Genomic DNA, 902,264 nt, shown 5'->3' with positions numbered 1-902,264 from the left:
AGCGGTGTTCATCGCCTCCGCCGGCACGCCCGCCGTACTGCCGCAGGAGGCGCTGCGCAGCCGCGGCTATGCCGGCAAGATCTTCCAGACCCATGGCGTGGCCTCGGAGGAGTTCATCAAGCTCGGCGGCGCCAATGTCGAGGGCGCGATCTTCACCGGCGAAGCCTTCACCATCGCCGACGATCTGCCGGCGAACGATCCGTTCCGCCAGGTGCGCGACGAGTTCGTGTCGTCCTACGAGAAGGCCAACGGGCAGAAGCCGAACATCTTCGGCGCGCATCTATGGGACGCCGTCACGCTGTTCAGGCGGGCGGCGGCGAATGCGCTCAAGTCCGCAAAGCCCGGCACGGCGGAATTCCGCGCCGCGTTGCGCGACGAGCTCGAGCGCGGCAAGGACGTCTACCTGAACAACGGCCTCTCGACGATGAGCCCGACCGATCACAACGGCTATGACGAGCGTTCGGCGTTTTTGATCAAGGTCGAGGGCGGCAAGTTCAGGCTGGTGAAGTAGGACGTAGGCCCGTCAGCCGGCAAAGACGTAGCGCGGATGAGCGAAGCGACATCCGGGATGCGCTTGGCCCGCATGTCGCTTCGCTCATGCGGGCTACTTGCTTCGCCGTCACACCTTGCCCTTGCCAGATCCGCAGATGCCCTTCAGCGCCTGCCATTCGGCCGATGACAGCAGCGGCGGACCGTCGGGCCGGCTGGCGGCATCGGCCTTGTCCATGCGCGCGAGGCGGTCCTCGGTCAAGGGATGGCTGGAGACGAGCGAGAGCCCCTTGCCGCCTTCCTTGCCGGTGACGCGGAACATCAGTTCGCCCATCGGCTTGGCCGGACGGCCGAGCTTGTGCATGGTCTCGATCGCGAAGCTGTCGGCGTTGGTCTCGGCGTCGCGCGAATAGGACGACGTCACCAGCGAGCGCGAGGCGAAGATCAGCGCACCGGAGCCGGTGACATCGCCGAACAACAGCCCGATCAGGAACGAGGTGCCGCCATTGTGGATCAATTCGCGCATGCTGTCGCGGTGCCGGAGATGGCCGAGTTCATGCGCCAGGACGCCGGCGATCTCGTCCGGGTTCTCGGCTTTGTCCAGCAGCCCGTTCGAACAGATAGACCTTGCCGCCGGGCAGCGCGAAGGCGTTCGGCACCGACGTCGCCAGCACGCCCGACTGCACCGACGTGTCGAAGCCCGCGGACTGCCGCAACTTGCCGACCAGCTTCGCGAAGGCCGCCTGGCCGGCCGGGTTGCTGCAGGGCTTGCCGTCGAACAGCACCTTGACCTGCGCCTCCGCGACATCGCCGATGCGACGCTCGAACGAGTCGGGCACCAGCGGCGTCAGCCGCTCGGCGGCGAGCGGCACGCCGAACAGCACCACCAGCACGATCGACACCGCGGCCGCGAGCGACCAGCCGACGATCGCGGCGACACCCCTGCGGTTCGGCCAATCCGCCTCGAGCGTGTCGCAGCGCGCGACCAGCGCGGCGATCAGCCCGGCGTCGCGGATGTCGAGCCGCGCCAGAGGCGGTGCGGTCAGGCAGCTCAGCCGCAACAGGCCGGACGGGCTGTCGGCGCGGCGGATGTCGTGAAACGCCCAGCGCGCGAGCAGCTCGCCGTCTTCGCGGATCTCCAGTGCGTCGGACAGTCTGAGTGCGACGATGCGCCGCCGGTTCGACAGGCCGTCGAAGAAGACGCCGCCGGGATTAGGCAGCGCCGCGGAGTTTGTCTCGCTGGAATCGGATTCCATGAGGCTAGAAACCCCCGACGTCGAGGCCGTCGGCAAAGCCTTCGCCGAGCGCGTTGGCGAGTTCGCCGCGCGCGGTGACGTTGGCGGCCGCCTGGATGTTGTGCACGATGGTCGAGGACAGCACCCGAACCCAGAGATCGCGCATCAGATAGACGCGCAACACCACGTTCAGCGCCAGCGCAAAGGCGAGGTAGCCGATGCCGAGCAGCACGATCAGCGGAATGCTCTTGGCGAACGCCTCGGTCCTGAAGAAGTCCGCGATCGAGGAGCCGTCCATGCTGGCGACCAGCAAGGTGCAGAGCGCGAGATAGGCCGCGAACACCACGCCGAGCAGCACGACCCAGCCGATCACCTTCCAGTACAGGCCGATCAGCGCGCCGCGGCGGAGGGTGGATTCCAGCCTCACGTCGCCGAAGCGGATTCCCGACAGCCACCAGCGCCACTCGACCGCCTTGAACGCGGCATAGGCGAACGGGGCGAAGATCGTGCTGTAGAGCGCGAACGGCATCAGGACCCAGAGCCACCAGCCCCGCGCGAAGAACTCCCAGCCGCGGCCGTCGAACGAGCCTTGAAGGTCGCCGTAATAGGAGTGCCGCATCTTGTAGCGTTCGAGCGCCGCCTCGCGCCACGGCAGCGCGAGGCCGAGCGTGATCACGACCAGCACGCCCCAGAGCGAGGCCTTGAGCGCATAGACCCAGCCCGAGCCGCTCATCCAGAAGCGGACGCCGCGCCACACGGTGCGGGTCAGGCGGTAACGCCGCGCGCGATAGATCGCGAACTGGCCAAACAAATAGAAGAAGGCGACCAGCGGCAGCGAGGCGAACGCCTTGAGATGCTCCGCCTCGATGCCGATCAGGAAGTAGCCGAGATAGATCGGCACCAGGATCGCGAGCGCGACCAGGAAGCCGATCAGGAGCTCCTTGCCGCGGCCGGTATATTCCGGCGCGTCGCCATCGATCTGGCTGTTCGACCACAGATGACGGCGGATGTCGGTGGTGAGCCAGAACCGGTAGAAGCCGACCGTGACCAGTTCGAGCCCGGCGCCGCGCGCGACCAGGCGAAAGAACTCCTTCCGGTTCCCTGAAAACGCCACCGGCATCGGCGGCGGGGCCGGTTGCGGAGGCGGCTGCGGCGGACCCAGCGGGGTCCAGCTCATGTCGTTCACGGGATGGCTCCTGGCGGGACAATCTCTGGGTATCAAAAGCACAGATTTGTCGTCGCGAGTGTGATCCAGGTTTCACACAAGGTCGAGATCGCCGGCCGATTTTTGGCGGGATGCGGTTGGCCATGCCTTAACGGCAATGCCGGAAAGCGCGCAGTCCTCGATCGACCGCCGGCGTCGAACCCCCGGGCGGCAATGACATACTTAACGATCAGGCGATGGAGGCGAAGCCGCCGCCGCAAACGAGGAAACCGCAGCGATGACCAGATGGATCTTGTCGGCATGCCTTCTGGCGCTCACGGCAGCTCCGGCTGCTGCTGTCGACGTGTGGCTGGATTCCTATCGCAATCCAAAGAGTGAGAATTTCCGCATCTTCAATCATATGTACCTCGACGGCGTCAGGGGCGGCCTGATGGCGTCCAATGCCTGGCTGAAACGGCATGGCGGCCAATTGTTGTTCTGCATGCCCGACGACCTCGCACTGAGCAGCGAGCAAACCGAAGAGATCATGCTCAAGTCCGCCGACAAGCGCTCGGCGAAAGGAGAGATGGTGATCGCTCTCCTGCTGCTGTGGGGGATGCAGGACACCTACCCCTGCGAAAAACCCGCCGGCGAGAAAACCGGCAGTCAATAAACGGCGCCTGCGCCGTTCGCACGCCCCGCCCGACCCAATCAAACGCCGTTTCAAACGGGCGTGGTCGCGTGCGCGGCCCCCTTCACCACCGGAAAGGCCCGGATTCGGCCGCTTTGGCCTGACATCAATGCGGCCAAATGCGCGTCGAGAGCCCTTGCGCAAACCGCCGAATGAGAATGTAATTCGGTAAAACATGCCGCGCCGGCCATGCCCCGGCAGCTCAAACGGTTGAGGAGCCGCTCATGCACGGGACCATCGATCTCGTCGACAACACGAATCTGGACGCCGCACGCGAACGCGCCAACACGCTTCCGCTCGCCGACTACGATCCCGGAGATCCCGAGCTGTTCAAGACCGATACCTTCTGGCCGTATTTCGACCGGCTGCGCCGCGAGGATCCGGTGCACTACTGCAAGGACTCGATGTTCGGTCCGTACTGGTCGATCACCCGCTACAACGACATCATGGACATCGAGACCAACCACTCGGTGTTCTCCTCGGCCGCCTCGCTCGGCGGCATCACCATCCGCGACGTGCCGCCGGATCTGCGCCGCGAAAGCTTCATCGCGATGGACCAGCCGCGCCATTCGGCGCAGCGCAAGACCGTGGCGCCGATGTTCACGCCGACGCATCTCGACGAGCTCGCCACCAACATCCGCAAGCGCTCGACCGAGTGCCTCGACGATCTGCCGCGCGGCGAGGTGTTCGACTGGGTCGATAAGGTCTCGATCGAGCTGACGACCCAGATGCTCGCGGTGCTGTTCGACTTCCCGTGGGAAGATCGCCGCAAGCTGACGCGCTGGTCCGACGTCGCGACCACCCTGCCCGGCGCCGGCGGCCTCGTCGCCACCGAAGACGAGCGGCAGGCCGAGCTGATGGAATGCGCGGGCTATTTCGCACGGCTGTGGAAGGAGCGCTCGGGCCAGCCGCCGAAGAGCGATCTGCTCTCGATGATGGCGCACAGCGACGCCACGCGGAACATGGACCCGAAGAACTTCCTCGGCAATCTGATCCTGCTGATCGTCGGCGGCAATGACACCACGCGCAACACGCTGTCCGGCAGCATCTATGCGCTGAGCAAGCATCCGGAGCAGTACCGCAAGCTGCGGGAGAATCCGGCGCTGATCGACAGCTTCGTGCCCGAGGTGATCCGCTGGCAGACGCCGCTCGCCCATATGCGGCGCACCGCGCTCGCCGACTACGAATTCCGCGGCCGCCAGATCAAGAAGGGCGACAAGGTGGTGATGTGGTACGTCTCGGGCAACCGCGACGAGGAAGCGATCGAGAAGCCCTACGAGTTCCTGATCGACCGCGCCCGGCCGCGCACCCACATCTCGTTCGGCTTCGGCATCCACCGCTGCGTCGGCCTGCGGCTTGCCGAGCTGCAGCTCAAGATCATCTGGGAGGAGATCCTCAAGCGCTTCGACACCATCGAGGTGGTGGAGGAGCCGCAGCGGGTGTATTCCAGCTTCATCAAGGGCTACGAGACGCTGCCAGTGCGCATCGCCGCCTGACGCGTCGCGAGCCAACCGGGATCAAGGAACATGAACGTCCAGACCGCCATCCGTGCCGACCGGGCCGAGTTGCTGCGCCAGGCCCGCGAGGAAGCGTATTCGACACCGCTCAGGGATTTTCATCCCGGCGCGCCAAAGCTGTTCCAGAACGACACGCTGTGGCCGTGGTTCGAGCGGCTGCGCAAGGAAGAGCCGGTGCACTACTGCACCAATGCGCCGATCGAACCGTACTGGTCGGTGGTGAAGTACAACGACATCATGCATGTCGACACCAGCCACGGCATCTTCTCCTCGGACTCCACGCTCGGCGGCATCTCGATCCGCGATGTGCCGCCCGGCTACGACTATCCGAGCTTCATCGCGATGGACCAGCCGAGGCACGCCCATCAGCGCAAGACCGTGTCGCCGATGTTCACGCCCACGCATCTCGACGAGCTGGCAAAGCTGATCCGGCAGCGCTCGGCCAGCGTGCTCGACAATCTGCCGCGCAACGAGACCTTCAACTTCGTCGAGCGCGTCTCGATCGAATTGACCACCCAGATGCTGGCGACGCTGTTCGACTTCCCCTGGGAGGAGCGGCGCAAGCTGACGCGTTGGTCCGACGTCTCCACCGCGCTGCCGAAGAGCGGCATCGTCAACTCGCCGGAGGAGCGGCGGCAGGAGATGGACGAGTGCTACGCCTATTTCTCGAAGCTCTGGAACGAGCGCGTCAACGCCCCGCCGCGCAACGACCTTTTGTCGATGATGGCGCATAGCGACGCCACGCGGTACATGGACCCCGACAATCTGATGGGCAACATCATCCTGCTCATCGTCGGCGGCAACGACACCACGCGCAACACCATGAGCGGCTCGGTGCTGGCGCTGCACGAGCATCCCGACCAGTTCAGGAAGCTGAAGGACAATCCCGCACTGATCGACACCATGGTGCCGGAGGTGATCCGCTGGCAGACGCCGCTGGCGCATATGCGGCGCACCGCGCTTGTCGACACCGAGATCGGCGGCAAGACGATCAGGAAGGGCGACCGCGTCGTGATGTGGTACGTCTCCGGCAACCGCGACGACGAGGTGATCGACCGCCCGAACGAGTTCATCATCGACCGCCCGCGGCCGCGCATCCACCTGTCGTTCGGCTTCGGCATCCACCGCTGCGTCGGCATGCGGCTCGCCGAGCTGCAGCTTCGGATCGTCTGGGAAGAGATGCTGAAGCGCTTCGACCGCATCGAGGTGGTCGGCGAGCCGAAGCGGGTCTATTCCAGCTTCGTCCGCGGCATCGAGAACCTGCCGGTGCGTATCCCGGGCTGAAGCCAGATTGTCCTTGGCCACAAGCGCGATCGGCCCTATGTCTTCCCGGGCGTGGTGGTTGATGCACCGCGTCTTGCAGCTTGGGCCAGTTGACGGAACATGAACCGAAAAGAGCGGCGTGCGGCCGGGAAGCAACGGGACGCGTCCAGCAAAAACGCACCTGCCTTCGGTTCCACGGGCGTCAACATTGACGGCCTCGCCGCCGAGGCCAGCCGCTTCTACGCGATGCGCCGCTTCAACGAAGCGCAGGAGATCTGCCGGCAGCTTCTCGCGCGCGATCCTGGCCATGTGCAAAGCCTGAATCTTCTCGGCCTGATGGCGCAGGCTGCCGGCGATCACCGGGCTGCAGCAAAGATGTTCACCAAGGCGATTGCCTCGGACGAGGTCAATGCCGCCTGCCATTACAACGCCGGCAATTCCTACCAGGCGCTGGGAAATCGCAGCAAGGCGGCCGCGCATTTCAGCAAGGCGCTGGCGCTCGGCATGGACGCGAAGGCGGTCGGCTTCATCCTGCAGAGCCCGACCGTCACCAGCTATGTCGGGCGGATTGCAAGCAAGTGGCCGCTACCGGTCACAAGCGTCGAATTGTTCGGCAGCGAAGGCGTCGCCCCGCTCGCGAACGACCTGTTCCTGCGCTGCGCGATGGAAACGACGACGCTGGCGAGCATGCAGCTTGAGGTGCTGTTCGGATATGCGCGGGCCGAGCTGTTGCGGCTCGCGAGCAAGCCGGATCAGGATGACGTCGACGACGATATCGTAGCCTTTGCCTGCGCGCTCGCGCGGCAGTGCTTCATCAACGAATATGTCTATGCGCAGACCGGGGCGGAAAGCGAAGGCGCGGGCGCGCTGCGCGACCGGTTGCTGCAGGACCTGGCATCAGGCGCTGCGATCACGCCGCTCACGCTGGCCGTTATCGCCGCCTATGTCCCGCTTCATGCCCTGCCTGATGCAGACGCGCTGCTGCGCCGGGATTGGCCCGCGACTGTCGCCGGCCTGTTGGGGTTGCAGCTTCGCGAACCCCGCGAGGAGATGGAAGAGCGCGGCGCCATTGCGACGCTGACCCCAATCAGGAACGACATATCCGTCGAGGTGATGCGCCAATACGAGGAAAATCCCTATCCGCGCTGGACCGTCAACCCGCTGACGGCCTTCGCAGCGGACCGGGCGCAGGGACGGACCGTCGCAACCGCGGACCAGCGAGCCGAACGGGATATCCTGATCGCCGGCTGCGGCACCGGCTCGCACGCGATCCAGATCGCGCAGGTCTATCCCAACGCCCGCCTGCTCGCCGTCGACATCAGCATGACCAGCCTCGCCTATGCGCGCCGCAAGACGCGGGAGTTCGGCTTGCGCAACATCGAGTATGCGCAGGCGGACATCCTGGAATTGGCCTCGATCGATCGCAGCTTCGACAGCATCGAGTCGGTCGGCGTGCTGCATCATCTTGCCGACCCCTTGGCCGGCTGGCGCGTGCTGGTCTCGCTGCTGCGGCCGGGCGGCACGATGCGCATCGGGCTCTACAGCGATCTGGCGCGCCGCGTCATCGTCGAGGCCCGCGATCGCATCGCGGCGCGCAATTATCGCGCCACCGCCGACGACATTAGACGCTGCCGGCAGGACATCTTCCGCGAAGCTGACAAATGGAAGCCGCTGATCGGCGCCAAGGATTTCTACAGCATGAGCGGCTGCCGCGATCTGCTGTTCAACGTCATGGAACACCGGCTGACGATTCCGGAGATCGCGGCATTCCTCAGCGAACACGGCCTGGCGTTCGGGGGATTCGAACCGTTCGACGATCCGGCGGTGCTCGAACAATTCCGCAAGCAGTTTCCGGGCACGGCCGACGAGACCAATCTCGATCAGTGGCACCGCTTCGAGGTCGATCATCCCGAGACTTTCTGGGACATGTACGTGTTCATGGCGGGCAAGAACGCGCGCTGACGGCAAGCTGCTGGAGCGTGAGGAGATGAGGTCGAATAGCGGCCGCGATGGCACCGCGCTCCCTCTCCCCGTTCTTACGGGGAGAGGGTTGGGGTGAGGGGCACTCTCCGCATAAGCGGTGATAGCTGTGTTTGCGGAAACTCCCCCTCACCCGGAACGCATCTAGCGATGCGTTCCGACCTCTCCCCGCACGCGGGGCGAGGTGAGCGGAGTTGGCCGCTCGATTCAGAGTAACCTCTCTAGAGCGTTAGCCGATCAGGTTGCAAGTAGCCCGCGGCGATGAAGTAGTTTGTGGATTCCGTGGGCGTGTAGGTGTCGATGATGCGCCCGACAGCATCCCAAAGGCCGCCGACGGTGCGTTCGGCGGCCTTCCGCAGATTTGCTTTGAGCTTGGCGAAGGCATTCTCGATCGGATTGAGGTCGGGACTGTAGGGCGGAAGATAGAGAAGCGTAGCGCCGGCCGCCTCGATCATCTCACGTATGCGGGGCCCTTTGTGGCTGGAGAGGTTGTCCATGATGACGATGGCGTGGTCTGGCAGCTCAGGAATGAGCACCTTTTCGACATAGGTCTCAAAGGCGTTGCGGTTGATGGGGCCATCGAGCACCCAGGGCGCGATGATGCCGCGTGTGGTTAGAGCGGCTACGCAGGTAGTTGTTTTCCAGTGGCCGTGAGGAACGCTGGCCCGCAGACGTTCTCCGCGCTGGCAGCGGCCATGGGTTCGCGCCATGTTGGTCGACGCCCAGGTCTCGTCGATGAAGACGAGCCGATCCCGGTCGAGCTTGCCCTGGCTCTCGCGCCAGGCCTCGCGTCGCTTCAAGACGTCCGGGCGATCCTGCTCTGAGGCATGGGCGGTCTTTTTTTACGCGTGATCTTGTGGCGCTCGAAGAAGCGGCGGATCGTGCCATAGCCAAAGGACAGGCCTTGTTTGCTCAAGCCGTCACGCAATTCCTCGATGGTGATATCCGGCGCCGTCTCGAGCAGAGCCATGATCGTCGCCTGATGAGTATCAATCCGGTGGGACTTGCGGTCGCCGCCCTGAGCCCTCGGCTGGGCATCGCCTTGCTCCCGCTCGCGCGTTCGCCAGCGGCTTACGCTTGCCGCGCTGACGCCAAATCGCTCGGCAGCCTGCCGGCCTGAAATGCCACTCTCAATACAGGCAAGCACACGTTCGCGAAGATCCATCGACAGCGGTTTCGCCATGCCCGCCGGCCTCCAGCTCCGGCGACCAGCTTGAAATCACCAAAACGCTGATTTGTGAATCCCCAACAATTCAGTCAGATCGGCCAACGCTCTAGCGCGCGTGCTGGCCCTTGCTGGTCGGCAACGGGCAATTGGTGCAGACCCGGTCGTCGCACATCCGGCAGATCGTGAAGCGATCCATCTCTGATGTATCCTGCCTTGCCAGCAGCTCGCGGATCAGCGTTGCGAGCTGCTTCCGCTCAGCGACCGACAGCACGTCGAGCAGCGACGTCACGGCCGAAATCCGCGACGCCAGCAGTTCGTTGCGGGACGCGGCGCCCGATGCCGTCAGGTGCAAGGCGACCTCGCGGCCGTCCTTGCCGGCCCGGCGTTCGACAAGCCGATCCGAAACCAGCCGATCCACCAGACGGACCGTTCCGGAATGCGACAGGCCAAGGATCCGCCTCAGCTTGTCGTTAGTCATGCCCTGGCCATAGCCGATGACGATCAGCGCCGCGGGCGTTTCGCCGCCGCGGCCGACGACCTCGCGCGCGCCTTGCTCGATCCGATCCATGACGGCGAGCGACAGCGCGCCCAGCAGATTGGCGATTCCGTTTTCCATACGGAGAATAATATGTGTGCTGCGCACAAAAAACAACTTGACCAGATATGTGCGCTACGCACATATTTAGCCGGGAGCGCAACGACGACACAAATGGAGAGCAGCGATGACGACCCGAAGCACCGCACTGGCAACGCGTGACGCCGCCGGCAGCGAACCCGCCCTGAAATATGTGCAGGCCAACGGCGTGCGATTTGCCTATCTCGAACAAGGCAGCGGACCGCTCGTCATGTTCATGCATGGCTTTCCCGACAACGCCTGGTCGTACCGAAAGCAGCTGCAGGTGTTCGCGGATGCCGGCTATCGCGCGGTCGCGCCGTTCCTGCGCGGCTATGCGCCGACGGAGATTCCGGCCGACGGCATTTTCGATCCGATCGCGCTGGGCCAGGATCTCGAAGCGTTGATCGCGGCGCTGAGCGAAGACGGACGGGCCTACGTCGTCGGCATGGATTGGGGCGGTACGTCAACCTTCCAGGCGCTGGCCACGGCGCCGTCGGCGATCAAGGCCGCGGTGGTCATGAACACCGCGCACCCGATCACAATCCCAAGCCTCCGGAGCGATCCCGATGCCGTTCGATCGGTTTTCCATGTCTATTTCTTCACGGTGCCTGGCGCTCACTCGGCGGTCAACATCGAGGGACTTCCCTTCGTCGACTACCTTTGGAAGCTGTGGTCGCCAACCCTGCAGAACGACGAGCATCTCCGCTCGGTCAAGGAGACGCTCAGCTCTCCCGGCACCATGAAGGCGGCGCTGAAATACTACAACGGCCTGGTCGATGCGGGAGTTGCGGGCCGGCTACCGATCAACGACATGCATACACCGACGCTGACAATCTATGGCGGCAACGATCCGACGGCGCGGTATTCGATCAAGGAAGAGCCGCTCTTCAAGGGACCACATCGGCGCATCGTCCTGCCCGACGTCGGCCACTTCCCGCACCTCGAGCGTGAGGCCGAGGTCACAGGTCTGATCATGGACTGGTTCACAACGCACGCCGCCGACTGAACGGACGCCACCACCTGCGGCCGCGTCAGCCACACCATCCTTCGAATTCTCTGACCAGGAGTGCGCGCAATGGACGCCACGACACAGCAGCACTACGCCGAAGCGTTTCACCGACTTCACAAGCAGGGCGATCCGCTCGTCCTGTTCAACGCCTGGGACGTCGCCACCGCCAAGGCGATCGCGAAGGCCTCGCCGGCGGTGGCGACCAGCAGCGGCGCGGTCGCATCCGCACTCGGCTACGCCGACGGCGAAAATGCCCCGCTCGACATCGTGGAAGGCCTGGTCTCGCGGATGAGCGCGTCGGTACCGGTTCCGGTGTCGATCGATCTGGAGGCGGGATATGGCGACACTCCGGATGCCGCCGCGCATTCGGCGGCAAGGATCCTGAAGGCCGGCGCGATCGGCATCAATATCGAGGACGGGCTTGTTGCGCGGAAAGCGGCAGCTCGTCGCTCCGGAGCAGCATGCCGCGAAGATCAGGGCGGTGCGGGACGCCGCGCAAGAACTCGGCGTTCACCTCTTCATCAATGCGCGAACCGATCCGTTTCTGCTGAAGTTCGGCCCGCCGGAGCAATGCCTGAATGAGGCGGCAAGGCGGGCGGAAGCTTATGCCGATGCGGGCGCTGACGGAATTTTTGTGCCGGGGCTCACCGACCTTGCGCTGATCGAGAGGTTCGTTCAACTGACGCCCCTGCCCGTCAACATCATGGTGACGCAAGGCGTGCCCGAAATCGGGGAGCTCGCCCGTGCCGGTGTTCGCAGGGTGAGCCTTGGACCGTGGCCGATGATGGCGGCAATGCGTGTCATCGGACAGGCGGCCGCCGCGGTCGCCACGAGCAAGCAATACGGCGCGTTTCTACAGCCCAACAGTTGAACCCGTGAGCGCACGCGATGCCACGGTCCGGCCGAACCGCTCAGTCCGTGCCGGCCGGACTACCAGGTCATGAACGAATTAGTCATTCGATCACCTCGTCTGCGCCGCTGACGACTGAAGCAGAGAACTCGTGGCCGAGCAGTTTGGCGGTCTTCAGGTTGATGACGAACTCGACCTTGGTGACCAGTTGGACCGGAAGATCAGCAGGCTTCTCACCTTTCAGAACCCGGCCGGCGTAGACGCCCGCGCGTCGATGCGACTGCACGAAATCTCCGCCATAGCTCATCAAGCCTCCGGCTGTCGGGAAATCCCGGGTCTGCGTGATTGCGGGAACGCGATACTTCAGTGCGAGATCGGCCAATCGCCGGCTGCGAAATGCAAAATAGGGATCGGAGGTGAAAACAAGCGCGTTGGTCGGCTCTCTCGCTACGGAAGCAAATACGGATTCAAACTCCTCCTCCTTGCTTGCCCTCGATATCTGCAGATGGACCCCCAAAGTTTCGGCAGCGGCCTGAAGCCTCTGCAGTTGCGAGCTGGCGGTTGGACTTGTCGGGTTGGTCACGACCCCCAACGTTTTCGCCCCCGGCAGAAGTTCGTGCATCAATTCGAGCCGCTTCGGCGACACGTCGACGCTCAGGCTCGAGATTCCCGTGATGTTGCCTCCCGGCCGCGACAGGCTGTCCACCACACCCAGCTGAACGGGGTCGCCGCCCATCTCGAAAACGATTGTCTTGGTGACGCCGGCAGCCTTGGCGGCAAGCGCGACGGGCGCGCCGCCGGGCGCGACCACCACATCGACGTCGCGCGCGATCAATTCGCCGGCCAGTGCAGGTAACTGGGCATATTGCCCATTGGCCCATCGATATTCGATCGCAACGTCGCGGCCTTCGACAAAACCGGCTTCACGAAGTCCCTGGTGAAAAGCCTTCAGCCGGCTGCCAAACAACTCCGGCGATTCCGGACAAAGATAGCCGATCACAGGCATCGACGGCTTCTGCGCCCGCGAGGATGTGGTCCAGGCCGCGGCGGCGGCCATCAACAACAGGACCTCACGCCGGCTGCCGCGTCCGTGGGATGTTGCTGCACGAGAGTGAGCGCAACTCATGCTCTATCGACCCGCTGGCATTCGCCGTCGGCGGAAGTATATCCCACGATCCGAAACCAGTCGCCAATGGACTGCACCGAACCGCTCCGGTCTACATCGGCCAACGCACATCAAAAAGATATTCCGAACACCGGAATGGCGTCATCGAAGCCCTTGATTTGGCGACTCCCGATATCCTCCAGGGAGCGCATGCCTCTGACGCTTGCGGCGGTCCCTGCGTCCATCAGGATTTCCCGATCTGCGGCAGATGCGCACAGGCGAGCGGCGAGATTCACGACACTGCCGATGGCCGTGTAATCGAGCCGATCTTCGTAGCCGATCCGCCCAACCGTCGCCGATCCACTCGCAAGCCCTATTCCAAAGCCAACCTGGTAGCCCCGCGACCGCCAGCCGCCGATCAAGCCTTGCACGCGCTTCTGCATTTCGGTCGCGAGGTCGACGGCTCTCAGCGCCGGCTCCTCGACCGGCACGGGTGCGTTCACCAGCACCATTAGCCCGTCTCCCGAGAAGCTGATGAGCGTTGCTTCGAACCGCGCAATGACCCTGCCCAGAACCTCATAATATTCGGACAGCACGCTCATGACCTCCTCGGGAGCGACGCCCGCGGAAAACGCGGTGAACCCGCGCAAGTCACAGAACACAACGACGACGTCGGTGCGGCGGCCATCCAGCACGCTGTCATCGCCGGCACGATCGACGAGATCGGCGACTTGAGGCGCGAGAAACCGCTTGAGCTTCGCGATCCGCTCCTGGTGCTGCTGCGCCAGCGCGAGCTCGCCGGCCATCCTGTTGAAGCTGCTTGCCAGACGCTGAAATTCGTCCCCGGTCTGGATCGAAATGCGGTGCTCGAACGATCCGGCGCCGATCCGCTCCGTCCCCTCCTCGAGCAGCCTGATCGGCTCGGTCATCCGGTGCGCGAATGCATAGGCGAGCAGCCCTGCAAATACGGTGCTGCCTGCGAGAAGCACTGTGGTCCGTCGCAACGCGGCATAGATCGGGGCGTAAGCCTCGGAGAGCGGCTGCGCCACCACGACGGTCCAATCGGGACCCGCCACCGGAGCCGCGCGGGCGGCAACCGGACGTCCCTGTCCGTCGCGGCCCGTCGCAAAGCCCGCTCCCGGGCCGATCGCGTCGCGTATGGTGCGAAACGGCTGAGAGGTTGTTTCTTCCAGCCCGCGGAGGACGAGGCTGATGTCGGGATGGGCAATGAGGCGGCCCGGCCGGTCCAGCACGAAGGCGAGGCCCGTCTCTCCCACCTTGATCGCCGATACGACATCCCAGATCAGCTTGAGATTGACTTCGGCGATGACTGCGCCGACCGCGGATCGGTTACCCACGAGCGCAATGGTCAGATACGGCTCTGAGCCTCTGTTGTAGCTGACATCGCTGAACCAAACCTGGCGCGCGTGGGCGCCGACCAGCGCAGGTTCAGCCGATCGGTCGATACGACTTTCAATTCGATTGAGGCCGACCCGTGAGACGTAGAGACGCTCCAACCCATTGTTGTCGATCAGTGTCAGGCTGACGACGGCCGGCGCTTGACGAAACAGACGCAACGCATCGGTTCGGCGCCCCTCGTCGGCCTCGTCGGTCCAAGGAAGCTGGACCAGCCAGCCAAGCTGGCTTGCAATGTCGGAGATGAAGTTATGAATTTCAGCGGCCGCGGAAGTCGCCTGAACACCGAGCAACTGGTCCAGCCTTGCGCGCTGATCGCGGTAACCGAACCAGGCTTCGATCGACCCGTTGATCACGAGCGGAAGCGCGACGGCCAGGAACAGTGCGAGAAAATACTTTGGGAAGAGGCCGCGAAACCGATCTCGGACAATCATGCCCTGATCCCTGAAAATGCGACGGATATATCGATATGCGAAATGAAGCCTTGAAAATGAAGCCGGCGCTGCCGCCAACCGGCATCTTCTAGCATAGAGCGTCGTTTTAGGCCGTAATGGGGCTGTCGTTCGACCCGACCAAAGGACGCAGCCGGCTCCAGCCGCCATTTCGCTTGCGTCGGCCCTGCAAAACCTTGGGCCCTATAAAATTCCGGCATAGCTGGGCGAGCCAGATGCGAAGAGAATAAACCCCTGACCTGGCCTAAAGCCAGCGGTGTGAGGACGCGCCAATGCGCGTCCCTTGTATTGACGCGTTTTTCTTCGCGAACCGGTACCCGGTTCGTTCGAAAACGCTACCGCCGAGGCCATGATGGACCAGATTGCCGTTCACCAGGACAGCGCGACCAGCCGGGACTGGCCGGTTGCGATCTACCGCACGCTGAAGAGCTTTGGCGTGGCACAGGTGTCCTATGTTCCCGATGCGGGACATTCCAAGCTGATCAAGCTGTCGCACGCCGATGCCGACATCAAGACCACGGTGCTGACGACAGAGGAAGAGGGCGTGGCGCTTTCGGCCGGCGCCTGGCTCGGCGGCGATCGCGCGGTGCTGTTGATGCAATCGAGCGGCGTCGGCAATTGCGTCAACATGCTGTCGCTGATGGCGAGCTGCCGTTTCCCGCTGCTCACCTTGGTGACGATGCGCGGCGAATGGGCCGAGTTCAATCCCTGGCAGATTCCGATGGGCCGGGCGACGCCGCAGGCGTTCGAGATCATGGGCACCACCGTGCTGCGGCTGGAGACCCCTGATGACGCCGAGGAGGTGATCTCGGCCGCCGCCTCGCTCGCCTACGACGGCGACCAGCAAGTCGCGGTGCTGATCTCGCAGCGGATGATCGGGCGCAAGAAGTGGACCAGGGAGACGCACTGATGTCGGCACCAACAGGCACTCTCGATCGCCGCGCCGCCGTGAAGGCGCTGCTCGCCGACCGCGGCGAGTTGCTCGTGATCTCCGGGCTCGGCTCGTCGTCCTACGATTTGTTCGACGCCGGCGAGCATCCCGGCAATTTCTATCTGTGGGGCGCGATGGGCGGCGCGGCGATGGTCGGGCTCGGCCTCGCGCTGGCGCAGCCGAAGCGCCCGGTGCTCGTGATCACCGGCGACGGCGAGCAGCTAATGGGGATCGGCAGCCTGCTGACCATCGCGACCAAGCAGCCCGGCAATCTCTCGATCGCGGTGCTCGACAACGGCCATTTCGGCGAGACCGGCATGCAGCCGAGTCACTCCGGCCTCGGCGCCAGGCTCGAAGTGATCGCTGATGGCGCGGGCATCGGCAATGTCTGTGAGATCGCCGACATGGCCGGCATCGAGAAATTCCGCACCAGCCTGCGCGATCTCGACGGCGGCCCGCGGCTGGCGCGCATTCGCATCGCGCCCGGCGAGGTCGAACGCGCGTTGCCGCCGCGCGACGGCACCTACCTGAAGAACCGCTTCCGCGGCCATCTCGGCTTCAAGGTGAGCTGAGAGCACAAGGATGTATCTAACTCCGTCATTGCGAGGAGCGAAGCGACGAAGCAATCCATCGGCCCGCATAGGCGGCGTGAATGGATTGCTTCGCGGAGCCTGTCATCCGGCGGCGCTAGGCGCCGACCGGGTGGCTCGCAATGACGCAAGTAACCGCAGCCGCGCTCAGGCGAGCTGGATATCCCAGAGCCCCTCGGCGCGCAGCGCCGCGACCTCGTCGCGCAACAGCTTCGCGATCAGCGTCATCGCGTTGGAGCCGGGATGCTCGACCGGCGAGGCCAGCGTCAGCTCGCGCCGTGGCGCCGGCCGCGCGATGGCGGCGGTCTCGAGCCGGCCCTCCGCCACCTCGGCGCGCACCGAGGACGGCGGCAGCAAGGTATATCCGAGCCCCTCCTCGACCAGGCTGGTCAGCACGCGAAACGAATCCGCCTCGAGCTTGACGTCGAGATCGATCTTCTTCTTGGCCGCGGCATGTTCGAGCAGCGCACGGAGGCCGTGCGAGTGACTTGGCAGCACCAGGCGCTGGCGCATCAGCCAGCCGAACTCGACCTGCTTCTTCGGCTTCAGCCCGCTGCCGCGCGGGCCGACCGCGACGATGCTATCGCGGCCGAGGCTCTGCACCGCCAGATGCAGATCGACCGACGGGCCGTAGATCACGGCAAGGTCCATCTCGCCACGATGCAGCCACTCGATCAGATGGCCGCTGTAGCTCTCGACGATGCAGAGCGAGATGCCGGGATAGCGCTCCACCGTGCGCCGCGCCAGCCGCGCCGACAGCACGCAGCTCACCGTCGGCACCAGCCCGAGCACGACGCGCCCGGACGGTGCGCCGCCGGCGGACTGGATGTCGTCGCGGATCTGGTCGATCTGCCGCACGATACCGCTGGTGCGCGCCAGCAGCAGCCGGCCGGCATCGGTCAGCACCATGCCGCGGCCGTTGCGCGTGAACAATTCGGTGCGCAGCTCGTGTTCCAGCAGCTTGATCTGCCGGCTCAGCGCCGGCTGCGCGACCCGCAAGGTATCGGATGCCTTGCTCAGGCTCCCGAGTTCCGCGACGCACGCAAAGGTCCTAAGCTGGCGGAAATCCATACTTGCCAATCCTGGAAGGCAGGTTCATACGCTATAACAAAACAGCATAGGGAGTTTACCGGGGCCCCACAACAGCGGGCGTTTTCTTCACGCGAACCGATTTCCGCTTCGCTCGAACACGCTCTGGCGCAACCTCTCGGCAAGACGAAACAATGACCGCACACGATCAACACATCGACGACCATTCCGACATCCGCGACGCCGTCGCAAAACTCTGCGCGCAGTTTCCCGGCGAATACTGGCGCAAGCTCGACCGCCAGATGGCCTATCCTAAGGAGTTCGTCGATGCGCTGACGGAGGCCGGCTATCTCTCGGTGCTGATCCCCGAGGAATATGGCGGCGCCGGCCTGAAGCTGTCGGCGGCGGCGGCGATCCTGGAAGAGATCCAGCGCGCCGGCTGCAACGGCGGCGGTTGCCACGCCCAGATGTACACGATGGGCACCGTGCTGCGGCACGGCAATGACGCGCAGAAGGCCAAGTATCTGCCGAAGGTCGCGACCGGCGAGTTGCGGCTGCAGGCGTTCGGCGTCACCGAGCCGACCAGCGGCACCGATACTTCCTCGCTAAAAACCTTCGCGCGCCGCGAGGGCGACCATTACGTCGTCAACGGCCAGAAGATCTGGACCAGCCGCGCCGAATATTCCGACCTGATGGTCCTGCTGGCGCGCACCACACCGAAGGAGCAGTCGAAGAAGCGCACCGACGGTCTCTCGGTGTTCATCGTCGACATGCGCGAGGTGAAGGGCAAGGGGCTGGAGATCCGCCCGATCCGCACCATGATGAACCATGCCACGACCGAAGTGTTCTTCACCGACATGAAGGTGCCGGCGGAGAATCTGATCGGCGAGGAAGGCAAGGGCTTTCGCTACATCCTCTCCGGCATGAACGCCGAGCGCATCCTGATCGCCGCCGAATGCGTCGGCGACGCCAAGTGGTTCATCGCCAAGGCCACCAACTACGCCAAGGAGCGCAGCGTGTTCGGCCGGCCGATCGGCCAGAACCAGGGCATCCAGTTCCCGATCGCAAAAGCCTATGCCTCGATGCGCGCGGCCGAATTGATGGTGAAGGAAGCCACCCGCAAATATGAGGCCGGTCTCGACTGCGGCGCCGAGGCCAACATGGCCAAGATGCTGGCGGCCGACGCGTCCTGGGAAGCCGCCAATGCCTGCGTGCAGACCCATGGCGGCTTCGGCTTCGCCGAGGAATACGACGTCGAGCGCAAGTTCCGCGAGACCCGGCTCTATCAGGTGGCGCCGATCTCGACCAATCTGATCCTGTCCTACGTCGCCGAGCACGTGCTCGGCATGCCCCGCTCCTACTGAGTTGCTTGATCATGCTGCCGCTTGAGGGATTGACCGTCATCGCCGTGGAGCAGGCGGTTGCCGCGCCGTTCTGCTCGTCACGCCTCGCCGACGCCGGCGCCCATGTCATCAAGATCGAACGGCCCGAAGGCGATTTCGCCCGCGGCTACGACGCCGCGGCGAAGGGCCAGAGCAGCTACTTCGTCTGGCTGAACCGCGGCAAGGATTCCGCCGTGGTCGACCTCGCCACCAAGGAAGGCCGCGCGCAGCTCGAGACGCTGATCGCCGGCGCCGACGTGCTGCTGCAGAACCTCAAGCCCGGCTCGATGGACAAGCTCGGCTTCTCGCGCGAACGGCTGCGCAAGGATTATCCGAAGCTGATCATGTGCACGATCACGGGCTATGGCGACACCGGTCCCTATGCCGACCGCAAGGCCTATGACCTGTTGATCCAGGCCGAAAGCGGCCTTGCCTCGATCACCGGCGGCCCCGAGGGCGCCTCGCGCGTCGGCATGTCGATCGTCGATGTCGCGACCGGCGCCACCGCGCATGCCGCGATCCTCGAGGCGTTGATCGGCCGCGGCCGCACCGGAGACGGTGCCGACATCCGGATCTCGATGTTCGACGTGATGGCCGACTGGCTCACCGTACCGCTGCTCAATGCCGAGGACGGCAAGTCGCCGAAGCGGATCGGCCTCGCCCATCCCTCGATCGCGCCCTACGGCGTGTTCCGCTCGAAGGACGGCAAGGAGATCCTGATCTCGATCCAGAGCGAGCGCGAGTGGAAGACGCTGTGCGCCAAGGTGCTGGACCAGCCCGGCCTGCCCGACGATCCGCGCTTTGCCAACATGGTCGAGCGCGTGCGCAACCGGGTGCTGACCGACGAAATCGTCAGCGACAGCTTCGGTAAATTGACGCGCGAGGAATTGCTGGCGAAGCTCGCCGAGGCCGACATCGCCTTTGCCGAGGTCAACAGCATGGACGACCTCGCGAAACATCCGCATCTGCGCCGCATCGAGGTCGACACGCCGAACGGCAAGGTCAGCTATCCGGCGCCGGCCGCGATCGTGGTCGGCGAGGACAGGCACTACGGCAAGGTGCCCGCGATCGGCGAGCGCATCAAACGTTCCTGAAATCTCTCCTACCCGGGCAACACAGTCATGACCGACAAACTCGACCTCGATCATCTCCGCCAATGGATCGGCAAGACCACGGAGGCCTCTGACGTCGTCACCAAATATCTCGTGATGGGGCTGCGCGCGACGCTGTTCCAGGAGATCGGCGAGCCGAAGGCCGGTGATGCCGCGCCGTGGACCACGCACTGGTGCCTGGCGCAGCCGGTGTTTCCGATGTCGCAGCTTGGCCCCGACGGCCACCCGACCCGCGGCGGCTTCCTGCCGCCGGTGCCGCTGCCGCGGCGGATGTGGGCCGGCGGCGAGCTCGAATTCTTCGACAGCTTGCGCATCGGCGATGAGGCCAAACGCACCTCGAAGATCGTCGACGTCACGGTCAAATCGGGCTCGACCGGCACGCTGTGCTTCGTCTCGGTCAATCACGAGGTGACGACCTCGCGCGGGCTTGCGGTGCGCGAGCGGCAAGACATCGTCTATCGCGAGATGACGAGCACGCAGGGCGCTGCGCCCGCCAAGGAGCCGCCGCCTCCACCGGTCGCGCAGCATCGCGAGAGCCACGTCTCCGACCCGGTGCTCTGTTCCGCTACTCGGCGCTGACTTTCAACGGCCATCGCATTCATTACGACCGCGACTACGTCACCAAGGTCGAGGGCTATCCTGGCCTGATCTTCCACGGCCCGCTGCAGGCTTCCTTCATCGTCGAGTTCGCCGCCAAGCTGCGCGGCGGCAAGCCGCCGAAGAAGCTCGCCTATCGCGGCGTGCAGCCGCTGTTCGAGGGCAGCGAGTTCTCGATCAATGCCAGCGACAAGGACGGCGGCTTGGAGCTGTGGACCGCGAATGCCGAGGGCCAGCCGACCATGAAGGGCACGGCGACCTGGTAACGCGCGAGCACGACGCCTGTCATAATGCGAGGGAATAAAGAGGCGCTTTCATCAGCGCCTCGTATTCCTTATTGTGATCGCGTTCGATCGCTGGGTCGCAGATCATGAGTCGCTTCTGGAGTTCGGTCGTCCACAATCTGTCGCCATACGTGCCCGGCGAGCAGCCGAAGATCGACGGCCTCATCAAGCTCAATACCAACGAAAACCCCTACCCGCCGTCGCCGCGCGCGGTGGCGGCGATCACAGCGAACACGGATCGCCTGCGGCTCTATCCGGACCCGCGCGCAACCGCGCTGCGTGAGGCGATCGCGAGGCGCTACAACGTCACGGCGGACGAGGTGTTCGTCGGCAACGGCTCGGACGAGGTACTGGCCCACGCTTTCCCGGCGCTGCTGAAGCACGACGCGCCGCTGCTGTTTCCCGACATCACCTACAGCTTCTACCCGGTCTATTGCCGCCTCTATGGCGTCAGCTACGAGCAAGTGCCGCTCGACGCCGCGATGCGGCTGAACCTTGCCGACTACCGGCGGCCCGGCAGCGCCATCCTGCTGTGCAATCCGAACGCACCGACCGGCACCGCGCTGCCGCGCGCCGCGATCGAGGCGCTGCTCGCCGAGCATCCCGACCGGCTGGTGGTGGTCGACGAGGCCTATGTCGACTTCGGCGCCGAGAGCGCCGTGCCGCTGGTCGCGCGCCACGACAATCTGCTCGTCATCCAGACGCTCTCGAAATCGCGCGCGCTGGCCGGCTTGCGCGTCGGCTTCGCCATCGGCCAACGCCCGCTGATCGAGGCGCTGGAGCGGGTCAAGGACAGCTTCAACTCCTATCCGCTGGACTGCTTCGCGATCGCGGGCGCGGTCGCCGCCATCGAGGACGAGGCGTGGTTCGAGGAGACGCGGCAACGCATCATCAGGAGCAGAGAGGCGCTGGTGCACAACCTTATTGAGCTGGGCTTCGAGGTGCTGCCGTCGCAGGCGAATTTCGTGTTCGCTCGCCATGGCGGCCATCGCGGCGCCGATCTCGCCGCGAGGCTGCGCGAGCGCGGCGTGCTGGTGCGGCATTTTCAGAAGCCGCGGATCGAGGACTTCTTGCGCATCACGGTCGGCACCGACGATGAGTGCGGCCGCCTGATCGGCCTGCTGCGCGGCATGGTCTGATAGCCGCTCACCAGCGACGCAACTTGCGATCGACGGCGCCAACCTGCATAGTGACCGCGCGTTGGATGCACGGTTCTCCGGGAAGGAGCGGTCATGCGATTTGCGATCGGCGACGCGACCGTCGACGTCATCGTCGACGATGACGATTTCGTCCTTCCGCTCGCCGAATTCCTGCCCGGATACGATCGCGGCTTGATCGAGGCGCATCGCTCCACGCTGGAGCCGGTGTTCATCGACCTCGCCCGCGGGCTCGCGAAACACGCGATCCAGAGTTTTGTGGTGCGAACCGGCGGCCGAACGCTGCTGATCGACGCTTGCATCGGCGAGCAGAAGGACATCCCCGAGATTCCCGCCTGGCATCGGCGGCGCGGCAGCGGCTTCCTTGATCGGCTGCGCGCGAGCGGCATCGACCCGGCCGGCATCGACGTCGTATTCTGCACCCATCTGCATGTCGATCACGTCGGCTGGAATACGCGCCAGGACAACGGCCGCTGGCAGCCGACCTTTCCTAACGCGCGGTATCTGTTCGGCCGCCGCGAGCTTGCCGACTGGATGACACAGCATGATGCCGGGCGCGCCCCGCCGATCCACGCCCGCGCCCTGGAGCAGAGCGTCATCCCGATCGTCGAGGCAGGCCGTGTCGATCTGGTCGACGATGGCCATCAGTTGGGACCGGGCCTGCGGCTGGTCCCGCTGCCGGGCCACACCAGCGGCCAGATGGGGCTGATGGTAGACTACGCACAACATCGCGCGATCTTTTGCGGTGATGCCGTTCACAATCCGGTGCAGATCTTCCAGCCCGATCTGTCGACATCATCCTGTGCCGACCCACAGCTCGCGCGCGAGACGCGGATGAAGATCCTGGCGGAAGCCGCGGACAGCCGCCGTCTCGTCATACCCGCCCACTTCCGCGGCCCGCGCTGTGCCCATGTTCGCCGAGACGGCGGTGGCTACGCGCCGGTGTTCGACGCCCTGCATCGGTGAGAAGCAACACCCGGCGCCGCGGCTCACCGCGTGAAAGCCGGGCGTATCTCCAGTCCATTGGAACCGAAACCCGGCTTGCGCGTTCCCCGCCCTGACGGAGGACGCCATGCTTAGAGACGAACAGGTCGCGGTTCTCTGCGACATCGCCCAATCCATTGCCTTCGCCGACGACGTGCAAGGCGAGGTCGACCGGCTCATCAGGGAGGGATACGTCGCCAAGGACGGCGGCCTCTACGAGCTGACGCCGAAGGCCGAGAAGGTTTTGTCCGAGCGCGGTGCCTGCCTCAAGGCGTGACGCCGCCTACCCGGCCGGCATACACCACGTCCGGCAACCTTGGCGCCGAGCGCGGCGGTCCGTTCGCGAAACTGCGCGATCGATTGCGCCGCCATGACGGATACTCCTGTTTGATCCTTCACTCCGGCAGCGGGCTCCCGGCCTGTTCGCGCACGATGTAATCGACGTACCAGTCCGGCCAGTTCGCATCGTGCCCGCCGGTTCGCTTCTCGTGCTCGCCATGGGCGGCCGATGCGCGCCGCAGCGCGGCGGCCAGATCGGTCGATGAGGTGAACGTCGTGCTGCTTCCGTCGACGCGACCGGGCAGACGCTGCGTCACCTGCTGCAGCAGCCAGACATTGCCGTCGGGATCGTTGAAGGTCGCCAGCGAACCGTAGCTCGGCCGCTCCGGATCGGGTCCCTTGACGCAGCCCGCCGCCCCGCGATGAAACACCTCGCTGACATCGATGCCACGCGCGATCAGCTCGGCACGCGCCGCTTCGATATCATTCACGATCAGGAAGCGCGGCAGCGCGGATCCCTTGTCGAGATGGATCGAGGTCGGCGAGCCCGGCGGCGTCAGTTGCAGCGCCCGGGACCCGTCCGCCCTGACGAAATCGGCGTCGAGCCGCCAGCCGAGATTTTCATAGAAGCGCTTGGCCCGGTCGACATCGGACACCGAAATCACCACGACCTCGAGCTTCATGTCGACACCCGGTTTCCTGCTTTCGGTACTCATGGCGTGCTCCTTGAAATGTGAGGGACCGGGCGGAAACGCCCGTTGCACCCGCCTTGACGATCGCCCATCTTGCTATGAAAATCATAGCAACAATGCCGGATGAAGAAAACGTGATGGCAAGGCCAAAGGGCAATCCTGCTGACCAAACGCTGTGTCCGGTGGCGCGCGCCGAGACCGTGGTGGGCGACCGCTGGACCGTGCTGGTGCTGCGCGAGCTGTTCGCGCGCAACCATCGCTTCGAGGAGATTCAGGCCCATACCGGCGCGACCCCGCAGATGCTCGCCGCGCGGCTGAAGAAGCTGGAGGCGGACGGACTGGTGACGCGGCGCGTCTACAACAAGCAGCCGCTGCGCCACGGATATCATCTGACGGAGAAGGGCGCGGCGTTCTTCCCCGTCATGTTCGCGCTGCGCGCCTGGGGCGAGACCTGGTGCAAGTCACCCAGGGACGGTCTTTCCATGAACTATACGCACCTCGTCTGCGGCAAGCCGGCGGGGCTCGGTCCGGTCTGCCAGTCCTGCGGCAAGCCGCCGCATTGGGCGGACATGGTGGCGGAGCGAACGCCGAAATATCAGAGAGAGCGCGATGCGCGCTGGGAGGCCTTCAAGGCGGCCCGCTGAACGCACCGATCCCGCCGGCGCAAGCGGACGATACCCGTTTGCACCGTCGCACGTCCCGATCACGCGGGGCCGAGCCCCGCACAACACAGGAGACCACCATGCCATTCGTTCGCATCGACCTGGAGCGCGGCAAGTCCGCCGAATATCGCAAGACGCTGGGCGAGATCGTCTACAAGGCGATGCGCGAGGTGATCAACGTGCCCGAGAATGACAAGTTTCAGGTCATCACCGAGCACGACCGTGGCGACCTGAACTACGCCGACAACTATCTCGGCAACACCTACAGCGACGACCTCATCTTCATCCAGATCACCATGAATGCCGGGCGTACCGTCGAGATGAAGAAGGCGTTCTACAAGCGGATCGTGGACGACTATCAGAGCCAGCTGCAAGGACGGCCGGACGATGTTGTCATCAACCTGGTCGAGGTCGCCAAGGAGAGCTGGTCGTTCGGCCACGGCATCGCCCAATACGCGAGCTGAACGCAGAACAGGAATGCGCCGGACGGACGGCCGCTTGCCCGGCGGCTTGCCGTCCGCAGCTTGCGGCCGGCGTCGCCAGCACGCATAGTGCCGCCCGTGCACGAACAACAACAGAGAGGGAGGCAACCATGAGGACGATCGCAGCCGCGCTGTGCGCGCTCACGCTGATCGCAACCGGTGCGCAGGCACAGACGCTCAAGGACTTCATGGCTGTTGTCATGAAGAAATGGACCGCGCCGTTCGAGCCGTTCCAGCTCATCGACAATATCTACTACGTGGGCACTGACGGGATCGCGGTCTACGTCATCAGGACGTCGCAAGGGCTGATCCTGATGGACACGGCGATGCAGCAGTCGACCGGCATGATCAAGGACAACATCGCCAAGCTCGGCTTCAAGGAGGGCGACATCAAGATCATCCTCAACACCCACGCCCATCTCGACCACACCGGCGGCTTTGCCGAGATCAAGAAGGAGACCGGCGCGCAACTGATCGCCGGCGAGCGCGACAAGCCCCTGCTCGAGGGCGGCTATTATCCGGGCGACGAGAACAACGCCGATCTTGCCTTTACGCCGGTGAAGGTCGACCGCACCGTCAAGGAAGGCGACAAGGTGACGCTCGGCGACACTACGCTGACCGCGCACACCACTCCCGGCCATTCGCCCGGCTGCACCAGCTGGGAGATCACGGTCGAGGACGGCAGCCAGGTGCGCAACGTGCTGTTCTTCTGTAGCGGAACGGTGGCGCTGGACCGGCTGGTCGGCCGTCCGACCTATTCCGGCATCGTCGACGACTATCGCTCGACCTTCACCAAGGTCAAGGCGATGAAGGTCGACGTGTTGCTCGGGCCGCATCCCGAGGTCTACGGCATGCAGGCCAAGCGGGCGCAGATGAAGGACGGCGCGCCGAACCCGTTCGTCAAGCCAGGCGAAAATGCCACCTACGTGGCCGGGCTGGAGCAGGATTTCGACAAGCAGCTCGCCAAGCAGACCGCCGCGCTGCAGAAGGCCAACTAGCCGCAATTGCAGCCGTTGCCGCGGCAACTATGGGCCCAGCGGCTTGACATCGTCAGGCAATCCATCGACAGGTGGATTGCCTTTCCGCTTTTGCCGCCCGCAATGACGGAACGTAACAAGACAGAAATGGGAGCCGCCCGATGTCCTCGCGCAAACCCGCCGCCAGCAAAGGCAAGACCGTCACCGTCAAGGATGCCACATTCGGCCTGCTTCGCGCATGGGGCATCAAGAAGGTGTTCGGCAATCCCGGCTCGACCGAGCTGCCGTTCCTGAGCGACTGGCCCGACGACATCGACTACGTGCTCGGCCTGCAGGAGGCATCCGTCGTCGGCATGGCCGACGGCTACGCGCTGGCGACGCGCAATGCCGGTTTCGTCAATCTGCATTCGGCGGCCGGCGTCGGCAACGCGCTCGGCAACATCTACAACGCCTATCGCAACCAGACCCCGCTGGTGATCACCGCGGGCCAGCAGGCACGCTCGATCATGCCGCTGCAGGCCTTCCTCTATGCCGAGCGGGCCTCCGAATTCCCACGGCCTTACGTGAAATTCGCGGTCGAGCCGGCGCGCGCCGAGGACGTGCCTGCCGCGATCGCGCGCGCCTATTATGTCGCGATGCAGCCGCCCTGCGGGCCGACCTTCGTCTCGGTGCCGATCGACGACTGGGCGCATGCGACGCAGCCGCTCGACGCGCGCCAGGTCAGCCGCGAGATCGGCCCCGACCTGTCGGCGATGCAGGCGCTGGCGGCCGCGCTCGGCGAGGCCAAGCGCCCTGCCCTCGTCGTCGGCCCGGCCGTCGATCGTGCCGAGGCAGTCGATCTCATGGTTGACGTCGCCGAGAAATCGAAAGCCGCGGTCTGGGCCAGCCCGTTCTCGGCGCGCTGCTCGTTCCCCGAACGGCATCCGCAGTTTGCCGGCTTCCTGCATGCCGCGCCGGGCCAGCTCTCCGATGCGCTGCGCGATCACGATCTCGTCGTCGTGGTCGGCGCGCCGGTCTTCACCTTCCATGTCGAGGGCCATGCCGCGATCTTCGACGGTTCGACCACGATCTTCCAGATCACCGACGATCCGGACGCCGCCGCGATGACGCCGACCGGCCACAGCATCGTCGCGACCATGAAGCCGGCGCTGACGGCGCTGCTCGAGATGCTGCTTGAGACGAAACGCACCGCGCCGGCTGGCCGTGTCCTGCCGCCGGCTCCGGCCGCCGGCGACCCGATCCCTGCCGAATACGCGCTGCATGCGCTCTCGGCCGCGATGGGGCCGCATGATGCGCTGGTCGAGGAAATACCGTCGCATCGCCCGCTGATGCAGAAGGCGATGCCGATGCACGGCCAGGACAGCTTCTACACCATGGCGAGCGGCGGCCTCGGCTACAGCCTGCCGGCAGCGGTCGGCATGGCGCTCGGTCGACGTCAGGGACGCACGGTTTGCCTGATCGGCGACGGCTCGGCGATGTATTCGATCCAGGCGCTGTGGACATCGGCGCAGCGCAAGCTGCCGCTGACGGTCGTCGTGCTGAACAATTCCGGCTACGGCGCGATGCGCTCGTTCAGCCAGGTGATGCAGGTGCGCAACGTGCCGGGCCTCGATCTGCCCGGCATCGATTTCGTCAAGCTCGCCGAAGGCATGGGCTGCGACGCCGTGCGGGTGACGAAATCAGCCGAGCTTCGGGGCGCCTACCAGCGCGCCCTGTCGCACCAAGGCACCAGCCTGATCGAGGTGATGGTCGATTCCGCGGTGCCGCTGCTTTACACGCAGAAGAGCTGAGCGGCAATCTCGCCACGTCATTGCGAGCGAAGCGAAGCAATCCATCTTTCGGCAAGTGGAGATATGGATTGCTTCGTCGCTGCCGCTCCTCGCAATGACGGCTGGACATGTATTCGCAACCTTATTACGAGGGCATTGGATCGCCGAGCATGGGCGCCGCTGACGGCGTCGGCACCTCGCAGCCGGTTGTGCAGCAGCGTCCGGGCTGCTTCGACACCCGTTGTCCCTGGTCGACGAGGTCGCGGCCGAGCAAATTCTCGACCAGCTCGGCCTTCTCCATCACCGGATAGTTGCGCCAGATCTCGCGCTTCATCGCCTCCGGCGAGCCGCCGCCGTGCAACGAGATCACTGAATACCAGCCGGCTTCGTGCGAGACGGTGAGGTCCTCGATCAGCCGCGCCACCTCGGCGCGCTGCTCGGCCGGGATATCGGGACGTCCGCCCATGACAGCGGCAAGCGAGGCGCGCGTTTCCGGATTGTGATCCTCGTCGGGCCCCGGCAGCGCGACGATCAGCCCGCCGGAGACGTAATGCGCGACGCGGTGCATGTCGTAGATCTTGGTCGCCAGCAGCAGCTTGCCGACGTTGGAGAACACCGCATCCGGCATCACCGAGCCCGCCGGATCCTTCGTGCAGTAGACCGAGGAGGCGACGCCGCAGGCGTAGAAGCTTTCGGTGATGGTGATCAGCTCGACCATTGCCTCGCGGATATGCGCATGCTTCTCGGCATCGAGCCCGTTCGCCTCGATCATCAGCACGCCGGCGCCGATCAAGAGATCGCCGAAGCCGGCACGGGCGCCGATGCAGGAATGCCGGTGATGCGTGGCGTAGGACGTGGTGAGGAAGCCGCCCTCCTCGGTCTCGCCGGCGAGGAACACGCGGTCATGCGGCACGAACACGTCGTCGAACATCACGACGCCGACCGACTGGCCGTATTTCGCCGAGAATTTCGCCGCGGCATCGCCAGGCCGGCCGGCCGGGCGCGCGACGATGGTGACGCCGGGCGCATCGACCGGCACGGCGCAACAGACCGCAAAATCCTTGTCGGCAGGCACATGGGTGCGGCACGGCATGACAAGGAATTCGTGCATGTAAGGCGCGCCGGTCACGATCGCCTTGGTGCCGCGGATCACGATGCCGTCGGGCCGGCGTTCCTTGATGTGGACGTAGACGTCCGCATTGGCCTGCAAGCCGGGACGCTTGGAGCGGTCGCCCTTCGCATCGGTCATGGCGATGCCGAGCGTCAGATCCTGGTCCTGCACCTCGTGCAGATAGTTGAGGAAGCGCTGGCTGTAATCGGTGCCGTGGCGATCGTCGGTCAGCCTGGTCGCCTGGTAGAGACCGTTCAGCGCATCATGGGTCAGGTAGCGCTGCGCGCAGCCCGACGTCCTGCACACCAGCCGCACCGCCTCGAGCTTGTCGAGCAGGTCCTGCGAGCTCCGATTGATGTGGAGCATGCGGTTGACGGTCTTGCCCGAGGTACCCTGCCGCGCCGTCATGATCGGCACGTGCTCGGGCTGCAGCGCGAAATCATAGGTCACGCCGACGCCGGCAACGCCGGGCGCCAGCAACGGCTCGTCCGCGACGCTCGCAACGGCCGCGCCGTTGACGAACACACGCGGCTTGTAGCGGCGCAGGGATTCCCGGTAGTCCGCAGCCGTCATCAGCATGGCGCTTCTCCCTTGCTCATTTATTCTAACACTGTTAAATTATCTAACGCTGTTAGAATTGAGTTAAGAACGGATTCGCCGGGCCATGCAGATGCGCGAGAGCAGGAAGGAAGCGGTCAGCCGCCACAAGCGGGAGCTGATCCTCGACGCGGCGCGCAGCGTGTTTGCGGAGGAAGGCCTCGAAGGCGCGAGCCTGCGGGCGATCGCGACGCGGGCCGGCTACACGCCGGCGGCGCTGTATTTCCATTTCGATTCCAAGGAGGCGATCTACGCCGAGGTGCTGCGGCAATCGCTGGCCTCGCTCGGCGAGGCCGTCAGTGCGGCGGTCGCGACAACGCGCGGCGCCAGGCAGAAGCTGCACGCCGCAGGCATGGGCTTCTTCCGCTATTACGCGGAGAACCCGCGCGACCTCGATCTCGGCTTCTACCTGTTCCGCGGCGGCATGAAGCCGGCCGGGCTCGGCCATGACCGCGATCACGCGCTGAACGCCGCGCTGGAGGCGGCGCTGCATCCGATCGCGGAAGCCGCTGAAGCGCTCGGCGCCTCCAGGCCGAAGGCGAACACGGTGATGGTGGACTGCTTCGCGCATGCGACCGGCCTCCTGCTGCTATTGCACACCGGCCGCATCAGGATGTTCGGCGCCTCGGCGCCCGATCTGATGGATGCCTATCTGCGCGACAAGATCGTGCAGATCGCAAAGGAGTGAGGCCGCCTCAGTTGCGCGGCCGATATCGTAGCTCGGATGAAGCGCAGCGAAATCCGGGATTCACGCGCGCACGTTCGACCCGGATTGCGTTTCGCACCATCCGGGCTACAGGTCTCACTTCCCGTGCGCTTCCCGCATCTTGGCCTGGATCTTGGCCATGCCGCCGATCCAGCGATCGTAATTCTCGGTCTTCTTGCGCATGTAGCCGAGCACCTGCGGGTGCGGCAGGATCAGGAAGGTCTCCTGCTCGATGCCCTTGAGTGCATCCTGCGCGACCTGCTCCGCGGAAAGATCGCCGTCGCCGGACTGCGGGCCCTTCGGGATCGAGCGCAGCATGTTGGTGTCGACGCCCTGCGGGCAGAGGATCGAGACCTTGATGTTGTCGGCGCGGTGCGAGATCGCGAGGTTTTCCGCAAAGCCGACCGCGGCGTGCTTGGTGGTCGAATAGGCCGGGCTGCCGACCTGCGACAAGAGGCCCGCGGCCGAGATCGTGTTGAGGAAATAGCCGCCGCCGCGCGTCTTCATGCGCGGCACCAGATGCCGCGCGGCATAGACATGCGCCATCACATGGATCGCCCAGCTCCGCGACCACGGCTCGTCCGAGGTGCCGCCGGCGTTCACCGACAGCGGATCGAAGCCGCCGCCGATGCCGGCATTGGAGCAGAACAGCGCGATCGGGCCGAACATATGCTCGGTCTCGTCGATCACATGCAGGATGTTCTTCTCCTGCCCGACGTCGCATTTGAAGGCGGCACCACCGACCGTGGCCGCGACCTTCTCGGCCGCGCCATGATCGAGGTCGACGACCACGACCTTCGATGCGCCCGCGGCATGGAACGCCTCGCACAGCGCCTTGCCGATGCCATTGCCACCGCCGGTGACCACCACAACCTTACCTGCCACCTGCATGGCCATCCTCCCGATATCTTTGCTCGTACGTTGTTGCCTTGCCCATGCTGCCCTGCGCCTTCCGTCATCCTGAGGAGCGCGACGCGCGTCTCGAAGGATGAACGGCCCGGCTGGTGGCCGTCGACCCTTCGAGACGCCGCTGCGCGGCTCCTCAGGGTGACGGTGTGAGGGCTGAATGCGCCTATCACGAAACATGATAGCCCATTCGCCGCAGATGGCGAGAACTTCAGCTCGCCAGCACGACGTCAAACACCGCCGTGTAGTGGCAGGCAGCCCCAAGCAGCACGAAGCAGTGCCAGATCGCGTTCTGGAAGCGCAGCCGCCGCCAGGAGTGGAAGATCACGCCCAGGCTGTAGAGGATGCCGCCGGCCAGCACGAAGCCGAGTGCCATCGCCGGCAGTGCCTTCACGACGCGGTCGTAGAGCATGATGCCGCTCCAGCCCATCGCAAGGTAGAGTCCGACCGAGAGCCGGTCGAAGCGGCCGGGATAGCGCAGCTTGAGCCAGATCCCGACGATCGCCACGCACCACACCCCGACCAGCAGCGCGATCGCGAAAGTGCTGTCCTTCAGTTCCACGATGAACGGCGTATAGGTCGCGGCGATCAGCAGATAGATCGCGGAATGGTCGAAGCGCCGCAGCACCCATTTGGCGCGCGACACCGGCCAGAGATTATAGGTCGCCGACAGCACCAGCATCGCGAGCAGGCCGGCGACATAGACCGACACCACGGCGATGTCGAACGGGCCGGCATAGACCGCGGTCAGCACGATCAGCGCGGTGGCGGCAATCAGCCCGAAAGCGACGCCGACGAGATGGACGACGCCGTCGGCGATCAGCTCGGCACGGTCGTAGTTCCACAGCGCGGCGCCGGCCGCGTGGATCGAGGTCGAGGCAAGTTGCTTCAGGCGGAAGACCGTCATGCAGGCTTTCCCGTGGGCCGATGGACGATGGGTAGCGCGGGTGGTCTGACGCGTTCAATTCCCCTGCCCCGACAACCCCTCGCCTGCAAAGGCGCCGGAAATGTGAAGCTTGATTTTGGCCCGATAATCGCCACCTTGCGGGTGATCGCCCGCCCCTTTTGGTCCCTCCTGCCGGGTTTTCGTTAACCCTCCATGCCCCCCAGCTTCACTGATATCGTCGAGGAAGCCCGTCTCTCGGCGCGGGCGCTGCTCGACTACGGCGAGGGGTTCTTCAACCCGACGGTGCGGCTCGGCGTCACCGGCCTGTCGCGCGCCGGCAAGACCGTGTTCATCACCGCGCTGGTGCACGGCCTGACCCGCGGCGGCCGCTTCCCGGTGTTCGAGGCCTATGCCTCGGGGCGGATCGCGCGCGCCTATCTCGCCCCGCAGCCCGACGATGCGGTGCCGCGCTTCGCCTATGAGAACCATGTCCGGACATTGGTCGAGGAGCGGCGCTGGCCGAACTCGACCACCGACATCTCCGAGCTTCGTCTCGTGATCGAGTATCAGCGGCAAAATGGCGCGGACCGCACGCTGACCCTCGATATCGTCGACTATCCCGGCGAGTGGCTGCTCGACCTGCCGCTGCTTAGCAAGAGCTACGAGCAATGGTCGGCGGAGAGCCTTGCGCTGTCGCGCGAGCCGCTGCGCGCAAAACTCGCGGCGCCCTGGCACGCCCATCTCGCGACGCTGAAGCCCGAGGCCAAAGAGGACGAGCAGGCCGCGCTCACCGAAGCACGCCTGTTCACCGACTATCTGCGCGCCTGCCGCGACGAGCGCTTCGCTATGAGCCTGTTGCCGCCCGGCCGCTTCCTGATGCCCGGCAATCTCGCCGACACGCCGGCACTCACCTTCGCGCCGCTCGACGTGCCCGCAGGCGGCAGCGCGGGTGACGGCTCGCTGTGGGCGATGATGCGGCGGCGCTTCGAGGCCTACAAGGACGTCGTGGTGCGGCCGTTCTTCCGCGACCATTTCGCGCGACTCGACCGCCAGATCGTGCTGGCCGATGCGCTCGCCGCATTCAATGCCGGCCCCGAGGCACTGCACGATCTCGAGGCCGCGCTCGCCGGCATCCTCGACTGCTTCCGGATCGGCCGCAGCACGATCCTGAGCGCGCTGTTCCGGCCGCGCATCGACCGCATCCTGTTCGCGGCAACCAAGGCTGACCATCTGCACCACCAGAGCCACGACCGGCTGGAGGCCGTGCTGCGGCGGATCGTGGCCAAGGCCGCCGAGCGCGCCGAATATGCCGGCGCCGACATCGACGTCGTCGCGCTCGCCGCGGTGCGCGCCACGCGCGAGGCGCAGGTCCAGCGCGGGCGCGAACCGGCTGCCGTCGATCCTCGGCACGCCGGCGCCGGGCGAGGTCGCCAATGGCGAGCGGCTCGACGGCGAGACGGAAGTTGCGACCTTTCCGGGCGACCTGCCCGATAATCCGGAGGAGCTGTTCAACGGCGATTTCCGCGGCCTCTCAAGCTCGGACACAGATGCCGTAGACTACCGCTTCCTGCGCTTCCGTCCGCCAAAGCTGGAACGAAACGGCGATGCAGAGCCGGTGCTGCCTCACATCCGCCTTGACCGCGCCCTCCAGTTCCTGATCGGAGACAAACTGCAATGAACGAGAAGACGCCCCCGCGGCGGCCGGCGACGTTCAAGCTCGACGATCCCGGCGTGGTCGTGATGGATCCGGACGACGGCAGCCGCCTCACCCGCGGCACGATCCAGATCGTGCCCGAGGCCGAGCCCGCGCAGCTCCCGGTCCCGGTCGATACGCCGCTGGTGCCGGCGCGCCGCGGCTTCCGCTGGGGCACACTGTTCTGGAGCGCGGTCGCGGGCCTCGTGGTGCTCGGCACCGGGCTTGGCGTCCTCAACCTGGTCGAGGACCTGTTCGCACGCAATGAAGGCCTCGGCGTCCTCGGGCTGGGACTCGCCGTCATCGCCGCGGTTGCGCTCGCCGTCGTGACCACGCGCGAGCTCGTCGGCCTGGCAAGGCTTGCGACGATCGAGAAGCTGCATCTGCGCGCCGCCGAGGTGCTGATCAGCGACGACCGAGCCGCGAGCCGCGCGATCGTTGCCGACCTGCTCAAGCTCGCGCACCAGACCCCGCAGCTCGCTCGCGCCCGCAGCGAGCTGCAGAGCCACACCGACGACATCATCGACGGCGCCGACATGATCCGCCTCGCCGAGCGCGAGCTGATGACACCGCTCGATGAGGAAGCGCGACGGCTCGTATCGACCGCCGCGCAGCGCGTCTCGGTCGTCACCGCGGTCAGCCCGCGCGCGCTGTTCGACGTGCTGTTCGTGTTCGTGGCGAGCTTGCGGATGATCCGGCAGCTGGCGCGGCTCTATGGCGGCCGGCCCGGCGCGCTCGGCATGATCCGCCTGCTGCGCCACGTCATCGCGCATCTCGCGATCACCGGCGGCATGGCGGCCAGCGACAGCCTGATCCAGCAGATGCTCGGTCACGGCATCGCTGCAAAACTGTCACAACGCCTCGGCGAAGGCATGCTCAACGGCCTGTTGACCGCCCGGCTCGGCCTCGCCGCGATCGACGTCACCCGCCCGCTTCCCTTCAACGCCCTGCCGCGCCCGGCGCTGACCGATCTGGCAAAAGACCTGATCCGCAAGCGCGAGGAAGAGGAATGAGGTGCTTGCCTCGCCCCGCTTGCGGGGAGAGGCCGGAATTTTTCGCGAAGCGCAAATTTCGGGTGAGGGGAGTCTTCGCGAGACCAACTCTCGCCGTCCCCGTGGAGACTCCCCTCATCCCGACCTTCGCAGAGCGAGCTCTGATCGTCTCGTCCCCGCAAGCGGGGAGAAGGAGGAGGCCAGCACGCGCCAGCGGAAGAAGGTGGTGTCCGGCGGCGGCGACAGATCGGGGGTCCAGCCGCTGATCTTCTCCAGCGCATAGGTGTCCATCACCATGCCGCGCCAGCTGCGCGTCACGCGCTCCAGCGGCTGGCGCACCGCTGATGTCTCGCTCCACAGCGGCAGATTGTTCTCGGGCTCGCGCCCGACATAAATGCCGGCGTGATCCCGGATCTTGCTCATGCCGGGATCGGCAAAGCCCTGGAAGCGGCCGCGCTCGTTGATTTCGATGACCGTCGCCTTCCCGCGCAGCAACCAGCGCAGCATCGCATAGGTGCGATAATCCGTTGTCGCGACCCAGGTCGCGCCGGTCGCCTCAACCTGCGCCAGCGTGCGCGCGGCCACCACATCGTAGCCCGCCTCGGTACCGATCGGATCGGTGCGCCCGATCAGATTCCACGGCGCGAACATGTAGTAGAGGAAGACGCAGACGACGAACGCGATGCCGGTGGTAATCGCGGTCCGCGCCCAATACACCGTCGATTTGACGAGCCCGACCGACCAGCCCTCGAACGGCATCCGCGTGACGTTGATCGCGACCGCCGCAAATCCGGCTGGCCACAAAAACATCGGCCAGGTGTCGCCGACCCGCAGCGTCAAGGACTTCCAGAGGAAGTAGATGAACGGCACCAAGACCGCGGTCGCCTGCAGGATCGCAACCGGCTCGCGCTTGCGATAGCCGCGCCATGCCGTCAGCGCGGTGCCGAACAGCGTCACCGGCAGCAGCGCGAAGCCGACCAGGCCGAACTGCATGCCGACGAACTCGCCGACGGTGCGCAGCGTGAAGGCGCGCTCGGCGGTGGCGCGCACCGCCTGGAAGCGGAACGAGGCCCAGTCGTGCTCGGCATTCCAGATCAGCACCGGCGAGAACACGACGATCGCGATCAGCGCGGCGAGATACGGATACGGGCTGCGCAGCCAGCGCCAGCGCCAATCCGGCACCAGCGCAAAGGCGAGCACCGCCGGCGCGAACATGATCGCGGTGAATTTCGACAGCAGCGCCAGCCCGGCAAACAGCCCCGCGGCGAGCCACCAGCGCCCGTCACCGCTTTGCGCAAGCCGCACCAGCGACCACAGCATCGCCACCGAAAACGGGATCAGCGCCGTATCCGGCGCGACCTTTGCCATCAAGAGGCCGCAATACAGCGCCGCCTCCGGCAGCAGCAACGCCAGCATCACGGCGCGGACGTTGTTGGCCGTCACGCGGCGGACGATGTCGGCGAGCAGGAGCTGGGTGGCCAGCATCGCGACGATGCCGCCGAGGCGGACGCCGAGATTGGTGTCGCCGAGGATCGCGGTGCCGAAGCGGATGAACCAGGCGACCATCGGGGGATGGTCGAGGAACGACAGCACGTTTTCCTTCGACCAGGTCCAGTAATAGGCCTCGTCGGTGCGCAGATCGAGCGCATGGGCGTAGACCAGCCGCATCGCGGTCATGGCAACGATCACGGCGATGACGCCCCGCCAGTCCGGCGCGCGCGAACGGGCCGGCTTAACGCTGTTGTTATCGGCTCCAGGTTCGGCTTTAGGTTCGGCTTGGGCTATTGTCACGGCGCGCTTTTTGTTCGACTCTTAACGGAGTGTCAACGTGCCGCGCGGCCCGCTCTCACGGCTGGTCCGGACCCGCGGTGGTGTTCAGCGCGGGAATTAACCACTAGACTTGCCGATCATGAATCACATGGCCTCCCCCTCGCGCGAGCACTTGCAGGACATGGCCCGCGGTATCGGCCTGCGGCAGGTCCGCATCGTCACGGGGGCGATCATGTTCGCCTACCTGACCAGCCATTTCCTCAACCACGCGCTCGGCAATATCTCGACGCAGGCGCTGGCGATCGGGGTCTACTACCACACCGAGTTCTGGCAGTTCCTGCCGGTCGCGATCGTGTTCTACAGCGCCTGCCTGGTGCATACCGGGCTCGGCATCTGGGCACTCTATCAGCGCCGCGAGTTCCACTGGAAGGCGATCGAGCCGCTGCAACTCACGCTCGGCCTCAGCATCCCGATGCTGATCGTCGCCCACGTCGTCGGCGTACGGCTCGGCCAGACCCTGTACGGGCACGAGAAGCTCTACCCCCAGGAGCTGTACACCTTCTTCATCGCCTCGCCGAACCGGCTGTGGCAGATGCTGGCGGTGCTGGTGATCGCCTGGGTGCATGGCTGCATCGGCCTGTATTTCTGGCTGCGGCTGCGTCCGTTCTTCAAGCGCGCCGCGCCGTTCCTGCTCGCCGGAGCCGTGCTGATCCCGACCCTGGCGATGCTCGGCGTCTACCAGGGCGGCCGCGCCACGGTCGCGGATTATCAAGATCCCGACTGGCGGCGCGAGGAGCTGTCGGTGCAGAAGCTCGGCACAGCGGCGCAGGGGAGCACACTCGAGAAGATCACCGACGGCCTGACCATCGGCTATCTCGGCCTGCTCGGCCTCGTGCTGCTGGCGCGCGGCGCGCGGGCCCTGCTGGAGCGCCGCGGCGGCATGATCGCGCTGTCCTACGGCAACGGCCGCACGCTGCGGGTACCGAAGGGATTGAGCGTGCTGGAAGCGAGCCTGCGCTACAACGTGCCGCATGCGAGCGTCTGCGGCGGCCGCGCACGCTGCTCGACCTGCCGCATCCGTATCATCGGCGACCACGCCGGATTGCCCGAGCCCTCGCCGCGCGAAGCCTTCGTGCTGCACCGGGTCGGCAATGACGATCCGTCGATCCGGCTGGCCTGCCAGTTGCGGCCGACCGCCGACCTGAATTTCTTCCAGCTGTTCCTGCCGAGCACGACATCGGCCAACGCGCACGCCGCCAATCCGGCACGGGTCGGCCAGGAGCGCTATCTGGTCAGCATGTTCGTCGACATGCGCGGCTCGACGCAGCTTGCCGAGAAGCGGCTGCCGTTCGACACCGTGTTCATCGTCAACCGCTTCCTCGGCGCGGTGTCGCAGGCGGTGCTGGAAGCCGGCGGGCGGCCCAACCAGTTCATCGGCGACGGCATGCTGGCGCTGTTCGGGCTTGCCACCGACCGGCAGGTGGCCTGCCGCCAGGCGTTGCGCGCGGCGGCGCTGATCGCAACCCATATCGACGAGCTGAACCAGTTCCTGAGCCACGATCTGCGCGAGCCGATCCGCTTCGGCATCGGCATCCATGGCGGCGAGGTGATCGTCGGCGATATCGGCTATCGCGACCACATGGTGTTCACGGCGCTCGGCGATGCCGTCAACGTCGCGGCACGGCTGCAGGACATGACCAAGGCGCTGGCCTGCGAGGCGATCATCTCGGACGAGGTGCGCGTCACCGCCGGGCTGGCCGACGATGCCCTGCCGGCGCAGGAGGTCGCGATCCGCGGCCGCAACGAGCCGATGACCGTGCGCACGGTCGAAAAGACGCAGCTCCTGTCGACGCTGGTCGACGACCGGCGTGCCGTCGCGGCCTGACCGGTTCATCTCCGCTTCAGCCCAATGTGACCTGCTGCACATCCGACGGTGCGTTCAGCAGAGATGCTCGAACGTGCCCGGTGCCGGATGCGACTGACTGGCGATGGGTAACACTGCAACCGCGCCGCGACAGAGCTCAACGCGCATCCGAAGGAGAAGACCATGTTTCGCAAAGTCACGCTCGCTCTCGCCACTGCCGCAACCCTCGGTGCCGCCGCGCTGGCGCCGACCGCAGCTTCCGCCAAGCCGTTCTTCTGGCATCCGCATCACCACCACTTCTGGGGTGGCCCGGGCATTGCCGTCGGCTTCGTCGACTCCGGCTGCTACGCCACCCGCCTGGTGCTGACGCCCTACGGCTATCGCTATCGCACCGTGAACGTCTGCTACTGATCGAACCTTCTACTTGGATGGAAACGCCCCGGTCGTCCACGCGACCGGGGCTTTTCGTTGTTGCGACGCAACGCTGCGAAAGCTCAATTGACTCGCGATTGTCAGGTGCGACATTTGGACCGCGCGCATTCCATGATGCGAAGGCGCGCAAGGCAATCTGGGCCTGGTGATGACCGGCTCACGACAGAACAGCTTCGGAGGAAGCGGGATGCTCGATCGACGAGACTTGATGAAGCGCGCCGGATTGGCCGCTTTGGTGACGGGGCTGGGATCAAGGGGCGCATTCGCCCTCGACACCGTGACGCTGCCCTTTGGCAATGGCGAGCGGCCGCTCGTGCGCTACCCGCAAAAGCGTCCGATGATCGGCCTGACCGCCCGTCCGCCACAGCTGGAAACGCCGTTTGCGGTCTTCAACGACGGTCCGTTCACGCCGAACAATGCGTTCTTCGTCCGCTACCACCTCGCCGACCTCCCCTACAATCTCGATCCGGACAAGTTCACGCTGGAGGTCAAGGGCAAGGTCGACAAGCCGCTGAAGCTGTCGCTGAAGGACATCAGGAAGCTGAAGGCGACCGAGATCGTTGCCGTCAACCAGTGCTCTGGCAACAGCCGCGGCTTCTTCAGTCCGCGCGTCGCCGGCGGCCAGCTCGGCAACGGCGCGATGGGCTGCGCGCGCTGGCACGGCGTGCCGCTGAAGACCGTGCTCGACATGGCTGGCGTGCAGGCCGGCGCCAAGCAGGTCACCTTCAACGGCATGGACGGCCCTGTCAGCGACAAGACGCCGGATTTCGTCAAGGCGCTCGACATCGACCACGCGCGCGACGGCGAGGTGATGCTGGCCTGGGGCATGAACGGCGAGGACCTGCCGTTCCTCAACGGCTTCCCACTCCGCCTCGTGGTGCCCGGCTATCACGGCACCTATTGGGTGAAGCACCTCAACGAGATCACCGTGATCGACAACGCGTTCGAGGGCTTCTGGATGAAGTCCGCCTACCGGATACCGGATACGCCGAACAATGCGGTCGAGCCCGGCACCGCACCGAAGGCGACGATCCCGATCAATCGCTTCACGGTGCGCTCGTTCATCACCAGCGTTGCCGACGGCGCCAAGCTGAAGGCCGGCCGCACCATGCTGCGCGGCATCGCCTTCGACGGCGGCAAGGGCATCAAGGAGGTGATGGTCTCGACCGACGGCGGCAAGAGCTGGACGCCGGCCAAGCTCGGCAAGGACCTCGGCAAATACGCCTTCCGCGAATGGAAGTTGCCGGTGAAGCTCGCGGCCGGTCCCGCAGAGCTGAAGGTGCGCGCCACCAACAATGCCGGCGACACCCAGCCGATGGATCCGTTGTGGAATCCGGCCGGCTATCTGCGCAACGTCGTCGAAACCGTGCGCGTCACCGCAGCGTGAGGAGAAGCATCATGACCAGCAAGCTGCTTCCATCCCTCGCCGCGATCGCTGCGCTGTCGATCGGCGCCGCCATCGCCGCGCCCGTGAACTACACGGTCCCCGAGGAGACCGCGGCCTTCAAGCCGGGTCCCAACCTCGAGGTCGTGCAAAACAACTGCACCGCCTGCCACTCGGCCGACTACATCAAGACCCAGCCGCAGGGCGAGAAGTTCAAGAAGGATTTTTGGCAGGCCGAGGTGACCAAGATGATCAAGGTCTACGGTGCGCCGATCGACGAAGCCGACGTCGGCAAGATCGTCGAATACCTCTCCGCGACCTATTGAAACGCGGCCGGTCGATCCCCGCGTGCCGGCCGAAAGGCAGCGCGCGGGACGATCGATCCAGTTCGGTACATTGGAACCGGTTCGTTTTTGCAGCGCATCAATTGACCACGAAACGGGCAATCCGGCGTAAAACCCCCGCAAAGCGGGTTGTTTCCGGTCAAAAACACACCGTCGTTTGATCTACCCAGCTTTTTTCAAACTGCTATCCTGTCGTTGCGGACAAGCCGGTTTTTGCGGGGACCGACTGGTCTGTTTTCGATTGATTCCGCGGAGACGACTGGAATGCCCAAAGGTACAGTGAAGTGGTTCAACCCGACCAAGGGTTATGGATTCATCCAGCCCGCATCGGGCGGCAAGGACATTTTCGTTCATATTTCAGCAGTTCAGAAGGCTGGCCTTCAGACCCTCAACGAAGGTCAGTCGGTTGAATACGAAGAGATTGCAAATCGCGGCAAGACGTCAGCCGAAAATCTCAAGGTCTAGCGTCACAGCGCCAGATCCGGCGGCGCACTCTCGGACGCCATCCGGGAGTGGGGGCCGATCCACACACCAGACAACGTGACGTTCGGCGGGGCGGGCACGATGCCCGCGCGCCATGGCGTTGAACTATATGGCGTTGAACTATTTCGGCGGCCACCGCTCGCGCGCCGACAACTGCCTTTTGCGCGGGAAGCGCGCGGCTGCGCATTGCAGCATCACAGGCACGTGCCGCTCTGGCCGTTGCCGCACGGCACCCGCTTCGACAGCTGCTGAACCTTGCGCTTCGACTCGGCCTGCGCCAGCACGTCGAACACGCTTGACGGGGTGAGCTGCGTGGCCTTGCGGAAGTCCTCGGTCGCCTTGTCGACATGGTTGAGCGCCTCATGCGCCTTGGCGCGGGCGAACAGGCCCTCAACCGTCTCCTTCTGCGCGATCGCCCGGTCGAGATCCTCGACCGCCTTGTCGTAGTTGCGCAACGCCGACCAAGTGATGCCGCGCAATGTCAGCGCCGGCTGATAATCGGGCCGCGCAGAGAGGATGAAGTTGAGATCCTTCATCGCGTTATCCGGCTTCTTCAGCCCGAGATAGGCCCGGGCGCGCAGCACATGCGGGAAAGCATCGTTGGGCGCCCGCGTGATGATCTGGTCGAAGGCGGCAATGGCGCGGTCGTACTGGGAGGAAGTCAGCATCGCGAGCCCGCGGCCGAGCTGTGCCGTCGGATTGTTCGGGCTTCGCTCCAGCACAGCGTCGATATCGACCAGTCCCTCATCTGCGCGGCCCTTGAGCATCAACGCGAGGCCGCGCCACGATTTGGCGATCAGATTGGTCGGCACCAGCGCCAGCGCCTGATCGAAATCCAGGAGCGCCTTGTCGAGCTGGTTGAGGCCGATATGGGCGAGCCCACGCTCGGTGAAAGCGAGCGTCTCCTTGGGATTGAGCGAGATCGAATGATCGTAGTCGGCGAGCGCGTCCTGCACCTTGCCGGTGCCGGCCTTGACGAGGCCGCGCGCCAGATAGGCCAACGAATTGTTCTGATCGAGCGCGATGGCACGGCCGGCGTCGGCCATCGCTTGATCGAACTGCCGGGTGCCGGCGGCATTGAGCGCGCGGGACGCCAGCAGCTGCGGATCGTCCGGCTTGAGCTTGAGCAGGGCATTGAGATCGTTGCGCGCGTCCGCCGACCGGCCGAGCTTTGAATAGGCCAGTGCACGCAGGCGCAGCGCAGCCTCATTGCGGGGATCGCCGCCCAGCACCTGGGTGAGATTGGCAACGGCACCTGCGTAGTTGCCCTGTGCGACGAGCTGCTTGGCCTGCTCGACCTGCTGGTTACCCGCCGCCGGCCCGGCTGGCCGCGCTGGCGACGCGCCTGGAGCCGGTGCGGTCTGCGGCGGCGCGGCGCCGCCTGCTGCCTTGGCGAGCTCGGCCTGCATCGTGACCGCCTGCTGGCGCTGCTGCTGGATCTCCTTGTTGTCGGGAAGCACCGTCAACAGCCGGTCGAAGTCGGCAATCGCGCGGGCATAGTCGCCCTTGGCGCTGTAGAGCTGGGCACGGGCGAAATAGGCGTTGCGCTCGGCCTGCGGCGCCTGCGCGATCGCGCGCGAGAAATCCTCGATCGCGCGATCCATGTCGCCCTTGCGGCGATAGGCCTGACCGCGCCAGTAGAAAGCATTCGGGGTGCCGGCGTTGACGGCAATCGCGGTGTTGGCGTCGGCCAGCGCCGCATCGGGCTGTCCGGATTCGACATAGGCCCGCGCGCGCCCGACATGGGCGGCGGGGAGATCCTGCCGCAACGTGATCGCCTGGCCGTAATCCGAGATCGCATCGCTCCAGGCGCGCTGGTCGGCGCGCAGATTGCCGCGCGCCAGGAAGCCGAACGGGTTCTTCGGTTCGAGCTCGATCGCGCGATCGAAATCGGCGCGGGCCTGATCCAAGCTGCCCTTGCGTTGCTGGACATAACCGCGCGCGATCAGCGCCGGCACGAATTGTCCATTCAGCTGCACCGCCGCTTCGGCATCGCTGAGCGCCTGATCGATCTTGCCGCGCGCGATATCAAATCGCGAGCGGCCGGTGAAGGCCTTGGTGCGGTCCTCCGTGGAGCGTGCGGTATCGTTGATGATGCCCGAGCACGCCGCCTCGGCCTTGTCCGTCGGCGGCCCGCCGCAATCCTCGACATCGCCCGCACGGGCAGGACCGGCGAGTACAGGCCAAAGCAGCGCAAGCGCCAGCAGCTGTGGGAAACGAACGCCGCCGCTGGCGGCATCAATGCAGATCGAACGTGAACGCATGTGGTAGCCTCGGGTTGACCGAATGCTGCCGGTGTTAACGCGTCACTTGGTTCTTATGGTGATCGGCACTGAACGTATTTTTTGGAACCATATCGTGCGAAGCTATTGTTCGAATCCTGGCATTCGGTTCCCAGCGTCACGCGGAACGCTATCCCTGCGATCAATGAGGATGGAACAGCGCGGAACGCGCAGCTGCGACGCTCAGCCGTTCAATCTTCCGTCACCCATTTGGCGACGGTCATGACATCAGGCGGTTGCAGATAGCCGCGGGGCCAGAGATCGACGGCCCATTCCACCTTGGTCGCGCGCTCGACGAGGACGGCGGTGTTGTGCGGCGTTTGCGCCAACGAAAATCCGCGGTAGTGGGGATCCCCGACGTCATGAAACCTGAACAGGTTCCACGCCTGCATCACCAGCATCAGGCTGGTCGTGTTCCGCGTCGTGTCCCAGCAATCATAATTGTGCTTGTCGTCGTTGGCGCGGAAATCCGCTTTCGCCACGCGCTTGTCGGTGCCGAGGATCGGCCCCATGCGCCGGTCGAACCAGATCACGGCCTTTTGCACGGCCGCGCGTTCGGCGGCGGCATTGGCACGGCCCGTGGCCATGATCCTGGCCAGGGCCGCCCGGTCGGCCGCGCTGAAGTCGAGCATCTCGCGACGCCGGCAGACGAAGCCGTAACAGACGGTCATCCCCGTGGCCGACGGCGGATAGATCGAGACCGAGGTGTAGAGCTGCATGATGCCGGAGCTGAGCTCGGCCGCGCGGACCGGCATGGCCGATGGCAACGACAGCATGAGCACAGCAAGCGCGCCGGCAAATCCGGCCCGCTTCATTCGTATCGGCTGATCAGCATCTTTCATGAACCACTGCCCCAACTCGACCAAAGGATTATCGCGGGCGTGTCGCGATGCCAAGACATCCGGCGCATGGCTGTGGATCGGATCGGGGCATATCAGCCGACCGGCAGCGGCGCGTCGCGCTTGACTTCCTCCATCACCGCGTAGGTTCGCGTCTCGCGCACGCCCGGCAGCGCCAGCAGGGTCTCGCCGAGAAACCTGCGATAGGCGGTCATGTTGGCGACCCGCGCCTTGACCAGATAGTCGAAGCCGCCGGCCACCATATGACACTCCAGCACTTCCGGCGCGGTCTGCACCGCCCTGGCGAACTTCTCGAATACATCGGGCGTGGTCTTGTCGAGCAGCACCTCGACGAACACCAAGAGACCGAGGCCAAGCCGGTGCGGATTGAGCCGCGCGCCATAGCCCTCGACGAAGCCGTCGCGCTGCAGCCGCTTCAGCCGTTCGCCGACCGAGGTCGGCGACAGGCCGATCCGTTCCGCCAGTTCCACATTGGCAATCCGGCCATCCCCTTGCAGGATCGAGAGGATTCTGCGGTCAGTCTTGTCGATCTCTGTCATATCTGCGGTAATTCTCTAATTGGTCCTCATTTTCTAAGGCAAATCTGCTAATTTGTCTATCGAACTACGGTTCGCTAGCGCGTACGTGTTCCCACACAATCTCAAGGAACCGCCATGCCAGACCCGTCGCCGCCCCCGCCCCCGTTCAGCGCGCCCTACGCGCCCGACGACGCCGTCATCGCCGCCCGCCTGCGCCAGGATGCAACGCTCGGCGCGGAGGCGGAGGCACGGATCGACCGCACCGCGACGCGCCTGATCGAGGCGATCCGGGCCAATGACGATCCGCTCGGCGGGGTCGAGGACATGCTGCGGGAGTTCGCGCTGTCGACCAAGGAAGGGCTGGCGCTGATGGTGCTGGCGGAGGCGCTGCTGCGGGTACCCGACGCGCGCACCGCCGACCAGTTCATCGAGGACAAGCTCGGCCAAGGCGACTTCGTCAACCACGAGACCAGATCGAGCGCGTTCCTGGTCAACGCCTCGGCCTGGGCGCTCGGCATGTCGGCGCGCGTGATCCAGCCCGGCGAGACGCCGCAGGGCACGATCGGGCGGCTGACCAAGCGACTCGGTGCGCCGGCGGTGCGCGCCGCGACACGGCAGGCGATGCGGCTGATGGGCAGCCATTTCGTGCTCGGCGAGACCATCGAGGCGGCGCTGTCGCGCGCGCAAGCGCACACCGCGCGCGGCTCGCGTTATTCGTTCGACATGCTGGGCGAAGGTGCGCGCACCGCCGACGATGCCCATCGCTATTTCGAATCCTACGCCCGCGCCATCGATGCGATCGGCAAAGCGGCCGGCGATCAACCCCTGCCCGACCGGCCCGGCATCTCGGTGAAACTCTCCGCGCTGCATCCGCGCTTCGAGGCGGTGAGCCACGCGCGGGTGATGACCGAGCTGGTGCCGCAGCTGATCGATCTCGCGCGCCGCGCCAAGGCGTTCGACCTCAACTTCACCGTCGATGCCGAGGAGGCCGACCGGCTGGAGCTGTCGCTCGACGTCATCGCCGCCGCATTCGCCGACCCCTCGCTCGCCGGCTGGGGCGGCTTTGGCCTCGCGATCCAGGCCTATCAGAAGCGCGCCGCCGACGTCATCGACTATGTCGATGCGCTGACGCGTGCGCTGGATCGCAGGATGATGGTGCGCCTGGTCAAGGGCGCCTATTGGGACACCGAGATCAAGCGCGCGCAGGAGCGCGGGCTCGACGGCTATCCGGTGTTCACCCGCAAGGCGATGACCGACCTGAACTACGTCGCCTGCGCGCGCAAGCTGCTGGCGCTGCGGCCTCGGCTGTTTCCGCAATTCGCCACCCACAACGCGCTGACGGTCGCGACCATCCTCGAACTCGCCGACGATCCCTTGAGCTTCGAATTCCAGCGGCTGCACGGCATGGGCGAAGCGCTCTACGCCCAGCTCGGCGAGGACAGGCCCGAGATCGCCCACCGCACCTATGCACCGGTCGGCAGCCACCGTGATTTGCTCGCCTATCTGGTGCGGCGGCTGCTCGAGAACGGCGCCAACTCGTCCTTCGTGGCGCTGGCCGCCGACAATCGCGTGTCCATCGTGGACCTGCTGCGCCGCCCGGCCGAGATCGTCGGCGCCGACGACAAGGCGTCGCACGCCGCAATTCCGTTGCCGGCCGAGCTTTATTGGCCGCAGCGCGAGAACTCGCACGGCATCGAATTCGGCGAACGCAAGGCGCTCGGCGCGCTGACGTCGGCGATCGCGGCCGAACGGAAGGCTTCGCCTTCCGTCACGCCATCAACCACCGAGCAGGCGAATGCCGCCGTTGCCGCGGCGCGCCGCGGCTTCAAGGCCTGGAACGCCACGCCGGCCATAAAGCGTGCGGCGATCCTGGACAAGGCCGCGGAGCTGCTCGAGCAGCACCGCGCCCACTTCCTCGCTCTGCTGCAAAGCGAGGGCGGCAAGACGCTCGATGATGCGCTATCGGAAGTGCGCGAGGCGATCGACTTCTGCCGCTACTATGCCGCGTTGGGGCAAAAGCTGTTCGGCGAAGGCGAGACGATGCCGGGCCCGACCGGCGAAAGCAATGTGCTGGAGCTGCACGGCCGCGGCGCGTTCGTCGCGATCTCGCCGTGGAATTTCCCGCTCGCGATCTTCCTCGGCCAGGTGACGGCGGCATTGATGGCGGGCAATGCGGTGATCGCAAAGCCGGCCGAGCAGACGCCGCGCATCGCAGCCGAAGCCGTTGCCATGCTGCATCAGGCCGGCGTGCCGCCATCGGCGCTGCATCTGATCCAGGGCGACGGCGCGGTCGGCGCCGCGCTTGTGGCGCATCCCACCATCGCCGGGGTCGTCTTCACCGGCTCGACGGAGGTCGCGCGGTCGATCAACCGCACGCTCGCCGCCAAGGACGGCCCGATCGTGCCGCTGATCGCGGAAACCGGCGGCATCAATGCCATGATCGTCGACGCCACCGCGCTCCCGGAGCAGGTCGCCGACGACGTCGTGACCTCGGCGTTCCGCTCCGCCGGCCAGCGCTGCTCGGCGCTGCGGCTGTTGTTCGTGCAGGACGACGTCGCCGACCGCATGATCGAGATGATCGCGGGCGCCGCGCGCGAATTGAAGATCGGCGATCCCTCCGAACCGTCGACGCATATCGGACCGGTGATCGATGCCGACGCCAAGCAGCGGCTCGATGCGCATATCGCGCAAATGAAGCAGGAGGCGCGCGTGCATCTCGCCGGCGAGGCGCCATCAGGCAATTTCGTCGCGCCGCACATCTTCGAACTGTCGGCGGCCGGGCAATTGAAGGAAGAGGTGTTCGGCCCGATCCTGCATGTGGTGCGCTACCGCGCCGACAAGCTCGGCGAGGTGCTGAGTGCGATCGAGGCGACCGGGTTCGGGCTGACGCTCGGCATCCATTCCCGCATCGACGACACGATCGAGCACGTGATCGACCGCCTCCAGGTCGGCAATATCTATGTCAACCGCAACATGATCGGCGCGGTGGTCGGCGTGCAGCCGTTCGGCGGCAGCGGCCTGTCCGGCACCGGCCCCAAGGCCGGCGGCCCGCATTACCTCGCGCGCTTCGCCACCGAGCAGACGATCACCATCAACACCGCCGCCGCGGGCGGCAATGCGGCGCTGATGGCGGGGGTGGAGTAATACTCATCACCGACATGTCATTCCGGCATGGTGCATGGGCGCCAGGTCCGGAATGACTTGGTTGCATCGTGCCCCCCAGATGGGTCAAATGGCGGTCCGATCGGGATCATTGCTTGCGATAATTCCAGCTACCGGAAAAACACCAACAAGCGCCACGGGAGCGACGGCACGATGGAAAAAGGCATTTTTGACGGGCTCAAGGTCCTGGACTGCGCGAGCTTCATCGCGGCACCCGCGGCCGCCACCGTGCTGTCCGACTTCGGCGCCGACGTCATCAAGATCGAGCCGCCCGGTGCCGGCGACCCCTATCGCAATCTGCCCAATCTGCCCGGCTATCCATCGAGCGAGCACAATTTCGCGTGGATGCTGGAGGCCCGCAACAAGAAGAGCCTCGCGCTCGACCTTACCAAGCCTGACGCGCAGCAGGTGCTGTACAAGCTCGTCGCCGAGGCCGACGTGTTCATCACCAACATGCCACCGCAGGTGCGCACAAAGCTCGGCATCACCTACGATCATCTCGCCCATCTCAACGATCGGCTGATCTACGCCTCCTTCACCGGCTATGGCGAGAAGGGCGAAGAGGCCAACAAGCCCGGCTTCGATTCCAACGCCTATTGGGCCCGCTCCGGCCTGATGGATCTGGTGCGCGCGGACGAGGAGACCACGCCGGCCCGTTCGGTCGCCGGCATGGGCGATCACCCCTGCGCGATGGCGTTCTACGGCGCGATCGTCACCGCGCTGTTCCAGCGCGAGAAGACCGGCAAGGGCTCGCATGTCTCGACCAATCTCATGGCCAACGGCGTCTGGGCCAATGGCGTGCTGGCGCAGGCCAAGCTCGCCGGCGCCAAGTTCAAGAAGCGCAAGCCGCGCGAGGAGGCGCTGAACGCGGTCACCAACCACTACAAGTGCAAGGACGGCCGCTGGCTGATCCTGTCGCTGCTCAACGAAGACCGGCAATGGCCGACGCTGGCGCGCTGCATGGGTCGCGAGGACCTCATCGCCGATCCGCGCTTCGCCACCAAGGCCGACCGCCATGCGCGCTCGGTCGAGCTAATCAAGATCTTCGACGAGGTGTTCGCCGGCAAGGACCTCGCCGAATGGCGCAAGATCCTCGACGGCAATGGTCTCGTATTCGGCGTCGTCGGCATCCTCGACGACATCCCGAACGACAAGCAGATGATCGAGAACGAGGTGCTGGTGCGGTTCGAGAACGACACCATGCTGACCGTCAACAGCCCGATCTTCATCGACGGCGCGAGGAAGGTGCAGCCGCGCAAGCCGCCCGAGGTCGGCGAGCATTCCGACGAGATCCTGCGCCAGGCCGGCTACGACGAAGCCACGATCCAGAAGCTGCGCGCGTCGGGCGCGGTGGCGTAGCGGATCGATCTCCGTCGAGCGTCGCTTCAGCGCTTCATCCAGGCCCAGACCAGGGCCACCGCAATGATGCCGATGACGACCGCGAGCCCGATCGCCCAGCTGCTGACGCGGACGGCGCTGACCGCCTGGCGCTCGGCCTCGTTGGCTGCAATCTCGCGGTCGCGCTGCTTGTCGTCCTCGGGAGCACTCATCGGCCGGTCTCCGCTCAAGGCTGGGCTGTTCGGGGCGTGGTCGCGACGCGGAATGTAGCATCAAATAATGACGCGCAGCCGCTTCGGTTCCGGCGGAAATCACCGGCCCTTCACGAAGCACATGCCGATGTGCGAGGCCTTCCCGGCCACTTGGCAGGCAAGGCCCTCGGCGCAGGTCCAGCCGCGGAAGCTGCGGTCGGTCTCGGCGGGCCTCGCGCCCGGCAGATAGCAATGCGCGCCCCAGCCGTCGCTGTATTCGGTGCCGGCAAGCTCGGTGCTGCCGCGCTGCTGCGGCCGGTTGGAGAAGCCGCGCGAGAAGTCTGGCGCCTTGCCGTCGCGGAAGCTTGCGAGGATATCGCGGCGACGAGGCTGGTCGCCGAAGAAATGCGGCGAGGCCGGCACCACCGTGGAGTTCGACGGCTTTGCCGCCATCCAGTCGACGCCGGGGAAATGGAAGCCGCCGATGCCGCGGGTCTGGTGACAGCCGGCGCAGGTGACATCGTTGAGGCGCCGCTCGAAGCCGGCCAGCGACTGGATGTTTTGCAGCTTCGTTCCGTCGGCCGCAGCCTTCTGCAGGGCGCCGACGACGTCACCATCCGAGAACACCGCATTGCCGGCCGTGCCCTCGCCCTGCACCATGCCGAATTCGGGCTCCAGCTCGCTGACATCGAAACCGGTCGGCGTCGGCGCGACCGCTACGGTCGCGAGGAAGCGATCGGGGATCAGCAAGGTGCCGCGATCGAGCTCGGCAAGATGTTTGGGATCGAGCAACCACGCCTTGAAGTCGCGCCTCAGTGCCCCGTCCGCCAGAATGCGGTCGCGATCGATCTGGTTCTCCAGCGGCGCTTCGGCAAACCGTTTTGCCACGCCGTCATAATCGAACACTTTGAGCAGATAGTCGGTGCGGAAATCGCGCACCGCGGATTTCGGCGCGTGCGCGATCTGCAGATTGGTCTCGATACGATCGATATTGCGCGCATCGATCAGGTCGAGCGGACCATCCTTGCCGAGCAACTTCTCCATCGCCGGCCGCGCGCTGCCGGTCGCGAGCCAGCGCCGCGCGATTTCGCGGCAGCCGAGCGATGCGTCGTTGCCGTCGCCTTTCGCCTTCAGCACGAGGTTCAGCGTCATCGGCAGCCGCTGCGACACCGCGTTCTCGCCGATCGGCGACACATCGGTACGGGTCAGCCGGTAGATCAACCGGATCTCGCCGCAATCTTTCGGCGCCACATAGGCGCGGTCCATGCGGTTGACGATGCCTGACAGCACGAAGCGGACGTCGGAGGATTCGAAGTAGCGCGCGATCGAACAGCTGAAACGCGAAGCCGTCGCCGATGCCGATGCTCTCATTCGGCAGGCTTGCTTTATGCTTTGCGACATAGCGATCGAACTCGCGATCCAGCGCCTCGCGCACCGGGACCATCACGGCGAGCCCGAACAGATCACGGTTGGACAGCGGCGTGTCGGCGGAACGCTCCGGCGCGAGCATCCGGCCGAGGCTGAAGCGGCCGTGATCGAACTCGCGCAGGGTGGCGGGATCGATCACCGCCGTGCCGCGCTCGAGCGCGCGATCCTCGGCGGCACGTGCAGGCGCGGCGCCGCAGAGCAGAACGGACATCAGCAGAAGGCATTTCAGCGCGCGGCTCATGCCCCACTAACACCGCGCGGCAAACCCTATTCAAGAAAAAGGCGCTTCACATCGTAGTGAAGCGCCTTGGTGTTGTCGTGTTGCGGAGATCAGCGCGAAACGATCAGGCCCTTGCTGGTGACGACCACCCAACGGCCGTCCTGCTTGCGGATGGCATCGACGCGGCCCAGGCCCGGGACGGGGTCGCCCGCGTAAACCTCGTAGATGCCGCCGCGGCCTTCGATCAGCGCGCCGCCATTGCCGACGTCGCGCAGCGACCAGCCGTCGACCACCGGCAGGCGGCCGACCTCTGGCCTGGGGGCGGCCGGCGCCGCCGCGGCAGTCGCCGGGGTGATCGAGCCCGTGACCTCGCGGGCGGGCGTCGCCGCGGCGACGGTGGTCTGCGGCGCGGCGCGGAGCTTGTCGACCGCCTCGCTGAGCTTGTTGAGCTTGGCCATCGGCTCGGCCTGGGCCTTCTCGACCTTCTCGATCCGGTCGCTGGCCTTGCTGAACTGGGTCTGGCCGGCCCTGGCGGTCTGCTCGACGCTGGCCTTCAGCGCGGCGACCTCGGATTCGATCCGGGCGAGCGCGGCATCGGCCGCTTCCTTGTTGGCGGCGGCGTCCTTGGCAGCCACATCCCTGACGGAAGCAGCGGCGGGGGCGGCGAGATGGCCGAGCCCCGCGGTCGCGAGCGCACCGCCGATGGCGCCGGCCACGGTCGCCAGCGCGATCACCGCGGCCATCGCGCCGATCCGGCGCGTGCCGGCCGGCTTGCCCGCCGCCTTGGCCGCCTGTTCGGCGCCTGGCCTGGATGCCGTCGCCTCATGGTCCCAGGTGCGGTCACCCGGCGCCATGATCATCAGCTTGCCCGGAAAATGCGGCTCTTCCCGCTTGCCGGTCTCGACCTTGGGCACGTCCATATTGGTCGGCTCGACCTTGGCCTCGACCTTCGGCTCGATCATGGACTCGATCTTGGGGTCGATCTTGGGCGGCTCAACCTTCGAGGGTTCAACCTTGGGCGCGTCCATCCGGGGCGCGTCCGCCTTTGGCGACGTCTCTTCCTGCTCGGGCGCAAGCCGGGAGCTTCGACATCGGTCGCGGCCATCACGGGCTCGCTTTTCGCCGCCATTTCGGCGCCGGTTTGACCGCTGACCGGCTCGCTCTGCTGCTCACTCACGTTCAAAGTCTCCAGACTAGGTTGACAATTCGGTAACTTTTATTGCTTGCGAAATGGTTACCCCGCTCCGCCATTACCTAAATTTTAGGGAGTTTTCCGGGCCGGATTTGGGCGATGCTGCCCTGCGGCAATCTGCGCCGCTTCCGTTTGCGCGCGGCGCTTTCCCGATTAACATACCGTCATCTTCCAGCCAGAAGGCAGGAGAGCGCCATGACGATCGAGAAATGCATCAAGGAATTTGGTGTCGATGACGTCATCTTTGAGGAAGGCTCGACCGGCCGCGAGCTGTTTGTCGTGCTCGACGGCAAGGTCGACATCGCCAAGATCGATCGCGGAAGCAAGACTGTTATCGTCAGCCTCGGCAAGGGCGAGTTCTTCGGCGAGATGGCCGTGATCGACGGCTCGGCGCGCTCGGCGACCGCCATCGCCTCCGCGCCCGCAACGCGGGTGATGCGGATCGACCACGCCCGCTTCGTCTATCTGGTCAGCCAGCAGCCGGCGTTCGCGCTGATGGTGATGGATGCGCTCTCGAAGCGCCTGCGCGCATCCAACGCGGTCACTTACCGGACGGCGGCAACCCCATGAGCGACCGCAAGCCAAGCCCGTTCAAGACGCTGTTCGACGCCGAGGTCGCAACGCTGATCCAGGCCGCCGACGACGTCTATCAGATCCGCTTCAAGAACCGTGCGGCGAACGCCTATCTGGTGCGCGGCAGCAAGCGGACCATCATGATCGACGTCGGACTGTCGAGCAATTATCCGTCGCTCGTCGCCTGTCTCAACCATCTCGGGGTGACGCCCGAGATGATCGACATGGTGGTGCTGAGCCATGAGCATCTCGACCACATCGGCGCGGCGTACCATTTCCACGGCAGCGCCTACGTCGCCGCGCACCGGCTCGCCGCCAATAAGATCATGCTGCGCGACGATTTCTCGATGCTGCGCAAGATGTTCAACGAGCCGAACGTGCCGATCGATATCGACATCTGGCTCGAGGAAGGCAACCTGATCGACCTCGGCAATTTTCGCCTCAACGTGATGTACACCCCCGGCCACACCTCGGCCTGCATCACGCTGTTCGACCAGGACAAGGGCCTGCTGTTCGCCGCCGACACGCTGATGCCCGGCGGCGTGATGGGCGGCGTGTTCGGCTCCGGCTCGATCGCCGACTATATCCAGTCGCTGGAGCGGCTGAAGGGCCTCAACTCGAAGATCCTGCTGTCGGGACATGGCCGGCTGTCCGACACGCCGCAGGACGATGTGCGGATCGCGCTGCAGCGCTCGCACGGCCTGCTCGAGGACACCGCGCAACTGTTCGATGCACTCGATGCGCGCTCGAATTTCGAGCCGATCATGCAGTCGGTGCGCGACCTCAACAAGCTCGACGATTGAGCTCAGTTCCTCCCCGTCGTTGCGAGCCAACGGGTCGCAATGACGTTCGGGCGACCGAGCGCCTTCACATTTGACAAATCCGCGCCCGGCCTGTTCAACAGCGGCAACAACAACGTTGAAGAAACAGGGAGCGAGGATCATGAAGCTTTACGACTCGATCGGACCCAATCCGCGCATCGTGCGCATGTTCATGGCGGAGAAGGGCATCGAGATACCCAAACAGGCCGTCGACCTGCGCAAGGGCGAGAACCGCGAGACGGAACACCTGAAGCGCAATCCGCACGGCCAGATGCCGGCGCTCGAGCTCGACTGCGGCAACTACCTCTCTGAGATCACGGCGATCTGCGAATATCTCGAGGAGAAGCACCCCTCGCCCGCGATGATCGGCACCACGCCGGAAGAGCGCGCGGAATGCCGGATGTGGACGCGCCGCGTCGATCTCAACATCGCCGAGCCGCTCGCCAACGGCTACCGCTTCGGCGAAGCGCTGAAATTCTTCGAGAAGCGCATTCCCGTTGCGCCCGAAGCCTCGCCCGGCCTGAAGATGATCGCCGCCAACCGCATCAAATGGCTGAATGACCAGATGGCCGACGGCCGCGACTACATCTGCGGCAAGCGCTTCACGCTCGCCGACATGCTGCTCATTGCTGGCTCGATTTCGGCAACCAGGTCGGCCAGCCGCTGGACCAGTCGAACGCCAACATCGTCGCCTGGTTCAACCGCGTCGGCGCGCGGCCATCGGTGAAGGCGTAGACGCTCCAGCGTCATTGCGAGGAGCGCAGCGACGAAGCAATCCATTTCTCCGCTTGCGGTGAGATGGATTGCTTCGCTTCGCTCGCAATGACGTGGAGGGCGTTGGACCTAAATCACCACCGGCTTATCCGGCAGCTCATTCGGGCCGGCGGGAGGCGGGAAATGCTTTGCCAGCTCGCGCGACACCGCCTCGATCCCCTTGATCACGCCCTGCTCGAACCGGCCGGCCCGAAAGTCCGTTTCCATCGTGCGGCAGATCGCCTCCCAGCCGGCACGGCCGACCTTCGCGTCGATGCCGCGGTCGGCGACGATCTCGACGTCGCGGTCGGCGAGCAACAGGTAGATCAGGACGCCATTGTTGTGATCGGTGTCCCAGATCCGCAAATGCGAGAACACGTCGAGCGCGCGCTCCCGTGCAGGCTGATTGCGGAACAGCGGCACGCCGTCGAGTGCGCCCTCGACGACGAAACGGATCTGGCCGGAATGAGTGGCCTCACCGGCCTTGATCGCCCGCTCGATGGCGTCGAGCACGCGCGGTGGAAAATCACGCCGCACCCGCCAGCGGTGTTCGATCAGATGCTTGCCGATGCGCTTGATGCCCATGCCTACCAGCTCCCCGAGGCGCCGCCGCCGCCGAAGCTGCCGCCTCCGCCGCTGAAGCCGCCGCTGTCGCTCGAGCTCGAACCGCTGCTCCAGCCCCCGCCGCCGGACCAGCCGCCGGAATAACCGCCGCCGCGCCGGTACGGTCCCGAGCCTGCCGTCGGACCGCCGAAGTTCAATCCGCCGAAGATCAGCGCCGCGACGGCGGCGAACAGGCCGACCACCAGCGCCGTGGCGAGCGAGCCGGCCACCATCCAGGTGAAGACGCCGACGACACCGCCGGTCGCGACCGAGCCCAGCAACCGCCCCAGTATCCCGCGCAACACGCCGGCCACGATGATGACGATAAAGATTGTCACCGGATTGGCGAAGTCGACCAGGTTCGGCCCTTGCCAATGCTCGGGCTCCGGCGCCGGCAATTTCTCGCCATTGATCAGGCGGATCATCCGGTCGACGCCGGCCGAGATGCCGCCGGCGAAATCGCCGGCCTTGAATTTCGGCGTGATGTCTTCGTCGATGATGCGGTGGGTGACGGCATCGCTCAGCACGCCTTCGAGGCCATAGCCGACCTCGATGCGCAAGTGCCGGTCGTTCTTGGCGACGACAAGGAGCGCACCGTCGTCCACCTTCTTGCGCCCGATCTTCCACGCCTCGGCCACGCGGATCGAGAACTGCTCGATGGTTTCCTCGCCCGTGGTCGGCACGATCAAGACCGCGATCTGGCTGCCCTTGCGGGCCTCCAGATCCTTCAGTCGGTCGGTCAGCGTCGCGACATCGCTCGCCGACAGCGTCCCGGTCTGGTCGACGACGCGGCCGGTGAGCGGAGGCACCGCGACCTCGGCCCACGCCGGGCACACGAAGCCCAGCAGGAAGGCGAGCAGGATGACGCGTGCGGCGGTCATCGCGATGTGCGCACGCCGGCGCTATTTCGACGGCGCAGGGGCCGGCGACGGATTATTGAAATCGACCTTCGGCGCGGTCGATATTTCCTTTTCATTGTCGACCGTGAAGTTGGGCTTCTCCTTGTAGCCGAACGCCATCGCGGTCAGATTGTTCGGGAAGGTGCGGATGCCGACGTTGTAGTCCTGCACTGCCTTGATGTAGCGATTGCGCGCCACCGTGATGCGGTTCTCGGTGCCCTCGAGCTGCGCCATCAGGTCGCGGAACAGCGCGTCCGATTTCAGCTGCGGATAGTTTTCGGTGACGACCAGCAGCCGCGACAGCGCGCTGGTCAGTTCGCCCTGCGCCTGCGTGAACTTCTGGAACGCGGCCGGGTCGTTGAGCACCTCCGGCGTTGCCTGGATGCTGCCGACCTTGGCGCGCGCGTTGGTGACGCCGAGCAGCACGTCCTTCTCCTGCTGCGCAAAGCCCTTCACGGAGTTGACCAGGTTGGGCACGAGATCGGCGCGCCGCTGGTACTGGTTCACCACCTCCGACCAGCTCGACTTGACCTGCTCGTCACTGGTCTGGATCGCGTTGTAGCCGCAGTTGGTCAGGCTCAATGTCGCCAGCGCTGCGAGCACGGTCCAAAGCTTGCGCATGAAGATGGTCCTCCCCGGGTGGATTCTGCGTCAGCGTAACAGATTTTCGCCGGATAATCCCGTGCGGCGGATTTCGCGGCTTCTTTTGCGGATGATGACGCTTGCCTATCCCTGCCCGCGCCGTTCATCATGGCGAAAAAATCGATCGCGGGAGGATCCATTGGCGTCTGAACAATTCGAGACGATTGTTGTCGAACGGCCCGAGCCCGCGATCGCGCGGATCGTGATGAACCGCCCCGAGGCCCGCAACGCCCAGAACCTGCAGATGACCTACGACCTCAACGCTGCCTTCGACCGGGCGGTGCAGGACGACGCGGTCAAGGTCATCATCCTCGCCGGCAACGGCCCGCATTTCTCGGCCGGTCACGATCTCAGGCCAGGGGCCAAGAACCAGGCCGGTGTCGATTTCCCGCCAGTCGGAAATTGGGCGGCTTCGCCGAGCCCAACGCCCATGGCCGCTTCGCGCGCGAGCAGGAGATCTACCTGCAGATCACAAGGCGCTGGCGCAATCTGGCAAAGCCGACCATCGCCGAGGTACACGGCAAGTGCATCGCCGGCGGACTGATGCTGGCCTGGGCCTGCGACCTGATCGTTGCCAGCAACGATGCCGAGTTCTGCGACCCCGTGGTGACGATGGGCGTCTGCGGCGTCGAGTGGTTCGTGCATCCCTGGGAGCTCGGCGCGCGCAAGGCCAAGGAGATGCTGTTCACCGCCGATGTCTGGAGTGCCGACGAGGCGCATCGCCTCGGCATGGTCAATCACGTGGTGCCGCGCGGCGATCTCTCGTCGTTCACGCTGGCGCTGGCACGGCGGATCGCCGCCAAGCCCGCCTTTGCGCTGAAGCTTTCCAAGGAGGCGGTGAACCGCTCGATCGACATCATGGGGCAGCCTGCCGCGATCGATCAGGCCTTCGCGCTGCATCAGCTCTGCCACGCCCACAACCTTCAGGAATTCGGCATGGTGGTGGACCCCGCGGGCCTGCATCCCTCCGTCAAGAAAACCGCCAACGTGTAGCAAGCCAGATGGACCTCACCCTCAGCGACGAGCAGCGCCTGCTGCGCGAAAGTGCCGACCGCTTCGTGGCGGAAACTTTTACCCCGGATCATCGCAAGAAAGCGGCGAACGATCCGCTGGGCTATTCGCCCGCGATCTGGAAACAGTTCGCCGAGCTCGGCTGGCTGGCGCTGCCGATCAGCGAAGCCCATGGCGGGCTCGGCGGCGGCGCGATCGAGGTCGGACTGTTGATGGAAGCGTTCGGCCGCGGGCTGGTGTCCGAGCCCTTCCTCTCCACGGTCGTGATCGGCGCCGCGCTGGTTGCCGAATGCGGCACCGAGACGCAGAAGCAGGCGATCCTCCCGAAAGTGGCCGAAGGCGCCCTCACCCTTGCCTTCGCGCATTCGGAGCGCGCCGCGCGCTTCGATCTCGCTCATGTCGACACCACGGCCGGCAAGACGGCCGACGGTTGGCGCCTGAATCGGCAGCAAGATCGCCGTGCTCGACGGCGCGGCAGCCGACCAGATCATCGTCTCGGCCCGTATCGCCAACGCCAATGGTGCATCCGGCAAGCTTGGCCTGTTCCTGGTGCCGGCGGGGACTCCCATGCTCACTCTGCGCGACTACGCGCGGCTCGGCGGCGGGCGCGGCTGTAATCTTGATCTGAAGGACGTGCAGTTGCCCGCCGATGCGCTGCTCGGCGACGGCGGCGATGCGCTGCCCGCGATCGAAACCGTGGTCGACCGTGCGATGGCCGCGCTCGGCGCGGAGGCGGTCGGCATCATGCAGACGCTGCTCGACACCACGCTCGAATATACCAAAATCCGCAAGCAGTTCGGCCGGCCGCTATCGGCCAACCAGGTGATCCGCCATCGCCTCGCCGACGTGGCGATGCAGGTCGACGAGGCGCGCTCGATGGCGTTGCGCGCCGCGCTGATGGCCAATGCCGAGCCTGTGGCCCGCAGCCGTGCGGCGTCCGGCGCCAAGGCGAAGATCGGCAAATGCGCGCGCTTCGTCGCCGAACAGGCGGTGCAGCTGCACGGCGCGATGGGCGTCACCGAGGAGCTCGACATCGGCGCCTATTTCAAGCGGCTGCTCGCCTTCGATACGCTGTTCGGCAACAGCGCCCATCATTATCGCCGCCACGCCGCGCTCAGCGGCCGCGCCCACGCCTAACGGAGAGCGCACCATGGATCTCACCTTCAGTGCCGAGGAACGCGCTTTCGAGCAGGAAGTCCGCGATTTCATTGCTGGCAGCCTGACGCCGGAGATGAAGCGCGCCACCGCGCTGACGCCGTCGGTGTTCTCCGATCCCGACATCGGCATGGCCTGGCAGCGCGCGCTGCACAAGAAGGGCTGGGGTGCGCCGGGCTGGCCGGTGGACCATGGCGGACCGGACTGGACGCCGGCACAGCGCTGGATCTTCGAGGCCGAATGCGCCCGCGCCGGCGTGCCGAATGTCAACGTGATGGGCGTCAAGATGGTCGGCCCCGTCATCATCGGCTTCGGCTCGCCCGAGCAGCAGAACTTTTACCTCCCGCGAATTCTCTCCGGCGAGGATTACTGGTGCCAGGGCTATTCCGAGCCGGGCTCGGGCTCCGACCTCGCCTCGCTGAAGACCCGCGCGGTGCGCGACGGCGACGATTACGTCATCAACGGCACCAAGATCTGGACCACGCACGCCCATCACGCCAACCGCATGTTCGCGCTAGTGCGCACCAATGACGGCGAGCGGCAGCAGGACGGCATCAGCTTCATCCTGATCGACATGAAGACGCCGGGGATCACCACCCGCCCGATCCTGACCATCGGCGGTGACCACGAGGTCAACCAGGTGTTCTTCGACGACGTCCGCGTTCCCGTCGCCAATCGCGTCGGTGAAGAGGGCAAGGGCTGGACTTACGGCAAATATCTGCTCGAATTCGAGCGCGGCTCCGGCATCGCGTCGGCCAAGCTGCGCGAGGCGCTGAAGACGATCGCCGATCTCGCTGACTCCGAGGTCACCGGCCGCGCCATCAAGGACCCCGACATCGCGATCCGGATGTCGGAGGTCGAGGTCGATATCGATGCGCTCGAGATGACCGAGCTCAGGGTGCTGTCGGCGCTGCAGACTGGGCAGAATCCGGGCGCGGTGTCGTCGCTGATCAAGCTCCGCGTCAGCGAGATCCGTCAGGCGGTGACGCGGCTCGGCGTCGACGTGATCTGCCAGGACGGGCTTGCCGTCGAGCCGGCGCGGCCGTTCTACCGGCTCAACCACGAGCCGGCGATCCCCGAAGAACTGCTGCCGGTGGTGCCGGAATATCTCAACGGCCGCGCCTATACGATCTTCGGCGGATCGTCCGAGATCCAGCGCGACATCATCGCGAAGATGGTGTTGGGGTTATAGGGCACCGTCGTTCCGGGGCATCGCAGAGCGATGAACCCGGAACCTCGAGATTCCACAATGCGCAAGTGCGCATCGGGGTTCGACGCTGTGCGTCGCCCCGGAATGACGGCTAAGCAGCCGTCACCTTGGCGTCGCGGATCGCCTGCCAGATCTTCGACGGCGTCAGCGGCGTGTTGAGCTGGGTGATCCCGACCTCACTCAGCGCATCCATCACGCCGTTGGTGATGCAGGGCGGCCCGCCGATCGCGCCGGACTCGCCGCAGCCCTTGGCGCCTAGCGGGTTGGTCTTGCACGGCGCGGAGCCATCGAGCGTCACCGTGATCGGCGGAATGTCGTCCGCACGCGGGATGCAATAGTCCTGATAGCTCGCGGTCAGCAGCTGGCCTTCCTCGCTATAGGCCACGCCTTCATACAGCGCCTGGCCGATGCCCTGGACAACGCCGCCATGCACCTGCCCGGTCACCAGCATCGGATTGACCGCGACGCCGACGTCGTCGACCGTGGTGTAGCGCACCACCCGCGTGACGCCGGTCTCCGGATCGATCTCGACCTCGCAGATATGGGTGCCGTTCGGCCAGCTCGGCCCGTCGACATTGCCCTCGCTCTCGACCGAGAGCTTTGCGCCGTTTTCCTTAGCCGCGATCTCGAACAGGCTGATGCGCTTGTCGGTGCCGACCACGGTGAGGAAGCCGTCGCGATACTCGATGTCATCGACGGAGGCTTCCAGCAGGTTGGAGGCCTTGTCGCGCGCCTTGTTGATCATGTCGTTCGAGGAGACCGCAACCGCGGTGCCGCCGACGAACAGCGAACGCGAGCCGACGCTGCCGAAGCCGGTGGCGAGGTCCGTGTCGCCCTGGACGACGTCGATCTTGTCCATGGCGATGCCAAGCGTATCAGCGATCATCTGGGTGTAGGTGGTGGCGAGGCCCTGCCCCATCGCCATCGTGCCGGAATGCAGGATGACGCGGCCTTCGGCGGTCGCGTGCAGCGAGACGTTCTCGGTGTGGGCGCGGCCGCCGGTCCATTCGATGTAGCTGGTGAGACCGCGGCCGTAGAGCAGGCCCTTCTTCTTCGCCGCCTTCTTGCGTGCGGCGAAGCCGTTCCAGTCGGCCAAATCAGACGCGCGCTCCAACATGTGCGCGAAGGCACCGGAATCGTACACCTGCCCAACCGCGTTGGTGTAGGGCAGCTGCGCCGGCTTGATGTAGTTGACCTTGCGGATGGTGCGCGGGTCCATGCCGATCTGGCGCGCGGCGGCGTCGAACAGCCGCTCGACGATGAACACCGCCTCGGGCCTGCCGGCGCCGCGATAGGCGCCGACCGGCGCGGTGTGGGTCATCACCGACTTCACCTCGAAATGCACCAGCGGCAGGTCGTAGACGCCGGTCTGCACGAACGGGCCGAGCACCAGCGGAATGATGTTGGCGGTGCCCGACGAATAGGCCCCGGTGCCGCCGATCGAGCGCACCCGGTAGGCCAGCACGCGGCCCTTGGCGTCGAGCGCGAACTCGCCGGTCGAGGTCAGATCGCGGCCATGGGTGCCGCCGACGAACTCGTCGGTGCGGTCGCCGCGCCAGCGGATCTTCTCATTCAGCTTGGTCGCGGCATAGGCGACGATGCCGTCTTCCGGATACAGGCTGGTCTTCTGGCCGAAGCCGCCGCCGATATCGCCGACCAGCACGCGCACGCTGTCCTTCGGCCGCTTCAGGATCGATTCCGCCAGCAGGTCGCGGGTCGAGCCCGGGGTCTGCGACTGCACGTGCAGGATCAGCCGTCCGGTCTTCTTCTCGATCTCGGCAATGGTCGAGCGCGGCTCCATCGCCGACGGCACCAAGCGCTGGCTGACCAGATCGAGCGACACCTTGTGCGCGGCATTGGCGAAGGCTTCCTCCACCTTGGCGGCATCGCCATAGCTCATCGCGGCCACGATGTTGTCGGGCGCCTCCGGCCAGACCGCCGGCGCACCGGGCTTGATCGCCTCGACCGGATCAACCACCGAGGGCAGCACCTCGTAATCGATCTCGATCGCCTCGGCCGCGGTCTGCGCCAGCACCCGCGAGGTCGCGACCACAGCCGCGACGCCCTCGCCCGCGTAACGCACCACATCATGCGCCAGCAGGCGCCGTGGCGGCACGGTCATCGGCGAGCCGTCGGGCCGCTTGAAGATCGCAAGCGTCGGCAGCGTGCCGATATCGTCCTTGACGAGGTCGGCGCCGGTATAGACGGCCTTGACGCCCGGCATCTCCAGCGCCGCCCTGGCGTCGATCGCCTTGATGTTGGCGTGGGCGTGCGGCGAGCGCAGCACGTGCAGCCAGAGCGCGCCGTCCTGCGGCTTGTCGTCGATGAAATGCCCCTTCCCGGTGACCAGCCGCTGGTCCTCCAGACGCTTGACTGGCTGGCCCGCACCAAAACGCATATTGCCGGGAAGAATGTTCATCAGAGGGTCCTTCGAGCTTCCAAGAATTTCCAGAGAATTTGGCGGGGGTTTTAGCGGATTTTGGCGGCCTGACAACCACAGCGCCGGCCAGAGGACAGGCGTGTCGTCGCGCGGCGCGCGGAAGCACAATCCGGTGGCACGCGTCAGGCCAGTGACGACATTATTGCGCCCGGCCGATATCGACGATGGCGACCTCGACATCGCGCGCCGAGCCGTCGCGGTTCACGCTGAGCCGCACTTTCTTGCCGACCCCGATCTGCTCGAGCTGGTCGGCCAGATCGGAGAGCCGGTGGACCGGCTTGCCGTCGACCGCGGTGATCACGTCGCCGAGCTCACCGGTCGACATGTCGACCCCGCGTATCCCGGCGCGCTCGGCCGGCGACCCCGGTGTCGTGCGTACCACGATCAATCCTTCGGCACCGATACGGGTGGCGACTGCCTCATTCGCGGTCACGATGCCGATCCCCGGCGTCGGCACGCGGCCGTTGCGGATCAGCTCGGGCACCACGCGATTGACGATGTCGACCGGGATCGCAAAGCCGATGCCGGCATTCGAGCCCGACGGCGACAGGATCGCCGTGGTCACGCCGATCAGCCGGCCGGCGGAATCGAGCAACGGGCCGCCCGAATTGCCCGGATTGATCGCGGTGTCGGTCTGGATCACATTGGAGATCTCGCGGCCGCTCGAGGTCGGCAGCCGGCGCTTGAGCGCGCTGATGATGCCGCTGGACATCGATTGATCGAGCCCGAACGGGTTGCCGATCGCATAGGCAAACTGGCCGACCTTGAGATCGGCCGAGCTGCCGAGCGCCAATGACGGTGGCAGCTTGCGCGCGCTGCGGATGCGCAGCACGGCCAGATCGTAGTTCGGCGCCGTGCCGACGATCTCGGCGCGTACCGCTTCGCCGGAGGCAAAGCGGATCGCGACCTGGCTTGCGTTCTGCACCACATGGTTGTTGGTGACGACGTGGCCGTCATTGTCCCAGACAATGCCGGTGCCCGACGCCGCGCCGCCCTCCTGCTCCTCGCTCAGCGGATTGGCGGCGGTTTGCGTCACCACCTGCACGACCGACGGCGAGACCTTCTCGAAGATCTCGACATTGGCCTTTTCGGCATCCGACAGCGCGCCGCGCTCGGCGACCGCGCGGGCAGCCGGGCCGCTCCACGGCGCCTGACGGATGCTGCCGGCCGCGAATATCAGCAGAACGGCCGCGATCACGGCCAGGACAAGGATGGTACGCCGATTCATTGGTGTGCTCCACGCAACAAACGCGCTGACCAAGCGGAGGTTTCCGGCATGGCCAAGGCGGATTGCCCGGCATTTTGCCGCGCAGCCCCCCGACGGCCTCAGCCCAGATCGCGCAACGCCGCCTCGACCACCTTGCGCTGCTCGGCCGTGAGCGGCGCCTGCGGCGGCACGGGATCGCCGACGTCGTAGCCCTGGCTCGCGAGCCCGGCCTTGATGCAGGCGGCGAGGTTGAAGCGGGCAAACGCCTCGTTGATGCGCCACAGCTTGCGCTGCAGGGCCATCGCCTCATCCCAGCGGGTGCGGCGGCACAGATTGTAGAGCTCGACACTCTGCCGCGGGATGATGCAGGCCGGGCCCGCCATCCAGCCGTGGCCGCCGATCAGCATCACCGCGGCCGGAATATGGGCGGAGGCCGAGAACACTTTCAGGCTGTCGCCGCAACGGTTCATGATCGACAGCAGCCGCCCGGTGTTGGTCGACGCGTCCTTGATGTAACCGATGCGCGGATGCCCGGCGAGCCGCGCGATGACGTCAAGCGTGAGGTCGGAGCGCTGGAAATTCGGATTGGTATAGATCACGACCGGAATGTCGACGGCGTCGGCGATGGCGCGGAAATAGGCTTCCACCTGCGCATCACCGACCGGAAAATACGCCTCCATGATCGCGAGAATGCCAGTCGCGCCGCGCTTCTGGTAGGCCTTGGCCTGCGCCACCGCATCCGCCGTCGAGGTCGAGGCGACGCCGGCGACCACCGGCACGCGGCCCTGCGCGGCCTCGATCGTGGTCGCCACCACCTGCATGCGCTGCGCATTGTTGAGATAGGCGAACTCGCCGGTCGAACCGAGCGGCGTCAGGCCGTGGACGCCGGCCTTGACCAGATCGTCGCAGAGCCGGCCCAGCACCTCGGTGCGGACATGGCCGGCAGGGTCGACCGGGGACACCAGGTACGGAAAGACGCCGTGGAAATCAGCCATTTGCGAGCCTCGTTGACGGCGAGACATAATCGGGATCGTGCGCAAAGGGAAGCGGCGCGCTGCTGCGCAAGGCGCCGAGCACCGCTGCGAAATCCGTACCGGCGCGGAAGCCGAGCAACCGTTCGGCCTTGCTCGCGTCGTAGATCCGGCCGATCGATTTCGGCAGGCGCCAGCCACGCCGCGCGAACAGCGCCGGCGCATCGGGGAAGGTGCGCGCGATCACCCCGGCCGCGTCGGTCTTCAGGTCGGCGACATCGCTGCGCGCAAACGGCGTCGGCGCGCTGATCACGAAGACCTCGAAGCCGCGGATCTTGTCCAGCGCCACGACATGGGCATCGGCGGCGTCCTCGACGGTGAGGCGGCGGTACAGCAGCTCGGTCGCCTTCAGGTTCTCGCCATGGATGTCACGGATGGTGTCGTCATCCTCCGGGAAGAAGCGGCTGGTGCGCAGCACCGCGCAGTTCAGCCCGTGCTCGCGGCTATACAGGCGGCACAGCCCTTCAGCGGCGAGCTTTGTCACTCCGTAAATGTTGCGCGGCTCGAGCGGTCCTGTCGTCTCGTCGAGCCACACCGCAGCATGGCCTTCCTCGTCGCGGATCGCCTGCGAAATCATCAGCGAGGTCGTCGAGGTGAAGACGAAACGGTCGTGGCCGGCAGCCACTGCCGCCTGCAGCAAATTGAGCGTGCCTGTGACGTTGACGTCGACAAAGGCCTGCGGCGCGAACCGCGCGATATCAGGCTTGTGCAGCGCCCCGCCATGGATCACGGCCTCGATGCCGTGATCGGCGAACACACGCTCGACCACCGATCGTTCGGCTACCGAGCCTGTGACATCGGTCGCCTCACCCGGGACGACGTCGAGGCCGACCACGTCATGGCCGGCCTGTCGAAGCCGCGGCGCGAGGAAACGGCCGAGCCAGCCGGAGGAGCCGGTCAACAATATTCGCATGAATTCTGCCCGGCCCGCGCCTTTCAGAACACCTTGGCGATCGCGGCCTGCGCATCGCCCTGGATCTGCTTCAGATGATCCGGCCCGCGGAAGCTCTCGGCGTAGATCTTGTAGACATCCTCGGTGCCGGAGGGACGCGCGGCGAACCAGCCCGCCTCGCTCTCGACCTTGATGCCGCCGAACGGCTGGTCGTTGCCCGGCGCCTTGGTCCTGACCGCGCGCACGGCATCGCCGGCGAGCTGCGTCATGTTGAGCTGATCGGGCCCGAGCGCCTTCAGCGCGTTCTTCTGCTTCGGCGTCGCCGCCACATCGATGCGCTCGTAATAGGGAACGCCGAGTTCGGCGGTCAGTTCGCCGAACAATTCGCTCGGATCGCGGCCGGTCTTGGCGATGATCTCGGCCGCCAGGAGGCCGAGGATGATGCCGTCCTTGTCGGTGGTCCACACCGAGCCGTCGCGCTTCAGGAACGATGCGCCCGCGCTCTCCTCGCCGGCAAAGCCGAAGCCGCCGCTGCCGAGCCCATCGACGAACCATTTGAAGCCGACCGGCGTCTCGACCAGCTTGCGGTTCAGCTTCTTCGCGACGCGATCGATGATCGAGCTCGACACGATGGTCTTGCCGATCGCGGCGTCCTTGCTCCATTGCGGCCGGTGCGCGAACAGATAGGCGATCGCGGTGGCAAGGAAGTGGTTCGGGTTCATCAGCCCGTTCGAGCGGGTCACGATGCCGTGGCGGTCGGCGTCGGTGTCGTTGGCGAAAGCGACGTCGAAACGGTCGCGCATCCCGATCAGGCTCGCCATCGCATAAGGCGACGAGCAGTCCATCCGGATCTTGCCGTCCCAGTCCGCGGTCATGAAGCGGAAGGTCGGATCGACCACCTCGTTGACGACTGACGCGTTGATGCCGTAGCGCGCGATGATCGGCTGCCAGTAGTGCACCGCCGCGCCGCCGAGCGGGTCGATGCCGATCTTGACGCCGGCAGACTTGATCAGCGCGAGATCGACGGTGTTGCCGAGATCGGCGACATAGGGCGTGATATAATCGTGCAGATGCGTGGTCGCCGCCTTGCGCGCGCGATCATAGGACAGCCGCGCGACGCCCTTGAGGCCGGCCTCGATGTAGCGGTTGGCGTTCTTCTCGACCACGGCGGTGACGTCGGTGTCGGCCGGACCACCATGCGGTGGATTGTACTTGTAGCCGCCGTCCTCCGGCGGGTTGTGTGACGGCGTGATGACGACGCCGTCGGCGAGGCCCGCGCTACGGCCCTTGTTGTAGCTCAGAATCGCATGCGAGATCACCGGCGTCGGGGTGTAGCCGCCCTGCGCGTCGATCATGATCTCGACGCCGTTGGCCGCGAACACCTCGACCGCGCTGGCCAGCGCCGGCTCAGCCAGCGCATGGGTGTCGATGCCGATGAAAAGCGGCCCGGTGAGACCCTTCTCGCGCCGGTAATCGCAGATCGCCTGCGTGGTGGCGAGGATATGGTCCTCGTTGAAGGAATTCTTCAACGACGAGCCGCGATGGCCCGAGGTGCCGAACGCAACCCGCTGGGCGGGATCGCCGGCGTCGGGCTTGCCGGCAAAATAGGCCGTGACCAGCCGCGGCACATTGGCGAGCTGGGCGGGATCGATGGGTTTGCCGGCGGCAGGATTTGGTGCAGTCACGTGACCTCTCAGATCTGGTATCGCCAACCATCTGCGCAATGGTGATGCAGTGGCGTGCTACCATGGCGGCTTACGTTCAATCAAGCCGAGGGCTTTTCGTTCCTTGGCCACCGCAGCAATGCTTTGGCTTCTTGTTTGAGCATGATCTCCGCGCAAACGCTTTGCGTTTGTCGCGAGGGAAAGCCGCTTCGCACTTTGCGCTAACGCGGCCCTTCGGGTCCGGATCATGCTCTACGACACATCGATCTGCTGCACCTTCTCGCGCAATTCGTCGACCAGCACCCGCTTGTTCTCGGTATAGTCGATCGGCACCACGACAAGATGCACGCCGCCGCCGGAAAACGCCCGTTCCAGGGTCGGAACGATCGCATCCGTGCTCGCGATCCGCGAACCCTTGGCGCCGTAGCTTTCGGCGTATTTGACGAAATCCGGATTGCCGAAGGTCAGGCCGAAATCCGGGAAATTGTCGACCGCCTGCTTCCAGCGGATCATGCCGTAGGCGGAATCCTCCAGGATCAGGATCACCAGATTGAGCTTGAGGCGGACGGCGGTCTCGAGCTCCTGCGAGTTCATCATGAAGCCGCCATCGCCGCAGACCGCGAGCACGCGGTTGTTCGGACACAGCATCGCCGCCATCATCGCCGACGGCAGGCCGGCGCCCATGGTCGCGAGCGCATTGTCGAGCAGCAGCGAGTTCGCGAGCAGCGTGCGGTAATTGCGCGCGAACCAGATCTTGTACATGCCGTTGTCGAGCGCGACGATGCCGTCCTCCGGAATGACCTGCCGCACATCGTGCACGATGCGCTGCGGTGTCGGCGGCCAGCGGCCCTCGGTGGCGCGATCGGTGATCTTGGCCAGAATGCTCTGGCGCAGGCTGAGCAGCGCGCTGGCATGCGGCAGCTTCCCCTCGACCCGATCGGCCAGCAATTCAAGGCTCGGACCGACGTCGCCGATCACCTCGCATTGCGGGAAATAGACCTGCTCGACCGTTGCCGGCATGTAGCTGACATGGATCACCTGCGGCCCCTTCGGGCCCATGATGAAAGGCGGCTTCTCGACCGTGTCGTGACCGATCGCGATGATGAGGTCGGCGCGGTCGATCGCCTCGTGCACGTAGTCGCGCTCGCTCAGCGCGGCGGTTCCCATATACTGATTGGTGCCGCCCGACACCGTGCCCTTGCCCATCTGCGTGGTGATGAACGGGATTTTCGTGCGCCGCACGAAATCGCCGATCCCGGCAGTCGAACGCGGACGCGATGCCGCAGCACCAAGCATGATCAGCGGGCGCTGCGCCTTCAGGATCATGTCGGCGGCGCGGTCGAGCGCGGCGGCGTGCGCGATCGGAATCTCGATCGGATGCGGCGGTATCATTTCGACCGGCGCAGTTTCCTCGCCAGCGATATCTTCCGGCAGTTCGAGCAGCACCGGCCCCGGCCGTTCCTGCGTCGCAATGCGGAAGGCGTCACGGACCAGGGTCGGAATGGTCGCGCCGCTGACGATCTGCAGCGACAGCTTGGTCAACGGACGGAACGTGTTGACGATGTCGACGATCTGGAACTTGGCCTGCCGGCTGCTCAAAATGCCCTTCTGGCCGGTCAGCATCACCATCGGCATGGCACCGAGCAGCGCATAGGCGGCGCCTGTCGTGAGGTTAAGCGCGCCGGGGCCGAGCGTCGTCATGCAGACGCCGGGCTTTCCGGTCAGCCGGCCATAGGTCGCCGCCATGAACGCCGCGGCCTGCTCGTGGCGGGTCACGATCAGTTTGATCGAGGATTTGCGCAGGCTCTCGACGACATCGAGATTCTCCTCGCCGGGGACGCCGAATACCCGCTCCACGCCCTCATTCTCGAGGGCCGCGACCAGCAAATCGGAACCTTTGACCATCTCAGCCTCGCATCGTTGATTGCATGCCGCGCACGGAGCATAGCCGCATCGCGCGCCGCCGGAAACTGCTTCGCGATCTCACGGCTTGCGCGCCCTGATCCAGGCGTCGGCGGCGGGCAGCACGCGCGCGGCGAGATCGGCCGAGATGGCGATCGCTTGCACCGATCGCGCCACCATCACCCGTCCGCCAGTCGTCGATTGCGACGGAGCAAACGCGGCCAGTTCCGCCGCGTGCGCCTCATCGGTAAAATGGGTCATGAAGTTCGGCACGAACTGGTCGCGGAAGTTCGGCCCCTGCTTTGCCAGCAACGTATCGAAATTGGTCCGGATGAAGTCCCAGGCGAGCTGCGGCTGCTCGCCTGAGGACGCAACCGCGTTGATCATCCCCGTCACGATCGTGTCGGGCAATTCGTCGGTCAGCGTCAACGCCAGCGTCGCCCGCGCCAATTCGGCATCGCGGGCGCTTGCCGCCGCGAGATAATAGCGCAGCCGTTCATTGGTCGCCGTGCTGTTGCGCGCGAGCGCCAGCAGCTGGTCGTAGGTCGCCCGATCGGCGGTCACACCGACAACATGCGCGACGGCATCGCGCAATGCGATCGGAAGCGAATTGGGATCATCGACGAATCCCGCAAAGCGCCGCTTCGCTTCCGCCACAATAGCCGCATCCCCGAGATCGCCAAGCGTCGAGATCAGGCTTGCACGCAACAACGCAGTGTCATCGTCGCCTGAACCGGCGCCGTCCCATCCGACCCGATCGAACACCGGGCGCAGCTTGGCGCGGGCATAGGCCTGGATCACCGGCCGCTCGGTGCGGCCGCGCGACAGCCGGTTCAGCGCCGCGAATGTCGAGATCACCTGGTCCCACACCGCGCGTTGGTCACCGGCATCGAGCGCATCGAGCAGCGCGAGATAGGACGGCGCCTCCGCGCGGCCCGCCTGCACCAGCGCCCAGCTGTCGGTGACGACATTGAGACGGTCCGTGACCTGCATTTGCGGGAATGCGTTCAGCAACGCCGCACGGTTCTTCGGGCCGTACTCGACTCTGAAGTAGCCGACGTCGCCGAGGTTGACCTTGATCGCATCGCCGCAGGCGCCGGCCGGGATATTGGTGCTCCCCTTCAACAATATCTCGTCAAACGGCTTGCCATGCGCCGGTCCGACCGCAACGGGGATCTGCCAGTTGCGGGCCGGCAGCGGCGGATTGTTGGCCGGCGCGATCACGAAGCGATCCTGCCGCAGGGTCAGACGTTGCGCCATGCCATCGCAGGCCGCCTCGGCCACGACCAGCGGCACGCCGTCCTGCTCGGTGAACGAGGCGGCGATACCGGTGATGGTCTTGCCGCCGCTACTCTCGAGCGCCTGCCAGAGATCAGCGGTCGTCGCGTTGCTGTAGGCATGCGCGGCCATGTATTTGCGGATGCCGTCGCGGAACGCCGGTTCGCCGAGATAGTTCTCGAGCATGCGGATCAGCGCCTGCCCCTTGTTGTAGGTAATGGCGTCGAATGCCGTCACCGCTTCGCTGTGATCGGCAATCGGCTGCTGCACCGGATGCGAGGTGCGCCGGGCATCGAGCGTCATGGCAAACTGCTTCGCGCCGTAGCCGTTCAGCCAGCCCTGCCATTGCGGATAGAACTGCTCCGAGGCCTTGGTTGCCATCCAGCTGGCAAAGCCCTCGTTGAGCCAGAGATTGTCCCACCACGCCATGGTGACGAGATCGCCGAACCACATATGCGCCATCTCGTGCGCGATGATGGCGAAGATGCCGCGCCGCGCGGTCTCCGCGGAGGTCGCGGGGTCGAACAGCAGCCGGCTCTCGAAGAAGGTGATGCCACCCCAATTCTCCATTGCGCCGCCGAACCCGCCGGGAACGGCGATCAGGTCCAGCTTCGGCAGCGGATATTTGACGCCGAAATAGTCGTTGTAATAGGCGAGCAGCTTCACCGCGCTGTCGAGCGCGAACCGGCCCTGCCCGCTCTTGCCCTCCGTCGTCACCACGCCGACCGTGACGCCGCCGGCATCCGCTGTGACGCGCTCGAGCTCGCCAACCGTAAGCACGAACAGATAGCTCGACATCTTCGGCGTCGGCGCGAACGCAACCTTTTTGAGATCGCCGGCGACCGGCTCTTCGCTGGTCACGGGCATGTTGCCGACCGCGAGCAGATTGCGCGGAATGACGACGGTCAGCGCGAAGCTCGCCTTGAACGACGGCTCGTCCCAGCACGGGAAGATCCGCCTCGCATCGGCCGGCTCCAGCTTGCTGGAGATCATCCGCTTGATCCCGGTCCTGGTCGGGTAGTCGACCGAGAACAGGCCGGTGCCGAATTTGTTGATCTGCGCCGTGAAGGCGATACGCAGCTTGTGGCGGCCGGCTGCAAGCGGCCTGGCGAAGGTCAGCGTTGCGGTCTGCGCGGCGGCGTCGGTCGCGACCTCCGCGTGCTGCGCGCCGTCATCGATCGTGACCTCTGCGAATGTCGTGTTGACCGCGTTCAGCGTCAGCTGCGCGGTCGCCTCGCGTACCTCGATGTCGACGGTCTCGACGCCCGGCAGAGCGAGGCCCGTGATATCAGGCGTCAGCTCGATCGCGTAATGCAACGGGACGACCGTCTTCGGCAGCTTTCCGGGCGTGCGGTCGAACGAGAATGTCTGCTCGGCCTGCGCGTTTGCGGCCATCGCCAAAGCCAAGCCGATCGCAGTGGCAAGACGACGCAGCAGCGCCCTTCGGACATCGGTTGCAGGCTTGTTCATCGCGCGCAGCTCACGGGAATCTCGGGGATATTCGGATGTCATTGCGGAAGGACGTAGCAGGCAATCTAGTAGAGAAAATGTCGCCACAAAACTGACAACTCCGCGACATTGACATCACAATGGTTCGCATTGATTGGTACGCCGCTCGCCACGGCGCTTTGGCCCGCCGGCCCTTGTTGCTCAACGGCGGGATGGAAGGTTAACCTACGGCCCGCATTCCAGCCGCAACGTTCGGCGACGGGAGACAGCAATGTTCGGAAAGTTCTCGCGCCGGCAGTTTGCGGGCCTTGCAGGCCTTTCGGCGCTCGGTTTGACCGGCCCTGCCGAGGCTGCAAACCGTGCGTCACGGCCGGACGGCACGAACTTTCCCACCGGCTTCGTTTGGGGCACAGCAACCTCGTCCTACCAGGTCGAGGGCGCGGTCAATGAGGACGGCCGCGGCCCATCGATCTGGGACACTTTCACCCATACATCGGGCAAGATCGAGGACGGCTCGACCGGCGACCGCGCCAACGATCACTATCACCGCTACAAGGAGGACGTCCGCCTCATCAAGGATCTCGGCGCCAAGGCGTATCGGTTCTCGATCGCCTGGCCTCGGGTATTTCCCGACGGCACCGGCACGCCGAACCCGAAGGGCCTCGACTTCTACAACCGCCTGGTCAACGAGCTGCTGGCGAACGGCATCGAGCCCTACGCCACGCTCTATCATTGGGACCTGCCGCAGGCGTTGCAGGACCGCGTCGGCGGCTGGCGCTCGCGCGACACCTCGAAGGCATTCGGCGACTATGCCGGCTATGTGGCGCAGCGACTAACCGACCGCGTGAAGAACGTCTTCACCCTCAACGAGGTCGGACGTTTCCTCCCGTTCGGCTATGCGCTCGGCGTCGACGCCCCGGGGCTGAAGCTGCCAGCGGGCGAGGTGAACCAGGCGCGCCATCATGTGGCGCTGGCGCATGGCCTTGCGGTGCAGGCGATCCGCGCCAAGGGCCGTGCCGGCACGCGGGTCGGGCCGGCCGAGAACATCACCGCCTGCGTGCCCGCCTTCAACACGCCGGAGAACATCCGCGCCACCGAGACCGCGACCCGCGAGCTCAATGCAGGTTTTCTCGGTGTCGTCCTCGAAGGCAAGTACACCGAAGGCTTCCTGCAATATGCCGGCGCGGATGCGCCCAAATTCACCGCGGACGAGCTGAAGATCATCTCGCAGCCCAATGATTTCGTCGGGCTGAACATCTACGCGCCGCAATGCTACATCCTTGCCACCGACCATGCCCCCGGCTGGAAGCCGCTGCCGATGCCGGCTTCCTTCCCGCATATGAGCTCGGAATGGCTGCGGATCGCGCCAGAGACGATCTATTGGGCGCCGCGGATCGCCGCCAAGCTGTGGAACATCAAGAGCATCTATATCAGCGAGAACGGCACGTCCGGCGAGGACAAGGTGCATCCGGACGGGCAGATCTACGATCTCGACCGCATCATGTTCCTGCGCAACTATCTCGCCCAATTGCAGCGCGCGACCGCCGACGGGGTCCCGGTCCACGGCTATTTCCTGTGGAGCCTGATGGACAATTTCGAATGGATCTTCGGCTATGAGAAGCGCTTCGGCCTCTACCGGGTGGATTTCGAGACCCAGGCCCGGGTGCCGAAATTGAGCGCGGCGTTCTACCGCGACGTGATCGCGCGCAACGCGATCGGGGTGTGATCTATCCGGCCTGCGGCCGCGACCCGGACCACGCGCGCTTCAGCAGGTCGCGGATGCCGCTCTCCTCGATCGGCCTCGGATTCCAGTAGGGGTTCTTGGTGGCGAGCGCGGCGGCCCTTGCGATGCCGTCCTCGGGCATGCCGATCTCGGCGAGCGAGCGAGCGCGGCGCGCCGAGCCTTGCCGACAGATCGAACAGGCCATCGGCGGCGCTGGCCGCCCCAAGCGCCCTCGCCGCGCGGCTGACTGGATCGCGCGCGGCGGGCGTGTTGTAGGCGATGGTGTGCGGCAGCAGCACCGCATGGGTCTCGGCATGCGGCAGGTCGAACAACGCACCGACGGTGTGGCAGAGCTTGTGGTGCAGCGCCATGCCCACGGTGCCGAGACAGACCGCGCACAGCCACGCGCCATAGAGCGCGTCCGCGCGCGCCTCGAGATCGCGCGGCTGCGCAATCACATCCGGCAGAGACGAGGCAAGCTTCGCAATCGCCTCTTCCGCCATCAGCGAGGTGATCGGGTTGCCGTCCCGCGCGTACAGCGCCTCGGCCGCGTGTGCGATGGCGTTGAGGCCGGAGATCGCGGAGAATTTGGCCGGCATCGAGACGGTCAGGTTGACGTCGTAGATCACGGCCTCGGGCAGGATCTTCGGCGATGATTGCGTGGTCTTGACGCCGTCGACGGTCTCGCCGAGTACCGGCGTCATCTCGGAGCCGGCATAGCTGGTCGGCACGATCAGTTGCGGCAGGTCGGTGCGCAGCGCGATCGCCTTGCTGAGGCCGGTCGCGGCGCCGGCGCCGATCGCAACCACACCGTCGGGCCTGAGCTCGCGGACGATCTCCATCGCACGTTCGGTCACCGCGACCGGCGTGTGCACCACCGCGCCGTCGAACGATCCGGCCACACGGCCGCCGGTCAGGCCAGCGAGATCGCCGAGCTCGGCCTGCTGCCGCCGGCTCGCCAGCACCAGCGCGCGGTTGATGCCGAGCCGGTCGAGCTCGTCCGCCAGCTGCGCGACCGTGCCGACCCCGAACACGACCCGCATCGGGCTGACCTGGTAGGTGAACGGCTGCGCCATGGCGATCTCCGAAGCGTTGGTCAGCCGCGGCGCCAGTCGCGCGGCGTGCAGCCGAAGCGGTGCCTGAAACGCCGCGTGAAATGCGACAGGTCGGAGAAGCCCCAGTCGAACGCGATGTCGCCGATCGCGCGCCCGGCGAGCGCGGGATCCCTCAGATCGCGCGCGGCGCCGTCGAGACGGCGGTCCATCACATGGCTGGCAAATGTGGTGCCGGCGCGCTCGAACAGTTTGTGGACATAGCGCTCGCTGATGCCGATCGCAGCCGCAATGGCGGCAACGCCGAGGCCGGGCTCGCGCAGCCTGCGGTCCACGGCACGGCGCAGCGCAAGCCACGTCGCATCGGCAAGGCTTGCGCTCTCCGCGACGCCTGCGCGACCACTGCGCGACAGGCTGAGCGCGACCAGATCGAGCAGCACGCCGAACAGCCGCGCGTTGTCCGCATCCGAAGCACGGAGCGCGGATGTGTTCAAGACCTGCGCCGTCTCGGTGATGAGATGGCCGACGAAGGGATCATCCGAAACCCGCGCCGGCGCGACCTCGGGCGCCGACGGCAGCCGTTCATCCAGCGCCTCGGCCGGCACCCAGAACGAGGCGACCTGCAGCGCCGTGCCGCGGTCGTGCAGCAGCGCGAAGCGCTGGCCGCTGTCGAAGATTCCGACCTGCCCCGGCGACAGGCTGATCTCGCGTCCCGCCTGCTGGATGCGGCAGCGGCCGGCGAGCTTCAGATTGAGGTAGTAGCAGCGCCGGCTGGACGCGGCGATGTCGGCAGCGGAGCGCCGCACGACATGCTCCGGGAAGCTGACCCGGTTGACCGCGCCATCACCGAGCCCAACGGTCTCGACGCGGGCGAGGAAGCCCGGCGTCGCCGGCGGCTCCGGCGTCAGGTTCATGAAGGCCTGGCAGATCGCCTCGCGGTAATACGCGAACTGCTCGCCGGGCCTGGTGTCCGCGGTATTCCAGCTCAGCCTGCGCGAGCGATCCGCGGCGGCGATTTGCTGCATCAGTTCACTCCGAGCCCAGTCCGGTTCGCTCACAGCCAAGCGCGTTCCGCGGGTCCAGGTCAATATCCATCGGGAAGCGGATGAAACTTGCGCGTATCCCGGGGTCGTCCGGACGCGGCAATCCAGACAGGGAGGTACAACATGTCGACCTATGTTCTCGTCCATGGCGCCTGGCATACCGGCGCCGAGTTTGAGCCGGTTGCGGCCGCCATCCGCAAGGCCGGCCATGTCGTCCACACCCCGACCATCAGGGGCAACCGGCCCGGCGACCGGAAGGACTCCGGGCTCGCCGAGGCGATCCAGTCGATCGTGGATTATCTCACCGAGCATGACCTCAAGGACATCGTCCTGGTCGGCCACAGCTATGGCGGCATGGTCATCACCGGCGTCGCCGACGCCGCCGCGAACCGCATCCGCCGCCTCGTCTACTGGAACGCCTTTGTCCCGAACAATGGCGAGTGCCTCAACGACATGGTGCCGCCGCACTATCGCGGCCTGTTCGATGCCATTCACGCCGAGCGCGGCGACGGCTCGGTGGTGCTGCCGTTCCCGATTTGGCGCGAGGCCTTCATCAACGACGCCGATCTCGAGACGGCGCAGCGCGCCTATGACAAGCTCAACCCGCATCCCCTGAAGACCTTCCAGGACAAGATCGCGCTGCGCACCAATCCTGCCGAGATGCCAATCGCAAAGTCCTACGTGAACTGCACCGAGGACACCGCGATGCCGCACAGCCTGCCCTGGCATCCGAGGTTGTCGGAGAAGCTCGGACTGTTCCGCTTGGTCCAGGTGCCGGGCAGCCACGAGTTGTGCTTCTCCAACCCCGAGCGGCTGGCGCAGGCCTTCCTCGACGCCGGCCGCGATTAGCGGCCTCCGTTTCACCTCGCCCCGCGTGCGGGGAGAGGTCGGAACGCATCATTAGATGCGTTCCGGGTGAGGGGGAGTCTCCACAAACGCAGCTATCACCGCAGATGCGGGGACGGCCCCTCACCCCAACCCTCTCCCCGTAAGAACGGGGAGAGGGAGCGCAGCGCCCTTGCTGCTCGCCCCAATCCCGCGATGCTCTACGCCACCGCTCTGTATGCTGGCGCAGTCGCGAGGAAGCGGGCATAGGCGTCCGCATCCGGCGGGGTGAACTTTTCGACGAGCGGGTTGCGGCGCGACGCCTTGGTGCCGATGTCCGCCAGCAGCTCGTCGAAATGCTTGAAGTGGTACGGCGCGACGCACAGCCCGCCATAGACGGCCGCTGCCGGACGCTCGACGCGCTTGAAGTTCAGCATCATCGCGATGTTGTCGTGCATCTCGGCCGCGCTCGGCTGCCGCGCCAGCTGGCCGTCGGCGTAGCGCACCAGCCAGTTCGCGGCGAGATCGGCGCACAGCACGGTGCAGAAGCTCGAATTGAAGCCGACAAAGCCCATGTCGGGCAGATCGGGATTGGCGATCAGCCGGTACAGCCGGTACTGCCCGTCGGGCTCGACCAGCTTGTTCTGATACTCCTCGGGCAGGAACGGCACGCCGAGCTTGTAGCCGATCGCGAGCACCGCGACGTCGGCCGCGACGCGCTGGCCGCCGCTCATCACGATGGTCTTGCCGTCGTAATGGTCGAAGGTGCCACGCACCGCCCTGATCCGGCCGTCGGCGACCATCGGATAGAAGCCGGGGGTTGCGATCGGCACCGAGCAGTTGACGCCATCCTCGATCCGCTCCTTCGGCACCATGCCGCATTGCTTCAGCTTGAGCTGCATCTTCAGCATGCTTTCGAGCCCGCGCCAGTTCGCCCACACGAACGGCTTTGCCACGACATGCGCAAGGCGCGCCATCGGCCCGATGCCCCAGCTGGCAAACATCTGCTCCTGCGCGCGGATGTAGAGGATGCGCTTGAAGTTGACGAGGCCCCCGACGAAATAGGGAATCCGCCAGACCGGCTCGCGAAACACGATGGTGACTTCGCTGGCGCCGGAATTGACCGCATTCACCGCGATGTCGGTCGCCGATTTGGAGCCGCCGAGCACCACCACCTTGCGGCCCTTGGCAAGCGTTGGATCGCCGTATTGCGATGAATGCAGAATCTGCCCGCCCTGCGCCTTGAAGCCGTCCTCGCCCGCCAGCGGCAAGGCCTGCGGCTCGTTGAATTGCCCGGTGCAGACCGCGACGAAGTCGAAATCCTCGTGGCCGGTGGCGCCGTCGGTCGAGCGCAGCGCCAGCGTCCAGCCCGGCCTGCCGTCAGTGCGGCGCGTCATGCCTTCGACCTTGGTGTCGAACCGCATCGCGCCGTCGAGCCCGTGGCTGCGGGCATAGTCGCGCAAGTAGGCATGGACCTGCGGACCCTTCGGCCATTCCGGATAGGACTCCGGCATCGCCTTGTCGGTGTAGCGATAGAGCTCCTTCGGGCTCTGGGTCTGCACGTCGGGATAGGAGCGCGCCGGCTCCCAAACGCCGCCGAGATCGCCGCTGCGCTCGATGATGGTCACCTTGTGGCCGCGACCGGCAAAGGCCTTGCCGGCAGCAAGGCCGGAAATGCCGGCGCCGATGACGCACACATGCTTCTGCTTGACCATGAAACCGCTCCGAATTGAAATGAACAGGTCCAATTTCGTTAAGCGCACGCCCTCGTCATCGCCGGAGTCCAGCTCCGGCGATTGCCGCCTCGTGTGCGTATTGTCTGTTTGACCGCCGGGCTAGTCGTTGGCTTCCGGCGGCAGGAAGTCCACCTCGTGCTCGGCGGAGATACGCACCACCTCGGCGGGGTCCTGCAGATTGTGCAGCTTCTCGAACAGCGCCTCGAGCTTCTGCATCGGCGACACCCAGAACAGCGCCCGCGCCGGCTTGTCCGACTTGTTGAAATAGCCGTGCGGGATGCCGCGCGGCATGCGCACGAGGTCGCCGGCCTTGGCCTGCACCCAGACGCCGTCGAGCTTGAGGTCGAGCACGCCTTCCTGCACCAGGATGAACTCGTCCTGGGTCGGGTGGATGTGGACCGGCACGAACTGGCCGGGATCGCTGTTGGTTTCGAACGCGAAGGTCGAGTCGGTGACCGCCTTCGGATAGTAGATTTGGCCCAGGATATTCCAGGTCTTGCCGCCGTAGCCGGTGCCGGTTCGGGTAATGCCTTTTTCGAGCGTGCCCATGTCAGCCTCTCCAGTTTTGATGCGCAGTGCCGGCACGGAGCCTGTCGCCGGCCGGTGAGGCTGTCTAGCCGATAAACGAATCCACACCCGGCACCTTCATGCTGCAATGCGGGAGCATTGCGCCGGCCGGCTGCTGCCCAATGCCGTCGCATCGTCCTGACCGCCGATCGGGCAGATTGCACGACGAAACGGCGTTCCCCTTTGCCGCGGGATGCTCTAGGCTGCCTGATGTTTTAGACCTCAAACAACTCCGGACGGCCGGCGTGACTGCTGTTGGCAACGAGGTTTCGGCAAGCGCAAATCCGGCAAGCACAAGGCTCAAGGATTTCGCACGCGTCGCGACGGCGCGCGTCGATGACGCGGCGGAAGCGATCGGCCGCATCTTCTGTCCGCACGATCTGACGCCGGTCGATCATTCCGCGAGCGATTTCTCCGCGCATCACAATTGCGCCGACTTCGACGGCTTCTCCGTCAACTATGTCGCCTATGGCGGATCGGTCGCGATCAATCCCGGCTGCCTCGACCGCTTCTTCCTGCTGCAGATGCCGCTGTCCGGCTCGGCCGCGGTGCGGACCGCCGCGCGCGAGCTCACCACCGGACCACGGCACACGGCCTCGCTGCTGTCGCCGACCATTCCGACCGAGATGACCTGGCGCGGCGACTGCGCTCAGCTGATCTTGCTGCTCGACCGCAAGCTGGTCGAGCATCGCGCCGCGGCGCTTGGCGGCGTGGCGGTGAGGCCGGTCGAGTTCGATCCGGCCGTCGCGCTGAGCGGGCCGCTCGGGCAGACGCTCTCGGCCAGGATCGAGCAGCTTGTCACGGCCGCCGAGCAGCTCGGGCCGCGCAAGGCTTTGTCGGCGGTCGCGGCGGCCGATTGGCGCGAGTCGTTCTCAACGTCCTGCTCAACGGGCAGCGGCACAGCCTGAGTTCGGCGATCGATGTCTTCAACGGCCGCACCGAGGCCCAGCCGGCCGCCTTGAAACGCGTGCGCGCCTATCTGGAGAGCCGGGCAACCGAGCCGCTGGACCTCGCCGAGCTCGCGGAGATCGCGGGCACCGGCATCCGCGCGCTGCAACTCGGCTTCCGCCGTCACTTCGGCACCACCGTGTCCGAGATGCTGCTCGACATCCGCCTCGCCCATCTCAACGCCCGCCTCAAGACGGCGCGGCCGGGCGAGCGCATCGTCGATATTGCATTCGACCTCGGCTTTACCCATCTGAGCCGGATGGCGAGCGCCTACCGCGCCAAGTTCGGCGAGAGCCCGAAGGCGACCCTGCAGCGGCTGAGCTGAGCGGCAGTTCCGGGCGGCCCGGCCACGCCCTGCCCATCCGGCCAGTATCGCCGTCAGCCGCGACATCCCAGATTGAGGGAAGCCAACGGAGTTTCCCATGACCGAACCGAATATCCTGTCATCGCTGTCATCTGCCCTTGCGGAGACCATTGCACGCGCTGCGCCCGCCATCGTCTCCGTGCATTCGCATCGCGCGCGCGCCTCCGGCTTTGTCTGGAAGGTAGGCCTCGTCGTCACCGCCGACGAAGCGCTGGCCGACGAGGGCGAGATCGAAATCCAGTTCGCCGACGGCAGCCGCAGGCCGGCGACCGTCGTCGGACGCGACCACACCACCGACGTCGCGCTGCTGCGCGTCGAAGGCGACGTTGCCCCCGTCAAGCTCTCGACCGAGAACCCCGCGCTGGGATCGCTCGCGGTGATCGTCGCCGCCGACCGCGGCGCGCCGACCGCGCGGCTCGGCATGGTCGCACTGTCCGGCCCGGCCTGGCGCAGCCTGCGCGGCGGCGAAATCGATGCACGGATCGAGCTCGACGTCCGGCTGCGGCACAGCCAGCAGGGTGGCCTCGCGCTGAACGCCGCGGGCGAGCCGTTCGGCATGGCCGTGCTCGGCCCGCGCCGCGTGCTGACGATCCCGGCTACGACCATCGAGCGGGTCGCAGGCCAGCTCGAGAAGAGCGGCCGCATCGCGCGCGGATATCTTGGCGTCGGATTGCAGCCGGTCCGGCTCGACGATGGCCTCGGCGCGATGGTGATGAACGTCGACAAGGCCGGCCCCTCAGCCGCCGCCGGCATCCGGCAAGGCGACGTGATCATTGCCGTGAATGGCGAGAAGCTGTCTGGCGTGCGCGCGCTGTCGCGCGGCCTCGGACCGCAGAGCGTCGGCACGGTGGTCGAGCTCACCGTGCATCGCGGCGGCGAACCGCTGAAGTTCAAGGTGACAGTCGGCGAGAGGCCCGAGACGTGAGCGGTGAGCCGGCCAACGACATCGTCATCGCGCTCGAGGTCGACGACGCCGTCCTCGCCGACCGGCTGGCGACCCTGCTCGGCAGCGTCGACGGCCTGCGGCTCGCAGCGCCGGGCGAACAGGCCACGGCGGCGGTCGTCGCACGCAACCGCGAGGCCGCGGGCGCCGGCAACTTCGAGCTGACGCCGCGCGAGCTCGACGTGCTGGCGCTGCTGGCGGAAGGCGCGTCCAACAAGATGATCGCACAGCGGCTCGGGATTTCCGTCCACACCGCCAAGTTTCATGTCGGCTCGCTGCTCGACAAGCTCGACGCCACCGGCCGCACCGACGCCGTCGCCCATGCCGCGCGGCGCGGGGTGATCAATTTGTGATGGGTGGGATGACTGTTGTAGTGACGCTGAGCTGAGATCTCCCGTCGTCCCTGCGAAAGCACTAGCGTCTCTACACGGTTTTGGGGCGCGACAGATTGACTCGGTGCAGCAAGAAGTGGCGTCTCTGCAGCATGTTGTATGATTCTCTCACTGGCGCTTTGATTCGAAGGAGCGCCAGCGATGCAGCCGGATTTGTCTTTGGGTGAGTTCGGGGACGTTCGTCTCGACAAAAGGGGGCGACGCTTCTCCGGGCTATGCTTTGCACGCGCAGCGTCTGCTTGCGCCAGATGGCCCGGGGCGATTGGGCTGCCAATATGGCGTTCTGGCGGTTTGTGAACAACCCCCAAGTCACGATCGATAAATTGATTGAGGGCTGGAGCGCGCAGACGCGGACTGCGGTCAGCGGGCGTCATGTGCTGGCGATCCAGGATACGAGCGAGGTCAAGTTCCAGACCCAGGCGGGACGGCGGCGCGGGCTGGGCAAAGTCGGCAAGGGCAATGCTCGCGGCGTGCTGTTGCATGCGATGATGGCGGTGGATGCCGACAGCGGGGTCTGTCTTGGCCTTACTGGCGGCAACGTTTGGACGCGCAAAGGCAAGGTAAAAATCCCGCATGAGCGGCGCGCCTTGGCCGACAAGGAGTCGGCGCGCTGGGTGACGGCCGCCGAGCAAGGCCGCGACGTCCTGGCAGATGCCCGCATGATCACCGTCGTCAACGACCGCGAGGGGGATTTCTTTGCTCACTGGGCGCTGACGCCAGCTGAGAATGTCCATCTTCTGTCGCGTGCCATGCACGACCATGCGCTGGTCGATGGCGACACACTTTATCAGGCGGTCGAGCGGAGCCGCTTCTGCGACAACGCGGTGATCGATCTGCCGCAGCGAATGGATCGGCGCGGCCGGCAGGCCCATCTCTCGATGCGCTTCGGAACCGTCGTGCTCAAGCGGCCGCAGAGGCCCGGCGTCACCGACTTGGCGGAGGGCATCAAACTCAGCTTCGTAGAAGTGGTCGAGTTGCATCCGCCGAGAGGTGCGGAGCCCATTCGCTGGCTGCTCCTGACCACTCATCCGGTCGCCACCGTTAAAGACGCCTGGCAGATCGTCTCCTGGTACCGCCAGCGCTGGATCATTGAGCAACTCTTTCGCTCGCTGAAGAGCCAGGGTTTGCGCATCGAGGATAGTCAGATCGAGAGCGCCGAAGGCCTGATCAAGCTCGTGGCGGTCGCCACCAGAGCGGCATGTATCGTCATTCAACTCGTTCAGGCCCGCAACAGTGGCGAAGAATTGCCAGCTGAATTTGTCTTCACCGCAGAAGAGATCGAGACGCTCAGGGCCATCAACAAAACCATGAAAGGTCGCACCGAGCTTCAGAAAAACCACCATCGCCCCAACACTCTTGCTTGGGCGGCATGGATCATCGCAAAACTCGGCGGATGGACCGGCTACGCCTCCCACCGTCCACCTGGACCAATCACCTTCCACACCGGAATGGCCCGCTTCCAAATCCTCGCAAATGGCCCGACAAACGTGTAGATGCACTAGTGCGAAAGCAGGGACCCGTACGCCGCGGCGGATGTTGCAGGCGGGGCTCGTCATTGTCGTCCTGGCGGAAGCCGGGACCTTAACCACCGCATTTGACGGTGAACGAGATCGTGGCCCTAGCGTCGCGCAACAGTGCGCACTTGGGGTAATGGGTCCTGGCCTTCGCCAGGACGACTGCGAATCTTTCGTGCGCACTCGTCTGCTTCACGCAGCCACTGCACAGCAACCCCAAATCAGCGATTTGGAAAATTCCGCCCTGCGGACACCCGACTCAGTATTCGACCGGATACAGACGCCTTCACGATCTGGCTATGCAATCTTCAGCCAACAAGAAGAAACGGCATGAAGAAGCTGATCGGTCGTCATCGGGACATTCAATACACACTCACCAACATCGAACCCGACCTCTGGGCCTGGTCGTTCGACATCAACGGCAAGACCAAGCAAGGCACCACGCGCGCGCGGCTCGACCTGCTGGCGCGGCGGCGCGTCTGCACGCTGATCGATCGCGAGTTGAAACGCGCGGAACGTACCAGGCCCAACGAGCCCGACTGATCGCTCTCCCCGGTGAAGGTCCATTGGACGGGCCGCGCCTATCAGAAATGAAAACTCCCGCAGCGCCGGCTGCGGGAGTTGTTGGCATCGGTGACCGCGGGGAGGTCCAACCACCGATACCGACATTCGCTGACCCTGGTCAGGCTGTTTTGGCGAACATCGTCAGCACGCCATCGGCGATGTTGATAGCGACGACCTGCGACGAAGTCAGGCCCTTGGCCTTGAGCGCGGAGACCGCCTGCGGTGTCGCGTCAATCGACTTCCGAAGCGACTGGATGTCGTCCTCCTTGGTCTTTGCCATCGCATCCTCGATCTTCGATCGCATCTCGGGCTTGAGGTCCTTGATGTCGACGACCTGTATGCTCCGGATGACAGTGGACTGATCAGATGATTGCGGCGGCGCATTGGGTTGCGTGCCTTGCGCTTGCACCAAGGCGGGCGTTCCGAGGACGAGCGCGGCAACAGTGACGAATGCTGTGAGATTGCGCATGGTCGATTCCTTTTCGAGGTCAGCAAGCGATAAAACCTACGCGCGAAGTTTGGCTGGCGTCTGATTTTTCCGTGGCCATTCATTGGAGCCAATGCGACCGCAATGCGGGCGTCGAAGCCCGCTCAGCCGCAGCGCCGACGTCCAGCGCGTCGGCCTGGGCGCGACGGACTACAATGCGATGGTGGAAATAGCGATCTCGAGCCGTGGTCCGGCATACCGCTTGTCATCCGGCCCACTCTCGCCGCACCCGATGTTCCAGACCGCCGGCCATGCGAACCGCTCGAGCCCCGTTGCCGATATCGCCGCGCACGACGTCCAGCGCGTGTCACCGCTGCGTCGCCACAGCACGCCGCCCGGTCCCATGTCCGGATAGAAGGCGATGTCGAGGTTGAAATCGCTGTTGGCACCGAGATCGGGACCGATCCAGTAATAGGGACTGCGTCCACGCTCGCGTCCAAGGATCAAGGTGAGCGTCTGATTCGGCCCGCGCAAGCCAAGCCAGAGCGGTGCGATCACGCCGGGCGCGGGCGTGCAGAGCAGCGTTTGTGGCGCGGCGGTTCCCGCGGCGGTGCGGCCCGCCAGTTTCAGCGCGATGACCGTCGCGGGCGCCAATGTCCCCGACAGCGGTGCCGGGCTGGTCCCGCGCGGCAGCGGCGACCACGCGGCCTGGTCCAGCGATGGCAGCGGCCATGCCAGCTGCTCGCGCGCCACACCTTCGGTATCGAGCACCTGATAGCGGAACCCATCCTGATCGAGCGCGGCCTGCACGCAATGCAGATACTCGACGCCTTCGGGCATCCGGTGCGCGGTGCCGGCGCCCGCCGTGCAGACCTGCAGCACACCGCGATGAACCTGGACGTCGAATGCGAGAATGTGGCTGCACAGATAGGCGGTGACATCGGCGCGGACGAGGATATCCCAGAAGCGCTCGCGGTATTCGTGGCCGATCTCGCGCTGATAGCTGCCGCTGTAGCCGTTGATGGGGTACACGGGATGATGGCCCAGCACCAGCTTGTGCCTGGCGTCCTTGTGCTGTGCGAGGACCGCTTGCAGCCAGTCGGTCTCGACATGCCCCTCGCCGCCGAGGCCACTCCACAGCGTGTGCACGAACACCATCACGAGATCGTCGCGGCGAACCCAGTAGGACAGCCCCTCCTGACCGGGCGGGCCGTTGCGCGGCAGCTGCAGCACCTCGCGGAACACCGCCTCGCTCATCTCGTCATAGGTGGTGTGGTTGCCGGTCGTGTGCCACAGCGGCACCGCGCGCCGGTCGAACCAGGACATCTCGACCTCGAACCAATGCCGCCATTGCGCGCGCAGCGCGTCGGCATCGGCGGTGAGGCCGATGATCTCGTCGCCGGGGAACAGAATGAATTCGGGCGCAGGATGCAGCCGGCGCACCACGTCGTTCACCGACGCGAAGGTGCGCTCATGCAGCGCGCCCGGAACGCCCGAGCAGGCATCGGCATAGATCACGAACTGGTGGCCCGAATTTCTCGGTAACAGAGACGGAATTGCATCATCCATGGTCGGACCACGTCCTCACATCATAGAGGAAGGCAGACTAATCGCTCAAGGCAGACATTCGCAGGCGCAAGGTTGCAGGCAGCCGGGGCTTTTGAGATCGTGTGTCACGCATTGCATTCGTCCCATGACAAGGAGTTCCGGCGTGGCCATCCTCAAGGACCTCAGCATCGGATTCTACAAGATCCCGCTTCCGGTGGTGCTGAGCGACAGCACGCATGGCGAGATCAAGGCGTTCGAGCTCGTCACGATCCGCGCCCGCGATGCCGACGGCGCCGAAGGCACCGGCTACACCTACACGGTCGGCCGCAATGGCGGCGCCATCGCCGATATCCTGAGCCGCGAAGTCGGCGAGATCGCGCGCGGGATGGAGGCCGACGACACCGAGCAGCTTTGGCACAAGGTGTGGTGGGCGCTGCATTATGGCGGCCGCGGCGGGCCGGCGGTGCTGGCGCTGTCCGCGCTCGACATCGCGTTGTGGGACCTCAAGGCGCGGCGGGCATCGCTGCCGCTGTGGCGGCTGCTCGGCGGCTTCGACCGTCGCGTGCCCTGCTATGCCGGCGGCATCGACCTCGATCTGCCACTGGATGGTTTGCTGAAGCAGACCGACGACAATCTGGCCAAGGGCTTTCGCGCCATCAAGATGAAGGTCGGCCGGCCGAGCCTTGCGTCCGACGTGGCGCGCGTGAAGGCGATGCGCGGCCATCTCGGCGACGAGTTTCCGCTGATGGCCGACGCCAACATGAAATGGACCGTCGAAGAAGCGATCCGCGCCGCGCGCGCCCTGCAACCCTTCGACCTGACCTGGATCGAGGAGCCGACGATTCCGGACGACGTCGCGGGACACGCTCGCATCGTGCAGGCCGGCGGCGTGCCGATCGCGGCCGGCGAGAACCTGCGCAGCCTGTGGGAGTTCAAGCCGTATATCGCCGGCGGCGCGCTGTCCTATGCCGAGCCCGACGTCACCAATTGCGGCGGCGTGACCAGCTTCATGAAGATCGCCCGGCTCGCCGAGGCCTTCAATATTCCCGTCACCAGCCATGGCGCGCATGACATCACCGTGCATCTGCTGGCGGCGTGCCCGAACCGGTCGTATCTCGAGGCGCACGGCTTCGGCCTCGACCGCTATATCGAGCACCCGCTGGTTCTGGAGCAGGGCATGGCGATCGCGCCGGATCGCCCGGGTCACGGCATCGCCTTCGACTGGAAAGGCCTGGAGCGGCTCAGCGCCGCCTGACGCAGAAACATTTCTGCACACCAAGACGTGACATTCGGAAAAGCAGGTCTGCCGGCGCGCGCTAGGCGGCGTCGCGACAAGCTGCTAGCGTTTCGCGCTTCAGATTGCCCAAAGCGCGATGAGATCATCGCGCTTTGGCTTGTCCTGAGCATGATCTTTTCGGAAAACCGCTTCACACTTTTCCGGATCATGCTCTAGCGTTAAGGGATCGGAGCAAATGGACAACCGTAGTGATGTTTGGCGCGGCGTCGACGCGATCAAGCCGCGTTTCATCGAATTGAGCGACCGGGTCTGGGCGATGCCCGAGGTCTGCTACACCGAGGCGCGCTCATCCGCCGAACATCTGGCCGAACTGCGCCATCAGGGTTTTCGCATCACCGAGAACGTCGCCGAGATCCCGACCGCGGTGATGGGCGAATGGGGCGAAGGCGGCCCGGTGATCGCCTTCCTCGGCGAATATGACGCCCTGCCCGGGCTCAGCCAGGAGGCCGGAATCGCCGAGCATCGCCCGATCGAAAGCGGCGGCCACGGCCATGGCTGCGGACATAATCTGCTCGGCTCCTCCGCGCTGCTCGCCGCGACCGCGGTGAAGGACTGGCTGGCCGCCAACAAGGTGCCGGGGCGCGTGCGCTATTACGGATGTCCCGCCGAGGAAGGCGGCGCGGCAAAGGCCTTCATGGTGCGCTGTGGCGCGTTCGAGGACGCCGACATCGCCATCACCTGGCATCCGCACAGTTTTTGGGAGGTGGCGGTGACGCCGTCGCTCGCCAATACCCGCGCCGATTTCACCTTCACCGGGCGCACCTCGCATGCGGCAGCCTCGCCGCATCTCGGCCGCAGCGCGCTCGATGCGGTGGAATTGATGAATGTCGGCGTCAACTACATGCGCGAGCACATGCCGAGCGACGCGCGGGTGCACTACGCGCTGCTCGACACCGGCGGCATCGCGCCCAACGTGGTGCAGGCCCATGCCCGGGTGCGCTATTCGATCCGCGCCCGCGACCTGCCCGGCATGAACGAACTGGTCGAGCGCGTGCACAAGATCGCGCAGGGCGCGGCGCTGATGACCGAGACCAAGGTGGATATGAAGATCATCTCCGCGGTCTCCAACATCCTGCCCAACACGCCGCTTGAACAGACGCTACACGGGATCATGGAAGAGCTCGGCCCGCCGCATTTCGACGATGCAGACAAGGATTTCGCCGGCAAGATCCGCGCGACCCTGACCGACAAGGACATCGCTTCGGTCTATTACGCGATCGGCATGGAACCGACCGACCGGCCGCTCGCCGATTTCCTGGTGCCGATCGACGCCAAGCGCAATCCGCTGATCGGCTCGACCGACGTCGGCGACGTCAGCTGGGTGGTGCCGACCGTGCAGGTCCATGCACCGACGGTTGCAATCGGCACGCCGTTCCACACCTGGCAGGTTGTGGCGCAGGGCAAGACGCCGGCCGCGCACAAGGCGATGGTGCAGGCCGCCAAGGCGATGGCAGGCCTCGGCGTCAAGGCGCTGATGGAGCCGGAGCTGATCGCGGCCGCCAAGGCCGACCTCAAGAAGCGGACCACAAGAACGCCCTATGTCAGTCCGCTGCCGGCGAATGTTGCACCGCCGTTGGACATGTCGATCGCCTGAGAACCGCGTGTGCGGGCCGGACCTGCTCTCCGGGATCAAGCAATCGCATATCCCCATCGTCATGGCCGGGCTTGTCCCGGCCAACCACGACTTTCTCACGCGAAAACGGAGACGTGGATGCCCGGCAGAAGGCCGGGCATGACGAGTTTGTGGACGGATCGCTTCAAACGCGAACTCCGGCCTGCGTGGCAAAAAAGCATCTCGGAACAAAGGATAACGAACAAATTTTCCGCACTGCGAGGCGCGCAAGGGCGCGCTTTTGGCGCCGATCTGCTGAACCGGTGTGCGGCAAGGGGAGGTTCTGCACAAGCGATAGCCAAAAGACCTAGGCGCTGAAGGGCGGGAGGCGTTGACCTTCGCGGTCATTCGGTGTGCCATCCTGCCGCCAACACGGCGGCCGGTTCCACGGCCCGCCGCAATAACCAATTGAGCCGGACCGAGGGGACAATGTTCGACAGGAATCTGCGTGGCATGATCGACGACGTGAAGGACGGGCGGATGGATCGCCGCGCCTTCGTCAAGCGAATGATTGCCGTCGGCCTCACCGCGCCGATGGCCAACCAGATCCTTGCGATCGGCGGCGTCGCGATGGCGCAGAGCCCGAATCCCTACAAGCCGAACAAGCGCGGCGGCGGCGGTCCGCTGAAGCTGTTGTGGTGGCAGGGCCCCACCCTGCTCAATCCGCACTTCGCCACCGGCACCAAGGACCAGGACGGCTCGCGGCTGTTCTACGAACCGCTGGCAAGCTGGGACGTCGACGGCCATCTCAACCCGATCCTCGCCGCCGAAATCCCCTCGATCCAGAACGGCGGGCTTTCCAAAGACGCCAAGTCGGTGGTCTGGAAACTCAAGCCCGGCGTCAAATGGCATGACGGCAAACCCTTCACCGCCGACGACGTCGTGTTCAACTGGGAATATGCCACCGACCCCGCGACCGCAGCCGTCTCGAGCGGCACCTATTCCGGCATGACCGTGGAGAAGGTCGACGACCTCACGGTCCGCATCAAGTTCAAGGATCCGACGCCGTTCTGGGCCAACGCGTTCGTCGGCGCCTATGGCTGCATCATCCCGAAACATCTCTTCGCGGAGTACAAGGGCAGCAAGTTCGCGCGAGGCGCCGAACAATCTGAAGCCGGTCGGCACCAGCCCCTACAAGTTCGTCGAGTTCAAGCCGGGCGATCTGGTGCGCGGCGAGATCAACCCCGATTACCACATGCCGAACCGGCCCTATTTCGACACGATCGAGATGAAGGGCGGCGGCGATGCGGTGTCGGCGGCGCGCGCGGTGATCCAGACCGGCGAATATGACTTCGCCTGGAACATCCAGGTCGAGGACGAGGTGCTGCTGCGGCTGGAAAAGGGCGGCAAGGGCAAGACGCTCTATGCCGTCGGCGGCGACATCGAATTCATCGCCATCAACTTCACCGACCCGAACACCGAGGTCGACGGCGAACGCTCGTCGATCAAGACCAAGCATCCGATCCTGTCGGATCCGGCGGTGCGCAAGGCGCTGGCTCTGCTGGTCGACCGCGACTCCGTGAAGAAGGTGATCTACGGCCGCGCCGGCCGCGCCACCGCCAATTATCTCAACGGCCCCGAGGAGTTCGTTTCCAAGAACACCAGATGGGAGTTCTCGGTCGAGAAGGCGAGCGCGCTGCTCGAACAGGCCGGCTGGAAGGTCGGCTCCGACGGCATCCGCGAGAAGGACGGCAAGAAGCTGAAGCTGCTGTACCAGACCTCGATCAACGGCCCGCGGCAGAAGACCCAGGCGATCGTCAAGCAGGCCTGCCAGAAGGCCGGCATCGACGTCGAGCTGAAGTCGGTGGTGGCCTCGGTGTTCTTCTCCTCCGACGTCGCGAACCCCGACACCTATTCCAAGTTCTACGCCGACATCGAGATGTTCCAGATCCCGATGACACAACCCGACCCGGGCCTGCACATGCGCCGCTATCTGTCGCGCAATGTCGCGACCAAGGAGAACAAGTGGCAAGGGCAGAACTTCCCGCGCTGGGTCAACAAGGATTTCGACGCCGCGATCGAGGCGGCCGATACCGAGACCGATCCGATCAAGCGGGCCGAGCTCTACATCAAGTGCAACGATCTGATGTGGCAGGACACGGTGGTGATCCCGGTGATGCACCGCCTCGCGGTGGAAGCCTGCTCCAACACGGTGCGGCCCGCGCTCTCCGGCTGGGCCAACCAGACCGACAATCTGCAAGACTGGTATCGTGAAACCTGAGACACGGGGACAGGTTCGGAGTTTGAGTAGGTGCATCTTCTCCCTCTCCCCGTTCTTACGGGGTCGAGACGAGCGGAGCTCGCTCTTGGAGGGTTGGGGTGAGGGGCTTTCGCAGCAAACACCGTGAAAGATGAGTTCGTGGAGACTCCCCCTCACCCCGGAATTCAAGCCGTGCTTGAATTCCGACCTCTCCCCCGCACGCGGGGCGAGGTGAAGCTCGCCTTTCGACTGGAAGCAAGATCAACGTGCTCAAGGTGCGAGCGTTAGTTAGATGATCTCTCGATGAGTTCAATATATCCTGCGTCGCCTGATGATCGCGATCCCGAGCCTGCTCGGGATCTCGCTCGTGCTGTTCGTCGTGCTGGCGCTCGCGCCGGGCGATCCGTTCAGCGAGCTCGCGACCAATCCGAACGTGCCGCCCGAGGTGCAGGCCGCGCTGCGCGCCAAGTTCGGCCTCGACGACCCGATCTATCTTCGCTACCTGCACTGGCTCGCGGCGATGGCGCAGGGCGACTGGGGCTTCTCCTTTGTCAGCCGGATCAATGTCGACACGCTGATCCTGCAGCGGCTGCCGACCACGCTCTACGTGATCGGCTCGGCGCAGCTACTGGCGCTGCTGATCGCGATCCCGGTCGGCGTCTATGCCGCCACCCGGCCCTATTCGATCTTCGACCAGCTCGCCAACACCTTCGCCTTCATCGGCTTCTCGCTGCCGACCTTCTTCACCGGCATCCTGTTCATCCTGGTGTTCTCGGTGAAGCTGGACTGGCTGCCCTTCGTCTACACCGACGTACCGGGCAGCGGCATTCCCTGGCTGCTGGAGATGATCCGGCAGGCGATCATGCCGGTGATGGTGCTCGGCCTCTTCCAGGCGGCGTCGATGACCCGCTTCGTGCGCTCGGCAATGCTCGACGTGATCCGGCTCGACGATGTCACCACGGCCCGCGCCAAGGGACTCGGGCAGGCCAAGGTGATCGTCAAGCACGTGATGCGCAACGCGATGATCCCGGTCGTCACGCTGATTGCGCTGCAAATGCCTGCCGTGTTCGGCGGCGCCATCGTCACCGAGCAGATCTTCCGGATTCCCGGCATCGGCTCGCTCCTGATCTCCTCCATCCTCGCCAATGACACGCCGGTCGTGATGGCCGTGACCTTCGTCTTCGCGTGTCTCGTGGTGCTGTTCAACCTGATCGCAGATGTCCTCTATGGCTGGCTTGACCCTCGCATCTCCTTCCGCTGAGCGGCGCGGCTATTCGCCCTGGCGCGAAACCTGGCGGCGCTACCGCCGGCACCGGCCCGCCGTGGTCAGCGCCGTGCTGCTGCTGCTGCTGATCGCAGCCGTCGTGATCGGCCCGTTCGTCTGGCGCGTCTCGATCAGCGACATGGACGTCGTGGCCGGCCTGCAGGGGCCGTCGCTGGCGCATCCGTTCGGCACCGACGATCTCGGCCAGGACCTGCTCGCCCGCATGATCTATGGCGGGCGCATCTCGCTCGCGGTCGGCCTCGCCGCGATGCTGGTCTCGGTGTTCGTCGGCACGCTGATCGGCGCGCTCGCCGGCATGTCGCGCGGCACGCTCGGCTACGCGCTGATGTGGCTGACCGATCTGTTCCTGTCGCTGCCGCAACTGCCGCTGCTGTTGATGCTGATCTATCTGTTCCGCGACGGGCTGAAGGCGATGTTCGGCCCGGAGGGCGGCATCTTCATCCTGATCGTGCTGGTGATCGGCGGCTTGCGCTGGATGCCGGTCGCGCGCCTGGTGCGCGCCCAGTTCCTGTCGCTGCGCGAGAAGGAATTCGTCGAGGCGGCGCGCGCGCTCGGCGCGAGCCCGGTGCGCCAGGTGGTACGCCACATCCTGCCCAACGCGCTGGGACCCGTGATCATCGCCGGCACGATCGACGTCGCCGCCGCGATCATCGCGGAATTCGACGCTGTCTTTCCTCGGCCTCGGCTTCCCGCCGGACACCCCGACCTGGGGCCGCATCCTCTATGACGCCAAGGACTTTCTCGACATCGGCCCGCATTGGGCGCTGTTTCCGGGCGGCGCGATCTTCATCGCGGTGGTCGCCATCAACTTCATCGGCGACGGGCTGCGCGACGCGCTCGACGCGCGCAAGGTGATCTGATGGCGCTGCTCGACATCAAGGGCCTGAAAACCCATTTCACCACCGACGACGGCATCCTGCAGGCGGTTGACGGTGTCGACATCAGCATCAACCGCGGCGAGACGCTGTGCGTGGTCGGTGAATCCGGCTGCGGCAAGACCGTCACCGCGATGTCGATCCTGAAGCTGATCGCCATGCCGCCGGGCAAGATCGTCGAAGGCGAGATCATCTTCGAGGGTCGCGACCTGGTGCCGCTGACCAGCCACCAGCTCGACGACATCAGGGCCAAGGAGATCGGCTTCATCTTCCAGGAGCCGATGACCTCGCTCAATCCGGTGCTGACCATCGGCGAGCAGATCGCCGAGAGCCTGCGCCGCCACGAGGCGGTGACCAAGAAGCAGGCGCTCGAGCGCACCATCGAGATGCTGAAGCTGGTGCAGATCCCCAACGCCGCGGGCCGCGTGCATCATTATCCGCACCAGTTCTCCGGCGGCATGCGCCAGCGCGTGATGATCGCGATGGCGCTGGCGTGCCGTCCCAAGCTCGTGATCGCGGACGAGCCGACCACCGCGCTCGACGTCACCATCCAGGCGCAGATCCTCGACCTGTTGCAGGACATGAAGGAACGCTTCGGCATGGCGGTGATGCTGATCACGCACGCGATGGGCGTGGTCGCCGAGACCGCGCAGCGCGTTGTCGTGATGTACGCCGGCAAGGTGGTGGAGGAGGCGCCGGTCAACGAACTGTTCGGCAATCCCGGCCATCCCTACACCCAGGGCCTGATCCGCTCGATCCCGCGCATCGATCTCGACGCCGCGCACAAGACGCGGCTGGAGGCGATCGGCGGCTCGGTGCCGATCCTGATCAACCCGCCGCCCGGCTGCCGCTTTGCCGCCCGCTGCAAATACGCCATGAGCATCTGCACCGAAAAGGAGCCGCGGCTGCGCGAGATCGCACCCGGCCACCGCATGGCCTGCCACCTCGGAGACGCATCATGAGCGAGCCGCTGCTGCGCGTTTCCAATCTGAAGAAGCACTTTCCGGTGCTGGGCGGCCTGCTCTCGCGCGAGGTCGGCCAGGTCTATGCGGTCGACGGCGTGTCGTTCTCGGTCAATCGCGGCGAGACGCTCGGCCTCGTCGGCGAATCCGGCTGCGGCAAGTCGACCACCGGCCGCTGCGTGCTGCGGCTGATCGAGCCGACCTCGGGCGAAGTCGTGTTCGACGGCCGGAGCGTCACCGGCCTCGGCGGCGGCGATCTGCGCGCCATGCGGCGCAACATGCAGCTCGTATTCCAGGACCCGTTCGCCTCGCTCAATCCGCGCATGACCGTCGGCGCGATCCTCGGCGAGCCCTTCATCATCCATAACCTCGTGAGCTCGGCCAGCGAGCGCGAGGATCGCGTCGCGAGCCTCCTGGTCAAGGTCGGGCTGAAGGCCGAGCACATGCGGCGCTACCCGCACGAATTCTCCGGCGGCCAGCGCCAGCGCATCGCGATCGCCCGCGCGCTGACGCTGGAGCCGAAGCTGATCGTGTGTGACGAGCCGGTCTCGGCGCTCGACGTCTCGATCCAGGCCCAGGTCATCAACCTGCTTGAGGATCTGCAGGCCGAGCTGAACCTCACCTATCTGTTCGTCGCCCACGATCTCTCTGTCGTGGAGCACATCTCCGACCGCGTCGCGGTGATGTATCTCGGCCGCATCGTCGAGCTGGCCAAGGCCAGCGATCTCTACCGCAACCCGCAGCACCCCTACACCAAGGCATTGCTCTCGGCGGTGCCGGTGCCGGATCCCAAGGCGAAGCGCGACCGCATCCGCCTGAAGGGCGACGTGCCGAGCCCGATGAATCCGCCCAAGGGCTGCCACTTCCACACGAGATGTCCAATCGCCGAGGAGCGCTGCCGGCAGAGCGCGCCGGAGTTGCTGGAAGGCAGGAACGGGCATTCCGTGGCGTGCCATCTGGCGTAGGTCGCGCGCCAGATGCGATAGCCAGCCGGCGGGAGCGCACCGCCAAAATATCGAAAACAACCCCATGCAAAGTAGCCGGCGGCTGCGGGCGTTCGACACGGCACTTGACATGTCGGGCAAATCAGCGGCATTATTCGATAATTCCGAAATAGTGGCGACGATAGTTGAAATCACGTCGTCAGACGTTAACGCCGCTTGGTGTTGGTCCGCGGCTTCGGTCTGGCCTTTGTCTTGATCTTCCGCCGCGGTGCGGGCGCGACGGCGTCCTCAACCTCATTCACCTCCGTCCGCAGCGTCTCGAGCAGCCAGTCGCGAAACGCGCGCATGCCCGGCGTCACCTCGCGCGATTTCAGCCAGGTCAGCCAGTAGGATCCCGCCGGGACCTCGGCCGCGAACGGACGCAGCAGCCGGCCGGAGACCAGCTCATTTTCGAACATCGCGATCGGCACCAGCCCGACGCCGACGCCGCGCGCGGCGGCCTCGGCCATCGCGACCGAACTGTCGAAGATCGGCCCCTGGATTTTCGGACACGGCGCGCCGGCGACCGCAAACCATAGCGGCCACTCCTCGGCGCGGTAGGAGCGCAGCAGGAATTCCTGCGCGAGATCGGACGGCTTGCGCAGCCGGTCCGCCGCGTCGGGGCAGCACACCGGCGAGAGCGGTGCGGACAACAGATGGATCGCCTCGGTGCCGTGCCACGAGCCGTCGCCGAAGCGCAGCGCGAGATCGAGCCCGTCGCCGGCGATGTCGACGCGGTTGTTGTTGGTGAGCAGACGCAAATCGATATAGGGATGCGCGCGCTTGAAGCGGTCGACCCTTTGCAAGAGCCATCCGGTCGCGAACGTCGTGACGCAGCCGACGGTCACGACCTCGCGCGTGCCCTTGGCCTCGATGCGGTCGATCGCGGCGCCGATCCGGTCGAGCGCGTCTGACAGCACCGGCAGCAGCGCCAGTCCCTCGTCGGTGAGCACCAGCCCGCGCGGCAGCCGGCGGAACAGGCTCGTGCCCAGGAGATCCTCGAGCTGCTTGACCTGATGGCTGATCGCGGTCTGCGTCACGCGCAGCTCCAGCCCGGCGCGGGTGAAGCTGAGCAGCCGCGCGGAGGCCTCGAAGGCGCGCAGCGCGTTCAGCGGGAGATGCCGGCGCACGGCGTCATGACCAAGTTTTCCTCATGTCTCGCTGTATAAATGATTGTTTGTGCGCCGTCACGCCGCCCGGCAGGTTCGCCGCCAACGGGAGATTCGACATGCTGACGAGACGGACATTTGGATTGCGCGCGCTGGGCCTTGCGGTGTCCTGCACCCTGCCGCGGCAAGGCGCAGCGGCAGGACCAGGCGAGCCGGCGCAGCGGCTGCAGCAGGAGTTTGCGCGCATCGAGCTGGCAACCAGCGGCCGGCTCGGCGTCGCCGCGCTCGACATGGAGACGGGATTGCGCGCGAGCCGGCGCGGCGACGAGCGGTTCCCGATGTGCAGCACCTTCAAGGCGATGGCGTCGGCCGCGGTGCTGCACCGGGTCGATCGCGGCGAATCCAGCCTCGATCAGCGCGTGCAAATCGAGGCCAAGGATATCTTGGCCTACGCGCCGGTCACCAAGGCGCACGTCGGATCGGCCATGACTCTGTCCGAACTCTGCGCGGCCGCCATCACGCTCAGCGACAACACCGCCGCCAACCTGCTGCTGCGGGAGATCGGCGGGCCCGCCGGCTTTACCAGCTTCTTCCGCACCATCGGCGACAATGTCAGCCGGCTCGACCGCTGGGAGGTGGAGCTGAACGAAGCCGTGCCCGGCGACCAGCGCGACACCACAAGTCCTGTCGCGATGCTGAAGGATTTGCAGCGCGTGGTGCTCGGCGACGTTCTGCAGACCGTCTCGCGCCAGAAGCTGGTGGACTGGATGGTCGCCAACAAAACCGGCGACGCAAGGCTGCGTGCCGGCGTGCCCCGCGACTGGCGGGTTGGCGACAAGACCGGCACCGGCGAGCGCGGCACCTACAACGACATCGGCGTGTTCTGGCCGCCCGGCCGCAAGCCGATCGTGGTGACGGTTTACCTGACCGGGGCAAGTGCCCCCATGGAGAAGTGCAACGAGGTGATCGCCAATGTCGCGCGCGCCGTCGCCAATGCGAGCACCGGGCAAAGCGGCTGAACCAGCGACGCCGCGACCGGCGTCGCCGACAACGTCAGGTCGGCCAGCGACCAAGCAAGTCGCTCGCCGCCTCGAACAACGCTGCAACGCGCAACAGTTCGGCATCGGCCCGGAAGCGACCGACCAGGTGCAGTCCGATCGGCAGGCCGTCGCGGCCGAAACCTGCGGGGATGCTGACGGCGGGATGACCTGTCATGTTGAACAGCATGGTCCAGGGAAACCAGTGCGGCCGCACGCTGTCGAAACTCCGGCCGTCGATCTCGATCGTGCCGAACAGATCCTGGTCGATCGGCAGCGCCGACCGGGTCAAGGTCGGCATCGCCAGGAGATCGCCGCGCGCGAACAACGACTGCACCCGGCGGAACAGCGCGGTGCGCTCGAACATCGCCCGCTGGTAGTCGACACCGCTGACCTGCACCGCCAGCGCGAGCTGCTTCAGGAAGGTTGCGCTGAGATCATTTTGATGATCGGCCGCGAGCTTCTCGAAGCGGGTGCGCCAGACGGTGTGATTGATCGCACGCCAGATCGGCTCGATGTCAAAGCCGTCGCCGGAAAACTCTTCGAGCTCAGCGCCGAGGCTCGCCAGCCGGTCGAGGCTTGTCTTGAACGCCGCAGCCACATCGGACGTGACCGGACGCCCCGGCGGCGACACGCAGAACAGCACCCGCCGGCCCTTGAGGTCGCCGCGCGGCGCGGCAAGCCCGAGATAGTCAGGCACCGGCACCCCGATCGACCAGGGATCCGACGGATCCTCTCCCGCCATCGCCTGCATCATCAGCGCCGTATCGGCAACGGTGCGCGTGGTCGGCGTGACATAGGTCTGGTTGCCGAAAGCGTCCTGCACCTGGCTATGCGGGATCACCCCGTTGCTCTGCTTGATTCCGACCACGCCGTTGCAGGCGGCGGGAATCCGGGTGGAGCCGCCGCCATCGGTCGCAACCGCCAACGGCGCGATGCCGCTCGCGACGGCCACAGCCGCGCCGCCGCTGGAGCCGCCGCTGGACCGCTCGGCACTCCATGCATTGCGCGTCCGCCCGAACAGCGGCGAGTTGGTCAGGCACTTGCTGCCGAACTCCGGCGTCGTGGTCTTGCCGATCAATATGCCGCCCTGGGCACGGAGGCGTGCCACCGCGACGGCGTCATTGTCGGGCACGTTGTCCCGGTACGGCACCGCGCCGAAGGTCGTCCGGACGTCTTTGGTGTTGACGATGTCCTTCACGGTGAAGGGGATGCCGTGGAGCAGACCGGCCGGCTCGCCAGCCGTGATTTGCCGCTCGGCGGCCTTGGCCTGCGCCATCGCCGCATCGCCGCACAGCGTGATGAAGCAGTTCAATTCGGGTTGCAGCCGTTCGGCACGGGCGAGCACCGCGCGCGTAACCTCGACAGGCGAAACCTCCTTGCGGGCGATGTGCCCACGAAGCTCAACGGCAGACAACAGACACAGATCGTCGCTCATTTGGGCAAGGACTCGCGTCAGACAGGGTCGACGCCCGCATCGTGCCGCGCGGCATGCGGCAAGTCCATCGGCTCGGACGCATGGCGAAAGGCCACGGAGCCGCGACGGCGCATGGCCTGCCAGCGCGGCGGGCAGTTCCCGACCGCGCGGCTTGGCAGCGACGTAGGATCATGCGACGCTCGAACCGAATGGCGCTGCTGTCAGCATGACGGAGGACCACGCCTTGTATCGCCGCATCGCCCTCGCCGGGCTGATCGTTGCCGGCAGCGTGCACGGCAGCCTCGCGGCGCCCGATCCGGCGCGGTGCCGCGAGCTAATCCGCAAATACGAAACCGACAAGGGTCAGCTCAGCGCAATCGAGATCTCGCTGTCGCTGTTTGCGGCCGCCAATGCCGATTGCATCAACCTTGCCACCGAGCTGCTCGATCACGGCGCCTCGGTCGATGCGCGGGACCGGCTGGGCGCAAGGCCGCTGAGCCACGCCGCCCGCTCCGGCCATCTCGCGATGGTCGACCTGCTGCTGGCGCGCGGCGCGCCGGTCGATGCACGCAACCTCGCGGGATCGACCGCGCTGTACTTTGCCGCCGAGCGCGGCCATGTCGCGATCGTGCAGCGCCTGATCGACCGCGGCGCCGACGTCAATCTCGCCGGACGCAGCGGCGCCTCCCCGGTCGCGGCCGCGGCCTATGCCGGCAGGGACATGGTGGTGCGCATGCTGCTGGCGCACGGCGCCGACGGCCGCAAGGCCGACGACACCGGCAAGCCGCCGGTCGTCTACGCCGCGGCGGGCGGCCAGCTCGGCATCGTCAAGCAGCTGCTCGCGCGCGAGATCGACATCAACGCGCGCTACGCCAACGATCTGACGCTCCTGATGTGGGCGGCCAGGCCCGACGAGACCGTGCCGGAGGCGCAAGCACTGGAGGTCGTCTCGTATCTGCTGGACGCCGGCGCCAAGGTCGACGACCGCGATGCGCGCGGCCGCACGGCGCTGATGATCGCCGCCGAAGGCAATCATCCGGCGATTGCAAAAGCGCTGCTCACGCATGGCGCCGACCCTGCGCTGGCCGACAAGGCCGGCAAGCACGCCGCCGATCTCACCATCCTGTCGGCGCTGCGCGAAGAGCTGACGCCGCGTTGAGGCGACTTGCTCGGACGTCATGGCCGGGCTTGTCCCGGCCATCCACGTCTTCTTTTGCCTGGATATCAAGACGTGGATGCCCGGGACAAGCCCGGGCATGACGAGTGTCCGCAGCTATAGCCCCGCCAGATAGTCCACCAGCGCGGCAAGGTCGTCGGGCGACGTTGCCAGCATCAGGTCGGACATGCCGGGATTGTTGCCGCGCGCACGGGTGCGGAAATCGGCGATGGTCTTGGCGAGGTAGTCCCGCCCATCCCGGCCAGCCGCGGCACCGTGCCGTCGCCCTGGAAGCGATCGAGATGGCAGGCCGGGCAGCCGACCGAGCGGCTGGCGCTGACCGCCTTCTCCGCCACGTCCTTGGGCGCACGCGGCTGGCCGAGGTCAGGCCACGGCTTCTGCGAAAAATATTCCGCGATCGCCAGCATGTCGTCGCGCTCGAACTGGGCCGCGATCGGCTGCATGATCTCGCTCTTGCGATCGCCGCGCTTGAAATCGCGCAGCTGGATGTAGAGATAGCCGGCCTGCTGGCCCCAGATCGTCGGAATGGTCTTGTCGACCGGCTTGCCGCTCTCGCCGTGGCAGCCGGCGCAGACCTGTACTTTTTCCTCAATCGTCTCTGCGCGCGCCTGCGCCGCCATCAGCAACAGCGCGACGCCGCAAATCATCCATCTACTGAACATCTGCTCATCCGTAGAAAACAGAGGCGGGACCGAACCGGTCCCGCCTCGCCGTCAATGTTTGCACGCGTGACGATGCATCAGGCCCGGCTCAGTCGAGCGTGAAGGCGATGATGTTGTTGCCACGCTTGTAGTCGAGCTGGGTGTTACCGCCCGCGCCGACCACGACATATTGCTTGCCGCCGACCATGTAGCTCGACGGCGGCGCGTTGACGCCGGCGCCGGCGCGGAAGCTCCACAGCTCCTTGCCGTTCGACGAATTGTAGGCCGCGAACTTGCCGTTGCCTTCACCGGTGAAGACCAGGCCGCCGGCGGTGGCGAGGATGCCGCCGATCATCGGCTCGGGCGTGTTGACCTGCCATTTGATCTTGCCGTTGTTGTAGTTCACCGCGGTGATGTTGCCCGCCTGCTTCTCGCCGGGATCACCTTGAAGGCACCGCCCAGCCACAGCTTGCCGTTCGGATAGGCCGAGCTCTCGACGTGGTAGGTCATCGGCTGGTGCAGGTTGATGGCGTAGGCCAGCTCCTGTCCCGGATCGGTCGCGATCGGCGACCATTCGACGCCGCCATTGGCGCCGGGCAGCATGCGCGCACCTTCCTTGGTCGGCAGCACCCACATGTTCTCCTGCGGCACCATCGCCTCGGAGAAGCGGATCAGGCTGCAGTCCTTGCGATCGTGCACATAGATGTGCCCGGTCTTGCCGGCATGGATGACGCCGGGAATCGTCTTGCCGCTCTTGTCCTTGACGTTGACCAGCACCGTCGGGCTGACCGCGTCGAGGTCCCAGACGTCATGGGCGATGTACTGGAAGTGGCAGACATACTTGCCGGTGTCGAGATCGAGCGAGACCAGCGAGTTGGTGTAGAGGTTGTCGCCGGGCCGGTTCGAGCCGTCGAGGTCGGGCGACGGGTTGCCGACGACGAAGTAGATCCGGTTGGTCGCGAGATCGACCGACGGGTTCTGCCACACGCCGCCACCGAGCTTGGCATAGGGATCGCCGATCTTGGCGAGCATGTCCTTCTCGGCCTGGATATTGCGATGCATGTCGCGGCCCGTGGCATCCTTGGTCGCCCAGACACCGACGGAGTTCTCCGGAATGGTGTGGAAATTCCAGAGCTGCTTGCCGGTCTTGGCGTCATAGGCGCGCACGAAGCCGCGGATGCCGTACTCGCCGCCATTGGTTCCGATCAGCACCTTGTCCTTGACCACGGTCGGCGCCATCGTCTCGCTGTAGCCGAGCTCGGGATCGGCGATGTTGGTGGTCCAGACCACCTCGCCGGTCTTGGCATTCAGCGCCATCAGCTTGGAATCGAGCGTCGCCAGATAGACCCGGTCGCCGAGCACCTGGACGCCGCGATTGTTGGGACCGCAGCAATAAACCGTGATCGGGCCCATCTTGTGGGCGTAGTGCCAGAGCTGCTGACCGGTCTTGGCGTCGAGCGCATAGACATGGCTGAACGACGTCGTGACAAACATCACGCCATCGACGACGATCGGAGATGTCTCAAGCGATTCCTTGACGTCGGTCTGGAAGATCCACGCGACGTGCAGGTTCTTCACATTATCCCGGCTGATCTGCTTGCCCGGATAGAATCGCGTCTGGGCATAGTTGCCGTTGGTGAGCAGGAAGTCCCTGCTGTTTTTGTCGGCGGCGTTGAGCTGCTCCTGGGTCACCGGAGGAACATTGGCGTTGCCGAGGACCGACTGCTTCTCCTGCTTGACTTCCTGCGCGATGGCGGCGCCCGACAACAGGCCAACGCCGAGCGCGGCGGCGAATGCCGCAATCCCTTTCACATACATATCTTCCCCCGTTATTTCTTGGTTGCAATATTAGGGATGCGTGTCTGCTACTTCCCTTCGAGGCCCGGTCGCCCTGGCGAGCCCGCAACCCGTGCGTGGCCTGGTTGCGCTGCAATAGACGATCAAAAAAGACGACGACAGGTATCGATGGATGGGTTCCATGTTAGCGCGGTCTTTCACAAAGACAACCGATGCGCTCAATGCGAAGCTGAAGCAGCATGACTTCGCACGATCGAAATGCAGCGATCGCGGGTTGGCATCAAATCCGAGCGATATCGGGTGCTTCGGACGCCTTCACGCATCGCCGGGCAGATTTGCCTTCGCAGGCGCAGCACGCAAAATGAGACTAAGCGTCAAGCGACGGCATCGCGCGGGAGGCCGCGCCGGCTGAGGCCCTGCATGGCTTACCAATAGTCGGCCGGCAACTCCCGGCTGCGCGGCGGATCGGCGCCGGGCCGCGTGCAGGTGAAAGCGGCGCATTTGCAGGCAAAGGACAACGCACGGGTCAGCTCGGCTGCGGAGACGTCGCGCAACTGCGGCTGCGCGATCCGGTCCAGCCGATGCAACGCGGCGAGCAGCGCCGCCTGAAAGCTGTCGCCGGCGCCGATCGTATCGACGACGTTGACCACCGGCGCTTCGGCCGCGATCGGTCCTGCCTTGCGATGCCAGGCACAGGCGCCATCATTGCCGCGCGTAATGACTACGAGCGATGCGCCGCCCGACAGCAGCGTCTCGGCCCGCGCAGCATGGGCCTCGTCACCGAACAGATAGGCGAAGTCGACGTCGGACATCTTCACGATGTCGGCCTTGCCGCAGAACGCCAGCATGCGCGCGCGATAGGCGTCCTTGTCCTTGACGAGGTTCGGTCGGCAGTTCGGATCGAGCGAGATCGTCACGTTCGGCCGCGCATCCTCGATCAAGGCCAGCGTCTCCGCCGCACCCTTGTCATGGACCAGCGTGGTCGAGCCGGTATGCACGCAGGTGACGCCGTCAAGCGCGACCGCATCGCGCCGATAGGTCCAGTTCCGCGACGCGGTGTCGGCGTCGTAGAAGGCGTATTGCGTCTCGGTGCCGGTGACGCGCGCAAAGGCCAGCGTCGCCTGGCGATTGCTGCGGGTGGCGCGACGAAGATCGACTCCGGACGCCGCGGCATGATCGGCGATCATCCTGCCGAAGGTGTCGGTCGAGATGCCGCCGACAAAGCCGGTGGGAACATCGAGCCGGGCGCTGCCGATCGCGATGTTGAGGCAGGAGCCGCCGACGGCGGGCGTCAAGGCCTCACGTCCATCCGCCGTCTTCGACGGCAGGAAATCGATCAGCGCATCTCCGCAACTCAGCAGCATGGGGCAAACCTTACGTCGGCGCTTCGCCGGGCGCCCGCCTCATCGCCTCGCGGCTGTCGCGGTCGAGCTCTCGCAGCATCTTGTGCACGCCGCGCTTCTTGCGGTGGAACTCGGCGAGCTCCGGCCTGGTCGGCTCGCTCAACCGTCCAAGCGCCGACATGCCGGCCATCGCCGCATTGATCGAGTTGTGCGCGCCGCTGGCGACCGCGCCCAGCATCGCGGCGCCGAGCAAGACGGGTTCTTGGGTCTGCGGCAGTGCCACCGTGTAGCCTGTCGTGTCGGCCATGATCTGGCGCACCAGGGGGCTGCGGCTCGCGCCGCCGCCGATCACGATGGTCTTGCCTTTGACGCCATGCGCCTGCAAGGCGTCGATGACGTCGGCAAGGCCATAGGCCAGCCCGCACAGGCCGGCGATGAACAGCCGCTCCAGCGCCGACACGTCGGTGTCGAGATCGAGCCCCGCGATCACCGCGCGCGAGCCGGGATCGGCATAGGGCGAACGGTTGCCGAGGAACTCAGGCAGAACGTGAACGTTGCGCGCGAGCAACGCCGCAGCACCGGCATTGCCGCTGCGCGCCAGGATGCGCTTCTCGAGATATTCGATGACGTCGACGCCGTCGGTCTTCGCCGCGAGCGCAACCTCGGCATGCGCCGGATGCGACTTGAGCAGGTGATCGATCGCGGCGCCCGCCGCCGATTGGCCGCCCTCGTTCAGCCAGAAGCCCGGCACCATGCCTTCGAAATACGGGCCCCAGACGCCGGGCACGAAGCAGGGATCGACCGTCGTCGCCATGATGCAGGCCGACGTTCCCATGATGTAGGCGAGCCGTTGGCAGACATCGACCTCGGCGCCGGAGCCATCGCGGCCGCCGATCGCGCCGACGCCGCCGGCATGGGCATCGATCAGGGAGGCACCGACCGCGGTTCCCGGCAGCAGGCCGAGATCGCGCGCGGCATCCTCGGACAGCCCGCGACCGAGCGGCGAGCCGGGCGGCACGATCTCGCTGCCGATCCGCCCAAAACGGTCGGCCGCGAGCGCCTCGAGCCCGACCCGCTTGAAAAAGGATTCACTCCAGCCGCCCTCGCCGGCGACATAGGTCCATTTGCAGGTGACCGTGCAGGTCGAGCGCGCCAGCGAGCCGGACGCGCGGAACGACAGATAGTCGGCAAGATCGAAGAAATGCCCGGCGGCCTCGAAGGTCGCGGGCAGATGCCGCTTCAGCCAGAGGATCTTCGGGATCTCCATCTCCGGCGAGATGGCGCCGCCGACATAGCGCAGCACCTTGTCGCCGGTCGCGTTGACGAATTCGGTTTCATCCATCGCGCGGTGATCCATCCAGACCACGACATTGCGCGCGGGATCGCCCGACGGGCTGACGGTGAGCGGCCGGCCCGCCCTGTCGAGCACGACCAGCGAACAGGTCGCGTCGAAGCCGATGCCTTTGACGTGTTCGGCGGCAACCGCAGCCTCCCGCATCGCACCGCGCACGGAGGCGACGCAGGCCGCCCAGATGTCATCGGACGATTGCTCCACGATATCGCCGGGCTCGTGCCAGACCCGGATCGGATGCCGGGCCGACCCGAGCAGCTTCCCCGACTCGTCGAACACGCCCGCCCGGGCGCTGGTGCTGCCGACGTCCACCCCGATATAGGCTTGCCGCATGACCGCTCTATCTTCCGTTGAGCACGATCCCCGGGCGCAAGCCTACCAGCAAGTGTAGCCGCCATCGACCAGAACGATGCTTCCGGTCATCAGGCTCGCCGCCTCGGACGCCAGGAACAGCACCACGGAGGCGATCTCGTCAACCTGCCCCATCCGCGCCATCGGGGTTCCACCGATCCAGGCGTCGTACATTCTGGGGCTGTTCTTCACGAAGGCGTTCAGCGGCGTCTCGATATAGGTCGGCGCCACGGCGTTGACGCGAACCCCGCGCGCGCCCCATTCGGCGGCGAGCGATTTGGTCAGGTGATGCACCGCGGCCTTGGAGGCGTTGTAGAAGCACTGTTCCTGCGGCTTGTTGACGATGAAGCCGGACATCGAGCCGACATTGACGATGGTGCCGGATTTCGCCTTCAGCATGTGATTGCCGAAGGCGCGACAGCACCAGAAGGTGCCGTTCAGGTTGACGTCGATGACGTTGAGCCAGTGCTCGTCGGTTACGGTCTCGGCCGGCGTCTCGCTGCGGGCGATGCCCGCATTGTTGACGAGAATGTCGACCTTACCGTACTTGCCGACCAGTTCGTCGGCGACCGCGGCGACGCGGCCGGAATCCGTCACGTCCATCAGCGCGATGTCGGCGTCAAAGCCCTTGGCCTTCAGTGCCGCCTGCGCGTCATTGGCAACCTTGGCGTCGCGGTCGCCGATGATGACCTTGGCGCCGGCTTCGGCGAGCGCCTCGGCGCAGGCGAGCCCGATGCCCTGACCCGCGCCGGTGATGATGGCGGTCTTGCCGCCGAGCCTGAATTTTTCGAGATACATTTTCTTCTTCCTTAGCTTCTTTTTGAGCATGATCTGTTCGGAAAACCGCTTCACGCTTTGCGCTAACGCGGCCCCTCCGGGTCCGGATCACGCTCTACGCGTGAATCGATTTTCCGCTGTCGTCGAAACGGTGGATGCGCGCCGGATCCGGGATCAGCGACACCCGGTCGCCGGGATGCAGGTCGAGCTCGCCGACATAGCGCGCGGTCAGCATTCCCAGCGGTCCGGCGTCGACATAGAGGAAAGTGTCGCTGCCGAGATGCTCGGCGACCGAGACGGTGCCGTGCCAGCCGCCCTGCCCGTCGCGCTCGACCCTCAAATGCTCGGGCCGTACCCCGATGGTCGCGGCGCCCTGCTGCTTCGCGATCTCACCGGTGACGAAATTCATCTTCGGCGAGCCGATGAAGCCGGCGACGAACAGGTTGGCAGGGTTCTCATAGAGCTCGAGCGGCGAACCGTATTGCTCGATCTTGCCGCCGTTCAGCACCACGATCTTGTCGGCCATGGTCATGGCCTCGACCTGGTCGTGGGTGACGTAGATTGCCGTGGTGCCGAGCTGCTTCTGCAACCGCGTCACCTCGAGCCGCATCTGCACGCGCAGCGCGGCATCGAGATTGGACAGCGGCTCGTCGAACAGGAACGCCTTCGGCTCGCGCACGATGGCGCGCCCGATCGCGACGCGCTGGCGCTGGCCGCCAGAGAGCTCGCGCGGCTTGCGGTCGAGATAGGGCGTCAGGTTGAGCGTCGCCGCGGCCGCCTCGACCTTGCGGTTGATCTCGCCCTTGGCGATGCCGGCCATCTTCAGGCCGAACGCGATGTTGCCGCGCACGCTCATATGCGGATAGAGCGCGTAGGACTGGAACACCATCGACAGCCCGCGCTTGGCCGGCGGCACGTCGACCACATTGCGCCCGTCGATCAGGATGGCGCCCCCGGTGACATCCTCGAGCCCCGCGATCAGCCGCAGCAGCGTGGTCTTGCCGCAGCCGGACGGACCGACGAACACGACGAAGGAGCCGTCGGCGATGTCGAGATCGGCGCCCTTGATGATGTGGACCGGCCCGAACGATTTTTGCACACCCTGCAGCGTAATCTGACCCATGACAAAAGCCTTTCTGCTACTTGACCGCGCCGAAGGTCAGTCCGCGGACGAGCTGCCGCTGACTGAACCAGCCGAGCACGAGAATGGGCGCGATCGCGAGCGTCGACGCCGCCGACAATTTCGCCCAGAACAATCCTTCCGGGCTGGAATAGGACGCGATGAAGACGGTGAGCGGCGCCGCCTCGAGCGTCGACAGATTGAGGGTCCAGAACGCCTCGTTCCACGCCAGGATCAGATTGAGCAGCAACGTCGAGGCTAGCCCCGGCACCGCCATCGGCGTCAGCACATAGATCAGCTCGCGCCCGATCGTGGCGCCGTCCATCCGCGCCGCCTCGAGGATGTCCTTCGGAATCTCCTTGAAATAGGTGAACAGCATCCAGATCACGATCGGCAGATTGCCGAGACACAGGATGAAGATCAGACCAGAGCGGGTGTCGAGCAGGCCGAAGGTGCGGTAAATCAGATAGATCGGCACCAGCACGCCGACCGGCGGCATCATCTTGGTGGACAGCATCCAGAGCAGCACGTCCTTGGTCCGTTTGGTCGGCGAGAACGCCATCGACCACGCCGCCGGGATCGCGATCAGCATCGCGATCAAGGTCGAGCCGCCGGCGATAATGATCGAGTTGAGCGCGTGATGGAAATAGTCGCTGCGCTCCTGCACCGTGGCGTAGTTCTCGGTGGTCCAATGGAAGAACAGGAACGAGGGCGGGATCGCGAACGCCTCGAGCTCGGTCTTGAAGCTCGCCAGCACCATCCAGAGGATCGGGAAGAAGATCAGGAAGCCGACCAGCCAGGCCGCCACCGTCGAAATGACCTTGCGCCGTGTCGTGACCATCCGCGCCATGACGTTACGCCTCCAGATTCCGGCCGACGATACGAACGAGGAAGAAGGCGACGACGTTGGCGAGCACCACCGCGACCAGGCCGCCCGCCGAGGCGCTGCCGACATCGTACTGGATCAACGCCTGCGAATAGATCAGGAAGGCGATGTTGGTGGTCTGCAGGCCGGGGCCGCCGCCGGTGGTGACGAAGATCTCCGCGAACACCGTGAGCAGGAAGATGGTTTCGATCAGGATCACCACGGTAATCGGGCGCGCCAAATGCGGCAGCGTGATGTAGATGAAGGTCGAGATCGCGCTCGCGCCGTCCATCTCGGCCGCCTCCTTCTGCTCCTCGTCGAGCGATTGCAGCGCGGTGAGCAGGATCAGGGTCGCGAACGGCAGCCATTGCCAGGAGATGATCAGGATCACCGAGAACAGCGGCGCATCGTTGAACCAGTCGATGGCCGGCAGCCCGAACAGATGCGCGATCCAGGCGAACAGGCCCGACACCGGATGCATCAACAGGTTCTTCCAGACCAGCGCGCTCACCGTCGGCATCACGAAGAACGGCGCGATCACCATCAACCGGACGATCGAGAGCCCGACCACCTGCTGGTCGAGCAAGAGCGCCAGCGGCACGCCGAGGATGATCGTGATTGCGAGCACCGAGCCGACCAGCACCAGCGTGTTCTGCAGCGAGGCGAGGAAGGCCGGATCGGTCAGGAAATAGCGGAAATTCTCCAGCCCAACGAATGATTTCAGAGCCGGGATCGAGCAGATTGTAATGCAGGGTCGCGAAATAGATCGTGAGCGCCAGCGGCACGATCATCCAGATGAACAGCAGCGCCACCGCGGGCGTGAGCAGCGTGCGTGCGAGCAGTTGGGTCTGCTGGGTCGCCATCCCCGCCTCCTTCTTAAGGAAAGGAGCGACCATCCCGCTGCGGGACAGGATGGTCGCAAGTAGCCCAGCTCGGGAGGTCTAAGCTGGTCGGGCGGCCAAGGCGCTTGACGCGCCTTGGCTATTGCGTCGCAGCCAGGTTTATTTGATGTACCCTGCGCGCTTCATCTCGCGCTCGGTCGCGGACTGCGCGGCCGCCAGCGCCGCATCGACGGTGGTCGAGCCGGACAGCGCCGCCGAGAACTGCTGGCCCACCTGGGTGCCGATGCCCTGGAATTCAGGGATCGCCGCATACTGCACGCCCACATAAGGCACCGGCTTCACCGTCGGCTTGTTCGGATCGGCCGCGTCGATCGAAGCCAAGGTCAGCTTGGCGAAGGGCGCGACCTTCAGGTAGTCGGGGTTGTTGTACAGCGAGGTGCGCGTGCCCGGCGGCACATTGGCCCAGCCTTCCTTCGCGGCAACGAGCTTGGTGTAGTCCTTGCTGGTCGCCCAGGCGATGAACTTCTCGGCCGCCTCGACCTTCTTCGAGCCGGCAGGAACCGCGAGACTCCACGCCCACAGCCAGTTGGCGTTCTTGCCGAGCCCGGTGTTCGGCGCCAGCGCAAAGCCGACCTTGTCGGCGACCGTGGATTCCTTGGGATTGCTGACGAACGACGCCGCCACGGTGGCATCGATCCACATCGCGCATTTGCCGGCGTTGAACAGCGCGAGGTTCTCGTTGAAGCCGTTGGAAGAGGCGCCGGGAGGGCCGGCCTGCTTCATCAGGTCGACATAGGTCGTCAGCGTCTTCTTCCATTCCGGCGAATTGAACTGCGGCTCCCACTTCTCGTCGAACCAGCGCGCACCGTAGGAATTGGCCATCGCGGTCAGGAACGCCATGTTCTCGCCCCAGCCGGCCTTGCCGCGCAGGCAGATGCCGTAGACGCCGGCGGACTTGTCGGTCAGCTTCTTGGCGGCGTCGACCACGAAGTCCCAGGTCGGGCTCTCCGGCATCTTCAGGCCGGCCTTGTCGAACAGGTCGGTGCGATACATCACCATCGAGCTCTCGCCGTAGAACGGCGCGGCGTAGAGCTTGCCGTCGACCGAGACCGCATCCTTGATCTTGGGCAAGAGGTCACCGACGTCGTAGTCGGCGCCGAGCTTGTCGAGCGGCACCAGCCAGTTCTTCTTGGCCCAGATCGGCACCTCATAGGTGCCGATGGTGAGCACGTCGAACTGGCCGCCCTTGGTGGCGATGTCGGTGGTCACGCGCTGGCGCAGCACGTTCTCCTCGAGCGTCACCCATTTGACGGTGATGTCGGGATTCTTCGCGGTGAATTCGCTGGTGAGCCCCTGCATGCGGATCATGTCGCCATTGTTGACGGTCGCCACCGTCAGCGTGGTCTGGGCGATCGAGGGGGCAGAGATCAAAACAGCGGCCGCGCCCGCAACGGCGCAAAGGACGTTTTTCAAGGTGACCTCCCTTATGTCACGTTGAGCATATGCCCACGTGTTGGGCGTATGTTCATCCTGTCGCCAAACTTTGTCAAGCGCGCGGGAGCACCGTCCCGCGCGTTTGCGGGTTCCACTGCACGCTGGAATGGAGGTGTTTGCGGAGATGAAGAAGGGCGCTGAGACCCAGAAGGCAACTTGATTTGCGGCCACAGCGGGACTGCGCTCCCTCGCCCCGTTCTTACGGGGAGAGGGTTGGGGTGAGGGGCTCTTTCCGCGCATACGAAGCGGACGAATGCACGGAGACTCCCCCTCACCCGGATCGCATCTCCGATGCGATCCGACCTCTCCCCGCAAGCGGGGCGAGGTGAAGTACGACTCGTGGCGCCTACCGATCCAGCACCGCGCGCGCGGTGGCCTCATCGGTGATGAGGCCGTTGATCACCCGGCCCGCCAATGCGGCCTTGATCGAGGGCACCTTGGCGGCGCCGACCGCCGCGGCGATCGTGGTCGCTTCCGCGGGGATCTGCGGCGGGATGCTGGTCAGCCGCTTGTTGGTGCCGCCCTTGATCAGGCGGCCCTTGGCGTCATAGGCCCAGCCCGTCACCTCGCCGACCGCGCCGAGCCGCATCATCTCGAGCAGCTCCTCGCGGGTGACGAAGCCGTCGACATGGACCTGGGCCTTCTGGTCCATCTGGCCGATGCCGATCAGCCGCAGATCGGCCTTGGCGGCGACCGCCCTCACCCGCGCGATCGGGTCAATGCGAACCATGCGGTTGCGCTCGTCCTCGCTCGACATCAGGAACGGCAGCGGCATCGGGTAATGGCGCGCACCGGTGCGGTCGGCGAGCCGTCCCACCGTGTCGTAGAAGCTCGCCGAGCCGTCGGCGGAGATGTTGCCGACCAGGGAGACGATCTGGTGATCGGGCCGCTCGATCGGCGAGACCCGCTCGACCGCGGCGCGCACCGCGCGGCCGGTGCCGAGCGCCACGATCACCGGCGTCTCCGAGCGCAGCGTCGTCTCCAGCAGATTGGCGCTACGCTCGTCGATCCCTGCATTGGACAGCGGTGCCGCCGGATCGGTCGGCACGACGTCGCAATGCACGAGGTCGAACCGCGCCTTCAGCCGGGCGGCCAACTCCATGCAGGCCGCGATGGGGTGTTCGAGGCGAAACGTGATCAGCCGCTCCGCGAGGCACAGCGACACCAGGCGCTGCGCCGAGGCGCGCGACACCTGCAGCATTTTCGCAATCTCATCCTGGGTGTGGCCCGCGATGAAATACAGCCAGCCGGCGCGCGCCGCATCGTCGAGGCGAGACTTTTCATTGTCGGGCGCAGCCATCGTCTTGCGTCAGCCTTCCATCCAGAAATCCGTCATCGCGGCGAAGATTCGATCCGCCCCCGCTTGCCGCAGCAGAGCACTGCCATCCGCCAACCGATAGTGGGCACCGCCGACAAATCCCCACACTTTCATTCCGGCCGCCTTCGCCGCCGTCACGCCGCTGACGCTGTCCTCGATCACGAGCGTGCGGCGCGGCGCGGCGCCCATTGCGCTTGCCGCATGCAAGAACAGATCCGGGGCCGGCTTGCCGTGCCTGACCATCTGCGCGGTGTAGAGCCGCGGCCCGAAGCTGGCAGCGAGGCCGGTCAGCTCCAGCGAAAACTTCACCCGCTCGAGATCGCTCGATGAGGCGACACAATATGGCAGCCGCAATTCCTTGAGCACCGCCGCGATGCCGGCGATCGGCTTCAGCCGGGAGCGGAAGGTCTCACGGACCTGCAGCGCGAGGTCAGGCAGAAACGTCTCGGGCAACGGCTTTCCCACGCCCCGGCAGTAGTCGCCCAGGGCCGCGGTGCTGCGGCCGAGGAAGAGCTCGAGCGCCCGCTCGGTGCTCATCCCGATGCCGGCCCGAACCATCGCCTCGGCAAGACAGCGGCAGCTCAATTCCTCGCTGTCGACGAGCACGCCGTCGCAGTCGAAGATAACGAGATCAGTCTCGGGAAGCCGCGGATCCATCCCGACATGAGATCATATGCTCACGCCATGAGCAATAGATCACGGTTTCCGCGCGGAATGCCGCGCCTCAAATGGTCGCGGTGCACCGCCAGGGATGCTGTGCGACAAGGCGAAATGCCGCATGACACACCTCTGATCGCGACCGTCGTCGCGGGCCTCGGCCTCGCTTTTGTCTTCGGAACCATCGCCCAGCGCTTTCGGGTTCCGCCACTGGTCGGTTATCTGCTCGCGGGCGTGGCCGTCGGTCCCTTCACGCCCGGCTTCGTTGCCGATCAGGCGCTGGCAACCGAGCTGGCGGAGCTCGGTATCATTCTCCTGATGTTCGGCGTCGGCCTGCATTTCTCGCTGAACGATCTGTTGTCGGTGCGCGCGATCGCGGTGCCCGGCGCGATTGCGCAGATTGCGGTCGCCACATTGATGGGCCTCGGCCTCGCGCTCTTGATGGGCTGGACCGTCGGCGCGGGTCTCGTGTTCGGCCTCGCGTTGTCGGTCGCAAGTACCGTCGTACTGTTGCGCGCGCTGCAGGAGCGCCGCCTGATGGACACCGAACGCGGCAAGATCGCGGTCGGCTGGCTGATCGTCGAAGACCTCGCCATGGTGCTGGCGCTGGTGCTGTTCCCGGCGGTGGCGAGCTTGCAGGGCGGCGATGGCACGGCGCTCACCTCCGACCCGCTCGCCGCCCGTTTCGGTCTCGGGCTCACCGGCGTGCTGGTGCTGACGCTGATCAAGATCGCCGTGTTCATCGCGCTGATGCTGCTGGTCGGGCGTCGGCTGATCCCGTGGGTCCTGCACTACATCGCGCATACTGGCTCGCGCGAGCTGTTCCGGCTGACCGTACTCGCGATCGCGCTCTGCATCGCGTTCGGCGCGACCAAGCTGTTCGGCGTCTCGCTGGCGCTCGGCGCCTTCTTCGCCGGCATGATGCTGCGGGAATCGCCGCTCAGCCAGCGCGCGGCCCAGGAGACCCTGCCGCTGCGCGATGCGTTCGCGGTGCTGTTCTTCGTCTCCGTCGGCATGCTGTTCGACCCGATGAGCGTGGTCCGCGAGCCCTGGCCATTCGTCGCGACGCTGTTCGTCATCGTGGTCGGCAAGTCGATCGCCGCCCTTCTGATCGTCGTGCTGTTCCGTCATCCGATGGCAACCGCCTTGATGATCTCGGCGAGCCTCGCCCAGATCGGCGAATTCTCCTTCATCCTGGCCGAGCTCGGTGTGGCGCTCAATCTCCTGCCGAAGGCCGGCCGCGACCTGATCCTGGCGGGCGCGATCTTCTCGATCATGCTCAACCCGCTGGTGTTCGCGGTGGTCGACTGGCTGACGTCGCGGCTCGAGAAGCCGCAGGCTTCCTCACCAACCGCCGCGGCTTCTGAACCAATCCCGGTCACCGAATTGCAGGATCACACCATCCTGGTCGGCTACGGCCGGGTCGGCAGCATCGTCGGCGATGCGCTGCATCAACGCAGCGCGCCGTTTCTCGCGGTCGAGGCGTCCGACGACATGGTCGCCAAGCTCAAGGAGCGCGGCATCGAAGCTCTGATGGGCAACGCCGCGCGCGCCAGCGTGCTGCGCGCGACCAATCCGGCCGGCGCGCGATCGCTGGTCATCGCCATTCCCGAAGCCTTCGAGGCCGGTCAGATCGTCGAGCAGGCGCGCGCCGCGAACGCCGATATCCAGATCATCGCCCGTGCGCATTCCGACGCCGAGGTCGATCATCTCAAAGCACTTGGCGCCGACATCGTGATCATGGGCGAGCGCGAGATCGCCCGCGGCATGATCGAGGAACTCGACAGGGCTGGTCCGGCAGCTATGCGAACGGCCGAGCAGGATTCGGCAGCTTGAGATAGATTGCGCCCGCCGTACCGATGCGCGCCGCGCGTCACGCGATGAGGGAGATCGAGCGATGGCCTTCAAGAGCCCGCACGTATCGCTGGTGTCGTTCTCGGTCGAGATCGGCGCCGCGGACACGACAAACGTCATGCAGATCGAGACCGACCTGCATCTGAACACCCGTCATCCGAGCTTTGACGCGGCCGCCGTGGAGCGGTTGGTGCGTGACGCACAAGCCTATCTCGCCGGCAATGCCGGTCAGGTCACCCGGATCCGGCTGGTCTCCACCCGCGGCGGCCAGACCTGAAGCCTCTTTATTCGAGCTCTTTGGTTTGAGCATGATCTCCGCGCAAACGCTTCGCGTTTGTCGCGAGGGAAAACCGGCTTCCACTTTTCCGGATCATGCGCTAGTGTGCTGAATGCGAAGTTCGTGCAACTTCGCGGCAGCCACTTTCACGAACTTCGCATTCATAAAGCACACTAGAATCATAAGTTCGCTAGTGTCCTTATCGAATCCGAAGTTCGCCCCGAAGGTGCGGCAAATGATGCGAACTTCGGATTCGGGACACTAGCCGCCAAGGAATGCCGGCGCCAGATCTTCCTGCACGATGATGTTGGCGGCTTCCGTCGTCAGCTCGCTGCCGACCAGGTCAAGATTCTTGGCGGCCTCGAATAGCATCGAGCGGACGTCGTCCGGCGTCAGCACGCCTTTCGCGATCAGCTTGCGCACCAACGCCTGCAGGATAAGAACGTCGATCTCGCCATGCGCCAGCGGCGTCGGCTTGTCCGTCATGATCGTCTCCCAGGCTGATCCCAAGGCTAAGTCCCAAGGCTGAGGTTCGTCGCAAGTGAAGCGCCTAGCGCGGCGGTGACGCGATGTCCTTGTGCAATTGCTCGAACGCGCGGCGCAGGCCGTGCAGCTGATCGACCAGATGAAGGATGACGTCGATGCCCTCGTCGTTGACGCCGAAGTCGCCCTTCAGGTCGCGGATCAGATGCGCGCGCGCCACGTCGGTGTCGGAGAAGCTGATCTCGCTGGCGGTCTCGTCCGGCACCAGCCATTGCTGCTCGATCCAGAACTCCAGGGTCTGCACCTCCAGACCCGCATCGATGAGGAACTGCTGCTTGTTCATGATGCACCATCCTCGCGCGGATCGAATGCCTTTCGATCCCAGTTCGACACAAACGCCTCGAGCTCGGGATCGGGTCCCTTGGGCAGGACCACCTTGAGCTTGACGAGCTCGTCGCCATGGCCTCCGCCGACGCGGGGCGCACCCTTGCCGCGCAACCGCATGGTCGTGCCGGTGTTCGATCCCCTCGGAACCGTCATGGTCACGGCACCGGTCGGCGTCGGAACGCGGACTTTTCCGCCGAGCACCGCCTCGGACAGCGAGATCGGCAGTTCCAGCGTAATGTCGTCACCCTCGCGGGTGAAGCGCGGGTCGGGGCGAACTTCCACCTCGATCAGCGCATCGCCGGGACCGCCCTTGCCGCTGCCGGGCATGCCCTTGCCGCGCAGACGAATGATCTGGCCATCGACGAGCCCGGCGGGATCGTCACATCGAGCGTACCGCCGTCGGGAAGCGTCAGCCGCTTTCTCGCACCGGTGATCGATTCCGCGAAGTCGATCGCGAGAGCGTAATGCAAATCGCGGCCACGCCGGTTGGCGCGCGCCTGCTCGCTGCGCCGGAGCAATTCGGCGAAGGCGTCGTCCTGGTCCGTGTAGTCGGCATAGCCGGAGCTGTCGGCATAGGGATGCCCCGCATCCGCGGTGGCGAAATCCCGGTAGTAGCGATGCTGCGGCCGCTCGGCGCCATCGGCATCGATCTCGCCGGCGTCGAAGCGCTTGCGCTTCTCGGCATCCGAGAGCAGATCGTTCGCAGCCGCGACTTCCTTGAATTTGTCTTCGGCCGCCTTGTCGCCCGGATTGAGATCCGGATGCAGCTTCTTCGCCAGCTTGCGATAGGCCTTCTGGATATCGGCCGCAGACGCCGTCGGGGCAACGCCAAGGACCTCGTACGGATTTCTCACAACCTGCTCCGCAACACCGAGAGTGCACCTGCAATCATGAGGGCGCAAAAGCAGGCGATTTGCAAGTGCGCAGGCGCGCCGCCCGGAAGCGGCCGACGCGGCGTGCGCTCACGTCACATGACAAGTTAGGATGTATGTCCGGGGTCCAGATAGTTCGGCATGTTCTTTTGCTGCTGCGGCGTCATCTTGGCGGTATCCGCCTTGCCTGGCACGCCCCTCGGACCGAGCAAAGCGCGCTGCATGTCGTCCTCGCTCAAGCGCGGCTTGCCATCGTCGAGCTGTCCATCGCCACCGTGACTCTGTGCCATGACCAACCTCCCGTGATGATCGCTTGCACAGGCGGAACAATACCGCGCTCCGCCGGAACGAGCCAGCGGAGCGCGGACGTGCCTTAGTGTTGCTCCTGCCGCTTCTCCTCTGCGGGATGACCTGCCGCAGGCGCAGCATGCGGAGCGGCGTGCGGCTCCGGCCGTGCCGCCGGCTGGGGATGGGCGGCCTGCGGCTGCGGATGCGGCTCAGGGCGCGCCATCGTCTCCGGGTGCGCTTGCGGCTTCGCTGCTGGCTCCGGTCGCGCTTCGGGCCTCGCTGGCTCGGGCCGTGCGACGGGCTTCGCGGCAGGCTCGGGACGCGGCTCTTCCTTGCGCACCTCTTCGGGCCGCTTCTCCTGCACGGCAGGCCGCGCCGCTTCTGCAGGATGCGGCTCAAGCTTCGGCTCGGCGGCAGGCGCCGCGCGCTTCTCTTCGACTGCGGGCCTGTTCGCTTCGGCGGGCGGATGCGCCACAACGCCCTTCTCGGGAACCGGAAGCGCGTGGGATCCGGCAGGTGCCGGCGCAGCAGGGTGCGGCTCGGCCTTGGTCTCGGGAGCAGGTGCTGCGCGCTTCTCCTCGGCCGCGGGCTTGTTCGCCTCGGCGGGCGGATGCGCCGCCGGAAGCTCCTTTCCGGGACCGGGAGCGCATGGGAAGCAGCCGGTGCTGTTGCGGGTGCGGGTGCAGGTGCAGCTCCCGGGTGCCCCGGCTCCCCGGCCGCCGGCCGTGCGGCGTTGGCCGGCACCGCCTCGCCGGCCGGCCGCGCGCGAACCACGCCCGGTCCCTTCAATTCGCCGGGACGCGCCGTTGCGGCGACTGCGGGCACGCCATTGTTGGTCCGCTTGAACAGGCTCGGATCCTGGCTTGCGGTCTCGACCTGCTTGCGTTGCAACGGCGTCGCCGCGAAGTGCTGCTCCTTGGCGACCGCGCGCTCGGCCGGCGTCGGCCGCACCTCGATGCCGCCGCGGCCGCCATTGTAGCTGACGCTGTTGACGGTGGTCTGATTGATCGTGACGTTCTTCTCGTAGACGTTGGTGATCCGCGCGCCCTGCAGATTGTTCACGGTGCGATTGTAGAAGAAGTTGCCGTGATCCCAGCGGCCGCCTTCATAGCCCGACCCGCCGTAGCCGAAGCCGTAATTGATGCCGCCATAGAAGCCGACGCGATCACCCCAGTAGCCCTGATGGAAGATGAAGCCGCCACCGAACACGCCCCAGTAGCCGGGCGTCCACAGCAGTCCGACCCGCGGCGGCTGCACCCAGGTGCCCGGCACCCAGTAGTAATCGCCGCGATCCTCGTCCCACGACCAATTGCCCGGCGACCACATGTAGCCGGGACCAGGCACCGGCGGCTGATCGTAGGTCGGCAACGGCGGCGGCGCGGTCTCGACGGCAGAGACCGGCGCGCATGCCGCATCCTGCGCGATTGCGGGCATTGCCGTCGCATAGAACAGCGCCGTGGCAATCGCTGCACACGACACGGTCGAAAGGAGACGAGTTGTCATTGGGAGCCTCTTCGATGAGCACGTTCAACGTGAGACGGAACAAAAGTTCCGTGCGTCGGCAATGCACCGACACACTTCATCGCTAGCGCCTTGACCTTACACCAGCCTGAAACGCATCGACGCAAACGGAAACGCGCTCATCCGGCTATTCATGGTCGGTTCAGAGTGCGCCGTGATGCAACGTTGCGCGATGCAGTGGAACATCGCGCGTTGCTTCTCTGTATCAGCGAGCGAGCGAGCGAGCGACGCGAAACGCGACGCGATCAATTCCGATAACGTGTCCCGATCATGACCTGGGCCTTTGTACGATCACAGCGGTCCATGCTCATCCAACACTCGCTTCGCGAGCCCGGCGATCCATCGAACCGTCAGTCAGCGCGATGCGTGCACCCGGCTTGCCGGCGCGGCCGTAGCAGTGCCTCCCGATGAGTGCCAGCGACGAACATCAGCCCTCGCAACGGCTTAACCGCAGCATCCCAGCGAGCGCGCTGCGCGATTGACACTCCCCTGAAAGGACCACACGATGCGAGACGCGGCAGCCTTGGGCCCGCGGTTTTCCGCCGGCGCAATTGCACGGGGCTGTTGCATGATGGATGTCATCGTTCCGCCATCTGTCGCCGACGGAACTGCGTGGCATAATGGATCTCGACGAGCTTGCGTTGCTTGAGGTGCCACGATGAACATAGAAAAATATACCGATCGCGTTCGCGGCTTCATTCAGTCGGCGCAATCGCTTGCGATGCGCGAGGGGCATCAGCAGTTCTCGACGCTGCACATCCTGAAGGTGCTGCTCGACGACAATGAGGGCCTCGCGGCCGGCCTGATCGACCGCGCCGGCGGCAATTCGCGCGCGATCCTCAAGGCGACCGAAGACGCGCTGGCGAAGGTTCCGAAGGTCAGCGGCGCCGGCTCGGGACAGATCTATCTGGCACCCGAGACCGCGCGCGCCTTCGCCGCGGCGGAACAGGCCGCCGACAAGGCCGGCGACAGCTTTGTCTCAGTCGAACGCCTGCTGCAGGCGCTCGCAGCCGACAAGGACAGCGAGGCCGGCAAGCTGCTCGCCAAGGGCGGGGTCAATTCGCAGAACCTGAATGCAGCCATCAACGCGCTGCGCAAGGGCCGCACCGCCGACAGCGCATCGGCCGAGAACGCCTATGACGCGCTGAAGAAATATGCCCGCGACCTCACCCAGGCTGCGCGCGACGGCAAGCTCGACCCGGTGATCGGCCGCGACGAGGAGATCCGCCGCACCATCCAGGTGCTGTCGCGGCGGACCAAGAACAATCCCGTCCTGATCGGCGAGCCCGGTGTCGGCAAGACCGCGATCGTCGAGGGCCTCGCGCTGCGCATCGTCAATGGCGACGTGCCGGAAAGCCTGCAGGACAAGGCGCTGCTCGCGCTCGATCTCGGCGCGCTGATCGCCGGCGCAAAATATCGCGGCGAGTTCGAGGAGCGGCTCAAGGCGGTGCTGCAGGAGGTGACCTCGGCCGAGGGTGGCATCATCCTGTTCATCGACGAGATGCACACGCTGATCGGCGCCGGCAAGGGCGACGGCGCGATGGACGCATCCAACCTGTTGAAGCCCGCGCTCGCCCGCGGCGAGCTGCATTGCATCGGCGCCACCACGCTCGACGAATACCGCAAGCATGTCGAGAAGGATGCAGCGCTGGCGCGGCGCTTCCAGCCGGTGTTCGTCTCCGAGCCGACGGTCGAGGACACCATCTCGATCCTGCGCGGCTTGAAGGACAAATACGAGCAACATCACGGCGTGCGCATCGCGGATTCGGCGCTGGTTGCAGCCGCGACGCTGTCGAACCGCTACATCACCGACCGCTTCCTGCCCGACAAGGCCATCGACCTGATGGACGAAGCGGCCGCCCGGCTGACGATGCAGGTCGATTCCAAGCCGGAAGAACTCGACTCGCTCGACCGCGAGATCATCCGGCTCAAGATCGAGCAGGAAGCGCTGAAGAAGGAGACCGATCTCGGCTCCAAGAGCCGCTTGCAGACGCTCGAGAAGGATCTCACCGACCTGGAAAAGAAATCGGCGGATATGACTTCGAAATGGCGGTCGGAAAAGAGCAAGCTTTCCGATGCGCAGAAGATGAAGGGCGAACTCGAACAGTTGCGTACCGAGCTCGCCAATGCGCAGCGCAAGGGAGAATTCCAGAAGGCGGGCGAGCTGGCCTATGGCCGGATTCCCGAGCTCGAGAAGAAGCTCGCGGCGGTCGAGGCCAGCGAGACCTCGTCCACCAGCGAGACCGTGACCGCCGACAATATCGCGCAGGTGGTGTCGCGCTGGACCGGCGTGCCAGTCGACAAGATGCTGGAGGGTGAGAAGGACAAGCTGCTGCGCATGGAGGAGATGCTCGGCAAGCGCGTCGTCGGCCAGGCCGAGGCCGTCCGCGCGGTGTCGACCGCGGTGCGCCGCGCCCGCGCCGGCCTGCAGGACCCCAACCGGCCGATCGGCTCGTTCATGTTCTTAGGCCCCACCGGCGTCGGCAAGACCGAGCTTGCGAAAGCGCTTGCCGAATATCTGTTCGATGACGAGACCGCGATGATCCGCCTCGACATGTCCGAATACATGGAGAAGCATTCGGTCTCGCGGCTGATCGGCGCGCCGCCCGGCTATGTCGGCTATGACGAGGGCGGTGCCCTGACCGAAGCGGTGCGGCGGCGGCCTTATCAGGTGGTGCTGTTCGACGAGATCGAGAAGGCGCATCCCGACGTCTTCAACGTGCTGTTGCAGGTACTCGACGACGGCCGCCTGACCGACGGCCAGGGCCGCACCGTCGACTTCCGCAACACGCTGATTATCATGACCTCGAACATCGGCGCCGAGTATCTTGTCAACCAACCGGAAGGCCAGAGCACGAGCGCGGTGCGCGAGCAGGTGATGAACATGGTACGGGCGCACTTCCGGCCCGAATTCCTCAACCGGATCGACGAGATCATCTTGTTTCACCGGTTGCAGAAGAGCGACATGGGCCGCATCGTCGAGATCCAGTTCGCGCGGCTGCGCAAGCTGCTCGAAGATCGCAAGATCGAGCTGGAGCTCGACCCTAAGGCGCGCGACTGGCTGGCGGAGAAAGGCTGGGACCCGGCTTACGGCGCCCGCCCGCTGAAGCGGGTGATCCAGCGCAGCGTGCAGGATCCGCTGGCGGAGATGATCCTTTCCGGCGACGTGCGCGACGGCTCAGAGGTGAAGCTCTCGGCCACCAAGGCCGGCCTCACCTTCAACGGCAAGAAGCCGGAGAACGCGGCGGCGGACGAATTCGAACCGGTGTGAGACAGGCCGGAATGCCCACGACGCGCTGTCGCCGCCGCGTCGTCTGCCGGCATCATATGCAAGCCGAACATACAAAATGACCTGCAACCAGGAGAGCGCCATGACGCAGCACAAGATCAAGGACAACATGGAGGTCATCGGCGCCGATGGCGTGCATGTCGGCACCGTCGATCACGTCGAGGGCAACCGCATCAAGCTCAAGAAAAGCGACAGCGACGGCTTCCACAAGGGCCATCACCACTTCATCGAGCTCGGCTTCGTGGCGGGTGTCGAAGGCTCCAAGGTTCGGCTCTCGGCCAACGCCGCGATTGCGGTGACCCTCGAGGAAGAGAAGTCCGGCAAGCCCGTCGATTGAGGCAGGCACCTCTGCAAGAGCGTGAGCCATTCGAGCCCTTGTAAAGGTTCCACTGGCATGCTCCTCTGCCGCTGTCTGGACGCCGATCCGGCGTCCAGCGCCTGCCTTTTGTCCTCGTGGAAGTGCCGTTCAGTCAAGGAGACATGCGTGCCATCAGCCGTTCCGCAACCGGTCGCTGCGAAGCTGACGCGCGCGGCCATCTTCCTTGCGGTCACGATGAAGCCCAATCCGGAATATGACGCGGTGGTGCGGTCGCTGTGCGCCGATCTGGGCGCGCTGCTGCGTGCGGTGGGCTTCCGCGATCTCGAGGGCCGGCTGTCATGCGTCATGGGCATCGGCTCCGACGCATGGGACCGGCTGTTCGGCGCGCCGAAGCCGAAAGGCCTGCATCCGTTCCGCGAGATCAACGGCGTCCACCACGCCGTCGCAACGCCGGGCGACCTGCTGTTTCATATCCGCGCCGTGCCGATGGACCTGTGCTTCGAGCTGGCGACCCAGATCATGACGAGGCTCGGCGATGCGGTTGCGACCTCCGACGAGGTGCACGGCTTCGAATATTTCGACGAACGCGACCTGCTCGGCTTCGTCGACGGCACGGAGAATCCGGAGGACCAGGCGGCCACCGACGCCACCATCATCGGCGACGAGGACACGGCGTTCGCCGGCGGCAGCTATGTGATCGTGCAAAAATACCTGCACGACCTGAAGAAGTGGAACGAGCTGCCGGTCGAGATGCAGGAAAAGATCATCGGCCGAACCAAGCTGTCCGACATCGAGCTCGACGATGCGGTGAAGCCGAGCTACGCGCACAACGCCCTGACCACGATCGTCGAGAATGGCGAGGAGCTCGATATCGTCCGCGACAACATGCCGTTCGGCAATATCAGCAAGGGCGAGTTCGGGACCTATTTCATCGGTTATGCCAAGTCCCCGCACCGGATCGAGCAGATGCTCGAGAACATGTTCGTCGGCAAGCCGCCGGGCAATTATGACCGCCTGCTCGACTTCAGCCGCGCCGTCACCGGCATGCTGTTCTTCGTCCCGTCGGCGACCTTCCTGGAGGATGTCGCGAGTGAGGCGCCGGCACCTTCGCCCGCCGAGCCGTCTCCGGATGACGCCGGGGCTGGCGACACACCTGCACCAGGAATACCGCCGTCCGACGGCTCGCTCGGGATCGGCTCACTGAAAGGAGAGGCTGGACATGAATAATCTTCATCGGGGACTCGCCCCTATCTCGGACGCGGCATGGGCCCAGATCGAAGAGGAGGCCTCGCGCACGTTGAAGCGCCATCTGGCGGCGCGCCGTGTCGTCGACGTCGACGGTCCGAAGGGAACGGATTTCTCCGCGGTCGGCACCGGTCATCTCAAGAAGATTGCGGCACCGGGCGACGGGGTCGAGGCGACGCAACGCGACGTCCGCGCGCTGGTCGAGCTGCGCGTGCCGTTCGAGCTCTCGCGCCAGGCGATCGACGATGTCGAGCGCGGCGCTAATGACTCCGACTGGGATCCGCTCAAGGATGCCGCGCGCAAGATTGCCTGCGCCGAGGATCGCGCGGTGTTCGACGGCTACGCGGCCGCCGGCATTGAGGGTATCCGTCAGGGCACCAGCAACCCGGTGCTGACGCTGCCGCCGAGCGTCAAGAACTATCCCGCCGTGGTCGCGCAGGCGGTCAGCCAGTTGCGGCTTGCCGGCGTCAACGGTCCCTATACGCTGCTGCTCGGCACCGAGCCTTATACCGCGATCGGCGGTGCGACCGACGACGGCTATCCGGTGCTGCAGCACATCCAGCGCCTGATCGACGGCAAGATCATCTGGGCGCCCGCGATCGAGGGCGGCGTCCTGCTCACCACCCGCGGCGGCGATTTCCAGCTCTCGATCGGCCAGGATCTTTCGATCGGCTATCTCAGCCACTCGGCGAAATCGGTTCAGCTGTATTTCCAGGAGACCATCACCTTCCTGATGCTGACGAGCGAAGCGTCGGTGGTGCTTGCGCCGGAGGCGAAGAAACCCGCCTAGTCTTGCCGGCGTTGACCTATCCGGGAAGTCTCCGGCCGTTGCCGGAGCTTCCGCCAAACGTGAAACGGAGAGGAGGCGCGCAATGGACTACGATCTCTACATCAATCCGAAGAAGGCATCGGTCGGTCTCTACGTCCGCAAGGGCGCCGGCCTTCCCGACCTTGCCGACGCCAAGGACTGGGTGTTCGACGGCACCTCGGCGCAGGCCAATCTGCCGCCGCAGCTCGTGAAGGAAATCGAGGCCAACGGCCACGCCTTTCGCGACATGGATTGAGCGCGTCTGCCGGCGTTATTTCTCGCCGACCTTCACCGGGGCGGTCTCGGGCATCAGGCTCATGGCCACGATGCCGACCGCCGCCGCGAGCAGAAGATACCAGGACGGCGCCAGCGGATCGCCTGACACGTGCAGCAGCCACGTGACCACGAGTTGCGCGGTGCCGCCGAACGTCGCGATGGCGACCGCGTAGATCGTGGCGAACACGCCGCCGCGAATGCTCTGCGGCAGCGCTTCGGTGAAGGCGGCATAGAACGCGGTGAACGGCAGCGATCCGATGAACGACAGGATGCCGAAGCCGAACAGCAGCGACCACGCGCCGGGGTCCTGGACGATCCACAGGAAGGCCGGATAGGTCAGCACCAGCACGACCAGCTGCGGCCAGATCATGATCGGCTTGCGCCCCAGCCGGTCGGCAAGCCAGCCGCCCAGCACCGCGCCGATGATCTGCAGTCCGTTGCTGACCAGCGATACCGTGAACGCCAGCGACGGCGACACATGCAGCGTATTCTTGGCATAGGTCGTCATGTATTGCGTCACATAGGTCGAGATCGTGCCGCTGGCCAGGATCATCACCGCCAGCACGATGACGCGAAGATGCCGCCGCGCCAGCGCGACATGGCTCGAGCGTTCGACCTGCCCGGCGACGTGCTCGCCATGCGAGACGGTTTCCGGCAGCGTGCGGCGCATCCAGATGCCGAACGGCAGACAAACGGCCCCGAGCAGGAACGCGACGCGCCATCCATAGGCCTGCAGCATGTCGGGCGCCATCGCGCTGCTCAGGATGACACCGACAAGCGCGCCCACCGTCGCCGCGATCTCCTGGCTGGCAGGCTGCCAGGCGACCACGAGGCCGCGGTTCCTCGGTGCAGCGATCTCGATCAGATAGGCCGTGGTCGGCCCGACCTCGCCGCCGAGCGCGAACCCCTGCACCATCCGCGCCAGGATCACGATGATCGGCGCCACAATGCCGATCGCGGCATAGGACGGCGTCAGCGCGATGGTCAGGATCGCGCCGCCCATCAGCGCGAAGCTCAGCAACATCGCCGGTCGCCGCCCGACCCGATCGGAGAAGATGCCGAGCACGATGCCGCCGATCGGCCGCGTCAGGAAACCGGCGCCGAAGGTCGCAAGCGACAGCATGAGGCTGCCGTATTCGCTGTGCGCGGGGAAGAAGGTGCGGCCGATCTCGGTCGCAAAGAAGCTGTAGGTGATGAAGTCGTAGAACTCCAGCATGTTGCCGATGGTCGCGGCAAAGGCTGCGCGCTTGACATCGAACTCTTCCCTGCTTGCAATCTCCGGCAACGCTCTCGGTTCCTTGTCTGCTTGTGCGAGCGGAGTATGATTCCTCCGACCATGTTAGGCAAGGCATGGAGAGCCGCGCGATCTGCATGCGACGCAAGCGACAAGAGGAACAGATCCGATGCCAGCCGACAAACTCTTCATCAATGCCAGGTTCGGTGACGGCGCCAGCCGCGATATGCTGGTCCGTGCCGGCCGCATCGTTGCGATCGAGGCGAAAGGCGAACGCCCGAGCGGGGTCGAGATCGTCGATCTCGGCAATGCGCTGGTCGTGCCCGGCTTTGTCGAAGGCCACATCCATCTCGACACCAGTTTTTACGGCGATACCTGGCGGCCGCACCGTCCCTGCACCGACGGATTCGACGTCCATGAGCGGGTCGCGTTTCAGGCCGAGAACCTTGCCGCGGCCGCTCCGATGGACGTGCGCGCGCGGAACCAGCTCGACCTCTGCATCGGGCATGGCACGACGCAGATGCGCAGTCACGTCATGGTCGACGGTTCGGTGAGGCTGAAGTCGCTGGAGACCATCCTCGGGGTTCGCGAGGAATACAGGGATTTGATCGATATCCAGCTCGTGGCGTTTCCGCAGAACGGCATCCTCACCAGCCCGGGCACGCCGCAACTGCTTGACGAGGCCGTCAAGCTCGGGGCCAATGCCGTCGGCGGGCTCGATCCCGCAAGCTTCGACCGGGATGTCGAGGGCCATCTCGACGTCGTGTTCGGCGTTGCGCAAAAGCACGGCGTCGATGTCGATATCCATCTTCATGACGGCGGCATGCTCGGTGCCTTCGAGGTCGAGCAGATCGCGGCGCGAACGCGCGCGCTCGGCATGGCGGGCCGCGTCACCGTCAGCCACGCTTACGGGCTCGGCGACATTCCCGCCGATGCGCTGAAGAAGACCGCCGACAGTCTGGCGCGTTCGGGCGTGGCAATTATGACGAATGCGCCGGGCAGCCGGCCGTTCCCGCCGGTCGCCCTGTTGAGGAAGGCCGGCGTCACGGTGTTCAGCGGCAACGACAACATTCGCGAACTCCTGGTGGCCCTATGGCGACGGCGACATGCTGGGCCGTGCCATGATGATCGGATACCGCTCGGGTTTCTACACCGATGAGGAGCTCGCGATCGCGTTCGACATGATCACCGCGGCCGGCGCCAAGGCGCTCAGGCTCGAGGACTACGGCCTGCATGTGGGGGCGAAGGCCGATTTCGTGACCTTGAACGCCGTGCATATCCAGGAGGCGGTGGTCGCGCGGCCGTCCGGGCGTTCAGTCTACAAAGGCGGCGTGCTCACTGCGCGGGACAATCGCGTCGTCAAGGCCGCCGGCCGATCCTGAATCGGACGCGGCGTCCAATCGAAGGGCTCAGCGGACCGGAGGGATGATCGCGCGGAGGATATCCGTCTTCCAGCGTTGCCGCGCGCCGTCGAATGCCGCGAAATCGTGGTCGAACTGCCAGTAGGCCCACGCCCAGCCATTGCGTTCCGCGCTTCGCGCCATGAACGACAGATACTTCGCGCGGCTCTCCGCGGGCGCGCGCTCATAGACGCCGAACTCGCCAAGATAGACCGGACGCTGCTCCTTCTCGGACCAGGATCGGATCTTGTCGAAATCGGCAGAGGCGGTGGCCAAGTCTTTCGCAGAGCCCCAGCTCAACGGACCGATCTTCGAGAAGGTCGGCGACCACGGCGCGCCCTGATGGGTGAATTGCAGCGGCAGGTAATAGTGGAATGTGACGATCAGGTTTCTATCGCCGGCAGGCAGCACCAGCTGGTCAATCGGCAGCTCCTCGGTGTTCAGGATCGCGACCACGACATTGCGCTTCGGGTTGGTATCCCGGATGATGGCAAGACAATCGCCGAGCAGCGCATTCCATTCGGCCGAGGTCATGTTGCCGCCGGGCTCGTTCAGGATCTCGAACACCAGCGCCGGGTATTTCCCCGCATAGCGCGATGCGATCTGGCGCCAGAATGCCTTGAGCTTCACGCCGCATTCGGCCACGTCGCGTTGGCAGAGCTCGGTGTCGTGCTCATCGAGGATCGGAACCAGCCTGTTCGCCAGCACCTGCTCGATCACGGCATCGAGCCGCCGCAGGACGGCGTCATCGAGGATGTTGCCGGACTCCATATGCCTGAAGCCGAAGAAGTTGATCCGGACATGGGAAAAGCCGGCCCTGCGAATCGCGGCAAGGTTTTCCAGGCGGAACGGCTCGTTCTGGTACCCTTCCCAGACGCCGTCATAGCCGAGAATATTGATGCCGCGCCCCAATGCCGCAGCGTCCGACGATGCCCCCTGCCCCGCGGCATTCGCCGGCGCGATCAGCGGGACAGCAAGCGCTACCGCCGCCAGCATGACGAAGGCTCTTCGCAGAAGCAATCGGAACGCGGTCATGGCTGCTCCAACTCGCGCCGCTCTACGCGCGACGACGGCACCGGCCGGCAGATGGCGAGGAAGAATGCGATCAGCAGCACCGACGTGAACATCGTCGAGCGAAGGAAGACCGTCTCGGTGAAATTGGTCTGGCAGTTGAGGAAGACGAACCCGATGATCAACGCGCAGTGCAGACGGTCGATCGCCCGCCCTGCGATCAGGCAGAGCACCTTGTAGGAAAACAGGAAGACGCTCGCCGTGAACAGGAAATAGCCCAGGAATCCGGTCTCGACGAGAATGGCGATATAGCCGTTGTGATAATTGTCGAGCACCCAGCCGTGGTTCTGGTTGAAATAGTCGTAGATCGCCGGATTGGTCCAAAATCCGTTGATGCCAAATCCGAACAGCGGCGCGTCATCGAAATGGCTGATGGCGTACTGCCAGATGAAGGTTCGCTCGGTGAAGTCGATCGTCGTGTCGAAGGCATGAATCAAATCGTATCCGGTCGTGTAGAAATACAGGATCAATAGCGCTGCCGCGACGCACATGACACATGGCAGGATCGCGTAGACCTGCATGCACCGGACCGACCACAGGGAGGTGAGCAGCAGCGCGCAGGCAACCAGCGACAGGGCGCCGGCGCCGCGCGACTCCGAAAGCATGACGCAGGTGGAGGCCAGCACGAACGTCACGAGGAACGGCAGCCATCCTTGTCCCGCTATCTTTCGATAGCAGGCGAAGAACATGAGATAAGCGCCGGCGAAGCCGAGGGTTTGCTTCGACTCGAAGACACCCTGCCACTGCCCCTTGTGCATCCAGGTCTGATCGACCCCAATGTCCGGGAGGACGACCGCACAAAGCGCAGAGGCCGCGATCAACGCGAACAGGCCGCGGGTGGCCGATGTCACGATGTCGTCGATATCGACGCGGGTGATCATGCAGAACGCGCCAAGCGTCGTGATTGCGAGCGCCGCGGCCTTCATCAGGGCCGCCACGCCGAGGTTGGTCCACAGCACGGAAACAGTGGCGAACGCATAGAACGCGACGATCACGAGCGTGTCGAGATTGAGGGCCAGCCGCAGGCAGGGACGGACGAACAGGCTTGCGTAGATCAGGACGCCCCACATCAGCAGGGCGACGGCCTGCTGCACCAGGGTCAACTCGGTCGGAAGCAGCGCGGCGTGGAAGGTCCCCATCGACATGATCACATTGATGGTGATCGACCAACCGACGACGGTCCTGGCGAAATTTTCCGCCCCGACGCCGGGTGCCTGCCAGACCGAACTGTCGATCGCACGTCCGTCCATTCGGTTGTACTCCGCTCATGGAATGAGCTTGCTGCTCCGGTGGATCGGAGCAGCACATTGCACTCGCGAGAGGCGTCAGTCTTTCGTTGAGGAGGATCGGGTCCGGTTGAACAGCAGATAGAGCGCGTGCGGGTTGGTCGTCAGGTAACGCCAGAACAGCCGCCGCGGCTCGAGCCACAGGCGCCAGGCCCATTCGAGGCCGACGATCTGCATCCATCTCGGCGCACGCGGCCGCGAGCCGGACAGGAAGTTGAACAGCCCGCCCGAGGTCTTGATGACGCCGACATTGCCGAGTCGAGGCATGAATTCGTCGACGAAAGCCTGCTCATAGGGCACGCCGAGCGCGACCCAGAGAAAATCCGGCGCCAGGGCGTTGATCTCGTCGACCTTGGCCCGCAGCGCGTCGCCGCGCAGATAGCCGTGCGAATGGCCGACGATCTTGAGCGCCGGATAGGCCCGGCGGACATTGGCGATGGCAGCCTTGTTCTCGGCCTCGTTGGCGCCGAACAGATAGAAAGTCAGCCCGAGTTCTTCCGCCTTGCGCGCGACGTCGTGAAACAGGTCCGTGGTCGCGACGCGCTCGGGAAGCGGATTCGGCGACCGAAGCCTGGACACCATGACCAGCGGTTGCCCGTCGGCGTTGATCAGGTCGGCGGTACGGAACAGCCGATCCGTCATCGGCTCGGTCGAGCAGCGCGACAGCACCTCGCCGTTGGCGGAGGTCAGATACAGCGGACGATTGACACGCCGGTTCGGATGCACCGCCTCGACCATGAAGTCGGCGGTCTGCTCCCGATCGAGCACGGCGAGCCGCAGTCCGCCGATGGTTGCCCGGGGAACACCGGCCGTCGCCGCCCTGCCGACAGGATTGATACGCCGCTCCGGCGCGCCGTGTGGCAATGATCCGATCTGCGCCGGCGCCGGGGACATCCGCTCGGCCCGCGACGTGTCGCAAATCCGGACAGGCGGAGCAGCCATGTCCGAATTGAGACGCCGAGGCGGCTTGCGGTCGGCTTGCGGGAACGAAATTGCGTAGGAAGCGCGGGTTTTTTGGCTGTGACTCAGCATTTCGGCGGAACTCCAGGACTTGCGAGCCCTTAACTGCAATATCCGGTCCAGACCGGGCGCGATATCTCACCACGGCGCGATTGAACGCATCCTTAAGGGATTGTTAACGATGCTGATCCCTCGGACGCGGCCACGTTGAGATGACAGCCGATCGCAGTCGATGCGATGAACGCAATGGCTCGACCCAGCAACAATGTGCAAAGGTCGCGGCATTGCATTAATACAAATCGTATTCTGCCGCTGCCCGAGCCGATCGACCTTTGCTATAAGGGCGGCGTGCCGGATTCAATCGGCGCTTTGAAACTGTCGCTTTGTTTGGTCTCACATGAACAAGAATGATGACGCGTTCGATGTCAGCATCGACGACGCATTCGACTTCCTGTCTGAAGAGTACGTCAAGTTATTTGAAGGCTCGGACGCGACCGCCTTCCAGCATCCGCTATGGCTGGACAGCCTTTATCGCAAGCTCGCTCCCGCCGCGTCGGCCAAGCCGCTGGTCGTCGCCATCCGCCATCGCGCGAACAAGTCGCTTGCGGCCGTGCTGCCGATGCTGCGCGTGCGGCGCGGCCCGATGCGCACCATCGAATTCGCCGATCTTCGCGTGTCCGACTATTTGTCGCCGGTGTGCAGCATCGCGACATTCACCGACCTGCTGCAAGACCAGCGTGCCTGCGAACGGCTTCGACAGCTGTTGCGGCCGTTCGACCTGCTGCGCATACCCAAGCTGCTCGATGCGAGGATGCCGATCGAGAATCTGCTCGGAGCGCCCCACCGCAGCCTGATGGATACCAATGCTTACGCGACGGTCCTGGTCGCGCCGTTCGAGCAGTGGCAGATCAATGCAATGGGGAAGTCGTACCAGAAGGAGCTGGCAAAGAAATGGCGCCAGATCCAAAGGAAAGGCACGCTCACTTTCTCATGCTGCGACAATAGCGCCTCCGTCGGCGAAGCCATGGAGACGATGAGAAAGTTTCGCGGACCGCGGTTTCACGAACAGGGTGATGGCGACCTGTTGCAGCGACCGGAGTATTTCGATTTCTACTCGAGCGTGGCGCTTCGCGGCGTGGGCTCGTTTACCCGGCTCTATGCCATGAAGATGGACGGCAACGTCATCGCCACCGCGCTTGGGCTGGTCCACCGCGGCAGCGTCCTCGTCGTCATGACGGCGTTCGATGTCGAGGGGTACAAGAGCCAATCGATCGGCGCGCTGACATTCGAGGGCGTCGCCAGGGATTGCATCGAGCGCGGCGACCGGGTGCTCGATTTCACCATCGGTGACGAACCCTACAAGATGCAGTTCGGCGGTCAGCCGACGCCGATGTCGGCCGTGACGCAGGCCGGGAGCGCGGCCGGCTCGCTCGCGCTGTTTGCCTTGAAGCAGGCGCCCTGGATCAAGCAGGCCGCCAAGCGTGTGACCGATTTCAGGCCGGTCCGCACCTCGACCGGCACGCGCTAGGACCGATCGACATTCATTGCATCCAGATCATTGCGGCAGCGAGATGGATGAAGCCGGTAAAGTTGGCGGCTCGCCTGTCATAACGGGTTGCCAAGCGTCGGAAGTGTTTGAGCTGGCAAAAGCAGCGCTCGATGCGATTGCGCTGTTTGTAGGCGTCGGCGTCGTGCGGAATGATGATCCTGCGGGTGCGGTTTGACGGGATTACCGCCGTTGCGCCGATTTCCGCAATGATCGCCCGCAGGGCGTTGCTGTCATAGGCCTTGTCGGCGAGCACGGCATCGCCGCTCTGGCCGTGGAGCAGTGCGGGCGCCTGGGTGATGTCATTAACTTGCCCAGCCGTGACGATGAAGCGGAGCGGACGGCCGAGCGCATCAGCCAGCATGTGGATCTTGGTGGTCAGTCCACCTCGGGAACGCCCCAGCGCCTGATCTTTGGCCCCCCTTTTCCGCTCGTCGCCTGCTGGTGGGCGCGAACGATGGTGCTGTCGATCATCAGATACTGGTTGTCGCGATCGGCGGTCAGAGCAGCGAACACGCGCTCCCAGACGCCGGCATGGCACCAGCGGCTGAAGCGCTGATGCACCGTTTTCCACTTGCCGTACCGTTCCGGCAGGTCGCTCCAGTGTGCGCCCGATCGCAAAACCCACAAACATCCGTTGACGAACAGTCGATTGTCCGCAGCCGTACGTCCCGGGTCGCCAGCTTTCCCGGCAGCAGTGGCGCAATCCTCGCCCATTGCGCCTCCGTCAGCTCATATCGTTTCGCCGCCACCATCTGCTCCGTGTCTCGAATCACGGAACTCTATGAATCAGCGATCAAACCGCTTGGGAATCCTGAATGTCGATCGGTCCTAGCGCCGCCCGGCGCTGGCAGCCCGATCAGCGGAGCGCGCTGCGGACGCGCATCACCCATCCCGGATGGATCCGGTCTACCCGGTGGGTGATCATGCGGCGCAGGAAGTGCAGCTTCCGCCGCAAGTTCCAGCGCACATCGGTGTTCGACGTCAGGGCCTGGCGGAAGTTCGCCAATTGCAGCGAGTGCTGATCGGCGGCGAGCTTGTCCCGATCAGAATAGAACTGCGCAATCTTGTCCACGCCCATACCGGCGGTCTCCAGCCAGCGCGGCACATAGTCCGTGCAAAGACGTTCGACATCCACCAAGAGGCGGCCCACGCCGGTTCCGGCCGCGGGACAATTGGTCTGAAACGCATCGCCGATCAACACGACGCCGGGCTGCAGATGACCCTCGGTCACGGTCAGATCCATGACCCAGTTCTGCACCTGGCCGACCACCTCGAAATCGCCGAGATAGGGCTGCAATCCCGGCATCAGGCGAAGCAGCGTCCGTCTGGTGTCGCGGCGCAGCTCGCGCATGATCGGATCGGTCGGATCGCGGAACATGAACAGGTTCGCCCGCATGCCGCCCGACATCGGAAACAGGCTGAGATAGTCGACACCGTCAGCCGCCTGCTCGCCGTAACAGGTCAGCGCATCGAAATCGAACGGCGCATTGTCCGGCCGTGCGATCGTGAAGCCGAACGAGACCGAGTGGCGCGCAGCAAGCATCTGCCGGCGCATTCCGAGACTGTGGCCGAGCCCGTTCGCCATGCCGGTCGCCAGAACGACCAGACGCGAGACGACGCGTTTTCCCGAGGCCAGCGTCAACTGCTGACGTTCCTCGCTGCAGCTGACATTGGTCACCTGGTCGAGCAGCAAGCTCGACGCATCAGGCGTCAGGCCGCGTGCCATGTTGACGAGGTTGGCATAGGAAATCCCGTAGGACCGGCCGACGCCGATATCGACCAGCTTGCCGCTCCTGATGTTGAGCACCCGGTCATAGGGCGCGGCAATAGCCTCGACGTCGTCGATGAAGCCGAGGCGGCGCAGAATATCGATCTGCCGTCCGGCGATCTTTTCGACCCGGAACTCGTCCGGCGGGATCGATCGCTTGTCGATCAGGACGACGCGGTATCCGGCTCGGGCGAGCACAGCCCTTGCAAGCGAGCCTGCCAGACCGGCTCCGACAATTGCGACGTCCGCTTCGATGACCTCGGTCTCGCAGGCCACGATGGGCTTGGTCGCACTTTTCTCGGCAATCATGTCTGTCCGCTCCGACGGCTAGAGCGTTTTCGAGCGAAGTGGATACCGGTTCGCGTGAAGAAAACGCGTCGAACGAAAATCTAGAGCGCCGTTCCGATTCCATCGGAACGGGAAAAGCTCTGGTTGGCCGCAGAACTGCAATTTCCTTGCCTGTGGTGTCGCCTTGCCGATCGAGCACGGCGAGTTCCAGAATTGCGGTTAATGAAAACCTCCGGACCACGATCAGCGGTCTCTCGGCACATGGCTTGCACGACGGTCGGCCATGAAACCGAACCTTTGCAGGCTCCGCAGCGGGATGGCGAGGCGATTGCCTGGCCATCGAGCAGCGACAAATGGCGTTGACGCGCAAGCGCGGTCTCTTCCGGCAAGGTCCGCGCCACTGGACCGGACGCTGGAGGCAAATCCAACCTGCGCCGTTTGGAGACAGGGCAGACGGCGCCGTTCCAGAATGGAGCAACGCGAACTGGCCCTGTTCACAACTGCGTTGAGCCCGGCAGCCATTCGAAAGGAACGGAATCTTAGCAAGAGAACATTAACACTCCAGGCTTCACCGATTGCTGCGGTCAACAGCCCGACTGGATATTGAGACGTCTCTGGTGATTGCCTCCGTGCTCCAACTGTTACGGCGCGACGTTACGCGCGGCGTTGCCGGGACCATCCTGCTCAAGGTTGGCAGCGGCGGGCTCGCATTCGCGTTGTTCTCGCTCGCCGCGCGGGCGATGACGCCCGATGCGTTTGGAAACTTCGCAACCCTGCTCTCCGTCGCCCAGATCGCCTCGGTGGTGGGCCTGGTCGGCCAGGAGCTGCTCCTGGTTCGGTTTCTCAATGAGTATGAGGTGCGCGGCCAGGCCGAGTTCACCAAGGGTGTGCTGCTGTCGAGCCTGAAGAACTCCGCCATCGGAATGCTGATTTCGATCGCCGCGATCGCCGCGGTGGCAAGCATTCGCGGCGAGTGGTGGCTCTTGATCCTGTCGGTCTCGGCGTTCACCGCGATCAATGCAGGGCTGATGCTCGGCAGCCAGATCGCGCGATCCCTGGTCAGCATCCTGATGGGCGAAGGCAATCGGGAGTTCTTCTGGCGCGTCGCCGTCGTCCTGTTCCTGATCGCGGTGCTGTTCGGCCACCGGCAGCTCACCCCCGCCGAGCTGTTCAGCGCGATGTCGGCCGCCATGGCGCTCGGGCTCGTCGTGCAGATCGTATCGATCATGCGGGTGCTGCCGAACCTGCGGTCGGTCACGGCGCGCTTCGAGGCCTCGCGCTGGAACAAGAGCGCATTCCGGTTCTGGCTCGCCTCCATTCTCGAAGCCGCAAACCAGTATTTCGACGTCATCCTGGTCTACTGGATGCTGGATCCGGCCACCGCCGGCGTCTATTTCGCTGCCTCGCGGCTGGCGAACATCTTCGCGATGCTGTCGGCTGCGCTCTACACGTTCGGCGCACGCCGGCTCCCCTCGCTGTATTTCAGCAAGAACCACGGCGAGCTCGAACATACGTTGAAGCTGATGGCCGAGGTGACCGCGCTCTGCGTGCTCAGCGGGCTCCTCATCGTCTGGGTGGGTGCCCCCTATCTGCTCGGCCTGTTCGGGCCGCACTTTGCCGCGCAGCAGTGGGTGTTGATCGTGCTCGCGATCGGAACGGCCTTCCAGGCGGCAGGCGGGCCCTCTGCCGCTGTTCTGCAGCTGACAGGCCATGAGCGCGATTACGTTCCCGTCGTCGCAGCCAATGTGGCGTTGCGGCTGCTGGGATTTGTCGTGCTGATCCCCTGGCTCGGCGTGCTCGGCGCCGCGATCTCGGCGACGGTTTCGCTGGTCGTCGCCACCATCGCGCTCAATGTGCTGTGCCGGCGGCGGACCGGCGTCGACCCATCCATTCTGGTGCTGTCGCATCTATGGCCGTCGAAAGGTGACGCCTACGCGGTCCGCGTTGCGGACAGCAACGACTAGACGTCAGCTGAACCGCCTTCAGCTCGCCAGGCCGAGCGCCTCGCCCTGGCGACCGCGAACGGCGTCATCGACCGCCACGCGATTGACGACCAGCGCGGTCGGGACCGAACCATAGCCGGATAGATCGGCCCGCGCCTTGCCGATCGCGGCCGAGTTGGTGGCCCCTTCGCGAACAACGAGGATCACGAGGTCGGCATGGGCAGCCAGCGCCACCGCGGCAGGCTGCAGGGCAAGCGACGATGCGTCGACGATGATCAGGCCGAAATCGGCGCGAATATCGTCCGGCGGATAGGGCGGCACCTTGCTGCTGGCGCCCAGCAGCTCGACGACGGACGCCAGATCGGCCTTGATCATGCCCGATCCTTGCGGTGGCGCGGCCTCGGCGCGCCTGGATTCCATCTCGATCAGGACGCTGAGCATCCCGTTCTTGACGGCGGATCGGTTCAGCGACCGTGCAATGGTGCTGCCGCCCGCACCAGCCTCGACCGACAGCAGCAGCGCCACCTTGCCGTGCTCTCCCGGAAGCTGCTCGATGTTCTCGATCAGCAGCTGAAGATGCGGGCTGAGATCGGGCTCTGCCGTCGACGAGATCGGGGTCTGCCAGACGCTCCTGACGGCGTCGGGCGATGCGATGTTGGGAATCCGGGCCAGCATCGGCAATCCCGGCGGCGGCGGCGCAGGTTGCGGCGCGGCGGGCGCCGGTGGTGCGGGCGCCTCGGCCCGACGCAGCGGCGGAATGGCCTTGATCGGGAGCTGCTTCAGATTCAGACCGGGAACGGCGACGATCGCCGTCGACGTCAGCAGCGAGACGATCGCGAGCGCGACCAGCAACAGCGGAAGCGGCGGCATCGTTGAACGTACCGGCGGCGTCGCGGGCGATGCGACCTTGGTCTGCGAGCTCTGCAGCAGCCGCTGCTCGTCGGTGGTCTTGTAGCGCGAGAGGAATTGCTCGTAGATATTCTTGTTGGCATCTGCGTCGCGCTGCAATTCCTGCAGCTTCACGAGCGCCTGACCGTCGACCAGGATCTGCTGTTCGACCGCCTTCTGCTGATCCTCGAGCGCCTTCTGCTGATCGCGCTGCGCCTCATATTCCGACTTCGCGGTATCGATGTTCTTCTTCCGCTCGATCTCGATCTGGCGGTTGAGATCGCTGAGCTGGCTGAGGGCCATCACGAGGTCCGGGTGACGATCGCCAAGCACCCCGCGCTTCTGTGCGATCTGATCGTTCAGCGCCGAGCGCTGGGCGCGAAGCGCACTCAGCAGGTCCTGCTTGACGGGCCCGTCGACATTGGCCTTCAGGTCGCGCTGCAGCTGCTCATAGCGGACCTTGGCCTCCTCGGTGCGGGCACGCGCGGCGGCGACCTGCTGGGTCAGATCGGTGACGCGCAATTGCTGCGTCGTCGATTCCTTGCCGGCGTTGACGATCCGGTGCTCCAGCTTGAACTTCGCAACGGCATCTTCCGAAGACCGCAGGCGGTCGTTCAACGTCTTGAGCCGGCTCTTCAGCCAGTCGGCGGCTTCGTCGGTCGCCACGCTGCGCGTGCCGCGCTGGCTGGCGACGAACGCCTCAGCCACCGCGTTGGCATAGTACGCCGCGCGCTGCGGGTTGTTGGACGTGAACTTGATGGCAATGACATAGGTCAATCCGCGCCGGGAGATGTCGAGCCGGTTGCGAAACCGGTCGAGCAGGCGCGTCGGGTCGGTTCTGCCGCCGGAGATGTCGCTGTCCTCGGCGACCTTGAGCTGGTCGATCAGCGGCCCAAGAAATCCGTCGGATTTGGCGATCTCGACATAGCTCTGCAGTGCTGCGGCATCCTGACCGATCCCCGGCAGGACGTCCTGATCGGTGGTCACGCGCTGCTCGCGCGGGTCGACCACGACGAGCGCGGTCGCGGCATAGCGCGCCGGAATCAACATCAGCAGAATGACGCCGACCGCGAAGATCACCGCGGCGAGCATCAGAATGCGTTGACCGTTCTCGCGGAAAAAGCCACCACGCCGGGAATGCTAAGCACGCCTTTGGTGGTTTCCGCAGAGGATCGGCTGGTCGGCACGCCGGCAGCTTCCCACGACGCGGCGGGTTCCGTGGGTTCGGAACGTCTCGGGCCTACGCGGCTACCGAACTTCATGGGGCTGTTACTCGAATTCAACTGACAGTACTGCTCCAACGTAAATATCTATGGTTAATCCACGGTTACCCCCTCTTCATGCGGACGTAACCAATTAGTTAACGAGCCAGCTGTACCCTATGTGTGAAACAATGGCTCTCGATTGCTGGCAATGTCTGATCGCACTAAATGAGCAGTAACCTCAACACGCGCTACTCGATCTACCAGCGCGCTTCGCGTGATAAGTACGCGCGCAATAGCGAGGGAGACGATTTCATTCCTTCGACGGGTGAGGAAGCCGTGCTCCATTACAGGCCAAGCACAGAATTGCGCGAGGCATCGACCGCATCACGCAATCAATCGAACGAGAGCAAACCAAAGCTGCGTGTCGTCCTGGTACAGACCCAGGCCGAGAACGCCGGCGCGCAGGAGATATCGCGGCTGCTCGGCGCGGGCCTCACCGCGCGCGGCTATGACGTCGCCAACCTGTTCTTCTTCCGCAAATCGGATTCCTTCGACGAGCCGCCCAATACATTCTATTGCGCGCAGAGCCGCCCGGGAAATCCCTTGGCGCTGCTGCGGATGCTGTGGACGCTCGCCGGTCATCTCAGGACCATCAGGCCCGATGTCGTGCTGACCTTCCAGCACTTCGGCAATGTGATCGGCGGAGGCGTGTCGCGGCTCGTCTGCCGCGCTCCGGTGATCGCCAACCAGGTGTCCTCGGCGATGTCGATGAGCATGCCGGTGCGCGCCGCCGACATCTTCATGGGCTCGACCGGCTTCTTCCAGTGCATCACGCTGAATTCGCGCGACATGGAGCGTGAATACGCCCGCTACCCCGCGACCTATCGCGCGCGCATGACGCACGTCCCGCATGGCTTCGACGACAAGTCGCACAGCCTGCCGAAAGACGTCGCGCGGCAGCAGTTCAGGCTGCCGCCGGATCGCACGCTGCTCGGCTGCGCTGCAAGGCTGCATCCGCACAAGCGGCTCGATGCGGCAATTCGCCTGCTGGCCGCCGACCAATCCTGGCATCTTGCCCTCGCCGGACAAGGCGCGGACGAGGAACGGCTGCGAGCCCTGGCGAGCGAGCTGAAAGTCGCGGACCGACTGCACTTCATCGGCGAGATCCCACCGCGCCAGATGGCCGATTTCCTGGCGTGCCTCGACGTCTTCGTATTTCCGACGCAGGCCGAAACCTTCGGCCTTGCCGCTGTTGAGGCCGCGAGCGCCGGGATTCCCTGCGTCGTCAACGATCTTCCCGTGCTGCGCGAGGTGCTGTCCTACCAGGGACAGCCTGCCGCGGTGTTCGTTGACGCTGCGAACGAGGCGGAGTTTTCGACCGCCGTGTCGAAAGTCCTGACCGATCGTTTGTTGAGCGACCAGCTGCGGCAAAGTGCCGTGGGCCTGAAGTCGCGTTATTCGTTGGATGCCATGATAGAGGAATACGTCCGCATTCTCGGCAATGCCGTGGGAGTGGACGCGCACTAGGAAATTGGGCTGGACATGATTATCGAGTTTCGCTGCGATCGCGCGCAGGCGCGACTCTGGATGCGTCGCGAGACGCTGCGCGTCAGCGATCAGGATATTCCCGTTCAAATCGCCTGGACGACGACGCCGGGGCCGAGGCCAGCCGGCCTCGACATGCTGTTCGAGCTCGAACGCATCGTGCTGCGCAAGGGCAAGGCCGGCGAGGCCGACCGGCTGAAGACGATTGCGGAACGGCCGCGCATGGGCAACCCCGAAGTGGTGGTCGACTTCACCACTGCCGCGCGGGACCCGAACTGCTCCGCCAGGCTCTACCTCCGTCCACGCTTCAACGGACAGGCGGGCGAAGCCGCCGCACTGGCCGCCATTCTCGCCGGCGACCTGCCGGTGATTGAAATCGTCAACGAGCTCGACGGCACGGTCATGGACCGCGGCCATCCCTCGGCGGAAATCGCCGCCGGCCTGAGCGGCGGGCTCGAAACGGTGATGGCGCGCACCCTGTCCATGCTGCCGCCGATCCTGTCGGGGGCTCCGCGGCTGGTGCCGCAACTGGCTGTGCCGGCGGCCGGCAGCGCGCCGGGAAATCCCGCGCCCTTTGTCCTGCGCGGCGTCGCGACCTCGATCGCGAAGGAGATCTATCGTCTTTGCTGCTACGCGCCGCATTGGCATGTCGGCTGGCGCTACGCCGACAACGCGGATGTCTGGCGGACCGGTGACCTGTCGGGACCTGCCTGGAACGTGCTCGGCGATCCCGGCAATCACTTCTATGCCGATCCCGTCCCGGTGAAATGGCAGGGCAGGACCTTCGTGTTCTTCGAGGACCTCGACCACCGAACCGGCAAGGGCATCATCTCCGCGATCGAATTCGACGGCAACGGTCCGGTCGGCACGGTGCTGCCGGTGCTCGAAGAGCCGTGGCACCTGTCCTACCCGTTCCTGATCGAGAACAATGGCGAGCTGTGGATGATCCCGGAAAGCACCGCGCATCGCGATGTCCCGATCTACAAATGCGTTCGCTTTCCCGACAAGTGGGAACGGCAGGGCACGCTGCTGTCCGGGCTCGAACTCGCCGACGCGACCATCACGCAGCATGACGGCCTCTACTACATGTTCGGAGCCTGGCGCGACGGCACCGGCGGATATTCCGACACGCTGGCGATCTATTACGCCGAGCAATTGTTCGGCCCCTGGCGGCCGCATGCAAGCAATCCGATCCTGATGGATCGCGCGACGACCCGACCGGCCGGCAATTTCGTGACCATCAACGGCAAGCTGTGGCGGCCGGTGCAGGACTGCACCAACGGATACGGCGCGGCGCTTGGACTTGCAGAAGTGCTCGAACTGTCGCCGACCACCTACCGGCAGGCCGTGCGCCATCTGCTCAAACCCGGGCCGCTGTGGAGCGGACGCAAGCTGCACACGCTCAACCGCTGCGGCCGGCTCGAGGTGATCGACGGCTCGCGGGTCCAGCCGAAGACCACCGCCTTGCTGAACAGCCTGCGGTCAAGCGACCGACCAGCGCAGCGGAAGTGGCAAGGCACGCTGGCGAAGCCGATCGCGCGACGGCTCCACTAGCCTCGGTCGACCCGGTTCAGTTCAGGTCGGCACTCAGCACGCCGCCGAACTGCTCCCATGAGCTTCCGGTCCAGCGTTGCAGCTGAAGCTGCGTATAGGCCATGCTGTTGTCGGGGCCTGTGTTGATGGCGATGCCCGGCATCAGCGTCGGCAGCACGAGCCCTCTGATGTTGCGCGCCTGCTTCACGATGTTCTCGCGCGACAGGTCGTCGCCGCACTGCTTCAGCACCTGCTCCAGGATCTGGCCCTGCTGGGTGCCGAACAGATAATTGTTGTCGCCGATATCGGCGCCGGGAAGATACTTCTCGAAATGGGCGCGATACCATTTCATGCCGGGATCGTCGGCCCACTTCTTGTCGTTCGGATCCTTGGTGATGGTCGCCACGACAACGCCCACCGCCTTGTCCGCGCCCGCCGGCACGATGGTCGCGGACACCGAGCTCGACACGTAGTTGACGATGGTCAGCGGCGACCAGCCGATCTCGTTCGCCTTCTTGATCGCCTGGGCCGCGAATTTCGGCGTGCCGGCGATCAGGAACGCCTGCGCGCCCGAAGCCTTCAGCGTCACCACGCGGGATTCGATGGTCGGCTCGGTGACCTCATAGGGAGACGTCACCACTTTCCTGTCGAAATCGACCTTCAGCACCTCCTTGAACGCGGCGACGAAATCGCGGCCGAGATCGTCGTTCTGGTAGAGGATCGCGATCTTCGCATCGGGCGCCGTCTGCGTGATGTATTTGGTGTAGATCTTTCCTTCGGTGTTGTAGCTCGGCAGCCCCGTGGTGGTCAGCGGAAACTCGGTGAAGTTCGCAAACTTGGTCGCACCGCTGACGACGAACAGATGCGGCACCTTCTTCGCGGTGACGTATTTGATGGTCGCACCGATGCCGGGCGTGCCGAGCGGGCTGAACAGGAACGCCACCTCATCGCTCTCGATCAGCTTGCGGGTCTGCTCCACGGCCTTGGGCGGCGTATAGGCATCGTCATAGGTGATGAGGTTGATCTTGCGGCCGTTGATGCCGCCACGGTCGTTGACGGAACGGACATAGGCGATCAGGCCCTTGCCGGTGTTGCTGAGCGGAGACGCCGGGCCGCTGAACGGGAACGTCGCCCCGACCTTGATTTCCGATTCCGATACCCCCGGTGTTTCGGCGCGGACTGGAGCCGCGGCAAGCGCCGCGAGCATCGCAACGGACACGGCAAACGTCTTCAACAACATGAAATTCTCCCCTGAGCTTTTATGAATTGACCAACTCTTGCAACCGGCGCGCGGCGCTACCAGGCTTCGCCGAACGGCCTGATCTCGACATTGAACGACCACGCGCTGCGATCCTGATGGGCGACGTGCCAGACCTCGTCCGCGATCGCTTTCGGCTTGATGAAGAAGTCGTCCGGCCGATCCGGCCAGCGCTTGCGCGTCCACTCCAGATCGATCACGGCATCGATTACGAGATAGGCGACGTGCACGCCTTGCGGCCCCAGATCGCGCGCCATCGCCTCGGCGAGTATCCGCTGCGCTGCCTTGGTCGGCGCGAACCCCGCGAAGCCGGCCTTGCCGCGCAACGCCGAGGTGTTGCCGGTCGCGACGATGGCGCCCTTGCCGGCAGCGATCATCGCCGGGGCGAACCGCCGCGCCAGGTACAACAGTCCCATCGTGTTGACCTGGAAGTTGCGATTGAGAATCTCCGGATCGATCTCGCGGAAGGTGCCGAATGCCCCGCCGACGGCGTTATGAATGACCACGGCGGGATTACCGAGATCACGCTCCACGGCCGAGGCCACCGCCTCGACCTGCGCGGGATCGGACACGTCGCACCGATAGCCCTTTGCGCCCGGCAGCTGCTTTTCGAGTGCAGCGAGACGCGCCTCGTTCCTGGCGAGAAGAGCGACGCGATAGCCGCCCTCGGTGAATGTCCGGGCGAGCGCCGAACCGGTGCCGGGCCCAACGCCGGATATCAGACAGACAGGCGCGGTCATGCGATCAACCCTCCGCGTTGCAGCCCATGGCCTTCATGGTCAGGCGGCCGCCTTCGACAGCAGCTTCTCGACATAAGGCTTGAGATCCAGCCTGACGTGCTCATGCGCGATCAGGCGGCCAAAGTGCGCAAACATCAGCGGATACTCATCCTGCACGCCCGAATGCAGGATTTTCGCCAATCCCTGCTTGCGCAACTGCTCGGCCCGCGCGTGTTCATTCATGAACAGCGCGAGTTCGGCGGCAAAGCAGATGTCGGCAATCGAGATGCCGTTCCCGACCAGCACCTCCCGCCGTGGCGACAGCGCCTGCTCGATCCCGGAGGCGTAGATCGCGAATGCATCCTTGGCCCGCGCATGAATGGCCGCATCGACGGTGCCTCCCGAGAGCGCCAGCAGATAGATTTGCGAGTCCCGCGCGAACACCAGGCTGACATCGAGAAAACTGTCGATCCGCGACGCCTCATAGGCGTCGCGTCCGTAGAGCGGGAATGCGGCCTCGCCGAGCCGCGCCACCGCGCGCATGATGCTGTTCGATTCGAAGATCCCGACCTTGCCGTCCGCGCCGAATGCAGCCGGCACATTGCCGAACGGCTGTGCCGCCATGAACGCATCGGTCTTGAAGAGCTGCGCCCCGGTCAGTCCGACCCGCCCGGTCCGGGCCAGCGACGACAGCGAGGCGCGCTCGTGCTCCGCCAGCGGGCGGGCATCATAGTCCCACAACCAGTCGCGCAACTCCTTGCCCGAGGCTCCCCTGACCTCGATTTCGACGCCGCAAAACCGCGCCGCGATGGTCGCCTTCCAGACTCGCGGGTTCGGCAGATAGGAGAAGATGCGCAAGGCGGCCATGGTGGATTGCTCCCGTTGCAACAAGCCTCAGGCGGCGAGCTTCAGGATCTTGACGACATCGCCGGGCTCGCGGATCGGCTGCGGGTTGGCCCGCGTGAAGATCGACAGCATGGCGTTCTTGCCGATCAGCTCGAAGCGGTCTTCGCCGACGCCGACATCGGCAAGCCGCCGCGGCAGGCCGAGCTCCGCGATGAACGCCGCAAACGCCTCGCCGGCGTCGCGCCCCGGCGCGCCGAGCGCGGCGGCGATCGATTGCTGGGCTGCCTCCGTCGCCGGGCGGTTGTAGCGCAGCACGCTCGGCATCATCACCGCCGTGCAGAAATAATGCGGCACATCGCAGGTGCCGCCGAGCACATGGCCGATGGCATGACTGGCGCCCATCGGCACCCGCGACTGCAATCCGAACGCCGACAGCCAGGAGCCGAGCTGGCAGCTCAACCGCGCCGCCGCGTCGTCGGGGTGGGCCTTGGTGCGCAGCAGGCCGTCGTGCAGATAGCGCAGCCCCTGCTGGCACACCGCGTCGACCAGCACGTTGGGACGGCTGGAGCAGATCGCCTCGATGCCGTGATCCATCGCCCGCGTCCCGGAGCCGATCCAGAGCTTCTCCGGCGTATATTTCGTGATCGCGGGATCGAGGATGATGCTGCGCGGCATCATCATCGGGTGGTTGAAGATCTGCTTCAGCTTGCGGCTGGTATCGGTGACCAGCGCGCCGGAATTGTATTCGCCGCCGGACAGCGTGCTGGGGATCGCGATCATCCGGACCTTCGGCGAGCGGAATGGCCCGAAGCGCCGGTCCGGCGTGGTCTCGAAGCCGTCGAGGCCATCAGGCTCGAAGATCTCGTGCTCCATGCACATCAGCACGATCTTCGCCGCATCGACCACCGAGCCGCCGCCGATCGCGACGACGAGGTCCGCCTTGGCCTCGCTGGCCTGCCGCGCGATCTGCGTCACCACGTCCCGCGTCGTGTGCTGCGGCACGCCGTCGAAGGTCGCGGCATGACGATCGCCGAGCGCTTTGCGGATTTTCTCGATCTCGTCGGTCGTGGTGTTTAACGTCCGGCTGGCGATCAGATAGACGCGCCTGGCGTCCAGCCGCTCGGCCTCCTCGCGCAGCGCTTCGGCCGCCGGCTTGCCGTAGATCACGGATTCCATGGTCGGGTATTGATGGCTGCCGGTGACGCGCATGCTCTTCACTCCCTCGATGTGTCCGTGAGTTACGCCGCCGGTCAGGCCGACAGCTTGGTGAAATCGGGCTGCCGCCGTTCGGCGAAGGCGGCAAAGGCCTCGCGCGCCTCCGGCGTCGTCAGCCGCTCCTTGAACAGCACGCCTTCCTCGGCGATCTGCGCCGCGATCTTCTGCTGCTCGCGCATCAGCTTCTTGGTCATGCCGAGCGACCCCGCCGGCCGCCTGGTCAGCGCAATCGCCGCGTCATGCGCCCTCTTGCGCAGATCGGCTTGCGGCACCACGGCATTGGCGAGACCCGATGCCAGCGCGCCTGGCGCGTCCATCGGCTCGCCGAGCGCGAACATCGCATAGGCGCGCGCGTGTCCGATCCGAAGTGGCAACAACCAGCTCGATGCCGCCTCCGGCACCAGCGCGAGGTTGACGAACGGCGTGATCAGCCGGGCGTTCTCGGCAAGATAAACCAGGTCGCAGTGCAGCAGCATGGTGGTGCCGACGCCGACCGCATTGCCCTGCACGGCGGCGACCAGCGGCTTGCCGGCCTTGCTGATGGTCTCGATGAAGCGATGCGCAGGACTATCGACCGCGCCTTCGCCGCGCGCCTGGCTCGCGAAATCGGCCAGGTCGTTGCCGGCGGTAAAGCTGTCGCCGTCGCCCTGGAACAGGATCACGCGGACGGATGGATCCGTCTCGGCCTGCTTCAGCGCATTCGACATGGCGTCATACATGGCGCCGGTCAGCGCATTCTTCTTCTCCGGCCGCTGCAAGGTCAGCGTCATGACGCCAACGGCGATCTCAACCTTGACATGCTCGGTCATGGCACTCTCCCGTCAGGCGACCGCGCGGGCCGGCGTGGTTTCGAACTTGCCGTCGAGGAAGCCGGTCAACCGTTGCCGGATGATCGCTTCGGCCTCCGCCATGATGCGGTCGACCAGTTCCTTGACGGTCGGGATGTCGTGGATCAGGCCGACCACCATGCCGCAGCTCCAAGCACCGGCATCCATCTCGCCGTCGATCATCACCCTCGGATAGACGCCGGCGACCTGCTCGTGGATATCCTCGATCTTCAGCCTAGCGCCCTTCTCGCGCTCGATCTCGAGCAGCTCATCGACGCCCTTGTTCTTCAGCACCCGTTCGGTGTTACGCAGCGCGCGCATCACGAGACGCGTGTCGAGCTCGTCGGCGTCGAGCAGCGCCTGCTTCACATTGGGATGCACCGGTGCCTCCTTGGTCGCGATGAAGCGGGTGCCCATGTTCATGCCGGCAGCCCCCATCGACAGCGCCGCGACAAGGCTGCGCGCATCCGCCATGCCGCCCGAGGCGACGAACGGGATCTTCAATTCGTCCGCCGCGCGCGGCAGCAGGATCATGTTCGGGATGTCGTCCTCGCCGGGGTGACCGCCGCACTCGAAGCCGTCGACGCTGACCGCGTCGCAGCCGATCTTCTCGGCCTTCAGCGAATGCCGCACCGAGGTGCATTTGTGAATGACCTTGATGCCGGCCGCCTTCAGCGCGGGCATGTACTGCTCCGGGCTGCGGCCCGCGGTTTCCACCGCCTTGACGCCGCCCTCGCGGATCGCCGCGATGTATTCGGGATAGGGCGGCGCGGTGAAGCTCGGCAGGAAGGTGAGGTTCACGCCGATCGGCTTGTCCGTCATGTCGCGGCAGCGCGCGATCTCCTTCGCCAGCAGCTCCGGTGTCTTCTGCGTCAGGCCGGTGATGATGCCGAGGCCGCCGGCGTTGGACACCGCGGCCGCCATCTCGGCGAAGCCGACAAAATGCATGCCGCCCTGGATGATCGGATGCTGGATGCCGAACAGTTCAGTGATTGCTGTCTTCACAAGTCTCTCCCGCGTTTCCGCTCAGCGGACGATTTCGAACAGGCCCGCCGCGCCCATGCCGCCGCCGATGCACATGGTCACCACGCCGTATTTCGCCTTGCGCCGCCGGCCCTCGATCAAGAGGTGACCGGTGAGCCGCGCCCCGGTCATGCCGTAGGGATGGCCGATCGCGATCGAGCCGCCATTGACGTTCAGCTTGTCCGGATCGATGCCGAGCTTGTCGCGGCAATAGATCACCTGCACCGCATAGGCCTCGTTGAGCTCCCAGAGATCGATATCGTCGATCTTGAGGTTGTGCCGCTTGAGGAGCCGCGGGATCGCGGCAACCGGGCCGACGCCCATCTCGTCCGGCTCGACGCCGGCGGCGACGAAGCCGCGGAACATGCCGAGCGGCTTCAGCCCCTTCTGCGCGGCAACCTTGTCGCTCATGATCACGCAAGCCGAGGCGCCATCCGACAGTTGGCTGGCGTTGCCGGCGCTGATGGTCTTGCCCTCGAACACCGGCTTGATCTTGGCGAGTCCATCCGCCGTGGTATCCGGCCGCGGCCCCTCATCCTTGGCCAGCGTCACCTGCTGGTAGCTGACTTCCCTGGTGTCCTTGTTGACCACGGCCATTTTGGTCGTGATCGGCACGATCTCATCGTTGAAGCGGCCGCCCTGCAACGCGGCGCCGACGCGGCGCTGGCACTCGAGGCTGTACTCGTCCTGCTTATCGCGGCCGATCCCGTAGCGCTCGGCGACGACTTCCGCCGTCTCCAGCATCGACATGTACATCTCGGGCTTCATTGCCATCAGCTCGTCGTCGACGGCATGGAACCTGTTCATGTGCTCGTTCTGCACCAGGCTGATCGACTCGATGCCACCGCCGATCGCGATCTCGACGCCGTCGAGCATGACAGAGCGGGCGGCGACCGCGATCGCCTGCAGGCCGGAGGCGCATTGCCGGTCGATGGTGGTCCCGGCAACCGTGACCGGAAGCCCGGCGCGGATGGCGCCCTTGCGCGCGACATTCATCACCATGGTGCCCTGCTGCATGGCACAGCCCATCACCACGTCCTCGACCTCGCCGGGCGCGATGCCGGCGCGCTTCACCGCCTCGGCCATCACATGGCCGGCCAAAGTCGGGCCGTCGGTGTTGTTGAGCGCACCGCGATAGGCCTTGCCGACGCCAGTGCGCGCGGTGGAGACGATGACTGCATCTTGTGACATGCTTGCCTCTCTGAATCAGGCGACCGCGTCGAGCTGCGCGTAGCGCAGCACGTGATACGCGGGATCGCCGAACTGGATGTTGATGGAGGAAATCCGCTTGAAGTAATGGCCGACATTGAGCTCGTCGGTCATGCCCATGCCGCCATGCAGCTGCACCGCCTGGTCGGCGACGAACTTGCCGGCATAACCGATCTTGGATTTTGCACCGGATGCCAGCCGGAGACTCCGGCCTCATCGTCACTGAGACTGAGGCTGAGATGCTGCATCAGCGACAACGCCTCCTGATGCGCGATGAACATGTCGACCATCCGGTGCTGCAGCACCTGGAAGCTGCCGATCGTGACGCCGAACTGCTTTCGCGTCTTGGAATAGTCCAGCGTCGCCGTATTCAGCTCGCCGATCGCGCCGACCGCCTCGGCGCAGAGCGCGCCGATGGCGCGGTTACGGCAGGCTTCCAGCGCGGCGACACCCCCGCCTTCGCTGCCCAGCAATTCCGCGCGCACGCCGCGCAGGCTGATCTCGGCCGCCCTGCGGCCATCGATCGTCCTGAAGCTTTGCAGGTCGAGATTGGCGGCGCGGCGATCGACCACGAACAGGCTGACGCCGCCGCGATCGTGACGATGACCCGCGGTGCGCGCGGAGATGATCAGATAATCCGCCCATGGCGCGGCCAGCACCGCCGTCTTCTCGCCGGTGAGCACATAATCGTTGCCGTCGCGGCGCGCCGTGGCGGTGACGGTGGCGAGATCGAAGCGCGAGCCCTTCTCGGTCCAGGCCAGCGCCCAAAGTTTCGTGCCAGCGATGATGTCAGCGATGAACGCCTGCCTCTGCGCGTCGGAACCTGCCTGTTCGATCAAGCCACCCGCAACGACGATCGTCTCGACGAAGGGCTCCACGACAAGATGCCGGCCGAACTCCTGCATGATGATCATGGTCGACAGCGGCCCGCCGCCGAGCCCTCCAACCGCTTCCGAGAACGGCGCGGCGAGTAGGCCGAGCTCGGCGAATTCAGCCCATTGCCTGCGGCCAAAACCCTCCTCGCTCGCGACGATCTTGCGGCGCGCGTCGAAATCGTACTGGTCGCGCAGCAGCCGCTGGACGCTGGACCGCAACAATTCCTGCTCTTCCGTGAACTGGATATCCATCCGATCCTCGTTGCTTGTGGCTAGAGACCAAGCACCGCCTTGGCGATGATGTTGCGCTGGATCTCGTTCGATCCGCCGTAGATCGAGAGCTTGCGCGAGTTGAGGTATTTTTCCGACGCGGTGTGGCCGTAGTCCGGGCCCGGCATGAAGTGATTGGCGCTGACCGGATGCTCTCGGATCGCAAGCCCGTAATTGCCGATCGCCCGATACGTCAGCTCGGTGATATCCTGGAAGATTTCGGTGCCGCGGATCTTGAACAGCGATGCCGCCGGTCCCGGGTCGATGCCGCGCGCCATCTGGGCGACGACGCGAAGCTCGGTCGCCTCCAGCGCCAGCACGTCGAGCTCGACGCGGGCGATGTCCCTGATGAATTCCAGATGCGCCGGATCGTCTTCCGGAATCTCCGCTTTGACGATCTTCTTCAGCCGCGCGATGTAGCGCGTCGAACGGCCGATGCCGGCCATGCTGGTGCGCTCATTGCCGAGCAGGAATTTGGCGTAGGTCCAGCCCTTGTTCTCCTCGCCGATCAGGTTCTCGGCGGGGACGCGGACGTCCTCCAGGAAGACGTCGTTGACCTCGTGCGAGCCGTCGATGGTGATGATGGGGCGCACGGTGACGCCGGGTGACTTCATGTCGATCAAGAGGAACGAGATGCCGGACTGCGGCTTGGCCGTGGGATCGGTGCGCACCAGGCAGAAGATCCAGTCGGCGTGCTGCGCCAGCGTGGTCCAGGTCTTGTGGCCGTTGACGATGTAATGATCGCCGTCGCGCACCGCCTTGGTGCGGACGGTCGCGAGGTCGGAGCCGGAGCCCGGTTCCGAATAGCCCTGGCACCACCAGTCCTCGCCGGACAGGATGCGCGGCAGGAATTTCCTTTTCTGCGCGTCGTTGCCGAAGGTGTAGATGACCGGGCCGACCATGGTGACGCTGAACGCCAGCGGCGGCATCGTGCCGGCGCGCGTCGTCTCCTGCTCGAAGATGAAGCGGCGGGTGATCGACCAGCCGGGCCCGCCATATTCCTTCGGCCAGAGCGGCGCGATCCAGCCCTTGTCGTGCAGGATCCGATGCCACAGCAGCATCTGCTCCTTGGAGAGATCGGTCTCCGGATTGGCGACGCGCATCTCCGCCGGGTAGTTGTCCTTGATGAAGGCGCGTACCTCATCGCGGAACGCCGCATCTTCAGGGGATAGCGCGAGCTCCATCTGACCGGCTCCCTACCACTTCTCGCCGAAGGGCCGGATTTCCAACTCGAAGGTCCAGGCGCTCTTCGGCTGCTGATAGAGCTGCCAATAGGCGCCCGCGACCGATGCCGGCGGCATCAAGAGATCGGGATTGTCGAGCGCGTTCGGGCCGAGCGCCTCGATACGGCGCTGCCGGACCCATTCGGTGTCGACGCCGGAATCGATGATCAGATGCGCGACATGGATGTTCTTCGGCCCCAGTTCGCGGGCCATCGCCTGCGCCACGGCACGCAGGCCGAACTTGGCGCTTGCAAAGGCGGCATAGCCGCTGCCGCCGCGGAGTGACGCGGTGGCGCCGGTGAAGAAGATGTTGCCCTCGCCGCGCGGCATCATCAGCCGCGCCGCCTCGCGCCCGGCCAGGAAGCCGGAGTAGCAGGCCATCTCCCAGACCTTGCGGAACACGCGCTCGGTGGTCTCGAGGATCGGGAAATTGACGTTGGCGCCGATATTGAAGATGCAGACTTCAAGCGGCGCATGCTTGTCGGCGTCGTTGAGGAACGCCGTGATCTCCTTCTCCTTGCGCGCATCGAGCGAACGCGCGTGGATCTCGCCGCCCGCGGCCTCGATCTCCTTGACCAGCGGCGCCAGCTTGTCGCCGTTGCGGCGGCCGGCGAAGATCGTAAAGCCTTCGGCGGCGAACTTCTTGGCAATCTCGCCGCCGATGAAATCACCGGCACCAATGACGGCCACCGTCCTGTTTCTCTTCTGCATGGTGTTCTCCGGTCCTGTTTGAGTGAACTGGCTTGCGGCGGCGGCTCGGCCTCAGCCGCGCAGCGACTCCGCCAGCTTGTGCTTCAGCAGCTTGCCCGTCGATGTCGCGGGCAGCGCGTCCATCAGGATAATCTCCGACGGCCGCTTGTACGAGGTGAGTTGCGGGGCAATATGGGCCATCAGGTCCTGCGCGGTGGCGGTCGAGCCCTTGATCAGCTGCACAAAGGCGACCACCTCCTCATTGCCCTCGACCGGCCGGCCGACCACGGCGCACTGCACCACGGCGTCGTGCGTGCTCAGCACCGCCTCGATCTCGGCCGGATAGACGTTGAACCCGGAGCGGATGATCATCTCCTTGGTCCGCCCGACGATGTAGAGCGCATCGTTCTCGAAGCGGGCCAGATCCCCGGTATTGAACCAGCCGTCCGGATCGATCGCCTTGGCGGTCAAATCGGGCGCGCGGTAATAGCCGCGCATCACGTTCGGGCCGCGAACGTGCAGCTCGCCGACTTCCCCTGCCGCAACCGGCTTGAGGTCACGGCCGACCAGTTTTGCCTCGAGGCCCGGCATGACGCTGCCGACCGCATGATCGGCCCGCGGATTGTCGGGCCGGACGCCGGAGATGCCCGGCGAGCATTCGGTGATGCCGTAACCGTTGAGCAGCGGCAGCCCGAGTTCCTGCTCGACCCGTGATTTGAGATCGAGGTCGAGCGGCGCGCCGGCCACCGAGATCACCCGCAACCGGCCGCGATCGAGCTTCGGCAGGCCGGCATTGCGCCGGTATTCGAGCAGACGCTGATAGGTCGCGGGCACGCCGTTCAGGATCGTGATGCCCTCTTCAGTCATCGCCTTGACCAGCGCGGCCGGATCGTATTTCGCCACCAGACGCACGGTGGCGCCGATCATCAGGGTCATGGTCAGCAACGAGATGCCGACGATATGCGAGATCGGCAGCACGCAATACTGCACGTCATCGGCCGCCATCTTTCGGAAGCTTGCCGTCGCCCGGGCGCTGAACAAGAGATTGCGATGGGTCAGCATCACGCCCTTCGGCGTGCCCGTGGTGCCGGAGGTGTAGATGAGAACCGCAACCTGATCGGCGCCGTCGGGCTCGACCGGCTCCGCCACGGTTGCCAGGTTCAAACCGGTGACGGCGATGCCGCGGAGCGGGCCGACATCCTGCACGGCGGCCTCGTAGCGCGCGGCATGTGTAGCCGCCTCCTGCGAGACCTCGGCGGTCAGCAGCACGCGCCGGGCGCCGCTGTGATCCCTGATCTGATCCAGCTCACGCGGCGAGAGCCGCGGATTGACCACGATGGACCAGACATCGAGCCGGCTCGCCGCCAGCAGCAGGCAGGCCAGCGGAATCGAATTCTCGCTCACGATCATCATGCGGTCGCCGGCACGGATGCCGAGTGCCCGCAACGCCTCGGCGACGCGACCGACCGTTCGATCGAGCTCGCGGTAGGTCAGCCGCGTCTTGTCGTCGATCAGCGCCGGGTGATCCGGCGTCGCCCCGACGTGGTGATCGATCACCTCGTGGATGCGGTTCGGCAAGCCTTCCACACTTCCTTCAGCAACTTGTTCAACAACTTGGGTCGACACCTGCACTGAAACCTCCCTGTGGCAGCCCTTTGGGCCTGATTTGTTGTCTCGAGGAACTCCCCGCTCAGGCGGTCTTGCGCTGCGGCGCAGCCAGCTGCGCGACGATCTCGTCCTCGACCTCGCGCAGCTTGTCCTTGCCGAAGAAGATCTCGTCGCCCACAAAGAAGGTCGGCGAGCCAAATGAGCCGCGCGCCACCGCGTTGCTGGTGTTGTCGATCAGCTTCTGCTTCACCTCGTCCTGCTGGGCGCGGGCGATGATGCGGTCGATATCGAGGCCGGAGGACAGGAACGCTTCGCGGAACACCTGCGGATCGTCCATCTTCTTGGGCTCGGACCACATGTGGTGATAGGCGGCGCGAAAGTACGGCTCGAACAGCCCTTCGAAATCGGCAGCGACGACGCCGCGCATCAGCATCAGCGTGTTGACCGGAAAGAACGGGTTGGTCTTGAACGTCGTGATGTTGTGGCGGCGCAGGAAGCGCTCGGTCTCGAGCGCGTTGTATTCGGGCTTGTTCTTGATGCCGCGCAGCGACTCGCCGGGCGACATGTTGCCGGTCGCCTTGTAGACGCCGCCGAGCAGCACCGGGATGTAGTCGAATTTCACGCCGGTGCGCTTCTCGATCCCGGGCAGCGCGAGTTCCGCGAGATAGGCGTTCGGACTTCCAAAATCGAAATGGAATTCGACCTTGAGCGGAGCAGCCATGGAACGCCCTTCCCTTCGAGTGCCAGCGGCACTCAGCCGCCGCGTTAATCGAGCCGAGACCTTAAGTTCTATTTTAGAACTGTCAATATGATATTTGTCATCCAATGACTAAGTCATGGCTGCAAGCGAGGCATCCTATTGAAATTACGTTAGTTCTGTTTTAGAATTTAACGGGTGATGTCGACGCAGACCGCAGGAGATGCTGATGAAATGGGATGCCCTCGAGGAGGAGCCGTGCTCGGTGGCCCGCACGGTGGCTGTCATCGGCGACCGCTGGAGCCTCTTGGTCCTGCGCGAATGTTTCCTGCGCATTCGCAGGTTCGATGACTTCCAGGCATCGCTCGGGATCACGCGGCATTTGCTCGCCGACCGGCTGAAGAAGCTGGTGCGGTTCGGCGTGCTGCGCAAGATCCCGTATCAGGAGGCGCCGAAGCGCTACGAATACATCCTGACGCAGAAGGGTCTCGACCTTTATCCGATCATCATGTCGATCGTGCACTGGGGCAACGTTCACATGGTCGATTCGCGCGGCCGGCCGATGCTGCACGAACACAAGACCTGCAAGAAGATGTTCGATCCCGTCATGGTCTGTTCGGAATGCGGCGAGCCGCTGAGCGCGAAGGCGGTCCACGTGCATCCGGGCCCCGGTGCGCGGAAATCATCACCGGTGCACGGAACGGTGCAGGAGCGGGCCAAGAGGGGCGCGAGGCCCGCCTAGCTCCTGATACCCATCTCAGCGCTGCCGGCGCGAGTTGCCTCGCCTCAAATGATCCCGTGCTTCCTGAGCAGCGCCTGCTCATCGCCCGTCACCCAACCGAATATCGTCGGCTGTGCGCCGTGCGTCTGCACAAGGTAGTGGACGTCGAAATCGATCGTAACATCCGGCTGGCTATCGCGGACGTAGGTTGCCGTCCACGCGACATGGGCCATGCAATGGCCATCATCGATCGTCGAGATTTGCAGATTGCGCATCCGCATCGCCGTGGTTCCGATCGATCGATAGTGGGCATATCCCTGACTCATGGCCTGCATGAGCTTCTCGTCATTCTTCCCCGTCATGATCCCATGCGGGGATGCCGCGATGAACTCGGCGGCATAAAACGAGCGCACCTCGTCCATATTGACGTCGCCAGCAAGAGCCTGCCCGAAGCATCGTTCGTACCGTTCGAATAGCTTCCTTACGCTGGCCGCCATGACTATCTCCCATCGCTGGCGATCGGTGGCGCCCCCGCAGCCGCAGCAGGGCGGGTCGTTCGGCCCATCTCATGCAAGCCTACTTGACCAGCGTCGCGCCGGTCTCCGGATGCTGCAGCCAGCCGAGCAGCGCCTCGTGGAAGCGCGCCGGCGCCTGGATCTGCGGCGAATGGCCGAGATCGGGGAATTCGATCAGCTGCGCATGCGGGATCCGCTTCACGGCCTCCTTGCCCAGCACCGGATAATTGCCGAGCGTCTTGCGGATCTCCGGCGGCGCGGTGTCCTTGCCGATCGCGGTGGTGTCCTTGTCGCCGACAAACAGCAGCGTCGGCGGCTTGATCTGCTCGAACTCGTAGAACACCGGCTGGGTCGCGATCATGTCGTAGAGCCGCGCCGAGCTCGACGCCACGGCGGCGTGGCCCTCTCCGCGATACATGCCGGCCAGCATCTGCACCCACGTCTCGTAGGACGCATCCCAGGTGTCGGCGTAATAGGTGGCGCGCTCATAGGCGCGGATGCTGTCTGCGGTGACGCGCGTCTCGCGCTGCATCCAGCCGTCGAGGCTGAGCCACGGCACGCCCTTGGCCTTCCAGTCTTCCAGGCCGATCGGATCGACCAGCACCAGGTGGTCGGTGGCCTCCGGATACATCAGGGCATAGCGCATCGCCAGCATGCCGCCGGTCGAATGGCCGACCATGATCGAATGCGCGATCCCGAGCGAGGCGAGCAGCGCGCGGCTGTTGCCGGCCAATTGCTGGAAGGTGAACTGATAGCGCTCGGGCTTGCTGGACTTGCAGAAGCCGATCTGGTCGATCGCGATCACGCGATAGCCGGCGCCGCTGAGCGCCTTGATGGTGCCGTCCCAGGTCGCGGCACAGAAATTCTTGCCGTGCAGCAGCACCGCGGTCTGGCCGTTAGGCGTCGACGGCTTGACGTCGAGGTAGGCCATGTCGAGCTCCTGCCCCTGCGAGCTGAAGCGATAATGCTCCACCGGATAGGGATAGTCGAAGCCCTGCAACTCCGGTCCATAGGCCGGCTCGGCGGCCGATTGCGCCCATGCGTTGGACGAACCGAGCGCGACGGTCGCGGCGACGGCAAGGTGAAACAGGGCTTTCAGGTGCATCTCGGCAAATCCAGAACTCGGGGACGATCTCGTGATGCCGTAGCCGAACGCGTGGGCGCCATCCAGCGCCCAGCGATGATTTGTTCGTGATCTCCGCGCAAACGCTACGCGTTTGTCGCGAGGGAACACCGCCTCGGATCATGCTCTAAGCCGGATCGAACGCGCGGATCGGCGGCAGATTGCCGTTGAAGCGCTCGACCTCGACGCTGGTGAGCTGGCCGGTGCAGCCCTGCGCGAAGGATGACGTGCCGATGTCGCGCGTCAGCACGTTCGGATTGCCGTGCACGCAGAGCGGCGCCTCCTCCTCGGGATCCATCGGATCGTACCAGGCGCCGGTCGGCAGCTGCACCACGCCAGGCGCGATGCCGTCGGTGACATGCACCGCGGCGAGGCAGGCGCCGCGCGCGTTGAAGATGCGGATGATGTCGCCGTCGGCAATACCGCGCGGCTTGGCGTCGCGCGGATTCATGCGCGCGACCTCGCGGCCGCGATGCTTGGCGTCTAGTGAATGGCCGCCGAAATCGAGCTGGCTGTGCAGGCGCGTCACCGGCTGGTTGGCGACGAGGAAGCACGGCGCGCCCGGCGTCGGCGTGTCGGTCTTCTCGAGCCAGACCGGATGGCCCGGACAATCGGCATCGCCGTGGCTAGCGATCTTCTGCGAAAAGATCTCGATGCGGCCGCTCGGCGTCGGCAATGGCCGCGCGAGGGGGTCTTCGCGAAAACGGCGCAGCGAGCCGCCGTCGTCGAGATGCTGCGGCACGACCAGACTGCCGCGCGCCCAGAACTCTTCGAAGCTCGGCGCCTCGAGCCCGCGCGCGGCGAGCGCCTTGCGGGTCGGCTCAAAGAGATGTTCCAGCCATTGCCGCGAGGTGCGTCCTTCCGTGAAAGGCTCGCGAGCCCCTAACCGCTCGGCGAGGTCGGCGAAGATCTCGTAGTCGTCGCGGGCGAGGCCGAACGGCTCGGCGATCCGGTGCATCGCGACCATCAAGGGATCGTTGCTGGAATAGCCGATGTCCTCGCGCTCCAGCGTCATGGTCGAGGGCAGCACGATGTCGGCGTGGCGGGCCGTCGCGGTCCAGGCCAGTTCGTGCACCACCAGCGTGTCGAGCCGCGCAAACGCCTTGCGCAGGCGGTTGAGGTCCTGGTGATGGTGGAACGGATTGCCGCCGGCCCAGTAGACGAGGCGGATATCCGGATAGGTGCGCGTCTCGCCATTGTAGCGATAGCTGGTGCCGGGATTGAGCAGCATGTTGGCGATGCGCGCCACCGGAATGAAGTCGGCGACGCCGTTGCGGCCCTGCCCGAGCGTCGGCCCGGGCACCGCGTTGACGCGGCGGCCGTAATAGCCGATCGCGCCGAGCGAATAGGCGTAACCGCCGCCGGGCAGGCCGATCTGGCCGAGCGCCGCCGCCAGCACCATACCCATCCACACCGGCTGCTCGCCATGCTCGGCGCGCTGCAGCGAATGCGACACGGTGATCAGCGCTCTGCGGCCGGCGAGCCGGCGGGCGAGGGCCTCGATCGTGCCGGCATCGATGCCGCAGATCGCCGCGGCCCATTCGGCGCTCTTGGGCTGACCGTCGCTCTCGCCGGTGATATAGCGCAGAAACACCGGCCAGCCCTCGGTGTAGCGATCGAGGAAGGCCTGATCGTGCAGGCCTTCACTGACCAGCGTATGGACGATGCCGAGCATCAGCGCGGTGTCGGTGCCGGGGGTGGCCGTCAGCCATTCGGCGCCGGCCTCGACGGGAAGATCGTCGCGCAGCGGACTGACCAGGACGAACTGGCAGCCGCGGCGGTGCGCCGCCTCCATCGCGCCGCGCTCGACATGCTTGCTGATCGAGCCGCCGGCCACCATCGAGTTCTTCAGCGCCATGCCGCCGAACGCCAGCACGATGTCGGTCTCGGCCGCGATCTGCTCCCAGGTGACGTTGCGCTTGGTGATGTCCTCGTAGCCAGCCAGGATCTGCGGCAGCAGCACCGAGGACGCGCCCGAGGAATAGGTGTTCACCGAGCGGACATAGCCGCCCATGGCGATGTTGAGGAAGCGGTGCACCTGGCTCTGCGCGTGCTGGAAGCGGCCCGCGCTCGACCAGCCGTAGGAGCCGCCGAACACCGCGCCGGGGCCGATCGTGTCGCGGATCCGCGTCAACTCGCCGCCGAGCAAGTCGAGCGCCTGCTCCCAGCTGACCGAGACGAATTCGTCGCGGCCGCGGCGATCGTCCGGACCGGGCCCACGCTCGAGCCAGCCGCAGCGGATCGCAGGCTGCGCGATGCGCGCCTGGTGGCGGAGCGCGCCGGGGAAGTTGTTGATGATGCGGTTCGGATCGGGATCGGCGGCATAGGGCCTGACTTCGAGACCCGCCTTGCCGAGCCGCGCCGAGAACACGCCCCAATGCGAGGTATGCGGCTTGAATCCGTCGGACAGATCGAGGCCGGGATCGGGGTGGCCAGTGGTCTCGCTCATCGATGCTCCTTCATCCCAGGCCGGTTCATCCGAGGCCGGCGCCGCCGCCACGTCTGTCGCAACGTTCCGGTCAGTATAATGATCCAATCGGCGCACGGTACCCGCTAACACGGATCGCACCGTGCCTTGCCGGCATGACTGCGGGCGACGGCGGCGGAACTCCCCGCTGGAGCCGCGCCGCCAAAATATCGAAAACAACCCCATGCAAAGGAGCCGGCGGCCGGCGGCGCTCGAATGGCGACTTGACACGTCGGGCAAATCAGCGGCACACTTCCAATATTCCGAAATCGTGTAACCGCCCCCCTCGCCCGCAACAGCGGGCGCGCGGATGGCGCTTGCCGCCCAAAACCCTCCCACAATCGACATCGCGCCGGCTCCCGCAGCGAGCGATCGTCTGCGCGCTTGCCGCGCGCATTCCAGGGAATACCCGACATGGATACTGCACCCGACATCGCCGTGCCGACGATGCCCCCCGCCCCCGCGCAGACCCAGGCTGCCACACCTCCGCGGATAAAGTTCTCGTCGCACGGCTTCTGCATCGACCATCGTGATCCGGAGCTCGGCGCACAGCTGATGGCGAACGCGCTGGGGGTCGCCGATCGCGACGCGATGGACGGCATCCTGCGGCAATTGGTCAAGGCCAGCGTGAGCGGCGGCAAGCCCTGCGAGGTCAACCTCGCCTTCATGATCTCGATGGTGAGAAGCATCGGTCCGCGGATTCCGTCGAGGCCATGCTGGTGGCGCAGATGGTGTCGGTTCATGTGATGGCGATGCGATGTGCCCATCACCTCGCGCATGCCAAGGACCTCGCCCAGCACGACAGCGCCGCGCGCGCATTGGGCCGGCTCGCCCGCACCTTCCCCGCCCAGATCGACGCGCTGAACCGCCACCGGAGCCATGGCGAACCCGCTATCACCGTGCAGAACGTGAAGGTGGAGGACGGCGGCAACGCCATCGTCGGCAACGTCACGCAGCATGCGAGCGTGATCGTGCCCGACAACAACCCGGCCTCCGCGGCGCGGAATGCGCCGAAGGCAGTGGGCTCGCGGCGGCGGCGGAATTCCGCCGATGCCAGGCGGGACGCACAGGCATGAGCGGCCACATCCAAACGATCGGCCCGATGCTGGCCAGCCGGCGTTGCGGCGCCAGGACCCGCTGCGGCGGCGCGTGCCGCGCGCCGGCGGTGCGCGGCAAGACGCGCTGCCGCATGCACGGCGGCGCAAGGGGATCCGGCGCGCCACGGGCGAACCGGAATGCGCGCAAGCACGGCCTGTTCACTCGGGAAGCGATCGCCGAGCGGCGGCAGATACGGGCGTTGTTGGGAGACGTGCGGAGGATGCTGGAGGGGATGAAGCGATTGCGTTTCGCAAATGGCCGCGCGCCTCAACGACCAATGGGCCGCCGGGTGTGAAACCCCGGTGGCCCATTCCCGCTAAAGCATGATCCGGAAAAGTGCGAAGCGGTTTTCCCTGCGACAAACGCGAAGCGTTTGCGCGGAGATCATGCTCGAGCTAAAGCGCGACGACGATTTAACCTAATCTCATCGCGCTTTAATGGATCATGAGGGCTGCGGCGATGCCGAACGCCGTGAGCGTTGCAACGGCCAAACTCATCAGGGTTATGGCTACAGGCCTCGGCATGACGATCAAACCCGCTGACGCAGTAAAAGGTTGCCGGTTACCGGACATTGCCGCGTTCCGCGAAGACGACAACGCACCCGTAGCGGCCCCGCGAGCAAAGATCCGGATTCCCGGCGGTCAGCGCACGAAGGCCAGGATCAGCGCAATGGTGACCAGCGCGTAAGTGCTGGTGACGGCGATGCCCAAATACAGACGCTCCACTGCGGCCTCCTGACCTCAAGGCGCCGCCCCCGCGCGATCAACCTAGCGCCCGCTCCGGCGCCGGGCAGCTGGAATTCCGGGTCATGGTAAATCTACGGGACCGTCCATCCGGGCTAGCCCCTGTAAGCTGCCGGCGCCAACCCTGTGGGCTCTTTGCATCCGACTGAGGAAGTAACCCTCTCTTTCCAATTGCCGGCCTGTCGGGCTTATCACCGTGCAGAACGTACCAGGCCTTCTTCCGGAGACAATTTCTGCCGTGCGGGAGCAAGACGCTCGCCGAGAGCGCCCCGGTGCCCTAACCGGCGTCGGGCCATTTTTGCTTTAGCCTTAGGGATAAGGAATTTTGCAACGCCAGCGCTTGCCTATCACAAGTTGCGTCTGGTATTTCCGGCTATGTCTCGAAAACGTGAATTGATTGCTAAGTTTCTGCCCCGCGGACTTCCGTTCTCCGAAAGTCTTAACAACAACGCCATTTTTGTTTCAACGCGCCGCGACCGTTTTTCCGATTGTCCGGAACTCCCTGACCGCTCTGCGCTCTTTCGTCACATTGCGCGGATGGTTGATGAGCCGATCGATTATCTGGAGTTCGGCGTTTGGAAAGGTGCATCAATTGACGAATGGCGTCGGCTGAACACTTATCCTGAGAGCCGATTTGTCGGCTTTGATACCTTCTATGGGCTTCCGGAGGACTGGGATCCACAACACCCGGCGGGGACATTCTCGACCAAAGGCGAGATGCCTAAGATCGACGATTCCCGAGTCAGCTTCGTGAAGGGACTGTTCCAGGACACGCTCCGTCCATTCTTGGCAAAGACAGAGGTCACGCGCCGGCTCGTCGTCAACGTGGACTGCGATATCTATTCGGCCACGCTGTTTGTGCTCGGCACCCTCGATAGGCTTTTCAGGCCAGGCACCATCATCGTTTTCGATGATTTCTATTCGATGAATGACGAGTTCAAGGCCTTCTACGACTACGACAGGTCGTTCGGCCGAACATGGTCAGCTATCGGACGGCTTCCGCACTGCATCAAGGCTGCAATTGAAATTAGGTAATTGGCGATGGACAAGATCCGTTGGATCAATCACGCCGGGTTCGAACTGCAAACTGAAGGACTACGGATCGTTTGCGATCCATGGCTGGATGGCCTCGTTTTCAACAAGAGCTGGGCCCTTATCTCGCCGACGAAAATGCAACCGGAAGATTTCAGGGACGTCGATTACCTCTGGCTCAGCCATGAGCATCCCGATCATTTTTCGCCGCCGAGCCTTCGCAGCATACCGCAGGATATCCGCAAGGATATCACCGTTCTGTTTCAGGCATCGGATGGCCGCGTTGCGAAGTTCTGCCGCGATCTCGGCTTCAAAATGGTTCGAGAGCTCAAGGATTGGGAGCGTTGCGAACTCGGCTCCGGTGTTTCTATCACGATCAAGACCGTTGACGATGACTCGCTCTGTCTGATTGAGACGCGGCATCGCCGTTATCTGAACATCAACGATTGCGTGGCTCCGGACGCCAAGGCGCTTCATAGCGCTATCGCGCCCCGCGTCGGAAAGATCGACGTCCTCTTGACGCAATTTTCGTTCGCGAATTGGGCTGGAAATCCTGACGAACCGGAGATTGCGCGCCGGCAAGCTCGCCAGAAGATCGACCAGATTGAAACTCAGCTTGCGATCTATCAGCCTAAGGTCTTCATCCCGTGTGCGAGTTTTGTCTGGTTTTGCAGGGAGGGGAACTTCCACCTCAACGCCAGCGCGAACAAGATTGCGGACGTGTATGCCAGATTTGCTGGGCAGGTCGAGAGCGTCGTTTTGTACCCTGGCGATGAGTATGTCGTCGGTGAGAGCCATGATTCAGCGTCCGCAATAGCTAGATATAGGGACGATGAAGCGAGCCATTCTCGGCCACTTAATATGCGGGACGCGCCGGTTTCGGTCGCTGAACTCAATCTTCTCTCGATTGAGCACCAAAAGAACATGCGCAATAGCAACTGGATGTGGTCCTTACTCCCGTTCCGCATCAGCGGATACATCAAACCGGTTTCGGTCTATCTGACAGACATTGATCGGCGGCTGGTCTATTCGATGTTCACGGACATCCACTGGCTCAGTGGAAACGAGGTGTGTGATATCGAGCTATCGAGCGATGCCATGGCGCAGATGCTTCGGTTTGGCTTCGGGTATGACACCCTCTACATCAGCGGCCGTTTCAAGGAAAACCGGGCTGGAGCTCGCTTCGACCTCAGTAAAAACTTTGTTGTCCTACGCAAAAACGAACGCGGGAAATTCTTTCCCGGTGCGCTGTTTGATTTTTCAGATGCTCTCGGTCGGATTCGAGGCGCGCTTTCGAGAGCAACGTAGTCGGCGAGATCGGCTTTCAAGGTAATGCCGTCACGATCGTTGTGGGGTAGTGTAAAGATGGTTTCGCGTGGACTGACCTTTATTTATGTTGAGTACGGGAATCTCGATCGTCTCTACTTGGAACTGCGGTACAGCTTGGCAACTTTGTTGCACTGGAATGCGTCCTTGGACGTCGTGATCTATACGGACAAACCTGATCGCTATCGCGATCTGCCCGTCAGAATCGTCGAATTGACGACGTCGAAGATCAATGACTTTTCTCGCGGAGGCCTTTATCACCACCGCATCAAACCGTGCGTCCTTTTGGAGGAGATGAAAGGGAATCCGAACTTCTGCGTCATGACGGACACGGATACATTCTTTCAAGACGGATTCTTCGAGAAATTGCGGTCGATGGTGTACGCGGGATCAGTCGCTGTTGACCGCTTCCACGGGCGAAATCCTTTCCCGGCGCTGACTGGCTTCGCGGCCGATCTGCCGAACGCCGGCCTATACCACTATGACACTCAAGTCTCCGTTGAATTTAACAGTGGATTGACCGCGGTCGACCCGGCCAAGCATCGGCCTGTGATCGAGGATTCCATTGCGTTGATCGATGCCGTGCTCGATCAGGGCAAGAAGCTGCTCACGCTGGAACAGATCGCGCTGTCCGAAAGCTTGCGCGTCCACAGAATTCCTGTGACGACGATGTATCCACTCTTCAGGCATTACTATCGCGTTGCGCACAAGCGTTATATGCAGTGGCATATTCGCCGTTGGCATGATGAGCAAAACGGCGTCTTCGTGCCGCAAGCCCCGACCATCCGTTACACCCGCCCTCGCGTTCGCTTCTTCCGGATATGGGCCAGGCTCGAACTCGATGCTGGATTTCCGCCGCCGAAAGGCGCAGGGCGATATGAAGTGGCGGTAACCGCAGAAGGCGCCACGCGCTTTCGGCCTTCGGAAAATCGTTTGGGCATCCGCGGCACCCCATCGCCATCCGGCTTATTGCAGATCGGGCAGGGAGCGCCGGCGCCGCCACAGATGCACGCGTGCGGACCGGTCCAGGACTGATCCGGTGCTTCCCGCAAACCCGGAGGGTGTCGTCACAGAGCATGCATGCTTCACGCAACATGTTCGGGCGACTGCTCGCTGACCTCGGCACGAACGCACACGAGATCGTGGCCGCTATGGGTCAGCTCACTCTTGCTGAAGCTGGGCGATACACGCGCGAACCCGAACATCGGCGCGCGATCGTTAAGCTCAGGACTACAAGGCGAACAGGACTCCGCAGACCCGTTCTGGAAGCTTCGGAAAATCGACAAAAAAGCTTAGAAGGATCAACGCGCGGAGGCCGGCTGGCGCTCCCCCAGGGAATCGCCTCCCGTTTTCGGCCCTGAGACGGCCGCGCCTTAACCGCTCGACAAAGGGACCGTTGAGAGGGAAGCCCCTACCTTGACGCCCGGCCGGTCGAGACAATAGATGACAATCATCATAGAACGACCGACGCCCGGGCAGGTTCGAATCCCAGCCATGCCGGTTCGCACCAGGGCGCCACAGGAGCATCATGCGTCGAATTGTTGTGACGGGCCTGGGGACGGTGTCGCCGCTGGGCTGTGGCACCGAACTGGTGTGGTCGAGGCTGCTGGCGGGGCATTCCGGGCTTACGGCATTGCCGGAATGGGCGGCCGCGCTGCCGGGCCGGGTCGCAGGACAGGTTCCTGACAAGACTGGGGATGCCGAGGGCGGGTTCGATCCCGATTCCGCGGCCCCGCGCAAGGACCAGAAGAAGATGGACCGGTTCATCCTGTTCGCGCTGCTCGCCGCGGCCGAGGCCGTGGCGCAGGCCGGCTGGATGCCGGCCGAGGCGCGTGCGCAGCAGCGCACCGCCACCGTGATCGCATCCGGGATCGGCGGGTTTCCCGCGATCGCGGACGCCGTGCGCACCGCGGAGAAGAGCGGCCTGCGCCGGCTGTCGCCGTTCACCATTCCCTCCTTCCTGGCCAATCTCGCCGCCGGGCACATCACCATCCGCTACGGCTACAAGGGGCCGATCGGCGCGCCGGTGACCGCCTGCGCCGCGAGCGTTCAGGCGATCGGCGACGGCACGCGCCTGATCAGATCAGGCGAAGCCGACATCGCGATCTGCGGCGGCGCGGAAGCCTGCATCGATCCCGTCAGCCTCGGCGGCTTTGCGGCGGCGCGGGCGCTGTCGACGTCGTTCAACGACACGCCGGCCCGGGCGTCGCGGCCGTTCGACCGCGAGCGCGACGGCTTCGTCATGGGCGAAGGCGCAGGTGTCCTCGTCATCGAGGAGCTCGAACACGCGCTTCGGCGCGGCGCGAAGCCGATCGCCGAGCTCGTCGGCTACGGCACGACGGCGGACGCCTATCACATCACCGCTGGTCCCGAAGACGGCGACGGCGCACGGCGGGCGATGGAGGCGGCGCTGCGGCAGGCCGGGCTGCGGCCCGACGAGGTCCAGCATCTCAATGCGCATTCGACATCGACGCCGGTCGGAGATCTCTCCGAGCTCGAGGCGATCAAGCGCGTGTTCGGGCGCGCGGGAGGGATTGCCGTCAGCGCGACCAAGTCGGCGACCGGACATCTGCTCGGGGCCGCCGGCGGCATCGAGGCGATCTTCACGATCCTGGCGCTGCGCGACCAGATCGCGCCGCCCACGCTCAATCTGGAGAACGCCGATTCCGCAGCACAGGGCATCGATCTCGTCGCGAACGTCGCGCGGCGGATGGCGATCGAACACGCGATCTCGAACGGTTTCGGATTTGGCGGCGTCAACGCCAGCCTGGTGTTTCGACGGTGGTCCTGAGGCGGTCGGGCGTTGCGCTCAATGGACAGATACCGCGCGTGCCGCGTCATCTACAAAAGCGGAACTGCCGATTGATTCGAATTGCCTAACCGCCCGCCGCTGCGTTGCGCACGTCAATCCGTTCCCCGTCCTGCTTGCGGACGTAGAGATGACGTTCCAGCACGGATTGCATGTTCTCGAACATCGAATAGAGATCGTCGCAATAAACCGACGGATTGTCGAAGCCGTTCTTCGTGGAGAAGCGGTGCGGAAGGTAACCTCCGCCGCAGGCGTTCATGAACTTGCACTGCCGGCATTTCTCGCAAAGATTGACTGAAGCATCGCGTGCGGCTTTCCAGCGCGGCTCGTTCCTGACGTCGTCGATCGCGTGATCGAAGATGTTGAACCGCGTGTTGGTGAAACCGTCACCCGCAATTCGCAACACGTCGTGGGCCTCCACCGTGCCGTCGGTCATGACCGTGCAAAGCTCGACCGGCTTGTGGCCGACACCTTCGGTCGGCGCGTTGTTGCCGATCAGGGCCGCGACCATGTCGGAAATGATGCGGACATTCGATGTCGGCGTCGTGCGATTGGCTTCCAGCCACAAATCGAAAAGGCCGTTATAGAACGGGGCAATGGGCGACGGCTTCTCGTCCACCGTCGCGTCGGGAATCATGATGTCGTAGTTGGCGATGCCGCACGCCGCGAAAAAATCCGCGTACTCCTGCGGCGCGTAGGCCGGGTTGCAAACCGCGAGGGCGATCACGCCGATGTCGCGCGATACCAGCATGCGGGCGGCGCGTTCCACGGCGGCATGGGTGCCGGTCCCTTGAAACGTCTTGCGGTGAGCGTCGTGAATATGTGCCGGCCCATCGATACTGATCGCCACCGAAATATTGCGGGCCTCGAAGCAGTCGAGCCATTCATCGTCAATCAGGATGCCGTTGGTCGTCACCGCGATCGGGATCTCGCAGCCGGTCCGGGATGAAATGCCCTCGCAGCCCTCCGCAAAACGGTGAAAATTATCGACACCCCAAAGCAGCGGCTCACCGCCGTGGAGGATCACGGGAAAGTCGACGAGGGAGTATCTGGCGACGTGCTGTTCGAGGCGCAGCAACAGCTGTTGCAGCACCTCGGCACTCATCAGCTTGGGCTTGTCATAGACGGCCGCATCGCGAAACCAGTAGCAATAGGAGCAATCGATGTTGCACCTCGCCGCAACCTTGACCAGCAACTGCGTGATCGGCTGCTCCTGGAACGCGACGGAATTTGAAGCGTCAACCGACATGCGGATACCAGCAAGCTGCGATCGGCCTAGATCATGATGCGTTTCTACGGAACCGCATCATGATCTCATCTGTTTGTTTGAGCATGATCTTTCGGAAAACCGGTTTCCACTTTTCCGGATCATGCTCTAGTAGCCTCTGACGAAGCCACCTCGTCGGAACGCGCCTGCTCCGGGATAATATCCGCCGGCCCTGCGAAATGCGCCGGCGCCCGGATAGTAGCCACCGCCTCTGCGAAAGCCGCCCGCATAGGGCCCCCTGGCAAAGGCCCCGCGCCTGAAATAAACCTGAGTTGCCTGAGGCTGGTCGGAAACCACCCCCAGCTGGAAGCCCTGTACGTCTTGAGGGCTCTGTTCTTGCAAGCTCTGTTCTTGAGGGCTCTGTTCCTGAGCGCCCTGTTCCTGAAGGCTCTGCTCGCGCACACCACTCAGCAATGCGTCGATACCCTGATGATCGCTTTCGATTGTCGCACCCGGCCCGTGCAGTTGCAGCAGGCTCGCCAAGACCGTCAGCGTGATCGCCATCGTTGAGCTCCTTTCGCGATATCGCAATCAAACGAAATGTCGGCGCGTGCCTTACGCCGGTCGAGCAACTGAAAGTATAGCAGCGGATTTGCAGCGGAGTCTAGGTATCGCGTCTGATGCTGCGCCGATCAGGTCGCGAGGGGCGAACGACCAGGCGCGCTCTCGCGCGCGCCCGTTCCGAAAGACCTGCGCAATCGTTCACGAATGTGATCGCGGCCAACGGCACCGCAATCTGAATCGGGAGCCGCAGGCATGCGCTCGAAATGGCCGCTTTTGCGTGCCGAAGCGGGTCAGTTCCGGGTTTGCGGATGAGGGCTCGATGGCGCGCCAATCGGAACGAAACTGCGAACTCTTATGTGATTGAAATTGCAATGCGACCTTTAACAATACCCGATTGAGGCGTGCGTCCGCACTCACAATTCCCCGAGCCCATTGGAGCGCGATGACTTTTCTTCGAATCGTCATCCCGCTCTGGCCCTTTGATTTGACACGATCTTTTCGGACAACCGCTACACGCTTTTCCGGATCATGCTCTAGTGACCGGCGGAGCGTCGGTTCATTTCCTCAAGGGGCTCGCGCAGGGCATCGAACTGGGTACCGAAACCTTTCCAGTCTCCCGCCTTCAATCGCTCCATCGCCTGATTGTAGTGATCGAGCGCCTGCCGCGCCGGGCCCGCCGTCCCGCCCGCAGGGGACACCGTTTCCGTTGCGTTTGAAACCGCCGGCACCGCACCGGGCTCCGCGAACAACGCGGCCAGGGCGTCAGCGAGCGTCTCCTTCATCACGACGTGCTCACCGTAGGCCGCGATCACGCGTTTCAGCTCCGGCAGGTGTCCAAGCTCGGCGCGCAAATAGAGCGGCGAGACATAAAGGATCGAGTTCTCGATCGGGATCACCAGCAGGTTCGCACCGCGTATCACCCGCGAGCCCATCTGATTCCACAGCGTGAGTTGTTGCGAGATCTCGGTATTCTGATTGATCCGTGCCTCGATCTGAAACGGCCCGTAGACAAGCTTGTCCTTGGGGAACTCGTAGACAATCAGCTTGCCGTAGTCGGGGGCGTCGCAACGCGCCGCGAGCCAAGCGATCATATTGTCGCGACGGCTCGGTACCATGGGAAGCATCAGGAAGAACTCGGCCTGCGGCTCGCCGGGCAGCCGCATGATGATGTAATAGGGGGTCATCACCGAAGTGCCGTCGCCGCCCGGCTGTCGCGGAAACTGCCAGAAGTCCTCGCGGTTGTAGAATATTTCGGCCTGCTCCATGTGGTAGGTCTGATACAGCCGCGCCTGGATCAGGAACAGATTCTCCGGATAGCGGATATGCTTCTGCAAATCCGCCGGCATGGCCATGAACGGCTTGAACAGGTCCGGGAAGATGCGCTGGTAGGTCGCTGCAATGGTGTCGCTTGGGTCGATCAGGTAAAAATCGACCGTCCCGTTATAGGCATCGACGACAATTTTCACCGAATTCCTGATGTAGTTGAGATCGAGCTCCGGCACGGGCTGCGCTGAGGGGAAATAGGAGCTCGTGGTGTAGGCATCCTGCATCCAGAACAGCCGACCGTTGCTGACGACCAGATAGGGATCATGATCGAGCCTGAGGAATGGGGCGATCGTGCGCACCCGTTCCGTAATGTTGCGCCGGATCATGATCCGGCTGTCGGCCGTGATATAGCTTGAGAGGACCAGATTCGCGTCGTTGAAGTAGTAGGCGAACAGCGTTCTCCATCCCAATGCTCCGATCGGCACACCGCCGCTGCCGTCATAGGCCGCATAGACGTTGTCCTTCCCCTTCGGATAATCGAACTCCGGGATGCTGGCCTTGACGATGACGTAGTCGTCGCTCTCTTCGCCGAAATAGATGCGCGGTTCGTCGATCCTGGGGCCACCGTCGGCAACGGGCGGAATATCGCGCAAATAGAAGAACGGCAGTCCTTCCGTGCTCTTGCGGGTGACCGGGCTCATCACTGCGCCGTTGCCGTGCGTAAACAGCACGTGGCGGTTGACCCAGGTCTGGGCGTTCGCCGGCAGCAGGGAGGCCCGGAGTTCGCGGGCCGAGAGCATCACGCTCTGGTAGGAGCCGTCGAGCCAATAGCGATCGACGTCAAGATCGTGGAATTTGTAATAGGTACGGATCTCCTGCAGCTGCGCGTAGGTATTCGACAGCGGCAGCCAGTCCCACAGCCGGATGTTGTCGATGGTCGCCTTGTTCGCTTCCAGCGTCTTGAAGGTCAGCCTCTGTTCAGCGGCAAACGGCTTGGTTGCGATCCGGTCGAGATTGTAGGCCTGCCTGGTGAGCGCAATGTTGCGTTCGATGTAGGGCTTCTCCAGCTCCAACTCCGTCGGCTTGACGACGAAGTGCCGGAAAAGCGAAGGGACGAGGCTCGACAGCATGACAGAGCCGACGCCGACGAGGATGAACGCGGCGGCAAGAAGCCGGTAGGTGCACGCCCGCAAATTGGCCCATGCGATGAGCGCCGCGATGATCGAAAGCCCGATCATCAACCACAGAGCCGGCAGCCCCAGATGGACATCGGTGTAGCTCGCCCCGACCACGACACCATTGTCGCCGTAGAGCAGCAGATAGCGGTCGAGCCCATAGGACCAGGCTTTCACCGCGAACAGAAGGCCAATCAGCGCCGAGCCATGCGCGATCACGGTCGGCGAAATTGAACGGTTGTGAACATCGTATTCGATGTCGCCGCGCACCCAGTAGATCGCTCCGGCAAACAGCGCGCCCAGGATAATTGTCAGCAGCATCCAGTTCTTGATCGCGATATAGGCGGGTAGCGAAAAGAGATAGAACCCGATGTCCTTGTTGTAGAGCGGATCCTGCGCACCGTAGGGCACGTGGTAGAGAAACTGCAGGAAGATGTTCCAATTGCCGACTTCGCCTGCGGCAACCAGCACGGCGAGCACACCCGCACCGAGCGCGACAAACCGCGGCCGGGCTAATTGGTCGCGCAGTTCTACGAACGGATCGGGCGGCGCCGTAAAACCGGCGACCTTCCCCGGGGCGGCTCGGTTCTGTAGCGGCTGCTGCATGGCAAACAGCACCGCCAGGACTCCGTTCAGCGAGAGGACGACGGTGGTCACCGCGAAGACGGAGAGAAAGACGATTGCCTTGGCGCCGATCGCCGTCAGGAAAACCTGTAGGTAGCCGATCGATGAAAACCACAGCCAATCGACCAGGAAGTCGCTCGCGAACGAGAGCAGGATCAGGCAAATCGTGATGACGATGGCCGCAACGATCAGCCTGACCACGCCACTTTGCCGTGGTCCTTTCCGGCCGGGTCCGGTAATCCCGATCGTCATGGCTTCATCATAGCGGAAACGAGGGACGCCCGCCGCTTGTTTCGTGGTGGGGATTGCCCGCCAAGGCGCGATGAGGGCTCGAAGATGCGTCACCGGGACCCAAATGAGCACAAGGCGGCAACTGCTCAGGCGGCCGGCGTGATCAATCAGTCGTCGAGCAGGAAAGCTCCCAGCGAATGGAGCCGTATCGTAAAATGTCGTGGAATAGCGAACATTTGGCGCTCCCTAGGGGAATCGAACCCCTGTTTCAGCCTTGAGAGGGCCGCGTCCTAACCGCTAGACGAAGGGAGCGTTGAGAGGCAAGGCAATAGCCTTGAAATCCGGCCGCCGCAAGATGCCTTGTGCATTGCGGCGGGGATTTTGTCACGCATGCTTTACGAACGCCCCCGGGGGCATCCGCCGCCATCCCGCTGGATTCCGGGTTCATCGCCGCGCGATGCCCTCAGGTGCGCAAAAAATTGCGCACCGGGAAGACGGTGCCGGGCGAGATGCCGCGCGTGGCTTGCCCGAGTGCGTCGCACCTGCACGCTACAGTGGCACCGCCCGCGCGATTGCATGATGGCCACCCTGAGATGTCATGTCGTCGTCGTGCACGGCCCTGCTTTCGCCAAATGGCAATGCAAAACACTTGGCTGTGAAGTCACCCGGCGTCCGTCTCTGCTAACATCGCAGCCCTTCACCATGCTGCGCCCCGCACGGCGCCGGACAAGCGAGAGGAGTGCTTGGAACAAAGCGCAAGCGCTTGACGGCCTTGGCGCACGGCAGATTTGGCTCACGAATATCTTGGCACAACAAACATCAGCGCGGTCGCAGGCCATGGAAGACGTTCCGCACCTCGCGCCGCACAGGTCAATAGCTTAAGCAGAGCGAGGACAGACCATGATCAAACTAAAAATCAACGGCCAGGAACAGAATTGGGACGGCGACCCGGATCTTTCGCTGCTCTGGTATCTCCGTGACGAAGCAGGCCTCACGGGCACCAAGTTCGGCTGCGGCCAGGCGCTGTGCGGCGCCTGCACCGTGATCGTCGACAAGGAGGCGGTTCGCGCCTGCATCACCTCGGTGTCCGACGTCGTCGGCCGCGAGGTCACCACCATCGAGGGGCTGCATCCGACCGGCGACCATCCGGTGCAGAAGGCCTGGCGCCAGGTCAACGTGCCGCAGTGCGGCTACTGCCAGGCCGGCCAGATCATGCAGGCCGCGGCGCTGCTGGACCAGAACCCGAAGCCCAGCCACGACCAGATCCGCGAAGCCATGGCGGGCAATATCTGCCGCTGCGGCTGCTACCAGCGGATCGAGAATGCCGTCCATCTCGCATCGACGGGGGTGTGACATGAATATCCGCACCAATCCCAGCAAGCTTCGCGGCTTCGAGAAGCACGTGAAGGTCGAGAACGTTTCGCGCCGCAGCATCCTCAAGGGGCTCGGCATCGCCGGCTCATTCGTGCTCGCCGCGCCCGTGATGACGCGCCAGGCGTTCGCCTATGAAACCGGCGCCGGCAAGATGCCGCACGGCGTCGTGGTCGACCCGCGCGTGTTCGTCGCGATCGCCCCCGACGGCATCGTCACCATCCTGGCGCACCGCTCCGAGATGGGCACCGGCGTGCGCACCAGCCTGCCCTTGATCGTCGCCGAGGAAATGGAGGCCGACTGGTCGCGCGTCCATGTCCAACAGGCGCATGGCGACGAGGCCAAGTTCGGCAACCAGGACACCGACGGCTCGCGCAGCACGCGGCACTATCTGATCCCGATGCGCCAGATCGGCGCCTCGGCGCGCTCGATGCTGGAAGCCGCCGCCGCCAAGAAATGGGGCGTGCCGGTGACCGAGGTGAAGGCGCAGAACCACGAAGTGGTGCACAGCGCGAGCGGCCGCAAGGCAGGCTTCGGCGAACTCGCGGCCGACGCCGCAAAGGAGTCGGTGCCGAGCGTCGAGGGCCTCAAGCTGAAGGACCCCAAGGACTTCCGCTATCTCGGCAAAGGCCAGGTCTCGATCGTCGACCTGCACGACATCACCACCGGCAAGGCGAATTATGGCGCCGATGTCCGCCTGCCCGGCCTGAAATACGCCGTCATCGCGCGTCCGCCGGTCACCGGCGGCAAGCTCAAGTCGTTCGACGACAGTGCGGCCAAGAAGGTGCCGGGCGTCGAGAAGGTGATGGAGGTCAAGGGCTGGCCCTGGCCGTCCAAGTTCCAGCCACTCGGCGGCGTGGCCGTGATCGCGCGCAACACGGGAGCAGCGATCAAGGGCCGCGACGCGCTGAAGATCGTCTGGGACGACGGCGCCAACGCCAAATACGACTCCATCACCTATCGTGCCTCGCTCGAGGAAGCCGCGCGCAAGCCCGGCCTCGTGGTGCGCAAGGAAGGCGACGCCGATGCGGCCCTGAAGAGCGCCGACAAGGTGATAACGGGCGAATACTATCTGCCGCATCTCGCCCATGTCAGCATGGAGCCGCCGGTCGCGGTTGCCGACGTCAAGGGCGACAAGGCCACGATCTGGGCGCCGGTGCAGAGCCCCGGCGGCACCCGCGAGGACGTCGCCAAGACGCTCGGGATTCCCGAGGACAATGTCACCGTCAACGTGACGCTGCTCGGCGGCGGCTTCGGCCGCAAGTCGAAATGCGACTTCGCGCTCGAGGCGGCATTGCTGTCGAAGGAGCTCGGCGCGCCGGTCAAGGTGCAGTGGACGCGCGAGGACGACGTCCATCACGACTTCCTGCACACCGTCTCCGTGGAACGGATCGAGGCCGGTCTCGACAAGAGCGGCAAGGTGATTGCGTGGCGGCACCGCAGCGTGGCGCCGACCATCGCCTCGACCTTCGCCGCCGGCGCCAATCACGAAGCGCCATTCGAGCTTGGCATGGGCCTGATCGACAACCCGTTCGAGATCGCCAACCTGCAGTGCGAGAATCCGGAAGCGGCCGCGTTCACGCGGATCGGCTGGTTCCGCTCGGTCTCCAACATCCCGCGCGCCTTCGCGGTGCAATCCATGGTCGGGGAAATCGCCCATGCGACGGGCCGCGATCAGAAGGAGATGCTGCTGGAGCTGATCGGAAGCCCGCGGATCGTCAACCTGTCCTCGGTGAAGGATCCCTGGAACTACGGCGAGCCCTATGACAGCTACCCGATCGACACCGCGCGCTTGCGCAAGGTGGTCGAGCTGGTCGCCGAGAAGGGCGAGTGGGGCCGCAAGGTGCCGAAGGGCCACGGCCTCGGCATCGCGGTGCACCGCTCGTTCGTCAGTTACATCGCGACCATCGTCGAGGTGGCTGTCGACGACAAGGGCAAGTTCTCGGTGCCGCGGGTCGACACCGCGATCGATTGCGGCACTTACGTCAATCCGGAACGGATCCACTCGCAGATCGAGGGTGCCGCGATCATGGGGCTGAGTCTCGCGAAATACGGCGAGATCAGCTTCAAGGACGGCAAGGTGCAGCAGGGCAATTTCGACGACTTCCCGGTGATCCGGATGGACGAGTCACCTGTGATCACCAACGTCTACATCGTGCCGCCCGGCGCCGACACCCCGCCGAGCGGCGTCGGCGAGCCCGGCGTGCCGCCGTTCGCGCCGGCACTGATCAACGCGATCTTTGCCGCGACCGGAAAGCGCATCCGCGCCCTTCCGATCGGCAAGCAGCTGGAGACCTGACGCTGGAACGTTAGACGAGACGGGCCGTTCTCATCGATCGCGCTTTAGAGGAAGCAGATCGATGAGAACCTCGCCTCAGACATTCGGGACGCTCGCGGCAGCTTTGTCCGCGGGCGTCTTTCTTTTTGCGACACAGGCTGCACTCGCGCAAACCGCCTCGCCGCCAAACGCAACGGCGACGCGTCCGGCGCGGGTGCTGCCCGACCAGAACTCGGTTCCAAGCAGCGGCCCGCCAGCGACCACCGGCCAGACCACCGGCGAGGCCAGCCGCGATCCCACGATCAAGCAGATGAACGACGACGAGAAGCGGAAGGTCGATACCAAGGGCAAATAAAGCAAGCGCGGACCGGGAAGCGGCGGTCTCCCCATCCGCCGCTTCCCGATCGCATCGCCCCCTATAGGTGAGAAGCGTTTTCGAACGAAACGAACACCGTTTCGCTTGGAGAAAACGCGTCATAACAAGCCGGCGCTTCGGTCCTGATTCAATCAGGACCGAAGCTCGGATCACGTGGCTTACTTCTTGTCGAGCGCGAACACCCAGATCACGCCGCCTTGCGGGACGTTGTTCTCGAAGCCCTTGACCTTGCCGGCCAGAGCATCCTGGATGCGTTGCGCGTCGACGCCCAACCCGACTGGACCGCGATGTATTGCGTTCCGTCGACCTCATAGGACATCGGCATCGCCATGATGCCGGAGTTGGTCTTCTGCTCCCACAACAGCTCGCCGGTCTTGGCGTTGAAGATGCGGAACATCCGGTCGTTGGTGCCGCCGGCGAGAACCAGATCGCCCGCGGTCGCCGTCACCGAGCCGAACAGCTGCGAGGTCTTGAAGTCGTGCTGCCAGACCTTCTTGCCGGTGGCCGGATCCCACGCCTGCAACTCGCCGAAATGATCGGCGTTCGGTGCCGGCGTCAGCCCGATGTCCTCCGGCTTGGTGCCGAGCCAGAGCTGGCCGGGCACCAGCGGCTGCTTCTCGCCGGTGAAGCCGCCGCAGAAGTTCTCGTTGGCGGGAACGTAGACGAGCTTGGTGCTCTGGCTGTACGCCGCCGACGGCCAATCCTTGCCGCCCCACAGCGACGGGCAGAACTCGACCCGCTTGCCGAGCACCGGCTTGTGCTCGGGATCGACGATCGGCCGGCCGGTCTCGGCCTCGATGCCCTTCCAGACATTGGTCTTCACGAACGGCCAGCCGGACACGTAGTTGATCTTGTCGGGTTTGTTCTCGAGTATCCAGAAGATCGCGTCGCGTCCCGGGTGGATCAGGCTCTTGAACGACCGTCCGTCACGCTGCAGGTCGACCAGCATCGGCGCATCGACCTCGTCCCAGTCCCAGGAATTGTTCTGGTGATACTGGAAGTGCTTCTTGATCTTGCCGGTCTCTGGATCGAGGCCGATCACCGAGCTGGTGTAGAGGTTGTCGCCGGCGTGAGCCGAGCCCGGCCACGGCGCAGCGTTGCCGACTCCCCAGAGGATCGTCTTGTTGTCCTTGTCGTAGACGCCGGTCATCCAGGCCGATCCACCGCCCGACTTCCAGTCGTCGCCGCTCCAGGTCTCGTGCCCGGGCTCGCCTTCGCCGGGGATGGTGAAGGTGCGCCAGAGCTCCTTGCCGCTCTCGGCATCGTAGGCGACGACATAGCCGCGCACGCCGAACTCGCCGCCGGAGCCGCCGACGATCACCTTGCCGTCGACCACCAGCGGCATCAGCGTCAGGTATTGGCCCTTCTTGTAGTCCTGGACCTTGGTGTCCCAGACCACCTTGCCGGTCTTGGCATCGAGCGCGACGACATGGTCGTCGGTGGTGGCAAAGTAGACCTTGTCCTGCCACAGGCCGACGCCGCGGCTGGTCGGATGCAGCTGGAACAGATCGTCGGGAAGCTGCCGCTTGTAGCGCCAGTACTCCTCGCCGGTCTTGGCGTTGAGCGCGATCACCTGCCCCATCGGGGTCGCGGCGAACATCACGCCGTTGTTGACGATCGGCGGCGCCTCATGGCCCTCGATGACGCCGGTCGAGAAGGTCCAGACCGGCTTGAGGTCCTTGACGTTGGAGGTGTTGATCTGGTTGAGCGGACTATACCCCTGTCCGTCATAGGTCCGGCGATACAGCATCCAGTTGCCGGGTTCGGGATTTTCGAGACGCGCCGAGGTCACCGAACTGTAGTTTTCGATCGGCCCTGCGACGGCATAGGTCGAAATGAGGCACGTGAATGCGACACAACTCGACAGTAACCACTGCTTGCTTGTCATGAGATGCTACCTCCCTGCTCTGTTTTGATTTTTCAATTTTATTTTGAGCATGATCTTTTCGGAAAACCGCTTCGCACTTTTCCGGATCATGCTTTAGGTCATGCAGAAATCTCGATGTGGCCTCATCCTCCTTGCTGAGCACCCACCTTTCCAACGAATGGCGCTGCGACCGTGATCGCGCCGTCGGCAATCGTCAGCGGCAATGCCGCGAGGCGACGTGGCGCCGGCCCGAACACGACCTGCGCATTCTGCCGCGGATCGTATTCGGAGTTGTGACAGAGGCATTTCAGAACGTTCTTGTCGCCCTGCTCTTCCTTCAACCAGGCGGTGATCGGACATCCGGCATGCGTGCAGACGACCGAGTAGCAGACGATGCCGTCAGGCGCGCGGGCGCGCGTGGCATCGTCGAGTTCGCTCGGATCGAGTTTGACGAGCACGACCTCGTTCAGCCGCGAGCCCTTGCGGATGACCGAGGTGTTCGGATCCTGCGGCCAGGCGCGAATGGGCGGGCCGCCCAGGGTCAGATCTTCCGACTTGATGACCTGGCCGGCCTTGTCGCCTTCGGCGCGCACGAGCCGATCGGCTTTTTGCGGCCGCTCGCTGGCACCGGGCTGTTCTTCATCATCGGCGGCGGCTGGTTCGATCGCGGCGAGACAGGCGCAGCCTGCGAGCGCGGTCAACACCGCGCGGCGCGTCGGGTCGGCGCACGACCCTGCCGCATCGGATTCACCGGACTGCTCGATCGAAGCGCTGGAGTTGGCTTGCGACATGGCGCAAGCTGAACGTGCAACTCGGCCGAAAAGATGGCGGCACACCTTCTCGATGCGAGAACGCATGCGCAAAAAATACGCTGCAGCTTTCGGTTGATCGACGGCGCGGCTTCGCGATCGCTGCGATCAGGGCTCGTTGACGAAGCTCAGCCTGCCGACAGGTTTCAGCGTCTTTGCATCAAATGTGCGAATCTCTGTTGCACCGCCCACGTCAAGCGTGAGGACCAATCGTTCGCCGGCGACACCGGTGGCGACGATGCGCGCGCCTTTCGGCAGCGCAGCAGTGACGTCGGAAACGGAAACGGGGCTTCCCTCGCTGCGATAAAGGCGGTAGCCGATGGCAATCAGTACGACGGCCACGGCCAGTGCCGAGGTCAGGCCCGCGATCAGCATCATGCGCCGCACCCGCGCGATCAGCGCGGCCTGGTCGGGGGTCGGTTCGGTCACAGCGGTGTCGGTCATCACAAGGCTCTATCTTTGCAAGTTTCTTCGCAACAAGTCTCTTCGAATGGCGGTCGGAAGCTGGAGGTCGTCGTCGCCGGCGACGAGGGCTCGGCCCGGCTTGACCGCGTGCTCGCGCAGCGCAGTCCGGAGCTGTCGCGGTCCCGGCTGAAGGCGCTGATCCTGGCCGGTTCCGTGACCGTCAAGGACGCCGTCGTCCGCGACCCCGCTTATCATGTCGCCAAAGGCGATACGATCATAATCGACGTGCCGGAGGCCGCGCCCGCCGAGCCGCAGGGCGAGGACATCGCGCTCGATATCGTGTTCGAGGACGACGACATCATCGTCATCGACAAGCCGAGGGGCCTCGTCGTGCATCCCGCCGCCGGCCACGCCAGCGGAACGCTGGTCAACGCGCTGATCGCGCATTGCGGCTCGAGCCTGTCCGGCATCGGCGGGGTCAAGCGGCCGGGCATCGTGCACCGCCTCGACAAGGACACCACCGGACTGATGGTGGTCGCCAAGAACGACCAGGCCCACCAGTCGCTGACCGCGCAGTTCGCCGACCATGGCCGCACCGGCCCGATGGAGCGCGGCTACATGGCGTTCGTCTGGGGCGTGCCGAACCGGCCCCACGGCACCATCGACGCGCCGATCGACCGCCACCCGCACGCCCGCGAGAAGATGGCGGTGCGCCAGGGCGGCCGCGAGGCGATCACGCATTTCGAGGTGCTCTCGAGCTTCGCCGGCCGCGACGGCAAGCTGGTCGCCTCGCTGCTGGCGTGCCGGCTCGAGACCGGGCGGACCCATCAGATCAGGGTGCACCTCGCCCATCTCGGCCATCCGCTGCTCGGCGACAGCGTTTACGGCGCCCACTTCAAGACCAAGGCCGGGCAGCTCGGCGCGGAAGGTAAGGACACACTCACTGCGCTGGGCCGGCAGGCCCTGCACGCCTATCTGCTGGCATTGGAGCACCCCCGGACCGGAGAACTTTTGCACTGGGAGGCGCCTTTGCCGGAGGATTTGCTTCTTCTGCAACGGGCGCTGGAAGCGGCGGTATGACGCACCCCTTCCGGAAAAGCCGCGTTATGACAACAGGTTATACCTGCCACACGGGGACGTGACGTCAGCAATCCTTCCCTATCACGGACAGTTTGGTGTATGTTGCACCTGCGCTGAATATCCAGCGCGGAACATCGCAGCATGGCCGGCTTTAACCCAGCGGCCACCTGCCGGGCCCGCCGCTATCGGGGGCCTGAACCACTGGAGGGCGCTCAAATGGCCCGTACAGCTACGTTGCCGGTCCTCAATGGAGAATCCGGCCTCTCTCGATACCTCGCCGAGATCCGCAAGTTCCCGATGCTGGAACCCCAGCAGGAGTACATGCTCGCCAAGCGTTGGCGCGAGCATGACGATCGCGACGCGGCGCATAAGCTCGTCACCAGCCATCTCAGGCTCGTGGCCAAGATCGCCATGGGCTATCGCGGCTACGGCTTGCCGATTTCCGAGGTCGTCTCGGAAGGCAATGTCGGCCTGATGCAGGCGGTGAAGCGATTCGAGCCCGAGAAGGGCTTCCGTCTCGCCACTTACGCCATGTGGTGGATCAAGGCGTCAATACAAGAGTACATTCTGCGTTCCTGGTCGCTCGTGAAGATGGGCACCACCGCGAACCAGAAGAAGCTCTTCTTCAACCTGCGCAAGGCGAAGAGCAAGATCTCCGCCCTGGAAGAGGGTGATCTCCACCCCGACCAGGTCAAGCTGATTGCCAAGCGCCTCGGCGTGACCGATCAGGACGTGATCGACATGAACCGCCGCCTCGGCGGTGACGCGTCGCTCAACGCCCCGATCCGCGACGACGGCGAAGCCGGCGAATGGCAGGACTGGCTGGTCGACAACTCGCCCAACGCCGAAGCCCTGATGGCCGAGAGCGAGGAGTTCGATCATCGCCGTCAGGCCCTGAACGGTGCGATCGGCGTGCTCAACCCGCGCGAACGCCGCATCTTCGAGGCGCGGCGTCTGGCGGACGAGCCGATGACGCTGGAAGACCTCGCCGCCGAGTTCGGCGTGTCGCGCGAGCGCGTGCGGCAGATCGAGGTCCGCGCGTTCGAGAAGGTGCAGTCGGCCGTGAAGGGCACGATTGCCCGGCAGGAAGCCGCGCTCGAAGCCGCGCACTGATCGCGCAGCAGCGAGCCAACAGACACGAAAGCCGGCGGCAACGCCGGCTTTTTTGTTGTTTGCAAAGTGGTGCTCGGCACGCACCTCGATCCGGGGCGTGTAGCCATCAATCCGCCTGCCGACGAATGTCCGCATCAGCCTCGGGTGCGGACCCGTGAGGCGCACTCGGTCATGCCGGCTAAGGGGCCAGTTTCGGACCTTCCCGACAGGCTGCAGTGTCTTCGTGCAACGCCACCTGTTCCCCGGATGCGTCAGGTGCCGTAGAATGTCGTGGCCCTTGAAGCGGGACGTGCCGAAATCACCGTCCGGGCAAACGAGCAGCACAGGTGCTATCGGCAGGCACACGCTCTCCTAGAGGCCGTTCTTTTTTCGGTTTCACACCACCGTTCACCACGAACTTTGCGCGCTGCATTTGCGGCCGCTCGTTCGGTAACGTCGGGAGAAAAGCGATGAGGAAGGTCGATCGAAGGTCCGCACTGGGAATCGCGTTGGCAGCGGTTTCGACTGCCATGATCAAGCCCGCCGAGGCTCAAGCCACGGGCTACAAGGATGCTGCACCCTGGCCAGGTGTCGTGGTGCGTGAATATGAAGGCGAGACACCATCCCTGATCCCAGGATTCAAGACGGTCTCAATGCGCGATGTCATTATGCAGCCGGGATCGAAGACCATGGGCCCCCCGATGATGAATGCCATGATCTGCCATATCACTGAGGGGGAGCTTCGGCTCGAGCAGGAGGGAAAGACCTTTACGGGCAAGAAGAATTTTGTCTGGACCTGTAATAAGGAAACAAAAGAGCAGGCGTACAACGATGGGAATGTGGTCGCGATCATGCGGATCACGGACCTGAAGGCCTAAGTCTCTTTTTCTTCGCAAGAGATAGCAAGAGATAGATTGTAGGAGCGGATGGCGCACGCGACGACGCGCCATCCGTGCAGGACGCTTCGGGTCAGAAGGCGATATCCCTGAATTCGGATCGGGTTTCCGCTTCGTCCCCGAAAGCAGGCGTCCTGGATTTTGATGGAGTACGCGGCCCTACTCGCCCACTGCCGCGCTATGCCGCGACATCGCGATGAACCCAAGCCGCGCACGCTCATTCCGCCGAAAACCACGGAGTGTCTTATGGCTTCGCGTTCACCGACTTCGACGGCACCTTCAGGTAGCTGACGGGAATCCGAGGGCGATGATGAACCGGCATAAACTCCAAAGCGACCCATTGATACGCGGATATTTCAATCCGGGTCCTACCCGTTCCGCAGTCGGTCTCTCCGTTGGGAGATAGTCAACATGGCATCACCTGGAAAAATCCAGGAGTACGGATCGCAGGCACCGGATACGATTGCGGCGAAGTTATTCAACTTCGAAGTCGGCAAGTTCGCCATAAAGCCGGAACATTCCAATTGGCTGATCAGTGTCGTCGCTCCAAAATTGAGGAGCGGAGGAAGCCTTACAATTATCGGACTTGCGAGTCGTACCGGCAGCGACGATTTCAACATGGAATTGTCGCATAACAGGCTGCGGGCCGTAATCGATCTGCTTCGCAAGCAAGTGCCCAACAATTTCAAAGTTGCGCTCGAGGTGGCGAAAGGGGAACGCGCGGCCAAGTATGCAGGTGAAATGGATGGGGTGGAAAACGAAGCCTGGCGTGGTGTGATCATCTCGGTTTGGAATAAGCCAAATCCACCGCCGCCGCCGCCACCACCGCCGCCTCAACCGAAACCTCAATTTTATCCGGAGGAACGCAAGTTCTTCAAACGTTGGCTTGGCTTCGGCGTCAAGTCTGGCGGACAGTTGTTGATCGGCGGCATCGAGAGCACGACCGCGTACGTCGTGAACCTGGGAGATTTGGAGACCTTTGATCTCCAGATTATTAGCAGCCGGTGGGGACTGGGTCTTGGAGGCAGCGGAGGGGCGGTTGCTGTTATCGGCTTTGGTTTCAGCGTTCCATATGAGTTGCACCGTGAACCCCTGAATGACTGGGGCGTCAATGTCGCATTTACCGAAAAGCTGATCTCGAAATCGGCACTACAATCGATCCATAACAGCAAGTACTTCATCGATGGCTTGAAAAACGGCAGGTACGTGGCACCCGCGCTGAATACGCGTAACACCTTTACGGCTATTGGCTTACTTCAAAACGTGAGAAATGCACTCCACACGCTGTACGGAGGATTTGAGGCAGCCAAGGGCTCGGGCGTCATTGTGCTCGACTTGCCGTTTTTAGGTGTGGGACTTGAATTGTCCGCTTTCTTGACGCGAGGAACCATGTACGTCTCGAATCCTTCCCATTGGATTGAACCGAGCTGAAGGCTCGGACGAGACTCGCCAAAGCCTTGCCGCTACCGAGGGACTTCCGGTTCACCTCGAAGACCCGGCGTTCTCGATGGTCACGCAGGCCGTCAGCGATGGTGTCCGGCGGCCCCGCGACGGGAGGGGTTCCTTTTTGCTCGCCGCCGGTGTTTGCTCTGCACGGCGGAGAACGGGCATGCGGGGATCGCTGGGGGAAAAGATCGGTGAAGGCGCCTACTCCGAAGCCTACGCCTGGGCGCCGGGGCAAGTCGTCAAACTGTTCAAGCCCGGCTTGCCGCGGCGGATGCCCTGGTTCGAGGTGCACATGATCCGCGCCGTCCACGCCGCCGGCGCTCCGGTGCCGGAGGTGTTCGGCGAGGTGACCCTGGACGGGCGCTTCGGCATCGTGCTGCAGCGCCTCGACGGACCGACCCTGCTGCAGCTAACCCGAACCGGCGCGGTGACGTTCGAACAGGCCGGCGCGATCGTCGCGGCTCTTGCCATCTCCATTCACAAGACGCCCCTGCCGCCGGAGGTCCTCTCCATGCGCGAGTATATGGAGGCTCAGTTGGAGCACGACGACGGCAAGCTACCGAAGCACATCGCCACTGAAATCCTCGCGCTGATCGATCGCTTGCCGCCGGGCGACGGGCTCTGCCATACCGACCTGAGCCCCGGTAACGTGATCATGACAGCGGAAGGCCCAAAGCTGGTCGACTGGGTCAGCGCGATGCGCGGGCCCGCCGTCCTCGAGCTTGGGTTCTTGCGCGTGATCCTGTCCGAGCTCGGGCCGGAAGTCGCCGACAATCCGGAGCGGCCGCGCGCGACCAATGCGGCGGCGCAATCCGAATATGCCCGGCTCAACGGCATGTCCCTCGCGGAGCTGACGGCGGCAATGGAGCCGTATTTGCCCATCGTCCGCACCTTCGCCGTTCTCGGCAACGCGGTGCCTTCGCTGCGGGAGCGGCTGATCCAGCGCATCGAAGCGGCACTGCGCTCGGGAGACTGAATGGTGACCTCTCCGCACGCTTCACAGCGCTCCGTCGCAATTCATCGAACGGCGGTTAATTGCCTGGCGTTTTCGAACCTTGCCTGGGCCTCTGAGAGGGCACTGTCGATGGCGAGTCCCAGTCAATCATTTTCAAGCAAATGAGGAGTTCGACATAGCTTTGTACTTGCCCTGACCCTGCCATGAGTTCGCAACTTTCTCGCGGTCCCGCCGGGACAGTTAGCCAGATCGAGTTTAGCTGCTGCCGCGCAACCGCCTCGTCACTCACGCACTTGCTCGCGTCCTGGGGAAGTCCCGACGCTTTATCGTCAACGGAAACGTCCGCGCAAAGCGACTTGATGTCGAAGTTGGGAACACTGTCTGAAATTTGTACGGGCGGCTGACCAACGAGCGATAATGCCAAGAGCGCTGCCCTCATGAGATCTCCCTCCCCGTCCGGTGCGCCCAGCTGGAAGGCGGATTGAGCTGGGACTGACGCGGCTTCGGAGGCTGTAGCGGCCGCCCTCCGCCCACGACGTTACATTGCGCCTTTTTCCCAATTTCTATCCACTACGAACCGCAATGCTGCGGCGCGCTACTACTTTTGCGCATGCGATTTGCCTGCCCGTCTGTTGGTTAGGACCAGTTCCGAATGGCAATTGCCGCGGGCATTTGCCGATTTACGATGTGCTCAGTCGTGCGGGTTTGGCCGACGTTCCACCACACCTCGACCATGCGCGATAAGGGATCGCCCGCTTCACGCTTGATCTGATCGTACTCCGCGTGGAACGCCTGCATGTCGGCGGCGAACTGCCGGGCGACCTCAGGCGGGATCTCGAGCGGCTTTCGCTTGATGGGCTGTAGCGCTGATCATCCGAGCAGAAGAGCGCCCCCGCCGACGACGAAGAAAACTATCGCTAGACCTATCGGGCTGTACTCGACGCCATCCATCTCGATCGACCATCGAACGAGGAACCGGGCAAGCCCCAGCTCAGGGGGTGAGCCGGGGCTGCCGGGGCTGGAAGGCTGTAGCGGCACAGCCTCTACTCACGACGCTACGACTTTCCCGAATTTGATCCACAAGAAACCGCTGTTGCTGCAGCGCGCTACTACCAATGCCCCACGCACGCGATCATACGGTCTCATACAGCGCACCGACGCCCGGCATGCCGCAGGTTACGGTGCGGCCACCTAGTCCATTTTGATCAGGCGCATTGGCACAAACTGTGTGGCGCAAACACAGCAGGCCAAGGCGGCCATCAACACCCCATTGAATGCGACCGATGATTTTACAGCCGCGATGTTGATTTCTCGGCTTGGGCCTCCCGGAATGGCGTGCGCGCGACTGGATGGTGGAGGCTCGCACATGGTCTGCAACGGCAGCCTTCGAGCTTGGTTTCGAAGTACTTTGCAGGGTACCCTCCATAGGTTGTTTGGGAGGCACATCATGACCAAGCGGTGTTTTTCGGTCCTTGCATTGCTTGCGTTGACGTTTGTAAACCATTTGGTCCCCAGCGCACACGCAGCCGAGGTCAGAGTTCTGGCGGGCGGCGCGATGAACGCGATCTGGATGGAGATCAAACCGAAATTCGAACAGGCTTCGGGTCACAAGCTTGATATTTTCTTCGGTACGACGCCAAACCTGATCAAGGAAGCGACGTCGGGAAAGCCATTCGATGTCGGCATCGTGCCGGTCGAGGTGATGCAGGATGCTGACGCACGGGCGCGGTTTGTGAGTGGCTCGACCATCGACATCGCCCGCGTCGGCCTCGGAGTCGCAGTTCGTGCGGGCGGGTCGAAGCCAGACATCTCGACACCCGCCGCACTCAAAGCGTCGCTGCTGAAGGCAGAATCGGTTGCTTCAATTCCGCAGAGCGCAACTGGCTATTCAATCGCGAAGGTGTTCGACCGGCTCGGCATCACCGAACCGATGAAGGCAAAGATGAAGCCGCAGCCAACGCCAGCGCAAGTTGTCGCGGTGGTCGCCGCGGGAGAAGCCGAGCTTGCCCTGTTCCTGATGAACGTGTTGATGGCTCCGGGGCTGCAGCGTAGTCGGTCCGTTCCCAGCCGAGGTGCAGCAGGACGGTCGTGTTCACGGCCGCGCTCGGCACGGACGCCAAGGAAGCTGCAGCGGCAAAGGCCCTTCTGGACTATTTGAAGACGCGGGACGCCGAGGCGGTGATCAAGGGCAAAGGCATGCGTCCCGGTTGAAGTTGCGTCAGATGAAGCGCGTGACGTCTGCTCTATTTCCCTGAGGTCGGGGCGGGTTTCCGCTTCGTCCCCGAAAGCGGGCGTCCCGGATTTTGATGGAGTACGCGCCTACTCGCCCACCGTCGCCCGCAGCCTTCGCTGGAGGGGCGTCCTGGAAGTCGATCCAGTCGTGCGCGTAGACGCGCTCCAGCGGGATGCCGTAGCGCGCACGGCACAAGGTTGATGGGTATCGCTTCGCTCCACCCATCCTGCGGGGCTGCCTCTCAAGTTGTAGATCTGGGACAGTGGAATTGAGTTACTGGGCGTCGGCCATCTTCGATCGAGAAGCCTGCGGTTGCGCGATGACTGCCGCGGGCCGGCTCGACGGCGACGCCGGTTCCTGCGATGAGACGGCGGCGTCGGGCGGCGCGCCCGGGGATGGTCGATGGGCAGCTGGTGCCGGAAGCACGATCACTTTCGCGCCGACTTTCACCCGATCATAGAGGTCCATGACGTCGTCATTGGTCAGCCGGATGCAGCCGGATGAAACCCGCTTCCCGATCGTATCGGGCTTGTTGGTGCCGTGGATTCTGTATTCGGTATCGCCCAGATACATCGCCCGGGCACCGAGCGGATTGCCAGGACCGCCCGCCATGAACCGCGGCAGATAAGGCTGGCGCGAAATCATCTCTGCCGGCGGACGCCAATCCGGCCATTCTGTCTTGCGGGCCACGACCTGCTCACCGGACCATGTGAAACCTTCGCGGCCGACACCGATGCCGTAGCGCATCGCCTGCCCGCCATTCAGAACCAGATAGAGGAATGTGTTTCCGGTATCGATGACGACGGTGCCCGGCGGCTGGTGACTGACGTAGTCAACCACCTGCCGAGCAAATTTTCCGGGAGCGTCAGCGGCTTTTGGTGTTTCGATCCGGGGCGCGGGGACCGGGATCGGAACCGGAGCTGGCGCTGGAGCCTGAACCGCCGCCGCTACGTGAATGGGAGTCGACGGCGTAGGACTAGATGGTGCCGGCACCTGGTGCGCGGCTTGCTTCCGTATCGGTTGAACGCTCGCCGGCCGCCACAGCAAGCCGTACCCCAATGCGGCAGCGGCCACGACGCCAACTACAACTCTTCCGGCCACTGGTAGCGCGAGCGTCTCGGTCTTTCCACGTTTGGCCCGCTTACCCATACCTCTCCCCTGATCGCAATGCCCGGAAGGGGTACCCGGCAAATTTTAACAAGCTTCGAAGCGATGTCGCCCAGGCTGGAAATCGCCAAGCGTCGTTAACGCCAGCCCCTGTGCTGCAACACCCATCGTCCACATTCGATCGCCGGTTCGGGCAAAGCAAGGGCCGCCCAAAGGCGGCCCTCGCGCAAAGATGCAACATCACTTCAACGTATAGGTACCAGTCTGGTGATTGCAGTCTTGAAAGGTTCCCTCTTTGATGACCGGGAAAGGCCCTAAGGGTTGTATCGTTGCGGTCATGACCATGCCGTCGTACTTCCCAGTCCCCGCGACTGTCTCTCTGGTTACCTTTCCTTCTGACGTCGAGAAGTACGAAAGTCGCTTATCACCGTCTCGGTCAATGGACTCGCAGACCGTGGTGCCAGTAATCTTCCCACCAAGAGACGCACTAACCCCTACGCACCGGAATGTATCTTTGTCGAAAAGCCCACCCGGAGGATTGCTTCGGATAGAGCCGGTATGCTCATAGCTTCGCGCGATGTGGGTCTTGGAAAATGAGATAGTGCTGCTCGTGCCCGACCAGCACGCCGTGTAATCGAAGTTGCCTTCTTTTGGGAGCTCGGCGGCGAAAGCAGACGGTGCCAACGCAAAGACGATCAACGCTAAGGGATACCTGCACGCGCTTTCCATAGTACCCTCCGTATGGATTGGCAGAACGAACGATGCCAACGCGAACGTGAGGGGACGCATTGATCCAGATCAATGGATGAAGACGAGGAAATGTCCGCGATGGGTCAAGGCTGCCCTGGCCAGTCCGTAGGATGGGTGGAGCGCAGCGATACCCATCATCCCACCGCGCAGCACAAGCTTGATGGGTATCGCTTCGCTCCACCCATCCTACGAAGCGGACAAAACAGGCGCTTTTGGCTATTTCGGCTAGGGTCCAAAAGCAGACGAACTATTGCGCTTCGGCGCGGAGACGGGTTGGCCAACCGACACGGACCGACGTTTCATCCGGGTCAGAGATCGCGAATTCGTACATCCCCCACGGCTTGTCTTCGGGTGATTGCTGAAATTCGCGCGCCGCAGCATCAACACTCTCGAGGTAAAGATAAAGCCCAAAAGGGTTTCTGCCCGGCGTCAGCCATCCCTCGACCGCGTCCGTCAGATGTAGATATCCGCCCTTCCCGTTCGACAGCATGCGATAGGTGTCGGGCTCTCCCGGAGCAGGCCTTTCGCCGTCCGGGCGCGCAAAGCCCAGCCGATTGTAGAACCGCTCCGACGCATCAAGGTCATTACACGGCAGGATCGCGATCAAAGCTCCAGAAGGGCTCATCTTGGTGCACTCCGACGTCACGCAACAACTTGCGTCCGCACTTCTCAATGTCTGAAAATTTGTCACCTTTAAGGTGGGAGTTGGGGTTGGGACAGCCAGATGACCGCTTCAGAAGGCGATATCGCCGAGGTCGGGTCGGGTTGCCGCTTCGTCACGAAACGCTAGCGTCCCGGATCTTGATGAGTACCCGCCCTACTCGCCCCACTGCCGCGCCATGGTGGCGAGCGCGCAGCCCTCGCAGTAGCGGGCATCCTTGAAGTCGATCCAGTTGTGGGCGTAGACGCGCTCCGGCGGGATGCCGTAACGCGCGCGCAGCAGCTTCACCAGCACCCGCCAGGCCGCGACCTGTGCGTCGGTCGGGCCCGTCGTGACGTCGGGATAATTGCCGGAGAACTCGACGCCGATCGACGTGTCCTTGTTCACCTGGTGATAGGTCTTGCCGTTGTCGATGTATTTGTTGTCGTTGCGATCGGCGCCGTCTGTGTGGGTCGGAACGAGGTTGTCGGCGACCGCCCAATAGACGGTGCCGTCGGTTTCGACCCAGACCATGACGCCGCGCCGGGTCGGGTTCTTGTGCTGCGCCTCGGCGCCGTATCGCGCCGAGCCCTGCGGCCCCTCGGTCTGGTGCACGATGATGTTGCGCCAGGGATGCGATCTGGTGACGTCGCCCAGGGTGCCAGCCAGACCATCTTCAAGCCGGGAATCTCGGGCGTGCCTTGCGATCGCGCGATCATCGCGAGATCGGGCGTTTCGGCCGACGCGGCAGCGGACAGGACCAGCGCAACGAGCGCGGTGAGCAGGCGAGGCATCATCACGGAATATCCGGTGTCGCTCCTCTATTGAGCATGATCTCCGCGCAAACGCTCCGCGTTTGTCGCGAGGGAAAACCGCTTCGCACTTTTCCGGATCATGCTTTAGCACGCTCAGGCGCGCTTGCGCAGGCTCGCCTCGACCATCTCGGGCAGCTTCGGCTCGTAGGTCGCATAGCCGTTCTTGCCGCCCTTCTTGGCATCGTAGAGCGCGTGGTCGGCGGCGGCGACCAGGCGATCGGGATGCAGGCCGATCTCGCGGGTCCATTGCGCGACGCCGATCGAGACCGCGATCGGAATGTCCCTGCCGGTGCACTGCTCGGCATCGGCGCGGCAGACCTCGAGCACGCGGCGCGCGATCATCGCGCCTTCGCGCAGCGTCGAGGACGGCAACACGATGCAGAACTCGTCGCCGCCGGTGCGGGCCAGCATGTCGCCCGGGCGGAGCCGCGTCTGCGCCATCAGCGTGAAATGCTGCAGGCAGGCGTCGCCGGCGGCGTGGCCATGGGTGTCGTTGATGCCCTTGAAGCCGTCGAGGTCGATCACCAGCAGCGCGAACGCCTCGCCGTTGCGGTCGGAGCGCGCGCATTCCTCGGTCAGCCTCTGCAGGAGATGGCGGCGGTTGCCGACGCCGGTGAGATCGTCGAGCAGCGCGAGGTCGGCGACCTCGTTGCGCAGCCGGTCGATCGCCATCAGCAGGAAGCCGAAATTGAGCGCCATCGACAGGAACACCATCAGCAGGATCACCAGCGACTGCCCCGCAGAGAAGCGGACGAAGGAGAACTCGCCGGGCTGCAGCAGCGCGCCGACGGCGCGCAGCGCATAGATGCCGATCAGCACGGAGGCGACGATGCCGGCGAGCCGGGCACCGGGGCTGACGCGGCCGTTCTCGGACGACAGCAGCAGCTTCAGCGTCAGCGCGAACGGCATGACCTGGGCAATGGTGTAGACCAGGATGCGCATCGGCATGCTGTCATAGGCGAAGATGAAGGTGCCGAGACCGGCGAAGGCCAGCGCCGTGGTCAGCAACGTGGCGCGCCAGGTCGCGGGCTTGTCGTAGAACCGCTCGATGCCCATCGCGGCAAGGCCGGCGGCGAACACCATCAAGGTCCCGGCCGCGAGCAGCGGCAGCAGCGAGTTGGTCAGCATCACGCGAAGCATCGCGCAGCTGGCGCCGGCGGAGGCGACCAAGGCGGATGCGGTCCAGAACCGCGCCGCGCCGAAAGCAGGATAGCTGCGCGCGACATAGGCCCAGATCAGCCCGAGCGCGAGAAAATTGATAATGAATACCGTCCAAAGCGTCGGAACGCTCAACATCGCCCCTGTTCGAGAGCCGTATCGGCCTCGCCTCTCCTGAAATGACCGTCTGCCGCTAAGCGCGATGAGATCAGGCTGAATCATCATCGCGCGTTAGATTCTTGTTTTGGCATGATCTTTTCGGAAAACCGCTTCGCACTTTTCCGGATCATGCCCCCCGGGAGCTTCCTCAAATGACAATCCCCGTTGTCTTACGGAACAGCATGCGGCCGCGCCGCTTAACGGAGCGTCACCCACAACGTGCCAATCCGTGCTGTGGTTTTGAATTGATGAAGATCTGCGCATCCGCCGTTCGCGCATCGTTAAGCATGACGGATACGACGACGCCGCGACGCGCGACATGCGCAACGCTTTGCGAAAAAGCTGGCGAAAACGCGTAACAGTTGTGGATAACACGATGACGGCGCCGTGACAGCACGCGGCAGCAGCCTCCGAATCTGCTGAGTTTGATATCGAGGATGTTGCGAGGCTGGCCCTCCGCCAAGCATGCCTCGGAGTCGCGTTCAATCCATGAAACCCTGAGAGGATACTATGGCTAAGAAAGCGAAGAAGGCGAAGAAGGCGAAGGCGAAAAAGGCCACCAAGAAGAAGGCCGCCAAGAAGTAACGAATTCCAGCCCGGGTAGCGGCTCTTGCCCTGCCCGGGCACCCGGACCGGGACGACCAGTCGCAGCGACGTCAACCTCGAATTCACCACCCTACATCGATCGGCCCCGAACTGGCGGGGCGCAAGGCAGCAGGCGCAACGCCTGCTTTTTATTGCCTGCGTCAGGGCCTGACGGCCGCGACGTCAGCGCTCCGCCAAGGCGAGCCTGGCGCCGAGCAGGGCAAAGCCCGCGGCAAAGCTTCGCCGCAGCCAGGCCATCACCTTCGGCCGGGTGATGACGCGGTCGCGCACCGAGGCGGCGAACAGCCCGTAGACCGCGAACACCGCAAAGGTCATCGCCATGAAGACACCGCTGAGCTCGACCATCCGCGCCAGCGGATGCGGCTCGTCGACCGCGATGAACTGCGGCAGGAAGGCCAGGAAGAAGATCGACAGCTTTGGATTGAGGATGTTGATCAGGATCGCGGTCACGATCACCCGCCGGCGCGAGCGCGGCTTGATCTCGGTGTCGACGGCGAGCGCGCCGCGCTCGCGCAGCGCCTGCCAGGCCATGTAGAGCAGATAGACGACGCCGCCCCATTTCAGCGCCGCGAACGCCACGGCGCTGGTGTGCAGAATGGCGGCGAGCCCGAGCATCGCCGCGATCATCTGCGGCACGATCCCGAGCGTGCAGCCGAACGCCGCCGCCACGCTCGCCCGCGCGCCCCGGGTCAACGCCACCGCGAGCGTATAGAGCACGCCGGTGCCGGGCGAGGCCACCACGATCAGCGACGTCAGCAGAAAGGACCAGGTCACTTAAAATCCGTCACTTAAAATCCGTCACTTCAAACCCTCGGCGGGCGGGACATCGTCCGCCAATATCACGGCGACGGGGACGGCGGAAGCGGCTGCCGGGCCTCCGCCCGGCGCCGGCGTCGACACCTCGTTATGACGACCTGCGCCATCCGCGATGCGAAAGCTCCGACGCCTTCATCTCGGCAACCCGGATCACGTCCAGCGGCGCCCAGGGCTTGGCCCAGAACAAGGCCCCCTCGGGCAGGCGCTGCCGCAGCGGCTTGCCCGAGGTGACGATGACGTCGAGATCGGGTCTGTGTTTCTTCGCGGCATAAGCGAGCTCGATGCCGGTCATGTTTCCGGCCAATTCGACGTCGGTCATCAGCAGCACGACGTTGTCGCCGTTGCCCTGCAGCACCAGTTCGGCGGCCTCGGCGCTCTCGCAGGCGATGACGTCGAACTCGCTCTCCTCCAGCAGCAGCCCGATCATCTCGCGCTGCATCGGGTCGTCCTCAACCACCAGGGCCTTCGCACGATAGGGCTTTGACTGTCCCATGGGTGTGGCTCCCTTGGTTTGAATGCTTCGGTTCGAGCGCTTAACATAGATTAAAAGCCGAAAATCACTGGATGGTTCAATTCCAATTTGAGAAAAGCGTGGGAACGCCGTGTTCCCGCATGGCAACCGCCCCCTCCCCCCCCGTTGAGATGGAGCCCACCCGACATGACCGCGATCCCTGGATCCGCCGCTGCCGTGACCGGAGCCGCCAGCGGCATCGGCCGCGCGCTCGCGCATGAACTGGCGCTGCGCGGCTGCGATCTGGCGATCGCCGACCGCGACGAGGCCGGCCTACAGGCCGCCGCCGCGGAGATCGCGAAAGCGAGCCCGCGCAAGGTCACCGTGCATCGCCTCGACGTCAGCGAGCCGGACCAGATCACGGCGTTCGCGGAGGCCGCCGTTGCGGCGCATCCTTCGCTCAACATCGTCGTCAACAATGCCGGCGTCGCGCTGCTCGGCGAGTTCGGCGAGATCGATCAGGCGCAGATGGAGTGGCTGTTCAACATCAATTTCTGGGGCGTGGTGCACGGCACCCGCGCCTTCCTGCCGCAGCTCTCGCGGCAGCGCGAGGCGCATATCGTCAACATCTCCTCGATCTTCGGCATCATCGCCCCGCCCGGCCAGAGCGCCTATTGCGCGGCCAAGTTCGCGGTGCGCGGCTTCTCGGAAAGCCTGCGTCACGAGCTTGCGGTGGCGAACAGCCCGGTGCGTCTGTCCGTCGTGCATCCGGGCGGCGTCGCCACCAGCATCGCGCGCAACTCGCGCGCCGGCACCGGCGTCACCGACAATGCCCGCCGCGCCGAATCGATCGAGCGCTTCGACGCGCTGGCCAGGACCACGCCGACCGCGGCCGCGCAGCGCATCATCGCCGGCATCGAGAAGAACCAGCCGCGCATCCTGATCGGCAAGGACGCATACTTCATGGACCTGCTGCAACGCTTCCGCCCGGCGACCTACTGGAAAACGATGCAACGGATGATGGAGAAGACGGCGGCGCGGCGGATCGCGCGCGATGCCGCGAGGGCGAGCCAGTAGCGCAATGGCGCGGAGTAACCTGCGTACTCAGCCGTCGTCCCGGCGAAAGCCGGCACCCAATAACCACAGGATTGGATTGTTGAGCACGCCGGGGCCTCAGCGTCATGCAACAACCGACATTTGTGGTTATGGGTTCCGGGTCAAGCCCGGGACGACACCGGGGATGTTGCACGGCCCGCGGGTCATACCATGCCTGCGAGTCACGCCTGCGCGTCATCGCGACACGAGATTACCCGCCCAGCTGCTTCTTCACCCCGAGCGCCAGCCGGAACAGCGGATCGCTCCGCTCCGATGGATAGAGCGCGCTCTTCGCGACCTGCGGGAAATTGTCGTTCTTCCAGAACGACGCCGGCGCGAACGAGAATTTGGCGACCAGCCGCCGGCCGAAATCCATCTCGTAGGGAAAGTAGTTTTCCTTCTGCTCGGTGCCGGACATCTCCGGATACTCGCCGAGCAGATAGCCCTCCTGGATATGCGGGCGCACCGCCGACGGCGGGCAGACGCTGGAGAGGCGCACGATCTGCAGGCCGGCCTCGGCGCTCGCGGTGATCGCGCCGCTCAGATTCGGCACGCCGAGCACATAGAGGAAGGCAGTGCCGGTCTCCGCCAGCGAGGCAAAGGAGGCGGCGATCCGGATCGAATGGGTGACGTCGAGCAGCGGCGTGGTGCAGACCTCGTAATGCTGCAGGATCGACCAGCGCAGGATGCGATGCCGCTTCAACCGCTCGAGCCCGAGCAGCTTTTCCCTGGCGTATTCGGCAATCAGGATCCGCTCGGCGCGTTGCAGCGCATCGAACCGCCCGACCAGCGTCGCCTGATCGGGATTGCCGCGGCCGCCGCGAAACAGCGTCGGCTTCAGCGACGAGTTGCGCTTGATGTTCCTGTAGTCGGCGCCTTGGCCGCGAAACAGCAGCACATGATCGCGGTTGAGGAATTGCAGCTCGGCGATCTTGGTGGCGAGCTCGAGATAGGAGCCGACGCGATGGCCCGGCCCCTCCCGCACTGCCGCGTTCTTCGCGACCTGGCATCCGCGGCGGTCGAAGAACGACCAGATTTTTTGGCTGCCGATGGTTTCCATGGGACGCCCCGCACTCTCAACTCGTCATTCTCGATGTGCAATTGCGCATCTGGGGCTCGCAAAGCGAGAGCCCGGAATTCATTTCTCAACACATGATGCGACCCGATGGAAGCAATCCATCGTCTCGCATTTGCCGAAAGATGGATTGCTTCGCTCCGCTCGCAATGACGGACAAGGCCGCCGCGCCTTCACCGCCCCACGAGCTGATCGGCAAAATACCCGATGGTCTTGCGATAGATCACCGCCCTGTTCCACTCGCGCATCGCCTCGAAATTCGCGGTGCCCTCGCCATAGGGCGCGCCCATCTTGAAGCCGCTGGTGTGCAGGAGGTTCGCGGTCGAGGCCAGCACGTCGGCGACCGAGTGGCGCAGGTCGACATGGCCGTCGCCGTCGAAATCGACGCCGTACTTGATGTAGGACGACGGCAGGAATTGGGTCTGGCCGATCTCGCCGGCATAGGCGCCGATCATGTCGTTGAGACGGAGATCGCCGCGCTGCACGATCTTGAGCGCGGCGAGCAGTTCGCCCTGGAACAGGTCGGTGCGGCGGCAATCATGCGCCAGCGTCGCGAGCACGCGAAACACCGGCAGCTTACCCATGTCGCCCTTGCCGAAATCCGTCTCCAGCCCCCAGATCGCGACCAGGATCTGGCGCGGCACGCCGTATTGCTGCTCGATCTTCGAGAGCAGCGCGGCGTGACGCTGCAGCATCGCGCGGCCGCCATTGATGCGCCCGGGCCCGACCCGGGTTGCGACATACTGCTCGAACGTCTTGTTGAAGGTGTAGCGCTGCCGCCGGTCGAAGGCGAGCACCCCGCCATCCTGCTGCACGCCGCCGAGCGCCGCGGAGATCACATCCTGCTGGATGCCGGCGCTCGCCGCCTCCTGCGAGAACGACTGGACGAAGGTCGGAAAACTGCCACCGCAGCGCGCGGCATAGGAGGGGGTGGCAAGCAGCAAGGCGCCGAACACAACCGCCAAACGACACCTGAGCATGCAAAAATCCCCCTGCTTCGATTGGCCGATCATGCCATGGAGCAAACGAGGCAGTCAAAGTGTCGGCACGACGCTCCATCCACCGCTGCCGCAGCTACGCGCCTCAATCCATGTTCGCACGGTGAATGACCACGGCGCATCCATCAACCGATCGGCACGTAGCTGAAGCTCAATCCCTGAGCTGGCGCTCCAGGTCCACAAAATCGATCTCCGCCCAGCGCTCGGAAATCCTGCCGTCCTGAATCCGCCAGAACGTCATGCCGCGGAATTCGACGTGGCGGCCGGTTGGGGCAATGCCGCGCCATGGGCTGCGGTGCCGGCCGCGCCAGACGAAGCGGCCGGCGACGATGTCGCGCTCGGCCACCAGGCATTCCGCCACCGCCGACAGGTCGGCGAAGGTCTCGTGCATCGCGGCCGAATGCGCGATCACGTCCTCGGCGCTCAGCCGCTTGCCCACCGCATGGTCGAAGAAGTCGGGCGCCAGCTGCGCGCGGATCGCCTCGGGATCGTGGCGGTTGGTCACGGCGTCGTAATGCGCGAGCACGAGCGCCTTGTTGGCGTCGATTGTGGCGTGGGACATCGGCGGTCGACTCTCGAAGGATGGTTGTAGAAAGAGAAGGATGCGCCTCATACGCGAATCGGACGGCATGACGCAAGTGACGATGGTCAGAAAAGCTCGGCTTTCGGCCGTCGTTCGTTTGCGCGCTGCGCGGCTCCGCCGCCAGCCACGGCGCGCCGGCCGGCCTACCGGCGGTAACATCATCCGTTGGCTTGACTGCCGGTGGCATGCAAGCGGCGGTCGGCGAGCGACGCACCGCACGGCCAGCATTTGAGGATGCGACGCATGAACGCCGAAGCCGCCGGCCGCGACCAAGAAGCACAGGCCGGACAAGCTGCTTCCGCCGGCAGGCGGCCGGCCGCGCTGTCTTGTTCATGCAAAGCCGCGCCGCTAAAGCCAGGCACGCCGGCTGCAACGCCGCCGTCATTCGGGGACGCCATCCGATGACGCGTTTGGGGATGAGGATGTGCTGCCGATGACGATCGCCTTGGGCTTCCCCTTGGGCTTCCCCTTGGGTTTCGCACGCGCTCGCAGGGCCGCCGCATCGATCGGTGTCGTGCTCGCGCTCGGCGCTGTTTTGAGCGCAGCGATCGACAGTGCCGCCGCGCAGAACGCCCCCGCCAAGCGCGCGCCGGCGCAAGGCGCCGGCAGCACGCAGGCGATCGCCGCGCAAATGAAGAACGCCATCGCGCTGACGCGCGGCGGCAAGTTCGACGCGGGCTATGCACAGCTGCTTGCAGCACTGGATGCCGCAGACAAGCTCGACGACGCCCAATTCGTCATGGAGCAGTATTTCGACGCGACCACGACGCTGCGCGCGGTCAAGCGCGACGATCTCGCCGAAAAACTGTTCGTGCGCGCGTTCCAGAGCAAGGCGGCGGCGCAACGGCCGCCCGGCAATGCCGACGTGCTGCTGATGTACGCGATCCTGCTGTCCGACCACGCCAGGATCGCCGAGGCCGTTCCGCTCTACATGAAGGCGATCGCGGCGTTCAACGCCTATTGGGGCGAAGGCTCCGAGGAATCGCTGATCGCGAGCGACAAGCTCGCGGTTGCGCTGTCCGCCAACGGCTCGGCGGCGTCGGCGACCAATTTGGGCCGGCACAATTTCGAACGCGCGGAGAAGGCGCTGGGGCCCGACCATCGCACCACCTGGAAGCTCGCCAACAATTATGCCGACATGCTGCGCGAGACCGGCGCGCCGGCAAAGGCGCTCGAGCTCGATCTGTTCGCGATCGAGAAGCGCGCCAAACATTATGGCGAGAACCATCTCAACACGCTGGTGACGGTCAACAACGCCGGCCAGGATTTCCTCAATCTCGGCCGCTTCGACGACGCCCGCCGCTACTTCCGCCGCCACCGAGCGATCGCGGCCGCGATGGCGCCGAAGGATCCGAGCTTTGCCGGACAGGCCGACGCCTGGCTGTTCTACACCGACATGCTTGCCGCCGGCGATGCCGCGATCGCGCCGGCCGATCTGGGGCGGCTGGAGGCGATCGTCGCCAATGAGGCGAATTATGCGGATTTCCTGCGCATCAAATCCGCGGTGCTGGCTGCCGGCCAACGCGAGCAGCGCCGCGAGCGGGACAAGGGGATGCGGCTGCGCGAGACCGCGCTGGCGATCTCGACCCGCGCCTTCACCGCGCAGCATCCGATCAGCTTCGAGATCAAGCTCGGCATCGCGACCGCCCTGATCGCTGATGATCCGAGCCGCGCGGTGCAGGCCTTCGCCGCGCTCGACCGCGAGATGTTCGACTGGATGAAGCGCGAGGTCGGCACATCGGGCGATCGCGCCGTCGCCGAAGCGATCCGCGCCCATGCCGACCATCTCTTGTTCGCGTTCGGCCGCTTCGCCACCGGCGCCGGCTCCGCCGTGGCGCAGCCGGCCTTTGCCGCCGCCGTGCTGCGCTGGAAGACGCTCGGCGGCGCCGACGCCACGGCGCTGCGCCAGCTCGAGACGGAGGTCGCCGGCAAGGACGAGGAGACCGCGACGCTGCTGCGGACGGCGCTCCGGCTCAACGGCGAGAAACAGGAGCTGTTCTCGTCGGGCAATATCGACGACTGGGCGAGGTCGGTGTGGGGGCGGCAGGACGCCGCCGAGAAGGCGCTGCAGAAGCGGCTCGATGCGATCGGCATGAAGCTGCCGCAAGACCCGATCCGTCCGTCACAGCTGCTCGCGGCGCAGGAAGCCGTCGTCAACTATTTCATCACCCGGCAATGGAAGGCGGATCGCCAGGCGAATGCGCCGCTGGCGGCGACCGTGCTCTACGCGATCGTCGAGACCGCAACGAGCGAGGCGCGCGTGGTCGATCTCGGCGATCCTGGCCGGATGGTCGACACCGGCGTGCGCACCGAGATCGCGCGGCTGCGGGCGACGCGGGCCACCGCGCCTGATCCCGACGCTGACGCGCCCGACGTCAAGGGCCGCTTCCAGAACCTCCGGGCGCGGCTGTTCGCGCCGCTGGAGCCGCTGCTGAAGGACAAGACCACGCTCTATGTCGTGCCTGACGGCTTCCTGTTCGCCGTGCCGTTCGCGCTGCTGCCTGGCAGTGGCGGCGGCCTGCAGGAGGACAAGTTCACGATCCGGATGCTGACCAGCCCCGATGCGCTGATCGCGATCCATGCGCGCGAGACGCTCGATCAGCGGGGCGCGATGCTGCTCGCCGGCGGCATCGAATACGGCGAGCCGGGGCCGATGCTGCTGCCCGCGACCCGGACCGAGATCGAGGCGATCGCAAAACTCGCCCGCGCGCGCGGCGCGCCGGTCGAGATGCTGACCGGACGCGGCGTCAGCGAAGGTACGCTGCGCGCGGCGATCGGCAAGGCGCGCATCGCGCATCTGGCGACACACGGCTTCTATCGCGACGGCACGGCATCCGGCCTCGACACGCTGTGGCAGAGCGGCATCGTGCTGTCCGGCGCCGGCGACAGCCGATTTCCGCTGCGCGACGAGAACGACGGCTATCTCTATGCCTTCGAATTGATGGACTGGGACCTGTCCGGGCTCGACCTCCTGGTGCTGTCGGCCTGCGAGACCGGCCGCGGCGACGAGAGCTTCGTCAGCGGCCTACGCGGCCTGCCGACCGCGCTCGGCATCGCCGGCGCGCGCCGCGCGCTGCTGACGCTGTGGCCGGTCGCCGACGAGGGCACCGCGACCTTCACTGTGCGCTTCTACGAGCACCTCGCGGAGGGCCTGACCTATTCCGATGCGCTGCGCCAGACGAGGCGCGATGCGCGCGACGGCAAGGTCGCGGGCGCGGGCGACGCCAGCGTGTGGGCGGCGTTCGTGCTGTTCGAGGGCTGAGCCGTATATGTCGTTGATGTGACCGGGCGGGCGCCGCGAGCGTATGCCGGGCCGAACTGCGCCCGACGTTGCGCAAGGGCCGCACGCAACCCCATCGCGCAGGGCAGACCGGCGCGCGGGTGCAGGCGATTTGCTTTGACAGCGGCGCCCCGATCGAGGACAAGCCGCGCATGCCGAAAAAACCCGGGACCAATCCCAAAGGCGAATTCGCCTTCTTCAACGTCTTCTATGAAGACGGCTCGCAGCGCTCCAACCGCCGCGTGCCGTCGGAGCTCATTGGCGGGCTCGACGGCGACGAGCCGGTGCGCGCCTTCCTGCGCGAGCAGGACCGCGAGATCGCCGAAAAGGGCGGCCGCCCGCCGCTCGAGATCAAATCCATCGAGCGCGTCGGCGCGAAGAAGAAGTAGCGGCGTCCACACAACTCTATCCACGTCATTGCGAGCGTAGCGAAGCAATCTCCTCGCAATGACGTCGGAGACGGATCAAAATGAAAACGGCGGGCCCAGGCCCGCCGTTGTTGTTTCGATGGATTGCCGGGTCCGAGCCCGGCAATGACGATCGGAAATATTCAGTTGTCCAGGAAGCTCCGCAGCTTCCGCGACCGCGACGGGTGCTTCAGCTTGCGCAGCGCCTTGGCTTCGATCTGGCGGATGCGCTCGCGGGTGACCGAGAACTGCTGGCCGACTTCTTCCAGCGTGTGGTCGGTGTTCATGCCGATGCCGAAGCGCATGCGCAGCACGCGCTCCTCGCGCGGGGTGAGCGAGGCCAGCACGCGCGTCGTGGTCTCGCGCAGGTTGGACTGGATCGCAGCGTCGATCGGCAGGATCGCGTTCTTGTCCTCGATGAAATCGCCGAGATGCGAATCCTCTTCATCGCCCACAGGCGTTTCGAGCGACAGCGGCTCCTTGGCGATCTTGAGGACCTTGCGCACCTTCTCGAGCGGCATGCCGAGCTTCTCGGCGAGCTCTTCCGGGGTCGGCTCGCGGCCGATCTCGTTCAGCATCTGGCGCGAGGTGCGGACGATCTTGTTGATCGTCTCGATCATGTGCACGGGGATGCGGATGGTGCGGGCCTGGTCGGCGATCGAACGGGTGATCGCCTGCCGGATCCACCAGGTGGCGTAGGTTGAGAACTTGTAGCCGCGGCGATATTCGAACTTATCGACCGCCTTCATCAGGCCGATATTGCCTTCCTGGATCAGGTCGAGGAACTGCAGGCCGCGGTTGGTGTACTTCTTGGCGATCGAGATCACGAGCCGGAGGTTGGCTTCCACCATCTCCTTCTTGGCCTGACGGGCCTCGCGCTCGCCCTTCTGCACGCCGTGCACGATCTTGCGGAATTCGCCGATCTCGAGCCCGGTGAGCGCCGCCAGCGACTGGATCTCGTGGCGCAGGTCCTTGATGCGGTCCTTCTCGTGATGGACGAAGTTCTTCCAGCCCTTGGCCGACAGCTTGGAGACGCGGTTGAGCCAGCGGGGGTCGAGCTCGGAGCCCTGGTAGTTGCGCAGGAAGTCCTCGCGCGCGACGCCGTGGCTGTCGCCGAGGCGCAGCAGGCGGCCCTCGAACGAGACCAGCTTCTTGTTGATGTCGTAGAGCTGCTCGACCAGCGAATCGATGCGGGCCTGGTTGAGGCGCAGCGACTTCACCTCGACGATGATCTCGTCCTTCAGCTTCTTGTACTTGCGCTCCTGCGAGGGCGACAGCGACTCGCTCTGCAGCTGGTTGGCGATGTCCTGCTCCTGCAGGCGGCGCAGCTTCTTGTACTCGGACGCGATCTTGTCGAAGGTCTCGACCACCTTCGGCTTCAGCTCGGCCTCGATGGCGGCGAGCGACATCTGGTTCTCGAACTCGTCGTCGTCCATGTCGCCTTCGGCGGCGGCCTCGGCGGGATCCTTCTCCTCGGTGGCGGCTTCGCCACCGGCGGGCGCGGCGCGGAACGGGGTCGGCGACGGCGGCGCTGCCGGCGGCGCGACGTGGGCCGGCGCACCGGCCTGCGCGTCGCCGCCATTGCCCTCAGCGGCGGCGCCCTCGGCGCCGTTGTTGCCGATCAGGTTCGGATTGATGCCGCCCTTGGACTCGGGGCCGGCATAGGTGGCTTCGAGATCGATGATGTCGCGGAGGAAGATCTTTCCTTCGTTGAGCTCGTCGCGCCAGATGATGATGGCCTGGAAGGTCAGCGGGCTTTCGCAGAGGCCCGCGATCATCGCCTCGCGGCCGGCCTCGATGCGTTTTGCAATCGCGATTTCGCCTTCGCGCGACAGCAACTCGACGGTGCCCATCTCGCGCAGATACATGCGCACGGGATCGTCGGTGCGCTCGCCGGGCTCCGACTTCTTGACCTCGGTGACGGCCTTCTGCGTGACCTCGACGAGCTCGTTATCGGTCTCGTCGTCGCCGTCGTCCTTCTCGTCCTCGCCTTCGCTGTCGTCGGCCTCGGTGACGTTGATGCCCATGTCTGACAGCATCGACATGATGTCTTCGATCTGTTCGGGCGACGTCGTATCGGAGGGCAGCACTTCGTTGAGCTGATCGAAGGTCACGAAGCCGCGCTTCTTGGCCTGCTTGATCATCTTCTTCACCGCGGCATCCGACAGGTCGAGCAACGGCGACGGCGCGTCAGCGGCATCCTTCTCAGGAGCATCCGCTGCCTTGTCGTCTTTTTCCTTGTCCTTAACCTGCAGCGTCTTTGCCTTGGTGGCCATTCACTAAGCTCCCGAAACGCGGTCATGCAAAATGGCGCCACGCACGCGCATCCGCACGAAATCTAGATTTACTCTCTCGACGCACAAAGGGCGGCGCAATATCTCGCCACCCCTGTCATCCGTCTCGACGGTTTCCATCTTGAAATAGCCGCGAGGCTATTAAGTTTCGCTTAACCCTGTTTTTGCAGCCAAACCATGGATTTGGCGAGTCTTTTTGCGGGTTCGGCCAGCGCCGTCCGCAGCATTTTTGTTATCAGACATTACGCTGGAACCGGCCCGATAATTCGCCGAACCCTTCAATCAGGGCTTCGGTCCCGTCGGCTTCTGCCATCCGGGCCTGGATATCCTGCAACCATGCCAGATTGGCTTCGCTGGAGTCTTCAGCCAAAGCCGCTTCCGCATCTTTTCTTTCCCTAAGTAAGGCGTGGGTTTTCTGATGCAAGGCAACGAGTTGACGCCAGGTTGATAAAACATCCTCGCGCGCCGCGCCGATCTGCGCACCCCACACCGCCTGGGTTGTGATCGCCCGCTCAACCCTTTGAAGAATAGGGGATAATCCGCCTGCTTCCAGGTCGGCCCGCATCTTCTCGGCCTGCTCCTCGGCGTCAGGGGAATGGTGATGGTCGTGGGCAAAGGCGGCGATGATGGCGGCCCTGAGCTTGTGGGCCTCGGGATGGCCGAGCTCCAGCGCCGCCACCTCCTCGAGATGGTCGTGCAGCAGCCAGGGGTGGTTGATCAGCGATTGCAGGATCAGGGCCTCGCGGCGGGAGACCGCGCTGCGCTGGCCGCGCATGATCGGGCTGTTGGCCAATTGGGGGCTGGCGGCCTGATAGGGACCCCGTGAAATCCCGGGGGTGGCACCGAACCGGCCGCCCTGCGGGCCTCCCTGTCGGCCGTTTTGGGCAGGTCCCCGGGGGACAAACTGGCGGGGTGATTCGCCGCCGCGGCCGCCGCCGAAATTGCCCCTTCCGTAGCCGCCGCGGCCATAACCGCCGCGTCCGCCCTCGGGCGCAAAATTGCGCTGCAGCCGCTCCTGCAGGTCCTGCCGGTAATAGCGGCGCACCACCTCGTCGCGGATGCCATTGGTGAGCTCGCCGATCCGCGCCTCCAGCGCGGCGCGGCGCTCGGGCGTATCGAAATTGCCGCCCTCGATCTCGCGCGACCAGATCATTTCGGCGAGCGGACGCGCGGCCGAGATCACGTCCTCGATCGCGCCGCGGCCGCCGGAGCGGGCAAGATCGTCGGGGTCCTGCCCTTCCGGCAGCAGCGCAATCCGCAGGCTCTTGCCCGGCTTGAGCTGCGGCAATGCAAGGTCGGCAGCACGATAAGCCGCCTTCTGGCCGGCGCGGTCGCCGTCGAAGCAGAGGATCGGCTCGTCGACCATCTTCCAGAGCAGGCCGAGCTGGTTCTCGGTCAGGGCGGTGCCGAGCGGCGCGACGGCGCCGGGAAAGCCCGACGTGACCATGGCGATGACGTCGACATAGCCCTCGACGACGATCAGCTGCGCGCCGTCGTGCGCGGCCTGCCGCGCGGTGAACAGATTGTAGAGATTGTCGCCCTTGTGAAACAGCGTGGTTTCCGGCGAGTTCAGGTACTTTGCCGGAACGTCCTTCTCCAGCGCACGCCCGCCGAAGGCGATGACGCGGCCGCGGGCATCCGTGATCGGGAACATGACGCGGTCGCGGAAGCGATCGAACGGCACCGGCTTGTCCTCGCCGGACACCAGAAGCCCGGCCTCCACCATGTCGTCGGTGGAGATACCTAGTGCGCCGAGATGCTCCTTCAGCGCGAAGCGATCCGGCGGCGCATAGCCCATCCGGAACTGGAGCTGGGTCGCCGGCGAGATGGCGCGGTCGGCGAGGTAGCCGCGCGCCTTGGCGCCGCCGCGCGAGGCCAGCGTGTCGGCGAAGAACTTGGTCGCCAGTTCCATCACGTCGTGCAGGGTGCGGCGGTGCTGCTCGTGCCGCGCGGCGTCGGGCGTTACCGCCGGCAGCGGGACACCCGCCATCGCGGCGAGACGCTCCACCGCCTCGGGGAAAGTCACGCCCTCCGTCTTCATCAGGAAGTCGAAGATATTGCCGTTCAGCCCGGACGAGAAGTCGAACCAGGCCTGCTTCTGGTCGTTGACGAAGAACGACGGCGTCTTCTCCTGCTGGAACGGCGACAGCCCCTTCCACTCCCGGCCGGCCTTCTTGAGCTTGACGCGCCTGCCCACGACTTCCGAGACCGGAAGCCGGGCGCGCAGCTCATCGAGGAATTCGGGCGTGAAACGCATCAGTCAGGATTTTGGGCTCGGGCGGCGAATCGCGGACAACCGGTTAGCCATATAGCGGCACGGCCCGCCATGCCGAACAATGTGGGGCTTTTCCGGGCTATTCACAGGTCTGGCCCGTCACGGCTCCGTCGAGCGGGCTACCCCCAAATCCACGGTGGAGAGCCTGTGCGGCAAGCTTGCCCCTCCCCGCTTCCGGGATTGGATAGGCCATGTTCACGACATTCAGAGGCGGACAGAGCGGCGGCTGGCAGGTCACGTCCATCACGCGGGTGAAGGGCGAGACGCTGCCGAAGGTCGCGGCGTTGTCGATCGTTGCGAGCGAGTCGATCGCGCTGCCGCTGCTGCCGGCGCAGACCTCCTGGCGGCTCGCCGGCGTCGCCAGCCATCTGCGCTACACCGAGAAGGAGGAGCGCGAGAAGCTCTTGGCCGTGCAGGCCGGGCTCGGCCGCAGCGAGGCAACGCACGCGGCGCTGATCCCGATCCGGAAATCCGCGGCGTGGTGGGAGCTCACGCAGGAGGAGCGCCGCAAGATCTTCGAGGACAAGTCGCACCACATCGAAGGCACCCTGAAATTCCTCCCCGCAATCGCCCGCCAGCTGTTTCATTCGCGCGACCTCGGCATGCCCTTCGACTTCCTGACCTGGTTCGAATTCGCCCCCGACCACGTCACCTTGTTCGACGAACTGGTCGGCATGCTGCGCGCGACCGAGGAATGGAGCTATGTCGAGCGCGAGGTCGACATCCGCGTGGTGCGGGAGGATTGACTTCTCTTTCGTGGTGGCCGGCACAGCCGTCAGAATGACGGCGTCGCTTCCGCTAGCCTATGACCCGGCAATCCATCAAAAGAATGACTATTGCGAAGTGAGATGGATGCCCGGGTCAAGCCCGGGCATGACGAAACATGCGGTACGTCCGAGCGCTAATGCTCGAGGAATTTTCCTGACGCGATCCGCGGCAGCTCGGTGACCGGCCAGTTGTAGAGATAGGTCCACGCCTCGCTCACGCTGCCGTCGGCGAGCGTGACGGCAAGCATCTCGCGGACATATTCGGTCGGCGGCGGAAAGCCTTCGCCGCAGGCTTCGTACATGTCGAATTCACGCAGCATGGCCTCACGCTCCCGCAAGCGGAACAGCTCACCATGCACGATGTCGGCCGGATCATCCGACACCACGAGGCCCGGATAATGCTTCACCAGATAGAGCCGGCCGCGGCACTGCGCCGGCCCGAGGAATTCGGCATTGCCCGCGAGCAGCTTCGCCATCGGATGGTCGAAGCCGCGCATCAGCGTGCCGTAGACGAAAAGAATATCGGAGGTCATAGGTTCAGTTGTCATTCCGGGATGGTCCGAAGGACCAGACCCGGAATCTCGAGATTCCGGGTCTGGTGCTAACGCACCATCCCGGAATGACAGAAAATCCCGGGGACGCTAGGCCGCCGCCACCTCGTCCGTCACCACGACGAACTTCGTCAGCGTCATGCGGCCGAAGCTCGTGGTGAGGGCGACGTCGGCGGCGTCGCGGCCGGTCGCCATCAGGATGCGGCCGATCCGCGGCGTGTTGTGGCGGGCATCGAAGGTGTACCACTGGCCCGACAGATAGACCTCGAACCAGCCGGAGAAATCCATCGGCGCCGGGTCCGGCGGCACGCCGATGTCGCCGAGATAGCCGGTGCAGTAGCGTGCCGGAATGCCCATGCAGCGGCAGAAGGTGAGCGCCAGATGCGCGAAGTCGCGGCAGACGCCGGCGCGGCTTTCATAGACGTCGTGCGCCGACTTCATGTGATGGGCGTGCTGATAGCCGAACGTCACGTGGTGGTGCACGAAATCGGTGATCGCCTGCACCCGCGCCCAGCCCTGCGGTGTGTTGCCGAACAGCGACCAGGCGACATCGGTCAGCTTGTCGGTCTCGCAATAGCGGCTCGGCATCAGATAGAGCAGCATGTCGTCCGGCAATTGCTCGACCGGCAGCTGCTGTCCAGCCGGATTGACGATGTCAGGCAGTCCGGAATCGCGCACCAGCGCGCTGCCGCGGAAGGTGACGCCACCGCTGGGGGCAACGAGCCGCCCGCAGACATTGCCAAAGCCGTCGCGATAGAGGCCGATCGGCACGTCCGGTTCGGTCGAAAGGCGCTCGGTGCCGACGATGTCGGCGTAGCGCGACGGATGGATCGACAGCATGATCACCATCGGGGTCGGCTGCGCCGCCGTGTAGGTGATCTCGAAGCCGACCTTGATCTGCATCGTCAGGCCGTCTCCTGCTCCGCGTTCTCGCCGACCGAGACCACCTTGATGTCGACATCCATGCCGAGAAAGGCGTCCGCCGCGCCGAGATAGACGCCGTGCAGCGGGATCGCCTGGCGCGGGTCGCGCGCCACCGCGACGCGGATCAGATCGCGCGTGCCGATGATGCCGTTGGTCGGATCGAACTCGATCCAGCCCGCGCTCGGCAGATAGACCTGCACCCAGGCATGGGTCGAGCCGCCGCCGACATAGCCGTGCGCGCTGCCGGGCGGCATCGCGAGATAGCCGGAGACGAAGCGCGCGGCGACGCCGAGCCGGCGCAGCGCCTCGATCATGAACAGCGCATAGTCGCGGCAGGTACCGGACTGCGTGCGCAGCGTGTCGAGCGGATGCTGGGTGCCCTGCTCGTAGCGCTTGCGATAGCTGAACGCCTCGCGGATGCCGTGGGTCATGCCGCTGAGGATCTTGAAAGTCGGCGTCGGCGCCTCGACATCGAGGAAGCGCCGCGCCCAGGCCGACAGCTCGCCGTTCGGGTCGCCATATTGCGGCGTGATGAACTGCTGCAGATCGGGGAATTCCTCATCGTCGTAGAGGAACGGATCAGAAATAGGCGGGATCGTCCGGCGTCAGCGCGAACGTATCGGCCGGATTGTGCTCCACCGTCGCGGTCGAGACGAAGGACAGCGTGTCGGCGCGCTCGTCGAAGGCGGCGATCGCCATGCTGTTGCCGAACACATCGTGGATCCAGCGCAGCGACATCGGCTGTGGATCGATCACAAGTGCGCTGTCGAGCACGCGCAGATCATGGCCGTCACGGGGGCGCAGCATGATGCGGTGCTCGCCGAATGCCACCGGGCGCGCGTAGCGATAAACGGTCTTGTGATGAATAGTCAGCAGCGGCATCTTCAAACAATCATCGTGATTTCGGGCTGCATAATCTATAGAGAAAGCTGCCCAATTCCAGATCAGCATGCCGCCTGAATAGGCAAAGTTGAGGAAAAAAGCCCTTGAATTACGGAGGCGGTCCATCGTTCCTGCTCGCGAGCACCGACGCTTCACCGGTTCTTGAACACAATGCCGGCGGCCGCTCGCCGTTCCTGTTCACCTGCGACCACTACGGCAGGCTGATTCCCTCTCCGCTCGGCGATCTCGGCCTGCCCGAAGACGAGCTCGTGCGGCACATCGCCTGGGACATCGGCATCGCCGGCGTCGCAACCCGGCTCTCGGAGCGGCTCGACGCGCATTTGATCGCGCAGCGCTATTCGCGGCTCGTGATCGACTGCAACCGTCCGCCGCATGTCGCAAGCTCGATCCCGCTGATCAGCGAGGCCACCACGGTGCCGGGCAATGAAGGCCTGTCGCGCGAGGCCGCCGAGATGCGCCGCGCGCAGATCTTCGATCCTTATCACAAACGCATCGACGAGATCATCGACGCGCGCGCGCGTCAGGGCCTGCCGACGATGCTGGTGTCGCTGCACAGCTTCACGCCGATCTACGCCGGCATCGCGCGACCCTGGCACATCGGCACGCTCTACCACCGCGACACGATGCTGCCGCCGCTGCTGCTGAAGCATCTGCGCGCCGAGGGCGATCTCGTGGTCGGCGACAACGAGCCCTATGCGGTCAGCGACGAGACCGACTACACGATCCCCGTGCATGGAGAGGCACGCGGCCTGATGAACTCGGGCATCGAGATCCGCCAGGACCTGATCTCCGACCAGGCCGGCGAGACGGCGTGGGCCGAACGGCTGGCGCGCATCCTCGGAGAGATCGAGGCGACGCTGCGCACGGAAGCGCTGATCTAGCGACTAACGGTCAGCCAGGGCGTGGCCTCTAGCCCGAAGCCAGCTCGACGTGCTTTAATTGGCTGGGTTGAACTTCCAAGTTAGGGTAGTCCGTGGCGCCCGAGCGAGTGGAAAGGCGACTGGCAGCAGTGCTGGCGGCAGATGTCGCCGGCTACAGTCGCCTGATGGGAGCGGACGAGGAAGGCACGCTCGCGCGGCTCAAGGCGGCCAGAAAGATCTCATTGATCCAACGATCGCCGCTCATCGAGGCCGCATCGTCAAAACGACCGGCGACGGCATGCTGGTCGAATTCGGCAGCGCCGTCGACGCAGTGCGCAGCTCTGTAGAGGTTCAGGGCAGGATGGCGGAGCTCAACGCATCCGCACCGCAACAGCAGCGGATCGAATTTCGCATCGGCATTCACGTCGGCGACATCATCATCGACAACGACGACATTTTCGGCGACGGCGTCAACATCGCCGCGCGGCTGGAGAACATCGCGGACCCGGGCGGCATATGCCTGTCTGACGACGCCTACCGGCAGATCCGGAGCAAGGTCGATGCAGCCTTCGAAGACATGGGCCAACAGAATCTGAAAAACATCACTGAGCCGATCCGCGCCTGGCGAATGAAGATTGGCGCCAGAACTTCACCTGAGCGCCATCCGGCTCCTGCCAAATCGCATCACATGCGCCCGTTTTCGGGAAAGCCCTCCATCGCGGTGCTGCCGTTCCAGAACATGAGCGGCGACAACGAGCAGGAGTATTTCGCGGACGGGATCGCGGAAGACGTCCTTACGACCCTGTCGAAGATTCAGGAATTGATGGTGATAGCTCGCAACTCGAGCTTCGCGTTCAAGGGACAGAACCGGGACATTCGCGAAATCGGGCAGATCCTGGGTGCTCGTTATCTGCTGGAGGGGAGCGTTCGAAAGATCGGCAATCGCATCAGGTTGACGGCGCAGTTGATTGATGGTCGAGACGGCGGTCATCTCTGGGCGGATCGCTTTGACGGAGACCTGGACGACGTGTTCGATCTCCAGGACCGAATTACGCAAGAGATCGTCGAAGCGCTTGAGGTCCAGTTGACGGTCGGCGAACGCGCAAGGGTGTGGAGAAAGCGCTCGGGCAGTCCGCTGGCTTATGAGTATGTTTTGAAGGGACGCGCCCTGTACGTTAATTTCGCAAGGCAAACTCACGCACAGGCCCGGAAGCTCTTTGAACAGGCGCTCGAGATCAATGCCTCGTTTATGCCGGCGCTCTACTTGCTGGGTCTGACCTTGACTGACCAGGCGCGCTTCGGTTGGATCAAGGATGAAAATGAAGCGTATCAAGCCGCACTGGGCTGCGCTGATCGGGCTCTCGCCGCCGACCCCAGCTTCGGGGAAGCATACCTGGTGATCGGCTATGTTCGTACCTATCAACGTCGTCATGATGAGGCCGTGGCAGCAGGAGAAACCGCGATCAGCCTCGCTCCCAGCAGCTCTGACGCCCATCACATGGCGGGCATGTACCACGGCTACGCCGGCAATTTCCGAAAAGCCGTCCTCTACGAGGAACACGCCCAACGGCTCAGTCCGATTGAGCGCAACGAATCCATGGTCGACGAAGCGCGCGCAAGATTTCATCTCGGAGATTTCGCGGCGGCGCACGATATAGCATCGCGCGTCCTGAGGCAGCGGCCGCTCTGGCTGACCGCGCAGTCGACACTCATAGCGGCGCTCTGGAATCTCGGCCGGCAAGATGACGCGCGCATGATCTCAGGCGACTTGCTGGCGGGCCACCCCAATTTCAGCCTGGCCCGCTGGGCCAGGCTGCTTCCGTATCGCCGACAAGGCGACCTGGATGCATTGGTCAACCCGCTACGCATGGCGGGGCTCCCGGAGTGAAGACCTGTCATCTTACAATGCCGGCGCGACGCCACACGCCAGACACCTGCGCGGCCGCGACTGCTTATTCGATTGCTGGTTCGGCTTCTTGCGCATCTCCGCGGATGAGACACCGCAGGGATCGGCATATTCCGATTGGACCGGCTTTGCCGATTGCCCGGCCGGTTCGAAGCGCGATCAAGCGAACCCGATCAATTCGGCTGGCGCCGCCAGATGAACACCAGATAGAGCAGGAGAGGCAGGCCGAGCCCGGCCCACGAGACTGCATCCCACCAGCCGTCGCCGACCAGCGCGCTGATCAATCCGACCGCGCTCACGATCGCGATGACGAGCGGGGCGGCGAAGATCTGGGTCAATGAACGATGCGAGACCATGCTGACGTCACGACGATAATGCGGGGTTGTCGATGGAGGCGGCGTTGGCGATCGCGCGTTCCTCGCTTACGCCCGCCTTGCGGCGGCGCATCCACAGGTACACGCCGGTCACCAGGATGAAGATGGTCAGGATGTCGAGCAGCGCCCAGACGATCTTGAGCGGCATGCCGCCATAGTCGCCGAAATGCAGCGGCTGCGAGACGAACAGGGTCGTCACATACCAGGGCATATCCCTTGTATCGGTCAGCTTGCCGGTTTCCGCGTCGATCAGCGCCGGCTTCAGCAGCCGCGAAGTCAGCGGCGTATCGCCATGCAGGAACACGGCGTAGTGGCTCTTGCTGCTGAACAGGGTTCCCGGGAAGGCGACGAAGCTCGGCGTCATGCCGGGCACCGCATGGGTGGCCACTTCGACCGCCGCATTCAGCGAGGTCAGCTTCGACGGCACCGGCCGGTCCTTGTACTGCGCGGTCATTTCGGCGAGCTGGCCGAACTGCCACATCTTGAGCACGAGGTCGGCCCAGGTGTTGATCACCCCGGTGAAGCCGACGACCAGCGTCCAGGCGACGAGCAGGATGCCCGCGAGATTATGGACGTCGAGCCAGCGCACGACACGGGTCCGCTGCGCGCGGTAGGCGCCGAAGCGCAGCTTCCGCATCGACGGCGCATAGACCACGATGCCGGAGATGATCGCGACGCAGAACAGGATCCCCATCAATCCGAGGAACAGCTTGCCGGGCAGGCCCGCGAACATGTCGGTGTGCAGCTTCAACATGATGTAGGTGAAGCGGCCGGTCACGTCGGGCGCATCGAGATAGGCACCGGTATGGGTGTCCATCCGGATCAGCAAATTGTTGGTCGGATCGGCATCGATGGTCGGGCCGACGCTGACGAACATCGCGCTCGGATCGTCGCGATCCCAGATCAGGAAGTGAGGCACCTTTCCGGGCGCCTGCGCCAGCGCGTTGCCGAGCAGACGGTCCAGATTGGCCGGCGGCGTGCCTGGCGGCACGTCGGCCGGCTTGACCTGGCTGTGCAGGAGATCGTCGATCTGCTCGTGGAAGATCAGCGGCAGGCCGGTGATGCAGAGCAGCAGCATGAACAACGTGCAGATGAGGCTGGTCCATTTATGGACAGCGCCCCATCGCCGCAAGGATCTGGTCGTCGCAGTCAATTTCGTTACCTAAAGCGCGATGAGATCAGGTTGGATCGTCATCGAGCTTTAGCCTCTTGTTGAAGCATGATCTTTTCGGAAAACCGCTTAGCACTTTTCCGGATCATGCTTTAGTTCCAGGTGTACTTCATCGTGCCCAGCACCGTGCGGCCATTGCCGAGGCCGCAATAGGGAAGCCCGGTGAGGCAGGATGCAACGTAGAAGTGGTCGGTCAGGTTGGTCACGTTGACCTGTGCCTTCCAGCCCTTCAGGTCCGGCCGCAGATAAGCGAAGTCGTAGCTGACCGACGCATCGAGCAAGGCATAGGAGGGAATGACAAAGGTATTGAAGTTGTCGCCGTAGGTCTCGCCGACATAGCGCACGCCGAGGCCGAGCCCAAGGCCCGCAAGCGCGCCGTCATACCAGGTATACTTGCCCCAGACCGCGCCCTGGTCCTGCGCCGTGTTCATCATGTACTTGCCGGCATAGCCGGCGATGCTCGTCGTCACCCGCGGGTCGAGATGGGTGTATCCCGCCGTGATCTCGAACTCGCGCGTGAGATTGCCCTTCAGCTCGAGTTCGAGGCCGCGGACACGCACGGCATCGGTCTGCACGTTGAACAGCGGATTCAAGGGATCGGCCGTCAGCACGTCCTGCTGACGGATATCGAACGCCGCCGCCGTCACCATGAAGTTCGAGCCGTTCGGCTTGAACTTGACGCCGACCTCCGCGCCCTCGCCTGTCGTCGGCCTGAACGATCGGCCGGCGCTGTCGGCGCCGAGGTTGGGCGTGAACGAGGTCCCGTAGCTGACATAGGGCGCGAGGCCGATATCGAACAGGTAGCTCAGGCCGATGCGCCCGGTTTGCGCCGAGTCATCGCGCGAATAATGGCCGGCCGGCGGATAGAACGCCATGCTGGTGAAGCCGGAGCTGACCCAGTCCTGGCGGCCGCTCATGGTCAGCGTCCAGCGATCGAGCTTGATCTGATCCTGCAGATAGGCGCCGAGCTGCGATTGCCTGTCGTCGCGCAGAATGAACGGCGCCAGCGAGCTGGCTGACGGAACGGCGGTGCCGTAGACCGGACTATAGGCATCGATCGGCGCGATCGGCGTCGTGCGATAGTCGGTATTCGCCCACAGGTCGAAGTAGTCGACGCCGGCCAGCACCTTGTGGACCAGCGGCCCGGTCGCGAAATCCGCCTGCAGCTGATTGTCGAGCGCGACATTGGCGGCATTCGCCTTGACGTAGTTGTAGGTGCGCGCGACCAGACGATCCGTCACCATGCCCTCGGTCCGCACCGATGCGAGGTCGTTGCTGACCTGGGTGTAGCGGAGGTTTTGCCGGAACTGGAAGATGTTGTCGAAGCGATGCTCGAACGCATAGCCGACCGCGAACTGCTCGAGATGATAGCCGTCCAGCCCGGGCTCGCCGAGGTAACGACTGTAGGGAATATGTCCGTTGGGGTTGGGCAGGAAGGACACCTGTCCCGGGACGTATTGCTGGTAACCCTTGTTGTCGACCTTCTGGTACTGCGAGAGCACGGTGAAGCTGGTGTCGTAGGTCGGGCGCCAGGTGAAGCTCGGCGCGATGAACAGCTTGTTGTCCTGAACGAAGTCGGTCTGGCTGTTGCTGTCGCGGCCAAGGCCGACGATGCGGTAAAGGAACCGGCCGTCCTTGTCGGCCGGACCGCCGATATCGAAGGCGCCCTGGAAGCGATCGAACGAGCCGAACGATCCCTCGATCTCGTAATGCGGCGTCTCGGTGGGGCGCTTGCTGACCAGGTTCAACAGGCCGCCCGGATCGGATTGTCCATACAGGCCGGATGACGGGCCCTTCAGGACCTCGATGCGCTCGAGACCATAGGTCTCGATGCGCGGGACCGCGAAGGTCGTGGTGTCGGTCGGCAGCCGCAACCCGTCGAGATAGCGCGGCGCGGTGAAGCCCCGCAGCTTGAACTCGTCGAAGAACGCGTTGGCGCCAAAACTTTCGATCGTCACGCCAGGCGTGTAACGCAGTGCTTCGGTGATGTTCTGCGCACCCTGCGCCTGGATCTGATCCTGGGTGACGATCGAGATCGACTGCGGCGTCGTCAGGACCGGGCTGTCGGTCTTGGTTGCGGTGACGCTCTGGCTTGCGAGATAGCCGGTGACGGGCCCGTTGCCCCGCTCTCCACCGCCACTCGCCCCCGGTGCTGGAACGTTCTGCGCGGGCGCCCGGTTCGCGATCAATCGCGGCGTCGTACGTGCAGGACGCGCCGCGCGTCGCGCCGGCAGCGTCCGCCGCGCCTGCTGCTGTTGTTTCGGCGCCTCGACCGTCACCGGCGGCAGCGCCGATTGCGCAACGCTTTCTCGCGGCATCACCACACTCAGCACGAACAAACCGCTGCCGGCCATGTACCTGGCCGCCAGCGCAGTGCGACGAAACATCCGACCCCCGTCAACTCACATCGCCTTCATCCTCGCCGTCACTAACACGATGAAAGACGTACGCAGCTGATCGGTGATTAGAACACATCCAGTGTTGGGCTTATCGCCGATGGTGTTGCGAGCTCGCAACGTGAACGCAGCGAAACTGCGTCAATGCGCCTCAGATTTTTCGAGCGCTTCTAAGGACGATTCTAAACTGCGTTTCGCTCCGCGATACTTCGAGTCAGTTCCGCGCACAGCGATCGAACGACGCCGTGCGCGGAAGCGATGATCGCAGTTGCGGTGCTCTCGCCGAGCTCAGCGTCAGACTTCGGTGACGTGCTCCGGATCGGCGGATGCGAGCGCCGCGGCACGCTCGGCGCGCGGCGGATAGATCCAGACGGTGTTGATCTCCCGCTTGGTCCTCTTGGCGACGTCGCCGACCATCTCGACCTTGCGCTCCCAGCCGCGGGTGAACAGCGCACCGGCCTCGCCGAGGTCGAGGCAGGTGACATAGGCCTTCTGGTGATACGGCCTGGTCGGGACACCGAGCAGCTCGGCCGCGGCGTTGTTGCCGGCAAAGGCGCCCATCCGCGTCGCGTGCTGGCACGACATCAGCGCGTAATTGCCGACATCGTCGCATGCAGCGCGCGCCGCATCGCCGGTGGCGAACACGCCCGCGACCGACGGCACGCGCAGATCACGATCGACCAGCAGCCGGCCGAAATTGTCGCGTTCCGCCGGGATCTGCGTGGTCAGCGGCGCGGCGCGAATGCCCGCCGCCCAGACCGCGGTCGCGGCCTCGATATGCTCGCCGCTGGAGAGCGTGACGCCGGACTTGCTGACCTCGGCGACGCCGGCACCGAAGCGGCCTTCCACGCCGAGCTTGCGCATCGCGTCCTCGATGATCGGGCGCGGGCCCTCGCCCATGTCGGGTGCAATCGCGGCGTTGCGATCGACGATGACGACGCGCGGCTTGGCGTCGCTGCCGAGAATGTCCCGGAGCCGCGCCGGCATCTCGGTCGCCGCTTCGATGCCGGTGAAGCCGCCGCCGGCAACAACGACAGTGTCGCGCGCCACTGATGCCGGCTGCTTGGCGAGGTCGTGCAGATGGCGGTCGAGCGCGATCGCGTCCGCAAGATTGTCGACGCTGAAGCCATGCTCGGCGAGGCCGGGCACGTTCGGACGGAACAGCCGGCTGCCGGTCGCCACCACAAGGCGATCGTAAGGCAGCGTCTTGCGCGCGTCCTTGGCGGTGACGATCTGTACGGTGCGGGCCTTGGTGTCGACGGCTTCGGCGCTGCCCTGCACATAGACGACGTCGATCGCGTTGAAGACGTCGAGCAGCGGCGCGGTCAGCGTCTCCGGCTTCGGCTCGTAGAGCCGCGGGCGGACCACCAGGGTCGGCTCCGGCGCGACCAGGGCGATCTCGAGTTCCTCGGGCGAAACGCCCTTGATGTCGCGCAGGCGGGCTGCGGAGAGCGCGGCATACATGCCGGCAAAGCCGGCGCCAATGATGACAATTCGCATGGGTATCTCCTCTGGGTTGACAGTCTCTGATGTCCGCGCGTTGCCGTCGCTGCCTGCCGCTTGCGGCGAAGCCTGTCGCGATCGGCGACGTGAAGAGGTGGAAAGGCGAGCGCCTATTGCCGGGCGCAGCTCGACAGGAACGGCGTGCGCGCCCCGGGCATGCAGGCTGCGCGGCAGCCTCTCGCGCCCGACAGCGCTCCATGGTGAAGGCCGATCGGCAGCGCGGCGCTCGGGAGCCAATCGCGGTAGAGCGCCTGGGCGGCGTCGCTGATCATCACCGACGTCATGGCATCGGCGCCCTGAACGGCCTGCGCCGGCGCATCGGCATCCTCGCCGGTTGCCGACGTGAAGCGGACGGTGAGCGTAAGCCCGTACATCAGTGCAGTCGCGAGAACCCGGCGTCGCCGCGTGACTGCAAGGGAGCTACCGAAATCCTTCCAGGCCATCGCTTGTCTCCGTTGTTGGCGTGGGCGCCACGGTGATCTAGCGAATTGGCCGTATGAGTGCCCCAGAGCGATTGCCTGACCTGAAGAGCGATTGCGGCTAGAGCATTTTCGGTTCTTTGCTCGAAAACGCTCTACCGCAGACGGCGCCGCCAATCGCTCGGGGTTTCGCCGGTCAGCTTCCTGAACGCGGCCGCGAACGCGGTCTGCGAACTGTAGCCGAGCGCCGCCGCGATCGAGACCACGGATGCGTCGGTGTCGCGCAGCATGTTCATGGCCTGCTCGAGCCGGTGCTGGCGCAGCCAGGCATGCGGCGAGAGCCCGGTGCTTTCCTTGAAGGCGCGGCAGAAGTGAAAGCGCGACAGGCCGGCGTCCGCCGCCAGCGCCGCGAGCGAGACGTCCGCATCGCTGTCCGAGCGCAATCGCTCGATGGCGCGGCGCAGCGCCGTCGGCGCAAGACCGCCTACGGTCACCTGCACGGTCGCAGGCACGCCGGCGTGCGCCGACAGCAGGCGCGTGGCCAAAAGATCCGTCAGTTGCTGCCGGAACAGCGCATCCAGCGCCGCGCTGCCCTCGAGTGCATCAGCGGCGCTCAGCAGCAACCGCGATGTAATCGGATCGGGATGCCCGGTGCGCTCCAGCAGATCGCCGGGAGCGGCGGTGTCGGCCTCGCCGGCGACGCGCGCCAGCGTCGCATGCGGAAGATAGAGCTGAACGACATGCACCGACTGGTGAATATCCCAGCGCGAGCTCGAGCCGGCCGGGATGATCGTCACGACCCCGGACCGGGCCGTTCCGATCGAAGCCACCCTGCCGGTGCGCCGCTCCAGCCGCTGCGAGCCTGCGGGATAGCTCATGACGACGTGGTCGACCATCGGCCTGACCACGTCGTGCAGCGCGTCATGCTTCCAATAGGCGATCGCGCCGCTCGACGGGTCGGCCGCCATGCGAAGCGGCTGCGTCTTGAGCACGCGGGCCATCTCCTGGCCGGCCGGGCAGCGCGGACCGGCCGGCGCCTCGGCCTGCCGCGCATCGGATGCGGCGGGCAAATCCCGCAAAGGATCGTGCAGGATCGGCTTACTCATCACCTGTGCTCGCGTTTGAAGGCTCATGCGCTCCCTCCTTGCGGGCCGGTCTGTCGGACCCATGAGGCGCGGAACTGCCTGCCGGACCTAAGCGCCGCGCAGCTCGAATGTCTTTCCTGAAACGGCCATGCTTTGCCCAATTCTGCGCCAAGCGCGCAGCTGCGACATTTCTGCGTCCGGCACGGTCGATTGGACCAAAGCAGTTGAATTCATTCCGGAATCGCATTGCGCTGAACGACCGGCAGCATCGTTCATGATCGCGTGAGACAACTGGACTGCGCCGCAGCAATCCCGGATAATGAGTGACGGCTTCGCAGGCTGACTGACAAGTCCCTGCCCGGCTGCACATCAATGATGGACTCAACACGCATGGCACAGGCGGGCGCCTACGGGCAGCGGCTCGGGCAATTCCTACGCCTGAGGGATACGCCGCCGGCGCTGATCACGCGCACGCTGCGCAGCGCCGAACTCGCGGTCACCGAAACCCGGGACGACAACCCGGTGCCCGGGCTGTCCGGATCGCTCACCGCCGAGGATGCCTTTCTGGTCAGCCTGAAGCTGCACGATTATCCGGACTGCGAATTGTGGGAGGGCGGCAAGTGCCTCATGAAGCGGGATATCCCGGCGGGCGCGACCTATCTCTACGATCTCAAACGCGATCCGCGCTACGTGATCGACAAGCCGTTCCACTCGCTGTTCTTCTATCTGCCGCGCTCGGCGCTCACTGATTTCGCAGAACAGACCGGCTCGCCGCGCATCGGTGAACTGACCTGCGAAATCGGCACCGGTCACGACGATGGCGTCATTCGTCACGTCGGGGCGCTGCTGCGCGAGGGATTGCGCCGGCCGGACGAAACCAACCAGCTGTTCATCGATCACATGATGCTGGCGCTGACCGCGCACGTCACCCGGACCTATGGCGGAATACAACATCCGACCGGACCGACCCGTGGCGGCCTCGCCGCCTGGCAGATCAACCGCGCCTGCGAAAAGCTCGAATCCGACCTCAGCGGGAAGATTTCGCTGAAGCAGATTGCGGCCGAGCTCGATCTGTCGGTCGGCCATTTTTCGCGCGCCTTCCGCATCTCCACCGGCATGCCACCGCACCAATGGCTGCTTCAGCAGCGCCTGAAGGTGGCCAAGCAGCTGATGGCGGCGCGCGACCTGTCGCTGTCCGAGATCGCGATTTCGGCCGGCTTTGCCAATCAAAGCCACTTCACGCGGGTGTTTTCCGCCGTGGTCGGCGTCAGCCCGGCGGCGTGGCGGCGCGAGATGTACCGCCCGGCGAGAAGCGAGAGCTGAACAGCGCCGCGTTCAACCGGCCGGCGCGGCTCGCACGGCATGCTTGGCATGCCATTTGGGACCCGGTCCGCGCATGTAGTGCAGCTCGGGCCGGTAGGGATCGCGAATTCGCGCGATCAGATTCTGCAAGCCCGCCGTAATCGCGTTCCAGCTGTCGCGCAGAAGGAGCAATGATGCGTGCGGTGACAGCATGGCGCCCTCTCAGTGCGGCTTGCCGAGCACGGATGCGAAGGACAGGATCACGATCTCCTCGCCGGACTCGTCGCTGACATGCACGACCCAGTCGCGCCAGTCTTCCAGGCTGACCGTTGCGACCAGCGATCGCATCATGCACGTCGCCGCCTCGCAGGCCTCCGAGAGGCTTGTCACCGAGGTGCCGCGGCGATCCATCAGCACCCCGTGCGTGGTCGAGCAATGGAAAAAGACCTGGGTCATGTGCGTATCCTCGCAAGCTCCGGACCAGAAGGTCATCTTTGGAGCTCCACGTTTCTTCGACGCGACCATTCGCAAGGCGGTTCACATGGGCGCCGGCCGCGCGGCGGCCTCGCGGAATGGTGATCAAGCCCAGCACCGCCTCCTCACCAAATCGCGATTTGACAGTTTTTCTATACTTGTCAAAATCGTCAAATGGGACCGAAAACCCGCATCCTCGATGCCACCATGCTGGTGTTCCGCCGGCACGGCTTTCGGCGCTCCTCGATCGAGCAGGTCGCCGAGGCGGCCGGCCTGACGCGGCAGGCGCTCTATCACCACTTCGAATCCAAGGAAGCGCTGTTCCGCGCCGTGATCGAGCGCGTGCATGAATCCGCGATCGCGGCCGAGGAGACCGCCCTTGCCGCGGCAGAGACCGCGGGCGGCGATCTCGGCGACATCCTCGCCGCGGGCATGACCGCGCGGATGTCGACCATGATCGGGTCGCTGGACGGCTCGCCGCATCTCGAGGAACTGTATTCCGAGCACCTCGTGCATGCGCGCGACCTCTTCCAGACCTACGCTGCGCGCTATGCTGAGCGCATGGTCGCGACGGTCGCGCGGGTCGTGCGCAAGCAGCAGCTTGCGCTGCCGCAGGACCTGACGCCGGCCGAGTTCGCGCGGCTGGTCGAAATGTCGATTCACGCAGCGAAGTCGCAGTATCCGGCGATGCAGCCGGCGGAAGCGTTCCTGAAGGACATGGCGATCATCGTGCGGACGCTCTGCGCCGGCGCCAAGCCGAAATTCAAGTCCAAATCCTTGCCGAAACCGCAGAAGCCGTACGTCAAGAGGGCGGCAATCCCCAAGAGGCCGACACGCAGGACAACTGGAGGACATCCATGAGCACGACGACCGTCAATGGCCGCGTCGAATCCCTGCCCGATGATCCCGATGCGCTCTTGATCGACATCGTGCGCGACCAGCTCAAGCTCACCGGCACCAAGCTCGTCTGCGGCGCCGGCGTCTGCGGCGCCTGCACCGTGCTGGTCGACGGCGCGCCGGTCGCAAGCTGCCTGATGCCGGCACACGCCGCCGCCGGCAAATCGGTGACGACGGTGGAAGCCATCGGCGCGTCCGGGCTGCATCCGGTGCAGAAGGCGTTCATGGCGCATGACGCCCTGCAATGCGGCTTCTGCACGCCCGGCTTCATCGTGGAAGCGACCGCGTTCTGCGACAACTGGCGCGCGACCAGGGGAACGGCGGTGCCGTCGCGCGAGGAGATCGGCGCGGCGCTGTCCGGCCATCTCTGCCGCTGCGGCGCCTATGACGGGATCTTCCGTGCGGTGGCGGACGCCTGCGCCGGCCGCTTCGACGGCGATCATGTCACGGCGCCCCGCATCGAGGCGCGCGACAAGGTGACGGGCGCGGCGAAATACACCGTCGACATCCATCATGACGGCCAGCTCGAAGGCCTGATCCTGCGCTCGCGCGAGGCGCATGCGCGCATCACCACGCTCGATCTCGCGCCGGCGCGCGCGCTCCGCGGCGTTAGTGCGGTGTCGCTGCTCGGCGACGACCACATCGTGCGCTATGTCGGCGAGCCGATTGCGGCGGTCGCAGCTCCGGACCGCAAGACGGCGCTGGCCGCGCTGGCCGCGATCAAGCTGACCAGCGAGCGCCTGCCCGCCGTGATCGGGCTCGACGCCGGACGCAAGGATGATGCGCCCGTGGTGTTCGACAAGGCGAGCCGCAAGCGGGCCGGCAACGTCTCGGAAGCGGCCGGCGGGCCGGCGCCCTGGAAGCAGAACATCCGCGGGCCGACCGCGGTGTTCTCGACCCGCGCCAAGAAGGCCCGCAACTGGGTGGACCAGGCGCGCCAGGCCAACAGCAAGCTGCTCGTCGAAGCGACCTTCCGCACCGCCACGCAGCAGCATGCCTGTCTCGAGCCCCATGCCGCGGTGGCGCGCTTCGACGGCGACCGGCTGACCCTGCACGCCTCGACCCAGCAGGTGTTTCACCTGAAGGAGCAGATCGCAAAACGCTACAAGCTCGATCACGACAAGGTCCGCGTGATCGCCGAGCATGTCGGCGGCGGCTTCGGCTCGAAGGCGAGCCTCGGCACCGAGACGATTGCCGCGATCGAGCTGGCCCGCGCGGCGAAAGCGCCGGTGCGGGTCGCCTATGATCGCCAGGAAGAACTCTCGGTCGCCGGTTATCGGCCGGCCGCGGAGTTGAAGGTCGCGCTGCTACCTTCCGAGCAAGGCGGCCTGAAGGCGCTCTCGGTCACCGCGCATGCCGATACCGGGGCCGCGACCAACTCGACCATCGCGGCACTGGCGCGGCTGATCTATCCGGCCGAGGCGAAGGACCTTTCGGATTTTGACGTCATCAGCAATCTGCCGCCCGGCGCCGCCTTCCGCGGCCCCGGCGGTCCGCCGATGGCATTCGCCGTGGAGCAATCGATCGACGAGGCCGCGCTGCGGCTCAACGTCGATCCGATCGCCTTGCGCAAGCGCTGGGATCCCGATCCCAACCGGCAGCGGCTCTACGATTGGGCATCAGGGCTCGAGATCTGGCGCAACCACAAGCCGGCGCAGAACGGGCGCTATCGCCGCGGCATCGGGGTCGCGACGGGCTACTGGCTCTATCTGTGGCAGCCGAAGGTGAAGGTCGAGGTCGCGGTCAGGGGCGGCCGCATCGTTGCTAGCACGGCGACGCAGGACATCGGCACCGGCACCCGCAGCGTGCTTGCCGACGCGATCGCGCGCGAGTTCGATCTCGAACCCGGTGAGATCGATGTGCGGATCGGCGATTCTTCGCTGCCCGAAGGCCCCGGCTCCGGCGGCAGCCGCGTCACCGCCTCGGTGATGCCGCCGACGCTGCAGGCGGTGCGGAAGCTGAAGGCCGCGATGCTCGAACAGGCCACGCGAAAGCCGGCGCCCGGCTCGAACGCGCCCTGGCGCGAGCTGATCGCGCGCTCGCCCGACATCGCAATGGTGGAGACGCGCGGCGAGGACGGCAAGAACACTGCGCCCGGCATCCGCTCGCCGCTGCGCGAAGTCGGCCTGATGGGCATGGTGTTCGGCTGGATGATGCGCCGCTTCTCGAACATCGCGGTCGGCGCCGGCGTGCCGAGCTCGGTGCAGGTGATCGAGGTGGAGGTCGACACCTGGCTCGGCCATGTCCGCGTGCTCAACGTGCATACCGGCATCGCGGTCGGCAAGATCGCAGCGCCCGCGCTGGCGCGCAGCCAGGCTTGCGGCGCGGTGATCCAGGGCCTCGGCTACGCGCTCTACGAGGCGCGCGAGCTTGATCCGACCAGCGGCGACGTCCTGACCGCGGGAATGGAGGATTATCGCATCCCTGGGATCGCCGACACGCCGGAGATCGAGGTCCATTTCGACGAAGCCGGCTTCGACCATGTCCTCGGCAACAGCGTCGGCATCGGCGAGGCGTCGACGGTGCCGACCTCGGCCGCCGTCGCCAACGCGATCCACAACGCGATCGGCGTCCGCCTCACCGAGATTCCGATCCGGCCCGACCGCATCGTCGCCGCGCTGAAGGGGAGGGACGCCGCATGAGTGTCGCGACTGCAGACGTCATCTCCGCGCCCGAATTCCGCGCCGCCGGCACCGATCTGTCGGAGCGCCGCCGCAGCGGCCTGTCGTGCGGCTCGATCATCGATCTCGCCGCCAGTCCCGATACGATCGGCGTTGCGTGGAATGCGGACGGCTCGGCCCGCATCGGCGCCCTGACCACGATCGCTGCGATCGCATCCGATCCGCGGCTCGCCGAGGCTTACCCCGGCATCGCCGCAGCCGCGCAGGGCCTCGCCACGCCGCAGATCCGGCACATGGCGACGCTCGGCGGCAACCTCGCCCAGCGCTCGCGCTGCTGGTATTTCCGCAATCCGCAGATCGCCTGTCTCAAGAAGGGCGGCCCCGACTGCCCGGCGCGATCCGGCAACCACCTCTATCACGTCGCGTTCGATCTCGGCCCATGCGTCGCGCCGCATCCGTCGACGATGGCGATGGCGCTGCTCGCCTATGATGCGAAGGTCACCACCGATCGGCGCAGCGGCTTGTCGATCTCCGAGCTGCTCGGCGACGGCAGCAACGGCGCGGCCGACAATCTGCTTGCACCGGGCGAACGCATCGAGCGGATCGAGCTCCCCGTTCCGCTGGCCGGCGAGCGCGCGCTGTACAAGCGCGCCATCAGCCGGACGCATGCGGAATGGCCGCTGGTCGAGATCTGCGTGCGTGCGGTGATCTCCGGCGGCGCGTTCCAGCAGGTCCACATCGCCGCCGGCGGCATCGCCCCGGTCCCGCTGCGTCTGACCGCGTCCGCGGCGGCGCTGCAGGGTAAGCAGATTAACGCGGCGACCATCGCGCAAGCCACCGAGCTGGCGATCTCGGGAGCCAGGTCGCTGCCGATGACCGGATACAAGCTCGAGCTGCTGACGGGCCTGGTGCGCGACGTGGTCGAGCGGATCGTGGCGTAGGATCAAGCGCCCATTCGCGGCCTCGAGACAGCGTCGCGTCTGGAATGCATAGATCCAGGAATTCCTACGCCGGTATGCCGGCCTCACACAGCACGGCGACCATGCGGTCGCCCCATTCGGCGGATCTGGTCGGAAAATTCTGCCGCGCGTAGGACGCGCGGAAATCGGGCCGCAGCTTGAGCAGCCGGCCGGCGATGACGCGCGCCTCGTCGAGGTGCCCCGAGCCGACCTCGTTCATGATCAACGCGCTGAGCGTGTGCGCGTCTTCACCGATCACCAGCGCCTTGGCGGCGGCCGCACGGCCCTGCTCATACTGACCGAGCATGAAATGCGCGAAACTGATTCCGTTCCACATGGACGCCCGCCCGGGATCGATCGGGCTGAGCCGGAGTCTGTGCTCAAAACTTTCGATCGCGCGTGCCGGCTGGACGCACATGAGCGAAATCCAGCCGCGATATCCCCACGCCGCAGCATCATTCGAATTGAGCGAGATCGCCTCTTCGATCATGGTCTCGGCGCGATCGTAGTCGTGGCCGAGATAGGAAAACATGTGAGCCGCGCGCGCCAGCACGAACGGATCGTCGCTCGCCAGCACGCAGGCGAATTCGGCGATCCGCAGCGCCTCCGCCAACTCCTGCGCGCCGGGGGGCGTGCCGCGCGTGGTCTGTTTCAGCAGTGACGAATAGGCCAGCATGACCTGAGCGGCTGCATAGTTCGGATCAAGCCCGCAGGCCTTGTTGAACCACTCGCCGAGTTCAGCGTCGCCCCACTTGGAGCGATCTGCATAGGCCGCAATGCCTCTCAGAAAGAGATCGTAGCTATCGAGACGGTCGGTCGGCTTGGTTCGGGTTCGTTCGATTTCGCTCTGCTGGATCTTCGGAGCTATGATGCTGACGACATTCGCGGTGACCTGGTCCTGCAGGTCGAACACATCCCTCAGTTCGCCGTCGAACCTGTCCGCCCAGAGATGCGTCCCGCTGCCGGCCTCGATCAGTTGCGCGGTGATCCGAACGCGGCCGCTCGACTTGCGCACTGATCCCTCCAGCACGTATCGCACACCGAGCTCGTGCCCGACCTGCTTGATGTCGACGGACTTCCCCTTGTAGGTGAAGCTTGAATTGCGCGCGATCACAAACAGCGATCTGAAGCGCGACAGCGCGGTAATGATGTCCTCGACGACGCCGTCGGCAAAGTATTCCTGCTCCGGATCACCGCTCATATTCTGGAACGGCAGCACCGCGATGGAGGCCTTCTCGGCAATCGCGGCTGGGGAAGCCGGTGCAGTGAACGCGTGCTTCGCGATCGCGGCCGCTGCGGAGGCGCCGCCGACGCGAACTCTCCATGTCCGAATAGGCTCGGCAATATTCTTCAGGACCTGCGGCCCCATGTCCTCGAAGGTTGCATCGACCTTGCCGCGAATGTGCCGTTGCACGTCATCGGAAATGCAGACGCCACCCGGCTCGGCAATCCCCTCCAGGCGCGCTGCGATGTTGACGCCGTCGCCAAAGATATCGTTGTCATCAACGATGATGTCGCCGACGTGGATTCCGATTCGGAATTCGAGCCGCTGCTCCGTTGGCACGGCAGCATTCTGATCGGCCATGCGGCGCTGCACTTCGACGGCACCGCGCACCGCGTCGACGGCGCTGGCGAATTCAACGAGGATTCCGTCGCCGGTCGTCTTGACGACGCGGCCGCGATGTGCCGCCAGCGCTGGATCCAGCAACGCCCGCCTGACCGACTTCAGCTTGGCCAGAGTGCCTTCCTCGTCGATTCCCATCAGCCGGCTGTAGCCGGCGATATCGGCCGCCAGAACCGCTGCCAGACGCCGATCCATGCTATCGGTGGTCAAGGACATGCCCCCGGACGAGGGGTTAATTTTCGTCGCCGATCAAAGCACGGCTGACGGCCTCCGGGCTAGAGCAAACGTCTGCGCTGCTTGCCCAGGCTGGAAATCGGCGGCATTGTCAACGACGACCTTGAGGCTATCGCCCAGCGGGTCTATCGCGCCCGGGTCAGCGCCAGCCAGATGCCGCCGCCGATCATGAAGCCGCCCGAGATGCGCGACATCAGCCGGGTCCGCTCCTTGGAGAAGAATTTGCGGGCGCGGCCGGCCGCCAAGGCGTAGGCGGCGTCGGTCAGCACGGCGGTCGCCATGAAGGTGAGGCCGAGCAGCGCCACCTGCGGAACGTGCGGCTTGTCCATATCCATGAACTGCGGGATGAAGGCGCCGAAGAACACCAGCACCTTCGGGTTCGAGAGCAGCACCAGAAAGCCTTGCAGGAAGAAGCCGCCGCGCGGCGGCGGCGGCGTGTCGTCGGTGCTGACGCCCTCGACCGGCGAGCGGATCAGCTTGAAGCCGAGCCAGGCCAGATAGGCGGCGCCGGCAAAGCGCACCCAGTCGAACCAGTAGCCCATCGTCGCCATCAGCGAGGTCAGCCCGACCGCGACGGTGCCGATCACGATCGCAAGCCCCACCTGCGCGCCCAGCACGTTGGTGAGCGCGGCGCGCGTGCCGTAGCGCAGCCCGTTGGCGATCACCATCGTGACGATCGGACCGGGCAGCAGCGCCAGCGCGATGCAGGCGGCGACGAAGGCGAAATAGGCTTGCAGGGACATGGGAGAGCTCGTTTGTTTCTTATCGTCATTATGCACGCAAGAGCCGAACATGGAAGCGGCCCGCCGCCTCTCCCCGTTCTTCGCGGGGTCGAGACGAGCGAAGCTCGCTCTTAGAGGGTTGGGGTGAGGGGCTCTCTCCGCCAGGCGGTGCGAGTCGTTAGACCTGTACCCCTCACCCGGATCGCATCTGGCGATGCGATCCGACCTCTCCCCGCAAGCGGGGCGAGGTGAAGAGAGATCACGCTCAACGGCCTTCCATTGCCGCGATCATCCATGACCTGATCTCTCGCCCCTCCAGAAATTTCAACGTCGCGCCTTGCACGCGCCCAACATCGCCGCTCCCCTGCGCCACGACCGCCATCAGGTCGCAGCGATGCGACACCGCGATGCCGATCGCAGTGCGCTTCCCGTTGGGCATCTCGAGATCATAGACCCTGATCCGCCCCGGCATATCGGCGACAGCAACGACATCGCCGGCCTTCAGCGGCACAAAGCGCGGGCTGATCATGTCGACGTCGGAAACGCGGTCGACCTCGTCGTCATCGGCGACGCCGCTGTCGCAGTTGCAGAAGCCGAGTTTTGGCCTGAGATAAACCTCGAGGTCGTCACCGCACTCCGCCGCGCCGCAACGGAAGGCGCGGCCGGCGGGCCAGCCGTCGCGCGGGAACGGCCAGGCGATCTCGCGCCACGCGGCCGCGCGCGGCGGCGCCATCTCGTAGCCCGCAACTGCGGAGAGCCCGCCGAGCACGAGGACCATCGCCGCGATGACCGGCCAGGAGCGCATCATCGCGCGCTCACGGCAGACCGGCGACGGCGCGCGCCGCGCCGGTCAGTTCGAGAATATGCAGGCCGGTGTTGGCGCGGTCGACCGCGTAGATGTAGCCGCGCTCGTCGGTCTCGACATTATTGGTCTGGATCGCGACCTTGCAGCGGTCCTTGCCGTCGATGGTGACGCAGCGCTTGTCGGTCGCCGCCGTGATGGAGGGAATGAAGTAGCCGACTTCCCTGGGATGATAGGGATCGCGGATGTCGAGCGCGCGGACGCCGGCGTTGAAGAAGGCGATGAAGGCCAGCTTCTTGTAGTAGACCGGCGCCATGCTCTCGTTCGACGAATGCGAGCCGAACCGGCCGCCGCGCGCGCAGAACGCGCCGGAGGCCTCGGGCACCGTGTAGCTCGAGATCAGCATCGGCCGCGCCTCGGTGGTGACGTCGGCGAACCACACCATCTGCCGGGCCTCGCCACATTCGTTCTGGATCGCCTCGTCGACGATCATCACGATGTCGCGGCTCTTGCCATCCTTGTCGTGGGCGAACTCGGCGATCGGCATGCCGGGCATCGGAAACACCGTATGCGCGCCGTTCATGGCGGACAGCGGCATCCGCGCGATCTCCGGGAATTTCAGATTGTCCGGCGTCGGCTCCTTCGGTCCGTTCAGCAGCTTGTCGCGGTCGAACGATCTGCAGGAAGCCGCCCTTGTTGGTGCCATAGCCGAAATAGACGCGATTGCCCTGCGGCCCGGTCGAGATCGGCCCGTGCAGTTCGGTCGGCACCGCGCCGGTCGCGCCCGGCTCCTGCCCGGGCAGGCCGAAGTCCCTGATCTTCACGGGGTGCGCGGGATCGGAGAGATCATAGACCTGCGTCATGCGCCGCGTGCGCCAGTCCGGCGCGCCCGACACCAGGAAGGCGATGCCGGTGCCGCATTCCCAAAAACTCTTGTGCGTGTCCTTCAGGCCGCCGATCCGGGTGACGAGCGCCGGATTGGCGGGATCGGCGACGTTCCAGATCTCGTGCGCCTCGCTGCCGAAGGTGCGCAGCATGTAGACCGCGTTGCGATCGCCCTTCGGCAGATCCTTGCCGTCGCAGATCCGCACCATCTGCGCGCCGCCGGATTCATACTTGCCTTCCTGTCCGGGAATGTGCCGCAGATATTTCGGGTGCGCGGGATCGGTGACGTCGACGATCGAGGTGCCGTTCGGCTCGGCCTTGCCGGTCATCGGGTTGACGGTATCGGGAATGTCGTCGGTGCCGCCGTGATGACCGATATAGGCGATCCATCTGTCGCCCTGATGATGGATCGTCGGCTGATAGGCGCTGCGCGCCTGCAAATCGTTGGTTCCAACCAGCCTCATGTTGGAGGCTTCGGGCGGATCGCCGATCTTCTGCTGGGCGCTCGCATCATTCGCGAGCAGGACAAGAACCAACGTGCAGCAAACTGCCGTAACGCGACCGCCCATGCGCACCACCCAATGTTCCACGCCAATCTGCGTTGGCTGCCGGCGAGGCTAGCACGGCGCTGCCGATGCCAAAACACACGCTCTTGACATGCAACCATTTGGTTGCCTATTATCCTGCCCATGGATGAAGTCTTCAAAGCCCTCGCGGATGCCTCACGGCGAACGCTGCTTGACCGGCTTCACGATCAGAACGGGCAGACGCTCGGTGAGCTCTGCGACGGCCTCGACATGACGCGTCAGGCCGTCACCAAGCACCTTGTGATTCTCGAGGAGGCCAACCTCGTCACCACGATCAGGCATGGCCGCGAGAAGTTGCACTATCTCAACCCGGTTCCGATCCATCAGATCGGCGAGCGGTGGATCAGGAAGTTCGAGCGCGGGAAACTCGCCGCGCTGAGCGAGTTGAAAAGACAATTGGAGAAGCGTGATGCGTAAACCGGACTACGTCTACGTCACCTATATCGAGACCACGGCCGAGAAACTGTGGCACGCGCTGACCTCGAGCGAATTCACCGAACGCTTCTGGTTCGGCTATCGCGTCAGCTCCGACTGGAAGGTCGGCTCGCTTTATTCTCTTACCAAGGACGGGCGACGCAGCGTGCAGGGCGAGGTGCTGATCGCCGATCCACCGAACAAGCTCGCCTACAGCTGGGACGTGGTGAAGGAAGGCGTCGAGCGCGAACAGGTCTCGCGCGTGACCTTCGACATCGAACCCCACGGCGAAGTGGTCAAGCTGACCGTGACGCATGATAATCTGGGTCCGAAGACGCTGCGCGACATCTCCGGCGGCTGGCCGATGGTGATCGCAAGCCTGAAGAGCTTCCTCGAGACCGGGCGCGAGCTGCCGGCCGACCTGCTCACCAGCGGCGCCAGGGAGGCCTACCATGCCTAAGCCCGAATTCGCCTACGTCACCTACATCGAGACCACGCCGGACAAACTGTGGGACGCGCTGACCAAGAGCGCGTTCACGCGGCAATACTGGTTCGACACCGAGCTGCAATCGGACTGGAAGGTCGGCTCGCCGCTCGCGCTGGTGATGGGCGGCAAGACCACCGACACCGGTGAGATTCTCGAGGCCGACCGGCCGCGGCGCCTCGCCTACACCTTCAAGCACGTGCTCGACGAGGACATGCGCAAGGAGCCGGCGACCAAGGTGATCTTCACGCTGGAGGCCCATGGCAAGATCGTGAAGCTGACCGTGACCCATGAGGGCTTCGGTGCGGGCAGCAAGCTGCTCGACGGCATTTCCAAGGGCTGGCCGGCGATCCTGTCGGGACTCAAGAGCCTGCTCGAGACCGGCAAGGCGGTCACGATCCCGCCGGCCGCGCTCGGGATCGACGGCTTCGAATGACAATGAAAATCTATCGACGGGTGCGTACAGACATGAACATCGAGAAATTCAAACCGGCAATCGTCTACGCGATCTACATCGCCGCCACGCCCGAGAAGGTGTGGCAGGCTTTGACGACTGCCGAATTCAGTCGGCAGTATTTCTCCGGCAACGCGGTCGAGGTCGACCTTCGGATCGGCGGCGCCTACGTCGTGCGGACGCCCGACGGCGCGCTGCACATCTCCGGCGAGGTGATCGAGTGCGATCCCTTGAAGCGGCTGACCGTGACCTTCAACGTCAACTGGCCGCAGCTGGTCGAAAAGCTCGGGCCGACGCTCGTCACCTACGAGATCGAGCCGGCCGGCGACGGCGTGAAGCTGACCTTGCTGCAATCGCATGACCGTCCGATCAGCGACGACATTCTCGCAGGCGGCCGCACCGGCTGGCCGGCGATCCTCTCCAGCCTGAAGAGCCTCGTGGAGACCGGCAAGGCCATGGTGATCCCCATGCAGCCGCCAGCGCGCATGATGGCCGCGCTGAAGGAATTGGGGATATCGATGCCGACGTGAGGTGCGCGACATGTCGCCCCACACTCCGCTGTCGTCCCTGCGAAAGCAGGGACCCATAACCACCGCTTTACGTGCTCGGGCTTGCTGAGGCCACAGCGTCGCACAACAATGAACGGCTGTGGTTATGGGTCCCGGGTCGCGCTGCGCTTGCCCGGGACGACGGTGGAGAGAGCTACACGAGCAACAGCGCGACAATCAGATTCGCTACGAACAGCGTCGCGTCGATGACGAAGATCCTGAGCATCGGGCCCTTCAGCACCGGCCAGTAAGCGACCCCGACGCGCCCGCCGCGCATCAGCACAGGCAAATTGTAGGCGAACTGGCTGAAGTGACATGCGGCGAAAAACAGGAACAATGCGAGCTGCGCCTCAACGCCCTGAAAGAACGGCGGCCTTGCGACCAGGAAGTACATCGAGAGAAGCCCGATCGGCAGATTGATGCCGCCGAGAAACGCGACGCTGGCCGACAAGGTCGGCGCAATCGGGTTTCCACGCTCCTCGCGTGGGACCAGGATCTTCAGCGTGTTGCGCTGGGCGATGCTGAACTGGACGAATGCGGCGCCAAACCAGAGCGCGTTGAGCAGCAGGACGACATCCAAAAACCGCATGGGCTATTTTCCGTAGAATGCTTCGCTGCGCACCACACGCCGGCGCCATTGAAGTCCATGAATTCGCTGGCGCGCGTGTCGCCGAGTCGCCACCACACCGTCAGGCGCGCGATCGTCTCGTCCCAGCTCCAGTTCAGGATCTTGAGGTCCGCGCTTGCAATGCTGCCATAGGCTTTGCGCCAGTAGGCGCGGATGTTCTCAGCCCCCGTGACCACGGGAGAGTCCGTCAATTTGAGCGCCAACGGACTGCGCATCTCGGCATTCTCAGCGAAGTGCGCGACGACGGCGTCGATATCGACCCTGCACCAGTTCGCGCACCACGCCTCGACAAAGCGTCCGGCGGCCGCCCGGTCCATGATCTGTTCGCCCACTCGACTGCCCTCCCCCTCGGTGACCGCGGGAAGACTGGCACGGCGGCATTCTCACGTCAACTACGTTGACATTAGCTTAGTTGTTGTCGGCGATCGCTCCCATCACCGCCATCCATGCGGCGGTGCCGGGCGCGCCGACACGACCGAACGCCTCACGGAGCACCTCGCGCTCGTGGTCGGACGCGCGCTGCTCGATGCGTTGCCCTGCTGCGGTCAGGTGCAGCAATTTGGAACGATGCTGCTCGGGCGACCGCTTCGCCGCCACGAGCTTACGCTCCAGCAACAGGCCAAGTGGCCGGTTCAGGGCCTGCTTGGAAATGCCGAGCACCTCGATCAGCGAGCCGATCGAGATGTCGGGCCGCCGCGCAACGACGTAGAGAATGCGATGGTGCGGGCGCGACAGGCCAACCGTGGCAAGATACTGGTCAGCCGCCAGCGTCATCCCGCGCCAGCCGTAGTACATCAGCTCCAGCGCCGCATCCAGTTCATGGAGCTTCCTGAGCGAGGCGCGATGCAGGCCGGGGGCCTGCGAGGCAGTCTTTTGCATGTGCGTATCGTGACGAACTTGTCCGAGAGAATCTAGCCCAGCGCCCTCAGCTCCCGCCGCAGCACCTTGCCCGTCGCCGTCATCGGCAGGCTGTCGGCGAACTGCACGAAGCGCGGATACTCGTGGGCGGCGAGCTGGACCTTGACGAACTCCTGGATCTCGCGCGCCAGGGCATCGCCCGGCGCGTAGCCCGGCCGCAGCACGATCCAGGCCTTGATCGATTCGGTGCGGATCGGATCGGGGATGCCGACCACCGCCGACATCGCGACCGCCGGATGCTTCATCAGCGTGTGCTCGATCTCGGACGGGCCGACACGATAGCCGGCCGTGGTGATGACGTCGTCCTCGCGGCTGACGTACCAGAAATAGCCGTCCTCATCCTGCACGCCGAGATCGCCGGTCAGCAGGAATTCGCCGGCATATTTCTTCGCGGTCGCTTCCGGATTGCGCCAGTACTCGATCATGGTGCAGGGGCACGGTTGGCGCACGCCGATGATGCCGCGCTGGCCCCGCGGCAGCTCCTCGCCCTTCTCGTCGACGATGCGGACGTCGAAGCCCGGCGTAGCGCGGCCCATCGAGCCCGGACGGATCGGAAACAGATTGGAATTGCTGCCGATCACGAGGTTGCATTCGGTCTGACCGAACACCTCATGGGCGTCGATGCCGAAGGTGTCGCGCACCCAATCCAGCAATTCACCGCCGAGCGACTCGCCGCCGGTGAAGATGCTGCGCAGCCTGACGCCGGAATTCTTCACATTGGCCTGCCGCATCAGCTTCAGCGCGGTCGGCGGCAGGAACACGTTGCGGATGCCGAGCTCGGCCATCATCTGCATCGCTGCCTGCGGCTCGAACTTGCGGGCGCGGTGCCCGACCATCGGGATGCCGTGGTACCAGAATGCGAACAGGCCGTTGATCAGGCCGCCGATCCAGGCCCAGTCGGCCGGCGTCCACATCAGGTCGCCGGGCCTCGGCAGGAAGTTGTGGCACATCTCGACATTGGGCAGATGGCCGAGCACGACGCGATGCGCGTGCAGCGCGCCCTTCGGATTGCCCGTGGTGCCGGACGTGTAGATGATCAGCGCGGGATCGTCGGCCGAGGTGTCGACGGTCGCGAACTCGGGCGATGCCGACTTGATCGCACTCCAGAACGGTTTTGTCCCCGCCGGCGTCTTTTCGCCGACGATATAGATGCTCTTCAACTCGGGCAGGCGATCGCGGATTTTCGCGATCTTCTCCCAGCCGGCCTCATCGGTGATCACGGCCTTGGCAGCAGAATTCGACAGGCGGAATTCGAGCGCGTCCTCGCCGAACAGCGCGAACAGCGGGATCGAGATCATCGCCGCGCGAAACGCCGCGAGATGCGCGACCGGCAGTTCGAGCGATTGCGACAGGAACACCGCGACGCGGTCGCCGCGCACCAGTCCGTCGGCGGTCAGCACATTGGCGAAGCGGCGCGAGGCGTCCGCGACCTCGTCGAACGAGGTGCGCGTGGTGCCGCCATCCTCGTCGACATAGACCAGCGCGAGCCGCCCGGTGCCGTCGGCATGGCGGTCGCAACACGCGGTCGCCATGTTGAAGCGCGCGGGAACGTCCCAGCGGAAGTTGCGATAGAGCTCGTCGTAAGTAGCGGCTTCCTTGAGCATGGTGTGTGTTGCTTCCGTCCCTCGTCATGGCCGGGCCTTTCCCCTGCCATCCGCGTTTTGCTGTGGCAGATTGTAAAGACGTCGATGCCCGGGACAAGCCCGGGCTGACGAAGAATGTGATGCCCGGATAAAGAACCCCGAATGGAGCGGTCGCGCGAACGCGCGCCCGATGACAGGCTCCGCGCAATCCGGGGTTCTCATCGAGTGGACAGACTCCCCGGATTTCGCTTCACTGCATCCGGGCTACGAACATCCTTGAGGAGAAAGCCGTCAGGCTGACGCCCGCTCCATTGCGACCTCGGCCTTGAGGCTATCGAGGTCGCGATAGATCGACGCGACCGCGAGCACGCGCCCGCCGCGCTTGTAGCGCAGCACGCAATCCCTGCCGGCAATGCTGCCGTCCACCGCGATCTCGTCCCACTGCTCGGCATGGCCGACATAGTCGATCGGCACGTCGTAATGCTGGCTCCAGAAGAACGGCACCGCGTCGAACACCTCGCGCTGCCCAAGCATATTCCGCGCGGCGGTCTGGCCCTGGCGCTCCGCCACCACCCAATGCTCGACCCGGATCGTCTCGCCGCTGTGCGGATCGGGCCAGCGCGCGATATCGCCGGCCGCGTAGATGCCGGGAACGCTGGTCTCGAGATAGGCGTCGACTGTCACGCCGCGGTCGATGGCGAGCCCGGCCGCTTCCGCCAGCGCCAGCCGCGGCTTCACGCCGACACCGACCACGACGAGATCGGCATCGAGCACAGGCCCGCTCTTCAGGCGGGCTCGCTTGCCCTCGATCGCGGTCACCGTGTCGCCGAGGTGGAATACGACACCATGCTCTTCGTGCAGCGCACGGACGAAATCGCCCATCTCCGGCCCGAGTACGCGCTCCATCGGCCGCTGTTCCAGCCCGACCACGTGAACCTCGATCTGGCGCGCGCGGAGCGAGGCCGCCACCTCGAGACCGATGAAGCTTGCACCGATCACCACCGCGCGGCGCGCTCCGCTGGCCGCGGCGATGATGGCCCGGCAATCGTCGACGGTGCGTAGCACATGAACGTGGGGCTGGTCCGCGCCCGGAATCGGCAGCCGCACCGGCTCCGCGCCGGTCGCCAGCAGCAGCCGGTCATAGGCGAGCGTTTCGCCGCCGGCGAGCACGACATTGCGGCGGCCGGTATCGATCGACTTGACCTCGGTCCTGAGTTTCAGATCGATCGCCGCGTCACGATAAAAATCGTCCGGCTTCAGCGGCAGCCAGTCTTCCGGCGCGCTGCCGGCGAGGAAGTCCTTTGACAGGTTCGGACGATCCACCGGCGGCGCGGCCTCGCCGCTCAGCATGACGATGCTGCCGCGATAGTCCTGCCGTCGCAGCATCTCGGCGGCGGCAAACCCCGCCCCGCCGCCGCCGACAATCACGATGCTGCCGGGCGCATCGACCGGGCCCTTGACGCGGAGTTTCGGCTGCGCGCGCTTCTCGCGCACGATGATGCGATCGCCCTCCCGCTCGACCTTCCAGACGGCGAGCGCGTTGAAGGCGGGCGCGGCGGTCGCTTCACCGGTGCGAATATCGAAGCAGGCGTGATGCCAGGGGCAATGGACGGTCTCGCCCTCAAGGAGGCCTTCGGCGAGCGGGCCGTGGTAATGGCTGCAATGCGCGTCGATGGCGAAGATATCCGCCCCCGAGCGCACCAGCAGCACGTCCTCGTCGCCGACATGGCCGAGCAACATCGCGCCCGTGAAGTCGGAGAGGGCAACGCCTTGTGTCAGATCCGGACCGGAAGGAGCTTGCTGATCGGCCATATCATTCCTCCATCGCCCTGTGACGCTCTAAACCGCTATGCCGAGGAATTCCTGGCGGGTTAGCGCATTGTCGCGAAAGCAACCCAGCATGCGGCTGGTCACGAGATCGGTATCCGGCTTGTGCACGCCGCGGGTCGTCATGCAGTGATGCGACGCCTTGATGATGACGCCTACGCCCTGAGGCTTCAAGACGTCGTTGATGGTGTTGGCGATCTGCGCCGTCATCTTCTCCTGGATCTGCAAACGCCTGGCATAGATGTCGACCACCCGCGCCAGCTTGCTGATGCCGACCACGCGGCCGTTCGGGATGTAGGCAACCCAGGCCTGACCGATGATCGGCGCCATATGATGCTCGCAATGGCTCTCGAAGCGGATGCCCCGCAGGGCAATCATTTCGTCGTAGCCTTCGATCTCCTCGAAGGTCTTTTCCAGGATCTCCGCGGGACGTTGGTCGTAACCCGCAAAGAATTCCTCGAACGAACGCGTCACACGCGCCGGAGTTTCAAGCAAACCATCCCGCTCGGGATCGTCACCAGTCCAGCGGATGATGGTGCGGACTGCTGCCTCGACTTCGGCCCGGGTCGGCTTGTCGGATTTGGTTTGAGCGGCTCTTGCACGATCCAGCGCATGCACAATCGGGTTCATCGGAGCCTTTCCTTTGCGGAGTCATCGCAAGGTCATGCCCGTCAGATGCTCCGTCAGCAGAAAGGTTCCCGCAATTCGGTCCGCGGCACTTTGCGCCGCAAGCCAGCCGGGACGGACGGCTAGACCGTCAGCGCCGCCTTCACCAGGCCGCTGGCCTTGCCGAAATCCATCTGGCCGGCGTATTTCGCCTTCAACGCGCCGATCACCTTGCCCATATCCTTGATGCCGGCGGCACCCGTCTCGGCGATGATCGCCGAGATCGCGGCCTTCACGTCGTCATCGGACATCTGCTTCGGCAGGTACGCCGAGATCACGGCGATCTCCTCGCGCTCCTGGGCCGCGAGCTCGGCGCGGCCGCCCTTGTCATAGAGCTCGACCGACTCCTGGCGCTGCTTGATCATCTTCTGCAGCAGGCCGAGCAGGTCGGCATCGGAGAGGGGCGGCTTGCCCTGCCCGCGCGCGTCGATGTCGGCGTTCTTGATGGTCGAATTAACCATGCGCAGCGTGGACAGCTTGCGCTCGTCCTTCGCCTTCATCGCTTCCTTGACCGCAGTATTGATGTCGTCGCGCAGCATTTCGTTGTCCTTGAGCCAGCAATCCCCTCATCTAGGCAGTTTGCACCGGCAGAACAACCTAGTTCCTCAGCCATTCGACCAGCGCATCGGCGCAGGCCTGCGGCAGTTCCAGCTGCGGCAGGTGACCGCAATTGGCGAGCACTACAAGTTTTGCGCCGGGAATGCCGTTGGCCATCTCGTCCGACAGCGAATTTGGCACGGTGTTGTCGGTATCCGACGTCAGCACCAAGGTCGGGCACTTGATCCAGGCCATGCTCGGCCGCGAATCCGGCCGGCTGAGCACCGCGTTCTGCTGGCGGATGAAAGCCTCGGCGCCGACGTCCTCGCTCATGTCGTCGACGATCCGGCGCAGGCTTGCATCGCCCTGCCGCGACGGATGCACGAAGCCCGGAAACAGCTCATCGACCACGCTGCGATATTGGCCGCTTCTGGCACGCTCGATCATGCCGCGGCGACGCGCGGTCGCTTCCGGCGTATCGGCCCGCGCCTGGGTGCTCATCAGCGCCAGCTTCGCAACCCGGTCCGGCGCCTGCCGCATGATCTCGAAGGCGATGTAGCCGCCCATCGAGTGCCCGGCGAGCGCAAAGCGCGGCGGCGCCTCGGCCAGGATCCGGCGGGCGATGGCCCCCATATTGTCGTCCCTGATATGGTTGGCGACCGTCACCGGCCCGCATCGCCACAGCGCCGGAATGACGGGGGCGAAAATCCGCGGCGAGCAGATGAGGCCCGGGACGAGCAGGATCGGCATCGTATTATCCATGCGGGAGCTCCGGACGGGTCATTTTCGGCAAGCAAACGGCCGCTTCAGGGAACTTTAGATTAAAAGGCCGTTCGGGCCTGTCAAATCGGCCGGTATTGCCGTGTGAATCCGTGCCCTTTCGCTTTGACGCCGCAGGGTGCGGCGTCTATTTAAAGGGCTCATGACAACATCCGAAAACGCTCCCGCTTGGCCGGACCATAAACCGACCGCGCTCCTTGTGCTCGCCGATGGTACCGTGCTGGAAGGCTTCGGTCTCGGCGCGGAAGGCCACGCCGTCGGCGAGGTCTGCTTCAACACCGCGATGACCGGCTATGAGGAGATCCTCACCGATCCGTCCTATGCCGGCCAGATCATCACCTTCACCTTCCCGCATATCGGCAATGTCGGTACCAACGAGGAAGACATCGAGACGGTGAACATGGCGGCGACGCCCGGCGCGCGCGGCGTGATCCTGCGCTCGGCGATATCAGATCCCTCGAATTACCGCGCCACCCGCCATCTCGACCTGTGGTTGAAGGCGCGCGGCATCATCGGCCTCTCCGGCATCGACACCCGCGCGCTGACCGCGCTGATCCGCTCCAAGGGCATGCCCAATGCGGTGATCGTGCACGCCAGAAACGGCGAGTTCGACCTGCACGGCCTGAAGGAAGAAGCCCGCGAATGGCCCGGCCTCGAGGGCATGGACCTGGTGCCGATGGTCACCTCCGGCCAGCGCTTCACCTGGGACGAGACGCCCTGGGTGTGGGGCAACGGTTTCGGCCAGCAAACCGCGCCGGAATTCAACGTGGTCGCGATCGATTACGGCATCAAGCGCAACATCCTGCGCCTGCTCGCCGGCGTCGGCGCCAAGGTGACCGTGGTGCCGGCGACGACCGCCGCCGAAGACATCCTGGCGATGAAGCCGGACGGCGTGTTCCTGTCGAACGGCCCCGGCGATCCCGCCGCCACCGGCAAATATGCCGTGCCCGTGATCCAGAAGGTGATCGCGTCGGGGACGCCGACCTTCGGCATCTGCCTCGGCCATCAGATGCTTGGCCTTGCCGTCGGGGCCAAGACCATGAAGATGCATCAGGGCCATCACGGCGCCAACCATCCGGTCAAGGACGAGACCACCGGCAAGGTCGAGATCACCTCGATGAACCACGGCTTTGCCGTGGACCAGGCGACGCTGCCGAAAGGCGCGACCCAGACCCATATCTCGCTGTTCGACGGCTCCAATTGCGGCATCGCGCTTGAGGGCAAGCCGGTGTTCTCGGTGCAATACCACCCGGAAGCCTCGCCCGGCCCGCGCGACTCGCACTATCTGTTCCAGCGCTTCGCCGATCTGATGCGGAAGAACAAGCAGGCCGCGTAGACACACCCGTCATTGCGAGGAGCGCAGCGACGAAGCAATCCATCTATCCCAGCTTGGAGCGATGGATTGCTTCGCTTCGCTCGCAATGACGGAGATTTTTCTCAATGACCGCCCCCGCCACCCCGAAGCCCGTCTACGGCGTCTCCTCGATGGCGGTGATGACGTCGATGCCGGGGCTCGACTTCGTGCGCGGCATCTTCGCCCGGACCCTGCCGGAGCCGCCGATCATGGAGAATGTCGAGCCGTTCGACTGCACCGCCGAGACCGGCCATGTGGTGATCCACAGCATCCCGGGCCTGCGCCACTACAACCCGATCGGCTCGGTGCATGGCGGCTACGCCGCGATCCTCTTGGATTCCGCGATGGGGCTTGCGGTGCAGACCACGCTGCCGCAGGGCTTTGGCTACACCACGCTGGAGTTCAAGATCTCCTTCGTCCGCGGCATGAGCCAGGACACCGGCAAAATCCGCACCGAGGGCCACGTGCTCAACGCCGGCCGCCGGATTGCGACCGCGGAAGCGCGGATTACCGACGGCAAGGGCAAGCTGCTCGCGCATGCCACCACGACCTGCCTGGTGTTCGAACTGCCCAAAAGTACCTGAAGGCAATCGCGTCTTGGCGCCAGATCTTGGCGCATTGGAGCCATGACGAAGCGCGCTGGATCGCGGCCTGCGCTCTGTGATTGAGTTTCCCTGTCCGAGATCAGGCAAACATGATCCGGCCTGGAAAGGAAACGCCGATGATTTCAGCCCATTCAGACATGACCATCCGCGACATCCGCGTGACGATGCTGCGGCTGCCCTGGGCCGACGATCTCTGGCTGAAAGGCGCAGCGCTCGGCGCGACGCGCGACATTCTGATCTGTGACGTCGAGACATCAGGCGGCGTCACCGGCATGGGCTATCTGTTCGTGTTCAAGCCGGCGATGAAGTCGATCGCAGCCTGTCTCGACGAGTGCATCATCCCGCGCGTCATCGGCAAGGACGCCACCGCGATCGAGGCGATCTGGCGCGATCTGTGGACGGCGACGATGACCTATGGCCGCGGCGGCATCGCCGCGATGGCCATGTCGGCGCTCGACATCGCGCTGTGGGACGCGGTGGGGAAACGGGCCGGCCTGCCGCTGCATCGGCTGTGGGGGCATTATCGCTCCGAAATCCCGATCTATGGTTCCGGCTGCTTCCGGGGCGCCGGCGGCGACGGGATGATCGAGAAGGCGCTGCATTTCGTGAAGCAGGGCTACAAGGCGATCAAGATGCAGGTCGCGCATGTCCACACTCCGGCGCAGGACCTCGACAATGTGCGCCGCATGCGCGAGGCGCTCGGGCCCGACATCGACATCATGATCGACGTCAACATGGGCTGGAGCGCCGATGTCGCCATCGAGATGGGACGCAAGTTCGAGAAGTACGATATCTACTGGCTCGAGGAGCCGGTGCCGGCCGATGATTTCGCCGGCTATCAGCGCATCGCGGCGGCGCTCGACATGCGCGTCGTCGGCGGCGAGACGCATTTCACGCGCTACGATCTGCGGCCGTTCTTTCTCAATCCCTGCCTGCCGATCCTGCAACCCGACCCGATGCGCGGCGGCATGACCGACCTGCGCAAGATCGCGGCGCTTGCGGACACGTTCGGCATCACGATCGCGCCGCATCTGTTTCCCGAACTCAATGTGCACCTCTTGGCTTCGATTCCGAACGGCATCTGGTGTGAGAACATGGCGCTGATCGACGATCTCTGGGTCGACCCGCCCGAAATCGCCAACGGCATGATCACCGCGCCGGAGCGGCCCGGGCACGGGCTCAAATTCAAGGAAGACGTGCTGAAGTTCAAAATCTAGCTGGAACGGTTTGCGGACCGAGGGTTTGTTGGTTTGGAGACCACGGCACCTCGCAGCGCTGGAGAGCCACCATGTCGGTCGTCCGTACCGATATCGAACCACTGACCATCGTCTTCCAGGACGACGGCCTGGTGCCGAACAACCCGATGCCGTTCCTGGTCTACAGGGCCGCCGTCGACGTCAGCAAGAATCCTGAGGCCAGCATCGAGCAGTTGTTCGGCAACAACGGCTGGGGCGCGATGTGGCGCAACGGCGTCTACGACTTCGCGCATTACCACGCCACCGTGCACGAGGTGCTGGGCGTCGCGCGCGGCCGCGCGCGCGTGCAGTTTGGCGGCGAGCGCGGGCAAGCACTCGAGATCGCGGCCGGCGACGTCGCGATCCTGCCCGCCGGCACCGGGCATCAATGCCTGTCGGCGAGCGACGATTTCTGCGTGGTCGGCGCCTATCCGCCGGGCCCCCCGATGGATCTGCAGCGGCCGACGCCGGAGAACCACGCCAGGGCGCTGAAGACGATCCCGCTGGTCGCGATCCCCGCGACCGATCCGGTGATGGGCAAGGACGGGCCGCTGGTGCGGCTGTGGAAGCGCTAGGATTCAAGATTGTCGAACGGACTGTGCTTCGTTCTCCCCCTTGGGGAAGGTGACGGGATACAGGCAACCTAAATTGATTATCCGTAGCCCAATCGTTATGCGTGGGGCTCTTTTTGCGCGCTCAGCGGATTCCCGAAACTATGCGGGCAGAGAATGCCCGTGATCACGGAAGGCCGCTGACGATTCGGCCTGTCGCCATATTGAGCGCTACTCGCTCCCGCTTCCTGCTCGTGCTAGAGTGCCACGCGTGGAGGTAGTGCAGCCCTTTTCAACGTTAAGCCTGCCGGCATCACTTTTCAAAGAACCTTGATTTAAGTCAGCATCGCTGCGGCGATTTATACCGCCAATGACACCTTAAGGCGCGCGATTCATCTGCGGGAGTGACAGAGCTTCCGCGTCCGCTGCTGCTCTTTTTGCGGAGGTCATACACATCACCTGACGGCATCAGATGCTCCGCGCCTCCCACAAGCAACCGCAACACATATCAGAAGAGGAGAATTCGACATGTTTCGAGGAATTCTGACGCTGACATTGTCACTCTGCATTGGCGCGGCTACCGCGCCTGCAGCGCTGGCCCAGACGGCGCCGGCAATCAACGAGCAGGAGGCACACGCGATCGCGGTGGACGCCTATATTTACTTCTACCCGCTCCTGACGATGGACATCACGCGAAAGCAGTTCACCAACGTCGAGCCCGGCAAGGACAACTTCAAGGGCCCGATGAATACCTTCGTCAACGTGCCCGAATACCCACCGGCGAATTTCAAGGGCGTGGTGCGGTCCAACTTCGATACGCTCTATTCCGTTTCATGGCTGGACATGACCAAGGAGCCGGTTGTCGTCTCCGTTCCCGATACCGATGGACGCTTCTATTTGCTGCCGATGCTGGACATGTGGTCGGATGTGTTCGCCTCGCCCGGCTGGCGCACCACGGGCACCAAAGCGGGGACCTTTCTGGTGACGGCTCCGGGATGGCGGCCTGATCTGCGCGACAGGTTTGCGGAGGAGTTCAAGCTTCCGAAGGATACCCAGCGCATCGACGCGCCGACGCCTTACGTCTGGGTCATTGGCCGCACCAAGACGGACGGCCCGCCGGACTACGATGCGGTCCACAAGATCCAGGCCGGCTACAAGGTCACGCCTCTTTCCGAGTTCGGCAAGACTCAGAAGCCGACCGAGGTCAGTATCGATCCCAGCGTCGACATGAAGACGGCGCCCAAGGTGCAGGTCGATACCATGTCGGCCGGCGTCTACTTCGCGCAGGCCGCCGAGCTGCTCAAGCTTCACCCGCCGCACATCACCGATGAACCAATCATCGCGCAGATGAAGAGGATCGGCATCGAGCCCGGCAAGAGCTTCGAAATCAGCAAGGTGGACCCGGTGCTGCAACGGGCGCTGGAGACGGCGCCGCAGGACGGGCAGAAGCTGATGGCATGGAAGGTGCCGACGCTGGCGCCCGTTGCGAACGGCTGGTCGATGAACACCGACACGATGGGCGTTTACGGCAACTACTATTTGAAGCGTGCGATCGTCGCGCAGCTCGGGCTTGGCGCCAACCTGCCGGAGGACGCCATTTATCCGCTCAATCTCGCCGACAATACCGGCAAACCGCTCGACGGCGCCAACAAGTATACGATCACCTTTGAGAAGGGCGCGGCCCCGCCGGTCAATGCCTTCTGGTCGATCACGCTTTACGACCAGGAAGGATTCCAGGTCGGCAACGTGCTGAACCGCTTCGCTGTGTCCAGCTGGATGCCGTTCAAATACAACCCGGACGGCTCGCTCGATCTCTACTTCCAGAACGAAAGTCCGGGCGCGGACAAGCAAGCCAACTGGCTCCCGGCGCCGAAGGGCGCTTTCAACCTGACCATGCGCCTTTACGGTCCGAAATCGGAGGCGCTGACCGGAAAGTGGAATCCTCCGCCGATCGTGCGATTGGAGACAGCGGTGGGTCTGTCAGCTCAGTAGGCTTCAACCGCACTGACCGCAGCCGGGCGGCCAGACCGCAAGCTTCGCGAAGCAGTCCGGAGCAAAGCAGCTCTGGATTGCTTCCTCGCGGGTGCGGCAACGCAGCTTACGCCGCGTTGCTGCCTTCCTGGCGGCTGGCCTCGAACAGGAACCAGGTGCGGCGCTCGGTTTCGTCGATGAAGGTTTCGAGCAGGCCTGCGGTGCCGGAGTCCTCCTGGTCGTCAGCCAGCTTGTGCGCCTTGCGCATCGCAGCCGCCATGTGCTTGTTGTCTTCCATCAACTCGCGCAGCATTTCGCGCGGCGGCACATAATCGTCGTCATTGTCCTTGATGGTCTGATGCTTGGCGATATCGCCGATCGACTTCAGCGTCGCGCCGCCAAGCTTGCGCACCCGCTCGGCGAGCTGGTCGGTGGTCGCGAAGATCGCCTCCGACTGCTCGTCCAGCAACAAATGGTAATCATGGAAATGCCGGCCGCTGACGTGCCAATGGAAATTCTTGGTTTTCAAATAGAGCGCGAAGGCGTCGGCCAGAAGCGTGTTGAGCGAGGCCGAGATCGTGTCCACCGCAGCCTGCGGCAGGTCGCTCGGCGTGTCGAGATCGGGCGAGATCTTGTCAGTCTTGGCTTTGCTCACGTTGGACCTTCCTGTTAGGAACCCGTATTTCGGCGCATTGAACATTGGCCGCCGGACCGCTAACGCATCATCAGCCCACCCGTTCCTGAGGCCAGGAACCCGTTCTGCCGGATACCAAACGCGATGGATGAATGGATCGATTATTACGATTCCACGCATACGATCTATGCGAGCCGACTGCACCGTGACCTGCATTTCCAGATCATCGCAAACGACATCATCGGCTACATCACGTCGCCGGATGCCGTGGTGCTCGACTATGCCTGCGGCGAGGCGCTGTCGGCGGCGAAGGTCGCCAATGCCTGCGCCCAGCTCTATCTGGCGGAGCCGGCGCCCGGCGTACGCGGCCGTCTGGTCGCGCGCTTTGCGCCCGACACCCGCATCCGTGTCCGCTCGCTCGATGACCTGAAGCACATGGACGCGGACTCGATCGACCTCGTGGTGATGAACTCGGTGGCGCAATACATGACGCCGCAGGAGCTCGATTCCGCGTTCGACGTGATCCACCGCCTGCTGAAGCCCTCGGGCCGGTTCGTGCTCGGCGATATCCTGCGGCCTGAAGTCGGGATGGCCAGGGACGTCGCGGCCCTGCTGCGCTTTGCGGCGACCCACGGTTTCCTGCGCGATGCGCTGGTCGGGCTGGCTTCAACCGCGCTGTCCGACTACCGCCAGCTGCGCACCCGGATCGGACTGCAGCGCTACCGCGAGGACGAGATGATCGCCAAGCTCGGCGCCGCCGGCTTCAGCGCCACCCGCGCGCCGCGCAACATCGGGCACAATCCGTGGCGGATGACGTTCGTGGCGCACCACTGATCCTGGGTTGCGCCAGCTATTAACGTTACCCACCAGTAAACGTGGCGGCCGCTGAAATAATCAGCAATGATCCACTCGGCCCGGTGGCGGAAGCTTCGACGCGGCAGTGGTGCAACACTGTTTATCCTGGTTCAAATCCAGGCCGGGCCTCCAGCCTTCGCTGCTGACGCAGCTTCGGCTCGGCAGGCCTTCTCGTAGCGAAGGCTGCCGCGGCGTAGCCCGCAGGGCGAAGCCGGGCCGGTAGCCCCCCACATCCCTCGCCCCCCAACCGGGCATACGCCGAATGCGGATTTTCCCCAGAATCGCGGTTGATTGCGCGTTTTTGGGGGTTTCGCGGGTGCGGAAACTGGTCTAAAGACCACCCGCGCGCGAGGGATCGCGCTTCCAGCGCTACAACATGTAGCGCATGGCTCGAGGGACGCGCGGGAAGCGCGCCCTTTTTTGTGCCTAAATTCCAGTCCGCGAGAGCTGATGCCCAAAAGAACCGACATCTCCACCATCCTGATCATCGGCGCCGGTCCCATCGTGATCGGCCAAGCCTGCGAGTTCGACTATTCCGGCACGCAGGCCTGCAAGACGCTCAAGGAAGAGGGCTATCGGATCGTCCTGGTCAATTCCAACCCGGCGACGATCATGACCGACCCGGAGCTGGCGGATGCGACCTATATCGAGCCGATCACGCCCGAAATCGTCGCCAAGATCATCGAAAAGGAACGCCACGTCGTGCCCGGCGGCTTCGCGCTGCTGCCGACCATGGGCGGCCAGACCGCGCTGAACTGCGCGCTGTCGCTGCGCAAGCAGGGTACGCTGGAGAAGTTCGACGTCGAGATGATCGGCGCCACCGCCGACGCCATCGACAAGGCCGAAGACCGCCAGTTGTTCCGCGACGCCATGGAGAAGATCGGGCTGCAGACGCCGAGGTCGCGGCTCGCCAATGCGTCGGCGCTGAAGAAGTCCGACCGCGACAAGTACCTCGCCGATCAGGCCAAGCTGTCCGGCCCCGAGCTCGAAGCCTTCGAACGGCAGTGGGAAGGCGGCGAGAACGAGCGGCGCAAGCGCTACCAGCAGCAGGCCTTGGCCGAAGCGCTGATGGCGCTGTCCGACATCGGGCTGCCCGCGATCATCCGCCCCTCCTTCACGCTCGGCGGCACCGGCGGCGGCATCGCCTACAACAAGGAAGAATATCTCGACATCATCGAGCGCGGCCTTGATGCCTCGCCGACCAACGAGGTGCTGATCGAGGAATCCGTCCTCGGCTGGAAAGAGTTCGAGATGGAGGTGGTGCGCGACAAGAAGGACAATTGCATCATCATCTGCTCGATCGAGAACGTCGATCCGATGGGCGTGCACACCGGCGATTCCATCACGGTGGCGCCGGCGCTGACGCTCACCGACAAGGAATACCAGATCATGCGCGACGCATCGATTGCGGTGCTGCGCGAGATCGGGGTCGAGACCGGCGGCTCCAACGTGCAGTTCGGCATCAATCCGGACGACGGCCGCATGGTCGTGATCGAGATGAATCCGCGCGTGTCGCGCTCGTCGGCGCTGGCCTCGAAGGCCACCGGCTTCCCGATCGCCAAGGTCGCCGCCAAGCTTGCGATCGGCTACACGCTCGACGAGATCGCCAACGACATCACCGGCGGCGCGACGCCGGCCTCGTTCGAGCCGACGATCGACTACGTCGTCACCAAGATTCCGCGCTTTGCGTTCGAGAAATTCCCCGGCGCCTCTTCCACGCTGACCACCTCAATGAAGTCGGTCGGCGAGGTGATGGCGATCGGTCGCACTTTCCAGGAGAGCCTGCAGAAGGCCCTGCGCGGGCTCGAGACCGGGCTGACCGGCCTCGACGAGATCGACATCGAGGGTCTCGGCCGCAGCGACGACAAGAACGCGATCCGCGCGGCGCTCGGCACGCCGACGCCGAACCGCCTGCTGCAGGTCGCGCAGGCGATGCGGCTCGGCTGGTCGAACGAGGATATCTTCAATTCCTGCAAGATCGATCCCTGGTTCCTCGCCGAACTGCGCGCCATCGTCGAGACGGAAGGCAAGGTCCGCAGCAGCGGCCTGCCGACCAATGCGTTCGCGATGCGGATGCTGAAGGCAATGGGCTTCTCGGACGCGCGGCTCGCCGTGCTCACGGAGACCACCGAGGCCGACGTCACCGCCAAGCGCCACGCGCTCGGGGTGCGCCCGGTGTTCAAGCGCATCGACACCTGTGCGGCGGAGTTCGCGTCGCCGACCGCCTACATGTATTCGACCTATGAGCGGCCGTTCGCCGGCGAACTCGCCGACGAGAGCGCGCCGTCGGACCGCAAGAAGGTGATCATCCTCGGCGGCGGGCCGAACCGCATCGGCCAGGGCATCGAATTCGACTATTGCTGCTGCCACGCCTGCTTCGCGCTCGAGGACGCCGGCTACGAGACCATCATGGTCAACTGCAACCCGGAAACGGTGTCGACCGACTACGACACCGCCGACCGGCTGTATTTCGAGCCGCTGACCGCCGAGGACGTGCTCGAGATCATCGCGACCGAGCGCAAGAACGGCACGCTGCACGGCGTGATCGTGCAGTTCGGCGGCCAGACCCCGCTGAAGCTTGCCCGCGCGCTCGAAGCCGCTGAAGTGCCGATCCTCGGCACCTCGCCTGATGCGATCGACCTCGCCGAGGACCGCGACCGCTTCAAGCGCGTGCTCGACAAGCTGCGTCTCAAGCAGCCGAAGAACGGCATCGCCTATTCGGTCGAGCAGGCCCGCCTCGTCGCCGCCGATCTCGACCTGCCGCTGGTGGTGCGTCCGTCCTACGTGCTCGGCGGCCGCGCGATGCAGATCATCCGCGAGGAGAACCAGCTCGACGACTACCTGCTGGGAACGCTGCCTGAGCTGGTGCCCGCCGACATCAAGGCGCGCTACCCGAACGACAAGACCGGGCAGATCAACACCGTGCTCGGCAAGAACCCGCTGCTGTTCGACCGCTATCTGTCCGACGCGACCGAAGTCGACGTCGATCGTCTCTGCGACGGCAAGGACACCTTCATCGTCGGCATCATGGAGCACATCGAGGAAGCCGGCATCCATTCCGGCGACTCCGCCTGCTCGCTGCCGCCGCATTCGCTCGACGCCAAGACCATCGAGGAGCTGGAGCGGCAGACCCGCGAGCTCGCGCTCGGGCTCGACGTGGTCGGCCTGATGAACGTGCAATACGCCATCAAGGACGGCGAGATCTACGTGCTCGAGGTCAACCCGCGCGCATCCCGCACCGTGCCGTTCGTCGCCAAGGTGATCGGCACGCCGGTCGCCAAGATCGCGGCGCGGATCATGGCCGGCGAAAAGCTCGCCGACTTCAAGCTGAAGAAGAAGAAGCTCGGCCATGTCGGCGTGAAGGAATTGGTATTCCCGTTCGCGCGTTTCCCCGGCGTCGATACTGTGCTCGGACCGGAGATGCGTTCGACCGGCGAAGTGATGGGCATCGACCGCTCCTTCGAGGTCGCGTTCGCGAAGAGCCAGCTCGGCGGCGGCACGCGCGTGCCGCGGCAGGGCACGGTGTTCGTTTCGGTGCGCGGCGACGACAAGATGCGCATCGCGGATGCGGTGCGGCTGTTGCACTCGCTCGGCTTCAAGGTGATGGCAACCTCGGGCACGCAGCGCTACCTCAGCGACAACGGCGTGCCGACGGAAAAGGTGAACAAGGTGCTCGAAGGCCGTCCGCACATCGTCGACGCCATCACCAATGGCGACGTCCAGCTGGTCTTCAATACCACCGAAGGTCCGCAGGCGCTGGCCGACAGCCGCTCGCTGCGGCGGGCTGCCCTCTTGCATAAAGTGCCATATTACACCACTCTTTCGGGCGCGGTGGCGGCCGCACGGGGAATCCGGGCCTATCGGGCCGGGGACCTTGAGGTCCGCACGCTTCAGAGTTACTTTTCCGAAAGCTGACCGCTGCCCGGGCTGAAGGCCCGAAGCGGTCAATTAGCCGAATGGCTGGAACTCACCGCGCGATTGGATGTTGTCACGGCCCTTAGCGGGGCCGAATATCACTGGGCTTCCGGGCGCGTTGGCGCCCTGATTCCTGCGTTAGCTGAACTGGATATTCGTGCACGGCCGCCGGGCGCGCGCGATGAAGGACGAAGATGATGGATAAGGTTCCGATGACCGCGGGCGGATACGCCGCGCTGACGGACGAGTTGAAGCATCGCCAATCGGTGGATCGTCCGCGCATCATCGAACACATCGCGGAAGCGCGCTCGCACGGCGATCTCTCGGAGAACGCCGAGTATCACGCCGCAAAGGAAGAGCAGTCGCACAACGAGGGCCGCATCGCCGAGCTCGAGGACAAGCTCGCGCGCGCCGACATCATCGACATTTCGAAACTGTCGGGCGACACCATCAAGTTCGGCGCGACCGTGACGCTGATCGATGAGGACACCGAAAAGAAGGCGGTGTGGCAAATCGTCGGCGAAGTCGAGGCCGACGCCAAGAAGGGCCGCATCTCGATCACCTCGCCGCTCGCGCGCGCGCTGATCGGCAAGAAGAAGGGGACCACCGTCGAGGTGATGGCGCCGGGCGGCGCCAAGGCCTACGAGATCACCAAGGTCGAGTGGCGGTAGTAGTTACCTTCACGTGACTGGTGCAGAAAAGCCGCGTCCCGCACGCGGCTTTTTTTATGCCCCGCGTTTCTCCCGGTCTGACAGCAATGTGAATGGAGAGCCGCTGCACGCCATGCCAGTGAGGCCGTGACATGTTTATGCAGTATAATCATGTCGGGGACGGAGTTCGGGCTGACGATCGCGTCGCAACACGGATCGCTGCGCGTCACCGTGCCGCTGCCGCGTTCTCTCGCAACTGCCATCGCGCGAGGAATGATTCCAGGCGCAAGGTGTTGACATCACACTCCGGTGGCGGACACCGTGTGTTTCTGCATCTTGCAACGTTCCAGTGTGTCAAACAGGGGGTAAATGACAATGGACCAGATGTTCTCCAAGCTCCAGCCGGTGGCGCTCAGCCTGTTCCGGTTCATCACGGGACTGCTGCTGTTTCAGTTCGGCGTTGCCAAAATTTTCAAATTCCCACCCGGGACAATGTTCGAGAAGGTCGAGCTGTTCTCATTGATCGGCGCGGCCGGCGCACTCGAATTGGTGCTCGGCGGGCTCCTGATGATCGGCCTGTTCTCGCGGATCGTCGCCTTCATCCTGGCGGGTGAAATGGCCTTCGCTTACTTCATCGGCCATTTCCCAAAAGGGTTCTACCCGCTGCTCAATAACGGCAGTCTGGCGATCGCGTTCTGCTTCGCCTGCCTCTACCTTGCGACCTCGGGCCCGGGTCCGATCAGCGTCGACGCTGCGATGGGGAAGAGGTAGCAGCACTAGGCGCTTCCCACTCCTTGATGACGTCATTCCGGGATGGCGCGTTAGCGCCAGACCCGGAATCTCGAGATTCCGGGCTCGATGCTAACGCATCGCCCCGGAATGACGCGCACAGCGGTCTAGCCAACCGCCTTCAATCCCAGCGGCACCGCGGCCTCATATTTCGAATTGTGCAGCACCAGTGACGTCCTGACGTTGCGCACGTGCGGAGCCGCCGTCAGATGGGTGACGAAATCCTGGAACGTCGCCATGTCGGGCGCGACGCATTTGAGGATGAAGTCGACTTCGCCCGACAGCATCCAGCATTCCCGCACCAGCGGCTCGGCGCGGACGAAATTCTCGAAGGCGCGGAGGTCGGCGTCGGCCTGGCTCGACAGATGCACCGAGGCGAACACCGTGACGTCGTAGCCGAGGCGGCGCGGATCGAGCAGGCCGCGGTATCCCTGGATGTAGCCTTCCTCCTCCAGCGCCCGGACCCTGCGCAGGCAGGGCGGCGGCGAGATACCGACGCGTTTGGCCAGTTCCACATTGGTGATTCGGCCATCGGCCTGGATCTCGGCGAGGATTTTGAGGTCGATCTCGTCAAGGTTCTTCGACACGCGACTACAGTTCCCTAGGGGTTTGGAAGGCTTGGCAGGTCCGCCGGCAACTCTCATAGCGCAGCCCGCTGGCATTGCGCAATTTTATTGCGCGTGCAGCGCACGATTTCGCGAATGTGACTTCAGTTCCGGGGAAAAATCGCTGCCATGGATTGCAAATCTTGCATAGCTTACCAGATATCCTAGACTTGGATTTGACACTTTTAGCACCGCCGTGACCTGCTTCCGGGGTGCTTCCCACACAAGTCCCCGTCAAAGTCCCCAGAAGAGAGGGATCAGCTAATGCCCGCGCCTGTCCACGCCAAGGTCGTCATCATCGGGTCCGGCCCCGCCGGCTACACCGCAGCGATCTACGCGGCACGCGCGATGCTCGAGCCGGTGCTGATCCAGGGCATCCAGCCGGGCGGGCAGCTCACCATCACCACCGACGTCGAGAACTATCCCGGCTTCGCCGATGTGATCCAGGGCCCTTGGCTGATGGAGCAGATGGAGAAGCAGGCGGCCCATGTCGGCACCAAGATCGTCACCGATCTCGTCAACAAGCTGGAACTCGGCCAGCGCCCGTTTCGCCTGACCTGCGATTCCGGCGACGTCTACCTCGCCGAGACCGTGATCCTCGCCACCGGCGCCCAGGCGCGCTGGCTCGGCCTGCCCTCGGAAGAGAAGTTCCAGGGCGGCGGCGTGTCGGCCTGCGCGACCTGCGACGGCTTCTTCTACCGCGGCAAGGACGTCGTGGTGGTCGGCGGCGGCAACACCGCGGTCGAGGAAGCGCTGTACCTGACCAATCACGCCTCCCAGGTCACCATCGTGCATCGCCGCGATCATTTCCGCGCCGAGCGCATCCTGCAGGAGCGGCTGTTCAAGAATCCCAAGATCAAGGTGGTGTGGGATTCGGCGATCGACGAGATCTGCGGATCGGAGAACCCGAACAAGGTCACCCATGTGCGGCTGAAGAACGTCAAGACCGGCGCGCACACGAACCTCAAAACCGACGGCGTCTTCATCGCGATCGGCCATGCGCCGGCGACGGAGCTCGTCAAAGGCCAGATCAAGCTGAAACCGTCGGGCTATGTCGAGGTGGCGCCGAACTCCACCGCGACCTCGATGCCCGGCCTGTTCGCCGCGGGCGACGTGGCGGATGAAACCTTCCGGCAGGCGGTCACCGCCGCCGGCCTCGGCTGCATGGCTGCGCTCGAGGCGGAACGCTTCCTGGCTCTTCGCGCGAGCGATCGCGCAGCGGCGGAATAATCATGGCACGATCTCGCGACGGATTTACGGATATGGATTGGGACAAGCTGAAGGTCTTTCACGCAGCGGCGGAGGCTGGCAGCTTCACGCATGCCGGCGAACAGCTTGGCCTGTCGCAATCGGCGGTCTCCCGCCAGGTCAGCGCGCTGGAGCAGGAGCTCTCGGTGTCGCTGTTTCACCGCCACGCCCGCGGCCTGATCCTCACCGAACAGGGCGACCTCCTGTTCCGCACCGCGCATGACGTGTTCATGCAGCTGCAGGCGGCCCGCGCAAAGCTCACCGACAGCCGCGAGCGGCCGAGCGGCGACCTCAAGATCACGACGCCGCCGGCGCTGGGCATCAACTGGCTGATCCCGCGGCTCGACGAGTTCACCGCGCTCTATCCCGACATCCGGATCTCGCTGATCGTCACCGACGAGGATCTCGACCTCTCGATGCGCGAGGCCGACGTCGCGATCCGCACCCGCAAGCCGACCCAGCCGGACCTGATCCAGCGCAAGCTGTTCTCCATCGGCTTCCATGCCTACTGCTCGCCGGAATACATCAAGCGCTTCGGCACGCCACGCACGCTCGATGATCTCGACTCGCACCGCATCATCATGCTCGGCAACTCGCAGGTGCCGGCGCATCTGCAGAACCGCAGCTGGCTGATCGATGCCGGCCGCAACGGCTCCGGTCCGCGCGAGCCCTACTTCAAGGTCAACAACATCCTCGGCCTCGTGCGCGCCTGCCAGCAGGGCCTCGGCATCGCCGCGCTGCCGGACTATCTGGTCGAACAGAACAACCTCGTGCAGCTGTTCGGCGAGTCCGACTCGATCGCGCTCGACACCTACTTCGTCTATCCGGAAGAGCTGAAGACGGTGGCCCGGGTGCAGGTGTTCCGCGACTTCGTGGTCAGCAAGGCGCAGCGCTGGCCGTCGTGATTAAGCCGCCCTTATAGGGCTGCTTTATAGGGATATCCGTGCTGCCCCCGGTCTCCGCATGACTGACATGCGACCTGGATAGTTGCTGCAAGCCGTCGATGGGGATCATAGTGCTTACACGCTGAGCGTTCGCGTCGCGCATATGTCCCCCTCCTCCAGTGGCGCGGAAGTTCAGTAATCCCTCTTGGAAGGTGATTGTGTCGGCCTCACGTGGCCAATACCTTAAGCCGGGCTCACTCGAGCCCGGCTTTTTTTCATCGCCGTGCCTTTTCACCTCCACGTCATGCGCAAAACGCGCCGCACGCGCCGATCAGCATGTGCATTGACAACAACCTCGCAGCGCAGCATCATTATCCAATGATCACGACTTCGTGCGCCGTTCTGTCGTCGAAAAAAGCTCCCCTCCCGGGGACACGAGATCGCGCGCGATAAGATCACCTTCGCATTCAGACCGATCCCGAAACCCCGCCGCCTGGACGGGGTTTTTTGTTGGTCCCGTCTCCGGCTTTGCCTTCTTAAGGAGATGGAACATGACCGATCTACATCAGCAATTGCAGGGCCTCTGGCTGCCTTTGATCACGCCATTCCGTAACGGCGAGCTCGACGTCACGTCGCTGCGGCGTCTCGTACGGCACTACGCCAATGGCCCCGTCGACGGGTTCATTCTCGGCGCAACCTCCGGCGAGGGCATGGCGCTCAGCGTGGACGAACTGGAGGGGCTGGTGAGCGTCGTGCTCGACGAGCTCAGTGCCAGCTCCCGCCATTTGCCGGTCTGTCTCGGGCTCTCCGGCGCCTCGACCGCCCGGATGAAGGAAGCGCTGGATGATACGGCCGACTGGCCGATCAACGGCTATCTGATCGCCAGCCCCTATTACATCAGGCCCTCGCAACGCGGGCTCGTGCAGCACTTCAACGCGCTCGCCGATCACGCGTCGTGGCCGATCGTGCTTTACAACATCCCCTATCGCACGGCGGTGAACCTGACCAACGAGACGCTGCTGGCGCTCGCGGACCATCCGAACATCGCCGGCATGAAGGATTGCTGCGCCGACCGCGCGCAGTCGATCGACTTCCTCAACCGCCGGCCGGCCGGCTTTCGCGTGCTGACCGGCGAGGACGCGCAAACCTTCGATGCGCTCTCGGACGGCGCCGACGGCGCGATCCTGCTGTCCGCACATCTGGAAACGAACACCTTCGCTGCGATCCGCACGCTGCTGCAGCAGGGCCAGCGCGACGCGGCGCTGGCCGCCTGGCAGAGCGTCGTCGGCCTGACGAGGCTGCTGTTCGCCGAACCGAGCCCCGCGCCGGCCAAGCACTGGCTGTGGCGACAGGGGCTGATCGACAGCCCCGAGGTGCGGCTGCCGATGGTCGCGGTGAGCGAGGATCTCGCAACCTGGCTCGATGCCGAGATAGAGCGCCGCGCGCAGCTGCTGCTGCCGGCCGAAGTCTTGTAGCCCGGATGCAGCCAACGGGTCGCGCGAACGCGCGCCCGATGACAGGCTCCGCGAAATCCGGGGGCATCTCCACGTGGCGAGACCGGCCCCGGATTACGCTGCGCTTCATCCGGGCTACCGATCTTGCTGGCTCAATCCAGCCTCGTCCTCGCCAACCGCAGCGCATTGCCGATCACGCTGACCGAGGACAGCGCCATCGCGGCGGCGCCGACCATCGGCGACAGCAAGATGCCGAACAGCGGATACAGCACGCCGGCTGCGATTGGCACGCCGGCGGCGTTGTAGACGAACGCGAACGCCAGGTTCTGGCGGATGTTGCGCATGGTCGCGACCGACAGCCGCCGCGCGCGCACGAGGCCCATCAGGTCGCCCGTGAGCAGCGTGACGCCGGCGCTCTCGATCGCGACGTCGGTGCCACCGCCCATCGCGATGCCGACATCGGCGGCGGCGAGCGCCGGTGCGTCATTGACGCCGTCGCCTGCCATCGCGACGGTGCGGCCCTCGCCCCGCAGCCGCTGCACGACCTCGCTCTTGCGCTCCGGCAGAACGCCGGCCTCGACGTCGTCGATGCCGAGTGTCTTTGCCACCGCCCGCGCGGTGGTCTCATTGTCGCCGGTCAGCATCACGATGCGCAGGCCCTCGGCACGCAGTGCCTGCAGCGCGCTGGTCGCGGACGGCTTGACCGGATCGGCAATCGCGATCACCCCGGCGATGCGGCCATCGACCGCGACATAGATTGCCGTGGCGCCGTCCCGCCGCGCGGCCTCGGCCGCCTCGTCGAGCGCTGCCGTCGCGATCTTCAGCTCGGCCATCAGCACCGCGTTGCCGAGCGCAACCTGCCTGCCCTCGACCGCGCCGGTCGCGCCCTTGCCGGAGGGCGAGGTAAAATTGACGACGGCGGACGATGCGAGCTTGCGCTCCCCGGCGGCGGCGATAATCGCCTGCGCCAGCGGGTGCTCGCTGCCCTGCTCGACACTGGCGGCAACGCGCAGCAGATCGCTCTCGTCGAATCCATCGGCGGCAATGACGCGCACGACCTTCGGCTTGCCTTCGGTGAGCGTTCCGGTCTTGTCGATGACCAGCATGTCGATCGCCTCCATCCGCTCCAGCGCCTGCGCGTCGCGGATCAGGATGCCGGAATGCGCGCCGCGGCCGACGCCGACCATGATCGACATCGGCGTCGCCAACCCCAGCGCGCAGGGGCAGGCGATGATCAGCACCGTGACGGCGGCGACCAGCGCGAAGGTCAGGCGCGGCTCAGGGCCGAACACCGTCCAGGCGATGAAGGCGAGCACGGCAGCGGCGATCACCGCCGGCACAAACCAGCCGGCGACGCGATCGGCGAGCCGCTGGATCGGCGCGCGTGAGCGCTGCGCCTTCGCCACCATGTCGACGATCCGCGACAGCATGGTGTCGCGGCCGATCTTCTCGGCGCGCATCACGAGGCCGCCGCTCTGGTTGACGGTGCCGCCGATCACGCTCGCGCCTTCGGCCTTCGTGACCGGCATCGACTCGCCTGTGACCATGAACTCGTCGATGACCGCACTGCCTTCGACGACGACGCCGTCGACCGGAACCTTCTCGCCCGGCCGCACGCGCAGGCGGTCGCCGACCTTGATCGCGTCGATGTCGATATCCTCGTCGCCGTGTTCGGTGATCCGCCGCGCGGTCTTCGGCGCGAGGCCGAGCAGCGCGCGGATCGCGCCCGAGGTCTGCGCGCGGGCGCGCAATTCCAGCACCTGGCCGAGCAGCACCAGCACCGTGATGACGGCCGCCGCCTCGAAATACACCGCGACCGCGCCATGCATGTCGCGGAACGCGGGCGGAAACAACTGCGGCGCCAGCGTCGCGACCACGCTGTAGACATAGGCGACGCCGGTGCCCATCGCGATCAGCGTGAACATGTTGAGATTGCGGGTGACGAGCGACTGCCAGCCGCGCACGAAGAACGGCGCACCGGCCCACAGCACGACCGGCGTCGCCAGCACGAGCGAGACCCAGTTCGACCAGTGCTGCGGCACCAGCTGCATCAATCCGAGATGGCTGCCCATCTCGAGCACGAACACCGGCACGGTCAGCGCGAGGCCGATCCAGAACCGCCGCGTCATGTCGATCAGTTCGGGATCGGGACCGTCGTCGAGCGAGACCTGCTCGGGCTCCAGCGCCATGCCGCAGATCGGGCAGCTGCCGGGGCCGACCTGGCGCACCTCGGGATGCATCGGACAGGTGTAGATGGTGCCCGCGGGCGCCGGCGGCTCCTCCTCGCGCGGCTTGAGATACTTCTCAGGGTCGGCCTCGAAACGCTCGCGGCAGCGGCCGCTGCAGAACAGGTACTCCTCGCCCTTGTAGCTGAAGCGGTGCTTGGCGGTCGCCGGATTGACCTTCATGCCGCAGACCGGATCGATGGCGAACGACGCCTCGGCCGGCGGCGTGTCGTGATCATGCTTGCCGCCGCAGCAGGAATGCGCGGCCGCGCCATTGTGGTGATGATCCGCGTGCGAATGGTCGTGCTTTGCGTGTGCCACGAAACTCTTCCCGGCCGGTAACCCGACCTCTTGATTTAGATACCCTAGGGGGGTATATGAGACCTATGAGAGACGAGGTCAAGACATCCTGCTTAAAACGGCTCAAACGGATCGAAGGTCAGATCCGCGGATTGGCCGCCATGGTCGAGGACGACCGCTATTGCATCGACGTGGTGACGCAGATCGCGGCCGCGCGCGCGGCGCTGCGCCGCGTCGAGGAAGAGGTGCTGCGCGATCATGTGGCGCATTGCGTCGAGCATGCGATCTCGTCCGGCGACAAGGCCGACCAGCGGCGCAAGATCGCCGAGCTGATGGACGTGATCGGCCGTGCGGATAGGTGATCTAAGCGCCACCCCATACTCGATGTCGTCCCTGCGAAAGCAGGGACCCATAATCACAGGACGCCGGGATGGAGCGAGCTAGGCCACAGCTCGCTTCAACAACGCGACCCTGTGGTTATGGGTCCCGGGTCGCGCTTCGCTTGCCCGGGACGACGTGGGAAAGAGCGGCACCCGCACATTCAGCGTCGTCCCGGCCTTCGCCGGGACGACGTGGGGAGAAAGCTCTCTCGAAATCGATGCTCAGGTATTGAATCTGAAATGCATGACGTCGCCGTCGGCGACGACGTACTCCTTGCCTTCAAGCCGCAGCTTGCCGGCATCGCGCGCGCCGGCTTCGCCGTTGCCGGCGATGTAGTCCGCATAGGCGATGGTCTCGGCGCGGATGAAGCCCTTCTCGAAATCGGTATGGATCACGCCGGCGGCGGCGGGCGCCTTGGTGCCGCGGTCGATGGTCCAGGCGCGCGCTTCCTTCGGGCCGACGGTGAAATAGGTGATGAGATCGAGCAGCCGGTAGCCGGCGCGGATCAGCCGATCGAGCCCGGCCTCTTCCAGGCCCAGCGTCTCCAGGAAGTCAGTGCGTTCTTCACGCGACAGCGTCGCGATTTCGGATTCGATCTTGGCCGAGATCACGACCGCGACCGCGCCCTCCTCCTTGGCGCGCTCGAACACCGCCTTGGAGAAATTGTTGCCGTCCTTGGCCGAGCCTTCCTCGACGTTGCAGACGTAGAGCACGGGCTTCGAGGTCAAGAGCCCGAGCATGCGGAACGCACGCTCCTCCTCCGGCTTGCGCTCCAGTCCGCGGGCAGGCTTGCCGTCGCGCAGCAGCACCAGCGCGCGGTTGACCAGCTCGAGCTGCTCCTTGGCTTCCTTGTCGTTGCCCTTGGCCTTCTTCGAGAGGTTGTCGACGCGCTTCTCCAGGCTGTCGAGATCGGACAGCATCAGCTCGGTCTCGATGGTCTCGATGTCGGCGAGCGGCGCGATCTTTCCCTCGACATGGGTGATGTCGGAATCCTCGAAGCAGCGCACCACATGGGCGATGGCGTCGACCTCGCGGATGTTGGCGAGGAACTGGTTACCGAGACCTTCGCCCTGCGACGCGCCGCGGACGAGGCCCGCGATGTCGACGAAGGTCAGCCGGGTCGGAATGATCTGCGCGGACTTCGCGACCGCCGCGAGCTTCTCCAGCCGCGGATCAGGTACCGCGACCTCGCCGACATTCGGCTCGATGGTGCAGAACGGATAGTTCGCCGCCTGGGCGGCCGCCGTCTCGGTCAGCGCATTGAACAGCGTCGACTTGCCGACGTTAGGCAGCCCGACGATCCCGCATTTGAATCCCATGTCTTCCTCAATAATCTCTGGTTCGTCATGGCAGGCTCGTGCCGATGACGAATAAGGGAGATCAGGCCGACTTCTCGCCGCCGTTCTCACCCTTGTCGAAAAACCCCTTGGCCTGCATCGTCAGATGCACCTTGTTGGCGAACGACGCGTCGTGTCCCGCAGCCAGCAGGCCGGCATTGTCGGCGACGGCCTGGCACAAGGCCTCCACCCATGCCCGGTCGCTCTTGGCGAAGTCCGACAGCACGTGGCTGTGCACGAGCTCCTTGACGCCGGGATGACCGATCCCGAGCCGCACCCGCCGATACTCGTTGCCGATATGCGCGGAGATCGAGCGCAGGCCGTTGTGGCCGGCGATCCCGCCGCCGATCTTGACCCGCACCTTGGCCGGCGGCAGTTCGAGCTCGTCCTGGAACACGGTGATGTCGGAGGGCGCGACCTTGAAGAAGTTCGCCGCTTCCTGCACCGCGCGTCCGGAGTCGTTCATGTAGGTGGTCGGCTTCAGCAGCACGACCTTCTCGCGATCGACGACGCCCTCGGAGGTCTCGCCCTGAAAGCGACGGCGCCATGGTGCGAAACCATGACGCCGTGCAATCTCATCGACCGCCAGGAAACCGATATTGTGCCGGTTGCTGGCGTATTTCGCGCCGGGATTACCGAGACCGACAAAAAGGCGCATGGCGCGGCATCCCGCGTCGGCGCGCCATCAGACGATCGCGCGCCGACCTGATCGGTTACTTCTTCTTGTCGCCACCGGCGGGGGCCTTGGCACCCGCGGCCGGAGCCGCAGCACCCGCAGCCGGAGCCGCCGCAGCGGCCGGAGCTGCAGCACCCGCGGCCGGAGCAGCGCCACCGGCAGCAGCCGCAGCCGCGGCCTTCTGCTCTTCGGCGTAGCCGGACGGCGGCACGAGGGTGACCAGGGTCGCGTCCTCGCGGGTCAGCGACTTCACGCCCGTGGGCAGCTTGATGTCGGTGAGATGCAGCGAGTGGCTAATCTCGAGGCTGCCGACATCGGCTTCGATGTATTGCGGAATGTTGTCGACCGCGCATTCGAGCTCGAGCGCGTGGGTGACGATGTTCACGGTGCCGCCGCGCTTGATGCCGGGGGCGGTTTCCGCGTTAACGACGTGCAGCGGCACGCTGACGCGGATGGTGGCGCCTTCGCCGAGCCGCATGAAGTCGACATGGACCGGGAAGTCCTTCACCGGGTCGAGGTGGTAGTCGCGCGGAATCACGCGGTGCTTCTTGCCCTCGAGATCGATGTCGAACAGCGTGGTGAGGAACCGGCCCGCCAGGATGCGCTGGCGCAGTTCACGGTCGTCGACCGAGATGGTGACGGGGGGCTGGTTGTCTCCGTAGATCACTCCGGGAACTCTCCCGGCGCGACGCTCTGCCCGGGCGGCCCCCTTGCCGCTCTTCGGACGCGCGGTCGCCTTCAATTCCTTGACGGTCGCCATAGCGTTAAGTCCTTGTATTTAAAAAGTTAAAGGCCGCAGCGCGGCCCATGCTCAGGTCCACAGCAAGCCTCCAGGGGTGCGGGGGCCGCGGACGTGGCGGGCTTTCAGCCCAAAGGGCCGAAATGACAAGGAAATGAAGGGATTTTTCTTGGGTTACCGAGCGAGGATCGTAGCCCGGATGGAGCGAAGCGAAATCCGGGACCACTGCCTCCGCGGGCCGGCCCCGGATTGCGCTTCGCTCCATCCGGGCTACGGGGCTGCGCTCCGGGCCGTATCAGCCGGCCGTACCGCCGAGCTTGGCCTCCAGCGCCGCGATCCTCGCCTTCAGCGCCTCGTTCTCCTCGCGCGCCAGGCGGGCCATGTCCTTGACCGCGTCGAATTCCTCCCGCTTGACCACGTCGAGGTCGCGCAGGATCCGTTCCGCCTGGTTGCGCATGACCGTGTCGACCTCGCGCTTGACGCCCTGGGCGGCGCCCGCGGCGTCATTCATCAGACGGCCGATCTCATCGAAAAACCGGTTGCTGGTCTGGGTCATCTCGCAAAACTCTCCGCGTTCACTGCCTCGCGCCAAAGACAATGGCGATCTCAGCCATCCGGTTCAAGTCCGCCGCGAATGGCAGGCCTCCCGAGGCTTGCCTTGTCATGCTCCGGTTTCCTTGCAATCGTATGAACTCACAACAGAAATCGCACACATAACGCGAGCAGAAACGCCATGATCGACCAGACCGTCGAGATCCCGACCAAGGACGGCAAGACCACCACCTTCATCACCCATCCCGAGCGCGGCGGCCCCTTCCCCGTCGTCATCTTCTACATGGACGCGCCGGCGATCCGCGAGGAGCTGCGCGACATGGCGCGCCGGCTCGGCACCTCCGGCTACTATGTGATGCTGCCCAATATGTATTACCGCGCCGGCGTGATGGAGCTCGGCCCGATCAATCCCGATCCGGAATCGCCCGAGCGCAAGCGCATGTTCGAGCTGATGCACTCGCTCAACATCCCGCTGGTGATGGAAGACACCAAGGGCCTGCTCGCCTATGCCGAGACGCAGAAGGCCGCCAACACCAGGATCATCGGCACTGTCGGCTATTGCATGAGCGGCCGCTATGCGGTGAACGCGGCGACGCATTTCGGCGATCGCGTGAAGGCCGCCGCCTCGGTCTACGGCACGCACCTGGCGACCGACCAGCCCGACAGTCCGCATCTTGCCGCGCAAAAGACAAAGGCCGAACTCTATTTCGCCTGCGCCGAGACCGATATCTACGCGCCCCAGGACATCATCGAGCAGGTGAAAGCCGGCATGAAGGGATCGAACAACGAGGTCGAGATCTATCCCGGCACGCATCACGGCTTTGCGTTCCCCAAGCGTCCGGTCTATGACCGCGACGCCGCCGAACGCCATTGGGAGCGGCTCCTCGCGCTTTACCGGCGCAACCTCGTGGGCTGAGCCTCAAGACGCACGATGCCGTTCCTGCTGATCGACTTTCCGGTGTTCAATCCCGTCGCGCTCTCGCTCGGGCCGATCGTGATCCGCTGGTATGCGCTGGCCTACATCGTCGGCATCGTGCTGGGCTGGATCTACGCCCGCTCGCTGATCAAGAAGGAACGGCTGTGGGGCGGCCCGGCGCCGATCACGCTGCCGCAGCTCGACGATTTCATCCTCTGGGTCACCATCGGCATCATCGTCGGCGGCCGCACCGGCTATGTGCTGTTCTACAATTTGCCCTTCTTCATCGCGCATCCGGCCGAAATCCTCGAATTGTGGAAGGGCGGCATGTCGTTCCACGGCGGCTTCCTCGGCTGCGTCGCCGCGGTGATGCTGTTTGCCCGCCGCAACAACATCCCGATCCTGTCGCTCGGTGACATCACCACCGCGGTCGCGCCGATCGGGCTGTTCCTCGGCCGGCTCGCCAATTTCATCAACAGCGAATTATGGGGCCGTCACGCCGATCCGAGCCTGCCCTGGGCCATGATCTTCCCTAATGGCGGGCCGCTGCCGCGGCATCCGAGCCAGCTCTACGAGGCCGGGCTCGAGGGCATCGTGCTGTTCGCGGCGCTGGCGATCATGATCCGGATGGGTGCGCTCAAGCGTCCCGGCCTGATCCTCGGCAGCTTCATCACGATCTATGGCGTTGCCCGAATCATCGGCGAGCACTTCAGGGAGCCCGACCCGCAACTCGGATTCCTGTGGGGCGGACTAACCATGGGCATGCTGCTGTCGGTGCCAATGATCATCGTGGGCGTTATCATCATCACGGCCGCCGTCCGCCGCAGGGCGAACGGTCCGGCACCGAGTTCAACCTGAACAAGTTCAATCCAAAGCAAGTGCAATCCAAGGAAGGCCGTGAACGAACCCTCCCCGCTGCTGGATGAGATCAGGAAGCTGATCAAGCTGTCCGGGCCGATGCCGGTCTGGCGCTACATGGAACTGTGCCTGATGCATCCGCGGTACGGCTACTATCTGTCGCGCGATCCGCTCGGCCGCGAGGGCGATTTCACCACGGCGCCCGAGGTCAGCCAGATGTTCGGCGAACTGCTCGGGCTGTGGAGCGCCTCGATCTGGCGCGCGATCGGCTCGCCGGAGACGTTCCGCCTGATCGAGCTCGGGCCCGGCCGCGGCACCATGATGTCCGACGCGCTGCGTGCGCTGCGCGTGCTGCCGCCGCTCTACCAGTCGCTCAGCATCCACCTCGTCGAGGTCAACCCGGTGCTGCGCGAGAAGCAGTACGCCACGCTGACGGGCGTGCGCAACATCACCTGGCACGATAGCATCGACGACGTGCCCGAGGGACCGGCGGTGATCCTCGCCAACGAATATTTCGACGTGCTGCCGATTCACCAGATGGTCCGCCGCGAGACCGGCTGGCACGAGCGGACGGTCGGGATGGATGCCAATGGCAATCTGTATTTCGCGCCCGCGCCCGAGCCGACACCGCATTTCGAGGTGCTGCTGCCGCCGCTGGTGCGCGCCGCGCCACTCGGGGCAGTGTTCGAATGGCGGCCCGACAACGAGATCATGAAGCTCGCCACGCGGCTGCGCGACCAGGACGGCGCCGCGCTGATCATCGATTACGGCCATCTGCGCAGCGACGCCGGCGACACCTTCCAGGCGATCGCGCGCCACAGCTTCGCCGACCCGCTGAAGAACCCCGGACAGGCCGACGTGACCGCGCATGTCGATTTCCAGGCCCTGGCGCGGGCCGCCGAGGATGTCGGCGCGCGCGTCCACGGACCGGCGACGCAGGGTGACTTCCTCAAGCGTCTCGGCGTCGAGGCCCGTGCGGCCGGGCTGATGGCGAAGGCAAGCCCCGAAGTCTCCGCCGACGTTGCCGGTGCGCTGAAGCGCCTGACCAATTCCGGACGCGGCGGGATGGGCTCGATGTTCAAGGTCATGGCCATCTCCGACCCACGCCTCACCTCGATCGCCGGATTGAGCGATCAGCCTGACGAGACCGAACAATGACATTGGGATCACCGCTGCTGTCGGCCATTCCGGGCCTGCGCCATGCCTTCTTCTCGCGCGAGGGCGGCGTGTCGGAGGGTATCTATGCCGCCCTCAATGGCGGGCTCGGCTCGCGCGACGATCCGGCCAAGGTCGCGGAGAACCGGCGGCGGATGGCGGCGCAGCTCGGCGTGCCGCTCGATCACCTCGTCAGCGTGCATCAGGTTCACTCGCCTGACGTCGTGGCCGTGACCGGTCCATGGAATGGCGCCGTGCGCCCGAAGGCGGACGCGCTCGTCACGCGCACCGAGGGCCTTGCGATATCGGTCACGACGGCCGACTGCGGCCCGATCCTGTTCGTCGATCCCAATGCGCGGGTGATCGGCGCGGCGCATGCCGGCTGGAAGGGCGCGCTGACCGGCGTGCTGGAATCGACCATCGACGCGATGGAGAAGCTCGGCGCCGAGCGCGGCGGTATCGCCGCCGCCATCGGCCCGCTGATCCGCAAGGAGTTCCTACGAGGTCGGCAACGAATTCGTCGAACGCTTCATCGAGGCCGATGCGGAGAACGGCATGTTCTTCATGCCCGCCGAACGCGACGGACACGCGATGTTCGATCTTGCCGGCTTCATCCGCATGCGGCTGGAAAATGCCGGCGTGCTGATGATCGACGATCTCGGCATCGACACCTATTCCGACGAGCGCTGCTTCAGCTACCGCCGCTCCGTGCATCGCAAGGAAGCCGATTACGGCCGGCTCGTTCACGCCATCGCGCTGGAACGGCCGGCGTAATCATCGACCATGCGCGAGCGCCACGAAGCGGGGTTCACCCGTCAACAGCTGCCGACGGCCTGATAGTAGAATACTGTTCCGCCTGCGCCGTCCAATTCGACGTAAACGTCGTACAGCGTGCCTCCGCCGCATTCCTGCCCTCCATAGGAGGAGCCCGGCGCCCGCGCAATGAGACCGCCTGCCGAATCCGATCCCCGCATTCGCATGAGCCGGTTGAACGCCGATCGCCTGAGTGCGGAGGTCTTGTCACCGGACGCCACGAGCGTGCCGGCCTTCGTGCGTGCGAAGGTTTCGATGATGACGAAAGCATCCCGCGCCAGGTGATACTCGTACAGGGCTTCTCCAGCCTTGTTCTTGCCTTTTGCGGCCACGCGCTTGCGAACGTCACCATCCAGCAGCCAGACGATCGGGCCGTCCGGATCGTCGCAGGGACAAGGATCGGTTACACAAACGCACGAGGACAGCAAAACCGGAGAATATCCCTTCAGCCTCAGTGGATGGTCCCCCGGGAGGTCGAGCGGGGCGGCGGCTATCGTGGTCGTGTCGGCTGCGGCAAATTGCTTTTCGAGTTCGTCGGCATAGGATGGCATGACAAATCTCCCGAAACCTAAAATTGCATCAGTATCGATGAATGCCTAAACCGGTTGTCGGTCTGGCTGTATGCGCTGCTTCACATTTTCAGGCGAATTTGTCTGACGGGAAACAAACCCGAATGTCGCGGCTGGATCGCGGATATGCGCTGCACGACGCTGGTCGCCATGGATGCGCGGCCAAACCGCTGACGTCTCAGAGCCGGAAAATCCGCTCAGGTTGGTGGCGTCGTTCGGCAACATGACGGAGCAAGGAATTCGATCCTGGCGCAGCGCTTGAACCGTCGACTGTTAAGCGCTGTGGCCGTCCTGCCCTAGACGTTAAGCCGTTTTAACGATATCGCAGGACGTAATGAGGGAAGCGTCGAACCGCCAGTTTCAAACTGGGACAGCCGTGCGTGCCGCGATCGCATGCTCGTGGCTCGCGATCGCGTGCGCGCTTGGCGGCTGCGCGGCCGGCGGCAATGTGGCCGACTCCTACGCCATGGCCACGCCGGCAAGCAGCGGCGCAACGGTTACGTTCGAATCGATCGACGGCCCGCCGCCCCAGGTGTTCGACCGCATGGTCGGCGTGCTCGACAGCGAGTCCAAGCTGCGCAGCCTGTCGATCGTGTCGCGCCAGGGCGCTGCCGCCTATCGCGTGCGCAGCTATCTGTCGGCTCAGGTGGTGCGCGGCCGCACCATGATCGCGTGGGTGTGGGACGTCTACGACAGCAACCAGCAACGCGCGCTGCGGCTCTCCGGCGAGGAGCCCGCCGGCAAGGCCGGCCGCGACGCGTGGGCCGCCGCCGACGACCTGGTGCTGCGCAAGATCGCCCAGGCCGGGCTCAGTGGCCTGTCCGGCATGATCAATGGCGGCCCGGCGGACGGCCCCGCGCCCGCCCCGGCACCGGACCTCCGCGGGCCCACGGTGGCAAGCGCCCCGGCCGCCGCCGCGCCCGAGACCGTGGCGCTCGGCTATTCCGCCGACTAAACCCCGTTATCGCCCGGGGAAATGCGTTTTTTGCCCAGGAAAACGGCGGCCAAGGCCGGCTAATGGGTTGCCATCGGATGCGCCTGCCTGATATTCCCTCGCGCACCGAAAACCCGCCGGTTCTGTAAGGACTTGAGATGCTGAACGTCGTATCCAGCAAGGCGCGGGGGAAGCATCGATGTCGGCAAAGAACGGATCAATCAAACTCGTCGCCGGCAACTCCAATCCTGCGCTGGCGCAGGACATCGCCAAGGGACTTGGCATCGAACTGACCAAGGCCGTGGTCCGGCGCTTCGCCGACATGGAGATCTTCGTCGAGATCCAGGAGAACGTCCGCGGCTCGGACATGTTCATCCTGCAGTCGACGTCGTTTCCGGCCAACGACAATCTGATGGAACTGTTGATCATCACCGACGCGCTGCGCCGTTCCTCGGCGCGCCGCATCACCGCGGTGGTGCCCTATTTCGGCTATGCCAGGCAGGATCGCAGGTCCGGCTCGCGTACGCCGATCTCGGCCAAGCTCGTCGCCAACCTGATCTCGCACGCCGGCGTCGACCGCGTCATGACGCTCGACCTGCATGCCGGCCAGATCCAGGGCTTCTTCGACATCCCGACCGACAACCTGTTCGCGGCGCCCCTGATGGTGCGCGACATCAAAGAAAAGTTCGACCTCGCCAAGGTGATGGTGGTGTCGCCCGACGTCGGCGGCGTGGCACGTGCCCGCGGCCTCGCCAAGCGCATCAACACCCCGCTTGCGATCGTCGACAAGCGCCGCGAGCGCCCCGGTGAGTCCGAGGTGATGAACGTGATCGGCGACGTCGCCGGCTACAACTGCATCCTGGTCGACGACATCGTCGATTCCGGCGGCACTCTGGTGAATGCGGCCGAGGCGCTGATCGCGCACGGCGCCAAGGAAGTCTCGGCCTACATCACCCACGGCGTGCTGTCCGGCGGCGCCGCCGCGCGCATCGCCTCGTCGCGTCTGAAGGAACTGGTCATCACCAACTCGATCCTGCCGACGGAAGCCGTCAACAAGGCACCGAACATCCGCCAGATCTCGATCGCCGGACTGATTGCCGAAGCGATCGGCCGCACCGCGGCGGAAGAGTCGGTCTCGAGCCTGTTCGATTAAATCGATATTTGCTGTCGTCCCTGCGAAAGCAGGGACTCATAACCACAGGCCTTGTTGTTGCGAAGGCTGTGGCTCCAGCGTTGTCAATCAATTCGCATTGGTGGTTATGGGTCCCGGCTCAAGGCCGGGACGACACCGAGTATGTGGCAGCCACCCCGCTAAAACCCCGGCCGCGGAACGTGGCTCATCAGCGTCCGCGCATAGCCGCCATCGACGATGATCTCCTCACCATTGACGTATGACGAGCGGTCGCTGGCCAGGAACAGGGTCGCGTCCGCCATGTCCTGCGGCGCGCCGATCCGGCGCATCGGCACCACGGCGGTGCGCCGCTCGGTGACCCCTGGCGTGTCGTAGAAGGCCTGGCTCATCGGCGTCACTACAAGGCCGGGGCTCACCACATTGCTGCGGATGCCATGCGGCCCCCATTCGGCGGCGAGTTGCTGCGAGAGCATGACGACCGCGGCCTTGCTGACGCTGTAGGCGCCGCTCTGCCCCTGCGCATTGCTGGCAGCGATCGAGGCGACGTGGATGAGGCTGCCGCGTCCGGCCTTGCGCATCTGGCGGCCGAACGCCTGGGCGCAGATGAAATAGCCGGTGAGATTGACCGCCAGCACCGCATTCCACTCCGCGAGCGGCAGCGTGTCGAGCCCGCCCGGGCGCAGCACCGCCGCTGTGTTGACGAGGATGTCGCAAGCGCCGAGCGTGCGCGCGACGGCGTCGGCGGCTGCCGCGACATTGTCCTCGCTGGTCGTGTCGCAGGTCGCGACGAGATGACCGTCGCCGAACTCGCCAAGCTTTGCCTTGGTCTCCGCGAGGGAGCGCTCGTCGCGATCGAGCGCGGCGACCCTGGCGCCGGCCCGCGCGAAACTGACGGCGGTAGCGCGGCCGATACCGCCGCCTCCGCCAGTGACGACGGCAACGCGGCCCGACAGGCCGAGCCAGTCGGAGGAATGTTGTTCGGTCATGGGGCGCCTCCCGCGCGTTTTGGTTTTATGCCGCAAGCATAGCCGAACGCGCCGCAGGCGAGAGCGATCCCGGCACGCATGCCGGAATCGCTTTTCCGCCGATGCTAGCCGGGAATCCCCGCCGCGACCTGGCCGCGCAGACGCTCGAGGCTGAGCAGCGTGTTGGCGCAGGCTTCCGCGACCTCGATCCCCTTGATGACGAAGTGCTTGCGGAAGAACTCGTAATGCACCTCGGTCTCGTGGAATTGCTGCGGCGTCAGCACCGCCGAGAACACCGGCACCTCGGTGCGCAATTGCACATCCATCAGCGCCTTGATCACGGTGTCGGCGACGAATTCGTGGCGGTAGATGCCGCCATCGACGACGAGCCCCGCCGCGACGATCGCGGTGTAGCGGCGGGTCTTCGCCAGCAGCTGGGCATGCAGCGGGATCTCGAACGAGCCCGGCACCTCGAACACGTCGACATTGGTGATGTGCCGCGCCTCGATCTCCTTCAGGAAGGAGATGCGGCATTCTTCCACCACGTCGCGATGCCAGGACGACTGCACGAAGGCAACGCGCTGCGGCTTTGCGAAGTGCGGATGCTCCGGCGTCGGCGGAATCGCCGGCGTATCGGGAGCGCTTTCTGCCTGGGGGGTTTGGACTTGAGAAGCTTGAACGTCTTGGTCTTGCAACATCTGATTCATGGCTTTCCTCTTTCAGGACCAGAATCAGGGCACACGGACAACGACACGAGCCCACGCGAAAATCGCGTTGGCTGCCGCAACCGTTCTCTTTCATCCGGACTGTGACCGTCGGCTTCGGAATTGCACCGAATCTGCTGACCCTTCCGCCGGCTTCGCGGAGGAAGGCGCTCGCGGGCTTGGGCTCATCACCCTTACCGCCGGTGGGGATTTTCACCCCGCCCTGAGAACTCGGCACGCCCGGGATGGACGTGCCTGACACGAAATATGACCAAAGCGCGACAGCCGGGCAAGGCCTTTGGCATGGGGAAACGGCATGTCCCCATGAGCGCGTTGCGGCTCTGCAAGGTTGATGCGAGGGCCCGACGGCTGATTCACGGGCGCGGCGAAGCGCCGGCAAATGGTTAACAAAGCGTTACGCGAACGCTTAGATTCCGATTTGTTCTCAAAATCACAGATGTGGCGGAGATCAGCTGTGGACGATGCGCGCTTTGGCTGTGGACGGACTCGGCGTGCGGTTGCGCGGATTCCGCAAATCACATCACTTCATCGGCGTCAGGTCCAGGGGCATCCGGAAGCCCGGTCAAGGAACTGCACTCGGCCACGACGCAGTATGTCGCAAGTGCCGGCTTCCGTGTGCGTATCAAGCGATCATAAGAACAAGGTCCGAGACGGCATGTCCCTCCTCGAAAGCATTATCGATTCCCGGAATAACCCGCTTGCGGTGGTCGAAGATATCGCCACCGACAACAACTGGGCGTTCGAGCGTTCCGGCGAAGACGAGGTGACGATCGTCTCCAAGGAGACTGGATCGATTATCAGCTCTCGTTCACCTGGATGGGCGAGATCGAGGCGCTGCATCTCGCCTGCGCCTTCGACATGAAGATGCCGCAGGCGCGCCGCGCCGAGGTGCAGCGGCTGGTCGCTGCGATCAACGAACAATTGTGGGTCGGCCATTTCGATCTGTGGACCCACACCGGCATGGTGATGCATCGTCAGGCGCTGGTGCTGCCCGACGGCCTCACCGCCTCCACCGCGCAGTGCGAGGCCATGGTGGTCAACGCGATCCACGCCTGCGAGCGCTACTACCCGGCGTTCCAGTTCGTGGTGTGGGCCGGCAAGTCGACCGCCGAGGCGATGGCCGCGGCGATGTTCGATACCGAGGGCGAGGCGTAAGGGTTTCGCTCCAGCGCTCCCACACGCTCGGTGTCGTCCCGGCGAAGGCCGGGACCCATACTCCGCGGCCCCTGGGCTTAAGCAAACTGCTTGTGGCTGATCGCGTGCCTCACTAGAACCGCCTGTGGTTATGGGTCCCGGCCTTCGCCGGGACGACGTGAGAGTTTGCGGAGTCACCTGTGAGCACATCCAGCAGCGCACTGACGAATACTTCCGGCACCATCGCGCTCGCGGGCGCGGGCAAGATGGGCGGCGCCATGCTGACCGGCTGGCTCGCGCAGGGCCTTGCACCCGAGCGTGTCGCTGTGATCGACCCGCATCTCTCGCCGGAGATTTCCGCGCTTGCCGCAAAGGGTGTGCGGCTCAATCCGCAAGCGAAGGATCTCGGCACGGTCGACACGCTTGTCGTCGCGGTGAAGCCGCAATCGTTCCGCGACGCCGGCGCCGCGCTGAAATCCTTCGTCGGCCCCTCGACGCTCGTCGTCTCGATCATGGCCGGCACGACCATGTCAGCGCTGGAAGAGGTTGTCGGCGGCGCCGTGGTGCGCGCGATGCCGAACACGCCGGCGGCGATCGGCCGCGGCATCACCGTTGCAGTACCGTCGAAGCGCGTCACCGCCGCGCAGCGCGCGATGACCGATGCGCTGCTGAAAGCGACCGGGCTCGTCGAATGGGTCGACGATGAGAGCCTGATGGACGCGGTGACCGCGGTCTCCGGCTCGGGCCCGGCCTATGTGTTCCTGCTCGCCGAGGAGCTGGCGCGCGCCGGCGTTGCGGCCGGCCTGCCCGAGCAGCTTGCGACCACGCTGGCGCGGGCGACCGTCGCCGGCTCCGGCGAGTTGCTGCATCGCTCGGATCTGCCGTCGGCGACCCTGCGGCAGAACGTCACCTCGCCCGGCGGCACCACCGCCGCGGCGCTCGAGGTGCTGATGGCCAATGACGGCATGCAGCCACTGATGACCCGCGCGATTGCCGCCGCGACAAGGCGCTCAAGGGAGTTGGCGAAGTAACACACTAACAAACCCGTCACCCTGAGGTGCTCGCGCAGCGAGCCTCGAAGGGTGCACGGCCCGCGGCCCATCCTTCGAGACGCGCTACGCGCTCCTCAGGATGACGTTCGAACAAGTGGATTGGCGCGCGACCACGGGTTCGCTTACTGCGGCTGCCCCGATGTCCCGGCCAGCCGCTTGTTGAAGCTCTCGACATTGATCAGACCGCGGGCGTGGCGGCCTTCGCCGAGCTTGCGCGTGCCCTCAAAGGCCTCGACCTCGAAGCGGATCACGCGGCGTTCGACCGCGATCACTTTTGAGGTCGTCCGCACGGTGGCGCCGACCAGCGCTGCGGCGAGATGGCGGATATCGACCTCGGTCCCGACCGTGACCCAGCCGGGCTGCAGCGCGGCGCGAATGGCATCGCCCGACGCCATCTCCATTTCCAGGATCATCATCGGCGTCGCATAGACCATCGGCATGCCGGGCACGAAATGCCCGACGGTGCGCTCCAGCGGCACTACGAGCATGCGCTCGGCGCTCATGCCGATCCTGATGAAGTCGCGTGCGTCCATGGATGCCTTGCTCGTCATTCCGGGGCACGCGAAGCGTGAACCTCAGGTGCGCAATCGCGCATCGGGGAATCTGGAGATTGTTGATCGAGATCCCGGGTTCGCGCTAATGCGCGCCCCGGGGATGACGCGCTTTCGCGCGTCACTTCTTCGCCACAGCCGCGCGCTCGACGAACGACTTGCCGCCCTTCATCTTGTGATGCAGCGGCGCTTCGTTGATCTGGATCACGACCGCGTCGGCATCGACGCCGAGATTCTTCACCAGTGCCTGGGTGATGTCGCGCATCATGCCGAGCTTCTGCTCGTCGGTGCGGCCGGCGGCCATGCTCACGGTGATCTCAGGCATTGTTGCTCTCCCTCTTGTTGTCGCCATGGCCGGGCTCCTCCCGGTCATTCACGTCGCCGCGCATCAAACAAGAGGTGGATGCCCGGCACAAGGCCGGGCATGACGTCACAAGCGAATGGCTATCCCCACGCCACGTCATGCCGCGCCAGGACCTCGCGGACCCTGGCGACCAGATCGGCCTCCGCGCAGGAGAACTGCGCCGGACGCGTTTCACGCCATTCCTGGTTGGAGGCGATCGCAGCCGCGGCCTTGGCGCCTTCGATCAGATCCTTGATCTGCACCTCGCCGCGCGCCTTCTCGTCCGAGCCCTGGATGATCACGCAGGGCGAGTTGCGGCGATCGGCATATTTGAGCTGGTTGCCCATGTTCTTCGGATTGCCGAGATAGAGCTCGGCGCGGATGCCGGCCTGGCGCAACTGCGCGACCATCTTCTGGTAGTCGGCGACACGATCGCGGTCGAACACGGTGACGACGACAGGGCCGAACTCGGCCCGCGTGTCGAGCTCGCCGAGCATCGTCAGCGCCGCCTGCAGGCGCGACACCCCGATCGAGAAGCCCGTTGCCGGCACCGGCTCGCCGCGGAAGCGCGAGACCAGGCCGTCATAGCGGCCACCGCCACCGACCGAGCCGAATCGCACCGGGCGCCCCTTCTCGTCCTTGGTGTCGAGCAGCAGCTCAACCTCGTAGACCGGGCCGGTGTAGTATTCGAGGCCGCGAACAACGGTGGGATCGATGCGGATGCGATCCGCGCCATAGCCGGACGCCGCGACCAGCTTGGCGATCTCCTCGAGCTCGCTCACGCCGGCCTGACCAACTTCGCTCTTCGCCAGATAGGTCTCCGCCGCAGCAATCGCCTCTCGCCAATCGTCGCGCTGCTGCGTGACGGCCAGGACGATATCGGCATCCGCGGGGCTCAGGTCGGCGCCCTTGGTAAAGTCGCCCTTGCCTTCTTCGCCGCCATCCCATCGTCCGGCACCAAGCAGCTTGCGAACCTCGTCGGCGGGAAATTTGTCCAGCTTGTCGATCGCGCGCAGCACCGTGAGACGGCGGCCCGCATTCTCCTCACCGCCGAGGCCGATCGCCTCGAGCACGCCGTCGAGCACCTTGCGGTTGTTCACCTTCACGACATAGGAGCCGCGCGGAATGCCGAGCGCTTCCATCGTGTCGGCCGCCATCATGCAGATCTCGGCGTCGGCCGCCGGCGTCGCCGAGCCGACCGTGTCGGCGTCGAACTGCATGAACTGGCGGAAACGGCCGGGACCCGGCTTCTCGTTGCGGAAGACGTAACCGAAGCGATAGGACCGATAAGGCTTCGGCAGCGCGTCGAAGTTTTCCGCGACATAGCGCGCGAGCGGCGCGGTGAGGTCGTAGCGCAGCGATATCCACTGCTCGTCATCGTCCTGGAACGAGAACACGCCCTCGTTGGGACGGTCCTGGTCGGGCAGGAACTTGCCGAGCGCGTCGGTGTATTCCATCGCCGGCGTCTCCACCGGCTCGAAGCCGTAGAGCTCGTAGACGGCGCGGATCTTCTCGACCATCGCCCGCGTGGCATTGATCGCGGCCGGGCCGCGATCTTCCAGCCCGCGCGGCAGGCGCGCCTTCAGTTTCTGGGGTTTCTTGGGTTTCTCGGCCATGTCATGCGCTGCAAGGTCTGTAAGCCGCGGTAGCTTACAAATAGAACGCCGGGTTACCAGCCGAGGCGGCGCGGAGCAAGGTATCCGGCCGCTCTTACCTCGCCCCGCTTGCGGGGAGAGGTCGGAATTCAAGCGTAGCTTGAATTCCGGGTGAGGGGAACTCTCCGCGAGCCGGTCTCTTACCATGTTTGCGGAAGCAGCCCCTCACCCCACCCTCTCCCCGCAAGAGCGGGGCGAGGGAGCGAGAGAGTGCCTACCGTACAGCCCGCGCGTCAGGCGACGTTCCTGATCCAGTTATGCGGGTCGTTGGTGCGACCGTACTGGATGTCGACCAGCTTCTTGCGCAGGCCCATGGCGACCGGGCCGGCCACGCCGCCGCTGATCTGGAAATCGCCGCTCGCCGAGCACACCTTGCCGATCGGCGAGATGACGGCCGCGGTGCCGCAGGCGAACGCCTCCTTCAGCTTGCCGCTGGCGGCGTCAGCGCGCCATTGCTGGATCGTATAGGGCTCCTCGCGCACGCGCGTGCCGGCATCCTTGGCAAGCGCGATGATCGAGTCGCGGGTGATGCCGGGCAGGATGGTGCCGAGCGGCGGCGTCAGCAGCGAGCCGTCGTCGAACGCGAAGAACACGTTCATGCCGCCGAGCTCCTCGATGTAGCGGCGCTCGACCGCATCGAGGAACACGACCTGGTCGCAGCCCCGTTCGATCGCCTCGGCCTGCGCGCGCAGGCTGGCGGCGTAGTTGCCGCCGCACTTGACGGCACCGGTGCCGCCGATTGCGGCGCGGGTGTAATTCTCCGACACCCAGATCGACACCGGCGCAGGGCCGCCCTTGAAATAGGAACCGACCGGCGAGGCGATGACCGAGAAGATGTATTCGGCCGACGGCTTCACGCCGAGGAAGACCTCGCTCGCGATCATGAAGGGCCGCAGATAGAGACTGCCCTCGCCGCCCGGGATCCAGGCGCGATCGATCCGCACCAACTGCTCGACCGCATCGATGAACAAATCCTCGGGCAACGGCGCCATCGCCATGCGCTCGGCCGAATCATGGAAGCGGCGGGCGTTGGCGTCCGGCCGAAACAGGTTCACGCCGCCGTCGTCGCGCTTGTAGGCCTTGAGACCTTCGAAAATTTCCTGGGCGTAGTGCAGCACCGCGCCGGCCGGATCGAGCGGAAAATTCGCGCGGGCCTCGACGCGGGCGCTGTGCCAGCCCTTGCCCTGGCTGTAGCGGACGATCGCCATGTGATCGGTAAAGACCCGGCCGAAGCCGGGGTCCACGAGCTTCGCCGCGCGATCCTTGTCGGATGTCGCATTCGGCGAAGGCTGGATATCAAATTTCAAAGTCATTTTTCTTGCTTTCCGCTGTCGGAACCGGCGCGATACCCGGCGCCGGCCTGTTTCCCCGGAGCCATCAGGCTCCGGCTGGCCCGAACTTCACCACCGCCGGCCGCGCCGGCGGCTTCCATCGCCAACATGCCGTTTAGACATGCTTTTGCGGAATGCTGAAGTCCAGTATGTTTGCCGAAATGCCGCTCGACAATCGCACGGTAGTCCAATTTGCGGCCCAAACCGCCTCACAGGCTCGTTCAGGCCGCCTTAAACGCTGTCGAGGACAAAACGACCTAATGTTTCGTCGTGACAGGCAGTTTTGTAACATTGAACCCAAGATACGTCAATATGACTGACATAAATTTCTCAGGCATGGCTGCCAAGCCCAATTCGCAGGGAGACGACAACGCTCCTGGGGCGGGGGTACGCGACCTGCGCTGGGACATCATCGAGCTGTTGTTCTTCGCCTACCGCGACTTTGTCGGCGATGCCGACCAGGAGCTGGAGGCGTTCGGCTTCGGCCGCGCCCACCACCGTGTCATTCACTTCGTGACCCGCTATCCGGGGCTGAAGGTCGCCGACCTGCTCGACGTCCTGCGCATCACCAAGCAGTCGCTCGGGCGCGTGCTCAAGCAGCTCCTGGACGAGGGCTACATCGTGCAGAAGACCGGCAACAACGACCGCCGGCAGCGCCTGCTCTACGCCACCCCGAAGGGCGAGGCGCTGGTCGCCAAGCTCGCGGGGCTGCAGACCGACCGCATCAACCGGGCGGTCGCCGGCATCGATCCGGCCGGCGTCGAGACGGTTCGCCAATTCCTCCGCGCGATGATCGACCGCGACGATCCCGACAAGGTGCTCGAAGCGATCTTCGGCGGCGGCAGAAAAACGAGGGAGTGAGCTGGTGCAGGCTGCAACCATGATGCGCGCGCCGGTCGAGCCGGCCGACGACGCGCCGCATCTTCTGCTTGTCGACGACGACCGCCGCATTCGCGACCTGCTGTCGCGCTTTCTTTCCGGCGAAGGCTACCGGGTCACGACGGCAATGAGCGCCACCGATGCGCGCGCCAAGCTGCTCGGGCTGCATTTCGACCTGCTGATCCTCGACGTGATGATGCCCGGCGAGAACGGCTTCGACCTCGCCCGCTTCATCCGCAGCTCCTCGACGGTGCCGATCATCATGCTGACCGCCCGCCACGAGGCGGAAGCCCGCATCGAGGGCCTGCAGATCGGCGCCGACGATTATGTCGCCAAGCCATTCGAGCCGCGCGAGCTGGTACTCCGGATCGGCAATATCCTCAAGCGCACCGCGCCGCCGCAGGTCGCGGTCGTCGAGCAGATCGCGTTCGGCCCCTATATTTTCCACATCGAGCGCAGCGAACTGCGTCAGGGCGAGGAGATCATCCACCTCACCGATCGCGAGCGCGAGATGCTGCGCATCCTCGCCAGCGCGCCCGGCGAGACCGTCCCCGCGCCGAGCTGACCTCCGGCGGCACCGTCAACGAACGCGCGGTCGACGTGCAGATCAACCGCCTGCGCCGCAAGATCGAGCACGATCCCGCCAATCCGCTGTTTCTGCAGGCGGTGCGCGGCATCGGCTATCGCCTAGTGGCTTCGCCCTGAGCATGACCCAGAAAGTAGCCCGCATGAGCGAAGCGATATGCGGGGTTGGCAAGCCCCGGATATCGCTTCGCTCATCCGGGCTACGAAATCCCATCGCTCTATAAGTATCGAACATGAGCACGCTCGACTCCGGCCTGACCCTGATCCGCAACGCCTCGCAACGCGTCTCGAAGGCGAACGGCTGGATGGGCAACGCGTTCAAGAGCTGGATGCCGACCGGCCTCTATGCCCGCGCGCTGCTGATCATGATCGTGCCGATGGTGATCCTGCAGACCGTGGTGGCGTTCGTGTTCATGGAGCGGCACTGGAACACGGTGACGCGGCGCCTGTCGGCCGCGGTGGTGTCCGATATCGCCGCGCTGATCGACGTCTACAAGAGCTACCCGCAGGACAAGGACCGCGCGCAGCTTCGCCGCATCGCCCAGAAACTGCAGCTGGTGGTCGACTTCCTTCCCGCCGGCGACATGCCGCCGCCGGGGCCGAAGCCGTTCTTCTCGCTGCTCGACCAGACGCTGTCGGTGCAGCTCGGCCGCCAGATCAGCCGCCCGTTCTGGATCGACACCGTCGGTAAATCCAATTTGGTCGAGATCCGCGTGCAGCTCGACAATTCGGTGATGCGGATCTTCGCCCAGCGCAGCGCGGCCTACGCCTCCAATTCGGAGATCTTCATCTTCTGGATGCTCGGCACCTCGACGATCCTCCTGATCGTCGCCGTGCTGTTCCTGCGCAACCAGATCAAGCCGATCCTGCGGCTCGCCGACGCCGCCGAAAGTTTCGGCAAGGGCCGCGAGGCGCCGAACTTCCGGCCGCGCGGCGCGCGCGAGGTGCGGCGCGCGGCGCAGGCCTTCATCGAGATGAAGGCGCGCGTCGAACGTTCGATCGAGCAGCGCACCGCGATGCTCGCCGGCGTGTCGCACGATCTGCGCACCATCCTGACCCGCTTCAAGCTCGAGCTTGCCCTGATCGGCGAAGGCCCCGAGATCGACGCGATGCGCAAGGACGTCGACGAAATGTCGATGATGCTGGAGGATTATCTCGCCTTCGCGCGCGGCGATTCCGGCGAGGTCGCGCAGCCGACCGACATGGCGTTGGCGCTGGAGGAATTGCGCGGCGACGCCGAACGCCACGGCCACACCGCAACCGTTGCATTCCACGGCCTGCCCGTCGTCACGGTGAAGCCGGCCTCGTTCAAGCGCTGTCTCGCCAACCTCGTCTCCAACGCGGCGCGCCACGCCAACACCATCTCGATCACCGGCCATCGCGACCATCGCTATCTCAACGTCACGGTCGACGACGACGGGCCGGGCATCCCCGCCGACATGCGCGAGGAAGTGTTCAAGCCGTTCCTGCGGCTCGACGATGCCCGCAACCAGGACGAAGGCGGCACCGGGCTCGGGCTTGCGATCGCCCGCGACATCGCCCGCTCGCATGGCGGCGACATCATGCTCAGCGAAAGTCCGATGGGCGGCCTGCGCGCCGTCGTGCGGGTGCCCGTGTAACAGCGTTTTCGAGCGAAGTGGACGCCGGTTCGCGTGAAGAAAACGCGTCCAAACAACAAATTCGAGCTACCAGCGGTAGGACAAGGTGCCGATGACCTGCCGCCGTTCGCCGGCATAACAGTAACCGGACTGGCAGGTCTGGTAGTGCGTGTCGAACAGATTGGTCGCGTTGACGCGCATCGTGGCGCCGAGGAAGCGCCGGTCCAGCTTGCCCAGATCGTAATCGATCACCGCATCGAACAACGTCGTCGCAGCGTTCTGGAACGTGTTCTGGTCGTTACCGAAGTTCGTGCCGATATAACGCACGCCGAGACCAAGCCCGAGGCCTTCGACGGGCACGCCGGACTGGAACGTATACTTGCCGAAGGCGGCGAAGGAATTCCTCGGAATGCCGGAGAGCTCATTGCCGGTCGTATCGGGATTGCCCTGCGTGATCACGACGTTGAGATGGGTGTAGGCGGCGGTGAGATCAAATCCCTGCTTGAGCGCGAGCTTCGCCTCGAGCTCCACACCCTTGGATTCGACCCGCCCGGTCGCTGCCTGGAATGCCATGTTGTTCGGATCGGTACGCAGCACATTGTCCTGCGTGATGTCGAACACCGCGGCGGTCAACAGCACCGGAACGTTCGGCATCTGGTACTTGATGCCCACTTCCTTCTGCTCGCCGGTGGTCGGCCTGAACGGCAATCCGGATGCGTCGACGCCGACCTGCGGGGCGAATGCCGTCGCGTAGCTGATATAGGGCGCAATGCCGTTGTCGAAGACGTAGCTCAGGCCCGCACGGCCCGTGAAGGCGGTGGCCTTCTGCGTTGACGGCACGCCGTCGAGACCCGCGGTCGTGGTCTGCGACACCCAGCTCTGGCGGCCGTTGAGCGTCAGAATAAAGCCTCCGAGCTTGGCCTGCTCCTGCGCATAGACACCGACCTCGTCGGTCGACTGCTTGTTGAAGATCGAGAATGCCGGCGTCGCGATGGCCTGGGCGCCGTAGTTCATGGTCAGGAGATTGAGGTCCGGCGCCGGCCCGTAGCCGATCTTGTCGTTGTAGTAGGAGTGGCCGTAGTCGACGCCGAACAGCACGGTATTCTTGATCGCGCCGAGCATGAACTTGGCCTCGGCCTGATTGTCGAGCGTCACCGTGTTGAAGCTGTCCAGGATCCGCCAGGCGGACCGCGACGCCAGGTTGGTGCTGCTGTCGATCGAATCGATCTGGGTGTATTTCGCGTCGACGTCGACCTGGTAGAAGCGGAAGTTCTGCCGCACCGTCCACACATCGTCGACATTGTGCTCGAACGCGTAGCCGATGCGATATTGCTTCTGATCCATCGCGCTGAACGCCGGATCATTCGAGTAGATGTTGGTCAATTGTCCGTCGGGCGTGCGGAAGTTGCCGATGCTTGCGGCGGTTCGGCTGCTTTGATATTCGCTCAGGATGGTGAAGGACGTGTCGGCGTCGGGCCGCCAGGTCAGCGCCGGCGCGATATAGGCGCGATCATCGTCGTTGCCCGGATACCAGGTCTTTGCGTCGCGAAGCAGACCCGTCAGCCGGTAGTACAGCTGATCGCTGCCGGGCACCGGACCACCGACATCGAAACTGCCCTGGTAACGGTCGTAGGTGCCGCCCTGCAGCTGCACCTCACCGAATGCCGTCAACGGCGGCCGCTTGGTCGTGACATCCACGATGCCTCCCGGAGAGCCGAGGCCATAGAGGCCCGAGGCTGGTCCGCGGAGGATCGACACGCTGTCGAGACCGTAAGGTTCGATCTTGGGAATTGCGAAGTTGCCGCCGCTCTGACGCAGGCCGTCGCGATAGATCCCTGTATAGGTCGCGTCGAAGCCACGGATGTAGAAACTATCGAACCTTGGATCATAGCCGAACGCCGTGGTCGTCACGCCGGGCGTGTAGCTGACGGCGTCCTTGAGCGTCTGAACGTTGCGATCCCTTAGCTCCTTTTGCGTCACGACCGAAAGCGACTGCGGCGTTTCGATCAGCGCTGTGCTGGTCTTGGTGCCGGCCGTGCTCGCGGTTGCAACGTACCCCGTGGTCGTACCGATCGCGCTTCCTGTGCCTTGCGACCGCGGAGCCTGGCTCCGGGCGGGCGCCGCGGCACTGCGGCGCCGGTTCGCCGCGACCGCCCGCGAAGTCCTGGTGTTCTGGCTTGAAACGACGGCACCGCGCTTCCTTGCGGCGCCAGGTTCATCCACCGTCACTGCGGGAAGTTCGCTGACATTGCTCTGCGGAGGACTTGTCTGCGCCTGAGCGCTGGCGACGTCTGCACCCATTGGCACAAGTATGACCGAACCGAGTAGCGCCGCATTGATCGCAGCCGTTGATGCAAGCAAGCCGCGCTTGCTCCGCAACGAAGCCATTCCCACCGAACAAATCCCCACATTGCCTTACGCCGACATCGATCGAGTCGCGTTTGCGACAAGGCCGACATCGATTGGGGCGGACTTCTATCGGCGGGATGATCGAAATTCCACACGCGCAAGATAGAATCGATGGAAGCAGCAACGAAGCGCAACACTGGAGTGATTCAAGATGCGCATCACTGGAACGATTCAAAACGACATGTTGGCGCGTCAGGCTTTCGACACGACGAATGCGATGCGCGTCGTCTCTCGCAGAGAGTCTCTCGAACGCGAGGTACGCGGCGATCATTCAATGACGTTGCATCCCGTCGACGTCATCACGCGCCGAGGAGCACACGAACGCGGTGAACCGTCATCCCCGCGCAAAGGCTTCGCCTTTGCGCGGGGGTGACGGGGTGGGACCGGATGGATTGCACATCGCCTCAGCGCAAGATTGCTTTGCAATTTTGTCGCGAGCTACTCGAAGTGATGGTGGTGCAAGCTGCGCAGCCTCTCAGCATGCGAGGCGATGCATTCGGGCGCGCGGCAACAGCCGGATGCGCTGCGCGCTACTTCTGCTTGGGCAGGAGGCCCTTCAGCTTTTCCATGTCCTTGACGTTCATCTTCATGCCGCCGGGCATGATGATGTCGCCGGCCTTCTGGTCGCTCTTGCAGGCGCCGAGCCATTTCGCCTCGATGGTCATCGTGGTGTCGCGCGAGCCGGCCGCGCCGCCCTCGGCATGCGAGGTGCTCTTCACCGTGTAGGCGGAATTGAAATCGCCGACGATCTCGGCATGGCTCTGCATCGTCATGCCGGCGACGCTGCAGACGCTGTCGCTGACATAGCCGGTCGCGGTCTTCTGGATATCCTGCTTCGAGCAGACTTCCTTGGCCATCGGCGAGGCCGCCGCGCTCATCTCCTTGTCGGTGGTCTCGTCGGTGCAGTGCTGCATGGTGATTTCCGGCATCGGCCCGCCGGTGCGCACCATCTTCATCTCCCACAGACCGGCCTTGCGGATCGGCAGGTCGACGGCACTTGCGGCGCCAGCGGACAGGACAAGGCACACAGCCGAACCAAGCAAGGCAAGCTGTCGGGTCATGCGGTCGGCTCCCGGCTGAACGATCGAAAGATCCGGTGCGCGCTCAGTAGAGCGTGCGCAGCGGCCTCTGGGCTGCGCCATAGGGCACCCAGCGACAGGCGAAAGAGATGTAGCCGCCCGGATAGTTCTGCATCGCAAGGAACTTAACCACCTTGCCGTAGGAGGCGCAGTGATCGACTGCGAGTTGCCGGGCGTCGCTCTGGGTCGCCAGCGTATAGGCGATGATACCGCCGGTATCATTGCCCTTGAACGGCGGTACCGGCTGCATCCAATCCGCCCGCGCCGGCACAACGGCCAGCATCCCGCAAACGGCAACCAGGCACGCGGCCAATTTCCTTCGCATCGCAGACTCCATTTCGCTTCGAGCCAACATAGAGTGCGCCGGCGACCGTGAAAAGAACGAGCCGGCTCCCCAAAGTGGACTTCTCCGCAGGTGTTGCCGCCCTGCACTTGACCTTGCCGGGGCTTCGCGGCACCGTCCGCGGCATCGGATAATCGGGTGGATTCCCATGCGCAACCTGTTCAACTCCCGCAATAAACTCGGCCGCAAGCTCGGCCTCGGCGCCGCACTCGTGGTCGGCCTGCTGGCTTTCGGGGGTACGGCCCAGGCCGCCAATCCGCTCGAAATGAACTTCTGGCTGTCCGGCCCGCGCTATGACGGCAATGTGGCCCCATGCGAGAAGGCCCTGACGGTCATCAGCACGCAATTCCAGGAAAAGGAAGCCACCTTCTGGAATTCGCCGCTCGTGATCACCGGCTTCAACGGGATCACGAAACCGCCTTCCGCCCCTGGCAGTCCGACAATATCCCGCGCCGTTATTGCACGGGCGAGGCGATGCTGAGCGACGGCAAAGTGCGCAAGGTGCACTATTCGATCATCGAGGACGGCGGCTTTGCCAGCATCAATCAGGGCGTCGAATGGTGCGTCGCGGGGCTCGACCGCAACTGGACCTATAACCCGTCCTGCAAGGCCGCGCGGCCCTGATCTCCGACCAGATTGCTAAAGCAGGAGCCGCCGCCATTTGGACGGCGGCTTTTTGTTCTTGAAATGTTCTCGCGGCCTGCTAGGCTCTGGGCGGTCGAGTGAGGGAGCGTTTGATGCCTCGGTTGGACACGATTTCCCGATTTTTGATTTCGGTTGCCATTATTCTGTGCGGTGCGGTCGGGGCGTCGGCCCAGGATCGCCGCCAGAATGCGCCCGGTGAGTTCGATTTCTATGTGCTGTCGCTGTCGTGGTCGCCCTCGTTCTGCGAGGCGGCGAGCGAGCGCGGCAACAACGGCCGCGGCACGCAGGCGCAATGCGGCGGACGGCCCTATTCCTTCGTGGTGCACGGCCTGTGGCCGCAATATGAGCGGGGCTTTCCGGAATACTGCCAGCGGCCTTCGCCGCAACTCGCCCGCAGCATCATGAGCTCGATGCTCGACCTGATGCCGGCGCCCGGGCTGATCTACAACGAGTGGGACAAGCACGGCACCTGCTCCGGTCTCGGCGAGCGCGCCTATTTCGAAGCCATCCGCAAGGCCCGCGCCACGGTGAAGATCCCCGAGGAATTCCTGCAATTGTCGGAGCCGAAGACGGTCGCGCCCGACGAGCTGGAGACGGCATTCATCAAGGTCAATCCGGGCCTCAGCAACTCCGCGATCTCGGTGACCTGCGACAGCAAGCGGCTCAGCGAGGTGCGAATCTGCCTCAGCAAGGATCTGCAATTCCGCTCCTGCGAGGAAATCGACCGCCGCGCCTGCCGCCGCGATCAGGTGCTGATGCCGCCGGTTCGCGGCGGCTGAAACTCTGGGTCATGGCCGGCAGACGCGCGCTGCGCGTCGTCGCGCAGCATGTCCCGGCCACCTGCGCCATCGCGAAACAAGCAAGATAAGGCGCAGATGCCCGGGAGCCGGCTACGCCAAGGCTTCGCCGAGCTCGGACGTTACCCGCCGAAGCTTTAGCGAAGGCCGGGACAAGCCCGGGCATGACGAGTACAACATGCGCACCCTTTGGGAGCGCAGCACGATCATCACATGAACTACCGTCACGCCTTTCATGCCGGCAGCTTTGCCGACGTCATCAAGCACATCGTGCTGGTGCGCATGCTCACCTATCTGCAGGACAAGCCGGCGCCGTTCCGCGTCATCGACACCCATGCTGGCGCCGGTCTCTATGATTTGACGTCGAGCGAAGCGCAGCGCGGCGGCGAATGGCTCACCGGCATCGCGCGGCTGATGCAGGCGCGGCTCTCCGACCAGGCATTGCCGCTGATCGCGCCCTATCTCGACATCGTCAGGGCATTCAATCCGAAAGGCGAGCTGAAAGCCTATCCTAGTTCGCCGTTGATCGCGCGGGCGCTGCTGCGTCCGCAAGATCGCCTCACCGCCTGCGAGATCGAACCGACGGCGCGCAAACAACTGATCGAACGCGCTGCGACGCGACGCGCAAGCGCGCGTCGTCGATCTCGACGGCTGGATGGCGCTGCCCGCATTCGTGCCGCCGAACGAACGGCGCGGCCTGGTGCTGATCGATCCGCCGTTCGAAGCGAAGGACGAGTTCGAGCGGCTGGCCAGTGCTTTCACGGAAGCGTACGCGAAGTGGCCGACCGGCTCGTATCTTTTGTGGTACCCCGTAAAAACCCGGAGAGCCACCGATGAGCTAACGCGCAGTGTGGCTGCTGCAGCAGCAAGCAGCCGGCCCGCCGGCAAATGCCTGCGATTGGAATTCAGTGTGGCACCGCAAGAAGCAGGCGCAGGCCTCGTTTCCACAGGGCTTTTGCTGGTGAATCCGCCGTGGACGCTGGCGAATGAGTTGAAGATCATCCTGCCCGAACTCGAGAAGCCGCTCGGTCAAGGCGGCGCGGGACGCTTCAAACTCGAGACGCCTAAACCATGATCGACAACCTCCTACTGAAAAGTTCAATTTTGAGCATAGGCAATTTGCGCGGAACCGTATTATGCTCATCCTGTTACGACTGGCTTTACGTTCCGCTTCCGCGAATGGTTGCGGCGGAGTGACAAGGCCGAAATAAATCCAGGCAGACCGGCGGCGTGACGCCGGCCTGTTCAGGTGGCCAAGCTTCCGACAAGCGAATGTCGGTCAACCGCTACGCGGCGTGCGCGTAGCGGTGGAGCAATACGGGGGAGGAGTTTCCCGATGGCCATGACTGGGACAGTCAAGTTCTTCAACGGAGAGCGTGGCTACGGCTTCATCAAGCCTGATGATGGCGGCCGCGATGTGTTCGTTCACATCACAGCTGTCGAGCGTGCAGGATTGAAGGACCTGACTGAAGGACAACGCATTACGTTCGAGGTTGAGCCCGACAAGAAGGGCAAGGGCCCGAAGGCGGTCAACCTGGTGGTCTCATGACGAGCGCTCGCGATGCGCGGCTCGGAATGAACACCGAATGAGGCGTTGCGTGTGAGTTGGCTGCCGAGCGCGTGGCTGGCGCTCGCTGGATGACCACCTGCATGATGCGGACGCGACCGGCGGAGCCGCATATCCCACACGTGCGGCCCACCGATTGGATTCGCGCACGCCGCGGCGTGTATACGGCCGTGCGCGACGTTGAGATCATCAACACAAAGAAAAACCCGGCCGTGCAAGGCGCGGCCGGGAGTTAATGGTCGACGTTTTCTTGTTCTCAGAAGTGATAGTTGATGCCGGCGCGAACCAGGCTGAAGCTGTAGCCGTTCGACACGCCACCGGTGATCGTGAAATTGCTGTTGGCAAGGTCGACGTAGAGATACTCGATCTTGGCGCTCCAGTGCGGGGCAAAGCCCATTTCGGCGCCGGCACCGACGGTGAAGCCCGCATTGGTGTGGCTCTCCGTGATGCCGAACGTCTCGCCGCGCAGTTCGCCGAAGGCGAGACCGCCGGTCGCGTAGAACAGCACGTTGTTGACCGCATAGCCGGCGCGGCCGCGCACCGTGCCGAACCACGGGTTGGAGAACTTCCACGGCGCGAACCGGTCGTCGGCTGTGGTGCCCTGGATATCGGCCTCGATACCGAACACCCAGGGGAGCCGTTCTGGAAGTTGTAGCCGGCCTGTACACCGCCGACGAAACCGGACGGCTTGGTCGGGTTGTTCTCCACCGAGCCCCAGCCATAGCCGACATTGCCGCCGAGATAGGGGCCGGCCCAGCTATAGGCATTGAGCGGCTGATAGACGGTATAGGGCGATCCGTAGTTGAGATCGGCCGACGCCGCCGAGGTCGTCCAGCCTGCAACGATCAGTGCCAGCGCACGCGCAACAAACCGGGTCATTGGTACTCTCCAGAACGCAACTGCCGCAGCCCGCCGGCCAGGGCCGGCGTGGTTACGGAATTCCACTTTTTTCGCTAAGGTTTATCGAGAGTTTTAAGTTAAAGGGCTGTTAAGCCCGGTTACCGGCCCGCTCATCAGTCTTAACAAGGTGTTACGCACCCCGTCCCGGGATGCGCGCGGGGGCCGGTAACCTCCTGCAATCGAGGTGCTTTTTGTTGGTACCGTCAGCGCTGGCGACCGGTCGCCCAAGCACTTAGTTTACGGCCCATGGTTCACGATTCTCCCGAGCGTCCGACGCCGGCCCCCAAGGTTGACTCCAAGGCTGCCCCCAAGCCACGGCGCGGTTCAAAGTCCGACCTGCCACAGGACGATCTGGCGCTCGATACAAGCGACGTCGATCCCGAAACCTCCGCCGCCGAGGAGGAGGACGAGGCACGCCTGCCCGAGGCTTCGGAGGACGCCGCCGAGGCGATCGCCGAGGGCACGCTCTCGGTCGGGCATGCCGCGATCGAGAACGCGGTCCGCCTCGCCCCGACCTCGCCCGGCGTCTATCGCATGCTCAACGCCGCCAACGACGTGCTCTATGTCGGCAAGGCGAAGAACGTCAAAAAGCGGCTGTCGTCCTATGCGCGGGCCAACGCGCCGCTGCCGGCGCGCATCCTGCGCATGATCGCGGCGACCACGCAGGTCGAGATCGTCTCGACCATGACCGAGACCGAGGCGCTGCTGCTCGAAGCCAATCTGATCAAGCAGCTCCGTCCGCGCTTCAATGTGCAGCTGCGCGACGACAAGTCGTTTCCCTATATTCTGATCACCGGCGACCATTGGGCGCCGCAGATCCTCAAGCATCGCGGCGCGCAGTCGCGGCCCGGGCGCTATTTCGGGCCGTTCGCCAACGCCGGCGCGGTCAACCGCACCATCACGGCGCTGCAGCGCGCGTTCCTGATCCGCTCCTGCACCGACGGCTTCTTCGAAAGCCGCAGCCGGCCCTGCCTGCTCTATCAGATCAAGCGCTGCGCCGGCCCCTGCACGCGCGAGATCGACTTCCCCGGCTATAGCGAACTGGTGCGCGAGGCGACCGAATTCCTCTCCGGCCGCAGCCACGCCGTGAAGGAGCTGCTCGCGGCCGAGATGGAGAAGGCCTCCGGCGAGCTCGAGTTCGAAACCGCGGCGCTGTACCGCGACCGTCTCGCGGCGCTGTCGGCGATCCAGTCGCAGCAGGGCATCAATCCGCGCACGGTCGAAGAGGCCGATGTGTTCGCAATCCACCAGGAGGGCGGCTACTCCTGCGTCGAGGTGTTCTTCTTCCGCACCGGCCAGAACTGGGGCAACCGCGCCTATTTCCCGAAGGCCGAGAAGAGCTTCACGCCCGAGGAGGTGCTGTCCTCGTTCCTCGCGCAATTCTACGACGACAAGCCGCCGCCGAAGCTGATCCTGCTCTCGCACGAGATCGAGGAAAGCGCGTTGCTCGCCGACGCGCTGTCGGTCAAGGCCGGATCCAAGGTCGAGGTCACCGTGCCGAAGCGCGGCGAGAAGAAGGAGCTGATCGGCCACGCGCTCACCAACGCGCGCGAGGCGCTCGGCCGCAAGCTCGCCGATACCGCGACGCAAAGCCGGCTGCTGGAGGGCATGGTCTCGACGCTCGGCCTGCCGCACACACCCAAGCGGATCGAGGTCTACGACAACAGCCACATCCAGGGCACCAACGCGGTCGGCGCGATGATCGTGGCGGGACCCGACGGGTTCATGAAGAACCAGTACCGCAAGTTCAACATCAAGTCCGAAGGGCTGACGCCGGGCGACGATTACGGAATGATGCGCGAGGTGCTGGAACGCCGCTTCAAGCGGTTGCTGAAGCCGCCGGAGGGCGAGGCCGCAGCCAAGACGAAAGCGGATGACGATTCGTTCCCGCAATGGCCCGACCTCGTCATCATCGACGGCGGCCGCGGCCAGCTCAACGCGGTCCGGGAGATTTTCCAGAATCTCGGGCTGACCGAGGTCTCGCTGATGGCGGTGGCCAAGGGTCCGGAGCGCGATGCCGGGCGCGAAACCCTGTTCATGCCCGACCGCGAGGCCATCAAGCTGGAGCCGCGCGACCCGGTGCTGTATTTCATCCAGCGGCTGCGCGACGAGGCCCACCGCTTCGTGATCGGCTCGCACCGCAAGCTGCGCAAGAAGGACATCCGCGAGGCCGGACTGCAGGAGATCCCGGGCATCGGCCCGTCCCGCAAGCGTGCCTTGCTGCACCACTTCGGAACGCTCAAGGAGATCGAGCGGGCCTCGATCGCCGACCTCGGCAAGGTTCCCGGCGTCAGCGCCGAGAGCGCCCGCAAGATTTTCGAGTTTTTCCACGCCCAGCCGGGTTAAACCAAAGGCGAGTCATCAGGGCGTCGCCTGCGACAGGGCATCTAGGGCATGATGCGGAAAAGTGTGAGGCAGTTATCCGAAAAGATCATGCTTGAACAACGAGCTAAGGCGCTATGACGATGCAGCGCAATCTGGTCGCGCTTGACGCGCCCGCACGGTTGACCTTCTCGCTTCAGCGGTATTGGTAGAACGGATGAACATCGCCACGACCCGGGGACAGACCAAGACCATGTCCCTCCCGAATATCCTGACCTACGCCCGGATCGCCGCGATCCCGGTGGTGATCGGCTGCGTCTACTGGCAATCGATCCTGGACGGCCCGTTGTGGCTGCGCTGGGTGGCGCTGGCCGTGTTCATTGCGGCGGGAATCACCGACTATCTCGACGGCTATTATGCCCGGATGTGGGACCAGCAGTCCGCCTTCGGCCGGATGCTCGATCCGATCGCCGACAAGCTGCTGGTCGCTTCCAGCCTGCTGATGCTGGCCGCCGACAATTCGATCCATGGCTGGACGTTGTGGGCGGCGATTGTGATCCTGTGCCGCGAGATCCTGGTCTCGGGCCTGCGCGAATATCTCGCAGGGCTCAGGGTCAGCGTTCCCGTGACCAAGCTGGCGAAATGGAAGACGACGATCCAGCTGGTGGCGATCGGCTTTCTGATTGCCGGCGAAGCGGGCGAGCAGGTCTTCCCGGCCACCACCCTGATCGGCATCGTACTGCTCTGGATGTCGGCGATCTTCACGATCTACACCGGCTGGGATTATTTCCGTGCCGGCATCCATCACCTCATCAAGGAGGATGAGGGATGAAGCTGAAATATTTCGCATGGGTGCGTGAACGCGTCGGCAAGGCTGAAGAGATCGTCGAGCCGCCGGCTGAGGTGCGCACCGTCGGCGACCTGATCGGTTGGCTTGCGGCGCGCGACGATGCCTACGCCTATGCCTTCGAGAAGCCGACGGTGATCCGCGCCGCGATCGACCACGCCCATGTCAAATCGGACGCGGCGATCTCCGGCGCCCGCGAGATCGCGTTCTTTCCGCCAATGACCGGCGGCTAAATCTTAACATGACCGTCGCAGCGACCATCCGTATCCAGCAAGCCGACTTCGACGTCGCGCAGGAGATCGCGGCCTTGAGCAGGGGCCGCACCGATGTCGGCGCGGTCGTCAGCTTCAACGGCATCTGCCGCGGCAGCGAGCAGGGCGAGCCGATCGCGGCGCTGACGCTCGAACATTATCCGGGCATGGCGGAAGCCGAGATTGGACGCCACGCCGACGAGGCGCTGGCGCGCTGGCCGTTGCAGGGCCTCACCATCATCCATCGCTTCGGCCGCATCGCGCCGGGCGAGAACATCGTGCTGGTCGTGACCGCCTCGGCGCACCGGCAGGCCGCGTTCGAGGCCGCCGAGTTCCTGATGGACTATCTGAAGACCAGCGCACCGTTCTGGAAGCGCGAGGAAAGCACGCGCGGCGCGAGCTGGATCGAGGCGCAGGGCCATGACGACGCGGCCGCCGCGCGCTGGACCAAATCCTGATGGCCAAGCGCAGCAAAGTGCCGGCCAGGCGCAGCCCCGCCGTGCCGAAAGCGCCGAAAGTCGGCGCCGGCGAGCTGCACACCCTGTTTGATTTCCTGCGCTATGCGACGAGCCGCTTCAACGCGGCGAAGCTCGTGTTCGCGCACGGCACCACCGATCCGGTGGCCGAGGCCGCGTTCCTGATCTGCGAAACGCTGCACCTGCATCCCGACCAGTTCGAGAACTTTGCCACCGCGCGCGTCACGATTGCCGAGGGCAAGCAGATCCTCGACCTGATCGAGCGGCGGATCGCGACGCGGAAGCCGGCCGCCTATCTCGTCAACAAGGTCTATATGCGCGGCCTGCCGTTCTATGTCGACGAGCGCACCATCGTGCCGCGCTCCTTCATCGGCGAATTGCTGGATTCGCATTTCGGCGGCGATGAGGACGGCACCTCGCTGATCGGCGATCCCGAGGAGGTCGAACGCGTGCTCGACCTCTGCACCGGCTCCGGCTGCCTCGCGATCCTGGCCGCCCGGCATTTCCCCAACGCCGCGGTTGACGCCGTCGATATTTCAAAGGATGCGCTCGAGGTCGCCGCGCGCAACGTCGCCGACCACGGCCTCGACGGTCGCCTGACGCTGCATCGCGGCGACCTGTTCAAGCCGCTCGGCGGCAGCAGATACGATCTCATCATCTCGAACCCGCCCTATGTCGACGCCGAAGGCATGGCGGCGTTGCCGCGTGAGTGCCGTGCCGAGCCGAAGATCGCGTTCGATGGCGGCGCCGACGGGTTCGACATCGTCCGCCGCCTGCTCGATGAGGCGAGGCAACATCTGACCCCGCAGGGCGGCCTGCTCTGCGAGATCGGCCGCGGCCGCGACAATCTCGAGGCCGCCTATCCGAACCTGCCGCTGCTCTGGCTCGACACCGAGGACTCCGAGGGCGAGGTGTTCTGGATCGCCGCCGCGGACCTCTGACCGGCATACCGCCGCCGGCTCCGGCGATTTACGGAGCCAGATCCGGGCGAAGCGAAAATCGTGTGCAGTTCCAGCCGGTTCCGAAGATCGCTGGCCCGTCGAATCAACAATGGTGCTAAGGTCGCGGTCCGGGGACGTTCGGACAGAGGGCGCGGGCGCGCGACATGATTTGCATTTCGACGATCTTCATCGCCATCTGCATGGTGCTGGTCGCAGCCTCGCTCGGCTTCGTGCTGTATTCGGTGGCGGGCATCAGCGGATCGGAATCGGCGATCGTGGCGCTTACCGCCCTCACCTGCCTGATCCTCTACAATGCGGTCTCGATGCGGCTCCGCGACCGCAGCGACGTCGGCGGCCAGATCGCGGATCTGTCGCGCGGCACCGCCGACCTTGCCCGCCAGGTCGCCGAATTCGGCCGCCGGCTGGCCGCGGTCGAAGGCCGCGTCGCCTCCGCCAACTCCTCTGGCGCCGACCGGATGCAGGGCATGGCGGGCGAGATCAGCGAGCTCGGCGGACTGGTGCGGCAGCTCGCGGCATCCGTCGCGCATCATGAGGATCTGCTGGCGGCGGCTCCGGCGGTTCAGCCGGTCGCGTCCCCGCGCGACGATGTGCTGCAAAGGGTTGCGCCGGCGCCGACCGTCGTGGTTGCGCCTCCGCCGACACCTGCGGCTCCGCCGGAGGTCTCGCGCAGCCAGACCCAGCTGATCGGCGCGATCAAGCAGGCCATCGACGAGAACCGCCTCGATATCTACCTGCAGCCGATGGTGACGCTGCCGCAGCGCAAGGTGCGCTACTACGAGGCGGTGACGCGGCTGCGCGACGAGCGCGACCAGGTGCTGGCCGCCGAGGATTTCATCGAGGCGGCCGAGGCCGGCGGCCTGATCGGCCGCATCGATCACATGGTGATGCTTCGCTGCGTCCAGGTGCTGCGCCGCCTGATGATCCGCAGTAAGGATGTCGGCGTGTTCTGCAACGTCTCGGCGGCGACGCTGTCCAACCAGGCGCACTTCACCCAGTGTCTCGACTTCCTCGAGGCCAACCGCGCGCTGGCGCCGTCCTTCGTGCTCGAGTTCAAGCAGGCGACCTTCCGCAATCTCGGCGGGACCGAGAGCGAAAACCTCGCGGCGCTGGCACAGCGCGGCTACCGGTTCTCGATCGACCATGTCAGCGACCTTCGCCTCGAGCCACGCGAGCTCGCCGATCGCGGCGTCCGCTTCATCAAGGTGCCAGCGGCGCTGCTGCTCGACGCCAGGCAGATCGCGAGCACCGATATCCATCCGTCCGATCTGTCCGACCTGCTCGGCCGCTACGGCATCGACCTGATCGCCGAACGGATCGAGGGCGAACGCTCGGTGGTCGACCTGCTCGACTACGATGTCCGGTTCGGCCAGGGGTTCCTGTTCGCGCCGCCGCGGCCGTTGCGGCCGGAGGGGGCATCTGCTACCGCCGAGGCTCCGCAGACCAACCCCCAGGATCTTAATGGCGCCAGCACTTCAGCCCCTGTCTCCAGCCCCGCAGCTCCGCCGCGCGCAACCGGCAGCGCCGCGCTGGCGCGCCGCGCCCTCGGTCCAAATTAGCCGGCAATTCGCATCATGACCTCACTGCGTTTCGTGGAACAGCTGCGCGACCTCGTCGGCGGCGTCGATGTGGTGCTGTCGGACATCTGGGGCGTCGTGCACAACGGGCTCGAGTCCTTTCCCGAAGCCTGCGAGGCACTGCACACATTCCGCCAGCAAGGCGGCACGGTCATCCTGATCACCAACGCGCCGCGGCCGGCCGATTCCGTGCAGCGACAGCTGCGCAAGCTCGGCGTCGCCGACGAGACCTATGACGCGATCGTCTCCTCGGGCGACCTGACGCGCCACTTCGTCGCCGATCATCCCGGCCAGAAGATCTTCTGGATCGGCCCGGAGCGCGACAGCTCGATCCACCGCGGCCTTGACGCCACGCTGGTGCCGCTGGAGCAGGCCGACTACATCATCTGCACCGGCCTGTTCGACGACGAGACCGAGTTGGCCGAAGATTATCGCGAACACGCTGCTGAAGGCGCTCGAGCGCAAGCTCACGCTGGTCTGCGCCAATCCCGATATCGTGGTCGAGCGCGGCGACCGGCTGATCTATTGCGCCGGGGCGGTCGCCGAACTCTATCGCGAGCTCGGCGGCGAGGTGATCTTCTACGGCAAGCCCCACCGGCCGATCTATGAGCGCGCCATGGCACTGGCCAGCGAGCGCCGCGGCCGCCCGACCGAGCTCAGCCGGGTGCTCGCGATCGGCGATTCCGTGCGCACCGATCTCACCGGCGCCCTTGGCTTCGGCATCGATCTCCTGTTCGTCACCCGCGGCATCCATTCCGAACAGTTCGAGGGCATCGAGCAGCTCGATGCGGCCTCGATCAAGGAATTGTTCGGCCATCCGCCGCGCGCGCTGATGCGCGAGCTGAAGTGGTAACCGCAAGCGACGCTGTCCCTCGCCCCGTTCTTCACCGGGTCGAGACGAGCGAAGCTCGCTCTTGGAGGGTTGGGTGAGCGGCTGCCTCCCCAAGCGCCGGATGCCGAGACACCTGTACCCCCTCACCCGGATTGCATCTCTCGATGCAATCCGACCTCTCCCCGCAAGCGGGGCGAGGTAAAGGGGCGCGCCGCCAAAATATCGAAAACAACCCCATGCAAAGTAGCCCGTGGCGCGCGGGGTTCGACCAGTCGCCTTGACACGTCGGGCAACTCAGCGATACTCTTCTAATATTCCGAAATCGTGCAGCCGCCCTCCCCCTCGTGTTGCACAAGCGGGGCGGGTAAAGGGAAGCGTGATCAAATGCAAATGCCCGGGACATCTAGCGCGAAGACGCGCTTCTGCCGGGCATGCGTGAATTTCAGCCGACGCGATCGATGTCGGGCGGTTATGCCGTCGCCATGTCCGGGAACACCGCCTCGATCTTGGTCTTCAGCGTGGCCGCGTTGAACGGCTTGACGATGTAGTTGTTCACGCCGGCCTTCTTGGCCGCGATCACGTTCTCGGTCTTGGATTCCGCCGTGATCATGATGAAGGGCGTGGTCGCAAGGTTGGGATCGGCGCGGACTTCCTTGAGCAGGTCGTAGCCGGTCATCGGCTCCATGTTCCAGTCGGAAATCACCAGGCCATACTTCTTGCCGCGCATCTTGTTCAGCGCTGCGGAGCCGTCGGAGGCATCGTCGATATTTTCAAATCCAAGCTGCTTGAGAAGATTCCGGATGATGCGGATCATGGTGCTGTAATCATCAACCACCAGAACCGGCATGGACAAATCAACCGCCATCTTTCCCCCAAAACACAAACGCAACTTGGCTTCTGCACAAACGCAGCTTTCCGCCAACGACTAACAGCAGCCGTTAAACAGCGCGTTAACCGGCTGAATCCGGATTGTTACGGATTTGACGCGATTTTCGTTAGCCTTGACTTCCACGCCGCCGCCGCGTCACGGTCCGGCCCGCACCAATCATGCTTAAGAATCCTTGAAGAATACCGCTCATGAGCACCGGCTTTACCGTTATCCGCGACAACACCCCCGCAAGCGCCATTCCGAAAGGCGCCGTGGTCGCGATGGGGAATTTCGATGGCGTCCATCTCGGTCACCGCGCCGTGATCGGCGCGGCGCTTGCGATGGGCAGAGCGCGCGGCGTGCCCGCGCTCGCCGTGACCTTCGAGCCGCATCCGCGCAGCTTCTTCAGCCCGAACACTCCGCAATTCCGTCTCACGGACGAGACCAACAAGCTGCGGCTGCTCGCGGCCACCGGCCTCGCGGGCGCCGTCGTCATGACGTTCGACAAGGCGCGCGCCGGTACCACGGCACAGGATTTCATTCACCATGACCTGATCGGCCGGCTCAGCATCAGCGGGATCGCGGTCGGCTACGACTTCCATTTCGGCAAGGGCCGGGTCGGCTCGCCGAGCCTGCTGGTCAGCGAAGCGCCGCGGCTCGGCATCGAGGTCGATGTGCAGGCCCATGTCGACATCGAGGAGCGCCCGGTCTCCTCCAGCGCGATCCGCATGGCGCTCGCCGAAGGCGAGATCGCGGATGCGACCACGATGCTGGGCGGACCGTGGTTCGTCACCGGCAAGGTGGTCCACGGCGAGAAGCGCGGCCGAGATCTCGGTTACCCCACCGCCAATATCCGCCTCGACAAGCATTGCGGCTTGAAGCACGGCATCTACGCGGTGCGGGTCGGCAAGGGCTCGCAACGGTTCGACGGTGTCGCAAGCTTCGGGCGCCGGCCGACCTTCGACAACGGCGCGCCGCTGCTCGAGGTGTTCCTGTTCGACTTCAAGGGCGATCTGTACGACGCGGTCCTTGATGTCGCATTCATCGGTTTCATTCGCGAAGAGCTGAAATTCGACACCATCGAGGCGTTGATACGCCAGATGGATGACGACAGCGCCAAGGCGCGCGCGGTGCTGGCCGCGGCGCCCGACGCGTTCCCGCAGCTCGGAGTGATTGGTTGAACCGGACTGAAAAGCAAAAAATGCTGGCGGGCGAGCTGTATCGCCCGGATGCAGAGCTCGCCGCCGAGCATACAGCGGCGGAACAATGGATGGCACGCTACAATGCGTCGGGCGCATCGTCCGCGGCCGAGTTGCACGCGCTGCTCGGCGAGCGCTTCCGCAAGGTCGGCAGGGATGCCGTGATACGCCCGCCGTTCTTCTGCGATTACGGCAGCAATATCAGCCTCGGCGACGGCGTGTTCCTCAACTTCAATTGCGTCATCCTCGACGTCGTCGAGGTCGCGATCGGCGATCGGACCCAGATCGGACCCGCGGTGCAGATCTATACCGCCGACCACCCGCGCGATGCCGAAACCCGCCGCGCCGGGCTGGAATTCGGCCGCCCGATCCGGATCGGCAGCGACGTCTGGATCGGCGGGGGTGCCATCATTCTGCCCGGCATCACGATCGGCGACGGCGCCCTGGTCGGGGCCGGCAGCGTGGTCACACGGAACGTCGCCCCCGGCGCGATCGTGGCGGGAAATCCGGCCCGGGCACGGCCGGCCTGAACCGCGCCATGCGCGGCCCTGCGAGCCACCGGGGGCTTTGCGATTTCCCCGTCCGGCTGCTATGGAAACCCCATGTTTTCGCGGCGCATCATACGGATTAGCGGCCCGGCTTCCGCCTGAGCCTGAAGGCTCGGCGCAAGACCGGGACTTCGCCGTTTCACCCGCGATTGATCGCGTATCCGCGCCCGCACCTGCCAAATCAGAGCTTTCATGTCCGACAAGCCGCAAAAGACCGACGCCCAAAAGACTGACGTTAGGGACTATTCCAAGACCCTTTACCTGCCGCAGACGGAATTCCCGATGCGCGCCGGCCTGCCCCAGCGCGAGCCGGAAATCCTGAAATACTGGAACGAGATCGGCCTCTACGACAAGCTCCGCCAGGAAGCCGAAGGCCGTGCCAAATTCGTGCTGCATGACGGCCCGCCCTACGCCAACGGCAACATCCATATCGGGCACGCGCTGAACAAGATCCTCAAGGACGTCGTGACCAAGAGCCAGCAGATGCTCGGCTTCGACTCCAACTACGTGCCGGGCTGGGACTGCCACGGCCTGCCGATCGAATGGAAGATTGAGGAGGAGAACTACCGCTCCAAGGGCAAGCAGAAGCCCGATTTCCGCGACTCGGCGGCGATGGTCGCGTTCCGCAAGGAATGCCGTGCCTATGCGACGCACTGGATCAACGTGCAGCGCGAGGAGTTCAAGCGGCTCGGCATCATCGGCGACTGGGATCATCCCTACCAGACGATGAGCTATCCGGCCGAAGCCCAGATCGCTCGCGAACTGATGAAGTTCGCCGCCAACGGCACGCTCTATCGCGGCTCGAAGCCGGTGATGTGGAGCGTGGTCGAGAAGACCGCGCTTGCCGAAGCCGAGGTCGAATACGAGGACTACACCTCCGACATGGTGTGGGTGAAATTCCCGGTCACCTCGCCGGCGCATGGCGCGCTGGCCAATGCCTCGGTCGTGATCTGGACCACCACGCCGTGGACGCTGCCCGGCAACCGCGCCATCTCGTTCTCGCCGAAGATCGCCTATGGCCTCTACAAGGTGACGGACGCGCCGGCGGACAATTGGGCGAAGGCCGGCGATCTCCTGATCCTGGCCGACGCACTTGCCGCCGAGGTGTTCAAGCAGGCCCGCGTCACGTCCTATGAGAAGGTCCGCGATATTCCCGGCGACACGCTGGACGCGGTGGAATGCGCCCATCCGCTGCGCGGCTTCGGTGGCGGCTACGAATTCATCGTGCCGCTGCTCGCCGGCGAGCATGTCACCGACGACACCGGCACCGGCTTCGTGCACACCGCGCCGAGCCACGGCCGCGAGGACTTCGACGTCTGGACGGCCAACACCCGCGAGCTCGATGCGCGCGGCATCCCGACGGCGATCCCGTATACGGTCGACGAGAACGGCGCCTACACCGCACAGGCTCCGGGCTTCACCGGCAAACGCGTGCTCAACGACAAGGGCGAGAAGGGCGATGCCAACGAGGCCGTGATCAAGGCGCTGATCGAGGCCGGCAGGCTGCTCGCGCGCGGCCGCCTCAAGCACCAGTATCCGCACTCCTGGCGCTCCAAGAAGCCGGTGATCTTCCGCAACACGCCGCAATGGTTCATCGCGATGGACAAGCCCATCGCCGAGAACGGCCATGCGAAGAAGGGCGACACGCTGCGCGCCCGCGCGCTGCACGCGATCTCGATCACGCAATGGGTGCCGCCGGCGGGCGAGAACCGCATCAACGGCATGATCGCCAACCGTCCCGACTGGGTGATCTCGCGGCAGCGCGCCTGGGGCGTGCCGATTGCCGTGTTCGTGCGGGAGAACAGCGACGGCTCGGCCGAGATCCTGCAGGACGAGGTCGTCAACCAGCGCATCACCGAGGCGTTCATGGAGGAAGGCGCCGACGCCTGGTACATGGCCGGCGCCCGCGAGCGCTTCCTTGGCAGCCGCGCGTCCGAGAACTGGAAGAAGGTCGACGACATCTGCGACGTCTGGTTCGATTCCGGCTCCACGCATGCCTTCGTGCTGGAAGACCGCCAGAACTTCCCGCAGCTCGGCAACATCGTCCGCAAGGTCGACGGCGGCAACGACACCGTGATGTATCTCGAAGGCAGCGACCAGCATCGCGGCTGGTTCCACTCGTCGCTGCTGGAAAGCGCCGGCACGCGCGGCCGCGCGCCTTATGACATAGTGCTGACCCACGGCTTCACGCTCGACGAGAACGGCCGCAAGATGTCGAAGTCGCTCGGCAACACCGTCGAGCCGCAGAAGGTGATCAAGGATTCCGGCGCGGACATCCTGCGCCTGTGGGTCTGCGCCACCGACTATGCCGACGACCAGCGCATCGGCCCGGAGATCCTCAAGAACACCATCGAGACCTACCGCAAGCTGCGCAACTCGATCCGCTGGATGCTCGGCACGCTGCACCATTTCAAGCCGAGCGAGAAGGTCGCCTTTGCCGAGATGCCCGAGCTCGAGCGGCTGATGCTGCACGAGCTCGCCGGCCACACCGAGACCATCCGCAAGGCCTATGCCGACTTCGACTACAAGACCGTGGTCGCAAGCTTAGCTGCCTTCATGAACTCCGAGCTGTCGGCGTTCTACTTCGACATCCGCAAGGACACGCTGTATTGCGATCCGCCGTCCTCGGTGGCGCGCAAGGCGGCGCTGACCACGATCGATCTGCTCTGCGACGCGATCCTGAAATGGCTGGCGCCGATCCTCAGCTTCACCACCGACGAAGCCTGGCGGATGTATCGGCCGAACGCCGAGCCTTCGGTGCATCTGACTCTGTTTCCCGAAGGTCTCGAGCAGTTCCAGACGACGCGCTTGCCGCGAAGTGGGAGACGGTCCGCAACGTCCGCCGCGTCGTCACCGGCGCGCTCGAACTCGAACGCGCCGCCAAGCGGATCGGCTCCTCGCTCGAGGCATCGCCGGTGATCTACGTCGCTGACAGACAGATGCTGGCCACGCTGTTCGATATCGATCTCGCCGAAGTCTGCATCACCTCGAACTACGAGGTGCGCGAGGGCGAGGCGCCGGCCACAGCCTTCCGCCTCGACGCCGTGCCTGGCGTTGCCGTCGTGGTCGAGAAGGCGGTCGGCACCAAATGCGCCCGTTCGTGGAAGATCCTGCCGACGGTGGGCGAGGACCCCGAATATCCCGACGTCTCGCCGCGCGACGCGCAAGCGCTGCGCGAATGGAAGGCGCTGGAGGTCACGGCTTGAGCTCGCCCGTGCGCGCCGGTGTGCTTGCGGCGGTGATCACCCTGATCGCCGACCAGGCCTCCAAGCTCTGGCTGCTCCACGTCCTCGACATCGTGCATCACGCCCCGGTGCGGGTGACGCCGTTCTTCGACCTGGTGCTCGCCTGGAATCCGGGGATCAGCTTCGGCTGGTTCCAGAGCGAGACCCCGGCGGCCCAGATCCTGCTGATGATGATCAAGGCCGCGGCCGTGATCGCGCTGGCGATCTGGATGGCGCGGTCGCGGACCTGGCTCGCGACGGTGTCGCTCGGCCTGATCATCGGCGGTGCCATCGGGAACGGCATCGACCGCTTCGCCTATGGCGCGGTGGTCGATTTTGCCCTGCTTCATGCCGAGATCGGGGAAAAACCTTCAATTGGTACATCTTCAACCTTGCCGATGTAGCCATCGTTGCTGGCGTGGCAGCCCTATCGTATGATTCCGTGGTGGGGACCCCCGCCGTAAAAGCGCCCTGATCCCGGCCGATACGAGCCGGTCAGCGGCCCACACCTGTATCAAGCGGAACTGTGCCTAAGCCAGTGATCGCTTTGGCGAATTTTGAGATGGGAATGGCGCAATGCGCAACACCAAAGCCCGCGGTTACCTGATCGAGACGTCCCGGCTGTCGCTGATGCGCGGCCTGCGCCTGGCGTTCGTCGCAGCCGGGATCGGCCTTGTCATGACGGCCGGCCCGGTGCGCGCCGGCGACGATGAGGATGACGGCGACGACGGCCTGACCTTCGAAGAGCGGATCGTCGACAATCTGATGACCGGGCTCGGCGCCAAGAGCGCGGCCAGCAAGGGCATCGACTACCGCGAGCGCTCGCCGCTGGTGGTGCCGCCGAAGCTGGATTTGCCCCCGCCGGCATCGACCGCCCAGGTCAACGCGCCGAACTGGCCGAAGGACCCTGATATCGCGGCGCGCAAGGCTGCGATCGCGGCGCGCAAGAAGGAAGTCAAGAAGGAGCCGTGGCAGTCGGCGGTGGCGTTGACGCCGGCCGAGATCGAGGCGGGCCGCAAGCAGCAGACCGCCACCGACGGCCGGAAAGAGCCGCTGGAGCCCGGCGTGAGCACCAATCCGTCGCTGATGCCGAGCCAGCTCGGTTACACCGGCGGCCTGCTCGGCATGTTCAAGGGAAACAGCAGCGAGTCCAAGCCGTTCAAGGGCGAGCCGACGCGCGAATCCCTGACCGAGCCGCCGCCGGGCTACCAGACGCCGTCCGGGGGCTATGCCTACGGCACCGGCCCGCAGGCGCCGATGGCGAAAGAAGGCCAGTACGACGTCATGACCGGAAAACCGGTGCAGTGATCGCTTGGCCTCCGCGGGCGAAGGCTGACATGAGCAAAGCTTAATGCGGGGCGGCGGTGTCTCTCCGCTTCGTGACCATCGGCACGGGAACGACCGTGTACGATGGCTTGCTTTCGCGCCCCGGCCGGTGTCCGGGCTTTCATAAGGACCATGATGCGCTCTCGCCGATCGATCGCCCTGTTCGCTGCCGCATTCGTTTCCACCATCCCGCTGCCGGGTGCCAGCCTCCGCGCCCAGACCACCGTCACCTCGGAACGCCCCGCCAGTTTCACGCTCGACAACGGCCTGCAGGTCGTGGTGATCCCCGACCACCGCACGCCCGTGGTCACGCAGATGATCTGGTACAAGGTCGGCTCGGCCGACGAGACGCCCGGCAAATCGGGCCTCGCGCATTTCCTCGAGCATCTGATGTTCAAGGGCACCGCCAAGCATCCGGCGGGCGAGTTCTCGCAGACCGTGCTGCGCGTCGGCGGCAATGAGAACGCCTTCACCTCGGTCGACTACACCGGCTACTTCCAGCGCGTGCCGCGCGAGCAGCTGCCCACCATGATGGAGTTCGAGGCCGACCGCATGACCGGCCTGATCCTCAAGGACGAGAACGTGCTGCCGGAGCGCGATGTCGTGCTGGAGGAGTTCGACATGCGGGTTGCCAACAACCCGGATGCAAGGCTGACCGAGCAGATCATGGCCGCGCTTTATCTCAACCATCCTTATGGTCGGCCGGTGATCGGCTGGCATCAGGAGATCGAGAAGCTCGACCGCGAGGATGCGCTCGCCTTCTACCGTCGCTTCTACGCACCCAACAACGCGATCCTGGTCATCGCCGGCGACGTCGACGTCAAGGATATCCGCCCGCTGGTCGAGAAGAACTTCGGCCCGATCCCGGCGCAGCGTGCGATCCCCGAGAAGCGGGTCAGGCCGCAGGAGCCGACACCGGCCGCGCCGCGCACCGTGACGCTGTCGGATCCGCGCGTCGAGCAGCCGAGCCTGCGCCGCTATTACCTGGTGCCGTCGGCGACGACGGCGGCAGCGGGCGAGAGCCAGGCGCTCGATGTGCTCGCGCAGTTGATGGGTGGTGGCGCCAACTCCTATCTCTATCGCTCGCTGGTGATCGACAAGGGCCTCGCGATCTCGGCCGGCGCCGGCTACCAGGGCACCTCGCTCGATCCGTCGCAATTCTCGATCTCGGTGACGCCGAAACCCGGCGTCGAGTTCGCGCAGATCGAGGACGCGATCGACAAGGTGATCGCCGACCTCGCGCAGAACCCGGCGCGCGCCGAGGATCTCGAACGGGTCAAGACCCAGCTCATCGCGGAGGCGATCTACGCCCAGGATAACCAGGCGACACTGGCACGCTGGTATGGCGGCGCGCTGACCACCGGGCTCAGCATCGAGGATATCCGCAGCTGGCCGGATCGCATTCGCGCCGTCACTGCCGAGCAGGTGCGCACTGCCGCCGCCAGCTGGCTCGACAAGAAGCGGTCGGTGACCGGCTATCTGATCAAGGATACTGCGCCGAAACGCGAGGAGAAGCGCTCGTGATCTATTCCCTCACCCGCCGTGCGGCGCTGATCGGCGGCGCCTGCGCCGCGCTGCTGACGCTGACCTCAGTGCCCTCGCAGGCCGCGGCCAAGATCCAGCGGCTGGTATCGCCCGGCGGCATCGAGGCGTGGTTCGTGCAGGACGCGACCGTGCCGCTGATCGCGATGGAATATGCCTTCAGCGGCGGCGCCAGCCAGGATCCGCCCGGCAAGCCCGGCGTCGGCAATCTGGTCGCCGACCTGCTCGACGAAGGCTCCGGCGATCTCGATTCCAAAACCTATCATGAGCGGCTCGAGCGCCGCGCCATCGAGCTCAGCTTCCAGTCGAACCGCGATCAATTCCGCGGCTCGCTGCGCATGCTCAAGGACAACAAGGACGAAGCCTACGACCTGTTGCGGATGGCACTGACCTCGCCGCACTTCGAGCCGAAGGACGTCGAACGGATCCGCGCCCAGGTGATCGCCAATCTGCGCCGCGAATCGACCAATCCGTCCTCGCTCGCCGGCCGCAAGTTCCTCGAGCTCGCCTTCGGCGATCATCCCTATGCCAGGACGGCCACCGGCACGCTCGACAGCGTGCCGACCATCCAGATCCCGGATCTCAAGGACTACACCCGCCGCATCATCGCCAAGGATACGCTGCGCGTTGCCGCGGTCGGCGACGTCGATCCCGATACGCTCGGCAAGCTGCTGGACAAGACCTTTGGCGGCCTGCCGGCGAAGGCCGAATTGACGCCCATTCCCGACGTCGTGGCGACCAGGCCGCCGCAGCGCGCCTTCGTCCCGCTCGACGTGCCGCAGACCGTCGTCACCTTCGGCGGCCCCGGCATTGCCAGGCACGACCCGGACTTCATGGCGGCCTATGTGGTGAACCACATTCTCGGCGGCGGCGGATTGTCGTCGCGGCTCTACAAGGAAGTGCGCGAGAAGCGCGGGCTGGCCTACTCGATCTATGAAGCGCTGGTCTGGATGGATCACTCCGCGCTGTTCATCGGCAACACCGGCACCCGCGCCGATCGCGCCGGCGAGACCGTCGATGCGATCGAAGCGGAAGTGCGCCGCATCGCCGAGGAAGGTCCGACGCAGAAGGAGCTCGACGAGGCGAAGTCCTACCTGAAGGGCTCGCAGATGCTGGCGCTCGACACCTCCTCCAAGCTCGCGCAGGCGATGCTGCAATACCAGCTCGACAAGCTGCCGATCGATTACATCGAGAAGCGCAACGCCATCGTCGACGCGGTGACGCTCGACGATGCCAAGCGGGTCGCCAAGAGCCTGGGCAACGGCCTGCTCACCGCAATCGTCGGCCGCGCCCCGCAGGCCGCGGCGCAGCCGGTGTCGGCGCCGCCGAAGGCGAACTGACGCGCTTCGGCGCGCTCTCACTTCTTCGTCCGCACCACCGCCGTGGCCACCCCTCTCCCCACCCTCCCCCGCAAGGGGGAGGGAGCCGGAACAGCGTGCTCACCTCACACCGAGTCACTGCAAACACTACAGCCCGTTCTCGGGCCGTCAGGGACGTATAGGCGGTAGGGCTCCCTCCCCCTTGCGGGTAGGGCAATCGCATATGGCCGTTTGAGGCGATCGGAGTTCCCACAAACTCGTCATGCCCGGGCTTGTCCCGGGCATCCACGTCTTCGTTTCCACGCGAAGAAAAGACGTGGATGGCCGGGACAAGCCCGGCCATGACGGCGCGGAAGCATCGGTTCATTCCATATGCGATTGCCCTGCCCTTGCGGGGGAGGGTGGGAGAGGGGTAAGCCGCACGCGGCGCTCTCAGACGTACCTAACGCTGCATCTACGCAGCTGAAGCACGCACAGCACAAACCCGCTATCCTGCGGCCTGCCGATTCTTCCTTTCACGGGTGATGTCATGCTGCGGGTGTCCCGCGACCTTGCGATCGACGAGAACGACATTGAGATCGTCTTTGTCCGCGCCTCCGGCCCGGGCGGACAGAATGTCAACAAGGTCTCGACCGCGGCGCAGCTTCGCTTCGATACCAACAAGATTGCATTGCCGGCAGACGCCGCGCAGCGGCTGGCGCGGCTCGCCGGCAGCCGCATGACCAAGGACGGCGTGATCGTGATCCACGCCTTCCGCTTTCGCACCCAGGAACGCAATCGCGCCGATGCGATCGAGCGGCTGCTCGAGATGTTGAGGGAGGCGATGGTGCGGCCGACACCGCGGCGGCCGACCAAGCCGACGCTCGGCTCCAAGCAGCGCCGGCTCGAGGGCAAGAAACGCCGCAGCGACATCAAGGCGGGTCGCGGGGCGCGCCGTTTCGACGATTAGATCATAATGCGTTTCCACGGAATCGCATCATGATCTCATCTCCTTGTTTGAGCATGATCTTTTCGGAAAACCGGTTTCCACTTTTCCGGATCATGCTCCAGGGAACGCCGGACGCAGCGCGCGCGGCACTGCATCCGGGATCCGGTCAGCGTAACCAGAAGCGTTTTCGCGCGAAGCGGATGTCGGTTCGCGCGAAGGAACGCGTCAGAACAAGAAGCTTGAGCCTTGGTTCCGATTGATCAGAACCGCGAAGGCTCTCGTGCTTCAGTACTTCTTGGTTGCGGGCGCCATCTCGGAACCACCCGACTTCGGTGCCGTGCGTCCGCTGCCAACCGTTCCCTTGCTCCCCGACTTGGCGGCGGCGCCGCTCTTCTGCGTCGTCGCGCCAGGTTGCGCCGTCATTTCCTCATCGCCGCTGCCGGACATGCCGCCGCCCTGCTGCATGGTACCTCTGCCCTGTGCACCGCCGCGGGTATCCGGTGCAGTCGTTCCCTGTGCCAGGACGGGGCCGGCCATCGCGGCCGAGATGGCAAGGGCGAGCACGCTGGTTTTTGCAAACGTCATCCATTTCTCCTGGGACTTTAATTGACGATGGAGGAGCGGCGCAGGTGGTGCGCCGTTTGCAGCGCCGACCCTGAACCCCATCGCGCAAGACTGCATTTTCCGCAAACGGCGCACGCGAGATGCAAGCTGCGTCGTGTGGTGATCGTGCAGGGATTTCGCGGTCATTTTGCGAAATTGTCGTCCGCATATGCGGCAACCATCGGTTCCGCGCCAGATCACCGCCCAGCTTTGTTCTGCTGTGAAACAGCCCGCTACTACCAACGGCGGATTTCAGCCTCCTACAGTCACCGCACAGAGGCGGTGATGTAGATGACAAAGCTGCGCGCAAGGTGGTCGTTGGGGCTGGGATTTTGCAGCGCAATGCTTGCAGTGCAAATGACGGCTGCGCAGATGCCCCTGCCCGCCGCCAGGCCGCCCGATGGGGCGACGCTGTTCAAGCAGCAATGCGCGACCTGCCACACCACCAACATGTCGGATGCCGTCCGGCAAGGACCGTCGCTCTATAAGGTCGTCGGCCGCCACGCCGGCAAGGCCGACGGCTTCAAATATTCCGCGGGCTTCAGCAAGGCCGACTTCGTCTGGGACGACGCCAGGCTCGACGCCTGGCTGACCAATCCGCAGGAGGTGATCCCCGGCGCCGTGATGGCCTACCGGCAGGCCAAGCCGGAAACCCGCGCCATGATCATCGCCTATCTGAAGGAGCTGAACTGAATGGCGAAACCCGTGCATTCGATGATCCGCGTGCTCGACGAAGCCAAAGCGCTCGACTTCTACCAGCGCGCGTTCGGCCTCGAGATCGCGGACAATCTGAGATTTCCCGATTTCGCGCTGATCTATCTGCGCCATCCTTCCTCGCCGTTCGAGGTCGAGCTCACGGTCAATTTCGATCGCAAGGAGCCCTACACGCTCGGCGACGGCTACGGCCATCTCGCCGTCATCGTCGATGACGTCGATGCCGAGCACGCGCGCTTCGAGAAGGAGAAACTGTCGCCCGGGCCGCTGCGCGACTTCAAGCACGACGGCAAGACGCTGGCGCGCTTCTTCTTCGTTTCCGATCCCGACGGCTACAAGATCGAGGTGATCCAGCGCGGCGGGCGCTTCGGCTAGAGCATGCTCAAACAACAAGGCAATTGCACAAACAAAAATTGACGGAGGAACCCATGAGAGAAATCGATCGACGCAGCAAATATGACCGGCGTGTCTTTCTCAAAGGCGCGGCCGTTACCGCACCCGCAGTCGCGATTGCGACCTCGACGGGGCTCGGCATCACCGATGCGTGGGCCGAAGGCGCCACGACGCTGACGCCGGCCACGATGAAGACGCTGCTCAAGATGGCGCGCGACATCTATCCGCACGATTTCCTCGGCGACAGCTACTACATAGCAGCGGTCAAGCCGTATGATGAGAAGGCCGCGAAGGATCCGGCGGTCAAGTCGCTGATCAATGACGGCGTCACGAGGCTCGATCAGGCGGCCAACGACCGCCACAAGATGCCTTATGTCCAGGTCGCCTGGGAAAACGACCGCGTCGCGCTGCTGCAACAGATCGAACAGAGCGCGTTCTTCCAGAAGATCCGCGGCGACCTCATCGTCTCCATCTACAATAACAAGGAGGTGTGGCCGCGGTTCGGCTACGAGGGCTCCTCGGCCGAGCATGGCGGCTACATCAAGCGCGGCTTCGCCGATATCGACTGGCTGCCGAAGGTCTAACGGGTCGGGAGGAAACAATGGCAAAATTCGATCTGAATGACAGCGGCGTTGTGGTGATCGTCGGCTCCGGTGCCGGCGGCGGAACGCTCGGCAATGAACTGGCGCAGAAGGGCGTCAAGGTCGTCATCCTGGAGGCCGGCCCGCGCATCGAGAACCAGGACTTCATCAACGATGAATGGGACAGCTTCACCCAGCTCGCCTGGTCCGACGCGCGTTCGACCTCGGGCAGCTGGCGCGTCCACCAGGATTTTCCGGGCCTGCCGGCCTGGATCGTGAAGGCGGTCGGCGGCTCGACCACGCATTGGGCCGGCGCCTCGCTGCGCTTCGACGAGCACGAATTCAAGATCAAGTCGGCCTATGGCGCCATTCCCGGCGCCAACCTGATCGACTGGCCGATCACGCTCGCCGAGATGGAGCCGTGGTACGCCAAGGCCGAGGACAAGATGGGTGTCACCCGCACCAACGGCATCCCCGGACTGCCCGGCAACAATAACTTCAAGGTGATGGAGGCCGGCGCGAAGAAGCTCGGCTACAAGGAGGTGCACACCGGGCGGATGGCGATCAACAGCGAGCCGCGCGACGGCCGCGGCTCCTGCCAGCAGATCGGCTTCTGCTTCCAGGGCTGCAAGTCGGGCGCCAAATGGTCGACGCTCTACACCGAGATCCCGAAGGGCGAAGCCACCGGCAATCTCGAAGTGCGCCCCGGCAGCATGGTGATCAAGATCGAGCACGACCAGTCCGGCAAGGTCACCGGCGTGGTCTATGCCGATGCGACGGGCGCGATGCAGCGCCAGAAGGCCCGCGTCGTCGCGGTCGCCGGCAACTCGATCGAGAGCCCGCGGCTGTTGCTCAACAGCGCCTCCAGCATGTTCCCGGACGGGCTCGCCAATTCATCCGGCCAGGTCGGCCGCAACTACATGCGGCACATGACCGGCAGCGTATATGCGAGCTTCGAGAAATCGGTGCACATGTATCGCGGCACCACGATGGCCGGCATCATCCGCGACGAGGCCAAGAACGATCCGAAGCGCGGCTTCGTCGGCGGCTACGAGATGGAGACGCTGTCGCTCGGCCTGCCCTTCATGGCCGCGTTCCTCAATCCCGGCGCCTGGGGACGCAGCTTCACCAGCGCGATCGAGGGCTATCCGCGGATGGCCGGCATGTGGCTGGTCGGCGAGGACATGCCGCAGGAGACCAACCGCATCACGCTGGATCCGAAGATCAAGGACAAGTTCGGCATGCCGGTCGCCAGCGTGCATTTCGACGATCATCCGAACGACGTTGCGATGCGCGATCACGCGTACAAGCAGGGCTCCGCGGTCTATGAGGCGGTCGGTGCCACCGTCACCTATCCGACGCCGCCCTATCCCTCGACCCACAACATGGGCACCAACCGGATGAGCGAGAAGCCGCGCGACGGCGTGATCAACAAGTTCGGCCAGACCCACGACATCAAGAACCTGTTCGTTTCCGACGGCAGCCAGTTCACGTCAGGCGCAGCGTGCAACCCGACGCTGACGATCGTGTCGCTGGCGATCCGCCAGGCCGACCACATCGCCGGCGCGATGCAGCGCAAGGAGATCTAGACCAGACGACCATTCGAACCGAGTCGCGGATTCCGCCTCACCTCGCCCCGCGTGCGGGGAGAGGTCGGAGCGCATCGTTAGGTGCGTTCCGGGTGAGGGGGGTCTCCGCAAACGCAGCTGTCACCGGATACGCGGAGACGGCCCCTCACCCCAACCCTCTCCCCGTAAGAACGGGGCGAGGGAGCGCAGCGCCGTCGCGGTCGCCACTGCGCTTTAGCAAGAAAATACAATTCCCCTCTCACTGAAGCGGCCTTGCCCAACTGGACAAGGCCGCTTTCTTCTTTGCGTGATGGACCGGTGCGAAATCTATTCCGCGGCATCCATGATCGCCGTCGTCTCGCGATAATCCGGCACGACCGCCGGCGCGTTGGCCTTGGCGCGGTAGATCAGGCAGGAGCAGCGCAGCAGCGAGGCGAAATTGTTCACCTCGCCGTGATGATCGAGCACCTCGTTGTGCAGGGTGGTGAGGAACTTGGCCAAGGTCATGCCTTCCTTGGCCGCGATCTCCTCCAGCGTATCCCAGAACGACATTTCCAGCCGGATCGAGGTGCAATGGCCGTCGATCCGCAACGATCGGGTCTGCGATTCATAGTCGCGTTGCGGCTGATGCGCGAAAAGATGGCACATGGCGTTCCTCCGGCGAGAACTTATAATTTTTCTAAACGATATACCTGTGCGCGCGGCCCCACAATCGGGACGTAGGGCGTAACGTGCCGGCCGCCGAAGCCAAGCGTCTTCAAGGCGATAGGCCGGACTCATCCCCAACCTGCTTGCGGCCGCCATATCGGTCCCATGCATTTGCCGGCGCGGCGACTTATAGTAACGGCCAGCCTCGAATCGCTCCTCCGACCGTCCAATCCATGCCCGTCCGCCAGCTTCCCGAACAGCTCGTCAACCGCATCGCCGCCGGCGAAGTGGTCGAACGCCCCTCGAGCGTGGTCAAGGAACTGGTCGAGAACGCGATCGACGCCGGCGCCAGCCGAATCGACGTTTTCACCGATGGCGGCGGGCGGCGCCGGATCGGCATCACCGACGATGGCGGCGGCATGACCCGCGCCGACCTCGCGCTTGCGGTCGACCGTCACGCCACGTCCAAGCTCGACGACGAAGACCTGTTGCGCATCCGCACGCTCGGCTTCCGCGGCGAGGCGCTGCCCTCGATCGGCGCGGTCGCAAAGCTCGGCATCACGACGCGTCATGCCAGCGAGCCGCATGCCTGGTCGCTGTCGGTCGAAGGCGGCGAGAAGTCGGAGGTCATGCCGGCCGCGCTCGGCCAGGGCACCCGCGTCGAGGTCAATGAACTCTTCTACGCAACGCCGGCGCGACTGAAGTTCCTCAAGACCGACCGCACCGAGGCGGAGGCGATCCGCGAGGTGGTGCGCCGCCTCGGCATGGCGCGCCCGGACATCGCCTTCACGCTGGCCGGCGAAGAGCGCGCGCCGGTCACCTGGGCCGCAGCGCTGCCCGGCGCGGCCGGCCGGCTGACCCGGCTCGGCGATATCCTGGGTGCGGATTTTCGCAGCTGTGCGATCGAGGTGCGCGCCGAGCGCGAGGGCGTCGTGGTCGAAGGCTTTGCCGCCGCGCCGTCGCTGACCCGCGCCAATGCGCTCGGGCAATATCTGTTCGTCAACGGCCGCCCGGTGCGCGACAAGCTGATCCTCGGCGCCGTGCGCGCAGCCTATTCCGACTACCTGCCACGCGACCGCCATCCCGTCGTGGCGCTGTTCGTGACCTGCGACCCGCGGGAGGTCGATGCCAATGTGCATCCGGCCAAGACCGAGGTGCGCTTCCGCAATGCCGGCCTGGTCCGCGCGCTCATCGTGCACGCCTTGAAGGAAGGCCTCGCGCGCGAAGGCAGGCGCACCGCGGCCAATACCGCCGACGGCGCCGCGCTCTCGGCCTTCCGCCCGGCCTTCACGCCGCCGCGCCCGGGCAATTGGGACTGGCGCGGCTCGCCGTCCTATCCGGCTGGCCCGATGCGCGCGTTCGACGGCGCGGCGGCGGCCGCCTTCGCCGAGCCCGGACAGGCCGCCTTCGACGTCGGCGCGCCGACCGCCGATGTGCGCTTCGAGGCCGCGCCCGCGCCCGACCTGCTCGACCGGCCGCTGGGCGCCGCGCGCACCCAGATCCACGAGACCTACATCGTCTCGCAGACCCGCGATGGCCTCATCGTGGTCGACCAGCACGCGGCGCATGAGCGTATCGTCTATGAGAAGCTCAAGGCCTCGCTGGCGAAGAACGGCGTGCAGCGGCAGATCCTCTTGATCCCCGAGATCGTCGAGTTCGATGAGGCGACCGTCGAGAAGCTGCTCGACCGCGCCGAGGAGCTGGCGTCATTCGGGCTCGCGATCGAATCCTTCGGCCCCGGCGCGGTCGCGGTGCGCGAGACGCCCTCGCTGCTCGGCAAGGCCAATGCGGCGGGCCTGTTGCGCGACCTCGCCGAGCACATGGCCGAGTGGGACGAGGCGCTGCCGCTGGAGCGCCGGCTGATGCATGTCGCCGCCACCATGGCCTGCCACGGCTCGGTCCGCGCCGGCCGCCGCCTCAAGCCGGAAGAGATGAACGCACTGCTCCGCGAGATGGAAGACACGCCGAACTCCGGCCAGTGCAACCACGGCCGCCCGACCTATGTCGAATTGAAGCTGAGCGATATCGAGAAGCTGTTCGGGCGGCGGTAGCGAGGAACTGTGGTGAAGCGAGACGATTTGAAGCTCTTGATTTTGGACGCAATCGCATCTCGCGGTGGCAGCGCGCGTATTGCAGAAATCGGGAAGTATATTTGGGATCGGCATGAGTTCCGACCTCAAGGCCTCGGGCGAATTCTTCTATGTGTGGCAGTATGAACTGAGATGGGCGTCAAACCAATTGGCCCGCGACGGAAAGCTCGACAAGACCTCAACGCGAGGGGTCTGGAAAACGTCCCCCTGAGTTTCAGCATCGTCGGCGACCGAAGCGTTGTCGCTTCGTAGGATGGGTTTCGCTTCGCTCTACCCATCCTACGAATCTGAAATCTTCAAAAACACGAACTCCGTGTCGTCATACGCCCGCCGCTCGAGCTCCTCGAAGCCCTCGGGTGCCGCGAACGCGGCGGCCTTCGCCTCCTCCACCACGAGCAGCGCGCCCGGCGTCAGCCAGCCGCCGTCGCGCAGCGAGGCGAGCGCCTTGTCGGCTAGCCCCTTGCCATAGGGCGGATCGAGAAACACCAGCGAGAACGGCTCGACCGGATGCGCCGGTCCAAGAGCGGTGGCATCGCGGCGATAGACCTTGGTCGTGCCGCCGAGACCCAACGATTCGACATTGTTGCGCAGCAGCGCCCGCGCCTCGGCGCCATTGTCGACGAACAGCGTGAACCTGGCGCCGCGCGAGACCGCCTCGATGCCGAGCGCGCCGGTGCCGGCAAACAGATCGAGCACGCGCGCGTCCTCAATCGGATTGTCGTAGGCGTGGATCAGAATGTTGAACACGGACTCGCGCAGGCGGTCCGCGGTCGGACGAATCTCGCGGCCCGCAGGCGAAGCGAGATTGCGGCCCTTCAGCCTGCCCCCGACGACGCGCATTGACCGTTACTCGTCCCGCGGCTTGAGATCGCGCTTGCCGTGATAGCCGCGCTTGGGACGACGCGGCGGGCCGTAGCCGTTCGCCTCGTCTTCATTGCGGGCACGCGCTTCCTCGCTGCCGGTGCGCTGCACCAGCACTCGGCGGCCCTTGCGATCGTTGATGGTTTCGCGCTTGCTGGGCTTCGGCTTCCTGGCGGGCGCATCGTCGCTGTCGGCTGCGTCACGCTGCTCCGGCCGCGTGAAGTCGGCGCCTGCGATCTTGGCGATCTTCTCGCCGAGCTGCTCGCGCAGCACCCGCGTCTTGACCTCCTCGACCTTGCCCTCCTCGAGCTCGCCGAGCTGGAACGGACCGTAGGAGATCCGGATCAGCCGGTTCACCTCGAGCCCGAGATGCGCCATCACGTTGCGCACCTCGCGGTTCTTGCCTTCGCGGATCGCGAACACCACCCACACATTGGCGCTCTGGTCGCGCTCCAGCGTCGCGTCGATCGGTCCGTATTTGACGCCGTCGACCTCGACGCCACCCTTGAGCTGGTCGAGCTGGCCCTGCGTCACCTCGCCATGCGCGCGCACGCGGTACCGGCGCAGCCATCCGGTGTCGGGATGCTCCAGTGTCCGCGCCAGGCCGCCGTCGTTGGTCAGCAGCAACAGGCCCTCGGTGTTGAAATCCAGCCGGCCGATCGAGATCAGCCGCGGCAAGCCCTCGGGCAGATTGTCGAACACGGTCGGCCGCCCCTCAGGATCGGCATGCGTCGTCATCAGCCCGCGCGGCTTGTGATACATGAACAGCCGCGTCCGCTCGCGCGGCGGCAACGGCTTGCCGTCGACCGCCACGACATCGTTGTCGGTGATATCGAGCGCCGGCGAGTTGATCACGCGCCCGTTGACGGTGACGCGCCCTTGCGTGACGATCTCCTCGGCATCGCGGCGCGAGGCGAGACCGGCGCGCGCCAATACCTTGGCGATGCGTTCGCCTGTCTTCTTCGGCTTCGGCTCGGGACGCTCGCGCCGGTCGTCGGTGGCGCGTTCGCGATAGGCACCGCGGCCGCCGAAGGCCGGGCGCTTCGCAAAGATCCTGCTGTCGTCCTCATTGTCGCGGCGCGGCCGGTCGGAGAAGCGGCCCTCGCTGCGCGGGTGCTCCTGCCAGTCGGTGCGGCCTTCGGGCCGCTCACGGCGGCGGCTGTCGCGGCCACCATCTTCATCATGACGATCCCAGCGCGGCCGGCCGAACTTCGGACGATCACCTTGCTCACGATCGTCGCGGGACCTCGAGAATCGCGGACGTTCGCCGCCACCGCGATCCTCGCGCGACCGCGAAAAGCGCGGACGCTCGTCGCCGCCGCGGTCGTCGCGCGGTTTGCGATCCCGCTTTTGCCAGGGCTTCTCGTCGCTGCGGTCGCGGCCTTCGAAGTCGCGGTCGCGCTTGAAGCGCGGCCGATCGCCGAAATCGCGGCGCGGCGCATCGCCGTCCTCGCGGCGGCGGAACGGGCGGCCCTCGCCCTTGTCGCGGAACGAACCCTTGTCGCGATCGCCGCGCGAAAACTTCCGGTCGTCGAATTTGCGCTCGGCGCGCTCGCCGCGCGGCGCAAAGGTCCGCTTCTCGCCGTCGCGCTCGCCACGCGGCGTGTAGGGGCGCTTCTCGCGATCGCCATAGGACCGCTTCTCGCCGAACTTGCGGTCGGATGACCGGCCCTCCGAGCGCGCGCCACCGCGCTGCGGACGATCGCCCGCATCAAAGTCGCGGCGGTCGCCGCGCGGTTTGAACGGGCGCTTTCCGCCCCCCTCGCCGCCGCGGTCGTCGCGCTTGAAGCGGGGCCGGTCGCCGTAATCGCGGCGCGGCGCATCGCCATCCTCGCGGCGGCGGAACGAGCGGCCCTCGCCCTTGTCGCCGAACGAGCGCTTGTCGCGATCACCACCTTTGCCGCCGAAGCTGCGCTTGCCGAACGGCTTGTCCGATCCGCGGGAGCCACTGGGCCGCCCCTTCCCGGGCGCCCCCCGGTCCCGCCGGCCGCGCGGGGAATCGTTGTTTTTGTCGCTGTCGCGGGGCATGAATGTTCTCGCCTGGAGGTTCAATTGGGGCGCAGGGCAACCGGCGATACGCGCGCCATCTGGGCGCGACTGGCGCAAAACCGGCATCCACTTCTGCTGAAGGCGACGCTACTAGCAGGTTTCTTCCGATGATACGAGGCATGTCTGCCCCTTCTTTCATGGATTTGGCGCTAAAAACCGCCGAAAGTGCCGGAAAAGCTGGCGAGGTTCCGATCGGATGCGTGATCGTGCGGGGCTACGAGGTGATCGCCACCGCCGGCAACCGCACCCTGACCGACCACGATCCGACGGCCCATGCGGAGATCCTGGCGATCCGGCGGGCCGCCGAGGCCATCGGCACCGAGCGGCTGGTCGATTGCGACCTCTACGTGACGCTGGAGCCCTGCACCATGTGTGCCGGCGCGATCTCCTTTGCCCGCATCCGCCGGCTCTATTACGGCGCCGCCGACCCCAAGGGCGGCGCGATCGAGTCAGGCGTCCGGTTCTTCGCGCAGCCGACCTGCCACCACGTGCCGGAGGTCTATGGCGCGGTCGGCGAGACCGAGTCCGCGCGCCTGCTGCGCGAGTTCTTCAGGGAGCGGCGCTGACGAATTCGTAGCGCGGATGAAGCTCCCTCCTCGTCATTGCGAGCGAAGCGAAGCAATCCACGTCTCAGCACGGGGATAGAATGGATTGCTTCGTCGCTTCAGCGCAAAATTGCTTTGCAATTTTGTCGCGAGCTCCTCGCAATGACGGCTACCCCGCCAGGAAAAACTCGCGCAGCAGCTTCGCCGTCGCCTCCGGAGCCTCCTCGGGCAAAAAGTGCCCTGACGCCACCGGCGCGCCGCTGACATTGGTGGCCCAGGTCTTCCAGGTGTCGAGCGGCGTCGTTGCCGCGCTGGCAACTCCGGCATCGCCCCACAGCGCCAGCATCGGGATCGTGATCTTCTTGCCGGCGTCGACATCGGCCTTGTCGATCTCGTAGTCGGCATAGGCGCCGGCGCGATAGTCCTCGCACATCGCGTGGATGCGCGCGGGATCACGGAATGGCGCGAGGTAGTGCTCAAGCGCGCGCGGATCGATCGCCTCCAGCGTCTTGCTCCTGGTCTGGCTCGCCATCTTTTCCTTGAGGAAGAATTCGCCATTGTTGGAGATCAGCGTCTCCGGCAGCGGATAGGGCTGCGCCAGGAACGCCCAGTGGTAGATCTTCAGCGCGGACAGGCGATTGAGCTTCTGCCAGTAATCATAGGTCGGCGCGATATCGAGCACCGCAAGCTTCGACAAGCGGCCGGGATGATCGAGCGCGAGCCGGTACGACACCCGGCCGCCGCGGTCGTGGCCGGCGAGCGCGAAATGCACGTGCCCGAGTTGCTCCATCACTTCGACCATGGTCTTGGCCCAGGCCCGCTTGGTGTAGGGCGTATGGTCCTTGTCGCTGTCGGGCATATCGGACCAGCCGTAGCCCGGCAGGTCGGCGATGATCAGCGTGAACCTGTCGTCGAGTTTCGGCGCGACCGTGTGCCACATCACATGCGTCGAGGAGAAGCCGTGCAGCAGCAGCAATGGCGGGCCCTTGCCGCCGACGCGGGCGAAGATGCGGCCCTGCGAGGTGTTGATCCATTCGGACGCATAGCCGGGAAAAAGATCAGCGAGATCAGGCATCGGTAGCTCCTCCCGGTCGCATGCGCCGTGCTTCAAACTTTGTTCGGCGTTGCTGCTGGCTCAGGCGAGGTTTATGCCATCCTCAAGTCCTGCCAACAACAACATGAAACGAGGAAGTGCCATGTCGATCGATTTCGAAATTCCCGCCGAAGCCAAAGCGATCCGCGAGAAGGTTCGCAAATTCGTCCACGACGAATGCATTCCGGCGGAAAAGGAACTCGACACCAAGCCGCTTGCCGAGGTGCTGGGACCGTTGCGGAAGAAGGCCCGCGCGCAGGGCCTGTGGTGCCCGTTCGTGCCGAAGGAGTATGGCGGTATGGGCCTCGGCCCGCTCGCCAACGCCCTGGTGCAGATGGAGCTCGGCGAGAGCATGCTCGGCGCGCTTTCGATGAACACGCAGGGGCCGGACGACGCCTCGATGATGACGATCCTGGCGCATGGCACCGAGTACCAGAAGGAAAAATTCCTCAAGCCCCTGCTGAACGGCGAAAAGCGCATCTGCTTTTCAATGACGGAAAAGGCCGCAGGCGCCGATGCCACCGGCATGCAGACCACGGCGGTGAAGGACGGCAACGAGAACTACATCCTCAACGGCGAGAAATGGTTCTCCTCGTCGGCAAGCGTCGCCGACCTCGCGCTGGTCATGGCGAAGACCGATCCGAACGCGCCGCGACACAAGCAATACTCGACCTTCATCGTCGAGCTGCCCAACCCCGGCTACCGCATCAAGCGCAACGTCGCCAACATGGCGATCGAGGGTCCGCATGACGACGTGATCCACGGCGGTCACTCCGAGATCGAGATCAAGGACCTGAAGGTGCCCGCCAACAACCTGCTCGGCGGCGAAGGCAACGGCTTCAACATGGGGCAGCACCGGCTCGCCTACGGCCGGCTGCGCCACGGCATGCACAACGTCGCCAAGGCGCAGCGCGCGCTCGACATGGCGGCCGCCCACGTGACAAAGCGCTCGACCTTCGGCCAGTTGCTGGCCGACCGCCAGGCGGTGCAGTTCATGCTCGCCGACTGCGCGAGCGAGCTCTATATCGGCCGGCTGATGCTGCTGCACATCGCCTACAAGGCCGAGAAGGGGCTCGACATCCGCCAGGAGAACTCGATCGCCAAGATCTTCCACGCCCACATGGTGCACAAGGTGATCGACACCGCGATCCAGCTGCACGGCGCGCTCGGCTTCAGCCAGGATACGCCGCTGGCGAAATGGTACACCCAGGTGCGCTCGCAGCGGCTGGTCGACGGGCCCGACGAGGTGCACAAGTGGAAGATCGGCAAGAACGTCATCAAGGCGTTCCGCGAGCACGGCACCACGGCGTCAGCGGCGGGCGGGGACCTGCTCTGACCCACTTCGTCATTCCGGGGCGGCGCAACGCGCCGAACCCGGAATCTCGAGAGAAGGTGAGAAGGTGCCCACAACGTCGAGATTCCGGACGACGCGCGATGCGCGTCGTCCGGAATGACGGCATGAGGCGAGGCCTAGCCGCTCGCCGCAAACAGCTCCCATGTCCCGGGAAGTCCCTTCAGCTCGAACGCGCCGCGCTCGGCGAATTTCAACCCGGCGCCCGCGACCAGATCGGTCACCACGCGCGACACCAGCACCTCGTTCGAGCCGCACTGCGACATCACGCGCGCCGCGGCATGGACCGCTATGCCGCCGATATCCGCCCCCCTCACCTCGATCTCGCCGGTGTGCAGGCCCGCTCGCACCGGCAGGCCGATCTGCCGCGCGGCCGAGCCGAACGCCAGCGCACAGCGTACGGCGCGGCCGGGACCGTCGAAGGTCGCCAGAATGCCGTCGCCGGTGCTCTTCACCAGCTGGCCGCGATGGCGGCCGACCATCTGCTGCGCGAGTTGATCGTGATCGTCGAGCAGACGTCGCCAACGATGATCTCCCATCGCCGCGGCGCTGCGGGTCGAATCGACGATATCGGTGAACAGCACGGTCGCAAGCACACGGTCGAGCTCGGCATCACCACCATCGCGATGGCCGGTGACGAATTCCTCGACATCGCCGAGCATCGCCTCGGTCTCGCCGACCCAATAGTAGTGATCGCCGCCGGGATATTCGACGTATTTCGCGGCGGGGATCGAGCGCGCAACAGCACGGCCGAGCGCCACGGGAACGCGGGCATCGCCGGTCCGATGCAGGACAAGCGTCGGAGTCTGGAGCATCGGCAGGATCGTCGTGACGTCGATCGCGCGATTGAGAACGAGCAGCGTCCGCAACGCTCCCGGACTGCTCGACAGCCGCTCGAATTTCGCGATCTGCGCGATCAACTCTGCATTCGTTGCCTGGCTCGGCGCGACAGTCTTGACCGTGTCGCCAGAACCCCAGTTCTGCACGATCTCGTCGCAGCGCAGCTGCCACACGTCGTCCGGCAGGCGATCCTTCGAGCGGGCAAAACTGCCGAGCAGAACGAGATGCGAAACGCGGTCCGGATAGGTCGCTGCAAACAGCACACTCATCGGACAGCCCTCGGAGAAGCCGAACAACACCGCCTTCGCGGAGCCGATAGCATCCATGATGGCCCGGACGTCGTCCATGCGCTGCTCGAGGGAGGGCGCGCCGGTCATCCGATCCGACAAGCCCTGTCCGCGTTTGTCGAAGGTCACGACCCGGGCGAAGCGCGACAGGCGGCGCAGCACGGCGGTGTAGCCGGGCATCTCGTGCATGAACTCGATGTGCGAGAACAAGCCGGGGACAAGGATGATGTCGACAGGACCATCGCCCATCACCTGATAGGCGATGCTCGCGTCGGCGCTTTGCGCGTAGTGGGTCTCGGGCAGTCTGAAATCGGTCATTCGAAGGCCCCGGGGCGCGCCATTGTCGCCGCTGAGGCCGGATCGATCAACCCTTCTCCGCCTCCACCGCCTGCCAGGCGATGTCGTGGCGGCAAAAGCCGTCCGGCCATTTGATGCGATCGACGGACTGATAGGCGCGGTCGCGCGCCTCGGTCACCGTCTTGCCCATCGCGCAGACGTTCAGCACCCGGCCGCCATTGGCGATGATTGCGCCATCCTTCGCAACCGTGCCGGCGTGGAAGATCTCGACGCCCTCGACCTTGGCCGCGTCGTCGAGGCCGTCGATCCGCGTGCCCTTGATGTAATCGCCGGGATAGCCCTTCGCCGCCATCACCACCGTCAGCGCCGGGTTCGGATACCAGCGCAGATCGAAGTTCTTCAATTGCCCGTCGATGGAGGCGAGGAAGGCCGGCACAATGTCCGACATCATCCGCAGCATCAGCACCTGGCACTCGGGATCGCCGAAGCGGACATTGTATTCGAACAGTTTTGGGCCCTGCGCGGTCAGCATCACGCCGGCATAGAGCACGCCCTTGAACGGCGTGCCGCGGCTCTTCATCCCGGCCACCGTCGGCAGGATGATCCGCGCCATGATCTGGTCGTGCACCTCAGGCGTCACGAACGGCGTCGGCGAATAGGCGCCCATGCCGCCGGTGTTCGGCCCCTTGTCGTGATCGAACACCCGCTTGTGGTCCTGCGCCGAGGCCAGCGGAATCGCGGTCTCGCCGTCGCACAGCGCGAAGAAGCTGATCTCGCGGCCCGACAAAAACTCCTCGATCACGACCTCGGCGCCGGCCGAGCCGAACGCGCCCTCGAACATCATCGCAATCGCGGCCTCGGCCTCGGGCAGCGTCTGCGCCACCACGACGCCCTTGCCGGCCGCAAGCCCGTCGGCCTTGACCACGATCGGCGCGCCCTGGGCGCGGACATAGGCCACCGCGTCCCTCGCATTGTCGAAGCGGCGATAGGCACCGGTCGGAATGTCGAACTCGCTGCAGAGGTCCTTTGTGAAACCCTTCGAGCCCTCGAGCTGGGCGGCCTGCCGGCTCGGTCCGAACGCCTTGATGCCTTCAGCGGCGAGGTCGTCGACGATCCCGGCGGCGAGCGGCGTCTCCGGACCGACCACCACCAGATCGACCGCATTGCCCCGGCAGAATTCGATCACCGCGGCATGGTCGGCGACGTCGAGCGCGACGCATTCGGCCTCGCGCGCGATCCCGGCATTGCCCGGCGCGCACCACAGTTTCGTCACCAGCGGGGATGCGGCGATCTTCCACGCCAGCGCATGTTCGCGGCCACCGGAACCGAGCAGGAGGATGTTCATCTGTGTCGCCGATCAGAGGGGTTGTAACGCCATTTCGTCCGGTTTAGCACGCTCCCGATCCGCAGCAACACGCGGTTCGATCAGATGTGGATATGTGATTCGACGCCTGGAACGCGGCGTCCGGACCTTGCACACGGGGTCGAAAACCCCGATTCTATAGATCAGATGACCGCTGCTCCGAATCTCGTCAACGCGCCCGAATTCACCGTCTCGGAACTCTCTTCCGCCCTGAAGCGGACGGTGGAGGACCGCTTCGGCCATGTCCGTGTCCGCGGCGAGATTTCGGGCTTTCGCGGCCCGCATTCCTCCGGCCACTGCTATTTCGCGCTGAAGGACGAGAGCGCCAAGATCGAGGCCGTGATCTGGAAGTTCGCCCATGCCCGGATGCGCTTCAAGCCGCAGGAGGGCCTCGAGGTCATCGCCACCGGCAAGCTGACCACCTATCCGAACTCCTCGAAGTACCAGATCGTCATCGATTCGCTGGAGCCCGCCGGCGTCGGCGCGCTGATGGCGCTGATGGAGGAGCGCAAGAAGAAGCTCGCCGCCGAGGGCCTGTTCGACGAGGCCCGCAAGCAGCTTTTGCCCTGGCTGCCCGAGGTGATCGGCGTCGTCACCTCGCCGACCGGCGCTGTGATCCGCGACATCCTGCACCGGCTGGAGGACCGCTTTCCCCGCCGCGTGCTGGTCTGGCCGGTCAAGGTGCAGGGCGACGGCTCGGCCGAGCAGGTGGCGGCCGCGATCCGCGGCTTCAACGCGCTGCCGGAGGGCGGCAAGATTCCACGGCCTGATCTCTTGATCGTCGCGCGCGGCGGCGGCTCGCTGGAGGACCTGTGGTCGTTCAACGAGGAGATCGTGGTCCGCGCCGCGGCGGAGAGCCATATCCCGCTGATCTCGGCGGTGGGCCATGAGACCGACATCACGCTGATCGACTTCGTCGCCGACAAGCGCGCGCCGACGCCGACCGCCGCCGCCGAGATGGCGGTGCCGGTGCGCAGCGAGCTGTTCGTCGAGGTCGCGGCGCTCGCCCGCCGCACCATGGTGTGCTGGCAGCGTGCCCAGGAGGCCCGCCGCAACGAGCTGCGCGCCGCGGCGCGGGCGCTGCCGGCGGCGCACGAGCTGCTGGCGATCCCGCGGCAGCGGCTCGATCATCTCGCAGCAGGTTTGCCACGCGGGCTGAAGGCCAATACGCACGCGCATTTCCGCCGCTTTGCCGCCAGCAGTTCGCGCCTCACCATCGGCGTGCTGCGCGGCCAGATCGCGCATGCGCGGCAGCGGCTCACCGCATCCGGCGAGCGCATCACGCTATCGGCGCGCGCGCTGCTGCATCGCCGCCGCGAGCGCTTCAGCGGGCTCGAGATCCGGCTCAAGGCCTCGAAGCTCGCCAACGCCAAGGCCCAGCGCAACGCCATCGCCCGCGACCTCGAGCGCACCCACCGCCTCGCCGAGCGCGCCCGCCGCGCGCTGGTGACGACGATGCAGCGGCTCGAGGCGCGCGTTGCCCATAGCGGACAACTGCTGTCGGCGCTGTCCTATCGCGGCGTGCTGGCGCGCGGCTTCGCGCTGGTGCGCGACGCGCACGGCCACGCCCTGCACTCCGCCGCGGCGGTCGGCCCGAACGCCGGCCTGTCGATCGAGTTCGCCGATGGCCGCGTTGCCGCCACCGCGAACGCCGATCAGCCTCCGGCAACGGTAGCGCCCGAGAGCCAGCCGAAGCCTCAGCCGCGCGAGGCGAAACCGGCGGCGCCGAAGCGCGTCACCAAGCCGGTCGATCAGGGTAGTCTGTTCTAGCCCGGCAACAACTGACTTAGCGCGACAGCCACTCGGCGACTTGCTTTTGCGCATCCTGGCGCGCGCCGGTATCGGTGCCGACGTGACCGCGCTCGGCGATCTCGGCATCGGAGGCCGCGACCGCGTGCAGCGGCAGGTTGGGCCGGTCGAAGTCGTGATAGGCCTCGGGATAGACCACGATCCGCGCCAGTGCGCTGCGGCCGCGGGCGCCGTCGACCATCTGGTGGCAAGCCGACGACGATGTGACGTCGTCGCGCGCGCCGATCAGCACCAGCGTCGGCACCCGCGCGCTCCAGCCGAGGCCGAACGAGGCGCGGCAATCCGGATAGAACGCGACCGCCGAGCGAAAATCCGGATCGACGTTGCGCGACCACATCTGCGGCCGCACCGCCCACAGCAGGGCGGCGGCGCCGTTGCCCCAGCCGATCAGGCTGATGCGGCGCTTCGCCACCCACTTCTGTTGCACCAGCCATTGCCGCGCCGCGTTGATGTCGGCGACCCGCGCACGGCGGGTCTGGACCTGATGCTCTTTGATGCGGCACTGCGGACCAAGCTCGCGCGAGCCGTAGCTGTCCGGCAACAGCACCGCATGGCCGGTCGTCAGCAATTGCTCGGCCCAGTCGCGATAGCGCGGCAGGACCGGCTCGGAACGGCCGGCGAGACCGCCGCAGCCATGCAGCGCGATCACGGTCGGGAACGGGCCATCGCCATCGGGCCGGTAGAGCTGCGCGTGCAGCGTGACGTTGCCTTCGGGGATCTCGACCTGATGCGGGGCCGGGAGTGGCGCCGCGGCCACGGCCGGCACGGCAAGCATGGCGAGGCACAGGAAAACTGACGTGAGGCGCATCCGATCCGGCCGGCTCGTTATGGCGCTGCAAACACAGCGGACCACGGCCGCAAGGCTACCATGCGCCTGCGCCGCCAAATCATCACAAGTCGGTGGTTTAACGGGCGGACATGACACCCTATCTGTGATAGACGGTTTCATCGACATCCAGATGGCCTCATTGGAGGCAAGGCGGAGAGCTCAATCGTGCTGAACAAGTTCGGTCCCTCGGGCCATGGCGAAGCGCAGGTGCAATATCTCGACGGCGATTTCCGCGTGATCTCGCCCGGCACCTTTGTGCGTTGTGCCATCACCGACGTCCGGATTCCGCTCGACGAACTGAAGTACTGGAGCGTCGATCTGCAGGAAGCCTACGCCACCCCGACCGCCGTGCTGCAGCGCCACCATCCCGGCGTCCTCAAGCCGCAGGCCTAGGCTCGACGCCGGGTTCATTTGGAGAGCCTCCTGTCCCGCGCCCTGAACAGTTGATCGGCCACCAGGCGCCGCAGCGCGTCGCCATCATCGAATTGCAGCGTCACCGCGAACGGCACGATCGCCTGTGCCCAGGCCGGCATCCCGTCCGGACCACGCAACCGAGCGAGATCCTTTTCCGTCGTCACCAGCGTCAGTCCCTCGCGACGCGCGTCGGCAACGAGCGCTTCGATCTCCTCCTTCGTGAAGGCGTGATGATCGGCGAAAGCCTTGCTGCGCACGACGTCGACGCCGCTTAAAAGCAATGTGTTGAAGAAGCGCGCGGGATCGCCGATGCCGGCAAAGGCGAGCGCACGTGTTCCGTTCAGCGCCGCCAGCGAAGCCTGGTCCGGCTTCAGATGCGCCGACAGCACCGGCTTGCCGCGGGACGCGAGATCGGCCGCAATCCTTTGCGCCGCGCTCCCCTCGCCGACCACGATCAGCGCGTCGGTCCGTTCCAGCTGCGGCACCAGCGGCGCGCGCAGCGGTCCCGCAGGAATCACACGGCCGTTGCCGACGCCGCGCGTGCCGTCGATCACGATCAGGCAGACATCCTTGAGCACGCTCGGATTCTGGAAGCCGTCATCCATCAGGATCACGCTGGCATCCTGCGCGCGCGCCAGCGCCAGGCCCGCGGCGCGGTCGCGCGACACCACGACCGGCAAGCTCGCCGCCATCATCAGCGGCTCGTCGCCGACATCGGCCGCCGTGTGGCTGTCGCGATCGACCTTGACCGGGCCGCCGAGCCTGCCGCCATAGCCGCGGCTGAGCACCACCGGCCGCTCGTCAATTTCGCGCAGCAATTTTGCCAGCGCCAGCACCGTTGGTGTCTTGCCGGCGCCGCCGACATGGTAATTGCCGACGCAGACCACGGGAATGCCGGCATCGACGCCGGATTGCCGCATCCGCCGCGCGGCGACCGCGCCGTAAAGCGCGGCGAGCGGTTGGAGCAGTTGTGATGTCCAAGACGACGGCCGGTGCCAGAAGGCCGGCTCACGCATTGGCGGCTCCCATCTCGAGCCGCAACTGCAACAGATAGGGCTCGAGAGCGGTCACCGTGCGCTCCAGCGCGCCACCGAGCTGTTCGACGACGCGCTCGGAGGCCGCCAGCGAATTGTCGCGGGCTGTGGAATCCGCAAGGAACTGGCCGAGCTGCTTGACCAGCGCTTCCCGATCATCGGCGCGGCGCGCGCCGCCGGCGCGATCGAGCGCCTCATAGACATCGGTGAAGTTGAACACGTGCGGGCCGTGCACAATCGCCGCGCCAAGCTTGATCGCCTCGATCGGATTCTGGCCGCCATGCGCAACCAGCGAGCCGCCCATGAACACGATCGGCGCGAGGCGATAGAACAGGCCGAGCTCGCCCATCGTATCGGCGACGTAGATATCTGTTGTCGCGACCGGCAGATCCTCATGCGAGCGCAGGCCGGGGCGCAGGCCGGCCTCCGTCACCAGCCGCGCCACCGCCTCGCCGCGCGCGGCATGCCGCGGCACGATCACTGTGAGCAGGCCGGGGAAGAATCCCGCGAGCGACTTGTGCGCCTCGATCAGGATCTCTTCCTCGCCGGGATGGGTCGACGCCGCAACCACGATGGCGCGGCCGCGGGTCACCGACATCAACCGCTCCAGCTTGGCCGGATCGGCCGGCGGCGCCGCGACGTCGAGCTTGAGGTTGCCGGTGACGACGACGTTGTGGCTGCCGAGCGTGGCAAAGCGTTCGGCGTCGGTGTTCGACTGCGCGAGGCAGATGTCGAACCGGCCGAGCAACGCGCCGATGGTGTTGGAGACCCGGCGCCAGCGCGGGAAGGAGCGCTGCGACATTCGCCCATTGATCAGCACCATCGGCAGCCGCCGCGCGGCGCTCGACAGGATCAGATTCGGCCACAAATCGGATTCGATGAACAGCGCCAGCGACGGATGCCAGTGATCGAGGAAGCGCGTCACATAACGCGGCGAGTCGTACGGCACGTATTGATGGATGACGTCGGGCGGGAAGCGCTTGGCGACGATCGCGGCCGAGGTCACCGTGCCCGAGGTGAGCAGGATGCGCAAATTGAGCGCGCGCAGCCGCTCGATCAGGCCGGCCGCTGCCAGCACTTCGCCGACGCTGGCGCCGTGAATCCATACCAGCGGGCCCTGCGGCCTGGTATCGGCGCTCACGCCGCGCCGCTCGCCGACACGTTCGGGATCTTCCTTGCCGAGCTTGAGCCGCCGCTTGATCAGGGCAGGCGCGAGCGGCACCATCGCGGACGACAGCTTGCGGTACACACGCAACGTCATCGGTAGCGAGCTAGCCAAGCGCTGCCTCCGGCCGCCCGACCGCTGCATAGGCACGTCGGGTCGCTTCGTTGAGAAGTTCCTCCACGTGCTGCCGAAGCTTTTCCATCGTCGCGGCGTCGGCGTCGGGCGGCACATAGACCGGCTCAATACCTACCACTGCGCCGCGCCCGAATGGCAAATTGATGGTGGTCGAATCCCAGTTTTTCAACCGGATGAATCGGCTGGTGACCATCGCAAAGGGGATGATCGGCCGGCCGGTCTCCCGCGCCAGCATGATGGCCCCGAGGCCCGCCACCCGCGCCCGCTTCGGCACGTCGGCGGTGGTGGCCATGTTGCAGCCGTCTTCCAGCGCCCGAACCATCTCCAGGAAGGCGCCGACGCCGCCCTTGCGATGGAACGCGCCGGAATGATCGCCGGAACCTCTGATGGTGCCGATGCCGAGCCGCTCCACCGCGAGGGCGTTGAACTCGCCGTCGCGGTGGCGGGAGATCAGGACCTTGGCGCGGTAGCTCTCCTTGGTCTTGATGAACGGCGTCATGAAGTGCTGGCCGTGCCAGAACACGAAGATCGCCGGCATCAGGGGCTCGACGATCCCGTACACGTCATGCGGCTGGTAGCTGAAGCGGTTGGTGTACCACACCAGCCGCAGATACTCGGCCGCAAGCACACCCAGCGCGCGCTGCACGAAGCCGCTGCGCAGCAGATCGCGAAAAAGTCGTTTCAATGGGAATGCTTTGTGTCCTGCTCAGGATCGAGCAACCGGTGGAGGTGAACGACGAAGTAGCGCATCTGGGCGTTGTCCACGGTCTGCTGCGCCTTCGCCTTCCAGGCCGCATAGGCGGTCGCATAGTTCGGGTAGACGCCGACGATCTCGACTTCGTCCAGATTCTTGAAGGTGTTGTGCTCGAGATCCGTCAACTCGCCGCCGATCACGAGGTGAAGCAGCTGGGGCTGGGCATTGTCTGACATGATGGTGCTTTTCCTAACGAGATGCCCGGCAAACAAATGAAGTCGTGGTCGTCACAGGTCTGGTCGTCACAAGGCTAGTCGTCACAAGGCTGTCGCAACAGGTCTGGTCGTCACAATCGGAAAGCGGCGTGGATCGGCGAGGCCTCACGGCAAAGGACGGCTGCGAAAATGCTCGACAATGCGTGCATGACGTTCGCGTCCTGCTGCCACCAGCACCCCATGCGTCACCTCCCGGCGATTGTACTCAATCGCGTCCCCCGAGAGCGCGGTCATCTTACCACCCGCTTCCTGCACGATCAAATTCGCGGCGGCAAGATCCCAGTCGCGGCTTTGCCCGCCCGCAAAGGCCGCGTCAAGTCGACCTTGTGCTACACGGCACAACCGCAGCGCCAGCGATCCGATGCGCGGATAGAGCGTGATCTCGTCCGGCGTCGGGCTGAGCCGCTGCACCAGCGGCTTCGGTCCCGCCATCCGCGGAAAGTTGAAATCGGTGCCTGCGGTTGCATGCACCGCGCCGTCGTTCAGGGTGGCGCCCTGTCCGCGGGCGGCGAAGAAGAATTCCTCGCTGACCGGCGCATACACCGCCGCGAGCACCGGCGATGCATTTTCAACCAGCGCCACACTGACGCACCAGTCCTCGCGGCCGGCGAGATAGGCGCGGGTGCCGTCGATCGGATCGACGATCCAGGTGAAGCGCCTGCCGAGGCGGGTGTCGTTGTCGGCGCTCTCTTCCGACAGCCAGCCGTAGCCTGGCGTTGCCGAACGCAGCTGCTGCTCCAGCAGGTCGTTGACCGCGATGTCGGCCTCGGAGACCGGCGAGGACGCACCCTTGATCCAGTTCTTCAATTCGGTGCGGAACAGCGACGATGCGAGCCGGCCCGCTTCCTGCACCGATCTGGTCAGCAAGGCGGCATCGCGCGCCTTGGTCCAGTCGTCCGTATCAGCGTCCGCCAAGCGTCAGGCCCTCGATGCGCAGCGTCGGCGAATTGACGCCGTAACGGAATTCCAGATCGTTGGCCGCGACCAGCGACTTGAACATCGGCAGCAGATGGCCGGCGATGGTCACTTCGCTGACCGGATAGGTGATCTCGCCGTTCTCGATCCAGAAGCCGGACGCGCCGCGGCTGTAATCGCCGGTCACGCCGTTGACGCCGGAGCCGATCAGGTCGGTGACATAGAAGCCCCGCTTGATGTCGGAGATCAGCTCCTTCGGCGTCACCGCACCCGGCTCGAGATGCAGATTATACGTTCCGGGCGACGGCGAGGACGACACGCCGCGATGCGCATGACCGGTCGTAACAAGCCCGAGCTCGCGCGCGGTCGCCGAATCCAGCACCCAGGTGGTGAGCACGCCCGCATCGATCAGCGCCGTCTTCTTCACCCTGACGCCCTCGGCGTCGAAGGTCTGCGAGCGAAGGCCGCGCACCCGCAACGGATCGTCGATGATGCGGATATCTTTCGAGAACAGTTGCTCGCCGAGCTTGTCCTTCAGGAAGCTGGTCTTGCGCGCGATCGAGGCGCCGTTGATGGCACCGACGAGATGGCCGACGATCGAGCCGGCGACCCGCGGATCGAACACCACCGGCACCTTGCAGGTCTCGACCTTGCGCGGATTTGAGCGCGCCACCGCACGCTCGCCGGCCTTGCGGCCAACGGTGGCAGGTGAATCGAGATCGGATGCATGCGGCGCGCTGGTGAAGTCGTAGTCACGCTCCATGCCAGTGCCTTCACCGGAAATCGCCGTCGTCGAGATGCCGTGGCTGGAGCGCAGATAAGAACCGTGGAAGCCGGTCGACGTCACCAGCACCATGCCGCCGATTCCGGTCGAGGCCGACGCGCCGCCGGACTTCGTGACACCCTTGACCGCGAGCGCCGCAGCCTCGGCTTCGATCGCGCGCTGCTCGAGTTCGGCCGTGCTCGGAACCTTGCGATCGAGCAGATCGAGGTCGGGGAAATCGTGGGCGTGGAGCGCCGGATCGGCGAGACCGACATATTTGTCGTCCGGCGCCACGCGCGCCATCGCGACCGCACGCTCGGCAAGCTTGGCGACCCCGTCGCCGCTGACCTCATTGGTCGATACCACCGCCTGGCGGTGTCCGACGAACACCCGCAGGCCGACGTCATCGCCTTCGGAGCGCTCGGTTTCCTCGACGCGGCCGTCGCGCACCTCGACGCCCTGCGAGACGCCGCGCACCGCGATGGCATCGGCCGCATCGGCGCCCGCGCGCTTGGCGGCATCGACCAGACGCTGTGCAAGGTCGCTCAGGCCCGATTGGTCGAACAGATCGGAGCTATCGCCGTGTCGCGATGCAGATGGTGAAGAGTTCACGAACGAATTCCTGCGGATTGAGGGGGGCCCGGAACGAGGTCGACAGACTTAACCAGATGTGCCGGTTTCACAGGGATTTCAAGCACTTTGCGCCGACAGGCAACAAAGATTTGAGTGATCGGGGCAAGGCTTCGTCAATCATGCGGGCCAACCTCTTGTCAATCATGGCACGAGGTGAGGAGGGGTTAACCAGGCTTTTTAAGGGGGAACGGACATCGCTCGGCTAGGCTCTCACCCAACGACCGGGAACAAAATCCCGGCGGGGAGACAGAGCTTTGAGGCGTCAAACACCAACAAGCGGAATCAATTCCGCCGGGTCGAGCTGCGCATTGCGGCTCGACCCTCTTTCCCTTCCGCTCAGCTTCCACGCGCAGGACGCGCGCGCGGATGGCGGCATGCGGCAGGTCGAGCTTCATCGCGAACATGTCGTGCTGCGCCGTGCCGTTCTCGGCATGCGGATGGCGGTCAATGTTCGCGTCAGCGACTTTCTCGGCGTCGCGGTGCGCGGCATCGACGACGCGCAGATGCTGGTGCTTGTTCACCGCGATCCCGCGCTCAGCATTCCGCTCGGCTCCAGTTCGGATGCCGAGGAGATCAGCTCCGCCTGGCAGATGTGGAGCGACATCTTCCGTCTCCCGCAACTGACCGAGCCTGCGCCGCGGACGCCCTCGCCGCGCCGCCGTCGCCGCAACGCGATCCGCGCGCGGAGGCCGAAATTCCTGGTCCGCCGCCGCGCCGGTGTCAGCCTCAACGGCACCAGCGTACATCGCGGCGAACGCGAGATCATCGCGCGGGATTGATCTGACCGTCTCGCTCCATTGGCCTCACAATCGGTGTCGTCCCGGCGAAGGCCGGGACCCATACGCCGCAGCAGATGTTGTTGACGGGTCTCGTCGTTCCAGCGTCGCACAACAAGAAGCATTCGTGGTTATGGGTCCCGGCCTTCGCCGGGACGACGGCGAGTTTGTGGCGCGGCCGGCGAATCATTAGTTTGCACGCTTCGCTCCACCATCCTGCGAAGTCGTCACGCCGCGCGCAGCACCGCGTCGACGACCAGGCTCGCGAACAAGATCAAGCCGGCGTCGCGGTTGGACTTGAAGATGCGCAGGCAGAGCGCGCCATCGCTGATGTCGAGCCGCCGGATCTGCCAGGCGAGATGCAGCGCGAACGCCGCCAGCCCAATCCAGGCCGGCCAGCGCGCCCCTGCGAGTGCGAACGCCACGCCGATCAAGAGCACGGCGAGACCATAGAAGATCACGAGCGCACGATGGGTGCGTGCACCGAACAGGCGCGCGGTGGATTTGACGCCGATCAGCGCATCATCCTCGGCGTCCTGATGGGCGTAGATGGTGTCGTAGGCGATCACCCAGGCGATCGATCCGGCGTAGAGCGCAATCGCGGTCGCATCGATGCGCTCGAGCGTCACCGCAAATCCCATCAGCGCGCCGTAGGAGAAGGCAAGGCCGAGCACGACCTGCGGCCACCAGGTAATCCGCTTCATGAACGGGTAGATCGCGACGATCAGAAGCGAGGCGATGCCGGTCATCACCGCGAAGCGGTTGAACTGCAGCAGCACGAGAAGCCCGATCAGCGCCTGCAGGACCATGAAGACCACCGCCTGCGTCACCGTGACCTGCCCGGCGGGGATCGGCCGCGACCGCGTGCGTTCGACCTTGGCGTCGAGATCGCGATCGGTGATGTCGTTCCAGGTGCAGCCGGCGCCGCGCATCACAAAGGCGCCGATGAAGAACAGCAGGACCACGAGCGGCAGCGAGCGCACATCATGCGCGACGCCGGCGGCAAGCGCCGCCGACCACCAGCACGGCATCAACAATAGCCAGGAGCCGATCGGCCGGTCGTAGCGCGCAAGCCGCAGATAAGGCCGCGTCCAGACCGGCGCATGGGTATCCACCGAGTTGCCTGTGGAGTCGGCAACACGGGTGGAGACATCGCTCATGGGTGATCCCTCAACGGGTGAGGACGTTGCCGTTCAGCGTATCGAAGGTGCTGCCGCCCTTCTTGGTCGGCGTCGCTTCCGGCAGCGAGGCGGACGAACCGAGCACGTCGCTCAAGCTCGGCCCCGCTGGCCCACGCGGCTGCGCCGCCGCCTGCTCCGCGACATTGCAGACCTTCTTCAGCAGCGCTTCGGTATTCTTGTGTCCGGCCTTGAGCTGGTCGGCGATCTGCGGCGGAATTCCGCACTTCTGCGCGTTGGTGTCGACATATTTGATCATCTTGATCTCGGCCTGGCTGTAATTGCCGATCAGCTTGCAGGCCTCCTGGGGGCTGGCGTGGCGATCGCTCGCCGCCTTGATCGCCTTGCCGCGCTTCTCCGCATCCTCGCGCAGCGGCGTGAAATTCTTCATGCAGGCGTCGGCGGCACCACCAGCTGCACCCGGCGGGGGCGGCGACGACAGCCCGCCGCCGGCGATGGGGGCCGCGCCACTGCTCGGAAATGCCGACGGCGTGGCACCGACCCTGGCCGCCGGCGCGCCGTTGACCGGGGGGAATGCGGAATCCGAGGCGGTTCCGGCCTGGCTTGGACGCATGCCATTGACCGGCGGAAACGCGGGGTCGGACGCGGTGCCGGCCTTACCGGCCTGATTGGGCAACGGGGCCGGAAAAGCGCTCTGGGCAGCAGCTTGCCCCGCGGACAGGGCGGTCGCAGCAACGGTCAGCACGATCAGACGGCGGATCATCGAGGGTGTTTCTCCGGCAAAAGGTCCAGGCAACCCCAGCGCAACAAAAACGAAGCAACGAATTTTGAGGGCGTTTTACGATTCCTGTGAGGCCTTAACAACCCGTGGATTTGGGCGACAGCGCGGCGTAGGGCCACACCGGCCATATTAAATTGTTCCCCGATTCTAAGCCTTTAGGCTACGAACGGCGGTAAAATGGACCATCAAATTTGCCTGAACAGGATTTTCGGTAAGGCCCCGGTTTGGATTCATGGGCCGACGCCGCGGGCGACCGAACAGCAAAAGGGACCGCGTGCAAGCGGCCCCTTGGACTAAAGAAATGACTTGGTGACAGAAGCAATATATCGACGCTCAATATTACCTGGCTGGCGAGTTCCTGAGGAGTCCGCGGGATTACGGTGTCGCGCAGTTTGGTAAACTGGCCACACCGCACTGAAGCCGCCTCGGATATGCCTGAACTCGATTTCCGCAGCCCCCGCCTGTTTGTCGACGCCCCGCTCGGCGCCGGCGCAACCGTTCCGCTCGAACGCGATCAGAGCAACTATCTCGGCAACGTGCTGCGGCTCGGCGCCGGCGACAGCGTGCTGGTGTTCAACGGGCGTGACGGCGAATGGCGCGCCGAGATTTCCGGCCGCAAGCGCCCCGACACGCTGACGGTCGCGGCACAGACCCGCGCACAGGACCGCCTGCCCGACGTCACCTATGTGTTCGCGCCGCTGAAGCATGCGCGGCTCGATTACATGGTGCAGAAGGCGGTCGAGATGGGCGCCGCGCGGCTGGTGCCGGTGCTGACACGCTTCACCCAGGTGTCGCGGGTCAACGGCGAGCGGATGCGCGCCAATGCGGTCGAGGCCGCCGAGCAATGCGGGATCATCTCGCTCGCCGAAGTCGCCGATCCCCTGCCCCTCGAACGTTTCCTGGCGGGCCGCGACCCGGCGCGGCTGCTGGTGTTTTGCGACGAGGCGGCCGAGGTCGAAAGCCCGGTGCAGGCGCTGGCGGCGGCAACGGCTGCGAATGCCGGGATCGATGTCCTGATCGGTCCGGAAGGCGGCTTTGCCGAGGAGGAGCGCGCGCTGCTGCTGCGCCAGCCCGCCATCCTCCGCCTCGCCCTCGGCCCGCGCATCCTGCGCGCCGACACCGCCGCCGTCGCCGCGCTGGCGCTGGTGCAGGCGGCTCTGGGGGATTGGCGAGGAAATGGGCCACACACTCCCTCCCCGTCATCCTGAGGTGCGAGCCTCTTCGGCGAGCCTCGAAGGATGCACGGCCCGGCTGGCGGCCGTCGAACCTTCGAGGCTCGCCCAGCGGCGCAATTGCGCCGCAAGGCTCGCGCCTCAGGATGACGGAACCTGCAGCTCGTTTGCCCGATGAAAGCCGAGGACAAACATCTGCCCCTAGCCAAGTCGTCGCAAAATCGTTAACGAACCCAATCATTAAGCCACTTGGCCGATCCCTGTCGAAAGCATGGGCCGACCGTGCTAAGGGCTCCGCAAACATCACCCATGGAACCCGCTCTGGAACGCGATTTCGGAGCGAATTGGACGTCGAGATGACCGAAGCTGCCGCACCACGATCCGCCGCCGGATCCGCCGTTTGGGCGGATGCGCTGCTGGCCTCGTTCGCGCAGGCCGGCTATCAGAGGTCCGAGCCCGCGATCCTGCAGCCGGCCGAGCCGTTCCTCGATCTCTCCGGCGAGGACATCCGCAAGAGCCTGTACCTGACGACCGACCTGAGCGGCGAGGAGCTCTGCCTGCGCCCGGACCTCACGATCCCGGTGGCGCGCGACTACCTCGCCTCTGCCCGCGCCGGCCAGCCCGCCGGCTTCAGCTATCTCGGCCCGGTGTTCCGTTATCGCGGCGGCGCGCCGAGCCAGTTCCTGCAGGCCGGCATCGAATCGTTCGGACGGCAGGACCGCGCCGCGGCCGATGCCGAGATGCTGGCGCTGGCGCTGGAGGCGACCACGGCGTTCGGGTTGAAGGACGTCGAGATCCGCACCGGCGACGTCGCGCTGTTCAACGCGCTGATCGATGCGCTCGACCTCTATCCGGTGTGGCGGCGCCGGCTGATCAAGGACTTCAACCGCAAGGTCTCGCTGACCGACGACATCGAGCAGCTGGCGCTCAAGACGGCACCGGGCCGCAACGAATATGAGGGCGTGCTCGCTGCGCTGGCCGGCTCGGACCGCAAGGCGGCGCTGGCGCTGGTCACCGATCTGATGTCGATCGCCGGCACCACCAATGTCGGCGGCCGCACCGTGGCCGAGATCGCCGACCGTTTCCTCGAGCAATCGACGCTGAAGGGCGGCGCGCTGCCGCGCGATGCGGTCGCGACCATCAAGCGCTTCCTGGCGATCGCGGGCGATCCCGACGACGCGGTCGCGCAATTGCGCGCGCTGGCTGGCGACGCCCAGCTGAACCTTGCAGTCGCGATCGACCAGCTCGAGAGCCGTATCGGCTTCATGGCCGCGCGCGGCATCGACATCCGAAAGACCCGGTTCTCCACCGCGTTCGGCCGCGGCCTCGACTATTACACCGGCTTCGAGTTCGAGCTGCACGCCAAGGGCAACGGCGCCGAGCCGCTGGTCGCCGGCGGACGCTATGACGGGCTGATGACGCAGCTCGGCTCGGCGGCCCCGATCCCTGCGGTCGGCTTCTCGGTCTGGATCGAGGCGATGACCCGGCATGGCCAGGCCACCTCCTTCGGAGCCGCCCAATGAGCACGCCCTTCGTCGTCGCCGTGCCCTCCAAGGGGCGGCTGCAGGAAAACGCCGAAAGCTTCTTCGCCCGCGCCGGGCTGACCTTGTCGAAGGCCGGCGGCGCCCGGGACTATCGCGGCACCATCGCAGGCGTCGACAATGTCGAGATCGCCTATCTCTCGGCGAGCGAGATCGCGGCCGATCTGGCCCGCGGCTCGGTGCATCTCGGCGTCACCGGCGAGGACCTGGTGCGCGAGAGCATTCCCGATGCCGACAAGCGCGTGCTGATGATCGAAGGCCTCGGCTTCGGCTATGCCAATGTCGTGGTCGCGGTGCCGCAGGCGTGGATCGACGTCCGCACCATGGCCGATCTCGACGACGTAGCGTCCGGCTTCCGCGAGCAGCACAATCACCGCATGCGGGTGGCGACCAAATACATCAATCTGACGCGCGGCTTCTTTGCCAGGCACGGCGTCGGCGACTACCGCATCGTCGAAAGCGCCGGCGCCACCGAGGGCGCGCCCGCCGCCGGAACCGCCGAACTGATCGTCGATATCACGACCACCGGGGCGACGCTTGCCGCCAACGGGCTCAAGGTGCTCGACGACGGCGTCATGCTGCGCAGCCAGGCCAATCTGGTGGCGTCCAAGGATGCCGACTGGTCGAAGGGCGCCCGCGAGACCGCGCGCGTGATCCTCGACCACATCGCTGCGCGCGCCCGCGCCAGCAAGTATCGTGAGGTCCGCACCCGCTTCGCCGGCTGCAACGATGCGCTGCTCTCCGAGGCGCATAACCGTTTCGGCGTGGTCGCCCCGTTCGGCGGCCCGACCTCGTCGGGCATGCTTACGCTGCACTGCCCACCGGGCAAGCTCTACGCGCTCGGCAGCTTCCTGCGCGAGCACGGCGCCGAAACCGTGTCGGTGGTGTCGCTGGACTATGTGTTCGACCGCGAGAACCCGCTGTTCGCCAGGCTCGAGGCGTTCCTGCGACAATGAGGCGGCCACGCCGTTCATGTTGGCGACAGCTACCCTGCGGTACCATATTGTGTTCGAGGGATCTCTCGTTTTGACGCGGTTTCTTCGTGCGAGGCGGAAGGCCATTTCGCTCGAAAACGCTCTAGTTCTGGAACCTGACCGATGATGCTGGGCTCTGACGTTTCCAGCCTGACCACGACCGCCAAGACCGCCGCCGGGCAGGGTCTGTCGATCGTCGTGCCCGTCTACAACGAGGCGGCCGGGCTTGCTGCGTTGCATGAGCGGCTGATCAACCTCGCCAAGACGCTGCGCGCCCGCTATGGCCTCGCCTGCGAGGTGATCTATGTCGATGACGGCAGCGCGGACAACACGCTGATGATCGCGCGCGGCCTGCCCGCCGACGGGCTCGACCTGCAGGTGGTGTCGCTGTCGCGCAATTTCGGCAAGGAGGCGGCGCTGATGGCCGGCCTCGACCACGCCCGCCGCGGCGCGGTGCTGTTCATGGATGGCGACGGCCAGCATCCGCCGACGCTGGTGGAGCAACTGGTCGCGCACTGGATCGATGACGGCTACGACGTGGTCTACACGGCGAAGGCGCATCGCGACAATGAATCGGCCGCGCGGCGGCTGGCCGTGCGCGGCTTCTACGCGCTGATCAACTGGGGCGCCCGGCAGCAAATTCCGGAGGATGCCGGCGACTTCCGTCTGCTGTCGCCGCGCGCGGCCGCGGCGCTGCGGCAATTGCCGGAGCGCAACCGCTTCTTCAAGGGCCTCGCCAGTTGGATCGGCTTCCGGCAGATCCGCGTCGACTACGAGCCGGCGCCGCGCGCGCATGGCGTCACCACCTTCAATGCCGGCCGGCTGATCGGTCTGTCGATCGAGGGCCTGACCTCGTTCTCGGTGGCGCCGCTGCGCTTCGCCAGCCTGCTCGGCGCGCTGCTCGCCGGCGTGGCGTTCCTGTTCGGCCTCTCGATCCTGTGGGAAGTGCTGACCACCGGCAAGCAGGTCCCCGGCTATCCGTCGCTGATGATCGGCATGATGACGATCGGCGGCGTGCAGCTGATCATGATCGGCATCGTCGGCGAATATATCGGCAAGATCCTCTCCGAGCTGAAGGCACGGCCGATCTACTTCGTCGCCGAGCACACCGAGAAGCACGCCGACGGCGGCGCGGCGCAAAATGCCTCCGAGCGGACCGCCGCGGAATGAACACCGATACGCCGCGCCGGATCTGGCTGTGTGCTGACGATTATGGCTTGAGCGACGGCGTCAACCGCGCGATCCGCGACCTGATCGAGCGCGGCCGCCTCAATGCGACGTCGGTGATGACGGTGACGCCGGCGATCGGCCGCGATGCGGCCAGCGCACTCACGGCGTCGGTGGCGAACAGCCCGCGCTGCGCGATCGGGCTGCATGTGACGCTGACCGCGCCGTTCCGGCCGCTGACGATGCATTTCCGCCCGCTCGACAGCGACATGTTCCTGCCCTTCCCGCGGCTGCTGCGCGCCGGGCTGATGCATCGGCTCGACGCCGAACTGGTCCATGCCGAGGTGCTGGCGCAGCTCGACGCCTTCCATGATCTGTTCGGCCGCGTACCCGACTTCGTCGACGGTCACCAGCACGCGCAGCTGTTCCCGCAGGTGCGCGACGGCTTCCTGCGCGCCGTGAAGGAGCGCGCGCCGGGCGCCTGGGTGCGGCAGTGCGGCCGCGAAGGCCCGCTGGCGCGCCAGCTGGCGGCGCCGAAGGCGCTGGTGCTGAACGTGCTCAGCACGCAATTCCGGATCAAGGCGCAGCGAGCAGGCCTGCGGTTCAATCCGGCCTTCGCCGGCGCCTATGATTTTACGCGCGGCAATGATTTCGCGGCGCTGATGCAGGGCTTCCTCGACGGCATGCCGGAGGACGGGCTCGTGATGTGCCATCCAGGTTTCGTCGATGAAACGCTGAAGAGCCTCGACCCGCTGACGACGCAGCGCGAGACCGAGCATGCCTATCTGGCAGGCGACGATTTCCCCGCGCTGCTGGCCCTGAATAAAGTTACACTGGCCTGATAGGGTTCACGAAAAGCCGCCGGTCGTATTGTCGCATACATAAATTTAATTCTGGCCCCCACTCCTTGCGCCACAAACCCCGTCCTACATCTCGGACGCGCCGATTCGATCGACGCGATGGAGAACGCCATGACACCGCAAGAACGCCAACTGATCGACGATCTCTTCGACCGGCTCGCCAAGCTGGAGAATGCCCCGCGCGACGGCGAGGCCATGTCCGCGATCATGCAGGGCCTGCGCAGCGCGCCGAATGCGGTCTACGCGCTGGTGCAGACCGCGCTGGTGCAGGACGAGGCGCTGAAGCGCGCCCACGACCGGATCCAGGAACTCGAGGCCGCGGTCGGCCAGCAGCAGGGAGCCCAGCAGCAGGGCGGCGGTTTCCTTGATTCGATGCGCGATGCGATCTTCGGCGGACAGGGCCAGCAACATGGTTCGGTGCCGCCGGTGCGGGCGCCCGACATGGGCGGCCGCGATCCGGGCAGCCGCCCGGTCTGGAACTCGGGCCAGGCGATGCAGCAGGCCGGCGGCGGCTATGGCCAGCCTTACGGCCAGCCCGCTCAACCCTACGGCCAGGGCTATGGCGGCCCGCAGCCGCCGGCGCTCGGCGGCGCGCCGGGTGGCGGTGGCGGCTCGTTCCTCGGCACGGCGGCGGCGGCCGCGGCCGGCGTGGTCGGCGGCGGACTGTTGCTCTCCAGCATCCGCGGCATGATGGGTGGCGGCAGCCACCAGTCGATGGCCGATGCCGGCGGCCTCGGCGGCAGTTCGCGTCCTTGGGGCGGCGACCAGTCGTCGAGCGACCTCGCGCGCGACGCCGGGGTCAACGACATCGGCTCCAACCGCGACAGCGGCTCGCGCGCCGGCGCGTTCGACCAAGCGCAGGCCGACCGGGACAGTGACGATGATCAAGACGCCGACGACTTCGACAATGATGACGACGGCTTCGACGGCGGCGGAGACGGTGACGACAGCAATTACGCGTAAGCGTCTCACCTGAAACACAAACGGCCGCTCCATCGAGCGGCCGTTTATTTTGATCAGTCGTAGCCTGGGCAGAAGCTGTTCTCCTTCCCCCTGAAAGGGGGAAGGTCGGGATGGGGGTCAGCCACAAACGCCGCTGCTCGTCGAGAGAGATGATCCCCACCCGCTTTGCTCTGTTGAGCAAAGCGACCTGCCCTTTTCAAGGGGAGGTTGACGCATCGTGCGGCTCGCTGTCCCGGATTTCGCTTCGCTCCATCCGGGCTACAACTTCACATCACGACGACCCTGGCGCCGACATTGACGCGGCCGTAGAGGTCGATGACGTCCTCGTTGCGCATCCGGATGCAGCCGGACGAAACGTTGGTGCCGATCGTCAGGGCTCGTTGGAGCCGTGGATGCGGTAGAGCGAGGAGCCCAGATACATCGCGCGGGCGCCGAGCGGATTTTCCGGGCCGCCCTCCATGTGCCGCGGCAGATCGGGACGGCGCGCCAGCATTTCCGGCGGCGGCGTCCAGGCCGGCCACTCCTTCTTGGCCGAGATCGTCTTCACGCCCGCCCAGGTGAAGCCGGGCCGGCCGACGCCGATACCGTAGCGCAGCGCGCGGCCGTCGCCCTGCACCAGATAGAGAAACTTGTTCGGCGTATCGACGACGATGGTGCCGGCGCTTTCCCTGCCGGAATAGTCGACCAGCTGCTTCTCGTATCTTGGATCGAACGGACGCTGCGCCGGATCGCCCGCGGCCTCTTCCTGCTGCCGCAGCATCTGCTGCTGCGGATCCATCGGCGGCAGCTGACGGTTGCCGTAATAGCCGGGCTGCTGCTGATACATCGGCTGCGGTGAATAACCCTGCGACGACGGCGCATCGCCGAACAGGAATTCGATGAAGCCGCCGCCCATGTTGGAGCGCTGCGGCTGCACATAGGCGGTGCGCATCGGCGGCTGCGGAGCACCCTGATTGGCATAGATGACGGCGGGCCCGGCGGGCGCTGCCGCGTCGATTGCCATGGCATGATGGGGAACGGCAATAAGAGAAGACGCGCCGGCGAGCAGCGCAAGCGTGGTTTTCCTGAACATCGACGTACTCTGTACTGGTTTCGTCGTGACGTGATGCGCGAGGCGCCGACTTTGCGCCGTTGCACGTGGTCAATAAGCAATGAAAACCGCATCGGTTTGGTAAACGGATCGGCCGTTTCGATTCACCACATCGGCAATGGAGCGCGGTTTTCCGTGACAGCGTTTATTTTGCGTGAACGGCGTGGCGACATAGTTAATCGCCGGTATCGCCGCGCTTGCGCGCTATGCGCGCAAACAGTTCCGGCGTGAACCTGACGTTAAATCCGCTCTGTCTAGAACGGACTTCAGTGAAGGGGCGGGAAATCATGTCAGTGAAGCGCAAGCGTTTTCGTGTCGAGCAGGCGATGGGTGAGGTTGTGATGCCGGAGCCGGATGTTTCCAGCGGCGCCGATCTCGGTCCGATGCATCGCGAGATCATGGCCGAGCTTCGCTCGATCCGCGCCCAGATGGCCGCAGCCCCGGCACAGCGCACCGGCGACAGCGTCGATGCGGCGGTCGCCCGCGAGGTCGCCGAGACCCACGCGCTGCTCGAGACCTACCGTGCGCAGGTCGAACAGTGCGAGAAGCTCAAGGTCGAGCTCGACCTGATTCACGACGCGATCAGCCGCACCAAGCGCGAGATCGCCGTGCTGCACGGCAAGAGCTTCAACGGCGAGGAGATGGCCAAGGTCAATGGCGAACTCGGCGCCGTGGTCGGCGGCACTGAACAGGCCACCCAGCAGATCCTCGAGGCGGTGGAGGCGATCGACCAGGCCGCGACCGCGCTGGCAAACAACGTCACGCCCGACCAGCAGAAGCGACTCAGCGAAGATATTCAGGAGCGCGTGGTCTCGATCTTCGAGGCCTGCAACTTCCAGGACCTCACCGGCCAGCGCATCAGCAAGGTGATGCAGACGATGAAGTTCATCGAACAGCACATCAACGAGATGATGAACATCTGGGGCGGCGTCGACGCGATCAAGTCGCACGTCCCGGCGATCGTCGACACGCGCGAGGGCGATGCGCGCCTGCTCAACGGCCCGAAGCTCGACGGCGACGCCGGCCACGCCTCGCAGGACGACATCGACGCGATGTTCAACTGAGGTTCGTCAGATCAAGACGAAAAACGTCGGCCCTCGGGCCGGCGTCTTTGTTTGGGCGAGCCCACCCCGGGAGGGGTCACCAGACGTCGTGCCGTCCTCGTGCTGCCGTTGCCGCCTTCACTCGCGGACGTACAGCCGCGCGCGGGCGTTGATCTACGTCAATCCGATCCGTCCCTTGCCGCGCATAGGTTGGGCCGCGCCCGAAACGGCGCACCATCTTTGGCCCGCCCGCGATGAGGAGGATCACCATGCGTCGGACGAACATTGTTCCAGCCAAGTCCGTGACGGTTGCGGGAATAGCGGCGAGCCTGATGTTGGGGTTTGCAGGCGCCGCTCTCAGTCCAGCACCGGCCAACGCCGTGATTTACTGCACGTATGTCGGTTATCCGGCAGGCTGCGTTGCGAGGGCGGGCGTCGTGCTCAGGCCTCGTCCGGTGGCGCGCGCTGCGGTCCGTCACAATGCGGGCGGCAATTTGAATGGCGGCGTCAATCGGGTTGGCGTGCGGCGATAAGGCCGCGTTTTCGGGTCTCCTTCCCTTCTCCCCTTGTGGGAGAAGGTGGCGCGGATGCAATCCGCGCCGGATGAGGGGATGTCGCCGCCTACTCAAATCTCGAAAGGGTCACTCGCGGAGGGAGACCCCTCACCCGGATTGCATCTGACGATGCAATCCGACCTCTCCACAAGGGAAGAGGTGCACCCCGATGCGGCGCTATCTCATGCTGAAGTAGCTCGCCGTTACGCCCTCGGGGCGCAGCGGACGTAGACCATGTTGCCGTAGCGGACCCCGGCATCCTTGTCCACGAAGCGGGTGATCATGACGCGGCCGTCGAACGAGACGATCTCGCGGTCCTGCTCGCCGGGCGTCGGTCCAGGCGGGCCGATATAGTTCTTGCCGCTCGGGGAACCCTTCAGCCGCAGTTCCTGCGGGGTGGCCTGGTCGGCCAGATGCATGATGACGCCGCCGTTCTGGCCGGCGCCGATCACGTAAGGCTGCTTGCACTGGCCGCGCGCGGCGGCCTCGGTGCGGGCGCGATCGGCAGGATTCTGGAACGAGGCGAGACCCCAGCGGCCGACGATCTCGTCGGCGCGGATGCTCGCGGGCATTTCGGGGGCCACTCCCGGCTCGGCTGGCGCCGGCTCAGGGTTCGACGACAACGACGGCAGGCTCATGCTGCCGCACGCCCCCAAGAGTGTCGTCAGCGCCGAAACAGCCGCGAACCGTGCGACCAATCGCGCGTTGAATGACCTGATCATATGCATCCCCCGACTATGTCCCGGCCGCACCCGTCCTGCAGCCAAGCGTAAAACTTAAGACGGAGCAATGACGTCTGACAAAATTACGTCATCGCTACGATTTGGTTTCTGGTCCACCATCCTATATTGGCCTCACCAAGGCCTTAACCCGTTTGCTTGACAGAAACTGCGCCAAGCCATATTTCCCGGCCCACAATTAGCACTCTCGCACCACGATTGCTAAGAGCGTCGGGCGTCCTGCCCAGCGCCGACCGGGCCGGCATCCAACGCCGGTCCCGATGAACCGGACCTGAAACCGAGCCAAGAGGGAACGTCATGGCTAAATCCACCTTCCGCCCCCTGCACGACCGCGTCGTGGTCAAGCGTATCGATGCCGAGGAGAAATCCAAGGGCGGCATCATCATTCCGGACTCGGCGAAGGAGAAGCCGTCCCAGGGCGAGATCGTCGCCGTCGGCCCGGGTGGCCGCGACGAGGCCGGCAAGCTGATCCCGATCGACCTCAAGGTCGGCGACCGCGTGCTGTTCGGCAAATGGTCGGGCACCGAGGTCAAGCTCGACAACCAGGAGCTCCTGATCATGAAGGAGTCCGACATCATGGGCGTGCTGGCCTGATCGCCATTCAACCGCGCGACCGCACCACTCGCATCGTCATACCCGGACTTGATCCGGGCATCCATCACGCTTCCGAAGAGTTCTTACCAAGGCGATGGATCGCCGGGTCAAGCCCGGCGATGACGAGCGCGGAAACGGCAAGCGCGTCTCTCAAAACTGACAGGAGTTCAAATCAATGGCTGCCAAGGACGTAAAATTCGCCGGAGAGGCCCGCGACCGCATGCTGCGCGGTGTCGACGTGCTCGCCAACGCCGTGAAGGTGACGCTCGGCCCCAAGGGCCGCAACGTCGTCATCGAGAAGAGCTTCGGCGCTCCCCGCATCACCAAGGACGGCGTCACCGTCGCCAAGGAGATCGAGCTCGACGACAAGTTCGAGAACATGGGTGCGCAGATGCTGCGCGAGGTCGCTTCCAAGACCAACGACACCGCCGGTGACGGCACCACCACCGCGACCGTGCTGGCGCAGGCCATCGTCCGCGAGGGCGCCAAGTCGGTCGCCGCCGGCATGAACCCGATGGACCTCAAGCGCGGCATCGACACCGCGGTCGCGGCCGTGATCAAGGACATCGAGAAGCGCGCCAAGCCGGTCGCCTCCTCGTCCGAAGTCGCCCAGGTCGGCACCATCTCGGCCAATGGCGATGCCGCGATCGGCAAGATGATCGCGCAGGCGATGCAGAAGGTCGGCAACGAGGGCGTGATCACCGTCGAGGAGAACAAGTCGCTCGAGACCGAGGTCGATATCGTCGAGGGCATGAAGTTCGACCGCGGCTATCTGTCGCCCTACTTCATCACCAACGCCGAGAAGATGACCGCCGAGCTCGAGGATGCCTACATCCTGCTGCACGAGAAGAAGCTGTCCGGCCTGCAAGCGATGCTGCCGGTGCTGGAAGCCGTGGTGCAGTCGGGCCGTCCGCTCTTGATCCTCGCCGAGGACGTCGAGGGCGAGGCGCTGGCGACCCTGGTCGTCAACCGCCTGCGCGGCGGGCTCAAGGTCGCCGCCGTCAAGGCGCCGGGCTTCGGCGATCGCCGCAAGGCGATGCTGGAGGACATCGCGATCCTGACCGGCGGTCAGCTGATCTCCGACGACCTCGGCATGAAGCTCGAGAACGTCACGGTGAACATGCTCGGCCGCGCCGGCAAGATCGTGATCGACAAGGAGAACACCACGATCGTCAAGGGCGCCGGCAAGAAGAAGGACATCGACGCCCGCGTTGGCCAGATCAAGGCGCAGATCGAGGAGACCACCTCGGACTACGACCGTGAGAAGCTGCAGGAACGCCTCGCCAAGCTCGCCGGCGGCGTTGCGGTGATCAAGGTCGGCGGCGCGACCGAGGTCGAGGTCAAGGAGAAGAAGGACCGTGTCGAGGACGCGCTGAACGCGACCCGCGCCGCGGTGCAGGAAGGCATTGTGCCCGGCGGCGGCGTCGCGCTGCTGCGCGCCAAGAAGGCGGTCGGCCGGCTCACCAACCCGAATGCCGACGTCCAGGCCGGCATCAACATCGTGCTCAAGGCGCTGGAAGCTCCGGTCCGCCAGATCTCGGAGAACGCCGGTATCGAGGGCTCGATCGTGGTCGGCAAGATCCTCGAGAACAAGTCGGAGACCTTCGGCTTCGACGCGCAGACCGAGGACTATGTCGACATGGTCGACAAGGGCATCATCGACCCCGCCAAGGTGGTGCGCACCGCCTTGCAGGACGCCTCCTCCGTGGCCGGCCTGCTCGTGACCACCGAAGCCATGGTCGCCGAACTGCCGAAGGACGCGGCGCCGGCAATGCCGGGCGGCGGCGGCATGGGTGGAATGGGCGGCATGGGCGGCTTCTAAGCCTCTTACGTCCCCATCGAGATCGAAGGCCGCCTCCGGGCGGCCTTCTTTTTTGCAGTTTGATTACGATCGGGATGCAAGGATCATCTGATGTCCCGCGACGCCAAATCACTGACGTCAACGCTCGTGCTGTTCTACGCGATCGGCACGTTGCTCGCGGTCGGCGCCTATGCCCTGGACAGCATCGATGATCTTGCGGTCGTCTTGATGTTCTGGCTCAGGCAAACGCTGACGTTCGTCGTCCTCGGCGCGGGTTATGGCGTCTATTACGTCATTTCCGGTTCTGCCGGTCATCGTCCGAAAGCGCCGCTGCGGTTTCTGGACATATCGTTTCTGGCCGCTGCCGCCACGCTCGGTGTCGGCATGCTGGTGCACAGCTGAGCGATCCTTGACGCGACGGCCTGACAGTCCGTTACCCCACGCACACACCCCGGACCGCCACCTTCTGGAACAGATGCGGCGAGGCCACCGCAGAGGCCGGATAGGCCGAAAGCTTGGCCCTGAACTCGGGGTTCATGAAGGCGGCGCGGAAGGCGGCGGTCGATTCCCAGACCGCGTAGTTCAGATAGGCCGGGCTCTCGCCGAGCGCGCGGTGCAGCTGGGTCGAGATGAAGCCCGGCTGCCGCTTCATGATGGCGGCGTCGTCCTGCCAGGCCTTGAGAAACGTGTCCTCGTCGGCCGCATCGAGCGTGAAGAGGTTGACGAGCACGACGTTGCTGGCCTCGACCGCGAGCTGGCGGTCGATCGGGAAAGCGGGGTCCAGGGGGCGCATCTGCGGCATGGTTGGCTCCGTTCGATATGGTGTTATGATGTCATTCCGTTCCGATGGATACATATAGAAATTGACATTATGATGTCAATACGTTTATATGGTGACAAATGCCGAATGCAAAACGAACGCCGGCGGGCGAAGCCCTGAGCACCCTGATTCCCGACCTGTTCAGGCTCAACAGCCTGCTGTTCACATCGGGCGACCGGCTGGTGGCCGGGCTCGGGCTGACCAGCGCACGCTGGCAGATCCTCGGCGCCATCGTCGCCACAGAGCGCCCGCAACCGGTCGCATGGCTGGCGCGCGACCTCGGCGCCGCCAGACAGAACGTGCAGCGGATCGTCAACGACCTCGAACGGGACGGGCTCGTCGCCTTCGAGACCAATCCGCATCACCGCCGCGCCCAGCTCGTCGTGCTGACCGCCAAGGGGCGGCAAAGCTTCGACGCGGCCATGCGCCTGCAGCTGCCCTGGGTGAACGGCCTCGCCGACGGGCTGTCGATGAAGGACCTCGAAACCGTGAGCCGGGTCGTCATGGTGCTGCGCGGCCGACTGGAGGGCGGCGAGGAACCGGACGAACGCATATGACCGCGATCGCGGCGCGAGGCCGCCGTTAGGCGGCCTTCTTTTTTGGCCAATGACATGGAGGTTTGCTAGTTACGACGGAACCGATTCTGCCCTTCGAGGACTTATCGTATGCGCGCGCTCCCGCTCCTGCTGCTCGGCCTTGCCGTCACCTCGGCGCCTGCCCTCGCCCAGATGAAGCTGCAATCGAAGGCGGCTCCCGCTGGTGGCCCCGAGACGCGCTATTTCACCTCGATCGACGGCCTGATGGACGGCAATGCCGACGTCGTGCTGAAGGAAACCCGCCAGGGCAAGACCGTGACCGCGGCCGTGCTCGACGTCTGCTATCCGGCCGACAAGAGCTCCGACCGCAAGGACCGCTTCGTCGCCAACCTGACCGTCAGCGGCCAGACGCTTTCCGGCACCGCCCAGAGCGTCGCCGACAAGCAGCCGGTCACCATCAAGCTGAACCGCAAGCAGACCGGCGACGGCTTTGAGTTCCGCGGTCAGATCACGATCGGCCAGACCGTGACCGAGGTCGCCTCGACGGACAATTCCGATCTCAGCGAGAAGGAATTCCAGGACAACCAGGCCACCGAGGACGGCATCACGCCGCAGCCGAAGGATTTCACCGACGTTTCGCCGGAATCGATCGGTGTGCGGGTGAAGCTCGATGCGGCGGCGGATTTCCTCAAGAGCCTGAAGGGCGAGGCCGTCGAGATCGGCACCTCCAGCCTCGCGGTGACCTGCGACGCGATGCGCTCCGGCGAGCAGACCATCAACCTCACCGTCGACCCCGAGCACGCGAGCGCGCTGCTCGCCAAGGCGAAATCCGCGCCCGGCGTGACCGCGGCCGGCTGGACCAGCGGGGTGGTCGAAATGGACCGCACCATCCGCTTTGCTGCCGCCGATTGGCGCGAGGGCGACAAGATCAACAAGGACAAGCTGGCATCGGCGATCGCGGGCGTGCTGGCGAAGACGCTTGCCGCAAAGCCCGCCTCGGCGACGTGGAACGCGAACACCGGCAAGCTCAAGCTGGTGCTGAAGCGGCCCAGCGCGATTTACCCGGCGCTCGGCCTCACGCAGAATTACGAGGTCACTGCCCTGGTCTCGCCCGACAAACCCGGCAGCTCTGACCGGCTGATGCTGTGGGTCTCTAGCCCCACGGTCTCGACATCGGACGACAGCGCCGGCGCCAAGCTCAATCTTTCCGACAATTCCAGCAGCGACGAGGAAGGCAGCGAGACCAGGGACGACAACGGCGCAATCAACGCGCTGCTCAAGGAGTTCAAGGGCCAGCGCTGGGACGCCGACAAGTCGGTGTGGCGGTAAGGCCGCCGCTGTCGTGAGTTAAGCCGCCTTCGTCTTCAGCGGCACGACGTTGTCGCGCACGGCCTTCGGGGTGGCGTCCGGACCGGACTGAAGCATCCCGTCGCTTCTGACGAACAATTCGGAACGAGGCTCGATCGCAGCGCGATCGAGCAGCGCCCGCAGCTCGGGACGAAGTCCGTCGCCGCGCAGCGCGGCGATCGCATCGAAGTTGCGCATGATGTTCTCCTGCGTTCATCGCAATCAGATTCTCGCATTCGTCTTTCGCGAGCCACCCGCTTCCCGATTCCGCGACGACGCTCGAGAAGCGGTGCTAAGCGCCATATCGACACAGCGGAATCTCGTCTGAAACTCGATCGCTCGCCCGATCTGAAATCGGGTGGTGCGAGACACGCCTCCAAATGTTCACTGCGCGCATCGAGAGAGCGCCGGTCGCGATACCGGCAACGCGCAAATGGAGACGAAGAGATGTCAGAGGAAAACAAAAACGTCGTCGGCCGGTGGTTCAAGGAGTTCTGGGGCAACCCCTGGAATCCGCGCATCATCAACGAGCTCGCCACAGCAGACATTGTCGTGCATTACCCGATGCACGAACCAAAGAAGGGCCGCGCCGCGGTCACGCAGTTCATGACCGAATTTCGCGAAGCCTTTCCGGATCTCAATTTCTGGGGCGTCGGCGATCTCGTCGCGGAAGGCGATCTCGTCGTCGGCCGCTGGGAAGGCGGCGGCACGCACACGGGACCTGCGTTCAGCGATTTCCGCCTCGGCTCGTTGCCCGCGGCCTCCGGCCGCAAGATGACGTTCGCCGGCACCACCGTGCTGCGCGTGCAAGACGGACGGATCGCCGAAGAGCTCGGACAGGAAGATGCGATCACCGCCATGCTTCAGCTCGGCCTCATTCGTTTGCCCGAAAGCGACGGAGCCGCGTCGCGGCCGGGCGGCGAGCTGCCCGACGGCTGGAACAACATGCCGGGATATCCGGAGGGGCCGCGCTGAGCACGGCCGGAGCATGGCTCCATCGACGATCGCATCATGACTACCCGAACGCGCATGATGCGCGTTCGGGTAACGCAATCGATCGGCGCGGTGAACTTGAAAGTCTCTAAGCCGCAGGCTTGCTGGAGGCATTCCAATATTGCTGCGCCGGCATCGTATCTCCCGATGCAGCGCCGGCGCGGTCTCGCGGCCGCAATTTGCGTCAAGACGGGAAGATCAGGCACGTCGTCGTGCCGTGGGCGAGCAGCCGGCCCTGCTCGTCGGTGACCCTGCCTTCGGCGGTGCCGATGCGACGGCCGCAATTGAGCACATTGCCTTCCGCCCTGATCGGACCGGTGTCGGGCGTGATCGGACGCACCAGCGAGATCTTGAACTCGAGCGTGGTCTGGCTGGTGCCGGCATCGAGCGTCGACTGCACCGCAAGCCCCATGCAGCTGTCGAGCAGCGTCGCGGTGAGGCCGCCATGCACGGTGCCCGCCGGATTGAGATGCGCGTCGGTCGGCACCAGCGTGACGACAACGCGGCCGCGCTCGGCTTCGGCGACGTCATAACCGAGTGTCCGCGCAATGGTGTTGAGCGGCAATGCGCCGCTGGCGAGGCCCTGCACGAATGCGAGGCCGCTCATCTTAAGCTTCTGTTCCGCACTGACGGTGCCGTAGCTCTTGGCCATTGCCGATCTCCACCGGGGTTTATTGCATCGTGACGGCTGGCCGCTTGCGCCGCAGCGACGCGGCGGAGCGGCCGTAGAGTTTTGCGAATGCGGCATTCATGCGCCGCGCGCTGGAGAAGCCGGCATGCTGCGCCACCAACGCAAGCGGCAGTTCGCTGCCGTCGATCAGGCGCTTGGCGCGCTGCACGCGCAGCGAAAGCGCGACCTGGAGCGGCGAGGCATCGAGATGCTCGGCGAACAGACGCGACAGATGCCGCGCGCCGACGCCGAGCCGCACCGCCAACGCTTCGACATTGCCGCGGTCGAGCGCGCCTCCCTCGATCAGCGCCAGGGCGCGCTCGACGGTGGTCCTGGTGCCTTTCCAGGCCGGGCAGAACGGCGCCGCCTCGGGACGGCAGCGCAGGCAGGGCCGGAAGCCAGCACGCTCGGCCGACGCCGCGCTGCCATAGAACCGCACATTGCGCGCGAGCGGCGTGCGCGCCCGGCAGACCGGGCGGCAATACACGCCGGTGGTCTTGACCGCGACGAACACGACGCCGTCCCATGCCGGGTCGCGGCGCTGGAAGGCTGCATATTGTGCGGCGAAATCGAGCATGCGACCGCTATAGCCCCGCCCGCGCGCCGCGACGACCCGCTTTGCGGGGACGACGTCCGGAAACGACCGCTGGTGCGGAAGATACCCGGGCATCTACGGGGACCTGCGACCAAAAGACTTCGTGCCGCCGCAGTTCGGTCACCGAAAATTAAGGCTCGATTTAGTTTCGAGGATCATGCTTCGCGCCATCGAACACAGGTCACGCCATGCAAGACCGCGAGCCGATCAACGCTGCGAGCATCTGGCCGACAGATGTGACGGAGGGTCATTCGCCGGCACAGACGGCGGACCTCTGGGATGTCACCGGCGAGAACCATGACGCCGCCCTGCTGCTGCGGGAGCCGTTTGCCGACCGCATCGGCACCGCGCTCTTGGCAGCGACCGCACTCGCCGCAAGCTTCGTGCTGGGATGGACCGGCGGAGCCAACTGGCACGACCTTGCAGCTCCCGCCCCGGTGCCGGTGGCCCAGAAGGAAGCGCCGGCCTCGCACATTGCGGAGGTGGCGCCGATCCGAAAGAACGAGGGCCCGCGCCGGGCCGCGTCCAACGCCGACCCCGTCGTCACCGGCAGCATTCCGAGGACCGCGCCGGCCAGCCCGCGTCCGCTCGCCTTGGGCGCCGCGCCGACGACCTTGAATGCACAGGCCGCCGCATTGGGGCCGAAGCAGGCGGCGGCGCCGGAGACGCGGCCGAGCACGATTCCCGGATGGTCGGTGGTCGAAGTCCGCGACGGCACCGCCGTGCTCGAGGGGCCCGAAGGCGTCAAGATGGCCGCGCGCGGCGATGTCGTGCCCGGCCTGGGACGGGTCGATTCCATCGTGCGCTGGGGCAACCGCTGGATCGTCGCCACCGCAAGCGGACTGATCGCAACGCCCTGAGCGTTTTGTCTTGACGCGTTTCCTTGACGCGAACCGCCGTCCGCTTCGCTCGATAACGCTTTAGTTGCTGTTGATCACGAAACGCAGCGACTTGCTGCCGGTGAAGGTCACCTCGTCACCGTGCCGCCGCCAGCCCGTCATGTCGCCGAGCGCCGCCAGCAGATCCTTGTCCGCCTGCGCCCGCTCCGGCGTGCAGGTGCGGTTCTCCATCGCGCCGGGAACGAAGACGATGGTGTTGCCGGCCACCGAAAACTGGCCCTTGCCGCCGTCGCACCACAGCTCGAGGATCACCTCGCCATTGTCGCCGACCTCGATCGAGGGAATCCGCTTGGAGCCCGGCATGCGCGCGGCGTCGAGCGTCATCACGAAGCCGAACGGGAACTCCTCCTCGGCCCGCGCCGGCCCCGCGCCGAGAGCCGCGGCAACCAGCGCCAACGCGGCGATGCCGCCGTTCAAACCTCGCCTCATCGAAATCATGCCAATCCTCGAAATGCGACGCGCAACTGCGGCCCCTTCTATGGGAGCAGAACGCGATTGGCCAGATTGGCATTGCCGGAAAATGTGCCTGAAAAGCAAATCCCCGCGAGCTGTCCGCTCGCGGGGATTCCTGGTTCGCCAGACGCGTCGTGGCGCTATTTCAGCACGAGCATCGTGAACGGATAGACATAGGCCTGCAGGGTCACGAACAGACCGACCAGACACGCCAGCACGATCGAGTGCAGGAACACGTAGCGCAGGATCGAGCCCTCGTGGCCGTACCAGTTGGTCGCGGTCGAGGCGACCACGATCGATTGCGCGTCGATCATCTTGCCCATCACGCCGCCCGAGGAGTTCGCCGCCGCCATCAGGATCGGCGACAGGCCGAGCTGCTCGGAGGTGATCTTCTGCAGATTGCCGAACAGCACGTTCGACGCGGTATCCGATCCGGTCAGCGCCACGCCCAGCCAGCCGAGCAAGGTGCCGAAGAAGGGATAGAGCACGCCGGTCGCCGCGAAGGCGAGGCCGAGCGTGGCATCGACGCCGGACAGCCGGGTCAGCGTGCCGATCGCCAGCATCGCCGAGATCGTGATCAGCGAGATCGCGCAGATGCGGATGGTGCGGCCATACTCGGCGATCAGCTTGAGCGGCGAGAAGCCCATCAACAGACCCGAGATGATCGCGGCGATCAGCATGCCGGTGCCGGTGAACGACAGATAGGTGAAGCCGAACACGGCGCCTTCCGGCGTCGGCTTGGCGGCCACCGGCGGCACCTTGAAGATCAACTTGTCGAGCTCGGGGACCGGATAGTTCCAGACGAAGTTGGCGTTCGCCCAGGCCTTGAAGGCACCGTTGCCCCAGATCAGCATCAGGATGCAGACGATGATCCACGGCAGCAGCGCGCTCCACATTTCACTCTGGGTCAGCGGCGTCTTGTCGAGCGGAGGTGCGGCGGCCATCGTCGCCGCCGATTCATCGCGGCCGCGCAGCGCCGGCGACAGCCAGAGCTGCCGCGGCTGCCAGACCTTCAGGAACAGGATCAGGGCGCCCATCGAAATCAGCGAGGCGCCGATGTCGACGATCCAGGGATTGATGTAGTTCGAGATCACGAATTGCGGGACCGCAAACGACACGCCGGTGACCAGGATCGCTGGCCATACCTCCTTCATGCCGCGCCAGCCGGCAAACGCCCACACCACCCAGAACGGCACGATCAGCGAGAACAGCGGCAGCTGCCGGCCGACCATCGCGCCGAGGATGTAGGGGTCGAGCCCGGTGACCGAGGCGAGGCCCTGGATCGGCGTGCCGAGCGCACCGTAGGCAACGGGTGCCGTGTTGGCGATCAGCGACAGGCCGGACGCAGCGAGCGGCGAGAAGCCGAGCCCGATCAGCACCGCGCCGGTGATCGCGACCGGCGTGCCGAACCCGGAGGCGCCCTCGAAGAAGGCGCCGAACGAGAACGCGATCAACAGCAGCTGCAACCGCCGGTCCTCGGTGACGCCGCCGACCGCGCGCTTGAGCAGCTCGAACTTCCCGCACCTCACCGTGACCTGGTAGAGGAAGATGACGTTGAGCACGATCCAGCCGATCGGGAAGAACCCGGTGATCACGCCGAGCAGGGTGGCGCGGATCGACATGTTGGCCGGCATGGTGAAGACGAAGATCGTGATCAGGTTGGTCACGATCACGGCGATGATGGCCGCAATGTGCGCCTTCACCTTGCCGCTGGCGATCAGCACCAGCAGCGTGACCACGGGAATGGCGGCCGCGACCGTCGACAGCGCCGCATTGCCCAGCGGGTTGTAGATTTGATTCCAGGTGTTCATCTCGGGATCCTTCCCACATTATTATGCAGCGCGCCGGCCTGCATGCGGGCAGGCGCGACTGGTGCGATTGCGGGAGTCCGTCGGAAAATCTGCAGCCCCGGCTCGCGAATGAACGATCGGTAAGGATCGCTCACATCCTCGCGAAAAATCGAAGGTCCCCCGCCCCTCGCCGTTGTCCTCATGCTAGGATTGACTCGATTGCCGGGACAAGCCAACGCTTGCATGCCAGAACTACGACTTTAGTCGAGGACTACCCCGATTGTCCCGATTCTTCAGGCCTTTGCGGCCCCTTCCCCGGAGACGATAATCTGTGAACAACATTCGCTCGACGCTCGCGACGGTGTGGCGCATCGCCTCGCCTTATTTCAACTCCGAGGACAAATGGGCCGGCCGGGGGCTGCTTGCGGCGGTCATCGCGATCGAACTGGCGATCGTGGGCATCAACGTTCTGATCACGCAGTGGAACAACCGCTTCTACAACGCGCTGCAGGAACGCAATTGGGATTCCTTCGTCAGCGAGATCATCTATTTCTGCGTCGTCGTCGCGTTCTTCATCCTGCTGGCGGTCTACCAGCTCTACCTCAATCAATGGCTGCAGATCCGCTGGCGGCAATGGATGACCACACACTATCTCGGGGACTGGCTGCATCACGCCAATCACTACCGGATGCAGCTGCAGGGCGACGCTGCCGACAACCCCGACCAGCGCATGACCGACGACGTCAAGCTGTTCGTCGATCGCACGCTCACGCTCGGCCTCGGCCTGTTGAGCTCGGTCGTCACGCTGGCGTCTTTTCTCACCCTGCTGTGGGGCCTTTCCAATGAGGCACCGCTGCACCTGTTCGGCACGGAATATTCAATTCCCGGCTACCTTGTCTGGTGCGCGCTGATCTACTCGGTGCTCGGCACCGTGCTGACCCATCTGATCGGCTGGCCGCTGGTCGGCATCGATTTCAAGCAGCAGCAATATGAAGCCGATTTCCGCTTCAACCTGGTGCGCGTGCGGGAAAACTCCGAGCAGATCGCGCTGCTGCAGGGCGAACCGGCCGAGCGCGAGCGCCTGCGCGTTCGCTTCGGACGCGTGGTGGAGAACTGGATCGCCCTCATGAACCGGACCAAGAAGATCACCGCGTTCACGGCGAGCTATAATCAGGCCTCGGTGATCTTCCCCTATGTGCTGGTGGCGCCGGCCTACTTTGCGCAAAAGATCCAGCTCGGCGGCATGATGCAGACCGCATCGGCGTTTTCGAACGTCCAGGGCGCGTTCTCGTACTTCGTCAGCATCTATCGTCAACTGGCCGAATGGCAGGCCGTGGTGAACCGGCTCGATGGATTCGAGGCAGGGATCGCGGCGGCATCAAACCTCGCCAAGCGCGACGACCGAATTCATGTCACGGCGACGCCGGGCGACGGCGCCGTCAGCCTAGAAAACCTGGTGCTGCGGCTGCCGGACGGCACGCCGCTGCTGAACGCGGACCGGTTCGGCTTCCGCAAGGGCGAGCGCACGCTGATGACCGGCCCCTCCGGCGCCGGCAAGTCGACGCTATTCCGCGCGATCGCCGGCATCTGGCCGTTCGGCGACGGCGCGGTCGAGATCCCGGCCAATGCCAGCCTGATGATGCTGCCGCAACGTCCCTATCTGCCGATCGGCTCGCTGCATGACGCCGTCGTCTATCCGGGCGAGGCCAGGCAATTCGATGCGGGACGGGTCCGCGAGGTTCTCACCGCCGTCGGACTGCCGCAGCTTGCGTCGCGGCTCGAGGAACAGGCGCACTGGAACCGGATGCTGTCGCTCGGCGAGCAGCAGCGGCTCGGCATCGCGCGGGCGCTGCTGCATGCGCCGCAGTTCCTGTTCCTCGACGAGGCGACGGCCTCGCTCGACGAGCCGGCGGAAGCCGCGCTGTACAGGCTGGTTGCCGAGAAGCTGCCCGGCACCACGGTGGTTTCGATCGGCCACCGCTCGACGCTCGACACCTTCCATCAGCGCAATGTCACGCTGGTCCGCGACGGCGACCGCTTCATCCTGCGCGACGCGGTCAAGGTCGCCGCGTCGTAAACGGCATTAGGGGTCAGCCGCGGCCACGGCTTACAGCTGACCCCGGCGGGCAGCCCACAGGTCTCGCGAGCGCCTTTAGCTATTGTCCGCCTTGTGCCGATCAGACCTGTCCGCAAAAACAAAAGGGGCGGCAGATTGCTCTGCCGCCCCTCGATCCCCGGAGGAGAGATTACTTCAGGTTGGACATCGCGGTCAGGTCGACCGAGAGCTTGGCGATGCCGGCCGCGCCGCACCAGTTGGAGCTCGTGCCACCCGGATTGATCGGGGTGACGGCAGTGGTTCCGCCCGCGGTGAAGTCGCTGGTGAAGGCGCTGCAATCACCCTTCGACATGTCGGTGTCGGAGTAGCGCAGATCGAGCGTGAACACCTTGTAGGTGAAGCCGATGCCGATGTTCCAGGTGTTGTAGTCGGCATACTTGATGCCGTTCGGAAACGCCGGGACGCCGTAGAAGCTGTCGGAGGTGCCGAGCCACTGCCGGCCGAACTCACCCGACACGTACATGCCGACGCCGCTGCTGCCGAACACGGTGCTCGGCGCAGTGTACTTGCCGATGATCGAGGAGTAGTTGCCCCAGGCGCCGGTGTTGAGGAAGTTCGGCGAGTAGTATTCGTTGATGGTGAACGCCCAGTTGTCGTTGATGGTCCAAGTCGCCTTGCCATAGACTTCGAAGAACGAGACGTCCTTCTTCATGACGGCGAGGTTGGTGAGGGTGTTGGCCTGGCAGTCGGCGCTCAGCGGATTGCCGGCGAAGTCGGCCACCGCACCGCCGCCGTAGTAGCAGGTCCCGCCCGGATACAGGTAACCCCAGACACCGATGTCGAAGGCGAAGGCGCCGAAGGTCGGGCGGATACCGCCGTAGACGTCGACTTCAGCCGCGGCGCGGTTGGCGAAGGAGATGCTTTCGGTCGACGTACCGACGTACAGCTGCAGGTCCTTGCTGACGTTGTAGCGCGGCTCGAAATAGGCGGTGACCGACGGATTGTGGTTGGACTGGGTGACGCCGCGGAAGATGTAGTCGCTCATGATGCCGGCGCCAAAGGCGATGTCCCACGGGTCGAAGGGAGCCGGCGGCGGCGCCTTGACGGCCTTCACCGCCATGTCAGCTGCCATTGCCGAGCTCGAAATCATTGCTAGCGCCGTTGCTAACAAAGCCAGTTTCTTCATGACGATCCCCATCTACTTTTCCAGACAGCCCGGCTCCGGTGGCCCCCCAGGGCGCGCGATAACGGACTGCAGCTAAATCGCGTGTGGCCAATCTGAGGCTCGTGCACGGTACCGTGAAGCCAAAAAGACATGCATGTGCCGCCTTTTTAGGCGTTCTAGCCATCTTGCCGCATGTTGACTTGCGGGTGTTGCATTTGCACCACAAGACTGCTGCTCCCGCACCGGTTGAACGGGTCATCCGGACAGGGAAACAGCAACAGTCGGCGCGGCGGAAGAGCATCGGCGCGAATCGCCGTGCCCGTGAAAGCACGGATCGTCACCGCACCTACGGAAGAAGCCGCAGCGTGGCGCGCTGCGGCTTCGATCAATTGAACCTCGACAATGTGGCAGCGGCCTAGTGGTGCTCGCCCCCGTCGGCCGACCCGGCAATCCAGCCCGGCGCCGGTTCGTGGCTCGGTGTGGCCCAGCTCGGCGCCGGCTGCGGCTCGGGCGCCGGAGGTGCTGCGACCGGAGCGGCCGGCTTCGGCGCGGCAGCCTTCTTCGGAGCAGCGGCCTTCTTCGGCGCGCTCTTCTTGGCAGCGGCTTTCTTCGCAGCCTTCTTCGGCGCAGCCTTCTTGGCGGCTTTCTTTGCCGTTTTCTTTGCAGCTTTCTTGGCCGACTTCTTCGCCGATTTCTTTGCAGCCTTCTTGGCGGATTTCTTCGCAGCCTTCTTGGCCGACTTCTTCGCGGACCTCTTCTTCGCCGCTACCACCTTCTTGGCCTTTTTGGCCTTCTTGCTTTTCTTCGCCTTCTTCGACTTCGCCATCGTGGTCCTCCTGTTGCCGCTATCTGAGTCCACCGGGCGTATTGAAGTGATCGCTTGCCGGACGTTGGCTGCACCTCGAAGAGAGGCACCCTCCACTTCGCTTGTCGGGCATGATGGCCGCGCGATCGCTTCGCGTCTGTGGCAAGGAAGCGCCGGTCCTTCACGTTGCGTCAGGGCAAGGCTGAGGTCCGGATCATGCTCGAGTGGCAGTCGATCAATTCAATCCTGGCCGGGGACCTCCTGTCGCCCAATCGAGAAGCTCAATCGTGTGCACCACAGGAACTGACGTACCGCCGGCAATCTGAACCATGCAGCCAATATTGCCCGCAGCGATCATGTCCGGTTTGACAAGCGCAATATTGGCGACCTTGCGATCGCGCAATCTGCTCGCAATGTCGGGCTGGAGAATGTTGTAGGTCCCCGCCGAACCGCAACACAAATGGCTCTCGGGCACATCTTTCACCACGAATCCATTCTTGGAAAGCAATTCTTTCGGAAGTTGAGTGATTTTCTGTCCATGCTGCAACGAACAAGCGGAGTGATAGGCGACGGTGACGTCGCCTTTCTGTGTTGAAGGCGCGAGCTCGAGGCCAGCGAGATACTCGGTGATATCCTTTGCCAGCGCCGAGATTCGCTTGGCCGGCTCCGCGAATGTTTTGTCCTCGCGCAGCAGGTAGCCGTAGTCTTTGACAACTGTCCCACAGCCCGAGGTCGTCACCAGGATGGCGTCGAGCCCGTTCTGGTCCGCTTCCCTTTGCCACACCGTGATGTTGGCCCGCGCGCGCGCCAGCGCGTCGCCGTCCTGTCCCATGTGATGGGTCAACGCGCCGCAGCATTGCTCGTCCTTGACCAGCACCACCTCGACGCCGTGCCTGGTCAGGACATTGATCGCGGCCTGATTGATGCGTGGCGCCAGCACCTGCTGGGCGCAGCCCTGCAGCAGCGCGACCCGGCCGCGCCGCCGGCCGATCGGCGCAAACACGGTTCCCGCAGCCGGCCCCGGTTGCGGCAGGCCGCGCGGCGCGAGCGCCAGCATCGCCTTGATCCGCCGCAGCAGACCCGGGCTCGACGCACCGACCGATGGCGTCGGCAGCAATGCGGCGAACGGACGGGCGAGCCCGGCCAGGAACATGCTGATCCGGAATAGGCCCGGCCGCGGCAGCACGAGGGCGAGTACCCACCGCAGCAGCCGCTCGGTCAGCGGTCTCTGGTAATCCCGCTCGATCCGGACCCGGGCCTGGTCGACGAGGTGCATGTAGTTCACGCCCGACGGACAGGTGGTCATGCAGGCGAGGCACGACAGGCAGCGGTCGATATGCTTGACCACGTCGGCCGTCGGCGGCTTGTCCTTCTCCAGCATCTCCTTGATCAGGTAGATGCGGCCGCGCGGGCTGTCGAGCTCGTCGCCGAGCAGCACATAGGTCGGGCAGGTCGCGGTGCAGAAGCCGCAATGCACGCAGGCGCGCAGGATCTTGTCGGCTTCCTTGATGTCGGGATCGGCGAGCTGCGCCAGGGAAAACTCGGTCTTCATGCAGCCCCGCCTCGCATCATCCGGCCGCGGTTGAGGACGGACCTCGGATCGAAGCTCGCCCGGACCCGTTCACCGAGCGCGGCAAGCCCGGCCGCCTGCGGCTGGAACACGTCGACTGCCCGGCGCACATCCTCGGTGGCGCGGATCAGGGTGGCGTGTCCGCCGATCGCCTCGACCTGGCCGCGGACCAGCGTGGCCTGGGCGTCGGCGCCCGGCGGCACCGCGGCCCAGATCAGCCCCCCGCCCCAGTCGTAGATCACGTCGCCGCCGGTGGCGCGCGACAACGCCTGGCCCAGCGCGCCGCCAGAGGCCGGCGGGCAAACGATACGCCACACCGGCCAGGCCCCGAGCGCGCCGTTCGCCGCGAACGGCACCACGTCGCGCAGCGCACTCCAGATTGCGGCCGACCCGTCGTCGGCGAGGCTGTCGACCGTTCCATAGGACGAGAGCGTCTGGCTCAGCGAGGCCGCCCGATGTGCCGCCGACGCCGAAATCCCCTCGAGCCGCACCAGCGTGACCGGCTGGCCTGAGGCTGCAAGGCCGGCCAGCGCGCCGCCCCCGGTCCGCAACGCCGAACCCGGCAGATGCGCGGCGCCGGAGACGTCGAAGGGCGAACCCAGCGCCGCCGTCATCGCCTTGTTGGCGGTGACGTCGTCGAGCCCGCGCAGCAGCAGCGTCCGCTCGGCTTCCGGCTTCGGCATGACCTTAAGCGTGACCTCGGTCATGACCGCGAGCGTGCCCCAGGAGCCGGTCAGCAGCTTGCAGAGATCGTAGCCGGTGACGTTCTTCACCACCCGCCCGCCGGTCTTGAAGCTGTCACCGAACCCGGACACCGCGTGCGCCCCAAGCAGATGATCCCTGATACCGCCGGCCTTGATGCGGCGGGGACCAGCCAGTCCGGCGCCGATCATGCCGCCGATCGTGCCGGCGCCCGCGGTGCCGAGCAGCACCGAAATGTCCATCGGCTCGAAGGCGAATTGCTGGTTCTTGGCGTCGATCAGGGATTGCACGTCGGCGAGCGGCGCCCCGGCCTGCACGGTGATGATCAGTTCGTTCGGCTCATAGGAGGTGACCGCATTCAGCGCCGAGACGTCGAGCAGCGCATTGGTCGCCATCGGATGGCCGATGGCGCGCTTCGATCCATGTCCAATGACCTCAAGCGGCTGCTCGCTGGCGACCGCCGCGCGCACCACTTCCTCGACGTCTTTTGCGTCTCTGACCTTGAGCGTATCCACGCCATAGCCGGTAGCCAAATTCGGCTCCGAAATCAAATGCGCGCGCCGAACAAATTTCTGAATGCGAGGAGTCCGGCGTCGGTGATTTCGACGGAGCGGCCCTGCGGCCGGCGCCGGATCCAGTCCCGTTGCAATGCAAGGTCGGCAACCGCAGCCCCCGCCCGCCCGGCCAGATGCGGACGCCGCTCGCTCCAGTCGAGACAGGGCCGGCACAAGATCCGCCGGCTCCGCGCCGGCGAACGCAGGTCGATGCCGAGATCGCCGAGAAAGCACGGCCGCAAGCAGTCAGCTCGCCGGCCTCATGGTCGAGATTGAGATGGCCGCGATCCCGCATCGCGTCGGTGACGGCGACGCCGAGCTCGCCGGCAAGGTGGTCGTAGCAGGTCCGAGCCCGGCGCATCTCGGGATCGATGCGCGGCGGCGGCCGGGACGGGTGCGGATCGATCGCGGCAACCGCCATCATGCCCTCGAGCATCTGCGCAACCAGCGGCGTAGCCAGCCGGTAGAAGCGGCGCGGACCACGCCGCTCGACCTTGAGCAGCGCCCGCTCGACCATGCGCGAAAGGTGCCAGCTCGCGGTCTGGGGCGTCACGCCCGCGACCAGCGCCAGTTCGCTCGCAGTCTGCGGGCGTCCGTCCATCAGCCGCGACAGGATGCTGGCACGGCCGGGATCGGCGATCAGCCCGGCGAGTTCGGCAAGCTCCGGTGCGATGGTCTGCATGGCCGGCTCCGCATCGATCGAAATATGCCCCTTGCGCTTGTCGCACGTCATGCCGCTGCAACGCTTCGATCATGATCGAAATGTTCACGACATCGACAATTCGACCATCACCGAACTGGGACGCCGAACGATCGACTATCTCTCGCGTTGCGGTTCGGCCGGCAGGACGCTTGGCGCGAATCATCTGGACGCGAACATGAAACGTTCGGAAGTTTCGACCACGACGATGATCCTCACCCGACGATCGGCCATCGGCTCGTTCGCGATCATGGCGATCGCCGGCGTCTCGCCCTGGGCCGGATCGCAAGCTCGATCGGAGCACAGCAACGGAGGAATGCCAATGAAGCACTATGCGATGAGCACGAGAACCATCAGCGACGCGATCAACACGTCAGGCCTTCTGGTTGTGGCGCAATGGGAAGCCAAGGAGGGACAGGCCGACAAGGTGGCGGAAATCCTCGACGGCTTCCTGCCCGAGGCGCAGAAGGACCCCGGCACCAAGCTGTTCCTGATCGGCCGCGGCAAGGATAATCCGGCGCAATTCCTGTTCTACGAATTGTTCCAGGACGAAGCCGCGTTCAAGGCACACCAGGACAGCGCGGCTTTCAAGACCTACATCGCGGAGCAGGCGCTGCCGCTGCTCGCCAAGCGCGAGCGGTCGCAATACGCGCTGCTGTGAAGAAAAGCGCGGCGGGGAGGATGCTAGAGCGTTTTCGAGCGAAGTGGACCCGGTTCGCGTGAAGAAAACGCGTCAAAACAAGAAGCGAGAGCTTCGGTTCTGATTCAATCAGAACCGAAGCTCGTCCTTCCCGCCGGCGCGGGTCAGATCGACGCGCCGCTGTTGCCGAGCGTTGCGCGCAAGCCGGCCCGCTCGGGCGGCCTGCGCCAGAAGCCGACGATCGAGATCCGCGACAGCACCGCCGCCTCGAGGCTCTCGACCTGGGTTCGGAGCCGAAGCGCGCGTTTCTCGACGAGATGCCAGGACACGACGGCGACGCCGAAGGCGAGCGGCAGGCTGATCAGGAGGTTCAGATACCAGTGCTGGACCGGCGGGCCGAAGGTGGCGACGCATTGCTGGATGACGAAGCCGTAGAGATAAAGCCCGTAGGAGTAATCGCCTGACGAGACGATCCAGCTCCGCCGCGGATTCATCAGGCCGAGATAGCAGGCGACATAGGCGGCCGGCACGGGAGCCAGCGCGTCGCCGCGCCCGGTCGCCATGCCGGCGGCGCACAGCACCAGCGCCAGCAGGCACAGCGTGCGGTTGAACGGCACCTTGTCGCGCCAGAGGTAGAAGCCGACGCCGGCAAGAAAGCAGAACACCAGAAGGTGCGGGCGAAGCTGGATCGGCACCTCGTCCCAGCGGTAGATGTCGTAGACGATGAGCCCGATCTGGGCGATCACCATGAACCCGAGGAACGCCACCCGGTTGAAGCAAATCGTGAACACGGCGAGCAGCGCCAGGATGACGTAGCACCACAGCTCATACGGCACGGTCCAGAGCTGGGCGTTCACCAGATCCGGCAGCGGATTGTGCAGGAATACGCCCGGCAGCTCGTAATGGATGTCGCCGACGATATTGAGAAAATAGGCGTGGAATTTCGGATCGGCGACATATTGCGCCAACGGCAGCGCGGTGAAGACCGAACCGATGATGATTGCCGATAGCGTGGTTTCGACCGCGAGCGCCGGTCCGATCCGCAGCACGCGCAGGCCGAGGAAGGAAATCAGGCTCTTGCACCGGAGCAGGCTTGCGGTCACCAGGAAGCCGCTCAACGCAAAGAACAGCGCAAGGATCATCGCGACGCCGATGCGCAGCGTGCTCTGGATTTCCAGCGCGCGGCCGAGCCCGAGCGTCACGTTCGTGCTGTGCAGGCCAATGATCGACGCCGCCAGCGCGATCCGCATGTAGTCGAAACCCGCGGGCCGATTGCGCGAAAGCGCCAGCTGATCGGCCAGGCTGGGCATCGATGTGCTCCCGAAGACGTGCATCTGCGGAAAATACCGAGCAACAGTCTAAGGCCGTGTAAATGGGTCCGCGCTGTAATTGCAGCGACGCACGGGCGCCGGCCACCGCGCAAGGATCGGTTAAGGTTATCGGCCGGCTAGGGCGATCTGTCGAATCGTATCGACCGGCCCTCGCGCGTTGGTGGCTCTGGGCGCACGCTCACGCATGTTGGCCTCGGGGCCAATAGCTGACGTGGCTCCTGATGCCCTGGAAGCAGACTTGTTATCGTCATTCGGCAACCATTGATTTGATCGCGGCTCCGCCGGGAGAAACCACCACGATGCACATCAAACTGACAACCATCGCGCTGCTCGCGATCATCGCGCCGGGACAGGCGGGTGCTGCCATGCTCACCGACGCCGAGGCGACGTTCCTCGACCAGCTCGCGACCGCAGCCGCGGTGCTCGAACAACGATGCACCGGCTATGAGGCCAATGGTGCCGGCGGCGTTCAAACGGGCGCCAGACTTCTCGGCAGCCCCGACGCCGCGATGGCCATGATCAATGCGTTCGACGCGGCCATCAAGGCTCACGACGGCAATGACTACGATCCACGCAAATTCCGCCCCGAGGTGTCCGAAGCGGTCGGCAAGACCTTCAAGCGAGTCCGGGCGGCGTTGATCAGAGACCCGGAAGGGGCCTGCGCCGCCTATGGCGATAGCGGCGCGGCGTCGGGGCTGCTCAGACGGTACTAAAGCGCGATGAGATTGGGTTGAATCGTCATCGCGCTTTAGCTCTTTGTTTGACCATGATCTCCGCGCAAACGCGTTCCGCGTTTGTCGCGAGGGAAAACCGCTTCGCACTTTTCCGGATCATGCTCTAGAACCGCGGGATATCCGGGAAGGCCAGCTTGCCGGCGTGGACATGCACGCGGCCGAGTTCGGCGCAGCGGTGCAGGGTCGGAAACACCTTGCCGGGGTTGAGCAGGCCCTCGGCATCGAAAGCGCATTTCAGCCGCTGCTGCTGGTTGAGGTCGATCTCGGTGAACATGTCCGGCATCAGGTCGCGCTTCTCGATGCCGACGCCGTGCTCGCCGGTGAGCACGCCGCCGAGCTCGACGCAGCAGCGCAGGATGTCGGCGCCGAACGCCTCCGCCTTCTCGATCTCGCCCGGCTTGTTGGCATCGTAGAGGATCAAGGGGTGCAGATTGCCGTCGCCGGCGTGGAACACGTTGGCGACGCCGAGGCCGTATTTCTCCGAGAGGTCGCGGATCCGCGCCAGGGCCTTCGGCAAGGCGCCGCGCGGGATGGTGCCGTCCATGCAGAGATAGTCTGGCGAAATGCGCCCGACCGCGGGGAACGCCGCCTTGCGGCCGGCCCAGAACAGATTGCGCTCGGCCTCCGAGGTCGAGATCTGGCAGGAGGTCGAGCCGCAGCCTTGCGCGATCGCTTCGACCCGCTTGATCAGCTCGTCGACCTCGACCTGGGGGCCGTCGAGCTCGATGATCAACAGCGCCTCGACGTCGAGCGGATAACCGGCGTGAACGAACGCCTCCGCGGCGTGGATCGCGGGCTTGTCCATCATCTCCATGCCGCCCGGGATGATGCCGGCGCCGATGATCCGGGCGACGCATTCGCCGGCCGCCTCGACCTCGGCGAAGCCGACCATCAGCGCACGCGCCGTCTCCGGCTTCTGCAGGATGCGCACGGTGATCTCGGTGATGACGCCGAGCAGCCCTTCCGAGCCGGTGATGATTCCCATCAAATCATAGCCGGCATTCTCGGCCGACTTGCCGCCGATGCGCAGGATCTCGCCACTCATCAGCACGATCTCGCAGCCGAGCACGTTGTTGGTGGTCATGCCGTATTTCAGGCAGTGCACGCCGCCGGAATTTTCCGCGACATTGCCGCCGATCGAGCAGGCGATTTGGGACGACGGATCGGGCGCGTAGTAGAAGCCGGCATGGGCGACCGCCTGGCTGATCGCGAGGTTGGTAACGCCGGGCTCGGTGACGACGACGCGGTTGTCGAAGTCGATCTCGCGAATCCGCTTGAACTTGCCGAGCCCGAGCAGCACGCCGTCGGCAAGCGGCAGCGCGCCGCCGGACAGCGAGGTGCCGGAGCCGCGCGGCACCACCTTGATGCCCTGGCCCTGGCAATATTTGAGCACCTTCGACACCTGCTCGGTGGTATCGGGCAGCACCACGACCATCGGCGGCTGCCGATAGGCGGTCAGGCCGTCGGATTCATAGGCCAGCATCTCGGCGGCACTGTCGATCACGCCCTCGCCCGGGACGATTGCGCGCAAGGCGGCCGCGATTTCGGCGCGGCGAGCGAGGACGGCCTGGTCGGCCGCCGGCATCATGATGGACATCGTTGTTCCCTCGGCTGGGCTTTTGCCCTTCGCCGATTTGTTACGACAAATCAATCACGTCTGCACCTGTTTCAGTGGACCGGCCGAAGGTCGGATTGCCCCACCCCGCAATGGCGAGTTCTCTCTCGGACAAGCGGGCGGCCGCGAAACCTGTCAAAGTTTCGTGGCTTGTCCTGTCCAAGCCGGACATGCCACAAACGATCACTACCTCCCGGGACGAAACGAAGAGAACCCCATGAACCTAAAGACCTTGAGCGCGCTGGCGGTCGTCACATCGCTGGCTTCCGCATCCTCCGCGCTGGCGCAGGATGCCGCCGCCGGCAAGACCTCGTTCAATAAATGCCTCGCCTGCCACGCAATCGGCGAAGGCGCCAAGAACAAGGTCGGCCCCGAGCTCAACGGCCTCGACGGCCGCCATTCCGGCTCCGCGCCGGACTACAATTATTCCGATGCCAACAAGAATTCCGGCATCACCTGGAACAAGGAAACCTTCCTCGAATACATCAAGGACCCGAAGGCCAAGATCCCCGGCACCAAGATGGCATTCGCCGGCATCAAGAACGAGAACGAGGCCAACAACCTCTGGGCCTACGTCTCGTCGTTCGACAAGGACGGCAAGCAGAAGTAATCGGCGGTATCGGTCGCGCCGTCCGCCCGGCGCCTATGCCGGGGCGGACGTTCGACGGGGATGGCCTTTCTTCGAAACGCCATCCCCTTTCAGCGCGGCAACAGATTGGTCTTGGCGAGATCGACCACCTCGTCGCCGCGGCCGCTCATCACCGCGCGCAGCACCCACAGGCTGAATCCCTTCACCTGCTCCAGCGTAATGGTCGGCGGCATCGACAGCTCCTGCGTCGCGGTCACGACGTCGAGCACCGCCGGGCCGTCATGCGCGAGCACGTCGCGGATCGCGCCCTCGAGCTCGCCGGGATCCTCCACCCTGACGCCGTGAATGCCCATGGCGCGGGCCATTGCCGCGAAATCCGGATTCTTCAGATCGACCCCGGTCTCGATGAAGCCGGCGGCCTTCATCTCCAGCGCGACGAAGCCGAGCACGCTGTTGTTGAAGATCACGACCTTCACCGGCAGCTTGGCCTGCGTCAGCGTGATCAAATCGCCCATCAGCATGGCGAAGCCGCCGTCGCCGGACATCGACACCACCTGCCGGCCGGGCTGCGCCGCCTGCGCCCCGATCGCATGCGCCATCGCATTGGCCATCGAGCCATGCACCCAGGAGCCGACCAGGCGGCGGCGGCCATTCATTTTCAGATAACGCGCGGCCCAGATCGTCGGCGTGCCGACGTCGGCGGTGAACACCGCATCCTCGCTCGCCTGCTCGCTGAGCAGGCGCGCCAGATATTGCGGATGGATCGGCTTCTGGCCCGGCTTGCCGCGGGCGAGATCGTCGAGCCCGGCGCGGGCGTCCTTGTAATGCGCGAGGCTGGCATCGAGATGCTTGCGGTCGGTCTTCACATGGAGCTTCGGCAGCAGCGCGGCGATGGTCTCGCCGACCTCGCCGACGATGCCGAGATCGAGCTTGCAGCGGCGGCCGAGATTTTCGGGGCGGAGATCGACCTGCGCGATGTTGATGCCGGTCGGGAAGAACTGCTTGTAGGGAAAATCGGTGCCCAGCATCAGCAGCACGTTCGCAGCCGTGCATGGCGGCATAGCCGGAGGAAAAGCCGATGAAGCCGGTCATGCCGACGTCATAGGGGTTGTCGTATTCGACATATTCCTTGCCGCCGAGCGCGTGCACGATCGGGCTCTTCAGCGTCTCGGCAAACTTGATCAAGCCGTCATGCGCGCCGGCGCAGCCGCAGCCGCAGAACAGCGTGACGCGCTTCGCGCCATTGAGCAAATCGGCCAACGCATTCAATTCGGCATCGGCCGGACGCACCACCGGCGCCGGCGGCAGCAGGCCGGCATTCGGTGCGATGTCGCGCTTCGGCGCCGTCCGCATCGCGACGTCGCCCGGCAGCACCAATACGGCGACACCGCGCTTGCCGACCGCGGCGCGGATCGCGTTCTCCAGCATGTAGGGCAGTTGCGCCGGATCCGACACCAGTTCGCAATAATGGCTGCATTCACGGAACAGGTCCTGCGGATGGGTCTCCTGGAAATATCCGCCGCCGATTTCAGCGGAGGGGATCTGGGCCGCGATCGCCAGCACCGGCGTGCGGCTGCGATGCGCGTCGAACAGGCCGTTGATAAGATGCAGATTGCCCGGACCGCAGGAGCCCGCGCACACCGCTAGCGCGCCCGTGATCTGGGATTCGGCGGCGGCGGCGAACGCGGCCACCTCCTCGTGACGCACATGCAGCCAATCGATCGTGCCGCGCTTGCGCAACGCCTCGGTCAGGCCGTTGAGGCTGTCGCCGACGACACCATAGATGCGTTTGACGCCGGCCTGGGCAAGGGTTTCAGCGATGAGGTCGGCAATGTTGTCGATCCGCATGAGAGGTGTCCTTTGCTGCAATCCGAAACCGCGTGGGCTGCATGATGTTCGGCGCCACGCGGCGGCGCAAGCCTTGCCGGATCACATTCGCGCGGCGCAAAGGCGCGGCAGCTATTGCGCCGTCACCACGTCCGGCACCATCAGTCCGGCCATCGTCTCGATCTCGGACGCCACGAGATCGGGCGCGACGTATTGCACCATGTGGCCTGTGCCCGGCAGCACGATCAGCTTCGCGTTCGGCGCCGATACGGCGAGCGGCCGCGAGTGGATGCCGGTCGAGACCGTCTTGTCGACGTCGCCCGAAATGATCGACAGCGGCGCCCTGATCTCGGCATAGCGCGGGGCCTGTTCGACAACGGCCGCCTTCAGCGTGACGAGGTCGTGCGCATTGGCGATGAACTCGCGCGGCCGCAGCAGGAGCAACGACTGGCTGTCGCGGACGAAATCAGCCGGCACCGGCTGCGGCGCGAACACGCCGCGCGCAGCCGAATTGGCGACGAGGAGACCGAGCGGCAGCGTGATCGTGTGCGCAAGCAATGGCCCGATCAAAGGTGTCGAGATCACATCATTGTAGCGCCCGGCGCCGCCGCGCCACGGATAGGCGACAGGGGCGAGCAGCACGAGGCCGGCGACGCGGTCCGGATGATCCAGCGCAATGCGCAGGGCGAGTGCGCCGGCCCAGGAATGCGCCACGACGATGGCCCGCTCGACGCCGAGCCTGGTCAGCGCCTCCACGATCATCCGGCTCTGGATCGCGGGCGTCGAATCCGCGACGCGCGCGCGGGTGCTCCAGCCGTGACCCGGTCGGTCGATCAGGATCACCCCGCGCGCTTTGGCAACGCGATCGCCGAGCGGCTGCATCGCGCAGAGATTGGCGCTTGCACCATGCAGCATCACGACCGGCGGCCCGACCGCGTCGCGCGGGCCGAGTTCGACCACATGCAGCCGCGCGCCGGCTACATCGATCATTCGCCCCTGAGGCGGGAAGGCGCGCTGGATCAGCAGGGCGCCGATTTGCGTCACCAGCGCCAGGGCCAGCCCTGCGGCCACCAGCGCAATGATTGCGGTCAACATCGAGGGGATCCGAAAGGTCTTAGGCACCTGATTGGGCACCTGACAATTACGACGAAGCCGAAATCAGGTTTCGCGCGGATGTGCCCCCTGCCAGGGCATGCTCTTGTTCGGAAAGCCAATTGTCGATTTTCCGGCTCGCGCCCGGCGCGGAGTTGTCCACAATGCGCCCAGCCTGTGGATAGCGGGTTCATACCTGCGTCATTAGTCATTTCATAGATTGGCGGTGGCAATTTCGCCATCAGACGCGAGGCTTCATCGAAACCGGGACGCCACTGGAACGCTTCCTGGTTTGTACACAGTATCCACAGGAACCGGCGTCCGCATGACGAGTTCAACGGGAAGTAATCGGAGGAGTACCATGATTTCCGACCCTAGCGATGCGGCCATCGATCAGATCGTGGCGAGTTGCAATGGCGACCTGCGCGGCGCCCTGAAGGCACTGTTGCTGGTGAATGAGCACCTGGAGGCGGAGCTTCAGCAATTCTATGCTGCCGTAGCCCAGGACACCGCGTCCCGCGGCAAGTTCTTGCACTAGCCTCCTGCGCCGGACCGTACCGCGGGCAAGCATCAAGTTCGCGCGCAATGTGTCCATTCGCGGCCATCGCCCCACGATCGCGATCAATCGCACGCAATCAGATATCGCGGCCTTCGACCTTTTCGGTCAGCTGCTTGACGATCTGCGGCACCTTCTCGAGGTAGGGATCGACAGCCAGCGCCTTGCGGAAGGCGTCGAGCGCACGCTTGTCGTCGCCCATGTCCTGCATGATCATGCCGACGCCCGCCAGCGCGCCGAAATGGCGGGGTTCGCGGGTCAGCACCTGCTGCAAGTCTCCCAGCGAACGAACGTAATCGTTCTTCAAATAGTAGATCGTCGCACGCCGGTTCCAGGCCTCGACATAGTCGGGGCGGAGCTTGATCACCGCGTCCAGCAGCTTCAGCGCGACATCGACATTCTGGGCGTCGATCGCCGCCTTGGCGCGCACCATCAACAGCGCCGCAGTATCGCTCGGGGTTTGCAGCCACAGCGCCCAGATCCGCGCCTCGACATGGCGGGCACTGTCCTCGTCGGGCGCGGCCTTCAGCGCGCCGAACAGGAAATCCAGCCCGCGGGCCCGGTCGGCCGGCACCTTCGGCAGCTTGGTCGGAGCTTCAGGTAGTTTTTTCTGGGCCCTGGGCGGCGGGACCACGCGCGGATCGTCCTGCGCGACGGCCGCAACGGGCATGGCCAGAAGCGCGGCGATCAGGATCGCCAGCCGGCGGTTGGTGGGCACCAGGAACTGAATCCGAGATTTAATCCCATCGCCGAAGTCTAGACGCACAACGCCGCACTGCAAAGCAGCGCGGCGTCAAAGACCTGTGAAGGAAGGATCGGAATCGGCCGGCGATCCGGGCGGGATCAGCCTTGTCGATCAGATTTGTTGGATCAACCCTGGCGCGCCTTGAAGCGGCGCTGGACCTTGTTGATCACATAGACGCGGCCCTTGCGGCGAACCAGACGGTTGTTGCGATGGCGGCCGCGCAGCGACTTGAGCGAGTTACGGACCTTCATGGGACAATCCTGTTACTTCGAAAGGCCCGTGTTGGAGGCCGTACCTGATCAATGCCAACAATTGGCAAAATGGGATTTATCCCGACAAGCGGCCTGCCGCCCGGGACGGCCGGGTTCTAAGCCATCGGACCGTTAAATGTCAACCGAGATGGGCCGATTTTCGGGCCTGTCCCGGCCGGGAACCCGCGCCAGGCACCGCGCCACGCCATTGAGATCGCTTCGGAAACGGCGACGACCACCAATTATCCGGACCAATGTCGGACCCGCCGTCGCCTTTTGACGATAGCGCCACAGCCGCCGAATCGAGTTTTCGTCCTCCTCGCGCCCGCCCCGACCGTGACCGAACCGGACTTTGCGCCGGATTGAGCTCGGCGCGGGGCCATAAGCCTTCAACGCCACGGCGCTTGCGAAAATCGTTATATCATATAATTATTTTCCATCACCAATGAACACGCCGCCGGGGAAACCGAATGCCCAAGCTCAAACTGCCCGACATCGAAAAGGTCACCGCGATCGACATCCACACCCATGCCGAGGAGCCGTGCGGCATGCATGGCGACGACGGTTATGACGACTTCCAGGCGCAGATGGCCGACTACTTCAAGTCGCCGCACAAACATCCGCCGACCGTGCCGGAGACCGCGGCCTACTACCGCGCCAAGAACATCGCCGCGGTGATCTTCCCGGTCGACGCCGAGCGCGAGACCGGTTTCCGCCGCTACAACAATCACGAAATGCTCGAGGCCGCCTCCGACCATCTCGACGTGCTGATCCCGTTCGTCTCGATCGACCCGCACAAGGGCAAGCTCGGCGTCCGCGAGGCCCGCAAGCTGATCGAGGAATACGGCGTCCGCGGCTTCAAATTCCACCCGACCATGCAGGGCTTCTACGCCAACGACCGCATGGCCTATCCGCTCTATGAAGCCATCAATGACGGCGGCGCGATCGCGCTGTTCCACACCGGCCAGACCGGCGTCGGCTCCGGCATGCCGGGCGGCATGGGGATGCGGCTGAAATATTCCAACCCGATGTATATGGACGACGTCGCGGCCGATTTCCCCGACCTCAAGATCATCCTCGCGCATCCCTCCTTCCCCTGGCAGGAAGAGGCGCTGTCGGTCGCGACCCACAAGCCGAACGTCTATATCGACCTGTCCGGCTGGTCGCCGAAATACTTCCCGCCGATCCTGGTGCGCTACATCAACTCGATCCTGCAGGACAAGATGCTGTTCGGCTCCGACTGGCCGGTGATCACGCCGGACCGCTGGCTCGCCGACTTCGCCAAGCTCGACATCCGCGAGGAGATCCGGCCGAAAGTCATGAAGGCCAACGCGCGGAAGATTTTGGGCATCTAAGGCATGATCCGGAAAAGTGCGAAGCGGTTTTCCCTCGCGACAAACGCGGAACGCGTTTGCGCGGAGATCATGGTCAAACAAGGAGATGAGATCATGATGCGATTCCGTGGAAGCGCATCATGATCTAAGGGAGTATTGTCGGCGGCAAGCTTCGGAGGTGGTTCATGACGAACTTCACCGGACTTGCCACCTTCTCCGCACTCCTGATCGGAAGCGCAGGGCTCTGCTGCGCGGCACGCGGCGGGCAGCCGCCCGCGTTCGTCGAATTCGAGAGCCCGCTTGCAAGTGCGCAGCCGCTGCAAGGCTATCTGCGAACACCCGATGGACCGGGCCCCTCGCCCGCCGTGGTGCTGCTGCACGGCTGCGGCGGCTTCTTCAAGCAACTCGACGAACGCTGGGGCAAGCGGCTGGCGGCCTGGGGCTATGTCACGCTCACGGTCGACCGGTTCGGGCCGCGCGGCATCACCAGCGCCTGCACGGGCGGTGCGCCGGCCGCAACCGTCCATGACGCCTATCGTGCGCTGAGCTATCTCGCGCGGCAATCGGCGGTCGATCCCGATCGCGTCGCGGTGGTCGGGTTCTCGCAAGGCGCCTGGCTCGCCCTGCTCTCGGTCGAGCGTGGCGCGATCGAACATAACGCGGCAGAGAAATTCCGCGCGGCCGTCGCGTTCTACCCGCCCTGCCTCAGCATCAAGGGCGACATGACGGTGCCGACGCTGATCATGGTCGGCGAGCTCGACGACTGGACGCCGGCCAAGGAGTGCCGGACCCTGGCCGAGGGCCGCGACGACTACGGCATCTCCCGGCAGAATAGTGCGGGACACCCGATCGAGCTGATCGTCTATCCCGGCGCCTATCACGGTTTCGACGTGCCACATTACAGCACGCCAGTGCAGATGCTGGGTCATCACCTCGAATTCAACGAGGTGGCCAGGGATCAATCCATCGACGCACTCAGGAAATTCCTGTATGCGACAATCGGCGGGCAAGAGAGATCACAATGACCATCAAGGCAATCGTCTTCGACGCCTACGGCACGCTCTACGACGTCCAGTCGGTGGCCGACGTCACCGAGGATGCGTTTCCCGGCTACGGCGACATCATCACGCAGATCTGGCGCATCAAGCAGCTCGAATACTCCTGGCTGCGTTCGCTGATGCGGCGCTACCAGGATTTCGCCGTCGTAACCCGCAACTCCCTCGCCTACACGCTGCGCTGCCTCGGCCTGCAATATGACGCCGCGACCTTCGCCCGCATCATCGACAAATATCAGCATCTGGCGCTGTATCCGGATGCGCTCGCCGCGCTCGAGGCGATGAAGGACAAGAAGCTCGCGATCCTGTCCAACGGCAGCCCTGACATGCTGAATGCGCTGGTGCGCAATTCAGGCCTCGACCGCGTGCTCGATGCCACCATCAGCGTCGATGCCCACAAGGTGTTCAAGCCGGCGCCCGAGGCCTACACGCTGATCGAGGAGGTGCTGAAAGTACCGCCGGCGGAGGTGCTGTTCATCTCCTCCAATCCGTGGGACGCCTGCGGTGCCAAGTCGTTCGGCCTCAACGTCGCCTGGATCGAGCGGGTGACGCCGCAAGCGATGGCGCTGGCCTGCGTCGAAAGCGAGACGGTCGCCCCATTGACGATGTTCAAGGCGCTACGTACCCAGATGGACGAGCTCGGCGTCGTGCCCGATCACCGGATCCACGGTCTCTCCGAACTTCCCGCCCTGGTGTCTGCAAGGTCCTGAACAACATGAGCCTCGAGTCTGTCCGCGCCTTCTTCGCCGAGAAGGCGCCCGAAATCTCCGTGATCGAATCCACCACGAGCTCCGCGACCGTCGTGCTGGCGGCGGAGGCCTATGGCGTCGAGCCGGCGCGGATCGCCAAGACGCTGAGCCTGCGGGTCGGCGACCGCGTGGTGCTGATCGTCGCCGCCGGGACGTCGCGGATGGACAACAAGAAGGTGAAGGCGGCGTTCGGCGGCAAGCCGAAGATGCTCGGCCTCGACGAGGTCGCCGACATCACAGGCCACGAGGTCGGCGGCGTCTGCCCGTTCGGGCTGAAGACGCCGCTGCCGGTCTATTGCGACGTATCGCTGAAGGCGTTCGATGTCGTGGTGCCGGCGGCAGGCTCGACCCACAGCGCGGTCCGCATCACGCCCGACAGGATGGCGGAGCTGACCGCCGCCGAATGGGTCGACGTCTGCGAAGTCAGACCCGGGGATTAGTCCTCATCGTCGAACGGCGGCCGCGATGGCGCCGGCTGCATCGGCTGTGGTGCGCGCGGCCGCTGCTGCATCTGCGGCTGCTGCGGCGCACGGCCCTGCGCTTGCGGCGGTTGGGCTCGCCCCTGTGTCTGCGACTGTTGTGCGTTTGATTCGAACACGGCGCGACAACTGTTGGAAAGTTGCGGCGTGTTCTGCCGCAGGCAAGCCACGATGCGCTGCACGTCGGGCACCTGGTCGCTGCAGAGCCGCCACACGTCCGGTGTGCACGCCATCTGCTGTTCCCAGGTTCCCCGATACTCCTCGGCGACCGCGGCCGTTGCCGTGGCAGCTCCGCCGATCGCTATGGCAAGGCTCAGGACGATCCGCTGCGATCGCATGTCGGGCTCCCGTTGTTCCAGATGCTTGCCCGCGCGCGCATATTCCCGCGCCGCGATTTGCTCCAAAGCTGCCCAATGAATGCGGCCAAGGATCGTTCGCGCGGACAACTAAAAGTGAAGAGAGTTTGTCCCGGGAGTTCCCTATTCGACCTTGCCGATCTTCTTCACCGCCGCGATCAACCGCGCGCTGTCGTCTGCAACAAATTTTGAGAACGCCGGCGCGTCCATATAGGCGACCGGACTGCCCGCAGTCTCGAAAGTCTTGATCACCTCCGGCGCCTTCACGGCATCGACCATCGCCGCGCGCAACCGCTCCATGATCGGCGCCGGCAGCGCTGACTGCGCGAACAGTCCCGCCCAGATGTAGAACTCGACGTCCTTATAGCCGAGTTCCTTGAAGGTCGGCAGATCGGGGAAGCTCGCGATCCGCTCGGCGCCCCAATTGGCGAGCACGCGCATTTTGCCGTCCTCAACCTGCTGCTTGAGCGTGCCCGGCGCCGACGCCAATGCCTGCACGGTGCCGGAAAGCAGCGCGGTGAGCGCCGGGCCTGCGCCGCGGAACGGCACGTGCAGCAGCTTTATTCCTGCGCTCGCCGCGAACATCTCCATTGCGACATGCAGCGTGCCGTACGGACCGGATGAACCGTAGGGGATCTGTCCCGGGCGTTTCTTCGCGTCGTCGACGAATTCCTGCAGTGTCTGCCACGGTGCCGAGGCCGGCACCGCCAGCAGCGTCGGGTCGGCGAGCACGCGCGCGATCGGCGCGAACTGCGACACCTCATAGGCCACCGGGCGATCGAACAGCCGGTCGGCCTCCGGCAGCACCGCGAGCGAGGACAGCGTCATCAGCAGCGTATAGCCATCGGGCTCGGCGCGCGCGGCCTGCGCATTGCCGATCGATCCGCCCGCTCCGCCGGCGCGATTGTCGACGATCACGGGCTTGCCGAGGATACGCTCCAGCGCGAGCGCCACCGGCCGCGCCGCAAGGTCGGCCTGGCCGCCGGCCGGAAACGGCACGATCATCGTGATATTGCGGTTGGGATAGGCGGCTTGCGCAAACGCTGGCCTGGCGAGCGCAGCCTGCGCAAGCGGCAATGCGGCAGCGGCGCGCAGGAGTTCGCGGCGGTTCATCGAGAGTTTCTCCCCAATCATCTTTTTTGGCGATCGCAACCGATCGCGATGCCGCAGTCAGAGCCGCGGCTTGGTCGCATCGTGCAGGACCGGAGCGCTGATCTCAAGCGTCCCGCGCGTCGCATCTGACGCCGACTGACCGATGGGGAAGATCGAGCCTGGTCGGCCGAGTGCATGTTGAGATTCGATCGAATAACGACGGCGCTGTGCTCCCTCTCCCCGTTCTTACGGGGAGAGGGTTGGGGTGAGGGGCTGCCTCCGCGTAAACGGCGACAGTTGGACTTGTGGAGGCTCCCCCTCACCCGGAACGCATCTGACGATGCGTTCCGACCTCTCCCCGCACGCGGGGCGAGGTAAAGCTGAGTCCGCTGCGCGATGCGATGCAAGTCATCTTGCTCTAGCGCTTGCGCGCCGCCTTGCGGGTCTTTCCGACCGACCGCTTGCTGGCCGCGCCGCGCTTGGTCGCGGTCTTCTTGCTGGCGGCCGCGCGTCGGACCGGAGCAGCTGCGGCCGGCCGCTTGCGCGCCACCGCCTTCTTCGGCGCCTTCCTGGTCGTTTCCCTCGCAGCTTTCCTGGCGGCCTTCTTCGCTGCTTGCGGACGCGCGCGTCGCGCGGTTGTCGCGCCGCGGCGCCGCGTGCTGCTGCCTCCGATCGGAACGAGGTGGTCGTCGGCATCCAGCGTGAGCTGCTGGAGCGGAAACGCCGGCAGGAAGCTCGGGTCGTTGTAGAGCTTGCTCAAACTGTCCTGGTGGAACTTGCTGCCCTGCCCGCGGTCCTCGCCCGCGCCGGCGCGCCAGGCCGCTTCCCAGACCCGGGCCAGGGTCTTGGCGCCGTCCTGCATGCAGGCTGCGGTGGCGTCCTTCAGCTTCGACCACAGCGCCTCGACCTGTCCGCTGCCCATATGCGAATTGAACAGGTTGACGATGGTCATCGGCGGCAACCGCTTCACGGTCCGCTGCATCAGCGCGACCACGGCGACCGCAGCATCCCGACCGGTCGGGGTGCCGCCCGGAACGATCTCCGCGACGTCGCTGGTCCTGGCGTCAGGGATCATCTTGATGAGGTCCTTGCCGTGCCGGCCGATCATCGTGGTCTCGTACACGCTGTGCACCTTGGCATGCGCCTTGTCGCTCGGATCGAGGCCATGGTGGAATTGCGAGATGTGCAGCGGCTGGCAGGCATCGCCGATGTAATGTGCGACGATGCCCGCGGCGCACACGAACTCCAGCTTCTTGTTGGCGGCGGCGTACTCGACCATCTCGTCGAAAATCTGCCAGACCCGGAACGGCAATGCGCCGCGCCGGTCCTCGCCGATCCCTTCGTAATAGTCGTTCCAGACCTTCGGATCGACGTTACGCGTCGACTCCGCACAAAGATCGAGCAGCGTCTTGCCGTCCTTGCCCGGCTTGTCCATGTCGGCGAAATGGTTGCTTTCGTCGGTGTGCCGGGTGAAGCGCCAGACCAGGTCGGCGACGTCGGCCAGCGGCGAGAATGTCCCTCGCTGATGCGGCTTGAGGTCGGCAAGCAGCTTGTCGTCGAGGCCGATATTGTCGGAATTGGCGTCCATCATGGTGGCGAGCTTGGGCAACTTCGCATCGATCAGACCGGTCGCGTAGGCGCCGATCTTGACGTGGCCCCATTCGCCCCAATACTCGGTGTGACCGGCGTTCCAGTCGCCGATCAACTCGACATCGAGCTCACGGCACAGCGTCGACATGCAGATCCCGAGCGCGACCTGCATCGGGACCTTGCCGCTCGATCCGAACAATTCCTGGCCGCCCCATTCGAGCGCCAGGGGACTGAGGATCCGCGCGCCGCTGGCGTTCTTCTTGGCGTCCGGATCGTCGACAAACCAGACCGTGCCGGAGTCGCCCGGATAATTGTTGAGCGGCGTGTCGCCGTCGCGCGGGCCGATCACGAAATCGCTGACATATTCCACGCCGCCGACGGTCTTGTAGCGATAGAACAGGCCGAGGATCTTGCCCTTCATCAATCCGCTGGTCGCACCGAACGCGATCAGCGGCTGGTTGATGATGTCGAGACGGAAGGTGCCGACATTGAGGTCGACGACGTCGCCGACCTGGCCGACGCCGTAAACCTGTGCGGTCCAGCCCTTAACGTCATCGACGCGGATCAGGCCGGCATCGAGATTGGCCACCACGCGCGAGCCGGGCCAGCCGGGATAGACCTCGCTGAAGGCGCGCTTGCCGAGTTGCAGCGCATCGCTGATGCCGAGGCGGCGGTCGGTGTTCTTGAAGCCGGCGAAGATCTCGCGGCCGGCGGCGCCGACCACGTGACGGTTGGAGAGCGCAAACACCGTCTCGCCATTGGTGACGAGACAGCCGATCGAGCCGCGGTGGATCTTGCCCTGGATCATGGTCTGCACCGGAAAGCCGCCGCCGACCAGATCGCTCTTGAACACCGGCGGATCGACGGTGCCGGGACTGCCCTCGTTCGGATCGACCTTGACGACGCAGGTGGGCACGACGCGACCATCCGGCAGATAGAGGAACGGAGGCACCAGCTGGTCCTGCTTCTCGGGATGGTTCTTCAGCTCGGAGCGCTTCATCCAGTCGCGGACGAAGACGAGGATGCAGGGCCACGACCAGTCCTTGACCGACGAATTGAAAAGCGTGCGCGGTCCGAGTGCCTGCGGCTTGGAGTGCGCCTTTCTTTCCGTCGCGTTGCGGTCGTTGTCCCGGATCAGATAGCGGCCGATCGCCGTGGCGTAGACCGATTGCAGATGTGCCAGATGCACGTGATAGGCCTCGCGGGCATCGAGCAGATCGTTCACCGACAATGACGTGAAGTCATGCTTGGTCAGATCAATCATCTGGTTCCTCCGAAAATGCGCTTTGCGGCAACACCGGTGCAGGACGCAGAAATAGACGATCGCGGCAGCCCTCGATCGTGGGTTAGTTCACATAAGCAATACAATTTAAAAGGGATGACACGAATGTGACGGGGCGGGCCGGATGTCCCTCCACCGCTCCGCGTGCGGATTTCTATTTCCGCTGCGCGCGCCCTTTGGCGAAATGCTTCGCCAGGAAATCCGCCAGCACCTCGACGCGCGCGGGCCGCGGGCCGCCGGGCGGGGTGACGAGATGCACGGCGCCCTCGGGCTGCTTCCAGCCTTTCAGGATCACCTCGACCTCGCCCCGCGCGATCGCGTCGCCGACGATGAAGTCGGGCAGATCGGCGATGCCGAGACCGGCGAGCAGCGCGGGCATCACAGCCTCGCCATTATTGACCCGGAGCTGGCCGGCGGGACGCACGCTCGCCTGCTCGCCCGACGCGTTGGTGTAGTGCCAGACGCCCTGAGTCGAGAGATAGGCGTAGCCGAAGCATTTGTGCTCGGCGAGATGCATCGGATGGGTCGGCCGGCCGTGGCGCTTCAGATAGGACGGCGCGGCCACCGTGTAGCGCGGCATGCCGCACAGCCGCCGCGCGATCAGCGAGGAATCCGGCAACCGCGCGATGCGCAGGCCAGCATCAAAGCCCTCGCCGATCAGGTCGACCGTGGCATCGCTCAAGTGCAGGTCGATCGAAACCTCCGGATAGGCCTCCATGAATTCCGGCAGCAGCGGCGCCACCGTCTTGATGCCGAAGCTCATCGGCACCGCGAGCCGCACCAGGCCGCGCGGCGTGGTCGATTGCGCCAGCGCCTCATTCTCGGCCGCCTCGCCGTCGGCGAGCAGCCGCGCGGCGCGCTCCGACAATTTCTGGCCGGCATCAGTCAGCGCCAGCCGCCGCGAGGTGCGGTTGAACAGCCGGGCGCCGAGCCGCTCCTCCAGCCGGCTGACCGCCTTGGACACCGTCGCCTTGGACAGCGAGAGCTCGGTCGCGGCCGCCGCAAACGACCGTAATTCCACGACTTTTGCGAAGATCGCGAGCGCCTCGAAGTCCGGCAGTTTCGACATGGACCGCTTTCCTGATTGCTCAATATTGGAAACAATGAGTTTCAATAGTTTCTATTTCTATACCACAGCCGGAGGCATATCCAAGTGCCATCAAATTCAACCGATGGAGAAATCCAATGACCAAGAAGCTCTCAGGCAAGGTTGCCCTCGTCACCGGCGGTTCGCGCGGCATCGGCGCGGCCAGCGCTCGTGCACTCGCCGCGGAAGGTGCGAGCGTCGCGATCAGCTACGTCGCCTCTCCCGAGAAGGCCGAGGCCGTGGTCGCCGAATTGAAGGGCAAGGGCGTCAACGCTCGCGCCTACAAGGCTGACCAGGCCTCGTCATCCGATGTCGATCAGCTGGTGAAGACCGTCGCCAAGGATTTTGGCCGGCTCGACATCCTGGTCAACAACGCCGGTGTCGCATCGGGCGGCGCGGTCGACGACCCCAAGGCCGACACCGCGACGCTCGCCCGCCAGGAGGCGATCAACATCGACGGCGTGATCACCGCGATCCGCGCCGCCTCCAAGCTGATGGGCGAAGGTGGTCGCATCGTCACCGTCGGCTCCATGCTGGCGGATCGCGCCTCGTTCCCGGGCCTTGCCGACTACGTCGCCACCAAGGCGGCCGTCGTCGGCTACACCAAGGGCGCGGCGCGCGACCTCGGACCGCGCGGCATCACAGTGAACGTGGTGCAGCCCGGCTCGATCGACACCGACATGAACCCGAAGGACGGTGGCGAGTTTGCCGAGACGCAACGCCTGCAGCATGCGCTGCAACGCTTCGGCCGCCCGGAGGAGGTCGCAGCGGGCGTCGTGTTCCTGGCAAGCCCGGAAGCCTCGTTCGTGACCGGCACCGTGCTCAACGTCGACGGCGGCTTCGGCGCCTGATCGCAAAATTTTCTGGAGACGCCGAGCGCGGTGCGCCCGGCCTGCTCCTCAACATCGACATCAAGGGGAATGACCATGATCGAACTCAGACCATTCGCAAAGCTTGGCGGCGCCGACCACGGCTGGCTGAAGGCCAAGCACCACTTCTCGTTCGCGAGCTACTACGATCCCGATAATGTCAGCCACGGCGCGCTGCGCGTCTGGAACGACGATGAGATCGCGCCCAACTCCGGCTTCCCGGCACATCCGCACGCCAACATGGAGATCATCACCTATGTTCGCGAGGGCGCAATCACACACCAGGATTCGCTCGGCAATAAGGGACGCACGGAAGCCGGCGACGTGCAGGTGATGAGCGCCGGCAGCGGCATCCGTCACTCCGAGTACAATCTGGAGCCGGCGAAGACCAAGATCTTCCAGATCTGGATCGAGCCGACGACGAAGGGCGGCCACCCAACCTGGGGCTCGAAGCCGTTCCCGAAGGCGGACCGTTCGGGCAAGCTCGTCACCATCGCCTCGGGTATCGACGGCGACGATGACGCGCTGCCGATCCGCGCCGATGCGCGGGTGCTCGCCACCACGCTGAAGGCCGGCGAGAGTGCGGAATACGCCGCCAACAAGGCCCGTCACCTCTATCTGGTGCCGGCGGCCGGCAGCATCGAGGTCAACGGCGTGCGCGTCAATGCCCGCGACGGCGCCGCGATCCGCGACGAGGCCAAGCTGAAGATCACCGCGCTCGAGGATGCTGAGCTCGTGCTCGTCGACGCGGCGTAAGTACCACATCCACACTTCGGCATGCCCGGGTTTGACCCGGGCATCCATCGGGCTTCGCAAGAGTTCTTCGTTTGATGGATTGCCGGGTCAAGCCCGGCAATGACGGGGTTCCTTAACTTCACCCTACTGCCAAACCACAAGGAGGCCATCATGGCCAAGGTTCTCGTTCTCTATTACTCCGCCTACGGTCACATCGAAGCGATGGCGAATGCCGTCGCGGAAGGCGCGCGCGAAGCCGGCGCCACCGTCGACATCAAGCGCGTCCCCGAGCTGGTGCCGGCCGAAGTCGCCAAGGCCTCGTACTACAAGCTCGACCAGGCCGCGCCGATCGCCAAGATCGACGATCTCGCCAACTACGATGCGATCATCGTCGGCACCGGCACCCGGTTCGGCCGCATGGCCTCGCAGATGGCCAACTTCCTCGACCAGGCCGGCGGCCTCTGGGCCAAGGGCGCGCTGCACGGCAAGGTCGGCGGCGCCTTCACCTCGAGCGCGACCCAGCATGGCGGCCAGGAGACCACGCTGTTCTCGATCATCACCAACCTCCTGCATTTCGGCATGACGGTGGTCGGCCTGAACTATGGCTTTGCCGGACAGATGAAGCTCGACGAGGTCACCGGCGGCGCGCCCTACGGCGCAACCACGATCACCGGCGGCGACGGCAGCCGCCAGCCGAGCGAGAACGAACTCGCCGGCGCCCGCTATCAGGGCCGCGCGATCGCGGAAACCGCGAGAAAACTTCACGGCTGATGCGATGGGGGCGGCATTCTCGTTCGCGATTGCCGCCCCTGCCTAAGTCGCGACGTCGTTCCCGGACAACGGCGCAAGAGCGATCGCTGCTGGAACGCCAACAGACGCCAAGAAAGGCCGATAATCGACGTAATAGGCGTCCATGCCCAAGATTGCCTGACAATTGGCCGCGAATTGAGCCCTTGAGCGGCGACAAGCCGCGTGTCATCGTGCCCGTCAATATCCAGGCCGGAGCAACATGACGGTTCCCTGTCGCGTCCTAATGATCTATCCGAAGTTCGTTCAGGACTCCTTCTGGAACTATACGGAAGCTTGTGAACTCGTCGATGCGAAGTATCCGGCGGCGCCGCTCGGACTGATCACCGTCGCCGCCATGCTGCCGAAGCATTGGGATATTCGCCTCATCAACCGTAACACCGAGCCCTTGACGGACGCCGATCTCGACTCGGCCGATCTTGTCATGATCGGCGGCATGCTCAACCAGCAGCCTGATTTTCTCCACCTGATCGATCTCGCACACCGGCACGGCAAGCCGGTATGTGTCGGCGGACCTGACGTCTCCTCCAGCCCGCATCTTTACGCCGACGCGGACTTCCAGGTGATCGGTGAGGCAGAGCAAATCATTCAGCAATTTGTCGCCGCCTGGGAAAGTGGAGAGCGCAAGGGCGTGTTCATCGCCGAGAAATTCAAGATCGACGTCACGCTAAGCCCGATGCCCCGCTATGACCTGATCAAGTTCGAGCACTATCTCTTCATTGGCGTGCAATATTCGCGTGGCTGCCCGTTCACCTGCGAGTTCTGCGATATTATCGAGCTGTATGGTCGTGTGCCGCGCACCAAGACCCCCGATCAAATTCTCGCTGAGTTGCAAGCGCTCTACGATCACGGTTATCGCGGTCATGTCGATTTCGTCGACGATAACTTCATCGGGAACAAGAAAAACCTCCGCATCCTGCTGCCGCAGCTCAAAGCCTGGCTGGAGGAGCGAGATTATCCGTTCGAGTTTTCGACGGAAGCCTCGATCAATATCGCTGACGACAGCGAGCTGTTGCAGGCGATGAAGGACGCGAACTTCTTCGGGATTTTCGTCGGCATTGAGAGCCCGGATCCGGAGACCCTCGTGCAGATGAAGAAGAAGCAGAACACCCGGCGCGACATCGCCGAATGCATTCACAAGATCTATGGCTACGGCATGTTCGTCACCGCGGGTTTCATCGTCGGGTTCGATACCGAGAAAGCCTCGATGGGGCACGCGATGATCGACTTCATCGAGGAGGCGAGCATTCCAGTCTGCATGGTTGGACTGCTCTATGCACTGCCGGGCACACAGCTGACGCGGCGGCTGGCGAAGGAAGGCCGCCTGCACGAAGGCCACGATCTCATGAAAGTCGAGCAGGCGGGCGACCAATGCACGCTCGGCTGCAATTTCGACACCATACGTCCGCTGCGTGACATCCTTGAGGACTACAAGGCCGTGATCGGGCACGTGTTCGACCCGACGGCCTATGCAGGACGGCTGTCGCGGCTCGCCGCCATGCTCGACCGGTCCGACCGGCGTCGCGACCTGCCGGATGGCGACATACGCAAGAGGCTTGGCGGCATCGAGGGCGTGCACACGATCATGCGTGCCCTGCCGGAGGTCCGCGAACCGTTCTGGAAGACCTTCGTCGAGGTCGCCAAGTCCAATCCGGGCGCGCTTCGCTACATCGTGATGTTGATGGCGCTGTATTTGCATTTCGGGCCATTCTCGAAACACGTGATCCGTGAGATTGATCGCCGGATTGCCGCCCTCGACGATATGCCGCCGGTGAGGGCCACGGAGCTTGGGCCGCGAACTAACCTACGTGCGGTTTGACGGCAAAGCGCGTTCGTGCGCTTCGCCGACCAGAGCACGTCGCGCGGAACGAGAGGATCGGTTCCCCCGAGGTCATCGCGACCAATTCGTAATAGCCGAAACACTGTACGTCGCGCAGCCCAGAGGTTTGTCATGACCAACACACAGAAGACCCGCTGGCCGGAACTGCCGACCGCGGCGTGGCGCGACAGCTGTGCCACGCTCCAGCTCTTCACCCAGATCGCCGGCAAGATCCGGCTGGCGAAGTCGCCCTGGCTCAATCACTCCTGGCACGTCACGCTCTATGTCACGGCGCGCGGGCTGACGACCTCGCCGATCCCCGACGGCGATCGCACGTTCCAGATCGACTTCGATTTCATCGATCACGTGCTCCGCATCTCGACCAGCGACGGCACCGAACAGCAATTCGCGCTGGCCGGTCAATCGGTCGCAAGCTTCTACGCGGCGGTCATGAGCAATCTGAAGGACCTCGGCATCGACGTCGCCATTGACGAGATACCGAACGAAGTCGCCGATCCGATCCGCTTTTCGCAGGATACGCAGCATGCGTCGTACGACGCGGATGCCGTGCGCCGGTTTCACCAGATCCTCGTGAACTGCGATCGCGTGTTCAAGCAATTCCGGACCGGCTTCCTCGGCAAGGCGAGCCCGGTGCATTTCTTCTGGGGCAGCTTCGATCTCGCGGTGACGCGGTTTTCCGGCAGAACCGCGCCGCGGCATCCCGGCGGCGTGCCCCATTTGCCCGACGAGGTGGCACACGAGGCCTATTCGCACGAGGTCAGCAGCGCCGGCTTCTGGCCGGGCGGCGGCGCGATCGATTATCCCGCGTTCTATTCCTACGCCTATCCGGAACCCGCGGGCTATCGCAGCACGCCGGTGCGAACCGATGCTGCGTTCTTCAGCGAGGCGCTTGGCGAATTCATCCTGCCCTACGACGCCGTGCGGACGGCTGCCGACCCCGACAAGGCGCTGCTCGAATTCCTGCAATCGAGCTATGAGGCGGCGGCCATCAACGCGAACTGGGACCGTGCTGCGCTGGAATGCGCACCGGGCCAGCCGGGCGTGGTCCGAGAGATCTAGCGGCGCGCCGCACCGGCGGCTCAATCCTCTTCGCGACGGGTCGCCTTGGACAGTCGACGAAGGCGCATAGGTTAAATTTCGTGTTACGTCTTTACCGCATCGTTTGCTTGGCCGAGCTATCTTTCGGACGACGCCCCGCGACCCCGGCCGGCTCGAACACAACAGGCAGTATATTCGTGAGCGCCCCGCAACCCGTCACGATCCCGCGACAACCACCGCACGCTGATCGGTCATGACGCGGCCATCGATCCTTGCCCTCGCGGTCAGCGCGTCCATTCTGCTGTCGGTCGCCGCGCGGGCTTGCCCCGCCTTGATCGAAGGCGTCCCGGCCGACCGGCTCAAGGCGCTGTCACGCGGCGTCAATGCCGACGGCTGGGTGGCCGATCCGCGGTCGGCGCCACCCCGCGCCCTGCTGCTCGAGCTGCGCAAGGCCGGCATGACCCACATCCGGCTGCCGGTGCCCGCCGACTTCGTCATGCCGCGCTTCGCCGCGAAAGCGGAGATCGACAGCCGCCTGCGCACCGTCGATGCGGCGCTCAAGACCCTGCTCGCGCTCGGCTATGCGGTGTCGATCGACCTGCATTCCGGCGAGCGCTTCAACGCGCTGCACAAGGACGATCCCAGCAGTGCGATGATCGAAATAAAGCGCGCCTGGACCGAGCTCGCACGGGTCATGCAGCGCTATCCGTCCGACCGTGTGTTTGCGGAACTGTTGAACGAGCCGGATGTCGAGGCCGCGCAATGGCAGGGCGAAGTCGGGGCGCTGGCCGGCTTCATTCGCGGCCTGCTGCCGCAGACCACGCTGGTCACCGGGCCGGTCAACTGGCAGCGCGCGGATTCGCTGCCGGATTTCACTGCGCTCGACGATCCGAATGTCGTCTATGCCATCCACTTCTACGATCCGATGGTGTTCACCCATCAGGCCCATTGGGATCCGGGTGAACCGCTGCACGACGTCATCGGATTGCCCTATCCGGTCCGCGCCGACGATCCCGGGGTTCAGCAGCTGCGGGATCAGCTCACCGCGCTGGACAAGCGCAAGGCGCTCGCGATGGTGGACCGCGCCATTCCCGACCGCGGCATCGACAAATGGCTCGAACCGGCGGCCGCCTGGCAACGGCAATATTCGCGGCCGATCATCATCAATGAATTCGGTGTGCTCAAGGCCGGCGCGCCGCGCGATAGCCGGCTGCGCTGGCTCGCCGGCGTGACCGCCTACGCCCGGCAACAATGCTGGGGCTGGACCCATTGGGAGCTGTCGCAAGGCTTCGGCCTCGCCGACCCGGTCACCGGCAAGGTCGACCGCGAGGCGCTGAGGGCCCTGCTCGGGACCCGCTGACCCATCTGGTTAACCGGTTCTTACACAATGCGCGGCTAGATCGACGATGCGGTGTGGCACGCCCACACGTCCGGTCACATTAGGTCAGAGCCTGTGCGAGCAGAGATAGCCCCGCGGCCGCTGTTGGCCGGCGATCTGATTCCTGCACTCGGCATCGCCGTGGCATCGATCGCATTCGCGCCGATCATGCAGGCGGCCAACGCCGGGCTCGCGATCGTCGTCGAAAGTCTGATCGGCTGCGCCATCGTGCTCGCAGTGCCGGCCTACGCGCCGTCGATCGCCATCTTCATCATCTTCTTCCAGAACCTCTTCGTCTCGATCCTGTCGTCCTACATGACGACCGAGCAGGAGATGGATTTCGTCAAGGGCTACAATTTCCTGGTCATCGCGGTGATGTGGCTGGTCACGCTGGCGCTCTACGCGCTGCACGAGCGGAAACATTCCGCCGAGATCGACCGGATCATGAAATGGGGGTCGTTCACCCTCGCAACCGTGACGGCGTATTTCCTGCTCGGCGCCACGCAGGATTCGCACGCGGCCCTCGTCTATCTGCGCAACATTGCGCTGCCGCTGTTTCTGTTTCAGCTATCGCTGCTGACGGCCGCAACCTTCGAGATCCGCATCACGCCGTTCCTGGTGACGGTTGCGGCGCTGCTGATCGTCTGCGGATATGTCGAACTGCTGTTCCGCGATTTCTGGCTCTCCATCACCAACGGCTACACGTTCTGGCATTTCGACGAGCTGAAGGCGACCCGTTCCGGATCCTGGGAAGCCGAGATGCGCGCAACCGGCAGGGTGCCGGTGGATCTGATCGATCGCTTCCGTTTCAGCTTTCTCAACAGCCCGTTGTTCGAAGACCTCGGCCTCTCGTCGTTGCTACGTATCTTCGGACCGAATATGAGCCCGATCAGCTTCGGTTACGGGATCGCCTTCTCCATCCTGTTCCTGTTCGCGGTCGGATATCGCTGGCTGGCGCTGGCTGCGATCCCGCTGCTGATCTGCTGTAGCGTGAAAGGCGCGCTCATCCTGGTCATCTTCGTGGCCCTGGCCTGGACGGCAACCTGGCTGCTCGGCGCCACCATCACCCTTGCCGTCGCGCTGGTCGGGCTCGTGCTGTACGCCATCGCGGCGATCTATATTGGACTCCAGATCGGCGACTTCCACGTGATCGGCTTCATGGGCGGGTGGGACGGCTTTCGGCAGAATCCGATCGGCCGCGGACTTGGCGTCGGCGGCAATCTCTCCGAAGGCTACTTCTCGATCGATTGGAACGCCGCGCAGGCGGCCGGCACGATGGACGGCGCGGTGGAGAGCGCTGTCGGCGTGTTGCTGTACCAGATGGGGATCGGCTCACTGGTGCCGCTTGGCTACTTCCTGGCGATGGCGCTGAAGGCCTGGCGCCTCTACGCCTCGTCGGGAATCCTCATCCAGGGGCTCGCCGCTTTCGGCACGATGGTCGTTCTGGTGAACGGCATCTTCCAGGAAGAGGCGCTGTTTGCGCCGCCGGCACTTGGGCTGTTGCTGTGCCTGACCGAACTCGTGATCGGCCACCATCTGCGCACGCAGAGTGACGATCGGAAGGTCTCTGCGACCGACAGTGCTCCTCAATGAGGAGGGGCCTCGTCGCAGTGCGACCGAGGCCCCGCTCAACCTGCGCCGTCAGAGCGGCTTGATCTGCACCTTGCGGAACTTGACCACGCCCGAACCATACTGGAGCGCGATATAGCCGTTGGCGTGCTTGGAATCGCTGGGCGTCGACGGTCTTCTGGCCGTTCAGCGTCACGACGAAATGCGGCCCCTGCGCCGTGATCTCGTAGACGTTCCATTTGCCGGCCGCCTTCGGCATCGGATCGACCTTGCCGACGTCGACAATCGCGCCGGTGCCGTAGGTCGGGTCCGGCCGCTTGTCGAAGATGTTGACCTCGTAGCAGACCTTGGAGTCGATCACCTTGTTGCCTTCGCAGCGGATGAAGATGCCGCTGTTGGCATCCTCGTCGGTCCAGAACTCCGCCCTGATCTGGAAATCCTTGTATTGGGTCTTGCTGACGAGATAGGAGAGATCCTTGCCGTCGAGCTTGTCGGCGACCAGCGCGCCGTCCTTCATCGCCCAATTGGCCTTGCCGACCTCGTCCCAGTCACCCTTCTTGGAGCTGTCGAGCAGCGTGACCCAGCCGTCGTCCCCCGAGGCGGCGGTGGAAAATTGCAGCGCGGCCGCACCGATCACAAGTCCCGCCGCCAGTATCGACAGATGCTTCTTCAAGGTTATCCTCCCGTCTTTTGGTTGGCGCGCAACCTATCATCGTCTGCGGCGGCGTAAATGCTTTTTCATATTGCAACTGCGTTGTGTCACGGATCGTTGCCGCAATCCTGAGATCAGACATGCACGGCGGCGTCTTGCCGGGCGGAAGCGAGGACGACTAGCATCGCGCGACGTACGGGCGCGGCAGTCGCCCGAGTAATCCGATCTGGGAGCATACCGATGACGGCGTCAAACCGACCTTGGCGATATCTGATGATGCCGTTGGCCCTCGCCGCGACGCTGAGCGTCAGCTCCGCGGCCGAGCTCAATCCGGCCGCCGTCACCTACAAGCTGCCGGATCAGATTCCCTGGAGCCCGGTCGACGCGCGCGGCGCGCAGAATGCGGTCGTGGTCGGCGATCCCTCGAAGCCCGGCTTCTACGTGGTCTACACCAAATGGACCAAGGGCAGTCACTTCAGCCGTCCGCACTTGCATCCCAACGACCGCTACATCGTGGTGCTCAAGGGCACCTGGTGGGTGGGCTCGGGTCCGAAATTCGATCCCGATCACGGCACCGTGGCGATGCCGGCCGGCAGCTTCGTCACCCATTTCGGCAAGCAGGTGCACTGGGACGGCGCCAAGGACGAGGACGCCGTGCTGCTGATCATGGGCGAAGGCCCGGCCACCGCGACCGAGGTCGAGCAGAAGTAGCCGGAACCGGCTAGCAACCTTTGCATCCAGGCGGCGTTTCATCCCCTCATCATCATGACGAGGAAATGACGCATGGCAAACGCCGCTGATATTCGGGAACATATGGATGTGATCTCGTCGGACAAGAAAACGGTCGGCAAGGTCGACCACATGGAAGGCACCGACCAGATCAAGCTGACCAAGCAAAGCTCGCCTGACGGTCAGCACCATCACTTCATTCCGCTGTCCTGGGTCGACCATGTCGACCAGCACGTCCACCTCAACAAATCGGGCTCCGACGTGACGGCGCATTGGCAGCACGGCCGCCAATAGCCGCGTTGCGCGAGGTGGGAGCGATGCTATCATCCCGGCCCAAGGAAGGGCCTTCGATGCATCCCGCCGCCAAGCTGCAATTTGCCCGCATCGTCGACGAGTTCGCGCGCTGGCGCGCCATTCCGGAACCGGAACGGCCGCCCGCGCCGGCCTGGTGGTGGGGTCCGGCATTCGAGATGCGCGATGCCGCCGAACCGCTGCCATCCGCCTGGAGCCGCCAGCTCCGCCTTGCCGACGGCGCGAGCTTTGCGGAGGCTGCCGTTGTGTTGCGCCAGACGTTGGCCGGCCAGGACATCCTGCCGTGGCCCTATGATTTCTCGCGCAAGGTCGCATCAACCGATTCCGACGTTCGCGACCTGCCCGTGCAGCCGTCAGACGACAGCGCGTTTCCGCCCTAGATCCGGCCCGGCCTCGCTGGTCGCCTCGCCATCCAGCGACGGCTGCAACGGCGGCGACGCCTCTGCCTGCGACGGCTTCAACAATTCGGCGAGATCGCGCGGCGGCAGCGGCCGGCTGAACAGGAAGCCCTGCATCTCGTCGCAGGCATGGGCGCGCAGGAACTCCTGCTGCTCGGAGGTCTCGACGCCCTCGGCGACGATGGTCATGCCAAGCGCCTTGCCCATCGAGATGATCGCCTGCGCGATCGCGACGTCCTCGGAATCATTGGGCAGGTCGCGCACGAAAGAGCGGTCGATCTTGATGGTGTCGATCGGAAACTGCTTCATCAGCGACATCGATGAATAGCCGGTGCCGAAATCGTCGATCGCCAGCCGAATGCCGCGATTCTGGATCGCGTCGAGCACGCGCACCGCACGCGTCACGTTGCGCATCACCATGCTCTCGGTGACCTCGAGCTGGAGCAACGCCGGCGACATGCCGCTCTCCTCCAGCGCCGCGTCGATGTCGTCGAGCAAGTTCGGATCGCCGAACTGCCGCGGTGAAAGGTTGACCGCCATCGTCACGGCCCTGAGGCCGCAGCGCTGCCACGCCATGTTCTGCCCGCAGGCTTCCTTCAACACCCAGCGGCCGATCGGCACGATCAGGCCGGTTTCCTCGGCAAGCGGGATGAACTGCCCCGGCGATACCTTGCCAAGCTCGGGATGGGTCCAGCGCAGCAGCGCCTCGACGCCGCTGATCTGCCCGCTCGCCATGTCCACCTTGGGCTGATAGTCGAGCGAGAATTGCTTGCGCTCGAGTGCGCGGCGCAATGCGCTCTCCATCGTCAAGCGCTCGATCGACTGCGCCCTGATCTCGTTGGAGAAGAAGCGGAAGCCATTCTTGCCGTCTTCCTTGGCGAGATACATCGCCATATCGGCATTCTTGGTCAGCGTCTGCACGTCCGAGCCATCGGCCGGATACATCGCGATGCCGATCGAGGCCGTGGTGTGGCACTCATGCCCGCTGAGCTGCAGCGGCTGGCTGAGCGAAACCAGAAGATTGCCGGCGATGCGCTCGACGTCGTCGCGTTCGGCGGTTTCCTCGAGGATGACCACGAACTCGTCGCCGCCGAGCCGCGCCACCACGTCGCTCGCGCGCAACGATCCACGCAGCCGATCGGCGATCGCCACCAGCAGCATGTCGCCTGCGTCGTGGCCGAGCAAGTCGTTGATCACCTTGAAGCGGTCGAGATCGATGAACAGCACCGCGAGCTGCCGGCGATGGCGATCCGCCGCCGAGATCGCGTGATGCAGCATCTCGTTGAACGTCTCGCGGTTGGGCAGATTGGTCAGGCTGTCGTGCGAGGCAAGATATTCGATGCGCTCGTCGGCCTTGTGTTTCTCATCGGCGCGATCGAAGCTCTCGAGCGCGAACGCCAGATTGTCGGCGAGGCGCTGCAGCAACTCGGCGAACTCCGGCGTGAACGTGTCCTTGTCGATCGCGACGAAGATCATGACCCCGACCACCTGCCCGCTGACAACAAGCGGAAACGAGGCGCTGGACTGCGTTCCATCGAGCCGCGCACGCTCATGGAAAGCGGCGGTCTCGGGATCGGCAAAATAGTCGTTGATGATGCACGCCTTGCCGGAGCGGAACGCCCGACCGCAGGCGCCGCGCCCCTCGGGGTGCGCCTCGCTGGTCGAGAGCGTCACCTGGCGCGCGCCCTCCGCCGCTGGCCCCGCAATCGCGACGATCCGCAGATAGTCGCTTCCGGTCTGTGCCAGCGCGATCGTGGTCGAGGTGAACTTGCCGCCGGTCGCCGCCGCCGCGCAGACCAGTCGATACAATTCGGCGCGGGACTTCGCCCGCATGATTGCCTCATTGGTCGCGCTCAGCGCCGCGAACATCCGCGACAGCCGCTCCTTCTGCTCGTCGTCCCGCGCCTTCTCGTCGGCGCGATCGAAATTGGCCAGCGCAAACGACACGTTCTCGGCAAGCCGCTGCAACAGCGCCATCATCTCCGGGCTGAAGGTGCCGAACTCGCTGGAGAGAAACACCAGCGCGCCGATCGCCTCGCCGTTCTTGAGCAGCGGCAGGGCTGCGCCCGATTTGCTGCCGCTGTCGCGCACGGCCGGATAGACGTGCGATTCGGGGCCGAAATCGCTGAGATAGTCGTTGCTGATGCAGGGCCTGCGCGTGCGGATCGCAACGCCGGTCAGCGTCTGTCCCTCCGGACGCGTCGCGTCGGCCGACAGCTGAACCTCTCGGGCCCGCACCCGGTCCGGGCCCGAGGCGGCCACATTGTCCAGGAAGACCTCGCCCGGCCGCACCAGCCTGATCGTGGCCGAGACGAACTGGCCGCCGACCGCCGCGGCATCGCAGACCAGATCGAACAGTTCGCTGCGGGATTTCGCCCGCATGATCGCCTCGTTGGTCGCGCTCAGCGCCGCGAACATCCGCCGCAACCGCTCCTTCTGCTCCTCGGTCCGCGCCTTCTCGTCGGCACGGTCGAAGCTGCCGAGCGCATAGGAGACGTTGTCGGCGAGCCGCTGCAGCAGCTCGGCGAATTCAGCCGAGAAGGTGTTGCGCTTGGCGGAGATGAACAGCATCACGCCGACCGGCTCGTCGTCGACGATCAACGGGAACGCCGCGCCCGATCGCGCATCCTCGCGGTCGATGACGTCGCGGAACGGATTGCTGGCGACGTCGCCCAGAAAATCGTTGTTGATGCAGGCGCGCCGCGAGCGGAACGCCCGGCCGCAGACGCCGCGCCCTTCGGGGCGAGCCTCGCTGCGGGAGACGTTGAGGCGGCGCGCATTTGCCGCGGTAGGCCCCGCGACCGCCATCATCTCCAGGAAATCGTCGCCGGGCTTCGCGATCAGGATGCTGGTGGAGTTGAACCCGCCGCCATGCGCCGCCGCCGCGCAGACCAACTCGAACATCTCGAGCCGCGATCTCGCGCGCATGATCGCCTCGTTGGTCGCGCTCAGCGCCGCGAACATCCGCGACAGCCGCTCGCGCTCGGCGTCGGCCCTGGCCTTTTCGGTGGCACGGCCGAAATTGTCGAGCGCGACCGAGACATTCTCGGCGATCCCCGCGAGCAGCGCGATGATCTCCTCGTCACGCGCCCAGGAATTGCTAGTGAAGAAGATCAGGACGCCGACGCTCTTGCCGAACCGGATGAGCGGCAGCGCGACGCAGGCCATCAGGCCGCTGCCGCCGATCGGCATATGCGACGGGCTCATCGATATCGGGATATCGTGCTCGACGCAGGGCCGCTGGGTCCGGAACGCCTCGCCGCAAATCCCCTTGCCGTAGACGCTGTCCGGATCGGTCGAGAAGCGCGTCTGCGTGATCAGGTCGAGCGCCTCGCCGGTGCCGGCGACAGGCTCGAACCAGTGCGTGTCGGGTTCGGCCAGCAGCACCACCGTCGCGAAGGACTTTCCGCTGAACACCGCGGCATCGCAGACCCGCTGATAGAGATCGTGCTCGGTCTTGGCGCGAAGGATCGCCTCGTTGGTTGCGCTGATCGCACCGAACATGCGGTTGAGCCGGCGCATCGCCCGCTCGCCGCTCTTGCGCGAGGCCTCGTGGTCGAAATTATCGAGCGCAAAAGACACGTTCGCGGCCATGCGCTCCAGCAGCGAAACGGCCTCGTCGCTGAGCGAATTGATCTCGCGCCGCGTCACCATGAAGACGCCGACGCTGCGCCGGTTGCAAACCAGCGGCACCGCGGCGGCCGCCCCGACGCCTGCCGCTGCCGCGCCGCTGCGCCAAGCCGCCGAAACAGCGTCGTTGACATAGTCGTTGCGGACGCAGGCCTTCTGGTCGCGGAACGCGCGGCCGGCCACGCCTTCGCCCTCCGGGGTGTTGGCGATCGCGGAAATGGTGATGCTGCATAGTCGCGCGACATCGTCGCCGTAGCCAGCCGCGAACCTCAAGAGACCGGTATCCGGCTCCAGCAAAAACACGGTCGCGGCCAGGAAGCTGCCGCTCGAGAACGCGGCTTCGCAGACCTTGCCGTACAATTCTTCTGGTGATTTCGCGTACAGGATCGCTTCGTTGGTGGCACTCAACGCCGCGAAGGTACGCCCGATGCTCGACTGCACGATTCCTGAAGGCCCCGGGGCCAACCCCTCCAATCTGGCGGGGAACATTGCCCGCGAGAGGCCTAAGTGGTGGTTAGCGTATCCGGCAAGTTGCACGACAAAGTAAACGGCTGACGAACGCCGGCGGCGGTTTTCCGGGATATTACGGACACCGGTGTGCCAGCCTGAGGCGGAGGGTGGCGAGGCGCGGATGGACGTCCTGCTCGCGCCGCCCGAGCAGCCAAATTCCGCATCGCGACCGCGCCCGTTCCACTCCGTGAAATCGCGGCGGCGAGCACCCTGCTGGCGGTATGGCCGCCCGGATTTTTCTGCCCTTGCTCGCCCCTCGGTGCTTTGAGAGCATGACGTCGACAACAGCAAGCACGACCCGCGCATCACGCGGGCAGACCGCGAGGAAAATCCCATGCCGATCGTCCAGGCCGACCGTCTCACGCGCATCGGCGCGGCACTCCTCAAGGGTGCCGGCGCATCGGAGGAGGAAGCCAGCGCAGTCGCCTCCGGCTGCGTCAACGCCAACCTCGCCGGCCACGACTCCCACGGCGTGATCGCAATCCCGACCTATATCGACCGCATCAAGGCCGGCCACATCGTGCCCGGCGCGAAATGGACCATCGTGCAGGAGACACCGACCACGACTGTGATCGACGGTCATTGGGGCTTCGGCTTCCACGTCAACGCCAAGGCGATGGAGATGACCATCAACAAGGCGAAGACCGCCAATGTCGCGGCCTGCACGGTGTTCCGGCAGAGCCATGTCGGACGCCTCGCGCATTACCCGATGATGGCGATGCGCGAAGGCATGATCGGGATTGCGGCCGCCGATTCCGGCCGCTCGCCGAAACACGTGGCGCCGTTCGGCGGCCGCGAGGCCCGGCTCGGCACCAACCCGCTCTCGATCGCGGTGCCCTCCGACCTCGAGGCGCCATTCTATCTCGATATGGCGACCTCGGCAGTCGCCGCCGGCAAAATCCAGCTCGCGGTAGCGCGCGGCGAGAGTATCCCGAAGGGCTGGATCATCGATGCCGAGGGGCGCGACACCACTGACCCGAAGGACTACCGCAAGGGCGGCGCGCTGCTGCCGCTCGGCGGCAGCGAAGGCTACAAAGGCTCGGGCCTTGCCGCGATGGTCGAGGTGCTGTGCGGCCTGTTGACCGGGCTCGGCTTCGGCGTCGAGCCGACCGGCCGGCACAACGACGGCTGCTTCATGGCGGTGTTCAACGTCGCTGCATTCCGTCCGCTCAAGGACTTCAGGAAGGAAGTCGCCGACTTCGCCCGCTACCTGAAATCGACGCCGCCCTCGGAAGGGAGCCGCGGCGTGTTCTATCCGGGCGAGATCGAATATCTGCGCGAGCAGCAGCGGCGCAAGGACGGCATCGAGATCGAGGATGCGACCTGGGACAAGCTCAAGGCAGTCGCCGCCGATTACAAGCTCACGGATGAGCTGGACCTTCGCTGATAGTTGCGGACACAGGAGAACGGCATGACACGGCAAATGGCGCTGGTTGGCTTTTTGCAGGCGCAGAACTGCACCAACCTGCCGAGCTCCTGGCGCCACCCGGAATCGCGCGACGATTCGATGTCGGCGGACTACTATCAGGAGATCGCGCGTATCCTGGAGCGCGGCAAGTTCCACATGGCGTTCTTCGACGATCGCCTCGCAATGCCCGATCGCTACGGCAACGATCACGCCCACACCGTCGAATACGGCATCCGCTGCGTGAAGATGGACCCGATCGTGGTGCTGACCACGATGGGCATGGTCACCACCAGGCTCGGTCTCGCCTCGACCGCCTCCACCACCTATTTCGAGCCGTTCGACGTCGCCCGCCGCTTCGCCACGCTCGATCTGATGACGGGTGGCCGCGCCGCCTGGAACGTGGTGACGTCGGTCAATGACGGCGAAGCGCTTAACATGGGCCGCGAGCAGCATCTCGAGCACGACCATCGCTATGATCGCGCCGACGAGTTCATGGAGGTGGTGCTCGGCCACTGGGATGCCTGGGAAGACGGTTCGCTGCTGATCGACAAGAAGAGCGGCCGTTTCGCCGATCCGACCAGGGTGAAGCGGCTCGACCACAAGGGCGCGTTCTTCACCTCGCGCGGCCCGTTCACGGTGCCGCGCTCGGCGCAGGGCCATCCCGTCGTGATCCAGGCCGGCGCCTCCGGCCGCGGCCAGCGCTTTGCCGGGCGTTGGGGTGAGGTGATCTTCACCGCGGCGCGCAACCTCGCCAATGCCAAGCAGGGCTATGACGCGATCCGGGGCGAAGCCGCCAAGGCCGGGCGCGATCCCGACCAGATGTTGCTCTGCAATCTGATCACGCCGGTCACCGGCGCGACCAAGGCCGAGGCCGAGGACCGGATGGCGGTGATCCAGAAGCTGCCGCTCGAGATCGACGCGTTGTCGCTGCTCGCCGAAGGCCTCAACTTCGATTTCGGCGCCAAACCGATCGACGAGCCGCTAACCACCGAGGAGTTGCAGGGCATGCAAGGCATGCTCGGCATCCGCGACGGCGTGCTGCGCACCTCCGGCAAGACCAATCCCTCGACCCGCGACTTCATCACCTTCTCCGGCCGCGGCCAGGTGCAGGACGCGATGGTCGGCGGCCCGAAGGAGATCGCCGACCGGCTGGAGGAGATGTTTGTCAATCGCGGCTGCGACGGCTTCGTCGTCGCGGCGAGCTACGTGCCGGGCTCCTATGCCGACTTCGTCAACCACGTGGTGCCCGAACTGCAGAAGCGCGGGCTGTTCCACAAGGATTACGCCGGCACGACGCTGCGCGAGAATCTCGGGCTGAAGCGCCCGGCCGCGGGCGCCTGGAAGACCCGCGCGCAGGCCGCGGAATAGAGGGACATCATCATGCGCTGGCTGAAATTCACCGCCGCAGGCACTACGTCTTGGGGCCTCGTCGAGGGCGACGCCGTCACCACGGTCAATGGCGATCCGTTCGGCGAATGGAGCAAGACGTCGAAGACGCATGCGTTGAAGGACGTCAAGATCGAGCTGCCGCTGATCCCGCGCACCTTCTACTGCGTCGGGCTGAATTATTTGAAACACCTCAAGGAAGCCGCCGACAAGGCCGGCACCGTGCCGAACGTTCCCGATCGTCCCGAGATCGGCTACCGCGCGCAGAACGCGCTGATCGCCCATGATGAGAACGTCGTGATCCCCGCGAGCGCGACCGAGAAGATCCATTACGAGGGCGAGCTCGTCGTCGTGATCGGCAAGAAAGCCAAACATCTGATCGAAGCCAACGCGATGGACTGCGTGTTCGGCTACACCATCGGCAACGACGTCTCCGAACGCAGCTGGCAGAAGGCGGATCGCGGGCTGTGGCGTGCCAAGAACGCCGATACCTTCAAGCCGATGGGCCCGTGGATCGAGACCGATGTCGACCTCGACCGCATGGAGACCGCGATCCGCGTCAACGGCAAGGAAACCGGCCGCTTCCACACCAACGAGATGATCTTCGGCATCGTCCCGTTCCTCGTCGAACTGACCAAATATTTCACGCTGTCGCCCGGCGACGTGATCTGGATGGGCACCGACGGCGCCTCGCCGGACCTGAAGGACGGCGACGTGGTCGAGATTGACATCACCGGCATCGGCACGCTGCGGAACAGGTTCGTGAGGGAGAAGGTGTGAGGCGGCTTGCACCACTTTAGAGCCGTCATCCTGAGGTGCTCGCGAAGCGAGCCTCGAAGGATGCACGGCCGCCGCTCCATCCTTGCGTCGAGAGCCGGGCCGTCGTGCTTCGAGGCTCGCTGCGCTCGCACCTCAGCATGACGGTGATGGACCGGGTCGCTTCTCTCTCCATTTGTCGTCCCGGCTTTCGCCGGGACGACGGCGAGTTTGTGGCGCCGCTGGTGGATCACACACTCGCATTCTCGCGACGGCATTTGCCCGACGGGCCATCGTGACGTGATCACATAGCCGTTCGCATCGTGACAACACAGGGCGAAGCGCAATAAGGTCCGCGCGCACTCATCAGACAAGTCAGCCATGCCACTTTCACGCCGAACGTTGCTTCAGAGCTCCCTGCTATCGGCCGCAGGGATCGTTTGCGGGCCGTCGACCGCCCTTGCCGAGCAGCCCGCGGAGCTTCCGACATCGGAGCAACGCAAGCAGATGGCTGACCTGGCCGCCGACTTCATGAAGGACTACGATGTACCGGGTCTTTCGATCGCGATCGCAATCAAGGGAAAGCCGGCTTATGTCGAGGCGTTCGGGGTTGCGGATCGGGAGACCGGCGAAGCATTGACCCCGCAACACCGCTTCCGGATCGCGAGCATATCGAAGCCTGTGACCTCGACCGGGATCTTCACCCTGATCGAGGCCGGCAAATTGCGGCTCGGCGACTATGTGTTCGGCGCAAGCTCCATTCTCGGCAAGGACTATCCGACGACACCCACGCTGCCAAGCTTGATGCCACCCGGCTCGTCTCGCTCCCATGTCGAGCAGATCACGGTCGAGCATCTCTTGACCCACACCACCGGGACCTGGGGAAACCAGTCTCGCGATCCGATGTTCATGAACCAGAACCTGAAGCATCGCGAACTGATCAGCTGGACGCTGGAGCATATGCCGCTCACCAGTCCGCCAGGCGAAGCCTATGCCTATTCGAACTTCGGCTATTGCATCCTCGGCCGCGTGATCGAAAAGCTGAGCGGCCAGAGCTACGAGCAATACATCAAGGACGCCGTCCTGAAGCGATGCGGCATCACCGACATGCAGATTGCCGGCAATACGCTGGGCGAGCGCGCAAGCAACGAAGTGAAATACTACAGCCAGACCGGCGATCCGTACCGGATGAACGTCGCCCGGATGGATTCGCACGGCGGCTGGATTGCGACGCCGGGCGATTTGACGACGCTGTTCGTCCATATCGACGGCTTCAAGGACACTGAGCAGCTGCTGACCGACGACAGCCTCCGCGTCATGAGCACCCCCAGCGCCATCAACCCCCGCTACGCCAAGGGCCTGTTCGTCACCGCGAACAATAATTGGTGGCACAGCGGCCTGCTGGACGGAACGACGACGATCTCGGTGCGAACCAGCGGCGATTTCTGCTGGTCGGCGTTCACCAATACCAGGTCGCGGGAAGGCATGACCCGCGCCCTCGACCTGCTGGTCTGGCACATGGTCAAGACGGTGCCTGACTGGCATCCTCAGAAGCGCGCCTAGACCCTCCCGTCATTCCGAGATGACGTGAACGAGCAATGCAAATCCGGGCTCTCCTCACCGCGCGGCCCGCGGCCTGCTCTTCACGTGATCGATGAAGGCGCGCAGCTTCGGCATGATCTGGCGATGGCCGGGATAGTAGAGGAACACGCCCGGCGTCGTCGGCGCGAATGGCTCCAGCACGCGGACGAGCTTCTTCTCCTTGACGGCGCCTGATATCAGCGGTGCGGGGACTTGCGCGAGGCCCACGCCTTCGATGGCGGCGCCGACCAGCGTCGGAAAATCATGGCCGATGAAGGATCCCGACACGGCAAGCTCGATCGAACGGCCATTGTCGTTCAGCGACCACGGCGCGAGCCCTCCGTTCGACCGCCGGAGCCGCAGGCACGCGTGCGCGCGCAGATCGTCCGGACGCTTGGGGCGGCCGCGGCGCGCGAGATAGTCCGGGCTGCCGACGATGGCGAACGGGAACGGCTTGGTCAGGCGCACCGCGACCATGTCCGGATTGATGAACTGGCCCATCCGGATGCCCGCATCGAAGCCGCCGGCGGCGAGGTCGACCAATTCCTCGCTGGCGGCGAGCTCGACCTCGATCTCGGGATAGGCCTTGCAGAACGAGGCGATCAACGGCTCGAGCAGGATCGGCACCACCGAGCGCGGCACGGTGAGACGCAACAGCCCGGCGGGCTTCTGCCCGAGCTCCCGCGCCGCCCCGCTCGCCGCGACCAGCTCCTCGAATGCCGGTCTTGCGCGCGCCAGAAACCGTTCGCCGGCGTCGGTCAGTCCGACGCTGCGGGTGGTGCGGATGAACAGCACCGCGCCGAGGCGCGCCTCGAGGGCACGCACCGCCTGGCTGATCGCCGATGGCGTGACGCCGAGCTCGGCCGCCGCGCGGCGAAAACTGCGGTGCTGGGCGACGGCAAGGAATGCCTCGACGCCGTCGAGCGCGCCCTGCCGGACTGTGAAGTTCTGCTTCATGGCCCGTGAACATTATCGCGAATAGTCGCCCGCGGAAAGCTGCCTTACATCGGAGCCACAAGCAGCAGCAACGCGACCTGCGCTGCTCACGCGACATCACGACATCCGTCGTGAACGGAGACATGCGACCGATGCAAGCAATCCGTCACACAATCCTGGCTCTCACCCTCACTCTGACAGGCGCCACCATCATGACCGCTCCCTCCCCTGCTCAAGCCCAAGTACAGGCACAAGCCGCCTCCACCATCACCACAGGCGTGATGGTCATCCTCACTGCGAAAGCCGGCGTCACCCGCGATCAGGTGATGGCCGTGATGCCGGACGAAATCCGGCAGACCGTGCAGCTCTATCTCAACGGCAAGATTCGCGAATGGTATTCGCGCTCCGACGGGCGCGGCGTGGTCTTTCTGCTCGACGCCAAGGATGTATCCGAGGCGCACGCGATCATGGAAGGGCTGCCGTTGTCCAAGCTCGATCTGATGGATCACGAGTACATCGGGGTCGGCCCGCTGCTGCCGCTCCGCCTGCTCGTCGCCAAGCCCTGAGCGTCAAGGTCCTGAACGCAAGCCAACCGAACCGATCGACAACAAGGGAATCCGCCGATGCCCCCGGGCTTCAATCTTCCATTCGTCCTCAGCGTCGCCGGCGGGTTTCTGACAAGTGCCGTCGTGGCCGTCACCTACGTCTGGCCGGCGATCCGCGCGATGCCACGTGACAACGCGCTCCGAGTGCTCGCAGCCTTCCATGCGTTCAGGTTCCTGGGCATGAACTTCATGGTGGCCGGGTTCGTGTCGCCGCAATTGAGCGCGGATTTCGCCAGCGAGGTCGGATGGGGCGATCTCGTCGCCGCCGTTCTCGCGCTGCTTGCGATGGCTGCGCTGTCCTGGCGGTGGGCGATCGCGATTCCGATCGTCTGGCTGTTCAACATCTGGGGCACGCTGGATCTGCTCAACGCCTATTACATGGGCGTGCAGATCGGCGATCCCGGCCTGTTCGGCGCCGGCATCTATATTCCGGCACTCTATGTGCCGCTGCTGCTGGTCAGCCATGTCATGGTGTTCATGATTCTGATGCGGGCCAAACCGGCGGAGGCATAGATGCCGCATCAAACATCGTCGTCCCGGCGAAGGCCGGGACCCATACTCCGCAGCGGATGTGGTGGACGGGACCCGTCGTTCCAGTCTCGCGCAACAATGCGTATTCGTGGTTATGGATCCCGGCCCCCGTGCGCAATTGCGCACTAGGCCGGGACGACAGCGCATATATGGCGCGGCCGTCGCGGCACACTTCAAAACGGCAACGCCACGCCGGTCTTGATCTCCTTCAGGATCACGTTGGTACGGACGTGGCGGATGCCTGGGATGCGGAACATGAACTCGTCGAGGAATTTGTTGTAGGCGTCCATGTCGCGCACCACGACGCGCAGATGATAATCGGCGTCGCCGGTGGTCGCGAAGCATTCCAGCACTTCGCGGCGCTTCATCACCCGCGCGACGAACTCGTCGACGAATTTGACGTCGTGGCGCTCGAGCGAAACGTGCAGGATCGCCGAGGTCGCAAAGCCGGCGCGCTCGCGCGCGACCAGCGCCGAATAGCCCGAGATGACACCGGACTCTTCCAGCGCACGGACCCGGCGCCAGCACGCCGAGGTCGACATCCCGACGGTTTCCGCAAGCTGCTGGTTGGTGGCGCGGCCGTCCTTCTGCAGTTCGGCGAGGATTTTCTCGTCCTGCTCTTCGACCATTGCGAGGCCCTCGATTTGGTAGATCCTACCGAACTACATCGTTCTCAGCAATATCCTGCCGATTTTTCCGCGACAAATGAATGGATAGGTAAGACCTACCACGCCCACAGGCATAGCCTTGTCGGATCAGACATCGCGAATCCCGGAGAGGTCAGTCATGGGCCAGATGCCGTTGCTCGACGCCTATCAGCTGTCCGAGCGCTACAGCCGCGACCGCGGCCGCGTCTTCCTCACCGGCACGCAAGCGATCGTCCGCATCGTGCTCGACCAGGCGCGGCGCGACCGCGCTGCCGGCCTCAACACCGCGGGCTTCATCTCCGGCTATCGCGGCTCGCCGCTCGGCGGCGTCGATCTCGAACTGTGGAAGATCGGCGAGCAGCTCAAGGACAGCCGCATCGAATTCCTGCCCGCGGTGAATGAGGACCTCGCGGCGACCGCCGTACTCGGCTCGCAGCAGGTCGAGACGCAAAGAGATCGCGAGGTCGATGGCGTGTTCGCCCTTTGGTACGGCAAGGGCCCCGGCGTCGACCGTTCCGGCGATGCGCTGAAGCACGGCAATGCCTACGGCTCCTCGCCGCGTGGCGGCGTGCTCGTCGTCGCCGGCGACGACCATGGCTGCGTGTCGTCCTCGATGCCGCATCAGTCCGACGTCGCCTTCATGAGCTGGTTCATGCCGACGCTGCATCCGGCCGATGTCGGCGAATATCTCGCCTTCGGTGAATATGGCTACGCGCTGAGCCGGTTCTCCGGCATGTGGGTCGGCTTCAAGGCGATCTCGGAGATCGTGGAATCCGGCGCCTCGGTCGAGCTGCGGCCGCCGCGCCGTTTCGTGCAGCCGGATTTCGTGCCGCCGCCTGGCGGCCTGCATTATCGCTGGCCGGATCTGCCGGGCCCGCAGATCGAGGAACGGCTGGAGGCGAAGAAGCACGCGGTCTACGCCTTCGCGAAAGCCAATCCGATCGATCGCCACATCTACGACATCAAGGATGCGAGCTACGGCATCGTCACCACGGGCAAGGCGCATCTCGATCTGATGGAGGCGCTACGGCTGGTCGGGCTGGATGAAGCCGCGTGCCGCCGCTTCGGCATCGACATCTACAAGGTCGGCATGGTGTGGCCGCTGGCGCTGCACGATGCGATGGAGTTCGTGAAAGGCAAGCGCGAGATCCTCGTGGTCGAGGAGAAGCGCGGCATCATCGAGAGCCAGTTCAAGGAGTATTTCTACGACTATCCCGGCGCCAAGCCGGACCGGATGGTCGGCAAACATGACGAGAGCGGCGCGCGGCTGATCTCCTGGACCGGCGAATTGTCGCCGCGCATGCTCGCCGACGTGCTGGCGCGCCGGCTCGACCCGATGTTTCCGGAATTGCAACTCGCTCGCCGCGTTGCCGCGCTGGTGCCCGAACAGGACCGCATGATCACGGTGCCGGGCGCGACCCGTACGCCGTATTTCTGCTCGGGCTGCCCGCATAACACCTCGACGAAAGTGCCCGAGGGCTCCAAGGCGCTGGCCGGCATCGGCTGCCATTTCATGGCAAGCTGGATGGACCGCGAGACCTCGTCGCTGATCCAGATGGGCGGCGAAGGCGTCAACTGGGCGGCGTCATCGAAATTCACCGGCAACAGCCACGTCTTCCAGAATCTCGGCGAAGGCACCTACTATCACTCCGGCTCGATGGCGATTCGGCAGGCGATCTCTGCGAAAGCCAACATCACCTACAAGATCCTGTTCAATGACGCGGTGGCGATGACCGGCGGCCAGCCGGTCGACGGCCCGGTCAGCGTGCAGGCGATCGCGCACTCTGTCCGCGCCGAGGGCGTCGCGCGGATCGCGCTGGTGTCGGACGATCCCGCGCATTTCTCGCCGGCGGATCTGCCCGCCGGCGTCACCATCCATCCGCGCGAGGCGATGGATGCCGTGCAGCGCGAGCTGCGCGCAATTCCCGGCGTCACCGTGCTGATCTATCAGCAGACCTGCGCCACCGAGAAGCGGCGGCGGCGCAAGCGCGGCACGATCGAGGATCCCGCGCGCTTCGCCTACATCAACGACCTCGTCTGCGAGGGCTGCGGCGACTGCTCGGTGGAATCCAACTGCCTCAGCGTCGAGCCGAAGGAAACGCCGTTCGGCCGCAGGCGCCGGATCAACCTCTCAACCTGCAACAAGGACTTTTCCTGTCTCAACGGCTTCTGCCCGAGCTTCGTCACCATCGAGGGCGGCAAGCGGCGGGCGAAGAGCGCGAGCGCGATCGATCCGCTGGCGCGCGCAGCCGCGCTGCCGGTACCGGAGCTTGCGAGACTGGAGCGGCCCTATGATCTCCTTGTCACCGGCGTCGGCGGCACCGGCGTCATTACAGTCGGCGCATTGATCGCGATGGCCGCGCATCTCGAGGGCTGCGGCGTCTCGGTGCTCGACTTCACCGGTTTTGCGCAGAAGTTCGGCCCCGTGCTGAGCTACCTGCGGCTGGCGGTTACGCCCGAACGCGCTGCATCAGGTGCGGATCGACCAGGGCGCGGCCGACGCGCTGATCGGTTGCGACCTCGTGGTGAGCTCGTCGGCAAAAGCATCCGGCACCTATCGCAAGGGAATGCGCGCCGCGGTCAATATCGCCGAGATGCCGACCGGCGACGTGGTGCGCTTCCGCGATGCCGACCTCGCCTCGCCGGTTCGCTTGCGCGCGATCGAGCGGGTGATCGGGTCGGGCAACCTCACCATGATCGACGCCAACGCGCTGGCCGAGCGGCTGCTCGGCGACAGCGTCTTTGCCAACATCATGATGCTCGGCTTCGCCTGGCAGCAGGGCCTGGTGCCGGTCTCGCTGGAGGCGCTGACGCGCGCGATCGAATTGAACGGCGTCGCCATCGAGCTCAACAGGCAGGCGCTGGCCTGGGGCCGGATCGCCTTCGCCGATCCGGAGTTTTTGCCGAAGGCCGACGGTGCTGCGGCCGATGTACCGGAGACGCTGGAGCAGGTGATCGCGCGCCGCGCGGATTTCCTTCGTGACTATCAGGACGAGGCCTATGCCGCGCGCTATCGGGCGACAATCGACCGCGTGCGTCGCGCCGAGGCCGCGCTGGGCAGCGAGACCTTGACCGACGCCGTGGCGCGGTCGCTGTTCAAGCTGATGGCGTATAAGGACGAATACGAAGTGGCGCGGCTGCATATGCAGAGCGGCTTCCTCGACGAGCTCAGCCAGGAGTTCGACGGCGACTTCACGGTGCAATATCACCTTGCGCCGCCGTTCCTGCCAGCGCGGCGCGATGCACGGGGACGGCCGAGGAAGCGCGCGTTCGGACAGTGGATCCAGACGCCGCTGCGGTTGCTCGCGAGCCTGAAAGGGCTGCGCGGCACACCCTTCGACCTGTTCGGCTACGCCGCGGAGCGCCGCACCGAGCGCGAGCTGATTACCTGGTATGAGGCGCTGATCGAGACCATGCTCGGCAAGCTCGACAAGGCACGGCTGCCCGATCTCGTCGCGCTGGCAAAGGCGCCGATGGAGATCCGCGGCTATGGGTCGGTGAAGGACGCCGCGATCGAAAAGACCAGGGCGGAGGTTGCGCGGCTCACCGCGCGACTTGCCTCCGCCCCGTCAGACCAAGGCGACGGCTCAGGCCGCCGCGCGGCGCTTGGCGGGTGATATCAGGCCGACCACGACAGTCGCGAGCACCGCCACGACGATGTTGAGCAGCAACGCGCCGAGGCCGACATAGAAGCTGTAGCTGGCATCGCCGAGCGAGATGCTGGCGAGCGGCTTCAGCCCGTTGCTCCACGCCGTATACGTGCCCCAGCCGATGCCGACCGCCCAGCCGAGCAGCAGCCCTTCGGCGCGGAACCAGACGGTGAACAGCCCGAACACCAGCGCCGGCAGCGTCTGCACGATCCAGAGGCCGCCGAGCAGTTGCAGGTCGAGCGCATATTGCGTCGGCAGGAACAAGATGAAGGCGAGCGCACCGACCTTGACCACCAGCGATGTGATCTTCGCCACCGACGCCTCACCGGCGTGCGAGATGTCCGGGTTGACGTAGGACTTCCAGACATTGCGCGTGAACAGATTGGCGGCGCCGATGCTCATCACCGCCGCCGGCACCAGCGCGCCGATCGCGATCGCCGAGAACGCAAAGCCCGCGAACCATTCCGGGAACAGCGTCTTGAACAGCATCGGCACCACGTCGTTCGGCGAAGTCACCTTGATGCCGGCGGCATAGGCCATGTAGCCGAGCAGCGCGATCAGGCCGAGCAAGAGCGTATAGGCCGGCAGCAGGATCGCATTCTTGCGGATGGTATCCGCCGACTTCGAGGCGAAGATGCCGGTCAGCGTGTGCGGATGCATGAAGGCGGCGAGCGCCGAGCCCAGCGCCAGCGTCGCATAGGGCAGATACTGTCCGGGCTTCAACGTCAGGCCGGTGGCGCCGCCCTTCGCCGTGAAGGCGTCGTTGGCGGCCGAGAACACCGCGCCGTAGCCGCCGAGCTTCGCGGGCACCACGACCACGGCGGCCAGCACCACGATGTAGATCATGATGTCCTTGACGAAGGCGATCAGCGCCGGCGCGCGCAGGCCGGAGCTATAGGTATAGAGCGCGAGGATCACGAAGGCGGCGATGATCGGCAGTTCGCCGGATAGCCCCATCGCCTTGATCACGACCTCCATGCCGATCAGCTGCAACGCGATGTAGGGCATGGTCGCGACCAGGCCGGTCAGCGCCACCGCGAGCTCGAGCGCGCGCGAGCCATAGGCGCCGTGGACGACATCGGCGGCGGTGACGTAGCCGTTCGCATGCGCCTTCTTCCACAGCACCGGCATGACAGCGAATACGAAGGGATAGACGATGATGGTGTAGGGCAGCGCGAAGAAGCCGTAGGCGCCGACCGCGTAGACCAGCGCTGGCACCGCGATCACGGTGTAGGCGGTGTAGAAATCGCCGCCGACCAGGAACCAGGTGATCCAGGTGCCGAACTGGCGACCGCCGAGGCCCCATTCGTCGAGATGCTCGCTGACCGGGCCGGATTTCCAGCGCGCCGCGAAGAAGCCCATCACGGTGACGAGCGCGAAAAAGAAGATGAAGACGGAGAGCGCCACCCAGGCGATGTGATCGGTCATGGCTGTCCCCTCACCGCGGCTCGTTGGTATCGGGCCGGCGGCTGCGATAGACCAGCCAGATCAAGAGCGAGGAGATCGGCACCCAGGCGAGCTGGTACCAGTAGAAGAAGGGAAAGCCGAACAGCGACGGCTCGACGAAATTATAGAACGGCACCCACAGCAAGCCGATGAACGGCAGCAGCAACAAAATCCACATGGCCTACTCTTTGACGCAAGACACAGCTCAAGGCGGGAGGTTCCGCTGATCATGGCAACGATCCAGGAACCGGTCCGTTGCGTCTAGAATCACGGTTACGGCAATGCGACGCAAAAAGATGTGATCGTCACCTGGCGCATGCCGCCTATTCGGCCTTGATGCCGGCGTCCTTTATCACCTTGCGCCAGCGCGCTTCCTCGCCGGCAAAGTAGCGGTCGAGCTCGGTCGGCGGTGAGGCCACCATCACGAGGCCCTCATTGACGCTGAGCTTCTTGAAGGCCTCCGCCTGCACGGCCTTTGCCGCCGATCTGTTGAGGCGATCGATGATGTCGGGCGGCGTATTCGCCGGCGCGTAGAGGCCGTACCAGGATTCGGCGACATAGCCGGAGGCGCCGGCTTCCGACACCGTCGGCAATTGCGGGAACGCGGCCGAGCGCTCAGCGGACGTCACTCCGATCGCGCGCAGCTGCCCGGCCTCGACCAGCGAGGCGCAGCTTGCCACCGTGGTGAACATCACCTGGATCTGACCGCCCAAGAGGTCGGTGATGGCGGGCGCCGCGCCCTTGTAGGGAACGGTGGTGAGATTGACCCCGGCCATGTGCTTGAACAGTTCGCCGGCGAGATGCGCCGAGGTGCCGGTGCCATAGGTGCCGTAGGACAGCTTCTGCGGATCGGCCTTCGCGGCCGCGATCAGATCGGCAATCGACTTGATCGGCGAAGCGGGATTGACCACGACGACGTTGAACGAGCGCGCCACCAGCGCCACGGGCGCAAAATCCTTGTGCGCATCATAAGGCAGCTTGCTGTAGAGGCTCGGATTGACCGCGTTGGCGAAGGTCGCCATCAGCAGCATGTAGCCGTCGGGTGGACTCGCCGCCACGCTCTGCGTGCCGATGATGGTGCCGGCGCCCGGCTTGTTCTCGATGATCACGGTGACGCCGAGATCCTTTTGCATCTCCTGCGCCAGCGTCCGCGCGACGACATCGGTGCCGCCGCCCGGCGCGAACGGCACCACGATCTTGACGATGTGGTCGGGATAGGCGGCGCGCGCAGGCAGTTGCAGCAGCAGGTTTGCTGCGAGCGCGAACAGGAGTGATGCGAGGAGACGAAACGGCATGGCAGGCCCCGGCGGCAGACGCTGCCGTCTTCATACACGCGAACGCCATGCAAGGGATGCCGGGCCATCATGACGCGGTAGGAAAGCGCTCTGCTGCTAGTTCCGTCATCTGGGGTGGCGCGGCGGGGCTGCCAGCTTGCGGATGCCTGACTCACCGGCCGTGCAACACACACACTGTCGTCCCGGCCTAGTTAGTGCGCAATTGCGCACGGGGGGCCGGGATCCATAACCACAGCTGGTCATGGTTGCGCGACAGTGGAACGACGGATCCCGTTCACGACACAAGCCGCGGCGTATGGGTCCCGGCCTTCGCCGGGACGACGAACAGAGAGAGACGAACAGAGAGAAATGCGGCCAGCTCCATCACCGGAGCGCGGAGGCCGCTCAGTGCAAGCGTGCCCACCCTGCACACCTCCCATCACGAATACGGATTGATCAGCTTCTGCTGCTCGGTGGCGTGATGGACCAGCAGGTCGATGAAGGTGCGGACCTTCGCTGACAGATGATGGCGGTGCGGATAGACAGCATTCATGGTGAGCTCGACCGGCCGGTATTCGGGCAGCAGACGGACCAGTTGTCCCGACTCCAGCTCGTCGCGGACCAGGAAGCCGGCCGCGAGGAAGACGCCGACGCCGGCCAGCGCCGCGAGCTTCAGGGTTTCGCCGCTGTTGGAGATCAGATTTCCGGAGACGCGCACCGCAGCCGGCGTGCCCTTGCGGTCGGCGAAGCGCCACTCGTCGCCATAGGGATAGTTGGCGTGGCGCATGCAGTTGCGCGCGGAGAGGTCGGCCAGCAGCGTTGGCTTGCCGTGCTGTTTGATATAGCCGTGCGAGCAGCACAGCACGTGGCGCCAGGTCGCGATGGTGCGCACGATCAGGCTGGAGTCCGGCGGCGGCACCATGCGCACGGCGAGATCGTAGTTCTCGTCGATCAGATCGGCATTGCGCTCGCCGATCGTGAGATCGACCTTGACCTCGGGATAGGTGGCGAGGAACTCGGCCACCGCGGGCGACAGGAACTGGACGAGATGGGTGTTGGTGAAGATGCGCAGGGTGCCGCGCGGCACCGATTGCTGGGCGCCCGCGATGTCGTCGGCCTGCTCGATGTCGGCGAGGATCTGGACGCAGCGGTCGTAATAGGCCTGGCCGACCTCGGTGAGGCTGACCTTGCGCGTGGTGCGGTTGAGCAGCCGGGCGCCGAGCCGGTCCTCCAGCGACTGCACGTGGTTGCTCACCATGGTGGTGGACATGTTGAGCTTGCGGCCGGCCGCGGAAAAGCCGCCGGTGTCCACGACCCGGACGAAGGCGGTCAGGCTGGTCAGGCGATCCATGCGGCAAGGTCCGGATTATCAGCGCTGGCTTGATAATGCTTCCAGTTTTATCGGGATTATCACAGCGGGGAGGACATTGCATCTAAGGGGGCGTACTGGGCGCCCTTTCTGGAAGGACGCGAATGTTCGACCCGGAGGATGCCATGTCGACCACTACTTATGTCCCTGAACAAGCAACAAAAATCGGCCTCCGCCCGTCGCGGAAAGCGGTCAAGCGGGTGGCGCTCGGGCTCGCCGCGATCATCGGCGTCGCCGTGGCAGCCGACTTTGGTTACGACTACGTCACCACCGGCCGCTACCTCGAATCGACCGACGACGCCTATGTGAAGGCGGACTCCACGATCATCGCCCCGAAGGTCTCGGGCTACATCGCCCGCGTGCTGGTCACCGACAACCAGCCGGTGAAGGCCGGCCAGCTGCTGGCCGAGATCGACGACCGCGATTACCGCACCGCGCTCGGCCAGGCCAAGGCTGATGTCGACGCCGCCAGCGCCTCGGTGCGCAACCTCGATGCCCAGCTCGAATTGCAGCAGCCGATCATCGACCAGAGCACCGCCGACGTCACCGCCGCCGAGGCCAACCTGAAATTCGCGCAGGAAGAGCAGACCCGCTACGACGGGCTGATGAAGTCCGGCTCCGGCACCATTCAGCGTGCGCAACAGACCGACGCGGCGCTGCGCGCCAACACCGCGCAATTGCAGCACGCGAAGTCGGCGCTGTCGGCGGCGCAGCGCAAGGTCGACGTGTTGACCACGCAGCGCGCCCAAGCCGCAGCGCAGGTGGACCGTGCTCGCGCGGTCGAGCAGCAGGCCGAGCTCAACCTGTCCTACGCCCGGATCACCGCGCCGGTCGACGGCACGGTCGGCGCCCGCACGCTGCGCGTCGGGCAATATGTGCAGGCCGGCACCCAGCTGATGGCGGTGGTGCCGCTGGACGCGGTCTATGTGGTCGCCAATTTCAAGGAGACGCAGCTGACCCATGTGCGCAACGGCCAGCCGGTCGAGCTCACCGTCGACAGTTTTCGCGGCACCACGCTGAAGGGCCATGTCGACAGCCTGTCGCCGGCCAGCGGCCTCGAATTCGCGCTGCTGCCGCCCGACAACGCCACCGGCAATTTCACCAAGATCGTGCAGCGCGTGCCGGTGAAGATCGTGCTCGACGATCACAGCCTCACTGGACTGCTGCGCCCGGGCATGTCGGCGATCCCGACCGTCAACACCAAGGCAACGGTGCTGGCCGAGCGCGAGGAGAAGCGGCGGCTGGCATCAGTGACGCGGGCGAACGGCGGATAGAGACTACGGTCAACGATAAGAGTGCGAACTTTCTTCGCCTCTCCCGCCTGCGGGGGAGGCCGACGTGCGCGTAGCGCACGGCGGGTGGGGGCTCTCTCCACGACACGACTCGCGGAGAGAGCCCCACCCGCCCTCCCCCGCAAGCGGGAGAGGGGCCTGAGAGGTGTGCCCACCTCACGAACTGACGGCTGGCAGATGAAGGATCTGCGTCGCGCGTCGTAACAGCGCCCGATTATCAACCGCGACAGGACAATCCTTCCAGTCTTTCCCGGATTATCGAAAGTGCCCGCCTAATACATCTTGCGTGTGTGAGCCAGAGAACACGCCGATGACCGCACTTCAGCCCACAGCCGACGCAGCGAACGCCGCCGCGCTCCCCACCCCCGCAGCGCCGGCGGCGCCTGCGATCCCCACGAAAACCTGATCGCGGTGATCGGGGCGACGCTCGGCGCGTTCATGGCGGTGCTCAATATCCAGATCGTCAACGCCTCGCTCGCCGATGTGCAGGGCGCGATCGGCGCCGGGATCGACGACGGCGGCTGGATCTCGACCTCCTACCTGATCGCCGAGATCGTGGTGATCCCGCTCTCCGGCTGGCTCGCGCAGGTGTTCTCGGTGCGGATCTATCTGCTCACCAACGCCGCGCTGTTCCTGGTGTTCTCGGCGGCATGCGCGCTGGCGCAGGACCTGCCGCAGATGATCGCGCTGCGCGCCGTGCAAGGCTTCACCGGCGGCGTGCTGATCCCGATGGCGTTCACGCTGATCATCACGTTGCTGCCGAAGGCGAAGCAGCCGATCGGGCTCGCGCTGTTCGCGCTGTCGGCGACGTTCGCGCCGGCGATCGGCCCGACCATCGGCGGCTATCTGACCGAGAACTGGGGCTGGCAGTACATTTTCTATGTCAACCTGGTGCCCGGCGCCGTGATGATCGCGATGCTGTACGTCTCGCTCGATCCGAGCCCGATGAAGCTGTCGCTGATCCGCCAGGGCGACTGGCTCGGCATCATCACCATGGCGATCGGGCTCGCCGCGCTGCAGACCGTGCTGGAGGAAGGCAACAAGGACGACTGGTTCGGCTCGCCCTTCATCGTCCGCCTGTCTGTCATCGCGGCGGTCGCGCTGGTCGCCTTCCTGATCGTCGAATTCACCGTCGAGAAGCCGCTGCTCAATCTGCGCCTGCTCGCCCGCCGCAATTTCGGCTTCGGCATGCTGGCCAACTTCCTGCTCGGCATCGCGCTGTACGGCTCGGTATTCATCCTGCCGCAATGCCTGTCGCGCATCCAGGGCTACAATGCCGAGCAGATCGGCATGGTGCTGGCCTGGACCGGGCTGCCACAGCTCGTGCTGATCCCGCTGGTGCCGCGGCTGATGCAGCGCTTCGACCCCCGCATCATCATCGGCGTCGGCTTCGCGCTGTTCGCCGGCTCCAACTTCATGAACATCTTCATGACCAACGACTACGCCACCGACCAGCTGTTCTGGCCCAACATCGTCCGCGCGATCGGTCAGGCCCTGGTGATGGCGCCGCTGTCGGCGGTTGCGACCGCGGGCATCGAACTGGAGAACGCGGGCTCGGCCTCCGCGTTGTTCAACATGATGCGCAACCTCGGCGGCGCCGTCGGCATCGCCGTGCTGCAGACGCTGCTGACCAAACGCGAGCAATATCACTCCAACGTGCTGATGCAGTCGGTCTCGCTGCTGGAACAGGCCACGCGGAGCCGGATTGAGCAGCTGACGCAGTATTTCATGAACCACAGCGTCGCCGACCAGGCCGCGGCCGCCCACCGCGCAATCGCGGCGATCGGCAAGGTCGTGCAGAAGCAAGCCTACATCCTCGCCTTCAGCGATACCTTCTACCTGCTCGGCGTCGCGCTGATCGTCGCACTCGCGGCGACACTCTTCCTGAAGAAGCCGGGCCAGCTCGCTGGCGGCGGTGCGCACTAACCCAAGCCACAACCACGGAGAACGACCATGAAGCCCCGTATGAACTTCTACCAGGCCGCACCCGAAACCATCAAAGCGCTGGTCGCGGTCGAAAACCAGATTGCTGCGAGCGGCCTCGAGCAATCGCTGATCGAGCTGGTCAAGACCCGCGCCTCGCAGATCAACGGCTGTGCCTACTGCATCAACATGCACACCGAGGACGCCCGCAAGCATGGCGAGACCGAGCAGCGGCTCTATCTGCTCAACGCCTGGCGCGAATCCCCGCTCTACAGCGAGCGCGAGCGCGCGGCGCTAGCCTGGACCGAAGCGCTGACGCTGGTGTCCGAGACGCATGCGCCCGACGCCGACTATGAAGCCGTGTGCGCCCAGTTCTCGGACAGCGAGCTGGTCAACCTGACCACGCTGATCGGCGCAATCAACGCCTGGAACCGGATCGCCATCGGCTTCCGCGCGGTGCATCCGGTGAAGGCGAAGGCGGCGGCGTGAGGGCAGACAAACGATGATCTGTCCCCGTCATCCTGAGGTGCGAGCCTCTTCGGCGAGCCTCGAAGGATGTACGGCCACGGTCGGGCCGTCGACCCTTCGAGAGCCGCTAAAGGAGCGGCCACCTCAGGGTGACGATAAAAAAGTCGCTCCGGGTAGTCAGACCGCCGTCGCGCGGGCGAACTCGACGTAGATCTCGCGCAGGCGGTCGGTGATCGGGCCGACCTTGCCGCCTCCGACCTTCTTGCCGTCGATCGCGACCACGCCCTGCACGAACACGGAAGCGCTGGTGATGAAGGCTTCCTTGGCGGCGAGCGCTTCCTCGATCGTGAAGGCGCGCTCCTCGATGCGCAGCTGGCGTTCCTCGGCGAGCTTGACCACCGCCTTGCGGGTGCAGCCGGGCAGGATCTCGTTGCCGTTCTGCCGGGTCACGATGACATCGTCCTGGGTGACGATGAAGGACGAGGACGAGCCGCCCTCGGTGACCTTGCCGTCCTCGATCATCCAGGCTTCGCCGGCGCCGGCCGCGGCCGCCGCCTGCTTGGCCAGCACCTGCGCCAGCAGCGCCACGCTCTTGATGTCGCGCCGTTCCCAGCGGATGTCGGGCACCGTGATGACGTTGATGCCGGTCTTGGCCGAGGGCGCGTTGATGATGTCCTTTTCCGAGGTGAACATCACGAGCGTCGGCTTGACGTCGGCCTTCGGGAAGGCGAAGTCGCGGCCCTTGTCGGCACCGCGGGTGACCTCGAGATAGACCATGCCGTTGACGAGGTCGTTGCGCGCAACCAGCTCCTTCTGGATCTCCTCGATCCGCTCCAGCGTCTCCGGCAGCGCGAGCTGGATCTCGCCGACCGAACGCTTGAGCCGCGCCAGATGCGAGGCGTTGTCGATCAGCTTGCCCTCGAGCACCGCCGCCACCTCGTAGATGCCGTCGGCGAACAGGAATCCGCGGTCGAAGACCGAGACCTTGGCCTCCGAATGCGGCACGAACGAGCCGTTGACGTAAGCGATCTTTTCCACGCGAGTTCTCCTGCGGACGAAGGGGGTTTCAGGCCTTCGTATACGCAAATTGTTAACGGGGGAAAACCCTGTAGCCGCCGTCATTCCGGGGCGATGCGCAGCATCGAACCCGGAATCTCGAGATTCCCCCTACGCAATTGCGTACCTGCGGTCTGGTCCTTCGGACCATCCCGGAATCACAGCCAGGCCCTCCACGTCATTGCGAGCGAAGCGAAGCAATCCATAGTGCCGGCTACGCGGATGGATTGCTTCGTCGCTTCAGCGCAAAATTGCTTCGCAATTTTGTCGCGAGCTCCTCGCAATGACGGAGGGGCGTCCGGCGCTCCCTCAGCTCAGTGCTGCAGGATCTTCGACAGGAACTTCTGCGCGCGGTCGCTGCGCGGCGTGCCGAAGAAGTCGGCCTTCTTGGCGTCCTCGACGATCTCGCCGCGGTCCATGAAGATGACGCGGTCGGCGACCTTGTTGGCAAAGCCCATTTCGTGGGTCACGACCATCATGGTCATGCCCTCGCGGGCGAGGTCCACCATCACGTCGAGCACCTCGCTGATCATCTCCGGGTCGAGCGCCGAGGTCGGCTCGTCGAACAGCATGGCGATCGGGTCCATCGCCAGCGCGCGGGCGATCGCGACGCGCTGCTGCTGGCCGCCGGACAGCTCGGCGGGAAACTTCTTCGCGTGATCCTTCAGCCCGACGCGCTCCAGAAGCTTCATGCCCTTGGCGGTGGCGTCCTCAGACTTGCGGCCGAGCACCTTCTCCTGTGCGAGGCGGAGATTGTCGATGATGCGCAGATGCGGAAACAGCTCGAAGTGCTGAAACACCATGCCGACGCGCGAGCGCAGCTTCGGCAGGTCGGTCTTGGGATCGTTGACCTTGACGCCGTCGAGCGTGATGTCGCCCCCCTGGATCGGCTCCAGCGCGTTGACGCATTTGATCAGGGTCGACTTGCCCGAGCCGGACGGGCCGCAGACCACCACCACCTCGCCCTTGGCGACGCTGGTGGTGCAGTCCTTCAGCACCTGGAAGCTCGGCCCGTACCATTTGTTGACGTGGTTGATCTCGATCATGATGGCTCAGCTTTTTTGTTTAGGCATGACCTTGTCGGAAAACCGGTTCCCACTTTTCCGGGTCATGCCTCAGCGAACGATGGCAATGCGCGCCTGCAGGCGGCGAACGCCGTAGGACGCGATACAGGAAATGACGAAGTAGACCAGCGCGGCGAACAGATACATTTCGACCAGGCGGCCGTCGCGCTGCGCGACCTTGCTGGCGGCGCCGAGGAAATCCGGGATTGACAGCACGTAGACTAGCGAGGTGTCCTGGAACAGCACGATGGTCTGCGTCAGCAGCACCGGAAGCATGTTGCGAAACGCCTGCGGCAGCACGACGTAGCGCATCGACTGCGCGTAGGTCAGGCCGAGCGCGCTGGCCGCGGCCGGCTGGCCCTTCGAGATCGACTGGATGCCGGCGCGCATGATCTCGGAGAAATACGCCGCCTCGAACGCGATAAAGGTGATCAGCGAGGAGGCGAAGGCGCCGACCGTGATCGGCCGCGACGCGCCGGTCAGCCACTGCCCGATATACGGCACCAGGAAGTAGAACCAGAAGATCACCAGCACCAGCGGCAGCGAGCGGATGAAGTCGACATAGAAGCCCGCGATGCGCCCGAGCACCTTGTAGCTCGACAGCCGCATCAGGGCGATCAGGGTGCCGAACACCAAGCCGCCGAACGCTGCGAGCGCGGTCAAGGTCAGCGTGAAGCGCATGCCCTCCAGGAACAGGTAGGGCAGCGAGCGGCGGATGACGTCGAAATCGAAACTGCCGATCATCGTCATTTGCCCGTGATGTAGCCGGGGATCGCGACATAGCGCTCGAGGAAGCGCATCGCGGTCACCACGACGAAATTGAGGAGCAGGTAGAGCACGGTTGCCGCCGTGAACGCCTCGAACACCTGGAACGAGAACTCCTGCATCGAGCGGGCCTGGCCGGTCAGTTCGATCAGGCCGATGGTGATGGCGACCGCGCTGTTCTTGATGGTGTTGAGGAATTCGGAGGTCAGCGGCGGCAGGATGATGCGGAATGCCATCGGCAGCAGCACGTAGCGATAGGTCTGCACCGTGGTGAGGCCGAGCGCGGTCGAGGCCTGCTTCTGCCCGCGCGGCAGCGAGGTGATGCCGGCCTGCAATTGCACGGCGACGCGCGCCGACATGAAGAAGCCGACGCCGATCGCGGCGGTCCAGAACGGCGCATTCGGCAGTTGCTTCAGCCACAGCCCGGCCGACCGCGGCAACAATTCGGGCAGCACGAAGAACCACAGGAACAGCTGCACCAAGAGCGGCATGTTGCGGAAGAACTCGACCCAGCAGAAGCCGATCCACGACGCGGTCCGCGACGGCAGCGTGCGCAGCACGCCGATCACCGAGCCGGACACCAGCGCGATGATCCAGGCCAGCACCGACACCTTGACGGTGACCACCAGCCCCGACAGCAACAGGTCGAGATAGGTGCCGGTCCCCATCGGGTTCGGCTCAAGGAAGATGTGCCAGTTCCAATTGTAGTTCACAGGTCCCCCACGCGGCCGTGCCGGTCACGGCATTACGCCGGCATCGCGCGCGGCGTCTATGCAAATGTCCGGCCATTCTCCTCCAAAAATGGCCGGACATGCTAACTTTCAGGACCCGCTGCCAAAAGGAGGCGACGGGTCATACGCAGCGGTCAGTTGACCAGATAGGCATCCGGATCCGGAGAGTCCGACGGCTTCGCAAACTGCTTCTTCATCTCCGGTCCAGCCGGCGAGTTGAGATTCAGGCCCTTCGGCGGGATCTTTTGGGTGAACCACTTGTCATAGATCTTCTGGCCCTCGCCGCTGGTGTAGAGCGCGGCGGTTGCGGCGTCGACGACCTTCTTGAACGGCGCGTCGTCCTTGCGCAGCATGATGCCGTAGGGCTCGGGCTTGGAGAACGCGTCCTTGGAGATCACGTAGTCATCCGGCGACTTCGAGCCGGCGACGAGGCTCGCGAGCAGGATGTCGTCCATCACGAAGGCGACCGCGCGATCGGTCTCGACCATCAGGAAGGCCTCGGCATGATCCTTGGCCGGGATGATATTGACGCTCAGCCCGCGCGCGAGGTTGGCCTCGGTCAGCTGCTTGATGTTGGTGGTGCCGGCGGTCGAGACCACCGTCTTGCCCTTCAGATCGTCGATCGAATTGATCTTGCTCGCCTTCTTGGTGACGTAGCGGCTGGCGGTCAGGAAGTGGCTGTTGGTGAAGGAGACCTGCTTCTGGCGCTCGGCATTGTTGGTGGTCGAGCCGCATTCGAGGTCGACGGTGCCGTTGGCCATCAGCGGAATACGCGTCGCCGAGGTCACCGGGTTGAGCTTGACCTCGAGCTTGTCGAGCTTCAGCTCCTTCTTCACGGCATCGACGATCTTGTAGCAGATGTCCATGGCGTAGCCGACCGGCTTCTGGTTGTCGTCGAGATAGGAGAACGGGATCGAGGAGTCGCGGTAGCCGAGCGTGATCGCGCCGGTGTCCTTGATGTTCTTCAGCGTGCCGGTCAGCTCCTGGGCTTGCGCCTGGCTCGCGCCCAGCGCGGCGGCGAGCGCGAAGCCGATCAGATAGTTGCGTGTCATACGTCTACTCCTTGCGTGGAAACGGTCGTTCTAGTGCGTGAGAATATCAGCGAGGACGGGTGCGATATAGCGGCGAAACAGCTCCGGATTCTCGCTCATCGGAAAATGACCGAGCTGCTCCATGATCGTGACGCTGGCGCCCCCTATTGCCGCTGCGGTCCGCCTCGTATCCTCGGGCGTGCAGGAGAAATCATACTCGCCCGTAAGCAGATAGAGGTTGCATACTTTAGTCTCGATTGACGCGACCCGGCCGCGCAGGTCGCCGTCGACACGGTAGAAATACAGGTCGCCCTTGAACACGCCGGGGCCGCCCTGCTTGTAGGCCCACAGCGTTTCCATCCGCGCAGGCTCTGGGCTTTGCGGGGCGATCAGCCCGGACACCAGCGCGGCGCAGACTTCACCGCCGTGAACATCCGGCCGGTTCAGCCAGTTCGTGTCATACCACGGCGCCTGGAAATCGGCAGCCTCGAGCCCGATCAGCGCGCGGAACTCGGCGGCATATTCGATCGCAAGGTTAAGCACGATGCGGCCGCCGATCGAGCAGCCCATCACCACAGGCTTCTCCAGCCCCAGCGCCCGACAGAAAGCGCGGATGGTCTCGGTGTAGCGCGCAGTGGTGAGTTGGTATTCATCGCCGGTCCAGCTCATCGGCGGATTCGACTTGCCATGCCAGGGCATATCGAAGGCAATGATGCGGAAATTTTCGGCAAATTGCGTATCCGCGAGCAGATGGCGCCACTGCCGCGCATCCGATCCCGCGGTGTGCAGGCAGACCAGCGGAATGCCCGTGCCGTTCTCCTCGAAATAGATCCGGTGCAGCTCGCCGCCGATCTCGACGTGAACGTAGCGGCCGACCATCGGCTCGATGTGGCCGTCCATGATCTTGCCGCTCATGACACGGCCGCCGCGAAATGCTGCCGCGGCAGCGCCAGCAGGTCCTTGAAGTATTGCAGATGCGCCATGAAGGGATGCAGGTCGCCTTCCAGCACGGCCTCGCCGCGCTTTGGTCAGCGCCAGCAGATCGTGCCAGCCGGGCTTCGGCTCGGCCTGCCAATAGGGGCCCAGGCCTGCGGCGTCGCGCGATAGGAAAAGCGCCAGGAGCGCATCAGGACCGGTGAAGGCGCAAGCTCGACGATGCGCCCGCTGCGGATCGCGGCATGAAACGGCCGCGCCATCGGGCCGATCAGGCAGTCGCAATCAAGCAGCCGCCCGCGCGCAAGCAGCCGAGGGGCCTCGTCGAGCAACGCGGGAAGGCCGGCAAACGCCCTCGTCACAGCGTCGTCGGTGGCGTCAGGCGATGGCGTCATCTGTCGGGCGGCGTTCCTGCAGCGGGCGGCGCCATGATGACGGCAAGCGCGCAATCCCGCAAGGCGCCGATGCCTTTGGGTTCCCTTGATTATTCGCTTGACCAAACCCGGCTTGCCGGTCAGGCGCGCACACCCCGCGCCCTCCCGGCACATTGCCAGGAACGGCCAATCCGTCCGACCAAAGGCCGATTGAATTCCGCGGCTCGGCAGGTCGCGCCAAATCGCGGCAGACCAATTGTCGCAGCCGGCGCTTCGAGCGCAATTCGCGCTTCCGTTGCCCGCCCCGTTCTGTCCAATGCGCTCGGTCCCAGCATGACAGGGACGATCATTGCCAACACCGAACAAGACGCGGCCGCGATCGAACGCGGTCATAAGGGAGAGATCGAGATGTCGCACCGCAATCGCTTGATGGTCCTGCTCGCCGCCGCCGGCATGCTGGTGTCAACAGCGGCGCTCGCGCAGGACTATCCGACCAAGCCGATCACGCTGATCGTGCCATGGCCGGCGGGCGGCTCGACCGATATCTCGATGCGCGCGATCGCCGAGAGCGCCTCGAAGGTGCTGGGCCAACCGATCGCGGTCGACAACAAGGCGGGCGGCGGCGGCACCGTGGGCCCCGCGACGATGGCCGCCGGCGCCAAGCCCGACGGCTACACCATCGCCCAGATCCCGATCACAGTGTTCCGCCTGCCCTTGATGCAGGAGGTGTCCTGGGATCCGGCGAAGGATTTCTCCTACATCATTCACCTCACCGGCTACACCTTCGGCGTCACCACCAACGCGGAGTCGCAGTTCAAGACCTGGCAGGACGTGGTCGATTTCGCCAAGAAGAACCCGGGCAAGGTGACCTATGCGACGCCCGGCACCGGCACCTCGCTGCATGTCGGCATGGAGCAGATCGCCCTGATGGCCGGGATCAAGCTGACCCAGGTGCCGTTCAAGGGCGGCGCCGAGACCAATGCCGCCGTGCTCGGCCAGCACACCATGCTGCAGGCGGATTCCACCGGCTGGCGGCCGCTGGTCGATGCCGGCAAGCTCCGCCTGTTGATGGTGTGGACCGGCGCGCGCTCGCCGAACTATCCGGAGGTACCGACGCTGAAGGAGCTCGGCTACCCCATGGTCTATGACTCGCCGTTCGGCATCGCCGGCCCCAAGGGCATGGATCCCAAGATCGTCGCCAAGCTGCACGATGCCTTCAAGAAGGCGATCGAGGACCCGGCGGTGATCGCAACGCTGGCCAAATACGACATGGTGCCGAACTACAAGAACACCGAGGACTACAAGAAGTTCGTGGGGGAGGTCACCGAGTTCCGAGCGCAAGGTGATCGACACGCTGGGGCTGGCGAAGAAGTAGTGTTCAGTCCGCTCCGACGGGACTAGCAACGGGATGCGCGAGAACCAGCCACTGCGTCGTCCCGGCGAAAGCCGGGACCCATAACCACCGAAGATTATTGTCACGCAACGCTGGGGCCACAGCTCGTTTCAACAACCTGACCCCGTGGTTATGGGTCCCGGCTTTCGCCGGGACGACGCGTGGGGAGATGATGGCGCTTCGCCACTTCAGGACGACGGTGACCTAAAGGCACTCCACATGACAGACCAAACCAACGTCAAATTCCGCCTCAACAACTCCGAGCTCTGGGGCGGGCTGATCGGGCTCGGGCTCGGCGCCTTCGTGATCTGGTCGGGCCTCAAGCTGAAGCTCGGCACCATCAACGATCCCGGCTCCGGCTACGTGCTGTTCTACACCGGCATCCTGATGTGCGTGTTCGCGGCCTCGATCATGATCGCGGCGGTCACCGAGGGCGGCCCGACCTTCGCCTCGCGCTGGGAGAATGCGCGCTGGGGCAAGCCAGTGCTGGTCATCGTCTGCCTCACCGCGTTCGCCTTTGCGCTGGAGCCGCTCGGCTTCCTGTTGTCGGCGATCCCGCTGATGCTGTTGCTGCTCCGCGTGATCGATCCGGTGCGCTGGTCGCTGGCGATCCCGCTGTCCATCCTTGCCCCGCTCGGGATGTGGTGGGTGCTGAAGCACCTGCTCGCGATCCAGCTGCCGAGCGGCATGTTCGAGATCGGTTGAGCGCCCATGGATACTCTCGTCAACGTCGCCCACGGCCTCGGCGTCGCGCTGCTGCCGATCAACCTGCTCTACTGCTTCATCGGCGTGTTCATCGGCACGCTGGTCGGCGTGCTGCCCGGCATCGGCCCGATCTCGGCGATGTCGCTGCTGCTGCCGGTGACGCTGTCCGGCACGCCGGAATCCGGCATCATCATGATGGCCGGCATCTATTACGGCTCGATGTATGGCGGATCGACCACCTCGATCCTGGTCAATATCCCCGGCGAAGCGGCTTCCGTCGTCACCTGCATCGACGGCCACCAGATGGCGAAGCAGGGCCGCGCCGGCCCCGCGCTTGGCATCTCCGCCTTCGGCTCGTTCATCGCCGGCACCTTCGCGCTGATCGCGCTGATGCTGGTGGCGCCCTCGCTCGCCAGCGTCGCGATCGCGTTCGGGCCGGCCGAATATTTCAGCCTGATGGTGCTCGGCCTCGTGGTGCTGACATTCCTCACCCAGGGCTCGATGGCCAAGGCGCTGCTGATGGCCTGCATCGGCGTCGTGCTCGGGCTGGTCGGGCTCGACAGCATCACCGCGCAGCCGCGGCTGACCTTCGGCCGCCTCGAGCTGATCGACGGCATCGGCCTCGTGCCGGTCGTGATGGGCCTGTTCGGCGTCGCCGAGGTGCTGCTCAACACCGAGCAGGCGATCAAGCGCGACATCATCAAAACCAGGATCAACCAATTGCTGCCGAGCAAGGAGGACTGGAAGGCCAGCGCCGGGCCGGTAGCGCGCGGCACGGTGCTCGGCTTCTTCCTCGGCATCCTGCCCGGCGGCGGCGCCGTGGTGGCATCGTTCGCCTCCTACGCGCTGGAGAAGCGGCTCTCGAAGCATCCGGAGCGCTTCGGCCACGGCGCGATCGAGGGCGTCGCGGGGCCGGAATCGGCCAACAATTCCGCGGCCGGCGGCGCCTTCATTCCGCTGATGACGCTCGGCATCCCGCCGAACGTCGTGATGGCGCTGCTGCTCGGAGCCTTCGTGATCCACGGCCTGCAGCCGGGGCCGCTGATGATCTCGCAGAACCCGACGCTGTTCTGGGGCATCGTCGCCAGCATGTATATCGGCAACCTGATGCTCTTGGTGCTCAACCTGCCGATGATCGGCATGTGGGTGCAGCTGCTGCGGCTACCCTACAACGTGCTGTTCCCGCTGATCATCCTGTTCACGATCATCGGCGTCTACTGCTCCAGCAACAACGTGTTCGATGTCCACGTCATGATCGCGTTCGGCGTGATCGGCTATTTCATGCGCAAGCTCGGCTACGAGCCGGCGCCGCTGGTGCTCGCCTTCGTGCTCGGGCCGATGCTGGAGAACAATCTGCGCAAATCGCTGATCCTCTCGCAGGGCGATCTTATGACCTTCGTGGAGCGGCCGATCTCGGCGATCTGCCTCGCCTTCGCGTTGGTACTGCTGGTCGGCCCGCTGCTGCCCTCGCTGCGCAAGAAGCGCGAGCTGGTGGCGCTGGATGAGGGGGCGTAGGAGAGCGAGCCCGACTTCAGCCGCGCCGGCAGCGCGCCCCCTCGCCCCGTTCTTACGGGGAGAGGGTTGGGGTGAGGGGCTGCCTCCGCGAGTTCAGAACGCGGTGATACCTGTACCCCCTCACCCGGAACGCATCTGACGATGCGTCATAGCCGAAGCTCTGCTTCGGCGTTCTTGAGAACGGCCGCCAAAGGCGGCCTATGCCTCTCCCCGCACGCGGGGCGAGGTGAAGAGCCGATGCTTGCATCCCGACCGCTCAACCAACCTTCGCCGCACGCCCGTTCTTCGGCGCCTGGGCCAGGGCGCGGGCCAGCACCTGGGCTTCCTTCTTCAGCATGTCGGCGAGCTCGCCTTCGCGGCGGCGGATGCGGTCGGACGCGGCGCCGATCGAGAGCGCGGCGACCACCTCGCCGGCATCGTCGCGCACCGGCACGCCGACGCCGCCCATGCCGGGAAACGCGGCGTCGATCAGCACGGTGTGGCCCGCCTTGCGCGCCATGGCGATCCGCTCGCGCAGGAACTTCGGCGTGATGCGCGGCGATTTCGCCAGCCGCGGCACGATCACCTCGATCACGGCCTCGATCTCGGCATCCGGCAGCCAGACCAGCAGCGCCAGCGCGCCGGCGCCGACACCGAGCGGACGGCGGCTGCCGATCTGCAGATAGTTCGGTTGCAGCGGATGGTTGCCGACCGAGCGCGCCAGATAAAGCGCCTCGACGCCGGAGCGCACCGACAGCAGCGCGGTATCGGCCGAGCGCTCCGACAGCCGGAGCAGGCTCGGCTGCGCCAGCTCGGCGATGTCGACCGAACGGCGCGCGCCGACCGCCATCACCCGCGCCTCCTGGCCGAGCTCATAGGTCTTGGCGCCGGCGACGCGGCTGACGAAGCCTTCCTCGATCAGCGAGTTGAGGATGCGCAGCGCAGTCGCCTTGTTCAGCGAGGTGGTGTCGGCGATGTCGGTGAGCCGCAGCGGCGAGCGCTGCGCCAGCACGCGCAGGATCGCGCACACCTTCTGGATCGCGTTGAACTTGTCGGGTTGGCCCGGCTCCGGCAGTGGCCTCTTGCGGCTGGTCCGTGCGGTCGCAGTCGTGGAGGCGTTCATGCCCTGGCCTTCCTTGCCGTCAATTCCAAATCCTGAACCGGGCAGGACGAAGATGCGCGCCCGGCCGACATCATCCTAGGACGGATGACGTGCGCCGGACACCGTATACTTTCGTCAGATGAAACTTTGATTTCAACTATCTACGCTGCTGTGCAACAATAAGGATATTTGAATTTCGCATCACGAAATCTGATGCGGTTAGCATGATCCTTTCGAAAAACCGCTTCGCACTTTTTCGGATCATGCGCTACGCCAGCCGCAGCCTGCGGATCGTGAACAGCGCGCAGAGGCTGAGGATGCAGACCGCGGTGAGATAGTAGCCCGGCGCGAGCTCGCCGATCGTCGCGAAGCCGCCGATCCAGGTCATGATCGCCGGCCCCATGCCGCCGAACAAGGTGACGCCGATATTGTAGCTGAGACCGAGCCCGGTCGCACGCGTCGCCGCCGGAAACAGTTCCGACATCAGCGCGGCGAGCGGCCCGTAATACAGCGACTTGAGGACGCCGAGCCAGAGCACGCCGATCAGGATGATCATCGGCGTCGGCTTGCCGGTGAGCAGGAGGAAGGCCGGGAAGATCGACACCAGCAACAGCAGCGCGAACAGGATCATGTGGGTGGTGCGTCCGATCTTGTCGGAGACCATGCCTGCGATCGGCGCCAGCAGCGCAACCGCGGTCTGCGCGGCGAACGAGGCGATGAAGCCGACCGACGGCGCGAGGTTGAGCGTCTTCACCACATAGGTCGGCATGTAGACGATCAAATAGTTGACCGCGGTCGACACCGCGAGCGCGCCGATCGCGAGCATCGTGGCGAGCTTCTGCCGCGCGAACACTTCCCTGACCGGCGATTCCTTCTTCGCCGCCGGCGGCGGGGTCGCATCGTCGACATGGTTGCGGATGTAGATGCCGACCGGGCCGATCAGGACGCCGAACAGGAACGGCAGCCGCCAGCCCCAGGACTGCAGATCCTCCGGGCTCATCAGCGAGGTCAGGAGCGCACCGAAGCCCGCGCCCAACAGACCGCTGACGCCCTGGCTCGCGAACTGCCAGCTCGCCACGAAACCGCGCCGCTCCGGCATGTGCTCGACCAGGAACGCGGTCGAGGAGCCGAACTCGCCGCCGGCGGAAAAGCCCTGCACCAGCCGCGCCAGCAGCACCGCGATCGGCGCCAGGATGCCGATGGTCTGATAGGTCGGCATCAGCGCCAGCACCAGCGTGCCGAACGTCATCAGCACGATCGACAGCATCAGCGAGGCCTTGCGGCCGTGCCGGTCGGCATAGGCGCCGAGCACGACACCGCCGATCGGGCGGATCAGAAACGACAGGCCGAAGCTGCCGAAGGTCAACAGCAGCGAGGTGGTCGGATCATTCGGCCGGGAAGAACGCCTTGGAGAGATACACCGCGAAATAGGCATAGACCGAGATGTCGTACCATTCGAGCGCATTGCCGACCGAAGTCGCGACGATCAGGCGGGTGATGTTTTTCTTGTCGACCGCAGTGACGCGCTGAGCGGCGGCCGAAGTTGATAATGTCATCAGAATTTCCTTGGCAGCGTCAGCCAACAAACTTTCCACACGTCATGCCCGGCCTTGTGCCGGGCATCCACGTCATTGTCTCGTAGCGTCAAGACGTGGATGGCCGGGACAAGCCCGGCCATGACGGAGTAATGAGTAAGGCTCAAGACTTCCGCGGGGCCTCGCCGAGGTCCCGGAACAGGCCGGCCATGATGGTCAGCGCCTCCTCGGTCACTGGCAGCAGGATGTGCTCGTCGGGGGCGTGCTGCGAGCAGCCCGGATAGGAATGCGGCACCCAGATCGTCGGCAGGCCGAGGCCTTCGGAGAACACGTCGTTCGGCAGCGAGCCGCCGAAGTTCGGCAGCACCGCCGGCGCCTTGCCAGTGGTGGCGCGGATCGAGTTCGCCGCCCAGTCGATCCACGGGCTGTCCATGTCGGTGCGCGAGGCGGCAAAGCGCTGCGTGCCGGAGACCTCGACCATCGGAAAGCCGTTGTTGTGCAGATGATCCCGCACTGCGTCGATCACCTCGAGATGCCGGGTGCCGACGACGAAGCGGAGCTGCAGCACGGCGTTGGCCTTGCCGGGAATCGCGTTGGCGGGCTTTTCGATATTGCCCGACGACATCGCCAGCACTTCGAGCGTGTTCCAGGCGTAGAGCCGCTCAGCCGCGGTCAGGCCCTCCTCGCCCCAATCTTCCGCCAGCGCCGGTTCGTCCGCCGTCGGCTTGACCTCGACGTCGGCGAGCGCGGCGCGGACGCGGTTCGAGATCGGCGGGGGCTTGAGGATTTCGAGCTTCATGCGACCCTTGCCGTCGACCAGGCTCGCGATCGCGCTCGCCAGGATCGTGGCAGGGTTGGCGAGCACGCCGCCCGAATTGCCGGAATGGTTGCCGCCCTCGCGCAGATTGACGTCGAGATGGATGCGGTTGCCGCCGCGGCAGCCGAGGAAGATGGTCGGCCGCTCCGCCGACAACCGCGGCCCGTCGGAGGCAATGAACAGGTCGGCCTTCAGCTCCTCGCGATGCGCCTCGCAGACCTCGCGCAGATCGGGCGAGCCGATCTCCTCGCCGGTCTCGATGATGAATTTGGCATTGAAGCCGAGCTTGCCGCCGCGCGCCTGCTTCACCGCGCGCAGCGCCGCCATGTTGATCGAATGCTGGCCCTTGTTGTCGGCGGTGCCGCGGCCATAGACGCGCTCGCCCTTGACCGTGGTCTGCCACGGATTGAGCCCGTCGCGCCATTCGCCGACCATGCCGTCGACGACGTCGCCATGGCCGTAGGTCAGCACGGTCGGCCGCGAAGCGTCTTCCTGGTAGTCGGCAATCAGATAGGGCCCGCGGCCGGTCGGCGACTTGATCAGGTGGGTCTTGAAATCGAGCTCGGCGAAGGCCGGTTGCAGATTCTCCACCAGATAGGCGCGCAGCGCATCGGCCTTGTCGGCATTCAGGCTCTCGGTCTGGTAGCCGACCCTGCGGTCCAGTTCCTTCAAGAACTCTCCCGATTGAAAATGCTCTCGCACCTTTGCGATTGCGTCGGCCCGTGTCGCCATGATTGTTCCTTCGTCCGGTCGCGTCGTGGCATGATCGCACCGGAACGCCATGGCTTGGCGTCCCGATCATGCTTCTGGAGGCGCGCAACCTATCGGGATCGGCTCGCGACCGGAAGGGCGCGAAATGCGAATGGGCCTTGCCAAAACGTGGGAAGTCGCAACAAGTTGAAGTGGGACGCCCGGCATCGACCGGGCAGCATTCGAAGCGGCGCGCAAGATTTCGACCAAGGTTTTCGACAATGACAAAACAAATCCGGCTCAACGCCTTTGCCATGAACTGCGTGGCGCATCAGTCGCCGGGGCTGTGGACCCATCCGCGCGACCGCACCAAGGACTACAACAAGCTGTCCTACTGGATCGATCTGGCGAAGACGCTGGAGCGCGGCCGGTTCGATGGGCTGTTCCTCGCCGACGTGCTCGGCGTCTACGACGTCTATGCCGGCAATCCGGATGCGGCGCTGCGCAACGCGGCGCAGACCCCGGCCAATGAACCGTTGATGCTGATCCCGGCGATGGCCGCGGTGACCGAAAATCTCGGCTTCGGCGTCACCAGCAATCTGTCCTTCGAGCCGCCCTACCCGTTCGCACGGCGGATGTCGACGCTCGACCATCTGACCGGCGGCCGGGTCGGTTGGAACGTGGTGACCGGCTATCTCGATTCCGCCGCGCGCGGCGCCGGCAAGGACAAGCAGACCGCGCATGACGACCGCTACGAGCTCGCCGACGAATATATGGAGCTGGTCTACAAGCTCTGGGAAGGCAGCTGGGAGGACGACGCCGCGATCCGCGACGTCGCGCGCGGCATCTTCACCGATCCAGGCAAGGTGCATCCGGTACAGCATGACGGCAACAACTACCGGCTCAACGCGATCCACCTGTCGGAGCCGTCGCCGCAGCGCACGCCGGTGCTCTACCAGGCCGGCACCTCGCCGCGCGGCCGGCAGTTCGCCGCCGAGCATGCCGAATGCGTGTTCATGTCGGGACCGTCGGCGAAGGTGATCGGCCCGCGGGTGTCGGCGATCCGCGAGCTCGCCGCCGCAAAGGGCCGCAACCCGGCCGAGATCCTGATGTTCTCGATGATGTGCATCGTGGTGGCGCCGACCGAGGCGGAGGCGAAGGCGAAATATGCTGAGTATCGCCGCCATATCAGCTATGAGGGCGCGCTGGCGTTGATGTCGGGCTGGACCGGCGTCGACTTCTCGACCTATTCGCTCGACCAGGAGGTGCGGCATGTGCAGAACGACGCCGGCCGCTCCGCGATGGACAACGTCACCCGCGCCGACCCCGATCGGGTCTGGACCGTGCGCGAGGTCGCCGAGCATGTCGGCATCGGCGGCGCCGGCCCCGTGGTGGTCGGCTCGCCGGAGCAGGTCGCCGACAAGATCGAGCAATGGTTCGAGGACACCGACGTCGACGGCCTCAACGTCGCGTTCGCGATCTCGCCCGGCGATTTCGAGGACATCGCCGACATGCTGGTGCCGGAGCTCGTCAAGCGCGACCGCTACAAGCGCGAGTATGCGAAGGGCACCTTGCGCGAGAAGCTGTTCGGCGCAGGGCGTGCGAGGCTCGATGCGACGCATCCCGCGAGCCGGTATCGGGTGAAGAAGACGACGACGTAGCCACACCGGTCATTGCGAGCGAAGCGAAGCTCCTCGCAATGACCGGGTTACGCACAGCTCACGATCCCGTCATCCTGAGGAGCGCGCTCTTGCGCGCGTCTCGAAGGATCGACGGCCACCGGCCGGGCCGTGCATCCTTCGAGGCTCGCCCAGCGACGCAATTGCGCCGCAAGGCTCGCACCTCAGGATGACGGTGAGACAGCTAGCGCGCGCGCCGTCAGTTCACCGCATTGCTCACCACCACCTCGATCAGCTTCGCACCCGGGCGGCTGAACGCCGACTTCATCACGCTCTTCAGCTCTTGCGGGTCGGTGATCCTGATCGCCTCGAGCCCAAGCGAGCGTGCGACGCCGGTGAAATCGACCGGCGGGTCGATGAAATCCATGCCGACATAGTTGTCGTCGCCGTGGAAGGCGAGCAGGCGCTGCTTGATGATGCGGTAGCCGCCATTGTTGACGATGACGAAGGTCAGCGGCAGCTTGTGATTGGCGGCGGTCCACAGCGACTGGATCGAATACATCGACGAGCCGTCGCCGGAATAGCACACCACCGGGCGCTCTGGATTGGCAAGGCCGACTCCGACCGCGGCCGGCAGGCCCCAGCCGATGCCGCCGGAGGCCAGCGCGTGATAGCCGTAGCGGTCGCGATGCGGCCGCAAGCCGATGATCTGGCGCGACGAGGTCAGGCCCTCGTCCACCAGGATCGCGTCGTCGGGCATCGCCTCCACGACCTGCAGCGCCAGCCAGTCCGGATCGATCGGCGAGGTCTGGCTCGCCTTCGAGATCTGCTCGACCAGCGCCTTGCGCTTCGCCGCCCAGTTCTTCGTCGACAAGGCCGCGAGTCCCTGCCTGGCACGCGTCTCCAGCGCGCCGCCGCCGGCTTCCTTCAGCGCCGGCACCAGCGCGCGCAGTGTTTCCTTGACGTCTGCCTTCACCGCGATCTCGGCGCCATAGTTCCTGGCGAGGTCGCTGTCGACCAGGCCGACCTGCACGATCGAGAGCCCGTCCGGCAGCGGATCGACCTCGCTGTAAACAGACATCCGCAGCGGATCGCCGCCGAGCGCGATCAGCAGATCATGCGGCGCCAGCACGTCGCGGGCAACCTTCTGCAGCCGCGCGATCGCGCCCATGAAGCTCGGGCTTTCGGAGAGGAAGTGCGAACCGTAGGGCGTCGGCGATTGCCAGGCCGGGCAGCCCAGCGTCTCGGCGAGATCGGCCGCCTCGCGCAGCGCATCGCTTTTCACGATCTCGTCGCCGACGACGATCACCGGTCGCTCCGCCTTCAGGATGCGCGCGGCCAGCGCCTTCAGCGAATCCTCCGACGGCCTTACCCGCGTGTCGATCCGGGTGGAGCGGCCGAGCTCGATGCCGGCTTCGGAATTGAGAATGTCGCCGGGCAGCGAGATGAACACCGGCCCGGTCGGCGGCGTGGTCGCGATCTTGGCGGCGCGGCGCACGATGCGCGGCAGGTCTTCGAGCCGCGTCACCTCGACCGCCCATTTCACCAGCGGCGTCGCCATCTGCACCAGCGGACCGTAGAGCACCGGTTCGGTCAGACCATGGCCCTGTTCCTGCTGACCGGCGGTGAGGATCAGCGGCGTGCCGGTGAAGCTCGCATTGTAGAGCGAGCCCATCGCGTTGCCGAGGCCCGGCGCGACATGGACGTTGCAGGCGACCAGCTTGCCGGAGGCACGGCTGAAGCCATCCGCCATCGCTACCACCAGGCTCTCCTGCATCGCCATCACATAGGTGAGATCGGGATGGTCCTTCAGCGCGTGCATGATCGGCAGTTCGGTGGTGCCGGGATTGCCGAACAGATGGGTGACGCCCTCATCCTTCAGCAGCGCCAGAAATGCCGAGCGGCCGGTAATGCGATTTTTCATGTTCCCTCCAGGCCTGTCGGCGCGTTGGCCGACGGGGATCAAGGGAGATGACCAAACTTGCGCGCGAGGGGCAATCGAGCGAGCGGTCATGGCCGCATTCCGCAGGCGCGCGCCTGAGGTGAAGCACTCGCTAGAACATCCCCTCACGCTCGCTGCGCTTCCTCTTTTTCGAGCGCTGCCAGACCACGCCGGGATAGCCCTTCAGCGGCACCAGCGGCTCGCCGGTGTAGGCCCATTCCTGCAGTTCCTCGATCGCGATGTGATAGAGCGGCTGCCGGCCGGTGCGCCCCGAGAACAGCGCGCGCGGGATGTTGACCATGTGCGGCGACCGCGCGCGTTCGTAGATGATGGGCGTGCCGCAATTGGCGCAGAAGCTGCGCGCGGTCTTGCTTTTCGCGTCCTCGTAACGCGACAGCTCGCTTTCGCCTTGCGTGATGCGGAAGCGCTTCTTCCAGCTGCCGACATAGGTCGCATAAACCGCGCCGTGCGCACGACGGCTGGCGGGGCTGTGATCATGCCAGGCCCAACGCGCCGGCACGTCGATCTCGAACCGCACCTTGCCGCACAGGCATTGGCCGGCCGCGGGCTTCGCCAGCGCCACCGGCTTTGGCTTCTTGGTCGGCTCGAACTCGTCGTCCGGAAACATCGGGGTCTCCCATCCGGGCTACGAAGAGTCACGCCTGCGCCAGTTCGTCGTGCACCGGATAATCCGTGTAGCCCTTCTCCTCGCCGGCATAGAAGGTGGCGCGGTTGTGCTTGGTCAAGGGATAGCCGCGCTGCAGACGGCGCGGCAGGTCCGGGTTGGAGATGAAGTAGCGGCCGAACGCGATCGCGTCGGCATGACCTTCGGCGACCGCGCTCTGCGCGCTCTCACTGGTAAAATTGCCGGCCGTGATCAGCGTGCCGCTCCACATCGGGCGATACAGCACCATCGCGGACGGCACGTTCTGCCAGTCGACCTCGGCACGCCCGGTGCCCGAGGCGCGCGGCTCGATGAAATGCAGATAGGCGAGCCCGAGCTTGTCCAGCGCCGTGATGGCGTGGCTGTAGAGCGGCATCGGGTCCGCCTCGCCGCTGCCATTGGCGATGCCGTAGGGCGAGAGCCGGACGCCGACGCGGCTGGCGCCCCAGACCTCGGTCACCGCCTGCGTCACCTCCATCAGGAAGCGGACGCGGTTCTCGATCGAGCCGCCATACCGGTCGGTGCGCAGGTTGCTGCGCGATTGCAGGAACTGCTCGATCAGATAGCCATTGGCGCCGTGAACCTCGACGCCATCGAAGCCGGCGGCGAGCGCGTTTTTCGCGCCTTGCCGGTAGGCCTCGACCATCAGGGCGACCTCGTCGGTCTCGAGCGCGCGCGGCGTCTCGTAATCGACCACCTTGCCGTCCGCGGTCATGCACTTGAACTCGGAGGGGATCGCCACCGCCGACGGCGCCACCGGCAGCGCGCCACCCGGTTGGAACGAGGAATGCGAGACGCGGCCGACGTGCCAGAGCTGCAGGAAGATCAAGCCGCCCTTGGCGTGCACGGCATCCACCACCTCGCGCCAGCCCGCGATCTGGGCCTCGCTGTAGATACCGGGAACACCGGGATTGCCGAAGCCGGTCGCAACCACCGGCGAGGCTTCCGCGATCAGCAAGCCGCCCGGCGTGGCGCGTTGCGCGTAATATTCCGCGTTCATCGGCCGCGGCGCGAGGCTCGGCCGCGCCGCCCGCATCCGCGTCAGCGGCGCCATCACGACGCGATGTTCGAGCTGGTAAGGACCGATCTTGAGCGGAGAGAACAGCGACGAGGAGATTCATGCCTGCCCCAAATATTCTTATGTCATTTCCCGTTACATAACGGGTTCATCTTGTTCATGAAAGCGGGTAGTGGCAATCTGTTGCCACGAGAACAGGTCTTCCCATGTCGAAATCGAGCGCCTCATCGCTCCCCCTCCCTCAGCGTCCGCATCGACCTCGATGCCGAGGACCGGATCGGGCCGGGCAAGATCCTGCTGCTTGAGCGGATCAAGGAATGCGGCTCGATCTCCGCCGCCGGCCGCGCCATGGACATGAGCTACAAGCGCGCCTGGGACCTGGTCGACGAGATCAACCGCATCTGCCGGCAGGCGGCGGTGGAACGGCAGACCGGCGGCAAGAATGGCGGCGGCGCGGTGCTGACCCCGTTCGGCCTCTCCTTGGTGGCACGCTACCGCAAGATCGAGCGCGACGCGGCAAGCGCCGTGCGCAAGGATCTCGAGGCGCTGCGCAGCGACATCGGCAAGCCGAAGAAGGCCGCCGGGCGGTAAACGCAGGAACCGGCGGCCGCAGCAAGGGGCGCTTACGAAAATATCGAAAACAACCCCATGCAAAGGAGCCGGCGACGGCCGGCGTTAGACAACGCGACTTGACGCGCCGGGCAAATCAGGGATATTCTTCTAATATTCCGAAATCATGCGAACGTTGGAGCGAAGGGCTCCCCTCGGCGACACGCCGAGCGTTGAGACCTGTATTCCCTCACCCGGATTGCATCTGGCGATGCAATCCGACCTCTGCCCCGCAGGCGGGAGAGGTGAGAAGCGGCGCCAGGGCGGGATGAGATTAGGTTGAGCTGGAACGGCGTCGAAGGATCACCTCTCCCTTGGGAGAGGTCGATTTGCGTAGCAAATCGGGTGAGGGGTTACGGTCTATCGAGAGAGCAAGAACCCTCACCCGGATTGCTTCGCAATCCGACCTCTCCTCGGCGGGGAGAGGTGATCCGAAACCTTGGCGAGCCAATTCAGCCAAAATTCATCCCGGTCTAGCCGGTCTTGATCCAGACCGCCTTGACGTTGAGATATTCCTCGACGTGCTGCTTGCCGGACTCGCGGCCGTAGCCGCTCATCTTGTAGCCGCCGAACGGCACCGCCGGATCCATCGCCTGGTAGCAATTGACCCAGACCGAACCGGCGCGCAGCGCCTTGGCGATCTGGTGCGCCTTGCTGACATTGGTGGTCCAGACGCCCGAGCCGAGGCCGAAGGTGGTGGCGTTGGCGCGCTTGATCAGCTCGTCCGGATCCCTGAACGAGATCGCCGAGATCACCGGGCCGAAGATCTCCTCCTGCGCGATACGCATGTTGTCCTGCACATTGGCGAACACGGTCGGCTGCACGAAATAGCCCTTCGACAGCGCGCCCTCGGTGAGGCGGCCGCCGCCGGCAAGCGCCTTGGCGCCCTCCTTCTGGCCGATGTCGAGGTAGCCCGAGACGCGGTCCATCTGCTGCTGCGACACCAGGGGACCGATCTGGGTGTTGGGGTCGAGGCCGTTGCCGACCTGCAGCTTCCTGCCGAACTCGGCGACGCGGCCGACGAATTCGTCATAGACCTTCTGCTCGACGAACAGCCGCGTGCCGGCGCTGCAGATCTGGCCGGAATTGGCGAACACCGCCATCGCCGCACCGGGCACCGCGGCGTCGAGATCGGCGTCGGCGAACACGATGTCCGGCGATTTGCCGCCGAGCTCGAGCGAGACGCGCTTGAGGTTGCCGGCCGAGGCGCGGATGATCGCCTGGCCCGTGATGTGCGATCCGGTGAAGGCGACCTTGTCGACATCCGGATGCGAGGCGAGCGCGGCGCCCGCGGTCTCGCCATAACCCGGCACGACGTTGACGACGCCGGGCGGAATGCCGGCCTCCATGCAGAGCTCGCCGATGCGCAGCGAGGTCAGCGGCGATTCCTCGGCCGGCTTCAGCACCACGGTGCAGCCGGTCGCGATCGCGGGGCCGATCTTCCAGATCGAAGCGGTCAGCGGCCCGTTCCAGGGAATGATGGCGCCGACCACGCCGATCGGCTCCTTCAGCGTGTAGGAGAAGATCTCGCCGGGCAGCGAGTTCTCGATGGTCTCGCCATGGATCGCGGTCGCCTGTCCCGCATAGTAGCGCAGCATGCCGAGCGCGCGCAGGCGGTTGCCGCGGGTCCGGCTGATCGGTGCGCCCATGTCGAGCGTGTCGAGCTGGGACAGTTCCTCGAAATTGGCTTCGACGAGTTCGGCGAGCTTGAGCAGCATGTTCTGCCGCTCGAACGGCTTCACCTTGCTCCAGGGGCCTTCGAACGCGCGGCGCGCCGCCGCGACCGCGCGGTTGATGTCCTCGGCATCGCCCTCGGCGACCGACGCGAGCAATTCGCCGGTCGCGGGATTATGCGTTCTCGAATTTCTTGCCGGAGGCGGCGTCGACCCATTTGCCGTCGATCAGCATCTTCTTGTAGGAGCCATCGGCATAAGGATGGCGCGTGATCGGAATAGCCTGCGAAACAGCCATGTTTGCACTCCCTGTAAAATGTCGGCTGAGGTCTTTTGGAAGCGTTATATCCCGAATTCTACAGCGCGAACGCGAAACCGCAAAGCCGAGCCGGCGTTGATCAGGGCGGCACGCACGAAAACCTGTCATGCGCCTGCATGCATGGTACGATAGCGACAAGAACTCAGCCACACATGTGTCCGGAGACCGCAGATGCCCCACCCCGTGATATCAGCCGATCATGTTGCCGTGATCACCGGAGGTGCGTCCGGCATCGGGCTTGCCGCCGCATTGCGGTTCGCGCAGGCCGGCATGAAGGTCTGCATCGCCGACCTCGGCGATGAACGGCTGAAGGATGCTGCGACAAATCTGTCATCTGCGGCGCCGGGCGGCGCTGATGACATCATGACGGCGGCTGTCGACGTCAGCCGCGCCGACGCGGTCGGCAAGCCTGGAGGACGCGGTCGAGAAGAAGTTCGGCGGCACCGACATCCTGATGAACAATGCCGGCATCCAGCCAGGCAGCGCGATGTTCGGGCCCGCGGACAATTGGCAGCGCATCCTTGGCGTCAATTTGTGGGGCGTGATCAACGGCACGCAGGCGTTCGCGCCCAACATGATCAAGCGCGGCCGGCCGGGGCTGATCATCAACACCGGCTCCAAGCAGGGCATCACCACGCCGCCGGGCGATCCCGCCTACAACGTTTCCAAGGCCGGCGTGAAGGCATTCACCGAAGCGCTGCAGCACGAGCTGCGCAACACCGACGGCTGCAAGATCACGGCGCATCTCTTGATCCCGGGTTTTGTCTTCACCGGGCTGACCGCGCGCGGCCGCACCGAGAAGCCGGCCGGCGCCTGGACAGCGGAGCAAACCATCGACTTCATGATCGAACGCCTCGATGCCGGCGACTTCTACATCCTCTGCCCTGACAACGACGTGCCGCGCGCGCTCGACGAACGCCGCATCCTGTGGGCCGCCGGCGACATCGTCGAGAACCGCCCGCCGCTGTCGCGCTGGCATCCGGATTACGGCGACGCATTCGCCGCGTTTGTGAAGGGGAGGTAGGGCCACCCGTCATTGCGAGGAGCGAAGCGACAAAATTGCAAAGCAATTTTGCGCTGAAGCGACGAAGCAATCCATGGCACCGCATACGCCGAAGGATGGATTGCTTCGCGGAGCCTGTCATCCGGCGGCGCTTCGCGCCGACCGGGTGGCTCGCAATGACGTGAAGGCGTCATTGTAGCGCTCTTTAGTTCGCCCGCACCTGCATCCTTGTCACCGGCTGCGCCACCAGCGCCTCGCCGAGCTCGCTCTGCTGGGCGCGCGGAATCGAGAAGCAGACGCTGAAGCCGTCCGACGTCTTGAGCGTCATCATGCCCTGCGCCGGATCGGTCGACTGCTCGATCACCCAGGAATCCAGCGGATAGGCGTAGCGCAAGGTCTGGTCGCCGAAGCGGGTCTGCAGCGCCTTGCTGATCAGCCCGGGCAAGGTCATGACCAGCGCGCCGACCTGGTTGATCGACAGGCGGATGGTTGCGGGCTCGCCCCTGCCGTCCACGAAGCCAAGCGAAATGGCGCAGCCATCGGACGCGACTTCGCAGGTGGTGAGCTCCTGGGTTTCGATCTGCATGCCGGCACTCCGGATCATCGTTATATTCCATTCAATATATCGCGAAGACGACCAGCGTCCAGCTCTTAAAATTATAGCCGCGGCAGCCATCGGCAGAGCCGCGCGCGGCATTCAGAATCTATTGAAGCCTGCGGTGCCCCGATTGACGCCGGGCGGGCAACCGCGAATAAATCGGCACAAACCCAGGCTGATTTTTCTTCGCGATTTTCCAGAGAATTCATTCGGTTCGGCAGTGCCGCGCGCGTGCCCTGAATGGCCGTGGCATCCGCGCCGCAGTCGTGATATACACGTGAATATAGCGTGGTCCGCGAAGGACCCGTTTGACCAGGGAGAGCAAGGCCAATGAGTGATTACAAGCTTCTCATCGACGGCAAGATGGTACCCGGCGACCAGACCATGCCGGTGCTCAATCCGGCGACCGAAGAGGTGGTGGCGCAATGCCCGCGCGCCTCCAGGGACCAGCTTGACAAGGCCGTCGCCGCCGCCAAGGCCGCCTACGCGGCCTGGGCCGCCACGCCGATCGAGGAGCGCCGGAAGCTGATCATCAAGATGGCCGAGGCGATCGAGACCAACGCCAACGAGCTCGCACATATCCTGACCAGCGAACAGGGCAAGCCGCTCGCCGATGCCACCGGCGAGGTGATGGGCATGGCCGGCTTCTTCCGCTATCTCGGCTCGCTCGAACTGCCGATGCGCGTGATCGAGAATTCCGGCGACCGCAAGGTCGAGGCCTATCGCCGTCCGCTCGGCGTGGTCGGCGCGATCATTCCCTGGAACTATCCGCTGCTGATCCTGGCGTTCAAGCTGCCGTCGGCACTGCTCGCCGGCAACACGCTGGTGGTGAAGCCTGCGCCGACCACGCCGCTGGCCTCGCTGCGCTTTGCCGAACTGGTCAAGGACATCCTGCCGAAGGGCGTGCTCAACTTCATCGCCGATGCCAACGATCTCGGCGACCACATGACCAAGCACCCCGACATCCGCAAGATCTCCTTCACCGGCTCGACCGCGACCGGCCAGAAGGTGATGGCGAGCGCATCGCAGACCTTGAAGCGGATCACGCTCGAGCTCGGCGGCAACGATGCCGGCATCGTGCTCGACGACGTCGATCCGAAGAAGGTCGCGCCGGGGATTTTCGAGGGCGCGTTCCAGAACTCGGGCCAGGTCTGCCTCGCCATCAAGCGGCTCTACGTGCACGAGTCGGTCTATGACGAGATCTGCAACGAGTTGGTCGCGATCGCAAAGAACACCGTGGTCGACGACGGCTCCAAGCAGGGCACCAAGCTCGGGCCGCTGCAGAACAAGATGCAGTACGAGAAGGTCAAGGCGTTCCTCGACGACGCCCGCAAGAACGGCAATGTGATCGCCGGCGGCGCCGCGATGGACCGTCCCGGCTATTTCATCGAGCCGACCATCGTGCGCGACATCAAGGAAGGCTCGAAACTGGTCGACGAGGAGCAGTTCGGTCCGGTGCTGCCTGTGATCAAATATTCCGACAAGGATGACGTGATCCGCCGCGCCAACGCGACCACCTACGGCCTCGGCGCATCGGTCTGGTCGTCCGACATCAAGCGCGCGCATGAGATCGCGACCCGGATCGAGGCCGGCACGGTGTGGATCAACAAGCATCTCGACATGGCCCCGAACATTCCGTTCGGCGGCGCCAACCAGTCGGGCATCGGCACCGAATTCGCCGAGGAAGGCCTCGCCGAGTTCACCCAGCTGCAGATCATCAACGGCCCGCCGGCCGCCTGATCCATCGACATGCGACCGCGACGCCTCGGTGCCGCGGTCGCCCCTCTCCTCCATAACGAACAGAGCCCGTCATGTTCGACGCCCAATGCGACCTTGCCGCCCTGGTCTATGACGCCAATGACGATCCCGATGCCGTCCTGCGCGACTTCGCTGCCGATCTGAGAGCACGCGGCGCACGCGTGGTCGGCATGGTGCAATCAGGCCAATGCGCGGATTCCAGCCTGTCGGCCGTGCTGGTGCATAGCGGCGAGACGCTGCTGCTGGCGCAGCCGCCGAGCCGAACTCCTGCGAGTTCCGGTGCCACCGGCTGCAAGCTCGATCTGGCGCGGCTGCAGGCCGCTGGCATCCGCGTCGCCGATGCGCTCGCCGAAGGCGCCGATCTCGTGGTCATCAACCGCTTCGGCAAGCGGGAACGCGACGGCAAGGGCCTCGGCTTCCTGATCGAGCGCGCGCTCGGCGCCGACATTCCCGTCGTGATCGCGGTGTCGCACGCGAGCTTTGCGGACTGGATCAAGTTCGCCGGCGGGATGAGCGTGAAGCTCGCCTGCGACCGCCACGCGCTCGATGCCTGGTGGCACAGCGTCTCGCTACGGACCGCGGCCAGGATCGCGCCGGATCACACCACGGTCTGCGAAGTATTCAAGTAGACCTGCTTCGTAGGACGGATGGAGCGCAGCGATACCCATCATCCCGCCGCGCGGATGCAATTGATGGGTATCGCTTCGCTCCACCCGATCCTGCGCGACCTTTGCAAGCACTATCACCGTCATCCTGAGGAGCGCGCTCTTGCGCGCGTCTCGAAGGATCGACGGCCACCGGCCGGGCCGTGCATCCTTCGAGGCTCGCTCCGCTCGCACCTCAGGATGACGGTACAAGCAGAATCGGAGAATGGGTTAGTTAACCTGTCCTAGGGAACAGCAACGCTCACAGCGTTTCCTGCTTGTGGTCGCAGTTCTTGCAGGTGAACTTGACGCGGGACTGGCCCTTTTCCGCCTGCACCCGGTTCGGCGCACCGCATTTGCCGCAAACGGCCTCGATCCGGGTCGTGCCCTGCTCGATGACCAAGTTCCGCTTTTCCATGGTCTCGCGGATGAGGCGTTCGGCCTCCTCGCGCAGCGATTGCTTCGACATCATCTCCACCGGTCGTTGGTTAGCGGGCGGCGTCATAGCACGACCGCGTGAAGTTTTGACAGCGGGGATTGCAGCTTAATTTTCAGACAATGAGCCGGTCAACCGGCAACCGGAAATGCCGCGGTTTGATCGGTTTTGATGGCCGGCCGATGCGGAACACGTTGACGAGGCGCAGATCGGCGCCGATTTTGCCGAGCTTTCGCAGCCGGTCGTCGAAGTCAGGATGATCGGCCAGCGCCGAAATCGGGCACGCCGCGAAACCGGCGCGATCGATCTCCAGCCAGGCGCGGTAGAAATGCCGTCCGGTCGTGAGTGGATCCTCACCGACGGGACGGCAAAGCAGCACGATCGCCGATGCCGACGCGGTCTTCGCGCCGTCGGCAAGCAACGACGCGGCGAGGCCGAGACGATCGAGCGGCTTGAACAGGCTGCCGAGCACGTAGCGCGCGGCGGTGGCCTCGACCGCATTCATGGCGAGCGCATCACGGTTGAGTCCATCGAGCAGATAGTGCGGATGGCCGGGCGACAGCCGCATCCATGCGAGCAGCTCGGCCCGGTAGTCGTCGCCGCGGACAAAGGAGAATTCGGCCCGATCGGCCCAGCCGGCGATATCAGCAATCGCCCGGCGATCGCCAATGCAGATCACATCGTCGCGCGCGGCAACGAGCTGCGCCAGCGCCGCCGCATCGTCCGGCGATGCCGCAAACTTGCCGCGCCACGACATGCGGCGTGCCACGAGGTCCGCCAGCGGATCGGGCTCGGCTCCTTGCTTGATCGCAAAAGAGCAGAGCACTGCAAACTGCGGCGACAGCGGCTGCTCGAGCGTGGTGATGCCCGTGATTGCGAAGCCACGGCGATTGAGCGCGAGGCTCATGCCCTCCAGCGCCGCGCCGTGCGACACCAGAACGTCATGCCCCGCGGGATCGGCGACCGGCGCGCGGACGCCGGTCGCATCGACCAGCGCCAGCCGCCCGTCGCCGAGCAGGCGCCAGCGGGTCGGCTGGATGTTGTGGACGCTCGGCGCCAGCCGCGCCTCCGCGACCACCTCGCGCAGCAGATCCGGCGTCAGCGCGCTCATGCTGCGGCCAGCCGCTTGGTGAACAGATGCAGCCGGTGCAGCGGCCTTGCGCCGACCTTCTCGACCTGGCGCAGCGACGGACCGTTGATATCGGCGATCCAGGTGCCGCCCAGCGTGCGGTAGCCCGCCTCCTGCAACGCCAGTGCGGTGCGGTAGAGCATCGCGCCGTTGAGGCCGCGATTGTGCAGGTCGCGGCAGACCGACTGATAGATCAGCACCGCGCGCCTGTTCATCACGCGGTGCTGCACGAATTTGAACGGCGCTGACAGCCCGACCCGACCGCCGATCGCCTTGATCAGCGGATTGAGGTCGGGGATCGCGATGATCGCGCCGGCGGGCCGGCCGCGGTGATAGACCACGGTCGAAATACGCTTGTCGATGATCCACATCATGTCGCCGGCCTGGAACAGATATTCGGCGGCTGTCGGCGGCACGAACATCGGATTGTCGGCGAAGCCGTCATTGAGGATCAGCCGCGCGTCCTCCAGCCGCAGCTTGAAGGCGGAACGCTTGATCGGCTGCCAGACGAAATCCGGGTCAGTGAGCACAGCGCGCTGCTTGTCGCCGAGCAATTGCTCCGGCTTGCCGCCGTCGAGCGCGATCTCGAACGTCGTCATCGGGAAGGTCGCGGCGTAGCCGGCGCGTTCGAGATGCTTTGCAATGTGCGGCGGCGACCACATCATGTCGGTGAACGGCGCATGGTCGAAGCCGTCGGTCATCACGCCGATCTGCTGCATCGCCGTGAGATTGAAATTGCCGGCGATGCGGCTCATGCCGCGCGCCGACAGCCATTGCTCGGCGGCGCGCAGCAGCGCATCGGCCACTTCGTCATCGTCGATGCAATCGAAGAAGCCGAATGCACCGTGGCGGGTGCCGTGCTTGCGGTTGGACACGTCGTGAATCGAGGCGGCGATGCGGCCGACCGGCCGCCCATCGCGATGCGCTGAAAATAGCGCATAGCGGCCGTGGCCTTCGGTGACGAACGGATTCTTCGCCGGATCGAACATCCGGTCGAAATCGCCCCACAGCGGCGGCACGTAGAGGCTGTCGGACCCATAGGCATTGAGCGCGGCGTCGAATGCCGCCCTGCGGTCGCCCTCGCGGATCTCTGATGTCATTTGGCCTCCGGGGTCAACGCCAGCAGCCGGCGCACCAGCGCCAGCGCGGTTTCAGTGGCGGGGTCGGCCGCGGTGACGGGCACCGCGAGCACGATCAGGTCGAGCGGATCGTGTCCGAGCACGATGACATGGGAGGCGTTGTTGGCTGCGATCAGCGAGACCATGCGCTCGGCGGCCGGGTCGGTCGGCGCCAGTCCCCACGGCGCGTCGGACCGCCGCAGCACGCGCCGTGTCGACAGGAAGTCGTGCAGCAGCGGCGGATCGTAGAGCGCAAGCTCGTTCTCGCGGAAGCGCCGCGCGCTTTCGAAGATCGGGTGCCGCGCCAGCTCGGCGATCAACTGCTCGCGGGTCTGCGCCGGCGATGCCGCGACCGAATTGAGCACGCCCGGCTCCTGCGATTCGAACAGCGCCCGCAGCGCGTCCGTCATCAACCCGATGGTCAGGACGCCGGCGATCGCAACCGCGACGAAGCGAACCATCTGCGCGGCGTCGACGTCGGGCGCCATGAAGGCAGCGGCGAGCCCCAAGAGGCCCGAAGAGATCAGCCGCAGCGCCATCATCGCAAGGCCGTGCCGGCGCGTCTCGGCGCCGCCGCCGGCGATCAGCATCACGGTCACCGTGAGCAGCGCGCCCAGCGCGCCGAGCCGCACAGGGATATCGGGAAACAGCGTGCGGAAGTCGGTCAGGATGAACGGGATCACGACCAGCGCGCCGACCGCCATGCGGCCGATGCTGCGGTTCTCCGCAGCCATCAGCGCGGCGCGATCGCGCGTTGCCAACAGCAACGCACAAGTGGCGAAACCCAAGAGCTGGAATAGCGCCAGCGCGATCGCGTAAGGCATCGCCAGCCGTTGCAGCCCGAACAGGCCGCCGAGCCGCAAGCAGGATGCCGCCCGCGAGCGCCGCGATCTTGACCGGGCGCGGCGCGTGGCGCCGCAAAATGCCTTCGGTGACGATCAGGGCGCCGAGCGGGACCAGCGAGGCCGGGATCACCGAGAGGCGGTCGAGCAGACGGCTTCCGGTCCACCAGGCAAGGCCGCGGTCGAGGAATAGGATCGCGATCACGCCGAGCGCGAGCAGCAGGCGGCGCGTCAACGGGCTCCTTGGATCGCGCCGGTAGAACGTCATCATCGCCACGGCGAGCCCGATGGCGCCGCACAGATTGACGATGGAATCGGCGATCACCCCGGAGGTCATTTGCCGCCCGTCAGGTCATCGATGGCCCGCCGCACCAGCGGACGCATCAGGGCGGCGACCAGCGCATTGCGCGGCTTCTCGATCGCGGGCCGGTGCGGGTTGAGGAACCAGCCGCGGCAATCGGTGCCCGAGGTGCGGCCGAGGATCAGCGCGACCGCCTCATAGGCCATCAGCATGCCGGTCGAGATCACCATCGGCGCAAACGACATCCGGCTGCGGCGGCCGGCGGCGACTTCGCCGGCGATGGCGAGGTCGACATAGTTGCGCGACGAGGAATGCAGCATCACGTGCTCGATCTCGGCGCGCATCGCGGCGCGGCGGTCGTCCTCGGTGATATCGGTCCAGGCCTTGCCAAGGGTCGGAAAGCCGAGGCGCTGCTCGGGCCGCGGATCGTGCGGGCGCACCACGATCACCGACGGCAGCGGCGACATGTAGGCGTCGATCACGGTTGCATCGGCGCGCTTCGCGGTCCGGTACAGATGAACGCCGGCGGCGATATCGTCCATGCCGTTGACGATGACCGGGCACTGCGCGGCGATCCCGGCCAGCTCGCTAGTCCAGTTCTCGCCAAGGACCTCGATCTCGATGGTCGGGTTGATGCGTCTTGCGGCTTCGGCGGCGACCGCCGCCTTCTCGCGCCCGACCTCGTCGGCGAAAGCGAACACCTGGCGGTTGAGATTGGAGACCTCGAAGCGGTCGATGTCGGCGATCACGAATTTGCCGACGCCGGCGCGCGCCAGCGCCATGAAGGCCGCGCCGCCCATGCCGCCGACGCCGCAGACGAACACCCGCGCCTGACGCAGCAGCTGCTGCTCGTGCTCGTCGATGAAGCCGATATTGCGGCCGGTGAAGGAGTAGTAGTCGAAATTCATCGCGCGGCCCCGCCATCCTGCTTGCGCGGACGCAGCGTGCCGAAGCCGCGGCCGTCGTCCATCCAATAGACCACCGGCAGCACCAGCCGCTGCAGCGCCAGCATCGCGGACGCCGCGAGCAGCGACGGCAGCGAGCCCGAGGGCACCTCGCTCATGAGATAGCGGCGTGCGCCGGCAAGATCGACACGGCCGAGCTGCAGCACGTCGTCGCCGCGGCCGTAATCCAGCTCGCGCGCGCAGAACTCGTTGTAGATTGTGTTGCGATGTTTCGGGGCGATCTCGAAGGTCTTCTTCAGCGCGTCCGAGCCGCCGGTATAGGCGTTGGTGATGACCGAGCGCGCCTCGTCGAAGCCGGCCTCCTCGCCGACGCCGAACACCGCGCGATGCCTTGCCATGATGCCGCGCGCCAGCTGCAGATGCGCAAAGCTCTGCCGCGCGCCCGGCAGCGGCGACGGGTAGACGTCCGAGAATGTATCGCTGACCATGCCGACCACCGCCGGCACCTGGGTGACGTTGGAAATCCATTTCGGCCGCAGTCCGTCGCGGGCAAACAGCACCAGCGCGGTCAGGCCGTAGAGCACCCAGGACAGCCCCTGCCCGCGCACGTCGGGATCGACCATGACGAGGCCGAGATGGGTGACCTCGGCCGGCTCGCCGTCGAGCGGCACGTCCATCACCGACAGCGCGTTGAAGGCGATCGGCCGCCCGGTGTCTTCCTCGGAGATCAGCGTGACGACGGCGCGCGACAGCCGCTCGGGTTCGCCGGAGAAGATGCCATAGGTCAGGCTCTCCTCGGGCAGCGTCTTGGCGGCGACGATGCGCAGCTGCTCGACCAGCGCGTCGAGCTCGTCCCTCGGCAGCGACAGACCGGGCAATTCGACGATGCGGGTGCGCTGCCCGGCCTGGGTGCGCAAGCTGAGATCGATGGTCGGCTGCGACAGCGCCTTCAGCCAGAAGCCGCCATGGCTGCGCAGACCGTCGAAGGCGGCGCGCGCCTTGCCAAGATGCTTGCCAAGGCTCTTGGTGCCGCGCGAAGCCGGCGTGGGATTGTCCGTGGACGCCATTTCTCTGTCCCTCGGGCCGATCTCTGCACTCGCCCTTGTTAAGGAGCCATGAGCGCAACCTGACGCTGTTTGCCGCACGGTAAACAAGGCCTTCCGGAAACGGAACAAGTTGGTGGCAAGAGGCAGGTAGCCTCATTGCGAGCGAGGCTCGTGGCTGAAGAGTGCCAGCTCCTTCACCGTCACCCTGAGGAGCGCGGAACGCGCGTCTCGAAGGGCGACGGCCACCAGCCGGGCCGTGCATCCTTCGAGGCTCGCCGAAGAGGCTCGCACCTCAGGATGACGGGACTGCCAAGTCTAGCAGCCGATCCGCGCAAAGCGTCTTAGGCAAAAGCGGCGAGTGCGAAACACCCGCCGCTTCATCCTGGCTCCGGCTCACCCGGCCTTGGAGACCTCCATCAGCAGGCGCTCCGCCTTGGCGTCCTCGATGCGGTTCACGAACTTGCTGCTCTCGTAATTGTCGCGCACCGTCTTGGTGAGCGTGACGCAGGTCTGGATCAGCATCACGATGCCCATCGTGAGATAGCCCTTCATCCAGAGGTCGATCGGCAGGAAGAACACGCCGACGGCGACGAGGAAGGCGGAGGCTGCAAAGGACGCGTAAGTGAAGGTAACCCAGCTGCCGCTGTGGGGTTGGACGGTCTGGTTCATGGTGGTCTCCTTGATGATAGATGGTTTGAAATTGACTTGGTTTCAGACTTGAAGTTCAGGCTTGAGGTTTCAGGCTTGGGATTTCAGGTTGCTGGCGGGCGCCTGGCTTTCAGCCGCGCCAGCACGTCGTCGGCGGTCGATTTCATGCGCGGGCCAAAACCCTGCTCGGCGAGCTTCTCGGCGGTGGCTGATGGCCCCGCGGCGGCGTCGATCTCGATCAACGCCTCGTCGGCGGCCTGGATCTCCATCTGCCGCTCGCGCAGCCGCTTCAGCGTCGCCTCCGCTTCCGGCAGCGTCGACTCGTAGGGGCGCGCCGCCTCGATGCCGCTCCGGCGCAGCGAACGCACCGCTTCCGATGCGCGGGCGAGGCGCCGGCCGCGGTCGAGCTCGGCGATGCGCGCCTCGGCGGTGCCGACATGGCGCTTCAGCCGGGTGATCTCGGAGGCGAACAGCGCGCGTGCGGTCATCGCGGCATCGCGCTCGGCTTCGAGATTGGCGATCGCCTGCGCGGCTTCGCGGGCGAGGTCTTCCCGGCCGCCCTCGAGTGCCGCCGACGCGCGCTGTTCGAGATCGGCGATCCGGGCGTTGGTGGCGTCGAGCCGCCGGCCCTCCTGCTGGTCCCCGGCGATCGCCAGCGCCAGGGTCCGCTTCGAGCGGTCGACGGCGGCGGCGGCATCGCGCATCTGCTGATCGAGGATGACCAGCGCGGTGCGGTCTTGAAGCTCCTCTTCGGCCACCGCAACGGTGCCGCGGAAAAGAGTGAAAACAGTTTTGAACATTTCATCGCTCCCTGTTATGAGCATCGCTGCATGAATCTCTTGTACCACATAATGAGCATTGCTCAAGAATTATTTGAGCAACGCTCAAGACAATGGTTAACGAAGGATCAAAGATGTCCAAGGCATTGGAACGACGTGCAAAACTGCGGGAAGCGCTGATCGAGGCGGCGGAACGGGCGATTGCGGCAAAGGGTCTCGGTGGCCTGAAAACCCGCGAACTGGCCCAGGAAATCGGGGTCGCCAATGGCGGCGTCTACAATCTGGTCGAGGATGTCGACGAGCTGATCCTGCGCGTCGGCTCGCGCACGCTGGCGCGGCTCGATGCGTCGCTGTCGCTGGCCGAGATCGGCGGGGCTGCCGCGCCGCGCGAGATGCTGGTGCGGATCGCGGTCGCCTATTGCGATTTCGCCGCCGACAATCTCGAACTGTGGCGCGCGCTGTTCGAGCACCGCATGCAGCCCGGCAAGCCGGTGCCGGAATGGGCGATCACCGAGCAGATGGAATTGTTCCGCCACATCTACAAGCCGCTCGCCGCGCTGTTTCCGCAGCGTTCGCCGGCGCAGCTCGGCGTCACCGCGCGCAGCCTGTTCTCCGCCGTGCATGGCATGGTCGCGCTCGGGCTGGAGCACAAGCTGATCGCGGTGCCGATCGGCGCATTGCGCAGCGAGATCGCCACCTTGACGCGCGCGATGGTCGACGGGCTGACGGCGAAGAAGGAATAGGCCGCGTGCCCCAAACCGCACGATGTCCCCCGCCATGCGGTCGGCAAAGTTGCCGCAGAGCGCCGTGAATTGCAGCTGTTGCCCCAGGGGGACGCAGCGGCCGAGGTCAGAAAGGGGGAAAGCCACTTGCGGAATGACCGAACCGTAGCTATTTACCGCGGATCGAGTTTCGGCCGAACGACTTGGCCTCGCCGCTGATAGCGTGCCTGACTGACGACCCTCACCCCCTGAACTTCGAATTCGCCTGCTGCGCTCGTGAGTGCGGCTCCAAACACGCATCTATAGGACGATTTTCCATGAGCATGGGAACTGTGAAGTGGTTCAACAGCCAGAAGGGTTTCGGCTTCATTCAGCCGGACCAGGGAGGCCAGGACGTTTTCGTTCATATCAGCGCAGTCGAACGCGCCGGCATGAGCACCCTCAACGAGGGACAGAAGGTCTCTTTTGAGATCGTTGCAGACCGCCGGACCGGCAAATCTGCTGCGGACAATCTGCGCGCGGTGTAAGCTGCGACAATCGGCCATGATGCTTTGACCCCGGATGAACTGGCAAAGCCTCTGGTTACGCGACCCCGCGACCGGTCACCCGGCCGCGGGGTTCTCTTTGTCAACACCGCGCGCAATGCCCGCCAGGACCAGGACTTGAACCGTCCGCCGGCGAAACGGCCTGCGCATCGAAGCAGCTGAGGTCGCGAGCGTGTCCACCAATATCGATCCAGCTCGGCAGCACGACGACATCATGTACCCGCAGGTCCTCCCGTTTCTGCTGGTCCACGCAGGGTGTCTGGCGGCGATCTGGACGGGCGTCTCATGGCAAGCGATTGCAATTTGCGTCGCCCTATACTGGCTGCGCATGTTTGCGATCACCGCCGGCTATCATCGGTACTTCTCGCATCGGGCTTATTCAACAAGCCGGGCGTTTCAATTCATCCTCGCATTCCTCGCCCAAAGCAGCGCTCAGAAAAGCGTCCTTTGGTGGGCCGCGAAACATCGACATCACCATCTTCATTCGGATACCGAGCAAGATGTGCATTCGCCTGGGCATAAGGGCTTCGTGTACAGTCATCTCGGGTGGATTTTTTATCGACGGCACGATGCAACTGATCTGACGAAAGTTGCGGATTTTGCCTCGTATCCGGAGTTGATGTGGCTTCACAGATTGGAGGTCTTGCCGGCGATCGTGGTCGCAGGTCTGTGCTTCCTCATCGCCGGATGGCCCGGGCTCGTGGTCGGTTTCTTCTGGAGCACCGTGCTGCTGTATCACGCCACGTTTTGCATCAACTCCCTCGCGCATGTTCACGGGCGCAAGCGGTACGTTACGGGCGATGACTCCCGCAACAATTGGCTGCTGGCTCTGTTTACGATGGGTGAGGGTTGGCACAACAATCATCACGCCTACCAAAGCAGTGCGCGGCAAGGCTTCCGGTGGTGGGAGATCGATGTGACCTATTATGTTTTGGTGACTTTGTCCTTGCTCGGTATTGTCTGGGATCTGAAGGCGCCGCCCACGCTGGTTCTCCGCAACGAGCAGCGCTTGGGATCGCGTGCGATAAAGCGAACGGCTGAACAACTCGCTGGTCGCTTCAATCCCGAGTACATCGCGCAGGCCATCAAATCGTCGGTCCACGAAACCGGATTGTCGGTGCGGGAAGCGCTTGCTCTGTTACAGCATCGCGCCGACTTGCATCTGCCCAGCATACCAACGCGCGACCGGTTGTTGGCTGAAGCCCAGGCCATGTTCGCGAAGACGAGTTCGTTGGACGATATTGTCGACCGTGCGCATGAACTCCTGGTGGAGTCGGTTTGCCTCCTGCTCGCGGTTCCACCTCGGATGGCCGGCGCAAACCCGAAACCTCAGGTGAGCCAACCGTAACATTTTGCCTTGGCCTTTTCCCAACCTCACGGCTCCATCGTGTAGGCGCGCCCGGGTTCGAGCGCGTAGATGGTCAGGAAGCGCAGCGGCCGGTCCGGGTCGCAATTGCGAAACAGCGTGTGCGGAACGTCGGGTCGATCCTGCAAGGTCTCGCCCACCCGATACTGGCGCGGCGCCTCGTCGCCATAGGCCAACTCGGCCATGCCTTCGACGATGAAGATCACGCCGCCGACCGGATGCCGATGCAGCGGGGCGACCCCGCCGGGCGGATAGGTCACCTCGGCAACGACAAGCTCGCGATCATCGCCGGGCAAAGCGAGACGCTCAAGGGTCCTGCGGGTGACGCCGGCGAATCCGGCTTGTTGAGCTTTTGCCTGACCGTCGCTGCTTTCAGCCATTGGAACCCCTTCTTGACGCGTGAGCCTCCGTCCCGAACCGGGCTGCAGTGACTATGGGGGCGCTTCAGAGACGCAACAAGCGCCCAAGCATGTCGCGCGGGCCAGGCGAAGCCCTTGCCACCCCTGCTCCCACGTTGCAGGATTCCTGCGAGAACCTTCAGCAGTGGGCCTTGCATGAAAACGAGTATCGTCACGACGCGGGCGTCGGGGATCGCCGCCCTGGCGCTCATCTTTGCATTAAATGTCACGCCGGGCATCTTCGGCGCAGCCCGTGCCGGAATGCTCGATGTCGATGACATTGGCGGATTGGGGCGAGAATTCGAGCGGCGATATCGACGTCGCCTCGGGCCGAAGCTGCCAGATCCCGATCGGGATCCGCGGCACGGTGACGGACTCCGCGATCTCGCAGAAGCCGGCCTACGGCAAGCTGAAGAAGATCAACGCGTCGACCTTCGAATACAAGGCGAAGGCCAAGTACAAGGGCAGCGATACGTTTGCCATCAAGGCGACGGGCCAGGGGCCGAAGGCATCCGGCACCTCGATCATCACGGTGCGCGCGACGATCAAGTAGTCCCTCGATCGCGCGCTGAAAAGACCGACTAGATTAGTTCGAATGGCGTTGTGCTCCCTCTCCCCGTTCTTACGGGAAGAGGGTTGGCGTGAGGGGCTGCCTCCGCGCATACGGTGATAGGTGCGTCCGCGGAGACTCCCCCTCACCCGGAATGCATCTATCGATGTATCATAGCCGAAGCTCCGCTTCGGCGTTCTTGAGAACGGCCGCCGAAGGCGGCCTATGCCTCTCCCCGCACGCGGGGCGAGGTGAACGGAGTCCGCTGCTCGTATCAGGCCGGCCGCGCGCCGGTGCGGATGATCGATCCGACATGCTGGCCGCGCAGCGCCGCCGCGAGCCGGCCGGGAACGAGGCCGTTCACGACCTGCACCCGCTCGATATGCCGCGCATTGGCCATCACCTCGAGCAGCGCGGGATCGAACGGCAGCGTGCCCTTCAGCTTCGCAAGGTCGGCGAGGCTGGCCTCGCGCAGCAGCTGCGCCTTCTTCCCCTGGGGACCATTCGGATCGTCGGTGTAGACGCCGTCGACATCCTCGACGATCGTCAGCCCGGCGGCGCCGAGTGCATCGGCAATCAGGAACGCACCGGTATCGGCGCGATGCAACGGGATGCGCGAGACCGGGAATTCATGATGGTGATAGGGCGGAAACGCGCTGCCCACCACCGCACGGGCCGCGGAGAGATGGATCGCGAGCTGGCTCGCGATGGTCGGATGCTCGATGTAGGACACGCCCTCCGGCGCGAGCAGGCAGGCCAGGATATGGCCGTTCTGGCCGGCCTCGCTGGCAGCGAGCGGCGCGAGCGAGCCGACCGGCAGGCCGAGATCGAGGCCGACGCTGTAGAGATGGCGGGCGCGGATGCCGGCGCCGGTGAGGATCAGCAGGCGGTGCTCGGGCAACAGCGCGCGCAGCTCGTCGACGATCGGCAGGATCGCTTCATGGCCGCGATCCATGATGGAGCGGCCGCCGATCTTCACCACCTGCACCCAGGGCAGCAGCGGGATCGGGCGCCCGCCGGCAACGGGACGGGTGAGATCGCTGTCGAGCAGGGTCTGGCGCGCGAGCGGCGAGGCGACGTGCTTGATGGTGTCATCCATGGTCGTGTCCCTGCTCAGTTCGCGGTGATGATGGTGCCGACATGCTCGCCCGCAAGCGCGCGGGTGAGGTTGCCGGGGACGAGGCCGTTGACGACCTGCACCTGCCGGACATGGCGCGCGGTGGCGAGCAGATCGAGCACCGGGAATTCGAGGATCGAATCCTGCAATCCCTTGGCTTTCATCTCGGCGACCGAGATCTTCGGGATGAAGGTCGCGCCCTTCGAGGTCTTGGGGTTTGCGGTGTAGAGACCGTTTTCGTCCTTCACATAGATCATCGCCTTGCAGCCGAACTGTTCGGCGACCAGGAAGCATCCGGCGTCGGTGCGATAGGGCGGGATCATGCCCTCGGGTGCCGGCCGCATCCAGAGGCCGTAAGGCGGCATGCCGCTGAAGATCACGGCGTTCACCTCGGCGAGATAAAGCGGCACGGCCGAAAGCCCGGCGCCACTGACCGCGGAGATGCCGTGCCTGGCGAGCAGCTGGCCCAGCATCACCGCGTTCTGGTCGGCGACCGAGGCGCCGAGCTGCGACAGCACGCCGGCCGGCAGCCGCAGCCCGGCCGCGATCGAATAGAGGTGCCGGGCGCGAGTGCCCGCGCCGGTCCCGATCAGCAACTTGTGCGCCTTGCGGGCCGCGACGATCTCATCGACCAGCGGGTAGACGGCGGCGCGGCCGCGGTCGATCACGCTCTGCCCGCCGATCTTGATCACGGTGGCATCCGGCAGAATCCGGAAGTCCGATGCCGCCTCCGCCGTCGCCAGCAGCTGCGGATCGGTCAACGATCGCTGCATCAGGAGCGCTTCAAGCTCCGCGGTCGTGTTCGCCATGAGAACGTTCCTTATCTCCAATGCGCCGGGCATTGCTGCCGGACTGCACTGGTAGCGGCAAGCCGGGCAGTCCTCAAGATGCAACGACAATAAGCCACGCTGATGTCCTAACCTCCCGCAATGACGCAACTATTCCGGGCACGCGCTAGCCGCGATCTGGCGCAGCGACCATCGCTTCGCGATTCACAACTGCGCCGGCGTACGACGGTCGAGGAGCGATTGCCGCCAGCACAGCGTGGACCGGCACTGGCCGAAGGTGCTGCAGAAGGCAAACGGACCAAAAAGCAAAGCGTCAGCCCCACCGCGTTCCTGTCAAAGAATTGCGGCGTCAGCGAGCACGTCGCGAATCTCGACGTAAGGTTCGATGGCGGCGTCCGGGCATTTTGCCGCAGCCCTCTTGGCCAGTACAGGTGATGCCTGTCACAGACGTCACATCCCAATTCTGCAATGCTGACCTGATATTGCTGAGTTTTGGAATGCTCTCGACGCAATGACGCTGGCGGGACCAGCCCGCTCTACGAGGGCAAAGTTGATTGCGCTGCACCTTGGAAATTAGCCGGTGTCGACCGGCCCGCCACGAGGAAGCAAACCATGGCCAATACCGCACCGGTCGTCACGATTGGTAACCACAGCCTGTTGTACAATCAGTGGCAAAAAATACAGCCATGGCTCACTTATGCCGACTCCGACGGCAACCCCGCGCAGAAGTTTCAGTTCTGGGACGGCGGCACGTCCGCATCCAGCGGCTATTTCTGGACTTCCACCAACAGCCATTGGGCTGCCAACACGACGATCGAAGTTGCGGCGTCCGACCTGTCCGATGTGTGGGTGCGTGCCGGTGCGGTCGGCGGCACTGAGACACTGTGGGTGCGCGCCTTCGACGGCACCGATTGGGGTAACTGGACGTCTTTCACGCTCACGACGATTCCAAATACGGCTCCGGTCGTCACCGTCCCCGACGTGCAGCTGCACACCAATACATGGACGCAAGCCCAGAACTGGCTGACTTACTCCGATGCCAACGGAGATGCAGCCACAAAATACCAGTTCTGGGACGCCGGCACCGCCGCAACCAGCGCCTATTTCTGGACTTCCGCCAGTGACCATTGGGCTGCCAACACGACGATCGAAGTTTCGGCCGCCGACCTGGCCGATGTCTGGATCAAGGGCGGCTCGACAACCGGTTCCGAGACGATGTGGGTCAGAGCGTTCGACGGAACGGACTGGAGCAACTGGGACAGCTTCACGCTGACGTCGACCAATACCCCGCCCGTCGTGACGGCCAGCGATCATTCCATGCACGTCGATCAATGGATTACCGTGAGCAACTGGCTGAGCTACTCCGATGCCAATGGGGATCCAGCCACCAAATACCAGTTCTTTGACGCCGGCACCGCCGCAACCAGTGCCTATTTCTGGACACCCGACAATTCCCACTGGGCTGCCAGCACGACGATCGACGTTTCGGCTGCTGACCTCGCCAATGTCTGGATCCATGGCGGCTCGACAACCGGTTCCGAGACGATGTGGGTCAGAGCATTCGACGGAACGGAGTGGAGCGCCTGGGACACATTCGCCGTGACGTCGACGCCAAACACGGCGCCGGTCGCGACCATCAACGACCAGTCACTGCACGTCAATCAATGGACCAAGCCGGGGGGCTGGCTCGCTACCAGCGATGCCGAAGGTGACACGATCACCAAGTACCAGTTCTGGGACGGCGGCGCGGGCGCGACCAGCGCCTATTTCTGGACACCCGACAATTCCCACTGGGCTGCCAACACGACGATCGACGTTTCGGCATCCGATCTGGCCAATCTGTGGATTCAAGGCGGCTCGACAACCGGTTCGGAGACGATGTGGGTAAGGGCATTCGACGGTACCGCCTGGAGCAATTGGGACAGCTTTAATCTGACGTCGACCAATACGGCGCCGACCGCGACGATCAACGATCATACGCTGAACGCTGCGCAGTGGGCGCAGCTCGTCAACTGGACGACAGCATCCGACGCCGATGGCGATGCAATCACCAAATACCAGTTCTGGGACGGCGGCACGGCTGCGAACAGCGCCTATTTCTGGACGCCCGACAATTCACATTGGGCGGCCAGCACGGCCATCGACGTTTCAGCGTCCGATCTGGCCAACATTTGGGTGCGAGGCGGCACCGCCGGTGGGACCGACACCATGTATGTGCGCGCGTTCGACGGTACGGCCTGGAGCGCCTGGGACAGCTTTGTCCTGACCAGCCTGCCGAACCACGCCCCCGCCGCCTCGATCAGCGATCAGACCTTGCACGTCAACGAGTGGAGCCAGATCAGCAACCTGTTGTCCTATTCCGACACCGACGGCAATGCCGCGACCGGGTATCAGTTCTGGGACGGCGGCACAGGCGCCAACAGCGGCTATTTCTGGACCTCTGCAAATTCCCATTGGGCGGCCGGCAGCGCGATCGACGTCAGCGCCGCAGACCTCGATGATATCTGGATGCGTGGTGGCGCCACCACCGGCACCGAAACGATGTATGTGCGCGCGTATGATGGCATTGACTGGGGTGCGTGGCACGCGTTCACGCTATCGACCATCGTCTAGCTGCCCCGGCGTGACGTCGTGGACACGCACCGGCGAAAACGGGCATCGCGGCGCCGCGTCGCGCCGGCGAATATCGGGGGGCACGACCTAGCTTGGCGTGAAGATCACCTTGCCCTTGAATGCCGCCGCCTGCGCGATCGCCTGTGAAAAATCCTCCAGGCGATAGGCCCCGACCACCGGCGCGCTGATCGCTCCCGATGCGACCATCGGCACCAGATGGTCGTACATCCTGGCCAACGCTTCATTCGTCGCGGCCCTGCCCCAATGACCGAGCCAGAAGCCGCGCACCGACACCTCGTTGAAGATCACGCTCAGGGCCGAGCCGGAGAACGGCTGCCCGCTCATCGCGCTGTAAATGACCAGCACCGCCTTCGGCGCCAGACAGTTCATCAGGTTCAGCGTCGAGGAGCCGCCGACGACGTCGAGCGCCAGGAGGATAGGCGCCCCGCCCGTTTCATTGGCGACGCGCTTGGCGAGATCCGGCCCGTCGAGCAGCACGATATCGCCGCCGACCGACTTGACCTCGTCCACGACGTCCTCGCGGCGGACGATGTTGACGGTCTTGAGCCCGAGCGACTTGGCGATGGCGATCACCGCGCGGGCCGTCGCCGAGTTGGCGCCGTTCTGGATCACCCAGCCGCCGGGCGGGATCTTCACGAAATCGGTCAGCAAGAGATAGGCGGTGGCCGGATTGACCCCGATCATGGACAGTTGCTGGATATCGGCATTGTCGGGCAGCGGACGCTGCCATGATGCGGTGAATTTGACCCGCTCGGTCCAGGTCGGGACCGTGAAGGGAATCAGCGTGCGGTCACCCTCCTTCAGGGTCCTCACCTGCGATCCGGTGGCAACAACACGCCCGACGCCCTCGATCCCGAGCGTGGCCGGCGGCGACGGCAGATAGCCGTAGCGCCCGGCGATGATCATGAAATCCGAATTGTTGATCGGCGCAGCCTCCACCGCGACCACGACCTCGTCGGGGCCGGGGCTGCCGACGTCCGGCACCTCGTTGAGCTTGACCACGTCCGCTGCACGTCCGAACGCAACGACCTGAACCGCTTTCATGGCGTGATCTCCCGATTTCGTTGTGTACTTCTAAGTACAGAATATGGATTGCGTCAATAGCCGGACTTGCCTTCACGGCAAGGTGAAGGCTTCACATCCGACGCGGGAGTACATAAAAGATGGATATGGCAAGGCCGCGCAGCTTCGATCCGGACGATGTCCTGGAAATCGCCCGCCAGATGTTCTGGCAGAAGGGCTTTCAGGCGACTTCGCTCGACGACATCACGGCGGCGAGCGGCGTCGCGAAACCCAGCCTCTATGCGGCGTTCGGCGACAAGAACGCGTTGTTCCTGAAGGTGCTGGACCGCTATCACGACGGCATCCTCGGCTGGGCCGAGCGCGTGCTGGCGCAGCCGGGGCTCGCGCGGGACGTCATCAGGCAGTGGCTTACCGGCTTCATTCCCTATTGCTCGGGCGAGAAGGGACAGCGCGGCTGCCTGTCGATCAATTCTGCAACCGACGGCTCGCTCGACCAGGTCGAGCTCCGCAAGAGCATCGAGCGCTACAACCGGCGGCTTGAAGAGCTGCTGCGCACGCGGCTGCGCACCGATCGCGCCCAGTTCAGGAAGGGCTTTGACCCTGACGTCACCGCCCACACCATCATGGTGGTGCATGCCGGACTGCTGGCGCTCGCGCACCAGAGGCCGGATTCGAAGCAGGTGAAGGCCGTGATCGACCAGGTGATGAGCCTGCTCGCCTGAGTTTGTCGGCACCCGGCCTTCCGGCAGCCCCCCGCGCGCTCTCACGAATGTGATTATATTACGATTATCATCTAATTGATGTCCCGATCTCGATGACCATGTCCGGGTTGGCTGTCATGGGCTTTCCGGATTTTGGGGATCAGATGAACAAACGGTTTTGGCGTGCGGCAATCGTTGTAGTCACCGCCCTGCTGGCGAAGCCGGCGATCGGGCCGGTGCAGGCCCATGATCACGGGCATCCCGAATTGAACGCCTGGTATGAGAGCCTGCGCAGCGTCAAGGGCCCCTGCTGCGACGGCAGCGACGCGAAGCGTGTCGATGACGCCGACTGGGACACCAAGGACGGCCACTATCGTGTGCGGCTCGAGGGCGAGTGGGTCGATGTTCCCGACGAGGCCGTCGTCGCCGGACCGAACCGTGCCGGCCGCACCATGGTCTGGCCGTATTATCTGGACGGGCACCCGAGGCCACGCTGCTTCATGCCGGGCAGCATGGGCTGAGTGCCCGCGAAAGCGCTATGCGCCCGGTTCGGTCACAGCGCGAGCTGGATCCGGTCCTCGCCGTTGGCCTCCGGCCTCGCCGGCACGGCGCAGCAGATCAGCACCTCGTCATCGGCCACCTTGGCGGCAGGCTGCTTCACATAGGTCACGGCGCCTGCCAGCAATCGCGTTCGGCAGGTTCCGCAATTGCCCTCCCGGCAGCTGAAGGCGGGGCTAAGGCCACGCGCTTCCGCCAGTTCGAGCAGCGTCCCCGCCTCCGGCGTCCAGCGCGCCTCCTTCAACGAAGTGGTAAAGGCGACCGGGACCGGCGTTGTCGCCGGCGGTCGCCGCGGCGGCGCTGCGGTGACGAAGTCGGGCTTCCGAACCAGCGATGAAGGACCGAATGCTTCGGCGTGAATCCTGCCGTCGGCAATGTTGTAGCCGCGCAAGGCGTCATAGAGCGATTGGGTGAACCGCGGCGGTCCGCACAGATAGAAGTCATAGTCGTTGAACGGCAGGACGCGCGACAACAGCGCCATGTCGATCCGTCCCGCCGCGTCGTAGTCTGTGCCCTGCTCGGCACCGTCGACATCGCCGAGGACGCGGATGATCCGCACCGCGCCGCCGGCGGCATCCACCAGCTGCTGCAATTCGTCGCCGAACGCGCGGTCCTGTTTCGCATGCGCGGCCTGAAACAGGAATGTCGGCCGGATGCCGCGGGTGCGCAACCCTTCATAGACCACGTGGCGCAGCATCGCGAGCAGCGGCGTGATGCCGACACCGCCGGCGAGCAGCACCGCGGGCCGCTTCTCGCGCGCATCGATCGCGAAGGCGCCAGCCGGAGCGCGCGCTTCGATGATATCGCCGACATGGATGGTGTCGTGGAGATGCTGCGATACGACACCGTCGCACTTCACGCTGATCCGGTACATGCCGTCCGACGGCGCGACCGACAGCGTGTAGGTGCGGATGACTGGCTTGTCGATACCGGGCAACGAGAGACGGATCGGCAAATGCTGTCCCGCCCGGTGCGGAAGCAACCCCGCGCCGTCGTCCGGCTGCAAATGAAACGAGCGGATCGATCGGCTCTCGTCGACGATCCCAGTGACCTTGAACGGCCGCCACTGCGTCGCGCGCTCGGCGGCGCGGATCCGCTCGGCGGTCTGCCCCCAGTCGCCGGTCATCAGCGAATTCGGCGACCAGCCTTCGGCCCGGAACGCCCAGCGCAGCGGCAGCGCGCCGCCCCGGCGCACCACACGGCGGGCGCGGAAACTCCAGAGCCGCTCGGCGCCTTGAAACGCCGCGATCTCCGGCGAGTCCAGCATCACCTCGGCATCGCCGCTCAGCTGCAGCAGGTCGCCGGTCTCGAAATCCACGAACACCAGCCCGGCCTTGCCGTTGACGAGGATGTTGCCGAGCGTGTTGAAGAACAGATTGCCGGCGAAATCGGGAATCGTCAGCGTGCCGTCGTCGGCGACGCGGACGAAGCCCGCCCGGCCGCCGCGATGCGAGACGTCGACCTGACGACGGTCCTCACGCTCGGCATAGGACGCCACGAAGAACGTGTCGGCCGCCCTGATCATGTCGCGCGCGGCCTGATCGAGCGCCGTGCTTGCCTCGATCTCTCCCGTGAACGGTTCGTCCGGCGCGCGCACGAAGGCGAAATCGCGAAGCTGGATATACTGCGCGCAATTGCCAAAGCTCTGATCGAGCTCGAAGCTGAGCGCCTTGCCTGATGCCGCGCGCAGCAGCCCGTTCGCACGGTTGCGGCGCCGCGTGTGCAGTTCGATTCCGAGCAGTCCGATCGCATCGCCCGCGCGCATGCCTTCGCTGACGGGATCGCTGGCGTCAGGCCGCGCATCGATCTCGAGGCTGCGCGGCGTCGGCGAGGAGATGAAGCCCGGCCGGCCGGCCAGCAGCGAGGCCCAGGCGTCGCCGCTTCGGTCCACGCTGCCGACGACGATGAAGGGAATCTGCGCGAAGAAATCGCGATGCTGGTCGGGCATGAAGTCGCGCACCGCACGCTGGCCGACGGCCTCCATCTTCTCGGCGACACCAACCTGCTGCTGGATCGCCTTTTCGCCGGCATGCCAGGTCGCGAGCTTGCTCTTGGTTCGTCTGTCGCTCATCGTATCGCCCTCCCCTTCGGGGGTTGGACGGGCGCGCCCGACGGCACGCCCGGTCAGCAGGTCACGCGGCCGCCAGACCGACTGGGGTCTTGGCGAAGGCCACGAAGCCCGGCAGCGCCTCGATCCGGCGCAGCCACGCGTTGACGCGCGCATAGGCGGAGAGATCGACATTGCCTTCGGGCGCGCTGGACAGATAGCTGTAGAGCGCAACGTCTGCGATCGTCGGCGCCGCGCCGACCAGCCAGTCGCGCCCGGCGAGATGGGCTTCGAGCCGCTTCAGCAGAACATGCGCCCGCGCGATCACGTCGTCCGGATTGTGCTTCGCGCCGAACACGGTGATGAGCCGCGCCGCAGCGGGCCCAAACGCAAGATCGCCGGCAGCAACCGACAGCCAGCGCTGGACCGCGGCAGCGCCCCTTGCATCCTGCGGCAGCCAATCGGTGCGGCCGAGCTTGGTCGCGAGATAGACCAGGATCGCGTTGGAGTCCGGGATGATTACGCCGTCATCGTCGAGCACCGGCACCTGGCCGAACGGGTTGAGCGCGAGATATTCCGGCCGCTTCTGCGCGGCGGACTTGAGGTCGACGTCGACCAGTTCGTGCGGAAATCCCAGCAGGGACAAAAACAGGCGCGCGCGATGCGCGTGGCCGGAGAGAGCGAAGTGATAGAGCTTCATGTGCCGTTCCTGATGTGGTGGACAGGTTCATTCCCGATCGCCAACTCAAGGTGGCCCATTGCAGCGGTTATTATAATTGCCGTCGACGGCACTTCATTATTGCATAAGTCGCAATAACACCTACTTGCGTCATGGCCGGGACTGTTCCTGCCACGACGAGGCCCTCGGCGGCGCACACGGTCGCGCGAACTGCGCCAACCTAAATCTCGACGATCACGTAGTTGTCCTCGATGTGCACCGGGAACGTCTCGGCAACATACGGCCCCTTCTGCAACTCGGCGCCGCTCTCGACCGCGACCGGATAGGAGCGGATCCTGAACCGCTTGGGATCGAACCAGGACTGCCCGTTGCGCATGTCGAATTCCCAGCCGTGCCACGGACAGCGCAGCATCTCGCCGACGCGGTCGCGCTGATAGATGCCGGGCTCCGGCGAGGTCAGGCGCGCGACGCAGGCCGCCTTCTCCAGCGGCGCGCCCTCATGCGGGCAACGATTGAGCAGCGCGAAGAACTCGCCATTGACATGGAACACGACGATGTCGCGGCCCTCGATGCCGAACACCTTGTTGCCGCCGGCCGGAATCTCACTGGTGCGCGCGACGATGTGACGGGTCATCTGTGTCCTAGAATTTGTAAACCGCGCGGGCGTTGGCATTGAAGATCTTGCGACGCTCGGCGTCCGTCAGCGGCGTCTTGAAGGCGTAGCGCGCGTCGTCATAGTCCCAATGCGGATAGTCCGACGAGAACAACAGCCGGTCGATGCCGACCCATTCGATCAGCTGACGCAGGTGCCTGGCTTCATCCGGCTCGTCGATCGGCTGGGTCGTGAACCAGAAATGCTGCTTCACATATTCGCTCGGCCTGCGCTTCAGATGCGGCACCTCGCTGCGGAAGCGTTCGAAGTGCTGATCCATCCGCCACATCGTCGCTGGAATCCAGCCGAAGCCGCCCTCGATGAACACGATCTTCAGTTTCGGGAAGCGCTCGGGAACACCTTCCAGCACAAGGCTGGTGAGGTTCGACGCCACCGTGTGCGCGTTCGACTGATGCTCCTCGCAATAATAGGACGGCCAGCCGCCGCCGGTCGGCGCATGCCCGCCATAGCCGCCGACATGGATGCCGAGCGGCAGATCGAGCTCCTGCGCGCGTTCATAGATCGGCCAGTAGCGGCGGCGGCCGAGCGGCTCGTTGGCACGCGGCGAGACGTTGATCTGGATGTATTCGCCTGATCTGGCGCAGCGCTCGATCTCGGCGAGGCCGAGGTCGGAGCCATCCTGCCCGACCAGGATCGAGGCCTTGAGGCGGGGATCGCGATGCGCCCAGAACGCCAGTTGCCAGTCGTTGATGGCGCGCTGGATCGCGGCGCCGAATTCCAGATTCTGCTGCGAGAAGATGAAGAGATCGAGCACCTGCAGGATCCCGAACTCGACGTCGAAGGGATCGAGATGCTGCTTGCGCATGAAATCGAGGTCGGAGCCGGGCACACCGCCGGTCGGCGGCCAGGCATCGCGCCGCGCGATCAGCGGCGAAGAGCGCGGATACGGCGTGGTGCCGATATAGGGCGTGCGCAGGTGGCTGCCATATTCCTTCAGATGCTGCTGCCAGCGCTTCGGCAAGAACTCGTTGAGGTCGCTGTGCGCGTGAAGGCTCGGATGGATGTCGCAGTCGATGATCTTCAGCCGCGTCGCCGCGGTCTTCTCCTGGTCGAGCATCGGGCGGTCGATGACGTCACTCATGCGATCCTCCTTCTTGTTTGCGCATGTTCTTGTCGGAAAACCTGTTCCCACTTTTCCGGATCATGCGCGCGAATTACGAATTCAGCTTCAAACGCGGGAACGTTTCAATCGGGTTGTCTTCGCACATCCGCTGGACGAGACTTTTCGGCAGATGCGGCGGGATCGGATCGTCGCCGTCGAACTGCCAATGCGGATAGTCGGATGCGAACAGGAACATCTTGTCGGAGCCGATCTGATCGATGATGTCGGCAACGCTTGTAGCATCCAGCGGCGCGTCGAACGGCTGCATGGTGACGCGGAAATGGTCGCGGATGATCGCGGCCGGCTCGCGCTCCACCCACGGCACCTCGACGCGCACGCCGCGCCAGGTCTTGTTGGCGCGCCACATGAATGCCGGCAGCCAGCTGACGCCCGACTCCATCAGCACGACGGTCAATCCGGGATACTTCCCGAATACGCCCTCATAGATCAGGCTTAGCGCCTGCGCCTGGAACGCCTGCGCCTCGGCGAGATAATATTCGTAGCGATAGGACGGCCAGCCGATCGAGCTCGGCGCGCCCCGATAGGCGCTGCCGGCGTGGATCGCGATCGGAAGCTTGTACTTCTCCGCGGCCTGATAGATCGGCCAGTAATGCCGCCGGCCGAGCAGCGTCTCGCCTTGCGAGGGCACCAGCACCGAAACGAAGCGATTGTCGCCGGCCCTGCGCTCGATCTCCTCGACCGCAAGGTCCGGCGCCTGGATCGGCACCACGATCGAGGCGCGCAGCCGCGTGTCCCTGGCAAGCCATTCGGCCGCGATCCAGTCGTTGATCGCCCTGCAGAAGTCCGCCGCCATGTAGGAATCGAATACCGCCTGCGCGCCATAGACGACGTTGCAGATCGCGTGGCTGGCGCCGAGCTGGTCGAATGCGCCGCGCTGCACCATGGCAAGATCGCTGCCGGGCTTGCTGCCGTCCGCCGGCCGCCAGTCGGCGCGGCCGGACAACGGCATCGACGGCGGATAGGAATTGAGGTCGAGCCCGTCGATGGCGCGGCTGACGACCTGTTCCTTCCAGTGATCGCTCAGATAGGGCAGCAGCGTGGTGCGCGTTCCCCCACCGCGGGATGGATGTCGCAGTCGATGCGCGTGGCCGCCATGGCGTTCCCCGGATTGATCTTCTTGTCGTCGTTGTTGGCGGCATCGCTGCCACGGATCGGACTGTGACGCCGATGGCGCGATCGTGCAAGCGGGTCCACGCGGGGCCGCCCTGCCCTGTGCGCGCATCCGCGCCTCACGCGAAGTTGCGGGATCGCGTGTGAATGGCGTCACCCCTTGAAGTCACGCGACATGCTAGCGATTCCGCGCCGCGGAAAGCGCGGGCACCGGGAGACGGGAATGAGACTGGGCCGATTGACGATCCTCGCATGTTCAATGTCGCTGGCCTCGTCGGCCACATGGGCTGCGCCTGCGACCAGCTCGGGCTCGGTCGCGCTGGCGCTCGCCGGCGTGGTGGCGCCCTACTCGCCGCTGCCGGCCAAGGAGAAGAAGGCGGTCGCCACATTCTTCAACGGCGACAGCAATGTCTCCTATGCCAGCAAGATCATCGTCACCGCCGACAAGGTGGTCTGCCGCGCCAGCAATGTCGACATCACCTCGCGTTCCTGCGCGCTGAGCTTCGGCGGCAACACCCACACCGTGAAGGGCAGCGAGGCCAACGCGGTCTTCGCGACCGTGGCGCTGGCCGGCGTGCCGCCCGACGGCGCCGCGGGCACGATCTACGAGGCGCTGTCGAAACTGTCCTGCACGCTGGATCCGAAGGTGATCAAGGACAAGGCCGGCGGCGGCGCCGACTGCAGCTTCGAGCCGGGAAACTAGTGCTACGAGACGAGGTCGAATAGCGACTGCGCCGGCGCTGCACTCCCTCTCCTTCTTCTTACGGGGCCCGCACGCCGGGCGAGGTGACACCGAATCGAGTGTTCGGCAAAAGCCTGCACTCACTCTCCCTGCACGGTGACGCCCAGCCTCGCCGCGACACGGCGCGCGGTTTCCTCCCGCTGCTCCGTGATCGCGCGCACAGCCTGGCGCGACTGCTGCAGGATCTCGGGTGGCGCGGTCTCCGGCGTGCCGCTGTCGAACGGCGGCTCCGGCGCATACACCATGTAGAGCTGGATCGCGCGCGCGGCATCGTCGCCGCGCAGTTCAGCCGCGAGCCGCAATGCGCCATCGATGCCTGCCGTGACTCCGGCGGCAAAGACGAAGCTTCCGTCCACCACCACGCGCTGGTTCACGGGCGTAGCGCCGAACAACGGCAGCAGATGAAACGACGCCCAATGCGTCGTCGCCCTGCGTCCCTTCAGCAGGCCGGCCGCTCCGCAGATCAGCGCGCCGGTGCAGACCGAGAAGATGCGGCATGCCCCCGCCGCCTGCCGGTTGATCCAGCCGAGCACCTCCGTGTCCTCCATCAGGGCTTGCTGACCAAAGCCGCCCGGCACATGCAGCACGTCGAGCGGCGGCGCATCGGCCAGCGTCGCATCCGGTGTCAGCCGCAATCCCTTGATGTCGCGGACGGGATCGGCGGTCTTGCCGTAGATGCGGTAGGTCGAATTCGGAATCCGCGACAGCACCTCGAACGGCCCGGTCAAATCGATTTGGTCGACGCCTTCGAACAGCAGCGAACCGATCCGCAGATGAACATCGTGAGCGATCATCGAACTTCCCTCGAACTTTCCTTGCGCTATGGACAAAGCGAATCTAGCGCGGCAGGTTTCGGCGATGACGCCAACCAGCCCACGTTTTTCGCCAAACCGCCGCCGCTCGATCGAAGTGCTGGCCTATCCGGCCGTGCAGTTGCTTGACGTCACCGGGCCATTGCAGGTGTTCGCGTCCGCCAATGCGCTGGCGGCCAAGGCAGGCAACGCCGAGCCATATGAAGTCCGCGTCGTTGCAAAGGATGGCTCACATGTCGAGTCGTCCGCCGGCGTCGGGCTCGCGGTGCATCCGCTGCCCGCGATCGGCAGCCCGGTCGACACGCTGGTGATTCCGGGCGGCGACGGCGTCAACGCCGCGGCGGCCGATGCCGTCCTGGTGGACTGGGTGCGCGAACGCGCCGGGCAGGCGCGCCGCACCGCATCGGTCTGCACCGGCGCGTTCCTGCTCGCCGCATCGGGCGTGCTCGATGGCCGGCGTGCCGCGACCCATTGGGGATTTTGCGCAGAGCTCGCCGAGCGTTTTCCCGATGTCCGCGTCGAGCCCGATCCGATCTTCGTGCGCGACGGTTCGTTCTGGACGTCGGCCGGCGTCACCTCCGGCATCGATCTGGCGCTGGCGCTGCTGGAGGAGGATCTCGGCCGCACGGCGGCGCTTGCCGTCGCCCGCTATCTCGTGGTGTTCTTCAAGCGGCCGGGCGGACAGGCGCAATTCAGCGAAATCCTGTCGCTGCAAGCAACCGACGACAGGTTCAGCGCGCTGCACGACTGGATCAGCAACCATCTCGCCGGCGATCTCTCGCTGTCGACGCTGGCGAAACAGGCCGGCATGAGCGAGCGCAGCTTCAGCCGCCATTACGCGGAAGCGACCGGCTTGACGCCGGCACGCGCGATCGAGCGGCTCCGGGTCGAGGGCGCGCGGCATCTGCTCTCGGAAACGCGCCTGCCGATCAAGCGCATCTCGCAGCGCTGCGGCTTCGGGTCCGAGGAGACGATGCGGCGCAGCTTCCTGCGCCTGCTGTCGACCACGCCGCAGGACTATCGCGCCAGGTTTGCGCTCTGACGTGCACGGCCGGCCGCGCGGTCGACGTGCAATGATTGACGCTCAGGCGAGACCGTCTCAGCCGTTCCAGGCATATTCCTGCAACGCCGCCTCCAGCGGCGGATTGGTGACGCTGCCGGTGTAGTTGGTGATGGTCGACGCCGCCACGATGGTGATCACCTCAAGCACGAGGTCCTTGTAGAACCCGGCTGCCAGGAATCGTTCGATCTCCTCGTCGTCGAGCCGCCCACGCTTTTCGATCAGCGACCGCGCCAGCGTCGAGAGCGCGCCGAGCGTCTTGTCGGCAGGCGAGCGGCCGGCACGCATCGCGTCGACATCGGCCGGATCGAGCCCAGCCTGCAAGCCGAGCGCGGAATGCAGCGCGACCGCCCAGGCGCAGCGATTGGTCACCGCGTCGGTGAGCAGCACGGTCTGGATCTGCTGCTCGGTGAAGCTGCCGCCGTGAACCTTGTCGAAGATGCCGATGAAGCTCTGGATCAGCACGGGCGAGGTCGCCATCGCCGCCGCAAGGTTCGGGATCATGCCAAACCGCGCCTCGACCTCGCGCAAAATAGGCCTCGAGGCTTCGGGGGCAGACTCGAGCGTATGGACAGGAAAACGCGCCATTGGAAATGCCTTTCGCGGTGTTGATTGAACCCGAGGCCTCCGGACGCAGCTGAGCTGTTGCGATCCACGCGCGGGCAACCGGATTCGATGCAGGCTATCTAGCCGCGCCCTGACGCGCGCGTTCGCCAAACTCCCCACATTCCGCGCCATCCAGGCGGCGGTGCGGGGCTCGCTGAGCTTCAGCTCCGTCCACTGTCATTGCGAGCGAAGCGAAGCAATCCATGTTTCCGCGCAACGGATAGATGGATTGCTTCGTCGCTGTCGCTCCTCGCAATGACGGTTGCAAGTCCCGCTTAGACCCCGGCGCGGTCCTTCACCCGCCGCGTCACGATCCCGAGCAGGCGGCCGAGCGTGCCGGCGGCGGGGCCCTTCTTGCGCGCCAGCGCCAGCGGCGCGACGAGGCCGGTGGCGCGGTCGAGGCGAAGATAGGACACGCCGGCGGTCTCGAGCCGCGCCATCGATTCCGGCACGATCGAAATGCCGAGCCCCGCCGCGACCAGGCTCAGCGTCGACACCATCCGCGTCGCCTCCTGCGCCACCTTCGGGCTGAAGCCCGCGGCGCGACAGGCCGCGATGATGCTGTCATAGAGGCCGGGCCCGGTCGGACGGCGATAGAGGATCAGCGGCTCGTCGGCGAGCGAGGCCAGCGAAATCCGCCGCCGCGTGTCCTTGCGGGCGCGCGGATGATGGTCCGGCAATGCGACCACCATCTCCTCGTCGAGCAGATGCGTGATCGTGAGATTCTCCAGCCGCTCGCTCGGCGCGCGCACGAATGCGGCATCGAGCCGGTCGGCCTCGACGGCTGCGATCAGCTCGCCGGTCGAGGCCTCCTCGAGCGACAGCGTGATCGCCGGCGCGCGCTCGCGCATTTCGCGCATCACGCCGGTGACGAAAGGATGGAAAGCGGCCGAAGAGGTGAAGCCGATGGCCAGCTGGCCCTCCTGGCCGCGGCTCGCGCGGCGCGCGGCCTCCACGGCGAGGTCGGCGTCGCGCAGGATCGCGCGCGCCTTGCCGACGAAGGCACGGCCGGCGGCGGTCAGCTCGACCCCGCGCGGCTGCCGGCGAAACAGCGGCGCGCCGATCGCGGCTTCCAGCGCGCGGATCTGCTGGCTGAGCGGCGGCTGCTGGATGCCGAGCCGCGCGGCGGCGCGGGTGATATGGCCTTCCTCGGCGACCGCGACGGCATAGCGGAGATGGCGCAGTTCGATCATCGGGCAATCCATATGCGATAGATATGCAAATTCCCGTATCCATATATTGGATATTTGGCACGCGGCCAACTAAAGTCGACTCAAGAACAAATCGAACCGGAGCCGCTCCGCCGATGGACGCCATCCCCGCCGCGCAAACCACCAAGCATGTCGCACCTGACGTCGGCGAGTTGTTCACGGGCTTCTTCATCCTCGGATTGACCGGCTTCGGCGGCGTGCTGCCGCTGGCGCGCCACATGATGGTGGAGAAGCGCGGCTGGCTCACCGGCGCGGAGTTCACCGACCTGCTCGGGCTGTGCCAGTTCCTGCCCGGCGGCAACATCATCAACATGTCGGTCGCGGTCGGGCTGAAGTTTCGCGGCATTCCCGGCGCGTTCGCGGCGATCCTCGGCCTGATCGCGGTGCCGACCGCGGTCGTGATCGGCCTTGGTGTGATCTATGGCCGCTTCGCCGACGACCCGGTCGTCCGTCATCTGTTCGGCGGGCTCGCCGCCGCGGCGGCCGGGCTCCTGATTTCCACGGCGATCAAGATCGCCTGGCCGCTGCGGCGCGATGTGCTCGGCCTCTTCATCGGCGCGCTGTGCGTGCTCGCTATTGCCGTGTTCAGATTGCCGCTGCTGCCGACCCTGTTGACGCTGGCGCCGCTCAGCATTGTCCTCAGGTCGAGGCAGGCATCATGAGCGCAACCCTCGTCACGCTCGCGCTGATCTTCGCCGAACTCTCGCTGCTCGCCTTCGGCGGCGGCAACACCATCCTGCCGGAGATGCAGCGTCAGGTGGTCGACGTCCATCACTGGATGACGGCGCAGGAATTCGGCGCGCTGTTCGCGCTGGCGCAGGCAGCACCCGGGCCGAACATGATGGTGGTGCCGCTGGTCGGCTGGCATGTCGCGGGTTTCTCCGGCGTGCTGGTGACATCGCTCGCCAAGTTCGGGCCGTCGTCGCTGGTGACGGGCTTCGCGCTGCGGCTCTGGGAACGCTTCAAGGACCGGCCCTGGCGCCGCACCGTGCAGGCCGGGCTGGTTCCGGTCACCGCCGGGCTCGTCACTGCCAGCGCCATCGTCATCACCCACGCATCGGCCTCGAGCTGGGGCACGATCCTGATCGCGGCAATGGTCGCGATCGCCACCACCACGACGCGCATCCATCCGCTTGTCGCGCTCGCCGCCGGCGCGGTGCTCGGCCTGTCCGGCATCGGACAGCCCTGACGCTCTGTCTGCGGCGATGGCGTCTCGTTCCACGCGGCGGTGTGCGCGCTTTCGCCGCAATGGATGCGCCGTCGCCAGCGGCTATGTTGATAATGCCATGATCGACACGCTCCGCATCGACACCCGTATTGCGCGCCGCGAATTGCGCGCCGGACGTCTGCACGCAGGCAATTCGCCGGCCGGCGATCGCACGCCGTCCGGATTCCTCGACGTCATCAAGATCATTTCAGTCCGTCGCGTCGCGAGATATCCGCGCGCCGGCGCTCGTGCGCCCCCGATCAACCGCAAAGATCAACCGATATGACCCGAACCATTCAGAACAGCTTTACCGCCCCGGCATTGCCGCCGATCGTGATCACCGCGAGCGAGGCGCATCGCCTCAGCGCGCTGGCCAATTCCAGCATGGCGGTGTTTCCCCGCGTCGCCCAGTTCCTCGCACGCGAGACGGACCGCGCCCAGCTGGTCGCCGACGATGCCGATCTGCATGACGTGGTCCGCATGGGCTCGCTTGTGCGCTACCGCGACGACGAGACCGGCGACGTCAGGGAGGTCATGCTCGTCTATCCGCACGAAGCCGACATCGCGCTGCGGCGCATCTCGGTGCTGACGCCGGTCGGTGCGGCGCTGATCGGATTGTCGGTCGGCCAGACGATCGATTTTCAGACGCCGAGCCAGCAGACGCGTTCGGTGACGGTTTTGGCCGTGACGCATGAGGGCTAGCGGCTTTACGCCGCCTGATGACACTGTCCCATCTCGATCCCGTGCCGGCGCCCGCGCGCGATGCCCTCGGCGATCGCCTTCACGACGATCTCGGCGTCTTCGGGGGAGAGATGATCGAGCGGCTGCCAGGCGCGCATGATGTCGCGTGCGCGATCGAGGTCGCCGTAGATTGCAAGGAGAGGAAGCGATTTGCTCGGCATGTCCGTTGCTCCCAACCGCAGCTGCGTGAGTCTACTCCATCTGGACAGGTCGAGCCATGCGTCCGGCAACCGCGATTGGGTGCATTGCAGATCGCCGATGCATGGCGAGGGCATTCCTGCCCCGCCGTCAACGCATTCGGTCACTCCGCGCCGGAGCCGCCCTGCACGATCTTCTCGTTCAGCTTCTGATCGACGGTCTCAACCGTGCGGTCGATCTCGGCGCTCGGCGTGCCGAGCTGATGCGAGATCAGCTTCACCAGCAGGTCGACGCGTTCTATGAAGGGCGCGCCGGCGGCGACCGCGCGGGCCGCCGATGACGGCTTGAGCAGGCTTTCCGCGGCCTTGGCGTATTTCGCGAACGGCACCTGGTCCGCGGGGTCGGCGCCGAGCTTGCGCGCGATGCCGTCGACGTGGTCGTAGATCGCCTGCGAGCGCGTCAGGTCGCCGTGCACGGCGTCGCGGATCGATTGCGGCTCCGTCGGCGTGATGCAGCGATAGTTGCCGGTCAGCAGCATCGACCACTTCGCCAGCGGCACGAACAGCGAATCGAACACCTTCAGCTTCACCGGAACGTCCTGGCCGTCGAGCGTCACCGCGTTGATGTCGGCTTCGAGCTCGCGCAGCACCTTGTTGTGCTTGTCGTCGGCGAAGGCGGAGGCCTTGAAGTTGGTCGGCAGGCCGACATGCAGCACATTGGCCTTCTCCTCCGGCGGACGGAAGGCCTGCGGATCGGGCGAGCACAGCGTGACGAGGCCCGGCTCGAAGCGCTCCCACACCTGCGCGTTGGTGTAGGCCTCCTCGAGGTCCATGCCGGCGAGTGCGGGGATCCGCTTCAGATACGGCAACGGCGGCATGTTCATGATCGACAGGCAGGGCAGCTTCGCCGCCGCGATCTTGATCATCAGCACGCGAACCGTGTGGTTGGTGTATTGCGGCTCCTGCATCGCAAGGCCGACCATGTCGTAGCGCGAGACGTCGACATCGGCAGGCATGACGGCGTCGAGCTTGCCCGGCAGATCGCGCGAGAAGATCGAGCGGTGCTCCTTCTCGTCGCGCAGCTTGATCCGCACCTCGGTGCCTTCGCGGTTGATCAGGTCGGCGGTGTTCTTCCGGCACACCAGGGACACGTTGTGACCCGCCATCAGCAGCTTGGTCCCCAGCAGGGAGCCGTAGGAGGCTCCCAAAATCAGAATGTTGCGCGCCATGCTCTCTCCAATAGCCCTCCTCACGAAAGGCTTGCTCTCCAAATCCTGTCCGAAGCTGCTGCCGAACCGATGCCCGGTCGATCTTGGCCGTCCCGCATCCACGGGCCGACGATCGCCATATCACCAGACAATCAAGATCAGCTGGTGTATGGTATGCCACCGTCTATCGCAGATCGACAAGCGGCTGCCAAGGGGATTATCTCGCGTGCGGATTTTCGTTCCGCGATCAGGAAGGGCATTCGAGCTTGCAAGTCGCCGCCGACCCGACGGATCGGGCTGAAGAAATCCTCGTCTCAGCTTCCCGGCTGTTTGCCCGCCACTCCTATGCCAACGTGACGATGGAGCAGGTCGCAGCATCGGTGCAGGCCGTGCCGGGCGCGCTGTACCACTATTTCCGCGACAAGGAAGATCTCATCTTCCACTGCTATCTGCGCGGCCTTGCGATCTATCGCCACGAAATCGAGGCGGCCGCCGAGCCCGGCATCGACGGGCTCGAGATAATCAGGCGCTTCGTGCGCGGCAGGCTGAGGCCCGAAGGCCAGCGCATGATCCTGTTCAGCGATATCGATGCGCTGGCCGCGCCCTACAGCAGCGAGGTCCATGCCAAGCGCTGGCAGAATGCCGCGCTGCTGGCGGACATCCTCGATCGGGGCGTGGCGGACGGCTCGATCGCCTGCGACGAGCCGCTGCTCACGGCGGTGGCGCTGATCTCCATCCTGGACTGGGTTCCGTTCTGGCTGTCCGAACGCGACTACTACACGCGGCAACAGGCGATCGATGCCATCGACGACATCATCACGCATGGCGTCTACCGGCGCGAGATCGCGCTTCCCAAAATGCCCGAGCCGCTCAGCCTCGCCCCTTTCTCGAGGCTCGCACAGCGTTGAACAAGCGGGCCGCCAAGTTCGACAGGATGCTGTCGATTGCTTCCGACAGCTTCAACCGAAGGGGCGCCTCGGGCACGTCGCTCGAGAGCATCGCCGTAGATGCGGGCATGACGCGCGCCGGCATCTACTATCACTTCAGTGAAAAGGAGAGCCTGCTGCTGGCCTGCCTGCGACGCGGGCTCGCCGGCGAGGTCAGCATTCGCGAGCATCTGCAAGAGCACAGCCTTGGAGCATTCGATCACATCGTTCAGCGAATTCGCCTGCTGTTGATGCTGCACGACACGCCCTGCGGCCCAAAGGCGACCTACCACAACATCAACTATCTCAACGACGCAGACCGAAAAGCCTATGTCGGAGACGTGCTGGCGACGATCCGACAAGACCAGAACAGCTATCAGCGCTGGGTCGACGAGGGCCGTTTCCGCCGCATCGATACCTATTTCGCGGAGCGCATTCTCACCGGAATGGGCCACTGGTATCCGATCTGGTTCAAGACCAGGCGTGACTGGTCTCCAGCCGAGATCGCCGATCATTTCGCGCGGCTGTTCCTCGCGGGCCTCAAGCCGCGCCGACATCCAGGCTAGATCCGCCACGGTAGCGATCCCGGTTTCCCCTTCCCCCTGAAAGGGGGAAGGTCGGGATGGGGGTCAGCCGCAGGCGACGCTCCAAGTGGAGACAGCCGATCCCCACCCGCTTCGCTCTAACGAGCGAAGCGACCTCCCCTTTTCAAGGGGAGGTTTTGGAGACGGACGACGCCGGTTCGGAACCGAGAATAAGCTTGAGCCCCATCCAAAAGTTTACCTGCAATTCAAAACTGCGCCCGATTCCGGCGGCATATGGCCTATAACATCATAATACCTTCTGCTAAAACTTGACGCAGTATTCAAAGCGAAAGTTGCGAAGGCTCGGCGATTGGGGTTATGAGACGGCCTCGATCGCTAAAGATCAAGAAACACGAGCAAGGGAGAACGCAGGATGCATAGGCTGATCGTTGCCGCCGCGGCAGCGCTGACGGTGTTGGGAGGCGCGGCGTCCGCGCAGGAATCCATCAAGATCGGCTATATCGATCCGCTCTCCGGCGGCGGCGCCAGCGTTGGCGAAGGCGGCCTGAAGACGTTTCAGTATCTCGCCGACGAGTTGAACGCCAAGGGCGGCATCCTCGGCCACAAGGTCGAGATCGTCCCACTCGACAACAAGACCAATCCGCAGGAAAGCCTGGTGCAGGCGCAGAAGGCGGTCGACGCCGGCGTCCACTACATCACCCAGGGCAACGGCTCGTCGGTCGGCGCGGCGCTGGAAGACTTCGTCACCAAGCACAATTCGCGCAACCCCGGCAAGGAAGTGCTCTACTTCAACTACGCCGCGGTCGATCCGGCGATGACCAACGAGAAGTGCAGCTACTGGCACTTCCGCTGGGATGCGAACTCGGACATCAAGATGGAAGCGCTGACCAACTACATGAAGGGCCAGCCGTCCATCAAGAAGGTCTACCTGATCAACATGGACTATTCGTTCGGCCAGTCGGTGCGCACCACGGCGCGCAAGATGCTGGGCGAAAAGCGGCCGGATATCCAGGTCGTCGGCGACGAACTGCACCCGATGCTCAAAGTCACCGACTTCTCGCCCTACATCGCCAAGATCAAGGCGTCCGGCGCCGACACCGTCGTGACCGGCAACTGGGGCCAGGACTTCGCGCTGCTGCTGAAGGCGGCGGCTGACGCCGGCCTCAAGGTCAACTGGTACACCTATTATGCCGGCGGCGCCGGCGGACCGACCGCAGTCAAGCAGGCCGGCCTCGAGGGCCAGGTGTTCCAGATCAGCGAAGGCGTCCCGAACTCCGGCAACAAGGCGGCGATGGATTTCGAGAAGGACTTCCGCGCCAAGACCGGCATTTCCGTCTGGTATCCGCGCGCGGTCAACGAGATGCGGATGTTCAAGGCGGCCGCCGAGAAGGCCAATTCGATCGATCCGGTGAAGGTCGCGGCCGCACTCGAAGGCATGAAGTTCGAAGTGTTCGACGGCGGCGAGGGCTTCATCCGCAAGGACGACCACCAGTTCTTCCAGCCGATCTACATCTCCTCGTTCGGCGCGCTGGCCGACAAGACCAAGGAGCCGTTCGACGAGGAAAACACCGGCTGGGGCTGGCGCATCGTGTCCAAGATCGACACCGCGCAGACGATGCTTCCGACGACCTGCAACATGAAGCGGCCCTGATCGGCCGCCTCGGTGATTCCGGGGCGGTCCGCAGGACCGAACCCGGAATTTCGACATTCCGGGTTCGATGCTTCGCATCGCCCGGAATGACGGGCAAGCTCCTTTCCTTCGACAGGTCTGATTACGTGAACCGTTCCAGTCTCAAGCGAGTGCGCCGTGGCTGAGCTGATCGTCATCTCGACGCTCAACGGCGTCCTGTTCGGCATGCTGCTGTTCCTGTTGTCCAGCGGGCTCACCGTCATCTTCAGCATGATGGGCGTGCTGAACTTCGCGCATGCCAGCTTCTACATGCTAGGCGCGTTCTTCGGCTTTCAGCTCACCCGCTGGATCGGATTCTGGCCGGCCCTGGTGCTGGCGCCGCTGCTGGTCGGCGCGGTCGGCATGGCGGTCGAGCGCTACGGTCTGCGCAACACCCACAAGCACGGCCATGTCGCCGAACTGCTGCTGACCTTTGGTTTAGCCTTCGCGATCGAAGAGATCGTCTCGATGATCTGGGCAAGAGCCCGGTCGACTACCGCGTCCCGGCGGCGCTCGACTTCCCGGCCTTCACCGTGTTCTCCACCAATTACCCCGCCTACAAGATCTTCATGCTGGTGATCTCGGTCGTGATCTTCATCGCGCTGCTGGTCACCTTGAAGAAGACGCGCGTCGGCCTGATCGTGCAGGCCGCGCTGACCCATCCGAGCATGGTCGGCCATCTCGGCCACAATGTCGGACGCGTGTTCATGCTGGTGTTCGGCGTCGGCAGCGCGCTTGCGGGTCTCGCCGGCGTCATCGCCGGTCCCTCGCTGGTGACGCAGTCCGATATGGCTGCACTGCTCGGCCCGATCCTGTTCGTCGTCATCGTGTTCGGCGGCCTCGGCTCGCTGCCCGGCGCCTTCATCGCATCGCTCCTGATCGGCTTGATCCAGACCTTTGCAGTCGCGCTCAATGGCTCGCTCGCCAGCGTGTTCGGCCCGCTCGATCCGAGCCTCGGCCCCTCGCCGCTCACCGACATCTGGAACGTTACGATCGCGCAGATCGCGCCGATCCTGCCCTATGTGCTGCTGGTGCTGGTCCTGATCTTCCGCCCCATGGGCCTATTGGGGACGCGCGAGTCATGAGCAACGCTTCCACGCCCTCCATCGCTGCGGCCAAGCAGGAGCCCGGCAGCGCCCTGAGCTTCTATGGTGTCTGGCTGCTCGCCGCGGTCGCGCTCGTCGTGCTGCCGCTGGTGTTCGGCACCGGCGGCTCGCTGACCTCGTTCAGCCTGATCGGCATCGCGATCATCTTCGCGCTGTCCTACAACATCCTGCTTGGCCAGACCGGGCTGCTGTCGTTCGGACACGCGGTGCAATACGGCCTCGGCGGCTTCCTCGCCGTGCATGTCATGAACGCGGTCGCGAGCCACAACTGGCCGATCCCGCTGCCGGTGATCCCGCTGGTCGGCGGCATCGGCGGCATGGCGTTCGCCCTGCTCGTCGGTTGGGTGATGACCAAGCGCGCGGGCACCGTGTTCGCGATGATCTCGCTCGGCATCGGCGAGCTGGTCGCCTCGTCGTCGCTGATCCTGCGCAGCGTGTTCGGCGGCGAATCCGGCATCACCACCGACCGCACCTCGCTGATGCCGATGTTCGGCTGGACTTTCGGGCCGCAGATCCAGGTCTATTACCTGATCGCGTTCTGGGTGATGGTGTCGGCGATCGCGATGTATGCGCTGACCCGCACGCCGCTCGGGCGGATCTGCAACGCGGTGCGCGACAACCCGGAGCGCGTCGAGTTCATCGGCTACGATCCGCATGTGGTGCGCTATCTCGCCTACATGTTCGCCGGCTTCTTCGCCGGCATCGCCGGCGGACTCGCCGCGATCAATTTCGAGATCGCCAACTCGGCCTATCTCGGCGCGACGCAATCGGGCCTCGTGCTGTTCTCCGCGTTCATCGGCGGCACCGCCTATTTCTTCGGTCCGATCCTCGGCGCCATCCTGGTGACCTATCTGCAGCTCGGGCTGACCAGCGTCACCTCGGTCTGGCAGCTCTATTTCGGCATCATCTTCATCGGCATCGTGATGTTCGCGCCCGGCGGCATCGCCGGCATCCTGATGAAGCACCGTCCGCTGATCCGCGCCGGGACGTTCGGCACCGTGATCCCGTCCTATCTGGTCGCGGCGATCCCGACGCTGGCGCTGGCGCTCGGCATCATCCTGACCATCGAGACCGTTGCGCGCTTCTCGGGCGGCGACGCGATCAACCTGCTCGGCATCCCCTTCGTCGCCACGGCGCCGACGACCTGGGCGGCCGCGGCGGTCCTGCTCGTCGGCGGCTTCCTGGTGGCGCGCATCACCTGGCGACGCGTTGCGAAAGCCTGGGACCGCGCCGCGACGGTGGCCCGTGACCGGGGGTATCTCGCATGACCGCAGCCATCCAAGTCAACGCCGTCGAGAAGAGCTTCGGCAATGTCGCCATCATCCGCGATCTCAATCTCAGCGTCGCCAAGGGCGAGCGTCACGCCATCATCGGCCCGAACGGCGCCGGCAAGTCGACGACGTTCAACCTGATCAGCGGCCACATCAAGCCGACCTCGGGCGAGATCCGCCTCAACGGCGAGGTGACCTCGGGCTTGCGGCCGTTCGAGATCAACCGGCGCGGGCTGTCGCGCTCGTTCCAGGTCACCAACGTGTTCGCCCGCATGACGGTGTGGGAGAACGTCCGCTGCGCCGTGCTGTGGGCGACCGGCCACCGCTACGCGTTCTGGAAGAACGTCGACAATCTGCCCGAGGTGAAGCAGCGCACCGCGCAGATCCTCGACGACATCCATCTCAGCCACCGCCGCGACGTGCCGGCGGGCCTCTTGACCTATGCCGAGCAGCGCGAGCTCGAGATCGGCATCACGATCGCGGGCGGCGCCAGCGTCATCATGCTGGACGAGCCGACCGCGGGCATGAGCCACGCCGAGACCGAGCGCGCCGTCGCACTGATCCGCCGCCTCACCGAGGGACGCACGCTGGTCATCGTCGAGCACGACATGAGCGTGGTGTTCGGCCTCGCCGACCGCATCTCGGTGCTGGTCTACGGCCACATCATCGCCTCCGGCACGCCGGAGGAGATCCGCGGCAACCCGAAGGTCAAGGAAGCCTATCTCGGCGAGGAGATCGACTGATGCTCGAGGTCAGGAATCTTCACGCCTATTACGGCAAGAGCCACATCCTGCAGGGCGTCGATCTCGACATCGCGGCCGGCGAGGTGGTGAGCCTATTGGGGCGCAACGGCGTCGGCCGCTCCACCACCGTCAAGGCGATCATGGGCGAGGTGCCGCCGCAGGGCACCATCCGCTTCAAGGGCCAGGACATCGCAGGCCTGCCGAGCCACAGGATCGCCCGCCTCGGGCTCGGCTATGTGCCCGAGCATCGCGACATCTTCCCGAGCCTAACGGTTCGCCAGAACCTGATCCTCGGCATCAAGGACCCGCGCCGCCCCGGCAAGTGGCGGCTGCAGGAGATGCTCGACATGTTCCCGAACCTCGCCGCGCGCGCCGACACGCCGGCGGGCGTGCTGTCGGGCGGCGAGAAGCAGATGCTGACCACCTGCCGCACGCTGCTCGGCGACCCCGAATTGATGATGATCGACGAGCCGACCGAAGGTCTCGCGCCGCTGATCGTCCAGCAGGTCGGCGAATTGATCGCGCGGATCGCCAAGGCCGGCGTCGCGATTCTCCTCGTCGAGCAGAAGCTGTCGATCGCGATGAAGATCTCGAACCGGGTCTACATCATGGGCCACGGCCGCGTGGTGTTCGAAGGCACCCCCGACCAGCTCAAGAGCAATGCCGCCGTTCGCGAGGAATGGCTCGAGGTGTGAGGCGGGTGACGGCGGATCGACGAAGCAATCGAACGTCGGGTAGCAGCGCCGTCAGTCAGCTCGCGAACACGACCCAGACCAGCGCGACCAAGAGACTGTGGAAACAAACTATCGAAGCCAGGAATAGCCAGTCGTCCCCGGTCATGGGGCCGAAAACCACGGCCGAAGCGCGGCGACAGCGACATGCGAGCTGGGACAAGAAGTTCGACTGCATGGGACTGCCCTAGCGGAGTAGCTCCGCCAGGTCTTGCTAGTCTGTGCCAGCTAGTTGAGAGCTGGTGTCAGCCCATCACCGATCGCCATTCGAGCTGCGATAGGCCCTCGGCGTGAGGCCGGTCCAGCGGACGAACGCATGTGTGAAGGAAGAGACCTCGCTGTAGCCCAACAGCCATGCGATCTTGGAAATCGGCAGCTCCTCATCTTCGAGGTAATGGCGGGCAAGGGCAATTCGAAACGCCTTGAGAACGTCTGAGAAGTCCACCCCCTCCGACGACAACGCGCGAGCCAGAGTTCTCCGGCTCATGCCAAGACGACGCGCGACCGCCTCGGCATTGGCTTTGCCGTGCGGAAGCAACTGGGCGATGTGTCCTTCGACGCGAGACCGCACGCTGCTTCGTCTTGGTGCCCGGTTACGAAGCGCTTCGTCGGCATATTGGAGCAACATCCTGTTGAGATGCAGATCGGCACCCACGACAGGCAATGCGCCGATCCGGGACGGAAACAAAAGCTCGTCGCTGTCCGCTGCAAATTCGATCTCGCATCCGAGAAGAGATCGCACATCCGACGGCGTTTCCCGTCTGGAGTGCCTCAGCTTGATTTGCTTCGGGACCAGCCTGCCGTCAGTCAGTGCGCGGCAAATACGGATCAGCGCAACCAGCCAGAATTCCGCATGGTGACGATCCGACGACCGATCGATGTTGACATATTCGAACCCGATGGCGAATCCGCGATCGACAGAACTCCGCAACCGCACACCCTCGTTGTTGATCGCGCAGTAGCGTCCGCCGATTTGCAAGGCGTCAACGAGATGCTCCGATGAAGCCATGACGTAGTACAGAAGCCCGATCTCGCCCAGCTCGAAGCCTTGAGCCAGATGGAGTCCGAAGCAGTCGTCCTGCAATTCCCTTGCGGCGAGTTCGAGCAGCCTGACCTGCGCTCGTGCATCGATGCGGCGCTTGCGGTCCTCGACGTCGTCGATTGCCAGGCCTGCAGCTGACACGATCGGGGCCGGATCAACCTGCGCATCGCGCAGCCGGGCACATGCGAGACGCGCGATTCCCCCGGCAGAGCTCGGTATCGACGGTAAGGCGCTAGCAACGCGTGTGGCGGCTTTCATTCGGCACCGAACTGTGTTCGTGGCTCAACGTCGGGAGCTTCCGGGATCGTATCTTGACCTATGTCAAACGAGCTCATGGGTTCGAGGCATCCGGTCTGACACCATCTCGCAATTTAACGACCCAGGATCACAAGACGCAACGGACGCAAATCGTCTAGCCGATTGCTTCGCGGCCACTCCATTTCTGCCCTGAAACGACGGCAGTCAGCTTCCAATGGGCCCGCGCAGGGGCGAACTCGTCATGGGCTTGGTCAAGCATGCAAATTCGCTGGGACAGGCGATTGGCGCCGAAGCGACCAGCCATATGAGCTAGATCGTGGTTGGACAAACACCTGCCCAGCATAGCGGCATTCATCGTTCAATTCATTACACGATCATTGAAGGCGAGACTGCGGGCACCTGGCGTTACTCGTTCTCCATCGGCGATCGCAACTACTCGGGAACGGTTCGGGCGGTCCTTGGATTGCTGGCGGCACGCCGCGTAAGGATGAAGATCGATCGGGTGTTAAGGCAAAACGCGTCAATTGATCATCAAGGCCGGCAGCGGCCGGAGAAAGAGGTCGAGACGCCCGCTCCGCTCGTCCCACCGGCCGATCCCAAGGACTAGCGCGGCTGCGTAGCTGCGCTAGTCCGGCCGGAGCAACGCCACCACGTCGCCCGCGCGCAGCGTCTGGCCGGGTTTCACCGGCACCGAAGCGATGCGCCCTGCCGCGGGTGCGTGCACGGAGATTTCCATCTTCATGGACTCGATGATGGCCAGTACGTCGCCGGCCGCGACCTTGGCGCCTTCCTCGACCAGCACCTTCCAGATATTGCCGGGCACTTCGGAGAACGCGCCGATCTGACCGTCGGGAATCCCCGTCGCGGCGGCTGCCGCATCGATCGTTTCAGCCGGCGCCTCGTCGAGCTTCATCTCGCGCCAGCGCTGGCGCTCGGCGTCGAACGCGGCCTGCTGCGTTGCCTTGAACGCGGCGATCGATGGCTTGGCGTCGGCCAGTGTCCTGGCGTAGTCGGCGTAGGAGAACTCGCCCTCGTCGATCCTGATGTCGTATTGGCCATGCGGGAACGCGGCGCGGGCATCGAGCAGTTCATCGGCGTCGACCGGGAAGAAGCGGATCTTGTCGAAGAACCGCAGCAGCCAGGGATGGCCGGGCTCGAACACCCGCGTGGCGCGCCAGGTGTTCCAGACCTGGATGGTGCGGCCGAACAGCTGGTAGCCGCCCGGCCCTTCCATGCCGTAGATGCACATATAGGCGCCGCCGATGCCGACCGCGTTCTCCGGCGTCCAGGTCCGCGCCGGGTTGTACTTCGTGGTCACCAGCCGATGCCGCGGGTCGAGCGGCGTCGCCACCGGCGCGCCGAGATAGACGTCGCCGAGGCCGAGCACGAAATAATCCGCGTCGAACACGATGCGGCGGACATCGTCCTCGCTCGCAAGTCCGTTGATGCGCCGGATGAACTCGACATTCGACGGACACCATGGCGCATCGGCGCGCACCAACTCCTGATATCTGCGCATCGCAAGCTCGGCCTGCGGATCGCGCCACGACAGCGGCAGATGCACGGTGCGGCTCGGCACCCGCATCGCGTCGACCGGCGGCAATTCGCGCTCGATCCGCCTGAGCACGTCGAGCAGCTTCGTTCGCGACAACGCGGTGCCGTCATAATGGATCTGCAGCGAGCGGATGCCGGGCGTCAGATCGATCAGGCCACTGAGCTTCGCCTCTTCCAGCGCCTGCGCCAGCACATGCACGCGCAGCCGCAGCGCGATGTCGAGCTCCATCGGACCATACTCGACCAGCAGATCGTCGTCGCCGGCGCGGCGATAGACCACCGGAATCGGGCCGTCGTCATTCCGACCGACGATCGCCGATCCGAGCTCAGGCGCGCGCAGCACCGTGGGGCCGGCCACCGGATCGTCGCGTTTGACCGGCACGAAGCGGACGGTGTCGCCCGGCCTGAGCTGGCCGACCTTCCATAGCTCGTCGCGGGCGACCACGGCCGGACAGACGAAGCCGCCGAGGCTCGGTCCGTCGGGCCCGAGAATGATCGGCATGTCGCCGGTGAAGTCGATCGAGCCGACCGCATAGGCGTTGTCATGGATGTTCGACGGATGCAGCCCGGCCTCGCCGCCGTCGGCGCGCGCCCAGCGCGGCTTCGGCCCGATCAGCCGCACGCCGGTGCGGGCGCTGTTGAAATGCACCTCGTAGCTCGCCGCGAACAGCGTCTCGATATCCTCGTCGAGGAAGAAATCCGGCGCGCCGTGCGGGCCGTAGACGACGCCGATCTGCCACGCCGATGTGAGTTGCGGCCGCTCGTGTTCCGTGGCGCGCCGCGGCGCCGCAAGGCCCGATGGCTCGGCACCGATATGCAAGACGTCGCCGGCCTTCAGCGATCCCGTCGCATGGCCGCCGAACGCGCCGAGCGCAAACACGGCACGCGACCCGAGAGTTTCGGGCACGTCGATGCCGCCGCGCACGGCGAGATAGGTGCGCTGGCCCGGGCCCTTGATGCTGCCGATCACGAGCGTCTGGCCGGCGCGTATCGCGAGCGGCTCATCGTAGGCGACATCAGCGCCGTCGAGCGATGCCTTCATCTGCGCGCCCGACAGCGCGACGATCGTATCGGTGTTGAAGCGCAAGGTCGGCCCGTTGACCGTCAGCTCCAGTGCGGTCGTCGTCTCCGGATTGCCGACCAGGCGATTGGCGAGGCGGAACGACCGCTCATCCATCGGGCCGCTCGGCGGTACGCCGACATGCCAGAGATGCAGCCGGCCGGGCAGTTCCTGCACCCCGCTTTGCGCCCCCGGCGCGACCACGTCGAGGGTGCGCGGGCGATAGGCGAATTCGCCAAGCACACTGGTCGCCACCTGGCCGCTGCGGAACACGTCGGAGGCTGCGATGGCACGGAGATAATCCAGATTGGTCTCGATGCCGGCGACGACCGTATCGTCCAGCGCTTTCGAAAGCCGCGCGATCGCGGCCTCGCGCGTCTCGGCTGAAACGATGATCTTGGCCAGCATCGGATCGTAGAACGGCGACACCTCGGTGCCGGTCTCGATCCAGCCGTCGATCCGCGCATCCGGCGAAAAGCTGACCTGCGTCAGGCGGCCCGCGCTCGGGCGAAAGCCCGCGCCCGGATTCTCGGCATAGAGCCGCACCTCGATCGCAGCTCCCTTTGGCGTGAGCGCGCCCGCCTGGCCGAGCACGTCCTCGCCGGCCGCCTGCCGGATCATCCATTCGACGAGGTCGACGCCGGTGACCTGCTCGGTGACGGGATGCTCGACTTGGAGACGGGTGTTCACCTCGAGGAAGTAGAAATCCTCGCGCTCGACGTCGTAGATGAACTCCACCGTGCCGGCAGATTCATAAGACACGGCCTTGCCGAGCGACACCGCGGCCGCATGCAGCCGCCGGCGGATGTCGGCGGACAGCCCCGGCGCGGGCGTCTCCTCAAAGACCTTCTGGTTGCGCCGCTGCAGCGAGCAATCGCGTTCGCCGAGGGCCACCACGCCGCCCTTGCCATTGCCGAAGATCTGCACCTCGATATGGCGGGCACTGGCGACGAACCGCTCGAGATAGACCCGGGCGTCGCCGAAGCTTGCCCGCGCCGTGCGCTGCACCAATTCGAAACGCTCGCGCAGTGTCGCCATGTCGTGGCACAGCTGCATGCCGATGCCGCCGCCGCCCGCCGTGCTCTTCAGCATCACCGGGAAGCCGATCGTTTCGGCCTGCTGCACCGCCTCGTCGATCGTCTCCAGCAGGCCGGAGCCCGGCAGCAGCGGCACGCCGCTGCGCTCGGCGATCTCCCGTGCCTTGTGCTTGAGGCCGAAGGCGTCGAGATGCTCAGGCCGCGGCCCGATGAACTTGATGCCGTGCCCGGCGAGCCGTTCGGCGAAACGGCGGTTCTCCGACAGGAAGCCGTAGCCGGGATGCACCGCCTGCGCGCCGGTCGCAAGGCACGCCGCCATGATCGCATCGACGTTGAGATAGCTCTCCGCGGCGGGCGCCGGACCGATCCGCACCGCCTCGTCGGCGTCGAGCACCGGCCGGGTGAAACGGTCGGCGTCGGAATAGACCGCGACCGAAGAGATGCCCATGCGGCGCAATGTTCTGCCGATCCGCCCGGCGATCTCGCCGCGGTTGGCAATCAGGACCTTGCTGAACATACCTCACGCCTCCGGCTCGAAGATCGTCACCTGAACCGGCGTCGGAAAGAATCCGTTGCAGGGGTTGTTGATCTGCGGACAGTTCGAGATCAGGCACAGCACGTCCATCTCGGCGACCAGCTCGATGGCGTCGCCGGGCCTGGAGACGCCGTCGACCACGGTGAAATTGCCGGCGGGATCGATCGGCACGTTCATGAAGAAGTTCAGATTCGGCACGATGTCGCGCTTCGACATGCCGTATTTCGCGGCTTCGATCACGAAATTCTCGCGGCAGGCGTGCTGATAGCGGGTCTGGTGCCCGAACCGCACGGTGTTGCTCTCACAGGAGCAGGCGCCCGCCGATGTGTCGTGCAGGCCGCAACTGTCTGCCGTCACGCGCAGCATCACGCGGCCTTCGTTGGACATGATCCTGGTGCCCAGCCCGACATAGGCCGAGCCCTGCGCGCGCAGCGTATCCTGGCCGCTGTAGCGCTCGCCGAAATCACTGGCGCAATAGAACAGCGTGTCGACCGCCTGCTGGCCATGGCTATCGGTGATCCGCAGCGTCTGCCCCTTGCGGATGATCGCCGACCACGGCTTGCGCGCGGGAATTTCGACATCGAGAACGATGCGGCCGGCGGTGCGAACAGGTTGCATGGTCATCGCACGGCTCCTTCCAGGGCTTCGCCGAGATACAGCGCATTGTTCTCGTAGGCGCGGGCCGCTTCCGCGGTCGCAGTCCGGCACAGATCGTCGGCCGCCGGCGCGGCCGCGCGGTAGCGCACGATCTCCACGCTCGCCTGCGGATAGATTTTGGCGGGATCGAGCGGATGCGGGCAGTTCGACAGCGCGATCAGAAGCTCCATCTCCGCGCGCAGATCGACGAAATCGCCCTGCTGCCGCCGCTGCTCCGACCAGACAAACTTGCCGTCGGCGTCGATCGCGACCGGTGCGAAGAAGCTGACGCAGGGATGCACGTCGCGGCGATCAAGGCCAAGCTTGGCTGCGGCGAGAATGAAATTGTCGCGCGTGTTGCGGAAATTCCCGTCGCCGTATTTGGCCATGTTGGTCGCCGCGGTCGAGCCGCCGACCACGGCATCATGTGCGGCGCTGCTGTCCTCAGTGACGCCGAGCAGCGCGCGCCCCATGTCGGACAGCAGCACCCGCCCCTTCTGCAACCGCGCCGCCCACTGCACCTTGATGGTGTCGGCGTGGTTGAGCCGTTCGGTGGTGTCGGCACTGTTCCAGGCGAGCAGGCTGACGGTCGACGTCCCCGACGTGTTGACGATGCGCAGCGTGTCGCCGCGATTCAGCCGCGTGGTCCAGTACCAGCCGGATGGGATCGTCTCGCGGTGAATGACAGTGTCGGCATCGATCGACGCGGCGTCGCGCGCAGTCGGCGCCGGCAGTGCCCGCGGCGCGTGCTCCTGCCCCGCCGCCTTCAGCTCGTTATACCGCCGGGTATGCGCCGCGATCTCGGCCTTTTGTTCCTCTGACAGGATCATGGTTGCTCCTTCAAGACGAGAGCGCCGGGCCGTCCCGGCTGATGCTCCTTGCCTGACCGGGTCGTCCCGGTCGGAGCTGGTTGAACTGACGACCGCAGCTCCGCACTGCGGCGCGGAAAGATCTCGAGGTCGCGCGACACCGTGGCGCCGTAGCGCTCGCGCTCCTCGGGGCGGTTGCGCTGCCGCTCCAGCGCGATCACGCGCGTCGCGAGTCCGAAGGCTTCACTGAGGTCATGCGTCACCATCACGACCGTCAGATGGGTCTCGTTCCAGAGCCGCTTCATCAGAAGGTGAATGTCGGCGCGGATTCCGGGATCGAGCGCACCGAACGGCTCGTCGAGCAGCAGGATCTTCGGCCCGCGCATGATCGCCTGCGCCAGCGCGAGCCGCTGCTGCATGCCGCCCGACAAAGCGGACGGATATTTGATCTCCTGGCCGGCGAGCCCGACCTCGGCGAGCAGCTTCATCGCTTCGTCGGCGGCGGCGCGGCGCGCGGCGCCGAACAGCCGGCCGGTGAATTTCGGCGTCGCGCAGTTCGCGCCCGAGCATGACATTCTGCAGCACTGTGAGATGCGGAAACACCGAGTAGCGCTGGAACACCACGCCGCGGTCGGCGTCCGGCTCGCCGGGCAACGGCTTGCCGTCGACCAGGATCTGGCCGCGGGTCGGCTGCTCCTCGCCGAGCAACATGCGGAGCAGCGTGGTCTTGCCGCAGCCGGACGGGCCGACCAGCGCAATGAAGGCGCGCGGCTCGACCTCCATCGTGATGCGCTCGAGCACGATGTGGTCGCCATATTCCTTCCAGACGTCGTCGAAGCGGATCGTGCTCATTCCGCCCTCACCGAGGCAAACCACGGAAACAACCTTCGCTGCGTGACGCGCAGGCCGACATCGATCAGGAACGCCAGCAGCGTGATCCAGGCGACGTAGGGGATGATGACGTCCATCGCGAGATAGCGGCGCACCAGGAATATCCGGTAGCCGAGCCCGGAATCGGAGGCGATCGCCTCGGCTGCGATCAGGAACAGCCACGCCGGCCCGAGCTGCAGGCGCAGCACGTCGATCAGCCGCGGCAGGGTTTGCGGCATCGCGACGCGCAGCGCGATCTGCCAGGTCGAGGCGCCGAGCGTCTGTGCCTTGACGATCTGCTCGCGCGGCAGCTCCTGCACCTTCATGGCGAGATCGCGGATCATGCAGGGCAGCGTCCCGATTACGATCAGCGCAATCTTGGAATTCTCCCCGAGCCCCATCACGATGAACAGGATCGGCAACAGCGCCAGCGGCGGCACCATCGAGGTGACAGACACGAACGGCCCGAGCAGGGCGTTGGCGCCCGGCAACAGCCCGATCACGATGCCGAGCACCAGCGCAGCCACCGTCGAGATCGCCAGCGCCGAGCCCAGCCGCCCCAGGCTGGCGACCGTGTCGGAGGCCATCAGATAGCCGCCGGTACGCGGGTCGACCTCGAACGCCATCTGCTTGACCGCCTGCACCATGCTCGGCAGTGCCGGCAGCAGCTTGTCGTTCGTGTTCTGCGCGAGCCGCGCGCTGGAGCCGGCGAAGTAGGCGATTGCGACCAATACGAACGGCAGCGCGAGCAGATAGAACCGCGTCTGCCGTCCCGGCCGTATGTTCACAAGTCGCATGGGCTGCTCCTGCTTGGGGCGACGCGCTGCGCGTCCGAGCTTGGCGTCAGAGCTTGCCCTTGGCGGCCTCGTCCATGTAGGTCGGGTCGAAGCGCAGCTTGACGTTCGACTTGTCGCCGAGCACCGACTTGTCGGCGAGCTCGATGCCGACCGCGTCGGCCGACTTCGCGCCCTTGCCGAGCAGGTCCTTCTCGAACAGGAACTTGCGCACCCGATCCATGGTCACGCCGACGCTCTGGCTGCGCGTGAAGGCTTCGGCGTCGGTCGCCCTGTCGAACAGTTTTGTGGTCGAGAGCTGGCTGTCGAAGCCGGCGAGGTCGGTGCCGGAGGCCTTGGCCATCGCCTCCTTGGCGGCCTTCGCCGCGGCATCGTTCGCCGTCATCTTGGACAGCGTCTCGTACCAGATGCCGACCAGCGCCTTGGCGAAATCCGGATTGTCCTTGGCGACTGCGGTGTTCACCACCATCAGGTCCATGATCTCGCCGGGGATCTGCGAGGAATCGAACACCTTCTTCGCATCGGGCGAGCCGAGGATTTCGGTTACGATCGGATTCCAGGTCACCACCGCACTGACGTCAGGCGTCTTGTAGGCGGCGGCGATATCGGCGTCGGAGGTGTTGATGACCTTGACGTCCTTCTCGCTCAGCTTGCTGGTCTCGAGCGCGCGCGCCAGCAGATAATGCGACACCGAGAACTCGACCAGGTTGACGGTCTGGCCCTTGATCGCGGCGAGATCGGTCTTGTTCTTCAGGATCACCGCGTCGTTGCCGTTGGAGAAATCGCCCATCACGACCGCGGTGGTGTCGACGCCGCCGGCGGCCGGAATCGAGAGTGCGTCCATGTTGGTGATGGTGACGGCGTCATAGCCGCCGGCGGTGTACTGGTTGATCGATTCGACGTAGTCGTTGAACTGCTTGACCTCGATCGCGATGCCGTATTTGTCGGCCCATTTCTTGACGATGCCGGTGTCGGCCGCATAGCCCCACGGCATCCACCCGACATAGATCGACCAGGCGACCTTGAAGCTTTTCTTCGGCGCGGCGTCGGCCGCAGGCGCAGCCGCCAGCACGACCGCGCAGCCGATGACAACAGAGCGAAGGAAGAAAACGAATTTGTTCATTGCCGATCCCTCTTGCGAAATTTCACAAAAAGGGACTGGCGAAAAGACCATCGCTCCGCCAATCCCTTGGCTGACGAGGTCTCCCGGGCTTTTATCCCGCCGTGCACCTGCGGGGATGTCTCCCCCGCAAGCGGCTGCTCTCGGACCAGCACCTTGCTTCGCAAGATCGGAACCCTAGCGGCCAACTCGATGCCATTGATGCACGAGGCGTGCCAGCGGGCCGGCAATTGAATCTCATGAGATTTTTCCGCGCGCGCGGCGCGGCCGCGATGGTGCCTTGCTCAAAGATTGCGCAGACCTGCTCAGAATTGGTTCTGTCCTTTCGCCACCGGCATCAGCAGGATCGCACGATGGCTGATGTCGAGGGGAGTTCGATGCGCAAGCTTCTGAGCGTTCTGTGCGCCGGCCTCTGGCGCGGATTGCACGGCCGGTTCGGCCTGGTGCCGAAGTCCGAACTAAAAGACTGATCGCAAGATCGCAAAAAAGAGCCCCGCTCTGCAGCGGGGCTCCTGCACAGAGATCCTATTTCCGATCGGAGTTTTGCGCCGGCGTCTGCGGGCTCTGGCCTGAGCCTGACGACGGCGGGTTGTTGTTCTGGTTGGGCTGGCTGGACTGCGTGTCCCGGCCGGCATTTGACTGATTGCCGTTGCCCTGACCGACGGTCGACTGGTTCTGCGGTGCAGCCTGGCCCGTCGTATTCTGCTGCGGGGCCTGCTGCTGAGCGGACGGCTGATTTCCGCTCTGGCCGGTTGTCGACTGGTTCTGCGGCGAGTTCGCCTGACCCGTGGTCTGCCCGGTCGTGTTCGGCTGGGCAGGCTGCTGAGTGCCGGTCTGGCCGGTCGACTGGTTCTGCGGCGCGTTGGTCTGGCCGGTCGTCTGTCCAGTCGTGTTCTGCTGGGTGCGGCTCTGGCCGACCGTCGACGATGCGCCCGCGCCCTGACCGATTCTGTCGGACAGGCCGAGTGCGGTCACCGTGCGCGTGTCGACGCTGCCGCTGGTCGTGATGCCTTCCTGACGCTGGAAGGTGATCAGCGCCTCGCGGGTCCGCGATCCCAATACGCCGTCGGCCTCGCCGACCAGCAGGCCGCGGTCGATCAGCACCTGCTGCACCTCGCGGATCTGCTGCGGGTTCAGGTCCATCATCGCAACGCTAGCGCCACCACCGCCGCCGCGATGGCTGAAGCGCGTCCGCGGTCCGACCGGGACCACGTCGACGACGCGGCGCTCGCGATCGAGGAACACGACTTCATCCTCGACGACGAAGAAACTATCGTCGCGATAATACGGGAACGCATCGATCAGCGCCGGGAAGGTTGCGACCGACACCGCGTTGAACCTCCGCGGCACCACCACGCCCGGATTGACCGCGAAGTTGATCGTACTGACATTGACGCGCGGTGCGTTACGCGCCGACAGCACCGAGCGCTGGATCGTGCTCTGCTGCTGCGCGGTCACGGTGCGCCCAGCCTCGGTCTGGACCGTGGCGTTCGACTGGGCCTGGGTCTGAGCGGTTGTCCCGGTTTGTCCCTGGGCCTGACCGGTGGTCTGTCCGGAGTTCATCCGGTTTTGCGTCGTGCCGGACTGCGGAGCGGCCGCGCCCGTGGTCTGGCCGGCTCGCGTATTCGGGGCCGCCGTTGTGCCCTGGCCGGTGGTCGTGTTGGCGCCCTTTGCCTGGTCCGTGGTCGTGCTCTGGCCGGTCGTCGTGCCCGCCTTGCCTTGAGTCTTGCCTTGAGCCTTGTCCTGAGCCGTCCCCTGACCGGTCGTGGTGCCCTGGCTGCGGTTCGCAGTATTGGCGCGATTCTCCTGCTGCTGCTGGCTTTGCCGCGTCGTGGCGTTGCCGCGTTCGCGGGATTCAGATCGGCCCATCTGCTCGCGCTGGTTTCGGCTCTGGCCGACGGTCTGCTCTTGCTTGCTCTGGTCTTGCTTGCTCTGGCTGCGCTGACCCTGCTCGGCGCGGCCGCTCTCGCGGGCCTGGCCGGTGGTCTGGCTGCGCTCGGCCGCACCGCGGCCCATCTGTCCTTCAGCCCTGCCGCTCTCTCGTGCGCCCTGGCTCTCTCGCGCGCCACCCTGGCCGCGGCCGACCGTCATGCCTTCGCTTCGCGACGCTCCGGGATTACCATGCATTGCGCCGCCGGAACTGCCGCCCGACGGGCCTGCGGATCGGCCGTGTTCACCTCCACCGCCTCCGCCCGCGCCGACGCTTCCGCCGCCGCCCATGCCGCCACCGCCGCCGCCCTCGCGCATGCCCTGCGCCGAAGCGAGACTGACGCCGGCCAACAGCACGGCCGTCGTCAGCAGAAATTTGCTCTTCATCATCTTGCTCTGCATTACCAATTCCTCCTGCAGTTTTGCGGCTGCCGGATTGCGAAGCCGGCGCCAATGGCCGGCACGCTCCGCACTGCGGCCGCGTTCCAACAAAGCCGGCGAGCGACGCGACGCAACGGTGCGCGCGTCTCACCGGTGAACTCTGAGAAAACAGCGGCGCCGCCCGCACCGTTCCTAGACACCGCCGCGACGCGACATTTCGCGCCAAGGGAACACCACACGTTCATCTTGAGTTCATCTTGAGCCAGCGGCCTGATGTCTGGTCACGCTTCAGGAACCGATCGCCACGCTTTCCCGTTTTCAATCGAAGTGTGCGCTCGTCGTCATGACGATGCTCAGCGAGCTCACGCGGATCATCGTCCGCTGCGACGGGCGGTGGATCGAAACAGGTTCCGTTCGGCTTTGAACATTTGCTTCGCCGTCAACGGCAGCACCGCTGCGCCCACCTCGCCACCGGGCCCGGATCCCTTGCAGGCGCGCGGCCATTCGCAACCAATGCCACTCTCCTCCGTTGACCGGCTGGGCATCATCATCGAGGAGGATCACATGCGGAAAACAGGGCTTGTTCTTGCAACCGTCGGTACGCTTGGGGTGAGCGCCATCGCGGCCCCGGCGCCCGCCGAAGCACGGTGGGGACACGGAGGTTGGGGTGGCGCGCTCGCAGGCGGATTGATTGCCGGCGCAGTCGTCGGCGGCCTCGCCTCGTCAGCCTATGGCTATCCCGGCTATTCCTATGGTTACGGCTATCCCGGCTACGGCTACGGTTACGGCTATTCGCCCGCCTATTACGGGTACGGCAGCTACGCCTATGACGACGGCTATTACGCTGCGCCGTATCGTTGGGGCGGCGGTTACACCACGACATATTATAGCGGATACCGGCCGGCCTATTACGGTTACCGCTATCGTCACGTGGTGCGCCCGGCATACGCCTATTATCGCGGCGGCTACCCGCGCTGGCATCATCGCTGGCGTCATTGGTGAGATCGGCCAGACCGACGCGGCGCGGCCAGCCGGGCTGACCGGCGCCGGCAAGGGTCGACCGGGTTGAGCGGCAGCGTTACCCGGCGACCCGCAGCGCGGTCACCGCGACGCAGGCGTTGCCTAACGGAATCAGCACCACCTGCGCGCCGTTCGGCAGCGCCATCGTCGCGAGATCACCGAGCGTGCCGGTCTGTCCGTTGAGCTTGGCGAGTTCGGCGGCAACCGTCGAACAGCTCTCCGTCCGCGGCGTCACCCGCACCAGATTGCCTTCGCAGGACGATCCAACCGGCGCGGCAAACACGATACCGGCGGCCTGCTGATTGGCGGCGGGGTGGCTTGGCTGGCCTGGTTAGGTGCGAGCGCGACCAGCGACTGCACCGAATGCGAATTGCCGGCCTTGGCGTCCCACTGCGACTGCGCGGTGTAGTTGGAGTTCATCGCGAGGCCGCGGCCGAGCGTCCCGAACAGATTGGCGCAGGTCGCGATGTTGCCCTGCCGCGCATGCTCATCGAACACGGTCGGTTGCTGGCCCGCCTGCTGCGGCGGAACGGATGCCGCGGCAGACGGGGGCGTCGGCGCTTCCTGCGGACGCTGTTTGTGCGGCTGCGGCTTCGCGGCGGCGGGCTTTTGGCCGGCGCGGGCGTCGCCGGCTGCAGCGGCATCGGCTGCGACTGGGCAGGCTGCATCTGCTGGGCATAGCCCACGACGCCGGCCGCACTGAGCGCCGCCACGACGACCGCCGTGAAAATCAGGATGGGGGTCTTCAGTCGCATCGGCGTATTCATCTTCTCGTCCCGCACTTCGATGCGTCGCTCCGGCTTCCGGATTCGCATGCAGCCTGTTGTCTCATTTCAGCTTCGCCAGCACGCCGGACAGTCCGTCCAGCGGCGCCTCCAGCACGATCGGCCCTTGCGGCAGCTGATAGGACACGCGGCACGGCGTCGCCGCGCGGATGTGCCGCCTCAGCACATTGCCGATCGCGACCGTGGCGAAGCAGAAACTGGCATCGCAGCGATCGGTCTGCGCGACGATGCGGTCCGGACCGTCGCCCATCGCGAGCTCGATCTGCGCACCAACCCCGACGGCCGCGGGTATCCGCATCGCCATCAGCGGTTTGCCGTCGGCGGTCGCGATCAGCGACCAGTTGAAGGCGATCGCGCCCTGTGCGCTGACGATCGATTGCGTGACATTGCAGACGCGGCGCTTCGATCTGAGACTTCTCGTCGCAAATCAGGGTCCAGTTCTTGAACGGCTGGATCATCCGCCTGAACTCGCCGAGCGTCTCGCCCTCCGGCACCACGACGTCCGACGGCTTCACGGCGTAGGCGCCAGGCGGCGCGCCCTGCGCGGCGGCGCTCGCCGCCGCCCCGAGCCAGATCATCAAGGCCAGACACGCCAGCCGCCTCGTCGCCGTCAGGGTCAATTGAGCGTCAGGCTCACGCCGGCGCTGACGCCCCAGTCGCCGCCGGCGGTGGTCGCCGCCGCGTTGGTGCGCAGCTTGCCGTTCTCGCTGGTGTAGCCGATGCCGAAGGCGAGCGCGCCCTGGCTGCGCCAGACGCCGCCGCCCGCCGAGGCGCTCACCTTGCCGGGCCGGTCGTCATAGCGCAGCGATGCGGCGGCCATGCCGATCGCGGCCGCCCGCCAGGCGTCCTGCCGCACCTCGCCGATCTGGCCGTTGAGCTGCTGGAACGCGCTGTTGAGCTGATTGACGTTGACCGCATCGGTGCCGAGGACGCCGGGCGCCACGTTGCTGATGGTCACTGGCGCGCCGTTGCCGCTGTTCAGCGTCAGCTTGTTGGTGGTGTTGCCGGAACCGTCGGTGTCGTAGCGGATCGAGCTCGACGCAACCGCCTGGAGCTGACTGACATTAACCGCGTCGGTCGCCGCCGAGCCGGCGGCAACGTTGGTGACGCGGCGTTCGGCGCCGGACGAGCCGACCGACACTTCGCCGGTCGCAACGCCGGCGACGGTCTTGCCGACGACCGGCGTATAGGCCGCATCGCTCAGATTGGCTGTGGTGGTGGCGTTGGCGCCGAGCGCCAGCGAGTTGGCCTGCGTCGCCTTGGCGCCGGCGCCGATCGCGACCGAGTTGTCGGCCGATGCGGCCGAGCCGTTGCCCATCGAGATCGCATTGGCGCCGCTCGCGACCGACTGCGGTCCGATCGCAACGCTCTCCGCGCCGGTCGCGATGGAATCCGCCGCGGTCGAATTGGCGTGGAAATATTTCACGCCGCCCCCGCCGGTCGAGATGTTGCTGACGGTGGTGTAGAGAGCGGCGAGCGAGGTGTTGGTGGCCCAGAGCTGCGAGCCGTTGATCGCGTCCGTCGAGGACTGGCTGATCTGGCCTGCGGCCACGTTGGTGATGGTACGCTCCGCACCGGCGCTGCCGACACTGACGGTCGAAGTCGGCGTCGTGCCGGCGAAGTTGTAGGTGGTGCCGCCGATCGAGGTGCTCGACGTCGCGACCACCGCCTGTGTGGTCGAATTGGCGCCGAGCGCGACGTCGCCTGCCTGCGCCGTCGCCTTGGCGTTCGGACCGAGCGCGACGCTGGTCGGGCTGGTGGTCTGGGATCCGGCGCCGATCGACACCGACTGGACGCCGTTGGCCTGCGCGCTGGTTCCGAACGCAATCGAATCGGCGAAGCTGGACAGCGAATTCTGGCCGATCGCGATGCCGCCGGGCGCGGTCTGCGCCACGGTTGCGCCGAAGCCCATGCCGATGCCGTTGTCGCCGTTGACCACGGTCGCAGGGCCTACCGCGACCGAATTGTTGCCGACCGCGAGCGAGTCGGCGAGCGTCGAGTTGGCGTGGAAGTATTTCGTCGTCGTGGTCGCGAACGACGTCAGTGCGCCGGTCAGCTGGCGCACGGTGACGGCGTCGCTGTCCTGGGTGCCGTCGGCCACACTGGTGATCTGCCGATAGCTCGTCGCATTGCCGACCGAGACCGCGCCGAGCAGCGCGAGATCGGTGGTGTTGTAGGGGATGATGGTGCCGCCGATCGTGCCGGAAGCCGGCGCGAGCGCGCGGTTGGAAATCGACCCCGAGCCGATCGCGACGCCGCCATCCACCGTCGCCTGGGTGTTGAAGCCGAGCGCGGTGGAATTCGTCGCGGTCGCCGAGGCGGCGACGCCCGCCGCCATCGAGTTGGTCCCGGTCGCGCCGTTATTGGCGTAGTTGGCCTGCTGGGTGCCACCGTCGTTGACGCTGTAGTAATGCGTCAGGCCGTTGCTGACGACGGTCGAGAGGCTGTCGATCGCCGAGGTGGCGGCGAACAGCTGAGAGCCGTTGATCGCATCGGTCGAGCCGTTGCTGACCCGCCCCGCCGCGACATTGGTGATGGTGCGCTCATTGCCGACCGAGCCGACGCTGACCGTCGAGGTCGGGGTGGTGCCGGCGAAGCTGTAGGTGTTGCCGCCGATGACGATGCTGGCGGTTTGAACCGCCGCGCCGGTCTGGCTGCCCGAGCCGAGCGCGATGTCGTTGGCGTTAGCGGCGGTGGCGCCGTTGCCGATCGAAACCGAGCCGCTGCCGGTCGCGGTCGACACCGGTCCGATCGCAACCGAGTCGGCGCCAACAGCGTTGGAATCGGCCAGCGTCGAATTGGCGTGGAAATATTTGATGCCGCCCCCGGTGTTGATGTTGTTGACGGTGGAGGCGAGGCCGTCGACCGCCTGGTTGGTGGCCCAGAGCTGCGATCCGTTGATCGCATCCGTCGAAGAGTTGCTGATGCGGCCCGCCGCGACATTGGTGATGGTGCGCTCCGCGCCGACCGCGCCGACGCTGACGGTCGAGACCGCTGTCGTTCCGGCGAAGCTGTAGGTGGTGCCGTTGATCACCGTGTTCGGCGTGTTGACTGTGGCAGCGGTCACGCTGCCGGAGCCGAGCGCGACATCGCCGGAGCTTGCCGCCGCCGTGGCGCCGTTACCCAAGGCGATATTGCCGGCAAGGCCGGCGGCACCCGCGGTCGAGCCGTTGCCGAGCGCCACCGAGCCCTGCCCGATCGCCTTGTTGTTGTTGCCGATCGCGACGGCGCCGTTGGCCTGGTTGGCGGCGGTGGCGCTGGCCGTGCCGTCATTGTTGGCGATGTTGTTCGCGCCGCCGGTGAAGGCGCCGGTGCCGCTGGCATAGCTGGGATCGCCGATCGCCACGGCGCCGTCGCCATAGGCGACGTTGTTCGCGCCGATCGACACGGCCTGACCGCCGGAGGCCGTCGAATTGGTGCCCACCGCGACAGCATTGGCGGCACTGGCCGCCGCATTGTTGCCAACGGCGATTGCGCTCGTGGCCGATGCTTTGGCGCCGATGCCGAGTGCGGTACTGGCGATTCCGCTGGCGCTGGCGCTGACGCCGGCCGCGAGCGAATTGTCTCCTGTCGCGTGCGCTCCGGACCCGAATGAGGAGGCGTTTTGGGCGCTGGCAACGGCCGTGTTGCCAATCGCCGTGCTGGCGGCGGCACTCGCATTTGAGGCAGTGCCGATCGCCAGCGAACTTGTGCCGGCGGCACTGGCCCCAACGCCGTTCGCAAGCGAATTGATGCCGGCGGATGCCGCATTGTTGCCGATCGCGATTCCGCCCGTCGCTGCAGTGTTGACGACAGCACCCGATCCGATCGCGACCGAGCCACCCGTGCTCAGCGCCTGCGCCTGGTTACCCACGGCCACGGCAAAGTCCCCGGACGCAGTGGAGGAGCTCCCTGCGGCGAAAGAGTTGACCCCTGACGCGGTGGCCTGCTTGCCAAGTGCGGTCGCGCTGTCCGCCGAGGCAACCGACGCCCAGCCTCCGGCCCATGAATAGTTGGCACTAGCCAGGGAGCTGACGCCGACCGCGGTAGCGTTTCCTCCCGTGGCGTGGGCGAACGTGCCCAAGGCGCTCGCGCCGGCTCCGGTGGCATTGGCTTGAACGCCGAGCGCGACCGAATTGACGCCACTCGAGATCGTGCCCTGGCCCAGAGCCATTGCGCCGCCGCCACCGGTGGCCTGCGCGTTCAGGCCGAGCGCCACCCCGTATTGGGCCGACGAAAGCGATTGACGTCCAACCGCGATTGCGTCGGCCTGAGATGCCGTCACGTCCGTGCCAATGCCGATGGCACTCACGGCAAGGGAGCCGGTTCCCGCAGCCGTGCGCGAGCCCAGATAGATGGAGTTCAACTGCGAAGCGATCGTCCCGAAGCCGATCGCAACGGCGTTCTGGGCTCCCGCGTTCGCGCTGCTACCTTGGGCAACGGAATCGCTTCCGGACGACGTCGCCGCGCTTCCGATCGCGATGGCGCGCACCCCGCTTGCCGCTGACCCGGTGTCGATCGCCACGGAATCGGTGCCGGTCGCGCTTCCTCCACCAAGCTGCACGCTTCCCGCGCTCGCGGCCGAGGCGATGACCACCATGACAGCGAACGCGCCAAGCGTCGTCGCGACGGCTGTCCGGCCAGCTCCCAGCGTTCCGAGCCCGAGCCGGTCACGCTTCATGCCGAGAGCCCGATGCGCCTGACGCAGCACCGCCAGCAACCGGCGCCGCAGCGAACGACTATCTGCATCACCCGATGCAACCCAGCTCCGGACGAAGCCGATGCGGCTTTGACGCTTCAGCGACCTTGTTGAGTTATGTGCGACAGCCATGGTGCGCCCCTTTCGCGACATCTTGAAAAGACGCCGGAGGCGACGCGCCATGGACCGGGCCGACGCGCGGGCCCGCCGGCCGCACGCGCGAAAAATAACGACGATCGTACGCACGATCATCGTCCCGTCCTGGCCAACGATGTGTCGAATTCAACGAGCGCATCTTGCCACCCAGCGCTCGCTCGACTGCCCCATCAATGCGCCCAAGTCGTCATGTTGCAAATGATAGACACAATTTTGCCAGCGTCACTCAGCAGGCCGTCCAAATAACACGCAGATCGTCTCACAAGTTGAAGGATTCGCTCGATGCACCATGAGTTGTTTGCACGCACCTCAACCGTTAGTTGATCGACGGCGCATGCGTTCGCGCATCTCGCGCGGGCTGACGCCGAATTCGCGGCGGAAGGCGCGGGTGAAATCCGACGCCAGCTTGAAGCCGTAGCGATAGGCGATCTCCTGCACCTGCCGGTCGGCGGCTGCGATGAGTTCGGCACGTGCCGCGCGCAGCCGCTTGCGCAGGATGTAGCCGGCAACGCCGCCGACGCTCTCGAATGCACGGTAGAGGGCAGAACGCGATATCCGCAATTGCAGCGCGATGCGGTCCGGCGTCAGGTCGAAGTCGGCGAGATGCGACTCTATATAAAGACGCGCGCGCTCGAACAGCACCGACTCGATCGCTCCGCGCGCCTGCTCCAGCCGATCCGAGGAGAGCTGGATGCACGCAGCGATCATCTGCGCGGTCGCCCGCCCCGCCTGCCTCAACTCCTCCGCGGACATCAGGGTGATGCGCGTTTCGAGTCGGTCGAGATAGTCGGCCAACAATTCGATCAGGTTGCCTTCGAGTAGAATATTGCAGACAGCGTCGAGCTGATCGGCCACATCGGCGAACGACTTGCGCGGCAAGCCCAGCACCAGGCCGTCATAGTCCGTGATGCTGCCGCGGAAATCCTCGTCGAGCGAGATCAGGAACACGGCGCCCGGCCCGGCGTGAATCCGCCGCTCTGCGCTCTCGAAGCGGGCTTCTCCGGAGCGCACCCGGTACAGCCACCAGATATCGACGGGCGCGCCATGCGACGGTTTGATGACGCGGGCGAATGATTGCGCGGCGAATCGCCCCGACGTGAAGACGACATCGGCCATGTTGCAGGTCAGGTACTCCACCAGGAACCCGTGTGCAGGGCTATGACCTTCCGGTGGCGTAACGTCGACCAGCGAAGCCATCCGCGTTTTCCAGACCTCGAATTGCTCCGAGGGCGGATAATGTCGTGTCGAGAACAGCCGCGGCGGCGCGGGGGTTACATCCCTGATGTTCCGCGGCTCGCGCGGCAAGGGAGCGTGTTCCAGAAGCTGCACTGCGTGTGCCGGCGTCTTGTCGTCTTCTTGCATGAACTTTCGTGCCCCGTTGGCGCGAGCGACGAACGTTGGCTCAACGGAGGCGCATTCCCAAGGTTGCGTCGCCAGCCGCACACAGACCGGCGAATTTCGGGGAAGACAAGGAAGAGGCATTTCGGGATTCGGACATCGACGGCTTACGCCGGCCGCTCCCGATAGGGTTGACGCAGGTTCCTCTGGCAGTCGTGCTCGCACATGGCGTTCATCATTGTCGCGTCATTGCCGTGTCCGGCTCGGATGCTCCGTCACGGATCGGCTTGACTGATCTAGAGAACAATCTGCGCGAGAACCAGAGGGGCGGCAACGCGCGTCGTGCAGAAATCCAAAATTGCGTTCATGCGATGCGATCGGGCAACGCATCATCGCAGAGTCTTCGGAAAATTTTCTCGATCTCCGCGCCTGGACGAAACGCATGTCGCTGCAAAGGCGCGACCTAAGCACGGTAGATGACATATCGAGAATCCCACGCATGACCGCATTGCGAGCGCTCTTGCCCAATCATGCGGCAACCCACCGCGTGCGACGTGAATGCATCCGTACGAATCGAACACGCGCGAGGCGTGCATGCGTGCGCACGCTGCGGCATTCACATATGAGCGTCGAGATGACGAAAGTCACAAGTGCCAGTCGAATTTTTTCGGCGAGCACAGCGCGCTGGGCGAGCACTACGTCGCAGGCGGCTAGCGCCGTCCCGCGAGATCATGCCGAGCGCAACGCGAGAGAAAACCCTGCCGGCGTTGCTCAAGCCTGCACGCGCGCGGACTTCCTGTAATCAGCGGTTTCGGCGCGCAGCAGATCGCAGAATTGAAGTGCGAGACGGCTTCGCGGCCGCTGCGAAGGAAGCAGCAACATGGTGGCGATCTCCAGCCGTGGCACGAACGGCTTGAGTACGATTTTGGAGCTTGCAAAATCCCGGGCCACGATCGGGTCGACGATGGAGAAACCCAGTCCCTGCGCAACCAGGGCACAACGCTGCATGCTGTACTGGATCTCCGCGACCGTCTTGATCTCGACCTTGGCCTCATCGAGGACGCGCTCAAAGCGGGATCGATGCGGTGCGCTCGGGGAGGCAGCGATCATGGGCTCTCCCCGCAGATCTTGCGCTGCGATCGATCGCTTCGAGCGCAACCGGTGCTGGCGGGGCAGGACGCAGACCGCCTCCGTTGTCATGAGGAGCTCGTCGTCGACCGCGGCAAACCCCGCCTGCGGCCGCGCCAGCCCGACGTCGCATTGTCCCGAGGCCACCAGGCTCCAGACGCGCTCGGGGCTGTGGACGGCCACGGATACGACGATGTCGGGATTCTTCCTCAGAAAGCTGCTGACGATCTGCGGCATCAACGAATAGGTGAATGCCGGAAGACATGCGATCCTGAGCGTCCCGCTGCCACGCTCGCGAATGCCGCGCGCGGCGCGCGCCAGATATTCAAGGCCGGCCTGGCTTCTCTCGACCTCGCGCAGGAATATCTCGCCTTCCGGCGTCAGCGTGACGCCGCCTCGCCCGCGTTCGAACAACGCAAAGCCGATCTCGCGCTCGAGACGTGCGATCGCCCGGCTGACGAAAGGCTGCCCCACCCGAAGGCTCAAGGCGGCCTTGGTGATTCCGTTGTGGCGCACGACCTCTCGAAACAGGTCAACATGTCTTGGATTCAGGGGCATGACCAATTTGCATATGAACTGGCGTTCCGGTCATTTGACGGCATGCGCACCGGATGCGTCAATACGGCATGTACCCGAGCGACCATGCAAGCTTCGCCACCGACCGCATCCTGTTGACCAGGATCACCGGCCCGGAGTCTTCGCGCGCCCAGCAACTTCACGAGGTAGGCGTACTGCGGCGGCTCGATCGCGGCCCACCTGACCGGCCGAATAGCGCGCACTTGGCGGCGGCAGGGGACCAGGTCGACACCGCGGCCGCGTTCGCAATCGAGGCCGCTGGATCGGGAGACCTGCTCGGCGTGTCCGGGTTCGGCGCGATCGACCGGCACGAGAAGCGGGCGACGTTCGCTCCGATCTGGAGCATCGGACGACTGGACGAGGCCGTGCTCGTCAGTCACGTTGCGCATCTGATGACGCGGTATGCGTTCGAGGTGCTCGTCGTCGAGCGGGCCGAGGTGCATCTGGACTGGCGCCGGAGGCATATGCTTGATCTCTACGCCAACCTCGGCTTCCGCCGCGAAGGCAGACTTCGCGCATATTTCGCTGCCGATGAAGGTCCGCCCGCCGATGCCGCGGTCCTCAGCGTGGTTCGCTCCGAATGGCCCTCCGTTGTGCGTCGGCAGCGCGGGGTTCTCGCCGGCGAAACGTGGCGCGACCGGCTTCCGTCCGACCGCCCTCCATAGCGGCGGCCAAGCTCGGACAAAACGATGTCACGAGAATGCGGGCGTATGACTCAACGGTCGAGCTACACACTCAGTGTCGTCCCTGCGAAAGCAGGGACCCATAACCACGAATGGTTATTGTTGCGCGATGACTGAACGACAAATCCCTTCAGCAGCATCCGCCGCGGAGTATGGGTCCCTGCTTTCGCAGGGACGACGAGTGGAAAGAGCAGTGAGCTCTCATTCTCTTTGGCGTCATCGCTCGCGAGAGCGGGCGATCCAGTACGCCGCGGCCTCTCGGCTCGCAGGACGTCTCCGGAATACCGGATCACCCGCATGCGACGGGTGATGACACCGACAAGCTGTTTGACAGGTTGAATCGGAAACCAACCACGTCATTGCGAGCGAAGCGAAGCTATCCATCCCGTCGCATATGCCGAGCGATGGATTGCTTCGTCGCCTCGCTTCTCGGGTCGAGAGATTTATGGAGGTATCAAGAAACGGCTTGCCGAACCGCAGCTCGCGGCCGCAGGCCCGCCTCCGCCCGTTGGGCTTTCGGCGCGGCATCCTTCTCTCGCTGCGCGAGCGAAGGATGGTGGGTGCGACAGGGATCGAACCTGTGACCCCTACCATGTCAAGGTAGTGCTCTCCCGCTGAGCTACGCACCCAAAGCGTATTTGGATCGGGTCCCTATAACGGACGGCGGCGGGGCAGGCAAGGATACAAAGTGAAGGTTTTTTTGGCGAATCAGGCCGCCAGCAACTTATTCACTTCGCTGACCAATTCCCTGAGGTGCACGGGCTTGGCCAGCACCTTGGCGTTTTTCGGCGCCTCCGAATCGGAATTGAGGGCCACCGCGGCAAAGCCGGTGATGAACATGATCTTGATATCGGGATCGAGTTCCGAGGCACGGCGCGCCAGCTCGATGCCGTCCATCTCGGGCATCACGATGTCGGTGAGCAGCATTTCGAACGGCTCCTCGCGCAGCCGCTGGTAGGCCGACATGCCGTTGTCGTGCGGCGAGACCTTGAAACCCGCGTTTTCGAGCGCCTTGACCAGGAAGCGGCGCATATCGGTGTCGTCTTCGGCGAGAAGTATTTTCGGCATGGCAGGAATCGTCGAATCCGGCTTGAGGAGCAGTCCGAACAGTAAGCCCGACAGACGGTAAATTTCGGGTGAAATTTGCGTCAAGCCAGCGGCAAATGCGCGCCACCCATTTGTGGACCGAACCGGACATCGAATCAACCGGGTGCCGCATTTGCTGCTTTTAAGACGCGTTCCAGCTGAAACCACGCTCTTTTCACTTGGCAGAATGATCGCGATTACCGACAATGCGTGCCCATAAATCTCCGCTTTTCCGGCAGACTCAGTTGCTGCGGGGCGAGGCGGACGCAAGGGACGGCGCCAAGGGAATGACCGAATTTGCTGGCGAGTTGTCGCCCCCGTTCGAGATCGTTGAGCCGCAGGCTTGGCGCGCGCCGATCATCTTCAATTCCCCGCATTCGGGCTCGGTCTATCCGGCCGAATTCCTCGACGCGTCGCGAATCGATGTGGTGTCGCTGCGGCGCTCCGAAGACTTTTTCATGGACGAGCTGATCGCGGGCCTCAGCGATCGCGGCTTTCCGATCGTGCGGGTCAACTTCCCGCGCTCCTATGTCGACGTGAACCGCGAGCCCTACGAGCTCGACCCGCGCATGTTCACCGGGCGGCTGCCGAGCTTTGCCAATACGCGTTCGATGCGGGTGGCCGGCGGGCTCGGCACCATCCCGCGCGTGGTCGGCGACGGCCAGGAGATCTATCGCGAGCGGCTCGACGTCGACGAGGCGCTGCGCCGGATCGAGGTGCTCTACAAGCCCTATCACCGCGCGCTGCGCCGGCTGATCAACAAGGCGCACCAGGCGTTCGGCGCCGTGATCGTGGTCGACTGCCATTCGATGCCGTCGGTCGGCGTGTCGCGCGACGAGCCGCGCCGGCCCGACGTCGTGATCGGCGACCGCTACGGCACGAGCTGTGCGGCGCTATTGCCCGACCTCGTCGAGGAGATCATGAGCTCGCTCGGCTATTCGATCGGCCGCAACAAGCCCTATGCCGGCGGCTTCATCACCGAGCATTACGGCAATCCGGCGAGCGGCCTGCACACCGTGCAGATCGAGCTCAACCGCGCGGTCTATATGGATGAGCGCCGCCGCGAGCGCGGCCCTCGCTTCGCGCAGGTGGCCGCCGACTTTGCGACCCTGGCGGATGCGCTCGCGAAAATCCCGTTCGGCGATCTCGGCCCGTTCCAGGCGGCAGCGGAGTAATCAATCCTTCGTCGGGCACTGCGATCCCGACGAAGTCATGAACCAGGAATTCAAGTTGGCGGCGCGATAAGCGCCGAACTGGATTCTCAGTTCACTTGCGGAAACGACGGCCCAAGAAAAGGGCCGCTTGAATGAACAAGCGGCCCAAGTCTTAGGGAGGAAACGCCCAAGGAGGGCAGCGATAGCGCGAGGCGCTACCGCACCGCAACAATATGCGACCGCGCTGCACAAAACGCAAGAACTTTCGAAACATTTCTTGGGTAATGTTGGAAAGTCTGGCGAAACTGCAACAGACCGGCAGGAGCGGCTTTCCGTATGTAGGATCAATATCTTACAAGGAAAGCCCCGGGCGGCCAGCGCTCTGCGCATAGCTTGTATACCAGAATTCGCAACTTCGTGATCGAGACCGGGACCCGGGGCGCTTTCGAATCCGAAGCCAAATCGAAAGTCCGGAACCGCGTCATCGGGCTGGATAACACTCCGTTAATCGTGCGCGCCGCGCCGGATTGAGCTAGGCAAGACCGCATCCGATTTCTACCGCGTCGTTTGAGCAGTTCAGGGACATGCCGTGACGGTCATCGACTTTACCGCCTTCATCGGCCGCCTTGCGACCGCATCCGGCGAAACCATCCTGCCCTTCTTCCGCACCTCGCTCTCGGTCGACAACAAGAGCTCGAACGATTTCGATCCGGTCACCGAGGCCGACCGGGCGGCGGAAGCCGTGATGCGGCGGCTGATCAAGTCGAACTTCCCCCAACACGGCATCGTCGGCGAGGAGTTCGGCAATGAGCGCGAGGACGCCGACTATGTCTGGGTGCTCGATCCGATCGACGGCACGAAATCCTTCATCGCCGGCTTTCCGATCTGGGGCACGCTGATCGCGCTGCTGCACAAAGGTACGCCGGTATTCGGCATGATGCACCAGCCCTATATCGGCGAGCGCTTCTCCGGCGACAACGGCTCGGCGCACTACTCCGGCCCGTCGGGCGAACGGCGGCTCTCGGTACGGCGCTGCGCCTCGCTGAAGGAGGCGACCGTCTTCACCACGAGCCCGCTGCTGATGAATCCGGATGACCGCGCCCGCTTCGGCCGCATCGAGAATGCAGCGCGCCTGTCGCGCTATGGCGGCGACTGCTACTCCTATTGCATGCTCGCCGCCGGTCATCTCGACCTCGTGGTCGAGACCGAGCTGAAGCCTTACGACATTGCCGGCCTGATCCCGATCATCACCGGCGCCGGCGGCGTCGTCACCACCTGGGACGGCAAGCCGGCGCAAAGCGGCGGCCGAATCATCGCGGCCGGCGACCCGCGCGTGCACGAAGCGGCGATGAAGCTTTTGAACGCCTGAGTTCCCTGCCTGATTCTTGAGTTGCCGGGCGTCTGATCTGCGCCCATCCTGACCGCAACCAGAAAAGTCAGGGATGGGCGACATGACGATGCGCGGCAGGCTGCTGGCAGCCCTTCTCCTGCTTCTCGCGCCCGTCACGGCTTTCGCCCAGGATTTCCCGACCAAGCCGCTCCGGCTGATCGTGCCGTTCCCGCCCGGCGGGCCGAACGACATCATCGCGCGGGTGATCGGGCAGAAGATCTCGGAGCTCGCAAGGCAGCCCGTGATCGTCGACAACCGCGCCGGCCAGGGCGGCGTGCTCGGCACCGACGCGGTCGCGAAGGCGGCGCCCGACGGCTACACGGTGGCGATCGCGAGCGCCGGCGCGCTGGCGATCAGCCCCAGCACGGAGAGGGTTGCCTACGACACGCTGAAGGATCTCGCGCCGGTGACGCTGGTCGCGACCGTGCCGGAGATGCTGGTGGTCGCCGCCAACGTGCCGGCGAGGAACATGAACGAACTGGTCGCGCTCGCCAGGGCGCAGCCGGGCAAGCTGAACTTCGCCTCCTCCGGCCCCGGCAGCCTGCCGCATCTCGCCTGCGAATTGTTCAAGCTGACGGCCAAGATCGACATCGTGCACGTGCCCTATCGCGGCGCCGCGCCGGCGGTGAACGACCTGTTGGGTCAGCAGGTGCAGATGACCTTCCTCGACCTGCCGGTGATCCTGCCGCAGATCAAGGCGGGCGCGCTGCGGCCGATCGCGCTCGGTGGGCGCGAACGCGCGCCGACCGCACCCGACGTGCCGACCACCGCCGAGGCCGGCATGCCCGAACTGGTCATCGAGAACTGGTACGGCATGGTCGCGCCCGCACGCACGCCGCCCGCGATCGTCGCAAGGCTGAACCAGCTCGCCACCGCGGCGATGGCCGATCCGATGGTCAAGCAGAAGCTCGCCGAGCAAGGCCTGACGCTGGTCGGCGACACGCCGGAGCATTTCCGCGACTTCATCGCCGCCGACATCAGGAAATGGGCGAAGGTGATCCAGGACGCCGGCGTGGTGACGACGAAATGAGCCAGCCGTCAGCGCTGCGCTTCGGCGCGCAGATAGTCCACAAGTTGCTTGGCCGCCCGCGGCAGCGCCTTGAAGCTGCGCGCGCAGATCGTCAGCCGGCGGTTGGCCCAGGCGTCGCGGATCCTTATCGTCGTGATCGGCATCGACGCCGCGCAGCGCCGCGCCGCGGTCTCCGGGATCACGGCGATGCCGACATCGGCGGCGACCATCTGGCAGATCGCGTCGAAGCCGCGCAGGCGGGCGCGGAAGCGCAGCCGCGCGCCGAGCGTTGCGGCGTGCCGCGAGATATGGACCTGCAACGCGGATGTTGCCGTGAGGCCGACGAAATCGCGGCCGACCACTTCCTGGAAGTCGATCTGGCGGCGGCCGCCGAGATCGCCGCGACGCGACGCCACCAGCATCAAGCGGTCCTCGCTGAACAGGAAGCGCTCGACGCTGTCGGGCAGCGCGTGTTCCGCGGCGAAGCCGAGATCGGCGGCGCCGCTGGCGATCGCGGTCGCGATATCGGTGCTCTCGCGCTCCTCGACGTCGACGCTGATGTCGGGATGCTCGTGCAGGAAGGCCGCGAGCGCGCGCGGCAGATGCTCCGAAAGGCCCGAGGTGTTGGCGAGCAGCAGCACGTTGGCGCGCACGCCGCTGGCATAGGCGGCGAGATCGCTTTGCAGCGCCTCGACATTGTGGATCACGATGCGGGCGTGGCCGAGCAAGCTCTCGCCCGCCCAGTAAGTTCGACGCCGCGGCGGCCGCGCTTGAGCAGCGCGACGCCGAGCGCTTCCTCGAGGCCCTTGATCCGCTCGCTGGCCGAAGCCAGCGCAAGGTTCGCGCGCGCCGCGCCCTGGGTGATGCTGCGCGCATCGGAAACCGCGATGAACAATTGCAAATCGGTCAGGTCGAACCGCATGACGTTTCCCACCCCATACCTTCGGGTCGTCCGAAGGCTAACTCCGTAACCTCCAGATTGTGCCGTTCGCATCGATCGGTCAATGTGCCGCCATGGTCGACCATCTCCTGATCTTCATCGCTTTCGCCTTCCTGCTCGCCGGCTTCGTCAAGGGGACGCTCGGCCTCGGCCTGCCGACGGTCGCGATGGGGCTGCTCGCAACCACGATGGCGCCGGGCCAGGCGATTGCTATCGTGATCGTGCCGGCGATCGTCACCAATATCTGGCAGACCTTCGTCGGCCCCTATCTGCGCGACATCATCAAGCGGCTGTGGCCGTTGATGCTCGGCACCGTGGCGGGCATCTGGATCAATGCCGGGCTGCTGACCGGGCCTTACGCGGCCTACGGCACCGTCGTGCTGGGCGTGCTGCTGGTGATCTACGCGATCGTCGGGCTGAGCAGGTTCAGCTTCAAGGTCGCGCGGCGCGACGAGAAATGGATCGGCGGCATCGTCGGCGTCATCACCGGGCTGATCTCGGCGGCGACCGGCGTTCAGGTCATCCCCTCGATGCCTTTCATGCAGGCGATCGGCATGGAGAAGGACGAACTGGTGCAGGCGCTCGGCGTGTTCTTCACCACTGCGACCGTGGCGCTCGCCTTCAACCTCACGGCATCGGGCCTGCTGACGGCAGCCACCGCGCTGCCGGGCGCGGTCGCGATGGCGGCGTCGTTCACCGGCATGTTCATCGGCCAGGTGGTTCGCACACGGATGCACCCCGAGGTGTTCCGCCGCTGGTTCCTGATCGCGATGATCCTGCTCGGCATCTATCTCGCCGGCAGCGCACTGCTCAAGATCCACGGCTAGAGCGGCAAAGCGAGAGCCTCAAGGCGCGAGCTAGCGCGCCTCCAGCGTCGCAACGCGGACGCCGAGATAGATGAAGAGCGCGCCGAGCGAGCGGTTGATCCAGGCGATCACGCCGGCCGATTGCCTGATGTGGCCGGCAGCCCGCGCCGCGAAGGCCGCAAGGCCAAGGCACCACAGCGTGCCGCCGGTGATGAAGATCAGGCCGAGCACCAGGAAGGCGAGCGTCTTGTGCGGCGAATCGGCCGCCACGAATTGCGGCAGGAAGGCCAGGAAGAACAGCGCCACCTTGGGGTTGAGGATATTGGTCAGCGCCCCCTGCCAGAACACGCGCGAGATCGAGGTCTCGCCGCCCTGCCCGGCGATCTCGGCGACCGGCTTGGCGCGCGAAAGCAGCATCTGCAGGCCGGTCAGCACCAGATAGGCCGCGCCGACCAGCTTGACGGCCAGGAACGCGGTCGACGAGGCCATCAGCAGCGCCGACAGGCCGATCGCCGCACCCAGCACATGGACCAGGCAACCGCAGCTGATTCCCATCGCCGCAGCAGCTCCGCCGCGCCATCCGAGCTGAATCGTGCGCCCGATGATATAAGCGGTATCCGGCCCCGGTGTGACGTTGAGCAGCAGGCCGGACAGGACAAACAGCCAAAGTTCGTGAATTCCCAGCATGGCAGTGAGATTAACCTATGCAAGTAACCGCCCGGAAAGGATGATCAGCCAGCCGGCGCCATCCCAGCGACACACGAATTCAGTAGAGAAACCACTGTACGATCCGTTGGTCGCATGCCAATTCCTGCTACTATGCATTATAGGTGCCTGCAAACCGGGCTTCCGCCGGACCCGGCCTGTCTTGTAAGTATCGGATTCGGTCACCTCGGCTAAGTGGCCATTCCAGGGCACAGGAGACATGGAAAGACGGCTTGCTGCCATTCTTTGCGCTGACATCGCCGGCTATTCCCGCATGATGGGTGCCGACGAGGCGGGGACGCATGCCTCGTTCAAGGCGCACCGCAGCGCGATTTACCCGATCATCCTCAATCATGGCGGCCGAATCGTCAAAAACACCGGCGATGGCTTCCTCTTGGAATTTCCGAGCATCATCGGCGCGATCGAGGCCGCCGTCGCGATGCAGACCCTGATGGCCGAGCGCAACGAACATTTGCCGGCCGACCGCGCCATGCACTTCCGGATGGGCGTCCACATGGGCGACGTGATGGCCGACGAGGACGAGGTGTTCGGCGACGACGTCAACATCGCAGTCCGTCTCGAGACGGTCGCAACGCCCGGTGGCATCGCGGTGTCGGACAAGGCCCGCACCGAAGCGGGACGGCGGCTTGCCGTCACCCTCGTCGACGCCGGCCCGCACCGCTTCAAGAACATCGCCGAGCCGGTCAATGTCTGGACCTGGGCGCCGGCCGGATCCGATGCCCAGGAGCAGGTTCCGGACGACGGCCCGCATCTGCCGGGGCAATACCGGACCGCAATCGTCGGCGTGCTGCCGTTCGACAATCTGAGCGGCGGCGCCGACGAATATTCTCGGACGGCCTGACCGAGGACCTGATCCACGCGCTGTCGCTGCAATCCTTCTACCGCGTGCTGAGCCGCAACTCGACGTTCGCCTACAAGGGCAAGAACGTCTCGACGCGGCTGATCGCGCGCGAGATCGACGCGACCTATCTGATCCAGGGTTCGGTACGGCGCGCCGGCAACAAGATCCGCGTCTCCGCCGAGCTGATCGCGCCCGAGAAGGGCGAGCAGCTGTGGACCGGCCGCTACGACCGCGACATGGGCGACCTGTTCGCGATGCAGGACGAGATCACCGCGAATCTCTCCGCCGCCGTCGCGCAGGAGATCTATCGCGCCGAAGCATCGGCACCGGCGCGCTCGCCGAACGCCGAACTGACGGCGTGGGATCGCTTCCTGAAGGGGCTGTCGCACTACTACCAGCAGACCAAGGACGATTGCGAAACCGCGATCGCGCTGTTCAAGGAAGCGATCGAGCTCGACCCCGCGCTGTCGATCGCGCGCGCCTATCTGGCGCTGATCCAGATCCAGAGCATCCAGTTCGGCTGGATTCCGAGCACGCGCGAATTGTGGGCCTCGTCGGTCAGCCTGGCCGAGAGCAGCGTGCGGCTCGACCCGCGCTCCTCGTTCGCGTTTTCGCTGCTGGCCTATCTGCACGCGATGCAGGGCCATTACGAAGCCGCGATGGACGCCATCAAGCGGGCGATCGAGCTCAACCCCTACGACATGGGCGCGCGCGGCGTGCTGGGAATCTGCCACATGGTGATCGGCGACCATCGCAAGGCGGTCGATCTGTTCTCGACGGCGGTCCAGCGCGGCAACAGCGACCCGCGCTACCAATGGGCGGCGCTGAACGCGTTCAGCCATTATCTGCTCGGGCAATATGACGCGTCGCTGTCGTGGTCGCGCGAGGGGCTGTATCTGAACCCGAACCATCTGCAGTGCCTTGCGGTGCGCACCGCAGCGCTCGCCCAGCTCGGCCGCGCCGACGAGGCCGCGCAGGCGGCCGAGGCCCTGCTCGCCAACCATCCCGAGCTGACGGTCGAGCGTCACTTGCGCAATTTCCACTGGAAGAACCCGGCCGACATCGCGCATTATCGCGACGGCCTCTTGAAAGCCGGCCTGCCGTTCGGCAAACTCGCTCTGGTTGCATCCACCTCGAAATTCGCCGTCAACTCCTGAGCGAATTCATCCACCGGTAATGGATGCTTTTAAGCTGAAGCTTTTCAGGATGTGGTTTGATGTCCGATACGGCTGCAAGCGAGGCGCCCGCCCCGCAGATTTCCCGTGACGATCCCTGCCCGTTCCTGCGGGCGCTCGTCGCCGGCAACTATGTCGGCGGCCATATCGTGCCGCTGCCTGAACTGACCGGGACCATCGGGCGCGCAACCGGCAAGACCGGCTTCGAGGGGTTCACCGCGCGGGCGAAGATCTTCATGGTGGCGCAGATCGCCAACGGCCTCGGTCCTTTCAGCCAGCTGCGCAGCCTGTTCCAGGGCGCCATTCTCGACGCGTTACGCAACGGCCCGCTCGACAAGCACGGCGCCGGCTCGCGCATCCTCGACCAGCACGCGGTGGTCCATGAGGACGAGATCGCGCGGCTCGCGACCTTCGGCAGCGACCACAAGGCACCCGACGGCAGCGTCGAACGCGGGCTGTCGGCCGCCGAGATCAAGACCTTCATGGCGGCGAACTTCCAGCGCGCCAAGGACGAGCATCCGCCGTCCTACGGCATCCTGCACTGCTACTATCCGCTCCTGATGCTAGGCGAGTGGCCGGTGCTGCTCGACATCATGGGCAAGGGCGAAGGCAAGGACCGCTATCTCAGCGTCGCCGAGGTCAGGACGCTGTTCGTGAACAAGCGCTTTCCTGACCGGATCGTCGCGCTGCTGCAGCGCTAGATTTTTGTTGGACGCGTTTTCTTCACGCGAACCGGTATCCGCTTCGCTCGAAAACGCCATGTTTCACTTGAACAGCGGCGTGCCCGGCACGAACGCATCGAACGCTGCCCAGAATTGGCCGCGGTAGCGGTCCTGCTCCTGCAGGATCTCGTGCTTGGAGCCGGCGATCACGAGATGCGAGCCGGCGCGCAAATGATAGGCGAACTCCTCGATCGCGGCCGTCGACACCACCTCGTCATTGCTCGCCGCCAGCATCAGGATCGGCTGGCGGATTTCCGACGGATACGACATGCCGCGGAAGGTGCGCATCGCGGTGAATGCGGTGTCGGCCCAGGCGATCGTCGGCGCCGCGATGCCGAGCGTCGGATCTTCTTCCAGGATCGCCGCGTTGCGGGCATGGCGCACCGGATCGCTGGTCACGGGATTGCCGATGAAGGGCGCGAGGCCGACCAGTTCGTCGCTGCCGCCGGGAACATAGCGGCCGCCCTGCCCGGCCAGCCGCATGATCCGAAGCAGCGCGCTCGGGAAGAACGACACGCGGCGGCGCGGCAGGTCGATCATCGGCGCCGACAGCACCATGCGGTCGAACCAGCGCTTGCCGGCATGCGCGAGGCGCAGCATCACCGCACCGCCCATCGAATGCGCCAGCGCGAAATAGGGCGGCGGGCAATCCGGCAGCACCACCTGCTGCACGAAGGTCTCGACGTCGACCTCGTAGTCGGCGAAGTCGCGCACATAGCCCTTGCGGGGATCGCGCAGCCGCCGCGACGAGTGGCCCTGCCCGCGCCAGTCGATCATCGCCACCGCAAAGCCGCGGTCGCGCAGATCGCGCACGGTCTCGAAATATTTTTCGATCATCTCGCCGCGCCCGCCGAACACGCAGACCGTGCCCTTGCGGCCGGGCGGCGGCGCCCAGCGCGCAAAGCGCAGCTCGGCCCCGTCTGGTGTCTTGATGGTGCCACTGACAACGTCGTCCGGAACCGGGTTGGCGGGAATCGAGACGAGCGTCATGAAGGGGACCGGAGTGGTGAGACAGGGTGGAGATCAAGGACGCCGGCGCCGAAAAATGCGACGCGGTTTCCGCCTCTTGAACGCGACGTGACCCCTCCCATATCACCTCCGTGCAGGCCGCTACCAGTGCTTCGGAACCGAAACATCAGGCTGCACACATCTAAGCCCGGCCCGATGGCGGGCGGGTAACTGAAACAGTCGCTCAATGGAGGACTATTCCTATGCGTAGCTACGACCTCACTCCGTTTTATCGTTCCACCGTCGGCTTCGACCGCCTCTTCAACCTGCTCGATCAGGTGACCTCGGACGGCAGCCCCGGCTATCCCCCCTACAACATCGAGCGCACCGGCGAGAATGCTTACCGGATCAGCGTTGCAGTCTCCGGCTTCTCGCAGGCCGAGCTTTCGATCGTCGCGAAGGAGAACACGCTGACGATCAAGGGCGAGAAAACCGCCAACGAGAACTCCGGCAACGGCTCCGAAGTGCTCTATCGCGGCATCGCCTCCCGCGCCTTCGAGCGCGTCTTCCAGCTTGCCGACTTCGTGCAGGTGAAGAACGCTTCACTCGAGAACGGTCTGCTCCACGTCGATCTCGTCCGCGAGATTCCCGAGGCCAAGAAGCCCCGCAGCATTCCGATCGGCGGCGGCGAGAAGGCCCCGCAGGTCGTTGACGGCTCGGCCGGCAAGGTCGCTGCCTAAGCAACAAACCCCGCGTCAGCAGATATTGGCTGATTGCGAAAACGCCCCGGGAAACCGGGGCGTTTTTTGTTGCCGGTAACCGCTACTCCAATCCCTGCACCTTGGGCATTGCCTGGGTCGGCAGGATCGCGGGAGCGGGCGCCGGCGGCGGCGCACCCTGACCGACGGTCGGAGCCTCGGCTTGCTGGACGGCTTGCTGCGCAGCCTGGGCCTCGGCCGGCTTCGGGGCTGCGGCCTGCTCGGCCGTCGCGGGTGCAGCTGCCTGGGCAGGCTGCGGCGTGGCCGCCTGCGGGACGGCGGCCTGGGCCGCCGGGGCGAGCCTGGGCTGCCGCCGGCGCTTGGGCTGCCGCCGGAGCCTGGGTCGCCGGAACCTGAGCCGCCGGAACCTGGGCTTTGGCCCCAGCGGGTTCCGCTTCGGCACCGGCACGCGGCTGGCGACATGTGGGATGGGGAGTGGCGGGCGCGGCACCCGGGCCTGGATCGGCCGCGGCATCGGCCCGACGGGACCGTCGGTCGCGCTCATTTCCTCTTCGTAATTGTCGCCGAGCCGGGAGGCCGGCGTGAAGCGGATGATGTGGCCGTCGCGGGCATCGATCACCAGCCTGCCGTCGTCGCCGCCCTGGTCGATCACCGAGATCGTGTAGACGAACCCGCGCTGTCGGGGCGCGCCAAGCGGCAGATAGCCGTTCTCGCGGAGCACGGTATAGACCTCGACCGGCGGCAACAGGCTCGGGACCCGGCCAAAGCGCGGCGGCGGCGGAACCTCGGGCATGGCGGCATAGGGCCCGTCCATGTCGGATACCCTGACCAGAAGCGGGCTGCCGATCCGGGCGGACGTCGCCAGCTGGGCCTCGGCCGAGGCTGCGCTGAGCGCGAGGGCGGCGGCAGCAACCGAACCTGTGAACAACTTCATCGCCGTAACTCCTGTCTGCCCCGCCCTGGAGCGTTTCCGCTCTCTTGCCGGCTTGCCCGGGGCAAAACTTCAGTTTCAAATTCGGCGGTCCTTGGTCCCTCCTTGGGCCAGATCACGGCGTGTTTGCTTCGAATCGGGGGCGCCACATGCCCGTCGAGCCGTTCGATCCGAGCATGCGGGCGAGGACTTCCTCGCGCTTGTGTGATAGACAAAAATTTGGCAAGGTCTAAGTTAGGACAGTAAAGCTGTCTCAATTTCGAGGCCATCCCGGCATAGGGATTGCAACGAGACCTCGGCGCCCCGAGCTCCGAGAATGCTGCAGGCAGGGCCGTTCCTCAGGGGACGTTGAAACGCCCGTCGTCTGAATTTAGGAAAATGCGGCTCGCGGCGGACGAGCGGTGGCCCGGTGGGTGCCGCAACGTCCAAGGTGCGCCAAATACGGTGGGGCCCTTACGAAAGGGAGAGGACACATGAGCGGGTCGGAATTCGAGCGCGAAAACATCGTGGCAGGAACGCTGTCGGCGACCGCGAACTCGAAAGCCGCCGAGCCCGCGCGTGAGTTGCATACTTGGCGCCCCGAAGCCGAGGGCCTGTACGATCCCAGCCTGGAAAAGGACTCCTGCGGCGTCGGCTTCATCGCCAACATCAAGGGCCAGAAGTCGCACCAGATCGTCTCCGACGCGCTGAACATCCTGTGCAACCTCGAGCATCGCGGCGCCGTCGGCGCCGACCCGCGCGCCGGTGACGGCGCCGGCATCCTGGTGCAGATCCCGCACGCCTTCTTCGCGCGCAAAACCGCGGAGCTCGGCTTCAAGCTGCCGCAGCCCGGCGAATACGCCATCGGCGCGCTGTTCATGCCGCGCGATGCCGCGTGGCGGAACGTGATCAAGAGCATCATCGCCGACGAGATCAAGAACGAGGGCTTCAAGCTGCTCGGCTGGCGCGATGTGCCCAGTGACAATTCATCGCTCGGCGTCACCGTGAAGCCGACCGAGCCCTACCACATGCAGGTCTTCATCGGCCGCAATGGTGCGGCCAAGACCGAGGACGATTTCGAGCGCCACCTCTACATCCTGCGCAAGTCGATCTCGCAGGCGATCTATCAGCGCCGCGACCGCGGCATGGCGGGCTACTATCCGTGCTCGCTGTCGTGCCGCACCGTGATCTACAAGGGCATGTTCCTCGCCGACCAGCTCGGCAAGTACTATCCCGACCTGCATGAGGCCGACTTCGACAGCGCGCTGGCGCTGGTGCATCAACGCTTCTCGACCAACACCTTCCCGACCTGGTCGCTGGCGCATCCGTACCGGATGATCGCCCATAACGGCGAGATCAACACGCTGCGCGGCAACGTCAACTGGATGGCGGCGCGGCAGGCTTCCGTGCATTCGGAGCTCTACGGCAAGGACATCAGCCGCCTGTGGCCGATCTCCTATGAAGGCCAGAGCGACACCGCCTGCTTCGACAACGCGCTCGAATTCCTGGTGCAGGGCGGGTACTCGCTGCCGCACGCCGTGATGATGATGATTCCGGAAGCGTGGGCCGGCAATCCCCTGATGGATGAGCAGCGCCGCGCGTTCTACGAATATCATGCCGCACTGATGGAGCCGTGGGACGGCCCGGCCGCGATCGCCTTCACCGACGGCCGCAAGATCGGCGCCACGCTCGATCGCAACGGCCTGCGCCCGGCGCGCTACCTCGTCACCAAGGACGACCGCATCGTGATGGCGTCCGAAATGGGCGTGCTGAAGATTCCGGAGGACCAGATCGTCACCAAGTGGCGGCTGCAGCCCGGCAAGATGCTGCTCGTCGACCTCGAGCAGGGCCGCCTGATTCCCGACGACGAGATCAAGGCCGACCTCGCCAAGAGCCATCCCTACAGCGACTGGCTGCACCGCACCCAGATCCAGCTCGAGGAGCTGCCGGATGCGCCGGCCAAGGGCGTGCGCTCCAACCTGCCGCTGCTCGATCGGCAGCAGGCGTTCGGCTACAGCCAGGAAGACATCGCGATCCTGATGACGCCGATGGCGGCCACCGGCGAGGAAGCCGCGGGCTCGATGGGCAACGACACGCCGATCTCGGCGCTGTCCGACAAGCCGAAGCAGCTGTTCACCTACTTCAAGCAGAACTTCGCGCAGGTGACGAACCCGCCGATCGATCCGATCCGCGAGGAAATCGTCATGAGCCTCGTCTCGATCATCGGGCCGCGGCCGAACCTGTTCGACCTGCAGGGCGTCGCCTCGACCAAGCGCCTCGAGGTGCGGCAGCCGATCCTGACCGACGCCGATCTGGAAAAGATCCGTTCGATCTCCGACGTCGCCGAGACCCATTTCAAGTCGCGCACGCTCGACACCACCTTCCACGCCGGGTTCGGCGCGGCGGGCATGGAGCAGGTGCTCGACGAGCTCTGCGCACGCGCCGAGGGCGCAGTGCGCGAAGGCATCAACATCATCATCCTGTCGGACCGCATGACGGGTACCGACCGGATTCCGATCCCGTCGCTGCTGGCCTGCGCCGCCGTGCATCATCACCTGATCCGCACCGGCCTGCGCACCTCGGTCGGCCTCGTCGTGGAATCCGGTGAGCCGCGCGAGGTGCATCACTTCGCCTGCCTCGCCGGCTACGGCGCCGAAGCGATCAACCCCTATCTCGCATTCGAAACCATCCTCGCGATGAAGGACCGGCTGCCCACCGCGCTCGACGACTACGAGATCGTCAAGCGTTACATCAAGTCGATCGGCAAGGGCCTGCTCAAGGTGATGTCCAAGATGGGCATCTCGACCTACCAGTCCTATTGCGGCGCGCAGATCTTCGACGCGGTCGGCCTCAAGGCGGACTTCGTCGCCAAGTATTTCGCCGGCACCCACACAAGGATCGAGGGCGTCGGCCTCGGCGAGATCGCCGAGGAGACCGTACGGCGCCACACCGACGCGTTCGGCGACGGCCAGATCTACAAGAGCGCGCTCGATGTCGGCGGCGAATATGCCTACCGCACCCGCGGCGAAGACCACGCCTGGACCGCGGAATCGGTCTCGACGCTGCAGCATGCCGTGCGCGGCAATTCGCAGGAGCGCTACCGGGCGTTCGCCAAGATCCTCAACGAGCAGTCCGAGCGTCTGTTGACGCTGCGCGGCCTGTTCCGGATCAAGAGCGCCGAGGACGACAAGCGCAAGCCGGTCAAGCTCGAGGATGTCGAGCCGGCCAAGGACATCGTCAAGCGGTTCTCGACCGGCGCGATGTCGTTCGGCTCGATCTCGCGCGAGGCGCACACCACGCTCGCGATCGCGATGAACCGGATCGGCGGCAAGTCGAACACCGGCGAAGGCGGCGAGGAGTCCGATCGCTTCAAGCCGATGCCCAACGGCAACTCGATGCGCTCGGCGATCAAGCAGGTCGCCTCGGGCCGGTTCGGCGTGACGACGGAATACCTCGTCAACTCCGACATGATGCAGATCAAGATGGCGCAGGGCGCCAAGCCCGGCGAAGGCGGCCAACTGCCCGGCCACAAGGTCGACGCGACGATTGCCCGCGTCCGGCATTCGACGCCGGGCGTCGGCCTGATCTCGCCGCCGCCGCATCACGACATCTACTCGATCGAAGACCTCGCTCAGCTGATCTACGACCTCAAGAACGTCAATCCGGACGGCCAGGTCTCGGTGAAGCTGGTGTCGGAGGTCGGCGTCGGCACGGTTGCCGCAGGCGTCGCCAAGGCGCGCGCCGACCATGTGACCATCGCGGGCTTCGAGGGCGGCACCGGTGCCTCGCCGCTGACCTCGATCAAGCATGCCGGCTCGCCGTGGGAGATCGGTCTTGCCGAGACCCATCAGACGCTGGTGCGCCAGCAGCTGCGCAGCCGCATCGCGGTTCAGGTCGACGGCGGCTTCCGCACCGGCCGTGACGTCGTGATCGGCGCGCTGCTCGGGGCCGACGAGTTCGGCTTCGCCACCGCCCCCCTGATCGCGGCGGGCTGCATCATGATGCGCAAGTGCCACCTCAACACCTGCCCGGTCGGCGTCGCGACCCAGGATCCGGTGCTGCGCAAGCGCTTCACCGGCCAGCCCGAGCACGTCATCAACTACTTCTTCTTCGTCGCCGAGGAAGTCCGCGAGATCATGGCGCAGCTCGGCTACAAGACGTTCGACGAGATGGTCGGCCAGGTCCAGATGCTGGACCAGACCGCGCTGGTCTCGCATTGGAAGGCCAAGGGCCTCGATTTCTCCAAGCTGTTCGTGCGGCAGAAGGAGGAGAAGGGCCAGACGATCTATCACTCGGAGAGCCAGAACCACCATCTGGAAGCCGTGCTCGACCGCCGGCTGATCGAGAAGGCGCAGGCCGCGCTCGATCGCGGCGCCCCGGTCAAGATCGAGGAAGAGATCAACAACACCGACCGCTCCGCCGGCGCGATGCTGTCGGGCGCGGTGGCCAAGATCTACGGCCATGCCGGCCTGCCGCTCGACACCATCCATGTCGGCCTGAAGGGCACGGCGGGACAGGCGTTCGGCGCATGGCTCGCCAGGGGCGTCACCTTCGAGCTCGAGGGTGAAGGCAACGACTATGTCGGCAAGGGCCTCTCGGGCGGCTGCATCATCGTCAAGCCGCCGAAGATCTCCGGCATCGTGCCGGAAGAGTCGATCATCGTCGGCAACACTGTGATGTACGGCGCGATCGCGGGCGAGTGCTACTTCCGCGGCATCGCCGGCGAGCGCTTCGCGGTGCGCAACTCCGGCGCGGTCGCCGTCGTCGAGGGCGCCGGCGATCATTGCTGCGAATACATGACCGGCGGCATCGTCGTGGTGCTCGGCAAGACCGGACGCAACTTCGCGGCCGGCATGTCCGGCGGCATCGCCTATGTGCTGGACGAGGCCGGCGACTTCGACAAGCTCTGCAACCTTTCGATGGTCGAGCTCGAGCCTGTGCTGTCGGAGGAGATGATCAACGCCGATACCTACCACCACTCCGGCGATCTCGAGGCGCATGGCCGGGTCGACGTGTTCCAGAACCTGCTCGACTCCGATGTGGAGCGGCTGCACGTCCTGATCACGCGTCACGCCAAGCTGACCGGCTCGAAGAAGGCGGCGGAGATCCTCGCCGACTGGAAGAGCTGGCTGCCGAAATTCCGCAAGGTGATGCCGGTGGAGTACCGCCGCGCGCTGAAGGAAATGAAGGCGAACGCCGACGCCGAGCCGAAGATCGCGATCGGCGCGTAGGGTTCATCACGCGTCATTCCGGGGCGCGCAAGGCGCGAACCCGGAATCTCGCAAGGCAACTTCAAGATTCCGGGTCCGCGCCTTCGGCGCAGCCCGGAATGACGGAACAACTGAGATGCAGGGGCATCGGGTTTCAATGGGTAAGATCACAGGTTTTCTCGAGATCGAGCGGCATGACCGCAAGTACGAGCCGGTCGCCGATCGACTCAAGAACTTCAGGGAATTCGTCATTCCGCTGAGCGAGAAGGACACGCGCGACCAGGCTGCGCGCTGCATGAATTGCGGCATCCCCTATTGCCACGGCACCGGCTCGACCGCGCCGGGCACGCCGGGCTGCCCGGTCAACAACCAGATCCCCGATTTCAACGACCTCGTCTATCAGGGCAACTGGGAAGAAGCCTCGCGCAACCTGCACTCGACCAACAATTTCCCCGAATTCACCGGCCGCATCTGCCCGGCGCCGTGCGAGGCGTCCTGCACGCTCAACATCGACGACAACCCGGTCACCATCAAGACCATCGAATGCGCGATCGTCGACCGCGCCTGGGACAATGGCTGGCTGAAGCCGGAAATATCAGCGCAGAAGACCGGCAAGAAGGTCGCCGTGATCGGCTCGGGTCCCGCCGGCATGGCCGCCGCGCAGCAGCTCGCGCGCGCCGGCCATGAGGTGCACGTCTACGAGAAGTTCGCCAAGGCCGGCGGCCTGCTGCGCTACGGCATTCCCGACTTCAAGATGGAGAAGGGCATCATCGATCGCCGCGTGGCGCAGATGGAAGCCGAGGGCGTCACCTTCCACTACGGCAAGGCCGTGGGCGGCTCGACGCCCGGTGCAATCGATCCGCAAGAGCTCGCCAAGCAGTATGACGCCGTGGCGCTGACCGGCGGCGCGGAAGCCCCGCGCGACCTGCCGATTCCCGGCCGCGAGCTTTCCGGCATCCACTTCGCGATGGACTTCCTGCCGCAGCAGAACCGCCGCGTCTCCGGCGAGCCGCTGAACGGCGCCGCCGACATCCTCGCCGGCGGCAAGCATGTCGTCGTGATCGGCGGCGGCGACACCGGATCGGACTGCATCGGCACCTCGTTCCGGCAAGGTGCAACGTCGGTGACCCAGCTCGAGATCATGCCGGCGCCGCCCGAGCACGAGAACAAGGGCGTGACTTGGCCAAACTGGCCGCTGAAGATGCGCACGTCGTCGAGCCAGGCCGAAGGCGCGGTGCGCGAATTCGCCGTGCTGACGACGAAGTTCGAAGGCGTCGACGGCAAGGTGACGAAACTGCATTGCGTCAAGGTCGACGACAAGTTCAAGCCGTTGCCCGGCACAGAGTTCACGCTCGACGCCGAGCTCGTGCTGCTGGCGATGGGCTTCGTCCATCCGGTGCACGAGGGGCTGCTCAAGACGCTGGGCGTCGAGCTCGACCAGCGCGGCAACGTCCGCGCCTCCCTGCAGGACTACCAGACCTCGCGAGCGAAGATCTTCTCCGCCGGCGACATGCGCCGCGGCCAGTCGCTCGTGGTCTGGGCGATCCGCGAAGGCCGCCTGTGCGCGCGCTCGATCGACACCTTCCTGATGGGGAAGACCGATCTGCCGGGGTAAGCGCGTCAGCCGCCACGCCACTGCAGCCACACACTGAACTGTCATCGCCCGCGAAAGCGGACGATCCAGTATTCCAGAGACGTCAGGGCTTGAACGGACAGGCCGCGGCGTACTGGGTGCCCCGCGTTCGCGGAGCACGACACCTCATTTGAGATGCGACTCGCGCATCCTCACCGCTAATTCTGCACCCGCACGCCGAGCATCACCACCGTCGACGCCGAGCTCTGTCCCGGCTGGTTGGAATCCAGCCAGTCGCGGCGCAGCGTGCCCTTGATCCAGAGGCTGCGGGTCATCTTGTAGATCAGGTCGCCTGACACCGAGTAGATCGTGTCGTTGCGGTTGTCGCCCTGGTAGTCGAGCGTGCCGTAGGTGAACTTGCCGATGCCGGTCAGCCAGCGGCGGAAGTCGTGGTCGACCTCGACGGTGTAGGTGCGCGACAGCACGCCCGAGGTGCCGGGCAGCGTGGTCTCGCCGAGCTGGGTGTCGGAATAGAATTTGGCCGTGGTCAGCGGCGTCGCATTCCAGGTCAGCGAGGCGGTGGTCAGCAGGCCCTTGAGCGGGCTAAGCCGCGGATCGACATAGTCGCGCCTAGCATAGCCGATCGAGACCTCGCCGAACAGAATCCGGGTGAACTCGAACGATGTGCCGACCTTGGCGTAACCGCCCGACGAATTGCGCGCGTAACCGTTGCGGTCAAGATAGAGATCATGGAAGCGGCTGTCGCCCTCCACTTCCACGAACGGCTTCACGGCCGGATTGAGCTCATAGCTGACGCGGCCGACACCGCCATACTGCGTGAAGTTGCGATCGTCGTTGGACGACGAGGTGCCGTCGGTCAGCTTCGACCACTGATAGTCGGTGCGGTCGACGGTGCCGCCGAGCGAGACCTGCATGCGGTTGAAATTCTGGTCGATGCCGAAGGTGCCGCCGACCGTGCTGTAGAGCGGATATCTGGCGAGGCCGGCCTGCACATTCGGGCTGCCGGGATTGTCGGTCGAGACCAGCAGGCGGGCCTGCGCCGTGAGATGCGTGTATCTGGAGACGTCGAGCCGGCCGTCGACATGACCGGTGAAGTTCGGACGGTCGATGTCGAGCGGCGCCGACAGCGGTGTGCCGTTGGCGTTCGGCGTCAGCTCGGAGCCATAGCCGGTGAAGGAGCCGCGCAGATCCGCGACGACGGCGTGACGCTCCCAGTCGGAGACCGCGAGGAATTCCGGCGCGACCATGTAGAACGCCCTGCCCTGCGGCGAGTAGAGCCGGCCCGGATTGGTGTCGTAGCCGGCCATCGCCTCGACCGCGGTCTTGACCATGAACGAGCCGGCGTAGTCGCCGACCGCGCCGAACGGATCGTCGTCGATCTTGAGCCGCTTGCGCGGCGGCTGGCCGACGATGGTGCCGGCCATCGCCGGCGGCAGCGGCGTCTTGTTGGCGGTCTCCGAGGGCGGGATCGACAGCCGCAGCTGCCCCGTGGCGTTCAATGGCGCCGACGTCGGCGGCGGCGAGCCGGGTCCCGCCAGCGGCTTCGGTTTGGCCTGACCCGGATAGTATTTCGGCTTCTGGCGCTTGCGGTTGAGCGAGTCATAGCCCGACGTCGAGGCGCCGTTCGCCGCCGGGAGCCCGTAGGTCGGGACCTGCCCGATCCGCGTCGTCGATGTTGATGTCGATGAAGACGAGGAGGAACGGCGTTCGCGATCGGGGTCGGGCAGCCTCAGGCCGTTGAGCGGATCCATGGCGTCGGCCGTGGTCCGGCGCAGCGGCGAATCCTGCGTGATCACCTGGCTCTGGCGATTGGGGCTGAACAGATCGGGCGTGACGGTCTGGGCCACGGCGAACCCGGTGGTCACGGTCAGCGCCAAGACGGTCACGGCAGGGCATGGCAAAACCGCGCGGACGAGGTGTCCACGCCGGTCTTGGCCGCTTGCTGGCCGCCGCAACACGATGGAAAAACTCCAACGAATTCACATACTTGTCGGACGCACTCCGCCGGGCGGCGGAAAACGTCGTTAATGGAGTTAAAACAATTATGGTTAATGAGCCGTTGAGGATCGGCCGCCGCGCGTCGCATCGCGGAATCGAACGTGCTAAGGGAGACGCCCGGGTGCAAAACCCTCCCTTGGAATCCTAAATGGCCAAACCGAAACCGCTGATGACCAAATCATCCGGCCCCGATGACGGCGCCGTTCAATCGGCGCTCCGCACCCTCGATGCCGAAGGAAGCGGCGTCGCAGCCCTCTCCGCGGCACTGAAGTCCGACCTCGGCGCGCCGTTCGCGGCCGCGTCCGAGTTGATCGGCAATGCCAAGGGACGGCTGATCGTCACCGGGCTCGGCAAGTCCGGCCATATCGGGCGCAAGATCGCCGCGACCTTTGCCTCGACCGGCACGCCGGCGTTCTTCGTGCACGCCGCCGAAGCGAGTCATGGCGATCTCGGCATGATCACGATCGATGACGTGATCCTGGCGCTGTCATGGTCCGGCGAGCAGCCGGAGATGCGCAACCTGATCGCCTATGCCGCCCGCTTCGGCATTCCGCTGATCGCGATGACGGCCGACAAGGACTCGACGCTGAGCAAGGCCGCCGACGTGCAGCTGACGCTGCCGAAGGCCCGCGAGGCCTGCCCGCACAATCTAGCGCCGACCACGTCCTCGCTGATGATGCTGGCGCTCGGCGATGCGCTGGCGATCGCGCTGCTCGAGGGCCGCGGCTTCACCTCGACCGATTTCAGCGTGCTGCATCCGGGCGGCAAGCTCGGCGCGCTCCTGAAATATGCCCGCGACCTGATGCATGGCGGCGACGCGCTGCCGCTGAAGCCGCTCGGCACCAAGATGTCGGATGCGCTGGTCGAGATGACCTCCAAGGGTTTTGGCTGCGTCGGCATCGTCGACCGCCACGGCCATCTCGTCGGCATCGTCACCGACGGCGATCTGCGCCGGCAGATGCGCCCGACCTTTTGACGCTGTCGGTCGACGAGGTCATGACCAGGACGCCGAAGACGATCAGCCGAGACACGCTGGCCGGCGAAGTGCTGGAATTGCTCAACGCCTCGAAGATCACGACGCTGATCGTGACCGACGCCAAGAAGCCGGTCGGCATCATCCATCTGCACGATCTGCTGCGCGCCGGCGTGGCGTAATTTCGCTCCGTCATTCCGGGCGCGCGAAGCGTGAACCTCAGATGCGCAATTGCGCATCGGAGAATCTCGAGATCCTCAGGCACGCAATGGCACACCATAGTTCGATGCTTTCGCATCGCCCCGGAATGACGGCGTTTATCTCGGAAACCGCGCCGCGGTTTCCTCCAGCGGCAGGGCCAGCGCGTTGGCGAGGTAGGAGACCGTGCGGTAGAAGCCGCACAACTGGATGATCTCCAGGATCTGGTCCTCATCGTAATGCGCCGACAGCGCCGCGAATTCCGCGTCATCCAGCGTCGCGCGGACATGCAGCGCGTCGACTGCCGCGATCATTGCCTGTTCGGCCTGCGACCAGCAGCCGGCATCGGCCGGACCGCGCACGGTGGCGTGGACCTGCTGCTCCGTCAGTTCGGCGGCTGCGCCGAACGCCGTGACGTGGACGCCCCATTCATATTCGCAGGCATTGAGTGCGCAGGTGCGGTCGATCACGATCTCCCGCTCCCTGAGCGACAACGGCCCGCGGTCCAATAGGCTGCCGCCGCGAAACTTCTCCCAGGCGCGCGGATGGCCCGCCATCACGCGGAACAGCACCAGCGGCGGCTTGCCGCGCATGATGCGGTCGAAATGCTGTTGAACGTCCGCCGGATAGGGCGGATCGAGCGGCGCGAGGCGTGACATGGGTTGATCCCGTTGCTACATTTAATGTAGCGGAACGCTACAATATCTGTAGCGACCCGCAAGAGGAATTCAAAAGGAATTTGCGACATGCCGAAGCAGGGTCCAGTCACAAGACCCGGCGTCCGCGGCTCGCGGACCGGCCGCCCGATCATGGCGCTGCTCGATCTATTGGGACGGCGCTGGACCTTGCGGATCGTCTGGGAGCTGCGCGAGGGCGCGCTGACCTCGCGCGCGCTGCGCACCGCCTGCGACGAGGCCTCGCCGACGATCCTGCAGACGCGATTGACGGAGCTGCGCGAGGCCGGCTTCGTCGAGCTGACGGAGGATGGTTACGGCCTCACCGCGCTCGGCCGCGAGCTATTTGCGACATTCACGCCGCTCAACCGCTTCGCCGAGCGCTGGAGCAAGCAGGGCGGCAGCTAGACCTCGGCGGCCGTCAGTGTGTAGCCCGCATGAGCGGAGCGACATGCGGGATCGGTTTCCCCGGGTATCGCGGAGCCTGTCATCGGGCGCGCATGCGCGCGACCCGTTGGCTCACCCGGGCTACGGATTACTCGCCCGAAGCAGCATCCGACGCTCGGGGCCGAGTCGTCGTCGATGGCTCAGGCCAGACTAAGCGATCGCCACCGTCAGGCTGGCGCCGTCGGCGCGGACGACCTTCACCCGGCTGCCGGCCGGCGCATCGGGGCCGGCGACGCGCCACACCGTATCGTCGATCCGCACCGTGCCTGATCCGTCAACGATCGGCTTCTCCAGCGTGAATTCGCGGCCGACCAGGGCTTCGTTGCGGCGGTTGAGGAAGGGATTGGTCTTGCTTGCCGCCGTCGCGCCCTTCGCGAAATGCCGCCATGCCGGCACCGCCAGGGCGGCGAACACTGCGAACATCAAGAGCTGTATCTGCCAGGACGGCGTGAAGGCGAACGACAGCAGGCCGACCAGCAGTGCCGCGAGCCCGAGCCAGAACAGGAACACCCCGGGCGCCACAAGCTCCAGCGCCATCAGGATGAAGCCGAAGATCAGCCAGCTCCAGGTACCCAATGTCGAAAACATCTCGGCCATGACGTGACCTCTACCATTGCGGGCGCGACGCCGTCACGCCCTCACCGCTGCGGCGGCACCGGAGGCGGCGCCGTCGGGCCGGCCGGCGGCACCGAACCGCCGCGCCGTGCTGCGGCCGTAGCGGACGCCGCGCTCTCGCCGAAGGTGGCGCGGGCGATCTCGCCGATGCCAGCCAGAGAGCCGAGCACACTCGAGGTCTCGATCGGCAGCATCAGGACCTTCTGGTTCGGCGATTCCGCGAGCTGGCCGAACGCCTTGATGTACTTGTCGGCGATGAAATAGTTCAGCGCGGCGACGTCGCCCTTGGCGATCGATTCCGACACCATCTGGGTCGCCTTGGCCTCGGCCTCGGCAAGCCGTTCGCGCGCCTCGGCGTCGCGGAAGGCGGCCTCGCGGCGGCCCTCGGCCTGCAGGATCTGGCCCTGCTTGGCGCCCTCGGCGCGCAGGATTTCGGATTGCCGCTGGCCCTCGGCCTGCAAGATGTCGGCGCGCTTGACGCGCTCGGCCTTCATCTGCCGGCCCATCGCCTCGACGAGGTCGGCCGGCGGCACGATGTCCTTGATCTCGATGCGGTTGACCTTGACGCCCCAGGGCGACACCGCGGCGTCGACCACGCGCAGCAGCCGCTCGTTGATCTCGTCACGATGCGACAGCACCTGATCGAGATCCATCGAGCCCATCACCGAGCGGATATTGGTCATGGTCAGGACGGTGATCGCCTGGTTGAGATTGGCGACCTCGTAGCTCGCCTTGGCGGCATCGAACACCTGGTAGAACGCGACGCCGTCCACCGTCACGGTGGCGTTGTCTTTGGTAATCACCTCCTGCTCGGGAATGTCGATCACCTGCTCCATCATGTTGATCTTGCGCCCGATGCGGTCGAAATAGGGCACGATCAAATTGAGGCCGGGCGACAGCGTGCGGGTGTATTTGCCGAACCGCTCGATGGTCCAGTCAAAACCCTGCGGAACGGTCTTGATCCCGGCGAACAGCGTAACGATGACGAGAAGAACAAACGCGATCGCGAAGACGTCGAAGCCAGTCATAAAGTCCTCCAGGGCCGGCGAGACCGTCGCCAGTCACGGTCGTGCATTGGTCGGCAGGACCGCTCCGCCGGTTCAGCCGGCTGTTGTTCTCCCTAGCACATAGGAAGCTGCTGTCGGATGACCAGATGCCAACGAATGCCCGTGCCCGGTGTCACGGATCGTTAACAATCAAATCCAGCCTCCTTAGATCCAGCCTTGCAGCTCGCGCAGCACGAGCTGGCGGATCACGTCCATGCCGCCGTCGCTGTCGTTGAGGCAGGGGATCGCCGCAAACTGCGCGCCGCCATTGTGCCGGAAGATCTCGGCATTCTCCTGCGCGATCTCCTCCAGGGTCTCCAGGCAATCGGCGGAGAAGCCGGGCGTGACCACGGCAATGCGCCGCACGCCGTCCTTGGCCAGCTTCTCGACCGTCTTGTCGGTATAGGGCTGCAGCCACTCGGCCTTGCCGAAGCGCGACTGGAAGGTGAGGATCAGCTTGTCGGCATCGAGCCCGAGCCGCTTGCGCAGCGCATTGGTCGTGGCGATGCATTGCGCCTGATACGGATCGCCCTTGTCGACATATTCCTTCGGCATGCCGTGGAACGAGGCGACGATGATCTCGGGCTGGAACGGCAATGCCGGGAGATGCGCATTGATCGAGACCGCGAGCGCCTCGATGTAGTCGGGATCGTCGTAGTAAGGCGGCGTCACCCGCAGGATCGGCTGCGCGCGCATGCCGGCCAGCACGCGAAACGCCTCGTCGCAGACCGTCGCCGACGTCGCGGCGGAATATTGCGGATAGAGCGGCACCACCAGCAGCCGGCCGCAGCCCTGCGCCGCCAGCGCCTCGATGCGCTGCTTGATCGAGGGGTTGCCGTAGCGCATCGCCCAGTCGACCACGACGTGGTCGTGATCGGCGATCGCCTCCGCCAGCTTGTCGGCCTGCGAGCGCGTGATGGTCTTCAGCGGCGATTCGTTCTTCTCGGTGTTCCAGATCTTCAGATAGTCGCGCGCCTTGCGGGCCGGACGGACGCGCAGGATGATGCCGTTGAGGATCAGCTTCCAGAGCAGGCCCTGATCCTCGATCACCCGCGGATCGGACAGGAATTCCTTGAGGTAGACCCGCACGCCCGCCGCATCCGCCGTATCGGGCGTGCCGAGATTGACCAGCAGCACGCCGACGCGTTCCGGCTTCGGCGCCGCGGCAGACTTCGCGCTCTCGAAGGGGATCACCGTGCTCATGATGGCCTTGCGCTTGATATCCTTCGCCTCGGAGCTTTGGGCTTCGCGCGTTGCTCCAACCTTGTCAAGCCGAGTGCGGGTTGGCTACGTTCCCCTGCGGAATAAGGGGGAACCATGACGATCGCCGAATGGTGCGTCTTCGGGACGCTGATGCTCTCGCTGCTGACGATCGTGTCGGTGAAGTGGACCGGCTTCCGCAGCTTCGACAATGCCAGGCCGCGCGATCCCGACTTCTACGACGACCCGATCCGCTCGCGGGCGCTCGGCGCGCACCAGAACGGCATCGAGGCCTTCCCGTTCTTCGCCTTCGCCGTGCTGCTCGCCGAATTCCGCGTCGGCCCGCTGCGGCTGATCGACGAGCTCGCCGTGCTGTTCCTGATCGTGCGGATCGCTTACGTCTTCACCTATATCGGCAACCGCCCGATGCTGCGCTCGATCCTCTGGAGCATCGGTTTCGCGATCAACATCGCGATCTTCCTGCTGCCGGCGATCAGGGGCTATCTGACGAGTTGAGCCTGTTTCTTCTCCCTCTCCCCGTTCTTACGGGGAGAGGGCTGGGGTGAGGGGCCGTCTCCGCAAATTCGATGGAAGCGAGCGTGCGGAGACTCCCCCTCACCCGAAATTCGCGCACGCGAATTTCGACCTCTCCCCGCAAGCGGGGCGAGGTGACTTCAAAGGCACGTCGCGCGCTCGGCCGCGACGTAGCCGAACAGCAGCCCGAGCCCGAACAGCAGCACGAGGCCCGCGGCGGCGAATTCCAGGCCGGGCATGATGACCATGCCGCCGCCGTCGCGCGCCGCGCTCAGCCGCTCGGCCACGCCGCGCGCCGACACTGCGACCAGCGCGATCGCCGCCACCGTGATGGCGGTGCCGAGCCCCATCACGAAGGTCGCGGCAATGCCGGCCCAGAACAGGCCCTGCGCCAGCGCGAACACCAGCACCAGGATCGCGCCCGAGCAGGGCCGGATCCCGACCGTGAGGATCGCGCCGAGCCCCCGCCGCCAGCCGCCAGGACCGGCGAGTTCGGCCGGCGTCGGCCCGTGCGAATGGCCGCAATGCTCGTCATGGACGTGCTGCGCGTCATGCCCGTGATCGTGACCGTGATCATGATGATGCCCGTGATCGTCATGCGCGTGACGGTGATGGTGATCATGGCCGTCATGGTGATCGTGATCATGGTGGCCGTGATCGTGCTGATGCGCGCCGGCCATCGCCAGCGTCGGACGCGGCATCTGCAGCGCACGGAAGAAGCCGCCGCCCTTGACCCACACCAGCCGGGCGCCGAATGCCGCGATCAGCGCGTAGCTTGCGATCTCGATCGCCTTCTCCGCCCCGCACATGGTCTTCGCGGTCGCGTTGAGCAGCCAGGCACAGATGCCCACGATCAGAACGGCGACCACCGACTGCATCAGCGCCGAGGCGAACGACAGCACGATGCCGCGCCGCGCGGTCTCGCGATTGGCGACCATGTAGGATGAGATCACCGCCTTGCCGTGGCCGGGGCCGGCGGCATGGAAAATCCCGTAGGCAAAGGAGATCACAAGCAGCGTCCAGACCGCCGAACCGTCGGATTTCGCGGCGCGGATCGCCTGCGAGATCTCGCGGTAGAACTCCGACTGCTTGGCCAACAGCCAGCCGAAGATCCCGCCCTGCGGCTCCGCCGCGCGCGGTGCGCCGAACGGATTTTGCGCCAGCAGCGCATTGACGGTCCCATCGAGCAGCGCGAATGCCGCCAGCACGGCCGCGGACACGGCGAGGCCGCGCATCATGCGGAAGGCGATCGGCGTCATGGGCACTCCACCGAGACCTTGTTGGCGAACATCATGCCGAAATTGCCGTTGCCGCCGTCGAGAAAGGTCTGCTCGCCGAGCTTCTGCGCGGCGGCGGTGCCGTCGCTATTCGGCCGTTCGAACTGCATCTTGCAGCCCGCCGCGGCGCCGACCAGCTTGACCGGCTCCTTCTCGGCATACTGGAAGTCGATGAAATAGGTCGGGTCGAACACTTCGAGCGAGAGCTGCCTTGCCTTGAACGGCGTCTTCACCGGCAGGGTGAAGTGCAGCGTCAGCGCCGAATCCTTGTATTCGAGGAAATAGTCGACCGGCTCGGTGAACTTCTGCTTCTTGCCGTCGCCCTTGGCGAAGGTGAAGTAGGCGTATTCCTTCAGCGACTCGACATTGGTCTGCGCCAACGGCGCCAGTTCCTCGCGGCTGTAAGCGCCCTTGACCTTGGTCTCGATGCCCTGCAGCGCGTAGGTCGAGAACATGTCGTCAAACGTCCAGGCGTGCCTGACCCCGGTGATGGTGCCGTCGGGCGCGTAGATCAGCTCGCTCCTGGCAACGATCCAGACATGCGGATGGGCCTCGGCGGCCGCAGTGCCGAGCACGACGGGCACCGCAAGCACGAGCCAGCCGATCAGCCGGTTCAATGACGGCCGCACCTCAGGCCGCCTCAGGCGTTTCGAGCAGGCCACGGCGGCGCAGCAGCGCGTCCGGCTCGGGCTCGCGGCCGCGGAAGGCGACATAGGCCTCCTCCGGATCGCGCGAGCCGCCCGACGAATAGATGTCGTCATGCAGCCGCTTGGCGGTCGCGGGATCGAAGATGTCGCCGGCCTCCTCGAAGGCGCCGAAGGCGTCGGCGTCCATCACCTCCGACCACATGTAGCTGTAGTAGCCCGACGCATAGTGGTCGCCGGAGAAGATATGACCGAACTGGGTCGGCCGGTGCCGCAGCGATATCTCGGCGGGCATGCCGATCTTCTCGAGCTCCTTCTGTTCGAAGGCGCGGACGTCCCAGCTCGCCGCCGCGGGCTGGGTGTGGAATTCGAGGTCGACCAGCGCAGAGGAGACGAACTCCACGGTGGCAAAGCCCTGGTTGAACTTGCGCGCGGCAAGGAAGCGCTTGAGCAGGTCGTCCGGTAGTGCCTCCCCGGTCTGGTAGTGGCGGGCGAAGCGCTGCAGCACCTCGGGCCGCTCCTGCCAGTGCTCATAGAGCTGCGAGGGCAGCTCGACGAAGTCGGTGAACACGCTGGTTCCGGACAGTGACGGATAGGTCACGTTGGACAGCATGCCGTGCAGGCCATGGCCGAACTCGTGGAACAGGGTCCGCGCGTCGTCGGGCGACAGCAGCGACGGCGCGCCATCGGCGCCCTTGGCGAAGTTGCAGACATTGATGACCAGCGGCGCGACGTTGCCGTCGAGCTTCTGCTGGTCGCGCAGCGAGGTCATCCAGGCGCCGGAGCGCTTCGAGGGCCGCGCGAAGTAGTCGCCGTAGAACAGCGCCTTGTGCTGGCCGTCGCGGCCCTTGACCTCCCAGACCCGGACGTCCGGGTGCCACACCGGGATATCCTTGCGCTCCTCGAAGGTGACGCCGAACAGGCGGGTGGCGCAGTCGAACGCGGCCTCGATCATGTGGTCGAGCACCAGATAGGGCTTGATCGCGGAATCGTCGAAATTGGCGCGGCGCTGGCGCAGCTTCTCGGCGTAGTAGCGCCAGTCCCAGGACGCGAGGGTGAAATTGCCGCCCTCCTCCGCGATCAGCGCCTGCAGCGCGTCGCGGTCGGCGAGCGCCCGCGCTCGCGCCGGCTTCCAGACCCGCTCTAGGAGGCCGCGTACGGCCTCCGGCGTCTTGGCCATGGAATCCTCGAGGCGGTAGGCGGCGTAGGTCGGGAAGCCAGGATCTTGGCGGTCTCCTCGCGGAGCCTGAGGATCTCCACGATGGTGGCGTTGTTGTCGTTGGCGTTGCCATTGTCGCCGCGCGCCGTGAAGGCCTTGTAGACCTTCTCGCGCAGGTCGCGCCGCGACGAGCTTTGCAGGAACGGCTCGACCGAGGAGCGCGACAGCGTCACGATCGCCTTGCCTTGCATGCCGCGCTCTTCCGCCGCAGCCTTGGCAGCCGCCACAAATGTGTCGGAGAGGCCGGCGCGGTCGGCCTCGCCGAGCTCCATGAACCACTCCTGCTCGTCGCCGAGCAGATGATGGCTGAACGAGGTGCCGAGATGGGCGAGGCGCTCGTTAATCTCGGCCATGCGGGCCTTTGCCGCATCGTCGAGGCCGGCGCCGGAGCGGCGGAAGCGGGTGTAGGTGCGTTCCAGCAGCCGCATCTGCTCGCCGGTCAGGCCGAGGGAGGCGCGCTTCTCGTGCAGCATGGCGATGCGGCCAAACAGCACAGCGTTCATCATGATCGGATTCCAGTGCCGCGCCATCCGGGGCGACACCTCCTTGTCGATCTCCAGGATCGCCGGGCTCGAATGCGCCGAGACCAGGTCGTAGAACACCGCCGAGACCTTCGACAGCAGTTTGCCGGAGCGCTCCAGCGCGGTGATGGTGTTGTCGAAGTCGGGCAGCGCCGGATCGTGGGTGATCGCAGTCACTTCCGCGGAATGATCGGCGAAGGCCTGCTCGAAGGCGGGCAGGAAATGCTCCGGCTTGATCTCGGCGAACGGCGGCGTCTCGAGCGGCGTCTGCCATGCCTTCAGGAGGGGGTTGGCAAGAGCCTGAGCCTTGGCGTCTGCGCTGGTTTCTGACATCGAATGTCCCGTTTTTCGCCTTGAAAATGCTGCCCAATCTATATCACGCGATACGGCATTTTTGGGCCTTTTGCGCTTGATAGATGGGCACTTTTCGGAGAGATTGCGCCCCCTGAACAGGACCTATTTCATGACCATGCAGCCCTCCACCTCAGGCAACCGCACCATCGCCTGGCCAAGCGTCATCACCGTGATCTCGGCGGCGATCCTGATCGGCGCGGAAGTGTTCGGCGCGGCGTTCGCCGGCGGCTGGGCGCTCGCGATCCTGCTCGGGCTCGACGACGTCGCCGCGCACATCCTGCAGGCGGTGCTGTTCGGCATTGGCGTGCTGATCATGATCGCCTTCATCCGCGCAGCGCAACGCGTCGAGCCGTTCACGCGTCGCGCGTGAGTTTGAGCGATTCAAGAAAGCACTGCGGCACAAGGCTAAAACGCACACACGCTTCGTTAGTCATTCTTAACAGCCGTTCATCTTCAGCGCGTCCGACGCGTGCTGCGCGCGACATCGCAAGCACGCGTTAGGGAAATTTGCCGCTATCGCAAAAAAATTCTTGCGCCACGAAGTCAAAAGACTTATTTCCTGCCTTGCCCAATTTCGCACGTGCCTGTGGTCGTGTGTCAGTCGGTAGGTATCCGGACAAGAGGCCGGACAGCCGCCAAGGGGTGGAAGAACCGAGGGTCGCTTACGTCCATCAGGACACGAGGCGGCCAGCATCTCTCTCCAGGGATGCCGTTGAAGGTCTCACCACTCTTTGCAACCGTGACTGGCAGCCGGAGGCGAACCGGCGCACCCCGCTCTCAACGGGGGACGCGACTTAAAGCAACGACGGATCGGGCTTTTTTGGTCTCTACCGGCGGTCCAACGCCGGCCCGGGCTACTGAAAAGGCTTGTCCTTCATTGCCAGGTGATCGGGCGGGAAACTCTCCCAACCAATCCACGGCAGCACAGTCTGGTTTGAGTTCTTGGCCTCAACGCGCCTCCATCGCGCGATGTGGCCGAAGCGCTCTTACCCGACGTCACGTTGATGCGGATCCCGTCGCTGGGGCCGTTGGAGAGTGCCATGACTGAACGTATCCAGGAATTCCTGCGCAACCGCCGCCAGGATGGTCTCGACACCGAGCCGTGCCTCGTCGTCGACCTCGAAGTCGTGCGCGACAACTACCAGACCTTCGCCAAGGCGCTGCCGGACAGCCGCGTGTTCTATGCGGTGAAAGCCAACCCGGCGCCCGAAGTGCTGTCGCTGCTGGCCTCGCTCGGCTCCTGCTTCGACACCGCGACGGTTGCGGAAATCGAGATGGCGCTGGCCGCCGGTGCGACGCCGGACCGCATCTCCTATGGCAACACGATCAAGAAGGAGCGCGACATCGCGCGTGCCTTCGCGCTCGGCATTCGCCTGTTCGCGGTCGATTGCGCCGCCGAGGTCGAGAAGATCGCCCGCGCCGCCCCCGGCGCCAAGGTGTTCTGCCGCATCCTCTATGACTGCGCCGGCGCCGAGTGGCCGCTGTCGCGCAAGTTCGGCTGCGACCCGGAGATGGCGGTCGACGTGCTCGACCTCGCCAAGCGCCTGGGCCTGGAGCCGTGCGGCATCTCGTTCCATGTCGGCTCGCAGCAGCGCAAGGTGAAGGCGTGGGACCGCGCGCTCGCGATGGCGTCGACCGTGTTCCGTGACTGCGCCGAGCGCGGGATCAACCTCACCATGGTCAACATGGGCGGCGGCTTCCCGACCAAGTACCTCAAGGACGTTCCTCCGGTTCTGCAATATGGCCGGTCGATCTTCCGCGCGCTGCGCAAGCATTTCGGCAACCAGATTCCGGAGACGATCATCGAGCCGGGCCGCGGCATGGTCGGCAATGCCGGAATCATCGAGACCGAAGTCGTTCTGATCTCGAAGAAGAGCGACGAGGACGAGGTGCGCTGGGTCTATCTCGACATCGGCAAGTTCGGCGGTCTCGCCGAGACGATGGACGAGTCGATCCGCTACGCCATCCGCACCCCGCATGACGGGGCGGACATGACGCCGTGCGTGCTCGCGGGCCCGACCTGCGACAGCGCCGACGTGCTGTACGAGAAGCTGCCGTATCCGCTCCCGGTGACGCTCGAGATCGGCGACAAGCTGCTGATCGAAGGCACCGGCGCCTATACGTCGACCTACTCGTCGGTGGCGTTCAACGGCATTCCGCCGCTGAAGACCTACCACATTTGACCCGCCTCCTTTTCGAGGCCCGATAAACCGGGAGCCGGCCCCGCCGGCTCCTCCCCGATCATTTTTGATTTTCCTGAACGACGCTTGCCGCGGCGTACGACATGCCGTTGCAAGCGGGGACTGACGTGCCATGACTGCAAAACGGAACACCCCCGTTGCCCTCATCCGAGATGCCGCCCCGTTCGCGATCCGTGCGGAGCGTGGCTCGGACGTCGTCGCACGCGAAGCGCTGCTGGATGCCTGCTTTGGCTGCAATCGCCATACGCGCACCTGCCAGCGCCTGCGCGACGGACGCGCGCCCGCCGAAGGCCTGAGCCTTGCGGCCGTGCGCCAGGACGGCCGGCTGGTCGGAACCGTGCGGTTGTGGCACGTCAGCGCGGGGGGCCGCAGCGCGCTGATGCTGGGGCCGCTTGCAGTCGACGACGACTGCCGCGGCCTCGGCATCGGCGCCGCGCTGATGCAGCGCGCGCTGGCAGTCGCCAAGGCGCGCGGCCACGGCGCCGTGATCCTGCTTGGCGATGCGCCCTACTACGCCCGCTTCGGCTTCACCGCGGCCAAGACCGGCGACCTGTCGCTGCCGGGCACATTCGAGCGCGAGCGGCTGCTCGGCGTCGAGCTTGTCGCGGGCGCGCTGGATGGCGCCTGGGGCATGATCACGCCGACCGGCGCGCCGCTGCCCGAGGCCAAGGCATCGCGGACGCGATCCCGGACCCGGAAGGCACCGCTCGCCGTGCCGCACGCGGCGTAAGGCGGGCCGCCATGTCGGAGCACCTTCCCATCACCGATGGCGCGCGCCCGCGTTGGCGCGGCCTCGTCACCACGGTCATGCTGATTCTTGATCTCGGTGATGATCGTCAGGGATATCTTGGGCCGGCGCTGGACCGGCACGCCGCCATCGCCGCCGGACAGCACGCTGCAGTCCCATTAGTGCCGGCCGCACCAGGCCTGAACCAAGGGGTTGCGCGGGCGCCAAAAATGTCCGTAAACCCCGCGCAAAGCCATTTTCAGTCGAGGTCCAACATGTCCCGCCGCCTGATTTCCACCGGCTCGCCCTTTGAGAAGACCGCCGGCTACAGCCGTGCCGTGATCGACGGCGACTTCGCCTTCGTCGCGGGAACCACGGGCTATGACTACGCCACGATGACCATGCCATCAGATGTCACGAGCCAGTCACGGAACTGCTTCAAGACCATCGAGGCCGCCCTCAAGGAGGGAGGCTTTGCGATGGCCGACATCGTCCGCGCGACCTACTACCTCACCGACGCCCGTGACGTGGATGCCCATTTCGCGGTCTGCGGCGAGGTCCTCGGCGACATCCGCCCGGCCGCAACGATGCTGATTGTCGCGGGGCTCTACAAGCCCGAGATGAAGGTCGAGATCGAAGTCACCGCGAAGCGTCGCAACCCCTGATCCACTCTGTCCGCCGCTAGGCACTCTCCTGGAGAAAATGATGAGCCCCGCCTCGCAGATCTACGCGAAGATCACAGGTCCCATTGTCATGATCGGCTTCGGCTCGATCGGCAAAGGCACGCTGCCTTTGATCGAGCGGCATCTCGACTACGACAAGTCGCGCGTCACCGTGATCGACCCCAAGGACGAGGGCCGCAAGGCGCATTGCGAGAAGCACAACGTCAAATTCATCCAGAAGGCCGTGACCAAGGACAATTATCGCGACCTGCTGAGCCCGCTGCTCACTGAAGGCGGCGGCCAGGCCTTTTGCGTCAATCTGTCGGTCGATACCGGCTCGACCGACATCATGGAGCTCTGCAACGAACTCGGCGCTCTCTACATCGACACCGTCAACGAGCCCTGGCTCGGCTTCTATTTCGATTCGTCGAAGGGCCCGGAAGCGCGCTCCAACTACGCGCTTCGCGAAGTGACGCTGGCCGCCAAGAAGGCGCGCCCCGCAGGCTCGACGACGGCCGTCTCCTGCTGTGGCGCCAATCCCGGCATGGTCTCATTCTTCGTCAAGCAGGCGCTGCTCAATGTCGCCGCGGATCTGAAGCTCAATGCCCCGAAGCCGAAGACCAAGGCCGAATGGGCGGACTTGATGCGACAGGCCGGCGTGAAGGGCATCCACATCGCCGAACGCGACACCCAGCGCTCCAAATCGCCGAAGGAGCCTGACGTGTTCGTCAACACCTGGTCGGTGGAAGGTTTCCTGTCGGAAGGCGTGCAGCCGTCCGAACTCGGCTGGGGCACCCATGAGAAATGGATGCCCGAGAATGCCCATACCCACGAAGCCGGCTGCGGCGCCGCCATCTATCTGATGCAGCCCGGCGCCAACACGCGCGTGCGCACCTGGTGCCCGACTCGCGGCGCGCAGTATGGCTTCCTCGTCACCCACAACGAGTCGATCTCGATCGCCGATTACTTCACGGTGCGTGACGCATCGGGCACGGCGATCTATCGGCCGACCTGCCACTATGCCTATCACCCGGCCGACGACGCCGTGCTGTCGCTGCATGAAATGTTCGGCCGCGCAGCGAAGATGCAGGAAAAGCACCACATCCTCGATGAGAACGAAATCGTCGACGGCATCGACGAGCTCGGCGTGCTGCTGTTCGGCCATGACAACAATGCCTACTGGTATGGCTCGCAGCTCTCCATCGAGGAGACTCGCAAGCTCGCGCCCTATCAGAACGCCACCGGCCTGCAAGTGACCTCCGCCGTGCTCGGCGGCATGGTGTGGGCGCTGGAAAACCCGAACGAAGGCATCGTCGAGGCCGACGAGATGGACTTCGATCGTCTCTTGGAAATCCAGCTGCCGTATCTCGGCCCGGTGAAGGGTTTCTACACCGACTGGACCCCGCTGACGGATCGTCCGGGACTGTTTCCGGAAGATATCGACACCAGCGATCCCTGGCAGTTCAAGAATATTCTGGTGCGCTGACCCGAAGGGTCATCCCGGGATGCGCGCTTCGGCGCGCATACCCGGGATCTCGAAATTGTTGCGCGAGATTCTCGGGTGCGCGAGTGCGCACCATGGTTTATCGCTGACCCGGAATGACTTCGTCATCTCGCCATGTAGTCGAACGCGACCGAGCCGAGGCCGAGCGTCAGGTCTGCCTTGAAATGCAGCGCCGAGACCACCTCGCGCACCGGCAGGCGGGCGACGTCGCATAGCGCGTGCGGAAACAGCCCAAGCGCGGCGGGACCGGTCCAGGCCTCCTTCAGCGTGATGTCTTCCAGATGAAACCGCACCAACTCGCAGATCCGCGGGCTACCGTCGACATGCGGGATGATTTTCAGAATGAAGTTCGGCGCCGTCATCGACTTCAAGACGGTGTCGTGATCAACCTTGCGGTGCTTGTAGCCCATGGTGGCGGAGGCGCAGAGCACCGAGCCGTAATGCAGCGAGCCGACCAGCACATCGCTCTCGACCTCGATCTTGGGCTTTGCGAGCTTCTTCGGAAATCCCCACAGCTCGCGGCCGCCGGCGATCGGACCCTCGTCGTCGAGATACATCGCGTGGGTGTAGGCGCCCTCCTCGCCCCTGAAGCGAACCGGGATCACCTGCCCGGTCTCGGTGTAGTCGCCGAAGCCGGTCGAGTCCGGCATGCGGATGAACTCGTACTTCACCACCGGCTCGGCGACCTCGAGCGGCTCCGGCACCACGGCGGCGAGCGCTTCCGGTTCGGTCTTGTAGGTGATGATGAAATATTCGCGGTCGAAGAATCGGTAGGGCCCCGGCGGAAACGACGGGTTGGTGAGCGGCATCGAATAGGCGGTGCGCCGGACGTCCTCGATCTTCATGGCAGGCCCCATCTGTCGTTGGCGAGACGACAGATTATGGAGTGCGCCGGTGGCGGAGGCGAGACCGTATAATCGGCAGCGTCCGTCAAATCCGCGTCACAATGCGGGCCGCGGTGCGCTTACTTTTTCTCGATCGGCGGCGCGGTCTTCTCCGCGGGCGCGGGCGGCAGCACCGGCTTGGCGCCGGCCTTCCGTGCCTCATCGTCGGGACGCGCGGGCTGCGGCGCCGGCGTGGTCGGCCGCTCGCCGCCCGGCTTCGACTCGGCCGGCGGCGCCGTCTGCTGCGGCTCGGGCGTCGGCGTCGGTTGCAGCGGCTGGGTCGCCTGCGCGATCTCCTGCGGCGGCGTCGCATTGATCGCGTGCAGCGAAAGCACCGCGATCGCAACGCCCGCCGCCACCAGCGTCGAGGCGATCAGCATGTCGATTCGCAACCTGGTCCGATCCACAGCCATCTCGTTCACCTGCGCCTTGTCCGCGGGGTCAACGATCCCGCCACGGCATGGTTCCGAAGCGGTGCCTGCGGGAACCTCGGCTCAATCCGTGGTGCTGACCTCCCAGGTCGCGTGCCGCACGCCGGGCTGATGCTGCAGGTCCACCACCACGGCATTCAACTCGTTAGGTTCGACCGCGGTCGAGATCAGCGTCGCCACGATCTCAAGGAAGTCGTCGCCGGCCTCGACCACGTCGACATCGGCCACCGGGTAGTTCGCTGCCTCCAGCTTCTCGACCAGGCGGTCGCGCATGTCTGGCAGCGCTTCCGGGGTAACCGCGAGCTTGAAGTAGTAGGTCGCCTCCGAGGCCTTCTCGTTCAGCGGGATGCGGTTGATGGCGTTGACCAGCGGACGCAGCAGCGTGTTGCCGGCGATCACGAACACGGTGAGCGCCGCCGCCTGCGCCACGAGGTCGGCACCGGCGCAGGAGCCGACCGCGGCCGAGGCCCACAGCGTGGCCGCGGTGTTGAGGCCACGCACGTCCATGCCCTGCTTCATGATGACGCCGGCGCCGAGGAAGCCGATCCCCGACACCACATAGGCGATCACCCGCACCGCGCCGTCGGCGCCGGCCAGATGCATCGCGAGGTCGACAAAGGCGGCAGCGCCGACCGCAACCAGCACATTGGTGCGCAGACCCGCGGTGCGCTGCCGGTACTGCCGCTCGGCACCGATCAGGGTGCCGAACACAAAGGCCGTGGTCAGGCTGACCAGCGTGTCGATGAAGTCGGCGAGCTGGAACGTGGTGAGAAATCGCATGACGCTGCGGCCCCGGCGCGAGCTTCGTCTTTTGACGCGTTTTCTTCACGCGAACCGGTACCCACTTCGCTCGAAAACGCTTCGTCTGCCGCGATCTCTTACATTTCCACGATGCCCGCGTCACCATCTTCCGTGCCGAAGGCAAGCAGCGTGCCCTTGGCATTCCATCCGAGCGCCGACACCGCCGTACCGGCGTTCCGGCGCACCAGGATCTCGGCGCCGTCCTCGAGGCGGACCATCAGCACGGTGCCGTCGGCATAGCCGACCGCCATAATGTCGTTCTTCGGATGGCAGGCGACCATGGCGACCCGCGCCGGCATCGGCGCCAGCATCGCCGGCTCCTTGCCCATCGGGCCGTCCTTGCTGGTGAACGGCCAGACGATCACAGTGTCGGCGCCCGAGGTCGCGAGCCCCTTGCCGCCGACGCTCCATGACATCGAGCGCACCCGGCCGGGATAGCCGCTCATCCGCATATGCCGGTTGTCGGCGAGCCGCCAGCCATGCATCGCGGGCTCGTGCATCGCGGTGACGAGGAATTTGTTGTCCGGGCTGAACATGACAGCGAGATGCGAGCCGGCCCATTCCAGAAACTCCGGATTGGCCGCCATGTTGGGAAACCACAAGGTCACGCCGTTGTAATGCGCGATCGCAAGCCGCAGGCCCTTCGGCGCAAAGGCAAGCCCGCCGACGGTCGACGGTACCTCGAAGGTTTTCTCCTCGCCCTTGGGATTGCGCACGAACGCGGTCTTGCCCGCCGACCACGCCAGCGTGCCGTCGCTGTGCAGGGCGACATTGTCGATCCAGCGCCGCTTGGCGTCGGTCGCAATGACAGAGGTCTCGCCCTTGGCGTCGATCGCGATCAGCTTGCCGTCGTCACCGCCGGTGACGAGCCGCTTGCCGTCGGAGGCGGCGCACAGGATGGCGCCGAAATGCGTCTGCGTCCGTGTGATCTCGCCGTCGGCGGTCGCGATCGCAACACCTTCCTCGGCGCCGACGAAGAACGCGCGGTCGCCGAGGAAATGCACCGACCCCACCGCCGCGCCGAGCGGCAGCGGCTTGACGCGGTCGGTGATCGAAACGATGGAAGAAGGGGCCTCGCCCGGATCGAACTCTTTCATCACGTGGTGATGCACTGCTCGAAGCCGTCGCGGATCACCTGCTCGGGCAGTTCACGACCGATGAACACGACGCGGCTCTCGCGCTTCTCGCCGTCCTTCCATTTCCGCTGATGGTCGCCCTCCAGCATCATGTGGACGCCCTGGAACACGTAGCGGTCGTCATCGCCGGTGAAGGCGAGGATGCCCTTCGAGCGCAGGATCTTCTGGCCCTCGGTGGCGACGAGCTGCTGCAGCCAGGGCATGAACTTGGTCGGGTCGAGCGGCTTCTCGGAACGCAGCGACAGCGATTGCATGTCCTCGTCGTGATAATGCTTCAACCCGCCATGGCCATGGTCGTGATCATGATGGTGGTGGTGATCATGGTCATGGTCGTGATCGTCGCCGGCCTCGAGGAAATCGGGCTCGATCTCCAGGATGCGGTCGAGATCGAACGCGCCGCGCTCCAGCACGTCGGTCAGCCCGACCTGGCAACGCTCGGTGCGGTGCAGCTTGGCATAGGGATTGATGCCGCGGATGCGGGCTTCGACCTCGGCGAGTTCGGGCTTTGAGACCAGGTCGGTCTTGTTCAGCACGATGACGTCGGCGAACGCGATCTGGTTCTTGGCTTCCGGCGCGTCCTTGAGGCGGTCGCTCAGCCATTTGGCATCGGCGACGGTCACGACCGCGTCGAGCCGGGCGTTCTTCTGCACGTCCTCGTCGACGAAGAAGGTCTGCGCGACCGGCGCCGGATCGGCAAGGCCGGTGGTCTCGACGATGATGGCGTCGAACTTGCCCTTGCGCTTCATCAGGCCGTCCATGATGCGGACGAGGTCGCCGCGCACCGTGCAGCAGACGCAGCCATTGTTCATCTCGAACACTTCCTCATCGGCGCCGATGATGAGGTCGTTGTCGATGCCGATCTCGCCGAATTCGTTGACGATGACGGCGTATTTCTTGCCGTGGTTTTCCGACAGGATGCGGTTCAACAGCGTGGTCTTGCCGGCGCCGAGATAGCCCGTCAGCACGGTGACAGGAATTTTTTGCGAAGCTTCAGCCATAACAACTCCGAAGGAACTCTTTGTTTGAGCATGATCTTATCGGAAAACCGGACCCCACTTTTCCGGATCATGCTGGTCCGCGCTCAACCCCGGCAGGGAGGCCCCTGCCCTACTCGGCGAGCGCGCTGGTCAGGGCCTTTATATTGTGCCTGACCATATCAATGTAAGTGGGTGCATCGCCCTTTTCGGCCGTCAAACCGTCCGAATACAGGGTGCCGCCGACCCGGGCGCCGGTCTCGGCCGCGATCCGCTCGATCAGGCGGGGATCGCTGATATTTTCGAGAAAAACTGCCGGAATTTTCGCAACCTTGATCTGGGCGATGATCGCGGCGATATCGCGCGCGCTGGGCTCGGAATCCGTGGACACGCTGAGCGGCGAGAAGAACGTGACGCCGTAGGCGTCGGCGAAATAGCCGAAAGCGCCATGGGTCGAGATCACCTTGCGCCGCGCCTCCGGCACTTTCGCCACCGCCTCATGCACCTCGCGGTCGAGCGCCTCGAGCTTGGCCAGATAGGCGTCGGCATTGGCCTTAAAGATGGCTGTCTGGTCGGGGGCCGCGGCGATCAGCCCGTCGCGAATATTGACGACGTAGATCTTCGCATTGGCCACGGATTGCCAGGCATGCGGATCGTCATGGCCGCCGATCTTTCGTGGCATGATCCCCTTGGTCGCCACCGCGACCGGCGCCTTGCTGCCCGAGGCCTGCAGCAGCCGCGGCATCCAGCCCTCGAAGCCGAGACCATTAATCACCACGAGCTTGGCGTCGGCGACCTTCCTGGCATCCGCCGGCGTCGGCGCGTAGACATGCGCGTCGCCGTCGGGCCCGACCAGCGCCGTCACGTCGACATTATTGCCGCCGACATTGCGCACCATGTCGGCGAGGATCGAGAAGCTCGCGACGACATTGATGCGTTCGGCGGCGCGCGCCGGTCCACTCGCCAGCAGCAGCGCCAGACCAATCAAACCGAACAATCGCCGCATCGTACTCACGCCTCGAGATGGCGGCCGGGAAACAGCTGCCGCACCAGGCCGCTGACATTACCGAACAGCAGCGACACAATATACAGCCCCGCCGCGACCAGGATGATCGCGGGGCCGGATGGAATCCGGGTCTGGTACGACAGCACCAGTCCGGCATAGCCCGACACAATCGCGCTTGCCACCGCGATGCAGATCATGGTGGTGATGTCGCGCGACCAGAACCGCGCAATGCCCGCGGGCAGGATCATCAGTCCGACGCCGAGCAGCGTGCCGAGCGCGTGGAAGCCGTTGACGAGGTTGACCACGACCAGCGCGAGGAAGGCGAGATGCGCCGGCGCGCCGGCCCGGCTCACGGTGCGCAAAAACACCGGATCGACGCATTCGATCACCAGCGGGCGATAGATCACCGCGAGCACCAGGAGCGTGAGGGTGGCGTTGAACGCGATCACCAGCAGCGTCTGGTCGTCCATCGCCAGGATGTTGCCGAACAGCACGTGCAGCAGGTCGATATTGGTGCCCTTGATCGAAACAATCGTGACGCCGAGCGCGAGCGAGACCAGATAGAAGGTCGCAAGCGAGGCGTCCTCCTTCAATTCGGTGGTGCGGGCGACGAGGCCGGCGAGCAGCGCCACGGCAAAGCCCGCGATCAGGCCGCCGGTCGTCATCGCGAACAGGTTGAGCCCGGACAGCAGGAAGCCGATCGCCGCCCCCGGCAGGATCGCATGCGCCATGGCGTCGCCGACCAGGCTCATCCGCCGCAGCATCAGGAACACGCCGATCGGCGCACCGCCGAGCGACAACGCGATCACCGCCGCCAGCGCGCGGCGCATGAACTCGAATTCGGTGAAGGGCGTGACCAGCGCGTCGGATAGCATCGGCGTCAGGCGGCCCGCGAGCGTGGATCGGCGGCGCAGGCCGCGGCGCTGTCGTCGAACGCCTCGCACATCCGCATTGCGACCATCAGATTGTCCGCCGTCAGCGCCTCGGCGGTCGGTCCCCATTCCACCGGACCGCGCGCCAGCAGCAGCGTCTCCGGGAAATTGTTGCGCACCATGTCGAGGTCGTGCAGCGCCGCCAGCACGGTGCGCCCCTCGCCGTTCCAGCGCTTCACCAGCGCCAGCAGGTCGGCGGTGGTCTTGGCGTCGATGGCGTTGAACGGCTCGTCGAGCACGATCAGCCGGGCGTCCTGCAACAGCACCCGCGCGAACAGCATGCGCTGGGTCTGGCCGCCGGACAGCGTGCCGATCGGGCGGTTCTCGAATCCATTGAGGCCGACGGCGGCGAGCGCCGCCAAAATCTTCTCGCGCGCGGCCTTGCCGATGCCGCCGAAGAAGCCGGTGGAGCGCCACAACCCGGTGCCGACGAAATCGAACACCGAGATCGGGAAGCTGCGGTCGATGTCGGCAGACTGCGGCAGATAGGCGATGTCGCGATGATCCAGCCCGTCGAGATCGATCACGCCGGACAGCGGCTTGAGCACGCCGGCGATGCCGCGCAGCAGGGTCGACTTGCCGGCGCCGTTCGGGCCGATCACGGCGAGCAGCGCACCGGCCTCGACGGCGCCATTGAGATGATGCACCGCCGGGTGGCGGTCATAACCGAGCGTGACGTCACGGAAGGTAACAAGTGCAGCCACCGGTCTCACCTCATCGCCAGCCAGACGACAGCCCACAGGCAGGCACTGACCGCGAGCGCCGCGAGCAGTCGGCCCGGCACGGGCATGCGCAGGATCGACCAGTGCGCGGCCTGCGCCGGATGCGCGTGCGGGGCGTGGCTGTGCCCGTGGGGGGCGTGGCCGTGATGGTGGTCCTCGTGGGTGTGCGTATGCGCCATGGAGCGACTGTTATATTATAACATAACGCGAGTCTACAAAGGAGGAACTCATGGCCGACCCGCAAAACCGGGGAGATTTGAGCTGCGGCGGCAGAGTGACGCCCCGGTCGACAGCTTTGCGGGAAACCTGCCTGGATAGGAACCGTTGGCTACCTGCGCCGGAGCGAAGGCAGACCCGTGCGCAGTTCTCTCCGCGTCGTCCTGGCGAAGGCCGAGACAACGGCGAATCCGTGGTGCAGATTGCGAGGCCCGCCTGCGCGCCTCAAATTCAGTGTCGTCCCGGCGCAGGCCGGGACCCATACGCCGCGGCGGGTGTTGTTGACGGAACTCGTTATTCCAACGGTGCGTAACAATCGGCATTTGTGGTTATGGGTCCCGGCTTTCGCCGGGACGACACTGAGTGTGTGGAGCCGCGAGTAAGACAAACTTCTGCGCTCTCGCGATATGAATTGCCCGAGCTTTGACTTTTCAATCCGCCCTCTCTTGAACTGAGGGCGCGGGAAAGCCGGGTGTCGATCGCACCCATGGGCTCCGTGCGAGGACTTGACACGTTTTGCTGAGTTGTCCGTCGGCAAATCACCGATTGGCGTGGGGAAAATACCGGCGGAACGCCTTCGGCGACGGAGAGGCTGCCCTATGCGAAGAGGCAGCCCTATGCGACCAGCACGTAGACCAGCATGACAGCGGTGATCGCCATCCAGACGAGCGAGAGGCGGAAATACAGCAGGTCCCAATTCATGGGCGCGAGCGTACACGCCCGCGCTGACGCCAACCTTTCACCAGGTTAAGGCATCGCGGATTTATTAACTAAGCACGCCAGCGGAATGGATTGGTGGTTGGCACGCCGAAAGACACAGCCCTGGCCGTCAATTTATGAACATGGCAATCGCCACGAGGATGACCGGGCTTAGCCCCATCAGCACGACAAACACGCTGTAAAGTAGGTTGCCCATAACGCCGCCCTACGTTGGAGGGGGAAGCTATGCCTGGAGGAACCCGGCAAGCCAGTGCAGTTTGTGCCAGCGGTGTTTGAGCTTTGGGAATTAGCCAGATATCTCCAGCACCTAGCTGGACACCCCGTAACACTACGGGGCGACACAGCTCAGGCAGAGAAAAGGGCGACGAGCGCCACTACCGCCAAAGCGGTAGCGACGCACCCTGCGATCATGACCCAGTCCTGACGCTTCGCCATGCCGGACACGCTCACCCTGGCCGGCGCCGGCCACGTTGACCTAGGTCAACCGGCTAAAATCATTCATCGGCTGGCGAGGCATCACGCAACGAGGCAACCTCACGCCTCGCGCGCGTAACTCTTCAACCTTGCCTCAAGCACCGCGATCACCTGGTCGCGGACCGGATCGCGGGAGCCTTTCAGCCAGGCGGCGGCGAGCGGCAGGCGGCCGGCGCTGCTGCCGCGCTTCAGGCGGAGCGGCACAAAGCGGACGCCGGATATCGCCATCCGTGCGGTCCAGCGCGGCACGATGGCGACGCCGAGCCTTGCTGCAACCATGTTGACGATGGTCTGCTTCTCGTCGGCGATCTCCTGGATAAGCGGCGTCAGCCCGGCCTCGAACAGCTTTTTATGCAGCCAAGACGTGAATGCCCGGCGCAAGGCCGGGCATAACGCGTTGTGGGGGAAGCGATCGAGCTCGTGTGCTCTCCGGCAAGAGCCGGGCGCATCGTCACAGTGCGGGGGTCCACCTGTTGCGATGACGGTAGAGCTTTGACAGGCTGAAGTTTCCGACCTCTTGTTCGCCCTTGCGGAAAATGGCTATCGCCTTCTGAACGCTCATTTCCGAAATGATATCGGGCCGGCTCCCACAGAGCATGACGAGCTCGAAGATCAGATTGGTGAGGGCGGGCATATCGGTCCATTGCTGCGTCTGATAGGGCTCCTCCCAATGAGCCCAGGCCCAATCTTCGATCAGATAGAGACCATCGCTCTTGAGATAATGGAAGGACGCCTCGAAGCTTGCTCGCGAGAGCTCGTATTGATGCGAGGCGTCGTCGATAATCATATCTATTCGCTGGCCGGGGAATTCCGTCCTGATGATGGTCTGGACGCGCGCGGTGTCGCCTTGCGACGTATTGTAGTATAATTTGACGCGGTCCGTCAGACCGTGGTCGCGGATCAGGCCAAGCACCGCTGGGCTCGCAGGTCTGATATCGATCCCGACGAATTTGATACGTTCCTCGATCGCGGCAAGAAGCAAAGCCGAACCACCTTCGAAGATACCGAATTCCAGGATATTGGTAACCCCGTTCTCGCGAATGAGGCTTTTGTAGCGATCAATCATCCCGCGGTTCTTGATGATCGCGATGGAATCCTTCGTCGTCCTGGCATCATTGAAGTTCTGCCTGATCAGGCCAAACTTCATGTTGTTGATCACGAAGGTATTCTCATCACTCCAGACTTCATCCATTGGGAACCCCCTGTCGATATTGACTCAATTAACTGATCGCTGTTGTTTGCCCTGTGGCGTGCAGAGCCTCTCCTGCCAGATAAGCGGTATTTTTTCTCCATCCTCCGACGGTGCTTGGCGCAATTCCTCGCCTGCAATCTGCATGCCTGGCGGACATGGCCACGCAGTTGTCATCGAATCACTGGCCGATTTGCATCCGGCGCCAGCCGTTGTAGTTGAGATCGATGACGAACCGACGGCACACGCCTTCGGATCGATCCGCGTCGGCCACACCAGCTTGAACGGCGGAAGTGTCGGGCGTCGGCCTGCCGCGTTGGCGATCACTTTGAGACGCCGCACGCCTTCAGACAGCGTCGGCTGAATCCAGCCGCCTTCGGAGCTCTCGTTCCAGGCATAGATCACAACGCTCTTGAAGCGATCGTTGCGCGGATTGTTGGCCGCCTGACTGATTGCAGCACGGATTTGCCGTGTCCATTCCTCATCGGTGGCAGGTTGACACCAGTCCGGATTCGGCTTGCGAGTTTTCAGTTCCTGAGGATCGCGCAAAGCCGGTCGATAATCCCAGCCAAGCGTCACGGTTGGTAGGAAGCCTCCAGAACCATTCTGGGCTTCGGCTTGCCAGGCTTTCTGTGCAAGGGCCGCGCAACTGGCGTACGGCAGGGATTTTCCATTCGACCCAAGGGCGGTCGCATATGTACTCGCCGCATCAAATCCTATCCTGTGAGCAACGGGCTCCGTCTCGGACAGGTTGAAGAGCAAGGCGACCAGGTAGAGATCTCGGCCGGTCGCGGCCTTGACCCGATCCCTCATATCCTTCAGGGCCGCCTTTGTACCCTCTTCACCCCCAAGCCCCTTTATCCACGGGGTCATCGTACCAAGCAGGAAGAACACAGGCGCCGAGCCGTCGCTCGCCCGCATGTAATCCGGTCCAGCTACCGCTTTGCTGATTGCATCACTCACCATCGGCACATCACGAGGGGGAATGACAGGTTGAAATTCAGCGCGTATTTGATGCCGAGCTTGTCTGGAAGCCGAAGAAAATTTCCCAACGCCCGATTGAGCGCCACGGCTCGACTGGGATCGCGTCCCCAGGAAGAACTCTCCAAGTAGTAGCCGAAGATGAAATAATCCAAGCCTGCGGACTTCGCGTAATGCACGTCCGCATTCAGTGCTCGTTCGGTGTTTCCGGGAAAACCGAGATTTCCGTTCGGCAGACGCTCTGTGTAATACGGAGCGCGCGCGCGCAATCCAGGGTCGGCCAGAACCTGCCCATAGGGACTGTCGAGACTCCAATTGTCCCACCGAATGGCACCTAATGAGACCTTGCTCGACGAGGCCGGTGCCGCAGTTGGTGCGGCGGGCGCTGCGGGTGCCACGGCGGAAGGACTGCCCTTGCTCACCTGAGCCATGGCTGGGAATGAGGAGACTGCCGTCGCAAGCACAACAAGCAGACGGATCGAGCAGTGTCGGGCTGTCCACATCATCACTTTCCCTTGGTCCAAAGCCGCCATGATGCGGCTCGGGATTTCGGTTGTTACTCGACATGCATTCAAGAAGTAACAAAGGGCGCTTATGTGGCGGCGCACTGCAATCGTGTCCGTTGAAGCGGAACATCGATGCAACAGCGTGACATCAAACTGCTTTGGTTCTTGCAAGCATTGCGCCGCGCTTCACATTAGGTCGAAGCAGAACGGGATCGGTGGAACTTTCCGCACCATGCGTTTCAGTTGATCGAGGAACTTTCTGCCGCCGAAATGGGCACAGGCGTTACCGCGCTCCATGCCTCGCGACGACACGGTTGAAAAATCGAATGATCCTTCCATTGGTTGAAGACAGAGGCTCCGCGTTTTGCAACACAGGTCCCGAATCCATCGATCCGCAAAACGCGTGGTGGAATGGATTCCGAGCTCGCGCTTCGCACGCCCCGGAATGAAGAGAGAGAGAGAGAGAGAGAGACGTGTTCACGCCTCGCGCGCGTAGCTCTTCAACCTCGCTTCCAGCACCGCGATCACCTGGTCGCGGACCGGATCGCGGGAGCCTTTCAGCCAGGCGGCGGCGAGCGGCAGGCGGCCGGCGCTGCTGCCGCGCTTCAGGCGGAGCGGCACAAAGCGGACGCCGGGGATCGCCATCCGTGCGGTCCAGCGCGGCACGATGGCGACGCCGAGCCTTGCTGCGACCATGTTGACGATGGTCTGCTTCTCGTCGGCGATCTCCTGGATACGCGGCGTCAGCCCGGCCTCGTCGAACAGTTTTGTCGTCAGATCGTGGCTGTGCGGCCGCGAGCGGCGTTCCGGCACGATCAGGGGCTGATCCGCGATGTCGGGCAGCACGATCTGCTTGCGCCGCGCCAGCGCGTGCTTGTGCGACAGCGCCACCACGGCGGTCTCCTGCAACAGCGGGACAAACTCGATGCGGCGGTCGGGCCGCTCCGGCGGGCGCACGAAGGCGAGGTCGAGCGCGCCAGACAGCAGCTTCGGCAGCAGGCGGATGGTCTTCTCCTCGAGCAGTTGCACGGCAACATCAGGATGGGCGGCGCGGAGGTCGCGCAGCAGCGGCGGCAGCAGGCCGGCCGCCGCGCTGTCGATCGCGCCGATCCGGAAGCGGCGCGCCTGTGGCTTGCGCAGCCGACGGCGAAAGCCGTTCTCGATCGCCTCGGCGCGGCCGAGCAGCGCGCGGCCCTCGCGCAGCAGCACAGCGCCGTCCTCGGTCAACGACACCGCGCGCGTGGTGCGCGCGAACAGCCGCACCCCGAGATCCTCTTCCAGCAGCTTGATGTGGCGGCCCAGCGCCGACGGCATCATCTGCAGGCGCTGCGCCGCGCGGCCGAAATGCAGTTCCTCGGCAGCCGCGACGAAGCAGCGAAGCTGGTGCAGTTCCAAGACGTCGCTTCCTTATGCCCCGCGTTCGTCATGGCCGGGCTTGTCCCGGCCATCCACGTCTTTCTTTGCCGCCAAGACGTGGATGCCCCGCACAAGGCCGGGCATGACGCCAAGTGAGGCCGGGTCCGATTATATCATTTTTTTGTATAAACCGGCGCGGATTGAAGCGGAAGGGCGCGAGCTTCTAGGCTTCCCGGTGACGCGCGACAGGCGCCGTCCCAACAAACAAGCCGTCCCAACAAACAAGACGAACCCGGGAAGAAGCCCATGGAAAGCCAGCTCGGCGCGCGCGTATTGCGCAAGATCTCACTGCGCATCGTGCCGTTCATCATGCTGCTGTACTTCGTGGCGTTCATCGACCGCGTCAATATCGGCTTCGCCTCGCTGACCATGAACAAGGACATCGGCCTGTCGCCGACCGTCTATGGCTTCGGCGCCGGTATCTTCTTCTGGGGCTACTTCCTGTTCGAAGTGCCCTCCAACATCATCCTGCACAAGATCGGCGCGCGGATCTGGATCGCGCGGGTGATGATCACCTGGGGCCTGGTCTCGGCGGCGATGGCGCTGGTGCAGGGCGCGACCAGCTTCTACGTGCTGCGCTTCCTGCTCGGCGCCGCCGAAGCCGGCTTCTTCCCCGGCATCATCCTCTATCTGTCCTACTGGTTCCCGGCGCGGCAGCGCGCCGCCGTCACCGCGCTGTTCATGGCGGCGGCGCCGCTCTCGACCGTGCTCGGCTCGCCGCTCTCCGGTGCGCTGCTGGAGATGGACGGAATGCTCGGCTTCAAGGGCTGGCAATGGCTGTTCGTGCTGGAGGCCGTGCCCGCCGTGCTGCTCGGCTTCGTCGTGCTGGGCTTCCTGACCGACCGGCCGGAGCAGGCCAGATGGCTGGCCGACGACGAGCGCGCCTGGCTGGTCAAGACCATGAAGGCCGAGAACGACGGCAAGGCCACGACCGCGAGCCACAGCATCTGGCGCGGCCTCGCCGACCCGCGGGTGCTGGCGCTGGCGCTGGTCTATTTCGGCACCTCGGCCGGGCTCTACACACTTGGGGTGTGGGCGCCGCAGATCATCAAGGCGTTCGGCCTGTCGTCGATCCAGGTCGGCTTCCTCAACGCCGTACCGGCGACGGTTGCCGTCATCGCAATGGTGCTATGGGCGCGACATTCCGACCGCACCGGCGAGCGCACCTGGCACGTGGTGCTGGCCTGCCTGATGGCCGCGGCGGGACTTGCGCTCGCCGGGCTGTGGACCGGCCTTGCCGCCGTGATCGCGGCGCTGACCCTGGTCAATATCGGCATCTCCTCGTCGAAGCCGCCGCTATGGAGCATGCCGACCATGTTCCTGTCCGGCTCGGCCGCCGCGGCCGGGATCGCCACCATCAACTCGATCGGCAATCTCGGCGGCTTCGTCGGGCCGGCGATGATCGGCTGGATCAAGGAACGCACCGGCAGTTTCGACGGCGGTCTTTATTTCGTCGCCGGCCTCCTGGTGCTCTCGGCCGTGCTCACGCTGCTGCTGTCGCGTGCGCAGAGCGCGCCCGCGCAAACCGAACCGCAACCCAATCCCGTGCGAACCCGCTAACCATCGATCGGAGAGATCCCATGCGTACCCATTCCATCGCCGCCATTCCCGCCGACGGCATCGGCCCCGAAGTGATCTCCGCGGGTGTCCGCGTGCTGGAGGCTCTCGCAAAACGCAGCGGCGACATCAGCTTCAACGTCAAGACCTTCGACTGGGGCTCGGACTATTACAAGAAGCGCGGCGTGATGATGCCGGCCGACGGCCTGGCGGAGCTGAAGAACTTCGACGCGATCTATTTCGGCGCGGTCGGCGCGCCCGATGTGCCCGACCACATCACGCTGTGGGGCCTTCGCCTGCCGATCTGCCAAGGCTTTGACCAATACGCCAATGTGCGGCCGACCAAGATCCTGCCCGGCGTCGCCTCGCCGCTGCGCAATGTCGGCGTCGGCGATCTCGACTGGGTGATCGTGCGCGAGAATTCCGAAGGCGAATATGCCGGCATGGGCGGCCGCGCGCACAAGGGCCTCCCGGAAGAGGTCGGCACCGAAGTCGCTGTCTTCACCCGGGTCGGCGTGACGCGGATCATGCGCTATGCGTTCCAGCTCGCGCAGTCGCGGCCGCGCAAATTCCTCACCGTGGTGACCAAGTCGAACGCGCAGCGCCACGGCATGGTGATGTGGGACGAGATCGCGGCCGAGGTGGCGAAGGACTTCCCCGACGTCACCTGGGACAAGATGCTGGTCGACGCCATGACGGTGCGGATGACGCTCAATCCGAAGAGCCTCGACACCATCGTCGCGACCAATCTGCACGCCGACATCCTCTCCGACCTCGCCGGCGCGCTGGCCGGCAGCCTCGGCGTGGCGCCGACCGGCAACATCGACCCGCAGCGCCGCTATCCCTCGATGTTCGAGCCGATCCACGGTTCGGCCTTCGACATCACCGGCAAGGGCATCGCCAACCCGGTCGCGACGTTCTGGACCGGTGCGCAGATGCTGGACCATCTCGGCGAGAAGGACGCCGCGGCGCGCCTGATGGCCGCGGTCGAGAAGGTGTGCGCGGCCGGCGTGCTGACGCCCGACGTCGGCGGCAAGGCGACGACGAAGGAAGTCACCGATGCGGTGATTGACGCGATCCATGGGTCGAATGTGTAAGGCGGCGACGGTCTCGTCGCATCACGCAGTGAGGCGAGCGCGCTAGTCGGGCTCCCTTCCCCTTGTGGGGGAGGGTTGGGGAGAGGGGTACCGCTTGCTCCGCTCTCCATGAGGATTAGCGACGCCCGCTGCGCACGCTGATCAACGATTGCCCTATCTCTCGCCGTCTCGCCCGGGGCCACCCCTCACCCCACCCTCTCCCACAAGGGGAGAGGGTGCCTGAGAGGGGTGCTCACCTCACGAAAGCGTGCCCGCCTCCGCGCAATTGGTCAGCCGCGCTGGCACGCCGATGGCGGTGCAGCCGGCGGGCACATCCGTCGTCACCAGCGCGCCGGCGCCGATCCTGGCGAAATCGCCGATCGAGAGATGTCCGATCACCGTGGCGCCGGCGCTGAGCAGCACGCCGTGGCCGATCTTCGGCGCGCGGCGCGGATCATCCTGATGCCGCGCGATGGTGACGTTCTGCAGAATCGTGACCTCGTCGCCGATCGAGGCCAGCGCGCCGATGATGATGCCGGTGCCGTGATCGAGGAAAACGGCGGTTCCGATCCGGGCCGACGGGTGAATGCTGATCTGCAACTGATCCGCCGTCGCGCTTTGCATCATGAGCGCAAGGTCGGTACGATCCTGGCGCCACAGCCAGTTCGACACCCGCCAGGCCTGCAGCGCGACGAAGCCCTTGAAGTTGAGGAGCGGCGGCAGGAAGCCCGCGATCGCAGGATCACGGCGCACGATAGCCGTGAGATCGGTGGCCGCGGCATCGACCAGCGCGGGCTCGGCCGCATAGGCTTCGCGGGCGGTCCGCGCGAACTGCGCGCGATCCTCTTCCGCGCGGCTGATATGCCGACCGATCAGAAAAGCGAGCGCACCGCCGAGGTCGCCCTGATCGAGGATGAAGGCGGCCGACGCCTCGAGGAACGGATCGGCCGCGATCGCCGCCTCCGCCTCGCGCCGGATCGCAAGCCAGAGCTCGCCGGCCGTCACTGTCGCTGATCCCGCCATGGTCTTCACCTCATCGTCCGGATCCCAAACGATAGAGTGGGCGTCACCATCCCAAAATGCAAACCGCCCGCTTGCTCATCGCAAGCGGGCGGCTCAGGGCCATCAGGTTCTATGGGGGCACATCGCCTGAAGGCTAGCGCTTGCCTCGCGCGATCAGCTCTGCGGCGGTTGGTCGGTCGGCGGGGTCGGACGGGTCTTGTGCTGCGCCATGAAGGCGTCGAACTCTTCCTTGTCCTTGGCGTGGCGCAGGCGATCGAGGAAGCTCTTGAACTCGACCTGCTCCTCCTCGAGACGGCGCAGCGTATCCTGGCGGTACTCGTCGAAGGCGCGGTTGCCGCTGGAAGGCGGACCGAAGCCGCCGAACGGGAAGCCGCGGCGCTCCATGCGGCTCTTCATCCGCTCCATCTTGTCCTGCATCCGCTCCATCTTGTTCTGCCAGCGATCCATGTCGTTGTGACTCCAACAGGCCATCTTTCTGCTCCCGAGTGTGAAAAAGAGAAGGGCGAGGCCGATCGGCCACCAGATCATGAAGCCGAGGATGATCCCGGCGATCTTCAGGGGATGCCACGGCGTCGCGTAGAAGTAGGGACGGTAGGGCTCTTCGACGGGGCCGCGCCAGCGATTGACATCAGCGGTGTAGGCCATTTCCTTCTCCATCACGGCATCACGCCGTTGTGAATGTAAATAACATTTACATAGGTAGCCGATCCCTTGGGAAAGTCAAGCAGCGCGCGTGACGCACCCCTCGGATTATTTTTTGGCTTGGCCGTTGAACCTTATTTCGGTTTGCCCCACGGACCGGCCGGCTTGTCGTCGGCGGCCGCGGTTCCGGGTCGGCGGTCGGTCGGGAAGCCGAGGCCGCGCAGATAGATCAACACTTCGGCCTCGAGCAGATCCTCCGGCGACATCGGCAGCTTGCGCCGCGCGGCATCGCCGCGGCCGAACAGCGAGGCGACGCCGTGCGACATCGCCCAGATGTGCAGCGCCATCATCATCGCCGGCGGACGCGGCATGCCGGGCGGCGCCAGTGCCGCGAGCCGCTCGGCGGCGGCGCGGATGATCGCGAAGGCGCGCTCGCTTGCCGCCATCAAGGTCGGATTGGAATCGACCGGCAGGCCGGATTCGAACATCGCCGAATAGAACGCGGGCTCCTCGCGGGCGAAGGCGAGATAGGCCTTGCCGACCCGCTCGAACGCCGTGACGGTGTCGGGGCGGCCGTCGTCCCAAGCCTGCGTCAGCAGCGATTCGAACTGCTCGAAGCCGCGCTGCGCGATGCTGGCGATCAACTCGTCGCGGTCGCGGAAGTGGCGGTACGGCGCGGCCGGGCTGACGCCGGCCATCCGCGCGGCATCGGCGAAGGTGAAGCCGGCCGGCCCCTTCTTCGAGATCAGGTCGAGGGCGGCCTGCAGCAACGCCTCTTTGAGATTGCCGTGATGATAGCCGCGCTCGGCGCGGCCTTGGTCCTTGCGCCAGCTCATGTGAACGGCTTTTACATGAGCCCGCGGTAAAGGTCACTAGCGGGGCGGCGCCGCGTCAATCAAGATTAACGGGTGTGACGCGGCCTCGCTGCACGCGCTTGACGGCAGTAGCCCGGCTCAAGCATGGCTCGATCTTCTCCTTCCCCCTGAAAGGGGGAAGGTCGGGATGGGGTTCAGCCGCAGTCGACGCTGTATGCGGGGAGAACAGATCCCCACCTGCTTTGCTCTGGCGAGCAAAGCGATCTCCCCTTTCAAGGGGAGGTGAATTCTCCTGCCTTAGCGGCCCGGGATCGGCAGCACCGGCATGATCTCCACGGCTTCGCCCGGGAAGATCGAAAAATGCGGGTGGTTCTCGAACAGCTTTGCCGCTGCTTCATGCGAGGGCGCGCGCACCACGGTGAAGCCGGTCATCAGATTGGCGATGTCGGTGACGCCGCCCTGCCCGACCTTCTTGGTCTTGCCGAGTGGTCCGCCCATCTCGACGATCACGTCATGGTGCTTCTCGACCCAGGCGCCCCAGGCCGCCATGCCCTGCTGCTCCTTGGCACGCCGTTCGGCCTCGGGCAGCGCATTCCAGGCTGCCATCCGCGAGCCGGTGCTGCCGCCGCCGAGATAGACCGCGAGAAAGGTGTTGGTGCTCATATTGCATCTCCGTTGTGGTCGTTGCTGGTTTGACGATCGTTTGCTGGTGCGATGACGCCGTGCGGCGGCATCGCTACGTGTTGCAAGGCCGGATCATGCGGTGTCAGCGCAGCGCCTTGCCCCAGCCGCCCTGCGGGTGCTCGAAGGTCGCGGCGGCCTGCTGCACCTCTTCGGAGAAATCGGCCATCTCCTGCACCTGGCGGATCTCGATCATCTCGTTGGCGGTGGCCGGGCACTTGCTGGCCCATTCGATTGCCTCGGCGCGCGAGGCGACCTCGATCATCCAGAAGCCGCCGATCACTTCCTTGGCCTCGGTGAACGGGCCGTCGATCACGACCGGCGCGCCGGTGTCGAACTTGACGCGCGCGCCGGCAGCCGGCGGATGCAGGCCTTCCAGCGTGATCAGCACGCCGGCGTCCTTCAGCGCCTGATTGTACCGCATCATCGCGGCGACCCGTTCGGGGTCGAGCTCGAGCTTGGCCGGCGCGGACTCGTAGCCGAGCGGGATCATCAGCATCATGAAACGCATTGGTCGGATTTCCTTGCCTGTTGAGTAACTCGCAATCTTCACCCTCGTCATGCCGGGAAGCCCCACGCCGAACTTGGGTTTACCCGAGTTCGGCCCTGGGTATTTGTCCAAGTCGGCAACAGCCGACTTGGTGCGCCGGCCCGGAATCCACGACTTGCGACGATGATCATGTATTCCGGGCGCATCGCCGGTGCGATATCGCGGAATGACGTCGGGTGTCATTTCCTGCCCACCTGCGCGCGCAGGCGCTCTCCCCGCTCGCGCAGCTCGGGCGTCAGCGCCTCGCCGAAATCCTCCGCGGCAAACACCTGGCGGATTTCGATCTCGGAGCCGCCGTCGAACGGCGCGCGCTTCATCCAGTCGATCGCTTCATCGAGCGACTTGGTCTCGATCAGCCAGAAGCCGGCGACCAGATCGCTGCTCAGGCCGAACGGGCCGCGCGACACCGTGCTCTGCCCGCCGGCATATTTGACGCGGGCACCCTTGCTGGTCGGATGCAGCCCCTCGCCGGCCTGCATCACGCCGGCCTTGACCATCTCCTCGTTGAACTTGCCCATCGCCGCGAGCAGCTCGGTGCTCGGCATCACGCCGGCCTCGGTGTCCCTGTTCGCCTTCACGATCACCATGAACTTCATCGTCCTGCTCCGTTGTCTTGTTCAGCTGCTTTGCCGGTATCTCCGGTGCTCGTCTCAAGGACGACGCGGGGCTTGCCACGCCGACAGGCCAAGCGAAATTATTTCGGAGGTCATTGCACCGCGCGCCAAAGCCCTCAGCGGTCTTGCCTGACAAGTTCGCCGTCCTGATGCGACGGGCCGAAATAGACGTCGATGCGCGACACCTTGTCGCCGTCGAACACGAAGAACTCGGTGTTGCGAAAGCTCTTGCCATCGCGGGCGACGCAGCGATAGGTGACGAAGGCCTCGACGCCGTCGACCATGATGCGCTCGATCTCGTGGCGGCCGATCCAGCCGGAGTCGCGCCAGCACTCGGCGAAATAGGTCGGCTTGTCGATGTTCTCGCCATAGGGCGTCGAGAAGCGGAAATCCTCCGCGAACGCCGCCTCGACGCTCGCGCGGTCATTGGCGAGGTAGGCGGCGAAGAGGGAGCGGATGATCTCCGCCCTGTTGCCAGCTGCAGCCATGTCGTCTCCCACACGTATTGCCCGGGGCCCCGGAGCGACCAGCGCTCCGGAAACCCGGGCCTCAGCGAGATGACGAACGAGACGGCGCGAAAGCGACATCCCGCCATAATTTATTTTTGGAACCGCGTCGGAGGCCGGCCTGCGTCAGGTTTCCTGCGGGAACATGCCGAAATAGGGCTCGGCCTCCTTCAGGACACGCGCGAAGGACGGCCGCGCCATCAGCCGCTCGAGATAGGCGGCCAGATGCCGATGGCCATCTCCGAACGGCTCGACCTTGTTGCCGTAGAACATCGTCGGCGCGGCCGCGCAATCGGCCAACGAGAAATGCTCGCCCATCATCCAGCCGCCACGCGCGCGTTGCGGATCGAGCTGCTGATCCAGGATCGCATAGGAGGTGCGGAGTTGCGCCCGCGCCTCGGCAACGCCATGCGGATCCTTGCTGTCCGCAGGCCGCAGCCGGTCGCCGACGACCTTCTGCATCGGCAGGTGGACATAGAGATCGAGGAAGCGATCGCGCAGCCGGGTTTGCAGCGCGAGGTCCGGGTCCTCGGGGATCAGCCTGACGGCACCGGGATAATGCCGGCCGAGATATTCGATGACGATGCTCGATTCCGGCACCGTCTCATCCCGCGTCTCGTCGCGGAGCACCGGAAATCGGCCGATCGGCGACAGCGCGAGCAGCGCCGCGCGCTCGGCGGGATCGCCGAGATTGACCATGTTCGGCGTGAATGGCGTGCCGTTCTCATAGAGCGCAATCAGCGCCTTCCAGCAGAACGAGGACAGCGGATGGTAATGCAGGGTAAGCGACATCGGAACTCCATCATGGAATGAGTGACCGGAGGACGAGGCCGGGACCGCCCTTCCGACATCTCGTGCCGTGATATTTTTTGTATGGCGATACTTATCGCGGTCGGCGGGGCGTGGAGACCCACGCATCGAACGCGCCGCACATTCATCGAGGACGCGAATCAAATCGCTGAATCGATCGGTGAAAGCGGCCGGCGATATCAGGCTTCGTAATAGACCCATCAGCATCGCTGAAGCAGACGCGCTTCGATCACCCCGCATCAGACGAAAGTCATCATCGATTTTCGTCCGTATGATTACGGTGAACAGCGCGTGCTCCTGTGGATGATAACGTGCACTCTGAAAAAAACCTTTGCGAATTGAGGCGGATGCATGCGCGGAACTTGGCGTTATGCAGTTCGTGCCAGGCGCGCGCGAGCAACAGGCTTTACCGATGCTAAACGGCTCGCTGCAACCTTTCCGTGAGTTGCCGCGATCCGCTTTTCCCATCCCTTTTATTTGGACCTTCACGGAGCCCTGATGTTCAGTTTCAGCAACAAGGCCAAGATCGAGAATGCGCTGGCGCAGACTGCCGCGATCGGCAAGTCGCAGGCGGTGATAGAGTTCAAGCTCGACGGCACCATCGTCGACGCCAACGAGAACTTCCTCAAGGCGATAGGCTACACGCTCGACGAGATCCGCGGCAAGCACCACAGCATGTTCGTCGATCCGGCCACGCGCGACAGCCAGGACTATCGCGCGTTCTGGGCCGACCTGAACCGCGGCGAATTCCAGGCCGCGCAATACAAGCGCATCGCCAAGGGCGGCCGCGAGATCTGGATCCAGGCCTCCTACAACCCGATCCTGGACAAGGGTGGCAAGCCGGTCGGCGTGATCAAGTTCGCCACCGACATCACCGCGCAGAAGATCCACAGCATGGAGGATGCCGGCAAGATCGCCGCGATCGGCCGGGCGCAGGCGGTGATCGAGTTCGACATGGACGGCACCATCGTCAATGCCAACGAGAACTTCCTCGGCGCTATGGGCTATTCGCTCGCCGAGATCCGGGGCAAGCACCACAGCATGTTCGTGCCGCCCGCCGACCGCGACAGCGTGGCCTATCGCGATTTCTGGGCGCGGCTGAACCGGGGCGCGTTCGAGGGCGGCGAATTCAAGCGGCTCGGCAAGGGCGGCAAGGAAATCTGGATCCTCGCCACCTACAACCCGATCCTCGACGACCGCGGCAAGCCGTTCAAGGTCGTCAAGTTCGCCACCGACGTCACGCAGCAGAAGGTGAAAACCGCCGACAATGACGGCCAGATCGATGCGATCGGCAAGTCGCAGGCGGTGATCGAGTTCAACATGGACGGCACGATCCGCACCGCGAACCCGAACTTCCTCGCCGCGATGGGCTATTCGCTTGCCGAGATCCAGGGCAAGCATCACAGCATGTTCGTCGAGCCCGCCGAAGCGGGCGCGGCCGGCTACCGCGAGTTCTGGGGCGCGCTGAACCGCGGCGAATTCCAGGCCGCCGAATACAAGCGTATCGCCAAGGGCGGCCGCGAGATCTGGATCCAGGCCTCCTACAACCCGATCCTCGATCTCAACGGCAAGCCCTACAAGGTGGTGAAGTACGCCACCGACATCACCGCGCAGGCGATCGGCCGCAAGAAGGCCGACAGCGCGCGCGGCCTGATCGAGGCGGTCGCCGCCGGCAGCGAGGAGATGAGCGCCTCGATCCGCGAGATCTCGGAAACCATGACCAAGTCGAAGCAGAACGCCGCGGTCGCCACCGGCCGGGTCGAGGCTGCCGACGGACAGGCGCAGAAGCTCAATGCCGCAGCGCAGGCGATGAGCGGCATCGTCGAGATGATCTCGAGCATCACCGGGCAGATCAACCTGCTGGCGCTCAACGCCACGATCGAGTCGGCGCGTGCGGGCGAAGCCGGCCGCGGTTTCGCCGTGGTCGCCTCCGAGGTGAAGAGCCTCGCCAATCAGGCCAAGCAGGCGACCGACACGATCTCCTCGGAAATCGACGCGCTGAACTCGATCGCCGCCGAAGTGGTGAGCTCGCTGTCCGAGATCAAGGCGGCGATCGCCGGCGTCAACGAATACATCACCTCCACCGCCGCCGCGGTCGAGGAGCAGAGCATCGTGACGCAGGACATGTCCACCAACATGCAGCGCGCCTCTGCCGAACTCGCAGCGTAAGCCACGGTGCGATCCTCGAAGGATGGGCGGCCCGGGCTGGGGGCCGTGCATCCTTCGAGACGCGCCGCTTTGCGGGCTCTTCAGGATTGCGGCGAGAGGGTCGGCGTGCCGTAGGAAGCCGATACTCCACACTCCCCGGCTGGTGGCCGTGCACCCTTCGAGGCTCGCTACGCTCGCGCCTCAGGGTGACGGAGAGAGAGCATGCCGCGTGTCGCCGTCGGGTTGACACGTCGGAGTAAAGGTCGCAGACGGTTCGGGACTTCCTGCCCGAACCGATGGACCATCCGATGAATTCCGCTTCCCCCAAAGTCGCACTCGTGACCGGCGCCGCGCGTGGCATCGGGCTTGCCGCGGCGAAACGCTTTCTCGCCGACGGCTGGCGCGTCGCGCTGCTCGACATCGAGGGCGAATTGCTGCGCGCGGCGGTCGCGGCGCTGAAGCAGCCCGACGACACGCTGGCGCTCACCTGCGACGTATCAGATGCCGCTGGCGTGGCAGCCGCGATCTCTGCGATCACGGACCGGTTCGGCCGGCTCGACGCGCTGGTCAACAATGCCGGCATTGCCGTGTTCACGCCGGTGCTGGAGACCTCGGACGCCGACTGGAGCCGGATCATGGCGGTCAACCTCACCGGCCCATTCCTGTGCACCAAGGCGGCCGCGCCGTTAATGCGGGAGCATGGCGGCGGTGCAATCATCAACATCACCTCGATCTCGGCGGTGCGCGCCTCGACGCTGCGCTCGGCTTACGGCACCAGCAAGGCCGGCCTCGCGCATCTCACCAAGCAGCTCGCGGTCGAACTCGCCTCGCTCGGCATCCGCGTCAACGGCGTCGCGCCCGGGCCGGTCGAGACCGCGATGGCCAAGGCCGTCCACACGCCGGAGATCCGCGCCGACTATCATGACGCCATCCCGCTCAACCGCTATGGGCTGGAGGAGGAGCTGGCGGAAGCGATCTTCTTCCTGTGCTCGGATCGCGCCAGCTACATCACCGGACAGATCCTCGCCGTCGACGGCGGCTTCGACGCCGCCGGCATCGGCCTGCCGACCCTGCGCGGCGCGCGACGGAATGGGTAACGGTTGATCGAACGAACTAATGTCACACCGCGACGGGACTGCACTCCCTCGCCCCGTTCTTACGGGGAGAGGGTTGGGGTGAGGGGCCCTCTCCGCGCGCGCAGTACCAGTTAGTCTCGCGGAGACTTCCCCTCGCCCGGAACGCATCTGTCGATGCGTTCCGACCTCTCCCCGCACGCGGGGCGAGGTAAAGCAGAGTCGCCGCGCTATCAGCGCTCGTTCACCGCGACCACGCGCCAGGCATTCGGCAGCCGGTCGATCCGCGTCAGCGACAGCGGATCGATGACGAAGCGCAGTGCGAGCTCCGGCGCGAGATCGAGTGCAATCGCGAGCACGGCGCGGATGGTGCCGGAATGCACGACCAGAACGACGTCGCCGGCCGGCAGGCGCGCGAGCCCTGCCCGCGCCCGCGCGATCTGATCGGCAAAGCTTTCGCCGCGCGGCGGCCGGTTGCTGCCCGGCGATTGCCAGAACGCGCGATAGGCCGCGCCGAGCTCGGCCTCGATCTCGCTGTGGCGCTGGCCGGTCCAATCGCCAAAATCCTGCTCGCGAAAGGCGTCGTCCTCTGCTGCCGTCAGGCCGAGCTTTGCTGCGGTCTCGCGGGTGCGCCGCGCCGGACTGCAGACCGCGCGAGCGTGAGCCGGCAACCTCACCTGCAACGACGCGAATGCCGCGGCATCGCTGAGGTCGGCGGGCGCATCTGCCGCGTGGATCACGCCGCGCGGACCGTCCACCGGCGCATGACGGATCAGCCAGAGACGCGTTTCGCGATCCATGTTCTGCTTACGCTTTCATTTTGACGCGTTTTCTTCACGCGAACCGGTCTCCACTTCGCTCGAAAACGCTCTAACCTAACCGCGCCGCGAGCAGCACCAGGATCGCGGTTTCCGCGACCTGCTCCGCACCGCCAAGCACATCGCCGGTCTGGCCGCCGATCTGCCGCTTTGCCACGAGCGCCACGACCAGCGCGCTCACAGCGGCCGCGATCGCCGCCAGCAGCGCACTGCTGAACGGCAAGGCGAGGATTGCGATCAGCAGCGCGATGCCGGCCGCGACCACGGCAATCGTCCCATCAGGCCTTCCGGCATTGGCGGCGAGCCCGTCCTTGCGCGCGTAACGCAGGCTGATCGCGATCCATGGCAGCACGCCGCGGCCCAGCGCGTGCGCCGCGATCAGGCTCTGCACCACGAGACCGTTCGGAATTGCCGCGAGAGCCGCGAGCTTGGCGGCAAAGCTGACCATCAGCACCAGCGCGCCATAAGTGCCGAGCCGGCTGTCACGCATGATCTCGAGCTTGGCCGCGACATCGCGGCCGCCGCCGAACCCGTCGGCGACATCGGCGAGCCCGTCCTCATGCAGCGCGCCGGTGAGCAGCGCACCGCCGCCGAGCGCGAGCGCCGCGGCGGCGAGATCCGGCACACCGATCGCCCGCAGCAGCAGGCAAAACAGGCCGATCGCCGCCCCGATGGCGGCCCCGACCAGGGGAAACAGCCGCTGCGCCCGGGCAAAGCTCTCCGTCCGCGCGCCGTCCGGATGCGGCATCGACAGGCGGGTCAGGAAGGCGGTCGCGGTCCGGAGATCGTCGAGCCATTGATTCATGGTGAAGGCCTGGAAATTGGGCTAAAGCGCGACGAGATCGGGCTCGATCTGATCGCGCTTCAGCTTCTTGTTAGGGCATGATCTCCGCGCAAATGCTACGCATTTGTCGCGAGGGAAAACCGCTTCACACGTTTCCGGATCATGCATTAGCTTGCGGCCCGCTCGACGAGGGAATCGCATGCAGTTCAGTACTTTAGACGACATCCGCGGCTTTTGTCGCGACCTGCCGCAGGGCGACGAGGCCAGTGCCGCGGCCGCCACGCAGCGCCAGCAGAACCTGACCAAGCCGCCGGGAAGCCTCGGCCGCCTGGAGGAGGTTGCGATCTGGCTGGCGCGCTGGCAGCGGCGTGAGATGCCCGGGCTCGACCACGTCACGATCGCCGTGTTCGCCGGCAATCACGGCATCGCCGAGCGCGGCGTTTCAGCCTATCCCTCCGAGGTCACCGCGCAGATGGTGGCGAACTTCGCCGCCGGCGGCGCTGCGATCAACCAGATCGCCAGGCTTGCCGGCGCCGAGCTGCGCGTCGAGCCGCTCGAGCTGGCGCGCCCGACCCGCGATTTCACGACCGGACCGGCGATGGACGCCGCCGATTTCCTCGTCGCGCTCGATACCGGCTGGCGCACGGTGCCCGAGCAATGCGATCTGCTCGTGGTCGGCGAGATGGGCATCGCCAACACCACGGTCGCCGCGACGCTGTGCGCCGCCTTGATGGGCGGGCGCGGAGTGCGCTGGGCCGGCCGCGGCACCGGCGTCGACGATGCCGGGCTGATACGCAAGCGCACCACGATCGATGCGGCGCTCAAGCTGCATCGCGGCGCGATCGACGATCCGCTCGCCACCGCAATGTCGCTCGGCGGACGCGAGCTGGCGGCGATCGCGGGCGCCGTGCTGGCGGCGCGCGCACGCTGCATTCCGGTGCTGCTCGACGGCTTCGTGGCGACAGCGGCGGTGCTGCCGCTGGCGCGGCTTCAACCCGATAGCCTCGCGCATTGCCGCGCCGGACATGTGTCGGCTGAGCTTGGCCACCGCGAATTGCTGCGCGAGCTCGAGCTCGCCCCCTTGCTCGACCTTAACATGCGGCTCGGCGAAGGCTCTGGCGCGGGGATTGCGATCCTGCTGTTGCGCGCGGCGCTCGCCTGTCATGGCGGCATGGCGACCTTTGCCGAGGCCGGCGTCTCCGGCGCGGACTGAGGCTCCCGGGAGAGCCGGAGGGTTCCCTCAAAAAAGCCGGTGCATAGCGTCGGCGCGGGTCGACAATCTTCGCGTGTGCAGCATGACCTCTGCGCGCTGGAGGCCTAACCTTCGCGGCGGTGGGATGCCGGCCGGCGTCTCAGCCGTGCTGAACCAGATACCGGGAGAAATCACCTCATGTCGGGCGTTCTCATCAATCTGATCATTCAGGTCATCAGCGGAGCCGTCGGCGGCAATGTCGCGGCGGGAGCGGCCAAGAACATCGATCTCGGCACGCTCGGTAACACCATCGCAGGCGCCATCGGCGGCGGCGCGGGCGGACAGCTTCTGGGCATGCTGATCCCGCTGCTTGCCAATTCCGGCGCGACGCCTGACATCGGCAGCATCATCGGCCAGGTCGCCGGCGGCGGCGTTGCCGGCGCCGTGCTCACTGCGATCGTGGGGGCGCTCAAGAACCGCGCGGCCTGAGCCACGTGTTGTCGCGACCGGGACATCGGTCTTGACGATGCCCCATTCCGGCGCGAGCCTTCCGGCTTGAGATGCGGCGGCATCTCGATCGCATCGTGGCAGGGATTGCGCGCATGAAAATACTTGTCGCGGCGGCAGCTTTTTTCGCAACGGGTTAGCTGCGCGCAAGCCGATGTTCGTATCCTCGCCAGCCCCGGCGGGCAGGTCGGCCCGTTCATCGAGCTGTTCGACAAGGTGCGCGAATCGGGCGAGCGCGTCGTGATCGACGGGCCCTGCCTGTCGGCCTGCACCCTGGTGCTCTCGATGGTCCCGGGCGACCGCATCTGCGTGACGCGGCGCGCCGTGCTCGGCTTCCACGCCGCGCGCTCGATCGACCAGCGCGGCCGCACCTATGCAGAGCCGGAAGCGTCCGTGGCGGTGCTGCAAGCCTATCCGGCACCGGTGCGCGGCTGGATCGCCCGCCGCGGCGGCCTGACCTCGCGCCTGCTATTGTTGCGCGGCCGCGAGCTCGCGGCGATCTATCCGCGGTGCAGGTGAGATTTGCAGCCTGTAAAGTGTCGTAGCCCGGATGAAGCGAAGCGCAATCCGGGGACTGCCGGCGCGGATTCGGTGCCCGGATTTCGCTGCGCTCCATCCGGGCTACGGCTCCCATCCCGTCATCCTGAGGTGCGAGCCTTGCGGTGCACTTGCACCGCTGGGCGAGCCTCGAAGGATGCACGGCCACAGCCGGGCCGTCGTGCTTCGAGACGGCCGCTACGCGGCCTCCTCAGCATGACGGGTAAGGAATGAGCTCGGCGGAATAAGCCGCCAGCCTACATCCCCTGCGGGCAGTTCACCATCCAGGGGATGCCGAACTGATCGACGCACATGCCGAAGCCGTTGGAGAAGAAGGTCTTGCCGAACGGCATCGTCACCGTGCCGCCCTCGGAAAGCGCCTTGAAGCGGCGTTCGGCCTCCGCGGGATCCTCGACCTGCAACGCGACATGGAAGCCCTGCGGCTTCTGGAAGTGGCCGGGCGGGGCGTCGGAGGCCATGATGATCTCGCCGTCGATCGTGAGGCGTGCATGCATGATCTTGTCCTTCCAGCCGGGCGGCGTCTGCATCTCCGCACTGCCCTCGCCGTAGGGGAAGGTTTCCTCGATCCGGGCGCCCAGGACCTTCTCGTAGAATTTAAGCGCGGCGCCGCAATTGCCGTCGTAGGAGAGATAGGGGTTGACTTGCATCGCATGCTCCCTTGGGTCATTCGAGCCTCGTCCCGATGGTATCGGAACGAGGGCTCCGGATTGTTACCTTGACGCGTTTTCCCGACACGAACCGGTAACCACCTCGCTCGAAAACGCGCTACTTCTCAGTCAGCTTCTTCAGATTGGCGAGACCGACCTCGAAATCCCTGCCGATCATGCGATCCAGGTTCATGAACACCTGCATCACCTTCGACATGAAGACGGCCGGACCATACATGGTCCATGTGACGCTGGTCGCATTTCCCTGCGGCAGCATTGTGAACTCGGCGGTGTTGTGGCCTTCGAACGGCTTGATGAAGTCGAGCTTGATGACGATCTTCGACGGCGCGGAGGATTGCAGGATCTCCATGCGGCCGGCGCCGACATTCTTGTTGCCGTCCCAGGCGTAGGCCGCACCCTGCCCGCGCCCGGCGCCGCCATAGATCCGCTTCATGGCCGGATCCCGGTTCTCGTAGGGCGACCAGAGCGTCCACTGATGGAAATCGTCGATCAATGGAAAGATCCGCTCGGCCGGCGCGTTGATGCTGATCGCACGCGTGACGCGGAGCGTGCCCGGCTTGGTCGCCGCGAGAATGAGGATGACGGCGATCGCGACGCCGAGGACAATCGCGATGATGGTAATGGTCTCCAACATGTCAGTCTCCACAGGGATGAATTGAACAATATCTCACCGGCGAAATGGAAGCATTGCGCGCAGATTGCCGTCGCGCGGATAGAGCCCGCCCCACAGCATCAGGCCGAGATAGAGCCCGAACAGCGTGTGGGTGAACAGCGGGCTGCCGATCCGCACATGCGATGCGATCGCGCCGCCGAGATAGCCGGTGAGCAGGATGGCGCCGAGGATCGAGGTCGGCGGCACCGAGTAGAGCAGCGTGCAGACGATGGTGATGATGCCGAGGCTGCGCGCCAGCGCATCGCTCGCGCCGAAGCCCATCCTGTCCATGGTCTCGGTGACGACCGACAACGGCACCAGCTTGATCGCGCCGTCGAACAGCAGGAACAAGACGACCACGCCGCTCATGACACGGCCGGTGATGCGGGCGGGCTTTGAGACTTCGGTGTCGACGATCGTCGGCATGACAGGCTCCGTAACGCTTGGTGATGCTCTCTGCCTTCATGACGAACGGCGGAGTACGGGGCCGACAAGGCGGGCGAAGATTTTTTCGGAAGCGCTGTCAGGCAAAGTCGATTGAGAGCCGCGACGGGATTGGGTTCTTCCCGCTTGCGGGACGCTTGCCGGGGAGGCGCGTCGCCAAAATATCGAAAACAACCCCATGCAAAGTAGCCGGCGGTGGCCGGCGGCCGACCGGGCTACTTGACACGTCGGGCAACTCAGGGATATTTTTCCAATATTCCGAAATCGCGCAGACGCACGCTCGCCCCCGGGGGCATACGGCCTTCGCGCGCTTCTGTACGCGACGTTTCCACGTCGTCATGACCGCCAGCCATATGCGATAGCCCTGCGCTTGCGGGGGAGGTGCAGCGAGTATGCCGGTGCGCTGTTGCTGACCGCTACTTCGCCTTCGCGTTGCGCGGCTGGCTGTCGCGCATCAGGCGGTCGATGTGCATGCGGATGTGGGCGGCTTCGGCGGTGGTGTTGGCGAGCGCGATGGCGCGGTCGAAGGCGATGCGGGCCTCCTCGTTGCGGCCGAGCTGCATCAGGAAGGCGCCGCGCACGCCGAAATAATGGAAGTAGTTGGCAAGCCGCGGCGCCAGGGGCTCGATCATCTCGAGCGCGGCGTCTGGCCCCTTCACCTTGGAGACCGCGACGGCGCGGTTGAGCGTGATCACCGGCGACGGCTGCATGACCTCGAGGGCGCCGTACAGCAGATCGATCTGGGTCCAGTCGGTATCCTCGGGCCTTTCGGCACGGGCGTGCAGCGCGGCGATCGCCGCCTGCACCTGATACGGCCCGCTGCGGCGGTGGCGCATCGCCTTGTCGATCAGCGCGAGGCCCTCGGCGATCTGCTTCTGATTCCACAGGCTGCGGTCCTGGTCGTCGAGCAGGATCACCTGGCCGTCGGCGTCGAAGCGCGCCTCGGCGCGGGCATGCTGCAACAACAGCAGCGCGGTCAGCCCCATGATCTCGGGTTCGCTCTGGAACAGCCGCAGCAGCAGGCGGGCGAGGCGAATCGCCTCCTCGCACAGCGGCGCGCGGATCTCGGCGGTGTCGCCGCTCGCCGAATAGCCCTCGTTGAAGATCAGATAGATCATCGCCGCGACCGAGGCGAGCCGCTCGCTGCGCTCGACCGCACCCGGCGTCTCGAACGGTACGTTGGCATCGGCGACGCGCGCCTTGGCCCGCGTGATGCGCTGCTCCATCGCGGCTTCCGAGACCAGGAAGGCGCGCGCGATCTGCTTCACCGTGAGACCTGAGACGATGCGCAGCGCGAGCGCGATCTGCTGCGTCGCCGGCAGATCCTTGTGACAGCAGATGAACAGCAGCCGCAGGATGTCGTCGCGGTAATGCGAGCCGTCGAGCCGCTCGGCGATCTCGTCCTCGGCGTCGTCGAGGTCGGAGATCGCCTGGTCGTCGTCGGGCAGCGGCTGCTGCTTCTTGTTGCGGCGGACCTCGTCGATCGCGACGTTGCGGCCGACCATGATCAGCCACGCCGCGGGATCGCGCGGCGGGCCGTTCTGCGGCCAGCTCTTGAGCGCCCGCAGGCAGGCGTTCTGGAATGCCTCCTCGGCGGTGTCGAGATTGCGGAAGTAGCGCAGCAGGGCGCCGACCGCCTGGGGACGCGCGGACGTCAACGCAGCATCGATCCAGGCGGTGTCGGTCACGCTCACGCCTTGGTACCTCCCTGATTGAAGTAGCCGACCGGGCGGATCTCATAGGTGCCGCCGGGATTGGCCTCGCCGAGGTCGCGCGCGATATCGAGCACCTCGTCGAGGTTCTTGCCCTCGACCAGATAGAAGCCGAGCAGTTGTTCCTTGGTTTCGGCGAACGGGCCGTCCAGCACCAGCGGCGGGTTTTCCTTGCGCAGCGTGGTCGCCGCGGTGGTCGGCAACAACCGCGCCACCGGGCCGAGCTTGCCCTGCTTGGCGAGCTTGTCCTGCACGACGGACAGTTTCTGCATGACGGAGGCGTCGTGTTCCTTGCTCCAGGAACCGACCATGTCTTCGTCATGATAGCAGAGGATGGCGTACAGCATAGAAAAGGCATCTCCGTTCATTGCAAGAACGAACGATTATGCCCGCTGCCGACAGGGGGCGCGAAAGAAATTTAGGTTCCGGATGTTGGCGGTGGATTTTGATCGCGGCTCCATGGCGCGCTTCGACGGACGGGACGTTTGTCGCGGCGGCGATGAACGTGCGGTTGCCGATCGACGCCGTAGCGGGCGGCGATCCGGCGCGCCTTGGCTTCATCGCTCACGCGATGGCGGACGTGGCTCCTCGTCACCTGACGGGACGCCTGCTGCCGCGGAGACTCCACGAGTTGCGCCTGAACCTGCGATCGGGCCGGCTGGGCCTCGCCCTGCGTTGGAGCAACGGTCGGTTGCGCCTGAGCCGGCGTGTCAGCGTTTGCGAGCACGGGCGCGGGCCGTGGCGACGGCGGCGGGGATGAAAGCCGATGCCAGGATCAGTTTGCGCATGGAAGTTCTCCCTGTTGATGGCAGGAGATGAGAGCGGGCCGCACCCGCTCTGTGACATGCATCACATATACGCTGGAGGTATCGGGATGGGTAAGGGCGCACTCGCGCTGCTGATCAATGGCGGCTCGGAAAACTGGTCGTCGGCGCGCTGGAAGGCGCGGTTCGACGCGGTCTGCCCGGACCGCCGCGTGGTGCTGCTGCCGGACGGCGCGCTCGATCCCGCCGAGGTGCATTACGCCGCGGTGTGGAAGCCGAAGCCGGGCGAGCTCGCGGCATTCAAGAACCTGCGCGTCATCTTCAATCTCGGCGCCGGGGTCGACGCGCTGATGGCTGATCGCTCGCTGCCCGACGTGCCGCTGGTACGGGTCGCGGTCTCCGATCTCACCGACCGCATGACCGAATATGTCGTGCTGCACGTGCTGATGCATCACCGCCAGGAGCTCTATTTGCGGGAGTCGCAACGCGTGAAGCGCTGGGCGCCGGATTATCAGTGGGCGGCGAGCGCGATCACCGTCGGCGTCATGGGGCTCGGCACGCTCGGCGCCGCCTCGGCACAGGCACTGCGCGCGCTCGGCTTTCGCGTCGTCGGCTGGAGCCGCAGCGAGAAGCGGATCGACGGCATCGCCTGCCATCACGGCGCGGACGGGCTCGACGCATTCCTGCGCGAGACCAACATCCTGGTCTGCCTGCTGCCGCTGACGCCGGACACAAGGCACGTGCTCAACCGCGATGCGTTCGCGAAGCTGAACCGCGAGAGCCCGCTCGGCGCGCCCGTCATCATCAATGCCGGCCGCGGCGGCTTGCAGAACGAGGCCGACATCCTGCGCGCGCTCGATGACGGCACGCTGGGCGCCGCCTCGCTCGACGTCTTCGAGACCGAGCCGCTGCCCGAGGCGAGCCCGTTCTGGAGCCACCCGAAGGTGGTGCTGACGCCGCACAACGCCGCCGACACCGACGCCGACGAGATCTCGAAATATGTCGCGCAGCAGATCGCGCGCTTCGAGGCCGGCGGCGCGCTGGAGAACCTCGTCGATCGCAAGCGAGGGTATTAGCGCCGCCGCCCATCCCGGCAACGAGTTCGGCGAGCCGGTCGGAGGCGAGCTCGACGCTCTTCTCGATGCCGGAATTGAGGTGACGCTGCTGGCGCAGGCGTGAGCGGTTTAGGATTTGCGCGCGAAGGTGACGTGGGTCGCGTGCGGGCTCGCGACATGCGCGACGACGGCATAGCCGAGGGCGGGCAGATCGATGCCCGCGAACGAACTCTCGCCGGCGCCGAGCACGACCGGCGGCAGCACCAGCTGCAACTCGTCGAGCAGACGCGCCTGCAGGAATTGACGCACCACCGAGACGCCGCCGCCGACGCGGATATCCTTGTCACCGGCAACCGCGCGCGCCCGCTCGAGCGCCGCGAGCATGCCGTCGGTCACGAAGTGAAACGTCGTGCCGCCTTCCATCTCGATGTCGGGCCGCGGGTGATGGGTCAGCACGAACACCGGCGTGTGGTACGGCGGATTATCGCCCCACCAGCCTTTCCAGGCATGATCCGGCCACGGCCCGCGGATCAGGCCGAACATGTTGCGGCCCAGGATCCAGGCGCCGATCCCCTCCATCGACTTGCGCGCGATCTCGTCGTCGAGGCCGGTGGTGCCGCCGTCGCTGGCCGAATGTCTGGCGGAACGTCCGTGTCTGGAGGAACCAGCCGGGCAACACCATGCCGCCTTCGCCGAATGGATTTTCGAGACTCTGACGCGGCGCCGCGCCGAATCCGTCGATCGATACCGAGAATGCTGAAGTCCTGACTTTTCCATGATGTTCCGCTTCCGTGAGTGGGGGGACCTTACGGAAGACGGGCGGGAAAGCCAGCGCCCGACATTTGCCCGGCGAGAAAATTTGCGCGGCTATTTCGCGCCGCACAGCACGTCGATGGCGCCCTTCACGATCGCCTCGAGCTCCTTGCGCGGCACGCGGGCACGGGCGCGGATCGCGATGGTATGGATGGTGGCGGAAGCCAGATGCGCCAGCGACGCCGGATCGGTCCCCTCAGGCAGTTCGCCGCGTTCCTTGGCATGGCGGAAGCAAATGCCGAACGCCTTGTCGAGCTCGGTCAGTCCCTCGACCACCATGGTGCGGATGTCCGGATCCGACACCGCCTCGGACGCCGCCGTCATCACGGTGAAGCAACCGCGCGGGCCGGAACTCGCCGGAGAGATAGATGTCGAGCGCGACGCGATAGATGCGCTCGAGCCGTTCGCGCAGCGGCGCGTCGGCGCGGAAGATATCGACCATCGCGGCGCGCGCATCGTCGCGATAGCGCTGGTAGCTCTTGATGTAGAGCTCGCGCTTGTCGCCGAACGCGCCATAGAGGCTCGGCCGGTTCATGCCGGTCGCAGCGCTCAAATCATCGAGCGAGGTCGCGGCAAAGCCGTCGCGCCGGAACAGATCGAGCGCCTTGCCGAGCGCGACATCGGGCTCGATCAGGCGCGCGGCCGCCCGCGGCGCTTCGGCGTGACCGGCCCCGCGATTTTGGCGGCAGACGGCGGCTTCTTCTTTTTGTACCATTTCGCATTTAATTCCTTGACGTCACCAATATTATCCAAGACAGTACAAAAATCAACAACGGCCGGACACCCGCGCCAGACACTGGAGGCACCCATGGACCTTATTTCTCGCCCCTCGCCTGCTCGATGGCGACCCGCGTCGCGCTCTACGAAGCGAGCCAGCCGGCCAACTATCTCGAGGTCAACCCGAAGACCAAGGCGGTGCGCAACGACGGCTCGGACTTCAACAAGGTCAACCCGCTCGGCCTGGTGCCGACGCTACGCACCGACGACGGCATCGTGCTGACCGAAAACGCCGCGATCCTGCAATATGTCGCCGACCAGTTTCCGCGCGCCGGCATCGGCACCGCGTCGAACGCCGAGCGTTCAAAGCTGCATCAATGGCTGTGCTTCATCGGCACCGAGCTGCACAAGGGCCTGTTCCTGCCGCTGCTCGACAAGAAGGCGCCGCCGGAAGCCAGAGACCTATGCGCTGGAGAAATACGTCTCGCGGCTTGACTATGTCGAGGACCACCTGAAGGGCCGGGACTATCTGCTCGATCATTTCAGCGTCGCCGACGCCTATCTCGTCACAGTCATCAACTGGACCATGGCAACGCCGCCGATCGAGCTCGCGAAATGGCCGGCGCTGAAGGCCTATTACGAACGCCTGCGCGCCCGTCCCTCGGTTGCGAAGGCGATCGCGGAGGAGTTCGAACTCTACAAGGCCGAGATCGCGCGGCATAAGGCGGCGGCGTAGGGCCTCTTACGACGGACAGTCTCTCCCTCTCCCCGTTCTTACGGGGAGAGGGTTGGGGTGAGGGGCCGCTTCCGCGAGTTGCGAACGCGGTGAGACCAGTACCCCCTCACCCGGATCGCATCTTGCGATGCGATCCGACCTCTCCCCGCAAGCGGGGCGAGGTGAAGGGGTGCCGCGGTCAGCATCCTCGGCAAATCGAAAGCATGCGGGTGTTGGAGAGTTCATCCGCAGGCTCCCCCTTTCGTGTGGCTGGAGGCGGCACGTCCATGAAGACCGGCTGGAATTTCCTCCACTCATCGTAGTATTCCGCCGGCAACGCGTACGGCTGACATTCAGTGATCGCTCGCAGCGCACTGTTTTGATAAGCCTGAGCATAGTCTGACGTGGCCGGCTTGCTCCCTGGCAACACCACAGGTTGCCCATCGAGCCTGCCCTCTCGCGTCAGCTCGATCATGAACTCAACCCTTACACTTGCTGCATCGCTTCCGACGCGTGGAGGTCTCCTCCAACACCTCTCGAGCTGATGTCTGAACATCGCCCCCCAAGTATCGGCCCCGCGCACTTCATTCTTCGCTGCGCTTGGCTGGATAGGAACGACTATGATGACGGTCGCGAGGAGGAAGCCTGCGAGCGCAACAGCGGCAGAACGTTTAATTGGCATGTAGTGAGGTCCGGTAGACGCGGTGAGGTTGCAACGCGGACCAGAATAAACCGACCCTCATCGAGAACTCGCAACCGTTTTCGATGAGCCCGCACAAACGCGCCGTAGCCCGGATGGAGCGAAGCGCAATCCGGGATCGATCTTGCCACAGGAGAGTGGGTGCGCTCCAAGAGATCGTCCCGGATTTCGCTTCGCTCCATCCGGGCTGCAAGGCTACGGAGAGCTGATCAGAACGGCTCCTGCGCCAGGCCCGGCACGTCGGCCGGACGCGGGCCCGGGGCGAGCCAATGGAAGCGGCGGTCCTTCTCCGAGATCGCGATGTCGTTGATCGAGGCCTCGCGGCGGCGCATCAGGCCGTGCTCGTCGAACTCCCACTGCTCGTTGCCGTAGGAGCGAAACCAGTTGCCGCCGGCATTGTGCCATTCGTACTGGAAGCGGACCGCGATGCGGTTGCCGTCGAATGCCCAGAGATCCTTGATCAGGCGATACTCCTGCTCCTTCTCCCATTTGCGGGTCAGGAAGGCGACGATCGCCTCGCGGCCCTGAAACACCTCGGAGCGGTTGCGCCAGCGGCTGTCCTCGGTATAGGCGCCGGCAACCCGAACCGGGTCGCGCGAATTCCAGGCGTCCTCCGCCATGCGCGCTTTCTGTGCGGCGGTCTCGCGGGTGAAGGGTGGCAGCGGCGGGCGTGACATCGGCGATCCCTCGCGGTTGTTTTGTCAGGCGCAAATCTATCGCCGCGCCGCGCAGAGTCGATGGGTCGTTTCTTATCGCCCGATAGCTGGAGCCTATTCCGTTCCGGTTGTATCGGAACGGTGCTGCAGATTCCTGTTTTGACGCGTCTTCCTCACGCGAACCGGTACCCACTTCGCTCGAAAACGCTCTAAGCCAGATCGGCCTTCATCAGCGCGCGAATAGCCTTCGGAATCGGCTGCGCGCGGCCGCCGCTGATGAAGGCGACGCGGACCTCGGCCTTCACAAGCACGTCATCGCCGCGCCGAACCTCCTAGGCCAACATGATGGATCGCGATCGGTAAGGTGACCACGTCGAAGCAGCCAATGGCTTCGCTGAATTGCCGTCGCAACGCAAACAGTGATAAACAGCTCTATCCCAACACGGGATTGGTGACCCGCCCGGTTCGGGAATCTCGGTCCACAGCCGAGCCCCGCAACCGGGCAGGTCGGGTTTCCCAAAGCGGCCGCTTCAGGAACTCTTCGGGAGCGACTCTGGCTCCGATTTCGCTTCTCTAATTGCAGCTACGGCCCTATTCGTCCGGTTCTCCGATAGAATTCTATGCCCTCAGCGCCTCGCTCTGTCCTGCCTTCGCTTAGCTGATGTGTTGGTATGGAGACGTAGTCTACTGCGCACTTATGTATGAATATGATCCGGTGCCTACCTTCCGCCTCAAACCGGATCATGTCTTGAGCAAACGGTCCGCCGTCGAAATCAATCAACTCGTAAAATGCGTCAAAGAGATCCTCGGGGCGATAAACAGCAATGCTACGCCGTTGGCCGGTTGATAGCTGGTAACTCGTTTTTAGAGCTGCATCGAAAATACGGTCGGTCTCGGCCTGATTCTTTACGCGCTCGCTCTCCAATTGGTCGGCCTCAATCAACCCGTTTGCGACCAGCTTTTGGTACTGCTCGTCTGTGATCATCACCCTTGCGCGAACGCGTTCCACGTCGGCTGGATCGAAATCACCGAGTTCACCATCGTACGCGAGTTTCTCAACGATCTCCCAATCACGCGCATCCGGCATCCGCAGATCTAGATGGTTTGCGTAGTTGCCGTGCTCGGGCCCATAATCGTCGTAGGCCTCGCTAGAAAAGTATACGTCGGAAATGGCTTTGGTCCGGACAATGACAGTTTGATTCGCCATGCTTTCCACCGTGACAAACGCGACGTCGCCCTGGAGGTCTCGATGAAGACGCGTGAATGCATCCTCAGAGATCGTGAGCAACAACGGTTCACCGCCGCCAGAGAAGTGAATCGCTACCTCCCCGTAATAGCTAAGGTTGTCAGCAGATAAGTCGTCGTAGATACTCGCCTCTATTGGAGCATGTCTGCCGAGAATGGCTTCCGGTGTGGTTTTGAGGACTCTCGCGAGTTTCTTAAGCTTCGCCGCAGGATCGGCACCGCACCGACTTCCCATCGATGATAGTTCGGTTGAGTCACGCCTACGGCTGACGCGACTTTGGCCTGCGTCATGCCCGCCGCAACACGGAATTGCTTCAGTTTAACTTTCATAAGAAAGCGCCTCGTTATGCGTATACAATACACATAAGAAAGACGCACGCAACAGATTTATACGTATCACATACGCATTAAATGATCCAGCGGTGATTGCCCGACATTTAGGCCAGATCGGCCTTCATCAGCGCGCGAATAGCCTTCGGAATCGGCTGCGCGCGGCCGCCGCTGATGAAGGCGACGCGGACCTCGGCCTTCACAAGCACGTCATCGCCGCGCCGGACTTCCTGAGCGAGCATGATGGAGGCGCCCTTCACCGCGATCGGCCAGGTCACGACGTCGAGCACGTCGTCCATCCGCGCCGGCTTCGAGAAAGTCGAGCGTCATCGAGCGCACGACAAAGGCGAAGCCGCCGGCCTCCTCCTGCGCTTCATCGAACAGCGCCTGCTGCTCGGCGCCCATCAGGCGGAGATGATTGGTGCGGCCGCGCTCCATGAAGCGCAGGTAATTCGGCGTGATAGACGATGCCGGAAAAATCGGTGTCTTCGTAATAGACGCGGACCTGCATATGGTGGCGGCCGTCGCGGATCTGGCCGTCGAGAATGGGTGAGGTCATTTGCAGCCCCCGATTGCGCAAGACTTTGGTTCGTATTGCGCAAAATCGCCGGCTGGCGCAAGCGCGCTCAGGACACCACCGGCCCCTTTGCGCCGAGCGTGACCTGCACGATCTCGGGCGGCACGCCAAGGCGGAACGGCATGATGCTGCAGCCGAGGCCACCGGAGACGACGACGTCGCATTTCAGCTTGATATGGCCATAGGCGAGCCGCATGCCGTGCTTCACCGGCACCGCCGGCGACCAGCCGAGCAGCCGGACCTGCCCACCATGGGTGTGGCCGGACAATTGCAGCGCGACGCGCGAGGGCACCCGGAGCGCGACGTCGGGCTCATGCGCGAGCAGGATTACCGGCGCGTCGTCCGTGACCTTGGCAAGCGTCGCGTTGAGATCGTCGACGCCGATGCGCGTGACCTGGCGATAGGGCCGCGCCGCCATGAAGGCGAGCTGGTCGCCGAGACCGGCGAGCCAGAACGGACGGCCGTCCTTGGCGAGCCGCACCGCGTCGTTCTCGTAGACCGGAATCCCCGCCCCCTCCAGCGCGCGGCGCGCGAGCGGGATGCCGCGCCCCAAGCGCTGTACCGCCTTGTCTTCCCAGTAGTCGTGGTTGCCGAGCACGGCGTGCACGCCGAGCGGCGCCTTCAGGCCCTTCAGCACCGCGGCCCAGTCGGAGGCCGGAATGAAGCGGGTGACGTGGCGCAGCCCCGCGACATAGTCGCCGAGCAGCACGATGATGTCGGGGTTCAGGGCGTTCGTCCGCTCGACGATTTCAGCGATGCGATCGAGCGACATCCAGGGATCGCAGGCGTGGATGTCGGCGAGCGCGGCGATCTTGAGCGGAAGGTCCGCCGGCCATTGCCGCGGCGACAGATCGTAGCGCGTGAGCGCGAGGCGGACGACCGGCTCGCTCAAGCCATAGGCCGCGGTCGAGGCGGTGGCGGCGGTCAATCCACCGAACCCGCGCAGAAAATGACGACGTGAAATCATGGACGTGTGATCGGTGATGCCTGGCGCTTGTCGAAAATGCTCTGAGTTATCATAGGCCCTTTGATTGGAGCGAAATTGGGCCGCGTTTGTGCAGATGGGCCTGCAGAGATGACGCAATGGTTCGCAGGCAAGGTTACCGGCAAGTGCGATGCGCCGCATCAACACGTCTCTTCACGACTTCGGGAGCGGAGGCCTTTGAGCACGAAAAACAGCTTCGCGCTCTTCCGGATCATGCGTCAGTCCTCGTCGCCATTGCCGCCGAACAGCCCGAACTGCGCAGGGGTCGCGGTTCGGCTCGGCGAGGCCGAGATGGCGGAAGGCATGCGAGGTCAGGAGCCGGCCACGCGGAGTACGCTGCAGATAGCCGCACTGGATCAGATAGGGCTCGATGATGTCCTCGATCGCATCGCGCGGCTCCGACAGCGCCGCCGCCATGGTCTCGACGCCGACCGGCCCGCCGCCATAGTTCAGGGCGATGGTGGTGAGATAGCGCCGGTCCATTGCATCGAGCCCGGCGCTGTCCACCTCGAGCGCGCTCAGCGCCCGGTCGGCGATGCCGCGGTCGACGGAATCGGCGTCCGCCGCGGAGGCAAAGTCGCGCACCCGGCGCAGCAGGCGGCCGGCGATGCGCGGCGTGCCGCGAGCACGGCGCGCGATCTCGTTGGCGCCGTCGGGGCTCATGCCGATATTGAGCACGCGGGCGCCGCGGGTGACGATCTTCTCCAGCTCTTCCTCGGTGTAGAAATTGAGCCGGATCGGAATGCCGAAGCGGTCGCGCAAGGGATTGGTGAGCAGTCCCGCACGCGTCGTCGCGCCGACCAGCGTGAATTTCGACAGCTCGATTTTCACCGAGCGCGCCGCGGGACCTTCGCCGATGATCAGATCGAGCTGAAAGTCCTCCATCGCAGGATAGAGCACTTCCTCGACCGCCGGGCTGAGGCGATGGATCTCGTCGATGAACAGCACGTCGCGCTCTTCGAGATTGGTCAGCAGCGCCGCGAGATCGCCGGCCTTCGCAATGACCGGGCCGGAGGTGGCACGAAAGCCGACGCCGAGCTCGCGCGCGACGATCTGCGCCAGCGTGGTCTTGCCGAGGCCGGGCGGACCGACGAACAGCACGTGATCGAGCGCCTCGCCGCGCTTCTTCGCCGCCTCGATGAAGATCGAGAGATTCTTGCGCGCCTGCGCCTGGCCGACGAACTCGGTCAGCGACTGCGGCCGCAGCGCGGTGTCGCCGACATCGTCGGAGCGGCGTTCAGGCGAGACCATGCGCGAGGGCGTATTCATGATGCGAGACTAACACGAGATTGTTCTCCCTCTCCCCGCTCTTGCGGGGAGAGGGTTGGGGTGAGGGGCTCCTTCCGCGAGCGCAATGTGTGTCGAGACCTGTACCCCCTCACCCGGATCGCATCTGCGATGCGATCCGACCTCTCCCCGCAAGCGGGGCTAGGTGAAGAACAGAGGCGCTCCAATCCACTGATCACTTCGACAGTTCCTTCAACCCCAGCCGGATCAGCTGCGCGGTCTCGGCGCTCTCACCGGCGCTGCGCGAGGCGGCGGCGATGGCGGCGGCGGCCTGCGGCTGGCCGTAGCCGAGATTGACCAGCGCCGAGATCGCGTCGGTGACAGGACGTGGCGCGCGGTTGTTGTCGATCGCGCCTGACAGTTGCACCACCGCGGGATCGACATCGGCAAAGCCCGGCGCCTTGTCCTTCAATTCGCTGACGATGCGCTCGGCGACCTTCGGCCCGAACTCCCGGCGTCCGCGCCACCGCCGCCTTGTCGCGCAGCGCGATGGCGTTGGCGAGATCGGTCGGCGGCAGCGTGCCGAGCACCGCGAGCGCGACCTTGGCGCCGACCCCCTGCACGGTCTGCAGCAGGCGAAACCATTCGCGCTCGTGATCGCTGCGAAAGCCGAACAGTTTGATCTGATCCTCGCGGACATAGGTCTCGATCGAGAGCACGGCGGCGCCGCCTGGCGACGGCAACGCCTGCAACGTGCGGCCCGCGCAGTGCACCTGATAGCCGACGCCGCCGACGTCGAGGATCACGTAATCCTCGCCATAGGAATCGATCAGGCCCTTCAGCTTGCCGATCATAGGCTCGCCACCCTGAGCCGCAGCGCGGTGCTCTGGCGGTGATGGGCGTGGGTGATCGCGACCGCGAGCGCGTCCGCGGCGTCGGCGGACGGCGGCTCGGCTTTCGGCAGCAGGATCTTCAGCATCACCTGGATCTGGTTCTTCTCGGCATGTCCGGCGCCGACCACGGTCTTCTTGACCTGGTTGGGCGCGTATTCGGCGACCGAGATACCGAACATTGCGGGCGCCAGCATGGCGACGCCGCGCGCCTGGCCGAGCTTCAGGGTGGCAACGCCGTCTTCGTTGACGAAGGTCTGCTCGACGGCCGCCTCCACCGGTCGGTGGTCGGCGAGCACGGCGGCCAGCCCCTCATGGATCGCGAGCAGCCGGTTCGCCAGCGGCAGATCGTCCGGCGGTTCGACCGAACCGCAGGCGATATAGACGAGACGATTGCCTTCGGTCTCGATCACCCCCCAGCCGGTGCGGCGGAGACCCGGATCGATACCGATGATGCGGACGGGAGAGCGAATCGGCTGGGATGTCATGGGCTAGTGATACCGCCTGGCCTGCGAGAACGAAACACAAACGGAGCGCCATCCCCTGCTCCGCGTGTCGTTGTACTCGGCCAGCTCGTCATCCCCGCCTAGTGCAATTGCGCACGGGAGCGGGGATGAAGTACGCCGCGGCTTCTCGGATCAAATGCAGGTCTCTGGAATACTGGGTCGCTCGGTCCAGCCGGGCGACGACAGCAGTGCAAGCGACTACCCGCCCATCTTCGCGATCAGCGCGTCGGACACCTCGAAATTGGCGAACACGTTCTGGACGTCGTCGTGCTCGTTGAGCAGGTCCATCAGCTTCAGCAGTTTTTCGCCGGTCTCGTCATCGACCGCGACGGTGTTCTGCGGCTTCCAGGTCAGCGCCGCCTTGCGCGGCTCGCCGAACTTCGCCTCCAGCGCTTTCGCGACTTCGCGGAAAGTGTCCTGCGAGGCGTAGACCTCATGGCCGCCCTCGCTGGAGACCACGTCGTCGGCGCCGGCCTCGATCGCGGCGTCGAGCATGGCGTCGTCGGAGGCGACCTTGGCGTCGTATTCGATGATGCCGGTGCGATCGAACATGAAGGCGACCGAGCCGGTTTCGCCGAGATTGCCGCCCGACTTGGTGAAGAAGGAGCGGATATCGGAAGCGGCGCGGTTGCGGTTGTCGGTCAGCGCCTCGACGATCACGGCGACTCCGCCGGGGCCATAACCCTCGTAGCGGATCTCATCATAGTTCTCGCCTTCATTGCCCGCGGCCTTCTTGATGGCGCGGTCGATATTGTCCTTGGGCATGTTCTCGGCGCGGGCCGCGACCACGGCGGCGCGCAGCCGCGGATTCATCGCCGGGTCCGGGGTGCCGAGCTTGGCCGCCACGGTGATTTCGCGGGCCAGCTTGCCGAAAAGCTTCGACTTCTGGGCATCCTGCCGGCCCTTGCGGTGCATGATGTTCTTGAATTGGGAATGGCCGGCCATGCGACGTCTCTTCGGAGCTTAGGGTCTGAACAGGGATGGAAAACGCGGCCTTATAGGCCCCTCACGGTCAAAATCAAAGGATCGGCGGGGCCCTCCGGCGGAGGAATACTACCGCAAGCCGGAATATGAGGCACTTGTTAACCATGACTTCACGCCCGGATGCGAGGATCGCCCCGTCCCGCCGCAACTTTCCACAGCCCCCAAAGAGCCCACATGGCGTTCGGTTTGTTTCGAAAGCAAGTGCCGGAGCCGGCTGCACCGGCCGTCGCGCCGCAGGTTCCAACCGCGGCCGCCGCCCCTGAGGTCTCGACCGAGACTGATTCGGCCAAGGATTCATCCAAGGATTCCTCCAAGGAGATCCTGGAATTGCTGGAACTCGAGCTCGGCGCGATGATCCGCCAGCTCGAACGCGCCGCGAGCTCGGTCGCCGACGGCGCCGAGGCGACGGCAGCCAAGCTCGCGACCATCCGCACCCGCACCGACGCGCTGACCGGCCGCAGCAGCGATGCGCAGAGCACCGCGACGACGTTCTCGCAAGCCGCCGACCGCTTCACCCACTCCGCCGAGGGCATCGGCGCACAGGTGCGCAGCGCGAGCCAGCTCGCCGACGACGCCGCGGCCGCGGCGCGCGAGGCCACCGCCAACGTCGATCGGCTGCGCGAGTCTTCAGCCGCGATCGGCAACGTCGTCAATCTGATCGCGCAGATCGCGCGGCAGACCACGCTGCTCGCGCTGAACTCGACGATCGAGGCGGCGCGCGCCGGTGCCGCCGGCAAGGGCTTTGCGGTGGTCGCAACCGAGGTCAAGGCGCTGGCGGTGCAGACCCAGAGCGCGACCGAGGAGATCACCCGCAAGATCGAGGCGCTGCAGAAGGACGCCACCGGATCGGCGGACGCGGTGCACCGCATCTCCCAGGCGATCGAAAAGATCCGCCCGGTGTTCGAGAACGTCAACGGCGCGGTCGCCGAGCAGAATGAAATCACCGGCGAGATGGGCCAGAACGCCGCCTCCGCCTCGCACTTCATCGTCTCGGTCGGCACCAGCGCCGACGAGATCGAACTCGGCAACGCGCGAAGCCGCCGCGCATGGCGACAACGTCGCCAAGGCCGGCAAGGCGGTGACTGCGTTCGCGCAGAAGCTGAAAGCGCGCTGCGCGGTGCTGCTGCGCCAGGACGAGCGCGGCGATCCGCGCAAGAACGAGCGCCTGCCCTGCAGCCTCAAGATCGAGATCACGACCGCGCGCGGCCTCGTCACCGCGCCGGTCTACGAGATCGCGATGGACGGCATTCTGATCGGCGGACCCGATGCCGAGAAGCTGCCGGCGCAGGAGACCCTGAACGCGACATTGCAGGAGATCGGCGCGTGCCGGATCCGGATCGGCGAGCGCTCCAAGGCAGGCAGCCAGGCCCGCTTCGAGGCGGCAACCGCCGAGCTGCGCGAAAAAATCGAAGACCGGATGTGGGCGATCCACGAGGAGAACGCCGAGCTCGTCACCCGCGCGATCGAAGCCGGCAGCGCGCTGGGCAAGATGTTCGAGAACGGGCTGGCGAGCGGCGCGATCGCGATCGCCGACATGTTCGACACCGACTATGTCGAGATCGCAGGCACCAACCCGGTGCAGTACCGCACCAAAATGCTGGACTGGGCGGAGCGCACGCTGCCGGCGTTCCAGGAGGCATTCCTCGCCAGGGACAAGCGAATGGCGTTCTGCGTGATGATCGACCAGAACGGCTATCTGCCTGTCCATAACAAGCTCTACTCGCAGCCGCAGCGGCCGGGCGACGTGGCATACAACACCGCCAACAGCCGCAACCGCCGCATCTTCAACGACGCCACGGGCCTCGCCGCCGGCCGCAACCAGCGCGCCTATCTGATCCAGACCTATGCGCGCGACATGGGAGGCGGCAACACGGTGATGATGCGCGAGATCGACGTACCGATCCGCGTGCGCGGCCGGCACTGGGGCGGGTTCCGCACCGCCTACAAGCTTTGAACGCTTCGTAGCGACAAAAGGCCCGAGTGCGCGCTCAGGCAAGACCGGCAGCGCGAATCACGCTTTAGGATCGGACTGGGGAATGCTGCGGCGGCCGACCGGCCGCTGTAACGGAGGAAGCGTCGATATGTCGGCCGCGCAGCTTGCAGTTCTGGATACGTCATCGGACCGAACGCTGGCCGAGCGGCTGGTGGACCAGCTCGCCGACCGCATCGGCGGCCTCGGGGTGGAACTCGCCGACATCGCCGGCAACGTCCAGGAGGTCGCGAACCGCGTCAGCAGCCAGTCCGAGCGCTTCCATCATTTGCAGACGACGGCCGAGACGATGGTCGCCGCCAATCACGACATCGCCAACGCATCGCAGGCGGTGCAAACGACCGCATCCGCCGCGGTCGGCCAGATCGCGGAGTCCCGCCATGTGGTCGAGACGGCGGTCAGCCATATCGCGGAGCTCGTCGCGGCGGTCGGACGGATCGAGGCGCGGCTCGCCGCGGTCGGCTCCGCGCTGAGCCAGGTCGCCAAGGTTTCCGGTTCGATCGAGGCGATCGCCAAGCAGACCAATCTGCTGGCGCTCAACGCCACCATCGAGGCGGCGCGCGCCGGCAATGCCGGCCGCGGCTTTGCCGTGGTCGCGAGCGAAGTCAAGAACCTTGCGGAAGCGACCCGCCAGGCGACGCATCAGATTTCCGACACCGTGCGCGATCTCGACGGCCAGATCGGCAGCCTGATCGGCGAGAGCAGCGATGCCTCGTTGCGCGCCAAGAGCGCCGGCGAAGGCGCGCAGCAGATTTCGGGCATCATCATGCGCGTGCAGGAAGGCTTCTCATCCGTCGGCGCCGAGATCGGCAGCGTGGCGCGCGCCGCGACCTCCAATCTCGGCCATTGCGACAGCGTGATCGCGGAGCTGAACGAGCTGGCCAAGGGCGTCGATCTCTCCTCGCGCGACCTCAAGCACGCCGACAGCCGCGTCGCGAAACTGCTCGAGCTCTCCGAGAGCCTGATCGTGACCATCGCCGACAGCGGCGTGCAGACCAGTGACACGCCGCTGATCCGCGTCGTGATCGACACCGCAAGGCAGATCTCGGAGCTGTTCGAGAATGCCGTCGCGCGCGGCGAGATCACGCTCGCGCAATTGATGGACGAGAATTATCGCGAGATCGCCGGCACCAATCCGAAGCAGTACCTGACCGACTACGTCGCGTTTACCGACCGCGTGCTGCCCGCGATCCAGGATCCGATCCAGAAGAGCGATCCGCGCATCGTGTTCTGCGTCGCCTGGGCGCGCAGCGGCTATCTGCCGACCCACAATCCGAACTACCGGCAGCCGCAGGGGCCGGACCCGGTCTGGAACAACGCCAATTGCCGCAACCGCCGCCTTTTCAACGACCGCGCGGTGAGCAAGGTCGCGGCCAACACAAAACCGTTCCTGCTGCAGACCTATCGCCGCGACATGGGCGGCGGCAATTTCGTGCTGATGAAGGACCTGTCATCGCCGATCGTCGTAAACGGCCGCCACTGGGGCGCATTCCGGATGGGTTTTAGGCAGGGTTGACGGCAGCTCCGTAGCCCGGATGCAGCGAAGCGTAATCCGGGATCAATGCGACCGCAGAGAGATTCCGGATTTCGCTTCGCTGCATCCGGGCTACGGCAACCTCACTTCACCCAAAACCCCGGCACCGCAGGCTCGAGCCGCCCGCCGGCGCGCACCGGCGCGACCTTCACCGCGAGCCCGGTCGCATCGTCGGTCTCGACCGCGATGCCGCTCAGTGTTGCCACACCGCCCGCCGGCTCGAAACGACCGGAGGGAATGCCGGTGAGGAAGCGCTGCAGCGGCTCCTCCTTCTGCATGCCGATCACCGAGTCATAGTCGCCGGTCATGCCGGCATCGCTCATATAGGCGGTGCCGCCCGGCAGCACCTGATGATCAGCGGTCGGCACGTGGGTATGGGTACCGACCACGAGGCTGACGCGGCCGTCGCAGAAGAAGCCGATGCCCTGCTTCTCGCTGGTCGCCTCGGCATGGAAATCGAGCACGATGGCGTCACAGCCCTCGCGCAGCGGGCAGGCCTCGAGCTCGCGCTCGATGGCGCTGAACGGATCGTTCGAGGACGGCTCCATGAAGACGCGGCCGATCGCGTTGAGGACCAGCGCGCGCTTGCCGCTCTTGGTATCGACCAGCGTGGCGCCGCGGCCGGGCGAATGGCGCGGAAAATTCAGCGGGCGGATCAGGCGCGGCGCGCGCTCGATGAAGACCAGCGCCTCCTTCTGATTCCAGGCGTGGTTGCCGAGCGTGATCGCATCGGCGCCGGCGTCGAGCAGCTCCTGATAGATCGCCTCAGTGATGCCGAAGCCGCCGGCGGAATTCTCGCCATTGACGACCACGAGATCGAGCGACCAGTCCCTGATCATGCCGGGAAGGTGGTCGGCGATGGCGGTGCGGCCGGTCCTGCCGACGACGTCACCAACGAAGAGAATTCGCAAGGCTAGCTACTCCGGAAATCGAACGTCTTGCGCTCCGTTAGCACATAATCGAGTGGGACGTCGTGCGACAGCGCCGGAATCGCCTTGGTTTCCTGTGCAGCAAAGGCAAGTCCGACCCCGATCACATGCTTGGCCTTGCGCAGATGCGCGAAGGTATAGTCGTAATAGCCGGCGCCGTAGCCGATACGGTGACCGAGCTTGTCGAATGCCGCGAGCGGCACCAGCATCACGTCCGGATGCACCTCGGCGGCGGCCGGCGACGGCTCGGGAATGCCGAGCGGCCCGAGCATCAGCCGGTCCTGCGGCGACCAGCTGCGGAAGGTCAGCGACTGGCCGCGCGCGTTGATGCAGGGCAGCGCGAGCCGCGCGCCCTTGTCGGCAAGCTTCTTCATCAACGGCGCCGGATCGAGCTCGCTGCGGATCGGCGCATAGCCCGAGACGATCATGCCCTGCGCGATCTCGAACGGCGCGCCGCGCTTGGCGAGCGCTTCGGCAGCCGTCGCGCGCTGCTCGTCGCTCAGCGCATCGCGCTTGGCGAGAGCCAGCGCCCGGAGCTCGGCCTTCGATGGAGATGCGTGCATGATCCATCTTCCGCTGTCGTCGTCCGCGACAACGGACGATCCATCATTCCAGAGACGCCAGCTTTCGTTAAGGCCAGGCCGCGGCGCGCTGGACGCCCCGTGTCGCGGGGCACAACACTGCTAGACAATTCAACCGCCGCAGCGCGACGACAAGGCAACAGCAAAAATCAGTGCGAAGCCGCAGAGGCCGTTGGAGCGCTCGATCCCGGAGTTCCCTACGAAAGTAGGTGGGCACCATATGTCCGGGTCCACGGACCCGGCCAGGGACAGTTCCCTAAAGGATCGATAAGGCCCCGGGGATATATGGCTCCTGACGCACGACGCAGCTTCGCGGGGGCTAATCTAGCCATCGTTGCCCCAATCCGCCAGCGGTAAGGAAGACGCAGGCTTGGCTTCTGGAAGAAACTGTCATGGCCGGGCTTGTCCCGGCCATCCACGTCTTTCTTTTCATGGAGACAAATACGTGGATGCCCGGGACAAGCCCGGGCATGACGAATGTGTGGAAACACCGAGACCAACAGGGACGAACGAAGATCACCCGATCGCGATGCCGCCGCCGATGGTGCGGTTGAGCACCTGCGTGGTGCGCTCGATCCGCTCGGCGGCGGCGTTGAGCGCGTTGGAGACCGCGGTCTGGGTCGCGCGGGCGCGGTCGATGGCGGCAACGCGCGCGTTGCGCAGCTGCTCGACCTCTTCCTCGAGGCTGCGGATGCGTGCGCTGGCGTCAACCAGTTCGTCGCAGGCGGTGAGCGCCGCCATCACCGTCAGCCGCGCATCGCCGATTTCGCCGAACTTGCCGCGCAGCGATTCCACGCGCTGCTGGAGATTTTCCGCGAGCTTCAGGAGCCGCACCTCCTGGCCCTCCTCGCAGGCCATCCGGTATTGCCGGCCATTGATGGTGACGTTGATGTGGCTCATCTGCTGTCTCCGCCGTCGAGCACGGCGCGAATGCTGCCGATTGCCGCGTCGAGTTTTTCCGCGATCTCGCGATTGGCGCGCTCGAGCTTGCGCGTCTTCACCAGCGATCCGTCGAGCTCGTCGGCAAGCCTGGAGCGATCGGCGCCGAGCGCCTGGATGCGGCTCGCCAATTCGTTCTCGTCGCGGTCGGCCTCGCGGCGCCGCTCGACCGAGCTCTCCAGCGCATCAAGCGCTGCCATCAGCCGCTTGGTCGCAGCATCGATATCGGCAAGCGGTGCCTCGGTATTGCCAGACCCGTTGGCGAGACGATCACTCATGACACGCGGCGTGGACCTTTCAAGTCGGTTGGCTTGGTAGCCTGCGGAAGACAGGCCTGCCGCACGGCAAAACTGGCGGTTCGGCAAGCGTTTACGGGACGAAATTTACGTGGCAAGCGAGGGAAGCGCAACGGCGGCGCAGAACTATGCACCGTTGAATGAAATAGGGCGATTTCGGGCAACTTTTCCCCGTTTTGAGGCGTTTCATCGCCTTGGACTTGCGGAATTGAGGTGCTAATCCACCCCCAACCCGTAAGGCCATCCACGCGCGTATCGCGGCTGCCCGCCCGATCCGTCCCGCAATCAGCTCCTCATTTTAGGCGGACTTTTCATCATGACGCAGGTCGATCACACCCGTATGGCCAATGCGATCCGTGGCCTTGCCATGGACGCCGTCGAAAAGGCGAATTCCGGCCATCCCGGCCTGCCGATGGGCGCCGCCGACATCGCGACCGTCCTGTTCACAAAATTCCTGAAATTCGATGCGGCCGACACGGCGTGGCCCGATCGCGACCGCTTCGTGCTCTCGGCCGGCCATGGCTCGATGCTGCTCTATTCGTTGCTGTACCTCACCGGCAACAAGGACATGACGCTCGACCAGCTCAAGCATTTCCGCCAGCTCGGATCGCTGACACCGGGACACCCCGAGAACTTCCACACCAAGGGCATCGAGACCACCACCGGTCCGCTCGGCCAGGGCATCGCGACCGCGGTCGGCATGGCGGTCGCCGAGAAGATGCTGGCCGCCGAGTTCGGCAAGAAGATCGTCAACCACCACACCTATGTGCTCGCCTCCGACGGCGACCTGATGGAGGGCATCTCGCAGGAAGCGATCGCGCTCGCCGGTGTCTGGCGGCTCAACAAGATGATCGTGCTGTACGACGACAACGGCATCTCGATCGACGGCCCGACCTCGATCTCCGATTCCGTCGATCAGGTGAAGCGCTTCAAGTCCGCAGGCTGGGCCGCCGAATTGATCGACGGCCACGATCCGCAGGCGATCGCCGCTGCAATCACCCGCGCGCAGAAATCCAACAAGCCCTCGATGATCGCCTGCAAGACCACGATCGGGTACGGCGCGCCGCACAAGGCCGGCACCGCCAAGGCGCATGGCGAAGCGCTCGGCGCCGACGAGCTCAAGGCGGCAAAGGAGAAGCTCGGCATCTCGCTCGAGCCGTTCTCGGTGCCCGACGACGTGCTGAACGCCTGGCGCGAGGCAGGCGCCCGCGGCGCCGCCGAGCACAAGGCGTGGGACGAGCAGTTCGCGCAGCTCGGCAGCCGCAAGCGCGCCGAGTTCGAACGCCGCATTCGCCACGAGCGGCCGCAGTCGCTCGCCAAGGGGCTGCGCGCCTTCAAGAAGGGGCTCCTGGAAAATCCGCTCAACGTCGCGACCCGCAAATCGTCGGAAGCCGCGATCGAGGTGATTGCGGCTGCGATGCCGATGGAATTCGTCGCCGGCTCCGCCGACCTCACCGGCTCCAACAACAACAAGGCGAAGTCGGCGACGGCGTTCGGCGCCAAGACGCCGAAGGGCCGCTTCATCCATTACGGCGTCCGCGAGCACGGCATGGCGGCGTGCCTCAACGGCATCTTCCTGCATGGCGGCTTCGCGCCGAACGGCGCCACCTTCCTGGTATTCACCGACTACGCGCGCGGCGCGATGCGGCTGTCGGCGCTGATGGGCACCGGCGTCGTCTATGTCATGACCCATGACTCGATCGGCCTCGGCGAGGACGGCCCGACGCACCAGCCGGTCGAGCATCTCTCCGCGCTCCGCGCGATGCCCAACATGCGCGTGTTCCGTCCCTGTGACGCGGTCGAGACCGCCGAGTGCTGGGAACTGGCGCTCAACCGCGTCGACGGACCGACGGTGCTGGCGCTGACTCGCCAGAACCTGCCGCAGCTCCGCACCACGGCGCCGAACGACAACCCGTGCAGCCACGGCGCCTATGAGCTGGTCGCGGCGCAGGGTGACGCAAAAGTGTCATTGTTCGCGTCGGGTTCCGAGGTCCAGATCGCGGTCGAGGCGCAGAAGCAGCTCGCCGGACGCGGCATCGCGACGCGGGTGGTCTCGGTCCCGTCGCTGGAATTGCTGCTGGCACAGCCCGCCGAACGGCAAAATGCCATTATCGGCAACGCCCCGGTCAAGATCGCGATCGAGGCCGCGGTGCGCTGGGGCTGGGATGCCGTGATCGGCCATGACGGCGAATTCATCGGCATGCACGGATTCGGCGCCAGCGCCCCGGCGAAGGACCTTTTCCGGCATTTCGGCATTACTGCTGAAGCCGTCGTTAACGCTGCCACGAAGCGCGTCTGACGCTGGCCTGACACCCGTCGGCCAAGGTTGAGCTTGTCGCAAAAAAGGATTACCTAAGCTCCATCTTTTCCGTACGCGCCCGGCCGAACCGGGCGTTCCGCCGTAAAAACCTCGTGGGAGCGCTCCCGCGGGGCTGACAACAGCATTAGAGGAGACGAGCATGGCAATCCGCGTCGCGATCAACGGGTTTGGGCGTATCGGCCGCAACATTCTGCGCGCCATCGCCGAGTCCGGCCGCAAGGACATCGAGGTGGTCGGCATCAACGACCTCGGCCCGGTCGAGACCAACGCACACCTGCTGCGCTTCGATTCCGTGCACGGCCGCTTCCCCGGCACCGTCACGGTCGACGGCGACACGATCAGCCTCGGCGACAACAAGATCAAGGTTTCGGCCGAGCGCGATCCCTCCAAGCTGCCGTGGAAGGCGCTCGGCGTCGACGTCGCGCTGGAATGCACCGGCATCTTCACCGCGAAGGACAAGGCCTCCGCGCACCTCACAGCCGGCGCCAAGCGCGTGCTGGTCTCGGCGCCCGCCGACGGTGCTGACGCCACCATCGTCTACGGCGTCAACCACGACACGCTGACCAAGGATCACCTGGTGATCTCGAACGGCTCCTGCACCACCAACTGCCTCGCGCCGGTCGCCAAGGTCCTGAACGACACCGTCGGCATCGAGACCGGCTTCATGACCACGATCCATGCCTATACCGGCGACCAGCCGACGCTCGAACACCCTGCACAAGGATCTCTATCGCGGCCGCGCTGCGGCGATGTCGATGATCCCGACCTCGACCGGTGCCGCGAAGGCGATCGGCCTCGTGCTGCCCGAGCTGAAGGGCAAGCTCGACGGCGTCTCGGTCCGCGTTCCGACCCCGAACGTTTCCGTGATCGACCTCAAGATCGTCGCCAAGCGCGCAACCGACGTCAAGGAGATCAACGAGGCGATGAAGCGTGCGTCCGAGCAGCAGCTCAAGGGCATCCTCGGCTACACCAACGCGCCGAACGTCTCGATCGACTTCAACCACGATCCGCACTCGTCGACCTTCCACATGGACCAGACCAAGGTGCAGAACGGCAACTTCGTGCGCGTGATGTCCTGGTACGACAATGAGTGGGGCTTCTCGAACCGTATGGCGGACACCGCCGTCGCGATCGGCAAGCTGGTTTAAGTTCGACTGTTCGCGATGCCCGGCTCACCGCCGGGCATCTGCGTGTTTGCCGCTCCGTCATTCCGGGATGGTCCGCAGGACCAGACCCGGAATCTCGAGATTCCCCGATGCGCAATTGCGCATCTGAGGTTCGATGCTCCGCATCGCCCCGGAATGACCCAGGAGTTCGACACCCCCCATGACAAAATCGTTCCGCACCCTCGACGACGTCAACGTGAAGGGCAAGCGCGTGCTGCTGCGCGTCGACCTCAACGTCCCCATGGAAAATGGCCGCGTCACCGACGCCACCCGGCTCGAGCGCGTGGCCCCCACCATCACCGAAATTTCTGACAAGGGCGGCAAGGTGATCCTGCTCGCCCATTTCGGCCGCCCCAAGGGACGCGATCCCAAGGAATCGCTGAAGCCGGTCGCTGAAGCGCTGTCGAAGGTGATCAAGCGCCCGGTGGCCTTCGCCGAGGACTGCATCGGCGAGCCCGCGGCCGCCGCTGTCGGGGCCCTCAAGGACGGCGACATCCTCTGCCTGGAAAACACGCGTTTCCATAAGGAGGAAGAGAAGAACGACGCCGGCTTCGTTGCAGAGCTCGCCAAGCTCGGCGACATCTGGGTCAACGACGCCTTCTCCGCCGCGCATCGCGCCCACGCCTCGACCGAAGGCCTCGGCCACAAGCTGCCGGCCTATGCCGGCCGCACCATGCAGGCCGAGCTCGATGCGCTCGGCAAGGCGCTGGAAGCGCCGACCAAGCCGGTGATCGCGATCATCGGCGGCGCCAAGGTCTCGACCAAGATCGACCTCCTGGAAAACCTCGTGAGCAAGGTCGACGCGCTGGTGATCGGCGGCGGCATGGCCAACACCTTCCTGCACGCGCAGGGCGTCGCCGTCGGCAAGTCGCTCGCCGAAAAGGATCTCGCCCCGACCGCGCTGCGGATCATGGAAAAGGCCAACGCCGCCAACTGCGCGATCATCCTCCCCGTCGACGCTGTCGTCGCCAACCAGTTTGCCGCCAACGCGCCGTCGCATGCCTATGGCCTCGATGCGATCCCGGCCGACGGCATGATCCTCGACGTCGGTCCGCAATCGATCGCGCGCATCCATGCCGCGATCGACGACGCGGCGACGCTGGTCTGGAACGGCCCGCTCGGCGCCTTCGAGCTGACGCCGTTCGACCGCGGCACCGTGGTGTCGGCCAAGCATGCCGCCGAACGCACCAAGGGCAAGAAGCTGATCTCGGTCGCCGGCGGCGGCGACACCGTCGCGGCACTGAACCAGGCGGGCGTGGGCGGCGATTTTTCCTACGTCTCGACCGCGGGCGGCGCGTTTCTTGAATGGATGGAAGGCAAGCCGCTGCCGGGCGTCGAAGTTCTGAAAAACCGTTGATTTAGGTCACATCCGCGAACTTGCACTACAGGGAGAAATGGAATGGCTCGCATAACGTTGCGGCAACTGCTCGACCACGCGGCCGAGCATGATTACGGCGTACCTGCCTTCAACATCAACAACATGGAACAGGCGCTGTCGATCATGGCGGCAGCCTCCGAGGTCGACGCGCCCGTCATCATCCAGGCTTCGCGCGGCGCGCGGTCCTACGCCAACGACGTCATGCTCAAGCACATGATGGACGCCGTCACCGAGATCTACCCGCAGATCCCGGTCTGCGTGCATCTCGACCACGGCAACGAGCCCGCCACCTGCATGACCGCGATCCAGTCCGGCTTCACCTCGGTCATGATGGACGGCTCGCTGAAGGCCGACGGCAAGACCCCCGGCGACTGGGACTACAATGTCGGCGTCACCAGGACCGTGACCGGCATGGCCCATCTCGGCGGCATCTCGGTGGAAGGCGAGCTCGGTGTGCTCGGCTCGCTCGAGACCGGCATGGGCGACAAGGAAGACGGCCATGGCGCCGAGGGCAAGCTGTCGCACGACCAGCTGCTGACCAATCCGGACGAGGCCGTGAAGTTCGTCAAGGAAACCAAGGTCGATGCGTTGGCGATCGCGATGGGCACCTCGCACGGCGCCTACAAGTTCACCCGCAAGCCCGACGGCAACATCCTCGCCATGAACGTGATCGAGGAAATCCATCGCAAGCTGCCGAACACGCATCTCGTCATGCACGGCTCCTCGTCGGTGCCGCAGGAGCTGCAGGAGATCATCAACGCCAATGGCGGCAAGATGAAGCCGACCTGGGGCGTGCCGGTCGCCGAGATCCAGCGCGGCATCAAGAACGGCGTGCGCAAGATCAACATCGACACCGACAACCGGATGGCGATGACCGGCCAGATCCGCAAGGTGCTGAAGGACAATCCGGAAGAGTTCGATCCGCGCAAGTACCTCAAGCCCGCGATGGAGGCGATGACCAAGCTGTGCAAGCAGCGCCTGCAGGAGTTCAACACCGCGGGCCAGGCCAGCAAGATCAAGAAGGTGCTGACCACGGCGGAAATGGCCAAGCGCTACGCCGCGGGCCAGCTCGACCCCAAGGTTGCCTGACGTATCTCTCCCTCTCCCCGCCCTTCGCGGGGAGAGGGTTGGGGTGAGGGGCTGCTTCCACGAGCGGCGAATGCGGTTAGACCTGTACCCCCTCACCCGGATTGCATCTAGCGATGCAACATAGCCGAAGCTCGACTTCGGCGTTCTTTGCCGACGGCCGCCGAAGGCGGCCTATGCCTCTCCCCGCAAGCGGGGCGAGGTGAACAGAACAAGCCAAATCTACGCGCGATCTCAGCCGCGACGAACGTTTTCTAGGCATTTGCCCGAGAACCGCCTATTTTGGTTTGCAAAGGCAATGGCTCTGGAGGACGCCCCGATGAACCTCTCCGACCTCAACAAAATCGCGCTTGCCATGGTCACCCCGGGCAAGGGCATCCTCGCCGCAGACGAATCCTCCGGCACGATCAAGAAGCGGTTCGACGCTATCAAGGTCGATTCGACCGAGGACAATCGCCGCGACTACCGCGAGATGCTGTTCCGCTCGCAGGAGGCGATGAGCAAGTACATCTCCGGCGTCATCCTTTACGACGAGACGATCTGGCAGAATGCCAAGGACGGCACGCCGCTGGTCAAGCTGATCGAGCAGGCCGGCGCGATCCCCGGCATCAAGGTCGACGAGGGCACGCAGGCGCTGCCGAACTGCCCGGGCGAACTCGTCACCGTCGGCCTCGACAAGCTCGCCGAGCGGCTGAAGAAATATTACGAGCGCGGTGCGCGCTTTGCGAAGTGGCGCGCCGTGATCGATATCGGGCCGCGAATCCCGACCCAGACCGCGATCCGCGTCAACGCCCATGCGCTGGCGCGCTATGCCGCGCTGTGCCAGGCCGCGCAGATCGTCCCGATCGTCGAGCCGGAAGTGCTGATGGACGGCGATCACGACATCGACCGCTGCTACGAGGTGACGCAGCGCGTGCTGAACCGCACCTTCCAGGAATTGCGGGTGCAGCGCGTCGCGCTCGAAGGCATGATCCTGAAGCCGAACATGGCGATCTCGGGCAAGAAGTGCCCGAAGCAGGCGCCGGTGCAGGAAGTCGCCGAGAAGACCATCCGCCTGCTCAAGAGCTGCGTACCGGCCGCGGTGCCCGGCATCGCCTTCCTCTCCGGCGGACAGAGCGACGAGGAAGCGACCGCGCATCTCGACGCCATGAACAAGACCGGCAATTTGCCCTGGAAACTGACCTTCTCCTACGGCCGCGCGTTGCAGGCGGCGCCGCAGAAGGCGTGGTCCGGCAAGCCCGACAACGTCCCCGCGGGCCAGCGCGCCTTCTCGCATCGCGCCCGGATGAACGGACTCGCGAGCACCGGCAATTGGGAAGCCGGCCTCGAGAAACAGGCGGCATAGTTGGCGACCAAGCCCGTTCCGCCGCGGCCGGCGCCGCGCCTCTATCTGGCAACGCCGGCGGTCGATGAGCCCGCGCGGCTTGCGGCCGAGCTCACCGAGCTGCTTGCCACGGCCGATGTCGCGGCCGTGCTGGTGCGGCTGCGCGAGAGCGATCCGCGCAGCATGATCTCCACCATCAAGGCGCTGGCGCCTGCGATCCAGCACGCCGGCGCGGCGCTGCTGATCGACGGCCATCCCGATATCGTGGCTCGCGCCGGCGCCGACGGCGCGCATCTGACCGGCGTCGCCGCGATGGAAGAGGCGGTGCCGTCGCTGAAACCCGACCGCATTGTCGGCGTCGGCGGGCTCGCGACCCGCCACGATTCCATGGCCGCGGGCGAAGCCGGTGCCGACTATGTGCTGTTCGGCGAGCCCGACGCCAACGGACAGCGGCCCTCGCGCGAGGCCATCGCCGAGCGGCTGGAATGGTGGGACGAATTGTTCGAGCCGCCCTGCATCGGCTTTGCAACCTCGCGCGAGGAAGCCGAGGCGTTCGCGGCGGCCGGTGCGGATTTCGTGCTGGTCGGTGACCTCATCTGGTCCGATCCGCGCGGCGCCAAGGCGGCGCTTGTCGAGATCGGCGACGCGATTGCGCGGGCGCATGCCGGCACATTCGGCAAGGCCAAGGCCGACGGAAGGGCCGAGGGATGACGCCGGAATGAAATGCCTGCGTCCGATAGGTGTTGCGCTCGGCTGCACGATGCTGGCGAGCGGCGCGATGGCGCAGCTCTCGATCACGCCGCCGGCACAGACGCCGCCCGCGAAGAAGGAGGCTGCGAAGCCGAAGGTGCATTCGCCGGTCGCGAAGAAGCCGACGCCCAAGCCCGCCGCCTCCGCGACGCCGAAGCCTGCCGCATCTCCGACGCCCTCGCCGACCCCGACCCAGGCCGTCGACGATCCCAATGTCGATCTCGTCTACGGCGCCTATCAGCGCGGCATGTACAAGACCGCGTTCGATCTCGCGACCGCGCGCGCGCAGAACAACAACGATGCCAAGGCCATGACGATGCTGGGCGAGCTCTATGCCAATGGGCTCGGCGTCAAGCGCGACTACGTCAAGGCCGACGAGTGGTACAAGCGCGCCTCCGATGCCGGCGACCGCGAGGCGATGTTCGCGCTCGCCATGATGAAGATCGCGGGCCGCGGCGGCGCCGTCGACAAGGATGCCGCGGTCAAGCTGCTGGCGTCGTCGGCCAAGCTCGGCGAGCCGAAGGCGGCCTATAATCTCGCGCTGCTCTATCTCGACGGCCAGACCCTGCCGCAGGACCTCCGCCGCTCCGCCGAGCTGTTGCGCATGGCCGCCGACGCCGGCAGCCCCGAGGCGCAATACGCGCTCGCGACCTTCTACAAGGAAGGCACCGGCGTGCCGAAGGACCTCGAGAAGGCGGCGCGGCTGCTGCAGGCCGCCTCGCTGGCCGACAATGTCGATGCCGAGGTCGAATATGCCATCGCGCTCTACAACGGCTCCGGCACCCCGCGGAACGTGCCGGCGGCGGTGGCGCTGCTGCGCAAGGCGGCCCGGCAGAACAGCGCGATCGCGCAAAACCGCCTCGCCCATGTGCTGGCGACCGGCGCCGGCACCCCGCTGGACAAGGTCGAGGCGCTGAAATGGCACACGGTCGCCAAGACCGCCGGCAAGGGCGACCCCGATCTCGACGACATCCTCGCCGATATGAGCCCGGAAGACCGCGCCAAGGCCGAGGCAGCCGCGCGAAAATGGATCGGAAACAACGTCAAATGACGCCTTGACGGCGCCACTTCCAGAGGGCACCCAGTCCGGAAACTCGGGCGGCTAGGTCGCTCCCTCCTGATCCGTCATCCTGAGGAGCGCGAAAGCGCGTCTCGAAGGATGAACGGCCCGGTCCGGGGCCGTGCACCCTTCGAGGCTCGCTGCGCTCGCACCTCAGGATGACGGATTTGCGTGCGCCGCCTGATCGACTTTCACATTTCTCGGGTCACAAGTTCTCATCATGCTCTATTCCGCTCTCATCAATGTCATGGTCAAGGCCGCGCGCCGCGCCGGCCGCAGCCTCAAGCGCGACCTCGGCGAGATCGAACATCTCCAGGTGTCGCTGAAGGGGCCGGCAAACTTCGTCTCGCTCGCCGACAAGCGCGCCGAGGATATGCTCTACACCGACCTCGAGAAGGCCCGGCCCGGCTACGGGTTCGTCGGCGAGGAAGGCGGCAAGCGCGAAGGCTCTGACAAGAGCCACACCTGGATCGTCGATCCCCTGGACGGCACCACCAACTTCCTGCACGGCATCCCGCAATTCGCGATCTCGATCGGCCTCAAGCGCGAGGACACCGTGATCGCCGGCGTGATCTACAATCCCGCCAATGACGAGCTCTATATCGCCGAGCGCGGCAAGGGCGCGTTCCTCAACGACCAGCGCCTGCGCGTCGCCGGCCGCCGCCAGCTCAACGAATGCGTAGTCGCCTGCGGCCTGCCGCATATCGGCCGCGGCAGTCACCAGCTGGCGCTGCAGGAGATGGCCGCGCTGCAGACCAAGGTCGCGGGCTTCCGCCGCTTCGGCGCCGCCTCGCTCGACCTCGCCTTCGTCGCCGCCGGCCGGCTCGACGGCTATTGGGAGCGCAATCTGCAGGCCTGGGACGTCGCGGCCGGCCTGCTGATGGTCCGCGAAGCCGGCGGCACCGTCTCCGGCATCCAGGGCAATGACGACCCGCTGCAGACCGGCCACGTCGTCTGCGGCAACGAGTTCGTGCACGGCGAGCTGATCAAGATCCTGAAGCCGCTCGGGCAGTAACGCGACGGCGCGATTTAATCGTCGTCATCCTCGTCATCGTCGTCCTGCCCGTCACGAAATTCACCGCCGGCGGTCAGGCCCTCGATGGTGGTGGCGCCCTTCGCCTTGATCACCCGGCGCAGCGGGACCGAGCTCTCGCTTCGCAACGCCTCCATCAGATGTTCCGAATGGGTGACGATCCAGATGTCGGCGCGGCGCGACGCCTTGGCGATCAGCCGCGCCAATGGCGCCAGCAGCGATGGATGCAGGCTGGTCTCGGGCTCGTTCAGCGCGATGAACGGCGGCAGCCGGTAGCCCATGAACACGGCGAGCAGGCAGATATACTTCAGCGTCCCATCGGATAGTTCGTGCGCCTTGAACGGCCGCGGCATGTCCTCCAGTTGCAACTGGAATTCACATAGCCCATTTTTTTCCCATGCCCGCAGTTCGGCGCCCGGAAATGCGTCCTCGATCGCATCCTGCAGATCGCCGGCATCCTGCCTGATCGTGAACAGGGTTGCCAACACGGCAGCCAGATCGTGGCCATCGGCGCTCAGCGAAGGTGTCGTGATCGCGAGACACGGCTTTCGTATCGGCGACGCCGGATCGGTTCGGAAGTCGTGATAGAATCGCCAACTCAGCATTGCATTTCGGATCAGGTCGATCTCGGGACTTCCCTTACCATCCGAAAATCCGGCCAGCGCGGTTTCCGACGGCAGCACTGCATCCTTGTGCTGGCTCCAGGTGCCGTTCTCATCGCGGACACTGACAAGTGAGTTGGTGCGCTCCATCATCAGTATTGTTTTCTTGCCGTGGGTCGCCTCGATCGTTTCGGACTTGATCATCGGCTCACCGGGAAATGCCGCCACGACCGGGCTCGGGAATCCGAGCTCGATGGAATATCTGACGTGGTCGAGATCTCACAGCCAACCGCAGACGCGCATCGTCTCCGCGTCTGCGATTGCCGGACCAGAAGACGGAATACAAACCGCCTTCGTCGGAGATCGTGCGCGTGATCCGGCCGGTTGCCGCGTCGCGCAGCAGCGACAGCGACTTGTAGAGATTGGATTTGCCGACGCCGCTCTCGCCGACGAAGACGGACAGCGGCTGGATGGGCATGAAGAGCAGCCGGATCGAGCGATAATTCGAGATCGCAATATCGCTCGGCCGCATCGCATGCCCTCAATCCTCGGGTTGCCTGCACGCCCCCCGTTCAATCCAGAGGTGCAATCTGGATTGGTCAGCTTGCGAAAGCAAGCCGCTGATCTGAGCAGCACCGATCCCTGATATCAGTGACCGATCCTTGCCGGCGCGGGCGGGCCATACGCCTCACCCTGCCCCGGCGCCTTCTCTCGGTCGCCGGCGAGCACGCGCTGCACGCTGACGAAGAACACCGGCACCAGGAGCAGCGCGAGGATCACGACGGCGATCATGCCGCCCATCACGGACGTGCCGAGCGCCTGCTGGCTGGCGCCACCGGCGCCGGTCGCGATCGCCATCGGCAGCACGCCGCAGACGAAGGCAAGACCGGTCATCAGGATCGGGCGGAATCTGAGGCTGCACGCCTCGATGGTCGCCTCGACCAGCGGCTTGCCCTGCGCGCGCAGATCCTTGGCGAACTCGATGATCAGGATCGCGTCCTTGGCGGCAAGGCCGATGATGGTGATCAGGCCGACGGTGAAATAGACGTCGTTGGAGAGCCCGCGCATCGTCGCCGCCACCACGGCGCCGAGAATGCCGAGCGGAATGGTGAGCAGCACCGCGAGCGGAATGGTCCAGCTCTCATAGAGCGCGGCGAGCAGCAGGAACACCACCAGCACCGACAGCGCGAGCAGGAACGGCGCCTGCGAGCCCGACAGCTTCTCCTGCAGCGACTGGCCGGTCCATTCATAACCGAAGCCGCGCGGCAGCTTGTCGGCAAGCCGCTCCATCTCGGCGATCGCATCGCCCGAGGTGAAGCCAGGCCGCGCCTCACCGGAAATGCGCACCGCCGGATAGTAGTTGAAGCCCGCGATTTGCGTCGGCCCCTTCGACCATTCGACGGTGGTGAAGGCCGAGAACGGCACCAGCTGGCCGCGGCTGTTCTTGACATTGTAATTGAGGATGTCGTCCGGCTTCATGCGGCTGGCCTTGTCGGCCTGCACGACGACGCGCTGCATGCGCCCGCGGTTCGGGAAGTCGTTGATGTAGTTCGAGCCGAGGTTGGTCGAGATCGTGTTGTTGATGTCCTCGAAGGTGACGCCGAACGCGCCGGCCTTCTCGCGGTCGATCATCAGATTGACCTGCGGCGCCGGCGGCAGGCCTTCGACATAGACCTTCTGGAGGACCGGGCTGGCATTGGCCTCGGCTATCAGTCGGTCGCTTGCTGCGATCAGCGCCGAATAGCCCTTCTGGCCGCGGTCCTGCAGGCGGAACGAGAAGCCCGAGGAGTTGCCGAGGTTGTCGATCGGCGGCGGCTGCAACGCCGAGATCCTGGCGTCGCGGATCGACGACAGGTCGCGGTTGATGTCGGCGACGATGGCAGCGGCCGAATCCTTCGGGCCGCGCTCCGACCAGTCCTTCAGCGTGATGAAGGCCTGCGCGGTGTTCATGCCCTGACCGAGAAAGCTGAAGCCGGTGAGGAACGTGACGTTCTCGATGCCGGCGCGATCCTTCAGGTATTTCTCGACCTGCTCGACCGCGGCTTCGGTCCGCGCATAGGACGAATCCGACGGCGTCTGTACGTCGGTCGTGATGAAGCCCTGGTCGTCGACCGGCAGGAAGCCGCCGGGCAGCCTCACGAAGCCGTAGGCGACGCCGAGGAACAGCACGAGGTAGATCAGCATCAGGCGGCCGGTGCGCTTCAGCGAGCCCTGCACGGTGCGCGTATAGCCGGCGCGACCGGTGTCGAGCACGCGGTTGAACCAGCCGAACACGCCCTTGCTGGCATGGCCGTGGCCCTTCTTGACCGGCTTGAGCAGGGTCGCGCACAGCGCCGGCGTCAGCGACAGCGCGAGCAGCGCCGAGAACGCGATCGCCGCCACCATGGTGACCGAGAACTGCCGATAGATGATGCCGACCGAGCCGGGGAAGAACGCCATCGGCACGAACACCGCCATCAGCACCAGCGTGATGCCGATGATGGCGCCGGTGATCTGCGACATCGCCTTCTTGGTGGCTTCCTTCGGCGGCAGGCCCTCCTCCGCCATGATGCGCTCGACGTTCTCGACCACGACGATGGCGTCGTCGACGAGGATGCCGACCGCCAGCACCATGCCGAACATGGTCAGCATGTTGATCGAGAAGCCCGCGATCATCAGCGTGGCGCAGGCGCCAAGCAGCGCCACCGGAACCACGATCGTCGGAATGATGGTGTAGCGGATGTTCTGCAGGAACAGGAACATCACGATGAACACCAGCACCACCGCCTCGACCAGCGTCGTCAACACCTTCTTGATCGAGGCCTCGACCACCGGCGTGATGTTGTAGGGGATCTCGTAGCTGATATTGGCCGGGAAGAAGCGCGACAGCTCCTTCATCTTGGCCTCGACCGCGCTCGCGGTCGCCAGCGCGTTGCCTTTCGGCGACAGCAGCACCGAGAGGCCGGCGGTCGATTTGCCGTCGAGGCGGGTGTTGAACTGATAGCTGAGGCCGCCGATCTCGACCCGCGCGACGTCGCGCAAGCGCACCGTCGAGCCGTCGGCGTTGGCGCGCAGGATGATCGCGCCGAACTCGTCGGGCGAGGAGAGCTGCCCCTTCACCAGCACCTGCGCGGAGATCTTCTGGGTATCGGTGCTCGGCTCGGCGCCGATGCTGCCCGAGGCGACCTGGGCGTTCTGCGCCGAGATCGCCTTGTTGACGTCGTCGGCCGACAGGCCGTAGCCGACCAGCCTGGCCGGATCGAGCCAGATCCGCAAGGACCGCTCGGTCGAATACAGCGTGGCGCGGCCGACGCCGGGGATGCGGCGCACCTCGCCCAGCACGTTGCGGATCATGAAGTCGCCGAGGCCCACTTCATCCAGCGAGCCGTCGGTCGAGTTCAGCGTGATGATCTGCAGCACGGCGGACGAGGCTTCCTCGACCAGGATGCCCTGCTGGATCACGGCGCGCGGCAGCCGCGCCTCGACGCGCTTGAGGCGGTTCTGCACCTCGACCGAAGCCTGGCTGGTGTCGGTGCCCGGCTTGAAGTTGGCGATGATCTCGACCTGGCCGAGCGAGTCGGAGGTCGATTCGAAGTTCAGGATGTTGGCGGCGCCGTTGAGCTCCTCCTCGATCAGCCGCGTCACGCTGTTGTAGAGGTTCTCCGGCGACGCGCCGGGATAGCTGGTCGAGATCGAGATCGAGGGCGGCGCGATGATCGGATATTGCGCGACCGCGAGCAGCGGAATCGAGATCGCGCCGATCAGACAGATGAACAGCGCGACGACCCAGGCGAAGACCGGCCTGTCGATGAAGAAGCTAGGCATGTCGGATCACCGCACCGCGCGCGCGGTCTGCTGCGAATCCGTCGGTGCTGCAGCTGCGTCGACCTCGCGCCAGGCTTGCGGCCGGACCTTGTCGCCGGCGGCGAATTTCTGGAACCCCTCGACGACGACCTTGTCGCCGGCCTTCAGGCCGTCGGTCACGAACCAGGATCCACCCTGCAGCGAGCCGGTGCGCACCGGCTGCACCGCGACGTGATTGTCGGCCTTGACGACGAACACCTCGCTGCCACCGCCGCCATTGCGCTGGATCGCCTGCTGCGGCACGGCAATCGCATCGCTGTCGATGCCCTGCTCGATCAGCACGCGCACATACATGCCCGGCAGCAGGATGCGATGCGGGTTCGGGAACTCGCCGCGCAAGGTGACCTGCCCGGTATAGGCGTCGACCTTGGCGTCGGAGAACAGCAGCTTGCCCGGCAGCGGGTAGATCGAGCCGTCGTCGAGCACGAGGCGCACCTTCATCGCGTCGGGCGCGATGCGGTCGAGGTCGCCGCTCTCGAACGCGCGGCGGAGCTGGTTCATCTCGGTCACCGACTGCTGGAAGTCGGCGTAGATCGGATCGAGCTGCTGGATGGTCGCAAGGCTCGCGGCGTCGTTCTGCACGACGAGCGCGCCCTCGCTGACCAGCGCAGCACCGATGGTGCCGTCGATCGGCGCACGAATGGTTGCGTAATCCAGGTTGAGCTTGGCGCGGGCAACATCGGCCTCGCGGCCCTGAACGTCGGCTTCGGCTCCCTTCAGCGTCGCGATCGCCTTTTCATTCTCGGCTTCCGGCGCGGCGCGCTGACTGGTCAGGGTGGCGATACGGCGAGCTTGCAGCGCGGCCTGCTCGAGCACGGCCTTGGCGCGCGCCAGCGCCGCCTCGGTCGACTGCAATTCGACTTCGAACGGGCGCGGATCGATCTGGTACAAGGGATCGCCGACCTTCACCTCGCTGCCCTGATGGAACATGCGGTTGACGATGATACCCGAGACGCGCGGGCGCACCTCGGAGACACGGGTCGGCGCGATGCGGCCCGGCAGCTCGCGCACCATCGCGCGCGACTGCGGTCTCACGGTGACGACACTGACGTCCGGTTCGGGTGCTTGTACGGCGGCGGTTGCGGTGTTCGGCTCGTCGCAGCCAGCAAGCATTGGCGCGAGGGCAGCCAGCATCAATGCAATGCATGCCGATTGCGCGCGAAGTCCAGACATTGAGATGATCGCCCCTGATAGGTTTGAAGAAACGAACAGCGATGTCACTGCGACACCGCTCGTTTTGCTGCGTGGAAAATAAAACCCGTTTGCTGCGACGCAAAGCGTTTGTCGGGCGGCTCATTGTCACACAAACCTATCACCCTGATTTTTCGGCATGTTTTATCGACTCACTGCATTGTGAGCGGGTTCCATCGCAAGCTGTGGGAATGCATTAAGGACTGCGTGCACGGGAATCCGGTCATTTTACCCTGCGCGGAATGCCGCACCTCGCAACACCGAGACAATCGGACCGAATCGCCCTGCGTCGCGCTCGTCCCAGCCAAGGACGCGTGCAAACCGACCGCATCTCGCGATCTGCGGGTGGGGTATGCAGCTCTGTGGATGGTGATGCGCCGACCGGTCGGAAAGCCGTGCAAAGCGGCAACGGCCCACGAGATTCCAACCCAAGGTCCTGTTTGCTGCCCCTGGAATCGGCTTTCCTCACTCCGCCGCTGTGCCATATTGCTCGCAGATGCGGCCTTCGCGAACGGATGACCCGGCAATGCCTCCTTCCCGCTCCGACATGGAGATCGAATTGAGCAAGCTGTCCTCGCCCCGGATCTTCCTGGTGCGGATGCTGGTGTTCCTGGTGCTCTGCGGCCTGGTCGGGGTCGTGCTGTACAAGCAGATCGTCACCGCCTTCTTTGCCAATCCGGGGCTGAACGCCCTGATCGGGGCGGTGCTGCTGATCGGCATCATCCTGGCGTTCCGCCAGGTGATCCGGCTCTATCCCGAGGTCGCCTGGGTCAACAATTTCCGCATCGCCGATCCCGGCCTTGCGATCGAGCGCCGCCCGACGCTGCTTGCCCCGATGGCCGCGATCCTCGGCGGCGAGCGCTCGGGGCGGATGTCGATCTCGCAGCAGACCATGCGACATCTGCTCGATTCGATCGCAACCCGCCTCGATGAAGCCCGCGACATCTCGCGCTACATGACCGGCCTGCTGGTGTTCCTCGGCCTGCTCGGCACCTTCTGGGGCTTGATCGAGACGGTGGGCTCGGTCGGCAAGGTGATCGATGGGCTCAAGGTCGGCGGCGACTCCGGCGCGCTGTTCGATACGCTGAAGGAGGGCCTCGCCGCGCCGCTCGGCGGCATGGGCATCTCGTTCTCGTCCTCGCTGTTCGGCCTTGCCGGCTCGCTGATCCTCGGCTTCCTCGACCTGCAGTCGAGCCAGGCCCAGAACCGCTTCTACACCGACCTCGAGGACTGGCTCGCGGGCACCGTGCGCGGCATTTCCGGCGATGAAACCGGCGTCTCCGGCGACATGCAGGGCGCGATCGATCGGCTCCGCACCGCGCTCGAGGAAGGCGGCGGCCGCAGTACCACGGCCGCGATGGCCAATCTTGCCGAGGCGATCCAGGGGCTGGTTGCGCATATGCGCACCGAGCAGCAGATGATCCGGGAATGGGCCGACGGTCAGGGCGAGCAGAACCGCGAGATCAAGCGGCTGCTCGAACGCCTCGCCCGCCAGCCCGAGAAGAGCTAGCCGGGGAGCAAGCCCAAGGAGACACCCATGGCCCTCGCCCGCTCGCGCCGCAGCAAATCCGGCTTCAACTACTGGCCCGGCTTTGTCGACGCATTGTCGACGCTGGTGCTGTCGATCGTGTTCCTGCTGTCGGTGTTCCTCGTCGTGCAGTTCTTCCTGTCGCAGGAGGTCACCGGCAAGGACAAGGCGCTGGAACAGCTCACCGCCAAGATCGCCCAGCTCAACGACCTGCTGTCGCTGGAGAAGCTCTCCAAGCTGACGCTCGACGACCAGGTGGCGCAGCTGCGCGCCGGGCTCGCTTCCGCCGAAGGCGAGCGCGACCGCATGAAGGGACTCTATGAGGGGCTCGCGAGTTCCGGCAGCGACGCGCAGGGCCGCGCCAACGAACTCAACAAGGCGCTGGAGTCCGAGAAGGCCGTATCGTCGCGCGCACTTGCGCAGATCGAGCTGCTGAACCAGCAGATCAGCGCGCTGCGCCGCCAGCTCGCCGCGCTCGAGGAGGCGCTCGACGCCTCCGAGAAACGCGACAAGGAATCGCAGAACCGCATCGCCGATCTCGGCCAGCGCCTCAATGTCGCGCTGGCGCAGCGGGTGCAGGAACTGTCGAAATACCGCTCGGAATTCTTCGGCCGACTGCGTGCGATCCTCGGCAACCGTCCCGATATCCGCGTCGTCGGCGACCGCTTCGTGTTCCAGTCGGAAGTGTTTTTCGACACCGGCCAGGCGACGCTGCTGCCCGAGGGCAAGACCGAGCTCGAAACGGTCGCGAGCGCGCTGATCGATCTCGACAAGCAGATTCCGCCCGAGATCGCCTGGGTGCTGCGCGTCGACGGCCACACCGACGTGCGGCCGATCAACAGCCCGCTGTTCAAGTCCAACTGGGAGCTGTCCTCGGCGCGCGCGATCTCGGTGGTGCAGTACCTGGTCTCGCTCGGCGTGCCGGCGCAGCGCCTGGTCGCCGCCGGCTTTGCCGAATTCCAGCCGCTCGACACCGCGCAGACCGAAGAGGCCTACAAGCGCAACCGCCGCATCGAGCTGAAGCTGACGGAACGCTAGGGCGACGGCGCCTGGCCAACCAGTCGTCATTGCCGGGCTCGACTGTGTTTGCGTCAACCCGTGGGACGGGCACACGGCACTATCCGTTCGTCGTCCTGGCGAAAGCCAGGACCTATAACCACCGCACTTGATCCTGGACGGGATCGTGGCCCCAGCATCGCGCAACAATTGAGATTTGGGGTAATGGGTCCTGGCTTTCGCCAGGACGACATTGAGTGTGTGGCGAGGTCTGTGAGTCACACATCCGCATTCTCGCGACATGAATGTCCAAACTTCATGTCGAAAGATCCGCAACACCAGCGAGGCGTCGCCGCGATCGGTGGAGACCGTTCATTACACGGATATTTGCTTCGCCTTGGCGAGGCGTCCGGGAACGCATCAAATGCGGCTGACGTTATGTTGGTATCGCAATCTCGCGGGCTTGGCGGATATCTCATCTCCGTCGCGGCTGTGCCACTTGCTGCAGCCTCACCGCGCCATCTCGGACCAGCGCATGTTCAAGACCAAATTTGCCATCGTCGTCGCCGCCGGCCTCGTCCTAGCACCGGCCCAGCTTCTCGCGCAGAACACCGGCGGCACCCCGCTGCCGCCCAGGCCGGGCGACCGCGCCGCGCCGTCGAACGGCGTCGGCGGCACCTCGCTCCCGACCCAGTCCGGCCAGCGCGTCGCGCCGTCTTCCGGCACCGGCGGCGGCAGCGCCGCACCGGCGCTTCCGGGAGGCCCGACGGGCACCACCACCGGCAATGCCGACAATCCGCAGCGACGTTGACGTGAGCCACGCTTGCGCGGGACGTCCTGGCGTAAACAATTGGACGCGCGCCCGATGCGATCGGCGATGGTCTGCGCCGATGTCCATTCGAACGTTGATTGATGAGGCCGCGCTAGGTCGCGCCGGCCGGCTCCGCGGCCGGTTCAACCGCCTCGACCTCGGCGGTCACGAATTTGAGCCCGTAGGTCTTGCCGCGCCGCCAGACCACCTCGCAAGGGAAGCGCTTGGCGTGATCGGCGAGCAATGTCAGCGCAAGCCGGTCCTTCACCTCGAACTCGACCTCGGTGGTGATCTTGGCGCCGCCCGGCGAGATGTCGACCACGGCGCATTCGCTCTCGGTCGCGCCGTCGTCGACCGTGATCCAGGCCGCACGATTGTTGAGCTGGCGCCGCGGCTCGCGACTGACCTTGATCCGTGCTCCATTGCTCGCCATCGTCGCCGTCCTTGAAGCCATTGGTCATTGAAAGACATTGCACGCCGTGCACGTCGCTCGACGCGCCCGGCACAGAACCGCAACGGCCACAATGCCGGCCCCCCGTAAAGCCCGGCTTAGCGCGATCGCTTGAACTTTACCGGAATCTTGACGCGGCTTTTAGCGAACAGGGATTCTGCAACTCCATCAGCGGGATACCGACCGTCTCGGCAACCGTCGGCTTGACACGGAGACCGCACTGTTGGTGAAGTGGCGGCCGTGGCCTTGGCCACATCCCTGCAACAAGAGCGCTTCAAGCCGCCTTTTCCGACGGAAACGACCATGCTGATCCCCCTCGCCGACGTGCCGCGCTGGTATGCCGAACGCAAGCCCACGGATGCGATCGCCATCAGTCATGGCGCGGATGCGCTGACCTGGCTCGAGCTCGAGCGCCGCGCCAATGCACGGGCGCGCGCCTTCGCCGCCAAGGGCGTCAAGCCCGGCGACTTCGTCGCGATCGGGCTGCCCAACAGCAACGCGTTCTTCGAGACGACCTTCGCGGTGTGGAAGTGCGGCGCGACGCCGACCTCGCTGTCATGGCGGCTGCCGCGCGGCGAGGCCGCTGCCGTGCTCGAGATTCTGAAACCGTCGCTGGTGGTCGGCGGCGAGGCCGACTGGAATGCGCCGAATTCGCTGCCGGTGAATTTCGTGCCGGACGGATTCTCCGAGGAGCCGCTCGATGCGCCGGTCGCGCGCTACTGGAAGGCGATGACGAGCGGCGGCTCGACCGGGCGGCCGAAGGTGATCCTCGATCACAACCCCGCGGTGATCGAGACCACGGCCGAGGCGACGCTCGGCATTGCGCGCGACACCTCGCTGCTCAATCCGGGGCCGCTGTATCACAATGCGCCATTCATCCTCTCGCACTTTGCGCTGTTCGGGGGCGGAAGGGTCACCGGCATGGTGAAGTTCGACGCCGAGGAGACGCTGCGGCTGATCGAGCGCGAGCGCGTGCAATGGGTGAACTTCGTGCCGACCATGATGCACCGGATCTGGGCGCTGCCCGAGGAGGTGCGCAACCGCTACGACGTCTCCAGCCTGAACATCGTGTTTCACATGGCAGCGCCGATGCCGCCCTGGCTGAAGGAGAAGTGGATCGAATGGCTCGGCCCCGAGCGGATCTGGGAGCTCTATGGCGGCACCGAGCGGCAGGGCGCCTGCGTGATCTCAGGCACCGAATGGATGGCGCACAAGGGCTCGGTCGGCAAGATCGGCGAGACCGCGAAACTGCGCATCATCGGCGAGGACGGCAACGACGTCGCGTCCGGCGAGACCGGCGAAATCTATTTCCTGCCCAATGACGGCGCCGGCTCGACTTATCACTATCTCGGCGCAACGCCGAAGCGGCGGCCGGACGGCTGGGAATCGCTCGGCGATATCGGCCGGCTCGATGAAGAAGGCTATCTCTATCTCGGCGACCGGCTCGCCGACATGGTGCTGCGCGGCGGCGCCAACATCTATCCGGCCGAGGTCGAGGCCGCGGTCAGCGAGCATCCCGAGGTGCGCTCCTGCGTCGTGGTCGGACTGCCCGATCCGGAATTCGGCCAGCGCGTGCATGCGATCCTCGAGCTCGCCGACAGCGCCGATGCACAAGCGATCGCCGACGGCATGGGCGATTTCCTGAAGGACCGGCTCAGCCGCTACAAGCATCCGGAAAGTTTCGAGCGCGTCGGCACCGCGCCGCGCGACGATTCCGGAAAGGTTCGCCGCACCATGCTGCGCGACGAGCGCGCCGCGTGGATCAAGGACAACCGTGCCTTCCGCATCATGCCGGCGCGTGCGGCAAAAACCGAATAGGTTCAATTATCTTGCGAGGGGCAGGTCTGCACGCCACATGAGCTGTGCAGGCGGCCCTGCAAGGTATATCATTCCATCTTCCCTGCCGGCAGAACCTCGGTCTACCTTGAGGTTCCAGCGCCCTGCACGCCAGGAGATCCCTTGATGCCCTCCACGACCGAATGGAAAGTGCCCGCGGCCTTTCAGCCTCGCCCCGAAGATTACCGCTACGATCTCGATCGCGCGCTGATGAGTGTGGTCGGGCTGCACTCGATCATTCCGCCGGATGCTTTCAGCGCCGAGACGCTCGGCACCGAGCGCGCCGGCAATGGCGTCCTGATCGACGACGGGCTGGTGCTGACGATCGGCTATCTGATTACTGAAGCCGCCACGGTGTGGCTGCATCTCGGCGACGGCCGCGCGGTCGAGGGCCACGCGCTCGGCTTCGATTTCGAATCCGGCTTCGGCCTGGTGCAGGCGCTCGGCCGGGTCGATCTCGAGCCGCTGCGGATCGGCTCGTCCGCGGCGACGCAGGTCGGCGACAATGTGGTGCTCGGCGGCGCCGGCGGCCGCACGCGCTCGGTCGCAAGCCAGATCGCGGCGAAGCAGGAATTCGCCGGCTACTGGGAGTATCTGCTGGACGAGGCGATCTTCACTTCTCCGTCGCATCCGAACTGGGGCGGCACCGGGCTGATCAACAATGCCGGCGAGCTGATCGGCATCGGCTCGCTGCAGCTCGAACGCGAGCGCTCGGGCCACGCCGAGCATGTCAACATGATCGTGCCGATCGATCTGCTCAATCCGGTGCTGGACGATTTGCGCAAGTTCGGCCGGGTCGACAAGCCGGCGCGGCCGTGGCTCGGCATGTTCACGACCGAGATCGACAACCGCCTCGTGGTGGTCGGCGTCGCCAGCAAGGGACCGGCGGCGCGCGCCGAACTGAAGACCGGCGACGTGATCCTCGCGGTCGATGGCGACAAGGTGACGAGCCAGGCCGGCTTCTACCGCAAGCTCTGGTCGCTCGGCGCGGCCGGCGTCGACGTGCCGCTGACCATCTATCACGAAGGCGTCACCTTCGACGTCACGCTGACCTCGATCGACCGCATAAAGCTGTTGAAGGCGCCGCGGCTTCATTGAGGCAAAGGGAAGAGGCAGCGGCGATGAGCGAGGCGGTGGTTGACGACATCGTGGCCGTGCTGCCGCCGCTGTTGCAGACGCTGGAATCGCTGTCCTTCGTCGCGCGCAACCTCAATCCGCCGGACTTCGATCGCGTGATGCAAATCGCGGGCGAGCCCGAGGAGGCCTTGCAGGCGGTGCGGCCGCGGCTCGCCGACTGGCCGAAGAAATTCGCGCACATCAAGACCGCGCTGGAAGCTGCGATCGAACCGGCGCTCGCCGGCTACGCTGGGCTGCGCGCCGTGCAGAACGGCGAAGGCGATCTGGTCAGCGTGTTCCGCGCGCTGCGCTATCTGCCGCGGGCGCAGGAGGCGCTCTATCCCTTGACCGAGTTGCCGCCGGTCAGCGGCTTCTTCATCGCGCCCGATCTGCGCGAGGATACCGAGCTGCAGGCAAAGCTCGCCGCCAAGCCCAACGCCGACACCGGCATCTTCCACGAGCGCAACGAGCCGGGCAGCCGCGGCGGCTTCTCGATGTACGTGCCGGAATATTACACGCCGGATCGCGCCTGGCCGCTGGTGATGGCGCTGCATGGCGGCAGCGGCAACGGCCGCGGCTTCCTGTGGAGCTGGCTGCGCGACGCGCGCAGTCGCGGCGCCATCCTGGTGGCGCCGACCGCGACCGGCCAGACCTGGGCGCTGATGGGCGAGGACACCGACACGCTGAACCTCAACCGCATCCTCGACCAGGTGCGTGCGCGCTGGACGATCGACGAGACGCGCATGCTGCTGACCGGCATGAGCGACGGCGGTACCTTCAGCTATGTGAGCGGGCTCGACGGCGCCTCGCGCTTCACGCATCTGGCGCCCGTTGCCGCGACCTTCCATCCGCTGATGGCGGAGATCGCCGACGCGGAGCGGCTGCGCGGCTTGCCGATCTTCATCACCCACGGGCGGCTCGACTGGATGTTTCCGGTGCAGACCGCGCGGCAGACCCAAAGCCTGCTGTCGGCCGCCGGCGCGAGGGTGACCTATCGCGAGATCGACGATCTCAGCCACACCTATCCGCGCGAGATCAATGCGGAGATCATGCAGTGGATGAATGGTGAATGAGAGCAATGGCACTTAAAGGACTCTCTCCCCGTCACCCTGAGGAGCGCGAAGCGCGTCTCGAAGGGTCGACGGCCCGGCCGCGGCAGCGCGGCTGCATCGGGGCCGTGCATCCTTCGAGACGCGCTTCGCGCTCCTCAGGGTGACGGGTGACGGGTGGGGCCGCGCGGGCGCTACTCTTCAACCCAGACAACGTTACTGGTTATCTCGCGGCTTGAGCAGGTCGGAGAAGCCGACCCGGTGCAGCATCTCGTTGCGGACGCGGTCGATCACGCCGAATGCGACTTCGGCGCCATCTTGCGTCGGATCGATGTGGACGCGGAACGGCCGCTTGCCGAACGGCGTGTCGACGACCTTGACGATCGCGTCGGCGACCGACGAGGCGTCGGCATCCTCGGGCACGATCGCCGCGAACGCCTTCATGATCTCCTCGCCGAAGCCGGCATAGGGACCGGCCTCATATTCGGCGACGCGGGCCTCGTCGGCGGGACGGCCGGAATGCGCAAAGTGGTTGGTGCCGCCGGTGAAGGCACCGGGCACGATAATCGAGGTCTCGATGCCCCAGCGCGTGAGCTCCCGGGCATAGATCACCGCCATCGCATCCATGCCGGCCTTGGCCGCGAAATACGGCGCGAGATAGGGCGGCGTGCCGCCGGCCGAAGAGCTGCTCGACACCCAGACCACGAGTCCCCTGCCCTGCTTGCGCAGCTGCGGCAGCGCCGCGCGATCGACGCGCTGTGTCGACAGCACGTTGACGTCGTAGAGCTCGGCAAGCTGCTCGGGCGTGAACGCCTCCGCCGGGCCGAACACCATGTGGCCGGCATTGTGCATCACGACGTCGAGGCGGCCTTCCTCGGCGACGATCTGCGCAATCGCCGCATCGCCTGACGCCTGCGAGCCGACATCGAGTTCGAGCGAGCGCAGGTCGACCTTGTTGTCGCGCGCGAACTCCTCGATATCGGCGACCGCGGCGGCGTTGCGGCCGGTGGTGTGGCGCATCGAGGCGTAGACGGTGTGGCCGGCCTTGGCGAGCGCGTTGGCGGTGAGGCGGCCGAAGCCGCTCGAAGCGCCGGTAATGACGATGACCTGTTTCATGACACGTATCCTTGCGATCGGTTGAATGCGAGTTGGGTTGGAGATGTGCGGGCGTCAGACCAGGCCGCCATTGGCGCGGAGCGCCTGGCCGTTGATCCAGGAGCCGTCGGGGCCGGCGAGGAACGACACAACATTGGCGATGTCATCGGGCGTGCCGAGCCGCTCCAGCGGCACCATCTTGGCGAAGCGGTCGATCAATTCGTCCGACTTGCCGTGCAGGAACAGGTCGGTCGCGGTCGGCCCGGGCGCGACCGCATTCACCGTGATGCCGCGGCCGCGCAACTCCTTGGACAGGATCGCGGTCAACGACTCGATCGCGGCCTTGGTCGCGACATAGATGCCGTAGGTCTCGAGCTTGGTGCCGACGACGCTGGTTGAGAAGTTGACGATGCGTCCGCCGTTGCGCAGGCGGCGCGCCGCCTCGCGCATGGTGTTGAAGCTGCCCTTCAAATTGACCGCGACCTGCTGGTCGAACGCGGCATCCTCGCTGTCGGCGATCTTGCCGAGCTTCATGATGCCGGCATTGTTGACCAGCACGTCGACGCCGCCGAAGGCGGCTTCCGCCGCGTCGAACATGCCGCGCACCGCGTTGGCATCGCTGACATCGGCCTTCGCGGTCAGTGCCCGGCCGCCGGCGGCCTCGATCCTGTCGGCCACCGCCTGGGCGGACTTGGCGTCGCCGGAGTAGTTGATGACGACGGTGAAGCCGTCCTTGGCGAGGCGTTCGGCCACCGCCGCGCCGATCCCGCGCGAGGCACCCGTCACCAGAGCTACCTTGTTGGTTTGGTTGGTCATTTTCAGTCTCCCATCAGGTTGTGCGGCCGCGCCGCGTTCGATGGGAGGACATTAGGTCTTGGCGTCTTCCGGATAATCATGCATCATCCGACATCACTATTCGTTATTTCCGGACAATAGATGGACCGTTTCGACGCGATGCGCGTGTTCACCCGGGTGGTCGAGCGGCGCAGCTTTTCGTTCGCCGCCGAGGATCTGGGGCTGCCGCGCTCGACGGTGACGGACGCGGTGAAGGGGCTGGAGGCGCGGCTCGGCGTGCGGCTGCTCGAGCGCACCACGCGCACGGTGCGCCCGACGCTCGATGGCGAGGCGCACTACCGCCGCTGCCTGTCGCTGATCGCGGATCTCGAAGACGCCGAGGGCGCGTTCGGCGGCGCGCGGCCGAAGGGGCTGCTGCGGCTCGAGGTGCAGGGCACGCTGGCGCGGCACTTCCTGCTGCCGAACCTGCCGGGCTTCCTCGCCGAATATCCCGACATCGAGATCAACATGAGCGAGAGCGACCGCTGGGTCGATCTGATCCGCGAAGGCGTCGACTGCGTGCTGCGCTTCGGCAAGCTGCCCGACAGCGACATGATCGCGCGGCAGGTCACGATGCTGGAGCGGTTGACCTGCGCGACGCCGGATTACCTTGCGCGTTTCGGCACACCGGTCGACCCGTTCGCACTCGATGGCCATCGCATGATCGGCATCCGCTCGCTGACGACCGGACGCCTGCGGCCGATGGAGTTCGTGATCGACGGCGTGCTGAAACAATTTCCGCTGCCGGCGCCGATGTCGGTGACCGGCCCCGAGAGTTATCTGGCGAGCGCGAAACTCGGCCTCGGCCTCGTGCAGGTGCCGCGCTTCCACGCCGAAACCGATCTGGCAAACGGAACGCTGGTCGCGGTGCTGCTGCAATGTCCGCCGCCATCGGTGCCGGTAAGCCTGCTCTATCCGCGCAACCGCCAGCTCTCGCCGCGCGTGCGCGTGTTCATCGATTACGTGATGCGGGCGTTCGCGCGCAGTTGATCGATCGCCGGAACCACAGCGAGCCCAGCAACGTTATGCTTCGGACACCGGAGGGATTGAGCGATGCGGACCTTTTTCGGCATGATTTTGGGCGCGCTGCTGCTGATATGCGGCGTCTACGTCTACGATTCGATGCGGACGTCGAGCGTCGCCAATGGCGAGGTGGCGCAGGACACGCGCACCATCGTCAATTGGGACGTCGCAGCGCATGACTGGAACCTGCTGAAGACGCGCACCCGCGAGCAGTGGGACAGGATCGCGGCGAAGTAACGATTGTTTTCAAGCCGACATAAAAGCAGATGGCCTCTCCAGCGCCGGAGAGGCCATTTTCGTCACAGGAAGCGCGATCAATTCTGCTCGGTCTTGCGACCCATATTGGCCTTGCGGGCGTCGGCGATCACCTGCTCGAACTGATCCATGCTGAGCACGCCCGGTACGCGGTACTTGCCGACGATGAATGACGGCGTGCCGTTGAAGCCAAACGCCAGCGCCTGCTCGTTGTTGCGCGAAAGGATCGCATCGATCGCCTTGGCGTTGGCGTCGTGATCCTTCTTCAGGCGGTCCATGTCGAGGCCGGCGCCCGAGAGCAATTCGGCGATGCGCGGCTCGGTGATGCGCGAATTGACCGAGATCATCGCCTCATGCGCGACGTCGAACTTGTTCTGGTACTTCGCCGCCAGCGCCATCCGCGCCGCGACCTTGGAGACCGGTCCGAGGATCGGCCAATCCTTCAGCACGAGGCGGACCTTGCCGTCGTCCTGCACCACCTGGCGCAGCTCCGGCGCGAGCTTGCGGCAATAGGGGCAGTTGTAGTCGAACCATTCGACGATGGTGATGTCGCCCTTGGGGTTGCCGATGTCAGGAATATCCGGATCGCGCAGCACCTGCTCCTCGGTCAGGACATTGTCGTCCTCGGCGCGTGCGGCGCCCGCGGCCATGAGCGCGATGCCGGCACCGAACAGGCCGAGCGCGCCGCGGCGGGTGGCACCGGCGTCGATAAGGGGCGATTTCGTCAGTTGGTTCATAGCTGGCTTTCGCAAGAGCTCTTCGCCCTTCTACGTTCAGGACACATTGATGTTACGCAGCAGCATATAGATCGCCACCACGATAATCACAGTCGCAAACACGATATTAAGCGCGCCGCGCCGTTCCGACAGGTGGCGGGCGCTGCTTGTGCCGAGAAGGCCGCCCGCGATGCCGCCGGCGACGAATAGCCCCGCCAGGCCCCACGACACCAGCCCGGACCACGCATAGCTCAGGGCCGTGGTCATGCCGAAGGCGGTGACGGCAACCAGCGAGGAACTGACCGCGTTCATGATCGGCATCCCGGTCGCCAGCATCAGCGCCGGCACGATCAAAAAGCCGCCGCCGATGCCGAAGAACCCCGACATGGTTCCGGTGGCAAGCCCGAGGCCGATGATCGCGGGCATGTTGGACATCGAGATCTTGACGTCGGTCAGCCCGACCCGCGCGCGATTCTTCAGCATCAGGCCCGCGATGACCAGCATCACCAGCGAGAACAGCGCGAGCAGCTTCTGCCCCTCCAGCATCTTGCCGAGGATCGAGCCGCCGAACGCGCCCAGCATGCCCGACAGCGCGAACACCAGCGCGCAGGACCAGATCACGGTGCCGCCGCGGGCGTGGTTGGAGAGATTGACCGCGGCGTTGGCGGCGACCGCGATCGCCGAGGTGCCGATCGCGACATGCGGCTCCGGCACGCCGACCACGTAGACCATCAACGGCACGGCAAGGATCGAGCCGCCGCCGCCGACCAGGCCCAGCGAAAAACCGACCAGCATGCCCGATGCCAGCCCAAGCACGCTTTGAGTTGCGGAGAAGACCAAGGGGAACAGACTCGCGTTTGAGCCGGCGACCCTAGAAGGATTTGCTGCTCAACGCCATATCAATAGCACAAAACTGCCCTGCAGCCGGACTCTCGATATCAGCATGATCTCCGCCCAAACGCGTTGCGTTTGTCGCGAGGGAAAACCGGTTCCCACTTTTCCGGATCATGCTCAGCGCAGCAGATATGTCACAGCCAGCGGCACCAGCAGCGAGGTGACCAGCGCGTTCAGGCTCATCGCGATCCCGGCAAAGACGCCGGCGACCTCGTCGACCTGGAAGGCGCGCGCGGTGCCGATGCCATGGGCGGCTATGCCCGCCGCAAAGCCACGGGCGCGAAAGTCGGTGATGCCGGTGAAGTTCATCAGGGGCGTGACGATGATCGCCCCCATGATGCCGGTGAGGATCACCGACACCGCGGTCAGCGAGGGATCGGCATGCAGGGATTCGCTGATGCCCATCGCGACGCCGGCGGTGACGGATTTCGGCGCCAGCGACAGGATGACGTCGCGCGGCAGCCCGAACGCCTGCGCCAGCAGCACCACCGAGACGATCGCCGTTAGCGAGCCGATCGCGAGCGCAATCAGCATCGGCAGGATCGCCGCCGCGACCCGCCGGCGATTCTCGTAGAGCGGCACCGCGAGCGCCACCGTCGCCGGCCCGAGCAGGAAGTGCACGAACTGCGCGCCGGCAAAATAGGTGGTGTAGGAGGTTCGGGTCAGCAGCAGGAACACGCCGATGATCCAAACCGAATGCAGCACGGGATTGGCGAGCGGGTGCCGCCTTGTCTTCAGCGACACCGCGTCGGCCGCCGCATAGATCAACAGCGTCACCGTCAGCCAGAGCAGCGGCGACTGCGAGAGATAGACCCAGAGCGAGAACGGATTGTCGTTCACGGCCTCTCCTCCTCGCGCGACAACAAACTGCTCGCCGCAACGAAGGTTGCAACCGTCGCCAGCAGGGTGACGATGACCGAAACCGCGAGGATCACCAGGACCGCGATGCCGTGCTCGGCGAGCAGATCGAGCTTCTGCACCACGCCGACGCCGGCCGGAATGAACAGCAGCGAGAGATTGGCGAGCATGCCGCGGCTCGCGCTCTCGACGCCGTCATCGCCGAGCGGCCCGCATGCCAGCGCCGGAAAGCGGTCGCGCGCCAACAGCAGCAACAGCAGCAGCACGAGGCCAACCACCGGGCCCGGCACCGGTACCGCCAGCGCGCGCACGGCGACCTCGCCGACCAGCTGGCAGAGCAGGATCAGGCTGAGGCTGGCGATCATGGCAGGAAGCTCACGCGAGACATCCGCCTATCAGGTCGGTGTGGCGGGACCTTGTCAATGCGTGGGTCTTGGATGCATGCGCAGATCTTGGGCGCCGCCGCCTTCAAATCCGTCACACTTTCTCAGACCGTCATCCCCGCTTGTCGTCCCTGCGAAAGCAGGGACCCATAACCACCGCATTCGGTGATGACCGGGATCGTGGCCCCAGCCAGCGCAACAATTGAGATTCGGGGTAATGGGTCCTGGCTTTCGCCGGGACGACACGGGGTGTGTGGCGCGGCCTGCATCCACAATCGTCGTCCCTGCGAAAGCAACAGGCGCAGATTCAGCCTTTTACGACTCCCGCCGCTGCAGCGCCATCAGCGTGCCGCTCATGGTCGCGACCAGCGTCTCGACGCCGTCCTGGATCGCGTAGGCGCGGCCGTCGCAGACGGTCAGCGTGCGCCCGGGCTTGACCACGACGCCGCGGAACATGAATCGCTCGCCGCGGGCCGGCGCCAGCAGATTGGTCTTGAACTCCACGGTGAGGATGTCGGAGCCTTCGGGCATCAACGTGAAGGCGGCTATCCCGCAGGCATTGTCGAGCCCCGCGGTGATGATCCCGGCATGCACGAAGCCGTTCTGCTGGCAGAATTCCGGCGCATAGGGCATCGCGAGATCGACTTCGCCGGGCTCCATGCGCGCGATCGAGATACCAAGCGTCTGCATCGCGCGCTGGCGTGCGAACGTATCGGTCGCGATCGCACGGTAATCGGGATTCTTCGGTTCGAAACGCTGCATGGCGGTCACGCGATTGCGGGCTCTGACGGCACGAGATGCGGCATCGCCGCGTAGCGGATCGCCGGCGCAAACGGCGCCGCCTTGCGCGCGGCGCGGTCGATATGCACGGCCGCGATCTCGCAGGTCGCGGCGATCTCGCCGGTCTCCGCATTGCGCATCTCGTGCAGGATACGGATCGACTTGTCGCGGAACTCGACCAGCCGGCTCTTGACCTCGACGAGGTCGCCGGCGAGCAGCTCGCGCTTGTAGGAGATGTTCTGCTGCACGGCGGCCATGCCGCAGCCGGACTCGCGCAGGTAGCTCGGCGTCAGGCCGAGCCGCGCGAACATATTCCAGCTCGCTTCGTCGAATTTGCCGACATACCACATGACGTTCATGTGGCCGATATGGTCGCAGTGCCAGGGATAGACCGTGCCGCGATAGGTCGCCTCGCCCTCCATCGGATCCCTCCTTCGATTTTTGATACGGTAGCGTATCAGGGACGAAGCAGGCTAGCAATACGGTACCGTATCAAAGCATGATCCGGAAAAGTGCGAAGCAGCTTTCCCTCGCGACAAACGCAACGCGTTTGCGCGGAGATCATGCACAAACAAGCGATTAATGCGCGATGACGATCCCATCGCGCATTATGATGCGCGGAGATCGCATGACTGAAGGCAAAGGCGACGTCTGGGTCGCGGCCGGCTTCGCCGAACTCGCGCATAGCGGGGTCGACGGCGTGCGGGTCGAGGTACTGGCCAAGAATCTCGGCGTCACCAAGGGCGGTTTCTACCGCCGCTTCAGGGATCGCGCCGCGCTGCTCGAGGCCATGCTGACGCGCTGGCGCGACGGCCGCATCGCATCGATCGAGAAGCACACCGCGCTCGACGGCGCCAGCGCGCGCGAGCGGCTGAAGGCGATCATCACGCTGTATTCGGAGCGCATGAACACCGAGGCGATGGCGGTCGAGCTCGCGATCCGGCAATGGGCGCGCACCGATGAGGCCGCTGCCGCCGCCGCCGCGAGCGTCGATGCCGCGCGGCTGAAGAATGTCGCCCAGCTCTATCGCGCCACCGGGCTGCCGACTGAAGAGGCCGATGCGCAGGCCTTCCTGTTCTACTGCTTCATCTTCGGCCAGAGCCTGCTGTTTCTCGAGCGCGGCCCGCGCAAGCGCGCGCAATTGCTGGCGCAGTCGGCGGACAAGCTGCTGATGAAAAACCCGTAGAGAGAACTGCAGCCAATAGAGCCGGTGTAAACGGAAAGCGGCCGGCTTACGCCGGCCGCTCGCCAAACTCGGTCGGCTCGCTCAGGCGCCCTTCAGGCGCTTGTTGCATTCGCTGTAATAGCCGCCGCCCTTCTGGATCCACTTCAGGCCGCCATTGCCGCCGGTGGCCTTGTTGGCGTTGTACTGGTCGACGCAGGTGTGCATGCGTCCCTTGCCTTCGGACTCCTTGGCGTATTTGGGATCGATGGCGTTCGGAAATACGGCGGGTCCTGCCGGCGCCGCCGGTGCCGCGGCGGGCGCCTGCTTGGCTTCCTTCGGCGCGGCCGGAGCGGGCGCGGCGGCTGCCGGCGGCGGAGCGGCGGGCGCCGCAGCCGGGGTCGCGTCGGCGCCGCACTGCGCCTTGCGGAAATCATTCCACTTCTGGCCGCCGAGGGTGCCGGCCGACTTGGCCGCCTGGTACTTGGCGCTGCATTCCTGCGCGGTCAGGGCCTGCGCCGGCGCGCTCGCCGCAAAGGCTGCAAAGCCCGACACCGCAAGCACGCACAACAATCTGGTCTGAATGGTCATCCCTGGTCTCCCGTCATCCCTGGTTTCCCGTTGGTTTCCCGTGGGGAGCATTGGCGTAAGACCATTATCCTAGCTCAACCCCGACTTGCGACAACGCGCCAGCGCGCCAGCGCGTTAAAATATTGTGGCGGCGGGACCGCTGCATGTTCATCCACGGTTCAGCATCGTCGCGCGACGTTTCGGCCCTCTTTCCCTCACGAGGTGCCCCATGAAGACGATTTCCACGCTCGCGTCCGCAACCGCCCTGGCCTCCCTGCTGCTGATGGGCGGAGCTTTCGCGCAAACGGCCGCGCCTGCCGCCAAGGACGCCGCTCCGAAGGCCGAGACCAAGGCGCCGGCCGAGAAGAAGCCGCGCACCGCCCAGTCGCTGGAATGCTCGAAGGAAGCCGACGCCAAGGGGCTGCACGGCAAGGAGCGCAAGAAATTCCGCTCCGAGTGCAAGAAGGAGAAGTCGGGCGGCGCCGCCGCTGCGCCCGCGGCGACGAAGTAACGTCCGGACAGGCTTGATGCGATTCGCTCTCCCCATCGGGGAGGGCAATCGCAAACGCGCTCGATCGCTCGACGAACCCATGATGCCCGGCCTTGTGCCGGGCATCATGGGTGTTGGCTGGCACGTGGCAAAGGCGTGGACGGCCGGGACACCTGCGCGAACACGCGCTTCGCGCTTCTGCCCGGTCATGACGAGTTTGTGGCGACACTGATCGCAATCCCCGGCCCGTTTCGAAGGGTGAAAAATCCGTGCGCCGGGCGAGCCGCGGCGCAATGCTGCAATCGCGAGATGCATTTGTCGCGTTCACGCGAATTTGCCATAAGGCGGCGTGACCCTGATCCGCGCTTCGATGGCAACGGCCATTCCCGACCGCAGCAAAGTCCTGAACGGGCTCGAGACCCTCGTCATCGGCACCGTCGGCGGCTTGCTGTTTCTGTGGGCAGAATTGCCGGGCGGCCTGATCTCGGGGGCGATGGTCGCGGTCGCGATCGCCGCATTGGCCGGACGGCCGCTCGCGGTGCCGGCGGTGCTGACGCAATCGGTGCTGCTGTTGCTCGGCATCTCCCTCGGCTCGCTGATGTCGCAGCAATTGCTGCAGCACATGAGCTCCTATCCGCTCACCATCGGCCTGCTGGCGCTGGCGACGTTCTGCTCGACCTTCGGCTCGAGCCTCTATCTGCAACGCATCCATGGCTGGGACCAGACCTCGGCTTTCCTTGCCGGCAGCCCGGGCGCGCTGTCGCAGATCACGATCCTCGCCGCGGAAAAGGGCGCCGACGTCGCGGCGATCGCGGTGGTGCAGACCATGCGCGTGATCATCTTGACCGCAGCGCTGCCGCTGGTGCTGGCGCTGACCGGGGTGACGCATGCAGCGCCGCCGCCATTGCCGACCTCAGTCGCCTCGCCGTTCGGCCTCGTCGCGCTGGTCGCCTTATCGATCGGCGTCTCGCTGCTGCTGCGCTGGATCAAATTCCCCGCCAGCTGGATGTTCGGCGCGATGCTCGCCTCCAGCCTGCTGCACGGCTCCGGGCTGGTCGATGGCGGCCTGCCGCCCTGGCTCCGCAACGTCGCGCTGGTCGGCATCGGCGCCATCATCGGCACCCGCTTCGCGCGGATGAAGACCTCGACGCTGCTCAGTCACGTCAATGCCGGGCTCGGCTCGTTTGCGATTGCCATCCTGATCTCGGCCGTGTTCGTCGCGGTGATCGGCTTCACCACCCATGTGCGGCTCGCCGACGTCGTGGTCGCCTTCGCGCCGGGCGCGATGGACGCGATGCTGGCGCTGGCGTTGACGCTGCACATCGACCCGATCTTCGTCGGCGCGCATCATCTGTCGCGCTTCCTGTTCGTCACCATCTCGACGCCGGGCATCATCCATCTGTTCGGCCGGCCGCAGGACGACGTCGACGATTAGGCCCCCTTTGTCCCGTCATCCTGAGGAGCGCCACCGGGTCCGCGCGAAGCGCGGCCCGATGACAGGCTCCGCGCGTCTCGAAGGATGAACAGCCCGGCTGGTGCCCGTCCATGCTTCGAGAGGGCCGCTTCGCGGCCTCCTCCAGCGGCAAAGGCGAAGCCTTTGCGCGGGCATGACGGATAACGGGAAAACCGTACGGCCCGACCTCAGGCCCTCGCGGCCTTCATCACGCCCCAACCGGCGATCGCGGCCATCACGAGCGAGATCAGCGCGTTGTAGCCGGCCAGCGAAATGCCGAGGAAGCGCCACTGCACCTCGTCGCAGCGCACCACCTTGACCTTGTCGAGCTGGTCCAGCAGCGAGCCGGCCTTGCCGAAATCCACCATCGGGCCGGTGCAATCGGTCGGCCCCGGCCAGAACCCCCATTCGACACCGGCGTGATAGGTGCCGAGCCCGGCATTGGCGAGCGCGGCGAGGCCGAGGATCACAAGGCCCGCGAGCAGCACCGGACGCGGCGCGTCGCGGGCGGCCGCGAGCGCCACCACGGCGCCGAGCGGCACCGCGAGGTAATAGGCATAGCGCTGCTCGAGGCAGAGCGGACAGGGCATGATCTCCAGCACGAGCTGGAAGAACCAGGCGCCGGCCAGGGTCGCCGCCGCGATCACGGCAATCGCCAGCGCCGAGGTCAGCGCCGGATTGCCGGCGGCGGAAGCATGCGACGGATGGGCGGTGGCAATCGTCACGTCGGTCCTCCTGCGAGCATCGTTCGGGAGGGTCATGGGCCCTGCTCCAAGGTCGTCGATTGCGGTCGTATCGCGTGAAAATACCGCTGTCGAGGCGCGGGACAATCACATCCGCGCGGGTTGACCGTGACGGCCGCCGTCCGCCGCGGTCAGATCGCGTTCAGTCGGTGATGCGTGGGAACGCGCAGGCCCCACTGGGTCATCGCCGCCTGCAGCTCATCGGAAAAGAAAAGACTCGGATTGAGCAGCCTGCGTTCATGCCAGAGATGGGCGCCGGCGCTGACACTCTTCAAGACCGTCAGACTGCCATAGCCCTTTTTCGTGGGATTGTTTGCAAAATACGCCGTCGATCCCTCCGACACCTGATGGACGGCGCTTTGTTCCGGCACGAAGCTGTCGATGTAACGGCGGACGATGATGCCGTAATACGGAACAGGGTAGTCCTTGCCCTTCGGCGTGGTGATCCGTAGCGACCAGAACTGGTGCACGCCCGGCTCCAGCTTCTCGATGATGGCGTGCAAGGTTGCATCGACGGCACGGACGCCGTTGGTCAAATGCAGCAGCGATCCGAGCGATTTGCGTGACTCCTCCATCCTGAATTCCAACGGACGTTCGTGCGGCTCGAGCAGGCCCCTGTCCTCCCTGAACTTGCGAGCCACCTCCCCGATGTAAGCGACGTGCCAGTCGTTCAGCGCCGCCCTTTGCTCCGAAGACATCTGCTCGTCGAAATATTGCTTGAGGCCTTCCTCCCAGCCCACATAGTCGCCGTTCGGGAAGAAGTCGCCGAATTGGCTGCGCTCGTACCATCCCCACACCATGTTCAAGTGCCCCTTGCTTCAAGTGCCCCCTGCGTCACGAACCGGACAATACCGTTACGCTCGCGCCTCCGTCTCGAAGTAGGTTGCCGCAGCCGCGGCCAGGCTTGGGGACGGTGGCAGCGGCTGCCGCCGCCGGGCAAACTCGTCCGTGACCGCCATACGGACGGCAACAGCCTTGCGTCGTCCTCGGGGTCACACCCACCGGAAATTCCGCTGCCGGGGCGCGGGACATCCCGCCCGCGCGGGTGTCCGTAGCGGGTTGACCGTGACGGGCCGCCCGCTATAGTCCGCCGCGCTTCGCGACCCGGCCTTCCCGGCCGGGACCATTGCGAATGCCCCTGTGGCGGAACTGGTAGACGCGCTCGACTCAAAATCGAGTTCCGCAAGGAGTGCTGGTTCGATTCCGGCCAGGGGCACCATTCAGCGCAGCCGTAGCCGACAAGCCATCCGCACGAAGTCTCGTCCCGGCGTAGCCCGAAGGGCGAAGCCGGATGGTTCGATCCCGCCCTGGGCACTATTCGCGTGCGATCCAGGCCGTAAACAAAGACCTCCCCTTTAGCTAGAGGGGGCCGGTTTCCTGCCGCGCCCGAGCGCGAATTGACCGACCGGGCCCTCCACGTGGAATTCAAGCCCCGTCATTTTTGCAAACAGATCGATGTTGCAGGTGCCGATTGCGCAGCCACCAAGGCCCATGTCGGTCGCCGTCAGATAGAACGTCTGGATCAGGTTGCCGACGTCCTTCAGGATCAGCGAATATGCGATTGAGCTGTATTTCCAGGAGATCCGCCCAAAGCGCGCGGCGATCGTGATCAAGACCTGCGGTGGACCGGATGCGTCCATGGCAAACTCGGCTGCCGTAGAAAGCGCTTGGAGTTGTTGGGCGGAGGTGTCGATCGCGACAAGCGCGTGGCTGCCCGCGTCATAGTGGTAAAGTCCACGTGCAAGCTCCCCGCAGTTCAAGACCGCCAAGTATAGTTCCAGCTCATACGCGCCGCCTGCCGACGGATAGGGTCTTGCGCTGTAGGTGACCTCGGGACCGCCGTCAAAATCTGCGCCGATCTTCCATTCCGACAGCACGCGGGCTGTCGTGTCGAGAAACTGCGCGAGCTCGGCGAGCGTGACCGGATGCTGGTCGTCGAAATCTCGTATTGAATGGCGTTCGCGCAACAGCTTCGCGAAGTGCGAGACCGACCCCGACGTGGAGAATTTGCCGAGGTCGATCTTCTTGCCGGGCCAAGGCGGGCGCACCGCGGGTAGCGGTGGAACGACGCCCGCATGGGTGAACGCGCCGCCAACTGGATTGGTGTGCCGGCCCTCCGTGCTCCTCGTATGAAACACGAGATCGTGGAAGTCCCAGAGAACGAGATTGCCGTCGCCTTCATTCACCCGAAGGCCGTCGCCGTCTTTCGCATTGAGCCTAATCAGCATCTTGCTGTCGAGCAGCAATCCGAGCAGATCGAGGTTCGCGGAGGCCGCATGGCGGCGAAGCTCGCTGATCTTCTGAGGCCGCGACAGGGCAGCGAGGGTGGCAGCGATGGCGGGATCGAAAATCCGAAACAGCGCGCCGGCGCGCGGTGATTCCAGCACCATCTCGCTGCCGCGCCGGCGCAGATAGGCGAAGCGCGACAAAACAATCGTATCACCGTTCCCCAGCTTTGCGCGTTGTGGCCAGTATTCGGCGACCTGCGGCTCGATGACCACGAGGTCTTGCTCGTCACGCGGAGAGTATAGGCGATATTCGAGAAGTCCATGCCCTGCCAGTCGCCGCACGAGGGCATGAACGTGCCTCGCGAGGACGCCTTTGCCCGCAAAGGAGGCGAGCGGCAGGCCGCTGGTGAGATGTCCCGCACGGTCGACCGCTGCCGCACTGAATTGTCCCAGATTGATCGAGTAGCCGCCCAAGCCTGCAGCGATGCTTCCGTCCGCCTGCATGTGAAGGGAGCAACGACCGTTCAATCGGGCGACGATGACGGGTGCGATCTTCCTGAGCTTCGTTTTCCGGAAGTTGCGCAACGAGCCAGCCTTCAGGTGTGTGGAAGGAATGGCGTGAGCTCGCTTTCCAGTCGCGGACGATTCAGTAATCCGAGCTTCATCGGAACATCGTAAAGTCGGCCGGGCGCGAAGCGGCGATAGAAATGTCGCAACCCCGGAACGAGCACTCTGACGACGGGCACCTGGACATCGGGCCGCGTCTGGTCGAGCACGAGGAAATCAAATCCCGCGCCGGTGGCAATCTCGATGCAGGCATTGACCTGGTCGCGCGCGTTGTCGTGAACCTTGAGGCTCGGCGCCGACGGCACGATCGGATTGTCGCTGGGCATCAGGAACGGATAATCGTCCAGTCGCAGCGGCGTGACACCGTCCAGCGTCGGCTTCTCGCCACTTCCGCCGCCCATCATGCCAATCGACATGAACTGGGTCAGTTCGGTGAGGGAACGCAGCAGGGCTATGCGGCGATCGAAATGCGAGCCGGAACCGAATTCGATATTTTCGTGTCCGTTCTGCATCCAATGAATGATCGCCACGTAAGAGGGAATGCCGAGATCGCTGGTGATGTCGAGCACCCAAAGCCTGCGCCCCGCATCGGCAAGCTGGGCTTGCAGATCCCGCACATAGGGATCTTCGAATTGCGCGAGGTCGACTTCTGCACGTTGCAGCCGGTTGTACCACCAGATCGCGTAGGCGTCGCGTTCGACCAGTTCGAGGAAGCCTTGAACGATGGCTTCCTCCCGGGTGTTGCCGGCCGCGCATCCGTTGGAATCCGTGTGGAAGCCGCCATAGAAGAAGTACAAGAGGCCCGTTGGAAGATGTTTGAAACGCTTGTCGCGTAACGACCAGACCGGCGACCACTCCGTCTTGGTCGAGGGATCGAGCGGCTCAGGCACCAGATGTGAATCGTCCGGCTGCGAGGTATGTCTGTTTTGAAACTGCGCGTCGCTGAAAAGCTGTACTTCGTTGGGAAGAAGAGCGTCGCCGGGAGCGAAATCGACAAAGCGGCGCTTCGTCCTGATCTCGTCCCCCTGGAAAATACCCGAATAGCGCTCGATCGCCTCCATCAACGCGCTTGCCTCGCCCTGCTCGGCTGTGGAGCCCTTGCCGAAGCTGCCGCCGCTCAATCCGGATCTGAGCTGGTCGACGTTCCAGGCCGGCGCCGAGAAATTGTGGTAGGCGAAAAAATTCGTGTTCATCGGCAGATCGGCCTCGATCCGCTCGAGCCGTGAGACGACGCCGGTCAGCGGACTGACGTGCTTGCGGAACCGTGCTACGGTGGCTCGCGACGTCACGGCGCGATAACCGCCGCTGGTCATGACGAGCTTTCCGCCCTCCGCGATCTCGATCGGCGCTGCCGCCCGGCGCGGACTCTGCAGCTTCCTGCTGCCGCAGGTAGGACACTGCGGGCGTCGCGCGACGTAATGCTTGGCAATGACGGCACCGGTCAGGTCGAAGCTTGCGATGTGATCGCGCAGATCGGTACGAAATCCCGAGGCAATCGCTTTTGCGATTTCAACAGCAGCGAAGTGGATGCCGATTTGTCCGACGGCGTCGCCGACCAGGGGCGATACGGCGACCACCTGCGCCGCTCTGCGATCGAGAAATCCCTTGATCTCCCGATTGCGTATCATGCGATCGAACAGGCAAGTCCAGCAGGCGCTCTCGCCCGCCTTGAACACGGGTCCCACCAGCGGAAACACGCCGGACGGCTGCGCCAGCAGCCAGGGCGTCCCATCGCCAAAGCGCTTTCCGTTCAATTCGACGAGCCGCCGGTCAAGATAGTCGTTCGCCAGTGTGATCGTGAGCTTGGGCGACCGCTTGGTGATCCGAACACCGAGCTTGCTCAAGGCCGCGGCAAGTTCGTTGGCGCCTTTGACATCGATGGCTTCGACCCGCACGGGGCAATCGCGGAGATTCTGTTCTGCGACCTCGGGGGGGAGGCCGAAACTCGCCCAATATCCATCGACGGCGCCTGCGAACGCGTGCGGCGCGCCGCTTACGACATATCGGCGCTCCAGCAGCCGCCTGATCGCTTCCTCGATCTTGTCGGCGGGAAAATTCTTTGAGAGCCGCCGAACGATCTCTGGTGCAGCCTTACCATTTTTGCCGATCGCCGCGGCCACCGCACAATAGAGATCACCATGCAGGAAGAATTTGCGGTTCTCGGAGTAGAGGCAGACCACATCGGGAGGAATCACATAAGCGGTAAAGTTCGGCGCGAATCGCAAAATGCCCTTGCGGCTCTGCCTCGCGGTGCGGCTCTTGCCATTGACTGTCATCGGGGCGGCACGCTGATCCTGTTGCAGTCACTTCCGATCGCCGGAGCGCGGCAAACCATGGCATTGCGCGACTTGTGCGCCGCGTTCGGCCACCGGCATTCTGCGAGCAATTTGGATCACACTCGCCCACCGTCGGCAAGCTGATCAGCCAGGCGCGGCGAATGTATAGCGAAAGCAAAAAATTGGCCGGGTCGTTCGGGCGCCCGGCCAATGAAATCGCGACGTGTCGACGCCCAGCGCTAGCACCAGCGGCAGCGGCCCCAGGATGCACAGCAGCCTGCGCATGAGACCAATGGCACGCCTACGCCGATCCAACCAACGCCGCAGCCGCCACATCCACCGCAACCGACACCGCAGCGGCAGCCTCTGCAGGCCCTGCATCCTCCGCAACCCCTGCAGCCTCCGCAACCTCTGGCGCCTCCGCAGCCACGGCAACCACCGCATCCCCGCGCGACCAGCACGCGGCCTCCGACGCTTTCATCGTCGATGAGATTGAGGTGGAAGGTGGCGAGACTGACGTCGGCGAGTTCTTCCTCACTGAGCGTCGTCATATGGCCCGGCGCGAAGTTCGGCCTGTGTTGAACGTCGCCGGTGGGCACGGCGGAGGCATATGCGCTGCCCGCCACCGAAAAAGTCAGACCGGCTAGTCCCAGCGCCGGTACCGCGGCGTTGGTCGTTCGCTTCTTTCTCGAAGCTTGCTTCGCTCGCTGCATGGCCGCATCCTCCCAGTTTGGAAGAAGGATTTCCTAACCGCGATCTTACGCCGAGCGAACGAGGCAGACAAGAATTACGGCATGCACAAAATGCAATAGAGCTCGTTCAGATTGCATTCATCTTCATGAACGATATCGCGCAATTTGGTAGATTACATCGAGAACCCGCGCCCGTGGATTGCAACGGGTTCGGCTTGACGCAGTGCGCAATCGTCGGCCCGCTTGAAGGGGAAATTAGCTTGGTCGATCAACTCGGACGCTTCGCTTGGTATGAGTTGCTGACGACGAACATGTCGGAAGCAGCCGCATTTTATGGCAAGGTCATCGGCTGGGCGGTGGAAGATGCGTCGACTCCGGAATTCGCCTACACGCTGCTTACTGCAGGCGACGCCCCGGCAGTTGGACTCATGCATCTTCCGGAAGAAGGGCTGCGATTGGGAGCGAGGCCGAGATGGGTCGGCTACATCGCCGTCGATGACGTGGATGCGAAAGCCGTGCAGGTCCGCCGTCATGGGGGCGCCATTCTGGTAACGCCGACCGCCAGCAATATTGGCCGAATTTCGGTGGTCGCCGATCCGCAAGGAGCGACGTTTGCACTGGTTTCCGGGCTGACATATGGCCAACGGCAGTCCGGCGGATTGGACGAGCCTGGACGCGTGGGCTGGCACGAGTTGCTGGCTGAAGACCGGAACAAGATCTTCCCGTTTTACGGCGAGCTTCTTGGCTGGCAGAAGGCTCACGCTGAAACCGGGCCGGCCGACCTGTACGAATTGTTTTCGGCGGCCGGCCAGACGATCGGCGGAATGCTCACCAAACTTCCGAGCGTATCGCAACCCTGCTGGCTCTATTACTTCAATGTCGACGACATCGGTGCGGCTGCCAAGCGCGTTGATGCTGGCGGGGGCCGGGTCCTCCAAGGTCCAATCGAGTTGCCCGACGGTTGCTGGATCTTGCGATGTGCCGATCCCCAAGGGGCTCTATTTGCGCTACAGGGACCTTGGGATCAGAAAGGCACTGAGCGACCCTCCGCCTCGGAACTCAATTGGTCCGCCAGGTGGGGTGATGTCGCTTCACAGGGCAAATTGGTCCTTCACAAGACCAAGCGATAGGTCGGAAACGTGTCGACCTTGTCCGCAGCAGAATTATACAGGTATTTAAATTAGGTAGATTGCGCATTTGTATTCTGAATGGTGCACCACGCTTCGCCCTTGCAGGCTTCGCGTGGCGCGGCCGCGAAGCCTGCAAGGGCGAAGCGTGTCCGGCGAAGCTCGAGCAACGCGAAAGCGAAGACGGACTGTTTACAATCACCACACCGCACTGACTCACGATCGGCAGCCGATCCTAGGCTGGCCGGCTCGACAACGCGTCGCTGTCCGAGAGCACAACCGCGGTGATCAAATTAGCGGCCATTGCGCGGACCAAGCCTGACGTCTTCGGCAGTGTCGCGGCCGCCTGACGGGACGTACCGGCCATATTTTGGCCATAGCCCGTTTCTTAAACGCCTGCGCGGGCCATGCCCCGCCTTCGTTATGCGTCGCCTGACCGATGCGGTCGCTTCGCAAGCCAATCGCAGATCATCGCTGCGCTTCCTCCCACAACATGGATGGTCTGCCAACAGCAAGAAGGACTTTGTAATGCGTAAACTTCTCGCCGCTGTGGCGGTTCTTTTGGCGTTCGCTTCAACTGCCGAAGCCCGCGGCCGTCACCATCACCATCGGCACTCTGCACATTCCGGTCGCCCAGCTGCGTGGTGCGGCTGGTTCATGCGCACCCAGGTCGGCAGCGATCCCGGTCCGCAATTCAATCTGGCCCGATCCTGGGCAAGCTACGGCACCAATGCCGGCGGCCCCTCGGTCGGCACCATCGTGGTTTGGCGTCACCACGTCGGCAAGATCGTGGGTCAGGAGAACGGCCAGTGGATCGTGCAGAGCGGCAACGACGGGGATGCCGTGCGCACGCGGCCGCGCTCGCTGGCTGGCGCCATCGCATTTCGAAATGCCTACGCTTCGTTCTAAAGCGCGATGAGATTGGGTCGAATCGTCATCGCGCTTTGGCCTCTTGTTTGAGCATGATCTTTTCGGAAGACCGCTGCGCACTTTTCCGGATGATGCTTTAGGGAACCTCGACGCTTCAGCTGACATGCGAGCTTGCGACAGCCGGGCGGTATACGAACCGTTCATGATCGCACCTTACGCTGCAGCAGGGTTTCGCCCTGAAGCCCTCAGACGGGCGCCGTCATCTGTGTTGACCAGATGGCGGCGCCTTTTTCAGGAGCCAATTGGCTTGCCCCAGAAGTCGAAAAAAGTTGCGACGGCCGCTCAGACTGTTTCTTACTGGTCGGCCGCTTACGTCAGTCTCTGCAATGGCGTGACGGTTTTCGCTGTGACCGGCGGCGTGCTCGGGTTTCTGCTGGTCGCCAAGCACTATCTGTGAACTTCAGCGCTTTCCGAGACTCCTCAGATACGCGCAGAACATGTCGGCCATGGCGTCGGCATAGGTCGCGATCTCGGCGGGCGTTCGCGGGCTCTTGGAAAAATCCTTGCCCACCGTGCTTAGCGTCGTCGTGATCAGATCGCCCGCCGTCGCGCACCGCGCCGGACGCTTTCGGCAACGCCTCGCGCATGAACGCTTCGACGATGCGCTCGCCGGATGCCCGCGCCTCGCGCGCCTCGGGGGCATCGCGATAGAGCGGCGCGGCATCGCTCAGCGCGACGCGTACCGCGGCTTCCTCGCATTCGGAGCGGATGAAGGCGTGCACCAGCGAACGCAGCCGATCCAATGGCGGCCAAGTCGGCGATCAACATTTCCGACGATGCGCTGCTGAAGGAGATGTTCAAGGATTGGGGGACGTTTCAGACCCGGCTGGCGCAAGCCATCGAGAAGAAGTCGCCAAGCGACGTCAGGCAGACGCTCGAGCCCTGGCTGAAGCGCAATCAGGACTTCATGAAGCAGCTGCTCGTCGAAACCCAGGGCAAGGTGGAGAAGCTGCGGCCGCCGGAGGCCCGCTAGAGCACAAGGAGCGCAGATCCGCTTCGGCGGGACCCGCCGCTCAGATCATCGCAGCGACACGTTCCAGGCCAATCAGGCGCGCCAGCGAACGGACCTCGTTCTTCTGATCCTCGCGGAGCTGGAACAGCAGCGGCATCGCCGCCGACTTCAGCTGCTGGACCTCCTCGGAGTCCGGATCGATCGGCATGCTGCCGGATGCGGGATCGCCCTGGCGCTTGGCGTGGATCTTGCGAGCGACGGCGCGCAACGCGGTCTCGACCGCCGGCCAGTAATATTCCTGCGACGACGACAGCTTCAGCCGGTCCTTGATGCCGGCGATCTGGGCGTCGCTCAGCAGCGCGTAGCTCTTCTGCGGCGCCGGCTTGGCGGCTGCCTTGGACTTCGGCGGCGCCGGGGCGACCGGCGCGGGTGCGGGTGCGGGCTCGGTGATCTTCGGCTGAGCCGCATCGACGGGGTCGGTGATCTTCGGCAGGCCGACATCGGCCGGCTCGACGGAGGCATAGGCCTGCCGCACCGTGTCAGTCGCGCCCGGAATCGCGGCTTGGGCCCGCAACAGGAGCGGAGACGGATTGGCGGGAGGCTCAATCGGCTGGGGAGCCTCAAACGAGGCCGCGGCAAGCGTCGTGACGGCGAGCTTGTCCTGCTTGTTGGCACGATTGGCGACCGGTCCATTGTCGGCTTGCGCCGCCGGCAGGCTGTCCCGGCCCAAAATGGCTGTTACCGCGGCGCCTGCGAGGAGGAAGCATGTCAGCGCGGCGAGGGTGATGGCTCTGGTCAAAAACTACTCCATTGCCGGCCGGTGTTACCGCAAACTGCGCGCGAAATGCGGCGGTAGCGTGCCGTGACGGCGCCAAATAGGTGAAATTGTCCCGAAACGGCCGGAAAATCAGGCCGCGACGTCAAGCTCATAGGCTTCCTGGATGTCGGCGACGATCTCATGCGCCGTCCAGAGCGCGCCGGGCTGGACCGTGTGCATGCTGACCGTCCAGTTGGTCCGGCGGGTGCGCGGCGTGCTGACGATGTCGAATTCGACCTGACGGCACAGCGGATGCCGCTGAAGGGCGTAAAACACCCGGGTCCGGAGCTCGTCGAGCGATGCCGGGGTCTTGGAGAGCGCCTCGAAGGCCATGTCGCATTCCCACAAACTGCCGGGCGACCAGCCGTGGCGGCCCGTGACGCTATTGTTGGGACTGGCATGGTTAATGCCGCGTTAAGCGGATGGGCGGGATTTGAGTGCTGCTATTTCGCGAACCAGCGGGCTTTCGAGCACCGGTTGGCGCGAAGGGAACGCGTCAAAGCAGCGACTCTCAGAGCCGCACCCGCGCGCTCGCCGCGTCATACTCCGCGATCGTCTGCGCCACGAGTTCGTCGACGCCGAGCACCCCGGTCACCCCTGAGGTGGAATGACCGCCGCTCCAGATATCGCGCCAGCGTTTGGGCGGCTTTCGCGGGCGCCGATGTCGATGTCCTTGCCGATGTCGATCGCGCCGCGCGCCGGCAGGTCGTCGGGATCGAGACCGGCGGCCTCGATCGACGGCCGCAGCATGTTGGTCTGCAGGCCGGTGAACGCCGTCGTGAGCATGACGTCGTCGGCGGTGGAAGAGACCAGCATCTGCTTGTACCTGCCGTCCGCCATGCTCTCGCGCGTCGCGATGAACTTGGTGCCCATATAGGCGAGGTCGCAGCCGAGCGCCTCTGCGGCGCGGAGCGCGTGGCCGTCGCTGATGCCGCCGGCAAGCACGATCGGTCCATCGAAGAAGCCGCGCACAGCGCGGACGAACACGAACGGATTGAGCCAGCCGGTCTGACCGCCCGCACCCGCAGTGAGCAGCACGAGCCCGTCGGCGCCGGCTGCTGCCGCGCGCTCGGCATGGCGGATCGAGGCGACATCGGCGAACACCAGCGCGCCGGCATCGTGCAGAGGGCCAAGCACCGGCGCGGGCGAGCCGACCGAGGTGATCACAAGCTCGGGCTTGTGCCGCAGCAGCACGGCGAGATCCTGGGCCAGCCGTGTATTGGAGCGATGCACGATCAGGTTCGGGCAAATCGGCGCGGCTGCTTGGCCGCTTGCATCGGCATGTGCCTGCAGGCGGCGCGCGATGTCACCGAGCCAGGCATCGAGCTGTTCCGTCTCACGGCAATTCACCGTCGGAAACGAACCGATCACGCCGTTGCGGCAGGCGGCTACCACCAGCTCGACACCGGAGACCAAGAACATTGGTGCTGCAATCAGCGGCAATCGGAGGCGATTGCGGAAACCCGCGAGAAGATCGGCGGACAAGTTGTTTCTTCCCATCATCATTGTGTTAGCGTTGCCGCCAACATTGGCACGACAAAAGCCAAAGACAAAGGCGGGAGGGACAACCAGATGAGCAATCCGCTCTATGCATTTCCGGCGGTGTGCGACCAGACCCTGCGGGCGCTGGCGCGCTATCCATCGCGCACCGCCTTCGCATGGCCGGGCGGCTCGCTCAGCTATCAGGGCGCGACCGACCTGATCGGACGCATGCAGAGCGTGTTCATGCGGCTCGGCTTTGCGCCCGGCACCCGCGTCGCGCTGCTCACCGCCAACCGCGCCGACAGCTGGTGCGCCGGCGTCGCCGCGCAATTGTCGCGGCTCGCGATCACCTGGCTGCATCCGCTGGGCTCGCTCGACGACCAGCTGTTCCAGATCGAGGATTCCGAAGCGCAGATGCTGATCGTCGACGGCATCACGTTTCGCGATCGCGGCGGCGAGCTTGCGGCGAAGGCGCAGGGCCTGAAGACCGTGTTCACGCTCGGCCCGGCGGATTACGGCGCCGACCTGTTGCAGGTGGCCGAGGGTGCCGGCAGCGCAAGCGCGAAAAACTTCGCCCGCGAGGACGACATCTCGACCTTGAACTACACCGGCGGCACGACCGGCAAATCCAAGGGCGCGCTGCGTTATCACCGCGAATATGGCGGCTTCGCCGCCGCCATCCTCGCCGACTTCGAGATCCCGGAGACGCCGCGCTACCTCACGGTGGCCCCCATCAGCCATGTCGCGGGTACAAAAGTGCTGCCGACGCTGATGCGCGGCGGCACCGTGCACATGCTCAAAGGTTTCGACCCGGAGACCGTGTTCACGACCATCGCGCGCGAGAGGATCAACTTCACGCTGTTCGTGCCGACCATGATCTATGTGATGCTGGATCATCCCGCGCTCGACAGGACCGACCTCTCCTCGCTTGAGCTCCTGCTCTACGGCGCGTCCGCGATGTCGCCGAGCCGGCTGGTCGAAGGCATCGAGCGGATCGGCCCGGTGTTCTCGCAGCTTTATGGCCAGACCGAATGCTATCCGGTCTCGGTGCTGCGCAAGGCGGATCATGACCCGAAGACACCGGACCTGTTCCTGTCCTGCGGCTTCCCGATCGCCGCCTGCCAGGTCAAGATCCTCGATCAGGACGACGAGGAGGTCGCGACCGGCGAGGCCGGCGAGATCTGCGTGCGCGCCACGCATGTGATGGCCGAATACTGGAAACGGCCCGACATCACGGCGGAGACGCTGAAGAGCGGCTGGCTGCACACCGGCGACATCGCGCGCATGGACGAGCGCGGCTACATGTTCATCCTCGACCGCAAGAAGGACATGATCGTCTCCGGCGGCTTCAACATTTTTCCGCGCGAGGTCGAGGATGTGCTGTCGCAACATGCCGACGTCGCGATGGTCGCCGTGGTCGGCGTGCCCGACGACAAATGGGGTGAGGCCGTCACCGCCGTCGTGGTCGCGCGCGAGGGCGCTGTGCCCGACGCCGACGAGCTGATCGGGCTGGTGAAGGCGAAGAAGGGCTCGGCGCACGCGCCGAAGCAGATCCAGTTCGTCAAGGAGCTGCCAATGACCGGCGTCGGCAAGGTCGACAAGAAGGTGCTGAAGGCGCGCTTCTGGACCGGCCGCGACCGCTTGGTGGGGTAGGATGCTCGCACGACGATTGCTGGTCCCGTCATCCTGAGAGGTTGTGACGCTTTTGCTCCGCCGTCATTGCGAGGAGCGAAGCGACGAAGCAATCCATCTCTCCGACCTGCCGGGCTATGGATTGCTTCGCTTCGCTCGCAATGACGCGGATGGAGCTGTGCGCACCGTCACCCTGAGGCGCGAGCGGAGCGAGCCTCGAAGGATGCACGGCCCCGATGTTTCAGCTTGCGCTATCTCCGCTTGCGGCAGCAGCCGGGCCGGCGCCCTTCGAGACGCCGCTCGCGGCTCCTCAGGGTGACGGGGACAGAGTGGAAGGCGTGGCGAGACTGTCGGCGCTGGCGGCTGCAGTTTGCCGACCGGCGCCCTGCCCGAGCAACTGATCGAGCCGGTCGCGCAGCTGATCCTGGTGGTAGGGCTTGGCCAGCCGCGGCAGGTCGACCTGGGTGCCGTCGGGCAGTTCGGCATAGCCGGTGGCGAGCAGCACCAGAAGCTGCGGCCGCACCTTGCGCGCAGCGGCGGCGAGTTCGATGCCGGTCATGCCGGGCATCACGTGATCGGTCATCATCAGGTCGATCTCCTGGTCGCTCCTGAGGATCTCGAGCGCCTGCGGTCCGGAATTGACGCCGATCACGCGGTGACCGAGGTCCTCCAGCATTTCCATGGTGGACATCGCGATCAACGGATCATCGTCAACCAGCAGGATCACCGCCGAGCGCTTGACCGTTTGCGCCGCAGGCGCCGGGCTCTCGACTTCCGGCACCGCCGTTGCAACCGGCAGCACCAGCGCAGCCGTGGTGCCCTTGCCGACCGCGCTCGACAGCTCCAGCTCGCCGCCGAGCTGCACGGCGAGCCCATGCACCATCGACAGGCCGAGCCCGGTGCCCTTGCCCACCGGCTTCGACGAGAAGAACGGCTCGATCGCGCGCTTCAGCACGTCCGGCGACATCCCGGTGCCGCTGTCGATCACCGAGAGCTTCAAATAGTCGCCAGGCTGCAGCGCCGGATCATTCTTCGCCTGCCAGGCCGCGAGGCGGATCTCGATCACGCCACCATCCGGCATCGCGTCGCGCGCATTGATCGCAAGGTTGAGGACCGCAAGCTCAAGCTGGTTGCTATCGACGCAGGCGAGCGGCAGCCCCTCGGGAATGTCGAGCCGCAGCATGATGCGCGGTCCGAGCGAGCGCTCGAGCAGATTGCTCATATCGCGCACCAGCGCGCCGAGATCGACCGGCACCGCGCGCAGATCCTGCTGCCGCGCGAATGCCAGCAGCCGCTGCGTCAACGACGCGCCGCGCTCGGCGCCCTGCAATGCGCCGTCGACCAGCCGACGCAGGCGTGGGTCCTCCGGCAAGCGCTTGCGTAGCAGATCGAGATTGCCCATCACCGCCATCAGCAGATTGTTGAAGTCGTGCGCGACGCCGCCGGTGAGCTGGCCGATCGCCTCCATCTTCTGCGCATGGCGGAGCTGTTCCTGCGCCCGCTCGCGCGCGGCGACCTCCTTCATCAGGTCGGCGGTGCGCTGCTCGACCCGCTGCTCCAGCGTCGCGGTGAGTTCGGCGAGTGCGGTGCGCTCGGCGGCGAGCTGCGCCAGCAATGCCTCGCGCTCGATCTCCGCGGTCTTGCGTGCGCTGATGTCGGAGCAGACGCCGACCAGCGAGCGGATGCCGCCGTCGGGCCGCCGCACCGCACGGGCGCGCACGTCAACCCAGTGCTCGGTGCCGTCGGGCCAGATGTTGCGGTATTCGATCTGATAATCCGAGCCGGTGCGCAAGGTTTGTTCGACGATCTCGCTCCGGCGGGCGCGGTCGTCGGGATGCACTGCTTCCAGGAGATTCTGATAGGTGAAGGGATCGCCCGGCCTGCGCCCGAAATAGGTCTTGCAGGTCGGCGACGCCTCGAGCTCGAAATCCGGCAGATGAAGCTCGAGCGCGCCGAGATGACCGGCATTGAGCGCGGTCTGCAGCAGACCCTCGCTCTCGGTCAGATCCTCGAGGATCTGACGGGTCTGGTATTGGCGGCGGCGGCCGCGCACCGTCGCGGCGACCAGGCTTACCAGCGTGGTCGGATGAAACGGCCGCTCGATGAAGGTGACATTGCCGAGCGCCCGGCCGAGCCGCGCTGCTTCGGGATTGCGCTCGGGCCCTCCCTTCTCGCTGATCAGCACGATAGGAAAGTCCGACCATGACGGCTGCTCGTTCAGCCAGTGCGTCAGGCCGGCGAGATCGGCGGCCCTGATCACCTCGTCGGCAATGATGGCAAGGCCCGCCCCGCTTGCGATCTGGCGTTCGAGCTCGGCGAGATCACCGCAGATGTTGGCGTAATAGCCGGCTTCCTTGATCAGGTGGGCAGTCTTGACGGCGTCCCGCTCGCTCGCGGCGAGGATGACCGCGCGTTCCGAGGACGGACCAGGCTTCATCGCGTCTGTCCCTGCGGCGGCCGGGCGTCGACACCGTCCGGCACATCACACAACCGCCGGACGGCCATGGCCACGATGCCGGCGGCGGGATCAATACGCATCATGGGACCCCCTAACGGGAGCGAAACTCGCACGTGCCGCCAACCGTTCCCGGGAAGCGGAGTTATTTTTGCCGCAGGGGCAGCCGGTTGGCGCGGCTCCCGCACCGCGAATCGGTGAAACAACCCCTTGCACAGTAGACGTGATCGGTCTTCGCCAGCCCCTGAAACGGGGGAAGGTCGGGATTGGGGTCAGCTGATCCCCACCCGCTTTGCTCTGGCGAGCAAAGCCACCTCCCCTTTTTCGAGGGGAGGTGGAAGAAGCGCAGCGCGTCCTAGCGCCGCTCGATGACCAGGCTCTGGACCGCCTGGCCGAAATAGCCGCGCTGATCGGCGAGCCGCGACATTGCAAGCCCGGCGCCGTCGGGCCCGATCCAGGACTGGCCGTCGAGCAGGATCCAGTCGCCGACCGGCTCGCGCGCCAGGCTCACCGAGAGATCAGCGTTGATGAAGGTCCATTGGCTGAAATCGAGCGCCGGCGAGGTGCCGTTGGAGAAGTCCGAGGCAACCACTGCCCGCATCGCCTGCGAGACGGCGGCGCCCGCAATCAGCGGGCGGTCGACGCGGAACCATATCGCGCCAGGTCCCGTCACGCCGAAGCGGCCGCGCGCGGCCCGCATCGAGATGCATTTCACGAACGGACTGTTCGCAAGATTGCCCGGCTCGATCATACTTTCGTCGGGGCCCGGCAGATCGACGGCAAGCGCTGTGATGTCAGGCGGCAATTCGGCCGTCTGTTGCTTGATCTTGAGCACGGTGGCCGAAACCACGAGAACGCCGTCGGCAAGCAGCCTGACGCCACAGAGCTGGATCTTGCGGCCGTCGCGCAGGATCTCGCTCGAAACGGTCAGCGGCGCCACCGGCACCGGGCGCATCAGGTCGATGGTGACGCGCGCGATCCGCATCGGCACCGGCGTCGGAAGGGCTTCGGCCGCCCACACCACCAGCGCTGCCGGTGCGGAGCCATGCTGCATCCGCGGATCCCACGGACCCGCGGCGTCGGGACTGGTGACGACGCGGTCGCCGTCGACGCGAAAGATCGGTTCCATCACAGCATGATCCGGAAAAGTGGGACGCGGTTTTCCCCGCGACAAACGCGAAGCGTTTGCGCGTGGATCATGCCGAAATGAAGAGCTGAAGCGCGATGATGATTCATCGTGATCTCATCGTGCTTCAGGCAAGCACCGGATCGACCGCGTCCTCATACTCTTTCCTGAACCGGGCGATCAGCTCGGCCGCAGGCACCACCTTGGAGATGCTGCCGACGCCCTGGCCCGAGCCCCAGATCTCCTTCCAGGCCTTCGGCTTGGCGCGCTCGCCGGACGTATCGGTGCCGAAGCTCATCTTGGAAGGATCGGAGGTCGGCAGGTTTTCCGGATCCATGCCGGCCGCGACGATCGACGGCTTCAGATAATTGCCGTGCACGCCGGTGAACAGGTTGGAGTAGACGATGTCCTCGGCGGACGAATTGGTGATCATGTCCTTGTAGCCCTCGACCGCGTTTGCCTCCTTGGTCGCGATGAAGGCCGAGCCGATATAGGCGAAGTCAGCACCGATGATGCGCGCGGCGCGGATGGCGCGGCCGTTGGAGATGGTGCCCGACAGCGCGATTGGCCCGTCGAACCATTGCCGCGTCTCCGCCACGAACGGGAACGGCGACAGCGTGCCGGCATGACCGCCGGCGCCGGCCGCGACCAGGATCAGGCCGTCGGCGCCCTTCTCGATCGCCTTGTGCGCGAACTTCTGGTTGATCACGTCGTGGAAGACGATACCGCCCCAGCCGTGGACGGCCTGGTTGAGCTCCTCGCGCGCGCCGAGCGAGGAGATGATCATCGGCACCTTGTGCTTCTCGCAAAGCGCCATGTCGTGATCGAGCCGGTTGTTCGACTTGTGCACGATCTGGTTCACCGCGAACGGCGCCGACGGCCGTTCCGGATGCGCCTTGTCATAGGCGGCGAGCTCTTCCTTGATCCGGTACAGCCATTCGTCGAGCAACTCCGGCGGCCGCGCGTTCAACGCCGGAAACGAGCCGACCACGCCGGCCTTGCACTGCGCGATAACGAGGTCGGGCACGGAGATGATGAACAGCGGCGCCCCGATCACGGGAAGAGACAGGCGGCCCTTGAACAGAGCAGGCATGGACATTTGGAGCGGATCCTCAAGCGTTGGTCGTTGGTTGGTCTCGAATGCTGATCGTCATACCAACAAGGCAATCTTTCCAGTGTCAAGGATTGCGTTTTGGCGCTGCAAAAGGATGACAAATCCTCATCCTGAAACCGTGTTTTCGCGGGCGCCTGGCATCCCAGACGCAAAGCCTGGCCGCCGCTATTGGCAGACCGCCCGTGTCACGAAATTTTCCGTCCTGCAGTCGTTCGGGCCGCGCTTGTGGCCCGGCAGATAGACCAGCGGCGAGCATTTCTCGGAGGCGTCGGTATCGATGCCCTTACCTTCCCGAAACCCCTTGCTCTGGCACAGCCGGTCGGCGCCGATCTTGCAGTCCGGCGCACCGTTCGAGGCCACCACGCAGGCCGCGCGTCCGGTCACCACCGTCGAGGGGCGCGCGATGTTCGACAAATCGTTGATGGTCTCGCCGGGGCTCTTCAGCGGCGGCAGCGCCGATTTCGACTTCTCGAACAGCTTTCCGATTTCGTTGATCAGCCCGGGATTCTCGCGCTCGACCGGCGCCGGCGGCAGCTCGATCTGCTGCTGCCGGGATTCAACGGGCTGCGGCGACGGCGACTGCACGCTGAGCGCGGGCGGCGCGGATTGCGCCCATCCTCCGTCGACCGCAGGCAGCGCCATCGACAGTGCAAGGCCCGCCATCGCAACGCGCGCCCTGGCGGGATTGAGTCTCGCAGGATTCACCGGTCGTCGATTCCATCGGCCATCGCAGCGAGCGTAGTCCGAAGCCGTCCGTGGACAAAGACGCGAACGACTAGAACTTTGGTCAGATCAGCTTGAATGCGACAACAAAGCCCAGCACCAGCACGATCGCGCCGATCGCGACCCACAGGCCGAGCCGCTTCTCGAGCTCGGCGCGGATGAAATCGCCATAGCGGTTGAGCAGCACCGCGACGAAGAAGAAGCGGCCGCCGCGCGCGACGATCGAGCACAGGATGAACAGCCAGATGTTGTAGCCGGCAAAGCCCGAAGTGATCGTCACGAGCTTGTAGGGGATCGGCGTCAGTCCCTTCAGCAGGATGATCACGGCGCCCCATTCGGCGTAGGAAGCGCGGAACGCGTCGACCTTGTCGGAGAGGCCGTAGAGATGGATCAGCCACTGCCCGAGCGAGTCGTAGAGCAGTGCGCCGATCGCATAGCCGAGCACGCCGCCGGCAACCGACGCCACCGTGCAGACCGCGGCGAACCACCACGCCCGCTTCGGCCGCGCCAGCGACATCGGCAGCAGCATGATGTCGGGAGGGATCGGGAAGAAGGAGCTCTCGGCGAAGGCGACGGCCGCGAGAATCCACAGCGCATAGGGCCTGTCGGCCGCCTCGACGCACCAGTCGTAAATCCGTTTCAACATGGGCGCGATGAACCATCATGGAGCGGATTTGTCCATGCCGGGATTGAGCTGAATCTGGTTGATTTACGGCTACCGTTTGCGCAGCCGGTTCTCCAGCGCGACAATTCGGCGCCGAACCACCGGGACCGGCGCGGGTTTGGGCAGCTTGACCGGCGACTTCGGCAGCTTCTCGGCGATCCCGAGCAGCCGCTCGCGCCGCTCCATCTCGCGCCAGACATCCTCCGGCTTCACGCCGGCCGACGCCCAGAGAACGGCGAGATTGTAGAACAGGTCGGCGCTTTCGCGAATGACGGCATCCGACTTGCCGCTGACGGCGTCGATCACCACTTCGATCGCTTCCTCGGCGAGCTTCTTGGCCATCTTGGCCGGGCCGCGCTGGAACAGCCGTGCCGTGCGCGACGTAGCCGGATCAAGATCCTTGGCCGCGATCACCGCCTGGTAAAGCCGCTCGATCGAATCACTCATGCTTCGAGCCTAATCGAAACGCGTCGCCAGCGTGTTAACGGCGACGACGAAAAAATCCACCGGCCCGCGGCCGGTGGATTGTATGCTTTGTGACAGTTCTGAGAACCGCCGACGGCCGTCAGTACGGCTGATACGGCAGTTGCGAGCGGCGCCCGTAATAGCCGCGGTAACCATAGTACGGTCCGCCGCCGTAATAGACCGGGCCGCCACCATAGTAGACGGGACCACCGTAGTAGCCCGGGCCACCATAGTAGCCGTAGGAGTCGTAATAGTCGCGGCGGCTCTGGGCAGCGGCGATCGCGAGGCCCGTGCCGACGATCCCGGCGAACGCAGCCGCGGCCGCTGCGCCGCCACCGCCATAGTAGCGACGGCGGGCACTGATGTCGGTCGCGCCGCTCGTGCCTTGTGACGTCGTCACAGCGGTCGCCTTGCCTGTCGAAGCAGAGCCTGCGAACGCCATCGTCGGCTCGACGGCCGTCAACGCCACCGCGGCAACCGTTGCCAATGTGGCTGCGCGGCCAATGGACGAAAAAACACCTTTTCGCGCAAACATTGCAGTCATCCTTTGTGGAAGCCGGCCCGACGGGCCTTGGTTAGCTAACCCACTGCCTCCAGATTAGGTTCCCCAAACCGAATGCAAGCTGAACGACCTGAGGTGAAAACATGGCAAGCCGAAGCCTGGCAGTCATCGACCGTTCACCTTGCCCGGGCAAAATGCCTGCAAATAACGCTTGAAATTGACGCTTGCTCTGGCGCATTCGATGTCATGAAGCAGGCGCGCCGGCGCGGCACTTTGTCTCGCCTCCCGGATGTCATGATGCAGGTAAGTCGGACCACCGTTCTCCGCTGGATACTGGCCGGCATGATCGGCCTCGCGGGGGGCGTGTGGCCGGCATTGACGCCGCTGCGCGCCAGCGATCTGCCACCGCCGCTCACCATCCAGTTCACGCTCGACCGTCCGCTTGATGCCGCCGCAGCGCCATTCGTGATGGCGTCGACCGGCGGCCTGTTCAGCGCCGAGGGCCTCAGCGTCGGCACCAACGTCGCGACCAGCTCGGCGGATGCCATCGCACGCGTCGCCGACGGCTCGAGCGATTTCGCCCTCGTCGACATCAACTCGCTGATCCGCTTTCGCGACAAGCCTGGTGCTGCTCCCGTCAAGGCGGTGTTCGTGCTGTTCAACCAGGCGCCTTATGCGATCATCGCGCGCAAGAGCCGCGGCATCAGGACGCTGACCGACATGCAGGACAAGAGCCTCGGCGTCGCCGAGGGCGACCTCTCGATCCGGCTGTGGCCCGCGGTCGCGAAGCAGAACGGCATCAAGCTGTCGAGCGTGAAGCAGAGCACGATCAGCGCCGCGGTGCGCGAGCCGATGCTCTCCGCCGGCCAGGTCGATGCCGTTACCGGCTTCTCCTATCTCTCGGCGATCAATTTGCGCGATCGCGGCGTGCCCACCGACGATCTCGCGGTGCTGCGCTTCGCCGACTATGGCTGCGAGGCCTACGGCTTTGCCGTGATCGTCAGCCCGCGCCTTGCCGCCGCGAAGCCGGATGCGGTGAAAGGATTCGTGCGCGCGGCGATCGGCGGCACCAACCTCGCGATCAAGGATCCGGCCCGCGCCGCCGGCGAGGTCGCGAGCCGGATGGATGGCGGCTCGCGCGATCTGGAGCTCGAGCGGCTGAACGCCATCATCCGCGACAACATCCTGACCAGCGAGGTGAAGCGCGACGGCATCGGCGGCATCGAAGCGGAGCGCTTCGAGCGCTCGGTCGACCAGCTCGCCGAGGACTTCAAATTCCAGAAGCGGCCGCACGCCGCCGACATCTTCGACGAGGCTTTCCTGCCGCCGATCGACGGCCGCCTGGTGAATTGAGAGCCGGGTTCGCTCTGCTCGTCATGCCCGGGCTTGACCCCGGGCAGCCACGTCTTCGATCACCGCCTGCAAGAAAGACGTGGATGGCCGGGTCAAGCCCGGCCATGACGGAGTGCGATGCACCGCCGGCCGCTGGCCCCGCATCACGAACCCTGATTAAATTGCATTCTCGCCTGATCGGGCGCCCACCGCTGACGAGTGCCGCCGGCATGTCCATGCTTCGCCTCTATACCCGCGTCCTCGAACTGCTCGGCAAGGAGGCGCGGCTCGGCTGGATCCTGGCCATCGCCAACGTGCTGCTCGCCGGCGCGCAATTCGCCGAGCCGGTGCTGTTCGGCAAGATCGTCGACGTGCTGTCGGGCCGGCCGGTCACCGGGCTGTTCGCGACCTCCTCGGCATGGCCGCTGCTCGTCGCCTGGGCGGCGTTCGGCCTGTTCACGATCGGCTGCAGCGCGATCGTGGCGCTGCAGGCCGACCGGCTGGCGCACCGCCAGCGCCAGGCGGTGCTGACCGATTATTTCGAGCACATCCTGCAGCTGCCGCTGACCTTCCATTCCGGCACCCATTCCGGGCGGCTGATGAAGGTGATGCTGAACGGCACCGACGCGCTGTGGCGGCTCTGGCTCGGCTTCTTCCGCGAGCATTTCGCCGCGATCATGTCGCTGATCGTGCTGCTGCCGCTTTCGCTCTACATCAACTGGCGGCTGGCGGTCCTGCTGTTCGGGCTCTGCGTCGTGTTCACCGTGCTGACCACGCTGGTGGTGCGCAAGACCTACGGCATGCAGAGCGAGGTCGAGGCCTATTACAGCGACCTCTCGGCGCGCGCCTCGGACGCGCTCGGCAATGTCGCGCTGGTGCAGAGCTTCGTGCGGATCGATTCCGAGGTGCAGGGCCTGCGCTACGTCGCCGACAAGCTGCTCGCGGTGCAGATGCCGGTGCTGTCATGGTGGGCACTGGTCACCGTGATCACGCGCGCCTCGACCACGATCACGGTGCTCGCGATCTTCACCGTCGGCATCGCGCTGCATAACCAGGACCTCACCACGGTCGGCGAGATCGTGATGTTCGTCTCGTTCGCCACCATGCTGATCCAGAAGCTCGAGCAGGTGGTCAGCTTCATCAACAACGTGTTCATGGAAGCGCCGCGCCTGCAGGAGTTCTTCGACGTGCTCGATGCGGTGCCGGCGGTGCGCGACCGGCCCGGCGCGGTCGATCCCGGACGGCTGTCCGGCCTCGTCGAGTTCGACGACGTCTCATTCTCCTATGACGGCAAGCGGCCGGCGATCGAGGATCTCAGCTTCACCGCCTTGCCGGGCCAGACCATCGCGCTGGTCGGCTCGACCGGCGCCGGCAAATCCACCGCGATCGCGCTGCTGCATCGCGCGTTCGATCCGCAATCGGGCATCATCAGGATCGACGGTATGGACATACGCGCGCTGAAGCTGACGGCGCTGCGGCGAAACATCGGCGTGGTGTTCCAGGAGGCGCTGCTGTTCAACCGCTCGCTCGCCGACAATCTGCGCGTCGGCAAGCCCGACGCCACCGACGAGGAGATGCGCACCGCCGCGGCGCGCGCGCAGGCGCTGGATTTCATCGAGCGCAGCGAAAAGAAGTTCGATACCCATGCCGGCGAACGCGGCCGCATGCTGTCCGGCGGCGAACGCCAGCGGCTGTCGATCGCGCGTGCGCTGCTGAAGGATCCGCCGATCCTGATCCTCGACGAGGCCACCAGCGCCCTCGACGCCGTCACCGAGGCCAAGGTGAATGCCGCTCTCGACGAAGTGATGAAGGGCCGTACGACCTTCGTGATCGCGCACCGCCTGTCCACCATCCGCCACGCCACCCGCATCCTGCTGTTCGACCAGGGACGGGTGATCGAAAGCGGAACTTTCGATGAACTGGTGGCGAAAGGCGGGCGTTTTGCCGAACTGGCGCGGGCCCAGTTCATGGTCCAGGAACAGGCGCGCGCCGGCATCGAGACACCATAATTCCTGCCTTTCCAATTGAGGCGGCTGCCGAAATTCAGCCGATTTCGTCCACGATATAATTCCCCGGCCTCTGTTCTCTGCTGGCAAGCCGGTATAGGGTTTGCATCGCCGCAATGCGGCGCCGGACACGCTTGAAACCCGTACGTCACAATCGCAAGACCTCCTTTTTTCAAGGCGGGTCTCAAAGGACCGGAACCGGATTCGTGCACCTTCCTCGCCCGTCATTGAAATGGATTCTGGTCGTCGCGATGCTCGCCATCGCCGCGCCGCAAATGGCGCAAGCCGAGGCACTGCTGGTTGTCGAGGCCGATTCCGGAAAGGTGCTGCAGGCCGACAATGCGACGATGCCGTGGTACCCGGCTTCGCTCAGCAAGATGATGACGGCCTATGTGACGCTGAAGGCGGTCAAGGACGGCCGCGTCTCGCTCGACACGCTGCTCACGGTGTCGCCGACCGCGTCGTCGCAGTCGCCATCGAAGATGGGCTTCCGGCCCGGCACCCAGGTCACCGTCGACAACGCGCTGAAGATGATGCTGGTGAAGTCGGCCAACGACATGGCCGTGGTGCTGGCCGAGGGCATCGGCGGTTCGATCGACGGCTTTGCCGGGATGATGAACCAGACCGCGCAAAGGCTCGGCATGACGCAAACGAGCTACGTCAATCCGAACGGCCTGCCCGCCGACGGCCAGATCACCTCGGCGCGCGACATGGCGATCCTCGCCCGCGCCATCATCCGCGACCTGCCGGAATACGAGTATTTCGTCCACATCCCGTCGATCCGCTTCGGCCGCCGCATCACCCAGAACTTCAACAAGCTGATCGGCCGCTATCCCGGCGCCGACGGCTTCAAGACCGGCTTCATCTGCGCCTCCGGCTACAATCTCGTGGCGTCGGCGACGCGCGACGGCAAGCGGCTGATCGCCGTGGTGCTCGGCGCCTCCTCGGGCCGCATGCGCGCGATCCGCGCCGCGCAGCTCCTGGACCGCGGCTTTGCCAACAATGGGATGGCGTGGCTGCGGCCCTCGCTCGGCACCGTCGACAATCTGGTGCCGATCGATTCCACGCCGCCGAACCTGCGCGAGGAGATGTGCGGTCCCAAGCACAAGCGGCCCGCCAGCGACGAGGACGCAGAAGACACCGTCGCCAGCGCCGGAAGCTCCAGCACCAATGGCGACGGCGGCGTCAGCTTCTTCGCCTCGGGCCTGCAGGCTGCGATGCCGACCAAGCCGGCCGACATGCTGGCGCAGCCGGCCGCGGCCTCCGAGCCGGTCGTGGTTTATACGGGGCCGACCAAGACCGGTGCTGCGTTGATCGCCGCGGTCGAGGCCGACACCGAGAAGATGCAGCCGGTCAAGCGCGCCAAGGGCAAGCACAGCCGCGTCGCGGGCAAGAAGCCCGATGCGGCCGATGACGCGAAGGCCGACACCAAGGGTGCCTCCAAGTCGGACAGCAAGCCAGCGGCCAAGCCCGCGCGTCACGCCAACGCCAAGCCGGATGCCGCAGCTGCGAAGACGGCCGCGGCGGACAAGCCCGTCGCCGCAAAGCCTGCCGGCAAGCCGGCGGCGGCAAAGCCCGCCGCCAAGCCCAAGACCGCGGCCGACAAACCCAAGGCTGCCGACAAGCCGAAAGCCGACGCCAAGCCGGCCGGCTAGCAGAGCGCCCGCCCGTCATTTCCGACCGTCATTTCCGACCGTCATTTTCTCCAATGCGTCGATAACGCGCAGCGGCTTGCCATTGGCCGCGGCATCGCTCAATACTGCCTGAAATAACGCGGCCAAAGGTCGGAAAACCCGGAAGCAATCCGGGACATCAGCCAAATTTGAGAGAGGGGATTGACCATCATGGAGCGCATCTGGCTCAAGCATTATCCGGCCGGCGTGCCCGCGGATATCGACGTCACGCAATATTCGTCGCTGGTCGAATTGCTGGAAGAAAGCTTCAAGAAATTCGCCGATCGCAAGGCGTTCATCTGCATGGACAAGGCGATCACCTATCGCGAGCTCGACGGGATGTCGACGGCGCTCGGCGCCTACCTGCAGAGCAAGGGCCTGCAGAAGGGCGCACGGGTCGCGCTGATGATGCCGAACGTGCTGCAATATCCGGTCGCGACCGCCGCCGTGCTGCGCGCCGGCTTTGCCGTGGTCAACGTCAATCCGCTCTACACCCCGCGCGAGCTCGAGCACCAGCTCAAGGATTCCGGCGCCGAGGCGATCATCGTGCTGGAGAACTTTGCCACCACTGTGCAGAAGGTGCTTCCCAATACCGCGGTCAAGCACGTGATCGTCGGCAGCATGGGCGACCTGCTCGGCCTCAAGGGCGTGATCGTCAATCTGGTGGTGCGCCGGGTGAAGAAGATGGTGCCGGCCTGGTCGATCCCCGGCGCCGTCGGCTTCAACGAGGCGCTGTCAGCCGGCCGCGCCGCCAAGCTCAACAAACCGACGCTGACGCTCGATGACGTCGCCTTCCTGCAGATACCGGCGGCACCACCGGCGTCTCCAAGGGCGCGACCCTGCTCCACCGCAACATCCTGGCCAACGTGCTGCAGAACGACGCCTGGCTGCAGCCGGCGCTGGCGAAGCCGCCGATCGTCGAACAGATGGTCATCGTCTGCGCGCTGCCGCTCTATCACGTCTTCGCGCTCACCGCCTGCTATCTGCTGGGCATGCGGGCCGGCGGCACCAATCTGCTGATTCCGAATCCGCGCGACATGGCGGGCTTCGTCAAGGAGCTGTCGAAGTACCAGGTCAGCTTCTTCCCGGCGGTCAACACCCTCTACAATGGCCTGCTGAACACGCCCGGATTCGACAAGCTCGACTTCTCCAAGCTGAAGATCGCCAACGGCGGCGGCATGGCGACGCAAAGGCCGGTCGCCGAGAAATGGTTGAAGGTCACGGGCATCTCGTTGTCGGAAGGCTATGGCCTGTCGGAGACGTCGCCGACCCTGACGTGCAATCCTGCCACGATCGAGGAGTTCTCCGGGACGATCGGCCTTCCCGTCCCCTCGACCTGGCTCTCGATCCGCGACGATGACGGCAATGAGTTGCCGATCGGCGAGGCCGGCGAAATCTGCGCCAAGGGCCCGCAGGTGATGGCGGGCTACTGGAACAGGCCGGACGAGACCGCGCGCGTGATGACCGCGGACGGCTATTTCCGCACCGGCGACATCGGCGTGATGGACGAGAAGGGCTACACCAAGATCGTCGATCGCAAGAAGGACATGATCCTGGTCTCCGGCTTCAACGTCTATCCGAACGAGATCGAGGAAGTGATCGCAAGCCACCCGGGCGTGCTCGAATGCGCCGTGATCGGGGTGCCCGATGCGAAGTCCGGCGAAGCGGTGAAGGCCTTCGTGGTCAAGAAGGACCCGAACCTCACCGCCGAGGACATCATCAAGTTCAGCGCCACCCAGCTCACCGCCTACAAGGTGCCGAAGCAGATCGAGTTCAGGACCGACTTGCCGAAGACCAATGTCGGCAAGATCCTGCGTCGCGAGCTGCGCGATGAAGAAGAAGGCCGCGGCTTAAGGCGTGAGTGGACTGACGCTCGATGTCTGACGCAAGCCTCGCGACGCCGGCTGACGTGCTTGGCTTCTGGCGGAATGCCGGCCGCGACCGCTGGTACAAGCACGACGACGCCTTCGATGCCGAGATCCGCAGCCGCTTCCTCGCCACCTGGCAGAAAGCGGCTGCCGGCGAATTGTCGTCATGGGAGGCGAGCGATGAGAGCGCGCTGGCGCTGACCATCGTGCTCGACCAGTTTCCGCGAAACCTGTTTCGAGGCGACGCCAGGACCTTTTCAAGCGATGCACTGGCGCGTGAAGTGGCAAGGCGCGCCATCGACCGCGGCGTCGATGCGCGGACCGCCCCCGTGCTGCGCGAATTCCTCTATCTGCCGTTCGAGCATTCGGAGGACCTCGACGACCAGCAGCGCTGCGTGACGCTGTTCCGGCAATATGACTGCCATCCCGACAACCTGAAATACGCTGAGGACCACGCCGACATCATCCGCCGGTTCGGCCGCTTCCCGCACCGGAACCGCGTGCTGGGCCGGCAGACCACGGCCGAGGAGCAGGCCTTTCTCGACGCCGGCGGGTTTTCCGGCTGATGACGGAACGGTGACCAGAGCCTTTTTCCGTTCCGATTGAATCGGAACGGGGCTCTAGATTCTTGTTTTGACGTGTTTTCTTCACGCGAACCGGCATCCACTTCGCTCGAAAACGCTTTGGCCTCCGGCATTGCCGTTCTTCGGCGAGCCCGTATTGTGCCGTGCTGTAGCCGGGTTTAAGACAGTCCGCTTCACCGAGGGAGAACAACGATGACGATCAATGTTGGCGACAAGCTGCCGGAAGCCAAGTTTCGCGTGATGACCGCCGAGGGTCCGCAGGTCAAAACCACCGACGACATTTTCAAGGGCAAGAAGGTCGCCCTGTTCGCGGTGCCCGGCGCCTACACCGGCACCTGCCACAAGATGCATCTGCCGAGCATCTTCCTCAACGCCTATGCCATGAAGAACAAGGGCGTCGACACCATCGCGATCGTTTCGGTCAACGACGCCTTCGTGATGAACGCCTGGAAGCGCGACACCGACCAGCGCGACGAAGCCGTCTTCCTCGCCGACGGCAATGCCGACTTCGCCAAGGCGATCGGCATGGAGCTCGACGCCTCCGGCAACGGCCTCGGCATCCGCTCCAAGCGCTACTCGATGCTGGTCGAGAACGGCGTGGTGAAGAAGCTCAACCTCGAGCCCGCCCCGGGCAAGGTCGAGGTCTCCGGCGGCGACACGCTGCTCGGTCAGCTGTAAGCCGACGCTTCTTCCCTTCTCCCCTTGTGGGAGAAGGTGGCGCGGATGCAATCCGCGCCGAATGAGGGGTCTCATCCGCGGAGACAGACCCCTCACCCGTCCGCGATGCTGCGCATCGCGTCCACCCTCTCCCACAAGGGGAGAGGGCAAGATCGCCGAAATTTAGGGAATCGTAGGATGGGTAGAGCGCAGCGAAACCCATTGCCTTCGTGCCGTGCATTGAGATGATGGGTTTCGCTGCGCTCTACCCATCCTACGCACCCGACACGCTGCGGCCCTAATTCTTCAACTTCGCCATCGCCACGCCCTCACGCGCCAACTCGTCGGCGCGTTCGTTCTCGGCGTGTCCGGCGTGGCCCTTGATCCAGTGCCAGCGCACCTCATGCGGCTTCAGCGCGGCATCGAGACGCTGCCACAGCTCGACATTCTTGACCGGCTTCTTGTCGGCGGTGCGCCAGCCGTTGCGCTTCCAGCCATGGATCCAACCGGTGATGCCCTGGCGGACATACTGGCTGTCGGTGGTGAGATCGACCACGCAGGGCTTCTTCAGCGCTTCCAGCGCCGAGATCGCCGCCATCAGCTCCATGCGGTTGTTGGTGGTGTGCGCCTCGCCGCCCTTCAATTCCTTCTCGACCTCGCCGAATCTGAGGATCGCGCCCCAGCCGCCCGGCCCCGGATTTCCGGAGCAGGCACCATCGGTGAAAACAGTCACATGCGGCTTTTCGCTCACGCCGCGCACCCGGCCGGCGTGACGCCGTAGTCGTTGATAGCACCGACGCTCTGCTGGAAGCGCAGCTTGCGGACATATTCCAGCGGGTCCTTCGGCTGCACCAGCGCACCTTCGGGCACGTTGAGGAAATCGACCAGGCGCGTCAGCAGGAAGCGCATCGCGGCACCGCGCGCGAGCAGCGGCAGCGCGGCCTCTTCCGCCGCCGACAGCGGCCGCTCGCGGCCGTAGGCGTTGAGCAATGCGCGCGCCTTGGTGACGTTGAAGGAATGATCCGGCTCGAAGCACCAGGCGTTGAGGCAGATCGCGACGTCGTAGGCCAGGATGTCGTTGCAGGCGAACGGGAAGTCGATCAGGCCCGAGAGCCTGTCGCCCAGAAAAAACACGTTGTCGGGAAACAGGTCGGCATGGATGACGCCGACCGGCAGATCGGTCGGCCAGGCGGCTTCGAGATGATCGAGCTCGCGCGCGATGAAATCGTGCAAGCCCGGCTGCACGCTGTCGGCCCGCGCGGCGGCGAGATCGAACAGCGGCCGCCAGCCGGAGACCGACAGCGGATTGTTGCGGACCAGCGGAAAATCGCGGCCGGCAACGTGCATTTTGGCCAGCGCCTCGCCGACGCCGGAGCAATGCGCCACGTTCGGCCGCCGCGGCCACACGCCCTCGAGGAAGTTGATGATCGCGGCGGGCCGGCCGGCGAGCCGGCTAGTGACCTCGCCCTTGCGGTTGCGCGCCGGCTGCGGGCACGACACGCCGCGCTCGGCGAGATGGCCCATCAGCGACAGGAAATACGGCAGGTCGTCCTCCGCCACGCGCTTCTCATAGAGCGTGAGGATGTAGGCGCCCTGGCTGGTGTGCAGCAGGAAGTTCGAATTCTCGACGCCCTCGGCGATGCCCTTGTAGGAGAGCAGTTCGCCGATGTCGTAGCTTTTGAGGAATTCCGCGAGGTCTTCGGCGGCAACGTCGGTGTAGACCGCCATATGGTCTATTCCGCCGCGGCAGCGTCAGGCCGCAGCGAACGCGGCAGCGGGAAGAACTCGTTCTCCTCCGCGGCCGAGACCGTCTCCACGTGCAGTTCATAGCGCTCGGCGAAGGCGCCCATGATCTCCTCGACGATCACTTCCGGCGCAGAGGCGCCCGCGGTGATGCCGAGGCTCGTGATGCCTTCGAACCTGCTCCAGTCGATGTCGCTGGCGCGCTGGGCGAGCACTGCGATCGGACAGCCCTCGCGCTCGGCGACCTCGCGCAGGCGCTGCGAGTTCGACGAGTTCGGCGCGCCGACCACGATCAGGGCGTCGACCACCGGCGCCACCTTCTTGACCGCGAGCTGACGGTTGGTGGTCGCGTAGCAGATGTCTTCCTTGTGCGGACCATTGACGTTCGGGAAGCGCTGCTTGAGCAGCGTCACGATCTCCGCGGTGTCGTCGATCGACAGCGTGGTCTGGGTCACGAAGGCGAGGTTGTTGGGGTCCTTCGGAACAAAGGTCTTGGCGTCCTCGGCGGTCTCGATCAGGGTCACGGCGCCCGCCGGCAGCTGCCCAGCGTGCCGACCACCTCGGGGTGGTGGGAATGGCCGATCAGCAGGATCTCGCGGCCGCGCTTGAAATGGATCGCCGCCTCGCGGTGGACCTTGGTCACCAGCGGGCAGGTCGCGTCCAGCGAGAAGAAATTGCGGGATTTGGCCTCGGCGGGAACCGATTTCGGAACGCCGTGGGCCGAAAACACCACCGGCGCGTTGGTATCGTCGGGAATTTCGGCCAATTCCTCGACGAAAATGGCGCCTTTGGTCTTCAGGCTGTCGACCACATACTTGTTATGGACGATTTCGTGCCGGACATAGACCGGCGCACCATAAATGGTGAGGGCACGTTCGACCGTGTCGATGGCACGGACCACCCCGGCACAAAAGCCGCGGGGGGAGCAAAGCACGATTCTAAGGTCGGGTTTTTTGACTGACATCGGGCTGTCTCGGGGCAATCTCGGGACCGAATCACCCCTCGCCGGCGGGCGGGGAACGGCCAATTTGAGTAAGGACTTGGGACTGCTTTCGGGCGCTGTCAAGGCGATTTTGCTGGCCCATTGCGCCATTCCCCCCGGAGGGCTTATATAGGCCCTATAATTCCCGTCATCGCCGATGACTACCAGCTTCGCCTCGACAGAGGTGGGCGAAGCACAAAGGAGATTTGCCATGAGCAACGCACCGCTGATGCCGAAGGCGACTGCCGTGTGGTTGGTCGACAATACCGCTCTGACCTTCGATCAGGTGGCCGATTTTACCAAAATGCACCCCCTCGAGGTCCGCGCCATCGCCGACGGCGACGCCGCCCAGGGCATCAAGGGGATGGACCCGATTTCCAACGGCCAGCTGACCCGCGAGGAGATCGAGCGCGGCGAGCGCGACCAGAACTACCGCCTCAGGCTCCAGGAGAGCAAGGTGGTGCTGCCCTCCGCCGCCAAGAAGAAGGGCCCGCGCTACACCCCGGTGTCGCGCCGCCATGAGCGTCCGAGCGCGATCCTCTGGCTGGTGCGCAACCATCCCGAGCTGAAGGACGCCCAGATCATGCGTCTGGTCGGCACCACCAAGACCACGATCGCCAGCGTACGCGACCGCACCCACTGGAACGCCTCGACCCTGACCCCGATGGACCCGGTGACGCTCGGCCTGTGCTCGCAGATCGAGCTCGATTTCGAGGTGCAGCGCGCCGCCAAGGAGAAGCCGACCACCACGGTCTACGGCGGCGCCACGCTGCTGCCGGCCTCCGAGACCACGCGCAAGGACGAGCTGGACGACCAGCCGATCGAGCGCCACGACGATCTCAACGTCGATGCCGTGTTCGCCAAGCTGAAGACGATCGGCGGCAAGAAGCCCGCCGACGAGGAAGAGTAAGCGCGGATCGCGCAACTCGAAGCGCAAAATACGAAACGCGGCAGGGCAACCTGCCGCGTTTTTGCTTGGATGCGCATGCGATGGGCGTGACCGCGGCCGTCGGCGCGGCTCAATGCCGGTCGGGATTGTTCATCATGTATTCGCCGAGATCGCGCTGCCGCCGATCGGTGCGGGCTTCGGCGTTCTGGCGCTGCACGTCGCGGTTCTTGCGGCAGGCGACGTAATCAGGCGAGCCGACCGCCACCTTGCCGCCGGCCTGGCAGTACTGGTCGTCGTCGCCCATGCTCTCCGCGATCGGCGATCGGCCGCGCTCAAGACAGCCCGCAAGCAGCGGCAGGGCGAGCAGCAAGGCGAGTGGCGCGCGTGCGGAAATGGATCGCATCCGTGGGTCCGTATCTCGTGGCATATGACAGGGAGGCCGGGATGACCCGGCAATCCATCAAAATCAAGGCCGTTTTGCTTCCGAATGCGGAAGTCTTGTTCCACAGGTGCCGACCTCAGGCGCGGGAGGTGCCAGCACTCCCTCGCCCCGCTCCTGCGGGGTCGAGACGAGCGAAGCTCGCTCTTAGAGGGTTGGGGCGAGGGGCCGCCTCCGCAGAATGAATGCAGCGAGCGTGCGGAGCCCCCCTCACCCGGATCGCATTGCGATGCGATCCGGCCTCTCCCCGCAAGCGGGGCGAGGCAACAAGAGCTACGCCTTCCCCTTCAGCGCTTCGCCGATTTCGTCGAGCACCTTCGGATCCTCGATCGTCGCCGGCATGGTCCAGGGCTCGCCATCGGCGATCTTCTTGATGGTACCGCGCAGGATCTTGCCGGAACGGGTCTTCGGCAGCCGCGCCACCGTGATCGCGAGCTTGAACGCGGCGACCGGCCCGAGCTTGTCGCGCACCAGCGCCACGACGTCCTTCTCGACCTCGGCGGGCTGCTTGGTCACGCCGGCCTTCAGTACCAGGAAGCCGCACGGCACCTCGCCCTTGATCGCGTCCTTGACGCCGAGCACGGCGCATTCGGCAACGTCGGGATGCGAGGCGAGGATCTCCTCCATGCCGCCGGTGGAGAGCCGGTGGCCGGCGACATTGATGATGTCATCGGTGCGGCCCATCACCCAGACATAGCCGTCCTCATCCTTGTAGCCGGCATCCGAGGTCTTGTAGTAGCCGGGGAATTCCGAGAGATAGGCGTCCCTGAAGCGATCGTCCTGCTGCCACAGCGTCGGCAGGCAGCCCGGCGGCATCGGCAGCTTGATGACGATCGAGCCCATCGTGCCCGACGCCACCGGCTTCGCCGCCTCGTCGACGATGTCGACCTGATAGCCCGGCATCGGCACCGTGGGCGAGCCGTGCTTGACCGGCAGCTGGCCGAGCCCGACCGGATTGCCGGCGATGCACCAGCCGGTCTCGGTCTGCCACCAGTGGTCGATGACCGGCACCTTCAGCTGCTGCTCGGCCCACTCCACCGTCGGCGGATCGGCGCGCTCGCCGGCGAGGAACAGGGTGCGGAAGCTGGAGAGATCGTAATTCCGGATGAACTTGCCTTCGGGGTCTTCCTTCTTGATCGCGCGGAACGCGGTCGGCGCGGTGAAGAAGGCGACCGCCTTGTGCTCGCTTATCACGCGCCAGAACGCGCCGGCATCCGGCGTGCCGACCGGCTTGCCCTCGTACATGATGGTGGTCGCGCCGTGGATCAGCGGGCCATAGACGATGTAGGAATGGCCGACCACCCAGCCGATGTCGGAGCCGCACCACCAGATCTCGCCGGGCTTCACGCCGTAGAGATTGTGCATCGACCATTTCAGCGCGACGAGGTGCCCGCCATTGTCGCGCACCACGCCCTTCGGGATTCCGGTCGTGCCCGACGTGTAGAGGATGTAGAGCGGATCGGTGGCGGCTACCGGCACGCACGGCGCGGCCTTGCCGGCGTCGAACGCGGCGCGGCGCAGCGTCGCCCAGTCATGGTCGCGGCCCGCGGCGAGCTCGCAAGCCTGCTGCGGCCGCTGCAGGATGATGCAGCTCTCGGGCTTGCTGCCGGCAAGGCGGATCGCCTCGTCGAGCAGCGGCTTGTATTGCACGATGCGCCCGGGCTCGATGCCGCAGCTCGCCGAGAAGATCAGCTTCGGCTTGGCGTCATCGATGCGGGTCGCAAGCTCCTTGGCCGCGAAGCCGCCGAACACCACGCTGTGCACCGCGCCGATCCGCGCGCAGGCGAGCATCGCGACGACGGCCTCCGGCACCATCGGCATATAGAGGATGACGCGATCGCCCTTCGCCACGCCGAAATCCTGCATCACCGCAGCCAGCGTCTGCACCTCCTCCAACAATTCGGAATAGGTGAACTTGGTGATCGTGTTGGTGAGCGGCGAATCGTGGATCAGCGCGACCTGGCTGGCGCGGCCGCCGGCGACATGGCGATCCAGCGCGTTGTAGCAGGTGTTGACCACGGCGCCCGCGAACCAGCGCCCATAGGCGCCCACGGAGGGATCGAAGATCTTATTGGCCGGCTCGATCCAGTCGATCTCGCGCGCCGCTTCCGCCCAAAAGCCCTCGGGGTCCCGGAGCGAGCGGGCATACACCTCATGATACCGGCTCTGCTGGATATTCATCGCGTTTCTCCCTCGCGCGGTCGCGCGTCATTTGCCGACCATTGTCACGGGAAGTGGCGCCGTTTCAAGCCGAAATGACCGCGACCTTCGGCCGGGTCGGAGCAAAGCGTTTTCGAGCGAAGTGGGTCCCGGTTCGCGTGAAGAAAACGCGTCAAAACAAGAATCTCAGAGCTCATTCCGCTTCGATCGGAACGGAGCACTGGTAGCCGTCGACGCCGTTGATCCGCTGCAGCCGCTCGCGCATCGCCCTTTCCAGGTCGTAGCCCGGCTTGCCGAAATCGGCATTGCGGTGGGCGATGAACTGATCCTGCGCGCGCTGCAGCTCGCGCGCCTGGCGCGGATTCTGCGTCTCGCGCACCGTGCGGAAGGTGGATGCGACGATCTCGCGATCGAGGTCGGCAAGCGTGGGATTGGCGCAGATTGCCTTCTCCACCGGCCGGCGCGCCTTGCGGCAATCGAAGCTCGGCTTGCCGGCGACCGCCATCATGGCGCCGATCCGCTCCAGCTCCAGCGACAGCGATTTGTAGTTGACCCTGGCGGCGGCGTGATTGGGGTCGAGCTTGACGGCAGCACCAAAATCCAGGATCGCCTTCGGCCGGTCGCCCTTGCGGCGCCACAGTTCGCCGCGCGCATTATGCGCATCGGCGAGCGATGGGTCGAGCTTGAGCACGGTGTCATAGTCCGCGATCGCGCGATCGATCATCTGCTTGCGGTCATAGGCGCCCGCCCGCGCCATCAGCGCCTTGACGCGATCGGGCCTCGTCGCCTTCTCATTGTCGATCAGCGCGCCGCAGACATCGATGATCTTGTCGTCATCGGCGGCCGCTGCCGCCGCGATGCAGGGGCCGGCGTTGGCCTGCACATCCTCGCCCGGTTCGCTGCCGGTGGCGCGCGCAACGCCCGTCATCAGCGCGCCCGACAGGCCGACACAGACCAGCATCGCGGCCAGATTTGCAGGTTTGCGTCGCATCCCGATCGCCGACAAGACATCCCTCTCTTGCGCCCGAACCGCCGGCCCCTGATGGCCGGCAGCGCGCCATTTGCCGCAAAACCACACGCTGGATTATACGTCAATTGCGACGATCGGCTGCATCGGGGGTTCGGCTTGCTCACATTCGAATGGATCATCGGGCTGTTGCTCGCGGCGGTGGCGCTATCGGCGTTGGCGCGGCGGATCAAGGTGCCCTACCCGACCTTCCTGGCGCTCGGCGGCGTGCTGCTGACGCTGCTGCCGTGGGCCCCGACCTGGGCGCTGGAACCGAAACTGGCGCTGGCGCTGTTCGTCGCGCCGGTGCTGCTCGACGCCGCGTTCGACACTTCGCTGCGCGATCTCCGCAACAACTGGCTGCCGGTGTCGACGCTGGTGGTGGTCGCGGTCGGCGTCACGACGGCGGCGGTTGCGGTGGTCGCGCATTGGCTGCGCCCGGACATGCCGTGGGCGGTTGCGATCGCGCTCGGCGCCATCGTGGCGCCGCCGGATGCGGCCGCGGCCACCGCGATCCTGCGCCAGGTCAACCTGCCCTACCGGATCCAGAAGATCCTCGAAGGCGAAAGCCTGCTCAACGATGCCAGCGCGCTGTTGATCTATCGTGTCGCGGTCGGCCTCGTCGCCGCCGAGCACATGAAGATCCGCGAGTTCGTGCCGTCCATCACGATTGCGCTGGTCGGCAGCCTCGCCGCCGGCTTCCTGTTCGCGCAAGTCTGGATGATGATTACGCGTCGCATCACCGAGGCGCCGAGCGCGATCATCACGCAGTTCGGCGGCACTTTCATGGTGTGGATCATTGCCGAGCATCTCGGGCTGTCCGGCATCCTCACCATCATCGCCTATGCGATCACCATCTCGCGGACCGCGCCGGCCCGCACATCGGCGCGGCTGCGCGTGTCGTCCTACGCGGTGTGGGAAACCGTCGTGTTCGTGCTCAACGTGCTCGCCTTCATGCTGATCGGCCTGCAGTTGCGCCCGATCTGGTCCGGGCTCGACGACGAGGTGCGGTGGAAGTATTGCAGCTTTGCCGCCGCGATCCTCGCCGTCGTGATCCTCGCCCGCATCCTCTGGGTAATGCCCTACGGCGCGCTGCTGCGCACACTGAAGACGCGCAACCTGCTGCCCGCCCACGTGGTGGACGCCGTGCCGACCTTGAAGCGCGGCTTCATCGTGTCCTGGTGCGGCATGCGCGGCATCGTCACGCTGGCGGCGGCGTTTGCGCTGCCTGAATGGTTTCCGTATCGCGATCTGATCCTGCTGACGGCGTTTGCCGTGGTGCTCGGTTCGCTCGTGATCCAGGGGTTGACGCTGCGGCCATTGATCCTGGCGTTGAATTTCGCTGACGACGATCCGGTCGGACGCGAGGCGGCCCATGCCCGCGGCGTGGTGTTTCGCGCCGCGCTCGACGAGATCGACGCCGACCCGTCGGAGGAGGCCGAGATCCTGCGGCTCGAATATCGCGCCGTGCTGCTGCGCGCCGAGAATGATCCCGACGGCGGCCTGACCTCGCGCGAGCTGCCGTCGGATCCGCTGCGCCGCCGCGCCATCGCCGCGGCGCGTCAGGCATTGCTCAATCTGCGCCGCATCGAGGCGATCGGCGACGACGCATTCCATCTGGTCGAGGAAGAGCTCGACCGCGCCGAGCTCAGCGTGGAGGCCTAAAGCGCCATGAGGTTAGGATGAATAGCCGCCGCGACAGCACTGCGCTCCCTCTCCCCGTTCTTTACGGGGAGAGGGTTGGGGTGAGGGGCTGTCTCCGCGTAACCGGCGATAGCTGCATTTGCGGAGAATCCCCTCACCCGGAATGCATCTAGCGATGCATTCCGACCTCTCCCCGCACGCGGGGCGAGGTAAAGCGAAGTTCGCTGCTCAGGCGCCCGACTTCACGCCCCCGACTTGGAGGTGATGCCGCCGTCGACCACGAGCTCGATGCCGGTGACATACTTCGATTCGTCCGACGCCAGGAACAGCGCGGCATTGGCGACGTCCCAGGCGTCGCCCATATGCCCCATCGGCACCTGCGCGTCGCGGGCGCGCCACATCGCCTCGACATCGCCCTTGGCGTAGCTCTGCGCCAGCCCGGCCGAATGCGCGACCATCGGTGTCTTCATCAGTCCGGGCAGGATCGCGTTGACGCGCACATGCTTCGAGGCGAACTCGACCGCGGTCGAGCGCGTCATCTGGTTCATCGCGGCCTTGCTCGCGTTGTAGCTGACATAGGAAATGCCGACATGGCGGATCGAGGCGATCGAGGAGATGTTGATGATCGAGCCGCCGCCCTGCTTGATCATGACGGGAATGACGTGCTTCATCGACAGATAGGCGCTCTTGAGGTCGACCGCGAAGACGCGGTCCCACTCGGCTTCCGCAACTTCCACCACGCTGCCGACCTCGGCGATGCCGACATTGTTGTCGAGCACGTCGATGCGGCCGTAGGCCTTCAGGCAGGCCGCGACCATCGCCTCGACCTCGCCGGCGCGCGAGACATCGGCGGTGAATGCGGCAGCCTTGCCGCCCTCGCCGGTGATGATGCCGACGGTCTCCTCCGCAGCGGCGCCGTTGCGATCGACGCAGAAAACGCTGGCGCCCTCGCGCGCAAAGGTGACGGCGGTCGCCTTGCCATTGCCCCAGCCGGGCCCGATCGAGCCCGCACCGACCACCATCGCAACCTTGCCCTTGAGCCGATCCATCGGTCTTTCTCCCTTGTTGTTCTTGCAGCCGGACCGTAGCCCGGATGAGCGAAGCGATATCCGGGGGCGCTATCCCCGCATATCGCTGCGCTCATGCGGGCTACGGATTCTTGCACACCCTGATCGTCGTGACATTAGCACCGATCGGATGCCCGATAATCTCCGATAAGGTCTGGCAGCGTCCCTCCTGGCACAGGTGCCATTCACCCGCGGCGCCGGAATTGCCGAGCACGACCTCCGCCCTTGGCATCGGCGGGGGCGACCATTGAAACCAGCCATCGACAAGGCGCGCCTCCGGCGGCGGCTCCATGCCGGCGCCGGTGCCCTTGACGCGCGCCTGTTGCAGCGTCAGCCCGGCCGGCGTGACCAGCCAGTCCTCCTGCCACGCGCTCTTCTCGATCGAATGCGTCCAGGCGAGCGTGAACGCCGCAATCGACAGCGCCTTCACGACTCCCGCGGAAGCGAGGCAGAGGCTCAAGCCGCCGCCACCGCATTGCGCGGACGCTGCCGCCATTGCCATAGCACGACAGCAGCAGCGAGCGTGAAGCCCGCTGTATCCGAGAACGGGAAATCGCCGAGCAGGCAGAGCGCGGCGCCGAACGCGACCAGGATCTCGATGAAAGTCAGCCGCGTGAACAGGAAGCCGATCGCGACGATGCCGAACAATCCGATCGCCACCAGCGCCTTGAAGGTCGCCAGCGCCACCGCGCCGTAGAAGCCGAGTTGCGCCTGCATCGGATCCCCGGTCTGCAGCATCAGCGCCGGCGAATAGACGAAGATGAACGGAATGACGTAGCCGGCAAGCGCGATCCGCATCGCCTCCCAGCCGATCTTGTCCGGGTTCTCCTTGGCGATCGGCGCCGCCGCCAGGGCCGCGAGCGCAACCGGCGGCGAGAGGTCGGCCATGATGCCGTAGTAGAACGCAAACATGTGGCTTGCGATCAGCGGCACGCCGAGCTTGGCGAGCGCCGGTGCGGCCAGCGCCGCGGTGATGATGTAGGTCGGGATCGTCGGGATGCCGGTGCCGAGCAGGATCGACAGCAGCATGGTCATGATCAGCGCCAGGAACAGGCTCTTGGCGCCGAGCCCGATGATCCAGCTGCCGAAGATGGTGCCGACGCCGGTCTGCGTCATCATGCCGATGATGGTGCCGACGATGGCGCAGGCCATGCCGACCGTCAGCGCCGATTTGGCGCTGTCGGCGAGCGAGTCGCGGCAGGCTTTCAGGGTGGCGCGGCCGCCGCGGGTGATCGCCGCGATCACGATGAGACCGGCGACGACGCTGGCGACCGGAACGATCTCGATGCCGTGGCGCGACACCGCGGCAACCACCAGCGCGAGGCCGATCCAGAAGATGTAGCGCACGATGGTGTTGGAGAAGCCGAGCGTGATGCTGGCGCCGAGGATCAGCGCGACCGTGAGCGCAAGGCCCATGCTGCCGGCATAGAGCGGCGTGAAGCCCTCGAACAGCATGTAGACCAGCGCCGCGAGCGGCAGCACCAGATACCAGCGCGCCACCAGCGCCTTCCAGGCGCTCGGGATCTCCGAGCGCTTCATGCCGACGAGGCCGTGCTTGCCGGCCTCCAGATGCACCATCCAGAACGCCGAGGCGAAGTAGAGGACCGCCGGGATCACCGCGGCCTTGACAATCTCCGAATAGGGCACGCCGAGCGTCTCGGCCATGATAAAGGCGACCGCGCCCATGACGGGCGGCATGATCTGGCCGCCCATCGAAGCGGTGGCCTCGACGCCGGCGGCGAAGGCGCGGCGATAGCCGAACTTGATCATCAGGGGGATCGTGAACTGGCCGACGGTGACGACGTTGGCGACGCCCGAACCCGAGATCGTGCCCATCATGCCCGAAGCGAACACCGCGACCTTGGCGGGGCCGCCGCGGGTGCGGCCGAACAGGCCGAGCGAGACGTCGGTGAACAGCTGGATCATGCCGGCGCGTTCCAGGAACGAGCCGAACAGGATGAACAGGAAGATGTAGGTCGCCGAGACATAGATCGGCACGCCGTAGAAGCCTTCGGTGCCGAACGAGAGATGGGTGACGATCTGGTCGAAGTCATAGCCGCGGTGATTGAACGGCGACGGCAGATATTGGCCGAAGAACCAGTAGAGCAGACAGGCGCCGCACATCAGCGGCAGCGCCGCCCCCATCAGCCGCCGCGTGCCCTCGAAGATCAGGACCGCGAGCAGCGTGCCGACCGCGAGGTCCATGTTGGTCGGATCGCCATCGCGGGCGATCAGGTCGGCATAGAAGATCCACTGGTAGAGCCCGCAGAGGAACCCGGCGGCGCCGACGATCCAACTCACCGCGCGGCCGAAATCGGTCTTGGCGGTGAAATTGCCGATCAGGCCGAAGGTCAGGAGGATCAGGAAGCCGACATGGACGCCGCGCACCACCTGGCTCGGCAGGTAGTTGAAAGCTGCGACATAGAGCTGGAACACCGCAAAGGCGAGACCGATGGCATAGGCCAAGTGCCCCAGGCGCCCGGGCCGAAGCCTTCCGGAAAGCCATGCTCGAAATTGTCGAATTCAACCTTGATGGGCTGCTCGCCCTCAACCTGCTGCTGCATATGATCAGTCCCCCGCCGTGCCAACGGCGCTTATATCCACTGAGTCCGCCCACCGAAAGCCGGGACAGGAAAAACGCGCCACGTCATTGCGAGCGAAGCGAAGCAATCCATCGCGCCACAAGGGGAGAGATGGATTGCTTCGTCGCTTCGCTCCTCGCAATGACGGCAAGGAGCAGACGTTCCGGCCCTACTTGATAAGGCCCTTCTCCTTGTAATAGCGGATCGCGCCGGGATGCAGCGGCACCGGGCTGCCGGTCGCGGCGGCCTCGAGCTTGATCTCCTTGCCCGCGGCGTGGGCATTGGCGAGCTCCGGCAGCGATTCGTAGACCAGCTTGGTCATCTGATAGGCGAGATCGTCCGACACCGCGCTCGAGGTCACGAGGTAGTTCACGACCGCGGCGGTCGGCACGTCCTTGTCCTGGCCGGTATAGGTGTTCGCCGGGATGATCACGGAGACGAAGGGCGGACCGATCTTGTCGACGGTCTCCTTCGGCACGGCGACCACGGTGATCTCGCTCGAGGTCGAGAGATCCTTCAGCGAGGCGACGCCGAGGCCGGCGGACTGCAGCGTGGCGTTGAGCTGGCGGTTCTTCATCAGATCCACCGATTCGGCGAACGGCAGGTACTCGACCTTGCCGAGATCCTTGTAGCTCATGCCGGCGGCCGCGAGGATCGCGCGCGAGTTGAGCTCGGTGCCGGACTTCGGCGCGCCAACCGACAGGCTCTTGCCCTTGAGATCGGCGAGCGTCTTGATGCCGCTCTCGGCGGTCGCGACGATCTGGATGTAGTTCGGATAGATCGCGCCGATGGTGCGCAGCTTGTCGAGCTTGTTCTTGAAACCGGCCTCGGCGTCGCCTTCCCAGGCGGCTTTGAGCGAATCGCCGAGCGTGAAGGCGATCTCGCCGCGGCCCTGCTGCAGCAGCACCAGGTTCTCGACCGAGGCCTTGGTCGCCTGCACCTGGGTTTTCACGCCGGGGATCTTGTCGCCGTAGATCTTCCCCATCGCGACGCCGAGCGGATAGTAGACGCCGGAGGTGCCGCCGGTGAGCACGTTAATGAACTGCTCGGCCTGTGCGACAGGCGCGGACAAAACGCTGGCTGCCACGATCGCAGCAGCCATCAACTTGGAATTCATGAGTATTATTCTCCCCTTAAGCCGGCCGGAAATTGGCTGGACACCCCCGCCGGGTCAACCCATCCAAATGACGCATGCGCGGCGGAAATCCCCGATAGCAACACCACTTTACCTGCGCAGGAACTCGCCGCCTGCGGCCGGGTTGAGGTGCGCGATCTCGCCGCGAGGTACGATTTGCAGCCGTCCGGGACGACCGTTGGGCGCGCGCTCGATGCGTTGAACTTCTTCCTCGCCGATGTGCGGGACGGGCTTGGCCCCTATCTGGCGATCTGCCTCCTGACCGAACGGCAGTGGGACGATGCCGGTCATTGCCGTCACCGCCGCGTGCCTCGTGCTGCCGCTGCTCGATCGGTTCGAGCTGGTCGCCGCGACGCAGCCGCTGGCGGCTCGGTGTTCGCGCCGGCGATCGCCGCGGGACACTTGGCATTGTCGGACCCAAGGCGTTCGCAGCGCGGACCGGCCGCAACAAAGCAGCGAAGATCGGCTTGCGGCCCCAGATGTCGGCCTGAGCACCGCTGTCGCCGGATTCATTGTTGTCCATGCCGGTTACAGCGCTGCATTCCTGTTCCTTGCAGCCGTCGCTTGTGCCGCGCTTATCGGCTACTGCGCGTTGATGCGGGAGACGTTGCGCGCGGCAACGACGACGTCACGCACATCTGCATTGGCATCACAAGACGGGTGATCTGATTCGCCATCGGCGCCCCACGGAGCACTCTGCGTGATGCGATCCGATGTCCGACAATGGCGCAGTGCCGCGTCTGCGTCGACGCGACAACACAGTCATTAACGCCGTCTCTCGATGACACACGCGCGCAGTGTTTCTGCCGATGTGCAAAGTCGGACGCGATCGCGCTCATGAATGTCAGATGACGCATTTGTTGCACGTGTAACGGCGGTGAGACGTCGCGATTCCTGGGTCATTTGAATCGAATTGAATCCTTTAAGGTTAGCGAGGCAATCAATGTATGAACCAGAAATTTCCATGATTGCCGCCGCTCTAGGATGTACGAGTCAAGCCGGGGTAACTACGGATAAGGCGGGGCATGAATCACATCAGTCATATCGGACACGCACGAGCCGGCTGGTTCGGACATCGCAAGCTGACCCCACGCGCATGCATTGCGGACAGCAAAAAACACCTTCGGACCTTCCTCGCCGAGGCGCTGGAAGACCTCGGCTTCATCACAAGTGAATGCAGCCAAGCGTTGGAACTCGACACCGTTCTGGACGCGGAACGGCCCGATCTCTTGGTGCTCGGTGTGTCCGTGGACGGCATCGAAGTCAGTAAAATTCTCGAGACTTTGGTGAGAAAGGACTATGGCGGCAAGGTCCTGGTCATCGGACAGCCCGACTCGATCATCGTCAAGGCGGTCCGGCAAATCGGCGATGAGTACGGCATCGCCATGCTGCCGGCGCTGTCGACGCCGTTCAGCGCCGGGACCCTTCGCGACAGTCTTGCCTCGTTGATGCCGCTTGAACCCGCGCCGAGCCCGGCGGTGGACGTGCCCGAAGCGCTGAAGGCCGGCTGGCTCGAGCTGTGGTATCAGCAGAAAATTCATCTCCGGACGCTGGTCCCGAGCGGCGCCGAGGCGCTGATCCGGATGCGCCACCCTGCCTGGGGCGTCGTGCCGCCGGCCTACTTCATCCCGGACGAAAGCGACCCGCATTTTCATGCGCTGTCCGAGTTCGTGATCGAGCGCGCAATCGAGGACTGGCGCTATCTCATCGAGCAGATCGGGCCGGTCAATCTCTCGATCAATCTGCCGATCTCCTTCCTCGCCGACGATCATGCCGTGCGCGAGCTCTGTTACCGGATGCCGGATCATGCGGCCTTCGCGGGCCTCTTGATCGAGATCGACAGCACCGAGGTGGTCGACAATCTGGATCTGGCGATCGATGTCGCCCGGCGCGTTCGGCTGCACAATATCGGCATCTCGATCGACAATGTCGGCGCGAACTGGCCGTCGCTGCTGGGACTGCCGAACTTTCCGTTCGTCCAGCTCAAGGTCGACCATCAATTCGTCACCGGCTGCGCGGATCAGCGCCTGAAGCAGACGGTGTGCCGGCGCGTCGTGGAGCTGGCCCACGACAACGACGCGCAGGTCGTGGCCCAAGGGGTCGAGACGCGCGCGGACTTTCTCGCCGCGCACGAGATGGATTTCGATCAGGTCCAGGGCTACCTGTTCGGCAAGCCGATGGGCGTCAAGAAGTTCGCCCGCTCGCGCATGCACTTCTCGGAGAAGGAGCCGGCCTCCTGAGGCGCGGCGTCGTCAGGCTCGAACGTCGCGATCGATCGCGCGCAGCGCTTCGCCGCGCGCGATCAGGCGTTTTGCATTGGAATAGGTCGGGACCTCCAGCAGCGAGCCGTCGAGTTCGACGCGCCCAAAGCCCTTTGTCCGCGCCGCTTCGAACGCCGCGACGATCCTGCCCGCCCGGCGTAACTCCTCCTCGCTCGGCGTCAGGACGCCGTTGACGATCGAGGCATGCGCGGGATCGACCAGGCTCTTTGCGGTGTAACCCAGCCGGCGCGCCCAGATCGTGTCGCGTTCGACGCCTTCAGCGTCGCTCCAGGTGTAGGGACAATCGACCGCGACGACGCCGGCGGCACGACATTCGACGATGAAGCGCTGCCGCGCGTAAGCGAGCTCCAGGCCGTCGCTGCCGCGCTCGGCACCAAGATCGGCGGCGAGATCTTCGGAGGCCATCAGGCAGCCGATGATGCGCCGGCTCGCCGCAGCGATCGCACCGGTCTGCACCAGACCGCGCGCGAACTCGATATTCGGCAGCAGCGACGTCAATCCCTCGGCGATACCGTAGTCGCGCTCGAACCGCGTCACCGCCTCGTCGAGCCTGACGACATGGTGCGGCTCGGCGACCTTCGGCAGCGCGACGATATCCGGACGTCCGCGCATCACGGCGGCGAGATCGTCCATCCCGTCCTGGTCCAGCGGATTGACGCGGACCGCGACCGTCACGCCGTGGTCGCGCCAGGCCGCGTAGAGCTCGGCAGCCAGGGCCCGCGCCTTCGGGCGCAGCGATGGCGGCGTAAAATCCTCGAGCTCGTGGATCAGCACGTCGGCGCCGCTGGCGGCCGCGTGCTGCAGCACGTCCTCGTTGGCACCTTCGAGAAACAGCCAGGAGCGGCACAGCGGGGCCGGGCGCAGCTTGCGCATCACGCTATCAGCGCCGCCGTCACTGGAACGTCATGTCGAGGCATTTCGAGATGTCGGAGCCGAGGCCGGACGAGATGGTGATGCAGCCGCGGATCTTCTGGGTGTTGACGTCGTTCGCCCAGATCGCATAGCCGCCCGGACCGAAGAACGAGTTGGTGTTCGGCGGCTCGGTCTCGGTGGCGTCGAAGGTGTAATTGCCGTCGGTCTCGAAGATGCGCGGCTTCTTGGTGCAGCCGCCGTCGGCCTGCACGTTGATGACCTCCTTGTTGTCCCGCGTCAGCGCCAGCGAGACCTGGCAGCGGAAATATTCCGAGGTCTTGGCATTGAACAGATAGGCGTAGGACTTGCAGGTCGCGGTATTGAGCTTGCCGGCGGACAGGCCGCGGCTGCAGGAGATCCGCTGGTTGTTGGAGAGCCTGAACTCGTCCGCCTGCGCGACTGACGCCAGCGTCATGAACGACAGAGCGACACCGATTCCGATCTTCATGACGTGGTTCATCCTGATCATCCCAAGGTCGTGTTTCCGGCAATCAAAGCGTTTGTAAACGGTAACGCGAAAATAGTCGCCAAGCTTGATGCGGGAATTCACAAAGTCGCCGATCCGGCGAGCGGTCGCGCCGATTGTCGTATTGACGCGCGAACATCGTTCGTGATTTGTTCAAAAACGTGGGGACGACGCCGTTTTCTCGGCCGGAGGTGGATCATGACGCATTTTTTGACCAAGACTTTTATTGCGACTGCGGCGTTTGCCGCGCTGACGACCTGCGCATTCGCGCAGGAGGCTGCGCCCTGGGAGCTGAAGCCCGACATGGGCTACGCCTATGACAAGGACGGCAAGACCTGGTCCTACAAGATGGGCACCAACAACGCCGGCACGCTGCTGAAGGGCGCCAAGAAGGTGCCGAAGGGGACGCTGTTCTTCATCGGCCAGAACGGCCAGCTCTACATGCGCTCCGGGCCCTATCTCGAGGGCGACGGCAAGTTCAAGTTCGGCTCGAATTAGAGCGTTTTCGAGCGAAGTGGACGCCGGTTCGCGTAAAGAAAACGCGTCAAGAAGAGTCCAGGGCTTCGGTTCTGATTCAATCAGAACCGAAAATGCCCTAGCGGTTTTCGGCAGGTATCAGAACGCCGTGGCCAATTCCTTCGCGCCCGGCTTGTTGCTGTTGAAGTCCATCCGCTCGTTGGTGACGGCAAGCAGCCTGGCCACCGTGTTGTGGCGGATGGCGACCGGGTTGCGCTCGTAGCCGGAGCGCTGGAAGAAGTTCGCGGTCGGCACCTGCTCGCGCATCGCCTGCGGCATGGTCACCATGTCGAGCCCGGTGCCGTCGCCGGTCAGGTTCATCATCTCAAGCTCGGCCGCGGTCAGCGGCCGGCTGTAGCCCTTGTTGCGGGCGAAGATCACCGAGGTCAGCAGCTTGTGGGTCTGCAGCATCGGGCCGACATCGATGTCGAGCACCATGGCATGGCACGCCCAGCCCTGCGGCGTATCGGCGAGGCGCGCATGCGCCGACCAGTCGTCGGGCACGGTGCGGGTAAACGCGACCATCTTCTTCAGCACCGCGAGCTTGTGCTCCATCGCCTTGCGCGCGGGCCCCTGCGTCCTCGCAACCCGCTCGGTCAGGTCCCGCACGAATTCATGGCCCTGCTCGGCCAATAGCTCGACGGTGTTGGTGGTGAGCAGCTGGTTGTAGCCCATCGCGGTGGAGATGGCGCGCTTGCCACCGTGCTCGATGCCCGCCTGCACGTCGTAAGTGCCGGTGCCGCCGGTCTCGAACGAATAGACCCGCACCGCCTGCTCCGGCGTCAGCCCCGCGGCGCGCGCGTAGCGCGCATAGGCGCGCTTGAACTCGACCTCGCTGGCCGGCCGCTGCGGCGTGAACTGGAATTGCTCGGCCGCCGCCCTGACCAGATCCGAGGCCACCGGAAGCGTCTTGGGCGGACGCGGCGGTTTGCCTTCCTCCTCTTCCGGAGCCGGATTGACCGGCCGCTTCGGACCCTCATAGACCGGCGGCTGCTGCAGCACGTAATCGTCCAGCGAGATCTGCACGCGGTCGCGGCGCTTGGCGTTGCGGCCGCGCCTCTTCTCGGCGACCGCGTTCCAATAGGCACTGGCGTCCTGCTCGAAGGCGGCGCGCGCCTCCTGATATTCCTGCAGCTTGCGGCGATATTCCATGATCGCCTGCGGCGATGCCTGCGCCATCGCATTGGCGACAGAAGGCGGCAACGCCCCGGCCTCGCCGGCAAACACCGACGGCGCGCCGGCGACGAGCGCGAGCGCGAAAAATCCAGGGCACAGGCGAATCAATTGCGGGCGCATGGCCTCGTTGTAGCAAGCATGGCCGCGAAGTCAGCCCGGAATTGTCCGGATCGCAGCGGCCGGATGCCGCGATCGATGCAGAATATTCGCCACAATGCGGTGTTCTCCGACGAAAGCCTTGGAGATCGCGATGAGAACGGCACTCTGGCTCGCCGCCGCCTGCGCGTTGACGCTCGCCCCACCGGCGTGCGCCGAGCGTCCGGATTGCGGGTCGTTTCCGGATACGCGTTCACGCTTCACCTGTTACGAGAATGTGTCGCGGGCGCCTCCGGAACCCGAGGTCGCAGCGCATTCGCCTGGTGCGCAGAGGAAATCAATGAAGATGAACGCCCGCAAGCGGCATCACAAATAGCGTCATCGTCGCTACTTCCATGCGAATACCGGCTGCTCCAGTTCGGCGACGCGGGTGCTGCGGCCGGCCAGCACCTCGCGGAATTGATAGATCAGCGCGGCAGTCGGCGCATGAATCTGCTGGCCACCGAGGCGGAAGCGGATCACGCGGCGCGAGCTCTCCGGGATCGTGACGAAGCTGAACGCGTCCTCCAGCTCGATCGCATCGAGGCCGATGCGGTGGACGGAAGCGACCTCGTCGGGGTTCGGCATGATCGCCGCATGCGCGCCGGCCCAGACCACGACCGGCGTGATCAGATAGCCGGACCGCGTCGGATAGTCGTCAAGCATGCCGAGCACGTCGCTCGGGCCAAGCGCGAGCCCGAGCTCCTCATGCAGTTCGCGCAGCGCGGCCTCGGCCTGCGTCTCGCCGGCATCGCAGCGCCCGCCCGGCAACGCCCATTGCGCGCTGTGGGCGCGCAGGCGCGCGCTGCGGCGGGTCAACAGGAACGCCGTGCCGCTGCCGTCGTCGCCTTCGGTCAGCGCGATCGCGACCGCCGCGCGCTTCAGCGTCGGCGCGGCATCCGCCGGCGCCAGGCGTGCGAATGCGGCACAGAGCTCTGCGATATTCCGCCGGGTGGCATCGTCAAATGTGCGGGCCATTGACCTTGACTACAACACAACAGCGTTTGATGAAATGACTGCTACCACATGCCTCCTGCGATCAATCATCAGCAACGGACCCCACCTCATGACGGCCAAGGCCGCGGACAAACTCAAATCCGACGGCTGGAAGATCGCCGAAACCACAGGATTCCTGACCCTGATCGGCCCGTTGTGGGAACGGTTGAAGGACGGTGCGCTTGAACTCGCGCTGATCACCGAGGACAAGCACCACAATCGCCGCGGCCTCGTGCAGGGCGGCGTGATCATGACCTTCGCCGACCGCGCCTGCGGCATGGCCGCACGCTTCGTCTCGGGCAAGCCGACGCTTGCGACCGTGCAGCTCGATACCCATTTCGTCGAGGCCGGCAAGATCGGCGAGATCCTGACGACGCGGCCGCGCGTGGTCCGCTCGACCCGCAGCCTGATCTTCATCACGGCCGAGGTGACCGTCGACAAGCGCTGTATCGCGATGGCCAACGGCGTGTTCAAGATCCTGAAGAACGACAGCTGACCTTTGTCATTCCGGGATGGTCCGAAGGACCAGACCCGGAATCTCGAGATTCCGGTTCGATGCTGCGCATCGCCCCGGAATGACCGCAGGAAAGGAAAGTCCGATGCAATATCGCCAGCTTGGCCGCAGCGGCCTGAAGGTCTCGCCGATCTGCCTCGGCACCATGATGTTCGGCGGACCGACCGACGAGGCGACCTCGGCGCGGATCGTGGTGAAGGCGCGCGAGGCCGGCATCAACTTCATCGACAGCGCCGACGCCTATAATGGCGGCAAGTCCGAGGAGGTCGTGGGGCGCGCGATCTCGAACAGCCGGTCGAACTGGGTGCTCGCGACAAAACTCGCCAATCCGGTCGGCGACGATCCCAACCACGGCGGGCTGTCGCGCCGCTGGGTGTTCCAGGCCGCCGACGAGAGCCTGAAGCGGCTCGGCACCGACTACATCGACGTCGACTATCTGCACAAGGAAGATCACACGACGCCGCTCGACGAGACGGTGCGCGCGATGGGCGACCTGATCCGCGCCGGCAAGGTGCGCTATTTCGGCGTCTCCAACTACCGCGCCTGGCGCGTCGCCGAGATCTGCAACATCTGCGACCGGCTCGGCATCGACCGTCCGGTCGCGAGCCAGCCCTATTACAATGCGATGAACCGGATGCCCGAGGTCGAGCATTTTCCGGCCTGCGCCTATTACGGGCTCGGCATCGTGCCCTATAGCCCGCTGGCGCGCGGCGTGCTCACCGGCAAATACGCGCCCGACGCGGCGCCACCCGCGGACACGCGTGCGGGGCGCAACGACAAGCGCATGATGCAGACCGAGTGGCGGCCGGAATCGCTCGAGCTCGCGCAGGAGATCAAGCGCCACGCCGAAAGCAAAGGCATCACCGCCGGGCAGTTCGCGGTGTCCTGGGTGCTGAACTCGTCGTTCGTCAGCGCGGTCATCGCGGGGCCGCGCACCGAAGTGCAATGGGACGACTATATCCGCGCGCTCGACTACCGCTTCACCGCCGAGGACGAAGCCCTGATCGACCGCCTCGTCGTCACCGGCCATCCCTCGACGCCGGGCTTCAACGACCCCGCCTATCCGATCGAGGGGCGCCGCGCGCGGAGCGGATCGTCGCTGTAGCGGCAGCGTCACAATTTTAGTTTTGCGCTCCGCCCGCCGTCATTGCGAGCGGAGCGAAGCAATCCATCGTGCCGCAAGCGGAGAAATGGATTGCGTCGTCGCTGACGCTCCTCGCAATGACGGTGTGTTGCACTCGCTCGGTACGGATAACCCGCTCGGCAACGCCGAAGTTACGTTTCGTAGCTTCCGAATTGCGCAAGCGTCGCACAGGCTGCAGCATCAGGGCATGGAAATGCTGATGCTGGTGCTGCAATGACGGCATCCAATGTACTGGACTGGATCGTGGCCCTCCTCGTCTGCTGGGCGAGCCTGACCGCAATTTTCGAGCCGCGGCGCGGTGCCTCGCAATGCGACGTGTCCACCGCGACGAGCAGCGCGCCGCAAGTCGCACTGGCGGCCCCGACGCAGGCGGAGTTGGAGGAGATGATCCGCGACATGAAGCTGCATGATTGAGAGGGATCGGCAAACCGCGAAAAACTTCCTCATCGTCCCCTAAATGAAACAGGGCGGCGCCGAAGCGCCGCCCTGCCCTGATTGCCGTTTGCTCGCCGCTTACTTCACGAGGTCGAAGCGGTCGGCGTTCATCACCTTGGCCCAGGCCGCGACGAAGTCCTTCACGAACTGCTCCTTGGAGTCGGACTGGCCGTAGACCTCGGCGAACGCCCGCAGCTGCGAGTGCGAGCCGAAGATCAGGTCGACGCGGGTGCCGGTCCACTTCACCGCCTTGGTCTTGCGGTCGCGGCCCTCATAGACGCCCTCGCCGGTATCGCTCCACACCGTGCCCATGTCGAGCAGGTTGAGGAAGAAGTCGTTGGTGAGCGTCCCCGGCTTGCCGGTGAAAACGCCGTGCTTGGACTTCTTGGCATTGGCGCCGAGCACGCGCAGGCCGCCGACGAGGACCGTCAATTCCGGTCCGGTCAGCCGCAGGAGCTGTGCACGGTCGACCAAGGCCTCTTCTGGCTGCAGGAACTGATGCTTGCCGCCGATGTAGTTGCGGAAGCCGTCAGCCCGCGGCTCGAGCGGAGCGAACGATTCGACATCGGTCTGATCCTGCGTCGCATCGGTGCGGCCCGGCGTGAAGGGGACCTTCACACTGGTGCCGCCGTCCTTGGCCGCCTTCTCGATCGCAGCGGCGCCGCCGAGCACGATCAGATCAGCGAGCGAGACCTTCTTGCCGAACTCCTTCTGGATGGCTTCGAGCTTGCTCAGCACAGTCTCGAGCTGCGCCGGCTCGTTGACATCCCAGTCCTTCTGCGGCGCAAGGCGGATGCGTGCACCATTGGCACCGCCGCGCTTGTCGGAGCCGCGGAACGTCGAGGCCGAGGCCCAGGCGGTCGACACCAATTCGGACACCGACAGACCCGAGGCGAGGATCTTCGCCTTGAGCGCCTCGATATCCTTGTCGTCGATCACGGCGTGATCGAGCGCCGGCACCGGGTCCTGCCAGATCAGCGTCTCCTTCGGCACCAGCGGGCCGAGGTAGCGTTGGATCGGGCCCATGTCGCGGTGCGTAAGCTTGAACCAGGCGCGGGCAAAGGCGTCCGCGAACTGGTCCGGATGCTCGTAGAACCGGCGAGAGATCTTCTCATAGGCCGGATCGAAGCGCAGCGACAGGTCGGTGGTCAGCATCGTCGGGACATGCTTCTTCGACGGATCGAACGCGTCCGGAATGACGGCGTCCGCGCCCTTTGCCTTCCACTGCTTCGCACCCGCCGGGCTCTTCGTCAGCTCCCATTCGTACTTGAACAGGTTCTCGAAGAAGTGGTTGCTCCACTTGGTCGGGGTCTGGGTCCAGGTGACCTCGGGACCGCCGGTGATCGCGTCAGCGCCGACGCCGGTGCCGAACTTGCTCTTCCAGCCGAGACCCTGTTCCTCGATCGCGCCACCTTCCGGCTCCGGACCGATCAACGACGGATCGCCCGCACCGTGGGTCTTGCCGAAGGTGTGGCCGCCGGCGATCAGCGCGACGGTCTCCTCGTCGTTCATCGCCATGCGGAAGAACGTCTCGCGGATGTCCTTCGCGGCGGCGACCGGGTCCGGATTGCCGTTCAGGGCCTTCCGGGTTGACGTAGATCAGGCCCATCTGCACCGCGCCGAGCGGCTCGGAGAGCTGGCGCTCGCCGCTGTAGCGCTCGTCACCGAGCCAAGTGCCTTCCGGACCCCAGTACAGTTCTTCCGGCTCCCACACGTCGGCGCGGCCACCCGCAAAACCGAACGTCTTGAAGCCCATCGATTCCAGCGCAACGTTGCCGGCGAGGACCATCAGGTCGGCCCACGAGATCTTGCGGCCGTACTTCTGCTTGATCGGCCACAGCAGCCGGCGCGCTTTGTCGAGGTTGGCATTGTCCGGCCAGCTGTTGAGTGGGGCGAAACGCTGCTGACCGGCACCGGCGCCGCCGCGGCCGTCGGTGATGCGATAGGTGCCCGCCGAATGCCAGGCCATGCGGATCATCAGGCCGCCGTAATGGCCGAAGTCGGCCGGCCACCATTCTTGCGACGTCGTCATCAGGGCCGTGAGGTCCTTGATCACGGCGTTGAGATCGAGACTCTTGAATTCCTTGGCGTAGTCGAAGCCCTTGCCCATCGGATCGGACAGGCTGGAGTTGCGATGCAGCACCTGAACGTCGAGCGTCTCCGGCCACCAGTCACGATTCGAGTGCCCGCGAGGCCCGCCTGTGAATGGGCATTTGCCCGCGCCTTCGTCGGTTTTTGCGTCCATGTTTCTTCTCCGAGGTGATGGATTCTGGAATGCGCTGGAGCTCTTCCAAGAACGATTCTACGCAACCCAATCCATCAGAGGAAATTGACTTTAGTGATCGCGTCGATAAGATTATCTGATGATAAATGTCACACTCCGGCAACTCAGGTATTTTGATGCTCTGGCCCACCACCGCCATTTCGGGCGCGCCGCGGATGCCTGCGCGGTGTCGCAGCCGGCGCTGTCGATGCAGATCCGCGAAATGGAACAGGCGGTCGGCGGCGTGCTGATCGAACGCAATGCGCGGCAGGTGACGCTGACGACCTTCGGCGAGGACCTGCTGCGCCGCGTGCGCGACATCCTGCGTTCGGTCGACGAACTCGGCGACTTCGCGCGCGCCTCGCGCGACAAGCTTGCCGGGCGGCTGCGGGTCGGCATGATCCCGACCGTCGCGCCATATCTGCTGCCGAAGGTGATCGAGAACCTGGCGCGGCTGCATCCCGAGCTCGACATCCATGTCCGCGAGACGCTGACGCCGAAGCTGATCAAGGAAGTCGCCGAGGGCCGGCTCGACACCGCGATCGTGGCGCTGCCGGTATCGGAACCGTCGCTGACCGAGGTCGCGCTGTTCTCGGAAAACTTCCTGCTGGTGCGGCCGGGCGAGGACGCGAAGACGCCGGTGCCGAGCGCCGAGATGCTGCGCGAGATGCGGCTCTTGCTGCTCGAGGAGGGCCACTGCTTCCGCGACCAGGCGCTGTCGTTCTGCAACATGCAGTCCTCGCCGCCGCGCGAGGTGCTGGACGCGAGCTCGCTGTCGACGCTGGTGCAGATGGTCGGCGCCGGCATCGGCGTCACCCTGATCCCCGAGATGGCCGTGGCGGTGGAGACGCGCTCGGCGCCGGTCACGGTCTCGCGCTTCAAGCATCCGCAGCCGTCGCGCACCATCGGCATGGTCTGGCGCAAGACCTCTCCGCTCGCCGCGCAGCTCCAGCAGATCTCCGAGGTCGTCAGCCTCGCCGCCCGCGCCCTGCGCGCGCCGAAGCAGGACGGCGCCAAGGAGCCGGCGAAGCGCGCGGGGCGAAGGAAGGTGGCGTGACTGCCGAGACGCTGCGGCGAAGATGTAGTTCTCGTTTGACGCACACGTCTCGCCGCCACCCCCACAACCGTCGTCCTGGCGAAAGCCAGGACCCATCACCACCGCGTTTGATTGTGAACGGGATCGTGGCTCCAGCTTCGCTCAACAACTGATGGTCGGAGTAATGGGTCCTGGCTTTCGCCAGGACGACATTGAATATGTTGCGCGGTCTGTGCATCATACGTCCGCATTCTCGCGGCGAATGACGAGATAAGGCGGCGCCCCTACTTCTCCAGATACTTCTTCATCTCGGCGATCAGGCCGTCGCGCAGTTCGGGGCGCTTGAGGCCGAAGGCGATGTTGGCGCGGAGGAAGCCGGGCTTGGAGCCGCAATCGTGGCGCTCACCCTCGAACTCCACGCCGTAGAACTTCTGCGTCTTCGCAAGACCGATCATCGCATCGGTGAGCTGGATCTCGCCGCCGGCGCCGCGCTCCTGCGTGGCCAGGATGTTGAAGATCTCGGGCTGCAGGATGTAGCGGCCGGTGATCGACAGGTTGGACGGCGCGGTGCCCTGCGGCGGCTTCTCGACCATGCGGTCGACCTCGAAGATGTTGCCGGTGCGTTTGCCGACGCTGCAGATGCCGTATTGATGGGTGAGTTCGTCGGGCACCGCCTCGACCGCGATCAGGTTCGACTTGTCGCCAAGCCTGCTCGCGGCGTCGATCATCTGCTTGAGGCAGCCCGGCGTGTTCAGCACCAGCTCGTCCGGCAGCACCACCGCGAACGGCTCGTTGCCGATGATATCGCGCGCGCACCACACCGCGTGGCCGAGCCCGAGCGGCGCCTGCTGCCGGGTGAAGCTCATCGCGCCGGCTTCCGGCTGGTTCTGCGCCAGGATATCCTGCTCGGTCTTCTTGCCGCGCTGCGCCAGCGTGGTGTCGAGCTCGAACATGCGGTCGAAGTGGTCCTCGATGACACCCTTGTTGCGGCCGGTGACGAACACGAAATGCTCGATGCCGGCTTCCCGGGCCTCGTCGACCACGTACTGGATCAGGGGCTTGTCGACGATCGTCAGCATCTCCTTCGGCATCGCCTTGGTGGCGGGCAGCACGCGGGTACCGAGACCGGCGACGGGGAATACGGCTTTGCGGATCTTCATGGGATTATCGGAAGCCTTGAAATGGGTGGGACGGCGGCACGAAATGAATCATGCCTTTGGTACCCCGTTTTGCAGCCGCCAACAAAGGCGGATGTGTGGTGCGGCTTAATTCCGCCGTTCCCGTCAGCCAAATGCGGGCCGCAACAAAATCTCGCCCTTGTTAAGTTATTGGAAACCGTGCCGGGGCCTTCTGGAACAGCACGATTTTGACAGGCACACAACAAATGCGCGCGATGGGAACATCGAGGACCAAGCTTTTCGGCGCGAGCCTGATCGCGTTGGCCCTGCTGCTGCCCGGCAGCACGCAAGCCCAGTCGGCGGGCAACGGCCTGACCAACCTGATCGACAGCATCTTTTCCGGACCGAACGCGACGCCGCCGCAGGCCGCAACCGGACAGGACGGCGCGGCACCGCCGTGGAGCGGTGAAGACGGCGCCTCCGGCCATCCGCTGATGACCGCAGCGGCGATCCGCCAGGCCGCGTCGGACTTCCCGAACTGCGTCGCAGCGATGTGGCCAGATGCCGCACGGCGCAACATCACCCAAGAGAATTTCGAGCGCTTCACCGCCGGCCTGACGCCCGATCTGCGCATCATGGATCTGATGGATTCGCAGCCGGAGTTCACCAAGGCGATCTGGGATTATCTCGACATCCTGGTCAGCGACACCAGGCTCGCCAAGGGGCGCGAGATCCTTGCGAAATACAAACCGCAGTTCGACGCCACCGAGAAGGCCTATGGCGTCGACCGCTACATCATCGCGGCGATCTGGGGCATCGAGTTCGAACTACTCGACCCAGATGGGCGATCGCAACGTGGTGCAGTCGACCGCGACGCTCGCCTGCATCGGCCGCCGTCAGGCCTATTTCAAGGACGAGTTCCTGTCGGCGCTGGAAATCCTCAACCGCGGCGACCTCAGGCCCGAGCAGATGCGCGGCTCCTGGGCCGGCGCCTTCGGCCCGACCCAGTTCATGCCGACCGCGTTCAAGCGCTATGCCGTCGATGGCGATGGCGACGGCCGCCGCGACGTCGTCGACAATCCGAGCGACCTGATCGCCTCGACCGCCAACAATTTGAAGAAGGACGGCTGGCAGACCGGCGCGAGCTGGGGCTACGAGGTCGTGCTGCCGCAAGGCCTCAATTACATGCTGGCCGACCGCGCCAAGGCGATGCCGCTGTCGCAATGGGAGCATCTCGGCCTCAAGCGGCCGGGCGGCCAGCCGTTCCCGCGGCCGTCCGACAAGGCCTATCTGCTGGCGCCGGCCGGCGCCGAGGGGCCGGGCTTCCTGATGCTGCAGAATTTCCGGGTGATCATGAAGTACAACCCGGCCGAGGCCTATGCGCTCGCCATCGGCCATTTCGCCGACCGCCTGCGCGGCGGCCAGCCCTTCGCGCAGCCCTGGCCGCGCCAGGAGCGGGTGCTGTCGCGCGCCGAACGGCTGGAACTGCAGCAGCTGCTCGCCCAGCGCGGCTTCTACAAGGGCACGCCCGACGGCCAGTTCGGCGGCCAGACCCGCGAGGCGCTGCGCGGCTTCCAGGTGTCGATCGGGGCACCGGCCGACGGTTTTGCCACCGCCGAGGTGCTGGAGCGGCTGCGCGGGCGGTAGGGCTGAAGCCGGAGGGTACCCCGTAGCCCGGATGCAGCGCAGCGAAAGCCGGGGTTCTCGCCGTGCGGCTGGTCTGGTCCCGGATTACGCTTCGGCTCCATCCGGGCTACGGCTGTGCGAAGCTTCTTCACCTCCCCTTGAAAAGGGGAGGTCGCTTTGCTCGAGAGAGCAAAGCGGGTGGGGATCGGGTCTCTCCACCAGCGACGGCGCGTGTGGCTGACCCCCATCCCGACCTTCCCCCTTTCAGGGGGAAGGAGAAGGCTTCTGGTCCCGGATTGCGCTTCGCTCCATCCGGGCTGCGGGCCATGCGCGGCCGCAAGCTCCCTGCACCTCTCCCGCTTGCGGGGGAGGTCGGATTGCCATCGGAGATGCAATCCGGGTGGGGCTCTTTCCACTTGAAGACCTCTCTCGACGTTCGACTTGCGGAAACACCCCCACCCCAGCCCTCCCCCGCAAGCGGGAGAGGGGGCGCAGTTCCGATGCGGCCATACTCAGGCCCTCCACCCCTAAAGTAACCGTGAAATCCGATATTTGCCGCCTGCCTTGACGGCGGCCGGAGGCACCCGATTTATGGTGGAAAAGCTGCCCGCTTGCGGCCCGATTCCGCTAGTATGCTCACGTACTTCCAGATCATTTGCGACCGAACGCGATGCGAGAGCCAAAGTCCTTTTTGCGCATATTCACCGAAGCCGGTCCGCTGGTCGCGCTGACGGTGGCGCTTGCGCTGTTGATCGGGATCGCCCAGCCCGCCTCGGCGCAGTTCTTCGGCTTCCCCGGCTTCGGCGGCGGACCGCCGCAACCGCAGCGCCGCGCTCCGCCGCAGCATGGCGGTGGCGGCTGGTTCGGCGGCGATTTCTTCGCGCCGTTCCAGCAGCAGCAACCGCAATCATCGCAGCCGCAGCGGCCGCGCGAGGATTTCTCGCGCGCTCCGGCACCGGCCAAGCGCGAGGCCGCCGCCGAGCGCAACGTGCTCGTCATCGGCGACGCCATGGCCGACTGGCTCGGCTATGGCCTGGAGGATGCCTATTCCGACCAGCCCGACATGGGCGTGATCCGCAAGCACAAGACGGTCTCCGGCCTGATCCGCTATCAGCCCAAGGGCGATCCGGCGGATTGGGCCGCGGCCGCGAAGGGCATTCTCGCCACCGAGAACCCCGACGCCATCGTTGTGATGCTCGGCCTCAACGATCGCACCGCGATCCGCGAATCTGTCGTGGAGAAGAAGGTCGACAAGAAGGACGAGAAGAAGGATGCGCGCGGCAAGCCGGAGGCCAAGCCCGGCGAGAAGCCGGATGCCGCCGCCAAGAGTGACGGCAAGGCTGATGCCAAGCCCGCCGATCCCGAGCCGCCGGCCGACGACGCCGACAATGACTCGCAGGCCGCGCCGGAAAAGACCGCGCGTTCGCCAAACGGCCTCTATGAATTCCGCGACGACCGCTGGGTCGAGCTCTACGGCAAGAAGATCGAGGAGCTGATCAACGTGCTGAAGAGCAAGGGCGTGCCGGTGCTGTGGGTCGGCCTGCCCGCGATCCGCGGCCAGAAGGGCACGTCGGACATGCTGTTCCTCGACGCGCTCTATCGCGACGGCGCCGGCAAGGCCGGCATCACCTATGTCGACGTCTGGGACGGCTTTGTCGACGAGGCCGGTCGCTTCATGCAGAAGGGCCCGGACTTCGAAGGCCAGCCCCGCAAGCTGCGCTCCGATGACGGCGTGTTCTTCACCAAGGCCGGCGCGCGCAAGCTCGCGCACTATGTCGAACGCGAGGTGACGCGCCTGCTCGCGGTGCGCACCGGACCGATCGCTTTGCCGAGCGAGCCGGCCACGCCCGATACCAGCGCCGAGCCCGGCAAGCCCGCGCCGCGGCCGCTGGCCGGCCCCGTGCTGCCGCTGGTCGCCTCCACGGTCGGCACCGATCAATTGCTCGGCGGACCGGGCTCGCGGCCCGCCGCCGTCGATGCCCTCGCCGCGCGCACGCTGGTGAAGGGCGAGGCGCTGGCGCCACCCGCCGGCCGCGCCGATGATTTCGTCTGGCCGCGCCGCGAGATGGGCCGCGAGCAGGCCAAGGGCGATGTGCCGGTTGCCGCGACCACGCCCGCCGCGCCGGCGGGCGGACCGGCCAATCCGCCGCCCTCGACCACGGCGATCGCGCCCGACGGCTCGATCATCACTGCGCCGAAGCCGCCAAGGCGCGTGTTCCGTCCGGCCCAGACGCAGGCCCAGCCGCAACAACAGCAGCCGCAGACGCAGCCCTGGCTGCGCGATCTGTTCGGGTTCGGCGCGCCGCAGCAGCGCCCGCTGGTCGCTCCGCCGCCGCGCCCGCCACGCGGTGTCGGACAGCGGGCCGCAGGGCCGGGGAGTCCGTGGCAGTAGCCACCGTGCACGCGCGACTAGCTAGCCGATGGCTGGAAATTTGTAGGAAATTCGCACGGCGGGTCAGGCGAAGCCGTAACCCGCCGATGTCTTGCGCGGCGAGATGGCAGGTTACGCTATCGCCAACCCGACCTGCGATTTCATCGTATGGCTCAACCGTAATAGCGCCAGCGCGACGGCGGCGGGCGGCGCGGCTGGCGCGTCATCAGGAGCGCGAGCGCAAAGCCGATGCCGCCGGCGATCAGCAGCGATCCAAGCGGGTTCTCCTGCACCGCATGCGCCATCGCCTTTTGTCCGCTGCGAACGGTCTCGCCGCGGTGCTCATAGGCGTCCTTGGCGTAGTTGACCGCGGTGTCGGCGGCGTCGCGCGCGGCGTCCTTGGCCTGGCCGTAGAGATCCTGCACCGAGCCCGCGGCTTCGCGCGCGCGGCCCGAGGCCTGGGTCTGCGCATCGCCGGTCGCGTCGCCGACAGCACCTTCGGCCTTGCCCGCGAACTCCTTCGCCGTTCCGAAAATCCGATCCTTGTCCATCGTCACGCTCCCTGATCTGTCCGGGAGCTAACCGGGAAACGGCGCGCAGGTTCCTGCGGTTACAGGATCAGCCCACCGTCGACGACGATGGTCTGGCCGACGATGTAGGAGGCGAGCGGAGAGGCCAGGAACAGCGCGGCGCCGGCCATGTCGGCGGGCGTGCCGAGACGCTTCAGCGGAATGCGCTCGAGCGCGCCTTCGAGACGCTTCGGATTTGCCGTCGTCGCCTTGGTCATCTTGGTGTCGACGAGGCCGGGCGCAATGCCGTTGACCCGGATGCCGTTCTCCGCCCAGGCCTCGCCGAGCGTGCGCGTCAGCCCGACGGCGCCGGTCTTCGAGGCGTTGTAGGCCGGATTCCCCATGGTGGAATGATAGGCCGCGGTCGAGCTAACGATGATCAGCGAGCCCTTAGCTGCGCTCAGCATCGGCTGGAATTTGGTCGCGCAGGCCATCAGGCTCATCAGGTTGACCTCGAGCACCTTGCGAAAGCCCTCCATCTCGAATTCCCCGCGGCGGTAAATCACCGCGCCCTGCGCCAGCACCAGCACGTCGAGCTGGTCGAACGACGGCTTGAAGGCCTCGATTGCCTGCGGGTTGCTGACATCGAGCTGCGCGTAGGCGAGGCCCTCGAGATGCGAGCCCTCTTCGGTGGAATAGTCGCTCGCCTGCGCACGGGTGCCGCAGATCGCGACGCGCGCGCCCTTGGCGCGGAACGCCTGCGCGATGCCGTTGCCGATGCCGCTGGAGCCGCCGACCACCAATACTTGCTTGCCGCCGAAATCGAGCTCGTTCATCGCGCGTTCCTCTCTCGTGCTGTTGTCTTGATTGAGCATGATCCTTCTCGGAAAGCCAACCGGGAAACTTGCGTTAACGCGCTGCGCGCATGCCGATATGGGATCAGTGGTTTGACGTATCTTGCGATCGGTGCCAGCGTTGCCGTCTCTCACAACGCAGAAAATCAACGGGGGGTCCGTCATGTCCGAATACAAGCAGCTCAGCCGTTCGGTGAAGGGCCTCACCGTTCTCGTCACCGGCGCCGCCAGCGGCATGGGCCGCGCCACCGCGCGGGTGTTTGCCGATGAAGGCGCCAATGTCGCGGTCACCGACCTGACCGAAGAAGGCACGCAGACGGTGGCGAAGGAGATTTCGGCGGGCGGCGGCTCGGCGAAGGCCTGGACGCTCGACGTCGGCGATCGCGACGCCATTACCAAAGTCGTCAACGATGTCGCCGCGCATTTCGGCGGGCTCGACATCATCGTCAATAATGCCGGCATCTCGGTGCGGGTGCCGATCGACGATCCCGCATACGAGGACGCCTGGGCCAAGGGCATCGCGGTGATGCTGACGGCGCATCCGCGCATCATCCGCGCGGCACTGCCATACCTGCGCAAGTCGCGCTCGCCGCGCATCGTCAACATCGCCTCGACCGAGGCGCTCGGCGCGACCGCGCTGCACAGCCCCTACTCCGCGGCCAAGGGCGGCGTCACCAGCCTGACGCGCTCGCTCGCGGTGGAACTGGGACGCGAAGGCATCACTGTGAACTGCATCTGCCCGGGTCCGATCCGCACCGCGATCACCGATCGCATCTCCGAGGAGCACAAGACGCTCTACGCCAAGCGCCGCACCGCGCTCGCCCGTTACGGCGATCCGGAAGAGGTCGCGCACATGACGCTGAGCCTGTGCCTGCCCGCCGCGTCGTTCCTGACCGGCGCCGTGATTCCGGTCGACGGCGGGTTGATGGCGCGGAATGCCTGATCCGCGCACGGCCGCGAAGCGTTGACAGCGCGCGCGCGGCGAGTAGCCTTCTCGTCAAACGAAGCGGGAAAACCGCCCGCGACAGACGGGGAGATACGCCAATGACGGTCCTGATCCGGCAGCTTCACAAGCATTTCGTCGGCGAGGTTTCCGGCGTCGATCTGCGCAAGCCGCTGACGAAGCAGGAAGCGATCGACATCGAGGCCGGCATGGACAAATACGCCGTGCTGGTGTTCCACGGCCAGGACATCACCGACGAGCAGCAGATGGCATTCGCGCTGAATTTCGGCGAGCGCGAAGATGCACGCGGCGGCACGGTGACGAAGAAGCAGGACTACCGCCTCGCCTCCGGGCTGAACGACGTCAGCAATCTCGGCAAGGACGGCAAGCCGCTGCCGAAGGATCACCGCACCCATCTGTTCAACCTCGGCAACTGCCTGTGGCATTCCGACAGCTCGTTCCGGCCGATCCCGGCGAAATTCTCGCTGCTCTCGGCGCGCGTGGTGAACCCGAAGGGCGGCAACACCGAATTCGCCGACATGCGCGCCGCCTATGACGCGCTCGACGACGAGACCAAGGCCGAGATCGAGGACATGATCTGCGAGCACTCGTTGATGTATTCGCGCGGCTCGCTCGGCTTCCTCGACTACACCGACGAGGAGAAGCAGATGTTCAAGCCGGTGCTGCAGCGCCTGGTGCGCACGCATCCTGTGCACGGCCGCAAGTCGCTTTATCTGTCGTCGCACGCCGGCGCCATCAGGGGCATGAGCATGCCGGAGGCGCGGCTGCTGCTGCGCGACCTCACCGAGCACGCGACGCAGCCCGAATTCGTCTATGTGCACAAATGGACGGTGCATGACCTCGTGATGTGGGACAACCGCCAGACCGTGCACCGCGTCCGCCGCTACGACCAGTCGCAGCCCCGCGACATGCGCCGCGCCACGGTCGCGGGCACCCAGCCGACGGTCGCGCAGGAAGCGGCGGAGTAGCGGTCGCGAAGGCTGTCGTAGCCAAATCACCGCTGTCGTAGTCGAACCCACAGCTGTCGTCCCGGGCAAGCGTCAGCGCGACCCGGGACCCATAACCACAGGGCGCCGTTATTGCACGACGCTGTGGTCCCAGCGCGGCATCATAATCGCATGCGGTGGTTATGGGTCCCGGCTTTCGCCGGGACGACACTGAGAATGCGTTGGGAGCGTCGACGAGCTCAGCGACAGCCTACGCGTGGCCGGCGTCGTTCGACAGCATGCCGGCCTCGATGCCGATCTTGCGCAAAGCGCGCGCGTATTTCTCGTCGACGTCGGTACCGAAGATCAGCTCCGGATCGGCGTCGCAATGCAGCCAGCCATTGTGCTGGATCTCGTTCTCGAGCTGGCCCGGCGCCCAGCCGGCATAGCCGAGCGCGAGGATCGCATGCTTCGGCCCGGCGCCCTTGGCGATCGCTTTCAGGATATCGACGGTCGCGGTGAGCGAGATGCCGTCGTCGATGTTCAGCGTCGCATCCTGAATGTAGAAGTCGCTGGAATGCAGCACGAAGCCGCGGCCGGTATCGACCGGGCCGCCCTTCATCACCTTCATCATCTCGGCATTTTCGGGCAGCTGGATCTGGTCCGACTTCTCGATGATGTCGAGCTGCACCAGTAGCCCGGGGAAATCGATGCTGCCGGCGGGACGGTTGACGATGATGCCCATCGCGCCCTCGGAGGAATGCGCGCACATGTAGATCACGGAGCGTTCGAAGCGGGGGTCGTTCATGACAGGCATCGCGATCAGCATCTGGCCGTCGAGATAGCCACCTTCGGCGGCATGGGCACCGACGGCCGGGCTTCTGCCGGCGGCGGTTTTGCGAAGTCTTGCCTGTTTTGCCTTCAGGGCGCATCCGCAAAGGCCTTTCCTGCTGATTTGGCATCCTGATATCGGGTGGCGGTTCTGTCAATCAACCATCGACCGCCGTGCGGCGATGCATCACAAGCAATTCAATGGTTTGCACCGAAACTTGCAGGTAAAGACGTCTCATGATCGTCATAGTTCCCTTGCGTGCCGCATTTGGCGTTGCCGCCCTGTTTTCCGTCGCATGTATGGCAACGGAGGTCCGCGCCGACGACGCCTCGCCGTGGCAACAGGACACGCATTCGGCGGTGCGGCTGCTCGCCGGATCGCGCAGCGGCGCGGTGCTGCTTGGCGGCATTGCGTTCCAGTTGCAGGACGGCTGGAAGACCTATTGGCGGACGCCCGGCGATTCCGGCGTGCCGCCGCGGTTCGATTTCTCCAGGTCGGATAACGTCGAGGCGGTCACCGTGATGTGGCCGGCGCCGCGGCAATTCGACGACGGCGCCGGCGGCACCTCGCTCGGCTACAAGCACCAGGTGGTGCTGCCGCTGCGCATCGTGGCGAAGAATCCCGACAAGCCGCTGGTGCTGCGCGCCGACATCAACTACGCGGTGTGCGAGAAGCTGTGCGTGCCGGTGGAGGCGAAGGCCGAGCTGGCGTTCGCAAGCGTCGCATCGACCGAGGACGCCGCGCTGTCCGAAGCGCTCAACGCGGTGCCGAAGCCTGCCAATATCGGCGACCCGATCCCGTTTTCGATCCGCGACGTCAAGCGCGACGGCAAGAACAGCGTGCTGGTCGATGTCAGCGCGCCCGAGAGCCGCGACCTCAGCCTGTTCGTCGAGGGGCCGACGCCCGACTGGGCGCTGCCGGTGCCCAAGCTCGTCGAACACGCGCCGCCGGGCGTGAAGCGCTTCACCTTCGAGCTCGACGGCCTGCCGCCCGGCGCCAAGGCCGACGGCGCCGCGCTGAAGCTGACGGTGGTCGGCGGCGATAAAAGCTACGAATTCAATATCAATTTGAATTGAGCCGTAGGGTCATTCCGGGGCGATGCGGCGCATCGAACCCGGAATCTCGAGCTCCCGGGTTCAGTGCTTCGCACTGCCCCGCGACGACCCCGAAGGGTTGCGTCGCCGAACCCAATCTTAACGTTTCGTTGATAGATCGGAGGCCATTGCCGCCACGCGGCGCTTTAGGAATTTTCCGCCTTGGCTGTGATGGAGACACAATCGGCAACCTCTGCGCCATTGGGCCGGGCCGCACGCCTGCGCGGCCTCGCAGCGCGCGCGCTCGGCGGCACCAACGAGGCGTCGGTCACCAAGCGCCTCGCCGGCATGATCTTCGCCATCCGCGTCATCAGCGCCGGCATCGCCTATCTCGCGCAGATCCTGCTGGCGCGCTGGATGAGCGGCTCGGATTACGGCATCTATGTCTATGTCTGGACCTGGGTGCTGCTACTCGGCAGCACCATGGATTTCGGCATCGCGCCCTCCGCGCAGAAGATCATTCCGGAATACCGCGCGCGCGGCGACCTTGCGGCGCTGCGCGGCTTCCTCTCCGGCGGCCGCTGGGTGGTGCTTGCGACGTCCAGCATGGTCGCGCTGCTGCTCGCCGGCGTGATCCACCTCGCCTCGCCCTGGATCGATCCCAACGCGGTGCTGCCGCTCTATATCGGCTGCCTGACCTTGCCGCCCTTCGTGGTCGCCAACACCCAGGACGGCATCTCCCGAGCGCATGACTGGATGCAGCTCGGCCTGATGCCGCAGTTCATCGTGCGGCAGGGGCTGATCATCGCGCTGACCGCCGGCGCGCTGGCGCTCGGCCTCAATCTCGGCGCCACCGCGGCGATGATCGCGAGCGCCGCCGCGGTATACATCGCGGCGATCGGCCAGATGGTCGTGCTCAACCGCCGCCTCGCCGCCCATCTCGGGGTGGGCGAGAAGAGCTACGACGTCAAGGGCTGGTTCGCGATCTCGCTGCCGATCATGCTGGTCGAGAGCTTCTATCTGCTGCTCGGCTACACCGACGTGCTGATGCTGCAGCAATTCCGCTCGTCCGAGGAGGTCGGAATCTATTTTGCTGTGGTGAAGACGCTGGCGCTGGTGTCGTTCGTGCACTACGCGATGGCGGCGACCACGGCGCACCGCTTCGCGGAATACAACGCACTCGGCGACAAGGACCGGCTGTCGGCCTATGTCGCACACGCCATCAGCTGGACGTTCTGGCCCTCGCTGCTCGCGACCGTCGCCCTGCTGGCGTTCGGCAAGCCGCTGCTGTGGCTGTTCGGCCCGAAATTCGTCGACGGCTACAGCATCATGTTCGTCGCCGCGATCGGCCTCGTGGTCCGCTCGGCGATCGGGCCGGTCGAGCGGCTGTTGAACATGCTCGGCCACCAGAGCATCTGCGCAATAGCCTATGCGGTGTCGTTCCTGATGAATGTCGGGCTCTGCATCGCCCTCGTCCCCCGCTACGGCGGGATGGGCGCCGCCGCCTCGACCTCGCTGTCGCTGACCTTCGAGACGATCCTCTTGTTCTATGTCGTGCGCTCGCGCCTCGGGCTGCACGTGCTGGCGTTCGGCAAGCGGCGGACGGCGCCGTAGCATTCGGCCGGCGCGGCATCATGCGATGCATGAGCGCCGCCGGACTGGAAAACCCGCCTAACGGCGTTCAGCCTTGCGCCGGTCAGGCGCGCCTGATGTCCGCCTGCTTCCAAGAGTGGCCGGCAACCATGCGTCGGAAGAACCACACAACGGCCGGGCAAGCCAGCAGCACGGCGGCGCCGAAGTCGAGCGCCGCGCTCGCGGAGCCGACCGCGGTGGAGAGCTTTCCTCCGATCGCAGGTCCAGCCAGCATGCCGGCGTAAAAGACGGTGTAGAATATTCCCATTCCGATCGGCCGCGTCTTCTGCTCGAGCACGCGCGCAGGCAGGCTCATGATCGGACCGGCAGGCAGGCCGCAGAGGATTCCAAGAGCAATGACGACGGGAAGCACCGTGCCGCTGCGCGACAAGAGCAGTGTCAGGAGCGCGAAGGCGATGCAGCCCGAGATCAGGATGACCTCGCCGCGTCTGGTCCGATCGGCGAGGAAGCCGCCCAAGGGCACCGAAAGGGCGGCGAGCCAGAGCACGATACTGATGGTTGATCCGGCTGCAGCGCCGGACCAGCCCTGCTCGACAAGCATCGACGGACCGAAACTGAAGATCATCGCAAAGCCGATATTGTAGAGACACCAGATCAGCCCGGCGGCAATCACGGCGCAGATCGTGTCGGCGGTCAGGCTGCTGTGCTCGCCTTCAACCGCGACGGCCGCATCCGGCGCGCGATAAACCAGAGCGATGAGGCCGAGACCGATCAGGATCACCCCGGCGACGGCAAGATTGACGGCATGGAGTCCGAGCGTGGCTCCGATTGCCGGCAACAGCATGAGAGCGACTGCGATGCCGGCCGGCCATGAGTTGATGAAAATGGCCATCGCGGTGGCGATTTCCCGGCCGGCAAACCAGTCCGCGACCATCTTGGTCATCAGAACGTTCAGGAGGACGCCGCCGATGCCGGCAGTCAGTTGGCCCGCGATCTGCACGCTCCACGACGTCGACGTGGTCATCAGCAGTTCGCCCGCCAGCATCATCAGAAGACCGGCAAGGACCACTACCTTGTCGCCATAGCGGCGGCCAATCGCGCCGCCAGGCAGGGCAAGCAAGGCGCCCGGCGCAAAGTAGAGCCCGATCAGAACGCCGATATCGGCCAGGCTGGCGCCCAGACCCTGGCTGAGCTGTGGCGCGATGGCCGCGACGCTCTGAAACTGAAAGGCGATGGTGGCACGAGCGACGAACAGAGCAGCAAGAATGGTCCAGCGGCTTCGCATTTGGATTTTCTCCGATGCCCAGAACTATGTCGTCGGCTTGATGTTCTGGTTCAGGCGGAAGAAATTCGTCGGATCGTATTTGTTCTTGAGCGCGACGAGGCGTGCGTAATTTTCGCCATAGGCGTCGCGCACCCGGTCTTCGCCCTCATCCCCCAGGTTGTTGGCATAGACGCCGCCGGTCGAATAGGGCCTGACGGCACTCCACAGCTCGCGCGCCCAACGCATGTTAGCCTCGTCACCGGCCGGATTGTCCCAGATCGCAACCGGAAAGCAGTCGAACGCCGCATCGCGGTTGGCGTAAGGCGAGCTCGATACCGGAACCCGTGCAATTGCGCCGCCGACATGCTGGAGAACCAGCAAGGACGCGGTGTTGGGGGCTCTCGCATAGGCGTCGAGCAGCGCGTTGATCGCGCCTGCACCGATCTCGCGCAGGAACTGCGCCTTCCAGTAATAGCGACGTCCCCGCGGAAACAGGGCATCGCCGCCCGACTGAATCTCGAGATAGGGAACGGTCGCGAAGCGCGTCTCGACGGGCGAGCCGAACTTGACGATCGGCGAAAGGGCGCGCTCACCGTCATGATGCGAGCCGACGTAACAACCGGAGATGTTGAAGAACCGCTCGCCCGACGGCAGCGTCACAAGGGCCGCATCGACGTTGACCTCATCGGCAGCGTTTCGGGCGAATTCATCGTAGAACTGCATGGCCTCGCGCGCCTGATCGTAAGGATAAAGCGTCGACGCGACGGGCAACGACGTGCCGATCGGATGCAACTGGTATTCGAACGCAGTCACGATGCCGAAATTGCCGCCGCCGCCTCTCAAGCCCCAGAGCAAGTCGGGGTGTTCGGTCGCGCTGGCCCTTAAAACCTGTCCCTCGGCTGTCACCACCTCGGCGGCAATCAGGTTGTCGCAGGTCAACCCGTATTTTCGCCCGAGCTTGCCGAAGCCGCCGCCAAGCGTGAGCCCGGCGATGCCGGTGTCGCTGTTGACCCCCATGGTGGTCGCCAGGCCGTGCGCCTGCGTGGCACGATCGAATTCGCCGAGATCGAGGCCGGCCTCCGCGCGCGCGGTGCGCCTGACCGGATCGACATCGATGCGTTTCATCCGCGACAGGTCGATGACCATGCCGCCGTCACAGACCGAGAGGCCGGCGACATTGTGGCCTCCGCTGCGAACGGCCACCGGGAACATGCGGGACCTCGCGAACGTCACCGCCTCGACCACATCCAGGGTATCCGCGCAGTAGGCGATCATGACCGGCCGCCTGTCGACGGCGCCGTTCCAGACCTTGCGCGCCTCGTCGTAACCGGCGCTCCCGGCGAGGACCACCTTGCCCTTGAGCCGTAGCTGGGAGCTGGGCCGAAGCTCGGAATGCGGTTCGCCCATCACCTCGTTATATGCCTGCCGCTGCTCCATCCGATTTGCTCCTCGCCAGGAATGCCCATGCCATCATCCCACGGCGTGCCAAATCGTCCTGAATCCGATCGGAAAAAGTTGCAAAATTTCGCCAAAAGGGATGGCTGCAGGCGATGGCGACGCTTGCAGCCTCAAAACAAAAGCCGGCCCTGATCCAATCAGGGCCGGCTTGTTCTTAGGCCGCCAAATTCCGCCGGAAAATTACTCCGCGGTCCAGCCGCCGTCGATCGAGTAGTTGGAGCCGGTGATCTGCGCGGCATCGTCGCTACACAGGAACAGCGCAAGCGCCGCGACCTGGTCGGAGGTCACGAACTCCTTGGTCGGCTGCGCGGCGAGCAGCACGTCCTTGATGACCTGCTCCTTGGTCATGTTGCGCGCCTTCATGGTCTCCGGGATCTGGTGCTCGACCAGCGGGGTCCAGACATAGCCCGGGCTGATGCAGTTACAGGTGATCTTGTGCTGCGCGAGCTCCAGCGCCACCGTCTTGGTGAGACCGGCGATGCCGTGCTTGGCCGAGACATAGGCCGACTTGAACGGCGAAGCGACCAGCGAGTGCGCCGAGGCGGTGTTGATGATGCGGCCCCAACCGCGCTTCTTCATGCCGGGCACCGCGGCGCGGATGCCGTAGAACGCGGACGACAGATTGATCGCGATGATCGCTTCCCACTTCTCCGGCGGGAATTCCTCGATCGGCGCAACGAACTGGATGCCGGCATTGTTGACCAGGATATCGACCGAACCGAAGGTCTTCTCGCCGAGCGCAATCATGTCGGCGATCTCGGCCGGCTTGGTCATGTCGGCCGGCGAATGTACCGCCTTGACCTTGAAGTCGGTCTCGATGCCGGAACGCTCCTTCTCGATATCGGCCGGAACGCCCATGCCGTTGAGAACGATATTGGCGCCGGCGCCGGCGAAGGCGCGCGCGATCGCCAATCCGATGCCGCTGGTCGAGCCGGTCACAACGGCGGTCTTGCCTGTCAACGTACCCATTATCGGTCGCTCCTATTTGCTTGCGGGGGGTGTGGGTTCATCCCCCGTGAGATCGTAAGTCACCATGGTCTCCCCGGACTGCGGCCGTTCTAGCCATTCTTTGTGACGCATCGACAAATGCACGTCGCGGACGCCCGCGCCCCAGTGCTCGACCATCGCAACATGGGAGAAGTCGTAGTCCTTCGAGGAGCTCTCGTAGTTCTTGCTCTTGTAGATCAGGTGAACCACCGTGACGGTGTTCTCCTTGGACGCCTTGCGCAGCAGCTCGACCGACGGATCGTTCTTCAGGTAATCGGGCAGCTTGCCGATCAGGTCGCGTACCGCCATGCGGGCGTTGTGGATCTGCCTGTTCTTGTCGGTGTTCATCCGCGTCCGGCTGGAATAGCGGATATCCTTTTCGCGTTCGGCGGCCTCCAGCAGCGTCTCCGGCAACGGCCCGCGCGCGCTAAACAGATCGACCTGGAAGATCAGAAGATCGCGGCTGGTCTCCTCGTCGAGCACGAAGTCGAGCGGGGTGTTGGAGGCGATGCCGCCGTCCCAGTAATGCTCGCCCTCGATCACCACGGACGGAAAGCCCGGCGGCAGCGCGCCCGAGGCCATGATGTGCTCGGGGCCTATCTTCTTGCCGAGCTTCCTGAACTCGTAATTGTCGAAATAGCGGAAATTGCCCGAGGTGACGCTGACCGCGCCGACCGACAGGCGCGTCTTCAGATCGTTGATGCGGTCGAAATCAACCAGGCGCTCCAGCGTCTTCTTCAGCGGCGCGGTGTCGTAATAGCTCAGCGATTGCGAGCTGCCGGGCGGCCACAGCGGCGCCGGCGGAATCCGCGGCGTGAAGAAGCCGGGCACGCCGAAGGTCGCGATGATGGCGGCGCTGGTCTCGTTGAACAGCGAGCGGGCGCGTTCATGCTTCGAGACCGGATTCCACGGCACCGGCGCCGACACCATCTCCCAGAATTCCTTCAGCCGCGGCACGCGCTCGGCCGGCTCGTTGCCGGCGATGATCGCGGCGTTGATGGCGCCGATCGAGATGCCGGCGATCCATTCCGGCTCGAAGCCTGCGTGGCAGAGCGCCTGAAAGGCGCCGGCCTGATAGGAGCCGAGCGCGCCGCCGCCCTGAAGAACCAGCACGCGCTGCGCTTGCGCCGGCGTCGAGGCAGGCGCGGAATCCGAAGTGTCCATTCGTAACCGTTGGGGCTGCAAACAACGAGAACGGCGCACCGTGGCGGCTGTTCGCCGCGGCGTCAATCAACGAGATGAATGGCTCTATTGTTTGAGCATGATCTTCCCGGAAAACCGCCTCACACTTTTCCGGATCATGCTCTGGATCACGCGGAATTTATCGAGATCAGGTTGCCGCCAAAATGAGCGTCCAGAATACCTTGTACTTGGTGTTGGGAGCATAGACCGCCGCGATGCCCATTTTTGTGACACCGCTCTTCAGCATATTGGCCTTGTGCGGCGGTGAATCACGCCAGCCCGAAAAGGCTTCCGCCAGCGTGTGATAGCCGGCCGAGATGTTCTCGACCGCGACGGTGGCGGGATAGCCTCCGGCCTGCAGCCGCTTGCCGAGCGGGGCCTTCACGTCGTGGTCCATCTTGTTGCGGGCGGCCATCGCCTGCGATTGCTGCTCGGCGAGCTTGGTCAGGTCCGGATCGACCACCACGGTGCCAAGACCATTGTTCTGGCGATACTGCGAAAACATGATCGCGGCCGCCTGGCTATCCAGGACAGCGCCGGGTTGGGCCATGTTGAGATACATGGTCGGTTCTTCCGGGATTTTGGTGTCCGTGCCGCAGCCGGCAAGCAGCAGAAGCCCGAACAGGGCGACCGTCGTCCGTTTCACTGTAAGAAAACCCCCAAAGATTGGCCCGCCGTTGTTGCATATCAACCGTGGCTGAATGGTGAACAGGGGCTAACTTTTGGCTGCGAAATGCCGTCATTCCGGGGCGCGAAGCGAGCCCGGAATCTCGAGATTCCGGGCTCGGTCCTACGGACCGCCCCGGAATGACGGTGGATGTGGTCAGGAACCGTCGCCCGGATGCCTACTCCTGGGCGGCAAAGATCCGGTAGCGGCGGGGCTGCAGCGAGACGATTTCGCCGGCCTGGAGCTCGCGGTCGCGGGGGGCGTCGATCTCGATCACGGTCTTGCCCTCGCTCCCCGACAGGGCCACCTCGGCGCGCTGGATCGGACCGAACGAGCGGACATGCCGGATGGCGCCTTCCAGGGCGCCGGTTCCAGCCGGGCCGACCGCCATGTCGTGGCGACGGACGAACAGTTTTGCCGCGCCCGATGCCGCGCCGAGCGCCGGAATGTTCAGGGGACGACCATCCAGCCGCACCGCATCGCCGGCAACGTCGACCGGCAACACGATGGATTTGCCGATGAAGCTGTGCACGAAGGCGGTCGCCGGATTGTCATAGACCTCGCCGGGCGAGCCGATCTGCTCGATCTTGCCCTTGTCCATCACCACGACGCGGTTGGCGACCTCGAGCGCTTCTTCCTGGTCATGGGTGACGAAGATCGAGGTGACGTGGATCTCGTTGTGCAGCGAGCGCAGCCATTGCCTGAGCTCCTTGCGCACCTTGGCATCGAGCGCGCCGAACGGCTCGTCGAGCAACAGGATCCGCGGCTCGATCGCGAGCGCGCGCGCCAGCGCGATGCGCTGGCGCTGGCCGCCGGACAATTGGCTGGGATAGCGGTTGGCCAGCCAATCGAGCTGCACCAGGTCGAGCAACTCCTTGACGCGGGCGCGGATCGTCGCCTCGTCCTTGCGGATCGCGCGCGGCTGCACGCGCAGGCCGAAGGCGACGTTCTCGAACACCGTCATGTGGCGGAACAGCGCGTAGTGCTGGAACACGAAGCCGACCTGGCGCTCGCTGGCGCCGCGCGAGAGCGCATTCTCGCCGTCGATCGCGACCTCGCCCGAGTCGGGCCAGTCCAGGCCTGCGATGATGCGCAGCAGCGTCGTCTTGCCGGAACCGGACGGACCGAGCAGCGCCAGCAACTCGCCGTCGGCGACCTTGAGGTCGACATTGTCGAGCGCGGCAAAGCTGCCGAACGTCTTTACGATATTCTTGACTTCAATCGCCATCGGGCACCTCTGCCTCGTCGAGCCGCCGCTCGAGAACGGTTTTCGCCACCAGGGTGATCAGCGCCAGCATCGCGAGCAGCGACGCGATCGCGAACGAGGCGACGAACTGATATTCGTTGTAGAGAATTTCGACCAGCAGCGGCATCGTGTTGGTCTCGCCGCGGATGTGGCCGGACACGACCGACACCGCGCCGAACTCGCCCATCGCGCGCGCGTTGCAGAGCAGGACGCCGTACAGCAGGCCCCATTTGATGTTGGGCAGCGTGACGCGGAAGAAGGTCTGCAGGCCGGAGGCGCCGAGCGAGATCGCCGCCTCCTCTTCCTGGGTGCCCTGCTCCTGCATCAGCGGGATCAGCGCGCGCGCCACGAAGGGGAAGGTGACGAAGATCGTCGCCAGCGCGATGCCGGGCACCGCGAACAGGATGTGGACGTTATGTGCCTGCAGCCACGGCCCGAAATAGCCCTGCGCGCCGAACAGCAGCACGTAGACCAGGCCCGAAATCACCGGCGAGACCGAGAACGGCAGGTCGATCAGCGTGATCAGGAAGGTCTTGCCGGTGAACTCGAACTTCGAGATCGCCCAGGCCGCGATCACGCCGAACACGAGATTGAGCGTGACCGAGATCGCGGCGATCAAGAGCGTCAGCTTGATGGCGGCGAGCGCCTCGGGCTCCGCCAGCGCCGCGAGATACGCGCCGATCCCCTTCGAGAAGGCCGACGCAAACACCACGACCAGCGGCAGCACGACGAAGATGCTGAGGAAGGCGATCGCCAGCGCGATGATGATGAAGCGGATCGGGCCGGGCTCGGTGCGCAAATTGCGCTGCGCCGTCCCCGGCTCCGCGCGACCGATCTCGGGCCGCGGCGCCGGCGCCGCGACGCTGACATCGGTCGCAGGTGCGTAAGTCCGCAGTTGCGTGGTCGAGGTCACCAATCCCGTCTGCATCGACATCGCAAGACCTCAATGCACGGGGATGCGGGCTTGCGCCCAGCGTTGCAGCCGGTTGATCAGGAAGATGATCAGGAACGAGGCCACCAGCATCACGACCGCGATCGCGGTGGCATCGGCATAGCGGAATTCGGACAGCCGGATCACGATCAACAGCGGCGCGATCTCGGAGACATTGGGCAGATTGCCGGCGATGAAGATCACCGAGCCGTATTCACCGATGGCGCGGGCGAAGGCCAGCGCGAAGCCGGTGAGCAGCGCCGGGATCAGGCTCGGCAGGATGACGCGAAACACCGTGTGCCAGCGATTGGCCCCCAGGCTCGCCGCCGCCTCCTCGATCTCGGGATCAAGATCGATCAGCACCGGCTGCACCGTGCGCACCACGAAGGGAATGCCGATGAAGATCATCGCGATGAAGATGCCGATCGGCGTGAACGCGACCTTGATGCCGAGCTCGGCGAGCGGCGCGCCGAGCCAGCCCTTCTGGGCGAACAGCTGCGTCAGCGCGACGCCGGCGACCGCCGTCGGCAAGGCAAACGGAACATCGACGATGGCGTCGAACAGCCGCCGGCCCGGAAAGCGATAACGCACCAGCGCCCAGACGATGACGGTGCCCATCACCAGGTTGACGCATGCGGCCGCAAACGAAAGCCCAAACGAAATCTTCAGGGCGTTCAGGGTGCGGCGGCTGGTGAGGATGCCCCAGAACTGGTCGAGGCTGAGTTCGAACGTTTTGAGGAACAGCGCGGCCAGCGGAATCAGGATGATAACGGAGAGCCATGTCAGGGTCAGTCCCATGGTGAGACCGAACCCCGGCAGGGTACTGCGTCGTGCAACCGCTGTGCTCACATATCCCCCTGATAATCCGATCAGTTCTTGTAAATCTGATCGAAGATGCCGCCCTCGGCGAAGTGCTCCTTCTGGGCCTTGGTCCAACCACCAAAAACGTCGTCGATGGTGAAAAGTTCAACCTTGGCGAAGGATTTTTCGTACTCCTTGGCGATCTCGGGATCGCGCGGCCGGTACGAGTTGCGCGCGGCGATCTCCTGGCCTTCCTTGGTGTACCAGTACTTCAGATAGGCCTCGGCGACGGCGCGGGTGCCCTTCTTGTCGGCGACCTTGTCGACCACGGCGACCGGCGGCTCGGCCAGGATCGACTGCGCCGGGGCCACGATCTCGAACTTGTCCGCGCCGAATTCGCGAAGCGCCAGAAAGGCTTCGTTCTCCCACGCAAGCAGCACGTCGCCGACGCCGCGCTCGACGAAAGTCACGGTCGAGCCGCGCGCGCCGGTGTCGAGCACCGGCACGTTCTGATAGAGATCGGCGACGAATTTCTTCGCCTTGTCCGCGGAGCCGAACTTCTTCTGCGCGTAGCCCCAGGCGGCGAGATAATTCCAGCGCGCGCCGCCCGAGGTCTTCGGGTTCGGCGTGATGACGCTGACGCCGGGTTTAATCAAATCGTCCCAATCCTTGATGCCCTTGGGATTGCCCTTGCGCACCAGGAACACGATGGTCGAGGTGTAGGGCGAGGCGTTGAGCGGCAGCCGCTTCTGCCAGTCGGCCGCGATCAGGCCCTTGCCCGCGATCGCATCGATGTCATAGGCAAGCGCCAGCGTGACGACATCGGCCTGCAATCCGTCGATCACCGAGCGCGCCTGCGAGCCGGAGCCGCCATGCGACTGCTTGATCTCGACGCTCTTGCCGGTTTCCTTCTGATAGGCCGCGGCGAACGCCTTGTTGAAATCGACATAGAGCTCGCGGGTCGGATCATACGACACGTTCAGCAGCGAATAGTCGGCCGCAAAGGCCGAGCTCGCCCACAACAGTCCCGCGACCAGCGGCAGGATACGACGGATCATTTCTGTCTCCATTCAACCTGAGAAATGTCAGGGAACACGCAAGACATAACTCACGGCGAAGTGGTCTTAAGTCAACGAAACCGGTTTTCTTTGTTTTCGGCGGCGCAGCGCGCTTGTGCTACGAAGTCGCGGCACTGCGAAGGCTTTGTCGCGTCGCCAAATCGCGATGAAGACTCACCGCGATTTCGGCGCCCCCGCGCAAACGCTTCGCGTTTGTCGCCAGGGATCATGCTTACGACATCTTCATCGTATGGATGCCGCATTCCGTCTTGGCCCGGCCGCGCCAGCGGCCATCGCGCGCATCCTCGCCGGCAGCGGACCGGCTGCTGCAAGGCATACACCCGACCGACTGATATCCCGATGCGACAAGTGGATGCGGCGGCAGCTTGCCGAGCGTGTAGATCGCCTCGATCTCCTCGCGCGAGACGTTGGCGAACGGATTGAACTTCAGCCTGACGCCGTCATCCTCGACAACCGGGATGTCGGCGCGGGCACCGCCCTGGAAACGCTTGCGGCCGTTGATCCAGCCGGCGAACGGCTTCAGCGCACGCGCCAGCGGCTCGACCTTGCGGATACGGCAGCAGGCGTCGGGATCGGTGAACCACAGCTCGCGGTCCGGATCCTGGCGCGACAGCGCTTCCTCATCGGGTTTGATCGAGCGCACATCGGTGAGGCCGAGCGACTTGATCAGCGTGTCACGATAAGCCAGCGTCTCCTCGAACAGCCAGCCGGTATCGAGAAACACCACCGGGATCGCCGGATCGACATCCGCCATCACCTTGAGCAGCGCGGCGGACTCGGTGCCGAACGACGACACCAGCGCCACCTTCTCGCGGCCGAGCGTCTTGACCGCGGCCGTGATCACCTCGGCGGGTGAAGCCGTGCGCAGCGCGCGATCGAGCGCATCGGCCGCGGGCAGTGCGGCCGGCGCCACCGCGAGCTCTGGTGCGAGCGTGCTCACTGGCCGGCGCTCTCCGAGTGACGCAGCTGCATGCGGCGGTTGAGTGCGGTGACGCGGCCGTCGCCGGTCGGCTGGTAGAACACCGAATAGCGCTTCATGGTCGCGGCGAAGGCGTCGGCGTCGGCGTCCTTCTTCACCTCGAAGGCGTCGAAGCCGGCGCGCGTCATGAACACGAACTGGTCGCGCAGGATCTGGCCGGTGGCGCGCAGCTCGCCGTCATAGCCGTAACGCTCGCGCAGCAGGCGCGCCTGGCTGTAGGCGCGGCCGTCGCGGAAGGTCGGAAACACCAGCGCGACCGAGGCCAGCCGATCGAGATGCGGCACGAGATCGTCGAGGTTGCGGTTGTTCGGCCAGATCACCCCTAGCTTGCCGGGACGACGCAGCAGCGCCTCCGGATCGGCGAGAAAGCGCTCGGCGCTCACCAGCACCGCGCCGTCGCCCGGCAGTTCGGCGCCGTCGGCGACATGCACGAACAGATCGGTCGTGATTCTTCCCTGCTTAACGAGTGGCATAGACCCGCTCCCTGATAGGCTCGACGCCCAGACGCTTCACCGTATCGACGAACAATTCCTCGGGACGGTCGCGCAGCGCGAGATAGGCTTCGACAATGTCTTCGATCACGTCGGCGACTTCCGCATAGGGAACGGCCGGGCCGATCAGCGTGCCCAACTGCGCGTTCTCGTCGGCGCGGCCGCCGATCGTGATCTGGTAGAATTCCTCGCCGTTCTTCTCGACGCCGAGAATGCCGATGTGGCCGACATGGTGATGGCCGCAGGCATTGATGCAGCCGGAGATGTTGATGTGCAGCCGCCCGATCAGGTCGGCGGTGTCGTGGTTGGCGAAGCGGCGTGTCAGCTCCTGCGCGATCGGGATCGAGCGCGCATTGGCCAGCGAGCAGTAATCCAGCCCCGGGCAGGCGATGATGTCGGTGACGAGGTTGACGTTCGGCGTCGCGAGGCCGAGGCGATCGAGTGCCTTGAACAGCTGCGGCAGGTCGCGCTTGGCGACGTGCGGCAGCGCCAGGTTCTGCTCATGGCCGACGCGGATCTCGCCGAACGAATATTTGTCGGCGAGATCGGCGACCGCGTCCATCTGCTCGGCGGTGGCATCGCCCGGAGGGCCACCGACCGGCTTCAGCGACAGCGTCACGATCGAATAGCCCTGCACCTTGTGCGGCGCGACCGAGTTCTTGCGCCAGCGCTCGAACAGCGGATCATGCGCGGCCTGCTTCAGCTCGTCCGGCATGTGCGGCAGCTTCTCGTAAGGCGGATAGGAGAAACGCGAGCGCACCTCCTCGATGGCGGCGTGATCGAGCGTCAGCCCGATATCGCCCATCGCCTTCCACTCCTCCTCGACTTCCTTGGCGAACTTCTCGATGCCGAGCTCGTGCACCAAGATCTTGATGCGCGCCTTGTAGATGTTGTCGCGGCGGCCATACTGGTTGTAGACGCGCAGGATCGCCTCGACATAGCTCAGGATGTCGCGGCCGTGCACGAACGGCTTGATGGTCTTGGCGATGAACGGCGTGCGGCCGAGGCCGCCGCCGACCAGCACCTCGAAACCGGTCTCGCCGTCGGCGTTCTTGTGCAGCCGCAAGCCGATGTCGTGGATCTTGATCGCGGCGCGGTCGTGCTCGGAGGCGGTGATCGCGATCTTGAACTTGCGCGGCAGGAACGAGAATTCCGGATGCAGCGTGGTGTGCTGGCGGATCAGCTCCGACCAGATGCGCGGATCCTCGATCTCGCCCGGCGCGACACCGGCCCATTGGTCCGAGGTGACATTGCGCATGTTGTTGCCGGAGGTCTGCATCGCATGGATGCCGACGTCGGCAAGATCGGCGAGCGCATCGGGCAGCTCGGCGAGCTTGATCCAGTTGAACTGGATGTTCTGCCGCGTGGTGAAGTGGCCGTAGCCGCGGTCGTAGCGGCGCGCGACATGGGCGAGCCGGCGCAACTGCTTCGACGACAGCGTGCCGTAGGGGATCGCGACGCGGAACATGTAGGCGTGCAGCTGCAGGTACACGCCGTTCTGCAAGCGCAGGATCTTGAATTCGTCCTCGGTGAGCTCGCCGGAAAGGCGGCGCTTCACCTGGTCGCGGAATTCCGAAACACGCTCGTTGATCAGCGTGCGGTCGAGTTCGTCATATGCATACATGATGGATGAGCCTTACGCCGGCACCTGAAGATCGATCGTGACGCCCTTGGCGCGGATGTGTTCGCGAAGATTACCCGGCTTGAGCTTGCCGCCGTCCTTGAGCTCGACCGGCGCGATGTAGGGGCCGACCGCGCCGACATCGTCGGCGGTGGCTTCGGCCAGCAATGCGCGCGCATCGTCGGAGGTGCTGACGACAGCGGAATCGGACAGTTCGGTGGACCAGCCTTGCTTGGCGGTTCGGTACACCACGGCACCATCCAGGTGCGGTTGGCGGTCACCACCGAGGGGCCCGTGATCCTGATTTTCTTCTGTTCAAGCGGAGAGGTCATTCGGCAGCTTTCAGCAGTTCGGAGAACATCTGGTTGGAGAAGAGTTGGGTGACGTTGGACCGGCTCCACGGCGCGGAATGCGCGACCACGTCGCCGATGATGAGAATGGCGGGACCGCCATCGACCTGTTTGACCAGCTCGGGCAGCCGCGCCAGCGTGCCGACCGCGGCCTTGGCATCCGGCCGGGTCACGCGCGCGAACACGCCGACCGGCGTCTCCGGCGAGCGGCCCGCGGCAAGCATGCCTTCGCGGATCGAGGGCGCCGCGGTCATGCCCATATAGACGACGACCGTCATCTTCTTGTCCGTCAGCACCGACCAGTCGACGACCTCGGCATCGCGCGCCTTGTGCGCGGTGAGGAAGGTGATGCGCAGTGCCTCGTGCCGAAAGGTCAGCGGCACTTCGAATTGCGCGGCCGCGCCCAGACCGGCGGAGACGCCCGGAATGATGGAGTAAGCGACGCCGGCGTCGCGCAGCGCCTCGATCTCCTCGCCGCCGCGACCGAAGATAAAAGGATCGCCGCCCTTCAGCCGCACCGCGCGCTGGCCCGACTGCGCGGCCTCGATCATCAGTGCATTGATGGCGTCCTGGCCGATGCCGGGCTTGCCGACACGGCGTCCAACCGGGATCCGCGTCGCATCGCGACGGATGCGGTCGAGGATTTCGGACGACACCAATTCGTCATAGAACACGACGTCGGCATCCTGCAGCGCGCGCAACGCCTTCACCGTGAGCAGATCCGGATCGCCGGGACCGGCGCCGACCAGCGTCACATGACCGATGGCCTTGCCTTCCGCGCTCGCGCCGGCGAATGCGGCGGGATCGGTGATCGCGTTCAGCGCCTGCTCGGCCTCATCCTTGCGGCCGGCCAGCACCAGCGCGCCGATCGGGCCGTCGACGATGCGCTCCCAGAAGCGGCGGCGCAGCGGAAACTCCTCGATGCGGGCGTGGATCGATTTGCGGACGCCGCCGATGAAGCCGGCGAGATCGCCGATCCGCGCCGGCAGCACCGCCTCGATCTTCTCGCGGATGCGGCGCGCCACCACCGGCGACGTGCCGCCGGTGCCGACTGCGACCACGACATCGCCGCGATCGACGATCGCCGGCATAATGAAGGTGGAGTGCACGAGGTCGTCCATCACGTTGACCGGCAGGCCGATCGCCTTGGCGCGCACCGACATCGCAACACCGACCTCGCCTGCGCCAGCACAGAGGACGGCGATGACATCGGAGAGGTCGGCGGTGAGCGGATCGCCTTCGGCGCGCTCGATCCGCGCGGCGTCCTCCGCCGCGAGACCGGCAATGTCATGATCACCGTCGGTCGCGTACCAGCGCACCGCGGCGCCGGCGGCTGCGAGCAGCCGCAACTTGGCGCGCGCGAGGTCGCCCGCTCCAACGAGCAGCACCTTGCCGCTTTGCAGATCCAGAAACACCGGCAGATATCGCATCAGACACTCGCTTCCCCAACTTGGGGGTTGACTGAAATTATTTTCTATTTATCTCTCGATCAAGGCCAGCAAAGAGAAGATTATTTCTTCTCTATTGCAGCGCAACTTTAGAATTTTCAACTCCACAGGCCAAGGCCAAGAGATGCATCTTCTCGACAACGAATCCGTCGCCGCCAGGACGCGGTCCGCAGCGCTTAGCAATGCATCTTCCGTGCCGGGGATTCCCGCCGATCAGGCGCCTCCGTCGATGGATCATCTCGACGAGCTGGAGGCGCAGAGCATCTACATTCTGCGCGAAGCGTTCGCCCGACTGAAGAAGCTCGCGTTGCTGTGGTCGCTCGGCAAGGATTCCAACGTGATGATCTGGCTGGCGCGCAAGGCGTTCTTCGGCCGCGTCCCGTTCCCGGCGTTGCACGTCGACACCGGCAAGAAATTTCCGGAGATGTATGCGTTCCGCGACCGCTTCGGAAAGGAGTGGGATCTCGACCTGCGCGTCGAGCCCTGCCCGCCGATCGACAGCGTCGACCCGACCCTGCCGCCGGCCGCACGTTCCGCCGCGCGCAAGACCGAGGGCCTGAAGCTCGCGCTCAACAAGTTCGGCTTTGACGGATTGATTGCCGGCATCCGCCGCGACGAAGAGGCGACCCGCGCCAAGGAGCGCGTGTTCTCGCCGCGCGGCCTCGAGGGCGAATGGGACGTCCGCGACCAGCCGCCGGAGTTCTGGGACCAGTTCAACGCCTCGCCGCCGCAAGGCGCGCACTTGCGCATCCATCCGATCCTGCATTGGACCGAGGCCGACATCTGGGCCTACACCAAGCGCGAAGGCATTCCGATCATCCCGCTCTATCTCGCCAAGGACGGCAAGCGCTACCGCTCGCTGGGCGATTCCGACATCACCTTCCCGGTTGCCTCCACTGCGTCCAACATCGACGAGATCCTCACCGAGCTCGACGGCACCAAGGTCCCGGAGCGCGCCGGCCGCGCGCTCGACCACGAGACCGAGGATGCGTTCGAGCGGCTGCGCGTCGCCGGCTATCTCTGATCAACACTTCAAGCAACACCAAGCTTCGTGCGAGCGTTCCGATGAACATGATCCTTCCCACTGCCTCGATCTCGGCAACGCCCAACGGCACGACGCGGCCGCAGGTGCGCATCGTCATCGTCGGCCACGTCGATCACGGCAAGTCGACGCTGGTCGGGCGCCTGCTGCATGAGACCGGCAGCCTGCCGGACGGCAAGCTGGAAATGCTGAAGGCGGTGAGCGCGCGGCGCGGCATGCCGTTCGAGTGGTCGTTCCTGCTCGATGCGCTGCAGACCGAGCGCGACCAGGGCATCACCATCGACACCACCCAGATCCGCTTCCGCACCCGCTCGCGCGACGTCGTGCTGATCGACGCGCCCGGCCACGCAGAGTTCTTGCGCAACATGATCACCGGCGCCTCGCAGGCCGACGGCGCGGTGCTGATCATCGACGCGCTGGAAGGCGTGCGCGACCAGACCAGGCGGCACGGCTATCTCCTGCATCTGCTCGGCGTGAAGCAGGTCGCGGTCGTGGTCAACAAGATGGACCGCGTCGAGTTCAGCGCCGACCGCTTCAAGGAGATCAGCGACGAGATTTCCGCGCATCTGATCGGCCTCGGCGTGACCCCCACAGCCGTGATCCCGATCTCGGCGCGCGACGGCGACGGCGTCGCCGAGCGCACGGCGCGGATCGACTGGTACAAGGGACCGACCGTGGTCGAGGCGCTCGATGCGCTCGAGCCGGCACGCCCGCTCGCCGAGCTGCCGCTGCGGCTGCCGGTGCAGGCGATCTACAAGTTCGACGACCGCCGCATCGTGGCGGGCCGCATCGAATCCGGCAGCCTGAAGGCCGGCGACGAGATCGTGATCATGCCGACCGGCAAGATCGCGCAGATCAAGACCGTCGAGAGCTGGCCGGTGACGCCGGTGAACGCCCCACAGGGCGCCGGACGCTCGGTCGGCATCACGCTCGACCGCGAGCTATTCCTCGAGCGCGGCGACATCATCGGACATTCCGGGCAGAGCCCGCGCGACACTCGCCGCATCCGCGCCCGGATCTTCTGGCTGCACGACAAGCCGCTGACCAAGGGCGAGCAGATCCTGATCCGGCTCGGCACCAAGGAAAGCCGCGCCACCGTGGTCGCGATCGAGAAGGCGGTCGATCCCGGCGCGCTGTCCAACGAAGAGAACACCGCGATCGCGCGCAACCATGTCGGCGAGATCGACATCTCGCTGGCGCAGCCGGTTGCAACCGATCCCTACACCGACAATCCGCGCACCGGCCGCCTCGTGATCGAGGTCAACGGCCGTATCGCCGGCGGCGGTCTCGTGCTGTCGGTCGACGCCGGCCGGCCGGCGGTGCCGGTCGATATCGTGCCGGTGGAGTCCGCGCTGCGGCCGGACGAGCGCTCGGCGCGCTACCACCACAACGGCGCAGTGATCTGGCTGACCGGCCTGCCCGGCTCGGGCAAGTCGACCCTGGCGCGGGCGCTGGAACGGCGCCTGTTCGGCAATGGCGGCTCGCCGATCCTGCTCGATGGCGACACGCTGCGTGCCGGGCTGAACGGCGATCTCGGCTTCTCGCCGCAGGACCGCGCCGAAAACATCCGCCGCCTCGCCGAAGTCGCGACCCACCTGGCGCGCAACGGCCATATCGCCATCGTCGCCGCGGTGTCGCCATCGACCTCCGACCGTGCGGCAGCTCGCCGCATCGCCGACAGCGCGTTCCGCGAAATCTATGTCGCGACGCCGGCCGAAGTCTGCGAGACCCGCGACCCCAAGGGCCATTACGCCAAGGCGCGCTCCGGCGGATTGCCGTCTTTCACCGGCATCACCAATGACTACCAGCCGCCGACCGGCAACGAACTGACCATCGACACCTCAAACCGCTCGGTCAGCGATGCCACCGACGAGATCGAGCGGATGCTGGCCACGACCGGCATCCTGTTCGACGAACTGACCGACCTGGCGGCGAATATTTAGCTTCTCTTGCTGTCATCGCGCGGCTTGTTGTCCAGGCGATCCAGTATTCGAGAGACAGCAATTATCGAGCCGATAGGCCGCGGCGTACCGGATGCCCCGCTTGCAGCGGGGCAGACGGCGGTATTGAGGCCTATTCCGCCGCGCGGCTTTCGGCCCCGTGCCGTACCATCCCCGGCGATTGCCCGGTGACACGCTTGAACGCGCGGCTGAACGCCGCCTGTGACGCATAGCCAAGCCGCTGCGCGATCACATCGATCGGCTGGCGTTCATGCTTGATCCACTGTGTCGCGAGACGCATGCGCAGCTCGGCAAGATAGCGCAGCGGCGATTGCCCGGTCATGGCCTGGAAGCGCTCGGCGAACAGCGAACGCGAGCAACCCGCCTCCGCCGCCAATTCAGCAACAGTCCAGTTGCGGCCGGGCTCACGATGCAGCGCGCCGATCGCGCGGCCGAGACGCGGATCACGCAAGGCCTCGAACCAGCCCATGGCGTTGTCGCCGCCGCATTCGACCCAGCCACGCACGATCGACGCGGCGAGCACATCGGCGAGCCGCGCCATCACGCCGACGGAGCCGGCCCGCGGCGTGCAGGTCTCCCGCTCCATGGCCTTCAGCATCGGTTCGATTTCCGGCTGGCGCGCAAGCAAGGTGTCGGCCCGCATCACTTCCGGCATCAGCGCGATCAGCGGGCGCATGCCGCCAAGATCGAAATTCATGCAGGCGCTGAAGACCAGGACCAACTCGTCCTGCGGGCATCCTTCAGGGCAGACCGATGTCACATCGACATTGCCGCACAGCGTCTCGGTCTCGAAACGCTCGACGTCGCAACTCGGCTCATCCGGGGCCGAGACAAGATCATGCGCGCCGCCGCGCGGCAGGAAAATCGCGTCACCGCATCCAAGGGGAAGCAGCGTCGCATCAGCGTAGCGCAGAAGTGCCGTGCCATGTGCAACGAAGTGGAATTGCGCGCGTCCGTACGGCGTTTCGAACCGAAACCCGAAGGGCGCCCGCGTCTCGATCCGACGGTAGTGAACGCCCTCAAGCCGCATGCCGAGCAGCAACTCGCTTACCAGATCGACGGCGGCGTCGGTCGTATCGGCGGCGGACGATCTGGACGAACGATCAAACATTAGAGTGTTTATGGCATAGATCGTCCAAAACCTCCAGCCTATGTCTGCGGCGGTGCAACATAGATGGAAGGTTCGGCCAATGGATCAAGAAGTGGACCCCGCTCTGGCGCACGCCGATGCCGTTGCGCTGACGCCGGGCGACGCCGCGCTCAAGGTTGGTGACAAGCCGGCCTCACCGGAAAGGCCCGCCTGGGGCGCCGTCGCGGCCATGATGCTGGGCGTCACCGCACTTCTGACGGCCGAGTTCCTGCCGTCCGGTCTGTTGACGCCGATGGCGCGCGATCTCGGTGTGAGTCCGGGCCTCGCCGGTCAGGCCGTGACCGCGACCTCGCTGGCCGGGCTGGTCGGAGCATTGTTCACGCCGACACTGACGCGCAGGTTCAATCGAAAGCCGGTGCTGCTCAGCTTTTCGATTCTCCTGGTGATCTCCAATCTGCTGGTGGCGCTGGCGCCGAGCATCACGTTCCTGCTGGCGGCGCGGATCGTGCTCGGCCTTGCCATCGGCGGGTTTTGGGCGATGGCGGCAGCGACGACGATCAGGCTGGTGCCGCCGTCGCTGGTTGCCCGCGCCTTGTCGATCGTGATGAGCGGCATTCCCGCCGCGATGATCATTGCCGTTCCGCTCGGCAGCTATCTCGGCGAGGTGGCGAGCTGGCGCTCCGTGTTCCTGCTCGCGACGGCATTGGGCGCAGCGGTATTCGTCATCCAGGCACTCGCTCTGCCGCGTTTGGCCCCAAGGGGAGAAGCCGGGCTCGACACCCTGATCGACATCCTGACACGGCCGGGGATCGGCGCCGGCATCTTGGCGGCAACGTTGGTCTTCACCGGACACTTCGGCTATTTCGGCTATATCCGTCCATTCCTCGAGAGCGTGACCGGGCTGGGCGCCGCCGGAGTTGCGGCGACCTTGCTTGCCTTCGGCGTCGCGAACTACCTCGGCTCGTTCGCGAGCGGGCTGATGGCCGAGCGCAAACTCAAGCTCACGCTGATCGCGATGCCGCTGGCGATCAGCGTGATCGGTCTGTTGCTCTCGGTCTTTGGCAAGGACGTCATTCCGGCTCTGGTGCTGGTCGCACTCTGGGGCTTCGCCTTCAGCGGCGTACCGGTCGCGACCACGACATGGATCACCCGCATGGTGCCCGACGAGACCGAGAGCGGGACCGGACTGACCGTGGCCTCGATCTTCCTCGGCATCACCATGGGCGCGGCCGGCGGCGGGCTGGTGCTTGATCTGATGGGCGCAGCCGCTGTGTTCGTAGCGGGCGCAATTCCCCTGGTGCTCGCTGCATTGCTGATCGCCAGCAAGGTACGCACCGGGGCGCCCTGACGGGCCTTTCCGGGCGCGGACCCTGGCGGTTGGAAAATTCGGGGTCGCCGCCCGGGTGACGGTGTAGCGTGGGGCCGGAAAGGGGGCCTTCTCAGAACCGGGACTTTAGGGCTAAAAGGGCCGTGAACGCGGCCCTTTGGCGCGTTTTTTGCTGATTTCTCGTGAAAACAGCCCCTAAACGCCCCATTTCTTTGAGAAAGCCCATCATGACTCGTGTCGATGCCCATGGATTGAAGATCGCCCCTGTCCTGTTCGATTTCATCGCCAAGGAGGCGACGCCGAAAACCGGGATCCCCCCGGATGCGTTCTGGGCCGGACTTGCCGCCATCATCCAGAAGCTCGGACCGAAGAACCGCGAGTTGCTCGCGGTCCGCGACACGCTGCAGGCCAAGATCGACGACTGGCATCGCGCCAACAAGGGCAAGGCGTTCGACATCAACGCCTACACCGCGTTCCTCAAGGACATCGGCTACCTGCTGCCCGAGCCCGCGACCCACAAGGTCGAAACCGCCAATGTCGATGAGGAAATCGGCAAGATCTGCGGCCCGCAGCTGGTGGTGCCGCTCACCAACGCCCGCTACGCGCTGAACGCCGCCAACGCGCGCTGGGGTTCGCTGTACGACGCGTTCTACGGCACCGACGCGATCCCGCACGATCCGAGCGAGGCTGGCCGTGGCTACAACAAGGCCCGCGGCGACAAGGTGATCGCGAAGGCGAAGGCGTTCCTCGATGCCGCCGTGCCGCTTGCGACCGGAAGCCACACCGACGTCACCTCCTACGCCGTGATCGCGGGCCAGCTCTCGGTCAAGCTGAAGAGCGGCAACTCGACCGCGCTGAAGAATGCCGCCCAGTTCGCCGGCTATCAGGGCGACGCCGCCCAGCCTTCCGCGATCCTGCTCGTCAACAACGGCATGCATGTCGAGGTCAAGATCGACCGCAACAACGTGATCGGCAAGGATGACCCGGCCGGCGTCGCCGACATGATCCTGGAGTCGGCGGTCTCCACCATTCTCGACATGGAAGACTCGGTCGCTGCCGTCGACGCCGAGGACAAGGTGCTGGTCTATCGCAACACGCTCGGCCTGATGAACGGCACGCTGTCGGCCGATTTCGAGAAGGGCGGCAAGACGCTGACCCGCTCGCTCAATGCCGACCGCGTCTACAAGAGGCCCGACGGCGGCGAGCTGAAGCTGCACGGCCGCAGCCTGCTCCTGATGCGCAATGTTGGCCACCACATGTTCACCGACGCCGTGCTCGACGCCAAGGGTGAGGAAATCTCGGAAGGCATCCTGGATGCCGCGGTCGCTGGCCTGCTCGCGATCCACGACCTCAAGGGCAATTCCAAAGTCAAGAACAGCCGCACCGGCTCGGCCTATATCGTCAAGCCGAAGATGCACGGGCCCGACGAGGTGACGCTGACCTGCGACCTGTTCGCCGAGGTCGAGAAGATGCTCGGCCTGCCGGAGAACACGCTGAAGGTCGGCATCATGGACGAGGAGCGCCGCACCACGGTCAACCTCAAGGCCTGCATCCAGCGCGCCTCCAAGCGCATCATGTTCATCAACACCGGCTTCCTCGACCGTACCGGCGACGAGATCCACACCTCGATGGAAGCGGGTCCGATGATCCGCAAGAACGACATGAAGGCCCAGCCGTGGATCAAGGCCTATGAGGATTGGAACGTCGACAACGGCCTGATCGACGGCCTGCCCGGCCATGCCCAGATCGGCAAGGGCATGTGGGCCGCCCCCGACAAGATGGCCGACATGCTGGTGCAGAAGATCGGCCATCCGCAGGCCGGTGCCACCACCGCCTGGGTGCCGTCGCCGACCGCGGCCACGCTGCACGCGCTGCACTATCACCAGGTCAATGTGATCGCCCGCCAGCAGGAGCTCGCCAAGGGTGGGCCGCGTGCCAAGCTCTCCGACATCCTCACCATTCCGGTGTCGCAGTCGAACTGGGCGCCCGACGATGTGAAGCAGGAGATCGACAACAACTGCCAGGGCATCCTGGGCTACGTCGTGCGCTGGATCGACCAGGGCGTCGGCTGCTCCAAGGTGCCCGACATCCACGATGTCGGCCTGATGGAAGACCGCGCCACGCTGCGCATCTCGAGCCAGCACCTCGCGAACTGGCTGCATCAGGGCGTCATCACCAGGGACCAGGTGATGGAGTCGCTGAAGCGCATGGCTGTCGTCGTCGACAAGCAGAACGCCGGCGATTCGCTCTACAAGCCGATGGCGCCCGCGTTCGATGGCACCGCCTTCAAGGCCGCCTGCGACCTGATCTTCGAGGGCCGCACGCAGCCGAACGGCTACACCGAATACATCCTCACCGCGCGCCGCCGCGAGGCCAAAGCCGCGGGCTGATCTGCAAGCGATCGCAACGACAAGCAAAAGCCCCGGCGATCAGCCGGGGCTTTTTGTTGGCGCCGCGAGTGACGCCGGGAAGAGCCGGACGCGATCGCCTGCCGTCGCAGGGCCGCACGGCCAAAATATCGAAAACAACCCCATGCAAAGGTGCCGGCGGATACGGCGACTCTGACTCGTCGGGCAAATCAGCTCTACATTTCCATTATCCCGAAATCGTGCAGACGCCCTCGCCGTGTCACCCCCCGCTCATGCATGCGCGGGTGACGACACCGAGAAGCTGTTTGACAACTTGAATCACGACCGCCGCCATTGTCGTCCTTGCCTAGTGCGCAATTGCGCACCAGGCAGGGACGACGATGAGGATGGTTGCGCTTCGCTCCTCGCAATGACGGATCTAGAACACCGCCAGATACTTCAGCAGCGAGATGATGCCGATGATGATGACGACGGCGCGCGCGATCTGCTTGGCGCGGCCGTCGAGCGGCAGCATGTTGATGAGATAAAGAACGAGAATAACGACAAGGAAGGTGACGAGTACGCCGACGAGCATGCGGAGCCCCCTGATGGCATCGGTGAATGTGCTGTTCGCCCTTTGCTAACGTGCAGGAGGCAGGCCGGTTCCGCGCCAGGAACCGAAGGCGGCCGCCCGCGTGTGATCGACGCTACTCGCGCGCCACCACCGCCGGCCGGCCATATTTGGCGCGGATGCGATCCGGCGCCGGCGTGAAGTTGAGCTGCGCGCCGCGCCGGTCCGGACGGCTCACCGACATCAGCCCGTCCTTGCCGGCGACGATGTCGCCCTTGCGCAAGGTCGGATCGTCCTCGATTTTCACCGCGGCGAGGCCGACAGAGTCCTTGCCGTTGCAGGTGCAGCCCGAGACCAACTCGTCGCGATAGCGGAACGCGTTCGGCAGCTCGGAATACGGCTTGCCGTCTTCCGTCGCGGCGTTGTCGATATTGCCGCCATAGACCACTTCGGTCGCGCTCGCCGGACAGAAGCTGTTGCAGCTTTCCGCCTTGCTCTGGTTGCCGGTCGCAGCAAGCGGGAAATAGCGGCCGTCGCAGGTCCGCACGCAATAGGCCTGGCCGACGTCATAGCGAGGACGGCGCTCGACCCGCGGCGCCATCGGCGCCGGGCCGTCGTCGAACGGCATCCGGATCACCGGCGGGCGGCCATGCATGAAGCCGCCGAACAGTTGCGAGAAGAAGTCCTGAGCTTGCGCTGCAGGCGCAAGGGACAGGCCGAGCACTGCCGCGGTCCCGAACGCCCACCGCCTGGAGTATCGCGTCACCATCACCGGCCCTCAGTACAACATCGATCGTCAGTACAACGAGGAAGCCGGCGGGATGTTCATTGCTTGACGGCCGGACGGCAGCGTCGTCACCGCAGGCCGCGGTTGTGCCGGCCGGACCGAGATCTGCGTCGTGGTCGGGCCGATCTCGCGCGCGGCGAGGTGCGGTGCGTTCTTCGGCAGCACCACGACCCTGGTGCCGACATCGACCCGGCTGAACAGGTCGGAAACGTCTTCATTGGTCAGGCGGATACAGCCGGACGAGACGAACTTGCCGATCGTCGAGGGATCGTTGGTGCCGTGGATGCGGTATTCGCTGGAGCCAAGATACATCGCGCGCGCACCGAGCGGGTTGCCCGGGCCGCCGGCCATGAAGCGCGGCAGATAGGGCTGGCGTTTGATCATCTCGGCCGGCGGATGCCAGTCCGGCCATTCGGCCTTGCGGCTGATCGTCTGTGTGCCGGCCCAGGTGAACCCCTCGCGGCCGACGCCGACGCCGTAGCGGATCGCCCGGCCGCCGCCGAGCACGTAATAGAGTGCGGTGTTGCCGGTATCGATGATGATGGTGCCGGGCGCCTCAGTCGTGTTGAGCGCGACGGTGGTCCGGCGCAGCCGCTCCGGCAGCGCGCCGTCCTCGCCGGCCCCACTCGAGGGGTCGTTCATCACCTCGTCGGCGGGAAATGCGCCCGGTTGCGTCGACGCATAGCCGAGCGCGGAAGAACGGACCTGGGCGCTGGCCGACGTGGCGACAACAAACGGCGTCGCAAACAGGACGCTGGCGAAGGCAAGGGTGCGCGCGGCGCGCGACGCAAGCCGGCGGCTGGAAACAGACTGCTGTGTCATGTGCTGCCCCTGGACGGGATGCGCATCGTGGTGATGCGATGCCGGGCCAACGCGCATGGCCGCGAGTCGGTTCCGCCGCGAATCGTCCCGAAGCCGCGACTGTCAACCCGTCACGTCTCACGAACGCGCGACGGAACTTTCCGAGGAGCGGCCCGTTGTCATCGCGCCATTCGACGCGCGGGGCGACCACGCGACGGGTTTGTTCGTCCTCACGCGGGAGGAGTTCGGTGCGCGCCTTTCCAAGTGAAGACCTGCTTGGCAAGGCGCCCGAAGGCACGCCAGTCCCCGACAGCAAGATCGAACTGCCGCCGGTTGTAAGCCGCGCCGAGGCCGTCGCTTTCGCATTGATGGCCCTGCTGGTTATCGTCATTGTCGCGGTGCTCTATTTCGCACGCGCCTTCTTCCTCCCGATCACCATGGCCTTCATCGTCGGCACCATGCTGTCGCCGGCGGCGAGCATGCTCGAACGCTATCGGATTCCGCGCGCGCTCGGCGCGGTCGTCATCGTGATCGCGGTCGGCGCCGCCGTCAGCTTCATGGTCGGGCTGATTGCCTCGCCGGTGATGGAGTGGAGCTCGCGGCTGCCCGAGCTCGGCGCGATCCTGAAGGAGAAGCTGCACGTGTTCGACCGGCCGCTCGCGCTGTGGCAGGAATTGCAGACCATGGTCGGCGGCTCCGATACGCTTGCCACGCTCCAGCTGCCGAAATTCGAATGGGTGCAGCCGACGCTGGAATTCCTGTCGCCGACCTTCGCCGAATTCCTGCTGTTCATCGCGACCCTGATCCTGTTCATCGCAAGCTGGAAGGATCTGCGCCGCGCACTGGTGATGGCATTCAGCGAACGCACGGCGCGGCTGCGTACGCTGCGCATCCTCAACGAGGTCGAGACCCATCTCGGCAATTACCTGCTGATGGTGACCATGATCAATGTCGGCGTCGGCATCGTCACCGGCGCGATCTGCGCGGCAACGGGCATGCCAAACCCGGCCGGGCTCGGTGCGCTCGCCGCGACGCTGAACTTCGTTCCGATCATCGGGCCCGTCGCGATGTTCGTCGTGCTGGTCGCGGTCGGCATCATCGCCTCGCCGACCATCGGCGCCGGGCTGATCGCGCCGGCATGTTTTGCGGTTGTGACCTTCCTGGAAGGACATTTCGTCACGCCGACGATCGTCGGCCGGAGGCTGTCGCTGAACGCGCTGGCAGTCTTCCTGGCGCTGGCGTTCTGGACCTGGCTGTGGGGCCCGATGGGCGCCTTCCTGTCGTCGCCGCTCCTGATCGTGGCGCTGATCGTCAAGGAGCATTTGATGCCGGTCAATTCGCCGCAGCTGCCGGAAGACTAGTGTCCCGAATCCGAAGTTCGCATCATTTGCCGCACCTTCGGAGCGAACTTCGGATTCGATAAGGACACTAGCAAACTTATGATTTTAGTGTGCTTTATGAATGCGAAGTTCGTGAAAGTGGCTGCCGCGAAATCGCAAGAACTTCGCATTCAGCACACTAGCAAGGCGTTCTCAAGCGAAGCCGGCACCGCTTGAAAGTTTCACGGCTGGAACCATGCACCGCGCGGCGCGTTTTTGTTCCAGCACGCAAGTTCTCCGGGAGCTTTTCGATGTCGAGCACGGACAGCGCATTTGGGATCAAGAACATGACGGACAAAGCGACCTACGAACGCCTTGAAAAGGATGTCATCGCCGTGAAGAACGATATCGCCGCCCTCACCGAACAGATCACCGACGCGCTGAACTCGTTTGCCAACAACGCGGGCAAGCAGGCCCGCCGCCGCTACAAGGATGCGCGCGCCAGTGCGGAAGATACACTCGACGACATGTCGGAGCGCGGCAGCGCGATGATGGGCGCGGCGCAGGACGCCGCATCCTCGATCGAGGAATCGCTGGAAGATATGATCACGCAGCGGCCGCTGGCGACGGTCGGCCTCGCGCTCGGTCTCGGCTTCCTGATCGGCGTCACCTGGCGCCGCTAGGCAATCTGCGGTCTCCGGGGGATGAGCCCCATGGTGGCGATCCCGCGGAAACCACCCCTCTGGATGCGATGGCGGCGCTGGCGCGCCGCCGCCGCGTTTGTCGACGCGGTCTTCAGGGCAAGGTTCGAGGCAAGATTCAGGGCAAGATTCAGGGCAGGGCTGGTCGATGCTTCAGCGGCTGATCAATGACGTCAAGGATTCCACCGGCAACGCGCTGCGGCTGACGTCGCTGGCCGCGGCCGCCGCGATCGCGCTGTTCATCACCATCGGCTTTCTGTGCGCGGCCGCCTTCGTCTACGTGCTGCAGCACTACGGGCCGGTGGAAGCGTGCCTCGCCGGCGCCGCGCTGTTCCTTGTCGTCACGCTGATCACCGCCAGCGTCTACATCGTGCGCAAGCGCGAGATGCGCCGCCGCGCCGAGAAGGCGGCAAAGGCCGCCGCGGCCAATGTGTTTGCCGATCCGGTGGTGGTCGCCACTGGCCTGCAGATCGTGCGGGCCATCGGGGCGAAGCGGCTGATCCCGATCCTGGCGATCGGCGGCCTCGCGCTTGGCCTGATGGCAAGCCGAAGCGCCGCCAGCAGCGGCGAGGCGGACGAGGAGGAATAGCCCTCTCGCTTGCAGGAATAGCGCGAAACCAGCACCGACAACCATCGTCGTCGCCCGGCTTGACCGGGCGATCCAGTATTCCAGAGACAGCTGCATTATGCGGATGGGCCGCGGCATACTGGATCGCCCGCTTTCGCGGGCGATGACGGCGTTTGCTTGTTGCGATAGCGCTTCGCCCCTCTCAGGTCACGCAGCGGCCGGGCTGCAGCAGCTTGGCCACTTCGGTCAGCACACTGACCACGGGCTCGCAGGCCACCTTGCGGGTGTCGCCGGGCCGTGCCCGAGCCGGCACTGCGGGGCGATGGCGCGCCTCTTCCTTGGCCACGGGGACGCGGACCAGCACCGACGTATCGGGAAGCCGCTCGACCTTCAGCGCAACGGTCCGGCTCGGCAGGCCGGTGACTGGAACCGTGGCACGGTCGGTCTTGGCGGCGCGATTGACGGCGCTCTCCGGCGCCAGCGCGGTGGTGACCTGCTGGCGGCCGATGAGATCGTGGCCGGATGCCAGCTGGACGGCGCCAAGCGTCAGCCCAGCCGCCAGCGCAGCGAAAATTCCCATTTGAATCTTTGACATGGTGATGTCCCTCGCCCCATGGAAATTCGCTCGACGATCCCTTGGCGATCCCGGACACAACGCGAACGAAACCCGCGGGGTTCTCGCGTCCGGCCATCACTTAACCGTGTACGAAAATATTTTCGCTTGTGCGGAACGACTCAGGGGGTCTGCGAGTCTTGGAAGAGCCGGTTATTCCCCCTGCCCCATTGACCGGCGACGTAGGGCGCGACCGTGGTGATGCCGGTCGCGCCCTGCTCTTTTCTGGTGTGCCGCAAACGATGCGTCAGCCGGCCTGTCGCTCACCGGTCGCAATCGAAAAATCTGAAACCAATGGCCCGGTCCTCCCACTCGCGAGAGGACCGTCCGCGTCAGGCATTGTCGTTCGATGGCATGTCCTGGGATCGAACAACCGTCACTTCACGGCAGGACGGGCAACGACCGACGTGAAACTTGATTCCGGTTGTCTGGTCGTCGACGAGCATCAATTCGCTCAAGGGCTCACCGCATTTGCAGGTGACCGTTTTCTGATCGGCAAAGTACATCTGACGTCCTCCATAAGCCTGGAGATTTCTCGTCTTCGGGGCGAGCTTGTTTGCGCCGTGCTCGCCCCCTCGCTTCCGCTCCTTCTCGGTCGATCAGATCCGGGCCATCCGGATTGGTGGGTGTGAACTCCAAGCGCTTATTTCGAAGCGGATTTCGCCTTCCGTGACTCCGCGGCTTCGCGCGCCTGCCGCTCGGCCTTGAGGCGCTGGAAGTTGTCGTAGAACGCCTTCTCGTTGGCGCGATGCTCCTTCATCGCCTGCGATGCATCTTGCTGACGCTGCGCATCACGGTCCTTGCGCTGCTGGGGAGTAAGATTCATGCGACCTCCGACTAAGCTCTTGAATCAACGCTGGATTCAACGCACGAGACCCGAAATGGTTGCACCTTGGGAAGGAACCGGATCTATTTGCGCAGGCTGGCCCAGACGCCGCCGAGGATCAAAAGGCCGCCGACCAGATGGATCGGCTTCGGCGGCTCGCCGAGGATGATCCAGGACAGCAGCGCACTCGCGATCGGTGCGACGTAGAGCACCAGCGAGCTCCGCACCGAGCCGAATCTGGCGCCGAGCCAGGCGAAGCCCGCATAGGCGATCAGGCCGGGCACGAGGCCGGCGAAGACATAGGCCTCGAACGCCCGGGTGTTGAACACCTCCGCCGGCGCAGCCCACATCTCCCGGAGCGCCGGCGGCAGCGAGCACAGCGCGCCGGCCGCCGAGAACAGGCTGACCCGCGCCAGCAGCGAGGCGCGCGGCGCGACGCGCGACTGCAGCAGCGTGTAGCCGGACCAGCCGAGCATCGCGCATACCACCAGGAGATCGCCCCAGGCCGCGCTCGATTGCGTCAGCGTTTCCAGATGACCGCCCGAGACGATCAGGAGCGCACCGCCGAGCGCCAGCGCCGTGCCGAGCCATTGCAGCGGACCGATATGCTCGATGCCGAGCGCCGCCGAGATCAGCAGCACCATGATGGGCGACAGCGCGAAGATCAGCGCGATGTGGATCGCGGTGGTCGTGATGCCGGCGATGTAGACCGGGCCGCCGCACAGGAACATGCCGAGGAAACCGGCGGCAAGGATCGGCCAGAGGTTCTGCGCCAGCGGGATCTTGCCGTCGCGGATCGCTGCGATCGCAAACGGCGCGAGGCCGATGGCGATGATGCTCCAGCGGAAGAAGGCCAGCGAAAACGGCGGCACCGAGCCGGCAAGCCCGCGCGCCAGAACCTGGTTGGAGGCCTGCCCGACCGCGACCAGGATGAAGCCGGTCAGCGCGACCGCGTCCTCCCAGCCCTTGGCGGGGCGGCTGACCTGCGCTTTCGGCGGCTCCGCATCCATGACACCGCCCCCTCAGCCGGCGCGCGATCGGTTCACACGTCCGCTACTGCTCGGCCGCCTCGCGCTCCATGTCGCGGCCGGCGAGATCCTCGCCCTGCATGTTGGCGTATTCGCGCGCCATCTCGCGCATCAGGAATTTGGCGGGGACGTCGTGATAGCTGCCGTGGTCATTGACATACTGCATGTAGGCGCGCCCTTCGCCGTCGAAGGGATGCAGCAGTGCGTTGGCGTGGCCGTCGAAATCGAGCGGCTTGACGCCGAGCTTGGCGCACAGCGTGTCGTTGAAGGTCGGGGTCGCCTTGCGCCAGGCGCCATCGACGAACACTTCGGTGAAGCCGTGCCAGGTGAACAGGTCCGAGCCCATGCTCTGGCGCAGCTTCTCGGTGGTGAGATGGTTGCGCACATCGGCGAAGCCGACACGCGCCGGGATGCCGTGGACCCGGCAGGCCGCGGCATAGAGCGCCGCCTTGCCGACGCAGTAGCCGTTGCCGGCGGCGAGCACGCTGGAGGCCCGGTAGCTCTCGGGCGAGCGCATGCTGACATAGGGGTTGTAGCGGATGCCGTCGCGCACCGCGGTGTAGAGCCGGCGCGCCTTGTCGCGCGCGCTGGCGTCAGACGGAACGGCGGCGCGGGCGAACGCCTCGACGGCGGGATGGTCGCTGTCGACATATTCGCCGGGGTCGGTGTAGAGGCGGCTGATCGTATCGGGGAGATGCTCGGTCATGGCGCAAGCTTAGCAAGCCATGTGCGCAGTTCAATGCAGCACGTGCAGCCCGTCCCGCAGCCCTGCCCCGCTCCGATTGAATCGAAACGGGGCTCTGGATTTTAGTTTTGACGCGTTTTCTTCAGGCGAACCGGTGCCCACGTCGCTCGAAAACACGCTAGTTCTTGAAGTGTTCGTCCAACTGCGGCGGCGGGTAGCTGCGCCGCCTCGCCTTGAAATATTCACGCGCGAAATGGATGCCGATCCCGATCAGAAACGGCGGCGCAAGCGCGGCGGCGATCATCAGCGCGGTGATCGACTTCGGCGTCAGAATGTCCAGCACCATCGACGCCAGCAGCCACAGCGTGGCAGCAATCACCGCGACGTCGAGGTGCTTCATTCCCCGGTCTTTCCTTTGGTTCCTGGCTTCCATCCGGGTTCCATCCTACCGGCTGGTCCGGGACGCGCCAAGGATTCCGGGCGGCAGACGGTACCTCCAGCCCTACACTTTTTTGGAACGGCGCTTGCGCCGGCCACGTTGGTGCAGAAGTCGCCACGTTGGTACAGAAGTCCTGGATCCAGGATCAAATCTTGATCCGGATCCGCCGAGCACGGAGGCCGCGATGGGCAACTCCAGTGACATCCACAGCGGCGTCGACCATCCCGCCAGCCGGAACGGCGTCAACGATCCCGTCGACGGCGTCGATGTGAAGCGAACCTTCAACGACAACCAGACGCCGCACGAACGTGCGCAATGGGCCGCCGATGTGCGCGCCGACGCCACGCCGAAGCGCGGCGAGCCGTTCCTGCCCGAAGCGCTGCGACGGCCGCCAACCGCACCGCTCAATCCACGCACCGGCCGCCGCGCGACTGACTAAAGCGCGATGAGATTAGGTTGAATCGTCATCGCGCCTTAGCTCTTTGTTTGAGCATGATCTTTTCGGAAAACCGCTTCGCACTTTTCCGGATCATGCTTTAGGCTGTGAACGCCCGCACCAGCAGCAGGCCGCCGAACAGCGCGAAAATCGAGAGCGCGACGGAGGCCGCGATGTAGGTGCCGGCCGACCATAGCTCGCCGCGCTGCATCAGCACGATCGCATCGAGCGAGAAGGTCGAGAAGGTGGTGAAGCCGCCGCAAATGCCGACGGTGAGGAACACCCGCATCGCCTGGCTCGCATTCCAGCTCAGCGCGAACGCTTCCGCGAAGACGCCGATCAGGAATGAACCCACGATGTTGATCACCAGCGTGCCCCAGGGAAATTCCGTGCCGACCAGGCGCCCCGCGCCGATCGCCACCAGATAGCGCGCGACCGATCCCAGCGAACCGCCGATCGCGACCGCCGCCAACAACTGAACGTTCAATGCTCCACCTTTCCGGCTCGCCATTCGACGAAGCCCGCCACCAACCCAAGCACGAAGGTCGCCGCGACCAGCTCGCCCGGCGCGCCGACCAGCAGGGCGACGACACCGACGAGCCAGATCGACCCGACCAGCGACAATGCGATTGAGAGTGAACCAGGAAGACCCGTCATGCGCTGTCCCTTCTCATTCGCGGGACACGGCGGGTCGGCGGTGGCGCATGCTCCTACCGACGCTGTCGCGCCCGGTAGGAGTCAGTCAGCCTTGCGGCGGTTATCGGGGGACTCCATCCCCATCAACATGGGAATGGTAGGCGGGTGGAGCGGCGGGAGCAAGTGGGCCGTTCCGCCGTTTCGCTTCTCGGCTCAGCCGGCCGTCGACAGCATCGCGTTCAATTCGACGGCTGTCCGCAGTTGCTCGATGCGCGCGACGATCTGCTCGCGTTCGGCACCGCGCGGCAATTGCGCGAGCCGGCTTTCAAGTCGCACGCGGTGTTCCTCGAGGCGCTGCTCGAATGTGTGGGGTTCAGATCGCTTCCGCTTTTGAATTGTCCTCTGCATTATCGACCTTTGGCGGTTGAAGACCTGGGCTGTTGGCCCAGCGGTCCAGTTGCTCGATGACTTTCGCGTGGCTCGGACGCCGCGGTTTCGGGGCTTCCGGCTCCTCGGATAGCTTGCGGGGAAGCTTGACGTGGTTGGTCATGGCATCTCTCCACCGACATAACGGGATGGGCAGCCGAAGCGTTCCTTTATTTTTATCTAAGCTATTGATTTCATTTGTTAAATTTACTCAATCAACGTTTTTGTCTCAATCGATGGAACCCCACGCGAGTTTGGCGGTTTAGCGAATTACTCAACAAGCTAAGTCTGGGTGCTTTGCGATGAATGAGCTTCGCGCTGAACGGCTTCAGGTCATGCTGTCGCCGGAGGAGTTGGCAGCCCTCGACGATTTCCGATTCAAGCACCGCATGCCGACCCGCGCTGCGGCGGTCCGCGAGCTGCTCAAGCTCGGTCTGGCCGGCGGTGGCACCGATGGGGCAGCAGGAGTGAAATCGAGCGATTACGGGGTGTTTGACCGGGAACCGGATGGGCACACCCAGAGCGACGCGCCGCAAGAGGCGCAAGAGGATTGACGGCGCGTTGGCGCAGACGTGGCGGTTCAGCCCGCGGCGAACAGATCCACAATAGCCTTCAGGCTGCACACCACGAGGGCCGACGTGAACATCGCCGTGCCGAGATCTGCGAGATAAAGCAGTTGCGCCCTCTGCTCCGCATCAAGCCGCGCGATCGCCTTGCGCATGGCCAAGCTCCCTTTTCGGGAGAACGCGATGCACCGATGTCCGTTCCTTCGCCTGCATCAGGCCCGCTGCAGCGCCAGCGTCACGCCGCCGAGCGTCAGCACCATGGCGCCGATCTCGCGCAGGCCCAGCGGCTCACCGAGAATGATCGCGGCCGACACCACGCCGATGACCGGCACCAGCAGCATGCCCGTTGACGCCGATGTCGGCGGCAGGCGGCGCAGCGTCTCAGCCGAACGCCGTCACACCACCAGGCAGAGAAAGCCCACCGTTCGATCGCGATGCGTCGTATCCATGGGCGGCGCTTAGCAGGCGAACGCACGGGATTCCACATCGCTTCGCGTATGAGGGGCGCGTGGCGTATGCAGGGACGCCTGCACGCGCGAATAACCGGGCGTGGAGTTTCGGACACCGCTCCGTCAGGCGAAGGTGCCGATCGTGATCCGCGGCCAGCCGTCGCTTTTCCGCGCGGCGGCAAGCCTGGCCGTCCAGGCATCAATCAGGCTTACGATGAGCAGGCGGCCGGTGCCGCGCATGTCGGGCAGTTTCATGGTCGGCGTGCCGAGCGTGAGCGCGACCACGCCGTGGGTCGCCGCCAGCAGCGCGGTCGCGAGCCGCTGCGGCAGGCCAGGCGCCGGCTCGGCGCCATGTGCCGCCAGATATTCCCGCACCGAGATCACGAACAATTCGTAGCTGCGGCGCGCGATCTCAGTCTCGCCGAAATAGACGCCGTCGGGCAAACGGCGGTCCTCGATCGTACCGGACATCGAGAACAGCGAGCGGAAGTGATCGGGATTGTCGGCCCAGTAGTCGAGATAGGTTTCCATCACGCGCCGCAGCCGCAGATCGCTGTCGGCCGACTCCGCGCGCACCCGCTCGAGGCGTTCGGCGACCGCCTCGAGATTCTGCTGCTTCACCGCGAGCAGCAGCAGCAGCTTGGTCGGGTAGTATTTGAGGACGGTGCCCTTCGAGTAGCCGATCGCGTCAGCGATCTTCTGGATCGATACGGTCTCCAGCGTGCCGGCGGCGAACTCCTTGCGCGCGGTCTCGAGGATCAGCGCCTTCAGCGCCTCCTTGTCAGCCTCCTGGCGCGCCCTGCGCTGAAAGCGCCGTGCGCCTTTGGCTCGCTCCACGATCGACATCCCCATCTGCCTCGCGCCTCCATGCCGCGCACCCGCCAAGATGGCAACCCCGCCCTTGCAATATGCGAGTTAATTGACTATGGTCAATTAACTAATGACAGGACGGGAGGATCCGATGAGCGCCCATGCGAGCCCACTTGCCGGCGAAATGGTCCGCAGCGATTTCGATCCGTTCAGCGCGGCGACGCGGGCCGATCCCTACGGCACCTATGCGGAGCTGCGCGCCGCAGCGCCGGTCATCCGCCTCACCAGATATGACATCTGGGCGGTGCCGCGCTTTGCCGAGGTCAAGACGATCTTCGGAGACCATGTCAATTTCAGCAACGCCGGCGGCGCGGGACTTGCCAACCACTTCAAGGAAAAGCCGTGGCGGCCGCCGAGCATCGTGCTGGAAGCCGATCCGCCGCTGCACACGCGAACCCGCGCGGTGCTGGCGCGGATCCTCTCGCCCGGCGCGATGCGGCGGCTCGCGGATGATTTCAAGGCGAAGGCCGCAACGCTGATCGACGGGCTGGTCGAGCGCGGATCGTTTGACGCCATCAAGGACATCGCGGAGGTGTTTCCGGTCAGCGTGTTTCCCGACGCGCTCGGCATCGACCAGGAGGGCCGCGAGAACTTCCTGACCTATGGCGCGATGGTGTTCGCCGGCTTCGGGCCCGAGAACGACTATTTCCGCAACCTGATGCAAGAGGCGCCGCGGGTGCTGCCGTGGGTCGCGGCGCGCTGTCAGCGCGAGGCGCTGCGCCCGGGCAGTTTCGGCGCGCAGGTCTATGAGGCGGCCGACGCCGGGGAGATCAGCGCGGAGGAAGCTCCGCTGCTGGTGCGTTCGCTGCTCTCGGCCGGGCTCGACACCACGATCAGCGCGATCGGCATGGCGCTGTACACGCTTGCGCGCCATCCCGAGCAATGGTCGCTGCTTGCGGAAGATCCGTCGTTGTCGCGCGCGGCATTCGACGAGACGCTGCGCTTCGATTCACCGGCGCCGTTCGTGTTCCGCACCACGCCGCATGACACCGAGATTGCAGGCGTCAGGATCGGCAAGCACGAGAAGGTGCTGCTGCTGCTCGCCTCCGCCAACCGCGACGAGACGCGCTGGGAGCATGCCGACCAATTCGACGTCAGACGGCGGCTCTCCGGACACATGGGCTTCGGCGTCGGCATCCACGGCTGCGTCGGGCAGATGGTGGCGCGGCTGGAAGCCGAGGCCGTGATCACAGCGCTCGCCAGCCGCGTCAAACGGCTCGAGATTGCAGGCCCCACAGCCTTCCGCGACAGCTCGGGCCTGCGGGCGCTCAGCACGATGCCGGTCTGCGTGACGCCGCAATAGCGTCGCCATCGAAGGCTTGCTCAAAAAAAAGCCGGCGTACCTTTCGGTACGCCGGTCTGGATTTTGCCGCTTGCGTAAATTCAGCTCATGCCGAGGCGGCGCGCGGCGAGCGGTTGCGCGAGTTGCGCTGGAAGAACAGCGCCTGGCTCGCCACCGCCGACACCATCGCGGGCTGGAACGGCTTCGAGATCAGGAATGCCGGCTCCGGCCGCTCGCCGGTCAGGAAGCGCTCGGGATAGGCGGTGATGAACACCACCGGCACCTCGAAGGTCCGCAGCAACTCGTTCACGGCATCGAGGCCCGACGAGCCGTCGGCGAGCTGGATGTCGGCGAGGATCAGGCCGGGCTTCTTGTTCTTGGCGAGCGCCACCGCGTCGGAATGCGTGCGCGCAACGCCGATGACGTTGTGGCCGAGATTCTTCACCAGGCTCTCGAGGTCCATGGCGATGAAGGTCTCGTCCTCAATGATCAGGACGTCGGTGGCGATCTCGGCGGCCATCTCGCGGCCGGCGGCATCGGTGAGCTTGCGCGTCTCGGCGATATCGGTGCCGAGAATGTAGCCGACCTCCTCCTCCGAGAAGCCCTCGAGCGACAGCAGCAGGAAGGCCTGGCGCGGCAGCGGCGTGATGTTCGACAGCCGACGCTCCGGCGGCAGCGACAGCGTCGCCACGTCGGCATTGTCGTTGTTGTTCACCGACACCGAATTCCAGATCTGGGTGAACAGCCGAAACAGGCCGGCGCGCGGCCCGTGGGTCTGATCCAGCAACGATCCATCCTGCAACAGGGCCTCGAGCATGGCCCCGACATAGGCGTCCCCCGACGCCTGATTTCCGGTCAGTGCGCGAGCGTAACGGCGCAACAGCGGAAGGTGTTCGGCAACGATCTGCGATCGGGACATTCCCACTCCATCCTTGTTCGTGAGGCCTGGCGGCCTGAAACCCGTTGTCTGGGGGCGGCAGAATCCAGTTCTGGGACGACCCCGGTTCCCCTGCATCGCCGACTACGCGCGAAAGCCGAAAAAGTTCCACGAAATAGTTCCAGCATTCCGGAACTTTCTGCGCAACTTTGCATTAGCTCCAGACCGACGAGGCAACGCGGCCAGCCTCTTTTTTCGAGGAAACGACTTGGAAATCAGAGACTTAACTCCCGGGGAAGCGTGGATCACATCATGAAGGAAGTAAAGAAGCAGGGCGGTCTCAACGCCGAGATTCAATCGAGAATCGGCCACCAGCTTCGCGCCATGTACGATGACGTGGTGCGACAGGGCGTACCCGACCGCTTTGCGGAGCTGATCCGCAAACTCGACGGGCCGGAGGCTGCGGCGGCGGCCGTCGCCGGGGGCGATACCGACAAGAACAATGGAGGGGACTAATGCCTCTCACGAATGAACTTCGCGACGATATCCTTGCGTCGGTCCCGAGCCTGCGCGCGTTCGCGATCTCGCTGTCCGGTAATGGTGACCGCGCCGACGATCTGGTGCAGGAGACCCTGCTGCGCGCGATCGCCAACATCGAACTCGTTCCAGCCCGGCTCGAACCTCCCCGCGTGGCTGTTCACCATCCTGCGCAACCTGTTTCGCTCCGACTACCGGAAGCGGCGGCGCGAGGTCGAGGATGCCGAGGGCAATTATGCCAAGACGCTGAAGAGCCAGCCTTCGCAGGCGGCGCATCTGGAGTTCGAGGAATTCCGCGCCGCGCTCGAAAAGCTGCCGCAGGACCAGCGCGAGGCGCTGATTTTGGTCGGCGCGTCCGGCTTCTCCTACGAGGATGCCGCGGCAATCTGCGGCTGCGCGGTCGGCACCATCAAGAGCCGCGTCAACCGCGCGCGATCGAAGCTCTCCGCGCTGCTCTATGTCGACAGCGCCGAGGATTTCGGCCCCGACAACACCGTGCGTGCCGTGATCGGCGGCAATGGCGGCTAAGCGCGACCACGGCGATAGATGAGAAAAGGCGGCCCGAGGGCCGCCTTTTTATATTGGCCTGCAAGGCCCGGTGACGCTGAGCGCGCCGTCAGCTGGCCATCGCCTTGACGGACGCCGGCTTGAAGCCGTTTCTCAATTCGAGGATCTTGGCTGCTATTTCGGTCACCGGGACCGGGTGACTGAACAGGAAGCCCTGCGCCTCGTTGCAGCCTTCGGCCCGCATATGATCCAGCTGCTCGACGGTCTCGATGCCCTCCGCGATCGTGGTCATGCCGAGGCTTCTGCCGAGGCTGATGACGGCGCGGACGATCGACTTCGATCCATGCGTCGCGGTCGCATCGCGCACGAAGGATTTGTCGATCTTGAGCTTGTCGAACGGGAAGCTGCGCAGATAGCTCAGCGAGGAATAGCCGGTACCGAAATCATCCAGCGCGATGCGCACTCCCTGCGCCTTCAGCTTGTGCAGCGTTGCAAGCGTCTCGTTGCTGTTCGCGAGGAACACGGACTCGGTGATTTCGAGCTCCAACCGGCGCGGCGACAATTTTGACGTCGCGAGCGCGCCGACGACGACGTCGGTGAAGTCGGCATCACGAAACTGGACCGCGGATACGTTGACCGCGAGCTTCATCTCGCTGGGCCAGGTCGTCGCCTGTTCGCAGGCGCGATTGAGCACCCATTCTCCCAGCGGGCCGATCAGGCCGATCTCTTCCGCGATCGGGATGAACTGGTCCGGCGGCACCAGCCCGCGCTTGGGGTGATGCCAGCGCAGCAGCGCCTCGAAGCCGCAGATGCGGTCGAGATGGAGATCGTAGAGCGGCTGGTAGAACAACGAGAACTCGTCCTTGACCATCGCCTCGCGAAGGTCGAGCTCGATGGCCCGACGCCGCTGCAGGCTGGCGTCCATCGCAGGCTCGAAGAAGCGCCAGGTGCCGCGGCCTTCCATCTTGGCGCGGTACAAGGCGACGTCGGCGTTCTTCAGCAGTTTCTCGCCGGTGGTGCCGTCACCCGGCGACATCGAGATGCCGACGCTGCACCCGACGACGACGCGATGCCCGTTCAACTCGTACGGCGCACCCACGCATTCCACGATGCGGCGCGCGAGGCGTTCGGCCTCGTCTCCGCCCTGAACACCGCACTGGATGACCGCGAACTCGTCGCCGCCCAAACGCGCGACGGTGTCGACCTCACGGACGCAGGCGTTGAGCCGGTCCGCGACCGCGCACAGCAGTTCGTCGCCGACCGGATGCCCGAGCGTGTCGTTGACCTGCTTGAAGTTATCGAGATCGAGGCAGAACACCGCGAAGCCGAGTCCGCGGCCGACCTGCGCAACCGCCAGCTCGATCCGCTCGGCCAGCAACGTCCGGTTCGGCAGCTTGGTCAGGGCATCGTGCCGGGCCATGAACGCGATCTGCGATTCTGCCCGTTGCTGTTCGGTGACGTCCTCGCAGGTGACGAGCCAGCCGCCATCGGATGTCGGCCGTTGCGCGATCGCAATGATCCGTCCATCGCTGAGATGCTGCAGATAATTGCCGTCGTGCAGGGCCATCGACCGCTCGCGCTCCGCCAGCAGGTCGGTGACGGTCCGCTCCCCGTGATTGCCCGCGGCGATGCTCAGGTCGAGCACCTCCTCCATGGTCATTCCGGGAACGACAAGCTCCGGCGATATATCGAAGATCTCGCAGAACCGGCGGTTGGCGACCTGCAGCCGCGCCTCGCTGTTATAGAGGCACAATCCTTGCGACATGTGCGTGAGCGCCGCGTCGAGCCGCAGATTGGTTTCATGCAGCTCGGCCTTCTGCTGCTTCAGCGCGGAGATGTCGCTGTAGACGAGAACGACGCCGCCCTCCTGCGTCTCGCTGCGGCTGACGCGCAGCCAGCGTCCATCCGCAAGCTGCGCCTCGCTCGCAAAGCCATCAATGTCACCGTCGGTCGGCGCCAGCGTGGCGGCATCGAGCGGATTCGACCGCAGGAGCTGCGGCGAGAGACGGATGAATTCACTCGCGCGCGAGTTGGCCAGCGCGACCTGGCCATCCGCGTCGAGCAGCACGACGCCCTCACGCGACGTTTCGAGCGCATCGGAAAGCCGTGCCTGCGCCGAGCGGCGTTGCGATACTTCTTGATTGACCATCCGCCGGATGTTGTCGCGCATCGTTTCCATGGCGGTCAGAAGCGTGCCAAGCTCGTCGGTCCCGCCCTTGGGGATGGTCGCGTCGAGGTCGCCGCCGGCGATGCTTCGCGCGGCCCGCGATGCGATCGCGACCGGTCCGATAATGCGGCGCGCCAGCAGCCACGAAAACAGCGCCGACAGAAACAGCGCGACGGTCAGCCCGGCCACGTTGAGCTGCAGGTCCCGCTTGATTGTCGAGAGCGCCTTTTGCCTGAACAGGAAGCCATCGCCGGCCGTATAATTGACCAGCAGCTCGACCTGCTGACTGACGATCTTGGAGTAGCGATCGACATCGCCGACCGTCGCACCCGGTGCGCGCGGATCGGCCGCCGCGCTGCCCTCCGTGGACGATCCGATCGCGCGCCGGTGCAGCGCCATCCAGGCGTCGGCGGCTTCCTGAACCTTAGCGGCGGCTTGCGCAGCGCGCGAGGATTGCGACCGATCGGCAGCAATCGCCAGGTCTTCCGAGAGCGCCTTCGCGAGCTTTTCAATCTGGCCATCGAGATTGGCGCGGATCTCCGGATCCGTGGTTAGCAGGCGTTGCGACGAGGCGACCCGCATCGCGGCGAAATCCGCACCGGCCGCACGTGCATAGTTGATCGACATCAGGGATTCGTCGAACGTCTTGGCCACCAGATCGCCGGCATGGCGGATGCCGAGGATGGAGTACCCGCCGAGGGCGACCGCAACGGCGCTCATCGCAAGGCAGAAAATCAGAATCTGGCTGCGGATCGAACCCTTGGTCAGGGCAAGACGCGAAAGGCGGCCGGCCGCGAACCGAAAGGCCGCACCGCTCTTTACCTTGAGGTTGCCAAATAGGCTGTCCATGCCCGCGTTCGCCGTAGTGCTCGATACTCAAGCTACGCAGAAACGCGCAGCACTGCGGAAAATAACTGTCTGCTCAAAATTGCTTTAGTAGTGACTGGAACTCATGCTGAAATCGTTAAGATCAGCCGGCGATAATCCCCCTTACAGGTAATCCGGGAGCCACATTTGCAGCCCGGGATAGCCGATATTTGGTGTTCGAGGTTCATCGGGGGTCTCATGCAGTCAGGCTTGTTGCGCGCCTTGCGCCTGGGCCAGTTCGGCCGCGTGCCGTTTGCGGCGGCGATCGTCACTGGAGCGCTTATTGGAGCAGCTTTGGGCGCAGCCCCTTATGTCATTTCGCAGAAGGATCGTGAATTCAAACCCGCGCAGATCTCGATCAAGCGGGGTGAGATTTTACGGTTCGTTAACGATGACGGTGAACTGCTGCATCACGCTTATTTGAGCACTGATACGTTCAGCTTCGACTCCGGCGACCAGCAGCCGGGCAGCAAGTTCGACGTCACCTTCTCGGTGCCCGGCGACTACACCGTGCTGTGCGGCATTCACCCGAAGATGAAGCTCGCCGTCCACGTCGCCAAATAGCCGCCCCAGGCGGCGGCGATCTACAGGACCGACGTCTTGAAGATCGCGGCGTGGCCGAAATAGTAGACGAACAAGGTCACCGACAGCGCGGCACAGAGTGCGACCGGGGCAAGCCACGGCGCACGACGGTCGCGCGACAACACCTTGTTGTCGGCGACAATCGCTAGCAGGACAGCGATGATTGCCGAGTGTCCGATCGTGTCGATCTTGCCGAATTCGAAGCACGCGCTGATGAACATCCCCGTCAGCACGGTTGCGGCGCAGCGCCGGATCAGCGGCGTCCAGATCAGGGCAAAGGCAAGCGTGAATTCCACCATGCCGGCGGCGCGCATGTAGAACTCGTTGTCGAAGCCCAGCGTCATCGCGGAATGCTCGATCAGCAGCGGGAAGCTCCACTCCGGATAGGCCCATTTTTCGACCGAGGCCCACATCAACGTCACCGCGGCGGCGTAGCGCATCACGTCGATCGGCCGGATTCCGAACAAATCCTTGTTCAGCCCAACCAGCGCAAAATAGGCGGCAACACCGAGAAAGATCGGGTAATCGGCGAGGTGAAAGACACCGTAGTCGCGCACACCGATCCCGAACAGGACCACCATCCCCGCCGCCGACAGCGGCAGCGTGCGGCGTGACAGCATCCCGGCAGCGATCGCAAGCTGCAGCGCGCCGACATACGGCGACGTCGTCTTCAACTCGGGCGTCAGCAGGATGCCGCCCACGGCCCAGATCGAGATGAAGAAGAACCCGCACACGGCGCGCATCATCAATTCGGTGCGCAGCCGCAGCCCCTCGGTGACGCGGTCCATCACCCGGATCGTGGCGTCACCCAGCGAGGTGGGCTCGATCAGGCAACCCGCAAACAGCCAGAAGATGGCGACGCCGAGCAGCAGCTCGAAATCCAGGCAAAGGACATTCTCGAGTCCGCGGGGCTGGCCGGCGACATCGTAGGCACAAAACCATTTGACATGTGCCTCGGCACTGCGCGCGGCGACGACACAAAACAGAACCGCTGCAAGGCACGTGGCGAAAAAGGAGCGCACCGCCGAGACGGTATCTCGCGCCCATCCACTAAACATTGAACCAACCGCCCACACACTTAAGGACTTGTTTAACTTATATCAAATTTTAAGCTTTGCGCCTGCCGGGACATCCCGTGGTTGCATTGTGGTTAATCGTGGCGGGCGAGCCCCCGGCCTGTCCCTTAGTGCAGTCTTTACAGCCGGTTGCCTCAAATTTTAGCTAATTCCGGCACGGGAGCTCAATTCAACTGTCGTAGTGAAATCCGGACAAATCGGATCGGGAGGCCGGTACAGTGTTCGGAGCGTTGAGCGTCGTAAGTATCGGGGTGGGGTCGGCCCTCGCCTATGTGACAAGATCGTCCGCTGCGCGCACAGCGACCCTCGAGACCTGCGCGGGCGCATTCGTGATCGTGGGGCTCGGCCTCCTGGGCGCGGCGCTGCCGCACCTGTCCTGAAACGAACCTCGTTCTGAACCGCGTTGAGCCGAGGTCAGCGCGGCAGTTTGGGGACGCCTGCCACCGGCGGGGCCGTCGCGGTCAGGGTTTGCAGGAAGGCGATGAGGTCGTTCTTCTCGTCTGCCGTCAGGGACAGCGGCTTGATGTCGGGCGATCGGCTCGGCCGATCGATCCCACCCTTGTTGTAAAGCTCGATGACATCTTCCAGCGTTGCCACCGATCCGTCGTGCATATAGGGCGCGCGGCGCGCGACGTCGCGCAATGTCGGCGTCTTGAACGCATATTTCAGCTTCGCCGAGGTCGGAAAGAAACGGCCGCGCCCGATGTCATGGCCCTTGGCGGTGCCGATATCCTGGAAGGATCCGTCGGAAAACGACGGGCCGCTGTGGCAAGCCGAGCAACGTGCCTTGCCGTTGAAAAGCTCAAAGCCGTGCTGGGCTGATTTGCTGATGGCGGTGTCGTCGCCCTTGATCCAACGGTCGAACGGAGCCTCGCCTGCGACGATGGAGCGCTCGAAGGTCGCCAATGACGCCTCGATCCTCGGCCGCGTGATCGCGCCGTCTCCGAATGCGTGGGCGAAGGCATCGACATAGCCGGGGATCGCCGAAAGTCGCGCAATCAATTCCGGCTCGGTCATGTTCAGGTTCGCCGGACTGAGGATCGGCCCGAACGCAACGGATTCCAGATCCCTGAACTTACCGTCCCATCCCAGCGGCTCGAAGAAGGCCACATCGATCAATGTCGGCGAGCGGATCGGCAGGCCCTTGGGATCCTCACCGATGGCGCGCGGAAGGCCATCGGCCCATGAAAGGGATGGCCTGTGGCAACTCGCGCAGGAGTGTGTCTTTGACCTCGACAGCAGCGGATCGAAGAACAGCAGTTGCCCAAGCGCGGATTTCGCCTCCGAATAGGGATTGCTGCTCGGGAACGGAACGACGTCCGGCCTCCGATAGCTGGCACGGATTGTCGCAGGGTCGCCGGGCGGCGCTGCCGGAGTCAAGGCAAGCGACAGCCCTACCGGCAAAACTGCCGCGAGCAAGGTCAGGCTGACCCAAAGCCTCATCGGGGTCCTCAGACGGTATCCTGCTCGGTATATGCCCAAGCATGTTCAACGAAGTTTTAACAATCGGTTGCGGTCTATTACTGATACCGGGCATTGGTCACGATGACGCCGGCGCATGCTTGCGCGCGTGATTTCGATCAATCCGCGCGTCGATCCGATCACACAACCTGAGGCAGCTGCTACTTCTTCACCGGGCGCAGCGGCGCGGAGAACTGCTCGGTGCGGTCGCGCTCGGTCATGTCGACGACGGTGTCCATCGGCGCGGTCAGTTCATAGACATAGGAGACGTCGGTGAAATAGCGCTTCGCGGTGCCGCCGAGCGCCTCGGGCGCGACGCGGTCGAGCAGGATCAGGCCGAAATCACTGTCGGCCCGCCGCGTCGCCTGGCTGGTGTTGAACTCTTCCCAGCGGAAATGAAAGACCAAGTCCGCATCCTCGCCGACGACCTCCCAATTGGCGACGATGTGCGGGTGCTTGCCGACCAGCGACAGCCCTTCGTCGGAATGCGAGGCGAGCTCGAAGAACAGCAGCGACAGCGATTGGGCGGCGCGGGCGCTGACCGTGATGTCGGGACCGTTCACCGCGATCCGGTCAGCATGCGGGATCGCGCGGGATTCGAACAGGCCCTTCAGCTTGACACCCTGCCACTGGCTCTCGCTGAGCAGCGTGACGACGTTCGACATCGCGTGGATGCGCCCGATCAAGAGCTCGCGTGCGACATCGATATCGGCGCCGTGCCGCAGCGTGCGGGTCACGATCGACTGGATCACCGCGAGGATGTTCTTGACGCGATGGTTGAGCTCGTCGATGACGGCGGTCAACCGGCGCTCGAATCCGATGCGGACCTCGATCTCGCGGCTGAGGCGCAAATTGTTGTAGGCGACATAGCCGAACAGGCCGCAGACGATGCCGGTGAGCGCGAGGCCGATCGCCGCGACGATGGTCGCGGTCTGCTGCGCACGCACCGTGGCGTTGCTCTTGGCGTAATAGTCGAGCGACCAGTCACGGCCGCCGAACGTCACCGTGCGCACCATCGACGGCAGCGGGCCGTCCTGGCGCACAGCGCGCGAGGTGACGATGCCCTGCTCGTTGGCGGTGAACTCGTCGTTGGAGTCGCGCGGATCCTTCAACGCCACCGCGAACAGCGAGCTGTCGTCGTTGGTCAGCATCAGCGACGACAGCTCATAGGAGAAGGTGATGAAGCCGGCCGGCTCGGACGCGCCCTCCTGGAACACCGGCGCGGCGAGCACGACCCCGACCGGGCCGTTCTGCCGCAACAGCGGCACCGGATCGGAGGCTACCGGCTTGGCGTTGGCCATCGCCCGCGCCAGCATCGGGCCCACCACCGAGTGGCGGTCGAAGGCGCGGCCCGGAATGCTCAAGGTCTCCGGATTGCGCGGCTCGACGTCCATCAGCACGTTGATCGGCTTGTCGAGCGCCTTGAGGTCGAGCGCCTGGTCGTCGAAATCCCGGATCGTCGGATTGGTGAAGCCGTTGGCCTTCAGCTCGGCCTCCGCCGCGGCGAGCTCGTCCGGCTTGAGCCGCGCGATCCAGGCGGCGACGACGAAATCGGTCTTGAAGGCGTAGATCGCCGAGCGCAGCGGCTGCAGCATGTTGGCCTTCACCATCGACGGCGCCCGGAACAGCCCGGAGGCGACCCGCGCCAGCAGCTCGCGCTCGGTCAGGCGGTCCTGCACCAGGCTGGCATGGACGTCGATCGCCCGCGCCAGCGCGATGCCGTCGATCGCGAGCTCCTGATCGTGCACCCGATAGGCGGCAAGACCGGAGAGCAGAACTCCGATCAGCGCAATCAAGGCAACGATGAAGCCCAGTCGAACCACACGCTTACTCGGCAATCAGGGGGTGGCGAAAGGGGACGGAAGTCATCTGGCTTCTGCAAGGGCGGCGACAAATCAGGATGCGATGAAGGCCCGCCGCAAAGGAATATGGAATAGCGATCATCGGTCCGCAACAGGAGCCGGTCGGCAGCATTAACGACGACGCCACCCGGCGGTCTTTGGCGGCGCCAAAGGTTGCTAATCGGCAAAGTTGGAAATTGTTCCGGCGATTGCGCAGCTTTTTTGCGGCGGCCAGCGACATCCAGCCAAGTGCCTCACCGTCATCCTGAGGAGCGCGCAGCGCGTCTCGAAGGATGAACGGCCCACCGGTGGCCGTTCATCCTTCGAGGCTCACAAAGGCGAAGCCTTTGCGCGGGGATGACGGGATAAGGGTTCGCACCGCCACAATGATTAACGCCTAACCCGCCTTGACCTTGCCCTGCGACCGAAGGCCGCCCTTGGTCTCGATGAAGCTGATGATGCGATCGAGGCCGTCGCTCTTCTTCAGGTTGGTCATCACGAAGGGCCGCTCGCCGCGCATCCGCCTGGCGTCGGTGTCCATCTTCTCGAGTGACGCACCGACATGGGGTGCGAGATCGATCTTGTTGATCACCAGGAGGTCGGATCGCGTGATGCCGGGGCCGCCCTTGGAGGGGATCTTGTCGCCGGCGGCAACGTCGATGACGTAGATCGTCAGATCGGCCAATTCCGGCGAGAAGGTCGCCGCCAGATTGTCGCCGCCGGATTCGATCAGCACCAGATCGAGGTCGGGGAATTTTGCCCGCATGTCGGCGACCGCGGCGAGATTCATCGAAGCGTCCTCGCGGATCGCAGTATGCGGACAGCCGCCGGTCTCGACACCGGCGATGCGGTCCGGCGTCAGCGAACCGGAGCGCACCAGAAACTCGGCATCCCATTTGGTGTAGATGTCGTTGGTGATCGCGGCGATGTCGTAGCGCTCGCGCATCGACTTGCAGAGCAGGTCCATCAGCGCGGTCTTGCCGGAGCCGACCGGGCCGCCGACGCCGACACGAAGTGGGCCGTGGGAAGTGGGCATATCAACAAGTCCCTCTATTGTCGTCCCGGCGAAAGCCGGGACCCATACCGCGTGATCCCTCAACCGGGTCCAGTGGCCGACACCATCCGCAACAACCACCCCCTGTGGCTATGGGTCCCTGCTTTCGCAGGGACGACAGCGGAGGATGCATCATGACCGGAACAGCCTCGTGTATTGCGTCTCGTGACGCAGGCTTGCGAGATCGGCGCGAAAGGTCGCGCCGCCGAGATCGTCGAGCGAGGCCGCATTGGCCCGCGCCGCGGTCGCAGCAACGACCAGCTCGAGACCGGCCAACACGCGCTGACTGTCGGTCTGCCCGAGCGGGATCAGCCGGCTGCCCGCGGAAATCCAGTTCGAGAGCACGGCATGCAGGAAGGCGTGCAGCGCCGGCGCAAGCCGAATGCCGTGTGCAGCGCTGACGATGCCGACCGCGACAGGGTAGACGACAGGGCCGTCGCAAGCCGCAATCATCGCGTCGAGGCCGGGCGAATTCCAGGCGGCACGGGCGATCTCGATGAAGGCGCGCCCCTGCGTCGTGGTCTCGAGCTGCCGCTCGCGCGACGGCACGAAGGCCGCGGCAAGTTCGGCGATCTCCTTCAGCCCGGCAGGATTATGCTCAGACGCCGCGCGAAAACTCTGCGCGAGAAACACGGCGTCGCAAAATCCGCTGCCGTCGGAAAGCATCGCGGCGAGCCAGCCGCGCAGCGACGCTGCATCCGTGATGTCGCCGGCCTCGACCGCCCATTCGATGCCGCTGGAATAGGCGAACGCCCCCACCGGAAAGGACGGCGACAGCCATGTCATCAGCCGGTACAGCGCGGCCGCCTCATCCTCCGCCATCCCACCGCGCAGCACGGCGGGATCAGGCTCATTTGTGGTCATGAGCATGGGAGTGATCGTGGTGATGATGAGCATGCTCGCAATGCTCATCATGATGATGGTGGTGGTCATGGTCAGGCCCATGATCATGGCCATGGTGGTGACCGTGATCATGCGCATGACTATGGGCATGATCGTGCCCGGTGTGACCATGCGCGTGCTCGTCGGCATGCGCATGCTCGGCATAGGCGCCGCCCTCGGGATCGAACGGTGCCTCGATCTCGATGACACGGGCCCCTAACCCCTTCACCATCGCCTCGATCACGTGATCCCTGCGGATGCGCAGGCCCTTCGGCATGATCTGGGTCGGCAGATGGCGGTTGCCGAGATGCCAGGCGACGCGGATCAGATGATGCGGATCGCTGCCGCGGATTTCCGCGAGCGGCTCGGGAGCCGCGACCACCTCGACGAGGCGGCCATCCTCCAGCACCAGCGCATCGCCGCCGCGCAGCGCGACGGCGTTTTCGAGATCAAGCAGGAATTCGAGCCCGCGCGTTCCGGTCATTGCCATCCGCCGCCGGTGCCGGTCGTCGAAATCGAGCACGACGGTATCGGCTGGCGCTTCCTTCCAGCGGTGCTGTCCCAGGAGCTTGGTGGCGCGGATCATCGATGCCTCAGAGCTTCTCGACCTTGGCATCGCTGATGATCTCGATCACCGTCGGCCCGGTCTTCATGTTAGCGGAATATTCGCGCCATACCTTCATGTGCGGCGCCCTGGCATGGGCGTTGAGATCCTCGCGGCTCTCCCAGCGCTCGACCACCACATAGAGGTTGGGATCGTTGACGCTGACATTGCCGTCATAGGAGATGCAGCCCTTCTCCTTGCGGGTCTCGACCGTGCAGGCCTTGTGCCCCTTGATGAAGTCGTCCTTGTTCTCCGGCTTCATCGGCGTGGTGGCGATGACATAGATCATGGATTATCTCCCTTCTTTTTCTCGTTAGCGGACGTCGACCTTCTCGGGCGTGATCACCTCGATCTTCGGCGGCGCGGCCATGCATTTCACCGCGACCCGGCCGAACGTCTTCATGTGCTCGGCGGTGCGATGCGGCACCAGCGCCTCCGCGTTCTCCCACTGCTCGACGAACACCATCTTGCTGTGGTCGGTGACGCTCTCATGCAAATCGTAGGCGATGTTGCCGGGCTCCTTGCGGGTTTCCTTGATGCAGGCCGTCGCCGCAGCGATGAATTCGGCGCGGGTCTCGGGCTTGATGGTCAGCGTAGCAACGACGTAAATCACGGAAATTCCTCCCGGTTTTCTGTTTTGGCTTGGGTATTATTTGACGCGTTTTCTTTCCGCGAACCGGAAATCCACTTCGCTCGAAACGCTCTGGTTACCGGGACGGGTTTTAGAACATAAAATAGCGCTGTGCCATGGGTAGGACCTCGGCCGGCGCGCAGGTCAGCAGCTCGCCGTCTGCGCGTACCTCATAGGTCTCGGGATCGACCTCGATCTCGGGCGTCGCGTCGTTGTGGATCATGCTCTTCTTGGAGATCTTGCCGCGGGTGTTCTGCACTGCGTAGAGCTTTTTGCTGATGCCGAGCTTGCGGGCGAGACCGCCGGTGACTGCGGCCTTCGAGGTGAACACCACCGAGGATGCGGTGAGCGACTTGCCGAAGGCGGCGAACATCGGCTGGTAATGCACCGGCTGCGGCGTCGGGATCGAGGCGTTGGGATCGCCCATCGGCGCCGCCACGATCGAGCCGCCCTTGATGATGCAATCCGGCTTGACGCCGAAAAACGCCGGCGACCACAGCACGAGGTCGGCGAGCTTGCCTTTCTCCACTGAACCGATCAGCTTCGACACGCCGTGCGCGATCGCGGGGTTGATGGTGTATTTGGCGATGTAGCGCTTGACGCGGAAATTGTCGTTGTCGTTGCCCTTGTCCTGCGGCAGCGACCCGCGCTGCTTCTTCATCTTGTCCGCGGTTTGCCAGGTGCGGATGATGACCTCACCCAACCGGCCCATCGCCTGCGAGTCCGACGACATCATCGAGAGCGCGCCGAGGTCGTGCAGGATATCCTCGGCGGCGATGGTCTCCTTGCGGATCCGGCTCTCGGCGAAGGCGAGGTCTTCGGCGATCGACGGATCGAGGTGATGGCACACCATCAGCATGTCGAGATGCTCGTCGATGGTATTGCGGGTGAACGGCCGGGTCGGATTGGTCGAGGACGGCAGCACGTTCTTCAGCCCGGCAATCTTGATGATATCCGGCGCATGGCCGCCGCCGGCGCCCTCGGTGTGGAAGGCATGGATGGTGCGGCCCTTGAACGCCTTCACCGTATCCTCGACGAAGCCGGATTCGTTCAGCGTGTCCGAATGCAGCATCACCTGGACGTCGTAATCGTCGGCCACCGAGAGACAGGTATCGATGGCAGACGGCGTGGTGCCCCAATCCTCGTGCAGCTTCAGCGCGCAGGCGCCGCCCTTGATCATCTCGACCAGCGCCGCCGGACGCGACGCGTTGCCCTTGCCGGAGATGCCGAGGTTGACCGGGAAGGCGTCGAACGACTGGATCATCCGCCCCATGTGCCACGGACCGGGCGTGCAGGTGGTGGCGAAGGTGCCGTGCGAGGGGCCGGTGCCGCCCCCTAACATCGAGGTGACGCCAGACATCAGCGCGTGCTCGATCTGCTGCGGGCAGATGAAATGGATGTGGCTATCGAAGCCGCCGGCGGTGAGGATCTTGCCCTCGCCCGCGATCACGTCGGTACCGGGGCCGATGATGATGGTGACGTTGGGCTGGATGTCGGGATTGCCGGCCTTGCCGATCGCCGCGATCATGCCCTCCTTGATCGCGACGTCGGCCTTCACGATGCCCCAGTGATCGACGATCAGCGCGTTGGTGATCACGGTATCCGCCGCGCCTTGCGCGTTGGTCACCTGCGACTGCCCCATGCCGTCGCGGATCACCTTGCCGCCGCCGAACTTCACCTCCTCGCCATAGGTGGTGAGATCCTTCTCGACCTCGATGATCAGATCGGTGTCGGCAAGCCGAACCCTGTCACCGGTGGTCGGACCGAACATGTCGGCATAGACGGAACGCTTGATCTTCACGGACATGTCAGCCCCCGTTTCAGTCAGCGCGGCCTTGGCACGCGCAATCGTGTCGTCGAAAATGCGGTCGAGCCGCGGATTGATGCCCCGGCAACCGGCAACGACCTTGTCGGCCCAGGCCGCATAGTCGGCGAGATCGTCGCGCTCGTCCTTGCTCGGATGCGGCACGATCCGCGCGCCGATATTGCTGATCTTGTCGGCGATCTTGATGAGCTTTGCACCGGGAGATTTGTGCGGAGCATCCTCGATCTGCTTTTGCCGGCGGGCAGGCTTTGGCAGGCTCATGTCATCGGTGCACTCGACCACCAGCGAGGCAACGCGCGCGGTGAACTTCTGCGCGAGCTCCTCGCGCGTGGTCTCGGTGTCCTCGATGGTGTCGTGCAGCCAGCCGGCAGCCACCAGTTCGGCATCGGCGCCATCGGTCACCTGCGCGAGCAGGTTCGCGACCTCGGCGAGATGGTTGATGTAAGGCTCACTCCCCCGCCCCTTGCGCGCCATCCCGTTATGACGGTGCGCGGCAAGCTCGGCAGCTTCGGAGACCATGCGGACAGCGGGAAGCATTAGGCTACAATGTCCCTTCTTGTCTGACGACGCAGCTACTGACCGGGAATCGCAAAACGTCTTCCGCCGGAGTTCGGGGTATACCCCTCTCCCCAACCCTCCCCCGCAAGGGGGAGGGAGCCTGAATGACGTGCTCACCTCACTAGGCCGCACAATTCCTCCGCGTCGCATCATTACTCCTCCGAATGATCAGCATCGGATGTAAGGGAGGCATCGGCGGCAGGGTTCCCTCCCCCTTGCGGGGGAGGGTTAGGGAGAGGGGTGCCGCTTGCTCCGCTGCTTCCGCGATGCTCAGAACGACTCCCTCCAAATTCTTCAGCACCTCATCATTGGTGAATCGAAGTATGCGATACCCGCGCGACTCGAGCCACGCATCTCGTCGCTCGTCGTGACGAATGCGCTCATCGAAATCATGGCTTGCGCCGTCGACCTCAACGACGAGCTTGCAGGCATGCGCGACAAAATCGGCGATGTAGCTGCCGATCGGCGCCTGCCGGCGAAAGTTGAGACCGGCGAGACGATCGGCCTTCAGATGGCGCCACAGCAACGTCTCCGCGCGCGTCATCGTGCGGCGGAGTTGCTTGGCGCGATCGCGCTGGATGTCGCTTACCGGAGTATGCGGCATATCGCTCACCCGGCTCCGAGTGTGAGGGAGGCACCGGCAGACAGGTTCCCTCTCCCCTTGCGGGAGAGGGTTAGGGAGAGAGGTGCCGCTTGCTCCGCTGCAGGACGTGGCACGGCGGCAACCCACGCAGAGTCGATTGAAAGAGATTGCGCCATTTCCTCAACCGGAGCCCGGGGCTTACCCCTCTCCCCAACCCTCCCCGCAAGGGGGGAGGGAGCCCGACCAAGGTGCTCATCTTACAAGGCATCGTCCCAACCATTCTCCGTCGAACTACAGCTTCCCCTTCACCGCGGCGCGGAAGCCGTAGATCACGCGCTTGCCGGCGAGTGCGACGAGTTGGACGTCGCGGGTTTGGCCGGGTTCGAAGCGGACGGCGGTGCCGGCGGCGATGTCGAGGCGCATGCCGCGGGCCTTCTTGCGGTCGAATTTCAGCGCCGGATTGGTTTCGAAGAAGTGGTAGTGCGAGCCGACCTGGATCGGACGGTCGCCGGTGTTGGCGACCGACAGCATCACGGTCTTGCGGCCGGCATTGAGCTCGATCTCGCCGTCCTTGATGAAGAGTTCGCCCGGGATCATTCGTCTCTCCTGTCATTCCGGGGCGATGCGCAGCATCGAACTCGGAATCTCGATCAACAATCTCTGGATTCCGGGTTCGGCCGTTCCGGCCGCCCCGGAATGACGCTCGTGGCTATCGGATCGGCTCGTGCACGGTGACGAGCTTGGTGCCGTCGGGGAATGTCGCCTCGACCTGGATGTCGTGGATCATCTCCGGGATCCCATCCATCACCTGCGCGCGGGTCAGGACCTTGGCGCCGGCCTGCATCAGCTCGGCGACGGTGCGGCCGTCGCGCGCGCCCTCGACGATGAAGTCGGTGATCAACGCGACGGCTTCGGGATGGTTCAGCTTGACGCCGCGCTCGAGCCGGCGGCGCGCCACCATGGCCGCCATCGAAACCAGGAGCTTGTCCTTTTCGCGGGGAGACAAATTCATGCGAGCACTCTGATCGTTCTTGAAACGTTTAAGTTGGGCATGATCCGATCGGAAAACCGGTATCCACTTTTCCGGATCATGCCTAGTTGAGCCACAGCCGCGGGAGCGGGACAGTGGAGGCGCGGCCGAGCACCGTCATCATGTCGGCCCGCAGCCGGGCCGCATCTTGGGCACAGAAGCGGGCCATTGCAAAGCCATTCCAGGCGGAGATGCCGACCTCGCCGCCGAAGCTGTCCGACGCCTCGCGGATGCGCTCGACCAGGGCCTCGTCGCCCGGCACGATCAGCGCCGTGCCGATCGCGCAGCCGCCGCCCGCGATCGCGGGTCGCGCGAGCTTCTCGCCGATCTCGCCGTGGAGGCGGATGGTCTCGGCAAACACCAGCCGGCCGCCGCGTCGCATCCGCCAGCGGTCGACGAACTCGCCGTGGCGCATGGTCTCGCCCATCGCGGCGCGGCCGAACACCACGATCTCGCAAAGCAGGAACGAGGCACCCTCGGCAAGGTCGATGTCGAAGCCGCGGTGAATGCGGGCACGGTCGAACAGGATGGTTTCCTGCGGCAACCAGGCGAGATGCGCGCCTGCGGCAACGGTCAGCGCGATGTCGAGCCGTGCCGCCGCGGGGCATGCTGCGATCCGATCGGATCGCACCAAGCCCTGATTTTTTTTGGACGCGTTTTCTTCACGCGAACCGGCAACCACTTCGCTCGAAAACGCTACGGGCGCACGGTAGACCTTTTCAGCCGCCGCGGTGGTCAGCGTCAGCCGCGCGCCCTCGCCGGCCGCGATCGCGATCTCGAAGCGGTCCCCGCCGGCAATGCCGCCGGCGGTGTTGACGAACATGGCCGAGAGACCGTCGTCCTCCGGCGATGGGAAGCGGACGCGCAGCGAGCCGGACTCATGCAGGTCGCCGCGGCGGGTGGCGCCGTCTTTCAGATGCACGCCGAACCTGACCGCACCCTGGGCGCGGTTTGCCGCAAACGTTGCCGCTGCCGCGCCTGCGATCCCGGTCCGCATTGCCCCGACGCTCCCTTCGCGCGCCACAAGAGGCGGCGTCACATCCTGTTCACAGCGCCATCTGGCGGCTGATCTCGGCGGGATCGAGGCTTGCGCGGTCGCAGGCATATTTCACCGCACCCCGGTCCATCACGGCAAAACTGTCGCCGAGTTCGCAGGCAAAGTCGAGATATTGTTCGACCAGCACGATCGCGATGTTGCCGAGGTTGCGCAGATAGGAGATGGCGCGGCCGATATCCTTGATGATCGAGGGCTGGATGCCCTCGGTCGGCTCGTCGAGCAGCAGGAGCTTCGGCCGCATCACCAGCGCGCGGCCGATCGCGAGCTGCTGCTGCTGGCCGCCGGAGAGATCGCCGCCGCGGCGGCCGAGCATGGTCTCCAGCACCGGAAACAGCGAGAACACGTCGTCGGGGATGTTGCGGTCCTCGCGCTTGAGCGGACCGAAGCCGGTCTTGAGGTTCTCTTCCACCGTCAGCAGCGGAAAGATCTCGCGGCCCTGCGGCACGAAGCCGATGCCGCGACGTGCCCGCTCATAGGGCTTTAGCGCGGTGATGTCCTTGCCGTCGAAATTGATAGTGCCGGAGGCGATCGGATACTGGCCGACCATGGCGCGCAGCAGCGAGGTCTTGCCGACGCCGTTGCGGCCGAGCACGCAGGTGACCTTGCCCGGCTCGGCGGTCAGCGACACGCCGCGCAGCGCCTGCGCCGCACCGTAATAGAGATTGATGTTGTCGATCTTCAGCATCGCCCTAGCGCCCCAGATACACTTCGACCACCCGCTCGTTCGACGACACCTGGTCGATCGAACCTTCGGCGAGCACCGAGCCCTCATGCAGGCAGGTCACCTTGACGCCGAGCTCGCGCACGAAGGTCATGTCGTGCTCGACCACCATGATGGTGTGGTTCCTGTTGATCTCCTTGAGGAGCTCGGCCGTGAGATGGGTCTCGACGTCGGTCATGCCCGCGACCGGCTCGTCGACCAGCAGCACCTTCGGGTCCTGCGCCAGCAACATGCCGATTTCGAGCCACTGCTTCTGGCCGTGCGACAGGCTGCCGGCGAGGCGGTTGCGCGCATCGGTCAGGCGGATGGTCTCGAGCACCTTGTCGATGCGCTCGGACTCGGCCTTGCTGCCGCGCCAGAACAGCGTGCCGCGCACGGAATGATCGACATTGAGCGCGAGCAGCAAATTGTCCTGCACGGTCTGACTTCTCGAACACCGTCGGCTTCTGGAATTTGCGGCCGATACCGAGCTCGGCGATCCGGGTCTCGTCGAGCCGGGTCAGGTCGACGGTGCCGTCGAACAGCACGGTGCCCTCGTCCGGCTTGGTCTTGCCGGTGATGATGTCCATCATCGTGGTCTTGCCGGCGCCGTTTGGGCCGATGATGGCCCGCATCTCGCCGGGCTCGAGCGCCAGCGACAGATTGTTGATGGCGTGGAAGCCGTCGAACGAGACGTGCACGCCGTCGAGGTAGAGCATGGCCGAGGTGGCACGGGTATCCATGACATTCATCTGCCTACTCCGCCGGGTTCGGTGCGCCGATGCCGTCTTCGCGCGCGGCACTCTCGGCGTCGGGTGAGCTGCGCCGCGCCTTCAGCGGCTCCCACCAGGCGTTGAAGGTGCCGACGATGCCCTTGGGCAACAGCAGCGTGACCAGGATGAACAGCGCGCCCAGCATGAACAACCAGTACGGCGCGAGCGGCCCCGAGGTGAAGAACGTCTTGGCGTAGTTGACGACGACTGCGCCGAGCGCCGCGCCGACCAGCGTGCCGCGGCCGCCGACCGCGACCCAGATCACCGCCTCGATCGAGTTGGCGGGTGCGAACTCACTGGGATTGATGATGCCGACCTGCGGCACGTACAGCGCACCGGCGACGCCGGCCATGCAGGCCGACAGCGTGAACACGAACAGCTTGTAGGATTCGACACGATAGCCAAGGAAACGGGTCCGGCTTTCGGCGTCACGTACTGCGATCAGGACCTTGCCGAGCTTCGAGGTCACGATCGCGCGGCAGATCAGGAACGCGATGATCAGCGCAAGGCAGCTCAGCAGGAACAGCGCCGCGCGGGTGCCTTCGGCCTGCACGTTGAAGCCGATGATGTCCTTGAAGTCGGTCAGCCCGTTATTGCCGCCGAAGCCGAAATCGTTGCGGAAGAACGCCAGCAGCAGCGCATAGGTCATCGCCTGCGTGATGATCGACAGATACACGCCGGTGACGCGCGAGCGGAAGGCGAGCCAGCCGAAGCAGAAGGCGAGCAGACCCGGCACCAGCAGCACCATCAGCGCGGCGAACCAGAACTTGTCGAAGCCGTACCAGTACCAGGGCAGCTTGCTCCAGTTCAGGAACACCATGAAGTCGGGCAGGATCGGGTTGCCGTAGACGCCGCGGCTGCCGATCTGGCGCATTAGGTACATGCCCATCGCGTAACCGCCGAGCGCGAAGAACGCGCCGTGGCCGAGCGAGAGGATGCCGCAATAGCCCCAGATCAGATCGATCGAGAGCGCGAGGATGGCGTAGCAGACATATTCGCCCCACAGCGCGACCAGATAGGTCGGCACCTGGAACATCGAGCCCTGCGGCAGCAGCAGGTTCGACAACGGGATCAGCACGCCGATCGCGGCGACGATCAGGACGAACGCGGTCGCCGCGCGGTCGAGCGAACGGGTGAGGATGTGCGGCGTCATGCTTCCACCGCCCGACCCTTGAGCGCGAACAGGCCGCGCGGCCGCTTCTGGATGAACAGGATGATCAGCACCAGGATCGCGATCTTGCCGAGCACCGCGCCCGCGACAGGCTCGAGGAATTTGTTGGCGATGCCGAGCGTGAAGGCGCCGACCAGCGTGCCCCAGAGATTGCCGACGCCGCCGAACACCACGACCATGAAGCTGTCGATGATGTAGCTCTGGCCGAGATTCGGGCTGACATTGTCGATCTGCGACAGCGCCACGCCGGCAATGCCGGCGATCCCCGAGCCGAGGCCGAAGGTCAGCGCGTCGACGCGCGAGGTGGCGATCCCCATCGAGGCCGCCATGCGGCGGTTCTGGGTCACCGCGCGCATCTCGAGGCCGAGTGCGGTGTAGCGCAGCATCGCCAGCAGGATGGCGAACACCGCGAGCGTGAAGCAGAGGATCCAGAGCCGGTTATAGGTGATGGTGATCTGGCCGAGCTCGAACGCACCGCTCATCCACGAGGGGTTGCCGACCTCGCGGTTGGTCGGGCCGAACGCGGTGCGCACCGCCTGCTGCAGCACCAGCGACAGGCCCCAGGTCGCGAGCAGCGTCTCCAGCGGACGGCCGTAGAGGAAGCGGATGATGGTGCGTTCGATCAGCACGCCGATGAAGCCTGCGACCAGGAAGGCGAGCGGCACCGCGATCAGCAGCGAATAATCGAACAGCGCGGGATAGCGGGTGCGGATCAACTCCTGCACCACGAAGGTGGTGTAAGCGCCCAGCATCACCATCTCGCCATGCGCCATGTTGATGACGCCCATCACGCCGAAGGTGATGGCAAGCCCGATCGCGGCGAGCAGCAGCACCGAGCCGAGTGACAGGCCGTACCAGGCATTCTGCACCATCGACCACATCGCCAGATTGCTCTGGATCGAGGACACCGCGCTCGCGGCCGCGTTGGCGACCAGCGGCGGCTGGTCGGCGCCGAGGCCGGTGAGCAGCGCCAGCGCCTCCTGATCGCCGCGCGCCTTGACCACGGCGACGGCGTCGAGCTTATCGCTGTCGGATGCGTCCGACTTGAACAGGATGATAGCGGCGCGTGCCTCGGCGAAGGCCTGCTTGACCGACTTGACGCTCTCCTTGGCGAGCGCGCTCTCCACCGTCGGCAGCACATTCTCCTCGTGGCTCTTGAACACTGACTGCGCGGCGGCAAGGCGCTTGGCCGGATCCGGCGACAGCAGCGTCAGGCCGCCGAGCGTGGCCTCCACGGTGCGACGCAGGCGGTTGTTGAGGCGGACGGCGGCGGCGTTGTCGGGCAGCTTGTCGACGGCAGCACCGGTGGCGGCGTCGACAATCTTGCCGTCGGTCCGCGTGATGAAGACCTTCTTGCTGTCGGGATCGGCCGAGAGCCGGCCGTCCTGGAGTGCGCTGATGATGGGCGAGGCCAGCGCATTGCCCGACGCGGCGACCTCGCCGATCGCAGCCTCGGTGTCGGAGAACTCGTCATTGGCGAATTTGGCGACCGAATCCTCGAACGGACCGGCCAGCGCCGGCACTGTGAGGCAGCTCAGCAGCACGATCGAGAGAAACAGCGCACGAAAACGATCAATACAATTGGCGAACACGTCAGTACCCCGGCAGGAGTGTGAGGAGAAGGCGGCGAGTTGTGCCGCCTTCTCCAGGTTCTTGGATGGTTGTGTTGTGTCGTTGTTCAGGTCAGGAGCTCAGGAGCCTGGTTGTCAGGAGCCCTGGCCGCCGCACTTGTTGGTCTTGGTGTTGAAGTTGCCGCACTTCTTGCCGACCCAATCGCCGATCAGGTCCTTGGAGCCCTCGAGCTCCTTCGACCAGGCGTCGCCGGCCACCAGGCCCGGGGTCTTCCAGACCACGTCGAACTGGCCGTTGCCCTTGATCTCGCCGATGAACACCGGCTTGGTGATGTGGTGGTTCGGCAGCATCTGCGAGGTGCCGCCGGTCAGGTTCGGCGCCTCGATGCCGGGAAGCGCATCGATCACCTTGTCCGGATCGGTCGACTTCACCTTCTCGACCGCCTTCACCCACATGTTGAAGCCGATGTAGTGCGCTTCCATCGGATCGTTGGTCACGCGCTTCGGATTCTTGGTGTAGGCCTGCCACTCCTTGATGAACTTCTCGTTCGCCGGGGTCTTGATCGACTCGAAGTAGTTCCAGGCGGCGAGATGGCCGAGCAGCGGCTTGGTGTCGATGCCGGCGAGCTCTTCTTCGCCGACCGAGAACGCGACCACCGGGATCTCGGTCGCCTTGATGCCCTGGTTGCCGAGCTCCTTGTAGAACGGAACGTTGGCGTCGCCGTTGATGGTGGAGACCACCGCGGTCTTCTTGCCGGCCGAGCCGAACTTCTTGATGTCGGCCACGATCGTCTGCCAGTCGGAGTGACCGAACGGCGTGTAGTTGATCATGATGTCGTCCTGGGCGACGCCCTTCGACTTCAGATAGGCTTCCAGGATCTTGTTGGTGGTGCGCGGATAGACGTAGTCGGTGCCGGCCAGCACCCAGCGCTTCACCTTCTCTTCCTTCATCAGATAGTCGACCGCCGGGATCGCCTGCTGGTTCGGCGCGGCGCCGGTGTAGAACACGTTGCGCTCGGACTCCTCGCCCTCATACTGCACCGGATAGAACAGGATGTTGTTCAGCTCCTTGAACACCGGGAGCACGGATTTGCGCGACACCGAGGTCCAGCAGCCGAACACGACCGCGACCTTGTCCTTGGTGATCAGCTCGCGGGCCTTTTCGGCGAACAGCGGCCAGTTCGAGGCGGGGTCGACCACGACGGGCTCGAGCTTCTTGCCGAGCACGCCGCCCTTCTTGTTCTGCTCGTCGATCAGGAAAAGGATCGTGTCCTTCAGCGTGGTTTCGCTGATGGCCATGGTGCCCGACAGCGAGTGAAGGATGCCAACCTTGATGGTGTCGTCGGCCGCTTGCGCGGGCGCGAGGGACGAGGACGCAGCCAGACCCAAAACCAGGCCGGCCGTCGCCGCGAGCGCGCGGCGGCGGGTCATCGTCGTTATTTTGTGAGAAAGCTGAGTAAGCATGAAATGTCGTCTCCCTGACGCAGGCGTGAACGCTTGCGAAACGGCCGCTTGGCCGCCTGCGGTTAAGGGAATCGCAAGAACTGTGCCACGGTACGCAGACCCCGTAAGCCGATGAACCGGCTGGATAATTTCATCGGTTCCGGGCAAATACGGAAGCCGACTGCCCAATCATTGAGCCGGCAACTTGACTGCCGAAAGAGCAATCAGACTATCTTTTAGGCAAAATCGCCGCCTTGGCTAAATTTCCGGCATCGATTTGTGACAGTTTGCGCGATGGTTCAGCGAACTCCGGGCACCAAAGACGGCAATCTCATCTTGAAACCGCCCAGTTCCTGGTCCATATCCTCGCCATGCCCGCGACATCGCGGTGCCTTCGCGAGCTGCGTGTTCAAGCTGCCCCAAGCGGCTTCTGGCTCGCCTTCCAGCTAACCCAGCTTGACGCCCCAGACACGCGGGTGTCCCCGAATGCCTTCACACGCTTCCGGCCGATATGGGCCGGGACGACGACGGCTTTTATGGAAAGAACCACCTTTTGACCTCCTTTCAGGATTTCGGCCTCGCCGATCCCATCGCCCGCGCGCTCCGAGAAGAAAATTATCTCACGCCGACCCCCATCCAGGCCCAGACCATCCCGCTAGCCCTTGCCGGCCGCGACGTCGTCGGCATCGCCCAGACCGGCACCGGCAAGACCGCCTCCTTCGCGCTGCCGATCCTGCACCGGCTGCTCGAGAACCGCGTGCGCCCGCAGCCCAAGAGCTGCCGCGTGCTGGTGCTCTCGCCGACCCGCGAACTATCCGGGCAGATCCTCGACAGTTTCAACACCTATGGCCGCCACATCCGGCTGTCCTCGACGCTCGCCATCGGCGGCGTGCCGATGGGCCGCCAGGTCCGTTCCCTGATGCAGGGCGTCGAGGTGCTGGTCGCCACCCCCGGCCGCCTGCTCGATCTCGTGCAGAGCAACGGCCTGAAGCTCAACCAAGTCGAGTTCCTGGTGCTCGATGAAGCCGACCGCATGCTCGACATGGGGTTCATCAACGACATCCGGAAAATCGTCGCCAAGCTGCCGATCCGGCGCCAGACGCTGTTCTTCTCGGCCACCATGCCCAAGGACATCGCCGAGCTCGCCGAGGCGATGCTGCGCGACCCGGCCCGCGTGGCGGTGACGCCGGTGGCCTCGACGGTGGATCGCATCGCCCAGCGCGCGATCCAGGTCGATTTCGCGGCCAAGCCGACGGTTCTCGCCCAGTTGCTGAAGCAGGAGCCGGTCAACCGCGCCCTGGTCTTCACCCGCACCAAGCACGGCGCCGACAAGGTGGTGAAAAGCCTTGCCAAGGCCGGCATCGAGGCCAATGCGATCCACGGCAACAAGTCGCAGAACCACCGCGAGCGCACGCTGGCGGCGTTCCGTTCCGGCGAGATCCGCACGCTGGTGGCGACCGATATCGCCGCCCGCGGCATCGACGTCGACGGCGTCAGCCACGTGGTGAATTTCGACCTGCCCAATATCCCGGAGACCTACGTCCACCGCATCGGCCGCACGGCGCGCGCCGGCGCCGACGGCGTCGCGATCTCGCTGATCGCCGGTGCCGAGGAGATGGGCTATCTGCGCGATATCGAGCGGCTGATCCGGATTACCGTGCCGCGGGAAGACCGCCGCACACAAGGCAGCTCCTCTGGCGGCCGCGAGGCCGCCGGGCCGGCGCAGGCCACCCACCCGCACCGGGGCGGCCGCTCTGCGCCCCGTGCGCATAATGTCCGTGGGAATGAGGCCGCTCCGGGCGCAAAAGGCCCTCGCCGCCGCCGCCGTCGAGGTGGTAATAATGGCGCGCCGCAGACGAGCCGGGGCGAGTCGCCGCGTCCGTCGCAGGCCGGCAACAGCGAAGGCATTCAGGGCGTCGCCTTCTTGCATCGCGAGAGCCGGCCGAATCCGCAATCCAACCGCAACAACCGACCGAAGCACTAGCCGTCGCTCGATCTGGAGAAACATATGGCTAAGGAAGAGCTGATCCAGTTCGAAGGACTGGTGACCGAAATCCTCCCCGACGCTCGTTACCGGGTGCAACTCGATGCCGGGCACGAGATCGTCGCCTACACCGCCGGCAAGATGAAGAAAAACCGCATCAAGACGCTGGCCGGCGACCGTGTTACGATCGAAATGTCGCCCTACGATCTCGAAAAGGGGCGCCTGATCTTCCGACACAAGGACGAACGTCCGAGCGGCGCGCCGGGCGGCCCGCCGCGGGGCGGAGCCCAGCGCGGCGGCCAGTTCCGCCGCCGATAAGCGGGGTATTGCAACCGCTGCGGGCATGACGTCCTGATGTCCTGCGCACAATTGGCCGGCGGCTGCGCCGGCCAAAAAATCGCGCACGTCAGGATTGTTTTCAGGATTGTTTTGAAGCCTTCTATCGAATAATATCCTACCCATCGATTTTCGGCCGGACGACATTAGCCAATACCGGTACAGCCGGTTCAGACGCTGACGACCCTTCCAAAAATTCGATCTCACCACCCCGCCGATCAGCGGGTCTTGAACTTGTATATCTGAGAAGGGACTACCCACGTGAGCATGGGAACCGTGAAGTGGTTTAACGCGACCAAGGGCTACGGCTTCATCCAGCCGGATGAAGGCGGGAACGACGTGTTCGTGCACATCAGTGCAGTCGAGCGCGCCGGCCTTGGCACTCTGCGTGAAGGCCAGAAGATCTCCTACGAGATCGTGGCTGACCGCCGTTCCGGCAAATCCTCGGCCGACAATCTGCGCGCCGCCGGATAAGCCGATTTCCGGGAGCGCGAAGCTCCAGGAAATTGTCGCTAAAGCATCAAGGGCCGCACCTTCGGGTGCGGCCCTTTTTGTCTGGATTGCCAACCGGCGTCCGCGTCGTTCGAAAGCTCTAATAGGTTGAGCAGGTCGTCGGCATGGTGGCGGACGTCGGGGCATAGAACACGCAAACCGACTGCCGCGGCCTTGTGAAGGCGACATCGGTGAGATTGATGCCGCTCTTGGCCATCACATAGCCGACCGTCGGAACGTATTTGTAGCTGACTTCGCTGAAGATCAGATGTGCCCGCAACCAGCAGCGCCGCCGGAACGACGCTGGTCACGACATCACCCTGGCTGCGGCTCGAGGCCGTCAATGTGGCCTGGGTGGCGCCCGTGGCCATCACCCCCGCCTTGCTCCACTGGATCCGCGCGACCTTCGAGGCATCGACGTAGATTTCCGACAACGTGACCTTGGTCGGCGTCGGATCGTACGGCGTCATGATGCCGACGCTGGCACTGAAGAAGTTCTGCAGGTCGGCATCCACCACCTGCGTCGACTGCGAGGTCAGGTCCGACGCGGCGCGCGCCATAAGCGTGACCTTGCGGTCGACCGCGACACCGGATGAAAACTCGACGGTGCCGAAGAACAGCACCAGCATCAGCGGCAGGACGAAAGCGAACTCGACGGCGGCAAGGCCCCGGCGGTCATTGCACAGGGCCACGACGGAGCGCAGCAAGGCCGCTGCCTGGGTTTTCATGACGTTGCTCATGAGCATGTCGCCCCGGCGGTCCCTGATGGCTCGTTCTTGAATGTCGCGGTCGCGGTCAGCAGCCGCTTGCCATTGGCGAGGTTGGCGACATTGAAGCCAAGCTTGGTGACGAACAGCGGCCACTGATAGAACAGCCGGACCACCACGACGTCGCCGTCCTTGCCGGGACACCATTTCATGGTCGGAATGAATGCGTTGTTGGAATCGATTGGAGGCGCGATGTTGACGCTGCTGAAGCCCGTCGCCGCGGGGTAGCTGCGCACGTCGACCGATATGCCATTGGCGCAATCGAACAGCGGGTTGACCTGGCCGCAGACGTAGTCCTTGAACTGCTGCTGGGTATAGCTTGCGCCCTGCGCCTGACCGGTCATGATCATGCGCGCAGAATCCTGCGTCACCGTCTCCAGCACCTGGCTCGCAAAGAAGATCATCGCCACTTCGATGATCGCGAACAGCAGTCCGAAAAACAGCGGCGCGACCATCGCGAATTCGACCGCGGTCGCGCCACGGCGGTTTCTGCGAAAGCGATGGAGGAGGCGCGTGAAAGAATGAGCGGGTAGCGGCATCAACGACCCGGATCAACATAGCGGCAACAACTACCCAGAACTTCATTGTCGAAGTATTTCGCCCGATCGAGACAGGGCGACCCGATCCGTCAGGCCTTTCTTAACCATGTCGGATGAACCGCCTGCGGCAGGCGGCTGCCCCGGCGTGCGAAGCGCTGGCGCGGACACGCGCTAGTTCTGCGGCTTCGCGGCCGCGCCCGAGCCGGAGGCCTGGCTGTTGAGCGAGCCAGCCTGGTCCATGGTCGACTTGAAGTAGGTCTCGCCGTCGCCGAGGGTGATGCGACGCTGGCAGACCGGCATGCAGCTGTAGGTCTCGCGATCGACGCCGCGATAGACGGTGACAAGCTGGTCGGTCGGACCTTCGACTTGGATCTGGCGATCCACCAGCACCTGGCCGGTGCGGTCGAGTGCGATGAAGTTGGTCGCGCCGTAGCCCTTGCCGGTCACGACGACAACGCCGCCATTCTGCAGGGTGACGTCGGCGATCAGCGGGTTGCCGACCACGATGGTGGAAATGCCGCCGGGCAGCTTGACGAGCTTGGCCTGATCGACATTGACCGCAATCCGGTCCGGATCCGGCGCGGCCGTTGCGAATGCGGGCCACAGCAGAACGGCTGCGGCCAGCGAGATGAGTCCAATGCGCGCGACGGCGCCAATACGCTGGAATTGAAACGACATACCTTACCCCGGGACGTTAACAAGCCGGCAAAAAGCGATACGCAGCGGACCGGCGCCCGACACAGGCAAATCTGACGGCAATTCATTTAAGAAGAGCAAAAATCGACCGCTGAATTGCGCGGATGTCACGACTTCCGGAACGGATCGGCCAACGGCCCGGTGATCCCGCGGAAAAACGCCGCCGCGCCGCCTAGCCGGCACCACGCACATGCACCACCACGCGATCGTCCGCGTAGAGGCGCTGCCATCCATCGATGTGATCGAGAAACTTGGAGGCGGGCGTTGCCGGATCGAGCATCACCGCATCGATCCTGTAGGTCTTGAGCAGGTCGAGGAAGCCGTTGACGTCCTTGAGCTGGAGCGCACGATAATAGGCCATCTCGAAGCTCTCGCCGTAAAGCTCGGCGCGGCCGTCGACGAACACCGGCACCTGGCGCCAGATCAGATAGCCGCCGAACTGCAGATCATTGAGCACGCGCTGCACGTGGTGCGCCTTCAGCGCGTCGACGGCGGCAGCGGGCGAATGGATCGTCGGCGGCGACATGTCCCGACGCGCCGCGATGAACCAGGTCGCGGCGCAGAGCACGGCGATCAGCATCACGGCCGGCGTGGCCTTCAGCCGGACCACGCTTGCGGCACGCAGGCCGAACTGGGTTGCCACCGGCGTCAGCACAGCCAGCGGCAACAGCAGGGCGAAGAGCTCGAGATTCCTGACATGGGATAGCGCCATGTGCAGCAGGCCCAGCGCCAGGGCGATCCGCGGCAGCGGCAGCTTCACCCCGCAATAGAGCGCCCCGCCGATCAGGCCGAGAATGGCCAGCTCGAACGCATCGACGTGGCTGAAACTCGCCGGCATCCACTCCGTGATGAGATGCAGCAGTTCACCGAGGCTGAGAATCTTCAGCGAGGCGAGGATCGTCCCCAGCCATAGGGCGTCACGCTGCACGCGGCCAGCGCGCCGAGGCCGAATGCGGCCCAGCGCAGCGCCAGCGGCAATCTTTGCGCCGGCGCGGCATTCCACAGCGCATCGAGCGCGAAGGCGCCGGCCAGCACCAGGCCAAACAGAAAGCCGCCATGCAGATTGGCCCAGAGCGCGATCAGCGGCAGCAGCCAGAACGAGGGGGCCTCGCGGCGTTCGCTGACGACCATCAGGCCGTTCGCCCAGACCATCATGATCGGCAGCGCAAGCACATGCGGACGGGCCAGCAGATGCCCGCAGGTCAACACCAGCGCCGCCAGCGCGATCAGGCTCGCATGGATTGCCGGCAGCGCACGGCCGAGGATGGCGGTGAGCAGCGCGAAGGTGGCGGCACCGCAGGCCGCGGCCAGCACCGCAGGCCCGGTCCACCCGGCAAGGTCGTAGGCCTTCGCGAACAGGACCTGCGCCAGCCAGGACGACGACACCCAAGGCTCACCCGCCTTGGTGAAGGAATAGATATCGACCGACGGCAATGCGCGGTGGTCGAGGATCCACCGGCCGACGGCAATCTGCCAGTAGGTGTCGGAATCGGCGAGCAGCCTGTCGCCGACGATCAGCAGCAGCGCATAAACGCCGCACGCCATCCAGAACCAGGCCGGGACTTCGGCGAACACCGAGGCCCGCGCCTGTGGGATGGTTGCGGTCTCCGCACTCATGCGCGCACAGTCCGGTCAATGACGGAACGGATAGGCCAGCTGTCCGCCGATCTCGGCCGGCACGCCCTGCTCGGCGTCGACGCCGTAATCATCCGGAAGCTTGCCTTCGGGCATGCGGAATGTCCCGAACAGAATGTCCCAGAGCGGAAACGTGCCCGCGAAATTGGTGTCGCCACCCTCCTCGAGCGCGGTGTGATGCCAGCGATGGAACACCGGCGTGGCGATCACATATTTGAACGGGCCGAGCGTCCAGTTCAGGTTGGCGTGCACGAAGGCGGAATGGAATGTGGTGAAGGGACCGACCCACAGCATGATGTTCGGCGAGATGCCGGCGATCAACAGGATCACGTCGACCGAGATCGTGCCGATCAGCAGATTGACGGGATGGAAGCGCGCCGCCGAGATCCATTCGAGATCCTCGGAGGAATGATGAATGGCGTGGTACTTCCAGAAGCCGCCGCCGTGAAACATCCGGTGCAGCCAATACAGCATGAAGTCGGAGGCGACCAGGAAGATGATCGATTGCAGCCAGAGCGGCAGCTGCGCCAGCGGGCCGTGTCCGTTCTCGTAGAACGAGATCAGCTCGTCGGCACCGTGCACATCGAACACCGCGGCCGCGCCCACCACCAGCAGCCCGATCCGCAGCACGCGGGCGAATACCGGCACGAAGAACCAGTAGCAGATGTCCGTGACCAGCTCGCGCTTCTGCCACCACGGCTTGCCGGGATTGCAGGCCCAGAAGTGGGTCAGCACCGTGAAGAACAGCGCGAGGCCGATCGTGATCGGCACCACCCTCATCATCGTCTGGCCGAGCATCTCGATGACTTCGATCGGAAGGGTGGACATGGCAGCCTCATACTACGGAAGCCCCATGGGTATAGATGTGCGCTTAAGGAGCCGTGAATAGGCGCCGGATGTCTGGTCGCAGCAACAATCCGCAATTTTAGCGGACCGTTTAATGCCAAATTTACTGTGCGCAACATCAGCGGGTTCCCGCAGAGTTTATGCGATCAAATTAACTGCGCCGAAATCGTCCAACACTAGGGTCCCGCAATGGTCACGGTGCTGAGAACGCCGGCGAGACCAAATCTAGTTCGACCAGCCACGTGTACACAGGAGTGATTTTATGAAGAACCTCGTTTCGCGCTTCGTGAAGGACGAATCGGGCGCGACCGCCATCGAGTACGGCCTGATCGCCACCGGTATCGCCATCGCGATCATCGCTGCAGTCAACGGCGTCGGCACGAAGCTCTCGGGTACCTTCAACTCGATCTCGGGCTCGCTGAAGTAAGCCGGCTTCGACGAATTCGCATCAAAGGTCCCGGCAATCCCGGGACCTTTGCTATTTTTCGGGGGGGCCGATCGGCAGCCTCTGTTGAAGGTGCCGGCAATCCTTTTCCGATTGTTCACCATTGGCCGCTAGCGTCGGGTCTCGACCGCAGCTCCAGCTTGACGGCATGAATTCATGATCCTCGACATCGCACGCTTGATGCTGTTTCCGGCCCTGATGGCCTTTGCGGCGGCGAGCGATCTCCTGACCATGACGATCCCGAACCGGATTTCGCTGGCGCTGGTCGCGGGTTTCTTTGTCCTGGCGCCGCTGACCGGGATGGGCGTCCACGAGATGCTCACCCATGCCGGCGCAGGCGCGCTGGTTCTGGTGGTGGCGTTCGGCATGTTCGCGATGGGCTGGGTCGGCGGCGGAGACGCCAAGGTCGCGGCCGCGGCCAGCCTGTGGTTCGGGTTCGAGCACCTGCTGCCCTATCTGGTCTTTGCCTCGCTGTTCGGCGGTGCGCTGACCGTGCTCTTGCTGCAGCTGCGGCAATGGCCACTGCCCTACCCGCTCGCGTCCCAGGCCTGGCTCAGCCGCCTGCACGACAAGCAGACCGGAATTCCCTACGGCATCGCACTCGCCCTCGGCGCCCTCCTGATCTATCCCGAGACGGACTGGATCAAGACGATCGATCTCGCGCACTTCGCCATGCGCTGAGAAAGCAGCGGTAACCGCCCGTTAAGGCGATTTAGATACGCCTCATTAACCATGCTTTGACGAATAGCTGGTCAACTCCCATCACGGCGGCGGCAGCGTCGCGGCGTCATGTGGAAAGTGAAGCGTAATGGATAAGGCCCGCATTCTGGTCCTGGCAATTGCAGGCTGCGCCGGCCTTGCGGCGCTTTATTTGGCGAGCGGAAGCGACGACAAGCCGGCGGCTCCTCCGCCAGTTGCGCAGCTGCCGACCGTCGACATCCTGGTCGCGCGCTCGGACATCGGCCTCGGCCAGGCAGTGAAGGCCGAAGATCTGCAGTGGCAGACCTGGCCGGCGGCGACCGCCAGCGCCAGCTTCATGCGCAAGGACAGCCACGCCGACGCCATCAAGGACGTCACCGGCTCGATCGCGCGCGCCCCGTTCATCCAGGGCGAGCCGATCCGCGAGCAGAAGCTCGTCAAGGCCGACGGAAGCGGCTTCATGGCCGCGATCCTGCCGACCGGCATGCGGGCGGTATCGACTGAAATCTCTCCCGAGACCGGTGCCGGCGGCTTCATCCTGCCGAATGACCGGGTCGACGTCCTGCTGTCGAAGCGGGACAAGAATCCCGACCGCAACGGCGCCGACATCGTCAATTCCGAGGTCATCCTGACCAATATCCGCGTCCTTGCGATCGACCAGGCGCCGAAGGAGAAGGACGGCACCAACGCACTGATCGGCAAGACGGTGACGCTGGAGCTGAAGCCTGACCAGACCGAGACGCTGGCGCGCGCGCGCCAGAGCGGCGTCCTGTCGCTGGCGCTGCGCAGCATCGCCGACAACAACGGGAACGACGTCAGGATCGAAGACAACCACCAAAGACGCGGTGAGACGATCAACGTCATCCGCTTTGGCGTTGCCAACCAGGCAACGATGCAGAAGTGACCATGAGGACACAGGTGATGAAGGGCGGGGCAACTCAACGGACGATGCGGGCCTTCATGGTCCGCGCATTGTCGTTCTCGGCCGTCGCGGCGCTCACGCTCAACCCGGCACTGACGCCGGTGGTGGCGAGCGACTACCGCGCCGCTCCCGCCGCGGCCGACGGCCAGATGAACGCCCGCTTCCTCTCACTCGGCGTCGGCAAATCGGTGGTGATCGATCTGCCCAGGGACATCAAGGACGTGCTGGTCGCCGATCCCAAGATCGCCAATGCCGTGGTCCGCTCGGCGCAGCGCGCCTACATCATCGGCGCGACGGTCGGCCAGACCAACATCGTGTTCTTCGACGCCGCCGGCCAGCAGATCGCGGCCTATGACATCGCGGTCAAGCGCGACCTCAACGGCGTGCGCGCGGCCCTGCGCGCAGCCCTGCCGAATGCCGATATCCAGATCGAGGGTGTCGGCGAAGGCGTCATGCTGACCGGCAGCGCGGCGAGCCCGATCGAAGCGCAGCAGGCCGGCGAGATCGCCACGCGGCTGGTCGGCAGCGCCGACAAGGTCGTGAACTCCATCACGGTTCGCGGCCGCGACCAGGTGATGCTGAAGGTGACGGTCGCCGAAGTCTCGCGCAGCCTGATCAAGCAGCTCGGCATCGACCTCACCGCGAACCTCAATTACGGCACCACCGTGGTGAAGTTCACCAACAACAACCCGTTCACGGCGAACAACGCACCGCTGGTGCCCGGCAACGCCCTCACCACTTCGTTCGGCGCGGCCCCATCGGTGTCGGCGACGCTCCGCGCCATGGAAAGCGCAGGCGTGGTGCGGACACTCGCCGAGCCGAACCTGACCGCGATCTCCGGCGAATCGGCAACCTTCATCTCGGGCGGCGAGTTTCCAATTCCGACCGGCGTGACCTGTCAGACGACGACGGGAGGCGCGATCGGGAATTGCGTTCAGACCGTCAGCTTCAAGAAGTTCGGCATTTCGCTCAACTTCACGCCCGTGGTGCTGACCGAGGGACGGATCAGCCTGCGCGTGATGACGGAAGTGTCGGAAGTCTCGACCGAGAATTCGCTGACCGGCGGCGCCGGCGGAACGACGATCCCCTCGATCAAGACCCGGCGCGCCGAGACCACGCTGGAAATTCCCTCGGGCGGCTCGATGGCGATGGCCGGCCTGATCCAGGACCAGACCAAGCAGGCGATCAATGGCCTTCCCGGACTGGCGTCGCTGCCGGTGCTCGGAACGCTGTTCCGCAGCCGGGACTTCGTCAACAACCAGACCGAAATGATGGTGCTGGTGACGCCCTATGTCGTTCGCGCGGTGGCGCAGAAGGACCTGTCGCGTCCGGATGACGGCTTCGCCAACGCGTCCGACCCGCAGGCCGACCTGCTCGGCAGCATCAATCGCGTCTACGGCGTGCCCGGCCGCACCGAGCCGGCGCGGAATTACCGCGGCACTTACGGCTTCATTACGGACTGAGGCGGACGATGACACAGACCACATCCAGGACATCCGCCGGTTACCAGCGCGGCATCGCTCTCGCCGGAGCGCTCGTCAGCCTCGCGATGACGCTCGGCGCCTGCCAGCACGCCGCCGACAACAGTTTCGCGATGGTGAACGCACCGGCCGACTATCGCCAGCGCCATCCGATCGCGGTCACCGAGGCTGATCGCTCGATCGTGGTCTTCGTCGGCCGCAGCCGCGGCGGCCTGACTGCGGAGCAGCGCGCCGAGGTGATGGGGATGGCGCAGGACTGGATGCGCGAGGGGACCGGCGCCGTCACCATCGACGTTCCCGCCGACACGCCGAACGCACGGACCGCCCAGGAATCGCTGCGCGAGATCCAGGCCACGTTCACTGCCGCCGGCGTGCCGCCGCGCGGGATCCTCGTTCGAAAATACCATCCCGAGGATCCGCGCCAGATGCCCGCGATCCGCGTGAACTATCCAAAGATGAAAGCGGTCGCCGGGCCGTGCGGCCTCTGGCCGGAAGATCTCGGCCCGTCGATCCACAACGGGTCCTACATTGAGAACAAGCAGTACTACAATTTCGGCTGCGCCAATCAGCGCAACCTCGCAGCCATGGTCGAAGACCCGACCGACCTCGTGCAGCCGCGCGCGGAGACCCCTGCCTATACGTCGCGTCGCAACATCGCCTTCGACAAGTATCGCAAGGGCACCACCACCGCCACGAGTTATCCCGAGTCCGACAGGGCCAAGCTAAGCGACACAGGAAAATGATCACCTACGCGCAGCAAAACTCCGAAGAGCAGACGGACGCCCCGCCGCAGGCCGTGGACGACCATATTGCCCCGGCGCCACGGGTTTCGGTCCAGGCGTTCTGCGAAACGGTCGAGACCGCTGCCGCCGTGCAGTCGGCGGGCGAGGATCGCCGGCTGGCCAAGGCTCACCTCAAGATCCAGATGGGCGGCATGGCGGCCGCCATCGAGGCCTATCGCTCGGCGCCGACGCCCAACGTCATCATCCTCGAGACCGAGGGCCGCGGCGACATCCTGGCCGGCCTCGATCAGCTCGCAACAGTGTGCGACGCCGGCACCCGTGTGGTCGTGATCGGCCGCGTCAACGACGTCACCCTGTATCGCGAGCTGGTGCGCCGCGGCGTCAGCGATTACGTGATCGCGCCGGCCCATGCGATCGACGTGGTGCGCGCGGTCTGCAACCTGTTCTCGGCGCCGGAAGCCAAGGCGGTCGGCCGCATCGTCGCCGTCGTCGGTGCCAAGGGCGGTGTCGGCGCCTCGACCATCGCCCACAATGTCGCCTGGGCGATTGCCCGCGATCTGGCGCTCGACTCCGTGGTCGCCGACCTCGACCTCGCCTTCGGCACCGCCGGCCTCAACTACAACCAGGATCCCGCGCAAGGCATCGCCGACGCCGTGTTCTCGCCGGACCGCGTCGATACCGCCTTCGTCGACCGCCTGCTGTCGAAATGCACCGACCATCTGAGCCTGCTGGCGGCGCCGGCGACGCTCGACAAGGTTTACGATTTCGGCGCCGAGGCGTTCGACGCGATCTTCGACACGCTGCGGACCACGATGCCCTGCATCGTGCTCGACGTGCCGCATCAATGGTCCGGCTGGACCAAGCGCGCGTTGATCGCGGCCGACGACATCCTGATCGTGGCGGCGCCCGACCTCGCCAATCTGCGCAATGCCAAGAACATGTTCGACCTGCTGAAGGCCTCGCGGCCCAACGACCGCGCGCCGCTGTACTGCCTGAACCAGGTCGGCGTGCCGAAGCGTCCCGAGATCGCGGCCGGCGAGTTCGCCAAGGCGATCGAAAGCCAGCCGATTGCCGCCATCCCGTTCGATCCGCAGATCTTCGGTTCGGCGGCCAACAACGGCCAGATGATCGCCGAGATTTCCGCCAATCACCGCGCGGTCGAGATGTTTCTGCAGATGGCGCAGCGGCTGACAGGCCGCGGCGAGACCAAGAAGCCAAGGGGGTCCTTCCTGTCGCCCCTGCTCGAAAAGCTGCGGTCCAAATAGTGGTCCGCGTGGAGTCAAGACGTCGTGTTTGGTAAGCGTAGCGGAAACGATGGGGACGTGCGGGCACCCAAGCCCGCGTTTCAGGCGCCGGAGCCTGCGGGCGCGCCGGCGATGTCGCGCGAGTCCGTCGCACCGGCGATCTCGTCGCCGCCGCTGGCACCCAGCAAGCCACCGCCTGCCCCCGCCGTCGAAGCCCGCCGCTCGGACAACTACTACCAGGTCAAGGCGACGATCTTCGGCGCCCTGATCGAGGCGATCGACCTTGCCCAGCTCGCCAAGCTGGACAGCGAATTGGCGCGCGAGGAAATCCGCGACATCGTCAACGAGATCATCGCGATCAAGAATATCGTGATGTCGATCGCCGAGCAGGAAGAGCTGCTCGACGACATCTGCAACGACGTGCTCGGCTACGGCCCGCTGGAGCCGCTGCTGTCGCGCGACGACATCGCCGACATCATGGTCAACGGCGCAGGCACCGTGTTCATCGAAGTCGCCGGCAAGATCCAGCGCACCGGCATCCGCTTTCGCGACAACCAGCAGCTGCTCAACATCTGCCAGCGCATCGTCAGCCAGGTCGGCCGGCGCGTCGACGAATCCTCGCCGATCTGCGACGCCCGCCTCGCCGACGGTTCGCGCGTCAACGCCATCGTGCCGCCGCTGGCGATCGACGGACCCGCGCTCACCATCCGCAAGTTCAAGAAGGACAAGCTGACGCTGGAGCAGCTCGTCAAGTTCGGCGCGATCACGCCGGAAGGGGCGACTATCCTGCAGATCATTGGCCGCGTCCGCTGCAATGTGATCATTTCCGGCGGCACCGGCTCGGGCAAGACCACGCTGCTGAACTGCCTGACCAACTATATCGAGCACGACGAACGCATCATCACCTGCGAAGACGCCGCCGAGCTTCAGCTGCAGCAGCCGCATGTGGTGCGGCTGGAAACCCGGCCGCCGAACATCGAGGGCGAGGGCCAGGTGACGATGCGCGAACTGGTCCGCAACTGCCTGCGTATGCGCCCGGAGCGCATCATCGTCGGCGAAGTCCGCGGACCCGAAGCGTTCGACCTGTTGCAGGCCATGAACACCGGCCACGACGGCTCGATGGGCACGCTGCACGCCAACAATCCGCGCGAAGCACTGTCGCGCTGCGAATCCATGATCACCATGGGTGGCTTCGCGCTTCCGTCTCGCACCATTCGCGAGATGATCTGCGCCTCGGTCGACATCATCGTGCAGGCCGCGCGCCTGCGCGACGGTTCGCGCCGCATCACGCACATCACCGAGGTGATGGGCATGGAAGGCGATACCATCATCACCCAGGATGTCTTTCTCTACGACGTGGTCGGAGAAGACGCCAACGGCAAGATCATCGGCAAGCACCGCTCGACCGGCATCGGCCGGCCGCGCTTCTGGGAGCGTGCGCGCTACTACAATGAAGAGAAGCGGCTTGCGGCGGCGCTGGATGCCTCCGACGCGCCGGCGCCGGTCTAGGGGAACGCAGGATGCAGATGCAAACTCTGGCTCTCGCCTTCCTCGCCGCCACGACGGTGGGCGGCATCGCCTGGGTCTTCCTGTATCCCTACCTTTCGGGGGAGAAGAAGGCCGAGTCGCGGCGCGCGTCGGTGGCGCGCAGCGAACCCACGACGACACGAAACGCCGACCGCACGCAGCGCTCCCGCCGCGAGCAGGTCGAAGGATCGTTGAAGGAGCTCGAGGCGCGGCGACAGAAGGACAAGAGGGTCCCGCTCGGCGTACGGATCTCGCAGGCCGGACTGGGGTGGTCGGAGCAGAAGTTCTGGATGATCTCCGGCGCTCTCGGCCTGTTCGGGTTCGGCGCGGCATTCCTGGCCGGCGGCGGCATGCTCGGCGCGGCAGGCATCGGCTTTGCCATGGGTCTCGGCGCGCCGCGCTGGCTGCTCGGCTTCCTGAAGAAGCGGCGGGAAAAGGCGTTCCTGAAGGCACTGCCTGACGCCGTCGACGTCATCGTGCGCGGCATCAAGGCCGGCCTGCCGCTGTTCGAATCGCTCAAGGCGGTCGTCAATGACGCGCCGGAGCCGCTGCGCAGCGAATTTCTCGCCATCATCGAGACCCAGGCGATCGGCATGCCGCTCGGCGAAGCCTGTTCCCGGCTCTACGAGCGGATGCCGCTGCCGGAGGCCAACTTCTTCGGCATCGTGATCGCGATCCAGCAGAAGTCCGGCGGCAATTTGTCGGAAGCGCTCGGCAACCTGTCGAGGGTGCTGCGCGACCGCAAGAAGATGGCCGAGAAGATCCAGGCGATGTCGATGGAAGCGAAGGCCTCCGCCGCCATCATCGGCTCACTGCCGCCGATCGTGATGATCCTCGTGTTCCTGACGACGCCGGACTACATCGCCCTGCTGTGGACGAATTCGATGGGCCAGCTCATGCTGGTCGCCTGCGCGATCTGGATGTCGATGGGCGTGCTGGTGATGAAGAAGATGATCAATTTCGATTTCTGACGGTGCAGCATGATTGATTTTCTGGTCGCCAAGCTCCACGACGTCAGGTTCATGACCATGCTGCTTGCCTTCTTCGCGGCGAGCGCGACGGTCTACACGCTGGTGATGCCGCTGCTCGCCGGCGGCGATCTCAACAAGCGCATGAAGGCGGTCGCCAGCGAGCGCGAGCGTCTGCGGCAGCGCGAGCGCGAACGTCTGTCCAAGACCGAGAAGGTGGCGCTGCGGCAGACGCCGAAGCAGGTCGTCTCCCGGGTGGTGGACGATCTCAACCTCACCAAATGGCTGGCCCAGGAAGCGGCGCTCGAGAAGCTGGTGATGGCGGGCTATCGCTGCCACGCTCCCTACGTCACCTTCCTGTTCGCCCGCGCGGTGACGCCGATCGTGATGCTGCTCGGCGCGATCATCTATACGTTCTTCATTGCCGGCGCGAACTGGTCGCTCACGCTCAAGATCGGCATTTGCGTCGGCGCGGCCTATGCCGGCCTGCAGGCGCCGATGCTGTTCCTGAAGAACGCGATCGCCAAGCGCCAGCTCCAGATCAAGCGCGCCTTCCCGGATTCGCTCGATCTGCTGCTGATCTGCATCGAGTCGGGCATGTCGGTCGAGGTCGCGTTCCGGAAAGTGGCCAACGAGATCGCCGGGCAATCGGTCGCGCTGTCGGAGGAATTTGCGCTGACGACCGCGGAACTGTCCTATTTGCAGGATCGCAAGACCGCCTACGAGAACCTGGCGCGCCGCACCGGCCTCGAAGGCGTGAAGTCGGTGTGCATGGCCTTGCAGCAATCCGAACGCTACGGCACGCCGCTCGGCCAGAGCTTGCGCGTGATGGCGCAGGAAAACCGCGACATGCGGATGAACGAGGCCGAGAAGAAGGCCGCAGCACTGCCGCCGAAGCTGACGGTGCCGATGATCCTGTTCTTCCTGCCTTGCCTGTTCATCGTGATCCTCGGGCCGTCCTACATCAAGATCGCCACGATGCATTGAGTTGCGTCGCCTGCGCCGGCTGCCTCTCTCTCCTTCCCCCTGACAGGGGAAGGCCGGGATTGGGGGGCAGCCGCAGACACCGCTCCTCGTGGAGAGATGATCCCCACCCGCTTTGCTCTCACGAGCAAAGCGACCTCCCTTTTCAAGGGGAGGTGGAGCTGCCGCGTTTGGTTTAGTCGTCCTTGGCGACGACCGGCGCCGCGCGCGACGCGGTCCGCGGCCCGTCCTTGCGGTTGAGCATGTCGCGGAGATAGGCGACGTTGGCCGCGGCCTCATCCGACGGCAGGTCGGCCTTGACGATTGTTTCCGCCTCCGCGAAGCGGCCCTGCAAGCCGACGACCAGCGCAAGGTTCTGCCGGATCCGGGTGTCGGCGCGAGCGCTGGCATAGGCCTGGCGCAGGGTCTCTTCCGCCTTCGGCAAATCCTTGGTCAGCATGTAGGACAGGCCGAGATTGGACAGCACCGACGGCTCGTCCGGAGCCAGCCTGAGCGCACTGGCGTAATAGCGCCGCGCTTCCTCGTGCCGATTCATCTTGTCGAGCGTGGTGCCCTGCACCGACAGGATCCGCCAATCCGGATTGTCCGGGCTGTGCGCGCGACTCAGCACGTCGAATGCAGCCTGCGAGTTGCCGTTGTCGGCCAGCGCGCGGCCATAGGCGGCGAGCAGCGCCTTGTTGCCGGGGTTGGCGATCGTGGCCTGCTCGAGCACGGCGCAGGCCTGCGAGCGCTGCCCGGTCATGCGCAGGGCCTGGCCGTAGCCGACCGCGGCGGCGACATCCTTGGGATTTTTGCGATAGCGCTCGCCATAGACCTCGACGGCGCGGCGCGGATCGTCGGGCGTGGGATCGGACCGCGACGTGATCGATCCCGCCACGTCGGACATGGTCTGGCAACCGCCAAGCCCTGCGGCCAGGACCGCCAGAAGGGCTGCGGAAGCAAGATGCCGGGTCAGATTGGACTGTCGACACATGGCACTGTGACTCACGAAATCGGGCGAACGGTTCCAGCCGAGCGTGCCAGCAATAGACTGTTAACCCTAACGTCTGGTTAACTGGCGGCGCCGGCAGCCGACGCTCCGGTTCCGGCCTGCACGGCGCGTGAACCGTTGGCGCGCTACCATCCGTGGCGAAAGGCGTGTAGTAGCCCACCAACGACGCCAGAACCGAGAGCCGCATGCCATCCGTGTTCGAGACCGCCACGACCGCCGCCACGCCGATCACCTTCGTCACCAAGGCGACATGGGATGCGATTCAGGGCGAGCTGCCGGCGCCGGCGCGCCAGTTCGCGGCGGCCAATGGCTTCGTGGCCAAGGCGGGAAAATTGCTCGTCCTGCCGGCGGCAGACGGCGGCATCGCGGAGGTGCTGTTCGGTCTCGAGGACGCCGACCACAAGGCGCGCGATCCGTTCCGGCCCGGCGCCCTGCCCGGCCTGCTGCCGCCCGGCGTCTACCGCTTCGCCAATGCGCCGCACGACACCAGACTTGCCGCGCTCGCCTTCGCGCTCGGCTGCTATCGCTTCGGCCGGTATCGCACCAACAAGGCTCCCGAAGTCCGGCTGGTGCCGCCCGACGGCGTCGACACGGCGGAGATCACCCGGATGGCGGATGCCGCGGCGCTGGCGCGCGATCTCATCAACACGCCGTCCAACGACATGGGACCGGCCGAGCTCGCTGAGGTGGCGCGCGACCTCGCGACGCGGTTCGGCGCTGCCTTCAATTGCATCGACGGCGACGAGCTCGCCCAGAACTTCCCGCTGATCCACGCCGTCGGCATGGCGTCGACGCGGTCGCCAAGATTGATCGAGCTGAGCTGGGGCGACCCCGCCCATCCGAAGGTGACGCTGGTCGGCAAGGGTGTCTGCTTCGACACCGGCGGGCTCGATCTCAAGCCTTCGAGCGGCATGCTCATCATGAAGAAGGACATGGGCGGCGCCGCCAACGTGCTGGCGCTGGCCCAGATGGTGATGGACGCGAAGCTCAAGCTGCGGCTGCGCGTGCTGATCCCGGCGGTCGAGAACGCGGTTGCCGGCAACGCGTTCCGCCCGCTCGACATCTTCAAGTCGCGCAAGGGCATCACCGTCGAGATCGGCAACACCGACGCCGAAGGGCGGCTGGTGCTCGCCGACGCGCTGGCGCTCGCCGACGAGGAGACGCCCGATCTTTTGGTCGATCTGGGCACGCTGACCGGCGCCGCGCGGGTGGCGCTGGGCCCGGATCTGCCGCCGTTCTACACCAATGACGAGGCGCTTGCCGGCGACGTCGCATCCTGTGCGAGGAGCGAGAACGACCCGTTGTGGCGGATGCCGCTGTGGCCGGCCTACGACGCCTGGCTCGACTCCAAGACCGCCGACATCACCAACGCACCGTCAGGCGGCTTCGCGGGCTCGATCACCTGCGCGCTGTTCCTGCAGCGCTTCGTCGAGCACGCGAGGAGCTGGCTGCACGTCGACATCTACGGCTGGACGCCATCGGCAAAGCCCGGCCGTCCTGAAGGCGGCGAGTGTCAGGCGGCGCGCGCGATCTACAAATTACTGAGCCAGCGCTATGCATGATGTCAGACTGACGCCGGCCCGCGACGACCTCGCGGCGAAATATCTCGAGGGCAAGGTCAAGGCCTTGCGCTTCGTCGAAGGCGAAGTGCTCGAGGTCGGCGACGCCATCGCGCCGCTACGCCAGGCGCCGGCGAGCGATGCCGAACAGATGACGCAGGCGCTCCGGGGCGAGCGCGTCACGGTGTACGATCGCAACGGCGAAGGCTGGGCCTGGGGCCAGCTCGCCGATGACGGCTATGTCGGCTGGATTCCCGAGGCCGCGCTGGCCAAGCCCGGCGCCGCCCCGACGCACAAGGTCACGGCGCTGCGCACGCTGGCGTTTCCGGGCCCGTCGATCAAGCTGCCGCCGGTCGAGGCACTGGCGATGGGGACAAAGCTCGCCATCGTCCGCGAGGACGGTGCGTTCGCGGTGACCCGCGAGGGCTGGCATCTGCCACGCCAGCATCTCGCGCCGCTCGACACGATGGCAGGTGATTTCGTTGCGATCGCCGAGCAATTCGTCGGCTCACCCTATCTGTGGGGCGGCAAATCGAGCCTCGGGATCGATTGCTCTGGCCTGGTGCAGATCGCGCTGACCGCCGCCGGCACCGGCTGCCCGCGCGACAGCGACATGCAGCAGGAAGGCCTCGGCCGCGAATTGACGGTCGCGGAATCCAAGCAGCTGCAGCGCGGCGACCTGATGTTCTGGAAGGGCCATGTCGCCATCGTGCGCGACGCGACCACGATCGTGCACGCCAACGCGCATCACATGGCAACGGTGGTGGAGAACACGCAGGCTGCGATCGCGCGGATCAAGACCGCCGGCAGCGAAGTCCTGGCGATCAAGCGGCTTTGAGCAACATACATTCCCGTCGTCCTGAGGAGCGCGAAGCGCGTCTCGAAGGATGGACGGCCCCAGTCCGGCCACGCCACCCTTCGAGGCTCGCCCAGCGGCGCAATTGCGCCGCAAGGCTCGCACCTCCAGCGACAACGGCAAAGCCGTTGCGCGGGGATGACGTGGAACGACGAGGATAGCTACGTCGCCACTGCCCCGTCGCCCGCCGCTTCGATGCGGAACGCGGCGGCGAACAGCGCGCGGGTGTAGTCGCTCTTCGGATTCTCGAACAGCTCGGAGGCCGGCCCCTCCTCCTCCACCTTGCCGGATTTCATCACGATCAAATGGCTCGCCAGCGAGGCGACCACGCGCAGATCGTGCGAGATGAACATGTAGGTGAGGTCGCGCTTGCGCTGCAGGTCGCGCAACAGGTCGACCATCTGGGCCTGCAGCAGCATGTCGAGCGCGCTGGTCGGCTCGTCCAGCACGACAAAATTCGGCTCCAGCACGACCGCGCGCGCGATCGAGATGCGCTGGCGCTGGCCGCCGGAGAATTCGTGCGGATAGCGGAAGCGCCAGTCGGGATCGAGCCCGACATCCTTCATTGCCTTGATCACCCGCGCCTCGCGCTCCTCGCGCGACAGCTGCTTCTGGTGCACCTCGATGCCCTCGGCAATGATGTCGGCCACCGACATGCGCGGGCTGAGCGAGCCGAACGGGTCCTGGAACACGATCTGCATGTCGCGGCGGAACGGCCGCATCTGCTTGAAGCGCAGGCCCTGGATGTCGTTGCCGAGGAACACGATCGGCCCGTCGGACGAAATCAGCCGGAGCAGCGCGAGCCCGAGCGTGGTCTTGCCGGAGCCGGATTCGCCGACCACGCCGAGCGTCTCGCCCTTGCGCACCGCGAGGCTGACGCCATCGACCGCCTTGATGTGGCCGACGGTCGAGCGCAACAGCCCGCGCTTGATCGGAAACCAGACCTTGAGATTGTCCGCCGATATCACGACCTCTGCGCCCGGCTGCGGCGGCGCCGGATCGGGCTTCGGCTCGGCCGCGAGCAGCGCCTTTGTATAGGCGTGCTTTGGCGCGGTGAAGACCTGCTCGACCGGCCCCTGCTCGACGATCTTGCCGTTGTTCATCACGCAGACGGTGTCGGCGATGCGGCGGACGATGCCGAGATCGTGAGTGATGAACAACAGGCTCATGCCGAGCCGCGCGCGGATCTCGGCCAGCAGCGCCAGGATCTGCGCCTGCACGGTGACGTCGAGCGCGGTGGTCGGCTCGTCCGCGATCAACAGATCGGGCTCGTTGGCGAGCGCCATCGCGATCATCACGCGCTGGCGCTGGCCGCCGGACAATTGATGCGGATAGCTCTTGAGCCGGGTCTCCGGCTCGGGGATGCCGACCTGGCCCAGCAATTCCAGCGTTCGCGCCTGCGCCGCCTGGCCCCCGATGCCCCTGTGCAGCGACAGGATCTCGCCGATCTGGGTCTCGATGGTATGGAGCGGATTGAGCGAGGTCATCGGCTCCTGGAAGATGATCGAAATGTCGTTGCCGCGGACCTTGCGCATCTCCTGGTCGGACGCGGTCAGGAGGTCGCGGCCACGGAAACGGATCGCGCCTGACGGATGCGATGCCGTCGGATAGGGCAGCAGCTTCAGCACCGACAGCGCGCTGACGGATTTTCCCGAACCGGATTCACCGACCAGTGCGACGCATTCGCCGCGCTTGATCGAGAACGAGATGCCGTCGACCGCAAGCGCGCGGCCGAAGGCGACCGAGAGATCGCGGACATCGAGCAAAGGCTGGTTGATCGCGTCCATGCCTCAGCCCTTCGAGAACGTCTTGCGTGGATCGAAGGCGTCGCGCGCGGCTTCGCCGATGAAGATCAGCAGCGACAGCATGATCGCGACCGAGAAGAAGCCGGTGAGGCCGAGCCACGGCGCCTGCACGTTGGCCTTGCCCTGCGACAGCAACTCGCCGAGCGAGGGCGAGCCGGGCGGCAGGCCGAAGCCGAGGAAATCCAGCGCCGTCAGCGTCATCACCGAGGACGAGACGATGAAGGGCAGGAAGGTCATGGTCGCGACCATCGCGTTCGGCAGCAGATGGCGGAACATGATCACGCCGTTGGAGACGCCGAGCGCGCGCGCCGCCTGGATGTATTCGAAATTGCGGCCGCGCAGGAATTCGGCGCGCACCAGCCCGACCAGCGAGACCCACGAGAATAGCAGGAGGATGCCGAGCAGGATGAAGAAGCCCGGCGGCAGCACCGCCGAGATGATCAACAGCAGATAGAGCGAGGGGATCGCGGTCCAGATCTCGATCAGCCGCTGGAAGATGAGATCGGTCCAGCCGCCGAAATAGCCCTGCACGCCGCCCGCGGCGATGCCGATGATCGAGGACAGGATGGTCAGCGTCAGGCCGAACAGCACCGAGATGCGGAAGCCGTAGATCAGCCGCGCAACCACGTCCCGGCCCTGATCGTCGGTGCCGAGCCAGTTGTATTCGAGGTCGCGGCAGCCGGTCAGGCCCTTCCGCTTGACCACGTCCTTGCACTGCTCTTCGGTCAAGAGCCAGGTCGGCTTCGACGGCACCGCCGTCGGCGGGTCGAGGTTGCGGCTATCGTAGGAGTAACGGATCGGCGGCCAGATCATGCTGCCGCCCTTGGCGGCGATCTGCTTCTGCAAATCAGGGATCGCGATAATCGGCCGCGGTCTCGAAGTCGCCGCCGAAGGTGGTCTCAGCATAGGTGAAGATCACCGGCCAGTAGAGACGGCCGTCATATTTGACGACCAGCGGCTTGTCGTTGGCGATGAAATTGGCGAACAGCGACGCCACGAACAGCACGAGGAAGATCCAGAACGACCAGTAGCCGCGACGATTGGCCTTGAAGTTCTGCCAGCGTCGCTTGTTCAGCGGCGACGGCGAAAAGGCGTGGTGCGTGGCGGGCACCGCTTCGCCGAGCGGCGATTGCGTCGTGGTCTCGACCGGCTGGGGCGCGAGCATCGTCATCAGACCTCCCGCGCTTCGAAGTCGATCCTGGGATCGATCCACATATAGGCAAGGTCGGAGAGCAGATTGACCACCAATCCGACCAGCGAGAAGATGAACAGCGTGCCGAACACCACCGGATAGTCGCGATTCAACACGCTCTCGAAGCCAAGCAGGCCGAGCCCGTCGAGCGAGAAGATGGTTTCGATCAGCAGCGAACCGGAGAAGAACGCGTGGATGAACGCGCCCGGAAATCCGGCGATCACGATCAGCATGGCGTTGCGGAAGATGTGGCCGTACAGCACCTGGCGCTCGCTGCAACCCTTGGCGCGCGCGGTCATCACATATTGCTTGCGGATCTCGTCGAGGAACGAGTTCTTGGTCAGCAGGGTCATGGTGGCGAAGGCACCGAGCGCCATCGATATCAGCGGCAGCGTCAGGTGCCAGAAATAATCGATGATCTTCCAGTACCAGGGGAATTGCGCCCAGCCGTCCGAGGTCAGGCCGCGCAGCGGAAAGATATTGAGGAATGAGCCGCCGGCAAACAGCACGATCAGGAGGATCGCGAACAGGAAGCCCGGGATCGCAAAGCCGATGATGATCACGGCCGAGGTCCAGGTGTCGAACCGCGAGCCGTCCTGCACCGCCTTGCGGATGCCGAGCGGGATCGAGATCAGATAGGTCAAGAGCGTCATCCAGATGCCGAGCGACATCGAGACCGGCAGCTTCTCCTTGATCAGCTGCAGCACGCTGACACTGCGGAAATAGCTGTTGCCGAAATCGAACCGCGCGAAATTCCACACCATCAGCGCGAACCGCTCCGGCGCCGGCTTGTCGAAGCCGAACTGCACCTCGAGCTTCTTGATGAAATCGGGATCAAGGCCCTGCGCGCCGCGGTATTTCGAGTTGATGGCCGTGCCTGCGCCCGCGCCCTGGCCGCGCTGCGCGCCGAAATCGCCGCCGCCTCCCGACACGCGCGACGTGCCGCCGGTGTCGGCGCCGTTGATCTGCGCGATGACACGCTCGACCGGACCGCCGGGAGCAAACTGCACGACCACGAAGGAGACGAACAGGATGCCAAGCAGCGTCGGCAGCATCAGGAAGATACGTCGGGCGATATAGGCGCTCATCGGCTACTTCGCCTGCTCGAGCTTCGCGGCCTTGGCCGCATCATACCACCAGTTCTCGGGCGCACCGACACCCGCATATTTCGCCGGCTTCTCTGGATGCCCGAACTGGTCCCAATAGGCGACGCGATGCTTGTTGGAATACCATTGCGGCACCCAATAGCGGCCGGCACGGAAGACGCGATCGAGCGCGCGGCAGGCAAAGGTCAAGTCCGCCCGCGTCTCGGCAGCAATAGCTTTTTCGATCAATGCGTCGATCGCCAGGTTGGCAACACCCGCCAGATTATAGGAGCCCTTGGTGGTCGCAGCGTGGGACGAGAAGTAAGGCCGCAGGCTGTCACCCGGCGTCGCCGACATGGAGATACGCTGGGTCGTCACCTCAAAATCGAAAGCCTCGACACGCGCGCGATACTGCACGGCGTCGATCTGCCTGATGTTGGCATCGATGCCAAGCGGCTTGAGATTCTTGATGAAGCTGGCGTGATGCGGCTGGAAGGTCGGCTCATCGAGCAGGAACTCGATCATAAGCGGGTCGCCGTTAGGCAATCGCCGCTTGCCATCCTTAACGACGCATCCTGCCTCGTTGAGCAACTGCGTCGCCTTTCGCAGCAGTGCGCGGTCCTGTCCCGATCCATCCGACACCGGCGGCACAAAGGGCTCGCCGAACACCTCGTCCGGCACTTGGCCGCGGAATGGTTCGAGCAGTTTCAATTCCTCGGGCGAAGGTAGTCCACTAGCCACCATGTCCGAATTCTGGAAAGGCGAGACGCTGCGCGCGTAAGCGTCGTACATGATGGTCTTGTTGGTCCATTCGAAATCGAAGGCATAGATCAACGCTTCGCGGACGCGTGGGTCTTTGAACTTGTCGAGACGGGTATTAATGAACCAACCCTGCCCGCCGGACGGTGTTTCGTCCGGCAATGTCTCGCGCTTGACCCTTCCGTCCTTGATAGCCGGGAAATCGTACCGCGTCGCCCAGACCCGGGACGTGAATTCCTCGCGAAACAGATAATTTTTGCCCGTGAAGCCTTCGAACGCGACATCGCGATCACGGTAGAACTCGTAGCGCACGGTGTCGAAATTGTAACTGCCGCGATTGACCGGCAAGTCGGCTGCCCACCAATCCTTGAGGCGGTTATACTCGACGTAACGATTGACCTCGAACTTGCCGACCATGTACGGCCCGGAGCCAAGCGGAACTTCGAGCGTGGACTCATCGAACTGCCAATTCGCGTAATAGGCCTTCGAGAAGATCGGCAGGCCTGCAACATAAAGTGGCACGTCGCGCGCGCGATTTGGCGCGAAGGTCACGATCACGGTGCCGTCGTCGGGCGCCTCGGCCTTCACGAAGTCGCGCAGTTGCACTACGATCAACGGATGCCCCTTCTCCTTCAGCGTGTTGAGCGAGAAGGCGACATCTTGCGCAGTCAGTTTCGAGCCGTCGTGAAAGCGAGCCTCGGGCCGCATCGTGAAGCGGTAGGTGAGCTTGTCGGGAGAAATCGAGACCGATCTTGCGGCCAGGCCGTACATCGCGTCAGGCTCATCGCCCGCACGCGCCATCAACGAATCGAAGGTCATCTCCATGCCCTTCGCGCCTTCACCCTTGAGGATGAAGGCGTTGAACGAACTGAACGTAAAGAAAGACTGGTTGTAGGCACGGGTCGAGGGGATCATTGAGAACGCCCCGCCCTTCGGCGCTTTCGGATTGACGTAGTCGAAGATCTTGAAATCCGCCGGATATTTCAGGTCGCCGAACACCGACATGCCGTGCATCTCGGTTCCGTTGTCGGCCACCGCCGGTGCAGCACGCAAGCCTGCAGCACTCAACGCGCCGATGCCGAGACCGAGTGCGTGCCGACGGGAGAATAGCGCCATGCGCGGATCCTTGAGCTTTATGAACGCTTGAGCTTGGCCGCCTTGTCGGCGTCGTACCACCAAAGATTTGGGAATCCCGAAACAGCGTATTTCGGCAGCGGGTCGGGATGGCTGAAGCGATCCCAATAGACATAGCGCTGCTTGTCGTAATTGAAGTGTGGAACAAGATAGAAGTTCCAGAGCAAAACCCGATCCAGCGCCTTCGCGGCGGCGACCTGATCGACGCGGCTGGTGGCGAAGATGATGCGTTCGATGATGGCATCGACCGCCGGATTCTTGATGCCGGGAAGATTGTTCGAGCCGGGCCGGTCGGCCGCCTGTGAGCCGAAATTGTCGCGTTGCTCGTTGCCGGGAGAGATCGATTGTCCCCACACCTGGGTGACCATCTCGAAATCGAAATCGCGCACCCGGTTCTGGTACTGCACCGTGTCGACGGCGCGCAGATTAACGGTGATGCCGAGGCGCTCCAGGCTCGGCTTGTAGAACAGTGCGATCCGCTCCATGCCGGAATCGCCACTGTTGCCGAGGATCTCGACCGTGAACGGCTGGCCTGAGGAATCCACCAGTTTGCGGTCGCGGATCTCGAAGCCGGCTTCCTTCAACAGCCGCGTCGCCTCGCGCAGATTGGCGCGCACGTTTTCCGGCGTGCCTCCGACCGGATCCTTGTAGGGCGTCGTGAAGACTTCCGGCGGCACCTTGTCGCGTAGCGTCTCCAGGATCTCGAGCTCCTTGCCCTCCGGCAGGCCGGTCGCCATCAAATCGGGGATGCCGTCGAAATAGCTTGAATCGCGATGATAGTCGCCGGTCGAAAGCACGCGGTTCATCTCTTCGAAATCGAAAGCATAGTTGAAGGCGCGGCGCAGTCTGGGGTCGGCGAATTTCGGGCGCCTCAGGTTGAACACCCAGCCCTGCATCCGGCCTTGATTGCGGACGGTGAAGAGCTCCTTGAGCAGCCGCTTCTCACGCACCGGCGGAACGTCGTAGGCCGACGCCCACTCCTTCGCGCTGCGCTCGCCGTACCAATCGAACTGGTCGGCCTTCAGCGCCTCGCGCGCGACGGTGTCGTCGCGGAAATATTCGTAGCGCAGCTCGTCGAAATTGTTCTGTCCGATCGCGATCGGAATATCCTTGCCCCAGTAGTCCTTGACGCGCTCGAGCACCACCGATCGTCCGGCAACGAACTCCTTGATCCGGTAGGGACCCGAGCCAAGCGGCGGCTCCAGCGTGCTCGCGGTGATGTCACGCTTCTTGCCCTGCGCGTCGGTGCCTTCCCACCAATGCTTGGGCAGGATGACGAGCTGACCGGTGATCATCGGCAGCTCGCGGTTGCCCGGGCTGTCGAAGGTGAACTTGATGTCGCGATCGCCGACCTTCTCGGCCTTTTCGATGTGCCGGTAGTAGGCGCTGAACATCGGGCTGTTCGCCTTCCACGCCTCGAACGAGAAGATCACGTCCTCCGGCGTGACCGGCTTGCCGTCGTGCCAGCGTGAGCCAGGCCGCAGGCGGTAGATCACGTAGGAGAAATCGTCGGGGAAGGCTGCCGCCTCGGCGAGCTCGCCGTAATACGTATCGGGCTCGTCGAGCGAGGCCTCCATCAGCGAATCGTAGATGCGGGTGACGGAAGAGGCGACCGTGCCCTTCAACCCCGCAACGACCAGGTTGAAGCTGTCATAGGTGCCGGGCTGGAACAGCCGCACCACACCGCCCTTCGGCGCGTCCGGCTTGACGTAGTCGTAGCGCTTGAAGTCGGCGGGATATTTGATTTCGCCGTAGGTCGAGAGGCCGTGCCGCCATTTCAGCCCGTTGGGGGCATCGTCGGCGAAGGCCGGCGCGATCGCCGACAGGCCGGGGGTGAGTCCGAGCGCCGGAGCCATTGCCGCCAGTGCGCTGCCTTGAAGGAGGTGTCGTCGGGTGATCGCCAAATTCGGTCTTCCTGCTTGCGGCCCCGCTTACATGGGACCCAATATAAGGCAACGGTTCGACAAATTACGTTGCTTTTTCCTCATGATATTGGCCCGGGAACAATATCGGTGCGGCGAAACGTCCCGATAACAACCCCGCGACAGCGGATTCCCCATGCGAAAACGGCCAGGCATTGCCTGGCCGTTTCATCCGCATGCTTGCGCGAAGCAAATCGTTACTTCGAGGCGGTCGGGAGCGGAGCCGGATGCTCCGAGTTCGAATTCAGATAGGCGATAATGTCGGCGCGCTCGCTGTCCTTCGGCACGCCGGCAAAGCCCATCGCGGTGCCGGGGATGAAGCCCTTCGGGTTGGTCAGGAACTTGTTGAGGTCGTCGAACGACCATTCGCCGCCCTTGCCCTTCATCGCGGCCGAGAAATTAAAGCCACGGCCCTCGCCCTTCTTCTCGCCGACGACGCCGAACAGGTTCGGACCGACGCGGTTGGGACCGCCCTTCTCGAAGGTGTGGCAGGCCTGGCACTTCTTGGCGGCCGCCGCGCCCTTCTCGACGGACGCGGTCTGCAGCAGCTTCTCGATCGGCTCGGATGCGGCCGCAGCGGCCTCGCCGCCACCGCCATGGGACTCTTCCTTCACAGCGATCTCAAAACCCGGCTTCTCCGGCAGCTTCGGCGCGAATTTCGCGCTGGCGGCAAAGCTCATCACCAGGACGACGATGCAGGTGCCGAGAACCGCACCGAGGATTTTGTTGAGTTCGAAGGAGTCCGATTTTGGGTCAGGCTCCGGGCCTTGAATGTCGACTTCAGGCCGGGAATACGGCCGCGGGGAAAGACCTGGGAATTGGCCTTATCGCACCGCCCCAAGCAGGGTTGAGATATCGGTTTGCCCGCGCTCTGGCAACCCGTATAAACGCGCCGAATTCAACCTCCTCCCCGGCAATTTCCGCAGGCCGGACGGGCTCCGACACGAATGACCCAACCCCGTACCTTGGTGCTGATTCCGGCCCGCATGGCCGCCACCCGCCTTCCGGGAAAGCCGCTGCTCGAGATCGCCGGCGTGCCGATGATCGTCCATGTGCTGCGGCGGGCCGAGGCGGCGGGCATCGGCCGGGTTGCGGTTGCGACCGACACGGCCGAGATCGCCGCAGCGGTGAAGGCTGCCGGCGGCGAGGTCGTAATGACCCGTCCCGACCATCCGTCCGGCTCGGACCGGATTTATGAAGCGATGACGACCCTCGACCCGGCGGGCCATGCCGAGATCGTGGTCAATCTGCAGGGCGATTTCCCGACCATCAGCCCCGAGACCATCCGCAGCGTGATGCTGGCGCTCGACGATCCCGCAGTCGACATCTCGACCTTGGCCTCGCGCATCCATACCGAGGAGGAGGATCAGGCCCCCAGCGTCGTCAAGGCAGTCGGCTCGCCGATCGGGCCGAACCGGTTGCGCGCGCTGTATTTCACCCGCGCCACCGCGCCTTATGGCGACGGGCCGCGCTACCATCATATCGGCCTCTACGCCTATCGCCGCGCCGCGCTGGAGCGGTTCGTGGCGCTGCCGCCCTCGCCGCTGGAACAGCAGGAAAAGCTCGAGCAGCTCCGCGCGCTGGAGGCCGGGATGCGGATCGACGTCACCATCGTCGATACCGTCCCGCGCGGCGTCGACACCCCGGCCGATCTCGAAACCGCCCGCAGAATACTTTCCAAAGCCTGACCGGCTGGTAAAAGGCCACCCATGACCAAGAAGCTGAAAATCGCATTCCAGGGCGAGCCTGGCGCCAATTCGCATATCGCGATCGTCGAGGCCTATCCCGACGCCGAGCCGATGCCCTGCGCGACCTTCGAGGACGCGCTGGCCGCGATTTCCTCGGGCGAGGCCGATCTCGGCATGATCCCGATCGAGAATTCGGTCGCCGGCCGCGTCGCCGACATCCACCATCTCTTGCCCGCTTCGGGCCTGTTCATCGTCGGCGAATGGTTCTTGCCGATCCGCCACCAGCTGATGGCGATCAAGGGCACCAAGCTCGCCGACATCAAGAGCGTGGAGAGCCATGTCCACGCGCTCGGCCAGTGCCGCCGCGTCATCCGCAAGCTCGGCATCAAGCCGATCGTCGCCGCCGACACCGCCGGCAGCGCCCGCGACATCTCCGAGCGCGGCGACAAGAGCGTGGCGGCGATCGCCTCCCGCCTCGCCGCCGACATCTACGGTCTCGACATTCTCGCCGAGGACATCGAGGACGAGGCCCACAACACCACCCGCTTCGTGGTGCTGGCGCGCGAGGCCAAATGGGCCACGCAGGGTTCGGGGCCGCTGGTCACGACTTTCGTGTTCCGGGTGCGCAATTTGCCCGCCGCGCTGTACAAGGCGCTGGGCGGCTTTGCCACCAACGGCGTCAACATGACCAAGCTCGAAAGCTACATGGTCGACGGCAATTTCTTCGCCACGCAATTCTATGCCGATGTCGACGGTCACCCCGATGAGCGCGGCCTCGCGTTTGCGATCGAGGAATTGAAATTCTTCTCGCGCGAATTCCGCATCGTCGGCGTCTATCCCGGCCATCCGTTCCGCGCGACTTTCAGCGAGACGCAGGATTGACCGGGCGAGCGCAGCCTCTCTACGGGGTCGTCCCGGCGAAAGCCGGGACCCATAACCACCGGCTTGGGTTGTGGGAGCGATAGCGGCCCCAGCGAAGTGTAACAACTTTCATTCGTGGTAATGGGTCCCGGCCTGCGCCCATAGGCGCTAAAATAGGATTTGCGCCTTGGATTCGCTTGTGATTCCAAGATGGAATGGCACACGAATCGCTTGTGAACAAAGATTGGGCGCGCGTTGTCGCCCAACTTGGCGGAGCCGATGCTCTGAACATTAGCGCGCGCAAGACGAAGGCGTTTGTCCGTCCGCGGGAGATCAGCAATGCGGTCGAACTTGCTGCGCCTGATCTTGGCTTATTGCCTTGGTGAGAAAGGGCTGCGGTTGACGGCGGCATGGGCCACGTCGGTTGGGCTTGTCGATATCTCCAACGTGGCTCTGTTGTATCGCTTACGTCAGTGCGGAGATTGGCTGGCAATCTTGGTCGAGCAGGCGCTTGCCGCCGCGGCGCCGAAGGCGAGCTGCGGTCGTCTGATCCGTATTGTTGACGCCACGACGGTCCCCAAGGCTGGGACGAGCGGCAGGAACAAGAACGCAGTGTGGCGTATCCATAGCGCGTTCGATCTTCCGCAGGAGCGCTTTGGTCACTTCGAACTGACCGATCAGCGAGCGGGCGAGACGCTGGATCGGATACCGGCGGTTGCCGGTGAGATCCGTCTTGCCGATCGCGCCTATCTGCAACCGGAGCGCATGGCGCATCTCGTCGATGCCGATGCGGACTTCGTGATCCGGGCCGGCTGGAAGAGCGCGCGCTGGCTCGATGCCGAAGGTAATCTTGTTGACCTCACTGCCGAACTGCGCAACGCCTCGGCGCGTGGCCTGATCGATCGGCCGATTTGGATAAAGCGCAAGTCAGGTGCGCCGCCGCTCGCAGTGCGTCTGGTTGCCGCGAAGAAGCCGGTGCAAGCTGCTGCGGCTGCGCGACGCAAGGCGCGCCGGACCGCACAAAAGGGAGGTCATCAGCTCTCCAGGCAAACACTTGACGCCGCAGATTGGGTGATCCTGGTGACCTCACTCAGGCCAGAGGACTTCACGACTGCAGATATCCTCGCCCTCTATCGGCTGCGATGGCGCATTGAGCTCGGCTTCAAGCGGCTGAAAAGCCTGATTGGCCTGAAGGGACCTCCCGGAACCGACGAGCGGTCCGCCAGACCCCATATCCTCGCTCATCTGCTGATCATTCTATTGCTCGAGCCGCTCGTCGACGAACTCGAAGACTCTCCCCGCTTGGCCGACGCCGCCTGACCCACCCAGTGACGTGGCGTCTGCTGCGCCAGCTCGTCGCTTCGCTACGGCAAGCGATCATTCCACAGCCCGCAATCGCTCTACTCAGCAGAGCCAGTCACGCTCTCCGGCGACATCTACGCGAGCCACCCAGACATAAGCGCCACTATCAGACTATGATCAAACTATCTTAGCGCCTATGGGCCTGCGCCGGGACGACAATCATTACGCCGCCGCCGTCTTCGCAAGCCCGAACGCCTCGGCGAGCAGGCTGTACGACTTCTTCCGCGCGGCATGGTCGTAGACCGCTGATATCACCATCAGCTCGTCGGCCTGGGTCGCCGCGATCAGCGGCTCCAGCTTCGTCATCACGGTTGCGGGGCTGCCGACGAAGAGGCGGGCGCGGTTGCGCGCGATCGAGGCGCGCTCGGCGTCGGTGTAGGGATAGGCCTCTGCCTCCTCGACGCTCGGCAGCGGCAGATACTGGCCGCGGTCGCGGCGCAGCCGGTTGAGATCCATCGACAGCGCAAGCCGCTCGGCTCCAGCGTCGGTCTCCGCCGCAACAACCGCAACCGCCAGAATCGCCTGCGGCGTCGCGCGCCAGCCCGACGGCTTGAAATGCGCGCGGTAGTTGGTCATCGCCGCAATTGCGTCGTGAGTGGCAAAATGATGCGCGAATGCAAAGCCCATCCCGACCTGGGCCGCGAGTTCGGCGGAATAGTCGCTCGAGCCGAGCAGCCAGATCGGCGGCAGCGGCGAATCATCCGGCATCGCCACCACATTGTTGTAGGGATGGCCGGGTGGGAAATCGCGCGTCTCCCACAAGGTCAGCTCGTGCAGCCGCTCGAGGAAATCATCGCCCTCGCGGCGATCGAGCCGGCTGCGCAGCGCGTAGGCGGTGGCGCCGTCGGTGCCGGGCGCGCGGCCGAGGCCGAGATCGATGCGGCCGGGAAACAGCGCCTCCAGCATCTTGAAGCGCTCGGCGACGACGAGCGGCGCGTGGTTGGGCAGCATCACGCCGCCGGAGCCGACACGGATATGCTCCGTCACCGCCGCGATCTGCCCGATCATCAGATCAGGCGCCGGGCTCGCGACTGAAGCGAGGTTGTGGTGCTCGGCGAGCCAGTAGCGGACGTAGCCAAGGCCATCGACATGGCGTGCCAAGTCGATGCTGTTGCGGAGCGCAGCGGCCGGCCTGGTGCCGGTGGTGACGACGGACAGGTCGAGGACGGAGAGCGGAATCATGGCCGTCAACCTAGTGTGGCGCCACGAGGCGACAAAGGCCCCGGCCGCGCAGACCAGTCCCGCGGCGGAACGCCGGCGCCGGCAGCCGCTGATTTTGGGACGATACACGACGGTTCATTGACGCACCAAGCTACCCACAATCGATTTCGATCTCCAATCACTTGCAGAATCCTTATTATATAAATATTTTCAATATATTAATGCTACCGTCGCGAAACCAACGGGTTGCCCACCGAGCGTCCACGATAGTCAATTATTGCCGAATCTACGCCACGAATGGGCAATTTCCCATATTCGATGGGCTGTTTGATCCGACGCGTTTGGCTTATCTTGGGGCCTTCATATCCAGGCCGGATGTCTGCCCTCCAGTTGCGGAGCCTTTGCGTATCATGACCGAGACCATTTCCTCCGTGCCGAACGCACCACGTGCGCCCAAAGCGCCGAAAATCTCCTTCGAGTTCTTCCCGCCGAAGACCGAGGAGATGGAGCGCAATCTTTGGGAGACCATCAATCGCCTGGCGCCGCTGACGCCGAACTTCGTCTCGGTCACCTACGGCGCCGGCGGCTCGACCCGCGAGCGCACCCATTCGACCATCACCCGCATCCTGCGCGAGACCGATCTGCTGCCGGCCGCGCATCTGACCTGCGTCAGCGCCTCGCGCGGCGAGATCGACGACATCGTCGACCGCTATCATGAGGTCGGCGTCCGTCACATCGTCGCGCTGCGCGGCGATCCGCCCGGCGGCATCGGCACGCCCTACTTCACCCATCCGGACGGCTACCAGAGCTCGGCCGAACTCGTCGCCGGGATCAAGCGGCGCCACGCCGACATCGAGATCTCGGTGTCCGCCTATCCCGAGAAGCATCCGGAAGCGAAGGATTTCGACGCCGACATCGACACGCTGAGGGCCAAGGTCGACGCCGGCGCGACGCGCGCGATCACCCAGGTGTTCTTCGACAACGAGCTGTACCACCGCTATGTCGACCGGGTGCGCGCGCGCGGCATCGAGATTCCGATCGTGCCGGGCATTATGCCGATGCACAATTTCAAGCAGGCGCGCAATTTCGTGACGCGCGCCGGCACCAGCGTGCCGGACTGGCTCGCCGAGAAGTTCGAGGGCCTCGACAACGACGCCGAGACCCGCAAGCTGGTCGCCGCCACCGTCGCCGCCGGCCAGGTGCAGAAGCTGTTCAAGCACGGCGTCGACACCTTCCACTTCTACACCATGAACCGCGCGGACCTCGTGTTCGCGATCAGCCACCTGCTCGGCATCCGGCCGAACGGTGCCCAGAAAGCTGCCTGACACATGTCCGTTCCCGTTTCCCCCAAGCGTAACGCTTTGCTCGCGGCTGCCCGCGAGCGCATCCTGGTGCTCGACGGCGCCATGGGCACGATGATCCAGGGCCTGCAGTTCGACGAAGCCGCCTTCCGCGGCGCGCGGTTTGCGGACTTCCACCGCGACATCAAGGGCAACAACGATCTGCTGATCCTGACCCAGCCCGATGCGATCACGGACATCCACGCCGCATATCTGCGCGCCGGCGCTGACATCGTCGCGACCAACACCTTCTCCTCGACCTCGATCGCGCAGGCCGACTACGACATGTCGGACCTCGCCTATGAGCTGAACCTGCAGGGCGCCCGGCTGGCGCGCACCGCCGCCGAGCGCGTGAGCGCCGAGGACGGCAAGCCGCGCTTTGTCGCCGGCGCACTCGGCCCGACCAACCGCACCGCCTCGATCTCGCCCGACGTTTCCAATCCCGGCTATCGCGCGGTCACCTTCGACGATCTGCGCAAGGCCTATGGTGAACAGGCCAAGGGCCTGCTCGACGGCGGCGCCGACCTGCTGCTGGTCGAGACCATCTTCGACACGCTCAATGCCAAGGCGGCGCTGTATGCGATCTCCGAGATCATCGAGGAGCGCGGCATCGATGTGCCCGTGATGATTTCCGGCACCATCACCGACAAGTCCGGCCGCCTGCTCTCCGGCCAGTTGCCGGAGGCGTTCTGGCATTCGGTGCGGCACGCGAGGCCGATCACGATCGGCTTCAACTGCGCGCTTGGCGCCGAGGATCTGCGCGCGCACATCGCCGATATCGGCCGCGTCGCCGACACGCTCGTGTGTGCATACCCGAACGCCGGCCTGCCCAACGAATTCGGCCAGTATGACGAGACGCCGGACTACATGGCGCGGCTGATCGGCGAGTTCGCCGCTGCCGGGCTCGTCAACATCGTCGGCGGCTGCTGCGGCACCACGCCCGACCATATCGCGGCGATCGCCAAGGCCGTCGCCCCGCACAAGCCGCGCGTGGTGCCCGAGATCGCGCCGCGGCTCAGGCTCTCCGGCCTCGAGCCGTTCACGCTGACCGACGCCATTCCGTTCGTGAATGTCGGCGAGCGCACCAACGTCACCGGCTCGGCGCGCTTCCGCAAGCTGATCACCGCCGGCGACTACACCGCCGCGCTGCAGGTCGCGCGCGACCAGGTCGAGAACGGCGCCCAGGTGATCGACGTCAACATGGACGAGGGCCTGCTCGATTCCGAAGCGGCGATGGTGACGTTCCTCAACCTCGTCGCCGCCGAGCCCGACATCGCGCGCGTGCCCGTGATGGTCGATTCCTCGAAATTCCACGTCATCGAGGCCGGCCTGAAATGCATCCAGGGCAAGCCGATCGTGAACTCGATCTCGCTCAAGGAAGGCGAGGAGAAGTTCATCCATGAGGCGACCGTCGCCAAGCGCCACGGCGCCGCCGTGGTGGTGATGGCATTCGACGAGACCGGCCAGGCCGACACGTTCAAGCGCAAGACCGAGATCAGCAAGCGCGCCTACGGCATCCTGGTCGGCCGGCTCGACTTCCCGCCCGAGGACATCATCTTCGATCCGAATATTTTTGCGATCGCGACCGGCCTCGAGGAGCACAACAATTACGGCGTCGACTTCATCGAAGCGACGCGCTGGATCCGGGCGAACCTGCCGGGCGCCCACATCTCCGGCGGCGTCTCCAACCTGTCGTTCTCGTTCCGCGGCAACGAACCGGTGCGCGAGGCGATGCACTCGGTGTTCCTGTATCACGCCATCCATGCCGGCATGGACATGGGCATCGTCAATGCCGGGCAGATGATCGTCTATGACGACATCGACCCCGAGCTGCGCCAGACCTGCGAGGACGTCATCCTCAACCGCGACCCCGGCGCCTCCGAGCGGCTCTTGGCGCTGGCCGAGAAATTCCGCGGCAAGGAGAAGCAGACCAAGGAGCAAGATCTCGCCTGGCGCGAATGGCCGGTCGAGAAGCGGCTGTCGCACGCGTTGGTGCACGGCATCACCGAGTTCATCGAGCAGGATACCGAGGCCGCGCGCCAGAACGCGTCCCGTCCGCTCGACGTCATCGAGGGCCCGCTGATGGCCGGCATGAACGTGGTCGGCGACCTGTTCGGCGACGGCAAGATGTTCCTGCCGCAGGTCGTGAAGTCGGCCCGCGTGATGAAGCAGGCGGTCGCCTATCTGATGCCGTTCATGGAGGAGGAGAAGGCCCGCAACCTCGCCAACGGCATCACCGGCGGCCGCAACGCCGCGGGCAAGATCGTGCTCGCGACGGTGAAGGGCGACGTCCACGACATCGGCAAGAACATCGTCGGCATCGTGCTCCAGTGCAACAATTTCGAGGTCATCGACCTCGGCGTCATGGTGCCCGCCAACAAGATCATCGAGACCGCGAAGGCCGAGGGCGCCGACATCATCGGCCTGTCCGGCCTGATCACGCCCTCGCTCGACGAGATGAGCTTCCTCGCCGGCGAGCTGCAACGGCAAGGCATGAATCTGCCGCTCTTGATCGGTGGCGCCACCACGAGCCGCGTGCACACCGCCGTGAAGATCGACCCGAACTATCCGGGCGGGCCGGTCGTACATGTCAACGATGCGAGCCGTGCCGTCGGCGTTGCCTCCTCGCTGCTGTCGGCCGAGAAGAGGCAGGCCTATGCCGCCGAGGTGCGCGCCGAATACGCAAAAATCTCGACGGCGCATTTCCGCGCCCAGGCCGACAAGAAGCGGCTGAAGCTTGGCGAGGCCCGCGCCAACAAGGTCGCGATCGACTTTGCGGCGGCGCCGCCGAAGAAGCCGGCCTTCTTCGGGCTGAAGAGCTTCGACGCCTACGATCTTGCCGAGCTCGCCGACTACATCGACTGGACGCCGTTCTTCCAGACCTGGGAGCTGACCGGCCGATTCCCGGCGATCCTCGACGACCCCAAGGTCGGCGAGGTCGCCCGCTCGCTCTATGCCGACGCGCGCAAGATGCTGGACACGATCATCAAGGAAAAATGGTTCACCGCCCGCGCCACCATCGGCTTCTGGCCGGCGAACGCAGTCGGCGACGACATCGAGGTCTATGCCGACGAGACGCGGAAGCAGAAGATCGCGACCTTCCATACCCTGCGCCAGCAGCTCGAAAAGCGCGAGGGCCGCTTCAATGCCGCGCTGTCCGACTTCGTCGCGCCTGCCGGGTCCGGCGTGCCTGATTATATCGGCGGCTTCGTCGTCACCGCGGGGATCGGCGAGGATGCGGTCGCCGACCGCTTCAAGAACGCCAATGACGACTACTCCTCGATCCTGTGCAAGGCGCTGGCCGATCGCCTGGCCGAAGCCTTCGCCGAGCGCATGCACCAGCGCGTGCGCAAGGAGTTCTGGGCCTATGCGCCCGACGAGGCCTGGTCGGCGGACGAACTGATCCTCGAGAAATATGACGGCATCCGCCCCGCGCCCGGCTATCCGGCGCAGCCCGACCACACCGAGAAGCGGACGCTGTTCGCGCTGCTCGACGCCGAGAACACCGCGGGCGTGAAGCTGACCGAGAGCTTTGCGATGTGGCCGGGGTCGTCGGTCTCGGGCCTGTACTTCTCGCATCCCGAAAGCTTCTACTTCGGCGTCGGCAAGATCGAGCGCGACCAGGTCGAGGACTACGCCGCGCGCAAGGCCATGACGGTCGCCGAGATCGAGCGCTGGCTGGCGCCGGTGCTGAACTACATCCCCTCGCAGGACGGCGCCAAGGGATCGGCGATCGCGCCCGCCGCGACGCCTGCCAACGACGCGGAGCTGGCCTCGCATCCGCAGGGCTGCACCTGCGCCGTGCATCTTGCCTGGCGCAAGAAGAAGGTGGGGGCGGGGTAGGCCTCCTCGACACGTGTCATCGCCGGGCTTGACCCGGCGATCCATCTTCAAAAACACTTCCGAAGATTGATGGATGCCCGGGTCAAGCCCGGGCATGACGTATTGGAGTGCCGTAGCCCGGATGCAGCGAAGCGTAATCCGGGATAGACTGCGACGGAACGACGGACCGGCCCCGGATTTCGCTTGCGCTCATCCGGGCTACGATCTGGATAGACCTTTCTTCCCTTCTCCCCTTGTGGGAGAAGGTGTCGCGGACAAAGTCCGCGACGGATGAGGGGTCTCTATCCGCGGAGACAGACCCCTCACCCGTCCGCGATGCCTTGCATCGCGTCCACCCTCTCCCACAAGGGGAGAGGGGAAGAAATGCGGGGTGCACTCCATGCAGTTCTTCTCGTTCTGGCGCTCGCTGGCGAGCTTTCGGGTCCGGGTCGCGCTCAACCTCAAGGGCGTGGCCGCCGACGTCGTCTTCGTCGATCTCGATGCGGACGCGCATCGCACTGATGCCTATCGCAAGATCAACCCGCAGATGGCGCTGCCGGCGCTGGTGACCGATGACGGCACGGTGCTGTTCCAGTCGCTCGCGATCATCGACTGGCTCGACGAGACCTACCCGAGCCCGCCGCTGCTGCCGGCGGATGCGCTCGGCCGCGCTCGGGTGCGCGGGCTGGCGCTGATCGTTGCCTGCGAGGGCCATCCGCTGCTGACGCCGCGGGTGCGGCGCTATCTCGACCGCGAGCTCGATCTGCGCGACAGCCAGCAGAACGCGTGGCGACGGCACTGGACGGTCGAGACGCTGGCGGCGCTCGAGGGGCACCTCGCCGGCCACAAGGCGACCGGCCGGTTCTGTCACGGCGATGCGCCCACCCTTGCCGACATCTGCCTGGTCGGCCACGTCACGGCGGCGGTCAACCAGCAGATCAGCCTGTCGCCCTGGCCGACCGTGAAGCGCATCCATGAGACCGCCATGGCGCTGCCGGCGTTCGCCAAGGCGCATCCGTCCGCGCAACCGGATACACCGGAAGCGATGCGGGCGAAGTAGTTTGCGGACGCGCTGCAAAGGACAGGCAGAGGCGCAAACGTGTGCGCGGTTCTCTCGATCGTCGTCCCGGCGAAGGCCGGGACCCATACGCCGCGGCGGATGTTGTGGATGGGACTCGTCGTTGCAGCACTGCTCAACAATGACCATCGGTGGTTCTGGGTCCCTGCTTTCGCAGGGACGACACCGAATGTGTGGCGTCGTCTGTGACACACTTCCGCGTTCTCGCGACATGATTTGTCCGAGCTTTGTCTTTCGCTCCGCCCTCTCTTTAATGGAGGGCGCAGGGAAAGCCGGGTGCCGATCGCACCCATGGGCCCGGAGCAATGTGTAGAAAGAGGAAGCCTGCAGGGCGTGCTCACCTCACGCTCGCCATGTTCCGACCGATGCGATCCCTGACCGTCTGCGCGATCGCCGCCGGCGCTTCGTCGGGGATCGCGAAGCACGAGCTCGCGTTGATCTCGCAGAGCACGTAGGTGTCGGCGCCATCAACATCGCGTGGACCGTAGAGGAAATCGGCATCCCAGATCACCGGCAGCGACGTCTCATCGATCGTCAGCGCGGCCATCATTTGCGGGATCCATTCGTCCTCCATCAACCTTCGCAGTGCCTGGAATTGCGGCGCATCGGGGCCGTGCATGATGCGCGGTCCGGGTTGCGCTTCCGGAGAATCCGGGCCTTGCGGGGGCGGCGGGATCAGGGCCTTGATCAATTGGTGCCCGAAGCCCGCGACCTTCGCTCCGCTGACATAGCAACGGATCATGCCCTCGGGCAGGCGCGGCTGGAAAGCCTGATCGATGATGCAGCCGCCCCAGCCGAAATATTGCTCGCAGCGCGCCATGAAGTCTGCCAGCGGCATCTCCTCCGGCTGGCTGCCGCGCAGCGCATGAAGCACGCGAATCGTCGCGTCGGTCTTCGGCATGGTTTCCACCTTCCAGACGCCCTGCCCGCCATTGCCGCGGTTCTGCTTGAGCACGCGCGGACCACCCGCGCGCAAGCGCGAGGGAAATTCGGCGCGGAACGCATCGACCGTGGCGTATCGATGGGTGTCGGCGCCCCAGCCGAGGTGTCGCGTCCGGTACAGCACGTCCTTGACGCCCATCTTGAGGATGACGTCGGGATGCGCGCTGACCCATGGTCCCGCCGCCGCGACCTCGCGCAGCAGCGGATCGAGGGCGGCGCGCGTCTTGCCCTGATGGATCGGATCGACCCAGACCAGAACGCCGTCCATCGTCAGCAATTGGTCGCGAACGGCATCGGCGAATGTCTCGTCATAGACGACGGGAATGGCCTCGATGCCCGAAGCGGCGAGCGCTTCGAAGACGCGGACGAAACGGCTGTTTTGCGCCGTCGCCTCCCGACGCGACGCGGCGTCGCCACGCGACAGGATGGCGATTTTGCAACGACGATTTTCGGAACGAAGACGTGTGTGTGGTTGGGTGTCCATGTGAAAGCTCCACGACGGTGAATGTCGCGCAGAGCTTGGACCGAGGTCTCACGGGGAGTCTGCCTTGTCCCCTTGAGGCAAATCTAGACCACCGCGCGCAGGTTTCAAGATGGAAGTGGGACCGAAGCAGATCAGGCCGTGATCCCGTGCAGCCCCAGCCAGCCCGTGTAGAGGCCGACGAGCACAATCAGCGCGGCCGACACGTAGGGGGCGCGATGGGCAAAGCGGCTGAAGCCGGCCCAATGACGCTCGACATGACGCAGGCTGAGCGCGGCCGCAACGCCGGCGGAGACCATGGTGAGCGCAAGCCCGATGCCGAAGCAAAGCACCAGCACGAAGCCGAGGCTGAACTGCTTGAGCTGGAGGCAGAGCAGCAGCACGGTGATCGCCGCCGGACACGGAATCAGCCCGCCGGTCAGGCCGAACAGGATGATCTGCCATGTCGTGACGGTGCGTCCGGCAAAGCGCTTGCGGATGTCGGCGGCGTGCGCGCGCGCATGCGTGTCGTCCTCGTCGCCGAGATTCATATGCGCATGGTCATGCTCCTCGAACAGGACTTCCGCCACGTCTGCGCGGACCGAGACGCGCACCTTGAAGGCATGCGGCTCCGGAATTTCGTCGATGCTTTCCAGATAACCACCCCTGTCGGCGAAGCGAAAGCGTTGCTCGCTGCCGTCGGGACGGATCGTCACGACATCAACGTCGCCGACCGCCGGCAGCGCTCCGGCCTCGCTTCGCAACCGCCAGCGCGGCGGCACGCCGTCCTCGAAGACCTCGAGCGACAGCGATTGTCCGGCCAGGACAAGCTGGCGCGTTTCGTCGTGATGATGGTGATGATCGTGTTCGGCAGCCTGCTCGCGCCAGGTGCGCCAGGCCATCCAGGCCGCGATCGCGATGATGATCACCGCCGACGCCAGTTGCAGCCAGGCTTCGCTGCGTTCTCCGGACCATTGCTGGCCGAAATGAAGCCCGGCGAGTGCGACCAGCCAGACGATGGCCGTGTGCGAGATCGTCGCCGCCAGGCCCAGCAGCACCGCCTGCGCCACGGTGCCGCGGATCGCGATGATGAAGGCCGCCATCATCGTCTTGGAGTGGCCGGGCTCGAGCCCGTGCAGTGCGCCGAGCAGGATCGCGCTGGGCACGAACAGCCATGCATGGGCACTGCTCTGCTGGAGCAGTTGAGACAGGTCGGTCATGGCACTCACTTCAAGTAGGTACGAACGACGTCGATCAGGTCCGCGGCGCCCTGCGCCTTCTCGGGATCCTTTTCCCGGGCAGGATCCACGACATGGTGGCGGATGTGATCCTCGAGCAATTCCGCAGTCAGCCCGTTGATGGCACCGCGAACCGAGGCCACCAGCATCAGCACGTCGGCACAACCAATCTCGGACTCCAGTGCGCGCTCGACGGCCTCCAGCTGGCCCTTGATGCGGCGAACCCGGCCGACGAGCTTGGACTTGTGCTTGATGGTATGCGACATCAACGTAATATAGGGGGGTACCCTATATTGGTCAACCATGCTGTCGGCCAGCCGGGCGCGCATCGAGGCATGGCGGCGGGATGTCAGCGGCGGGCGTCAGCCCATGCTGCCAGGCATGAAGCAGCGCGCCTTCGGATGACCGTCTATGTAATAGGGCCACACGATGGGTCGGCCGGACAGATTCGGCCCGAGCACGACGGCTTCGTTCGGAACGTCAACCCACTCGCCGTCGATGCGCACCCGATAATGGCCGTTCCTGGTTTCCCAGTCGACGTCGTCGATGTGCTGCGCATCCGTGCCATCGCAGCAGGGACCCTTGCTGCTATGCAAGCCCTCGTACCAACCATTCAAGTCGGGGTGCTGGTGATCGTGGGCGAGAGCGCCGCCGGTTGCTGTGATGAGCAGCATAACGACAAGAGCAACAGGCGTCGCATGCCAATAATGACTGTCCATCAATCGGCATTGCTCCAATGAATGCAGGCGGGAGCGCGACACGATCGCGGTGTCGGCATCTACCTGAGTTTTGGTCCCTGCCACCGCGCAACTCGGCAGCGAATTGTATGTTCCTATTCGCAACTCGCCGCAGATGGAGAGATGACCCATCGGCCAGAGTCCACGAATGCTTGTTCCAAGCTGCGCGATGAAGTTTTCGTGACTGTCGATCGGCGATTGCTGCTGGATTTGGCAAAGTCAGGTTGACAGCCCGGAAATCAGGGTTTTTGATGCGGCTACGGGGATGTGCGATCTCCCCGCGAGGCGACATGCCCAAGAATCGCGTCCTGTCACCAAGGGCGCACCATGTCGTCATACACATCGATCTCATCAGAAAAATTGTCCCGTCTCATCGGCACGGCGAAGGCGCCGACGCTCGTCGACGTTCGTCTCGATGAAGATTTCGCCGCCGATCCGCGCCTGATTCCGGGCGCGGTCCGTTACTCCCATCTCGACGTCCAGGACTGGGCTTCCCGTTTCACCGGGCAGTCCGTGGTCGTGGTCTGCCAGAAGGGACAGAAACTTTCCGAAGGCACCGCTGCCTGGCTCCGCTGCAGCAACATCGCGGCCGAGATTCTCGAGGGCGGCCACCTCGGCTGGCGGGAAGCGGAGCTACCGACCGTTCCCGCCGACAAGATTCCGAAACGCGACGGGCGGGGTCGCACCGTCTGGGTGACGCGATCGCGGCCGAAGATCGACCGCATCGCCTGTCCATGGCTGATCCGCCGCTTCGTCGATCCCGCGGCCGTGTTCCTGTTCGTCACATCGGCGGAGGTCGAGGCGGTCGCCGAACGGTTCGACGCCACGCCGTTCGACATCGAGAACGTGTTCTGGAGCCATCGCGACGAGCTCTGCACCTTCGACGTGATGGTCAAGGAATTCGGCCTCGCGACGCCGGCGCTGGAGCGGCTCGCGACGATGGTGCGGGCGGCCGATACCGCGCGGCTCGAGCTTTCGCCGGAGGCGCCGGGGCTGCTCGCCGCCTCGCTCGGCCTGTCGCGCATGTTCGACGACGACCTCGAGCAATTGAGCGCCGGGCTGCTGCTCTACGACGCCTTCTACCGATGGTGCCGCGACGCGACCAAGGAGACGCACAACTGGCCAACCAGCAAGGTGAAGCCATGACCGACGTCGCAACGACAGCGAAGGCGCGCGGGCATGAGCCCGCACACGGCATCTCCTTCAACGAGGCGCTGCTGGTCTGGATACGCGTCGCCATCCTGAGCTTTGGCGGACCGGCCGGCCAGATCGCGGTGATGCATCGCATCCTGGTCGAGGAGAAGAACTGGATATCGGAGGGGCGTTTCCTGCACGCCCTCAATTACTGCATGCTGCTGCCGGGGCCGGAGGCGCAGCAGCTGGCGACCTATATCGGCTGGCTGCTGCACCGGACGCTCGGCGGCATCGTGGCGGGCGGGCTGTTCATCCTGCCCGGCATCTTCGCCATCATGGGCCTCAGCTATATCTACGCGGCGTATGGCAATGTCGGGTTTGTCGAGGCGCTGTTCTTCGGCCTGAAGGCGGCGGTGCTGGCCATCGTGATCCAGGCCGTGGTGCGGGTCGGCAAGCGCGCGCTGCGCAACCGGCTGATGATCGCGCTCGCGGCGATCGCCTTTGTCGCGATCTTCTTCTTCGCCGTACCGTTTCCGCTGATCGTCGGCGCCGCCGCGGTCACAGGGCTGGTCGGCGCACGCCTCGGCCGCAGCGAATTTGCGGCGATCGAGCATGGCGGCAACAATTCCGCGGTGATCGACAGCATGCTCGGTGAAGCGGTGCCGGATCACGTCCGTCCCAACGCATCGCGCACCTTGCGGGTCGGCGCCGTCTGGCTCGCGCTCTGGCTGGTCCCGGTGTTCGCCCTGCTCATTGCGCTCGGGCCCGGCGACGTGTTCAGCCAGATCGCGATTTTCTTCAGCAAGATGGCGATGGTGACGTTCGGCGGCGCCTACGCCGTGCTTGCCTATGTCGCGCAACAGGCCGCCGACTGATTATCACTGGGTCAGCCCGCGCGAGATGCTGGATGGCCTCGGCATGGCCGAGACCACGCCCGGCCCGTTGATCATGGTGGTCCAGTTCGTCGGCTTCATGGCCGCGTTCCGCGAGGCAAGCGGGCTGTCGCCGATGTTGGCCGCCACGCTCGGCGGTTTGCTCGCGACCTGGGTGACGTTCACGCCGTGCTTCCTGTGGATCTTCGTCGGGGCGCCCTACATCGAGGCGCTGCGCGGCAACAAGGCGCTGGCGGGCGCGCTTTCGGCGATCACCGCCGCCGTGGTCGGCGTGATCCTCAATCTGTCGATCTGGTTCGCGCTGCACACGCTGTTTCGGCAAACATTCCCGGTGCACGGGCTAGGCCTGTCGTTCGACGCGCCGGTGCCTGCCAGCGTCGACTGGCCGGCGCTGGCGCTGTCGATCGCCGCCGCGGTTGCGATCTTCCGCTTCAATGCGGGGATGCTCGGCGTCCTCGCCGCCTCCTGCATCACGGGCGTCCTGCTGCGCCTCGCCGGCATCATCTGAGCGGAGCGGCACGCATCTGAGGAACCTGGGGCAGCACGACACAGCCAGGAGAACAACCATGCAAAAGCGAAAACTATCCCACCTGATCCTTGCGCTCGCGATCGCGGGCAGCGCCGTGCCCGCCTACGCCCTGACACAGGACGAGCTGGTCGCAAAACTTCAAGCCGCAGGCTACGCCCAGGTCACCGACGTCAAGTCGACGGCCGAGGGCATAACGGCGAAGGCGATGAAGAACGGCAAGCCGGTGCGGCTCGTGATCGACAGCAGCGGCCAGGTCAAGGAGCGGGACTGAACTCCCGCGCGCGCGAAAGCCGTCAACCAATCGATGGAGTGATAATCATGATGAGAGCAATTGTGGCCTTGTGCATGGCCGTGCTGTGGCCGGGCGCAACCTTGGCCGTGCCGGCCGCCGTCGACGAGCAGCAGGACGCGACGGTCACATTGCAGGCGGCGACGGTCCATCCGCAGGCGAGCGAGACGCTGCGCGGGGTCGTCGATCGCGTCGACGAAGGCAACGACGCGCTGCTGATACGGCTGTCTTCGGACAAGACCGAGTTGTTCAAGGTTCAGGACGGCCTGATCTTCAATGCCGTCCGCTTCGGCGATCCCGTCGAAATCTCGGTGCAGAACATCGCCGGGTTCCGCACCATCGTCGGGCTCTCGAAGCAATAGAGCTGGGCTGCGACGCATCGAAAACCAGGTTCAAGGGAGCAATCCAATGCGACACACGATTTCGGCACTGATCGGCGTCGGTGCCTGCCTCTTCGCCACAGGCGGGAGCGCGCAAAAGATCGACTGGCAGGTGTTCACCGAGCCGTTCGTCTCGTCGGCGCATGCACAGGCGATCGACTGGCAGAAAGTCGACGACACGCTGGGCAGAAAGCCCGCCGTCACCGGTGACGTGCATCGCTACGGCTTTCCGCGGAGCGATCTGACGGTGACGCTCGACGGCATCACCATCAAGCCGGCGCTGGCGCTCGGCGGCTGGGTCGCCTTCAAGCCCATGCACGACGGCGTCATGGCGATGGGCGACCTGGTGCTGCTCGAATCCGAAATCAACCCAGTGATGCTGAAGATGATCGGAAACGGCCTGCAGATCACGGCCGTGCACAACCATCTGCTTGGCGCGAGCCCGGCCACCTTCTACATGCACGTCGCCGGCCACGGCGACCCGGTCAAGATCGCCGCCGCGATCCGGGATGGCCTCGCCGAAAGCAAGACGCCGCTCACGGCTGCGGCGCCGGCCGCCCCTCCGCCGGCCATCGATCTCGATACCGAGCAGCTCGACCAGATCATCGGCGTCAAGGGCCACGCCAATGGCGGCGTCTATCAGTTCAACGTGCCCCGCCGCGATCCGATCACCGAACAGGGCATGGCATTGAGCCCGGTTGGCCCGATGGGCGTCGCCATCGGCATCAACTTCCAGCCGACCGGCGGCGGCAAGGCGGCGATCACCGGAGATTTCGTGCTGACAAATGACGAGGTGAATCCGGTGATCATGGCGCTGCGGACCCACGGCATCGACGTTACCGCGCTGCACAGCCACATGCTGGACGAACAGCCGCGCCTGTTCTTCATGCATTTCTGGGCCAATGACGACGCCGTCAAGCTCGCCAAGGGCTTGCGTGCCGCGCTGGACAAGACGGCCAGCACGAAGAGCTGAGCTCGACAACTTGCACAGGCGATCGCGCATGATGAGCATGAATAGAGCGATACTCTCGGGGCCACGCGCCGACGACCGGCAGTTTGCGGTCGGACTACGAAGATTGATGAACGGGGCCTTCTCGCGGCTATCAATCCTCGCTGCCTGCGCGGGTGCTGCCGCTATCGGCCCCGCGGCGGCGGGCGCCGACAATGGGAAGGCCAAGGCAGAGATGTGTGTGGCCTGCCATGGCGAGAACGGCATTTCGGCCACCGAAAACGTCCCGTCGCTCGCCTCGCAGCCCGACCTTTTCCTGCAATGGCAGCTGGTCTTCTTCCGTAGTGGCGCGCGGAAAAACGAGACGATGGAGCCGATCGCGGGGCAGCTCAGCAACGAGGACGTCCGCGATCTCGGTGCTTACTTCGCCTCGCTCAAGGGCGTCGATGCCTCAAGTGCAAAAGCGCCGGACGATCACCCGGAGCAGGTCAAGGCCGGCCAGCAAGCCGCCGCCGCGGGACGATGCGCGTCCTGTCACGGCGATAACTATGCGGGAAACAAGGCTGCGGCGCGTATCGCGGGCCAACGAGAGGAATACATCGTCAAGGCGCTCCACGACTACAAAGCGGGTGCCCGGACCGGAGGTGGCGTGGCTGCGATGGCAGAGGTCGCCTATCCTCTGAGCGACGACGACATCACCGCACTTGCTCACTACCTTTCGCGCCTTTGATCCAAGCTTGCGAGGCAAGCTGATGATCAGTGTCACGAACGTGCAAGCAGCAAGTGCGATAACGAAGCATCGTTTCAACACTTGGAGGAGCCAATGACCATCAACACCGGGCGCCGAAACTTCGTCGCAGCGGTCGGCGCAGCCACAGCTTCAGCAGCCGTGCTCGGCGCGAACCAGGCAGTTGCCGAAGCCAACCCACAAACAGGAGCCAAGGCCATGTCCTATCAGGCAAAGCCGATGCCGTTCGATCCGAAGTCGATCACCGGCATCTCGGAAAAGATACTCGTCAGCCATTACGAGAATAACTACGTCGGCGCAGTGAAGCGGCTGAACGCGATCGGCGCGCAGCTCGCCGAACTCGACTTCGCCAGAGCACCGAATTTTATGATCAACGGCCTGAAGCGCGAGGAGTTGATCGCGGCGAATTCGATGATCCTCCACGAGGTCTATTTCGACGGCCTCGGGGGCGCAGGCAAGCCGAGCGGCACGCTTGCCGACGCGATCGCGCGCGACTTCGGCAGCACAGAGCGTTGGCGGGCGGAATTCGCAGCCATGGGCAAGGCGGAAGGCGGCGGTTCGGGTTGGGTGATCCTTGCCTACTCGCCCCGTGACAAGCGGCTCGTCAACCAGTGGGCGGCAGATCACACGACCACGCTTGCCGGCGGCCGTCCGGTCCTGGTGCTCGACATGTATGAGCACGCCTATCACATGGACTTCGGTGCTGCCGCGGCGCGCTATGTCGACATCTACATGGAAGCGATCCGGTGGGATAACGCGGCCAGACTGTACGAGCAGTACGCGAAGGAAGCCTGAGAGGACGCGCGTGAAGCAGCCCATGGATCGCATCGACGACACTGTCTCCCGGGAGGATACGTCCTCCTCCCGGGATGAACAGAATGCACGAACGGTCGCGCGTTCGCATCAGACCATCGTGTTTTGTGGCGACGCGGAGCAGGTCCGCACCGGCTTTGCCCTCGCGCTCGACGCCATGGATGCCCATGCGGACGTGTTGACGACACGTATCAAGGCTAAAGGAGGACCGACATGAAACGAAGCTGGATTGTGCTGAGTGCTGGCCTGCTTCTGCTGGGAATTGTCGGCGTTGCCGTGGTCACGGCCCAACCGAACAAGGGCCCGGTCTTGATCCCCGGAGATCGCCCCGTCACCGAGGACCAGGTCCGACAGAAGCTGCAATCGGAGGGTTGGTCGAACGTGCAGATCATGCGGGAGGGAAGCTACATCGAGGCCATGGGTTCGAAGAACGGACAAACGGCGAAGCTCATGGTCGACGCGCAGACAGGGAGGTTGCACGTCGTCGACGAGGATGACGACGACTAAGCCCGCATGAGAGGCGCCAAGGCTCAGTCTGAAGGGAGACTGCTATGACTAGACGAACGGTGTTATCTACAATTGCCGTTGGACTGGCAGCGATCGGCTTCACGATGATTCTTGCCAGCGCGCATGTAGCGGCCGATGACGACGAAGCCATCCTCGTGAAATCCTTGGGTGCAGCAAAAGTGAGCTTGCAGGACGGCTTTGCCGCGAGTGAGCGGCAGGGCCAGCCGGTCTCCGGGAAGTTCGAAGCGGAGGAAGGGAAACTGCAACTCTCCGTTCTATACGGCCAAAGACGGAAAGTATTATGAGGTCATTGTTGATCACATGACCGGAGCCATTGCAAAGGTCGAGCCGATCACAGAGGGCGACGATCTCGCTCACGCCAAGTCTCAAATGACGGCGATGGAGAAGGCAAAAGTCAAGCTGATGGTTGCGGCCGCAAGAGCGAGGGAGCAGGCTGGAGCAGCCATCGCCGTAAGTGCTGTACCTGAATTGCAAAGCGGCCGTGCGGTAGCGTCGGTTGTTCTCTTGAAGGGAGGGCAATTGTCAACCGTTTCGATACCGCTCGACTAGCAGACACACCCACCTCGTCTTCGATTGATGGAGTCCTGAATGACCGCGCGCGCTGATAGTGGCCGGAATCGCCGGGGGTGGCGCGCGGTTCTCGTCGCGGCAACGATGAGTTGTCTTACGGAGACAAGCGTCATGGCAGACAGTACGGCAAGTTTTGATGCAGATGCGGTTGGAGTTCCGCCAAAGGGCTGGACAGCCGCCAAGACCGGAACGGGCAATCCGCAATGGACGGTCGAGCAGGATGCGACCGCTCCCTCGCATTCCAGAATTGTCAAGCAATCCGGCAACGCAACCTATCCGGTCTTGCTGAAGAACGACACGAACATCAAGGACGGCTTCATCGAAGCGAAGTTCAAGCCGATCGCTGGCGCGGAGGACCGCGCTGCTGGTCTCGTATGGCGGGCCAAGGACGCTGACAACTACTATGTACTTCGCGCCAACGCGCTGGAGGACAATGTCGTGCTCTACAAGACTGTCAACGGTGTTAGGCGGCCCCTTGACATAGTCGGTCGGGCGGGGGGCTATGGCGTGAAGATTGCCGTGCCGGCAAACCAGTGGGGCTCGCTGCGCGTCGAGTTCAAGGGCAGTCGCTTCAAGGCAATCTACAACGGTCAGACGGTATTCGAGGTAGACGACCAGACCTTTGCAGAGCCCGGTATGGTGGGCCTATGGACCAAGGCTGACAGCATCACGCTGTTCGACGCGATTACTTACGGCTCATCAGACTAGTCGGAACAGCTAGTTATTCTCAACAAAGCAGTGAGAAATCGCTACTCTCTAATGATTTCTTCAGCCCTTCCGCGCACGCGGATTGACAGCCCGCCCGTCAAGGCTTTTATTCGGGCCACGGGGGTTTGCGATCTCCCCGCGAGGCGACATGCCCAAGAATCGCGTCCTGATCACCAAGGGCGCAGCATGTCTGATCTTTACCAGCAATTTTGCAAACTCATCCAGAACCCAATGGCCAGTCCGCTTGGCCAGGCGCTTCATGCTCTGTCGGAGGTGGACTACCACCCGGCATTGGTCCCGATTGCTGTAGGGCCGAGTGCAGCGCGTCGCACCCGCGCGAAGCGACGCAATCCAATCGTATCGCTGGCGCGAAGCCTGGCGCTGGCTCTTTGCGTGCTGGCGGGGTTACTGGCGAGCGGGGACTCTGTCCAGGCGCAAACCTGCAAGGTCTGTGCTGAGCAGCGTGCGGCATGCATGAAGAACTATGCAGGGCCGGCCTGCAAGACCGAGTACAAGATGTGTCTCAAATCCTGCAAGAAGTGACGGCGGCCTCGCACGTGCCGTGTCTCGTCGCGGCACTCGCCGCCTTCATCGGGAGTTCAGTAATGCCCGATGCGGGATTCGCTGAGGCGCAAAACCTCCGGAAAGTGACGGGGGCGCAGATTAACGCCAAGTTCGTCGGCATGCAGCTCACGGATGAGGTGCACTATCGCTTCGTGTTCGAGGGTGACGGCACGCTGAGGAGCGTATCGGCGGGGGCAAAGAGGCGCGGCAAGTGGACGATCGAGAAGGATCAGCTCTGCTTTTATCTCGGGGAGTCCGACGACGGCTGCTACGACGTCGCCCAATCCGGCCGGACATTCACGCTGACGCCAGCGGGATTGGGGCTCCCTGCTGACGGCATCCTTGAGCCCATCTCGGATCCGCAATGAGAGGCAGAGCTTCTGCTACGGAGTTTCGTAGGTGACCACAGCAACAGATTCACAGCGCAGTCATTTGACAGAACTGGCACGCTATTTCCTGCGCCTCGGCTTTCTTGGCTTCGGAGGCCCGGTCGCGCTCGTCGGGCAAATGGAACGCGAACTGGTCGACGGCAAGAAGTGGCTGACCAAGGAGCAGATGAGGGAATCGATTGCCATTTGCCAATCGCTTCCGGGGCCGTTGGCGATCCAGGTCGGCATCTATGTCGCGTGGCTCCGCGGCGGCTTTTGGGGAGCCTGGGTCGGTGGATGGTGCTTCATCCTTCCCAACTTCGTCATCGTGGCTGCATTGGGAGCGCTTTACGTCTATCTCGGCGATCTCCAGCCGGTCACCGCGATCTTCTACGGTGTCAGCCCCGCGGTCATCGCGCTCATTCTTCACTCCTGCTACCGGCTTGCCAAGCTGGGCATGGAAGACTGGTTACAATGGGCGATCGCGGCAGTCTGCCTGGCCGTCACAGTCATCCTCCAGGCCGAGGTCGCGCTGCTCTTCATCGGCGCTGGAATCATTGGCATCATCTATTATGGCAATATCAAACGCCCGCCGGTTGCCCTGCAACTCGCGGTGATTCCGGCGGCGGCGCCCGGAGCCGCGCCGGTCGTGACCGGCTCGACGCTGGGCAAGCTGCTGCTGTTCTTCCTCAAGGCGGGTTCGCTGACCTTCGGCAGCGGGCTCGTCATCGTTCCGTTCCTCGAGCAAGGGCTCGTGCAGCAATACGGTTGGCTCAACGAGCGTGAATTCCTGGTCGCCGTCGCGATCGGCATGATGAGCCCCGGACCTGTCGTGATCACGGCAACCTTCGTCGGCTATCTGGTCGCGGGCTTTTGGGGCTCTCTCGTCTCGACCATCGGCATCTTCCTGCCGTCCTTCCTGCTGGTCCTGATCGTGGCGCCGTTGCTGGCGCGGCACCGCAAGAACCCGAATGTGCAGGGATTCGTAAAGGGCGCCTATGCGGCTGCGATCGGAACCATCCTGGGCGCGTGCGTCCTGCTCGGCAAGATTGCGATCGGCGATTGGTTGACCGCGCTCATCGGCATTGTCTCGCTCGCCGTTCTGTTCCGCTGGAAGGTCAGCAACCCACTGCTCATCGCCGCTACGGCAGTCGTTGGGCTCGTTGCTTACCCGATCTTGCAACCGGCATGGGTGCTAACCGGGCTGAAATGAGATGCTGACGATGCGAACGCTCATCAGGAGTGCCCAGGCGACGCTGCGCATTGCCGCCGCGGCGCTTGCGATCGCGCTGACATCGGTGCAGCCCGCGCCGGCGGACGAGGACAAGACGGTCGTCTTTGTCTGCCTGCACGGCGTGGTGAACAGCCAGATGGCGGCGGCCTATTTCAACAAGGCTGCCCAGCAGCGCGGATTGCGGTTCAGGGCGGTCTCACGCGGCATCGACCTCTATCGGTCGGTCCCGGTCAGGGTCCAGGATGGCCTGGCACTCGATGGTCTGGAGGCGGCCAACACGCCGCAACAGCTGACCATCGACGACTTGGCCGCGGCAGACCAGGTGGTGGCGTTCGATCAGATCCCCGCCGAGCGGCACGGACAGGCCGACGTGACCTACTGGTCCGGCATTCCCCTGGGTATCGATGATTATGAGTCGGCCCGGGATCAGATCGTCCGGAGCATCGACGCCCTCATTCCGACGCTGGCAGCGGCAACTGAACCGGCAGGAGACAAAACGCACCTTCAGCTCGAAACGAAGATCCTGCTCGGCGATGTCCGCGGTCGGATTGATCACCTGGCGGTCGACCTGAAGCGGCAGCGACTGTTCGTGGCCGAGCTCGGCAATGACAGCGTCGGCGTCGTCGATCTGGCTGCGCGCAGCTTGCTTCGAACCATCACCGGATTGAGCGAACCCCAAGGCGTCGGCTATGAGCCGTCGACCGACACCCTCTACGTCGCCAACGCCCGCGATGGATCGGTGCGGCTGTATGATGCCAACGCGTACAAGGCGATCGGGCGAATCGAACTCGGCAACGACGCCGACAACATCCGGATCGACGCGGCGGCCAAGCGCGTCATCGTCGGTTATGGCGATGGTGGCCTGGCAGTCGTCGACCCATCCACCCGGACCAAGGTTCGGAGCCTACCTCTTAGGGCACATCCGGAAAGCTTCCAGCTTCAGCCCGATAGTGGGCGCATCTTTGTCAATCTGCCTGACGCGCGAGCCGTCGCGGTGGTGGACGTTGCTTCCGGGAAACAACTCACCAGCTGGCCGTTGGACAAGGGCGGTAATTTCGCGATGGCCATCGATCACGAACGAAGTCGCGTTCTCCTGGCGTATCGCAGCCCAGCCGAGCTTGCAGCCTTTTCGACCGACGGCAAGGCGATTGCGGCCACCGGCACTTGCGGCGATGCCGACGACCTCTTTGTAGATGCAAAGCGCGGACGCATCTATGTGAGCTGCGGCGGTGGATATGTCGACGTTTTTGAGATTGATGGAGCGGCCTATCGACTGATCGCGCGCTTGCCGACAGCGACGGGCGCGCGAACGTCGCTCTTTGTGCCGGAGATGGATCGTTTGTTTGTTGCGGTCCGCGCGGGACCCGCGGGACCGGCGGCAATCTGGGTGTTCAAGCCAATGCCTTGAGATCGACTTTGTGGGGAGACGGCGCATGTGCAAACGTAGCCGGGGCTTTCGCAGCTGCTCGATGGGCCTTGCGCCGAGCTTCATGGTCGCCTTGGGACTGATTGCGTGGTCTGCCCCCGCCTCGGCCTATCGCCCCTTCGATGGCACCGATGCCGCCGTTGCCAAGAAGGGGGAGATGGAGGTCGAGCTGCAGCCGGCGGGACGTTTGCGCGACGAGAGCGGAACAAGCCTGATCGCGCCGGCCTGGGTTCTCAACTACGGTCTGAGCGAGGATTGGGAAGCCGTCTTCGAAGGCCAGGGACAAACGTCGCTTTCTCCGCCCGGCCCAACCAGCCTGACCGCAGCCGGGGCGTTCCTCAAACACGTGGTCGTACCCGGTAGCCTGCAGGACAAGACCGGTCCGAGCATTGCGACCGAATTTGGCGTCCTTCTTCCTGACAGTACCGGCAATTCGGGCGTTGGCGTAAGCCTGGCCGGCATTGTCTCGCAGCGCTGGGATTGGGGCACCATTCACTTGAATGCCGAGACCGCCATCACCCGCGACCATCATGGCGACGTGTTCGTGGGTGCCATCGTCGAGGGGCCGATCACGTGGACGGTGCGCCCCGTCGCCGAGATATTCTACGAGAACGAGTTCGGCAAAGAGGAGACGTTCTCGGGGTTGGTCGGGCTGATCTATCGTGTGCGCGACGACCTCAGCTTCGACATCGCGGTCCGGCACGCGCTCACCGGAGGCCATCCGGTAAACGAGATACGTGCGGGATTGACCTTCGGCTTTCCGCTTTCCTTCTTCGAAGGTCACGCCGCGCACCAGGCGTCGCCAATTCCGCCTCGATAGCTACTGGCGGTCCCGGTTCTCTGGATGGGCTCGCCAGTCTCGACCGACAGTCTGATGGCTGTCGTCAGGTGTTGCCTGGCCGGCGCGGTCCTTCTCGCCGCCTTGAGCCTTCCAGTCACGCCCGATCTTAACGTCCTCGGCGCGACTGCGATCCTGCTCGCGGGTTTGCTCCGACTGCTGAGGCGGCTGGGCCTGTTGGACAGGCGTAGACTGTGCTTTTGCATCGCTTCCGGCGAATGCGAAGGTCATTGCGACCGCGGAGATGAACGCAACCGATATGGAATTTTTCATGGTGTTGTCCCTTCCTCTTGCTCTGCACTAACGCTCCGTCATCGCCTTTGTTCGGAAACAAACGGGCTTCTGGCTGCACGTGGTGGACGGAACCGGGGCGCTCTGCACGCGAACAGTGACGGTCAATATTTCGGCCGGTGCGAAGTAGCCCATTCGCGCGCGTGTTCGATCGGCACCCGCTGCACGGCGGCGCGAACCTTTTGCGTTGCGGGCAGATTGTCCATGCGTTCCCGCCAGCGGCAGAATGCCGGGAATTTCGGATACATCGACTGCCCTTCGGCGGTGAGGCTGAAGGCGAACGTGCTCGGCAGCAGATAGAAATCCGCAATCGAGAGTTCGTCCCCGAGCAGAAAATCCTTGCCGTGCGCAAGCTGGCGTTCGGCCACCGCAAGCGCGGTCCCGACCTTCGGCAGCGCGTGCGCCACGACCTTCTCGTCGGGGGCGATGCCGAGTTCCGGAAAAACCAGACGCTCATGCGTCACGTGATAAATCATGTAGGGGTAGTAATAGCTGTTAACGGCGCTGATCCACTGGTTCATGCGTGCCCGTGCCTTGATGTCCTTCGGCGTCAGCGATACGCCGCCAAATGCTTCGTCGACATAGGCGGTAATCGCACTCGTCTCGTAGACGGTGAGATCGCCGTGTTTCAGAATTGGGACACGGTTGAACGGGTGCAACGCCAGGTGATCGGGCTTGCCCATGACCGGTTCAAGGTCGTGGAATTGGTAGGCTACGTCCTTGTGCGTGAGGATCAAGCGGACGATGTTGACAAACGTGCTGCGTGGGAAACCGTACACGATCGGATCGGACATCCGTTTTCTCCCTTCTGATTTGGTCTCAGCGCCAGAACGGCTTGGAGGCCTCGCGCAGCGCCTGCTCGCGCGTCAGGTCGAGATCGCGAAGCAGATGCGGGTCGTCTGCAATCTCGCGTAGCGCGATGCGCTGAAACGGCCGGTCAAGCAAGCTCCACCATCTGGGGAGCGGAGCGCCTGGCGACCTTCCTGAGCTGAATTGATGAAGTGGTGTTGCCGGGTCGGCGGCGGGCACCGGCGGGATCGACCATGCATCGGTTAAAAGGACGGACACGACAGGCTCCAAATCGCTTGAAATGCTTCACTGGAGCTGTTCAATAATCGTGCGGGGCGGTCTCCCGCAAAGCATCGTTTCTCGTGCCTGCCCTAATTTTTCTCATGAAGTCGCGCGATGCGCCCACGCCTGCCGCCGCTCAATGCCCTGAAGGCCTTCGAGGCGGCCGCGCGCCACGAGAGTTTTACGCGCGCGGCCGAAGAGCTTTGTGTCACGCAGGGTGCCGTCAGCCATCAGGTGAAAGCACTGGAAGCGGAGCTCGCGATCAAGCTGTTCAACCGCGAGCGCCAGCGCCTGATCATCACCGAGGCGGGACGCGACTATCTCGCTGTCGTGCGCGACGCGCTCGACCGCATCGCCATCGGCACCGAGCGGCTGTTGCAGCGGCAGAATACCGGTGTGCTCACGGTTTCGACCTCGCCGGATTTTGCGGCGAAATGGCTGGTGCACCGGCTCGGCCACTTTGTCGAGGCGCATAGCGGCATCGACCTGCGCGTCTCCGCCACGCTGCACCACGTCGACTTCGCGCGCGAGGAAGTGGATCTCGCGGTGCGCCATGGCGACGGCAACTGGCCGGGGCTTGACGCAGTGCGGCTGAGCCCGGAGCGGCTATTTGCCGTGTGCAGCCCAAAGCTATTGTCCGGCAAGCGACGCCTCAGCAAGCCCGCCGACATCCTGAAATTTCCGCTGATCCACATGGACAGCCGCGCCGACTGGAAGAACTGGCTTCAGGAGGCGGGACTGGACGATGCTGCCGCCACTCATGGCCCGGTCCTCAATCGCGCCAGCATGGTGATTGACGCTGCCATCAACGGACAAGGCATAGCGCTGGCGCGCACCACGCTGGCAGCATGGGATCTCATCAACGGCCATCTGGCGCGGCCGTTTCCGCAGTCGCTGCCGTTGTCGAAGACCTACTGGATCCTCTGCCCGAAGGCGACCGCGAGCCTGCCGAAGATCGTGACGTTTCGCGACTGGTTGCTCTTTGAGGCCGCAAGCGACCTGCGCCGGCTCAAAAAGCTTGGCGGAACGTCTCATCGGCTGAAGTGAATGCCGGCAGGCTGCCGAATGCATGGAACGGCTTTGCTGCCCTCGCGATTGTCGTGGGACGCACTTCCCCATGCATGGAGCCCGATCATTGCTGAAGCTGTACAGGTCGACGACCTCTGACTGGCAGGGTATCGGCGCCGAACTGCCGTCGGAGATCATCTGGATCGATCTGCTCGATCCCACGGAGGACGAAAAGCAATTCGTCGAGCGCGTGCTCGACATCCGCGTGCCTACCGAAAAATCATTGGGCGAGATCGAGGCATCCAGCCGCCTGATCACCGATCATGACCGGCTCTATCTGAGCTCGCCGGCGGTGCGGCTCGACGACAACAATGAAGCCGAGATCACCAATATCGGCTTCGTGATCGGCCCGAAGGTGCTGGTCACCGTGCGGTTCGCGCAGCTGACCAATTTCGACGACGTCATGAAGCGGATCGGCACCGACAAGAGCCTGCAAAACGGCATGTGCGTGTTCACCGCGCTGCTCGAGGCCATGATCGATCGCGGCGCCGACGTGCTGGAGCATCTCGGCGCCAAGACCGACAGGCTGTCGCGCGGCGTCTTCAAGGGCGGCCTGGTGCGGAGCAAGCGTCCGGTGCGCTCCAGCCGCAGGTTGCGCGAGGCGCTGGAGAACATCGGCGAGCTCGCCGATCGGCTGGCGAAGGCCCGCGACGTGCTGCTCGGCGTCGGCCGGGTCGCGAGCTTCGCCGATGACGTCGGCAATGAATGGATCACGTCGGCTTCGAAGCGCCGGCTCGAGGCCGTCTCCAAGGATGTGGCTTCACTGGGTGATTACGAGACCCGGCTCTCGGACAAGATCCAGCTGCTGCTGGACGCCGTGCTCGGCTTCATCAACATCCAGCAGAACGACCTGTTCAAGATCCTGACCATCGTGTCGGTGGTCGGCGTTCCCCGACCATCCTGGTCGGGGTCTGGGGCATGAATTTCAAGGAGATGCCGGAGCTGAGCTGGACCTTCGGCTATCCCTTGGCCTGGGCCGCGATCATCGCCAGCGGCATCCTGCCGGTGCTCTGGTTCAAGCGGCACGGCTGGTTCGATTAAAACAAGCGAAGTTGAAACGCCGCCGCGTTGTCCGCGTTGAGAACCTGCCTGCGCGTCTATAAATCTGAAGCTGCCCCACCCGCCCCTGCGGCGCTGTCATTCCGCACCGAAGAGTTCAGCCTATGCGTCCCCACATCATCTGCCACATGGGCACGTCGATCGACGGCCGGCTTCATCCCAGCCGCTTCACCAAGGCCGCCGCCGGGATCTCGGCCGACATGCTGCGCGGCCACTACGAAAGGATCCATGACGGCTTCGATGCCGATGGATGGATCATCGGCCGCGTCACCATGAACGAGATGGCCAAGGGAACGGAGCGGCATATCGCCAACCCACTGAGGCTGCCGCGCGAGGCGCATCTCGGTAACCGTAACGGCCGCAAGCTTGCTGTCGGCATCGATCCGTCGGGCCGCGTGCATTTCGGCAAGGACAATGTCGGCGGCGATCATGCCGTCGCGGTGCTGGGCGAGCAGGTGTCCGATGCGCATCTCGCCGAGCTGCGCGAGGACGGTGCGTCCTACATCTTTGCAGGCACGAAGGGCGACGACCTGCCGGGCGCGATGGCGCAGCTGGCGTCGCTGTTCGGCGCCAGGACGCTGCTGCTCGAAGGCGGCGGCGGGATCAACGGCGCCTTCCTCAAGCATGGACTGATCGACGAGTTCAGCACATTGATCTTCCCGGCGGTCGACGGCGTCGCCGGCTCGCAAAGCATCGTCGACTATCACGGCCCTGAAGGCGACCGCCCCGGCGCCGGACAATCGCTCCGGCTCACCCATTGCGAGACGCTGGAAGGCGGCATGGTCTGGCTGCGTCACGCCGTCGAGCGCGCGCCCGATTGAGCGCGCCTATGGCTTGGGATTCTCCACCCAGCCGGTCCGGCACGCGGCGACGAAGAACGCGACGCCGCGCGCGACATGGGCGTCGATCTCGGGATCCAACGCCTTCAGGTCGACCTCAAACAGCGCCCGGAGCAGCATCGGCACCGCGATGATGTCGAGGAACATCCGCGCCGTGGTCGGCAGGTGTTCGGACGCGAAGGCCGGCAGCTTGCCGAGCTCGTCGGATTGCGTCAGGTCGCGCAGCAGGTGAATGCCGAGCTCGGTGCTGAGCGCGCGCGCCCTGCGATTGACGTTGGCGGCGAGATCCGGGAAGCGATGCGCCTCCGCGATGGCGAGCCGCATCAGGCCGATCCGGTCGGCATCGAAGCCCCAATGCAGCAGGGTCGACGCAACGCTGGTGAGGCGCTCCTCGATGGTCGCGCCGACCGGCGGATCGGCCTTGAACTCGGCGATGCGTGCCAGGATGTCCCGCGTCACCACTTCCGTGAACAGCGCCCGCTTGTCGCGGAAGCGCGCATAAATCGTCCGCTTGCCGGAGCGCGCGACATCCGCGATCTCATCGATGCTCGCGCCTTCGAACCCGCGCTGCAGAAACACCCGGCGCGCGGCGTCGAGGATCCGTGCATCGACCTCGCCGGCGAGCTCCTTCGGCGGCCGGCCGGCGCGCACCTCGACCGGCCTGGTTTTCGGCGCCCGCGGCTTCTTCAGGGTGCTGGTGGTCATCGCATCGACCCGGGTTCGATGGGCCGGTCAGGCCGGCAATATCAGGCAATATAGCCTTATCACATCTTGTTGTAAATAGAACGATATAGTTCCGTTTCTATTGACGGCGCACCGCGGCGAGACTATTTGCCGCAAAGAACGGAACGGTTCCGTTCCTTTTGGTGAAGGCACTCGCCTGACAACAGGAGCCGCCATCATGTTTGAAGACACTGTCTTGGAGCGCGACCAACCGGGGCATGAGGGGGCGTCCTCGGCGCCGGCCTCCCAAGAGCCTGACCGGCCCTCGGTCACCGCACGAGCTCCGGCGCAGGAGTATCCCGCGGGCAAGCAACCCGCCCCGCCGGCAACAATCCCGCCCGAGGCCATCGGCAAGACAACACGGCGCAGCTTTCTCCGCCGCCGTCCGGTCGTCTCCGCGATCGGCGCCGTGCTGCTCGCCGCAGCCATTGGCGGCGGCTATCTCTACATGGACTACAGCGCGCATTTCGAATCCACCGACGACGCCTTCATCGCCGCGCGTCAGTCGGCGCTGGCGCCGAAGATCTCCGGCTACATCACAGCCGTCCCGGTCACCGACAACCAGCATGTCGCGGCCGGCGACGTGATCGCCCGGCTCGACGACCGCGACTATCGCGTCGCGCTGGCGCAGGCCGAGGCGCAGGTCGCTGCCGCGCGCGCCAGCATCGAGAATGTCGATGCGCAGCTCGACGTGCAGCAGGCGCAGATTGCTGCCAACCAGGCGCAGGTCGACCAGGCGCAGGCGGCGCTGGTGTTCGCCCAGCAGCAGGCGACGCGCTACCAGCATCTGGAGCAATCCGGCTACGGCACCGTGCAGAATTCCGAGCAGTTCACCTCGCAGCTGCATCAGCAGCAGGCTGCGCTGCTGAGCGCGCAGGCGACGCTCAACCTCGCGCAGCGCCAAGTCGAGTCGCTGAAGGCGCAGCGCAAGAGCGCGGTCGCCAACCTCGCCCAGGCCGAGGCGCAGCGCGACCAGGCCAAGCTCAATCTGTCCTATACGACGGTCACCGCCGCCCAGCCGGGCCGCGTCGTCAACCTGTCGGCCGCGGTCGGCCAGTTCGCCCAGGCTGGCACCAACCTCACGATGTTCGTGCCCGACCAGACCTGGGTCACCGCGAACTTCAAGGAGATCCAGCTCGACAAGATGCGGCCGGGCGAGAAGGTGACGATGAAGATCGACGCCTATCCCAGACGCACCATCCAGGGTCATGTCGAGAGCGTGCAGCCGGGCTCCGGCACCGCGTTCTCGCTGCTGCCGGCGCAGAACGCCACCGGCAACTACGTCAAGATCGTGCAGCGCGTGCCGGTGAAGATCGTGATGGACAACCCACCGGCCGACGTCGCGCTCGGCCCGGGCATGTCCGTGGTGCCGACGGTGCGGATCAATCCCGCGCCGTCCCTGTTCGAGCGCCTTGAGAAGTCGAGCCTCGGGAGGCTGTGATGAGTGCCGCCGCCATCGACGCCAAAGGCTTTTCGACTCCGAAGGTCACCGTCAATCCCTGGCTGATCGCCATCGTGGTCGCGCTCGCGAGCTTCATGGAGGTGCTCGACACCACCATCGCCAACGTCGCGCTGCCCTATATCGCCGGCGGCATGGGCGTGAGCGAGGACGAGGCCTCCTGGGTGGTCACCACCTATCTGGTGTCCAACGCCATCATCCTGACCGCCTCCGGCTTTCTCGCCCGCACGCTCGGGCGCAAGACCTTCTTCCTGATCTGCCTCGGCATCTTCACGGTCAGCTCGATCCTGTGCGGTTTTGCACCCAATCTGAACGCGCTGCTGCTGTTCCGTATCCTGCAGGGTCTCGGCGGCGGCGGCATGGTGCCGGTTGCGCAATCGATTCTCGCCGACGCCTTCCCGCCGGCCAAGCGCGGGCAGGCGTTCGCGGTGTTCGGCATTGCCGTCGTGGTGGCGCCGGTGGTCGGGCCGACGCTCGGCGGCTGGCTGTCCGACAACCTCTCCTGGCACTGGTGCTTCCTGATCAACGCGCCGGTCGGCGTGTTCGCGATCGCGCTGATCGCAGCCGTGCTGCAGGAGCCCGCGACCGCGAAAGCCAAGGGAGCGCAGCCCCAGGACAACAGGTTCGACTTCATCGGCTTCGGGCTGGTCGCGACCTTCCTCGGCGCGCTCGAGGTGGTGCTCGACCGCGGCCTCGAGGACGACTGGTTCGCCTCGCCCTTCATCATCGCCTTTGCAGTGATCTGCGCCGCGGCGTTCGTGCTGATGATCCCGTGGGAGATGACCCGGCGCAATCCGGTGATCGACCTGCGCATGGTCGCAACCCGGCAGTTCGGCGCCTGCTTCCTGGTGATGCTGGCAACCGGCGCCATCCTGCTCGCCACCACGCAATTCTTGCCGCAACTGGTGCAGCAGGATTTCGGCTACACCGCGACCTGGGCCGGCCTCGTGCTCTCGCCCGGCGGCGTCGTCACCATGATGATGATGTTCGCGGTCGGCCGGCTCGCCGCCAGGGTGCAGCCGAAATACCTGATCGTTGCCGGCGCGCTGGTGATCGCCGCCTCGATGTACAGCATGACCAACGTCTACGGCGATCTCGGCTTCTGGTTCATGGCGCGCTCGCGCATGCTGATCGGCGTCGGCCTGCCGCTGATCTTCGTGCCGATCATGGCGGCGTCCTATGACGGCATTCCCGCCGGGAAGACCGACCAGGCCTCCGCGCTGATCAACGCGGCGCGCAACACCGGCGGCTCGATCGGCGTCTCGATCGTGTCCAACGTGCTGACGCATCGCGAGCAATTCCACCAGAGCCGGCTGGTCGAGCAGGTGACACCGTCGAGCCCGCAATACCAGGACACGCTGCACCAGGTCACCGACTTCTTCGTCGCCCAGGGCAGTTCGCTGGCGCAGGCGCACAGTCAGGCGATCCAGTGGATCGGACAGCAGGTGCAGACCCAGGCCTCGTTCCTGTCCTACATGGATGCGTTCTGGGTCCTGATGCTGATCTCGCTCTCCGCCATCCCGCTGGCGCTGACCTTGCGCAAGGTCAAGCTCGGCGGCCCCGCCCCCATGGGTCATTGATCCCGGCGCGGGCATGGATGCGTTACGGCAGAATGCAAGCGTGGCGCGGCCGCGCTATCGACCGGACAGGTTCGCGCGCCACGCGCGGGCCTTCGCCGTCGTCTCCTCGACGAAACGCGTTTTGCCGTTGCGATAGGCCACGATGTCCTCTCTTGAGGAGGCAGCAAGGGCCTGCTTGATCTCGGCGTAGGCACGGGACACCTCGGGGTGCGCGCGAAGATAGTCGCGAAACACCAGCAGCGTTTCCCAGCGCGGATTGGATGGCTCCATCAGATGCAGATGATGGGTCCACGGCCCCGGAGGGCCCTTGCGGAAGAACAACTCGCCGGGCAGCCACGCCGCGTATTCCGGTATGTAGTGGTAGCCGAGCGTATCGATCGGCTTGATGCAGCGCTCCCGTGCCTCCGCGAGGCTGGGGACACCGACCATCAGGTCGATGATCGGCTTCGACGGCAAGCCCGGAACCGCGGTGCTTCCGACATGCTCGATGGCCAGAGCCAGCGAGCCGAGCGCATGCTCGATCCTCGCGCGCTCCGTCTCGAACATGGCCGGCCAGTTGGGATCATACTCCAGGACAACGATTGGCCCGGCGCCGTATTTCTCCATGGCACACCCTGATTGCTTGCCGCGAAGTCCCCTTCGCGGGTCAATCAAACCATGATGAGGCTAGGTTCGACCAGAGGCACGGCGCCGGTGGCCGCGCCACCACAGGCCGAAGGCGATGGTGACCGCAGCGGCCAGCGAGAACCAGGTGATGGCGTACTGCATGTGGTCGTCCTTGAGCCGCACCTTGAGCGGTCCGGGCTTCGGCGTGCCGCTGTCGGGCACCGGCGCCTCGAGGTCGATATAGAACGGCCCGACCTGGCCCCAGCCGAGCGCCTGCGCCATCGCGCGATGGTCGCGCACGAACCACAGCCGCTTCGCCGGATCTTCCTTCGGCGTCAGCCGGCCCGGCGGCTCGGGAAAGCGGATATAGCCCGTCAGCTCAACCGGCGCGCCGGTGACGAGGCGGCCGACCACGCGATCCTCGAAGGCGCGATCCTGCATCGTGTTCTGGACAAAGCCGGTGTTGATCACGACGGTCTCGCCGCTGGCGAGCTTCGCCGGCAGCAACGCCCAGGTGCCGGGACCCGAAATGTCGTCGCGCACGGCGGAGCCGGAGCTGAACACCATCGCGTCAGGCTGCTTCGCATAGGTCGCGGTCAGGGTCACGCGGCGGAATTCATCCTTGGCGGAGGTCAGCGTCGGCCATGCCGACGGCGGCGGCAGCGCCTCGGTCGGCGCGGCCAGCCGCGCCTCGAGCGCCGCGATCAGCGCGTGCTTGTCGACCCGGCGCTGCAACTGCCAGAAGCCGAGGGCGATAAACACCGCGATCATGATCAACGTGAAAATGCCGAAGCCGGCCGCGCTCGGCCGGCGCGTCGTCGTGTCATTCATTTCGGGTCGCGCTCGATCAATTGGCCTTCGGCGGCCTTGTGGTGGAATTGCAGCGCGATCAGAAGTGCCTTCATCGATCGTAGCGGCAGGATCGTGGTAACCAGGATCAATGGCAGCCACAGCGCGGCATGCACCCAGAACGGCGGCTGGTACTTCACCTCGACGATCAGCGCCGCCGCGACCACGATGGCGCCGGCCAGCATGATCACGAAGATCGCCGGCCCGTCGCCGGAATCGATGAAGGCGAAGTCGAGGCCGCAGGCCTGGCAGCGCGGCGCCAGCGTCAGGAAGCCGGAATAGAGCTTGCCCTTGCCGCAGCGCGGGCAGCGGCAGGCGATGCCGCGCAATGCGCTCTCAGTGACGGTCGGCGGGGTATCGGTCATTTGGCTCCTTCCCCTCTCCCCTTGTGGGAGAGGGTGGCGAAATCGAGCGGAGCGAGATGTAGCCGGGTGAGGGGTCTGTCTCCGCGGATGGAGACCCCTCATCCGGCGCGGATTACATCCGCGCCACCTTCTCCCACAAGGGCAGAAGGGAAACAAAAAGGGGCGGCCATTCGGCCGCCCCTTTTAGCACGTCGGCCGGCAATTAGTGTGCGCCGTGGGCCATCGTCTCGGCGCCGTGGCCCCAGACGTAGATGCAGATGAACAGGAACAGCCAGACCACGTCGACGAAGTGCCAGTACCAGGCGGCAAACTCGAAGCCGAGGTGCTGCTTCGGCGTGAAGTGGCCGGCATAGGCGCGGATCAGGCAGACCAGCAGGAAGATGGTGCCGACCAGCACGTGGAAGCCGTGGAACCCGGTCGCCATGAAGAAGGTCGCGCCATAGACGTTGCCGCCGAACGAGAACGTCGCATGGGCGTACTCATAGGCCTGCACGCAGGTGAAGAGGGCACCGAGGATCACGGTGAGGATCAGGCCCTGCTTGAGGCCCTGGCGGTCGTTCTCCAGCAGCGCATGGTGCGCCCAGGTGACGGTGGTGCCCGAGGTCAGGAGCAGCAGCGTGTTGAGCAGCGGCAGATGCCAGGGATCGAAGGTCTCGATGCCGTGCGGCGGCCAGGTACCGGGAACGGAGCAGGCGCCCATCGCCGTGCCGGCGCCGCAGCCGAACACCGCATCGCGGGTGGCATGCACCGCGTCGGCCGGGAACAGCGCCGCATTGAAGAAGGCCCAGAACCAGGCGACGAAGAACATCACCTCGGAGGCGATGAACAGGATCATGCCGTAGCGGTGGCTGATCTGCACCACGCGGGTGTGGTCGCCCTTGTACTGGGCTTCCTTGATCACGTCGCCCCACCAGCTCGCCATCGTGTAGAGCACGCCGATGGTGCCGACGCCGAACACGATCGGGGCCGCGGAGAACATGTGGTGCATCCAGCCGATCGCGCCGAACGCCATGATGAAGGCCGAGATCGAGCCGACCACCGGCCACGGGCTCGGGTCGACGAGATGATAGTCGTGATGCTTGACTTGCGCCTCAGCCATTGCCGTCTCTCCATTCGCGTGCCGCAAGGCACGTCTTAAATCTTAAATTCCAAAACTAGCCGCCCTTGCGCTGTTCCGCCTCGCCCGCCGCCACGGGCTTCGGCGCGGCGTCGCGCACGGGGAAGAAGGTGTAGGACAGGGTGATCGTCTTCAGCGTGTCGTTCTCGCTGTCCTTGGCCAGCGCCGGATCGACATAGAACACCACGGCCATCTCGCGCTTTTCGCCCGGCGCCATGGTCTGTTCGGTGAAGCAGAAGCAGTTGATCTTCTGGAAATAGGCGCCGACCGTCAGCGGCGCGACATTGTAGGACGCCTGGCCGGTGGTGGTGCGCGCCGACTGGTTGGTGACGGTGTAGTAGACCGTGACCACCTGGCCGATCTTGACGTCGATCGTGTTCTGCTCCGGCTCGAACTTCCAGGGCAGGCCCGGCGCGACGTTGGAATCGAAGCTGACCGAAATAGTGCGCTCGAGCGGCGCATCCGAAGGCACCGAGGTCGCGACCTGGGTGGTGCCGTTGAAGCCGGTGGTGCGGCAGAACCAGTTGTAGAACGGCACGGCTGCGTAGGACGCGCCGACCATCAGCACCACGACGAAGCCGCAGATCGAGGCAACCACGGCGTCGCGCGTCAGCGTGCGGCGCGTGACCTTGGCGCCCTCACCCTGCTGCGGTCCCTGGTTGGCCATCTCACTCACAGCGGCCGCACCAGCACGGCCGGCCCCTTGACGAGGGTGACGGCGAAGAACAGCACGACCAGGATGCCGAGCGCGAGCGCGATGGCGATCGAGCGCTGGCGGCGGCTCTTGAGCTGCGCCTCGGTGAGGACGATGCCTTCTGGTTCGCGTTTCTCGTCCATTGATATCCCATGCGCCCCCATCTCGCCCCCCGGCTCCCTATCCGATGAAGACAGGCGCAATCGCGCGGACCACGACCTCGGCGAGAAGGACGGCAAACAGCGCGAACAGATAGAGGATCGAGAAGGCGAACAGCCGGCGCGTGGCGCGGTTGGCAGCCGTCCCCTCGCGGCGGCGATAGACCTCGATGGCAAGCCACAGCATGCCGGCGCCAAGCACCAGCGAGGTGACGCCGTAAATCGCGTCGAAATAGCCGAGCGGCCACGGCGCCAGCGCGATCGCGACCAGCACGATGGTGTAGAGCAGGATCTGCAGCCGGGTCGCGTCGGGACCGGCGACGACAGGCAGCATCGGGATGCCGGCGCGGGCATAGTCGTCGCTGCGGAACAGCGCCAGCGCCCAGAAATGCGGCGGGGTCCAGAAGAAGATGATCAGGAACAGGAGGATCGGCTCGACCGAGAGCGATCCGGTCGCGGCGGCCCACGCCACCACCGGCGGCAAGGCACCGGCGGCGCCGCCGATCACGATGTTCTGCGCGGTCCAGCGCTTCAGCCACATCGTGTAGACCACGGCATAGAAGAAGATGGTGAAGGCGAGCAGCGCGCCCGCCACCCAGTTGACCAAAATGCCGAGCGTCATCACCGAGAAGAAGGCGAGCGTGATGCCGAACGCGGCCGCCTCGGTCTGCGTGATGCGGCCGCGCGGGATCGGCCGGTTGGCGGTGCGCGTCATCAAGGCGTCGACGTCCCCCTCATAGGCCATGTTGAGCGCGCCGGAAGCGCCGGCGCCGACCGCGATGCACAGGATCGAGGTGAATGCCAGCACCGGATGCACGTGCACCGGCGCGATCATCAGCCCGACCAGCGCGGTGAAGATCACCAGCGACATCACGCGCGGCTTCAACAGCGCGATGTAGTCGCCCACTTCGGCCTCGGAGATCCGGGGCAGCTCGATGGCGTTGTGATCGACAACCGACAAGATCAGGTCTCGCTTCTCTCAAAAGGCGCGGCGCACCCTTAAGTGCGCCGCGTTGTCGTGGATTTACTGCACGCGGGGCAGCACTTCGAACTGGTGGAACGGCGGCGGCGAGGTCAGCGTCCACTCCAGCGTGGTCGCACCGGCGCCCCACGGATTGTTCGCGGCCTGCTCCTTACGGACGAAGGCATCGATCACGCCGTAGATGAAGATCAGGACGCCGATGCCGGAGATGTACGAGCCCCAGGAGGAGATCAGGTTCCAGCCGGCGAACGCATCCGGATAGTCGACATAACGGCGCGGCATGCCCGACAGGCCGAGGAAGTGCTGCGGGAAGAACACCAGGTTGACGCCGACGAAGGTGAACCAGAAGTGCGCCTTGGCGATCCGCTCCGAGTACATGTAGCCGAACATCTTCGGGAACCAGTAGTACCAGCCGGCGAAGATGCCGAACACGGCGCCGAGCGACAGCACGTAGTGGAAGTGCGCCACCACGTAGTAGGTGTCCTGCAGCACGCGGTCGACGCCGGCATTGGCCAGCACGACGCCGGTGACGCCGCCGACGGTGAACAGGAAGATGAAGCCGATCGCCCAGATCATCGGCGCCTTGAACTCGATCGAGCCGCCCCACATCGTGGCGATCCACGAGAAGATCTTCACGCCGGTCGGCACCGCGATCACCATCGTGGCGGCGACGAAATAGGCCTGTGTCGCCGAGGACATGCCGACGGTGTACATGTGGTGCGCCCACACCACGAAGCCGATGCCGCCGATCGCGACCATGGCGTAGGCCATGCCGAGATAGCCGAACACGGGCTTGCGCGAGAAGGTGGAGACGATCTGGCTGATCATGCCGAAGGCGGGCAGGATCAGGATGTACACTTCGGGGTGGCCGAAGAACCAGAACAGATGCTGGAACAGCACCGGGTCGCCGCCGCCGTCAGCCGCAAAGAAGGTGGTGCCGAAATTGCGGTCGGTCAGCAGCATGGTGATCGCACCGGCGAGCACCGGCAGCGACAGCAGCAGCAGGAACACGGTGACCAGGATCGACCACACGAACAGCGGCATCTTGTGCAGGGTCATGCCCGGCGCGCGCATGTTGAAGATCGTGGTGATGAAGTTGATGGCGCCGAGGATCGACGAGGCACCCGCGAGATGGAGCGAGAGAATCGCGAAATCGACCGCCGGTCCCGGATGGCCCGAGGTCGACAGTGGCGCATACATGGTCCAGCCCGCGCCGACGCCGTTGGCGCCCGGCTCACCCTCGACGAAGGTGGACATCACCAGCAGCGCGAACGAGGCCGGCAGCAGCCAGAACGAGATGTTGTTCATGCGCGGGAACGCCATGTCCGGCGCGCCGATCATCAGCGGCACCATCCAGTTGCCGAAGCCGCCGATCATCGCCGGCATGACCATGAAGAAGATCATGATCAGGCCGTGCGAGGTCACGAACACGTTATAGGTGTGCGTCTCGTGGAATATCTGGACGCCCGGATACATCAACTCGGCACGGATCGCGATCGACATCGCCGCGCCGATGATGCCCGCGATCACCGCAAAGATCAGGTACATCGTACCGATGTCCTTGTGGTTCGTGGAGTAGAGATAACGCCGCCATCCGGTCGGATGGTGGGCGTGATCGTCATGGGCGTGATCGTCGTGTGTCGCTGCGCCTGTCGCCATGTTCAAAATCCTGCCTTGCAGTCCCTCTCGGACCTTGCGGTCCCGTCGCCCTTATTCCATCCGCGCCGTAAGCCGTGAGGCTTACTGCGCCGCCTGACCAGCCGAGGCGTAGGAATTCGCCGGGTTGGTCGCAAACTTCTTCTTCGCGCCTTCGACCCAGGTCGCGAATTCCTGGTCGCTGACGACCCTGACCGCGATCGGCATGAAGGCATGGTCCTTGCCGCACAGTTCCGAGCACTGTCCGTAGAACACGCCGGTCTTGGTGGCCTTGAACCAGCTCTCGTTGAGGCGGCCGGGGATCGAGTCGATCTTCACGCCGAAGGCCGGCACCGCGAAGGAGTGGATCACGTCGGCGCCGGTGGTCTGGATCCGCACCACCTTGTTGACCGGGACCACCATCTCGTTGTCGACGCCGAGCAGGCGCGGCTGCTTGTCCTTGTCGAGCAGCGAGTCGAACTCGAACTTGCCGTTATCCGGGTAGGCGTAGGACCAGTACCACTGCTTGCCAGTGACCTTCACCGTGAGGTCCGGCTTCGGCACGTCGAGCTCCAGGAACAGCAGGCGGAACGACGGCACCGCGATGCCGACCAGGATCAGCACCGGGATCAGCGTCCAGGCCACCTCGATCAGCGTGTTGTGGGTGGTCCTGGAGGGGACCGGGTTCGCCCTGGCGTTGAACTTCACCACCACGATGATGAGCAGCGCGAGCACGAACAGCGTGATCAGGGTGATCAGCACCAGCAGGAAATTGTGAAACCAGATGATGTTTTCCATCACCGGGGTCACACCTTCCTGCAGCGTGTGCTCCCACGGCGCCGGCTGCCCCATTTCGGCGAAGGCCGATCCCGCGGCGACAGACGCCACACCCGCCACCGCCAACCCCAGCAATTGCCTGCCCAACCGGCCAATCGACATCTTCATGCCGCTCGCGCTCCCTTGCATTATTCCCCAAAGCACCCCCGGCATGTGGCCGAAATGCAGCACGATCCGCCCTGACAAACGGCCTTCCGGACATACCCGTCTCTGAGTCAAGGTGGGTACGGGAGCCAGATCGCTAGAACGCGTCGAAATCCAGCCTCTCAAACCATAATTCTCCGGCGCTCGCAATGCAGTAGTGGGGCCGAAAGCCATGCGCCTGCAATGAAGCTGCCGCTTGCGATTTTTCCCGCAAAATCAAGCGAAAGCCCTTGGACCAATTGTCCACCCTGCTTGACAGGGAGATTGCCGGATGTACGCACAGGTGGGTGCTCCACAGGAACCTGATTCGCTGCGGGTTGCCGCAATCCTGCGCGGGAATGGCTCCAAGATCGCCTTCAAGGCGCCGTCATTGCGGTATCAGTCGACGCCTGAGCATGATCCGGAAAAGTGGAGACCGGTTTTCCGAAAGATCATGCTCAAACAAGAAGATGAGATCATGATTCGCTTCCGGGAAGCGCATCGTGGCGCGCGTGCTACCGGCGGCCGGACGGCCGGACCGACCGAACATCTATAAGGATCGACCCGGATGGGCGCTTCGAACATTCGTTTGACGATGGCCGGCCGGCTCGGCGGCCTCGCGATTCTGGCCCTCTACCTCGGCCTTTCTCTTGGCCTTTCTCTTGGCCTGACCCAGCCGGCGAACGCGCAAGGCGCGGTGCGCTCGGTCCATGGCGACTGGCAGATTCGCTGCGACACTCCGCCCGGCGCCCAGGCCGAGCAATGCGCGCTGATCCAGAGCGTGGTAGCGGAAGACCGCTCCAATGCCGGCCTGACCGTGATCGTGCTGAAGACCGCCGACCAGAAGAGTCGCTTGATGCGCGTGGTCGCCCCGCTCGGCGTGCTGCTGCCCTCCGGCCTCGGCCTCAAGCTCGACAATCAGGACGTCGGCCGCGCCGGTTTCGTCAGATGCCTGCCCAATGGCTGCGTCGCCGAGGTCGTGATGGACGACAAGCTGCTCGGCCAGCTCAAGAACGCCAAGACCGCGACCTTCATCATCTTCGAGACCCCGGAAGAAGGTATCGGCTTTCCGCTCAGCCTGAATGGCCTGGCGGAGGGGTATGACAAATTGCCCTAAGGCGCCGAGCGGCACAGGAAAGCGTAGCCCGGATGGAGCGCAGCGCAATCCGGGGCCGCTCTCATCGCGGATGAACCAGTCCTGGATTTCGCTGCGCTTCATCCGGGCTAAGCCATCTCAGCGGACTCCCGCATAGTAGTCGAACAACGCGCTCGCCTCCGTGGACAGCCAGTCCGCCTCACCCGTCATGTAGCCTTCGACCTGTCCGGTGATGCCGATCAAAAATGAGATCGGCATGCCGTACAGCGCGAACGGCGTATCGACCTCGGCGACGTCGACGCGCGACACGAGACCGCCGGGATCGAAGCCGACCGCGAGGTGGCGCAGCTTGAGCTGCTTGACGTAGGGCGCGACCGGCGCGCGGTTGCGATCGGTGCTAACAGCGATAACCACGAGATCGCGACGACCGCTGGCGGCAAGGCGGTCCAGCATCGGCAGCTCGGTCCGGCACGCCGCGCACCAGGTGGCCCAGAAATTCACCAGCACCAGCTTGCCTTTGAACGCGGAGAGATCAAGCTCACCGCCGGTGAGCGCCGGGATCGCAACCGGCGGCACCGGGCGGGCGCCTTCGACCTGCGTGAACTGATGCCGGATGGTGCCGAATTGCGGCGGTCCCGACGCTGCGAGCACAGCTCCGGTGGGCATTGCGAGCGAGGCGCCGGCGCCAATCATGCCGGCAACGACGGCACGGCGCGTCGGTACGTGAGCTGACGTCATGACAAATTCTCCGCTTGGCTTGATCGCTGCATCGCTCAGGACCGGATGTAGGACCAGCCGGCTTCCTGCAATTCGATGATGCGCCCGGGCCCGTTCGGCACCAGGTCGACATGATCGAGCAGGACCAGCGGATGTCCCTCGGCGCGCTCCATGCCGAGCTTGGTGGCTTCGCAGACCACGAAGCGGATGTCGGGCGTGAGCCCCCTCGCCACCCGGAGCAGATCCTTCACCGGCGAGGTATCGGCGCGCAGCATGTGGACGCCAGCATTGTAGGCGACGACCTCGATCTCGAACGGCTCGTTGCGCTCCCGATAATATTTCGGGAGGTTGAGCGCGGTCGAGATCAGCGCCCGCATCGTGGTCGGGTCGTCGCTGTTGATCTGCAGCACAACGTGGTGCACGCGCGGCTCGGGCTTCTTCGGCTCGGGTTTCGAGACCGCCGCGACCGAACCGGTGAGCAGCATTGTCGCGGCGAACGGCACCGCGAAGGCCAGCACCAGCCCGGTCAAGACCGTCAGCTTGCGGAGAGAGACGCGCATCGCGCTCAGCTTACGGCGCGCTCGCGAGCAGGGCGAACTGGCTGCGCTTGGCGTAGACGACGATCGCGCTCAATGTCAGCAGCACGAGGGCGGGCACCGGCGAGCCGCCGATCACGAACAGATGCGTGATGGTGGCGCCGGCCATGATGCAGCTGAGCAGCACCCCGCCGAACGCTGCGACCGGGGGCAGCAGGATCAGGACCGCGCCGAGCAGCTCCAGCGATCCGGTGAAATAGCGGAACCACTGACCGAGCCCGATATGCTCGAATTCCTCGACCAGCATCGGCACGCCGTAAAGCTTGGCGGCACCCGCGGCGGCAAAGGCCAATGCGAGCAGTCCCCTGACGACCCAGAGGCTGACGGATTTCCAGCGCGGCGACGCCGCGGCAACTGCAACTGACATTGATGACTCCCGAGTTGTTCGTAAGGCCGGACCGCGCGGCCACCCGACCGGTCGGCGGCTGGCCCGCGGCTTTCGGTGCACTAAATTCGGGAGTAAGATGAAAAGGACAAGTAGGATGCTTTTTGTGAGGTAGTATGAAAAAACTGACTATTGAGCCTGCCGAGCCTCCGGCGACGTCCGAACCGTGCAACGGCGACCTGTCGGCGCAATTTCATCGCGCGCTGTCGGTGCTGGCCGGGAAATGGAAGGGCGACATCCTCTGGCAACTGGTCGAGCGCAAGCGGCGGTTCGGCGAGCTGCGCCAGTCGATCCCCGGCGTGACCCAGCATATGCTGACCACGCAGCTGCGCGATCTCGAGGCCAACGGCCTCGTCAAGCGCACGGTCTATCCCGAGGTGCCGCCCCGGGTTGAGTACGAGATGACGCCGTCCGCCAAGGCGCTCAAGCCGGTGTTCGATGAACTGTACCGCTGGGCACAGGAGCATGGCTTTCCGACCTCGGCGCAGGGCACCGCACAGCCGAAGCCGCAATCGGGCGATGCAGCCGAGCGCGAAAGCCCGCCGCGGAAGGCGGATCGGCGCTCAAGGTGATGACGACAAGGTGAGGACGCCGACGGGGCACTGTGATCGACAGTACAGCCGCAGGCACTCCCGGTTTGCCACCCCAACCACTATCTTTGGTGATCGCCGTCCGGGCCTGAACCGGGACCGGTACAGGTTTCCGGGTTGTAAGATGAGTTTTCCGCTCGTCTCTGCTTCAATCCCCCGAAATCCTTGGCTTCCGGGTTCCCCACTGGCATTCAGTTGCGCTTCGGGCAAGGATGACGAGGAATCGCCAAGCAATCGCATTGCGTCGGAGTGACCATGACCAATCCCGCCACGACCTCCCTGCTCGACCGCGCCAATCTGGACCGCGATGCCGTCCGCCGCGAGGTGTCCCGCGGCCTTGAAGGCGCCGACGACGGCGAGCTGTTCCTGGAGTTCGGGCAGACCGAGGCGCTGGTGTTCGACAACGGAAGGCTGAAGCAGGCGACCTATGACACCTCTCAGGGCTTTGGCCTGCGCGCGGTCAAGGACGACGCGGTCGGCTATGCGCATTCCTCCGACGTCTCGATCCCGGCGCTGATCCGCGCCGCCGATGCGGTCGCGGCCGTGCGCGGCGGCTATGCCGGCACTTTCGCCGCGGCGCCGGCCCACACCAACATCAAGCTCTATGGCGACGAGAACCCGCTGGATGGCCCGGCGTTCGAGGCAAAAGTAAAACTGCTCGGCGAAATCGACGCCTATGTCAGGGACAAGGACCCGCGGGTGCGGCAGGTCTCGGCCAGCCTCACCGCGACCTGGCAGGTGGTCGAGATCCTGCGGCCCGACGGCGAGAGCTATCGCGACATCCGCCCGCTGGTGCGCGTCAACATCTCCGTGGTCGCCGGCCAGGGCGACCGCCAAGAGAGCGGCAGCAAGGGCTATGGCGGCCGCGAAGGCTATGCGCGTTTCATCGAGACCAAGGCCTGGCGCGACGCCGCCGACGGCGCGCTGCGCGAGGCGCTGGTCAATCTCGAATCGGTGCCGGCGCCTGCCGGCGAGATGGACGTCGTGCTCGGCGCCGGCTGGCCCGGCGTGATGTTGCATGAGGCCGTCGGCCATGGGCTCGAGGGCGATTTCAACCGCAAGCAGACCTCGGCCTTCGCCGGCCTGATGGGCCAGCAGGTCGCGGCCAAGGGCGTCACCGTGGTCGACGACGGCACCATGGCCTCGCGCCGCGGCTCGCTGTCGATCGACGACGAGGGCACACCGACCAACCGCACCGTGCTGATCGAGGACGGCATTCTGGTCGGCTACATGCAGGACCGCCAGAACGCTCGGCTGATGGGCATGAAGCCGACCGGCAACGGTCGGCGGCAGAGCTATGCCCATGTGCCGATGCCGCGCATGACCAACACCTACATGCTGTCGGGCGACCGCGACCCGGCCGAGATCATCGCCTCGGTGAAGAACGGCATGTACGCCGCCAATTTCGGCGGCGGCCAGGTCGACATCACCTCGGGCAAGTACGTGTTCCAGTGCACCGAGGCCTACAAGATCGAGAACGGTAAGCTCGGCGCGCCGCTGAAGGGCGCCATGCTGATCGGCAACGGACCGACCGATCTCCACAGGATCACCATGATCGGCAACGATCTTGCGCTGGATACGGGAATCGGCACTTGCGGCAAGAACGGCCAGGGCGTGCCGGTCGGCGTCGGCCAGCCGACGCTCAGGATGGAACGGATTACGGTCGGAGGAACGGGCTAGTGAGCAGCGGAAACGAAGTCGTGACGGCCAAGCCGACCAGCTGGCGCGGGCAGGCCGTGCAACTCGCCGCGATCGTGGCCGTCGTGTTCCTCGCCAAAGGCGCGATCGCCGAACCGTTCTACGTGCCGTCGGGATCGATGGAGCCGACGCTGCTGATCGGCGACGCGCTGGTCGCCTCGAAATATCCCTATGGCTACGGCGCGGCCTCGCTGCCGATCCAGATCACGCTGCCTGAAACCGGCCGCGTGTTCGGCGAGACGCCGAAGCGCGGCGACGTCGTCGTGTTCCGCTGGCCGGGCGACCGCTCGCAGGCCTGGGTCAAGCGCGTGGTCGGGCTGCCCGGCGACCGCATCCAGATGCGGCAGGGTCAGCTCTTCATCAACGATCATCCGGCGACGCCGAAGCCCGACGGCACCGGCTTCGCCGAAGACGATCGCGGCGGCGGCGAGGAGGCGTATCGCTATATCGAGACGCTGCCGAACGGCGTCAACCACGCGATCTTCAAGATTCGCGACAACGGCCGGCTCGACAACACCCAAGAGGTGACGGTGCCGCCCGGCAAACTGTTCGTGCTCGGCGACAACCGGGACAATTCCGCCGACAGCCGCGTACCGGTGCGCGACGGCGGTGTCGGCCTGTTGCCGATCGACAATCTGATCGGTCGCGCCGACGCCGTGGTCGGCTCCTGGACCTCGGCATCCGCAGCCAGCCGGTCTGGACCTGGCTGTCCGGCTTCCGCCTCGCGCGCTTCTTCACCTCGGTGCAGTAGACGCGTAGCCCGGATGGAGCGCAGCGCAATCCGGGATCTCCCACTCGGCAAGATGTCCCGGATTTCGCTTCGCTCCGTCCGGGCTACATTCCTTGTGGGTTGATAGTCGTGACCTTCGACGACATCAGGCACATCGCGCTGGCGTGGCCGGAGGTCGAGGACGGCTCTTCCTACGGCACGCCGGCGCTGAAGGTCCGCAACAGGATGCTGGTACGGCTCAAGGAGGACGGCGACAGCCTGGTGATGCCGGGCGTCACGCCGGATGAGCGCGACATCTTGGTCGAGCATCAGCCCAAGGTGTTCTACTTCACCGATCACTACCGCGATTATCCGACCGTGCTGATCCGCCTGTCCAAGGCCAAACGCGCCACCGTCGAGCCGTTGCTGCGCCGGAACTGGCGCGCGCTGGCATCGAAGAAGGCGGTCCGGGACTACGACGCGACCGCCTCGTCGTGACGCAGGACGAATTCCTCGCAGCCACGCTGCGCAACCCGGCCAATCAAGCCATCACCGACGAGTTGTACCGCCTCGGCTTGCCCGATGCGCTGGCTGGTCGCCGGCTGCCTGGTGCAGACCGTGTGGAACGTGCTGACCAGCCGGCCGCTCGATCATGGCATCAGCGACCACGACATCTTCTATTTCGATCCGGATACCTCATGGGAGGCCGAGGACGCGGTGATCCGCGAGCTGAAGGCACGGCTCGCGCATCTCGGTGTCGCGATCGAGGTGCGCAACCAGGCCCGCGTCCATCTCTGGTACCCCGACAAGCACGGCCTGCCCTACCCGGCGCTGTCGCGTTCGACCGACGGCATCGATCGCTTCCTCACCGAAAACACGCAGATCGGCATCCGACGCACTCCGCGCGGCTACGACGTCTATGCGCCGAACGGTTTCGACGATGTCGCCGGCATGATCGTGCGGCCGAACCGGACCGCGAACTTTTCGGCGGCGAACTATGCGACGAAGGCGGCGCGCTGGAAAGCGCTCTGGCCGGAGATCACGGTGCTGGCGGCGGAGTAGCCTGTCGTCCCTGCGAAAGCATGCGAAAGCAGGGACGACGGACGCGTGTGCGGCCCCGAACGCACCACGCCCGACGTGAACCCCGCCTTGCGGCGCGGCGGCTTGATCTCTTTCTTCAGGAAGCAATGCGCGTCGCGGCCGGCATAGCCGGGCCGGGCGTAAGTCCATGCGCGGCACTTGTTGTCGGCGGTGCAGGCGGCCTGACAGGCCTCGTCGCCGTCGCTGCTCTTCAGCTCGAAATTCTTGTAGTCTCCGCCGAGGCGGTCGATCGAGGTTTCGACAGCGCCGTTGCGCGGTTCGACCACGCCCGCGCCGCGCACCCCGGAGACGCAGCAGACGTTCTGCACCCGTGGCGGCACGGTGCTCTTCAGCCAGCACACCGCGCCGTTGTTGGCGTCGGTCGGATAGTTGAAGCTCCAGGCGCGGCAGCGGCGGTCGCGCTCGCAAGTCAGCGCGCAATCGGCCGGATCGCCCGTCGCCACCGGCGCGTTGAGATAGTCGCCGCCGGGGCGGTCGAAATTGGTCTGCGCCAATGCCGGGCGCGCGACGACCGCGGCCGCAAGGACCGCAAACATCACCACACACGCCCTAAAGAGGCGGCCTATCCCCATGAGATTGCTTTCAAATTCGCGCAGCCCCGCGCGTTTCGCGGGGCGCTCATTTGAACGCCATGAACCTGTACGGCTGATGAACGGCGGCTGCGACACCACCGCCGTCCGCGCGCGCCTCACGCCCGGATTGGGGCCGAGCGGGGATCAGAAGGCGTATTCCTGGTAGGCCGGTTCCACCGAGCCCTTCCAGGGACCGTTGAACTTCTCCAGCATCTCCTCCGCCGGCGAACGGCCGGCCTCGATGATACGCTCGAGCGGTTCGAGGAAGCGGCTCTCGTCGCGTCCGAGATGATCGATCCGGCCGCGCCGCCGCAATCCGGCATGCGACAGGATCAGGCACTCCTTGGCGATCTCGAACAGATAGCGGTCCTTGATCCGCGACTTGAAGCCGAAACGCGGCACGTCGTCACGCAGGGCCTGCCGCTCCGGCGCGGTCCAGTGGCGGACGATGTCCCAGGCGGCATCGAGGCTGTCATTGTCGTAGAGCAGCCCGACCCAGAACGCCGGCAGCGCCGGCAGCCGGCCCCACGGTACGCCGTCGGCGCCGCGCATTTCGAGGTAACGCTTCAACCGCACCTCGGGGAAGATCGTCGAGAGATGATTGGCCCAGTCCGACAAGGTCGGGCGCTCGCCCGGGAAGGCGGCATTCTTGCCGGCGAAGAAATCCCGGAACGAGGAGCCGGAGACGTCGATATATTCCTCGCCGCGCTTGACGAAATACATCGGAACGTCGAGCGCGTAATCGACATAGCGCTCGAAGCCCATGCCGTCCTCGAACGCGAACGGCACCATGCCGCTGCGCGCATTGTCGGTGTCACGCCAGATCTCGGAACGGAACGACAGGAAGCCGTTGGGCTTGCCTTCGGTGAACGGCGAATTGGCGAACAAGGCGGTCGCGATCGGCTGCAGCGCCAGCGACACCCGCAGCTTCTTCACCATGTCGGCTTCGGAGGAGAAGTCGAGATTGGTCTGTACCGTGCAGGTCCGGAACATCATGTCGAGGCCGTATTTGCCGACCTTCGGCATGTAGTTTCGCATGATCTTGTAACGCCCCTTGGGCATCACGGGGATCTGCGCGCGCGACCAGGACGGCGTCATGCCGAGGCCGAGGAAGCCGATGCCGAGCGGGGTTGCGATCTCCCGCACCTGTGCCAGATGCGCCATCAATTCCGACTGGGTCTGATGCACGGTTTCGACCGGCGCGCCCGACAGTTCGAACTGCCCGCCCGGCTCGAGCGAAATCGCGCCGCCGCCGGTGACGTCATAGAGGCCGATGATGTTGCCACGCTCCATGATCGGCTCCCAGCCGAGCAAGAGCTTCATGCCCTCGAGCAGCGCGCCGATGCCCTTGGCGCCTTCATAGGGCACGGGCTGATGGCCCTCGAGCGTGAACGGAGTCTTCTCGTGCTCGGTGCCGATCCGGAATTCGGACTCAGGCTTCACGCCGGCTTCAAGCCACGCCACGAGTTCGTCGCGCGACTGCAGCGGCGTCATGTCGATCTGGTCACGCGCCATAGATAATCCAACTCAAGGGCGCTTCGATCGAAGGCGCGCGGTGGCAGGGACATCCGCGAGCCACAACGGCTGCGGATGATGGAATTAGCAATATCATCGGGCAGGCACGCCGTCTCGCGCAGGCGCAGCCTTGCTGTCAGCCTTGGTCTCGTTCTTGACGTCGCCTTTGGCGTCGCCGCAGGCGCAGCCGAGCCGGTCGAGCAGGCCGCACAGCCTGGTCGCGTCGGCGTCGGACAATTTGGAGCCGACATGCTTGTCGATCGCGGCGGAATAGGCGTTCCACATCCGCTTCTGCAGCTCGCGTCCAGCCTCGGTGATCTCGACGAACTGGCCGCGCTTGTCGATCTTGCATTCGCGGCGGCGGCGAGCCCCTCGTCGACCAGCTTGTCGATCAGCCGCGAGGTCGAATATTGCGGGATCAGCATCTGCCGCTCGAGCTCGACCGGGCGCAGCTCGCCCGACGGCGCGCGGGACAGCTCGATCAAGGCGTCATACCAGGCGAGCGGCGGAAAACCGGCCTTCTTCAAATCCTGCTCGACGCAGTCCAGCACCCGGCTCGGCACCCGCATCAGGCGGATCCAAGCGGCCGTCGCCTCGCTCGATAGCTTGCGTTTCATGGTCTAGCTCATAGGGTCCCGGCACCGACTGTACCGCACTGAATGCATCTGCATCAATCTTGACTATTTCATGCAGGCGCATGTAGGCAATCCCTCTCCGGACGCCAAGAACAAGGGAAGGAATACCCCTATGAAGCTTTATTACACCCCCGGTGCCTGCTCCCTCTCCCCCATATCGCCCTGCTCGAGGCCGGGCTGCCCTACGACCTGGTCAAGGTCGATCTCCGCGCCAAGAAGCTCGAAAACGGCGACGATTTCCTCCAGGTGAACCCCAAGGGCCAGGTGCCGGCGCTGGCGCTGGATACTGGCGAGATGGTCACCGAGGGGCCGATCATCATCCAGATGATCGCCGACAAGGCCGCCGACAAGAAGCTGGCGCCGGCGCGGGACTCCAACGAGCGCTACAAGCTGCTCGAATGGCTGAACTACACCACGACCGAGCTGCACAAGAATCTCGGCCCGATGTTCTCGCCCGTGCTCGCCGACGACGCCAAGGCCTTCTTCAAGGACCGCGCCATGGGCAAGTTCAAATATGTCGAGAGCCAGCTCGCCGGACGCGACTATTTGATGGGCAACCAGTTCACGGTCGCCGACGGCTACCTCTTCACCATGATCATGTGGGCGCAGGATCGGCTCGGCTTCGACTTCTCCGGCCTGCCGAACGTGACCGCCTACAAGGCCCGCGTCGCGGCGCGCCCGAAGGTGCAGGAGGCGCTGAAGAAGGAAGGCCTGCTCAAGGCGGCCTGAGCTCGCTCACAGCGACCGCGATAGAGCCGGGTCGGCCGATCCGGCTCTTTTTTGTTGTGGGTTCGCCGATCCTCTCTCTCGACACCGGAGGCGGAACGTCTCAATTTAACCTGCATTAAAGCGATTAATACTAAGTCGGTGTAGTTCCGGCTGAGGGCGTGGCCGTCCTTGTTCGCGCGATCCAACTGACCGACTATGACCTGCGGCGCGCCCTCCGCTCCAACTGGTCTAAAAATGTGACGATCGCCTTTACCCTTTTATTGACCAGCACCATGGTTGGGCTGGCAACCAGTTTGTACTTTCGGGTTTGGACATTGATGCTGGAGTCGCCGCTGGTCGCGGTGCTCGCGGCGATCGTGCTCCAATCCGACGGTTTCTCCTTTGCCACCGGCGCTCCGATCGTCGTCGCCTGTCTCGCGTTCAACCAGTTCGCCTATCTCGCCGGCGCCTTGCTCTCTCCGGAGACTGACGGCTCAATGGCGGAAGAAATTGACGGCCTGCAGACCGTCGCGGCGAGCACAATATCCGCGGCCAGAACGAGTAGCGCGAGGCCGGCCCATGACGGGCCTTTGCCCCGCAGACGCAGCGGCTTCCGCCACCGCGATGACCGCAAGGAAAACAAGGAATCCTTCGCCGCGATCTCCGCGGCACCTTCCTTGAACGCAGAACTCATCGCACGACACCCTCACGCTGATCGTCGCCCCGGCGATCGACGAGCAAGAGTGATGCCAGCAGCGTGGTGCCAGTGGGGAACGAGCGTGGCGGGACTTTGACGCGCATGACCGTCGCGCAACAGGATCAAGTCGGATCGATGACCGGCTTGATCCTGCGCGAGTTCGCCCCGGAAGTTTACGCCGCCTGCTTCTTCGGCGGGAAGCGGCCGTAGAAGGTTTCGCCCTTGGCGGCCATCTCCTCGAGCAGCTTCGGCGGCGTGAAGCGCGAGCCGTACTTCTTCTCGAAGCTGTGGCAGAGCGCGACGAAGTTCCTGGTGCCCATGAAGTCGATGTAGGACAGCGCGCCGCCGGTGAACGGCGCGAAGCCGAAGCCGAGGATCGAGCCGACATCGGCCTCCCGCACGTCGGTGATGACGTGATCCTCGACGGTGCGCGCGGCCTCCACCGCCTGCACCACCAGGAAGCGCTGCTTCAACTCCTCGACGCTGAGCGTGTCGGGATCGATCTGCTTGGGCTGCAGATTGGCGAGCCCCGGCCACAGGCTCTTCTGGCCCTTGCCCTTCTCGGGATAGTCGTAGAAGCCCTTGCCGTTCTTGCGGCCGAAGCGGCCCTGCTTCTCGACCATCTCGACCATCAGCTTCTTCTGCGCCTGGTCGATCGCGTTGGGGCCGAGATCGGCCTCGGTCGCCTTGGTGATCTTCAGGCCGAGATCGAGCGCGACCTCGTCCTGCAGCGACAGCGGCCCGACCGGCATGCCGGCCATCTTGGCGGTGTTCTCGATCATCGCCGGCGGCACGCCCTCGAGCAGCATCTCGTTGCCCTCGGAGATGTAACGCATCACGCAGCGGTTGGCGAAGAAGCCACGGGAGTCGTTCACCACGATGGGCGTCTTGCCGATCGCGCGGACATAGTCGAGTGCGGTCGCCAGCGCGACGTCGCCGGTGTTCTTGCCGAGGATGATCTCGACCAGCATCATCTTCTCGACCGGCGAGAAGAAGTCGATGCCGATGAACTTGCCCTGGTCCTTGAACTCCTCGGCCAGCGAATTGATCGGCAGGGTCGAGGTGTTGGAGGCGAAGATCGCGCCCGGCTTCAGCAGCGGCTGGGCCTTGGCATAGGTATCCGCCTTGACCTTGCGATCCTCGAACACCGCCTCGATGACGAGGTCGCAGTCCGAGATCACGTTGTAGTCTGATGTGGCCGAGATCCGCGCCAGGATGGCATCGGCCGCGTCCTGCTTCATGCGCCCCTTGGCGATCAGGCCGTCGACCACTGTCTTGGCGTGGCCCTTGCCCTTGTCGGCGCTCTCCTGGTCGCGATCGACCAGCACGACGTCGATGCCGGCCTGCGCCGAGACATAGCCGACACTGGCGCCCATGAAGCCGGCGCCGATCACGGCGAGCTTCTTGACCTTGGTCGGCGGCACGCCCGCCGGGCGGCGGGCGCCCTTGTTCAGTTCCTGCATCGACAGGAACAGCGAACGGATCATCGCCGCCGCTTCCTTCGAGCGCAGCACCTTGGTGAAGTAGCGCGAACTCGACCCGCAGCGCGGCGTCGATCGGCAGCTGCAGGCCCTCATAGACGCAGCTCATGATGGCGCGCGCGGCCGGATAATTGTCGTAGGTCTCGCGGCGATAGATCGCATTGCCGGCCGGGAACATCTGCATGCCCATCTTGGAGAAGACGGGGCCGCCGGGCAGCTTGAAGCCCTTCTCGTCCCACGGCGCGACCGCCTTGCCGCCGCCCTTGATCCAGTCCTTCGCGGCCTTGATCAGGTCGGCTGCCGGCACCACCGCGTGAACCAGGTTGAGTGCCTTGGCGCGGCTCAGACTGACCGCCTCACCCTTGAGCAGCAATTGCATCGCGTCCGCCGGCTGCACAAGACGCGGCACGCGCTGGGTGCCGCCGGCGCCGGGGAACAGGCCGACCTTGATCTCGGGCAGCCCGAGCCGGGTCTTCGGGTTCTCGGCCGCGACGCGGTAGTGGCAGGCCAGCGTGATCTCGAAGCCACCGCCGAGCGCAAGCCCGTTGATCGCGGCGACCCACGGCTTGCCCGAGGTCTCGATCGCGCGGAACGACTGCGACATCTGGCGGCTCTGCTCGAACAGCATCTGGTTCGCGGCTTCCTCGCCCTTCTCCTTGAAGAGCTGCGCGTAAGAGCGGTTCATGCCCTCGAGCATCGAGAGGTCGGCGCCGGCGCAGAACGCCTCCTTCGCCGAGGTGATCACTACGCCCTTGATCGCGGGATCGCCGGTCGTCTGCTTGATGATCTCGCCGATCTCCTGGGTCGAGATCTCGTCGAACACGTTCATCGAGCGATCAGGGATGTCCCAGGTGACGAGCGCAATGCCGTCGGCGTCGACGTCGAACTTGAAATTCTTGTAAGCCATGTTGCTCGCTCCCCTCGCCTCAGACGCGCTCGATGATGGTGGCGGTGCCCATGCCGCCGCCGATGCACAGCGTCACCAGCGCCGTCTCCTTGTTGGTGCGCTCGAGCTCGTCGAGCACGGTGCCGAGGATCATCGCGCCGGTCGCCCCTAACGGATGGCCGAGCGCGATCGCGCCGCCATTGACGTTGATCTTGGCATTGTCGATGTCGAACGCCTGGATGTAGCGCAGCACCACCGAGGCGAAGGCCTCGTTGAGCTCGAACAGGTCGATGTCCGACTTCTTCATGCCGGAGCGCTCGAACAGCTTTTCGGTGACGTCGACCGGGCCGGTCAGCATCATCGCGGGCTCCGAGCCGATATTGGCGAATGCGCGGATTTTCGCCCGCGGCTTCAGGCCATACTTGGCGCCCGCCTCCTTGCTGCCGAGCAGCACGGCGCCGGCGCCGTCGACGATGCCGGAGGAATTGCCGGCGTGATGCACGTAATTGACCTTCTCGACCTCGGGATGCGACTGGATCGCCACCGCGTCGAAGCCGGCCATCGCAGCCATCGCCGCGAATGACGGCTGCAGCTGCGCCAGCGACTGCATCGTCGTGGTCGGGCGCATATGCTCGTCCTTGGCAAGGATGGTCAGGCCGTTGACATCCTTGACCGGCACCACCGACTTACCGAAGCGGCCCTCGTCCCAGGCCTTGGCCGCGCGCTGCTGGCTCTGCACCGCGTAGGCGTCGACGTCATCGCGCGAAAAACCGTATTTGGTCGCGATCAGATCGGCCGAGATGCCCTGCGGCATGAAATAGGCCGGCACCGCCATCGAGGGATCCATCGGCCAGGCGCCGCCGGAGGCACCGATGCCGACGCGGCTCATCGATTCCGCGCCGCCGCCGATCACGAGCTCATGCTGGCCGCTCATGATCTGGGCTGCGGCGAAGTTCACGGCATCGAGGCCGGAGGCGCAGAAGCGGCTGATCTGCACGCCCGGCACCTTCTCGCCGAGGCCGGCGTTCAGCGCGGCGAAGCGGGCGATGTCGGAGCCGGCCTCGCCGACCGGGTCGACCACGCCGAGCACGACGTCGTCGACGGAATCCTCGGGAAGATTGTTGCGTTCCTTGAGCGACTTCAGCGGCACCGTGGCGAGCGCCAGCGCGGTGACCTCGTGCAGCGCGCCATCGGCCTTGCCGCGGCCGCGCGGGGTACGAACGTGATCGTAGATGTATGCCTCAGGCATGACGCCCTCCTTGATATGAGGATTATAATATATACGGAAGGACACGCCGCCGCAGCAGTGCGGCGGCAATTTTCAAGGCTTTCTTGTTTGACGCGTTTTCTTCACGCGAACCGGTCTCCACTTCGCTGGAAAACGCTTCAGAACGCTTCCGCGGCCAATTCCATCGTGGTGGCGCTGCCGCTCTGGATCCGGGCCAGATGCACGGCGGTCTCCGGCAGCAGCTTCTCCATGAAGAAGCGACCGGTCACGAGCTTGGTGTTGAGGTACGGCGTGGTGCCGGCGGCGGCCTTGTCCTGCGCCACCTTGGCCATCCTCGCCCACATGTAGCCGAGCGCGACCAGGCCGAACAATTTCATGTAGTCGGTCGCGGCGGCGCCGGCATTGTCGGGCTTGGCCAGCGCGTTCTGCATCAGCCAGCCGGTGGCCTGCTGCAGATGGCCGAGCGCGGTGGAGAGCGGGGTGATGAACGGCTTCATCGCCTCGTCGGCACCATGCTCCTTGGCGAAAGCGCCGACCTCGCCGAAGAACGCCATCGCGGCACGGCCGCCGTCGCGCGGCAGCTTGCGGCCGACCAGGTCGAGCGCCTGGATGCCGTTGGCGCCTTCATAGATCATCGCGATGCGCGCATCGCGCACGAACTGCTCCATGCCGTGCTCGGCGATGTAGCCGTGGCCGCCGAACATCTGCTGCGCCGAGACCGTGTTGGCGAACCCGGTGTCGGTCAGGACGCCCTTCAGCACCGGCGTCATCAGGCCCATGTGATCGTCGGCAGCCTGGCGATCTCCAGCGTCGTTGGAGCGGTGCGCGACGTCGCTCTTCAGCGCGGTCCACACCACCATGGCGCGCGCCGCCTCGTTGAAGGCGCGGATGGTGAGCAGCGTGCGGCGCACGTCGGGATGCACGATGATCGGATCGGCCGGCTTCTCGGGTTCCTTCACGCCGGTCAGCGAGCGGCCCTGCAGGCGCTCGCGGGCATAGGCGACCGCGTTCTGATAGGCGACCTCGGACTGCGCGAGGCCCTGCACGGCGACGCCGAGGCGAGCCTCGTTCATCATCACGAACATGCCCTGCATGCCCTTGTTCTCTTCGCCGATCAGCCAGCCGGTGGCGTTGTCGTAGTTCATCACACAGGTGGAATTGCCGTGGATGCCCATCTTGTGCTCGATCGAGCCGCAGCTGACGCCGTTGCGCTGCCCGAGCGAGCCGTCGGCATTGACCAGCACCTTCGGCACCACGAACAGCGAGACGCCCTTGATGCCGGCCGGCGCGCCTTCGATGCGCGCCAGCACCAGATGGATGATGTTCTCGGTGAGGTCGTGCTCGCCGGCGGAGATGAAGATCTTGGTGCCCGTGATCTTGAAGCTGCCGTCGGCCTGGCGCACCGCCTTGGTGCGGAGCAGGCCGAGATCGGTGCCGCACTGCGGCTCGGTCAGGTTCATGGTGCCGGTCCACTGGCCGGCGACCATCTTCGGCACATAGGTCTGCTTCTGCTCGGGGGTGCCGTGCACCAGCAGCGCCGCGGTCGCGCCCATGGTCAGCCCGCCATACATCGAGAACGCCATGTTGGCGGAGATCTGAAATTCGTTGACCGCCTGCGAGAGCGTCACCGGCAGGCCCTGGCCGCCGAATTCCGTCGGCGCCGAGAGGCCGAGCCAGCCGCCTTCGGCGACCTGCTTGAAGGCATCCTTGAAGCCCTTCGGCGTGGTGACGCTGCCGTCGTCTTTGCGCTTGCAGCCTTCGAGATCGCCTGTGCGATTGAGCGGCTGCAGCACCTCTTCGCTGAGCTTGGCGGCCTCGCCGAGGATCGCCTCGCGCACATCGGCCGAGGCATCGGTGAAGCCGGGAAGATTGCCGTAACGGTCGATCTGGAAAACGTCGTTGAGCAGGAAGCTGACGTCTTCGACGGGGGCTTTGTAGGTTGGCATGCTGGTCTCCCGGCTGGCACGTAACCGCATATGCGACGAACGCTGCGCAGCGTGTCCTTGGGTTGTTGGAGCGGACCTTATCCGGTTCCGGAGGTCCGCGGCAGATGCTATCGCGACTAAAGCGCGATGAGATTGGGTTGAAACGTCATCGCGCTTTAGCTCTTTGTTTGAGCGTGATCTTTTCGGAAAACCGCTTCGCACTTTTCCGGATCATGCTTTACGATTGCGACGTTGCGCCGCTTTGCTTCATCAACTCCTCGCCCATCATCCGATGCAGCAGGTTGATCGCCTTGAGTGGACGCACCATCACCTTGAAATGCGTGATCCGGCCGTCACCATCGAATGTGATGATGTCGACGCCATTGAGCTTGATGCCGTCGATCTCGTTCTCGAATTCGAGCACCGCGCCGGTGTCGTTCTGCCACTCGCCGAGATACCTAAAGGTCGGGCCGCCGAGCACCTTGGCGGCGCTGGTGAGATATTTGAAGGTGATGTCGCGGCCGCGCTGCGGCGTGTGCACGACCGGGCTTTCGAACACCGCGTCGGGATGCAGCAGGTCCCACAGAGCGGCGGTGTCGTGGGACTTCATGTAGGCGTACCACTTGTCGAGGCCCGGCTTGCTCATTCGGACGTCTCCTGCGGCGGGTTAAAGAAGCCTGAACATCGGCCGCGCGCGACAGGGCGGCACGCCGATCACCATATGCATATTGACGCATATGCACACTAACGCATAAAGTCAAGCGAACTTCAGAATGGCCTTTTGGGGAACTGAGATGGAGGTGGGCGTTGGCACTCGGTGACGCAATCCTCGCATGCCTCACGGAACGTCCGATGACGGGCTATGAGCTCGCCAAGACGTTCGATGCATCGATCGGCTTCTTCTGGAAGGCCGACCACCAGCAGATCTACCGGGAGCTCTCGCGGCTGCGCGACAAGGGCCATGTCCACGGCCGCGAGGTGGTGCAGTCCGGCAAGCCCAACAAGCTGGTCTATACCCTGACCGCCGAAGGCCGCGCGGCGCTGAAGCACTGGGCGGCGCGGCCGAGCGTTCCGCCCTCGATCAAGGACGACCTTCTGGTCCGGCTCTATGCGCTCGACTGCGTCGACATCGAACCGCTGCGCAACGACCTGATGGCGCGGCTGGAGCATCACCGCGATCGCTATGAGCGCTACGAGCGCCTGCTCAACAAGCGCTTTCCCGGCGGCACCGCGCCACCGGCCGACGTCGGCAAGATGCTCAGCCTGCGCCTCGGCATGCGTCATGAGCGCATGGTGGTGGAATGGTGCGGGGAGGCGCTCGACGCGCTCTCGGCGATGTCCGGCCGCAGCAACGTGCGGCCGCTCGACGACGGCAAGCGCGAAAGCAACGGCTAGGCAGCCACCTCCCCTTGAAAGGGGGAGGTCGCTTTGCTCGGCAGAGCAAAGCGGGTGGGGATCCGCTCGCTCCACATACAGCGTCGTCCGCAGCAAACCCCCATCCCGACCCCCACCCTTTCAGGGGAAGGAGAAGTTTGGCGGCGACACAAGTCGCTGTCCTGATCCGGCGCAACAGGTTCCCGGATTCCCTGAACTTTAGCGCCCGTCGGCCGCATTCCTTAACCCGTTATTTACCGTGACGGGAAAAAGTCAGCAGCTGAGGCAGACGCCCGGCGCAGAATTCGATTGTCTCTTAACGGGAATGCGCGGGGAGGCTGCGGGCGCAGGGTGTAGCGCCGGAGTCGGGACCGGACGGAATCATGAATTCGCGCGTATCGTGGAGTGTTGACGGCATCGATCCCTCCGTCCGCGACAGGGCCGAGGCGGCTGCGCGCCGCGCCGGGATGTCGCTGAACGACTGGCTCAACTCCACCGTCGGTGAACCGAGCCCGCCGGATTGGCGCATGGAGCAACGGCAGCCGATGCCGAGCCGGGAAAGCCGCGAGGTCGCCGATATCCACCAGCGGCTCGACGCCATCACCCGCCAGATCGAACAGATTGCAAAGCCTCTGACGCGCGCCGAAGCGGTGCGCGCCGAAGTGCCGCGCGGCCAGCCCGCCGTCGCGCGGCAGCTGAACGACGCGATTTCGCGCCTCGATGCCCGGCTGTCGCAGATTTCGCGGCCACAGCCGGCGCGCGAGCCGCAGCCACAGCCGATGCGCGAATCGCAGATGCAGCGCGAGCCGCAGATGCATGACCGGCAACTGGAGGAGAGGCTGCGCCAGGCGGAGGCGGTCGAGCGCGCCGCAGCCCAGGTCTATCGTCCCTCGCCGCCACTGAGCCCGGCCTCGTTCGATTTCGCGATCGCGGAGATCGCCGCGCGCCAGAACGAGCTCGACGTATCAGCGCAACGCCAGATGCCGCCGCGCGGCGCGGCGCCGATGCCGCAATCGGCGCCGCCGATGGCCGCCTATGCGCCACCGCCGCCGGCCGGGCCCGACTTCTCCTCGCTCGAGCGTCAGCTGCTCAAGATCACGAGCCAGATCGAGGCGCTGCAGCGGCCCGACCATATTGAGCAGTCGATCGCGGCCTTCCGCGGCGAGCTTGCGGAAATCCGCCAGGCGATCACCGAGGCGATGCCGCGCCGGGCGATCGAGTCGATCGAGAACGAGATCCGCTCGCTGCATCACCGGATCGACGAGCTCCGCCAGGAGGGCCGCAACGGCCAGGGCCAAGCGATCGCCGGCATCGAACGCGCGCTGTCGGAGATCCGCGAGTCGCTGCGCACGCTCACGCCCGCCGAGCAGCTCACCGGCTACGACGAGGCAATCCGCAATCTCGGCGCCAAGCTCGACATGATCCTGCGCGCCAACGACGATCCGTCGACGGTGCATCAGCTCGAGAGCGCGATCGCCGCGCTGCGCGCCATCGTCTCCAACGTCGCCTCCAACGACGCGCTGCTGCAGCTCTCCGGGGACGTGCATGCGCTGGCCGCGAAGGTCGACCAGCTGTCGCAGATGTCGCGCGCCGAGAGCCATGGCGATGCCTTCGCCGGGATCGAGCAACGCATTGCCGCATTGGCCTCGACGCTGGAGACCCGCGAGCGGCCGGCCGGCTACGACAACACCGATGCCATCGAAGGCGCCCTGCGCTCGCTGTCGGAGCGGATCGACCGTCTGCAGGTCGGCAACGACAGTTCGTCGGCATTCACCCATCTCGAGCAGCGCGTCTCGTATCTGCTCGAGCGCCTGGAGTCCGCCGACCAGCGCTCCGGCAATCTCGGCCGGGTCGAGGAAGCGCTGCATGACATCATGCGGCACCTCGAGGCGCAGCACGCCCACATCGCCTCGCTCGCCGACGCCGCCCGCAACGTCAACACCTCCTCGCCGCAGCCGATGATGGACAGCGGCATCGTCGACATGGTGAAGCGCGAGCTGTCCGACATCCGCTTCAGCCAGTCGGAGACCGACCGCCGCACCCAGGATTCGCTGGAGACCGTTCACAACACGCTCGGCCATGTCGTCGATCGTCTCGCGATGATCGAGAACGATCTGCGTACGGTGCGCACCGCGCCGCCTGCTCCCGCGCCGGCCGAACCGCGGATGGAAGCTCCGCGGATGGAAATGCCGCGCGCGGCGATGTCGCAGCCGGTCGCGCAGCCCAAAGCTGAAGCGTACAAGCCTGAATCGTACAGGCCCGAATTGCCCAATCCTGCGCTGGCGCAGGAGCACTTCATGTCCGCGCCGCGCGAATTCCATGCCGCGCAGCCGGTCGAGAGCGCGCCGCCGCCGCCACTGCCGCCGCGCGCGATCAGCGAGATCCTCGAGCCGCATGCGGCGTCCGCACGCGCCGCGATCGCGCCGGACCTGCCACCGGATCATCCGCTCGAACCGGGCACACGCCCCTCCGGCCGCGTCGCTTCGCCGTCGGAGCGGATCGCGGATTCCGAGCGCGCGATCTCTGATCTTCCCGCCGGCAAGAAGGAGCCGGTCTCGACATCGAGCTTCATCGCCGCCGCGCGCCGCGCCGCGCAGGCCGCTGCCGCGCAACCCGTCAACGAGAAGGCGGCGCGCGCCGCGAGCAAGGCTGCAGCCAAGGCCAAGGAGAAGGCCGACAAGGCCGCGAAGGCGGCTGCCGCCAAGGCCGGCACGGCCGCGGCCGGCGCGACGGCGACTGGCGCGCCGGAGGCGCAGCCTTCGACCATCACCTCCAAGATCCGTTCGCTGCTGGTCGGCGCGAGCGTGGTCGTGATCCTGCTCTCGACCGCCAAGATGGCGATGAATCTGCTCGACACCAGCTCCACGCCGCAGGTGCCGGCGATCGAGCACAGCGAGCCGGCCACGCCGCCCATGCAGCCGCCTGCCGAGAATTCCGTCGCGCCCGCCCCGGCTGCGCCGTCCGGCGTGCCCGGACCGTCAGTGCCCGGGCCGTCGATGACCTCGCCGACCCCGCTCGGCCGCCAGTCCAACAATACTCCGGCGCCGAACACGCTCGACAGCGCGCAGGTGACGATCCCGCCGGCAATCGCACCCGCACCCGCCGCCGCGCCTGAGCCGACCGCCGCGCCAACAGCCGCCGCCAACGACGTCACCGGCACGATTCCGACCGCACCGCCGCTCGGCGGCAAGCTCGCCATGGTCCAAATCCCGGCGGGCGAGAAACTGCCCGACGCAATCGGTGGTCCGGCGCTGCGCAGCGCCGCGATCAAGGGCGATGCGGCCGCGGCCTATGAAGTCGGCGTCCGCTTTGCCGAGGGCAAGGGCGTGACCGCCAATGTCGACGAAGCCGCCAAATGGTATGGCCGCGCGGCGCAGGCCGGCGTGGTGCCCGCGATGTTCCGGCTCGGCACCTTCTACGAGAAGGGCCTCAGCGTGAAGCGCGACTTCGATGTGGCGCGACGCTACTACGTGCAGGCCGCCGAGCGCGGCAACGCCAAGGCGATGCACAATCTCGCCGTGCTCGACGCCGATGGCGGCGGCAAGGGCGCCGACTACAAGAGCGCCGCGCAATGGTTCCGCAAGGCGGCCGATCGCGGCGTTGCCGACAGCCAGGTCAATCTCGGCATCCTCTATGCCCGCGGCATCGGTGTCGAACAGAACCTCGCCGAGTTCCTTCAAGTGGTTCAGCCTCGCGGCCGCGCAGGGCGACGCCGACGCCGGCCACAAGCGCGACGATATTGCCAAGCGGCTCGACCCGCAGTCGCTGGCCGCAGCGAAGCTGGCGATCCAGACCTTCACCGCCGAGCCGCAGCCGAGCGATGCGGTCAACGTGCCGGCGCCTGCCGGCGGCTGGGACGGCGCGGCCGCGCAGCCCGCCGCGGCGAAGCCGGTCAAGCAACCCTCGAAGCGGACCGCGGCGCTCGCCGCTCCAGCTCACTAGGTTCGAGACGGCTGCGGCGCCCTGACGGCGCCGCTGTCCTATACCTCCGGCCTTCGGCCGTGTAGACAGGCGCGCAGTTCCGCGCCGTCGGGGCGCGCGTTCCGGAGGGTCAGGCTTGTCTGTCGACGATCGCCAGGATGATGGAACGGGCCACCGTTCGTCGCCGACAGGTCCCCGCGTTGCGCCGCCGCGGCAGGCGCCGTCTCCATTCGCCCCGCGCCCCTCGGCCTCGCCTCCGCCGACGCCGCAACGGAACGCGGCATCGCCGCCCCGCGCCTTCCGGTTCTCGCTCTGGTCCATCATCATCTTCGTGCTGCTGCTGTCGAGCGTCGCCATCCAGGCTTACCGGGACCTGTCGACGCCGGGCGCCTGGGACTTCTGGCGCGAGACCTACATCGCGGCCAGCATGACGTCCGCGGTGATTCCCGACGTCGACATCGACGGATCGGGCCGCGGCCGGCGGGCGCTTGCGATCAGCGGCAAGATCGGCTCGGCCAGCGCGAGCTGGTTCCGCGACCGGCTCAGCGAGGCGCGTCTCGCACCAGGCGACGTCGTGCTGCTGTCGTCGCCGGGCGGCGCGCTGAACCAGGCCGCGATCATGGGCGAGGTCATCCGCACGCGCGGGCTCGTCACCGCGGTCGCCACATCAGATGCCTCGGGCAAGCTCCGCCCCGCGTCCTGCGCCAGCGCTTGCGTCCTGGTCTATGCCGGCGGCCAGACCCGCTATGGCATCGCGGGCTCGCGGCTCGGCGTGCATCGCTTCACGACGAGCACGCCGGTCAGCGATCCCCTCGCCGAGGCACAACGCATCCAGGGCATGGTGCTGGGCTACATGACCAAGATGGGCGTCTCCTCCGCGATCGTCGAGGCGATGTCGCAAACCTCCGATATCCGCTGGCTAAACCCGAAAGAAGCGCTCGCGCTGAACCTGATCACCAAGCCTGTCGATCGGCCGTGAGGCGCCACCGGCGCCATTAATCTGAATTATCAACCACGTCCGCAGACGGCGGCCGAGTGCGGCGAAAAATGCCCCCGGGAGCGGATTCTTAGTCCCTCCCCCCGCCGAATTCGGTTATGCAAGAACGCGGCAATCGACCCGCGTTCGCCTGCGTCTTGCGCGCCGACCGGATTCGTTCAGCCGGAGAATGCCCGACCAGAACGACATCACGCCGTGATGCGGCCTTGTGCCGAGTTCGCGGCGAACCGACAAGAAGCGACGCGCGTGCAGCTCTATCTCCCGATCGCCGACATTCCGGTCAATGTCTTCCTCATCCTGGCGATGGGCGCGGCGGTTGGATTCGTCTCCGGCATGTTCGGCATCGGCGGCGGCTTCCTGATGACGCCGCTGCTGATCTTCGTCGGCATCGCGCCCGCGGTCGCGGTCGCCTCCGTCGCCAGCCACATCGCGGCCTCCTCGTTCTCCGGTGCCATTTCCTATTGGCGCAGACGCGCGATCGATCCGCTGCTGGCGGCGGTGCTGCTGGTCGGAGGCACGCTCGGCACCACGTTCGGGGTGTGGACCTTCACCTTCCTGCGCTCGCTCGGCCAGCTCGACCTGATGATCGCGCTGTCCTACGTCATCCTGCTGACAACGGTCGGTGGGCTGATGTTCTGGGAAGGTTTGCGCGCGATGCTGCGCGTCCGCCGCGGCGGTCCGATCGCGCTGCGCAAGCCCGGCAGCCATGGCTGGATCCACGGCCTGCCCCTGAAGCTGCGCTTCAAGCGCTCCAAGATCTATCTCTCCGTCATCCCGGTCGTCGTGGTCGGACTCGCGATCGGCTTCATCGGCGCGGTGATGGGAATCGGCGGCGGCTTCATCCTGGTGCCGCTGATGATCTATGTGCTGCGGGTGCCGACCTCGACCGTGATCGGCACCTCGATGGTGCTCACCCTCGTCACCATGGTGTTCGCAACCATGCTGCACGCGGTGACCAACCATCTGGTCGACGCCGTGCTGGCGCTGATCCTGATGGTCGGCGGCGTCACCGGCGCGCAGTTCGGCGCCCGCGCCGGGCAGAAGATCCGCGGCGAGCATCTGCGCCTGCTGCTCGGCCTGCTGGTGCTCGCGGTCGGCATCCGCTTTGCGGTGGAGCTGGTGATCCGGCCGCAGGACCTCTACAGCATCCGCGAAACCGGCGGAGCCCCGCCATGAGGCTGCGCGCGGCGCTCGCGATCATCGGTCTCGCCGCCGCCAGCCTGGCGGCCGCGCCCGCTCATGCCGAGCGGCTGATCGTGTCGGTCTCCAACCACCGCGTCACGGTGACGCCGAACTATTCCGGCGGCGAACTCGTGCTGTTCGGCTCGGTCGAGAAGGACGACAAGACGCCGGCCAATCGCAACAATTACGATCTCGTCGTCACGGTGTCCGGCCCGCGCGCCGACATGGTGACGCGGCGCAAGGAGCGCAAGTTCGGCATCTGGATCAACACCGACTCGCGCCAGTTCCTGCAAGTGCCGGGCTATCTCGCGCTGTTCTCGAATCGCCCGTTCGACCAGATCGCCTCGCCCGAGGTGCAGCGGCGGCAGCAGCTCGGGCTCAACAACGTGCTGCTGATGCCAGCGGGTCGGCCCCGACTATGCCGACGTGGTGCCGAACGACCCGTTCCGCAGCGCCTTCGTGCGGCTGCGCTCCGAGCACGGGCTGTACCGTGAGGCGACCTCGGCGGTGACCTTCCTGACCCCGACCCTGTTCCGCACCGGCATTCCGCTGCCGGCGGAGGTGCCGATCGGCACCTACAATGTCGAGATCAAGCTGTTTTCCGACGGCGCGCTGGTGACCAAGGCCGAGACCGCATTCGAGATCGTCAAGGTCGGCTTCGAGCAATTCGTCGCCACCACCGCGCGGCATAACGGCCTTGTCTACGGCCTGATCACCGCGTTCATGGCGCTGATGACCGGCTGGATGGCCTCGATCGTGTTCCGCAAGGATTGATCTAGCCAGCCCTGCTTTGCAATGCGCTTTCGAACGCGTCGCTGAGGATCGAGAGGCCAAGATCGATCTCGTCGTCGCTGATCGTCAGCGGCGGGGCGATGCGGAATACGCTGCCCATGCCGGGCAACTGAACGATGTTGGTGCTCAGTCCAAGCTGCATGCAGCGCTGAGAGACACGCGTTCCGAGCGCTTCGTCAGGCTCCTTGCTGTAACGGTCGCGCACGATCTCGATGCCCTGCATCAGCCCCCTGCCGCGCACGTCACCGATGCATTCGAACCGGTTCTGGAGTGCGAGGAGCCCATCCCTCAGCCGCGCGCCCGCTATCCTGGCGCGCTCGACCAATCTGTCGCGAAGGATGATCTTGATGACCTTCAGCCCGACCGCGGCCGGCATCGGGTCCGACACATGCGTCGTGTAGAACAGGAAACCGCGTTCGTGACACCGCTCTTCGATCTCGGCGGAGGTGATGACCGCAGCCAGAGGCAGCCCGGCACCGAGCGTCTTCGACAAGGTCAGGATATCAGGCACGACGCCGTCGCGCTCGAAAGCGAACATGGCGCCGGTTCTGCCGAGGCCGGTCTGTGCCTCGTCGACGATCAGCAGCATGCCGCGTGCCCGGCACAGATCCTTCAGCGCGGCAAGGTAGCCTTCGGGCAGATCGATCAGCCCGCCGGAGCTGAGGATCGGCTCGGCGATCATGCAGGCGAGCGAGCCGGTCGATTGGCGATCGATCAGATCGAAGGCGTAAGTCAGCTCGGCCCGCCAATCGGCCGCGTTGCCGAAGCGCGGGCGATAGGGGTTCGGCGTCGGGATCGCGAGCGAGCCGACCGGCGCGGGACCATAACCCTTGCGGCCGGCCGAATAGGTCGTTCCGGCCGCACCAGACGTCATGCCGTGCCAGGACTGCGCAAACGCGACGGTCTCGAAGCCGCCGGTGGCGAGCTTGGCCATCTTGATGGCCGCCTCGTTCGACTCGCCGCCGGTGCTGAGCAGCATGACGCGATCAAGCCCCGGCGGCAGCAGGCCCGCGAGCTGTTCGGCCAGCGCGACGACCGGGCGCGTCAGCATGCCACTGAAGAGATGGTCGAGCCGTTCGGCATGCTCGCTGATGGTCTGGACGATCTCCGGGTGACCATGACCGAGCACGGCACTCATCTGCCCGGACGTGAAATCCAGGATGGCCCGGCCGTCGGCGTCATAGACGAAGGACCCGGAGGCGCGCTCGATGATGACGGGAGCGAACGTCCCGCCATAGCGAATGAGGTGCCGCCGCGCGCGATCCCAAAAGGATTTGTCGTCATTTCCGGCCATGCCCGCTCCTTGCTGCTCGGTTGCAGCGATCAAAGAACCCTCGCACCACATCTTATGCGCGCGCGAGGGCAATGACATTGCGATTTGAGATGCATTTCAGCCCTTCTTCTGCAAACAATTGCGCAAAAGATGGAGAATGCGAAAGAAATGGGAACCGCGATCGTGATTGACGAGATCGACCGAAAAATCCTCGAACGTGCTGCAGGTCGAGGGGCGGATCACGAATCTCGAGCTGGCCGAGCGGATCGGCCTCTCGTCCGCCCCCTGCATGCGACGCGTTCGCACGCTCGAAGAGGCCGGCGTCATCAATTCCTATGTGGCGCTGGTGGACCCGACGCGGGTTGGACTCGGATTCGACGTGATCGTCGAGGTCCGTCTCAAGCAACAGAACAGGGAATCCTTCACGCGCTTCGAGCGGAAGGTGATCGACCTTCCGGAGGTCGTCGAATGTTGCATGATTGCCGGCGATTGGGATTACTCGCTACGGATCGTGTCCTCGGACCTCGCGCGCTACCAATCGTTCATCCTCGACCGCCTTATGCATCCGGATAGCGACGTCGCGAGCTACCGCACGACGATCATCCTGCGAAAGGTCAAATCGACGACCAAGATCGATAGCTCGCTGTTCGGCGAGGGTTGAGGAGTTCGAACAAGCTACAGCAGGAAGCCGATCCCCATCGCGATCACGCTGAGCGCCATCGCGCCGGTCGAGAGCCAGCCGAGCCAGTACAGCCATCCGCGGACCACAAAGCGGTCCATGATGTCCCGGCGGCGGGCCATGAACATCAGCAGCACCATCACGGGCACCGCGAGCACGCCGTTGACGACCGCACTCCAGTACAACGCCGCGATCGGATCGATCGGCGTGAAGTTGAGCGCGATGCCGATGCCGCCCGACAGCGCCAGCACCGAATAGAACGCGATCGCCTCCTTCGGCCTGCGCGTCAGCCCAACCCGCCATCGCCGGCCCTCGCCGACCGCATAAGCCGTCGCACCCGCGAGCACCGGAATCGCCAGAAGGCCGGTGCCGACGATGCCGAGCGCGAAGATCACCTCGGCAAACGGCCCGGCGATCGGGCGCAGCGCCTCGGCGGCCTGCGCCGAGGTCTGGATGTCGGTCTTGCCGGTGGCGTGCAGCGATGCGGCGGCGGTGACGATGATCGACAATGCGATCAGGTTCGAAAACGCCATGCCGGTGATGGTATCGGCGCGGATGCGCGAGAATTCGTGCTGGGCGCCGTAATGCCGTTCGATCAGCGGATGCTTGGTGGCGTCGACCCGCTGCTCCTCCGCCTCCTGCGAGGCCTGCCAGAAGAACAGATAGGGCGAGATCGTGGTGCCGAGGATCGCAACGATGGTCGTGAAATAGTCGGCGCTCCAGCTGATGCGCGGCAGCAGCACGCCGGCCAGGGCCTCCATCCACGACACCTTGGCAAAGGCGAGCGCCGCGACATAGGCGAACAGGCTGAGCGTCAGCCATTTCAGGATCGTGACGTAGCGCCGGTAGTTCATGAAGATCTGCGCGGCCACCGAGGTCACGCCGAACAGCACCACATAGAGAATGGCCGGACCGCCGATCAGAAGCTTTGTGGCATCGGCCATGGCCGAGAGGTCGGCCGCGATATTGATGGTGTTGGCCATCGACAGCAGCGTCACCACGACGGCGAGCAGCCAGCCTGGATAATGCCGGCATACATTACCCGCGATGCCATGCCCGGTGACGCGGCCGACCCGCGCCGAGATCTCCTGGATCGCGCTCATCAGCGGAAACGTAAGCAGCATGGTCCAGCCGATGCCGTAGCCGAGTTGCGCGCCGGCCTGGCTGTAGGTGCCGATCCCCGAAGGGTCGTCGTCGGAAGCGCCGGTGATCAGCCCGGGTCCGAGCGTCTTCAGGACGCGGCTGAAACTGAACGGCTGGCGCCGGGGCTTCGCCGCCGGCGCATCGTCATGTTTGTCGTCTGGTGGGATCGTCCCTTGCCGCGTCATGTCCGGTTCCAGCCGTCTGACAACGAGCCGGATACCGGCAAGGTTCCTGGGACGAAACCTACGGCTCGATGACCGTGGCGATGCCGGGCTCGAGGATGCGCAGACGGCGGCCGAAGCCGAGCGTATCGAAGCTCGCGCGCAGGTCGCTCGCGCTCTGCCGGAAATGCGCCCAGCCGTCGGTATGAACCGGCACGATCACCGCGTCCGCAAAGGTGTGCGCGGTTTCGATCGCGTCATTGGTGTCCATGGTGAGATGGAAGGGGCCGCGGGTTTGCGCGGCGCCGGCGAACGGCAGCACCACGCCGCAGTCGAAACGCCGCGCGACCTCGGCGACGCCGTCGAACCATGTTGTGTCGCCGCTGACATAGACCGGACGGCCGGGCTTCGCCGGCTCGACCACGAAACCGATGACGTCGCCGGACAACGGCTCGATCCCGGCCGGCCCGTGCCGCGCCGGCGTCGCGGTGATGGTGAGCGTCCGGCCGCCCTTCTGCAACTCGGTCGAGGCCCAGGGCGCAAAGCCCTCGGCGTTGCCGCCGAGCCGCCTGGCGCCGGCCTCCGTCGTCAGCACGCGCTTCGCGCCTTTAAGGAAATCCCGGCCAGAATGGTCGAGATTGTCGGAATGCTGGTCGTGGCTCAGCAGCACCGCATCGATCGCGCCGACATCGCGCACGCCGAGCGCGGGACCTGTCAACTTCTCCAGTTTCACATGCGGCAATTGATACTCGCCGGGCGCATCGAAGGTCGGATCGGTGAGCAGGCGGAACCCGTCGATCTCGATCAGGGCGGTGGGACCTCCGATCAGCGTGATGGTGATGCTCACGTCATACTCCTGTTGGCCGCGGCGGCTGCGGGGCGGGTCACCAGGTAAATGCCGAGCGCCACCGGAACGATCCCGAGCAGGTCGCGAAATTCGACATGCTCGCCGAGCACGAAATAGGCGAACAGCATGCCGAGCGGCGGCATCAGGAAGTGATAGGCGCTTGCGGCGGTCGCACCACACACTTTCAGGAGATGAAACCAGAGCAGATAGGCGAGGATCGAGCCGCCGAGCACGAGGAAGGTGAAGGCGCCGGCAAGCCGCATGCTGGGCACGATGTCGCTGACACTGGAGAGTGTGAAGGCGAACGGCATCACCGCAAGACCGCCGGCCATGTTCTGGATGCCGTTGCCGATCCACAGGCTGCCCTTCGGTGCCAGCAGCTTGAACAGCACGGTGCCGGCGACGATCGAGGCGAGCGAGGCCAGCGTGAACAAGATGCCATGCGGGCTGTCCGATCCGACCGACATGCGATGCCAGACGATGAAGGCGACGCCGACGATGCCGAGCACGAGACCAATCACCTTGCGCGAGGTCATGCTCTCACCGAGGAACAGCGCCGCCAGCATGGCGGTGAACACCGGATTGGCCGAGACGATCAGCGCGCCAAGTCCGGCGGAGACGCTCTTCAGGCCGGTATAGCCGAGGCCGAGATAGAGCGCGTTGTTGGCGACGCCGAGCACGGCGAACACCGCCGCATCGCGCCAGGTGAGATCCCATTGGTCGCGGCGCAGCCAGGAGATGGCGAGGATCAAGACCCCGGCGAGCGAAAACCGCGCGGCGAGCAGGATCAGCGGCGGGCAGTCGGTGACGCCGATTTTGCCGGCCACGAACGCGTAGCTCCAGAGCAGGCAGAACAGGGCAATCAGCAGCGGCAGGGTGTTGAAGCGGGCGCGGGGGCGGCCATCGAGGTAGCGGCGGACATGGGCGAATTCTCCTTCGGCCATGATCTAGGCCGGCGCCTTGATATTTGGAAATTAAATGATAGACTGGCGTGTAGTGGATTTACAAATGGAGGCTGCGATGCTCGACCTGGAGCTGTTGCGCAGTTTCGTCTCGGTGGTCGATGCCGGCGGCTTCACCCGCGCCGGAGAGCGCGTCCACCGCACGCAGTCGACGGTGAGCCAGCAGATCAAGCGCCTGGAGGAGGATGTCGGCCAGCCGCTATTGATCCGTAGCGGCAAGGACGTCACCCCGACGGAAGCCGGCGAGCGGCTGTTGACCTATGCGCGGCGGCTATTGTCGCTCGCCGAAGAGGCCCGCGACGTGCTCTCGCGCCCCGGCAGCGAAGGCGCGATCCGGATCGGCATCACCGAGGATTTTGCCGCCTATCGGCTGACAAAGCTGCTCGCGACCTTTGCGCGCAGCCATCCGAATTCTGCGGCTCGACGTGCGCTCCGGGCAGAGCCTGTTCCTGTACCGTGATCTCGAACGCGGCGATCTCGATCTCGCGCTGATCAAGCGCGCCGCCAATGAGAAGGGCGGCATCGCGGTCTGGCCGGAACGGGTGCACTGGGTCACCAGCAAGAGCCACCCGCGCGATACGACTGCCGGCTCGGTTCCGCTGATCGGTTTCGCCTCCGGCTGTCTCTACCGCGCCCGCGCCATCCATGCGCTGGAGAGCGCCGGCCGCAACTGGCACATGGCCTACACCTCCTCCAGCCTCGCCGGCATCCAGGCCGCGGTCGCCGCGGGCCTCGGGCTCAGCATTTTGTCGGAAATGTCGATCCAGCCCGAGCATCGCGTGCTGACAGCAAAGGACGGCTTTGCGCCGATCGACCGCACCGAGGTCGCTCTCGTCGCCGCCCCCGAAGCCAGCCCCGCGACATTGCGGCTGGCGGACAGGCTCGCGGAGTATTGCGAAAGCGTGCAGGCGAAGGCGGCGTAGGGCGAAGTCGCGCCGCTACTCCGCTGTCGTCCCTGCGAAATCAGGGACCCATAACCACAGGGGCTGTGTTGCTGAAGCAAGCTGTGGCCCAATCGTCGCACAACAACGACGATCGGTGGTTATGGGTCCCGGGTCGCGCTTCGCTTGCCCGGGACGACACCGAGAAATGATGGCAGATTGGAGCAGCTGGTCGGCGATCGCTAATAACACCGTGACGCGACGAACGCGTGGACGCGGTTGTCGCCGAGCACATGGGCCATGAAGCCGGGCGATCCGAAGATCCGTGTGAACGCGTCATCGCGGATGCTCAGGCCGCCGGTGTAGGCGCCGAACGCCGGCATCACCGCGCGCTCGCCGTCACAGGCGAAGCAGCGGCGCTCGATCGAGCGGCCGCGGGTCGGTACTCGCGCCTTGGGATGCAGGTGCCCGGCGATCTCGCCGGCTGCGCCGGTCGGCTCATGGCGGAACACGATCGGACCGATGGCGACCTCGGTCGCCACCACGCCGCCGAGATCGGACGGCAGCGCCGGATCGTGATTGCCCGAGATCCAGATCCAGTTGCGCCGCAGCTGCAACGCCGCGAGCGCCTCGCGGTCCGGATTGGACAGGCGTTCATGCGCATCGCGATCGTGAAAGCTGTCGCCGAGCGCGATCACCTGCCGCGGATCGTGCCGCGCGATGACAGCAGCGAGCCGGCTCAGTGTCGCGACCGTGTCGTAGGGCGGCAGCAGCACGCCGCGTCTGGCGAAGCTCGAGCCTTTTTCCAGATGCAGGTCGGACACCACCAGCAGGCGCTGCGCTTCCCAGAACAGCGCGCCGGAGAAATCCGCCACGAATCCGACATCCGCCACCGTGACCCTCGAAACGCGCATGTCGTCACCGTCTCGCAAAACTAGCGCGCTTGCCGTCACGTCCTGTTCCCCAGAGTACCAGCGTTACGTCGTCGCCTCCCGCACGAGTTCCTCGGCCGCCTCGGCCAGGAGCTCGTCGGATGCTTCGCCATAAACTGACTCGCGGCCGATTTCCAGCAGCGCGGGGACGGCAAGCGGAGAAACGTGGTCGAGGTCCTTGTGGGTGATTCGGCCGTGGATGCGCGAAAGCATGTCGCTGAGGCGGCGAAGATCGAGCAATCCCGTGGCGGCATCGCCGCGCGCGGCGCGCAGCAGCACATGGTCGGCCTGGTGCTTGCGCAGCACGTCGTAGATCAGATCGGTCGAGAACAGCACCTGGCGGCGCGACTTCTCCTCGTCGGTGAAGCGTCGCGCGATCAGGCCGGAGATGATGGCGCAGTTGCGGAAGGTGCGCTTCATCAGCGCCGATTCCGCAAGCCACGCCTCGAGGTCATCGCCGAGCATGTCGGGATCGAACAGCGCGTTGAGATCGAGCTTGCCGTGCCGGATCATGAAGGAGAGATCGCCGACGCCCCAGACCGCGAGCGCGTATTCATTGGCGACGAAGCCGAGCGGACGGGCGCGGGCGCGCTCCAGCTGGCGGGTCAGCAGCATGCCGAGCGTCTGATGCGCGAGCCGGCCCTCGAAGGGATAGCAGACCAGATAATGGCTGCCGCCGCGCGGAAAAGTCTCGACCAAGAGCTCGCGCACCGCAGGCACGCGCGAGAATTTTCGCTGCAGTGACAGCCAGTCGTGCACCTGATCCGGCAATCCGTTCCAGGCGCGGCTGTTGTCCAGCAGCTTGCGGACGCGTTCGGCAAGATAGGTCGACAGCGGAAACTTGCCGCCCATATAGGACGGCACTTTTGCATCTTTATCATTGGCGCGGGAGACATAGACCTGGTCTTCAACCAAGGCCTCGTAGCGCACCACCTCACCGCCAAAGACGAAAGTGTCGCCGGGCACGAGGCCCTCGATGAAGACCTCCTCGATCTCGCCCAGCATCCGGCCGCCGCGGGCGATCGCGCCGGTCGACCCGCCGCTTTTCCCTTGGCCGCCTGCGCGCGAGCGCACCAGCCGCACCTTCAGCATGGTCTCCTCGACGATGGTGCCGACGTTGAGGCGATAGCTCTGCCGCACCTTCGGATTGGTAACGCGCCAGCGGCCCTGCTTGTCTCGCTTGATGCGCGCGAAACGCTCATAGGTCTTCAGCGCGTAGCCGCCGGTGGCGACGAAATCGACGACATCGTCGAAATCGGTGCGTGCGAGCGATGCATAGGGTGCGGCGGTCCTCACCTCATCATAGAGCTCATCGGACAGGAACGGCTTGCCGCAGGCGCAACCGAGCACGTGCTGGGCCAGCACGTCGAGCGCGCCCGAGCGCAGCGGCGGCGTGTCCTGCGCATTCTCGGCGATGGCGTCGATCGCGACACGGCATTCCAGCACCTCGAAGCGGTTGGCCGGCACCAGCACGGCGCGCGAGGCCTCGTCGAAGCGGTGGTTGGCGCGGCCGATCCGCTGCATCAGCCGCGAGGAGCCTTTCGGCGCGCCGATATTGATGACGAGGTCGACATCGCCCCAGTCGACGCCGAGATCGAGCGAGGAGGTGCAGACCACGCCGCGCAGCCGGCCGCCGGCCATCGCGTCCTCGACCTTGCGGCGCTGCGCGACGTCGAGCGAGCCGTGATGCAGCGCGATCGCGAGCCCATCGTCGTTCATGCGCCAGAGATCCTGGAACAGCATCTCGGCCTGGCTGCGGGTGTTGACGAACACCAGCGTGGTCTTGTTGCGCTTGATCATCTCGTAGACTTCGGGCAGCGCATGGCGCGCGCTGTGGCCGGACCACGGCAGGCGCTCGCGGGTGTCGAGCATCTCGACGACCGGCGGCGCAGCGCCGCCGGCGGTGACGACGTCGGCGGACGCGTTCTCGCCACCGGGCTGCGGCACCAGGAAGCGCGCGAGCTGCTCCGGCTCGGCGACCGTCGCCGAGAGGCCAATAGCGCGTGTCTGCGGCGCGATGGTCCAGAGCCGCGCAAGTCCGAGCGACAGCAGATCGCCGCGCTTGGAGGTGACGAGCGCATGCAGTTCGTTCGAGCACGATGCGCTTCAGCGAAGAGAACAGGAACGGCGCGTCGTCGGACGCCAGCAGCAGCGCCAGCTGCTCCGGCGTGGTGAGCAGGATGTCCGGCGGATAGCGCCGCTGCCGCTGCCGCCGCGACACCGGCGTGTCGCCGGTGCGGGTCTCGATCCTGATCGGCAGCCCCATCTCGGCGACCGGCGTCTCCAGATTGCGCGCGATATCGACCGCGAGCGCTTTCAGCGGCGAGATGTAAAGCGTGTGCAGCCCGCCGCTGCGGCGAACACCGCGGCCGGTGGAGATAAGGGCTGGGCGAACCGTCTTCGATTCAATTTCGTCGCTTGCGAGATCGTCGGGCTCCCTCCCCCTGAAAGGGGGAGGGTTGGGGTGGGGGTCAGCCGCTCGCTCCGTGCCCGCGGCTGACCCCCACCCGTCGCGCTCGGTTGCGCTAGTGCGCCCCCGAGCGTGCCGACCTCCCCCTTTCAGGGGGAGGTAAGAGTTCTTGCCCTGCCCCTCTCCACTCAACTCCACCAGTGTCGGCAAGAACCCCGCCAGCGTCTTGCCCGCTCCCGTGGGCGCGATCAGCAGCGCCGAGCGCTGCTCGCGCGCTTTCGCCAGCAGCGCGAACTGATGCTCGCGCGGCGACCAGCCGCGTGAGGCAAACCAGTCGCGAAACCGGCGCGGCAGGAGATCGGCCGTTTCCGACGGCGGAACGAAAAGAGATCGAGCGTCGACACGCCCAAGAGGTAGGTGGTTCAGGCGGCTTCGTCGAGGGCGGAGCGGAAATGGCGGCAGGTGGCAGGACTACCAGCGCGCTCCGTGCGCTGCGAAGCGCCTGGATGTCACCTCGCCCCGCCTGCGGGGAGAGGCATAGGCCGCCCTTGGCGGCCGTTCAAGAAACGCCGAAGCGAAGCTTCGGCTATGTCGCATCGCCAGATGCGATCCGGGTGAGGGGGTAAAGGTCTTTCGACACACACCGCCTCGCGGAGGGAAGCCCCTCACCCCGCCCTCTCCCGGCAAGAGCGGGGCGAGGGGGACGAGAGAGCGAGGCTTACCCAACTACTCCGTCATCGGCTGGCCGGAGAGGTCCCAATCCTTGCCGTTGAAGATCGAGACATAGAGCGTCTTCATCGGCGTGTAGTCGTCGGGCGTGTAGCTGTAATTGATGCCGTCGAGGAAATAGGGCGAGTGGAAACCGGCGAGCGTGGTGGCGTGCTTCAGCACGTTGGCGCGGGTCAGGTCGTCGCCGCAGCGGCGCAGGATTTCGCCCATCGTCGCCGCCTGCCCATAGCCGGCGAAGGCGATGGTGTTGTCAGGGTCGATGTTCGGCAGGTACTTCTTGCGCAGCTCCTCGAACGCGATCACGTCCGGATCCTTCTCGTAGCGGGGTACGCCGACTTCCTTGTTGTAGCGAATCGCGACGATGTCCTTGGCGTTCTCGAGGCCCGCGGCGCTCAGGATCGAGCGACCGGTCGAGCCCGCCGACAGCAATTGCAGCGGCTTCCAGCCGAGTTCGGTCACCTTGCGGATCGACTGCGACGTCGCCTTGCCGGTGGTGATGTTGTAGAAGACGTCGGCGCCCGACTTCGAGAGATTGATGAGCTGCGAATCGACCGTCGGATCGGTGAGATCATAGGTCTGCTCCATGATCACCTGTGCCTTGCCGCCGGCATCGGCCAGCACCTTCTTGAACGGCCCGAGGAAGTCGCGGCCGAAATCATCGTTCTGGTAGAGGATACCGACCTTGGCGTTCGGCTTCACGTTGACGACGTGCTTGGCCAGGATGCGCGCCTCGGTCGGATAGAGCGGCAGGCCCGCCATGGTCCATTTGAAATTCTTCGGATCGTTCCACTTCGAGGCGCCGGTGTTCAACAGCAGTTGGGGAACGCCCTTGGAATTGAGATACTTGTGCACGGAGGTCTGCGGCGCGGTGCCGAGCGAGCCATACAGCGCCAGCACCTCCTCCTGCTCGACCAGACGGCGCGTCGCCTCGACGCATTTCGGCGCGCTGTAGGCATCGTCCATGGTGAGGAATTTCACCTTGCGGCCGTTGATGCCGCCCTTGTCGTTCAGCATCTGGAAATAGGCTTCGCCGACGCGGCCCAGCACACCATAGAGCGAGCCGGGGCCGGAATGCGGAACGGTCTGGCCGAGCTTGATCTCGGTATCGCTCGCACCCGGATCGTACTTCTTGTCGGCGGCCCGCACAAAAGGCGCGGGCAGCACGGACGCGGCGATCACGGACAATGCAGTGGCGCCGAACTCGCGCCGTGTATGTTTTTTCATTATTTCTCTCCCTGAGACGAAAAGCTCTCTCGCATTCCGCTTTGCGCCGGGCAAGCGCGAAGTCACAGCTTTGCGGCGCAATGCCGCGTCACGGCAAATGCGTAGCGTGTAGACTCAAGTTTGAGTGCGAGGCGGTGCTCTCTTCCCTTCTCCCCTTGTGGAGAAGGTGGCTCGCATCGAAGATGCGAGCCGGATGAGGGATCTCTATCCGCGGAGAGAGACCCCTCACCCCGCTTCGCTGCGCGAAGCGACCCTCTCCCACAGGGGGAGAGGGTGAAAAGCGTCACGGCTTCACAGCCACGGCGACGAGTCCGGGTGCCGGGATATTGTCTTCATTGCGCGCCGAGAGATCGTCGAGCTGGGCCAGCGTCAGCCCCGCGGCAGCGACGGAGTCGCGCACGTAAGCTGCACTGTGGGCGTAGCGCAGTCCCTCGCCGACGATGACGCCTTCGCCGTCATGGGTCTCGGCCGTGAAGGCGAGCACGCCGCCCGCCACCAGGACGCGGCTGGCCTCGGCGAGCACCGGCGCGAGATCGGCGACATAGACCATTGCATCGGCGGCCAGGATCAATTCGGCGCTGGCCTCGCGTTTGGCCGAAACGGCCTTCGACATGTCGTCGACCTCGAGCTCGGCATAGAGGCCGGTGGCGCGCGCCTTGTCGATCATGCGCGGCGACAGGTCGATGCCGATGAAGCGATCGACATGCCGGGCGAATGCGCCGGCCGCCAGCCCGGTGCCGCAGCCGAGATCGATCGCACGCTTGAAGAAGGCCGGTTTCTTTGCGCCCGCACGCACCGACAGCACCGCCTTGAACAGCAGTGCCGGGCCGCGATAGCCGAGATCGCCGACCAGCGCGGCCTCGAAGCGCGGCGCATATTGATCGAACAGCGTCTGGACATAGCCCGGCGGCATCGCGCTGACGGCCTCGACGCCGAGCTGCATCAGGTGAAGGCCGGCGCCATGCCGGTCTTCGGGATCGGCGTCGCGCGCGCCGCGGAACGCTGCGATCGCGGCCTCGCGCTGACCGAGCTCCAGGCGGATCTTGCCCAGCGTGTACCAGGCCGACGGGAATTTCGGCACAAGCTCGATCGCCTGTTCGAGCAGCTCGGCGGCGGCCGGCAGATCGCCCTTCAATTGCAGGTCGCGCGCGAACTCGTAGCGGCGGTCAGCGACGAGGTCGCCGGAGGACAGAAACAGGCGGGGGGCCATTCGCTTTAAGGAACCAATCTCGGCCGGGTCCGGCCATCCATCAAAGCACGGACTTTTTCCGGAGATGGATGCACGGGTCAAGCCCGCGGATCCGGCTAAACATCGCGGATCGAGCGCCTATATAGGGACGATGCGCCCGCAAGACATCCTGATGCCCGTCCCGGCCGGGCTTTGCTGCAAGCCCGGCGGCTTCCACATCGATCCTGTCAGGCCGGTCGAGCGGGCACTGATCACCCATGGCCATTCCGACCATGCGCGGGCGGGTCACGGCGCGGTGCTCGCGACCCGGGAAACGCTCGACATGATGCGGCTGCGCTATGGCGAGAATTTCGCCGGCTCGACGCAGGCGATCGCCTATGGCGAGGAGATCAGGCTCGGCGACGTCACGGTGACGTTTCATCCCGCTGGCCACGTGCTGGGCTCCGCCCAGATATCGGTGACCTGCAAGGACACCCGAATCGTCGCCTCCGGCGACTACAAGGATGCGCGCGATCCGACCTGCGCGCCGTTCGAGCTGGTGCCCTGCGACGTCTTCATATCGGAGGCGACGTTTGGATTGCCGGTGTTCCGCCATGGCGATGCCGCCGGCGAAGTAAACAAGCTGCTGGCCTCGGTCAAACTGTTCCCGGAGCGCGCGCATCTGGTCGGCGCCTATTCGCTCGGCAAGGCACAGCGCGTGATCGCGCTGCTGCGCGAGGCCGGCTACGACGCGCCGATCTATCTGCATGGCGCGATGGAGAAGATCACTTACTACTATCAGGAGCGCGGCATTGCGCTCGGCGAGCTCCGGCCCGCGCGCGGCATGAAGAAAGCCGAGCTTGCCGGCACCATCACGCTGGCGCCGCCAAGCGCAACATCCGATGTCTGGACGCGCCGCTTTCCCGATCCAGTCACCGCATTCGCCTCGGGCTGGATGCGCGTGCGCGCCCGGGCCCGCCAGGGCGGCGTCGAGCTGCCGCTGGTGATATCAGATCATGCGGACTGGGACGGGCTGACGGCGACAATCGCGGCGACCGGCGCCGGCGAGATCTGGGTCACCCACGGCCAGGAAGATGCGCTGGTACATTGGTGCAAGACCAAAGGCCTTGCCGCGCGACCGCTCGATCTGGTCGGCTATGGCGACGAGGACGAAGGCGAGACGGCCGCACTGGCCGGCGAGGCCCAGCCCGCCGGCGAGGCGGAAACATGAACCGCTTTGCCGAGCTGCTCGACCGCCTCGCCTACGAGCCCGGCCGCAACAACAAGATCAAGCTGCTGGTCGCCTATTTCCGCGAGACCGAGGACCCCGACCGCGGCTACGCGCTGGCGGCACTGACCGGCGCGCTGTCGTTCAAGCACGCCAAGCCCGGCCTGATCCGCGACCTGATCACCGAACGCGCCGACCCGGTGCTGTTCGGCTACTCCTATGATTACGTCGGCGATCTTTCGGAAACAGTCGCGCTGATGTGGCCGAGGGCGGAGCTGCCGGGCCACAACAACCCGCCTCCTCCCACCCTCACTGACGTCGTCACCACGTTGCGCACGCTCGGCAAGGCCGAGCTGCCGGCGCAGCTGGCGCGCTGGCTGGATGAGCTCGACGAGACCGGGCGCTGGGCGCTCTTGAAACTCGTCACCGGCGCGATGCGGATCGGGATCTCGGCGCGGCTGGCGAAGACCGCGGCGGCGGCGCTCGGGACCACGGACCCGCACGAGATCGAGCTGCTGTGGCCCGGCCTGTCGCCGCCCTATCTCGACCTGTTCGCCTGGCTCGAGGGCCGCGGCGACAAACCGGTCAACCGCGACCCTGCGCCGTTCCGCCCGGTGATGCTGGCGCACGCGATCGAGGATAGCGATTTCGCCAATCTCGACGCCGCCGATTTCAGCGCGGAATGGAAATGGGACGGCATCCGGGTGCAGGCGGTGTCCGGCCGCGATGCGCGCGGCCACGTCCAGGCGCGGCTCTATTCACGCACCGGCGAGGATATCACCGGCAGCTTTCCGGATCTGGTGCCGTCGCTGTATCTGCCCGGCGCGATCGACGGCGAGTTGCTGGTGCTGCGCGACGGCCGCGTGCAGACCTTCAACGTGTTGCAACAGCGGCTGAACCGCAAGGTCGTTTCGCCGAAGCTGATCAAGGAATTTCCGATCCACCTGCGCGCCTACGACCTGCTCGGCGACGACGAGAACGATCTGCGCGAGCTGCCCTTCACCGAACGCCGCGCGCATCTCGAAGCCTTCGTGGCCAAGCTGAACGATCCGCGCATCGATCTGTCGCCGACCGTCCCGTTCGCGAGCTGGGACGAGCTGGCCGCGGCGCGTGCCGATCCCAAGAGCGCCGGCGCCGGCGACGATGCCGACGCGGTCGAAGGCGTGATGCTGAAACGGCGCGACGCGCCCTGATCTGCCCGGACGGCCGAAAGGTCCGTGGTGGAAGTGGAAGCGCGATCCGCACATCATCGACGCCGTGCTGATGTATGCCCAGCGCGGCCATGGCAAGCGCTCCTCCTATTACTCCGACTATACGTTCGGGGTCTGGACCCATGGCGAGGCCGGTGACGAGCTGGTGCCGGTCGGCAAGGCCTATTTCGGCTTCACCGACGAAGAGCTGTTGCAGATCGACCGCTTCGTCCGCCGCAACACCACCGAGAAGTTCGGCCCGGTGCGCCATGTCGTGCATGAGCCTGATCAGGGGCTGGTGCTGGAGGTCGCCTTCGAGGGCTTGCAGCGCTCGCCGCGGCACAAATCCGGCGTCGCGATGCGCTTTCCCCGGATCAGCCGCCTGCGCTGGGACAAGCCGCCGCGCGAAGCCGACCGGCTGGAGACGCTTGAACGGATGTTAATCTCCATGACAGGAAGTTAAATCCCAAGCGTGCATGGCAGCCATTGATCGCGGCGCGCGGGTTTCCCATGTGCACCGCCGTGACCTATAATGCGGGCGATTCCGTTAGACCTCGGTTCTGATGGGATCAGAATCGAGGTCTAGGTTTTGTTTTGACGCGTTTTCTTCACGCGAACCGGTGCCCACTTCGCGCGAAAACGCTATTGGAGACAGCAATGCCAAACGACATCCGGGACTTGCCGGCCGGCCGGAGTGACGGCCTGTACCGCTTTCTCGGCGGATCGCCGCTCTCTGTGGCGTTCCGGTTGATTTTGCTGTCGATTCTGGTCGGTGTCGTGCTCGCCGCGATCGGCCTCGATCCATGGAACATCCTCAACAGCATCCGCAGGCTGTTCCAGAGCATCTGGGATTTCGGCTTCGATGCGATCGACTGGGCCTGGCGCTACTTCCTGCTCGGCGCCGTCATCGTGATTCCGATCTGGCTGTTGTCGCGGCTGTTCGGCGCGCCGCGCGGCCGCTGATCCCAAGGAGAGTGCGCAGCCGATGCAATTGCGATTTGTCGGCTGCGGCGATGCATTCGGCTCCGGCGGCCGCTTCAACACCTGTTTCCACGTCAGCGGCGCGCGCAGCAATTTCCTGATCGATTGCGGCGCCTCGTCGCTGCCGGCGATGAAGCGGCTCGAGATCGACCGCGACGCAATCGACCTGATCCTCATCACGCATTTCCACGGCGATCATTTTGCCGGCCTGCCGTTCTTCCTGCTCGACGCGCAATTCTCCCGCCGCACCCGGCCGCTGGTGATCGCCGGGCCGCAAGGCATCGAAACGAAACTGCCTGCGGTGATGGAGGTGATGTTCGAGCATTCCTCCAAAACCAAACAACGCTTCGATCTGTCCGTCGTCACGCTCGCACCGCGCGAAACGCGCAGCTTCGGCGAGGTGACCGTGACGCCCTACCCTGTCGTGCATGGCGAATCCGGCGGGCCGTTCATGGCCTACCGCGTCGGGGCGGAAGGCCGCATCATCAGCTACAGCGCCGACACCGAATGGACCGACGCGCTGATCCCGGCGGCGCAGGACGCCGACCTCTTCATCGCCGAAGCCTACATGTACGACAAGATGGTCAAGAACCATCTCAGCCTGAAGACGCTGGAAGCGCATTTGCCCGCCATCAACGCCAAGCGCGTGGTGCTGACCCATATGAGCGACGACATGCTCGGCCGTGTCGGCGACCTGCCCTACATTGCCGCGAGCGACGGCATGGTCGTAACGCTCTGACCATGCAAGGTCTTGTCGGCTGCCCCTCCGCCATCGCATTGCTCTGAGAACAATTCCAGCATGGCCGCACGACGGTCGACGCGATAGAAGCGTATATTCCTTGCAACTGTAGCCATGCACGCACCCATCCACCCGAAGATCACGACGCGCCAGGTGTTCGCCATCGCCGGCCCCGCGATGGTCGCCAACCTGACCACGCCGCTGATCGGCATCGTCTCGACCACCGCGATCGGCCGCCTCGACGATGCCGCACTGCTCGGCGGCGTGGCGATGGCCTCGGTGATCTTCGACTGCCTGTTCTGGCTGTTCGCCTTCCTGCGCATGAGCACGCTGGCCTTCACCGCGCAGGCGCAAGGCGCCGGCGAGATCAAGGAATATGCCGCGATCCTGGTGCGCGGCTTCATCGTCGCCGGCCTGATCGGCGCGGCGCTGATCGCGCTGCAGGTGCCGCTCGCCGCCGTCACATTCCAGCTGATGGGCGGCAGCGAAGGCGTCACGCGCGCGGCCAAGAGCTATTTCATGATCCGGATCTGGTCGGCGCCACTGGCGCTCGCCAACTACGTCATCCTGGGCTGGCTGGTCGGCCAGGCCCGCGCCAATCTGGCGCTGGCGCTGCAGATCGTGATCAACCTGATCAACATGGCCGCGACCGTGCTGCTGGTGCAGGTCTACGGCGCCGGCATCGCCGGTGCCGCGATCGCCGCCGTGCTCGCCGAGACCGCCGGTTTCGCTGTCGGCATCGTCGTGGCCTGGCGGATCTCGCAAGGCGGCTTCGCGGTGCCCGCGGCCACGCTGTTCGACCGCGCCAAGCTGATGCGCATGCTGGCGGTCAATCGCGACATCATGGTCCGCACCGCGGCGCTGATCGTCGTGTTCCTGTTTTTCACCGCCAAGGGCGCGCGCGAAGGCGACGTGACGCTGGCGGCGAATTCGGTGCTGAACAATTTCCTGCTGGTGAGCGCCTTCTTCCTCGACGGCCTCGCCAATGCCGCACAACAGCTCTGCGGCCGCGCCTTCGGCGCACGCGATGCACGCGGCTTTTCCGATTCGACCCGGCTGGTGCTGCTCTGGGGCATCGGCTTTGCGCTGGTTGTGTCGGTGCTGTTCGCGCTGTTCGGACCGGCGCTGATCAATCTGATGACGACCAGCGACGACGTGCGCCGCTATGCCCGCGAGTTCCTGCCGTTCGTGATCCTGGCACCCCTGCCCGGCGTATTCGCGTTCGGCTTCGACGGCATCTATGTCGGCGCCACCTGGGCGCGCGAGATGCGTAATCTGATGCTGGCCTCGCTCGCGATCTTCCTCGCCACCTGGTGGGCGCTCAGCTCGTTCGGCAACACCGGTCTATGGATCGCGCTGCTCGGCTTCTACGTCGCACGCGGCGGCCTGCAGGGCCTGCTCTATCCGGCGCTGCTCAGGAAGACGTTCAAAGCGTAGCTGCGTAGATGGGGTAACGGGCCGGCCGCCCGCTCGCTACGGCGCAATTTGGAAGCGCGCTCGCGAGCGGCCTGTTGGTTGGAAGGCGGTCGTCCCTCAAACTGATGGTGTCGAAACGGAGTCGGGCAAGCCCGCTCCAAGCATCATCGAGGGACGACCATGTACCACTATGCAGGAATTGATGTGTCTTTGGAATGCTCGAGCGTTTGCCTTGTCGATGGGACAGGCAAGATTTTGCGCGAGACGAAGGTTGCGAGCGAGCCGGAGGCGCTGATCGCCTGGTTCCGGTCGCTGGGTCTGGTACTGGAACGGATCGGGCTGGAGGCAGGCCCGCTGTCACAATGGCTTTACGCAGCGATCCGGGACGCAGGGTTTGCGGTCGAGCTGCTGGAAACGCGGCACGTTCGCGAAGCCTTCAAGTCGATGCCAGTGAAGACGGATCGCAACGATGCCCGCCGGATCGCGCAGTTGATGCGGCTCGGCTGGTTCCGACCGGTGCACTGCAAGTCGGTCGCGGCGCAGGAGACCCGCGCCATCCTGACGGCGCGCAAGCTGCTGCAATCCAAGCTTCGCGATGTCGAGAACAGCCTGCGCGGCGTGCTCCGCGGTTTTGGCCTGAAGGTCGGTGCGACAACCGAGCGCACGTTCGCCGGACGCATCCGCGAGCTCGTGACCGGCCATCCCGGACTGGAGTTGGTCGCGGCGGCGCTGCTCCAGGCCCATGCCGTGCTGCTGCGCGAGTTCAACAGCCTGGACAAGCACACCCAGAAGCTCGCCAGGACGCATCCGCAAGCGAGGCTCCTGATGACGACGCCGTCGGTGGGCCCGATCGTGGCGCTCACCTATGCTTCGGCGGTCGACGACCCGCAGCGCTTTCGCTCCTCGAAGGCCACGGGAGCCCACTTTGGGCTCACCCCGAAGAAGTACCAATCCGGCGAGACCGATTACACCGGCCGCATCAGCAAGATCGGGGATGCGTCCGTGCGCGAGGCGCTCTACCAGGCGGCTCACGTCATGCTGACCAAGCCGGTCAAGAATTGCTCGGCATTGAAGAGCTGGGCGATGCGGATCGCCAGGCGCGCAGGCATGCGCAAGGCCAAGGTAGCGCTCGCGCGCAAACTCGCCGTGATCCTGCATCGCATGCTCGCCGACGCTCGACCGTTCAATCCGACGGTCAACGCCATGGCAAGCTAAGCAAGGAGTATCGATCGGTTCTGGGCGGGCCACGACACCAGGCTCTCCCCGAGCGAGGTCCCTAGCCGGGACGATGGATCCGGTCAGGCCGCCATCCGGGAAGTGGCTCACAACCACGCTTCCGTAGATTGGCCGGCCGGCTCCTCAAATGCACCCCATCAGGCGACGGCCACCGCGCCGATCCCGTACAGAAGCAAGTGCCCGGCGACTGGATCACGCAAAAAGGGATTGACTAACCAAGGCCCGTTACAGAAGCCCGGATGCAGCGAAGCGAAATCCGGGGTCTGCATCCGCAGCGAGACTGTCCCGGATTGCGCTTCGCTTCATCCGGGCTACGAAGTTCTCTTCCCCTTCCCCTGAAAGGGGGAAGGTCGGGATGGGGGTCAGCCGCAGGCGACGCAGCTCATGGAGAGAGCTGATCCCCACCCGCTTTGCTCTGGCGAGCAAAGCGACCTCCCCTTTCAAGGGGAGGTTAAAGCGCAGCCTTCGCTTCATCCGGGCTACGGGTAGCTACCTCACCGGCCAGTCCTCGGCCGTGATGGTCGCCGCATCGGCGCCGACGATTTCCGACAGCGAATCGCGGCCGGTACGCAGTAGCGTCGAGGACAGATCACGCTTGATGTCATCGACGAGGCCGAGGCCCTTGTAGACCAGCGAGGAATAGAGCTGGATCAGGCTGGCCCCGGCGCGGATCTTGGTCAGTGCGGCGCCGCCGCTATCGATGCCGCCGACGCCGATCAGCGGAAACGCGCCTTCGACACGGACATAGGTCTCGGCCACCATCCGCGTCGACAGCCGGAACAGCGGACGGCCCGACAGGCCGCCCTGCTCCTTGGCGCGATTCTCCTCGCGCAAGGTCGAGGGCCGCGCCAGCGTGGTGTTGGCGACGATCATGCCGTCGACGCGCCGCGAGCGGGCGATGTGCACGACGTCGTCGAGCTCGGCCAAACTCAGATCCGGCGCGATCTTGAGCAGGACCGGCGAGTCGCCGGCGTTCTTGCGCACGCGCTCGCGGGTGTCGATGACCCGCGCCAGCAGATCGTCGAGCGCCGCCGATTGCTGCAGATTGCGCAGGCCCGGCGTGTTCGGCGAGGAGACATTGACGGTGAAATAGCTCGCGACCGGCGCAAACGTCTCGATCAGCTTCACATAATCGGCGGCGCGGTCGGGCGAATCCTTGTTGGCCCCGACATTGACCCCGACGATGCCGCCGGCGCTGGCGCGCGCGGCGAGCCGCCGCAGCACGACCTCCGCGCCGTCATTGTTGAAGCCCATGCGGTTGATGACGGCCTCGTCGCGCTCCAGGCGAAACAGCCGCGGCCGCGGGTTGCCGCCTTGCGGCTTCGGCGTCACCGAGCCGATCTCGACAAAGCCGAAGCCGAGCCGCAGCAGCGCGTCGGGCGCCTCCGCACTCTTGTCGAAACCCGCCGCCATGCCGATCGGGTTTGGAAAGTTGAGTCCGAAGGCGCGCACCGCGAGCTTGGGGTCATCCGGCCGCTGCCGGATCGGCGGCAGCAGCTTCAGGCCCTGGATCGCCATGCGATGGGCATCCTCGGGATCGAGCCAACGCAGCAGCGGCAGCGAGAAGGTGTCGAAGGCACGGATCACGGCTTGAGCTCCGGAACTTCGTGGCCACCGTCGGAGCGCGCGCGAAGGTCGAGGATCTCGGTGACGGCGCCGAGGTCGAGCTCGCCATAGAGATGCGGGAACAGCTCATCATTGCGCGACCGCTCCCAGCGCAGGGCATCGCCCAGCGCATCGGCATCGACCGCGACCAGGAACAGGCCGGTTTGCCCGTGGTAGTGCTTGCGCGCGGTCTCGGCCACCTGGGAGGCGGTGGAAAAATGGATGAAGCCGTCGCGTTTGTCATCGGCACTGCCCCGGTACACGCCCTGCCGTTCGGCTTCGCGCCAGGCCGAAGCAGGGGTGATTTTGTAGATCATCGGCACGGGCCGGCCTTCCCTTTTGTCCTTGAGTCTCTTGGGGTTTTATCCGGATTTGAGGGGAAATGCCCCAGACGCCATCTGGCGAGCGAGGGACCGTATCGGCGGCGGCGGCGCAACTCAAGCGGTGCCAGGGCACATCGGCCGACAGATTTGCGAAAACGCCAAGTTTCAGGCAATAATTCCTACCATCCGGGATACCCTCGATGGCCAAACAGCCCAAAGCCACCCGACCGCTGACCCACGCGCAGGTCTGGGCCGCGCTCGACCGGCTCGCCGAACGCGCCGGCCTGTCGCCGTCCGGCCTTGCCAAGCAGTCCGGACTCGACCCCACCACCTTCAACAAATCCAAGCGCGTGACCGGCGACGGGCGCGAGCGCTGGCCCTCGACCGAATCGCTCTCCAAGGCGCTGGCCGCGAGCAATGCCAGCATGGAGACCTTCGTGCAGTTGCTCGGCGATGGCGCGCGCGGCGGACAGTCGGTGCCGCTGATCGGCTTCGCGCAGGCCGGAGCCGGCGGCTATTTCGACGACAGCGGCTTTCCCGCCGGCAAGGGCTGGGATGAAGTGGCGCTACCGGCGACATCAGACGAACACGCCTATGCGCTGGAGATCGAGGGCGACTCGATGAAACCGGCCTATCGCGAAGGTGACATCATCGTGGTGTCACCCGCGACCGCGATCCGCCGCGGCGACCGCGTGGTGGTGCGCACGACCGGCGGCGAGGTGATGGTGAAAGAATTGAGACGCCGCAGCGCCAAGATGCTGGAACTGGCGTCGCTCAATCCCGAGCACTCCGACCGCATGCTCGACGTCGAGGAAGTCGCGTGGATCGCACGCGTGGTGTGGGCGAGCCAGTAGCCGGCACGTCGATCACCACATAACCAGTGTCGTCCCGGCGAAAGCCGGGATCCATAGCCACCGAAGATTATTGCTACACCACGCTGGGGCCGCAGCGCGCTTCCACAACGCGACCCTGTGGTAATGGGTCCCGGCTTTCGCCGGGACGACGGCGGAGGTTGCGGCGCGCTCCCTGCCAGCCTTACGTCGCGTAGTCCGGCTCCTTGCGATCCAGCATCCGCTTCAGCGCATCGAAATGCCGCTGCGCCGGGGACGGGCCGTTGTAGAGATGGTCGTCGCGGAAATCGCGTTTGGTCTTCTCCACCACATGCTGCGGCAATTGCTTGAGCGGCTGCTGGGTCCACATCGCGTAGATCTGCACCTGTGCGGCGCGCTCGATGTAATAGAGCCGGTCATAGGCATAGGCGACCGTCTCGCCGACGGTCGAGATGCCGTGATTGGCCATGAACAGGATGGTCTTGTTGCCGATCACCTTGGCGAGCCGCGCGCCTTCCTCGGGATCGAGCGCGGGGCCGGTGTAGAGGTCGTCATATGCGATCGCCTCCGACAGCCCGACCTCGGTCTGACCGATCTCCTTGATCCGCGGATCCTCGAGCCGCGTCAGCGCGCTCGCATACGGCATGTGGGTGTGGAACACGGCCTTGGCCTGCGGCAGCGCCTTGTGGATCGGCGCATGGATGCAATAGCAGGAGCGCTCGACCTCACCCTCGCCGCGCTTCACCTCGGCATCGTCGATGCCGACCTCCATGAAGGAGGATGCTGTCACTTCCGACCAGTGCATGCCGAACGGGATCTGGTAGTAGCGGTCGGTGCGGCCGGGCACCACCAAGGTGAGATGGTTGAAAATACCTTCCGAAAAGCCGTGGATGTAGGCGAGCCGATGCGCCGCCGCGAGATCGACCCGCGCCTGCCATTCCTCGGCGCTCGAACTGTCCTGCAGCGATGTCGGCGAAACCCTGAACTGCATGCGCATGCTCCCATCTGTGCCGGCCTCTCGGCGGAGGCCGTGCTGATTTTATGGATGCGAGTGTAGCGCAATCCGGCGCCAGGCTCCGGTGAAATTGCCGATGGCCTGCTATCCGAATTTTGCGGGCTCGGCGTCATTATGTGATGATGCGCTGCGAAGACCGCGGATCGGCGGCTTCGTTGGCTGCGGCGGAAAGCCACATGAGCGGCCTGCACTTTCCAACCCAACGCAACACACTCCGCAAAGCCCAGAGTTACGCAATGACAGGACCATCCGACCGCAAGACCATCGCCATCGTCGGCCTCGGCAGCATCGGCGGCATCATCGCCGGCTTGCTGCGCGCGGTCGACAAGCATGACGTGATCGCCTGTGTCCGGCGGCCGCTCGATCGGCTCACGGTCGAGCGGGCGGAGGGCACGGTGGAAGTGCCGCTGCGCGCCCTCACCGATCCGGCAACGGCTACGCCGGTCGATTGGGTGTTGTTGTCGACCAAGGCGCAGGACACGGAATCGAGCGCGCCCTGGCTGCAAAGGCTGTGCGGGCCGCGGACGCGCGTCGCGGTGCTGCAGAACGGCATCGGCCATGCGGAGCGGCTGGCGCCATTGGTCGGCGCCGCCACGGTCGTGCCGACCATCGTCTATTACAACGGCGAGCGGCTGGCGCCGGATCGCGTCCGTTTCCGCCGCGCCGGCGAGCATGAATTCGCGGTCAGCGATGATGCGGACGGACGCGCGTTCGAAGCGCTGCTGGATGGCACGGCGATGCGCGTGCGGCGCTCCGCCGATTTCACCACGCTGGCGTGGCGCAAGCTTCTGCTCAATGCGGTCGCCAATCCGATCACCGCGCTCACCTTGCAGCGGCAGGCGGTGTTCCGCCGCGCGGACGTCAAGGCGCTGTGCCGCGCAATCCTCGAGGAGGCCGCGAATGTCGGCCGCGCCGACGGCGCCCAGCTCGCGCCCGACGAGGCCGAGCTGATGCTGGCGACGTTGTTGACCTATCCGCCAGACGCCGGCACCTCGATGTATTTCGATCGTGTCGCGGGACGCCCGTTCGAAGCCGATGCTCTCACCGGCGCGATCGTCGCGGCCGGCGAACGGCACGGCGTGCCGACGCCGCTCAACGGCCTGCTGCTGACGCTGCTGCGCGCCACCAGCGACGGCCTGCGCGACGCGGCGCAGGCCGAGCGGCGATGAGCGGCGCGATCCCTACGACGACCGCGCCAGCGCGCCGTCGATCATGTTGACCGCGTTCTGCACGCCGTAGACCGCGACGAAGGAGCCGAAGCGCGGGCCCTTCTCCTGGCCGAGCAGCACCTGGTAGAGCATGTTGAACCAGTCGAGTGAGACGCCCGGACGGCCGTCCTTGCCCTTCTTGACCATGTCGAGGAACGGCTCGCGGCGGCCGATCTCATAGACCACGTTCTGGATGTCTTCCGCGGTCGCGTTCACCGGCATGTTGGCGAGCGCATCGCGCAGATCCTGCAGCGCGGCGCGCTCACCCTCGGTCGGCTCGCGGAACTGCTTGGTTGGCGCCACGAAGTCGCGATAGTAGTTGATGGCGTAGCCGACCATCGCGTCTAACTTCGGATGGGTCTGCGGCGTCACGCCCGGCCGGTAGCGGCCGATGAAGCCCCACAGCGTCTCGGCATTCTCCGCGTTCGACGACGACACCAGCGTCAGCAGCAGCTGGAAGGTGACCGGCATGTCGGCCTGCGGCGGCATGCCGGAATGGATGTGCCAGACCGGATTCTGCAGCTGCTGCCGCGCTTCCTGCCGCGTGAAGCCGTCGAGGAATTGCTGGTAGTCGTCGACATTGCGCGGGATGACGTCGAAATAGAGCCGCTTCGCCGCCTTGGGCTCGCGATACATGAACAGCGACAGCGATTCCGGCGAGGCATAACGCAGCCATTCGTCGATCGTCAGGCCGTTGCCCTTCGACTTCGATATCTTCTGGCCCTTCTCGTCGAGGAACAGTTCGTAGTTGAAACCTTCCGGCGGCGTGCCGCCGAGCGCCGAGCAGATCTTGCCCGACAGCTTCACCGAGTCGATCAGGTCCTTGCCGGCCATTTCATAGTCGACGCCGAGCGCGTACCAGCGCATCGCCCAGTCCGGCTTCCATTGCAGCTTGCAGCGGCCGCCGGTGACAGGAACCGTGACGGTCTCCTTGCTATCGGGGTCTTCATACGAGATCGTGCCGGCCTTGGCGTCATGCGCCGTCACCGGCACGTAGAGCACAAGGCCGGTGCGCGGACAGATCGGCAGGAACGGCGAGTAGCTCGCCGCGCGCTCCTCGCGCAGCGACGGCAGCATGATCGCCATCACCTTCTCGATCCGCTCCAGCATGCGCAGCAGCGCGGCATCGAAGCGGCCGGAGGTGTAGTACTCGGTCGAGCTCGCGAATTCGTAGTCGAATCCGAACTGGTCGAGAAAGGCGCGCAGCCGCGCATTGTTGTGCTGGCCGAAGCTCGGATGGGTGCCGAACGGATCGGGCACCTTGGTCAGCGGCTTGCCGAGATGCTGCTCCAGCAGTTCCTTGTTCGGCACGTTGTCCGGCACCTTGCGCAGGCCGTCCATGTCGTCGGAGAAGGCGAGCAGGCGGGTCTTGATCTTGTCTTCGGTGAGCACGCGGAAGGCGTGGCGCACCATCGTGGTGCGCGCGACCTCGCCGAACGTGCCTATATGCGGCAGGCCCGACGGGCCGTAGCCGGTCTCGAACAGCACCTCGTCCTTGGGATTTTTCTTCAGCCGCGCCACAATCGCTTTCGCCTGCTCGAACGGCCAGGCGTTGGATTGTTCGGCGAGCGCCCGCAGGTCGCTCGGGCTGGCAGAAGGATCAATCACGGACATTCCTCAGGTTCTCTCCAAAAAGGCCGCGAAAACTAACGCTTTCGCGGCAAAATGCAAAACGACGGGAAGTTTGTCGTCATTCCGGGGCGATGCGCAGCATCGAACCCGGAATGACGAACTCAGAACGGGCTGACCGAGAAATAGCGCAGCCACAGATCGGTGAAGCGGCCTTTTTCCCAGATCCGGAACAGCGCCCAGTTCAGCGACTGCCGGAGCAGATCGTTGCCCTTGCGGACGGCGATGCCGACGCCCTCGCCAAAATAGCGGCTCTCGACAAAGGGGCCGCCGGCAAAGGCGCAGCATTCGCCGGAATCGGTGCCGTTGATCCAGAAAGCCAGCGAGATCGCATCGCCGAAGATGAAGTCGACCTCGCCGCGGCGCAGCGCCGCGCGCAGCGTGTCGTTATCCGGATAGGAATGGATCTCGGCGTCGGTGAACATCGCCTTGAGGTAGGCCTCGTGCGAGGTCCCGGCGATGACGCCGACCTTCTTGCCCTCGAGATATTCCGGGCGGATTTCCGGCATCGCGTTGTCACGGCGCGACACGAAGCGGGCCGGCGCGCGGTAATAGGGATCGGTGAAATCGACCTTGGCGCGCAGCTGCGGCGTCACGGCCATCGACGCGATGATGGCGTCGCCCCGGTTGGTCGCCAGGGCATCGATCAGGGTCTCGAAGCGGCGCATCTGGATGGTGCAGGTGACCTTGATCTCGTCGCAGAGCGCGCGCGCCAGGTCGACGTTGAAACCGGCCGGATTGCCGTCGGGGCCGGTGAAATTGAACGGCGGATAGTCGGTTTCGGTCAGGAAGCGGATCACGGTGAGGCGCGACAGGTCGGGGCGATCCGGCCGGCGCCGCGGGTCCCAGAAACCCGGCACCGCCTGCGGCGCGGCCTCAGCGGCGGCCTTGGGCGGCAGGGTCGGGGCCGCCTGGGTTGCCGCGGGGGCCGCAGGCGCTGCCTGCGGTGCAGCCGGCGCCGAAGGTGTCGCTTGTGCGGGGGCCGCCTTGGTGGGCGGAGCCGGAGCAGGAGCCGTCTTGGCTGCCGGCGCCTGTGCGGGGGGTGTCTGTGCAATTGCAGGGTACGCCAAGGCCAGCAAGGCAGCCGCGATCATGCCCGCGGCCAAGCGAAGCTGGCGCGAACGGACGGCAAAGGGCTGGACAGGCGGATTTGGCATAACCGGCAATTTCAGGAAATTGAACGGCTTATAGCCGAATCGGCGCCTGAAGCGAGCGCCGATTGGGTTAATTCTGAACCGGAAATGGCGATCAGAGGTACCGTTTGAGATCGGCCGCCGCTTCTTCCGGCGTCCGTTTCAGATTGAACGGCGCGACGAAATGACCGTCGCGGTCCATCAGATAGATCAGCGCGGTGTGGTCCATCGTGTAGTCGCCATCCTTCAGCGGCACTTTCTTGGCGTAGACACGATAGCTCGACAGCACCTTGGCGATCGCGGCGGGATCGCCGGTCAGGCCCTTGAGGTGCGGATCGAAGCTCGACAGGTAATCCTTCATCGCGGTGGCGGTGTCGCGTTCCGGATCGACCGAGACGAAATAGGCATTCACGCGATCGGCGTCCTTGCCCATCGCCTTCAGGACCTCCGAGATCTCGAACAACGAGGTCGGGCAGATATCCGGGCAATGGGTGAATCCGAAGAAGATCAGGGTCGGCTTGCCCTGGAGGTTCTTGTCGGTAACAGTCTGGCCGGACTGGTCGGTGAGCTGGAACGATCCGCCGATCGCGGCCGGCGCGGCAACGGTGCGCAAGCCGCCGATCGCCCACAGCATGAGGAACAAGCCGACCGCCAGACTGCCCGCGAAGGCAGCGAAGATCACCAATGGGCGCGTGGTCCGGGGCATGATGCGAGGGCGTCCTTGTCAGAAGCAGGCGGAGATGCCGGCCGTGATCATTTCGAAAAACACCGCGGTCCCGTAGTGGAACCAGAGCGCGGCAGCGGCAAGCAGGGCCAATCCGCCGATACCGGCCGCACCCCACAGGATCGCAGACGCCACCCGGGTCTGTGGAGCCGTTACGAGCTCGGATCGGGTGGAGATCGGCTGAACCATGAGGCTGAGATAAGCCGGGTTCCGGCAGGCAGCAAGCGCAATGGCGGTCGCAGGCCGTCAAATGATGGCGAGCGATTCCGGTGCCGGCGCGTTCATGCCCCGGCGTCTGCCGAGGCCAATGGCCGACGAGGGTCAAACAGAGAAGCAGCCGGAGCTTAGTGCGCGGGCTTCGGCGCCGAGGCCTGGGCGTTGAGGTAGCACGGCTTGTACAGCGCCTGCAGTTGCTTGCCGCGCAGGAAGATCATGCGCCGGGTCAGGCCACCACGCCCCGAAATCCATCTGCGTACCGCCGGCGGATACATCAGGTACAGCATGTGGGTGGCTTCCGGATTCGGGACCGGGCGGCCGTTATCGCCGTAGTCCCAGGCTGCGTGGAAGCCGAGGCTGGCGTGCGAGGTCACACAAATCCGGTCGTGAGGAACCTTGCCGAGCACGATCGTGCAGGCCGAGGCACACAGCCCGTCGATGATGACCGTCTCGCCCGAAGTCCGCAGGTCCTGATACCTGTCGACATAGACGCCGATCTTGCCGCCGCGATCGTCGGCGATCCTGACTACAGCTTGAGACACCCCCATTCCCGCCAGCAGGAGAACCGCAGCGAGCAACCCCGTCATCAACTTCATTTTGGCCAGCCCCAGTCGAAACCGAATCTGTTTGGTCTGTGATGCAAGACGATCGTGAGCGTGTTGTGCGCGCGGATTTTTGTCCAGACGAGTGAAGCCGGTCAAAACAAATTCAAATTGGGTGTTGCGCGCACGCTGCAGTGAAAGTGGGGAAAGGTCCCAAACTGGAACAGCGCGGCGCACGTGCTTGGTGCTCCGCCGCCACAGGCAAGGTCCATTTGGCGTTGACCGCACGCAATGAGGCGGTCTTGAATCTCGGCGGGACGGGGGACCTGAACATGGCTGACGATGCAGATGTGATCGTGATTGGCGCGGGGCTTGCCGGTCTCGTGGCCGCAACCGAGATCGCCGACGCAGGCAAGCGCGTCATCGTGCTCGACCAGGAAGGGGAACAGAGCATCGGCGGCCAGGCCTTCTGGTCGTTTGGCGGCCTGTTCCTGGTCGATTCGCCGGAGCAGCGCCGGCTCGGCATCAAGGATTCGGTCGAGCTCGCACTACAGGACTGGATGGGCACCGCCGGTTTCGATCGCGAGGAGGATTACTGGCCGCGCAAATGGGCCGAGGCCTATGTCGCATTCGCTGCGGGCGAGAAGCGCGACTGGCTGCGTGCCATGGGCCATCGCATCTTCCCGGTGGTCGGCTGGGCCGAGCGCGGCGGTTACGACGCGATGGGCCATGGCAATTCCGTGCCGCGCTTCCACGTCACCTGGGGCACCGGACCCGGCATCGTCGAGCCGTTCGAACGCCGCGCGCGCGAAGCCGCGAAAAGCGGACGGCTGATATTCAAGTTCCGCCACCGCGTCGATGCGCTCAGCGTCACAAACGGTGCGGTCGACGGCGTCAGCGGCACAATCCTGGAACCGACCTCGGTCGAGCGCGGCAAGAGTTCCTCGCGCAACGTCGTCGGCGATTTTTCCTTCCGCGCACCAGCGGTAATCGTCGCGTCCGGCGGCATCGGCGGCAATCATGATCTGGTGCGGCAGAACTGGCCGAGGCGGCTCGGCGAGCCGCCCAAATTCATGATCTCCGGCGTGCCCGAACATGTCGACGGCCGCATGATCGGCATCACCGAGGCGGCGGGCGGCCGGCTGATCAACCGCGACCGCATGTGGCACTATGTCGAGGGCATCCGGAACTGGAACCCGATCTGGCCGCGTCACGGCATCCGGATCCTGCCGGGACCGTCGTCGCTGTGGTTCGACGCGACGGGCAAGCGGTTGCCGGCGCCGCTGTTCCCGGGCTCCGACACGCTCGGGCAACTGCATTACATCATGGGCACCGGCTACGATTATTCGTGGTTCATCCTGACCCAGAGCATCATCAAGAAGGAGTTCGCGCTGTCCGGCTCCGAGCAGAACCCCGACCTCACCGGCAAGAGCTGGCGCATGACGATCAAGCGCGCCACCAACAAGGGCGCGCCGGCGCCGGTGGAGGCGTTCAAGCAGCACGGCGCCGACTTCATCGTGCGCGACAATCTCGCCGATCTCGTCGATGCCATGAACGAGCTCGCAGGCAACGATCTGTTGCAGCTCGACGCCATCAAGGCGCAGGTCGAGGCGCGCGACCGCGAGATCACCAACCCCTACGTCAAGGATGCGCAGGTCATGAACCTGCACAATGCGCGGCGCTATATCGGCGACAAATTGATCCGCACCGCGAAGCCGCACCGGATCCTCGATCCCGAGCACGGTCCGTTGATCGCGGTGAAGCTCAACATCCTCACCCGCAAGACGCTCGGCGGGTTCGAGACCGATCTCGATTCGCGCGTATTCGGCAACGATCACCAGATCATCCGCGGGCTCTACGCGGCCGGCGAAGCCGCCGGCTTCGGCGGCGGCGGCGTGCACGGCTATCGCTCCCTGGAAGGCACGTTCCTCGGCGGCTGCCTGTTCTCGGGCCGCAACGCAGGGCGCGCGGCAGCGAAGGCGGTGAACTAGGCGCGCCTTTCCCTGATGCGGGCGTTGAGGCCCGTCGGCGAGAACCGGCGGGCCTCGATTTGCTGAGTCCGAATTTGTTCAGGCGGTCTTGGTGAAAAGCGTCAGGACGCCGTTGGTGAGATTGACCGCGACAACTTGTGCCGAGCTGAGGCCCTTCGCCTTCAGCGCGGATACTGCTTCTTCAGATGCGTCGATGGAACCGCGAAGGTTCCGCAGGTCGTCTTCGCTTGCCTTTGCGACGACTGCCTCGACCTTCGACCGGGCGTCGGGCTTGAGTTCCTTGATGTCCACGACCTGGATGCTCCGGATGGCGGTGGGCTGATCAGATTGAGCCTGCGGCATCGCCTTCGGTTGCGTTCCCTGCACCTGCGCCCAAGCAGGTGTTCCGAGCGAGAGCGCCGCAACGATGACGGACGCCGTAGAGATGCGGATGCGCATGCGTATTCCTTGTGTTGATTACCCCCAACATCCCGCGACAACGGGCTTTCCTTGCTTAAGGTTCCGCCGGAAATCCGCTCTCTGGACTATTGCTTATGCGACCGTCGCCGGGGGGCGGGTCAAAATATCGAAAACAACCCCATGCAAAGTAGCCGGCGGCGGCCGGCGTTCGACCAGGCGACTTGCTTGACACGTCGGGCAACTCAGAGGTATTCTTCTAATATTCCGAAATTGAACATCCCGCTCTAGTCCGCCTCCGCGCTGAGGAAGCGGACGCCGAACGTATCGGCGTTGGCCTCGCCCCAATCGTAGAGTGCCTGCAGCATCGGCTTCAGCATCTCGCCGCGCTTGGTCAGGCAATAGCGCGAGGAGCCGCCGCCGCGTTCCTGCTTGACGAAGCCTGAGTTGCAGAGATCGCGCAGGCGCTCGGTCAACACCTTGTCGCTGAGCTGCGGGATGTCGTGGCGCAATTCGCCGTAGCGCATCGGCCGGACCTTGAGCCGGCTGAGGATCACCGTCTTCCATTTGCCGCTGAGCTGATCGATCGAGAACTCGACCGGGCAACCATATTTGCGCTTGGTCTTGCGGATCATCGCAACTCTCCTGCGGCACTTTCCATCTGGTTCGTTGAGAGCCGCCATCGATCCATCTAAGCACGCTTGGCACGGGTTGGGCGAGTTCAGGGATCATTGCAAGACATGACAGACGACAATTCCGCCCAGGGTCCAAGCGACAAGCAACAGCCGCGCAAGCGCGTCGTCGTCAGACGCAATGGGCCTTACGAACCGGAGCCCGGCATTCCGGTCGTCGATCATCTCGGTGTGCCGATCGCAGCCGAGGCCCCAATGCGGCTCTGCCGCTGCGGCCAGTCGCAGACCAGGCCATTCTGCGACGACAGTCACGTCGCGCGCGGCTTCACCGACGCCAGGGATCCGCGGCGCGCGCCGGACAGGCTCGAGGTCTATGCCGGGCAGCAGGCGTTCGTGTTCGACAATCGCGGCACCTGTGCGCATTCCGGCTTCTGCACCGACCGTCTCACCTCCGTGTTTCGTCTCGGCGAGCAGCCTTTCATCGCAGCCAGCGGGGCGCGCCTCGACGACCTCCTCAACGCGGTGCGCAGATGCCCGTCGGGCGCGCTTGGCATCGGTATCGGCCCCAAGCGTGACGCCAGCCTGTCCGACGTCAGCCGGCCGCCGCAGATCGAAGTGTCGAAAGACGGGCCCTATCGCGTCACCGGCGATGTCGAACTGGTCGATGAGGATGGCGCGCCGATCACACAGAACGCGGGCGCGTCGCAAGAGCATGCCAGCCTGTGCCGCTGCGGCGCGTCGCTGAACAAGCCGTTTTGCAGCGGCATGCATTGGAACGTCGCATTTCGCGATCCCGTTCCCGATCCGATGCGCGAGCCGACGCTGTTCGAATGGGCCGGCGGCTATCCGGCGCTGCTCGACATGACGCGCATCTTCTACAGCCGTTACGTGCCGGAAGATCCGCTGCTCGGCCCGCTGTTCGCCGAGATGTCGCCGGAACATCCGGAGCGGGTGGCGGCGTGGCTCAGCGAGGTGTTCGGCGGCCCACGCTTCTACACCGAGCGCTATGGCGGCTATCGGCGGATGGTGTCGCAGCATATCGGCAAGGAGATCCGGCCGGAGCAGCGCGCATTGTGGGCGACCTACATGGTGCAGAGCGCCGACGATGCCGGCTTGCCGAGCGATCCGGAATTCCGCGCCGCCTTCGTCGCCTATATCGAATGGGGCTCGCGGATCGCGGTGGAGAATTCCGGTGCCGGCGCGGCACCGCCGCCGAACATGCCGGTGCCGCGCTGGTGGTGGGTCTGCAACGCGACGCCGGCCGCACGGCCGTCCACAACCGCGAGCGATACGCAGGCCGCAAGCGACATCAGCGTGGCACTCCCCGGCCCCGGCGAGGCCGTGCAATTCGAACAACACATCCGACCGCTGTTCCGGCCGATGGACCGCAACTCGATGCTGTTCGCCTTCGATCTCTGGAAGGAGGCGGATGTCGCCAGGCATTGCCGGCAGATACTGGCCCGCCTTGAGGCCGGCACCATGCCGTGCGACGGCGCATGGCCCGCCGAACAGATCGCACTGTTCGCGCGCTGGGCCGATGCGTTGCAAGCGCCAGCCTGATCGTGAAGCCACGCTCCATACAGACAGGTTGAACCCGCCTCGCCGGCGTGCTGCAATCGTCGCAGCAGGGCGGGTTTCGATGCGACAGTGCCCAATCGGCTTGCTGGCTCTGGCTGGCGCACTTGCGTTGAGCGGTGTGCCGGCGGCTGCGGATTCGCTTGTCATCAACGCCACCACACGGACCTTCACGCTGCAAGCTCCGGCCGCCAGGCCCGCGCCGCTCGTGATCGTGCTGCACGGCAAGACCCAAAGCGGCGCCGACATGATTACGCGGACGTCGTGGCCACTGATCGCCAAGCGCGATGGCTTTGCGGTGGCCTTTCCGATGGGTTGAACCGCGCCTGGGCCGACTCCCGGCCGGACGAGCGGCGCGCCGGCAATCCGCCGCCGGAAGGCACCGACGACGTCGCCTTCATCACCCAGTTGATTGCGAAGCTCGTGGGCGACGGCATCGCCGATCCCAGGCGCATCTATGTCACCGGCATCTCCAATGGCGGCGCAATGGCGATGACGCTGGCCTGCGAGCGCGCCGACCTGTTCGCGGCGGCGGCCAGTGTCGTCATGAACCTGACCGATGAATCCGCCCGCGCCTGCCGGCCACAGCGTCCGGTGCCGATGCTCCTGATGAACGGCACCGTCGATCCGCTGATCCCCTATCAAGGTGGACGCGGCACCAGCACTTTCGCGGTCGACGGATTCTGGTCCGCCGAGCGCACGCTGCAATTCTGGCGACGCATCAATGGCTGCGAGACCAGGGACGCCGCAACCACCGATCTGCCCGATCGCAATCCGTCCGATCGATCGACCGTCACGCGGATCGACTCGACCTGCCCGCAGGGACGCGACGTCGTGCTTTACCGCGTCAATGGCGGCGGTCATCGCATGCCCGGCCACTTCCCTGACGCCCATTTTACGAAATTGGCGGCGACGCTGCTCGGACCGCAAAACGGCGACATCGACGGCGCCGACACGATTTGGGCGTTCTTCGCGCGATTTCCGTGAACAGTGCTGCAAATTGTGCAGTGGCGGCGCTCGCCGCGACAGGCTAGAGGTTTGGTTCTGATCAAATCAGAACCAAACCTGTCGATCTCTTGTTTTGACGCGTTTTCTTCACGCGAACCGGTAGCCACGTCGCTTGAAAACGCTATAGACAGTGCCCGCCATTCAGTGGAGACCCAAATGAGCATTCAGCGTTTCGAAACCGGCCCGCGCATGAGCCAGGCCGTCCTGCACGGCAACACCGTCTATCTCGCCGGCGTCGTCGCCGGCAAGGCCGCGGGCGGCAGCGTCACCGACCAGACCAAGGACATCCTGTCGATCATCGACGGCCACCTCGCCAAGGCCGGCACCGACAAGTCGAAGCTGCTCAGTGCGACGATCTACATCACCGACATGAAGACGTTCCCGGAGATGAACGCGGTGTGGGACGGCTGGGTCTCGCAGGGCAACACCCCGGCCCGCGCCACCGTCGAGGCCAAGCTCGCGGCGCCGCAGTACAATGTCGAGATCATGGTTGTCGCGGCGAAATAGACGCGACGCACGTCATCCAATGGATACCGGATGCCCCGGATTGCAAAGCGCAATTCGGGGCATTTTCATCTTGCACTCACGCGCTGATCCGCGCTCGCTCGCCGGCAGCCTCGCCGAGATCGGACTGAAGCCAGCGGGCTATCCGGCGCCATGAACCGGCGAGAGCCTTGCAGCCCATGAACAGTCCGAGGTGACCGCACGGCTCGGTATGGCATTGCAGCCACGCGGGCGGCGTGGCCAAGAGCCGCGCTGTCGCAAATGCCTGGTCGGGCGGAACGACGATGTCGTTCTCTGCGGCGAGCACGAAGACGGGCTGCTTCACGGCAGCGAGATCGATCTTGCAGCCAAGCGCGAGGAAGTCTCCAGCCGCGATCCGGTTCTGGCGAAAGATCCAGTCGGTCACTTCGAGGTAGTAGGTGCCCGGCAGATCGAGCGTCTCGTCATTCCAGCGCGTGAAGCGATCGAGCAACGCCCGCGCATCCTCCGACGTGCGGTCAAGCCGCCTCTGCAGCGCCGCTTCCGCGTCACGCATGGTGAACGGGATGCTCCAGGCCTGCAGCATGTGCTTGCCGCTGATGATCCCATCCCCCTGACGGACCAGCGCCTCGAAGCCTTGCGGTGGAAGCGAGGCGACCATCCGGGAAAGCTCCGACGGTACCGAGACGTCGACCGGGCTGCCGGCAAGCACAAGCCGCCGTACCTTGCCGGGAAAGCGCGCCGCATAGAGCAACGACAGCCAGCCGCCCTGACAGAGACCCGCAAGGTCGACCGGCGGCCCGATCGTGTCGACGGCCACGTTGAGATCGGACAGAAAGGTGTCGATCGAGAAATATCGCATCTCCGGTGCCGCCGAGCGCCAATCCGTGAGATAGAGACGCGCAACGCCAGCCTTCTGCAACGCCTCCATCAGGCTGTGGCCGGGGCAAGATCCGCAATCTGCGCGCGATGCAGCGCATAGGGCGCGCAGACCAGCAGCGGCCGGCCTTCGGCCGCTCTCGAGAAATCCAGCAGGCACATCGACGGCAGCTGAAGCGCGACCGAATGGGCTGTCGTCCAGGGCAGCGCCGCCGCTTCGCCCGACGAATCCGTGGGCTCGGCCGGACGGTTGGGGTACCACTGCGAGTAGATGTCCAGCGCCAATCGCGCGGCTTCAAACGGCCATAGCCAGGCGTCCTGCGCCCAGTTGGTGCTCGCACTTCGATCCGATCGATCCGTCTTTTCGGGCAAGCTCATTCACCGATTGATCGCTACCGGGATGGTCTGGCCAACGCGGGTCACCTTCACGCTGATCAAGAGCCGACAAATTCAGGTCGGATCAGTTTACGCCAAACCGGCTGGGGCGGCAGCCACGCCGGGATGTCACGATCTCGCGACCCCGGCGCGGCTTGCTGCCAAGCAGCAAAAGCCGTCGTTTCAGCGGACTAGGCGGCGCGCGCCGTGCCTTTCTCCGCCTCGAGCTTGCGCGCGAACAGCCATCGGAAATAGGTCAGCGGGGCATCGGCGCCGATCGCGAGCAGCTGATAGTCCGGATCGGCGTCGAACACGCGCTGCTGCGCCTCGATGATATCCTTGTCCTCGTTGAACCCTTCCTCGAGGCTGTGCCGCAGCGACAGTGCGATGTTCGGGTTGTCGATGTCGAAATCGTGCAGGTAATTCCAGAAGAAGTGCGTGGTCGAGCGCGTCTCCGGCGTCATGAACTGCGCGTTGCGGTATGACCGCGTGCCCGGAACCTGGACGCCCTTCTCAACGCCCTGCCCCGCCGGCGCGAACGTGGTGTCGAGCGTGAAGATGCCGGGCACGATCATGCGGCCGATATTGCGGCGGTCGATCTTGTCGGTTTTGTTCGGGATCACCTTCTTGTGGTAGGGGGGCGGCTCGGCGCCCATGTGCCAGCGCTCGACACGGAAACCGTCGTCCAGCTTCTCGATCGCGACCGGCTTGGTCTTGTAGGCGTATTCCTCGGAGCCGCCGAGCGTGTTGGTGTGCACGAAGGCGAGATGCGCGAAGTCGCTGAGGTTGTCGACGATCAGGAGCCAGTTGGCCTTGTAGTGCATGTAACCCGGCAGGCCGCGCCACTTGGGATCCTCGAGCGGCGGATAGTCGAGGATCAGCTTCGGATCGGCCTTCTCGGGATCGCCGGTCCAGATGAAGATCAGATTGTAGCGCTCGACCACGGGATAGCTGCGCACGCCGAGCTTGGCGGGGATCGTTTCCTGACCGGGAATCTGGATGCATTTGCCGTCGGCCGCGAACTTCATGCCGTGATACATGCACCTGATGTCGTCGCCCTCGATGCGCCCCATCGAAAGCGGCGCGGCGCGATGGCAGCAGCGGTCGTCCAGTGCGACGACTTTCCCGCTCGACCCGCGATAGAGCACGATCGGCCGTTCCAGGATGGTGCGCGCGACCATCTTGCCGTCGATCAGTTCGTGATTCCACGCCGCCACGTACCAGGTGTTGCGCAGGAAAATTCCGTCGTCAGCCATCTCACCCTCCCGATGCAAGATTTGGTTGCGACGAGGTTAGGTGATTGCGGTCACCAGGATAATCCGATTTGGCTGGACACACTGTACCGGTGGATGGACGATCGGCCATGGAGTGGCGCGACTGGGAGCTGTTTTGCGAGGTTGTCGAGCATGGCGGCTTCACCGCGGCCGCGCGCGTGCTCGGCCATCCCAAATCGAGTCTCAGTGCTGCGGTGCAGCGTCTCGAAGCCAATCTCGGGCTGCGGCTGATCGAGCGCACCACCCGGCACCTGCGGCTGACCGATTCCGGCGAGACCATCTATCGCAAGGTGCGCCCGCTGTTCACCGCGCTGCACGACACCCACAGCGAGGCGTTGGCGATGTCGAGCGCGGTTGCGGGCACGCTGCGCATCAAGGCGCCTTATGAATTCGGCGCGCATCATGCGGGACCGGTCGCCTGCGCGGTGATGGGTCGCTATCCGGAGCTTTCGATCCGGATCGACGTCGAGCACGACATCGTTAGTCCGGTCGCCGAGAACTACGACATCGTGTTTGCGATGCTGGAGGCGCCGCTGCCGTCAGCCGGCATCGTGATCCGCCGCGTCTTCACGCTCGAGCGCGGCCTGTTTGCGGCACCCGCGCTGCTGGAGAAATTCGGCGAGCCGCGCACGCTGGATGATCTGCGAAAGCTGCCGCTGCTGACCGGCCCCAGCGATCCGCCATGGGCGATCACCGCTCCCGGCGGCGCGGTCGAGCATCTCGCGGTCGATCGCGCACGCCTGACCAGCTCGAATGCCCATGTCCGGCTGCAGGCGGCGCTCGCGGGCCATGGCGTGCTGCGGGTCACCGCCAGCTACACCCGCGCCGCCGTCGCGGCCGGCGAGTTGCGGCGGCTGCTGCCCGATCATGTTTGCGAGCCGCTCAACGTGCATGCGCTGTTGCCGGCGCGGCAATTTGTCCCGGCGAAGGTGCGCTGCTTCCTCGATGCGATGGAGGCGCATGCGCGCGGGGATCCGGAGGCCTATATCAGGCCGTAGCGGTCTTTTTTGGCCGATTACCATTTTCCCGGGAACCTGCACGGTCGGTCGGCATCCAATGGTATTATTCCGCCAACAGTGAGGGCGACCCGCCATGCGCCAGGTCCATGTAACGTCCCTGCCGCCGAACCGCTCGGACGATGCCGAGTTGGTGCAACGCGCGCTTGCCCGCGACGAGGCCGCGATCCGCGCCATCATGCAGACGAATAATCGCCGGCTGTTCCGGCTGGCGCGCGGCATCCTCCGCAACGACCACGAGGCCGAGGACGTGGTTCAGGACGCCTATGTGCGCGCCTTTACCCATCTCGACCAGTTCCGCGGCGACTCCAGCCTTTCGACCTGGCTGTCGCGGATCGCAATGAACGAGGCGCTCGGCCGCCTGCGCCGCAGGCACAGCAGCGTCGAATGGTCCGATCTGCCGAAAGGCGCTCCTGAAGCCCAGATCATCCAGTTCCCCCTGTCGTCAACGGACGATCCGGAAAAATCCATGGCCCAGCGTGAGATCCAGCGCGTCGTCGAGCACGCGATCGAACGAGCTGCCCGAGGCGTTCCGCCTCGTCTTCATCACCCGCGTGATCGAGGGCATGAATGTCGAGGAAACCGCTGAGATCCTCGGCCTCAAGCCGGAAACCGTGAAGACCCGCCTGCACCGCGCCCGGACCATGCTGCGCGACAATGTCGAGCGGAAGATCGGCCCCGTCGTCATGGAGGCCTTTCCCTTCGCGGGCAAGCGCTGCGAGCGATTGACCGAGGCGGTTCTGAAACGGCTGCGCGCCACGGCCTGAATTTTTCGGGAACCTCTGCTCGTCCGCACCATCCAACTCCTGTGCAAGCAACGACGCGCCGCGCGCTACGCCCGGCTCAACAGGAGTGTCAAACCATGTTCGTTCGATTGGGTATCGCAGTCGCCGCGCTCAGCCTCCTCAACTGCGCTGCGCTGGCGCAGGGCGCAAAGCCGACCGATCCGCAGATCGCACACATCGCCTATACGGCCGGTGTGATCGACATCAATGCCGCCAAGCAGGCGGAAGACAAGGCTTCCAACAAGGAGGTCAAGGCGTTCGCCAAGGACATGGCGCGCGACCACGAGGCGGTAAACAAGCAGGCGCTCGACCTCGTCAAGAAATTGAAGGTGACGCCGGAGGACAACGACACCAGCAAGGCGCTGTCGAAGCAGGCGGCCGACAAGCTCGCCGAACTCGGCAAGCTGAAGGGCGCCGCCTATGACAAGGCCTATATCGACAACGAGGTCGCCTACCACAAGGCCGTCAACACCGCGCTGGAGACGCAGCTGATCCCCTCTGCCAGCAATCCCGAGCTGAAGGGCCTGCTGCAAACCGGCCTGAAGATCTTCCAGGGCCACCAGCAGCATGCCGAACACGTTGCGGCCGGCCTGAAATAAGGAGGCGCGCGATGTTGCCAGGACGCTGTCTCGCAACGCTGGCTTTGCTCGCGCTCGGCGCGATGGCCGTCCCGGCGCATGCGGCCACCATCCAGATCGTGATGGAGAATCTGGTGATCTCCCCGGCCGAGGTGTCGGCCAAGGTCGGCGACACCATCGAATGGGTCAACAAGGACGTGCTGGCGCACACCGCCACCGCGAAGAACGGCGACTTCGACGTGACGATCGCGCCGAAGAAGACGGTCAAGTCGGTCCTGACCAAGGCCGGCACGGTCGACTATTACTGCCGCTACCATCCCAACATGAAGGCGGTGCTGACCATCGCACCATAGCCCGCGCGATGACCTCAGAGGTAATCGATCGGCGCACGCGAACCTTCGATAGTCCGGATCGCCGCACAGTCCGGCACTATCGAAGGAGAGCACCATGACCGACCATGCCACCATCGCCCGCCGCTATATCGATCTCTGGAACGAGCGGACGCCGAGCCGGCGTCGCGAGATGCTGAGCGAGAACTGGACCGCAGATGCGCGCTATATCGATCCACTGATGAGCGGCGACGGCCATGAGGGCGTCGACGCGCTGATCGCCGGCGTGCAGCAGAAGTTTCCGGACTTCCGCTTCAAGCTGATCGGGGAGCCGAACGGCTTCGGCGACCATGTCCGATTCTCCTGGGGCCTTGGCCCTGACGGCATCGACAGCCCGATCAAGGGCACCGACTTCGCCATGCTGAAGGACGGCCGGATCAGGAGCATCACCGGCTTCCTCGACCAGGTGCCGGGCGCCTGAGGCCTTCCTCGGGCAACCGCGACCTATATCCTCTCGTCATTCCGGGGCGACGCGCAGCGTCGAACCCGGAATCCATTCAACCGCAGCGCTTGCTGTCCGATGGATTCCGGGTTCTCGCTTCGCGAGCCCTCAGGTGCGCAATTGCGCACCGGGGAATGACGAGGGGACAGAACGCCAACGCCGTTACGTCAACGGCTTCCACGCCGGCGATGTCGCTGCCAGAGCGTTTTCGAGCGAAGTGGATCCCGGTTCGCGTCAAGAAAACGCGTCAAAACAAAGAATCGAGAGCCCCATTCCAATTCCATCGGAACGGAAAAGGCTCTAGTCTTTCCGAAACACAGGGAGGACACCATGAAGGCAGATTACGCCTTCAAGACTTCTGTCGTCAGCGACATCACGCCGGCGCTGCTGGCGATCGGCCGCGACAGCTTTCCGCAGGCCCTGATCGGCGCGCTGCGCCGCGTCGCCGGTGTCGGTCACTGCATGGTGTTCTCGTTCACCGGTCCGCGGACCGCCGCGTGCCTGCTCGGTGTCGGCAACATCCCAACCGGGCGCGACCTCGGGATCGCCTATTCCGAGCATTTCCATCAGGCCGACCCGAACCGCGATGCGGTGTTCGAGGGCAAGGCGCAGGCCGCACCGATCGTGCTGCCGAACTTTGCCCGCCGCATGTACAGCGACGGCTACCGCAAGATCTTCTTCGACAACTCCGACATTGTCGACAAGTTCGCCTCCGCGATCTGGACCGGCGACACCTGCTTCTATGTCAACTTCTACCAGATCACCGCGCAAGGCCGCTTCGGCCGCGAGCAGATCGCGCGCCTGGCCGCGGTCGCGCCGGCGTTGACGGCGGCCGTGGCGCGGCATTTCCAGCGCGACCCGGCAGCGGATATTGATCCGATCGAGCGGTTGAAGACCCTGTTTGCAACCGCCGAGCCGCTGGCAAGGCTGACCGGGCGCGAGAAGGAGGTCTGCCTGCGCATCCTTTCCGGTCTCGGCTCGGAAGCGATCGCCGCCGAGCTCGGCATCGGGCTGCACTCCGCCCTCACCTATCGCAAGCGCGCCTATGACAAGCTCGGCATCTCCTCGCAGAACGAGCTGTTCGCGATCGCGCTGCGCCTGATGGCCTCGGCGCGCCAGCTGAACTGAGCGCGCTCCAGGCGGCGGCCTCCCGCTGTCCCCAGCGGTGGGGACAGACGGGCCGCGCCTGCCGGCCTATGCTCGGCTCGAAAACCCGAGGCCAAACCGAGATCACGTCGTGAGCACCGCGCCCCATTTCGACATCGACGTCCCCGCCTTCTGGCAGGATCCCTACCCGGCGCTGGCGCGCATGCGCAAGGAGGCGCCGATCGCCTTCGTGCCGCAGCTCGGCAGCACGCTGCTGTGCAGCCGCGACGACATCTTCATCTCCGAGAAACAGATCGACGTGTTCTCGTCGCACCAGCCCGAGGGGCTGATGAACAAGCTGATGGGCCACAACATGATGCGCAAGGACGGCGATGCGCACATGAACGAGCGCAAGGCGATCTTTCCGGCGATCTCGCCGAAAACCGTCAGATCGCACTGGACCGCGCAGTTCGCAGGACACGCGACGCGCATCCTCGACGAACTGAAGCCGGACGGCGTGGTCGATTTCGTGCAGGCGTTCGCGCTGCCGTTCTCGGCCGAATGCCTGAAGTCGGTCACCGGCCTCACCAATATGCGCTTCCAGGACATGAACGCGTGGTCGCAGGGCATGATCGACGGCATCGCCAATTATGTCGGCGATCCCGCGATCGAGGCGCGCTGCCATGCGGCGACCTCCGGCATCGACGCCGCGATCGACGACATGGTCCCCGGGCTGCGCAAGACGCCCGACCTCAGCCTGCTCGGCGTGATGCTGCAGACCGACATGCCGATGGAGAGCGTGCGCGCCAATATCAAGCTCGCGATCTCGGGCGGCCAGAACGAGCCGCGCGATGCGATCGCCGGCACGGTATGGGCGCTGCTGACCCATCCCGACCAGCTTGCGCTGGCTGCGAGCGGCACGATCCCGTGGCTGCAGGTGTTCGAGGAATATGCGCGCTGGATCTCGCCGATCGGGATGTCGCCGCGGCGGATCGCAAAGCCCTGGACGATCAGGGACGTCGCATTCGAGACCAATGAGCGCGTGTTCCTGATGTTCGGCTCGGCGAACCGCGACGAGAAACACTTCGACAAGCCCGACGCGTTCGACGTGCGCCGCGACGCCAGCAAGAGCATCGCGTTCGGTGCCGGCCCGCATTTCTGCGCCGGCGCCTGGGCCTCGCGCGCCATGGTCGCCGACGTCGCGCTGCCTGCGATCTTCAAGCGGCTGAAGAATCTGCGCCTGATCGCGCACCAGCCGGCGCGGATCGGCGGCTGGGCGTTCCGCGGCCTGCTGGATTTGCCGGTGACGTGGGACGCGTAGCGTGCTTTGCGCAGGTTCAGTGCACGGGACCCGGCACGACGAGGCGCAGCAATCGCGCGTCGCGTGATGGGGGGACCGTCGTGGTCCAGGCCTCGCCCGCATCGACGAGGCAGGACAAACCGTCAGGCCGCGACAAGAGGATCGTCCAGGTACCCGCCGGCGAAACGAAGACCTCCACGAGGTGGCCGCGATCGGACAATCCGCGGTGCACCTCAACCTCGCCGAAATGGTCTTTGAGGAAGGTCACGAAATCGGACCGGGAGGCGCAAGTCTGCGCTGCGCCAGCCACCGTCGACATCAACGCGGCAGCCAAGCTGAGTGCCGCCAAGCGGATACATCGCAACATGGCCCCCTCCTTGTCCGGGCAGCCATGCACGACCATCGCCGAACCAAGCTCACTGCAGCGAACTCAAGCAGGGTCGATGATCGCGTACTCCACCCAAGGTGGTGATCAGGCACGAGGATTTCAAGAGCGGCAGCGGCGGCATCATGCTTCGACAAGGTTTCGCCCGAGCCCTTCAGCCAAGCCCGCCACACCGGCTCCGCTCGCCAGATCAACGTCCATGCGCGCCGGCGATCGAGAGAGCGTCCTGAAGGCCCGGACGCGCCTGACCAGGCGTCCTCTCATCGTCCCCAGCGCAGCACAACCGGATCGAGTGTCCGCGCGATCTCGATCAGCCCCGCGCGCGTCGCGGGATGCAGCGGTTGCAGCGGGTGGCGCACTGCATCGGACTTGATGACGCCGCCCTCGCGCATCAGCACCTTGCAGGCCTGCAGCCCGCATTGGCGGTTCTCGTAATTGATCAGCGGCAGCCAGCGCGCATAGGCCCCGACCGCCTCGTCGCGCCGGCCGGCGAAGAACGGATCCATGATCTGGCGGATGCCGTCGGGATAGCCGCCGCCGGTCATCGCGCCGGTGGCGCCGGCATCGAGATCGGCCATCAGCGTGATCGCCTCCTCGCCGTCCCACGGCCCCTCGATCTCGGCGCCGCCCTTCTCGATCAGGCCGCGCAACTTGTTTGCCGCCATCGGCACCTCGATCTTGAAGTATCTGATATTGGCGAGCTCCTTTGCCATCCGCGCCAGGAAATCCACCGAGAGCGGTGTACCCGCCACCGGCGCGTCCTGGATCATGATCGGGATGTTGATGGCATCCGACACGACCCGATAAAACTCGTAGATGCCCGGCTCGCCGACGCGGAAGGTGGCGCCGTGATAGGGCGGCATGATCATCACCATCGCAGCTCCGGCGGCTTCCGCCTCGCGGCTGCGCGCGGCGCAGACTGCCGAGGAGAAATGCGTCGTGGTGACAATGACGGGAATGCGGCCAGCGACGTGCTCGAGCACCGTATGCATCACGGTCTCGCGCTCGGCGTCGGTCAGCACGAACTGCTCGGAGAAATTGGCGAGGATGCAGATGCCGTGGGAGCCGGCGTCGATCATGAAGTCGACGCAGCGCCGTTGTCCTTCGAGGTCGAGATTGCCGTTGGCGTCGAAGATGGTCGGCGCCACGGGGAAGACGCCGCGATAGGGGCGCTTTGCGACTGATGTCATGATAACGACCTCCCAGGGTGTTGTCGGATTTTCTTGTCAGCTGTTGCGGAACGGCAGCGGCGGGCCATCGAGCCGGCGCAAGCCGGGCTCGCGGCGCTCCAGCCACCAACCATACTGCTTCGGCCAGGACGCGAACACCTCGCCGCCTCCACCGCCAAGCGCAAGCTCGGCATGCAGCGGCCAGTTCGGATCGAACAGCGCCTCACGGCCGATCGCGACCAGGTCGGCCTGGCCTTTGGCCAGGACGTCTTCGGCCTGCTGCGGATGCAGGATGAGGCCGACCGCGATGGTCGCAATGTCGGCGGCGCGGCGGATCTCATCGGCATAGGGCACCTGAAAGCCGTAGCCACGCGGAATCCGCGCCGCGGTCGCCGAACCGAGCAGGCCGCCCGACGAGCAATCGATCAAATCGGCACCGCGCGCCCTGGCTTCGCGAGCGAACGCGACCTGGTCCTCGAGCGTCAGGCCGCCGTCGATACCGTCGACCGAGGAAATCCGCACCGACAGCGGCCGCTCCGCCGGCCAGGCCGCGCGCACGGTCTCGATGATCTCGAGCGGATAGCGCATCCGCCCGGCGCGGTCGCCGCCATAGGCATCGGTGCGGCGGTTCGACAATGGCGAGAGGAATTCATGCAGCAGATAGCCATGCGCGCAATGCACCTCGACGAATTCGAAGCCCGCCTCGACCGCGCGCAAGGTGGCGCGCCGCCATTGCTCGCGCAGCGCGGCGAGTTCGGCAGCGTCGAGCGCGTGCGGCATCAACCAGCCGTCTTCCATCGGGATCGCGCTCGGCGCCACCGTCCGCCACGGCAAATCGCCGCGAGCGCGGTCGGCCTCATCGAGGGCGGCATTGCCGTACCAGGGACGCTGCATGCTGGCCTTGCGGCCGGCATGCGCGAGCTGGATCGAGGGCACTGCGCCATTGTCCTTGAGGAAGGCGGCGATCCGTTCGAGCGGCGCGATCTGCTCGTCGTTCCAGATGCCGACGTCGCCATGAGTGATGCGGCCCTCGGCGACAACCGCTGCAGCCTCGACCATCACGAGCCCGGCGCCGCCCTGGGCGAACTTGCCGAGATGCACGAGATGCCAGTCATTGGCGAGACCGTCGGTCGCCGAATACTGGCACATCGGCGAGATCAGGATGCGGTTTCGGGAGGTCACGCCGCGAAGCGTGATCGGCTGAAACAGAAGTGGCTGCGACATCGGGACCTGCGGGACGGTGTTGGCGGGAGAAATCGTGGCGGAAAGCTAGGCGGCGCGCCCCGGGATCGCAAGTCATGCCGCGGCGCAGGCGGCCAGACCTGCACGCATGCAGCACTTGCGCAACGGCCCGATCTGCAAAACCCGCAACATTTGCCGCAGAAAAATCTCCCGGCTGGCAAACACTTTCGGTCATCCCCGGGTCACGTCACGGATCGCAATTCGTCGCGGACATCCCTACATTGCCGGCATGAAGAAAATCGGATTCCTTTCGTTCGGGCACTGGACGCCCTCGCCGCAGTCGCAGGCCCGCTCGGCCGCGGATGTGCTGCTGCAATCCATCGACCTTGCGGTCGCGGCCGAAGAGCTCGGCGCGGACGGTGCGTATTTTCGCGTCCATCACTTCGCTCGCCAGCTGGCCTCGCCGTTCCCGCTGCTGGCGGCCGTCGGCGCCAGGACCAGCCGGATCGAAATCGGCACCGCCGTGATCGACATGCGCTACGAAAATCCGCTCTACATGATCGAGGACGCCGGCGCGGCCGACCTGATCGCGAGGGGACGCCTGCAACTCGGCATCAGCCGCGGCTCACCCGAGCAGGTGATCGATGGCTGGCGCTATTTCGGCTATCAGCCGGGCGAGGGCGAAACCGACGCCGACATGGGCCGGCGTCATGCCGAGATCTTCCTCGACATGCTGCGCGGCCAGGGATTTGCGCAGCCCAATCCACGGCCGATGTTTCCCAATCCTCCCGGCCTGCTTCGGCTCGAACCACTCTCGGAAGGCCTGCGCGAGCGCATCTGGTGGGGCGCCGGCTCGAACGCCACCGCGGTGTGGGCGGCGAAGCTCGGAATGAACCTGCAGAGCTCGACGCTGAAGAACGACGAGACCGGAGAGGCTTTCCACATCCAGCAGGCCGCCCAGATCCGGGCCTATCGTGCCGCATGGAAGGAAGCCGGGCACACGCGCGAGCCGCGGGTCTCGGTGAGCCGGAGCATCTTCGCGCTGGTCGACGATCGCGACCGCGCCTATTTCGGCAACGGGCAGGAGGAAGACCAGATCGGCTTCATCGACGAGCGGACGCGCGCGATCTTCGGCCGCGGCTACGCCGCCGAGCCGGACAGGCTGATCGAGCAGCTCAGGACGGATGAGGCGATCGCGGAGGCCGATACCCTGCTTCTGACCGTCCCCAACCAGCTCGGCGTCGACTACAACGCGCATGTGATCGAGACGATCTTGACCCAGATCGCGCCCGCTTTGGGCTGGCGCTGAATCCATCGCGCAACGTCAGCGATACTCGCCCGGCGCGCAGCCTCGTCACATCGAGCACGACCGGGACAAGGACCCGCGCCGGCCGTCTTCTAGGGGGGCTGTTGAGAGGGAACGGCCGGGCGCGGGCTTGAACCGACCGTTCTCGCCGGAGGTCGGTCGGCTCTATTCGACCAATGCCGGAACCCGCGACATCGTTCCGGTGGAACTTCGTTCTCAAACGCGGAGAACTACGGAAACATAACTGCGCGTTGTGAGAAGAACAGGTCGAGTACGGTGCGTTAGGCGCGCACGTTGCGTGAACAGATCGCCGTAATATCCCGGGATAATAGCGAAGGCCGTCTGCGGATCCCCTGGGTCAGGAATCCCTGTCGCGATTGCGCCGGGTGAGATCGAGCCGATCGACGCGCTCGTCGATCCGCCGGTTCAGCTCCTCGTCTTCTCGCGTATTGCTGCCGCGACGGGCGCGAACCACCAATGCACAACATCCGAGCAAAACGATCGCGAAGAGCGCGTAGTACCACCATGCCATGCACTGATCTCAAATGACGCTCGCGACAACGGGCGGAAAGGTCATCGTTCAGGCCGGTAAGGACGCGCCGACCTTGGCGCATAATAGGGGTTCACCAGACAGGTCGCCGGCATGCCCACAGCGCTGGCCTGGCACTGATCCAGCGACGTGAAGATGCAGTCCATGCGTTCGCCGACCAACTCACCGTAAACATGCATGCAGACGGGATAGCGCGGATCATACATTTGCGCGGATGCCGGCCTCGTCATCCAAAGCGCGCCCAGCGCAAGCAGCAGCGCTCCAAGCAACCTCACGTCACGTCTCCTGCTGTCGCCAAATACATTGCCATGCCGACAAACTGTCCCGCGACATTTGCCTGAAGGCTGGAGCGGGCGAAGGGAATCGAACCCTCGTATGCAGCTTGGGAAGCTGCCGTTCTACCATTGAACTACGCCCGCAAATCAATGACTTAGCAAGAACTTGCCGGAGTTCGTGTTGCGCTTTGTGTTGCACCGTTCCGACCGCCGACTTATAGACCGCGCCGCCCGCGTTCGGCAAGGCATCTAGTGCCACATCCACTCGGACGCGCGCCGCGCGGCGCTCCGTGCAATCGACACTGACGCGAGCAGTGCGAACCGCCTACAAGAATAGACCCCGGCGCGTTTCGTACCTCTCAAATTTGGCCTCGATCGTTGCTGGTTGTGGTTCGGGATGGCCGCGCGTACCCTGATCAAATCTTACGCCGTCTCTTTTGCGCGGGGTCCCGCTTCGAGGCCGTAGGCGCGGGACAACCCCCATCCGGGGGCCGCCCCTCAGAAGCTTGTCGGTCTGTTAAAACGGTTTGTGATAGCGTCGATGCGCGCATACATAAGAACACGCCATGGCCCCGAGGACGAAAGCATCAAATAATCCGGCCCTGATCACTTGGGCACGCGAGACGGCCGGCTTCTCCGTTGCCGAGGCCGCCGCACGCTTGAACGTGTCCGAAGAGCAGCTATTGGCTTGGGAAGATGTCGGATCGGACGATTCGCCTTCAATCCCTCAACTGCGCAAAATCGCGGCGCTGTTCAAACGGCCGCTCGCGGCGTTCTTCTTGGCGGAGGCGCCCTCGGGCTTCGCTGTGATGCGCGATTTGCGCCGTCTGCCCGGCACGGGCATCCGACATTTTAGCCCAGCCCTTCAAATGGAAATCCGCGCCTCGAATGAGCGGCGCGAGCTTGCGTTGGAGTTGGCTTCCGATCTCGAAGAGGAGCCGACGCAATTCGAGCTTTCGGCAAAAATCACTGACGACCCCGAAACAGTCGGCGCAAAAATTCGAATCGCGTTGGGCGTCACTGACGACCTGCAAGCCAAGTGGAAGGACGCGGACGGCCGCGCTGCGTTCACCGCGTGGCGAACGCGCATCGAAGAGGCCGGCGTTCTAGTTTTCCAAAGCACAACGTTCGCTTCGGAGGAAGCATCGGGCTTCGCGATATCGTCCGGTACGCTGCCTGTCATCGCAGTCAATCGGAAGGACCCGCTGACGCGTCGAACATTCAGCCTGTTGCACGAGTTCGCACATTTGATGGTGCGCATTAGCAGCGTGTCTGAACTCGAAACCGACGTGACGAGGCCTCCCGAGGATCAGCGGGTTGAAGTCTTCTGCAATCACGTCGCTGCCGCCGCGCTGATCCCGAAGGAAAATTTGCTGGCCCAGCCAACGGTTGTTGCGCATGGCGCGCGCTCCGTGGCGTGGAAGGATGGCGAGCTTGCCGATCTCGCTAGATTGTACGGTGCAAGCCGCGAAGCTCTATTGCGTCGTCTGCTTACGTTCGGGCGGACAACTCCCGAATTCTATTCATTGAAGCGTGCTCAATACAACGCCGAGTACGCCTTGCTCAAAAAGCGCCAAAAGGAAACTGCGACGGAAGTGAAGCGGAATATGCCGCAGGAGACGATTAGCACCATCGGCCGTCCGCTCGTGCGCATGTTGCTCGGAAATTATTATCAAGACCGTCTGTCACTGAGCGCGCTGTCTGGCTTTCTAAATCTGAAAGTCAAGCACATTCCCAAGCTGGAGCAAGCTGTGGGGATGAGGTAGTTCGCAATGGCGGTCAAGCCGATCTACAGCGTAGATAGCAGCGCACTCATTCACGCGTGGCGCAGAGCGTACCGGCCGCAGAATTTCGAATTCATTTGGAAGGGCTTCGACGGGCTCATTGACGAAGGACGATTGCGCGCGTCGATGGAAGTGTATCTAGAGCTTGAGAAGAAGGACGACGAGCTCTTCACTTGGTGCAAAGAACGAAAGGAGACGTTGTTCGTTGAACTGGACGAGACCGTTCAAGCCAGCGTCACCAAGATCATGAGGGACCATCCACGGCTTGTCGACACTGTTAAGGGCCGCTCCGCTGCCGACCCGTTCGTGATCGCGCTCGCCGAGACGGGCAAGCCTCAGATGATCGTCTTGACCGAGGAGAAGCCGGGCAAGGTTAGAATTCCCGACGTTTGCGACGCTCGGAACGTCAAGTGGAAGAACCTCGCGGACATGATCGAGGACGAAGACTGGAAATCGGGCTGAGCACGAGGGGCCGACGACTTCAACGCGGAACGAGCATCCAACGCCCGACCAAAGCTTTCGGCCCAAGACCGCACGTCCGTTGGCTGATCGACCTTTTGCGGAAGGCTTCCGAGTTCTAGAAGTGCATCGCGCCGGACCATAGCCCGGGCGGAGGCAGCGGATCAAGCGCGCATTGAAGCCGATCGCCGCATCGCCCCCGCTAATGGCCCATCCTCACGAGCACGTCATTGATGACAAAAGCCGCGGCGGCAGATGCGTCGCAGGTGCCGCTTCGTGCATAGATGCAGGCATCGGCGATGCCGACGCGGGCACAGCTTTGCCTTGAAAAATCCGCCGGCAGATCACCGGCTGCCGCGGGGCGCGCGAGGATGCGGTTGAAGGCCGGCCTGGTCGCCTGCAACAGCGGCGGCAGGATCAGCTCGGCGAGCGGATCGCCGGGCTCCAGCGCATAGAGCGGTACTGGGCCGACCAATCGCTCCCGCCCTGGCAACAGCTGGAAACGAACATTGTAAAGTGCGAGGCCGCACAGCTGCGGATCGCTGCGCAGTTCGGCGGCGAGCCGCGCCGCGCCGACACCGCGCGTCCAGTAGTCGCGCATCCCTTCGCTGGCGCCGGCGAGCGTCACCGAGAGCAAGGCCCAGCCGCCGGTGACGATCGGCAATGCCCAGCGGCGCCACCCGGGTTTTGCGCGCAGCCATTGCACCCAATCGGCCGATCCCAGCGCCGCGACGATGATGAACAGTGCCACCGACAGGAAGACGAAGCGGTATTCCTTGTGGGCGATCAAGCTGTGGAAGACGAGGTTGACCAACGCCACGGCCAGCAACAGCGGCGCATGGCGCGCGCCGCGCCAGATCGCGGCGAGCGGCAATACGATCGCCGCCGACCACACGATCAGGAAGTTGACGAGATAGGCCGAAGGGGGCGTCACGCCGAACTCGGTCGCGCGATCGTGCAGCAGGTTTTCCTTGATGTTGCCGATCAGCCAGGCGAACGGCACGGCGCCATGCGCAAGCTCGATCGCGGCGGTGAGCATAAGCGCGGCGAGACCGCCCGCGATCATAGGAATCAGGTCTCGCCAACGCATCCAGCAGGCGCCGAGCGCAAGCACGGCGATGGCCGGCGCGTACTGAAAGCGGCAGACAAAGGCGAAAGCGAGCAACGCGCCGCCGATCGCGAGACGCCGCGGCGACGGACGGCCGGTCACCAGCAGCGCCGCCGGCACGACCAGCGCCGTCGCCAACGGCTCGCCCAATGTGTGCGGCGAGAGCAGGATCAACTCGAACCAGACCGCAGCCGCGAACGCCGCCACGATGGCATGGGTTCGCGAGATCCGTGCACCGAAGAACCAGGCGCTGACCACGATCGACAGTGACGCAGATGCGGCGACCAGGCGCGGCACCAGGAAAGCGCCCTCGCCGCCCGGCGCAATCAAGCCGCCCACCGCGACCGGCCCGGCCAGCAATGTCGGCAGGAACCAGCCGCGAATGCCTTCGCGCCACTCCCACGTCAAAATGCCGTCATGGCCGAGCATCCGCCACGCCGGCTCGAGATACTGAAAGATCTCGTCCGGATACATCACGTTGGGCCAGAGCGCGGCCGCAAGGCGCAGGACCAATGCCAGCAACAGCAATGCGAACAGCGGATGAAGACGCCCGGTCGATGTCCCGGCCACGGCTGTGCTGCCGCGCGCCCCATCCGCGCCGGTGCTGGTCATCGTTCCGCCGATCGTACCGTGGAGCAGCATGCTGACGACCAGATAGCGGGCAAAGCCTTTAAGATGCGTGACTGATAAATTGGCGGGGTCACACAGAAGGGGCCGCGACATGGTTAGCTAAACGTCAAGATTCCGGATGCGCGCGCCGGCGACAATGTTAGGATCGCGCGCGTGGGGGCTGGTGGCGTCATGGCGGGGCGTGGGTATACCATTTTCGACACGGCGATCGGCCGATGCGGCATCGCGTGGGGCGAGCTCGGCGTGGCTGGCGTGCAGCTTCCCGAGCTGCGCGAGATCGAGACCCGCAAGCGGCTATTCAAGCTTTATCCTGACGCGCGCGAGATGCGGCCTCCCGAGGAGGTCGCTGTCGCGATCGAGGGCATCGCCGCGACCTTGCGCGGCGGCATTGGGGACCTTGCCGGCGTTGCGCTCGACATGAGCGGCATCCCGGCCTTCAACGCGCGCGTCTACCAGTTTGTCCGCACCATTCCCCGCGGCGAAACCCGGACCTATGACGAGGTGGCGAGCGCCTTGCGCGCGTCCGGCGCGGTCTATTCGGTGGCACAGGCGCTCGGCCGCAATCCCTTCATGGTCATGGTGCCCTGCCACCGCGTGCTCGAGGCGGGCAATTATGCCGACCGGATCTCGCCGAACGGCGGCAGCATCTCGAAACGGCGGCTGCTCTCGATCGAGGGCGCCCAGCCGACCACCAGCAAGACCCTTTTTGATGTGCTGCTGCCCGTTGCACGACTCCGGCCGCAAGCTTAAATCCGGGGTATGGTCCGAACCACGCTGCTGCAGCGCGATCGCATCACGGTGAACGAGTTCCGCTGCACGGCGGAACCCGGCGACAAGCCGTTCGCCGAGCAGTTCGCCTCCCACTCGGTGTCCTATGTGCGCAGCGGCAGCTTCGGCTGCCATTGCCGCGGCCGCTTCCATGAGCTGGTGGCAGGCTCGATCCTGGTCGGCCATCCCGGCGACGAATACACCTGCACGCACGACCACGTGGTCGGCGACGAATGCCTGTCGTTCTTCCTCGACCCGGTGCTGGTCGAGACCATCGGCGACCGCGCGGCGGTCTGGCAGGTCGGGTCGGTGCCGCCGCTGCCGGAACTGATGGTGATCGGCGAGCTCGCGCAAACGGCGGCAGCTGGCAACAGCGACGTCGGTCTCGACGAGATCGGCCACCTCCTCACCAGCCGCCTTGTCGAGCTGGTGTCCGACCGAAAGGCAAAGCCTCTCACCGCAGGCTTGCGCGATCGCCGCCGCGCCGTCGAGGCCGCGCTGTGGATCGACGCCAATTCACACCATCAGATCGACCTCGACGATACTGCGGAGCAGGTCGGCTTGAGCACCTTCCATTTCCTGCGGCTGTTTTCCGCCGTGCTCGGCGTGACCCCGCATCAATATCTCGTGCGCTCGCGGCTGCGCCATGCGGCGCGGCGGCTCGCGGATGACGACAGCCCGGTCACCGACATTGCCTATGACGTCGGCTTCGGCGACCTCTCCAATTTCGTGCGCAGCTTCCACCGCGCTGCGGGTGCCTCGCCGCTGAAGTTCCGCCGGGCCTCGCGCGGCGACCGCAAGATTTTCCAAGAACGTCTCGCGCTGCAATAGCTAGGCTACTCCAGTCCGCGCGTCTTTCGATGCGCTTAGCGACTGGAGATTTCCTCATGTACGACCATATCGGATTGCGCGTTGCCGACCTCGACGCCAGCGTGCGCTTCTACACCGCGGTGCTGGCGCCACTCGGCTTCGTGCTCTGCTCGCGCGACGACAGCGGCGCCGGCTTCGGCCCGAAGGGCGAGCCCGCGCTCTGGCTGCATCTGCACAAGGGCAAGACCCAGGGCGGCGCGCACGTTGCGTTCCGTGCCCCGAGCCACGACGCGATCAAGACATTCCATACCGAAGGCCTGAAAGCCGGCGGCAGGGACAACGGCGCGGCGGGCCATCGCAAGGATTACAGCCCGACCTATTACGCGGCGTTCCTGCTCGACCCCGACGGCAACAATGTCGAGGCGGTGTCAACCTAGCACACCACAGCTCCGCCGTCATTGCGAGCGGAGCGAAGCAATCCATCTTTCCGCCTGCTGCGGTGTGGATTGCTTCGTCGCTTCGCTCCTCGCAATGACGACACATCTGAAACCAACGAGGATTGAACGATGGCTTCCATTCACAAGGATATCCCGATCGACGCGCCGGCAGATCATGTCTGGGACGCGTTGCGCGATTTCGGCGCACTGCATACGCGGCTGGTGCCGGGCTTCGTGACTGACACGCAACTGGACGGCGACGTCCGCACCGTCAGCTTCTCCAACGGCACCGTGGCGCGCGAGACGCTGGTCGATTGCGACGACCAGCGAAAGCGGCTGGTCTATGCGATCAGCAGCGAGCGGTTGAAGCAGCATTCCGCCTCGGTGCAGGTGTTCGCCGAGGGCGACACGCGCTGCCGCGTGGTGTGGATCGCCGACGTGCTGCCGCACGAGGTCGCGCCATACATGGACGCGCAGATGGATCTCGGCGCGGCGGCGATGCAAGCCGCGATGGCCAAATCGGCCAGGGAGAAGAGCGCGGCGTGATCCGCTAGGTCATGCGACTGGCCGCGCATTTCGAACTATGACCGTCACCCTGAGGAGGTCGCGAAGCGACCGTCTCGAAGGGCGACAGCCCCGCTGTTTCTACGAGCGCACGCCGAAACACCTGGGCCGTCGATCCTTCGAGACGCCGCTTCGCGGCTCCTCAGGATGACGGGTTTAATATCTACGACAGCGCCGGCTGCGCCTCGGCGACCGGTGCCGACTTGCTCCAGCGCGTCAGGATCACGCTGAGGCAGGACAGCACGCCGAGCACGCCCATCGAGGCGGCGGCGAGTGCGAAGAAGTTCTGCGCGCTCGCCTCGTGCGTCGACAGCCACCAGCCGCCGGCGCCGATGAAGATCAGCCGCGCGGTCTGCGCCAGCACCGGACCCAGCACCTTCGCGGCACCCTGCGAGGAGAAATACATCGACATCGCAAGGCCGATGAACGCGTACATCGGCGCGGCGGTCGAGAGATATTGATGGCTGGTCGCCCGCACGTGTGGATCGTTGGTGAACAGATTGACCCAGAGGTCGGGGAAAACGGCGATGAAGCTGCCGACCACGCCGACCGCAAGGAACGACACCGTGCCCGCGGTCCAGGCGATGCGCCGGGCCCGCGCGACGCGCTCGGCGCCGACCGCCATGCCGATCATCGGCACCGAGGCGATGCCGACCGCGAAGGCGACCGAGGTCAGCATGAATTCGAGCCGCGCGCCGATGCCGTAGCCGGCGAGCACCGCGGTGCCGAACTGCGCCAGCATGTGGGTGAAGATCGAGATCGTCAGAACCGATTGCAGCGGCGAGAAGCAGGACACTGCGCCGACCTTGAGGATGTCGATGAACATCGCCCACTGCACGCGCAGCCCCTTGAGTTTCGGCTTCACGCGGGCGCGGCCCGAGAACAGATACCAGCCCATCACGCTGATGCTGATCGAATAGGCGATCAGCGACCCCGCGGCGACGCCGCGCATGCCGAATTGCGGCACCGGCCCGAGGCCGAGCCCGAGCGTGCCGCCGAGAATGATCTGCCACACCGCCGAGGACAGGATCATGGTCGACGGGAGCTTCATGTTGCCGGTGCCGCGCAGGATGCCGGCCATGGTGTTCATCAGCCAGGGCAGGATCGCGCCGCCGAAGAACACCTGCGAATAGGCGATCGCCTGCGCCAGCACATTGCCCCGGCCGCCGAGCAGTTCGAGCAGGCGCGGGCCGAAGATCAGCATGCCCAGCATGAACGTCAAACCAAAGGTCAGGCCGATCAGCAGCGCATGCATCGCCAGCGTCGAGGCGCGCTCGATCTCGCCGGCGCCGAGCGCACGCGCGATCGCGGATGCGACGCCGCCGCCCATCGCGCCGCCGGACATCGTCATGGTCAGGATCACGCAGGGAAACACCAACGCCATCGCCGCGAGCGACTCGACGCCGAGCCGGCCGATATAGGAGGTCTCCGCGATCACCACGCAGGTGCCGGCCGAGAGCGCGATCACGTTCGGCCAGGCGAGCCACAGAAGCGTGCGCAGGATCGGCCCGTCGAGCAGCGCATTGCGCGCTGGCTTGGTCACCGGCGGCGGCAGCGGCCGCTCTTGTTCGTCGACAGGTATTTCGGCGAGGCCGAGATCGGACATTTCTACTCCCACGCGCGATCTGGGGAGCCGCGCCATGGTGTTTCCCTACCATGGCAGCAGCGGATTCCACGTGCGCGGGGCGCAAGGGGGGCCTGCGCGATTGCAGGTGAACCCGGATGAACCTTGGCGCTAGCCGATCGACCAGACGAACGGCGCGCCGGCGGTGCTGTTCGGCTTCAGATGCACCGGAATATGCCGCCCGCAGCCGGCGGCCAGCCCCTCGAACAGGCCGGTCAGCACGCTGGCGCAGGCCGGATGATAGTCGGCGACATCGGCCATCAGCTTCCAGCCCTGCTGGCGGAATTCGAACTGGCCCTCGGATTCGCTGACGTCAGCGATATCGTCCTGCGACTCGAAGAGAGTGCGCAGGAATGCGGCAAATTCCGTGGCACGGCCACGGCGGCCGCCGAGCGCCTGCGCGACCTCGTCGTAATACTGCATGCCGATCAGCTTGCCGGTGAGATGCAGCAGGTAGCTCGCATCCTCCGGGCCGAACACCTGCACGATGACCGGCGCGGCCGTCTTCACATATTCCATCGCGTAGTTGCGATAGGCCTTTTCCAGCCGCGGCTTCGGCCAGCTGTCGACCGGCAGCGCCGGCGCGGTGTTCGGATCGAATGGCGGCGCCTCGAGATGGCGCGCGAACACCAGGCGCTGGTCGAGCTCGAGCGGATGATCGTACTCGCAGTAATAGCCTTCGAGGCCGTCCTGGCCGTCGACACTCTGCTTGGTGCAGACGAAGCCGAGCCGCAAGTCCCCGAGCGCGACACCGTTGTTGGCGTGCCAGCCGCGCAGCATCGCGCGCGAGACCTCGCCGGGCACGCCGCAGATCGCCGTGCCCTTCCAGATCCAGCGCGGCGGCGGATAGCGGATCCAGGCCTTGCGGTCGGTCTCATACATGTATTCGACATGCACGCCGCCGATCCAGTTGGAGAGGTAATGATATTGCGCGGCCGCGACCGCCGGCGGCAGGCCGTCGAGGCCGAGCTTCTTCAAGCCGGGGAGAAAGCGTTCCTGCTGCTGGCGGCGAAACACGCGGAAGACGAACTCGGCGGCATCAGCCGTGCCGCGCCGCGTGACGACGGTGAGGATCAGGCCGGTGAAGAAGGCGTGATAGAGATCGGCGACACTGCGCCACTTCCGCCACTGCGTTTCGCGCGCGTCCTGCTCTCCGGTCATGTCTGCTCCCGCTGTTCTTGTTGGCGAGATAAAGCCTCGCGCGCGCAATCGTAGCCCGGATGGAGCGAAGCGCAATCCGGGGCAGCTCATTGCGCGTATGCAGCGTCCCGGATTTCGCTAGCGCTTCATCCGGGCTACGGAATTAAGCGCGCGCGAAACGGAATTACACGCGAAAATGCTTGGAGAGCTTCAGGCCCTGCGCCTGATAGTTCGAGCCGATGCGCTGGCCGTAGAGCGCATCGGGACGCTCCAGCATCCGCTCATAGACGAGACGGCCGACGATCTGGCCATGCTCGAGGATGAACGGCACCTCGCGCGAGCGCACCTCCAGCACGGCGCGCGCGCCCTTGCCGCCGGCGCCGGCATAGCCGAAACCAGGATCGAAGAAGCCGGCATAGTGGACGCGGAATTCGCCGACCAGCGGATCGAACGGCACCATCTCCGCAGCGTAGTCCGGCGGCACCTGCACCGCCTCTTTCGACGCCAGGATGTAGAACTCGCCGGGATCGAGAATGAGACTGCCGTCGGCCGGGCCTTGATCGGCTCCCAGAAGTCGTCGACGGCATAGCCGCCGCGGCGATCGACATCGACCACGCCGGTGTGGCGCTTGGCGCGGTACCCGACAAAGCCGCCCGAGCTCTCGCCGGAAAGATCGACGGAAAGCGCAACGCCATCGGAGAGATCGGCATCGTCGATATCGACCAGCCGCTCGGCGGCATGCAGCGCATCGAGCTCGTCGGCGGTCAACGTGGCCTCGCCGATCCGGAAGCGGACCTGGCTGAGCCGCGAACCCTCGCGCAGCAGCACGGGAAACGTCTTCGGGCTGATCTCGGCATAGAGCGGGCCGTGATAGCCGGCGCCGATCATGTCGAAGCGGCGGGTGCCGTCGGCGATCACACGGGTGAAGACGTCGAGCCGTCCGGTCGAGCTCTTCGGGTTGGCCGCGGCCACGATCTCCGGCGGCAGCGCCAGGCTCTCCAACAGCGGCACGATGTAGACGCAGTTGGTCTCCAGCACCGCGCCGTCGGACAGATCGATCTCGTGCAGCTTCAGCTCGTCGATCCGCTCGGCGACGGTGGCATCGGGTCCCGGCAGGAAGCTGGCACGGACCCGGTAGGCAATGTCACCGAGGCGCAGATCGAGGCTGGCCGGCTGGATCTGGCTCTCGACGAAGTCATAGGCGGGCAGAATGAGGCCGGCCTCCGCCATCTCCGCGATCATGCGGTCGGGCAGGATTCCGTTGGATTCATCTTCCAGCGTGAACGACACGATGCGGTCCCTCGGCGATCCCTCGAGATGGCCCAAAAATCATACTCCAGGCGGCCATCAAGCCCCAAAATATGGGCTTTTACGGGTTATCCGATGACCGTCTTGACGGAAAGGGCGCGAGGGAATATCAGCTGCACTTATCCCGTGGTGATTTGAGCCGGCCGGCTTGCAGCCACGTTAAATAAGTCGCTAAACAGGCCGGGGACAGTGTGATCCCGGCTTGTGGAGGTTGCTCTAGGCCGGTTTTTTGTGGCCATTCTCCAGGGGAAATGGCCACCTCGGAGGTCACATGTCTGAATCTGAAACCACGGCCCGCTTTCGTCCCGAAACCCGCCTCGTCCATGGCGGCACGCTGCGCTCGCAATTCGGGGAGACGTCGGAAGGGCTGTTTCTCACCCAGGGCTACGTCTACGACACCGCCGAGCAATGCGAGGCGCGCTTCAAGGGCCAGGACCCCGGCTTCATCTATTCGCGCTATTCCAACCCGACCATTGCGATGTTCGAGCGCCGCATGATCGAGCTCGAGGGCGCGGAAGCCGCGCGCTCGACCGCGACCGGCATGGCCGCGGTGACCACCGCGATCCTCGCCCCGCTGAAGGCCGGCGATCATGTGGTGGCCTCGAAGGCCCTGTTCGGCTCCTGCCTCTACGTGGTGCAGGACCTGTTGCCGCGCTACGGCATCGAGACGACGCTGGTGGACGGCCTCGACCTCGATCAATGGCAGCGCGCGTTGCGGCCGAACACCAAGACCTTCTTCCTGGAGAGCCCGACCAATCCGACGCTCGACGTGCTCGACATCGGTGCGATCGCCAGGATCGCGCATAGCGGCGGCGCCCGGCTGATCGTCGACAATGTGTTCGCGACGCCGATCTGGCAGAGCCCGCTGTCGCTCGGCGCCGACGTCGTGGTCTATTCCGCGACCAAGCATATCGACGGCCAGGGCCGCTGCCTCGGCGGCGTCATCCTGTCGTCGGAAGCCTTCATCGCCGAGCACATCCACAATTTCATGCGCCAGACCGGGCCGTCGCTGTCGCCGTTCAACGCTTGGGTGCTGCTGAAGGGGCTGGAGACGCTCGGCGTCCGCGTCCGTGCCCAGACCGAGAACGCGGCGAAGATCGCCGAGGCGCTGGCCAAGCATCCGAAGATCACGCGGCTGGTCTATCCGGGCCGCCCCGACCATCCGCAGGCCGAGACGGTGAAGAAGCAGATGGGCGCCGGCTCGACACTGGTCGGCTTCGAGGTGAAGGACGGCAAGGCTGGCGCCTTCCGCTGCCTCAACGCGCTGAAGATCTCGCGCATCTCCAACAATCTCGGCGACGCCAAGAGCCTCGTCACGCATCCCGCGACCACGACGCATCAGCGCCTGGCGCCGGAGGCCCGCGCCGAACTTGGTATCAGCGAAGGTTTCATTCGCTTCTCGGCCGGGCTCGAGCATCCCGACGACCTGATCGAGGATTTCGAGCGGGCGCTGGAGCAAGTCTGAAGCAACGCGTCGTGGCCGGGCTTGCCCGGCCACGACGGCTTCTCTTGAAGATTAAGTCGCAGCCGTCGTGACGCCGCCGTCGACCACGATGGTCTGGCCGGTCATGAAGGTCGACGCGTCGGAAGCGAGATAGGCCACAGCGCCTGCGATCTCGTCGGGCTCGCCGATGCGGCGGAGCGGCGTCGATGCGGTGCGGCGCTTCAGATTGTCCGGGTCCTCCCACAGCGCGCGGGCGAAATCGGTCTTCACCAGGCCCGGCGCCACGCAATTGACGCGCACGCCCTTCGGGCCCCACTCGCCGGCGAGGCTGCGGCACAGTGCGAAGTCGGCGGCCTTGGAGATGCCGTAGGCGCCGATCACCGTAGAACCCCGAAGTCCGCCGATCGAGGAGATGATCACGACCGAACCCTTGCCGCGTTCGGCCATCTGCGGGATCGCCAGCGCGGACAGCCAGATGTTGCTCTTGACGTTCGAGCCCATGATCTTGTCGAACGCCTCGTCGGTGATGTCGAGCAGCGGGCCGTAATACGGGTTCACCGCGGCGTTGCACACCAGGATGTCGATCTTGCCGTAATGCTTGATCGTCCCCGAGACCAGCGCCTCGACCTCGCTGCGGCGCGCGATGTTGCAGGGGATGACGAGCGCATCGCCGCCCGCGTTCTTGATGCCGTCGGCGACTTCCTGGCAGGCATCCGCCTTGCGCGAGGAGATCACGACCTTGGCGCCGAGTTTTGCCAGAAGCTCCGCCGAGGAGCGGCCGATGCCGCGGCTCGAGCCGGTGATGACCGCAACCTGGCCGGTGAGATCGAACGGGGTGTTTTTCAATTGACGTGCTCCCTTGTGTTCTTGTTCCCGTCATGGCCGGGCTTGTCCCGGCCATCCACGTCTTTTGTCCCGCCAAGACGTGGATGCCCGGGACAAGCCCGGGCATGACGATCTTGGTGCAGGTGCAGTCTCGCGTAACTTACGCCAACAGCCCGCCGCCCTCGCTGACGCGACGGAGGTGATAGTCGGTGTCGCCGAGGGTGTTCTCGATCATGGTCAGCCGCTTGAAGTAGTGGCCGATCTTGGCTTCCATGGTCATGCCGATGCCGCCGTGAAGCTGGATCGACTGCTGGCCGACGAACTTCAGGGACTTGCCGACCTGCACCTTGGCGGCGGCAACCGCCGACGCACGCTCCTTGGCATCATTAAAGTCCGACGCCATGGTGGCGAACGTTGACATGCTGCGGGCCTGCTCCAGCGCCACGAACATGTCGGCGGCGCGGTGCTGCAGGCTCTGGAACGAGCCGATCGCAACGCCGAACTGCTTGCGGGTCTTGATGTACTCGACCGTCTCCTTCAGCGATTCGTCCATCGCGCCGACGGCTTCCGCGCACAGCGCGGTGCGGGCTTCGTCGGCGACGCGCTCGATCAGGGGCAGGCCGTTCTCGGGATCGCCGATCGCGGCGTCAGCACCGATCTCGACATTGGTGAAGGTGATGTCGGCCGCGTGCAGGCCGTCCTGGGTCGGATAGCCCTTCCTGGTGACGCCCTTGGCATCCGCCGGAACCAGGAACACGCCGATGCCGGTCTTGTCGCGCTGACCGCCCTTGGTGCGCGCGGTCACGATCAAGGTGTCGGCGTTCTCGCCGTTGAGCACGACGAACTTCTCGCCGTCGATCACCCAGCCGGCGCCTTTCTTCTTCGCCGTGGTCACGACGTCGAACAGATCGTAGCGCGAGTTCTTCTCGAGCTGGGCGAAGCCGAAGGTCTTGCTGCCGTCGATGATGCCGGGAATGTGCTTGGCCTTCTGCTCGGCCGAGCCGCCATGGCGCAGGAAACCGCCGGCGACCACGACGGTGGCCAGATAAGGCTCGACCACCAGCGCCTTGCCGAGCGCTTCCATCACGATCATGGTCTCGACCGCGCCGGCGCCGAAGCCTCCGTCGGTCTCCGCGAAGGGCAGACCAAGCAGGCCCTGCTCGGCGAGCTTGCCCCAGAGCGCTTTGCTCCAGCCGCCCTTCTCCTTCATGTACTTCTTGCGCGCATCGAAGTCGTAGGCATCCGCCAGCAACCCGTCGACGCTTTCCTTGAGAAGCCGCTGCTCCTCGGACAGATCAAAATCCATGTTCGTTCCCTTAACTAACTGATCGTTGTTCAAGCCGGGGCCTCTTCACCTCGCCCCGCTTGCGGGGAGAGGTCGGATCGCGAAGCGATCCGGGTGAGGGGGTACAGGTCTCTCGGCAGTCGTTGCTCGGAGAGATGCCCCTCACCCCAACCCTCTCCCCGCGAAGAGCGGGGAGAGGGAGAGGATCAAAGCCCCAGCACCGCCTTGCTGATGATGTTGCGCTGGATCTCGTTGGAGCCGCCGTAGATCGAAACCTTGCGGTTGTTGAAGTAGCTCGGCGCGATCTGCGCGGTCCAATCCATGCTCTCGTTGGAGCCGGCATCGCCGTGCTCGTCATAGGGCGCGGCGAACGGACCGATGATCTCCATCAACAGCTCGGTGGTGGTCTGCTGGATCTCCGAGCCCTTGATCTTGAGCACCGAGGACGCCGGATTGGGCTTGCCCTTGCCGTGCTTGCCCTCGTCGGCGACGACGCGGAGCTGGGTGAGCTCGAGCGCCTTCAGCTCGATCTCGCAGGCCGTGAGCTTCTCGCGGAACGCCGGATCCTCGAGCACCGGACGGCCGCCGGCCTCGACCTTGGAGGCCAGCGCGCGGATGCGGCGCAGCCGCTCCTTCGAAACGCCGACCCGGGCGATGCCGGTGCGCTCATTGCCGAGCAGGAACTTGGCGTAATCCCAGCCCTTGTTCTCCTCGCCGATCAGGTTCTCGTAGGGCACCTCGACGTCGTCGAAGAACACCTCGTTGACCTCGTGGCCGCCGTCGATGGTCTGGATCGGACGCACGGTGACGCCCTTCGACTTCATGCTGAACACGATGAAGGAGATGCCCATCTGCTTTTTCGCGGCCGGATCGGTGCGGCAGAGGCAGAAGATCATGTCGGCGTGCTGGGCGAGCGTGGTCCAGGTCTTCTGGCCGTTGATGATCCACTTGTCGCCACGGCGCTCGGCCTTGGTCTTCAGCGACGCAAGGTCCGAACCCGAACCCGGCTCCGAGAAGCCCTGGCACCACCAGTCGTCGACATTGGCGATGCGCGGCAGGTATTCCTTCTTCTGCTTCTCGTTGCCGAAGGTGTAGATCACCGGGCCGACCATGCTGACGCCGAAGGCGAGCGGCTGCGGCGCGGGATAGGACTGCAGCTCCTCGTTGAAGATGTAGTGCTGCACGGTGCTCCAGCCGGTGCCGCCATATTCCTTCGGCCAGTGCGTGACACCCCAGCCCTTCTTGTTGAGGATGCGCCACCAGGTGACCATCTCGTCCTTCGACAGATGGCGGCCTTCCTGCAGCTTGCGCCGGGTCTCCGGCGGCACGTTGTTCTTGAAGAACTCCCGCACCTCCTCGCGAAACGCTATCTCTTCCTTGGTGAAAGCGAGATCCATCGGATCCTCCTTTTGAAATTCAACTTCCTCGTCACTCTCTACTGTCGTCCCTGCGAAAGCAGGGACCCATAACCACCGGCCGTCGCAACTGGCAAAGCCGGCTGCCACTCTGCCCCTTACGAGGGCCGCGGCGTATGGGTCCCGGCTCGCGCTTCGCTTGGCCGGGACGACATCGTTACTGCAGCACCTCGAACAGGCCGGCCGCGCCCATGCCGCCACCGACGCACATGGTGACGACGGCGTATTTGGCCTTGCGGCGGCGGCCCTCGATCAGCGCGTGGCCGGTGAGCCGCGCACCCGACATGCCATAGGGATGGCCGACCGAAATCGCGCCGCCATTGACGTTGATCTTCTCCGGATCGATGCCGAGCTTGTCGCGACAGTACAGCACCTGCACCGCGAAGGCCTCGTTGAGCTCCCAGAGATCGATGTCGTCGACCTTGAGGCCATGGCGCTTCAGCAGCCGCGGCACCGCGAACACCGGACCGATGCCCATCTCGTCCGGCTCGCAGCCGGCGGAGACGAAGCCGCGGAAGATGCCGAGCGGCTTCAGCCCGCGCCTGGCGGCTTCCTTGTCGCTCATGATCACGGAGGCGCTGGCGCCGTCCGAGAGCTGGCTGGCATTGCCGGCGGTGATGGTGAAACCCTCGCCGCGCACCGGCTTGAGGCTGGCAAGCCCTTCGGCCGTGGTCTCCGGCCGCGGACCTTCGTCCTGCGACAGCGTCACCTCTTTCATCGTGACGGCACCGGTCGCCTTGTCGGTGACCGCCTTCATGGTGGTGATCGGCGCGAGCTCTTCCTTGAACTTGCCGCCCTGCTGCGCGGCCGCGGTGCGGCGCTGGCTTTCCAGCCCATACTCGTCCTGCTTCTCGCGCGAGATGTTGTAGCGCTTGGCGACGATCTCGGCGGTGTCGATCATGGGCATGTAGACCTCGCCCTTGATCTTGAGCAGCGCCGGATCCTGGGCGTGGAAGGAATTCATCTTGTCGTTCTGCACCAGCGAGATCGATTCACCGCCGCCGCCGACCGCGATCTCGACGCCGTCGAAGATCACCGAGCGCGCGGCGAGCGCAATCGCCTGCAGGCCGGAGGCGCACTGACGGTCGATCGTGGTGCCGGCAACGGTCACCGGCAGCCCGGCGCGGAGCAGCGCCTTGCGCGCGATGTTGCCGCCGGTCGCTCCCTGCTGCATCGCCGCGCCCATCACCACGTCCTCGATCTCCTTCGGATCGACCTTGGCGCGCGCCACCGCTTCGCCGATCGCGTGCCCGAGCAAGGTCGCGCCCTCTGTGACGTTGAGCGCGCCGCGATAGGCCTTGCCGATCGGTGTGCGGGCGGTGGAGACGATAACGGCGTCGGTCATGAGCGGGATCCTGATGCGGTCTGTTGTTGCGTGGATTGAGGTGTCTCGGTTTGAGCAGTCTTGGGCTGCTGCTGGCGCAATTCGTGACGCGACAGCTTTCCGACCGGGGTGCGCGGCAGTTCGTCGACGAACTCGACCGCCGCCGGCAGTTCATGCTTGCCGACCTTGCCGCTGAGGAATGCGCGCAGCTCGTCGATCGAGAACGCCGGCTGCCCGTCGCGCAGCTTGATGAAGGCCTTTGCCGCCTCACCGCGGTAATCGTCGGGAATGCCGATCACGATCACCTCCTGCACGGCGGGATGGGTGTAGATCGCCTGCTCGATCATCTGCGGATAGACGTTGAAGCCGCCGGAGATGATCATGTCCTTCTTGCGGTCGACCAAATAGAAATAGCCGTCGGCGTCCATGTAGCCGATGTCGCCGGTGAGGAAGCGGTCGCCGACGAAGGCCTCGGCGGTCTCCGCCGGCCTGTTCCAGTCAGCCCTTGGTGACGTTCGGGCCCCGGATGCGGATCTCGCCGACCTCGCCGACCGGCATCACCCTGGTGGAATCCTCCAGCGACACGACGTCCATCTCGATGCCGGGCAGCATCAGCCCGATCGAGCCTGGTTTCTCCGGTCCCTCCTTGGGATGGCCAGTGCCGGGCGAGCAGGTCTCGGTCATGCCCCAACCGCTCTTCAGCTTCATGCCGACGCGGCGCTCGAAGATCTTCGCGACCTCCACCGGCAGCGGCGCGCCGCCGGAGCCGGCGACCACCAGCGAAGAGAGATCGCGCTTGTCGAGATCGGGCAGCGAGGCGATTGCGATCCACATCGTCGGCACGCCGGGAAACACCGTTGCGCGCTTGACCTCGATGTCGCGCATCACAGCCTCGACATCGAAGCGCTGGTGCAGCGAGATCAGATGGCCGCGCCGGATTACCGACAGCAGCACGACGGTCAGTGCGTAGATGTGAAACAGCGGCAGCACGCAGATCACGCGCTCGATCGCATTGCGTTCGAGCCGCCCGGGCTTGCCCCAGACGTCGTAGATCGACACCGCCGCGGTGAGATTGCCATGGCTGAGCATGGCGCCCTTGGGCAGGCCCGTGGTGCCGCCGGTATATTGCAGCAGCGCGACGTCCTCGACGTCGACCGCCGGCCATTGCGAGGGCCTGGTCGCGCCGTCGATGAACTGGCGGTGGGTGATGATCGCGGGGTTATCGGGCAGCGCGGTTTGCGGCGTGCCGACCTTGCCCCAATTGTCATCCTCGCAGACGATCAGACGATCGAGCAGACCCTTGGCGAGGAATTTCAGCGCGGTCGGCAACAGCGCCGACAAATTGCTTGTGACCAGCACCCGCGCGCAGGAATCGGACAGCTTGTGCGACAGCGCGATCTCGCCGTCGAGCGGCGACAGATGCACGACGCGGGTGCCGGCCTTCAGCGCGCCGAAGAAATTGATCGGATGGTCAGGCGAATTGCCGAGGAACAGCGCGACCGAGGTACCCTTGCCGTAGCCGGCCCGCATGAAGGCCGCAGCGGCGGTCTCGACCAGGGCCTCCAGCTCGGCGTAGCTGATCGGCCGGTCGCGGAATTCGAGCACCGGGCGCGCGCCGAACTCGGCGGCGGCGCTCGAGAGCAGGTCCGGCAGCGTGCCGCGCGTGATCTCGTCGCTCCACTGCACGCCCTTGGGATAATATTGTTCGCCGGGATAGGTCATGGATGCCTTCGCAGGGACTCTCGGAGGTCGTCATTCCGGGATGGCCCGAAGGGCCAGGCCCGGAATCGATCAATCCACTCGTTCGACGGCGCCATCGGTTCCGGGTTCATCGCTTTGCGATGCCCCGGAACGACACATGGTTGGGCCGTCGCTCGATCACGCCGCCTTCGACGGCGCGGCGAGCGAGGCGAAGGTCTTGCCCTCGTCGGCGAGCTTCTTGAGCAGCGGCGCCGGCTCGAGCGAGGGATCGTTGGTCTCTTTGGCGTAGAAGGCCAGACGATCGGCGATGTGCTTGAGGCCGACGGTGTCGGCCCAGAACATCGGACCGCCGCGATAGATCGGCCAGCCATAGCCATAGAGCCAGACCACGTCGATATCCGACGGACGCGCCGCGATGCCCTCGGCGAGGATCTTCGCGCCCTCGTTGATCATCGGGTACATCATGCGCTCGAGGATCTCGTCGTCGCTGACGACGCGCTTCTTGCGACCGAGGCGCGCCAGCGTCTCGTCGATCAGCTTCTCGACCTCCGGATCGGGCAGCGCCGCGCGCGAGCCCGGCTCGTACTTGTAGTAGCCCTTGCCGGTCTTCTGACCGAAGCGGCCGGCTTCGCACAGCGCGTCGGCGATCTCCGACTTGATGCCGCGGTCCTTGCGCGAGCGCCAGCCGATATCGAGACCGGCGAGATCGCCCATCGCGAACGGGCCCATCGGCATGCCGAACTTGGTCACCACGGCGTCGACCTGCTGCGGCAGGGCGCCTTCGAACAGCAGCTTCTCGGACTGCTTGCCGCGCTGCGCCAGCATGCGGTTGCCGACGAAGCCGTCGCAGACGCCGACCACTGCCGGCACTTTTGCAATTTTGCGGGCGATAGAAACCGCAGTCACCAGTGCGTCGGGCGCGGTTTTGTCGGCGCGCACGATCTCGCACAGCTTCATGACGTTGGCGGGCGAGAAGAAGTGCATGCCCAGAACGTCCTGCGGACGCTTGGTCGACTTCGCGATCTCGTCGATGTTGAGATAGGAGGTGTTGGAGGCCAGCACCGCGCCCGGCTTGGCGTACTGGTCGAGCTTGCCGAACACTTCCTTCTTGACCGCCATGGTCTCGAACACCGCCTCGATCACGAGATCGGCGTCGCCGACGTTCTCGATGCCGACGACACCGTTGATCAGCGCCATGCGCTTGGCGGGCGCGTCCGCCGGGATGCCGCCGCGCGCGGCGGTCGCCTCGTAGTTCTTCTGCATGATGCCCATGCCGCGCTTGAGCTGCTCCTCGCCGGTCTCGATCAGGGTGACCGGGATGCCGGCGTTGGCGAACGACATCGCGATGCCGCCGCCCATGGTGCCGGCGCCGAGGATGGCGACGCGCGCTACGTCGCGGCCCTTGGTGCCCTCGGGGACGCCGGAGATCTTGGCGGCTTCGCGCTCGGCGAAGAACGCGTAGCGCTGTGCCTTGGACTGGTCGCCGTTCATCAGCTTGAGGAAGCCCTCGCGCTCCTTCTTCAGGCCCTCATCGAACGGCAGGTCGATCGCGGCGCCGACGGCGTCGGCAGCGGCGAACGGCGCCTCGAGGCCGCGCGACTTCTTGGTCAGCGCAGCGACCGCATTGGTGAAGATCGAACGATCCGCCTTGGCCGCGGCGAGCTTGCTGTCATCATCGCGCAGCTTGCGCAGCGGACGCTTCTCGGAGACCACCTTGCGCGCAAATGCCTCACCGCCCGAGGCCGGACCCTCGACGATCTCTTCGATCAGGCCGGCCTTCAGCGCCGCGTCCGCGCCGATCGGATCGCCGCCGACGATCATCTTGACCGCGAGCTCAGGACCGACCGCACGCGGCAGGCGCTGGGTGCCGCCGGCGCCCGGCAGCAGGCCGAGCTTCACCTCGGGCAGACCGAGCTTGGCGTCCTTGGTGGCGACACGATAGTGGCAGGCCAGCGCGACCTCGAGACCGCCGCCGAGCGCGGTGCCGTGGATCGCGGCAACGATCGGCTTCGGCGAACTCTCCATCAGGCTCAGCACTTCGGCGAGCCCGGGCGGCTTCGGCGGCTTGCCGAATTCGGTGATGTCGGCGCCGGCGATGAAGGTGCGGCCGGCGCAGGTCAGCACGATGCCCTGGACCTGCGCATCATCGATCGCGCTCTTGATGCACTCGAAGATGCCGCCGCGCACCGCGGCGCTCAGCGCATTCACAGGCGGACTGTTAACCGTGAC

At 65.0% G+C, this 902,264-nt stretch carries 778 protein-coding genes, 5 tRNA genes, 1 other RNA gene, 90 pseudogenes and 4 riboswitches (2 of these 878 only partly in view); of the genes and pseudogenes, 402 read left to right on the top strand and 472 right to left on the bottom strand.

Annotation, left to right across the window (positions count from 1 at the left end; genetic code table 11):
- Window positions 1-511, top strand: partial view of an ABC transporter substrate-binding protein gene (locus ACSKB9_RS32040; RefSeq protein ID WP_438078112.1) — the final stretch only. Its footprint begins 638 nt before the window's first position; the window shows 511 of its 1,149 coding nt (coding positions 639-1,149); its start codon lies off the left edge, out of view; the stop codon is at window positions 509-511.
- Between the two features lie 108 nt (window positions 512-619).
- Here ACSKB9_RS32040 and ACSKB9_RS32035 read toward each other — a convergent pair.
- Both ACSKB9_RS32035 and ACSKB9_RS32030 read right to left on the bottom strand, forming a co-directional pair.
- Window positions 620-1,745 (bottom strand): annotated as a pseudogene (locus ACSKB9_RS32035) (M48 family metallopeptidase).
- 4 nt (window positions 1,746-1,749) lie between these two features.
- On the bottom strand, window positions 1,750-2,901 hold the full coding sequence (locus tag ACSKB9_RS32030; RefSeq protein ID WP_438080496.1) for a DUF898 family protein: 1,152 nt from the start codon (window positions 2,899-2,901) through the stop codon (window positions 1,750-1,752).
- 265 nt (window positions 2,902-3,166) lie between these two features.
- Here ACSKB9_RS32030 and ACSKB9_RS32025 point away from each other — a divergent pair, with 265 nt between their 5' ends.
- From ACSKB9_RS32025 to ACSKB9_RS32010, 4 genes are all read left to right on the top strand, one after another.
- Window positions 3,167-3,541 carry a hypothetical protein gene (locus tag ACSKB9_RS32025; RefSeq protein ID WP_438078110.1) on the top strand — a complete coding sequence of 125 codons (375 nt, stop codon included), beginning with the start codon at window positions 3,167-3,169 and terminating at the stop codon, window positions 3,539-3,541.
- 242 nt (window positions 3,542-3,783) lie between these two features.
- Window positions 3,784-5,055 carry a cytochrome P450 gene (locus ACSKB9_RS32020; RefSeq protein WP_438078108.1) on the top strand — a complete coding sequence of 424 codons (1,272 nt, stop codon included), beginning with the start codon at window positions 3,784-3,786 and terminating at the stop codon, window positions 5,053-5,055.
- A 30-nt stretch (window positions 5,056-5,085) separates the two neighbouring features.
- A complete protein-coding gene (locus ACSKB9_RS32015) occupies window positions 5,086-6,360 on the top strand; it encodes a cytochrome P450 (RefSeq protein ID WP_438078106.1) in 1,275 nt (424 codons plus the stop codon).
- A 99-nt stretch (window positions 6,361-6,459) separates the two neighbouring features.
- Window positions 6,460-8,301, top strand: coding sequence for a methyltransferase domain-containing protein (locus tag ACSKB9_RS32010; RefSeq protein WP_438078104.1), 1,842 nt, complete (start codon window positions 6,460-6,462; stop codon window positions 8,299-8,301).
- A 239-nt stretch (window positions 8,302-8,540) separates the two neighbouring features.
- Here ACSKB9_RS32010 and ACSKB9_RS32005 read toward each other — a convergent pair.
- A protein-coding gene (locus ACSKB9_RS32005; RefSeq protein ID WP_438071698.1) for an IS630 family transposase occupies window positions 8,541-9,502 on the bottom strand; the annotation gives its coding sequence in 2 pieces (ribosomal slippage) (window positions 8,541-9,163 and window positions 9,163-9,502; 963 coding nt in all).
- Between the two features lie 91 nt (window positions 9,503-9,593).
- Window positions 9,594-10,103 (bottom strand): MarR family winged helix-turn-helix transcriptional regulator, encoded by a 510-nt coding sequence (locus ACSKB9_RS32000; RefSeq protein ID WP_057019292.1) that lies wholly within the window; start codon window positions 10,101-10,103, stop codon window positions 9,594-9,596.
- A 106-nt stretch (window positions 10,104-10,209) separates the two neighbouring features.
- On the opposite strand from ACSKB9_RS32000, the gene ACSKB9_RS31995 reads away from it, so the two are divergent.
- Both ACSKB9_RS31995 and ACSKB9_RS31990 read left to right on the top strand, forming a co-directional pair.
- Window positions 10,210-11,109: an alpha/beta fold hydrolase gene (locus tag ACSKB9_RS31995; RefSeq protein WP_438078102.1), complete on the top strand. Its 900-nt coding sequence runs from the start codon at window positions 10,210-10,212 to the stop codon at window positions 11,107-11,109.
- A gap of 69 nt (window positions 11,110-11,178) precedes the next feature.
- Window positions 11,179-11,983 (top strand): annotated as a pseudogene (locus tag ACSKB9_RS31990) (isocitrate lyase/PEP mutase family protein).
- An 82-nt stretch (window positions 11,984-12,065) separates the two neighbouring features.
- Here ACSKB9_RS31990 and ACSKB9_RS31985 read toward each other — a convergent pair.
- The gene (locus ACSKB9_RS31985; RefSeq protein WP_438080494.1) at window positions 12,066-13,019 is read right to left on the bottom strand and encodes an ABC transporter substrate-binding protein; all 954 of its coding nucleotides are present in this window, start codon (window positions 13,017-13,019) and stop codon (window positions 12,066-12,068) included.
- Between the two features lie 179 nt (window positions 13,020-13,198).
- A complete protein-coding gene (locus tag ACSKB9_RS31980; RefSeq protein ID WP_438078100.1) occupies window positions 13,199-14,917 on the bottom strand; it encodes an adenylate/guanylate cyclase domain-containing protein in 1,719 nt (572 codons plus the stop codon).
- A gap of 367 nt (window positions 14,918-15,284) precedes the next feature.
- Between ACSKB9_RS31980 and ACSKB9_RS31975 the strand changes: the two genes are divergently transcribed.
- Window positions 15,285-15,845, top strand: coding sequence for a phosphonopyruvate decarboxylase (locus ACSKB9_RS31975; RefSeq protein WP_438078098.1), 561 nt, complete (start codon window positions 15,285-15,287; stop codon window positions 15,843-15,845).
- Window positions 15,845-16,438: a thiamine pyrophosphate-dependent enzyme gene (locus tag ACSKB9_RS31970; protein WP_438078096.1), complete on the top strand. Its 594-nt coding sequence runs from the start codon at window positions 15,845-15,847 to the stop codon at window positions 16,436-16,438. The genes ACSKB9_RS31975 and ACSKB9_RS31970 overlap by 1 nt, the downstream gene beginning before the upstream one ends.
- Window positions 16,439-16,603: 165 nt before the next feature.
- On the opposite strand, the gene ACSKB9_RS31965 is transcribed toward ACSKB9_RS31970, so the two are convergent.
- Window positions 16,604-17,527, bottom strand: a complete 924-nt coding sequence (locus ACSKB9_RS31965; RefSeq protein ID WP_438078094.1) for a LysR substrate-binding domain-containing protein — start codon at window positions 17,525-17,527, stop codon at window positions 16,604-16,606.
- A 152-nt stretch (window positions 17,528-17,679) separates the two neighbouring features.
- On the opposite strand from ACSKB9_RS31965, the gene ACSKB9_RS31960 reads away from it, so the two are divergent.
- From ACSKB9_RS31960 to ACSKB9_RS31935, 6 genes and pseudogenes are all read left to right on the top strand, one after another.
- Window positions 17,680-18,849, top strand: a complete 1,170-nt coding sequence (locus ACSKB9_RS31960; protein ID WP_438078092.1) for an acyl-CoA dehydrogenase family protein — start codon at window positions 17,680-17,682, stop codon at window positions 18,847-18,849.
- Window positions 18,850-18,860: 11 nt separating this feature from the next.
- Entirely contained in the window at window positions 18,861-19,961 is a 1,101-nt protein-coding gene (locus tag ACSKB9_RS31955; RefSeq protein WP_438078090.1) for a CaiB/BaiF CoA transferase family protein, read from the top strand.
- A 27-nt stretch (window positions 19,962-19,988) separates the two neighbouring features.
- Window positions 19,989-20,842: pseudogene (locus tag ACSKB9_RS31950) on the top strand (FAS1-like dehydratase domain-containing protein).
- Between the two features lie 104 nt (window positions 20,843-20,946).
- Window positions 20,947-21,999 carry a histidinol-phosphate transaminase gene (gene hisC, locus ACSKB9_RS31945; protein ID WP_438078088.1) on the top strand — a complete coding sequence of 351 codons (1,053 nt, stop codon included), beginning with the start codon at window positions 20,947-20,949 and terminating at the stop codon, window positions 21,997-21,999.
- A 93-nt stretch (window positions 22,000-22,092) separates the two neighbouring features.
- Complete coding sequence (locus ACSKB9_RS31940; protein WP_438078086.1) at window positions 22,093-22,983, top strand: MBL fold metallo-hydrolase; 891 nt, start codon at window positions 22,093-22,095, stop codon at window positions 22,981-22,983.
- Between the two features lie 106 nt (window positions 22,984-23,089).
- Window positions 23,090-23,278 (top strand): hypothetical protein, encoded by a 189-nt coding sequence (locus tag ACSKB9_RS31935; RefSeq protein WP_438078084.1) that lies wholly within the window; start codon window positions 23,090-23,092, stop codon window positions 23,276-23,278.
- A gap of 118 nt (window positions 23,279-23,396) precedes the next feature.
- On the opposite strand, the gene ACSKB9_RS31930 is transcribed toward ACSKB9_RS31935, so the two are convergent.
- On the bottom strand, window positions 23,397-23,996 hold the full coding sequence (locus ACSKB9_RS31930) for a VOC family protein (protein WP_438078082.1): 600 nt from the start codon (window positions 23,994-23,996) through the stop codon (window positions 23,397-23,399).
- 113 nt (window positions 23,997-24,109) lie between these two features.
- Here ACSKB9_RS31930 and ACSKB9_RS31925 point away from each other — a divergent pair, with 113 nt between their 5' ends.
- From ACSKB9_RS31925 to mdlC, 4 genes are all read left to right on the top strand, one after another.
- On the top strand, window positions 24,110-24,616 hold the full coding sequence (locus ACSKB9_RS31925; RefSeq protein ID WP_438078080.1) for a winged helix-turn-helix transcriptional regulator: 507 nt from the start codon (window positions 24,110-24,112) through the stop codon (window positions 24,614-24,616).
- A 98-nt stretch (window positions 24,617-24,714) separates the two neighbouring features.
- Entirely contained in the window at window positions 24,715-25,098 is a 384-nt protein-coding gene (locus tag ACSKB9_RS31920) for a tautomerase family protein (protein WP_438078078.1), read from the top strand.
- A gap of 128 nt (window positions 25,099-25,226) precedes the next feature.
- Entirely contained in the window at window positions 25,227-26,114 is an 888-nt protein-coding gene (gene blaBJP / locus ACSKB9_RS31915) for a BJP family subclass B3 metallo-beta-lactamase (protein WP_438078076.1), read from the top strand.
- A gap of 140 nt (window positions 26,115-26,254) precedes the next feature.
- Window positions 26,255-27,883, top strand: coding sequence for a benzoylformate decarboxylase (mdlC, locus tag ACSKB9_RS31910; RefSeq protein WP_438078074.1), 1,629 nt, complete (start codon window positions 26,255-26,257; stop codon window positions 27,881-27,883).
- Window positions 27,884-28,007: 124 nt separating this feature from the next.
- Here mdlC and ACSKB9_RS31905 read toward each other — a convergent pair whose 3' ends face one another.
- On the bottom strand, window positions 28,008-29,552 hold the full coding sequence (locus tag ACSKB9_RS31905) for a 4-hydroxyphenylacetate 3-hydroxylase family protein (protein ID WP_438078072.1): 1,545 nt from the start codon (window positions 29,550-29,552) through the stop codon (window positions 28,008-28,010).
- Between the two features lie 91 nt (window positions 29,553-29,643).
- Between ACSKB9_RS31905 and ACSKB9_RS31900 the strand changes: the two genes are divergently transcribed.
- Window positions 29,644-30,258 (top strand): TetR family transcriptional regulator, encoded by a 615-nt coding sequence (locus ACSKB9_RS31900; RefSeq protein ID WP_438078070.1) that lies wholly within the window; start codon window positions 29,644-29,646, stop codon window positions 30,256-30,258.
- A gap of 114 nt (window positions 30,259-30,372) precedes the next feature.
- On the opposite strand, the gene ACSKB9_RS31895 is transcribed toward ACSKB9_RS31900, so the two are convergent.
- Both ACSKB9_RS31895 and trhA read right to left on the bottom strand, forming a co-directional pair.
- A complete protein-coding gene (locus ACSKB9_RS31895; RefSeq protein WP_438078068.1) occupies window positions 30,373-31,167 on the bottom strand; it encodes an SDR family oxidoreductase in 795 nt (264 codons plus the stop codon).
- A gap of 226 nt (window positions 31,168-31,393) precedes the next feature.
- Window positions 31,394-32,089 carry a PAQR family membrane homeostasis protein TrhA gene (gene trhA, locus ACSKB9_RS31890; protein WP_438078066.1) on the bottom strand — a complete coding sequence of 232 codons (696 nt, stop codon included), beginning with the start codon at window positions 32,087-32,089 and terminating at the stop codon, window positions 31,394-31,396.
- Window positions 32,090-32,281: 192 nt separating this feature from the next.
- On the opposite strand from trhA, the pseudogene ACSKB9_RS31885 reads away from it, so the two are divergent.
- Both ACSKB9_RS31885 and ACSKB9_RS31880 read left to right on the top strand, forming a co-directional pair.
- A pseudogene (locus ACSKB9_RS31885) lies at window positions 32,282-33,746 on the top strand (YcjX family protein).
- Window positions 33,743-34,774 (top strand): YcjF family protein, encoded by a 1,032-nt coding sequence (locus ACSKB9_RS31880; protein ID WP_316395305.1) that lies wholly within the window; start codon window positions 33,743-33,745, stop codon window positions 34,772-34,774. The pseudogene ACSKB9_RS31885 and the gene ACSKB9_RS31880 overlap by 4 nt, the downstream one beginning before the upstream one ends.
- A 114-nt stretch (window positions 34,775-34,888) precedes the next feature.
- Here the strand turns inward: ACSKB9_RS31880 and ACSKB9_RS31875 are convergent, their stop codons facing one another.
- Window positions 34,889-36,430, bottom strand: coding sequence for a glycosyltransferase family 39 protein (locus ACSKB9_RS31875; protein ID WP_438080493.1), 1,542 nt, complete (start codon window positions 36,428-36,430; stop codon window positions 34,889-34,891).
- A 232-nt stretch (window positions 36,431-36,662) separates the two neighbouring features.
- Between ACSKB9_RS31875 and ACSKB9_RS31870 the strand changes: the two genes are divergently transcribed.
- From ACSKB9_RS31870 to ACSKB9_RS31850, 5 genes are all read left to right on the top strand, one after another.
- Window positions 36,663-38,408, top strand: a complete 1,746-nt coding sequence (locus ACSKB9_RS31870) for an adenylate/guanylate cyclase domain-containing protein (protein WP_410469703.1) — start codon at window positions 36,663-36,665, stop codon at window positions 38,406-38,408.
- A gap of 162 nt (window positions 38,409-38,570) precedes the next feature.
- Entirely contained in the window at window positions 38,571-38,798 is a 228-nt protein-coding gene (locus ACSKB9_RS31865) for a hypothetical protein (protein ID WP_028342505.1), read from the top strand.
- A 208-nt stretch (window positions 38,799-39,006) separates the two neighbouring features.
- Window positions 39,007-40,206, top strand: coding sequence for a molybdopterin-dependent oxidoreductase (locus ACSKB9_RS31860; protein WP_438078063.1), 1,200 nt, complete (start codon window positions 39,007-39,009; stop codon window positions 40,204-40,206).
- 11 nt (window positions 40,207-40,217) lie between these two features.
- Complete coding sequence (locus ACSKB9_RS31855; protein WP_050386875.1) at window positions 40,218-40,529, top strand: c-type cytochrome; 312 nt, start codon at window positions 40,218-40,220, stop codon at window positions 40,527-40,529.
- Window positions 40,530-40,811: 282 nt separating this feature from the next.
- Window positions 40,812-41,012, top strand: a complete 201-nt coding sequence (locus ACSKB9_RS31850; RefSeq protein ID WP_057019268.1) for a cold-shock protein — start codon at window positions 40,812-40,814, stop codon at window positions 41,010-41,012.
- A gap of 212 nt (window positions 41,013-41,224) precedes the next feature.
- Here the strand turns inward: ACSKB9_RS31850 and ACSKB9_RS31845 are convergent, their stop codons facing one another.
- The 3 genes from ACSKB9_RS31845 to ACSKB9_RS31835 all read right to left on the bottom strand — a co-directional run bounded on the left by ACSKB9_RS31845 (window position 41,225) and on the right by ACSKB9_RS31835 (window position 44,711).
- Window positions 41,225-43,294 carry a tetratricopeptide repeat protein gene (locus ACSKB9_RS31845; RefSeq protein WP_438078060.1) on the bottom strand — a complete coding sequence of 690 codons (2,070 nt, stop codon included), beginning with the start codon at window positions 43,292-43,294 and terminating at the stop codon, window positions 41,225-41,227.
- Window positions 43,295-43,503: 209 nt separating this feature from the next.
- Window positions 43,504-44,127, bottom strand: a complete 624-nt coding sequence (locus ACSKB9_RS31840; protein WP_438080492.1) for a hypothetical protein — start codon at window positions 44,125-44,127, stop codon at window positions 43,504-43,506.
- A gap of 119 nt (window positions 44,128-44,246) precedes the next feature.
- On the bottom strand, window positions 44,247-44,711 hold the full coding sequence (locus ACSKB9_RS31835) for an Lrp/AsnC ligand binding domain-containing protein (RefSeq protein WP_438078058.1): 465 nt from the start codon (window positions 44,709-44,711) through the stop codon (window positions 44,247-44,249).
- 114 nt (window positions 44,712-44,825) lie between these two features.
- Here ACSKB9_RS31835 and putA point away from each other — a divergent pair, with 114 nt between their 5' ends.
- Window positions 44,826-47,834, top strand: coding sequence for a bifunctional proline dehydrogenase/L-glutamate gamma-semialdehyde dehydrogenase PutA (putA, locus tag ACSKB9_RS31830; protein WP_438078056.1), 3,009 nt, complete (start codon window positions 44,826-44,828; stop codon window positions 47,832-47,834).
- Between the two features lie 171 nt (window positions 47,835-48,005).
- Window positions 48,006-49,211 carry a CaiB/BaiF CoA transferase family protein gene (locus tag ACSKB9_RS31825; protein WP_438078054.1) on the top strand — a complete coding sequence of 402 codons (1,206 nt, stop codon included), beginning with the start codon at window positions 48,006-48,008 and terminating at the stop codon, window positions 49,209-49,211.
- Between the two features lie 26 nt (window positions 49,212-49,237).
- Here ACSKB9_RS31825 and ACSKB9_RS31820 read toward each other — a convergent pair whose 3' ends face one another.
- The 3 genes and pseudogenes from ACSKB9_RS31820 to ACSKB9_RS31810 all read right to left on the bottom strand — a co-directional run bounded on the left by ACSKB9_RS31820 (window position 49,238) and on the right by ACSKB9_RS31810 (window position 52,212).
- Window positions 49,238-49,402 carry a hypothetical protein gene (locus ACSKB9_RS31820; RefSeq protein WP_198400243.1) on the bottom strand — a complete coding sequence of 55 codons (165 nt, stop codon included), beginning with the start codon at window positions 49,400-49,402 and terminating at the stop codon, window positions 49,238-49,240.
- 99 nt (window positions 49,403-49,501) lie between these two features.
- A pseudogene (locus tag ACSKB9_RS31815) lies at window positions 49,502-51,050 on the bottom strand (hypothetical protein).
- Window positions 51,051-51,139: 89 nt separating this feature from the next.
- Window positions 51,140-52,212: pseudogene (locus tag ACSKB9_RS31810) on the bottom strand (hypothetical protein).
- A 204-nt stretch (window positions 52,213-52,416) separates the two neighbouring features.
- Here ACSKB9_RS31810 and ACSKB9_RS31805 point away from each other — a divergent pair.
- From ACSKB9_RS31805 to ACSKB9_RS31795, 3 genes are all read left to right on the top strand, one after another.
- A complete protein-coding gene (locus tag ACSKB9_RS31805; RefSeq protein WP_438078052.1) occupies window positions 52,417-52,791 on the top strand; it encodes a Crp/Fnr family transcriptional regulator in 375 nt (124 codons plus the stop codon).
- On the top strand, window positions 52,788-53,597 hold the full coding sequence (locus ACSKB9_RS31800; protein ID WP_225646485.1) for an MBL fold metallo-hydrolase: 810 nt from the start codon (window positions 52,788-52,790) through the stop codon (window positions 53,595-53,597). The genes ACSKB9_RS31805 and ACSKB9_RS31800 overlap by 4 nt, the downstream gene beginning before the upstream one ends.
- A 139-nt stretch (window positions 53,598-53,736) precedes the next feature.
- On the top strand, window positions 53,737-54,342 hold the full coding sequence (locus ACSKB9_RS31795) for a glutathione S-transferase family protein (protein ID WP_438078050.1): 606 nt from the start codon (window positions 53,737-53,739) through the stop codon (window positions 54,340-54,342).
- A 116-nt stretch (window positions 54,343-54,458) separates the two neighbouring features.
- Here the strand turns inward: ACSKB9_RS31795 and ACSKB9_RS31790 are convergent, their stop codons facing one another.
- The 4 genes from ACSKB9_RS31790 to ACSKB9_RS31775 form a co-directional block, all read right to left on the bottom strand.
- Window positions 54,459-54,953: a TPM domain-containing protein gene (locus tag ACSKB9_RS31790; protein WP_438078048.1), complete on the bottom strand. Its 495-nt coding sequence runs from the start codon at window positions 54,951-54,953 to the stop codon at window positions 54,459-54,461.
- A 2-nt stretch (window positions 54,954-54,955) separates the two neighbouring features.
- Window positions 54,956-55,852: a TPM domain-containing protein gene (locus ACSKB9_RS31785; RefSeq protein ID WP_438078046.1), complete on the bottom strand. Its 897-nt coding sequence runs from the start codon at window positions 55,850-55,852 to the stop codon at window positions 54,956-54,958.
- Between the two features lie 21 nt (window positions 55,853-55,873).
- Window positions 55,874-56,491 carry a LemA family protein gene (locus ACSKB9_RS31780; protein WP_028334935.1) on the bottom strand — a complete coding sequence of 206 codons (618 nt, stop codon included), beginning with the start codon at window positions 56,489-56,491 and terminating at the stop codon, window positions 55,874-55,876.
- Window positions 56,492-56,618: 127 nt separating this feature from the next.
- Window positions 56,619-56,843, bottom strand: a complete 225-nt coding sequence (locus ACSKB9_RS31775) for a hypothetical protein (protein WP_438080660.1) — start codon at window positions 56,841-56,843, stop codon at window positions 56,619-56,621.
- On the opposite strand from ACSKB9_RS31775, the gene ACSKB9_RS31770 reads away from it, so the two are divergent.
- The 4 genes and pseudogenes from ACSKB9_RS31770 (at window position 56,757) to ACSKB9_RS31755 (ending at window position 59,870) form a co-directional block, all read left to right on the top strand.
- Entirely contained in the window at window positions 56,757-57,056 is a 300-nt protein-coding gene (locus ACSKB9_RS31770) for a hypothetical protein (RefSeq protein WP_438080490.1), read from the top strand. The genes ACSKB9_RS31775 and ACSKB9_RS31770 overlap by 87 nt on opposite strands.
- Window positions 56,954-57,505 (top strand): annotated as a pseudogene (locus ACSKB9_RS31765) (enoyl-CoA hydratase); the annotation flags it as partial. The gene ACSKB9_RS31770 and the pseudogene ACSKB9_RS31765, both read left to right, overlap by 103 nt.
- A gap of 8 nt (window positions 57,506-57,513) precedes the next feature.
- A pseudogene (locus tag ACSKB9_RS31760) lies at window positions 57,514-58,660 on the top strand (acyl-CoA dehydrogenase family protein).
- A gap of 13 nt (window positions 58,661-58,673) precedes the next feature.
- Window positions 58,674-59,870: an acyl-CoA dehydrogenase family protein gene (locus ACSKB9_RS31755; protein ID WP_438078044.1), complete on the top strand. Its 1,197-nt coding sequence runs from the start codon at window positions 58,674-58,676 to the stop codon at window positions 59,868-59,870.
- 109 nt (window positions 59,871-59,979) lie between these two features.
- On the opposite strand, the gene ACSKB9_RS31750 is transcribed toward ACSKB9_RS31755, so the two are convergent.
- From ACSKB9_RS31750 to ACSKB9_RS31720, 7 genes are all read right to left on the bottom strand, one after another.
- Window positions 59,980-62,307, bottom strand: coding sequence for a xanthine dehydrogenase family protein molybdopterin-binding subunit (locus ACSKB9_RS31750; protein WP_438078042.1), 2,328 nt, complete (start codon window positions 62,305-62,307; stop codon window positions 59,980-59,982).
- A 160-nt stretch (window positions 62,308-62,467) separates the two neighbouring features.
- Window positions 62,468-63,556, bottom strand: coding sequence for a S1C family serine protease (locus ACSKB9_RS31745; protein WP_438078040.1), 1,089 nt, complete (start codon window positions 63,554-63,556; stop codon window positions 62,468-62,470).
- Window positions 63,557-63,654: 98 nt separating this feature from the next.
- Window positions 63,655-64,530 (bottom strand): dihydrodipicolinate synthase family protein, encoded by an 876-nt coding sequence (locus ACSKB9_RS31740; protein ID WP_168855765.1) that lies wholly within the window; start codon window positions 64,528-64,530, stop codon window positions 63,655-63,657.
- Entirely contained in the window at window positions 64,523-65,479 is a 957-nt protein-coding gene (locus tag ACSKB9_RS31735) for an NAD-dependent epimerase/dehydratase family protein (RefSeq protein WP_438078038.1), read from the bottom strand. The genes ACSKB9_RS31740 and ACSKB9_RS31735 overlap by 8 nt, the downstream gene beginning before the upstream one ends.
- Before the next feature lie 23 nt (window positions 65,480-65,502).
- Entirely contained in the window at window positions 65,503-67,143 is a 1,641-nt protein-coding gene (gene pgm, locus ACSKB9_RS31730; protein ID WP_438078036.1) for a phosphoglucomutase (alpha-D-glucose-1,6-bisphosphate-dependent), read from the bottom strand.
- Window positions 67,144-67,374: 231 nt separating this feature from the next.
- Window positions 67,375-69,027, bottom strand: a complete 1,653-nt coding sequence (locus ACSKB9_RS31725; RefSeq protein ID WP_438078034.1) for an acetolactate synthase large subunit — start codon at window positions 69,025-69,027, stop codon at window positions 67,375-67,377.
- 78 nt (window positions 69,028-69,105) lie between these two features.
- On the bottom strand, window positions 69,106-71,772 hold the full coding sequence (locus ACSKB9_RS31720; protein WP_438078032.1) for a M1 family metallopeptidase: 2,667 nt from the start codon (window positions 71,770-71,772) through the stop codon (window positions 69,106-69,108).
- Between the two features lie 250 nt (window positions 71,773-72,022).
- Between ACSKB9_RS31720 and ACSKB9_RS31715 the strand changes: the two genes are divergently transcribed.
- The gene (locus ACSKB9_RS31715; protein ID WP_438078030.1) at window positions 72,023-73,477 is read left to right on the top strand and encodes a GH1 family beta-glucosidase; all 1,455 of its coding nucleotides are present in this window, start codon (window positions 72,023-72,025) and stop codon (window positions 73,475-73,477) included.
- Window position 73,478: 1 nt separating this feature from the next.
- On the opposite strand, the pseudogene ACSKB9_RS31710 reads toward ACSKB9_RS31715, so the two are convergent.
- Window positions 73,479-74,550 (bottom strand): annotated as a pseudogene (locus ACSKB9_RS31710) (maleylacetate reductase).
- A gap of 20 nt (window positions 74,551-74,570) precedes the next feature.
- Window positions 74,571-75,551 carry a helix-turn-helix domain-containing protein gene (locus ACSKB9_RS31705; protein WP_438078028.1) on the bottom strand — a complete coding sequence of 327 codons (981 nt, stop codon included), beginning with the start codon at window positions 75,549-75,551 and terminating at the stop codon, window positions 74,571-74,573.
- Between the two features lie 141 nt (window positions 75,552-75,692).
- Between ACSKB9_RS31705 and ACSKB9_RS31700 the strand changes: the two genes are divergently transcribed.
- Window positions 75,693-76,418: an alpha/beta hydrolase gene (locus tag ACSKB9_RS31700; protein WP_438078026.1), complete on the top strand. Its 726-nt coding sequence runs from the start codon at window positions 75,693-75,695 to the stop codon at window positions 76,416-76,418.
- Window positions 76,419-76,615: 197 nt separating this feature from the next.
- Here ACSKB9_RS31700 and ACSKB9_RS31695 read toward each other — a convergent pair whose 3' ends face one another.
- Complete coding sequence (locus tag ACSKB9_RS31695) at window positions 76,616-78,109, bottom strand: flavin-containing monooxygenase (RefSeq protein WP_438078024.1); 1,494 nt, start codon at window positions 78,107-78,109, stop codon at window positions 76,616-76,618.
- Between the two features lie 120 nt (window positions 78,110-78,229).
- On the bottom strand, window positions 78,230-78,679 hold the full coding sequence (locus ACSKB9_RS31690) for a cupin domain-containing protein (RefSeq protein WP_057019245.1): 450 nt from the start codon (window positions 78,677-78,679) through the stop codon (window positions 78,230-78,232).
- Window positions 78,680-78,942: 263 nt separating this feature from the next.
- On the opposite strand from ACSKB9_RS31690, the pseudogene ACSKB9_RS31685 reads away from it, so the two are divergent.
- The 5 genes and pseudogenes from ACSKB9_RS31685 to ACSKB9_RS31665 all read left to right on the top strand — a co-directional run bounded on the left by ACSKB9_RS31685 (window position 78,943) and on the right by ACSKB9_RS31665 (window position 83,401).
- Window positions 78,943-79,970, top strand: a pseudogene (locus ACSKB9_RS31685) (AraC family transcriptional regulator).
- Window positions 79,971-80,067: 97 nt separating this feature from the next.
- Window positions 80,068-80,934: a S1C family serine protease gene (locus ACSKB9_RS31680; protein WP_253625652.1), complete on the top strand. Its 867-nt coding sequence runs from the start codon at window positions 80,068-80,070 to the stop codon at window positions 80,932-80,934.
- The gene (locus ACSKB9_RS31675) at window positions 80,931-81,305 is read left to right on the top strand and encodes a response regulator transcription factor (protein WP_253607245.1); all 375 of its coding nucleotides are present in this window, start codon (window positions 80,931-80,933) and stop codon (window positions 81,303-81,305) included. The genes ACSKB9_RS31680 and ACSKB9_RS31675 overlap by 4 nt, the downstream gene beginning before the upstream one ends.
- A gap of 314 nt (window positions 81,306-81,619) precedes the next feature.
- Window positions 81,620-82,837 (top strand): IS4 family transposase, encoded by a 1,218-nt coding sequence (locus tag ACSKB9_RS31670; protein ID WP_438071829.1) that lies wholly within the window; start codon window positions 81,620-81,622, stop codon window positions 82,835-82,837.
- 351 nt (window positions 82,838-83,188) lie between these two features.
- The gene (locus ACSKB9_RS31665; RefSeq protein ID WP_168855778.1) at window positions 83,189-83,401 is read left to right on the top strand and encodes a hypothetical protein; all 213 of its coding nucleotides are present in this window, start codon (window positions 83,189-83,191) and stop codon (window positions 83,399-83,401) included.
- Between the two features lie 139 nt (window positions 83,402-83,540).
- On the opposite strand, the gene ACSKB9_RS31660 is transcribed toward ACSKB9_RS31665, so the two are convergent.
- Both ACSKB9_RS31660 and ACSKB9_RS31655 read right to left on the bottom strand, forming a co-directional pair.
- The gene (locus ACSKB9_RS31660; RefSeq protein WP_057019241.1) at window positions 83,541-83,891 is read right to left on the bottom strand and encodes a hypothetical protein; all 351 of its coding nucleotides are present in this window, start codon (window positions 83,889-83,891) and stop codon (window positions 83,541-83,543) included.
- A 168-nt stretch (window positions 83,892-84,059) separates the two neighbouring features.
- Window positions 84,060-85,418, bottom strand: a complete 1,359-nt coding sequence (locus tag ACSKB9_RS31655; RefSeq protein ID WP_438078022.1) for a metallophosphoesterase family protein — start codon at window positions 85,416-85,418, stop codon at window positions 84,060-84,062.
- A gap of 142 nt (window positions 85,419-85,560) precedes the next feature.
- On the opposite strand from ACSKB9_RS31655, the gene ACSKB9_RS31650 reads away from it, so the two are divergent.
- The 7 genes and pseudogenes from ACSKB9_RS31650 (at window position 85,561) to ACSKB9_RS31620 (ending at window position 94,593) form a co-directional block, all read left to right on the top strand.
- A complete protein-coding gene (locus ACSKB9_RS31650) occupies window positions 85,561-86,652 on the top strand; it encodes a mandelate racemase/muconate lactonizing enzyme family protein (RefSeq protein WP_438078020.1) in 1,092 nt (363 codons plus the stop codon).
- Between the two features lie 217 nt (window positions 86,653-86,869).
- Window positions 86,870-88,288 (top strand): M20 family metallopeptidase, encoded by a 1,419-nt coding sequence (locus ACSKB9_RS31645; RefSeq protein WP_438078018.1) that lies wholly within the window; start codon window positions 86,870-86,872, stop codon window positions 88,286-88,288.
- A gap of 447 nt (window positions 88,289-88,735) precedes the next feature.
- Window positions 88,736-90,527 (top strand): annotated as a pseudogene (locus ACSKB9_RS31640) (peptide ABC transporter substrate-binding protein).
- Between the two features lie 295 nt (window positions 90,528-90,822).
- Window positions 90,823-91,767, top strand: coding sequence for an ABC transporter permease (locus ACSKB9_RS31635; protein ID WP_438080488.1), 945 nt, complete (start codon window positions 90,823-90,825; stop codon window positions 91,765-91,767).
- A pseudogene (locus tag ACSKB9_RS31630) lies at window positions 91,733-92,651 on the top strand (ABC transporter permease). The gene ACSKB9_RS31635 and the pseudogene ACSKB9_RS31630 overlap by 35 nt, the downstream one beginning before the upstream one ends.
- Window positions 92,648-93,628 carry an ABC transporter ATP-binding protein gene (locus ACSKB9_RS31625; protein WP_438080486.1) on the top strand — a complete coding sequence of 327 codons (981 nt, stop codon included), beginning with the start codon at window positions 92,648-92,650 and terminating at the stop codon, window positions 93,626-93,628. Before ACSKB9_RS31630 ends, ACSKB9_RS31625 begins: the two are co-directional and overlap by 4 nt.
- On the top strand, window positions 93,625-94,593 hold the full coding sequence (locus ACSKB9_RS31620; RefSeq protein ID WP_057019236.1) for an ABC transporter ATP-binding protein: 969 nt from the start codon (window positions 93,625-93,627) through the stop codon (window positions 94,591-94,593). The genes ACSKB9_RS31625 and ACSKB9_RS31620 overlap by 4 nt, the downstream gene beginning before the upstream one ends.
- 185 nt (window positions 94,594-94,778) lie before the next feature.
- Here the strand turns inward: ACSKB9_RS31620 and ACSKB9_RS31615 are convergent, their stop codons facing one another.
- Window positions 94,779-95,741 carry a LysR substrate-binding domain-containing protein gene (locus tag ACSKB9_RS31615; protein ID WP_438078016.1) on the bottom strand — a complete coding sequence of 321 codons (963 nt, stop codon included), beginning with the start codon at window positions 95,739-95,741 and terminating at the stop codon, window positions 94,779-94,781.
- A 98-nt stretch (window positions 95,742-95,839) separates the two neighbouring features.
- Here ACSKB9_RS31615 and bla point away from each other — a divergent pair, with 98 nt between their 5' ends.
- The gene (gene bla, locus ACSKB9_RS31610; RefSeq protein WP_438078014.1) at window positions 95,840-96,739 is read left to right on the top strand and encodes a class A beta-lactamase; all 900 of its coding nucleotides are present in this window, start codon (window positions 95,840-95,842) and stop codon (window positions 96,737-96,739) included.
- 34 nt (window positions 96,740-96,773) lie between these two features.
- On the opposite strand, the gene ACSKB9_RS31605 is transcribed toward bla, so the two are convergent.
- Complete coding sequence (locus ACSKB9_RS31605) at window positions 96,774-98,195, bottom strand: amidase (RefSeq protein ID WP_438078012.1); 1,422 nt, start codon at window positions 98,193-98,195, stop codon at window positions 96,774-96,776.
- Between the two features lie 205 nt (window positions 98,196-98,400).
- Between ACSKB9_RS31605 and ACSKB9_RS31600 the strand changes: the two genes are divergently transcribed.
- Complete coding sequence (locus ACSKB9_RS31600) at window positions 98,401-99,333, top strand: ankyrin repeat domain-containing protein (RefSeq protein WP_438078010.1); 933 nt, start codon at window positions 98,401-98,403, stop codon at window positions 99,331-99,333.
- 173 nt (window positions 99,334-99,506) lie between these two features.
- Here the strand turns inward: ACSKB9_RS31600 and ACSKB9_RS31595 are convergent, their stop codons facing one another.
- The 12 genes and pseudogenes from ACSKB9_RS31595 to ACSKB9_RS31540 all read right to left on the bottom strand — a co-directional run bounded on the left by ACSKB9_RS31595 (window position 99,507) and on the right by ACSKB9_RS31540 (window position 111,907).
- Window positions 99,507-100,013 (bottom strand): c-type cytochrome, encoded by a 507-nt coding sequence (locus tag ACSKB9_RS31595; RefSeq protein ID WP_438078008.1) that lies wholly within the window; start codon window positions 100,011-100,013, stop codon window positions 99,507-99,509.
- A gap of 88 nt (window positions 100,014-100,101) precedes the next feature.
- Window positions 100,102-100,398 carry an outer membrane protein assembly factor BamB family protein gene (locus tag ACSKB9_RS31590; protein ID WP_438078006.1) on the bottom strand — a complete coding sequence of 99 codons (297 nt, stop codon included), beginning with the start codon at window positions 100,396-100,398 and terminating at the stop codon, window positions 100,102-100,104.
- Window positions 100,395-101,804, bottom strand: coding sequence for a pyrroloquinoline quinone-dependent dehydrogenase (locus ACSKB9_RS31585; protein WP_438078004.1), 1,410 nt, complete (start codon window positions 101,802-101,804; stop codon window positions 100,395-100,397). Before ACSKB9_RS31585 ends, ACSKB9_RS31590 begins: the two co-directional genes overlap by 4 nt.
- Window positions 101,805-102,214: 410 nt before the next feature.
- The gene (locus tag ACSKB9_RS31580; protein ID WP_057019232.1) at window positions 102,215-103,153 is read right to left on the bottom strand and encodes a carbohydrate kinase family protein; all 939 of its coding nucleotides are present in this window, start codon (window positions 103,151-103,153) and stop codon (window positions 102,215-102,217) included.
- 10 nt (window positions 103,154-103,163) lie between these two features.
- Entirely contained in the window at window positions 103,164-104,816 is a 1,653-nt protein-coding gene (locus ACSKB9_RS31575; protein ID WP_438078002.1) for an FGGY-family carbohydrate kinase, read from the bottom strand.
- A 42-nt stretch (window positions 104,817-104,858) separates the two neighbouring features.
- Window positions 104,859-105,632 (bottom strand): SDR family NAD(P)-dependent oxidoreductase, encoded by a 774-nt coding sequence (locus tag ACSKB9_RS31570; protein ID WP_057019317.1) that lies wholly within the window; start codon window positions 105,630-105,632, stop codon window positions 104,859-104,861.
- Between the two features lie 94 nt (window positions 105,633-105,726).
- Window positions 105,727-106,734, bottom strand: coding sequence for an ABC transporter ATP-binding protein (locus tag ACSKB9_RS31565; protein WP_438078000.1), 1,008 nt, complete (start codon window positions 106,732-106,734; stop codon window positions 105,727-105,729).
- A 16-nt stretch (window positions 106,735-106,750) separates the two neighbouring features.
- Entirely contained in the window at window positions 106,751-107,581 is an 831-nt protein-coding gene (locus ACSKB9_RS31560; RefSeq protein ID WP_069279505.1) for a carbohydrate ABC transporter permease, read from the bottom strand.
- A gap of 4 nt (window positions 107,582-107,585) precedes the next feature.
- Window positions 107,586-108,459, bottom strand: a pseudogene (locus ACSKB9_RS31555) (carbohydrate ABC transporter permease).
- 138 nt (window positions 108,460-108,597) lie between these two features.
- A complete protein-coding gene (locus ACSKB9_RS31550) occupies window positions 108,598-109,911 on the bottom strand; it encodes an ABC transporter substrate-binding protein (protein WP_438077998.1) in 1,314 nt (437 codons plus the stop codon).
- Window positions 109,912-110,278: 367 nt separating this feature from the next.
- Entirely contained in the window at window positions 110,279-111,232 is a 954-nt protein-coding gene (locus ACSKB9_RS31545; RefSeq protein ID WP_438077996.1) for a sugar-binding transcriptional regulator, read from the bottom strand.
- 9 nt (window positions 111,233-111,241) lie between these two features.
- Complete coding sequence (locus ACSKB9_RS31540; RefSeq protein ID WP_438077994.1) at window positions 111,242-111,907, bottom strand: HAD family hydrolase; 666 nt, start codon at window positions 111,905-111,907, stop codon at window positions 111,242-111,244.
- Window positions 111,908-112,021: 114 nt separating this feature from the next.
- Between ACSKB9_RS31540 and ybaL the strand changes: the two genes are divergently transcribed.
- Both ybaL and ACSKB9_RS31530 read left to right on the top strand, forming a co-directional pair.
- Window positions 112,022-113,743: a YbaL family putative K(+) efflux transporter gene (gene ybaL, locus ACSKB9_RS31535; RefSeq protein ID WP_438077993.1), complete on the top strand. Its 1,722-nt coding sequence runs from the start codon at window positions 112,022-112,024 to the stop codon at window positions 113,741-113,743.
- A gap of 61 nt (window positions 113,744-113,804) precedes the next feature.
- Entirely contained in the window at window positions 113,805-114,038 is a 234-nt protein-coding gene (locus ACSKB9_RS31530) for a hypothetical protein (protein WP_438077991.1), read from the top strand.
- 261 nt (window positions 114,039-114,299) lie between these two features.
- Here the strand turns inward: ACSKB9_RS31530 and ACSKB9_RS31525 are convergent, their stop codons facing one another.
- From ACSKB9_RS31525 to ACSKB9_RS31510, 4 genes and pseudogenes are all read right to left on the bottom strand, one after another.
- Complete coding sequence (locus ACSKB9_RS31525) at window positions 114,300-114,524, bottom strand: hypothetical protein (RefSeq protein WP_016843345.1); 225 nt, start codon at window positions 114,522-114,524, stop codon at window positions 114,300-114,302.
- 64 nt (window positions 114,525-114,588) lie between these two features.
- Window positions 114,589-114,864 (bottom strand): chaperone modulator CbpM, encoded by a 276-nt coding sequence (locus ACSKB9_RS31520; protein ID WP_092081643.1) that lies wholly within the window; start codon window positions 114,862-114,864, stop codon window positions 114,589-114,591.
- A pseudogene (locus ACSKB9_RS31515) lies at window positions 114,861-115,762 on the bottom strand (DnaJ C-terminal domain-containing protein). The gene ACSKB9_RS31520 and the pseudogene ACSKB9_RS31515 overlap by 4 nt, the downstream one beginning before the upstream one ends.
- Window positions 115,763-115,870: 108 nt before the next feature.
- Window positions 115,871-117,571 (bottom strand): hypothetical protein, encoded by a 1,701-nt coding sequence (locus ACSKB9_RS31510; protein ID WP_438077988.1) that lies wholly within the window; start codon window positions 117,569-117,571, stop codon window positions 115,871-115,873.
- Between the two features lie 676 nt (window positions 117,572-118,247).
- On the opposite strand from ACSKB9_RS31510, the gene clpB reads away from it, so the two are divergent.
- The 5 genes from clpB (at window position 118,248) to ACSKB9_RS31485 (ending at window position 123,506) form a co-directional block, all read left to right on the top strand.
- Complete coding sequence (gene clpB / locus ACSKB9_RS31505; RefSeq protein WP_438077986.1) at window positions 118,248-120,860, top strand: ATP-dependent chaperone ClpB; 2,613 nt, start codon at window positions 118,248-118,250, stop codon at window positions 120,858-120,860.
- Window positions 120,861-120,960: 100 nt separating this feature from the next.
- Window positions 120,961-121,215 carry a DUF2171 domain-containing protein gene (locus tag ACSKB9_RS31500; RefSeq protein WP_028334888.1) on the top strand — a complete coding sequence of 85 codons (255 nt, stop codon included), beginning with the start codon at window positions 120,961-120,963 and terminating at the stop codon, window positions 121,213-121,215.
- A 147-nt stretch (window positions 121,216-121,362) separates the two neighbouring features.
- Window positions 121,363-122,424 carry a Dyp-type peroxidase gene (locus ACSKB9_RS31495; RefSeq protein WP_438077984.1) on the top strand — a complete coding sequence of 354 codons (1,062 nt, stop codon included), beginning with the start codon at window positions 121,363-121,365 and terminating at the stop codon, window positions 122,422-122,424.
- Window positions 122,417-123,232 carry a family 1 encapsulin nanocompartment shell protein gene (locus ACSKB9_RS31490; RefSeq protein WP_438077982.1) on the top strand — a complete coding sequence of 272 codons (816 nt, stop codon included), beginning with the start codon at window positions 122,417-122,419 and terminating at the stop codon, window positions 123,230-123,232. Before ACSKB9_RS31495 ends, ACSKB9_RS31490 begins: the two co-directional genes overlap by 8 nt.
- A gap of 82 nt (window positions 123,233-123,314) precedes the next feature.
- Window positions 123,315-123,506: a hypothetical protein gene (locus ACSKB9_RS31485; RefSeq protein ID WP_057019217.1), complete on the top strand. Its 192-nt coding sequence runs from the start codon at window positions 123,315-123,317 to the stop codon at window positions 123,504-123,506.
- Window positions 123,507-123,521: 15 nt separating this feature from the next.
- On the opposite strand, the gene ACSKB9_RS31480 is transcribed toward ACSKB9_RS31485, so the two are convergent.
- Window positions 123,522-124,811 (bottom strand): MFS transporter, encoded by a 1,290-nt coding sequence (locus ACSKB9_RS31480; RefSeq protein WP_438077980.1) that lies wholly within the window; start codon window positions 124,809-124,811, stop codon window positions 123,522-123,524.
- 118 nt (window positions 124,812-124,929) lie between these two features.
- Here ACSKB9_RS31480 and ACSKB9_RS31475 point away from each other — a divergent pair.
- Window positions 124,930-126,142: pseudogene (locus ACSKB9_RS31475) on the top strand (amidohydrolase family protein).
- Window positions 126,143-126,169: 27 nt separating this feature from the next.
- Here ACSKB9_RS31475 and ACSKB9_RS31470 read toward each other — a convergent pair.
- From ACSKB9_RS31470 to ACSKB9_RS31460, 3 genes are all read right to left on the bottom strand, one after another.
- Entirely contained in the window at window positions 126,170-127,195 is a 1,026-nt protein-coding gene (locus ACSKB9_RS31470) for a glycoside hydrolase family 5 protein (protein WP_438077978.1), read from the bottom strand.
- The gene (locus ACSKB9_RS31465; RefSeq protein ID WP_438077976.1) at window positions 127,192-128,481 is read right to left on the bottom strand and encodes an O-antigen ligase family protein; all 1,290 of its coding nucleotides are present in this window, start codon (window positions 128,479-128,481) and stop codon (window positions 127,192-127,194) included. The genes ACSKB9_RS31470 and ACSKB9_RS31465 overlap by 4 nt, the downstream gene beginning before the upstream one ends.
- A 75-nt stretch (window positions 128,482-128,556) precedes the next feature.
- Entirely contained in the window at window positions 128,557-129,411 is an 855-nt protein-coding gene (locus tag ACSKB9_RS31460) for a WecB/TagA/CpsF family glycosyltransferase (RefSeq protein WP_438080483.1), read from the bottom strand.
- Between the two features lie 463 nt (window positions 129,412-129,874).
- Here ACSKB9_RS31460 and ACSKB9_RS31455 point away from each other — a divergent pair, with 463 nt between their 5' ends.
- Window positions 129,875-131,005, top strand: a complete 1,131-nt coding sequence (locus ACSKB9_RS31455) for a GNAT family N-acetyltransferase (protein ID WP_438077974.1) — start codon at window positions 129,875-129,877, stop codon at window positions 131,003-131,005.
- 13 nt (window positions 131,006-131,018) lie between these two features.
- On the opposite strand, the pseudogene ACSKB9_RS31450 reads toward ACSKB9_RS31455, so the two are convergent.
- Together ACSKB9_RS31450 and ACSKB9_RS31445 are read right to left on the bottom strand one after the other, a co-directional pair.
- Window positions 131,019-131,740: pseudogene (locus ACSKB9_RS31450) on the bottom strand (IS5 family transposase).
- A 142-nt stretch (window positions 131,741-131,882) separates the two neighbouring features.
- Window positions 131,883-133,103, bottom strand: a complete 1,221-nt coding sequence (locus ACSKB9_RS31445) for an FAD-dependent oxidoreductase (RefSeq protein WP_438077972.1) — start codon at window positions 133,101-133,103, stop codon at window positions 131,883-131,885.
- A 617-nt stretch (window positions 133,104-133,720) separates the two neighbouring features.
- On the opposite strand from ACSKB9_RS31445, the gene ACSKB9_RS31440 reads away from it, so the two are divergent.
- On the top strand, window positions 133,721-135,046 hold the full coding sequence (locus ACSKB9_RS31440; protein WP_438080482.1) for a lipopolysaccharide biosynthesis protein: 1,326 nt from the start codon (window positions 133,721-133,723) through the stop codon (window positions 135,044-135,046).
- 18 nt (window positions 135,047-135,064) lie between these two features.
- On the opposite strand, the pseudogene ACSKB9_RS31435 reads toward ACSKB9_RS31440, so the two are convergent.
- Window positions 135,065-137,175: pseudogene (locus ACSKB9_RS31435) on the bottom strand (GumC family protein).
- Window positions 137,176-137,454: 279 nt separating this feature from the next.
- Between ACSKB9_RS31435 and ACSKB9_RS31430 the strand changes: the two are divergent.
- On the top strand, window positions 137,455-138,645 hold the full coding sequence (locus ACSKB9_RS31430) for a glycosyltransferase family 4 protein (protein ID WP_438080481.1): 1,191 nt from the start codon (window positions 137,455-137,457) through the stop codon (window positions 138,643-138,645).
- 15 nt (window positions 138,646-138,660) lie between these two features.
- The gene (locus ACSKB9_RS31425) at window positions 138,661-140,217 is read left to right on the top strand and encodes a glucosamine inositolphosphorylceramide transferase family protein (protein ID WP_438077970.1); all 1,557 of its coding nucleotides are present in this window, start codon (window positions 138,661-138,663) and stop codon (window positions 140,215-140,217) included.
- Window positions 140,218-140,233: 16 nt separating this feature from the next.
- Here ACSKB9_RS31425 and ACSKB9_RS31420 read toward each other — a convergent pair whose 3' ends face one another.
- The 12 genes and pseudogenes from ACSKB9_RS31420 to ACSKB9_RS31365 form a co-directional block, all read right to left on the bottom strand.
- Complete coding sequence (locus tag ACSKB9_RS31420) at window positions 140,234-141,436, bottom strand: ABC transporter substrate-binding protein (RefSeq protein WP_438077968.1); 1,203 nt, start codon at window positions 141,434-141,436, stop codon at window positions 140,234-140,236.
- 56 nt (window positions 141,437-141,492) lie between these two features.
- The gene (locus tag ACSKB9_RS31415) at window positions 141,493-142,194 is read right to left on the bottom strand and encodes an SDR family NAD(P)-dependent oxidoreductase (RefSeq protein WP_438077966.1); all 702 of its coding nucleotides are present in this window, start codon (window positions 142,192-142,194) and stop codon (window positions 141,493-141,495) included.
- A gap of 39 nt (window positions 142,195-142,233) precedes the next feature.
- Window positions 142,234-143,040 carry a glutathione S-transferase gene (locus tag ACSKB9_RS31410; protein WP_438077964.1) on the bottom strand — a complete coding sequence of 269 codons (807 nt, stop codon included), beginning with the start codon at window positions 143,038-143,040 and terminating at the stop codon, window positions 142,234-142,236.
- 27 nt (window positions 143,041-143,067) lie between these two features.
- Window positions 143,068-144,228 carry an iron-containing alcohol dehydrogenase gene (locus ACSKB9_RS31405; protein WP_438077962.1) on the bottom strand — a complete coding sequence of 387 codons (1,161 nt, stop codon included), beginning with the start codon at window positions 144,226-144,228 and terminating at the stop codon, window positions 143,068-143,070.
- A gap of 41 nt (window positions 144,229-144,269) precedes the next feature.
- Window positions 144,270-145,043: an enoyl-CoA hydratase-related protein gene (locus ACSKB9_RS31400; protein ID WP_438077960.1), complete on the bottom strand. Its 774-nt coding sequence runs from the start codon at window positions 145,041-145,043 to the stop codon at window positions 144,270-144,272.
- Window positions 145,044-145,055: 12 nt separating this feature from the next.
- Window positions 145,056-146,066, bottom strand: a complete 1,011-nt coding sequence (locus tag ACSKB9_RS31395; RefSeq protein WP_438077958.1) for an NAD(P)H-dependent flavin oxidoreductase — start codon at window positions 146,064-146,066, stop codon at window positions 145,056-145,058.
- Window positions 146,067-146,087: 21 nt separating this feature from the next.
- The gene (locus ACSKB9_RS31390) at window positions 146,088-147,275 is read right to left on the bottom strand and encodes an acetyl-CoA C-acyltransferase (RefSeq protein WP_438077956.1); all 1,188 of its coding nucleotides are present in this window, start codon (window positions 147,273-147,275) and stop codon (window positions 146,088-146,090) included.
- 15 nt (window positions 147,276-147,290) lie between these two features.
- Window positions 147,291-148,420 (bottom strand): annotated as a pseudogene (locus ACSKB9_RS31385) (acyl-CoA dehydrogenase family protein).
- Between the two features lie 20 nt (window positions 148,421-148,440).
- Window positions 148,441-149,622, bottom strand: a complete 1,182-nt coding sequence (locus ACSKB9_RS31380; protein WP_438077954.1) for an acyl-CoA dehydrogenase family protein — start codon at window positions 149,620-149,622, stop codon at window positions 148,441-148,443.
- Between the two features lie 12 nt (window positions 149,623-149,634).
- Window positions 149,635-150,372, bottom strand: coding sequence for an SDR family oxidoreductase (locus ACSKB9_RS31375; RefSeq protein WP_438077952.1), 738 nt, complete (start codon window positions 150,370-150,372; stop codon window positions 149,635-149,637).
- A gap of 51 nt (window positions 150,373-150,423) precedes the next feature.
- Window positions 150,424-151,938 (bottom strand): class I adenylate-forming enzyme family protein, encoded by a 1,515-nt coding sequence (locus tag ACSKB9_RS31370; RefSeq protein WP_438077950.1) that lies wholly within the window; start codon window positions 151,936-151,938, stop codon window positions 150,424-150,426.
- 103 nt (window positions 151,939-152,041) lie between these two features.
- The gene (locus ACSKB9_RS31365) at window positions 152,042-152,680 is read right to left on the bottom strand and encodes a 2-hydroxychromene-2-carboxylate isomerase (protein ID WP_438077948.1); all 639 of its coding nucleotides are present in this window, start codon (window positions 152,678-152,680) and stop codon (window positions 152,042-152,044) included.
- A gap of 205 nt (window positions 152,681-152,885) precedes the next feature.
- Here ACSKB9_RS31365 and ACSKB9_RS31360 point away from each other — a divergent pair, with 205 nt between their 5' ends.
- Entirely contained in the window at window positions 152,886-153,398 is a 513-nt protein-coding gene (locus ACSKB9_RS31360) for a winged helix-turn-helix transcriptional regulator (protein ID WP_438077946.1), read from the top strand.
- Window positions 153,399-153,442: 44 nt separating this feature from the next.
- Here ACSKB9_RS31360 and ACSKB9_RS31355 read toward each other — a convergent pair whose 3' ends face one another.
- The 3 genes from ACSKB9_RS31355 to ACSKB9_RS31345 all read right to left on the bottom strand — a co-directional run bounded on the left by ACSKB9_RS31355 (window position 153,443) and on the right by ACSKB9_RS31345 (window position 157,464).
- Entirely contained in the window at window positions 153,443-153,874 is a 432-nt protein-coding gene (locus ACSKB9_RS31355; protein WP_438077944.1) for a nuclear transport factor 2 family protein, read from the bottom strand.
- A 79-nt stretch (window positions 153,875-153,953) separates the two neighbouring features.
- Complete coding sequence (locus tag ACSKB9_RS31350; RefSeq protein WP_438077942.1) at window positions 153,954-154,997, bottom strand: alpha/beta fold hydrolase; 1,044 nt, start codon at window positions 154,995-154,997, stop codon at window positions 153,954-153,956.
- 145 nt (window positions 154,998-155,142) lie between these two features.
- Complete coding sequence (locus ACSKB9_RS31345) at window positions 155,143-157,464, bottom strand: molybdopterin guanine dinucleotide-containing S/N-oxide reductase (protein WP_438077940.1); 2,322 nt, start codon at window positions 157,462-157,464, stop codon at window positions 155,143-155,145.
- Between the two features lie 432 nt (window positions 157,465-157,896).
- Here ACSKB9_RS31345 and ACSKB9_RS31340 point away from each other — a divergent pair, with 432 nt between their 5' ends.
- The 7 genes from ACSKB9_RS31340 (at window position 157,897) to fabF (ending at window position 164,472) form a co-directional block, all read left to right on the top strand.
- Window positions 157,897-158,229 (top strand): hypothetical protein, encoded by a 333-nt coding sequence (locus tag ACSKB9_RS31340; RefSeq protein ID WP_438077938.1) that lies wholly within the window; start codon window positions 157,897-157,899, stop codon window positions 158,227-158,229.
- Window positions 158,196-158,558 (top strand): hypothetical protein, encoded by a 363-nt coding sequence (locus ACSKB9_RS31335; protein WP_438077936.1) that lies wholly within the window; start codon window positions 158,196-158,198, stop codon window positions 158,556-158,558. Before ACSKB9_RS31340 ends, ACSKB9_RS31335 begins: the two co-directional genes overlap by 34 nt.
- Window positions 158,555-158,875 carry an HGGxSTG domain-containing protein gene (locus ACSKB9_RS31330; protein ID WP_438077934.1) on the top strand — a complete coding sequence of 107 codons (321 nt, stop codon included), beginning with the start codon at window positions 158,555-158,557 and terminating at the stop codon, window positions 158,873-158,875. Before ACSKB9_RS31335 ends, ACSKB9_RS31330 begins: the two co-directional genes overlap by 4 nt.
- An 841-nt stretch (window positions 158,876-159,716) precedes the next feature.
- The gene (locus ACSKB9_RS31325) at window positions 159,717-160,358 is read left to right on the top strand and encodes a TylF/MycF/NovP-related O-methyltransferase (RefSeq protein ID WP_438077933.1); all 642 of its coding nucleotides are present in this window, start codon (window positions 159,717-159,719) and stop codon (window positions 160,356-160,358) included.
- A gap of 6 nt (window positions 160,359-160,364) precedes the next feature.
- On the top strand, window positions 160,365-161,663 hold the full coding sequence (locus ACSKB9_RS31320) for an MBL fold metallo-hydrolase (protein WP_438077931.1): 1,299 nt from the start codon (window positions 160,365-160,367) through the stop codon (window positions 161,661-161,663).
- A 165-nt stretch (window positions 161,664-161,828) separates the two neighbouring features.
- Window positions 161,829-162,716 (top strand): hypothetical protein, encoded by an 888-nt coding sequence (locus ACSKB9_RS31315; RefSeq protein WP_438077929.1) that lies wholly within the window; start codon window positions 161,829-161,831, stop codon window positions 162,714-162,716.
- A 493-nt stretch (window positions 162,717-163,209) separates the two neighbouring features.
- Entirely contained in the window at window positions 163,210-164,472 is a 1,263-nt protein-coding gene (gene fabF / locus ACSKB9_RS31310) for a beta-ketoacyl-ACP synthase II (RefSeq protein ID WP_438077927.1), read from the top strand.
- A gap of 85 nt (window positions 164,473-164,557) precedes the next feature.
- On the opposite strand, the gene ACSKB9_RS31305 is transcribed toward fabF, so the two are convergent.
- The 4 genes from ACSKB9_RS31305 to ACSKB9_RS31290 all read right to left on the bottom strand — a co-directional run bounded on the left by ACSKB9_RS31305 (window position 164,558) and on the right by ACSKB9_RS31290 (window position 169,869).
- Window positions 164,558-165,739 carry a radical SAM protein gene (locus ACSKB9_RS31305; RefSeq protein WP_438077925.1) on the bottom strand — a complete coding sequence of 394 codons (1,182 nt, stop codon included), beginning with the start codon at window positions 165,737-165,739 and terminating at the stop codon, window positions 164,558-164,560.
- A 126-nt stretch (window positions 165,740-165,865) separates the two neighbouring features.
- Window positions 165,866-166,261 carry a hypothetical protein gene (locus ACSKB9_RS31300; RefSeq protein WP_229189152.1) on the bottom strand — a complete coding sequence of 132 codons (396 nt, stop codon included), beginning with the start codon at window positions 166,259-166,261 and terminating at the stop codon, window positions 165,866-165,868.
- Window positions 166,262-166,794: 533 nt separating this feature from the next.
- Window positions 166,795-169,578, bottom strand: a complete 2,784-nt coding sequence (locus ACSKB9_RS31295) for a UPF0182 family membrane protein (protein ID WP_438077923.1) — start codon at window positions 169,576-169,578, stop codon at window positions 166,795-166,797.
- A 216-nt stretch (window positions 169,579-169,794) separates the two neighbouring features.
- A tRNA-Glu gene (locus tag ACSKB9_RS31290) sits at window positions 169,795-169,869 on the bottom strand.
- 588 nt (window positions 169,870-170,457) lie between these two features.
- On the opposite strand from ACSKB9_RS31290, the gene ACSKB9_RS31285 reads away from it, so the two are divergent.
- The 3 genes from ACSKB9_RS31285 to ACSKB9_RS31275 all read left to right on the top strand — a co-directional run bounded on the left by ACSKB9_RS31285 (window position 170,458) and on the right by ACSKB9_RS31275 (window position 173,561).
- On the top strand, window positions 170,458-170,910 hold the full coding sequence (locus ACSKB9_RS31285) for a (2Fe-2S)-binding protein (RefSeq protein WP_028333166.1): 453 nt from the start codon (window positions 170,458-170,460) through the stop codon (window positions 170,908-170,910).
- A 1-nt stretch (window position 170,911) separates the two neighbouring features.
- Window positions 170,912-173,227 (top strand): molybdopterin cofactor-binding domain-containing protein, encoded by a 2,316-nt coding sequence (locus tag ACSKB9_RS31280; protein ID WP_438077921.1) that lies wholly within the window; start codon window positions 170,912-170,914, stop codon window positions 173,225-173,227.
- A 61-nt stretch (window positions 173,228-173,288) separates the two neighbouring features.
- Window positions 173,289-173,561 carry a hypothetical protein gene (locus tag ACSKB9_RS31275; protein WP_438077919.1) on the top strand — a complete coding sequence of 91 codons (273 nt, stop codon included), beginning with the start codon at window positions 173,289-173,291 and terminating at the stop codon, window positions 173,559-173,561.
- Window positions 173,562-173,740: 179 nt separating this feature from the next.
- On the opposite strand, the pseudogene ACSKB9_RS31270 reads toward ACSKB9_RS31275, so the two are convergent.
- From ACSKB9_RS31270 to ACSKB9_RS31260, 3 genes and pseudogenes are all read right to left on the bottom strand, one after another.
- Window positions 173,741-175,470, bottom strand: a pseudogene (locus tag ACSKB9_RS31270) (methanol/ethanol family PQQ-dependent dehydrogenase).
- Window positions 175,471-175,592: 122 nt separating this feature from the next.
- On the bottom strand, window positions 175,593-176,240 hold the full coding sequence (locus ACSKB9_RS31265) for a ubiquinol-cytochrome c reductase iron-sulfur subunit (protein ID WP_438077917.1): 648 nt from the start codon (window positions 176,238-176,240) through the stop codon (window positions 175,593-175,595).
- A 126-nt stretch (window positions 176,241-176,366) separates the two neighbouring features.
- Complete coding sequence (locus ACSKB9_RS31260) at window positions 176,367-176,702, bottom strand: hypothetical protein (protein WP_028333161.1); 336 nt, start codon at window positions 176,700-176,702, stop codon at window positions 176,367-176,369.
- 60 nt (window positions 176,703-176,762) lie between these two features.
- Between ACSKB9_RS31260 and ACSKB9_RS31255 the strand changes: the two genes are divergently transcribed.
- The 7 genes and pseudogenes from ACSKB9_RS31255 (at window position 176,763) to ACSKB9_RS31225 (ending at window position 184,343) form a co-directional block, all read left to right on the top strand.
- Window positions 176,763-177,743 carry an RluA family pseudouridine synthase gene (locus ACSKB9_RS31255; RefSeq protein ID WP_438080479.1) on the top strand — a complete coding sequence of 327 codons (981 nt, stop codon included), beginning with the start codon at window positions 176,763-176,765 and terminating at the stop codon, window positions 177,741-177,743.
- A 216-nt stretch (window positions 177,744-177,959) separates the two neighbouring features.
- A complete protein-coding gene (gene rpoH / locus ACSKB9_RS31250) occupies window positions 177,960-178,856 on the top strand; it encodes an RNA polymerase sigma factor RpoH (RefSeq protein WP_024581019.1) in 897 nt (298 codons plus the stop codon).
- Window positions 178,857-179,305: 449 nt separating this feature from the next.
- Window positions 179,306-179,713: a hypothetical protein gene (locus ACSKB9_RS31245; RefSeq protein WP_438077915.1), complete on the top strand. Its 408-nt coding sequence runs from the start codon at window positions 179,306-179,308 to the stop codon at window positions 179,711-179,713.
- A gap of 429 nt (window positions 179,714-180,142) precedes the next feature.
- Window positions 180,143-181,162 carry a hypothetical protein gene (locus ACSKB9_RS31240; RefSeq protein ID WP_438077913.1) on the top strand — a complete coding sequence of 340 codons (1,020 nt, stop codon included), beginning with the start codon at window positions 180,143-180,145 and terminating at the stop codon, window positions 181,160-181,162.
- Between the two features lie 178 nt (window positions 181,163-181,340).
- On the top strand, window positions 181,341-182,153 hold the full coding sequence (locus ACSKB9_RS31235; protein WP_438077911.1) for an aminoglycoside phosphotransferase family protein: 813 nt from the start codon (window positions 181,341-181,343) through the stop codon (window positions 182,151-182,153).
- Window positions 182,154-183,432: 1,279 nt separating this feature from the next.
- Window positions 183,433-184,086: pseudogene (locus ACSKB9_RS31230) on the top strand (molybdate ABC transporter substrate-binding protein); the annotation flags it as partial.
- A gap of 134 nt (window positions 184,087-184,220) precedes the next feature.
- Window positions 184,221-184,343, top strand: coding sequence for a hypothetical protein (locus ACSKB9_RS31225; protein ID WP_438077909.1), 123 nt, complete (start codon window positions 184,221-184,223; stop codon window positions 184,341-184,343).
- A gap of 295 nt (window positions 184,344-184,638) precedes the next feature.
- Here the strand turns inward: ACSKB9_RS31225 and ACSKB9_RS31220 are convergent, their stop codons facing one another.
- From ACSKB9_RS31220 to ACSKB9_RS31195, 6 genes and pseudogenes are all read right to left on the bottom strand, one after another.
- Window positions 184,639-185,514, bottom strand: coding sequence for a L,D-transpeptidase (locus tag ACSKB9_RS31220; protein WP_438077907.1), 876 nt, complete (start codon window positions 185,512-185,514; stop codon window positions 184,639-184,641).
- Window positions 185,515-186,469: 955 nt separating this feature from the next.
- On the bottom strand, window positions 186,470-186,847 hold the full coding sequence (locus ACSKB9_RS31215) for a VOC family protein (protein ID WP_438077905.1): 378 nt from the start codon (window positions 186,845-186,847) through the stop codon (window positions 186,470-186,472).
- 192 nt (window positions 186,848-187,039) lie between these two features.
- Window positions 187,040-187,659 (bottom strand): annotated as a pseudogene (locus ACSKB9_RS31210) (peptidoglycan recognition protein family protein).
- A 111-nt stretch (window positions 187,660-187,770) separates the two neighbouring features.
- On the bottom strand, window positions 187,771-188,973 hold the full coding sequence (locus tag ACSKB9_RS31205; RefSeq protein ID WP_438077903.1) for a GGDEF domain-containing protein: 1,203 nt from the start codon (window positions 188,971-188,973) through the stop codon (window positions 187,771-187,773).
- Between the two features lie 789 nt (window positions 188,974-189,762).
- Window positions 189,763-190,374: a LysE family translocator gene (locus ACSKB9_RS31200; RefSeq protein WP_038386831.1), complete on the bottom strand. Its 612-nt coding sequence runs from the start codon at window positions 190,372-190,374 to the stop codon at window positions 189,763-189,765.
- 130 nt (window positions 190,375-190,504) lie between these two features.
- Window positions 190,505-190,909 carry a response regulator gene (locus tag ACSKB9_RS31195; protein ID WP_438077901.1) on the bottom strand — a complete coding sequence of 135 codons (405 nt, stop codon included), beginning with the start codon at window positions 190,907-190,909 and terminating at the stop codon, window positions 190,505-190,507.
- A 165-nt stretch (window positions 190,910-191,074) separates the two neighbouring features.
- Here ACSKB9_RS31195 and ACSKB9_RS31190 point away from each other — a divergent pair, with 165 nt between their 5' ends.
- Window positions 191,075-191,944 carry an SDR family NAD(P)-dependent oxidoreductase gene (locus tag ACSKB9_RS31190; RefSeq protein WP_438077899.1) on the top strand — a complete coding sequence of 290 codons (870 nt, stop codon included), beginning with the start codon at window positions 191,075-191,077 and terminating at the stop codon, window positions 191,942-191,944.
- A 229-nt stretch (window positions 191,945-192,173) separates the two neighbouring features.
- Here ACSKB9_RS31190 and ACSKB9_RS31185 read toward each other — a convergent pair whose 3' ends face one another.
- The 3 genes from ACSKB9_RS31185 to ACSKB9_RS31175 all read right to left on the bottom strand — a co-directional run bounded on the left by ACSKB9_RS31185 (window position 192,174) and on the right by ACSKB9_RS31175 (window position 194,597).
- The gene (locus ACSKB9_RS31185) at window positions 192,174-193,022 is read right to left on the bottom strand and encodes an FRG domain-containing protein (RefSeq protein ID WP_438077897.1); all 849 of its coding nucleotides are present in this window, start codon (window positions 193,020-193,022) and stop codon (window positions 192,174-192,176) included.
- Window positions 193,023-193,210: 188 nt separating this feature from the next.
- On the bottom strand, window positions 193,211-194,017 hold the full coding sequence (locus ACSKB9_RS31180) for a lytic murein transglycosylase (protein WP_076827939.1): 807 nt from the start codon (window positions 194,015-194,017) through the stop codon (window positions 193,211-193,213).
- A 169-nt stretch (window positions 194,018-194,186) separates the two neighbouring features.
- A complete protein-coding gene (locus ACSKB9_RS31175; protein ID WP_438077895.1) occupies window positions 194,187-194,597 on the bottom strand; it encodes an ester cyclase in 411 nt (136 codons plus the stop codon).
- A 454-nt stretch (window positions 194,598-195,051) separates the two neighbouring features.
- Between ACSKB9_RS31175 and ACSKB9_RS31170 the strand changes: the two genes are divergently transcribed.
- Together ACSKB9_RS31170 and ACSKB9_RS31165 are read left to right on the top strand one after the other, a co-directional pair.
- Complete coding sequence (locus ACSKB9_RS31170) at window positions 195,052-197,880, top strand: CHAT domain-containing protein (RefSeq protein WP_438077893.1); 2,829 nt, start codon at window positions 195,052-195,054, stop codon at window positions 197,878-197,880.
- Between the two features lie 170 nt (window positions 197,881-198,050).
- Window positions 198,051-198,287: a hypothetical protein gene (locus ACSKB9_RS31165; RefSeq protein ID WP_026192271.1), complete on the top strand. Its 237-nt coding sequence runs from the start codon at window positions 198,051-198,053 to the stop codon at window positions 198,285-198,287.
- Between the two features lie 161 nt (window positions 198,288-198,448).
- Here the strand turns inward: ACSKB9_RS31165 and rpoD are convergent, their stop codons facing one another.
- Window positions 198,449-200,581, bottom strand: a complete 2,133-nt coding sequence (gene rpoD, locus ACSKB9_RS31160) for an RNA polymerase sigma factor RpoD (RefSeq protein ID WP_057018061.1) — start codon at window positions 200,579-200,581, stop codon at window positions 198,449-198,451.
- Window positions 200,582-200,834: 253 nt separating this feature from the next.
- On the bottom strand, window positions 200,835-202,856 hold the full coding sequence (dnaG, locus tag ACSKB9_RS31155; RefSeq protein WP_438077890.1) for a DNA primase: 2,022 nt from the start codon (window positions 202,854-202,856) through the stop codon (window positions 200,835-200,837).
- A 209-nt stretch (window positions 202,857-203,065) separates the two neighbouring features.
- Between dnaG and ACSKB9_RS31150 the strand changes: the two genes are divergently transcribed.
- Window positions 203,066-203,620: a chlorite dismutase family protein gene (locus ACSKB9_RS31150; RefSeq protein ID WP_076827947.1), complete on the top strand. Its 555-nt coding sequence runs from the start codon at window positions 203,066-203,068 to the stop codon at window positions 203,618-203,620.
- 155 nt (window positions 203,621-203,775) lie between these two features.
- On the opposite strand, the gene ACSKB9_RS31145 is transcribed toward ACSKB9_RS31150, so the two are convergent.
- From ACSKB9_RS31145 to ACSKB9_RS31135, 3 genes and pseudogenes are all read right to left on the bottom strand, one after another.
- On the bottom strand, window positions 203,776-204,174 hold the full coding sequence (locus ACSKB9_RS31145) for a gamma-glutamylcyclotransferase family protein (protein ID WP_057018063.1): 399 nt from the start codon (window positions 204,172-204,174) through the stop codon (window positions 203,776-203,778).
- A 108-nt stretch (window positions 204,175-204,282) separates the two neighbouring features.
- Window positions 204,283-205,095 carry a transglutaminase-like domain-containing protein gene (locus ACSKB9_RS31140; RefSeq protein ID WP_229193082.1) on the bottom strand — a complete coding sequence of 271 codons (813 nt, stop codon included), beginning with the start codon at window positions 205,093-205,095 and terminating at the stop codon, window positions 204,283-204,285.
- 2 nt (window positions 205,096-205,097) lie between these two features.
- Window positions 205,098-205,998: pseudogene (locus ACSKB9_RS31135) on the bottom strand (transglutaminase family protein).
- Between the two features lie 104 nt (window positions 205,999-206,102).
- Between ACSKB9_RS31135 and ACSKB9_RS31130 the strand changes: the two are divergent.
- Together ACSKB9_RS31130 and ACSKB9_RS31125 are read left to right on the top strand one after the other, a co-directional pair.
- The gene (locus tag ACSKB9_RS31130; protein ID WP_438077888.1) at window positions 206,103-206,900 is read left to right on the top strand and encodes an N-formylglutamate amidohydrolase; all 798 of its coding nucleotides are present in this window, start codon (window positions 206,103-206,105) and stop codon (window positions 206,898-206,900) included.
- A 277-nt stretch (window positions 206,901-207,177) separates the two neighbouring features.
- Entirely contained in the window at window positions 207,178-208,767 is a 1,590-nt protein-coding gene (locus ACSKB9_RS31125; protein WP_438077886.1) for an adenylate/guanylate cyclase domain-containing protein, read from the top strand.
- Between the two features lie 191 nt (window positions 208,768-208,958).
- Here ACSKB9_RS31125 and ACSKB9_RS31120 read toward each other — a convergent pair whose 3' ends face one another.
- The 6 genes from ACSKB9_RS31120 to ACSKB9_RS31095 form a co-directional block, all read right to left on the bottom strand.
- Complete coding sequence (locus tag ACSKB9_RS31120) at window positions 208,959-209,141, bottom strand: hypothetical protein (protein ID WP_438077885.1); 183 nt, start codon at window positions 209,139-209,141, stop codon at window positions 208,959-208,961.
- Between the two features lie 7 nt (window positions 209,142-209,148).
- The gene (locus ACSKB9_RS31115; protein ID WP_438077883.1) at window positions 209,149-210,291 is read right to left on the bottom strand and encodes a PepSY-associated TM helix domain-containing protein; all 1,143 of its coding nucleotides are present in this window, start codon (window positions 210,289-210,291) and stop codon (window positions 209,149-209,151) included.
- Window positions 210,292-210,422: 131 nt separating this feature from the next.
- Window positions 210,423-212,684: a TonB-dependent siderophore receptor gene (locus tag ACSKB9_RS31110; RefSeq protein WP_438080476.1), complete on the bottom strand. Its 2,262-nt coding sequence runs from the start codon at window positions 212,682-212,684 to the stop codon at window positions 210,423-210,425.
- 336 nt (window positions 212,685-213,020) lie between these two features.
- Entirely contained in the window at window positions 213,021-214,226 is a 1,206-nt protein-coding gene (locus ACSKB9_RS31105; protein WP_438077881.1) for an NAD(P)/FAD-dependent oxidoreductase, read from the bottom strand.
- A 113-nt stretch (window positions 214,227-214,339) separates the two neighbouring features.
- A complete protein-coding gene (locus tag ACSKB9_RS31100) occupies window positions 214,340-214,672 on the bottom strand; it encodes a hypothetical protein (protein ID WP_253604139.1) in 333 nt (110 codons plus the stop codon).
- Window positions 214,673-214,803: 131 nt separating this feature from the next.
- Entirely contained in the window at window positions 214,804-215,754 is a 951-nt protein-coding gene (locus tag ACSKB9_RS31095; protein ID WP_438077879.1) for a helix-turn-helix transcriptional regulator, read from the bottom strand.
- Between the two features lie 369 nt (window positions 215,755-216,123).
- On the opposite strand from ACSKB9_RS31095, the gene ACSKB9_RS31090 reads away from it, so the two are divergent.
- Window positions 216,124-217,056, top strand: coding sequence for a helix-turn-helix domain-containing protein (locus ACSKB9_RS31090; RefSeq protein WP_438077877.1), 933 nt, complete (start codon window positions 216,124-216,126; stop codon window positions 217,054-217,056).
- Between the two features lie 12 nt (window positions 217,057-217,068).
- Here ACSKB9_RS31090 and ACSKB9_RS31085 read toward each other — a convergent pair whose 3' ends face one another.
- Both ACSKB9_RS31085 and ACSKB9_RS31080 read right to left on the bottom strand, forming a co-directional pair.
- Window positions 217,069-217,248: a hypothetical protein gene (locus ACSKB9_RS31085; RefSeq protein WP_438077875.1), complete on the bottom strand. Its 180-nt coding sequence runs from the start codon at window positions 217,246-217,248 to the stop codon at window positions 217,069-217,071.
- A gap of 9 nt (window positions 217,249-217,257) precedes the next feature.
- Window positions 217,258-217,491: a DUF6894 family protein gene (locus ACSKB9_RS31080; protein WP_028333132.1), complete on the bottom strand. Its 234-nt coding sequence runs from the start codon at window positions 217,489-217,491 to the stop codon at window positions 217,258-217,260.
- Between the two features lie 192 nt (window positions 217,492-217,683).
- On the opposite strand from ACSKB9_RS31080, the gene ACSKB9_RS31075 reads away from it, so the two are divergent.
- Genes ACSKB9_RS31075 through ACSKB9_RS31065 form a run of 3 tightly spaced genes read left to right on the top strand, consistent with a single transcriptional unit; the run spans window position 217,684 to window position 221,968 of the window.
- The gene (locus ACSKB9_RS31075) at window positions 217,684-218,370 is read left to right on the top strand and encodes a TetR/AcrR family transcriptional regulator (RefSeq protein ID WP_438077873.1); all 687 of its coding nucleotides are present in this window, start codon (window positions 217,684-217,686) and stop codon (window positions 218,368-218,370) included.
- Entirely contained in the window at window positions 218,367-221,048 is a 2,682-nt protein-coding gene (locus ACSKB9_RS31070) for a molybdopterin-dependent oxidoreductase (protein WP_438077871.1), read from the top strand. The genes ACSKB9_RS31075 and ACSKB9_RS31070 overlap by 4 nt, the downstream gene beginning before the upstream one ends.
- Window positions 221,045-221,968, top strand: a complete 924-nt coding sequence (locus tag ACSKB9_RS31065; RefSeq protein WP_438077869.1) for an FAD binding domain-containing protein — start codon at window positions 221,045-221,047, stop codon at window positions 221,966-221,968. Before ACSKB9_RS31070 ends, ACSKB9_RS31065 begins: the two co-directional genes overlap by 4 nt.
- A 64-nt stretch (window positions 221,969-222,032) precedes the next feature.
- Here ACSKB9_RS31065 and ACSKB9_RS31060 read toward each other — a convergent pair whose 3' ends face one another.
- The 4 genes and pseudogenes from ACSKB9_RS31060 to ACSKB9_RS31045 form a co-directional block, all read right to left on the bottom strand.
- Window positions 222,033-223,826, bottom strand: a complete 1,794-nt coding sequence (locus ACSKB9_RS31060; RefSeq protein ID WP_438077867.1) for an adenylate/guanylate cyclase domain-containing protein — start codon at window positions 223,824-223,826, stop codon at window positions 222,033-222,035.
- A 143-nt stretch (window positions 223,827-223,969) separates the two neighbouring features.
- Window positions 223,970-224,587 carry a LysE family translocator gene (locus tag ACSKB9_RS31055; protein WP_438077865.1) on the bottom strand — a complete coding sequence of 206 codons (618 nt, stop codon included), beginning with the start codon at window positions 224,585-224,587 and terminating at the stop codon, window positions 223,970-223,972.
- 244 nt (window positions 224,588-224,831) lie between these two features.
- Window positions 224,832-225,374, bottom strand: a complete 543-nt coding sequence (locus ACSKB9_RS31050; protein ID WP_283064424.1) for a hypothetical protein — start codon at window positions 225,372-225,374, stop codon at window positions 224,832-224,834.
- Window positions 225,375-225,381: 7 nt separating this feature from the next.
- A pseudogene (locus ACSKB9_RS31045) lies at window positions 225,382-226,822 on the bottom strand (LVIVD repeat-containing protein).
- A gap of 120 nt (window positions 226,823-226,942) precedes the next feature.
- Between ACSKB9_RS31045 and ACSKB9_RS31040 the strand changes: the two are divergent.
- Genes ACSKB9_RS31040 through ACSKB9_RS31025 form a run of 4 tightly spaced genes read left to right on the top strand, consistent with a single transcriptional unit; the run spans window position 226,943 to window position 228,722 of the window.
- Window positions 226,943-227,257 (top strand): ArsR/SmtB family transcription factor, encoded by a 315-nt coding sequence (locus tag ACSKB9_RS31040; RefSeq protein WP_438077863.1) that lies wholly within the window; start codon window positions 226,943-226,945, stop codon window positions 227,255-227,257.
- Window positions 227,250-227,714 carry an SRPBCC family protein gene (locus ACSKB9_RS31035; RefSeq protein WP_438077861.1) on the top strand — a complete coding sequence of 155 codons (465 nt, stop codon included), beginning with the start codon at window positions 227,250-227,252 and terminating at the stop codon, window positions 227,712-227,714. Before ACSKB9_RS31040 ends, ACSKB9_RS31035 begins: the two co-directional genes overlap by 8 nt.
- Window positions 227,707-228,174 carry an SRPBCC family protein gene (locus ACSKB9_RS31030; protein ID WP_438077859.1) on the top strand — a complete coding sequence of 156 codons (468 nt, stop codon included), beginning with the start codon at window positions 227,707-227,709 and terminating at the stop codon, window positions 228,172-228,174. Before ACSKB9_RS31035 ends, ACSKB9_RS31030 begins: the two co-directional genes overlap by 8 nt.
- Window positions 228,175-228,206: 32 nt before the next feature.
- A complete protein-coding gene (locus ACSKB9_RS31025; RefSeq protein WP_438077857.1) occupies window positions 228,207-228,722 on the top strand; it encodes an SRPBCC family protein in 516 nt (171 codons plus the stop codon).
- 172 nt (window positions 228,723-228,894) lie between these two features.
- Here the strand turns inward: ACSKB9_RS31025 and ACSKB9_RS31020 are convergent, their stop codons facing one another.
- From ACSKB9_RS31020 to ACSKB9_RS30985, 8 genes are all read right to left on the bottom strand, one after another.
- Window positions 228,895-229,329: a hypothetical protein gene (locus ACSKB9_RS31020; protein ID WP_438077855.1), complete on the bottom strand. Its 435-nt coding sequence runs from the start codon at window positions 229,327-229,329 to the stop codon at window positions 228,895-228,897.
- A complete protein-coding gene (locus tag ACSKB9_RS31015) occupies window positions 229,239-229,700 on the bottom strand; it encodes a YybH family protein (protein ID WP_438077853.1) in 462 nt (153 codons plus the stop codon). The genes ACSKB9_RS31020 and ACSKB9_RS31015 overlap by 91 nt, the downstream gene beginning before the upstream one ends.
- Window positions 229,701-229,776: 76 nt before the next feature.
- A complete protein-coding gene (locus ACSKB9_RS31010) occupies window positions 229,777-230,247 on the bottom strand; it encodes a MarR family winged helix-turn-helix transcriptional regulator (RefSeq protein WP_438077851.1) in 471 nt (156 codons plus the stop codon).
- Between the two features lie 32 nt (window positions 230,248-230,279).
- Window positions 230,280-231,890 (bottom strand): acyl-CoA synthetase, encoded by a 1,611-nt coding sequence (locus ACSKB9_RS31005; protein ID WP_438077849.1) that lies wholly within the window; start codon window positions 231,888-231,890, stop codon window positions 230,280-230,282.
- Window positions 231,891-232,160: 270 nt separating this feature from the next.
- A complete protein-coding gene (locus ACSKB9_RS31000) occupies window positions 232,161-233,681 on the bottom strand; it encodes an FAD-dependent oxidoreductase (RefSeq protein WP_438077847.1) in 1,521 nt (506 codons plus the stop codon).
- 27 nt (window positions 233,682-233,708) lie between these two features.
- On the bottom strand, window positions 233,709-234,326 hold the full coding sequence (gene folE / locus ACSKB9_RS30995; RefSeq protein WP_438077845.1) for a GTP cyclohydrolase I FolE: 618 nt from the start codon (window positions 234,324-234,326) through the stop codon (window positions 233,709-233,711).
- A gap of 119 nt (window positions 234,327-234,445) precedes the next feature.
- Window positions 234,446-234,901 carry a GatB/YqeY domain-containing protein gene (locus ACSKB9_RS30990; protein WP_438077843.1) on the bottom strand — a complete coding sequence of 152 codons (456 nt, stop codon included), beginning with the start codon at window positions 234,899-234,901 and terminating at the stop codon, window positions 234,446-234,448.
- A gap of 58 nt (window positions 234,902-234,959) precedes the next feature.
- Window positions 234,960-235,661, bottom strand: coding sequence for an alpha/beta fold hydrolase (locus ACSKB9_RS30985; RefSeq protein WP_253624871.1), 702 nt, complete (start codon window positions 235,659-235,661; stop codon window positions 234,960-234,962).
- Between the two features lie 160 nt (window positions 235,662-235,821).
- Here ACSKB9_RS30985 and carA point away from each other — a divergent pair, with 160 nt between their 5' ends.
- The 5 genes from carA (at window position 235,822) to ACSKB9_RS30960 (ending at window position 241,416) form a co-directional block, all read left to right on the top strand.
- Window positions 235,822-237,015 (top strand): glutamine-hydrolyzing carbamoyl-phosphate synthase small subunit, encoded by a 1,194-nt coding sequence (gene carA / locus ACSKB9_RS30980; protein ID WP_076827979.1) that lies wholly within the window; start codon window positions 235,822-235,824, stop codon window positions 237,013-237,015.
- 104 nt (window positions 237,016-237,119) lie between these two features.
- Window positions 237,120-237,617, top strand: a complete 498-nt coding sequence (locus tag ACSKB9_RS30975) for a PaaI family thioesterase (RefSeq protein ID WP_438077840.1) — start codon at window positions 237,120-237,122, stop codon at window positions 237,615-237,617.
- 137 nt (window positions 237,618-237,754) lie between these two features.
- Complete coding sequence (locus tag ACSKB9_RS30970) at window positions 237,755-238,855, top strand: mandelate racemase/muconate lactonizing enzyme family protein (RefSeq protein WP_438077838.1); 1,101 nt, start codon at window positions 237,755-237,757, stop codon at window positions 238,853-238,855.
- Window positions 238,856-238,926: 71 nt separating this feature from the next.
- Window positions 238,927-239,448: a hypothetical protein gene (locus ACSKB9_RS30965; RefSeq protein WP_438077836.1), complete on the top strand. Its 522-nt coding sequence runs from the start codon at window positions 238,927-238,929 to the stop codon at window positions 239,446-239,448.
- Window positions 239,449-239,952: 504 nt separating this feature from the next.
- Window positions 239,953-241,416 carry a DUF1254 domain-containing protein gene (locus ACSKB9_RS30960; protein WP_438077835.1) on the top strand — a complete coding sequence of 488 codons (1,464 nt, stop codon included), beginning with the start codon at window positions 239,953-239,955 and terminating at the stop codon, window positions 241,414-241,416.
- A 106-nt stretch (window positions 241,417-241,522) separates the two neighbouring features.
- On the opposite strand, the gene ACSKB9_RS30955 is transcribed toward ACSKB9_RS30960, so the two are convergent.
- Window positions 241,523-242,050 (bottom strand): Dps family protein, encoded by a 528-nt coding sequence (locus tag ACSKB9_RS30955; protein WP_057017033.1) that lies wholly within the window; start codon window positions 242,048-242,050, stop codon window positions 241,523-241,525.
- A 123-nt stretch (window positions 242,051-242,173) separates the two neighbouring features.
- Between ACSKB9_RS30955 and ACSKB9_RS30950 the strand changes: the two genes are divergently transcribed.
- The 5 genes from ACSKB9_RS30950 to ACSKB9_RS30930 all read left to right on the top strand — a co-directional run bounded on the left by ACSKB9_RS30950 (window position 242,174) and on the right by ACSKB9_RS30930 (window position 248,220).
- Window positions 242,174-242,863 (top strand): class I SAM-dependent methyltransferase, encoded by a 690-nt coding sequence (locus tag ACSKB9_RS30950; protein ID WP_438077833.1) that lies wholly within the window; start codon window positions 242,174-242,176, stop codon window positions 242,861-242,863.
- Between the two features lie 77 nt (window positions 242,864-242,940).
- A tRNA-OTHER gene (locus ACSKB9_RS30945) sits at window positions 242,941-243,016 on the top strand.
- A 318-nt stretch (window positions 243,017-243,334) separates the two neighbouring features.
- On the top strand, window positions 243,335-246,799 hold the full coding sequence (carB, locus tag ACSKB9_RS30940) for a carbamoyl-phosphate synthase large subunit (RefSeq protein ID WP_438077831.1): 3,465 nt from the start codon (window positions 243,335-243,337) through the stop codon (window positions 246,797-246,799).
- 197 nt (window positions 246,800-246,996) lie between these two features.
- Window positions 246,997-247,470 (top strand): transcription elongation factor GreA, encoded by a 474-nt coding sequence (gene greA, locus ACSKB9_RS30935; RefSeq protein ID WP_018269816.1) that lies wholly within the window; start codon window positions 246,997-246,999, stop codon window positions 247,468-247,470.
- A gap of 354 nt (window positions 247,471-247,824) precedes the next feature.
- Window positions 247,825-248,220, top strand: coding sequence for a DoxX family protein (locus ACSKB9_RS30930; RefSeq protein WP_057017035.1), 396 nt, complete (start codon window positions 247,825-247,827; stop codon window positions 248,218-248,220).
- Between the two features lie 125 nt (window positions 248,221-248,345).
- Here the strand turns inward: ACSKB9_RS30930 and ACSKB9_RS30925 are convergent, their stop codons facing one another.
- Window positions 248,346-248,825 (bottom strand): Lrp/AsnC family transcriptional regulator, encoded by a 480-nt coding sequence (locus ACSKB9_RS30925; protein ID WP_016845095.1) that lies wholly within the window; start codon window positions 248,823-248,825, stop codon window positions 248,346-248,348.
- A 282-nt stretch (window positions 248,826-249,107) separates the two neighbouring features.
- Here ACSKB9_RS30925 and trxB point away from each other — a divergent pair, with 282 nt between their 5' ends.
- The 3 genes from trxB to ACSKB9_RS30910 all read left to right on the top strand — a co-directional run bounded on the left by trxB (window position 249,108) and on the right by ACSKB9_RS30910 (window position 252,450).
- Entirely contained in the window at window positions 249,108-250,073 is a 966-nt protein-coding gene (gene trxB, locus ACSKB9_RS30920; protein WP_438077828.1) for a thioredoxin-disulfide reductase, read from the top strand.
- A gap of 2 nt (window positions 250,074-250,075) precedes the next feature.
- Window positions 250,076-250,996, top strand: a complete 921-nt coding sequence (locus ACSKB9_RS30915; RefSeq protein WP_438077826.1) for a LysR family transcriptional regulator — start codon at window positions 250,076-250,078, stop codon at window positions 250,994-250,996.
- A 530-nt stretch (window positions 250,997-251,526) separates the two neighbouring features.
- Complete coding sequence (locus ACSKB9_RS30910; RefSeq protein WP_438077824.1) at window positions 251,527-252,450, top strand: 4-hydroxy-tetrahydrodipicolinate synthase family protein; 924 nt, start codon at window positions 251,527-251,529, stop codon at window positions 252,448-252,450.
- 131 nt (window positions 252,451-252,581) lie between these two features.
- Here the strand turns inward: ACSKB9_RS30910 and ACSKB9_RS30905 are convergent, their stop codons facing one another.
- On the bottom strand, window positions 252,582-254,975 hold the full coding sequence (locus ACSKB9_RS30905; protein ID WP_438077822.1) for a heavy metal translocating P-type ATPase: 2,394 nt from the start codon (window positions 254,973-254,975) through the stop codon (window positions 252,582-252,584).
- 65 nt (window positions 254,976-255,040) lie between these two features.
- Here ACSKB9_RS30905 and ACSKB9_RS30900 point away from each other — a divergent pair, with 65 nt between their 5' ends.
- A complete protein-coding gene (locus ACSKB9_RS30900; RefSeq protein WP_018269815.1) occupies window positions 255,041-255,316 on the top strand; it encodes a metal-sensitive transcriptional regulator in 276 nt (91 codons plus the stop codon).
- 240 nt (window positions 255,317-255,556) lie between these two features.
- Here the strand turns inward: ACSKB9_RS30900 and ychF are convergent, their stop codons facing one another.
- The 4 genes from ychF to ACSKB9_RS30880 all read right to left on the bottom strand — a co-directional run bounded on the left by ychF (window position 255,557) and on the right by ACSKB9_RS30880 (window position 258,643).
- Window positions 255,557-256,654, bottom strand: coding sequence for a redox-regulated ATPase YchF (gene ychF / locus ACSKB9_RS30895; protein ID WP_057016605.1), 1,098 nt, complete (start codon window positions 256,652-256,654; stop codon window positions 255,557-255,559).
- A 61-nt stretch (window positions 256,655-256,715) separates the two neighbouring features.
- Complete coding sequence (gene pth, locus ACSKB9_RS30890; RefSeq protein WP_438077819.1) at window positions 256,716-257,330, bottom strand: aminoacyl-tRNA hydrolase; 615 nt, start codon at window positions 257,328-257,330, stop codon at window positions 256,716-256,718.
- 55 nt (window positions 257,331-257,385) lie between these two features.
- Window positions 257,386-258,108, bottom strand: a complete 723-nt coding sequence (locus ACSKB9_RS30885; RefSeq protein ID WP_438077817.1) for a 50S ribosomal protein L25/general stress protein Ctc — start codon at window positions 258,106-258,108, stop codon at window positions 257,386-257,388.
- Window positions 258,109-258,382: 274 nt separating this feature from the next.
- Complete coding sequence (locus ACSKB9_RS30880) at window positions 258,383-258,643, bottom strand: accessory factor UbiK family protein (RefSeq protein ID WP_050384261.1); 261 nt, start codon at window positions 258,641-258,643, stop codon at window positions 258,383-258,385.
- Between the two features lie 177 nt (window positions 258,644-258,820).
- On the opposite strand from ACSKB9_RS30880, the gene ACSKB9_RS30875 reads away from it, so the two are divergent.
- The 4 genes and pseudogenes from ACSKB9_RS30875 (at window position 258,821) to pgeF (ending at window position 262,342) form a co-directional block, all read left to right on the top strand.
- Window positions 258,821-259,555: a dienelactone hydrolase family protein gene (locus tag ACSKB9_RS30875; protein WP_057016608.1), complete on the top strand. Its 735-nt coding sequence runs from the start codon at window positions 258,821-258,823 to the stop codon at window positions 259,553-259,555.
- A 15-nt stretch (window positions 259,556-259,570) separates the two neighbouring features.
- Window positions 259,571-260,413, top strand: a complete 843-nt coding sequence (gene lgt, locus ACSKB9_RS30870; RefSeq protein ID WP_057016609.1) for a prolipoprotein diacylglyceryl transferase — start codon at window positions 259,571-259,573, stop codon at window positions 260,411-260,413.
- A 99-nt stretch (window positions 260,414-260,512) separates the two neighbouring features.
- Window positions 260,513-261,571, top strand: a complete 1,059-nt coding sequence (locus ACSKB9_RS30865) for a class I SAM-dependent methyltransferase (RefSeq protein WP_438080474.1) — start codon at window positions 260,513-260,515, stop codon at window positions 261,569-261,571.
- Window positions 261,568-262,342, top strand: a pseudogene (gene pgeF, locus ACSKB9_RS30860) (peptidoglycan editing factor PgeF). The gene ACSKB9_RS30865 and the pseudogene pgeF overlap by 4 nt, the downstream one beginning before the upstream one ends.
- A gap of 41 nt (window positions 262,343-262,383) precedes the next feature.
- On the opposite strand, the gene ACSKB9_RS30855 reads toward pgeF, so the two are convergent.
- Window positions 262,384-262,932 carry a hypothetical protein gene (locus tag ACSKB9_RS30855; RefSeq protein WP_438077814.1) on the bottom strand — a complete coding sequence of 183 codons (549 nt, stop codon included), beginning with the start codon at window positions 262,930-262,932 and terminating at the stop codon, window positions 262,384-262,386.
- 352 nt (window positions 262,933-263,284) lie between these two features.
- On the opposite strand from ACSKB9_RS30855, the gene ACSKB9_RS30850 reads away from it, so the two are divergent.
- Together ACSKB9_RS30850 and ACSKB9_RS30845 are read left to right on the top strand one after the other, a co-directional pair.
- Window positions 263,285-263,905 (top strand): hypothetical protein, encoded by a 621-nt coding sequence (locus tag ACSKB9_RS30850; RefSeq protein WP_438077812.1) that lies wholly within the window; start codon window positions 263,285-263,287, stop codon window positions 263,903-263,905.
- A 178-nt stretch (window positions 263,906-264,083) separates the two neighbouring features.
- Entirely contained in the window at window positions 264,084-265,037 is a 954-nt protein-coding gene (locus tag ACSKB9_RS30845) for a ribose-phosphate pyrophosphokinase (RefSeq protein WP_438077810.1), read from the top strand.
- A 158-nt stretch (window positions 265,038-265,195) separates the two neighbouring features.
- On the opposite strand, the gene ACSKB9_RS30840 is transcribed toward ACSKB9_RS30845, so the two are convergent.
- Window positions 265,196-266,002 carry an SDR family NAD(P)-dependent oxidoreductase gene (locus ACSKB9_RS30840; protein WP_438077808.1) on the bottom strand — a complete coding sequence of 269 codons (807 nt, stop codon included), beginning with the start codon at window positions 266,000-266,002 and terminating at the stop codon, window positions 265,196-265,198.
- 104 nt (window positions 266,003-266,106) lie between these two features.
- Entirely contained in the window at window positions 266,107-266,688 is a 582-nt protein-coding gene (locus ACSKB9_RS30835) for a 6,7-dimethyl-8-ribityllumazine synthase (protein WP_057016614.1), read from the bottom strand.
- Window positions 266,689-266,766: 78 nt separating this feature from the next.
- A riboswitch (FMN riboswitch) is annotated at window positions 266,767-266,920 on the bottom strand.
- Window positions 266,921-267,361: 441 nt separating this feature from the next.
- Here ACSKB9_RS30835 and ACSKB9_RS30830 point away from each other — a divergent pair.
- Window positions 267,362-267,861 (top strand): annotated as a pseudogene (locus ACSKB9_RS30830) (YbjN domain-containing protein).
- A 179-nt stretch (window positions 267,862-268,040) separates the two neighbouring features.
- Entirely contained in the window at window positions 268,041-268,871 is an 831-nt protein-coding gene (gene proC, locus ACSKB9_RS30825) for a pyrroline-5-carboxylate reductase (protein WP_082190558.1), read from the top strand.
- 143 nt (window positions 268,872-269,014) lie between these two features.
- Here the strand turns inward: proC and ACSKB9_RS30820 are convergent, their stop codons facing one another.
- The 5 genes from ACSKB9_RS30820 to ACSKB9_RS30800 all read right to left on the bottom strand — a co-directional run bounded on the left by ACSKB9_RS30820 (window position 269,015) and on the right by ACSKB9_RS30800 (window position 272,963).
- Window positions 269,015-269,425 carry a thioesterase family protein gene (locus ACSKB9_RS30820; RefSeq protein WP_438077806.1) on the bottom strand — a complete coding sequence of 137 codons (411 nt, stop codon included), beginning with the start codon at window positions 269,423-269,425 and terminating at the stop codon, window positions 269,015-269,017.
- Window positions 269,426-269,564: 139 nt separating this feature from the next.
- Window positions 269,565-269,768 carry a tautomerase family protein gene (locus ACSKB9_RS30815; protein ID WP_438077804.1) on the bottom strand — a complete coding sequence of 68 codons (204 nt, stop codon included), beginning with the start codon at window positions 269,766-269,768 and terminating at the stop codon, window positions 269,565-269,567.
- Window positions 269,769-269,887: 119 nt separating this feature from the next.
- Window positions 269,888-271,402, bottom strand: coding sequence for a histidine--tRNA ligase (gene hisS / locus ACSKB9_RS30810; RefSeq protein ID WP_438077802.1), 1,515 nt, complete (start codon window positions 271,400-271,402; stop codon window positions 269,888-269,890).
- 272 nt (window positions 271,403-271,674) lie between these two features.
- Window positions 271,675-272,754 carry a branched-chain amino acid aminotransferase gene (locus ACSKB9_RS30805; RefSeq protein WP_225645612.1) on the bottom strand — a complete coding sequence of 360 codons (1,080 nt, stop codon included), beginning with the start codon at window positions 272,752-272,754 and terminating at the stop codon, window positions 271,675-271,677.
- Window positions 272,751-272,963, bottom strand: coding sequence for a hypothetical protein (locus ACSKB9_RS30800; protein ID WP_438077800.1), 213 nt, complete (start codon window positions 272,961-272,963; stop codon window positions 272,751-272,753). Before ACSKB9_RS30800 ends, ACSKB9_RS30805 begins: the two co-directional genes overlap by 4 nt.
- 121 nt (window positions 272,964-273,084) lie before the next feature.
- On the opposite strand from ACSKB9_RS30800, the gene ACSKB9_RS30795 reads away from it, so the two are divergent.
- The 3 genes and pseudogenes from ACSKB9_RS30795 to ACSKB9_RS30785 all read left to right on the top strand — a co-directional run bounded on the left by ACSKB9_RS30795 (window position 273,085) and on the right by ACSKB9_RS30785 (window position 275,855).
- Window positions 273,085-273,633 (top strand): MarR family winged helix-turn-helix transcriptional regulator, encoded by a 549-nt coding sequence (locus tag ACSKB9_RS30795; protein ID WP_438077798.1) that lies wholly within the window; start codon window positions 273,085-273,087, stop codon window positions 273,631-273,633.
- 22 nt (window positions 273,634-273,655) lie between these two features.
- A pseudogene (locus tag ACSKB9_RS30790) lies at window positions 273,656-274,356 on the top strand (response regulator).
- 113 nt (window positions 274,357-274,469) lie between these two features.
- A complete protein-coding gene (locus tag ACSKB9_RS30785; RefSeq protein WP_438077796.1) occupies window positions 274,470-275,855 on the top strand; it encodes an ATP-binding protein in 1,386 nt (461 codons plus the stop codon).
- A gap of 66 nt (window positions 275,856-275,921) precedes the next feature.
- On the opposite strand, the gene ACSKB9_RS30780 is transcribed toward ACSKB9_RS30785, so the two are convergent.
- Window positions 275,922-278,057, bottom strand: a complete 2,136-nt coding sequence (locus tag ACSKB9_RS30780; protein ID WP_438077794.1) for a TonB-dependent siderophore receptor — start codon at window positions 278,055-278,057, stop codon at window positions 275,922-275,924.
- A gap of 337 nt (window positions 278,058-278,394) precedes the next feature.
- On the opposite strand from ACSKB9_RS30780, the gene ACSKB9_RS30775 reads away from it, so the two are divergent.
- Window positions 278,395-278,616, top strand: a complete 222-nt coding sequence (locus ACSKB9_RS30775) for a hypothetical protein (RefSeq protein ID WP_438077792.1) — start codon at window positions 278,395-278,397, stop codon at window positions 278,614-278,616.
- A 157-nt stretch (window positions 278,617-278,773) separates the two neighbouring features.
- Here ACSKB9_RS30775 and ACSKB9_RS30770 read toward each other — a convergent pair whose 3' ends face one another.
- The gene (locus ACSKB9_RS30770; protein ID WP_018269802.1) at window positions 278,774-279,304 is read right to left on the bottom strand and encodes a DUF3617 domain-containing protein; all 531 of its coding nucleotides are present in this window, start codon (window positions 279,302-279,304) and stop codon (window positions 278,774-278,776) included.
- Window positions 279,305-279,347: 43 nt separating this feature from the next.
- On the bottom strand, window positions 279,348-279,647 hold the full coding sequence (locus ACSKB9_RS30765; protein WP_028341043.1) for a hypothetical protein: 300 nt from the start codon (window positions 279,645-279,647) through the stop codon (window positions 279,348-279,350).
- Window positions 279,648-279,813: 166 nt separating this feature from the next.
- On the opposite strand from ACSKB9_RS30765, the pseudogene ACSKB9_RS30760 reads away from it, so the two are divergent.
- The 4 genes and pseudogenes from ACSKB9_RS30760 to ACSKB9_RS30745 all read left to right on the top strand — a co-directional run bounded on the left by ACSKB9_RS30760 (window position 279,814) and on the right by ACSKB9_RS30745 (window position 282,656).
- Window positions 279,814-280,289: pseudogene (locus tag ACSKB9_RS30760) on the top strand (hypothetical protein).
- Between the two features lie 113 nt (window positions 280,290-280,402).
- On the top strand, window positions 280,403-281,089 hold the full coding sequence (locus ACSKB9_RS30755; protein ID WP_438077790.1) for a ribonuclease T2 family protein: 687 nt from the start codon (window positions 280,403-280,405) through the stop codon (window positions 281,087-281,089).
- Window positions 281,090-281,320: 231 nt separating this feature from the next.
- Window positions 281,321-282,182, top strand: a pseudogene (locus ACSKB9_RS30750) (23S rRNA (adenine(2030)-N(6))-methyltransferase RlmJ).
- Between the two features lie 261 nt (window positions 282,183-282,443).
- Window positions 282,444-282,656: a cold-shock protein gene (locus ACSKB9_RS30745; RefSeq protein ID WP_016844477.1), complete on the top strand. Its 213-nt coding sequence runs from the start codon at window positions 282,444-282,446 to the stop codon at window positions 282,654-282,656.
- Window positions 282,657-282,930: 274 nt separating this feature from the next.
- Here ACSKB9_RS30745 and ACSKB9_RS30740 read toward each other — a convergent pair.
- Window positions 282,931-283,553 (bottom strand): annotated as a pseudogene (locus ACSKB9_RS30740) (outer membrane protein).
- A gap of 267 nt (window positions 283,554-283,820) precedes the next feature.
- On the opposite strand from ACSKB9_RS30740, the gene uvrC reads away from it, so the two are divergent.
- From uvrC to ACSKB9_RS30705, 7 genes and pseudogenes are all read left to right on the top strand, one after another.
- Window positions 283,821-285,920, top strand: a complete 2,100-nt coding sequence (gene uvrC / locus ACSKB9_RS30735) for an excinuclease ABC subunit UvrC (RefSeq protein ID WP_438077787.1) — start codon at window positions 283,821-283,823, stop codon at window positions 285,918-285,920.
- 193 nt (window positions 285,921-286,113) lie between these two features.
- On the top strand, window positions 286,114-286,728 hold the full coding sequence (pgsA, locus tag ACSKB9_RS30730) for a CDP-diacylglycerol--glycerol-3-phosphate 3-phosphatidyltransferase (protein WP_016844474.1): 615 nt from the start codon (window positions 286,114-286,116) through the stop codon (window positions 286,726-286,728).
- Window positions 286,725-286,976, top strand: coding sequence for a molybdopterin converting factor subunit 1 (moaD, locus tag ACSKB9_RS30725; protein ID WP_028333074.1), 252 nt, complete (start codon window positions 286,725-286,727; stop codon window positions 286,974-286,976). Before pgsA ends, moaD begins: the two co-directional genes overlap by 4 nt.
- Before the next feature lie 8 nt (window positions 286,977-286,984).
- On the top strand, window positions 286,985-287,452 hold the full coding sequence (locus ACSKB9_RS30720) for a molybdenum cofactor biosynthesis protein MoaE (protein WP_438077785.1): 468 nt from the start codon (window positions 286,985-286,987) through the stop codon (window positions 287,450-287,452).
- A complete protein-coding gene (gene prmB, locus ACSKB9_RS30715) occupies window positions 287,452-288,411 on the top strand; it encodes a 50S ribosomal protein L3 N(5)-glutamine methyltransferase (RefSeq protein ID WP_438077783.1) in 960 nt (319 codons plus the stop codon). Before ACSKB9_RS30720 ends, prmB begins: the two co-directional genes overlap by 1 nt.
- Window positions 288,412-288,575: 164 nt before the next feature.
- A complete protein-coding gene (locus tag ACSKB9_RS30710; protein ID WP_438077781.1) occupies window positions 288,576-289,988 on the top strand; it encodes an EAL domain-containing protein in 1,413 nt (470 codons plus the stop codon).
- A gap of 15 nt (window positions 289,989-290,003) precedes the next feature.
- Window positions 290,004-290,859 (top strand): annotated as a pseudogene (locus ACSKB9_RS30705) (TIGR01459 family HAD-type hydrolase).
- 448 nt (window positions 290,860-291,307) lie between these two features.
- Here ACSKB9_RS30705 and ACSKB9_RS30700 read toward each other — a convergent pair.
- Window positions 291,308-291,703 (bottom strand): response regulator, encoded by a 396-nt coding sequence (locus ACSKB9_RS30700; protein ID WP_016844467.1) that lies wholly within the window; start codon window positions 291,701-291,703, stop codon window positions 291,308-291,310.
- A 212-nt stretch (window positions 291,704-291,915) separates the two neighbouring features.
- Here ACSKB9_RS30700 and ACSKB9_RS30695 point away from each other — a divergent pair, with 212 nt between their 5' ends.
- From ACSKB9_RS30695 to arfB, 8 genes and pseudogenes are all read left to right on the top strand, one after another.
- Complete coding sequence (locus ACSKB9_RS30695; RefSeq protein WP_438077778.1) at window positions 291,916-292,887, top strand: bifunctional riboflavin kinase/FAD synthetase; 972 nt, start codon at window positions 291,916-291,918, stop codon at window positions 292,885-292,887.
- Window positions 292,884-293,435: a sugar O-acetyltransferase gene (locus ACSKB9_RS30690; protein WP_168856566.1), complete on the top strand. Its 552-nt coding sequence runs from the start codon at window positions 292,884-292,886 to the stop codon at window positions 293,433-293,435. Before ACSKB9_RS30695 ends, ACSKB9_RS30690 begins: the two co-directional genes overlap by 4 nt.
- A 210-nt stretch (window positions 293,436-293,645) precedes the next feature.
- Window positions 293,646-296,659, top strand: a pseudogene (gene ileS, locus ACSKB9_RS30685) (isoleucine--tRNA ligase).
- Window positions 296,632-297,152, top strand: a pseudogene (gene lspA / locus ACSKB9_RS30680) (signal peptidase II). The pseudogenes ileS and lspA overlap by 28 nt, the downstream one beginning before the upstream one ends.
- Window positions 297,153-297,253: 101 nt before the next feature.
- Window positions 297,254-297,985, top strand: coding sequence for a hypothetical protein (locus tag ACSKB9_RS30675; RefSeq protein ID WP_092089068.1), 732 nt, complete (start codon window positions 297,254-297,256; stop codon window positions 297,983-297,985).
- A gap of 150 nt (window positions 297,986-298,135) precedes the next feature.
- Window positions 298,136-299,527, top strand: a complete 1,392-nt coding sequence (locus tag ACSKB9_RS30670; protein WP_438077776.1) for a M16 family metallopeptidase — start codon at window positions 298,136-298,138, stop codon at window positions 299,525-299,527.
- Window positions 299,524-300,885, top strand: coding sequence for a M16 family metallopeptidase (locus ACSKB9_RS30665; protein ID WP_438077774.1), 1,362 nt, complete (start codon window positions 299,524-299,526; stop codon window positions 300,883-300,885). The genes ACSKB9_RS30670 and ACSKB9_RS30665 overlap by 4 nt, the downstream gene beginning before the upstream one ends.
- A 508-nt stretch (window positions 300,886-301,393) precedes the next feature.
- Complete coding sequence (gene arfB, locus ACSKB9_RS30660; protein WP_310879656.1) at window positions 301,394-301,813, top strand: alternative ribosome rescue aminoacyl-tRNA hydrolase ArfB; 420 nt, start codon at window positions 301,394-301,396, stop codon at window positions 301,811-301,813.
- 264 nt (window positions 301,814-302,077) lie between these two features.
- Here the strand turns inward: arfB and ACSKB9_RS30655 are convergent, their stop codons facing one another.
- Window positions 302,078-302,377, bottom strand: a complete 300-nt coding sequence (locus tag ACSKB9_RS30655; protein ID WP_057016634.1) for a hypothetical protein — start codon at window positions 302,375-302,377, stop codon at window positions 302,078-302,080.
- A 390-nt stretch (window positions 302,378-302,767) separates the two neighbouring features.
- Here ACSKB9_RS30655 and ACSKB9_RS30650 point away from each other — a divergent pair, with 390 nt between their 5' ends.
- Genes ACSKB9_RS30650 through ACSKB9_RS30635 form a run of 4 tightly spaced genes read left to right on the top strand, consistent with a single transcriptional unit; the run spans window position 302,768 to window position 305,672 of the window.
- On the top strand, window positions 302,768-303,088 hold the full coding sequence (locus tag ACSKB9_RS30650) for a c-type cytochrome (protein ID WP_438080472.1): 321 nt from the start codon (window positions 302,768-302,770) through the stop codon (window positions 303,086-303,088).
- Complete coding sequence (locus tag ACSKB9_RS30645) at window positions 303,089-303,484, top strand: VOC family protein (protein WP_016844454.1); 396 nt, start codon at window positions 303,089-303,091, stop codon at window positions 303,482-303,484.
- A 53-nt stretch (window positions 303,485-303,537) separates the two neighbouring features.
- A complete protein-coding gene (locus ACSKB9_RS30640) occupies window positions 303,538-304,086 on the top strand; it encodes a Twin-arginine translocation pathway signal (RefSeq protein ID WP_076825559.1) in 549 nt (182 codons plus the stop codon).
- 17 nt (window positions 304,087-304,103) lie between these two features.
- Window positions 304,104-305,672, top strand: a complete 1,569-nt coding sequence (locus ACSKB9_RS30635; protein WP_438077771.1) for a GMC family oxidoreductase — start codon at window positions 304,104-304,106, stop codon at window positions 305,670-305,672.
- Window positions 305,673-305,978: 306 nt separating this feature from the next.
- Here ACSKB9_RS30635 and ACSKB9_RS30630 read toward each other — a convergent pair whose 3' ends face one another.
- On the bottom strand, window positions 305,979-306,299 hold the full coding sequence (locus ACSKB9_RS30630) for a ribbon-helix-helix domain-containing protein (RefSeq protein ID WP_057016638.1): 321 nt from the start codon (window positions 306,297-306,299) through the stop codon (window positions 305,979-305,981).
- 233 nt (window positions 306,300-306,532) lie between these two features.
- Here ACSKB9_RS30630 and mutL point away from each other — a divergent pair, with 233 nt between their 5' ends.
- The gene (gene mutL, locus ACSKB9_RS30625; protein ID WP_438077769.1) at window positions 306,533-308,350 is read left to right on the top strand and encodes a DNA mismatch repair endonuclease MutL; all 1,818 of its coding nucleotides are present in this window, start codon (window positions 306,533-306,535) and stop codon (window positions 308,348-308,350) included.
- Between the two features lie 318 nt (window positions 308,351-308,668).
- Here the strand turns inward: mutL and rsmD are convergent, their stop codons facing one another.
- Window positions 308,669-309,229, bottom strand: coding sequence for a 16S rRNA (guanine(966)-N(2))-methyltransferase RsmD (gene rsmD / locus ACSKB9_RS30620; protein WP_438077767.1), 561 nt, complete (start codon window positions 309,227-309,229; stop codon window positions 308,669-308,671).
- A gap of 6 nt (window positions 309,230-309,235) precedes the next feature.
- Complete coding sequence (locus ACSKB9_RS30615) at window positions 309,236-311,278, bottom strand: pseudouridine synthase (RefSeq protein WP_438077765.1); 2,043 nt, start codon at window positions 311,276-311,278, stop codon at window positions 309,236-309,238.
- A 140-nt stretch (window positions 311,279-311,418) separates the two neighbouring features.
- Between ACSKB9_RS30615 and ACSKB9_RS30610 the strand changes: the two genes are divergently transcribed.
- The gene (locus tag ACSKB9_RS30610; protein ID WP_438077763.1) at window positions 311,419-311,865 is read left to right on the top strand and encodes a nucleoside deaminase; all 447 of its coding nucleotides are present in this window, start codon (window positions 311,419-311,421) and stop codon (window positions 311,863-311,865) included.
- A 148-nt stretch (window positions 311,866-312,013) separates the two neighbouring features.
- Here the strand turns inward: ACSKB9_RS30610 and ACSKB9_RS30605 are convergent, their stop codons facing one another.
- Window positions 312,014-312,919 (bottom strand): alpha/beta fold hydrolase, encoded by a 906-nt coding sequence (locus ACSKB9_RS30605; RefSeq protein WP_438077761.1) that lies wholly within the window; start codon window positions 312,917-312,919, stop codon window positions 312,014-312,016.
- A 121-nt stretch (window positions 312,920-313,040) separates the two neighbouring features.
- Here ACSKB9_RS30605 and ACSKB9_RS30600 point away from each other — a divergent pair, with 121 nt between their 5' ends.
- Window positions 313,041-314,273, top strand: coding sequence for an acyl-CoA dehydrogenase family protein (locus ACSKB9_RS30600; RefSeq protein ID WP_438077759.1), 1,233 nt, complete (start codon window positions 313,041-313,043; stop codon window positions 314,271-314,273).
- Window positions 314,274-314,407: 134 nt separating this feature from the next.
- On the opposite strand, the gene ACSKB9_RS30595 is transcribed toward ACSKB9_RS30600, so the two are convergent.
- A complete protein-coding gene (locus ACSKB9_RS30595; RefSeq protein ID WP_438077757.1) occupies window positions 314,408-315,733 on the bottom strand; it encodes an adenylate/guanylate cyclase domain-containing protein in 1,326 nt (441 codons plus the stop codon).
- A gap of 46 nt (window positions 315,734-315,779) precedes the next feature.
- On the bottom strand, window positions 315,780-317,057 hold the full coding sequence (gene purD / locus ACSKB9_RS30590; protein ID WP_438077755.1) for a phosphoribosylamine--glycine ligase: 1,278 nt from the start codon (window positions 317,055-317,057) through the stop codon (window positions 315,780-315,782).
- A 165-nt stretch (window positions 317,058-317,222) separates the two neighbouring features.
- On the opposite strand from purD, the gene xseA reads away from it, so the two are divergent.
- Window positions 317,223-318,845 (top strand): exodeoxyribonuclease VII large subunit, encoded by a 1,623-nt coding sequence (gene xseA, locus ACSKB9_RS30585; protein WP_076825572.1) that lies wholly within the window; start codon window positions 317,223-317,225, stop codon window positions 318,843-318,845.
- Between the two features lie 16 nt (window positions 318,846-318,861).
- Here xseA and ACSKB9_RS30580 read toward each other — a convergent pair whose 3' ends face one another.
- Entirely contained in the window at window positions 318,862-319,692 is an 831-nt protein-coding gene (locus tag ACSKB9_RS30580; RefSeq protein ID WP_438077753.1) for a dienelactone hydrolase family protein, read from the bottom strand.
- A gap of 186 nt (window positions 319,693-319,878) precedes the next feature.
- On the opposite strand from ACSKB9_RS30580, the gene ACSKB9_RS30575 reads away from it, so the two are divergent.
- Window positions 319,879-320,106 carry a DUF2093 domain-containing protein gene (locus ACSKB9_RS30575; protein ID WP_016848019.1) on the top strand — a complete coding sequence of 76 codons (228 nt, stop codon included), beginning with the start codon at window positions 319,879-319,881 and terminating at the stop codon, window positions 320,104-320,106.
- Window positions 320,107-320,120: 14 nt separating this feature from the next.
- Here ACSKB9_RS30575 and lpxK read toward each other — a convergent pair whose 3' ends face one another.
- From lpxK to ACSKB9_RS30545, 6 genes are all read right to left on the bottom strand, one after another.
- Window positions 320,121-321,143, bottom strand: coding sequence for a tetraacyldisaccharide 4'-kinase (lpxK, locus tag ACSKB9_RS30570; protein ID WP_438077751.1), 1,023 nt, complete (start codon window positions 321,141-321,143; stop codon window positions 320,121-320,123).
- Window positions 321,136-322,470: a 3-deoxy-D-manno-octulosonic acid transferase gene (locus ACSKB9_RS30565; protein WP_438077749.1), complete on the bottom strand. Its 1,335-nt coding sequence runs from the start codon at window positions 322,468-322,470 to the stop codon at window positions 321,136-321,138. Before ACSKB9_RS30565 ends, lpxK begins: the two co-directional genes overlap by 8 nt.
- Window positions 322,433-323,146: a lysophospholipid acyltransferase family protein gene (locus tag ACSKB9_RS30560; protein WP_050384219.1), complete on the bottom strand. Its 714-nt coding sequence runs from the start codon at window positions 323,144-323,146 to the stop codon at window positions 322,433-322,435. Before ACSKB9_RS30560 ends, ACSKB9_RS30565 begins: the two co-directional genes overlap by 38 nt.
- A complete protein-coding gene (locus ACSKB9_RS30555; RefSeq protein WP_016848023.1) occupies window positions 323,143-323,391 on the bottom strand; it encodes a DUF4170 domain-containing protein in 249 nt (82 codons plus the stop codon). The genes ACSKB9_RS30560 and ACSKB9_RS30555 overlap by 4 nt, the downstream gene beginning before the upstream one ends.
- Window positions 323,392-323,535: 144 nt before the next feature.
- Window positions 323,536-324,345 (bottom strand): 3'(2'),5'-bisphosphate nucleotidase CysQ, encoded by an 810-nt coding sequence (locus ACSKB9_RS30550; protein WP_225163891.1) that lies wholly within the window; start codon window positions 324,343-324,345, stop codon window positions 323,536-323,538.
- Window positions 324,332-325,720: a TldD/PmbA family protein gene (locus ACSKB9_RS30545; protein ID WP_438077746.1), complete on the bottom strand. Its 1,389-nt coding sequence runs from the start codon at window positions 325,718-325,720 to the stop codon at window positions 324,332-324,334. The genes ACSKB9_RS30550 and ACSKB9_RS30545 overlap by 14 nt, the downstream gene beginning before the upstream one ends.
- A 275-nt stretch (window positions 325,721-325,995) precedes the next feature.
- Between ACSKB9_RS30545 and ACSKB9_RS30540 the strand changes: the two genes are divergently transcribed.
- Window positions 325,996-326,520, top strand: coding sequence for a DUF6101 family protein (locus ACSKB9_RS30540; protein WP_310879647.1), 525 nt, complete (start codon window positions 325,996-325,998; stop codon window positions 326,518-326,520).
- Between the two features lie 224 nt (window positions 326,521-326,744).
- Here ACSKB9_RS30540 and ubiA read toward each other — a convergent pair whose 3' ends face one another.
- Both ubiA and ACSKB9_RS30530 read right to left on the bottom strand, forming a co-directional pair.
- Window positions 326,745-327,677, bottom strand: coding sequence for a 4-hydroxybenzoate octaprenyltransferase (gene ubiA, locus ACSKB9_RS30535; RefSeq protein WP_438077744.1), 933 nt, complete (start codon window positions 327,675-327,677; stop codon window positions 326,745-326,747).
- A 10-nt stretch (window positions 327,678-327,687) separates the two neighbouring features.
- Window positions 327,688-328,419, bottom strand: coding sequence for a hypothetical protein (locus ACSKB9_RS30530; protein ID WP_438077743.1), 732 nt, complete (start codon window positions 328,417-328,419; stop codon window positions 327,688-327,690).
- Window positions 328,420-328,868: 449 nt separating this feature from the next.
- Between ACSKB9_RS30530 and ACSKB9_RS30525 the strand changes: the two genes are divergently transcribed.
- The 6 genes from ACSKB9_RS30525 (at window position 328,869) to ACSKB9_RS30500 (ending at window position 335,114) form a co-directional block, all read left to right on the top strand.
- The gene (locus ACSKB9_RS30525; RefSeq protein ID WP_438077741.1) at window positions 328,869-329,645 is read left to right on the top strand and encodes a 16S rRNA (uracil(1498)-N(3))-methyltransferase; all 777 of its coding nucleotides are present in this window, start codon (window positions 328,869-328,871) and stop codon (window positions 329,643-329,645) included.
- A 320-nt stretch (window positions 329,646-329,965) separates the two neighbouring features.
- Window positions 329,966-331,132, top strand: coding sequence for an ATP phosphoribosyltransferase regulatory subunit (locus tag ACSKB9_RS30520; RefSeq protein WP_438077739.1), 1,167 nt, complete (start codon window positions 329,966-329,968; stop codon window positions 331,130-331,132).
- Window positions 331,129-332,106 (top strand): ATP phosphoribosyltransferase, encoded by a 978-nt coding sequence (gene hisG / locus ACSKB9_RS30515; RefSeq protein WP_438077737.1) that lies wholly within the window; start codon window positions 331,129-331,131, stop codon window positions 332,104-332,106. Before ACSKB9_RS30520 ends, hisG begins: the two co-directional genes overlap by 4 nt.
- A gap of 141 nt (window positions 332,107-332,247) precedes the next feature.
- Window positions 332,248-333,294 (top strand): glycosyltransferase family 2 protein, encoded by a 1,047-nt coding sequence (locus ACSKB9_RS30510; RefSeq protein WP_316395501.1) that lies wholly within the window; start codon window positions 332,248-332,250, stop codon window positions 333,292-333,294.
- Window positions 333,291-334,133: a ChbG/HpnK family deacetylase gene (locus ACSKB9_RS30505; RefSeq protein ID WP_438077735.1), complete on the top strand. Its 843-nt coding sequence runs from the start codon at window positions 333,291-333,293 to the stop codon at window positions 334,131-334,133. The genes ACSKB9_RS30510 and ACSKB9_RS30505 overlap by 4 nt, the downstream gene beginning before the upstream one ends.
- Before the next feature lie 129 nt (window positions 334,134-334,262).
- Window positions 334,263-335,114 (top strand): DUF2076 domain-containing protein, encoded by an 852-nt coding sequence (locus ACSKB9_RS30500; protein ID WP_438077733.1) that lies wholly within the window; start codon window positions 334,263-334,265, stop codon window positions 335,112-335,114.
- A 266-nt stretch (window positions 335,115-335,380) separates the two neighbouring features.
- Here ACSKB9_RS30500 and ACSKB9_RS30495 read toward each other — a convergent pair.
- Window positions 335,381-336,186, bottom strand: a pseudogene (locus ACSKB9_RS30495) (L,D-transpeptidase family protein).
- Window positions 336,187-336,491: 305 nt separating this feature from the next.
- Between ACSKB9_RS30495 and ACSKB9_RS30490 the strand changes: the two are divergent.
- Window positions 336,492-337,268: a protein phosphatase CheZ gene (locus ACSKB9_RS30490; protein WP_050384227.1), complete on the top strand. Its 777-nt coding sequence runs from the start codon at window positions 336,492-336,494 to the stop codon at window positions 337,266-337,268.
- Between the two features lie 233 nt (window positions 337,269-337,501).
- Window positions 337,502-337,780: a hypothetical protein gene (locus tag ACSKB9_RS30485; protein WP_438077731.1), complete on the top strand. Its 279-nt coding sequence runs from the start codon at window positions 337,502-337,504 to the stop codon at window positions 337,778-337,780.
- A 224-nt stretch (window positions 337,781-338,004) separates the two neighbouring features.
- Here ACSKB9_RS30485 and ACSKB9_RS30480 read toward each other — a convergent pair whose 3' ends face one another.
- Window positions 338,005-338,523, bottom strand: coding sequence for a hypothetical protein (locus ACSKB9_RS30480; protein WP_026192247.1), 519 nt, complete (start codon window positions 338,521-338,523; stop codon window positions 338,005-338,007).
- 315 nt (window positions 338,524-338,838) lie between these two features.
- Between ACSKB9_RS30480 and ACSKB9_RS30475 the strand changes: the two genes are divergently transcribed.
- The 3 genes from ACSKB9_RS30475 (at window position 338,839) to ACSKB9_RS30465 (ending at window position 341,338) form a co-directional block, all read left to right on the top strand.
- On the top strand, window positions 338,839-339,135 hold the full coding sequence (locus ACSKB9_RS30475) for a co-chaperone GroES (protein WP_018269780.1): 297 nt from the start codon (window positions 338,839-338,841) through the stop codon (window positions 339,133-339,135).
- Between the two features lie 175 nt (window positions 339,136-339,310).
- Window positions 339,311-340,957: a chaperonin GroEL gene (gene groL, locus ACSKB9_RS30470; protein WP_438077729.1), complete on the top strand. Its 1,647-nt coding sequence runs from the start codon at window positions 339,311-339,313 to the stop codon at window positions 340,955-340,957.
- Between the two features lie 90 nt (window positions 340,958-341,047).
- Window positions 341,048-341,338, top strand: coding sequence for a hypothetical protein (locus tag ACSKB9_RS30465; protein WP_168856539.1), 291 nt, complete (start codon window positions 341,048-341,050; stop codon window positions 341,336-341,338).
- A 31-nt stretch (window positions 341,339-341,369) separates the two neighbouring features.
- On the opposite strand, the gene ACSKB9_RS30460 is transcribed toward ACSKB9_RS30465, so the two are convergent.
- Window positions 341,370-341,738, bottom strand: a complete 369-nt coding sequence (locus ACSKB9_RS30460) for an antibiotic biosynthesis monooxygenase family protein (protein WP_438077727.1) — start codon at window positions 341,736-341,738, stop codon at window positions 341,370-341,372.
- Between the two features lie 98 nt (window positions 341,739-341,836).
- On the opposite strand from ACSKB9_RS30460, the gene ACSKB9_RS30455 reads away from it, so the two are divergent.
- Both ACSKB9_RS30455 and ACSKB9_RS30450 read left to right on the top strand, forming a co-directional pair.
- Window positions 341,837-342,313 carry a MarR family winged helix-turn-helix transcriptional regulator gene (locus tag ACSKB9_RS30455; protein ID WP_438077725.1) on the top strand — a complete coding sequence of 159 codons (477 nt, stop codon included), beginning with the start codon at window positions 341,837-341,839 and terminating at the stop codon, window positions 342,311-342,313.
- Between the two features lie 108 nt (window positions 342,314-342,421).
- The gene (locus ACSKB9_RS30450) at window positions 342,422-343,621 is read left to right on the top strand and encodes a hypothetical protein (protein ID WP_438077723.1); all 1,200 of its coding nucleotides are present in this window, start codon (window positions 342,422-342,424) and stop codon (window positions 343,619-343,621) included.
- Between the two features lie 18 nt (window positions 343,622-343,639).
- Here ACSKB9_RS30450 and ACSKB9_RS30445 read toward each other — a convergent pair whose 3' ends face one another.
- The gene (locus tag ACSKB9_RS30445; RefSeq protein ID WP_076827533.1) at window positions 343,640-343,837 is read right to left on the bottom strand and encodes a hypothetical protein; all 198 of its coding nucleotides are present in this window, start codon (window positions 343,835-343,837) and stop codon (window positions 343,640-343,642) included.
- A 249-nt stretch (window positions 343,838-344,086) separates the two neighbouring features.
- On the opposite strand from ACSKB9_RS30445, the gene ACSKB9_RS30440 reads away from it, so the two are divergent.
- Window positions 344,087-344,614 (top strand): ester cyclase, encoded by a 528-nt coding sequence (locus tag ACSKB9_RS30440; protein WP_168856535.1) that lies wholly within the window; start codon window positions 344,087-344,089, stop codon window positions 344,612-344,614.
- Between the two features lie 202 nt (window positions 344,615-344,816).
- Here ACSKB9_RS30440 and ACSKB9_RS30435 read toward each other — a convergent pair whose 3' ends face one another.
- Both ACSKB9_RS30435 and ACSKB9_RS30430 read right to left on the bottom strand, forming a co-directional pair.
- Window positions 344,817-345,284, bottom strand: coding sequence for a PaaI family thioesterase (locus ACSKB9_RS30435; protein WP_057018094.1), 468 nt, complete (start codon window positions 345,282-345,284; stop codon window positions 344,817-344,819).
- A gap of 19 nt (window positions 345,285-345,303) precedes the next feature.
- Window positions 345,304-345,879, bottom strand: coding sequence for a bifunctional transcriptional activator/DNA repair enzyme AdaA (locus ACSKB9_RS30430; RefSeq protein ID WP_438080470.1), 576 nt, complete (start codon window positions 345,877-345,879; stop codon window positions 345,304-345,306).
- Between the two features lie 206 nt (window positions 345,880-346,085).
- On the opposite strand from ACSKB9_RS30430, the gene ACSKB9_RS30425 reads away from it, so the two are divergent.
- The gene (locus ACSKB9_RS30425) at window positions 346,086-346,757 is read left to right on the top strand and encodes a hypothetical protein (protein ID WP_438077721.1); all 672 of its coding nucleotides are present in this window, start codon (window positions 346,086-346,088) and stop codon (window positions 346,755-346,757) included.
- Between the two features lie 60 nt (window positions 346,758-346,817).
- Here the strand turns inward: ACSKB9_RS30425 and ACSKB9_RS30420 are convergent, their stop codons facing one another.
- Both ACSKB9_RS30420 and ACSKB9_RS30415 read right to left on the bottom strand, forming a co-directional pair.
- Complete coding sequence (locus ACSKB9_RS30420; RefSeq protein ID WP_438077719.1) at window positions 346,818-347,234, bottom strand: META domain-containing protein; 417 nt, start codon at window positions 347,232-347,234, stop codon at window positions 346,818-346,820.
- Between the two features lie 155 nt (window positions 347,235-347,389).
- Window positions 347,390-349,060, bottom strand: a complete 1,671-nt coding sequence (locus ACSKB9_RS30415; protein ID WP_438077717.1) for an L-lactate permease — start codon at window positions 349,058-349,060, stop codon at window positions 347,390-347,392.
- A gap of 310 nt (window positions 349,061-349,370) precedes the next feature.
- On the opposite strand from ACSKB9_RS30415, the gene ACSKB9_RS30410 reads away from it, so the two are divergent.
- Window positions 349,371-351,116: an ABC transporter ATP-binding protein/permease gene (locus ACSKB9_RS30410; protein ID WP_438077715.1), complete on the top strand. Its 1,746-nt coding sequence runs from the start codon at window positions 349,371-349,373 to the stop codon at window positions 351,114-351,116.
- Window positions 351,117-351,285: 169 nt separating this feature from the next.
- Here ACSKB9_RS30410 and ACSKB9_RS30405 read toward each other — a convergent pair whose 3' ends face one another.
- From ACSKB9_RS30405 to ACSKB9_RS30385, 5 genes are all read right to left on the bottom strand, one after another.
- Complete coding sequence (locus ACSKB9_RS30405) at window positions 351,286-352,281, bottom strand: TorF family putative porin (protein ID WP_057018099.1); 996 nt, start codon at window positions 352,279-352,281, stop codon at window positions 351,286-351,288.
- Between the two features lie 394 nt (window positions 352,282-352,675).
- Window positions 352,676-353,086 carry a histone gene (locus tag ACSKB9_RS30400; protein ID WP_076827546.1) on the bottom strand — a complete coding sequence of 137 codons (411 nt, stop codon included), beginning with the start codon at window positions 353,084-353,086 and terminating at the stop codon, window positions 352,676-352,678.
- Window positions 353,087-353,300: 214 nt separating this feature from the next.
- Window positions 353,301-354,617, bottom strand: a complete 1,317-nt coding sequence (gene glcF, locus ACSKB9_RS30395; protein ID WP_438077712.1) for a glycolate oxidase subunit GlcF — start codon at window positions 354,615-354,617, stop codon at window positions 353,301-353,303.
- The gene (locus ACSKB9_RS30390; protein WP_438080468.1) at window positions 354,614-355,852 is read right to left on the bottom strand and encodes an FAD-binding protein; all 1,239 of its coding nucleotides are present in this window, start codon (window positions 355,850-355,852) and stop codon (window positions 354,614-354,616) included. Before ACSKB9_RS30390 ends, glcF begins: the two co-directional genes overlap by 4 nt.
- On the bottom strand, window positions 355,773-356,573 hold the full coding sequence (locus ACSKB9_RS30385) for an ArsR/SmtB family transcription factor (RefSeq protein WP_438077710.1): 801 nt from the start codon (window positions 356,571-356,573) through the stop codon (window positions 355,773-355,775). The genes ACSKB9_RS30390 and ACSKB9_RS30385 overlap by 80 nt, the downstream gene beginning before the upstream one ends.
- Window positions 356,574-356,769: 196 nt before the next feature.
- On the opposite strand from ACSKB9_RS30385, the gene ACSKB9_RS30380 reads away from it, so the two are divergent.
- Window positions 356,770-357,252, top strand: coding sequence for a putative quinol monooxygenase (locus ACSKB9_RS30380; protein ID WP_225162242.1), 483 nt, complete (start codon window positions 356,770-356,772; stop codon window positions 357,250-357,252).
- Window positions 357,253-357,395: 143 nt separating this feature from the next.
- Here ACSKB9_RS30380 and ACSKB9_RS30375 read toward each other — a convergent pair whose 3' ends face one another.
- Entirely contained in the window at window positions 357,396-358,541 is a 1,146-nt protein-coding gene (locus tag ACSKB9_RS30375) for an acyltransferase family protein (protein WP_438077707.1), read from the bottom strand.
- Between the two features lie 320 nt (window positions 358,542-358,861).
- Between ACSKB9_RS30375 and ACSKB9_RS30370 the strand changes: the two genes are divergently transcribed.
- Window positions 358,862-359,275 carry a hypothetical protein gene (locus ACSKB9_RS30370; protein WP_438080466.1) on the top strand — a complete coding sequence of 138 codons (414 nt, stop codon included), beginning with the start codon at window positions 358,862-358,864 and terminating at the stop codon, window positions 359,273-359,275.
- A 124-nt stretch (window positions 359,276-359,399) separates the two neighbouring features.
- On the opposite strand, the gene ACSKB9_RS30365 is transcribed toward ACSKB9_RS30370, so the two are convergent.
- Window positions 359,400-360,893 carry an FAD-linked oxidase C-terminal domain-containing protein gene (locus ACSKB9_RS30365; RefSeq protein ID WP_018269765.1) on the bottom strand — a complete coding sequence of 498 codons (1,494 nt, stop codon included), beginning with the start codon at window positions 360,891-360,893 and terminating at the stop codon, window positions 359,400-359,402.
- Window positions 360,894-361,128: 235 nt separating this feature from the next.
- Between ACSKB9_RS30365 and cycA the strand changes: the two genes are divergently transcribed.
- Complete coding sequence (gene cycA / locus ACSKB9_RS30360; protein ID WP_018269764.1) at window positions 361,129-361,521, top strand: cytochrome c-550 CycA; 393 nt, start codon at window positions 361,129-361,131, stop codon at window positions 361,519-361,521.
- A gap of 89 nt (window positions 361,522-361,610) precedes the next feature.
- Here cycA and poxB read toward each other — a convergent pair.
- Window positions 361,611-363,285 (bottom strand): annotated as a pseudogene (poxB, locus tag ACSKB9_RS30355) (ubiquinone-dependent pyruvate dehydrogenase).
- Here poxB and ACSKB9_RS30350 point away from each other — a divergent pair.
- A complete protein-coding gene (locus tag ACSKB9_RS30350) occupies window positions 363,208-363,393 on the top strand; it encodes a hypothetical protein (RefSeq protein ID WP_438080658.1) in 186 nt (61 codons plus the stop codon). The pseudogene poxB and the gene ACSKB9_RS30350 sit on opposite strands and share 78 nt — an antisense overlap.
- A 66-nt stretch (window positions 363,394-363,459) precedes the next feature.
- Here ACSKB9_RS30350 and ACSKB9_RS30345 read toward each other — a convergent pair whose 3' ends face one another.
- Complete coding sequence (locus ACSKB9_RS30345) at window positions 363,460-364,422, bottom strand: alpha/beta fold hydrolase (RefSeq protein ID WP_438077705.1); 963 nt, start codon at window positions 364,420-364,422, stop codon at window positions 363,460-363,462.
- A gap of 358 nt (window positions 364,423-364,780) precedes the next feature.
- Here ACSKB9_RS30345 and ACSKB9_RS30340 point away from each other — a divergent pair, with 358 nt between their 5' ends.
- Window positions 364,781-364,957: a hypothetical protein gene (locus ACSKB9_RS30340; protein WP_018269760.1), complete on the top strand. Its 177-nt coding sequence runs from the start codon at window positions 364,781-364,783 to the stop codon at window positions 364,955-364,957.
- Window positions 364,958-365,054: 97 nt separating this feature from the next.
- Here the strand turns inward: ACSKB9_RS30340 and ACSKB9_RS30335 are convergent, their stop codons facing one another.
- A complete protein-coding gene (locus tag ACSKB9_RS30335; protein ID WP_438080465.1) occupies window positions 365,055-365,645 on the bottom strand; it encodes a tetratricopeptide repeat protein in 591 nt (196 codons plus the stop codon).
- Between the two features lie 200 nt (window positions 365,646-365,845).
- On the bottom strand, window positions 365,846-365,971 hold the full coding sequence (gene ykgO, locus ACSKB9_RS30330; RefSeq protein ID WP_002718645.1) for a type B 50S ribosomal protein L36: 126 nt from the start codon (window positions 365,969-365,971) through the stop codon (window positions 365,846-365,848).
- A 470-nt stretch (window positions 365,972-366,441) separates the two neighbouring features.
- On the opposite strand from ykgO, the gene ACSKB9_RS30325 reads away from it, so the two are divergent.
- The 4 genes from ACSKB9_RS30325 to ACSKB9_RS30310 all read left to right on the top strand — a co-directional run bounded on the left by ACSKB9_RS30325 (window position 366,442) and on the right by ACSKB9_RS30310 (window position 369,549).
- Window positions 366,442-367,326 (top strand): amidohydrolase family protein, encoded by an 885-nt coding sequence (locus ACSKB9_RS30325; RefSeq protein WP_438077701.1) that lies wholly within the window; start codon window positions 366,442-366,444, stop codon window positions 367,324-367,326.
- Window positions 367,327-367,490: 164 nt separating this feature from the next.
- On the top strand, window positions 367,491-368,330 hold the full coding sequence (locus ACSKB9_RS30320; RefSeq protein ID WP_438077699.1) for a dienelactone hydrolase family protein: 840 nt from the start codon (window positions 367,491-367,493) through the stop codon (window positions 368,328-368,330).
- Window positions 368,327-369,070 (top strand): haloacid dehalogenase type II, encoded by a 744-nt coding sequence (locus ACSKB9_RS30315; RefSeq protein ID WP_438077697.1) that lies wholly within the window; start codon window positions 368,327-368,329, stop codon window positions 369,068-369,070. The genes ACSKB9_RS30320 and ACSKB9_RS30315 overlap by 4 nt, the downstream gene beginning before the upstream one ends.
- Window positions 369,071-369,075: 5 nt before the next feature.
- Complete coding sequence (locus tag ACSKB9_RS30310; RefSeq protein ID WP_050384246.1) at window positions 369,076-369,549, top strand: YbaK/EbsC family protein; 474 nt, start codon at window positions 369,076-369,078, stop codon at window positions 369,547-369,549.
- Here the strand turns inward: ACSKB9_RS30310 and ACSKB9_RS30305 are convergent.
- From ACSKB9_RS30305 to ACSKB9_RS30290, 4 genes are all read right to left on the bottom strand, one after another.
- Entirely contained in the window at window positions 369,546-369,926 is a 381-nt protein-coding gene (locus tag ACSKB9_RS30305) for a hypothetical protein (RefSeq protein WP_438077695.1), read from the bottom strand. The two genes, ACSKB9_RS30310 and ACSKB9_RS30305, sit on opposite strands and share 4 nt — an antisense overlap.
- A 141-nt stretch (window positions 369,927-370,067) precedes the next feature.
- Entirely contained in the window at window positions 370,068-371,057 is a 990-nt protein-coding gene (locus ACSKB9_RS30300; RefSeq protein ID WP_438077693.1) for a tripartite tricarboxylate transporter substrate binding protein, read from the bottom strand.
- Between the two features lie 397 nt (window positions 371,058-371,454).
- Window positions 371,455-373,890: a hypothetical protein gene (locus ACSKB9_RS30295; protein WP_438077691.1), complete on the bottom strand. Its 2,436-nt coding sequence runs from the start codon at window positions 373,888-373,890 to the stop codon at window positions 371,455-371,457.
- 172 nt (window positions 373,891-374,062) lie between these two features.
- Window positions 374,063-374,977 (bottom strand): LysR family transcriptional regulator, encoded by a 915-nt coding sequence (locus ACSKB9_RS30290; protein ID WP_016846155.1) that lies wholly within the window; start codon window positions 374,975-374,977, stop codon window positions 374,063-374,065.
- Window positions 374,978-375,093: 116 nt separating this feature from the next.
- Here ACSKB9_RS30290 and ACSKB9_RS30285 point away from each other — a divergent pair, with 116 nt between their 5' ends.
- The 7 genes from ACSKB9_RS30285 (at window position 375,094) to ACSKB9_RS30255 (ending at window position 383,255) form a co-directional block, all read left to right on the top strand.
- Window positions 375,094-375,846, top strand: coding sequence for an SDR family NAD(P)-dependent oxidoreductase (locus ACSKB9_RS30285; protein WP_069278265.1), 753 nt, complete (start codon window positions 375,094-375,096; stop codon window positions 375,844-375,846).
- A gap of 75 nt (window positions 375,847-375,921) precedes the next feature.
- Window positions 375,922-376,620 (top strand): pirin family protein, encoded by a 699-nt coding sequence (locus ACSKB9_RS30280; protein ID WP_438077688.1) that lies wholly within the window; start codon window positions 375,922-375,924, stop codon window positions 376,618-376,620.
- Window positions 376,621-376,770: 150 nt separating this feature from the next.
- Entirely contained in the window at window positions 376,771-377,370 is a 600-nt protein-coding gene (gene wrbA, locus ACSKB9_RS30275) for an NAD(P)H:quinone oxidoreductase (RefSeq protein WP_076827573.1), read from the top strand.
- Window positions 377,371-377,608: 238 nt separating this feature from the next.
- Window positions 377,609-379,225, top strand: a complete 1,617-nt coding sequence (locus ACSKB9_RS30270; protein WP_168856517.1) for a B12-binding domain-containing radical SAM protein — start codon at window positions 377,609-377,611, stop codon at window positions 379,223-379,225.
- A 132-nt stretch (window positions 379,226-379,357) separates the two neighbouring features.
- Window positions 379,358-380,305 (top strand): DUF5996 family protein, encoded by a 948-nt coding sequence (locus ACSKB9_RS30265; RefSeq protein WP_438077686.1) that lies wholly within the window; start codon window positions 379,358-379,360, stop codon window positions 380,303-380,305.
- Between the two features lie 232 nt (window positions 380,306-380,537).
- Window positions 380,538-381,644 (top strand): glycoside hydrolase family 5 protein, encoded by a 1,107-nt coding sequence (locus ACSKB9_RS30260; RefSeq protein WP_438077684.1) that lies wholly within the window; start codon window positions 380,538-380,540, stop codon window positions 381,642-381,644.
- Between the two features lie 123 nt (window positions 381,645-381,767).
- Window positions 381,768-383,255, top strand: a complete 1,488-nt coding sequence (locus tag ACSKB9_RS30255) for a hypothetical protein (RefSeq protein WP_438077682.1) — start codon at window positions 381,768-381,770, stop codon at window positions 383,253-383,255.
- 48 nt (window positions 383,256-383,303) lie between these two features.
- Here ACSKB9_RS30255 and ACSKB9_RS30250 read toward each other — a convergent pair.
- Window positions 383,304-383,904 (bottom strand): annotated as a pseudogene (locus tag ACSKB9_RS30250) (3-keto-disaccharide hydrolase).
- 252 nt (window positions 383,905-384,156) lie between these two features.
- On the opposite strand from ACSKB9_RS30250, the gene ACSKB9_RS30245 reads away from it, so the two are divergent.
- From ACSKB9_RS30245 to ACSKB9_RS30235, 3 genes are all read left to right on the top strand, one after another.
- Window positions 384,157-384,594: a cupin domain-containing protein gene (locus ACSKB9_RS30245; RefSeq protein WP_438077680.1), complete on the top strand. Its 438-nt coding sequence runs from the start codon at window positions 384,157-384,159 to the stop codon at window positions 384,592-384,594.
- A gap of 72 nt (window positions 384,595-384,666) precedes the next feature.
- The gene (locus tag ACSKB9_RS30240; protein ID WP_057015458.1) at window positions 384,667-384,906 is read left to right on the top strand and encodes a DUF2171 domain-containing protein; all 240 of its coding nucleotides are present in this window, start codon (window positions 384,667-384,669) and stop codon (window positions 384,904-384,906) included.
- A gap of 56 nt (window positions 384,907-384,962) precedes the next feature.
- Entirely contained in the window at window positions 384,963-385,304 is a 342-nt protein-coding gene (locus ACSKB9_RS30235) for a hypothetical protein (RefSeq protein ID WP_438077678.1), read from the top strand.
- Here the strand turns inward: ACSKB9_RS30235 and ACSKB9_RS30230 are convergent.
- Window positions 385,278-389,393 carry a bifunctional diguanylate cyclase/phosphodiesterase gene (locus ACSKB9_RS30230; protein WP_438077676.1) on the bottom strand — a complete coding sequence of 1,372 codons (4,116 nt, stop codon included), beginning with the start codon at window positions 389,391-389,393 and terminating at the stop codon, window positions 385,278-385,280. The two genes, ACSKB9_RS30235 and ACSKB9_RS30230, sit on opposite strands and share 27 nt — an antisense overlap.
- A 403-nt stretch (window positions 389,394-389,796) precedes the next feature.
- Here ACSKB9_RS30230 and ACSKB9_RS30225 point away from each other — a divergent pair, with 403 nt between their 5' ends.
- The 4 genes from ACSKB9_RS30225 to ACSKB9_RS30210 all read left to right on the top strand — a co-directional run bounded on the left by ACSKB9_RS30225 (window position 389,797) and on the right by ACSKB9_RS30210 (window position 394,575).
- Window positions 389,797-390,849, top strand: a complete 1,053-nt coding sequence (locus tag ACSKB9_RS30225) for an Ldh family oxidoreductase (protein ID WP_438077674.1) — start codon at window positions 389,797-389,799, stop codon at window positions 390,847-390,849.
- 24 nt (window positions 390,850-390,873) lie between these two features.
- Window positions 390,874-392,238, top strand: a complete 1,365-nt coding sequence (locus tag ACSKB9_RS30220; RefSeq protein WP_438077672.1) for an LLM class flavin-dependent oxidoreductase — start codon at window positions 390,874-390,876, stop codon at window positions 392,236-392,238.
- Window positions 392,239-392,250: 12 nt separating this feature from the next.
- Window positions 392,251-393,036 carry a fumarylacetoacetate hydrolase family protein gene (locus ACSKB9_RS30215; RefSeq protein WP_438077670.1) on the top strand — a complete coding sequence of 262 codons (786 nt, stop codon included), beginning with the start codon at window positions 392,251-392,253 and terminating at the stop codon, window positions 393,034-393,036.
- Window positions 393,037-393,519: 483 nt separating this feature from the next.
- The gene (locus ACSKB9_RS30210) at window positions 393,520-394,575 is read left to right on the top strand and encodes a serine hydrolase domain-containing protein (protein WP_438077668.1); all 1,056 of its coding nucleotides are present in this window, start codon (window positions 393,520-393,522) and stop codon (window positions 394,573-394,575) included.
- Window positions 394,576-394,629: 54 nt separating this feature from the next.
- Here the strand turns inward: ACSKB9_RS30210 and ACSKB9_RS30205 are convergent, their stop codons facing one another.
- Window positions 394,630-395,550: a LysR family transcriptional regulator gene (locus ACSKB9_RS30205; protein ID WP_076827592.1), complete on the bottom strand. Its 921-nt coding sequence runs from the start codon at window positions 395,548-395,550 to the stop codon at window positions 394,630-394,632.
- A gap of 131 nt (window positions 395,551-395,681) precedes the next feature.
- Between ACSKB9_RS30205 and ACSKB9_RS30200 the strand changes: the two genes are divergently transcribed.
- Entirely contained in the window at window positions 395,682-396,095 is a 414-nt protein-coding gene (locus ACSKB9_RS30200) for a hypothetical protein (RefSeq protein WP_438077666.1), read from the top strand.
- A 57-nt stretch (window positions 396,096-396,152) separates the two neighbouring features.
- Complete coding sequence (locus ACSKB9_RS30195) at window positions 396,153-396,647, top strand: hypothetical protein (RefSeq protein ID WP_438077664.1); 495 nt, start codon at window positions 396,153-396,155, stop codon at window positions 396,645-396,647.
- 191 nt (window positions 396,648-396,838) lie between these two features.
- On the opposite strand, the gene ACSKB9_RS30190 is transcribed toward ACSKB9_RS30195, so the two are convergent.
- The gene (locus tag ACSKB9_RS30190) at window positions 396,839-397,294 is read right to left on the bottom strand and encodes an Lrp/AsnC family transcriptional regulator (protein ID WP_057015467.1); all 456 of its coding nucleotides are present in this window, start codon (window positions 397,292-397,294) and stop codon (window positions 396,839-396,841) included.
- Window positions 397,295-397,451: 157 nt separating this feature from the next.
- On the opposite strand from ACSKB9_RS30190, the pseudogene ACSKB9_RS30185 reads away from it, so the two are divergent.
- Window positions 397,452-400,929, top strand: a pseudogene (locus ACSKB9_RS30185) (indolepyruvate ferredoxin oxidoreductase family protein).
- Here the strand turns inward: ACSKB9_RS30185 and mctP are convergent.
- The 4 genes from mctP to ACSKB9_RS30165 all read right to left on the bottom strand — a co-directional run bounded on the left by mctP (window position 400,900) and on the right by ACSKB9_RS30165 (window position 405,033).
- Window positions 400,900-402,390 carry a monocarboxylate uptake permease MctP gene (gene mctP, locus ACSKB9_RS30180; protein ID WP_438077662.1) on the bottom strand — a complete coding sequence of 497 codons (1,491 nt, stop codon included), beginning with the start codon at window positions 402,388-402,390 and terminating at the stop codon, window positions 400,900-400,902. The pseudogene ACSKB9_RS30185 and the gene mctP sit on opposite strands and share 30 nt — an antisense overlap.
- Before the next feature lie 10 nt (window positions 402,391-402,400).
- The gene (locus ACSKB9_RS30175; RefSeq protein WP_438077660.1) at window positions 402,401-402,586 is read right to left on the bottom strand and encodes a DUF3311 domain-containing protein; all 186 of its coding nucleotides are present in this window, start codon (window positions 402,584-402,586) and stop codon (window positions 402,401-402,403) included.
- A 145-nt stretch (window positions 402,587-402,731) separates the two neighbouring features.
- Complete coding sequence (locus ACSKB9_RS30170) at window positions 402,732-403,703, bottom strand: tripartite tricarboxylate transporter substrate binding protein (RefSeq protein ID WP_438077658.1); 972 nt, start codon at window positions 403,701-403,703, stop codon at window positions 402,732-402,734.
- A 418-nt stretch (window positions 403,704-404,121) separates the two neighbouring features.
- Window positions 404,122-405,033, bottom strand: coding sequence for a LysR family transcriptional regulator (locus ACSKB9_RS30165; protein ID WP_438077656.1), 912 nt, complete (start codon window positions 405,031-405,033; stop codon window positions 404,122-404,124).
- Between the two features lie 143 nt (window positions 405,034-405,176).
- Between ACSKB9_RS30165 and ACSKB9_RS30160 the strand changes: the two genes are divergently transcribed.
- The 3 genes and pseudogenes from ACSKB9_RS30160 (at window position 405,177) to ACSKB9_RS30150 (ending at window position 408,755) form a co-directional block, all read left to right on the top strand.
- Window positions 405,177-406,325 (top strand): HlyD family secretion protein, encoded by a 1,149-nt coding sequence (locus ACSKB9_RS30160; protein ID WP_438077654.1) that lies wholly within the window; start codon window positions 405,177-405,179, stop codon window positions 406,323-406,325.
- A gap of 328 nt (window positions 406,326-406,653) precedes the next feature.
- A pseudogene (locus tag ACSKB9_RS30155) lies at window positions 406,654-408,269 on the top strand (MDR family MFS transporter).
- Between the two features lie 27 nt (window positions 408,270-408,296).
- Window positions 408,297-408,755 (top strand): carboxymuconolactone decarboxylase family protein, encoded by a 459-nt coding sequence (locus tag ACSKB9_RS30150; protein ID WP_438077652.1) that lies wholly within the window; start codon window positions 408,297-408,299, stop codon window positions 408,753-408,755.
- A gap of 156 nt (window positions 408,756-408,911) precedes the next feature.
- On the opposite strand, the gene ACSKB9_RS30145 is transcribed toward ACSKB9_RS30150, so the two are convergent.
- The 7 genes from ACSKB9_RS30145 to ACSKB9_RS30115 form a co-directional block, all read right to left on the bottom strand.
- Window positions 408,912-409,772 carry a D-amino-acid transaminase gene (locus ACSKB9_RS30145; RefSeq protein ID WP_028332971.1) on the bottom strand — a complete coding sequence of 287 codons (861 nt, stop codon included), beginning with the start codon at window positions 409,770-409,772 and terminating at the stop codon, window positions 408,912-408,914.
- Window positions 409,773-410,104: 332 nt separating this feature from the next.
- Complete coding sequence (locus ACSKB9_RS30140; protein WP_057015476.1) at window positions 410,105-410,836, bottom strand: amino acid ABC transporter ATP-binding protein; 732 nt, start codon at window positions 410,834-410,836, stop codon at window positions 410,105-410,107.
- Between the two features lie 69 nt (window positions 410,837-410,905).
- Window positions 410,906-411,598, bottom strand: a complete 693-nt coding sequence (locus ACSKB9_RS30135) for an amino acid ABC transporter permease (protein ID WP_225162205.1) — start codon at window positions 411,596-411,598, stop codon at window positions 410,906-410,908.
- A gap of 2 nt (window positions 411,599-411,600) precedes the next feature.
- On the bottom strand, window positions 411,601-412,332 hold the full coding sequence (locus ACSKB9_RS30130; protein ID WP_050385176.1) for an amino acid ABC transporter permease: 732 nt from the start codon (window positions 412,330-412,332) through the stop codon (window positions 411,601-411,603).
- A gap of 152 nt (window positions 412,333-412,484) precedes the next feature.
- Complete coding sequence (locus tag ACSKB9_RS30125) at window positions 412,485-413,402, bottom strand: amino acid ABC transporter substrate-binding protein (protein ID WP_225162203.1); 918 nt, start codon at window positions 413,400-413,402, stop codon at window positions 412,485-412,487.
- A 30-nt stretch (window positions 413,403-413,432) separates the two neighbouring features.
- Window positions 413,433-414,296, bottom strand: coding sequence for an alpha/beta fold hydrolase (locus ACSKB9_RS30120; RefSeq protein ID WP_253637894.1), 864 nt, complete (start codon window positions 414,294-414,296; stop codon window positions 413,433-413,435).
- 113 nt (window positions 414,297-414,409) lie between these two features.
- Window positions 414,410-414,709: a hypothetical protein gene (locus ACSKB9_RS30115; RefSeq protein WP_438077648.1), complete on the bottom strand. Its 300-nt coding sequence runs from the start codon at window positions 414,707-414,709 to the stop codon at window positions 414,410-414,412.
- A gap of 387 nt (window positions 414,710-415,096) precedes the next feature.
- Between ACSKB9_RS30115 and ACSKB9_RS30110 the strand changes: the two are divergent.
- From ACSKB9_RS30110 to ACSKB9_RS30100, 3 genes and pseudogenes are all read left to right on the top strand, one after another.
- Window positions 415,097-416,063: pseudogene (locus ACSKB9_RS30110) on the top strand (Bug family tripartite tricarboxylate transporter substrate binding protein).
- Window positions 416,064-416,300: 237 nt separating this feature from the next.
- On the top strand, window positions 416,301-416,786 hold the full coding sequence (locus ACSKB9_RS30105; RefSeq protein ID WP_028332964.1) for a tripartite tricarboxylate transporter TctB family protein: 486 nt from the start codon (window positions 416,301-416,303) through the stop codon (window positions 416,784-416,786).
- Between the two features lie 6 nt (window positions 416,787-416,792).
- Window positions 416,793-418,301, top strand: coding sequence for a tripartite tricarboxylate transporter permease (locus tag ACSKB9_RS30100; RefSeq protein ID WP_028341157.1), 1,509 nt, complete (start codon window positions 416,793-416,795; stop codon window positions 418,299-418,301).
- Window positions 418,302-418,557: 256 nt separating this feature from the next.
- On the opposite strand, the gene ACSKB9_RS30095 is transcribed toward ACSKB9_RS30100, so the two are convergent.
- The 4 genes from ACSKB9_RS30095 to ACSKB9_RS30080 form a co-directional block, all read right to left on the bottom strand.
- Complete coding sequence (locus ACSKB9_RS30095; protein ID WP_438077647.1) at window positions 418,558-419,403, bottom strand: IclR family transcriptional regulator; 846 nt, start codon at window positions 419,401-419,403, stop codon at window positions 418,558-418,560.
- Window positions 419,404-419,650: 247 nt separating this feature from the next.
- Window positions 419,651-420,748, bottom strand: a complete 1,098-nt coding sequence (locus tag ACSKB9_RS30090) for an MFS transporter (RefSeq protein ID WP_438077645.1) — start codon at window positions 420,746-420,748, stop codon at window positions 419,651-419,653.
- Window positions 420,749-420,767: 19 nt separating this feature from the next.
- Complete coding sequence (locus ACSKB9_RS30085; RefSeq protein WP_438077644.1) at window positions 420,768-420,938, bottom strand: hypothetical protein; 171 nt, start codon at window positions 420,936-420,938, stop codon at window positions 420,768-420,770.
- A 142-nt stretch (window positions 420,939-421,080) separates the two neighbouring features.
- On the bottom strand, window positions 421,081-422,466 hold the full coding sequence (locus ACSKB9_RS30080; RefSeq protein ID WP_438077642.1) for a M20 family metallopeptidase: 1,386 nt from the start codon (window positions 422,464-422,466) through the stop codon (window positions 421,081-421,083).
- Between the two features lie 239 nt (window positions 422,467-422,705).
- Here ACSKB9_RS30080 and ACSKB9_RS30075 point away from each other — a divergent pair, with 239 nt between their 5' ends.
- Window positions 422,706-424,085 carry an LLM class flavin-dependent oxidoreductase gene (locus ACSKB9_RS30075; RefSeq protein ID WP_438077640.1) on the top strand — a complete coding sequence of 460 codons (1,380 nt, stop codon included), beginning with the start codon at window positions 422,706-422,708 and terminating at the stop codon, window positions 424,083-424,085.
- A 217-nt stretch (window positions 424,086-424,302) separates the two neighbouring features.
- Here the strand turns inward: ACSKB9_RS30075 and ACSKB9_RS30070 are convergent, their stop codons facing one another.
- The 3 genes from ACSKB9_RS30070 to ACSKB9_RS30060 all read right to left on the bottom strand — a co-directional run bounded on the left by ACSKB9_RS30070 (window position 424,303) and on the right by ACSKB9_RS30060 (window position 427,703).
- Window positions 424,303-425,967 (bottom strand): thiamine pyrophosphate-binding protein, encoded by a 1,665-nt coding sequence (locus ACSKB9_RS30070; RefSeq protein WP_438077638.1) that lies wholly within the window; start codon window positions 425,965-425,967, stop codon window positions 424,303-424,305.
- A 130-nt stretch (window positions 425,968-426,097) separates the two neighbouring features.
- On the bottom strand, window positions 426,098-426,613 hold the full coding sequence (locus ACSKB9_RS30065) for a GFA family protein (protein ID WP_438077636.1): 516 nt from the start codon (window positions 426,611-426,613) through the stop codon (window positions 426,098-426,100).
- Between the two features lie 28 nt (window positions 426,614-426,641).
- Window positions 426,642-427,703, bottom strand: a complete 1,062-nt coding sequence (locus tag ACSKB9_RS30060) for an alkene reductase (protein ID WP_438080463.1) — start codon at window positions 427,701-427,703, stop codon at window positions 426,642-426,644.
- A gap of 147 nt (window positions 427,704-427,850) precedes the next feature.
- Between ACSKB9_RS30060 and ACSKB9_RS30055 the strand changes: the two genes are divergently transcribed.
- A complete protein-coding gene (locus ACSKB9_RS30055; protein ID WP_438080461.1) occupies window positions 427,851-428,258 on the top strand; it encodes a winged helix-turn-helix domain-containing protein in 408 nt (135 codons plus the stop codon).
- A 491-nt stretch (window positions 428,259-428,749) separates the two neighbouring features.
- On the opposite strand, the pseudogene ACSKB9_RS30050 reads toward ACSKB9_RS30055, so the two are convergent.
- Window positions 428,750-430,247, bottom strand: a pseudogene (locus ACSKB9_RS30050) (aldehyde dehydrogenase family protein).
- A gap of 192 nt (window positions 430,248-430,439) precedes the next feature.
- On the opposite strand from ACSKB9_RS30050, the pseudogene ACSKB9_RS30045 reads away from it, so the two are divergent.
- Window positions 430,440-431,292, top strand: a pseudogene (locus ACSKB9_RS30045) (SDR family NAD(P)-dependent oxidoreductase).
- Between the two features lie 184 nt (window positions 431,293-431,476).
- Here the strand turns inward: ACSKB9_RS30045 and ACSKB9_RS30040 are convergent.
- Entirely contained in the window at window positions 431,477-431,857 is a 381-nt protein-coding gene (locus ACSKB9_RS30040) for a hypothetical protein (protein WP_438080459.1), read from the bottom strand.
- A gap of 342 nt (window positions 431,858-432,199) precedes the next feature.
- Between ACSKB9_RS30040 and ACSKB9_RS30035 the strand changes: the two genes are divergently transcribed.
- Entirely contained in the window at window positions 432,200-433,609 is a 1,410-nt protein-coding gene (locus tag ACSKB9_RS30035; RefSeq protein WP_438077634.1) for an aldehyde dehydrogenase family protein, read from the top strand.
- A gap of 71 nt (window positions 433,610-433,680) precedes the next feature.
- Window positions 433,681-434,256 carry a DUF2478 domain-containing protein gene (locus ACSKB9_RS30030; RefSeq protein WP_438077632.1) on the top strand — a complete coding sequence of 192 codons (576 nt, stop codon included), beginning with the start codon at window positions 433,681-433,683 and terminating at the stop codon, window positions 434,254-434,256.
- 277 nt (window positions 434,257-434,533) lie between these two features.
- On the opposite strand, the gene ACSKB9_RS30025 is transcribed toward ACSKB9_RS30030, so the two are convergent.
- The 8 genes and pseudogenes from ACSKB9_RS30025 to ACSKB9_RS29990 form a co-directional block, all read right to left on the bottom strand.
- Window positions 434,534-434,740, bottom strand: coding sequence for a hypothetical protein (locus ACSKB9_RS30025; protein ID WP_438080458.1), 207 nt, complete (start codon window positions 434,738-434,740; stop codon window positions 434,534-434,536).
- An 82-nt stretch (window positions 434,741-434,822) separates the two neighbouring features.
- Window positions 434,823-435,818: a hypothetical protein gene (locus ACSKB9_RS30020; RefSeq protein WP_438077631.1), complete on the bottom strand. Its 996-nt coding sequence runs from the start codon at window positions 435,816-435,818 to the stop codon at window positions 434,823-434,825.
- Window positions 435,815-436,936 (bottom strand): GNAT family N-acetyltransferase, encoded by a 1,122-nt coding sequence (locus ACSKB9_RS30015; protein ID WP_438077629.1) that lies wholly within the window; start codon window positions 436,934-436,936, stop codon window positions 435,815-435,817. Before ACSKB9_RS30015 ends, ACSKB9_RS30020 begins: the two co-directional genes overlap by 4 nt.
- Window positions 436,933-438,133: pseudogene (locus ACSKB9_RS30010) on the bottom strand (hypothetical protein). Before ACSKB9_RS30010 ends, ACSKB9_RS30015 begins: the two are co-directional and overlap by 4 nt.
- Window positions 438,130-439,005, bottom strand: coding sequence for a HesA/MoeB/ThiF family protein (locus tag ACSKB9_RS30005; RefSeq protein ID WP_438077627.1), 876 nt, complete (start codon window positions 439,003-439,005; stop codon window positions 438,130-438,132). The pseudogene ACSKB9_RS30010 and the gene ACSKB9_RS30005 overlap by 4 nt, the downstream one beginning before the upstream one ends.
- Window positions 439,002-440,069: a hypothetical protein gene (locus tag ACSKB9_RS30000; RefSeq protein ID WP_438077625.1), complete on the bottom strand. Its 1,068-nt coding sequence runs from the start codon at window positions 440,067-440,069 to the stop codon at window positions 439,002-439,004. Before ACSKB9_RS30000 ends, ACSKB9_RS30005 begins: the two co-directional genes overlap by 4 nt.
- Before the next feature lie 372 nt (window positions 440,070-440,441).
- Window positions 440,442-440,717: a YiaA/YiaB family inner membrane protein gene (locus tag ACSKB9_RS29995; RefSeq protein WP_310881450.1), complete on the bottom strand. Its 276-nt coding sequence runs from the start codon at window positions 440,715-440,717 to the stop codon at window positions 440,442-440,444.
- 83 nt (window positions 440,718-440,800) lie between these two features.
- On the bottom strand, window positions 440,801-441,496 hold the full coding sequence (locus ACSKB9_RS29990) for a PspA/IM30 family protein (RefSeq protein ID WP_438077623.1): 696 nt from the start codon (window positions 441,494-441,496) through the stop codon (window positions 440,801-440,803).
- Between the two features lie 113 nt (window positions 441,497-441,609).
- Between ACSKB9_RS29990 and ACSKB9_RS29985 the strand changes: the two genes are divergently transcribed.
- The 3 genes from ACSKB9_RS29985 to ACSKB9_RS29975 all read left to right on the top strand — a co-directional run bounded on the left by ACSKB9_RS29985 (window position 441,610) and on the right by ACSKB9_RS29975 (window position 444,090).
- A complete protein-coding gene (locus ACSKB9_RS29985; RefSeq protein WP_050385268.1) occupies window positions 441,610-442,218 on the top strand; it encodes a TetR/AcrR family transcriptional regulator in 609 nt (202 codons plus the stop codon).
- A gap of 296 nt (window positions 442,219-442,514) precedes the next feature.
- On the top strand, window positions 442,515-442,724 hold the full coding sequence (locus ACSKB9_RS29980; RefSeq protein ID WP_028341292.1) for a cold-shock protein: 210 nt from the start codon (window positions 442,515-442,517) through the stop codon (window positions 442,722-442,724).
- 232 nt (window positions 442,725-442,956) lie between these two features.
- Window positions 442,957-444,090, top strand: coding sequence for an acyl-CoA desaturase (locus ACSKB9_RS29975; RefSeq protein WP_438080456.1), 1,134 nt, complete (start codon window positions 442,957-442,959; stop codon window positions 444,088-444,090).
- Window positions 444,091-444,116: 26 nt separating this feature from the next.
- Here the strand turns inward: ACSKB9_RS29975 and ACSKB9_RS29970 are convergent, their stop codons facing one another.
- The gene (locus ACSKB9_RS29970) at window positions 444,117-444,488 is read right to left on the bottom strand and encodes a cupin domain-containing protein (protein ID WP_438077621.1); all 372 of its coding nucleotides are present in this window, start codon (window positions 444,486-444,488) and stop codon (window positions 444,117-444,119) included.
- Between the two features lie 286 nt (window positions 444,489-444,774).
- Here ACSKB9_RS29970 and ACSKB9_RS29965 point away from each other — a divergent pair, with 286 nt between their 5' ends.
- The gene (locus ACSKB9_RS29965; RefSeq protein ID WP_438077619.1) at window positions 444,775-445,059 is read left to right on the top strand and encodes a hypothetical protein; all 285 of its coding nucleotides are present in this window, start codon (window positions 444,775-444,777) and stop codon (window positions 445,057-445,059) included.
- A gap of 271 nt (window positions 445,060-445,330) precedes the next feature.
- Here the strand turns inward: ACSKB9_RS29965 and ACSKB9_RS29960 are convergent, their stop codons facing one another.
- Window positions 445,331-446,155, bottom strand: coding sequence for an amino acid kinase family protein (locus tag ACSKB9_RS29960; protein WP_438077617.1), 825 nt, complete (start codon window positions 446,153-446,155; stop codon window positions 445,331-445,333).
- A 14-nt stretch (window positions 446,156-446,169) separates the two neighbouring features.
- Window positions 446,170-446,982, bottom strand: coding sequence for an amino acid kinase family protein (locus ACSKB9_RS29955; RefSeq protein WP_168858489.1), 813 nt, complete (start codon window positions 446,980-446,982; stop codon window positions 446,170-446,172).
- A gap of 591 nt (window positions 446,983-447,573) precedes the next feature.
- Between ACSKB9_RS29955 and ACSKB9_RS29950 the strand changes: the two genes are divergently transcribed.
- A complete protein-coding gene (locus ACSKB9_RS29950; protein ID WP_438077615.1) occupies window positions 447,574-449,574 on the top strand; it encodes a hypothetical protein in 2,001 nt (666 codons plus the stop codon).
- An 87-nt stretch (window positions 449,575-449,661) separates the two neighbouring features.
- Here ACSKB9_RS29950 and ACSKB9_RS29945 read toward each other — a convergent pair whose 3' ends face one another.
- Entirely contained in the window at window positions 449,662-450,639 is a 978-nt protein-coding gene (locus ACSKB9_RS29945; RefSeq protein WP_438077613.1) for a zinc-dependent alcohol dehydrogenase family protein, read from the bottom strand.
- A gap of 119 nt (window positions 450,640-450,758) precedes the next feature.
- Between ACSKB9_RS29945 and ACSKB9_RS29940 the strand changes: the two genes are divergently transcribed.
- Both ACSKB9_RS29940 and ACSKB9_RS29935 read left to right on the top strand, forming a co-directional pair.
- Complete coding sequence (locus tag ACSKB9_RS29940; protein WP_438077611.1) at window positions 450,759-451,340, top strand: TetR/AcrR family transcriptional regulator; 582 nt, start codon at window positions 450,759-450,761, stop codon at window positions 451,338-451,340.
- Window positions 451,341-451,483: 143 nt separating this feature from the next.
- On the top strand, window positions 451,484-451,840 hold the full coding sequence (locus tag ACSKB9_RS29935; protein ID WP_176937198.1) for a hypothetical protein: 357 nt from the start codon (window positions 451,484-451,486) through the stop codon (window positions 451,838-451,840).
- 32 nt (window positions 451,841-451,872) lie between these two features.
- On the opposite strand, the gene ACSKB9_RS29930 is transcribed toward ACSKB9_RS29935, so the two are convergent.
- The 5 genes and pseudogenes from ACSKB9_RS29930 to ACSKB9_RS29910 form a co-directional block, all read right to left on the bottom strand.
- Window positions 451,873-453,948, bottom strand: a complete 2,076-nt coding sequence (locus ACSKB9_RS29930) for a 2Fe-2S iron-sulfur cluster-binding protein (protein ID WP_438077609.1) — start codon at window positions 453,946-453,948, stop codon at window positions 451,873-451,875.
- 61 nt (window positions 453,949-454,009) lie between these two features.
- Window positions 454,010-454,624, bottom strand: a complete 615-nt coding sequence (locus tag ACSKB9_RS29925; RefSeq protein WP_438077607.1) for a glutathione S-transferase family protein — start codon at window positions 454,622-454,624, stop codon at window positions 454,010-454,012.
- A gap of 199 nt (window positions 454,625-454,823) precedes the next feature.
- Window positions 454,824-455,237 (bottom strand): Rieske (2Fe-2S) protein, encoded by a 414-nt coding sequence (locus ACSKB9_RS29920; RefSeq protein ID WP_141339593.1) that lies wholly within the window; start codon window positions 455,235-455,237, stop codon window positions 454,824-454,826.
- 7 nt (window positions 455,238-455,244) lie between these two features.
- On the bottom strand, window positions 455,245-456,357 hold the full coding sequence (locus ACSKB9_RS29915; RefSeq protein ID WP_168858492.1) for an amidohydrolase family protein: 1,113 nt from the start codon (window positions 456,355-456,357) through the stop codon (window positions 455,245-455,247).
- 73 nt (window positions 456,358-456,430) lie between these two features.
- A pseudogene (locus tag ACSKB9_RS29910) lies at window positions 456,431-457,494 on the bottom strand (amidohydrolase family protein).
- 238 nt (window positions 457,495-457,732) lie between these two features.
- Between ACSKB9_RS29910 and ACSKB9_RS29905 the strand changes: the two are divergent.
- Window positions 457,733-458,212 carry a hypothetical protein gene (locus tag ACSKB9_RS29905; protein WP_438077604.1) on the top strand — a complete coding sequence of 160 codons (480 nt, stop codon included), beginning with the start codon at window positions 457,733-457,735 and terminating at the stop codon, window positions 458,210-458,212.
- A 119-nt stretch (window positions 458,213-458,331) separates the two neighbouring features.
- Here ACSKB9_RS29905 and ACSKB9_RS29900 read toward each other — a convergent pair whose 3' ends face one another.
- Window positions 458,332-459,045 (bottom strand): DJ-1/PfpI family protein, encoded by a 714-nt coding sequence (locus ACSKB9_RS29900; RefSeq protein ID WP_438077602.1) that lies wholly within the window; start codon window positions 459,043-459,045, stop codon window positions 458,332-458,334.
- A 64-nt stretch (window positions 459,046-459,109) separates the two neighbouring features.
- Between ACSKB9_RS29900 and ACSKB9_RS29895 the strand changes: the two genes are divergently transcribed.
- Window positions 459,110-460,105 carry a GlxA family transcriptional regulator gene (locus tag ACSKB9_RS29895; RefSeq protein WP_229192419.1) on the top strand — a complete coding sequence of 332 codons (996 nt, stop codon included), beginning with the start codon at window positions 459,110-459,112 and terminating at the stop codon, window positions 460,103-460,105.
- A gap of 57 nt (window positions 460,106-460,162) precedes the next feature.
- Here the strand turns inward: ACSKB9_RS29895 and ACSKB9_RS29890 are convergent, their stop codons facing one another.
- Both ACSKB9_RS29890 and ACSKB9_RS29885 read right to left on the bottom strand, forming a co-directional pair.
- Window positions 460,163-460,711 (bottom strand): carboxymuconolactone decarboxylase family protein, encoded by a 549-nt coding sequence (locus ACSKB9_RS29890; RefSeq protein ID WP_438077600.1) that lies wholly within the window; start codon window positions 460,709-460,711, stop codon window positions 460,163-460,165.
- A gap of 293 nt (window positions 460,712-461,004) precedes the next feature.
- Window positions 461,005-461,922, bottom strand: a complete 918-nt coding sequence (locus ACSKB9_RS29885; protein ID WP_438077598.1) for a LysR family transcriptional regulator — start codon at window positions 461,920-461,922, stop codon at window positions 461,005-461,007.
- A gap of 113 nt (window positions 461,923-462,035) precedes the next feature.
- On the opposite strand from ACSKB9_RS29885, the gene ACSKB9_RS29880 reads away from it, so the two are divergent.
- From ACSKB9_RS29880 to rnk, 4 genes are all read left to right on the top strand, one after another.
- The gene (locus ACSKB9_RS29880) at window positions 462,036-462,602 is read left to right on the top strand and encodes a chromate transporter (RefSeq protein WP_016847017.1); all 567 of its coding nucleotides are present in this window, start codon (window positions 462,036-462,038) and stop codon (window positions 462,600-462,602) included.
- Window positions 462,599-463,129 (top strand): chromate transporter, encoded by a 531-nt coding sequence (locus ACSKB9_RS29875; protein WP_038384313.1) that lies wholly within the window; start codon window positions 462,599-462,601, stop codon window positions 463,127-463,129. The genes ACSKB9_RS29880 and ACSKB9_RS29875 overlap by 4 nt, the downstream gene beginning before the upstream one ends.
- 97 nt (window positions 463,130-463,226) lie before the next feature.
- Window positions 463,227-463,433, top strand: coding sequence for a hypothetical protein (locus tag ACSKB9_RS29870; protein WP_438077595.1), 207 nt, complete (start codon window positions 463,227-463,229; stop codon window positions 463,431-463,433).
- Window positions 463,430-463,849: a nucleoside diphosphate kinase regulator gene (gene rnk / locus ACSKB9_RS29865; protein WP_438077593.1), complete on the top strand. Its 420-nt coding sequence runs from the start codon at window positions 463,430-463,432 to the stop codon at window positions 463,847-463,849. The genes ACSKB9_RS29870 and rnk overlap by 4 nt, the downstream gene beginning before the upstream one ends.
- A gap of 5 nt (window positions 463,850-463,854) precedes the next feature.
- Here rnk and ACSKB9_RS29860 read toward each other — a convergent pair whose 3' ends face one another.
- A complete protein-coding gene (locus ACSKB9_RS29860; protein ID WP_076827654.1) occupies window positions 463,855-464,049 on the bottom strand; it encodes a hypothetical protein in 195 nt (64 codons plus the stop codon).
- 140 nt (window positions 464,050-464,189) lie between these two features.
- Window positions 464,190-465,254 (bottom strand): ketopantoate reductase family protein, encoded by a 1,065-nt coding sequence (locus tag ACSKB9_RS29855; protein ID WP_438077591.1) that lies wholly within the window; start codon window positions 465,252-465,254, stop codon window positions 464,190-464,192.
- 245 nt (window positions 465,255-465,499) lie between these two features.
- Here ACSKB9_RS29855 and ACSKB9_RS29850 point away from each other — a divergent pair, with 245 nt between their 5' ends.
- From ACSKB9_RS29850 to ACSKB9_RS29820, 7 genes and pseudogenes are all read left to right on the top strand, one after another.
- On the top strand, window positions 465,500-466,141 hold the full coding sequence (locus ACSKB9_RS29850; RefSeq protein WP_438077589.1) for a TetR/AcrR family transcriptional regulator: 642 nt from the start codon (window positions 465,500-465,502) through the stop codon (window positions 466,139-466,141).
- Window positions 466,138-466,725, top strand: coding sequence for a TetR/AcrR family transcriptional regulator (locus tag ACSKB9_RS29845; RefSeq protein ID WP_438077587.1), 588 nt, complete (start codon window positions 466,138-466,140; stop codon window positions 466,723-466,725). The genes ACSKB9_RS29850 and ACSKB9_RS29845 overlap by 4 nt, the downstream gene beginning before the upstream one ends.
- Before the next feature lie 391 nt (window positions 466,726-467,116).
- Entirely contained in the window at window positions 467,117-468,355 is a 1,239-nt protein-coding gene (locus tag ACSKB9_RS29840) for a branched-chain amino acid ABC transporter substrate-binding protein (protein ID WP_057017914.1), read from the top strand.
- Window positions 468,356-468,511: 156 nt separating this feature from the next.
- Window positions 468,512-469,458 (top strand): annotated as a pseudogene (locus tag ACSKB9_RS29835) (branched-chain amino acid ABC transporter permease).
- Window positions 469,455-470,747 (top strand): branched-chain amino acid ABC transporter permease, encoded by a 1,293-nt coding sequence (locus tag ACSKB9_RS29830; RefSeq protein WP_438077585.1) that lies wholly within the window; start codon window positions 469,455-469,457, stop codon window positions 470,745-470,747. Before ACSKB9_RS29835 ends, ACSKB9_RS29830 begins: the two are co-directional and overlap by 4 nt.
- Complete coding sequence (locus ACSKB9_RS29825) at window positions 470,744-471,493, top strand: ABC transporter ATP-binding protein (protein ID WP_438077583.1); 750 nt, start codon at window positions 470,744-470,746, stop codon at window positions 471,491-471,493. Before ACSKB9_RS29830 ends, ACSKB9_RS29825 begins: the two co-directional genes overlap by 4 nt.
- On the top strand, window positions 471,493-472,188 hold the full coding sequence (locus ACSKB9_RS29820) for an ABC transporter ATP-binding protein (RefSeq protein ID WP_438077581.1): 696 nt from the start codon (window positions 471,493-471,495) through the stop codon (window positions 472,186-472,188). The genes ACSKB9_RS29825 and ACSKB9_RS29820 overlap by 1 nt, the downstream gene beginning before the upstream one ends.
- A gap of 289 nt (window positions 472,189-472,477) precedes the next feature.
- Here the strand turns inward: ACSKB9_RS29820 and ACSKB9_RS29815 are convergent, their stop codons facing one another.
- The gene (locus ACSKB9_RS29815) at window positions 472,478-473,524 is read right to left on the bottom strand and encodes an AraC family transcriptional regulator (RefSeq protein ID WP_438077579.1); all 1,047 of its coding nucleotides are present in this window, start codon (window positions 473,522-473,524) and stop codon (window positions 472,478-472,480) included.
- Between the two features lie 316 nt (window positions 473,525-473,840).
- Here ACSKB9_RS29815 and ACSKB9_RS29810 point away from each other — a divergent pair, with 316 nt between their 5' ends.
- Complete coding sequence (locus tag ACSKB9_RS29810) at window positions 473,841-474,131, top strand: hypothetical protein (protein WP_438077577.1); 291 nt, start codon at window positions 473,841-473,843, stop codon at window positions 474,129-474,131.
- A gap of 18 nt (window positions 474,132-474,149) precedes the next feature.
- On the opposite strand, the gene uca is transcribed toward ACSKB9_RS29810, so the two are convergent.
- The 7 genes and pseudogenes from uca to ACSKB9_RS29775 form a co-directional block, all read right to left on the bottom strand.
- Window positions 474,150-477,692: an urea carboxylase gene (gene uca, locus ACSKB9_RS29805; RefSeq protein ID WP_438077576.1), complete on the bottom strand. Its 3,543-nt coding sequence runs from the start codon at window positions 477,690-477,692 to the stop codon at window positions 474,150-474,152.
- A gap of 3 nt (window positions 477,693-477,695) precedes the next feature.
- Window positions 477,696-478,334 (bottom strand): urea amidolyase associated protein UAAP2, encoded by a 639-nt coding sequence (locus tag ACSKB9_RS29800; RefSeq protein WP_438077575.1) that lies wholly within the window; start codon window positions 478,332-478,334, stop codon window positions 477,696-477,698.
- The gene (locus ACSKB9_RS29795) at window positions 478,331-479,176 is read right to left on the bottom strand and encodes an urea amidolyase associated protein UAAP1 (RefSeq protein WP_438077574.1); all 846 of its coding nucleotides are present in this window, start codon (window positions 479,174-479,176) and stop codon (window positions 478,331-478,333) included. The genes ACSKB9_RS29800 and ACSKB9_RS29795 overlap by 4 nt, the downstream gene beginning before the upstream one ends.
- Window positions 479,173-479,938, bottom strand: a pseudogene (locus ACSKB9_RS29790) (ATP-binding cassette domain-containing protein). Before ACSKB9_RS29790 ends, ACSKB9_RS29795 begins: the two are co-directional and overlap by 4 nt.
- A 65-nt stretch (window positions 479,939-480,003) precedes the next feature.
- Entirely contained in the window at window positions 480,004-480,822 is an 819-nt protein-coding gene (locus ACSKB9_RS29785) for an ABC transporter permease (RefSeq protein WP_438077573.1), read from the bottom strand.
- A gap of 46 nt (window positions 480,823-480,868) precedes the next feature.
- Window positions 480,869-481,942, bottom strand: a complete 1,074-nt coding sequence (locus ACSKB9_RS29780; protein WP_438077571.1) for a putative urea ABC transporter substrate-binding protein — start codon at window positions 481,940-481,942, stop codon at window positions 480,869-480,871.
- A 78-nt stretch (window positions 481,943-482,020) separates the two neighbouring features.
- A riboswitch (guanidine-I (ykkC/yxkD leader) is annotated at window positions 482,021-482,131 on the bottom strand.
- A gap of 333 nt (window positions 482,132-482,464) precedes the next feature.
- Complete coding sequence (locus ACSKB9_RS29775) at window positions 482,465-484,270, bottom strand: peptidoglycan-binding protein (protein ID WP_438077569.1); 1,806 nt, start codon at window positions 484,268-484,270, stop codon at window positions 482,465-482,467.
- Between the two features lie 543 nt (window positions 484,271-484,813).
- On the opposite strand from ACSKB9_RS29775, the gene ACSKB9_RS29770 reads away from it, so the two are divergent.
- The gene (locus ACSKB9_RS29770; RefSeq protein WP_438077567.1) at window positions 484,814-485,251 is read left to right on the top strand and encodes a hypothetical protein; all 438 of its coding nucleotides are present in this window, start codon (window positions 484,814-484,816) and stop codon (window positions 485,249-485,251) included.
- 76 nt (window positions 485,252-485,327) lie between these two features.
- Here the strand turns inward: ACSKB9_RS29770 and ACSKB9_RS29765 are convergent, their stop codons facing one another.
- The 6 genes and pseudogenes from ACSKB9_RS29765 to ACSKB9_RS29740 all read right to left on the bottom strand — a co-directional run bounded on the left by ACSKB9_RS29765 (window position 485,328) and on the right by ACSKB9_RS29740 (window position 493,912).
- Window positions 485,328-485,504, bottom strand: a complete 177-nt coding sequence (locus ACSKB9_RS29765; RefSeq protein ID WP_438077566.1) for a hypothetical protein — start codon at window positions 485,502-485,504, stop codon at window positions 485,328-485,330.
- Window positions 485,501-485,767, bottom strand: coding sequence for a hypothetical protein (locus ACSKB9_RS29760; protein WP_438077564.1), 267 nt, complete (start codon window positions 485,765-485,767; stop codon window positions 485,501-485,503). The genes ACSKB9_RS29765 and ACSKB9_RS29760 overlap by 4 nt, the downstream gene beginning before the upstream one ends.
- A 330-nt stretch (window positions 485,768-486,097) precedes the next feature.
- Window positions 486,098-486,445, bottom strand: a pseudogene (locus ACSKB9_RS29755) (invasion associated locus B family protein); the annotation flags it as partial.
- Between the two features lie 225 nt (window positions 486,446-486,670).
- Complete coding sequence (locus ACSKB9_RS29750) at window positions 486,671-490,864, bottom strand: beta strand repeat-containing protein (protein ID WP_438077562.1); 4,194 nt, start codon at window positions 490,862-490,864, stop codon at window positions 486,671-486,673.
- A 333-nt stretch (window positions 490,865-491,197) separates the two neighbouring features.
- A complete protein-coding gene (locus ACSKB9_RS29745; protein ID WP_438077560.1) occupies window positions 491,198-492,250 on the bottom strand; it encodes a helix-turn-helix domain-containing protein in 1,053 nt (350 codons plus the stop codon).
- A 747-nt stretch (window positions 492,251-492,997) separates the two neighbouring features.
- The gene (locus ACSKB9_RS29740; protein ID WP_438077559.1) at window positions 492,998-493,912 is read right to left on the bottom strand and encodes a LysR substrate-binding domain-containing protein; all 915 of its coding nucleotides are present in this window, start codon (window positions 493,910-493,912) and stop codon (window positions 492,998-493,000) included.
- Window positions 493,913-493,980: 68 nt separating this feature from the next.
- Between ACSKB9_RS29740 and ACSKB9_RS29735 the strand changes: the two genes are divergently transcribed.
- Window positions 493,981-494,595 carry a GNAT family N-acetyltransferase gene (locus ACSKB9_RS29735; protein WP_438077557.1) on the top strand — a complete coding sequence of 205 codons (615 nt, stop codon included), beginning with the start codon at window positions 493,981-493,983 and terminating at the stop codon, window positions 494,593-494,595.
- Between the two features lie 572 nt (window positions 494,596-495,167).
- On the opposite strand, the gene ACSKB9_RS29730 is transcribed toward ACSKB9_RS29735, so the two are convergent.
- A tRNA-Val gene (locus tag ACSKB9_RS29730) sits at window positions 495,168-495,242 on the bottom strand.
- A gap of 79 nt (window positions 495,243-495,321) precedes the next feature.
- Window positions 495,322-495,681 carry a cell cycle two-component system response regulator CpdR gene (gene cpdR, locus ACSKB9_RS29725; protein ID WP_016843340.1) on the bottom strand — a complete coding sequence of 120 codons (360 nt, stop codon included), beginning with the start codon at window positions 495,679-495,681 and terminating at the stop codon, window positions 495,322-495,324.
- 305 nt (window positions 495,682-495,986) lie between these two features.
- Here cpdR and ACSKB9_RS29720 point away from each other — a divergent pair, with 305 nt between their 5' ends.
- The 3 genes from ACSKB9_RS29720 to ACSKB9_RS29710 all read left to right on the top strand — a co-directional run bounded on the left by ACSKB9_RS29720 (window position 495,987) and on the right by ACSKB9_RS29710 (window position 499,273).
- Complete coding sequence (locus ACSKB9_RS29720) at window positions 495,987-496,874, top strand: N-formylglutamate amidohydrolase (RefSeq protein ID WP_438077555.1); 888 nt, start codon at window positions 495,987-495,989, stop codon at window positions 496,872-496,874.
- 568 nt (window positions 496,875-497,442) lie between these two features.
- Complete coding sequence (gene hisN / locus ACSKB9_RS29715; RefSeq protein WP_076827670.1) at window positions 497,443-498,222, top strand: histidinol-phosphatase; 780 nt, start codon at window positions 497,443-497,445, stop codon at window positions 498,220-498,222.
- Window positions 498,223-498,304: 82 nt separating this feature from the next.
- Complete coding sequence (locus ACSKB9_RS29710; protein WP_438077553.1) at window positions 498,305-499,273, top strand: tripartite tricarboxylate transporter substrate binding protein; 969 nt, start codon at window positions 498,305-498,307, stop codon at window positions 499,271-499,273.
- 8 nt (window positions 499,274-499,281) lie between these two features.
- Here ACSKB9_RS29710 and ACSKB9_RS29705 read toward each other — a convergent pair.
- Window positions 499,282-500,174, bottom strand: a pseudogene (locus ACSKB9_RS29705) (LysR family transcriptional regulator).
- Window positions 500,175-500,266: 92 nt separating this feature from the next.
- On the opposite strand from ACSKB9_RS29705, the gene ACSKB9_RS29700 reads away from it, so the two are divergent.
- Window positions 500,267-501,019: a sulfite exporter TauE/SafE family protein gene (locus tag ACSKB9_RS29700; RefSeq protein ID WP_438077552.1), complete on the top strand. Its 753-nt coding sequence runs from the start codon at window positions 500,267-500,269 to the stop codon at window positions 501,017-501,019.
- 30 nt (window positions 501,020-501,049) lie between these two features.
- Here the strand turns inward: ACSKB9_RS29700 and ACSKB9_RS29695 are convergent, their stop codons facing one another.
- On the bottom strand, window positions 501,050-501,685 hold the full coding sequence (locus ACSKB9_RS29695; protein WP_438077550.1) for a LysE family translocator: 636 nt from the start codon (window positions 501,683-501,685) through the stop codon (window positions 501,050-501,052).
- 238 nt (window positions 501,686-501,923) lie between these two features.
- On the opposite strand from ACSKB9_RS29695, the pseudogene ACSKB9_RS29690 reads away from it, so the two are divergent.
- Window positions 501,924-503,722 (top strand): annotated as a pseudogene (locus ACSKB9_RS29690) (adenylate/guanylate cyclase domain-containing protein).
- Window positions 503,723-503,781: 59 nt separating this feature from the next.
- Window positions 503,782-504,441 carry a hypothetical protein gene (locus tag ACSKB9_RS29685; protein ID WP_438077548.1) on the top strand — a complete coding sequence of 220 codons (660 nt, stop codon included), beginning with the start codon at window positions 503,782-503,784 and terminating at the stop codon, window positions 504,439-504,441.
- 63 nt (window positions 504,442-504,504) lie between these two features.
- On the opposite strand, the gene ACSKB9_RS29680 is transcribed toward ACSKB9_RS29685, so the two are convergent.
- Window positions 504,505-505,452, bottom strand: coding sequence for an alpha/beta fold hydrolase (locus tag ACSKB9_RS29680; protein ID WP_016844028.1), 948 nt, complete (start codon window positions 505,450-505,452; stop codon window positions 504,505-504,507).
- Window positions 505,453-505,673: 221 nt separating this feature from the next.
- On the opposite strand from ACSKB9_RS29680, the gene ACSKB9_RS29675 reads away from it, so the two are divergent.
- On the top strand, window positions 505,674-506,150 hold the full coding sequence (locus tag ACSKB9_RS29675; RefSeq protein WP_028341344.1) for an Hsp20 family protein: 477 nt from the start codon (window positions 505,674-505,676) through the stop codon (window positions 506,148-506,150).
- 82 nt (window positions 506,151-506,232) lie between these two features.
- Here the strand turns inward: ACSKB9_RS29675 and ACSKB9_RS29670 are convergent, their stop codons facing one another.
- Complete coding sequence (locus ACSKB9_RS29670; RefSeq protein WP_438077545.1) at window positions 506,233-507,063, bottom strand: hypothetical protein; 831 nt, start codon at window positions 507,061-507,063, stop codon at window positions 506,233-506,235.
- A 470-nt stretch (window positions 507,064-507,533) separates the two neighbouring features.
- Here ACSKB9_RS29670 and gltB point away from each other — a divergent pair, with 470 nt between their 5' ends.
- Both gltB and ACSKB9_RS29660 read left to right on the top strand, forming a co-directional pair.
- Window positions 507,534-512,270: a glutamate synthase large subunit gene (gltB, locus tag ACSKB9_RS29665; protein ID WP_438077543.1), complete on the top strand. Its 4,737-nt coding sequence runs from the start codon at window positions 507,534-507,536 to the stop codon at window positions 512,268-512,270.
- A 136-nt stretch (window positions 512,271-512,406) separates the two neighbouring features.
- Window positions 512,407-513,864: a glutamate synthase subunit beta gene (locus ACSKB9_RS29660; protein ID WP_438077542.1), complete on the top strand. Its 1,458-nt coding sequence runs from the start codon at window positions 512,407-512,409 to the stop codon at window positions 513,862-513,864.
- A gap of 176 nt (window positions 513,865-514,040) precedes the next feature.
- Here ACSKB9_RS29660 and ACSKB9_RS29655 read toward each other — a convergent pair whose 3' ends face one another.
- Window positions 514,041-515,744, bottom strand: coding sequence for an outer membrane beta-barrel protein (locus ACSKB9_RS29655; RefSeq protein WP_438077540.1), 1,704 nt, complete (start codon window positions 515,742-515,744; stop codon window positions 514,041-514,043).
- A 245-nt stretch (window positions 515,745-515,989) separates the two neighbouring features.
- Here ACSKB9_RS29655 and ACSKB9_RS29650 point away from each other — a divergent pair.
- Window positions 515,990-516,996 (top strand): annotated as a pseudogene (locus ACSKB9_RS29650) (KpsF/GutQ family sugar-phosphate isomerase).
- A gap of 135 nt (window positions 516,997-517,131) precedes the next feature.
- Here the strand turns inward: ACSKB9_RS29650 and ACSKB9_RS29645 are convergent.
- Window positions 517,132-517,671, bottom strand: coding sequence for a carboxymuconolactone decarboxylase family protein (locus ACSKB9_RS29645; protein ID WP_438077538.1), 540 nt, complete (start codon window positions 517,669-517,671; stop codon window positions 517,132-517,134).
- A gap of 87 nt (window positions 517,672-517,758) precedes the next feature.
- On the opposite strand from ACSKB9_RS29645, the gene ACSKB9_RS29640 reads away from it, so the two are divergent.
- Entirely contained in the window at window positions 517,759-518,094 is a 336-nt protein-coding gene (locus ACSKB9_RS29640; RefSeq protein WP_438077536.1) for a winged helix-turn-helix transcriptional regulator, read from the top strand.
- Window positions 518,095-518,283: 189 nt separating this feature from the next.
- Here ACSKB9_RS29640 and ACSKB9_RS29635 read toward each other — a convergent pair whose 3' ends face one another.
- The 3 genes from ACSKB9_RS29635 to hemH all read right to left on the bottom strand — a co-directional run bounded on the left by ACSKB9_RS29635 (window position 518,284) and on the right by hemH (window position 520,997).
- Complete coding sequence (locus ACSKB9_RS29635; protein ID WP_438077534.1) at window positions 518,284-518,730, bottom strand: NfeD family protein; 447 nt, start codon at window positions 518,728-518,730, stop codon at window positions 518,284-518,286.
- 41 nt (window positions 518,731-518,771) lie between these two features.
- Window positions 518,772-519,776, bottom strand: coding sequence for an SPFH domain-containing protein (locus tag ACSKB9_RS29630; protein WP_076827695.1), 1,005 nt, complete (start codon window positions 519,774-519,776; stop codon window positions 518,772-518,774).
- A 183-nt stretch (window positions 519,777-519,959) separates the two neighbouring features.
- Complete coding sequence (hemH, locus tag ACSKB9_RS29625) at window positions 519,960-520,997, bottom strand: ferrochelatase (RefSeq protein WP_438077532.1); 1,038 nt, start codon at window positions 520,995-520,997, stop codon at window positions 519,960-519,962.
- 114 nt (window positions 520,998-521,111) lie between these two features.
- Here hemH and ACSKB9_RS29620 point away from each other — a divergent pair, with 114 nt between their 5' ends.
- Entirely contained in the window at window positions 521,112-521,510 is a 399-nt protein-coding gene (locus ACSKB9_RS29620; protein ID WP_438077530.1) for an MAPEG family protein, read from the top strand.
- A 158-nt stretch (window positions 521,511-521,668) separates the two neighbouring features.
- On the opposite strand, the gene ACSKB9_RS29615 is transcribed toward ACSKB9_RS29620, so the two are convergent.
- The 3 genes and pseudogenes from ACSKB9_RS29615 to ACSKB9_RS29605 all read right to left on the bottom strand — a co-directional run bounded on the left by ACSKB9_RS29615 (window position 521,669) and on the right by ACSKB9_RS29605 (window position 525,522).
- Complete coding sequence (locus tag ACSKB9_RS29615; protein ID WP_438077528.1) at window positions 521,669-522,787, bottom strand: nickel/cobalt transporter; 1,119 nt, start codon at window positions 522,785-522,787, stop codon at window positions 521,669-521,671.
- Window positions 522,784-523,422 (bottom strand): DUF1007 family protein, encoded by a 639-nt coding sequence (locus ACSKB9_RS29610; protein ID WP_438080454.1) that lies wholly within the window; start codon window positions 523,420-523,422, stop codon window positions 522,784-522,786. Before ACSKB9_RS29610 ends, ACSKB9_RS29615 begins: the two co-directional genes overlap by 4 nt.
- Window positions 523,423-523,435: 13 nt before the next feature.
- Window positions 523,436-525,522, bottom strand: a pseudogene (locus ACSKB9_RS29605) (M3 family metallopeptidase).
- A 130-nt stretch (window positions 525,523-525,652) separates the two neighbouring features.
- On the opposite strand from ACSKB9_RS29605, the gene ACSKB9_RS29600 reads away from it, so the two are divergent.
- The 5 genes from ACSKB9_RS29600 to ACSKB9_RS29580 all read left to right on the top strand — a co-directional run bounded on the left by ACSKB9_RS29600 (window position 525,653) and on the right by ACSKB9_RS29580 (window position 530,619).
- Complete coding sequence (locus tag ACSKB9_RS29600; RefSeq protein ID WP_028332864.1) at window positions 525,653-525,913, top strand: hypothetical protein; 261 nt, start codon at window positions 525,653-525,655, stop codon at window positions 525,911-525,913.
- Between the two features lie 670 nt (window positions 525,914-526,583).
- On the top strand, window positions 526,584-527,726 hold the full coding sequence (locus tag ACSKB9_RS29595) for a type III PLP-dependent enzyme (RefSeq protein WP_438077526.1): 1,143 nt from the start codon (window positions 526,584-526,586) through the stop codon (window positions 527,724-527,726).
- A 130-nt stretch (window positions 527,727-527,856) separates the two neighbouring features.
- Window positions 527,857-528,474: a GNAT family N-acetyltransferase gene (locus ACSKB9_RS29590; protein WP_438077524.1), complete on the top strand. Its 618-nt coding sequence runs from the start codon at window positions 527,857-527,859 to the stop codon at window positions 528,472-528,474.
- A gap of 272 nt (window positions 528,475-528,746) precedes the next feature.
- Window positions 528,747-529,136 (top strand): RidA family protein, encoded by a 390-nt coding sequence (locus ACSKB9_RS29585; protein ID WP_028332860.1) that lies wholly within the window; start codon window positions 528,747-528,749, stop codon window positions 529,134-529,136.
- A 40-nt stretch (window positions 529,137-529,176) separates the two neighbouring features.
- Window positions 529,177-530,619 (top strand): homospermidine synthase, encoded by a 1,443-nt coding sequence (locus ACSKB9_RS29580; RefSeq protein ID WP_438080452.1) that lies wholly within the window; start codon window positions 529,177-529,179, stop codon window positions 530,617-530,619.
- Between the two features lie 122 nt (window positions 530,620-530,741).
- Here the strand turns inward: ACSKB9_RS29580 and ACSKB9_RS29575 are convergent, their stop codons facing one another.
- From ACSKB9_RS29575 to ACSKB9_RS29510, 14 genes are all read right to left on the bottom strand, one after another.
- The gene (locus ACSKB9_RS29575) at window positions 530,742-531,482 is read right to left on the bottom strand and encodes an acetoacetate decarboxylase (protein ID WP_438077522.1); all 741 of its coding nucleotides are present in this window, start codon (window positions 531,480-531,482) and stop codon (window positions 530,742-530,744) included.
- A 119-nt stretch (window positions 531,483-531,601) separates the two neighbouring features.
- Window positions 531,602-531,934, bottom strand: coding sequence for a hypothetical protein (locus ACSKB9_RS29570; RefSeq protein ID WP_438077520.1), 333 nt, complete (start codon window positions 531,932-531,934; stop codon window positions 531,602-531,604).
- A gap of 81 nt (window positions 531,935-532,015) precedes the next feature.
- Window positions 532,016-532,732 (bottom strand): MgtC/SapB family protein, encoded by a 717-nt coding sequence (locus ACSKB9_RS29565; protein WP_438077518.1) that lies wholly within the window; start codon window positions 532,730-532,732, stop codon window positions 532,016-532,018.
- A gap of 98 nt (window positions 532,733-532,830) precedes the next feature.
- Window positions 532,831-533,850: a WD40 repeat domain-containing protein gene (locus ACSKB9_RS29560; protein ID WP_438077516.1), complete on the bottom strand. Its 1,020-nt coding sequence runs from the start codon at window positions 533,848-533,850 to the stop codon at window positions 532,831-532,833.
- Window positions 533,850-534,887: a CobW family GTP-binding protein gene (locus ACSKB9_RS29555; protein WP_438077514.1), complete on the bottom strand. Its 1,038-nt coding sequence runs from the start codon at window positions 534,885-534,887 to the stop codon at window positions 533,850-533,852. Before ACSKB9_RS29555 ends, ACSKB9_RS29560 begins: the two co-directional genes overlap by 1 nt.
- 109 nt (window positions 534,888-534,996) lie before the next feature.
- Window positions 534,997-535,869: a metal ABC transporter substrate-binding protein gene (locus ACSKB9_RS29550; RefSeq protein ID WP_438077512.1), complete on the bottom strand. Its 873-nt coding sequence runs from the start codon at window positions 535,867-535,869 to the stop codon at window positions 534,997-534,999.
- A gap of 5 nt (window positions 535,870-535,874) precedes the next feature.
- Window positions 535,875-536,744, bottom strand: coding sequence for a metal ABC transporter permease (locus ACSKB9_RS29545; protein ID WP_028341367.1), 870 nt, complete (start codon window positions 536,742-536,744; stop codon window positions 535,875-535,877).
- A 5-nt stretch (window positions 536,745-536,749) separates the two neighbouring features.
- Window positions 536,750-537,505: a metal ABC transporter ATP-binding protein gene (locus tag ACSKB9_RS29540; protein WP_028332852.1), complete on the bottom strand. Its 756-nt coding sequence runs from the start codon at window positions 537,503-537,505 to the stop codon at window positions 536,750-536,752.
- A 5-nt stretch (window positions 537,506-537,510) separates the two neighbouring features.
- Entirely contained in the window at window positions 537,511-537,702 is a 192-nt protein-coding gene (locus ACSKB9_RS29535; RefSeq protein WP_057016232.1) for a hypothetical protein, read from the bottom strand.
- Between the two features lie 1,291 nt (window positions 537,703-538,993).
- Window positions 538,994-539,314, bottom strand: a complete 321-nt coding sequence (locus ACSKB9_RS29530; protein ID WP_438077509.1) for a LysR substrate-binding domain-containing protein — start codon at window positions 539,312-539,314, stop codon at window positions 538,994-538,996.
- Window positions 539,315-539,384: 70 nt separating this feature from the next.
- Window positions 539,385-540,125 carry a class I SAM-dependent methyltransferase gene (locus tag ACSKB9_RS29525; RefSeq protein ID WP_057016230.1) on the bottom strand — a complete coding sequence of 247 codons (741 nt, stop codon included), beginning with the start codon at window positions 540,123-540,125 and terminating at the stop codon, window positions 539,385-539,387.
- Between the two features lie 24 nt (window positions 540,126-540,149).
- Window positions 540,150-541,088, bottom strand: a complete 939-nt coding sequence (locus ACSKB9_RS29520) for a hypothetical protein (RefSeq protein ID WP_438077507.1) — start codon at window positions 541,086-541,088, stop codon at window positions 540,150-540,152.
- The gene (locus tag ACSKB9_RS29515; protein WP_438077505.1) at window positions 541,082-541,780 is read right to left on the bottom strand and encodes a hypothetical protein; all 699 of its coding nucleotides are present in this window, start codon (window positions 541,778-541,780) and stop codon (window positions 541,082-541,084) included. Before ACSKB9_RS29515 ends, ACSKB9_RS29520 begins: the two co-directional genes overlap by 7 nt.
- Before the next feature lie 306 nt (window positions 541,781-542,086).
- Entirely contained in the window at window positions 542,087-543,004 is a 918-nt protein-coding gene (locus tag ACSKB9_RS29510; RefSeq protein ID WP_092087561.1) for a LysR family transcriptional regulator, read from the bottom strand.
- Between the two features lie 267 nt (window positions 543,005-543,271).
- Between ACSKB9_RS29510 and ACSKB9_RS29505 the strand changes: the two genes are divergently transcribed.
- Entirely contained in the window at window positions 543,272-544,585 is a 1,314-nt protein-coding gene (locus ACSKB9_RS29505; protein ID WP_438077503.1) for an MFS transporter, read from the top strand.
- Window positions 544,586-544,605: 20 nt separating this feature from the next.
- A complete protein-coding gene (locus ACSKB9_RS29500; RefSeq protein ID WP_438077501.1) occupies window positions 544,606-545,679 on the top strand; it encodes a tartrate dehydrogenase in 1,074 nt (357 codons plus the stop codon).
- Window positions 545,680-545,916: 237 nt separating this feature from the next.
- On the opposite strand, the gene ACSKB9_RS29495 is transcribed toward ACSKB9_RS29500, so the two are convergent.
- From ACSKB9_RS29495 to ACSKB9_RS29460, 8 genes are all read right to left on the bottom strand, one after another.
- The gene (locus tag ACSKB9_RS29495; RefSeq protein WP_438077499.1) at window positions 545,917-546,681 is read right to left on the bottom strand and encodes a serine O-acetyltransferase; all 765 of its coding nucleotides are present in this window, start codon (window positions 546,679-546,681) and stop codon (window positions 545,917-545,919) included.
- Between the two features lie 153 nt (window positions 546,682-546,834).
- A complete protein-coding gene (locus tag ACSKB9_RS29490) occupies window positions 546,835-547,326 on the bottom strand; it encodes a DUF2852 domain-containing protein (RefSeq protein ID WP_438077497.1) in 492 nt (163 codons plus the stop codon).
- Between the two features lie 131 nt (window positions 547,327-547,457).
- The gene (locus tag ACSKB9_RS29485) at window positions 547,458-548,159 is read right to left on the bottom strand and encodes a TetR/AcrR family transcriptional regulator (RefSeq protein ID WP_092087570.1); all 702 of its coding nucleotides are present in this window, start codon (window positions 548,157-548,159) and stop codon (window positions 547,458-547,460) included.
- Between the two features lie 276 nt (window positions 548,160-548,435).
- Window positions 548,436-548,801 carry a YciI family protein gene (locus ACSKB9_RS29480; protein WP_028341377.1) on the bottom strand — a complete coding sequence of 122 codons (366 nt, stop codon included), beginning with the start codon at window positions 548,799-548,801 and terminating at the stop codon, window positions 548,436-548,438.
- Window positions 548,802-548,904: 103 nt separating this feature from the next.
- Window positions 548,905-549,330, bottom strand: coding sequence for a YciI family protein (locus tag ACSKB9_RS29475; protein WP_438077495.1), 426 nt, complete (start codon window positions 549,328-549,330; stop codon window positions 548,905-548,907).
- 218 nt (window positions 549,331-549,548) lie between these two features.
- The gene (locus ACSKB9_RS29470) at window positions 549,549-549,965 is read right to left on the bottom strand and encodes a YciI family protein (protein ID WP_438077493.1); all 417 of its coding nucleotides are present in this window, start codon (window positions 549,963-549,965) and stop codon (window positions 549,549-549,551) included.
- Window positions 549,966-550,099: 134 nt separating this feature from the next.
- Complete coding sequence (locus ACSKB9_RS29465; protein ID WP_057016222.1) at window positions 550,100-550,471, bottom strand: nuclear transport factor 2 family protein; 372 nt, start codon at window positions 550,469-550,471, stop codon at window positions 550,100-550,102.
- A gap of 144 nt (window positions 550,472-550,615) precedes the next feature.
- Complete coding sequence (locus tag ACSKB9_RS29460; RefSeq protein ID WP_438077491.1) at window positions 550,616-551,281, bottom strand: glutathione S-transferase family protein; 666 nt, start codon at window positions 551,279-551,281, stop codon at window positions 550,616-550,618.
- A 516-nt stretch (window positions 551,282-551,797) separates the two neighbouring features.
- Here ACSKB9_RS29460 and ACSKB9_RS29455 point away from each other — a divergent pair.
- Together ACSKB9_RS29455 and ACSKB9_RS29450 are read left to right on the top strand one after the other, a co-directional pair.
- Complete coding sequence (locus ACSKB9_RS29455) at window positions 551,798-553,468, top strand: methyl-accepting chemotaxis protein (RefSeq protein ID WP_438077489.1); 1,671 nt, start codon at window positions 551,798-551,800, stop codon at window positions 553,466-553,468.
- Window positions 553,469-553,755: 287 nt separating this feature from the next.
- Window positions 553,756-554,544 carry an SDR family NAD(P)-dependent oxidoreductase gene (locus tag ACSKB9_RS29450; RefSeq protein ID WP_438077487.1) on the top strand — a complete coding sequence of 263 codons (789 nt, stop codon included), beginning with the start codon at window positions 553,756-553,758 and terminating at the stop codon, window positions 554,542-554,544.
- A gap of 209 nt (window positions 554,545-554,753) precedes the next feature.
- Here the strand turns inward: ACSKB9_RS29450 and ACSKB9_RS29445 are convergent, their stop codons facing one another.
- Together ACSKB9_RS29445 and cobS are read right to left on the bottom strand one after the other, a co-directional pair.
- Window positions 554,754-555,320 carry a histidine phosphatase family protein gene (locus tag ACSKB9_RS29445; protein WP_438077485.1) on the bottom strand — a complete coding sequence of 189 codons (567 nt, stop codon included), beginning with the start codon at window positions 555,318-555,320 and terminating at the stop codon, window positions 554,754-554,756.
- 70 nt (window positions 555,321-555,390) lie between these two features.
- The gene (cobS, locus tag ACSKB9_RS29440; RefSeq protein ID WP_438077483.1) at window positions 555,391-556,143 is read right to left on the bottom strand and encodes an adenosylcobinamide-GDP ribazoletransferase; all 753 of its coding nucleotides are present in this window, start codon (window positions 556,141-556,143) and stop codon (window positions 555,391-555,393) included.
- 178 nt (window positions 556,144-556,321) lie between these two features.
- On the opposite strand from cobS, the gene cobT reads away from it, so the two are divergent.
- The 3 genes from cobT to ACSKB9_RS29425 all read left to right on the top strand — a co-directional run bounded on the left by cobT (window position 556,322) and on the right by ACSKB9_RS29425 (window position 558,340).
- Window positions 556,322-557,335 (top strand): nicotinate-nucleotide--dimethylbenzimidazole phosphoribosyltransferase, encoded by a 1,014-nt coding sequence (gene cobT / locus ACSKB9_RS29435; protein ID WP_438077481.1) that lies wholly within the window; start codon window positions 556,322-556,324, stop codon window positions 557,333-557,335.
- Between the two features lie 177 nt (window positions 557,336-557,512).
- Window positions 557,513-557,803 carry a hypothetical protein gene (locus tag ACSKB9_RS29430; protein WP_016842535.1) on the top strand — a complete coding sequence of 97 codons (291 nt, stop codon included), beginning with the start codon at window positions 557,513-557,515 and terminating at the stop codon, window positions 557,801-557,803.
- 123 nt (window positions 557,804-557,926) lie between these two features.
- Window positions 557,927-558,340: a hypothetical protein gene (locus tag ACSKB9_RS29425; RefSeq protein ID WP_438077479.1), complete on the top strand. Its 414-nt coding sequence runs from the start codon at window positions 557,927-557,929 to the stop codon at window positions 558,338-558,340.
- 275 nt (window positions 558,341-558,615) lie between these two features.
- Here the strand turns inward: ACSKB9_RS29425 and ACSKB9_RS29420 are convergent, their stop codons facing one another.
- From ACSKB9_RS29420 to ACSKB9_RS29400, 5 genes are all read right to left on the bottom strand, one after another.
- Entirely contained in the window at window positions 558,616-559,026 is a 411-nt protein-coding gene (locus tag ACSKB9_RS29420) for a VOC family protein (RefSeq protein ID WP_225163972.1), read from the bottom strand.
- A gap of 118 nt (window positions 559,027-559,144) precedes the next feature.
- Entirely contained in the window at window positions 559,145-559,681 is a 537-nt protein-coding gene (locus ACSKB9_RS29415; RefSeq protein WP_438077477.1) for an SRPBCC family protein, read from the bottom strand.
- A gap of 33 nt (window positions 559,682-559,714) precedes the next feature.
- Window positions 559,715-560,125 carry a DoxX family protein gene (locus ACSKB9_RS29410; RefSeq protein WP_438077475.1) on the bottom strand — a complete coding sequence of 137 codons (411 nt, stop codon included), beginning with the start codon at window positions 560,123-560,125 and terminating at the stop codon, window positions 559,715-559,717.
- Between the two features lie 434 nt (window positions 560,126-560,559).
- Window positions 560,560-561,837: an RNA polymerase sigma factor gene (locus ACSKB9_RS29405; protein ID WP_438077473.1), complete on the bottom strand. Its 1,278-nt coding sequence runs from the start codon at window positions 561,835-561,837 to the stop codon at window positions 560,560-560,562.
- On the bottom strand, window positions 561,834-562,202 hold the full coding sequence (locus tag ACSKB9_RS29400) for a YciI family protein (protein WP_028332829.1): 369 nt from the start codon (window positions 562,200-562,202) through the stop codon (window positions 561,834-561,836). The genes ACSKB9_RS29405 and ACSKB9_RS29400 overlap by 4 nt, the downstream gene beginning before the upstream one ends.
- 527 nt (window positions 562,203-562,729) lie before the next feature.
- On the opposite strand from ACSKB9_RS29400, the gene ACSKB9_RS29395 reads away from it, so the two are divergent.
- Entirely contained in the window at window positions 562,730-563,695 is a 966-nt protein-coding gene (locus ACSKB9_RS29395; protein WP_438077471.1) for a 2-hydroxyacid dehydrogenase, read from the top strand.
- 108 nt (window positions 563,696-563,803) lie between these two features.
- Here ACSKB9_RS29395 and ACSKB9_RS29390 read toward each other — a convergent pair.
- Both ACSKB9_RS29390 and ACSKB9_RS29385 read right to left on the bottom strand, forming a co-directional pair.
- Window positions 563,804-564,506, bottom strand: a pseudogene (locus tag ACSKB9_RS29390) (dihydrofolate reductase family protein).
- 35 nt (window positions 564,507-564,541) lie between these two features.
- Window positions 564,542-565,231 (bottom strand): annotated as a pseudogene (locus ACSKB9_RS29385) (TetR/AcrR family transcriptional regulator).
- 96 nt (window positions 565,232-565,327) lie between these two features.
- Between ACSKB9_RS29385 and ACSKB9_RS29380 the strand changes: the two are divergent.
- Window positions 565,328-565,940, top strand: a pseudogene (locus tag ACSKB9_RS29380) (glutathione binding-like protein).
- A gap of 178 nt (window positions 565,941-566,118) precedes the next feature.
- Here ACSKB9_RS29380 and ACSKB9_RS29375 read toward each other — a convergent pair.
- The 10 genes and pseudogenes from ACSKB9_RS29375 to ACSKB9_RS29330 all read right to left on the bottom strand — a co-directional run bounded on the left by ACSKB9_RS29375 (window position 566,119) and on the right by ACSKB9_RS29330 (window position 573,980).
- Entirely contained in the window at window positions 566,119-566,394 is a 276-nt protein-coding gene (locus ACSKB9_RS29375) for a hypothetical protein (protein ID WP_438077469.1), read from the bottom strand.
- A gap of 434 nt (window positions 566,395-566,828) precedes the next feature.
- Window positions 566,829-567,296 (bottom strand): DUF1348 family protein, encoded by a 468-nt coding sequence (locus ACSKB9_RS29370; protein ID WP_438077467.1) that lies wholly within the window; start codon window positions 567,294-567,296, stop codon window positions 566,829-566,831.
- A gap of 188 nt (window positions 567,297-567,484) precedes the next feature.
- Window positions 567,485-567,607 (bottom strand): annotated as a pseudogene (locus ACSKB9_RS29365) (acyl-CoA thioester hydrolase); the annotation flags it as partial.
- Between the two features lie 251 nt (window positions 567,608-567,858).
- Window positions 567,859-568,755, bottom strand: coding sequence for a hypothetical protein (locus tag ACSKB9_RS29360; protein ID WP_438080656.1), 897 nt, complete (start codon window positions 568,753-568,755; stop codon window positions 567,859-567,861).
- A gap of 202 nt (window positions 568,756-568,957) precedes the next feature.
- Window positions 568,958-569,409, bottom strand: a pseudogene (gene ybgC / locus ACSKB9_RS29355) (tol-pal system-associated acyl-CoA thioesterase).
- Between the two features lie 67 nt (window positions 569,410-569,476).
- The gene (locus tag ACSKB9_RS29350) at window positions 569,477-570,394 is read right to left on the bottom strand and encodes a metallophosphoesterase (RefSeq protein WP_438077465.1); all 918 of its coding nucleotides are present in this window, start codon (window positions 570,392-570,394) and stop codon (window positions 569,477-569,479) included.
- A gap of 236 nt (window positions 570,395-570,630) precedes the next feature.
- Window positions 570,631-571,681: pseudogene (gene ruvB / locus ACSKB9_RS29345) on the bottom strand (Holliday junction branch migration DNA helicase RuvB).
- Window positions 571,682-571,874: 193 nt separating this feature from the next.
- Window positions 571,875-572,493 (bottom strand): annotated as a pseudogene (gene ruvA, locus ACSKB9_RS29340) (Holliday junction branch migration protein RuvA).
- A complete protein-coding gene (gene ruvC, locus ACSKB9_RS29335; protein ID WP_438077463.1) occupies window positions 572,490-573,017 on the bottom strand; it encodes a crossover junction endodeoxyribonuclease RuvC in 528 nt (175 codons plus the stop codon). Before ruvC ends, ruvA begins: the two are co-directional and overlap by 4 nt.
- A gap of 216 nt (window positions 573,018-573,233) precedes the next feature.
- Window positions 573,234-573,980, bottom strand: a complete 747-nt coding sequence (locus ACSKB9_RS29330) for a YebC/PmpR family DNA-binding transcriptional regulator (protein WP_016842553.1) — start codon at window positions 573,978-573,980, stop codon at window positions 573,234-573,236.
- A 213-nt stretch (window positions 573,981-574,193) separates the two neighbouring features.
- On the opposite strand from ACSKB9_RS29330, the pseudogene ACSKB9_RS29325 reads away from it, so the two are divergent.
- A pseudogene (locus ACSKB9_RS29325) lies at window positions 574,194-575,973 on the top strand (methyl-accepting chemotaxis protein).
- Between the two features lie 127 nt (window positions 575,974-576,100).
- Window positions 576,101-577,525 carry a methyl-accepting chemotaxis protein gene (locus ACSKB9_RS29320; protein WP_438077461.1) on the top strand — a complete coding sequence of 475 codons (1,425 nt, stop codon included), beginning with the start codon at window positions 576,101-576,103 and terminating at the stop codon, window positions 577,523-577,525.
- Between the two features lie 101 nt (window positions 577,526-577,626).
- On the opposite strand, the gene ACSKB9_RS29315 is transcribed toward ACSKB9_RS29320, so the two are convergent.
- From ACSKB9_RS29315 to ACSKB9_RS29295, 5 genes are all read right to left on the bottom strand, one after another.
- On the bottom strand, window positions 577,627-578,454 hold the full coding sequence (locus ACSKB9_RS29315) for a TIGR00282 family metallophosphoesterase (protein WP_092087611.1): 828 nt from the start codon (window positions 578,452-578,454) through the stop codon (window positions 577,627-577,629).
- A 2-nt stretch (window positions 578,455-578,456) separates the two neighbouring features.
- Entirely contained in the window at window positions 578,457-579,035 is a 579-nt protein-coding gene (locus tag ACSKB9_RS29310) for a 5-formyltetrahydrofolate cyclo-ligase (RefSeq protein WP_028332813.1), read from the bottom strand.
- 171 nt (window positions 579,036-579,206) lie between these two features.
- A non-coding RNA gene (gene ssrS, locus ACSKB9_RS29305) (6S RNA) lies at window positions 579,207-579,367 on the bottom strand.
- 202 nt (window positions 579,368-579,569) lie between these two features.
- The gene (locus ACSKB9_RS29300; protein ID WP_028332812.1) at window positions 579,570-579,953 is read right to left on the bottom strand and encodes a cell division protein ZapA; all 384 of its coding nucleotides are present in this window, start codon (window positions 579,951-579,953) and stop codon (window positions 579,570-579,572) included.
- Entirely contained in the window at window positions 579,950-580,270 is a 321-nt protein-coding gene (locus tag ACSKB9_RS29295; RefSeq protein ID WP_018269681.1) for a DUF4164 domain-containing protein, read from the bottom strand. The genes ACSKB9_RS29300 and ACSKB9_RS29295 overlap by 4 nt, the downstream gene beginning before the upstream one ends.
- A gap of 334 nt (window positions 580,271-580,604) precedes the next feature.
- On the opposite strand from ACSKB9_RS29295, the gene tkt reads away from it, so the two are divergent.
- The 9 genes and pseudogenes from tkt to ACSKB9_RS29250 all read left to right on the top strand — a co-directional run bounded on the left by tkt (window position 580,605) and on the right by ACSKB9_RS29250 (window position 590,387).
- Window positions 580,605-582,587 carry a transketolase gene (gene tkt, locus ACSKB9_RS29290; protein WP_438077458.1) on the top strand — a complete coding sequence of 661 codons (1,983 nt, stop codon included), beginning with the start codon at window positions 580,605-580,607 and terminating at the stop codon, window positions 582,585-582,587.
- 160 nt (window positions 582,588-582,747) lie between these two features.
- Window positions 582,748-582,999, top strand: a pseudogene (locus ACSKB9_RS29285) (glyceraldehyde 3-phosphate dehydrogenase NAD-binding domain-containing protein); the annotation flags it as partial.
- Between the two features lie 273 nt (window positions 583,000-583,272).
- Window positions 583,273-583,756 (top strand): annotated as a pseudogene (locus ACSKB9_RS29280) (hypothetical protein).
- 178 nt (window positions 583,757-583,934) lie between these two features.
- The gene (locus ACSKB9_RS29275; RefSeq protein WP_438077456.1) at window positions 583,935-585,131 is read left to right on the top strand and encodes a phosphoglycerate kinase; all 1,197 of its coding nucleotides are present in this window, start codon (window positions 583,935-583,937) and stop codon (window positions 585,129-585,131) included.
- Between the two features lie 42 nt (window positions 585,132-585,173).
- The gene (gene fba / locus ACSKB9_RS29270) at window positions 585,174-586,241 is read left to right on the top strand and encodes a class II fructose-bisphosphate aldolase (protein ID WP_438077454.1); all 1,068 of its coding nucleotides are present in this window, start codon (window positions 585,174-585,176) and stop codon (window positions 586,239-586,241) included.
- A 316-nt stretch (window positions 586,242-586,557) separates the two neighbouring features.
- Entirely contained in the window at window positions 586,558-587,583 is a 1,026-nt protein-coding gene (locus tag ACSKB9_RS29265) for a class I fructose-bisphosphate aldolase (RefSeq protein ID WP_438077452.1), read from the top strand.
- On the top strand, window positions 587,584-588,273 hold the full coding sequence (locus ACSKB9_RS29260) for a thiamine phosphate synthase (RefSeq protein ID WP_438077450.1): 690 nt from the start codon (window positions 587,584-587,586) through the stop codon (window positions 588,271-588,273).
- A 7-nt stretch (window positions 588,274-588,280) separates the two neighbouring features.
- Window positions 588,281-589,363, top strand: a complete 1,083-nt coding sequence (locus ACSKB9_RS29255) for an HcpA family protein (RefSeq protein ID WP_438077448.1) — start codon at window positions 588,281-588,283, stop codon at window positions 589,361-589,363.
- 229 nt (window positions 589,364-589,592) lie between these two features.
- The gene (locus ACSKB9_RS29250; protein WP_438077446.1) at window positions 589,593-590,387 is read left to right on the top strand and encodes an inositol monophosphatase family protein; all 795 of its coding nucleotides are present in this window, start codon (window positions 589,593-589,595) and stop codon (window positions 590,385-590,387) included.
- Window positions 590,388-590,401: 14 nt separating this feature from the next.
- Here the strand turns inward: ACSKB9_RS29250 and ACSKB9_RS29245 are convergent.
- From ACSKB9_RS29245 to ACSKB9_RS29235, 3 genes and pseudogenes are all read right to left on the bottom strand, one after another.
- Window positions 590,402-591,539, bottom strand: a pseudogene (locus ACSKB9_RS29245) (AAA family ATPase).
- 116 nt (window positions 591,540-591,655) lie between these two features.
- A complete protein-coding gene (locus tag ACSKB9_RS29240) occupies window positions 591,656-594,811 on the bottom strand; it encodes a multidrug efflux RND transporter permease subunit (protein WP_438077444.1) in 3,156 nt (1,051 codons plus the stop codon).
- 6 nt (window positions 594,812-594,817) lie between these two features.
- Window positions 594,818-596,023 carry an efflux RND transporter periplasmic adaptor subunit gene (locus tag ACSKB9_RS29235; RefSeq protein WP_438077442.1) on the bottom strand — a complete coding sequence of 402 codons (1,206 nt, stop codon included), beginning with the start codon at window positions 596,021-596,023 and terminating at the stop codon, window positions 594,818-594,820.
- 544 nt (window positions 596,024-596,567) lie between these two features.
- On the opposite strand from ACSKB9_RS29235, the gene ACSKB9_RS29230 reads away from it, so the two are divergent.
- The 3 genes from ACSKB9_RS29230 to ACSKB9_RS29220 all read left to right on the top strand — a co-directional run bounded on the left by ACSKB9_RS29230 (window position 596,568) and on the right by ACSKB9_RS29220 (window position 599,376).
- Complete coding sequence (locus ACSKB9_RS29230) at window positions 596,568-597,551, top strand: flagellar motor protein MotA (protein ID WP_438077441.1); 984 nt, start codon at window positions 596,568-596,570, stop codon at window positions 597,549-597,551.
- Window positions 597,552-597,578: 27 nt separating this feature from the next.
- Entirely contained in the window at window positions 597,579-598,607 is a 1,029-nt protein-coding gene (locus ACSKB9_RS29225; protein ID WP_438077440.1) for a peptidoglycan -binding protein, read from the top strand.
- Window positions 598,608-599,100: 493 nt separating this feature from the next.
- Window positions 599,101-599,376 carry a hypothetical protein gene (locus ACSKB9_RS29220; RefSeq protein ID WP_438077439.1) on the top strand — a complete coding sequence of 92 codons (276 nt, stop codon included), beginning with the start codon at window positions 599,101-599,103 and terminating at the stop codon, window positions 599,374-599,376.
- A 112-nt stretch (window positions 599,377-599,488) separates the two neighbouring features.
- On the opposite strand, the gene ACSKB9_RS29215 is transcribed toward ACSKB9_RS29220, so the two are convergent.
- Window positions 599,489-599,809: a PilZ domain-containing protein gene (locus tag ACSKB9_RS29215; RefSeq protein ID WP_438077437.1), complete on the bottom strand. Its 321-nt coding sequence runs from the start codon at window positions 599,807-599,809 to the stop codon at window positions 599,489-599,491.
- A gap of 321 nt (window positions 599,810-600,130) precedes the next feature.
- On the opposite strand from ACSKB9_RS29215, the gene ACSKB9_RS29210 reads away from it, so the two are divergent.
- The 3 genes from ACSKB9_RS29210 (at window position 600,131) to ACSKB9_RS29200 (ending at window position 603,852) form a co-directional block, all read left to right on the top strand.
- Window positions 600,131-601,645: an AMP-binding protein gene (locus ACSKB9_RS29210; protein WP_438077435.1), complete on the top strand. Its 1,515-nt coding sequence runs from the start codon at window positions 600,131-600,133 to the stop codon at window positions 601,643-601,645.
- 144 nt (window positions 601,646-601,789) lie between these two features.
- A complete protein-coding gene (locus ACSKB9_RS29205) occupies window positions 601,790-602,761 on the top strand; it encodes a S1C family serine protease (protein ID WP_057016190.1) in 972 nt (323 codons plus the stop codon).
- Between the two features lie 23 nt (window positions 602,762-602,784).
- Window positions 602,785-603,852, top strand: coding sequence for a phospholipase (locus tag ACSKB9_RS29200; RefSeq protein ID WP_438077433.1), 1,068 nt, complete (start codon window positions 602,785-602,787; stop codon window positions 603,850-603,852).
- 192 nt (window positions 603,853-604,044) lie between these two features.
- Here the strand turns inward: ACSKB9_RS29200 and ACSKB9_RS29195 are convergent, their stop codons facing one another.
- Window positions 604,045-604,944, bottom strand: coding sequence for an SDR family oxidoreductase (locus ACSKB9_RS29195; protein WP_438077431.1), 900 nt, complete (start codon window positions 604,942-604,944; stop codon window positions 604,045-604,047).
- A gap of 54 nt (window positions 604,945-604,998) precedes the next feature.
- Window positions 604,999-605,739: an SDR family oxidoreductase gene (locus ACSKB9_RS29190; protein WP_438077429.1), complete on the bottom strand. Its 741-nt coding sequence runs from the start codon at window positions 605,737-605,739 to the stop codon at window positions 604,999-605,001.
- A 120-nt stretch (window positions 605,740-605,859) separates the two neighbouring features.
- Between ACSKB9_RS29190 and ACSKB9_RS29185 the strand changes: the two genes are divergently transcribed.
- Both ACSKB9_RS29185 and ACSKB9_RS29180 read left to right on the top strand, forming a co-directional pair.
- Complete coding sequence (locus ACSKB9_RS29185; protein ID WP_438077427.1) at window positions 605,860-606,747, top strand: LysR family transcriptional regulator; 888 nt, start codon at window positions 605,860-605,862, stop codon at window positions 606,745-606,747.
- 63 nt (window positions 606,748-606,810) lie between these two features.
- Window positions 606,811-607,017: a hypothetical protein gene (locus ACSKB9_RS29180; protein ID WP_438077425.1), complete on the top strand. Its 207-nt coding sequence runs from the start codon at window positions 606,811-606,813 to the stop codon at window positions 607,015-607,017.
- Between the two features lie 77 nt (window positions 607,018-607,094).
- Here the strand turns inward: ACSKB9_RS29180 and ACSKB9_RS29175 are convergent, their stop codons facing one another.
- The 6 genes from ACSKB9_RS29175 to ACSKB9_RS29150 form a co-directional block, all read right to left on the bottom strand.
- A complete protein-coding gene (locus ACSKB9_RS29175) occupies window positions 607,095-607,772 on the bottom strand; it encodes a DsbA family protein (RefSeq protein WP_438077423.1) in 678 nt (225 codons plus the stop codon).
- Window positions 607,773-607,808: 36 nt separating this feature from the next.
- Window positions 607,809-608,546 (bottom strand): sulfite exporter TauE/SafE family protein, encoded by a 738-nt coding sequence (locus ACSKB9_RS29170; RefSeq protein WP_051003131.1) that lies wholly within the window; start codon window positions 608,544-608,546, stop codon window positions 607,809-607,811.
- Between the two features lie 216 nt (window positions 608,547-608,762).
- On the bottom strand, window positions 608,763-609,485 hold the full coding sequence (locus ACSKB9_RS29165) for an LrgB family protein (protein ID WP_438077421.1): 723 nt from the start codon (window positions 609,483-609,485) through the stop codon (window positions 608,763-608,765).
- Window positions 609,482-609,868, bottom strand: a complete 387-nt coding sequence (locus ACSKB9_RS29160; RefSeq protein WP_438077419.1) for a CidA/LrgA family protein — start codon at window positions 609,866-609,868, stop codon at window positions 609,482-609,484. The genes ACSKB9_RS29165 and ACSKB9_RS29160 overlap by 4 nt, the downstream gene beginning before the upstream one ends.
- Window positions 609,869-610,201: 333 nt before the next feature.
- Window positions 610,202-610,648, bottom strand: a complete 447-nt coding sequence (locus ACSKB9_RS29155) for a PaaI family thioesterase (protein ID WP_438077417.1) — start codon at window positions 610,646-610,648, stop codon at window positions 610,202-610,204.
- 5 nt (window positions 610,649-610,653) lie between these two features.
- Window positions 610,654-611,088, bottom strand: a complete 435-nt coding sequence (locus ACSKB9_RS29150) for an acyl-CoA thioesterase (protein ID WP_438077415.1) — start codon at window positions 611,086-611,088, stop codon at window positions 610,654-610,656.
- Window positions 611,089-611,294: 206 nt separating this feature from the next.
- On the opposite strand from ACSKB9_RS29150, the gene ACSKB9_RS29145 reads away from it, so the two are divergent.
- A complete protein-coding gene (locus ACSKB9_RS29145; RefSeq protein WP_438077413.1) occupies window positions 611,295-611,852 on the top strand; it encodes a TetR/AcrR family transcriptional regulator in 558 nt (185 codons plus the stop codon).
- 81 nt (window positions 611,853-611,933) lie between these two features.
- Here ACSKB9_RS29145 and ACSKB9_RS29140 read toward each other — a convergent pair whose 3' ends face one another.
- Window positions 611,934-612,419 (bottom strand): hypothetical protein, encoded by a 486-nt coding sequence (locus ACSKB9_RS29140; RefSeq protein ID WP_076824984.1) that lies wholly within the window; start codon window positions 612,417-612,419, stop codon window positions 611,934-611,936.
- Between the two features lie 208 nt (window positions 612,420-612,627).
- Here ACSKB9_RS29140 and ACSKB9_RS29135 point away from each other — a divergent pair, with 208 nt between their 5' ends.
- Complete coding sequence (locus ACSKB9_RS29135; RefSeq protein WP_028342570.1) at window positions 612,628-612,909, top strand: PsiF family protein; 282 nt, start codon at window positions 612,628-612,630, stop codon at window positions 612,907-612,909.
- A gap of 328 nt (window positions 612,910-613,237) precedes the next feature.
- The gene (locus tag ACSKB9_RS29130) at window positions 613,238-614,323 is read left to right on the top strand and encodes an AbrB family transcriptional regulator (RefSeq protein ID WP_016844891.1); all 1,086 of its coding nucleotides are present in this window, start codon (window positions 613,238-613,240) and stop codon (window positions 614,321-614,323) included.
- A gap of 206 nt (window positions 614,324-614,529) precedes the next feature.
- Here ACSKB9_RS29130 and ACSKB9_RS29125 read toward each other — a convergent pair whose 3' ends face one another.
- Entirely contained in the window at window positions 614,530-615,102 is a 573-nt protein-coding gene (locus ACSKB9_RS29125) for a disulfide bond formation protein B (protein ID WP_076824981.1), read from the bottom strand.
- Between the two features lie 113 nt (window positions 615,103-615,215).
- Entirely contained in the window at window positions 615,216-615,884 is a 669-nt protein-coding gene (locus ACSKB9_RS29120) for an imm11 family protein (RefSeq protein ID WP_438080450.1), read from the bottom strand.
- 334 nt (window positions 615,885-616,218) lie between these two features.
- Here ACSKB9_RS29120 and ACSKB9_RS29115 point away from each other — a divergent pair.
- Window positions 616,219-616,303, top strand: a tRNA-Leu gene (locus ACSKB9_RS29115).
- Between the two features lie 136 nt (window positions 616,304-616,439).
- Here ACSKB9_RS29115 and ACSKB9_RS29110 read toward each other — a convergent pair.
- Together ACSKB9_RS29110 and ACSKB9_RS29105 are read right to left on the bottom strand one after the other, a co-directional pair.
- Entirely contained in the window at window positions 616,440-617,816 is a 1,377-nt protein-coding gene (locus tag ACSKB9_RS29110; RefSeq protein WP_438080448.1) for a SagB/ThcOx family dehydrogenase, read from the bottom strand.
- 92 nt (window positions 617,817-617,908) lie between these two features.
- Complete coding sequence (locus ACSKB9_RS29105) at window positions 617,909-620,155, bottom strand: TOMM precursor leader peptide-binding protein (RefSeq protein WP_438077410.1); 2,247 nt, start codon at window positions 620,153-620,155, stop codon at window positions 617,909-617,911.
- 952 nt (window positions 620,156-621,107) lie between these two features.
- Here ACSKB9_RS29105 and ACSKB9_RS29100 point away from each other — a divergent pair.
- The 3 genes from ACSKB9_RS29100 to ACSKB9_RS29090 all read left to right on the top strand — a co-directional run bounded on the left by ACSKB9_RS29100 (window position 621,108) and on the right by ACSKB9_RS29090 (window position 623,301).
- A complete protein-coding gene (locus ACSKB9_RS29100) occupies window positions 621,108-621,977 on the top strand; it encodes a VOC family protein (RefSeq protein ID WP_438077408.1) in 870 nt (289 codons plus the stop codon).
- 654 nt (window positions 621,978-622,631) lie between these two features.
- Window positions 622,632-622,883 carry a hypothetical protein gene (locus tag ACSKB9_RS29095; protein ID WP_438077406.1) on the top strand — a complete coding sequence of 84 codons (252 nt, stop codon included), beginning with the start codon at window positions 622,632-622,634 and terminating at the stop codon, window positions 622,881-622,883.
- A 163-nt stretch (window positions 622,884-623,046) separates the two neighbouring features.
- A complete protein-coding gene (locus ACSKB9_RS29090; RefSeq protein ID WP_141340215.1) occupies window positions 623,047-623,301 on the top strand; it encodes a hypothetical protein in 255 nt (84 codons plus the stop codon).
- Window positions 623,302-623,304: 3 nt separating this feature from the next.
- Here the strand turns inward: ACSKB9_RS29090 and ACSKB9_RS29085 are convergent.
- Window positions 623,305-623,653: pseudogene (locus ACSKB9_RS29085) on the bottom strand (TetR/AcrR family transcriptional regulator); the annotation flags it as partial.
- On the opposite strand from ACSKB9_RS29085, the gene ACSKB9_RS29080 reads away from it, so the two are divergent.
- A complete protein-coding gene (locus tag ACSKB9_RS29080) occupies window positions 623,647-623,877 on the top strand; it encodes a hypothetical protein (protein ID WP_438077404.1) in 231 nt (76 codons plus the stop codon). The pseudogene ACSKB9_RS29085 and the gene ACSKB9_RS29080 sit on opposite strands and share 7 nt — an antisense overlap.
- Before the next feature lie 40 nt (window positions 623,878-623,917).
- Here ACSKB9_RS29080 and ACSKB9_RS29075 read toward each other — a convergent pair whose 3' ends face one another.
- The 3 genes and pseudogenes from ACSKB9_RS29075 to ACSKB9_RS29065 form a co-directional block, all read right to left on the bottom strand.
- Complete coding sequence (locus tag ACSKB9_RS29075) at window positions 623,918-624,655, bottom strand: hypothetical protein (protein ID WP_438077402.1); 738 nt, start codon at window positions 624,653-624,655, stop codon at window positions 623,918-623,920.
- A gap of 108 nt (window positions 624,656-624,763) precedes the next feature.
- Window positions 624,764-625,006, bottom strand: coding sequence for a hypothetical protein (locus ACSKB9_RS29070; RefSeq protein WP_076825188.1), 243 nt, complete (start codon window positions 625,004-625,006; stop codon window positions 624,764-624,766).
- 178 nt (window positions 625,007-625,184) lie between these two features.
- Window positions 625,185-626,179: pseudogene (locus ACSKB9_RS29065) on the bottom strand (NAD(P)H-dependent flavin oxidoreductase).
- 66 nt (window positions 626,180-626,245) lie between these two features.
- Here ACSKB9_RS29065 and ACSKB9_RS29060 point away from each other — a divergent pair.
- Window positions 626,246-627,808 carry an AMP-binding protein gene (locus ACSKB9_RS29060; RefSeq protein WP_438077400.1) on the top strand — a complete coding sequence of 521 codons (1,563 nt, stop codon included), beginning with the start codon at window positions 626,246-626,248 and terminating at the stop codon, window positions 627,806-627,808.
- A 289-nt stretch (window positions 627,809-628,097) separates the two neighbouring features.
- On the opposite strand, the gene ACSKB9_RS29055 is transcribed toward ACSKB9_RS29060, so the two are convergent.
- The 7 genes from ACSKB9_RS29055 to ACSKB9_RS29025 form a co-directional block, all read right to left on the bottom strand.
- Window positions 628,098-630,224 carry an ATP-binding protein gene (locus ACSKB9_RS29055; RefSeq protein WP_438077398.1) on the bottom strand — a complete coding sequence of 709 codons (2,127 nt, stop codon included), beginning with the start codon at window positions 630,222-630,224 and terminating at the stop codon, window positions 628,098-628,100.
- 373 nt (window positions 630,225-630,597) lie between these two features.
- A complete protein-coding gene (locus ACSKB9_RS29050; protein WP_076825194.1) occupies window positions 630,598-631,371 on the bottom strand; it encodes a thioesterase family protein in 774 nt (257 codons plus the stop codon).
- A gap of 124 nt (window positions 631,372-631,495) precedes the next feature.
- Window positions 631,496-632,467, bottom strand: coding sequence for an NAD(P)H-dependent flavin oxidoreductase (locus ACSKB9_RS29045; protein WP_168857332.1), 972 nt, complete (start codon window positions 632,465-632,467; stop codon window positions 631,496-631,498).
- 180 nt (window positions 632,468-632,647) lie between these two features.
- The gene (locus ACSKB9_RS29040) at window positions 632,648-633,187 is read right to left on the bottom strand and encodes a hypothetical protein (RefSeq protein ID WP_438077396.1); all 540 of its coding nucleotides are present in this window, start codon (window positions 633,185-633,187) and stop codon (window positions 632,648-632,650) included.
- 82 nt (window positions 633,188-633,269) lie between these two features.
- Window positions 633,270-633,851, bottom strand: coding sequence for a YqaA family protein (locus ACSKB9_RS29035; RefSeq protein WP_438077394.1), 582 nt, complete (start codon window positions 633,849-633,851; stop codon window positions 633,270-633,272).
- Between the two features lie 69 nt (window positions 633,852-633,920).
- Complete coding sequence (hisE, locus tag ACSKB9_RS29030; protein ID WP_028342591.1) at window positions 633,921-634,316, bottom strand: phosphoribosyl-ATP diphosphatase; 396 nt, start codon at window positions 634,314-634,316, stop codon at window positions 633,921-633,923.
- Between the two features lie 118 nt (window positions 634,317-634,434).
- Window positions 634,435-634,869 (bottom strand): hypothetical protein, encoded by a 435-nt coding sequence (locus ACSKB9_RS29025; protein WP_438077392.1) that lies wholly within the window; start codon window positions 634,867-634,869, stop codon window positions 634,435-634,437.
- A gap of 264 nt (window positions 634,870-635,133) precedes the next feature.
- Between ACSKB9_RS29025 and ACSKB9_RS29020 the strand changes: the two genes are divergently transcribed.
- From ACSKB9_RS29020 to ACSKB9_RS28995, 6 genes and pseudogenes are all read left to right on the top strand, one after another.
- Entirely contained in the window at window positions 635,134-636,189 is a 1,056-nt protein-coding gene (locus ACSKB9_RS29020; protein WP_438080446.1) for an ABC transporter substrate-binding protein, read from the top strand.
- 209 nt (window positions 636,190-636,398) lie between these two features.
- Window positions 636,399-638,177 (top strand): glucan ABC transporter ATP-binding protein/ permease, encoded by a 1,779-nt coding sequence (locus tag ACSKB9_RS29015; RefSeq protein ID WP_438077390.1) that lies wholly within the window; start codon window positions 636,399-636,401, stop codon window positions 638,175-638,177.
- Window positions 638,178-638,380: 203 nt separating this feature from the next.
- On the top strand, window positions 638,381-639,829 hold the full coding sequence (locus ACSKB9_RS29010; RefSeq protein ID WP_438077388.1) for a D-alanyl-D-alanine carboxypeptidase family protein: 1,449 nt from the start codon (window positions 638,381-638,383) through the stop codon (window positions 639,827-639,829).
- A 189-nt stretch (window positions 639,830-640,018) separates the two neighbouring features.
- Window positions 640,019-641,688, top strand: a pseudogene (locus ACSKB9_RS29005) (long-chain fatty acid--CoA ligase); the annotation flags it as partial.
- 35 nt (window positions 641,689-641,723) lie between these two features.
- Window positions 641,724-642,281 carry a DUF924 family protein gene (locus ACSKB9_RS29000; RefSeq protein ID WP_438077386.1) on the top strand — a complete coding sequence of 186 codons (558 nt, stop codon included), beginning with the start codon at window positions 641,724-641,726 and terminating at the stop codon, window positions 642,279-642,281.
- Window positions 642,282-642,491: 210 nt separating this feature from the next.
- On the top strand, window positions 642,492-642,977 hold the full coding sequence (locus tag ACSKB9_RS28995) for a peroxiredoxin (protein ID WP_431015733.1): 486 nt from the start codon (window positions 642,492-642,494) through the stop codon (window positions 642,975-642,977).
- A gap of 277 nt (window positions 642,978-643,254) precedes the next feature.
- Here the strand turns inward: ACSKB9_RS28995 and rnhA are convergent, their stop codons facing one another.
- The 3 genes and pseudogenes from rnhA to ispH form a co-directional block, all read right to left on the bottom strand.
- Window positions 643,255-643,707 carry a ribonuclease HI gene (gene rnhA / locus ACSKB9_RS28990; RefSeq protein ID WP_438077384.1) on the bottom strand — a complete coding sequence of 151 codons (453 nt, stop codon included), beginning with the start codon at window positions 643,705-643,707 and terminating at the stop codon, window positions 643,255-643,257.
- The gene (locus tag ACSKB9_RS28985) at window positions 643,704-644,684 is read right to left on the bottom strand and encodes a homoserine kinase (RefSeq protein ID WP_438077382.1); all 981 of its coding nucleotides are present in this window, start codon (window positions 644,682-644,684) and stop codon (window positions 643,704-643,706) included. The genes rnhA and ACSKB9_RS28985 overlap by 4 nt, the downstream gene beginning before the upstream one ends.
- Before the next feature lie 5 nt (window positions 644,685-644,689).
- A pseudogene (gene ispH, locus ACSKB9_RS28980) lies at window positions 644,690-645,663 on the bottom strand (4-hydroxy-3-methylbut-2-enyl diphosphate reductase).
- Between the two features lie 229 nt (window positions 645,664-645,892).
- On the opposite strand from ispH, the gene ACSKB9_RS28975 reads away from it, so the two are divergent.
- The gene (locus ACSKB9_RS28975; protein WP_076825203.1) at window positions 645,893-646,591 is read left to right on the top strand and encodes a DUF1013 domain-containing protein; all 699 of its coding nucleotides are present in this window, start codon (window positions 645,893-645,895) and stop codon (window positions 646,589-646,591) included.
- Between the two features lie 109 nt (window positions 646,592-646,700).
- On the opposite strand, the gene ACSKB9_RS28970 is transcribed toward ACSKB9_RS28975, so the two are convergent.
- The 3 genes from ACSKB9_RS28970 to ACSKB9_RS28960 all read right to left on the bottom strand — a co-directional run bounded on the left by ACSKB9_RS28970 (window position 646,701) and on the right by ACSKB9_RS28960 (window position 650,160).
- A complete protein-coding gene (locus tag ACSKB9_RS28970) occupies window positions 646,701-646,973 on the bottom strand; it encodes a hypothetical protein (protein ID WP_075969207.1) in 273 nt (90 codons plus the stop codon).
- 309 nt (window positions 646,974-647,282) lie between these two features.
- Complete coding sequence (locus ACSKB9_RS28965; protein WP_438077380.1) at window positions 647,283-649,190, bottom strand: propionyl-CoA synthetase; 1,908 nt, start codon at window positions 649,188-649,190, stop codon at window positions 647,283-647,285.
- Between the two features lie 172 nt (window positions 649,191-649,362).
- Window positions 649,363-650,160 (bottom strand): tetratricopeptide repeat protein, encoded by a 798-nt coding sequence (locus ACSKB9_RS28960; RefSeq protein WP_438077378.1) that lies wholly within the window; start codon window positions 650,158-650,160, stop codon window positions 649,363-649,365.
- A 135-nt stretch (window positions 650,161-650,295) separates the two neighbouring features.
- On the opposite strand from ACSKB9_RS28960, the gene ACSKB9_RS28955 reads away from it, so the two are divergent.
- Window positions 650,296-651,840 (top strand): cation:proton antiporter, encoded by a 1,545-nt coding sequence (locus ACSKB9_RS28955; RefSeq protein WP_310882938.1) that lies wholly within the window; start codon window positions 650,296-650,298, stop codon window positions 651,838-651,840.
- A 221-nt stretch (window positions 651,841-652,061) separates the two neighbouring features.
- Here ACSKB9_RS28955 and ACSKB9_RS28950 read toward each other — a convergent pair whose 3' ends face one another.
- The 4 genes and pseudogenes from ACSKB9_RS28950 to ACSKB9_RS28935 form a co-directional block, all read right to left on the bottom strand.
- Complete coding sequence (locus ACSKB9_RS28950; protein ID WP_438077376.1) at window positions 652,062-652,868, bottom strand: SDR family NAD(P)-dependent oxidoreductase; 807 nt, start codon at window positions 652,866-652,868, stop codon at window positions 652,062-652,064.
- 100 nt (window positions 652,869-652,968) lie between these two features.
- A complete protein-coding gene (locus tag ACSKB9_RS28945; protein ID WP_438077374.1) occupies window positions 652,969-653,382 on the bottom strand; it encodes a DUF1850 domain-containing protein in 414 nt (137 codons plus the stop codon).
- Window positions 653,343-655,450: pseudogene (locus ACSKB9_RS28940) on the bottom strand (TRAP transporter permease). The gene ACSKB9_RS28945 and the pseudogene ACSKB9_RS28940 overlap by 40 nt, the downstream one beginning before the upstream one ends.
- A gap of 187 nt (window positions 655,451-655,637) precedes the next feature.
- Window positions 655,638-656,585: a TAXI family TRAP transporter solute-binding subunit gene (locus ACSKB9_RS28935; RefSeq protein WP_018269641.1), complete on the bottom strand. Its 948-nt coding sequence runs from the start codon at window positions 656,583-656,585 to the stop codon at window positions 655,638-655,640.
- 216 nt (window positions 656,586-656,801) lie between these two features.
- On the opposite strand from ACSKB9_RS28935, the pseudogene ACSKB9_RS28930 reads away from it, so the two are divergent.
- A pseudogene (locus ACSKB9_RS28930) lies at window positions 656,802-657,058 on the top strand (MFS transporter); the annotation flags it as partial.
- A 570-nt stretch (window positions 657,059-657,628) separates the two neighbouring features.
- Entirely contained in the window at window positions 657,629-658,843 is a 1,215-nt protein-coding gene (locus tag ACSKB9_RS28925; protein WP_438077372.1) for an EAL domain-containing response regulator, read from the top strand.
- Window positions 658,844-658,855: 12 nt separating this feature from the next.
- Here the strand turns inward: ACSKB9_RS28925 and ACSKB9_RS28920 are convergent, their stop codons facing one another.
- Together ACSKB9_RS28920 and ACSKB9_RS28915 are read right to left on the bottom strand one after the other, a co-directional pair.
- Complete coding sequence (locus tag ACSKB9_RS28920) at window positions 658,856-659,758, bottom strand: HpcH/HpaI aldolase/citrate lyase family protein (RefSeq protein ID WP_438077370.1); 903 nt, start codon at window positions 659,756-659,758, stop codon at window positions 658,856-658,858.
- A 19-nt stretch (window positions 659,759-659,777) separates the two neighbouring features.
- The gene (locus ACSKB9_RS28915) at window positions 659,778-660,257 is read right to left on the bottom strand and encodes a hypothetical protein (RefSeq protein WP_028334752.1); all 480 of its coding nucleotides are present in this window, start codon (window positions 660,255-660,257) and stop codon (window positions 659,778-659,780) included.
- A gap of 204 nt (window positions 660,258-660,461) precedes the next feature.
- On the opposite strand from ACSKB9_RS28915, the gene ACSKB9_RS28910 reads away from it, so the two are divergent.
- A complete protein-coding gene (locus tag ACSKB9_RS28910) occupies window positions 660,462-660,761 on the top strand; it encodes a hypothetical protein (RefSeq protein ID WP_016845604.1) in 300 nt (99 codons plus the stop codon).
- A 117-nt stretch (window positions 660,762-660,878) separates the two neighbouring features.
- Here ACSKB9_RS28910 and ACSKB9_RS28905 read toward each other — a convergent pair whose 3' ends face one another.
- Window positions 660,879-662,075: a hypothetical protein gene (locus tag ACSKB9_RS28905; RefSeq protein WP_438077367.1), complete on the bottom strand. Its 1,197-nt coding sequence runs from the start codon at window positions 662,073-662,075 to the stop codon at window positions 660,879-660,881.
- Between the two features lie 363 nt (window positions 662,076-662,438).
- Window positions 662,439-663,068 carry an NUDIX hydrolase gene (locus ACSKB9_RS28900; RefSeq protein ID WP_438077365.1) on the bottom strand — a complete coding sequence of 210 codons (630 nt, stop codon included), beginning with the start codon at window positions 663,066-663,068 and terminating at the stop codon, window positions 662,439-662,441.
- 88 nt (window positions 663,069-663,156) lie between these two features.
- Here ACSKB9_RS28900 and ACSKB9_RS28895 point away from each other — a divergent pair, with 88 nt between their 5' ends.
- The 4 genes from ACSKB9_RS28895 to ACSKB9_RS28880 all read left to right on the top strand — a co-directional run bounded on the left by ACSKB9_RS28895 (window position 663,157) and on the right by ACSKB9_RS28880 (window position 665,158).
- The gene (locus ACSKB9_RS28895) at window positions 663,157-663,582 is read left to right on the top strand and encodes a PaaI family thioesterase (RefSeq protein ID WP_028334748.1); all 426 of its coding nucleotides are present in this window, start codon (window positions 663,157-663,159) and stop codon (window positions 663,580-663,582) included.
- 103 nt (window positions 663,583-663,685) lie between these two features.
- Window positions 663,686-664,705, top strand: coding sequence for an aldo/keto reductase (locus tag ACSKB9_RS28890; RefSeq protein WP_438077363.1), 1,020 nt, complete (start codon window positions 663,686-663,688; stop codon window positions 664,703-664,705).
- Window positions 664,706-664,790: 85 nt separating this feature from the next.
- On the top strand, window positions 664,791-664,961 hold the full coding sequence (locus tag ACSKB9_RS28885; RefSeq protein ID WP_438077361.1) for a hypothetical protein: 171 nt from the start codon (window positions 664,791-664,793) through the stop codon (window positions 664,959-664,961).
- Entirely contained in the window at window positions 664,958-665,158 is a 201-nt protein-coding gene (locus ACSKB9_RS28880) for a hypothetical protein (protein ID WP_438077359.1), read from the top strand. The genes ACSKB9_RS28885 and ACSKB9_RS28880 overlap by 4 nt, the downstream gene beginning before the upstream one ends.
- 99 nt (window positions 665,159-665,257) lie before the next feature.
- Here ACSKB9_RS28880 and katG read toward each other — a convergent pair.
- Window positions 665,258-667,424: pseudogene (gene katG / locus ACSKB9_RS28875) on the bottom strand (catalase/peroxidase HPI).
- Between the two features lie 118 nt (window positions 667,425-667,542).
- Between katG and ACSKB9_RS28870 the strand changes: the two are divergent.
- Window positions 667,543-668,499, top strand: a complete 957-nt coding sequence (locus ACSKB9_RS28870; RefSeq protein WP_225645154.1) for a hydrogen peroxide-inducible genes activator — start codon at window positions 667,543-667,545, stop codon at window positions 668,497-668,499.
- A gap of 263 nt (window positions 668,500-668,762) precedes the next feature.
- Here ACSKB9_RS28870 and galU read toward each other — a convergent pair whose 3' ends face one another.
- A complete protein-coding gene (gene galU, locus ACSKB9_RS28865; protein WP_028334743.1) occupies window positions 668,763-669,638 on the bottom strand; it encodes a UTP--glucose-1-phosphate uridylyltransferase GalU in 876 nt (291 codons plus the stop codon).
- A gap of 224 nt (window positions 669,639-669,862) precedes the next feature.
- Between galU and ACSKB9_RS28860 the strand changes: the two are divergent.
- Both ACSKB9_RS28860 and ACSKB9_RS28855 read left to right on the top strand, forming a co-directional pair.
- A pseudogene (locus ACSKB9_RS28860) lies at window positions 669,863-671,243 on the top strand (lytic murein transglycosylase).
- A 649-nt stretch (window positions 671,244-671,892) separates the two neighbouring features.
- Entirely contained in the window at window positions 671,893-673,614 is a 1,722-nt protein-coding gene (locus tag ACSKB9_RS28855) for an SGNH/GDSL hydrolase family protein (RefSeq protein WP_438077356.1), read from the top strand.
- Window positions 673,615-673,766: 152 nt separating this feature from the next.
- Here ACSKB9_RS28855 and ACSKB9_RS28850 read toward each other — a convergent pair whose 3' ends face one another.
- A complete protein-coding gene (locus tag ACSKB9_RS28850) occupies window positions 673,767-674,144 on the bottom strand; it encodes a CsbD family protein (protein WP_050387227.1) in 378 nt (125 codons plus the stop codon).
- A gap of 59 nt (window positions 674,145-674,203) precedes the next feature.
- Window positions 674,204-674,938, bottom strand: coding sequence for an SDR family NAD(P)-dependent oxidoreductase (locus tag ACSKB9_RS28845; protein WP_092086679.1), 735 nt, complete (start codon window positions 674,936-674,938; stop codon window positions 674,204-674,206).
- 181 nt (window positions 674,939-675,119) lie between these two features.
- Between ACSKB9_RS28845 and ACSKB9_RS28840 the strand changes: the two genes are divergently transcribed.
- Together ACSKB9_RS28840 and ACSKB9_RS28835 are read left to right on the top strand one after the other, a co-directional pair.
- Window positions 675,120-675,899, top strand: coding sequence for an SDR family NAD(P)-dependent oxidoreductase (locus ACSKB9_RS28840; protein ID WP_225161293.1), 780 nt, complete (start codon window positions 675,120-675,122; stop codon window positions 675,897-675,899).
- Window positions 675,900-676,000: 101 nt separating this feature from the next.
- Window positions 676,001-676,888 carry a TauD/TfdA dioxygenase family protein gene (locus ACSKB9_RS28835; RefSeq protein WP_438077354.1) on the top strand — a complete coding sequence of 296 codons (888 nt, stop codon included), beginning with the start codon at window positions 676,001-676,003 and terminating at the stop codon, window positions 676,886-676,888.
- A 229-nt stretch (window positions 676,889-677,117) separates the two neighbouring features.
- On the opposite strand, the gene ACSKB9_RS28830 is transcribed toward ACSKB9_RS28835, so the two are convergent.
- The gene (locus tag ACSKB9_RS28830) at window positions 677,118-677,771 is read right to left on the bottom strand and encodes a YqgE/AlgH family protein (protein ID WP_438080445.1); all 654 of its coding nucleotides are present in this window, start codon (window positions 677,769-677,771) and stop codon (window positions 677,118-677,120) included.
- Window positions 677,772-677,914: 143 nt separating this feature from the next.
- Between ACSKB9_RS28830 and ACSKB9_RS28825 the strand changes: the two genes are divergently transcribed.
- Together ACSKB9_RS28825 and ACSKB9_RS28820 are read left to right on the top strand one after the other, a co-directional pair.
- Window positions 677,915-678,754: a protein-disulfide reductase DsbD domain-containing protein gene (locus ACSKB9_RS28825; protein WP_438077352.1), complete on the top strand. Its 840-nt coding sequence runs from the start codon at window positions 677,915-677,917 to the stop codon at window positions 678,752-678,754.
- A gap of 189 nt (window positions 678,755-678,943) precedes the next feature.
- The gene (locus ACSKB9_RS28820; RefSeq protein WP_438080444.1) at window positions 678,944-680,326 is read left to right on the top strand and encodes an oligosaccharide flippase family protein; all 1,383 of its coding nucleotides are present in this window, start codon (window positions 678,944-678,946) and stop codon (window positions 680,324-680,326) included.
- Between the two features lie 82 nt (window positions 680,327-680,408).
- Here the strand turns inward: ACSKB9_RS28820 and ACSKB9_RS28815 are convergent, their stop codons facing one another.
- The 14 genes and pseudogenes from ACSKB9_RS28815 to cysG form a co-directional block, all read right to left on the bottom strand.
- Complete coding sequence (locus ACSKB9_RS28815) at window positions 680,409-681,590, bottom strand: MFS transporter (RefSeq protein ID WP_438077350.1); 1,182 nt, start codon at window positions 681,588-681,590, stop codon at window positions 680,409-680,411.
- 24 nt (window positions 681,591-681,614) lie between these two features.
- Window positions 681,615-683,006 (bottom strand): FAD-binding oxidoreductase, encoded by a 1,392-nt coding sequence (locus ACSKB9_RS28810; protein ID WP_438077348.1) that lies wholly within the window; start codon window positions 683,004-683,006, stop codon window positions 681,615-681,617.
- Between the two features lie 201 nt (window positions 683,007-683,207).
- Window positions 683,208-683,996, bottom strand: coding sequence for a 3-hydroxybutyrate dehydrogenase (locus ACSKB9_RS28805; RefSeq protein WP_137476689.1), 789 nt, complete (start codon window positions 683,994-683,996; stop codon window positions 683,208-683,210).
- A gap of 12 nt (window positions 683,997-684,008) precedes the next feature.
- Window positions 684,009-685,178, bottom strand: a complete 1,170-nt coding sequence (locus tag ACSKB9_RS28800) for a DUF3734 domain-containing protein (protein WP_438077346.1) — start codon at window positions 685,176-685,178, stop codon at window positions 684,009-684,011.
- 166 nt (window positions 685,179-685,344) lie between these two features.
- A complete protein-coding gene (locus ACSKB9_RS28795; protein WP_028334729.1) occupies window positions 685,345-685,842 on the bottom strand; it encodes a CAP domain-containing protein in 498 nt (165 codons plus the stop codon).
- Between the two features lie 199 nt (window positions 685,843-686,041).
- Entirely contained in the window at window positions 686,042-687,091 is a 1,050-nt protein-coding gene (locus ACSKB9_RS28790; RefSeq protein WP_438077344.1) for a sulfate/molybdate ABC transporter ATP-binding protein, read from the bottom strand.
- Complete coding sequence (gene cysW, locus ACSKB9_RS28785) at window positions 687,081-688,043, bottom strand: sulfate ABC transporter permease subunit CysW (protein ID WP_438077342.1); 963 nt, start codon at window positions 688,041-688,043, stop codon at window positions 687,081-687,083. The genes ACSKB9_RS28790 and cysW overlap by 11 nt, the downstream gene beginning before the upstream one ends.
- A gap of 9 nt (window positions 688,044-688,052) precedes the next feature.
- Window positions 688,053-688,859 carry a sulfate ABC transporter permease subunit CysT gene (cysT, locus tag ACSKB9_RS28780; RefSeq protein ID WP_076824967.1) on the bottom strand — a complete coding sequence of 269 codons (807 nt, stop codon included), beginning with the start codon at window positions 688,857-688,859 and terminating at the stop codon, window positions 688,053-688,055.
- A gap of 50 nt (window positions 688,860-688,909) precedes the next feature.
- On the bottom strand, window positions 688,910-689,899 hold the full coding sequence (locus ACSKB9_RS28775) for a sulfate ABC transporter substrate-binding protein (protein ID WP_050387293.1): 990 nt from the start codon (window positions 689,897-689,899) through the stop codon (window positions 688,910-688,912).
- A 232-nt stretch (window positions 689,900-690,131) separates the two neighbouring features.
- Window positions 690,132-690,860, bottom strand: a complete 729-nt coding sequence (locus ACSKB9_RS28770) for a phosphoadenylyl-sulfate reductase (RefSeq protein WP_438077340.1) — start codon at window positions 690,858-690,860, stop codon at window positions 690,132-690,134.
- A complete protein-coding gene (locus tag ACSKB9_RS28765) occupies window positions 690,857-691,372 on the bottom strand; it encodes a DUF934 domain-containing protein (protein WP_016845212.1) in 516 nt (171 codons plus the stop codon). Before ACSKB9_RS28765 ends, ACSKB9_RS28770 begins: the two co-directional genes overlap by 4 nt.
- Window positions 691,359-693,014 carry a nitrite/sulfite reductase gene (locus tag ACSKB9_RS28760; protein WP_438077336.1) on the bottom strand — a complete coding sequence of 552 codons (1,656 nt, stop codon included), beginning with the start codon at window positions 693,012-693,014 and terminating at the stop codon, window positions 691,359-691,361. Before ACSKB9_RS28760 ends, ACSKB9_RS28765 begins: the two co-directional genes overlap by 14 nt.
- Before the next feature lie 12 nt (window positions 693,015-693,026).
- A pseudogene (locus ACSKB9_RS28755) lies at window positions 693,027-693,343 on the bottom strand (DUF2849 domain-containing protein).
- Complete coding sequence (cysG, locus tag ACSKB9_RS28750) at window positions 693,340-694,791, bottom strand: siroheme synthase CysG (protein ID WP_438077334.1); 1,452 nt, start codon at window positions 694,789-694,791, stop codon at window positions 693,340-693,342. The pseudogene ACSKB9_RS28755 and the gene cysG overlap by 4 nt, the downstream one beginning before the upstream one ends.
- Before the next feature lie 247 nt (window positions 694,792-695,038).
- Here cysG and cysD point away from each other — a divergent pair, with 247 nt between their 5' ends.
- Window positions 695,039-695,833, top strand: a complete 795-nt coding sequence (gene cysD, locus ACSKB9_RS28745; protein ID WP_076824965.1) for a sulfate adenylyltransferase subunit CysD — start codon at window positions 695,039-695,041, stop codon at window positions 695,831-695,833.
- 41 nt (window positions 695,834-695,874) lie between these two features.
- Window positions 695,875-697,794: an adenylyl-sulfate kinase gene (gene cysC / locus ACSKB9_RS28740; protein ID WP_438077332.1), complete on the top strand. Its 1,920-nt coding sequence runs from the start codon at window positions 695,875-695,877 to the stop codon at window positions 697,792-697,794.
- Between the two features lie 130 nt (window positions 697,795-697,924).
- Here the strand turns inward: cysC and ACSKB9_RS28735 are convergent, their stop codons facing one another.
- The gene (locus ACSKB9_RS28735) at window positions 697,925-698,842 is read right to left on the bottom strand and encodes an AraC family transcriptional regulator (protein ID WP_438080442.1); all 918 of its coding nucleotides are present in this window, start codon (window positions 698,840-698,842) and stop codon (window positions 697,925-697,927) included.
- Between the two features lie 160 nt (window positions 698,843-699,002).
- Here ACSKB9_RS28735 and ACSKB9_RS28730 point away from each other — a divergent pair, with 160 nt between their 5' ends.
- Together ACSKB9_RS28730 and ACSKB9_RS28725 are read left to right on the top strand one after the other, a co-directional pair.
- Window positions 699,003-700,250 carry an MFS transporter gene (locus ACSKB9_RS28730; RefSeq protein ID WP_438077330.1) on the top strand — a complete coding sequence of 416 codons (1,248 nt, stop codon included), beginning with the start codon at window positions 699,003-699,005 and terminating at the stop codon, window positions 700,248-700,250.
- A gap of 206 nt (window positions 700,251-700,456) precedes the next feature.
- On the top strand, window positions 700,457-702,619 hold the full coding sequence (locus tag ACSKB9_RS28725) for a malate synthase G (protein WP_438077328.1): 2,163 nt from the start codon (window positions 700,457-700,459) through the stop codon (window positions 702,617-702,619).
- Window positions 702,620-703,016: 397 nt separating this feature from the next.
- Here ACSKB9_RS28725 and ACSKB9_RS28720 read toward each other — a convergent pair whose 3' ends face one another.
- The 3 genes from ACSKB9_RS28720 to ACSKB9_RS28710 all read right to left on the bottom strand — a co-directional run bounded on the left by ACSKB9_RS28720 (window position 703,017) and on the right by ACSKB9_RS28710 (window position 704,757).
- The gene (locus ACSKB9_RS28720; RefSeq protein WP_085970696.1) at window positions 703,017-703,172 is read right to left on the bottom strand and encodes a Thivi_2564 family membrane protein; all 156 of its coding nucleotides are present in this window, start codon (window positions 703,170-703,172) and stop codon (window positions 703,017-703,019) included.
- A 112-nt stretch (window positions 703,173-703,284) separates the two neighbouring features.
- Window positions 703,285-703,917 carry a DUF2865 domain-containing protein gene (locus tag ACSKB9_RS28715; protein ID WP_438077326.1) on the bottom strand — a complete coding sequence of 211 codons (633 nt, stop codon included), beginning with the start codon at window positions 703,915-703,917 and terminating at the stop codon, window positions 703,285-703,287.
- A gap of 27 nt (window positions 703,918-703,944) precedes the next feature.
- On the bottom strand, window positions 703,945-704,757 hold the full coding sequence (locus ACSKB9_RS28710; protein WP_438077324.1) for a L,D-transpeptidase: 813 nt from the start codon (window positions 704,755-704,757) through the stop codon (window positions 703,945-703,947).
- A 227-nt stretch (window positions 704,758-704,984) separates the two neighbouring features.
- On the opposite strand from ACSKB9_RS28710, the gene ACSKB9_RS28705 reads away from it, so the two are divergent.
- The 3 genes from ACSKB9_RS28705 (at window position 704,985) to ACSKB9_RS28695 (ending at window position 707,345) form a co-directional block, all read left to right on the top strand.
- Window positions 704,985-706,097, top strand: a complete 1,113-nt coding sequence (locus tag ACSKB9_RS28705) for an AI-2E family transporter (protein WP_438077322.1) — start codon at window positions 704,985-704,987, stop codon at window positions 706,095-706,097.
- 269 nt (window positions 706,098-706,366) lie between these two features.
- Window positions 706,367-706,738, top strand: coding sequence for a DUF883 family protein (locus tag ACSKB9_RS28700; RefSeq protein ID WP_310883137.1), 372 nt, complete (start codon window positions 706,367-706,369; stop codon window positions 706,736-706,738).
- Window positions 706,739-706,904: 166 nt separating this feature from the next.
- Window positions 706,905-707,345 (top strand): hypothetical protein, encoded by a 441-nt coding sequence (locus tag ACSKB9_RS28695; RefSeq protein ID WP_438077320.1) that lies wholly within the window; start codon window positions 706,905-706,907, stop codon window positions 707,343-707,345.
- Window positions 707,346-707,526: 181 nt separating this feature from the next.
- Here ACSKB9_RS28695 and ACSKB9_RS28690 read toward each other — a convergent pair whose 3' ends face one another.
- The 6 genes from ACSKB9_RS28690 to ACSKB9_RS28665 all read right to left on the bottom strand — a co-directional run bounded on the left by ACSKB9_RS28690 (window position 707,527) and on the right by ACSKB9_RS28665 (window position 710,876).
- Entirely contained in the window at window positions 707,527-707,919 is a 393-nt protein-coding gene (locus tag ACSKB9_RS28690; RefSeq protein WP_092086566.1) for a hypothetical protein, read from the bottom strand.
- A gap of 350 nt (window positions 707,920-708,269) precedes the next feature.
- Complete coding sequence (locus ACSKB9_RS28685) at window positions 708,270-708,443, bottom strand: hypothetical protein (RefSeq protein ID WP_168857994.1); 174 nt, start codon at window positions 708,441-708,443, stop codon at window positions 708,270-708,272.
- Between the two features lie 137 nt (window positions 708,444-708,580).
- A complete protein-coding gene (locus ACSKB9_RS28680; protein ID WP_028334711.1) occupies window positions 708,581-708,763 on the bottom strand; it encodes a hypothetical protein in 183 nt (60 codons plus the stop codon).
- A gap of 83 nt (window positions 708,764-708,846) precedes the next feature.
- Complete coding sequence (locus ACSKB9_RS28675) at window positions 708,847-709,773, bottom strand: DMT family transporter (protein WP_438077318.1); 927 nt, start codon at window positions 709,771-709,773, stop codon at window positions 708,847-708,849.
- A gap of 43 nt (window positions 709,774-709,816) precedes the next feature.
- Window positions 709,817-710,497 (bottom strand): transglutaminase-like domain-containing protein, encoded by a 681-nt coding sequence (locus ACSKB9_RS28670; protein ID WP_438077316.1) that lies wholly within the window; start codon window positions 710,495-710,497, stop codon window positions 709,817-709,819.
- A gap of 157 nt (window positions 710,498-710,654) precedes the next feature.
- Window positions 710,655-710,876, bottom strand: coding sequence for a hypothetical protein (locus ACSKB9_RS28665; RefSeq protein WP_438077314.1), 222 nt, complete (start codon window positions 710,874-710,876; stop codon window positions 710,655-710,657).
- Between the two features lie 223 nt (window positions 710,877-711,099).
- On the opposite strand from ACSKB9_RS28665, the gene ACSKB9_RS28660 reads away from it, so the two are divergent.
- Window positions 711,100-711,354 (top strand): hypothetical protein, encoded by a 255-nt coding sequence (locus ACSKB9_RS28660; RefSeq protein ID WP_057016138.1) that lies wholly within the window; start codon window positions 711,100-711,102, stop codon window positions 711,352-711,354.
- A gap of 97 nt (window positions 711,355-711,451) precedes the next feature.
- On the opposite strand, the gene crcB is transcribed toward ACSKB9_RS28660, so the two are convergent.
- The 4 genes from crcB to ACSKB9_RS28640 all read right to left on the bottom strand — a co-directional run bounded on the left by crcB (window position 711,452) and on the right by ACSKB9_RS28640 (window position 712,537).
- Entirely contained in the window at window positions 711,452-711,838 is a 387-nt protein-coding gene (gene crcB / locus ACSKB9_RS28655; RefSeq protein ID WP_438077312.1) for a fluoride efflux transporter CrcB, read from the bottom strand.
- Window positions 711,835-712,008 (bottom strand): hypothetical protein, encoded by a 174-nt coding sequence (locus ACSKB9_RS28650; RefSeq protein ID WP_225161321.1) that lies wholly within the window; start codon window positions 712,006-712,008, stop codon window positions 711,835-711,837. The genes crcB and ACSKB9_RS28650 overlap by 4 nt, the downstream gene beginning before the upstream one ends.
- A 68-nt stretch (window positions 712,009-712,076) precedes the next feature.
- Window positions 712,077-712,138: riboswitch (Fluoride riboswitch) on the bottom strand.
- Between the two features lie 62 nt (window positions 712,139-712,200).
- Window positions 712,201-712,323 (bottom strand): hypothetical protein, encoded by a 123-nt coding sequence (locus ACSKB9_RS28645; protein WP_256521238.1) that lies wholly within the window; start codon window positions 712,321-712,323, stop codon window positions 712,201-712,203.
- A gap of 37 nt (window positions 712,324-712,360) precedes the next feature.
- Window positions 712,361-712,537, bottom strand: a complete 177-nt coding sequence (locus ACSKB9_RS28640) for a hypothetical protein (protein ID WP_438077309.1) — start codon at window positions 712,535-712,537, stop codon at window positions 712,361-712,363.
- Between the two features lie 178 nt (window positions 712,538-712,715).
- Here ACSKB9_RS28640 and ACSKB9_RS28635 point away from each other — a divergent pair, with 178 nt between their 5' ends.
- The gene (locus ACSKB9_RS28635; protein ID WP_438077307.1) at window positions 712,716-712,967 is read left to right on the top strand and encodes a hypothetical protein; all 252 of its coding nucleotides are present in this window, start codon (window positions 712,716-712,718) and stop codon (window positions 712,965-712,967) included.
- 26 nt (window positions 712,968-712,993) lie between these two features.
- Here ACSKB9_RS28635 and ACSKB9_RS28630 read toward each other — a convergent pair whose 3' ends face one another.
- The 3 genes from ACSKB9_RS28630 to ACSKB9_RS28620 all read right to left on the bottom strand — a co-directional run bounded on the left by ACSKB9_RS28630 (window position 712,994) and on the right by ACSKB9_RS28620 (window position 714,274).
- Complete coding sequence (locus ACSKB9_RS28630; RefSeq protein WP_157347178.1) at window positions 712,994-713,134, bottom strand: hypothetical protein; 141 nt, start codon at window positions 713,132-713,134, stop codon at window positions 712,994-712,996.
- 57 nt (window positions 713,135-713,191) lie between these two features.
- Window positions 713,192-713,347: a hypothetical protein gene (locus ACSKB9_RS28625; RefSeq protein WP_438080440.1), complete on the bottom strand. Its 156-nt coding sequence runs from the start codon at window positions 713,345-713,347 to the stop codon at window positions 713,192-713,194.
- A 204-nt stretch (window positions 713,348-713,551) separates the two neighbouring features.
- The gene (locus tag ACSKB9_RS28620) at window positions 713,552-714,274 is read right to left on the bottom strand and encodes a TetR/AcrR family transcriptional regulator (RefSeq protein WP_438080438.1); all 723 of its coding nucleotides are present in this window, start codon (window positions 714,272-714,274) and stop codon (window positions 713,552-713,554) included.
- A gap of 115 nt (window positions 714,275-714,389) precedes the next feature.
- Between ACSKB9_RS28620 and ACSKB9_RS28615 the strand changes: the two genes are divergently transcribed.
- Entirely contained in the window at window positions 714,390-715,601 is a 1,212-nt protein-coding gene (locus tag ACSKB9_RS28615; protein ID WP_438077305.1) for a cytochrome P450, read from the top strand.
- Window positions 715,602-715,686: 85 nt separating this feature from the next.
- On the opposite strand, the gene ACSKB9_RS28610 is transcribed toward ACSKB9_RS28615, so the two are convergent.
- Entirely contained in the window at window positions 715,687-716,499 is an 813-nt protein-coding gene (locus tag ACSKB9_RS28610) for a response regulator (protein WP_028334701.1), read from the bottom strand.
- Window positions 716,500-716,769: 270 nt separating this feature from the next.
- Here ACSKB9_RS28610 and ACSKB9_RS28605 point away from each other — a divergent pair, with 270 nt between their 5' ends.
- A complete protein-coding gene (locus tag ACSKB9_RS28605) occupies window positions 716,770-716,973 on the top strand; it encodes a NepR family anti-sigma factor (protein ID WP_018269610.1) in 204 nt (67 codons plus the stop codon).
- Window positions 716,973-717,522, top strand: a pseudogene (locus tag ACSKB9_RS28600) (sigma-70 family RNA polymerase sigma factor). The gene ACSKB9_RS28605 and the pseudogene ACSKB9_RS28600 overlap by 1 nt, the downstream one beginning before the upstream one ends.
- An 88-nt stretch (window positions 717,523-717,610) precedes the next feature.
- Here ACSKB9_RS28600 and ACSKB9_RS28595 read toward each other — a convergent pair.
- Complete coding sequence (locus ACSKB9_RS28595) at window positions 717,611-720,517, bottom strand: EAL domain-containing protein (RefSeq protein ID WP_438077302.1); 2,907 nt, start codon at window positions 720,515-720,517, stop codon at window positions 717,611-717,613.
- Window positions 720,518-720,733: 216 nt separating this feature from the next.
- Between ACSKB9_RS28595 and ACSKB9_RS28590 the strand changes: the two genes are divergently transcribed.
- Window positions 720,734-721,099 (top strand): methylamine utilization protein, encoded by a 366-nt coding sequence (locus ACSKB9_RS28590; protein ID WP_438077300.1) that lies wholly within the window; start codon window positions 720,734-720,736, stop codon window positions 721,097-721,099.
- A gap of 20 nt (window positions 721,100-721,119) precedes the next feature.
- Here ACSKB9_RS28590 and ACSKB9_RS28585 read toward each other — a convergent pair whose 3' ends face one another.
- The 20 genes and pseudogenes from ACSKB9_RS28585 to urtA all read right to left on the bottom strand — a co-directional run bounded on the left by ACSKB9_RS28585 (window position 721,120) and on the right by urtA (window position 739,365).
- Window positions 721,120-722,103, bottom strand: coding sequence for a hypothetical protein (locus tag ACSKB9_RS28585; protein WP_057016179.1), 984 nt, complete (start codon window positions 722,101-722,103; stop codon window positions 721,120-721,122).
- 504 nt (window positions 722,104-722,607) lie between these two features.
- A complete protein-coding gene (locus tag ACSKB9_RS28580) occupies window positions 722,608-723,636 on the bottom strand; it encodes a cytochrome-c peroxidase (protein ID WP_057016131.1) in 1,029 nt (342 codons plus the stop codon).
- 179 nt (window positions 723,637-723,815) lie between these two features.
- Window positions 723,816-725,477: a CHASE domain-containing protein gene (locus tag ACSKB9_RS28575; protein WP_225161328.1), complete on the bottom strand. Its 1,662-nt coding sequence runs from the start codon at window positions 725,475-725,477 to the stop codon at window positions 723,816-723,818.
- Between the two features lie 4 nt (window positions 725,478-725,481).
- A complete protein-coding gene (locus tag ACSKB9_RS28570; RefSeq protein WP_316395951.1) occupies window positions 725,482-725,736 on the bottom strand; it encodes a hypothetical protein in 255 nt (84 codons plus the stop codon).
- 156 nt (window positions 725,737-725,892) lie between these two features.
- Window positions 725,893-726,531: an urease accessory protein UreG gene (gene ureG / locus ACSKB9_RS28565; RefSeq protein WP_028334695.1), complete on the bottom strand. Its 639-nt coding sequence runs from the start codon at window positions 726,529-726,531 to the stop codon at window positions 725,893-725,895.
- Window positions 726,532-726,681: 150 nt separating this feature from the next.
- Window positions 726,682-727,419, bottom strand: coding sequence for an urease accessory protein UreF (locus ACSKB9_RS28560; RefSeq protein WP_438080437.1), 738 nt, complete (start codon window positions 727,417-727,419; stop codon window positions 726,682-726,684).
- A complete protein-coding gene (locus ACSKB9_RS28555; protein WP_438077297.1) occupies window positions 727,400-728,017 on the bottom strand; it encodes an urease accessory protein UreE in 618 nt (205 codons plus the stop codon). Before ACSKB9_RS28555 ends, ACSKB9_RS28560 begins: the two co-directional genes overlap by 20 nt.
- 7 nt (window positions 728,018-728,024) lie before the next feature.
- Complete coding sequence (locus ACSKB9_RS28550) at window positions 728,025-728,324, bottom strand: putative quinol monooxygenase (protein ID WP_016847276.1); 300 nt, start codon at window positions 728,322-728,324, stop codon at window positions 728,025-728,027.
- Between the two features lie 24 nt (window positions 728,325-728,348).
- The gene (locus ACSKB9_RS28545) at window positions 728,349-728,648 is read right to left on the bottom strand and encodes a putative quinol monooxygenase (protein WP_024581875.1); all 300 of its coding nucleotides are present in this window, start codon (window positions 728,646-728,648) and stop codon (window positions 728,349-728,351) included.
- A gap of 109 nt (window positions 728,649-728,757) precedes the next feature.
- The gene (ureC, locus tag ACSKB9_RS28540) at window positions 728,758-730,473 is read right to left on the bottom strand and encodes an urease subunit alpha (RefSeq protein WP_438080435.1); all 1,716 of its coding nucleotides are present in this window, start codon (window positions 730,471-730,473) and stop codon (window positions 728,758-728,760) included.
- A gap of 189 nt (window positions 730,474-730,662) precedes the next feature.
- Window positions 730,663-731,010: pseudogene (locus ACSKB9_RS28535) on the bottom strand (HD domain-containing protein); the annotation flags it as partial.
- 160 nt (window positions 731,011-731,170) lie between these two features.
- Window positions 731,171-731,653 carry an endonuclease domain-containing protein gene (locus tag ACSKB9_RS28530; protein WP_438080434.1) on the bottom strand — a complete coding sequence of 161 codons (483 nt, stop codon included), beginning with the start codon at window positions 731,651-731,653 and terminating at the stop codon, window positions 731,171-731,173.
- Window positions 731,654-731,923: 270 nt separating this feature from the next.
- Window positions 731,924-732,229 (bottom strand): urease subunit beta, encoded by a 306-nt coding sequence (locus ACSKB9_RS28525; protein ID WP_438077294.1) that lies wholly within the window; start codon window positions 732,227-732,229, stop codon window positions 731,924-731,926.
- A gap of 112 nt (window positions 732,230-732,341) precedes the next feature.
- Window positions 732,342-732,644: an urease subunit gamma gene (locus tag ACSKB9_RS28520; protein WP_028334687.1), complete on the bottom strand. Its 303-nt coding sequence runs from the start codon at window positions 732,642-732,644 to the stop codon at window positions 732,342-732,344.
- An 82-nt stretch (window positions 732,645-732,726) separates the two neighbouring features.
- Entirely contained in the window at window positions 732,727-733,659 is a 933-nt protein-coding gene (locus ACSKB9_RS28515; protein WP_438077292.1) for an urease accessory protein UreD, read from the bottom strand.
- Between the two features lie 49 nt (window positions 733,660-733,708).
- Complete coding sequence (gene urtE / locus ACSKB9_RS28510) at window positions 733,709-734,404, bottom strand: urea ABC transporter ATP-binding subunit UrtE (protein WP_018269603.1); 696 nt, start codon at window positions 734,402-734,404, stop codon at window positions 733,709-733,711.
- Between the two features lie 4 nt (window positions 734,405-734,408).
- A pseudogene (gene urtD, locus ACSKB9_RS28505) lies at window positions 734,409-735,171 on the bottom strand (urea ABC transporter ATP-binding protein UrtD).
- A gap of 4 nt (window positions 735,172-735,175) precedes the next feature.
- Complete coding sequence (gene urtC, locus ACSKB9_RS28500) at window positions 735,176-736,345, bottom strand: urea ABC transporter permease subunit UrtC (protein WP_438077289.1); 1,170 nt, start codon at window positions 736,343-736,345, stop codon at window positions 735,176-735,178.
- Window positions 736,342-737,940, bottom strand: coding sequence for an urea ABC transporter permease subunit UrtB (gene urtB, locus ACSKB9_RS28495; RefSeq protein WP_438080432.1), 1,599 nt, complete (start codon window positions 737,938-737,940; stop codon window positions 736,342-736,344). The genes urtC and urtB overlap by 4 nt, the downstream gene beginning before the upstream one ends.
- Before the next feature lie 129 nt (window positions 737,941-738,069).
- The gene (gene urtA / locus ACSKB9_RS28490) at window positions 738,070-739,365 is read right to left on the bottom strand and encodes an urea ABC transporter substrate-binding protein (protein ID WP_438077287.1); all 1,296 of its coding nucleotides are present in this window, start codon (window positions 739,363-739,365) and stop codon (window positions 738,070-738,072) included.
- A gap of 523 nt (window positions 739,366-739,888) precedes the next feature.
- Between urtA and ACSKB9_RS28485 the strand changes: the two genes are divergently transcribed.
- The 3 genes from ACSKB9_RS28485 to ACSKB9_RS28475 all read left to right on the top strand — a co-directional run bounded on the left by ACSKB9_RS28485 (window position 739,889) and on the right by ACSKB9_RS28475 (window position 742,171).
- Complete coding sequence (locus ACSKB9_RS28485) at window positions 739,889-741,361, top strand: DEAD/DEAH box helicase (RefSeq protein ID WP_430641161.1); 1,473 nt, start codon at window positions 739,889-739,891, stop codon at window positions 741,359-741,361.
- 24 nt (window positions 741,362-741,385) lie between these two features.
- Complete coding sequence (infA, locus tag ACSKB9_RS28480; RefSeq protein WP_016842649.1) at window positions 741,386-741,679, top strand: translation initiation factor IF-1; 294 nt, start codon at window positions 741,386-741,388, stop codon at window positions 741,677-741,679.
- A gap of 279 nt (window positions 741,680-741,958) precedes the next feature.
- A complete protein-coding gene (locus ACSKB9_RS28475) occupies window positions 741,959-742,171 on the top strand; it encodes a cold-shock protein (RefSeq protein WP_016842648.1) in 213 nt (70 codons plus the stop codon).
- A 118-nt stretch (window positions 742,172-742,289) separates the two neighbouring features.
- On the opposite strand, the pseudogene ACSKB9_RS28470 reads toward ACSKB9_RS28475, so the two are convergent.
- From ACSKB9_RS28470 to ACSKB9_RS28445, 6 genes and pseudogenes are all read right to left on the bottom strand, one after another.
- Window positions 742,290-742,935: pseudogene (locus ACSKB9_RS28470) on the bottom strand (TadE/TadG family type IV pilus assembly protein).
- Window positions 742,926-743,495, bottom strand: coding sequence for a TadE/TadG family type IV pilus assembly protein (locus ACSKB9_RS28465; protein ID WP_438077284.1), 570 nt, complete (start codon window positions 743,493-743,495; stop codon window positions 742,926-742,928). The pseudogene ACSKB9_RS28470 and the gene ACSKB9_RS28465 overlap by 10 nt, the downstream one beginning before the upstream one ends.
- 171 nt (window positions 743,496-743,666) lie before the next feature.
- The gene (locus ACSKB9_RS28460) at window positions 743,667-744,173 is read right to left on the bottom strand and encodes a pilus assembly protein N-terminal domain-containing protein (protein WP_438077282.1); all 507 of its coding nucleotides are present in this window, start codon (window positions 744,171-744,173) and stop codon (window positions 743,667-743,669) included.
- Between the two features lie 190 nt (window positions 744,174-744,363).
- Window positions 744,364-745,119 carry a hypothetical protein gene (locus tag ACSKB9_RS28455; RefSeq protein WP_438077280.1) on the bottom strand — a complete coding sequence of 252 codons (756 nt, stop codon included), beginning with the start codon at window positions 745,117-745,119 and terminating at the stop codon, window positions 744,364-744,366.
- Window positions 745,074-745,808 carry a hypothetical protein gene (locus tag ACSKB9_RS28450; RefSeq protein ID WP_438077278.1) on the bottom strand — a complete coding sequence of 245 codons (735 nt, stop codon included), beginning with the start codon at window positions 745,806-745,808 and terminating at the stop codon, window positions 745,074-745,076. Before ACSKB9_RS28450 ends, ACSKB9_RS28455 begins: the two co-directional genes overlap by 46 nt.
- A 15-nt stretch (window positions 745,809-745,823) precedes the next feature.
- On the bottom strand, window positions 745,824-746,654 hold the full coding sequence (locus tag ACSKB9_RS28445; protein ID WP_438077276.1) for a sterol desaturase family protein: 831 nt from the start codon (window positions 746,652-746,654) through the stop codon (window positions 745,824-745,826).
- A gap of 280 nt (window positions 746,655-746,934) precedes the next feature.
- On the opposite strand from ACSKB9_RS28445, the gene ACSKB9_RS28440 reads away from it, so the two are divergent.
- From ACSKB9_RS28440 to ACSKB9_RS28400, 9 genes are all read left to right on the top strand, one after another.
- Entirely contained in the window at window positions 746,935-747,099 is a 165-nt protein-coding gene (locus tag ACSKB9_RS28440) for a Flp family type IVb pilin (RefSeq protein ID WP_016842642.1), read from the top strand.
- A 174-nt stretch (window positions 747,100-747,273) separates the two neighbouring features.
- The gene (locus tag ACSKB9_RS28435; RefSeq protein WP_225161338.1) at window positions 747,274-747,798 is read left to right on the top strand and encodes an A24 family peptidase; all 525 of its coding nucleotides are present in this window, start codon (window positions 747,274-747,276) and stop codon (window positions 747,796-747,798) included.
- Window positions 747,799-747,925: 127 nt separating this feature from the next.
- On the top strand, window positions 747,926-748,720 hold the full coding sequence (gene cpaB, locus ACSKB9_RS28430; RefSeq protein WP_438077273.1) for a Flp pilus assembly protein CpaB: 795 nt from the start codon (window positions 747,926-747,928) through the stop codon (window positions 748,718-748,720).
- A 2-nt stretch (window positions 748,721-748,722) separates the two neighbouring features.
- Window positions 748,723-750,201, top strand: coding sequence for a type II and III secretion system protein family protein (locus ACSKB9_RS28425; RefSeq protein WP_438080431.1), 1,479 nt, complete (start codon window positions 748,723-748,725; stop codon window positions 750,199-750,201).
- Between the two features lie 8 nt (window positions 750,202-750,209).
- Window positions 750,210-750,962 (top strand): CpaD family pilus assembly protein, encoded by a 753-nt coding sequence (locus ACSKB9_RS28420; protein ID WP_168858012.1) that lies wholly within the window; start codon window positions 750,210-750,212, stop codon window positions 750,960-750,962.
- Window positions 750,959-752,227 (top strand): AAA family ATPase, encoded by a 1,269-nt coding sequence (locus ACSKB9_RS28415; protein WP_018269598.1) that lies wholly within the window; start codon window positions 750,959-750,961, stop codon window positions 752,225-752,227. The genes ACSKB9_RS28420 and ACSKB9_RS28415 overlap by 4 nt, the downstream gene beginning before the upstream one ends.
- A 24-nt stretch (window positions 752,228-752,251) precedes the next feature.
- Window positions 752,252-753,715 (top strand): CpaF family protein, encoded by a 1,464-nt coding sequence (locus ACSKB9_RS28410; RefSeq protein ID WP_438077270.1) that lies wholly within the window; start codon window positions 752,252-752,254, stop codon window positions 753,713-753,715.
- Window positions 753,716-753,726: 11 nt separating this feature from the next.
- Window positions 753,727-754,704 (top strand): type II secretion system F family protein, encoded by a 978-nt coding sequence (locus tag ACSKB9_RS28405; RefSeq protein ID WP_092086635.1) that lies wholly within the window; start codon window positions 753,727-753,729, stop codon window positions 754,702-754,704.
- A 9-nt stretch (window positions 754,705-754,713) separates the two neighbouring features.
- Window positions 754,714-755,688, top strand: coding sequence for a type II secretion system F family protein (locus ACSKB9_RS28400; RefSeq protein ID WP_438077268.1), 975 nt, complete (start codon window positions 754,714-754,716; stop codon window positions 755,686-755,688).
- Between the two features lie 172 nt (window positions 755,689-755,860).
- On the opposite strand, the gene ACSKB9_RS28395 is transcribed toward ACSKB9_RS28400, so the two are convergent.
- Window positions 755,861-756,658, bottom strand: coding sequence for a tetratricopeptide repeat protein (locus ACSKB9_RS28395; protein ID WP_310882018.1), 798 nt, complete (start codon window positions 756,656-756,658; stop codon window positions 755,861-755,863).
- A gap of 203 nt (window positions 756,659-756,861) precedes the next feature.
- Between ACSKB9_RS28395 and ACSKB9_RS28390 the strand changes: the two genes are divergently transcribed.
- Both ACSKB9_RS28390 and ACSKB9_RS28385 read left to right on the top strand, forming a co-directional pair.
- Window positions 756,862-758,238: a leucyl aminopeptidase family protein gene (locus tag ACSKB9_RS28390; protein WP_438077266.1), complete on the top strand. Its 1,377-nt coding sequence runs from the start codon at window positions 756,862-756,864 to the stop codon at window positions 758,236-758,238.
- Window positions 758,231-759,073, top strand: coding sequence for a C40 family peptidase (locus tag ACSKB9_RS28385; protein ID WP_438077264.1), 843 nt, complete (start codon window positions 758,231-758,233; stop codon window positions 759,071-759,073). Before ACSKB9_RS28390 ends, ACSKB9_RS28385 begins: the two co-directional genes overlap by 8 nt.
- Window positions 759,074-759,252: 179 nt before the next feature.
- On the opposite strand, the gene ACSKB9_RS28380 is transcribed toward ACSKB9_RS28385, so the two are convergent.
- The 6 genes and pseudogenes from ACSKB9_RS28380 to ACSKB9_RS28355 form a co-directional block, all read right to left on the bottom strand.
- Window positions 759,253-760,878 (bottom strand): ABC transporter ATP-binding protein, encoded by a 1,626-nt coding sequence (locus tag ACSKB9_RS28380; protein ID WP_438077262.1) that lies wholly within the window; start codon window positions 760,876-760,878, stop codon window positions 759,253-759,255.
- 3 nt (window positions 760,879-760,881) lie between these two features.
- Window positions 760,882-762,067: pseudogene (locus ACSKB9_RS28375) on the bottom strand (ABC transporter permease).
- A complete protein-coding gene (locus ACSKB9_RS28370; RefSeq protein ID WP_438077260.1) occupies window positions 762,067-763,176 on the bottom strand; it encodes a microcin C ABC transporter permease YejB in 1,110 nt (369 codons plus the stop codon). Before ACSKB9_RS28370 ends, ACSKB9_RS28375 begins: the two are co-directional and overlap by 1 nt.
- A 3-nt stretch (window positions 763,177-763,179) precedes the next feature.
- On the bottom strand, window positions 763,180-765,048 hold the full coding sequence (locus tag ACSKB9_RS28365) for an extracellular solute-binding protein (protein ID WP_438077258.1): 1,869 nt from the start codon (window positions 765,046-765,048) through the stop codon (window positions 763,180-763,182).
- A gap of 17 nt (window positions 765,049-765,065) precedes the next feature.
- On the bottom strand, window positions 765,066-766,922 hold the full coding sequence (locus tag ACSKB9_RS28360; RefSeq protein ID WP_438080429.1) for an extracellular solute-binding protein: 1,857 nt from the start codon (window positions 766,920-766,922) through the stop codon (window positions 765,066-765,068).
- 263 nt (window positions 766,923-767,185) lie between these two features.
- Window positions 767,186-767,761 (bottom strand): c-type cytochrome, encoded by a 576-nt coding sequence (locus tag ACSKB9_RS28355; RefSeq protein ID WP_438080427.1) that lies wholly within the window; start codon window positions 767,759-767,761, stop codon window positions 767,186-767,188.
- A 174-nt stretch (window positions 767,762-767,935) separates the two neighbouring features.
- On the opposite strand from ACSKB9_RS28355, the gene ACSKB9_RS28350 reads away from it, so the two are divergent.
- The 3 genes from ACSKB9_RS28350 to ACSKB9_RS28340 all read left to right on the top strand — a co-directional run bounded on the left by ACSKB9_RS28350 (window position 767,936) and on the right by ACSKB9_RS28340 (window position 770,857).
- A complete protein-coding gene (locus ACSKB9_RS28350; RefSeq protein WP_438077256.1) occupies window positions 767,936-768,676 on the top strand; it encodes a 3-deoxy-manno-octulosonate cytidylyltransferase in 741 nt (246 codons plus the stop codon).
- A 21-nt stretch (window positions 768,677-768,697) separates the two neighbouring features.
- Window positions 768,698-769,558: a prephenate dehydratase gene (locus ACSKB9_RS28345; RefSeq protein ID WP_438077254.1), complete on the top strand. Its 861-nt coding sequence runs from the start codon at window positions 768,698-768,700 to the stop codon at window positions 769,556-769,558.
- Between the two features lie 318 nt (window positions 769,559-769,876).
- Window positions 769,877-770,857 (top strand): IS4 family transposase, encoded by a 981-nt coding sequence (locus ACSKB9_RS28340; RefSeq protein ID WP_438072368.1) that lies wholly within the window; start codon window positions 769,877-769,879, stop codon window positions 770,855-770,857.
- A 204-nt stretch (window positions 770,858-771,061) separates the two neighbouring features.
- Here ACSKB9_RS28340 and ACSKB9_RS28335 read toward each other — a convergent pair whose 3' ends face one another.
- Entirely contained in the window at window positions 771,062-772,081 is a 1,020-nt protein-coding gene (locus ACSKB9_RS28335) for an LLM class flavin-dependent oxidoreductase (protein WP_283065031.1), read from the bottom strand.
- A gap of 389 nt (window positions 772,082-772,470) precedes the next feature.
- Here ACSKB9_RS28335 and metF point away from each other — a divergent pair, with 389 nt between their 5' ends.
- The 3 genes from metF to maiA all read left to right on the top strand — a co-directional run bounded on the left by metF (window position 772,471) and on the right by maiA (window position 778,282).
- Window positions 772,471-773,385 carry a methylenetetrahydrofolate reductase [NAD(P)H] gene (gene metF / locus ACSKB9_RS28330; protein ID WP_438077252.1) on the top strand — a complete coding sequence of 305 codons (915 nt, stop codon included), beginning with the start codon at window positions 772,471-772,473 and terminating at the stop codon, window positions 773,383-773,385.
- 3 nt (window positions 773,386-773,388) lie between these two features.
- Complete coding sequence (metH, locus tag ACSKB9_RS28325) at window positions 773,389-777,243, top strand: methionine synthase (protein ID WP_438077250.1); 3,855 nt, start codon at window positions 773,389-773,391, stop codon at window positions 777,241-777,243.
- A gap of 379 nt (window positions 777,244-777,622) precedes the next feature.
- Window positions 777,623-778,282, top strand: coding sequence for a maleylacetoacetate isomerase (maiA, locus tag ACSKB9_RS28320; protein ID WP_438077248.1), 660 nt, complete (start codon window positions 777,623-777,625; stop codon window positions 778,280-778,282).
- A 355-nt stretch (window positions 778,283-778,637) separates the two neighbouring features.
- On the opposite strand, the gene ACSKB9_RS28315 is transcribed toward maiA, so the two are convergent.
- From ACSKB9_RS28315 to ACSKB9_RS28300, 4 genes are all read right to left on the bottom strand, one after another.
- A complete protein-coding gene (locus tag ACSKB9_RS28315; RefSeq protein WP_438077246.1) occupies window positions 778,638-779,726 on the bottom strand; it encodes a Cj0069 family protein in 1,089 nt (362 codons plus the stop codon).
- A 131-nt stretch (window positions 779,727-779,857) separates the two neighbouring features.
- Window positions 779,858-780,922, bottom strand: coding sequence for a nickel/cobalt efflux transporter (locus ACSKB9_RS28310; RefSeq protein WP_438077244.1), 1,065 nt, complete (start codon window positions 780,920-780,922; stop codon window positions 779,858-779,860).
- A 5-nt stretch (window positions 780,923-780,927) separates the two neighbouring features.
- Entirely contained in the window at window positions 780,928-781,206 is a 279-nt protein-coding gene (locus tag ACSKB9_RS28305) for a metal/formaldehyde-sensitive transcriptional repressor (protein ID WP_016847064.1), read from the bottom strand.
- A gap of 96 nt (window positions 781,207-781,302) precedes the next feature.
- Window positions 781,303-781,809 carry a hypothetical protein gene (locus tag ACSKB9_RS28300; protein ID WP_438077242.1) on the bottom strand — a complete coding sequence of 169 codons (507 nt, stop codon included), beginning with the start codon at window positions 781,807-781,809 and terminating at the stop codon, window positions 781,303-781,305.
- A gap of 195 nt (window positions 781,810-782,004) precedes the next feature.
- Here ACSKB9_RS28300 and ACSKB9_RS28295 point away from each other — a divergent pair, with 195 nt between their 5' ends.
- The 17 genes and pseudogenes from ACSKB9_RS28295 (at window position 782,005) to ACSKB9_RS28215 (ending at window position 793,630) form a co-directional block, all read left to right on the top strand.
- The gene (locus tag ACSKB9_RS28295; protein ID WP_438077241.1) at window positions 782,005-782,823 is read left to right on the top strand and encodes a chromate resistance protein ChrB domain-containing protein; all 819 of its coding nucleotides are present in this window, start codon (window positions 782,005-782,007) and stop codon (window positions 782,821-782,823) included.
- A pseudogene (gene chrA, locus ACSKB9_RS28290) lies at window positions 782,820-784,212 on the top strand (chromate efflux transporter). Before ACSKB9_RS28295 ends, chrA (ACSKB9_RS28290) begins: the two are co-directional and overlap by 4 nt.
- A 58-nt stretch (window positions 784,213-784,270) precedes the next feature.
- Window positions 784,271-784,504 carry a hypothetical protein gene (locus ACSKB9_RS28285; RefSeq protein WP_233475785.1) on the top strand — a complete coding sequence of 78 codons (234 nt, stop codon included), beginning with the start codon at window positions 784,271-784,273 and terminating at the stop codon, window positions 784,502-784,504.
- Window positions 784,505-784,551: 47 nt separating this feature from the next.
- Entirely contained in the window at window positions 784,552-784,884 is a 333-nt protein-coding gene (locus ACSKB9_RS28280; protein ID WP_438077239.1) for a hypothetical protein, read from the top strand.
- A 46-nt stretch (window positions 784,885-784,930) separates the two neighbouring features.
- Complete coding sequence (locus ACSKB9_RS28275) at window positions 784,931-785,875, top strand: DUF1259 domain-containing protein (RefSeq protein ID WP_438077237.1); 945 nt, start codon at window positions 784,931-784,933, stop codon at window positions 785,873-785,875.
- Window positions 785,876-785,981: 106 nt separating this feature from the next.
- Entirely contained in the window at window positions 785,982-786,581 is a 600-nt protein-coding gene (locus tag ACSKB9_RS28270) for a c-type cytochrome (protein WP_438080425.1), read from the top strand.
- 216 nt (window positions 786,582-786,797) lie between these two features.
- A complete protein-coding gene (locus ACSKB9_RS28265; protein WP_438080423.1) occupies window positions 786,798-787,394 on the top strand; it encodes a superoxide dismutase in 597 nt (198 codons plus the stop codon).
- A gap of 22 nt (window positions 787,395-787,416) precedes the next feature.
- Entirely contained in the window at window positions 787,417-787,629 is a 213-nt protein-coding gene (locus ACSKB9_RS28260) for a hypothetical protein (RefSeq protein ID WP_168858824.1), read from the top strand.
- Window positions 787,626-787,919 carry a hypothetical protein gene (locus tag ACSKB9_RS28255; RefSeq protein ID WP_438077235.1) on the top strand — a complete coding sequence of 98 codons (294 nt, stop codon included), beginning with the start codon at window positions 787,626-787,628 and terminating at the stop codon, window positions 787,917-787,919. Before ACSKB9_RS28260 ends, ACSKB9_RS28255 begins: the two co-directional genes overlap by 4 nt.
- 44 nt (window positions 787,920-787,963) lie before the next feature.
- Window positions 787,964-788,224, top strand: coding sequence for a hypothetical protein (locus tag ACSKB9_RS28250; protein WP_438077233.1), 261 nt, complete (start codon window positions 787,964-787,966; stop codon window positions 788,222-788,224).
- Window positions 788,225-788,240: 16 nt separating this feature from the next.
- Window positions 788,241-788,489 carry a hypothetical protein gene (locus ACSKB9_RS28245; protein WP_438077231.1) on the top strand — a complete coding sequence of 83 codons (249 nt, stop codon included), beginning with the start codon at window positions 788,241-788,243 and terminating at the stop codon, window positions 788,487-788,489.
- Between the two features lie 132 nt (window positions 788,490-788,621).
- The gene (locus tag ACSKB9_RS28240; protein WP_168858827.1) at window positions 788,622-789,218 is read left to right on the top strand and encodes a family 16 glycoside hydrolase; all 597 of its coding nucleotides are present in this window, start codon (window positions 788,622-788,624) and stop codon (window positions 789,216-789,218) included.
- 186 nt (window positions 789,219-789,404) lie between these two features.
- Window positions 789,405-789,761: a hypothetical protein gene (locus tag ACSKB9_RS28235; RefSeq protein ID WP_438077229.1), complete on the top strand. Its 357-nt coding sequence runs from the start codon at window positions 789,405-789,407 to the stop codon at window positions 789,759-789,761.
- A gap of 62 nt (window positions 789,762-789,823) precedes the next feature.
- A complete protein-coding gene (locus ACSKB9_RS28230) occupies window positions 789,824-790,150 on the top strand; it encodes a hypothetical protein (RefSeq protein ID WP_438077227.1) in 327 nt (108 codons plus the stop codon).
- Between the two features lie 31 nt (window positions 790,151-790,181).
- Window positions 790,182-791,363: a chromate efflux transporter gene (gene chrA, locus ACSKB9_RS28225; RefSeq protein WP_438077225.1), complete on the top strand. Its 1,182-nt coding sequence runs from the start codon at window positions 790,182-790,184 to the stop codon at window positions 791,361-791,363.
- Between the two features lie 10 nt (window positions 791,364-791,373).
- Window positions 791,374-792,792, top strand: a complete 1,419-nt coding sequence (locus tag ACSKB9_RS28220) for a hypothetical protein (protein ID WP_438077223.1) — start codon at window positions 791,374-791,376, stop codon at window positions 792,790-792,792.
- Between the two features lie 61 nt (window positions 792,793-792,853).
- The gene (locus ACSKB9_RS28215) at window positions 792,854-793,630 is read left to right on the top strand and encodes a hypothetical protein (RefSeq protein WP_438077221.1); all 777 of its coding nucleotides are present in this window, start codon (window positions 792,854-792,856) and stop codon (window positions 793,628-793,630) included.
- A gap of 413 nt (window positions 793,631-794,043) precedes the next feature.
- Here the strand turns inward: ACSKB9_RS28215 and ACSKB9_RS28210 are convergent, their stop codons facing one another.
- A complete protein-coding gene (locus ACSKB9_RS28210; protein WP_438077219.1) occupies window positions 794,044-794,733 on the bottom strand; it encodes a glutathione S-transferase family protein in 690 nt (229 codons plus the stop codon).
- A 25-nt stretch (window positions 794,734-794,758) separates the two neighbouring features.
- On the bottom strand, window positions 794,759-794,884 hold the full coding sequence (locus tag ACSKB9_RS28205) for a hypothetical protein (RefSeq protein ID WP_438077217.1): 126 nt from the start codon (window positions 794,882-794,884) through the stop codon (window positions 794,759-794,761).
- 240 nt (window positions 794,885-795,124) lie between these two features.
- Here ACSKB9_RS28205 and ACSKB9_RS28200 point away from each other — a divergent pair, with 240 nt between their 5' ends.
- From ACSKB9_RS28200 to ACSKB9_RS28190, 3 genes and pseudogenes are all read left to right on the top strand, one after another.
- Window positions 795,125-796,057 carry a transcriptional regulator GcvA gene (locus ACSKB9_RS28200; RefSeq protein WP_438077215.1) on the top strand — a complete coding sequence of 311 codons (933 nt, stop codon included), beginning with the start codon at window positions 795,125-795,127 and terminating at the stop codon, window positions 796,055-796,057.
- Window positions 796,058-796,145: 88 nt separating this feature from the next.
- Window positions 796,146-797,119 (top strand): annotated as a pseudogene (locus ACSKB9_RS28195) (magnesium transporter CorA family protein).
- A gap of 122 nt (window positions 797,120-797,241) precedes the next feature.
- Complete coding sequence (locus ACSKB9_RS28190; protein WP_438077213.1) at window positions 797,242-797,958, top strand: dihydrofolate reductase family protein; 717 nt, start codon at window positions 797,242-797,244, stop codon at window positions 797,956-797,958.
- 6 nt (window positions 797,959-797,964) lie between these two features.
- Here ACSKB9_RS28190 and ACSKB9_RS28185 read toward each other — a convergent pair whose 3' ends face one another.
- Window positions 797,965-798,681 carry a TetR/AcrR family transcriptional regulator gene (locus ACSKB9_RS28185; protein ID WP_438077211.1) on the bottom strand — a complete coding sequence of 239 codons (717 nt, stop codon included), beginning with the start codon at window positions 798,679-798,681 and terminating at the stop codon, window positions 797,965-797,967.
- A 196-nt stretch (window positions 798,682-798,877) separates the two neighbouring features.
- On the opposite strand from ACSKB9_RS28185, the gene ACSKB9_RS28180 reads away from it, so the two are divergent.
- Window positions 798,878-800,140: an efflux RND transporter periplasmic adaptor subunit gene (locus ACSKB9_RS28180; RefSeq protein ID WP_438077209.1), complete on the top strand. Its 1,263-nt coding sequence runs from the start codon at window positions 798,878-798,880 to the stop codon at window positions 800,138-800,140.
- Entirely contained in the window at window positions 800,140-801,738 is a 1,599-nt protein-coding gene (locus ACSKB9_RS28175; RefSeq protein WP_438077208.1) for a DHA2 family efflux MFS transporter permease subunit, read from the top strand. The genes ACSKB9_RS28180 and ACSKB9_RS28175 overlap by 1 nt, the downstream gene beginning before the upstream one ends.
- A gap of 54 nt (window positions 801,739-801,792) precedes the next feature.
- Here ACSKB9_RS28175 and ACSKB9_RS28170 read toward each other — a convergent pair whose 3' ends face one another.
- From ACSKB9_RS28170 to coxB, 9 genes are all read right to left on the bottom strand, one after another.
- The gene (locus ACSKB9_RS28170; protein ID WP_438077206.1) at window positions 801,793-802,344 is read right to left on the bottom strand and encodes a GrpB family protein; all 552 of its coding nucleotides are present in this window, start codon (window positions 802,342-802,344) and stop codon (window positions 801,793-801,795) included.
- A gap of 60 nt (window positions 802,345-802,404) precedes the next feature.
- Window positions 802,405-803,175 (bottom strand): SURF1 family protein, encoded by a 771-nt coding sequence (locus tag ACSKB9_RS28165; protein ID WP_438077204.1) that lies wholly within the window; start codon window positions 803,173-803,175, stop codon window positions 802,405-802,407.
- The gene (locus tag ACSKB9_RS28160) at window positions 803,172-803,558 is read right to left on the bottom strand and encodes a DUF983 domain-containing protein (RefSeq protein WP_026191934.1); all 387 of its coding nucleotides are present in this window, start codon (window positions 803,556-803,558) and stop codon (window positions 803,172-803,174) included. The genes ACSKB9_RS28165 and ACSKB9_RS28160 overlap by 4 nt, the downstream gene beginning before the upstream one ends.
- Window positions 803,559-803,760: 202 nt before the next feature.
- Window positions 803,761-804,657 carry a cytochrome c oxidase subunit 3 gene (locus ACSKB9_RS28155; protein WP_057016083.1) on the bottom strand — a complete coding sequence of 299 codons (897 nt, stop codon included), beginning with the start codon at window positions 804,655-804,657 and terminating at the stop codon, window positions 803,761-803,763.
- 55 nt (window positions 804,658-804,712) lie between these two features.
- Window positions 804,713-805,342, bottom strand: a complete 630-nt coding sequence (locus tag ACSKB9_RS28150) for a cytochrome c oxidase assembly protein (RefSeq protein WP_076832349.1) — start codon at window positions 805,340-805,342, stop codon at window positions 804,713-804,715.
- A 5-nt stretch (window positions 805,343-805,347) separates the two neighbouring features.
- Window positions 805,348-805,512: a hypothetical protein gene (locus ACSKB9_RS28145; RefSeq protein ID WP_028334632.1), complete on the bottom strand. Its 165-nt coding sequence runs from the start codon at window positions 805,510-805,512 to the stop codon at window positions 805,348-805,350.
- A 37-nt stretch (window positions 805,513-805,549) separates the two neighbouring features.
- Window positions 805,550-806,488 carry a heme o synthase gene (locus ACSKB9_RS28140; protein WP_028334631.1) on the bottom strand — a complete coding sequence of 313 codons (939 nt, stop codon included), beginning with the start codon at window positions 806,486-806,488 and terminating at the stop codon, window positions 805,550-805,552.
- Window positions 806,489-806,551: 63 nt separating this feature from the next.
- Window positions 806,552-808,168, bottom strand: coding sequence for a cytochrome c oxidase subunit I (gene ctaD, locus ACSKB9_RS28135; RefSeq protein ID WP_057016079.1), 1,617 nt, complete (start codon window positions 808,166-808,168; stop codon window positions 806,552-806,554).
- A gap of 81 nt (window positions 808,169-808,249) precedes the next feature.
- On the bottom strand, window positions 808,250-809,089 hold the full coding sequence (coxB, locus tag ACSKB9_RS28130; RefSeq protein ID WP_026191935.1) for a cytochrome c oxidase subunit II: 840 nt from the start codon (window positions 809,087-809,089) through the stop codon (window positions 808,250-808,252).
- A 307-nt stretch (window positions 809,090-809,396) separates the two neighbouring features.
- Between coxB and ACSKB9_RS28125 the strand changes: the two genes are divergently transcribed.
- Both ACSKB9_RS28125 and ACSKB9_RS28120 read left to right on the top strand, forming a co-directional pair.
- Window positions 809,397-809,660 carry a hypothetical protein gene (locus ACSKB9_RS28125; protein ID WP_438077200.1) on the top strand — a complete coding sequence of 88 codons (264 nt, stop codon included), beginning with the start codon at window positions 809,397-809,399 and terminating at the stop codon, window positions 809,658-809,660.
- Window positions 809,661-809,672: 12 nt separating this feature from the next.
- Window positions 809,673-810,221 (top strand): invasion associated locus B family protein, encoded by a 549-nt coding sequence (locus tag ACSKB9_RS28120; protein WP_438077199.1) that lies wholly within the window; start codon window positions 809,673-809,675, stop codon window positions 810,219-810,221.
- A 117-nt stretch (window positions 810,222-810,338) separates the two neighbouring features.
- Here the strand turns inward: ACSKB9_RS28120 and ACSKB9_RS28115 are convergent, their stop codons facing one another.
- The 3 genes from ACSKB9_RS28115 to ACSKB9_RS28105 are packed head-to-tail and all read right to left on the bottom strand — an operon-like array spanning window position 810,339 to window position 811,880.
- Window positions 810,339-810,938: a redoxin domain-containing protein gene (locus tag ACSKB9_RS28115; protein WP_438077197.1), complete on the bottom strand. Its 600-nt coding sequence runs from the start codon at window positions 810,936-810,938 to the stop codon at window positions 810,339-810,341.
- Window positions 810,939-810,973: 35 nt separating this feature from the next.
- The gene (locus tag ACSKB9_RS28110) at window positions 810,974-811,477 is read right to left on the bottom strand and encodes a DsrE family protein (protein WP_438077195.1); all 504 of its coding nucleotides are present in this window, start codon (window positions 811,475-811,477) and stop codon (window positions 810,974-810,976) included.
- A gap of 10 nt (window positions 811,478-811,487) precedes the next feature.
- Window positions 811,488-811,880, bottom strand: a complete 393-nt coding sequence (locus tag ACSKB9_RS28105) for a DoxX family protein (protein WP_438077193.1) — start codon at window positions 811,878-811,880, stop codon at window positions 811,488-811,490.
- A 134-nt stretch (window positions 811,881-812,014) separates the two neighbouring features.
- Here ACSKB9_RS28105 and ACSKB9_RS28100 point away from each other — a divergent pair, with 134 nt between their 5' ends.
- The 5 genes and pseudogenes from ACSKB9_RS28100 to ACSKB9_RS28080 all read left to right on the top strand — a co-directional run bounded on the left by ACSKB9_RS28100 (window position 812,015) and on the right by ACSKB9_RS28080 (window position 815,957).
- Window positions 812,015-812,470 carry a winged helix-turn-helix transcriptional regulator gene (locus ACSKB9_RS28100; RefSeq protein WP_438077191.1) on the top strand — a complete coding sequence of 152 codons (456 nt, stop codon included), beginning with the start codon at window positions 812,015-812,017 and terminating at the stop codon, window positions 812,468-812,470.
- 273 nt (window positions 812,471-812,743) lie between these two features.
- A complete protein-coding gene (gene tldD, locus ACSKB9_RS28095; RefSeq protein ID WP_028334625.1) occupies window positions 812,744-814,168 on the top strand; it encodes a metalloprotease TldD in 1,425 nt (474 codons plus the stop codon).
- Window positions 814,168-814,937 (top strand): annotated as a pseudogene (lepB, locus tag ACSKB9_RS28090) (signal peptidase I). The gene tldD and the pseudogene lepB overlap by 1 nt, the downstream one beginning before the upstream one ends.
- 108 nt (window positions 814,938-815,045) lie before the next feature.
- Window positions 815,046-815,393, top strand: coding sequence for an MmcQ/YjbR family DNA-binding protein (locus tag ACSKB9_RS28085; RefSeq protein WP_438077188.1), 348 nt, complete (start codon window positions 815,046-815,048; stop codon window positions 815,391-815,393).
- Window positions 815,390-815,957: pseudogene (locus tag ACSKB9_RS28080) on the top strand (nucleotidyltransferase family protein). The gene ACSKB9_RS28085 and the pseudogene ACSKB9_RS28080 overlap by 4 nt, the downstream one beginning before the upstream one ends.
- Before the next feature lie 59 nt (window positions 815,958-816,016).
- Here ACSKB9_RS28080 and ACSKB9_RS28075 read toward each other — a convergent pair.
- The 3 genes and pseudogenes from ACSKB9_RS28075 to ACSKB9_RS28065 all read right to left on the bottom strand — a co-directional run.
- Window positions 816,017-816,568, bottom strand: a pseudogene (locus ACSKB9_RS28075) (PAN domain-containing protein); the annotation flags it as partial.
- 144 nt (window positions 816,569-816,712) lie between these two features.
- On the bottom strand, window positions 816,713-818,083 hold the full coding sequence (locus tag ACSKB9_RS28070; protein ID WP_092088053.1) for a glutamate--cysteine ligase: 1,371 nt from the start codon (window positions 818,081-818,083) through the stop codon (window positions 816,713-816,715).
- Window positions 818,084-818,176: 93 nt separating this feature from the next.
- Window positions 818,177-818,700 (bottom strand): annotated as a pseudogene (locus tag ACSKB9_RS28065) (MarR family winged helix-turn-helix transcriptional regulator).
- Window positions 818,701-818,830: 130 nt separating this feature from the next.
- On the opposite strand from ACSKB9_RS28065, the pseudogene gstA reads away from it, so the two are divergent.
- Both gstA and ACSKB9_RS28055 read left to right on the top strand, forming a co-directional pair.
- A pseudogene (gene gstA, locus ACSKB9_RS28060) lies at window positions 818,831-819,447 on the top strand (glutathione transferase GstA).
- Window positions 819,448-819,605: 158 nt separating this feature from the next.
- The gene (locus ACSKB9_RS28055) at window positions 819,606-820,220 is read left to right on the top strand and encodes a hypothetical protein (RefSeq protein ID WP_438077186.1); all 615 of its coding nucleotides are present in this window, start codon (window positions 819,606-819,608) and stop codon (window positions 820,218-820,220) included.
- Between the two features lie 76 nt (window positions 820,221-820,296).
- On the opposite strand, the pseudogene ACSKB9_RS28050 reads toward ACSKB9_RS28055, so the two are convergent.
- The 4 genes and pseudogenes from ACSKB9_RS28050 to ACSKB9_RS28035 form a co-directional block, all read right to left on the bottom strand.
- Window positions 820,297-822,511: pseudogene (locus ACSKB9_RS28050) on the bottom strand (3-hydroxyacyl-CoA dehydrogenase NAD-binding domain-containing protein).
- 19 nt (window positions 822,512-822,530) lie between these two features.
- Window positions 822,531-823,739, bottom strand: coding sequence for an acetyl-CoA C-acetyltransferase (locus ACSKB9_RS28045; RefSeq protein ID WP_438077184.1), 1,209 nt, complete (start codon window positions 823,737-823,739; stop codon window positions 822,531-822,533).
- Between the two features lie 137 nt (window positions 823,740-823,876).
- Window positions 823,877-825,664, bottom strand: a complete 1,788-nt coding sequence (locus ACSKB9_RS28040) for an acyl-CoA dehydrogenase C-terminal domain-containing protein (RefSeq protein ID WP_438077182.1) — start codon at window positions 825,662-825,664, stop codon at window positions 823,877-823,879.
- A gap of 217 nt (window positions 825,665-825,881) precedes the next feature.
- Window positions 825,882-826,289, bottom strand: coding sequence for a nuclear transport factor 2 family protein (locus tag ACSKB9_RS28035; RefSeq protein ID WP_438077180.1), 408 nt, complete (start codon window positions 826,287-826,289; stop codon window positions 825,882-825,884).
- Window positions 826,290-826,450: 161 nt separating this feature from the next.
- Between ACSKB9_RS28035 and ACSKB9_RS28030 the strand changes: the two genes are divergently transcribed.
- The 5 genes and pseudogenes from ACSKB9_RS28030 (at window position 826,451) to ACSKB9_RS28010 (ending at window position 833,891) form a co-directional block, all read left to right on the top strand.
- Window positions 826,451-827,038 (top strand): PadR family transcriptional regulator, encoded by a 588-nt coding sequence (locus tag ACSKB9_RS28030; RefSeq protein WP_438077178.1) that lies wholly within the window; start codon window positions 826,451-826,453, stop codon window positions 827,036-827,038.
- 362 nt (window positions 827,039-827,400) lie between these two features.
- A pseudogene (locus ACSKB9_RS28025) lies at window positions 827,401-830,959 on the top strand (hypothetical protein).
- 115 nt (window positions 830,960-831,074) lie between these two features.
- Window positions 831,075-831,917 carry a hypothetical protein gene (locus ACSKB9_RS28020; RefSeq protein ID WP_438077176.1) on the top strand — a complete coding sequence of 281 codons (843 nt, stop codon included), beginning with the start codon at window positions 831,075-831,077 and terminating at the stop codon, window positions 831,915-831,917.
- Between the two features lie 264 nt (window positions 831,918-832,181).
- Entirely contained in the window at window positions 832,182-833,111 is a 930-nt protein-coding gene (locus ACSKB9_RS28015; protein ID WP_076832838.1) for a sulfite exporter TauE/SafE family protein, read from the top strand.
- Window positions 833,108-833,891, top strand: a pseudogene (locus ACSKB9_RS28010) (TIGR02186 family protein). The gene ACSKB9_RS28015 and the pseudogene ACSKB9_RS28010 overlap by 4 nt, the downstream one beginning before the upstream one ends.
- Before the next feature lies 1 nt (window position 833,892).
- Here the strand turns inward: ACSKB9_RS28010 and ACSKB9_RS28005 are convergent.
- Complete coding sequence (locus ACSKB9_RS28005; RefSeq protein WP_438077174.1) at window positions 833,893-835,203, bottom strand: aspartate aminotransferase family protein; 1,311 nt, start codon at window positions 835,201-835,203, stop codon at window positions 833,893-833,895.
- Between the two features lie 166 nt (window positions 835,204-835,369).
- On the opposite strand from ACSKB9_RS28005, the gene ACSKB9_RS28000 reads away from it, so the two are divergent.
- Complete coding sequence (locus ACSKB9_RS28000; protein WP_438077172.1) at window positions 835,370-835,843, top strand: Lrp/AsnC family transcriptional regulator; 474 nt, start codon at window positions 835,370-835,372, stop codon at window positions 835,841-835,843.
- A 14-nt stretch (window positions 835,844-835,857) separates the two neighbouring features.
- Here the strand turns inward: ACSKB9_RS28000 and ACSKB9_RS27995 are convergent, their stop codons facing one another.
- Genes ACSKB9_RS27995 through ACSKB9_RS27985 form a run of 3 tightly spaced genes read right to left on the bottom strand, consistent with a single transcriptional unit; the run spans window position 835,858 to window position 838,956 of the window.
- Entirely contained in the window at window positions 835,858-837,189 is a 1,332-nt protein-coding gene (locus ACSKB9_RS27995; RefSeq protein WP_438077170.1) for an NRAMP family divalent metal transporter, read from the bottom strand.
- Between the two features lie 58 nt (window positions 837,190-837,247).
- Window positions 837,248-838,012 (bottom strand): MBL fold metallo-hydrolase, encoded by a 765-nt coding sequence (locus tag ACSKB9_RS27990; RefSeq protein WP_438077168.1) that lies wholly within the window; start codon window positions 838,010-838,012, stop codon window positions 837,248-837,250.
- Window positions 838,009-838,956, bottom strand: a complete 948-nt coding sequence (locus ACSKB9_RS27985) for a DMT family transporter (RefSeq protein WP_438077166.1) — start codon at window positions 838,954-838,956, stop codon at window positions 838,009-838,011. Before ACSKB9_RS27985 ends, ACSKB9_RS27990 begins: the two co-directional genes overlap by 4 nt.
- Window positions 838,957-839,032: 76 nt before the next feature.
- On the opposite strand from ACSKB9_RS27985, the pseudogene ACSKB9_RS27980 reads away from it, so the two are divergent.
- A pseudogene (locus ACSKB9_RS27980) lies at window positions 839,033-839,897 on the top strand (LysR family transcriptional regulator).
- Between the two features lie 200 nt (window positions 839,898-840,097).
- On the opposite strand, the gene pdeM reads toward ACSKB9_RS27980, so the two are convergent.
- The 4 genes and pseudogenes from pdeM to ACSKB9_RS27960 form a co-directional block, all read right to left on the bottom strand.
- Window positions 840,098-840,769 (bottom strand): ligase-associated DNA damage response endonuclease PdeM, encoded by a 672-nt coding sequence (gene pdeM, locus ACSKB9_RS27975; RefSeq protein WP_438077164.1) that lies wholly within the window; start codon window positions 840,767-840,769, stop codon window positions 840,098-840,100.
- 63 nt (window positions 840,770-840,832) lie between these two features.
- Window positions 840,833-843,551: pseudogene (locus ACSKB9_RS27970) on the bottom strand (ligase-associated DNA damage response DEXH box helicase).
- A gap of 372 nt (window positions 843,552-843,923) precedes the next feature.
- Window positions 843,924-845,150, bottom strand: a complete 1,227-nt coding sequence (locus ACSKB9_RS27965) for an ABC transporter substrate-binding protein (protein WP_438077162.1) — start codon at window positions 845,148-845,150, stop codon at window positions 843,924-843,926.
- Between the two features lie 283 nt (window positions 845,151-845,433).
- Window positions 845,434-846,360 (bottom strand): methyltransferase domain-containing protein, encoded by a 927-nt coding sequence (locus ACSKB9_RS27960; protein ID WP_438077160.1) that lies wholly within the window; start codon window positions 846,358-846,360, stop codon window positions 845,434-845,436.
- Window positions 846,361-846,490: 130 nt separating this feature from the next.
- On the opposite strand from ACSKB9_RS27960, the gene ACSKB9_RS27955 reads away from it, so the two are divergent.
- The 6 genes and pseudogenes from ACSKB9_RS27955 to ACSKB9_RS27930 all read left to right on the top strand — a co-directional run bounded on the left by ACSKB9_RS27955 (window position 846,491) and on the right by ACSKB9_RS27930 (window position 853,087).
- Window positions 846,491-847,549, top strand: coding sequence for a ligase-associated DNA damage response exonuclease (locus ACSKB9_RS27955; RefSeq protein WP_438077158.1), 1,059 nt, complete (start codon window positions 846,491-846,493; stop codon window positions 847,547-847,549).
- Window positions 847,546-849,199, top strand: a pseudogene (locus ACSKB9_RS27950) (cisplatin damage response ATP-dependent DNA ligase). Before ACSKB9_RS27955 ends, ACSKB9_RS27950 begins: the two are co-directional and overlap by 4 nt.
- Window positions 849,200-849,393: 194 nt before the next feature.
- A complete protein-coding gene (locus tag ACSKB9_RS27945) occupies window positions 849,394-849,699 on the top strand; it encodes a DUF6460 domain-containing protein (RefSeq protein WP_438077156.1) in 306 nt (101 codons plus the stop codon).
- A gap of 22 nt (window positions 849,700-849,721) precedes the next feature.
- Window positions 849,722-850,456 (top strand): MBL fold metallo-hydrolase, encoded by a 735-nt coding sequence (locus ACSKB9_RS27940; RefSeq protein WP_438077154.1) that lies wholly within the window; start codon window positions 849,722-849,724, stop codon window positions 850,454-850,456.
- A gap of 114 nt (window positions 850,457-850,570) precedes the next feature.
- Complete coding sequence (locus ACSKB9_RS27935; RefSeq protein ID WP_438077152.1) at window positions 850,571-851,893, top strand: MATE family efflux transporter; 1,323 nt, start codon at window positions 850,571-850,573, stop codon at window positions 851,891-851,893.
- Window positions 851,894-852,052: 159 nt separating this feature from the next.
- Window positions 852,053-853,087 (top strand): IS110 family transposase, encoded by a 1,035-nt coding sequence (locus ACSKB9_RS27930; RefSeq protein WP_438075667.1) that lies wholly within the window; start codon window positions 852,053-852,055, stop codon window positions 853,085-853,087.
- A gap of 510 nt (window positions 853,088-853,597) precedes the next feature.
- Here the strand turns inward: ACSKB9_RS27930 and ACSKB9_RS27925 are convergent.
- Together ACSKB9_RS27925 and ACSKB9_RS27920 are read right to left on the bottom strand one after the other, a co-directional pair.
- Window positions 853,598-854,695: a quinone-dependent dihydroorotate dehydrogenase gene (locus tag ACSKB9_RS27925; protein ID WP_438077150.1), complete on the bottom strand. Its 1,098-nt coding sequence runs from the start codon at window positions 854,693-854,695 to the stop codon at window positions 853,598-853,600.
- Window positions 854,692-855,036 carry a DUF952 domain-containing protein gene (locus ACSKB9_RS27920; protein WP_438077148.1) on the bottom strand — a complete coding sequence of 115 codons (345 nt, stop codon included), beginning with the start codon at window positions 855,034-855,036 and terminating at the stop codon, window positions 854,692-854,694. The genes ACSKB9_RS27925 and ACSKB9_RS27920 overlap by 4 nt, the downstream gene beginning before the upstream one ends.
- 200 nt (window positions 855,037-855,236) lie before the next feature.
- Here ACSKB9_RS27920 and ACSKB9_RS27915 point away from each other — a divergent pair, with 200 nt between their 5' ends.
- A complete protein-coding gene (locus tag ACSKB9_RS27915; RefSeq protein WP_438077146.1) occupies window positions 855,237-855,890 on the top strand; it encodes a S24 family peptidase in 654 nt (217 codons plus the stop codon).
- Window positions 855,891-856,071: 181 nt separating this feature from the next.
- On the opposite strand, the gene ACSKB9_RS27910 is transcribed toward ACSKB9_RS27915, so the two are convergent.
- Window positions 856,072-856,857, bottom strand: a complete 786-nt coding sequence (locus tag ACSKB9_RS27910) for a class II aldolase/adducin family protein (RefSeq protein WP_438077144.1) — start codon at window positions 856,855-856,857, stop codon at window positions 856,072-856,074.
- Between the two features lie 260 nt (window positions 856,858-857,117).
- Between ACSKB9_RS27910 and ACSKB9_RS27905 the strand changes: the two genes are divergently transcribed.
- Window positions 857,118-858,050, top strand: coding sequence for a 2-dehydropantoate 2-reductase (locus tag ACSKB9_RS27905; RefSeq protein WP_438077142.1), 933 nt, complete (start codon window positions 857,118-857,120; stop codon window positions 858,048-858,050).
- A 12-nt stretch (window positions 858,051-858,062) separates the two neighbouring features.
- Here ACSKB9_RS27905 and ACSKB9_RS27900 read toward each other — a convergent pair whose 3' ends face one another.
- The 5 genes from ACSKB9_RS27900 to ACSKB9_RS27880 form a co-directional block, all read right to left on the bottom strand.
- On the bottom strand, window positions 858,063-859,703 hold the full coding sequence (locus ACSKB9_RS27900) for a lysine--tRNA ligase (RefSeq protein WP_438077140.1): 1,641 nt from the start codon (window positions 859,701-859,703) through the stop codon (window positions 858,063-858,065).
- 119 nt (window positions 859,704-859,822) lie between these two features.
- Complete coding sequence (locus ACSKB9_RS27895) at window positions 859,823-860,812, bottom strand: transporter substrate-binding domain-containing protein (protein ID WP_438077138.1); 990 nt, start codon at window positions 860,810-860,812, stop codon at window positions 859,823-859,825.
- Between the two features lie 154 nt (window positions 860,813-860,966).
- Complete coding sequence (locus tag ACSKB9_RS27890; RefSeq protein WP_028339030.1) at window positions 860,967-861,557, bottom strand: SCO family protein; 591 nt, start codon at window positions 861,555-861,557, stop codon at window positions 860,967-860,969.
- Window positions 861,558-861,575: 18 nt separating this feature from the next.
- Complete coding sequence (locus ACSKB9_RS27885) at window positions 861,576-861,710, bottom strand: hypothetical protein (RefSeq protein ID WP_276486903.1); 135 nt, start codon at window positions 861,708-861,710, stop codon at window positions 861,576-861,578.
- Between the two features lie 209 nt (window positions 861,711-861,919).
- Window positions 861,920-862,387, bottom strand: a complete 468-nt coding sequence (locus ACSKB9_RS27880) for a hypothetical protein (protein ID WP_057016040.1) — start codon at window positions 862,385-862,387, stop codon at window positions 861,920-861,922.
- 278 nt (window positions 862,388-862,665) lie between these two features.
- On the opposite strand from ACSKB9_RS27880, the gene ACSKB9_RS27875 reads away from it, so the two are divergent.
- A complete protein-coding gene (locus ACSKB9_RS27875; protein ID WP_438077136.1) occupies window positions 862,666-864,324 on the top strand; it encodes an FAD-binding dehydrogenase in 1,659 nt (552 codons plus the stop codon).
- Window positions 864,325-864,402: 78 nt separating this feature from the next.
- On the opposite strand, the gene ACSKB9_RS27870 is transcribed toward ACSKB9_RS27875, so the two are convergent.
- Window positions 864,403-864,762, bottom strand: coding sequence for a hypothetical protein (locus ACSKB9_RS27870; protein WP_438077134.1), 360 nt, complete (start codon window positions 864,760-864,762; stop codon window positions 864,403-864,405).
- Between the two features lie 245 nt (window positions 864,763-865,007).
- A complete protein-coding gene (locus ACSKB9_RS27865; protein WP_163153530.1) occupies window positions 865,008-865,355 on the bottom strand; it encodes a winged helix-turn-helix transcriptional regulator in 348 nt (115 codons plus the stop codon).
- A 105-nt stretch (window positions 865,356-865,460) separates the two neighbouring features.
- Between ACSKB9_RS27865 and ACSKB9_RS27860 the strand changes: the two genes are divergently transcribed.
- The 4 genes from ACSKB9_RS27860 to ACSKB9_RS27845 all read left to right on the top strand — a co-directional run bounded on the left by ACSKB9_RS27860 (window position 865,461) and on the right by ACSKB9_RS27845 (window position 868,442).
- Entirely contained in the window at window positions 865,461-866,912 is a 1,452-nt protein-coding gene (locus tag ACSKB9_RS27860) for a CDGSH iron-sulfur domain-containing protein (protein WP_438077132.1), read from the top strand.
- Between the two features lie 127 nt (window positions 866,913-867,039).
- Window positions 867,040-867,246, top strand: a complete 207-nt coding sequence (locus tag ACSKB9_RS27855) for a hypothetical protein (protein WP_438077130.1) — start codon at window positions 867,040-867,042, stop codon at window positions 867,244-867,246.
- The gene (locus tag ACSKB9_RS27850) at window positions 867,243-867,914 is read left to right on the top strand and encodes an alpha/beta hydrolase family esterase (RefSeq protein ID WP_438077128.1); all 672 of its coding nucleotides are present in this window, start codon (window positions 867,243-867,245) and stop codon (window positions 867,912-867,914) included. Before ACSKB9_RS27855 ends, ACSKB9_RS27850 begins: the two co-directional genes overlap by 4 nt.
- A gap of 177 nt (window positions 867,915-868,091) precedes the next feature.
- Window positions 868,092-868,442: a RidA family protein gene (locus tag ACSKB9_RS27845; protein ID WP_438077126.1), complete on the top strand. Its 351-nt coding sequence runs from the start codon at window positions 868,092-868,094 to the stop codon at window positions 868,440-868,442.
- Window positions 868,443-868,518: 76 nt separating this feature from the next.
- On the opposite strand, the gene ACSKB9_RS27840 is transcribed toward ACSKB9_RS27845, so the two are convergent.
- The 3 genes from ACSKB9_RS27840 to ACSKB9_RS27830 form a co-directional block, all read right to left on the bottom strand.
- Window positions 868,519-869,340 (bottom strand): alpha/beta fold hydrolase, encoded by an 822-nt coding sequence (locus ACSKB9_RS27840; RefSeq protein ID WP_438077124.1) that lies wholly within the window; start codon window positions 869,338-869,340, stop codon window positions 868,519-868,521.
- A gap of 8 nt (window positions 869,341-869,348) precedes the next feature.
- Window positions 869,349-869,582 (bottom strand): hypothetical protein, encoded by a 234-nt coding sequence (locus ACSKB9_RS27835; protein ID WP_438077122.1) that lies wholly within the window; start codon window positions 869,580-869,582, stop codon window positions 869,349-869,351.
- A 281-nt stretch (window positions 869,583-869,863) separates the two neighbouring features.
- The gene (locus ACSKB9_RS27830; RefSeq protein WP_438077120.1) at window positions 869,864-870,928 is read right to left on the bottom strand and encodes an aromatic ring-hydroxylating dioxygenase subunit alpha; all 1,065 of its coding nucleotides are present in this window, start codon (window positions 870,926-870,928) and stop codon (window positions 869,864-869,866) included.
- Window positions 870,929-870,996: 68 nt separating this feature from the next.
- Here ACSKB9_RS27830 and ACSKB9_RS27825 point away from each other — a divergent pair, with 68 nt between their 5' ends.
- The 7 genes and pseudogenes from ACSKB9_RS27825 (at window position 870,997) to ACSKB9_RS27795 (ending at window position 876,563) form a co-directional block, all read left to right on the top strand.
- A complete protein-coding gene (locus ACSKB9_RS27825) occupies window positions 870,997-871,944 on the top strand; it encodes a LysR family transcriptional regulator (protein ID WP_438077118.1) in 948 nt (315 codons plus the stop codon).
- A 94-nt stretch (window positions 871,945-872,038) separates the two neighbouring features.
- Window positions 872,039-872,729 (top strand): annotated as a pseudogene (locus ACSKB9_RS27820) (RNA polymerase sigma factor).
- 95 nt (window positions 872,730-872,824) lie between these two features.
- Window positions 872,825-873,346: a DUF4142 domain-containing protein gene (locus ACSKB9_RS27815; RefSeq protein WP_438077116.1), complete on the top strand. Its 522-nt coding sequence runs from the start codon at window positions 872,825-872,827 to the stop codon at window positions 873,344-873,346.
- 11 nt (window positions 873,347-873,357) lie between these two features.
- Window positions 873,358-873,678 carry a cupredoxin domain-containing protein gene (locus tag ACSKB9_RS27810; protein WP_199805199.1) on the top strand — a complete coding sequence of 107 codons (321 nt, stop codon included), beginning with the start codon at window positions 873,358-873,360 and terminating at the stop codon, window positions 873,676-873,678.
- Between the two features lie 94 nt (window positions 873,679-873,772).
- A complete protein-coding gene (locus ACSKB9_RS27805; RefSeq protein WP_438077114.1) occupies window positions 873,773-874,135 on the top strand; it encodes a nuclear transport factor 2 family protein in 363 nt (120 codons plus the stop codon).
- Window positions 874,136-874,486: 351 nt separating this feature from the next.
- Window positions 874,487-875,284 carry a helix-turn-helix transcriptional regulator gene (locus ACSKB9_RS27800; protein WP_438077112.1) on the top strand — a complete coding sequence of 266 codons (798 nt, stop codon included), beginning with the start codon at window positions 874,487-874,489 and terminating at the stop codon, window positions 875,282-875,284.
- A 109-nt stretch (window positions 875,285-875,393) separates the two neighbouring features.
- Window positions 875,394-876,563, top strand: coding sequence for a cytochrome P450 (locus ACSKB9_RS27795; RefSeq protein ID WP_438077110.1), 1,170 nt, complete (start codon window positions 875,394-875,396; stop codon window positions 876,561-876,563).
- 16 nt (window positions 876,564-876,579) lie between these two features.
- On the opposite strand, the gene ACSKB9_RS27790 is transcribed toward ACSKB9_RS27795, so the two are convergent.
- The 3 genes from ACSKB9_RS27790 to ACSKB9_RS27780 all read right to left on the bottom strand — a co-directional run bounded on the left by ACSKB9_RS27790 (window position 876,580) and on the right by ACSKB9_RS27780 (window position 879,320).
- Complete coding sequence (locus ACSKB9_RS27790; protein ID WP_438077108.1) at window positions 876,580-876,891, bottom strand: hypothetical protein; 312 nt, start codon at window positions 876,889-876,891, stop codon at window positions 876,580-876,582.
- A 296-nt stretch (window positions 876,892-877,187) separates the two neighbouring features.
- Window positions 877,188-878,117, bottom strand: coding sequence for a dihydrodipicolinate synthase family protein (locus ACSKB9_RS27785; RefSeq protein ID WP_438077106.1), 930 nt, complete (start codon window positions 878,115-878,117; stop codon window positions 877,188-877,190).
- A gap of 36 nt (window positions 878,118-878,153) precedes the next feature.
- Window positions 878,154-879,320: an NADH:flavin oxidoreductase/NADH oxidase gene (locus ACSKB9_RS27780; protein WP_438077104.1), complete on the bottom strand. Its 1,167-nt coding sequence runs from the start codon at window positions 879,318-879,320 to the stop codon at window positions 878,154-878,156.
- A gap of 247 nt (window positions 879,321-879,567) precedes the next feature.
- On the opposite strand from ACSKB9_RS27780, the gene ACSKB9_RS27775 reads away from it, so the two are divergent.
- Window positions 879,568-880,587 (top strand): LLM class flavin-dependent oxidoreductase, encoded by a 1,020-nt coding sequence (locus tag ACSKB9_RS27775; RefSeq protein ID WP_438077102.1) that lies wholly within the window; start codon window positions 879,568-879,570, stop codon window positions 880,585-880,587.
- A gap of 355 nt (window positions 880,588-880,942) precedes the next feature.
- Here ACSKB9_RS27775 and ACSKB9_RS27770 read toward each other — a convergent pair whose 3' ends face one another.
- The 3 genes from ACSKB9_RS27770 to ACSKB9_RS27760 form a co-directional block, all read right to left on the bottom strand.
- Window positions 880,943-881,116: a hypothetical protein gene (locus tag ACSKB9_RS27770; protein ID WP_168857621.1), complete on the bottom strand. Its 174-nt coding sequence runs from the start codon at window positions 881,114-881,116 to the stop codon at window positions 880,943-880,945.
- A 41-nt stretch (window positions 881,117-881,157) separates the two neighbouring features.
- Window positions 881,158-881,409, bottom strand: a complete 252-nt coding sequence (locus ACSKB9_RS27765; RefSeq protein ID WP_057016029.1) for a DUF3551 domain-containing protein — start codon at window positions 881,407-881,409, stop codon at window positions 881,158-881,160.
- Window positions 881,410-881,479: 70 nt separating this feature from the next.
- A tRNA-Gly gene (locus ACSKB9_RS27760) sits at window positions 881,480-881,553 on the bottom strand.
- A 422-nt stretch (window positions 881,554-881,975) separates the two neighbouring features.
- Between ACSKB9_RS27760 and ACSKB9_RS27755 the strand changes: the two genes are divergently transcribed.
- A complete protein-coding gene (locus ACSKB9_RS27755) occupies window positions 881,976-883,175 on the top strand; it encodes an ImmA/IrrE family metallo-endopeptidase (RefSeq protein WP_438077100.1) in 1,200 nt (399 codons plus the stop codon).
- A gap of 6 nt (window positions 883,176-883,181) precedes the next feature.
- Window positions 883,182-883,655, top strand: a complete 474-nt coding sequence (locus ACSKB9_RS27750; protein ID WP_438077098.1) for a DUF4411 family protein — start codon at window positions 883,182-883,184, stop codon at window positions 883,653-883,655.
- 199 nt (window positions 883,656-883,854) lie between these two features.
- Here ACSKB9_RS27750 and ACSKB9_RS27745 read toward each other — a convergent pair whose 3' ends face one another.
- The gene (locus ACSKB9_RS27745; protein WP_438077096.1) at window positions 883,855-885,402 is read right to left on the bottom strand and encodes a 4-amino-4-deoxy-L-arabinose transferase; all 1,548 of its coding nucleotides are present in this window, start codon (window positions 885,400-885,402) and stop codon (window positions 883,855-883,857) included.
- Between the two features lie 159 nt (window positions 885,403-885,561).
- On the opposite strand from ACSKB9_RS27745, the gene ACSKB9_RS27740 reads away from it, so the two are divergent.
- From ACSKB9_RS27740 to ACSKB9_RS27725, 4 genes are all read left to right on the top strand, one after another.
- A complete protein-coding gene (locus tag ACSKB9_RS27740; protein ID WP_253604845.1) occupies window positions 885,562-886,140 on the top strand; it encodes a methylated-DNA--[protein]-cysteine S-methyltransferase in 579 nt (192 codons plus the stop codon).
- Between the two features lie 9 nt (window positions 886,141-886,149).
- Window positions 886,150-886,989: a helix-turn-helix transcriptional regulator gene (locus tag ACSKB9_RS27735; protein ID WP_168857619.1), complete on the top strand. Its 840-nt coding sequence runs from the start codon at window positions 886,150-886,152 to the stop codon at window positions 886,987-886,989.
- A 56-nt stretch (window positions 886,990-887,045) separates the two neighbouring features.
- Window positions 887,046-887,405: a VOC family protein gene (locus ACSKB9_RS27730; RefSeq protein WP_168857618.1), complete on the top strand. Its 360-nt coding sequence runs from the start codon at window positions 887,046-887,048 to the stop codon at window positions 887,403-887,405.
- 129 nt (window positions 887,406-887,534) lie between these two features.
- Window positions 887,535-887,951, top strand: a complete 417-nt coding sequence (locus ACSKB9_RS27725) for an SRPBCC family protein (RefSeq protein ID WP_076832454.1) — start codon at window positions 887,535-887,537, stop codon at window positions 887,949-887,951.
- 181 nt (window positions 887,952-888,132) lie between these two features.
- Here the strand turns inward: ACSKB9_RS27725 and ACSKB9_RS27720 are convergent, their stop codons facing one another.
- The 3 genes and pseudogenes from ACSKB9_RS27720 to ACSKB9_RS27710 form a co-directional block, all read right to left on the bottom strand.
- Entirely contained in the window at window positions 888,133-889,575 is a 1,443-nt protein-coding gene (locus tag ACSKB9_RS27720) for an MATE family efflux transporter (RefSeq protein WP_438077093.1), read from the bottom strand.
- Window positions 889,576-889,704: 129 nt separating this feature from the next.
- Window positions 889,705-890,754: a hypothetical protein gene (locus ACSKB9_RS27715; RefSeq protein WP_438077092.1), complete on the bottom strand. Its 1,050-nt coding sequence runs from the start codon at window positions 890,752-890,754 to the stop codon at window positions 889,705-889,707.
- A gap of 163 nt (window positions 890,755-890,917) precedes the next feature.
- A pseudogene (locus tag ACSKB9_RS27710) lies at window positions 890,918-891,975 on the bottom strand (2'-deoxycytidine 5'-triphosphate deaminase).
- 182 nt (window positions 891,976-892,157) lie between these two features.
- Window positions 892,158-892,237, top strand: a riboswitch (SAM riboswitch).
- 75 nt (window positions 892,238-892,312) lie between these two features.
- Between ACSKB9_RS27710 and ACSKB9_RS27705 the strand changes: the two are divergent.
- Window positions 892,313-893,506: an O-succinylhomoserine sulfhydrylase gene (locus ACSKB9_RS27705; protein ID WP_438077090.1), complete on the top strand. Its 1,194-nt coding sequence runs from the start codon at window positions 892,313-892,315 to the stop codon at window positions 893,504-893,506.
- Window positions 893,507-893,557: 51 nt separating this feature from the next.
- On the opposite strand, the gene ACSKB9_RS27700 is transcribed toward ACSKB9_RS27705, so the two are convergent.
- The 6 genes and pseudogenes from ACSKB9_RS27700 to ACSKB9_RS27675 form a co-directional block, all read right to left on the bottom strand.
- Window positions 893,558-894,331, bottom strand: a complete 774-nt coding sequence (locus tag ACSKB9_RS27700) for an SDR family NAD(P)-dependent oxidoreductase (protein WP_438077088.1) — start codon at window positions 894,329-894,331, stop codon at window positions 893,558-893,560.
- A 139-nt stretch (window positions 894,332-894,470) separates the two neighbouring features.
- Complete coding sequence (pimD, locus tag ACSKB9_RS27695; protein WP_438077086.1) at window positions 894,471-895,616, bottom strand: pimeloyl-CoA dehydrogenase small subunit; 1,146 nt, start codon at window positions 895,614-895,616, stop codon at window positions 894,471-894,473.
- A gap of 185 nt (window positions 895,617-895,801) precedes the next feature.
- Window positions 895,802-896,992, bottom strand: coding sequence for a pimeloyl-CoA dehydrogenase large subunit (gene pimC / locus ACSKB9_RS27690; protein ID WP_438077084.1), 1,191 nt, complete (start codon window positions 896,990-896,992; stop codon window positions 895,802-895,804).
- A gap of 175 nt (window positions 896,993-897,167) precedes the next feature.
- Window positions 897,168-898,355 carry an acetyl-CoA C-acyltransferase gene (locus ACSKB9_RS27685; protein WP_438077082.1) on the bottom strand — a complete coding sequence of 396 codons (1,188 nt, stop codon included), beginning with the start codon at window positions 898,353-898,355 and terminating at the stop codon, window positions 897,168-897,170.
- Window positions 898,352-900,056: pseudogene (gene pimA, locus ACSKB9_RS27680) on the bottom strand (dicarboxylate--CoA ligase PimA). Before pimA ends, ACSKB9_RS27685 begins: the two are co-directional and overlap by 4 nt.
- Window positions 900,057-900,212: 156 nt before the next feature.
- Window positions 900,213-902,264, bottom strand: partial view of a 3-hydroxyacyl-CoA dehydrogenase NAD-binding domain-containing protein gene (locus ACSKB9_RS27675; protein ID WP_438077080.1) — the 3' portion only. It continues 45 nt past the right edge of the window; 2,052 of the gene's 2,097 nt are visible here — the last part of the coding sequence; its start codon lies off the right edge, out of view — the gene reads right to left on this strand; it ends in the stop codon at window positions 900,213-900,215.

This window comes from Bradyrhizobium sp. BR 1433 (assembly GCF_051547665.1).
Taxonomy (GTDB): Bacteria; Pseudomonadota; Alphaproteobacteria; order Rhizobiales; family Xanthobacteraceae; genus Bradyrhizobium; species Bradyrhizobium australafricanum.
This window is presented reverse-complemented; position numbering and strand designations above follow the sequence as displayed.

What these genes read in the sequence shown, in the direction of transcription:
- ACSKB9_RS30530 (WP_438077743.1), bottom strand. Translation starts at nt 328,419, where the DNA reads ATGATCCGCCGTCTGATCGTGCTGACCGTTGCTGCGACCGCCCTGTCC.
- ACSKB9_RS30065 (WP_438077636.1), bottom strand. Translation starts at nt 426,613, where the DNA reads ATGTTTCCGGACGACGAGTTCGAGCCGACCAAGAAGCCAAAGCCGGTG.
- ACSKB9_RS28265 (WP_438080423.1), top strand. Translation starts at nt 786,798, where the DNA reads ATGTCCTATCAGGCAAAGCCGATGCCGTTCGATCCGAAGTCGATCACC.
- ACSKB9_RS28675 (WP_438077318.1), bottom strand. Translation starts at nt 709,773, where the DNA reads ATGGATGCGGAGCCGCCGAAAGCGCAGGTCAGCCGCCCCGCCAAGGGC.
- ACSKB9_RS28945 (WP_438077374.1), bottom strand. Translation starts at nt 653,382, where the DNA reads ATGGCGGCAGCGTCCGCGCAATGCGGTGGCGGCGGCTTGAGCCTCTGC.
- ACSKB9_RS31790 (WP_438078048.1), bottom strand. Translation starts at nt 54,953, where the DNA reads ATGGGCATCAAGCGCATCGGCAAGCATCTGATCGAACACCGCTGGCGG.
- ACSKB9_RS29780 (WP_438077571.1), bottom strand. Translation starts at nt 481,942, where the DNA reads ATGAACAAATTCGTTTTCTTCCTTCGCTCTGTTGTCATCGGCTGCGCG.
- ACSKB9_RS30490 (WP_050384227.1), top strand. Translation starts at nt 336,492, where the DNA reads ATGTCAGTGAAGCGCAAGCGTTTTCGTGTCGAGCAGGCGATGGGTGAG.
- ACSKB9_RS29535 (WP_057016232.1), bottom strand. Translation starts at nt 537,702, where the DNA reads ATGGCGCATACGCACACCCACGAGGACCACCATCACGGCCACGCCCCC.
- ACSKB9_RS27910 (WP_438077144.1), bottom strand. Translation starts at nt 856,857, where the DNA reads ATGCAGTTCAGGGTTTCGCCGACATCGCTGCAGGACAGTTCGAGCGCC.
- ACSKB9_RS29830 (WP_438077585.1), top strand. Translation starts at nt 469,455, where the DNA reads ATGAGCAACGCTTCCACGCCCTCCATCGCTGCGGCCAAGCAGGAGCCC.
- ACSKB9_RS29205 (WP_057016190.1), top strand. Translation starts at nt 601,790, where the DNA reads ATGCCCTCCACGACCGAATGGAAAGTGCCCGCGGCCTTTCAGCCTCGC.
- ACSKB9_RS31530 (WP_438077991.1), top strand. Translation starts at nt 113,805, where the DNA reads ATGGCCTTCAAGAGCCCGCACGTATCGCTGGTGTCGTTCTCGGTCGAG.
- ACSKB9_RS29795 (WP_438077574.1), bottom strand. Translation starts at nt 479,176, where the DNA reads ATGATCCTGTCAGAGGAACAAAAGGCCGAGATCGCGGCGCATACCCGG.
- ACSKB9_RS30060 (WP_438080463.1), bottom strand. Translation starts at nt 427,703, where the DNA reads ATGGCGCCGCTGACGCGGATGCGGGCGGCGCGGCCGAGCCTCGCGCCG.
- ACSKB9_RS31400 (WP_438077960.1), bottom strand. Translation starts at nt 145,043, where the DNA reads ATGACCGAGCATGTCAAGGTTGAGATCGCCGTTGGCGTCATGACGCTG.
- maiA (WP_438077248.1), top strand. Translation starts at nt 777,623, where the DNA reads ATGCAGTTCTTCTCGTTCTGGCGCTCGCTGGCGAGCTTTCGGGTCCGG.
- pimC (WP_438077084.1), bottom strand. Translation starts at nt 896,992, where the DNA reads ATGGATCTCGCTTTCACCAAGGAAGAGATAGCGTTTCGCGAGGAGGTG.
- ACSKB9_RS28665 (WP_438077314.1), bottom strand. Translation starts at nt 710,876, where the DNA reads ATGAAGCACCTCGACGTCGCGGTGATTGCTGCCACGCTGTGGCTGCTG.
- ACSKB9_RS31485 (WP_057019217.1), top strand. Translation starts at nt 123,315, where the DNA reads ATGGACTACGATCTCTACATCAATCCGAAGAAGGCATCGGTCGGTCTC.
- ACSKB9_RS27870 (WP_438077134.1), bottom strand. Translation starts at nt 864,762, where the DNA reads ATGCGCATCCGCATCTCTACGGCGTCCGTCATCGTTGCGGCGCTCTCG.
- ACSKB9_RS30950 (WP_438077833.1), top strand. Translation starts at nt 242,174, where the DNA reads ATGGATGAATGGATCGATTATTACGATTCCACGCATACGATCTATGCG.
- ACSKB9_RS30850 (WP_438077812.1), top strand. Translation starts at nt 263,285, where the DNA reads ATGAGGGAAGCGTCGAACCGCCAGTTTCAAACTGGGACAGCCGTGCGT.
- ACSKB9_RS31125 (WP_438077886.1), top strand. Translation starts at nt 207,178, where the DNA reads ATGCTGGTCGAATTCGGCAGCGCCGTCGACGCAGTGCGCAGCTCTGTA.
- ACSKB9_RS27880 (WP_057016040.1), bottom strand. Translation starts at nt 862,387, where the DNA reads ATGAAGTTGATGACGGGGTTGCTCGCTGCGGTTCTCCTGCTGGCGGGA.
- mutL (WP_438077769.1), top strand. Translation starts at nt 306,533, where the DNA reads ATGCCCGTCCGCCAGCTTCCCGAACAGCTCGTCAACCGCATCGCCGCC.
- cpdR (WP_016843340.1), bottom strand. Translation starts at nt 495,681, where the DNA reads ATGCCGAAAATACTTCTCGCCGAAGACGACACCGATATGCGCCGCTTC.
- infA (WP_016842649.1), top strand. Translation starts at nt 741,386, where the DNA reads ATGGCTAAGGAAGAGCTGATCCAGTTCGAAGGACTGGTGACCGAAATC.
- ACSKB9_RS28960 (WP_438077378.1), bottom strand. Translation starts at nt 650,160, where the DNA reads ATGCGACGCAAACCTGCAAATCTGGCCGCGATGCTGGTCTGTGTCGGC.
- ACSKB9_RS30650 (WP_438080472.1), top strand. Translation starts at nt 302,768, where the DNA reads ATGCCCCTGCCCGCCGCCAGGCCGCCCGATGGGGCGACGCTGTTCAAG.
- ACSKB9_RS30125 (WP_225162203.1), bottom strand. Translation starts at nt 413,402, where the DNA reads ATGACACGCAACTATCTGATCGGCTTCGCGCTCGCCGCCGCGCTGGGC.
- ACSKB9_RS31240 (WP_438077913.1), top strand. Translation starts at nt 180,143, where the DNA reads ATGGCATCACCTGGAAAAATCCAGGAGTACGGATCGCAGGCACCGGAT.
- ACSKB9_RS28635 (WP_438077307.1), top strand. Translation starts at nt 712,716, where the DNA reads ATGAATGAGCTTCGCGCTGAACGGCTTCAGGTCATGCTGTCGCCGGAG.
- ACSKB9_RS29820 (WP_438077581.1), top strand. Translation starts at nt 471,493, where the DNA reads ATGCTCGAGGTCAGGAATCTTCACGCCTATTACGGCAAGAGCCACATC.
- ACSKB9_RS31080 (WP_028333132.1), bottom strand. Translation starts at nt 217,491, where the DNA reads ATGACCCAGGTCTTTTTCCATTGCTCGACCACGCACGGGGTGCTGATG.
- ACSKB9_RS31205 (WP_438077903.1), bottom strand. Translation starts at nt 188,973, where the DNA reads ATGTTGAGCGTTCCGACGCTTTGGACGGTATTCATTATCAATTTTCTC.
- ACSKB9_RS31645 (WP_438078018.1), top strand. Translation starts at nt 86,870, where the DNA reads ATGGACAACCGTAGTGATGTTTGGCGCGGCGTCGACGCGATCAAGCCG.
- ACSKB9_RS29660 (WP_438077542.1), top strand. Translation starts at nt 512,407, where the DNA reads ATGGGTAAGATCACAGGTTTTCTCGAGATCGAGCGGCATGACCGCAAG.
- ACSKB9_RS29105 (WP_438077410.1), bottom strand. Translation starts at nt 620,155, where the DNA reads ATGACAGTCAATGGCAAGAGCCGCACCGCGAGGCAGAGCCGCAAGGGC.
- ACSKB9_RS30165 (WP_438077656.1), bottom strand. Translation starts at nt 405,033, where the DNA reads ATGGATCGCCTGACCAGCCTGACCGCCTTCGTCCGGGTCGTGGACACC.
- ACSKB9_RS30640 (WP_076825559.1), top strand. Translation starts at nt 303,538, where the DNA reads ATGAGAGAAATCGATCGACGCAGCAAATATGACCGGCGTGTCTTTCTC.
- ACSKB9_RS28680 (WP_028334711.1), bottom strand. Translation starts at nt 708,763, where the DNA reads ATGAATCTTACTCCCCAGCAGCGCAAGGACCGTGATGCGCAGCGTCAG.
- ACSKB9_RS29800 (WP_438077575.1), bottom strand. Translation starts at nt 478,334, where the DNA reads ATGACCATGCAACCTGTTCGCACCGCCGGCCGCATCGTTCTCGATGTC.
- ACSKB9_RS31930 (WP_438078082.1), bottom strand. Translation starts at nt 23,996, where the DNA reads ATGAGTACCGAAAGCAGGAAACCGGGTGTCGACATGAAGCTCGAGGTC.
- ACSKB9_RS29020 (WP_438080446.1), top strand. Translation starts at nt 635,134, where the DNA reads ATGCAGGTAAGTCGGACCACCGTTCTCCGCTGGATACTGGCCGGCATG.
- ACSKB9_RS29890 (WP_438077600.1), bottom strand. Translation starts at nt 460,711, where the DNA reads ATGGCGCGTTTTCCTGTCCATACGCTCGAGTCTGCCCCCGAAGCCTCG.
- ACSKB9_RS28155 (WP_057016083.1), bottom strand. Translation starts at nt 804,657, where the DNA reads ATGGCTGAGGCGCAAGTCAAGCATCACGACTATCATCTCGTCGACCCG.
- hemH (WP_438077532.1), bottom strand. Translation starts at nt 520,997, where the DNA reads ATGAGCACGGTGATCCCCTTCGAGAGCGCGAAGTCTGCCGCGGCGCCG.
- ACSKB9_RS29960 (WP_438077617.1), bottom strand. Translation starts at nt 446,155, where the DNA reads ATGGATGACACCATCAAGCACGTCGCCTCGCCGCTCGCGCGCCAGACC.
- ACSKB9_RS30970 (WP_438077838.1), top strand. Translation starts at nt 237,755, where the DNA reads ATGATTTCAGCCCATTCAGACATGACCATCCGCGACATCCGCGTGACG.
- bla (WP_438078014.1), top strand. Translation starts at nt 95,840, where the DNA reads ATGCTGACGAGACGGACATTTGGATTGCGCGCGCTGGGCCTTGCGGTG.
- metH (WP_438077250.1), top strand. Translation starts at nt 773,389, where the DNA reads ATGTCCGTTCCCGTTTCCCCCAAGCGTAACGCTTTGCTCGCGGCTGCC.
- ACSKB9_RS31500 (WP_028334888.1), top strand. Translation starts at nt 120,961, where the DNA reads ATGACGCAGCACAAGATCAAGGACAACATGGAGGTCATCGGCGCCGAT.
- ACSKB9_RS28390 (WP_438077266.1), top strand. Translation starts at nt 756,862, where the DNA reads ATGCCATCCGTGTTCGAGACCGCCACGACCGCCGCCACGCCGATCACC.
- ACSKB9_RS31340 (WP_438077938.1), top strand. Translation starts at nt 157,897, where the DNA reads ATGGATACTGCACCCGACATCGCCGTGCCGACGATGCCCCCCGCCCCC.
- ACSKB9_RS31575 (WP_438078002.1), bottom strand. Translation starts at nt 104,816, where the DNA reads ATGCGGCAAGCCTATATCGGGGTGGACGTCGGCAGCACCAGCGCCCGG.
- ACSKB9_RS28295 (WP_438077241.1), top strand. Translation starts at nt 782,005, where the DNA reads ATGTCGTCATACACATCGATCTCATCAGAAAAATTGTCCCGTCTCATC.
- ACSKB9_RS31010 (WP_438077851.1), bottom strand. Translation starts at nt 230,247, where the DNA reads ATGCAAAAGACTGCCTCGCAGGCCCCCGGCCTGCATCGCGCCTCGCTC.
- folE (WP_438077845.1), bottom strand. Translation starts at nt 234,326, where the DNA reads ATGAACCCGATTGTGCATGCGCTGGATCGTGCAAGAGCCGCTCAAACC.
- ACSKB9_RS31755 (WP_438078044.1), top strand. Translation starts at nt 58,674, where the DNA reads ATGGATCTCACCTTCAGTGCCGAGGAACGCGCTTTCGAGCAGGAAGTC.
- ACSKB9_RS27890 (WP_028339030.1), bottom strand. Translation starts at nt 861,557, where the DNA reads ATGCCCCGGACCACGCGCCCATTGGTGATCTTCGCTGCCTTCGCGGGC.
- ykgO (WP_002718645.1), bottom strand. Translation starts at nt 365,971, where the DNA reads ATGAAGGTCCGTAACTCGCTCAAGTCGCTGCGCGGCCGCCATCGCAAC.
- ACSKB9_RS31595 (WP_438078008.1), bottom strand. Translation starts at nt 100,013, where the DNA reads ATGTTCAGTAGATGGATGATTTGCGGCGTCGCGCTGTTGCTGATGGCG.
- ACSKB9_RS28720 (WP_085970696.1), bottom strand. Translation starts at nt 703,172, where the DNA reads ATGCTCGTCGGCGTACTCGTCACCTTCCTTGTCGTTATTCTCGTTCTT.
- ACSKB9_RS31700 (WP_438078026.1), top strand. Translation starts at nt 75,693, where the DNA reads ATGTCGACCTATGTTCTCGTCCATGGCGCCTGGCATACCGGCGCCGAG.
- ACSKB9_RS28790 (WP_438077344.1), bottom strand. Translation starts at nt 687,091, where the DNA reads ATGGCGATTGAAGTCAAGAATATCGTAAAGACGTTCGGCAGCTTTGCC.
- ACSKB9_RS29320 (WP_438077461.1), top strand. Translation starts at nt 576,101, where the DNA reads ATGTCGGCCGCGCAGCTTGCAGTTCTGGATACGTCATCGGACCGAACG.
- ACSKB9_RS31660 (WP_057019241.1), bottom strand. Translation starts at nt 83,891, where the DNA reads ATGCGCAATCTCACAGCATTCGTCACTGTTGCCGCGCTCGTCCTCGGA.
- ACSKB9_RS29885 (WP_438077598.1), bottom strand. Translation starts at nt 461,922, where the DNA reads ATGATCGAACTGCGCCATCTCCGCTATGCCGTCGCGGTCGCCGAGGAA.
- metF (WP_438077252.1), top strand. Translation starts at nt 772,471, where the DNA reads ATGACCGAGACCATTTCCTCCGTGCCGAACGCACCACGTGCGCCCAAA.
- ACSKB9_RS29155 (WP_438077417.1), bottom strand. Translation starts at nt 610,648, where the DNA reads ATGCAGCGTTTCGAACCGAAGAATCCCGATTACCGTGCGATCGCGACC.
- ACSKB9_RS28255 (WP_438077235.1), top strand. Translation starts at nt 787,626, where the DNA reads ATGAAACGAAGCTGGATTGTGCTGAGTGCTGGCCTGCTTCTGCTGGGA.
- ACSKB9_RS28700 (WP_310883137.1), top strand. Translation starts at nt 706,367, where the DNA reads ATGTCGAGCACGGACAGCGCATTTGGGATCAAGAACATGACGGACAAA.
- ACSKB9_RS31380 (WP_438077954.1), bottom strand. Translation starts at nt 149,622, where the DNA reads ATGGAGCTCGCGCTATCCCCTGAAGATGCGGCGTTCCGCGATGAGGTA.
- ACSKB9_RS28905 (WP_438077367.1), bottom strand. Translation starts at nt 662,075, where the DNA reads ATGCGCCCGCAATTGATTCGCCTGTGCCCTGGATTTTTCGCGCTCGCG.
- ACSKB9_RS29445 (WP_438077485.1), bottom strand. Translation starts at nt 555,320, where the DNA reads ATGGATCGCGAAACGCGTCTCTGGCTGATCCGTCATGCGCCGGTGGAC.
- hisG (WP_438077737.1), top strand. Translation starts at nt 331,129, where the DNA reads ATGAGCACGCCCTTCGTCGTCGCCGTGCCCTCCAAGGGGCGGCTGCAG.
- ACSKB9_RS28305 (WP_016847064.1), bottom strand. Translation starts at nt 781,206, where the DNA reads ATGTCGCATACCATCAAGCACAAGTCCAAGCTCGTCGGCCGGGTTCGC.
- ACSKB9_RS29370 (WP_438077467.1), bottom strand. Translation starts at nt 567,296, where the DNA reads ATGTCACGCCCGCCGCTGCCACCCTTCACCCGCGAGACCGCCGCACAG.
- rpoH (WP_024581019.1), top strand. Translation starts at nt 177,960, where the DNA reads ATGGCCCGTACAGCTACGTTGCCGGTCCTCAATGGAGAATCCGGCCTC.
- ACSKB9_RS31000 (WP_438077847.1), bottom strand. Translation starts at nt 233,681, where the DNA reads ATGGCCGATCAGCAAGCTCCTTCCGGTCCGGATCTGACACAAGGCGTT.
- hisC (WP_438078088.1), top strand. Translation starts at nt 20,947, where the DNA reads ATGAGTCGCTTCTGGAGTTCGGTCGTCCACAATCTGTCGCCATACGTG.
- ACSKB9_RS29955 (WP_168858489.1), bottom strand. Translation starts at nt 446,982, where the DNA reads ATGGCGAACACGACCGCGGAGCTTGAAGCGCTCCTGATGCAGCGATCG.
- ACSKB9_RS31215 (WP_438077905.1), bottom strand. Translation starts at nt 186,847, where the DNA reads ATGAGCCCTTCTGGAGCTTTGATCGCGATCCTGCCGTGTAATGACCTT.
- ACSKB9_RS28950 (WP_438077376.1), bottom strand. Translation starts at nt 652,868, where the DNA reads ATGGATCGGCTCAAGGGCAAGGTTGCGATGGTGGTCGGTGCGGGCTCG.
- ACSKB9_RS28525 (WP_438077294.1), bottom strand. Translation starts at nt 732,229, where the DNA reads ATGATCCCGGGCGAACTCTTCATCAAGGACGGCGAGATCGAGCTCAAT.
- ACSKB9_RS28340 (WP_438072368.1), top strand. Translation starts at nt 769,877, where the DNA reads ATGCGGTCGAACTTGCTGCGCCTGATCTTGGCTTATTGCCTTGGTGAG.
- ACSKB9_RS31140 (WP_229193082.1), bottom strand. Translation starts at nt 205,095, where the DNA reads ATGCAGATCAAGGTCGGCTTCGAGATCACCTACACGGCGGCGCAGCCG.
- ACSKB9_RS30450 (WP_438077723.1), top strand. Translation starts at nt 342,422, where the DNA reads ATGCGCGCGCTCCCGCTCCTGCTGCTCGGCCTTGCCGTCACCTCGGCG.
- ACSKB9_RS28725 (WP_438077328.1), top strand. Translation starts at nt 700,457, where the DNA reads ATGACTCGTGTCGATGCCCATGGATTGAAGATCGCCCCTGTCCTGTTC.
- ACSKB9_RS29615 (WP_438077528.1), bottom strand. Translation starts at nt 522,787, where the DNA reads ATGACGCCGATCGCCTTCCGCATGATGCGCGGCCTCGCCGTGTCCGCG.
- ACSKB9_RS30320 (WP_438077699.1), top strand. Translation starts at nt 367,491, where the DNA reads ATGACGAACTTCACCGGACTTGCCACCTTCTCCGCACTCCTGATCGGA.
- ACSKB9_RS31175 (WP_438077895.1), bottom strand. Translation starts at nt 194,597, where the DNA reads ATGTCCCACGCCACAATCGACGCCAACAAGGCGCTCGTGCTCGCGCAT.
- ACSKB9_RS28250 (WP_438077233.1), top strand. Translation starts at nt 787,964, where the DNA reads ATGACTAGACGAACGGTGTTATCTACAATTGCCGTTGGACTGGCAGCG.
- ACSKB9_RS29180 (WP_438077425.1), top strand. Translation starts at nt 606,811, where the DNA reads ATGCGGACCTTTTTCGGCATGATTTTGGGCGCGCTGCTGCTGATATGC.
- ACSKB9_RS29250 (WP_438077446.1), top strand. Translation starts at nt 589,593, where the DNA reads ATGCTCTATTCCGCTCTCATCAATGTCATGGTCAAGGCCGCGCGCCGC.
- ACSKB9_RS28435 (WP_225161338.1), top strand. Translation starts at nt 747,274, where the DNA reads ATGATCCTCGACATCGCACGCTTGATGCTGTTTCCGGCCCTGATGGCC.
- ACSKB9_RS27800 (WP_438077112.1), top strand. Translation starts at nt 874,487, where the DNA reads ATGAAGGCAGATTACGCCTTCAAGACTTCTGTCGTCAGCGACATCACG.
- ACSKB9_RS31410 (WP_438077964.1), bottom strand. Translation starts at nt 143,040, where the DNA reads ATGGCCGCCTTGCGCATCTTCTCCTATCTGCCGAACCCGCGAGTCTGG.
- ACSKB9_RS30385 (WP_438077710.1), bottom strand. Translation starts at nt 356,573, where the DNA reads ATGCAGACCATCGCACCGGAGCTTGCCGAACTCGCCGGGCTGATCGCC.
- ACSKB9_RS31455 (WP_438077974.1), top strand. Translation starts at nt 129,875, where the DNA reads ATGAACAAGAATGATGACGCGTTCGATGTCAGCATCGACGACGCATTC.
- ACSKB9_RS30430 (WP_438080470.1), bottom strand. Translation starts at nt 345,879, where the DNA reads ATGCTCGATTTCGCCGCACAATATGCAGCCTTCCAGCGCCGCGACCCG.
- ACSKB9_RS29050 (WP_076825194.1), bottom strand. Translation starts at nt 631,371, where the DNA reads ATGGAACCGATCTTTCGCGTCGACGGCGACCGCGTCGTCACCAGTCCC.
- ACSKB9_RS29310 (WP_028332813.1), bottom strand. Translation starts at nt 579,035, where the DNA reads ATGCACGCATCTCCATCGAAGGCCGAGCTCCGGGCGCTGGCTCTCGCC.
- ACSKB9_RS31720 (WP_438078032.1), bottom strand. Translation starts at nt 71,772, where the DNA reads ATGAACAAGCCTGCAACCGATGTCCGAAGGGCGCTGCTGCGTCGTCTT.
- ACSKB9_RS30235 (WP_438077678.1), top strand. Translation starts at nt 384,963, where the DNA reads ATGCATCCCGCCGCCAAGCTGCAATTTGCCCGCATCGTCGACGAGTTC.
- ACSKB9_RS29825 (WP_438077583.1), top strand. Translation starts at nt 470,744, where the DNA reads ATGACCGCAGCCATCCAAGTCAACGCCGTCGAGAAGAGCTTCGGCAAT.
- ACSKB9_RS27770 (WP_168857621.1), bottom strand. Translation starts at nt 881,116, where the DNA reads ATGGCATGGTGGTACTACGCGCTCTTCGCGATCGTTTTGCTCGGATGT.
- ACSKB9_RS31470 (WP_438077978.1), bottom strand. Translation starts at nt 127,195, where the DNA reads ATGACCGCGTTCCGATTGCTTCTGCGAAGAGCCTTCGTCATGCTGGCG.
- ACSKB9_RS31850 (WP_057019268.1), top strand. Translation starts at nt 40,812, where the DNA reads ATGCCCAAAGGTACAGTGAAGTGGTTCAACCCGACCAAGGGTTATGGA.
- pdeM (WP_438077164.1), bottom strand. Translation starts at nt 840,769, where the DNA reads ATGCGCGTTTCGAGGGTCACGGTGGCGGATGTCGGATTCGTGGCGGAT.
- ACSKB9_RS28485 (WP_430641161.1), top strand. Translation starts at nt 739,889, where the DNA reads ATGGGCCGGGACGACGACGGCTTTTATGGAAAGAACCACCTTTTGACC.
- ACSKB9_RS31900 (WP_438078070.1), top strand. Translation starts at nt 29,644, where the DNA reads ATGCGCGAGAGCAGGAAGGAAGCGGTCAGCCGCCACAAGCGGGAGCTG.
- ACSKB9_RS29485 (WP_092087570.1), bottom strand. Translation starts at nt 548,159, where the DNA reads ATGAGCTGGCGCAAGGACCAAGGCCGCGCCGAGCGCGGCTATCATCAC.
- ACSKB9_RS29460 (WP_438077491.1), bottom strand. Translation starts at nt 551,281, where the DNA reads ATGTCGCTTACCCTGCATTACCATCCGCTGTCCTCGTTCTGCTGGAAG.
- ACSKB9_RS31110 (WP_438080476.1), bottom strand. Translation starts at nt 212,684, where the DNA reads ATGGCCGGCAGCGGTTTGTTCGTGCTGAGTGTGGTGATGCCGCGAGAA.
- ACSKB9_RS30290 (WP_016846155.1), bottom strand. Translation starts at nt 374,977, where the DNA reads ATGTCGAAACTGCCGGACTTCGAGGCGCTCGCGATCTTCGCAAAAGTC.
- ACSKB9_RS27955 (WP_438077158.1), top strand. Translation starts at nt 846,491, where the DNA reads ATGCGCCCGCAAGACATCCTGATGCCCGTCCCGGCCGGGCTTTGCTGC.
- ACSKB9_RS31145 (WP_057018063.1), bottom strand. Translation starts at nt 204,174, where the DNA reads ATGACCTCCGATATTCTTTTCGTCTACGGCACGCTGATGCGCGGCTTC.
- ACSKB9_RS28240 (WP_168858827.1), top strand. Translation starts at nt 788,622, where the DNA reads ATGGCAGACAGTACGGCAAGTTTTGATGCAGATGCGGTTGGAGTTCCG.
- ACSKB9_RS30915 (WP_438077826.1), top strand. Translation starts at nt 250,076, where the DNA reads ATGGCACGATCTCGCGACGGATTTACGGATATGGATTGGGACAAGCTG.
- ACSKB9_RS29970 (WP_438077621.1), bottom strand. Translation starts at nt 444,488, where the DNA reads ATGGCTGAAAGCAGCGACGGTCAGGCAAAAGCTCAACAAGCCGGATTC.
- ACSKB9_RS31605 (WP_438078012.1), bottom strand. Translation starts at nt 98,195, where the DNA reads ATGAGCGACGATCTGTGTCTGTTGTCTGCCGTTGAGCTTCGTGGGCAC.
- ubiA (WP_438077744.1), bottom strand. Translation starts at nt 327,677, where the DNA reads ATGAGCGATGTCTCCACCCGTGTTGCCGACTCCACAGGCAACTCGGTG.
- ACSKB9_RS30080 (WP_438077642.1), bottom strand. Translation starts at nt 422,466, where the DNA reads ATGGCGACACGGGCCGACGCAATCGCAAAGGTGCGAGAGCATTTTCAA.
- ACSKB9_RS31265 (WP_438077917.1), bottom strand. Translation starts at nt 176,240, where the DNA reads ATGTCGCAAGCCAACTCCAGCGCTTCGATCGAGCAGTCCGGTGAATCC.
- ACSKB9_RS30220 (WP_438077672.1), top strand. Translation starts at nt 390,874, where the DNA reads ATGACACGGCAAATGGCGCTGGTTGGCTTTTTGCAGGCGCAGAACTGC.
- dnaG (WP_438077890.1), bottom strand. Translation starts at nt 202,856, where the DNA reads ATGCGTTTCACGCCCGAATTCCTCGATGAGCTGCGCGCCCGGCTTCCG.
- ACSKB9_RS30580 (WP_438077753.1), bottom strand. Translation starts at nt 319,692, where the DNA reads ATGCGCCTCACGTCAGTTTTCCTGTGCCTCGCCATGCTTGCCGTGCCG.
- ACSKB9_RS29740 (WP_438077559.1), bottom strand. Translation starts at nt 493,912, where the DNA reads ATGCCCCTGAATCCAAGACATGTTGACCTGTTTCGAGAGGTCGTGCGC.
- ACSKB9_RS28800 (WP_438077346.1), bottom strand. Translation starts at nt 685,178, where the DNA reads ATGGACACTTCGGATTCCGCGCCTGCCTCGACGCCGGCGCAAGCGCAG.
- ACSKB9_RS31295 (WP_438077923.1), bottom strand. Translation starts at nt 169,578, where the DNA reads ATGACGATCGGGATTACCGGACCCGGCCGGAAAGGACCACGGCAAAGT.
- ACSKB9_RS29745 (WP_438077560.1), bottom strand. Translation starts at nt 492,250, where the DNA reads ATGCAAGAAGACGACAAGACGCCGGCACACGCAGTGCAGCTTCTGGAA.
- ACSKB9_RS28660 (WP_057016138.1), top strand. Translation starts at nt 711,100, where the DNA reads ATGGGCAACTCCAGTGACATCCACAGCGGCGTCGACCATCCCGCCAGC.
- ACSKB9_RS31875 (WP_438080493.1), bottom strand. Translation starts at nt 36,430, where the DNA reads ATGACCGCGATGCGGCTGGTCTACGCCCATGCGCTCGATCTGCGCACC.
- ACSKB9_RS28855 (WP_438077356.1), top strand. Translation starts at nt 671,893, where the DNA reads ATGCGAGAGCCAAAGTCCTTTTTGCGCATATTCACCGAAGCCGGTCCG.
- uvrC (WP_438077787.1), top strand. Translation starts at nt 283,821, where the DNA reads ATGGTTCACGATTCTCCCGAGCGTCCGACGCCGGCCCCCAAGGTTGAC.
- ACSKB9_RS29695 (WP_438077550.1), bottom strand. Translation starts at nt 501,685, where the DNA reads ATGCTGGGAATTCACGAACTTTGGCTGTTTGTCCTGTCCGGCCTGCTG.
- ACSKB9_RS29200 (WP_438077433.1), top strand. Translation starts at nt 602,785, where the DNA reads ATGAGCGAGGCGGTGGTTGACGACATCGTGGCCGTGCTGCCGCCGCTG.
- ACSKB9_RS29235 (WP_438077442.1), bottom strand. Translation starts at nt 596,023, where the DNA reads ATGTCTGGACTTCGCGCGCAATCGGCATGCATTGCATTGATGCTGGCT.
- ACSKB9_RS28805 (WP_137476689.1), bottom strand. Translation starts at nt 683,996, where the DNA reads ATGGGTACGTTGACAGGCAAGACCGCCGTTGTGACCGGCTCGACCAGC.
- ACSKB9_RS28115 (WP_438077197.1), bottom strand. Translation starts at nt 810,938, where the DNA reads ATGACGTCAGCTCACGTACCGACGCGCCGTGCCGTCGTTGCCGGCATG.
- ACSKB9_RS29120 (WP_438080450.1), bottom strand. Translation starts at nt 615,884, where the DNA reads ATGGTGTGGGGATGGTACGAGCGCAGCCAATTCGGCGACTTCTTCCCG.
- ACSKB9_RS28405 (WP_092086635.1), top strand. Translation starts at nt 753,727, where the DNA reads ATGCAGATGCAAACTCTGGCTCTCGCCTTCCTCGCCGCCACGACGGTG.
- wrbA (WP_076827573.1), top strand. Translation starts at nt 376,771, where the DNA reads ATGGCCAAGGTTCTCGTTCTCTATTACTCCGCCTACGGTCACATCGAA.
- ACSKB9_RS27740 (WP_253604845.1), top strand. Translation starts at nt 885,562, where the DNA reads ATGGCGGGGCGTGGGTATACCATTTTCGACACGGCGATCGGCCGATGC.
- ACSKB9_RS31510 (WP_438077988.1), bottom strand. Translation starts at nt 117,571, where the DNA reads ATGACAACTCGTCTCCTTTCGACCGTGTCGTGTGCAGCGATTGCCACG.
- ACSKB9_RS28425 (WP_438080431.1), top strand. Translation starts at nt 748,723, where the DNA reads ATGAGGACACAGGTGATGAAGGGCGGGGCAACTCAACGGACGATGCGG.
- ACSKB9_RS31220 (WP_438077907.1), bottom strand. Translation starts at nt 185,514, where the DNA reads ATGGGTAAGCGGGCCAAACGTGGAAAGACCGAGACGCTCGCGCTACCA.
- ACSKB9_RS31865 (WP_028342505.1), top strand. Translation starts at nt 38,571, where the DNA reads ATGTTTCGCAAAGTCACGCTCGCTCTCGCCACTGCCGCAACCCTCGGT.
- ACSKB9_RS30700 (WP_016844467.1), bottom strand. Translation starts at nt 291,703, where the DNA reads ATGGCGGTTGATTTGTCCATGCCGGTTCTGGTGGTTGATGATTACAGC.
- ACSKB9_RS29860 (WP_076827654.1), bottom strand. Translation starts at nt 464,049, where the DNA reads ATGCCGAGCAAATCGCTTCCTCTCCTTGCAATCTACGGCGACCTCGAT.
- ACSKB9_RS29480 (WP_028341377.1), bottom strand. Translation starts at nt 548,801, where the DNA reads ATGAGCACCAACACCTTTCTCGCGGTCTATCTCGGCGGCGGCAGCACC.
- ACSKB9_RS31940 (WP_438078086.1), top strand. Translation starts at nt 22,093, where the DNA reads ATGCGATTTGCGATCGGCGACGCGACCGTCGACGTCATCGTCGACGAT.
- ACSKB9_RS31365 (WP_438077948.1), bottom strand. Translation starts at nt 152,680, where the DNA reads ATGGCTGCTCCGCTCAAGGTCGAATTCCATTTCGATTTTGGAAGTCCG.
- ACSKB9_RS31005 (WP_438077849.1), bottom strand. Translation starts at nt 231,890, where the DNA reads ATGCTCAAGGAAGCCGCTACTTACGACGAGCTCTATCGCAACTTCCGC.
- ACSKB9_RS29580 (WP_438080452.1), top strand. Translation starts at nt 529,177, where the DNA reads ATGAGCCCCGCCTCGCAGATCTACGCGAAGATCACAGGTCCCATTGTC.
- ybaL (WP_438077993.1), top strand. Translation starts at nt 112,022, where the DNA reads ATGCCGCATGACACACCTCTGATCGCGACCGTCGTCGCGGGCCTCGGC.
- ACSKB9_RS31570 (WP_057019317.1), bottom strand. Translation starts at nt 105,632, where the DNA reads ATGTATCTCGAAAAATTCAGGCTCGGCGGCAAGACCGCCATCATCACC.
- ACSKB9_RS31695 (WP_438078024.1), bottom strand. Translation starts at nt 78,109, where the DNA reads ATGGTCAAGCAGAAGCATGTGTGCGTCATCGGCGCCGGCATTTCCGGC.
- ACSKB9_RS31425 (WP_438077970.1), top strand. Translation starts at nt 138,661, where the DNA reads ATGATTATCGAGTTTCGCTGCGATCGCGCGCAGGCGCGACTCTGGATG.
- ACSKB9_RS29575 (WP_438077522.1), bottom strand. Translation starts at nt 531,482, where the DNA reads ATGAAGATCGAGGACGTCCGGCGCACCGCCTATTCGATGCCGCTCACC.
- ACSKB9_RS28345 (WP_438077254.1), top strand. Translation starts at nt 768,698, where the DNA reads ATGACCAAGAAGCTGAAAATCGCATTCCAGGGCGAGCCTGGCGCCAAT.
- ACSKB9_RS29880 (WP_016847017.1), top strand. Translation starts at nt 462,036, where the DNA reads ATGGACGCCATCCCCGCCGCGCAAACCACCAAGCATGTCGCACCTGAC.
- ACSKB9_RS31075 (WP_438077873.1), top strand. Translation starts at nt 217,684, where the DNA reads ATGGGACCGAAAACCCGCATCCTCGATGCCACCATGCTGGTGTTCCGC.
- ACSKB9_RS30455 (WP_438077725.1), top strand. Translation starts at nt 341,837, where the DNA reads ATGCCGAATGCAAAACGAACGCCGGCGGGCGAAGCCCTGAGCACCCTG.
- ACSKB9_RS29175 (WP_438077423.1), bottom strand. Translation starts at nt 607,772, where the DNA reads ATGAACCAACTGACGAAATCGCCCCTTATCGACGCCGGTGCCACCCGC.
- ACSKB9_RS27915 (WP_438077146.1), top strand. Translation starts at nt 855,237, where the DNA reads ATGGCCAAACAGCCCAAAGCCACCCGACCGCTGACCCACGCGCAGGTC.
- ACSKB9_RS28580 (WP_057016131.1), bottom strand. Translation starts at nt 723,636, where the DNA reads ATGAGGCTTTGGGTCAGCCTGACCTTGCTCGCGGCAGTTTTGCCGGTA.
- ACSKB9_RS28760 (WP_438077336.1), bottom strand. Translation starts at nt 693,014, where the DNA reads ATGTATGCATATGACGAACTCGACCGCACGCTGATCAACGAGCGTGTT.
- ACSKB9_RS31825 (WP_438078054.1), top strand. Translation starts at nt 48,006, where the DNA reads ATGGAAAAAGGCATTTTTGACGGGCTCAAGGTCCTGGACTGCGCGAGC.
- ACSKB9_RS28400 (WP_438077268.1), top strand. Translation starts at nt 754,714, where the DNA reads ATGATTGATTTTCTGGTCGCCAAGCTCCACGACGTCAGGTTCATGACC.
- ACSKB9_RS28880 (WP_438077359.1), top strand. Translation starts at nt 664,958, where the DNA reads ATGACGGCATCCAATGTACTGGACTGGATCGTGGCCCTCCTCGTCTGC.
- ACSKB9_RS29375 (WP_438077469.1), bottom strand. Translation starts at nt 566,394, where the DNA reads ATGATCGAGCTGACGCGAGAGGGCAGGCTCGATGGGCAACCTGTGGTG.
- rpoD (WP_057018061.1), bottom strand. Translation starts at nt 200,581, where the DNA reads ATGGCCACCAAGGCAAAGACGCTGCAGGTTAAGGACAAGGAAAAAGAC.
- ACSKB9_RS30840 (WP_438077808.1), bottom strand. Translation starts at nt 266,002, where the DNA reads ATGACCGAACAACATTCCTCCGACTGGCTCGGCCTGTCGGGCCGCGTT.
- ACSKB9_RS31465 (WP_438077976.1), bottom strand. Translation starts at nt 128,481, where the DNA reads ATGGACGGACGTGCGATCGACAGTTCGGTCTGGCAGGCACCCGGCGTC.
- carA (WP_076827979.1), top strand. Translation starts at nt 235,822, where the DNA reads ATGACAACATCCGAAAACGCTCCCGCTTGGCCGGACCATAAACCGACC.
- ACSKB9_RS31705 (WP_438078028.1), bottom strand. Translation starts at nt 75,551, where the DNA reads ATGCAGCAAATCGCCGCCGCGGATCGCTCGCGCAGGCTGAGCTGGAAT.
- ACSKB9_RS28285 (WP_233475785.1), top strand. Translation starts at nt 784,271, where the DNA reads ATGCAAAAGCGAAAACTATCCCACCTGATCCTTGCGCTCGCGATCGCG.
- pimD (WP_438077086.1), bottom strand. Translation starts at nt 895,616, where the DNA reads ATGGATTTTGATCTGTCCGAGGAGCAGCGGCTTCTCAAGGAAAGCGTC.
- ACSKB9_RS30150 (WP_438077652.1), top strand. Translation starts at nt 408,297, where the DNA reads ATGAAGCCCCGTATGAACTTCTACCAGGCCGCACCCGAAACCATCAAA.
- ACSKB9_RS29035 (WP_438077394.1), bottom strand. Translation starts at nt 633,851, where the DNA reads ATGTTGAAACGGATTTACGACTGGTGCGTCGAGGCGGCCGACAGGCCC.
- ACSKB9_RS30025 (WP_438080458.1), bottom strand. Translation starts at nt 434,740, where the DNA reads ATGTCGAAGCAATCGCTGCGCGAGGAGGCCGAACGCCTCATCCGCGAG.
- ACSKB9_RS27775 (WP_438077102.1), top strand. Translation starts at nt 879,568, where the DNA reads ATGAAGAAAATCGGATTCCTTTCGTTCGGGCACTGGACGCCCTCGCCG.
- ACSKB9_RS31805 (WP_438078052.1), top strand. Translation starts at nt 52,417, where the DNA reads ATGACGATCGAGAAATGCATCAAGGAATTTGGTGTCGATGACGTCATC.
- ACSKB9_RS29840 (WP_057017914.1), top strand. Translation starts at nt 467,117, where the DNA reads ATGCATAGGCTGATCGTTGCCGCCGCGGCAGCGCTGACGGTGTTGGGA.
- urtC (WP_438077289.1), bottom strand. Translation starts at nt 736,345, where the DNA reads ATGACGCCGCACATCCTCACCCGTTCGCTCGACCGCGCGGCGACCGCG.
- ACSKB9_RS27995 (WP_438077170.1), bottom strand. Translation starts at nt 837,189, where the DNA reads ATGACGCGGCAAGGGACGATCCCACCAGACGACAAACATGACGATGCG.
- ACSKB9_RS31785 (WP_438078046.1), bottom strand. Translation starts at nt 55,852, where the DNA reads ATGACCGCCGCACGCGTCATCCTGCTCGCCTTCCTGCTGGGCTTCGTG.
- ACSKB9_RS31100 (WP_253604139.1), bottom strand. Translation starts at nt 214,672, where the DNA reads ATGGCCTGGAAGGATTTCGGTAGCTCCCTTGCAGTCACGCGGCGACGC.
- ACSKB9_RS29555 (WP_438077514.1), bottom strand. Translation starts at nt 534,887, where the DNA reads ATGGCTGAAGCTTCGCAAAAAATTCCTGTCACCGTGCTGACGGGCTAT.
- ACSKB9_RS30100 (WP_028341157.1), top strand. Translation starts at nt 416,793, where the DNA reads ATGGATACTCTCGTCAACGTCGCCCACGGCCTCGGCGTCGCGCTGCTG.
- ACSKB9_RS31280 (WP_438077921.1), top strand. Translation starts at nt 170,912, where the DNA reads ATGAATATCCGCACCAATCCCAGCAAGCTTCGCGGCTTCGAGAAGCAC.
- ACSKB9_RS31725 (WP_438078034.1), bottom strand. Translation starts at nt 69,027, where the DNA reads ATGGTCAAAGGTTCCGATTTGCTGGTCGCGGCCCTCGAGAATGAGGGC.
- ACSKB9_RS29565 (WP_438077518.1), bottom strand. Translation starts at nt 532,732, where the DNA reads ATGCGATTTCTCACCACGTTCCAGCTCGCCGACTTCATCGACACGCTG.
- ACSKB9_RS29640 (WP_438077536.1), top strand. Translation starts at nt 517,759, where the DNA reads ATGCCGAAGCAGGGTCCAGTCACAAGACCCGGCGTCCGCGGCTCGCGG.
- ACSKB9_RS30005 (WP_438077627.1), bottom strand. Translation starts at nt 439,005, where the DNA reads ATGAATTTCGACTACTACTCCTTCACCGGCCGCAATATCGGCTTCATC.
- ACSKB9_RS29550 (WP_438077512.1), bottom strand. Translation starts at nt 535,869, where the DNA reads ATGCGGCGATTGTTCGGTTTGATTGGTCTGGCGCTGCTGCTGGCGAGT.
- ACSKB9_RS29985 (WP_050385268.1), top strand. Translation starts at nt 441,610, where the DNA reads ATGTCCAAGGCATTGGAACGACGTGCAAAACTGCGGGAAGCGCTGATC.
- ACSKB9_RS30475 (WP_018269780.1), top strand. Translation starts at nt 338,839, where the DNA reads ATGGCTAAATCCACCTTCCGCCCCCTGCACGACCGCGTCGTGGTCAAG.
- ACSKB9_RS30365 (WP_018269765.1), bottom strand. Translation starts at nt 360,893, where the DNA reads ATGTCCATCATGATGCCGGCGGCCGACCAGGCCGTCCTCGCTCGCCGC.
- ACSKB9_RS31935 (WP_438078084.1), top strand. Translation starts at nt 23,090, where the DNA reads ATGCTTAGAGACGAACAGGTCGCGGTTCTCTGCGACATCGCCCAATCC.
- ACSKB9_RS31670 (WP_438071829.1), top strand. Translation starts at nt 81,620, where the DNA reads ATGGCGTTCTGGCGGTTTGTGAACAACCCCCAAGTCACGATCGATAAA.
- ACSKB9_RS30265 (WP_438077686.1), top strand. Translation starts at nt 379,358, where the DNA reads ATGACCAACACACAGAAGACCCGCTGGCCGGAACTGCCGACCGCGGCG.
- ACSKB9_RS28975 (WP_076825203.1), top strand. Translation starts at nt 645,893, where the DNA reads ATGAGCAACGCACCGCTGATGCCGAAGGCGACTGCCGTGTGGTTGGTC.
- ACSKB9_RS30525 (WP_438077741.1), top strand. Translation starts at nt 328,869, where the DNA reads ATGCCTGAACTCGATTTCCGCAGCCCCCGCCTGTTTGTCGACGCCCCG.
- ACSKB9_RS29060 (WP_438077400.1), top strand. Translation starts at nt 626,246, where the DNA reads ATGAGCAATCCGCTCTATGCATTTCCGGCGGTGTGCGACCAGACCCTG.
- ACSKB9_RS29395 (WP_438077471.1), top strand. Translation starts at nt 562,730, where the DNA reads ATGGGTAAGGGCGCACTCGCGCTGCTGATCAATGGCGGCTCGGAAAAC.
- ACSKB9_RS31680 (WP_253625652.1), top strand. Translation starts at nt 80,068, where the DNA reads ATGACCGAACCGAATATCCTGTCATCGCTGTCATCTGCCCTTGCGGAG.
- ACSKB9_RS27960 (WP_438077160.1), bottom strand. Translation starts at nt 846,360, where the DNA reads ATGGCCCCCCGCCTGTTTCTGTCCTCCGGCGACCTCGTCGCTGACCGC.
- ACSKB9_RS31775 (WP_438080660.1), bottom strand. Translation starts at nt 56,843, where the DNA reads ATGCGGGCCGTTGCCGGCGAGGATGATGACCTTGACCGCGTCGTCCTG.
- ACSKB9_RS30805 (WP_225645612.1), bottom strand. Translation starts at nt 272,754, where the DNA reads ATGACTTTGAAATTTGATATCCAGCCTTCGCCGAATGCGACATCCGAC.
- ACSKB9_RS27815 (WP_438077116.1), top strand. Translation starts at nt 872,825, where the DNA reads ATGTTCGTTCGATTGGGTATCGCAGTCGCCGCGCTCAGCCTCCTCAAC.
- ACSKB9_RS29600 (WP_028332864.1), top strand. Translation starts at nt 525,653, where the DNA reads ATGACCATGCAGCCCTCCACCTCAGGCAACCGCACCATCGCCTGGCCA.
- ACSKB9_RS29150 (WP_438077415.1), bottom strand. Translation starts at nt 611,088, where the DNA reads ATGGAGGGCGAGGCGACCTATCGCGGCACGGTCTATCCCTGGCACTGC.
- ACSKB9_RS28620 (WP_438080438.1), bottom strand. Translation starts at nt 714,274, where the DNA reads ATGTCGATCGTGGAGCGAGCCAAAGGCGCACGGCGCTTTCAGCGCAGG.
- rnk (WP_438077593.1), top strand. Translation starts at nt 463,430, where the DNA reads ATGACCCGAACCATTCAGAACAGCTTTACCGCCCCGGCATTGCCGCCG.
- ACSKB9_RS29090 (WP_141340215.1), top strand. Translation starts at nt 623,047, where the DNA reads ATGATCGCACCTTACGCTGCAGCAGGGTTTCGCCCTGAAGCCCTCAGA.
- ACSKB9_RS30315 (WP_438077697.1), top strand. Translation starts at nt 368,327, where the DNA reads ATGACCATCAAGGCAATCGTCTTCGACGCCTACGGCACGCTCTACGAC.
- ACSKB9_RS28165 (WP_438077204.1), bottom strand. Translation starts at nt 803,175, where the DNA reads ATGAATGACACGACGACGCGCCGGCCGAGCGCGGCCGGCTTCGGCATT.
- ACSKB9_RS28100 (WP_438077191.1), top strand. Translation starts at nt 812,015, where the DNA reads ATGAAAAAACTGACTATTGAGCCTGCCGAGCCTCCGGCGACGTCCGAA.
- ACSKB9_RS31895 (WP_438078068.1), bottom strand. Translation starts at nt 31,167, where the DNA reads ATGCAGGTGGCAGGTAAGGTTGTGGTGGTCACCGGCGGTGGCAATGGC.
- ACSKB9_RS29410 (WP_438077475.1), bottom strand. Translation starts at nt 560,125, where the DNA reads ATGCCGACGATCGTCGACACCGAAGTCTCAAAGCCCGCCCGCATCACC.
- ACSKB9_RS29855 (WP_438077591.1), bottom strand. Translation starts at nt 465,254, where the DNA reads ATGGCGCGCAACATTCTGATTTTGGGAGCCTCCTACGGCTCCCTGCTG.
- ACSKB9_RS30305 (WP_438077695.1), bottom strand. Translation starts at nt 369,926, where the DNA reads ATGCGATCGCAGCGGATCGTCCTGAGCCTTGCCATAGCGATCGGCGGA.
- ACSKB9_RS31120 (WP_438077885.1), bottom strand. Translation starts at nt 209,141, where the DNA reads ATGGTCTCGCATCGTTCATTGACCCAGATCTTCGCCGCCCCGCTCGTC.
- ACSKB9_RS30645 (WP_016844454.1), top strand. Translation starts at nt 303,089, where the DNA reads ATGGCGAAACCCGTGCATTCGATGATCCGCGTGCTCGACGAAGCCAAA.
- ACSKB9_RS31965 (WP_438078094.1), bottom strand. Translation starts at nt 17,527, where the DNA reads ATGGATTTCCGCCAGCTTAGGACCTTTGCGTGCGTCGCGGAACTCGGG.
- ACSKB9_RS29920 (WP_141339593.1), bottom strand. Translation starts at nt 455,237, where the DNA reads ATGACCCGTCACATCGTCGCGCGCACCAGTGAGATTCCGGCCGGCGGC.
- ACSKB9_RS29015 (WP_438077390.1), top strand. Translation starts at nt 636,399, where the DNA reads ATGTCCATGCTTCGCCTCTATACCCGCGTCCTCGAACTGCTCGGCAAG.
- ACSKB9_RS28235 (WP_438077229.1), top strand. Translation starts at nt 789,405, where the DNA reads ATGTCTGATCTTTACCAGCAATTTTGCAAACTCATCCAGAACCCAATG.
- ACSKB9_RS28640 (WP_438077309.1), bottom strand. Translation starts at nt 712,537, where the DNA reads ATGACCAACCACGTCAAGCTTCCCCGCAAGCTATCCGAGGAGCCGGAA.
- ruvC (WP_438077463.1), bottom strand. Translation starts at nt 573,017, where the DNA reads ATGACATCCCAGCCGATTCGCTCTCCCGTCCGCATCATCGGTATCGAT.
- ACSKB9_RS28920 (WP_438077370.1), bottom strand. Translation starts at nt 659,758, where the DNA reads ATGCGCAAGCTGCGCCCGGCCCCGCTGTGCCGCTCCTGGCTGTTTCTC.
- ACSKB9_RS29465 (WP_057016222.1), bottom strand. Translation starts at nt 550,471, where the DNA reads ATGGCTGCAGCTGGCAACAGGGCGGAGATCATCCGCTCCCTCTTCGCC.
- ACSKB9_RS31840 (WP_438080492.1), bottom strand. Translation starts at nt 44,127, where the DNA reads ATGAAGCGGGCCGGATTTGCCGGCGCGCTTGCTGTGCTCATGCTGTCG.
- ACSKB9_RS31305 (WP_438077925.1), bottom strand. Translation starts at nt 165,739, where the DNA reads ATGTCGGTTGACGCTTCAAATTCCGTCGCGTTCCAGGAGCAGCCGATC.
- ACSKB9_RS28245 (WP_438077231.1), top strand. Translation starts at nt 788,241, where the DNA reads ATGACCGGAGCCATTGCAAAGGTCGAGCCGATCACAGAGGGCGACGAT.
- pgsA (WP_016844474.1), top strand. Translation starts at nt 286,114, where the DNA reads ATGAACATCGCCACGACCCGGGGACAGACCAAGACCATGTCCCTCCCG.
- ACSKB9_RS28185 (WP_438077211.1), bottom strand. Translation starts at nt 798,681, where the DNA reads ATGACCACCAGCACCCTGAAGAAGCCGCGGGCGCCGAAAACCAGGCCG.
- ACSKB9_RS31020 (WP_438077855.1), bottom strand. Translation starts at nt 229,329, where the DNA reads ATGCGGTTTTTGGATGTCGTCCTGCTGCTCAACGCGCTCTGGTTTGGC.
- ychF (WP_057016605.1), bottom strand. Translation starts at nt 256,654, where the DNA reads ATGGGATTCAAATGCGGGATCGTCGGGCTGCCTAACGTCGGCAAGTCG.
- ACSKB9_RS31350 (WP_438077942.1), bottom strand. Translation starts at nt 154,997, where the DNA reads ATGCACCTGAAAGCCCTGTTTCACCTTGCCGTCGCCGCGACCGTCGCG.
- ACSKB9_RS30505 (WP_438077735.1), top strand. Translation starts at nt 333,291, where the DNA reads ATGAACACCGATACGCCGCGCCGGATCTGGCTGTGTGCTGACGATTAT.
- purD (WP_438077755.1), bottom strand. Translation starts at nt 317,057, where the DNA reads ATGAACATCCTCCTGCTCGGTTCCGGTGGCCGCGAACATGCGCTGGCG.
- ACSKB9_RS30035 (WP_438077634.1), top strand. Translation starts at nt 432,200, where the DNA reads ATGAGTGATTACAAGCTTCTCATCGACGGCAAGATGGTACCCGGCGAC.
- ACSKB9_RS27945 (WP_438077156.1), top strand. Translation starts at nt 849,394, where the DNA reads ATGCCAAACGACATCCGGGACTTGCCGGCCGGCCGGAGTGACGGCCTG.
- ACSKB9_RS28820 (WP_438080444.1), top strand. Translation starts at nt 678,944, where the DNA reads ATGGAGACACAATCGGCAACCTCTGCGCCATTGGGCCGGGCCGCACGC.
- ACSKB9_RS28170 (WP_438077206.1), bottom strand. Translation starts at nt 802,344, where the DNA reads ATGGAGAAATACGGCGCCGGGCCAATCGTTGTCCTGGAGTATGATCCC.
- ACSKB9_RS28105 (WP_438077193.1), bottom strand. Translation starts at nt 811,880, where the DNA reads ATGTCAGTTGCAGTTGCCGCGGCGTCGCCGCGCTGGAAATCCGTCAGC.
- ACSKB9_RS30745 (WP_016844477.1), top strand. Translation starts at nt 282,444, where the DNA reads ATGGCCATGACTGGGACAGTCAAGTTCTTCAACGGAGAGCGTGGCTAC.
- ACSKB9_RS29875 (WP_038384313.1), top strand. Translation starts at nt 462,599, where the DNA reads ATGAGCGCAACCCTCGTCACGCTCGCGCTGATCTTCGCCGAACTCTCG.
- ACSKB9_RS27730 (WP_168857618.1), top strand. Translation starts at nt 887,046, where the DNA reads ATGTACGACCATATCGGATTGCGCGTTGCCGACCTCGACGCCAGCGTG.
- ACSKB9_RS28735 (WP_438080442.1), bottom strand. Translation starts at nt 698,842, where the DNA reads ATGCGGCTTGAGGGCGTTCACTACCGTCGGATCGAGACGCGGGCGCCC.
- ACSKB9_RS30755 (WP_438077790.1), top strand. Translation starts at nt 280,403, where the DNA reads ATGCCTCGGTTGGACACGATTTCCCGATTTTTGATTTCGGTTGCCATT.
- ACSKB9_RS29675 (WP_028341344.1), top strand. Translation starts at nt 505,674, where the DNA reads ATGCGTAGCTACGACCTCACTCCGTTTTATCGTTCCACCGTCGGCTTC.
- ACSKB9_RS31050 (WP_283064424.1), bottom strand. Translation starts at nt 225,374, where the DNA reads ATGATGCGCTCCTGGCCGGTCATCGCGGCGATGGTCCTCGTGCTCGGC.
- ACSKB9_RS31520 (WP_092081643.1), bottom strand. Translation starts at nt 114,864, where the DNA reads ATGAACAAGCAGCAGTTCCTCATCGATGCGGGTCTGGAGGTGCAGACC.
- ACSKB9_RS31260 (WP_028333161.1), bottom strand. Translation starts at nt 176,702, where the DNA reads ATGACCGACACCGCTGTGACCGAACCGACCCCCGACCAGGCCGCGCTG.
- ACSKB9_RS29140 (WP_076824984.1), bottom strand. Translation starts at nt 612,419, where the DNA reads ATGACCATTCAGACCAGATTGTTGTGCGTGCTTGCGGTGTCGGGCTTT.
- ACSKB9_RS29230 (WP_438077441.1), top strand. Translation starts at nt 596,568, where the DNA reads ATGCCTCCTTCCCGCTCCGACATGGAGATCGAATTGAGCAAGCTGTCC.
- ACSKB9_RS32015 (WP_438078106.1), top strand. Translation starts at nt 5,086, where the DNA reads ATGAACGTCCAGACCGCCATCCGTGCCGACCGGGCCGAGTTGCTGCGC.
- ACSKB9_RS31780 (WP_028334935.1), bottom strand. Translation starts at nt 56,491, where the DNA reads ATGCGCAAGCTTTGGACCGTGCTCGCAGCGCTGGCGACATTGAGCCTG.
- ACSKB9_RS30175 (WP_438077660.1), bottom strand. Translation starts at nt 402,586, where the DNA reads ATGTGGATTTTGTTGCTGCTGCCGTTCATCGGCTTGCTGTGGGTGCCG.
- ACSKB9_RS31980 (WP_438078100.1), bottom strand. Translation starts at nt 14,917, where the DNA reads ATGATTGTCCGAGATCGGTTTCGCGGCCTCTTCCCAAAGTATTTTCTC.
- ACSKB9_RS29475 (WP_438077495.1), bottom strand. Translation starts at nt 549,330, where the DNA reads ATGCGTTTCATGATGCTGATGATCCCGCTCGGCTACGAGTCCGCGCCG.
- ACSKB9_RS28125 (WP_438077200.1), top strand. Translation starts at nt 809,397, where the DNA reads ATGTACGCACAGGTGGGTGCTCCACAGGAACCTGATTCGCTGCGGGTT.
- ACSKB9_RS30015 (WP_438077629.1), bottom strand. Translation starts at nt 436,936, where the DNA reads ATGACATCAGAGATCCGCGAGGGCGACCGCAGGGCGGCATTCGACGCC.
- pth (WP_438077819.1), bottom strand. Translation starts at nt 257,330, where the DNA reads ATGCGCCTTTTTGTCGGTCTCGGTAATCCCGGCGCGAAATACGCCAGC.
- ACSKB9_RS30120 (WP_253637894.1), bottom strand. Translation starts at nt 414,296, where the DNA reads ATGAGCGGCAAGATCATGGACGGCCACATCGAGCCGATGGTCGGCCGC.
- ACSKB9_RS28300 (WP_438077242.1), bottom strand. Translation starts at nt 781,809, where the DNA reads ATGGGTCATCTCTCCATCTGCGGCGAGTTGCGAATAGGAACATACAAT.
- ACSKB9_RS27745 (WP_438077096.1), bottom strand. Translation starts at nt 885,402, where the DNA reads ATGCTGCTCCACGGTACGATCGGCGGAACGATGACCAGCACCGGCGCG.
- ACSKB9_RS31065 (WP_438077869.1), top strand. Translation starts at nt 221,045, where the DNA reads ATGAGTGTCGCGACTGCAGACGTCATCTCCGCGCCCGAATTCCGCGCC.
- ACSKB9_RS28985 (WP_438077382.1), bottom strand. Translation starts at nt 644,684, where the DNA reads ATGGCGGTCTACACCGACGTTGCCGCCGAAGACCTCGCGGAATTCCTC.
- cycA (WP_018269764.1), top strand. Translation starts at nt 361,129, where the DNA reads ATGAACCTAAAGACCTTGAGCGCGCTGGCGGTCGTCACATCGCTGGCT.
- ACSKB9_RS28465 (WP_438077284.1), bottom strand. Translation starts at nt 743,495, where the DNA reads ATGCCGCTACCCGCTCATTCTTTCACGCGCCTCCTCCATCGCTTTCGC.
- ACSKB9_RS28630 (WP_157347178.1), bottom strand. Translation starts at nt 713,134, where the DNA reads ATGCGCAAGGCGATCGCGCGGCTTGATGCGGAGCAGAGGGCGCAACTG.
- ACSKB9_RS28730 (WP_438077330.1), top strand. Translation starts at nt 699,003, where the DNA reads ATGGATCAAGAAGTGGACCCCGCTCTGGCGCACGCCGATGCCGTTGCG.
- ACSKB9_RS30710 (WP_438077781.1), top strand. Translation starts at nt 288,576, where the DNA reads ATGATTTGCATTTCGACGATCTTCATCGCCATCTGCATGGTGCTGGTC.
- ACSKB9_RS29145 (WP_438077413.1), top strand. Translation starts at nt 611,295, where the DNA reads ATGACTGAAGGCAAAGGCGACGTCTGGGTCGCGGCCGGCTTCGCCGAA.
- ACSKB9_RS28110 (WP_438077195.1), bottom strand. Translation starts at nt 811,477, where the DNA reads ATGCGCGTCTCTCTCCGCAAGCTGACGGTCTTGACCGGGCTGGTGCTG.
- ACSKB9_RS30695 (WP_438077778.1), top strand. Translation starts at nt 291,916, where the DNA reads ATGAGCACCGGCTTTACCGTTATCCGCGACAACACCCCCGCAAGCGCC.
- ACSKB9_RS30440 (WP_168856535.1), top strand. Translation starts at nt 344,087, where the DNA reads ATGTCAGAGGAAAACAAAAACGTCGTCGGCCGGTGGTTCAAGGAGTTC.
- ACSKB9_RS30160 (WP_438077654.1), top strand. Translation starts at nt 405,177, where the DNA reads ATGTCGACCACTACTTATGTCCCTGAACAAGCAACAAAAATCGGCCTC.
- tkt (WP_438077458.1), top strand. Translation starts at nt 580,605, where the DNA reads ATGACGCAGGTCGATCACACCCGTATGGCCAATGCGATCCGTGGCCTT.
- ACSKB9_RS32030 (WP_438080496.1), bottom strand. Translation starts at nt 2,901, where the DNA reads ATGAGCTGGACCCCGCTGGGTCCGCCGCAGCCGCCTCCGCAACCGGCC.
- ACSKB9_RS28845 (WP_092086679.1), bottom strand. Translation starts at nt 674,938, where the DNA reads ATGAACGAGCTCGATTTCGGCGGCAAGCAAGTATTGGTGGTCGGCGGC.
- ACSKB9_RS30085 (WP_438077644.1), bottom strand. Translation starts at nt 420,938, where the DNA reads ATGACATTATCAACTTCGGCCGCCGCTCAGCGCGTCACTGCGGTCGAC.
- ACSKB9_RS31665 (WP_168855778.1), top strand. Translation starts at nt 83,189, where the DNA reads ATGAAGAAGCTGATCGGTCGTCATCGGGACATTCAATACACACTCACC.
- cpaB (WP_438077273.1), top strand. Translation starts at nt 747,926, where the DNA reads ATGGATAAGGCCCGCATTCTGGTCCTGGCAATTGCAGGCTGCGCCGGC.
- ACSKB9_RS31460 (WP_438080483.1), bottom strand. Translation starts at nt 129,411, where the DNA reads ATGTCCCCGGCGCCGGCGCAGATCGGATCATTGCCACACGGCGCGCCG.
- ACSKB9_RS29995 (WP_310881450.1), bottom strand. Translation starts at nt 440,717, where the DNA reads ATGAACCAGACCGTCCAACCCCACAGCGGCAGCTGGGTTACCTTCACT.
- ACSKB9_RS30775 (WP_438077792.1), top strand. Translation starts at nt 278,395, where the DNA reads ATGCGCATCACTGGAACGATTCAAAACGACATGTTGGCGCGTCAGGCT.
- ACSKB9_RS28150 (WP_076832349.1), bottom strand. Translation starts at nt 805,342, where the DNA reads ATGGCCAACCAGGGACCGCAGCAGGGTGAGGGCGCCAAGGTCACGCGC.
- ACSKB9_RS28570 (WP_316395951.1), bottom strand. Translation starts at nt 725,736, where the DNA reads ATGTCGCTGGCCGCCGCAAAAAAGCTGCGCAATCGCCGGAACAATTTC.
- ACSKB9_RS28070 (WP_092088053.1), bottom strand. Translation starts at nt 818,083, where the DNA reads ATGGCGCGTGACCAGATCGACATGACGCCGCTGCAGTCGCGCGACGAA.
- mctP (WP_438077662.1), bottom strand. Translation starts at nt 402,390, where the DNA reads ATGACCGATCACATCGCCTGGGTGGCGCTCTCCGTCTTCATCTTCTTT.
- ACSKB9_RS28590 (WP_438077300.1), top strand. Translation starts at nt 720,734, where the DNA reads ATGCAGTCAGGCTTGTTGCGCGCCTTGCGCCTGGGCCAGTTCGGCCGC.
- fabF (WP_438077927.1), top strand. Translation starts at nt 163,210, where the DNA reads ATGCGTCGAATTGTTGTGACGGGCCTGGGGACGGTGTCGCCGCTGGGC.
- ACSKB9_RS28995 (WP_431015733.1), top strand. Translation starts at nt 642,492, where the DNA reads ATGACGATCAATGTTGGCGACAAGCTGCCGGAAGCCAAGTTTCGCGTG.
- ACSKB9_RS30245 (WP_438077680.1), top strand. Translation starts at nt 384,157, where the DNA reads ATGATGCCGTTGGCCCTCGCCGCGACGCTGAGCGTCAGCTCCGCGGCC.
- ACSKB9_RS30030 (WP_438077632.1), top strand. Translation starts at nt 433,681, where the DNA reads ATGTTCGACGCCCAATGCGACCTTGCCGCCCTGGTCTATGACGCCAAT.
- ACSKB9_RS31275 (WP_438077919.1), top strand. Translation starts at nt 173,289, where the DNA reads ATGAGAACCTCGCCTCAGACATTCGGGACGCTCGCGGCAGCTTTGTCC.
- ACSKB9_RS27805 (WP_438077114.1), top strand. Translation starts at nt 873,773, where the DNA reads ATGACCGACCATGCCACCATCGCCCGCCGCTATATCGATCTCTGGAAC.
- ACSKB9_RS29940 (WP_438077611.1), top strand. Translation starts at nt 450,759, where the DNA reads ATGGATATGGCAAGGCCGCGCAGCTTCGATCCGGACGATGTCCTGGAA.
- ACSKB9_RS31620 (WP_057019236.1), top strand. Translation starts at nt 93,625, where the DNA reads ATGAGCGAGCCGCTGCTGCGCGTTTCCAATCTGAAGAAGCACTTTCCG.
- ACSKB9_RS30605 (WP_438077761.1), bottom strand. Translation starts at nt 312,919, where the DNA reads ATGCCTGATCTCGCTGATCTTTTTCCCGGCTATGCGTCCGAATGGATC.
- ACSKB9_RS29045 (WP_168857332.1), bottom strand. Translation starts at nt 632,467, where the DNA reads ATGTCCATGCCTGCTCTGTTCAAGGGCCGCCTGTCTCTTCCCGTGATC.
- ACSKB9_RS30135 (WP_225162205.1), bottom strand. Translation starts at nt 411,598, where the DNA reads ATGATCGGCAGTTTCGATTTCGACGTCATCCGCCGCTCGCTGCCCTAC.
- ACSKB9_RS31545 (WP_438077996.1), bottom strand. Translation starts at nt 111,232, where the DNA reads ATGGCTGCGCCCGACAATGAAAAGTCTCGCCTCGACGATGCGGCGCGC.
- ACSKB9_RS29815 (WP_438077579.1), bottom strand. Translation starts at nt 473,524, where the DNA reads ATGAAAGCCGCCACACGCGTTGCTAGCGCCTTACCGTCGATACCGAGC.
- ACSKB9_RS31105 (WP_438077881.1), bottom strand. Translation starts at nt 214,226, where the DNA reads ATGCGAATTGTCATCATTGGCGCCGGCTTTGCCGGCATGTATGCCGCG.
- ACSKB9_RS31320 (WP_438077931.1), top strand. Translation starts at nt 160,365, where the DNA reads ATGGACAAGATCCGTTGGATCAATCACGCCGGGTTCGAACTGCAAACT.
- ACSKB9_RS27940 (WP_438077154.1), top strand. Translation starts at nt 849,722, where the DNA reads ATGCAATTGCGATTTGTCGGCTGCGGCGATGCATTCGGCTCCGGCGGC.
- ACSKB9_RS27720 (WP_438077093.1), bottom strand. Translation starts at nt 889,575, where the DNA reads ATGTCCGATCTCGGCCTCGCCGAAATACCTGTCGACGAACAAGAGCGG.
- ACSKB9_RS28360 (WP_438080429.1), bottom strand. Translation starts at nt 766,922, where the DNA reads ATGGCTCCGGCGCTCGGACTCACCCCCGGCCTGTCGGCGATCGCGCCG.
- cysG (WP_438077334.1), bottom strand. Translation starts at nt 694,791, where the DNA reads ATGCGATATCTGCCGGTGTTTCTGGATCTGCAAAGCGGCAAGGTGCTG.
- ACSKB9_RS29220 (WP_438077439.1), top strand. Translation starts at nt 599,101, where the DNA reads ATGTTCAAGACCAAATTTGCCATCGTCGTCGCCGCCGGCCTCGTCCTA.
- ACSKB9_RS29545 (WP_028341367.1), bottom strand. Translation starts at nt 536,744, where the DNA reads ATGCTATCCGACGCGCTGGTCACGCCCTTCACCGAATTCGAGTTCATG.
- ACSKB9_RS29895 (WP_229192419.1), top strand. Translation starts at nt 459,110, where the DNA reads ATGACGCCAACCAGCCCACGTTTTTCGCCAAACCGCCGCCGCTCGATC.
- ACSKB9_RS29185 (WP_438077427.1), top strand. Translation starts at nt 605,860, where the DNA reads ATGGACCGTTTCGACGCGATGCGCGTGTTCACCCGGGTGGTCGAGCGG.
- ACSKB9_RS29125 (WP_076824981.1), bottom strand. Translation starts at nt 615,102, where the DNA reads ATGACCCTCCCGAACGATGCTCGCAGGAGGACCGACGTGACGATTGCC.
- ACSKB9_RS29300 (WP_028332812.1), bottom strand. Translation starts at nt 579,953, where the DNA reads ATGAGCCACATCAACGTCACCATCAATGGCCGGCAATACCGGATGGCC.
- ACSKB9_RS28035 (WP_438077180.1), bottom strand. Translation starts at nt 826,289, where the DNA reads ATGAGCAAGCCGGGCCTCGACAAGTGGTACGCCTACATGAAGTCCCAC.
- ACSKB9_RS30965 (WP_438077836.1), top strand. Translation starts at nt 238,927, where the DNA reads ATGTCGGTCGTCCGTACCGATATCGAACCACTGACCATCGTCTTCCAG.
- ACSKB9_RS29055 (WP_438077398.1), bottom strand. Translation starts at nt 630,224, where the DNA reads ATGAAGCCTGGTCCGTCCTCGGAACGCGCGGTCATCCTCGCCGCGAGC.
- ACSKB9_RS30520 (WP_438077739.1), top strand. Translation starts at nt 329,966, where the DNA reads ATGACCGAAGCTGCCGCACCACGATCCGCCGCCGGATCCGCCGTTTGG.
- ACSKB9_RS29505 (WP_438077503.1), top strand. Translation starts at nt 543,272, where the DNA reads ATGGAAAGCCAGCTCGGCGCGCGCGTATTGCGCAAGATCTCACTGCGC.
- ACSKB9_RS31580 (WP_057019232.1), bottom strand. Translation starts at nt 103,153, where the DNA reads ATGCTGCTGAGTTGCGGAGATGCGCTGATCGATTTCCTGCCGTCGAAG.
- ACSKB9_RS29735 (WP_438077557.1), top strand. Translation starts at nt 493,981, where the DNA reads ATGTACCCGAGCGACCATGCAAGCTTCGCCACCGACCGCATCCTGTTG.
- ACSKB9_RS28160 (WP_026191934.1), bottom strand. Translation starts at nt 803,558, where the DNA reads ATGACCGATACCCCGCCGACCGTCACTGAGAGCGCATTGCGCGGCATC.
- ACSKB9_RS29905 (WP_438077604.1), top strand. Translation starts at nt 457,733, where the DNA reads ATGAGACTGGGCCGATTGACGATCCTCGCATGTTCAATGTCGCTGGCC.
- ACSKB9_RS31855 (WP_050386875.1), top strand. Translation starts at nt 40,218, where the DNA reads ATGACCAGCAAGCTGCTTCCATCCCTCGCCGCGATCGCTGCGCTGTCG.
- cobT (WP_438077481.1), top strand. Translation starts at nt 556,322, where the DNA reads ATGCAGTTCAGTACTTTAGACGACATCCGCGGCTTTTGTCGCGACCTG.
- ACSKB9_RS29295 (WP_018269681.1), bottom strand. Translation starts at nt 580,270, where the DNA reads ATGAGTGATCGTCTCGCCAACGGGTCTGGCAATACCGAGGCACCGCTT.
- ACSKB9_RS28415 (WP_018269598.1), top strand. Translation starts at nt 750,959, where the DNA reads ATGATCACCTACGCGCAGCAAAACTCCGAAGAGCAGACGGACGCCCCG.
- moaD (WP_028333074.1), top strand. Translation starts at nt 286,725, where the DNA reads ATGAAGCTGAAATATTTCGCATGGGTGCGTGAACGCGTCGGCAAGGCT.
- ACSKB9_RS29265 (WP_438077452.1), top strand. Translation starts at nt 586,558, where the DNA reads ATGAACCTCTCCGACCTCAACAAAATCGCGCTTGCCATGGTCACCCCG.
- ACSKB9_RS30675 (WP_092089068.1), top strand. Translation starts at nt 297,254, where the DNA reads ATGCGCAACACCAAAGCCCGCGGTTACCTGATCGAGACGTCCCGGCTG.
- ACSKB9_RS27935 (WP_438077152.1), top strand. Translation starts at nt 850,571, where the DNA reads ATGCACGCACCCATCCACCCGAAGATCACGACGCGCCAGGTGTTCGCC.
- ACSKB9_RS27900 (WP_438077140.1), bottom strand. Translation starts at nt 859,703, where the DNA reads ATGTCCGTGATTGATCCTTCTGCCAGCCCGAGCGACCTGCGGGCGCTC.
- ACSKB9_RS30600 (WP_438077759.1), top strand. Translation starts at nt 313,041, where the DNA reads ATGTCGATCGATTTCGAAATTCCCGCCGAAGCCAAAGCGATCCGCGAG.
- blaBJP (WP_438078076.1), top strand. Translation starts at nt 25,227, where the DNA reads ATGAGGACGATCGCAGCCGCGCTGTGCGCGCTCACGCTGATCGCAACC.
- ACSKB9_RS28315 (WP_438077246.1), bottom strand. Translation starts at nt 779,726, where the DNA reads ATGGACACCCAACCACACACACGTCTTCGTTCCGAAAATCGTCGTTGC.
- ACSKB9_RS31085 (WP_438077875.1), bottom strand. Translation starts at nt 217,248, where the DNA reads ATGCTGTCACCGCACGCATCATTGCTCCTTCTGCGCGACAGCTGGAAC.
- putA (WP_438078056.1), top strand. Translation starts at nt 44,826, where the DNA reads ATGCCAGACCCGTCGCCGCCCCCGCCCCCGTTCAGCGCGCCCTACGCG.
- ACSKB9_RS28900 (WP_438077365.1), bottom strand. Translation starts at nt 663,068, where the DNA reads ATGGCCCGCACATTTGACGATGCCACCCGGCGGAATATCGCAGAGCTC.
- ACSKB9_RS31055 (WP_438077865.1), bottom strand. Translation starts at nt 224,587, where the DNA reads ATGTCCCTGCAAGCCTATTTCGCCTTCGTCGCCGCCTGCATCGCGCTG.
- hisS (WP_438077802.1), bottom strand. Translation starts at nt 271,402, where the DNA reads ATGGCCGAGAAACCCAAGAAACCCCAGAAACTGAAGGCGCGCCTGCCG.
- ACSKB9_RS28690 (WP_092086566.1), bottom strand. Translation starts at nt 707,919, where the DNA reads ATGTCAAAGATTCAAATGGGAATTTTCGCTGCGCTGGCGGCTGGGCTG.
- ACSKB9_RS29470 (WP_438077493.1), bottom strand. Translation starts at nt 549,965, where the DNA reads ATGAAGTTCATGGTGATCGTGAAGGCGAACAGGGACACCGAGGCCGGC.
- ACSKB9_RS31165 (WP_026192271.1), top strand. Translation starts at nt 198,051, where the DNA reads ATGCCGAAAAAACCCGGGACCAATCCCAAAGGCGAATTCGCCTTCTTC.
- ACSKB9_RS31565 (WP_438078000.1), bottom strand. Translation starts at nt 106,734, where the DNA reads ATGGGTCAGATTACGCTGCAGGGTGTGCAAAAATCGTTCGGGCCGGTC.
- ACSKB9_RS29685 (WP_438077548.1), top strand. Translation starts at nt 503,782, where the DNA reads ATGTCCGATACGGCTGCAAGCGAGGCGCCCGCCCCGCAGATTTCCCGT.
- ACSKB9_RS28515 (WP_438077292.1), bottom strand. Translation starts at nt 733,659, where the DNA reads ATGCGGACCGGGATCGCAGGCGCGGCAGCGGCAACGTTTGCGGCAAAC.
- ACSKB9_RS29070 (WP_076825188.1), bottom strand. Translation starts at nt 625,006, where the DNA reads ATGGCCTTCGAGGCGCTCTCCAAGACCCCGGCATCGCTCGACGAGCTC.
- ACSKB9_RS28365 (WP_438077258.1), bottom strand. Translation starts at nt 765,048, where the DNA reads ATGGCGCTATTCTCCCGTCGGCACGCACTCGGTCTCGGCATCGGCGCG.
- ACSKB9_RS28970 (WP_075969207.1), bottom strand. Translation starts at nt 646,973, where the DNA reads ATGCGATCCATTTCCGCACGCGCGCCACTCGCCTTGCTGCTCGCCCTG.
- ACSKB9_RS30785 (WP_438077796.1), top strand. Translation starts at nt 274,470, where the DNA reads ATGAGCACGCTCGACTCCGGCCTGACCCTGATCCGCAACGCCTCGCAA.
- ACSKB9_RS30335 (WP_438080465.1), bottom strand. Translation starts at nt 365,645, where the DNA reads ATGCCCGTTGCGGCCGTCGCGCAGGACGATCCGCGCGTGGTCCCGCCG.
- ACSKB9_RS30345 (WP_438077705.1), bottom strand. Translation starts at nt 364,422, where the DNA reads ATGTTGACCGCAATCATTGCGCTGGTGGCCGCAGGGCTGGCCCTGGCG.
- ACSKB9_RS30380 (WP_225162242.1), top strand. Translation starts at nt 356,770, where the DNA reads ATGAAACGTTCGGAAGTTTCGACCACGACGATGATCCTCACCCGACGA.
- ACSKB9_RS30075 (WP_438077640.1), top strand. Translation starts at nt 422,706, where the DNA reads ATGACAAAACAAATCCGGCTCAACGCCTTTGCCATGAACTGCGTGGCG.
- ACSKB9_RS28220 (WP_438077223.1), top strand. Translation starts at nt 791,374, where the DNA reads ATGCGAACGCTCATCAGGAGTGCCCAGGCGACGCTGCGCATTGCCGCC.
- ureG (WP_028334695.1), bottom strand. Translation starts at nt 726,531, where the DNA reads ATGCCCACTTCCCACGGCCCACTTCGTGTCGGCGTCGGCGGCCCGGTC.
- ACSKB9_RS31335 (WP_438077936.1), top strand. Translation starts at nt 158,196, where the DNA reads ATGCTGGTGGCGCAGATGGTGTCGGTTCATGTGATGGCGATGCGATGT.
- ACSKB9_RS31195 (WP_438077901.1), bottom strand. Translation starts at nt 190,909, where the DNA reads ATGGGACAGTCAAAGCCCTATCGTGCGAAGGCCCTGGTGGTTGAGGAC.
- cysC (WP_438077332.1), top strand. Translation starts at nt 695,875, where the DNA reads ATGAACATGATCCTTCCCACTGCCTCGATCTCGGCAACGCCCAACGGC.
- ACSKB9_RS30020 (WP_438077631.1), bottom strand. Translation starts at nt 435,818, where the DNA reads ATGAGCGCGCTGACGCCGGATCTGCTGCGCGAGGTGGTCGCGGAGGCG.
- ACSKB9_RS30340 (WP_018269760.1), top strand. Translation starts at nt 364,781, where the DNA reads ATGATTTCCGACCCTAGCGATGCGGCCATCGATCAGATCGTGGCGAGT.
- ACSKB9_RS31300 (WP_229189152.1), bottom strand. Translation starts at nt 166,261, where the DNA reads ATGGCGATCACGCTGACGGTCTTGGCGAGCCTGCTGCAACTGCACGGG.
- ACSKB9_RS28550 (WP_016847276.1), bottom strand. Translation starts at nt 728,324, where the DNA reads ATGATCTATGTCATCGCCACCACGCCGATGAAGCCGGAGAACAAGGAC.
- ACSKB9_RS31955 (WP_438078090.1), top strand. Translation starts at nt 18,861, where the DNA reads ATGCTGCCGCTTGAGGGATTGACCGTCATCGCCGTGGAGCAGGCGGTT.
- groL (WP_438077729.1), top strand. Translation starts at nt 339,311, where the DNA reads ATGGCTGCCAAGGACGTAAAATTCGCCGGAGAGGCCCGCGACCGCATG.
- ACSKB9_RS28555 (WP_438077297.1), bottom strand. Translation starts at nt 728,017, where the DNA reads ATGATCCGCGCCACCAAGCTCCTGGGACAGCACCGCTGGAAGGAAGCG.
- ACSKB9_RS30070 (WP_438077638.1), bottom strand. Translation starts at nt 425,967, where the DNA reads ATGAAAAATCGCATTACCGGCCGCTCGGCATTTCTGGCGCTGCTGAAG.
- ACSKB9_RS30485 (WP_438077731.1), top strand. Translation starts at nt 337,502, where the DNA reads ATGAGGAGGATCACCATGCGTCGGACGAACATTGTTCCAGCCAAGTCC.
- ACSKB9_RS28910 (WP_016845604.1), top strand. Translation starts at nt 660,462, where the DNA reads ATGACGCATTTTTTGACCAAGACTTTTATTGCGACTGCGGCGTTTGCC.
- ACSKB9_RS30445 (WP_076827533.1), bottom strand. Translation starts at nt 343,837, where the DNA reads ATGCGCAACTTCGATGCGATCGCCGCGCTGCGCGGCGACGGACTTCGT.
- ACSKB9_RS32000 (WP_057019292.1), bottom strand. Translation starts at nt 10,103, where the DNA reads ATGGAAAACGGAATCGCCAATCTGCTGGGCGCGCTGTCGCTCGCCGTC.
- ACSKB9_RS29785 (WP_438077573.1), bottom strand. Translation starts at nt 480,822, where the DNA reads ATGCGACTTGTGAACATACGGCCGGGACGGCAGACGCGGTTCTATCTG.
- ACSKB9_RS30555 (WP_016848023.1), bottom strand. Translation starts at nt 323,391, where the DNA reads ATGTCAGACAATGCCCAGCCCCAGCTGCTTCACCTCGTGATCGGCGGC.
- ACSKB9_RS30295 (WP_438077691.1), bottom strand. Translation starts at nt 373,890, where the DNA reads ATGATTGATCTGACCAAGCATGACTTCACGTCATTGTCGGTGAACGAT.
- ACSKB9_RS30435 (WP_057018094.1), bottom strand. Translation starts at nt 345,284, where the DNA reads ATGGCCAAGAGCTACGGCACCGTCAGTGCGGAACAGAAGCTTAAGATG.
- ACSKB9_RS28215 (WP_438077221.1), top strand. Translation starts at nt 792,854, where the DNA reads ATGGGCCTTGCGCCGAGCTTCATGGTCGCCTTGGGACTGATTGCGTGG.
- ACSKB9_RS28520 (WP_028334687.1), bottom strand. Translation starts at nt 732,644, where the DNA reads ATGAATTTGTCTCCCCGCGAAAAGGACAAGCTCCTGGTTTCGATGGCG.
- ACSKB9_RS31390 (WP_438077956.1), bottom strand. Translation starts at nt 147,275, where the DNA reads ATGTCACAAGATGCAGTCATCGTCTCCACCGCGCGCACTGGCGTCGGC.
- ACSKB9_RS28885 (WP_438077361.1), top strand. Translation starts at nt 664,791, where the DNA reads ATGGATTGCGTCGTCGCTGACGCTCCTCGCAATGACGGTGTGTTGCAC.
- mdlC (WP_438078074.1), top strand. Translation starts at nt 26,255, where the DNA reads ATGTCCTCGCGCAAACCCGCCGCCAGCAAAGGCAAGACCGTCACCGTC.
- ACSKB9_RS31800 (WP_225646485.1), top strand. Translation starts at nt 52,788, where the DNA reads ATGAGCGACCGCAAGCCAAGCCCGTTCAAGACGCTGTTCGACGCCGAG.
- ACSKB9_RS29110 (WP_438080448.1), bottom strand. Translation starts at nt 617,816, where the DNA reads ATGCAGGCGGACGGAAGCATCGCTGCAGGCTTGGGCGGCTACTCGATC.
- ACSKB9_RS28120 (WP_438077199.1), top strand. Translation starts at nt 809,673, where the DNA reads ATGGGCGCTTCGAACATTCGTTTGACGATGGCCGGCCGGCTCGGCGGC.
- ACSKB9_RS30610 (WP_438077763.1), top strand. Translation starts at nt 311,419, where the DNA reads ATGTCTGCCCCTTCTTTCATGGATTTGGCGCTAAAAACCGCCGAAAGT.
- ACSKB9_RS29945 (WP_438077613.1), bottom strand. Translation starts at nt 450,639, where the DNA reads ATGAAAGCGGTTCAGGTCGTTGCGTTCGGACGTGCAGCGGACGTGGTC.
- ACSKB9_RS29360 (WP_438080656.1), bottom strand. Translation starts at nt 568,755, where the DNA reads ATGGGAAGTCGGTGCGGTGCCGATCCTGCGGCGAAGCTTAAGAAACTC.
- ACSKB9_RS30885 (WP_438077817.1), bottom strand. Translation starts at nt 258,108, where the DNA reads ATGGCGACCGTCAAGGAATTGAAGGCGACCGCGCGTCCGAAGAGCGGC.
- urtA (WP_438077287.1), bottom strand. Translation starts at nt 739,365, where the DNA reads ATGACCCGCCGCCGCGCGCTCGCGGCGACGGCCGGCCTGGTTTTGGGT.
- ACSKB9_RS28200 (WP_438077215.1), top strand. Translation starts at nt 795,125, where the DNA reads ATGCGCCCACGCCTGCCGCCGCTCAATGCCCTGAAGGCCTTCGAGGCG.
- ACSKB9_RS28870 (WP_225645154.1), top strand. Translation starts at nt 667,543, where the DNA reads ATGATAAATGTCACACTCCGGCAACTCAGGTATTTTGATGCTCTGGCC.
- ACSKB9_RS28825 (WP_438077352.1), top strand. Translation starts at nt 677,915, where the DNA reads ATGATCGTCATAGTTCCCTTGCGTGCCGCATTTGGCGTTGCCGCCCTG.
- ACSKB9_RS28040 (WP_438077182.1), bottom strand. Translation starts at nt 825,664, where the DNA reads ATGCCAACCTACAAAGCCCCCGTCGAAGACGTCAGCTTCCTGCTCAAC.
- ACSKB9_RS28420 (WP_168858012.1), top strand. Translation starts at nt 750,210, where the DNA reads ATGACACAGACCACATCCAGGACATCCGCCGGTTACCAGCGCGGCATC.
- ACSKB9_RS31360 (WP_438077946.1), top strand. Translation starts at nt 152,886, where the DNA reads ATGAAATGGGATGCCCTCGAGGAGGAGCCGTGCTCGGTGGCCCGCACG.
- ACSKB9_RS30000 (WP_438077625.1), bottom strand. Translation starts at nt 440,069, where the DNA reads ATGGCGTCCACGGACAATCCCACGCCGGCTTCGCGCGGCACCAAGAGC.
- ACSKB9_RS31445 (WP_438077972.1), bottom strand. Translation starts at nt 133,103, where the DNA reads ATGATTGCCGAGAAAAGTGCGACCAAGCCCATCGTGGCCTGCGAGACC.
- ACSKB9_RS30770 (WP_018269802.1), bottom strand. Translation starts at nt 279,304, where the DNA reads ATGACCCGACAGCTTGCCTTGCTTGGTTCGGCTGTGTGCCTTGTCCTG.
- ACSKB9_RS29720 (WP_438077555.1), top strand. Translation starts at nt 495,987, where the DNA reads ATGACCGAATTTGCTGGCGAGTTGTCGCCCCCGTTCGAGATCGTTGAG.
- ACSKB9_RS28395 (WP_310882018.1), bottom strand. Translation starts at nt 756,658, where the DNA reads ATGTGTCGACAGTCCAATCTGACCCGGCATCTTGCTTCCGCAGCCCTT.
- ACSKB9_RS31835 (WP_438078058.1), bottom strand. Translation starts at nt 44,711, where the DNA reads ATGACAGAGATCGACAAGACTGACCGCAGAATCCTCTCGATCCTGCAA.
- ACSKB9_RS28840 (WP_225161293.1), top strand. Translation starts at nt 675,120, where the DNA reads ATGTCCGAATACAAGCAGCTCAGCCGTTCGGTGAAGGGCCTCACCGTT.
- ACSKB9_RS30200 (WP_438077666.1), top strand. Translation starts at nt 395,682, where the DNA reads ATGCAAGCAATCCGTCACACAATCCTGGCTCTCACCCTCACTCTGACA.
- ACSKB9_RS28350 (WP_438077256.1), top strand. Translation starts at nt 767,936, where the DNA reads ATGACCCAACCCCGTACCTTGGTGCTGATTCCGGCCCGCATGGCCGCC.
- ACSKB9_RS29560 (WP_438077516.1), bottom strand. Translation starts at nt 533,850, where the DNA reads ATGAAAGAGTTCGATCCGGGCGAGGCCCCTTCTTCCATCGTTTCGATC.
- ACSKB9_RS29350 (WP_438077465.1), bottom strand. Translation starts at nt 570,394, where the DNA reads ATGATTTCACGTCGTCATTTTCTGCGCGGGTTCGGTGGATTGACCGCC.
- ACSKB9_RS28145 (WP_028334632.1), bottom strand. Translation starts at nt 805,512, where the DNA reads ATGGACGAGAAACGCGAACCAGAAGGCATCGTCCTCACCGAGGCGCAG.
- ACSKB9_RS29990 (WP_438077623.1), bottom strand. Translation starts at nt 441,496, where the DNA reads ATGTTCAAAACTGTTTTCACTCTTTTCCGCGGCACCGTTGCGGTGGCC.
- ACSKB9_RS29645 (WP_438077538.1), bottom strand. Translation starts at nt 517,671, where the DNA reads ATGTCACGCCTCGCGCCGCTCGATCCGCCCTATCCGGCGGACGTTCAA.
- ACSKB9_RS29570 (WP_438077520.1), bottom strand. Translation starts at nt 531,934, where the DNA reads ATGGCTGTGGATCGGACCAGGTTGCGAATCGACATGCTGATCGCCTCG.
- ACSKB9_RS28815 (WP_438077350.1), bottom strand. Translation starts at nt 681,590, where the DNA reads ATGCGAAGCCGCTGGACCATTCTTGCTGCTCTGTTCGTCGCTCGTGCC.
- ACSKB9_RS31995 (WP_438078102.1), top strand. Translation starts at nt 10,210, where the DNA reads ATGACGACCCGAAGCACCGCACTGGCAACGCGTGACGCCGCCGGCAGC.
- ACSKB9_RS30140 (WP_057015476.1), bottom strand. Translation starts at nt 410,836, where the DNA reads ATGATCGAGATCAACCACGTCAACAAATGGTACGGGCCGAGCTTCCAG.
- ACSKB9_RS29775 (WP_438077569.1), bottom strand. Translation starts at nt 484,270, where the DNA reads ATGCAGAGCAAGATGATGAAGAGCAAATTTCTGCTGACGACGGCCGTG.
- ACSKB9_RS28180 (WP_438077209.1), top strand. Translation starts at nt 798,878, where the DNA reads ATGTTTGAAGACACTGTCTTGGAGCGCGACCAACCGGGGCATGAGGGG.
- ACSKB9_RS29215 (WP_438077437.1), bottom strand. Translation starts at nt 599,809, where the DNA reads ATGGCGAGCAATGGAGCACGGATCAAGGTCAGTCGCGAGCCGCGGCGC.
- ACSKB9_RS27905 (WP_438077142.1), top strand. Translation starts at nt 857,118, where the DNA reads ATGACAGGACCATCCGACCGCAAGACCATCGCCATCGTCGGCCTCGGC.
- ACSKB9_RS28045 (WP_438077184.1), bottom strand. Translation starts at nt 823,739, where the DNA reads ATGCCTGAGGCATACATCTACGATCACGTTCGTACCCCGCGCGGCCGC.
- ACSKB9_RS30270 (WP_168856517.1), top strand. Translation starts at nt 377,609, where the DNA reads ATGACGGTTCCCTGTCGCGTCCTAATGATCTATCCGAAGTTCGTTCAG.
- ACSKB9_RS30480 (WP_026192247.1), bottom strand. Translation starts at nt 338,523, where the DNA reads ATGATCAGGTCATTCAACGCGCGATTGGTCGCACGGTTCGCGGCTGTT.
- ACSKB9_RS28610 (WP_028334701.1), bottom strand. Translation starts at nt 716,499, where the DNA reads ATGTCCCGATCGCAGATCGTTGCCGAACACCTTCCGCTGTTGCGCCGT.
- ACSKB9_RS30400 (WP_076827546.1), bottom strand. Translation starts at nt 353,086, where the DNA reads ATGGCGAAGTCGAAGAAGGCGAAGAAAAGCAAGAAGGCCAAAAAGGCC.
- ACSKB9_RS27860 (WP_438077132.1), top strand. Translation starts at nt 865,461, where the DNA reads ATGACAGACGACAATTCCGCCCAGGGTCCAAGCGACAAGCAACAGCCG.
- gltB (WP_438077543.1), top strand. Translation starts at nt 507,534, where the DNA reads ATGAGCGGGTCGGAATTCGAGCGCGAAAACATCGTGGCAGGAACGCTG.
- cobS (WP_438077483.1), bottom strand. Translation starts at nt 556,143, where the DNA reads ATGAATCAATGGCTCGACGATCTCCGGACCGCGACCGCCTTCCTGACC.
- ACSKB9_RS30815 (WP_438077804.1), bottom strand. Translation starts at nt 269,768, where the DNA reads ATGCCTGAGATCACCGTGAGCATGGCCGCCGGCCGCACCGACGAGCAG.
- ACSKB9_RS29135 (WP_028342570.1), top strand. Translation starts at nt 612,628, where the DNA reads ATGAAGACGATTTCCACGCTCGCGTCCGCAACCGCCCTGGCCTCCCTG.
- ACSKB9_RS28835 (WP_438077354.1), top strand. Translation starts at nt 676,001, where the DNA reads ATGACGGTCCTGATCCGGCAGCTTCACAAGCATTTCGTCGGCGAGGTT.
- ACSKB9_RS31170 (WP_438077893.1), top strand. Translation starts at nt 195,052, where the DNA reads ATGACGATCGCCTTGGGCTTCCCCTTGGGCTTCCCCTTGGGTTTCGCA.
- ACSKB9_RS31355 (WP_438077944.1), bottom strand. Translation starts at nt 153,874, where the DNA reads ATGGCGGCCAGCGTAAGGAAGCTATTCGAACGGTACGAACGATGCTTC.
- ACSKB9_RS29225 (WP_438077440.1), top strand. Translation starts at nt 597,579, where the DNA reads ATGGCCCTCGCCCGCTCGCGCCGCAGCAAATCCGGCTTCAACTACTGG.
- ACSKB9_RS31095 (WP_438077879.1), bottom strand. Translation starts at nt 215,754, where the DNA reads ATGAGTAAGCCGATCCTGCACGATCCTTTGCGGGATTTGCCCGCCGCA.
- ACSKB9_RS28670 (WP_438077316.1), bottom strand. Translation starts at nt 710,497, where the DNA reads ATGACCGAGCATCTCCCCGATACGATCAGCCGCCTCTACACCGACCCC.
- ACSKB9_RS31715 (WP_438078030.1), top strand. Translation starts at nt 72,023, where the DNA reads ATGTTCGGAAAGTTCTCGCGCCGGCAGTTTGCGGGCCTTGCAGGCCTT.
- ACSKB9_RS27875 (WP_438077136.1), top strand. Translation starts at nt 862,666, where the DNA reads ATGGCTGACGATGCAGATGTGATCGTGATTGGCGCGGGGCTTGCCGGT.
- ACSKB9_RS30425 (WP_438077721.1), top strand. Translation starts at nt 346,086, where the DNA reads ATGCAAGACCGCGAGCCGATCAACGCTGCGAGCATCTGGCCGACAGAT.
- ACSKB9_RS30370 (WP_438080466.1), top strand. Translation starts at nt 358,862, where the DNA reads ATGCACATCAAACTGACAACCATCGCGCTGCTCGCGATCATCGCGCCG.
- ACSKB9_RS30280 (WP_438077688.1), top strand. Translation starts at nt 375,922, where the DNA reads ATGATCGAACTCAGACCATTCGCAAAGCTTGGCGGCGCCGACCACGGC.
- trxB (WP_438077828.1), top strand. Translation starts at nt 249,108, where the DNA reads ATGCCCGCGCCTGTCCACGCCAAGGTCGTCATCATCGGGTCCGGCCCC.
- ACSKB9_RS31030 (WP_438077859.1), top strand. Translation starts at nt 227,707, where the DNA reads ATGCCTAAGCCCGAATTCGCCTACGTCACCTACATCGAGACCACGCCG.
- cysW (WP_438077342.1), bottom strand. Translation starts at nt 688,043, where the DNA reads ATGTCGATGCAGACGGGATTGGTGACCTCGACCACGCAACTGCGGACT.
- ACSKB9_RS29160 (WP_438077419.1), bottom strand. Translation starts at nt 609,868, where the DNA reads ATGATCGCCAGCCTCAGCCTGATCCTGCTCTGCCAGCTGGTCGGCGAG.
- ACSKB9_RS31035 (WP_438077861.1), top strand. Translation starts at nt 227,250, where the DNA reads ATGCGTAAACCGGACTACGTCTACGTCACCTATATCGAGACCACGGCC.
- ACSKB9_RS31415 (WP_438077966.1), bottom strand. Translation starts at nt 142,194, where the DNA reads ATGACCGCGCCTGTCTGTCTGATATCCGGCGTTGGGCCCGGCACCGGT.
- ACSKB9_RS30510 (WP_316395501.1), top strand. Translation starts at nt 332,248, where the DNA reads ATGATGCTGGGCTCTGACGTTTCCAGCCTGACCACGACCGCCAAGACC.
- ctaD (WP_057016079.1), bottom strand. Translation starts at nt 808,168, where the DNA reads ATGGCGACAGGCGCAGCGACACACGACGATCACGCCCATGACGATCAC.
- ACSKB9_RS30655 (WP_057016634.1), bottom strand. Translation starts at nt 302,377, where the DNA reads ATGACGTTTGCAAAAACCAGCGTGCTCGCCCTTGCCATCTCGGCCGCG.
- ACSKB9_RS30855 (WP_438077814.1), bottom strand. Translation starts at nt 262,932, where the DNA reads ATGCCATCCTATGCCGACGAACTCGAAAAGCAATTTGCCGCAGCCGAC.
- prmB (WP_438077783.1), top strand. Translation starts at nt 287,452, where the DNA reads ATGGCCAAGCGCAGCAAAGTGCCGGCCAGGCGCAGCCCCGCCGTGCCG.
- ACSKB9_RS29520 (WP_438077507.1), bottom strand. Translation starts at nt 541,088, where the DNA reads ATGGTGAGTGATGCAATCAGCAAAGCGGTAGCTGGACCGGATTACATG.
- xseA (WP_076825572.1), top strand. Translation starts at nt 317,223, where the DNA reads ATGACCGCTGCTCCGAATCTCGTCAACGCGCCCGAATTCACCGTCTCG.
- ACSKB9_RS29590 (WP_438077524.1), top strand. Translation starts at nt 527,857, where the DNA reads ATGACTGCAAAACGGAACACCCCCGTTGCCCTCATCCGAGATGCCGCC.
- ACSKB9_RS28765 (WP_016845212.1), bottom strand. Translation starts at nt 691,372, where the DNA reads ATGCCACTCGTTAAGCAGGGAAGAATCACGACCGATCTGTTCGTGCAT.
- fba (WP_438077454.1), top strand. Translation starts at nt 585,174, where the DNA reads ATGGCTCGCATAACGTTGCGGCAACTGCTCGACCACGCGGCCGAGCAT.
- ACSKB9_RS30310 (WP_050384246.1), top strand. Translation starts at nt 369,076, where the DNA reads ATGAGCCTCGAGTCTGTCCGCGCCTTCTTCGCCGAGAAGGCGCCCGAA.
- ACSKB9_RS30210 (WP_438077668.1), top strand. Translation starts at nt 393,520, where the DNA reads ATGGCTGACCTGGCCGCCGACTTCATGAAGGACTACGATGTACCGGGT.
- ACSKB9_RS31860 (WP_438078063.1), top strand. Translation starts at nt 39,007, where the DNA reads ATGCTCGATCGACGAGACTTGATGAAGCGCGCCGGATTGGCCGCTTTG.
- ACSKB9_RS27735 (WP_168857619.1), top strand. Translation starts at nt 886,150, where the DNA reads ATGGTCCGAACCACGCTGCTGCAGCGCGATCGCATCACGGTGAACGAG.
- ACSKB9_RS29420 (WP_225163972.1), bottom strand. Translation starts at nt 559,026, where the DNA reads ATGCAAGTCAACCCCTATCTCTCCTACGACGGCAATTGCGGCGCCGCG.
- ACSKB9_RS29490 (WP_438077497.1), bottom strand. Translation starts at nt 547,326, where the DNA reads ATGGCCTACACCGCTGATGTCAATCGCTGGCGCGGCCCCGTCGAAGAG.
- ACSKB9_RS30630 (WP_057016638.1), bottom strand. Translation starts at nt 306,299, where the DNA reads ATGTGCCATCTTTTCGCGCATCAGCCGCAACGCGACTATGAATCGCAG.
- ACSKB9_RS31750 (WP_438078042.1), bottom strand. Translation starts at nt 62,307, where the DNA reads ATGAACATTCTTCCCGGCAATATGCGTTTTGGTGCGGGCCAGCCAGTC.
- ACSKB9_RS28685 (WP_168857994.1), bottom strand. Translation starts at nt 708,443, where the DNA reads ATGTACTTTGCCGATCAGAAAACGGTCACCTGCAAATGCGGTGAGCCC.
- ACSKB9_RS30095 (WP_438077647.1), bottom strand. Translation starts at nt 419,403, where the DNA reads ATGAACGCCTCCACGACTGCGACCGCACGGACCAGCCGCAAGAGGCCA.
- ACSKB9_RS28890 (WP_438077363.1), top strand. Translation starts at nt 663,686, where the DNA reads ATGCAATATCGCCAGCTTGGCCGCAGCGGCCTGAAGGTCTCGCCGATC.
- ACSKB9_RS29630 (WP_076827695.1), bottom strand. Translation starts at nt 519,776, where the DNA reads ATGACTGGCTTCGACGTCTTCGCGATCGCGTTTGTTCTTCTCGTCATC.
- ACSKB9_RS30240 (WP_057015458.1), top strand. Translation starts at nt 384,667, where the DNA reads ATGGCAAACGCCGCTGATATTCGGGAACATATGGATGTGATCTCGTCG.
- ACSKB9_RS28005 (WP_438077174.1), bottom strand. Translation starts at nt 835,203, where the DNA reads ATGGCCGGAAATGACGACAAATCCTTTTGGGATCGCGCGCGGCGGCAC.
- ACSKB9_RS27780 (WP_438077104.1), bottom strand. Translation starts at nt 879,320, where the DNA reads ATGTCGCAGCCACTTCTGTTTCAGCCGATCACGCTTCGCGGCGTGACC.
- ACSKB9_RS27865 (WP_163153530.1), bottom strand. Translation starts at nt 865,355, where the DNA reads ATGATCCGCAAGACCAAGCGCAAATATGGTTGCCCGGTCGAGTTCTCG.
- ACSKB9_RS29965 (WP_438077619.1), top strand. Translation starts at nt 444,775, where the DNA reads ATGTCGATGACATTGGCGGATTGGGGCGAGAATTCGAGCGGCGATATC.
- ACSKB9_RS27830 (WP_438077120.1), bottom strand. Translation starts at nt 870,928, where the DNA reads ATGGCTGACGACGGAATTTTCCTGCGCAACACCTGGTACGTGGCGGCG.
- ACSKB9_RS28385 (WP_438077264.1), top strand. Translation starts at nt 758,231, where the DNA reads ATGCATGATGTCAGACTGACGCCGGCCCGCGACGACCTCGCGGCGAAA.
- ACSKB9_RS31090 (WP_438077877.1), top strand. Translation starts at nt 216,124, where the DNA reads ATGGCACAGGCGGGCGCCTACGGGCAGCGGCTCGGGCAATTCCTACGC.
- ACSKB9_RS29930 (WP_438077609.1), bottom strand. Translation starts at nt 453,948, where the DNA reads ATGAGCGACAGACGAACCAAGAGCAAGCTCGCGACCTGGCATGCCGGC.
- ACSKB9_RS29330 (WP_016842553.1), bottom strand. Translation starts at nt 573,980, where the DNA reads ATGGCCGGCCATTCCCAATTCAAGAACATCATGCACCGCAAGGGCCGG.
- ACSKB9_RS31905 (WP_438078072.1), bottom strand. Translation starts at nt 29,552, where the DNA reads ATGCTGATGACGGCTGCGGACTACCGGGAATCCCTGCGCCGCTACAAG.
- ACSKB9_RS30565 (WP_438077749.1), bottom strand. Translation starts at nt 322,470, where the DNA reads ATGCAGCGGTCGGGCGGCCGGAGGCAGCGCTTGGCTAGCTCGCTACCG.
- ACSKB9_RS30880 (WP_050384261.1), bottom strand. Translation starts at nt 258,643, where the DNA reads ATGACCCAGACCAGCAACCGGTTTTTCGATGAGATCGGCCGTCTGATG.
- ACSKB9_RS30325 (WP_438077701.1), top strand. Translation starts at nt 366,442, where the DNA reads ATGCCCAAGCTCAAACTGCCCGACATCGAAAAGGTCACCGCGATCGAC.
- ACSKB9_RS31190 (WP_438077899.1), top strand. Translation starts at nt 191,075, where the DNA reads ATGACCGCGATCCCTGGATCCGCCGCTGCCGTGACCGGAGCCGCCAGC.
- ACSKB9_RS28775 (WP_050387293.1), bottom strand. Translation starts at nt 689,899, where the DNA reads ATGATCCGTCGTATCCTGCCGCTGGTCGCGGGACTGTTGTGGGCGAGC.
- ACSKB9_RS30795 (WP_438077798.1), top strand. Translation starts at nt 273,085, where the DNA reads ATGACTGACATAAATTTCTCAGGCATGGCTGCCAAGCCCAATTCGCAG.
- ACSKB9_RS28965 (WP_438077380.1), bottom strand. Translation starts at nt 649,190, where the DNA reads ATGAATATCCAGCAGAGCCGGTATCATGAGGTGTATGCCCGCTCGCTC.
- ACSKB9_RS29870 (WP_438077595.1), top strand. Translation starts at nt 463,227, where the DNA reads ATGATCGACACGCTCCGCATCGACACCCGTATTGCGCGCCGCGAATTG.
- ACSKB9_RS28605 (WP_018269610.1), top strand. Translation starts at nt 716,770, where the DNA reads ATGAAGGAAGTAAAGAAGCAGGGCGGTCTCAACGCCGAGATTCAATCG.
- ACSKB9_RS27750 (WP_438077098.1), top strand. Translation starts at nt 883,182, where the DNA reads ATGGCGGTCAAGCCGATCTACAGCGTAGATAGCAGCGCACTCATTCAC.
- ACSKB9_RS29670 (WP_438077545.1), bottom strand. Translation starts at nt 507,063, where the DNA reads ATGAAGTTGTTCACAGGTTCGGTTGCTGCCGCCGCCCTCGCGCTCAGC.
- ACSKB9_RS30225 (WP_438077674.1), top strand. Translation starts at nt 389,797, where the DNA reads ATGCCGATCGTCCAGGCCGACCGTCTCACGCGCATCGGCGCGGCACTC.
- ACSKB9_RS29525 (WP_057016230.1), bottom strand. Translation starts at nt 540,125, where the DNA reads ATGGATGAAGTCTGGAGTGATGAGAATACCTTCGTGATCAACAACATG.
- ACSKB9_RS28210 (WP_438077219.1), bottom strand. Translation starts at nt 794,733, where the DNA reads ATGTCCGATCCGATCGTGTACGGTTTCCCACGCAGCACGTTTGTCAAC.
- ACSKB9_RS31185 (WP_438077897.1), bottom strand. Translation starts at nt 193,022, where the DNA reads ATGGAAACCATCGGCAGCCAAAAAATCTGGTCGTTCTTCGACCGCCGC.
- ACSKB9_RS27785 (WP_438077106.1), bottom strand. Translation starts at nt 878,117, where the DNA reads ATGACATCAGTCGCAAAGCGCCCCTATCGCGGCGTCTTCCCCGTGGCG.
- ACSKB9_RS28850 (WP_050387227.1), bottom strand. Translation starts at nt 674,144, where the DNA reads ATGGACAAGGATCGGATTTTCGGAACGGCGAAGGAGTTCGCGGGCAAG.
- ACSKB9_RS31795 (WP_438078050.1), top strand. Translation starts at nt 53,737, where the DNA reads ATGAAGCTTTACGACTCGATCGGACCCAATCCGCGCATCGTGCGCATG.
- ACSKB9_RS31735 (WP_438078038.1), bottom strand. Translation starts at nt 65,479, where the DNA reads ATGCGAATATTGTTGACCGGCTCCTCCGGCTGGCTCGGCCGTTTCCTC.
- ACSKB9_RS30170 (WP_438077658.1), bottom strand. Translation starts at nt 403,703, where the DNA reads ATGCCGTTTCGTCTCCTCGCATCACTCCTGTTCGCGCTCGCAGCAAAC.
- ACSKB9_RS29620 (WP_438077530.1), top strand. Translation starts at nt 521,112, where the DNA reads ATGACGATCGCCGAATGGTGCGTCTTCGGGACGCTGATGCTCTCGCTG.
- ACSKB9_RS28895 (WP_028334748.1), top strand. Translation starts at nt 663,157, where the DNA reads ATGACGGCCAAGGCCGCGGACAAACTCAAATCCGACGGCTGGAAGATC.
- ACSKB9_RS30875 (WP_057016608.1), top strand. Translation starts at nt 258,821, where the DNA reads ATGATCGACCAGACCGTCGAGATCCCGACCAAGGACGGCAAGACCACC.
- cysD (WP_076824965.1), top strand. Translation starts at nt 695,039, where the DNA reads ATGGATCATCTCGACGAGCTGGAGGCGCAGAGCATCTACATTCTGCGC.
- ACSKB9_RS31985 (WP_438080494.1), bottom strand. Translation starts at nt 13,019, where the DNA reads ATGGCCGCCGCCGCGGCCTGGACCACATCCTCGCGGGCGCAGAAGCCG.
- ACSKB9_RS28595 (WP_438077302.1), bottom strand. Translation starts at nt 720,517, where the DNA reads ATGGACAGCCTATTTGGCAACCTCAAGGTAAAGAGCGGTGCGGCCTTT.
- ACSKB9_RS28650 (WP_225161321.1), bottom strand. Translation starts at nt 712,008, where the DNA reads ATGACGGGTCTTCCTGGTTCACTCTCAATCGCATTGTCGCTGGTCGGG.
- ACSKB9_RS30105 (WP_028332964.1), top strand. Translation starts at nt 416,301, where the DNA reads ATGACAGACCAAACCAACGTCAAATTCCGCCTCAACAACTCCGAGCTC.
- ACSKB9_RS31490 (WP_438077982.1), top strand. Translation starts at nt 122,417, where the DNA reads ATGAATAATCTTCATCGGGGACTCGCCCCTATCTCGGACGCGGCATGG.
- lgt (WP_057016609.1), top strand. Translation starts at nt 259,571, where the DNA reads ATGCCGTTCCTGCTGATCGACTTTCCGGTGTTCAATCCCGTCGCGCTC.
- ACSKB9_RS30990 (WP_438077843.1), bottom strand. Translation starts at nt 234,901, where the DNA reads ATGCTGCGCGACGACATCAATACTGCGGTCAAGGAAGCGATGAAGGCG.
- ACSKB9_RS30215 (WP_438077670.1), top strand. Translation starts at nt 392,251, where the DNA reads ATGCGCTGGCTGAAATTCACCGCCGCAGGCACTACGTCTTGGGGCCTC.
- ACSKB9_RS31420 (WP_438077968.1), bottom strand. Translation starts at nt 141,436, where the DNA reads ATGTTGTTGAAGACGTTTGCCGTGTCCGTTGCGATGCTCGCGGCGCTT.
- ACSKB9_RS29500 (WP_438077501.1), top strand. Translation starts at nt 544,606, where the DNA reads ATGCGTACCCATTCCATCGCCGCCATTCCCGCCGACGGCATCGGCCCC.
- ACSKB9_RS28440 (WP_016842642.1), top strand. Translation starts at nt 746,935, where the DNA reads ATGAAGAACCTCGTTTCGCGCTTCGTGAAGGACGAATCGGGCGCGACC.
- ACSKB9_RS31040 (WP_438077863.1), top strand. Translation starts at nt 226,943, where the DNA reads ATGGATGAAGTCTTCAAAGCCCTCGCGGATGCCTCACGGCGAACGCTG.
- ACSKB9_RS29770 (WP_438077567.1), top strand. Translation starts at nt 484,814, where the DNA reads ATGCGGAAAACAGGGCTTGTTCTTGCAACCGTCGGTACGCTTGGGGTG.
- ACSKB9_RS31540 (WP_438077994.1), bottom strand. Translation starts at nt 111,907, where the DNA reads ATGGATCCGCGGCTTCCCGAGACTGATCTCGTTATCTTCGACTGCGAC.
- ACSKB9_RS28450 (WP_438077278.1), bottom strand. Translation starts at nt 745,808, where the DNA reads ATGAGTGCGGAGACCGCAACCATCCCACAGGCGCGGGCCTCGGTGTTC.
- ACSKB9_RS28370 (WP_438077260.1), bottom strand. Translation starts at nt 763,176, where the DNA reads ATGAGCGCCTATATCGCCCGACGTATCTTCCTGATGCTGCCGACGCTG.
- ACSKB9_RS29915 (WP_168858492.1), bottom strand. Translation starts at nt 456,357, where the DNA reads ATGAGTGACGTCATCGACCGCCCGATGCTCGACCAGGAGAAGACCGCG.
- ACSKB9_RS28460 (WP_438077282.1), bottom strand. Translation starts at nt 744,173, where the DNA reads ATGTCGTTTCAATTCCAGCGTATTGGCGCCGTCGCGCGCATTGGACTC.
- ACSKB9_RS29275 (WP_438077456.1), top strand. Translation starts at nt 583,935, where the DNA reads ATGACAAAATCGTTCCGCACCCTCGACGACGTCAACGTGAAGGGCAAG.
- ACSKB9_RS29595 (WP_438077526.1), top strand. Translation starts at nt 526,584, where the DNA reads ATGACTGAACGTATCCAGGAATTCCTGCGCAACCGCCGCCAGGATGGT.
- ACSKB9_RS28915 (WP_028334752.1), bottom strand. Translation starts at nt 660,257, where the DNA reads ATGAACCACGTCATGAAGATCGGAATCGGTGTCGCTCTGTCGTTCATG.
- ACSKB9_RS29210 (WP_438077435.1), top strand. Translation starts at nt 600,131, where the DNA reads ATGCTGATCCCCCTCGCCGACGTGCCGCGCTGGTATGCCGAACGCAAG.
- tldD (WP_028334625.1), top strand. Translation starts at nt 812,744, where the DNA reads ATGACCAATCCCGCCACGACCTCCCTGCTCGACCGCGCCAATCTGGAC.
- glcF (WP_438077712.1), bottom strand. Translation starts at nt 354,617, where the DNA reads ATGAAGACCGAGTTTTCCCTGGCGCAGCTCGCCGATCCCGACATCAAG.
- ACSKB9_RS32010 (WP_438078104.1), top strand. Translation starts at nt 6,460, where the DNA reads ATGAACCGAAAAGAGCGGCGTGCGGCCGGGAAGCAACGGGACGCGTCC.
- ACSKB9_RS30720 (WP_438077785.1), top strand. Translation starts at nt 286,985, where the DNA reads ATGACCGTCGCAGCGACCATCCGTATCCAGCAAGCCGACTTCGACGTC.
- ACSKB9_RS31820 (WP_198400243.1), bottom strand. Translation starts at nt 49,402, where the DNA reads ATGAGTGCTCCCGAGGACGACAAGCAGCGCGACCGCGAGATTGCAGCC.
- ACSKB9_RS28380 (WP_438077262.1), bottom strand. Translation starts at nt 760,878, where the DNA reads ATGGACGCGATCAACCAGCCTTTGCTCGATGTCCGCGATCTCTCGGTC.
- ACSKB9_RS29095 (WP_438077406.1), top strand. Translation starts at nt 622,632, where the DNA reads ATGCGCACCCAGGTCGGCAGCGATCCCGGTCCGCAATTCAATCTGGCC.
- ACSKB9_RS27755 (WP_438077100.1), top strand. Translation starts at nt 881,976, where the DNA reads ATGGCCCCGAGGACGAAAGCATCAAATAATCCGGCCCTGATCACTTGG.
- ACSKB9_RS27810 (WP_199805199.1), top strand. Translation starts at nt 873,358, where the DNA reads ATGTTGCCAGGACGCTGTCTCGCAACGCTGGCTTTGCTCGCGCTCGGC.
- ACSKB9_RS29430 (WP_016842535.1), top strand. Translation starts at nt 557,513, where the DNA reads ATGTCGGGCGTTCTCATCAATCTGATCATTCAGGTCATCAGCGGAGCC.
- ACSKB9_RS31600 (WP_438078010.1), top strand. Translation starts at nt 98,401, where the DNA reads ATGACGGAGGACCACGCCTTGTATCGCCGCATCGCCCTCGCCGGGCTG.
- rsmD (WP_438077767.1), bottom strand. Translation starts at nt 309,229, where the DNA reads ATGCGCGTCGTCGGGGGCAGGCTGAAGGGCCGCAATCTCGCTTCGCCT.
- ACSKB9_RS29700 (WP_438077552.1), top strand. Translation starts at nt 500,267, where the DNA reads ATGGTCGACCATCTCCTGATCTTCATCGCTTTCGCCTTCCTGCTCGCC.
- clpB (WP_438077986.1), top strand. Translation starts at nt 118,248, where the DNA reads ATGAACATAGAAAAATATACCGATCGCGTTCGCGGCTTCATTCAGTCG.
- ACSKB9_RS27705 (WP_438077090.1), top strand. Translation starts at nt 892,313, where the DNA reads ATGTCTGAATCTGAAACCACGGCCCGCTTTCGTCCCGAAACCCGCCTC.
- ACSKB9_RS27895 (WP_438077138.1), bottom strand. Translation starts at nt 860,812, where the DNA reads ATGATCGCGGCTGCCTTGCTGGCCTTGGCGTACCCTGCAATTGCACAG.
- ACSKB9_RS28230 (WP_438077227.1), top strand. Translation starts at nt 789,824, where the DNA reads ATGCCCGATGCGGGATTCGCTGAGGCGCAAAACCTCCGGAAAGTGACG.
- ACSKB9_RS30960 (WP_438077835.1), top strand. Translation starts at nt 239,953, where the DNA reads ATGTTTCGAGGAATTCTGACGCTGACATTGTCACTCTGCATTGGCGCG.
- ACSKB9_RS31745 (WP_438078040.1), bottom strand. Translation starts at nt 63,556, where the DNA reads ATGAATCGGCGTACCATCCTTGTCCTGGCCGTGATCGCGGCCGTTCTG.
- ACSKB9_RS30820 (WP_438077806.1), bottom strand. Translation starts at nt 269,425, where the DNA reads ATGGACGCACGCGACTTCATCAGGATCGGCATGAGCGCCGAGCGCATG.
- carB (WP_438077831.1), top strand. Translation starts at nt 243,335, where the DNA reads ATGCCCAAAAGAACCGACATCTCCACCATCCTGATCATCGGCGCCGGT.
- ACSKB9_RS29255 (WP_438077448.1), top strand. Translation starts at nt 588,281, where the DNA reads ATGAAATGCCTGCGTCCGATAGGTGTTGCGCTCGGCTGCACGATGCTG.
- trhA (WP_438078066.1), bottom strand. Translation starts at nt 32,089, where the DNA reads ATGACGGTCTTCCGCCTGAAGCAACTTGCCTCGACCTCGATCCACGCG.
- ACSKB9_RS28445 (WP_438077276.1), bottom strand. Translation starts at nt 746,654, where the DNA reads ATGTCCACCCTTCCGATCGAAGTCATCGAGATGCTCGGCCAGACGATG.
- ACSKB9_RS30195 (WP_438077664.1), top strand. Translation starts at nt 396,153, where the DNA reads ATGCCCCCGGGCTTCAATCTTCCATTCGTCCTCAGCGTCGCCGGCGGG.
- ACSKB9_RS31150 (WP_076827947.1), top strand. Translation starts at nt 203,066, where the DNA reads ATGTTCACGACATTCAGAGGCGGACAGAGCGGCGGCTGGCAGGTCACG.
- ACSKB9_RS29980 (WP_028341292.1), top strand. Translation starts at nt 442,515, where the DNA reads ATGAGCATGGGAACTGTGAAGTGGTTCAACAGCCAGAAGGGTTTCGGC.
- ACSKB9_RS29195 (WP_438077431.1), bottom strand. Translation starts at nt 604,944, where the DNA reads ATGAAACAGGTCATCGTCATTACCGGCGCTTCGAGCGGCTTCGGCCGC.
- ACSKB9_RS29450 (WP_438077487.1), top strand. Translation starts at nt 553,756, where the DNA reads ATGAATTCCGCTTCCCCCAAAGTCGCACTCGTGACCGGCGCCGCGCGT.
- ACSKB9_RS28935 (WP_018269641.1), bottom strand. Translation starts at nt 656,585, where the DNA reads ATGAATTCCAAGTTGATGGCTGCTGCGATCGTGGCAGCCAGCGTTTTG.
- ACSKB9_RS29415 (WP_438077477.1), bottom strand. Translation starts at nt 559,681, where the DNA reads ATGTTGGAGACCATTACCATCATCGCGATTGTCCTCGGCGTCGCGATC.
- ACSKB9_RS27685 (WP_438077082.1), bottom strand. Translation starts at nt 898,355, where the DNA reads ATGACCGACGCCGTTATCGTCTCCACCGCCCGCACACCGATCGGCAAG.
- ACSKB9_RS28335 (WP_283065031.1), bottom strand. Translation starts at nt 772,081, where the DNA reads ATGATTCCGCTCTCCGTCCTCGACCTGTCCGTCGTCACCACCGGCACC.
- ACSKB9_RS29400 (WP_028332829.1), bottom strand. Translation starts at nt 562,202, where the DNA reads ATGCTGTACGCCATCCTCTGCTATCATGACGAAGACATGGTCGGTTCC.
- ACSKB9_RS31770 (WP_438080490.1), top strand. Translation starts at nt 56,757, where the DNA reads ATGACCTACGACCTCAACGCTGCCTTCGACCGGGCGGTGCAGGACGAC.
- hisE (WP_028342591.1), bottom strand. Translation starts at nt 634,316, where the DNA reads ATGAGTGATTCGATCGAGCGGCTTTACCAGGCGGTGATCGCGGCCAAG.
- ACSKB9_RS28810 (WP_438077348.1), bottom strand. Translation starts at nt 683,006, where the DNA reads ATGGAGCAGCGGCAGGCATATAACGAGGTGATGGGCGAACCGCATTCC.
- ACSKB9_RS28280 (WP_438077239.1), top strand. Translation starts at nt 784,552, where the DNA reads ATGATGAGAGCAATTGTGGCCTTGTGCATGGCCGTGCTGTGGCCGGGC.
- urtE (WP_018269603.1), bottom strand. Translation starts at nt 734,404, where the DNA reads ATGCTGAAGATCGACAACATCAATCTCTATTACGGTGCGGCGCAGGCG.
- galU (WP_028334743.1), bottom strand. Translation starts at nt 669,638, where the DNA reads ATGAAGATCCGCAAAGCCGTATTCCCCGTCGCCGGTCTCGGTACCCGC.
- ACSKB9_RS30765 (WP_028341043.1), bottom strand. Translation starts at nt 279,647, where the DNA reads ATGCGAAGGAAATTGGCCGCGTGCCTGGTTGCCGTTTGCGGGATGCTG.
- ACSKB9_RS30260 (WP_438077684.1), top strand. Translation starts at nt 380,538, where the DNA reads ATGACGCGGCCATCGATCCTTGCCCTCGCGGTCAGCGCGTCCATTCTG.
- ACSKB9_RS28530 (WP_438080434.1), bottom strand. Translation starts at nt 731,653, where the DNA reads ATGCCGCATACTCCGGTAAGCGACATCCAGCGCGATCGCGCCAAGCAA.
- ACSKB9_RS29950 (WP_438077615.1), top strand. Translation starts at nt 447,574, where the DNA reads ATGGCCAATACCGCACCGGTCGTCACGATTGGTAACCACAGCCTGTTG.
- ACSKB9_RS30040 (WP_438080459.1), bottom strand. Translation starts at nt 431,857, where the DNA reads ATGCAGATCGAAACCCAGGAGCTCACCACCTGCGAAGTCGCGTCCGAT.
- ACSKB9_RS30595 (WP_438077757.1), bottom strand. Translation starts at nt 315,733, where the DNA reads ATGACCGATTTCAGACTGCCCGAGACCCACTACGCGCAAAGCGCCGAC.
- ACSKB9_RS28270 (WP_438080425.1), top strand. Translation starts at nt 785,982, where the DNA reads ATGAACGGGGCCTTCTCGCGGCTATCAATCCTCGCTGCCTGCGCGGGT.
- ACSKB9_RS28695 (WP_438077320.1), top strand. Translation starts at nt 706,905, where the DNA reads ATGCTTCAGCGGCTGATCAATGACGTCAAGGATTCCACCGGCAACGCG.
- ACSKB9_RS31920 (WP_438078078.1), top strand. Translation starts at nt 24,715, where the DNA reads ATGCCATTCGTTCGCATCGACCTGGAGCGCGGCAAGTCCGCCGAATAT.
- ACSKB9_RS30615 (WP_438077765.1), bottom strand. Translation starts at nt 311,278, where the DNA reads ATGCCCCGCGACAGCGACAAAAACAACGATTCCCCGCGCGGCCGGCGG.
- ACSKB9_RS30205 (WP_076827592.1), bottom strand. Translation starts at nt 395,550, where the DNA reads ATGAAGCAGAACTTCACAGTCCGGCAGGGCGCGCTCGACGGCGTCGAG.
- ureC (WP_438080435.1), bottom strand. Translation starts at nt 730,473, where the DNA reads ATGTCCGTGAAGATCAAGCGTTCCGTCTATGCCGACATGTTCGGTCCG.
- uca (WP_438077576.1), bottom strand. Translation starts at nt 477,692, where the DNA reads ATGTTCAGCAAGGTCCTGATTGCCAACCGCGGCGAGATCGCCGGGCGG.
- ACSKB9_RS30910 (WP_438077824.1), top strand. Translation starts at nt 251,527, where the DNA reads ATGACCGATCTACATCAGCAATTGCAGGGCCTCTGGCTGCCTTTGATC.
- ACSKB9_RS29000 (WP_438077386.1), top strand. Translation starts at nt 641,724, where the DNA reads ATGTCTGACGCAAGCCTCGCGACGCCGGCTGACGTGCTTGGCTTCTGG.
- ACSKB9_RS27845 (WP_438077126.1), top strand. Translation starts at nt 868,092, where the DNA reads ATGAGCATTCAGCGTTTCGAAACCGGCCCGCGCATGAGCCAGGCCGTC.
- ACSKB9_RS28715 (WP_438077326.1), bottom strand. Translation starts at nt 703,917, where the DNA reads ATGGTGACGCGATACTCCAGGCGGTGGGCGTTCGGGACCGCGGCAGTG.
- ACSKB9_RS30300 (WP_438077693.1), bottom strand. Translation starts at nt 371,057, where the DNA reads ATGAACCGCCGCGAACTCCTGCGCGCCGCTGCCGCATTGCCGCTTGCG.
- ACSKB9_RS27715 (WP_438077092.1), bottom strand. Translation starts at nt 890,754, where the DNA reads ATGACCGGAGAGCAGGACGCGCGCGAAACGCAGTGGCGGAAGTGGCGC.
- ACSKB9_RS30190 (WP_057015467.1), bottom strand. Translation starts at nt 397,294, where the DNA reads ATGGTCGAAGAGCAGGACGAGAAAATCCTCGCCGAACTGCAGAAGGAC.
- ACSKB9_RS27725 (WP_076832454.1), top strand. Translation starts at nt 887,535, where the DNA reads ATGGCTTCCATTCACAAGGATATCCCGATCGACGCGCCGGCAGATCAT.
- ACSKB9_RS30930 (WP_057017035.1), top strand. Translation starts at nt 247,825, where the DNA reads ATGGACCAGATGTTCTCCAAGCTCCAGCCGGTGGCGCTCAGCCTGTTC.
- ACSKB9_RS29495 (WP_438077499.1), bottom strand. Translation starts at nt 546,681, where the DNA reads ATGGCGGGATCAGCGACAGTGACGGCCGGCGAGCTCTGGCTTGCGATC.
- ACSKB9_RS29900 (WP_438077602.1), bottom strand. Translation starts at nt 459,045, where the DNA reads ATGATCGCTCACGATGTTCATCTGCGGATCGGTTCGCTGCTGTTCGAA.
- ACSKB9_RS30845 (WP_438077810.1), top strand. Translation starts at nt 264,084, where the DNA reads ATGTCGGCAAAGAACGGATCAATCAAACTCGTCGCCGGCAACTCCAAT.
- ACSKB9_RS30635 (WP_438077771.1), top strand. Translation starts at nt 304,104, where the DNA reads ATGGCAAAATTCGATCTGAATGACAGCGGCGTTGTGGTGATCGTCGGC.
- coxB (WP_026191935.1), bottom strand. Translation starts at nt 809,089, where the DNA reads ATGAAGATGTCGATTGGCCGGTTGGGCAGGCAATTGCTGGGGTTGGCG.
- ACSKB9_RS31655 (WP_438078022.1), bottom strand. Translation starts at nt 85,418, where the DNA reads ATGGATGATGCAATTCCGTCTCTGTTACCGAGAAATTCGGGCCACCAG.
- ACSKB9_RS28615 (WP_438077305.1), top strand. Translation starts at nt 714,390, where the DNA reads ATGAGCGCCCATGCGAGCCCACTTGCCGGCGAAATGGTCCGCAGCGAT.
- ACSKB9_RS31245 (WP_438077915.1), top strand. Translation starts at nt 179,306, where the DNA reads ATGAGGAAGGTCGATCGAAGGTCCGCACTGGGAATCGCGTTGGCAGCG.
- ACSKB9_RS29170 (WP_051003131.1), bottom strand. Translation starts at nt 608,546, where the DNA reads ATGCTGGTCGGTTTTTCGCTGGGCCTGGTCGGCGGCGGCGGCTCGATC.
- ACSKB9_RS31690 (WP_057019245.1), bottom strand. Translation starts at nt 78,679, where the DNA reads ATGGGCACGCTCGAAAAAGGCATTACCCGAACCGGCACCGGCTACGGC.
- ACSKB9_RS31525 (WP_016843345.1), bottom strand. Translation starts at nt 114,524, where the DNA reads ATGACGGACAAGCCGACGCCGCTGGCGCATGGCGAGATCGACGTTCTT.
- ACSKB9_RS27965 (WP_438077162.1), bottom strand. Translation starts at nt 845,150, where the DNA reads ATGAAAAAACATACACGGCGCGAGTTCGGCGCCACTGCATTGTCCGTG.
- ACSKB9_RS30375 (WP_438077707.1), bottom strand. Translation starts at nt 358,541, where the DNA reads ATGCCCAGCCTGGCCGATCAGCTGGCGCTTTCGCGCAATCGGCCCGCG.
- ACSKB9_RS31405 (WP_438077962.1), bottom strand. Translation starts at nt 144,228, where the DNA reads ATGCGCGTCACCGGCAGCCATCAATACCCGACCATGGAATCCGTGATC.
- ACSKB9_RS31960 (WP_438078092.1), top strand. Translation starts at nt 17,680, where the DNA reads ATGACCGCACACGATCAACACATCGACGACCATTCCGACATCCGCGAC.
- ACSKB9_RS31060 (WP_438077867.1), bottom strand. Translation starts at nt 223,826, where the DNA reads ATGTCCTTGACCACCGATAGCATGGATCGGCGTCTGGCAGCGGTTCTG.
- ACSKB9_RS28260 (WP_168858824.1), top strand. Translation starts at nt 787,417, where the DNA reads ATGGATCGCATCGACGACACTGTCTCCCGGGAGGATACGTCCTCCTCC.
- ACSKB9_RS31845 (WP_438078060.1), bottom strand. Translation starts at nt 43,294, where the DNA reads ATGCGTTCACGTTCGATCTGCATTGATGCCGCCAGCGGCGGCGTTCGT.
- ACSKB9_RS30285 (WP_069278265.1), top strand. Translation starts at nt 375,094, where the DNA reads ATGACCAAGAAGCTCTCAGGCAAGGTTGCCCTCGTCACCGGCGGTTCG.
- ACSKB9_RS29585 (WP_028332860.1), top strand. Translation starts at nt 528,747, where the DNA reads ATGTCCCGCCGCCTGATTTCCACCGGCTCGCCCTTTGAGAAGACCGCC.
- greA (WP_018269816.1), top strand. Translation starts at nt 246,997, where the DNA reads ATGGATAAGGTTCCGATGACCGCGGGCGGATACGCCGCGCTGACGGAC.
- ACSKB9_RS29635 (WP_438077534.1), bottom strand. Translation starts at nt 518,730, where the DNA reads ATGGCCGAGATGTTTTCGACATTGGGTACCTGGAGCTGGCTGATCTTC.
- ACSKB9_RS30405 (WP_057018099.1), bottom strand. Translation starts at nt 352,281, where the DNA reads ATGAAGAAACTGGCTTTGTTAGCAACGGCGCTAGCAATGATTTCGAGC.
- ACSKB9_RS29975 (WP_438080456.1), top strand. Translation starts at nt 442,957, where the DNA reads ATGTACCCGCAGGTCCTCCCGTTTCTGCTGGTCCACGCAGGGTGTCTG.
- ACSKB9_RS28275 (WP_438077237.1), top strand. Translation starts at nt 784,931, where the DNA reads ATGCGACACACGATTTCGGCACTGATCGGCGTCGGTGCCTGCCTCTTC.
- lpxK (WP_438077751.1), bottom strand. Translation starts at nt 321,143, where the DNA reads ATGCGTGAGCCGGCCTTCTGGCACCGGCCGTCGTCTTGGACATCACAA.
- ACSKB9_RS31560 (WP_069279505.1), bottom strand. Translation starts at nt 107,581, where the DNA reads ATGGCGCGGATGGTCACGACACGGCGCAAGGTCATTTCGACGGTGGCG.
- ACSKB9_RS30835 (WP_057016614.1), bottom strand. Translation starts at nt 266,688, where the DNA reads ATGAATCAGATGTTGCAAGACCAAGACGTTCAAGCTTCTCAAGTCCAA.
- ACSKB9_RS30975 (WP_438077840.1), top strand. Translation starts at nt 237,120, where the DNA reads ATGACCGCCCCCGCCACCCCGAAGCCCGTCTACGGCGTCTCCTCGATG.
- ACSKB9_RS31375 (WP_438077952.1), bottom strand. Translation starts at nt 150,372, where the DNA reads ATGCAGAAGAGAAACAGGACGGTGGCCGTCATTGGTGCCGGTGATTTC.
- ACSKB9_RS28560 (WP_438080437.1), bottom strand. Translation starts at nt 727,419, where the DNA reads ATGCTCATGACCACAAATGAGCCTGATCCCGCCGTGCTGCGCGGTGGG.
- ACSKB9_RS28710 (WP_438077324.1), bottom strand. Translation starts at nt 704,757, where the DNA reads ATGACACAGCAGTCTGTTTCCAGCCGCCGGCTTGCGTCGCGCGCCGCG.
- ACSKB9_RS30465 (WP_168856539.1), top strand. Translation starts at nt 341,048, where the DNA reads ATGTCCCGCGACGCCAAATCACTGACGTCAACGCTCGTGCTGTTCTAC.
- ACSKB9_RS31285 (WP_028333166.1), top strand. Translation starts at nt 170,458, where the DNA reads ATGATCAAACTAAAAATCAACGGCCAGGAACAGAATTGGGACGGCGAC.
- ACSKB9_RS31070 (WP_438077871.1), top strand. Translation starts at nt 218,367, where the DNA reads ATGAGCACGACGACCGTCAATGGCCGCGTCGAATCCCTGCCCGATGAT.
- ACSKB9_RS30670 (WP_438077776.1), top strand. Translation starts at nt 298,136, where the DNA reads ATGATGCGCTCTCGCCGATCGATCGCCCTGTTCGCTGCCGCATTCGTT.
- ACSKB9_RS31345 (WP_438077940.1), bottom strand. Translation starts at nt 157,464, where the DNA reads ATGAGCGAGACCACTGGCCACCCCGATCCCGGCCTCGATCTGTCCGAC.
- ACSKB9_RS30415 (WP_438077717.1), bottom strand. Translation starts at nt 349,060, where the DNA reads ATGAACACCTGGAATCAAATCTACAACCCGCTGGGCAATGCGGCGCTG.
- ACSKB9_RS31740 (WP_168855765.1), bottom strand. Translation starts at nt 64,530, where the DNA reads ATGGCTGATTTCCACGGCGTCTTTCCGTACCTGGTGTCCCCGGTCGAC.
- ACSKB9_RS27985 (WP_438077166.1), bottom strand. Translation starts at nt 838,956, where the DNA reads ATGGCCGAAGGAGAATTCGCCCATGTCCGCCGCTACCTCGATGGCCGC.
- ACSKB9_RS31975 (WP_438078098.1), top strand. Translation starts at nt 15,285, where the DNA reads ATGATGGACCAGATTGCCGTTCACCAGGACAGCGCGACCAGCCGGGAC.
- ACSKB9_RS30420 (WP_438077719.1), bottom strand. Translation starts at nt 347,234, where the DNA reads ATGATTTCGATGAGGCGAGGTTTGAACGGCGGCATCGCCGCGTTGGCG.
- ACSKB9_RS31330 (WP_438077934.1), top strand. Translation starts at nt 158,555, where the DNA reads ATGAGCGGCCACATCCAAACGATCGGCCCGATGCTGGCCAGCCGGCGT.
- ACSKB9_RS29190 (WP_438077429.1), bottom strand. Translation starts at nt 605,739, where the DNA reads ATGACCAACCAAACCAACAAGGTAGCTCTGGTGACGGGTGCCTCGCGC.
- ACSKB9_RS30500 (WP_438077733.1), top strand. Translation starts at nt 334,263, where the DNA reads ATGACACCGCAAGAACGCCAACTGATCGACGATCTCTTCGACCGGCTC.
- ACSKB9_RS32020 (WP_438078108.1), top strand. Translation starts at nt 3,784, where the DNA reads ATGCACGGGACCATCGATCTCGTCGACAACACGAATCTGGACGCCGCA.
- ACSKB9_RS29680 (WP_016844028.1), bottom strand. Translation starts at nt 505,452, where the DNA reads ATGACGCTCGTCTCGATTCCCGCCAACCCGGTTCCGGACGACGTTGTC.
- ACSKB9_RS29455 (WP_438077489.1), top strand. Translation starts at nt 551,798, where the DNA reads ATGTTCAGTTTCAGCAACAAGGCCAAGATCGAGAATGCGCTGGCGCAG.
- ACSKB9_RS31970 (WP_438078096.1), top strand. Translation starts at nt 15,845, where the DNA reads ATGTCGGCACCAACAGGCACTCTCGATCGCCGCGCCGCCGTGAAGGCG.
- ACSKB9_RS30900 (WP_018269815.1), top strand. Translation starts at nt 255,041, where the DNA reads ATGAGAGACGAGGTCAAGACATCCTGCTTAAAACGGCTCAAACGGATC.
- ACSKB9_RS30350 (WP_438080658.1), top strand. Translation starts at nt 363,208, where the DNA reads ATGCAGCCAATCGATCGTGCCGCGCTTGCGCAACGCCTCGGTCAGGCC.
- ACSKB9_RS32025 (WP_438078110.1), top strand. Translation starts at nt 3,167, where the DNA reads ATGACCAGATGGATCTTGTCGGCATGCCTTCTGGCGCTCACGGCAGCT.
- ACSKB9_RS30865 (WP_438080474.1), top strand. Translation starts at nt 260,513, where the DNA reads ATGCCGGTCTGGCGCTACATGGAACTGTGCCTGATGCATCCGCGGTAC.
- ACSKB9_RS31235 (WP_438077911.1), top strand. Translation starts at nt 181,341, where the DNA reads ATGCGGGGATCGCTGGGGGAAAAGATCGGTGAAGGCGCCTACTCCGAA.
- ACSKB9_RS27930 (WP_438075667.1), top strand. Translation starts at nt 852,053, where the DNA reads ATGTACCACTATGCAGGAATTGATGTGTCTTTGGAATGCTCGAGCGTT.
- ACSKB9_RS29935 (WP_176937198.1), top strand. Translation starts at nt 451,484, where the DNA reads ATGAACAAACGGTTTTGGCGTGCGGCAATCGTTGTAGTCACCGCCCTG.
- ACSKB9_RS29710 (WP_438077553.1), top strand. Translation starts at nt 498,305, where the DNA reads ATGACGATGCGCGGCAGGCTGCTGGCAGCCCTTCTCCTGCTTCTCGCG.
- ACSKB9_RS30115 (WP_438077648.1), bottom strand. Translation starts at nt 414,709, where the DNA reads ATGACGCCATCGCCTGACGCCACCGACGACGCTGTGACGAGGGCGTTT.
- ACSKB9_RS28175 (WP_438077208.1), top strand. Translation starts at nt 800,140, where the DNA reads ATGAGTGCCGCCGCCATCGACGCCAAAGGCTTTTCGACTCCGAAGGTC.
- ACSKB9_RS29025 (WP_438077392.1), bottom strand. Translation starts at nt 634,869, where the DNA reads ATGTTTGCGCGAAAAGGTGTTTTTTCGTCCATTGGCCGCGCAGCCACA.
- ACSKB9_RS31025 (WP_438077857.1), top strand. Translation starts at nt 228,207, where the DNA reads ATGAACATCGAGAAATTCAAACCGGCAATCGTCTACGCGATCTACATC.
- ACSKB9_RS29925 (WP_438077607.1), bottom strand. Translation starts at nt 454,624, where the DNA reads ATGAAGCTCTATCACTTCGCTCTCTCCGGCCACGCGCATCGCGCGCGC.
- arfB (WP_310879656.1), top strand. Translation starts at nt 301,394, where the DNA reads ATGCTGCGGGTGTCCCGCGACCTTGCGATCGACGAGAACGACATTGAG.
- ACSKB9_RS29240 (WP_438077444.1), bottom strand. Translation starts at nt 594,811, where the DNA reads ATGCCTAGCTTCTTCATCGACAGGCCGGTCTTCGCCTGGGTCGTCGCG.
- ACSKB9_RS29750 (WP_438077562.1), bottom strand. Translation starts at nt 490,864, where the DNA reads ATGGCTGTCGCACATAACTCAACAAGGTCGCTGAAGCGTCAAAGCCGC.
- ACSKB9_RS28310 (WP_438077244.1), bottom strand. Translation starts at nt 780,922, where the DNA reads ATGACCGACCTGTCTCAACTGCTCCAGCAGAGCAGTGCCCATGCATGG.
- ACSKB9_RS30985 (WP_253624871.1), bottom strand. Translation starts at nt 235,661, where the DNA reads ATGGATAATACGATGCCGATCCTGCTCGTCCCGGGCCTCATCTGCTCG.
- ACSKB9_RS31880 (WP_316395305.1), top strand. Translation starts at nt 33,743, where the DNA reads ATGAACGAGAAGACGCCCCCGCGGCGGCCGGCGACGTTCAAGCTCGAC.
- ACSKB9_RS31180 (WP_076827939.1), bottom strand. Translation starts at nt 194,017, where the DNA reads ATGCTCAGGTGTCGTTTGGCGGTTGTGTTCGGCGCCTTGCTGCTTGCC.
- ACSKB9_RS31870 (WP_410469703.1), top strand. Translation starts at nt 36,663, where the DNA reads ATGAATCACATGGCCTCCCCCTCGCGCGAGCACTTGCAGGACATGGCC.
- ACSKB9_RS31925 (WP_438078080.1), top strand. Translation starts at nt 24,110, where the DNA reads ATGGCAAGGCCAAAGGGCAATCCTGCTGACCAAACGCTGTGTCCGGTG.
- ACSKB9_RS30460 (WP_438077727.1), bottom strand. Translation starts at nt 341,738, where the DNA reads ATGCCGCAGATGCGCCCCCTGGACCCCGCTTTCCCGATCGACCGCCAG.
- ACSKB9_RS28925 (WP_438077372.1), top strand. Translation starts at nt 657,629, where the DNA reads ATGAATCACATCAGTCATATCGGACACGCACGAGCCGGCTGGTTCGGA.
- ACSKB9_RS28190 (WP_438077213.1), top strand. Translation starts at nt 797,242, where the DNA reads ATGCGTCCCCACATCATCTGCCACATGGGCACGTCGATCGACGGCCGG.
- ACSKB9_RS29080 (WP_438077404.1), top strand. Translation starts at nt 623,647, where the DNA reads ATGGCGGCCAAGTCGGCGATCAACATTTCCGACGATGCGCTGCTGAAG.